This is a genomic window from Citrobacter sp. CF971, from assembly GCF_006385635.1.
Classification (GTDB): Bacteria; Pseudomonadota; Gammaproteobacteria; order Enterobacterales; family Enterobacteriaceae; genus Citrobacter; species Citrobacter freundii.
The window spans coordinates 804,807-1,727,552 of the sequence record NZ_CP041051.1 but is presented as its reverse complement, the minus strand read 5'-3'; the positions used below and the strand labels follow the sequence as shown (position 1 = coordinate 1,727,552).

At 51.9% G+C, this 922,746-nt stretch carries 815 protein-coding genes, 17 tRNA genes, 3 rRNA genes, 2 other RNA genes, 28 pseudogenes, 2 riboswitches and 2 other annotated features (2 of these 869 running past the window's edge); of the genes and pseudogenes, 387 read left to right on the top strand and 478 right to left on the bottom strand.

From position 1 onward, the window contains the following. From potG to E6P06_RS11675, 6 genes are all read right to left on the bottom strand, one after another. Positions 1-1,125: the 5' portion of a putrescine ABC transporter ATP-binding subunit PotG gene (gene potG / locus E6P06_RS11700; RefSeq protein WP_134215920.1), read on the bottom strand. It extends 9 nt beyond the left edge of the window; 1,125 of the gene's 1,134 nt are visible here — the first part of the coding sequence; the start codon lies at positions 1,123-1,125; the stop codon falls past the left edge of the window. Between the two features lie 138 nt (positions 1,126-1,263). Then, a complete protein-coding gene (gene potF / locus E6P06_RS11695; RefSeq protein ID WP_046669940.1) occupies positions 1,264-2,376 on the bottom strand; it encodes a spermidine/putrescine ABC transporter substrate-binding protein PotF in 1,113 nt (370 codons plus the stop codon). Between the two features lie 433 nt (positions 2,377-2,809). Beyond that, on the bottom strand, positions 2,810-3,286 hold the full coding sequence (locus tag E6P06_RS11690) for a YbjN domain-containing protein (RefSeq protein WP_003035368.1): 477 nt from the start codon (positions 3,284-3,286) through the stop codon (positions 2,810-2,812). A gap of 90 nt (positions 3,287-3,376) precedes the next feature. Next, positions 3,377-4,279: a 30S ribosomal protein S6--L-glutamate ligase gene (gene rimK, locus E6P06_RS11685; protein WP_003836932.1), complete on the bottom strand. Its 903-nt coding sequence runs from the start codon at positions 4,277-4,279 to the stop codon at positions 3,377-3,379. Positions 4,280-4,338: 59 nt separating this feature from the next. After that, positions 4,339-5,061 carry a nitroreductase NfsA gene (gene nfsA, locus E6P06_RS11680; RefSeq protein ID WP_044701671.1) on the bottom strand — a complete coding sequence of 241 codons (723 nt, stop codon included), beginning with the start codon at positions 5,059-5,061 and terminating at the stop codon, positions 4,339-4,341. Beyond that, positions 5,045-5,335, bottom strand: a complete 291-nt coding sequence (locus tag E6P06_RS11675) for a YbjC family protein (RefSeq protein WP_139935257.1) — start codon at positions 5,333-5,335, stop codon at positions 5,045-5,047. The genes nfsA and E6P06_RS11675 overlap by 17 nt, the downstream gene beginning before the upstream one ends. A 172-nt stretch (positions 5,336-5,507) precedes the next feature. Between E6P06_RS11675 and E6P06_RS11670 the strand changes: the two genes are divergently transcribed. Beyond that, positions 5,508-5,771 carry a GrxA family glutaredoxin gene (locus tag E6P06_RS11670; RefSeq protein ID WP_003035358.1) on the top strand — a complete coding sequence of 88 codons (264 nt, stop codon included), beginning with the start codon at positions 5,508-5,510 and terminating at the stop codon, positions 5,769-5,771. A gap of 34 nt (positions 5,772-5,805) precedes the next feature. Here E6P06_RS11670 and E6P06_RS11665 read toward each other — a convergent pair whose 3' ends face one another. Next, the gene (locus tag E6P06_RS11665) at positions 5,806-6,186 is read right to left on the bottom strand and encodes an inner membrane protein YbjM (protein WP_003035356.1); all 381 of its coding nucleotides are present in this window, start codon (positions 6,184-6,186) and stop codon (positions 5,806-5,808) included. A gap of 269 nt (positions 6,187-6,455) precedes the next feature. Here E6P06_RS11665 and E6P06_RS11660 point away from each other — a divergent pair, with 269 nt between their 5' ends. The 3 genes from E6P06_RS11660 (at position 6,456) to E6P06_RS11645 (ending at position 10,805) form a co-directional block, all read left to right on the top strand. After that, a complete protein-coding gene (locus E6P06_RS11660) occupies positions 6,456-8,141 on the top strand; it encodes an aspartate:alanine antiporter (RefSeq protein ID WP_003035354.1) in 1,686 nt (561 codons plus the stop codon). A 490-nt stretch (positions 8,142-8,631) separates the two neighbouring features. Next, complete coding sequence (locus tag E6P06_RS11650) at positions 8,632-9,768, top strand: multidrug effflux MFS transporter (RefSeq protein WP_233622563.1); 1,137 nt, start codon at positions 8,632-8,634, stop codon at positions 9,766-9,768. A 239-nt stretch (positions 9,769-10,007) separates the two neighbouring features. Beyond that, complete coding sequence (locus E6P06_RS11645; protein ID WP_139935256.1) at positions 10,008-10,805, top strand: SDR family NAD(P)-dependent oxidoreductase; 798 nt, start codon at positions 10,008-10,010, stop codon at positions 10,803-10,805. Between the two features lie 12 nt (positions 10,806-10,817). Here E6P06_RS11645 and E6P06_RS11640 read toward each other — a convergent pair whose 3' ends face one another. Continuing rightward, entirely contained in the window at positions 10,818-11,732 is a 915-nt protein-coding gene (locus E6P06_RS11640) for a DMT family transporter (RefSeq protein WP_016149848.1), read from the bottom strand. Positions 11,733-11,834: 102 nt separating this feature from the next. Between E6P06_RS11640 and E6P06_RS11635 the strand changes: the two genes are divergently transcribed. Then, a complete protein-coding gene (locus E6P06_RS11635; RefSeq protein WP_003836947.1) occupies positions 11,835-12,749 on the top strand; it encodes a LysR family transcriptional regulator in 915 nt (304 codons plus the stop codon). Between the two features lie 5 nt (positions 12,750-12,754). Here E6P06_RS11635 and E6P06_RS11630 read toward each other — a convergent pair whose 3' ends face one another. Continuing rightward, entirely contained in the window at positions 12,755-13,303 is a 549-nt protein-coding gene (locus E6P06_RS11630) for a TetR/AcrR family transcriptional regulator (RefSeq protein ID WP_003035341.1), read from the bottom strand. Between the two features lie 85 nt (positions 13,304-13,388). Here E6P06_RS11630 and E6P06_RS11625 point away from each other — a divergent pair, with 85 nt between their 5' ends. From E6P06_RS11625 to E6P06_RS11615, 3 genes are all read left to right on the top strand, one after another. Then, a complete protein-coding gene (locus E6P06_RS11625) occupies positions 13,389-14,597 on the top strand; it encodes an MFS transporter (protein ID WP_058842487.1) in 1,209 nt (402 codons plus the stop codon). Continuing rightward, positions 14,597-15,412 (top strand): Cof-type HAD-IIB family hydrolase, encoded by an 816-nt coding sequence (locus E6P06_RS11620; protein WP_003035335.1) that lies wholly within the window; start codon positions 14,597-14,599, stop codon positions 15,410-15,412. Before E6P06_RS11625 ends, E6P06_RS11620 begins: the two co-directional genes overlap by 1 nt. 107 nt (positions 15,413-15,519) lie before the next feature. Further along, the gene (locus E6P06_RS11615) at positions 15,520-15,801 is read left to right on the top strand and encodes a hypothetical protein (RefSeq protein ID WP_003035330.1); all 282 of its coding nucleotides are present in this window, start codon (positions 15,520-15,522) and stop codon (positions 15,799-15,801) included. A gap of 28 nt (positions 15,802-15,829) precedes the next feature. On the opposite strand, the gene E6P06_RS11610 is transcribed toward E6P06_RS11615, so the two are convergent. Then, on the bottom strand, positions 15,830-17,062 hold the full coding sequence (locus E6P06_RS11610; RefSeq protein ID WP_003836956.1) for an MFS transporter: 1,233 nt from the start codon (positions 17,060-17,062) through the stop codon (positions 15,830-15,832). A gap of 298 nt (positions 17,063-17,360) precedes the next feature. On the opposite strand from E6P06_RS11610, the gene ybjG reads away from it, so the two are divergent. Beyond that, positions 17,361-17,969 (top strand): undecaprenyl-diphosphate phosphatase, encoded by a 609-nt coding sequence (ybjG, locus tag E6P06_RS11605; protein ID WP_003836958.1) that lies wholly within the window; start codon positions 17,361-17,363, stop codon positions 17,967-17,969. 64 nt (positions 17,970-18,033) lie between these two features. Continuing rightward, entirely contained in the window at positions 18,034-18,792 is a 759-nt protein-coding gene (deoR, locus tag E6P06_RS11600; protein WP_003836960.1) for a DNA-binding transcriptional repressor DeoR, read from the top strand. Positions 18,793-18,836: 44 nt separating this feature from the next. Here the strand turns inward: deoR and dacC are convergent, their stop codons facing one another. Continuing rightward, a complete protein-coding gene (gene dacC / locus E6P06_RS11595; RefSeq protein ID WP_139935899.1) occupies positions 18,837-20,039 on the bottom strand; it encodes a serine-type D-Ala-D-Ala carboxypeptidase in 1,203 nt (400 codons plus the stop codon). A gap of 328 nt (positions 20,040-20,367) precedes the next feature. Between dacC and E6P06_RS11590 the strand changes: the two genes are divergently transcribed. Continuing rightward, complete coding sequence (locus tag E6P06_RS11590; protein WP_003836961.1) at positions 20,368-20,994, top strand: glutathione S-transferase family protein; 627 nt, start codon at positions 20,368-20,370, stop codon at positions 20,992-20,994. A gap of 5 nt (positions 20,995-20,999) precedes the next feature. Here the strand turns inward: E6P06_RS11590 and E6P06_RS11585 are convergent, their stop codons facing one another. Together E6P06_RS11585 and bssR are read right to left on the bottom strand one after the other, a co-directional pair. Then, positions 21,000-22,097 carry a PQQ-dependent sugar dehydrogenase gene (locus E6P06_RS11585; protein WP_003836963.1) on the bottom strand — a complete coding sequence of 366 codons (1,098 nt, stop codon included), beginning with the start codon at positions 22,095-22,097 and terminating at the stop codon, positions 21,000-21,002. 102 nt (positions 22,098-22,199) lie between these two features. Then, on the bottom strand, positions 22,200-22,583 hold the full coding sequence (gene bssR, locus E6P06_RS11580) for a biofilm formation regulator BssR (RefSeq protein WP_003035308.1): 384 nt from the start codon (positions 22,581-22,583) through the stop codon (positions 22,200-22,202). A 229-nt stretch (positions 22,584-22,812) separates the two neighbouring features. Between bssR and rimO the strand changes: the two genes are divergently transcribed. Further along, positions 22,813-24,138, top strand: coding sequence for a 30S ribosomal protein S12 methylthiotransferase RimO (gene rimO / locus E6P06_RS11575; RefSeq protein ID WP_003836967.1), 1,326 nt, complete (start codon positions 22,813-22,815; stop codon positions 24,136-24,138). A 55-nt stretch (positions 24,139-24,193) separates the two neighbouring features. Here the strand turns inward: rimO and gsiD are convergent, their stop codons facing one another. The 6 genes from gsiD to E6P06_RS11545 all read right to left on the bottom strand — a co-directional run bounded on the left by gsiD (position 24,194) and on the right by E6P06_RS11545 (position 31,445). Continuing rightward, complete coding sequence (gsiD, locus tag E6P06_RS11570) at positions 24,194-25,105, bottom strand: glutathione ABC transporter permease GsiD (protein ID WP_003035302.1); 912 nt, start codon at positions 25,103-25,105, stop codon at positions 24,194-24,196. Between the two features lie 2 nt (positions 25,106-25,107). Next, a complete protein-coding gene (gene gsiC, locus E6P06_RS11565; protein ID WP_003836970.1) occupies positions 25,108-26,028 on the bottom strand; it encodes a glutathione ABC transporter permease GsiC in 921 nt (306 codons plus the stop codon). A 46-nt stretch (positions 26,029-26,074) separates the two neighbouring features. Beyond that, positions 26,075-27,613, bottom strand: coding sequence for a glutathione ABC transporter substrate-binding protein GsiB (gsiB, locus tag E6P06_RS11560; RefSeq protein WP_139935255.1), 1,539 nt, complete (start codon positions 27,611-27,613; stop codon positions 26,075-26,077). 28 nt (positions 27,614-27,641) lie between these two features. After that, positions 27,642-29,513, bottom strand: coding sequence for a glutathione ABC transporter ATP-binding protein GsiA (gene gsiA / locus E6P06_RS11555; protein WP_139935254.1), 1,872 nt, complete (start codon positions 29,511-29,513; stop codon positions 27,642-27,644). Then, a complete protein-coding gene (iaaA, locus tag E6P06_RS11550) occupies positions 29,500-30,465 on the bottom strand; it encodes a beta-aspartyl-peptidase (protein ID WP_003836974.1) in 966 nt (321 codons plus the stop codon). Before iaaA ends, gsiA begins: the two co-directional genes overlap by 14 nt. 191 nt (positions 30,466-30,656) lie before the next feature. Then, positions 30,657-31,445: an aminoglycoside adenylyltransferase family protein gene (locus E6P06_RS11545; protein WP_139935253.1), complete on the bottom strand. Its 789-nt coding sequence runs from the start codon at positions 31,443-31,445 to the stop codon at positions 30,657-30,659. Between the two features lie 175 nt (positions 31,446-31,620). Here E6P06_RS11545 and moeA point away from each other — a divergent pair, with 175 nt between their 5' ends. Both moeA and moeB read left to right on the top strand, forming a co-directional pair. Further along, complete coding sequence (moeA, locus tag E6P06_RS11540; RefSeq protein WP_003845452.1) at positions 31,621-32,856, top strand: molybdopterin molybdotransferase MoeA; 1,236 nt, start codon at positions 31,621-31,623, stop codon at positions 32,854-32,856. Continuing rightward, positions 32,856-33,605: a molybdopterin-synthase adenylyltransferase MoeB gene (gene moeB / locus E6P06_RS11535; protein ID WP_139935252.1), complete on the top strand. Its 750-nt coding sequence runs from the start codon at positions 32,856-32,858 to the stop codon at positions 33,603-33,605. Before moeA ends, moeB begins: the two co-directional genes overlap by 1 nt. Positions 33,606-33,653: 48 nt before the next feature. Here the strand turns inward: moeB and E6P06_RS11530 are convergent, their stop codons facing one another. Both E6P06_RS11530 and fsa read right to left on the bottom strand, forming a co-directional pair. Further along, the gene (locus E6P06_RS11530) at positions 33,654-34,583 is read right to left on the bottom strand and encodes an Rpn family recombination-promoting nuclease/putative transposase (protein WP_139935251.1); all 930 of its coding nucleotides are present in this window, start codon (positions 34,581-34,583) and stop codon (positions 33,654-33,656) included. A gap of 179 nt (positions 34,584-34,762) precedes the next feature. After that, complete coding sequence (fsa, locus tag E6P06_RS11525) at positions 34,763-35,425, bottom strand: fructose-6-phosphate aldolase (RefSeq protein WP_032948908.1); 663 nt, start codon at positions 35,423-35,425, stop codon at positions 34,763-34,765. 132 nt (positions 35,426-35,557) lie between these two features. Between fsa and E6P06_RS11520 the strand changes: the two genes are divergently transcribed. The 4 genes from E6P06_RS11520 to E6P06_RS11505 all read left to right on the top strand — a co-directional run bounded on the left by E6P06_RS11520 (position 35,558) and on the right by E6P06_RS11505 (position 41,293). After that, on the top strand, positions 35,558-36,457 hold the full coding sequence (locus tag E6P06_RS11520) for a glycyl-radical enzyme activating protein (RefSeq protein WP_139935250.1): 900 nt from the start codon (positions 35,558-35,560) through the stop codon (positions 36,455-36,457). A gap of 5 nt (positions 36,458-36,462) precedes the next feature. Continuing rightward, positions 36,463-38,895 (top strand): glycyl radical protein, encoded by a 2,433-nt coding sequence (locus E6P06_RS11515; protein WP_106107486.1) that lies wholly within the window; start codon positions 36,463-36,465, stop codon positions 38,893-38,895. A gap of 166 nt (positions 38,896-39,061) precedes the next feature. After that, complete coding sequence (locus tag E6P06_RS11510; protein WP_139935249.1) at positions 39,062-39,877, top strand: Cof-type HAD-IIB family hydrolase; 816 nt, start codon at positions 39,062-39,064, stop codon at positions 39,875-39,877. Between the two features lie 153 nt (positions 39,878-40,030). Next, complete coding sequence (locus E6P06_RS11505) at positions 40,031-41,293, top strand: DUF1479 domain-containing protein (RefSeq protein WP_003035273.1); 1,263 nt, start codon at positions 40,031-40,033, stop codon at positions 41,291-41,293. A 143-nt stretch (positions 41,294-41,436) separates the two neighbouring features. Here the strand turns inward: E6P06_RS11505 and E6P06_RS11500 are convergent, their stop codons facing one another. Beyond that, a complete protein-coding gene (locus E6P06_RS11500) occupies positions 41,437-43,032 on the bottom strand; it encodes an ABC-F family ATPase (RefSeq protein ID WP_003035269.1) in 1,596 nt (531 codons plus the stop codon). A 232-nt stretch (positions 43,033-43,264) separates the two neighbouring features. Between E6P06_RS11500 and ldtB the strand changes: the two genes are divergently transcribed. Beyond that, positions 43,265-44,185 (top strand): L,D-transpeptidase, encoded by a 921-nt coding sequence (ldtB, locus tag E6P06_RS11495; RefSeq protein WP_003845438.1) that lies wholly within the window; start codon positions 43,265-43,267, stop codon positions 44,183-44,185. A gap of 94 nt (positions 44,186-44,279) precedes the next feature. Here the strand turns inward: ldtB and E6P06_RS11490 are convergent, their stop codons facing one another. Further along, complete coding sequence (locus tag E6P06_RS11490; RefSeq protein WP_048241350.1) at positions 44,280-45,389, bottom strand: anion transporter; 1,110 nt, start codon at positions 45,387-45,389, stop codon at positions 44,280-44,282. Next, positions 45,386-45,859: a manganese-binding transcriptional regulator MntR gene (mntR, locus tag E6P06_RS11485; protein ID WP_003035264.1), complete on the bottom strand. Its 474-nt coding sequence runs from the start codon at positions 45,857-45,859 to the stop codon at positions 45,386-45,388. The genes E6P06_RS11490 and mntR overlap by 4 nt, the downstream gene beginning before the upstream one ends. 186 nt (positions 45,860-46,045) lie before the next feature. Here mntR and mntS point away from each other — a divergent pair, with 186 nt between their 5' ends. Further along, on the top strand, positions 46,046-46,174 hold the full coding sequence (mntS, locus tag E6P06_RS11480; RefSeq protein ID WP_003035262.1) for a manganase accumulation protein MntS: 129 nt from the start codon (positions 46,046-46,048) through the stop codon (positions 46,172-46,174). Positions 46,175-46,450: 276 nt separating this feature from the next. After that, positions 46,451-48,037, top strand: a complete 1,587-nt coding sequence (locus E6P06_RS11475) for a phosphoethanolamine transferase (protein WP_139935248.1) — start codon at positions 46,451-46,453, stop codon at positions 48,035-48,037. A 64-nt stretch (positions 48,038-48,101) separates the two neighbouring features. On the opposite strand, the gene ompX is transcribed toward E6P06_RS11475, so the two are convergent. Continuing rightward, positions 48,102-48,617 (bottom strand): outer membrane protein OmpX, encoded by a 516-nt coding sequence (gene ompX, locus E6P06_RS11465; protein WP_003035257.1) that lies wholly within the window; start codon positions 48,615-48,617, stop codon positions 48,102-48,104. Positions 48,618-48,970: 353 nt separating this feature from the next. On the opposite strand from ompX, the gene rhtA reads away from it, so the two are divergent. From rhtA to ybiO, 6 genes are all read left to right on the top strand, one after another. Continuing rightward, positions 48,971-49,858: a threonine/homoserine exporter RhtA gene (rhtA, locus tag E6P06_RS11460; RefSeq protein WP_003035255.1), complete on the top strand. Its 888-nt coding sequence runs from the start codon at positions 48,971-48,973 to the stop codon at positions 49,856-49,858. Positions 49,859-50,163: 305 nt separating this feature from the next. Continuing rightward, positions 50,164-50,667, top strand: a complete 504-nt coding sequence (gene dps, locus E6P06_RS11455) for a DNA starvation/stationary phase protection protein Dps (RefSeq protein ID WP_003035253.1) — start codon at positions 50,164-50,166, stop codon at positions 50,665-50,667. 365 nt (positions 50,668-51,032) lie between these two features. Next, positions 51,033-51,779, top strand: coding sequence for a glutamine ABC transporter substrate-binding protein GlnH (gene glnH / locus E6P06_RS11450; protein ID WP_003035251.1), 747 nt, complete (start codon positions 51,033-51,035; stop codon positions 51,777-51,779). Between the two features lie 137 nt (positions 51,780-51,916). Further along, positions 51,917-52,576 carry a glutamine ABC transporter permease GlnP gene (glnP, locus tag E6P06_RS11445; RefSeq protein ID WP_003035248.1) on the top strand — a complete coding sequence of 220 codons (660 nt, stop codon included), beginning with the start codon at positions 51,917-51,919 and terminating at the stop codon, positions 52,574-52,576. Further along, the gene (gene glnQ, locus E6P06_RS11440; RefSeq protein WP_003035246.1) at positions 52,573-53,295 is read left to right on the top strand and encodes a glutamine ABC transporter ATP-binding protein GlnQ; all 723 of its coding nucleotides are present in this window, start codon (positions 52,573-52,575) and stop codon (positions 53,293-53,295) included. Before glnP ends, glnQ begins: the two co-directional genes overlap by 4 nt. Positions 53,296-53,413: 118 nt before the next feature. Further along, positions 53,414-55,651: a mechanosensitive channel protein gene (gene ybiO / locus E6P06_RS11435; RefSeq protein ID WP_016149831.1), complete on the top strand. Its 2,238-nt coding sequence runs from the start codon at positions 53,414-53,416 to the stop codon at positions 55,649-55,651. Here the strand turns inward: ybiO and rlmF are convergent. Next, on the bottom strand, positions 55,648-56,574 hold the full coding sequence (gene rlmF, locus E6P06_RS11430) for a 23S rRNA (adenine(1618)-N(6))-methyltransferase RlmF (protein ID WP_003035241.1): 927 nt from the start codon (positions 56,572-56,574) through the stop codon (positions 55,648-55,650). The two genes, ybiO and rlmF, sit on opposite strands and share 4 nt — an antisense overlap. A gap of 210 nt (positions 56,575-56,784) precedes the next feature. Here rlmF and mcbA point away from each other — a divergent pair, with 210 nt between their 5' ends. From mcbA to ybiJ, 5 genes are all read left to right on the top strand, one after another. Beyond that, entirely contained in the window at positions 56,785-57,045 is a 261-nt protein-coding gene (gene mcbA, locus E6P06_RS11425) for a DUF1471 family periplasmic protein McbA (RefSeq protein ID WP_003035239.1), read from the top strand. A gap of 293 nt (positions 57,046-57,338) precedes the next feature. Then, positions 57,339-59,624, top strand: coding sequence for a catecholate siderophore receptor Fiu (locus E6P06_RS11420; RefSeq protein ID WP_139935247.1), 2,286 nt, complete (start codon positions 57,339-57,341; stop codon positions 59,622-59,624). A 43-nt stretch (positions 59,625-59,667) separates the two neighbouring features. Further along, on the top strand, positions 59,668-60,345 hold the full coding sequence (gene ybiX / locus E6P06_RS11415) for a PKHD-type hydroxylase YbiX (protein ID WP_003035235.1): 678 nt from the start codon (positions 59,668-59,670) through the stop codon (positions 60,343-60,345). Positions 60,346-60,423: 78 nt separating this feature from the next. Further along, entirely contained in the window at positions 60,424-60,690 is a 267-nt protein-coding gene (locus E6P06_RS11410) for a DksA/TraR family C4-type zinc finger protein (RefSeq protein WP_139935246.1), read from the top strand. Between the two features lie 303 nt (positions 60,691-60,993). Continuing rightward, positions 60,994-61,254 (top strand): DUF1471 family protein YbiJ, encoded by a 261-nt coding sequence (gene ybiJ / locus E6P06_RS11405; protein WP_003035231.1) that lies wholly within the window; start codon positions 60,994-60,996, stop codon positions 61,252-61,254. 97 nt (positions 61,255-61,351) lie between these two features. Here the strand turns inward: ybiJ and E6P06_RS11400 are convergent, their stop codons facing one another. The 4 genes from E6P06_RS11400 to rhlE all read right to left on the bottom strand — a co-directional run bounded on the left by E6P06_RS11400 (position 61,352) and on the right by rhlE (position 67,191). Next, positions 61,352-62,437 (bottom strand): malate/lactate/ureidoglycolate dehydrogenase, encoded by a 1,086-nt coding sequence (locus E6P06_RS11400; protein WP_139935245.1) that lies wholly within the window; start codon positions 62,435-62,437, stop codon positions 61,352-61,354. Positions 62,438-62,599: 162 nt separating this feature from the next. Then, on the bottom strand, positions 62,600-63,568 hold the full coding sequence (gene ybiB, locus E6P06_RS11395) for a DNA-binding protein YbiB (protein WP_003035227.1): 969 nt from the start codon (positions 63,566-63,568) through the stop codon (positions 62,600-62,602). Positions 63,569-63,597: 29 nt separating this feature from the next. Next, positions 63,598-65,748 carry an ATP-dependent DNA helicase DinG gene (gene dinG / locus E6P06_RS11390; RefSeq protein WP_003035224.1) on the bottom strand — a complete coding sequence of 717 codons (2,151 nt, stop codon included), beginning with the start codon at positions 65,746-65,748 and terminating at the stop codon, positions 63,598-63,600. A gap of 96 nt (positions 65,749-65,844) precedes the next feature. Beyond that, entirely contained in the window at positions 65,845-67,191 is a 1,347-nt protein-coding gene (rhlE, locus tag E6P06_RS11385; protein ID WP_003035219.1) for an ATP-dependent RNA helicase RhlE, read from the bottom strand. A gap of 221 nt (positions 67,192-67,412) precedes the next feature. Here rhlE and cecR point away from each other — a divergent pair, with 221 nt between their 5' ends. Genes cecR through E6P06_RS11360 form a run of 5 tightly spaced genes read left to right on the top strand, consistent with a single transcriptional unit; the run spans position 67,413 to position 73,054 of the window. After that, entirely contained in the window at positions 67,413-68,090 is a 678-nt protein-coding gene (gene cecR, locus E6P06_RS11380; protein WP_003035216.1) for a transcriptional regulator CecR, read from the top strand. Then, the gene (hlyD, locus tag E6P06_RS11375; protein WP_060855610.1) at positions 68,087-69,082 is read left to right on the top strand and encodes a secretion protein HlyD; all 996 of its coding nucleotides are present in this window, start codon (positions 68,087-68,089) and stop codon (positions 69,080-69,082) included. The genes cecR and hlyD overlap by 4 nt, the downstream gene beginning before the upstream one ends. Next, a complete protein-coding gene (locus E6P06_RS11370; protein ID WP_101741857.1) occupies positions 69,075-70,811 on the top strand; it encodes an ATP-binding cassette domain-containing protein in 1,737 nt (578 codons plus the stop codon). Before hlyD ends, E6P06_RS11370 begins: the two co-directional genes overlap by 8 nt. Beyond that, positions 70,804-71,937, top strand: a complete 1,134-nt coding sequence (locus tag E6P06_RS11365) for an ABC transporter permease (RefSeq protein WP_139935244.1) — start codon at positions 70,804-70,806, stop codon at positions 71,935-71,937. Before E6P06_RS11370 ends, E6P06_RS11365 begins: the two co-directional genes overlap by 8 nt. Before the next feature lie 10 nt (positions 71,938-71,947). Further along, positions 71,948-73,054, top strand: a complete 1,107-nt coding sequence (locus tag E6P06_RS11360; RefSeq protein WP_003035205.1) for an ABC transporter permease — start codon at positions 71,948-71,950, stop codon at positions 73,052-73,054. Here the strand turns inward: E6P06_RS11360 and E6P06_RS11355 are convergent. After that, positions 73,016-73,426 carry a YbhQ family protein gene (locus E6P06_RS11355; RefSeq protein WP_003035203.1) on the bottom strand — a complete coding sequence of 137 codons (411 nt, stop codon included), beginning with the start codon at positions 73,424-73,426 and terminating at the stop codon, positions 73,016-73,018. The genes E6P06_RS11360 and E6P06_RS11355 overlap by 39 nt on opposite strands. 131 nt (positions 73,427-73,557) lie before the next feature. Here E6P06_RS11355 and E6P06_RS11350 point away from each other — a divergent pair, with 131 nt between their 5' ends. The 3 genes from E6P06_RS11350 to E6P06_RS11340 are packed head-to-tail and all read left to right on the top strand — an operon-like array spanning position 73,558 to position 76,519. Then, positions 73,558-74,319, top strand: a complete 762-nt coding sequence (locus E6P06_RS11350) for an endonuclease/exonuclease/phosphatase family protein (RefSeq protein WP_139935243.1) — start codon at positions 73,558-73,560, stop codon at positions 74,317-74,319. Then, a complete protein-coding gene (gene clsB / locus E6P06_RS11345; protein WP_003845400.1) occupies positions 74,316-75,557 on the top strand; it encodes a cardiolipin synthase ClsB in 1,242 nt (413 codons plus the stop codon). Before E6P06_RS11350 ends, clsB begins: the two co-directional genes overlap by 4 nt. Next, the gene (locus tag E6P06_RS11340) at positions 75,557-76,519 is read left to right on the top strand and encodes a YbhN family protein (protein WP_139935242.1); all 963 of its coding nucleotides are present in this window, start codon (positions 75,557-75,559) and stop codon (positions 76,517-76,519) included. The genes clsB and E6P06_RS11340 overlap by 1 nt, the downstream gene beginning before the upstream one ends. A gap of 100 nt (positions 76,520-76,619) precedes the next feature. On the opposite strand, the gene E6P06_RS11335 is transcribed toward E6P06_RS11340, so the two are convergent. The 6 genes from E6P06_RS11335 to moaA form a co-directional block, all read right to left on the bottom strand. Further along, positions 76,620-77,324 (bottom strand): Bax inhibitor-1/YccA family protein, encoded by a 705-nt coding sequence (locus E6P06_RS11335; RefSeq protein ID WP_003831536.1) that lies wholly within the window; start codon positions 77,322-77,324, stop codon positions 76,620-76,622. Between the two features lie 41 nt (positions 77,325-77,365). Further along, positions 77,366-77,818: a molybdopterin synthase catalytic subunit MoaE gene (gene moaE, locus E6P06_RS11330; RefSeq protein WP_032938561.1), complete on the bottom strand. Its 453-nt coding sequence runs from the start codon at positions 77,816-77,818 to the stop codon at positions 77,366-77,368. A 1-nt stretch (position 77,819) separates the two neighbouring features. Then, positions 77,820-78,065, bottom strand: coding sequence for a molybdopterin synthase sulfur carrier subunit (moaD, locus tag E6P06_RS11325; RefSeq protein WP_032948888.1), 246 nt, complete (start codon positions 78,063-78,065; stop codon positions 77,820-77,822). Then, positions 78,058-78,543 carry a cyclic pyranopterin monophosphate synthase MoaC gene (moaC, locus tag E6P06_RS11320; RefSeq protein ID WP_003035188.1) on the bottom strand — a complete coding sequence of 162 codons (486 nt, stop codon included), beginning with the start codon at positions 78,541-78,543 and terminating at the stop codon, positions 78,058-78,060. Before moaC ends, moaD begins: the two co-directional genes overlap by 8 nt. A gap of 2 nt (positions 78,544-78,545) precedes the next feature. Next, positions 78,546-79,058: a molybdenum cofactor biosynthesis protein B gene (moaB, locus tag E6P06_RS11315; protein ID WP_003035187.1), complete on the bottom strand. Its 513-nt coding sequence runs from the start codon at positions 79,056-79,058 to the stop codon at positions 78,546-78,548. 19 nt (positions 79,059-79,077) lie between these two features. Next, positions 79,078-80,067, bottom strand: coding sequence for a GTP 3',8-cyclase MoaA (gene moaA / locus E6P06_RS11310; RefSeq protein WP_032934386.1), 990 nt, complete (start codon positions 80,065-80,067; stop codon positions 79,078-79,080). Continuing rightward, positions 80,055-80,200: riboswitch (molybdenum cofactor riboswitch) on the bottom strand. It overlaps the preceding gene by 13 nt. 329 nt (positions 80,201-80,529) lie before the next feature. On the opposite strand from moaA, the gene yvcK reads away from it, so the two are divergent. Continuing rightward, on the top strand, positions 80,530-81,438 hold the full coding sequence (gene yvcK / locus E6P06_RS11305; RefSeq protein ID WP_046669894.1) for a uridine diphosphate-N-acetylglucosamine-binding protein YvcK: 909 nt from the start codon (positions 80,530-80,532) through the stop codon (positions 81,436-81,438). 122 nt (positions 81,439-81,560) lie between these two features. Here yvcK and uvrB read toward each other — a convergent pair whose 3' ends face one another. Further along, the gene (uvrB, locus tag E6P06_RS11300) at positions 81,561-83,582 is read right to left on the bottom strand and encodes an excinuclease ABC subunit UvrB (protein WP_003837055.1); all 2,022 of its coding nucleotides are present in this window, start codon (positions 83,580-83,582) and stop codon (positions 81,561-81,563) included. Positions 83,583-83,992: 410 nt separating this feature from the next. On the opposite strand from uvrB, the gene E6P06_RS11290 reads away from it, so the two are divergent. Together E6P06_RS11290 and E6P06_RS11285 are read left to right on the top strand one after the other, a co-directional pair. Beyond that, a complete protein-coding gene (locus E6P06_RS11290; protein WP_137348288.1) occupies positions 83,993-84,340 on the top strand; it encodes a hypothetical protein in 348 nt (115 codons plus the stop codon). Between the two features lie 11 nt (positions 84,341-84,351). Next, on the top strand, positions 84,352-85,074 hold the full coding sequence (locus E6P06_RS11285) for an ABC transporter ATP-binding protein (protein ID WP_003035181.1): 723 nt from the start codon (positions 84,352-84,354) through the stop codon (positions 85,072-85,074). On the opposite strand, the gene bioD is transcribed toward E6P06_RS11285, so the two are convergent. The 4 genes from bioD to bioB are packed head-to-tail and all read right to left on the bottom strand — an operon-like array spanning position 85,040 to position 88,664. Next, positions 85,040-85,738, bottom strand: coding sequence for a dethiobiotin synthase (gene bioD, locus E6P06_RS11280; RefSeq protein WP_071698432.1), 699 nt, complete (start codon positions 85,736-85,738; stop codon positions 85,040-85,042). The two genes, E6P06_RS11285 and bioD, sit on opposite strands and share 35 nt — an antisense overlap. Then, positions 85,731-86,486, bottom strand: a complete 756-nt coding sequence (gene bioC, locus E6P06_RS11275) for a malonyl-ACP O-methyltransferase BioC (protein ID WP_139935241.1) — start codon at positions 86,484-86,486, stop codon at positions 85,731-85,733. The genes bioD and bioC overlap by 8 nt, the downstream gene beginning before the upstream one ends. Continuing rightward, entirely contained in the window at positions 86,470-87,627 is a 1,158-nt protein-coding gene (gene bioF, locus E6P06_RS11270; RefSeq protein ID WP_139935240.1) for an 8-amino-7-oxononanoate synthase, read from the bottom strand. The genes bioC and bioF overlap by 17 nt, the downstream gene beginning before the upstream one ends. Next, positions 87,624-88,664, bottom strand: coding sequence for a biotin synthase BioB (gene bioB / locus E6P06_RS11265; protein ID WP_139935239.1), 1,041 nt, complete (start codon positions 88,662-88,664; stop codon positions 87,624-87,626). Before bioB ends, bioF begins: the two co-directional genes overlap by 4 nt. A 76-nt stretch (positions 88,665-88,740) precedes the next feature. Here bioB and bioA point away from each other — a divergent pair, with 76 nt between their 5' ends. Next, positions 88,741-90,030 carry an adenosylmethionine--8-amino-7-oxononanoate transaminase gene (gene bioA / locus E6P06_RS11260; protein WP_057063414.1) on the top strand — a complete coding sequence of 430 codons (1,290 nt, stop codon included), beginning with the start codon at positions 88,741-88,743 and terminating at the stop codon, positions 90,028-90,030. Positions 90,031-90,087: 57 nt separating this feature from the next. Next, the gene (locus E6P06_RS11255) at positions 90,088-90,564 is read left to right on the top strand and encodes a kinase inhibitor (RefSeq protein ID WP_003035168.1); all 477 of its coding nucleotides are present in this window, start codon (positions 90,088-90,090) and stop codon (positions 90,562-90,564) included. A 95-nt stretch (positions 90,565-90,659) separates the two neighbouring features. Here the strand turns inward: E6P06_RS11255 and hutH are convergent, their stop codons facing one another. From hutH to hutI, 5 genes are all read right to left on the bottom strand, one after another. After that, positions 90,660-92,180, bottom strand: a complete 1,521-nt coding sequence (gene hutH / locus E6P06_RS11250) for a histidine ammonia-lyase (protein ID WP_016149818.1) — start codon at positions 92,178-92,180, stop codon at positions 90,660-90,662. Between the two features lies 1 nt (position 92,181). Beyond that, positions 92,182-93,867, bottom strand: coding sequence for a urocanate hydratase (hutU, locus tag E6P06_RS11245; RefSeq protein ID WP_139935238.1), 1,686 nt, complete (start codon positions 93,865-93,867; stop codon positions 92,182-92,184). Between the two features lie 136 nt (positions 93,868-94,003). After that, positions 94,004-94,723 carry a histidine utilization repressor gene (locus E6P06_RS11240; RefSeq protein ID WP_139935237.1) on the bottom strand — a complete coding sequence of 240 codons (720 nt, stop codon included), beginning with the start codon at positions 94,721-94,723 and terminating at the stop codon, positions 94,004-94,006. 87 nt (positions 94,724-94,810) lie between these two features. Next, a complete protein-coding gene (gene hutG, locus E6P06_RS11235) occupies positions 94,811-95,752 on the bottom strand; it encodes a formimidoylglutamase (protein WP_139935236.1) in 942 nt (313 codons plus the stop codon). Then, positions 95,749-96,972 (bottom strand): imidazolonepropionase, encoded by a 1,224-nt coding sequence (hutI, locus tag E6P06_RS11230; RefSeq protein ID WP_003023053.1) that lies wholly within the window; start codon positions 96,970-96,972, stop codon positions 95,749-95,751. Before hutI ends, hutG begins: the two co-directional genes overlap by 4 nt. A 224-nt stretch (positions 96,973-97,196) precedes the next feature. Here hutI and E6P06_RS11225 point away from each other — a divergent pair, with 224 nt between their 5' ends. Next, complete coding sequence (locus tag E6P06_RS11225; protein ID WP_003837077.1) at positions 97,197-98,480, top strand: putative acyl-CoA thioester hydrolase; 1,284 nt, start codon at positions 97,197-97,199, stop codon at positions 98,478-98,480. A 47-nt stretch (positions 98,481-98,527) separates the two neighbouring features. Here the strand turns inward: E6P06_RS11225 and E6P06_RS11220 are convergent, their stop codons facing one another. The 3 genes from E6P06_RS11220 to pgl all read right to left on the bottom strand — a co-directional run bounded on the left by E6P06_RS11220 (position 98,528) and on the right by pgl (position 104,912). Next, complete coding sequence (locus E6P06_RS11220; protein ID WP_139935235.1) at positions 98,528-99,262, bottom strand: OTU domain-containing protein; 735 nt, start codon at positions 99,260-99,262, stop codon at positions 98,528-98,530. A gap of 47 nt (positions 99,263-99,309) precedes the next feature. Then, complete coding sequence (locus E6P06_RS11215; RefSeq protein ID WP_139935234.1) at positions 99,310-103,554, bottom strand: cell envelope integrity protein TolA; 4,245 nt, start codon at positions 103,552-103,554, stop codon at positions 99,310-99,312. Between the two features lie 362 nt (positions 103,555-103,916). After that, positions 103,917-104,912, bottom strand: a complete 996-nt coding sequence (gene pgl / locus E6P06_RS11210; RefSeq protein WP_139935233.1) for a 6-phosphogluconolactonase — start codon at positions 104,910-104,912, stop codon at positions 103,917-103,919. A 165-nt stretch (positions 104,913-105,077) separates the two neighbouring features. Between pgl and E6P06_RS11205 the strand changes: the two genes are divergently transcribed. After that, positions 105,078-105,896 carry a pyridoxal phosphatase gene (locus E6P06_RS11205; RefSeq protein WP_003845370.1) on the top strand — a complete coding sequence of 273 codons (819 nt, stop codon included), beginning with the start codon at positions 105,078-105,080 and terminating at the stop codon, positions 105,894-105,896. Here E6P06_RS11205 and modC read toward each other — a convergent pair whose 3' ends face one another. From modC to E6P06_RS11185, 4 genes are all read right to left on the bottom strand, one after another. After that, positions 105,897-106,955 carry a molybdenum ABC transporter ATP-binding protein ModC gene (gene modC, locus E6P06_RS11200; protein WP_003837092.1) on the bottom strand — a complete coding sequence of 353 codons (1,059 nt, stop codon included), beginning with the start codon at positions 106,953-106,955 and terminating at the stop codon, positions 105,897-105,899. Positions 106,956-106,957: 2 nt separating this feature from the next. Further along, the gene (modB, locus tag E6P06_RS11195; protein WP_003023032.1) at positions 106,958-107,647 is read right to left on the bottom strand and encodes a molybdate ABC transporter permease subunit; all 690 of its coding nucleotides are present in this window, start codon (positions 107,645-107,647) and stop codon (positions 106,958-106,960) included. Then, positions 107,647-108,420, bottom strand: coding sequence for a molybdate ABC transporter substrate-binding protein (gene modA / locus E6P06_RS11190; protein WP_003023029.1), 774 nt, complete (start codon positions 108,418-108,420; stop codon positions 107,647-107,649). The genes modB and modA overlap by 1 nt, the downstream gene beginning before the upstream one ends. A gap of 199 nt (positions 108,421-108,619) precedes the next feature. Next, positions 108,620-108,769 carry an AcrZ family multidrug efflux pump-associated protein gene (locus E6P06_RS11185; protein WP_003023026.1) on the bottom strand — a complete coding sequence of 50 codons (150 nt, stop codon included), beginning with the start codon at positions 108,767-108,769 and terminating at the stop codon, positions 108,620-108,622. 130 nt (positions 108,770-108,899) lie between these two features. On the opposite strand from E6P06_RS11185, the gene modE reads away from it, so the two are divergent. The 7 genes from modE to gpmA all read left to right on the top strand — a co-directional run bounded on the left by modE (position 108,900) and on the right by gpmA (position 116,689). After that, positions 108,900-109,688: a molybdenum-dependent transcriptional regulator gene (gene modE, locus E6P06_RS11180; protein WP_003023018.1), complete on the top strand. Its 789-nt coding sequence runs from the start codon at positions 108,900-108,902 to the stop codon at positions 109,686-109,688. Between the two features lie 67 nt (positions 109,689-109,755). Beyond that, positions 109,756-111,228: a molybdate ABC transporter ATP-binding protein ModF gene (gene modF / locus E6P06_RS11175; RefSeq protein WP_119174043.1), complete on the top strand. Its 1,473-nt coding sequence runs from the start codon at positions 109,756-109,758 to the stop codon at positions 111,226-111,228. Positions 111,229-111,445: 217 nt separating this feature from the next. Beyond that, on the top strand, positions 111,446-112,462 hold the full coding sequence (galE, locus tag E6P06_RS11170) for a UDP-glucose 4-epimerase GalE (protein WP_003837100.1): 1,017 nt from the start codon (positions 111,446-111,448) through the stop codon (positions 112,460-112,462). Between the two features lie 9 nt (positions 112,463-112,471). Further along, positions 112,472-113,518: a galactose-1-phosphate uridylyltransferase gene (gene galT, locus E6P06_RS11165; protein WP_139935232.1), complete on the top strand. Its 1,047-nt coding sequence runs from the start codon at positions 112,472-112,474 to the stop codon at positions 113,516-113,518. A gap of 3 nt (positions 113,519-113,521) precedes the next feature. Beyond that, positions 113,522-114,670, top strand: coding sequence for a galactokinase (galK, locus tag E6P06_RS11160; protein WP_016149810.1), 1,149 nt, complete (start codon positions 113,522-113,524; stop codon positions 114,668-114,670). Continuing rightward, a complete protein-coding gene (gene galM, locus E6P06_RS11155) occupies positions 114,664-115,704 on the top strand; it encodes a galactose-1-epimerase (protein WP_048219294.1) in 1,041 nt (346 codons plus the stop codon). The genes galK and galM overlap by 7 nt, the downstream gene beginning before the upstream one ends. A 232-nt stretch (positions 115,705-115,936) precedes the next feature. After that, positions 115,937-116,689: a 2,3-diphosphoglycerate-dependent phosphoglycerate mutase gene (gpmA, locus tag E6P06_RS11150; protein WP_003022999.1), complete on the top strand. Its 753-nt coding sequence runs from the start codon at positions 115,937-115,939 to the stop codon at positions 116,687-116,689. A 72-nt stretch (positions 116,690-116,761) separates the two neighbouring features. Here the strand turns inward: gpmA and aroG are convergent, their stop codons facing one another. Next, positions 116,762-117,814 (bottom strand): 3-deoxy-7-phosphoheptulonate synthase AroG, encoded by a 1,053-nt coding sequence (gene aroG / locus E6P06_RS11145; RefSeq protein WP_003837108.1) that lies wholly within the window; start codon positions 117,812-117,814, stop codon positions 116,762-116,764. 317 nt (positions 117,815-118,131) lie between these two features. Here aroG and E6P06_RS11140 point away from each other — a divergent pair, with 317 nt between their 5' ends. Both E6P06_RS11140 and zitB read left to right on the top strand, forming a co-directional pair. Then, complete coding sequence (locus E6P06_RS11140) at positions 118,132-118,506, top strand: YbgS-like family protein (protein ID WP_003022994.1); 375 nt, start codon at positions 118,132-118,134, stop codon at positions 118,504-118,506. Between the two features lie 113 nt (positions 118,507-118,619). Further along, the gene (gene zitB, locus E6P06_RS11135) at positions 118,620-119,561 is read left to right on the top strand and encodes a CDF family zinc transporter ZitB (RefSeq protein WP_003022992.1); all 942 of its coding nucleotides are present in this window, start codon (positions 118,620-118,622) and stop codon (positions 119,559-119,561) included. Here zitB and pnuC read toward each other — a convergent pair. The 19 genes from pnuC to cydA form a co-directional block, all read right to left on the bottom strand. After that, positions 119,558-120,277 (bottom strand): nicotinamide riboside transporter PnuC, encoded by a 720-nt coding sequence (gene pnuC, locus E6P06_RS11130; RefSeq protein WP_139935231.1) that lies wholly within the window; start codon positions 120,275-120,277, stop codon positions 119,558-119,560. The two genes, zitB and pnuC, sit on opposite strands and share 4 nt — an antisense overlap. A 26-nt stretch (positions 120,278-120,303) precedes the next feature. After that, complete coding sequence (gene nadA, locus E6P06_RS11125) at positions 120,304-121,347, bottom strand: quinolinate synthase NadA (protein ID WP_003837113.1); 1,044 nt, start codon at positions 121,345-121,347, stop codon at positions 120,304-120,306. 281 nt (positions 121,348-121,628) lie between these two features. After that, a non-coding RNA gene (locus E6P06_RS11120) (RtT sRNA) lies at positions 121,629-121,762 on the bottom strand. Between the two features lie 22 nt (positions 121,763-121,784). Next, a tRNA-Lys gene (locus E6P06_RS11115) sits at positions 121,785-121,860 on the bottom strand. Positions 121,861-121,993: 133 nt separating this feature from the next. Beyond that, positions 121,994-122,069 (bottom strand) — tRNA-Lys (locus E6P06_RS11110). Positions 122,070-122,114: 45 nt separating this feature from the next. Then, positions 122,115-122,190, bottom strand: a tRNA-Lys gene (locus E6P06_RS11105). A gap of 3 nt (positions 122,191-122,193) precedes the next feature. After that, positions 122,194-122,269, bottom strand: a tRNA-Val gene (locus E6P06_RS11100). A gap of 137 nt (positions 122,270-122,406) precedes the next feature. Beyond that, positions 122,407-122,482, bottom strand: a tRNA-Lys gene (locus E6P06_RS11095). A 165-nt stretch (positions 122,483-122,647) separates the two neighbouring features. Beyond that, complete coding sequence (gene cpoB, locus E6P06_RS11090; protein WP_003847309.1) at positions 122,648-123,439, bottom strand: cell division protein CpoB; 792 nt, start codon at positions 123,437-123,439, stop codon at positions 122,648-122,650. A gap of 9 nt (positions 123,440-123,448) precedes the next feature. Beyond that, positions 123,449-123,967 (bottom strand): peptidoglycan-associated lipoprotein Pal, encoded by a 519-nt coding sequence (pal, locus tag E6P06_RS11085; RefSeq protein WP_003022983.1) that lies wholly within the window; start codon positions 123,965-123,967, stop codon positions 123,449-123,451. A gap of 34 nt (positions 123,968-124,001) precedes the next feature. Beyond that, the gene (gene tolB, locus E6P06_RS11080) at positions 124,002-125,294 is read right to left on the bottom strand and encodes a Tol-Pal system beta propeller repeat protein TolB (protein ID WP_003022981.1); all 1,293 of its coding nucleotides are present in this window, start codon (positions 125,292-125,294) and stop codon (positions 124,002-124,004) included. A gap of 128 nt (positions 125,295-125,422) precedes the next feature. Next, a complete protein-coding gene (tolA, locus tag E6P06_RS11075; RefSeq protein WP_139935230.1) occupies positions 125,423-126,679 on the bottom strand; it encodes a cell envelope integrity protein TolA in 1,257 nt (418 codons plus the stop codon). Positions 126,680-126,743: 64 nt separating this feature from the next. Continuing rightward, entirely contained in the window at positions 126,744-127,172 is a 429-nt protein-coding gene (gene tolR / locus E6P06_RS11070) for a colicin uptake protein TolR (protein ID WP_003022978.1), read from the bottom strand. A gap of 3 nt (positions 127,173-127,175) precedes the next feature. Further along, positions 127,176-127,868, bottom strand: coding sequence for a Tol-Pal system protein TolQ (gene tolQ, locus E6P06_RS11065; protein ID WP_003022976.1), 693 nt, complete (start codon positions 127,866-127,868; stop codon positions 127,176-127,178). Further along, positions 127,865-128,269 carry a tol-pal system-associated acyl-CoA thioesterase gene (gene ybgC / locus E6P06_RS11060; protein WP_003835413.1) on the bottom strand — a complete coding sequence of 135 codons (405 nt, stop codon included), beginning with the start codon at positions 128,267-128,269 and terminating at the stop codon, positions 127,865-127,867. The genes tolQ and ybgC overlap by 4 nt, the downstream gene beginning before the upstream one ends. A 150-nt stretch (positions 128,270-128,419) precedes the next feature. Next, complete coding sequence (gene ybgE / locus E6P06_RS11055; protein ID WP_003022971.1) at positions 128,420-128,713, bottom strand: cyd operon protein YbgE; 294 nt, start codon at positions 128,711-128,713, stop codon at positions 128,420-128,422. Continuing rightward, positions 128,713-128,826, bottom strand: a complete 114-nt coding sequence (gene cydX / locus E6P06_RS11050) for a cytochrome bd-I oxidase subunit CydX (RefSeq protein WP_003022970.1) — start codon at positions 128,824-128,826, stop codon at positions 128,713-128,715. Before cydX ends, ybgE begins: the two co-directional genes overlap by 1 nt. 14 nt (positions 128,827-128,840) lie before the next feature. Then, complete coding sequence (cydB, locus tag E6P06_RS11045; protein ID WP_003022968.1) at positions 128,841-129,980, bottom strand: cytochrome d ubiquinol oxidase subunit II; 1,140 nt, start codon at positions 129,978-129,980, stop codon at positions 128,841-128,843. A gap of 15 nt (positions 129,981-129,995) precedes the next feature. Continuing rightward, positions 129,996-131,564 carry a cytochrome ubiquinol oxidase subunit I gene (gene cydA / locus E6P06_RS11040; protein ID WP_003022965.1) on the bottom strand — a complete coding sequence of 523 codons (1,569 nt, stop codon included), beginning with the start codon at positions 131,562-131,564 and terminating at the stop codon, positions 129,996-129,998. 1,217 nt (positions 131,565-132,781) lie between these two features. Between cydA and glmS the strand changes: the two genes are divergently transcribed. From glmS to cobO, 10 genes are all read left to right on the top strand, one after another. Then, positions 132,782-133,231, top strand: a complete 450-nt coding sequence (glmS, locus tag E6P06_RS11035; protein WP_003022963.1) for a methylaspartate mutase subunit S — start codon at positions 132,782-132,784, stop codon at positions 133,229-133,231. Beyond that, entirely contained in the window at positions 133,231-134,619 is a 1,389-nt protein-coding gene (gene glmL, locus E6P06_RS11030; RefSeq protein ID WP_044712644.1) for a methylaspartate mutase accessory protein GlmL, read from the top strand. The genes glmS and glmL overlap by 1 nt, the downstream gene beginning before the upstream one ends. A gap of 18 nt (positions 134,620-134,637) precedes the next feature. Next, positions 134,638-136,083, top strand: coding sequence for a methylaspartate mutase subunit E (locus E6P06_RS11025; protein WP_003022957.1), 1,446 nt, complete (start codon positions 134,638-134,640; stop codon positions 136,081-136,083). Then, positions 136,083-137,324, top strand: a complete 1,242-nt coding sequence (locus tag E6P06_RS11020; RefSeq protein ID WP_003022953.1) for a methylaspartate ammonia-lyase — start codon at positions 136,083-136,085, stop codon at positions 137,322-137,324. The genes E6P06_RS11025 and E6P06_RS11020 overlap by 1 nt, the downstream gene beginning before the upstream one ends. Positions 137,325-137,327: 3 nt before the next feature. Continuing rightward, on the top strand, positions 137,328-138,698 hold the full coding sequence (locus E6P06_RS11015; RefSeq protein ID WP_003022951.1) for an acyclic terpene utilization AtuA family protein: 1,371 nt from the start codon (positions 137,328-137,330) through the stop codon (positions 138,696-138,698). After that, complete coding sequence (locus E6P06_RS11010; protein WP_008320068.1) at positions 138,695-139,012, top strand: DUF4387 domain-containing protein; 318 nt, start codon at positions 138,695-138,697, stop codon at positions 139,010-139,012. Before E6P06_RS11015 ends, E6P06_RS11010 begins: the two co-directional genes overlap by 4 nt. A 168-nt stretch (positions 139,013-139,180) precedes the next feature. After that, complete coding sequence (locus E6P06_RS11005; protein WP_003022946.1) at positions 139,181-140,485, top strand: dicarboxylate/amino acid:cation symporter; 1,305 nt, start codon at positions 139,181-139,183, stop codon at positions 140,483-140,485. Positions 140,486-140,610: 125 nt separating this feature from the next. Next, positions 140,611-141,612: a glutaminase A gene (gene glsA, locus E6P06_RS11000; protein WP_003022944.1), complete on the top strand. Its 1,002-nt coding sequence runs from the start codon at positions 140,611-140,613 to the stop codon at positions 141,610-141,612. 60 nt (positions 141,613-141,672) lie between these two features. Then, positions 141,673-143,325 carry a class I fumarate hydratase gene (locus tag E6P06_RS10995; RefSeq protein WP_121571539.1) on the top strand — a complete coding sequence of 551 codons (1,653 nt, stop codon included), beginning with the start codon at positions 141,673-141,675 and terminating at the stop codon, positions 143,323-143,325. A 9-nt stretch (positions 143,326-143,334) separates the two neighbouring features. Beyond that, positions 143,335-143,937, top strand: coding sequence for a cob(I)yrinic acid a,c-diamide adenosyltransferase (gene cobO, locus E6P06_RS10990; RefSeq protein WP_003847316.1), 603 nt, complete (start codon positions 143,335-143,337; stop codon positions 143,935-143,937). Positions 143,938-144,019: 82 nt separating this feature from the next. Here the strand turns inward: cobO and E6P06_RS10985 are convergent, their stop codons facing one another. Continuing rightward, entirely contained in the window at positions 144,020-144,922 is a 903-nt protein-coding gene (locus E6P06_RS10985) for a LysR substrate-binding domain-containing protein (RefSeq protein WP_003022936.1), read from the bottom strand. A 405-nt stretch (positions 144,923-145,327) separates the two neighbouring features. Here E6P06_RS10985 and cobA point away from each other — a divergent pair, with 405 nt between their 5' ends. Next, complete coding sequence (gene cobA, locus E6P06_RS10980) at positions 145,328-146,116, top strand: uroporphyrinogen-III C-methyltransferase (RefSeq protein WP_139935229.1); 789 nt, start codon at positions 145,328-145,330, stop codon at positions 146,114-146,116. On the opposite strand, the gene E6P06_RS10975 is transcribed toward cobA, so the two are convergent. The 9 genes from E6P06_RS10975 to sdhC all read right to left on the bottom strand — a co-directional run bounded on the left by E6P06_RS10975 (position 146,095) and on the right by sdhC (position 157,023). Continuing rightward, complete coding sequence (locus E6P06_RS10975; RefSeq protein ID WP_049014667.1) at positions 146,095-146,985, bottom strand: PocR ligand-binding domain-containing protein; 891 nt, start codon at positions 146,983-146,985, stop codon at positions 146,095-146,097. The genes cobA and E6P06_RS10975 overlap by 22 nt on opposite strands. Positions 146,986-147,210: 225 nt before the next feature. After that, positions 147,211-148,080, bottom strand: coding sequence for a succinate--CoA ligase subunit alpha (gene sucD / locus E6P06_RS10970; RefSeq protein ID WP_003022929.1), 870 nt, complete (start codon positions 148,078-148,080; stop codon positions 147,211-147,213). Further along, the gene (sucC, locus tag E6P06_RS10965) at positions 148,080-149,246 is read right to left on the bottom strand and encodes an ADP-forming succinate--CoA ligase subunit beta (protein ID WP_003022927.1); all 1,167 of its coding nucleotides are present in this window, start codon (positions 149,244-149,246) and stop codon (positions 148,080-148,082) included. The genes sucD and sucC overlap by 1 nt, the downstream gene beginning before the upstream one ends. A gap of 90 nt (positions 149,247-149,336) precedes the next feature. Next, on the bottom strand, positions 149,337-150,560 hold the full coding sequence (gene odhB / locus E6P06_RS10960; protein WP_003022925.1) for a 2-oxoglutarate dehydrogenase complex dihydrolipoyllysine-residue succinyltransferase: 1,224 nt from the start codon (positions 150,558-150,560) through the stop codon (positions 149,337-149,339). 14 nt (positions 150,561-150,574) lie between these two features. After that, positions 150,575-153,376, bottom strand: a complete 2,802-nt coding sequence (gene sucA / locus E6P06_RS10955; protein ID WP_003022923.1) for a 2-oxoglutarate dehydrogenase E1 component — start codon at positions 153,374-153,376, stop codon at positions 150,575-150,577. A gap of 403 nt (positions 153,377-153,779) precedes the next feature. Next, positions 153,780-154,496, bottom strand: a complete 717-nt coding sequence (gene sdhB / locus E6P06_RS10950; protein ID WP_003022921.1) for a succinate dehydrogenase iron-sulfur subunit SdhB — start codon at positions 154,494-154,496, stop codon at positions 153,780-153,782. A 15-nt stretch (positions 154,497-154,511) separates the two neighbouring features. Then, positions 154,512-156,278 (bottom strand): succinate dehydrogenase flavoprotein subunit, encoded by a 1,767-nt coding sequence (sdhA, locus tag E6P06_RS10945; RefSeq protein ID WP_003022919.1) that lies wholly within the window; start codon positions 156,276-156,278, stop codon positions 154,512-154,514. Then, on the bottom strand, positions 156,278-156,625 hold the full coding sequence (sdhD, locus tag E6P06_RS10940) for a succinate dehydrogenase membrane anchor subunit (RefSeq protein ID WP_003022916.1): 348 nt from the start codon (positions 156,623-156,625) through the stop codon (positions 156,278-156,280). Before sdhD ends, sdhA begins: the two co-directional genes overlap by 1 nt. Beyond that, positions 156,619-157,023, bottom strand: coding sequence for a succinate dehydrogenase cytochrome b556 subunit (gene sdhC / locus E6P06_RS10935; RefSeq protein ID WP_003831406.1), 405 nt, complete (start codon positions 157,021-157,023; stop codon positions 156,619-156,621). Before sdhC ends, sdhD begins: the two co-directional genes overlap by 7 nt. Before the next feature lie 383 nt (positions 157,024-157,406). Between sdhC and E6P06_RS27745 the strand changes: the two are divergent. The 7 genes and pseudogenes from E6P06_RS27745 (at position 157,407) to E6P06_RS10905 (ending at position 163,189) form a co-directional block, all read left to right on the top strand. Continuing rightward, positions 157,407-157,517: pseudogene (locus tag E6P06_RS27745) on the top strand (hypothetical protein). 203 nt (positions 157,518-157,720) lie between these two features. Further along, positions 157,721-159,004 carry a citrate synthase gene (locus tag E6P06_RS10930; protein WP_003831404.1) on the top strand — a complete coding sequence of 428 codons (1,284 nt, stop codon included), beginning with the start codon at positions 157,721-157,723 and terminating at the stop codon, positions 159,002-159,004. 219 nt (positions 159,005-159,223) lie between these two features. Continuing rightward, positions 159,224-160,963, top strand: a complete 1,740-nt coding sequence (gene tssD / locus E6P06_RS10925; RefSeq protein WP_139935228.1) for a type VI secretion system tube protein TssD — start codon at positions 159,224-159,226, stop codon at positions 160,961-160,963. Beyond that, positions 160,950-161,234 carry a bacteriocin immunity protein gene (locus E6P06_RS10920; protein ID WP_016149801.1) on the top strand — a complete coding sequence of 95 codons (285 nt, stop codon included), beginning with the start codon at positions 160,950-160,952 and terminating at the stop codon, positions 161,232-161,234. The genes tssD and E6P06_RS10920 overlap by 14 nt, the downstream gene beginning before the upstream one ends. Positions 161,235-161,404: 170 nt before the next feature. Further along, positions 161,405-161,539 (top strand): bacteriocin immunity protein, encoded by a 135-nt coding sequence (locus tag E6P06_RS27955; RefSeq protein WP_246862901.1) that lies wholly within the window; start codon positions 161,405-161,407, stop codon positions 161,537-161,539. Between the two features lie 76 nt (positions 161,540-161,615). Then, positions 161,616-162,020, top strand: a complete 405-nt coding sequence (locus E6P06_RS10910) for a DUF2251 domain-containing protein (protein WP_032938540.1) — start codon at positions 161,616-161,618, stop codon at positions 162,018-162,020. 122 nt (positions 162,021-162,142) lie between these two features. After that, positions 162,143-163,189, top strand: coding sequence for an AbrB family transcriptional regulator (locus E6P06_RS10905; protein ID WP_139935227.1), 1,047 nt, complete (start codon positions 162,143-162,145; stop codon positions 163,187-163,189). Here the strand turns inward: E6P06_RS10905 and nei are convergent. The 8 genes from nei to ybgI are packed head-to-tail and all read right to left on the bottom strand — an operon-like array spanning position 163,186 to position 169,481. Further along, positions 163,186-163,977 (bottom strand): endonuclease VIII, encoded by a 792-nt coding sequence (gene nei / locus E6P06_RS10900; RefSeq protein ID WP_139935226.1) that lies wholly within the window; start codon positions 163,975-163,977, stop codon positions 163,186-163,188. The two genes, E6P06_RS10905 and nei, sit on opposite strands and share 4 nt — an antisense overlap. Before the next feature lie 14 nt (positions 163,978-163,991). After that, entirely contained in the window at positions 163,992-164,636 is a 645-nt protein-coding gene (gene pcp / locus E6P06_RS10895) for a pyroglutamyl-peptidase I (protein WP_139935225.1), read from the bottom strand. A gap of 9 nt (positions 164,637-164,645) precedes the next feature. After that, complete coding sequence (locus E6P06_RS10890) at positions 164,646-165,641, bottom strand: DUF979 domain-containing protein (protein WP_003847337.1); 996 nt, start codon at positions 165,639-165,641, stop codon at positions 164,646-164,648. Beyond that, positions 165,638-166,360, bottom strand: a complete 723-nt coding sequence (locus tag E6P06_RS10885; RefSeq protein ID WP_139935224.1) for a DUF969 domain-containing protein — start codon at positions 166,358-166,360, stop codon at positions 165,638-165,640. The genes E6P06_RS10890 and E6P06_RS10885 overlap by 4 nt, the downstream gene beginning before the upstream one ends. A 55-nt stretch (positions 166,361-166,415) precedes the next feature. Next, positions 166,416-167,150 (bottom strand): 5-oxoprolinase subunit PxpA, encoded by a 735-nt coding sequence (pxpA, locus tag E6P06_RS10880; RefSeq protein ID WP_003847341.1) that lies wholly within the window; start codon positions 167,148-167,150, stop codon positions 166,416-166,418. Beyond that, the gene (gene pxpC, locus E6P06_RS10875) at positions 167,140-168,072 is read right to left on the bottom strand and encodes a 5-oxoprolinase subunit PxpC (protein WP_048998329.1); all 933 of its coding nucleotides are present in this window, start codon (positions 168,070-168,072) and stop codon (positions 167,140-167,142) included. Before pxpC ends, pxpA begins: the two co-directional genes overlap by 11 nt. Continuing rightward, complete coding sequence (pxpB, locus tag E6P06_RS10870; RefSeq protein WP_003022889.1) at positions 168,066-168,722, bottom strand: 5-oxoprolinase subunit PxpB; 657 nt, start codon at positions 168,720-168,722, stop codon at positions 168,066-168,068. Before pxpB ends, pxpC begins: the two co-directional genes overlap by 7 nt. Positions 168,723-168,737: 15 nt before the next feature. After that, positions 168,738-169,481 carry a radiation resistance protein YbgI gene (ybgI, locus tag E6P06_RS10865; protein ID WP_003022887.1) on the bottom strand — a complete coding sequence of 248 codons (744 nt, stop codon included), beginning with the start codon at positions 169,479-169,481 and terminating at the stop codon, positions 168,738-168,740. 289 nt (positions 169,482-169,770) lie between these two features. On the opposite strand from ybgI, the gene dtpD reads away from it, so the two are divergent. After that, a complete protein-coding gene (gene dtpD / locus E6P06_RS10860) occupies positions 169,771-171,252 on the top strand; it encodes a dipeptide permease DtpD (protein WP_139935223.1) in 1,482 nt (493 codons plus the stop codon). A 50-nt stretch (positions 171,253-171,302) separates the two neighbouring features. On the opposite strand, the pseudogene E6P06_RS10855 reads toward dtpD, so the two are convergent. From E6P06_RS10855 to E6P06_RS10840, 4 genes and pseudogenes are all read right to left on the bottom strand, one after another. Further along, positions 171,303-171,618: pseudogene (locus tag E6P06_RS10855) on the bottom strand (ISNCY family transposase); the annotation flags it as partial. Then, positions 171,615-173,033: a deoxyribodipyrimidine photo-lyase gene (gene phrB / locus E6P06_RS10850; RefSeq protein ID WP_139935222.1), complete on the bottom strand. Its 1,419-nt coding sequence runs from the start codon at positions 173,031-173,033 to the stop codon at positions 171,615-171,617. The gene phrB and the pseudogene E6P06_RS10855, both read right to left, overlap by 4 nt. A gap of 20 nt (positions 173,034-173,053) precedes the next feature. Then, entirely contained in the window at positions 173,054-174,007 is a 954-nt protein-coding gene (locus E6P06_RS10845) for a DUF523 and DUF1722 domain-containing protein (RefSeq protein ID WP_138828319.1), read from the bottom strand. Positions 174,008-174,096: 89 nt separating this feature from the next. Beyond that, positions 174,097-174,303: a YbfA family protein gene (locus tag E6P06_RS10840; protein WP_003022870.1), complete on the bottom strand. Its 207-nt coding sequence runs from the start codon at positions 174,301-174,303 to the stop codon at positions 174,097-174,099. Between the two features lie 308 nt (positions 174,304-174,611). Here E6P06_RS10840 and kdpF point away from each other — a divergent pair, with 308 nt between their 5' ends. Genes kdpF through kdpE form a run of 6 tightly spaced genes read left to right on the top strand, consistent with a single transcriptional unit; the run spans position 174,612 to position 182,393 of the window. Next, the gene (kdpF, locus tag E6P06_RS10835) at positions 174,612-174,701 is read left to right on the top strand and encodes a K(+)-transporting ATPase subunit F (protein WP_001670793.1); all 90 of its coding nucleotides are present in this window, start codon (positions 174,612-174,614) and stop codon (positions 174,699-174,701) included. Next, on the top strand, positions 174,701-176,380 hold the full coding sequence (gene kdpA / locus E6P06_RS10830) for a potassium-transporting ATPase subunit KdpA (protein WP_139935221.1): 1,680 nt from the start codon (positions 174,701-174,703) through the stop codon (positions 176,378-176,380). Before kdpF ends, kdpA begins: the two co-directional genes overlap by 1 nt. Positions 176,381-176,400: 20 nt before the next feature. After that, entirely contained in the window at positions 176,401-178,449 is a 2,049-nt protein-coding gene (gene kdpB, locus E6P06_RS10825) for a potassium-transporting ATPase subunit KdpB (protein ID WP_139935220.1), read from the top strand. An 8-nt stretch (positions 178,450-178,457) separates the two neighbouring features. Further along, positions 178,458-179,024: a potassium-transporting ATPase subunit KdpC gene (gene kdpC / locus E6P06_RS10820; protein WP_003835531.1), complete on the top strand. Its 567-nt coding sequence runs from the start codon at positions 178,458-178,460 to the stop codon at positions 179,022-179,024. 10 nt (positions 179,025-179,034) lie between these two features. Next, positions 179,035-181,719 (top strand): two-component system sensor histidine kinase KdpD, encoded by a 2,685-nt coding sequence (gene kdpD / locus E6P06_RS10815; RefSeq protein WP_046669868.1) that lies wholly within the window; start codon positions 179,035-179,037, stop codon positions 181,717-181,719. Next, on the top strand, positions 181,716-182,393 hold the full coding sequence (kdpE, locus tag E6P06_RS10810) for a two-component system response regulator KdpE (RefSeq protein ID WP_003022856.1): 678 nt from the start codon (positions 181,716-181,718) through the stop codon (positions 182,391-182,393). Before kdpD ends, kdpE begins: the two co-directional genes overlap by 4 nt. A gap of 100 nt (positions 182,394-182,493) precedes the next feature. On the opposite strand, the gene pgm is transcribed toward kdpE, so the two are convergent. Together pgm and seqA are read right to left on the bottom strand one after the other, a co-directional pair. Next, entirely contained in the window at positions 182,494-184,134 is a 1,641-nt protein-coding gene (pgm, locus tag E6P06_RS10805; protein ID WP_003022854.1) for a phosphoglucomutase (alpha-D-glucose-1,6-bisphosphate-dependent), read from the bottom strand. Positions 184,135-184,158: 24 nt separating this feature from the next. Continuing rightward, positions 184,159-184,701 carry a replication initiation negative regulator SeqA gene (gene seqA, locus E6P06_RS10800; protein ID WP_003022848.1) on the bottom strand — a complete coding sequence of 181 codons (543 nt, stop codon included), beginning with the start codon at positions 184,699-184,701 and terminating at the stop codon, positions 184,159-184,161. Positions 184,702-184,895: 194 nt separating this feature from the next. Between seqA and ybfF the strand changes: the two genes are divergently transcribed. The 9 genes from ybfF (at position 184,896) to E6P06_RS10755 (ending at position 192,538) form a co-directional block, all read left to right on the top strand. Continuing rightward, positions 184,896-185,669, top strand: coding sequence for an esterase (gene ybfF / locus E6P06_RS10795; protein WP_139935219.1), 774 nt, complete (start codon positions 184,896-184,898; stop codon positions 185,667-185,669). A gap of 128 nt (positions 185,670-185,797) precedes the next feature. Next, on the top strand, positions 185,798-186,085 hold the full coding sequence (ybfE, locus tag E6P06_RS10790; RefSeq protein WP_003022842.1) for a LexA regulated protein: 288 nt from the start codon (positions 185,798-185,800) through the stop codon (positions 186,083-186,085). Positions 186,086-186,240: 155 nt separating this feature from the next. Beyond that, positions 186,241-186,771: a flavodoxin FldA gene (gene fldA, locus E6P06_RS10785; protein ID WP_003022839.1), complete on the top strand. Its 531-nt coding sequence runs from the start codon at positions 186,241-186,243 to the stop codon at positions 186,769-186,771. A gap of 210 nt (positions 186,772-186,981) precedes the next feature. Beyond that, on the top strand, positions 186,982-187,068 hold the full coding sequence (locus E6P06_RS10780; RefSeq protein WP_049259739.1) for a ryhB-regulated fur leader peptide: 87 nt from the start codon (positions 186,982-186,984) through the stop codon (positions 187,066-187,068). After that, complete coding sequence (gene fur / locus E6P06_RS10775; RefSeq protein WP_003022836.1) at positions 187,061-187,507, top strand: ferric iron uptake transcriptional regulator; 447 nt, start codon at positions 187,061-187,063, stop codon at positions 187,505-187,507. Before E6P06_RS10780 ends, fur begins: the two co-directional genes overlap by 8 nt. Positions 187,508-187,635: 128 nt before the next feature. Further along, positions 187,636-188,562, top strand: a complete 927-nt coding sequence (gene tcuR, locus E6P06_RS10770; protein WP_049014685.1) for a tricarballylate utilization LysR family transcriptional regulator TcuR — start codon at positions 187,636-187,638, stop codon at positions 188,560-188,562. Between the two features lie 97 nt (positions 188,563-188,659). Continuing rightward, the gene (gene tcuA, locus E6P06_RS10765; RefSeq protein ID WP_016149788.1) at positions 188,660-190,063 is read left to right on the top strand and encodes an FAD-dependent tricarballylate dehydrogenase TcuA; all 1,404 of its coding nucleotides are present in this window, start codon (positions 188,660-188,662) and stop codon (positions 190,061-190,063) included. After that, complete coding sequence (gene tcuB, locus E6P06_RS10760) at positions 190,050-191,189, top strand: tricarballylate utilization 4Fe-4S protein TcuB (protein ID WP_139935218.1); 1,140 nt, start codon at positions 190,050-190,052, stop codon at positions 191,187-191,189. Before tcuA ends, tcuB begins: the two co-directional genes overlap by 14 nt. A gap of 53 nt (positions 191,190-191,242) precedes the next feature. Continuing rightward, positions 191,243-192,538 (top strand): MFS transporter, encoded by a 1,296-nt coding sequence (locus E6P06_RS10755; protein WP_049003253.1) that lies wholly within the window; start codon positions 191,243-191,245, stop codon positions 192,536-192,538. Between the two features lie 51 nt (positions 192,539-192,589). Here E6P06_RS10755 and chiQ read toward each other — a convergent pair whose 3' ends face one another. The 4 genes from chiQ to nagE all read right to left on the bottom strand — a co-directional run bounded on the left by chiQ (position 192,590) and on the right by nagE (position 198,617). After that, complete coding sequence (gene chiQ, locus E6P06_RS10750; protein WP_003022817.1) at positions 192,590-192,922, bottom strand: ChiQ/YbfN family lipoprotein; 333 nt, start codon at positions 192,920-192,922, stop codon at positions 192,590-192,592. Between the two features lie 49 nt (positions 192,923-192,971). After that, positions 192,972-194,378, bottom strand: a complete 1,407-nt coding sequence (chiP, locus tag E6P06_RS10745; protein WP_003835544.1) for a chitoporin — start codon at positions 194,376-194,378, stop codon at positions 192,972-192,974. A 435-nt stretch (positions 194,379-194,813) separates the two neighbouring features. Next, positions 194,814-196,481 carry a glutamine--tRNA ligase gene (gene glnS / locus E6P06_RS10740; RefSeq protein WP_003022809.1) on the bottom strand — a complete coding sequence of 556 codons (1,668 nt, stop codon included), beginning with the start codon at positions 196,479-196,481 and terminating at the stop codon, positions 194,814-194,816. A 186-nt stretch (positions 196,482-196,667) separates the two neighbouring features. After that, on the bottom strand, positions 196,668-198,617 hold the full coding sequence (gene nagE, locus E6P06_RS10735; protein WP_016149786.1) for a PTS N-acetyl glucosamine transporter subunit IIABC: 1,950 nt from the start codon (positions 198,615-198,617) through the stop codon (positions 196,668-196,670). A gap of 342 nt (positions 198,618-198,959) precedes the next feature. Here nagE and nagB point away from each other — a divergent pair, with 342 nt between their 5' ends. From nagB to E6P06_RS10670, 12 genes are all read left to right on the top strand, one after another. Continuing rightward, complete coding sequence (gene nagB, locus E6P06_RS10730) at positions 198,960-199,760, top strand: glucosamine-6-phosphate deaminase (protein ID WP_003022803.1); 801 nt, start codon at positions 198,960-198,962, stop codon at positions 199,758-199,760. A gap of 60 nt (positions 199,761-199,820) precedes the next feature. Continuing rightward, positions 199,821-200,969, top strand: a complete 1,149-nt coding sequence (gene nagA, locus E6P06_RS10725; protein ID WP_003022800.1) for an N-acetylglucosamine-6-phosphate deacetylase — start codon at positions 199,821-199,823, stop codon at positions 200,967-200,969. 8 nt (positions 200,970-200,977) lie between these two features. Continuing rightward, positions 200,978-202,198, top strand: coding sequence for an N-acetylglucosamine repressor (locus E6P06_RS10720; protein ID WP_003022796.1), 1,221 nt, complete (start codon positions 200,978-200,980; stop codon positions 202,196-202,198). 166 nt (positions 202,199-202,364) lie between these two features. Further along, complete coding sequence (nagD, locus tag E6P06_RS10715; protein ID WP_003022792.1) at positions 202,365-203,117, top strand: ribonucleotide monophosphatase NagD; 753 nt, start codon at positions 202,365-202,367, stop codon at positions 203,115-203,117. 299 nt (positions 203,118-203,416) lie between these two features. Next, positions 203,417-205,081, top strand: a complete 1,665-nt coding sequence (gene asnB, locus E6P06_RS10705; RefSeq protein WP_003835552.1) for an asparagine synthase B — start codon at positions 203,417-203,419, stop codon at positions 205,079-205,081. Between the two features lie 224 nt (positions 205,082-205,305). Beyond that, positions 205,306-205,382 (top strand) — tRNA-Met (locus tag E6P06_RS10700). 9 nt (positions 205,383-205,391) lie between these two features. Then, positions 205,392-205,476, top strand: a tRNA-Leu gene (locus tag E6P06_RS10695). A gap of 23 nt (positions 205,477-205,499) precedes the next feature. Then, positions 205,500-205,574 (top strand) — tRNA-Gln (locus E6P06_RS10690). Positions 205,575-205,611: 37 nt separating this feature from the next. Then, positions 205,612-205,686, top strand: a tRNA-Gln gene (locus E6P06_RS10685). A 21-nt stretch (positions 205,687-205,707) separates the two neighbouring features. Continuing rightward, positions 205,708-205,784: transfer RNA gene (locus E6P06_RS10680), tRNA-Met, on the top strand. Between the two features lie 43 nt (positions 205,785-205,827). Then, positions 205,828-205,902: transfer RNA gene (locus tag E6P06_RS10675), tRNA-Gln, on the top strand. A 36-nt stretch (positions 205,903-205,938) separates the two neighbouring features. Beyond that, positions 205,939-206,013 (top strand) — tRNA-Gln (locus E6P06_RS10670). A gap of 120 nt (positions 206,014-206,133) precedes the next feature. Here E6P06_RS10670 and ubiF read toward each other — a convergent pair. Then, positions 206,134-207,309, bottom strand: a complete 1,176-nt coding sequence (ubiF, locus tag E6P06_RS10665) for a 3-demethoxyubiquinol 3-hydroxylase (protein WP_003835556.1) — start codon at positions 207,307-207,309, stop codon at positions 206,134-206,136. A 145-nt stretch (positions 207,310-207,454) separates the two neighbouring features. Here ubiF and miaB point away from each other — a divergent pair, with 145 nt between their 5' ends. The 10 genes from miaB to rihA all read left to right on the top strand — a co-directional run bounded on the left by miaB (position 207,455) and on the right by rihA (position 217,876). Beyond that, positions 207,455-208,885, top strand: coding sequence for a tRNA (N6-isopentenyl adenosine(37)-C2)-methylthiotransferase MiaB (miaB, locus tag E6P06_RS10660; protein ID WP_003022779.1), 1,431 nt, complete (start codon positions 207,455-207,457; stop codon positions 208,883-208,885). 206 nt (positions 208,886-209,091) lie between these two features. After that, positions 209,092-210,138 carry a PhoH family protein gene (locus E6P06_RS10650; protein WP_003022776.1) on the top strand — a complete coding sequence of 349 codons (1,047 nt, stop codon included), beginning with the start codon at positions 209,092-209,094 and terminating at the stop codon, positions 210,136-210,138. Next, on the top strand, positions 210,135-210,608 hold the full coding sequence (gene ybeY / locus E6P06_RS10645) for an rRNA maturation RNase YbeY (protein WP_003022773.1): 474 nt from the start codon (positions 210,135-210,137) through the stop codon (positions 210,606-210,608). The genes E6P06_RS10650 and ybeY overlap by 4 nt, the downstream gene beginning before the upstream one ends. 157 nt (positions 210,609-210,765) lie before the next feature. Further along, positions 210,766-211,644: a CNNM family magnesium/cobalt transport protein CorC gene (gene corC, locus E6P06_RS10640; RefSeq protein WP_003847383.1), complete on the top strand. Its 879-nt coding sequence runs from the start codon at positions 210,766-210,768 to the stop codon at positions 211,642-211,644. Between the two features lie 24 nt (positions 211,645-211,668). Further along, a complete protein-coding gene (lnt, locus tag E6P06_RS10635) occupies positions 211,669-213,207 on the top strand; it encodes an apolipoprotein N-acyltransferase (protein WP_048241389.1) in 1,539 nt (512 codons plus the stop codon). A gap of 409 nt (positions 213,208-213,616) precedes the next feature. Further along, entirely contained in the window at positions 213,617-214,525 is a 909-nt protein-coding gene (gene gltI, locus E6P06_RS10630; protein WP_003022762.1) for a glutamate/aspartate ABC transporter substrate-binding protein GltI, read from the top strand. 159 nt (positions 214,526-214,684) lie between these two features. Further along, positions 214,685-215,425: a glutamate/aspartate ABC transporter permease GltJ gene (gltJ, locus tag E6P06_RS10625; protein WP_003022759.1), complete on the top strand. Its 741-nt coding sequence runs from the start codon at positions 214,685-214,687 to the stop codon at positions 215,423-215,425. Beyond that, positions 215,425-216,099 carry a glutamate/aspartate ABC transporter permease GltK gene (gltK, locus tag E6P06_RS10620; RefSeq protein WP_003022757.1) on the top strand — a complete coding sequence of 225 codons (675 nt, stop codon included), beginning with the start codon at positions 215,425-215,427 and terminating at the stop codon, positions 216,097-216,099. The genes gltJ and gltK overlap by 1 nt, the downstream gene beginning before the upstream one ends. Next, a complete protein-coding gene (gene gltL / locus E6P06_RS10615; RefSeq protein WP_003022754.1) occupies positions 216,099-216,824 on the top strand; it encodes a glutamate/aspartate ABC transporter ATP-binding protein GltL in 726 nt (241 codons plus the stop codon). Before gltK ends, gltL begins: the two co-directional genes overlap by 1 nt. 116 nt (positions 216,825-216,940) lie before the next feature. Next, the gene (gene rihA, locus E6P06_RS10610) at positions 216,941-217,876 is read left to right on the top strand and encodes a pyrimidine-specific ribonucleoside hydrolase RihA (protein WP_048233267.1); all 936 of its coding nucleotides are present in this window, start codon (positions 216,941-216,943) and stop codon (positions 217,874-217,876) included. A 96-nt stretch (positions 217,877-217,972) separates the two neighbouring features. Here rihA and E6P06_RS10605 read toward each other — a convergent pair whose 3' ends face one another. Beyond that, positions 217,973-218,455, bottom strand: coding sequence for a zinc ribbon-containing protein (locus E6P06_RS10605; protein WP_003022748.1), 483 nt, complete (start codon positions 218,453-218,455; stop codon positions 217,973-217,975). A gap of 235 nt (positions 218,456-218,690) precedes the next feature. Here E6P06_RS10605 and leuS point away from each other — a divergent pair, with 235 nt between their 5' ends. From leuS to nadD, 4 genes are read left to right on the top strand one after another with little or no spacing between them, the layout of a single operon-like run. After that, positions 218,691-221,273 (top strand): leucine--tRNA ligase, encoded by a 2,583-nt coding sequence (leuS, locus tag E6P06_RS10600; protein WP_048998184.1) that lies wholly within the window; start codon positions 218,691-218,693, stop codon positions 221,271-221,273. A 14-nt stretch (positions 221,274-221,287) separates the two neighbouring features. Beyond that, complete coding sequence (gene lptE, locus E6P06_RS10595; RefSeq protein ID WP_048233265.1) at positions 221,288-221,887, top strand: LPS assembly lipoprotein LptE; 600 nt, start codon at positions 221,288-221,290, stop codon at positions 221,885-221,887. Further along, entirely contained in the window at positions 221,887-222,918 is a 1,032-nt protein-coding gene (holA, locus tag E6P06_RS10590; RefSeq protein WP_003022740.1) for a DNA polymerase III subunit delta, read from the top strand. The genes lptE and holA overlap by 1 nt, the downstream gene beginning before the upstream one ends. 1 nt (position 222,919) lies before the next feature. Next, the gene (nadD, locus tag E6P06_RS10585) at positions 222,920-223,561 is read left to right on the top strand and encodes a nicotinate-nucleotide adenylyltransferase (protein WP_003022738.1); all 642 of its coding nucleotides are present in this window, start codon (positions 222,920-222,922) and stop codon (positions 223,559-223,561) included. Here nadD and cobD read toward each other — a convergent pair. Then, positions 223,536-224,630 carry a threonine-phosphate decarboxylase CobD gene (cobD, locus tag E6P06_RS10580; protein WP_060855588.1) on the bottom strand — a complete coding sequence of 365 codons (1,095 nt, stop codon included), beginning with the start codon at positions 224,628-224,630 and terminating at the stop codon, positions 223,536-223,538. The genes nadD and cobD overlap by 26 nt on opposite strands. Positions 224,631-224,726: 96 nt before the next feature. Here cobD and E6P06_RS10575 point away from each other — a divergent pair, with 96 nt between their 5' ends. The 10 genes from E6P06_RS10575 to lipA all read left to right on the top strand — a co-directional run bounded on the left by E6P06_RS10575 (position 224,727) and on the right by lipA (position 234,200). Continuing rightward, entirely contained in the window at positions 224,727-225,338 is a 612-nt protein-coding gene (locus E6P06_RS10575; RefSeq protein ID WP_060855587.1) for an adenosylcobalamin/alpha-ribazole phosphatase, read from the top strand. 254 nt (positions 225,339-225,592) lie between these two features. Beyond that, on the top strand, positions 225,593-225,910 hold the full coding sequence (rsfS, locus tag E6P06_RS10570) for a ribosome silencing factor (protein WP_060855586.1): 318 nt from the start codon (positions 225,593-225,595) through the stop codon (positions 225,908-225,910). Positions 225,911-225,913: 3 nt separating this feature from the next. Continuing rightward, the gene (gene rlmH, locus E6P06_RS10565; RefSeq protein ID WP_003022725.1) at positions 225,914-226,381 is read left to right on the top strand and encodes a 23S rRNA (pseudouridine(1915)-N(3))-methyltransferase RlmH; all 468 of its coding nucleotides are present in this window, start codon (positions 225,914-225,916) and stop codon (positions 226,379-226,381) included. A 30-nt stretch (positions 226,382-226,411) separates the two neighbouring features. Beyond that, positions 226,412-228,313: a peptidoglycan DD-transpeptidase MrdA gene (gene mrdA / locus E6P06_RS10560; RefSeq protein ID WP_003022722.1), complete on the top strand. Its 1,902-nt coding sequence runs from the start codon at positions 226,412-226,414 to the stop codon at positions 228,311-228,313. Positions 228,314-228,315: 2 nt separating this feature from the next. Continuing rightward, positions 228,316-229,428: a peptidoglycan glycosyltransferase MrdB gene (gene mrdB / locus E6P06_RS10555; protein WP_003022718.1), complete on the top strand. Its 1,113-nt coding sequence runs from the start codon at positions 228,316-228,318 to the stop codon at positions 229,426-229,428. Between the two features lie 10 nt (positions 229,429-229,438). Then, positions 229,439-230,548 (top strand): endolytic peptidoglycan transglycosylase RlpA, encoded by a 1,110-nt coding sequence (gene rlpA, locus E6P06_RS10550; protein WP_003022715.1) that lies wholly within the window; start codon positions 229,439-229,441, stop codon positions 230,546-230,548. 142 nt (positions 230,549-230,690) lie between these two features. Further along, a complete protein-coding gene (gene dacA / locus E6P06_RS10545; protein WP_003022711.1) occupies positions 230,691-231,902 on the top strand; it encodes a D-alanyl-D-alanine carboxypeptidase DacA in 1,212 nt (403 codons plus the stop codon). Between the two features lie 106 nt (positions 231,903-232,008). Further along, positions 232,009-232,272 (top strand): DUF493 family protein YbeD, encoded by a 264-nt coding sequence (ybeD, locus tag E6P06_RS10540; RefSeq protein ID WP_003022706.1) that lies wholly within the window; start codon positions 232,009-232,011, stop codon positions 232,270-232,272. Positions 232,273-232,386: 114 nt separating this feature from the next. Beyond that, a complete protein-coding gene (gene lipB / locus E6P06_RS10535) occupies positions 232,387-233,028 on the top strand; it encodes a lipoyl(octanoyl) transferase LipB (protein ID WP_003022703.1) in 642 nt (213 codons plus the stop codon). 206 nt (positions 233,029-233,234) lie between these two features. Next, entirely contained in the window at positions 233,235-234,200 is a 966-nt protein-coding gene (gene lipA, locus E6P06_RS10530) for a lipoyl synthase (protein ID WP_003022702.1), read from the top strand. 98 nt (positions 234,201-234,298) lie between these two features. Here the strand turns inward: lipA and tatE are convergent, their stop codons facing one another. Both tatE and E6P06_RS10520 read right to left on the bottom strand, forming a co-directional pair. Next, positions 234,299-234,502, bottom strand: a complete 204-nt coding sequence (gene tatE / locus E6P06_RS10525) for a twin-arginine translocase subunit TatE (RefSeq protein WP_003022699.1) — start codon at positions 234,500-234,502, stop codon at positions 234,299-234,301. Positions 234,503-234,630: 128 nt separating this feature from the next. After that, on the bottom strand, positions 234,631-235,419 hold the full coding sequence (locus E6P06_RS10520) for a deaminated glutathione amidase (protein WP_139935216.1): 789 nt from the start codon (positions 235,417-235,419) through the stop codon (positions 234,631-234,633). A 90-nt stretch (positions 235,420-235,509) separates the two neighbouring features. Here E6P06_RS10520 and crcB point away from each other — a divergent pair, with 90 nt between their 5' ends. Next, complete coding sequence (gene crcB / locus E6P06_RS10515) at positions 235,510-235,893, top strand: fluoride efflux transporter CrcB (RefSeq protein WP_003831281.1); 384 nt, start codon at positions 235,510-235,512, stop codon at positions 235,891-235,893. Positions 235,894-235,945: 52 nt separating this feature from the next. Here crcB and cspE read toward each other — a convergent pair whose 3' ends face one another. Together cspE and pagP are read right to left on the bottom strand one after the other, a co-directional pair. Further along, positions 235,946-236,155, bottom strand: a complete 210-nt coding sequence (gene cspE, locus E6P06_RS10510; RefSeq protein ID WP_000034825.1) for a transcription antiterminator/RNA stability regulator CspE — start codon at positions 236,153-236,155, stop codon at positions 235,946-235,948. Positions 236,156-236,344: 189 nt separating this feature from the next. After that, complete coding sequence (pagP, locus tag E6P06_RS10505; protein ID WP_003835590.1) at positions 236,345-236,908, bottom strand: lipid IV(A) palmitoyltransferase PagP; 564 nt, start codon at positions 236,906-236,908, stop codon at positions 236,345-236,347. A 462-nt stretch (positions 236,909-237,370) separates the two neighbouring features. Between pagP and dcuC the strand changes: the two genes are divergently transcribed. Beyond that, positions 237,371-238,756 carry an anaerobic C4-dicarboxylate transporter DcuC gene (gene dcuC / locus E6P06_RS10500; RefSeq protein ID WP_003835592.1) on the top strand — a complete coding sequence of 462 codons (1,386 nt, stop codon included), beginning with the start codon at positions 237,371-237,373 and terminating at the stop codon, positions 238,754-238,756. 116 nt (positions 238,757-238,872) lie between these two features. On the opposite strand, the gene dpiA is transcribed toward dcuC, so the two are convergent. Then, a complete protein-coding gene (gene dpiA / locus E6P06_RS10495; RefSeq protein WP_003022133.1) occupies positions 238,873-239,553 on the bottom strand; it encodes a two-component response regulator DpiA in 681 nt (226 codons plus the stop codon). Further along, positions 239,522-241,183 carry a sensor histidine kinase DpiB gene (dpiB, locus tag E6P06_RS10490; RefSeq protein ID WP_139935215.1) on the bottom strand — a complete coding sequence of 554 codons (1,662 nt, stop codon included), beginning with the start codon at positions 241,181-241,183 and terminating at the stop codon, positions 239,522-239,524. Before dpiB ends, dpiA begins: the two co-directional genes overlap by 32 nt. Positions 241,184-241,572: 389 nt before the next feature. Between dpiB and citC the strand changes: the two genes are divergently transcribed. From citC to rna, 8 genes are all read left to right on the top strand, one after another. Next, on the top strand, positions 241,573-242,649 hold the full coding sequence (gene citC, locus E6P06_RS10485; protein WP_003022129.1) for a [citrate (pro-3S)-lyase] ligase: 1,077 nt from the start codon (positions 241,573-241,575) through the stop codon (positions 242,647-242,649). Continuing rightward, entirely contained in the window at positions 242,646-242,942 is a 297-nt protein-coding gene (gene citD, locus E6P06_RS10480) for a citrate lyase acyl carrier protein (protein ID WP_003022125.1), read from the top strand. Before citC ends, citD begins: the two co-directional genes overlap by 4 nt. Further along, positions 242,939-243,847: an aldolase/citrate lyase family protein gene (locus E6P06_RS10475; protein WP_003022123.1), complete on the top strand. Its 909-nt coding sequence runs from the start codon at positions 242,939-242,941 to the stop codon at positions 243,845-243,847. Before citD ends, E6P06_RS10475 begins: the two co-directional genes overlap by 4 nt. 9 nt (positions 243,848-243,856) lie before the next feature. Continuing rightward, a complete protein-coding gene (gene citF, locus E6P06_RS10470; protein ID WP_003835599.1) occupies positions 243,857-245,389 on the top strand; it encodes a citrate lyase subunit alpha in 1,533 nt (510 codons plus the stop codon). 3 nt (positions 245,390-245,392) lie between these two features. Beyond that, positions 245,393-245,947: a citrate lyase holo-[acyl-carrier protein] synthase gene (citX, locus tag E6P06_RS10465; RefSeq protein WP_003835601.1), complete on the top strand. Its 555-nt coding sequence runs from the start codon at positions 245,393-245,395 to the stop codon at positions 245,945-245,947. Continuing rightward, positions 245,916-246,821 (top strand): triphosphoribosyl-dephospho-CoA synthase CitG, encoded by a 906-nt coding sequence (gene citG / locus E6P06_RS10460; protein WP_003835603.1) that lies wholly within the window; start codon positions 245,916-245,918, stop codon positions 246,819-246,821. Before citX ends, citG begins: the two co-directional genes overlap by 32 nt. Positions 246,822-246,846: 25 nt before the next feature. Then, entirely contained in the window at positions 246,847-248,310 is a 1,464-nt protein-coding gene (gene citT, locus E6P06_RS10455) for a citrate/succinate antiporter CitT (RefSeq protein ID WP_003022114.1), read from the top strand. A 110-nt stretch (positions 248,311-248,420) separates the two neighbouring features. Further along, positions 248,421-249,227, top strand: a complete 807-nt coding sequence (gene rna / locus E6P06_RS10450) for a ribonuclease I (RefSeq protein WP_139935214.1) — start codon at positions 248,421-248,423, stop codon at positions 249,225-249,227. Between the two features lie 41 nt (positions 249,228-249,268). On the opposite strand, the gene E6P06_RS10445 is transcribed toward rna, so the two are convergent. Next, positions 249,269-249,892: a flavin reductase family protein gene (locus tag E6P06_RS10445; protein ID WP_003022109.1), complete on the bottom strand. Its 624-nt coding sequence runs from the start codon at positions 249,890-249,892 to the stop codon at positions 249,269-249,271. Positions 249,893-249,988: 96 nt separating this feature from the next. Next, complete coding sequence (locus E6P06_RS10440; RefSeq protein WP_139935213.1) at positions 249,989-250,819, bottom strand: alpha/beta fold hydrolase; 831 nt, start codon at positions 250,817-250,819, stop codon at positions 249,989-249,991. 275 nt (positions 250,820-251,094) lie between these two features. Between E6P06_RS10440 and rnk the strand changes: the two genes are divergently transcribed. Both rnk and uspG read left to right on the top strand, forming a co-directional pair. Next, a complete protein-coding gene (gene rnk / locus E6P06_RS10435) occupies positions 251,095-251,505 on the top strand; it encodes a nucleoside diphosphate kinase regulator (protein ID WP_003022104.1) in 411 nt (136 codons plus the stop codon). A gap of 183 nt (positions 251,506-251,688) precedes the next feature. Further along, positions 251,689-252,117, top strand: coding sequence for a universal stress protein UspG (gene uspG / locus E6P06_RS10430; protein ID WP_003022101.1), 429 nt, complete (start codon positions 251,689-251,691; stop codon positions 252,115-252,117). Positions 252,118-252,186: 69 nt separating this feature from the next. Here uspG and E6P06_RS10425 read toward each other — a convergent pair whose 3' ends face one another. The 6 genes from E6P06_RS10425 to ahpC all read right to left on the bottom strand — a co-directional run bounded on the left by E6P06_RS10425 (position 252,187) and on the right by ahpC (position 258,836). Further along, the gene (locus E6P06_RS10425) at positions 252,187-252,954 is read right to left on the bottom strand and encodes a DmsC/YnfH family molybdoenzyme membrane anchor subunit (protein ID WP_139935212.1); all 768 of its coding nucleotides are present in this window, start codon (positions 252,952-252,954) and stop codon (positions 252,187-252,189) included. After that, positions 252,954-253,511 (bottom strand): 4Fe-4S dicluster domain-containing protein, encoded by a 558-nt coding sequence (locus tag E6P06_RS10420; protein ID WP_003022094.1) that lies wholly within the window; start codon positions 253,509-253,511, stop codon positions 252,954-252,956. The genes E6P06_RS10425 and E6P06_RS10420 overlap by 1 nt, the downstream gene beginning before the upstream one ends. Next, positions 253,508-255,778, bottom strand: a complete 2,271-nt coding sequence (locus tag E6P06_RS10415; protein WP_003835615.1) for a molybdopterin-dependent oxidoreductase — start codon at positions 255,776-255,778, stop codon at positions 253,508-253,510. Before E6P06_RS10415 ends, E6P06_RS10420 begins: the two co-directional genes overlap by 4 nt. Further along, positions 255,775-256,329, bottom strand: a complete 555-nt coding sequence (locus tag E6P06_RS10410; protein ID WP_139935211.1) for a molecular chaperone — start codon at positions 256,327-256,329, stop codon at positions 255,775-255,777. The genes E6P06_RS10415 and E6P06_RS10410 overlap by 4 nt, the downstream gene beginning before the upstream one ends. 223 nt (positions 256,330-256,552) lie before the next feature. Further along, the gene (gene ahpF, locus E6P06_RS10405) at positions 256,553-258,118 is read right to left on the bottom strand and encodes an alkyl hydroperoxide reductase subunit F (RefSeq protein ID WP_054528182.1); all 1,566 of its coding nucleotides are present in this window, start codon (positions 258,116-258,118) and stop codon (positions 256,553-256,555) included. A 154-nt stretch (positions 258,119-258,272) separates the two neighbouring features. Further along, entirely contained in the window at positions 258,273-258,836 is a 564-nt protein-coding gene (gene ahpC / locus E6P06_RS10400; protein WP_002894394.1) for an alkyl hydroperoxide reductase subunit C, read from the bottom strand. 366 nt (positions 258,837-259,202) lie between these two features. On the opposite strand from ahpC, the gene dsbG reads away from it, so the two are divergent. The 4 genes from dsbG (at position 259,203) to E6P06_RS10380 (ending at position 263,051) form a co-directional block, all read left to right on the top strand. Then, positions 259,203-259,949: a thiol:disulfide interchange protein DsbG gene (dsbG, locus tag E6P06_RS10395; protein ID WP_139935210.1), complete on the top strand. Its 747-nt coding sequence runs from the start codon at positions 259,203-259,205 to the stop codon at positions 259,947-259,949. A gap of 204 nt (positions 259,950-260,153) precedes the next feature. Further along, positions 260,154-261,068 carry a LysR family transcriptional regulator gene (locus E6P06_RS10390; RefSeq protein WP_139935209.1) on the top strand — a complete coding sequence of 305 codons (915 nt, stop codon included), beginning with the start codon at positions 260,154-260,156 and terminating at the stop codon, positions 261,066-261,068. A 157-nt stretch (positions 261,069-261,225) separates the two neighbouring features. Then, positions 261,226-262,449 (top strand): phosphoadenosine phosphosulfate reductase, encoded by a 1,224-nt coding sequence (locus tag E6P06_RS10385; RefSeq protein ID WP_139935208.1) that lies wholly within the window; start codon positions 261,226-261,228, stop codon positions 262,447-262,449. After that, on the top strand, positions 262,434-263,051 hold the full coding sequence (locus E6P06_RS10380; protein WP_106107871.1) for a ParB/RepB/Spo0J family partition protein: 618 nt from the start codon (positions 262,434-262,436) through the stop codon (positions 263,049-263,051). The genes E6P06_RS10385 and E6P06_RS10380 overlap by 16 nt, the downstream gene beginning before the upstream one ends. On the opposite strand, the gene E6P06_RS10375 is transcribed toward E6P06_RS10380, so the two are convergent. Further along, positions 263,052-264,212: a pyridoxal phosphate-dependent aminotransferase gene (locus E6P06_RS10375; protein WP_048216712.1), complete on the bottom strand. Its 1,161-nt coding sequence runs from the start codon at positions 264,210-264,212 to the stop codon at positions 263,052-263,054. It abuts the gene before it with no gap. 131 nt (positions 264,213-264,343) lie between these two features. Here E6P06_RS10375 and E6P06_RS10370 point away from each other — a divergent pair, with 131 nt between their 5' ends. Next, positions 264,344-265,432, top strand: a complete 1,089-nt coding sequence (locus E6P06_RS10370; RefSeq protein ID WP_003835631.1) for an oxidoreductase — start codon at positions 264,344-264,346, stop codon at positions 265,430-265,432. Between the two features lie 114 nt (positions 265,433-265,546). Here the strand turns inward: E6P06_RS10370 and E6P06_RS10365 are convergent, their stop codons facing one another. From E6P06_RS10365 to entC, 7 genes are all read right to left on the bottom strand, one after another. Beyond that, a complete protein-coding gene (locus E6P06_RS10365) occupies positions 265,547-265,744 on the bottom strand; it encodes a YbdD/YjiX family protein (protein ID WP_006685574.1) in 198 nt (65 codons plus the stop codon). Positions 265,745-265,807: 63 nt separating this feature from the next. Further along, positions 265,808-267,913 carry a pyruvate/proton symporter CstA gene (gene cstA / locus E6P06_RS10360; protein WP_003022061.1) on the bottom strand — a complete coding sequence of 702 codons (2,106 nt, stop codon included), beginning with the start codon at positions 267,911-267,913 and terminating at the stop codon, positions 265,808-265,810. Between the two features lie 185 nt (positions 267,914-268,098). Beyond that, complete coding sequence (entH, locus tag E6P06_RS10355) at positions 268,099-268,512, bottom strand: proofreading thioesterase EntH (protein ID WP_003022055.1); 414 nt, start codon at positions 268,510-268,512, stop codon at positions 268,099-268,101. Between the two features lie 2 nt (positions 268,513-268,514). Continuing rightward, on the bottom strand, positions 268,515-269,270 hold the full coding sequence (gene entA, locus E6P06_RS10350) for a 2,3-dihydro-2,3-dihydroxybenzoate dehydrogenase EntA (RefSeq protein WP_003022049.1): 756 nt from the start codon (positions 269,268-269,270) through the stop codon (positions 268,515-268,517). Next, positions 269,270-270,127, bottom strand: coding sequence for an isochorismatase (locus E6P06_RS10345; RefSeq protein ID WP_054528180.1), 858 nt, complete (start codon positions 270,125-270,127; stop codon positions 269,270-269,272). The genes entA and E6P06_RS10345 overlap by 1 nt, the downstream gene beginning before the upstream one ends. 13 nt (positions 270,128-270,140) lie before the next feature. After that, positions 270,141-271,751, bottom strand: coding sequence for a (2,3-dihydroxybenzoyl)adenylate synthase EntE (gene entE / locus E6P06_RS10340; RefSeq protein WP_032948773.1), 1,611 nt, complete (start codon positions 271,749-271,751; stop codon positions 270,141-270,143). Positions 271,752-271,782: 31 nt separating this feature from the next. After that, complete coding sequence (entC, locus tag E6P06_RS10335; RefSeq protein ID WP_044699498.1) at positions 271,783-272,958, bottom strand: isochorismate synthase EntC; 1,176 nt, start codon at positions 272,956-272,958, stop codon at positions 271,783-271,785. A gap of 187 nt (positions 272,959-273,145) precedes the next feature. On the opposite strand from entC, the gene fepB reads away from it, so the two are divergent. Then, positions 273,146-274,102 (top strand): Fe2+-enterobactin ABC transporter substrate-binding protein, encoded by a 957-nt coding sequence (gene fepB / locus E6P06_RS10330; RefSeq protein ID WP_049002148.1) that lies wholly within the window; start codon positions 273,146-273,148, stop codon positions 274,100-274,102. Positions 274,103-274,163: 61 nt separating this feature from the next. Here fepB and entS read toward each other — a convergent pair whose 3' ends face one another. After that, positions 274,164-275,399 (bottom strand): enterobactin transporter EntS, encoded by a 1,236-nt coding sequence (gene entS / locus E6P06_RS10325; RefSeq protein WP_058842522.1) that lies wholly within the window; start codon positions 275,397-275,399, stop codon positions 274,164-274,166. 109 nt (positions 275,400-275,508) lie between these two features. Here entS and fepD point away from each other — a divergent pair, with 109 nt between their 5' ends. From fepD to fepC, 3 genes are read left to right on the top strand one after another with little or no spacing between them, the layout of a single operon-like run. Continuing rightward, positions 275,509-276,516: a Fe(3+)-siderophore ABC transporter permease gene (fepD, locus tag E6P06_RS10320; RefSeq protein WP_003835646.1), complete on the top strand. Its 1,008-nt coding sequence runs from the start codon at positions 275,509-275,511 to the stop codon at positions 276,514-276,516. Continuing rightward, positions 276,513-277,505: an iron-enterobactin ABC transporter permease gene (gene fepG, locus E6P06_RS10315; RefSeq protein ID WP_003022026.1), complete on the top strand. Its 993-nt coding sequence runs from the start codon at positions 276,513-276,515 to the stop codon at positions 277,503-277,505. Before fepD ends, fepG begins: the two co-directional genes overlap by 4 nt. After that, entirely contained in the window at positions 277,502-278,299 is a 798-nt protein-coding gene (fepC, locus tag E6P06_RS10310; RefSeq protein ID WP_003022023.1) for an iron-enterobactin ABC transporter ATP-binding protein, read from the top strand. The genes fepG and fepC overlap by 4 nt, the downstream gene beginning before the upstream one ends. 46 nt (positions 278,300-278,345) lie before the next feature. Here fepC and wzz(fepE) read toward each other — a convergent pair whose 3' ends face one another. The 5 genes from wzz(fepE) to fes all read right to left on the bottom strand — a co-directional run bounded on the left by wzz(fepE) (position 278,346) and on the right by fes (position 286,216). Then, positions 278,346-279,479, bottom strand: coding sequence for an LPS O-antigen length regulator Wzz(fepE) (gene wzz(fepE) / locus E6P06_RS10305; protein WP_003847441.1), 1,134 nt, complete (start codon positions 279,477-279,479; stop codon positions 278,346-278,348). Positions 279,480-279,561: 82 nt separating this feature from the next. Beyond that, entirely contained in the window at positions 279,562-280,593 is a 1,032-nt protein-coding gene (locus E6P06_RS10300; protein ID WP_032425611.1) for an IS630-like element ISEc33 family transposase, read from the bottom strand. A 269-nt stretch (positions 280,594-280,862) separates the two neighbouring features. Beyond that, positions 280,863-284,753 (bottom strand): enterobactin non-ribosomal peptide synthetase EntF, encoded by a 3,891-nt coding sequence (gene entF / locus E6P06_RS10295; protein ID WP_139935207.1) that lies wholly within the window; start codon positions 284,751-284,753, stop codon positions 280,863-280,865. Beyond that, complete coding sequence (locus E6P06_RS10290; RefSeq protein ID WP_003835654.1) at positions 284,750-284,968, bottom strand: MbtH family protein; 219 nt, start codon at positions 284,966-284,968, stop codon at positions 284,750-284,752. The genes entF and E6P06_RS10290 overlap by 4 nt, the downstream gene beginning before the upstream one ends. Before the next feature lie 30 nt (positions 284,969-284,998). Beyond that, positions 284,999-286,216: an enterochelin esterase gene (gene fes / locus E6P06_RS10285; protein WP_139935206.1), complete on the bottom strand. Its 1,218-nt coding sequence runs from the start codon at positions 286,214-286,216 to the stop codon at positions 284,999-285,001. Between the two features lie 253 nt (positions 286,217-286,469). On the opposite strand from fes, the gene E6P06_RS10280 reads away from it, so the two are divergent. Together E6P06_RS10280 and entD are read left to right on the top strand one after the other, a co-directional pair. Beyond that, positions 286,470-288,764: a TonB-dependent siderophore receptor gene (locus E6P06_RS10280; RefSeq protein WP_139935205.1), complete on the top strand. Its 2,295-nt coding sequence runs from the start codon at positions 286,470-286,472 to the stop codon at positions 288,762-288,764. A gap of 48 nt (positions 288,765-288,812) precedes the next feature. Continuing rightward, the gene (gene entD, locus E6P06_RS10275; protein ID WP_139935898.1) at positions 288,813-289,466 is read left to right on the top strand and encodes an enterobactin synthase subunit EntD; all 654 of its coding nucleotides are present in this window, start codon (positions 288,813-288,815) and stop codon (positions 289,464-289,466) included. Positions 289,467-289,497: 31 nt separating this feature from the next. On the opposite strand, the gene E6P06_RS10270 is transcribed toward entD, so the two are convergent. Next, positions 289,498-289,860: a hypothetical protein gene (locus E6P06_RS10270; RefSeq protein WP_139935204.1), complete on the bottom strand. Its 363-nt coding sequence runs from the start codon at positions 289,858-289,860 to the stop codon at positions 289,498-289,500. Positions 289,861-290,443: 583 nt separating this feature from the next. Between E6P06_RS10270 and E6P06_RS10265 the strand changes: the two genes are divergently transcribed. Next, positions 290,444-290,872 carry a hypothetical protein gene (locus tag E6P06_RS10265; protein ID WP_139935203.1) on the top strand — a complete coding sequence of 143 codons (429 nt, stop codon included), beginning with the start codon at positions 290,444-290,446 and terminating at the stop codon, positions 290,870-290,872. Between the two features lie 58 nt (positions 290,873-290,930). Further along, positions 290,931-291,266 carry a hypothetical protein gene (locus tag E6P06_RS10260; RefSeq protein WP_139935202.1) on the top strand — a complete coding sequence of 112 codons (336 nt, stop codon included), beginning with the start codon at positions 290,931-290,933 and terminating at the stop codon, positions 291,264-291,266. A gap of 38 nt (positions 291,267-291,304) precedes the next feature. Here the strand turns inward: E6P06_RS10260 and E6P06_RS10255 are convergent, their stop codons facing one another. Next, entirely contained in the window at positions 291,305-292,165 is an 861-nt protein-coding gene (locus tag E6P06_RS10255; protein ID WP_139935201.1) for a LysR family transcriptional regulator, read from the bottom strand. A 220-nt stretch (positions 292,166-292,385) separates the two neighbouring features. On the opposite strand from E6P06_RS10255, the gene E6P06_RS10250 reads away from it, so the two are divergent. Together E6P06_RS10250 and E6P06_RS10245 are read left to right on the top strand one after the other, a co-directional pair. Next, on the top strand, positions 292,386-292,778 hold the full coding sequence (locus tag E6P06_RS10250; RefSeq protein ID WP_139935200.1) for a M15 family metallopeptidase: 393 nt from the start codon (positions 292,386-292,388) through the stop codon (positions 292,776-292,778). Between the two features lie 37 nt (positions 292,779-292,815). Next, positions 292,816-297,213, top strand: coding sequence for an alpha-L-fucosidase (locus E6P06_RS10245; RefSeq protein WP_139935199.1), 4,398 nt, complete (start codon positions 292,816-292,818; stop codon positions 297,211-297,213). A gap of 86 nt (positions 297,214-297,299) precedes the next feature. Here the strand turns inward: E6P06_RS10245 and E6P06_RS10240 are convergent, their stop codons facing one another. Then, positions 297,300-298,004 carry a GNAT family N-acetyltransferase gene (locus tag E6P06_RS10240; RefSeq protein WP_139935198.1) on the bottom strand — a complete coding sequence of 235 codons (705 nt, stop codon included), beginning with the start codon at positions 298,002-298,004 and terminating at the stop codon, positions 297,300-297,302. A gap of 142 nt (positions 298,005-298,146) precedes the next feature. Here E6P06_RS10240 and E6P06_RS10235 point away from each other — a divergent pair, with 142 nt between their 5' ends. Beyond that, positions 298,147-299,265, top strand: coding sequence for a YbdK family carboxylate-amine ligase (locus E6P06_RS10235; RefSeq protein ID WP_139935197.1), 1,119 nt, complete (start codon positions 298,147-298,149; stop codon positions 299,263-299,265). A gap of 67 nt (positions 299,266-299,332) precedes the next feature. Further along, a complete protein-coding gene (locus E6P06_RS10230; RefSeq protein WP_003835669.1) occupies positions 299,333-299,581 on the top strand; it encodes a DUF1158 domain-containing protein in 249 nt (82 codons plus the stop codon). A gap of 21 nt (positions 299,582-299,602) precedes the next feature. Here the strand turns inward: E6P06_RS10230 and E6P06_RS10225 are convergent, their stop codons facing one another. Both E6P06_RS10225 and E6P06_RS10220 read right to left on the bottom strand, forming a co-directional pair. Beyond that, positions 299,603-299,944: a RamA family antibiotic efflux transcriptional regulator gene (locus E6P06_RS10225; protein ID WP_003021996.1), complete on the bottom strand. Its 342-nt coding sequence runs from the start codon at positions 299,942-299,944 to the stop codon at positions 299,603-299,605. Positions 299,945-299,961: 17 nt separating this feature from the next. After that, positions 299,962-301,074, bottom strand: coding sequence for an MBL fold metallo-hydrolase (locus tag E6P06_RS10220; protein WP_003835671.1), 1,113 nt, complete (start codon positions 301,072-301,074; stop codon positions 299,962-299,964). Between the two features lie 189 nt (positions 301,075-301,263). Between E6P06_RS10220 and E6P06_RS10215 the strand changes: the two genes are divergently transcribed. The 4 genes from E6P06_RS10215 (at position 301,264) to E6P06_RS10200 (ending at position 304,295) form a co-directional block, all read left to right on the top strand. Next, the gene (locus E6P06_RS10215) at positions 301,264-301,845 is read left to right on the top strand and encodes a TetR/AcrR family transcriptional regulator (RefSeq protein WP_003835677.1); all 582 of its coding nucleotides are present in this window, start codon (positions 301,264-301,266) and stop codon (positions 301,843-301,845) included. Continuing rightward, a complete protein-coding gene (locus E6P06_RS10210) occupies positions 301,845-302,213 on the top strand; it encodes an MmcQ/YjbR family DNA-binding protein (protein WP_088902619.1) in 369 nt (122 codons plus the stop codon). Before E6P06_RS10215 ends, E6P06_RS10210 begins: the two co-directional genes overlap by 1 nt. A gap of 119 nt (positions 302,214-302,332) precedes the next feature. Beyond that, positions 302,333-302,986, top strand: coding sequence for an oxygen-insensitive NAD(P)H nitroreductase (nfsB, locus tag E6P06_RS10205; protein WP_139935196.1), 654 nt, complete (start codon positions 302,333-302,335; stop codon positions 302,984-302,986). A 64-nt stretch (positions 302,987-303,050) separates the two neighbouring features. Next, a complete protein-coding gene (locus E6P06_RS10200) occupies positions 303,051-304,295 on the top strand; it encodes a mechanosensitive ion channel family protein (RefSeq protein WP_003835682.1) in 1,245 nt (414 codons plus the stop codon). 54 nt (positions 304,296-304,349) lie between these two features. On the opposite strand, the gene pheP is transcribed toward E6P06_RS10200, so the two are convergent. Beyond that, a complete protein-coding gene (gene pheP / locus E6P06_RS10195; protein ID WP_139935195.1) occupies positions 304,350-305,744 on the bottom strand; it encodes a phenylalanine transporter in 1,395 nt (464 codons plus the stop codon). Between the two features lie 246 nt (positions 305,745-305,990). Here pheP and E6P06_RS10190 point away from each other — a divergent pair, with 246 nt between their 5' ends. Continuing rightward, entirely contained in the window at positions 305,991-307,166 is a 1,176-nt protein-coding gene (locus E6P06_RS10190) for a DnaJ family molecular chaperone (protein ID WP_003021972.1), read from the top strand. A gap of 17 nt (positions 307,167-307,183) precedes the next feature. Here the strand turns inward: E6P06_RS10190 and E6P06_RS27635 are convergent, their stop codons facing one another. After that, positions 307,184-307,354: a hypothetical protein gene (locus tag E6P06_RS27635; RefSeq protein WP_156182975.1), complete on the bottom strand. Its 171-nt coding sequence runs from the start codon at positions 307,352-307,354 to the stop codon at positions 307,184-307,186. A 428-nt stretch (positions 307,355-307,782) separates the two neighbouring features. Here E6P06_RS27635 and E6P06_RS10185 point away from each other — a divergent pair, with 428 nt between their 5' ends. Beyond that, positions 307,783-308,361, top strand: a complete 579-nt coding sequence (locus E6P06_RS10185) for a LuxR C-terminal-related transcriptional regulator (protein WP_139935194.1) — start codon at positions 307,783-307,785, stop codon at positions 308,359-308,361. A 196-nt stretch (positions 308,362-308,557) separates the two neighbouring features. Then, positions 308,558-317,896, top strand: a complete 9,339-nt coding sequence (locus tag E6P06_RS10180) for an autotransporter outer membrane beta-barrel domain-containing protein (protein WP_139935193.1) — start codon at positions 308,558-308,560, stop codon at positions 317,894-317,896. 152 nt (positions 317,897-318,048) lie between these two features. On the opposite strand, the gene E6P06_RS10175 is transcribed toward E6P06_RS10180, so the two are convergent. From E6P06_RS10175 to rclA, 7 genes are all read right to left on the bottom strand, one after another. After that, complete coding sequence (locus E6P06_RS10175; RefSeq protein WP_032948757.1) at positions 318,049-318,816, bottom strand: bifunctional diguanylate cyclase/phosphodiesterase; 768 nt, start codon at positions 318,814-318,816, stop codon at positions 318,049-318,051. A gap of 124 nt (positions 318,817-318,940) precedes the next feature. Further along, positions 318,941-320,148, bottom strand: a protein-coding gene (locus E6P06_RS10170) for an IS3 family transposase (protein WP_089617520.1) whose coding sequence is annotated in 2 segments (ribosomal slippage) — positions 318,941-319,827 and positions 319,827-320,148 — 1,209 coding nt in all. Because the reading frame shifts where the segments join, the coding sequence is not laid out codon by codon here. Positions 320,149-320,267: 119 nt separating this feature from the next. Continuing rightward, entirely contained in the window at positions 320,268-320,849 is a 582-nt protein-coding gene (locus tag E6P06_RS10165) for a helix-turn-helix transcriptional regulator (protein ID WP_210420670.1), read from the bottom strand. Positions 320,850-320,870: 21 nt separating this feature from the next. Further along, positions 320,871-321,566 (bottom strand): flagellar brake protein, encoded by a 696-nt coding sequence (locus tag E6P06_RS10160; protein ID WP_061548877.1) that lies wholly within the window; start codon positions 321,564-321,566, stop codon positions 320,871-320,873. Between the two features lie 578 nt (positions 321,567-322,144). After that, complete coding sequence (rclC, locus tag E6P06_RS10155) at positions 322,145-322,705, bottom strand: reactive chlorine resistance membrane protein RclC (protein WP_003021961.1); 561 nt, start codon at positions 322,703-322,705, stop codon at positions 322,145-322,147. Positions 322,706-322,716: 11 nt separating this feature from the next. Continuing rightward, entirely contained in the window at positions 322,717-322,947 is a 231-nt protein-coding gene (gene rclB / locus E6P06_RS10150) for a reactive chlorine resistance periplasmic protein RclB (RefSeq protein WP_003021959.1), read from the bottom strand. 170 nt (positions 322,948-323,117) lie between these two features. Continuing rightward, complete coding sequence (gene rclA / locus E6P06_RS10145) at positions 323,118-324,443, bottom strand: reactive chlorine resistance oxidoreductase RclA (RefSeq protein WP_003847475.1); 1,326 nt, start codon at positions 324,441-324,443, stop codon at positions 323,118-323,120. A 236-nt stretch (positions 324,444-324,679) separates the two neighbouring features. On the opposite strand from rclA, the gene rclR reads away from it, so the two are divergent. Further along, positions 324,680-325,534, top strand: coding sequence for a reactive chlorine-specific transcriptional regulator RclR (gene rclR, locus E6P06_RS10140; RefSeq protein WP_003847476.1), 855 nt, complete (start codon positions 324,680-324,682; stop codon positions 325,532-325,534). Positions 325,535-325,585: 51 nt separating this feature from the next. Here the strand turns inward: rclR and E6P06_RS10135 are convergent, their stop codons facing one another. The 5 genes from E6P06_RS10135 to E6P06_RS10115 all read right to left on the bottom strand — a co-directional run bounded on the left by E6P06_RS10135 (position 325,586) and on the right by E6P06_RS10115 (position 333,072). Then, positions 325,586-328,729 carry a CusA/CzcA family heavy metal efflux RND transporter gene (locus E6P06_RS10135; protein WP_003835712.1) on the bottom strand — a complete coding sequence of 1,048 codons (3,144 nt, stop codon included), beginning with the start codon at positions 328,727-328,729 and terminating at the stop codon, positions 325,586-325,588. A gap of 11 nt (positions 328,730-328,740) precedes the next feature. Next, positions 328,741-330,033 carry an efflux RND transporter periplasmic adaptor subunit gene (locus E6P06_RS10130; protein ID WP_121539816.1) on the bottom strand — a complete coding sequence of 431 codons (1,293 nt, stop codon included), beginning with the start codon at positions 330,031-330,033 and terminating at the stop codon, positions 328,741-328,743. Between the two features lie 76 nt (positions 330,034-330,109). After that, entirely contained in the window at positions 330,110-330,415 is a 306-nt protein-coding gene (gene cusF / locus E6P06_RS10125; protein ID WP_139935191.1) for a cation efflux system protein CusF, read from the bottom strand. Between the two features lie 161 nt (positions 330,416-330,576). Beyond that, entirely contained in the window at positions 330,577-331,557 is a 981-nt protein-coding gene (locus E6P06_RS10120) for an IS5-like element ISKpn26 family transposase (protein WP_016947617.1), read from the bottom strand. Between the two features lie 132 nt (positions 331,558-331,689). Next, positions 331,690-333,072 carry an efflux transporter outer membrane subunit gene (locus tag E6P06_RS10115; RefSeq protein ID WP_139935190.1) on the bottom strand — a complete coding sequence of 461 codons (1,383 nt, stop codon included), beginning with the start codon at positions 333,070-333,072 and terminating at the stop codon, positions 331,690-331,692. Between the two features lie 195 nt (positions 333,073-333,267). Between E6P06_RS10115 and cusR the strand changes: the two genes are divergently transcribed. The 5 genes and pseudogenes from cusR (at position 333,268) to E6P06_RS10090 (ending at position 337,828) form a co-directional block, all read left to right on the top strand. Further along, entirely contained in the window at positions 333,268-333,951 is a 684-nt protein-coding gene (cusR, locus tag E6P06_RS10110; protein WP_003021940.1) for a copper response regulator transcription factor CusR, read from the top strand. After that, positions 333,941-335,392 (top strand): Cu(+)/Ag(+) sensor histidine kinase, encoded by a 1,452-nt coding sequence (locus tag E6P06_RS10105; protein WP_139935189.1) that lies wholly within the window; start codon positions 333,941-333,943, stop codon positions 335,390-335,392. Before cusR ends, E6P06_RS10105 begins: the two co-directional genes overlap by 11 nt. A 125-nt stretch (positions 335,393-335,517) precedes the next feature. Further along, the gene (locus E6P06_RS10100; RefSeq protein ID WP_087879048.1) at positions 335,518-335,844 is read left to right on the top strand and encodes a copper-binding protein; all 327 of its coding nucleotides are present in this window, start codon (positions 335,518-335,520) and stop codon (positions 335,842-335,844) included. A gap of 372 nt (positions 335,845-336,216) precedes the next feature. Beyond that, positions 336,217-336,723 carry a hypothetical protein gene (locus E6P06_RS10095; RefSeq protein ID WP_016149744.1) on the top strand — a complete coding sequence of 169 codons (507 nt, stop codon included), beginning with the start codon at positions 336,217-336,219 and terminating at the stop codon, positions 336,721-336,723. A 43-nt stretch (positions 336,724-336,766) separates the two neighbouring features. Further along, positions 336,767-337,828, top strand: a pseudogene (locus E6P06_RS10090) (IS3 family transposase). A 675-nt stretch (positions 337,829-338,503) separates the two neighbouring features. On the opposite strand, the gene E6P06_RS10085 reads toward E6P06_RS10090, so the two are convergent. Beyond that, entirely contained in the window at positions 338,504-339,544 is a 1,041-nt protein-coding gene (locus tag E6P06_RS10085) for a PapG chaperone-binding domain-containing protein (RefSeq protein ID WP_246862900.1), read from the bottom strand. 687 nt (positions 339,545-340,231) lie between these two features. Then, positions 340,232-340,963, bottom strand: a pseudogene (locus tag E6P06_RS27950) (IS3 family transposase); the annotation flags it as partial. 172 nt (positions 340,964-341,135) lie between these two features. Between E6P06_RS27950 and E6P06_RS10080 the strand changes: the two are divergent. Next, positions 341,136-341,951: a helix-turn-helix transcriptional regulator gene (locus E6P06_RS10080; RefSeq protein WP_139935187.1), complete on the top strand. Its 816-nt coding sequence runs from the start codon at positions 341,136-341,138 to the stop codon at positions 341,949-341,951. A 51-nt stretch (positions 341,952-342,002) separates the two neighbouring features. On the opposite strand, the gene E6P06_RS10075 is transcribed toward E6P06_RS10080, so the two are convergent. Together E6P06_RS10075 and E6P06_RS10070 are read right to left on the bottom strand one after the other, a co-directional pair. Beyond that, on the bottom strand, positions 342,003-342,635 hold the full coding sequence (locus E6P06_RS10075) for a hypothetical protein (protein ID WP_246862907.1): 633 nt from the start codon (positions 342,633-342,635) through the stop codon (positions 342,003-342,005). 23 nt (positions 342,636-342,658) lie between these two features. After that, positions 342,659-342,841, bottom strand: a complete 183-nt coding sequence (locus tag E6P06_RS10070; protein ID WP_139935185.1) for a hypothetical protein — start codon at positions 342,839-342,841, stop codon at positions 342,659-342,661. A gap of 103 nt (positions 342,842-342,944) precedes the next feature. Between E6P06_RS10070 and E6P06_RS28240 the strand changes: the two genes are divergently transcribed. Then, the gene (locus E6P06_RS28240; protein ID WP_139935184.1) at positions 342,945-343,157 is read left to right on the top strand and encodes an ANR family transcriptional regulator; all 213 of its coding nucleotides are present in this window, start codon (positions 342,945-342,947) and stop codon (positions 343,155-343,157) included. A gap of 593 nt (positions 343,158-343,750) precedes the next feature. Here the strand turns inward: E6P06_RS28240 and E6P06_RS10060 are convergent. From E6P06_RS10060 to E6P06_RS10000, 13 genes are all read right to left on the bottom strand, one after another. Continuing rightward, positions 343,751-344,047 carry a fimbrial protein gene (locus E6P06_RS10060; protein ID WP_139935183.1) on the bottom strand — a complete coding sequence of 99 codons (297 nt, stop codon included), beginning with the start codon at positions 344,045-344,047 and terminating at the stop codon, positions 343,751-343,753. Beyond that, positions 344,028-345,059: an IS630-like element ISEc33 family transposase gene (locus tag E6P06_RS10055; RefSeq protein WP_032425611.1), complete on the bottom strand. Its 1,032-nt coding sequence runs from the start codon at positions 345,057-345,059 to the stop codon at positions 344,028-344,030. The genes E6P06_RS10060 and E6P06_RS10055 overlap by 20 nt, the downstream gene beginning before the upstream one ends. 83 nt (positions 345,060-345,142) lie before the next feature. After that, on the bottom strand, positions 345,143-345,469 hold the full coding sequence (locus E6P06_RS10050; protein ID WP_139935182.1) for a fimbrial protein: 327 nt from the start codon (positions 345,467-345,469) through the stop codon (positions 345,143-345,145). Beyond that, positions 345,466-346,023, bottom strand: a complete 558-nt coding sequence (locus E6P06_RS10045) for a fimbrial protein (RefSeq protein WP_168199043.1) — start codon at positions 346,021-346,023, stop codon at positions 345,466-345,468. Before E6P06_RS10045 ends, E6P06_RS10050 begins: the two co-directional genes overlap by 4 nt. Positions 346,024-346,036: 13 nt before the next feature. After that, complete coding sequence (locus E6P06_RS10040) at positions 346,037-346,597, bottom strand: pilus-assembly fibrillin subunit (protein ID WP_139935180.1); 561 nt, start codon at positions 346,595-346,597, stop codon at positions 346,037-346,039. A gap of 24 nt (positions 346,598-346,621) precedes the next feature. After that, a complete protein-coding gene (locus tag E6P06_RS10035; RefSeq protein ID WP_139935179.1) occupies positions 346,622-347,353 on the bottom strand; it encodes a molecular chaperone in 732 nt (243 codons plus the stop codon). A 91-nt stretch (positions 347,354-347,444) separates the two neighbouring features. After that, positions 347,445-349,946: a fimbria/pilus outer membrane usher protein gene (locus E6P06_RS10030; protein ID WP_139935178.1), complete on the bottom strand. Its 2,502-nt coding sequence runs from the start codon at positions 349,944-349,946 to the stop codon at positions 347,445-347,447. Between the two features lie 123 nt (positions 349,947-350,069). Beyond that, the gene (locus E6P06_RS10025) at positions 350,070-350,657 is read right to left on the bottom strand and encodes a fimbrial protein (RefSeq protein WP_139935177.1); all 588 of its coding nucleotides are present in this window, start codon (positions 350,655-350,657) and stop codon (positions 350,070-350,072) included. A gap of 75 nt (positions 350,658-350,732) precedes the next feature. Continuing rightward, on the bottom strand, positions 350,733-351,260 hold the full coding sequence (locus E6P06_RS10020) for a fimbrial protein (protein ID WP_139935176.1): 528 nt from the start codon (positions 351,258-351,260) through the stop codon (positions 350,733-350,735). 1,291 nt (positions 351,261-352,551) lie between these two features. Next, on the bottom strand, positions 352,552-353,325 hold the full coding sequence (locus E6P06_RS10015; RefSeq protein WP_139935175.1) for a YaiO family outer membrane beta-barrel protein: 774 nt from the start codon (positions 353,323-353,325) through the stop codon (positions 352,552-352,554). A 1-nt stretch (position 353,326) separates the two neighbouring features. Next, on the bottom strand, positions 353,327-353,908 hold the full coding sequence (locus tag E6P06_RS10010; RefSeq protein ID WP_139935174.1) for an acetyltransferase: 582 nt from the start codon (positions 353,906-353,908) through the stop codon (positions 353,327-353,329). Continuing rightward, positions 353,886-355,082 (bottom strand): glycosyltransferase family 2 protein, encoded by a 1,197-nt coding sequence (locus tag E6P06_RS10005; RefSeq protein ID WP_139935173.1) that lies wholly within the window; start codon positions 355,080-355,082, stop codon positions 353,886-353,888. The genes E6P06_RS10010 and E6P06_RS10005 overlap by 23 nt, the downstream gene beginning before the upstream one ends. A 9-nt stretch (positions 355,083-355,091) precedes the next feature. Continuing rightward, positions 355,092-355,745, bottom strand: a complete 654-nt coding sequence (locus E6P06_RS10000) for a PIG-L deacetylase family protein (RefSeq protein ID WP_168199042.1) — start codon at positions 355,743-355,745, stop codon at positions 355,092-355,094. 482 nt (positions 355,746-356,227) lie between these two features. On the opposite strand from E6P06_RS10000, the pseudogene E6P06_RS09995 reads away from it, so the two are divergent. Then, a pseudogene (locus E6P06_RS09995) lies at positions 356,228-356,507 on the top strand (type II toxin-antitoxin system ParD family antitoxin). 188 nt (positions 356,508-356,695) lie between these two features. After that, complete coding sequence (locus tag E6P06_RS09990; RefSeq protein ID WP_016149743.1) at positions 356,696-357,499, top strand: MBL fold metallo-hydrolase; 804 nt, start codon at positions 356,696-356,698, stop codon at positions 357,497-357,499. Between the two features lie 72 nt (positions 357,500-357,571). On the opposite strand, the pseudogene E6P06_RS09985 reads toward E6P06_RS09990, so the two are convergent. The 3 genes and pseudogenes from E6P06_RS09985 to torC form a co-directional block, all read right to left on the bottom strand. Continuing rightward, positions 357,572-359,032 (bottom strand): annotated as a pseudogene (locus tag E6P06_RS09985) (molybdopterin-dependent oxidoreductase); the annotation flags it as partial. 13 nt (positions 359,033-359,045) lie between these two features. Next, a pseudogene (gene torA / locus E6P06_RS09980) lies at positions 359,046-361,415 on the bottom strand (trimethylamine-N-oxide reductase TorA); the annotation flags it as partial. After that, complete coding sequence (gene torC, locus E6P06_RS09975; protein WP_003835737.1) at positions 361,405-362,583, bottom strand: pentaheme c-type cytochrome TorC; 1,179 nt, start codon at positions 362,581-362,583, stop codon at positions 361,405-361,407. The pseudogene torA and the gene torC, both read right to left, overlap by 11 nt. A gap of 131 nt (positions 362,584-362,714) precedes the next feature. On the opposite strand from torC, the gene torR reads away from it, so the two are divergent. Next, positions 362,715-363,407: a two-component system response regulator TorR gene (gene torR / locus E6P06_RS09970; RefSeq protein WP_003021912.1), complete on the top strand. Its 693-nt coding sequence runs from the start codon at positions 362,715-362,717 to the stop codon at positions 363,405-363,407. Here torR and torT read toward each other — a convergent pair. Beyond that, positions 363,380-364,411, bottom strand: a complete 1,032-nt coding sequence (gene torT / locus E6P06_RS09965) for a TMAO reductase system periplasmic protein TorT (protein WP_057063235.1) — start codon at positions 364,409-364,411, stop codon at positions 363,380-363,382. The genes torR and torT overlap by 28 nt on opposite strands. Before the next feature lie 82 nt (positions 364,412-364,493). Between torT and torS the strand changes: the two genes are divergently transcribed. Beyond that, positions 364,494-367,259: a TMAO reductase system sensor histidine kinase/response regulator TorS gene (gene torS / locus E6P06_RS09960; RefSeq protein ID WP_139935171.1), complete on the top strand. Its 2,766-nt coding sequence runs from the start codon at positions 364,494-364,496 to the stop codon at positions 367,257-367,259. Between the two features lie 37 nt (positions 367,260-367,296). On the opposite strand, the gene E6P06_RS09955 is transcribed toward torS, so the two are convergent. Together E6P06_RS09955 and E6P06_RS27630 are read right to left on the bottom strand one after the other, a co-directional pair. After that, positions 367,297-367,373 (bottom strand) — tRNA-Arg (locus E6P06_RS09955). 72 nt (positions 367,374-367,445) lie between these two features. Then, positions 367,446-367,592 carry a hypothetical protein gene (locus E6P06_RS27630; protein ID WP_008319911.1) on the bottom strand — a complete coding sequence of 49 codons (147 nt, stop codon included), beginning with the start codon at positions 367,590-367,592 and terminating at the stop codon, positions 367,446-367,448. 34 nt (positions 367,593-367,626) lie between these two features. Here E6P06_RS27630 and fimW point away from each other — a divergent pair, with 34 nt between their 5' ends. From fimW to fimZ, 4 genes are all read left to right on the top strand, one after another. Beyond that, positions 367,627-368,220: a fimbria biosynthesis transcriptional regulator FimW gene (gene fimW / locus E6P06_RS09950; RefSeq protein ID WP_003021906.1), complete on the top strand. Its 594-nt coding sequence runs from the start codon at positions 367,627-367,629 to the stop codon at positions 368,218-368,220. A 192-nt stretch (positions 368,221-368,412) separates the two neighbouring features. Beyond that, positions 368,413-368,655, top strand: a complete 243-nt coding sequence (locus tag E6P06_RS27625) for a hypothetical protein (RefSeq protein WP_127674341.1) — start codon at positions 368,413-368,415, stop codon at positions 368,653-368,655. After that, entirely contained in the window at positions 368,606-369,328 is a 723-nt protein-coding gene (locus E6P06_RS09945; RefSeq protein ID WP_003021904.1) for a hypothetical protein, read from the top strand. The genes E6P06_RS27625 and E6P06_RS09945 overlap by 50 nt, the downstream gene beginning before the upstream one ends. A gap of 587 nt (positions 369,329-369,915) precedes the next feature. Next, positions 369,916-370,548 carry a fimbria biosynthesis transcriptional regulator FimZ gene (gene fimZ, locus E6P06_RS09940; protein WP_003021902.1) on the top strand — a complete coding sequence of 211 codons (633 nt, stop codon included), beginning with the start codon at positions 369,916-369,918 and terminating at the stop codon, positions 370,546-370,548. A 49-nt stretch (positions 370,549-370,597) separates the two neighbouring features. Here fimZ and sfmF read toward each other — a convergent pair whose 3' ends face one another. The 6 genes from sfmF to fimA all read right to left on the bottom strand — a co-directional run bounded on the left by sfmF (position 370,598) and on the right by fimA (position 376,667). Next, positions 370,598-371,092: a fimbria assembly protein gene (gene sfmF, locus E6P06_RS09935; protein ID WP_085951539.1), complete on the bottom strand. Its 495-nt coding sequence runs from the start codon at positions 371,090-371,092 to the stop codon at positions 370,598-370,600. A gap of 34 nt (positions 371,093-371,126) precedes the next feature. Further along, entirely contained in the window at positions 371,127-372,134 is a 1,008-nt protein-coding gene (gene fimH / locus E6P06_RS09930; RefSeq protein WP_044712796.1) for a type 1 fimbria D-mannose specific adhesin FimH, read from the bottom strand. Between the two features lie 4 nt (positions 372,135-372,138). Then, positions 372,139-374,760 carry a fimbrial biogenesis usher protein gene (locus E6P06_RS09925; RefSeq protein WP_003847495.1) on the bottom strand — a complete coding sequence of 874 codons (2,622 nt, stop codon included), beginning with the start codon at positions 374,758-374,760 and terminating at the stop codon, positions 372,139-372,141. A 7-nt stretch (positions 374,761-374,767) separates the two neighbouring features. Continuing rightward, positions 374,768-375,460, bottom strand: coding sequence for a type 1 fimbria chaperone FimC (fimC, locus tag E6P06_RS09920; RefSeq protein ID WP_003835750.1), 693 nt, complete (start codon positions 375,458-375,460; stop codon positions 374,768-374,770). 41 nt (positions 375,461-375,501) lie between these two features. Next, a complete protein-coding gene (gene fimI / locus E6P06_RS09915; protein WP_003847496.1) occupies positions 375,502-376,035 on the bottom strand; it encodes a type 1 fimbrial protein subunit FimI in 534 nt (177 codons plus the stop codon). Between the two features lie 77 nt (positions 376,036-376,112). Then, the gene (gene fimA / locus E6P06_RS09910; protein WP_003835752.1) at positions 376,113-376,667 is read right to left on the bottom strand and encodes a type 1 fimbrial major subunit FimA; all 555 of its coding nucleotides are present in this window, start codon (positions 376,665-376,667) and stop codon (positions 376,113-376,115) included. A 571-nt stretch (positions 376,668-377,238) separates the two neighbouring features. Here fimA and folD point away from each other — a divergent pair. The 3 genes from folD (at position 377,239) to E6P06_RS09895 (ending at position 378,969) form a co-directional block, all read left to right on the top strand. Then, on the top strand, positions 377,239-378,105 hold the full coding sequence (gene folD, locus E6P06_RS09905) for a bifunctional methylenetetrahydrofolate dehydrogenase/methenyltetrahydrofolate cyclohydrolase FolD (protein ID WP_003021887.1): 867 nt from the start codon (positions 377,239-377,241) through the stop codon (positions 378,103-378,105). A 1-nt stretch (position 378,106) separates the two neighbouring features. Continuing rightward, positions 378,107-378,319 carry a ribosome-associated protein YbcJ gene (gene ybcJ, locus E6P06_RS09900; protein ID WP_003021885.1) on the top strand — a complete coding sequence of 71 codons (213 nt, stop codon included), beginning with the start codon at positions 378,107-378,109 and terminating at the stop codon, positions 378,317-378,319. Positions 378,320-378,444: 125 nt separating this feature from the next. After that, positions 378,445-378,969 (top strand): metal-dependent hydrolase, encoded by a 525-nt coding sequence (locus E6P06_RS09895; RefSeq protein WP_003835753.1) that lies wholly within the window; start codon positions 378,445-378,447, stop codon positions 378,967-378,969. A gap of 91 nt (positions 378,970-379,060) precedes the next feature. Here E6P06_RS09895 and cysS read toward each other — a convergent pair whose 3' ends face one another. Further along, on the bottom strand, positions 379,061-380,446 hold the full coding sequence (gene cysS, locus E6P06_RS09890; RefSeq protein ID WP_003831109.1) for a cysteine--tRNA ligase: 1,386 nt from the start codon (positions 380,444-380,446) through the stop codon (positions 379,061-379,063). Between the two features lie 173 nt (positions 380,447-380,619). On the opposite strand from cysS, the gene ppiB reads away from it, so the two are divergent. From ppiB to mnmH, 5 genes are all read left to right on the top strand, one after another. After that, positions 380,620-381,114 carry a peptidylprolyl isomerase B gene (gene ppiB / locus E6P06_RS09885; RefSeq protein WP_003021875.1) on the top strand — a complete coding sequence of 165 codons (495 nt, stop codon included), beginning with the start codon at positions 380,620-380,622 and terminating at the stop codon, positions 381,112-381,114. Positions 381,115-381,116: 2 nt separating this feature from the next. Then, positions 381,117-381,839, top strand: a complete 723-nt coding sequence (gene lpxH / locus E6P06_RS09880; protein ID WP_057101251.1) for a UDP-2,3-diacylglucosamine diphosphatase — start codon at positions 381,117-381,119, stop codon at positions 381,837-381,839. 238 nt (positions 381,840-382,077) lie between these two features. Next, on the top strand, positions 382,078-382,587 hold the full coding sequence (gene purE, locus E6P06_RS09875; protein WP_057101250.1) for a 5-(carboxyamino)imidazole ribonucleotide mutase: 510 nt from the start codon (positions 382,078-382,080) through the stop codon (positions 382,585-382,587). After that, entirely contained in the window at positions 382,584-383,651 is a 1,068-nt protein-coding gene (gene purK, locus E6P06_RS09870; RefSeq protein WP_057101249.1) for a 5-(carboxyamino)imidazole ribonucleotide synthase, read from the top strand. The genes purE and purK overlap by 4 nt, the downstream gene beginning before the upstream one ends. 96 nt (positions 383,652-383,747) lie before the next feature. After that, entirely contained in the window at positions 383,748-384,833 is a 1,086-nt protein-coding gene (gene mnmH, locus E6P06_RS09865) for a tRNA 2-selenouridine(34) synthase MnmH (RefSeq protein WP_139935170.1), read from the top strand. Here mnmH and E6P06_RS09860 read toward each other — a convergent pair whose 3' ends face one another. The 6 genes from E6P06_RS09860 to ybbA all read right to left on the bottom strand — a co-directional run bounded on the left by E6P06_RS09860 (position 384,834) and on the right by ybbA (position 392,090). Further along, positions 384,834-385,493, bottom strand: a complete 660-nt coding sequence (locus tag E6P06_RS09860; protein WP_003021866.1) for a methionine ABC transporter permease — start codon at positions 385,491-385,493, stop codon at positions 384,834-384,836. Beyond that, entirely contained in the window at positions 385,486-386,502 is a 1,017-nt protein-coding gene (gene sfbB / locus E6P06_RS09855; protein ID WP_049002187.1) for a virulence-associated ABC transporter ATP-binding protein SfbB, read from the bottom strand. The genes E6P06_RS09860 and sfbB overlap by 8 nt, the downstream gene beginning before the upstream one ends. A gap of 63 nt (positions 386,503-386,565) precedes the next feature. After that, positions 386,566-387,396: a MetQ/NlpA family ABC transporter substrate-binding protein gene (locus E6P06_RS09850; RefSeq protein ID WP_003021862.1), complete on the bottom strand. Its 831-nt coding sequence runs from the start codon at positions 387,394-387,396 to the stop codon at positions 386,566-386,568. Positions 387,397-387,671: 275 nt separating this feature from the next. Then, the gene (locus tag E6P06_RS09845) at positions 387,672-388,805 is read right to left on the bottom strand and encodes a porin (protein WP_003021860.1); all 1,134 of its coding nucleotides are present in this window, start codon (positions 388,803-388,805) and stop codon (positions 387,672-387,674) included. A gap of 187 nt (positions 388,806-388,992) precedes the next feature. Continuing rightward, on the bottom strand, positions 388,993-391,407 hold the full coding sequence (ybbP, locus tag E6P06_RS09840; protein WP_049002184.1) for a putative ABC transporter permease subunit YbbP: 2,415 nt from the start codon (positions 391,405-391,407) through the stop codon (positions 388,993-388,995). Next, on the bottom strand, positions 391,404-392,090 hold the full coding sequence (ybbA, locus tag E6P06_RS09835; protein ID WP_048233212.1) for a putative ABC transporter ATP-binding protein YbbA: 687 nt from the start codon (positions 392,088-392,090) through the stop codon (positions 391,404-391,406). The genes ybbP and ybbA overlap by 4 nt, the downstream gene beginning before the upstream one ends. Between ybbA and tesA the strand changes: the two genes are divergently transcribed. The 3 genes from tesA to E6P06_RS09820 are packed head-to-tail and all read left to right on the top strand — an operon-like array spanning position 392,058 to position 394,396. Continuing rightward, positions 392,058-392,684 carry a multifunctional acyl-CoA thioesterase I/protease I/lysophospholipase L1 gene (gene tesA / locus E6P06_RS09830; protein ID WP_003847506.1) on the top strand — a complete coding sequence of 209 codons (627 nt, stop codon included), beginning with the start codon at positions 392,058-392,060 and terminating at the stop codon, positions 392,682-392,684. The two genes, ybbA and tesA, sit on opposite strands and share 33 nt — an antisense overlap. Further along, positions 392,674-393,483 (top strand): SDR family oxidoreductase, encoded by an 810-nt coding sequence (locus E6P06_RS09825; protein ID WP_085954042.1) that lies wholly within the window; start codon positions 392,674-392,676, stop codon positions 393,481-393,483. The genes tesA and E6P06_RS09825 overlap by 11 nt, the downstream gene beginning before the upstream one ends. A gap of 58 nt (positions 393,484-393,541) precedes the next feature. Next, positions 393,542-394,396 carry a co-chaperone YbbN gene (locus E6P06_RS09820; RefSeq protein ID WP_003847508.1) on the top strand — a complete coding sequence of 285 codons (855 nt, stop codon included), beginning with the start codon at positions 393,542-393,544 and terminating at the stop codon, positions 394,394-394,396. Between the two features lie 78 nt (positions 394,397-394,474). On the opposite strand, the gene fetB is transcribed toward E6P06_RS09820, so the two are convergent. After that, positions 394,475-395,254 carry an iron export ABC transporter permease subunit FetB gene (fetB, locus tag E6P06_RS09815; RefSeq protein WP_060855558.1) on the bottom strand — a complete coding sequence of 260 codons (780 nt, stop codon included), beginning with the start codon at positions 395,252-395,254 and terminating at the stop codon, positions 394,475-394,477. Then, positions 395,241-395,918: an iron ABC transporter ATP-binding protein FetA gene (gene fetA / locus E6P06_RS09810; protein WP_139935169.1), complete on the bottom strand. Its 678-nt coding sequence runs from the start codon at positions 395,916-395,918 to the stop codon at positions 395,241-395,243. The genes fetB and fetA overlap by 14 nt, the downstream gene beginning before the upstream one ends. A gap of 134 nt (positions 395,919-396,052) precedes the next feature. Between fetA and E6P06_RS09805 the strand changes: the two genes are divergently transcribed. From E6P06_RS09805 to E6P06_RS09790, 4 genes are read left to right on the top strand one after another with little or no spacing between them, the layout of a single operon-like run. Next, positions 396,053-396,970 (top strand): SPFH domain-containing protein, encoded by a 918-nt coding sequence (locus tag E6P06_RS09805; protein WP_003021835.1) that lies wholly within the window; start codon positions 396,053-396,055, stop codon positions 396,968-396,970. Beyond that, positions 396,967-397,425 (top strand): NfeD family protein, encoded by a 459-nt coding sequence (locus E6P06_RS09800; RefSeq protein ID WP_119174003.1) that lies wholly within the window; start codon positions 396,967-396,969, stop codon positions 397,423-397,425. Before E6P06_RS09805 ends, E6P06_RS09800 begins: the two co-directional genes overlap by 4 nt. A 19-nt stretch (positions 397,426-397,444) precedes the next feature. Next, positions 397,445-399,589, top strand: a complete 2,145-nt coding sequence (locus E6P06_RS09795; protein WP_139935168.1) for a hypothetical protein — start codon at positions 397,445-397,447, stop codon at positions 399,587-399,589. Next, the gene (locus E6P06_RS09790) at positions 399,559-400,275 is read left to right on the top strand and encodes a DUF3142 domain-containing protein (protein ID WP_106107983.1); all 717 of its coding nucleotides are present in this window, start codon (positions 399,559-399,561) and stop codon (positions 400,273-400,275) included. Before E6P06_RS09795 ends, E6P06_RS09790 begins: the two co-directional genes overlap by 31 nt. Here the strand turns inward: E6P06_RS09790 and cueR are convergent. After that, a complete protein-coding gene (gene cueR, locus E6P06_RS09785; RefSeq protein WP_003021822.1) occupies positions 400,272-400,682 on the bottom strand; it encodes a Cu(I)-responsive transcriptional regulator in 411 nt (136 codons plus the stop codon). The genes E6P06_RS09790 and cueR overlap by 4 nt on opposite strands. 289 nt (positions 400,683-400,971) lie before the next feature. Here cueR and E6P06_RS09780 point away from each other — a divergent pair, with 289 nt between their 5' ends. The 10 genes from E6P06_RS09780 to ybaK all read left to right on the top strand — a co-directional run bounded on the left by E6P06_RS09780 (position 400,972) and on the right by ybaK (position 412,466). Continuing rightward, positions 400,972-403,116 (top strand): TonB-dependent siderophore receptor, encoded by a 2,145-nt coding sequence (locus tag E6P06_RS09780; protein WP_003021819.1) that lies wholly within the window; start codon positions 400,972-400,974, stop codon positions 403,114-403,116. A gap of 2 nt (positions 403,117-403,118) precedes the next feature. Next, a complete protein-coding gene (locus tag E6P06_RS09775; RefSeq protein WP_044699395.1) occupies positions 403,119-403,943 on the top strand; it encodes a hemin ABC transporter substrate-binding protein in 825 nt (274 codons plus the stop codon). Between the two features lie 18 nt (positions 403,944-403,961). Further along, complete coding sequence (gene hutW / locus E6P06_RS09770; protein ID WP_003835810.1) at positions 403,962-405,299, top strand: heme anaerobic degradation radical SAM methyltransferase ChuW/HutW; 1,338 nt, start codon at positions 403,962-403,964, stop codon at positions 405,297-405,299. A 12-nt stretch (positions 405,300-405,311) separates the two neighbouring features. Continuing rightward, complete coding sequence (gene hutX / locus E6P06_RS09765; RefSeq protein ID WP_003021812.1) at positions 405,312-405,806, top strand: heme utilization cystosolic carrier protein HutX; 495 nt, start codon at positions 405,312-405,314, stop codon at positions 405,804-405,806. Continuing rightward, positions 405,806-406,429 carry an anaerobilin reductase gene (chuY, locus tag E6P06_RS09760; protein WP_003021809.1) on the top strand — a complete coding sequence of 208 codons (624 nt, stop codon included), beginning with the start codon at positions 405,806-405,808 and terminating at the stop codon, positions 406,427-406,429. Before hutX ends, chuY begins: the two co-directional genes overlap by 1 nt. A gap of 51 nt (positions 406,430-406,480) precedes the next feature. Continuing rightward, the gene (locus tag E6P06_RS09755) at positions 406,481-407,473 is read left to right on the top strand and encodes an iron ABC transporter permease (protein WP_003021806.1); all 993 of its coding nucleotides are present in this window, start codon (positions 406,481-406,483) and stop codon (positions 407,471-407,473) included. Further along, positions 407,470-408,240 carry a heme ABC transporter ATP-binding protein gene (locus E6P06_RS09750; protein WP_139935167.1) on the top strand — a complete coding sequence of 257 codons (771 nt, stop codon included), beginning with the start codon at positions 407,470-407,472 and terminating at the stop codon, positions 408,238-408,240. The genes E6P06_RS09755 and E6P06_RS09750 overlap by 4 nt, the downstream gene beginning before the upstream one ends. A gap of 148 nt (positions 408,241-408,388) precedes the next feature. Then, the gene (copA, locus tag E6P06_RS09745; RefSeq protein ID WP_096878258.1) at positions 408,389-410,890 is read left to right on the top strand and encodes a copper-exporting P-type ATPase CopA; all 2,502 of its coding nucleotides are present in this window, start codon (positions 408,389-408,391) and stop codon (positions 410,888-410,890) included. Positions 410,891-410,990: 100 nt separating this feature from the next. After that, on the top strand, positions 410,991-411,785 hold the full coding sequence (locus E6P06_RS09740; RefSeq protein WP_003847525.1) for a TraB/GumN family protein: 795 nt from the start codon (positions 410,991-410,993) through the stop codon (positions 411,783-411,785). Positions 411,786-411,986: 201 nt separating this feature from the next. Beyond that, positions 411,987-412,466 (top strand): Cys-tRNA(Pro)/Cys-tRNA(Cys) deacylase YbaK, encoded by a 480-nt coding sequence (gene ybaK, locus E6P06_RS09735; RefSeq protein WP_003021794.1) that lies wholly within the window; start codon positions 411,987-411,989, stop codon positions 412,464-412,466. A 107-nt stretch (positions 412,467-412,573) separates the two neighbouring features. On the opposite strand, the gene ushA is transcribed toward ybaK, so the two are convergent. After that, on the bottom strand, positions 412,574-414,226 hold the full coding sequence (ushA, locus tag E6P06_RS09730; protein WP_139935166.1) for a bifunctional UDP-sugar hydrolase/5'-nucleotidase UshA: 1,653 nt from the start codon (positions 414,224-414,226) through the stop codon (positions 412,574-412,576). 174 nt (positions 414,227-414,400) lie between these two features. On the opposite strand from ushA, the gene fsr reads away from it, so the two are divergent. After that, complete coding sequence (fsr, locus tag E6P06_RS09725; RefSeq protein ID WP_003021788.1) at positions 414,401-415,621, top strand: fosmidomycin MFS transporter; 1,221 nt, start codon at positions 414,401-414,403, stop codon at positions 415,619-415,621. Positions 415,622-415,846: 225 nt separating this feature from the next. Further along, a complete protein-coding gene (ybaL, locus tag E6P06_RS09720) occupies positions 415,847-417,526 on the top strand; it encodes a YbaL family putative K(+) efflux transporter (protein ID WP_139935165.1) in 1,680 nt (559 codons plus the stop codon). A 91-nt stretch (positions 417,527-417,617) separates the two neighbouring features. On the opposite strand, the gene gsk is transcribed toward ybaL, so the two are convergent. After that, positions 417,618-418,922 carry an inosine/guanosine kinase gene (gene gsk / locus E6P06_RS09715; protein WP_139935164.1) on the bottom strand — a complete coding sequence of 435 codons (1,305 nt, stop codon included), beginning with the start codon at positions 418,920-418,922 and terminating at the stop codon, positions 417,618-417,620. A 152-nt stretch (positions 418,923-419,074) separates the two neighbouring features. Between gsk and aes the strand changes: the two genes are divergently transcribed. Beyond that, the gene (gene aes / locus E6P06_RS09710; protein ID WP_139935163.1) at positions 419,075-420,034 is read left to right on the top strand and encodes an acetyl esterase; all 960 of its coding nucleotides are present in this window, start codon (positions 419,075-419,077) and stop codon (positions 420,032-420,034) included. Here aes and hemH read toward each other — a convergent pair. The 8 genes from hemH to E6P06_RS09670 all read right to left on the bottom strand — a co-directional run bounded on the left by hemH (position 420,031) and on the right by E6P06_RS09670 (position 428,275). Continuing rightward, on the bottom strand, positions 420,031-420,993 hold the full coding sequence (gene hemH / locus E6P06_RS09705) for a ferrochelatase (protein WP_103848456.1): 963 nt from the start codon (positions 420,991-420,993) through the stop codon (positions 420,031-420,033). The two genes, aes and hemH, sit on opposite strands and share 4 nt — an antisense overlap. A gap of 163 nt (positions 420,994-421,156) precedes the next feature. Then, positions 421,157-421,801, bottom strand: coding sequence for an adenylate kinase (gene adk / locus E6P06_RS09700; RefSeq protein WP_003021773.1), 645 nt, complete (start codon positions 421,799-421,801; stop codon positions 421,157-421,159). Positions 421,802-422,033: 232 nt separating this feature from the next. Beyond that, positions 422,034-423,908, bottom strand: a complete 1,875-nt coding sequence (gene htpG / locus E6P06_RS09695; protein WP_003021770.1) for a molecular chaperone HtpG — start codon at positions 423,906-423,908, stop codon at positions 422,034-422,036. Between the two features lie 110 nt (positions 423,909-424,018). After that, a complete protein-coding gene (gene recR, locus E6P06_RS09690; protein WP_003021767.1) occupies positions 424,019-424,624 on the bottom strand; it encodes a recombination mediator RecR in 606 nt (201 codons plus the stop codon). Beyond that, entirely contained in the window at positions 424,624-424,953 is a 330-nt protein-coding gene (locus E6P06_RS09685; RefSeq protein ID WP_003021764.1) for a YbaB/EbfC family nucleoid-associated protein, read from the bottom strand. Before E6P06_RS09685 ends, recR begins: the two co-directional genes overlap by 1 nt. Positions 424,954-425,010: 57 nt before the next feature. After that, the gene (gene dnaX / locus E6P06_RS09680; RefSeq protein WP_139935162.1) at positions 425,011-426,942 is read right to left on the bottom strand and encodes a DNA polymerase III subunit gamma/tau; all 1,932 of its coding nucleotides are present in this window, start codon (positions 426,940-426,942) and stop codon (positions 425,011-425,013) included. After that, positions 425,614-425,678, bottom strand: a sequence feature (DnaX frameshifting element). Its footprint overlaps the gene before it by 65 nt. A 210-nt stretch (positions 426,943-427,152) precedes the next feature. Beyond that, entirely contained in the window at positions 427,153-427,704 is a 552-nt protein-coding gene (apt, locus tag E6P06_RS09675) for an adenine phosphoribosyltransferase (protein ID WP_003021759.1), read from the bottom strand. A gap of 193 nt (positions 427,705-427,897) precedes the next feature. Further along, on the bottom strand, positions 427,898-428,275 hold the full coding sequence (locus E6P06_RS09670; RefSeq protein WP_003847534.1) for a DUF454 family protein: 378 nt from the start codon (positions 428,273-428,275) through the stop codon (positions 427,898-427,900). A gap of 69 nt (positions 428,276-428,344) precedes the next feature. Between E6P06_RS09670 and priC the strand changes: the two genes are divergently transcribed. Together priC and rsmS are read left to right on the top strand one after the other, a co-directional pair. Next, positions 428,345-428,872 carry a primosomal replication protein N'' gene (priC, locus tag E6P06_RS09665; RefSeq protein WP_003021753.1) on the top strand — a complete coding sequence of 176 codons (528 nt, stop codon included), beginning with the start codon at positions 428,345-428,347 and terminating at the stop codon, positions 428,870-428,872. 14 nt (positions 428,873-428,886) lie between these two features. Next, the gene (gene rsmS, locus E6P06_RS09660) at positions 428,887-429,048 is read left to right on the top strand and encodes a pleiotropic regulatory protein RsmS (RefSeq protein ID WP_003021750.1); all 162 of its coding nucleotides are present in this window, start codon (positions 428,887-428,889) and stop codon (positions 429,046-429,048) included. Between the two features lie 75 nt (positions 429,049-429,123). On the opposite strand, the gene mscK is transcribed toward rsmS, so the two are convergent. Continuing rightward, positions 429,124-432,489, bottom strand: coding sequence for a mechanosensitive channel MscK (mscK, locus tag E6P06_RS09655; protein ID WP_003835917.1), 3,366 nt, complete (start codon positions 432,487-432,489; stop codon positions 429,124-429,126). Positions 432,490-432,615: 126 nt separating this feature from the next. Next, entirely contained in the window at positions 432,616-433,266 is a 651-nt protein-coding gene (gene acrR / locus E6P06_RS09650) for a multidrug efflux transporter transcriptional repressor AcrR (protein WP_003021744.1), read from the bottom strand. Positions 433,267-433,407: 141 nt separating this feature from the next. Here acrR and acrA point away from each other — a divergent pair, with 141 nt between their 5' ends. From acrA to E6P06_RS09620, 6 genes are all read left to right on the top strand, one after another. Next, the gene (gene acrA, locus E6P06_RS09645) at positions 433,408-434,601 is read left to right on the top strand and encodes a multidrug efflux RND transporter periplasmic adaptor subunit AcrA (RefSeq protein WP_003835922.1); all 1,194 of its coding nucleotides are present in this window, start codon (positions 433,408-433,410) and stop codon (positions 434,599-434,601) included. 22 nt (positions 434,602-434,623) lie between these two features. Then, positions 434,624-437,773, top strand: a complete 3,150-nt coding sequence (acrB, locus tag E6P06_RS09640) for an efflux RND transporter permease AcrB (protein ID WP_003021736.1) — start codon at positions 434,624-434,626, stop codon at positions 437,771-437,773. Positions 437,774-438,261: 488 nt separating this feature from the next. Next, positions 438,262-438,636, top strand: coding sequence for an Hha toxicity modulator TomB (gene tomB / locus E6P06_RS09635; RefSeq protein WP_003021733.1), 375 nt, complete (start codon positions 438,262-438,264; stop codon positions 438,634-438,636). A 27-nt stretch (positions 438,637-438,663) separates the two neighbouring features. Further along, positions 438,664-438,882, top strand: coding sequence for an HHA domain-containing protein (locus E6P06_RS09630; RefSeq protein ID WP_002892050.1), 219 nt, complete (start codon positions 438,664-438,666; stop codon positions 438,880-438,882). A gap of 306 nt (positions 438,883-439,188) precedes the next feature. Further along, positions 439,189-439,740, top strand: coding sequence for a maltose O-acetyltransferase (gene maa, locus E6P06_RS09625; protein ID WP_003835924.1), 552 nt, complete (start codon positions 439,189-439,191; stop codon positions 439,738-439,740). Positions 439,741-439,856: 116 nt separating this feature from the next. Next, complete coding sequence (locus tag E6P06_RS09620) at positions 439,857-440,327, top strand: YlaC family protein (protein WP_003021724.1); 471 nt, start codon at positions 439,857-439,859, stop codon at positions 440,325-440,327. 78 nt (positions 440,328-440,405) lie between these two features. Here E6P06_RS09620 and ykgO read toward each other — a convergent pair whose 3' ends face one another. Beyond that, positions 440,406-440,546 carry a type B 50S ribosomal protein L36 gene (ykgO, locus tag E6P06_RS09615; protein WP_005125190.1) on the bottom strand — a complete coding sequence of 47 codons (141 nt, stop codon included), beginning with the start codon at positions 440,544-440,546 and terminating at the stop codon, positions 440,406-440,408. A 1-nt stretch (position 440,547) separates the two neighbouring features. After that, positions 440,548-440,808, bottom strand: coding sequence for a type B 50S ribosomal protein L31 (locus tag E6P06_RS09610; RefSeq protein WP_003835926.1), 261 nt, complete (start codon positions 440,806-440,808; stop codon positions 440,548-440,550). A 188-nt stretch (positions 440,809-440,996) separates the two neighbouring features. On the opposite strand from E6P06_RS09610, the gene E6P06_RS09605 reads away from it, so the two are divergent. Then, a complete protein-coding gene (locus E6P06_RS09605; RefSeq protein WP_046669815.1) occupies positions 440,997-442,550 on the top strand; it encodes an EAL domain-containing protein in 1,554 nt (517 codons plus the stop codon). A 51-nt stretch (positions 442,551-442,601) separates the two neighbouring features. Here E6P06_RS09605 and E6P06_RS09600 read toward each other — a convergent pair whose 3' ends face one another. Together E6P06_RS09600 and E6P06_RS09595 are read right to left on the bottom strand one after the other, a co-directional pair. Then, a complete protein-coding gene (locus tag E6P06_RS09600) occupies positions 442,602-442,955 on the bottom strand; it encodes a DUF1428 domain-containing protein (RefSeq protein ID WP_003831033.1) in 354 nt (117 codons plus the stop codon). Positions 442,956-443,019: 64 nt separating this feature from the next. Beyond that, on the bottom strand, positions 443,020-443,649 hold the full coding sequence (locus E6P06_RS09595; protein WP_016149709.1) for a YitT family protein: 630 nt from the start codon (positions 443,647-443,649) through the stop codon (positions 443,020-443,022). Positions 443,650-443,736: 87 nt separating this feature from the next. On the opposite strand from E6P06_RS09595, the gene E6P06_RS09590 reads away from it, so the two are divergent. Continuing rightward, positions 443,737-445,164, top strand: coding sequence for a PLP-dependent aminotransferase family protein (locus E6P06_RS09590; protein ID WP_139935161.1), 1,428 nt, complete (start codon positions 443,737-443,739; stop codon positions 445,162-445,164). A 59-nt stretch (positions 445,165-445,223) separates the two neighbouring features. Here E6P06_RS09590 and E6P06_RS09585 read toward each other — a convergent pair whose 3' ends face one another. The 3 genes from E6P06_RS09585 to ffs all read right to left on the bottom strand — a co-directional run bounded on the left by E6P06_RS09585 (position 445,224) and on the right by ffs (position 445,985). Continuing rightward, entirely contained in the window at positions 445,224-445,442 is a 219-nt protein-coding gene (locus tag E6P06_RS09585) for a hypothetical protein (RefSeq protein ID WP_003021701.1), read from the bottom strand. Beyond that, positions 445,439-445,690: a hypothetical protein gene (locus E6P06_RS09580; protein ID WP_003021699.1), complete on the bottom strand. Its 252-nt coding sequence runs from the start codon at positions 445,688-445,690 to the stop codon at positions 445,439-445,441. The genes E6P06_RS09585 and E6P06_RS09580 overlap by 4 nt, the downstream gene beginning before the upstream one ends. Positions 445,691-445,888: 198 nt before the next feature. Then, positions 445,889-445,985, bottom strand: an RNA gene (gene ffs / locus E6P06_RS09575) — signal recognition particle sRNA small type. An 84-nt stretch (positions 445,986-446,069) separates the two neighbouring features. Here ffs and E6P06_RS09570 point away from each other — a divergent pair. Further along, a pseudogene (locus E6P06_RS09570) lies at positions 446,070-446,459 on the top strand (MGMT family protein). Between the two features lie 31 nt (positions 446,460-446,490). Here E6P06_RS09570 and E6P06_RS09565 read toward each other — a convergent pair. Further along, positions 446,491-447,060 carry a YbaY family lipoprotein gene (locus tag E6P06_RS09565; RefSeq protein ID WP_003021666.1) on the bottom strand — a complete coding sequence of 190 codons (570 nt, stop codon included), beginning with the start codon at positions 447,058-447,060 and terminating at the stop codon, positions 446,491-446,493. 212 nt (positions 447,061-447,272) lie between these two features. Between E6P06_RS09565 and tesB the strand changes: the two genes are divergently transcribed. Next, positions 447,273-448,133: an acyl-CoA thioesterase II gene (tesB, locus tag E6P06_RS09560; RefSeq protein WP_003835934.1), complete on the top strand. Its 861-nt coding sequence runs from the start codon at positions 447,273-447,275 to the stop codon at positions 448,131-448,133. A 50-nt stretch (positions 448,134-448,183) separates the two neighbouring features. Here the strand turns inward: tesB and amtB are convergent, their stop codons facing one another. The 5 genes from amtB to E6P06_RS09530 all read right to left on the bottom strand — a co-directional run bounded on the left by amtB (position 448,184) and on the right by E6P06_RS09530 (position 454,143). Continuing rightward, positions 448,184-449,470, bottom strand: a complete 1,287-nt coding sequence (amtB, locus tag E6P06_RS09555; RefSeq protein WP_003835936.1) for an ammonium transporter AmtB — start codon at positions 449,468-449,470, stop codon at positions 448,184-448,186. Positions 449,471-449,501: 31 nt separating this feature from the next. Next, positions 449,502-449,840: a P-II family nitrogen regulator gene (gene glnK / locus E6P06_RS09550; protein WP_003021657.1), complete on the bottom strand. Its 339-nt coding sequence runs from the start codon at positions 449,838-449,840 to the stop codon at positions 449,502-449,504. 256 nt (positions 449,841-450,096) lie between these two features. Further along, positions 450,097-451,875: a SmdB family multidrug efflux ABC transporter permease/ATP-binding protein gene (locus tag E6P06_RS09540; RefSeq protein WP_139935159.1), complete on the bottom strand. Its 1,779-nt coding sequence runs from the start codon at positions 451,873-451,875 to the stop codon at positions 450,097-450,099. Beyond that, a complete protein-coding gene (locus E6P06_RS09535) occupies positions 451,868-453,640 on the bottom strand; it encodes a SmdA family multidrug ABC transporter permease/ATP-binding protein (RefSeq protein WP_016149705.1) in 1,773 nt (590 codons plus the stop codon). Before E6P06_RS09535 ends, E6P06_RS09540 begins: the two co-directional genes overlap by 8 nt. 44 nt (positions 453,641-453,684) lie before the next feature. Beyond that, a complete protein-coding gene (locus E6P06_RS09530; RefSeq protein ID WP_003021649.1) occupies positions 453,685-454,143 on the bottom strand; it encodes an Lrp/AsnC family transcriptional regulator in 459 nt (152 codons plus the stop codon). A 116-nt stretch (positions 454,144-454,259) separates the two neighbouring features. Here E6P06_RS09530 and E6P06_RS09525 point away from each other — a divergent pair, with 116 nt between their 5' ends. Further along, on the top strand, positions 454,260-455,315 hold the full coding sequence (locus E6P06_RS09525; protein WP_016149704.1) for a PLP-dependent cysteine synthase family protein: 1,056 nt from the start codon (positions 454,260-454,262) through the stop codon (positions 455,313-455,315). Between the two features lie 50 nt (positions 455,316-455,365). Here E6P06_RS09525 and cof read toward each other — a convergent pair whose 3' ends face one another. Continuing rightward, positions 455,366-456,184 carry an HMP-PP phosphatase gene (gene cof / locus E6P06_RS09520; protein ID WP_003021643.1) on the bottom strand — a complete coding sequence of 273 codons (819 nt, stop codon included), beginning with the start codon at positions 456,182-456,184 and terminating at the stop codon, positions 455,366-455,368. Between the two features lie 100 nt (positions 456,185-456,284). Between cof and E6P06_RS09510 the strand changes: the two genes are divergently transcribed. Both E6P06_RS09510 and queC read left to right on the top strand, forming a co-directional pair. Next, a complete protein-coding gene (locus E6P06_RS09510) occupies positions 456,285-457,985 on the top strand; it encodes an SgrR family transcriptional regulator (protein ID WP_139935157.1) in 1,701 nt (566 codons plus the stop codon). A 65-nt stretch (positions 457,986-458,050) separates the two neighbouring features. Then, the gene (queC, locus tag E6P06_RS09505; protein ID WP_003835948.1) at positions 458,051-458,746 is read left to right on the top strand and encodes a 7-cyano-7-deazaguanine synthase QueC; all 696 of its coding nucleotides are present in this window, start codon (positions 458,051-458,053) and stop codon (positions 458,744-458,746) included. Between the two features lie 117 nt (positions 458,747-458,863). Here queC and fadM read toward each other — a convergent pair whose 3' ends face one another. The 9 genes from fadM to bolA all read right to left on the bottom strand — a co-directional run bounded on the left by fadM (position 458,864) and on the right by bolA (position 469,279). After that, the gene (fadM, locus tag E6P06_RS09500; RefSeq protein ID WP_003021636.1) at positions 458,864-459,262 is read right to left on the bottom strand and encodes a long-chain acyl-CoA thioesterase FadM; all 399 of its coding nucleotides are present in this window, start codon (positions 459,260-459,262) and stop codon (positions 458,864-458,866) included. A gap of 102 nt (positions 459,263-459,364) precedes the next feature. Continuing rightward, complete coding sequence (locus E6P06_RS09495; protein WP_003021633.1) at positions 459,365-459,739, bottom strand: helix-hairpin-helix domain-containing protein; 375 nt, start codon at positions 459,737-459,739, stop codon at positions 459,365-459,367. Positions 459,740-459,885: 146 nt separating this feature from the next. Beyond that, positions 459,886-461,760: a peptidylprolyl isomerase gene (gene ppiD / locus E6P06_RS09490; RefSeq protein WP_016149702.1), complete on the bottom strand. Its 1,875-nt coding sequence runs from the start codon at positions 461,758-461,760 to the stop codon at positions 459,886-459,888. 267 nt (positions 461,761-462,027) lie between these two features. Further along, a complete protein-coding gene (gene hupB, locus E6P06_RS09485) occupies positions 462,028-462,300 on the bottom strand; it encodes a nucleoid-associated protein HU-beta (protein WP_003021629.1) in 273 nt (90 codons plus the stop codon). A 208-nt stretch (positions 462,301-462,508) separates the two neighbouring features. Then, on the bottom strand, positions 462,509-464,863 hold the full coding sequence (gene lon, locus E6P06_RS09480) for an endopeptidase La (RefSeq protein ID WP_003021627.1): 2,355 nt from the start codon (positions 464,861-464,863) through the stop codon (positions 462,509-462,511). Between the two features lie 184 nt (positions 464,864-465,047). Then, positions 465,048-466,322: an ATP-dependent protease ATP-binding subunit ClpX gene (clpX, locus tag E6P06_RS09475; protein ID WP_003831013.1), complete on the bottom strand. Its 1,275-nt coding sequence runs from the start codon at positions 466,320-466,322 to the stop codon at positions 465,048-465,050. Positions 466,323-466,448: 126 nt separating this feature from the next. Next, positions 466,449-467,072 (bottom strand): ATP-dependent Clp endopeptidase proteolytic subunit ClpP, encoded by a 624-nt coding sequence (gene clpP, locus E6P06_RS09470; protein WP_003021624.1) that lies wholly within the window; start codon positions 467,070-467,072, stop codon positions 466,449-466,451. A 247-nt stretch (positions 467,073-467,319) separates the two neighbouring features. Beyond that, positions 467,320-468,618, bottom strand: coding sequence for a trigger factor (gene tig, locus E6P06_RS09465; RefSeq protein ID WP_003021622.1), 1,299 nt, complete (start codon positions 468,616-468,618; stop codon positions 467,320-467,322). A 343-nt stretch (positions 468,619-468,961) separates the two neighbouring features. Next, a complete protein-coding gene (gene bolA, locus E6P06_RS09455; protein WP_003021619.1) occupies positions 468,962-469,279 on the bottom strand; it encodes a transcriptional regulator BolA in 318 nt (105 codons plus the stop codon). Positions 469,280-469,584: 305 nt separating this feature from the next. Here bolA and E6P06_RS09450 point away from each other — a divergent pair, with 305 nt between their 5' ends. The 8 genes from E6P06_RS09450 (at position 469,585) to E6P06_RS09415 (ending at position 478,521) form a co-directional block, all read left to right on the top strand. Continuing rightward, positions 469,585-470,163 (top strand): lipoprotein, encoded by a 579-nt coding sequence (locus E6P06_RS09450; RefSeq protein ID WP_003021617.1) that lies wholly within the window; start codon positions 469,585-469,587, stop codon positions 470,161-470,163. A 44-nt stretch (positions 470,164-470,207) separates the two neighbouring features. Continuing rightward, entirely contained in the window at positions 470,208-471,683 is a 1,476-nt protein-coding gene (gene ampG, locus E6P06_RS09445) for a muropeptide MFS transporter AmpG (protein WP_016149701.1), read from the top strand. A 458-nt stretch (positions 471,684-472,141) separates the two neighbouring features. After that, entirely contained in the window at positions 472,142-473,089 is a 948-nt protein-coding gene (gene cyoA, locus E6P06_RS09440; protein ID WP_003021613.1) for a cytochrome o ubiquinol oxidase subunit II, read from the top strand. A 19-nt stretch (positions 473,090-473,108) separates the two neighbouring features. Continuing rightward, on the top strand, positions 473,109-475,100 hold the full coding sequence (gene cyoB, locus E6P06_RS09435) for a cytochrome o ubiquinol oxidase subunit I (protein WP_003021610.1): 1,992 nt from the start codon (positions 473,109-473,111) through the stop codon (positions 475,098-475,100). Beyond that, positions 475,090-475,704, top strand: coding sequence for a cytochrome o ubiquinol oxidase subunit III (locus E6P06_RS09430; RefSeq protein WP_003831007.1), 615 nt, complete (start codon positions 475,090-475,092; stop codon positions 475,702-475,704). Before cyoB ends, E6P06_RS09430 begins: the two co-directional genes overlap by 11 nt. Continuing rightward, entirely contained in the window at positions 475,704-476,033 is a 330-nt protein-coding gene (locus tag E6P06_RS09425; protein WP_003021607.1) for a cytochrome o ubiquinol oxidase subunit IV, read from the top strand. Before E6P06_RS09430 ends, E6P06_RS09425 begins: the two co-directional genes overlap by 1 nt. A gap of 11 nt (positions 476,034-476,044) precedes the next feature. Further along, positions 476,045-476,935: a heme o synthase gene (cyoE, locus tag E6P06_RS09420; RefSeq protein WP_003835956.1), complete on the top strand. Its 891-nt coding sequence runs from the start codon at positions 476,045-476,047 to the stop codon at positions 476,933-476,935. A gap of 221 nt (positions 476,936-477,156) precedes the next feature. Then, positions 477,157-478,521, top strand: a complete 1,365-nt coding sequence (locus E6P06_RS09415; protein ID WP_139935156.1) for an MFS transporter — start codon at positions 477,157-477,159, stop codon at positions 478,519-478,521. A gap of 80 nt (positions 478,522-478,601) precedes the next feature. Here E6P06_RS09415 and E6P06_RS09410 read toward each other — a convergent pair whose 3' ends face one another. Further along, positions 478,602-479,093, bottom strand: coding sequence for a YajQ family cyclic di-GMP-binding protein (locus E6P06_RS09410; RefSeq protein ID WP_003831002.1), 492 nt, complete (start codon positions 479,091-479,093; stop codon positions 478,602-478,604). 174 nt (positions 479,094-479,267) lie between these two features. Here E6P06_RS09410 and panE point away from each other — a divergent pair, with 174 nt between their 5' ends. From panE to E6P06_RS09395, 3 genes are read left to right on the top strand one after another with little or no spacing between them, the layout of a single operon-like run. Continuing rightward, positions 479,268-480,179 carry a 2-dehydropantoate 2-reductase gene (panE, locus tag E6P06_RS09405; protein WP_003021593.1) on the top strand — a complete coding sequence of 304 codons (912 nt, stop codon included), beginning with the start codon at positions 479,268-479,270 and terminating at the stop codon, positions 480,177-480,179. Further along, the gene (yajL, locus tag E6P06_RS09400) at positions 480,142-480,732 is read left to right on the top strand and encodes a protein deglycase YajL (RefSeq protein ID WP_003835959.1); all 591 of its coding nucleotides are present in this window, start codon (positions 480,142-480,144) and stop codon (positions 480,730-480,732) included. The genes panE and yajL overlap by 38 nt, the downstream gene beginning before the upstream one ends. Before the next feature lie 32 nt (positions 480,733-480,764). Next, complete coding sequence (locus E6P06_RS09395) at positions 480,765-481,847, top strand: hypothetical protein (protein WP_032941217.1); 1,083 nt, start codon at positions 480,765-480,767, stop codon at positions 481,845-481,847. Positions 481,848-481,912: 65 nt separating this feature from the next. Here the strand turns inward: E6P06_RS09395 and thiI are convergent, their stop codons facing one another. Next, positions 481,913-483,361, bottom strand: coding sequence for a tRNA uracil 4-sulfurtransferase ThiI (gene thiI / locus E6P06_RS09390; RefSeq protein WP_003835961.1), 1,449 nt, complete (start codon positions 483,359-483,361; stop codon positions 481,913-481,915). Between the two features lie 196 nt (positions 483,362-483,557). Here thiI and xseB point away from each other — a divergent pair, with 196 nt between their 5' ends. Genes xseB through yajO form a run of 4 tightly spaced genes read left to right on the top strand, consistent with a single transcriptional unit; the run spans position 483,558 to position 487,618 of the window. Further along, entirely contained in the window at positions 483,558-483,800 is a 243-nt protein-coding gene (xseB, locus tag E6P06_RS09385; protein WP_003021586.1) for an exodeoxyribonuclease VII small subunit, read from the top strand. After that, a complete protein-coding gene (gene ispA, locus E6P06_RS09380) occupies positions 483,801-484,700 on the top strand; it encodes a (2E,6E)-farnesyl diphosphate synthase (protein ID WP_139935155.1) in 900 nt (299 codons plus the stop codon). A 24-nt stretch (positions 484,701-484,724) separates the two neighbouring features. Then, on the top strand, positions 484,725-486,587 hold the full coding sequence (gene dxs / locus E6P06_RS09375; RefSeq protein ID WP_032936978.1) for a 1-deoxy-D-xylulose-5-phosphate synthase: 1,863 nt from the start codon (positions 484,725-484,727) through the stop codon (positions 486,585-486,587). A gap of 56 nt (positions 486,588-486,643) precedes the next feature. Further along, a complete protein-coding gene (gene yajO / locus E6P06_RS09370; protein ID WP_003847594.1) occupies positions 486,644-487,618 on the top strand; it encodes a 1-deoxyxylulose-5-phosphate synthase YajO in 975 nt (324 codons plus the stop codon). A gap of 103 nt (positions 487,619-487,721) precedes the next feature. Here yajO and pgpA read toward each other — a convergent pair whose 3' ends face one another. The 6 genes from pgpA to nrdR form a co-directional block, all read right to left on the bottom strand. Further along, positions 487,722-488,240, bottom strand: a complete 519-nt coding sequence (pgpA, locus tag E6P06_RS09365; protein ID WP_003021578.1) for a phosphatidylglycerophosphatase A — start codon at positions 488,238-488,240, stop codon at positions 487,722-487,724. Beyond that, positions 488,218-489,195: a thiamine-phosphate kinase gene (thiL, locus tag E6P06_RS09360; protein ID WP_003835968.1), complete on the bottom strand. Its 978-nt coding sequence runs from the start codon at positions 489,193-489,195 to the stop codon at positions 488,218-488,220. The genes pgpA and thiL overlap by 23 nt, the downstream gene beginning before the upstream one ends. A gap of 77 nt (positions 489,196-489,272) precedes the next feature. Further along, positions 489,273-489,692, bottom strand: coding sequence for a transcription antitermination factor NusB (gene nusB, locus E6P06_RS09355; RefSeq protein ID WP_000801129.1), 420 nt, complete (start codon positions 489,690-489,692; stop codon positions 489,273-489,275). Between the two features lie 19 nt (positions 489,693-489,711). After that, positions 489,712-490,182, bottom strand: a complete 471-nt coding sequence (gene ribE, locus E6P06_RS09350) for a 6,7-dimethyl-8-ribityllumazine synthase (protein WP_003021575.1) — start codon at positions 490,180-490,182, stop codon at positions 489,712-489,714. 90 nt (positions 490,183-490,272) lie between these two features. Next, a complete protein-coding gene (gene ribD, locus E6P06_RS09345; RefSeq protein ID WP_003021573.1) occupies positions 490,273-491,376 on the bottom strand; it encodes a bifunctional diaminohydroxyphosphoribosylaminopyrimidine deaminase/5-amino-6-(5-phosphoribosylamino)uracil reductase RibD in 1,104 nt (367 codons plus the stop codon). Positions 491,377-491,379: 3 nt separating this feature from the next. Beyond that, positions 491,380-491,829 carry a transcriptional regulator NrdR gene (gene nrdR, locus E6P06_RS09340; protein WP_003021571.1) on the bottom strand — a complete coding sequence of 150 codons (450 nt, stop codon included), beginning with the start codon at positions 491,827-491,829 and terminating at the stop codon, positions 491,380-491,382. 153 nt (positions 491,830-491,982) lie between these two features. On the opposite strand from nrdR, the gene E6P06_RS09335 reads away from it, so the two are divergent. Beyond that, the gene (locus E6P06_RS09335; RefSeq protein WP_054528674.1) at positions 491,983-492,522 is read left to right on the top strand and encodes a DUF3251 domain-containing protein; all 540 of its coding nucleotides are present in this window, start codon (positions 491,983-491,985) and stop codon (positions 492,520-492,522) included. 298 nt (positions 492,523-492,820) lie between these two features. Then, on the top strand, positions 492,821-493,684 hold the full coding sequence (locus tag E6P06_RS09330; RefSeq protein WP_003021561.1) for a nucleoside-specific channel-forming protein Tsx: 864 nt from the start codon (positions 492,821-492,823) through the stop codon (positions 493,682-493,684). Positions 493,685-493,729: 45 nt separating this feature from the next. On the opposite strand, the gene E6P06_RS09325 is transcribed toward E6P06_RS09330, so the two are convergent. From E6P06_RS09325 to queA, 7 genes are all read right to left on the bottom strand, one after another. Then, positions 493,730-494,422: a YafY family protein gene (locus E6P06_RS09325; RefSeq protein WP_003835974.1), complete on the bottom strand. Its 693-nt coding sequence runs from the start codon at positions 494,420-494,422 to the stop codon at positions 493,730-493,732. Between the two features lie 23 nt (positions 494,423-494,445). Beyond that, complete coding sequence (locus E6P06_RS09320; RefSeq protein ID WP_139935154.1) at positions 494,446-494,811, bottom strand: VOC family protein; 366 nt, start codon at positions 494,809-494,811, stop codon at positions 494,446-494,448. 169 nt (positions 494,812-494,980) lie between these two features. Continuing rightward, complete coding sequence (gene secF / locus E6P06_RS09315) at positions 494,981-495,952, bottom strand: protein translocase subunit SecF (RefSeq protein WP_003021550.1); 972 nt, start codon at positions 495,950-495,952, stop codon at positions 494,981-494,983. 10 nt (positions 495,953-495,962) lie between these two features. After that, positions 495,963-497,810, bottom strand: a complete 1,848-nt coding sequence (gene secD / locus E6P06_RS09310) for a protein translocase subunit SecD (RefSeq protein WP_003021547.1) — start codon at positions 497,808-497,810, stop codon at positions 495,963-495,965. A 27-nt stretch (positions 497,811-497,837) separates the two neighbouring features. Next, entirely contained in the window at positions 497,838-498,170 is a 333-nt protein-coding gene (yajC, locus tag E6P06_RS09305) for a preprotein translocase subunit YajC (protein WP_003021544.1), read from the bottom strand. A gap of 22 nt (positions 498,171-498,192) precedes the next feature. Then, the gene (gene tgt / locus E6P06_RS09300) at positions 498,193-499,320 is read right to left on the bottom strand and encodes a tRNA guanosine(34) transglycosylase Tgt (RefSeq protein WP_003021535.1); all 1,128 of its coding nucleotides are present in this window, start codon (positions 499,318-499,320) and stop codon (positions 498,193-498,195) included. A 55-nt stretch (positions 499,321-499,375) separates the two neighbouring features. After that, a complete protein-coding gene (gene queA, locus E6P06_RS09295) occupies positions 499,376-500,446 on the bottom strand; it encodes a tRNA preQ1(34) S-adenosylmethionine ribosyltransferase-isomerase QueA (protein ID WP_003021529.1) in 1,071 nt (356 codons plus the stop codon). Between the two features lie 90 nt (positions 500,447-500,536). On the opposite strand from queA, the gene acpH reads away from it, so the two are divergent. Together acpH and E6P06_RS09285 are read left to right on the top strand one after the other, a co-directional pair. Next, positions 500,537-501,118, top strand: a complete 582-nt coding sequence (gene acpH, locus E6P06_RS09290) for an ACP phosphodiesterase (protein ID WP_016149694.1) — start codon at positions 500,537-500,539, stop codon at positions 501,116-501,118. Between the two features lie 168 nt (positions 501,119-501,286). Continuing rightward, complete coding sequence (locus E6P06_RS09285; RefSeq protein WP_003021524.1) at positions 501,287-501,889, top strand: peroxiredoxin; 603 nt, start codon at positions 501,287-501,289, stop codon at positions 501,887-501,889. Positions 501,890-502,010: 121 nt separating this feature from the next. On the opposite strand, the gene E6P06_RS09280 is transcribed toward E6P06_RS09285, so the two are convergent. From E6P06_RS09280 to E6P06_RS09270, 3 genes are all read right to left on the bottom strand, one after another. Then, positions 502,011-503,879 (bottom strand): amidohydrolase, encoded by a 1,869-nt coding sequence (locus tag E6P06_RS09280; protein WP_139935153.1) that lies wholly within the window; start codon positions 503,877-503,879, stop codon positions 502,011-502,013. 21 nt (positions 503,880-503,900) lie between these two features. Beyond that, a complete protein-coding gene (locus E6P06_RS09275; protein ID WP_003835991.1) occupies positions 503,901-504,446 on the bottom strand; it encodes an antibiotic biosynthesis monooxygenase in 546 nt (181 codons plus the stop codon). A gap of 173 nt (positions 504,447-504,619) precedes the next feature. Beyond that, on the bottom strand, positions 504,620-505,261 hold the full coding sequence (locus tag E6P06_RS09270) for a hydrolase (RefSeq protein ID WP_003021513.1): 642 nt from the start codon (positions 505,259-505,261) through the stop codon (positions 504,620-504,622). A 273-nt stretch (positions 505,262-505,534) separates the two neighbouring features. Here E6P06_RS09270 and E6P06_RS09265 point away from each other — a divergent pair, with 273 nt between their 5' ends. After that, positions 505,535-506,437: a LysR family transcriptional regulator gene (locus E6P06_RS09265; RefSeq protein ID WP_087879027.1), complete on the top strand. Its 903-nt coding sequence runs from the start codon at positions 505,535-505,537 to the stop codon at positions 506,435-506,437. Here E6P06_RS09265 and malZ read toward each other — a convergent pair. The 5 genes from malZ to phoB form a co-directional block, all read right to left on the bottom strand. Next, positions 506,431-508,248, bottom strand: coding sequence for a maltodextrin glucosidase (gene malZ / locus E6P06_RS09260; protein ID WP_049015718.1), 1,818 nt, complete (start codon positions 508,246-508,248; stop codon positions 506,431-506,433). The two genes, E6P06_RS09265 and malZ, sit on opposite strands and share 7 nt — an antisense overlap. Positions 508,249-508,386: 138 nt before the next feature. Continuing rightward, the gene (gene proY, locus E6P06_RS09255) at positions 508,387-509,760 is read right to left on the bottom strand and encodes a proline-specific permease ProY (protein WP_032948680.1); all 1,374 of its coding nucleotides are present in this window, start codon (positions 509,758-509,760) and stop codon (positions 508,387-508,389) included. Positions 509,761-509,841: 81 nt separating this feature from the next. Beyond that, positions 509,842-511,161 carry a branched-chain amino acid transporter carrier protein BrnQ gene (gene brnQ, locus E6P06_RS09250; protein WP_003021501.1) on the bottom strand — a complete coding sequence of 440 codons (1,320 nt, stop codon included), beginning with the start codon at positions 511,159-511,161 and terminating at the stop codon, positions 509,842-509,844. Positions 511,162-511,566: 405 nt separating this feature from the next. Continuing rightward, positions 511,567-512,862: a phosphate regulon sensor histidine kinase PhoR gene (gene phoR, locus E6P06_RS09240; RefSeq protein ID WP_096878243.1), complete on the bottom strand. Its 1,296-nt coding sequence runs from the start codon at positions 512,860-512,862 to the stop codon at positions 511,567-511,569. A 50-nt stretch (positions 512,863-512,912) separates the two neighbouring features. Further along, on the bottom strand, positions 512,913-513,602 hold the full coding sequence (phoB, locus tag E6P06_RS09235) for a phosphate response regulator transcription factor PhoB (protein ID WP_003021496.1): 690 nt from the start codon (positions 513,600-513,602) through the stop codon (positions 512,913-512,915). A gap of 190 nt (positions 513,603-513,792) precedes the next feature. Between phoB and sbcD the strand changes: the two genes are divergently transcribed. From sbcD to araJ, 3 genes are all read left to right on the top strand, one after another. Then, positions 513,793-514,995 (top strand): exonuclease subunit SbcD, encoded by a 1,203-nt coding sequence (gene sbcD, locus E6P06_RS09230; protein WP_139935152.1) that lies wholly within the window; start codon positions 513,793-513,795, stop codon positions 514,993-514,995. After that, positions 514,992-518,135: an exonuclease subunit SbcC gene (gene sbcC / locus E6P06_RS09225; protein ID WP_139935151.1), complete on the top strand. Its 3,144-nt coding sequence runs from the start codon at positions 514,992-514,994 to the stop codon at positions 518,133-518,135. Before sbcD ends, sbcC begins: the two co-directional genes overlap by 4 nt. Positions 518,136-518,327: 192 nt before the next feature. After that, positions 518,328-519,500: an MFS transporter AraJ gene (gene araJ, locus E6P06_RS09220; protein WP_054528673.1), complete on the top strand. Its 1,173-nt coding sequence runs from the start codon at positions 518,328-518,330 to the stop codon at positions 519,498-519,500. Between the two features lie 7 nt (positions 519,501-519,507). On the opposite strand, the gene mak is transcribed toward araJ, so the two are convergent. Beyond that, positions 519,508-520,416: a fructokinase gene (gene mak, locus E6P06_RS09215; RefSeq protein ID WP_060855542.1), complete on the bottom strand. Its 909-nt coding sequence runs from the start codon at positions 520,414-520,416 to the stop codon at positions 519,508-519,510. Between the two features lie 91 nt (positions 520,417-520,507). On the opposite strand from mak, the gene rdgC reads away from it, so the two are divergent. After that, entirely contained in the window at positions 520,508-521,419 is a 912-nt protein-coding gene (gene rdgC / locus E6P06_RS09210) for a recombination-associated protein RdgC (protein WP_003021479.1), read from the top strand. 49 nt (positions 521,420-521,468) lie between these two features. Here rdgC and ppnP read toward each other — a convergent pair whose 3' ends face one another. From ppnP to E6P06_RS09185, 5 genes are all read right to left on the bottom strand, one after another. Further along, positions 521,469-521,753 carry a pyrimidine/purine nucleoside phosphorylase gene (gene ppnP / locus E6P06_RS09205; protein ID WP_003021477.1) on the bottom strand — a complete coding sequence of 95 codons (285 nt, stop codon included), beginning with the start codon at positions 521,751-521,753 and terminating at the stop codon, positions 521,469-521,471. 71 nt (positions 521,754-521,824) lie between these two features. Continuing rightward, positions 521,825-522,502, bottom strand: a complete 678-nt coding sequence (locus E6P06_RS09200) for an AroM family protein (RefSeq protein ID WP_003830963.1) — start codon at positions 522,500-522,502, stop codon at positions 521,825-521,827. Positions 522,503-522,748: 246 nt separating this feature from the next. After that, complete coding sequence (gene yaiA, locus E6P06_RS09195; RefSeq protein WP_003021472.1) at positions 522,749-522,940, bottom strand: protein YaiA; 192 nt, start codon at positions 522,938-522,940, stop codon at positions 522,749-522,751. 26 nt (positions 522,941-522,966) lie between these two features. Beyond that, a complete protein-coding gene (aroL, locus tag E6P06_RS09190; RefSeq protein WP_003836009.1) occupies positions 522,967-523,512 on the bottom strand; it encodes a shikimate kinase AroL in 546 nt (181 codons plus the stop codon). Between the two features lie 186 nt (positions 523,513-523,698). Continuing rightward, the gene (locus E6P06_RS09185; protein ID WP_003021467.1) at positions 523,699-524,154 is read right to left on the bottom strand and encodes a YaiI/YqxD family protein; all 456 of its coding nucleotides are present in this window, start codon (positions 524,152-524,154) and stop codon (positions 523,699-523,701) included. A 189-nt stretch (positions 524,155-524,343) separates the two neighbouring features. Between E6P06_RS09185 and proC the strand changes: the two genes are divergently transcribed. Then, positions 524,344-525,153, top strand: a complete 810-nt coding sequence (gene proC, locus E6P06_RS09180) for a pyrroline-5-carboxylate reductase (protein ID WP_003021462.1) — start codon at positions 524,344-524,346, stop codon at positions 525,151-525,153. A gap of 17 nt (positions 525,154-525,170) precedes the next feature. Here the strand turns inward: proC and adrA are convergent, their stop codons facing one another. The 5 genes from adrA to E6P06_RS09155 all read right to left on the bottom strand — a co-directional run bounded on the left by adrA (position 525,171) and on the right by E6P06_RS09155 (position 530,003). Continuing rightward, on the bottom strand, positions 525,171-526,286 hold the full coding sequence (gene adrA, locus E6P06_RS09175) for a diguanylate cyclase AdrA (RefSeq protein ID WP_139935150.1): 1,116 nt from the start codon (positions 526,284-526,286) through the stop codon (positions 525,171-525,173). A 91-nt stretch (positions 526,287-526,377) separates the two neighbouring features. After that, complete coding sequence (gene psiF, locus E6P06_RS09170) at positions 526,378-526,698, bottom strand: phosphate starvation-inducible protein PsiF (RefSeq protein WP_003021454.1); 321 nt, start codon at positions 526,696-526,698, stop codon at positions 526,378-526,380. 97 nt (positions 526,699-526,795) lie between these two features. Continuing rightward, positions 526,796-528,211, bottom strand: coding sequence for an alkaline phosphatase (phoA, locus tag E6P06_RS09165; protein WP_049002385.1), 1,416 nt, complete (start codon positions 528,209-528,211; stop codon positions 526,796-526,798). 104 nt (positions 528,212-528,315) lie between these two features. After that, positions 528,316-528,558 (bottom strand): sigma-S stabilization anti-adapter protein IraP, encoded by a 243-nt coding sequence (locus tag E6P06_RS09160; RefSeq protein WP_003021448.1) that lies wholly within the window; start codon positions 528,556-528,558, stop codon positions 528,316-528,318. Between the two features lie 248 nt (positions 528,559-528,806). Further along, positions 528,807-530,003: a multidrug efflux MFS transporter gene (locus E6P06_RS09155; protein WP_003021445.1), complete on the bottom strand. Its 1,197-nt coding sequence runs from the start codon at positions 530,001-530,003 to the stop codon at positions 528,807-528,809. 301 nt (positions 530,004-530,304) lie between these two features. On the opposite strand from E6P06_RS09155, the gene ddlA reads away from it, so the two are divergent. Then, positions 530,305-531,399 carry a D-alanine--D-alanine ligase gene (gene ddlA, locus E6P06_RS09150; protein ID WP_003847629.1) on the top strand — a complete coding sequence of 365 codons (1,095 nt, stop codon included), beginning with the start codon at positions 530,305-530,307 and terminating at the stop codon, positions 531,397-531,399. 23 nt (positions 531,400-531,422) lie between these two features. Here ddlA and E6P06_RS09145 read toward each other — a convergent pair whose 3' ends face one another. Beyond that, on the bottom strand, positions 531,423-531,641 hold the full coding sequence (locus tag E6P06_RS09145; protein ID WP_003021440.1) for a DUF2754 domain-containing protein: 219 nt from the start codon (positions 531,639-531,641) through the stop codon (positions 531,423-531,425). Positions 531,642-531,905: 264 nt separating this feature from the next. On the opposite strand from E6P06_RS09145, the gene E6P06_RS09140 reads away from it, so the two are divergent. Continuing rightward, positions 531,906-532,229 (top strand): DUF2755 family protein, encoded by a 324-nt coding sequence (locus E6P06_RS09140; protein ID WP_139935149.1) that lies wholly within the window; start codon positions 531,906-531,908, stop codon positions 532,227-532,229. Here the strand turns inward: E6P06_RS09140 and E6P06_RS09135 are convergent. Together E6P06_RS09135 and sbmA are read right to left on the bottom strand one after the other, a co-directional pair. Then, positions 532,214-533,317, bottom strand: a complete 1,104-nt coding sequence (locus E6P06_RS09135; protein ID WP_003847631.1) for a DUF1615 domain-containing protein — start codon at positions 533,315-533,317, stop codon at positions 532,214-532,216. The two genes, E6P06_RS09140 and E6P06_RS09135, sit on opposite strands and share 16 nt — an antisense overlap. Before the next feature lie 15 nt (positions 533,318-533,332). After that, entirely contained in the window at positions 533,333-534,553 is a 1,221-nt protein-coding gene (gene sbmA / locus E6P06_RS09130; protein ID WP_003836023.1) for a peptide antibiotic transporter SbmA, read from the bottom strand. Between the two features lie 384 nt (positions 534,554-534,937). Here sbmA and ampH point away from each other — a divergent pair, with 384 nt between their 5' ends. Beyond that, entirely contained in the window at positions 534,938-536,095 is a 1,158-nt protein-coding gene (gene ampH / locus E6P06_RS09125; protein ID WP_003021428.1) for a D-alanyl-D-alanine-carboxypeptidase/endopeptidase AmpH, read from the top strand. Between the two features lies 1 nt (position 536,096). Here the strand turns inward: ampH and iprA are convergent, their stop codons facing one another. Together iprA and E6P06_RS09115 are read right to left on the bottom strand one after the other, a co-directional pair. After that, positions 536,097-536,720 carry a hydrogen peroxide resistance inhibitor IprA gene (iprA, locus tag E6P06_RS09120; protein ID WP_139935148.1) on the bottom strand — a complete coding sequence of 208 codons (624 nt, stop codon included), beginning with the start codon at positions 536,718-536,720 and terminating at the stop codon, positions 536,097-536,099. Positions 536,721-536,809: 89 nt separating this feature from the next. Next, a pseudogene (locus E6P06_RS09115) lies at positions 536,810-538,696 on the bottom strand (autotransporter outer membrane beta-barrel domain-containing protein); the annotation flags it as partial. A 58-nt stretch (positions 538,697-538,754) separates the two neighbouring features. Between E6P06_RS09115 and E6P06_RS09110 the strand changes: the two are divergent. After that, a pseudogene (locus tag E6P06_RS09110) lies at positions 538,755-539,899 on the top strand (IS3 family transposase); the annotation flags it as partial. Between the two features lie 17 nt (positions 539,900-539,916). On the opposite strand, the pseudogene E6P06_RS09105 reads toward E6P06_RS09110, so the two are convergent. Beyond that, positions 539,917-540,699 (bottom strand): annotated as a pseudogene (locus E6P06_RS09105) (autotransporter outer membrane beta-barrel domain-containing protein); the annotation flags it as partial. A 72-nt stretch (positions 540,700-540,771) separates the two neighbouring features. Between E6P06_RS09105 and E6P06_RS09100 the strand changes: the two are divergent. Beyond that, positions 540,772-541,979 (top strand): IS3 family transposase gene (locus tag E6P06_RS09100; protein WP_089617520.1). Its coding sequence is split into 2 segments (ribosomal slippage): positions 540,772-541,093 and positions 541,093-541,979, totalling 1,209 coding nucleotides; the frame shifts between segments, so codons are not numbered across the junction. Here E6P06_RS09100 and E6P06_RS09095 read toward each other — a convergent pair. Beyond that, positions 541,980-542,297: pseudogene (locus E6P06_RS09095) on the bottom strand (autotransporter outer membrane beta-barrel domain-containing protein); the annotation flags it as partial. A 507-nt stretch (positions 542,298-542,804) separates the two neighbouring features. Between E6P06_RS09095 and hemB the strand changes: the two are divergent. Next, the gene (hemB, locus tag E6P06_RS09085) at positions 542,805-543,779 is read left to right on the top strand and encodes a porphobilinogen synthase (protein ID WP_003021420.1); all 975 of its coding nucleotides are present in this window, start codon (positions 542,805-542,807) and stop codon (positions 543,777-543,779) included. 59 nt (positions 543,780-543,838) lie between these two features. Here the strand turns inward: hemB and tauD are convergent, their stop codons facing one another. Genes tauD through tauA form a run of 4 tightly spaced genes read right to left on the bottom strand, consistent with a single transcriptional unit; the run spans position 543,839 to position 547,255 of the window. Next, positions 543,839-544,687, bottom strand: a complete 849-nt coding sequence (tauD, locus tag E6P06_RS09080; protein WP_003021417.1) for a taurine dioxygenase — start codon at positions 544,685-544,687, stop codon at positions 543,839-543,841. Continuing rightward, positions 544,684-545,514 carry a taurine ABC transporter permease TauC gene (gene tauC, locus E6P06_RS09075; protein WP_003021414.1) on the bottom strand — a complete coding sequence of 277 codons (831 nt, stop codon included), beginning with the start codon at positions 545,512-545,514 and terminating at the stop codon, positions 544,684-544,686. The genes tauD and tauC overlap by 4 nt, the downstream gene beginning before the upstream one ends. Next, positions 545,511-546,278 carry a taurine ABC transporter ATP-binding subunit gene (gene tauB / locus E6P06_RS09070; protein ID WP_139935145.1) on the bottom strand — a complete coding sequence of 256 codons (768 nt, stop codon included), beginning with the start codon at positions 546,276-546,278 and terminating at the stop codon, positions 545,511-545,513. The genes tauC and tauB overlap by 4 nt, the downstream gene beginning before the upstream one ends. Positions 546,279-546,292: 14 nt before the next feature. Next, on the bottom strand, positions 546,293-547,255 hold the full coding sequence (gene tauA, locus E6P06_RS09065) for a taurine ABC transporter substrate-binding protein (RefSeq protein ID WP_003021410.1): 963 nt from the start codon (positions 547,253-547,255) through the stop codon (positions 546,293-546,295). 335 nt (positions 547,256-547,590) lie between these two features. Here tauA and E6P06_RS09060 point away from each other — a divergent pair, with 335 nt between their 5' ends. The 6 genes from E6P06_RS09060 to fbpC all read left to right on the top strand — a co-directional run bounded on the left by E6P06_RS09060 (position 547,591) and on the right by fbpC (position 555,385). Then, positions 547,591-548,220: a response regulator transcription factor gene (locus E6P06_RS09060; RefSeq protein ID WP_139935897.1), complete on the top strand. Its 630-nt coding sequence runs from the start codon at positions 547,591-547,593 to the stop codon at positions 548,218-548,220. Further along, entirely contained in the window at positions 548,220-549,761 is a 1,542-nt protein-coding gene (locus tag E6P06_RS09055; protein WP_139935144.1) for an MASE1 domain-containing protein, read from the top strand. The genes E6P06_RS09060 and E6P06_RS09055 overlap by 1 nt, the downstream gene beginning before the upstream one ends. Before the next feature lie 85 nt (positions 549,762-549,846). Beyond that, positions 549,847-551,151 carry an MFS transporter family glucose-6-phosphate receptor UhpC gene (gene uhpC, locus E6P06_RS09050; RefSeq protein WP_003847644.1) on the top strand — a complete coding sequence of 435 codons (1,305 nt, stop codon included), beginning with the start codon at positions 549,847-549,849 and terminating at the stop codon, positions 551,149-551,151. Then, a complete protein-coding gene (locus E6P06_RS09045) occupies positions 551,148-552,179 on the top strand; it encodes an ABC transporter substrate-binding protein (RefSeq protein WP_139935143.1) in 1,032 nt (343 codons plus the stop codon). The genes uhpC and E6P06_RS09045 overlap by 4 nt, the downstream gene beginning before the upstream one ends. A gap of 69 nt (positions 552,180-552,248) precedes the next feature. Then, the gene (locus E6P06_RS09040) at positions 552,249-554,327 is read left to right on the top strand and encodes an iron ABC transporter permease (protein WP_139935142.1); all 2,079 of its coding nucleotides are present in this window, start codon (positions 552,249-552,251) and stop codon (positions 554,325-554,327) included. A gap of 11 nt (positions 554,328-554,338) precedes the next feature. Beyond that, positions 554,339-555,385, top strand: coding sequence for a ferric ABC transporter ATP-binding protein (fbpC, locus tag E6P06_RS09035; protein ID WP_003847645.1), 1,047 nt, complete (start codon positions 554,339-554,341; stop codon positions 555,383-555,385). 108 nt (positions 555,386-555,493) lie between these two features. Here fbpC and mmuM read toward each other — a convergent pair whose 3' ends face one another. The 9 genes from mmuM to E6P06_RS08990 form a co-directional block, all read right to left on the bottom strand. After that, complete coding sequence (gene mmuM, locus E6P06_RS09030) at positions 555,494-556,426, bottom strand: homocysteine S-methyltransferase (RefSeq protein ID WP_139935141.1); 933 nt, start codon at positions 556,424-556,426, stop codon at positions 555,494-555,496. Further along, positions 556,413-557,816, bottom strand: coding sequence for an S-methylmethionine permease (gene mmuP, locus E6P06_RS09025; RefSeq protein WP_046669946.1), 1,404 nt, complete (start codon positions 557,814-557,816; stop codon positions 556,413-556,415). Before mmuP ends, mmuM begins: the two co-directional genes overlap by 14 nt. 274 nt (positions 557,817-558,090) lie before the next feature. Then, positions 558,091-559,305: a 3-(3-hydroxy-phenyl)propionate transporter MhpT gene (gene mhpT, locus E6P06_RS09020; protein WP_088903372.1), complete on the bottom strand. Its 1,215-nt coding sequence runs from the start codon at positions 559,303-559,305 to the stop codon at positions 558,091-558,093. A gap of 68 nt (positions 559,306-559,373) precedes the next feature. Further along, the gene (gene mhpE, locus E6P06_RS09015) at positions 559,374-560,387 is read right to left on the bottom strand and encodes a 4-hydroxy-2-oxovalerate aldolase (protein ID WP_061549852.1); all 1,014 of its coding nucleotides are present in this window, start codon (positions 560,385-560,387) and stop codon (positions 559,374-559,376) included. Beyond that, on the bottom strand, positions 560,384-561,334 hold the full coding sequence (gene mhpF / locus E6P06_RS09010) for an acetaldehyde dehydrogenase (RefSeq protein WP_003838629.1): 951 nt from the start codon (positions 561,332-561,334) through the stop codon (positions 560,384-560,386). Before mhpF ends, mhpE begins: the two co-directional genes overlap by 4 nt. Then, the gene (gene mhpD / locus E6P06_RS09005; protein ID WP_003847652.1) at positions 561,331-562,140 is read right to left on the bottom strand and encodes a 2-keto-4-pentenoate hydratase; all 810 of its coding nucleotides are present in this window, start codon (positions 562,138-562,140) and stop codon (positions 561,331-561,333) included. Before mhpD ends, mhpF begins: the two co-directional genes overlap by 4 nt. 9 nt (positions 562,141-562,149) lie before the next feature. Then, positions 562,150-563,016: a 2-hydroxy-6-oxonona-2,4-dienedioate hydrolase gene (gene mhpC, locus E6P06_RS09000; protein WP_139935140.1), complete on the bottom strand. Its 867-nt coding sequence runs from the start codon at positions 563,014-563,016 to the stop codon at positions 562,150-562,152. Positions 563,017-563,044: 28 nt separating this feature from the next. Then, complete coding sequence (gene mhpB, locus E6P06_RS08995) at positions 563,045-563,989, bottom strand: 2,3-dihydroxyphenylpropionate/2,3-dihydroxicinnamic acid 1,2-dioxygenase (protein WP_139935139.1); 945 nt, start codon at positions 563,987-563,989, stop codon at positions 563,045-563,047. 1 nt (position 563,990) lies between these two features. Beyond that, a complete protein-coding gene (locus tag E6P06_RS08990; protein ID WP_121571476.1) occupies positions 563,991-565,655 on the bottom strand; it encodes a bifunctional 3-(3-hydroxy-phenyl)propionate/3-hydroxycinnamic acid hydroxylase in 1,665 nt (554 codons plus the stop codon). Positions 565,656-565,846: 191 nt separating this feature from the next. Between E6P06_RS08990 and E6P06_RS08985 the strand changes: the two genes are divergently transcribed. The 3 genes from E6P06_RS08985 to E6P06_RS08975 all read left to right on the top strand — a co-directional run bounded on the left by E6P06_RS08985 (position 565,847) and on the right by E6P06_RS08975 (position 567,641). After that, positions 565,847-566,659, top strand: coding sequence for a DNA-binding transcriptional regulator (locus E6P06_RS08985; protein WP_044714459.1), 813 nt, complete (start codon positions 565,847-565,849; stop codon positions 566,657-566,659). Positions 566,660-566,794: 135 nt separating this feature from the next. Further along, positions 566,795-567,100: a putative quinol monooxygenase gene (locus tag E6P06_RS08980; RefSeq protein WP_057101209.1), complete on the top strand. Its 306-nt coding sequence runs from the start codon at positions 566,795-566,797 to the stop codon at positions 567,098-567,100. Between the two features lie 19 nt (positions 567,101-567,119). Continuing rightward, positions 567,120-567,641, top strand: a complete 522-nt coding sequence (locus E6P06_RS08975; protein WP_003838645.1) for a hypothetical protein — start codon at positions 567,120-567,122, stop codon at positions 567,639-567,641. Positions 567,642-567,723: 82 nt separating this feature from the next. Here the strand turns inward: E6P06_RS08975 and E6P06_RS08970 are convergent, their stop codons facing one another. The 3 genes from E6P06_RS08970 to E6P06_RS08960 all read right to left on the bottom strand — a co-directional run bounded on the left by E6P06_RS08970 (position 567,724) and on the right by E6P06_RS08960 (position 569,200). Next, on the bottom strand, positions 567,724-568,155 hold the full coding sequence (locus E6P06_RS08970) for a hypothetical protein (protein WP_003838647.1): 432 nt from the start codon (positions 568,153-568,155) through the stop codon (positions 567,724-567,726). Between the two features lie 236 nt (positions 568,156-568,391). Further along, positions 568,392-568,868, bottom strand: coding sequence for a cold-shock protein (locus E6P06_RS08965; protein WP_003021353.1), 477 nt, complete (start codon positions 568,866-568,868; stop codon positions 568,392-568,394). An 86-nt stretch (positions 568,869-568,954) separates the two neighbouring features. Beyond that, positions 568,955-569,200 carry a YmjA family protein gene (locus E6P06_RS08960; RefSeq protein WP_003021350.1) on the bottom strand — a complete coding sequence of 82 codons (246 nt, stop codon included), beginning with the start codon at positions 569,198-569,200 and terminating at the stop codon, positions 568,955-568,957. A gap of 377 nt (positions 569,201-569,577) precedes the next feature. On the opposite strand from E6P06_RS08960, the gene E6P06_RS08955 reads away from it, so the two are divergent. Beyond that, positions 569,578-570,354 carry an MBL fold metallo-hydrolase gene (locus tag E6P06_RS08955; RefSeq protein WP_003838652.1) on the top strand — a complete coding sequence of 259 codons (777 nt, stop codon included), beginning with the start codon at positions 569,578-569,580 and terminating at the stop codon, positions 570,352-570,354. Positions 570,355-570,372: 18 nt separating this feature from the next. Continuing rightward, positions 570,373-571,323, top strand: coding sequence for a GlxA family transcriptional regulator (locus tag E6P06_RS08950; RefSeq protein ID WP_139935138.1), 951 nt, complete (start codon positions 570,373-570,375; stop codon positions 571,321-571,323). Here the strand turns inward: E6P06_RS08950 and E6P06_RS08945 are convergent. Next, positions 571,320-571,928: a class I SAM-dependent methyltransferase gene (locus tag E6P06_RS08945; protein WP_371419196.1), complete on the bottom strand. Its 609-nt coding sequence runs from the start codon at positions 571,926-571,928 to the stop codon at positions 571,320-571,322. The genes E6P06_RS08950 and E6P06_RS08945 overlap by 4 nt on opposite strands. A 164-nt stretch (positions 571,929-572,092) precedes the next feature. Here E6P06_RS08945 and E6P06_RS08940 point away from each other — a divergent pair, with 164 nt between their 5' ends. The 4 genes from E6P06_RS08940 to E6P06_RS08925 all read left to right on the top strand — a co-directional run bounded on the left by E6P06_RS08940 (position 572,093) and on the right by E6P06_RS08925 (position 578,112). Next, on the top strand, positions 572,093-573,175 hold the full coding sequence (locus E6P06_RS08940; RefSeq protein WP_003838656.1) for a LacI family DNA-binding transcriptional regulator: 1,083 nt from the start codon (positions 572,093-572,095) through the stop codon (positions 573,173-573,175). A gap of 121 nt (positions 573,176-573,296) precedes the next feature. Further along, a complete protein-coding gene (locus E6P06_RS08935) occupies positions 573,297-576,380 on the top strand; it encodes a beta-galactosidase (RefSeq protein ID WP_139935136.1) in 3,084 nt (1,027 codons plus the stop codon). A 51-nt stretch (positions 576,381-576,431) separates the two neighbouring features. Beyond that, positions 576,432-577,685, top strand: a complete 1,254-nt coding sequence (locus E6P06_RS08930) for an MFS transporter (RefSeq protein ID WP_003847667.1) — start codon at positions 576,432-576,434, stop codon at positions 577,683-577,685. A gap of 154 nt (positions 577,686-577,839) precedes the next feature. After that, on the top strand, positions 577,840-578,112 hold the full coding sequence (locus tag E6P06_RS08925) for a YceK/YidQ family lipoprotein (protein ID WP_003838662.1): 273 nt from the start codon (positions 577,840-577,842) through the stop codon (positions 578,110-578,112). Between the two features lie 44 nt (positions 578,113-578,156). Here E6P06_RS08925 and prpE read toward each other — a convergent pair whose 3' ends face one another. The 4 genes from prpE to prpB form a co-directional block, all read right to left on the bottom strand. Beyond that, a complete protein-coding gene (gene prpE / locus E6P06_RS08920) occupies positions 578,157-580,043 on the bottom strand; it encodes a propionate--CoA ligase (protein ID WP_139935135.1) in 1,887 nt (628 codons plus the stop codon). A 40-nt stretch (positions 580,044-580,083) separates the two neighbouring features. Continuing rightward, positions 580,084-581,535, bottom strand: coding sequence for a bifunctional 2-methylcitrate dehydratase/aconitate hydratase (locus tag E6P06_RS08915; protein ID WP_139935134.1), 1,452 nt, complete (start codon positions 581,533-581,535; stop codon positions 580,084-580,086). A 163-nt stretch (positions 581,536-581,698) separates the two neighbouring features. Continuing rightward, positions 581,699-582,868: a 2-methylcitrate synthase gene (gene prpC / locus E6P06_RS08910; RefSeq protein ID WP_003838667.1), complete on the bottom strand. Its 1,170-nt coding sequence runs from the start codon at positions 582,866-582,868 to the stop codon at positions 581,699-581,701. A gap of 80 nt (positions 582,869-582,948) precedes the next feature. Then, a complete protein-coding gene (gene prpB / locus E6P06_RS08905) occupies positions 582,949-583,830 on the bottom strand; it encodes a methylisocitrate lyase (RefSeq protein WP_003021316.1) in 882 nt (293 codons plus the stop codon). A 252-nt stretch (positions 583,831-584,082) separates the two neighbouring features. On the opposite strand from prpB, the gene prpR reads away from it, so the two are divergent. Continuing rightward, positions 584,083-585,693 (top strand): propionate catabolism operon regulatory protein PrpR, encoded by a 1,611-nt coding sequence (prpR, locus tag E6P06_RS08900; RefSeq protein ID WP_016149666.1) that lies wholly within the window; start codon positions 584,083-584,085, stop codon positions 585,691-585,693. 32 nt (positions 585,694-585,725) lie between these two features. Here prpR and yahO read toward each other — a convergent pair whose 3' ends face one another. Beyond that, entirely contained in the window at positions 585,726-586,001 is a 276-nt protein-coding gene (yahO, locus tag E6P06_RS08895) for a DUF1471 family periplasmic protein YahO (RefSeq protein WP_003021310.1), read from the bottom strand. 272 nt (positions 586,002-586,273) lie between these two features. On the opposite strand from yahO, the gene E6P06_RS08890 reads away from it, so the two are divergent. The 5 genes and pseudogenes from E6P06_RS08890 to E6P06_RS08870 all read left to right on the top strand — a co-directional run. Beyond that, positions 586,274-586,906: a LysE family transporter gene (locus E6P06_RS08890; protein WP_139935133.1), complete on the top strand. Its 633-nt coding sequence runs from the start codon at positions 586,274-586,276 to the stop codon at positions 586,904-586,906. Positions 586,907-586,985: 79 nt separating this feature from the next. Further along, a complete protein-coding gene (locus E6P06_RS08885) occupies positions 586,986-588,374 on the top strand; it encodes a diguanylate cyclase (protein ID WP_139935132.1) in 1,389 nt (462 codons plus the stop codon). Positions 588,375-588,599: 225 nt separating this feature from the next. Continuing rightward, complete coding sequence (locus E6P06_RS08880) at positions 588,600-589,580, top strand: IS5-like element ISKpn26 family transposase (protein WP_000019445.1); 981 nt, start codon at positions 588,600-588,602, stop codon at positions 589,578-589,580. After that, a complete protein-coding gene (locus tag E6P06_RS28235) occupies positions 589,562-589,741 on the top strand; it encodes a hypothetical protein (RefSeq protein ID WP_139935131.1) in 180 nt (59 codons plus the stop codon). The genes E6P06_RS08880 and E6P06_RS28235 overlap by 19 nt, the downstream gene beginning before the upstream one ends. Then, positions 589,704-590,858 (top strand): annotated as a pseudogene (locus tag E6P06_RS08870) (EAL domain-containing protein); the annotation flags it as partial. The gene E6P06_RS28235 and the pseudogene E6P06_RS08870, both read left to right, overlap by 38 nt. On the opposite strand, the gene E6P06_RS28230 reads toward E6P06_RS08870, so the two are convergent. Then, entirely contained in the window at positions 590,819-591,025 is a 207-nt protein-coding gene (locus tag E6P06_RS28230; RefSeq protein ID WP_371419195.1) for a hypothetical protein, read from the bottom strand. The pseudogene E6P06_RS08870 and the gene E6P06_RS28230 sit on opposite strands and share 40 nt — an antisense overlap. After that, entirely contained in the window at positions 591,007-591,987 is a 981-nt protein-coding gene (locus E6P06_RS08865; RefSeq protein WP_000019445.1) for an IS5-like element ISKpn26 family transposase, read from the bottom strand. Before E6P06_RS08865 ends, E6P06_RS28230 begins: the two co-directional genes overlap by 19 nt. An 89-nt stretch (positions 591,988-592,076) precedes the next feature. Between E6P06_RS08865 and E6P06_RS08860 the strand changes: the two genes are divergently transcribed. The 7 genes and pseudogenes from E6P06_RS08860 to E6P06_RS08830 all read left to right on the top strand — a co-directional run bounded on the left by E6P06_RS08860 (position 592,077) and on the right by E6P06_RS08830 (position 600,294). Then, positions 592,077-593,138: an EAL domain-containing protein gene (locus E6P06_RS08860; protein WP_246862898.1), complete on the top strand. Its 1,062-nt coding sequence runs from the start codon at positions 592,077-592,079 to the stop codon at positions 593,136-593,138. Between the two features lie 539 nt (positions 593,139-593,677). After that, entirely contained in the window at positions 593,678-595,234 is a 1,557-nt protein-coding gene (locus E6P06_RS08855; protein ID WP_057101192.1) for a hypothetical protein, read from the top strand. 6 nt (positions 595,235-595,240) lie between these two features. Then, positions 595,241-595,888: a hypothetical protein gene (locus E6P06_RS08850; RefSeq protein ID WP_246862897.1), complete on the top strand. Its 648-nt coding sequence runs from the start codon at positions 595,241-595,243 to the stop codon at positions 595,886-595,888. Between the two features lie 50 nt (positions 595,889-595,938). Continuing rightward, a protein-coding gene (locus E6P06_RS08845; protein WP_246862896.1) for an IS1-like element IS1A family transposase occupies positions 595,939-596,669 on the top strand; the annotation gives its coding sequence in 2 pieces (ribosomal slippage) (positions 595,939-596,188 and positions 596,188-596,669; 732 coding nt in all). After that, positions 596,653-597,495: pseudogene (locus E6P06_RS08840) on the top strand (substrate-binding domain-containing protein); the annotation flags it as partial. The gene E6P06_RS08845 and the pseudogene E6P06_RS08840, both read left to right, overlap by 17 nt. Before the next feature lie 153 nt (positions 597,496-597,648). Next, positions 597,649-599,100, top strand: a complete 1,452-nt coding sequence (nhaC, locus tag E6P06_RS08835) for a Na+/H+ antiporter NhaC (RefSeq protein WP_016149640.1) — start codon at positions 597,649-597,651, stop codon at positions 599,098-599,100. Positions 599,101-599,112: 12 nt separating this feature from the next. Next, positions 599,113-600,294, top strand: a complete 1,182-nt coding sequence (locus E6P06_RS08830) for a MalY/PatB family protein (protein WP_016149639.1) — start codon at positions 599,113-599,115, stop codon at positions 600,292-600,294. Positions 600,295-600,459: 165 nt separating this feature from the next. Here E6P06_RS08830 and E6P06_RS08825 read toward each other — a convergent pair whose 3' ends face one another. The 14 genes from E6P06_RS08825 to proB all read right to left on the bottom strand — a co-directional run bounded on the left by E6P06_RS08825 (position 600,460) and on the right by proB (position 616,461). After that, positions 600,460-601,938 (bottom strand): hypothetical protein, encoded by a 1,479-nt coding sequence (locus E6P06_RS08825; protein WP_139935130.1) that lies wholly within the window; start codon positions 601,936-601,938, stop codon positions 600,460-600,462. Positions 601,939-602,315: 377 nt separating this feature from the next. Beyond that, positions 602,316-602,391 (bottom strand) — tRNA-Thr (locus E6P06_RS08820). Positions 602,392-602,555: 164 nt separating this feature from the next. After that, positions 602,556-603,020: an isoprenylcysteine carboxylmethyltransferase family protein gene (locus E6P06_RS08815; protein ID WP_044702482.1), complete on the bottom strand. Its 465-nt coding sequence runs from the start codon at positions 603,018-603,020 to the stop codon at positions 602,556-602,558. A gap of 191 nt (positions 603,021-603,211) precedes the next feature. Beyond that, positions 603,212-604,660 (bottom strand): EAL domain-containing protein, encoded by a 1,449-nt coding sequence (locus E6P06_RS08810; RefSeq protein WP_139935129.1) that lies wholly within the window; start codon positions 604,658-604,660, stop codon positions 603,212-603,214. Between the two features lie 341 nt (positions 604,661-605,001). After that, complete coding sequence (locus E6P06_RS08805) at positions 605,002-605,475, bottom strand: hypothetical protein (protein WP_003838775.1); 474 nt, start codon at positions 605,473-605,475, stop codon at positions 605,002-605,004. Continuing rightward, entirely contained in the window at positions 605,450-606,181 is a 732-nt protein-coding gene (locus tag E6P06_RS08800; protein WP_139935128.1) for a winged helix-turn-helix domain-containing protein, read from the bottom strand. The genes E6P06_RS08805 and E6P06_RS08800 overlap by 26 nt, the downstream gene beginning before the upstream one ends. A 144-nt stretch (positions 606,182-606,325) precedes the next feature. After that, a complete protein-coding gene (locus tag E6P06_RS08795; protein ID WP_003031358.1) occupies positions 606,326-607,021 on the bottom strand; it encodes a fimbria/pilus periplasmic chaperone in 696 nt (231 codons plus the stop codon). Further along, a complete protein-coding gene (locus E6P06_RS08790; RefSeq protein ID WP_065945006.1) occupies positions 607,018-608,634 on the bottom strand; it encodes a fimbrial protein in 1,617 nt (538 codons plus the stop codon). The genes E6P06_RS08795 and E6P06_RS08790 overlap by 4 nt, the downstream gene beginning before the upstream one ends. Positions 608,635-608,638: 4 nt before the next feature. Then, a complete protein-coding gene (locus tag E6P06_RS08785) occupies positions 608,639-611,131 on the bottom strand; it encodes a CS1-pili formation C-terminal domain-containing protein (RefSeq protein WP_008324497.1) in 2,493 nt (830 codons plus the stop codon). A gap of 58 nt (positions 611,132-611,189) precedes the next feature. Next, the gene (locus E6P06_RS08780; protein WP_139935127.1) at positions 611,190-611,867 is read right to left on the bottom strand and encodes a hypothetical protein; all 678 of its coding nucleotides are present in this window, start codon (positions 611,865-611,867) and stop codon (positions 611,190-611,192) included. 52 nt (positions 611,868-611,919) lie between these two features. After that, positions 611,920-612,507, bottom strand: coding sequence for a common pilus major fimbrillin subunit EcpA (locus E6P06_RS08775; protein WP_003031365.1), 588 nt, complete (start codon positions 612,505-612,507; stop codon positions 611,920-611,922). Positions 612,508-613,102: 595 nt separating this feature from the next. Continuing rightward, a complete protein-coding gene (locus E6P06_RS08770) occupies positions 613,103-613,822 on the bottom strand; it encodes a Crp/Fnr family transcriptional regulator (RefSeq protein WP_016149621.1) in 720 nt (239 codons plus the stop codon). A gap of 270 nt (positions 613,823-614,092) precedes the next feature. Then, entirely contained in the window at positions 614,093-615,346 is a 1,254-nt protein-coding gene (gene proA / locus E6P06_RS08765) for a glutamate-5-semialdehyde dehydrogenase (protein WP_003031370.1), read from the bottom strand. 11 nt (positions 615,347-615,357) lie between these two features. After that, positions 615,358-616,461: a glutamate 5-kinase gene (proB, locus tag E6P06_RS08760; protein WP_003031373.1), complete on the bottom strand. Its 1,104-nt coding sequence runs from the start codon at positions 616,459-616,461 to the stop codon at positions 615,358-615,360. Between the two features lie 289 nt (positions 616,462-616,750). On the opposite strand from proB, the gene phoE reads away from it, so the two are divergent. Beyond that, on the top strand, positions 616,751-617,806 hold the full coding sequence (gene phoE / locus E6P06_RS08755; protein ID WP_003843783.1) for a phosphoporin PhoE: 1,056 nt from the start codon (positions 616,751-616,753) through the stop codon (positions 617,804-617,806). A 56-nt stretch (positions 617,807-617,862) separates the two neighbouring features. Here the strand turns inward: phoE and crl are convergent, their stop codons facing one another. The 3 genes from crl to gpt all read right to left on the bottom strand — a co-directional run bounded on the left by crl (position 617,863) and on the right by gpt (position 620,125). Continuing rightward, positions 617,863-618,264: a sigma factor-binding protein Crl gene (gene crl, locus E6P06_RS08750; RefSeq protein WP_003031376.1), complete on the bottom strand. Its 402-nt coding sequence runs from the start codon at positions 618,262-618,264 to the stop codon at positions 617,863-617,865. Between the two features lie 57 nt (positions 618,265-618,321). Then, positions 618,322-619,566 (bottom strand): esterase FrsA, encoded by a 1,245-nt coding sequence (gene frsA / locus E6P06_RS08745; protein WP_139935126.1) that lies wholly within the window; start codon positions 619,564-619,566, stop codon positions 618,322-618,324. Positions 619,567-619,666: 100 nt separating this feature from the next. Next, complete coding sequence (gene gpt, locus E6P06_RS08740; RefSeq protein ID WP_003031380.1) at positions 619,667-620,125, bottom strand: xanthine phosphoribosyltransferase; 459 nt, start codon at positions 620,123-620,125, stop codon at positions 619,667-619,669. Positions 620,126-620,386: 261 nt separating this feature from the next. Here gpt and pepD point away from each other — a divergent pair, with 261 nt between their 5' ends. Then, a complete protein-coding gene (gene pepD, locus E6P06_RS08735) occupies positions 620,387-621,844 on the top strand; it encodes a cytosol nonspecific dipeptidase (protein ID WP_044714353.1) in 1,458 nt (485 codons plus the stop codon). Between the two features lie 100 nt (positions 621,845-621,944). On the opposite strand, the gene dinB is transcribed toward pepD, so the two are convergent. The 5 genes and pseudogenes from dinB to fliD form a co-directional block, all read right to left on the bottom strand. Beyond that, on the bottom strand, positions 621,945-623,000 hold the full coding sequence (dinB, locus tag E6P06_RS08730; protein WP_003031382.1) for a DNA polymerase IV: 1,056 nt from the start codon (positions 622,998-623,000) through the stop codon (positions 621,945-621,947). A 66-nt stretch (positions 623,001-623,066) separates the two neighbouring features. Further along, positions 623,067-623,708 (bottom strand): hypothetical protein, encoded by a 642-nt coding sequence (locus E6P06_RS08725; protein ID WP_003838789.1) that lies wholly within the window; start codon positions 623,706-623,708, stop codon positions 623,067-623,069. Between the two features lie 56 nt (positions 623,709-623,764). Further along, positions 623,765-624,763 carry a putative lateral flagellar export/assembly protein LafU gene (gene lafU / locus E6P06_RS08720; protein ID WP_044714350.1) on the bottom strand — a complete coding sequence of 333 codons (999 nt, stop codon included), beginning with the start codon at positions 624,761-624,763 and terminating at the stop codon, positions 623,765-623,767. A 2-nt stretch (positions 624,764-624,765) separates the two neighbouring features. After that, positions 624,766-625,245: pseudogene (locus E6P06_RS08715) on the bottom strand (MotA/TolQ/ExbB proton channel family protein); the annotation flags it as partial. Positions 625,246-625,300: 55 nt separating this feature from the next. Next, positions 625,301-625,999: pseudogene (gene fliD / locus E6P06_RS08710) on the bottom strand (flagellar filament capping protein FliD); the annotation flags it as partial. A gap of 46 nt (positions 626,000-626,045) precedes the next feature. Between fliD and E6P06_RS08705 the strand changes: the two are divergent. After that, positions 626,046-626,468: pseudogene (locus tag E6P06_RS08705) on the top strand (CDP-glycerol glycerophosphotransferase family protein); the annotation flags it as partial. Here the strand turns inward: E6P06_RS08705 and fliI are convergent. From fliI to E6P06_RS08675, 6 genes and pseudogenes are all read right to left on the bottom strand, one after another. Further along, a pseudogene (gene fliI, locus E6P06_RS08700) lies at positions 626,464-627,351 on the bottom strand (flagellum-specific ATP synthase FliI); the annotation flags it as partial. The pseudogenes E6P06_RS08705 and fliI sit on opposite strands and share 5 nt — an antisense overlap. Further along, entirely contained in the window at positions 627,344-628,054 is a 711-nt protein-coding gene (gene fliH / locus E6P06_RS08695) for a flagellar assembly protein FliH (RefSeq protein ID WP_046669745.1), read from the bottom strand. The gene fliH and the pseudogene fliI, both read right to left, overlap by 8 nt. Positions 628,055-628,057: 3 nt before the next feature. Next, on the bottom strand, positions 628,058-629,074 hold the full coding sequence (locus E6P06_RS08690) for a flagellar motor switch protein FliG (protein ID WP_003838846.1): 1,017 nt from the start codon (positions 629,072-629,074) through the stop codon (positions 628,058-628,060). Further along, positions 629,052-630,731 (bottom strand): flagellar basal-body MS-ring/collar protein FliF, encoded by a 1,680-nt coding sequence (gene fliF, locus E6P06_RS08685; RefSeq protein WP_046669744.1) that lies wholly within the window; start codon positions 630,729-630,731, stop codon positions 629,052-629,054. The genes E6P06_RS08690 and fliF overlap by 23 nt, the downstream gene beginning before the upstream one ends. Before the next feature lie 4 nt (positions 630,732-630,735). Beyond that, positions 630,736-631,098, bottom strand: coding sequence for a flagellar hook-basal body complex protein FliE (locus tag E6P06_RS08680; RefSeq protein WP_016149599.1), 363 nt, complete (start codon positions 631,096-631,098; stop codon positions 630,736-630,738). 47 nt (positions 631,099-631,145) lie between these two features. After that, the gene (locus E6P06_RS08675) at positions 631,146-632,132 is read right to left on the bottom strand and encodes a sigma-54-dependent Fis family transcriptional regulator (protein ID WP_139935125.1); all 987 of its coding nucleotides are present in this window, start codon (positions 632,130-632,132) and stop codon (positions 631,146-631,148) included. 594 nt (positions 632,133-632,726) lie between these two features. Between E6P06_RS08675 and E6P06_RS08670 the strand changes: the two genes are divergently transcribed. The 7 genes from E6P06_RS08670 to flhA are packed head-to-tail and all read left to right on the top strand — an operon-like array spanning position 632,727 to position 638,984. After that, positions 632,727-633,590, top strand: coding sequence for a FliM/FliN family flagellar motor switch protein (locus E6P06_RS08670; RefSeq protein WP_086503713.1), 864 nt, complete (start codon positions 632,727-632,729; stop codon positions 633,588-633,590). Further along, positions 633,583-633,954 carry a FliM/FliN family flagellar motor switch protein gene (locus E6P06_RS08665; RefSeq protein ID WP_003838856.1) on the top strand — a complete coding sequence of 124 codons (372 nt, stop codon included), beginning with the start codon at positions 633,583-633,585 and terminating at the stop codon, positions 633,952-633,954. Before E6P06_RS08670 ends, E6P06_RS08665 begins: the two co-directional genes overlap by 8 nt. Then, entirely contained in the window at positions 633,951-634,709 is a 759-nt protein-coding gene (gene fliP / locus E6P06_RS08660; RefSeq protein ID WP_049001917.1) for a flagellar type III secretion system pore protein FliP, read from the top strand. The genes E6P06_RS08665 and fliP overlap by 4 nt, the downstream gene beginning before the upstream one ends. 12 nt (positions 634,710-634,721) lie before the next feature. Continuing rightward, complete coding sequence (locus tag E6P06_RS08655; protein WP_003838859.1) at positions 634,722-634,994, top strand: flagellar biosynthetic protein FliQ; 273 nt, start codon at positions 634,722-634,724, stop codon at positions 634,992-634,994. A gap of 1 nt (position 634,995) precedes the next feature. Further along, positions 634,996-635,778, top strand: a complete 783-nt coding sequence (fliR, locus tag E6P06_RS08650; protein WP_003843839.1) for a flagellar biosynthetic protein FliR — start codon at positions 634,996-634,998, stop codon at positions 635,776-635,778. Further along, on the top strand, positions 635,768-636,907 hold the full coding sequence (gene flhB / locus E6P06_RS08645) for a flagellar biosynthesis protein FlhB (protein WP_016149596.1): 1,140 nt from the start codon (positions 635,768-635,770) through the stop codon (positions 636,905-636,907). The genes fliR and flhB overlap by 11 nt, the downstream gene beginning before the upstream one ends. After that, positions 636,891-638,984: a flagellar biosynthesis protein FlhA gene (gene flhA, locus E6P06_RS08640; RefSeq protein WP_003843844.1), complete on the top strand. Its 2,094-nt coding sequence runs from the start codon at positions 636,891-636,893 to the stop codon at positions 638,982-638,984. Before flhB ends, flhA begins: the two co-directional genes overlap by 17 nt. Before the next feature lie 37 nt (positions 638,985-639,021). Here flhA and E6P06_RS08635 read toward each other — a convergent pair whose 3' ends face one another. After that, complete coding sequence (locus E6P06_RS08635) at positions 639,022-639,783, bottom strand: C40 family peptidase (protein WP_139935124.1); 762 nt, start codon at positions 639,781-639,783, stop codon at positions 639,022-639,024. 349 nt (positions 639,784-640,132) lie between these two features. Between E6P06_RS08635 and dpaA the strand changes: the two genes are divergently transcribed. Next, the gene (gene dpaA / locus E6P06_RS08630; protein ID WP_016149593.1) at positions 640,133-640,873 is read left to right on the top strand and encodes a peptidoglycan meso-diaminopimelic acid protein amidase; all 741 of its coding nucleotides are present in this window, start codon (positions 640,133-640,135) and stop codon (positions 640,871-640,873) included. Here the strand turns inward: dpaA and E6P06_RS08625 are convergent. Continuing rightward, entirely contained in the window at positions 640,844-641,611 is a 768-nt protein-coding gene (locus E6P06_RS08625) for a class II glutamine amidotransferase (RefSeq protein WP_003031388.1), read from the bottom strand. The genes dpaA and E6P06_RS08625 overlap by 30 nt on opposite strands. Before the next feature lie 111 nt (positions 641,612-641,722). Continuing rightward, positions 641,723-642,304, bottom strand: a complete 582-nt coding sequence (gene lpcA, locus E6P06_RS08620) for a D-sedoheptulose 7-phosphate isomerase (protein WP_016149592.1) — start codon at positions 642,302-642,304, stop codon at positions 641,723-641,725. 239 nt (positions 642,305-642,543) lie between these two features. On the opposite strand from lpcA, the gene fadE reads away from it, so the two are divergent. The 10 genes and pseudogenes from fadE (at position 642,544) to E6P06_RS08570 (ending at position 652,680) form a co-directional block, all read left to right on the top strand. After that, the gene (gene fadE, locus E6P06_RS08615; RefSeq protein WP_048216814.1) at positions 642,544-644,988 is read left to right on the top strand and encodes an acyl-CoA dehydrogenase FadE; all 2,445 of its coding nucleotides are present in this window, start codon (positions 642,544-642,546) and stop codon (positions 644,986-644,988) included. Between the two features lie 110 nt (positions 644,989-645,098). Then, a complete protein-coding gene (locus E6P06_RS08610) occupies positions 645,099-645,866 on the top strand; it encodes an amidohydrolase (RefSeq protein ID WP_049001908.1) in 768 nt (255 codons plus the stop codon). A 179-nt stretch (positions 645,867-646,045) separates the two neighbouring features. Continuing rightward, entirely contained in the window at positions 646,046-646,456 is a 411-nt protein-coding gene (locus E6P06_RS08605; protein WP_016149590.1) for a Spy/CpxP family protein refolding chaperone, read from the top strand. A 288-nt stretch (positions 646,457-646,744) separates the two neighbouring features. Beyond that, positions 646,745-647,569: a PRD domain-containing protein gene (locus E6P06_RS08600; protein ID WP_016149589.1), complete on the top strand. Its 825-nt coding sequence runs from the start codon at positions 646,745-646,747 to the stop codon at positions 647,567-647,569. A gap of 31 nt (positions 647,570-647,600) precedes the next feature. Then, the gene (locus tag E6P06_RS08595; protein ID WP_139935123.1) at positions 647,601-649,187 is read left to right on the top strand and encodes a PTS transporter subunit EIIC; all 1,587 of its coding nucleotides are present in this window, start codon (positions 647,601-647,603) and stop codon (positions 649,185-649,187) included. Continuing rightward, positions 649,187-649,417 (top strand): annotated as a pseudogene (locus E6P06_RS08590) (beta-cystathionase); the annotation flags it as partial. The gene E6P06_RS08595 and the pseudogene E6P06_RS08590, both read left to right, overlap by 1 nt. A gap of 93 nt (positions 649,418-649,510) precedes the next feature. Then, a protein-coding gene (locus tag E6P06_RS08585; protein WP_089617520.1) for an IS3 family transposase occupies positions 649,511-650,718 on the top strand; the annotation gives its coding sequence in 2 pieces (ribosomal slippage) (positions 649,511-649,832 and positions 649,832-650,718; 1,209 coding nt in all). Between the two features lie 31 nt (positions 650,719-650,749). Then, positions 650,750-651,067: pseudogene (locus tag E6P06_RS28225) on the top strand (beta-cystathionase); the annotation flags it as partial. Then, positions 651,060-651,656, top strand: a complete 597-nt coding sequence (locus E6P06_RS08575) for an SIS domain-containing protein (protein WP_139935122.1) — start codon at positions 651,060-651,062, stop codon at positions 651,654-651,656. The pseudogene E6P06_RS28225 and the gene E6P06_RS08575, both read left to right, overlap by 8 nt. A 73-nt stretch (positions 651,657-651,729) precedes the next feature. Further along, positions 651,730-652,680, top strand: a complete 951-nt coding sequence (locus E6P06_RS08570) for a phosphoglycerate dehydrogenase (RefSeq protein ID WP_139935121.1) — start codon at positions 651,730-651,732, stop codon at positions 652,678-652,680. Between the two features lie 49 nt (positions 652,681-652,729). On the opposite strand, the gene E6P06_RS08565 is transcribed toward E6P06_RS08570, so the two are convergent. Together E6P06_RS08565 and dnaQ are read right to left on the bottom strand one after the other, a co-directional pair. Beyond that, positions 652,730-652,806 (bottom strand) — tRNA-Asp (locus tag E6P06_RS08565). 134 nt (positions 652,807-652,940) lie between these two features. Beyond that, on the bottom strand, positions 652,941-653,669 hold the full coding sequence (gene dnaQ / locus E6P06_RS08560; RefSeq protein WP_003031410.1) for a DNA polymerase III subunit epsilon: 729 nt from the start codon (positions 653,667-653,669) through the stop codon (positions 652,941-652,943). Between dnaQ and rnhA the strand changes: the two are divergent. Continuing rightward, positions 653,623-654,201: pseudogene (gene rnhA, locus E6P06_RS08555) on the top strand (ribonuclease HI). The gene dnaQ and the pseudogene rnhA sit on opposite strands and share 47 nt — an antisense overlap. Here the strand turns inward: rnhA and E6P06_RS08550 are convergent. Then, positions 654,198-654,920, bottom strand: coding sequence for a class I SAM-dependent methyltransferase (locus E6P06_RS08550; protein WP_049016139.1), 723 nt, complete (start codon positions 654,918-654,920; stop codon positions 654,198-654,200). The pseudogene rnhA and the gene E6P06_RS08550 sit on opposite strands and share 4 nt — an antisense overlap. Before the next feature lie 33 nt (positions 654,921-654,953). On the opposite strand from E6P06_RS08550, the gene gloB reads away from it, so the two are divergent. Both gloB and mltD read left to right on the top strand, forming a co-directional pair. Next, positions 654,954-655,709 carry a hydroxyacylglutathione hydrolase gene (gloB, locus tag E6P06_RS08545; RefSeq protein ID WP_139935120.1) on the top strand — a complete coding sequence of 252 codons (756 nt, stop codon included), beginning with the start codon at positions 654,954-654,956 and terminating at the stop codon, positions 655,707-655,709. A gap of 71 nt (positions 655,710-655,780) precedes the next feature. Then, a complete protein-coding gene (mltD, locus tag E6P06_RS08540) occupies positions 655,781-657,139 on the top strand; it encodes a murein transglycosylase D (protein WP_003031421.1) in 1,359 nt (452 codons plus the stop codon). Between the two features lie 49 nt (positions 657,140-657,188). On the opposite strand, the gene E6P06_RS08535 is transcribed toward mltD, so the two are convergent. The 3 genes from E6P06_RS08535 to E6P06_RS08525 form a co-directional block, all read right to left on the bottom strand. After that, positions 657,189-657,959, bottom strand: a complete 771-nt coding sequence (locus E6P06_RS08535; protein WP_139935119.1) for a class I SAM-dependent methyltransferase — start codon at positions 657,957-657,959, stop codon at positions 657,189-657,191. Between the two features lie 76 nt (positions 657,960-658,035). Then, entirely contained in the window at positions 658,036-658,836 is an 801-nt protein-coding gene (locus E6P06_RS08530) for an endonuclease/exonuclease/phosphatase family protein (protein WP_139935118.1), read from the bottom strand. Between the two features lie 131 nt (positions 658,837-658,967). Further along, positions 658,968-660,143 (bottom strand): MFS transporter, encoded by a 1,176-nt coding sequence (locus tag E6P06_RS08525; RefSeq protein ID WP_057101297.1) that lies wholly within the window; start codon positions 660,141-660,143, stop codon positions 658,968-658,970. Between the two features lie 104 nt (positions 660,144-660,247). On the opposite strand from E6P06_RS08525, the gene yafC reads away from it, so the two are divergent. Beyond that, positions 660,248-661,162, top strand: a complete 915-nt coding sequence (gene yafC, locus E6P06_RS08520; RefSeq protein ID WP_003843865.1) for a DNA-binding transcriptional regulator YafC — start codon at positions 660,248-660,250, stop codon at positions 661,160-661,162. Positions 661,163-661,183: 21 nt separating this feature from the next. On the opposite strand, the gene dkgB is transcribed toward yafC, so the two are convergent. Together dkgB and E6P06_RS08510 are read right to left on the bottom strand one after the other, a co-directional pair. Then, entirely contained in the window at positions 661,184-661,987 is an 804-nt protein-coding gene (gene dkgB, locus E6P06_RS08515; protein ID WP_139935117.1) for a 2,5-didehydrogluconate reductase DkgB, read from the bottom strand. A gap of 100 nt (positions 661,988-662,087) precedes the next feature. Further along, positions 662,088-662,537, bottom strand: coding sequence for an RHS repeat domain-containing protein (locus tag E6P06_RS08510; RefSeq protein WP_139935116.1), 450 nt, complete (start codon positions 662,535-662,537; stop codon positions 662,088-662,090). A 255-nt stretch (positions 662,538-662,792) separates the two neighbouring features. Here E6P06_RS08510 and E6P06_RS08505 point away from each other — a divergent pair. Both E6P06_RS08505 and E6P06_RS08500 read left to right on the top strand, forming a co-directional pair. Beyond that, positions 662,793-663,045, top strand: a pseudogene (locus tag E6P06_RS08505) (SymE family type I addiction module toxin). Between the two features lie 87 nt (positions 663,046-663,132). After that, a pseudogene (locus tag E6P06_RS08500) lies at positions 663,133-664,263 on the top strand (VasL domain-containing protein); the annotation flags it as partial. Here E6P06_RS08500 and E6P06_RS08495 read toward each other — a convergent pair. From E6P06_RS08495 to gmhB, 9 genes and pseudogenes are all read right to left on the bottom strand, one after another. Next, positions 664,241-664,971, bottom strand: a protein-coding gene (locus E6P06_RS08495; RefSeq protein WP_246862895.1) for an IS1-like element IS1A family transposase whose coding sequence is annotated in 2 segments (ribosomal slippage) — positions 664,241-664,722 and positions 664,722-664,971 — 732 coding nt in all. Because the reading frame shifts where the segments join, the coding sequence is not laid out codon by codon here. The pseudogene E6P06_RS08500 and the gene E6P06_RS08495 sit on opposite strands and share 23 nt — an antisense overlap. Before the next feature lie 50 nt (positions 664,972-665,021). Further along, positions 665,022-665,571, bottom strand: a pseudogene (locus tag E6P06_RS08490) (IS3 family transposase). 23 nt (positions 665,572-665,594) lie between these two features. Further along, on the bottom strand, positions 665,595-665,771 hold the full coding sequence (locus E6P06_RS28220) for a transposase (RefSeq protein ID WP_003843898.1): 177 nt from the start codon (positions 665,769-665,771) through the stop codon (positions 665,595-665,597). A gap of 187 nt (positions 665,772-665,958) precedes the next feature. Then, a tRNA-Asp gene (locus tag E6P06_RS08485) sits at positions 665,959-666,035 on the bottom strand. Positions 666,036-666,091: 56 nt separating this feature from the next. Then, positions 666,092-666,207: ribosomal RNA gene (gene rrf, locus E6P06_RS08480) — 5S ribosomal RNA — on the bottom strand. 96 nt (positions 666,208-666,303) lie between these two features. Continuing rightward, positions 666,304-669,210, bottom strand: a 23S ribosomal RNA gene (locus E6P06_RS08475). A gap of 221 nt (positions 669,211-669,431) precedes the next feature. Next, a tRNA-Glu gene (locus E6P06_RS08470) sits at positions 669,432-669,507 on the bottom strand. Between the two features lie 85 nt (positions 669,508-669,592). Next, positions 669,593-671,133 (bottom strand): 16S ribosomal RNA (locus tag E6P06_RS08465). Together the 16S, 23S and 5S rRNA genes with 2 tRNA genes alongside form the textbook arrangement of a ribosomal RNA operon. A 366-nt stretch (positions 671,134-671,499) precedes the next feature. Further along, positions 671,500-672,066 carry a D-glycero-beta-D-manno-heptose 1,7-bisphosphate 7-phosphatase gene (gene gmhB, locus E6P06_RS08460; RefSeq protein WP_003829138.1) on the bottom strand — a complete coding sequence of 189 codons (567 nt, stop codon included), beginning with the start codon at positions 672,064-672,066 and terminating at the stop codon, positions 671,500-671,502. 189 nt (positions 672,067-672,255) lie between these two features. On the opposite strand from gmhB, the gene metN reads away from it, so the two are divergent. From metN to proS, 6 genes are all read left to right on the top strand, one after another. Further along, on the top strand, positions 672,256-673,287 hold the full coding sequence (gene metN / locus E6P06_RS08455) for a methionine ABC transporter ATP-binding protein MetN (RefSeq protein WP_048233857.1): 1,032 nt from the start codon (positions 672,256-672,258) through the stop codon (positions 673,285-673,287). Then, positions 673,280-673,933, top strand: coding sequence for a methionine ABC transporter permease MetI (locus E6P06_RS08450; RefSeq protein ID WP_003018471.1), 654 nt, complete (start codon positions 673,280-673,282; stop codon positions 673,931-673,933). Before metN ends, E6P06_RS08450 begins: the two co-directional genes overlap by 8 nt. Positions 673,934-673,977: 44 nt before the next feature. Then, positions 673,978-674,793 (top strand): methionine ABC transporter substrate-binding lipoprotein MetQ, encoded by an 816-nt coding sequence (metQ, locus tag E6P06_RS08445; RefSeq protein WP_003018474.1) that lies wholly within the window; start codon positions 673,978-673,980, stop codon positions 674,791-674,793. Between the two features lie 116 nt (positions 674,794-674,909). Next, positions 674,910-675,314 (top strand): Rcs stress response system protein RcsF, encoded by a 405-nt coding sequence (rcsF, locus tag E6P06_RS08440; protein WP_003018477.1) that lies wholly within the window; start codon positions 674,910-674,912, stop codon positions 675,312-675,314. Further along, complete coding sequence (gene tsaA / locus E6P06_RS08435) at positions 675,311-676,018, top strand: tRNA (N6-threonylcarbamoyladenosine(37)-N6)-methyltransferase TrmO (RefSeq protein WP_139935115.1); 708 nt, start codon at positions 675,311-675,313, stop codon at positions 676,016-676,018. Before rcsF ends, tsaA begins: the two co-directional genes overlap by 4 nt. Positions 676,019-676,131: 113 nt before the next feature. Next, positions 676,132-677,850, top strand: coding sequence for a proline--tRNA ligase (gene proS / locus E6P06_RS08430; RefSeq protein ID WP_016149584.1), 1,719 nt, complete (start codon positions 676,132-676,134; stop codon positions 677,848-677,850). Positions 677,851-677,894: 44 nt separating this feature from the next. Here the strand turns inward: proS and nlpE are convergent, their stop codons facing one another. The 3 genes from nlpE to E6P06_RS08415 are packed head-to-tail and all read right to left on the bottom strand — an operon-like array spanning position 677,895 to position 679,588. Next, on the bottom strand, positions 677,895-678,593 hold the full coding sequence (gene nlpE, locus E6P06_RS08425; RefSeq protein ID WP_085951559.1) for an envelope stress response activation lipoprotein NlpE: 699 nt from the start codon (positions 678,591-678,593) through the stop codon (positions 677,895-677,897). Between the two features lie 30 nt (positions 678,594-678,623). Next, positions 678,624-679,046, bottom strand: a complete 423-nt coding sequence (gene arfB, locus E6P06_RS08420) for an alternative ribosome rescue aminoacyl-tRNA hydrolase ArfB (RefSeq protein WP_003018489.1) — start codon at positions 679,044-679,046, stop codon at positions 678,624-678,626. Next, positions 679,043-679,588 carry a YaeQ family protein gene (locus E6P06_RS08415; RefSeq protein ID WP_139935114.1) on the bottom strand — a complete coding sequence of 182 codons (546 nt, stop codon included), beginning with the start codon at positions 679,586-679,588 and terminating at the stop codon, positions 679,043-679,045. Before E6P06_RS08415 ends, arfB begins: the two co-directional genes overlap by 4 nt. Positions 679,589-679,776: 188 nt before the next feature. Between E6P06_RS08415 and E6P06_RS08410 the strand changes: the two genes are divergently transcribed. Together E6P06_RS08410 and rof are read left to right on the top strand one after the other, a co-directional pair. Further along, positions 679,777-679,977, top strand: coding sequence for a YaeP family protein (locus tag E6P06_RS08410; RefSeq protein ID WP_003018499.1), 201 nt, complete (start codon positions 679,777-679,779; stop codon positions 679,975-679,977). Next, on the top strand, positions 679,964-680,224 hold the full coding sequence (gene rof, locus E6P06_RS08405; protein ID WP_003018503.1) for a Rho-binding antiterminator: 261 nt from the start codon (positions 679,964-679,966) through the stop codon (positions 680,222-680,224). Before E6P06_RS08410 ends, rof begins: the two co-directional genes overlap by 14 nt. A gap of 63 nt (positions 680,225-680,287) precedes the next feature. Here the strand turns inward: rof and tilS are convergent, their stop codons facing one another. From tilS to rpsB, 20 genes are all read right to left on the bottom strand, one after another. Further along, the gene (tilS, locus tag E6P06_RS08400) at positions 680,288-681,580 is read right to left on the bottom strand and encodes a tRNA lysidine(34) synthetase TilS (protein ID WP_139935113.1); all 1,293 of its coding nucleotides are present in this window, start codon (positions 681,578-681,580) and stop codon (positions 680,288-680,290) included. Positions 681,581-681,641: 61 nt separating this feature from the next. Then, positions 681,642-682,031 (bottom strand): VOC family protein, encoded by a 390-nt coding sequence (locus tag E6P06_RS08395; protein WP_003018507.1) that lies wholly within the window; start codon positions 682,029-682,031, stop codon positions 681,642-681,644. A 66-nt stretch (positions 682,032-682,097) separates the two neighbouring features. Beyond that, positions 682,098-684,236: a lysine decarboxylase LdcC gene (ldcC, locus tag E6P06_RS08390; RefSeq protein ID WP_106902626.1), complete on the bottom strand. Its 2,139-nt coding sequence runs from the start codon at positions 684,234-684,236 to the stop codon at positions 682,098-682,100. A gap of 99 nt (positions 684,237-684,335) precedes the next feature. Next, positions 684,336-685,295, bottom strand: coding sequence for an acetyl-CoA carboxylase carboxyl transferase subunit alpha (accA, locus tag E6P06_RS08385; protein ID WP_003018513.1), 960 nt, complete (start codon positions 685,293-685,295; stop codon positions 684,336-684,338). Between the two features lie 12 nt (positions 685,296-685,307). Next, positions 685,308-688,790 carry a DNA polymerase III subunit alpha gene (gene dnaE / locus E6P06_RS08380; protein ID WP_003018516.1) on the bottom strand — a complete coding sequence of 1,161 codons (3,483 nt, stop codon included), beginning with the start codon at positions 688,788-688,790 and terminating at the stop codon, positions 685,308-685,310. Between the two features lie 24 nt (positions 688,791-688,814). Beyond that, positions 688,815-689,411: a ribonuclease HII gene (rnhB, locus tag E6P06_RS08375; RefSeq protein WP_003018518.1), complete on the bottom strand. Its 597-nt coding sequence runs from the start codon at positions 689,409-689,411 to the stop codon at positions 688,815-688,817. Then, positions 689,408-690,556, bottom strand: coding sequence for a lipid-A-disaccharide synthase (gene lpxB / locus E6P06_RS08370; RefSeq protein WP_003018522.1), 1,149 nt, complete (start codon positions 690,554-690,556; stop codon positions 689,408-689,410). The genes rnhB and lpxB overlap by 4 nt, the downstream gene beginning before the upstream one ends. Beyond that, positions 690,556-691,344 (bottom strand): acyl-ACP--UDP-N-acetylglucosamine O-acyltransferase, encoded by a 789-nt coding sequence (gene lpxA / locus E6P06_RS08365; protein WP_003018525.1) that lies wholly within the window; start codon positions 691,342-691,344, stop codon positions 690,556-690,558. Before lpxA ends, lpxB begins: the two co-directional genes overlap by 1 nt. Before the next feature lie 3 nt (positions 691,345-691,347). Continuing rightward, the gene (gene fabZ / locus E6P06_RS08360) at positions 691,348-691,803 is read right to left on the bottom strand and encodes a 3-hydroxyacyl-ACP dehydratase FabZ (RefSeq protein ID WP_003018528.1); all 456 of its coding nucleotides are present in this window, start codon (positions 691,801-691,803) and stop codon (positions 691,348-691,350) included. Between the two features lie 103 nt (positions 691,804-691,906). Then, positions 691,907-692,932 carry a UDP-3-O-(3-hydroxymyristoyl)glucosamine N-acyltransferase gene (gene lpxD, locus E6P06_RS08355; protein ID WP_016149581.1) on the bottom strand — a complete coding sequence of 342 codons (1,026 nt, stop codon included), beginning with the start codon at positions 692,930-692,932 and terminating at the stop codon, positions 691,907-691,909. A 3-nt stretch (positions 692,933-692,935) separates the two neighbouring features. Beyond that, positions 692,936-693,421, bottom strand: a complete 486-nt coding sequence (gene skp / locus E6P06_RS08350) for a molecular chaperone Skp (protein ID WP_003018533.1) — start codon at positions 693,419-693,421, stop codon at positions 692,936-692,938. Between the two features lie 122 nt (positions 693,422-693,543). Beyond that, complete coding sequence (gene bamA / locus E6P06_RS08345; protein ID WP_139935112.1) at positions 693,544-695,967, bottom strand: outer membrane protein assembly factor BamA; 2,424 nt, start codon at positions 695,965-695,967, stop codon at positions 693,544-693,546. Positions 695,968-695,996: 29 nt separating this feature from the next. Continuing rightward, a complete protein-coding gene (gene rseP, locus E6P06_RS08340; protein WP_044714937.1) occupies positions 695,997-697,349 on the bottom strand; it encodes a sigma E protease regulator RseP in 1,353 nt (450 codons plus the stop codon). A gap of 11 nt (positions 697,350-697,360) precedes the next feature. Further along, entirely contained in the window at positions 697,361-698,218 is an 858-nt protein-coding gene (gene cdsA / locus E6P06_RS08335; protein WP_003018541.1) for a phosphatidate cytidylyltransferase, read from the bottom strand. A gap of 12 nt (positions 698,219-698,230) precedes the next feature. After that, complete coding sequence (ispU, locus tag E6P06_RS08330) at positions 698,231-698,989, bottom strand: (2E,6E)-farnesyl-diphosphate-specific ditrans,polycis-undecaprenyl-diphosphate synthase (RefSeq protein WP_003018543.1); 759 nt, start codon at positions 698,987-698,989, stop codon at positions 698,231-698,233. A 187-nt stretch (positions 698,990-699,176) separates the two neighbouring features. Next, positions 699,177-700,373, bottom strand: a complete 1,197-nt coding sequence (gene ispC / locus E6P06_RS08325) for a 1-deoxy-D-xylulose-5-phosphate reductoisomerase (RefSeq protein WP_048233869.1) — start codon at positions 700,371-700,373, stop codon at positions 699,177-699,179. 110 nt (positions 700,374-700,483) lie between these two features. Then, the gene (gene frr, locus E6P06_RS08320) at positions 700,484-701,041 is read right to left on the bottom strand and encodes a ribosome recycling factor (protein ID WP_003018547.1); all 558 of its coding nucleotides are present in this window, start codon (positions 701,039-701,041) and stop codon (positions 700,484-700,486) included. 139 nt (positions 701,042-701,180) lie between these two features. Then, complete coding sequence (pyrH, locus tag E6P06_RS08315; protein ID WP_003018549.1) at positions 701,181-701,906, bottom strand: UMP kinase; 726 nt, start codon at positions 701,904-701,906, stop codon at positions 701,181-701,183. Between the two features lie 145 nt (positions 701,907-702,051). Beyond that, positions 702,052-702,903 (bottom strand): translation elongation factor Ts, encoded by an 852-nt coding sequence (gene tsf, locus E6P06_RS08310; protein WP_003018551.1) that lies wholly within the window; start codon positions 702,901-702,903, stop codon positions 702,052-702,054. Between the two features lie 136 nt (positions 702,904-703,039). Next, positions 703,040-703,765, bottom strand: a complete 726-nt coding sequence (gene rpsB / locus E6P06_RS08305) for a 30S ribosomal protein S2 (protein WP_003018553.1) — start codon at positions 703,763-703,765, stop codon at positions 703,040-703,042. 324 nt (positions 703,766-704,089) lie between these two features. On the opposite strand from rpsB, the gene map reads away from it, so the two are divergent. From map to E6P06_RS08285, 4 genes are all read left to right on the top strand, one after another. After that, positions 704,090-704,884: a type I methionyl aminopeptidase gene (map, locus tag E6P06_RS08300; RefSeq protein ID WP_139935111.1), complete on the top strand. Its 795-nt coding sequence runs from the start codon at positions 704,090-704,092 to the stop codon at positions 704,882-704,884. A gap of 113 nt (positions 704,885-704,997) precedes the next feature. Further along, positions 704,998-707,670 carry a bifunctional uridylyltransferase/uridylyl-removing protein GlnD gene (glnD, locus tag E6P06_RS08295; RefSeq protein WP_003837534.1) on the top strand — a complete coding sequence of 891 codons (2,673 nt, stop codon included), beginning with the start codon at positions 704,998-705,000 and terminating at the stop codon, positions 707,668-707,670. Between the two features lie 31 nt (positions 707,671-707,701). Continuing rightward, on the top strand, positions 707,702-708,526 hold the full coding sequence (gene dapD / locus E6P06_RS08290; RefSeq protein WP_003837532.1) for a 2,3,4,5-tetrahydropyridine-2,6-dicarboxylate N-succinyltransferase: 825 nt from the start codon (positions 707,702-707,704) through the stop codon (positions 708,524-708,526). Between the two features lie 109 nt (positions 708,527-708,635). Further along, positions 708,636-709,022: a DUF3461 family protein gene (locus E6P06_RS08285; protein ID WP_045439967.1), complete on the top strand. Its 387-nt coding sequence runs from the start codon at positions 708,636-708,638 to the stop codon at positions 709,020-709,022. 87 nt (positions 709,023-709,109) lie between these two features. On the opposite strand, the gene cdaR is transcribed toward E6P06_RS08285, so the two are convergent. The 3 genes from cdaR to dgt form a co-directional block, all read right to left on the bottom strand. Further along, entirely contained in the window at positions 709,110-710,267 is a 1,158-nt protein-coding gene (gene cdaR, locus E6P06_RS08280; RefSeq protein WP_003018564.1) for a DNA-binding transcriptional regulator CdaR, read from the bottom strand. Between the two features lie 147 nt (positions 710,268-710,414). Continuing rightward, positions 710,415-711,848: a serine endoprotease DegP gene (degP, locus tag E6P06_RS08275; protein ID WP_044714931.1), complete on the bottom strand. Its 1,434-nt coding sequence runs from the start codon at positions 711,846-711,848 to the stop codon at positions 710,415-710,417. A 129-nt stretch (positions 711,849-711,977) separates the two neighbouring features. Next, positions 711,978-713,495: a dGTPase gene (dgt, locus tag E6P06_RS08270; protein WP_003845805.1), complete on the bottom strand. Its 1,518-nt coding sequence runs from the start codon at positions 713,493-713,495 to the stop codon at positions 711,978-711,980. A gap of 83 nt (positions 713,496-713,578) precedes the next feature. Here dgt and mtnN point away from each other — a divergent pair, with 83 nt between their 5' ends. Genes mtnN through E6P06_RS08255 form a run of 3 tightly spaced genes read left to right on the top strand, consistent with a single transcriptional unit; the run spans position 713,579 to position 715,731 of the window. Continuing rightward, a complete protein-coding gene (gene mtnN / locus E6P06_RS08265) occupies positions 713,579-714,277 on the top strand; it encodes a 5'-methylthioadenosine/S-adenosylhomocysteine nucleosidase (protein ID WP_003845802.1) in 699 nt (232 codons plus the stop codon). Then, the gene (gene btuF / locus E6P06_RS08260; protein ID WP_032948552.1) at positions 714,270-715,070 is read left to right on the top strand and encodes a vitamin B12 ABC transporter substrate-binding protein BtuF; all 801 of its coding nucleotides are present in this window, start codon (positions 714,270-714,272) and stop codon (positions 715,068-715,070) included. Before mtnN ends, btuF begins: the two co-directional genes overlap by 8 nt. 37 nt (positions 715,071-715,107) lie before the next feature. Then, entirely contained in the window at positions 715,108-715,731 is a 624-nt protein-coding gene (locus tag E6P06_RS08255; protein WP_003018578.1) for a TRIC cation channel family protein, read from the top strand. Between the two features lie 119 nt (positions 715,732-715,850). On the opposite strand, the gene erpA is transcribed toward E6P06_RS08255, so the two are convergent. The 3 genes and pseudogenes from erpA to clcA all read right to left on the bottom strand — a co-directional run bounded on the left by erpA (position 715,851) and on the right by clcA (position 717,698). Further along, a complete protein-coding gene (gene erpA / locus E6P06_RS08250; RefSeq protein WP_003018581.1) occupies positions 715,851-716,195 on the bottom strand; it encodes an iron-sulfur cluster insertion protein ErpA in 345 nt (114 codons plus the stop codon). Further along, positions 716,188-716,253 (bottom strand): annotated as a pseudogene (gene yadW, locus E6P06_RS27740) (small protein YadW). The gene erpA and the pseudogene yadW overlap by 8 nt, the downstream one beginning before the upstream one ends. Positions 716,254-716,276: 23 nt before the next feature. After that, complete coding sequence (gene clcA / locus E6P06_RS08245) at positions 716,277-717,698, bottom strand: H(+)/Cl(-) exchange transporter ClcA (protein ID WP_096890439.1); 1,422 nt, start codon at positions 717,696-717,698, stop codon at positions 716,277-716,279. A 168-nt stretch (positions 717,699-717,866) separates the two neighbouring features. Between clcA and hemL the strand changes: the two genes are divergently transcribed. Further along, the gene (hemL, locus tag E6P06_RS08240) at positions 717,867-719,147 is read left to right on the top strand and encodes a glutamate-1-semialdehyde 2,1-aminomutase (protein ID WP_003837523.1); all 1,281 of its coding nucleotides are present in this window, start codon (positions 717,867-717,869) and stop codon (positions 719,145-719,147) included. A 114-nt stretch (positions 719,148-719,261) separates the two neighbouring features. On the opposite strand, the gene fhuB is transcribed toward hemL, so the two are convergent. The 12 genes and pseudogenes from fhuB to hrpB form a co-directional block, all read right to left on the bottom strand. Beyond that, positions 719,262-721,244, bottom strand: coding sequence for a Fe(3+)-hydroxamate ABC transporter permease FhuB (gene fhuB, locus E6P06_RS08235; protein WP_003018589.1), 1,983 nt, complete (start codon positions 721,242-721,244; stop codon positions 719,262-719,264). Further along, complete coding sequence (gene fhuD, locus E6P06_RS08230; RefSeq protein WP_003018590.1) at positions 721,241-722,131, bottom strand: Fe(3+)-hydroxamate ABC transporter substrate-binding protein FhuD; 891 nt, start codon at positions 722,129-722,131, stop codon at positions 721,241-721,243. Before fhuD ends, fhuB begins: the two co-directional genes overlap by 4 nt. Then, complete coding sequence (gene fhuC, locus E6P06_RS08225; RefSeq protein WP_003845793.1) at positions 722,131-722,928, bottom strand: Fe3+-hydroxamate ABC transporter ATP-binding protein FhuC; 798 nt, start codon at positions 722,926-722,928, stop codon at positions 722,131-722,133. The genes fhuD and fhuC overlap by 1 nt, the downstream gene beginning before the upstream one ends. Positions 722,929-722,974: 46 nt before the next feature. Beyond that, positions 722,975-725,164 (bottom strand): ferrichrome porin FhuA, encoded by a 2,190-nt coding sequence (gene fhuA / locus E6P06_RS08220; RefSeq protein WP_139935110.1) that lies wholly within the window; start codon positions 725,162-725,164, stop codon positions 722,975-722,977. 210 nt (positions 725,165-725,374) lie between these two features. Beyond that, positions 725,375-726,376: a fimbrial protein gene (locus E6P06_RS08215; RefSeq protein WP_233607115.1), complete on the bottom strand. Its 1,002-nt coding sequence runs from the start codon at positions 726,374-726,376 to the stop codon at positions 725,375-725,377. A 35-nt stretch (positions 726,377-726,411) separates the two neighbouring features. Continuing rightward, on the bottom strand, positions 726,412-728,895 hold the full coding sequence (locus E6P06_RS08210; RefSeq protein WP_139935109.1) for a fimbria/pilus outer membrane usher protein: 2,484 nt from the start codon (positions 728,893-728,895) through the stop codon (positions 726,412-726,414). A gap of 32 nt (positions 728,896-728,927) precedes the next feature. Then, a complete protein-coding gene (locus E6P06_RS08205) occupies positions 728,928-729,287 on the bottom strand; it encodes a molecular chaperone (protein WP_246862894.1) in 360 nt (119 codons plus the stop codon). Between the two features lie 113 nt (positions 729,288-729,400). After that, positions 729,401-730,381, bottom strand: a complete 981-nt coding sequence (locus E6P06_RS08200; RefSeq protein WP_000019445.1) for an IS5-like element ISKpn26 family transposase — start codon at positions 730,379-730,381, stop codon at positions 729,401-729,403. Positions 730,382-730,448: 67 nt separating this feature from the next. After that, positions 730,449-730,841, bottom strand: a pseudogene (locus E6P06_RS08195) (molecular chaperone); the annotation flags it as partial. Between the two features lie 50 nt (positions 730,842-730,891). Continuing rightward, complete coding sequence (locus E6P06_RS08190; protein ID WP_003837506.1) at positions 730,892-731,434, bottom strand: fimbrial protein; 543 nt, start codon at positions 731,432-731,434, stop codon at positions 730,892-730,894. Between the two features lie 564 nt (positions 731,435-731,998). Further along, on the bottom strand, positions 731,999-734,536 hold the full coding sequence (gene mrcB, locus E6P06_RS08180; RefSeq protein ID WP_003018611.1) for a bifunctional glycosyl transferase/transpeptidase: 2,538 nt from the start codon (positions 734,534-734,536) through the stop codon (positions 731,999-732,001). 177 nt (positions 734,537-734,713) lie between these two features. Further along, entirely contained in the window at positions 734,714-737,143 is a 2,430-nt protein-coding gene (hrpB, locus tag E6P06_RS08175; RefSeq protein ID WP_168199041.1) for an ATP-dependent helicase HrpB, read from the bottom strand. A gap of 73 nt (positions 737,144-737,216) precedes the next feature. Here hrpB and thpR point away from each other — a divergent pair, with 73 nt between their 5' ends. The 9 genes from thpR (at position 737,217) to panD (ending at position 744,376) form a co-directional block, all read left to right on the top strand. Continuing rightward, positions 737,217-737,747, top strand: a complete 531-nt coding sequence (thpR, locus tag E6P06_RS08170) for an RNA 2',3'-cyclic phosphodiesterase (protein ID WP_139935107.1) — start codon at positions 737,217-737,219, stop codon at positions 737,745-737,747. Positions 737,748-737,762: 15 nt separating this feature from the next. Next, positions 737,763-738,467, top strand: coding sequence for a DNA/RNA nuclease SfsA (gene sfsA, locus E6P06_RS08165; protein ID WP_003837495.1), 705 nt, complete (start codon positions 737,763-737,765; stop codon positions 738,465-738,467). A gap of 177 nt (positions 738,468-738,644) precedes the next feature. Beyond that, entirely contained in the window at positions 738,645-739,100 is a 456-nt protein-coding gene (gene dksA, locus E6P06_RS08160; protein ID WP_003018625.1) for an RNA polymerase-binding protein DksA, read from the top strand. 70 nt (positions 739,101-739,170) lie between these two features. Then, positions 739,171-740,067, top strand: a complete 897-nt coding sequence (gluQRS, locus tag E6P06_RS08155) for a tRNA glutamyl-Q(34) synthetase GluQRS (RefSeq protein ID WP_139935106.1) — start codon at positions 739,171-739,173, stop codon at positions 740,065-740,067. A gap of 71 nt (positions 740,068-740,138) precedes the next feature. Next, positions 740,139-741,536, top strand: coding sequence for a polynucleotide adenylyltransferase PcnB (gene pcnB / locus E6P06_RS08150; RefSeq protein WP_210420669.1), 1,398 nt, complete (start codon positions 740,139-740,141; stop codon positions 741,534-741,536). Then, complete coding sequence (folK, locus tag E6P06_RS08145; RefSeq protein WP_003837487.1) at positions 741,533-742,012, top strand: 2-amino-4-hydroxy-6-hydroxymethyldihydropteridine diphosphokinase; 480 nt, start codon at positions 741,533-741,535, stop codon at positions 742,010-742,012. Before pcnB ends, folK begins: the two co-directional genes overlap by 4 nt. 120 nt (positions 742,013-742,132) lie before the next feature. Beyond that, positions 742,133-742,924: a 3-methyl-2-oxobutanoate hydroxymethyltransferase gene (gene panB, locus E6P06_RS08140; protein ID WP_046670952.1), complete on the top strand. Its 792-nt coding sequence runs from the start codon at positions 742,133-742,135 to the stop codon at positions 742,922-742,924. A gap of 121 nt (positions 742,925-743,045) precedes the next feature. Continuing rightward, complete coding sequence (gene panC / locus E6P06_RS08135; protein ID WP_003018638.1) at positions 743,046-743,900, top strand: pantoate--beta-alanine ligase; 855 nt, start codon at positions 743,046-743,048, stop codon at positions 743,898-743,900. Between the two features lie 95 nt (positions 743,901-743,995). After that, on the top strand, positions 743,996-744,376 hold the full coding sequence (panD, locus tag E6P06_RS08130; RefSeq protein WP_003018640.1) for an aspartate 1-decarboxylase: 381 nt from the start codon (positions 743,996-743,998) through the stop codon (positions 744,374-744,376). Positions 744,377-744,382: 6 nt separating this feature from the next. Here panD and E6P06_RS08125 read toward each other — a convergent pair whose 3' ends face one another. The 4 genes from E6P06_RS08125 to E6P06_RS08110 form a co-directional block, all read right to left on the bottom strand. Continuing rightward, positions 744,383-745,612 carry a polysaccharide deacetylase family protein gene (locus tag E6P06_RS08125; RefSeq protein WP_139935104.1) on the bottom strand — a complete coding sequence of 410 codons (1,230 nt, stop codon included), beginning with the start codon at positions 745,610-745,612 and terminating at the stop codon, positions 744,383-744,385. A 61-nt stretch (positions 745,613-745,673) separates the two neighbouring features. Then, positions 745,674-746,114 carry a PTS sugar transporter subunit IIA gene (locus E6P06_RS08120; protein WP_003837482.1) on the bottom strand — a complete coding sequence of 147 codons (441 nt, stop codon included), beginning with the start codon at positions 746,112-746,114 and terminating at the stop codon, positions 745,674-745,676. Between the two features lie 103 nt (positions 746,115-746,217). Next, positions 746,218-746,988 carry an ABC transporter permease gene (locus E6P06_RS08115; protein ID WP_088902735.1) on the bottom strand — a complete coding sequence of 257 codons (771 nt, stop codon included), beginning with the start codon at positions 746,986-746,988 and terminating at the stop codon, positions 746,218-746,220. Next, positions 746,985-747,911 (bottom strand): ABC transporter ATP-binding protein, encoded by a 927-nt coding sequence (locus E6P06_RS08110; RefSeq protein ID WP_003837480.1) that lies wholly within the window; start codon positions 747,909-747,911, stop codon positions 746,985-746,987. The genes E6P06_RS08115 and E6P06_RS08110 overlap by 4 nt, the downstream gene beginning before the upstream one ends. Positions 747,912-748,019: 108 nt before the next feature. Between E6P06_RS08110 and can the strand changes: the two genes are divergently transcribed. Beyond that, entirely contained in the window at positions 748,020-748,682 is a 663-nt protein-coding gene (gene can / locus E6P06_RS08105) for a carbonate dehydratase (RefSeq protein ID WP_003018654.1), read from the top strand. A gap of 93 nt (positions 748,683-748,775) precedes the next feature. Here can and hpt read toward each other — a convergent pair whose 3' ends face one another. The 3 genes from hpt to cueO form a co-directional block, all read right to left on the bottom strand. Beyond that, complete coding sequence (gene hpt, locus E6P06_RS08100; protein WP_003018658.1) at positions 748,776-749,312, bottom strand: hypoxanthine phosphoribosyltransferase; 537 nt, start codon at positions 749,310-749,312, stop codon at positions 748,776-748,778. A gap of 251 nt (positions 749,313-749,563) precedes the next feature. Continuing rightward, positions 749,564-751,219 carry a methyl-accepting chemotaxis protein gene (locus E6P06_RS08095; RefSeq protein ID WP_139935103.1) on the bottom strand — a complete coding sequence of 552 codons (1,656 nt, stop codon included), beginning with the start codon at positions 751,217-751,219 and terminating at the stop codon, positions 749,564-749,566. Positions 751,220-751,403: 184 nt separating this feature from the next. Then, positions 751,404-753,023, bottom strand: coding sequence for a multicopper oxidase CueO (gene cueO, locus E6P06_RS08090; protein ID WP_139935102.1), 1,620 nt, complete (start codon positions 753,021-753,023; stop codon positions 751,404-751,406). 153 nt (positions 753,024-753,176) lie between these two features. On the opposite strand from cueO, the gene E6P06_RS08085 reads away from it, so the two are divergent. Beyond that, the gene (locus E6P06_RS08085; RefSeq protein ID WP_139935101.1) at positions 753,177-753,524 is read left to right on the top strand and encodes a YacC family pilotin-like protein; all 348 of its coding nucleotides are present in this window, start codon (positions 753,177-753,179) and stop codon (positions 753,522-753,524) included. A 33-nt stretch (positions 753,525-753,557) separates the two neighbouring features. On the opposite strand, the gene yacL is transcribed toward E6P06_RS08085, so the two are convergent. Then, on the bottom strand, positions 753,558-753,920 hold the full coding sequence (gene yacL, locus E6P06_RS08080) for a protein YacL (RefSeq protein WP_003018670.1): 363 nt from the start codon (positions 753,918-753,920) through the stop codon (positions 753,558-753,560). A gap of 174 nt (positions 753,921-754,094) precedes the next feature. Further along, positions 754,095-756,692 carry a bifunctional aconitate hydratase 2/2-methylisocitrate dehydratase gene (gene acnB / locus E6P06_RS08075; RefSeq protein ID WP_139935100.1) on the bottom strand — a complete coding sequence of 866 codons (2,598 nt, stop codon included), beginning with the start codon at positions 756,690-756,692 and terminating at the stop codon, positions 754,095-754,097. A 448-nt stretch (positions 756,693-757,140) separates the two neighbouring features. Between acnB and E6P06_RS08070 the strand changes: the two genes are divergently transcribed. Together E6P06_RS08070 and E6P06_RS08065 are read left to right on the top strand one after the other, a co-directional pair. Then, entirely contained in the window at positions 757,141-758,733 is a 1,593-nt protein-coding gene (locus E6P06_RS08070) for a DUF3300 domain-containing protein (RefSeq protein ID WP_139935099.1), read from the top strand. Positions 758,734-758,743: 10 nt separating this feature from the next. Further along, positions 758,744-759,538: a DUF2950 family protein gene (locus tag E6P06_RS08065; protein ID WP_016149562.1), complete on the top strand. Its 795-nt coding sequence runs from the start codon at positions 758,744-758,746 to the stop codon at positions 759,536-759,538. A 63-nt stretch (positions 759,539-759,601) separates the two neighbouring features. Here E6P06_RS08065 and traT read toward each other — a convergent pair whose 3' ends face one another. The 5 genes from traT to pdhR all read right to left on the bottom strand — a co-directional run bounded on the left by traT (position 759,602) and on the right by pdhR (position 767,623). Next, positions 759,602-760,333, bottom strand: a complete 732-nt coding sequence (gene traT, locus E6P06_RS08060) for a complement resistance protein TraT (protein ID WP_003837465.1) — start codon at positions 760,331-760,333, stop codon at positions 759,602-759,604. Positions 760,334-760,527: 194 nt separating this feature from the next. Then, on the bottom strand, positions 760,528-761,952 hold the full coding sequence (gene lpdA / locus E6P06_RS08055) for a dihydrolipoyl dehydrogenase (RefSeq protein WP_003018686.1): 1,425 nt from the start codon (positions 761,950-761,952) through the stop codon (positions 760,528-760,530). 175 nt (positions 761,953-762,127) lie between these two features. Further along, positions 762,128-764,017: a pyruvate dehydrogenase complex dihydrolipoyllysine-residue acetyltransferase gene (gene aceF / locus E6P06_RS08050; RefSeq protein ID WP_003018689.1), complete on the bottom strand. Its 1,890-nt coding sequence runs from the start codon at positions 764,015-764,017 to the stop codon at positions 762,128-762,130. A gap of 14 nt (positions 764,018-764,031) precedes the next feature. Next, positions 764,032-766,695, bottom strand: a complete 2,664-nt coding sequence (gene aceE / locus E6P06_RS08045; RefSeq protein WP_003845758.1) for a pyruvate dehydrogenase (acetyl-transferring), homodimeric type — start codon at positions 766,693-766,695, stop codon at positions 764,032-764,034. 163 nt (positions 766,696-766,858) lie between these two features. Continuing rightward, positions 766,859-767,623 (bottom strand): pyruvate dehydrogenase complex transcriptional repressor PdhR, encoded by a 765-nt coding sequence (gene pdhR / locus E6P06_RS08040; protein WP_003018699.1) that lies wholly within the window; start codon positions 767,621-767,623, stop codon positions 766,859-766,861. Between the two features lie 564 nt (positions 767,624-768,187). Here pdhR and aroP point away from each other — a divergent pair. The 3 genes from aroP (at position 768,188) to E6P06_RS08025 (ending at position 772,075) form a co-directional block, all read left to right on the top strand. Further along, positions 768,188-769,561, top strand: coding sequence for an aromatic amino acid transporter AroP (gene aroP, locus E6P06_RS08035; protein ID WP_085951556.1), 1,374 nt, complete (start codon positions 768,188-768,190; stop codon positions 769,559-769,561). Between the two features lie 157 nt (positions 769,562-769,718). Then, complete coding sequence (locus E6P06_RS08030) at positions 769,719-771,125, top strand: glycoside-pentoside-hexuronide (GPH):cation symporter (RefSeq protein ID WP_139935098.1); 1,407 nt, start codon at positions 769,719-769,721, stop codon at positions 771,123-771,125. After that, the gene (locus E6P06_RS08025; protein WP_016149559.1) at positions 771,125-772,075 is read left to right on the top strand and encodes a family 43 glycosylhydrolase; all 951 of its coding nucleotides are present in this window, start codon (positions 771,125-771,127) and stop codon (positions 772,073-772,075) included. The genes E6P06_RS08030 and E6P06_RS08025 overlap by 1 nt, the downstream gene beginning before the upstream one ends. 92 nt (positions 772,076-772,167) lie before the next feature. Here E6P06_RS08025 and ampE read toward each other — a convergent pair whose 3' ends face one another. Together ampE and ampD are read right to left on the bottom strand one after the other, a co-directional pair. After that, positions 772,168-773,022 carry a beta-lactamase regulator AmpE gene (gene ampE / locus E6P06_RS08020; RefSeq protein ID WP_003018711.1) on the bottom strand — a complete coding sequence of 285 codons (855 nt, stop codon included), beginning with the start codon at positions 773,020-773,022 and terminating at the stop codon, positions 772,168-772,170. After that, on the bottom strand, positions 773,019-773,582 hold the full coding sequence (gene ampD / locus E6P06_RS08015) for a 1,6-anhydro-N-acetylmuramyl-L-alanine amidase AmpD (RefSeq protein WP_003018719.1): 564 nt from the start codon (positions 773,580-773,582) through the stop codon (positions 773,019-773,021). The genes ampE and ampD overlap by 4 nt, the downstream gene beginning before the upstream one ends. Positions 773,583-773,669: 87 nt before the next feature. Here ampD and nadC point away from each other — a divergent pair, with 87 nt between their 5' ends. The 4 genes from nadC to hofC all read left to right on the top strand — a co-directional run bounded on the left by nadC (position 773,670) and on the right by hofC (position 777,828). Further along, positions 773,670-774,563, top strand: a complete 894-nt coding sequence (gene nadC / locus E6P06_RS08010; protein WP_003837454.1) for a carboxylating nicotinate-nucleotide diphosphorylase — start codon at positions 773,670-773,672, stop codon at positions 774,561-774,563. 243 nt (positions 774,564-774,806) lie between these two features. After that, entirely contained in the window at positions 774,807-775,244 is a 438-nt protein-coding gene (ppdD, locus tag E6P06_RS08005) for a prepilin peptidase-dependent pilin (protein WP_003018724.1), read from the top strand. Positions 775,245-775,253: 9 nt separating this feature from the next. Then, positions 775,254-776,636, top strand: a complete 1,383-nt coding sequence (gene gspE, locus E6P06_RS08000) for a type II secretion system protein GspE (RefSeq protein WP_139935097.1) — start codon at positions 775,254-775,256, stop codon at positions 776,634-776,636. After that, positions 776,626-777,828 carry a protein transport protein HofC gene (gene hofC, locus E6P06_RS07995; protein ID WP_139935096.1) on the top strand — a complete coding sequence of 401 codons (1,203 nt, stop codon included), beginning with the start codon at positions 776,626-776,628 and terminating at the stop codon, positions 777,826-777,828. Before gspE ends, hofC begins: the two co-directional genes overlap by 11 nt. Positions 777,829-777,884: 56 nt before the next feature. Here the strand turns inward: hofC and E6P06_RS07990 are convergent, their stop codons facing one another. Beyond that, a complete protein-coding gene (locus tag E6P06_RS07990) occupies positions 777,885-778,928 on the bottom strand; it encodes a GMP reductase (RefSeq protein WP_003829510.1) in 1,044 nt (347 codons plus the stop codon). A 225-nt stretch (positions 778,929-779,153) separates the two neighbouring features. Between E6P06_RS07990 and coaE the strand changes: the two genes are divergently transcribed. The 3 genes from coaE to yacG are packed head-to-tail and all read left to right on the top strand — an operon-like array spanning position 779,154 to position 780,721. Next, complete coding sequence (coaE, locus tag E6P06_RS07985; RefSeq protein ID WP_016149556.1) at positions 779,154-779,774, top strand: dephospho-CoA kinase; 621 nt, start codon at positions 779,154-779,156, stop codon at positions 779,772-779,774. Next, positions 779,774-780,517 (top strand): cell division protein ZapD, encoded by a 744-nt coding sequence (gene zapD, locus E6P06_RS07980; protein WP_139935095.1) that lies wholly within the window; start codon positions 779,774-779,776, stop codon positions 780,515-780,517. The genes coaE and zapD overlap by 1 nt, the downstream gene beginning before the upstream one ends. 9 nt (positions 780,518-780,526) lie before the next feature. After that, positions 780,527-780,721, top strand: a complete 195-nt coding sequence (yacG, locus tag E6P06_RS07975) for a DNA gyrase inhibitor YacG (protein ID WP_003018740.1) — start codon at positions 780,527-780,529, stop codon at positions 780,719-780,721. Between the two features lie 88 nt (positions 780,722-780,809). Here the strand turns inward: yacG and mutT are convergent, their stop codons facing one another. The 23 genes from mutT to leuO form a co-directional block, all read right to left on the bottom strand. Further along, positions 780,810-781,199: an 8-oxo-dGTP diphosphatase MutT gene (gene mutT / locus E6P06_RS07970; RefSeq protein WP_003837443.1), complete on the bottom strand. Its 390-nt coding sequence runs from the start codon at positions 781,197-781,199 to the stop codon at positions 780,810-780,812. A gap of 56 nt (positions 781,200-781,255) precedes the next feature. After that, entirely contained in the window at positions 781,256-783,961 is a 2,706-nt protein-coding gene (gene secA, locus E6P06_RS07965; protein WP_003018746.1) for a preprotein translocase subunit SecA, read from the bottom strand. 60 nt (positions 783,962-784,021) lie between these two features. Next, positions 784,022-784,528, bottom strand: a complete 507-nt coding sequence (gene secM / locus E6P06_RS07960; protein WP_003018748.1) for a secA translation cis-regulator SecM — start codon at positions 784,526-784,528, stop codon at positions 784,022-784,024. Positions 784,529-784,811: 283 nt separating this feature from the next. Beyond that, complete coding sequence (gene lpxC / locus E6P06_RS07955; protein WP_003018750.1) at positions 784,812-785,729, bottom strand: UDP-3-O-acyl-N-acetylglucosamine deacetylase; 918 nt, start codon at positions 785,727-785,729, stop codon at positions 784,812-784,814. A gap of 100 nt (positions 785,730-785,829) precedes the next feature. Further along, complete coding sequence (gene ftsZ, locus E6P06_RS07950) at positions 785,830-786,981, bottom strand: cell division protein FtsZ (RefSeq protein ID WP_003018753.1); 1,152 nt, start codon at positions 786,979-786,981, stop codon at positions 785,830-785,832. 62 nt (positions 786,982-787,043) lie between these two features. After that, positions 787,044-788,306: a cell division protein FtsA gene (gene ftsA, locus E6P06_RS07945; protein WP_003018755.1), complete on the bottom strand. Its 1,263-nt coding sequence runs from the start codon at positions 788,304-788,306 to the stop codon at positions 787,044-787,046. Then, entirely contained in the window at positions 788,303-789,136 is an 834-nt protein-coding gene (ftsQ, locus tag E6P06_RS07940; RefSeq protein ID WP_003845741.1) for a cell division protein FtsQ, read from the bottom strand. Before ftsQ ends, ftsA begins: the two co-directional genes overlap by 4 nt. Before the next feature lies 1 nt (position 789,137). Beyond that, positions 789,138-790,058 carry a D-alanine--D-alanine ligase gene (locus E6P06_RS07935; protein WP_003018760.1) on the bottom strand — a complete coding sequence of 307 codons (921 nt, stop codon included), beginning with the start codon at positions 790,056-790,058 and terminating at the stop codon, positions 789,138-789,140. After that, positions 790,051-791,526 carry a UDP-N-acetylmuramate--L-alanine ligase gene (gene murC, locus E6P06_RS07930; protein ID WP_003018763.1) on the bottom strand — a complete coding sequence of 492 codons (1,476 nt, stop codon included), beginning with the start codon at positions 791,524-791,526 and terminating at the stop codon, positions 790,051-790,053. Before murC ends, E6P06_RS07935 begins: the two co-directional genes overlap by 8 nt. A gap of 51 nt (positions 791,527-791,577) precedes the next feature. After that, positions 791,578-792,645: an undecaprenyldiphospho-muramoylpentapeptide beta-N-acetylglucosaminyltransferase gene (gene murG / locus E6P06_RS07925; protein ID WP_003018767.1), complete on the bottom strand. Its 1,068-nt coding sequence runs from the start codon at positions 792,643-792,645 to the stop codon at positions 791,578-791,580. Beyond that, positions 792,642-793,886: a cell division protein FtsW gene (gene ftsW, locus E6P06_RS07920; RefSeq protein WP_003018770.1), complete on the bottom strand. Its 1,245-nt coding sequence runs from the start codon at positions 793,884-793,886 to the stop codon at positions 792,642-792,644. The genes murG and ftsW overlap by 4 nt, the downstream gene beginning before the upstream one ends. Next, positions 793,886-795,202, bottom strand: a complete 1,317-nt coding sequence (murD, locus tag E6P06_RS07915; RefSeq protein WP_016149555.1) for a UDP-N-acetylmuramoyl-L-alanine--D-glutamate ligase — start codon at positions 795,200-795,202, stop codon at positions 793,886-793,888. Before murD ends, ftsW begins: the two co-directional genes overlap by 1 nt. A gap of 2 nt (positions 795,203-795,204) precedes the next feature. Next, positions 795,205-796,287, bottom strand: a complete 1,083-nt coding sequence (mraY, locus tag E6P06_RS07910; protein WP_003018774.1) for a phospho-N-acetylmuramoyl-pentapeptide-transferase — start codon at positions 796,285-796,287, stop codon at positions 795,205-795,207. Beyond that, positions 796,281-797,639 (bottom strand): UDP-N-acetylmuramoyl-tripeptide--D-alanyl-D-alanine ligase, encoded by a 1,359-nt coding sequence (murF, locus tag E6P06_RS07905; RefSeq protein WP_003837429.1) that lies wholly within the window; start codon positions 797,637-797,639, stop codon positions 796,281-796,283. Before murF ends, mraY begins: the two co-directional genes overlap by 7 nt. Then, the gene (gene murE / locus E6P06_RS07900; RefSeq protein ID WP_003018780.1) at positions 797,636-799,123 is read right to left on the bottom strand and encodes a UDP-N-acetylmuramoyl-L-alanyl-D-glutamate--2,6-diaminopimelate ligase; all 1,488 of its coding nucleotides are present in this window, start codon (positions 799,121-799,123) and stop codon (positions 797,636-797,638) included. Before murE ends, murF begins: the two co-directional genes overlap by 4 nt. Next, on the bottom strand, positions 799,110-800,876 hold the full coding sequence (gene ftsI / locus E6P06_RS07895) for a peptidoglycan glycosyltransferase FtsI (RefSeq protein WP_016151691.1): 1,767 nt from the start codon (positions 800,874-800,876) through the stop codon (positions 799,110-799,112). Before ftsI ends, murE begins: the two co-directional genes overlap by 14 nt. A 15-nt stretch (positions 800,877-800,891) precedes the next feature. After that, positions 800,892-801,257 carry a cell division protein FtsL gene (gene ftsL / locus E6P06_RS07890; RefSeq protein WP_000625651.1) on the bottom strand — a complete coding sequence of 122 codons (366 nt, stop codon included), beginning with the start codon at positions 801,255-801,257 and terminating at the stop codon, positions 800,892-800,894. Further along, positions 801,254-802,195 carry a 16S rRNA (cytosine(1402)-N(4))-methyltransferase RsmH gene (gene rsmH / locus E6P06_RS07885; protein WP_003018789.1) on the bottom strand — a complete coding sequence of 314 codons (942 nt, stop codon included), beginning with the start codon at positions 802,193-802,195 and terminating at the stop codon, positions 801,254-801,256. The genes ftsL and rsmH overlap by 4 nt, the downstream gene beginning before the upstream one ends. A gap of 1 nt (position 802,196) precedes the next feature. Beyond that, positions 802,197-802,655, bottom strand: a complete 459-nt coding sequence (gene mraZ / locus E6P06_RS07880; protein ID WP_003018792.1) for a division/cell wall cluster transcriptional repressor MraZ — start codon at positions 802,653-802,655, stop codon at positions 802,197-802,199. A 613-nt stretch (positions 802,656-803,268) separates the two neighbouring features. Then, the gene (cra, locus tag E6P06_RS07875; protein WP_003018794.1) at positions 803,269-804,273 is read right to left on the bottom strand and encodes a catabolite repressor/activator; all 1,005 of its coding nucleotides are present in this window, start codon (positions 804,271-804,273) and stop codon (positions 803,269-803,271) included. Between the two features lie 180 nt (positions 804,274-804,453). After that, the gene (gene ilvN, locus E6P06_RS07870) at positions 804,454-804,945 is read right to left on the bottom strand and encodes an acetolactate synthase small subunit (protein ID WP_003829566.1); all 492 of its coding nucleotides are present in this window, start codon (positions 804,943-804,945) and stop codon (positions 804,454-804,456) included. Positions 804,946-804,947: 2 nt separating this feature from the next. Then, positions 804,948-806,672: an acetolactate synthase 3 large subunit gene (ilvI, locus tag E6P06_RS07865; protein ID WP_003845729.1), complete on the bottom strand. Its 1,725-nt coding sequence runs from the start codon at positions 806,670-806,672 to the stop codon at positions 804,948-804,950. A gap of 318 nt (positions 806,673-806,990) precedes the next feature. Beyond that, positions 806,991-807,938 (bottom strand): transcriptional regulator LeuO, encoded by a 948-nt coding sequence (gene leuO / locus E6P06_RS07860; RefSeq protein WP_003837423.1) that lies wholly within the window; start codon positions 807,936-807,938, stop codon positions 806,991-806,993. 653 nt (positions 807,939-808,591) lie between these two features. Here leuO and leuL point away from each other — a divergent pair. From leuL to leuD, 5 genes are all read left to right on the top strand, one after another. Next, a complete protein-coding gene (gene leuL, locus E6P06_RS07855; protein ID WP_048998978.1) occupies positions 808,592-808,678 on the top strand; it encodes a leu operon leader peptide in 87 nt (28 codons plus the stop codon). Positions 808,679-808,769: 91 nt separating this feature from the next. Further along, complete coding sequence (gene leuA, locus E6P06_RS07850) at positions 808,770-810,341, top strand: 2-isopropylmalate synthase (RefSeq protein WP_003837421.1); 1,572 nt, start codon at positions 808,770-808,772, stop codon at positions 810,339-810,341. Beyond that, positions 810,341-811,432, top strand: coding sequence for a 3-isopropylmalate dehydrogenase (gene leuB, locus E6P06_RS07845; RefSeq protein WP_003837420.1), 1,092 nt, complete (start codon positions 810,341-810,343; stop codon positions 811,430-811,432). The genes leuA and leuB overlap by 1 nt, the downstream gene beginning before the upstream one ends. A gap of 2 nt (positions 811,433-811,434) precedes the next feature. After that, positions 811,435-812,835 carry a 3-isopropylmalate dehydratase large subunit gene (gene leuC, locus E6P06_RS07840; protein WP_139935094.1) on the top strand — a complete coding sequence of 467 codons (1,401 nt, stop codon included), beginning with the start codon at positions 811,435-811,437 and terminating at the stop codon, positions 812,833-812,835. A gap of 10 nt (positions 812,836-812,845) precedes the next feature. Next, on the top strand, positions 812,846-813,451 hold the full coding sequence (leuD, locus tag E6P06_RS07835; protein WP_003837416.1) for a 3-isopropylmalate dehydratase small subunit: 606 nt from the start codon (positions 812,846-812,848) through the stop codon (positions 813,449-813,451). A 45-nt stretch (positions 813,452-813,496) separates the two neighbouring features. On the opposite strand, the gene E6P06_RS07830 is transcribed toward leuD, so the two are convergent. The 5 genes from E6P06_RS07830 to sgrT all read right to left on the bottom strand — a co-directional run bounded on the left by E6P06_RS07830 (position 813,497) and on the right by sgrT (position 818,637). Further along, a complete protein-coding gene (locus tag E6P06_RS07830; RefSeq protein ID WP_044699207.1) occupies positions 813,497-814,489 on the bottom strand; it encodes a substrate-binding domain-containing protein in 993 nt (330 codons plus the stop codon). Between the two features lie 82 nt (positions 814,490-814,571). Continuing rightward, entirely contained in the window at positions 814,572-815,855 is a 1,284-nt protein-coding gene (locus E6P06_RS07825; protein ID WP_003837412.1) for an MFS transporter, read from the bottom strand. A gap of 58 nt (positions 815,856-815,913) precedes the next feature. Then, complete coding sequence (idnO, locus tag E6P06_RS07820; RefSeq protein WP_016149547.1) at positions 815,914-816,678, bottom strand: gluconate 5-dehydrogenase; 765 nt, start codon at positions 816,676-816,678, stop codon at positions 815,914-815,916. 278 nt (positions 816,679-816,956) lie between these two features. Next, positions 816,957-818,135 (bottom strand): sugar efflux transporter, encoded by a 1,179-nt coding sequence (locus E6P06_RS07815; RefSeq protein WP_016149546.1) that lies wholly within the window; start codon positions 818,133-818,135, stop codon positions 816,957-816,959. A gap of 373 nt (positions 818,136-818,508) precedes the next feature. Continuing rightward, positions 818,509-818,637, bottom strand: coding sequence for a glucose uptake inhibitor SgrT (gene sgrT / locus E6P06_RS07810; RefSeq protein WP_003018817.1), 129 nt, complete (start codon positions 818,635-818,637; stop codon positions 818,509-818,511). A 99-nt stretch (positions 818,638-818,736) separates the two neighbouring features. Between sgrT and sgrR the strand changes: the two genes are divergently transcribed. The 4 genes from sgrR (at position 818,737) to thiQ (ending at position 823,831) form a co-directional block, all read left to right on the top strand. Continuing rightward, positions 818,737-820,392 (top strand): HTH-type transcriptional regulator SgrR, encoded by a 1,656-nt coding sequence (sgrR, locus tag E6P06_RS07805; RefSeq protein WP_139935093.1) that lies wholly within the window; start codon positions 818,737-818,739, stop codon positions 820,390-820,392. A gap of 33 nt (positions 820,393-820,425) precedes the next feature. Beyond that, positions 820,426-820,549, top strand: a riboswitch (TPP riboswitch). 30 nt (positions 820,550-820,579) lie between these two features. After that, positions 820,580-821,563 (top strand): thiamine ABC transporter substrate binding subunit, encoded by a 984-nt coding sequence (thiB, locus tag E6P06_RS07800; RefSeq protein WP_086504892.1) that lies wholly within the window; start codon positions 820,580-820,582, stop codon positions 821,561-821,563. Beyond that, complete coding sequence (gene thiP / locus E6P06_RS07795) at positions 821,539-823,149, top strand: thiamine/thiamine pyrophosphate ABC transporter permease ThiP (RefSeq protein ID WP_139935092.1); 1,611 nt, start codon at positions 821,539-821,541, stop codon at positions 823,147-823,149. Before thiB ends, thiP begins: the two co-directional genes overlap by 25 nt. Beyond that, positions 823,133-823,831, top strand: coding sequence for a thiamine ABC transporter ATP-binding protein ThiQ (gene thiQ / locus E6P06_RS07790; protein WP_003837401.1), 699 nt, complete (start codon positions 823,133-823,135; stop codon positions 823,829-823,831). Before thiP ends, thiQ begins: the two co-directional genes overlap by 17 nt. A gap of 44 nt (positions 823,832-823,875) precedes the next feature. On the opposite strand, the gene E6P06_RS07785 is transcribed toward thiQ, so the two are convergent. Next, the gene (locus E6P06_RS07785; RefSeq protein WP_003837398.1) at positions 823,876-824,643 is read right to left on the bottom strand and encodes a DedA family protein; all 768 of its coding nucleotides are present in this window, start codon (positions 824,641-824,643) and stop codon (positions 823,876-823,878) included. A 119-nt stretch (positions 824,644-824,762) separates the two neighbouring features. Further along, positions 824,763-825,608 (bottom strand): arabinose operon transcriptional regulator AraC, encoded by an 846-nt coding sequence (gene araC / locus E6P06_RS07780; RefSeq protein WP_003018834.1) that lies wholly within the window; start codon positions 825,606-825,608, stop codon positions 824,763-824,765. Positions 825,609-825,947: 339 nt separating this feature from the next. On the opposite strand from araC, the gene araB reads away from it, so the two are divergent. The 6 genes from araB (at position 825,948) to rluA (ending at position 836,115) form a co-directional block, all read left to right on the top strand. Beyond that, on the top strand, positions 825,948-827,657 hold the full coding sequence (gene araB / locus E6P06_RS07775; RefSeq protein ID WP_139935091.1) for a ribulokinase: 1,710 nt from the start codon (positions 825,948-825,950) through the stop codon (positions 827,655-827,657). Between the two features lie 10 nt (positions 827,658-827,667). After that, positions 827,668-829,170: an L-arabinose isomerase gene (gene araA, locus E6P06_RS07770; RefSeq protein WP_044712947.1), complete on the top strand. Its 1,503-nt coding sequence runs from the start codon at positions 827,668-827,670 to the stop codon at positions 829,168-829,170. Between the two features lie 97 nt (positions 829,171-829,267). Continuing rightward, positions 829,268-829,963, top strand: a complete 696-nt coding sequence (gene araD / locus E6P06_RS07765) for an L-ribulose-5-phosphate 4-epimerase (protein ID WP_003845707.1) — start codon at positions 829,268-829,270, stop codon at positions 829,961-829,963. 91 nt (positions 829,964-830,054) lie between these two features. Beyond that, a complete protein-coding gene (gene polB, locus E6P06_RS07760; RefSeq protein WP_139935090.1) occupies positions 830,055-832,406 on the top strand; it encodes a DNA polymerase II in 2,352 nt (783 codons plus the stop codon). 131 nt (positions 832,407-832,537) lie between these two features. Then, complete coding sequence (gene rapA / locus E6P06_RS07755) at positions 832,538-835,444, top strand: RNA polymerase-associated protein RapA (protein ID WP_003837386.1); 2,907 nt, start codon at positions 832,538-832,540, stop codon at positions 835,442-835,444. A gap of 11 nt (positions 835,445-835,455) precedes the next feature. Continuing rightward, a complete protein-coding gene (rluA, locus tag E6P06_RS07750; protein ID WP_003018849.1) occupies positions 835,456-836,115 on the top strand; it encodes a bifunctional tRNA pseudouridine(32) synthase/23S rRNA pseudouridine(746) synthase RluA in 660 nt (219 codons plus the stop codon). A 95-nt stretch (positions 836,116-836,210) separates the two neighbouring features. Here rluA and djlA read toward each other — a convergent pair whose 3' ends face one another. Next, entirely contained in the window at positions 836,211-837,026 is an 816-nt protein-coding gene (gene djlA, locus E6P06_RS07745; RefSeq protein ID WP_003845702.1) for a co-chaperone DjlA, read from the bottom strand. A 255-nt stretch (positions 837,027-837,281) separates the two neighbouring features. Here djlA and lptD point away from each other — a divergent pair, with 255 nt between their 5' ends. From lptD to apaH, 6 genes are read left to right on the top strand one after another with little or no spacing between them, the layout of a single operon-like run. Next, the gene (gene lptD / locus E6P06_RS07740; RefSeq protein WP_016149536.1) at positions 837,282-839,639 is read left to right on the top strand and encodes an LPS assembly protein LptD; all 2,358 of its coding nucleotides are present in this window, start codon (positions 837,282-837,284) and stop codon (positions 839,637-839,639) included. Positions 839,640-839,692: 53 nt separating this feature from the next. Next, positions 839,693-840,979 carry a peptidylprolyl isomerase SurA gene (surA, locus tag E6P06_RS07735; protein WP_003018860.1) on the top strand — a complete coding sequence of 429 codons (1,287 nt, stop codon included), beginning with the start codon at positions 839,693-839,695 and terminating at the stop codon, positions 840,977-840,979. After that, positions 840,979-841,971 (top strand): 4-hydroxythreonine-4-phosphate dehydrogenase PdxA, encoded by a 993-nt coding sequence (gene pdxA, locus E6P06_RS07730; RefSeq protein WP_044712955.1) that lies wholly within the window; start codon positions 840,979-840,981, stop codon positions 841,969-841,971. The genes surA and pdxA overlap by 1 nt, the downstream gene beginning before the upstream one ends. After that, positions 841,964-842,785 (top strand): 16S rRNA (adenine(1518)-N(6)/adenine(1519)-N(6))-dimethyltransferase RsmA, encoded by an 822-nt coding sequence (gene rsmA, locus E6P06_RS07725; RefSeq protein WP_003018865.1) that lies wholly within the window; start codon positions 841,964-841,966, stop codon positions 842,783-842,785. Before pdxA ends, rsmA begins: the two co-directional genes overlap by 8 nt. A gap of 2 nt (positions 842,786-842,787) precedes the next feature. Then, positions 842,788-843,165, top strand: a complete 378-nt coding sequence (apaG, locus tag E6P06_RS07720) for a Co2+/Mg2+ efflux protein ApaG (RefSeq protein WP_003018867.1) — start codon at positions 842,788-842,790, stop codon at positions 843,163-843,165. A 10-nt stretch (positions 843,166-843,175) separates the two neighbouring features. Next, positions 843,176-844,024, top strand: a complete 849-nt coding sequence (gene apaH / locus E6P06_RS07715) for a bis(5'-nucleosyl)-tetraphosphatase (symmetrical) ApaH (RefSeq protein ID WP_003018869.1) — start codon at positions 843,176-843,178, stop codon at positions 844,022-844,024. Between the two features lie 96 nt (positions 844,025-844,120). Here the strand turns inward: apaH and folA are convergent, their stop codons facing one another. The 9 genes from folA to E6P06_RS07670 form a co-directional block, all read right to left on the bottom strand. After that, positions 844,121-844,600, bottom strand: coding sequence for a type 3 dihydrofolate reductase (gene folA, locus E6P06_RS07710; protein ID WP_003018873.1), 480 nt, complete (start codon positions 844,598-844,600; stop codon positions 844,121-844,123). Positions 844,601-844,798: 198 nt separating this feature from the next. Next, positions 844,799-846,661: a glutathione-regulated potassium-efflux system protein KefC gene (kefC, locus tag E6P06_RS07705; protein WP_003018875.1), complete on the bottom strand. Its 1,863-nt coding sequence runs from the start codon at positions 846,659-846,661 to the stop codon at positions 844,799-844,801. Continuing rightward, positions 846,654-847,184, bottom strand: a complete 531-nt coding sequence (gene kefF / locus E6P06_RS07700) for a glutathione-regulated potassium-efflux system oxidoreductase KefF (protein ID WP_003018878.1) — start codon at positions 847,182-847,184, stop codon at positions 846,654-846,656. Before kefF ends, kefC begins: the two co-directional genes overlap by 8 nt. Before the next feature lie 103 nt (positions 847,185-847,287). Continuing rightward, entirely contained in the window at positions 847,288-847,521 is a 234-nt protein-coding gene (locus E6P06_RS07695) for a YgdI/YgdR family lipoprotein (protein WP_003018880.1), read from the bottom strand. A 91-nt stretch (positions 847,522-847,612) separates the two neighbouring features. Beyond that, positions 847,613-848,956, bottom strand: coding sequence for an MFS transporter (locus E6P06_RS07690; RefSeq protein ID WP_003845694.1), 1,344 nt, complete (start codon positions 848,954-848,956; stop codon positions 847,613-847,615). Positions 848,957-849,102: 146 nt separating this feature from the next. Beyond that, complete coding sequence (gene fixX / locus E6P06_RS07685) at positions 849,103-849,390, bottom strand: ferredoxin-like protein FixX (RefSeq protein ID WP_003837369.1); 288 nt, start codon at positions 849,388-849,390, stop codon at positions 849,103-849,105. Next, positions 849,387-850,673 carry an FAD-dependent oxidoreductase gene (locus tag E6P06_RS07680; protein ID WP_003018887.1) on the bottom strand — a complete coding sequence of 429 codons (1,287 nt, stop codon included), beginning with the start codon at positions 850,671-850,673 and terminating at the stop codon, positions 849,387-849,389. The genes fixX and E6P06_RS07680 overlap by 4 nt, the downstream gene beginning before the upstream one ends. A 48-nt stretch (positions 850,674-850,721) precedes the next feature. After that, a complete protein-coding gene (locus E6P06_RS07675; protein WP_003837367.1) occupies positions 850,722-851,663 on the bottom strand; it encodes an electron transfer flavoprotein subunit alpha/FixB family protein in 942 nt (313 codons plus the stop codon). Between the two features lie 15 nt (positions 851,664-851,678). Beyond that, positions 851,679-852,449, bottom strand: a complete 771-nt coding sequence (locus E6P06_RS07670) for an electron transfer flavoprotein FixA (RefSeq protein WP_046670918.1) — start codon at positions 852,447-852,449, stop codon at positions 851,679-851,681. Between the two features lie 480 nt (positions 852,450-852,929). Here E6P06_RS07670 and caiT point away from each other — a divergent pair, with 480 nt between their 5' ends. The 6 genes from caiT to caiE all read left to right on the top strand — a co-directional run bounded on the left by caiT (position 852,930) and on the right by caiE (position 860,004). After that, positions 852,930-854,447, top strand: a complete 1,518-nt coding sequence (caiT, locus tag E6P06_RS07665) for an L-carnitine/gamma-butyrobetaine antiporter (protein ID WP_003018896.1) — start codon at positions 852,930-852,932, stop codon at positions 854,445-854,447. Between the two features lie 34 nt (positions 854,448-854,481). Further along, positions 854,482-855,624: a crotonobetainyl-CoA dehydrogenase gene (gene caiA / locus E6P06_RS07660; RefSeq protein ID WP_003018898.1), complete on the top strand. Its 1,143-nt coding sequence runs from the start codon at positions 854,482-854,484 to the stop codon at positions 855,622-855,624. Between the two features lie 104 nt (positions 855,625-855,728). After that, entirely contained in the window at positions 855,729-856,946 is a 1,218-nt protein-coding gene (gene caiB, locus E6P06_RS07655) for an L-carnitine CoA-transferase (RefSeq protein WP_003837364.1), read from the top strand. Positions 856,947-857,007: 61 nt separating this feature from the next. Then, positions 857,008-858,561: a crotonobetaine/carnitine-CoA ligase gene (caiC, locus tag E6P06_RS07650; RefSeq protein ID WP_003845685.1), complete on the top strand. Its 1,554-nt coding sequence runs from the start codon at positions 857,008-857,010 to the stop codon at positions 858,559-858,561. Between the two features lie 54 nt (positions 858,562-858,615). Continuing rightward, positions 858,616-859,401, top strand: a complete 786-nt coding sequence (caiD, locus tag E6P06_RS07645) for a crotonobetainyl-CoA hydratase (RefSeq protein WP_003018906.1) — start codon at positions 858,616-858,618, stop codon at positions 859,399-859,401. A gap of 6 nt (positions 859,402-859,407) precedes the next feature. Continuing rightward, positions 859,408-860,004, top strand: coding sequence for a carnitine operon protein CaiE (gene caiE, locus E6P06_RS07640; protein ID WP_032948487.1), 597 nt, complete (start codon positions 859,408-859,410; stop codon positions 860,002-860,004). Positions 860,005-860,079: 75 nt separating this feature from the next. Here the strand turns inward: caiE and caiF are convergent, their stop codons facing one another. From caiF to E6P06_RS27945, 11 genes and pseudogenes are all read right to left on the bottom strand, one after another. Then, positions 860,080-860,475 carry a carnitine metabolism transcriptional regulator CaiF gene (caiF, locus tag E6P06_RS07635; protein ID WP_003018912.1) on the bottom strand — a complete coding sequence of 132 codons (396 nt, stop codon included), beginning with the start codon at positions 860,473-860,475 and terminating at the stop codon, positions 860,080-860,082. A 273-nt stretch (positions 860,476-860,748) separates the two neighbouring features. Then, positions 860,749-863,976, bottom strand: a complete 3,228-nt coding sequence (gene carB / locus E6P06_RS07630) for a carbamoyl-phosphate synthase large subunit (protein WP_003018915.1) — start codon at positions 863,974-863,976, stop codon at positions 860,749-860,751. A gap of 17 nt (positions 863,977-863,993) precedes the next feature. Next, the gene (carA, locus tag E6P06_RS07625; RefSeq protein ID WP_101741355.1) at positions 863,994-865,142 is read right to left on the bottom strand and encodes a glutamine-hydrolyzing carbamoyl-phosphate synthase small subunit; all 1,149 of its coding nucleotides are present in this window, start codon (positions 865,140-865,142) and stop codon (positions 863,994-863,996) included. Positions 865,143-865,597: 455 nt separating this feature from the next. Beyond that, positions 865,598-866,419 carry a 4-hydroxy-tetrahydrodipicolinate reductase gene (gene dapB, locus E6P06_RS07620; protein ID WP_139935089.1) on the bottom strand — a complete coding sequence of 274 codons (822 nt, stop codon included), beginning with the start codon at positions 866,417-866,419 and terminating at the stop codon, positions 865,598-865,600. Between the two features lie 173 nt (positions 866,420-866,592). Beyond that, entirely contained in the window at positions 866,593-867,507 is a 915-nt protein-coding gene (gene rihC, locus E6P06_RS07615; protein WP_046670915.1) for a ribonucleoside hydrolase RihC, read from the bottom strand. A gap of 66 nt (positions 867,508-867,573) precedes the next feature. Continuing rightward, positions 867,574-868,524: a 4-hydroxy-3-methylbut-2-enyl diphosphate reductase gene (ispH, locus tag E6P06_RS07610; protein WP_003018925.1), complete on the bottom strand. Its 951-nt coding sequence runs from the start codon at positions 868,522-868,524 to the stop codon at positions 867,574-867,576. Between the two features lies 1 nt (position 868,525). After that, positions 868,526-868,975, bottom strand: a complete 450-nt coding sequence (fkpB, locus tag E6P06_RS07605) for an FKBP-type peptidyl-prolyl cis-trans isomerase (RefSeq protein ID WP_003018929.1) — start codon at positions 868,973-868,975, stop codon at positions 868,526-868,528. A gap of 117 nt (positions 868,976-869,092) precedes the next feature. Next, positions 869,093-869,590, bottom strand: a complete 498-nt coding sequence (gene lspA, locus E6P06_RS07600) for a signal peptidase II (RefSeq protein ID WP_003018932.1) — start codon at positions 869,588-869,590, stop codon at positions 869,093-869,095. Continuing rightward, the gene (gene ileS / locus E6P06_RS07595; RefSeq protein ID WP_044712974.1) at positions 869,590-872,406 is read right to left on the bottom strand and encodes an isoleucine--tRNA ligase; all 2,817 of its coding nucleotides are present in this window, start codon (positions 872,404-872,406) and stop codon (positions 869,590-869,592) included. Before ileS ends, lspA begins: the two co-directional genes overlap by 1 nt. A 37-nt stretch (positions 872,407-872,443) precedes the next feature. Next, the gene (gene ribF / locus E6P06_RS07590) at positions 872,444-873,382 is read right to left on the bottom strand and encodes a bifunctional riboflavin kinase/FAD synthetase (RefSeq protein ID WP_003845657.1); all 939 of its coding nucleotides are present in this window, start codon (positions 873,380-873,382) and stop codon (positions 872,444-872,446) included. Positions 873,383-873,389: 7 nt separating this feature from the next. Continuing rightward, positions 873,390-873,593, bottom strand: a pseudogene (locus E6P06_RS27945) (DUF2575 domain-containing protein). 117 nt (positions 873,594-873,710) lie between these two features. Here E6P06_RS27945 and rpsT point away from each other — a divergent pair. The 3 genes and pseudogenes from rpsT (at position 873,711) to E6P06_RS07570 (ending at position 877,893) form a co-directional block, all read left to right on the top strand. After that, positions 873,711-873,974, top strand: a complete 264-nt coding sequence (gene rpsT / locus E6P06_RS07580; RefSeq protein WP_003018940.1) for a 30S ribosomal protein S20 — start codon at positions 873,711-873,713, stop codon at positions 873,972-873,974. A 463-nt stretch (positions 873,975-874,437) separates the two neighbouring features. Further along, positions 874,438-875,811, top strand: coding sequence for an MFS transporter (locus E6P06_RS07575; protein WP_003837335.1), 1,374 nt, complete (start codon positions 874,438-874,440; stop codon positions 875,809-875,811). A gap of 40 nt (positions 875,812-875,851) precedes the next feature. Beyond that, positions 875,852-877,893: pseudogene (locus E6P06_RS07570) on the top strand (TIM-barrel domain-containing protein). 49 nt (positions 877,894-877,942) lie between these two features. On the opposite strand, the gene nhaR reads toward E6P06_RS07570, so the two are convergent. The 8 genes from nhaR to dnaK all read right to left on the bottom strand — a co-directional run bounded on the left by nhaR (position 877,943) and on the right by dnaK (position 888,542). Then, the gene (gene nhaR / locus E6P06_RS07565) at positions 877,943-878,842 is read right to left on the bottom strand and encodes a transcriptional activator NhaR (RefSeq protein WP_003837333.1); all 900 of its coding nucleotides are present in this window, start codon (positions 878,840-878,842) and stop codon (positions 877,943-877,945) included. Positions 878,843-878,880: 38 nt separating this feature from the next. After that, positions 878,881-880,047 (bottom strand): Na+/H+ antiporter NhaA, encoded by a 1,167-nt coding sequence (gene nhaA / locus E6P06_RS07560; RefSeq protein ID WP_003018952.1) that lies wholly within the window; start codon positions 880,045-880,047, stop codon positions 878,881-878,883. 142 nt (positions 880,048-880,189) lie between these two features. After that, the gene (locus tag E6P06_RS07555; RefSeq protein WP_003837330.1) at positions 880,190-881,452 is read right to left on the bottom strand and encodes a hypothetical protein; all 1,263 of its coding nucleotides are present in this window, start codon (positions 881,450-881,452) and stop codon (positions 880,190-880,192) included. Between the two features lie 24 nt (positions 881,453-881,476). Further along, on the bottom strand, positions 881,477-882,667 hold the full coding sequence (locus E6P06_RS07550) for an anaerobic sulfatase maturase (RefSeq protein WP_032941172.1): 1,191 nt from the start codon (positions 882,665-882,667) through the stop codon (positions 881,477-881,479). A gap of 102 nt (positions 882,668-882,769) precedes the next feature. Beyond that, on the bottom strand, positions 882,770-884,263 hold the full coding sequence (locus tag E6P06_RS07545; protein WP_003837327.1) for a sulfatase: 1,494 nt from the start codon (positions 884,261-884,263) through the stop codon (positions 882,770-882,772). A gap of 20 nt (positions 884,264-884,283) precedes the next feature. Continuing rightward, positions 884,284-885,048 (bottom strand): outer membrane protein OmpK, encoded by a 765-nt coding sequence (locus tag E6P06_RS07540; protein WP_139935088.1) that lies wholly within the window; start codon positions 885,046-885,048, stop codon positions 884,284-884,286. A gap of 352 nt (positions 885,049-885,400) precedes the next feature. Then, complete coding sequence (dnaJ, locus tag E6P06_RS07535; protein ID WP_003837322.1) at positions 885,401-886,534, bottom strand: molecular chaperone DnaJ; 1,134 nt, start codon at positions 886,532-886,534, stop codon at positions 885,401-885,403. Between the two features lie 85 nt (positions 886,535-886,619). Further along, complete coding sequence (dnaK, locus tag E6P06_RS07530) at positions 886,620-888,542, bottom strand: molecular chaperone DnaK (RefSeq protein WP_003018959.1); 1,923 nt, start codon at positions 888,540-888,542, stop codon at positions 886,620-886,622. Positions 888,543-888,925: 383 nt separating this feature from the next. Here dnaK and E6P06_RS07525 point away from each other — a divergent pair, with 383 nt between their 5' ends. The 3 genes from E6P06_RS07525 (at position 888,926) to satP (ending at position 890,792) form a co-directional block, all read left to right on the top strand. After that, entirely contained in the window at positions 888,926-889,330 is a 405-nt protein-coding gene (locus tag E6P06_RS07525; protein WP_003018965.1) for a DUF2541 family protein, read from the top strand. Positions 889,331-889,363: 33 nt separating this feature from the next. Further along, positions 889,364-890,077, top strand: coding sequence for an acidic protein MsyB (gene msyB / locus E6P06_RS07520; protein WP_003837316.1), 714 nt, complete (start codon positions 889,364-889,366; stop codon positions 890,075-890,077). A 148-nt stretch (positions 890,078-890,225) separates the two neighbouring features. Continuing rightward, positions 890,226-890,792 (top strand): acetate uptake transporter, encoded by a 567-nt coding sequence (gene satP, locus E6P06_RS07515; RefSeq protein ID WP_003018969.1) that lies wholly within the window; start codon positions 890,226-890,228, stop codon positions 890,790-890,792. 34 nt (positions 890,793-890,826) lie between these two features. Here satP and E6P06_RS07510 read toward each other — a convergent pair whose 3' ends face one another. The 3 genes from E6P06_RS07510 to tal form a co-directional block, all read right to left on the bottom strand. Beyond that, on the bottom strand, positions 890,827-892,134 hold the full coding sequence (locus E6P06_RS07510) for an MFS transporter (RefSeq protein ID WP_003837314.1): 1,308 nt from the start codon (positions 892,132-892,134) through the stop codon (positions 890,827-890,829). 124 nt (positions 892,135-892,258) lie between these two features. Next, on the bottom strand, positions 892,259-892,846 hold the full coding sequence (mog, locus tag E6P06_RS07505; RefSeq protein WP_003018973.1) for a molybdopterin adenylyltransferase: 588 nt from the start codon (positions 892,844-892,846) through the stop codon (positions 892,259-892,261). Between the two features lie 110 nt (positions 892,847-892,956). Then, a complete protein-coding gene (gene tal, locus E6P06_RS07500; protein WP_003018974.1) occupies positions 892,957-893,910 on the bottom strand; it encodes a transaldolase in 954 nt (317 codons plus the stop codon). A gap of 274 nt (positions 893,911-894,184) precedes the next feature. Between tal and E6P06_RS07495 the strand changes: the two genes are divergently transcribed. Continuing rightward, positions 894,185-895,615 (top strand): sodium:alanine symporter family protein, encoded by a 1,431-nt coding sequence (locus E6P06_RS07495; protein ID WP_003845646.1) that lies wholly within the window; start codon positions 894,185-894,187, stop codon positions 895,613-895,615. Between the two features lie 77 nt (positions 895,616-895,692). After that, positions 895,693-896,466, top strand: coding sequence for a peroxide stress protein YaaA (gene yaaA, locus E6P06_RS07490; RefSeq protein WP_003018978.1), 774 nt, complete (start codon positions 895,693-895,695; stop codon positions 896,464-896,466). 84 nt (positions 896,467-896,550) lie between these two features. On the opposite strand, the gene thrC is transcribed toward yaaA, so the two are convergent. The 6 genes from thrC to yjjY all read right to left on the bottom strand — a co-directional run bounded on the left by thrC (position 896,551) and on the right by yjjY (position 902,816). Beyond that, positions 896,551-897,837, bottom strand: coding sequence for a threonine synthase (gene thrC, locus E6P06_RS07485; protein WP_139935087.1), 1,287 nt, complete (start codon positions 897,835-897,837; stop codon positions 896,551-896,553). Between the two features lie 3 nt (positions 897,838-897,840). Then, positions 897,841-898,770: a homoserine kinase gene (gene thrB, locus E6P06_RS07480; RefSeq protein WP_139935086.1), complete on the bottom strand. Its 930-nt coding sequence runs from the start codon at positions 898,768-898,770 to the stop codon at positions 897,841-897,843. 1 nt (position 898,771) lies between these two features. Then, entirely contained in the window at positions 898,772-901,234 is a 2,463-nt protein-coding gene (thrA, locus tag E6P06_RS07475) for a bifunctional aspartate kinase/homoserine dehydrogenase I (RefSeq protein WP_139935085.1), read from the bottom strand. Positions 901,235-901,257: 23 nt separating this feature from the next. Further along, positions 901,258-901,384, bottom strand: a sequence feature (Thr leader region). Then, entirely contained in the window at positions 901,314-901,379 is a 66-nt protein-coding gene (gene thrL, locus E6P06_RS07470) for a thr operon leader peptide (protein WP_032337689.1), read from the bottom strand. (Overlaps the previous feature by 66 nt.) Positions 901,385-901,590: 206 nt before the next feature. Then, the gene (locus tag E6P06_RS07465) at positions 901,591-902,277 is read right to left on the bottom strand and encodes a tRNA/rRNA methyltransferase (protein ID WP_003018988.1); all 687 of its coding nucleotides are present in this window, start codon (positions 902,275-902,277) and stop codon (positions 901,591-901,593) included. A 398-nt stretch (positions 902,278-902,675) separates the two neighbouring features. Next, complete coding sequence (gene yjjY, locus E6P06_RS07460) at positions 902,676-902,816, bottom strand: protein YjjY (RefSeq protein WP_042998021.1); 141 nt, start codon at positions 902,814-902,816, stop codon at positions 902,676-902,678. Between the two features lie 95 nt (positions 902,817-902,911). On the opposite strand from yjjY, the gene arcA reads away from it, so the two are divergent. Continuing rightward, on the top strand, positions 902,912-903,628 hold the full coding sequence (gene arcA / locus E6P06_RS07455) for a two-component system response regulator ArcA (RefSeq protein WP_001194359.1): 717 nt from the start codon (positions 902,912-902,914) through the stop codon (positions 903,626-903,628). 60 nt (positions 903,629-903,688) lie between these two features. Here the strand turns inward: arcA and creD are convergent, their stop codons facing one another. The 4 genes from creD to creA are packed head-to-tail and all read right to left on the bottom strand — an operon-like array spanning position 903,689 to position 907,707. Further along, complete coding sequence (gene creD / locus E6P06_RS07450; protein ID WP_086529549.1) at positions 903,689-905,050, bottom strand: cell envelope integrity protein CreD; 1,362 nt, start codon at positions 905,048-905,050, stop codon at positions 903,689-903,691. Between the two features lie 57 nt (positions 905,051-905,107). Continuing rightward, positions 905,108-906,532 (bottom strand): two-component system sensor histidine kinase CreC, encoded by a 1,425-nt coding sequence (creC, locus tag E6P06_RS07445; RefSeq protein WP_139935084.1) that lies wholly within the window; start codon positions 906,530-906,532, stop codon positions 905,108-905,110. Further along, positions 906,532-907,221: a two-component system response regulator CreB gene (gene creB, locus E6P06_RS07440; protein ID WP_071685420.1), complete on the bottom strand. Its 690-nt coding sequence runs from the start codon at positions 907,219-907,221 to the stop codon at positions 906,532-906,534. Before creB ends, creC begins: the two co-directional genes overlap by 1 nt. Positions 907,222-907,233: 12 nt before the next feature. Continuing rightward, positions 907,234-907,707: a protein CreA gene (creA, locus tag E6P06_RS07435; protein ID WP_003018998.1), complete on the bottom strand. Its 474-nt coding sequence runs from the start codon at positions 907,705-907,707 to the stop codon at positions 907,234-907,236. 211 nt (positions 907,708-907,918) lie between these two features. Here creA and robA point away from each other — a divergent pair, with 211 nt between their 5' ends. Then, entirely contained in the window at positions 907,919-908,788 is an 870-nt protein-coding gene (robA, locus tag E6P06_RS07430; protein ID WP_003837295.1) for an MDR efflux pump AcrAB transcriptional activator RobA, read from the top strand. Here robA and gpmB read toward each other — a convergent pair. Further along, positions 908,785-909,432: a 2,3-diphosphoglycerate-dependent phosphoglycerate mutase GpmB gene (gpmB, locus tag E6P06_RS07425; protein WP_003019006.1), complete on the bottom strand. Its 648-nt coding sequence runs from the start codon at positions 909,430-909,432 to the stop codon at positions 908,785-908,787. The genes robA and gpmB overlap by 4 nt on opposite strands. Before the next feature lie 52 nt (positions 909,433-909,484). Between gpmB and yjjX the strand changes: the two genes are divergently transcribed. Continuing rightward, on the top strand, positions 909,485-910,000 hold the full coding sequence (yjjX, locus tag E6P06_RS07420; RefSeq protein ID WP_016149519.1) for an inosine/xanthosine triphosphatase: 516 nt from the start codon (positions 909,485-909,487) through the stop codon (positions 909,998-910,000). Positions 910,001-910,055: 55 nt separating this feature from the next. Here yjjX and trpR read toward each other — a convergent pair whose 3' ends face one another. Both trpR and sltY read right to left on the bottom strand, forming a co-directional pair. After that, entirely contained in the window at positions 910,056-910,382 is a 327-nt protein-coding gene (gene trpR / locus E6P06_RS07415) for a trp operon repressor (protein WP_003837292.1), read from the bottom strand. A gap of 89 nt (positions 910,383-910,471) precedes the next feature. After that, a complete protein-coding gene (gene sltY / locus E6P06_RS07410) occupies positions 910,472-912,409 on the bottom strand; it encodes a murein transglycosylase (protein ID WP_003019016.1) in 1,938 nt (645 codons plus the stop codon). A 331-nt stretch (positions 912,410-912,740) separates the two neighbouring features. Here sltY and ettA point away from each other — a divergent pair, with 331 nt between their 5' ends. Continuing rightward, the gene (gene ettA / locus E6P06_RS07405) at positions 912,741-914,408 is read left to right on the top strand and encodes an energy-dependent translational throttle protein EttA (RefSeq protein WP_003845630.1); all 1,668 of its coding nucleotides are present in this window, start codon (positions 912,741-912,743) and stop codon (positions 914,406-914,408) included. 99 nt (positions 914,409-914,507) lie between these two features. On the opposite strand, the gene nadR is transcribed toward ettA, so the two are convergent. From nadR to serB, 3 genes are all read right to left on the bottom strand, one after another. Then, positions 914,508-915,737: a multifunctional transcriptional regulator/nicotinamide-nucleotide adenylyltransferase/ribosylnicotinamide kinase NadR gene (nadR, locus tag E6P06_RS07400; protein WP_003019021.1), complete on the bottom strand. Its 1,230-nt coding sequence runs from the start codon at positions 915,735-915,737 to the stop codon at positions 914,508-914,510. An 88-nt stretch (positions 915,738-915,825) separates the two neighbouring features. After that, entirely contained in the window at positions 915,826-917,208 is a 1,383-nt protein-coding gene (radA, locus tag E6P06_RS07395) for a DNA repair protein RadA (protein WP_001728171.1), read from the bottom strand. Positions 917,209-917,219: 11 nt separating this feature from the next. Beyond that, positions 917,220-918,188 (bottom strand): phosphoserine phosphatase, encoded by a 969-nt coding sequence (gene serB, locus E6P06_RS07390; protein WP_003019027.1) that lies wholly within the window; start codon positions 918,186-918,188, stop codon positions 917,220-917,222. A gap of 115 nt (positions 918,189-918,303) precedes the next feature. Between serB and E6P06_RS07385 the strand changes: the two genes are divergently transcribed. Next, on the top strand, positions 918,304-918,945 hold the full coding sequence (locus tag E6P06_RS07385) for a YtjB family periplasmic protein (protein ID WP_044699051.1): 642 nt from the start codon (positions 918,304-918,306) through the stop codon (positions 918,943-918,945). Between the two features lie 37 nt (positions 918,946-918,982). Beyond that, entirely contained in the window at positions 918,983-919,999 is a 1,017-nt protein-coding gene (lplA, locus tag E6P06_RS07380; RefSeq protein ID WP_003019035.1) for a lipoate--protein ligase LplA, read from the top strand. 150 nt (positions 920,000-920,149) lie between these two features. Here lplA and deoD read toward each other — a convergent pair whose 3' ends face one another. The 3 genes from deoD to deoA all read right to left on the bottom strand — a co-directional run. Further along, positions 920,150-920,869, bottom strand: a complete 720-nt coding sequence (gene deoD / locus E6P06_RS07375; protein WP_000224864.1) for a purine-nucleoside phosphorylase — start codon at positions 920,867-920,869, stop codon at positions 920,150-920,152. Positions 920,870-921,072: 203 nt separating this feature from the next. Next, positions 921,073-922,296 carry a phosphopentomutase gene (gene deoB, locus E6P06_RS07370; protein ID WP_003019037.1) on the bottom strand — a complete coding sequence of 408 codons (1,224 nt, stop codon included), beginning with the start codon at positions 922,294-922,296 and terminating at the stop codon, positions 921,073-921,075. A 51-nt stretch (positions 922,297-922,347) separates the two neighbouring features. Next, positions 922,348-922,746 carry the 3' portion of a thymidine phosphorylase gene (deoA, locus tag E6P06_RS07365; RefSeq protein ID WP_003845626.1) on the bottom strand. Its footprint extends 924 nt past the window's final position, so the window shows 399 of its 1,323 coding nt (coding positions 925-1,323); its start codon lies off the right edge, out of view; it ends in the stop codon at positions 922,348-922,350.

The following is a 922,746-nucleotide window of genomic DNA, read 5'->3' as shown; positions in this document are numbered from 1 at the left end:
CAACACCACACAACTGTCTGCATCCCAGCACAAACGGACCTCGTCACCCCAGGTGGGTAATCCCTTGCGGTAACGATGTTCATTTTGTAGCTGAGCGCTCAACATCTGACCGCTTTTCAAACGTACGTGGTACACCGACAAATCGCCCAGATAGGCAATGTGCACCACTTCGCCTACCGCGAAGTTATAACCCTCTGGCGGAGGCGATTCGCAGAGCATGATTTTTTCCGGACGCAGCGCAACATACACCGGGACGTTATCGACAACAGACGCATCGGCGTCCACTTTCAGCGGATGCACCAGTCCTGGAGACTCAATCACCAGACCATCTTCCCGACGTTCTTTCAGCAGTCCCTCAAAAACGTTTACCGAACCGATAAACTCTGCGCTGTAACGCGTGGTCGGATGCTCGTAGATCTCTTCTGGCTCACCAATCTGGACAAATTTTCCACGATTCATGATCGCAATACGACCCGCCATCGTCATGGCTTCTTCCTGATCGTGCGTCACCATCACGCAGGTCACACCGACGCGTTCCAGGATATCCACTACCTCCAGTTGCATGCGGTCTCGGAGTTTTTTATCCAGCGCCCCCATTGGTTCATCCAGCAGCAGCAGTTTTGGACGTTTTGCCAGGCTGCGCGCCAATGCCACGCGCTGACGCTGGCCGCCAGAAAGCTGATGTGGTTTGCGTTTAGCGAACTCCTGCATATGCACGAGTCCCAGCATCTCATTCACCCGACTGGCGATTTCAGCCTTCGGCAGTTTGTCCTGCTTGAGACCAAAGGCAATGTTCTGCTCGACAGTCATATGCGGAAACAAGGCGTAGGACTGAAACATCATATTAATTGGACGCAGATAAGGCGGGACATGCGCTAAATCGACGCCATCAAGCATGATTTGCCCGGTAGTCGGCAGTTCAAATCCCGCCAGCATCCGCAGCAGTGTCGATTTGCCACAGCCGGACGCGCCGAGCAGAGCAAATATTTCACCTTTGTAGATAGTAAGATTGACGTCATCAACGGCGTGCTGACCGTCAAATGACTTGGTCAGATTGCGAATTTCAAGCAGCGGGGTCAGCGCCTTGCGGATTTTCGCTTGTGGGCGTGGGGTTGCATCATTCACTCAGGTGCTCTCCGGCATAAAACAAAGAAACGGTGCAAATAACGCACCATAACGGTGCGTATTGCCGGGTTATATGTGTCCGGGCTCAACGCTGCCCGGCAGGCACAAATCCTGCCGGGTCATGTCCCAAACATCGGTTTATTTCCCGCTTTTTACCTTCGTCCATGCGCGGGTACGTACACGATCGATCTTCGGATCCTGTACTTTCAGTGTGAATAACTTAGCTCGCACATCCGCAGGCGGGTAAATACCCGGGTTGTCACGAACTTCAGGGCTTACCAGAGCCGTCGCTTCTTTGTTGGCATTGGCATAAAACACGTGGTCGGAGATATGCGCAATCACATCAGGGCGCAGCAGGTAGTTGAGGAACTGATAGGCTTCGTCTTTGTTTTTCGCATCGGCAGGCATCGCGAATACGTCAAAGAACGCCATTGCACCTTCTTTAGGAATTGAGAAGGAGATATTGACGCCATTTTTCGCTTCTTTCGCACGGTTTGCGGCCTGCCATACGTCCCCAGCCCAGCCGATTGCGACGCAGGTATCACCGTTTGCCAGGTCGTTGATGTACTGCGAAGAGTGGAAATAGCGAATATTCGGTCGCAGTTTCAACAACAGATCCGTTGCCGGTCCGGTGTAATCATCCGCTTTGGTACTGTTTGGATCTTTACCCAAATAGTTCAGCACCGTGGCGAACACCTCTTCGGGGGCATCAAGGAAAGAGACGCCGCAGCTTTTGAGTTTTTCCAGATTTTCTGGCTTGAGGATCAAATCCCAGCTGTCAACCGGCGCATCCGGCCCCAGCACAGCTTTAACTTTATCCACGTTGTAACCAATACCGGTCGTAGCCCACATATACGGCATCGCAAACTTGTTGTCCGGATCGTGTTTGCCCACCAGCTTCAGCAGTTCAGGATCAAGGTTTTTCCAGCCCGGCAATTTGCTCTTATCCAGCGGTTGGAATACGCCCGCGGTCAGTTGACGCTCAAGGAAGCTGGCGGATGGAACGACAAGGTCAAAGCCGGTACTGCCAGCCATGAGCTTACCTTCCAGCACTTCATTGGAATCAAATACGTCATAGATGACTTTAATTCCGGTCTCTTTTTCAAAATTAGCCACCGTGTCCGGGGCAATATAATCAGACCAGTTATATATATGCAGCGTTTTTTGTTCAGCAGCGAGCGTGCCGGCAGAGACGGCCATCAGAACACCCGCAACCAGGCCTGATAACCATTTTTTATTTAAGGCGGTCATAATCTCTTTCCTTCTGAAATTTCGTTAACAAACGAACAAAAATGTCACACTCTAATGATATGCAAGAAACGTGCATATTCTTTCATGCGGCACCGATGTAAAGAGAGACCTCTCCTCACGCCGCTATTGCTCGCTGGCATCCGCCCAGGCATTCAACATACATTGTGGCCGTAGAACAGGTCACAAGGGGCTGTTTAAATGATGACGTTGGTAAGCTTCGCAAGAATAACTTTAGCCAGGAATTGTGGATATAGCCCAGATTAAAAAACGTCTTTTATCAATTTTTTATGCAGGAATTGTCTATGACGCAAAGCGGAAGGCGCTGAATAGAGGTGAATAATTCTTTAATAAAAGGTTAAATACAGAATAAAAACGGGCAATACGCAACCGCTCTGGCAGCGGCTGCGCAATATATGTCCAGATTCAGGAAGAATTAATGGAGGAAATGAATTTCAGCGGTGCTATTCTGCGCATCTTCTTCAGCATTAAATAACAGCTGATGCGCACCGGCTTCAAGGATCACCATCGATATCTGCTCTTCGCTCTGGCGAACAAAACATTCAAACTGCTCAAACGTCACGCCCGGCATAACGGATAAAGACTGGCAAACCACCAGTTTTGGCAGATTATCATCCTGCATATCCAGAAAAGCTTTCACCGTCAGTGAGCTGGCATTGATCGCGGACAGATCGGCGGCCAGCGGCAACAGTGCAGAAGGTCTGACTTCTGCCATCGCGGAAAACAGAATGACGTTATCGACCAAATCAACTTTTGCATCAAAGATGCCGTCAAAATTCTGCATGTGCGGTAAATGCAGCGCCTGACAGGTATCGCATTCAAAAAAACTCATGCCCAGGTCGTCGAGCCATTGACGCAACGTATCCAGAGTGGGAACGACCAGTGATGTCATAATAATGTGCGACCTCTATTGATGAAAAAAATACCGGCACAGCTTACGCAAAAAGAGCGTGTCATACCACGATCGCAATCGATATTGCGCTTAGCCGCCGATTTTAAGGCAAAATTCAGGCGTAGCGTGACGTTCGATCCACTGGATCATCTTGCCAGCTATGTCTATCCCGGTGGTTTTCTCCACTCCTTCCAGCCCCGGAGACGCGTTGACCTCCATGACCAGTGGCCCTCGATCAGCGCGCAGAATATCAACGCCTGCAACGTCCAGGCCCATAGTCCGGGCGGCTTTGAGCGCAATTTCTCTTTCGCGCGGCGTGATACTCGCAATAGTCGCCACACCACCGCGATGGAGATTAGAACGAAAATCGCCCTCTTTAGCCCGTCGTTCAATGGCGGCCACTACTTCGTCGCCCACCACGAAACAGCGGATATCGCGCCCCTTCGCTTCTTTGATATATTCCTGAACCAGGATATGGGCATTCAGCCCACGAAAGGCATCTACCACGCTTTCTGCAGCCTGCCGCGTTTCCGCCAACACCACGCCAATACCCTGGGTGCCTTCAACCAGTTTCACCACCAACGGCGCACCGCCAACCATGTCAATCATGTCGCTGGTATCGTCGGGAGAGTGGGCTATCCCGGTGATGGGTAAATCAATTCCCTGACGCGCCAGCAGCTGTAGCGAACGCAGCTTATCGCGCGCTCGTGTAATCGCTACCGACTCATTCAACGGATAGCTACCCAGCATCTCAAACTGGCGCAGCGCCGCCGTCCCATAAAAGGTAATCGCGGAACCAATCCGCGGGATCACCGCGTCGAAATGGGGAAGCTGACGGCCCTTGTAATGAATAGAAGATGCCGCCGGACTGATGTTCATATAGCAAGAAAGGGGATCGATAACTTCAACCAGGTGACCGCGCTGCATCGCCGCTTCACGCAGGCGTTTACAAGAATAGAGCGTTCCGTCCCGGGACAAAATGGCAATTTTCACCCTGCACCTCTCTGAATGACCTGGTAAAAGCTGGCGTATCATACACTGGGTTAAAATCTTTAGCGCGTGGCCCATCCCTGTTTATGCAAATATTCCAGGATAAAGGGGCGACTTTCTTTAATGATGGTACGGCGAATGTGATCGCTCCAGGTGTCACGACGCGTATTGCTGCCGCGGGTCAGATAGTACTGCGCAAGCTGTTCGTCATACTGCGACAAAACGTCTGTATCGAGCGGCTGATACTGGTTTTCGTGCACAACAAGTGACGCAGGCAGGCGCGGCTTGATATCCGGGTTATCCGCAGGCCAGCCAAGGCACAAACCAAACAGCGGCAGAACGTGCTGCGGCAGCTTCAGTAGTTCGGTGACCGGCTCAATATTGTTACGCAAACCGCCAATGAATACGCCGCCAAGTCCCAGCGACTCTGCCGCCGTCAACGCATTTTGCGCCATCATTGCAGTATCAACCACGCCCAGCAGCAGCTGTTCCGCCAGCCCAAGTTGCGCATCAGGGCAAATCTGCAAATGACGATTAAAATCAGCGCAAAACACCCAGAACTCAGCGGCCTGCGCCACATGCTTTTGGCCGCCAGATAAGGTAGCCAGCGATTCACGCAGAGATTTATCCGTTATACGAACGATCGTCGTGCACTGTAGAAAACTGGAGCTTGACGTTCCCTGAGCGGCGGCAATAATCGCCTCACGCTGTGCATCCGAAATATCATCATCGGTAAAATGGCGAATGGAACGGTGGCTGCGGAGTAAATCAATGGTTGGTGTCATCTCTTTTGTCTCTGTCTAAATCAGTTGAATCACCGGGTGCGCGTGACATCAGTTGCGGTGCCAGCAGTTGAGCAATACGCCACATCAACGCCACCGCAGCAGGGAGCATCAGCAGTACGCCCAAAAATATCATCATCACGCAGGCTAACGGGCTGTTAAGCGGTGCGGGCAAGGTGAGGTAATCGTTAAGCGATAGCAGCGCCAACGATAACAAAACCATCCCAATTATTTCCAGCATCAATACGCTTTTGGGTAATACACCAATTGTGCGCATACGCGGCCTCCCGGCGAAATGGCTTTCATTATAAAACGTTCCGGCTTGCCGTGTTTAACAGATATAGCTTGAGGATATCAAAGCAACAGGCTGAACCTGCTTTCCATCCGTCACAAATCGCGGCATCATAACAAGTATTGCCATCCGGCCTGATAAGTTCGAGGAGAAAGAGATGTTTGCCGTTATTTTTGGTCGCCCAGGGTGCCCGTATTGCGTGCGCGCAAAAGAATTAGCAGAAAAATTAAGCAGTGAGCATGACGATTTTAACTTCCGCTACATTGATATCCATGCTGAAGGAATTACCAAAGCAGATCTGGAAAAAACAGTAGGTAAGCCAGTTGAAACCGTTCCGCAGATTTTCGTCGATCAAAAACACATCGGCGGCTGCACGGATTTTGAAGCATGGGCAAAAGAGAATATGAATCTGTTCGCCTGATAGCTGTTTCTACGCCCTCAGCTTGAGGGCGTCATCAGTTCTTTTTCCGCCGTTGATGCTGATTGAATAAGCTACTGATAAATAAAAAACATAATGCGCCAAGCGCGCACCAAAACACCGCACTAAACAACCACGCCAGCTCTTGCCACAATGAACGCGTCGGCATAAAAACGAAACGCATCAGTAACAGGCAGCACGGCGCCGCCAACATTGCACCAAGAAGGGGTTTGAGTACTTCCCGACGATGGGAAAAAAAGCTTGCTGCAGCACCAGGTAAGATAAAAAACAACAATCCGACCTCAGGATGCCCTGCTGCTCTGAATGCCCCTTTCACGTTCAGCGTTAATGAAAGACACACCACAATAAAGAGCACAAAGCAGCAGACCGCACTCGCCCAACTTTGCTTATGTTTCAATCGTTCCTCCTGACACATTCTCTATCGAACACTCTTTTCGCCCGCAGGCGTCCAGTCAGATAAAGTAACTCGGCATTCCATGCCAAAAACACACCCACACGATTCTTATAGCCGTTGATACGTAATGAGATTAAACTAGCCGCATATATTGTTATGCTGCATTATTCGGGGCTGTGTACGATGCTATCGCCCCTTAATTTCTGGCAAAAACATTAGCGTAAATTGCCATTTCTTTCAATAGCTTACTAGTAAACAAGAAGTTAGTCTCCGTGAATATAAACGTCGCAGATTTGTTAAATGGGAATTACATCCTGTTATTATTTGTGGTCCTGGCTCTGGGCCTGTGTCTGGGCAAATTGCGTCTGGGTTCAGTCCAACTCGGTAATTCCATTGGCGTTTTAGTGGTCTCCCTATTATTAGGTCAGCAGCACTTTAGTATTAACACCGATGCATTAAATCTCGGCTTTATGCTGTTTATTTTTTGCGTCGGCGTCGAAGCCGGCCCCAACTTTTTTTCGATTTTTTTTCGCGATGGGAAAAATTATCTAATGCTTGCCCTGGTGATGGTCGGTAGCGCAATGCTGATCGCCCTGGGGCTGGGTAAGCTATTTGGCTGGGACATCGGCCTGACGGCGGGTATGCTGGCTGGCTCGATGACCTCAACGCCGGTGCTGGTCGGCGCAGGTGACACCTTGCGCCATTCAGGAATGTCAGGGACACAACTTTCAAGCGCTCTCGATAACCTGAGCTTGGGTTACGCCCTCACCTATTTGATTGGTCTGGTCAGTCTGATTGTTGGTGCGCGCTATTTGCCGAAACTTCAGCATCAGGATCTGCAAACCAGCGCCCAACAAATCGCGCGTGAACGGGGCCTGGATACTGATGCCAATCGTAAAGTTTACCTCCCGGTGATTCGCGCCTATCGCGTTGGCCCGGAGCTGGTGGCATGGGCCGATGGTAAAAATCTGCGCGAACTGGGTATTTATCGTCAGACCGGTTGTTACATTGAACGTATCCGTCGCAACGGCATTCTTGCCAACCCGGATGGTGACGCGGTGCTGCAAATGGGCGATGAGATAGCCCTGGTGGGTTATCCAGACGCCCATGCCCGCCTCGATCCCAGCTTCCGTAACGGTAAAGAGGTGTTCGATCGCGATCTGCTCGATATGCGCATCGTCACTGAAGAAATTGTAGTGAAAAACCACAATGCCGTTGGTCGTCGCCTGGCTCAGTTGAAACTGACCGACCACGGTTGTTTCCTGAACCGCGTGATCCGCAGCCAGATTGAAATGCCTATTGATGACAACGTCGTGCTCAACAAAGGTGACGTATTGCAGGTCAGCGGTGATGCTCGCCGCGTGAAAACCATTGCCGATCGTATCGGCTTCATTTCGATTCACAGTCAGGTGACCGATCTGCTGGCCTTCTGCGCCTTCTTTATCATCGGTCTGATGATCGGGATGATCACCTTCCAGTTCAGTAATTTCAGCTTCGGCATCGGGAATGCGGCTGGACTGCTGTTCGCCGGTATCATGCTGGGCTTCCTGCGAGCCAACCATCCAACGTTTGGCTACATCCCACAGGGTGCGCTGAACATGGTGAAAGAATTTGGCCTGATGGTATTCATGGCTGGCGTCGGTTTAAGCGCAGGCAGTGGCATTGGTAATGGGCTGGGGGCCGTCGGTGGTCAAATGTTGATTGCCGGTCTGGTAGTCAGCCTGGTTCCGGTTGTTATCTGTTTCTTGTTTGGTGCTTACGTATTGCGCATGAACCGCGCCCTGCTGTTTGGCGCCATGATGGGCGCACGTACCTGTGCTCCGGCAATGGAAATCATCAGCGACACCGCACGCAGCAACATCCCTGCGTTAGGCTATGCCGGGACCTACGCGATAGCCAACGTTCTGCTGACATTAGCGGGGACACTCATCGTCATTGTCTGGCCTGGCCTTGGTTAGCGCTGAAATTTACCCTTAAACGAAAATTTTTTGCAGGTAAGCAGAACTTTTCTTCAAGGCGTCAGTCATAACTATTGCCACTGCTTTTCTTTGATGTCCCCAATTTGTGGAGCCCATCAACCCCGCCGTTTTGGTTCAAGGTTGATGGGTTTTTTGTTGCCTGAAATTTACTACTGAAAAAATCAATCACGTACACCAACACCAACACCAACACCAACACCAACACCAACACCAGCAGTATGCCTGTATTCGAAGTCAGTGTACTTATGGTTCCTCGTGCTGCCTGGCAATCAAACACAATTAAATTTAACAGGAACCCTACCATCGAAAATTATGGCTATATACCTGTGACTCATATCTCAATTTTTTGAGTCAAAAGTTTGACAGTTCATTTCAACTCTGTTTTATTGCCTACACGATAATTATCCACAACATCTCTATTTAAATAGTGAACTTTTTCATGCTTTTAATTTACTCATGGTGATAAGTAATGAAGCTGCAAACTGTTATTCATAGAAAGAACATAATTTACTTTACTGTCGGCCTGGCCATGTTGACGATAATGGGAATTCTGGGAGTGGACACTTATTTACCTTCAATTCCCGACATCGCAAAAGAATTTGAAAAAAATGTCTCAACCACGCAGTTGTCGATTATGGTTTATACCCTATGCATTGGTTTTGGACAGCTAATTTTTGGTCCATTATCTGATGCTATTGGCCGGCGAAAAATTATGCTTACAGGTGCGGTTATTTATGGCGTGACAACATATTGTCTCACGCTCTCAACCGGTCTGGTTATGTTTCTGGCGATCCGTGTCATACAAGGTCTTTCTATATCAATAACGCTGGTTACAGCAATCAGCGCAGTTCGAGATGTAACTCGTGGTTCAGTGGCCGCGACGCTGTATGCCATCATCATCACTATCGAAGGTGTCGTTCCCATTGCTTCGCCCCTGCTGGGAGGGGTAATTAATGACTTATGGGGATGGCGCGCAATTTTTTTAATGATATGTGGCTATGCTATTATAACGTTAATATACGTTTATTTTAACTTCCCTGAAACACTCAGCCATGAGAGAAGGGTTGCCTATTCATTAAAATCATCATTTAATACGTATAAAGAGATCAGCAAACAACCTCGATTTTATCTACCTTGTCTGTCTCTTGGTCTGTCATTTTCGCTTATTTATTGCTATATCACAGCCTCCCCATTTATTTTTATGGTTACGTTTGGATACTCATCAACGCAATTTGGTGTGCTTTCATCAATTATTGGAGGCTTCCTACTGCTGGGGGCTGCATTATCAGGTAAACTTCTTAAGAAAAGGTCTGCGCCGCAAATTTTGAATTCGTGGCTGAAAATCATCGCCTCATTTATTGTACTGTGTATTCCATTAATAATACTTAGTTATCACGTCAATATTTTTATATTCTTCTTTATTATCCTGATGTTTGCTGGAGGGATGTTCGAATCACTCTATACCTACCTGACCATGTCCAGCCAGCGCACCAACCTGGGAGCGACCTCTGCGTTGATGGGAGCCGCCTCGCTGGTTATTCCGTCAGTCATCGGAGGTGTCGGTAGTTTTTTAATTGAGCTAAATACCAGCATCTGGATGATGTAATTGCTTTTGATAATTTTGATAATGATATACATGTTAAAGAAATATCAAACACTTACAGTAACTGATCGGCGTTAAAATGAGCTGATAGACATTGCTGCTATACGATCTATAGCAGCAATGGCCCCGACATAACCTGATTTTCATCGCTGAGTGAGGTTCCCCGGAAACGCTTTCTCAAATTTGCAGCATACCCGTTATGGCACATACTTTACTCGGTGCTAAATGGTGATGGGGTTGCTATGTTACTCTCAGGCAAAGTCGCAGTGATCTTCGGTGGCAGCGGCGCTATTGGTAGTGCGGTTGCGCATACTATGGCGCGCGAAGGAGCCCATGTGTATCTGGGCGCGCGCCGTCAGGAAAAGCTGGATTGGACCGCCAGTGGCATCCGAACGGCGGGTGGTACAGTCGAAACCTTTATCACCGATGTACTCGACGAGCACAACGCATCGAAGGACGTTACCCGCCTTGTACAGCAAACCGGTGGAATAGATGTGGTGGTTAACGCAACGGGATTTATGCACGAACAGGGCAAGCGCATCGATGCATTATCCCTCTCTGAGTTTATGAGCGGCATCACCCCTTTTCTTGCGGCGCAGTTCAATATCGCAAAAGCCGTAACGCCGCACATGGGCGGCAATCGAGCGGGCGTTATTCTCACCATCGTTGCGCCCGCAGCCCCGATGGAGATGCCCGGGCATCTCGGACATATCGTCGGCTGTGCAGGCACAGAGGCTTTTATTAAAGCGCTCGCCAGCGAGACGGGACCAATAAACATTCGTGTCGTCGGCGTGCGGTCGCATGCGATTGTGGATGCTGTAGCGGCTGGCTCCTATACCGGAGAAATTTTCACCGCTAAAGCACAGTCAATGGGTTTAACCGTCGATCAATGGTTAGGGGGGGCGGCGCAAAGTACCATGCTCGCGCGCCTGCCTACGCTTGCACAAATCGCTGAGGTTACAACCTTTCTCGCTTCAGACCATGCCAGCGCCATGACCGCCACAGTGGTAAATATTACCGGGGGCGCCACCATAAGCTAATTTACCCGCTTTTCACGCCACGCGCTGCTGCGAGCCTTTTTTTGCACTCGGACGGGAACACAATGCTATACCGCACATAATAACCAACGCGCTCACCAGATGATATGAATGCAAAGTGACGTGCAAAAACATCACGCTAAATAATCCGCCACTCAATGGGATCAAGTGTGAATAGATCTCTCCACGCGTTGCGCCAATGGCGCTAATCCCTTTGTTCCATAATAGATATGACAGCCACGAAGGAAAAATAACAAGGTATGCCAGCCCAGTCACAACGCCTGTATTGGCATAGCTATTCCATCCCGGCATACCATTGCGTATCAACTCCAAAGCCAGTACCGGAATAAGTACAATCGCACCTAACAGCGCGCTCACTGCGACAAAGGCGTTTCCCTTTACCTCACGCGGTTTAATGCGTAAAAAAGCACAATAGACGGCCCAACTTAACGCTGACCCCATGGTCCAGAAATCGCCCTGATTCAGATGTGCAAATACCCGCGCATTTATCATATCACCCTGCGACACCAGCCATATAACACCAACAGTACTCAGGATCACACCAGCTATATTTCGCGCAGAAATCCGCTCTTTAAAAAAAAACTTATTGATTAACAGTACGAGCGCCGGGGTGGTGGACATATAAATCGCGGCATTAAGCGAGGTTGTATATTGCAAGCCGATATACAACGTTAAGGGGAAAAGAACCTGACCACAAAGCGCAAGGAAGACGATAGTACCAAAGGATTTTTTCATCACCGGCCATTGCTCTGTGACCTGACGAAAATAGAGCGTCATCAATAATAACGCGGTAAATACCCAGCGTGCCGCTGATAAAACGATGGGATTAACTTCAGCGACCAAGAGATGACCAATCACATAATTTCCACCCCAAAAACAGGCAGCCAGACTGAGTAAAAGATAGGGCATATTTGCGCCTTATTGTCAGTTGTACGGTATGACCACAAGGCTACGGCGGCGTGAGAATGAATGCTAATATAACGTTTTTATCCATCTGCATAGATTAAAACTATGAAATTTACGCTAAGGCAACTTGAGTTTTACATCGCGCTTGCAGAAACATTACAAATTTCCAAAGCTGCTGCACGCTGTCATATTTCTCAGTCATCAATGACCATTGCCATGCGGAACCTGGAAGAAGCATTAGACGTGCAGCTATTTGTACGTTATCCCAAAGGTGTGAAGCTCACCGCTGAGGGCGAGCGCTTTCTGGCACATGCCTGCAACATCATCAACAGTAGCCACTCGGCTATTGACGCCCTGCATGACAGGAGCGAAATTCTCACCGGCACGGTGCGCATAGGCATTGCCGAAACGCTCTCTGCCTATCTTATCCCGGATATACTCAACGATATTGAACGACGTTTCCCTTTGCTGGAGATCGTGTTTTATGAAGCTACCGCACCGGAACTGGTACAGGCGCTACGGGAACAAAAGGTCGATTTTTGCCTGCTTCTGACCTCAAATATCAACCATGATAACGACCTGGAGATCGAAACATTTATTCGTTCACAGCGCCGCCTGTGGACGTCTATTGGGCATCCGCTACAGAGCCAGGCATCGATCCGTTTAATAGACGTCGAGAAACTACCATTTTTACTACTGGAAACCGATAAGTACCCTGACGTAATCATCGATTACTGGCAGCAGCGTGGCTATACGCCCAATATCAGTTTTCGCAGCAACTCTTTTGAAGCAATAAGAAGTCTGGTTGCAAAAGGTAGAGGGATAACCATTTTATCCGACCTGGTATATCGCCCGTGGTCACTGGATGGTCTGCGCGTCATGCACAGAACGATTGATGATTTTATTACTTATATGGATGTCGGGACGGTAAAAATAGCCGCCCGACCGTTGACGCCAGAGGCGGTAAAAGTCATTGATTTTTTACGTCAGGCCGTTACCCGCCTCGACAAACCATTTTGAGGATTTTATCTCTGCGGCAATTCGGCAATACGCTCCACCATCATCAGAATATCTTCTCGCTGCAGCGGTTTTTTATCCGTGACAAAATGCAGCGTCATTCCTTCAATAAACGCATCCAGCGCCCGCGCCGTAACCGGATCAAACCACTGCTCTAACGTTTGTTGGCTACGTAGCATCCAGTTCTGCATCACCGTTTTCAACGCTGGTTTACGGCTGGCGAAAGCATACAGCTGATACATAAGCTCCATATTATCAGGCGTTGTGACCTGGGAGCCGTAAATCATATCGGTAATCGCATGGCAGGCCGCCTGCGCATCAGCAACGTCGGCAAAAAAATCCTGGTACTGCTGAGACATAGTATGCGTAAAACAGCTGAATGCCTCCAACAGCAGATCATCTATTCCTGCAAAATAATAGGTCATTGAGCCCAGTGGCACCTCGGCAATCATAGCGATTTTACGGTGTGTAACCCCATGAATACCATGGATTACTATCGCCTTAAGGGTGGCCTGAACTATTTTTTCCCGCCGCTGCGGATCGTTTGCACGTCGCACTGCATTTCCTCTTCTTGCATTTGTGTACAAATGTACACAACCTTGCTAATGTTGTCTTCTTTCCTCTTTTCTTTGGCTCGAATTCATGACTGGCATCTCATCACGCAAAGCCTTAAGACGTCGCACCTGGGCGCTGTTCACGTTCTTCTTTTTACCAGGATTATTAATGGCCTCCTGGGCAACGCGTACCCCTGCCATCAGAGATATCCTCTCCATCTCTACCGCCGAAATGGGCGCGGTGCTGTTTGGACTCTCTATTGGTTCGATGAGTGGCATTCTTTGTTCGGCCTGGCTGGTGAAACGATTTGGCACGCGCAAAGTGATCCGCACTACCATGTCATGTGCGGTCATTGGGATGGCTATCCTCAGCGTGGCGCTCTGGCTGCATTCCGCCTGGCTTTTCGCATTTGGTCTGGCCGTGTTTGGCGCCAGTTTTGGCGCAGCAGAAGTGGCCATCAACGTCGAAGGTGCGGCGGTTGAACGCGAAATGAATAAAACCGTGCTGCCGATGATGCATGGTTTTTACAGCCTGGGTACGCTGGCGGGCGCAGGAGTCGGGATGATGATTACCGCCTTCAGCGTCCCGGCAAACGCGCATATTCTGCTGGCGGCGCTGGTAGCTATCACTCCTATCTTTATCGCCATCAAAGCGATTCCTGACGGCACGGGTAAAAATGCCGCTGATGGTTCTCCCTCCGGTGAAAAAGGACTGCCTTTTTATCGCGATATCCAGTTATTGCTGATTGGCGTCGTGGTGCTCGCAATGGCATTTGCTGAAGGTTCCGCCAACGACTGGCTTCCGCTGCTGATGGTGGACGGTCATGGGTTTAGCCCAACATCAGGCTCTCTGATTTATGCCGGATTTACGCTGGGCATGACCGTTGGCCGCTTTACTGGCGGCTGGTTCATCGACCGCTACAGCCGCGTAACGGTGGTGCGCGCCAGTGCGCTGATGGGCGCTCTCGGGATTAGCCTGATTATTTTTGTCGACAGCTCTTGGGTGGCGGGTGTTTCCGTTATTTTGTGGGGACTCGGTGCATCACTCGGCTTCCCGCTGACCATTTCAGCCGCCAGCGACACCGGCCCCGATGCACCAACCCGCGTCAGCGTTGTCGCAACAACCGGCTATCTGGCGTTCCTGGTTGGACCGCCGCTGCTGGGCTACCTGGGTGAACACTACGGCCTGCGCAGCGCTATGCTGGTGGTGCTGGCGCTGGTGCTTGTCGCCGCCATCGTCGCGAAAGCGGTGGCGAAACCGGATCTCAAAAATACCACGGTGATGGAGAACAGCTAATGAGCATCAAATTAATTGCGGTCGACATGGATGGCACATTTTTAAGTGACCAAAAAACCTATAACCGTGAGCGCTTTATGGCGCAATACCGCCAGATGAAAGAACAAGGGATCCGCTTTGTGGTCGCCAGCGGCAATCAATATTATCAGTTGATTTCCTTTTTCCCCGAACTGGCCAGTGAGATCTCATTTGTTGCCGAAAACGGCGGTTGGGTAGTCAGTGAAGGTGAAGATGTTTTTAACGGCGAACTGGCAAAGGATGATTTCCAGGCCATCGTTGAACATCTGCTGACCCGTACAGACATTGATATCATTGCCTGTGGTAAAAGCAGCGCCTACACGCTGAAGCAGTACAGCGATGAACATAAAGCTGTTTCTGCCATGTATTATCATCGTCTCGAATTTGTAGATAATTTTGACAATCTTAACGACGTTTTCTTCAAGTTCGGGCTGAATATTTCCGACGACAGAATCCCCCAGGTGCAGGCCGATCTCCACGAGGCGATTGGCGACATTATGGTGCCGGTGCATACCGGCTACGGGAGCATCGATTTAATTATTCCTGGCGTGCATAAGGCAAATGGACTGCGGCTGCTGCAACAACGCTGGAATATTAACGACGATGAGGTTGTTGTGTTTGGCGATGGTGGAAATGATATTGAAATGCTGCGCCAGGCGGGATTTAGTTTTGCAATGGCCAACGCCCATGAGCCGGTTATCAAGGCAGCGAAATATCGCGCGGGATCGAACAACGAAGAGGGCGTCCTGGATATTATCGACCGCGTGTTAAAGAATGAAGCACCGTTTACGCATTAACGCCTCAGCACAGACGGCAACAAAATGATGGCATGATCTATTCATAATCCGCCTCAAATTAACCCACTGGATTATTACTTCCAGTGAATATTTCAGGTGAGCGGATTATGAAGAAAAGTGTACTGATGGCGACATTGTTGCTGGGTTTTGCAGGGTCAGTATTTGCACAAAGCGTTACCGTTGATGTACCAAGCGGTTATAAAGTGGTGATCGTGCCCTCTTCCGTCAGCGTGCCGCAGGCGGTCAACGTGACTACTGCGCCACAAACGGTGTATGTTGCCCCGGCACCTGCCCCGGCTCCTGTTTATCGCGCACATCCTTATGCGCGACATGTTGCCAGCGTCGGTGAAGGCATGATCATCGAACATCAGATTGACGATCACCACTAAGTTTCTGCCAGGCCCGGGCAACCGGGCTTTAGCCTTCCCGGGAATCCCCTACCCGTTTATCTTTCAGGAAGATCACCATCAGAATCAGCCACAGCACGCCGCTGGCCAGATTGAACAAGCTGAACAAGCCGTTGCCTCCCAGCAGATAAGCGTGTTTACTCAGCTCGATACCAACGGTAAAAATCAGCATCTGCAACATACCCATTGCGGCAGAAACTGTACCTTTACTCATTTCACTGGCAAACAGCGTCAGGCGCACCAGCCCCGCATTCGCCACGCCAATGCCAAACGCATAGATACTCAAACCCGCCGTCATCCATAAATATGCATGAGATGACACCACCGTGGCCGCAGCGGCAATAATCAGGCCAACGGCAATTGGCCAGCCGCCCATGATAATCAGCGAACGCACGGTTTTTCGCGAAGTCAGACGCGCCAGCACCAGGTTACCGGCAATCAGCGCACCAAAAATCGGCACCTGCAACAGGCCATATTCGTAACTACTGAGATGTTCTCCGCTGATGATAATAATCGGAGATTGCGCAATCCACGCCAGTAACGGCAGGCTGACAAAACCCAACGCCAGTGCGCCTGCAACGAAACGCACGTTCCTTAGCACCAACTTATAATCCTTGCCCAGCTCTTTAATCGACAGCTTTTCACCCAGCCGGGTTGCCGTTTCCGGCATCGCGCGTTGCAGACCAAAAAAGGAGATGGCCGCCAGAGCAGCAAACAGGATAAACATCCCTTCCCACGGCAGAACATGTACCCAGGCTGCGCCTACCAACGGACCCAGCAACGGCGCAATCAGCGCCACGTTTGCCATCAGCGCGGTAATTTTTATGCAGACCGCTTCTTCAAAGGATTCCTGAATGGCGGCGTAACCCACCGCACCAATAAAGCACAGGCTTATCCCCTGCAAAAAACGCAGGAAAGTAAATTGCTCAATATTCTGTGCAAGCAGGGTCGCAAGGCAGGTCACGATGAACCAGAGCACGCCGGTTAACATCACCGGACGACGCCCAACACGATCCGATAGCGGTCCTAACAACCACTGTAAAAACATGCCGCCAGCCAGATAGGCGGTCATGGATGTGGGTACCCAATCTAATCCGGCATTGTATTGCTCCACTACCGCCAACATTCCAGGCTGGATCATATCGTTGCCGATATAAGTAGAGAATTCGTAAAGCACCAGACAGAGAGGGAAAAGTAATGCCTGACGCCCCAAACGGGCGCCTGAAGATAAACGGTTCTGCATGCAGTCTCTTAGCTATAGAAAAATCGCGCAAAGTGTAATAAATGCGCCGTACTGGTGATAGTGAATTATGTGATTTGAAAGCAAAATGCGCACATTTTTACATTCATTTGCTCAAGAAGATTTTGCTTTAAGGTTAATTTAAGTTGAGACCGCTATCATGCTCAATAAGTCTCATTAATTGTCTTAAAAATAGTCATTTAGCAGACAAATAAGACAAGACCGCTTTTTATCCCGTGAAAGCAATTTTATGCTCTCGCTCCCATGGGCCTTTTCAACGATTACACTGAGTCTGGACGTTATGCTGGAAAATCTGAACAACTCACTTTTTTACCTGATCAATGCAACACCCGACTCTGCGCAATGGGCAATTTCGCTCGCCATTTTCATTGCCAAAGATCTGATCAGCATTGTGCCGCTGTTAGCTGTTGTGCTCTGGCTTTGGGGACCTCGCGGTCAGGTTACGCTCCAGCGCCAGTTGGTCATCAAAATGGCCATTGCGTTGATAGTTGGTCTGACGATTTCCTGGCTGATGGGACATCTGTTCCCTCACGATCGCCCGTTTGTAAACCACATTGGTTACAACTTCCTGCATCATGCGGCAGATGACTCTTTCCCGAGTGACCACGGTACGGTTATCTTTACCTTTGCACTGGCCTTCCTGTTCTGGCATCGCCTGTGGACGGGCGCTCTGCTGATGGTCGTTGCCGTGGCGATTGCCTGGTCGCGGGTTTACCTTGGAGTACACTGGCCGCTGGATATGCTGGGCGGATTACTGGCTGGGTTGATCGGCTGTCTGAGCGCCCAGATGATCTGGCAGCGCTTTGGCGCGACCCTGTACCTCGGCTTGCAAACTTGCTATCGCGCCTGCTTCGCCCTCCCCATCCGTAAAGGTTGGGTACGTGACTAACCCACGGTAAAAAGAGTAGTATTAAGCGCGAAACTGAGCACTTATTCTATTCTCCAGGGGAACTATGGAAACTCGACGCGACGAGCGTATTGGTCAATTACTGCAGGCGCTGAAACGCAGCGATAAATTACACCTCAAAGAAGCCGCAACGTTGCTGGGCGTGTCTGAGATGACCATTCGTCGCGACCTGAATAATCATGATGCTCCCGTCGTACTGCTCGGGGGCTATATTGTTCTGGAACCCCGCAGCGCTAACCATTATTTAATCAGCGATCAAAAATCCCGTCTGGTTGATGAAAAACGTCGCGCCGCCCAGTTGGCGGCGAGTCTCGTGCAGGCGCATCAGACCATCTTTTTCGATTGCGGTACTACCACGCCGTGGATCATTGAAGCGATCGACAATGAACTGCCCTTCACCGCAATCTGCTACTCGTTGAATACGTTTCTGGTGCTGCAGGAAAAACCGCAGTGCCGCGTCATTCTGTGTGGTGGCGAATTCCATGCCAGTAACGCGATTTTTAAACCGCTCGACTTCCAGGAAACGCTGAACAATCTGTGTCCGGATATCGCCTTTTATTCCGCGGCAGGCGTTCATATCGAGAAAGGCGCGACCTGTTTTAATCTGGAAGAACTGCCGGTGAAGCACTGGGCAATGTCGATGGCGCAGCATCACGTTTTGGTGGTCGATCACAGCAAGTTTGGCAAGGTGCGGCCTGCGAGGATGGGGGAATTAAAACGCTTTGATACCATCATCAGTGATAACCGCCCTGACGATGAGTTTGTTGAGTACGCTAAAGCGCAACGTATCACGCTGAAGTATTAAGAGATACTGCCGGACGGCGATTGCGCCATCCGGCATAGGTAAGGTTAAGAGAACCAACCACCAAACCACTGGTGGAATTTCATCATCACAAAGTCCCACATGCGGCTAAAGAAACCACCCTCTTGCACATCCTCCATCACCATCAACGGACGTTGCTCAATGGATTTTCCGTTCAACTGAAAGTCGATAGTGCCCACAACCTGACCTTTCTTCAGCGGTGCTGTTAGCTGTGGTTCAGTCAGGGTAAAGCTGGCCTTCAGGTTTTTGAGCTGGCCACGCGGGATGGTCACAGAACCACCTTCTCCGGCACCCAAATTCACTTCATTCTTATCGCCAAACCATACGCGCTGAGTAACGAAAGTCGCATCCGGCTTGATCGGCGTAACGGTTTCAAAGAAGCGGAAGCCCCAGGTCAGCAGCTTTTCTGACTCATTAAAACGAATGCGATCGGTTTTCGCCCCCAGCACCACGGAGATCAGGCGCATATCGCCCTGGGTCGCGGAAGCCACCAGGTTGTATCCCGCCCCGGCAGTGGTCCCGGTTTTCATACCATCCACGTTCAGGTTGGTGCTCCACAACAGACGGTTGCGGTTCGGTTGACGAATTTTATTGAAGGTAAATTCTTTCTCTTTGTGAATAGCATACTCTTCCGGCACATCGTGAATTAACGCCTTCCCGAGCAGCGCCATATCACGTGCGGTACTGAACTGTCCTGCCGCATCCAGACCGTGCACCGTCTGGAAAGTAGTGTTGGTCAGCCCCAGTTTTTTCGCATAGCCGTTCATCAGACCAATAAAGGATTCCTGGCTGCCGGCAACGTAATCAGCGAGTGCAATACACGCATCGTTACCTGACTGAATGATAACGCCTTTATTCAGATCTGACACCGCAACCTGATCGCCGGGCTTGAGGAACATGACCGACGAACCGCGCAGGGCTGGATTACCGGTCGCCCAGGCGTCTTTGCCCACGGTGACCATGTCGTTGAGGTTAATTTTTCCGGCCTTCAGCGCCTGCCCAACCACATAGCTGGTCATGATTTTGGTCAGACTGGCAGGATCCAGTTTCTCATCAGCATTACCTTCCGCCAGCACCTTGCCACTGGCGTAATCCATCAGAATCCACGCGCGCGCGTCCACGCTCGGCGGGGCCGTCGGTTGCTCCGCCGCCTGTACGGTCGGCGCCAAAAGGATTAAGAGTGCAGAACCTGCAGCAAAGCTGCGAAGTGAAGAGAAGTATTGCGTCATAAATGCCACCCGAGTATCCATTCCAAAAAACCACGTCATACCACACCGTGTTTACACAAAACCGGCCAAGCGACCTCGACCAACCCATGCAGAAAAAGTCTGATGGATGACGTGTAAAATAAGTGCGGTGAGTAATAACGCACTAACGAGCTTAAAGAAACCGTAAGTTGGTAAAGTTTTTAAAGTTTATGCAATAACGCCGCGCTGCGCTGCTCCTGGCACGATTTTTTTAGACTTTGTTGCGTAAATATTAGGTTTACCCCACCATGTGAGCTAGTCAGATGGCATCTGCAGCCATAAAGCTGCTCAATTAATTTGCGGGGTTACTATGATTACACTATGGGGTCGCAATAACTCGACCAACGTAAAAAAAGTATTGTGGACGCTCGAGGAACTGGAACTGCCGTATAACCAAATTCTGGCGGGCGGACAGCATGGCGGTAACCGCGATGCCGACTATCTGGCACTAAACCCGAACGGACTGGTCCCGTTGCTACGCGATGATGAAACGGACGTTGTTCTGTGGGAATCCAATACCATTGTCCGCTATCTGGCCGCTCAGTACGGACAAAAACGTTTGTGGATTGACGCTCCGGCCGCGCGCGCCGTCGGCGAAAAATGGATGGACTGGGCAAATCAGACGCTAAGCCCCGCGCATCGGGTTATCTTATTTGGCCTGGTCAGAACACCTGCCGATCAGCGCGATCTAGCGGCCATTGAGGCCAGTAAGCAAGTTTGCGATAACCTGTTTGCCATTCTGGATAACGCGCTGGCGGACCAGCCATGGTTCTCCGGCGCTGAATTTGGCACTGCCGATATCGCCGTTGCGCCGTTCATCTATAACCTGTTCAACGTTGGCCTGAGCTGGACCCCGCGCCCTCATCTGGAGCGCTGGTATCAACAACTGACCGAGCGCCCGGCGTTTCAAAAAATCGTGATGATCCCGGTCAGCTAATTCAATCAGGGACTCACTTTCAGTAATTCCCCGTCGGACTCGTCGGTTAGTACATACAAATAACCGTCTGGTCCGACGCGCACATCACGGATCCGTTGCCCCCTTTCCTGCAACAGACGACCATCCTCAGTGACCGTATTCCCTTTAACGCTCAGTACGATCACTTCTTTATCTTTCAACGCGCCGATGAACAACTTCTGCCGCCACTGTGGAAAGGTATCGCTATTATAAAAAGCCATTCCGCTGACCGCTGGCGACTTTTCCCAGTAAAAGATGGGTTGTTCCGTGCCAGCAACAATTTGACCTTTTGCTTCGGGAATTTTCAAACCACTGTAGTTAACACCCCAGGTCGCGACAGGCCAACCGTAGTTTTTCCCTTTCTCGGGGATATTAATTTCATCGCCTCCGCGTGGACCATGCTCATTGAGCCACAACACATCACTCCACGGATTCATCGCCATACCCTGCGGGTTGCGGATGCCATACGACCAAATCTCTGCCCGCGCTCCCGCCATGTTCACAAACGGATTATCCGGTGGAATTTTGCCCTCATCGGTCAGCCGTACGACCTTGCCCTGCAGCTTATCCAGATCCTGGGCGGTAGCGCGTTGATTATTCTCCCCCAGGCCAATAAACAGATAGCCGTTGCCATCAAATACCAGACGTCCACCAAAATGGTTTCCGGTAGAGAGCTTTGGCTGTTGGCGAAAAACGGTCTGAAATCCTTGCAGGTGTTTGAGATCGTCACTCAATCGCCCGTAGCCTACCGCGGTGCCCGCTTTGCCTTCGCGGTCGGTTTCAGCGAAGCTTAGCCACACCCGACGGGATCGTTCAAAGTCCGGAGCTAACACCACATCAAGCAATCCGCCCTGACCATTCGCCCAGACTTTTGGTACGCCGGTTAGCGGGTCGGAAAGCCCTTTATCAGGCTGCCAGAGTCGAAGCTGTCCACCTTTGAGCGTAATGAGCATACCGCGGTTATCGGGTAAAAAAGCCAGTGACCATGGGTGATCGAGTTTGGTTTGCAGCACTTCCACTTTTACCGCGACGGCATAAGAGGAAAATAGCGCAAGTGGGATAGCACAGAGAAAGAGTCGACGCATAACACCTCCTTAATGGCTCTGCATAAAGCGTAGCCAGCAAGGGGAATCACCCCGTCATATTTACATAATCTTAACGAAAAGGGGGAGCGCCCTCCCCCTGATTCAGACGTGTTCCAACGTTGGGTAAGATTGCAAACTCTGGATACTCAGCGTCAGCGTTGTCAGGCAGTTTTCCAGTTTCTCTGCGTTAACGGCGATAAACGTTGGACAATCATGGTGTCCACTCATAAGACAAACAGCGGCGGCGGCTAACGCCCCTTCAGCACGATGAAGGGCATTCCACTCTTCCTGATCAAGATGCATACCGTGAAGCTGTGATTGTTCGTGCAATTCGCGATTCAGTGCAAAAAAATTATCACGCAGACGATCGCTCTCGCTGACTGACATGTAGCCTTTCGCTTTTCTCAACTGCAGATAAGCGGCAAGTTCGATACGGGCGTTTATCAATTTGTTGAGAAGATCGGTTCTCAGTCTGTCAACAACCATACTTTGTTCCTCCTCTTTCCAACTATGGTGCAACTTAATAGTATGGTTGTTTTTTGAACAAAGTCGTGTCCAGGATCAATCCATCACTTAAAATTAACATAATTTACAAATAATCTTTAATTCCGCGCCCGGCAGGCCGCTGATGGTATGAGATTGCGATACAATTTTTGTTCAGAACTCTGTAGAATCCCTGCCCTGAATATTCCAATAACTGAACACTTTTTACGCTATGAGCAATGTAACCCACCAGCCGAAAATCGGCTTTGTCTCCCTCGGCTGCCCGAAAAACCTCGTCGATTCTGAGCGCATCCTGACCGAACTTCGTACCGAAGGCTATGATGTCGTGCCAAGCTACGACGACGCGGATATGGTTATCGTTAATACCTGCGGCTTTATCGACAGTGCGGTTCAGGAATCCCTGGAAGCAATCGGCGAAGCGCTGAACGAAAACGGCAAGGTGATCGTCACCGGTTGTCTGGGCGCGAAAGTCGATCAGATCCGTGAAGTCCACCCGAAGGTGCTGGAAATCACCGGGCCGCATAGCTACGAGCAGGTTCTGGAGCACGTTCATCATTACGTACCCAAACCAAAGCATAATCCGTTCCTGAGCCTGGTTCCTGAGCAGGGTGTCAAGCTGACTCCGCGCCACTACGCCTATCTGAAGATTTCTGAAGGCTGTAACCACCGCTGTACGTTCTGCATTATTCCATCCATGCGCGGCGATCTGGTGAGCCGTCCGATTGGCGACGTCCTCAGCGAAGCCAAACGTCTGGTCGATGCGGGCGTGAAAGAGATTCTGGTAATCTCTCAGGATACCTCTGCGTACGGTGTGGATGTGAAGCATCGTACCGGTTTCCATAACGGCGAGCCGGTCAAAACCAGCATGGTTGATCTGTGCGAACAGTTATCAAAACTGGGGATCTGGACGCGCCTGCATTACGTCTACCCCTACCCGCATGTTGATGACGTGATCCCGCTGATGGCAGAAGGGAAAATCCTGCCGTATCTGGACATCCCGTTACAGCATGCCAGCCCGCGTATTCTTAAACTGATGAAACGCCCAGGCTCCGTAGACAGACAGCTGGCGCGCATCAAGCAGTGGCGTGAAATCTGCCCTGAACTGACGCTGCGCTCCACCTTCATTGTTGGTTTCCCGGGAGAAACGGAAGAAGACTTCCAAATGTTGCTCGACTTCCTGAAGGAAGCACGTCTGGATCGCGTGGGCTGCTTTAAATACAGCCCGGTAGAAGGCGCTGGCGCTAATGACCTGCCGGATCAAATCCCGGAAGAGATAAAAGAAGAACGCTGGAACCGCTTTATGCAATTGCAACAGCAGATCTCTGCTGAACGTTTGCAAGAGAAAGTGGGCCGCGAGATTCTGGTTATCGTTGATGAAGTTGACGAAGAAGGCGCAATTGGTCGTAGCATGGCTGATGCTCCGGAAATCGACGGCGCGGTATACCTGAATGGTGAGACCAAGGTGAAACCTGGTGATATCATCCGCGTTAAGGTCGAAAACGCAGATGAATACGATCTGTGGGGTTCACGCGTTTAATAAGCGTAACTCAACCGTAGGCCGGATAAGCGTTACGTCTTATCCGGCCTGTAATTTATCCTTTTATCTTCGGGTCCAGCGCGTCGCGCAGACCATCTCCCAGTAAGTTAAACGCCAGCACCGTCAGGAATATCGCTACCGCCGGGAAAATCGCCACGTGCGGCGCGATCACCATGTCAGCACGCGCTTCATTAAGCATTGCCCCCCACTCCGGCGTCGGCGGCTGTGCGCCTAATCCCAGAAATGACAGGCTCGCGGCAGAGATGATCGACGTGCCAATTCGCATGGTAAAAAAGACCACGATCGATGAAACCGTACCCGGCAGGATATGGTTAAAAATGATGGTCGTATCGCTGGCACCAATACTGCGCGCAGACTCAATAAACGTCTGTTGCTTCAGCACCAGCGTATTTCCGCGCACCAGGCGCGCGAAAGCAGGAATGGAGAAAATGGCCACGGCGATAATCACGTTCGCAATGCCGCTGCCCAGCACGGCGACCACGGCTATCGCCAGCAGAATGCCGGGAAAGGCGAACAGCACATCGCAGATACGCATAATCAGCCGATCCCACCAACCTTCGTAGTATCCCGCCAGCAGACCCAGCACTGTGCCAATCGCCGCGCCAATAAACACGGCAAAGACTCCTGCCGCCAGCGAGATTTGGGCGCCAACCAGCACGCGGCTAAAGATATCTCGTCCCAGAGAATCGACACCAAACCAGTGCAGCATCGACGGCCCATCATTCAAACGGTCATAATCGAAGTAATTTTCGGCATCAAATGGCGTCAACCAGCGAGCAAAAATCGCCACCATGATCAGGAGCAATACAAACAGCCCAGCGAACATCGCCATGTGCTGTCGACGAAAACGACGCCAGAACTCATGCCACGGTGTGCGTATCTGCTCTGGCTTAACAAGAGGCATTGCATTCAAAATCGCCTGTCGGCGCCAGTTAAAAAATCGCATCCTTACTTGTACCTGATAGCCGGATTAATGGCGGCGTAAAGCACATCCACCACTAAGTTGATAAGAATAAACTCCAGAGAAAACAACAGCACCTCGGCCTGAATCACCGGGTAGTCGCGCATTTCGACGGAGTCCACCAGCAGTCGCCCAAGCCCAGGCCAGTTGAACACCTTCTCAACCACGATTGATCCACCAAGCAAAAAGCCAAACTGTAGTCCCATCATGGTGACCACTGGGATCATCGCGTTACGCAGACCATGTTTTAACACCACCCAGGTCTCACTCACCCCTTTAGCCCGCGCGGTACGCATATAGTCTTCGCTGAGCACATCGACGAACGAGGCGCGGGTAAACCTGGCCAGCACCGCAGCCACCGCCGCGCCCAGAGTAATAGACGGGAGGATATAGTGCAGCCAGGTATCAGCGCCAACGGTTGGCAACCAGCCAAGCTCAACGGAGAATATCTGCATGAGCAGCATGCCAAGCGCAAACGCCGGGAACGAGATCCCGGTGACCGCCAGCGTCATACTCAACCTGTCCGGCCAGCGATTGCGCCATACGGCTGCAATGATCCCCGCCGTCATACCAAATAACACAGCCCATGCCATACTCGCAATTGTCAGCCATAACGACGGCATAAAACGGCTGGCTATCTCTTCGGAAACCGGGCGACGAGAAACCATCGACGTGCCAAAATCGCCTTGCAACACGTTGGTCATGTAATGCCAGAACTGAATATGCAGCGGTTGGTCCAGACCCAACTGCTTGCGTACCAGTTCAATCACCTCGGCGTCAGCTTCCGGTCCGGCAATCAGCCGGGCCGGATCGCCGGGTAGCAGGTGAACAAATAAAAACACCAGCACCGCAACAATCAATAGCGTTGGGATCAACCCCAGCAGGCGCTTGAAAACATAGTTAAGCATCACGCTCCCTTCGCCGGCCCCTGGTTAGCGGGGCCGAATGAATAGCTTATTTTAAATCCGCATCATCAAAGCTAAATCCGGTATCCGGCATAATCCAGAACCCGGTCAATCTGGTGCTGTGCGCCGAAATCAGTTTTTCCACTACCAGTGGGATCCACGGCGACTCTTTCCAGATAATATCCTGCGCATCCTTGTACAGCTTCGCTTTCTGCGCCGGATCGTTGGTTTGCAACGCTGCCGCTAAATCACTGTCCACCTGCTTATTGCTATAGAACGCCGTATTAAACAGTGTTGGCGGCCAGTTTTGTGATGCAAATAGCGGTGACAGCGCCCAGTCAGCTTCCCCCGTAGAGGCAGACCAGCCGGTGTAGAACATCCGCACCCCGCTCTCTTTCTGCGCTTTACCCTCTACTTCCGCCGCGCGCTGGCCGGCATCCATCGCTGTTACCTGAGCCTTAACTCCCACCTGCGCCAGCTGCTGCTGGGTAAATTGCAGCACTTTCTGCGCGGTACTGTGATTATGCGAAGACCATAGCGTGGTGGTAAAACCGTTCGGATAACCTGCTTCTTTCAGCAGTTCGCGCGCTTTCGCCGGGTCGTATGGCCATGGCGTATAGCTTTGCGCATAGGCTATCGACGGAGGAAGAACGCCCGTTGCTGGCGTGGCATAACCCGCAAACGCAACTTTCACCAGCGCCTGGCGGTTGATGGCATAATTCAGCGCTTCACGCACCTTCGGGTTGTCGAATGGTTTTTGCGTGACGTTCATGCTGATATAACGTTGCATAATAGACGGACTGGCCACCAGTTCCAGGTTTTTGTTCTTCGCCAGTAACGCCGCCTGTTCGTAAGGGATCGGGAAGGCAAACTGCGCTTCCCCGGTCTGCAGCATGGCCGCACGCGTGTTGTTGTCGGTCACCGGACGCCAGGTAATCGTATCCAGCTTTGGCAGCCCTTGCTGCCAGTAACCCGCGAACTTCTTAACCTTCACAAAATCTATCTGATTCCAGGTATCAAGCTGGTACGGCCCGGTCCCCACAGGGTGGAAACCGATCTCCTTACCGTATTTCTCCAGCGCGGCGGGAGAAATCATTGCCGTTGCCGGATGTGCCAGAATATTGATAAAGGCAGAGAACGGCTGTTTCAGCGTAATCTTCACCGTCGACGGATCGACGACTTCGGTTTTATCGATATTCTTATACAGGTTGTAGCGTTTCAGACGGTTTTCCGGATTGCTGGCGCGGTCGAGGTTGGCTTTAACCGCATCGGCGTTGAAGTCGGTACCATCCTGAAATTTCACGCCCTGACGCAGCTTAAGAGTGTAAGTCAGACCGTCATCAGAAACCGTATAGCTCTCTGCCAGCACATTTTTCAGCTTCATCTCTTTATCAAGACCAAACAGTCCCTGATAAAACGACTTCGCTACCGCCTGCGACAATGTGTCATTCGCGTCATAGGGGTCAAGCGTGGTGAAATTGGATCCTACCGCCACCACCACGTCTTTGGCGGCCCAGCCAGGCGATGCGGCCAGCGCAGAGGCCACTCCCACAGCAACCAGCCATTTCCGAGCAACAATTTTTGTCATGTTATTCTCCTTAAACCCTGTCTGCCTGTTATAAACGTGAAAGCGCATTTTCTGGTTGCCCACGCGCAACATAATGTCCCGGGCCAACTAACTGTAACGACACGGGGGAAATCTCTTCGCCGCGCTTGCGGATATTGCTGGGGATATCATCCGACAACAGCACACGCTGTGGTCGGTGATGCGATGGATCGGCAACTGGTACTGCCGCCATCAGTTTGCGCGTATACGGATGTTGCGGATTTTCAAACACCGCGCGTCGGGGGCCAATCTCAACGATTTGCCCGAGATACATCACCGCCACACGGTGACTGATCCGTTCCACCACCGCCATATCGTGGGAAATAAACAGGTATGCAATTCCCATTTCCCGCTGCAGGTCGAGCAACAGGTTGATAATTTGCCCACGAATTGAAACATCCAGCGCCGAGACAGATTCATCGGCAATAATCACTTTGGGATTGAGTGCCAATGCCCGTGCAATACAGATACGCTGACGCTGACCGCCGGAAAACTCGTGCGGATAGCGCCAGGCATGCTCAGGCAGCAATCCTACGCGTTCCAGCAGCCATGCAACTCGTTTTGACCCCGCATCCCCCTGCAATAACCCATGCACCCGTAGAGGCTCCAGAATGGAATATCCCACCGTCTGACGTGGATCGAGCGAGGCATACGGATCCTGGAAGATAAACTGAATATCCCGACGCAGCGGCTGCAACTTGCTGGCAGCAAGGGTATCAATACGCTGTCCGTTGAAAATGATTTCCCCACGCTGAGACTCAACCAGGCGCAACAGCGCCCGCCCGGTGGTGGATTTCCCACAGCCCGACTCCCCCACCAGCGATAGCGTTTCTCCCGGCCACAGGTCAAAGCTGACGTTTTCCACTGCATGCACCTCGCGAGTTACGCGATTTAGAATGCCGCTACGCAGAGGAAAACGCGTCACCAGGTTACGTAACTGCAAAATTGGCTCGCCTTCAACCACGGTATCCTGTTCGGTCTGTGGCTCTACATGACTGGGATCGTGTAATGAAATAAGCGGGAAACGGCGCGGAAGTTCATGCCCGTTCATTGCCCCAAGCTGCGGCACGGCTGCCAGCAGCGCTTTAGTATAAGGATGCTGGGGAGCGTGAAAAATCTGCTCAACGCTGCCAGTTTCTACCGCCTCGCCCTGATACATCACCAGCACGCGGTCGGCAATATCCGCCACAACGCCCATATCGTGGGTAATAAAGATCACTCCCATCGACATATCCTGCTGCAACACTTTTATCAGTTGCAGGATCTGCGCCTGAATGGTGACATCCAGCGCGGTTGTCGGCTCATCAGCAATTAAAACCGCAGGGCGACACGACAGTGCCATGGCGATCATCACCCGCTGGCGCATACCGCCGGAAAGCTGGTGTGGATAACGCGATAAAATCGCCTTCGCCTCGGGGATACGCACTTGATCGAGCATTCGCTTCGCTTCTACCATCGCCTCTTCGTGACTGGCACCCTGGTGCAAGCGGATAGACTCGGCAATTTGCTCGCCCACGGTAAACACCGGATTAAGCGATGTCATAGGCTCCTGGAAGATCATCGCGATATCCGCACCGCGCACGTGACGCATTTGTGATGCGCTCTGTTCACCCAGCTCAATAACCTGTCGATTACGGCGTCGGAGGAGCATTTCATCGCAGCTCACCTCGCCGCCGGTCTGTTCAATCAGACGCATCAGCGACAAGGCGGTCACCGACTTACCAGAACCAGACTCGCCGACTATCGCCAGCGTTTCGCCACGCTTCAGGCGAAATGACAGATTGCGCACTGCGCTGACACGCTGCTGCTCCTGTTCAAAGGCAATATTCAGATTGCTGACTGCCAGCACATCGCTGGCATCAAGCTCATCACTGTGTGGCAACGCTATCTCCTTTTTCCCGATAAATACCGGTGGTTGGCGTATCACCTGCGTATCCCCAGGCGCGGTACATGCCTTCGCTGTTAAACGGCAAAGCGACATTGCCCTCATGATCGATAGCAATTAAACCGCCGCTGCCGCCAAGCGCCGGTAATTTTTCCATCACTACGCGTTCACACGCTTCGGATAAACTCAGACCGCCGTAGTCCATCAACGCCGCAATGTCATAGGCCGCCAAAGCACGAATAAAGACTTCTCCGGTTCCGGTGCAGGAGACTGCCACACTTGCATTATTGGCATAACAGCCTGCGCCAACCAACGGACTGTCACCCACCCGCCCCGGTAATTTATTGGTCATCCCGCCGGTCGATGTTGCTGCCGCCAGATTGCCAAACATATCTAACGCGACCGCACCCACGGTACCCATTTTGTTGTTTTCATCCAGCGGGCTCGCGCTATGGTCCAGCACCGTTTCACCCGCTGTTCGCGCCGCCAGAAGTTGAGCGTAGCGTTCTGGCGTCGAGAAAATATCCGCTGATACGCGCTCCATACCCTGCGCAATGGCAAAGTTTTCAGCCCCTTCACCTATCATCATGACGTGTGGGCTGTGTTCCATTACCAGCCGTGCCGCGAGAATCGGGTTTCGCAGATGGCTTACCCCGGCGACGGCGCCTGCGTTCAGCGTATTACCGTCCATCACACAGGCGTCCAGCTCATGGGTTTCATCACGGGTATACACCGCGCCAATTCCGGCATTAAACAATGGACACTCTTCCAGCAGGCGCACGGCCTCGGTAACGACATCCAGTGCGCTACGACCGTCTTCAAGCATCCGCTGGCCGGTTTCAACGATATCCGACAGCGCCTGTATATAACGCAACTCTTGCTCCTGGCTCAGCTGCGAACGGGTAATAGCCCCTGCGCCGCCGTGAATTGCAATGACTGCTTTACCCATTTTTTTCGTCCATTAGGTGGCAGGTACCGGGGTTATAAATATCAGAATTTCTGTGACTTATTGATTCGATTTTTGAATATAGAAAGATGCAGACGTCATGTAAAGGTTAAGGCCCGTACCTCACCCCCCATCCCATCAGGTTATTTAGATGAGTTAATCAGAAAGGGGATCTTCCAACATCGTTGAATATATTATTCAAGCCGATCGGCAATCTGTTTTTTTGCATAAAACACAAAGCGTTCAACAGACGGCATAGACGCAGCCCAGTTCTTTTTGGTTAACCCCAGGTATTCCGCACGCGCGGCTTGCAGCGTGTCAGCATACTCAACGGGTAATTGCGGTATAAGCCAGGCGGCGGCTTCATCTTTAGCGACAATATTGCCCGTAACCAGGCTGTACCAAATACGCGCCAGAGTAAGGATGATATTTCGCTCGTCACCCTCTAAATCGCCCGTTTTCTGCCACATATCAAGAATATGCCGAAATGTTTGCACGACATCGCTAAAAGGAATGACGTTGAATAACGTCTCAGCGGCTTCACCGAACAACGCTACGCTGGCGCGCCTGGCCTGGGTCAGCAGGATGGAGAGATCAGGATCCACCTGTGTCGGTTCAACAATTCCCGCGCGAATATCGTCACGCAACCATTCGCCAAATTGCATTTCTCTTGACGGTGGGAATTGCCAGGGTACAAGTTGTGAATAGATCACGATGGTCACTTCCAGCGCCCGATATCTATCAACGCTACCAGGCGGGGCTGATATTTCCAGAAAACCCTGCATCAGATCTTTTCTTTGCCGGGTATTAAGTGGCTGCCTAATGGTAACCAGTAAATCGATATCGCTTTGGGGCTTTAAGCCACCTTCAACAGCAGAGCCATACAAATGAACAGCAACCAGGTCGCCCTCGATAACCCGCGCAATCAGTGCACTGGCGGCATTCACCTGTCGTCGAATTGAATCCGGGATAGTCGCAGACATTTAGCCTCCTGGAGAAAAAGCAGAAATCATGAGTCTATACTGCATCTTTCCTGTAGCGCTAATCTCTGGCAGAAAACCTGTATCAGATCTGATCCTAAGCCTGAGGTAGCATACTGTCCGCGTCCATTTTCTGACATAATGAGTGGATTCGATTTTGCCCCGCAGGAGTCTTCTCATGGAATTTACCGCCGGACTGATGCCGCTTGAAACGGCTCTTTCTCAGATGCTTTCGCGTATCACCCCACTCACCGCCGTCGAAACGCTGCCGCTGGTTCAATGCTTTGGCCGCATTCTGGCCACCGACGTCGTCTCCCCGATTGATGTGCCGGGATTCGATAACTCGGCAATGGATGGCTATGCGGTGCGATTAGCCGATTTACAATCAGACCAGCCTCTTGCGGTGGCTGGCAAAGCCTTTGCTGGACAGCCATTTCACGGCGAGTGGCCTGCGGGAACCTGCATCCGTATTATGACCGGAGCCCCGGTGCCTGCCGGTTGTGAAGCCGTGGTAATGCAGGAGCAAACGGAACAAACTGACGACGGTGTGCGTTTTACCTCCGACGTCCGCAGCGGACAAAATATTCGTCTGCGCGGTGAAGATATTGCAAACGGCGCGGTGGTATTCCCCACAGGAACTCGTCTGACAACCGCCGAGCTTCCCGTGCTGGCTTCGCTCGGTATTGCCGAGGTCCCCGTTGTGCGTAAAGTCCGCGTGGCATTGTTCTCCACCGGTGATGAGCTGCAATTGCCGGGTCAGCCGCTGGGCGACGGGCAGATTTATGACACAAACCGTCTGACCGTTCACCTGATGCTGCAGCAGTTGGGCTGCGAGGTGATCAACTTAGGGATTATTCGCGACAATCCCAACGCGCTGCGGGCCGCATTTATCGAAGCCGACAGCCAGGCCGACGTTGTCATCAGCTCTGGTGGCGTTTCGGTAGGCGAAGCGGATTACACCAAAACCATTCTGGAAGAGCTGGGAGAAATTGCCTTCTGGAAGCTGGCTATCAAACCCGGTAAACCGTTCGCCTTTGGCAAACTGAGCAACAGCTGGTTTTGCGGCCTGCCGGGTAACCCGGTGTCTGCTGCCCTCACCTTTTATCAACTGGTACAACCGCTGCTGGCGAAACTCAGCGGCAACACCGCCTGTGGGTTACCTCCGCGCCAGCGCGTGCGCACCGCTTCACGCCTGAAGAAAACGCCAGGGCGTCTGGATTTTCAGCGTGGTGTATTGCAGCGTACCGCGGAAGGCGAACTGGAAGTCACTACCACCGGGCACCAGGGCTCGCATATTTTTAGCTCCTTTAGCCAGGGCAATTGCTTTATTGTGCTGGAGCGCGATCGCGGTAACGTTGAGGTCGGAGAATGGGTTGAAGTTGAGCCATTTAACGCACTGTTTGGAGGTCTGTAATGGCAGAACTCAGCGACCAGGAGATGATGCGCTATAACCGGCAAATCATTCTGCGCGGCTTCGATTTCGAAGGTCAGGAAGCGCTCAAAGATGCGCGGGTACTGGTCGTTGGTCTGGGGGGACTGGGATGTGCTGCAACCCAGTACCTTGCTGGTGCTGGCGTCGGGCATTTAACCCTGCTCGACTTTGACACGGTCTCCGTGTCGAACCTCCAACGCCAGACGCTGCACAGCGATGCAACCGTAGGGCAACCAAAAGTGATATCCGCTCGTGACGCGCTAACGCGGATTAACCCTTATATCGCCATTACGCCGGTGAATGCGCTGCTGGACGATAGCGAGATTCACGCGCTTATTACCGAACACGATTTGGTGCTGGACTGTACGGATAACGTCAGCATCCGCAATCAGCTGAATGCCGGATGCTTTGCCGCCAGAGTTCCGCTGGTTTCCGGTGCAGCAATTCGCATGGAAGGGCAAATTACCGTCTTTACGTATCAGGAAGGCGAGCCCTGCTACCGTTGCCTGAGCCGTTTGTTCGGTGAAAACGCCCTGACCTGCGTAGAAGCCGGAGTGATGGCCCCGCTGATCGGCGTGATCGGCTCGTTACAGGCGATGGAAGCCATTAAGCTGCTGGCAAACTACGGTAAACCGGCATCCGGAAAAATCGTCATGTACGATGCCATGACCTGCCAGTTTCGCGAAATGAAGCTGATGCGTAATCCGGGGTGCGAGGTCTGCGGGCAATAAACGAAAGCCCCGGCGGCGTTTGTTATCCGGGGCTGAATTAATATACGTTCAATACGTCAGTGATTTAACGTCATCTTCAGAAAGCCCAGTAATCCTCACGATGACCGCCCGTGGGAGACCATCGTCCAGCATTGAGTGAGCAATGCGTAACGCTTCCTCGCGGCGGCCTTCAACCAAGCCTTTTTGCATTCCTTCCCGCATCCCCTTTCGCTGTCCTGCCCTACGTATTTTTTCCACAATATTCATTGTACTCTCCTTGTGTTCGGGTACCCGCTGCGCCAGCTTGCGCATAAATCGTCCAAAGCGCGGTTTGTGACCGTGCTGGATTAGCAGGTAATTAAACAGCGCTTTTAGCTGGCTGTCATTAGCGCTTCCGGTAACCAACAGCGCGGCCAGCTTGTCCACCAACCCCATCAAATCGCGCTGACGAATATGCTTTTGAATCAGTTCCAGAAGAGCAATGCGTCGGTGCTGCATAATTTCTTCATCTGGAACAACGGTAATATCTACCAGCGGAAAAGCTGACAGGTAGAGCTGACGTGCAAGTGTTGGATTATCAAACTCATCCAGCCAGCATAGAGAGAAGGGATAAGGTGTATCGATTCCGTGATAAAACAGCATCGGCACAACTAAAGGTAACGTATTATGCCCGGCGTCGAGGTGACTTTGCATTGCCGCTATCGCATAACGCATCAGGCGAAATGCCATATGAACATCCGGGCGGCTTTGATGTTCGATTACGACATAAATATAGCCGTGCCCTTCACTGGTTTTCATCGACCAAAGTACATCGGAATAATATGCACGTAAGTTATCCTCGATAAAACTGGTCGGTTGCAGCTTTAATGTCGAAAAATCGCACAGCGTTCGTAGCGTGGAGGGAAGATGGATTTCAATGAAATCGCGCGCCGTTTCCGGGTATTTTAAAAACGTTTTAAATAGCGCATCGTGCGGCGTGTATGTGGGTGATTTTTTCATGGCGGTCCGTCACCTGATTAACATGATGACACGACTGTACCTGCCATGATGACGGGTCGCATGCCGACTTTGTCGGTTTTACGAGGGGGATTCGCAGATAAAAGCGTACAACTGCAACACATTCATTTTGACGGAATCATGTACGCAATAATGCCGGGACTACATCCCGGCACTCTCGTTTAAATAGATGTGCGACCGAATGCGCTCTGCCAGTCGTGCTCAAACTTCGCGACGGCAGCATCAACTGCCGGAGAGCTAATCATCTGCTGAGCAACGTCCAGCGGTAGCGTGATGGACTCGCAGCCTGCCAGCAGGCAATCCAGCGCCTGACGCGGCGTTTTAAAACTGGCTGCCAGTACTTTGGCGTGCGGGGCATGCATTTTCAGTAACGTCTGCAGGTCGGTCACCGTCTGAATGCCATCCCCTCCTTGCGCATCCACGCGGTTAATGTATGGCGCAACATATTCCGCACCTGCCAGTGCAGCCAATAACCCTTGAGCTGCACCGTATACCGCAGTACCCAACGTCGGGATCCCTTCTTCTTTCAGCAATTTTATAGCCGCCAGACCTTCTGCTGTTACCGGCACTTTGACCACGATATCAGCAATGATTGCCCGCAGCTTACGCGCATCGCTAACCATCCCTTCGGCGGTGGTCGCCATCACCTGAGCAAACAGACGGCCTTGTCCTCCCATCGCTTCCTGCAGTTGCGGCAGTAGTACTTCCAGCGTCTGATTCCCCGCCGCCACAATACTCGGGTTAGTGGTCACCCCTGCCAGCGGGAAAATGCGCGCCAGAGCTTTTACCGCATCAACGTCAGACGTATCTAAATAGAGTTCCATAACCTTTCCTCAAACGAATAATTAGCATGAATAAAAGGTAGCACGGCGAAACCTCACGGTTAGTTGACGCACGTCAATATAACTTTCATTCGAAAGTAATTTAATCTTTATACGAAAGAAAAGAGGTCGCTTATGATTTTCAATATCCAGCGCTATTCCACGCATGATGGTCCCGGGATCCGTACTGTGGTGTTCCTTAAGGGATGCTCCCTGGGCTGTCGGTGGTGCCAGAATCCGGAAAGTCGCGCCCGTACGCAGGATCTGCTCTATGACGCACGCCTGTGCCTTGATGGTTGCAATCTTTGTGCTCAGGCAGCACCCGCAGTAATTGAGCGGGCACTAAGCGGGTTGCTGATTCATCGCGAAAAACTGACCGATGACGATCTGACGGCGCTGACCCACTGCTGTCCAACGCAGGCACTAACCATCTGTGGAGAGGTAAAAAGCGTGGACGAAATCATGGCGACCGTATTGCGTGATAAACCGTTTTACGATCGCAGCGGAGGGGGCCTAACCCTGTCCGGTGGCGAACCGTTTATGCAGCCAGAGCTGGCGGCTTCTTTGCTCAAAGCCAGCCACGACGCCGGCATTCATACCGCAGTGGAAACCTGCCTGCATGTCCCGTGGAAGTATATTGAACCATCATTATCTGACGTCGATCTGTTTCTGGCCGATCTAAAACACGTGGCGGATGCGCCGTTTAAACAGTGGACCGATGGCAGCGCCTCTCGTGTGCTGGAAAATCTAAAAAAACTGGCCGCAGCTGGTAAAAAAATGATTATCCGCGTACCGCTGATTCAGGGGTTCAACGCTGACGAAGCCGCCATCCAGGCTATTACCGATTTTGCTGCCGACGAGCTTCACGTCGGGGAGATTCATTTTTTGCCCTACCACACCCTTGGTATCAACAAATACCACTTACTCAGTCAACCCTACAACGCACCGGATAAACCGCTTGATGCGCCTGCACTGCTCGAATTTGCCCAGCAGTATGCCAGCCTTAAAGGTTTAACCGCGACCCTACGAGGATAATCGCCATGACCACTCTGAAACTGGACACACTCAGCGATCGTATCAAAGCGCATAAAACAGCCCTGATCCATATCGTGAAACCGCCGGTTTGTACCGAGCGCGCCCAGCACTATACCGAGATGTATCAGCAACACCTGGATAAGCCGATCCCGGTACGCCGTGCGCTGGCGCTGGCCCATCATCTGGCGGAACGCACCATCTGGATCAAGCATGACGAACTGATTATCGGTAACCAGGCAAGCGAAGTGCGCGCCGCGCCGATCTTCCCGGAATACACCGTCTCCTGGATTGAAAAAGAGATCGACGACCTCGCCGACAGACCGGGTGCCGGCTTTGCGGTAAGCGAAGAGAATAAACGCGTATTACATGAGGTGTGTCCGTGGTGGCGTGGTCAGACCGTGCAGGATCGCTGCTACGGGATGTTCACTGACGAGCAGAAAGGGCTGCTGGAAACCGGCATTATCAAAGCCGAAGGTAATATGACCTCCGGCGACGCACACCTGGCGGTGAACTTCCCGCTACTACTGGAAAAAGGTCTCGACGGCCTGCGCCACAAGGTCGATGAACGTCGCTCCCGCATCAATCTGACGTGTCTGGACGATCTCCACGGCGATCAGTTCCTGAAAGCGATTGATATCGTGCTGGAGGCCGTCAGCCTGCACATTGAGCGCTTTGCCGCGCTGGCGCGTAAAATGGCGTCCACAGAAACGCGCACCAGCCGTCGCGATGAACTGCTGACCATGGCGGAAAACTGTGATGTGATTGCCCATGAGCCACCAAAAACATTTTGGCAGGCGTTGCAGTTGTGCTATTTCATCCAGTTGATTCTGCAAATTGAATCTAACGGTCACTCAGTGTCGTTTGGCCGTATGGATCAGTACCTCTACCCGTTCTACCGTCGCGACGTAGAACTGAATCAGAGCCTCGATCGTGAGCACGCCATTGAGCTGTTGCACAGCTGCTGGCTGAAACTGCTGGAAGTGAACAAAATCCGTTCCGGCTCCCATTCGAAAGCCTCAGCGGGCAGCCCGCTCTATCAGAACGTAACCATAGGAGGCCAGAACCTGGTCAGCGGTCAGGCGATGGATGCCGTCAACCCGCTCTCCTACGCCATTCTGGAATCATGTGGCCGCCTGCGTTCTACTCAGCCGAACCTGAGCGTGCGTTATCACGCGGGGATGAGTAATGACTTCCTTGATGCCTGCGTGCAGGTGATCCGCTGCGGCTTCGGGATGCCAGCCTTTAACAACGATGAAATCGTCATTCCGGAATTCATTAAGCTGGGCATTGAGCCGCAAGATGCCTATGACTATGCAGCGATTGGTTGCATCGAAACCGCCGTTGGCGGCAAATGGGGCTACCGCTGCACCGGCATGAGCTTTATTAACTTTGCCCGCGTGATGCTGGCGGCGCTGGAAGGCGGACGCGATGCCACCAGCGGCAAAGTCTTCCTGCCGCAGGAAAAAGCGCTCTCAGCTGGCAACTTCAACAATTTCGATGAAGTGATGGATGCCTGGGATACACAGATTCGCTACTACACGCGTAAATCCATTGAAATCGAGTATGTCGTTGACACCATGCTGGAAGAGAACGTACACGATATTCTGTGCTCCGCGCTGGTAGACGACTGTATCGAACGCGCGAAAAGCATTAAGCAAGGCGGCGCGAAGTATGACTGGGTATCAGGTTTGCAGGTGGGTATCGCCAACCTCGGCAACAGCCTGGCAGCAGTAAAGAAACTGGTCTTTGAACAGGGCACTATCGGTCAACAACAACTGGCCGCCGCGCTGGCCGATGATTTTGACGGTCTGACCCATGAGCAGTTACGCCAACGGCTAATCAACGGCGCACCAAAATACGGCAACGATGACGATAGCGTTGATACGCTGCTGGCCCGCGCTTATCAGACTTATATCGATGAACTGAAACAGTATCATAATCCGCGTTACGGACGTGGCCCGGTTGGCGGCAATTACTACGCCGGGACCTCGTCTATTTCTGCAAACGTGCCGTTTGGCGCAGCAACGATGGCAACGCCGGATGGCCGTAAAGCACACACTCCACTGGCAGAAGGCGCAAGCCCGGCTTCCGGTACGGACCATCTCGGCCCAACTGCGGTAATTGGCTCGGTGGGTAAACTGCCGACCGGTTCGATTCTCGGTGGCGTGCTGTTAAATCAGAAGCTGAACCCGGCCACGCTGGAAAATGAGTCTGACAAACAAAAGCTGATGATTCTGCTGCGTACCTTCTTTGAAGAGCACAAAGGTTGGCATATTCAGTACAACATCGTTTCTCGTGAAACGCTGCTGGAAGCCAAAAAACACCCGGATCAGTACCGTGATCTGGTGGTGCGTGTAGCGGGTTATTCCGCCTTCTTCACCGCGCTGTCTCCGGATGCACAGGACGATATCATCGCGCGCACTGAACATATGCTGTAACCCTCCCGCCCGGTGGCGCTGCGCTTACCGGGCTTACATACTCCCCTTTAGCCGGGTAAGGCGAAGTTGCCACCTGGCGTTTTACTTTCATTCGAAATTAAATTTGTGCTTTAGCTCACATTGTTATTAAAATGTTTCTGGTCGCAGTTATGAGCCAGGAGCATATATGACCATCAAAGTTATCGTCACAGACATGGACGGAACTTTTCTCGACGACGCCAAGCAATACGATCGTGCACGCTTTATGGCGCAGTATCAGGAACTGAAGAAACGAGATATTGAATTTGTCGTGGCAAGCGGCAACCAGTATTACCAGTTGATCTCCTTTTTCCCGCAGCTTAAAGACGAAATATCGTTTGTCGCTGAGAATGGCGCGCTGGTTTTTGAGCACGGCCAGCAGTTGTTTCATGGCGAGCTTACCCGTCACGAATCACGCATTGTTATTGGCGAACTCCTCAAAGACAAGCAGCTCAATTTTGTTGCCTGTGGTCTGCAAAGTGCCTACGTCAGTGAGAATGCCCCGGAGCCTTTCGTGACATTGATGTCGAAACACTATCATCGCCTGAAACCCGTAAAGGATTATCAGGACATTGATGATGTGCTGTTTAAGTTTTCGCTGAACTTACCCGACCAACAAATCCCGTTGGTTATCGATCACCTGCACACTGCTCTGGATGGCATAATGAAGCCCGTCACCAGTGGCTTTGGGTTTATCGATTTGATTATTCCGGGCTTACATAAAGCCAACGGTATCAGTCGCCTGCTGAAACGCTGGAACCTGTCTCCACAAAACGTCGTCGCCATTGGCGATAGCGGCAACGATGCAGAAATGCTGAAAATGGCGCATTACTCTTTCGCCATGGCCAATGCGGCAGAGAGCATCAAAGCGATTGCCCGCTATCAGACCGATGACAATAACCATCAAGGCGCGCTGAACGTAATTCAGGCAGTGCTGGATAACACTTCACCTTTTAACGCCTGATCCTGCCAACCGGGGTATCCCTCATCCCGGTTTTCACTCTTTTTCTATTTTGCTCACACCAGCAGGTTTTTAAACTTGCATTAACTAACTTTTAACTTATATTGTCACTTGTAATTAAATTTAGTTTCGAATGAAAGTTAATGCGAGGTGGTTATGGCTTTTACTTTTACCAGCGACACGTTGCCCGCCGATCACAAAGCGGCAATCCGTCAGATGAAACAGCAACTGCGGGCACAGCTTGGGGATGTTCAGTTGATCTTCAATCAGCTGAGCGATGCCATTGCCACCCGCGTGGCGGAAATCAACGCTCTCAAAGCGCAAGGCTCCCCGGTATGGCCTGTGTTGTCCTATGCGGATATCAAAGCGGGTCGCGTGAGTGCAGAGCAGCGTGAAGAAATTAAGCGTCGCGGATGCGCAGTCATTAAAGGGCATTTCCCCCGCGAACAGGCGCTGGCATGGGATCAGTCGATGCTTGATTACCTGGATCGCAACCATTTTGATGACGTCTACAAAGGGCCGGGCGATAACTTCTTCGGCACCCTGAGCGCATCGCGACCTGAAATCTACCCCATTTACTGGTCCCAGGCGCAGATGCAGGCCCGCCAAAGTGAAGAAATGGCCAATGCGCAGTCGTTCCTCAATCGTCTTTGGACATTTTCAAGCGAAGGTAAACAATGGTTTAACCCGGATGTCAGCGTTATCTACCCTGACCGTATACGCCGCCGTCCGCCGGGAACCACCTCCAAAGGGCTGGGCGCGCATACGGATTCCGGCGCGCTGGAACGCTGGCTGCTGCCTGCGTATCAGCAGGTATTTGCTCATGTTTTCAATGGAAAGCTGGCAGATTACGATCCGTGGCAGGCTGCGCATCGCACCGAAGTAGAAGAATACACGGTGGATAACACCACCAAATGTTCAGTGTTCCGTACCTTCCAGGGCTGGACTGCGTTGTCCGATATGCTGCCAGGTCAGGGATTGTTGCACGTGGTTCCGATTCCTGAAGCGATGGCGTATGTGCTGTTACGCCCATTGCTTGACGATGTGCCGGAAGATGAGCTTTGCGGCGTAGCGCCCGGCAGAGTCCTGCCGATTTCTGCGCAATGGCATCCGTTGCTGATTGAAGCGTTAACCAGCATTCCACAACTGGACGCCGGAGACTCCGTGTGGTGGCATTGCGATGTGATTCACTCCGTCGCGCCTGTCGAAAATCAGCAGGGCTGGGGTAACGTAATGTATATCCCTGCCGCCCCGATGTGCGAAAAAAATCTGGCCTACGCCCACAAAGTGAAAGCTGCGCTGGAAAAAGGCGCATCGCCGGGTGATTTCCCGCGAGAGGATTATGAAACTAACTGGGAAGGACGCTTCACGCTGGAGGATTTGAATATCCACGGTAAACGCGCGCTGGGGATTATTTAATATGTAGCTTACACAATTTTCCCTAGGTATTTCGCGTTACAGGAAGGCGACCAGCCTGTAAATCCCCGGGAGCTTACATAAGTAAGTGACCGGGGTGAACAGGTGCAGCCAACACACCTGTAACACGAAAGACGACGGGTGAATTAACCGTCAATACCTTTACTACGCAGGTAATCTTCGTAGTTGCCGGTGAAGTCGATCACGCGTTCCGGCGTAATCTCAATCACGCGGGTCGCCAGGGAACTGACGAACTCACGGTCGTGAGAAACAAAGATCAACGTGCCCTGATACATTTCCAGCGCCATGTTCAGCGACTCGATAGATTCCATATCCAGGTGGTTGGTCGGTTCATCCATGACCAGGATATTCGGTTTCTGCATCATCAGCTTACCGAACAGCATGCGTCCTTTTTCACCACCGGAGAGCACTTTTGCAGGTTTCTTGATATCGTCCTGGCTGAAAAGCAGACGGCCAAGGAAGCTGCGCACAACCTGCTCATCATCGCCTTCTTGTTTCCACTGGCTCATCCATTCGAAGACGGTCAGATCGTTTTCAAACTCGTATTCATGATCCTGCGCGTAGTAACCCACCTGGGCGTTTTCAGACCACTTAACGGTACCGTTGTCCGGCTGCAAATCGCCAACCAACGTTTTCAGCATGGTGGATTTACCCACGCCGTTGGCACCAATGATGGCAACCTTCTCCCCTACTTCCAGCAGCAGGTTGAAGTTTTTAAACAGCGGACCTTCATCAAAACCTTTCGCCAGCGCTTCCACTTCCAGCGCGTTACGGAACAGTTTCTTATCCTGTTCGAAGCGGATGAACGGGTTCTGACGGCTGGACGCTTTCACTTCGTCGAGCTTGATCTTATCAATCTGACGCGCACGAGAGGTCGCCTGTCGAGATTTAGAAGCGTTGGCGCTAAAGCGGCTGACGAAGGATTGCAGATCGGCAATCTGTGCTTTCTTCTTGGCGTTATCGGCCAGCAGACGTTCACGCGCCTGGGTTGCCGCCGTCATGTATTCGTCGTAGTTACCCGGATAAACACGCAGTTCGCCATAGTCCAGATCCGCCATGTGTGTACAGACCATGTTCAGGAAGTGACGGTCGTGCGAAATGATGATCATGGTGCTGTCACGCTCGTTCAGCGTCTGCTCCAGCCAGCGAATGGTGTCGATATCCAGGTTGTTCGTTGGTTCGTCGAGCAGCAGAATGTCCGGGTTAGAGAACAGCGCCTGCGCCAGAAGCACACGCAGCTTCCAGCCGGGCGCGACTTCGCTCATCGGGCCGTAATGCTGTTCTACCGGAATACCTACGCCCAGCAGCAGTTCACCCGCACGCGCTTCCGCAGAGTAGCCGTCCATTTCGCCATACTGAACTTCGAGATCAGCAACTTTATAGCCGTCTTCTTCGCTCATCTCAGCCAGGGCGTAAATGCGATCGCGCTCCTGCTTCACTTCCCACAGTTCAGCGTGACCCATGATCACGGTGTCAAGCACGGTGAATTCTTCAAAGGCGAATTGATCCTGACGCAGCTTACCGATGCGCTCGTTAGGATCGAGGGAAACGTTACCCAGCGTCGGTTCGAGGTCGCCGCCGAGAATTTTCATAAAAGTGGATTTACCGCTACCGTTCGCGCCAATCAGGCCGTAACGGTTGCCGCCGCCAAATTTGACGGAAATATTTTCAAACAGCGGCTTACTGCCGAACTGCATGGTGACGTTGCTGGAAACTAACACTGGCGTATCCTGAAAGAGAAAGAAATATGTGACAAACCGCTTATTATGCCATAAGTCTGCAAGAAGATCGCGTCTTCATGCGGAAGGGATAAAGTGAAACCAAAAGGAAAAAAATGTGATTTAGTACACATCCGAATTCCTTGTTGCTCAGATTGCACATATAATGCGTGCCCAACACTACATAAATCTCAACCCACTAGCCTGCCTGGCACTGAATCTCGCATACATGAATATGAATATGAAATTAACAACGCTTTTCGCGGCGGCACTTGCAATAGTTGGTTTTTGTAATACCGCTTCAGCCGTCACGTACCCGCTGCCGACCGATGGTAGCCGTTTGATTGGCCAAAACCAGGTCATTACTATTCCTGAAGGCAACACCCAACCGCTGGAGTATTTTGCGGCAGAGTATCAGATGGGTCTGTCTAACATGCTGGAAGCCAACCCGGGCGTGGATACCTTCCTGCCGAAAGGCGGCACCGTGCTGAACATTCCTCAGCAGTTAATCCTGCCGGATACCGTGCATGAAGGTATTGTTATCAACAGCGCTGAAATGCGTCTGTACTACTACCCGAAAGGCACCAACACCGTCATTGTTCTGCCGATCGGTATCGGCCAGTTGGGCAAAGACACGCCAATCAACTGGACCACCAAAGTAGAACGTAAAAAAGCAGGCCCAACCTGGACGCCAACGGCGAAAATGCATGCGGAATACCGCGCTGCAGGCGAGCCGCTGCCAGCCGTTGTTCCGGCTGGTCCGGATAACCCGATGGGACTGTACGCGCTGTATATCGGTCGCCTGTATGCTATCCACGGTACCAATGCTAACTTCGGCGTCGGCTTACGTGTCAGCCACGGTTGCGTACGTCTGCGTAACGACGACATCAAATTCTTGTTTGAAAATGTGCCGGTCGGCACCCGTGTACAGTTTATTGATGAGCCGGTAAAAGCCACTACCGAACCAGACGGTAGCCGTTACATCGAAGTACATAACCCGCTGTCTACGACTGAAGCACAGTTCGAAGGCGGAGAAATTGTACCGATTACCCTGACCAAGAGCATTACCAGCATCACCGGTCAGCCTGACGTCGATCAGGCCGTCGTTGAGCAGGCAGTACAGAACCGTTCTGGTATGCCGGTTCGCCTGAACTAATCTGCTATATATGCCCGATGGCGCTACGCTTATCGGGCCTACCAACACTGTAGGCCGGATTAGGCGCCAGCCGCCATCCGGCACACCACATCAATTACATCATTAGCAACAAACCATAACCCACCAGCGCCGCCCATATCAGCATCGGTACCGAATACCAATGAAAACGCCACCAGATCCGGCGGTCGTTTGCCATCCGTAACGCAATGAGATTCGCCAGCGATCCTGGTAACAGCCCAAAGCCGCCCACATTGACCGCCCAGGCCAGAAGCAGCGTTGGCGGGACGTAGTTCAGCAGCAAAATCGTACTGGGCACATTACTGATAAACTGCGACAGGCCAATGGCGGTCAGCCAAAGTCCCGGCGCTGAAAGCGCGCCAATCTGGTGGGTTATCCCCTGCAGGGCCGGAAGCTGCGTCAGCAAGTGCACATCAATGAACATCGCCATAAACACCAACAGCAGCGTCCAGTCTACGCTGAGGATCACGCGGCGAGCCAGCACCATGAACCCTGCCGCCACAATCGCCAGACCCCACAGCTCTTGTTTTAACTCCAGTGCTGCAAGGAAGATGATATACAACACCAGACAGCCCCACACCAGACGCGGTTGCCAGTCAGGTGCGCGCGTACCGGTATGATAATGCAACGCTTTATTCGGGAAACTGAACCAGCACAGCACCACCAGCGTCAGCATCATGGCCCCCGCAAGCGGCGCCATTTGCCAGGTAAACGCGGTAAACGATAAGCCTGAGCGTCCCCACATCAGAATGTTTTGTGGATTGCCTATTGGCGTTAGCAACGATCCGGCGTTAACCGCCAGCGCCTCAAAGATAATCAGGCGATTCACCGGAATAGCGCACAATTTTTTCAGAGTGATGGTCAGCGGAACAACAATAAACAGCGCAACATCGTTGGTCAGAAACGTCGACAACAACGCCGCTGCCAGCACCATAAATATCGCCAGCTGACGCTCTGTTTTGAAACGGCGGGTCATCTTGCGCCCTAACACATCGAAGTAACCGCTTAGCTCCACGCCTTTGGTCAGTAACATCAGGCCACTAAGCGTGATAATTGTGTGCCAGTCAATTGCTCCCGGCCACGACCGGGGTGTAAATGGCGTGAACAGGCTCAGTACAACCCCAACGATGATTAACAGCTGGAAAAAACGATCGCGCTGTAAGGCGCGTAATAAAGGAAAACTCATTCAGAGCCTGTTCCTTGCTGTTGCGTAAACCGGCTAAAAGCCTCCAGCGTTTCCTTACTGACGTGATGCTCCATCCCCTCCGCGTCGCGACGGGCAATTTCCGGACTGATACCTAACATCAACAGGAAATTCTCCACAATCTGATGACGCTCCCGACTTTCCTGAGCCAGTCGTTCACCTTCTGCGGTTAAAAACACGCCTCGCCAGGGGATCATTTCAATCAATCCGACTGAAGCAAGACGCTTAAGCATTTTAGCAACCGTCGGCTGGGAAACCCCAAGCCGTGCGGCCATATCCACCTGGCGCGCTTCACCTACCTCAATAATGAGATCGGAAATCAGCTCTACGTAGTCATCAATCAGCTCACGGCGATGCGCCTCCCGAACCTGACGAAACCCTTCAACGTGTTCTTCGACATTCACCAATTGCGTCACTTTTTTTGTTGTTGGCGTACCTGCGCGACGACTCATTCTGCTTCCTCGTTACTGTGACGCGTTAACGGCATCTGATTAGAGAGCACTCATTGTAAACCAGAGTTGCGCGGGCACAAAAAATTAACGTTTTAGCAATAGCTATATAATATAGCCTGTGCTATATCTGTATATAATAAAGACATCCCTCAAGGACTGATGGGATCGTGAAGTCAGGAGGTTTACATGAATGAATTTAAGAGGTGTATACGCGTGTTTAGCCACTCTCCCTTTAAAGTACGGTTGATGCTGATCTCTATGCTGTGTGACATGATTAACAGCAAACCTGAGAAGGATAAACCTTCAGAAAAATAATGCGGCGTCGCGGTACGCCGCTTCATTTTCCTGCCGTCATCCGGGTACGGTGGTGGTTTTCGTCTCAATAACCCTTCTTTTTGTCAGTTTTGCCACGTTCCTCGCAAAACAATTTCTTTGTAGTAGTTGACCTTCTCTTGCGCACACTCTATCTTTTCGCAGCCCTGCATATATTGCGGCTCGCGGATGCGGACCCTATCCCTCTTCTCGCTCTCTCAGGCAGGCAATGACCCTTAGCGCCAGGGTAAGCACATGGCGTTTTTGTAACAGTGGCATATGAATTTAACCCTCAAAGATTCAATCATTGCTCGCAGCCGGGCGATTAGTCCGTGGACTGGCCTCTATTTCTTACAGTCTCTGCTGATCAATCTTGCGCTGGGCTATCCGCTTAGCCTGCTCTATAGCGTTGCTTTCACCTGTATATTAATGCTGATGTGGCGCAGCGCGCCACGCGCGCAGAAAGTGCTGATTGGCATTTGCTCGCTGATTGCGGCAATGTATTTTCCGTTCGGCCAGGCTTACGGCTCACCGAACTTCAATACCTTGCTGGCGCTGCACTCAACCAATATGGAAGAGTCCACCGAAATCCTGACCATCTTCCCCTGGTACAGTTATCTGGTTGGGGTATTTATTTTCGCCCTCGGCGTTATCGCCGTACGTCGTAAAAAAGATGAACAAAAGCGTGGCTGGAACAAGTTCGACAGCGTTTGTTTGCTGTTCAGCGTTGTCGCATTCTTTGTTACCCCGGTACAAAACCTGGCCTGGGGCGGCGTGTTCAAGCTGAAAGACACTGGCTATCCGGTTTTCCGGTTTGCCAAGGACGTGATCGTCAATAACAACGAAGTGCTCGACGAACAAGAGCGTATGGCGAAGCTGTCGAGCGTGAAAGACAGTTGGACCGTAACCGCCGTGAAGCCGAAGTATCACACCTACGTCGTGGTGATCGGCGAAAGCGCCCGCCGCGATGCGTTAGGCGCGTTTGGCGGTCACTGGGATAACACCCCGTTTGCCAGCTCCGTTAACGGCTACATCTTTGCGGATTACATTGCTGCCAGCGGTTCAACGCAAAAATCACTCGGCCTGACGCTGAATCGGGTGGTCGACAATAAGCCCCAGTTCCAGGATAACTTTGTCACCCTGGCCAACCGAGCAGGTTTCCAGACATGGTGGTTTTCCAATCAGGGACAAATTGGTGAATACGACACGGCCATCGCCAGCATTGCAAAACGCGCTGATGAAGTTCAGTTCCTCAAGAACGGTGACTTCGAAGCGGATAAAAATACCCGTGACGAAGCGCTGTTGAAGATGACCGCTCAGGTGCTGGCAACCGAGCGCACTCAGCCGCAGCTTATTGTACTGCATTTAATGGGCTCACATCCGCAGGCCTGCGACCGTACGCAGGGTAAGTACGAGACTTTCGTCCAGTCAAAAGAGACGTCTTGCTACCTGTACACCATGACGCAAACGGATGACCTACTGCGCCAGCTATACGATCAGTTACGTAATAGCGGTAGCAGCTTCTCGATGGTCTATTTCTCCGATCATGGCCTCGCGTTTAAAGAACGGGGAAAAGAGGTGCAGTACCTGGCGCATGACGATCAGTTCCAGCAGAATTTCCAGGTACCTTTCATGGTGCTGTCGAGTGATGATAAAGCGCATCGGGTGATTAAGGCCCGTCGATCCGCCAATGATTTCCTCAGCTTTTTCTCGCAGTGGACAGGGATCAGCGCAAAAGAAATCACCAACAGCTACCGCTTTATCTCAGAGAAAAAAGCCGGGCCGGTGTACATCACCAACTTTAAGCTGCAGAAGGTGGACTACAACCACCTTTGTACCGACATCTTCGAGACCAAATCTCGTTAACAGCTCATATTGCAGGCAAAAAAAATCCGCCCCGAGAGGCGGATTTTTCATATCACCGAAGTGATTAGAAGCGGTAACCCACGCCAGCGATCCAGGTGCCAACGTCAACGCTACGAATACGGCTCTGCTCGTAGGAGAAGTCCAGAGCAACGTTTTCGATCGGGTTGAACTGCAGACCAGCACCGTAAGAGAAACCGTAGTCGCTGGTGGTGTGGTTGTCAGCCGGGGATGCTGCGTTCTGGAATTTACCGTAACCAACACCCACTACACCGTAGATGCTTGCCCAGTCGTTCAGACGGTAAGCCGGACCAGCAGTGATGCCGTAGTACTGGGTTTTGTTGTAGTCGCCAGAAGCATCGGTACGATCTTTTTCAGTGTAAGTGAAGGAACCGATAACACCCAGCGGGTTGTTGTCCTGCTCGTAGCGATACTTCAGGTTGAAACCGTTCATTTTGTTCGCTGCGCCCTGAGCATCGCTCTGAGCGTAACCACCGGTAACGGTAGAAGTAGCAGCTACAGCAGTACCTGCGGAGAAAGCCAGAACAGCGGCCAGTGCTGAAAGACATGCAATTTTTTTCATAACCACCTCAAATGTGCTTCAAGTAAATCTTAAGTTTTAAATATACCAAAAATTGATGGGAAACTCTTTGCGATTAGCGATGTCTAACGGGGTCTTTCATGTAACAGAACATTTCAGAAATCCGCTATCTCTTTCAATTAACATCACTTTTCTAAAGTAAAATGCCATTATTGCGCGCACAATATGGCACATTCATCCAGATTATTCCTAATCACGCAGATTATTAATCCATCAGTTTCATGCCATTGTACGGAACTGAGCAATTTTTTTTTCAACGAATACTCAACCGCATGTGTGTATTTCCATTACACTCGCTGTTTTACTTCTATTGACATAATTTGACAGGAGAAAGGATGCCGGGGTCGTCACGTAAAGCGCCAGTCTGGTTGCCTATTTTGGTTTTGCTAATTGCTATGTCCTCCATTCAAAGCGGAGCATCTCTGGCGAAATCGCTGTTCCCGCTCGTCGGCGCGCCGGGCGTTACCGCGTTGCGCCTTGCGTTGGGCACCCTCATCCTTATCGCCTTCTTTAAACCCTGGCGTTTGCGATTCGCCAAAGAACAGCGCCTGCCCCTTCTGTTTTATGGCCTGTCTCTGGGCGGGATGAACTATCTCTTCTATCTGTCAATCCAGACCGTGCCACTGGGAATTGCCGTGGCGCTGGAATTTACCGGCCCGCTGGCGGTAGCGCTGTTTTCATCCCGGCGCCCGGTGGATTTCATTTGGGTTGCACTGGCTGTACTCGGACTGTGGTTCCTGCTGCCATTAGGTCAGGACGTTTCTCACGTCGATTTAACCGGTGCTGCGCTAGCGCTGGGGGCTGGTGCCTGCTGGGCCATCTATATTCTTACCGGGCAGCGAGCCGGGGCGGAACACGGTCCGGCAACCGTCGCAGTAGGGTCATTAATTGCAGCACTGGTATTTGTGCCAATCGGCGCGATCCAGGCTGGTGATGCCCTGTGGCATTGGTCCATTCTGCCGTTAGGCCTGGCCATTGCAGTCCTCTCTACTGCACTTCCCTATTCACTGGAGATGATTGCATTGACGCGCCTGCCGACGCGTACTTTCGGTACATTGATGAGTATGGAACCTGCCCTGGCAGCGGTTTCCGGAATGATCTTCCTCGGTGAAACGCTGACGCTTATCCAGACACTCGCTCTGGGTGCCATTATCGTCGCATCAATGGGCTCTACGCTCACTATTCGTAAAGAGCCACAAATAAAACAAGTCGACGTGAATTAACCACGTAATATTCTGCATGGTTTGCATAATCATGCAGAATATCCAATTGTAAATCTGCGTGATAATAATTCTAAAAAATATAATTTTCTCATCCGCATATTTCATTCAATCTCAAAAATTAACATAAAAATAACACCACGTAAGAAACACAACACTCATTGCATTGATTTTATTTGATATTTTATATCTTCCCCCTTCTTCGCTATTAAAGTGATAGGCAACACCGGAAAAAAAAAATCCAAATTTAGCGCTATACTTAATTCCGTTGAAGAGTTGGGACATAACTATCAAGAGGATATGAAAATATGAGTACCGCGAAACTGGTAAAAACAAAAGCATCCGCCCTCCTTTATACCCGCAACGATGTGTCTGATAGCGAAAAGAAAGCGACCGTTGAACTGCTGAATCAGCAAGTAATCCAGTTCATTGACCTGTCATTGATCACCAAACAGGCTCACTGGAACATGCGCGGCGCAAACTTCATTGCGGTACATGAAATGCTGGATGGCTTCCGTACAGCCCTGACCGATCACCTCGACACAATGGCTGAACGCGCCGTACAGTTGGGCGGTGTGGCACTGGGCACAACTCAGGTTATTAATAGCAAAACGCCTCTGAAAAGTTACCCGCTGGATATCCATAGCGTACAGGACCACTTAAAAGAACTGGCTGAACGTTATGCCGTAGTTGCAAACAGCGTACGTAAGGCTATTAGCGAAGCAAAAGACGAAGATACCGCGGATATCTTTACCGCAGCTTCTCGCGACCTCGATAAATTCCTGTGGTTTATCGAAGCCAACATTGAGTAACAGCAGACATAAGAATTACCTATATAACCCTCGCTCCGGCGGGGGTTTTGCACATCTATGGTGCATAACATTGATCATTCGTCACTCCAAAGTAAATTATTTGTAATAATCACCTCACACAATCGTTAACGAAAGATTGTTTTATCAACAATTTTTACGCTAAATAGTCATACCGTTTGCACCGTGGCTGGTTCGCACCAAATGAGTGCCCCAAAACAGTGCAGATTACTCGCTTTGCCCTACTTATTGTGCAGAGAAACGAAACACCCTCTTGTTAAAACAATGAGTTGCAAAATTGGCACGATTCTTTCATTAAGCCATATGTTCTCGCAGGGGATCGCCCCGTGGATATAAAAGGAAATCCTATGAAGTCTGTATTAAAAGTTTCACTGGCTGCACTTACCCTGGCTTTTGCGGTGTCCTCCCATGCCGCAGATAAGAAACTGGTTGTCGCAACTGACACCGCGTTTGTACCGTTCGAATTCAAACAGGGTGACAAATACGTTGGATTTGATGTGGATCTTTGGGCTGCTGTCGCCAAAGAACTGAAGCTGGATTATGAACTGAAACCAATGGATTTCAGCGGCATCATCCCGGCTCTGCAAACCAAAAATATCGACCTGGCACTGGCGGGTATCACCATCACCGATGAGCGTAAAAAAGCGATCGACTTCTCTGACGGCTACTACAAAAGCGGTCTGTTAGTGATGGTGAAAGCGAATAACAACGACGTGAAAAGCGTGAAAGATCTGGATGGTAAAGTTGTCGCAGTGAAGAGCGGCACCGGTTCCGTTGATTACGCAAAAGCGAATATCAAAACTAAAGACCTGCGTCAGTTCCCGAACATCGATAACGCGTATATGGAACTGGGCACCAACCGCGCAGACGCCGTGCTGCACGACACACCAAACATTCTTTACTTCATCAAAACAGCTGGCAATGGTCAGTTCAAAGCTGTAGGCGAATCACTGGAAGCCCAGCAGTACGGCATCGCCTTCCCGAAAGGCAGCGACGATCTGCGTGAGAAAGTGAACGGCGCGCTGAAAACGCTGAAAGAGAACGGTACTTACAACGAAATCTACAAAAAATGGTTCGGTACTGAACCTAAATAATAACCGGTAGCGTTGCCCGGTGGCGTGATGCTTACCGGGCCTACGCCTGGATTTTTGAGACCTGTAAGCCGGATAAGCACAGCACATCCGGCAAAACGGGCATTTGAATATTTACACCACGGTAACAGGAACGACATATGCAGTTTGACTGGAGTGCCATCTGGCCCGCCATCCCGCTTTTGATTGAAGGCGCCAAAATGACCCTGTGGATCTCGGTCCTCGGTCTGGCTGGCGGTCTGATAATCGGACTTGCAGCAGGGTTTGCGCGCACTTTCGGCGGTTGGATCGCCAACCACGTAGCGCTGGTGTTTATCGAAGTCATTCGCGGTACGCCAATCGTTGTGCAAGTAATGTTTATTTACTTCGCTCTACCAATGGCATTTAATGATTTACGCATTGACCCCTTTAGCGCCGCCGTTGTCACCATCATGATCAACTCCGGTGCCTATATTGCGGAAATCACCCGCGGTGCGGTGCTCTCAATCCATAAAGGATTCAGCGAAGCCGGACTTGCCCTTGGACTTTCACGCACAGAGACTATTCGCCACGTTATTTTGCCTCTCGCGCTGCGTCGTATGCTGCCGCCGCTGGGCAACCAGTGGATCATCAGCATTAAAGATACCTCGCTGTTTATTGTCATTGGCGTCGCTGAACTGACCCGTCAGGGCCAGGAAATCATTGCCGGTAACTTCCGCGCACTGGAAATCTGGAGCGCCGTTGCGGTGTTCTATCTGATCATAACGCTGGTGCTGAGCTTCATTCTGCGTCGTCTGGAAAGAAGGATGAAAATCCTGTGATTGAATTTAAAAACGTTTCTAAGCACTTTGGCCCAACCCAGGTGCTGCACAATATTGACCTGAACATTCAACAGGGTGAAGTAGTGGTGATTATCGGGCCGTCAGGATCCGGTAAATCTACCTTGCTACGCTGCATTAACAAACTGGAAGAGATAACCTCTGGCGATCTGATCGTCGACGGTCTGAAAGTGAACGATCCGAAGGTAGACGAACGGTTAATCCGCCAGGAAGCCGGGATGGTGTTTCAGCAGTTCTATCTGTTCCCACATCTGACGGCGCTGGAAAACGTCATGTTCGGGCCGCAGCGCGTACGCGGGGCGAATAAAGAACAGGCCGAGAAACTGGCGAAAGAACTGCTGGCGAAAGTGGGTCTGGCCGAGCGCGCCCATCACTACCCTTCTGAGCTGTCCGGCGGTCAACAACAGCGTGTGGCTATCGCCCGTGCGCTGGCGGTGAAGCCGAAAATGATGCTGTTTGATGAGCCAACCTCAGCGCTGGATCCAGAACTGCGCCACGAAGTTCTGAAAGTTATGCAGGATCTGGCGGAAGAAGGGATGACCATGGTGATTGTGACCCACGAAATCGGTTTTGCCGAGAAAGTGGCTTCACGCCTGATTTTCATTGATAAGGGAAGAATTGCCGAAGACGGTAATCCGCAGGCCCTGATTGAAAATCCGCCCAGCCAACGCTTACAGGAATTCTTGCAGCACGTATCCTGATCGCTCTGCCTCCCTTCGCCCGAAGGGAGGTTTTTCACCAGAATCCTCTCATTTCAATTCTCTCCCGCCCTGACATCTATACTTATCCTTTTGAATTTATTTTCTCATGGGAGGAGTCATGCGCGGGATCCTGTTCATTTTTGTTTGTCTGTTGAGTTTCCCGACTCAGGCGGTGACGATACCTGGCGTCACCACGCCAACATCAACCAACGCGCAAACCACAGCGGCGAAAGAGCCGGATATTGAACAGAAAAAAGCGGCTTACGGCGCACTGGCCGATGTGTTGGAAAATGACGCCTCGCGTCAGGAGCTGATCGGTCAGTTACGCAAAGTGGCCACTGCCCCTCCTGCCGAGCCGGTGCCAACCATTGTCCCGCCCACGTTAACGGAAGAAAAAACGGTACTGGAAAACGTCACGGACGTCACCCGCCACTACGGTGAGGCGCTCTCCAGCCGCTTTGCCCAGCTTTATCGCAATATTACCGATGCCCCGCATAAGACCTTTAATCCGCAAACGTTCACCAATGCTCTGACGCATTTTTTAATGCTGGCGGTGTCAGTGTTCGGTTTTTTCTGGCTGGTTCGCCTGTGCGCGCTACCGTTGTATCGCAAAATGGGACAATGGGCGCGGCGGAAAAACCGCGAACGCAGCAACTGGCTTCAGCTTCCGGCGATGATCGTTGGCGCATTCATTATTGATTTGCTTCTGCTGGCGCTGACATTATTTGTCGGGCAGATACTGAGCGACAAAATGAACGCTGGCAGTCGCACGATCGCCTTTCAGCAAAGCCTGTTTCTCAATGCCTTCGCCCTGATTGAATTCTTCAAGGCCATTTTGCGCCTGATATTTTGCCCAACGGTGGCCGAGCTGCGCCCGTTTAACATTCAGGATGCTGGCGCACGCTACTGGAATCGCCGTTTGAGTTCATTGAGCAGCCTGATTGGCTACGGGCTTATCGTTGCCGTACCCATTATCTCGAATCAGGTCAATGTGCAGGTCGGCGCGATGGCCAACGTCATCATCATGTTATGTATCACGCTATGGGCGCTGTACCTGATTTTCAGAAACAAGAAAGAGATAACGCAGCATTTGCTGAATCTGGCGGAAAGATCCCTCGCTTTTTTCAGTCTGTTTATTCGTGCTTTTGCGTTGGTATGGCATTGGCTGGCCAGCGCCTATTTCATTGTGCTGTTTTTCTTTTCGCTGTTTGATCCGGGCAACAGCCTGAAATTCATGATGGGCGCTACGCTGCGCAGCCTGGTAATCATTGGAATTGCCGCCTTTGTTTCCGGCATGTTTTCCCGCTGGATAGCCAAAACTATTACCCTTTCGCCACACACCCAGCGCAGCTATCCGGAACTACAAAAGCGGCTGAATGGCTGGCTGTCGACAGCGTTAAGCGTAGCCAGGATCCTGACGGTGTGCGTTGCGGTGATGCTGCTACTGAATGCCTGGGGGCTGTTCGACTTCTGGAACTGGCTGCATTACGGCGCAGGAGAAAAAACAGTGGATATCCTGATCCGTATCGCGCTGATTTTATTCTTCTCCGCCATCGGCTGGACGATTCTCGCCAGCCTGATTGAAAATCGTCTGGCTTCCGATATCCACGGTCGTCCGCTGCCCAGCGCGCGTACCCGCACCCTGCTGACACTGTTTCGTAACGCACTGGCGGTGATCATCAGCACGATCACCATCATGATTGTGTTGTCGGAAATCGGCGTCAATATCGCCCCCTTACTGGCCGGGGCCGGGGCGCTGGGGCTGGCTATCTCTTTCGGCTCGCAAACGCTGGTAAAAGATATTATTACCGGGATTTTTATTCAGTTTGAAAATGGCATGAACACCGGCGACCTGGTGACCATCGGTCCACTCACCGGTACGGTTGAACGGATGTCCATCCGTTCTGTGGGCGTGCGTCAGGACACCGGGGCGTACCATATCATTCCCTGGTCATCGATAACGACCTTCGCCAACTTTGTGCGGGGAATTGGATCGGTCGTCGCCAATTACGACGTAGACCGCCATGAGGATGCGGATAAAGCGAATCAGGCGTTGAAAGATGCGGTTGCTGCGGTGATGGAAAAAGATGATATTCGCGGGCTGATTATTGGCGAGCCGTCGTTTGCCGGGATTGTAGGATTAACCAATACAGCATTCACACTACGGGTCTCGTTTACCACCTTGCCGCTGAAGCAGTGGACGGTACGTTTTGCGCTCGACAGCCAGGTGAAGAAATACTTCGATCTGGCCAACATACGCGCCCCGGTACAGACCTATCAAGTGTTGCCTGCACCAGGGAATGGTCCAACGTCTGCGGCAAGCGAACCGCTGCCGCCAACCGAGCCAACGCTTTAGCGTTTACGCGCCATAAAACGACGACGCTGATCGTTATCCATAAAGGTCCAGGCAATAAAGCGACTCTGCTTTTGCCCCTGGGCCATCTCTTTCTTGACCACTTTCACCGCGCCCGCATCCGTTAATGCGTGGTACAGCGGAGGTAAGTTCTCGCCGCGCGAAACCAGCGTGGTAAACCACATAACCTGACGCCCAAAAGCCTGGCTTTCGACGATCATTTTTTTGATGAACGCTACTTCGCCGCCTTCACACCACAGCTCCTGCTGTTGTCCGCCAAAGTTCAGCGCATCATCTTTATCTTGCCCCAGATTACGACGTTTACGCTCGCTTCCTGCACGGGCTGAGGCCGCAGAATCATGGAATGGCGGGTTACACAATGTGGCTTCATACTGCTCATTTTTGTGAATGATACCGTTGAAGATTGCCGAAGCATCTTTCTGACGGCGCAGACGAATAGCACGGGTTAACCCCGGATTGCCGTTTATGATCGCCTGAGCGCTGTTAAACGCTTCGCTACTGCTCTCACTGCCCGTGAATCGCCAGCCGTATTCATGCACGCCGATCAGCGGATAAATACAGTTTGCCCCTACGCCTATGTCCAGGATGCTCGCATTTGCCGGAATGGTTCCGCTGGTTTCCCCCAACAGGTCGGCCAGATGGTGAATGTAGTCAGCGCGACCAGGAACCGGCGGGCACAGAAAACCGTCCGGAATATCCCAGTTTTTCACCGCATAAAAATGCGCCAGCAGTGCTTTATTGAGCGCCTTTACTGCCTGCGGATTGGCGAAATCAACACTCTGCTCCCCGCCGGGCGTGAGGGTGAGAAATTGCGTCAGCTCTGGGGTAACCTGGCATAAAGTCGCAAGATCATAACGGCCATTGTGGCGGTTGCGTGGGTGTAATCCCGGTTTCTGGGCGGACATAGCATTCTCCTTTTAACAGCGGCGTAAGATACCCGCATAACGCCACGTGGTAAACACTCACAACAAGGAAATTTGATTTTTTACGCCTGTTTGACGCTTTGCTGATTGTTCGAAAAACAGACAGTTCATCACCAGTTTTTTGCGGTAAATGTCATCCGCTGACGACCTAAACTTATCAGGCACACCTGTTGTTTTTCAGAGGATATCACCATGAAAAAATGCCTCACATTACTTGCCGCTACCGTACTTACCGGCATGACATTTGCCTCCTTTGCTGCACAGCCATACACCAGCCCAGCTACCGGTCAGCTACAAGCTTCCGGCACAGTATCCGCTACCGGCGCCTCTAACCTGAGCGACCTTGAAGACAAGCTGGCAGAGAAAGCGAAAGAGCAAGGAGCAAAAGGCTTTGTCGTTAATTCTGCTGGCGGTAAAAATCAGATGTACGGCACCGCAACTATCTATAAATAACTCCCCTTCCTTAGCCTAACTGCATTCATCCCGAATGCAGTTATGTGCGCGCTGTTCACTTCATTGCAGCTCAATTTGTAATCAATGTGTTGGCATTTTGAATCCAATGTAAATAAATGTATTTATTTTTGAATTAATGAATGTTAAAACGTCGCACTGATTAGAAATGATTATTAAAATCATTATCAATTACACATTCATTTTCGCGAGACCTGCAGGGTACAACATCCACAGAGATGTCCCTTCGCGTGAGTGAAACCGTCTACTCAAAAAATAATAAGTCATTAATTAAAATGGATAAAAATCGCAACTTGCCGTCCAGTAGTTTTCATTCACTGACTTTTTTTGCCGGTCTGTGCATTGGCCTGTCTCCGGTAGCCCAGGCTGTCGCAGCAGGCGATCAGGATAAAAAACAAGAAGATACGTTGGTCGTTGAAGCGGCCAAACCTTCGCTGTACGCCCCAACACAGTCTGCCGACCCTAAATTCTCCCGCCCGGTGGCGGATACCACCCGCACCATGACGGTGATTTCTGAGCAGGTGATTAAGGATCAAGGCGCAACAAATTTGACCGATGCGCTGAAAAACGTACCGGGCGTTGGCGCGTTTTTCGCTGGTGAAAACGGCAACTCCACTACCGGTGATGCGGTTTATATGCGTGGCGCGGATACTTCGAACAGTATTTATATCGACGGTGTTCGTGATATCGGCAGCGTCACGCGCGATACCTTCAATACCGAACAGGTCGAAGTGATTAAAGGTCCTTCCGGTACCGACTATGGACGTAGCGCACCGACTGGCTCTATCAATATGATCAGCAAACAGCCGCGTACCGACTCAGGAATCGATGCGTCGGCCAGCGTCGGTAGCGCCTGGTTCCGCCGTGGTACACTGGACATTAACCAGGTTATCGGCGAGACCACCGCCGCACGTTTAAACCTGATGGGTGAAAAAACACATGATGCCGGTCGCGATAATGTTAAGAATGAACGTTACGGCGTGGCCCCCTCACTTGCTTTTGGCTTAGGCACCGAGAACCGACTGTATCTGAACTATCTGCACGTTACTCAACACAACACACCGGATGGGGGTATTCCCACCATCGGCCTGCCGGGTTACTCCGCGCCTTCCGCAGGGACGTCTGCACTGAATCATTCAGGAAAAGTTGATACGCATAACTTCTACGGCACCAACTCGGATTACGACGATTCGACGACCGATACCGCGACGATGCGTTTTGAACATGACCTGAGCGACAGCACCACGATTCGCAACACCACTCGCTGGTCGCGTATTAAACAGGATTATCTGATGACGGCGGTGATGGGCGGTGCGTCTAATATTACGCAACCCACCAGCAGCACCGACACCTGGACCTGGTCACGCCTGGCAAATACCAAAGATGTCAGTAACAAAATCCTGACCAACCAGACCAACCTGACCTCAAAGTTTTACACGGGATCCATCGGTCACGACATCAGCACTGGCGTGGAGTTGACGCGCGAAACACAAACCAACTATGGCGTAGCCCCGATTACCCCGCCGCCGGTTAATATTTATCATCCCAACAGCGACGTGAATATCGGCGGATTATCGCGTAACGGCGCCAACGCTAACGGGCAAACCGATACCTTTGGCATATACGCTTTTGATACGCTACAAATTACCCGTGAGTTTGAGCTGAACGGTGGTATTCGCCTCGACAATTACCGCACTGAATATGACAGCGCCACCGCTTGCGGCGCTTCTGGCCGTGGTGCAGTGGCATGTCCGACAGGCGTCGCCAAAGGTTCCCCGGTCACCACTGTGGATACTGCCAAATCAGGCAATCTGGTGAACTGGAAAGCGGGCGCGCTGTATCACCTGACCGATAACGGCAATGTCTACATTAACTATGCCGTTTCTCAGCAACCGCCGGGCGGCAGCAACTTTGCCCTTGCTCAGGGCGGAAGCGGTAACAGCGCAAACCGTACCGACTTCAAACCGCAGAAAGCGAAAACCAGCGAGATTGGCACCAAATGGGAGGTGCTGGATAAGCGCCTGCTGTTAACCGCCGCAATTTTCCGCACGGATATTGAGAATGAGGTTGAGCAGAACGACGACGGAACCTGGTCCCAGTACGGGGAGAAACGCGTTGAAGGCTACGAGCTCTCGGTAGCAGGCAACATCACCCCCGCATGGCAGATTATTGGGGGTTACACCCAGCAACGCGCCACCATCCACAGCGGCAAAAACGTTGCTCAGGATGGCTCCTCATCCCTGCCGTATACGCCGGAACATGCGTTCACGCTGTGGAGCCAGTATCAAGCAACCGACGATGTTTCCGTTGGCGCAGGCGCTCGCTACGTGGGCAGTATGCATCGCGGTTCGGACGGCGCCGTGGGTACGCCATCCTACACTGAAGGTTACTGGGTCGCCGACGCCAAACTGGGCTATCGCGTGAATCGCAATCTCGATTTCCAGCTAAACGTCTATAACCTGTTCGACACCGATTATGTATCCTCCATAAACAAGAGTGGATACCGTTATCATCCAGGCGAGCCAAGAACCTTCCTGCTCACCGCCAATATGCATTTCTGATCCATCGCGTGGGGCGAAAGCCCCACTTTCAGGAGAAACACTGATGATGTACCACATTCCCGGCGTTCTGTCGGCGCAGGATGTCGCCTGGTTTCGCGAGCAACTGGACGCAGCCGACTGGGTTGATGGCCGCGCAACCACCGGCGCTCAGGGGGCGCAGGTTAAAAACAACCAGCAGGTAAATACGCAAAGTGAACGCTACGGCGTTTTACAACAGGCGGTACAGACTGCGGTAAATAACAGCGCGCTTTTCTTCGCCGCAGCACTACCGAAAACGCTCTCCACACCGCTGTTTAATCGCTACCAGGACAACGAGACCTATGGTTTTCACGTTGACGGTGCGGTGCGTAGCCATCCGGAAAACGGCTGGATGCGCACAGACCTTTCCGCAACCTTATTCCTGAGTAACCCGGATGATTATGAAGGAGGAGAACTGCTGGTCAATGATACCTACGGCCAGCATGCGGTGAAGCTTCCGGCAGGCGATCTGGTGCTTTACCCTTCCAGCAGCCTACACTGCGTAACGCCAGTGACCCATGGCGTTCGTGTGGCATCCTTTATGTGGATCCAGTCGATGATCCGTGACGACAAAAATCGCGCCATGCTTTTTGAACTGGATAAAAACATTCAATCCCTGAAGGCTCGTCATGGAGAGAGCAACGAGATCCTGTCATTACTCAATCTCTACCATAACCTGCTGCGCGAATGGTCTGAAATCTGATACTGTTGGCGCATGGTCGTTTTTCAGCCATCACCTTCGCTATACTTAGTCTGTAGACATCAGCAGCAGGAGGTACACATGGCATCCGGATGGGCAAATGACGACGCAGTTAACGAACAGATCAACAATACTATTGAAGATGCTGTTGCCCGCGCCCGCGGTGAGTTACCGACCGGGGAAAGTCTGTATGAATGCGAAGAATGTGGCAATCCTATCCCTCAGGCCAGACGTGAGGCCGTGCCAGGGGTACGCTTGTGCATCACTTGCCAACAGGATAAAGATTCACATAGCTCGGCATTTTCAGGATATAATCGCAGAGGTTCGAAAGACAGCCAGCTACGTTGACTCATCTTTACCAAAAGTTTCAGCACATACGATTTCCTTTACGAGCACGCTTTTTCGCACTCTGTGTGGCAAAATGTGCCGTTGTTGGTTTCTCTGTAAAGCGCAATGACAAGAACTGTAAATCCCTCGCCTGAATTTATTAATATTCAATAAGTTATTTGTCATTCAATTTTTTTGATTGATGTCGTCAATTCTATTCGATTTTCTCTCACCAAAAAAAACGTGATACTTATCACATCGACGGAACAACGTCTTCTTAAAGAACACTGACTACTAACAGAACAACCCTGCGAGAGATTAATCATGAAAAATATCAAATTTGCTGTTGCTGCCATCGCCCTGTCTACCCTGTCATTTGGCGTTTTCGCTGCCGAGCCGGTTTCCTCCACTCAGGCACAAAGCATGAATAAAATTGGTGTAGTTTCTGCTGATGGCGCCACCACACTGGATGGCCTGGAAGCCAAACTGGCTGAGAAAGCGGCTGCTGCTGGCGCAACTGGTTACAGCATCACTTCCGCTGTCGGTAAAGACAAAATGAGCGGCACCGCGGTTATCTATAAATAACCGAAAGATTACCTGTACGACCCAATGCTCCAACCCTCATTGACCCTGTTTGTTACCCTTTGTTTGCCCGTCCGCCACTGGACGGGCTTTTTTTTGCTTAGTGTTCCAGTCGTTGACGGAATTCCTGCAACATGGCGTCCGGCATGCCTATTTGCAGCGCCGCCTCGCAAATCGCCTGCCAGCTTCCTGCATCCAGCGGAATACCGTGTTTCAGCCGTTCCTCGCGAGTATTCACTTCCCACTCACCTGGCAACAGGATCGGGGCATCTTCAGCATGCGGGGACGCTTTCACCCACTCAGCAAATGCTGCGACCTGGTTGTCGCAGTCCGGCGCGCCGAACAGTTCCGGATTCATAATAATAGTGGTCATACAGTTGATGATGGCGTCCGGGCTGGTCTGCAGGCTCTCTTCATGTGTGGTTTTACCCCCTGAAAGCGCACCACCCATAATTTCGCACATCGCCGCCAGCGCATACCCCTTGTGCTCGGCAAAGGTTAGCAACGATCCCAGCGGAGAAACCTGCATTACCGCAGGATCGGTTGTAGGCATCCCCTCCACATCAATCAGACATCCAGGAGCTACCGGCTCGCCCTTATGCCATGCCACACGGGTTTTGCCAAACGCGATGGCACTGGTTGCATAGTCGAGCAATAGTGGGAAGGTATTTTTACGCGGAAAAACAACGCAGAAGGGGTTAGTGCCAAAACGACTATCGCGGCCATGAAACGGTGCAACCATCGGGATCCCGACCACACTCACAAAATGCACTGAGACAAAACCTGCAGCCGCGCATTGCTCCGCCCAGTAGCCAATACGTCCGATATGATGCGAATTATGTAATGCCACGGCGGCGATACCGTGCTGACGAGCTTTTTCAATCCCCAGCGTGATGGCTTCGTGAGCCGCCACCTGACCAAAGGCACAATCGCCATCAAGCGTAATCACCACCCCCGCATCTTTTACCACTTTGGCATGACGGTTGATTTGCAGATGCCCCAGCGAGAATGAACGAATATAGCTTGGGATCATACCGATGCCGTGGGAGTCGTGACCGGCGAGGTTAGAGGCTATCAGATGATCGGCCACCAGCCGCGCCTCCTGATCATTGCTTCCCATCTGGTGAAAAACGGCCTGGATAAAGGCGTGCAGCGTTGGCACATGGAAGCGATGTCCACTGTTCATTGTTATCTCCTGTTGTGTCGCGTGTTTGTTGTGTTTCTTATTTTTCAACAAACTATGCTGCGCCACGGCGCTCAGGAGGTCAATAAACGTGCAGAAATTTCACGTTGCCGAAAAGAGAAAACCGACAGACCAGGTAAAAGGCCCGTCGGGATAACAAATGAATCAGAAACTTTGCTCGACGCGGGCAAGTCCTTCGGCCAGCGAGGCGGATTCACCGGTTGCCACCAGGCAGCAGGCCATCTGAATTTTCAACGATGCCGGGACCGGCTCACTGCCAGCCAGACAACGCTCAATCCAGCGCGCGGTGGTTTCCGGATCTTTTGCCACCGGCAGCGGTACTGGCTCGTCAGGCATCTCGCTCTGTCGGTCCTGTAACACTCGCACACCGGATGAATCTATCAGGCTTATCTGCGGGCAGCGCTGCGGGTTGGCATACACTTCGCCCTCGGTACCATGCATCAACAGGCCGCGCCCACCGATATCGCCGAAGAACTTCGCCACACGCGAGACGTATTCCGGGTGGGACACGCTGGAAAGACGCAGCGCCGCATCTTCAGCAAACGGCGTGGCTAATTTAGCCAGCGTGTGCGCACTGTTACGCACGCCCATGCGCCAGCGCATCGCCAGCTGTTTCTCCAGCGGAGGGCACAGCGCACTCACCGGGATAAACACCGGCTGATGACCATCCAGCTTTGCCTGCGCCTGCCCGGCATGCAGCGTTGGCGTAATCCCCATCAGTTCAAAAATGGTTTCTGTCAGCACGCGGGTTGGATCCTCACTGACACCGTGCACGACTACCGGGAAACCGAGCTTATGCAGTAAAATCGCCAGCAGCGGCGTCAAATTCGCCTGCTTGCGTGCACCATTGTAGCTGGGAATGACAATCGGCATGGGTTTGGCAACCGGCGGAGTCAGGCGAATGGTGTGGTTTTGCATCGCTTCGTAAAAGCCCAGCATCTCCGCTTCGCCTTCGCCTTTAATACGTAGCGCAATCAGCACCCCGCCCATCTCAAGGTCAGGTACGTCGCCGTTCATCATATGGGTATACAGTCCGCGAGCAGTATCCTTGTCCAGGTCACGCGCGTGATTTTTTCCTCGCCCAATCTCTTTAATGATTTTGCGGTAATCCATCGATAACTCCTTGCCTGTTGCTCGCATCGTTAACGCCGACGGCGGCGCGTGGGTTTCGCTTTTTCTTTTGGTTTTACTATAACGTCTGGCACAGCAGGTTGCTCTATCGGAAATATGGGTAACGCGTTCAGTAAACGCTTGCCATAGTTTTTGGTCAATAAACGTTTGTCATAAATAACCACTTCTCCCCAGCAGCCATGGCTACGGATGAGTCGCCCAACCTGCTGGATCAAATTGAACGACGCCGCGGGCAGGCTCTGCACCTCGAAGGGGTAGCGGTTCAGGCTTTTCAACCACTCGCCCTCGGTGATCACCACCGGGCTGTCGATCGGTGGAAAAGCAATTTTGTGAATATGCACCTGGGTCAGCAGGTCGCCTTTCAAGTCCAGACCTTCAGCGAAAGATTGCAGCCCAACCAGCACGCTGCGCTCGCCGTTGGTCACCCGTTTGCGGTGCAACTCTACCAGACGATAGCGCGGCTGATCGCCCTGCACCAACAACAGCAGGCGCAGATCGGTAACATGCTCAAGAAAACGCTGCATCGCCCGACCGCTGGCAAAGAGTACCAGCATCCCCTGATGCTTTTTGCTTTCCAGTTGTTCGCGAAAATAGGCGGCCATTTCCGCGATATGCTGCTCTTCGTTATCAATTAACGGTTCGTAGCGCATCTGCGGAATGACGATTTTGCCCTGTTCAACGTGATTAAACGGTGAATCCAGCGCGACAAACCGATCCCCTGCTTTTTCCTTCAGACCACTCATCTCCTGCAAACGCGAGAAGCTGTTGAGCGAGCGCAGCGTTGCGGAAGTGACAATAATATGCGGGACGCTACGCCACAGCAGTCGTTCGAGCTGATCGCTCACACGGATCCCCACGCAGTGGAACCAGACGTGGATCTGCCCGTCACGCACCTCGCGCGTCGCCCATTTACTCACCGGCGCACCTGACGACTGCGCGAGCGATGCCAGCCGCCACAGTTTGCTTTGCGCCTCAAACATGCCCAGCGCCCGGTTCATCTGCAAAATAACCCGATGCAGACGCACAATATCGTGAGTGCCGGTTTTTTCGCTGAGATCGTTGAGGAACAGTTCCGCCAGCCCGCGTAGCATTTCCGTAAGCTTTGCCAGACGCTGACAAATCTCCATCACTTCTGCAGGCAGTTCGCCCATCGCAAAGCGGTGTTCCGCCTCCTGAGTAGCAGGCATATACAGATTAAGAATGTTATTGAGCGATGAAATCAGTTCATACAGCTCTTCACAGTGACCGTTCAGACGCTCGGCATTCGCCAGCGGCGGCGTGGTTTTCGGGCGAAACTGTTCAAGACAGGTCGCCACTAATTTGCAAAACAGATCCAGCTGGAGCCGGTACCAGGGGGCGCTGATTTCCGCGCTCATCTCCAGCGCATCGCGCGCGACATCCGGCAAATGGTGGCCTTCATCAAGTACCAGCAACAGGTTTTTCGGCTCCGGCAAAACAGCTTCGCTTTCCATCGCCGCCATCACCAGCGCATGATTAGCCACCACCACTTCAGCTTCCTGAATCTCCCGGCGGGCGACAAAAAAAGGGCATTCACGATAATAGTGACAGTTGCGATTCAGACAGCTAGCTTTATCGGTGCTCAGACGCTGCCAGAGTCCGTCGTCAATGGCGATATCGGTGTGATCGCGCAGCCCGTCCCACTTGTAGCTGTCGAGATCGCCTTTTAACCTGGCGCAGCGCTTTTGTTCTTCCTGGTTGTTGGGCGTCAGGTCATCGTCGAGAAAAGCCAGCAGATCCTGCTGATTGGGTTCAGTACTGGCCAGCGCCGCTAAGTTACGCGGGCAGACATAGCGTCCGCGACCAAACGCGGCGGTAAAACGCAGGTCGGGGATAATTTTGCGCAGCAGCGGTAAATCTTTGCTGTAGATCTGGTCCTGCAAAGCGACGTTGGCGGTGCTGACCACCAGCGTTTTTTGCTCTTCACGCGCGATGGCAATACCGGGAATCAGATACGACAGGGTTTTCCCCACTCCTGTCGGCGCTTCAATCGCCAGATGCCGCCCTTCTTCACCTGCCAGCGTTTTCGCGACGTCAGCAATCATCTGCCGCTGCGGCGCACGGGGGATAAAGTCGGGGATCTGTTCCTGAAGCGCCTTATACCAGGCGGCGATTTGCGCTTTTAACGCAGCCGTAAGTGCCATGAGAAAACCTGAAATACTGTATAAACAGCCACTATTGTGGCACTTTCTATCCCGTGTCGCAAAAAGAAAAGCCCGACCTTTCGGCCGGGCTCGCAATTACTGCGCTGAGGACGGTTTGCGCGGACGGCGCGGTGGACGAGGTTTATCACCTGCCGGTTTGCCTTCGCCATTACGCGGCTTCGCTTTTGGTGCACCGCCATCCTGACGACGCGGCTGCTGGCCACGCCCTGCTCCGCCCTGCCCGCGACCACCACCGCCGCCACGCTGCTGGCGACCATTCTGGATCGGCTCAGCTTTAATGGAGGGATCTGGCTCATAGCCTGGCGTTGCAATACGCGGGATCTCTTTTTTCAGCAGCTTCTCGATGTCACGCAACAACTTGTGTTCATCGACGCACACCAGAGACAACGCTTCGCCGGTAGCAGCGGCACGCCCGGTACGACCAATACGGTGCACATAATCTTCTGGGACGTTTGGCAGCTCGTAGTTCACCACGTGCGGTAACTCTTCAATGTCCAGACCACGCGCGGCAATATCGGTCGCTACCAGCACGCGTATATCACCGGATTTAAAATCAGCCAGCGCACGTGTACGCGCCCCCTGAGATTTATTACCGTGGATTGCCGCACTGCGGATGCCGTCTTTATTCAGCTGTTCTGCCAGATGGTTCGCGCCATGTTTGGTACGGGTAAACACCAGCACCTGCTGCCAGTTGCCCTGACCAATCATCTGTGACAACAGTTCACGTTTACGTTTTTTATCGACGAAATGAACATGCTGAGTTACCTGCTCGGACGCGGTATTACGACGCGCCACTTCGATTTCCAGCGGGTTATGCAGCAGTTTTTCGGCCAGCGACTTAATGTCATCAGAGAACGTTGCCGAGAACAGCAGGTTCTGACGTTTTGCCGGCAGTTTTGCCAGAACGCGACGAATATCGTGAATAAAGCCCATATCCAGCATGCGGTCAGCTTCATCCAGTACCAGGATCTCCACCTGATCCAGTTTTACCGCATTCTGGTGCTCCAGATCGAGTAAACGACCCGGGGTGGCAATCAGTACATCCACACCGCCACGCAGCTTCATCATCTGCGGGTTAATGCTGACGCCGCCGAAGACCACCAGCGAGCGAATATTCAGATACTTACTGTAATCACGTACGTTTTCGCCAATCTGGGCCGCCAGTTCACGGGTTGGCGTGAGGATCAGCGCACGAACCGGACGACGGCTTTTACCATGCGGCTGATTGGTGATCAGGTGCTGCAACAGCGGCAGGGTAAAACCTGCCGTTTTCCCCGTACCGGTCTGGGCGCTGGCCATCAGATCGCGGCCTTCCAGCACGGCAGGAATAGCCTGCTGCTGAATAGGGGTAGGTTCACGGTAACCCTGCTCGGCAACGGCACGTAAAATTTCAGGGTTTAAACCAAGGGAATCAAAAGACATAACAACTCCGAACCGCCCTGACCGTTACCGGTGTCGTTTTCAGGGAGATACATACAATAGAGATGACAAAAACCACAATGTCATGAAGGGGCGGAGTGTAGCAGTTTTTGTGATGTGCCGCATAAATTATCCCTTCACTGGAAAATAACCGTCCGGACTGGACAAGGCTGCACATCAGTCATATTCTTAATCAATCGATTGATTAAGATCAGAGTCGTGCCATGAATACACCCACCATGACAACCAAAGGTGAACAGGCGAAGAACCAGCTCATTGCCGCCGCATTGGCGCAATTCGGCGAGTATGGTCTGCACGCCACGACGCGCGATATCGCTGCACAGGCCGGGCAAAACATTGCGGCTATCACCTACTATTTTGGCTCAAAAGAGGATTTATATCTCGCCTGCGCTCAGTGGATTGCAGATTTTATCGGCTCACAGTTTCGTCCGCACGCTGAAGAGGCCGAGCGTTTATTCGCTCAGCCAGAACCGGATCGTGGCGCGATGCGTGAACTGATCCTGCGCGCCTGCAAAAATATGATCATGCTGTTAACCCAGGACGACACCGTTAACCTGAGTAAATTTATCTCGCGTGAACAGCTTTCCCCCACTGCGGCTTATCAACTGGTGCACGACCAGGTTATCAATCCGCTGCATACACACCTGACGCGCCTAATTGCCGCCTATACCGGCGGCGATGCCAACGATACCCAAATGATTCTGCATACCCACGCCATACTCGGCGAGGTACTGGCTTTTCGTCTGGGGAAAGAAACCATTCTGTTGCGTACGGGCTGGTCACAATTTGATGAGGATAAAACCGCGCTGATTGACCAAACGATCACCTGTCACATCGATCTTATTCTGCAAGGTTTAACGCAAAGGAGTCTGGAGTCATGAAAAAACCTGTCGTTCTCGGGCTGGTTATCGCGGCCCTCGTTGCCGTGATTGCCGGTGGAACGTGGTGGTATCAGAGTCGGCAAGATAACGGCCTGACGCTGTACGGCAATGTCGACATCCGTAGCGTCAACCTGAGTTTTCGCGTCGGCGGCAGGCTGGCCTCGCTGGCTGTTGACGAAGGCGATGCGATTACCGCCGGTCAGGTGCTGGGCGAACTGGATCGCGCGCCGTATGAAAACGCATTAATGCAGGCAAAAGCCAACGTTGCCGCCGCGCAGGCGCAATACGATCTGATGCTGGCAGGGTATCGCGAAGAAGAGATCGCGCAAACCGCGGCGGCAGTCAAACAGGCGCAGGCCGCCTATGATTACGCGCAGAATTTTTACAATCGGCAGGTAGGATTGTGGAAAAGCCGTACCATTTCTGCCAACGATCTGGAAAATGCGCGTTCATCTCGCGATCAGGCGTTAGCTTCATTGAAATCCGCACAGGATAAACTCACGCAATATCGCAGCGGTAATCGTGTGCAGGACATCGAACAGGCAAAAGCCACGCTCGAACAAGCTCAGGCAGAGCTGGCACAGGCAGAACTTAATTTGCATGATACCACGCTGACCTCGCCATCTGACGGCACGCTTCTCACCCGCGCGGTTGAACCCGGCAGCATGCTGAACGAAGGGAGCACGGTACTGACGCTGTCGCTCACGCGTCCGGTATGGGTCCGCGCCTACGTTGACGAACGCAATCTGAGCCAGGCGCAGCCAGGACGTGAGATCCTGCTCTATACCGACGGTCGCCCGGACAAACCGTATCACGGCAAAATCGGCTTTGTGTCACCAACCGCCGAATTTACGCCGAAAACGGTCGAGACTCCTGATCTGCGCACCGATCTGGTGTATCGCCTGCGAATTGTCGTAACCGACGCGGACGATGCGCTACGTCAGGGAATGCCGGTAACGATAAAATTTGGCGATGAGGCACGGCATGAATGACGCCGTCATTACGCTTAAAGGGCTGACGAAAAACTTTGCTGGAATGGAAAAACCGGCCGTCGCCCCGCTCGACTGTATCGTGCATGCGGGCTACGTGACCGGGCTTGTCGGGCCGGACGGCGCGGGCAAAACCACGCTGATGCGCATGCTGGCGGGATTATTAAAACCTGATGCCGGAAGTGCTGCGGTAATTGGTTTTGACCCCATCAAAGACGACAGCGCGCTGCACGCGGTGCTGGGCTATATGCCGCAGAAATTTGGTCTGTATGAAGATTTGACCGTCATGGAGAACCTCAATCTCTATGCCGATTTGCGCAGCGTCACCGGTGAGGCGCGAGAAAAAACCTTTGCCCGACTACTGGAGTTTACCTCTCTGGGGCCATTTACCGGACGACTGGCCGGCAAACTTTCCGGCGGCATGAAGCAGAAGCTCGGGCTAGCCTGTACGCTGGTCGGCGAACCCAAAGTGTTGCTGCTGGATGAGCCAGGTGTGGGTGTCGACCCAATTTCCCGTCGCGAACTGTGGCAAATGGTCCACGAACTGGCCGGAGACGGCATGCTGATCCTCTGGAGTACGTCGTATCTGGATGAAGCAGAGCAATGCCGTGATGTGCTGCTGATGAACGAAGGCGAATTGTTATACCAGGGCGATCCTACTCAGCTTACGCAAACCATGGCTGGTCGCAGCTTCCTGATGAGCAGTCCGCAGGAAAATAACCGCCGACTGCTGCAACGCGCGTTAAAACTACCGCTGGTCAGCGACGGAATGATTCAGGGGAAATCCGTCCGTTTAATCCTGAAAAAAGAGGCGACAGCTCAGCAGATCCAAAACGCTGACGGCATGCCGCAGATAACCATCAATGAAACTGCACCCCGCTTCGAAGATGCCTTTATCGATTTACTCGGCGGAGCCGGAACATCGGAATCCCCGCTGGGCGCTATCCTGCATACCGTAGAAGGCACGCCTGGCGAAACGGTGATCGAAGCCAAAGCTCTGACCAAGAAGTTTGGCGATTTTGCCGCGACCGACCACGTAGACTTTTCCGTACAGCGCGGCGAGATTTTTGGTCTGTTAGGACCCAACGGTGCCGGCAAATCCACCACCTTTAAAATGATGTGCGGCCTGCTGGTCCCCACCTCCGGTAAAGCGCTGGTGCTGGATATGGACCTGAAAGTCAGCTCCGGCAAAGCGCGTCAGCATCTGGGCTATATGGCGCAGAAATTCTCCCTGTACGGTAACCTGACGGTTGAACAAAATCTGCGTTTTTTCTCCGGCGTCTACGGCCTGCGTGGTCGGGCGCAGAAGGAGAAAATCGATCGAATGAGCGAGGCATTTGGCCTGAAGAGTATCGCTTCCCACGCCACCGACGAACTGCCGCTAGGGTTTAAGCAGCGTCTGGCGCTGGCCTGCTCGCTGATGCATGAACCCGACATTCTGTTCCTTGATGAACCCACTTCCGGGGTCGATCCCCTCACCCGTCGTGAGTTCTGGTTGCATATCAACAGCATGGTGGAAAAAGGCGTCACGGTGATGGTGACCACCCACTTTATGGACGAGGCGGAATACTGCGATCGCATCGGGTTGGTGTATCGCGGCAAACTGATTGCCAGCGGAACACCGGACGACCTGAAAGCTCAGGCTGCCGACAGCGACACGCCGGACCCGACCATGGAGCAGGCGTTCATTACGCTAATCAATGACTGGGATAAGGAGCACGCGCATGAGTAACTCCGCTCTCTCCTGGCGTCGCGTACGTGCGCTGTGCGTGAAAGAGACGCGCCAGATCGTTCGCGATCCCAGCAGTTGGCTGATTGCGGTGGTGATCCCGCTGCTGCTGCTGTTTATCTTCGGCTACGGGATAAACCTCGACTCCAGCAAACTGCGGGTCGGGATTTTGCTCGAACAGCAAAGCGAAGAGGCGCTGGATTTTACCCATACTATGACCGGTTCGCCGTATATTGACGCCACCATCAGCGATAACCGGCAGGAATTGATTGAGAAAATGCAGGCCGGGCGCATTCGCGGGCTGGTGGTGATCCCTGTGGATTTTGCCCAGCAGATGGCGCGGCCTAATGACGTGGCACCGATCCAGGTGATCACCGATGGCAGCGAACCCAATACCGCCAACTTTGTGCAGGGTTATGTCGAAGGCATCTGGCAGATTTGGCAGCAACAGCGGGCGGAAGATCGTGGGGGATCGTTCGAGCCTTTGATCGACGTGCAAACACGCTACTGGTTTAACCCGGCGGCCATCAGCCAGCACTTTATTATTCCCGGGGCGGTAACCATCATCATGACGGTGATTGGCGCGATCCTCACCTCATTAGTGGTGGCGCGCGAATGGGAACGCGGAACCATGGAGGCACTGCTTTCTACCGAAGTCACCCGCGTCGAATTACTGCTGTGCAAACTGATCCCCTATTATTTCCTCGGCATGCTGGCGATGCTGCTGTGTATGCTGGTGTCGGTATTTATTCTTGGCGTGCCCTATCGCGGCTCGTTGCTGATCCTGTTTTTCATTACCAGCCTGTTTCTGCTCAGTACGCTTGGCATGGGGTTGCTTATTTCCACCATCACCCGCAACCAGTTTAACGCCGCGCAGGTCGCGCTGAACGCCGCTTTCCTGCCCTCGATTATGCTGTCAGGTTTTATCTTCCAGATAGACAGCATGCCCGCGATTATCCGGGCGGTAACCTACATTATTCCGGCGCGTTATTTCGTCAGTACCCTGCAAAGCCTGTTTCTGGCGGGAAATATTCCGGTGGTGCTGATTATTAACGTGCTGTTTTTAATCGCTTCGGCGGTGATGTTTATTGGCCTGACGTGGCTTAAAACCAAACGTCGGCTGGATTAAGGGGACGGGCATGTTTCATCGCTTATGGACATTAATTCGCAAAGAGCTGCAATCGCTATTACGCGAACCGCAGACGCGAGCCATTCTGATTTTACCGGTGCTGATTCAGGTGATCCTGTTCCCGTTCGCGGCAACGCTGGAAGTCACCAACGCCACGATCGCTATCTATAACGAAGACAACGGTAAACATTCGGTTGAGCTTACCCAGCGCTTCGCCCGCGCCAGCGCTTTTACGCATGTTCTGCTGCTGAAAAGCCCGCAGGAGATTAAACCTACCATCGATACGCAAAAAGCCCTGCTGCTGGTGCGCTTCCCGGCCAATTTTTCGCGCAACCTGGACACCTTCCAGCAAGCTCCCATGCAGATTATCCTCGACGGGCGTAACTCCAACAGCGCGCAAATTGCCGCCAATTACCTGCAGCAAATCGTTAAGACGTATCAGCAGGAGCTGATGGACGGCAAGCTGAAACCAAACAACAGCGAGCTGGTCGTGCGTAACTGGTACAACCCGAATCTGGATTATAAATGGTTCGTGGTGCCGTCGCTGATCGCCATGATCACCACTATCGGCGTAATGATCGTCACCTCGCTCTCGGTTGCCCGTGAGCGCGAACAAGGCACGCTGGATCAGCTGCTGGTCTCCCCGCTTACCACCTGGCAGATTTTCATCGGCAAAGCAGTTCCCGCGCTGATTGTGGCCACCTTTCAGGCCACCATTGTGCTGGCAATTGGTATCTGGGCTTATGACATTCCATTTGCCGGTTCACTGGGGTTGTTCTATTTCACAATGGTAATTTACGGGCTGTCGCTGGTCGGCTTTGGTCTGCTGATTTCATCGCTGTGCGCCACCCAGCAGCAAGCGTTTATCGGCGTGTTTGTGTTTATGATGCCGGCGATTTTACTCTCGGGCTACGTCTCACCAGTCGAAAACATGCCGGTCTGGTTGCAGAATCTGACGTGGATAAACCCGATCCGCCATTTTACGGACATCACGAAACAGATTTACCTGAAGGATGCGAGTCTGCAGATTGTCTGGGGAAGTTTGTGGCCGCTGTTGGTGATAGCGGCCACAACCGGCTCAGCGGCGTATGCGATGTTTCGACGTAAGGTGATGTAGCTTTTTGTCTTTCGCCAGCAGCGAGACCACGGCGGGTCCGGCCAGGATCACCAGACCCGCCAGTGCCAGCAAGACGTTGTTTTGCAGCACGCGCGACAGCAACCACAGCACGATCATTGCGGCACCGAAATACCACGTGGTAGTCAGCTCTTCCAGCACATCAGCGACGTCACGCCAGCGTTGTTCATGGTGACGTTGCAAGGCCAGCATTAATAAAACCGTTACGCCGTAAACGACGCATAATCCCAGGCCGACGCGCACCAGCGTGCCGCTCATCCAGCCCATTACCAGCAACGCCACTACCAGTAAATGCAACACAATCTGCCAGCAACTTAGACCCGTTGCGACACGAACACGTTGTTGCCACCTCATGGCTTTTCTCCTGAAGGATTTTCAACTAATTGTTCAGAGTACCGGACTTTACGGAAAATTCCGCAACACTGCATCTTTTTGTGACGATGACTACACTATTTTATTTAGGAAGTGACGCCAACGGGAGGCTCATGAGCGGATCGGGAGTTCAATTTTCATTCAATGTGCTCACCATTAATACTCACAAAGGGTTCACCGCCTTCAACCGGCGTTTTATTTTACCTGAGCTAAGGGAGGCCGTCAGAACGGTCGGTGCAGACATTGTATGCCTACAGGAAGTGATGGGTGCGCACGAAGCTAATTCGCTGCACATTGAGAACTGGCCGGATACCAGCCACTACGAATTTCTGGCGGACACGATGTGGAGCGACTTCGCCTATGGGCGTAACGCCGTGTACCCGCAGGGACATCACGGAAATGCTGTGCTGTCGCGGTATCCCATTGAGCATTATGAAAATCGTGATGTGTCGGTCGGCGCGAGTGAAAAGCGCGGAGTCCTTTACTGCCGAATCGTACCGCCAATGCTCTCCCACCCCATCCATGTGATGTGTGTGCACCTCGGCCTGCGTGAAGCTCACCGCCAGGCCCAGCTCGCAATGCTGGCAGACTGGGTTAACGCCCTGCCCGACGCGGAGCCGGTGGTGATTGCCGGGGATTTTAACGACTGGCGGCAAACGGCCAATCGCCCGTTGAAAGCCAAAGCTGGCCTTGACGAAATTTTTACCCGCGCCCACGGCCGCCCGGCGCGAACATTTCCGGTGCAGTTTCCCCTGCTGCGTCTGGACAGGATCTATGTGAAAAACGCGAATGCCAGTACCCCAACGACGCTGGCGCTGCGTCACTGGCGACATTTGTCCGATCATGCCCCTCTGAGTGCGGAGATTCATTTATGAAATATGGCTGGCGTGAAGGCAATCAAATTCAACTACTGGAAAACGGCGATCAATTCTACCCCGCCGTCTTTGACGCCATTGAACAGGCGCAACAAAAAATAATCCTCGAGACCTTTATCTGGTTTGAAGATGCGGTAGGAAAACAGCTGCATGCCGCGTTGCTCGAAGCCGCCCGGCGAGGAATCAAAGCAGAGGTGTTACTGGATGGCTACGGCTCGCCTGATCTTAGCGACAGTTTTGTCGAAGAGCTCACCGTAGCCGGCGTTGTTTTCCGCTACTACGATCCGCGTCCGCGTCTGTTCGGGATGCGCACTAATCTCTTTCGTCGTATGCATCGCAAAATTGTGGTCATTGATGATCGTGTTGCCTTTGTTGGCGGCATCAATTACTCCGCTGAACACATGTCTGATTACGGTCCGGAGGCCAAGCAGGATTACGCCGTGCGCGTTGAAGGTCCAGTCGTTGCTGACATTCTGAAATTCGTGCTGGAAAACTTGCCCGGACAGAGCGCTGTACGACGCTGGTGGCGACGTCATCACCGGGCAATCGACAATCATCGCCCCGGCGAAGCGCAGGCGCTGTTTGTCTGGCGCGATAACGAAGAACATCGTGATGATATTGAACGCCACTATCTGAAAATGCTGACCCAGGCACGGCGGGAAGTGATCATCGCCAATGCCTACTTCTTTCCCGGCTATCGCTTTCTGCATGCCATGCGTAAAGCGGCCCGACGGGGCGTGCGGGTAAAACTCATCGTGCAAGGTGAACCGGATATGCCGATTGTGAAAGTGGGTGCCCGCCTGCTGTACAACTATCTGGTAAAAGGCGGCGTCCATGTCTATGAATACCGCCGTAAACCTCTGCATGGCAAAGTGGCGCTGATGGACGATCACTGGGCGACGGTGGGTTCCAGCAATCTTGATCCACTGAGCCTGTCACTGAATCTGGAGGCAAATCTGATTATTCATGACCGCACGTTTAATCAGACCCTGCGTGACAACCTGAACCCTATTATTGCGCAGGACTGCAAGCGGGTTGATGAATCCATGCTGCCAAAACGCACCTGGTGGAACCTGACCAAGAGCGTACTGGCCTTCCACTTTTTACGCCACTTCCCGGCGCTGGTCGGCTGGCTGCCGGCGCATACCCCGCATCTGGCCGAGGTAGAGCCGCCCGCGCAGCCTGCTCTGGAAACTCAAGACCGTATACAAACTGAGGATGCAGGAGGGAAAACCTGATGGCAAAAAGCCACCGACGCTGGCGGTTAGCGAAAAGGATCCTCACATGGCTGTTTTTTATTGCGGTGATCGTGCTGCTGGTTGTTTATGCCAGCAAGGTCAACTGGCAGGAAGTGTGGACGGTAATTCGCGATTACAATCGGATCGCCCTGCTCAGCGCCGTGGGGTTGGTGATCGTCAGTTATTTACTTTACGGCTGTTATGATCTGCTCGGGCGCTACTACTGCGGCCACAAACTGGCAAAACGCCAGGTCATGCTGGTGTCGTTTATCTGTTACGCCTTCAACCTGACATTGAGCACCTGGGTGGGTGGTATAGGGATGCGTTATCGCCTTTACTCGCGCCTCGGATTGCCGGGGGGCACAATAACGCGGATTTTTTCGCTGAGTATTACCACTAACTGGCTGGGCTATATTCTGCTGGGCGGTTTTATATTTACCTTCGGCGTCGTCGAACTGCCCGCACACTGGTATATCGATGAAGGCACATTGCGCATCTTAGGCATTGCGCTGCTGCTGATTATTGTTGTTTATCTGTGGTTTTGCGCCTTCGCTAAACATCGTCATATCACCATCAAGGGCCAAAAACTGGTGCTGCCCTCCTGGAAATTTGCCCTCGCGCAAATGACGATATCCAGTGCGAACTGGATGGTAATGGGGGCGATTATCTGGTTGTTGCTCGGTCAGAATATCGATTATTTCTTCGTGCTGGGCGTGCTGCTGGTGAGCAGTATTGCCGGCGTAATCGTGCATATTCCGGCGGGGATCGGCGTGCTGGAAGCGGTGTTTATGGCGCTGCTGGCAGGAGAAGACTCGTCTCAGGGAACGATCATTGCTGCCCTGCTCGCGTATCGCGTGTTGTACTATTTTATTCCGCTGCTTCTGGCACTGGTGTGTTATTTGCTGCTGGAGAGTCGGGCAAAAAAGTTGCGGGTAAAAAACGAGAAGGCGATGGCGAAATGATGGTGTATATAGTGCCGGCTGCGGCGTAACGCCTTATCCGGCCTACTTTCGATACCAAGCGGTAGGCCGGATAAGCGAAGCGCCATCCGGCAACAGAGAATTAACGACGATTACCGAAAATACGCAGCAGCATCAGGAACAGGTTGATGAAGTCCAGATACAGCGTTAAGGCCCCAAGAATCGCGTATTTACGCAGATTGGAGCTGTCGCGCAGGTCAATCTGCTCACCGATATTTTTCAACTTCTGCGTGTCATAGGCGGTCAGACCAACAAACACAATCACCCCGATATAGGTCACCGCCCACATCAGCGCTTCGCTCTTCAGCCAAAAGTTAACCAGTGAGGCCAGTACAATACCGATCAGCGCCATAAACAGCATATTGCCGAAGCCGCTCAGATCACGTTTGGTGGTGTAGCCATACAAACTCATGATCCCGAACATCCCTCCGGTAACCACAAAGGTGCTGGCGATAGACGAGTAGGTATAGACGATAAAAATGCTTGATAGCGTCAGCCCGGTTAATGCCGAGTAGAGCATAAACAGCGTGGTCGCCATACCCGCGCTCAGCCTTTGCACCATGCCGGACAGGACGAACACCAGCGCCAGTTGAGCGATGATCAGGCCAAAGAAGGTGATTTTGCTGGAGAAGACAAACATCATCACCGCGGGCGTATTTGCCGCATACCAGGCGATAAACGCCGTCAGCAACAGTCCGCAGGTCATCCAGCCGTATACCTGCGCCATATACGTTTGCAGGCCGGAACGGGCCTGTACAATAGAATCGGATCGTGGGAATCGGTCCATGACAATCTCCTGAATCAGTATGAGCCTACAACAATTGTACTCTACCAGCGTTTTGCTGCTAGCTTATCGCTGTCGCGGGCATCAACCCAGCGCTCACCTTCCGGCGTGGCCTCGCGTTTCCAGAACGGCGCGCGGGTTTTCAGGTAATCCATAATGAACTGCCCGGCATCAAACGCGCTGCTGCGATGCGCACTGGTCACGCCAACAAACACGATTTCGTCACCCGGCCACAGTTCGCCAATGCGATGAATCACCGTCACCCGACCCAGCGGCCAGCGCAAACGCGCTTCGTCGACAATCTCCGCCAGCGCTTTTTCGGTCATTCCCGGATAGTGTTCCAGCGTTAACGCCTTAACGCTGTCACCGAGATTGTGATTGCGCACTTTACCGGTGAAAGTGACTACCGCGCCGTCTTCATCGCGCTCTGCCAGCCAGGGATACTCATCCCCGACGCGAAACGGCGCAGGGCCAACAACAATTCGCGTTTCAGTCATTTTAGCCTCCGGTTACCGGCGGGAAGAAAGCGACTTCATCACCCGCGTTAAGAGGATGATCAAAACTGACCAACGTCTGATTTACCGCCGCCAGCAGCTTGCCGTCTTCCAGCGCCAACGCCCAGCGATCGCTTTTTGCCGCAAGATGCTTGCGCAGCGCTTCTACCGTTGCAAACTCGGCGGCAACCTCTAACGCATCGGTGTTTACCAGTTCGCGTACCTGAGCAAAGAAGAGAACCTTAATCATGCGCATCTACCTTAAAATCTCCGGACTTGCCGCCGCTTTTTGCCAGCAGACGCACCGGACCAATCACCATATCCTTTTGCACCGCTTTGCACATATCGTAGATGGTCAACGCCGCCACGGAGGCCGCCGTTAACGCTTCCATTTCAACGCCGGTTTTACCGGTCAGGCGACACAGCGTTTCAATCCGTACGCGGTTGTGCTCCGGTTCAGCGTGAAGATTGACTTCCACCTTACTCAGCATCAGCGGATGGCACAGCGGGATAAGATCCCAGGTACGTTTGGCAGCCTGAATACCCGCAATACGCGCCGTGGCGAATACATCACCTTTATGGTGGCTGCCATCGATAATCATCGCCAGCGTTTCGCTACGCATAGTCACGAATGCTTCAGCACGCGCCTCGCGTACAGTTTCCGCTTTGGCGGAGACATCCACCATATGCGCTTCGCCAGCGGCGTTAATATGAGTCAGTTGCGACATACTTATTTCTTCAAATGTGGGTGGAAATTACACGGACGCGTACGGGCATCAAGCTGCGGCGCAATGATATTTTCCCAGGCGGTACGACACGCTTTGGTCGAACCCGGCATGGCGAAAATCAGCGTTTTATTGGCCACTCCGGCAATCGCGCGGGATTGCAGCGTCGCGGTGCCAATCTCTTCAAACGACAGCATACGGAAGACTTCGCCAAACCCTTCAACTTCTCTGTCAAACAGCGGTTGCAGCGCTTCCGGTGCCTGGTCCCCTTCGGTTAACCCGGTACCGCCGGTAATGAGCACTACCTGTACATCATCACTGGCAATCCAGGCAGAAACCTGGGCGCGAATGGCGTAACGGTTTTCTTTGACAATCGCCTTATCGACAATCTGATGACCCGCTTCTTGCGCCGAGTCACGCAGATAATGGCCGGAGGTGTCATCTTCTTCGCCGCGACGGTTGGAAACAGTAAGAATAGCAATGCGTGTCGGGATAAATTCAGCGCTTACCTGACTCATGAAAAACTCCTTTTAGCGATCAGCCGCCAATGTAAGATAAGTTTTGCGTAATACCGGTATTGTTCTGATGCAGGAAATGGGTCTGCTTTTTCTCCAGCAGCGCGGCTGAAATACGTTCTTCCAGCGCCGGCTGCTGAGCGTCATCTTCCAGCAAATCACGCAGGCTTACGCCGCCTTCACCAAATAAACACAGATGAAGCTTGCCAACAGAGGAAACGCGCAGACGATTACAGGTGGCGCAGAAGTCTTTCTCATAAGGCATGATCAGACCAATTTCACCAACATAATCAGGATGACAGAAAACCTGAGCCGGGCCGTCGCTGCGCTGTCGGATCTGGTGAATCCAGCCGCGACGCAATAGCTCATCGCGAAGTACCTGTCCGGAGATATGGTGTTTACGGAAGAGAGAGCTGCCCTCGCCCGTTTCCATCAGTTCAATAAAACGCAGTTGGATTGGCCGAGGTTGGATCCACGCAAGGAAGGTGTCCAGCTGATGATGGTTTACATCGCGCATCAGCACGGTGTTGACTTTCACTTTTTCAAAACCCGCATCAAAGGCGGCGTCAATGCCTGCCATCACCTGTTGAAACTTGTCCTGCCCGGTAATGGCATGAAACTGACGGGCATCCAGGCTGTCGACGCTGACGTTGAGCGCGGTCAGTCCGGCATCGCGCCAGGCAGCAGCATCTCGCGCCAGACGATAACCATTGGTGGTTACCGCAATCTGACGGATGGCGTCGTTTTCGCGCACGGCGGCGATAATGTCAGTAAAGTCGCGACGCAGTGAAGGTTCGCCCCCCGTCAGACGCACTTTTTCCGTTCCCAGACTGGCGAACGCGCGCGTGACGCGACGAATTTCATCAACGGTCAGAAAGCCGTTATTGGTGACCCCACCGGGCTTATAGCCATCCGGCAAGCAGTAGGTGCAACGAAAGTTACACACATCGGTAATCGACAAACGTAAGTAGTAAAACTTACGTGCGAAAGCATCGGTAAGTTGAGAGCCCATGTACACCTTTCCAAATACGGGAGACGTAGTCATTTCTTCCTGCGCCCTGGTGACAAACTTTTTCAAGTCTTGTCACGGCCAAAGCACCGTATCATTTGACCCAGGTGCAGAGGCTAGAGTGTTTATACTCGTCATACTTCGTGTTGCAGATGCGTTGGCTTCCGGCAACTCAAATTATTAAGAGTACTTAGTGGTTATGCCGATACTAGCGTGTAAATGACGCTTTTGCCATGTACACTTTCGCTGTATAAATACATACATAACGACATGATCGTGCAATTTCGCTACAGAATAAGCAAAAACCACAGTTTTGCATTGATATACATCATCTTGCCATCAGGTGGATCTCGTCAGAAAGGAGTAGATCGCAGAAAATAATTACGGCAGATGCCGACTGGATAATTGCTGAAAACACGCTATTTACGTTACTGTAGCGCCGATCAATTGATATCAGGAAAATATATGCGCACTCGCACGCTGGCAGATCTGGACCGCGTTGTCGCTCTCGGCGGAGGGCATGGATTAGGACGCGTTCTCTCCTCTCTTTCCCCATTAGGTTCCCGCCTGACGGGTATCGTCACCACCACGGATAACGGCGGCTCGACAGGCCGTATTCGTCGCTCTGAAGGAGGGATAGCCTGGGGAGACATGCGTAACTGTCTGAACCAGTTAATTACCCAGCCCAGCGTCGCATCCGCGATGTTTGAGTACCGTTTTGGCGGTAATGGCGAGCTTTCCGGGCATAACCTCGGAAATTTGATGTTAAAGGCGTTGGATCACCTGAGCGTGCGGCCTCTGGAGGCGATAAATTTAATTCGTAGCCTACTGAAAGTCGACGCGCATTTAATTCCGATGTCTGAGCTGCCGGTCGATTTAATGGCTATCGACGATCAGGGGCATGAGGTGTATGGCGAAGTGAATATCGATCAGCTCACCATCCCGCCTCAGGAGCTGATGCTATCGCCAAAAGTGCCAACCACGCGCGAAGCGGTAGAGGCTATCGCCGAAGCGGATTTGATTCTGATAGGACCAGGCAGTTTTTACACCAGCCTGATGCCGATCCTGTTGCTGGACGAGCTGGCGCAGGCGTTACGTCGCACACCGGCCCCTATGGTCTATATAGGCAATCTTGGGCGCGAATTAAGCCTGCCAGCAGCCAGCCTGACGCTTAGCGATAAGCTGGCCATTATTGAACAGTACGTCGGGAAGAAAGTGATTGATGCGGTAGTTGTGGGGCCGAAAGTGGATGCTTCCGCCGTTACCGACCGCGTTGTCATTCAGGAAGTGCTGGAAGCCAGCGATATTCCCTACCGCCATGACCGCCAGCTATTGCATAGTGCGCTGGAGAAAGCGGTGCAGGCGCTAGGCTAAACGGATTTGCCTGATGCGCGGCGCTTATCAGGCCTACAAAACGCTCTGCTCCGGCATCCGACCTACGAACGCGATCTTTGCCGTAGGCCGGATAAGGGGTTTACCCCGCATCCGGCACACTCTTACGATGCTGCGATAAACAACTCGCGCAGTTGATGCAACTGGTCGCGGATCGTCGCTGCCTCTTCAAATTCAAGATTCTGCGCATGCTGCATCATCTGCCCTTCCAGCTCGTGAATCTTCTGCTGCAGCGCTTTTGGCGTCATATCCAGTTCCACAACTTCAGACTTCGCGCCTGCGCGTGACTTCCCTTTGCCTTTCGCCTTGGTCTTCGCAATATTCTGACCCAGCGCCAGAATATCGACTACTTTCTTATTCAGGCCCTGCGGCGTAATACCGTGCTCTTCGTTGTAGAGTTGCTGTTTCTCACGACGACGTTCGGTTTCACCAATCGCTTTAGCCATTGAGGCGGTAATTTTATCGCCGTAGAGAATAGCCTTACCGTTGATGTTACGCGCCGCACGACCGATGGTCTGGATAAGCGAACGTTCAGAACGCAGGAATCCTTCTTTGTCTGCGTCCAGAATCGCCACCAGGGAGACCTCAGGCATGTCCAGACCTTCACGTAAAAGGTTGATACCCACCAGCACGTCAAACTCGCCCAGACGCAGGTCACGAATGATTTCCATGCGTTCCACAGTATCGATGTCAGAGTGCAGATAACGCACCCGCTCGCCATGTTCTTCGAGGTATTCTGTGAGGTCTTCTGCCATCCGTTTGGTCAGCGTGGTGACCAGCACACGTTCGTTAATCGCCGCACGGGTGCGGATCTCCGACAGCAGATCGTCAACCTGCGTCGCCACCGGACGCACCTCAATGACCGGATCCAGCAGGCCGGTCGGTCGTACCACCTGATCGACCACTTCATCACCGGATTTCTCCAGCTCATAGTTGCCCGGCGTCGCCGAAACGTAGATAGTTTGCGGAGCCAGCGCCTCGAACTCTTCAAATTTGAGCGGACGGTTATCCAGCGCCGACGGCAGACGGAATCCGTATTCGACCAGGGTTTCTTTACGCGCCCGATCGCCGCGATACATGCCGCCAATTTGCGGGATAGTCACGTGGGATTCATCCACCACCAGCAGGCCATCGGCAGGCAGGTAATCAAACAGCGTCGGCGGCGGCTCGCCAGGGCCGCGCCCAGACAGATAGCGGGAGTAGTTTTCAATCCCCGAGCAGTAACCCAGCTCATTCATCATTTCCAAATCGAACTGGGTACGCTGACTTAAGCGCTGTTCTTCCAGCAGTTTGTTATTTGCCAACAGGACTTTACGCCGCTCTGCCAGCTCAACTTTGATTTCTTCCATCGCCTGCACGATACGTTCTCGCGGCGTCACGTAGTGCGTTTTAGGATAGATGGTGTAGCGCGAAATTGTGGATTCGACCTGTCCGGTCAGCGGGTCAAACAGCGATAAACGTTCGACCTCTTCATCAAACAGTTCCACGCGCAGCGCGATGTCATCGGATTCTGCCGGGAAAATGTCGATCACTTCACCGCGCACGCGGAAGGTCCCGCGCTGGAATGCCTGATCGTTGCGGGTATATTGCAGCTCCGCCAGACGACGCAGGATCGCACGCTGGTCGATAATCATCCCCACCGTCAGGTGCAGCATCATTTTCAGGTACAGATCCGGGTCACCCAGACCATAAATCGCCGAAACCGACGCCACGACAACGACATCGCGACGTTCCAGCAGCGCTTTGGTTGCCGACAGGCGCATCTGCTCAATATGTTCGTTGACCGAAGCATCTTTCTCGATGAAGGTGTCAGAACTGGGTACGTAGGCTTCCGGCTGATAATAGTCGTAGTAAGAGACGAAATACTCCACCGCATTATCCGGGAAAAACTCTTTCATCTCACCGTACAGCTGAGCAGCAAGTGTCTTATTGGGGGCCAGCACCATGGTAGGACGCTGCAAGTCCGCAATCACGTTAGCGATGGTGAATGTTTTCCCCGACCCTGTCACCCCCAGTAGCGTCTGATGCGCCAGACCATCCTCCAGACCTTCTTCCAGGCGACGAATCGCCTCAGGCTGATCGCCAGAGGGTTTAAAAGCGGAATTTAGTTTGAACGGTTTACTCATGAGCAGCTACCTGAAGCAATGGGCGGGCAGGTGTGTAATTTTACTCGCAGCCGTATATTTTGCCAGTAAAATATACTGGATGAAAAAACAGTAACGCGCCAGAATATTTCTGTTACCCCAGCAAAATGGCCATGACTACAGGCTAAAATTTGTCCGCAGGCAAGATAAAACACCAGCAAAAATGTGTTATCCCCAAACCAATGACTTTTTTAACATTTGTCAAGCTACTCGATGAAAGTTTTGTGGCAACGCATGACACTTCTGCGACAGCCATTGCATTTATCTAACATCCTGTAATTTAATGATTATTATCTCGAGCCGTCTTTCGCATCAATTTAGTCGCAGGCCGCGTCTTCTCTCGCTTACATTGTGTTTTCTAACCCTAATACACAAGGTTATCCACAGGAATAGTGGATAACTGCCTCCAGCCCGTATGGACTGTAGCCTGGCAAAAACGTCCTGATGGTCTTTTCTGGTGGGATAAAAAAAAATTATCGCTATTTTTTGATATTTATCAGCTAACGAAGCGACCTCGGATGGCCGAGATCTTGCTCGCATTTTCATCATTTTCCTGCCTGCACCATCACGACACCACCAGGCACTGCCAATGTGCACAAAACAACGTCAGGAATGCGGTCAGTAAGAATTTAGCGCCAGCGCTGCACGCCATCCTGCTGTATTTTTCCCCAATTCCGCTTCTGGCAAGAGATTTGCAGTTTTCTCCCGACCACCATTCCGCGAGGCGGATATCATCATGAGGGAGAAATCTATGTTGAGTCTTCGTGCAGTGAATCACTATTACGGTAATCAACACTCGCTTTGGGATGTCGATCTCGACCTGTTGCCCGGTAAATGTACCGCCGTGCTGGGTCTTCCAGGGATGGGAAAGACTACGCTTGCCAATTGCATCATCGGCAATTTACCGATTGAGAGCGGAACCATGTTCTGGCATCAGGCTGGCGCACCACCTTGCGATCTGCTTCAGATTCCGGCGGCAAAGCGCATTGCACTAGGTATTAACTGTGTATCACAGGAGCGGCGAATTTTTTCGCAGTTGACGGTAGAGGAAAATCTGCACATTGCGCGCCAGGCGGTTGAGGAAAGCGAAGCAATGAACAGCAGCGATATTTACCGCCTGTTTCCACAGCTGTTTGTACTGCGTCAGGCCAAAGGGGTAGCATTGTCGGAGGAAAATCAGCACCAGCTTGCACTCGCCAGTGCGTTGGTCACTCGCCCGCGTCTGCTGATCCTCGATGAGCCCACACGAGGAACAGGCCAGGCGTATATCCACAAACTGGGGAATTTGATTGTGAGGCTAAGCCAGGAGCTTGGCATCACCATTATGCTCGCGGAGCAAAGCCTGCCGTTCATTCGTCGGGTCGCCGACTGCTATTGCTTGTTACATCGTGGCCGCAACGTGGCTCAAGGGCAAATAACACAATTCAGCGACCCGCTAATCAACGACTGGTGGATGCCAGAGACAAAACGCTAAGATCGATATAACGACCTGTCGATGCTTGCTCCGGCTCTTCTGCCAGCCAGGGAATTTCCCCCAGCAGCGGAGCCGCAAGCGCACGCTTTAGCGTCGCCATATATTCAGCATGACGCTTGCCGGGTGGCGTCACATCATTGGCAACCCATCCGGCGAGCGTCAGCCCGGCCTGCTGCACCGCCTGGGCGGTCAAAATGGCATGATTGATACAACCGAGCTTAACGCCAACCACCAGAATCACTGGCAGTTGTTCCTCTTTTACCCAGTCAGAAAAACTCAGCGTTGGCGAAAGCGGCGTAAACCATCCGCCTGCACCTTCCACCAATACCCAGTCAGCCTGTTCTTCAAGCAAGCGTAAACCCGCAGACATCACGGAGGCCTGAATGGGGCGCCCTTCGTCAGCACTGATGATATGCGGTGAGGTAGGTTCCGCGAAGGTATACGGATTGATGGCTGCATAATCCACGGCTACAGCGCTGTTGCGCTGTAGCGCCAGCGCATCACTGTTTCGCAGACCTTCATCCGTCATTTCACTGCCTGACGCCACCGGCTTATAGCCGACGGTTCGCAATCCCAACTGTCCCGCCGCCTGAAGCAACGCACAGCTGGCGATAGTTTTACCTACTTCAGTGTCCGTCCCGGTGACAAAATACGTGTTAGTCACGTTGAATCACTCCCAAAAAAAGATGATAGGTCAGCGGATATTTCCCCTGCTGACAGGGCCAGGCGAGCTGTAGCTGACGCAGTTGCGAGCGGGTCAGCACACGCTGCTCGCGTCCATCATGCAAATGCGTCGCGCCAATACCCTTCAACGAGCGCATGGCGCTCAGCGCATCGTCAAACCACAGCGTGACGGCATGAGACTGGTATTCAACGTCCCAGCCGCACAGCGCGTTTTCCAGTTGCTCCACGGGCAAAAAACGGTTGGCATGCTCCCGGTCATCAACTGTTCGCCACGCCTGACGAAGTTCCGGCATCGAACCTTGCGCCAAGGTACTAAACGCCACCGTTCCGCCAGGACGCACCACCCGGTATAGCTCGCTTAACGCACCGCGTAGGTCGCTGCACCACTGCACGGCCAGATTGCTCCAGGCCAAGTCGAAAGTGGCAGCGGCCTGCGGAATGGCTTCGATATCCGCCAGCAGATAGTGATGGGCAACATCGTGACGCTGCGCTTCAGCCAGCATTTGCGCCGACAGATCCAACGCACAGACCTCGCTCCCCTGCTCCCGCCAGTAGCGACTTATACGCCCAGGCCCACAGCCCGCGTCCAAAACCCTTGAGAACGCCCGGCCATCGAGTTGTGCCAGTAACGCATCGGCACTCTGACGTTGTAGCTCTGCGTGTTGCTCATAGTGGGTGGCAGCGCGGCCAAACGCGGCGGCAATCGCCTGTTTATTGACCTGCGCCATGCAACACCTCCAGTAGACGATCGATATCCTGCACCTCATGCGCCTGGGTCAGCGTCAGCCGTAATCTGGCCGTACCAATGGGCACCGTTGGTGGGCGAATCGCCGTCACCCAGCATCCCTGTTGCCGTAATGTCTGTGCCAGTTGCAGGGCTTTATGATTGTCGCCAACGATCAGCGGTTGAATAGCGCTGTCTGAATGCGCCAGCGTCAAATCCGTAGTATTCACCCCAGCGCGAAAACGCTGGATCAGCATCGCTAACTTTTCCCGGCGTTCATCGCCTTCACGGCTGCGGATCACCGCCAGCGCGGCGCGTAAAGCCTGCGCCTGCGCCGGAGGCATGCTGGTGCTGTAGATCAGATGGCGGGCAAACTGCAACAGATAGTCGGCCACGCTATCAGAACACAGGATCGCCGCACCGCTGACGCCAAACCCTTTGCCAAACGTCACTACGAGCAGCTCAGGTTTCATCTGTTGTCGAGAGCACGAGCCGCGCCCTTCCTCACCGCTTACGCCAATCCCATGCGCATCATCCACCAGCAGCCACGCGCCCTGCCGTTTCGCCACCGCGTGGATTTCTGCCAGCGGCGCACTATCGCCATCCATGCTGAATACGCCTTCAGTGACCACCAGTTGCTGCCCCGGGCAGGGGGAAGTCAGCAGACGCTCCAGATGTTGCGGATCGTTATGGGTAAAGCGACGTAAAACAGCAGGGCTAAGGCTGGCGGCCTCCAACAGCGAGGCATGGCTAAGCCTGTCGGCGACAATGCGATCGTCTTTTTCTATCAATGCGGCTATCACTGCCTGATTAGCGGCAAAACCGGAGATGAACAACAGCGCCCGGGAATAGCCGAGCCACTGCGCCAGCTCTTCTTCCAGCGCCTGATGCGCAACGGAATAACCGCTGACATGGCCCGAGCCGCCACTGCCGACGCCAAAACGCTCAGCACCCTGCTGCCACGCGCAGATAATTTGCGGATGGTGGCTTAAGCCGAGATAGTCGTTGCTGGAGAAATTCAGATACTGACGACCGCCAGCCTGTAACCAGCGACCAGCACCCTGTGTCACTGCATAGCGCCGACGCCACGCATCAGCACGACGACGCGCCGTTAGCGCATCGTCGATTTTTTGCTGCCAGGTCATACGGTTGCCGCGTTGTAGTAATCGTCGGTATCCGGGGTACGCAGCGCCTGCTCCAGACGTTGTTGCTGTTCGTTATCACCCGCCAGTACCGCCGTTTGCTGCGGGTTAAGACCCAGCTTACGGAACAACAATAAATCTTTATCTTCGTTCGGGTTCGGCGTGGTCAGCAGTTTGCAGCCGTAGAAAATCGAGTTGGCCCCGGCCATAAAGCACATTGCCTGGGTTTGTTCGTTCATCTGCTCGCGCCCGGCAGAAAGACGTACGTATGAGGTCGGCATCATGATGCGCGCGACGGCGATAGTACGTATAAAATCAAAAGCATCTACGTCGTCGTTATCGGCAAGCGGCGTGCCCTTCACTTTCACCAACATGTTGATCGGCACGCTTTCCGGCGGCGTCGGCAGATTCGCTAATTGCAGCAGCAGACCCGCGCGGTCGGTCACTGTTTCACCCAGCCCCACAATCCCGCCGGAGCAAACTTTAATGCCCGCCTCACGCACTTTATCCAGCGTATCCAGGCGCTCCTGATACGAACGGGTGGTAATGATATTGCCGTAAAATTCCGGCGAGGTGTCGAGGTTGTGGTTGTAGTAGTCCAGACCCGCATTGGCCAGGCGCTGGGCCTGAGATTTGTCCAGCGTGCCCAGCGTCATACAGGCTTCCAGCCCCAGTTCTTTCACGCCCTGAACCATTTGTTCCAGGTACGGCATATCGCGTTCGTGAGGGTTCTTCCACGCCGCGCCCATGCAAAACCGCGTTGAACCGGCTTGTTTCGCCTTACGGGCAGAGTCCAGAACCTGTTCAACTTCCATCAAACGTTCCGTTTCCAGTCCGGTTTTATAGCGGGAACTTTGCGGGCAGTATTTGCAGTCTTCCGGGCAAGCACCGGTCTTAATCGACAACAGCGTACTAACTTGTACCTGCCGCGGATCGAAATGCTGACGATGAACCTGCTGCGCTTCAAACAACAGATCCAGCAGCGGTTTTTCAAATAATTCGGTGACTTGCGACATTGTCCAGCGAGAAGAATGAGCCATATTGGTATACGTTTCGTTGTTAGTTTGGTGTAGACTCGTAAACCTAAATCTTTTTAATTTGGTTTACAAGTCGATTATGACAACGGACGATCTTGCGTTTGACCAACGCCATATCTGGCACCCTTACACCTCCATGACCTCCCCGCTACCGGTTTATCCGGTGGCCAGTGCCGAAGGTTGTGAACTGATATTAGCCAGCGGTGAGAAGCTGGTTGACGGCATGTCATCCTGGTGGGCGGCGATCCACGGTTACAATCACCCGCAGCTGAATGCCGCGATGAAAACACAGATTGATGCCATGTCGCACGTGATGTTTGGCGGCATTACCCATGCCCCGGCTATTGCGCTATGTCGCCAGTTGGTGGCGATGACGCCCGAGGCGCTGGAGTGCGTTTTTCTCGCGGATTCTGGTTCGGTCGCCGTGGAAGTCGCGATGAAAATGGCGCTGCAATACTGGCAGGCCAAAGGTGAATCCCGTCAGCGTTTCCTGACATTTCGTAACGGTTATCACGGCGATACTTTCGGCGCGATGTCGGTCTGCGATCCTGACAACTCGATGCACAGTCTGTGGAAGGGTTATCTGCCTGATAACCTGTTTGCGCCCGCTCCGCAAAGCCGGATGGGCGGCGAATGGGCCGAACTGGATATGGTGCCTTTTGCCCGTCTGATGGCCGCACATCGCCACGAAATTGCGGCAGTGATCCTTGAGCCGATTGTGCAGGGCGCTGGCGGCATGCGCATGTACCATCCTGAGTGGTTAAAGCGCATCCGTAAGATGTGTGACCGGGAAGGCATTTTGTTGATTGCCGATGAAATCGCCACCGGATTTGGTCGCACGGGCAAGCTGTTTGCCTGTGAGCATGCCGATATCACTCCGGACATTTTGTGCCTTGGCAAAGCGTTAACCGGCGGAACGATGACCCTTTCCGCCACCCTGACCACGCGCCTGGTTGCGGAAACCATCAGTAACGGTGAAGCCGGATGTTTTATGCACGGCCCGACTTTCATGGGTAATCCACTGGCCTGCGCCGTCGCCTCTGCCAGCCTGTCGCTGCTCGAAACCGGCGAATGGCGCTCGCAGGTCGCGGCCATTGAAGCGCAGTTGCGTGAAGAACTCGCCCCAGCGGCAGATTCCCGTTGGGTTGCCGACGTGCGCGTGCTTGGTGCCATCGGCGTGATAGAAACCACGCATCCGGTGAATATGGCCGCGTTACAGAAGTTCTTTGTCGAACAGGGCGTGTGGGTAAGACCGTTTGGTAAGCTCATTTATCTGATGCCGCCGTACATCATCAAGCCCGAACAACTGCGTCGTCTGACCCAGGCCGTCAACGAGGCTGTGCGCAATGCAACATTTTTTAGCGATTAATCAGCGGTAAGCTCTACGGTTTCTGGCTACACTTTTTGGCTAACGAGAGGAGTCAGCATGAAACTAATCAGTAACGATCTGCGCGATGGCGAAAAGCTTCCTCATCGCCACGTCTTTAACGGCATGGGATATGACGGGGATAATATTTCCCCGCACCTGGCATGGGATGATGTGCCCGCCGGGACTAAAAGCTTTGTCGTGACCTGTTACGATCCTGATGCGCCAACCGGCTCCGGCTGGTGGCACTGGGTGGTGGTTAACCTGCCTGCAGATACCCGGGTTTTACCACAAGGTTACGGCTCGGGGCTGGTTGCGTTGCCGGAAGGCGTGCTGCAAACACGCACGGATTTTGGTAAAGCCGGTTATGGTGGCGCTGCGCCGCCGAAGGGGGAAAACCACCGCTATATCTTTACGGTTCACGCACTGGATGTGGAGCGTATTGATGTCGATGAGGACGCCAGCGGCGCGATGGTTGGATTTAACGTCCATTTCCACTCGCTCGCCAGCGCTTCTATTACCGCAATATTTAGCTAAGTTCTGTTATGCCGGATGTCGGCTTAGCCTCATCCGGCGTACAAAGCAGACCGTAAGCCTGATAAGACGCGTCAGCGTCGCCATCAGGCAATTTTCTACAGAAATTCAGGCAGCAATTTCAGCAACGTTCCTTGCGCTAACAGTTCGGTCGCGCACTCGATATCCGGTGCGAAAAAGCGATCCTGCGTGTAATGAGCAACCTGCTCGCGTAAAGCCTGGCGCGCCTGCTCCAGCAGCGGGCTTGAGGTTAACCCTTCACGCAGGTCAATCCCCTGACACGCCGCCAGCCACTCTACGGCAATCACGCCGCGCGTATTTGCTGCCATCTCCCACAGTCTGCGCCCCGCCGCCGGAGCCATAGATACGTGATCTTCCTGGTTGGCGGACGTCGGTAAACTGTCTACGCTATGCGGATGCGCCAGCGCTTTGTTCTCACTCGCCAGCGCGGCAGCCGTGACTTGAGCAATCATAAAGCCGGAGTTCACCCCACCGTTTTTCACCAAAAACGGCGGCAGTTGCGACATGTGTTTATCCATCATTAACGCAATGCGTCGCTCCGATAACGAGCCGATTTCCGCAATCGCCAGCGCCAGATTATCTGCCGCCATCGCCACCGGTTCAGCATGGAAGTTGCCGCCAGATATGACATCCCCCTCTTCGGCAAATACCAGCGGGTTGTCGGAAACCGCATTGGCTTCCACCAGCAGAACATCCATCACCTGGCGCATTTGCGTCAGACATGCCCCCATCACCTGTGGCTGACAGCGCAGAGAATACGGATCCTGCACTTTCTCACAGTTATGATGCGACTGCGAAAGCGAGCTGGTGTCGGTCAATACGTGACGATACAGCGTTGCGGCATCAATCTGCCCACGCTGCCCTCGCGCGGCGTGAATACGGGCGTCAAACGGACGACGGGAACCCAGCACGGCTTCGGTGGTCAGCGCCCCGCACACCGTTGCAGACGCAAACAGTTCCTGAGCTTCAATTAGCCCACGCAGCGCAAAGGCCGTCGAAGCCTGGGTACCGTTGAGCAACGCCAGCCCTTCTTTTGCCTCCAGCGTTATCGGCTCCAGCCCGGCCTTTTTCAGCGCTTCGGTCGCCGGGAGCCATTCACCCTGCCAGCGCGCCTTCCCTTCTCCCAACAGCGTCAAAGACATATGCGCCAGCGGCGCCAGGTCACCCGATGCCCCCACGGAGCCTTTCGCCGGGATCAGCGGATACACCTCGGCATTCACCAGTGCAATCAGCGCTTCAATCACGCTCAGGCGAATACCGGAAAAACCGCGCGCCAGGCTGTTGATTTTCAGCACCATAATCAGACGCACCATCGCGTCGTCCAGCGCCTCGCCGACACCTGCCGCATGGGAAAGCACCAGCGAACGCTGCAAATTCTGCAAATCTTCCGTGGCGATACGGGTCTGGGCCAGCAGGCCAAAGCCGGTATTAATGCCATACGCCGTACGGCCTTCAGCGACAATATTATTGACGCAGGCGACGCTGGCGTTAATAGCATCGATCGCCCCGGCATCCAGACTCAGTTTGACCGGCTGCTGCCAGATTTCACGTAGCTGGATAAAACTCAGATGGCCCGGCGTGAGTGTCATGGTGTTCATATCAGTGTTTCTCCTGCGTCGCGGCAACCATCGGCAAATTCAGCCCTTCTTCGACGGCGCATTCCACCGCAATGTCATATCCGGCGTCGGCGTGACGCATCACCCCGGTCGCCGGATCGTTATGTAAGACCCGGGCGATACGCGCCGCGGCTTCATCGGTGCCATCGCAAACAATCACCATCCCGGCATGCTGAGAGAAGCCCATACCGACCCCGCCACCGTGATGCAGCGACACCCAGGTCGCGCCGCTGGCGGTGTTAAGCAGCGCGTTCAGCAGCGGCCAGTCGGATACGGCGTCTGAGCCGTCGCGCATAGCTTCAGTTTCGCGGTTCGGGCTGGCAACAGAACCTGAGTCCAGATGGTCACGGCCAATAACAATCGGCGCGGATACTTCACCGCTGCGCACCATTTCATTAAACGCCAGCCCTAGTTTCTGACGCCACTCCAGGCCGACCCAGCAGATACGCGCCGGTAAACCCTGGAAATTAATCCGCTCACGCGCCATATCCAGCCAGTGATGAAGGTGCTTATCATCTGCCACGATCTCTTTCACTTTGGCATCTGTTTTATAAATATCCTGCGGATCGCCGGACAGCGCCACCCAACGGAACGGGCCAATGCCGCGACAGAACAACGGTCGAATATAAGCAGGTACGAAGCCGGGGAAATCAAAGGCATTTTCCACGCCCATCTCTTTGGCCATCTGGCGAATGTTGTTGCCGTAATCAAACGTTGGCACGCCCATTTTGCTAAACGCCAGCATCGCCTCAACGTGCGTTGCCATTGAACGTTTCGCCGCCTGCACCGTGCCCTGCGGATCGGACACCGCTTTTGCCTGATACTCTTCCCAGCTCCAGCCAGACGGCAGATAACCATGCAGCGGATCGTGGGCGCTGGTCTGGTCGGTGACCATATCCGGGCGCACACCGCGTTTCACCAGTTCCGGCACAACGTCGGCGGCGTTCGCACACAGCGCAATGGAGACCGCTTTACCCTCGCGAGTGTATTTGTCGATACGCGCCAGCGCATCGTCAAGCGATGTCGCCTGCTCGTCCACGTAACGGGTACGCAGACGGAAATCGATTCGGCTTTGCTGGCATTCAATGTTCAGCGAACACGCCCCCGCAAGCGTAGCGGCTAACGGCTGCGCCCCGCCCATACCGCCCAGTCCGGCGGTCAGTACCCAGCGCCCGCTCAGGTTACCCTGATAATGCTGACGCCCGGCCTCAACGAAGGTTTCATAAGTCCCCTGCACGATGCCCTGGCTGCCGATGTAGATCCAGCTCCCGGCGGTCATCTGGCCGTACATCGCCAGCCCTTTGGCGTCCAGTTCGTTGAAGTGTTCCCAGGTAGCCCAATGTGGCACCAGGTTGGAGTTGGCAATCAGCACGCGCGGTGCGTTGTCGTGAGTTTTGAATACGCCTACCGGTTTTCCGGACTGGACCAGCAGCGTCTCATCGGTCTCCAGTTTGGTCAGCGCGTTGACGATGGCGTCATAGCATTCCCAGTCCCGTGCGGCGCGGCCAATCCCGCCGTAAACCACCAGCTCATGCGGATTTTCCGCCACATCGGGATCCAGATTATTCATTAACATGCGCAGCGGCGCTTCGGTCAGCCAGCTTTTGGCCGTTAAGGTGGTGCCGCGTAGGGCACGAATATCCTGCTGACGATATTTGCTATGGGACATGACAGAAAACTCCTCGCGAACGTCGGATAGATAAGTAACATATACTTGTCTATACAAGTCACCGCAAGGATGATTTTAACAATTAAGATACATTTTTATTATATTGCGTCAGCAATCACGGTTTTCATCTCCTGTATCAGGACATAAACCGCCCTTGCAGTCGATAGCGGGAACCAGGGAACAGCAAACGGGCATGAGAGACAATGGATGACGCGGACCAGGTCTTGCGGCGGATCAGCAGGCAGGGATCGTGTTCTTTGATGTTCAGCAGCGCGCACTCTTCGGCGCTGGCACGTACCGCTTCAACAATATGCTCACCTTCGGTCAAGGGGGCTATCAGTGAAAGGTATGCGTGCGGCGTGGTCTGGCTGTAATCCTGCCCCAGATACTCGGGCACAATTTCGGCATTCACGCAGCGATCTTCAATCTGTACCGGCAGATCGTTCTCGTAGTGCACCATGACAGAGTGAAAAATAGAGGTGCCCTCTTTGACGTTTAATACCAAAGCCTGCTGCGCGTTTGCCTGGGTTCTTTCCAAGGTCAGCACCTCGCATCGGTGCTGATGCTGACGGGCGTTGATTTCATCCGCGATGCTGCGAATTTCAAACAGCGCGGACTGCCCTTTTGGCTCGGCAACAAACGTCCCTACGCCCTGCAAACGCACCAGTAAACCTTCATCCGTTAACTCACGCAGCGCCCGGTTGATGGTCATGCGGCTGAAACCATACTGCGCCACCAGCTCTGCCTCAGACGGAATGCGATCGTGAGGCTGCCAGATACCGCTGGCAATTTTTTCGCTGATCTCCTGTTTGACCTTTTCGTAAAAAGGAGCCGGAGCAGAACGGGATGGGAGCATGCGTGAGCCTTCCTTAAGCTGAAAATGTGAGTGGGTACAGTTTACAGGCATTACCCGAACCTGATAAGCGCAACGCCATCAGGTATGTCAGTGCCACCAGTGGGCGATTTGCCAGCCTAATCGCGCCGCAACCCGCGCCGCCCTGCCATCATCGTCAAAGCGTGGATTAAATTCAACCATATCCACCGCCTGTAGTTTACCGCTACGACACAGAGGCTCAATCAGTCTCAGCAGCGTCGCCAACGGTACGCCAAGCGCGGCGGGGGCCGACACACCGGGCATTTCCCACACCGGCAGCACGTCGAGGTCGATTGTCAGATAGATGACATCCAGATTGGCAATGAACTGCGCTAACTGCGCCTGCGCCGTATCACAATGCAGATCCTCCACTACGGTCACACCGAGCCGCTGGGCCTCATCCCAAAGCGCCTGGGTGTTTGCCGCCCGGCTGACGCCGATACAGGCATAGTGAAATTCACGCTGTTGTTCATCGCAAAGCTGCGCCAACTGGCGAAACGGCGTACCGGATGTAGCCTGCCTGGCATGGCGCAAATCGAGATGCGCATCGAAGTTGACTATCCCCACTTTCGCCTGCGGGAACGCGTCCAGCACACCTGCGCCATGGGCATATGCGGTTTCGTGTCCGCCACCCAAAACAAAGGTGCGCATATTTTCCTGCTGGCAACGCTGTACTGCATTGCGTAGCGCCTGCTGCGCGCCCTCAAGATCGGGGGCCTGCGCCACAATATTGCCCAGATCCACCAGTCGATGATGCCCATCGTGGCTGGCTAAATTCGCCAGCGCCTTGCGCAGCACATCGGGCGCTCCGGCAGCTCCCGTGCGCCCCTGATTACGTTTAACACCTTCGTCGCAGGCAAACCCGAGCAACGCTATCTGCTCGCGATACATTTCTGGGCTAAACGTCGGGCTCTGGGTGATAGTCTGAAACAGGCGCAGCGCATTCGGCGATTCGGCCCGGTCATCACGTCCCTGCCATAGCGCAGGTGAAGCAGGTTGCCAGTGAGTCATGCTATTTGTCCTTTGAATACGCGTTGGTAGAGCGGGTTGCGTCCTGGTTCATACAGGATCTCGACCGGAAGTGTGGCATCCCACACCACAAAATCGGCCACAAACCCGGCCTTCAATTGACCGTGGGTGGCGTGACGCCCCAGCGCCCGGGCCGCATGACGGGTTACGCCCGCCCATGCTTCTTCCGGCGTTAAGCCAAACTGAACGCAGGCCATATTCATCGCCCAGTGCAGGCTGATAAACGGGCTGGTACCGGGGTTAAAATCTGTCGCTACCGCCATCGGTACCTGATATTGACGCAGCAACGCTACCGGTGGGCGCTGCTGCTCTTTGAGGAAATAGAATGCGCCGGGCAGCAGCACGCCGACCGTACCGCTTTGGCTCATTGCCGCCACGCCTGCTTCATCGAGGTATTCAATATGATCGGCGGATAGCCCGTGGTAGCGGCTTACCAACTGTGCGCCGCCAAGCAATGACAGTTGTTCGACATGGCCTTTAATCGGGATGCCCAGCGCCTGCGCAGCCTGAAACACCCGCTCACTCTGCGCCAACGAAAAACCAACGCTTTCACAGAACAGATCAACGGTCTCAAACAGCCCTTGTTCCCACAGCTGCGGCAAAATGGTCTCGCACACCAGCGTAATATAGCCGTCAGGATCATCTCTGAATTCCGTTGGCGTCGCATGCGCAGCCAACAGCGTCGGGCTGATTTCAACGATATTCTCTGCCGCCAGCGCTGCCACCACGCGCAATATTTTCTCTTCTGTCGGCAAATCCAGGCCGTAGCCGGATTTTATTTCCAACAGCGTAACACCTTCTTTGATCAGCTGTTCCATCCGCTGATGGGCTACGTGTAAGAGTTGTTCATCCGTGGCGCTGCGGGTCGCCGATACGGTGGCATTGATCCCCCCACCCTGAGCGCTTATCTGCTGGTAGGAGACACCATTTAACCGCTGCTCCCATTCACCTGCGCGGTTTCCGCCAAAGACGAGATGCGTATGGCAATCAATCAGGCCAGGCGTAATCAGCCGGCCCTGCATATCAAAAGTATTGTCATGTGTGAGATATAACGATGATTCCGGGACGATATCGCGAATCTTGCCCTGGCGGACGATCAGCGCATGACCATCCACCAGCCCATATGGGGTACCACGTTCAGGATCCATAGTCGCCAGACGAACATTGCGCCAGATAACATCATCAGGGAAGAATTGCTGCATTCGACTCACCACTTGTCATAGGTTGTATAGACATTTATTTTTGATTATAGGGATGTTGTCAACCTGAAGAGCCATAATTGTTATCTATTTGTGATATAAAGACTCTCCGCGCCAGACATTGCTGCGATAAAAAACAACTTTTTACCTTTTCGCCTTCCCGTTTCGCTCAACTTAGTATAAAAAAGCAGGCTTTAATGGATAACTTTCAAAGCCCGGAGCAACCTGTGAATATATCATCAGTTTCCCGTCTGGCGCTGGCAATGGCTTTTGGCGTGACGCTGACCGCCTGTAGCTCTACGCCGCCCGATCAAATTCCTTCCGATCAGACCGCGCCAGGTACCTCTTCGCGCCCGATCTTGTCGGCCAATGAAGCGAAAAACTTCGTTGCAGCGCACTATTTTTCCGCGCTGACGCCAAACACCGCGCCATGGAGCCCTTCTTCAATTTCTCTGCCTGCACAACCTGACTTCGTCGTTGGCCCGGCAGGCACTCAGGGCGTAACCCATACCAGCATTCAGGCTGCGGTGGATGCGGCAATCATCAAACGTACGAACAAACGTCAGTACATCGCGATTATGCCGGGCGAGTATCAGGGCACGGTATACATCCCGGCAGCAACGGGTAGCCTGACGCTGTACGGTATGGGCGAAAAACCGCTGGATGTAAAAATTGGCCAGGCCATTGACGGTGACATGAGCACCGCAGACTGGCGTCGTACGGTGAACCCAGGCGGTAAATATATGCCGGGTAAACCTGCGTGGTATATGTTTGATAATTGCCAGAACAAACGTGGCACAAATATTGGTGTGATGTGTTCTGCCGTCGTCTGGTCGCAAAACAACGGTCTGCAATTGCAGAACCTGACCATCGAAAACAACCTGGGTGATAGCGTTGATGCAGGCAACCACCCGGCCGTTGCGCTGCGTACCGATGGTGATAAAGTGCAGATCAACAAGGTCAATATTCTGGGTCGTCAGAATACGTTCTTTGTAACCAACAGCGGCGTACAAAACCGTCTGGAAAACGATCGTCAGCCTCGCACGCTGGTAACCAACAGCTACATTGAAGGTGATGTGGATATCGTTTCTGGTCGTGGCGCAGTGGTGTTCGAGAACACCGATTTCCGTGTTGTGAATTCCCGTACGCAGCAGGAAGGTTACGTGTTCGCACCGGCTACTCTGTCAAACATCTACTACGGTTTCCTGGCGATTAATAGCCGCTTCACGGCAAGCGGCGATGGCGTGGCGCAGTTAGGCCGATCGCTGGATGTCGATTCCAACACTAACGGTCAGGTCGTTATCCGTGACAGCGTGATTAACGAAGGCTTTAACATGGCAAAACCATGGGCTGACAGCGTTATCGCAAAACGCCCGTTTGCCGGTAATACCGGTGCGGAAGATGACAAAGGTGAAATCCAGCGCAACCTGAACGACACCAACTTCAACCGCATGTGGGAATACAACAACCGCGGTATCGGTAGCAAAGTGGTTGCCGAGCCGAAGCAGTAACAGCGAAAAGGGATGGCTTACCGCCATCCCTGAATATGTCACTCTTTTTATTGCGCCAGCACTGGCCGGTTGCTGAAAAGGCGGTTGAGTTCTTTTCTGCTGAGTCCGCGTTCTGGAGTCTTGCTTTGAAGTAAATCATCTGCAGGCTGTACAGCGGCAGTTTCAGTCGTTTTAGCTCTGAAGTTCTTATATTCATTCACCAGACTGAACAGTTTTCCAGAATGCGCTTTAAGATCTCCATTCTGCACCTGTCTAATTTCAACTTCATCATGAGCATTAAAAAAAGCATTAACAAACTCATCGAAATTTTCTTTCAGATGTAATTTTGTCATGGTATTGAGATTGGCACCATCTATTGTAGTATCATTTAACATCTTCGCCGCAGCATGAAAAAGACAGTTACCATCACCGCTGACCTGAACAGACTTCATTGATGATGGGCTAAAGCCATCATAATGTCCGTTTTTTAAAATAACGTAAATATCCTTGCTAGTTTCCAACTCTGACCCTATTTTTAATCCTCTACTTACAAATTCCGAATTAAAGTTAACACGACCAAGAAGTCCATTACCATGTCCTTCGTTAAAAACATGGAGACAAATGCCTTTACTTGCCAAATATGAGTAAAGAGCTAAAACAGCTATTTCGCCATCAATTTGTGAATGGAACTTCTTGAAATCAATCGTATCGAGAATTTTTGTCTTTAAATCTGTCATTTCACCTGTAATATCTACAACATCTTTAACTTGCTGAGGTTTGTTAACAGTATCTGCTGACGTCAAAGTTCCATTTTGAGATTCAATATTTACAGTATCTCGATTACTTACTGCTACACGTTCATTTTTTGAGTCGCCGCCTCCTGAGCCACATCAGTGATACTACTTGCATTAACACCCCTATCAGAAGACGTTAACGCGATGTCATGTTTAGTATTTCTTGATATTTTATAAGCAGCTTGCAATTTATTAGCAGAACTTTCTGTTGATGGCAATGTTGCAGACAACTCACCTAATATAGCATCCAGATCGGGTGCCACTTGCTTTTTCGGTACATTTGGATTGGGGATATCATCCAAATCCAACATTAGATTGAGTAAATTTGCATCTTGCGCTACACCAGTGGATATAGAATCTGAAGTCATAACCTGAGGAATATACTTCGCATTTTCAATTCGTCCTTCGCTATGGCTGTAAACTTGCGAAAGAATAGTATTACCACCATTAATACCAGCCGTTTGCAAAAAACCATCCTTAGTCATGCGAAAGGCGGTCCCTTCGGGTAAGCGTAAAATAAATTTATTAAAATGCCCTATGTTTATTATTTTTTCTTTTAAGGCATCCAGACTTTGTCTCTTGTTTAAGTACTCCTTATATTCAGAGCTATTTTCATCATTTGGCCTTCTGACATCTACTTGATTTACAATAATCTGTAGATCTGGAGAAAAAAGCATACCCTCTGCTTTATTTTTGATGAATTCTGAAGAAACAGAATCCTGTGCTATATCTCGTTTTTTACCGACCTTCACATCCAACTCATGACTAACAACATTAAAAATATCAGTTTCTTTTCTATGTATTTCATTTACTCCATTTTTTATAGTGACCAGTTGAGCCGAACCATCACTATGCCTGATGATGTTGATAGCTTTGGGATTAACATTAAAGTTTTTAGCGTCGACGATATTAATATCCTGGCCAAAAGCATCTTTCACATAGAATTTAAGAGCCTGCATAGTCACTTCATCTTTTATATCTGGAGTGATGATAGCTCTCGTAGCATGATCAATAATATTTTCAACAAACAAGTTGTGATTGGATTTATATTGATCATCCTTATTTTTTTCTGAAGGTACAACTCGCCAGGTAGACATATCAATCGCAGGCTGAACATCTCCATTACTGGCATACTGAATAATAACATCCTTACCTTTCTTTTTATAAGTAAGGCTTAGTCCCGTATCGTTGACTGCAATATCATACAACCCTTCATTTGCGCCCGCATCAATATAAATTTTTTTAATTTTCTCCCAATGTTTTTCATACGTCTTGCTGTCATTTCTGGTTTCATAAGATGCCCTAAGTAACGTCACATCTTTGGTATCCAACCGGACGTAAGAAGGGCCGCTTTCATCATGATTAGCGATTGCACTGGTACGCAAAAAAGCGCCATCTGGGGCCGTATTTGCACGCATTAATTGCTCTTTCAATTTATTAAATTGCGTTACTAATGTCTGAGCATAATTCAATAATTGTGATTTATTTCCACTTTTGTTAATTTGTGCTAACAGTTCCTGGGCTTGTACAATCACCAGCTCTGGTTCTGCCCCAACATCCTGTGGACGTTGCTCACCCGTTTCGAGATTATTTACCACCGTATTTAATTGTTCAGCCAAAGACTGGGCCATCAATAAAGCATTCGGCATATTGTCTTCTTTAAGCCGATTCACCATTATTTTTACCTGGCTTGCCAGTTCCTGTGCAATTTTAAGCACACTCTGTTGCCCACGCGATTGTTTATCATGACCCTTTAATGCTACAAATTTTTCTTTAATTTCTTCCGGTCTTATTGGTATTATCATGTGTAACGCATTTTGCGTTACAGGACGTAAATTATTTTCCAGTTTATTTATCCCTACTTTTTCCAAATGCGAAAGATAATAACTGAACCGACTGGTCATTTTTTTAGCTTCATGGGAATAAAGTTTAGCGAGGAATTTATCATTATCTGAAGCGGTTCCAGATTTGATCTTGTCCTGAAGAGTCTTGGACATAAAACTGAATTGTTTAATAAAATAGTCAAAGTAATACATTTTATCTTGTGCGCTGCTACCGGATATCATCTTAGTGATATTAGCGCGATAACCTTTTACCAAAGCATCTCTTATTTTTTTACCTTTATCCACTGATAAAGTATTGAAGTATTCGCGAATAGAATTAATGCTTAAAACGTTTTCATTTTCACCAATAAATTGGATAGTAGATTCACTTCCTGTATTGCAATAAGTAACGGCAATCTCTAATTTTTCTTTTAGCGTGGATAACTCTTTTAATTTATGCCGAATATCCTTTATCTCTTGACGCATTGATAACTTACCGACAGCCTCAAGTTTTATTTTATCAAACAACAAGCCATTAATTTCATGTTTTACTTGTTCGAGGTCTTTTGCGTATGAATGCGTTTTTTCCACTTCTAAAATCAATGGGTTGTGGCGTAATAAATTAGCATAGTTATTAATAATTTCATTTTCACGTCCTAAATCAACCTTAAAAAGGTGATCAGTTATCATATCTTCGCATTTGGCTATATCTGCTTTATTCTCTCTAATAATGCGCAGCAATGAATATAATTCCTCACTTGCCTTGTGTCTAAGGGAGTCATTAGAGGTGATTACTTTCCCATACTGATGATCCATTGAAAGTATATTTTTGCGATCTTTTGCTATTTCTTCAATAATGGGGAGATATTTACGTAACATCGTTGGCGAGAAACGCCTGAGGCTCATACCATCCTTTACGCACTGAATAATAACCATCATTTCTACCCGCTCAGATGCGGATAGCGCTTGCAAATCATGTCGTCCATACAAATATTCAAGGATACCGCGTTCTTCTTTGACAAGATCATTTAGACTGCGAGGAACTATGTTGCCTAAAGATCCTCGTATTTTATCCGCAGAACGAATTTGTGCAAACATCAACTCAGGGTGCAAAAAAGGTATGTGATGCTCTTTGGCAACATATTCGATGAAACGCCCCTCATTCTCTGTCCATACAGAGGCTGCTTGTAAAAGAATCATCCTGCTTGCATCATTCATATTCCCTTCGCGATCAATATGGAGTGTCTTGAGATCTCTATCAACCAGAACACGAATGATATAATCTTGTAGCATTCTTACGGCTGCCGTACCGTATTGCCTTTCCATTTCAAAATAAATAGTAATCATGCCCTCCCGTACACTGCGTAAAGCGGCTTGAGCGGCATCATTTTTACTCTGGGCTTTGTCTGCGTCTTTTCTTGCCTTTATTGCATAGGCCTTTTCTTTGTCAGTAGCATCACTCTTTTTAGCCGCGTCTTCAGCCTTGACAGCCATTTTTTCGGCCTTCTGAAGGTTACGGGCAGCATGATCAGCACTTTCCTTTCTTTTGTTTAACCTATTATCGATGTCATTTAAAGAAGGTGAAACCGTATCGCTAGCGCTAAATTTATTATATTTCCCTTTTTCATCATCTATATATATAGGAAAATCACTATCGGTATTCAGCGTTCGCCGCCCAATAATATTATTGAGTGGTATTATCGTTTCCTGTTTTACCTCCGCTAGATTTTTCCCTCCCCCTTGACTCTCATCGATAAATAAAATAAGTTCACCATTCTTAGCCATTGTTCCCTGATACTTATTGGCATTAGTGGTTTTTTCAGGGGCAGTAGCCAGAATATGATTCCATGGAATAAATTTCTTCTCACCTTTTGGAGAAGGGGGGAGTGTAATTCCGTTAACATCTACTGTATATAAAGTGTTATTATGTTTATTCTTTGCTTCTGAAAGAATGGTGATAATATCTTTTTTCGTCAATGTTCTGGCTATAACGTCTTCCTTGCCTCGTTTAGCAATGCAAAACTCAACCTGGCCAATTGAATCAAAAGAGGGCTTAACTATTACATTTTGGCCATTAACAGACATTTGTACCTCGCATCCAGCATATAACGGAAGAATGCGATTACCACGAGTGTTTATAACTCCATTATTATTTTTAATTTCATTGATAAATTCTTTATTAGTTTTATTTTCTAATTTTGCATATTCAATTTCGCCTTTGTTACTTTGATGACGTTGAACCTGAATCGATTTATGATGATGTTTGTGATGGACACTCGCTTTCTCTAATTCATAATATTTATTAATTTTGCTGAATCCATCAGATACATTTATATTTTTATCTGACTGTTTTACTGACTGGAGATTATCAGCAAGATGCCCCCTCCTCTCCACTGACGACCTATTTTTTACAGTACCTTTATCTACTAATGAATCGCAAAAAGATCTACTTGAAACACTGAAACTTAAATCAGACATATATATACCCCATATAGTAAAGATAATATTATTCATATTGATAGAATTAATAATTAATACCGTGAATGTTATAATAATAATCAATAATTACATTCTCGGAATTAATGTAAAAATACTCCTACGAGGCTATAGATATAATAAAAGCACATAAAAAGATTATAAAAAACGCTCCAATTTTTGGTAGAAAAGCATTTTTTTGCGAAAGTAGCCGCTGGTATTCAGTACTGAAGAAAAGAGGTACAGGCCGTCAGCAGAAACGCAAGTCCAGCCTACTGTAGAAGGGAATTAAACAAGCAGAAACAGCAAAAGTATTTGCAATCAATCTTAAAGATAGCGACGCCCGCTAACGGGCGTCGCTATTGTTAATACGCGTTAACCACCACCCACATCGGGCCTTGTCCTACCGCGTAACGACCGTTCTCTGTCAACAGTCCTTGTTCGCCTGCAATCTTATACACCGCGATATGTTGCGATTTTTGCCCGGCGGCAATCAGGTATTTTCCGCTGTGATCGATATTAAAACCACGCGGCTGAGTTTCGGTAGGCTGGAAACCCTCTTTAGTCAGTACGCTACCGTCTTCAGACACGCTAAAGACCGTAATCAGGCTGGCGGTACGATCACAGGCATACAGATGACGCCCATCAGGTGTGATATGAATATCTGCTGCCCAACGGGTATCAGCGAAATCTGCAGGCATCATATCCAGCGTCTGCACACACTCAATTTTGCCGTACGGATCTTTCAGCTCCCAGACATCAACAGAGCTGTTCAGCTCGTTCACACAGTAGGCATATTGCTTATTCGGATGGAACGCCATATGACGCGGGCCCGCGCCTTCCACGGTAGTCACTTCAGCCGGTTCCTGCGCGACCAGATGGCCATCATCGCTTACGTCAAACAGGCAGATACGATCCTGTTTCAACGCCGGAACCCACAAAGTACGGTTATCCGGAGAGATGTTGGCTGAGTGGCAACCATCCAGGCCCTCAACCACGTCAACCAGTTCCACCGGCAGGCCATCTTCCAGACGCGTGACGCTCACGCTGCCAGCGTTATAAGAACCCACGAACACGAAACGTCCCTGATGATCGGTAGAAATATGCGTCGGGCTACCCGGCAGCGCAGACTCTGCCGCGAAGGTCAGCGCACCGTCATCAGGCGCAATACGATAAGCCAACACGCGAAACTCCGGGCGCACGCCAACATAGAGGTAACGCTTATCCGGGCTGACGACCATCGGCTGTACCTGACCCGGCACATCAACCACCTGTGTCAGCGTCAGAGAACCATCGTGATTCAGGCTCCAGACGTGGATTTGCTGACTTTCAGGGCTGGCGGTATAAACGGTTTGCTTCATGAATACTCCTTTGCTTTTTGGCAGGTGGCTGCAATTGCCTGACACACGCCTAGGGTAGACGCTTTTAACGGTGAATGCTTAATTAAGGCTCAGAATTTTGTCCGGCTCCCGTCTCGGTGTACCATTCCAACAGACATAATTCTCAACCTTAATCTGGATAAACCTATGACCGCACGCGTGATTGCCCTGGATTTAGACGGTACCCTCTTGACCCCGAAAAAAACCTTGCTGCCATCCTCTCTCGAAGCGCTCTCGCGCGCCAGAGAAGCAGGCTACCAACTTATCATTGTCACAGGTCGCCATCACGTTGCTATTCATCCTTTTTATCAGGCACTGGCGCTGGATACACCTGCAATTTGCTGTAACGGTACCTATTTGTATGATTATCAAGCAAAAAAGGTGCTGGAATCCGATCCCCTTCCGGTAGACCAGGCATTACAGCTGATCGAAATGCTGGATGAACATCAGATCCACGGGCTGATGTATGTGGATGAGGCCATGCTGTATGAGCGCCCTACCGGGCATGTAGTGCGTACTGCTAACTGGGCACAAACGCTGCCGCCGGAACAGCGCCCGACCTTCACCCAGGTTCCTTCGCTGGCGCAGGCGGCGCATGACGTTAACGCCGTCTGGAAATTTGCTCTGACCGACGAAGATATTCCGAAACTGCAGCAGTTTGGCCGGTATGTCGAGCAACAACTGGGGCTGGAGTGTGAATGGTCCTGGCACGATCAGGTCGACATTGCCCGTAAAGGCAACAGTAAAGGACGACGCTTGACCCAGTGGATAGAAGCACAGGGCGGGTCAATGGAAAACGTGATTGCCTTTGGCGATAACTTTAACGATATCAGCATGCTGGAAGCCGCAGGCACTGGCGTGGCGATGGGCAACGCGGATGACGCGGTCAAAGCACGCGCCAACATCGTGATTGGTGATAACACCACCGACAGCATCGCGAAATTTATCTACTCTCACCTGCTGTAATCAGGCGGTAATCGATACGCTCTTAATTTGCGCGTACAGCCACAGGCCAGGTTTGATACCCAGTTCATCCCTGGCCCATGGGCTGATCTTCGCCCACAGCGTCTTACCGCCCACCTCAAGCTGAACTTCCACCTGACCGTTATCGTCATAGCATTGCGCGACTTTTGCCCGGAGAACATTACGAATACTGGTCTGTTGCGGCGGTTGCAGTACCAATGAAACATCAGAGGCCTGAATACGAATACGCAGCGCGGTTTGCAGCGGTTGTTCCAGCTTGTTGACCCACAGATGCTGATCGCCAAGCGCCAGCGCGGTCATCGCGTAGTGTGGATGATGTTCCAGCACGCTGACTTTCAGAATACTGCTTTGCTGTTCCTTAGGCAGCCAGGGGTGCATCACGCTGCTGCCCCAGACATCTTCCAACGAACCAAACGCTTTGACCTGCCCGTTTTCCAGCACCATCACTTTATCTGCCAGGTGCAAAATCTCATCAAGCGAGTGGCTGACGTACAGCATCGGAATATTAATTTCCCGCGCCAGGCGTTGCAGATAAGGCAGCAGTTCGCGTTTACGCGGTATATCCAGCGAGGCTAACGGCTCATCAAGAAGCAATAACTCAGGCGCTGTCAGCAGCGCCCGACCAATGGCGACACGCTGCTTTTCACCGCCAGAAAGACCGCCTGGCAGACGGTCAAGCAGCGGTTCAATGCCCAACAACGCCACCAGCTTATCAAACTGTCCGGCCATGCTTTTCGCCATTCCGTAACGCAGGTTGCCGCGCACTTTATAGTGTGGGAACAGGCGCGCATCCTGGAAAACATAGCCCACCCGGCGTTTTTCCGGCGTTAAACAGATACCGTTCTCGACGTCGTTTAACACCCGACCGTTGAGCACGATGCGCCCGGACTGCGGCTGCGTCAGACCACTGATGGCGTTAATCAGTGAGGTTTTGCCCGCACCGGAAACGCCAAAAATAGCGGTGATGCCGCTGGCTGGCAGCGTTTCGTTGAGCGTCAGACAATGCGTCCCCAGCGTCTGGGAGAAATTAAGTTCAAGCATGATTATCGCCCCGTCCGCTCACGGCTAATACGCGCCAGCCATTCAGAAATCAGCAGCGAAATCAGCGCCAACACAATGGAAATGATACATAACCTCGCCGCCGCGCTTTCGCCGCCCGGGGTTTGGATCAGGGTATACATCGCCGAAGGAATGGTGCGGGTTTCGCCAGGAATATTGGAAACAAAGGTAATGGTTGCACCAAATTCCCCAAGGGAACGCGCAAACGCCAGCACAGTACCAACAATAATGCCGGGCAGCATCAGCGGTAACGTAATGGTCATAAAGACGCGCCAGCGTCCGGCTCCCAGCGTGCGGGCCGCCTGCTCCAGCTTGACGTCGACACCTTCCAGCGCCAGACGAATAGCCCGCACCATGAGCGGGAAGGACATCACCGCAGCGGCCAGCACCGCCCCACGCCAGCTAAAGGCAAAAGTGATGCCAAACCAGTCGTACAGCCATTCGCCAATGAATCCGCGCCGTCCCATAGAGACCAACAGCAGATACCCCACCACCACAGGCGGCAGAACCAGCGGCAAATGCAGTACGCTGTCGAGCAGCGCTTTGCCCGGGAACTTGCATCGCACCAGTAGCCAGGCAAAGAAGATCCCAAATGGCAGACTAAACAACACGGCCAGGGAAGAAACTTTCAGGCTCAGTATAACGGCCTGCCATTCAGGATCGGTCAGTATCATTACTTGGTCGTAAATCCATAACGTTTAAAGATTTCAGCAGCCTGCGGTCCTTTCAGGTAATCATAGAACGCGCTAACCGTTGCGTTTTTGTGCCCATCAACAATCGCGATAGGGTATTCCACTTTTTTGTGCGAATCTTCCGGGAAGGTCGCCACAACTTTTACGCCCTTGCTGGCGACGGCATCAGAACCATAGACGATCCCCAGCGGCGCTTCGTTACGCTCTACCAGCGCCAGCGCACCGCGCACGTCTTCAGCAGGAGCCAGTTTCGGGGCCAGGGTATCCCATGCACCCAGTTTTTGCAGCGCTTCTTTGGCATAAATGCCTGCCGGAACATGTTCCGGATCGCCAACAGCCAGGCGTCCACCGTTCAACAGACTGGTCCAGTTGGTTTTGCTGTCGATGGTGAAGTCTTTCTGTGCGCTGGCTTTCGGCGCAACCACCACCAGGCTGTTACCCAACAGCGTTTCACGCGTTGCGGTATCAATCGACTTCTTGTCTACCGCGTAGTCCATCCATTTCTGATCGGCAGAAATAAACAGATCGGCCGGTGCGCCTGCTTCAATCTGACGCGCCAGTGTGGAAGAAGAAGCAAAAGAGGAGACAACATCAACGTTCTTCTCTTTTTTATATTGCGTTGCAATGTCCTGCATCGCGTTGGTCAGCGAAGCCGCTGCGAAAACGGTAATCTTTCCTTCATCCGCCAGCGCATGTCCGGCAACAGTAAGAGAAAGAGTTGCCCCTGCAAACAAGCGTAACCATGTACGTGCCATCTGTAACTCCTTTGCGTTTCGTTATGTAGGCGCAAATATAACGATTAAACCAGGATTTTCCCAGTGGTTATTGATACCAATTAGAGGTTACACAAAGAAAATATCGGCAGGGAAAGCAGGATCTTGAGAAACTGTAGCGAGAGAAAACGAGTAGGAAGGCTAAAAATATAAACGCCCGACTGAGCGGGCGTTTGGGGAATCAATGATTCTGTCTGGACTGGTCTTTCTGACCGATACCGGAGAAAATGTTGAACACTTCACCCAGTCCGTAAATCAGACCCAGAATGATGGCCATTACCACAGGTACCATGATTACGGCGAATACCAGACTTTTCAATAACTCTAACATGGTCAACTCCAGATATAGTCCTTAGTTGTATTCTAACCACATAACGCAGAAAAGCACTCCCCTTTTGTGCGGTCGGCTTTGCTCAGGCACGGTTTTCCGTCACAATACCCTTTTTTGCCAGGAGCTTGTGATGCAGGCCGAAATCCTTCTTACGCTGAAACTTCAGCAAAAACTGTTTGCTGATCCCCGTCGCATTTCTCTGCTTAAGCACATTGCGCTTTCCGGTTCCATCAGTCAGGGCGCGAAGGATGCAGGTATCAGCTACAAAAGCGCCTGGGATGCGATTAACGAAATGAACCAGCTCAGCGAGCAGACGCTGGTTGAACGTGCCACAGGCGGTAAAGGCGGCGGTGGCGCGGTGTTAACGCGCTATGGCCAACGTTTAATCCAGTTATATGATTTACTGGCGCAAATCCAACAAAAAGCTTTTGATGTTTTGAGCGATGACGATGCGCTACCGCTCAACAGCCTGCTGGCAGCTATCTCGCGTTTTTCACTGCAAACCAGCGCCCGTAACCAGTGGTTTGGCACCATTACCGCTCGCGACCACGATCAGGTCCAGCAGCATGTTGACGTCCTGCTGGCCGATGGCGAAACGCGCCTGAAAGTGGCAATCACTGCGCAAAGCGGCGAGCGTCTGGGTCTTGAGGAAGGCAAAGAAGTACTGATTTTGCTGAAAGCGCCGTGGGTGGGAATCACTCAGGACGACGCCATCGCTCAGGCTGCCGATAACCAGTTGCAGGGCACGATTAGCCATATTGAACGCGGTGCGGAACAGTGTGAAGTGCTGATGACGTTGCCAGATGGCCAGACGCTCTGCGCGACGTTGCCGATAGATCAGACCCACACATTAACTGAAGGCGCTAACGTCACAGCATATTTTAATGCTGATAGAGTGATTATCGCCACGCTGTGCTGAGTTGATTGACATCAGCCCGAAGAACACGTATCCCTGTTATTCATCGCTGCAAATAATGGGATACAAAATGTCATCGTTGCAAATTTCGCAAGGCATGTTTCGTCTTAGCGACACAAAAACGCTCCAGTTAGATGCGTTGACGTTAAACGCGGGTGATAGCTGGGCGTTTGTTGGCTCTAATGGTAGCGGGAAATCTGCGCTGGCCCGCGCGCTGGCGGGCGAGTTGCCGCTCCTGAAAGGCGAACGCCGCTGCCAGTTCACACGTATTACCCGACTCTCCTTTGAGCAGCTCCAAAAGCTGGTCAGCGACGAGTGGCAGCGGAACAACACCGATCTTCTTAGTCCCGGTGAAGACGACACAGGGCGCACCACCGCAGAAATCATTCAGGATGAGGTCAACGATCCCGCCCGCTGCGCTGCGCTGGCGCAGCAGTTTGGCATTTCAGCCCTACTCAACAGGCGTTTCAAATACCTTTCCACCGGTGAAACACGCAAAACTCTGCTCTGCCAGGCATTAATGTCCACGCCAGATTTGCTGATCCTTGATGAACCCTTTGACGGGCTGGACGTCGCGTCCCGCCGCCAGTTAGCAGAACTGCTCGATGAGCTACACCAGGCCGGTTTAACGCTGGTACTGGTGCTTAATCGCTTTGATGAAATTCCCGAATTCGTGCAGTTTGCCGGCGTGCTTGCCGATTGCACACTGACGGAAACCGGCGCAAAAATCGACCTTCTGCAACAAGCATTAATCGCTCAGCTTGCCCATAGCGAGCGGCTGGAAGGCATCCAGTTACCTGAGCCGGATGAGCCTTCAGTACGCCAAACATTGTCAGATAACGAGCCGCGCATTGTGCTTAACGATGGCACTGTCTCGTATAACGATCGCCCTATCCTGCATCATCTGAGCTGGCGGGTAAATCCGGGGGAACACTGGCAAATCGTCGGCCCCAACGGTGCGGGGAAATCAACCCTGCTCAGTTTAATCACCGGCGATCATCCCCAGGGATATAGCAACGACCTGACCCTGTTTGGCCGACGCCGGGGCAGCGGTGAAACTATCTGGGATATCAAAAAACACATTGGCTATGTCAGCAGCAGCCTGCATTTGGATTACCGGGTAAGTACAACAGTTCGCAACGTTATTCTCTCCGGTTATTTCGATTCAATCGGCATTTATCAGGCCGTCTCCGACAGGCAGCACAAGCTGGTACAGCAGTGGCTGGATATTCTTGGCATCGATAAACGTACCGCGGATGCGCCATTTCATAGTCTTTCCTGGGGACAACAGCGGCTGGCATTGATTGTTCGTGCTCTGGTGAAACATCCTACATTGCTGATCCTCGATGAACCCTTGCAAGGATTAGATCCGCTCAACCGCCAACTGATCCGTCGGTTTGTGGATGTCCTGATCGGTGAAGGCGAAACTCAGCTTTTGTTCGTCTCTCATCACGCCGAAGATGCCCCGGCCTGCATTACCCATCGGCTAGAGTTTGTACCCGAGGGAGATATCTACGGCTATCGACAAACTTCTCTGCGTTAATTTTCATGCCAGGGCGTTTATCACGCCCTTTTTTCTGCTTTTTTTTCAGACAATCGCTGTAATAACAACCTAACATAATGATTTATAATAAATTAACTAGCAGCGTCGAGTGAAAACCCTGGAGTGTAAACGATTCCACTAATTTATTCCGTGTCACACTTTTCGCATCTTTGTTATGCTATGGTTATTGCATACCATAGGCTTAACGGAGCGAATTATGAGAGTATTGGTTACAGGTGGTAGCGGTTACATTGGAAGCCACACTTGCGTGCAGTTGCTGAAAAACGGTCACGAGGTGGTGATCCTGGATAATCTCTGCAACAGCAAGCGCAGCGTACTGCCCGTCATTGAGCGTTTAGGCGGCAAGCATCCGACCTTCGTGGAAGGAGACATCCGTAACGAAGCGCTGATAACCGAAATTCTGCACGATCATGCCATTGATACGGTCATCCATTTTGCCGGTTTAAAAGCCGTTGGAGAATCCGTTGCCAAGCCGCTGGAGTACTATGACAACAACGTCAACGGCACTCTGCGTCTGGTGAATGCAATGCGCGCAGCCAACGTGAAAAACTTTATTTTCAGCTCCTCCGCGACCGTCTATGGCGATCAGCCGCAAATTCCTTACGTTGAAAGCTTCCCCACCGGCACGCCACAAAGTCCGTACGGCAAAAGCAAGCTGATGGTGGAACAGATCCTGACCGATCTGCAAAAAGCTCAGCCCGACTGGAGCATTGCCCTGCTGCGCTACTTTAACCCTGTTGGCGCTCATCCGTCAGGAGATATGGGGGAAGATCCGCAAGGTATTCCAAACAACCTGATGCCTTACATCGCGCAGGTTGCCGTTGGCCGCCGCGAGTCTCTTGCCATATTTGGCAATGACTACCCTACTGAAGATGGCACCGGCGTACGCGACTACATCCATGTGATGGATCTCGCCGACGGCCACGTTGCCGCCATGGAAAAACTGGCAGGCATTCAGGGTGTGCATATTTATAACCTCGGTGCAGGCATCGGCAGCAGCGTGCTGGACGTGGTCCACGCCTTCAGCAAAGCCTGTGGTAAACCGGTGAATTACCACTTCGCCCCGCGCCGTGAAGGCGATCTTCCAGCCTACTGGGCTGATGCCAGCAAAGCCGATCGCGAGCTCAACTGGCGCGTGACCCGCACATTGGATGAAATGGCACAAGATACCTGGCACTGGCAGTCACGCCACCCACAGGGATATTCGGATTAAGGACCAATCATGACGCAATTCAATCCTGTCGATCATCCACACCGCCGTTTTAACCCGCTCACCGGGCAGTGGATTCTCGTATCACCGCATCGCGCCAAACGCCCGTGGCAAGGGGCGCAGGAAACTCCGTCTAAGCAGGTACTACCTGCACATGACCCGGACTGCTTCCTGTGCGCTGGCAATACGCGCGTTACCGGCGACAAAAACCCGGATTACACCGGGACCTATGTCTTTACCAATGACTTTGCGGCGTTGATGTCCGATACCCCGGACGCGCCGGACAGTCACGATCCGTTGATGCGCTGCCAGAGCGCGCGCGGTACCAGCCGCGTGATTTGCTTCTCACCCGATCACAGCAAAACGTTGCCGGAACTCAGCGTCCCTGCACTGACAGAAATCGTAAAAACGTGGCAGGAGCAGACCGAAGACTTAGGGAAAACCTATCCCTGGGTGCAGGTATTTGAGAATAAAGGCGCAGCGATGGGGTGCTCGAACCCGCACCCACACGGACAAATTTGGGCCAACAGCTTTTTGCCTAACGAAGCCGAACGTGAAGATCGCCTGCAGAAAGCGTACTTCGCCGAACAAGGCGCGCCAATGCTCGTTGATTACGTCCAGCGCGAACTGGCGGACGGCAGTCGTACGGTCGTAGAAACCGAGCACTGGCTGGCGGTTGTGCCTTACTGGGCCGCGTGGCCGTTCGAAACGCTGCTGCTGCCGAAAGCGCATGTGCTGCGTATTACCGATTTGAGCGACGAACAGCGTGCTGACCTGGCGCTGGCGTTGAAAAAACTGACCAGTCGTTACGACAATCTGTTCCAGTGTTCATTCCCCTACTCCATGGGCTGGCACGGCGCACCGTTTAACGGTGAAGAAAACCAACACTGGCAGTTGCATGCACACTTTTATCCGCCGCTGCTGCGTTCCGCGACTGTGCGTAAATTTATGGTCGGATATGAAATGCTGGCAGAAACCCAGCGCGACCTGACGGCAGAACAAGCGGCTGAACGACTGCGTGCGGTCAGCGACATCCATTTTCGCGAATGCGGAGTTTAAATAATGAGTCTGAAAGAAAAAACACAATCTCTGTTTGCAGAAACATTTGGCTACCCTGCCACCCATACTATTCAGGCACCGGGTCGTGTAAACCTGATCGGCGAGCATACCGATTATAACGACGGCTTCGTTCTGCCTTGCGCCATCGACTATCAAACCGTTATCAGTTGTGCGGCACGCGACGATCGAAAAGTCCGCGTGATCGCCGCTGATTACGACAATCAGATTGATGAGTTCTCGCTTGATGCGCCGATTATCGCCCACGACAGCCAGCAGTGGTCAAACTACGTGCGTGGCGTAGTGAAACATCTGCAAAAGCGCAATAACACCTTTGGCGGTGCTGATCTGGTGATCAGCGGTAACGTCCCACAGGGCGCGGGGTTAAGTTCTTCTGCCTCGCTGGAAGTCGCTGTGGGTACGGTATTCCAGCAGCTCTATCATCTGCCGCTCGACGGCGCGCAGATTGCCCTGAACGGTCAGGAAGCTGAAAACCAGTTTGTCGGCTGTAACTGCGGCATTATGGATCAGTTGATCTCGGCACTTGGTAAGAAAGATCATGCGCTACTGATCGACTGCCGAACGCTTGGCACCAAAGCAGTTTCTATGCCTGAGGGCGTAGCGGTGGTGATCATCAACAGTAACTTTAAACGTACGTTGGTCGGTAGCGAATACAACACCCGTCGCGAACAGTGTGAAACCGGCGCTCGTTTCTTCCAGCAGCCAGCGCTGCGTGATGTTAACCTTGAAGCGTTTAACGCCGTCGCCCACGAATTGGATCCGATCGTCGCCAAACGCGTTCGCCACGTGATCACGGAAAATGCGCGTACCGTTGAAGCAGCACAGGCGCTGGAAAAAGGCGACCTGCTGCGTATGGGCCAACTGATGGCGGAATCTCACGCCTCAATGCGCGATGACTTTGAAATTACCGTGCCGCAAATTGATACGCTGGTTGAGATTGTCAAAGCGACCATTGGCGATAAAGGCGGTGTACGCATGACCGGCGGCGGCTTCGGCGGCTGTATCGTGGCGCTGATCCCGCAAGATTTGGTGCCTGCCGTACAGCAAGCTGTCGCTGAGCAGTACGAAGCAAAAACTGGAATTAAAGAAACATTCTACGTCTGCAAACCTTCTCAAGGAGCCGGACAATGTTAAACGAAATCCCCGTGCAGGCTCCGGACGGTCAGCCGTTTCGCCTGCTCACCCTGCGCAATGACGCAGGGATGGTGGTCACGCTGATGGACTGGGGCGCGACCCTACTCTCTGCGCGTATTCCGCTCAGCGATGATAGCGTGCGCGAAGCATTACTCGGTTGCGCCAGCCCGGAACAATACCCGGAACAGGCTGCATTTCTGGGGGCCTCGATTGGTCGCTACGCTAACCGTATCGCCAACAGCCGCTATACATTTGCTGGCGAAACCGTTGAATTAATACCAAGTCAGGGCGACAACCAGCTGCACGGCGGGCCGGACGGTTTTGACAAACGTCGCTGGCAGATAGTCAATCAAAATGACCGCCAAGTGCTGTTCGCCTTAACGTCTGACGATGGCGATCAGGGCTTCCCTGGCCATCTTTGCGCTACCGTGCAGTATCGCCTGACTGACGATAATCGTATTTCGATAACCTACCGCGCCACGGTCGATAAGCCCTGCCCGGTGAATCTGACGAATCACGTTTATTTCAACCTCGACGGTGACAAAACGGATGTGCGCCAACACAAGCTGCAAATCCTCGCCGACGAGTACTTGCCGGTTGATGAAATGGGCATCCCGCACGACGGACTGAAATCCGTCGCTGGTAGCACTTTCGATTTCCGTACGCCTAAGATCATCAGCAGTGAATTTCTTGCCGATGACGATCAGCGCAAGGTAAAAGGTTACGATCACGCCTTCCTGCTCCAGGCACAGGGCAATACGCATACGCCGGTCGCTCGACTGTGGTCCCAGGATGAAAAACTGCAGATGGAGGTCTACACCTCCGCCCCGGCATTACAGTTTTATTCCGGGAATTTCCTCGGCGGTACGCCATCCCGTGGTCCTGATGCCTACGCCGACTGGCAAGGTCTGGCACTGGAAAGCGAGTTCCTGCCGGACAGCCCGAACCATCCGGAATGGCCGCAGCCAGACTGCTTCCTGCGTCCTGGCGAAGAGTATGCCAGCGTGACGGAATACAGGTTTATTCCAGCCTAATCGTTCCCCCTCCCAGGCCCGATGACGTAACGTATCGGGCCTGTTGCTTGTTTATCACAGTAGAACCGCTCAAATCCCCACCGTTCAAAGACAAAATCGCAACCTTGAGTTCACAAGAACCTTACACTGTGGCGCTATTTTCGCTATGGTTATGCGTAAGGATTGCCGCTGACGCATTACGGCAATATAATGAGAATTATTATCATTAAATATGATTTATAGGAGTGAGTGTATGGCTGTAACTAAGCTGGTTCTGGTACGTCACGGTGAAAGTCAGTGGAACAACGAGAACCGTTTTACCGGTTGGTATGACGTTGATCTGTCCGAGAAAGGTGTGGGCGAAGCAAAAGCGGCAGGTAAACTGCTGAAAGAGGAAGGCTACAGCTTCGATTTTGCTTATACCTCTGTGCTGAAACGTGCCATCCACACCCTGTGGAACGTACTGGACGAACTGGATCAGGCCTGGCTGCCGGTTGAGAAATCCTGGAAACTGAACGAACGTCATTACGGCGCGCTGCAGGGTCTGAACAAAGCTGAAACCGCTGAAAAATACGGTGACGAGCAGGTTAAACAATGGCGTCGCGGCTTTGCGGTAACGCCACCAGAACTGACCAAAGATGACGAGCGTTATCCGGGTCATGATCCGCGTTATGCGAAGCTGACCGACAAAGAGTTACCGGTTACCGAAAGCCTGGCGCTGACCATCGACCGCGTTATCCCCTACTGGAACGAAACCATTCTGCCGCGCATGAAAAGCGGTGAGCGTGTGATTATCGCCGCTCACGGTAACTCTCTGCGTGCGCTGGTTAAATACCTGGATAATATGGGCGAAGATGAGATCCTTGAACTGAACATTCCGACCGGCGTACCGCTGGTATATGAGTTCGACGAAAACTTCAAACCGATCAAACACTACTATCTGGGTAACGCTGACGAGATCGCCGCAAAAGCTGCAGCCGTTGCGAACCAGGGTAAAGCGAAGTAATTTTCATCCCGGGTCAAACGAAAAAAGCGTGGAATGCTCCACGCTTTTTTATTTTTCTGGAAGGCTAACGTTTTAACCGCGACGCGCTTTTACCGCATCCGCCAACTGGCGCAGCACCGCATCGGTGTCTTCCCAGCCAATGCAGGCGTCGGTGATGCTCTTACCGTAGGTCAGCGGCTCGCCGCTATCCGGGTTCTGATTACCCTCGACCAGATGGCTTTCGATCATCACGCCAATAATCGCTTTTTCTCCACCAGCGACTTGTCCGCAAACGTCTTTCGCAACATCCATCTGCTTTTTGAACTGCTTGCAGGAATTGGCATGGCTAAAGTCGATCATCACTTGTGCAGAGAGCCCTGCTTTGATCAGACCTTCTTTCACATCGGCAACGTGCTGAGCGCTGTAGTTAGGTTCTTTGCCGCCGCGCAAAATAATATGGCAATCGCCGTTACCGCTGGTATTCACGATCGCCGAATGACCCCATTTGGTCACAGACAGGAAGCAGTGTGGCGCCCCTGCTGCGTTGATTGCATCTATCGCAACTTTGATCGTGCCATCGGTACCGTTTTTAAAACCAACCGGGCAAGACAGACCTGATGCCAGCTCGCGGTGTACCTGAGATTCAGTGGTACGAGCCCCAATCGCGCCCCAGCTCATCAGATCGGCAAGGTATTGCGGCGTGATCATATCGAGGAACTCACCCGCAGCCGGCAATCCGCTATCATTGATATCCAGCAGCAATTTACGTGCAATGCGCAGCCCATCGTTGATTTGGAAGCTGTTGTCCATATGCGGATCGTTGATAAGCCCTTTCCAGCCGACGGTGGTTCGCGGTTTTTCAAAATAGACGCGCATGACAATTTCAAGCTCGCCTTTTAACTCTTCGCGCAGCGCCAGCAGGCGGGCGGCGTACTCTTTAGCGGCTGCCGGATCATGAATAGAGCACGGCCCAATTACCACTAACAGGCGATCATCGCTTCCTTTCAGAATTTTATGAATCGCTTTACGGGCATGAGCCACCGTGTTTGCGGCATTTTCAGTAGCGGGGAATTTTTCCAGCAATGCGACTGGCGGTAATAACTCGTTGATCTCTTTAATGCGTAAATCGTCGTTCTGATAATTCATGATTATTCCAGCGTTGCCATACTTATATAAATGAATGCAATCCCTCCAATCTATATCTTCAGTCATAAAGTGTAAACGGGGTTTTACACTTTGGACGGATTAATCCTGGAATTGGCCAAAAAAACACAATAAAGTAGCGAAAAACGAGATCCAACCTACAATTTATAACTGTAACAGCTTTAATTTTCATAAATTTCAAGATTCTATGCTGGGTTTAATTTCTCAGGCAAAACTATTAACCACATATTGATGATGTAACTGGCACATGCACTGTTGGAAGACGTTATCCGACATATCGACCATAACAGGAGCATATTATGCATATGACAAAGCTGGCTTCACTCTTTCTTACCGCTACACTCAGCCTCGCCAGCGGCGCGGCGCTGGCTGCTGAAACCAATACGCAGTCCAATAACGGCCAGGCAAATTCCTCGGCGGACGCCGGTCAGGTCGCCCCAGACGCACGTGAAAACGTGGCACCAAATAACGTCGACAACAGTAACGTGAATTCGGGTGGCACAATGCTGCACCCGAACGGTTCATCAATGAACCATGAAGGGATGACCAAAGACGAGATGCACAAGAACACTATGTGTAAGGACGGTCGCTGCCCTGATGTGAATAAGAAGGTTGAGACCGGAAACGGCATTAATAATGATGCCGAGACAAAAACTGATGGCACAACGCAGTAACGCTGAAAATAAAGCTAATAACGGGAGAGCAATAGCTCTCCTTTTTAATTTTATCATCCCAAAAACGGTATGATGGCATACAGTAAAGATGAGAATAACAAAGGGATGGCATAATGGCGCACTCGCATACTCATAATTCCTCTGAGCAACCCAAGGACAATAATGCCCGCCGCTTGATGTTTGCATTCTGCATTACAGCCGGATTTATGTTGGTTGAAGTGGTAGGTGGAATACTTTCAGGTTCACTGGCCTTGCTGGCTGATGCCGGGCATATGCTCACTGATGCCGCAGCGCTCCTTTTCGCGCTGCTGGCCGTCCGGTTTTCCCATCGACCGCCCACAATACGACACACCTTCGGCTGGCTGAGGCTCACGACACTGGCCGCGTTTGTTAATGCCATCGCATTGGTCGTGATCACCATTTTAATCGTCTGGGAAGCCATTGAGCGCTTCCATACGCCCCGCCCCGTGGCAGGCGGCATGATGATGGTTATAGCTGTCGCGGGTTTACTCGCCAACGTGCTGGCTTTTTGGGTTCTACACCGCGGCAGTGAGGAGAAAAACCTGAACGTCCGTGCTGCGGCACTACATGTGATGGGCGATTTACTCGGCTCGGTCGGGGCGATCATCGCTGCGCTTATTATTATCTGGACGGGCTGGACGCCTGCGGACCCGATTCTCTCGATTCTGGTTTCCGTGCTGGTACTGCGCAGCGCCTGGCGACTGTTAAAGGATAGCGTTAATGAATTACTGGAAGGTGCCCCGCTGACGCTGGATATTGCCGCACTGCAGCGCCATCTCAGCCGGGATATCCCCGAAGTCCGCAATGTACACCATGTCCATGTCTGGATGGTGGGTGAAAAACCGGTAATGACGCTGCATGTGCAGGTGATCCCGCCGCACGATCATGATGCCCTGCTGGAACGTATTCAGCATTTCCTTATCCACCACTACCAGATTGAACACGCGACGATCCAGATGGAGTATCAGCCGTGCAATGGGCCGGACTGCCACCTGTACCAAGGCGTGTCCGGCCATTCACATCATCACCATTAATGGGAAAGCGCGCGGGAACCCCGCTCACGCGCGCTGTTAATCCACATCCTGCTACCATTCAGGGCGATAACCGTCAGGATCATATACTCCAGCGACATGGCATATACGCCTTGTAGGGCGAAAATCACTACGCTTATTACGTTAATGATCACCCACAGCAGCCAGTTTTCGACGTATTTGCGCGTCATCAGGATCATCGCCGCAATCGACAACACCATCATGCAGGAGTCCCAGAACGGGAATGCATCGGGTTGCAACTCAGGCACAACAACCTGTAATCCTAATGCCTGCATAATGTTCACCGCAATGCGGGTCAGGAATGCAAAGACCGGGTCGATATAGACCGACATCAGACCGATCGCTACCACGCAAGCCGCCAGCCAGCCGATCGCTTTTGGTAACGGCAGCCAGCGAATTTTCAGTTCCGCTTCATGCTGGTTATTTTGCCTGGACCAGGCATACCAGCCGTAGATGTTGGCGGCAAAGAAGAAAACTTGCAGCAACAGGCTTGCATAGAGCTGGATCTGAAAGAAGATAATCGCAAACAGCGTGACGTTTATCAGGCCGAAGAAGTAATTGCTTATTTTCTCAAGACTCGCCAGACCAATACACAGCAACCCGGCGATCGTCCCCACAGCTTCGATCCACGACAGATCGTAACCGCCAGCGCCGATCGGAATATGTACCAGAATGTTCTGCGTGCTAAAAAAGTCCATCTTTTCCCCCAGAGCAAAAAAATTAATTAAGCTCGAAGTGTAGCCGCAAATTCCAACATGCGGTTTAACGGCAACAACGCCCCTTCTCGCAGCGCAGCATCAACATGTATCTCATGAGCCGCTCCGCCTTGTTCCAGGCCCTCAGCAATAGCCTTGAGGCCGTTCATCGCCATCCACGGACAATGCGCACAGCTGCGGCAGGTTGCCCCCTCGCCAGCCGTCGGCGCTTCAAGCAATTCTTTATCCGGAACGGCCTGCTGCATTTTGTAAAAAATGCCCCGGTCAGTCGCCACAATCAGCTGTTGATGCGGTAACGATTTAGCTGCGTTGATTAACTGGCTGGTTGAGCCAACCGCATCAGCCATATCAACGATAGACTGAGGGGACTCCGGGTGCACCAACACCGCAGCATCAGGGTAAAGCCCCTTCATGCGTGTTAAAGCCTGAGTTTTAAATTCGTCGTGGACGATACAGGCCCCCTGCCAACAAAGAACATCTGCACCGGTCTGTTTTTGCACGTAGTTGCCCAGATGTCTGTCCGGAGCCCAGATGATTTTTTCACCTAAACTATCAAGGTGCTCAATAAGTTCTACCGCGATACTGGACGTGACGACCCAGTCCGCCCGCGCTTTAACGGCAGCGGAGGTATTGGCGTAAACCACCACGGTACGATCAGGATGCGCATCGCAAAACGCGCTGAAAGCATCAATCGGACAACCCAGATCTAATGAACATTCCGCCTGTAAGGTCGGCATCAGGATGGTCTTTTCCGGGCTGAGGATTTTGGCGGTTTCCCCCATAAACCTCACTCCTGCAACCAACAGCGTAGAGGCAGAATGTTTTGAGCCGAACCGCGCCATTTCCAGAGAATCAGAAATACAGCCACCGGTCTCTTCGGCCAATTGCTGAATTTCAGGATCGGTGTAATAGTGCGCGACCATAACGGCATCACGCTCTTTCAACAGGCGCTTGATTTTTTCACGATAAAATTGCTTTTCATCCACACTCAGCGGGGCTGGCTTCGGCGGAAACGGATAAATTGCTGCTTCTGGATCAAACATCACGCTCATCTTGCTTTCTCGTTTTACTAGCTTAACGAAATAACCGATTAAAAGCGTGACGCACGCCGTATTCGGTTAGATTTGTTTTATATGCTAAACAAGATAGCGGATTGGCGTAAGAAAGTCACAATAATTGCGTGTGATGAATGCCGGATGGCGACTGACGTCTTATCCGGCCTACGTGAATAGTGTCGTCTGTAGGACTGATAAGCGAAGCGCATCAGGCAAGCAGGTTCGAATCGTTGATTCTGCGCATAGCAAAAAAGCGCCTTTAGGGCGCTTTTTTACACTGGTGGGGCGTGCAGGATGACTCGCTACGCTCGCCCTTCGGGCCATCGCCGTAAACGGCTCCGTTGTCTCACTTCGTTCGACCCGAACCTGCTGCAGGTTCGAATCATGAAATCCTGCACATAGCAAAAAAGCGCCTTTAGGGCGCTTTTTTACACTGGTGGGGCGTGCAGGATTCGAACCTGCGACCAATTGATTAAAAGTCAACTGCTCTACCAACTGAGCTAACGCCCCCTTATGGGGTTCACTTCTTTATACTTTCAGGATGGTGGGTCGTGCAGGATGACTCGGCTTTGCCTCGCCCTACGGGCCGTTGCTTACGCAACGTTATCCTTCACGTTTTACAATCGCGTTCCACCTTAGCGATTGGTGGGTCGTGCAGGATTCGAACCTGCGACCAATTGATTAAAAGTCAACTGCTCTACCAACTGAGCTAACGACCCGCTCGGGTATAACCTGAAAATTTTTACTCGGTACCACCAATAAATTGGTGGGGCGTGCAGGATTCGAACCTGCGACCAATTGATTAAAAGTCAACTGCTCTACCAACTGAGCTAACGCCCCGAGTGGTGGGTGATGACGGGATCGAACCGCCGACCCCCTCCTTGTAAGGGAGGTGCTCTCCCAGCTGAGCTAATCACCCGATACTACGCTGGATACTACTTACTAACTGAGTTAGTGGTGGGTCGTGCAGGATGACTCGACTTCGTCTCGCCCTACGGGCCGTTGCTTACGCAACGTTATCCTTCACGTTTTACAATCGCGTTCCACCTTAGCGATTGGTGGGTCGTGCAGGATTCGAACCTGCGACCAATTGATTAAAAGTCAACTGCTCTACCAACTGAGCTAACGACCCACTTTTTTTGCCGCTTTCGGGCTGTTTGATATCCCTTGGCAACGGCGGCATATATTACTGATTTCAGATTTTAGCGCAACAAAAATTTCGATGTAAATAACTCAACTGCTTAGGAATCACACGACGCGACCAGAATTAACACGATTTCTGGTCGCATGGTGTTCATTACATCGCGCCAAGGCGTTTTTGCGCTTGTTTCGCACCATCAGTGCCAGGGTATTTAGTGATAACCTGCTGATAAACGGCTTTAGCTTTTGCTGTGTCACCTTTGTCCTGCATGATGACGCCGACTTTATACATCGCGTCTGCAGCCTTTGGTGATTTCGGGAAGTTTTTAACTACTGAAGCAAAATAGAACGCTGCATCATCTTTTTTCCCCTTGTTGTAATTCAACTGACCCAGCCAGTAATTCGCATTTGGCAGGTAAGTCGAGTCTGGGTACTTTTTGATGAAGTTCTGAAATGCTTCAATCGCATCATCCTGGCGGGATTTATCCTGCACCAGAGCAATGGCCGCATTGTAATCAGTGTTCGCATCGCCAGTCTGCGCCGGGGCTCCTGACGCTGCCGCTGCGCCCGCGTCAGGCGTAGGGGTTGCTGCTGCCCCACTCTGATCGCTACCTGCAGACTGCGCCGCAGGCGCACTACCGCTGCCAAGATTATTAATCTGCAACAATATTTGCTTCTGGCGTTCAACAACCTGGTTCAACTGATACTGATTTTCCTGAATTTGACCACGCAGGGAATCAATATCGGACTGATTATCGGAGAGTTGTTGCTGGAGTTGGGTTAAAAGCTGACTGTGAGCGTTAGAAATACGCTCGAGTTGAGTGACACGGTCTTCGACCGAGCCTGAGCCGACACTACTGATTGGCGCCTGAGCAAAAGCGGCCCAAGGGGCCGCTATGCCAACCAGTAACGACAGACTCAACAGATGATGTCTGAAGTTACTGCTCATGCAATTCTCTTAGTAAACCAGTACGGCGCGACGGTTTTTGGCATAAGCCGCTTCGTCATGACCCAGTACTGCAGGTTTTTCTTTACCGTAAGAAACGATGGAGATCTGGTCAGCAGAAACGCCTTTACCCTGCAGGTACATCTTAACGGCGTTCGCACGACGCTCACCCAGGGAGATGTTGTACTCAGGAGTACCACGTTCGTCCGCATGACCTTCTACGGTGACTTTGTAAGACGGGTTGCTACGCAGGAAGTTAGCGTGAGCATCCAGCATTGCAGCGAAATCAGAACGGATATCGTACTTGTCCAGATCGAAGTAAACGATGTTGTTCTGCTGCAGCTGTTGCATCTGAAGACGCGCTTGCTCTTCAGAAGACATGTTGCCGCTGCCGTTTGCATCCATACCAGTGCCGGCACCCAGCATGCCTTCGCTGCCGTCATTGCTGGCGTTCTTGTTAGAAGAACATGCTGCAATAGCCATAACAGGCAGAGCAATCATCAGCCCTTTCAGCACTTTGTTCAGTTGCATTTCAATGATTCCTTTATTAATCAATTATTTATTATCACAGATACGGCGACCAGGCAGGGAATTTAACCTGTCCATCAGTTGCCGGAAGACGCGCTTTGAAACGCCCATCTGTAGAAACCAAATTCAGCACGGATCCCATCCCCTGAGAAGAGCTGTAGATTACCATAGTGCCGTTAGGTGCCAGACTTGGCGTTTCGTCCAGGAACGTTGACGACAGAACTTGTACGCCACCCGCTACCAGATCTTGTTTGGCAATGTGCTGCTGACCGTTGGCCGAACTTACCATTACCATAAATTTACCGTCGCTGCTCACATCCGCATCCTGGTTTTGCGAACCTTCCCAGGTAATGCGCTGCGGAGCACCGCCGTTGACGTTAACTTTATATACCTGCGGACGACCGGCCTGGTCAGATGTAAAGGCCAGGTTTTGGCTGTCCGGGAACCAGGTCGGTTCCGTGTTGTTGCTACGACCATCCGTCACCTGACGGATCTGACCGGAACCAATGTCCATGACATACAGGTTCAGGCTACCGGTTTTAGACAGGGCAAACGCCAGTTTGCTGCCATCCGGAGAAAACGCAGGCGCACCGTTGTGACGTGGGAACGACGCTACCTGACGAACCGCGCCATTAGACAACGTCTGAATAACCAGTGCAGAACGACCACTCTCGAAGGTTACGTACGCCAGTTTTGAACCGTCCGGAGACCACGCCGGAGACATCAGCGGCTGCGGAGAACGGTGTACCACGAACTGGTTGTAACCATCGTAGTCGGACACACGTAATTCGTACGGGAACTGACCACCGTTGGTCTGAACAACATAAGCGATACGGGTACGGAATGCACCTTTAATGCCGGTCAGTTTTTCAAACACTTCGTCACTTGCAGTATGCCCCGCGTAACGCAGCCACTGCTTGTTCACTTTATAAGTGTTCTGTGCCAGTACGGTACCCGGTGCGCCACCGGTGTCAACCAGCTGATAGGCAACGCTGTAAGAACCATCCGGGTTCGGCGTAACCTGGCCGACGACTACGGCATCAATGCCCAGCGCAGACCAAGCGGCAGGTTGAACTTCCTGCGCGGTACCAGGCTGCTGAGGCAGACGAGAACGGTCTAACGGGTTAAATTTACCGCTGTTACGCAGGTCAGCACCTACGATACCACCGATATCTTCAGGTGCAGCACCCGGTCCTGCCCACTGGAAGGGGACAACACCAATCGGGCGCGCCGAGTCCACCCCCTGGGTGATCTCGATACGTACTTCTGCGTGCAGCACCGCTGCCCACAGCATCAGAAAACCAAATGCTACTCGTAATGCCTGCTTCATCATATCTCCCTTATCTGGACGGAAAGCCCACGATAATTTAGCAGAATGTTAACAAACTCAAATACACAAAACTACCACAACTCAGTATCAACCTTAGACCGTTTCCCCTGATTTCTCAGGGGTCGTTATTACAGTTTGAAGTCCAGTTTGGCATCTTTTACTTTTTCATAAACTGCCTGGCTAGGCGGTTTAGGAATTCTGGCAGTTTTCGCAGCCGTCAGCGCAGCCTGACACAATGCTGGATCCCCACCCTCTTCGGTCACATCCAGTAACAGACCATCGGGTGCTAACTTGATATGTAATACGCAAGATTTACCTGCATACAAATCTGCACCATACAGACGGCTCTGGATCGCATTACGAATTTGAGATGCGTAAGCACTGATATCAGCACCAGATGCACCGCCATTGGCACCACTTGTACCACTATCTTTCGCCGGTTGGCCGTTTCCTTTCGCTCCACCGCCCGATTTCGGTGCATTCTTACCGGAGCTCAGGTCACCCAACAAGTCGTCAACGCCAGAGGCTGCAGCGGCTTTTTCGGCCGCAGCCTTTTTAGCAGCTGCTGCTTTATCTGCCGCAGCTTTCTTATCGGCAGCGGCTTTCTCGGCAGCAGCTTTTTTGTCTGCTGCTGCTTTTTCCGCTGCGGCTTTCTTATCAGCCGCCGCTTTTTCAGCAGCGGCCGCTTTCGCGGCGGCGGCTTTTTCTGCTTTCTCAGCGGCAGCTTTCTCGGCTGCTGCTTGCTTAGCGGCTTCAGCCAGTGCTTTCTTCGCAGCGTCCGCGGCAGCCTTAGCAGCTTGTGCTTCGGCAACTTTCTTCGCATCAGCAGCGGCTTTAGCAGCTTCCGCCTCAGCTTTTTTCTGTGCGTCAGCAGCGGCTTTCTTCGCGGCATCTGCCGCTTGTTTCGCCTGTGCATCAGCTTTAGCCTTCGCGTCTGCAGCAGCCTTCGCCGCAGCTTCTTCAGCCTGTTTCTGTTGCTCTTGCGCTTTCGCGGCGGCGGCTTCAGCTTGCTTCTGCTGTTGCGCCTGTTCGCGCACTTTTTCCTGCGCGGCTAAGCGTTCTTTTTCCAGCTGCTTCAGTCGCTCTTGCTCAGCTGCCTGTTTCTCGCGAAGTTCTTCAGCTTGCTGCTGCGCCTGCTTTTCACGCTGCTCTTCAGCACGTTTCGCGCTTGCCTGCTGTTGCTGCTGCCTGTCGTACTGTTGCACAACGGCGCCAGGATCGACCATAACGGCGTCGATGGACGAACCGCCACCGCCGCCGGCTGAAGCATCAATGTGCTCATCGAACGAACTCCAGATCAGCGCTGCAAATAAAATGACATGCAGCACCGCTGAAATAATTATCGCCCTTTTGAGCTTGTCGTTTTGTTCGGTTGCCTTTGACACTCTCGGTTCCCAAAAAACTGTTCGCCTGTTACGTGCTATCTTTCAAGCCAGCAAAACGCCGTCATCAGATTGGCTGCGTCATCAAGCCAACCGATTTTACGCCTGCACTGTGTAACAAGTTCAGCGCTTTAATTATTTCATCATAAGGCACGTCTTTCGCACCACCGATTAAAAAGACCGTTTTCGGATTGGTCTGCAGACGACTTTTCGCTTCCGCGATAACCTGCTCCGGCGGCAGTTGATCCATACGATCTTTCTCAACCACCACGCTGTATTGCCCAATACCGGAAACTTCAATAATGACCGGGGGTTCGTCGTTACTGCTGACGGCTTGCGATTCGGTCGCATCCGGCAGGTCGACTTCCACACTCTGCGTAATGATCGGTGCGGTTGCCATAAAGATCAGCAACAGCACCAGCAGTACGTCGAGCAGCGGTACAATATTGATTTCGGACTTGAGTTCGCGACGACCTCGTCCACGCGTTCTGGCCATGGCTTACCCCTTGTTGCTCTCGCTAACGGTAAACGCCTGGCGGTGCAGAATCGCGGTGAACTCTTCCATAAAGTTGTCGTAATTCAGTTCCAGTTTGTTCACGCGCTGGTTCAGACGGTTGTAGGCCATAACCGCCGGGATTGCCGCAAACAGACCGATAGCCGTTGCAATCAACGCTTCCGCGATACCCGGTGCAACCATTTGCAGTGTCGCCTGTTTTACCGCGCCCAGCGCGATAAATGCGTGCATGATCCCCCAAACGGTACCGAACAGACCGATATACGGGCTGATGGAGCCAACGGTTCCGAGGAATGGAATATGCGTTTCCAGCGTTTCCAGCTCACGGTTCATCGAGATACGCATCGCACGGGAAGCCCCCTCAACGACCGCTTCCGGCGCGTGACTATTTGCCCGATGCAAACGGGCAAATTCTTTGAACCCGCTGTAGAAAATTTGTTCTGAGCCAGCCAAATTATCACGACGCCCCTGGCTTTCCTGGTACAGGCGCGACAATTCAATGCCGGACCAGAACTTGTCTTCAAATGCTTCGGCTTCACGTGAAGCAGCATTAAGAATACGGGTCCGCTGGATAATAATGGCCCAGGATGCGATTGAGAAACCAATCAAAATCAACATGATAAGTTTAACCAGAAGGCTTGCCTTCAGGAACAAATCAAGGATATTCATGTCAGTCACTGCTTAAACTCCGCGACAATAGACTTGGGAAGCGCACGAGGCTTCATTTTGAGTGGATCAACGCAAACAATCAGAACTTCGGCTTCATTCAGCACGGTGTTCTCTGCGTTGACAATGCGTTGCGTGAAAACCAAAGAGGTGCCACGCATTGACGTAATTTCGGTTTGAACTTCGAGCATATCGTCGAGCCGGGCAGGCGCAAAATACTCGAGGGTCATCTTGCGCACCACAAAGGCTACACGTTCAGCCAACAGGACCTGCTGACTGAAGTGATGATGACGCAGCATCTCTGTGCGCGCTCTTTCATAAAAAGCGACGTAGCTGGCGTGGTAAACCACCCCACCGGCATCGGTATCTTCATAGTAGACACGAACCGGCCATCGAAACAGCGTTGTATTCACTTTACATCCCGGTAATGCAACAAAAGGTTAGTGCTTTCAAACTTCGCTACTATACGCGCGGGAATGGTGCTTTGGAATGGGGGAAAGTAAACGGAGAGTAAAAAATTATGGGCTTATGCAAGCCCATAAATATTTAAGGATGTTTCTTATTCAAAAGAAGAAGAAAAACAGACCAACAACGAGGACGATATCCGCGATCAGCGGGCAGAAGATACCCTGCCAGTGTACGGCACGAGGACGAAAGCCAACGCCGTGAATGATGCCTGCGCAGACCGCCCACATCAGCAGAAAACCATGCCAGATTTCAAGCTCACTGGTTTTAGCCGCGAAACGTGACGGATCCCAGAATATGCAGCCGGCCAATACGATTGCCAGCACAAATGAAAGCGCCCGCAAGGGGCGCTTGTCCATCGCGTTGTATAACATCGCGATAATGTTGGTCATTAGCTATCTTCTTGTCCGGCTTTGCCTGATTCAACGTGCTCAAGCGCCAGCGCTGTGATTATCCCAAATGCACAGGCAAGAAGCGTTCCCAAAATCCATGCGAAATACCACATTTTAAGCTCCTTACTTAGTACAGAGAGTGGGTGTTGCTTTCAATATCTTCTTTAGTGATGCGACCAAACATCTTCCAGTAACACCAGCCGGTGTACAGCAGAATGATCGGTACAAACACACAAGCTACATACGTCATCAGATTCAGCGTCAGCTGGCTGGACGTTGCATCCCACATGGTCAAACTTGCGTTCATCATGGTGCTGGATGGCATCACAAACGGGAACATTGCGATACCGGCAGTCAAGATGATGCAGGCTAACGTCAGTGAAGAGAAGACGAATGCCCAGGCCCCTTTCTCCATACGAGAAGTCAGAATGGTCAACAGCGGCAGAACCACGCCCAGTGCAGGAACCAGCCACAGGATAGGTGCATTGTTAAAGTTCACCATCCATGCGCCAGCCACGCGAGCCACTTCTTTGGTCAGCGGGTTGGAGGCGGCATGATGATCCAGAGCTGAGGTCACAACATAACCGTCAATACCGTAAATCACCCATACACCGGCCAGCGCGAAGCAGACCAGAGTCACCAGCGCCGCAACCTGTGAAGTTGCACGAGCACGCAGATGCAGTTCACCTACCGTACGCATCTGCAGATAGGTCGCACCCTGGGTGATGATCATCCCAACGCTCACGACACCTGCCAGCAGACCAAACGGATTCAGCAACTGGAAGAAGTTACCGGTGTAGTACAAACGCATGTAGTCATCTACGTGGAACGGAACCCCTTGCAGCAGGTTGCCGAACGCCACGCCAATCACCAGCGGTGGCACGAAGCTACCAATGAAGATGCCCCAGTCCCACATGTTGCGCCAGCGCATGTCTTCAATCTTGGAGCGGTAATCAAAACCGACCGGACGGAAGAACAAAGACGCCAGTACCAGGATCATCGCCACATAGAAACCGGAGAACGCAGCGGCATACACCATCGGCCAGGCAGCGAACAGTGCGCCACCCGCGGTGATAAGCCAAACCTGGTTACCGTCCCAGTGCGGGGCGATGGAGTTAATCATAATTCGACGCTCGGTATCATTACGACCGAGGAAACGGGTGAGCATGCCCACCCCCATGTCGAAGCCATCAGTGACCGCGAAACCAATCAGCAGAATGCCAACCAGCAGCCACCAGATAAAACGCAATACTTCATAATCGATCATTTGACGACTCCTGTCTTAGCGTGCCGGCTGAGAAGTCACAGTGGACTGCTCGTAGTGATAACGACCGGTTTTCAGGCTACTCGGCCCAAGGCGTGCGAACTTGAACATCAGATAAAGTTCAGCCACCAGGAACAGGGTATACAGGCCGCAAATCAACAGCATCGAGAAGATGAGGTCGCCAGCAGTCAGCGAAGAGTTCGCTACGGCTGTCGGTAACACTTCACCAATCGCCCACGGTTGACGACCGTACTCTGCGACAAACCAACCGGATTCAATAGCAATCCACGGCAGAGGAATCGCGTACAGCGCTGTGCGCAGTAGCCATTTTTTCTCACCGATACGGTTACGAAGCACAGTCCAGAAGGACACCGCGATAATTGCCAGCATCAGAATGCCGCATGCCACCATGATACGGAAAGCGAAGTACAGCGGCGCAACGCGAGGGATAGAATCTTTCGTTGCCTGCTGAATTTGCGCTTCGGTCGCGTCGGTGACGTTATCCGTATAGCGTTTCAGCAGCAGACCATAACCCAGGTCTTTCTTCATGCTGTTGAACTGGTCGCGAACGGCCTGGTCGGTAGTACCAGCACGCAGTTCTTCCAGCAACTGATACGCTTTCATCCCGTTACGGATACGCTCTTCGTGCTGCACCATCAGGTCTTTCAGACCAATGACCGGTGTATCAACAGAGCGGGTGGCGATGATGCCCAGCGCATAAGGAATTTGAATCGCAAAATGGTTTTCCTGCGCATCCTGGTCCGGAATACCGAACAGCGTAAAGGAAGCCGGTGCAGGCTGAGTTTCCCATTCTGCTTCAATCGCTGCGAGTTTGGTTTTCTGCACGTCGCCCATTTCGTAACCAGATTCATCACCCAGAACGATAACAGACAGAATGGCAGCCATACCAAAGCTGGCCGCGATGGCAAAAGAACGTTTAGCAAACGCGAAGTCACGACCGCGCAGCATATAGTAGGAGCTGATACCCAGAACGAACATCGCGCCGCATACATAACCAGATGCCACAGTGTGAACAAATTTCACCTGTGCTACCGGGTTGAGCACCAGTTCAGAGAAGCTCAGCATCTCCATACGCATGGTTTCGAAGTTGAAATCCGCTGCGATTGGGTTCTGCATCCAGCCGTTCGCAACCAGAATCCACAGCGCGGACAGGTTAGAACCCAGGGCCACCAGCCAGGTGACACACATATGCTGGACTTTACCCAAACGGTCCCAGCCGAAGAAGAACAGACCTACAAAGGTGGATTCGAGGAAGAAGGCCATCAAACCTTCGATCGCCAGTGGCGCACCGAAAATATCCCCTACATAGTGGGAGTAGTAAGACCAGTTAGTCCCGAACTGGAACTCCATGGTCAGACCGGTAGCCACACCCAGAGCGAAGTTGATACCAAACAACTTGCCCCAGAACTTGGTCATATCTTTATAAATCTGTTTGCCGGAAAGGACGTAGACCGTTTCCATAATGGCCAGCAAGAACGCCATACCGAGCGTCAGTGGCACAAACAGGAAGTGGTACATCGCGGTCAAGGCAAACTGTAAGCGCGACAGTTCGACTATATCTAACATCATGACTCCTTGCTCATCGCATGAAGACTCCGAGAGTGAACCCCGTTAGAAAGGGTCACACGCATGCCCCAATACAAATTTATCTGCTTCCTTACGCCGCTACTCTTTCTTCTCTTGTGAAGAAAGGACAATGGAGAAAGGTTACAAACATGTTAATAAAACACTCAAATTGATCCCGCAATTATATTACGCCGTAAAATCCTTACAATAAACAGGTTTTTATCGAGACAAATTTGCATTTTTCGATAGTGATCAATTTATAGCTAATTTACCACTTTCAGACCAATTTGATCTGCAGCAATTTAACCTCTTTTGATGCTGTTTTCCAAGTTTTAAACATTGATTTAAATCAATTTTCAAATTTAATGTTAATAGTGTTTAACACTCGCATGACTAGTGAATGCGATGTTAACAACATGTTTTTCAATGAGTAATTGCCGTTACTACAAATGATAGGATATTTATTTAAATGTACACGATCTTTTAACCAGCCCGGCTGACAAAATTGATAGCAGATAAAGAATCACTAATGCTAGGTAGCTCACAGTTTTTTGTTTAGCAAGTCATGGACTTGTTATTTCATACAAATTATTCATTTAAATTTTACTTATAATTAACACCGAGATGTAACTATCTCAGCTGGAAGAGAAAACGTTCCACATTGACCGATGCATTGCGTTTGGTGTTCTGCGAGAGAACGCTGGCGTTTCGCTTAAATCATCACTGAAAGTTATCTTTAACGCCCACTCTGCACTTATGTGGCAAAGATTAAATATGCCACAAACATTTCATTATCATTTTTATCCTAAAATTAACAAAAATGAATTGTGACATATAAGATTAAAAAATAAAAAACCGTTACGTCGTTCACAAGTTAATTAGTAATTGTGATTTTTGAAATTATTAAAAACACGACATAAATGGCGCGCATAACAAAATAAGATTTCGATCACAAACATGGCAAGTAATTTATTACCCATTTTTCTAATAAATTAAAACCGGCCAAGAAAATATGATACATCCTACTGATTATAAAGAAATTTTATAACAACCAAATATAACAATCATTTTTCTCAGGATATTTTGAAAATAGATCAATTGCTTCCTTTTTCGCTTCCACAGAAACTCCAACCCTATTAAGAGGTTGTCACAATCCATGTTCTAAATATTAGAAAATAATTTCACTTATTGACCATCAGCCCTACAGAGGATTACCCATGAAGAAATCTACACTTGTTATTGGCGTCATCGGTGCTGACTGCCATGCAGTAGGTAATAAAGTTCTGGATCGCGTTTTTACCGCTCATGATTTTCACGTAATCAACCTTGGGGTGATGGTGAGCCAGGATGAATATATTGATGCTGCGATTGAAACAGGCGCCGATGCCATCGTGGTGTCCTCTATCTACGGTCATGGCGACATTGATTGCCTCGGATTACGTGAGCGCTGCATCGAACGCGGCCTTGGCGACATTCTGCTGTACGTCGGCGGCAACCTGGTCGTCGGTAAACATGACTTCGCCGATGTGGAAGTGAAGTTTAAAGAGATGGGCTTTAACCGGGTCTTCGCCCCCAGTCACGATCTGGAAGATGTTTGCGCGCTTATCACTAATGATATTCACCAACACAATGGCCTCGAACAGCGTTGCCTGGAAGAGGCCATCTGATGCAAACAGTTTCTGTCGATATCGGCTCGACATGGACCAAGGCAGCCCTCTTCGCCCATGAAGGCGAGGATTTAACCCTGATAAACCATGTCCTGACCCCAACCACCACACATCATCTGGCAGACGGTTTTTTTGCCAGCCTGAATCAGGTGCTGAATGTTGCCGATGCTCGCCCGTTACTGAAAAGTGGTGAAGTGCAGTTGAAATACTCCTCCTCAGCGAAAGGTGGGCTTGCCGTTGCAGCAATGGGGCTGGTGCCTTCCATTACGTTGGAATCGGCAAAAGTTACCGCCCATTCGGCAGGAGCGAAAATCGCGCAATATTATTCGTACAAGCTGAACCGTCATGACATCCAGGAGCTGGAGTCATCCCCTCCAGATATTCTGCTGTTTACCGGCGGTACAGACGGTGGCGAAGAAAGTTACGGCCTGGCGAATGCGCATGCGCTGGCAGGCTCAAAGCTTGATTGCGCCATTATCTACGCCGGAAACCGGGACATTCAGGACGAAATACAAACGATTCTGGGACATAAGGATTTGACCACGGTAGACAACATTCTGCCTGACCTCGATCACCCGAATCCGTTTGCCGCACGCCAGGCGATTTGTGATGTGTTCTTGTCACGTATTGTCAAAGGCAAAGGTCTGGACGTCATTGTTGGCGAAACAGGCGAAGAGCCAATGCCGACGCCATGGACGGTCTATGAGTTAGTCAAAGCCATTAGCGATTACGACAGCGCATGGAAGGAATTCATGCTGATTGATATGGGCGGAGCCACCACGGATGTCTATTCGGCCAGCGCGAATACCCTCTCCCCCGATACCGTCCTGCATGGTGTTCCTGAACCGTTCGTCAAACGTACAGTAGAAGGCGACCTGGGCATGCGCGTTTCCGCCGTCGTGGTGGGAGAAAGCACGCAGGATATGGTGAAAGTCATCTTCGCCCAACAACCACAGCGCGAGGAAGCGTTTTATCGCTACCTGCGCCATCTGGTAGGGCAACCGGATTACCTGCCACTCAGTGAGGAAGAGAAATATTTCGACACCCTGCTGGCAGGTTTATGCGTGGGCTATGCCGCTGAGCGCCACGCGGGCACTAAAAAGCAGGTTTGCACCTGCGTGGGTAACGTGGATTTACAGATGGGTCGCGATCTCACCACCGTACGCAAAGTCGTCGGTTCAGGGGGATGGCTCTCTCGCGCCAGCCAGTTCGATATCCATAACTGGCTCAAATACCGGGAGCTGGACGACCAGGGGAAAAGAATTCTGTTACCGAATCAGTTTGAGTATTACCGCGATTCAAATGGCCTGCTCCCGCTTCTGGCAAACGTCGCCAGGCTGTACCCGCAAGCCGCTGCTCGCACCAGCATTCAGTGTTTAACCCTATAAAACTTAAGGCAGCTACGAATGGAACTTCGAAATAAAAAATTGACCCATGACGAATTCATGACCGAAAGGCATCAGGTATTACAAACCTGGGAAACCGGCAAAGACGTTGAGAACTTCGAAGATGGCGTGAAGTACCAGCAATCAATTCCAGATAAAAAACGCTTCTCCCTTGCCCTGCTGAAAGCCGATCAGGAAGGTAAAACCCTGAGCCAGCCGCGTGCAGGCGTAGCATTAATGGATGAGCATATTGCGCTGCTCAAAACATTGCAGGAAGAGTGCGACCTCCTGCCGAGTACTATCGATGCCTATACCCGTCTGAACCGCTATGAAGAAGCCGCTGTCGGGATCCAGAAATCCATCGAAGCAGGTACTTCCAAGCTGAATGGTTTACCAGTCGTCAATCACGGGGTTGCTGCCTGCCGCCGGATGACTGAATCGCTGGAAAAACCGATCCAGGTTCGCCACGGTACGCCGGATGCGCGCCTGCTGGCAGAAATCGCCATGGCCAGTGGCTTCACCAGCTACGAAGGCGGCGGTATCTCCTACAACATCCCTTACGCCAAACGCGTCACCCTGGAAAAATCCATTCGCGACTGGCAGTACTGCGACCGTCTGATGGGTCTGTACGAAGAGAACGGCATTCGCATCAACCGTGAGCCGTTTGGCCCGCTGACCGGTACCCTGATCCCGCCGTTTATGTCCCACTCGGTGGCGATTATTGAAGGTCTGCTGGCGCTGGAACAAGGCGTGAAATCCATTACCGTCGGCTACGGCCAGGTCGGTAGCCTGACGCAGGATATCGCCGCTATTCAGGCGCTGCGTGAACTGTCCCACGAATACTTCCATAACCATGGCTTCGACGATTACGAACTGAGCACCGTTTTCCACCAGTGGATGGGCGGATTCCCGGAAGATGAAGCGAAAGCCTTCTCCGTTATCGCCTGGGGTGCAGCGGTTGCTGGTATGTCGGGTGCCACAAAAGTGATCACCAAAAGCCCGCACGAAGCGTTCGGTATCCCAACTGCGGCAGCTAACGCCCAGGGTCTGAAAGCGTCACGCCAGATGCTCAACATGGTCAGCGACCAGAAATTCCCGCAGTGCGCTGCCGTGGAGCAGGAAGTTGACCTGATTAAGAGCGAAGTCCGCGCGGTGTTGAAGAAAGTCTTCGAACTGGGCAATGGCGACATTGCGCGCGGTACGGTGCTGGCCTTTGAAGCTGGCGTGCTGGATGTACCTTTCGCTCCTGCCGCCTGTAACGCCGGTAAGATCCTGCCTGTTCGCGATAACACAGGCGCAATCCGTATTCTTGAAGCCGGTGCCGTGCCGCTGCCGAAAGATATTCTCGCCCTGCACCACGACTATGTCGCAGAGCGCGCACATTTTGAAGGCCGCAAGCCTTCTTTCCAGATGGTCATTGATGACATCAACGCCGTATCCCACAGTAAATTAATAGGAAGACCATAATGAAAATCAAAAAGGCCCTTTTCACCGCTGGCTACTCCTCATTTTATTTTGACGATCAGCAGGCCATCAAAAATGGCGCCGGTCATGACGGGTTTATCTACACCGGCGATCCGGTCACGCCTGGATTTACCTCTGTTCGTCAGGCGGGTGAATGTGTTTCCGTACAACTGATTCTGGAAAACGGCGCGGTAGCTGTGGGCGATTGCGCAGCGGTGCAATATTCAGGTGCAGGCGGTCGTGACCCGCTGTTCCTGGCTGAAAACTTCATTCCGTTCCTCAACGACCACATCAAGCCGTTGCTGGAAGGTCGTGACGTTGATTCGTTCCTGACCAACGCCCGTTTCTTTGATGAATTGCGTATTGACGGCCATCTGCTGCATACCGCCGTACGTTATGGTCTGTCTCAGGCACTGCTCGACGCGGCGGCATTGGCTACCGGTCGTCTGAAAGCCGAAGTGGTTTGTGATGAATGGCAACTGCCATGCGTTCCGGAAGCCATTCCGTTATTTGGTCAGAGCGGCGACGACCGTTATATCGCCGTCGACAAGATGATCCTCAAAGGTGTGGATGTCCTGCCGCATGCCCTGATCAATAACGTTGAAGAGAAGCTGGGCTTTAAAGGTGAAAAACTGCGTGAGTACGTCCGCTGGTTGTCTAACCGCATCCTGAGCCTGCGCACCAACGAAAGCTATCACCCGACACTGCATATTGATGTCTACGGCACCATTGGTCTGATCTTCGATATGGATCCAGTGCGTTGCGCCGAATACATCGCCAGCCTGGAAGCCGAAGCTCAAGGTCTACCGCTGTACATTGAAGGCCCGGTTGATGCCGGTAACAAGCCGGATCAGATCCGCATGTTAACTGAGATCACTCAGGAGCTGACTCGTCTGGGTTCCGGCGTGAAAATCGTTGCGGATGAATGGTGTAACACCTATCAGGACATCGTGGACTTCACCGACGCGGGCAGCTGCCACATGGTGCAGATTAAAACCCCGGATCTGGGCGGTATTCACAACATCGTTGATGCAGTGCTGTATTGCAACAAACACGGAATGGAAGCCTATCAGGGCGGTACCTGTAACGAAACGGAAATCAGTGCTCGTACCTGCGTACACGTCGCGCTGGCCGCGCGTCCAATGCGCATGCTGATCAAACCGGGTATGGGTTTCGATGAAGGTCTCAACATCGTGTTTAACGAAATGAACCGCACCATCGCGCTGTTGCAAACTAAGGATTAAGAGATGGCACGCACATTTAAGATCTTATCGCCTACGGCTATCCTGGGTTATGGCTTCCCGGAAGAAAGTTTTCGTAAAGCCATGGAAGAGTCACCGGATCTTATTGCTGTTGACGCAGGTTCCTCCGATCCTGGCCCCCACTACCTGGGGGCAGGTAAACCCTTTACTGACAGGGCCGGTGTGAAACGCGATCTGCGCTATATGATTGTGGCAGGCGTTAAGAACAACATCCCGGTAGTGATCGGCACAGCCGGTGGTTCTGGCGCAGCTCCGCATCTGGAGTGGTGTCGCCAAATAATCCATGAGATCGCGCAGGAAGAAAAACTGTCTTTCTCAATGGCGCTAATTCCGTCTGATGTCGACAAAGAAATCGTTCATCAGGCACTGGATAACGGCAAAATCACCGCGCTCGATTTTGTGCCTGAACTGACTCACGAGGCCATTGAAGAGAGCACCTACATTGTCGCGCAGATGGGCGTCGAGCCTTTCCAGCGTGCGCTGAAAGCCGGTGCACAGGTGGTCCTGGGCGGACGAGCCTACGATCCGGCCTGCTTCGCCGCGCTGCCGATTATGCAGGGCTTTGATGAAGGTCTGGCGCTTCATTGCGGTAAGATCCTTGAGTGTGCTGCCATTGCCGCCACCCCTGGCTCCGGCTCCGATTGTGCGATGGGGATTATCGACGACAACGGCTTTACGCTGAAGGCGTTCAATCCCAAGCGTAAGTTCACTGAAACTTCTGCTGCGGCGCACACCCTGTACGAGAAGTCAGATCCTTACTTCCTGCCAGGGCCAGGCGGTGTGCTGAACCTGAAAGCATGCACTTTCACCCAGGTTAACGAGGGTGAAGTGTATGTCAGCGGTTCACGCCATGAAGAAACACCGTATGCGTTGAAACTGGAAGGTGCACGCCAGGTTGGCTTCCGTTGCCTGACCATCGCCGGAACACGCGACCCGATTATGATTGCCGGGATTGACACGATTCTTGAAGAGGTACAGGCAAGCGTTGCACGTAACCTCTCCCTGAATGACGACAGTATCCGCATGACGTTCCACTTGTACGGTAAGAACGGTGTGATGGGCAACCATGAGCCGATGAAAACAGCGGGCCATGAACTGGGAATTTTACTGGATGTCGTTGCGCCGACGCAGGACATCGCCAACAGCGTTTGCTCGCTGGTGCGCTCTACCCTGCTGCACTACGGCTATGAAAATCGCATTGCGACTGCGGGCAACCTCGCCTTCCCGTTCTCGCCATCTGATATTCAGAGTGGACCGGTGTATGAGTTCTCGATCTATCACCTGATTGAAGCGAGCGATGCGCTGCGTTTTGATTTCCACATTGAACAGGTGACGCCAGAAGGAGTTCAGGCATGAAACACTCAATTTGTTCACTGGCACAAGTTATTCGCTCGAAAAACGCCGGACCGTACGAACTGGTTTTAGATATTTTATTTAAAACCCGGGAAGATTATCAGCGCGTAAAACGCTCAGAGCAATTAACACCGCAGCTTATTGCCGGTTTATATAACGTTAAACCTGACTTTATTCACAATATTGTATGGTTCGATCCGGCGAATGCCGTAAAAATCGTCATGCCGCGCGATATTATTTCCGGTAACGTCGGTGACAATGATGTTTATGGTGCACAGCAACACGCACCATTATTAAGTATTGAGTTCGACTTGTAACAAAAAACACAATAACAACCATTGGGGCACAGAATTCAGCTGTATCACAGTGCTTCGAATTATTCATGCGGTTGGTCACAACAGGCGTGCGTCTAAGCTGCTGTCCAGGCTCAGGCGCACGCCACCCTACACAATTCCAATTACCAACCTTTATCCGATGGAGTACACATGAAGAAAATAAGTTTAACGAAGATGATCATATTAGGCCTGATACTCGGCATGATTGCCGGGGTGGCCATAAATAATATGGCCGCGGCTGAAACAGCAAAATCTTATGCAGCAGACATTTCCATTTTTACCACTATATTCTTACGTATGGTGAAAATGATTATCGCACCATTGGTTATTTCAACTCTGGTTGTGGGTATTGCCAAAATGGGCGATGCCAAAACGCTGGGACGTATATTTTCGAAAACCTTCTTCCTGTTTATTTGCGCGTCATTGCTGTCAATCGCGCTGGGTCTGGTTATCGTAAATATCTTCCAGCCAGGCGCAGGTATCAACTTTGTGCCACATGATGTCGGCGCTGTTGCCGCCGTTAAGTCAGAGCCATTCACGCTGAAAGTGTTCATCTCACACGCGGTACCGACCAGTATTGTCGATGCGATGGCGCGTAACGAAATTCTGCAGATCGTCGTGTTCTCAATCTTCCTTGGTTGCAGCCTCGCTGCGATTGGTGAAAAAGCCGACCCTATTGTGAAAGTGCTGGATTCACTGGTGCACGTGATGCTGAAGCTGACGGGTTACGTCATGCTGTTTGCGCCACTGACCGTTTTTGCCGCTATTTCAGGTCTGATTGCCGAACGTGGTCTGGGTGTGATGGTTAGCGCCGGGATCTTCATGGGTGAGTTCTACCTGACGCTGGGTATGCTGTGGGCGATCCTGATTGGCCTGTCTACTATGATCGTCGGGCCTTGCATCGCACGGTTAACTAAATCAATCCTCGAACCCGCTCTGCTGGCCTTTACCACTTCAAGCTCTGAAGCCGCCTTCCCGGGTACGCTGGACAAGCTGGAAAAATTCGGTGTTTCTTCAAAAATCGCCAGCTTCGTTCTGCCTATCGGTTACTCCTTTAACCTGGTCGGCTCCATGGCTTATTGCTCCTTTGCCACTGTCTTTATTGCTCAGGCGTGCAACATCGAACTGAGCATGGGCGAGCAAATTACCATGCTGTTAATTCTGATGCTGACTTCTAAAGGGATGGCGGGTGTACCGCGTGCCTCGATGGTCGTTATCGCCGCTACCCTGAACCAGTTCAACATTCCGGAAGCGGGTTTGATCCTTCTGATGGGCGTCGATCCGTTCCTCGATATGGGTCGTTCCGCTACCAACGTCATGAGTAACGCCATGGGCGCTGCCATTGTGGGCCGTTGGGAAGGCGAACACTTCGGCCAGGGTTGCCGTGGAACTGCGCCAGTGAAGTCACCGGAACAGGAACGCCCGGTTACCGAAACGGAAGTCGCTTTGTCCTGATACTACGTTATTGCCGGATGGCGCTTGCGCTTATCCGGCCTACATAACGTTTAACTATCCGTAGGCCGGATTAGGCGGTACGCCGCCATCCGGCATCAAGATGAGCACACCAACAGGAACGCACAATGAATAAAACAATTATCGGCGTGAGTCTCTTTTCTTTCAGCGTCTTGTTTAGCGCAACCACATTCGCGCAAACCACGCCCGACTACGCCAAGCTGATAGAACAGGCTCATCAGAAGTACAAAAGTAATAACGATGGAAAAGTCGCCGACTACATCCCTGCTCTGGCGACCTATAGCCCGAAAAATTTTGCCATCACCATTGCGACGGTGGACGGCAAGATCTACCAGGTTGGCGATGTTAACAAACCTTTCCCAATGGAATCCCTGAGTAAAGTGTTCACCATGGCGCTCGCCATGGAGCAGCACGGTCCACAGGTAGTGCTGGATAAACTTGGCGCCAATGCCACCGGCATGCCGTTCAACTCAGGTTTGGCCGTTGAACTGACCAAAGGCGCGCCTGAAAACCCACTGGTAAACGCCGGGGCCATGAGCACCGTTAGCCTGATTGAAGCCAAAGACAAAACCGATCGTTGGAACAAAATCCTCGACAACCTGAACGTCTGGGCCGACGCCACTCTCACCGTAAACGAACCGGTTTTCAAATCTGAAATGGAAACCAACCAGCACAATCAGGCGCTGGCCAAACTGATGGAATCCTATAACAGCTTCTATGGCAACACTGACGAAGCCGTTGAAATTTATACCCGCCAGTGCTCGGTGGATATCACCGTTGAGCAACTGGCCAAAATGGGTGCCGTACTGGCGAACAAAGGCAAATCTCCGTTCAACGGCAAACAGTTGCTGAATGAGAAATATGTTCCACAGGTACTGGCAGAAATGGCAATTGCCGGACTGTACGACGGCAGCGGTAAATGGCTGTACACCGTTGGCATTCCGGCGAAAAGCGGCGTCGGCGGCGGCATGGTTGCCGTCGTCCCAGGCGAATATGCGATTGCGGTCTATTCTCCGCCGCTTGATGAAGCCGGAAACAGCGTTCGTGCCCAAAAAACTATCGAATATGTCGCCGAAGCGACAAAAGCCAACGTCTTTTTAGCCAAATAACTTTACGCCGGATGGCACATTGCTTATCCGGCAAACAATACGAAGAGGTGAGAAGTAAACATGTCTAAACCATTTGTCTGGCAGGAACTCTTTGTTCAGAGTAAAGATAGTACCGAATATGAATTACTCAGTAACCAGCACGTTACGGTAACGGAGTTAGACGGACAGGAAGTTATCAAGGTTGCACCGGAAGCGTTAACCTTGTTAGCACAGCAGGCGTTTTATGAGGCTTCATTTTTCCTGCGCGCCGGACATTTAAAACAGATTGCCAGCATTTTGCACGACCCACAGGCCAGCGGTAACGATAAGTACGTCGCATTGCAACTGCTGCGCAATGCAGAGGTTTCAGCTAAAGGTGTACTGCCTAACTGCCAGGACACCGGGACGGCAACCATTGTGGCCTGCAAAGGACAACATGTCTGGACAGGCGGCGATGACGCCGAAGCCTTAAGCAAAGGCGTGTATACCACCTTCACCGAAAACAATCTGCGTTACTCGCAAAATGCCCCGCTGGACATGTATACCGAGGTCAATACTCAGACAAACCTGCCGGCACAAATCGACATCAGCGCCACGCCGGGCAATGAATATAAATTCCTGTTCGTCAACAAAGGCGGCGGTTCTGCCAATAAGGCGGCGTTATTCCAGGAAACCAAATCCATTCTGCAGCCGGAAAAGCTCACCGCGTTCCTGATCGAAAAAATGAAATCACTGGGTACAGCCGCTTGCCCGCCGTATCACATCGCTTTTGTGGTTGGGGGCTTATCCGCCGACCAGACGCTGAAAGTCGCCAAACTGGCTTCAACCAAATATTACGATAATCTGCCCACCAGCGGGAACGAGCTGGGCCAGGCGTTCCGTGATACGGCGCTGGAAGCCGAGTTGCTCAATGCCAGCCGTGAGTTTGGCATCGGGGCGCAGTTTGGCGGTAAATACTTTGCCCACGATATTCGCGTAATTCGCTTACCGCGCCACGGCGGCTCCTGCCCAATCGCGATGGCCCTCTCCTGCTCTGCCGACCGCAACATTAAAGCCAAAATTAATAAACACGGTATCTGGCTGGAAAAACTCGAGCATAATCCGGGCAAATTTATCCCCGATTCTCACCGGGTAGAAAACGGCGCCCAGACCGTACAACTGGATCTGAACCGTCCGCTGCACGAGATCCTGCATGATCTCTCCGCCTTGCCCATTGGTACACGTCTGTCGTTAAGCGGCCCGATTGTTGTGGCTCGCGATATCGCTCACGCGAACATCAAAGCGCGACTGGATAACGGTGAACCGATGCCGGAATACATGAAAAAGCATATCGTTTACTATGCTGGTCCAGCCAAAACCCCGGAAAATCAGGCCTGTGGCTCAATGGGACCCACCACCGGCGGGCGCATGGATGGGTATGTCGATGCTTTCCAGGCACAAGGCGGCAGCCTCATTATGCTCACCAAGGGTAACCGCAGCCAGCAGGTCACTGATGCCTGTCACAAACACGGTGGATTTAGCCTCGGCAGCATTGGCGGTGCCGCCGCCCTACTGGCGCAACAGTACGTGAAGAGTCTGCAGTGTCTTGAATATCCAGAACTGGGAATGGAAGCGGTGTGGATGATGGAAGTTAAAAATATGCCCGCCTTCGTATTAGTGGATGACAAAGGTAATAACTTCTTCAGCCAGTTCGAGCAGCAGCATCGCTGCGCAACTTGCCCGGCAGGGCATTAAGGAGTTTCCATGGAAGCGCGCGCCAATAACGACAGACACCGTCAGCGTCAGCAGAAGCTAAAAGAGCAGGTTGATACCCGCGTAGCGGCTGCAACGGAGAAGAAAGGGATCCTGATTGTCTTCACCGGCAACGGAAAAGGAAAATCCACCGCAGCCTTTGGCACGGCAACGCGCGCAGTGGGTCACGGAAAAACCGTTGGCATCGCGCAGTTTATTAAAGGTCAGTGGGATAATGGTGAGTACAACACACTGCAACCGCTCGGCGTCGAATTCCATATTATGGGTACCGGATTTACCTGGGAAACCCAAAATCGGCAAGCAGATATCGAAGCGGCAACGGTTGTCTGGCAGGAAAGTAAGCGCATGCTGGCTGATGCGCATTACGATCTAGTGGTGCTGGATGAACTCACCTACATGCTGGCTTACCACTATCTGGATACGCAAGAGGTTATCAACGCCATCGAAAATCGTCCTGCCGGTCAGAGCGTTATCGTCACAGGACGCGGATGCCATACGCTGTTACTGGAACTGGCCGATACGGTCAGTGAAATACGCCCGGTCAAACACGCGTTTGACCGCGGTATTCAGGCACAGATTGGGATCGACTGGTAGCCGTTCTTTTGCCGGATAACGATGCTAACGCGTCTTATCCGGCCTACCCATCGTTGTAGGCCTGATAAGACATAAGCCACCCTCAGGCAGCCGATACTACGGACTTACTGAGCAACCAGTTGCGGAAAATCTGTAAATGCTCGGATTCCGATTTTTCTTCACGCCATGTCATAATAAATCGATTCCCGGTACGCATCGGAACATCGCAAGGAATGACCATATCGCCACTGTCCAGATCGTGCTGAATGGCAAAACGCGGGAGCAGCGCAACGCCCAGATTAGAGCGGACCGCCGCGATCAGCATCGATAACAAATCAAATCTCGGACCTTTATTCACCAACGGACTGCTGACATCTGACAGCGCAAACCATTCCTGCCACCCTTTGATGCGCGTGCTTTGGTGCAATAGCGGGAATTCGTTTAGTAATTCGTTTACCGCCAGTTTTCGTTCCGGTTCGGCCAGCAAACAGCGACTGCATACCGGCAGAATCTCCTCTTCAAACAGGTACTCAACCCCTGACCATGGCGAATAAAAGTCTTCGCGCATGATTGCCGCGTCATACTCTCGATTGAGAAAATCACCAATATTCGCCAGGGAATGAATGTTCACGATAATATCAGGATTAAGTTTGTTAAATTCACGCAGGTTTGGGATCAGCCAGTGCGTGCTGAACGTCGGATTCACCGCCAGCTCAATAACCTGTACCGTCGGCTGCCAGGTCATTATCGTCGTCGTATCTCGTTCAAGCTTATTTAACGTTTCTTTAACGATGCTTAAATAGTGTTTGCCCGCCGCATTTAAAAAAATGCGTTTTTTGGCGTGATTAAATAGCGCGGTATTGAGAAAATCCTCCAGTGCATTTACCTGGCGGAAAACAGCACTTTGTGTTAAAGCCAGCTCTTCAGCTGCCCGGGTATAACTTTCGTGACGCGCAACCACTTCAAAAGTTACCAGCAACTCCGTCTTGGGTATTTTTCCTCTCATAACCTCTTCCATTTGCAGCGTACAAAAATAGTTTAATTTATAAAAAATAATTCAAGACACCCAGATAAGCATCGAGAGTTATATTTTATTTTATCCATTGATGTCATTGATCCAATCCATGATTTACTCACACTGATGACGGGTAAATATTAACCAATAATACTTAAGGGAAACAATAAACACAATTTAAATAAGGTTAAACTTAAGCAAATAGTGCCAATAAGTTCTTAATAATTTTTCAAGTCATCTTGTTTATTGCAGAAAAAACTTTGCGAGATTAATCAATATTATCAATGCGATAATTTTGGATAATTTCACGTTATAACTTACGGGCAAACGACTGCTTTTTATCATTCCTTGATGTAGTTTCTGCCTTTTTTTGTTAGACGTGATAAAGGACACAATGTGAAAACTTTCGGAAAGGTCTGGCTCGTTGGGGCAGGTCCCGGTGATATTTCATTACTTACCCTCAAAGCAATGATGTGCATTAAACAGGCTGATGTCATTATTTACGATCGGCTGGTCAATCCTAAAATTTTGGAATGGGCATTACCAGATTGCCTGCTTATCAATGTCGGCAAAAACCCAGGCTTCCATTGTGTACCCCAGGATGAAATCAATGCGCTGCTTGTCCAGTATGCCCAAACTCACAATAATATTGTACGCCTGAAAGGTGGCGATCCGTATGTTTTTGGACGCGGGGCTGAAGAAGTTGAGGATCTCGTCGAGACGGGCATCCCATTTGAAGTGGTGCCGGGTATCAGCTCAACCATTGGTGGCCTGACCTATGCCGGGATTCCGGTAACACACCGCGATTTCGCCTCGGGGTTTCACGTAGTTACCGGCCATACACGGGAGGGCAACCAACAGCAGGACTGGCGTCAACTGGCAAAACTGAATGGTACGCTGGTTATCGTCATGGGCATCGCCAATCTGGCGTTTATCTGTGAGGAATTATTGATGGGTGGAAAATCAGCAGATACGCCTGCAGCGCTAATTATGTCTGCCACCCGCGATAATCAGCGCCGACTGACCTGTACGCTCGGTTCACTACTGAGCAAGGCGCAGGAAGCTAACATCCTTCCCCCTGCACTGATAGTGATTGGTGATGTGGTAACCCTGAGCGATCGGCTCTCTTTTATCCCTGAAGCCTTCAAGCTGCCAGAAAACCTTTACTGTGAGAGTCTGGCATGACGAAAAGACTGGGGCGACGTTTGATGCGCCGCCCGGAAAACGCGGCAAAAGTAGCTGGTTTGTGCGTATTGGAGTTTCCGGGCAATGCTGTCTATGGAATGAACGGGATCGTGCAATAACTCTCCCGCTTTTTGCATTTTTTTCTGATTCACCCAGGTTTTAAAGTTAACGCCCTGCCGTTTCTTAAAAAAACGGCTGAAATAGTTTGCGCTTAAGCAGACGTGAGCTGCTACGGATTCAAGGGATAATTCACCATACAAATTCTCATCGATATAACGCAACGCTGCCAGTAGCTTTTTCTCGTGTCGGGAAGGTTCTGTAAAATAATGACGCATGTAACTGGTCGCTGGGATAACAATCTCATCAGATTGTTGTTCTGTCTCAAAATTATCAATAATAAAATTCAATAAATTTGCTGATGCCACCAGCGTATTATTATCGACTACCGCCACCTTACTCCATTCAGTTTTTATTTTTGGTTCATCCATCCATGAGTATTCATTATCAATAATGATAGTTTTATATTCCTGATATTTTGCCCGCACCTGCCCACAGAGCATAAAACCGTACAGATTCCCCTCGCGAATTAATGGCATAGAAAACAGACTTAGCCCCGCATGACAGCTGAGTATTCTGGGTTTAAGGTGTTTTAATCCTTCAAAAGCACAATACTTGTCACACTTTTGACAACTCACACAATAGCGTTCATCCGCCCGCATTAATGTGCAGAACGAATTAAAATTATGACAATCCGAGAGAATTTTTCCGGTAACATCAACCACGACGGTGGCTAATCCAGTCGCACTGGAAAATACCTTTGCTATTGAGAAAAAACGTTGTAGGTAATCATCCTGAATTTTCAACGACACGGTATCCTCCGGCATTAATCAAATTAAAGCCGGTAATATGCAGAATTTAATCAAGAGAAAGAATGATGTTCACCGCAAAAAATAATCTTATTTATGCAGATGATTATGAGTAATTTGCAAGATTCAGATAACTAAAAATAAAAAAAGGCCATCATCAGATGGCCAACCATGTCGAAACGGGACCAGCCCTTGACTACGCAGAGAGTCAGGGCTGTTTTTTATTTATTACTTAATAACGGTTTTCAGCGCTTCGCCGATATCGGCCAGGCTACGAACAGTTTTCACGCCTGCAGCTTCCAGCGCAGCGAATTTCTCATCCGCCGTACCTTTCCCACCTGCGATGATCGCACCCGCGTGACCCATACGCTTACCTTTCGGCGCAGTCACACCCGCGATGTAACCCACAACCGGCTTGGTTACATGATCTTTAATGTATGCCGCCGCTTCTTCTTCCGCGCTACCGCCGATCTCACCGATCATGACGATCGCTTCAGTCTGCGGATCTTCCTGGAACAGCTTCAGGATGTCGATGAAGTTAGAACCTGGGATCGGGTCGCCACCAATGCCCACACAGGTGGACTGGCCGAAACCGTAGTCGGTAGTCTGCTTAACCGCTTCATAGGTCAGGGTACCTGAACGGGAAACGATACCCACTTTACCCGGCTTGTGAATGTGGCCCGGCATGATGCCGATTTTGCACTCGCCCGGGGTAATAACACCTGGGCAGTTAGGGCCGATCATGCGCACGCCAGCTTCATCCAGCTTCACTTTCACGGTCAGCATATCCAGCGTCGGGATGCCTTCGGTGATGGTGATAATCAGTTTGATACCAGCATCAATCGCTTCCAGTATGGAGTCTTTGCAGAACGGTGCCGGAACGTAGATAACGGTGGCGGTAGCGCCCGTCGCTTCTACAGCTTCACGCACGGTGTTGAACACCGGCAGGCCCAGGTGCGTGGTGCCGCCTTTGCCCGGCGTAACGCCGCCAACCATCTGCGTACCGTAAGCAATCGCTTGTTCGGAGTGGAATGTCCCCTGGCTACCGGTGAAGCCCTGGCAGATAACCTTGGTATCTTTATTAATTAAAACTGACATTATTTCCCCTCCACTGCGGCAACAACCTGCTGAGCTGCATCCGTCAGACTTTTCGCTGCAATAATATTCAGGCCACTATCAGCCAGTTTTTTCGCGCCGAGTTCAGCGTTATTACCTTCCAGACGTACCACGACCGGAACGTTTACACCTACTTCTGCTACCGCGCCGATGATACCGTCGGCGATCAGGTCGCAACGTACGATACCGCCGAAGATGTTAACCAGTACGGCTTTAACATTGTCATCAGAGAGGATAATTTTGAACGCTTCGGTTACACGCTCTTTGGTCGCACCGCCACCAACGTCAAGGAAGTTAGCCGGTTCGCCGCCGTGCAGCTTAACGATGTCCATGGTGCCCATTGCCAGGCCCGCACCGTTAACCATACAACCGATGTTGCCGTCGAGCGCAACGTAGTTCAGTTCCCACTGCGCAGCCTGCGCTTCACGCGGATCTTCCTGAGACTGGTCGCGCATTTCGCGCAGGTCAGCCTGGCGGAACAGCGCGTTGCCGTCAGCGCCCAGTTTGCCGTCGAGGCAGATCAGGTCACCCTGTTTGGTGACAACCAGCGGGTTGATTTCGATCAGCGCCAGGTCGCGCTCCAGGAAGATAGTCGCCAGACCCATGAAGATCTTGGTGAACTGCTGAACCTGTTTACCTTCCAGACCCAGTTTGAACGCCAGCTCGCGCCCCTGGTAAGGCATCGGGCCTGCCAGCGGATCGAGCGCCACTTTGTGGATCAGGTGCGGGGTTTCTTCCGCTACTTTTTCGATTTCCACGCCACCTTCGGTAGAGGCCATGAAGACCACGCGACGGGAGCTACGGTCAACAACTGCGCCGAGGTAAAGTTCTTTACCAATGTCGGTCGCGGCTTCAACCAGAATCTGATTTACCGGTTGGCCATGAGCGTCTGTCTGGTAAGTCACCAGACGTTTACCCAGCCAGTGTTCAGCAAAAGCGCGAATGTCTTCTTTGCTGTTCACAACCTTCACACCGCCCGCTTTACCGCGGCCACCAGCGTGAACCTGACATTTCACTACCCACGGGCCAGCGCCGATTTTTGAAGCGGCTTCTTCTGCTTCACGCGGAGTAGTACAGGCATAACCCACCGGTGCCGGTAAGCCATAGCGGGCAAAAAGTTGTTTTGCCTGATATTCATGTAAGTTCATGTGTTCTGTCCATCCTTCAGGTAATCGTTATCTTTTACCCGTAGGTCTGATAGGCATCCAGACCTACGGGGCAGGTGATACTCTTATTAACTACACGTCCAGCAGCAGACGCGTTGGATCTTCCAGCAACTCTTTAATGGTTACCAGGAAGCCTACTGACTCACGACCATCGATCAGACGGTGGTCATAAGACAGCGCCAGATACATCATCGGCAGGATTTCAACCTTGCCGTCTACCGCCATCGGACGATCTTTGATGGCATGCATACCCAGGATGGCACTCTGCGGTGGGTTGATGATCGGCGTGGACATCAGGGAACCGAACACGCCACCGTTAGTGATGGTGAAGTTACCGCCCGTCAGATCTTCAACTGTCAACTTGCCGTCGCGACCTTTAACTGCCAGTTCTTTAATGTTCTTCTCGATGTCTGCCATACCCAGCAGATCCACATCACGCAGGACCGGCGTGACCAGGCCACGCGGCGTGGAGACCGCCATGCTGACATCAAAGTAGTTGTGATAAACCACGTCATCGCCGTCGATGGACGCGTTCACTTCCGGATAGCGTTTCAGCGCTTCAACAACCGCTTTCACGTAGAAAGACATAAAGCCCAGACGGATACCGTGGCGTTTCTCGAACGCATCACCGTATTGCTTACGCAGGTCCATGATTGGCTTCATGTTGACTTCGTTGAAGGTGGTCAGCATGGCGGTGGAATTTTTCGCTTCCAGCAGACGCTCGGCTACGCGTTTGCGCAGACGGGTCATCGGAACACGTTTTTCGCCACGCGCGCCCAGTTGAGCCTGTGGTGCAGGTGCTGCTGCCGGCGCTTTTGCTTCGGCTTTCGCAGCCGGGGCTTTCGCCAGATGTTTTTCAACATCTTCACGCGTGATACGACCGCCGACACCGGTGCCATTGATAGCGCTGGCTTCAAGGTTATGCTCACCCAGCAGGCGACGGATCGCCGGGCTCAGGGCATCGTTGTTCTGCTCAGCAAGAGACGCCTGCTGGCGCTGTGCCGGAGTAGAATCTTTCTCTTCAGACTTAGCGCTGGTTTCTTTACCGGTGCTGTTGCCTTCACGCAGGCGACCAAGGATCTGGCGAGAAGTGACGGTTGTCCCTTCATCTTCCAGAACCGCATCAAGAATACCGTCCGCTGATGCCGGTACTTCCAGTACCACTTTGTCAGTTTCGATTTCTACCAGTACTTCATCACGACGTACTGCATCGCCCGGTTTTTTGTGCCAGGTTGCAACCGTTGCATCCGCTACGGATTCAGGCAGGTCGGGAACAAGAATATCTACGCTACTCATTATTTATCCTTTATTTAATCGACGTTCAGCGCGTCATTTACCAGATCTTGTTGCTGCTTCTGGTGAACGGACATATACCCTACTGCCGGAGAGGCAGAGGCCGGGCGACCTGCATAACGCAGAGCTGACCCAAATGGAATTACTTCACGGAAATGATGCTGGCTGCAGTACCATGCGCCCTGGTTGAGCGGCTCTTCCTGGCACCAGACAAAATCATGTACATGAGCAAACGGTTTCAGCGCTTCCTGCACCGCTTTATGCGGGAACGGATAGAGCTGTTCGATGCGCACAATGGCAACATCTTTTTGGTCGTTCTTGCGGCGTTGCTCCAGCAGGTCGTAATAAACCTTACCAGAACACATCACGACACGCTTCACGCCTTTCGGATCAAGTTCATCGACTTCGCCAATGGCTGGCAGGAAGGTGCCATTTGCCAGTTCGTCCAGCGTAGACACCGCCAGCGGATGACGCAGCAGCGACTTCGGTGACATCACCACCAGCGGACGGCGCATACCGCGCAGCGCCTGACGACGCAGCATATGGTAAACCTGTGCCGGGGTGGACGGGACGCAAACCTGCATGTTTTGCTCAGCGCAAAGTTGCAGATAACGTTCCAGACGCGCGGAGGAGTGCTCCGGACCCTGACCTTCGTAGCCGTGCGGCAGCAGCATCACCAGACCGCACATACGGCCCCATTTCTGCTCGCCGGAAGAGATGAACTGGTCGATAACCACCTGCGCACCGTTGGCGAAGTCGCCGAACTGCGCTTCCCAGATGGTCAGCGTGCGCGGTTCTGCCGTGGCATAACCATACTCGAACGCCAGTACCGCTTCTTCAGACAGCACGGAGTCCCATACGCGGAACGTGCCCTGGCCGTTATGCACATGCTGCAGCGGCGTGTAGGTTGAACCGTTCGCCTGATTATGAATGACCGCGTGACGGTGGAAGAAGGTTCCGCGACCGGAGTCTTCACCCGACAGACGAACCGGAATGCCTTCGTCCACCAGCGTGGCGTAAGCCAGATTCTCTGCCCCACCCCAGTCGAATAGCTTCTCGCCTGCGGCCATGGCCTGACGGTCGCCGTAAATTTTGGCAACACGCGACTGCATTTCAACGGCTTCAGGCACGGTGCTGATGCGTTTTGCCAGCTCCTGCAGACGCTTCATCTCAACCTTGTTCGGGTAGCTTTCGTCCCACTCGTGGTTGAGGTACGGCGACCAGGTGAAGGAGTGCATGTTCATTGGACGCCACTCTTTCACCACGCATTCACCAGCATCCAGCGCATCACGGTACAGATTGACCATTTCGGTCGCATCTTCCAGCGTGGCGACTTTGTCCGCTTCCAGCTTGTCAGCGTAGATTTTACGCGGGGTCGGGTGCTTTTTGATTTTCTGATACATCAGCGGCTGGGTTGCGCTCGGCTCGTCGGCTTCGTTGTGGCCGTGACGGCGGTAGCACACCAGATCGATGAACACATCACGTTTGAAGGTATTACGGAAGTCCAGCGCCAGACGCGTCACGAAAGCGACCGCTTCCGGGTCATCCGCGTTAACGTGGAAGATTGGCGCCTGAACCATCTTACCGATGTCGGTGCAGTACGGAGTAGAACGCGCATCCAACGGGTTAGAGGTAGTAAAGCCCACCTGGTTGTTGATGACGATGCGAACGGTACCGCCCACTTCGTAACCACGCGCTTTCGACATGTTCAGGGTTTCCTGAACCACGCCCTGCCCGGTTACCGCCGCATCGCCGTGGATGGTGATTGGCAGTACTTTGTTGCTGCTCGGCTCGTCCAGACGATCCAGACGTGCACGTACGGAGCCGATAACCACCGGGCTAACGATTTCCAGGTGCGACGGGTTAAACGCCAGCGCCAGGTGTACCAGACCGCCTTCGGTTTCGATATCAGACGAGAAGCCCATGTGGTACTTCACGTCGCCAGTACCGAGGTGTTCTTTATGTTTGCCCGCAAATTCGTCGAACAGTTCCTGCGGGCGTTTGCCCAGTACGTTAACCAGAACGTTCAGACGACCACGGTGCGCCATGCCCAGTACCACTTCACGGGTACCGCTGTTACCTGCGTGGCGGATCATCTCTTTGAGCATTGGGATTAACGCATCACCGCCTTCCAGCGAGAAGCGTTTCGCGCCCGGGAACTTCGCGCCCAGATAACGTTCCAGACCTTCAGCTGCGGTCAGTTCGCTCAGGAAGCGTTTTTTCTCTTCGCTACTGAATGCGGCGCGGCCAGACTCGATGCGCTGTTGAAGCCAGCGTTTTTCTTCGGTGCTGGTGATGTGCATATACTCGGCGCCAATCGGGCCGCAGTAGGTTTGTTTCAGCGCAACAACCAGGTCGCTCAGCTTCATGGTGTCTTTGCCGCCGGCAAAAGAACCTACGTTAAAGCTTTCCTGGAAATCCGCATCGGTCAGATCGTGGAAAGACGGGTCCAGATCGGCCACATTTTCTTGCTGCCACAGTCCCAGCGGATCAAGATTCGCATGCTGATGACCGCGGAAACGGTAGGCGTTAATGAGCTGCAGGACTTTAACCTGCTTCACATTGGCATCAGGGTCGGAGATAGAAGAAGAGTAACGTGGAGTAATCAACGCCTGCCGACGGAAATAATCACGTGTTTTTGAGTGGAGTTGATCCGGTTTGACTCCGGTACCAGGTAACTGCTGGAACGTCGAACGCCAGTTAGCATCTACCGAGTCAGGGTCGGTTAAGAAGTCTTCATAGAGCTGTTCTATCCAGCTCTGGTTAGAACCAGAGAGGTAAGAAGAGTCCAACCAGGCTTTCAAAGCGCTGTTCTGCATCGTGATCCCTTAAGCATCTTTTCTGCTTATTTAATACTCTAAATAGATCGCGTTTCAGGAAGGTGGCAAGCTTGCGAATCCCTGGGAGCTTACATCCAGTAAGTGACCAGGGTGAGCAAGTGCAGCCAACGCACATGCAACGTGAACTATGACGAGTATTTCGCCGTGGATACTACCACGCACACCGATGTGCGTGCCGGGGTTCACTTGTTGCGGACTGTCGTGTCATCTGCGTCCGCTAAGGAACCTTTAAAAACTGTCTAATAATCTTCGCTGTTCAGGCTACGACTGCGTTGCGGTCTTGTCTCGCTCTGAACATCTCGATTATTACTACTCATATGGCAGTTTTTAGAGGTTTCCTGTACTACCGGGGAATCACTTCCCCGGCAACGACTACAAAAACTTACGCACTACGTTTGAGCAGCATCGACTTAATATGGCCGATGGCGCGCGTCGGGTTCAGTCCTTTAGGACATACGCTGACGCAGTTCATGATGCTATGACAGCGGAATACGCTGAAAGCGTCACTTAAACCTTCCAGGCGGCTGTCGGTCTCGGTATCGCGGCTATCAATTAAGAAGCGATACGCGGCCAGCAGGCCTGCCGGGCCAATAAACTTGTCCGGATTCCACCAGAATGATGGGCAGGACGTTGAGCAGCATGCACACAAAATACATTCATACAGCCCATCGAGCTTCTCACGCTGCTCAGGCATTTGTAAATGCTCACGAGCCGGCGGATTTTTCCCATTATTCAACAAGTAAGGCTTAATCTTCTCATACTGTGCGTAGAATTGCCCCATGTCTACCACCAAATCGCGCACAACCGGTAAACCCGGCAGCGGGCGAATGACAATTTTCTTGCCCGGCTGATTCAGCGCAGAAATAGGTGTGATACAGGCCAGTCCATTTTTGCCGTTCATATTCAGACCGTCGGAGCCGCAGACCCCTTCACGGCAGGAGCGGCGGAACGACAGAGACGGATCTTTTTCTTTCAGCTGCATCAATGCATCCAGCAGCATCATGTCGCGCCCTTCTTCCGCCTCCAGGGTGTAATCCTGCATACGCGGAGCGTCGTCAACATCCGGGTTATAGCGATAAACTGAAAACTCGAGTTTCATTGTCCTGTCTCCGCATTAATAAGTACGAATCTTCGGCGGGAATGCCGGGCGCAGCTTCGGTTCCATATTGACTTGACGTCGCGTCATGGATTCCGACTCTGGCAGGTACAGGGAATGGCACAGCCAGTTTTCATCATCACGTTCCGGGAAGTCGAAGCGGCTATGCGCGCCACGGCTTTCGGTACGGAAGTTTGCAGATACTGCAGTGGCGTACGCGGTCTCCATCAGGTTATCCAGCTCCAGACACTCAACGCGCTGGGTGTTGAACTCGCTGGAGGTATCGTCCAGACGGGCATTTTTCAGGCGTTCGCGAATCGCTTTCAGCTCTTCCAGACCTTTCGCCATCGCATCGCCTTCGCGGAAAACCGAGAAGTTATGCTGCATACATTCTTGCAGCGCTTTGCGAATCGCCACCGGGTCTTCACCGTTACGGTTACCGTTCCAGCGGTTCAGTCGTGCCAGAGAAGCATCGATTTCATCTTCGGTCGCATCCAGCAGGTCACCCTGCTCAGCGATAGATTCCTGCAGATGCAGACCCACCGCACGACCAAACACCACCAGGTCCAGCAGCGAGTTGCCGCCGAGACGGTTGGCGCCGTGAACCGATACGCAGGCGATTTCGCCTACCGCAAACAGTCCCGGGATCACCACATCTTCGCCCTGCTCATTCACAGTCAGCGCCTGGCCAGTAACTTTGGTCGGAATACCACCCATCATATAGTGGCAGGTTGGGATAACCGGAATCGGCTCTTTGACCGGGTCAACGTGAGCAAAGGTACGAGACAGTTCGAGAATGCCCGGCAGACGGGATTCCAGTACTTCTTTACCCAGGTGGTCGAGTTTCAGCTTAGCGTGCGGACCCCACGGGCCGTCACAGCCGCGACCTTCACGGATTTCGATCATGATGGAACGCGCCACCACGTCACGACCCGCCAGGTCTTTCGCATTCGGGGCATAACGCTCCATGAAGCGCTCACCGTGTTTGTTCAGCAGGTAGCCACCTTCACCACGGCAGCCTTCTGTGACCAGAACGCCCGCACCGGCGATACCGGTTGGGTGGAACTGCCACATTTCCATATCCTGCACCGGCACGCCAGCGCGGATAGCCATACCAACACCGTCACCAGTATTGATGTGGGCATTGGTGGTGGACTGATAAATACGGCCAGCACCACCGGTCGCCAGCACGGTCGCACGGGCTTTGAAGTAAACTACCTCACCGGTTTCAATACACAACGCGGTACAACCGACAATCGCGCCATCGGCATTTTTTACCAGATCCAGCGCATACCATTCTGAGAAGATGGTGGTATGGTTTTTCAAGTTCTGCTGATACAGCGTATGCAACAGCGCATGACCGGTACGGTCTGCCGCTGCCGCAGTACGTGCCGCTTGCTCACCGCCGAAGTTCTTCGACTGGCCGCCAAACGGACGTTGATAAATTGTGCCATTGTCGAGGCGAGAGAACGGCAGCCCCATGTGGTCCAGTTCCAGAATCGCTTCCGGACCGGTTTTACACATATATTCAATAGCGTCCTGGTCACCAATGTAGTCCGACCCTTTAACGGTGTCGTACATGTGCCATTCCCAGTTATCTTCATGGGTATTACCGAGCGCAACGGTGATGCCACCCTGCGCGGATACGGTATGGGAACGGGTTGGGAACACTTTAGAGAGCAGCGCACAGGTCTGACCGCTCTGGGAAATTTGCAGCGCCGCGCGCATACCTGCGCCGCCGGCACCAATCACAACAGCATCAAATTCTCTGACTGGCAGTTTCATTACACACCCCACACCACAACAAATCCATAAATGACGTAAACCACCAGCGCAACAACGATAGCCAGTTGCAGAATCAGGCGCACAGCCAGAGGTTTAACGTAGTCGGTCAACACCTGCCACATGCCGATCCAGGCATGAATCAAGATGGAGAAAAGTGCCAGCAGGGTGAAGACTTTGGTGAATGCCGATGAGAAGAAACCGGTCCAGACTTCATACGTCAGCTCGCCGCTGGTGGCGAAGAAACCGACCATAAAGATGATGTATAACGTCAGAACGATAGCGGTAGCACGGACCAGAATGAAGTCATGTACGCCGTTGCGTCCTAATGCGGAGGCGTTGCTTACCATACGAGGACTCCTGCGAGAAGTGAAAGCACGACAATAATAACGAAACAAATTTTGGCGGAGCGTGTCCCTGCTTCGAGGGTTTCTTCGATATAGCCAAAATCCATCAACAGATGGCGAATGCCCATTACGGCGTGATATGCCAGCGCAATCAGGATCCCCCACAGAATTAACTCCACAAAGAAGTTATTCATAATGGATGACGCGGTGAGGAAACCTTCAGGGGAGGAAAGGCTGGTACCCAATAACCACAACAGAATCCCGACCGCCACGAAGGTGATCACTCCGGATACGCGATGGAGAATGGACGCTATCGCCGTGATTGGGAACCGGATCGTTTGCAGATCCAGATTGACAGGTCTTTGTTTTTTCACATTTCTTATCATGAATAACGCCCACATGCTGTTCTTATTATTCCCTTTAGACTTCGGGTACAGAAGATGAAGACACCTGTAGCCTGAAAGACGACGGGATTTCCTTCCTCCGGTCTGCGTGCGGGTCAGACAGCGTCCTTACTATAACTACGCGTCATATAAAACACTGCTTCCAGATGCTAAAACGACACGTTACAACGCTGGTTGGCTCGGGATTGCAGGGTATTCCGGAGACCTGGCGGCAGTATAGGACGTTCACAAAATCATTACAATTAACCTACATATAGTTTGTCGGGTTTTATCCCGAACAGTGACATAGGTCACGATAACAACATTATTTTAATTTTTAATCATCTGATTTGACAATCATTAAACAAAGTTGTTACAAACGACACCAGAAAAAGCATATAATGCGTAAAAGTTATGGGGTCACTCTTTCACCGGAGATTTAGTTATGTAACAGTGTGGAAGTATTGACCAATACCTTCAGGACAGTTATTAGTGATAGACAGGTTAAATAATTCGGATTGCTAAGTTCTTGATTTGCAGTTTATTCGCCATAAAAAGACCGTTTTACCTGCAAGCGCCCATAGCTCTGTACCCAGGTCATCCCCTCTTTCGCAGAGCGGCGAGCCAAATAACAAACTGGTAACGGTTTATTGATGCACGAAGGCAAATTTGAGTTCCGGCAGTCTTAAGCAATAAGGCGCTAAGGAGACCGTAAATGGCTGATACTAAAGCAAAACTCACTCTAAATGGTGACGCTGCTATTGAACTGGATGTGCTGAAAGGTACGCTCGGTCAGGACGTTATTGATATTCGTAGTCTTGGCTCAAAAGGGATGTTTACTTTTGACCCAGGTTTTACCTCTACCGCATCCTGCGAATCCAAAATTACTTTCATCGACGGTGACGAAGGTGTTTTGCTGCATCGCGGCTTCCCGATTGACCAGTTGGCGACCGAGTCCAACTATCTGGAAGTGTGTTATATCCTGCTGTACGGCGAAAAACCGACGCAGGAAGAGTACGACGAGTTCAAAACCACAGTCACTCGCCATACCATGATCCACGAGCAGATCACGCGTCTGTTCCACGGTTTCCGCCGCGACTCTCACCCGATGGCCGTTATGTGCGGTGTCACCGGAGCGCTGGCAGCGTTTTATCATGACTCGCTGGATGTAAACAACGCACGTCACCGTGAAATCGCCGCTTTCCGTCTGCTGTCCAAAATGCCAACCATGGCAGCGATGTGCTACAAATATTCCATCGGGCAGCCGTTCGTGTACCCGCGTAACGATCTCTCCTACGCCGGTAACTTCCTGAACATGATGTTCTCTACGCCGTGCGAAAAATACGAAGTGAATCCGATTCTGGAACGCGCCATGGACCGTATCTTAATCCTGCACGCTGACCACGAACAGAACGCCTCAACCTCTACCGTACGTACCGCGGGCTCTTCTGGCGCTAACCCGTTTGCCTGCATCGCGGCTGGTATCGCTTCCCTGTGGGGACCGGCACACGGCGGCGCAAACGAAGCTGCGCTGAAAATGCTGGAAGAAATCAGCTCTGTTAAACACATTCCGGAATTTGTTCGCCGCGCGAAAGACAAGAATGATTCCTTCCGCCTGATGGGCTTTGGTCACCGTGTTTATAAAAACTATGACCCGCGCGCTACCGTCATGCGTGAAACTTGCCACGAAGTGCTGAAAGAACTGGGCACCAAAGATGATCTGCTGGAAGTGGCGATGGAACTTGAGCACATTGCGCTCAACGACCCATACTTCATCGAGAAGAAACTCTACCCGAACGTAGACTTCTACTCCGGCATAATTCTGAAAGCGATGGGGATTCCGTCCTCCATGTTCACCGTTATCTTCGCCATGGCGCGTACCGTTGGCTGGATTGCACACTGGAACGAAATGCACACCGACGGCATGAAAATCGCCCGTCCGCGTCAGCTGTACACCGGCTACGACAAGCGCGATTTTAAATCTGATATTAAGCGTTAATTGTTCAGGCCACCGGGTAATTCCGGTGGCTTTTCTCAGACCCTGCTCAAATTACCGCATTCATCTCATCAATATTATTCTCATCAGCTAATTCGTCCCAAAATACATTTCAGACATGCGCCCCTTTTATATAGCATTAATCGCCAACGCATAATTTGATTTTTAAATTTATTAGCTATTTAATTCGGCCTTATAAAATACATCTCTGGATTAAATGGCATGGGCGATCTTATTTACCTGAAGATAACAGGTGAACAACAAGGAAATATTTCTTCCGGCTGCGGCACTTCCGCGTCAGTAGGGAATCGCTGGCAGGAAAACCATCCTGATGAGATTTTTGTTTTTTCACTTTCGAATGGATTAGCTAATACTGATTCTGGTATTAATACCCAGCTACTGAACTTCACAAAACTAATTGATAAAAGCACACCATTATTGATTAACGCCATCAATAATAATGAACGTCTGTTTATTGAAATTGATTTATGGAGAATAAACAGATTTGGTAGATGGGAACGCTTCTATTATATTCAATTAAGAAATGCATCGGTAAAAAGCATACAAACCTATGTGGCCCTAAACGAGCTGGATACCGAAGAAATTGCAGTATCGTATGACTATATTCTTTGCAAACACCTGATTGCCAACACTGAGTTTGACTACCTGGCATTGCCTGCTGAGTACAACCGTTTGTTTATACCACCCTGCCCTCAGCCGGTCAGTACGATAAAACCCATAGTGAAACGCCCTTCTCCCCCTGCACCACACATTCCAGCAGTTACGCCGGTCTATGCTAAATCCTGTCTGAAAGAAAAAGGCTGTACAGACGCGGGGAGCCGTGAAGAATCGGCTGAAAACTTCGGACAGATGGCGGTTTTCGCACAATCTTCCGTCGATGATTGTTGCGGATATGCACAGCCCGCAGAAGCCTCAGCCGCGCTGCCGATCTTAGGTGGGCTGACGCAGGTGTGGGGCGAGTGGTCACTCAGTGGCATGCTCAGCGCCGCACGCGGCGTTCCTTATATCGGAGCGCTAGCTTCCGCGCTGTATATTCCGTCCGCGGGTACGGGCAGCGCACGCGTTCCCAGACGTGATGAGTTCTGGTATGAGGAAGAACTGCGGAAAAAGGCGCTGGTAGGTGGCACTGCCACCACCCGGGTTCGTTTTTTCTGGGGAACCGACATTCACGGTAAATCGCAAGTCTACGGCGTGCATACCGGCGAAGGTACTCCTTATGAAAACGTGCGCGTCGCGAATATGCTGTGGAACGATGAACATCATCGCTATGAATTTACGCCTGCCCACGACGCAGACGGGCCGTTAATCACATGGACGCCGGAAAATCCTGCGACGGGTGATGTACCTGAACATACTGGAAACGATGTTCCACCGCTGGATCAGCCAACCATTCTGGTAACACCCATCCCGGATGGCAAAAACGAATACACCACGCCACCGTTCCTTGTGCCGGATGTCGCCGATTTTAACGATTATATTCTGATTTTTCCGGCCGATTCAGGCATTCAGCCGATATATGTATACCTGAAAACAGCCCGGGACGACCCCGGTACAGCAACCGGCCACGGTGAAATTTTATCCGGAAATGGTCGTTGGCTTGAGGCCGCCAGTTCTGGGCTGGGAGCGCCGATACCTGCACAGGTGGCGGATAAGCTGCGAGGAAGAACATTTCGCAACTTTGACCATTTCAGAGAAGAATTCTGGCTTGCGGTGTCAGAATGCCCTGAGCTTATGAAGGATTTTAAACCATCTAACCAAACCCTGATAAGAATGGGGTTGGCACCATATCCTATTCCTTCAGAGCAGGTAGGCGGCAGAACGACTTTTGAACTTCATCACGTAGAAGAAATCCAGCATGGCGGAGAAGTTTTTAATATGGATAATATAAACATTACTACTCCTCGCTTACATATAGGAATACATAAAAATGCTAATAGATAATGAAAAAACCATAAGCGATTACACTGAGTCAGAGTTCATTGCTCTGCTATCTAACTTTTTTGAGAATAAACATGGGCTAAATGCCAAGGATTTTGGTAAATTTATCGATGATCTACAACTACATGTAGTCAAAGTCACCCAGCACCCACTTGGTAATGGACTGATTTTTAATACACCAGATGAGATTGAATGTTCACCCTTGGGAATATTCAAGGAAATAAAAAAATGGAGAGCATCTCATGGCTTAGAGTTATTTAAAGATTCTAAATAAGCTCTGCAAAGAAATTTATTAAAACAGTGAATATATGAATCATCTTAAGCAAAAACTCGAAGACTACACCGAAGCTGAATTCATATGAATTCTCCACAAACCCACGCTACCTAGGAGAAATAGACCGTGAATATTACATCGACTCATTAGTCGATCATTTCGATAAAATAGTGGATCATCCGGAAGGTAATGGTTTGATTTTTTATCCCCCAGATGACCGAGAAGACAGCCCGCAAGGAGTCATTGATGAAATCAAAAGATGGCGTAAGTCCCAGGGACGCTCATCATTTAAACAATCAACCTAAAAATTTTCAAATCAAACACTCGAATTATCAGTGTAAATTATATAACAACGAATATTTATACATGTGGGAATTTAAAATGACGATCACGGTTACGGTTCAAGCTCAACTCATTGTCGGTGAAGCACAGGTAATAGAAAGTTTGGCCCCAGAAGGTTCTTACACGGCTGTATTTGAAGATGATGGTCAAACCGGGTACTTCTATGCACTTGATGAATCTGCTGACGGAAATCCTATCAAAGATGCACTGCATATTTACAATGCAGAAGATGTTTCAGATGGGCATATCCCATCAGATGTGAAGATCGGTTGGTCAGAAGACAGTAAGAAATGTGTGTTGCTGATAAATGGTTACCCACACGGCGTCTTTAATTTTGAATCTAAAAATGGATACTGCCGGAGCGGTTTTCCACCTACAATCAGTCAGGAATGGTCTGTCTTTGGGCATGCATGGAATGATGCTGTCGATGATTTATTCAGATAACAGGCATCAATACCCGATCACCGGTTAGTCCGTTTTTATTGATACTTGATATTTTTTTCAGCGGACTTTTTCTCTATGCTGTATCAACACGTTAAACGCAACATATAACTCAGGAGCATGGGATGCCTGTTTTACAGTGGAGCCTGTTGTTTGTGCTATCGCTCCTGCTTTCCCTGCTCTTTCTGCTTATTCATCTTCCAGGACCCTTGCTGCTCGGTTCGATGATCGTCGGCATCATCTTCAGTCTGCGCGGCATCTCTCTGCATCCTCCCCGCTGCACATTTCTTGGCGCGCAGGCGATTCTCGGCTGCATGATTGCCCAAAATCTGACCGGTTCAATCTTCACAACCCTTGCAGCCCACTGGCCGATGGTGATTGTTATCCTGCTGGCAACCCTTATCAGCAGCGCGATAATCGGCTGGCTGCTGGTTCGCTACAGTACGCTACCGGGGAACACCGGCGCATGGGGCTCGTCACCAGGCGGCGCAGCGGCAATGGTGGCGATGGCGCAGGATTATGGTGCCGACATCCGACTGGTGGCGTTTATGCAGTATCTGCGCGTACTGTTGGTGGTCGGCGCGGCGGCGATGGTCACCCGTCTGGTGATGGGCGGCCAGGCGCAGGCGGTCAGTGAACAAATCATCTGGTCTCCGCCTCTAAGCGGCAATCTTTTCAGCACTCTGATGCTGGCCGCCGTTGCCGGCACGGCTGGACGCTTACTGCGTATTCCCTCTGGCGTCATGCTATTGCCGATGCTGGTGGGTGCCTTGCTGAATGCAAGCGGAGTGATGGTGATTGAACTGCCGGAATGGCTACTGGCGATAGCCTATATGGCCATCGGCTGGCAAATCGGCCTGGGCTTTGACAAGCAGATATTTTTAATGGCGCTGCGCCCTTTGCCGCAGATCCTGTTGTCCATTTTTTCACTGATGGCTATCTGCGCTGCTATGGCCTGGGGACTGGCGCATTACATGCAGATTGATTTTCTCACTGCCTATCTGGCGACCAGTCCAGGTGGCGTGGATTCTGTCGCGGTGATTGCCGCAGGAAGCCACGCTGATATGGCGCTCATCATGGCGATGCAAACCCTGCGACTGTTCAGCATTTTGTTAACTGGCCCCGCAGTCGCGCGGTTTATTTCGGTGCACGCGCCAAAACGGCCCGCTTAGTGCTGACATCCCGGACACCAGTAAAAAGGTCGCGAGGAGAGCATCGTTTTCTCGATAGTCCCACCACAACGCTCACAGGCTTCGCCGTCCCGATGAAAGACCTTGAAGCGAAACAACGCACCGTGATGTTTATTCTCATCGACCAGCCCGCGGGTATTATAAGACAGGCGCGGAATATCAAGCAGCGCATGTGCCAGTTGATCCAGTTGCTCATCACTAAGCTGCGACGCTTTATGCTGCCCGGTCAACCCTACCTGCCAGAGGATCTCTACCCGCAGGTAGTTACCTAATCCCGCCAGAAAAGCCTGGTCCAGTAGCAGACCAGAAAACTGGCGATTGCAAAAACGCGGAGATAACAGACGCGCTTTAACGTCATCGGGCGTTAAACGTAAATCCAGTACATCCGGCCCTACCCGTTGCAGGAACGGGTGGGTGGTTAGCTGTTCTGGCGTCAGCATTTCGATATCAGACGCGCTATAGAGCAGAATTGTCTTGTCATGTGTTTGCAGACTGACGCGCAGTACCCGCGAAGTTTGCGGAATTTCGCCGGTATCCACCACTCGCCACACGCCATAGAGCTGATTGTGACTGTACAGCGTCAGGCCATTGGAAAAATGGGTCAGTAATGCTTTCCCTCGCGTTTCAAGCTGGGTAACACTCTGCCCAATTAGTTGAGATTGATACGGTTTTAACTGCTCAAAGGCAAACCAGACTTCCGTCAGGGGTTTGCCTTTGACTGCCGCCTCCAGGTTATCCGCCGCGCGGCGGATCTCCGGGCCTTCAGGCATAATACTGTCCTTTGTTAATGTGTTGCGCCGCCCGTCACAGCGATATCGCTTTCCACCTGCAAGGCGGTGGCAATTGCGACTTCCAGCGCCCGGCGTACTGTTTCAGCCGCCATACTTGGCGCCCCGGGATGCTGTGCGGCCTGTTGCGGCAAATAAGGGATGTGAATAAAGCCGCCCTTCACCGCCGGTGCGTCGCGTAGTTTATGCAGCAGACCATACATCACATGATTACACACGAAAGTGCCAGCGGTCTGGGAAACCGAGGCCGGAATTCCCGCGTTGCGCATAGCCACAACCATCGCTTTGATCGGCAGCGAGCTAAACCACGCCGCTGGACCATCGGCTACAATCGGCACATCTACCGGCTGTTGCCCCTGATTATCCGCAATACGCGCATCGTCAACGTTAATCGCCACGCGTTCCACGGTGATATCCGTGCGGCCACCTGCCTGCCCCACCGCCAGGACCAGCGATGGCGACAGCGCGTCAATTGCGCCATTGAGTACGGTAAGAGACTCGCCAAAGACGCACGGCAGTTGGCGGGCAACGACGCGGCATCCACCGATGATAGCATTATCGAGTCCCGAGACCACTTCCCAGGAAGGGTTAACTGATTCGCCGCCAAAGGGTTCAAATCCCGTGATGAGTACTGTTTTCATCCTGTCACCTTACAAGAACATCAGGAAATACATCAGGAACACGTTGACCAATAGCAGCAGTATGCCGGTTGGCACCTGCGCTTTAATCACCGCGTTTTTGTCCGGTAGTTCCAGCAGCGCAGCAGGGACAATGTTAAAGTTCGCCGCCATCGGCGTCATCAGTGTCCCGCAATAACCGGAGAACATACCAATCGCCGCCATTACCGCCGGATTACCACCGTGTTGCAGTACAAGAATTGGAATACCAATCCCAGCGGTCACGATCGGGAAAGCAGCAAACGCATTGCCCATGACCATAGTCAGCAATGCCATGCCGATGGTGTACACCGCCACTGCGATAAAGCGACTGTCTACCGCCAGATATTCCTGCGTCAGATATGAAATGCCGCTGCCTACGCCCGCTGCCGTAAACAACAGCCCGAGCGTAGCCAGAATCTGTGGCAGGATGAACGCCCAGCCGATGGAGTCCAGCAGACGGCGCGCCTCCTGGATCGGTTGATGCACCCGCTCATGGGTCATTTTTATTGCCATCGCCAGACCAATCAACGAACCTGCGGTCATGGAAAAAAGCGTCACCAGCGTGGCGTGATTACCCGGCCCAAACAGCGCATCCTGTAAGCCCGGAATATGGTTGAACATCAGCACGCCAATAACCGTTACTACCGGGATCGCCAGCGCCGGGAAAAAAAGGCGGTTGCCCAAGCGACTGGCACTTTCTTCGCGCTGTTGCTGCGTCCGTTGATGATAGCTTCCCAGCTTTACGCCGCCGAAACCGGCGATCAGCGCCAGGACGACCACCGCAATACCGACGGCAATATGCACCGCGCGCTTGTCGCCAAACAGCGAGAATGTCCAGTCGCCAAGCAGAAACAGTACGCCGTATATGCCCCAAAACAGGCCAGTGGTGAAACGACGCGGGTTCGCTTTATCCTGCCAGGACATGACGGCCACAATCAGTAATACCGCGCCCGCCAGCCAGTAGAGATAGCTTTGTTGAAAATTCATTGCGCTTCCCCTTTCGCTGCGGCATTCGCTTTCGCCACCTCACGTTGCAAATAGCTATCCAGACGCCACAAACGTGTGCCGTGGATCAGGAAAGCACAAAATGCCGTTGGGATCCCCCATAGGGCGATATGCAGCGGTTCGGTCTGGATCCCACCAGACTCCAGCATAAAGTTATGCATGAAGATGATGGCGCCGAAAGCAACAAAGATATCTTCACCGAAAAACAGCCCGACGTTATCGGTCGCCGCTGACATTGCGCGCAGTCGATAGCGTACCGCCCCAGGTATCTCGCCGTGATTTTTCTCAGCGGCCCCTTCCGCCATCGGCGCCAGCAGCGGACGCACCATTTGCGGATGCCCCCCCAGACTGGTGAGTCCTAATGCAGCGGTCGCTTCGCGAATGAACAGATAGACAATCAGCAGGCGGCCGCTGGTAGCGCTGCGGATTTTTGCAATCCACGCCTGCGCACGCTCTTTCAGACCGTGACGTTCCAGCAGACCGATTACCGCCAGTGGGATCAGCAGGATAAACGGTAGGTTGCGGGTGTTAAGAAAACCTTCACCCAGTTTCTCGAGAATAGTGGCGATAGGCATATGCGCCGCCAGCCCCGTGACAATCCCGGCAATAATAACCACCAATACCGGGTTAAAACGTAAAAGAAATCCGACCACGATGACGGCGATCCCCGTCAATGGCCAGAGAGAAATAGCCTCTCCCATAATTCATTCCCGTATATGTTGTTGTGTAATATATTGTTGTTTTGTATGGTAAATCTTATGCGCTAATTTCGATATTGCATGCATTAAAGGCGCTACGCAAGCGACGGGCAAAAGCGAGTGCGTGCTCGCCATCCCCATGAATGCATACCGTCTGGGCAGTAACGCTCGCCCATGTCCCACTTTGGCTTTTTACTCTGCCGGATTGTACCATTTCTAACGTTTGCGCCAGCGCCTGCTCTTCATCCTCAATCAGTGCGCCCGGCTGACTACGCGGCACCAGGCTGCCATCGGCCTGATAACCCCGATCGGCAAACACCTCCTGACGCGTTACCAGGCCATAGTGTTCTCCAGCACGAATCAGTTCGCTTCCCGCCAGTCCCACTAAAATCAGCGACGGATCGCAGGCATGAACCGCTTTCGCAATCGCATCAGCCAGTTGAGGATCTTTCGCTGCCTGGTTATAGAGCATGCCATGCGGTTTGACATGATGCATCACACCGCCCTCCGCCCGCGTGATGGCAGCCAGCGCGCCAATTTGATACAGCGTCTGCGCATACACCGTTTGCGCAGGCAGGGTCATGGCGCTACGGCCAAAATTTTCCCGATCCGGAAAGCTGGGATGCGCACCTATCGCTACGCCATTTTTTAGCGCTTCGCGCACGCTTGAGAGCATGGTTTGCGCATCGCCTGCGTGAAACCCACAGGCGATGTTGGCCGATGACACCAATTGCAGCAACGCTGCATCGTTCGCACATCCCTCACCGAGGTCTGCATTGAGATCAATTTTCATTGTTAAGCCGCCATGCTAACTGTTCCAGGTAACGCTGCTGGTCGTACCGCGCCTTCAGGGCTTCCTCCAGCGAACACTGCACAAAATGAATCGGTTGACCGAGCGGGATCTGCGCCAGATGATACATATCTGCCTCAATAATACAGGCGATGCGCGGATAGCCGCCCGTCGTCTGAGCATCGTTCATCAGCACAATGGGTTGGCCATTATGTGGAACCTGCACCACACCGGGGAGCAAGCCATGCGACAGCAGCTCGCGATCGGTCGTGCGCGTCAGCGGCTGCCCCTGAAGACGATACCCCATACGGTTACTTTGTGGGCTAAGTTGCCACGGTGAGCGCCAGAACGAAGCCTGCGATACCTCATCAAACTCCTGATATTCAGGTCCGGGCAGCGCACGAATGAGATTACCCCACATCAGTTGCTTAACACCTTGCGGCTCGCTGAATTTCCGGGTAGATACGCCAATCGCCAGTCGATCGCCATCACGCAGTAGACGCCCTTCAAACCCACCAATGCCCACTTTCAGATCGGTACTACGCGAGCCCATCACTTCAGGAACATCAATACCGCCCGCTATCGCCAGATAACTGCGCATGCCATGAAGCGGACGTTTTAGCGTCAGGCGCTGCCCGGCTTTTACCGGTAACCGCCATCCGCTCCACACGGGCGTACGATCCAGATGCGCTTCGCATCCGGCACCGGTCAGGGCAAACCAGCCATCGGCTTCAAACTCCACCACCAGTTGCCCCAGCGTGATTTCCAGCGCTGCGGCATTCGCATCATTACCCACCAGCAGGTTAGCCACGTTCAGCGCCGGTTTATCCAGCGCCCCACAGTGACTGATTCCGGATTGACGAAAACTATGACGTCCCCCGTCCTGTACTGAGGTGTACATGCCAGCGCGGATGATGTTTAACATATCCCCTCCTTCTGCGGGACAAAACGCACGGTATCGCCAGCCCGCAACAGAATCGGCTCCTCCCGTTTTGGATCAAATAACGAAACGGAAGTACGCCCAATCAATTGCCACCCGCCAGGCGTGGAAAGCGGGTAGATCCCCGTTTGAGATCCACCGATACCGACAGAACCTGCCGGAACAAGCAAACGCGGTTCCGCACGTCTGGGAGTATGCAGTTGTTCAGGTAAGCTCCCGAGATAGGGGAATCCCGGCTGAAAACCGATAAACCACACCACGTAATCAACCGACGCATGAAGTTCCACAACTTGCTTTTCACTTAATCCGCTGTGCCGGGCGACCTCTGCCAGATCGGGGCCGGCCTCACCGCCATAGGTGACGGGAATTTCAATAAAGCGCGAATCCGGCTCCAGTGCTTCACTCTCTTCCCACCAGCGTTGCAGGCGCTCAATCGCATCCAGCGCCAGCGTTTGCGGGTCGCGCAAGGTCACCGTGATATTGTTCATGCCTGGAATAGCTTCCAGTACATTCGGGGCATCAACCAGACGCTGGGCCAGACGCCAGATGCGTTTCTGAGTCGCCAGCGTAATGGGCGGTTCCAGTTCAAGAACCACTGCCGTTTCACCTAACAGATAACAACGCGCTCGCTGCACTTTCGTCCCTCTTTATTACGCTGGATTAGGAATATCGATAAAAGTCACGTCCAGATCGGTATTTTCATTAAGCCAATCGCTTAATGCGCGAATGCCGCCGCGTTCGGTCGCATGGTGACCGGCAGCATAAAAATGCAGCCCCTGCTCGCGGGCTGAGTGAATGGTTTGCTCTGAAACTTCACCAGTGATAAAAGCGTCGACGCCAAACCGGGCTGCGCTATCAATAAAACTTTGACCGCCCCCGGTACACCAGGCGACGCGCTGAACTTTTTCCGGACCGGTATCACCACACCATAACGGTTTACGGCCTAAACGCGCTTCAATCCATGATGCCAACTCCAGTCCCGGAACCGGCATGGAGAGTTCTCCCCATGGCACCAGCGGTTCGATCTCACCCATCACGGTAATCCCCAACAGCGCGGCCAACTGCGCGTTATTCCCAAGTTCCGGGTGAGCATCCAGCGGCAGGTGCCAGCCATACAGGTTGATATCGTTTTCCAACAGCGTTTTCAGACGATGGCGCTTCATGCCGCGAATTACCGGAGATTCGCCTTTCCAGAAATAACCGTGATGAACGATAACCGCATCGGCCTGCAGGCGCACCGCCTCATCCAGCAGCGCCTGACTTGCGGTCACGCCGGTCACGATTTTATGCACCGTCTCTTTGCCCTCAACCTGCAAACCATTCGGCGCATAGTCGCTAATGGCGGCGCTGTTCAGTTTGTCGTTGATCAGTTGTTCCAGTTCGGTGTTTTTCATCATCGTCCTCGTAGTCATTAATTCTGCCTGCCTAATCAGCAACACAGCTTAGGTTAAAATAGCGTCCTCGCCTGCGTTCGTCGATAGCCATTTCACTGACACATCAAGAAACAATCACACCCGCTTTGAACATGATTTGCTTACCACTACGCGATCCAATTCATGTATATTTATGCAATCAGACAGCATATTGCAAAAATAATCAGATCTGTATCTAAGTTACAACTTTAAGGAAACACACTCGCGCAGTACGCTCAGCCTGTCGCGAGGCATTTACTTCGAGAAAATAATGAATAAACAAGCATCTCAACCACGGGCGATTTATTACGTCGTCGCGCTACAAATCTGGGAATATTTCAGTTTTTACGGCATGCGTGCGCTGCTGATCCTGTATCTCACTAACCAGCTCAAGTACGACGATAATCACGCATATGAACTGTTCAGCGCCTACTGTTCGCTGGTCTACGTCAGCCCCATTCTCGGGGGATACCTGGCAGATAAAGTGCTCGGTAATCGAATGGCGGTGATGATCGGCGCATTTTTAATGGCGGTGGGACATCTGGTATTGGGCGCAAGCGAAATGGCTCCGGCGTTCCTTTATTTGTCGCTGGCGATCATTGTCTGCGGCTACGGTCTGTTTAAATCCAACATTAGTTGCCTGCTGGGCGAGTTATATCAGCCTGAAGATCCGCGTCGCGACGGTGGATTCTCTCTGCTCTACGCAGCCGGTAACATCGGTTCGATCATCGCACCGATTGCCTGCGGATACGTGCAGGAAGAGTACAGCTGGGCGATGGGCTTTGCGCTGGCTGCGATTGGCATGCTGGCAGGGTTGGTGATTTTCTTATGCGGTAATCGCCATTTCGCTCATACCACTGGCGTCAACAAGGCTGTGCTGTGTGCGAAAAAGTATATGCTGCCAAACTGGGCCTGGCTGTTAGTTCTGCTGGTTGCAGCACCGTTACTGATTACCGTCCTGTTCTGGAAAGAGTGGTCCGTTTACGCACTGATTGTTGCCACGGTTATTGGTCTGGCGGTTCTGGCGAAGATTTACCGTCAGGCGCAAACCCAAAAGCAGCGCAAAGAATTGGGGCTTATCGTCACGCTGACCTTCTTCAGCTTGCTGTTCTGGGCCTTTGCTCAACAGGGCGGCAGCTCGATTAGCCTGTATATTGACCGCTTCGTAAATCGCGATATTTTGGGGTATTCCGTCCCGACCGCGATGTTCCAGTCGGTTAACGCCTTTGCCGTTATGCTGTGCGGTATCGTGCTGGCCTGGGTAATCAAAGAAAGCGTTGGCGGCAATCGTACCGTACGTATTTGGGGTAAATTCGCCCTTGGCCTCGGTTTAATGAGCGCAGGGTTCTGCATTCTGACCTTAAGCGCCCGCTGGTCCGCAGCTTACGGCCACTCTTCCATGCCGCTGATGGTATTGGGGCTGGCGGTCATGGGCTTTGCCGAACTGTTTATCGACCCGGTGGCGATGTCGCAAATTACGCGTATTGAGATCCCTGGGGTGACTGGCGTATTAACAGGCATTTATATGCTGCTGTCCGGCGCCATCGCCAACTATCTGGCAGGCGTTATCGCCGATCAGACGTCGCAAGGCTCGTTTGATGCAGCAGGCGCTATCAACTACTCCATCAATGCGTATATTGATGTCTTTAGCGAAATTACCTGGGGCGCGCTGGCCTGCGTGGTGTTGGTGCTGCTGATTTGGCTGTACCAGTCGCTTAAGTTCAGAAACCGTCCGCTGGCGGTAGAATCCTGAGTGTAAGGGCCCGATGATGTAATACTATTCGGGCCTGTTTTTTCGGGTAATTACGCATAACTTGCAGCGAGTTCCTCTTCAGTAAGCCCCGTCACTAGTAGTACCATTGCGCGATCTATTCCCTGCTCCAGCATAGTTTGCGCTATACGTAATGCAACTTCTCCTGTGTTGGGGGATCCGTTGTGCCATTTTTTGCATAAACTCATTAAAGCGAGATTAATCGCCGGATCGTAGGATGTAATTAAGCATCGCCTGCAGTTGCGTGTCATTAGCGCATCCAGTAAGTAGTAGCGTGGTCAGTTGTTCTATCAGCCCCATCAAATCCCGCTGACGGATATGCTTTTGCATTAGCTCCAGCAGCGCTATCCCTTGCGCGCCGCCTCATATGCCGCCAGCGTCGCCAGCCTTGCCTGTTTATGATCCACAATCGGGCGAGGATAACTTAGTGTTACCTGCGCTTTTTCTGCCCACGACCACGGGTCATGAATGGCTTTACCCGGCACGTCGCGCAGTTCCGGCACCCACTGGCGGATAAACTCACCGTCACAGTCGAATTTTTCGCCCTGCGTCGTGGGGTTAAAGATACGGAAATACGGTGCGGCGTCGGTTCCGGTTGAGGCTGCCCACTGCCAGCCGCCGTTATTGGCCGCGAGGTCACCATCAATCAGTTGCGACATGAAATATTGTTCGCCTTTACGCCAGTCAATCAGCAGGTCCTTCACCAAAAAACTGGCGGTAATCATGCGTAATCGATTATGCATCCAGCCCGTGGCGTTGAGCTGACGCATCGCCGCATCCACAATAGGGTAACCCGTACTACCCGTTTTCCAGGCCTGCAAATGCGTCGGATTATTCTGCCATTGCACGCGATCGGTCCAGTGGATAAAGGGTTGATACCGACACAGCGCCGGATGGTAAGTCATCAGATGACGATAAAATTCACGCCAGATAAGCTCGTTCAGCCAGACGCTACCCCTGCCGCCCTCAAGCGCCTGCGGCTGCTCCGCGAGCAGTCGATTCAGGCATTGGCGCGGCGATAACCCGCCTGTCGCCAGACTTGCGGATAATCGACTGGTCCCGTCAATCGCTGGAAAATCACGCTGCTGCTCGTATTCTCCCGCCGCCTGCTGGCAAAACTGACGTAATTGCGCGATGGCCAACTTTTCATCTGCCGAAAACCACTGCGCATCAAAATCTTGCTGCGGATAGCTCAGCGTTATTGCGCTTAACGACGTGGTGAGTGCGCCGCTGTCCCTCATTTTCGGCGCGCTAACGCATTCTGGAATACCGTCTTTAATCCGCTTCAGCCAGGCATTTTTAAACGGCGTGAACACTTTATACATCTCATGATTGCCGGTCATCACAGCCCCCGGGGGCAGGATCACGCTGTCGTCAAACCCTTCGCACACCACCTGAGGTAAGGACTTTTCGACGGCGGCATCACGCTGGCGTTCGTTTATTTCATATTGATAGTTATAAAATAATCGACTGACGTCATGCTGCAGGCAGACATTTTTGATGGTGTCCACGCTGGCCGCAAAATCAGCCACTTCGTAAAACAGTAAAGGGATGCCTTTTTCTGCCAGCGCTGTTTGTAACGCATTCAACTGCGCGCAGGTAAATGCCGCCTGGCGCGGGGCCATATCGTGGGCCTTCCACTGCTCGGGGGTAGCGATATATAACGCCAGCACCTGCGCAGAACGATCCCGACAAGCCGCCGCCAGCGCGAGGTTGTCGTGCAGGCGTAAATCACGCCGAAACCAGACCAAATGGGTGGTCATAACACTCCTGAAGAAAAAACTTAACGCCCGTAGCGCAAACGCAGAGCCTCTGGCCAGGGATTGAAATAGCGCTGCCCGGAGAGATAAGCATCCGGATATTCCGCCATATAGTGTTTGAGTAATGTTATTGGCGCAAGCAGCGGTTGAGTCGAACGTCGATACCCGTCAATGAGAGAGGCCAGCTCCTGCCGCTGACGAGAATTTAATTGCGTACGGAAATAGCCCTGGACATGCATCAGCACGTTGGTATGGTTGCGCCGGGAGGGAAGATGCGCCAGCAAACTCATCAGCCTTAAGCGATACTCGACAAAATAAGCCTGCAAATCTTGCCATTCGCCGATCGCCGCGACAAAACGCCCGAGTTCGCGATACTCCGGCTGGGAATGGGCCAACAGTAATAGCTTGTAACGGCTGTGATAATCGATTAGTGCTCCGCGCGTTAACCCTTGCTGACGGATACCGTTGAGCTCGTGCAAGGCATAAATGCGCTCAACAAAATTTTCCCGAATCTGCGGGTCGTGCAAACGCCCGTCCTCTTCCACGGGAAGCCAGGGTAACGTCGACATCAGCACAGATGTAAAGATCCCTCGTCCCGCTTTACGGTTGTTTTTGCCTTCCGCGTCGTAGACCCGCACCCGTTCCATACCGCAACTAGGCGATTTTGCACAGACAATATAGCCACACAAATGCTCCAGACGCTCGCTTTGTCGCTGACTAAAAGCCGTCATTACGTCTGTCAAATCACCCTCGCGCTTATCACTAAAACGCAGGGAGACAGCCTCGCCCTCTTTGACCAGATGCAGCGCAGGTCTCGGGACCGGTAACCCGATACCCATTTCAGGGCATACGGGTTCGAAAGCGACCCACGGCGACAGTTCTTCCACAGCAAAGGCCAGCCGCTTGTGCCCACCATCATAGCGAACCGCCTCCCCCAACAGACAGGCACTTATACCAACAGGGATTTTCTCGCTCATGATCGCTCCTTTCTCATTCCTGAGATAAGTGTAGCTATCATGAACAAAAAAGCCGCTGATATCAGCGGCTTTTGGGGATTTATTAGCTATCAGTAGAAATCGCAGGTGGCTTTTTCAGCCTGCTCCATCCACACCGGTTTATCACTGGTTTTAGACCAGACGCGGTGCAGGTAGCTGTAAAAACGGGCGCGGTCTTTCCAGAACAACATGACCGGCAGCGCCAACACGCCCGCCACAACGGCAAAGGTACGGCGCAAGAAAACAATGTGTGCTGGATATTCTTTATAAAAGTCCATAATCCTCTCCCATATATCTGTTCGGTGAATCGCACCGGAAAAATAAACTTGGTTAACTGATGAAAATAATACCGCCTTGTGTGTAATTTTGCTACTCATCCGACCACTTATTTTTATCTATTGATGCTCCGTTTAGCTAAAAACTGTAATTAAGTTACATAAAAGTTAAATTAATACTAATCATTAGTTAAATAATGGTCTTTGCCATTTTTATACTTTTTTTACACCCCACCCACTGATTTTTGCGAAATCTTTGCAAGCAAAAATCTACGCTCTGGTTATCACATTTATGCCACTGGAGGTGCACCGTGAGTGCAGGCGTGATAACCGGCATTGTGCTGGTCTTTTTATTATTAGGTTATCTGGTGTATGCCCTGATTAATGCGGAGGCGTTCTGATGGCGGCCCAAGGATTTTTACTCATTGTCAGTTTCTTGCTGGTGCTGTTTGTCATCGCCAGACCGCTGGGCTTTGGGCTGGCTCGACTGATCAATAATACGTCCCTGCCGGGCCTGACTGGCGTGGAACATATGCTGTGGCGCTCTCTGGGCATCTCGCAGCAGGAGATGAACTGGCGGCAGTATCTGTTGGCGATCCTCGCGCTCAATGTACTGGGCCTGCTGGTCCTGTTTTCGATGCTGATGGCGCAAAACCTGCTGCCGTTAAATCCCCAGCAACTGCCAGGGCTTTCGTGGGATCTGGCGCTTAACACCGCGGTGAGTTTTGTCACTAATACCAACTGGCAATCCTATGCTGGTGAAACCACCTTAAGCTACTTCAGCCAGATGATCGGGCTGACCGTACAAAACTTCCTGTCAGCGGCAACCGGGATTGCGGTGATTTTTGCCCTGACCCGCGCCTTCACGCGCCAGAGTATGAACACCTTGGGCAACGCCTGGGTCGATCTGATTCGCATTACGCTGTGGATCTTGCTCCCCATTGCATTGCTCATTGCGCTGTTCTTCATTCAGCAAGGTGTGCTGCAAAACGTGTTGCCCTATCAGCCCATCACCACCCTTGAAGGGGTGAAACAACTGCTGCCGATGGGGCCCGTCGCCTCACAGGAAGCGATTAAGATGCTTGGCACTAACGGGGGCGGTTTCTTTAACGCTAACTCATCACATCCGTTTGAAAACCCTACCGCGTTGACCAATCTGGTACAGATGCTGGCTATTTTCTTAATTCCTACCGCGCTGTGTTTTGCCTTTGGTGATGTGGTAGGCGAGCGTCGCCAGGGACGGACTCTGCTGTGGGCCATGTCACTGATTTTTGTGGTCTGCGTGGCCGTCGTGATGTGGGCTGAAGTTCAGGGCAACCCACACCTGATGGCATTCGGCGCAGACAGCAATATCAACATGGAAGGCAAAGAGAGCCGCTTTGGCGTGCTGGCCACGAGTCTGTTTTCCGTCGTGACGACAGCGGCATCCTGCGGCGCTGTCGATGCTATGCATGACTCCTTCACCGCACTGGGCGGCATGGTGCCGATGTGGTTAATGCAGATTGGTGAAGTGGTCTTCGGCGGCGTGGGTTCAGGTCTGTACGGCATGCTGCTGTTCGTGCTGCTGGCGGTATTTATCGCCGGGTTAATGATTGGCCGCACACCAGAGTATCTGGGTAAGAAAATCGACGTGCGCGAAATGAAAATGACCGCGTTGGCGATTCTGGTCACCCCTGCGCTGGTCCTGATCGGTACAGCAATCGCCATGATGACCGAAGCTGGCCGCAGCGCCATGCTAAACCCGGGTCCACACGGGTTTAGCGAAGTGCTGTATGCCGTGTCGTCCGCCTCGAACAACAACGGTAGCGCCTTCGCCGGGTTAAGCGCCAACAGCCCGTTCTGGAACTGCCTGCTGGCCTTATGCATGTTCTTCGGTCGCTTCGGCGTGATCATTCCCGTGATGGCGATTGCCGGATCGCTGGTCAGTAAAAAGATCCAGCCAGCCAGCTCCGGTACGCTACCTACCCACGGAGCGCTGTTTGTCGGGTTGTTGATCGGTACGGTGTTACTGGTTGGCGCTCTCACCTTTGTTCCTGCCCTGGCGCTTGGCCCGGTCGCAGAATACCTGTCATTACACTGAGTGATGCGGAGCACATTACTATGAGTCGCAAGCAACTGGCGCTGTTCGAACCCTCTCTGGTCGCACAGGCGCTGACGGACGCCGTGAAAAAATTAAGCCCACATACCCAGTGGCGTAATCCGGTGATGTTTATCGTCTGGTTGGGCAGTCTGTTAACGACCCTGTTAACCGTGGCGATGGCAACAGGCCATATGCCGGGTAATCCTTGGTTTACCGGCGCGATAAGTCTGTGGCTGTGGATTACCGTTCTGTTCGCCAACTTTGCTGAAGCGCTGGCGGAAGGACGCAGTAAAGCTCAGGCCAATAGCCTGAAAGGCGTCAAAAAAACCGCCTTTGCCCGCAAGCTTCGCGAACCGAAATACGGCGCGGCAATGGATCACGTCCCTGCCGATGATTTACGTAAAGGCGATATCGTGCTGGTGGAAGCTGGCGATATTATCCCGTGTGACGGCGAGGTGATCGAAGGCGGCGCGTCGGTAGATGAAAGCGCCATTACCGGTGAATCCGCGCCGGTGATTCGTGAATCCGGTGGTGATTTCGCCTCCGTCACCGGCGGGACTCGCATCCTCTCCGACTGGCTGGTTATCGAATGCAGCGTAAACCCTGGTGAAACGTTCCTCGACCGGATGATCGCCATGGTTGAAGGTGCACAGCGGCGTAAAACGCCCAATGAAATTGCCCTGACGATCCTGTTGATAGCCCTGACCATCGTCTTTCTACTGGCTACGGCCACGCTGTGGCCGTTTTCCGCCTGGGGCGGTAGCGCGGTCAGCGTCACGGTATTGGTTGCGCTGCTGGTGTGTTTAATTCCTACGACGATAGGCGGGCTGCTCTCCGCGATTGGCGTCGCCGGGATGAGCCGCATGTTGGGTGCGAACGTCATTGCCACCAGCGGACGTGCAGTAGAAGCGTCGGGTGACGTGGATGTACTGCTGCTGGATAAAACCGGCACCATTACGCTGGGTAACCGCCAGGCTTCAGATTTTCTGCCCGCCCACGGCGTGGACGAAAAAACGCTGGCCGATGCCGCGCAGCTTTCATCCCTGGCCGATGAAACGCCGGAAGGCCGCAGCATCGTGATTCTGGCTAAACAGCGCTTTAATCTGCGTATACGCGACGTGCAATCGCTACACGCCACCTTTGTACCGTTTACCGCCCAAAGTCGGATGAGCGGGATCAACATCGACAACCGTATGATCCGCAAAGGGTCGGTCGATGCTATTCGTCGTCACGTCGAAGCCAACGGCGGCCACTTCCCCGCCGACGTTGAGCAGAAGGTCGAAAACGTCGCACGCCTTGGCGCTACGCCGCTGGTGGTTGCTGAAGGCTCCCAAGTACTGGGCGTGATCGCCCTGAAAGATATCGTAAAAGGTGGGATTAAAGAACGTTTTGCCCAGCTGCGTAAAATGGGGATCAAAACGGTGATGATCACTGGCGACAACCGTTTGACCGCCGCCGCAATCGCCGCGGAAGCCGGAGTGGATGACTTCTTAGCCGAAGCCACACCGGAAGCCAAGCTGGCGTTGATTCGTCAGTATCAGGCGGAAGGTCGTCTGGTGGCGATGACCGGCGACGGAACTAACGACGCACCTGCCCTTGCGCAGGCCGATGTGGCCGTTGCCATGAACTCCGGAACCCAGGCAGCGAAAGAAGCGGGCAACATGGTGGACCTCGACTCCAACCCCACCAAACTGATTGAAGTGGTGCACATTGGTAAACAGATGCTGATGACGCGCGGTTCGCTGACCACCTTCAGTATCGCCAACGACGTAGCGAAGTATTTTGCCATTATCCCGGCCGCGTTCGCCGCCACCTACCCGCAGCTCAATGCGCTGAACGTGATGGGGCTGCATTCGCCGGACTCGGCGATCCTCAGCGCGGTTATCTTTAACGCACTGGTTATCGTCTTTCTGATCCCACTGGCGCTGAAAGGCGTGAGTTACAAACCGTTATCCGCTTCCGCGATGCTGCGCCGCAATTTGTGGATCTATGGCCTGGGTGGTCTGGTTGTGCCGTTTATCGGTATCAAAGCAATTGATTTACTGCTGACCCTGCTGGGTCTGGTGTGAGGTTTCAGATGAGTGGATTACGTCCTGCATTATCAACATTGATTTTCCTGATGCTTATCACCGGCGGGGCATACCCGCTGCTGACCACTGCGCTGGGGCAATGGTGGTTTCCCCACCAGGCTAACGGTTCGCTTCTCCGCGAAGGTCAGATTGTTCGCGGCTCCGAGCTCATTGGGCAACAGTTTACCGCTGCCGGTTATTTTCAGGGACGCCCCTCAGCCACAGCGGAAATGCCCTATAATCCAATGGCTTCAGGCGGCAGTAATCTGGCAGCCAGCAACCCGGAACTGGATAAACAGCTGCAAAGCCGGATTGCCGCGCTGCGTGCCGCTAACCCGCAGGCAAATCCTGCCGTTCCGGTAGAGCTGGTAACAGCTTCCGCCAGCGGGCTGGATAACAACCTGACGCCAGCTGCGGTGGCCTGGCAAATCCCCCGCGTGGCGCAGGCTCGCAACCTCAGCGTTGAAGAGGTCACACGCCTGGTTGCACAATACACGCAAAAGCCGTTGGTCAGTTTTATTGGCCAACCGGTGGTGAACCTGGTGGAACTTAATTTAGCGCTGGATAAGCACTGAGAAAAAGGACATGCATAACGAACCCTTACGCCCCGACCCCGATCGCCTGCTGGAGCAGACCACCGCTCCGCACCGGGGAAAACTAAAAATTTTCTTCGGCGCGTGTGCAGGCGTCGGTAAAACCTGGGCCATGCTGGCAGAGGCCCAGCGGCTGCGGGCGCAGGGATTAGATGTGCTGATTGGCGTGGTGGAAACCCACGGACGCAAAGAGACCGCCGCGCTGCTGGACGGTCTCAGCATCCTGCCGCTAAAGCGACAGGCGCGCCATGGTCGTCATATCAGCGAATTCGATCTCGACGCAGCGCTGGCCCGCCGCCCGGCACTCATTTTGATGGATGAACTGGCGCACAGTAATGCGCCAGGCTCACGCCACCCTAAACGCTGGCAAGATATTGAAGAGCTGCTGGAAGCGGGTATTGACGTTTTTACTACCGTCAACGTGCAGCATCTGGAAAGCCTCAATGATGTGGTCAGCGGCGTCACCGGCATTCAGGTTCGCGAAACCGTCCCCGATCCTTTTTTCGATGCCGCTGACGATGTGGTGCTGGTCGATCTTCCCCCCGACGATTTGCGCCAGCGCCTGAACGAAGGCAAGGTCTATATCGCCGGTCAGGCGGAAAGAGCCATCGAGCATTTCTTTCGCAAAGGTAACTTGATCGCGCTACGTGAGCTGGCCCTGCGCCGCACGGCCGATCGGGTTGACGATCAGATGCGTGCCTGGCGTGGACGTCCGGGAGAGGAGAAAGTCTGGCATACCCGCGACGCCATATTGCTGTGTATTGGACACAACACCGGCAGCGAAAAGCTCGTGCGTGCCGCCGCGCGTCTGGCAGCGCGCCTCGGCAGCGTATGGCATGCAGTGTATGTCGAAACGCCAGCGCTGCACCGACTGCCCGAAAAACAACGCCGCGCAATTTTAAGCGCCCTGCGATTAGCCCAGGAGCTGGGTGCAGAAACCGCCACCCTTTCCGATCCCGCTGAAGACAAAGCAGTAATCCGCTACGCCCGTGAGCATAATCTGGGAAAAATTGTCCTCGGACGTCCGACTACGCGACGCTGGTGGCGCAGTGATTCCTTTGCTGACAAACTGGCCCATCGCGCACCGGATCTCGACCTGATGATTGTTGCGCTCGACGAACCACCTTCGCGCCCTGTGCTGCAAACTGCAGATAGCCGCACCTTTAAGGATAAGTGGCGGGTTCAAATTCAGGGTTGCGTGGTTGCCGTCGCGCTGTGCGCCATCATTACGTTGATTGCCATGCAGTGGTTGATGGCCTTTGACGCCGCCAACCTGGTGATGATCTATTTATTGGGTGTGGTGGTTATCGCCCTCTTTTACGGACGCTGGCCGTCAGTGCTGGCAACCTTTATTAACGTTGCCAGCTTCGATCTCTTCTTTATTGCCCCACGCGGTACGCTGGCCGTTTCCGACGTCCAGTACCTGCTTACCTTTGCCGTGATGCTAACGGTAGGGTTGGTTATCGGTAATCTCACCGCTGGAGTGCGTTATCAAGCACGGGTAGCGCGTTATCGTGAACAGCGTACGCGTCATTTATATGAGATGTCGAAAGCGCTGGCCGTCGGACGGAGCCAGCAGGATATCGCCGCCACCAGCGAACAGTTTATTGCCTCAACGTTCCAGGCCCGCAGCCAGGTTTTACTGCCCGGTGAGAACGGGAAGCTGGCCCCTCTCACTCATCAACAGGGCATGACGCCGTGGGATGACGCCATTGCCCAATGGAGCTTTGATAAAGGGCAACCGGCCGGCGCAGGCACTGACACGTTACCGGGTGTGCCATATCAAATTTTACCGTTAAAAAGCGCCGACAAAACGCATGGGCTGCTGGTTGTGGAGCCAGGAAATTTACGCCAGCTGATGATCCCCGAACAGCAGCGCCTGCTGGAAACTTTCACTTTACTGGTCGCCAGTGCGCTGGAACGCCTGACGCTCACCGCCAGCGAAGAGCAGGCCCGGTTTGCCAGCGAGCGTGAAAGCATTCGCAATGCCCTGCTCGCCGCCCTTTCCCACGATTTGCGCACGCCGCTGACGGTGTTGTTTGGTCAGGCAGAGATCTTAACGCTGGATCTGGCAAGTGAAGGATCGCCGCACGCGCGCCAGGCCAGCGAAATTCGCCAGCACGTCCTGAATACGACCCGACTGGTTAATAACCTACTGGATATGGCGCGAATTCAGTCTGGCGGCTTTAATCTTAAGAAAGAGTGGTTAACGCTGGAAGAGGTGGTCGGTAGTGCCCTGCAGATGCTGGAGCCAGGACTCTCTGCTCCTATTAATTTGTCGCTACCCGCGCCGTTGACGCTGATCCACGTCGATGGCCCGCTATTTGAACGGGTGCTGATTAACCTGCTGGAAAACGCTGTTAAATACGCAGGTCCAGCGGCGCAAATCGGTATTGATGCCAGCGTCGATGGCGAACATCTGCAACTGGACGTCTGGGATAATGGCCCTGGCATTCCATCGGGAATGGAGCAACGAGTTTTTGACAAGTTCTCCCGGGGAAACAAAGAGTCATCTGTACCGGGCGTTGGGCTGGGGCTGGCAATCTGCCAGGCCATTGTGGACGTGCACGGCGGTACAATTTCCGTCCACAATCGCGCACAGGGAGGAGCATGTTTCCGTGTTACACTGCCCCAGGAAATCCCCCCTGAACTTGAAGATTTTCATGAGGATATGTGACGAACGTACTGATTGTTGAAGATGAACAGGCTATCCGTCGCTTTCTGCGCACCGCGCTGGAAGCCGATGGTCTGCGTGTATATGAAGCGGAAACGCTGCAACGTGGTCTGCTGGAAGCCGCCACGCGAAAACCCGATCTCATCATTCTCGATCTCGGTCTGCCGGACGGTGACGGCATTGATTTTATTCGTGACCTGCGACAATGGAGCGCGATACCGGTAATTGTGCTTTCAGCCCGCAGCGAAGAAAGTGATAAAATTGCCGCCCTGGATGCCGGTGCCGATGACTATCTCAGTAAACCCTTTGGTATTGGCGAGCTACAGGCGCGATTGCGCGTGGCATTGCGTCGCCACGCCAGCGGCACGTCTCCCGAGCCGGTGGTGCATTTTTCCAACGTAAAAGTAGATATCGCCGCCCGGCTAGTACATCGTGGTGATGAAGAGATTCATTTGACGCCGATTGAGTTTCGCCTGTTAGCGGTACTGCTGAATAATGCCGGAAAGGTACTGACGCAGCGCCAGTTGCTCAATCAGGTTTGGGGACCAAACGCCGTCGAACACAGCCACTATCTGCGAATTTACATGGGACACCTGCGCCAGAAACTGGAACTGGACCCGGCACGTCCGCGTCATTTTCTGACCGAAACCGGGATTGGTTATCGGTTCATGCCATGACGTTAAGTTGAATATAAAAAGCCGGACCAGCGTATTTGCTGTCCGGCTTTTTCATTATTCATGCCGAATAGCGACGCTAGCGTCTTATCCGGCCTACGGTTTACGCGTTCTTCAGCACTTCGCTGACGATCTCAACCGCTTCTTTTTCGATCTGCTTGCGATGTTCTTCACCGAGGAAGCTTTCGCAGTAGATCTTGTAAGCGTCTTCCGTACCAGAAGGACGCGCGGCAAACCAGCCGTTGTCAGTCATCACTTTCAGACCGCCGATAGAAGCGCCGTTGCCCGGTGCAGCCGTCAGACGCGCGGTGATCGGGTCGCCCGCAAGCGTACTGGCGCTCACCATTTCCGGAGACAGCTTAGACAGCGCCGCTTTCTGCGCGGAGGTCGCGCTTGCCTGCAGGCGGTTGTAGCTCGGTGCGCCAAAGCGAGCAGCCAGTTCGTTGTAGTGCTCCTGCGGGTTCTTACCGGTCACTGCGGTAATTTCTGCCGCCAGCAGGCACATGATGATGCCGTCTTTGTCGGTTGACCACGGTGTACCGTCGAAACGCAGGAAAGATGCCCCCGCGCTCTCTTCCCCACCAAAGCCAAAACTGCCGTCAAACAGACCGTCAACAAACCATTTAAAGCCAACCGGCACTTCAACCAGTTTACGCCCTAAATCATTCACTACACGGTCAATCATCGCCGATGACACCAGCGTCTTACCGACGGCAACATCTTTGCCCCACTGCGGACGATGCTGGAACAGGTAGTTGATCGCCACCGCCAGATAGTGGTTCGGATTCATCAGCCCTGCCGGGGTGACGATACCGTGACGGTCGTAGTCTGGGTCATTGGCAAAGGCCAGATCGAACTTGTCGCGCAGCGCCAACAGCCCCGCCATCGCACACTCGGAGGAGCAGTCCATGCGGATTGCGCCATCTTTGTCGAGATGCATAAAGCGGAAAGTCTGGTCAACGTGATCGTTAACGATAGTCAGGTTCAGGTTGTAGTGCTTTGCAATACGCTTCCAGTATTCGATACCGGAACCGCCCAGCGGATCGACACCCAGCGTCAGACCCGCTTTCTGGATCGCCGCCATGTCTACGATGTCAGCCAGTCCTTCAACAAACGGCTGAACCAGATCCTGCTCTTTCACATGACCAGATGCCAGCGCAGCGTCCAGCGACATACGCTTCACGCCTTGCAGACCGGCCGCCAGCAGCGCGTTGGCTCTGTCTTCCACAACTTTGGTGACATTGGTGTCTGCCGGACCACCGTTTGGCGGGTTGTATTTAATGCCGCCATCTTCCGGCGGGTTGTGGGACGGCGTGATCACAATGCCGTCAGCCAGCGGGCCGCCTTTTTTGTTGTGGACCAGGATAGCGTTCGATACAGCAGGGGTTGGCGTAAAGCCGTTATTTTCCTGCACGATGACGTCAACGCCGTTCGCCGCCAGCACTTCCAGTACAGAGATAAAAGCCGGTTCAGACAGCGCGTGGGTATCCTTGCCCACATAGCACGGGCCAGTAATCCCGTTTTTCGCACGTTCTTCAGCAATCGCCTGGGCGATAGCCAGAATATGCGGCTCGTTAAAACTATGACGACCTGCACTGCCGCGATGTCCGGACGTACCGAACTTAACAGCGTGCTCAGCGTTCCCTGCTGTTGGTTTCAGTACATAGTACTGTGCCGTCAGTTGGGCGACGTTAATCAAATCACTCTGTTGCGCAGGTTGACCTGCACGATTGTGGATTGCCATTGCCTGGTCCTTCTAATGCAAGGATTAAATTGTTCCGCAAACCTTTTCAATCAATTCCGCAGGGAATTGCATTGACTGCATGATGTGTTCAACCATGCTGCATTTACGGCCGGTATTGGTATTGGTGATCACCCAGTACGGCGTGCCTGGCACGTGCTTCGGTTTGGTTTGATTACCATTTTTCAGCAGCGTCTGTTCATCAGCTGCAAAATAAACACGCGTACGACCATGCAACGATTCCGTTGCTTCGGCGAACGCGTTTTGATCCAGTGAATAGAGTGTAGACAGCACCAGCATAAAGCGATTTACTGCTTTCTTCTGTTCCGCGTATTCGTCGGACAGCAGCAGTTCACGCATCGCGCGCACTTTATCTTTTACGGGGTTAACCGGCTTGGCTTCCACGACAGGTTGCACAGCGCGGACTTCTTTGACTATCGGAGTGACAGGCTGTGATGCGGCGGAAAATTTCAACATACGCCGTAAAATGTCGGATGCGCTCTCGCCAATATGCTTGGTGTGGCTGGCAATATAGCTATAGAGTTCATCATCAACTTCAATCGTTTTCATCTTAATCCAGTGCAGTGTTTAGCTGAATACAAGTTGTCGGGGTAAACACACGTAGTGTAAAGGCAAATCCCAACAGCGGATAGCGTCAAGCCTGGTGGCCAGCAAAACTCAGAGTAACCGTAGTTGTTGCAGCCATGTGGCAGAATGGTCAACATGATACCCTAACCCGTGAGTGTGAAAAAAAGAACTTTGCCATGAAATTGAATATCCGAGCGCAATCTGCGCAAAACCTGCACAATAATTCTCCCATCGTCCTGGTTCACGGCTTGTTTGGCAGTCTGGATAACCTGGGGATCCTGGCACGCGATCTAGTAACCGACTACGACATCATCCAGGTCGATATGCGAAACCATGGCCTCTCCCCTCGTTCACCTGAGATGAATTATCCGGCCATGGCGCAAGATCTGCTGGATACGCTGGACGATCGGCAGATCGAAAAAGCGATCTTTATTGGCCACTCGATGGGCGGTAAAGCTGTCATGGCGCTGACTGCGCAGGCTCCGGAACGTGTCGAACGGCTGGTCGCCATCGACATTGCTCCCGTTGACTACCATGTTCGCCGCCACGATGAGATTTTTGCGGCAATCAATGCCGTAACCGATGCACAAGCGTCCTCACGCCAGCAGGCGGCAAGCGTCATGCGCCAGCACCTGCAAGAGGAAGGTGTTATCCAGTTTCTGCTGAAATCTTTTGTTGACGGCGAGTGGCGCTTTAACGTTCCCGTATTGTGGGATCAATATCCGCATATCGTCGGTTGGGAAACCATTCCTGCGTGGGAGCACCCGGCGCTGTTTATCCCAGGCGGCAACTCACCGTATGTTACCGAAGCGTATCGCGAACAACTGCTGGCGCAATTCCCACAAGCTCGTGCGCACGTTATAGCAGGCGCCGGGCATTGGGTGCATGCCGAAAAACCGGAGGCGGTGCTGCGCGCCATCCGTCGTTATCTGAGCGAGCAGGCTAACTGATTAAAAACTCAGCGTCTGCGCGCGATTACGCGCGCGGGCGTTGGCGTGTCTCCCCTGCTGATGTATTATGGCGCGCTATCCATCCGGGCAGACGCCTGGCTGATTGTTTCCCCGAAGTCACCAAGATCATGGCCAAAGAACAAACGGACCGTACGACATTAGATCTGTTCGCGCAGGAGCGTCGCCCGGGACGACCCAAAACTAATCCGCTCTCGCGTGATGAACAGTTACGTATTAATAAACGTAATCAGCTTAAGCGTGACAAAGTTCGCGGGCTTAAGCGTGTCGAACTGAAACTGAACGCTGATGCCGTTGACGCTCTGAACGAGCTGGCTGAGGCACGCAACATGAGTCGCAGTGAACTCATCGAAGAGATGCTGATGAACCAACTCAGCGCATTGCGCGGTCAGGCATAGTCTGAATTTCTGCTCTAAATCATAAATCGTGTAGCACAGAGTGCAGTCCTGCGTGTTTGCTGTTTCCGCATGCCTGACTGTTCTGCTATGATTGCCCTTATCCGTGGGCAATGCGCCACCACCATTTCAATAAGTTTCAAGAGGTTATTTTACTCATGGCAATCACTGGCATCTTTTTCGGCAGCGACACCGGTAATACCGAAAACATCGCAAAAATGATTCAAAAACAGCTTGGTAAAGACGTTGCCGATGTTCATGACATTGCAAAAAGCAGCAAAGAAGACCTCGAAGGGTATGACATTCTGCTGCTCGGCATCCCAACCTGGTACTACGGTGAAGCGCAGTGCGACTGGGACGACTTCTTCCCTACCCTCGAAGACATTGATTTTAACGGCAAACTGGTTGCATTGTTCGGCTGTGGCGACCAGGAAGATTACGCAGAATATTTCTGCGATGCGTTAGGGACCATTCGCGACATCATCGAACCGCGCGGCGCAACCATCGTTGGTCACTGGCCAACGGCAGGTTATCACTTTGAAGCGTCCAAAGGTCTGGCTGACGACGACCATTTTGTCGGTCTGGCTATCGATGAAGATCGCCAACCTGAACTGACCGCAGAACGCGTAGAAAAATGGGTTAAGCAGATCTCTGAAGAGCTGCACCTCGACGAAATCATTAATGCCTGATTTCGTGTGGCGCAGATTTCCATCTGCGCCGCATCAATAGATAAAACCAATCAAAATAATTGCTACAAATTTGTAACTTTTTCGTCTGACCCTGTACAATGGCTGGATGCCAATCGGGTGTTGCACAGTGTGTTTGTCGGCGATACCACGTTTTGATTAACAATATATGCCAGAGACTTGCAGTTTTCATTTAGCCATGGCAGTTCTATAATGAATCGCATTATCTCAAGTGCAATTTCTGTCACTTCTGTTAATGAAGTGAATCGTTTAGCTACAGGACAGATTCCGCATGACTGACAACAATACCGCATTAAAGAAGGCTGGCCTGAAAGTAACGCTTCCTCGTTTAAAAATTCTGGAAGTTCTTCAGGAACCGGATAACCATCACGTCAGTGCGGAAGACTTATACAAACGCCTGATCGATATGGGTGAAGAAATTGGTCTGGCGACCGTGTATCGCGTGCTGAACCAGTTTGATGATGCCGGTATCGTGACCCGCCATAATTTTGAAGGTGGTAAATCCGTCTTCGAATTGACTCAACAGCATCATCACGATCACCTCATCTGCCTTGACTGCGGCAAAGTGGTCGAGTTCAGCGATGATTCCATCGAAGCCCGCCAACGTGAGATTGCGGCTAAACATGGCATTCGCTTAACTAACCATAGCCTCTATCTTTACGGTCACTGTGCCGAAGGCGATTGCCGCGAAGATGAGCACGCCCACGACGGCAAATAATGTAATGCTTTCTGAAAAGCCAACCATCCGGTTGGCTTTTTTTATGGGCGTTACCTGCCCTTTTCCCCTTCCCTCCGCTCCTGTGTTGCTTTAATGTAAAAATCAATTGCCCCTTCCGGAGAGTCGAAATGGAACTTCGCCAGCTACGCTATTTTGTGCGCATTGTAGAAACCGGCAGCATGGGTAGCGCGGCGCTCGATCTCAATATCGGGGTTTCGGCACTCAGCCAGCAAATGTCGCGTCTGGAAAACGAACTCGCTATTCGCCTGCTGCAGCGCACTTCGCGAGGCGTGACACCCACCAGCGCCGGACTGGCTTTTTACTCCCAGGCGCAGCTGGCGCTCCGTCACGCAGACGATGCAATCCTCGCCGCGCGTGAATCCCGGCTTTCCGGGCACGTCAGCGTCGGCATGGCTCCCAGTACCGCTTCAGTTCTCGGTATGCCTTTTATTCACGCCATGCGGGAAAGCTATAGCGATGTTCGCCTGCATGTGGTGGAAAGTCTCTCTGGTAATCTGGAACGGATGATTAATACCCGCCAGATTGATCTGGCTGTGGTGTTTCAAAAAGAAAAGATCCTGCGCTGGAGTGCCAGACCGATTCTCGAAGAACGGCTGTTTTTGATTGGGACCCATGCCCTACTGGCTGATATTACCGACGACAATATTGCCCCAGCCCAGTTGGCGAGTATTCCATTGATAATGCCCAGCCCAGGCCACGGTCTGCGCGGCAGGCTGGAAGCAATTTGTCAGGAACACGCGCTGAACATTGAGATTGCTACAGAAATTGATGGTCTGGCGCTGCTGATGCGCGCCGTGCGCAGTGGCATTGGCGCCACTCTTCAACCCGGAGCGGCGATTTCCCATCTCGATAAAGAGACGCTAAGAGTGATCGGCGTCCATAATCCGATACTTAGCCGCCCCAACTTTCTGGTGAGCCTCTCTGACGATGAGCTCACCCCGGCGGGCCTCGCAGCCCGCGTGGTGCTGACGAAAGTGATGCATCAACTGGTGGAAGCAGGAAGCTGGCCAGGTGCCATCCTTTACAATAACTAAAGCCCTCTTTAGCACTACGTCATAGCGCCAGCACAAGCCGTTCGCATACATTTCAATTACAAATTTAACAATTAGTTAAATGGTAATGGAGTATACGATGGTTGATGTTCTGGTGATTGGCGGTGGCAATGCTGCCTTATGCGCTGCCCTTACCGCCCGGGAGCAAGGCGCTTCCGTTTTACTACTCGAAGCGGCTCCCCGGGAATGGCGTGGGGGAAATTCCCAACACACGCGTAACCTGCGCTGTATGCATGATGCACCGCAGGATGTGCTGGTGGAAAGCTATCCGGAAGAGGAGTTCTGGCAAGATCTGCAGCGCGTCACGGAAGGAAATACCAACGAAGCCCTGGCTCGTCTGGTGATCCGCACCTCTTCACAGTGTCGCGACTGGATGCGCCGACACGGCGTCAATTTTCAACCTCCTCTCTCTGGCGCTTTACACGTGGCGCGAACCAACGCCTTTTTTATGGGCGGTGGCAAGGCCCTGGTGAATGCCTATTATCGCAGCGCAGAAAAACTGGGAGTGCAGATCCGCTATAACACCCCCGTTCAGGCGCTTGAACTGCGTAATGGCGAGTTCGTGGCGGCGCTGGCAGGTGAAGAGCGCATCACAGCTAAATCCTGCGTGCTTGCCGCTGGCGGGTTTGAGTCAAACCGCGAATGGCTGCGAGAAGCGTGGGGAGAGAACGAGCGCGGCGAATGGCCTGCAGATAACTTTCTGATTCGCGGCACGCGCTTTAACCAGGGCGTACTGCTCAAATTTATGATCGATGCCGGAGCCGACATCATCGGCGAACCCTCCCAGTCACACTGCGTAGCCATTGACGCCAGAGCGCCATTATATGACGGCGGGATTTGTACCCGCGTGGACTGTGTTTCGCTCGGCATAGTCGTCAACCGTGACGCTGAGCGTTTTTATGATGAAGGCGAAGATTTCTGGCCCAAACGCTACGCCATTTGGGGACGACTGGTCGCCCAACAGCCCGGGCAGATTGGCTACTCCATTATCGACAGTAAAGCCATCGGCCACTTCATGCCTCCGGTCTTTCCTGGCGCACAGGCCAATACGCTGGCGGAACTGGCTCATCAGTTGGGGCTGAATGGCGAACACTTTACCCACACCGTGACGGAGTACAACAACGCCTGCCAGCCCGGCCAGTTCAACCATACCATTCTGGATAACTGCACGACAAAAGCGTTAACCCCCGCGAAGACACACTGGGCGCGACCACTGGACCAGCCGCCTTACTACGGCTATGCCCTGCGGCCAGGGATCACCTTCACCTATCTCGGGTTAAAAGTAAATGAACGCGCTGCCGTACACTTTGCCGGGCAGCCAAGCCGCAACCTGTTCGTCGCCGGAGAGATGATGGCGGGCAACGTGCTGGGCAAGGGCTACACCGCAGGCGTGGGCATGTCAATCGGTACCACTTTTGGCCGTATTGCCGGAAAAGAAGCCGCGCTGGCCGCACGTAAGGAGACTCGTCATGAGGCAGCTTGAGAAACTGATTATCGACGCGCAAATTATCACCGAACCGGAAGCGGAAGTTGAACGCGTGATGCAGGTCTGCAACGCCTGTCGCTATTGTGAAGGATTTTGCGCCGTGTTCCCGGCAATGACGCAGCGCCTGGAATTCGGTAAAGCGGATATCAATTATCTGGCAAACTTGTGCCATAACTGCGGTGCCTGCCTGCACGCCTGTCAGTATGCCCCGCCTCATGAGTTTGCCATCAACGTGCCGAAGGCGATGGCAGAAGTCCGGCTTGAAACCTATCAGCACTACGCGCAACCCGCGGCCTTTGGCGCGCTTTATCGTCGCGCAGGCGTCACCGTGACGCTGGCGCTGGTTTTCAGTCTGATCCTGTTTTTACTGCTCGCCATGGGGTTAAAAGGCTCGTTACTCCATCCACAGCTGGCCGGAGATTTCTACCAAATTTTCCCGCATAACCTGCTGGCCTGGATGTTTGGTTCGGTATTTATTCTGGCGATAGGTCTGCTGATGACGGGCGTTATCCGCTTCTGGCGCGAGATTTCTCCCGGTATGCCACGTTCCGTCGAAATTGCTGAAGCTTCACACGATGCGCTGACACTAAAGTATCTCGATGGTGGGCACGGTAAAGGTTGTAATGAAGCAGATGATGCCTTCACTCTGATGCGCCGCCGTTTTCATCACTTCACTTTCTACGGTTTTCTGCTCTGCTTTGCCGCCACCGTGGTGGCGACGGGCTATCACTATTTCGCAGGTATAGAAGCACCCTATCCGTTCTTCAGCGTTCCGGTCATGCTGGGCACGTTGGGTGGCATTGGCCTGGTTGTCGGCCCGGCTGGCTTGCTATGGCTCAATCTCAAGCGCTCACCGCTACATGGCGACGCACGGCAAAAACCGATGGATCGCGGTTTTATTTTGCTGCTGCTGCTGACCAGTCTGACCGGTTTAGCCCTGCTGGCAGGAAGAGACTCGTCCTGGATGGCTATTTTGCTCGCCATTCACCTCGGCGTGGTCATGGCGCTCTTTCTGACCATTCCTTACGGAAAATTTGCCCATGGATTTTACCGCTGCGCAGCCTTACTCAAGTGGGCGATTGAGAAACGGCGCGGCAAACAGGCGGGGGTCACAGACAACTAACCCGCACACTCTTACCTCTATAAATATTATGATAAGACAGTGGAGCAAACCCAATGACACAACAACCATCGCGCGCCGGAACTTTCGGCGCAATACTGCGGGTAACCAGCGGTAATTTTCTCGAACAGTTCGACTTTTTTCTGTTCGGGTTTTACGCCACCTATATTGCAAAGACCTTCTTTCCCGCGGAGAGTGAATTTGCCGGGCTAATGTTAACTTTCGCCGTTTTTGGCTCGGGTTTCTTAATGCGACCCGTTGGCGCCATTGTGCTGGGTGCTTACATCGACAGAATTGGTCGTCGTAAAGGCCTGATGGTGACGCTGGCGATTATGGGCTGCGGTACCCTGCTGATAGCCCTGGTACCTGGCTATCACAGTATTGGCCTGCTGGCTCCCGTGCTGGTATTGCTTGGACGATTATTACAGGGATTTTCTGCAGGCGTAGAGTTAGGCGGTGTCTCGGTTTATCTTTCGGAAATCGCCACGCCTGGCAATAAAGGCTTCTACACCAGTTGGCAGTCGGCCAGTCAACAGGTCGCCATTGTGGTAGCGGCGCTGATTGGTTACGGTCTGAACGCCACTTTGGGACACGATCAGATCTCGGAATGGGGCTGGCGCATTCCCTTCTTTATTGGTTGCATGATTATTCCTTTGATCTTCGTGCTCCGCCGCTCGCTGCAGGAAACAGACGCATTTTTACAACGCACGCACCGCCCCGACACTCGGGAAATTTTCACCACTATCGTCAAAAACTGGCGTCTTATCGCTGCAGGTACGCTGCTGGTGGCGATGACCACAACGACATTTTACTTCATCACCGTCTATACCCCGACCTACGGCAGGGCTGTACTCCACCTGAGCGCTCGCGACAGCCTGGTGGTCACCATGCTGGTCGGTATTTCTAACTTTATCTGGCTGCCCATTGGCGGGGCCATTTCTGACCGAATTGGTCGTCGTCCGGTGTTAATGGGGATTACCGTACTCGCTCTGATCACCACCTGGCCGGTAATGCACTGGCTCACCGCCGCACCAGATTTTACACGCATGACCTTGGTCCTGCTTTGGTTCTCATTCTTTTTTGGTATGTATAACGGGGCAATGGTAGCCGCACTCACCGAGGTGATGCCGGTCTATGTGCGTACGGTGGGCTTTTCACTGGCATTCAGTCTTGCCACGGCGATTTTTGGCGGCCTAACGCCGGTCATATCCACGGCACTGGTTCAGCTAACCGGGGATAAAAGCTCACCGGGATGGTGGCTGATGTGCGCGGCACTTTGCGGACTCGCCGCCACGGCAATGCTGTTTGTCCGGCTAAGTCGGGGTTATCAACCAGTGGAAAATAAGCTCTGAAATGCAAACGGGCGGAAAATTCTCCGCCCGTTGTCTTTTTCATTTTTTGAATTACTGTGCGGCATTCTTGCTGCGAATTTCCTGCCAGACTTTATCGCAATCAGCATTAACGGCCTGATCGTTACCCGTGCGCGTAGCCTGGATACACTGCTGATAATCCAGCACGCGTACGCTTTCTTCATTGGCAAACTGCTGGTGCTGTTTTTCTTTCTTCAGTACATTCAACACGCTTTGGCAGGCTTCTATTTTTTCCGGCGATCCTTGAGCGGTATTAATACACGCACTGTAGGCTTCTTTCAGACGGCTGTCTTCTTTCGGTGCAGGGGATTGCGTACAAGCCACCAGCCCTGATGCCATAACGGCGATGAGTATCAGTTTTTTCATAGCACGTTCCTCAACGAGGCGGCAGGCGCCCGGCCTGCCGCTATTGGCATTAGAAGATAGTGAACGGAGCAATAACGATGAATTTCACGTCACGCTCATCCTGGAAGATGTTGCCGTAACCACCACCCCAGCTCGGAATATCTGAATGGTTGTCGTACTGGGTGAAGTGCAGTTTAAACATAGTGCCCTTCGCACGACCATCCTGCAGGGTGTAGACCGCATCCAGGCTGTAAGAAGATTCTTCGATAGTGCGGTTTTTGTCGTAGTACGCATCCGGGTTGAGCTGCCAGGTAGCGGGTTTGGCATCCCATGCGTAAACGTAGGACGCGCCCACTGCCCAGCCCGGCAGGTTCCAGTTCTTCAGGTCATACATTGCGCCGAAGAAAACTGCCTTTTCGCCGTTGGCGTTGAAGTCAGAACGGTTATCCCACCACACGTCCAGGCGACCGTTTGATGAGGCGTAGGTCGGGGTCATACGCTGCAGGAAGTAGCCTTGCTGCCCATCTGCTTTAACCCATGTGCCTTCCAGACGCAGGTCAACCACTTCCGCTACTTTATAACCGAAGGTCAGCGCCTGCAGCCAGGCCGTGCCGTCATAAATATCGTTCACGGTGCGATCGTCAACTTTGTCACGTGCACCGTAGAATTGATAGCTGGTAGTAAACGGGTTACCGCCTAAATCGAATTTGTAGCTGGCTTTGGCGAAGTACTGATCGACGTAGCCTTCAGACTGACCAAATGCCGCTTCCAGCAACAGGTTATTTTTGAAGTCATATTTCGCGCCGATTGAATGCAGGTAATCAACGCTGGTCTTTTTATCAGCCTGATAGAATTTATCGACTTCGGTGTGCCACGGCGCTTTATATTCGTTAGCCCACATATAGGAGAAGCTTAGTGCGCCAGCATCACCATAGTCGAAGTTGGCACCGGCTTCAGCCCCCTGATAGGTACCTGGCATAAAGCTCCAGTGCGGTGCCAGCAAAGTCTGCCCGGTTGGTTGAATGTAACCGGCACGCGCCCAGGTTGGGCCGTATTTAAATTTAGCTGCTGCTTTATAAAGGCTAATCCCGCTCTTATCGCCGGAGTAATCCTCGTCATAGCCTTTATTTTTGGAAGAGAATGCGATTTCGTTTGGATGGCCGCTTTCGCTACTTTCGTTCATTTCAATAGCGGTAAATGCTGCGATATCAATACCAAACATATCAGCCGCATAACCGGACTGGAAGTCGAGGTTAGCGTTCCAGGTGGAGTGAGAAAGGTTGGTTTTGTATTTGTCATGATCGGTCACATCTTTACGGTCACGCTCACGCTGCCAGTAATAGATGCCGCCGGTTAAGGTTGAGTCATCAATAAATCCTTCGGCGTGTACCTGCGGAGCGACAACAAAACCCGACATTGCTGTGATACCGGCGATAGCCAGCGCCAGCGTACTACGTTTGCCACTAAACGTACGCATATGTTAATCCTCTTTGACATAAAAATGCTGCCGATATAAGCGGACAGCGAAAAAACAAAAATTAAAAAAGTAGCGCCAAGAAAACCTCAGTGACTACAATGAATAGACTATTTTTCGCGACGCGAATTATCAATCTCTTTCTGTAACGAGTATGTAATAGTATGAGCAACCGCACATATTTCATTGCTTTCTGTTACATTTTCATTGGGAGATAAAAAAGCGTTGATAAAATGAAAAAATCGCTTGTTTTCCATAGAGATGAAATCGGTTTCAGCCCATTTCACATTGAGGTAAGTTATTTAAACGTAAAAACATTCAGCCGATTTATTATTACAGACATGTAATTAATTCGCTGCGCAAACGGAGCCTGTCAAACGGTTTTTTTGCGAAAAAAAACGCCGCATGAAGCGGCGTTTAGAGAGGATGTGTTGCGACTTATTCGCCCGCTTTAGCCCACGTATCACGCAGACCAACGGTACGGTTAAACACCAGCTTGTCAGCCGTTGCATAACGGCTGTCCAGGCAGAAGTAACCTTCACGCTCAAACTGGAACGCTTTACCTGCAACCGCAGCCTGCAGCGACGGCTCACCGTAACCCTGCTTAATGACTAGCGATTCCGGGTTAATAACGGACAGGAAGTCTTCCGCCGCACCTGGGTTTGGCACGCTAAACAGACGGTCGTACAGACGGATTTCAATCGGTAGCGCATGGGACGCGCTCACCCAGTGAATAACGCCTTTAACTTTACGACCATCGGCCGGATCTTTGCTCAGGGTGTCAGCGTCGTAGGTGCAGAAAATGGTGGTAATCTTCCCTTCTGCATCTTTCTCAACACGTTCGGCCTTGATCACGTATGCATTACGCAGACGTACTTCTTTACCCATCACCAGACGCTTGTACTGCTTGTTCGCTTCTTCGCGGAAGTCTGCGCGATCGATCCAAATTTCACCGCTAAACGGTACTTCACGGCTGCCCATTTCCGGTTTATTCGGATGGTTAGGCATAGTGACCAGCTCGCTTTCGCCCTGCGGGTAGTTTTCGATAACCAGTTTCACCGGATCGATAACCGCCATCGCGCGCGGAGCATTTTCGTTCAGATCTTCGCGGATGCAGGATTCCAGAGAAGCGATCTCAATGGTGTTGTCCTGTTTGGTCACGCCAATGCGTTTGCAGAACTCACGGATCGCGGCAGCGGTGTAACCGCGACGACGCAGGCCAGAGATCGTCGGCATACGCGGATCGTCCCAGCCTTCAACGTGCTTGTCGGTCACCAGCAGGTTCAGCTTGCGCTTAGACATCACGGTGTATTCCAGATTCAGGCGCGAGAATTCGTACTGGCGCGGATGAACCGGAATGGTGATGTTGTCTAGCACCCAGTCGTACAGACGACGGTTATCCTGGAACTCCAGCGTACACAGTGAATGCGTAATGCCTTCCAGCGCATCGCTGATGCAGTGGGTAAAGTCGTACATCGGGTAGATGCACCACTTGTTGCCGGTCTGGTGGTGTTCGGCGAACTTAATGCGGTACAGCACCGGATCGCGCATCACGATAAACGGCGAAGCCATATCGATTTTCGCACGCAGGCAGGCCTTACCTTCTTCAAAGCCACCGGTACGCATTTTTTCGAACAGCGCCAGGTTCTCTTCAACGCTACGATCGCGGTACGGGCTGTTTTTGCCTGGCTGAGTCAGCGTGCCACGGTATTCGCGGATTTCGTCCGCTGACAGTTCGTCAACGTACGCCAGCCCTTTATTAATAAGCTCTACCGCATAGGCGTGAAGCTGATCGAAGTAATCCGAAGAGTAGCGAATGTCGCCAGTCCAGTGGAAACCTAACCATTCAACGTCGTTTTTAATCGACTCAACGTACTCGATATCTTCTTTAACCGGGTTCGTATCATCAAAACGCAGGTTGCACTGGCCCTGGTAATCTTGCGCAATGCCAAAGTTCAGACAAATGGATTTCGCGTGGCCAATGTGCAGATAGCCATTTGGCTCCGGCGGAAAACGGGTATGGATAGTGGTGTGCTTACCACTGGCCAGATCTTCATCGATGATCTGACGAATAAAGTTACTCGGGCGGGCTTCAGCCTCACTCATCGTGGATTCCTCAAAGCGTAAACAACGTATAACGGAGTATGATCTTATAAGCCAGGCAGACTGACAACCCTTAGTTACGTAAAATACGTATCAAACGAAAATATTGGGGCCGATTGCTGCAAAAAAAAGCGGCGGAGGACTATCCCCCGCCGCTTAAGGCACTTAACTCACTTTACTCAGGAGCAGTTACTTACCTTTAATCTCATACAGTGGTGTTTGACCGGCAACCACATGACCTTCGGCTTTAATGACCAGAGCGCCGAAATCATCGCTGTTGCTGCACACAACCGGGCTTATCATAGAACGTGCGTTAGCGTTCAGGAACTCCAGATCCATTTCCAGAATCGGTTGGCCTGCAGTAACTTCCGCACCTTCTTCAACCAGACGCTTAAAGCCTTTACCTTCCAGCGCGACGGTGTCGATGCCCATATGGACCACGATTTCCGCGCCTTTAACAGTTTCCAGGCAGAACGCATGGTTAGTGTTGAAGATTTTCACGATGGTGCCCGCAGCCGGAGCAACCACGATTTTATCCGTTGGTTTCACCGCCACGCCGTCACCTACAGCTTTGCTGGCGAAGGCTTCATCAGGAACCTGCTCCAGCGCAACTACGTCACCGGTAATCGGAGAAACCAGCGCTTCAACGGTGACTGCATTCGCTACCGCCTGCGGTTTTGCTACCGGAGCCGCTGCTGCTGGCGCACTTTCACCAGACGCTGCTGCCACCGGGCCACGCGCGACAACTTTCTTCATTTCGTCGCCGATGGATTCAGCTTTCGCACCCACGATGACCTGAATTGTTTGCTTATTCAGCTTAACGACACCCGATGCTCCTAAACGTTTACACATCGCATCGTTTACGCGACCGGAGTCGGCAACGGTCAGACGCAGACGAGTGATACAGGCATCAATCGCTTTCAGGTTATCAGTGCCGCCAACCGCTGCAATGTAGCTGGTTGCCAGTTGAGCCAAACCTTCTTCAGTGTTGCTGTTGGCTTCTTCAGTAACGATATCGTCTTCTTTATCTTCGCGGCCCGGCGTTTTCAGGTTAAACATACGAATAACCGCGCTGAACAACACAAAGTAGATAACGAAGAACACCAGACCCATCACTACCAGCATCCAGACGTTCTGGCTTGCTGCCGGCAGGTTGTACATCAACACATAGTCGATAGCACCTGCGGAGAAGGAGAAGCCTGCGTGGATCCCCAGCAGTGTTGCAACGAACAGGCTGATACCCGTTAACAGTGCGTGCAGGAGGTACAGCAGCGGAGCCAGGAACATGAACAGGAATTCCAACGGCTCGGTAACACCGGTCAGGAACGCGGTGATCGCAACGGACAGCAGCATACCGCCAACCATCGGACGACGTGCTTTCGGAGCCGCGAAGTACATCGCCAGCGCCGCACCCGGCAGACCAAACATCATGATCGGGAAGAAGCCAGACATGAACATACCCGCAGTGCCGTCACCCGCGTAGAAGCGGTTGATGTCACCGTGGAATACGGTACCTGCAGCATTAGTAAATTCGCCAATCTGGAACCAGGCGATAGTATTCAGCACCTGATGCAGACCGGTTGGGATCAGCAGACGGTTGATGAAACCAAAGATACCGGAACCCAGCGCGCCAGCGCCCACGATCCACTCACCACCCGCATGGATGGCATTCTGTACCGGTGGCCATACGTAACCGAAGATAGCAGCCAACACCAGACAGAAGAAGCCAGTGGCGATCGGCACGAAGCGTTTGCCGCCAAAGAAGCTCAGGAAGTCAGGCAGTTTGATACCAGACCAGCGGTTATACACGGCACCGCCGACCAGACCGGTGATGATACCAGCCAGCACGCCCATATTGATTGCAGGGTTAATGGTAACCATTGCTTTGGTCAATATGAAATAACCGACCGCACCTGCCAGCGCTGCTGCACCTGCGCTGTCTTTTGACCAGCTGGAAGCAACACCGATCGCAAATATTAACGCGAGGTTATCAAAGATAGCCCCACCCGCTTGCGCGATGAAGGGTACGTTAAGTAAATCTGGTTGGCCGAATCGCAGCAGCAGTGCCGCGACTGGCAGCACAGCGATGGGGAGCTGTAACGCCCTACCCAGCCGCTGGAAAAAACCTAAAATATTCATTTTATTCCCCCTACGAGACCCCGATTAGGCTTCTTTGAAGCCATATTTTTATTGTGTGACCATTCCTGACAGCAAGATTCTGGAACAACGATATTAACCATTCATCTACATTCAGAGTGTGTGAAAAATTAATTCGTATCGCAAATTAAACGCGTGTTTTTTGTGATTTCAGTCACCAAATATCGTTATCAACCCTCCCTTCCACTGGCTAACTACGAAAACTTATTTTATCATTCAAAAAATCGAAACGGATTGATCCTTACCGATGCAAAACCAGGTTACGCTTAATACTGCACAGAGACTCAATCCGCCAATTGCTTACATTTACTTTTGAGGTGAAGAATGAGACTGATCCCCCTGAATACCGCTGAACAAGTCGGCAAATGGGCTGCTCGCCATATCGTTAACCGTATTAACGCGTTCAAACCAACGGCAGATCGTCCGTTCGTTCTGGGCCTGCCGACTGGCGGTACTCCGCTGACAGCTTATAAAGCATTGGTTGAAATGCACAAAGCGGGCCAGGTGAGCTTCAAGCATGTTGTTACTTTCAATATGGACGAATATGTTGGCCTGCCGAAAGAGCATCCGGAAAGCTACCACAGCTTTATGCACCGCAATTTCTTTGATCACGTTGATATTCCAGCAGAAAACATCAACCTCCTCAATGGTAATGCGCCGGATATTGATGCAGAATGCCGTCAGTATGAAGAAAAAATCCGTTCTTACGGTAAAATCCACCTGTTTATGGGCGGTGTAGGCAACGATGGTCACATCGCGTTCAACGAACCGGCTTCCTCTTTGGCTTCCCGTACCCGTATCAAAACGTTGACTCACGACACACGTGTTGCTAACTCACGCTTCTTTGACGGCGACGTAAGCCAGGTGCCTAAATATGCGCTGACCGTTGGCGTGGGTACCCTGCTGGATGCCGAAGAGGTGATGATCCTGGTTCTGGGCCACCAGAAAGCACAGGCGCTGCAAGCCGCCGTTGAAGGCAACGTTAACCACATGTGGACCATCAGCTGCCTGCAGTTGCATCCAAAAGCCGTTGTGGTCTGCGATGAGCCTTCCACCATGGAACTGAAAGTGAAGACGCTGAAATACTTCAACGAGTTAGAAGCGGAAAATATTAAAGGTCTGTAATTGATGTCTCCGCCCTGTCGATGAGTTGCAGGGCGGCATTTTTTGAAATCGGGGGTCGGAATGTATGCTTTAACCCAGGGCCGGATCTTTACCGGTCACGAAATTCTTGATGACCATGCGATTGTTGTCGCCAATGGCCTGATTGACAGCGTTTGCCCACTGGCTGAGTTACCGTCAGGAATTGAACAGCGCTCACTGAATGGGGCCATTGTTTCCCCCGGTTTTATTGATGTACAGCTAAACGGCTGCGGCGGTGTACAGTTTAACGATACGGCAGAAGCCGTGACCGTTGAAACGCTGGAAATCATGCAGAAAGCCAATGAAAAATCTGGCTGCACCAACTATTTGCCAACGCTTATCACCACCAGCGATGACCTGATGAAACAGGGTGTTCGCGTGATGCGTGAATACCTGGCGAAACACCCGAATCAGGCATTAGGACTTCATCTTGAAGGCCCGTGGCTGAACCTTGTGAAAAAAGGTACCCATAATCCGGGATTTGTCCGTCAGCCGGACGCTGCGTTGGTTGATTTCCTGTGCGATAATGCGGATGTGATCACCAAAGTCACACTGGCACCAGAAATGGTCCCGGTAGAGGTCATCACCAAACTGGTTAATGCCGGTATCGTGGTTTCTGCGGGTCACTCCAATGCAACGGTCAAAGAAGCCAAAATCGGTTTCCGCGCAGGCATCAGCTTTGCGACCCATTTGTTCAACGCGATGCCGTACATTACCGGTCGTGAACCAGGTCTGGCGGGCGCAATTCTTGATGAAGCCGATATCTACTGCGGTATCATCGCCGATGGCCTGCACGTTGATTACGTTAACATTCGTAATGCTAAGCGCCTGAAAGGCGACAAGCTGTGCCTGGTCACTGACGCGACCGCGCCAGCAGGTGCAAACATTGAACAGTTCATTTTCGCTGGTAAAACAATATACTACCGCAATGGACTGTGTGTTGATGAGAACGGTACGTTGAGCGGTTCATCATTAACCATGATTGAAGGTGTACGCAATCTGGTCGAACATGCGAATATCGCTCTCGACGAAGTCCTGCGCATGGCAACGCTCTACCCTGCTCGCGCCATTGGCGTCGACAAACAACTCGGCAGCATCGCGCCAGGCAAAGTAGCCAACCTGACTGCGTTCACGCACGACTTTAAAATTATCAAGACCATCGTTAATGGCAACGAGGTCGTTACTGAGTAAGAGAAAGAATGACACCAGGCGGACAAGCTCAAATAGGTAATGTTGATCTCGTAAAACAGCTTAACAGCGCGGCGGTTTATCGCCTGATTGACCAGCATGGGCCAATCTCGCGAATTCAAATTGCCGAGCAAAGCCAGCTTGCCCCCGCCAGCGTAACCAAAATTACGCGTCAGTTGATCGAACGCGGGCTGATCAAAGAAGTCGATCAGCAGGCCTCCACCGGGGGCCGCCGCGCTATCTCTATCGTCACAGAAACCCGCAATTTCCACGCCATTGGCGTACGCCTGGGTCGCCACGATACGACGCTCACTCTCTATGATATGAGCAGTAAAGTGGTCGCCGAAGAGCATTACCCTCTCCCGGAGCGCACCCAGGAAACGCTGGAATATGCGCTGCTCAACACCATTGCCATCTTTATTGAGAGCTGTCAGCGGAAAATCCGCGAGCTGATCGCAATTTCTGTCATCCTGCCAGGCCTTGTCGATCCTGAAAGCGGTGTCATCCGCTATATGCCACACATTCAGGTCGAAAACTGGGGGCTGGTCGAAGCGCTCGAAAAACGCTTCAAAGTTACCTGCTTTGTTGGTCACGATATTCGCAGCCTGGCTCTGGCTGAGCACTATTTCGGGGCAAGCCAGGATTGCGAAGACTCCATTTTGGTGCGAGTGCACCGCGGAACCGGCGCGGGAATTATTTCCAATGGCCGCATTTTCATCGGTCGCAATGGCAACGTCGGTGAGATTGGTCATATTCAGGTTGAGCCGCTGGGTGAGCGCTGTCACTGCGGTAATTTCGGCTGTCTGGAAACCATTGCGGCCAACGCCTCTATCGAACACCGCGTACAAAACTTGCTAAAGCAAGGCTATCCAAGCCGGCTCACGCTGGATGATTGCAGTATCAAAGCCATCTGTAAGGCAGCGAATAAAGGCGATAATCTGGCAGCAGAAGTCATCGAGCATGTTGGCCGCCATCTGGGTAAAACCATCGCTATCGCCATCAACCTGTTTAATCCGCAGAAAATCGTCATTGCGGGCGAAATTACCGAGGCTGATAAAGTACTGCTGCCTGCAATAGAAAGCTGTATCAACACGCAGGCGTTGAAGGCGTTTCGCCATAATTTACCGGTGGTTCGGTCCACGCTGGATCACCGCTCCGCCATTGGCGCCTTTGCGCTGGTGAAACGCGCAATGCTTAACGGGACTTTGCTGCAACGTTTGCTGGAAAGCTAATACACGTCATCCTTCAAGCTGCCTCTGCGTTAGCTGCATCTGCTCACCCCGGTCACTTACTTCAGTAAGCTCCGGAGGTTCGCAGACTTGCCGCCTTGATGCGACTCGAATGATGTAGTGTATTTTGTGTATAGTAATGCCTTCTTTTTTTAATGTCGGATTGTCCATGGCCATTAAGAATGTAATTTGTGATATCGACGGCGTGCTGATGCACGACAATGTTGCTGTACCGGGTGCGGCAGAATTTCTGACTGGGATCCTGGAAAAAGGTCTGCCGTTAGTCCTGCTGACTAACTACCCTTCGCAGACCGGGCAAGATCTGGCAAACCGCTTCGCCACCGCAGGTGTGAATGTCCCTGATAGCGTCTTTTATACTTCCGCGATGGCTACCGCTGATTTTCTTCGTCGCCAGGAAGGAAAAAAGGCCTATGTGGTTGGTGAAGGCGCGTTAATTCACGAACTGTATAAAGCTGGATTTACCATTACCGACGTGAACCCCGATTTTGTGATTGTTGGCGAGACGCGTTCCTATAACTGGGACATGATGCATAAAGCGGCGTATTTTGTCGCCAACGGCGCTCGTTTTATCGCCACTAACCCGGATACCCACGGTCGCGGCTTTTATCCCGCCTGTGGAGCACTCTGTGCCGGTATTGAGAAGATCTCAGGTCGTAAACCATTTTATGTCGGCAAACCAAGCCCGTGGATTATTCGCGCGGCGCTCAACAAAATGCAGGCGCACTCAGAAGAAACCGTCATTGTTGGCGACAACCTGCGCACCGATATTTTGGCAGGTTTTCAGGCGGGTCTGGAAACTATCCTGGTACTGTCTGGCGTATCCAAGCTCGATGATATTGACAACATGCCGTTCAGACCAAGCTGGATTTACCCGTCTGTTGCTGAAATTGATGTGATTTGATTCGCAGGCCGGATAAGACATAAGTTCGTCTTATTCGGCAATTATGCAGCGTTATTGCCGGATGGCGGCGTCATCGTCTTATCCGCCCCACGAAGCCCCTCCATTCAATAAAACCGCCATAAAACTGTCGATTCATCAATAAACACGTCTATTCTGTAATCTTTTTTCACCAATCCACAATGACCATTGCATTTTTTATTTTCTGACCCGCAATTCGCTTGCGCCCTCTCCCGCTTTGCGGCATTTTCTTTATCAAGCAAACATAAAAAGCATCACGCAACAGGTTAACGGAGAAGGTTATGTGTTCTATTTTTGGCGTATTCGATATTAAAACTGACGCAGTTGAACTGCGTAAAAAAGCCCTGGAATTGTCTCGTCTGATGCGCCATCGCGGCCCGGACTGGTCGGGTATTTATGCCAGTGATAACGCCATTCTGGCACACGAACGTCTGTCCATCGTCGACGTCAACGCCGGTGCTCAGCCGCTGTACAACGTGAAGAAAACGCATATCCTGGCGGTTAACGGTGAAATTTATAACCACCAGGCGCTGCGCGCTGAGTACGGCGATCGCTATCAGTTCCAGACCGGTTCCGATTGCGAAGTTATCCTCGCGCTGTATCAGGAAAAAGGCCCAGAGTTTCTGGATGATCTGCAAGGCATGTTTGCTTTTGCCCTGTATGACAGCGAGCAGGACGCTTATCTGATCGGTCGCGATCATATTGGGATCATCCCGCTGTATATGGGTTACGACGAACACGGTAACTTCTATGTTGCGTCTGAAATGAAAGCGCTGGTTCCTGTCTGCCGCACAATCAAAGAATTCCCGGCCGGTAGTTATTTATGGAGTAAAGACGGCGAAATTCGTCAGTACTACCAGCGCGACTGGTTTGAATACGATGCAGTCAAAGACAACGTTACCGATAAAAACGAGCTGCGCCAGGCGCTGGAAGATGCGGTGAAAAGCCACCTGATGTCAGATGTTCCTTATGGAGTACTGCTGTCCGGCGGTCTGGATTCATCCGTCATTTCCGCGATCACTAAAAAATACGCGGCTCGCCGTGTTGAAGATCAGGAACGTAGCGAAGCCTGGTGGCCACAGCTGCACTCCTTCGCCGTCGGCCTGGAAGGCGCTCCGGATCTGAAAGCTGCGCAAGAGGTGGCAAACCATTTGGGTACCGTGCACCACGAGATCCACTTCACCGTGCAGGAAGGTCTGGATGCTATCCGCGACGTGATTTATCACATCGAAACTTACGATGTCACGACGATTCGCGCCTCGACGCCAATGTACTTAATGTCGCGTAAAATTAAAGCGATGGGCATTAAAATGGTGCTGTCGGGCGAAGGTTCGGACGAAGTATTTGGCGGTTATCTCTATTTCCACAAAGCACCAGATGCAAAAGAACTGCACGAAGAAACCGTGCGCAAGCTGCAGGCACTGCATATGTTCGACTGCGCCCGTGCCAACAAAGCGATGTCAGCCTGGGGCGTGGAGGCACGCGTGCCGTTTCTGGATAAGAAATTCCTTGATGTGGCGATGCGCATCAACCCGCAGGACAAAATGTGCGGCAACGGCAAAATGGAAAAACACGTTCTGCGCGAATGTTTTGAGTCCTACCTGCCAGCAAGCGTCGCATGGCGTCAGAAAGAGCAGTTCTCTGACGGTGTCGGTTACAGCTGGATTGATACACTGAAAGAAGTCGCTGCTGAACAAGTTTCTGACCAACAACTGGAAACCGCCAGCTTCCGTTTCCCATACAACACGCCATCATCTAAAGAAGCGTATTTGTACCGTGAGATTTTCGAAGAGTTGTTCCCGGTTGCGAGCGCTGCGGAATGCGTACCTGGCGGGCCGTCTGTAGCCTGTTCTTCCGCTAAAGCGATCGAATGGGATGAAGCGTTTAAAACCATGAACGATCCGTCTGGTCGTGCGGTTGGCGTACACCAGTCCGCTTATAAATAAGTTAATCCTTAGAAAAGGGCCCTGCGGGGCTCTTTTTTTATGTCTATTTTCTGTGCAAAAAAACAATTAATAACTAATAATTGCCGAATATTGCGTCATGCTGTTCGCAACCTAACCAAACAGTCACATTCCAGCTATTTTCAATGAAAAAGGGGTTGACGCTTCAAGGCTCAATACGCATAATGCGCCCCGCAACGCCGATAAGGTTACGCGAAAAAAAAGATGGCTACGTAGCTCAGCTGGTTAGAGCACATCACTCATAATGATGGGGTCACAGGTTCGAATCCCGTCGTAGCCACCATCTTTTTTTGCGGGAGTGGCGAAATTGGTAGACGCACCAGATTTAGGTTCTGGCGCCGCAAGGTGTGCGAGTTCAAGTCTCGCCTCCCGCACCATTCACCCGTAAGCGTTGCACGGATGGGGTATCGCCAAGCGGTAAGGCACCGGTTTTTGATACCGGCATTCCCTGGTTCGAATCCAGGTACCCCAGCCATTTTTTCTTCGATATAGCGGTTCACCGCAACGGTCATTGGGGTATCGCCAAGCGGTAAGGCACCGGTTTTTGATACCGGCATTCCCTGGTTCGAATCCAGGTACCCCAGCCATCGAAGAATATGATAGTATCTGGCTACGTAGCTCAGCTGGTTAGAGCACATCACTCATAATGATGGGGTCACAGGTTCGAATCCCGTCGTAGCCACCATATTAAGGACGTATCGACTCGTTCGGTAAATCCAAAAAATTGTTGGGGTATCGCCAAGCGGTAAGGCTCTGGTTTCTGATACCAGCATTCCGAGGTTCGAATCCTCGTACCCCAGCCAATTTCAAAAAGTCGTCCACTTTGTGGGTGCACCCGTTGGGGTATCGCCAAGCGGTAAGGCTCTGGTTTCTGATACCAGCATTCCGAGGTTCGAATCCTCGTACCCCAGCCATATTAAAAAAGCTCGCTTCGGCGAGCTTTTTGCTTTTCTAACGTCGGGTGATGGCAAGACTTACCAAGCCTACATGACTTGTAGGCCTGATAAGCGTAGCGCCATCAGGCACCACTCGAGCTACAACCCTAACGCATACTTCAGTGCCTGACGTTTCAGTACGCCAGCGCGCTCTGCGGCCATGAGCCCGAGATTACGCATGATGCGCAGCGGCTGCAGGTTATTGCTGAATCCGGCGTAGAACAGATCCATACCGCTTTGCATGATGAAATTGTCAGTCATACGGCGATTCTGATAACGCTTGAGCACCGGCTGACTGGCCCAGGATTCACCGTAGCTACGCGCATTCACCAGCACATCAATCAACGCATCGACATCACGAAAACCCAGATTAACGCCCTGCCCCGCCAGTGGGTGAATGGTATGCGCGGCATCACCTACCAGCGCCAGCCCCGGTTGCACATACTGCAGCGCATGACGACGCGTAAGTGGGAATGCCCCCGCCGCCACAGGCGTAACGTTACCGAGTCGTGAAGGGAAATGTTTAGCGATCTCCGCCTGCAGTTGCGGCATATTTAGCGCTTGCAATTGGCGGATGCGAGCTGGTGAGTCGTACCACACCAGCGAGGCCCAGTTATCGAACAACGGTAAAAACGCGCGCGGACCGTCAGGGGTAAATTGCTGCCAGGTGCTGTCCCCCGGCGAATGCTCGCATTGCACGGTAATCAACATACAGGACTGCGCATACTGCCAGGCATGAATGCCAATCCCGGCCATTTTCCGCACCTGAGAATTGGCACCATCCGCGCCGATGACCAGCTTCGCGCTGATTTTTTCACCGTCTGCCAGTTCAAGTTCATGCCGATCGTGATGTTGATGCAAAGAGAGAAGCGACGCCGGCACGCGCAGCGTAACTTTAGGGTGAACTTCCAGCGCCTGCCAGAGCGCCTGTTGCAGGACCGTGTTCTCCACCATATAGCCCAACAAAGGCAGCTTAAGCTCGGCGGCATCAAACATCACATGGGCATTTTCCCATTCCCATGTTTCCAGACGACGGTAAGGATGGCTACGCATTCCCTGAACCGTATCCCAGACGCCCAGCCCTTTCAGCAACGACACGGAGGCGGAGCTAATGGCCGAAATTCTGACATCAGGCTGTCCGCCAGTAACAAACGGCGCAGGAGCGGCATGTTCAATCACCGTTACCGAAAATCCATGCTGCGCCAGTCCCAGCGCCAGCGCGCCGCCGACCATCCCCCCGCCGACAATGGCAATTTCCGTTGGTTGATTTGTCATGGTCAATTTTCCAGTTACATGTATTGTGTAAGTTTACAGGATTTTTTACCCCTTGAGGCTGACATCCGTCATACTGGTCACAACCGCGCCAAAGCAGTACACTATGCGCCCTGCATTTCAGCCACAATTTCGCAAGAGCAAGTCGATGACCAAAAAACTCCATATTAAAACCTGGGGCTGTCAGATGAACGAATACGATTCATCGAAGATGGCCGATCTGCTGGATGCCACTCATGGGTATCAACTGACTGACGTGGCGGAAGAAGCGGATGTGCTGCTACTGAATACCTGCTCAATCCGTGAGAAGGCTCAGGAAAAAGTGTTCCATCAACTGGGCCGCTGGAAACTGTTAAAAGAGAAAAATCCCAAGCTCATCATTGGGGTCGGTGGCTGTGTTGCGTCTCAGGAAGGCGATCATATTCGCCAGCGCGCGCATTACGTCGATATTATTTTTGGGCCGCAAACGCTGCATCGCCTGCCGGAAATGATCAACAAAGTGCGTGGAAGCACGACCCGTAGCCCGGTGGTTGATATCAGTTTCCCGGAGATCGAAAAGTTCGACCGCCTGCCGGAACCGCGTGCTGAAGGTCCAAGCGCGTTTGTGTCCATCATGGAAGGTTGTAATAAATATTGTACTTACTGCGTGGTTCCCTACACCCGCGGTGAGGAAGTCAGCCGTCCGGCGGATGATATTCTGTTTGAAATCGCCCAGCTGGCAGCCCAAGGCGTGCGTGAAGTGAACCTGCTGGGGCAAAACGTGAACGCCTGGCGTGGTGAAAACTACGACGGCACGATCGGATCCTTTGCCGATCTGCTGCGTCTGGTAGCAGCGATCGACGGCATTGATCGTATCCGCTTCACCACCAGCCATCCGATCGAATTCACCGATGATATCGTTGAAGTTTATCGCGATACGCCAGAGCTGGTGAGCTTCCTGCACCTGCCGGTACAGAGCGGCTCAGACCGCGTACTGAACCTGATGGGACGTACCCACACGGCGCTGGAATACAAAGCGATCATCCGCAAACTGCGCGCTGCGCGTCCAGATATCCAGATTAGCTCCGACTTCATCGTTGGCTTCCCAGGTGAAACCACGCAGGATTTCGAGCAGACCATGAAGCTGATCGCTGACGTCAATTTTGACATGAGCTACAGCTTTATCTTCTCTGCGCGTCCTGGCACCCCTGCCGCCGATATGGTTGATGACGTACCAGAAGAAGAGAAGAAACAGCGTCTGTACATTCTACAGGAGCGTATTAACCAGCAAGCTATGGCCTGGAGCCGTCGTATGGTTGGTACGACCCAGCGCATCCTGGTTGAAGGCACATCGCGTAAGAGCATTATGGAACTGTCAGGGCGTACCGAAAATAACCGCGTGGTGAACTTTGAAGGTACCCCGGATATGGTCGGTAAGTTTGTGGATGTTGAAATTACCGATGTCTGGACGAACTCCCTGCGCGGAAAAGTGGTGCGTACCGAAGACGAAATGGGCCTGCGCATCGCAGAATCCCCTGAATCGGTCATTGCGCGTACCCGCAAAGAAAACGATCTGGGTGTTGGTATTTATCAGCCTTAATCCTGCTGAAAGACGTAAAAAAGGCCCGATACCGCTACACTTATCGTGCCTACACTTCTGGGCTCGCTGTCCCGGCGGGCCTTGTAATCAGCCCTGGCATCCCCATATTTATTGCAATGCTTGCGCCTTTCCCCCATGGCGTGAATAATTTCCTTAGATGCCGGTAAATGTTCAGCGTCCGGCGAGACATGCATAAGAGGAACAGTTTGAACATAGACACTCGCGAAATCACCCTTGAACCCGCAGACAACGCCCGCCTGTTGAGCCTTTGCGGCCCATTTGATGACAACATCAAACAGCTGGAACGTCGCCTCGGCATCGAAATTAACCGCCGTGATAACCACTTTAAACTGACCGGCCGCCCAATTTGCGTCACCGCTGCGGCAGATATTTTACGTAGTCTGTACGTCGATACCGCCCCAATGCGCGGTCAGACGCAGGACATCGAGCCTGAACAAATTCATCTGGCGATCAAAGAAGCGCGTGTGCTTGAGCAAAGCGCAGACAGCGTGCCTGAATTTGGCAAAGCGGTGAACATCAAAACCAAGCGCGGGGTAATTAAGCCGCGTACGCCGAACCAGGCACAGTACATTGCGAATATCCTCGATCACGACATCACCTTCGGCGTTGGCCCTGCGGGTACGGGTAAAACGTATCTCGCTGTTGCCGCTGCGGTTGATGCGCTTGAGCGTCAGGAGATCCGTCGTATTCTGCTGACCCGTCCGGCAGTGGAAGCGGGCGAAAAACTGGGATTCCTGCCGGGGGATCTCAGCCAGAAAGTCGATCCCTATTTACGACCGCTGTATGACGCGCTGTTCGAAATGCTCGGTTTTGAGAAGGTTGAAAAGCTGATTGAACGTAACGTCATTGAAGTTGCACCGCTGGCCTATATGCGCGGACGTACACTCAACGATGCGTTCATCATTCTTGATGAGAGCCAGAACACCACCATCGAACAGATGAAAATGTTCCTGACCCGTATCGGCTTTAACTCCAAAGCGGTTATCACCGGCGATATCACCCAGATTGACCTGCCGCGTAGCACCAAGTCCGGTCTGCGTCATGCCATTGAAGTGCTGGCTGAGGTCGACGAGATTAGTTTTAATTTCTTCCATAGCGAAGACGTGGTTCGCCATCCGGTGGTGGCTCGTATCGTCACGGCGTATGAAGCCTGGGAAGAAGCAGAACAGAAACGTAAAGCCGAGCAGGCTGCAGAACGCAAGCGCGAAGCTCAGGAGCAGGAACAAAAATGAGTCAGGTTATTCTCGATTTACAGCTGGCATGTGAAGACGAATCCGGTTTACCCACAGAAAGTCAGTTTCAGGGGTGGCTGGATGCGGTGATCCCGCAGTTTCAGGAAGAGTCTGAAGTAACCATTCGTCTGGTCGATGACGCGGAAAGCCATGAGCTCAACCTGACCTATCGCGGGAAAGATAAATCCACCAACGTGCTCTCTTTCCCGTTTGAAGCCCCGCCGGGCATTGAGATGCCGCTGCTGGGTGATTTGATCATCTGCCGTCAGGTCGTCGAGAAAGAAGCGCAGGAACAAGGTAAGCCGCTTGAGGCCCACTGGGCGCACATGGTGGTGCACGGAAGCTTGCATTTACTCGGCTACGACCATATTGAAGACGATGAAGCGGAAGAAATGGAATCCCTCGAAACAGAGATTATGCTTGCTCTGGGCTATGAGGATCCGTACATTGCCGAGAAGATTGCAGAATAGTAGCTTGCCGGATGGCGCCGCTTGCGCCTTATCCGGCCTACATTCATGCCTTTCGTAGGCCTGATAAGCGTTGCGCATCAGGCAAAACATGCCGTCAACAGCTGAGTATACGCATGACGCGCTTTGTATTAACTAACATGAGAACCCATACGACGCCATGAGCGACGACAATTCACACAGTAGTGACACCTTAAACAGCAAAAAGGGATTTTTTTCCCTGTTACTGAGCCAACTTTTCCACGGTGAACCGAAAAACCGCGACGAACTGTTGGAGCTGATCCGTGATTCCGGGCAAAACGACCTTATCGATGAAGATACGCGCGATATGCTCGAAGGGGTAATGGATATTGCGGACCAACGCGTGCGCGACATCATGATCCCTCGCTCTCAGATGATTACCCTGAAACGCAACCAGACCCTGGATGAATGTCTCGATGTCATTATCGAGTCTGCTCACTCGCGTTTCCCGGTGATTAGCGAAGACAAGGATCACATTGAAGGGATTCTGATGGCCAAAGATTTGCTGCCGTTTATGCGCAGCGATGCCGAAGCCTTCAGCATGGAGAAAGTGTTACGCCAGGCGGTTGTCGTACCTGAAAGCAAGCGGGTTGACCGCATGCTGAAAGAGTTCCGCTCCCAGCGTTATCATATGGCTATCGTCATCGACGAGTTTGGCGGTGTCTCAGGTCTGGTGACCATTGAGGACATCCTTGAACTGATTGTCGGTGAAATTGAAGATGAGTACGACGAAGAAGACGATATTGATTTCCGTCAGCTCAGTCGCCACACCTGGACTATTCGCGCGCTGGCGTCGATTGAAGACTTCAACGAAGCTTTCGGGACCCACTTTAGCGACGAAGAAGTCGATACCATTGGCGGGCTGGTCATGCAGGCCTTTGGTCATCTGCCCGCGCGTGGGGAAACTATCGACATTGATGGTTACCAGTTTAAAGTGGCAATGGCCGACAGCCGCCGTATTATTCAGGTTCATGTCAGAATTCCGGACGACTCACCCCAGCCAAAACTGGACGAATAAACCCGAAACTGGATCTAAGACTACATGGCATTTGCCCCATTAATTGAACGCCAGCGCATTCGCCTGCTGCTGGCGTTATTATTCGGTGCCTGCGGGACACTGGCTTTCTCACCGTATGACATCTGGCCCGCTGCGATTGTTTCGCTGATGGGCCTGCAGGCTCTCACCTTCAACCGCCGTCCGCTCCAGTCTGCCGCTATCGGCTATTTCTGGGGACTGGGACTATTTGGCTCAGGCATCAACTGGGTTTACGTCAGTATCGCGCAGTTTGGCGGTATGCCCGGCCCGGTTAACATTTTCCTCGTGGTTCTGCTTGCCGCATACCTTTCCCTCTACACCGGTCTGTTTGCCGGCGTGTTGGCGCGCTTGTGGCCGAAAACCACCTGGCTGCGGGTGGCAATTGCCGCGCCGGTAGTCTGGCAAATCACGGAATTCCTGCGCGGTTGGGTACTGACCGGCTTCCCGTGGCTGCAGTTCGGTTATAGCCAGATCGACGGTCCGTTAAAGGGGCTGGCGCCGGTAATGGGCGTTGAGGCGATTAACTTCCTGCTGATGATGGTTAGCGGCCTGTTGGCGCTGGCGCTGGTGACACGTAACTGGAAGCCGCTGGTTTTCGCATTCGTGCTCTTTGCTCTGCCTTTTCCACTGCGCTATATCCAGTGGTACACGCTTGAGCCGGAAAAAACCACCCAGGTCTCGATGGTGCAGGGCGACATTCCGCAGTCGCTTAAATGGGATGAAGGTCAGTTACTCAACACCCTGAAGATTTATCTCGACGCCACCCAACCCGAGATGGGCAAATCACAGCTAATCATCTGGCCAGAATCCGCTATTCCGGATCTGGAAATTAACCAGCAGCGTTTTCTGAGCATGATGGATGACCTGCTGAAATCGAAAAACAGCACACTGATTACCGGTATCGTGGACGCGCGTCTGAACAAGCAGAATCGTTACGACACCTACAACACCATCATCACACTGGGTAAAGATAGTCCATACAGCTACGACTCCAGCAACCGCTACAACAAAAACCATCTGGTACCGTTTGGCGAGTTTGTCCCGCTGGAATCAATCCTGCGCCCGCTGGCGCCGTTCTTTGACCTGCCAATGTCATCGTTCAGCCGTGGGCCTTATGTGCAGCCGCAGCTGCATGCGCACGGCTTTAAGCTGACGGCTGCCATTTGCTACGAAATCATTCTTGGCGAACAGGTTCGGGATAACTTCCGTCCGGATACGGACTACCTGCTGACTATCTCCAACGATGCCTGGTTTGGTAAGTCCATTGGACCGTGGCAGCACTTCCAGATGGCGCGGATGCGTTCCCTTGAGCTGGCGCGCCCCCTGTTGCGTAGCACCAACAATGGTATTACGGCGGTGATTGGTCCCCAGGGTGAGATTCAGGCGATGATCCCGCAGTTTACCCGTCAGGTTCTGACCACCAGCGTGACGCCAACCACTGGCCTGACCCCTTATGCCCGTACCGGTAACTGGCCGCTCTGGCTGCTGACCGCACTGTTTGGCTTTGGTGCGGTGGTAATGAGCCTGCGCCAACGTCGCAAATAAAACAGTGCCCCATCAACTTCATGCCGGATAAGGCGGTACGCCGCCATCCGGCAGTTGTGCAGCATCTTGCCTGATGGCGCTACGCTTATCAGGCCAACTCCCCTCCAAAAGACCATTCTGGCACGTCTATTGCTTTGTTCTACAAGGCAAACGCTGTTTTGGCTGAATGTGCAACCTGGTCGCACCAAAGTTGAGCGCCGGTAGCACCTGAAAAGTGCAACAAGATATTTTTGCCCCCAAATGGTGCGGCGCACTTCGCAAAAATAAACAATAACACAGCAAATTCTTTACATTCATCCAAACTAAATGTTAACAAACACATACAAGACTGCACGTTTTAGTAGCAAACAATAACAACATCACAATGGGTATCAATGCGTCCCTGGCGCAGACGATAAAGGAGTTGGATATGCAATTACGTAAGCTCGCCACTGCCATGCTGGTCATGGGAATGTCCGCCGGTCTGGCGCACGCAGAAGACGCAGCACCCGCGGCAGGCAGCACGCTGGATAAGATCGCCAAAAATGGCGTGATCGTTGTCGGTCACCGTGAATCATCGGTACCGTTTTCTTACTACGATAATCAGCAAAAAGTGGTCGGTTATTCACAGGATTACTCCAACGCGATCGTTGAAGCGGTGAAGAAAAAGCTGAACAAGCCCGATCTGCAGGTAAAACTGATCCCGATTACTTCACAAAACCGTATCCCGCTGCTGCAAAACGGCACCTTCGACTTTGAATGTGGATCCACCACCAACAACGTCGAGCGTCAGAAACAAGCAGCCTTCTCTGACACCATTTTCGTTGTCGGTACCCGTCTGCTGGCGAAAAAAGGCGGCGACGTCAAAGATTTCGCTGACCTGAAAGGCAAAGCCGTGGTCGTGACTTCAGGTACCACCTCAGAAGTGCTGCTGCACAAGCTGAACGAAGAACAAAAAATGGACATGCGCATTATCAGCGCGAAAGACCACGGTGACTCTTTCCGTACTCTGGAAAGCGGTCGCGCCGTTGCCTTTATGATGGATGACGCCCTGCTGGCTGGCGAACGCGCGAAAGCGAAGAAACCAGACAACTGGGAGATCGTTGGCAAGCCACAGTCTCAGGAAGCTTACGGCTGCATGCTGCGCAAAGATGACCCTGAGTTCAAAAAGCTGATGGATGACACTATCGCCAAGGCGCAGACCTCAGGCGAAGCTGAGAAATGGTTTGATAAGTGGTTTAAAAATCCAATTCCACCGAAGAACCTGAACATGAATTTCGAACTGTCAGATGAGATGAAAGCCCTGTTCAAAGAACCGAATGATAAAGCGCTTAACTAACTAAAATAAATGGGAGGCTTCCCCTCCCTCTCGATTGCTACTCGGCACGGACAGACTATAAGCCTGATGGTCGTTCCCCATCAGGCCTGAAAACCGCAAAACGCCGAATAACAATCTTCGAGGGTAGCGCTGCTACCCTTTTTTTTCTGGAGTAGATTTATGTCTATAGACTGGAACTGGGGTATTTTTTTACAACAGGCCCCGTTCGGCAACACCACCTATCTCGGCTGGCTCTGGAGTGGTTTCCAGGTCACGGTCGCGTTATCTATCACCGCCTGGATTATCGCTTTCCTCATAGGCTCTTTATTCGGCATCTTACGTACCGTCCCAAATCGTTTCCTTTCCGGGATCGGCACGCTATACGTTGAGCTGTTTCGTAACGTTCCGCTCATCGTTCAGTTCTTTACCTGGTATCTGGTCATTCCTGAACTGCTGCCGGAAAACATTGGCATGTGGTTCAAGTCGGAACTGGATCCCAACATTCAGTTCTTCCTCTCATCCATGCTTTGTCTGGGGCTGTTTACCGCCGCGCGCGTCTGTGAGCAGGTTCGCGCAGCGATTCAGTCCCTGCCTCGCGGGCAGAAAAACGCCGCGCTGGCGATGGGGCTGACTTTGCCGCAGGCCTACCGCTATGTGCTGCTGCCAAACGCATACCGCGTGATTGTTCCGCCAATGACCTCAGAGATGATGAACCTGGTGAAGAACTCCGCGATCGCCTCTACCATCGGCCTGGTCGATATGGCGGCGCAGGCGGGAAAACTATTGGATTACTCCGCCCACGCATGGGAGTCGTTTACCGCCATCACGCTGGCCTACGTCCTGATTAACGCCGTCATCATGCTGGTGATGAATCTCGTCGAACGCAAAATCCGCCTGCCTGGCAATTTGGGAGGCAAATAATGTACGAATTTGACTGGAGTTCTATCGTCCCTTCCCTGCCGTATCTGCTGGACGGGCTGATCATCACCCTGAAAATCACCGTTACGGCGGTCGTCATTGGTATTGTCTGGGGAACCATCCTTGCAGTAATGCGTCTGTCCAGCTTCGCGCCGATTGCCTGGTTTGCGAAAGGCTACGTCAACGTATTTCGTTCTATTCCGCTGGTCATGGTGCTGCTGTGGTTCTACCTGATTGTGCCCGGCTTTTTGCAAAACGTACTGGGTCTGTCGCCTAAAACCGATATTCGCCTGATCTCAGCGATGGTCGCGTTTTCGATGTTTGAAGCTGCGTACTATTCCGAGATTATCCGTGCCGGTATCCAGAGTATTTCTCGTGGGCAATCCAGCGCCGCGCTGGCGCTGGGGATGACACACTGGCAGTCGATGAAGCTGATCATTCTGCCACAGGCATTCCGCGCGATGGTACCACTGCTACTGACCCAGGGCATCGTACTGTTCCAGGATACCTCGCTGGTCTATGTATTGAGTCTGGCAGACTTCTTCCGTACCGCCTCCACCATTGGCGAGCGTGACGGCACACAGGTTGAAATGATCCTGTTTGCTGGCGCCGTTTATTTTGTATTCAGTCTGAGCGCATCGTTGTTGGTCAGCTATTTGAAGAAAAGGACAGTTTAATGATTACCCTGAAAAATGTTTCTAAATGGTATGGTCACTTTCAGGTGCTGACCGACTGCTCCACGGAAGTGAAAAAAGGTGAAGTGGTGGTGGTCTGCGGCCCGTCAGGTTCAGGTAAATCAACGCTTATCAAAACGGTGAACGGGTTGGAGCCGGTACAACAGGGCGTCATCACCGTTGATGGTACCGTGGTGAATGATAAAAAAACCGATCTGGCCAAACTGCGCTCTCGTGTTGGTATGGTGTTCCAGCACTTTGAACTGTTCCCACATCTGTCGATCATTGAGAACCTGACTCTGGCGCAGGTAAAAGTGCTTAAGCGCGATAAAAAGCCGGCCCGCGACAAAGCGCAAAAGTTACTGGAACGCGTTGGCCTGTCGGCACATGCCGAGAAGTTCCCGGCCCAACTCTCCGGGGGCCAGCAACAGCGTGTCGCTATCGCCCGGGCACTATGTATGGATCCTATTGCCATGCTGTTTGACGAACCGACATCGGCGCTTGATCCTGAAATGATCAACGAAGTACTGGACGTTATGGTTGAACTGGCCAATGAAGGGATGACCATGATGGTGGTGACCCATGAAATGGGCTTTGCGCGTAAAGTGGCGAACCGGGTGATCTTCATGGATGAAGGGAAAATTGTTGAAGACTCACCGAAAGAAGAGTTCTTCGCTAATCCGAAATCGGACCGCGCCAAAGACTTCCTCGCGAAAATCCTGCACTAATCTTGCTGGCGCGCATCTCCATGTGCGCGCCACCTCACGCTTTATCCCTTCGCCTCTCGAAACACATACAGCCCAGCGTTAACCTTGTCACAAAGTCCCACTTACAAGGAGCAACAATGGCACTTCCGATCCTGTTTGATTGCGATCCAGGTCATGACGACGCTATCGCAATTGTACTCGCCCTCGCCTCACCTGAACTGGATGTGAAAGCGATAACCTCGTCAGCCGGGAATCAGACTCCCGACAAAACGCTGCGTAACGTATTGCGCATGCTAACGTTGCTCAAGCGTACAGATATTCCCGTCGCCGGTGGCGCTGTGAAACCACTGATGCGCGATCTGATTATCGCCGATAACGTCCATGGCGAGAGTGGGCTGGATGGTCCGGCGCTGCCGGAACCCACTTTTGCTCCACAAGACTGTACCGCTGTGGAACTGATGGCGAAAACCCTGCGTGAAAGCCCGGAACAGATGACGATTGTCTCCACCGGCCCGCAAACTAACGTGGCATTGCTACTGAATAGCCATCCTGAGCTGCACGCCAAAATCGACCGTATCGTGATTATGGGTGGTGCAATGGGCCTCGGAAACTGGACACCCGCCGCCGAGTTCAACATCTTTGTGGATCCCGAAGCAGCGGAGATCGTATTCCAGTCGGGTATTCCGGTGGTGATGGCTGGTCTGGACGTGACGCACAAAGCGCAAATACATCGTGAAGATACCGAACGGTTCCGCGCTATTGGCAATCCTGTTTCAACGATCGTTGCTGAACTACTCGATTTCTTCTTTGAATATCACAAAGATGAAAAATGGGGATTCATCGGTGCACCGCTGCATGACCCATGCACCATTGCCTGGCTGCTGAAACCTGAACTGTTTACCACCGTCGAACGCTGGGTTGGCGTGGAAACTCAGGGGAAATATACCCAGGGAATGACCGTGGTGGACTACTACTTCCTGAGCGGCAATAAGCCAAACGCCACCGTGATGGTGGATGTTGATCGCCAGGGGTTTGTCGATTTGCTGGCAGAACGGCTGAAGTTTTACGCCTAATACACGCCGGATGCCGCTAACGCTTATCCGGCCTACAAAATCGTGCAATTTGCAGGCCGGATAAGACGCTTTGCGTCGCCATCCGGCAATAAGCAATTACGGTTCAAACGGTCGGCGCTGAAACTGATCGTGTCCGCATTTCGGACACAGCGGCAGCACATCCGGGGTGTAAACCGCTAAATGGAAGTGGCACTTCTCGCAGACCAGATTACCTAATCCGACCACCTCGCCGCTGTGATAAACACCGTGATGACTGAGGTCCTGGAACACTTCGCGCCATTCGAGCTGCGTTTTATCGGTAATATCGGCCAGTTCCTGCCAGATACTCTCCTTGATAACCCGCATAAAGACGCTGTCTGTCTCCTCATCGAGACTTTCTTCATAGCTCAGAGCAAACTCTTCCAGGTCACGTCTGACGGCCCGAGTGAGCTCTTCCACCTCGGTTCGCGTTAACTCCCCGGTCTGCATAACTCGTTGACGCGCCTGCTCCACCAACGCATCGATATCGCGTTCGCCATTACGCAGACGTTCGCTCAGTGAAGCTACCAGTTCACGGTAATATTGAGCAACCTTGTTCATCGCTTCGCCTCCTGGGTCGTTAACTGTCTATAATAATAGACGTTATTTACGCTACGCTTTGCAAGACTGTCCACAGAGTGTGTAAATTCGTGCAAGAATTATCCTTGCGGGAATTCAACGCTGAATGCGCGAAAGGCTGTTTTGGCGCGGGCGTTTGGGCTATGCTATGCGGATCTGAAACACCACATCTAGAGCTACGTTTGTAGCTGTATTGAAAACAGGACCACTGGCTGCCATGCAAGAGCAATACCGCCCGGAAGAGATAGAATCCAAAGTACAGCTTCACTGGGATGAGAAGCGCACATTTGAAGTTACCGAAGACGAGAGCAAAGAGAAGTATTACTGCCTGTCTATGCTTCCCTATCCTTCTGGTCGACTACACATGGGCCACGTACGTAACTACACCATCGGTGACGTGATCGCCCGCTACCAGCGCATGCTGGGCAAAAACGTACTGCAGCCAATTGGCTGGGATGCGTTCGGTCTGCCAGCAGAAGGTGCTGCGGTTAAAAACAACACCGCGCCGGCACCGTGGACGTACGACAACATCGCATACATGAAAAACCAGCTCAAAATGCTGGGTTTCGGTTACGACTGGAGCCGTGAGCTGGCGACCTGCACCCCGGAATATTACCGTTGGGAACAGAAATTCTTCACCGAGCTGTACAAAAAAGGCCTGGTGTACAAGAAAACGTCTGCGGTCAACTGGTGCCCGAATGACCAGACCGTACTGGCGAACGAACAGGTTATCGACGGATGCTGCTGGCGTTGTGATACCAAAGTCGAGCGTAAAGAGATCCCGCAGTGGTTCATCAAAATCACCGCTTACGCTGACGAACTGCTGCGTGACCTGGATAACCTGGATCACTGGCCTGACACCGTGAAAACGATGCAGCGCAACTGGATTGGCCGTTCTGAAGGCGTAGAAATCACCTTCGATGTGAACGATTACGACAACACGCTGACCGTTTACACCACCCGTCCGGACACCTTTATGGGTGCAACCTATCTGGCTGTTGCCGCAGGTCACCCGCTGGCGCAGAAAGCCGCTGCAAATAACCCGGAACTGGCCGCCTTCATTGACGAATGCCGCAACACCAAGGTTGCTGAAGCCGAAATGGCAACCATGGAGAAGAAAGGCGTCGACACGGGCTTTAAAGCCGTTCACCCGCTGACTGGCGAAGAGATCCCGGTTTGGGCAGCAAACTTCGTCCTGATGGAATACGGTACGGGCGCAGTCATGGCCGTTCCGGGGCACGATCAGCGCGATTACGAGTTTGCGACTAAATATGGCCTGACCATCAAGCCTGTAATTCTGACCGCTGAAGGCGCAGAGCCGGATCTGTCCGAACAAGCTCTGACCGAAAAAGGGGTGCTGTTTAACTCCGGTGAGTTTGACGGCCTCGACTTCGAAGCAGCCTTCAATGCCATTGCTGACAAGCTGGTGGCTCTTGGCGTGGGTGAGCGTAAAGTGAACTACCGTCTGCGTGACTGGGGTGTTTCCCGTCAGCGTTACTGGGGCGCGCCGATTCCGATGGTGACATTGGAAGACGGTACCGTACTGCCGACGCCAGAAGACCAGTTGCCGGTTATTCTGCCGGAAGACGTGGTTATGGATGGTATTACCAGCCCAATCAAAGCCGATCCGGAGTGGGCAAAAACCACCGTTAACGGCATGCCTGCACTGCGTGAAACCGACACTTTCGATACTTTTATGGAATCCTCCTGGTACTACGCGCGCTACACCTGCCCGCAGTACAACGAAGGGATGCTGGATCCAGAAGCTGCCAACTACTGGCTGCCGGTTGATATCTACATTGGTGGTATTGAACACGCCATCATGCACCTGCTCTACTTCCGCTTCTTCCACAAGCTGATGCGCGATGCGGGTATGGTCAACTCTGACGAACCGGCTAAACAGCTGCTGTGCCAGGGTATGGTGCTGGCCGATGCGTTCTATTACGTTGGTGCAAACGGTGAGCGTAACTGGGTTTCTCCGGTTGATGCCATCGTTGAGCGCGACGAGAAAGGTCGTATCGTCAAAGCTCAGGACGCAGAAGGCCATGAACTGGTGTATACCGGCATGAGCAAAATGTCCAAGTCGAAAAATAACGGTATCGACCCGCAGGTTATGGTTGAACGTTACGGCGCCGACACCGTACGTCTGTTCATGATGTTCGCTTCTCCGGCTGATATGACGCTGGAATGGCAAGAATCCGGCGTTGAAGGGGCGAACCGCTTCCTGAAACGTGTCTGGAAGCTGGTTTACGAACATACCTCCAAAGGTGATGTAGCTGAACTGAACGTTGATGTGTTGAGCGAAGACCAAAAAGCGTTGCGTCGCGACGTGCATAAAACCATTGCGAAAGTGACCGATGATATCGGTCGTCGTCAGACCTTTAACACCGCAATTGCGGCGATTATGGAGTTGATGAACAAGCTGGCGAAAGCACCGCAGGAAGACGAACAAGACAGAGCCCTGATGCAGGAAGCGTTACTGGCCGTCGTTCGCATGCTGAACCCGTTCACCCCACACGTTTGCTTCACGATGTGGCAGGCGCTGAAAGGTGAAGGCGATATCGACAACGCACCGTGGCCGGTAGCTGACGAAGCCGCAATGGTTGAAGACTCGACGTTGGTTGTTGTTCAGGTGAACGGTAAAGTCCGTGGCAAAATTACCGTTCCGGTAAATGCGACAGAAGAACAGGTTCGTGAACGTGCTGGCCAGGAGCATCTGGTGGCAAAATATCTTGATGGCGTTACCGTACGTAAAGTGATTTATGTACCGGGTAAACTCCTCAATCTGGTCGTTGGCTAAGCGCGGGAGGAAGCGTGCGACTTCTGACAACATTGTTGTTATCTCTGGCGGTGCTTGTCACCGCCGGGTGTGGCTGGCATCTGCGTAGTACTACGCAGGTTCCACCCTCAATGAAAACCATGATCCTGAACTCTGGCGATCCGAACGGCCCGTTAAGCCGTGCGGTACGTAACCAGCTGCGTCTGAACGGTGTGACGCTGCTTGAAGACGGTACAATGCGTAAAGACGTAACATCCTTACGTCTTGGCGCGGTCAGCATTTCGCAGGATACGGCGTCGGTATTCCAGAACGGTCAAACGGCTGAATACCAGATGGTGATGTCCGTTAGCGCTACTGTGCTGATTCCAGGTCATGATATATACCCAATCAGCGCCAAAGTTTATCGTTCGTTCTTTGACAACCCACAGGCTGCACTGGCGAAGGATAACGAGCAGGACATGATCATCAAAGAGATGTATGACAAAGCGGCTGAACAGTTAATTCGTAAGCTGCCAAGCGTACATCTGGCTGATACTCTGTCATCCAATGCTGATGATGATGCTAAGCCAGCTGCGACAAAAGCCGCAGAGCCTGCGTCATCTCCGGCGCGTGTCTCCACCACGCTGGGTAACTGATGCTCAAGTTGTACCCTGAACAACTCCGCGCACAGCTCAATGAAGGGCTGCGCGCGGCGTATTTGCTCTTAGGTAACGATCCCCTCTTATTGCAGGAAAGCCAGGATGCCATCCGTCAGGCTGCTGCCACACAAGGGTTCGAAGAACACCACGCCTTCACCCTGGACAACAGCACCGACTGGGGAGAGATTTTTTCACTCTGCCAGGCGATGAGCCTGTTTGCCAACCGTCAAACCCTGCTCCTGCAACTGCCTGAAAATGGCCCCAATGCCGCCATTAACGAACAGCTCGCTTCACTCGTCACACTGCTACATAACGACCTGCTGCTGATTGTTCGTGGCAACAAGCTGACTAAAGCGCAGGAAAACGCCGCATGGTATACCGGACTTGCCAATAATGCGGTGCAGGTCAGCTGCCAGACGCCGGAGCAAGCACAGCTCCCGCGTTGGGTCGCCGCGAGGGCTAAACTCAATAACCTGCAACTGGATGACGCAGCCAATCAGCTGTTGTGCTATTGCTATGAAGGTAACCTGTTAGCACTGGCGCAAGCGCTGGAACGGTTAGCATTGCTTTGGCCTGATGGCAAACTAACGCTGCCTCGCGTAGAAAAAGCCGTTAACGATGCGGCGCACTTTACCCCGTTCCACTGGGTGGATGCGCTGCTGATGGGCAAAAGCAAACGCGCGCTGCACATTCTGCAACAGCTACGTCTGGAAGGCAGTGAGCCGGTTATTTTGCTGCGTACGATACAGCGTGAATTGCTGTTGCTGGTCAACCTAAAACGGCAGTCGGCGAATACCCCCTTGCGCACGTTGTTTGATAAACACCGGGTGTGGCAAAATCGCCGAGGCATGATGGGTGATGCGCTAAACCGGCTGAACCCGGCACAGCTGCGTCAGGCGGTAACGCTGTTAACGCGTACGGAAATTACGCTTAAACAAGACTATGGTCAGTCAGTGTGGGCGGAACTTGAGGGTCTGTCCCTTTTGCTCTGCCATAAATCACTGGCCGATGTTTTTATTGATGGTTGATATGAAATCATTGCAGGCTCTGTTCGGCGGCACCTTTGATCCGGTGCATTATGGTCATCTTAAACCGGTTGAAATTCTGGCGAATCTGATTGGTCTTTCCCGGGTCATCATCATGCCCAATAATGTCCCGCCGCATCGTGCGCAGCCTGAAGCGTCCGGTGAGCAACGTAAGCGCATGGTTGAACTGGCCATTGCTGATAAACCGCTGTTTTCCCTGGATGAACGCGAACTGAAACGAGACACGGCCTCCTACACCGCGCAAACGCTAAAAGAGTGGCGCGAGGAACAAGGCCCGAACGTGCCGTTAGCGTTTATCATTGGTCAGGATTCGCTGCTGACCTTCCCTTCCTGGCACGACTACCACACGATTCTGGATAATACCCATCTCATCGTGTGCCGACGTCCAGGTTATCCTCTCGAAATGACGCAGGAAAAGCACCAGCAATGGCTGGAGGATCACCTGACTCATTCGCCGGATGACCTGCACAACCTGCCTTGCGGAAAAATCTACCTGGCCGAAACGCCGTGGTTCAACATCTCCGCCACGCTCATTCGCGAGCGCCTGGAAAAAGGCGAGCCGTGCGACGACCTGATGCCAGGCGCAGTGCTTGACTATATCAATCAGCAGGGGTTGTATCGCTAAGCGTGTTGTTTAATGCCGCCAGCAGGCGGTCATTTTCTTCCTGACTGCGAACAGCAACTCGGTAATAACGCGCGTCCAACCCAGGGTAATTGGCACAACTGCGAATCAAGACATGCTGTTCCAGCAACATCCGTTGCAAATCAATATCCGCGCGATCGCAGCGTAATAAACGATAATTTGCCTGGCCGGGATACACCGTCAGGCCAGGCAGGTTTTGTAGCTGTTGCTCAAACCGCGCCCCCTCTTGTTCCAGCCATTTCCACGTCGCCTGCTGATAAGCGCTGTCGCGTAAAATAATCTCGCCGGCCAGAGCAGCAAACGCATTAATTGACCACGGCATTTGTCGGCTGCGCATATGTACAACGGCCTGCTCGTTACTATTAACCAGATACCCCAGACGCAGCCCCGGTATCGCATAGAACTTAGTGAGCGAGCGCAGTACCCAAATATGCGGGTTATCCCGAAGTAGCGGAATAAACCCCGGCTCCCCGGCAATAAAATCGATAAACGCTTCATCAAGGATCAGATTGATCCCAAGCCGCTCACAACGTGAGGCAATCTCACGTAGCAGGCGGTTATCCGGTAGTAACCCGGTGGGGTTGTTGGGCGTGCAGAGAAACAGGCAGTCCAGCTCTGAGGTTAACGCATCGAGGATCGCATCGGTAAGCTGCCAGCCATCGTCTTCGCGCAGCGCAAACTCATGGATCGTACAGTCTCCCCATTGCAGCGCCCGACGATATTCAGCAAACCCAGGCGTCACGATCATCGCGTGACGTGGCTTCAGGCCATCTACCAGGGTAAAAATAGACTCGGTCTCACCGTTTCCGGCCAGGATCCACGAGGCCGGAATCTGATGATGCTCCGCCAGCGCTGCATGCAGTTGCGCGTAATCGACATCCGGGTAACGCTCCGCGCAGTCCATATTGTCGATAATTGCGCGTTTTAAACCTGCTGGCATACCCAGCGGATTAATATTCGCGCTAAAATCCAGCAATTGCTCAGGCGAGACGCCCAACAGTTCGGCGGCTTCTCGGGTATTACCACCATGCGCGCTCTTCAATAAAGACATCGTGCCGCTCCACGTAAAAAAAGGTATTTTAGTGAAAAATCTCTGCGTAATCAGGGCAAACATCATGTTTTGTGCGAATAACCCCAAGAGGAAAAAATGAGACTCTGGTTGGTACGTCATGGCGAAACCGAAGCCAACGTCGCGGGTTTATATAGCGGCCACGCTCCCACACCACTAACAGAACGGGGAATAGCTCAGGCGCAAACGCTGAGTACGCTGTTACGCAATGTGCCTGTCGACAACGTTCTGTGCAGCGAGCTGGAGCGCGCCCGCCATACAACGCAGTTGATCTTAGGCGATCGCGAGATTCCTGTGCGTAACATGCCTGAGCTCAATGAGATGTTTTTTGGCGACTGGGAAATGCGCCACCATCGCGATCTGGCGCACGAAGACGCCGAAAACTACGCCGTGTGGTGTAACGACTGGCAGAACGCGACGCCCACTAATGGCGAAGGTTTTCAGGCATTTTCCCTGCGCGTGGAACGCTTCATTGCTCAACTCGATGATTACAAAATGTGCCAAAACCTGCTGGTGGTGAGCCATCAGGGTGTACTGAGCGTGTTGATCGCCCGTTTGTTGTCCATGCCGGCAGCAGCAATGTGGCATTTTCGCGTCGAACAAGGTTGCTGGAGCGCGATTGATTTTTGCGACGACTTTGCGGTTCTGAAAGTACTTAACAGCCGGGCTGTATGGCACGACGGAGAGTGAAAGCACTGTTTTTTCTGCCGAAGGGCTTCTCTCCCATTGACACCCCATGACAGGCTGTTATTCTCCGCAACCTGACTTTTCCCGCCCTTCAGAGCTTTGCAGAAATTGTTTTACAAAAATGGCGATGCATTCTGCGGCGTGGGGTGGGATGATAGCGCACTTCACAAGCGCTTTCGGAGACATTTGTCCCGATATCGCCTCTGGTTCAGGTATACTAACAGACGTTTTTAACTATTTTCACCCAGGGGGAACACTTGCAGGGTAAAGCACTTCAGGATTTTGTAATCGACAAAATTGATGACCTGAAAGGTCAAGACATCATCGCCTTAGACGTTCAGGGCAAATCCAGCATCACTGATTGCATGATTATCTGTACTGGCACGTCCAGCCGTCATGTAATGTCTATCGCAGACTACGTTGTTCAGGAGTCCCGCACTGCTGGTCTGCTGCCGCTCGGCGTAGAAGGCGAGAACGTCGCAGACTGGATCGTCGTTGACCTCGGCGATGTGATTGTCCACGTGATGCAGGAAGAAAGCCGTCGCCTGTATGAACTGGAAAAACTCTGGAGTTAATGCGTGAAGCTGCAACTTGTCGCTGTGGGTACGAAAATGCCTGACTGGGTGCAAACCGGTTTTACGGAGTATCTCCGTCGGTTTCCGAAAGATATGCCCTTTGAGCTGATCGAAATCCCGGCAGGAAAACGCGGCAAGAACGCGGATATTAAACGCATTCTCGACAAAGAGGGTGAACAGATGCTGGCTGCAGCAGGCAAAAACCGCATCGTCACCCTTGATATCCCTGGCAAACCCTGGGACACGCCGCAGCTGGCGACCGAACTGGAACGCTGGAAACTGGACGGTCGTGACGTCAGTTTGTTGATTGGTGGGCCGGAAGGTCTTTCTCCTGCCTGTAAAGCAGCAGCAGAACAAAGCTGGTCACTCTCAGCGTTAACCCTTCCTCACCCTCTTGTTCGGGTTCTGGTTGCGGAGAGTCTGTACAGGGCGTGGAGCATTACCACCAACCATCCTTATCACCGTGAGTGATCATTGATTCTTGAGTAGATTAAGCAGCGGATGAAACTACAGAATTCTTTTCGCGACTATTCGGCTGAGTCCGCGCTATTTGTGCGCCGGGCGCTGGTCGCTTTTTTGGGGATTTTGCTGCTCACCGGCGTGCTGATCGCCAACCTTTATAATCTGCAAATCGTTCGCTTTACTGATTATCAGACCCGCTCGAACGAAAACCGCATCAAACTGGTGCCTATCGCCCCCAGTCGCGGCATCATTTATGACCGTAACGGAATTCCGCTCGCCCTTAACCGCACCATTTATCAGATAGAAATGATGCCAGAAAAGGTCGACAACGTTCAGGATACCCTCGACGCGCTGCGTAACGTCGTAGACCTGACGGACGATGACATTGCCGCCTTTAAAAAAGAGCGCGCCCGTTCACACCGTTTCACATCCATTCCGGTAAAAACTAACCTGAGTGAAGTTCAGGTCGCACGCTTTGCCGTTAATCAATATCGCTTTCCTGGCGTCGAAGTTAAAGGTTATAAACGCCGCTACTACCCCTACGGCTCTGCGCTGACCCATGTCATTGGCTACGTATCAAAAATCAACGATAAAGACGTAGACCGCCTGGACAAAGACGGCAAACTGGCTAACTACGCGGCGACGCACGACATCGGCAAGCTGGGTATTGAACGTTATTACGAAGATGTACTTCACGGCCAGACCGGTTATGAAGAGGTTGAGGTGAACAACCGCGGCCGCGTCATTCGCCAGCTGAAAGAAGTGGCGCCGCAGGCCGGGCACGATATCTATCTCACCCTCGATTTGAAACTCCAGCAGTACATTGAAACGCTGCTGGCGGGCAGTCGCGCCGCCGTGGTGGTTACCGACCCGCGTACCGGCGGCGTTCTCGCGCTGGTGTCCATGCCGAGCTACGACCCGAACCTGTTTGTCGATGGTATCTCCAGTAAAGATTACTCCGGGTTGCTCAATGACCCGAACACCCCATTGGTTAACCGCGCCACGCAGGGTGTTTACCCTCCTGCTTCGACAGTTAAACCTTACGTCGCGGTTTCTGCATTAAGTGCAGGTGTCATCACCCGCAATACTGGTCTGTTCGATCCAGGTTGGTGGCAATTACCGGGCTCTGAAAAACGTTACCGTGACTGGAAAAAATGGGGGCACGGCCATCTGAACATCACCCGTTCTCTGGAAGAGTCGGCGGATACGTTTTTCTATCAAATCGCCTATGATATGGGGATAGACCGACTTTCAGAGTGGATGAGCAAATTCGGCTACGGCAAATATACGGGTATCGATCTCGCTGAAGAACGCTCCGGCAATATGCCTACCCGCGAGTGGAAGCAAAAACGGTTTAAAAAGCCATGGTACCAGGGTGATACCATTCCGGTCGGCATCGGTCAGGGTTACTGGACTGCAACCCCAATCCAGATGAGTAAAGCGCTGATGATCCTTATCAACGACGGTTTGATAAAAGTTCCGCATCTGTTGATGAGCACGGCAGAAAATGGCAAGCAGGTTCCGTGGGTACAGCCGCACGAACCGCCCGTTGGTGATATTCATTCTGGATACTGGGAAATCGCGAAAGACGGCATGTACGGTGTAGCAAACCGCCCTAACGGTACTGCGCACAAGTATTTCGCTAGCGCGCCTTACAAAATTGCGGCGAAATCCGGTACTGCCCAGGTCTTTGGCCTGAAAGCCAATGAAACCTATAACGCGCACAAGATCGCCGAGCGCTTACGTGACCACAAGCTGATGACGGCCTTCGCACCCTATGATAAGCCCCAGGTTGCTGTCGCCATAATCCTTGAAAACGGTGGCGCGGGCCCGGCTGTGGGTACCATTATGCGCCAGATCCTTGACCACATTATGTTGGGCGACAACAACACCAATCTGCCTGCAGAAAACCCCGCGGTTGCAGCAGCGGAGGACCAATAATCGTGACGGATAATCCGAACAAAAAAACATTCTGGGACAAAATCCACATCGATCCCACGATGTTGCTTATTTTGCTGGCGCTGCTGGTTTACAGCTCGCTGGTCATCTGGAGTGCCAGCGGCCAGGATATCGGCATGATGGAGCGCAAGGTCGGCCAGATCGCAATGGGCCTGGTCATCATGGTGGTGATGGCGCAAATCCCGCCCCGGGTTTATGAAGGCTGGGCACCCTATCTCTATATTTTCTGCATCATCCTGTTGGTGGCGGTAGATGCCTTCGGCGCGATATCCAAAGGGGCACAGCGCTGGCTGGATTTGGGTATTGTGCGTTTTCAGCCTTCCGAAATTGCCAAGATTGCCGTGCCGCTGATGGTCGCACGCTTCATCAACCGTGATGTTTGCCCGCCATCGCTAAAAAATACCGCCATTGCACTGGTGCTGATATTTATGCCCACCCTGCTGGTGGCCGCTCAGCCTGACCTCGGTACCTCAATACTGGTCGCCCTTTCCGGTCTGTTTGTTCTGTTCCTTTCTGGTTTAAGCTGGCGTTTAATCGGTGTTGCGGTGGTTCTGGTTGCGGCGTTTATCCCGATACTGTGGTTCTTCCTGATGCATGATTACCAGCGTCAGCGCGTCATGATGTTGCTCGATCCGGAAACCGATCCACTGGGTGCGGGTTATCATATTATTCAGTCTAAAATTGCTATTGGCTCCGGCGGTCTACGCGGCAAGGGCTGGCTGCACGGTACGCAGTCGCAGCTTGAATTTTTACCCGAACGTCACACGGACTTTATCTTCGCGGTACTAGCAGAAGAGCTGGGTCTGGTAGGGATCTTAATTCTGCTTGCGCTGTACATTTTGCTGATTATGCGCGGATTATGGATCGCTGCCCACGCGCAAACCACCTTTGGTCGCGTCATGGCAGGTGGTTTAATGTTGATATTATTCGTTTATGTCTTCGTAAATATTGGTATGGTGAGCGGTATTCTGCCCGTGGTTGGCGTTCCTCTCCCACTGGTCAGTTACGGAGGCTCGGCACTTATCGTGCTGATGGCCGGGTTCGGGATTGTTATGTCGATCCACACCCATAGAAAAATGTTGTCGAAAAGCGTGTAAGGGGTACGCAATGCGTAAGCAGTGGCTTGGTATCTGCATCGCAGCAGGAATGCTCGCGGCGTGTTCGAGTGATGATGGTCAGCAACAGGGTGCTGTCGCGCCGCAGCCTGCGGTGTGCAATGGTCCGATTGTTGAAATCAGCGGGGCCGATCCGCGCTTTGAACCCCTGAACCCAACGGCGAATCAGGACTATCAGCGTGATGGTAAGAGCTACAAAATCGTCCAGGATCCTTCCCGCTTTAGCCAGGCAGGACTTGCCGCTATCTATGATGCGGAACCCGGAAGCAACTTAACCGCGTCTGGTGAAGCGTTCGACCCGATGCAACTGACCGCAGCGCATCCCACGCTGCCAGTCCCAAGCTATGCCAGAGTAACTAACCTGGCAAACGGCAGGATGATTGTCGTGCGCATAAACGATCGCGGCCCTTATGGCAACGATCGCGTGATTTCACTTTCACGTGCAGCAGCAGACCGTCTGAATACCTCCAACAACACCAAAGTGCGTATCGACCCGATCATCGTCGCCCAGGATGGTTCATTGTCCGGTCCGGGTATGGCGTGTACGACAGTCGCAAAGCAAACCTATGCCCTGCCCGCGCGTCCTGATTTAAGCGGTGGCGGTAATATGGGAAGTATGCCTTCGCCATCGGATGCGGGTCAGCCGCAAGGCGATATTCGTCCGATCAGCAATTCCACGCTGAAAAGCGATGATCCAACCGGTGCGCCAGTGAACAGCGGTGGATTCCTCGGTGCACCAACCACCCTCGCCGCAGGCGTGCTGGAAGGTAGCGAGCCGACTCCGGCTCCGCAACCGACCATCACCGCACCGGCAACACCAACCGCACCAGCAGCAACACCAGCCGCCGTCGCGGCACCTGCTCCAGCGGCAGTAGCCAACGGACGTTACGTGGTTCAGGTTGGCGCAGTCAGCGAGCAGTCGCGTGCGCAGCAGTATCAAAAACGTTTAAGCCAGCAGTTTGGCGTTCCTGGTCGGGTGGTACAAAATGGCGCAGTCTGGCGTATCCAGATGGGGCCGTTCGCCAGCAAAGCTGAAGCCTCCACATTGCAGCAGCGTCTTCAATCCGAGGCGCAATTACAGTCCTTCATCACCGGCGTGTAATAACGTAAATCAGGTATCTGAACTGTCAGTTTCTGTAAATGACATTAACAAAGTCACGCGGAAAGTCAGATGCCTGCCCGTTTTGCATTTGCTATAGTAGGGCACTTTTTTAAATTTCATCACGGACGTCGTAGTTCAGACCATGAAGACCACTTTTTCCGCTCGTTTCGTGCAGCGTATGGCGCTCACCGCGGCTCTCTGCGCAGCTTCTCTCTCTGCTGCCCATGCCGATGACCTGAATATTAAAACCATGATCCCGGGTGTTCCGCAGATCGATGCGGAGTCATATATCCTGATTGATTACAATTCAGGCAAAGTTCTGGCAGAACAGAACGCAGACACTCGCCGCGACCCCGCCAGTCTGACCAAAATGATGACCAGCTACGTCATCGGCCAGGCGATGAAAGCCGGCAAGTTCAAAGAAACCGATCTGGTCACTGTCGGCAATGACGCCTGGGCTACAGGTAACCCGGTGTTTAAAGGTTCATCGTTGATGTTCCTGAAACCTGGAATGCAGGTTCCTGTTTCCCAGCTAATCCGTGGTATCAACCTACAATCCGGGAATGACGCGTGTGTGGCAATGGCGGACTTCGCAGCCGGTAGCCAGGATGCTTTCGTCGGTCTGATGAACAGCTATGTGAACGCGCTGGGCCTGAAAAATACCCACTTCCAGACCGTTCATGGTCTCGATGCTGACGGTCAGTACAGCTCGGCTCGCGACATGGCGATGATTGGCCAGGCGCTGATTCGTGACGTACCTAACGAATACTCTATCTATAAAGAAAAAGAGTTCACCTTTAACGGCATTCGTCAGTTAAACCGCAACGGCTTGCTGTGGGATAACAGCCTGAATGTCGACGGTATCAAAACCGGTCATACCGACAAAGCTGGCTATAACCTCGTTGCATCCGCAACCGAAGGTCAGATGCGTCTGATCTCTGCCGTCATGGGTGGCCGCACCTATAAAGGTCGTGAAACCGAAAGTAAAAAACTGCTGACCTGGGGCTTCCGTTTCTTTGAAACCGTGAATCCACTGAAAGTCGGTAAAGAGTTTGCTTCAGAACCGGCCTGGTTTGGTAACACCGATCGCGCATCGTTAGGCGTAGATAAAGATGTCTACCTGACTATTCCGCGCGGCCGCATGAAAGATCTGAAAGCAAGCTATGTGCTGAACACCACAGAACTGCATGCACCGCTGCAGAAAAACCAGGTTGTTGGCACCATCAACTTCCAGTTGGATGGCAAAACCATCGAACAGCGCCCGCTGGTAGTCCTGCAGGAAATCCCTGAAGGCAACTTCTTTGGGAAAATCATTGATTACATTAAATTAATGTTCCATCACTGGTTTGGCTAAAAATCGAACACTTGAAAGTGTGATTTACGTCCCCATATACTAGGTATCCAGATAACTCCCACACGCTGTGGGAGTTATTATTTATTGATGTAACGCCGGAGCTGACATGAAAACCAAACTTAACGAACTGCTTGAATTCCCTACTCCATTTACTTACAAAGTAATGGGGCAGGCGTTGCCTGAGCTGGTTGATCAGGTGGTTGAAGTGGTACAGCGCCATGCGCCAGGTGATTACTCTCCGACGGTAAAACCGAGCAGCAAAGGCAACTACCACTCGGTCTCAATCACTATTACTGCTACACACATTGAGCAGGTTGAAACGCTGTACGAAGAATTAGGTAATATCGATATCGTACGCATGGTACTGTAAAAACCTGTTGGTTACCCGCTGCATCCCCGCTCGGGTAACCCCTCCCTCCTGTGATATACTTTTCCCCCTCTTTTATATTCTCTACTCTATGTGAGTATCTACGGAGATGCCGTTTTGTATCAGGATAAAATTCTGGTCCGCCAGCTCGGTCTTCAACCTTACGAGCCAGTTTCTCTGGCCATGCACGAATTCACCGATACCCGCGATGAAAACAGTTATGACGAAATCTGGCTGGTAGAGCATTATCCTGTTTTTACCCAGGGTCAGGCAGGTAAAGCAGAGCACGTACTGATGCCGGGCGATATTCCGGTGATCCAGAGCGATCGTGGCGGCCAGGTGACCTACCACGGGCCGGGCCAGCAGGTCATGTATGTGCTGTTGAATCTGAAGCGTCGCAAACTTGGCGTTCGTGAACTGGTTACGCTGCTGGAACAAACCGTCGTCAATACACTTGCGGAAATCGGCATTGATGCCCACCCGCGAGCCGATGCGCCTGGCGTATACGTCGGGGAGAAGAAAATCTGCTCTTTGGGATTACGTATTCGTAGAGGATGTTCGTTTCACGGCTTAGCGCTCAACGTGGATATGGATTTATCGCCTTTCCTGCGTATCAATCCTTGTGGTTACGCCGGAATGGAGATGGCGAAAGTATCGCAGTGGGATAGCGCAGCCACGACCGAGAGCGTTCGCCCACGCCTGCTGGCCAACATATTAGCGCTGTTGGGTAACCCACCGCACGAGTACGTTGCAGACTGAAAATACGGTCATACTTTGCCACGGCAAATGTTGTGGCAAATGGCACAAAACAACAACTATTTTACATTTTGCCAGCCTGTCAGGCTGCTTTCTGGCCCGTTTCAATGATATACTGCGTATCACTAATTCAAAAATAGTTGATAAATGCAACATTCCCTTGAATTGAAACGCTTTCCTTCGTAATTCGCAACTGGAACACGCAAGCTATGAGTAAACCCATTGTGATGGAACGCGGTGTTAAATACCGCGATGCCGATAAGATGGCTCTTATCCCGGTAAAAAATGTGGCAACAGAGCGTGAAGCCCTGCTGCGTAAACCGGAATGGATGAAAATAAAACTGCCAGCGGACTCCACTCGCATCCAGGGCATCAAAGCGGCAATGCGCAAAAATGGCCTGCACTCTGTCTGCGAAGAAGCTTCCTGCCCTAACCTGGCTGAATGTTTCAATCACGGAACCGCAACCTTTATGATCCTCGGCGCAATCTGTACCCGCCGTTGCCCATTCTGTGACGTTGCCCATGGCCGTCCGGTTGCTCCGGATGCTAACGAGCCGTTAAAACTTGCTCAGACGATTGCTGACATGGCGCTGCGCTATGTCGTCATTACCTCCGTTGACCGCGACGATCTGCGTGACGGCGGCGCTCAGCACTTTGCTGACTGTATCACCGCTATTCGTGAGAAAAGCCCGTCGATTAAAATCGAAACGCTGGTGCCTGACTTCCGTGGTCGTATGGATCGCGCGTTGGATATCCTCACCGCCACGCCGCCAGACGTGTTTAACCACAACCTCGAAAACGTACCGCGTATTTATCGCAATGTACGTCCGGGGGCAGACTACAACTGGTCACTGAAGCTTCTGGAACGTTTCAAGGAAGCGCACCCGGAGATTCCGACTAAATCAGGTCTGATGGTTGGTTTGGGCGAAACCAATGCAGAAATCATTGAGGTCATGCGTGACCTGCGCAGTCATGGCGTGACCATGCTGACGCTGGGGCAGTATTTACAGCCAAGCCGTCACCACCTGCCGGTTCAACGCTATGTAAGCCCGGATGAGTTCGATGAGATGAAAGCCGAAGCTATGGCCATGGGCTTTACCCATGCAGCCTGCGGTCCATTCGTTCGCTCTTCATACCATGCAGACATGCAGGCCAAAGGGCTGGAAGTGAAGTAATCGTGTAATACTCACTTACATATCAGTAATAAAAAAACCGGCAAATTGCCGGTTTTTTTTCATGCAGAGTATGCAGTATGAGCATCATGCTCCTGACATTACTCTTTATGAGAAAGCTTCTCAGCCTGAACGCTACCATCAGCATCTTTCTTAGCATCGGCATTATCGTCGTTCATTGCTTTCTTGAAGCCCTTGATTGCCGTTCCCAGGTCTCCACCCAGTGTACGTAACTTCTTGGTACCAAACAGCAGAACAACCAGTGCGGCAACCACCAGCAGTTTGGTAATACTAATCTCACCCATAGATACCTTCTTCACTTAAACCAGGCTGCATAAAGCGCCATATTAACCTGAGAATATTAACGGCCTTTCGACGCGCGCACACAATAGCAATCTGTAACAAGGTGAATCAAGCCTTGTTTAAAAAAACGTCATAATAATTGCGGTGGCGCAAAACGTCGGTTACTTAACACCGGAAGTTGTGCTCTGACCTGCCTTACCCGCTCTGCAGAAACCTCGGCCATAATTAGTGCAGGCGTTTCCGCCGCAGCAGCAATGGTCACACCAAAAGGGTCGATGACCCGGCTTTGGCCGATATTCTTATTACCGCACTCTCCCGCCGCAATCAGGTAACACGTTGCATCTAACGCTCTTGCAGCCAAAAGCGTAGACCAGTGATGCTCTTTAAGCGATCCCCGTACCCAGGCTGCGGGTAATACGAGAATTTCCGCTCCCTGCAATGCGTGCGCCAGCGCCAGCTCAGGGAAGCGCAGATCATAACAGGTCATTAACCCTACTTTTAACCCGCCTACGTCCAGCAGCGGCGCTATGGCGTCCCCTGCATCCACATTTCGTGACTCCTGAATCGAAAAGGCGTCGTAGAGATGTAATTTAGCGTAATGGGCAACTACCTGACCTGCCCGTAGCGCCACCAGCATGTTAAACGCCCGTCCAGGCACAGAGGGAACATGAATTGTCAGGATTGTCGTCATCTCGTTTTGCGCGCTTTCTCGCAGCAAGCGCGTCAAAAACCCGCCTTCCTGCAATTGAGCTGATTTCACTGACAGGTCAGGGTCCAGATCGTCACGGGCCAGAAGCGCTTCCGGTAATACCAGTAACGATGCCCCCTCTCCCGCAGCCTGAGACATCAGTAAAACGCAGGTTTCTGCATTTTTTTCCCATGAAGGTCCCACGGCAAATTGCCCTGCTGCAACGAACATATTCCCTCCAGAAAACGTTGTTAGGCTCGCCAACCACGATTATTCAGCGTTACACTCATCCTATATACAATCAAATAGCAGGATTACGCAGTGTTACAACTCCTTTTAGCGGTTTTTATCGGTGGTGGTACAGGTAGTGTAGCAAGATGGATGTTGAGCATGAGGTTTAACCCGCTCCATCAGGCCATTCCATTCGGTACGCTGGCTGCAAACTTACTTGGCGCATTTATCATTGGTATGGGTCTGGCATGGTTTAATCGCATGACAAACATTGATCCAATGTGGAAGGTACTGATTACAACTGGCTTTTGCGGGGGACTAACAACATTTTCCACTTTCTCGGCTGAGGTGGTGTTTTTGCTACAGGAAGGACGCTTTGGTTGGGCTATGGTGAATGTGCTGGTGAATCTGCTGGGATCATTTGCGATGACCGCCCTGGCATTCTGGCTGGTCTCGGCCTCTCCCGCACACTGAGGTGAAAAAAAACCCGCAATTAAGCGGGTTTTGAATGCTTGCTGTCGTATGCTTACAGAGCGATTACGTTTGCAGCAGAAGGGCCTTTGGCACCGTTAGTGATTTCGAACTCTACACGCTGACCTTCAGCCAGAGTTTTAAAACCATTGGTCTGGATTGCAGAGAAGTGTACGAACACGTCTTTGCTGCCATCTTCCGGAGTAATGAAACCGAATCCTTTGGACTCATTAAACCACTTAACGTTACCTTTAATCTTAGACATCAAAATTACCTTTACATGAAAAATAGACACAAATGCTGTGTCGGGTATCAGTACAACAATTGTGGTGCACTTTGTCCAGTCGAACTTTATCAAAAAGTGATAAATGTCGCGTTATTTTTCAGTTAACGTTGATATCACACTGTTTTAAAAAGACTTTTTAATAATCCACCTGACAATACAGGTAGTCCATCAAAACTGGAAACGCATCCACGCAAAGTAGACGTTACCGTTGTTGTACGTTCCCGGAATGTAGGTCATCTGGAACGTTGCCGGACCATACCCTATCGATGCCAGCGGTAACAGCACGGGTACCGGAATGTAGTTCCAGTTATCACGCGCGGTAAAACCGGCGGTAAAACCGAGACCTGTATGGAAATTTTCATCGGCCAGCGGTCGCCAGGTTTTTTCCCAGCCATAACCACCAATGGGTTCCCATTTATTGTAGGAATCCTTAAAGGCCATTATATAAAGTCCGTGCCAGTTACCTTTATCATCCCAACGGGATTGACCAAATCCTGCCCCCCACGGGCGTTCATTGTAGCGATCCGTTTTTTCTTTATCGTAGGCAAAGCGTGCATGCCAGGTAATAGCCGGTATATACAAATCATAATGTTCCGGCTGCTGCCAGGTTTCACTGACGTTGTCTTTAAAAGTAGCGAACCAGCCTTTATCTTCAGCAGCGCCCTGGGGAATGAAAGCTAACTGAATAAAAAGAAATGAAAAAATGAGAAAATATCGTTTAGCGACAATCACAACTTAATTACCATCCTGGGATTTATTATTAATTGTAGCAAACCCAACCTTAATGTTAGCTTAACAAAAATGCGCAGCTAAAAAATCAGAATATTCCTCAGCATGTAATTTTTAAGATAATTAGCCCTTAATTTATTGAGCCATCTCATAGGAACTATTTTCTCTTTATTGCCAATAAATTGTTCTTTCCTCCGGGAAAAGTTAAATAATATTACAATAAATTAACAATTAAGAATCAATATCACCACAAAACACACACACCGTCGCTGCACTTCACAGTTTTTTATTGTGAGATTCTTTTTTTAACCACGATGCTGAAAAAACGGCTAAGCCATCGCTTGAATCCGTATTTTTATTGATTTTAATCAGCAAGAGTAATCGGTTTATTAGGCACATTCTGTCACCACTTTTTACTTTTTTTAGTTTTTTTACTTTCTGGGCAGCAATGCGACAGGGGAAACGATGTTGACATTTATTGAACTCCTTATTGGAGTTGTGGTTATTGTGGGTGTAGCGCGCTACATCATTAAAGGTTATTCCGCGACAGGCGTACTGTTTGTTGGCGGTCTGGTTTTGCTGATTATCAGTGCGCTGATGGGGCATAAAGTGTTGCCATCCAGCGCGGCATCGACGGGCTATACGGCAACAGACATTGTTGAATATATTAAAATTTTGCTGATGAGCCGTGGTGGCGATCTCGGCATGATGATCATGATGCTGTGTGGTTTTGCCGCCTATATGACCCATATTGGCGCGAACGATATGGTCGTTAAGCTGGCCTCCAAGCCCCTGCAATACATCAACTCTCCTTACCTGCTAATGATTGCCGCCTATTTTGTCGCCTGCCTGATGTCACTGGCGGTTTCTTCAGCAACCGGTCTGGGCGTTTTGCTGATGGCAACACTGTTCCCGGTCATGGTTAACGTTGGAATCAGCCGTGGCGCTGCAGCGGCTATTTGTGCCTCCCCTGCTGCAATTATTCTTTCACCAACATCCGGTGATGTGGTGCTGGCGGCAAAAGCTGCGGAAATGCCGCTGATCGATTTCGCCTTTAAAACCACGCTGCCAATTTCCATTGCCGCCATCATTGCTATGGCGATTGCCCACTTTTTCTGGCAGCGTTATCTGGATAAAAAAGAGAACATTTCTCATGAAATGTTAGATGTGGCTGAAATCACCACGACTGCCCCGTCATTTTACGCCATTCTGCCGTTTACCCCGATCGTTGGCGTCCTGATTTTTGATGGTAAATGGGGCCCGCAGCTGCACATCATTACGATTCTGGTTCTGTGCATGCTCATCGCGGCTATTCTGGAGTTCGTACGTGGGTTCAACACCCAAAAGGTTTTCTCTGGTCTGGAAGTCGCTTACCGTGGCATGGCGGATGCCTTTGCTAACGTGGTGATGTTGTTAGTCGCTGCGGGTGTTTTTGCCCAGGGTCTGAGCACAATCGGCTTTATTCAGAGTCTGATTTCTATCGCCACCTCGTTTGGTTCAGCGAGCATTATCTTGATGATGGTGCTGGTGATCCTGACTATGCTGGCGGCAATGACTACGGGTTCCGGTAACGCCCCGTTCTACGCCTTCGTTGAAATGATCCCTAAGCTGGCGCATTCTTCCGGCATTAACCCGGCTTACCTTGTTATCCCGATGCTGCAGGCGTCAAACCTTGGGCGCACCATCTCCCCGGTCTCCGGCGTGGTTGTCGCTGTCGCAGGTATGGCAAAGATTTCTCCGTTCGAAGTGGTGAAACGTACCTCGGTTCCGGTTCTGGTTGGACTGCTGGTGGTGATTATCGCAACTGAAGTGATGGTACCAGGTTCTTCTTCAGCCGTCGTTGGCGGCTGATACTCAGTGAAATGTAGGCCGGATTAGGCATCTACGCCGCATCCGGCATTTAAACCGCACCATTGCCGGATGTCGATGCTAAAGCATCTTATCCGGCCTACGTCAGAAATCAGCATTTAGCCGCCATGATAAATACGCTGCGGCCTACCAACCTTACCGTGAATAATCTCCGCAATAATCAAATGACGGCTGGCACAGTACTCCAGGTAGCGTCTGGAAGTCGTTCGGCTGATGGTAAGCGCCTGGGCGATCGTTTCCGCAGTATGGTGTACCGTCGGGTCGGCGAATAATTTCAACACTGCATTCAGTGTTAACGCATCAATCCCGGTCGGTAAATCCCCTTTCGGTTCGCCCCGCGCGTAGGCATTAAACATTTCATCAATCTGCTTTTGGCTGGCGCTGTCATTCCCCGCCAACATGCGTCGACGTTGTTGATAACGCGTCAGGGTCTGCCCCAGCCGCTCGTAGGCAATGGGTTTGACCAGGTAATCAAACGCACCGCTGCGCACGGCCTCGGAGACCGTTTCCATATCGCTGGCCGCCGTGGTAAACACTACGCCGCCCGGATAGCGCGCCTGGGTCAGCTCATGCAGCAACGTAATTCCCTTGCCGTCCGGCAAGTAGTTATCGAGCAGTATCAGACCGGGCTTAAAACGCTCAATCATCATCCTCGCCTGCTCAAGATTACCCGCCAGCCATATCTGGCTGAAACCGGGTATATGGCGGATATATTCAGCATGCATTTCCGCCAGTAGCGTTTCATCCTCAACGATCAACAGCGTTAATGGTTCCGTCATTATTTTTTTTCACTTTCGGAAGAAATAAAGAAAATAAGGTACCGCAAGGGGAGTTATCTTCGAGCGTAACCACCCCGTCACAGCGCCTCACATAACTTGCAATTAGATACAAACCGATGCCATGTTCACCTGGTTCATCGGTACGGGTGCTCACACCCTGTTCAAATATTTTCTCACGCAATGCTTCCGGCACACCGCATCCCTGATCGGCAACTTCGATGATCACGTCATCCCCTTCATCGCTCAAATAGAGCTCTACGACCTTGTTGCCTTGCAGGGTGCGTAAGCTCGCTTCAAATGCATTATCAAGCAGATTGCCAACAATTGCTGCAAACTCTGTGCTATCCAACCCCTCGGGGAGTTGATGCAGTTGGCTCCCCGGAACGATAGTCATGGTGAGGCCCAGTTCCCGCGCGCGCTGCACCTTGCCAAACAACAGACCGGCGACCTGACGATCGGCAAACGCGCCACGCAGGCCGTCAATCAGTTGCTGTTGCGCCTGGGATTCTCCCTGCACCATGGCCAGAACCTTGTCATATTCTTTCATTTGCAGCAGGCCATTGATGGTCGACATCCAGTTCAGGTGCTCATGACGCAGCGTTCTCAGGCTCTCTACATACTGTTTGATCTGCGTTAATTGCGCATTAAGGGTAGCAATTTCATCTTTACTACGAAAACTGATGATTGCCCCAAGCAGTTCGTCACCGGAGCGAATCGCTTCACGGTTGGCGATAACGCTCAGGCCATTAAAGTTTACCATCGCATCCTGTCGTTTTTCCGCAATCTGTTGGGTGAAAAAGTCCGCTGGCTGAACCACCTCACTCACCGGTTTTCCAAGCCACTTTCGGCCTGGTGAAGACAGCCCCAGCATTTTCCTCGCACTGCGGTTTATTGCGGTGATATATCCATCAGGATCCACGGCAATCAATCCTTCATATACCGAGCTGAACAACGCTTCCTGCTGACGTACTACCCGCGCAATTTGTTTCGGTTCCATACCCAACATCTGCCGACGAATATGGGCAGCGAAAAACCAGGAGAGCAGCATAAGTACCAACAACAGCAAGATAAACACACCGGCCATCGGGAGTAAGAAATCCGATCGCCAGCTATCGATTTTGCTGATCAGATAACCAATTGAGACTACGCCAATGATTTTGCCATCGTCATCAAAGATGGGCGTTTTAGCGCGCATTGCCATCCCGATGGACCCTTTACCGGTAATAAAGTAGCTTTCCCCTTTTTCCAGCGCACCGGGTTTGGTGAACTGCATCGGGTAGCCAATCTTTTCCGGGTTCGGATGATATAGACGAATGGAGTTGGTATCCCCGATAACCACATAGTCGAAGTCAGTTCCGCTCTGCAGTTTGTCGGCAATCGTCGCCAAACGCTTGTAATCACGATGTTTAACCGCCGTAATGATACTCTCGTTAGAGGCGATGATTTTGGCCTGGTTCATTGCCATATCGCGGACATGCGCGGCCAGATAATCTTCGAAGCTGGCGGTAAAGTATTGTGCCAGGGCGGCGATGATAAAAACAGAAACGACCAAAATAAGCAGAAAGATGCGTAAAGGAAACGCCAGGCTGCGGAAAAAAGGAAACCGTGTTTTATTTTTCTGCTCAGCCATATATCTTCCTCATCCACGTTGCCCGAAACTTATTTCTCATTGTAGTTGTAATAGAAATGTTTTATTTACACGTTACGGTATAAAACAAGATCGTTGCAGATTCCCCACTTTAAATCAATTAAACAAATTAAAACCACACGCTATCTCGAGGTTAAATTAATTAAAAAACTTAAAACCATAAAACACATTAAAACCTTCTAACTTATTGTGAAATAAATCAAAAATTACCTCCAAAATACCCCTTACGATGTATGCAGCAGGGAAAAAAAGAAATACTCCGTAATAAAAAACCATTCCCTTCAATTGCAAACAAAACGTTATCAGGTTGCTAAGCAGAGCAACAAAAACAGAAACCCAGTAACAAATATAGCATCGGGGCTCTATTCACTATGTTCGGTAATAATATATTCACGCAAGTTAAACGCTCAGAAAATAAAAAGATGGCGGCTATCACGCAATTTCTGAAAGAGAATGATTTGAGCGTTGACACCACCGTCGAAGTATTTATCACCGTCACCCGTGACGACCGCCTGATTGCCTGCGGCGGTATCGCTGGGAATATTATTAAATGTGTCGCCATCTGCGAATCCGTACGGGGCGAAGGCTTAGCGCTGACGCTGGCGACCGAGTTAATCAACCTCGCCTATGAGCGCCACTGTACGCACCTCTTCATCTATACCAAAACCGAGTACGAATCGCTGTTTAAACAGTGTGGCTTTTCTACGCTGACCAGCGTTCCCGGCATTATGGTGCTGATGGAAAACAGCACCACGCGTCTGAAACGTTACGCTGAATCTCTGGCAAAACAGCGTCGTGAAGGGAAAAAAATTGGTTGTATCGTCATGAACGCCAACCCCTTCACCAACGGACATCGTTTTCTGATCCAACAGGCGGCCGCACAATGTGACTGGCTGCATCTGTTTTTGGTCAAAGAAGATACCTCACGGTTTCCGTATGAAGACCGGCTGGATCTGGTGCTTAAAGGGACAAAAGATATTCCACGTTTAACCGTGCATCGCGGTTCGGAATACATCATTTCCCGCGCCACGTTCCCGTGCTACTTCATCAAAGAGCAGAGCGTTATTAACCACTGCTACACCGAAATAGACCTGAAAATCTTCCGCCAGTACCTGGCACCGGCTCTCGGCGTTACACATCGTTTCGTCGGTACCGAGCCGTATTGCACCGTCACCTCCCAGTACAACAACGATATGCGCTACTGGCTGGAGACCCCAACGCTTCCCGCCCCACCAATTGAACTGGTGGAAATTGAGCGGCTGTGCTTCCAGGAGATGCCGATTTCCGCCTCCTGGGTGCGCAAGCTGCTGGTTAAAAAAGATCTCACGGCTATCGCATCCCTGGTCCCTGACGCCACGCTGCACTATCTGCAAAGCATGGTTGAACGAGCCTCATCGGGTGCGGCAGTCCGCCAAAATACCCCCGCATTAGCAACAGGTGAAAAATGAAAATAAACCAGGCAGCCGTCGCAGGCACACTCGAGTCCGGTGATGTGATGATTCGCATCGCCCCACTCGATTCGCAGGATATTGACCTGCAGGTTAACAGTAGCGTCGAAAAACAGTTCGGTGATGCCATCCGGACCACCATCCTGGACGTTCTGTCCCGCTACAACGTACGCGGCGTGCAATTAAATGTTGATGATAAAGGCGCACTGGACTGCATTTTACGTGCGCGACTGGAAGCACTACTGGCCCGCGCTGGCGGTATTCCGGCACTGCCATGGGAGGATTGCCAGTGATTTCCGCATCTTTGCAACAACGTAAAACCCGTACTCGCCGCAGCATGTTGTTCGTACCGGGTGCCAATGCCGCCATGGTCAGCAACTCGTTCATCTACCCGGCAGATGCACTGATGTTCGACCTGGAAGACTCCGTCGCGTTGCGTGAAAAAGATACCGCTCGCCGCATGGTGTACCACGCGCTGCAACATCCGTTGTATCACGACGTTGAAACCATCGTGCGTGTAAACGCCCTCGACTCCGAATGGGGCATCAACGACCTTGAAGCCGTGGTACGCGGCGGTGCTGACATCGTACGTTTACCGAAGACCGATACCGCGCAGGATGTCATCGACATCGAAAGTGAAATTCTGCGCATCGAGAACGCCTGTGGCCGTGAACCCGGCAGCACCGGCCTGTTAGCCGCCATTGAGTCGCCGTTAGGCATTACCCGTGCGGTAGAAATTGCCCACGCTTCCGAGCGCCTGATCGGTATTGCTCTGGGTGCGGAAGATTATGTGCGTAACCTGCGCACTGAACGCTCGCCAGAGGGTACTGAACTGCTGTTTGCCCGCTGCTCTATTTTGCAGGCTGCACGTTCTGCCGGTATTCAGGCGTTCGACACCGTGTATTCCGATGCCAACAACGAAGCAGGTTTCCTGCACGAAGCCGCACACATCAAGCAGTTGGGTTTTGACGGCAAGTCGCTCATCAACCCGCGCCAGATCGAACTCCTGCATAACTTGTACGCCCCGACGCGCAAAGAGCTGGCTCACGCCCGTTTGGTCGTAGAAGCCGCTGAAGCCGCTGCCCGCGAAGGTCGTGGAGTGGTTTCCCTGAACGGCAAAATGGTCGACAGCCCGGTTATCGAGCGCGCCCTTCTGGTTATCTCCCGTGCAGAACTTTCCGGCATTCGCGAAGAATAAGGCAAAAAAATGACGCAGAAAATCGAACAGTCTCAACGCCAGGATCGCGTGGCGACCTGGAGCCGTCATGCAGAAAGTGAGCTTTCCGCTTATCAGAGCACCGCAAAAGTAGAACTACAGGCGCAAAAACCGCGCGACAAAAAGCTGTGCGCTAACCTGGAAGACGCCATTCGTCGTTCAGGTTTACAGGATGGCATGACCATCTCTTTCCACCACGCTTTTCGCGGTGGCGATCTGACCATTAATCTGGTGATGGATGCCATCGCCAGTATGGGCTTTAAAAATCTGACGCTGGCCTCCAGCTCTCTGAGCGATTGCCATGCTCCGCTGGTTGAGCACATCCGTCAGGGCGTGGTCAGCCGTATTTATACCTCCGGGTTGCGTGGCCCGCTGGCGGAAGAGATCTCCCGTGGCCTGCTGGCCGAACCGGTACAGATTCACTCCCACGGTGGACGTGTACACTTGGTACAAAGCGGCGAACTCAGCATTGATGTGGCGTTCCTCGGCGTACCGTCCTGCGACCAGTTTGGTAACGCCAACGGTTATACCGGTAAAGCATGCTGCGGCTCACTGGGCTATGCCCGCGTAGACGCCGAAAACGCGAAACAGGTTGTCCTGCTGACTGAACAACTGCTGACCTATCCACATAACCCGGCCAGCATTACACAGGATCAGGTAGATCTGATCGTGCAGATCGATCAGGTCGGCGATGCGGACAAAATCGGTGCTGATGCGACCCGCATGACCACTAACCCGCGTGAACTGTTAATCGCCCGTAGCGCGGCAGAGGTCATTGCTAACTCCGGCTACTTCAATGAAGGCTTCTCACTGCAGACAGGCACCGGCGGCGCTTCTTTGGCCGTGACGCGTTTCCTGGAAGACAAAATGCGCAGCCGCGATATCCGAGCTGACTTCGCGCTGGGCGGCATCACCGCCACCATCGTGGATCTGCATGAAAAAGGCCTGATTCGCAAACTGCTGGACGTGCAGAGCTTCGACCGTAACGCCGCGGAATCTCTGGCCCGCAATCCAAACCATATCGAAATCAGTGCAAACCAGTATGCCAACTGGGGTTCAAAAGGCGCATCCGTTGACCGTCTGGATGTGGTGGTACTGAGCGCATTAGAAGTAGACACCAACTTCAATGTGAACGTACTGACCGGTTCTGACGGCGTACTGCGAGGCGCATCCGGCGGACACTGCGATACGGCTGTGGCCGCAGCGCTTTCCATCATCGTCGCACCGCTGGTTCGCGGACGCATCCCGACGCTGGTTGATAACGTGCTGACCTGCGTAACCCCTGGCTCCAGCGTTGACATTCTGGTCACTGACCACGGTATCGCCGTCAACCCTGCACGTCCGGAACTGGCAGAACGACTGAAAGAAGCCGGTATGAAAGTGGTGTCCATTGGATGGCTGCGCGAACGTGCACAGCAACTCACCGGTCAGCCACGCGCTATCGAATTCACTGACCGCGTGATTGCCGTTGTGCGTTATCGCGACGGTTCAGTGATTGACGTTGTGCATCAGGTGAAGGAATAAGCCATGCACCTGCTCCCTGAACTCGCCACCCAACACGCGGTTTCGATTCCCGAGCTGCTCGCCAGCCGCGATGAGAGACAAGCAAGGCAACAGGACTGGCTGACACGTCACTCTGCGCCGCTGGTCTCGTTCACCGTGGTTGCACCGGGTCCGATTAAAGACAGCGCATTAACCCGTCGCATCTTTAATCACGGCGTAACCGCCTTGCTCGCACTGGCGGAACAATCTGCCTGGATTGTCAGGGAGCAAACAGCGCTGGTTTCTGCCAGCGGTCCAGAAGGTCTTTTGTCTATTGAGGCTCCGGCCCACGACCTCAAGCTCGCCACGATTGAACTTGAGCATTCACACCCGCTGGGACGGCTATGGGACATCGATGTCCTGACCCCTGAAGGGGAAATTCTGTCCCGGCGTCATTTCGCACTCCCTGCCCGCCGCTGTCTGCTGTGCGAGCAAAGTGCTGCCGACTGTGCGCGGGGTAAAACCCACGCACTTTCCGACTTACTCACTCAGATGGAGGCACTGCTGCATGATGCCGATTCCCGCAACATCAACCAATAATGCAGTCCTTCCTCTGGATCTGCCTGATGCTTACGCAACGCTCGCGTGGCGCGCCATGCTGACTGAAGTCAACCTGTCACCCAAACCCGGTCTGGTAGATCGTATTAACAACGGCGCGCATAAAGATATGGCGCTGGAAGATTTTCATCGCAGCGCCGAGGCTATTCAGGCCTGGCTGCCACGTTTTATTGAATATGGGGCGTTTAGCGCACAGCTGTCGCCTGAGGATGTATTGAAAGGACTGCGCCCGCTGGGCATGGCCTGCGAAGCTGATATGTTTCGCGCCACCGCTGGGGTGAATACCCACAAAGGCAGCATATTTTCTCTGGGCCTGCTGTGCGCCGCCATTGGCCGCCTGCACCAGCTCCAACTAACTGTTACCGCTGAAACCATTTGCTCTACGGCAGCAACATTTTGCCGTGGTCTGACCGAGCGCGAACTGCGCCAGAACAATCAACAACTCACGGCAGGCCAACGTCTTTATCAGCAACTGGGATTAACCGGCGCACGGGGCGAAGCCGAAGCGGGATACCCGCTAGTCATCCAGCATGCCCTGCCGCACTACCGCGCACTGCTGACTCAGGGCCGCGACCCTGAACTGGCGTTACTCGACACTTTATTGCTGCTGATGTCTATCAACGGCGACACCAACGTGGCTTCACGTGGCGGCGCAGAAGGTCTGCGTTGGCTACAGCAGCAGGCCACCGCCCTGATGCAGCAAGGGGGGATTCGTACCCCTGCCGATCTCGAATACCTACACCAGTTCGACCAACAGTGCATTGAACGCAACCTCAGTCCCGGAGGCTGCGCCGATCTGCTGATCGTCACCTGGTTCTTAGCTCAGATTTCACAAGTTCATCATTATCACAATTAAAGATCCTTTCCGGAGAATCACACACATGTCTTTAGCAAAAGATAAAATATGGAAGTTACTGGCCCCATTGGTCGTAATGGGCGTCATGTTTCTTATCCCCGTCCCTGATGGAATGCCTCCACAGGCCTGGCACTACTTTGCCGTGTTTGTGGCGATGATCGTCGGTATGATCCTCGAGCCAATTCCGGCAACAGCGATCAGCTTTATCGCCGTAACGATCTGCGTTATCGGCAGCAACTATCTGCTGTTTGATGCTTCAGAACTGGCCGACCCGGCATTTAAAGCGGGTAAGCAAGCGCTGAAATGGGGTCTGGCGGGCTTCTCCAGCACCACCGTGTGGTTGGTGTTTGGTGCGTTTATCTTCGCACTGGGTTATGAAGTCACCGGTCTGGGTCGTCGTATCGCGCTGTTCCTGGTGAAATTTATGGGTAAACGCACCCTGACGCTGGGCTATGCGATTGTTATCATCGACATTCTGCTGGCACCGTTTACACCGTCTAACACCGCGCGTACCGGTGGTACCGTATTCCCGGTTATCAAAAACCTGCCACCGCTGTTTAAATCATTCCCGAACGATCCTTCCGCGCGCCGTATCGGCGGATATCTGATGTGGATGATGGTAATCAGTACCAGCCTGAGCTCCTCTATGTTCGTGACCGGTGCTGCGCCAAACGTACTGGGTCTGGAATTCGTCAACAAAATTGCCGGTATTCAAATCAGCTGGCTGCAATGGTTCCTCAGCTTCCTGCCGGTTGGTATTATTTTGCTGATCGTTGCTCCGTGGTTGTCATACGTTCTGTACAAACCAGAAGTCACTCACAGTGCTGAAGTTGCCGCATGGGCCGGTGATGAACTGAAAGGCATGGGTAAACTGACCCGTAAAGAGATAACGCTGATCGGTCTGGTTCTGCTCAGCCTGGGCCTGTGGGTCTTCGGTGGTAAACTGATTGATGCAACCGCAGTGGGTTTGCTTGCTGTCTCCCTGATGCTGGCGCTGCATGTGGTACCGTGGAAAGACATTACCCGCTATAACAGCGCATGGAACACCCTGGTTAACCTCGCCACGCTGGTCGTTATGGCGAATGGTTTAACCCGTTCAGGCTTCATCGACTGGTTCGCCAACACCATGAGCACGCACCTGGAAGGCTTCTCGCCTAACGCGACCGTAATCGTGCTGGTGCTGGTGTTCTACTTTGCTCACTACCTGTTTGCCAGCCTTTCTGCACACACTGCCACCATGCTGCCGGTTATTCTGGCTGTCGGTAAAGGTATCCCGGGCGTGCCGATGGAACATCTGTGTATCCTGCTGGTACTGTCCATCGGTATCATGGGCTGTCTGACTCCATATGCAACAGGCCCTGGCGTTATCATCTACGGATGTGGTTATGTGAAGTCCAAAGACTACTGGCGTCTGGGTGCTATCTTCGGCGTTATCTACATCTCTATGCTTCTGCTGGTCGGCTGGCCGATTCTGGCAATGTGGAGCTAATCATTTCGGTTCACACCTGATGAAAATGATGCCAGTCAGCTAAACCTGACTGGCATTTTTTATGATTAAATAGATGATATTCAGAATTTATATAAGTATCCGAAATCATCATGACATCAACATGGCGTTATTCTTCGTTGCTGGCAGCACTCCTGCTGCCAGTTTCTGCAGCTCAGGCCGATGAACTTCAGGCAAAACAGTACGCTGATTTTGACAGCTACGTGTTGGCCCTCTCCTGGCAAACTGGATTTTGTCAGAGCCAACACGAGCGTAATCGTCAGGAGCCTGACGAATGTCGTTTACAAAAAGAGAGCGCAGACAAAGCGGATTTCCTGACCGTTCACGGTTTATGGCCCAGCCTGCCTAAATCCATTGCCGCCCGTGGAGTCGACAACCGCCGCTGGATGCGTTTTGGCTGCGCGACTCGCCCTATTCCCAACCTGCCTGAAGCACGTGCCAGCCGTAAATGCGCGGCCCCCGAAACCGGGCTGTCGCTGGAAAGCGCAGCAAAACTCAGCGCCGTAATGCCCGGCGCTGGAGGGAGATCCTGTCTGGAACGTTACGAGTATGCCAAACATGGCGCGTGTTTCGGTTTTGATCCCGACGCGTACTTTGGCACGATGGTACGGCTGAATAATGAGGTTAAGAACAGCGAGGTGGGCAAATTCCTGGCGGAAAACTACGGCAAAAATGTCAGCCGTAACGCATTTGACGCCGCAGTTGCCAAAAGCTGGGGCAAAGAGAACGTCAAAGCTGTGAAGCTAAGCTGCCACGGCAATCCGGCGTATCTCACTGAGATCCAGTTATCCCTGAAAGCCGACAACATCAACCAGACGTTATCTGCACAGTCATTCTTACCGCAACCGCATCCGGGTAGCTGCGGTAAACAGTTTATTATCGACAAAGTGGGATATTGAAACTTGCGACCGACGCTGCAAGCTGGCGTCGGTCCGTAAGCTCAGCGTTTTGCTCGTGCATCCGGGCGAACTAAATCAAAACGGTGTGTTTCACTGATCGAATAATACGCCGTTGGCCCACCTGCACGCAGTACCGGCTTCGCTTTCGCCGTCTGATAGATGCCGTCTTCCAGGAGCGTTTCATCAATGTGGATGCCCACCACTTCCCCCAATACCAGCCAGGTATCAACCGGTGAGCCATCAGCGGTAGTCAGTTGCAGGCTTTGCGATAAGCGACACTCAAAATTGACCGGGCTTTGCGCCACGCGCGGCACGTTGACTATCCGGCTATCTGCTTTACTAAGCCCGGCGGCAAAAAACTCGTCCTCACCGTGCGGCAAGCTGGCTGACGTTTCGTTCATCGCAGTGGCCAGCTCAAGAGTCGTCAGGTTCCAGACAAATTCACCGGTTTCGATAATATTCTGCACGCTGTCTTTCCAGCCGCTGCTAGCGAAACCGATAATCGGCGGATGATAGTTAAAACAGTTAAAGAAACTGTATGGTGCCAGATTGTGCCGACCATTGCCGTCACGCGACGCAATCCAGCCAATCGGGCGCGGTCCAATGATGGCATTTAGCGGGTCATGCGGTAAGCCGTGTCCCTGTGACGGTTGATAGAAATACATAGCGTTCCCTGTTGAAGTTAACGTCAGCGCAGCACAAATTATGCTTCGCTCATCCCCCTGGAAAAAGAAGATCAGCGTAGAACAATCTGCCAACGATTACGACTGAATAAAGTTGAGCAGGTCACCGTTGATCTGTTGTTTATGGGTGGTGCAAATGCCATGCGAGCCGCCGACATATACCTTCAACTGCGAATCAGGCAGTATTTCCGCCGCGACCTTTCCGCAGGTTTCAAACGGGACAATCTGATCGTCATCACCGTGGATCACCAGCGTCGGGATGGTCATCTTTTTGAGGTCCTCACGCAGATCTGTTTCCGAAAACGCGTGGATACAGTCGTACAACGCTTTGATGGAACCTTGTAAACCCTGTTCAACAAAACTTTCCCTGACGGCTTTCGACTCTTTTGTGCCAGGACGGTTGTAGCCATAGAATGCAGCGGTTAATTCATAGAAAAAGGCGGCGCGATCGTTCACAACCCCCTCACGGATGCCATCGAATACCTCTTTCGGCACGCCATTTGGATTAAAGTCAGTCTTGATCATGATGGGCGTCACCGCGCCAATTAACACCGCTTTTGCCACCCGCTGCGTCCCATGCCGGCCAATATAACGAGCCACTTCCCCACCGCCGGTAGAGTGTCCGACATGGACGGCATCTTTAAGATTGAGATGCGCGGTAAGTTCAGCCAGATCGTCAGCATACTGATCCATATTGTGACCATCCCAGGGTTGGGCCGAACGCCCATGGCCACGCCTGTCATGGGCGATCACACGAAATCCTTTCGACCCGAGGAACAACATCTGATCCTCAAACGCATCTGCCGTCAGCGGCCAACCATGACTGAAGACAATGGGCTGTCCACTTCCCCAGTCTTTAAAATGCAAATAGCTGCCGTCTTTCAAGGTAAGTTTGTCGTACTGGCTCATGAGATCTCCTGTCGCGGAACACTGAGTTGTTTGACGCGCCCGCAGCGAGCGCTTAAAAAGCATAATGCAAATTGGAGAACGATCACGTTTTTCGGTTAAAATCACACCATACGCGACAATATTGATGATTTGCCTGAATGTGAACTAAATCACTTCAAACATGGGGTAAGTCTCAGTATCATCATAAAAGCTAAACCCTTGCCGCCTGACGGTGAGGGTTTTCTTTTGGGATTATTTACCTGCGCACCCGCAGTATCGACGACATGGAGTAATAAATGTCCAGACCAACTATCATCATTAACGACCTCGATGCGGAACGCATTGACCGCCTGTTGGAGCAACCTGCGTTTGCTGGTTTACCGATTGCCGACGCCCTTAACGCCGAGCTGGATCGTGCCCAAATGTGTTCTCCAGAAACCATGCCGCACGATGTCGTGACCATGAACAGCCGCGTGAAATTCCGCAATCTGAGTGATGGCGAAGTCCGTGTGCGTACCCTGGTGTATCCGGCTACTATGACTGACAGCAGCACACAGCTTTCGGTAATGGCACCTGTCGGCGCTGCACTTTTGGGGCTGCGCGTTGGTGATACCATTCACTGGGAACTGCCAGGCGGGACCTCAACGCACCTCGAAGTTATTGAGCTTGAGTACCAGCCTGAAGCTGCAGGCGACTACCTGCGCTAACTCTGTCTTATCAAAGCCACTCGCTTTATCTTACAGGGGATGCATCCGCATCCTCTTTCCGGTTAGATCTCCCTGCTCCTCACTTTCTTTCCTGTTCGCAAAACATAAATCTGTGTCGTGACTGACAGAATCATTTTTAATACTATGCTGTTATGTGTTCATGTAATGACAAGGAGAATGTTTATGTACAACACAATCATAATGCCTGTTGATGTATTCGAAATGGAACTGAGCGACAAGGCTATTCGCCATGCAGAATTTCTGGCCCAGGATAAAGGGGTTATCCATCTGCTGCATGTGCTGCCAGGCTCAGCGAGCCTAAGTCTGCATCGCTTTGCCGCTGACGTTCGTCGTTTTGAAGAGCATCTGCAACACGAAGCGGAAACCCGTCTGCAAACGATGGTCGGTCACTTCAGCATCGATCCTTCCCGTATTAAGCAACACGTCCGCTTTGGCAGCGTCCGTGACGTGGTCAACGAGTTGGGTGAAGAGTTGAATGCAGATGTCGTTGTTATTGGGTCGCGTAACCCATCAATCAGCACCCATCTGCTCGGCTCAAACGCTTCCAGCGTTGTCCGTCACGCGACTTTGCCAGTGCTGGTTGTTCGTTAACTGCCACTGATTCGCTAAAGAAAACCCCTGCCAGGTTAACGCCTGACAGGGGTTTTTATTACCTCACGATCAATACAAATGACCGATATTCACGATGGTGCTGATCGTATCGCCAAAGAACGTCAGACGACTCAGGAATATGCCAACAAACAGCAGGACAAAAATCGCTTTTGCGCGACGCTCTCCCTGACGGCTTAGCACAAAGGCCACCGCCAGACAGACCAGACTCGCCAGATAAAGCGGCGACGTCAGCCAGGCATGCGCCGTCATCTGCATGATAGTGCCGCCGCTTAGCCAGATAATGGGCGCGGCGATCATGACCGCCATACACACAACAATCCCCTGGCGCAATGCGGCAACGGCAGGTGCAAGGTTAAGCAGTGGAATCGCCGCACACCCCATCACCCACACCGTGATAAAGAACAACAGCATTGTCAGACCGTTGGCTATCGCCACCATTGCCGGGGCAGCATAGGTCATCCCCTGCACCGCCACCAGCGCGATACCGAGAACAGAGGCCAGAACAGCTGGCACTTTGTGCCCTTTTGCCAAAAACGTCATCCCGACCGCCGCACCGTATAAGGTTGCGCCAAGAATTTCACGGCTCAGCCAGGCGTGCTGCAGGTTAATCAGGGCATCGTAGGCGCGATCCGGATGTGCAAGGTGCAGGATCGCTGCAACGGACGCCACCGCCAGAACCAGCCCACTTACCAGCCAGTACAGGCGTTTGCTTTCCAGTTTTCCTTGCAGCGTGCGTAGCGTCAGAATGAGCGTGATCCCAACCGACATCTGGCTCAATACGGTAAAAATAACCAGCGGAAGTTCATACTTTTCCATTACTTGCCCTCCGGCTGCTTCGGCTGACGCGCAAGGATAAAACGCGTGCCAGGATTAAGCTGCGGCATACGCGGGAATCCCGGCGGATACTGTACGGCATTGTCAGGTATAGGATCGGCATCCAGATCGATAAGCGTCAGCGCACCTACCGGACAGGCATTCACGCAAGCCGGTTGCATACCAACATCAAGACGCTCGTAGCACATGCTGCATTTTTCCGCTTTCTTCGTCTCCTCATTAAAACGCGGCGCACCGTATGGGCAGTTGCGGATACAGTTTTTGCATCCAATACAGCGCTCCGGGTTATGCACCACGACACCATCTTCACGCTTGGTGTAGGCCTCTACCGGACACGCCGCCAGACAGGCCGGGTTTTCGCAGTGGTTACAGGCCAGCGAATAGAACGCCCGCTCTTCATGCGGATAAATTTCTTTATCCAGCGGGTAGACATAGCGCCAGAAACGTTCAGGTTCCAACTGGTTAAAACTCTTACACGCCATTGCACAGCCACGGCAGCCGATGCATTTATCGCTATTAACTAAAAACGCGCGTCTCATGCCGCTGCTCCTTTACTGATCAAAATGATGTCCGCAAACTGACTGTGGATAGCCGCACCTGGCGCACCGGTTTTCATCAACCCCATATCGGCTGGGGTATCCGCCACCACGTTTTGAACGTTGTATTTCCGTTTCGGGAACCACGCCTCGTACATCACCAGGAAATCTTCCGGAACGTTAGCGGTTACCTTCGCACGCAGTTCTACTTCACCTACGGTGTTAAACACTTTCACCAGGTCGTTTTCGGCAATGCCTCTTTTTTCTGCGGAAATCGGATGCATATAGACAAACGGCTCCGGATAGAAGACCTGCATCCAGTCAAGGTTGATAAATTGGGAATGGATACCGAACTGCACATGCGGTGTAAACAGGTGGAATGGCAGCGTGCTTTTCGCCTCCGGTTTGTATTCCGGCAGCGCCGTATGGCCATTTTTCTCACACAGCTCAGATCTGAACTCAAACTTTCCTGAGGGGGTTTTAAATTTGCGGTCATACCAGGCCGCAGAACTCGGCAAAATGGCTTTTTTCGGGCCATCCAGTAAGTCATCCCAGGAGGAGATGCCAAACATTTTGGCCATTCCGTCATTGAATTCCTGGTCCAGCCAACGCTTATGATTGAACTCCTGCGGGAATGTGCAAGAACCCGGCTCCAGCTTGTTGATTGTGCGGGAAAGTAAAACGGCGATTTCCAGATCGCATTTTGCCTCGTACATTGGCTTAATTGCAGGCTGGTTGATTGAGAGCCAGTAGTGCCAATATGAGGCGTCTACGTTCCACTCTTCAAAGGCCGTGGTGACAGGCAAAACGATATCGGCATGCTGGACGGTCTCGTTAAAGAACTGATCGGCACAGACCACCATTTCCAGTTTTTCGAATGCTTTTTCCATCTTGCTGCGATCAAAATCCTGAGCAAACGGGTTCTTACAGGCAACCCAAAGCATTCGGACAGGCGGCTCGTTGGCTTCCAGAATTCCCTTGGCGGTCTGGTTGATATTCAATGAGCGATCGGAATACTGTGCGACTTCCCCCGCAGAACCAAACTCGCTGGTAGTTCCCGCTGCACCTGGCATACCGATGGAGCCTACCGGTGGCTTCTGCAGCATGGCATTGTAGTTAAAGCCCCAGGTATGCAGGTGGCCGTAGCGAGCGCCACCGCCTTCAATGCCAATATTGCCGGTCATTGCCACAAAGGCATCGATCGCCCGTACGTTAGCGCCGCCGTTAACATGACGCTGCATGCCGTAGCCAATCCACACGGTAGCAGGGTTAACCGCGGTAAATTCTTCCGCCAACTGGCGAATAACATCCGCCGACAGCCCGCAAATCTCAGACGCCCACTCTACGGTAACGCTGTTGCGCAGATAGGCTTCGAATTCCGGGTAACCATGGGAATAGTTGTTGACGAAATCCTGGTCCACCAGACCTTTATCCACCAAATGACGTGCCATACCCAGCGCCAGCGCACCATCAGAACCAGGACGAACGCGTAAATAGAGATCGGCTTTCGCAGCGGTCTGGGTTAACAGCGGATCGATAACGACCACTTTCGCCCCTTTCTCCCGCGCCTGGTAGATATACTTCATGGTGTGCATAGAGCACCAGGCCGGGTTAGCGCCCCAGATAATGATGTATTTTGCTTTCACAAAATCTTCCGGGTCGTTACACCACATATCACCCATATCGTAGTTCTGGGCATCGATACCGGCTGGCCAGCAAGGTGTTCCGGCAAAACGCGTGGTGTAACCCAGCGAAGACATCATCCCTTCAACCGCATAGTTCAATACCCCAAATTTGCCGGAATATTTGGTCATCGCCAGACCCAGCATTGAACCGTCTTTCTTTTTAATTTCCAGCATCTTGGTCGCAATGCGCTGCATTGCTTCGTCCCAGGAAATACGACGCCAGTTCCCACTGCCGCGAACATCCTGAACCATCGGATATTTAATGCGGTCCGGGCTGTATACCCTGCGTGGATAGCTCAGTCCCTTCACACACGGAGTTCCATGCGTAAACGTTGACTCAGGCGCCCCCTCCACAAAGGTGATGACGTCATCCTTCACCCAAGTTTTCAGGCTACAAGTGTCATAGCAGTTACGCGGACAGGCGTTACGATAGATTTTGTAGGTTTTGGGGTTAAATGGAATGGGCGGTTGCGCCAATGCACAGCGTGAAGTCAGCAATCCCCCTGGCAGGGCTGCGACCGTGCCAAGGGCAATCAACCCTTTCAAAAATGAACGTCTGTTCAGAACTCCCGGTTCATTACTCATATTGATACTCTCGTTTTTAATTCATCAAGCCAAGAAGACAATCTTCCAGCAACGTTTTTCAACGTGGCGGTTTGTGCATTTATATTTATTTTTTCTATATACTCGGGCACCCACACCGCGACATACTCAGAGGCATATCGAGTAAGGGTCACCTGGTATTCTGACGATGCTCTGGCATTAGCTGATAATAAAACCGCCAATTCCAATACACAGGAAATATGATCATCCGGAATATTATTCACGGCACTTATAGATAACCCTATATTTGCCATGAATTCCCGAATGCTAAGGGTTGATTTACCCATTACAAGGGCATCTTCTTCAAGATAAACCGAGGCAAACGGCGCGGCCTTTAGCTTCTGCGGTCCGACAAACAGCGCATTGAAGTCGTACTCCGCTTCCAACCACTCCTGCTCTGTTAGCGCCGAGGCATTTGTATCTAAAGCTGAATAAGCCGCTTTCAGCGTGCAACTATCGTGAGAGATAAAAAAATCACGTAACAATAACCCTGTCGATTCAAAGATCGTCAGGGTTTCATATACTTCACCCATGAATTAACCAACCATTTATTCACACAACAAATGAAAAAATAATGCAGGTTAATATAATAAAGATAACGCCCTCTCTTTCTTTGATGAAAATAATGATCAGGCTAATTAAGTGAATGTTTTATACGGTTTATTGTTTCAAGAATTGACAATGTGAGTATATGGAAATAAAAAACCGCCAGCGGATGACTGGCGGTTTTGGCATTGCAGGTGAGTCTTACTCTTTTTATGCTACTGTCGTGCGAATCAGATAATCAAACGAACTCAACGAGGCCTTCGCGCCTTCACCGGTCGCGATGATAATCTGCTTATACGGTACGGTGGTGCAGTCACCGGCAGCGAAAACACCTTTCACGCTGGTTTCGCACTTGGCATCGATGATGATTTCACCCATGCGATTACGTTCAACGGCGCCTTCCAGCCAGTTGGTGTTCGGCAGCAGACCAATCTGTACAAAGATACCGGCCAGTTCCACATTGTGAACATCCCCGCTCACGCGGTCACGATACTCCAGGCCAGTGACCTTGCTGCCATCGCCTTTCACTTCTGTCGTTTGCGCGTTCAGAATGATGTCGATATTTTTCAGGCTGCGAAGCTTATTCTGCAACACCTGGTCTGCCTTCATTTCAGGAGCAAACTCCAGCAGCGTCACATGTTCAACAATACCTGCCAGGTCGATAGCCGCTTCAACGCCGGAGTTACCGCCGCCAATTACCGCAACACGCTTACCTTTAAACAGCGGACCATCACAGTGCGGGCAATAGGTTACACCTTTGGTGCGATACTGATCTTCACCCGGAACGTTCATGTTGCGCCATTTCGCGCCGGTGGCGATGATAATGCTACGTGCTTTCAGCACCGCGCCGGAGGCTGTTTCAATCTGATGCAAACCGCCTTCCTGCGCTGCCGGGATCAGTTTGCTTGCGCTCTGGCTGTCGATCACATCGACATCATAATCATCAACGTGTGCTTTCAGTGCACCTGCCAGTTTCTGACCTTCAGTTTTCGGTACTGAGATGTAGTTTTCAATATCAACGGTATCAAGAACCTGACCGCCAAAACGTTCGCCCATCAGACCGGTGCGAATGCCTTTACGTGCAGAGTACACCGCTGCCGCTGCCCCCGCAGGACCAGAACCGACAATCAACACGTCATAAGCATCGCGCTTATTCAGTTCTTCAGCCGCACGTTTTTCTGCGCCGGTATCCACTTTCGCCACGATCTCAGTCAGCGTCATACGACCCTGGCCGAACTCTTTGCCGTTCATAAACACCGCCGGAACGCCCATCACGTTACGATCGGTGATTTCGTTCTGGAATGTACCGCCGTCAATCGCCGTATGTTTGATACGTGGGTTCAGTACCGACATCAAGTTCAACGCCTGCACCACGTCCGGGCAGTTGTGGCAGGAGAGCGAATAATAGGTTTCAAATTCAAAATCACCGTCGAGATCGCGGATCTGCTCCAGCAACGCCTGCGCCTCTTTTGACGGGTGACCGCCGGTCCACAGCAGAGCCAGCACCAGAGAGGTAAACTCATGACCCAGCGGAGAACCGGCAAAACGCGGTCCCTGGTGAGAACCGGGATTGGTAATCAGGAACGATGGCTTACGCACCGCCAGAGTATTGTCTTCTTTAAAGGTGACTTTTTCTGACAGTTCAGCAATTTCAGTCAGCAGTTCCTTGATTTCTGCCGATTTAGCGCTGTCATCCAGCGTAGCAATCAGCTCAACAGGTTTGGTCAGTTTCTCAAGATAAGCCCTGAGCTGGGTTTTCATATTTGTGTCGAGCATTATTCTTCCCTCTCTGAAAACATCATCATGCAAGCCGATTTTGCGGGACTGCATTAATGCAACTTGCGTCATGGTGCTGGAATAAAACAGGCGCAGATTTGCGCCTGTGGAATGCCGGATGCACTACGTTTATCCGGCCTACAAATTATGCGACTTAAATCTTACCAACCAGGTCCAGAGATGGAGCTAAGGTTGCTTCACCTTCTTTCCATTTCGCCGGGCAAACTTCACCTGGGTGAGAAGCGACATACTGTGCAGCTTTAATTTTACGCAGCAGGTCAGATGCATCACGGCCGATACCTTCAGCAGTAACTTCGATTGCCTGGATGATACCCTGCGGGTCAACAACGAAGGTTGCGCGGTCAGCCAGACCTTCATCTTCACGCATGTTGTCGAAGTTACGGGTCAGGGCGCCAGTCGGGTCGCCGATCATCGCGTATTTGATTTTAGCGATGGTCTCAGAGCTGCTGTGCCATGCTTTGTGGGTGAAGTGGGTATCAGTAGATACGGAATACACATCTACGCCCAGTTTCTGCAGTTCTTCGTAATGGTCTGCAACGTCACCCAGTTCGGTCGGGCATACGAAAGTAAAGTCAGCCGGGTAGAAGAAGAAGACGCTCCAGCGACCTTCGGTATCTTTCTCGGTTACTTCGATGAACTCACCGTTTTTGAACGCCTGGTTTTTGAAAGGTTTAATTTTGGTATTAATCAAAGACATCTGTACTTCCTCCGTGTTTTCGTTGAGAGATAAGTTAACGAAAATCTCTTAGCAGGGCTAATGCGTTTCCTTTATCAAATCAATAAGCGTTAACTAACAACTTACTCAATCGAACCTAAAAGACAAAAGTAAAAAAGGCCCCCTATGCAGGGAGCCTCATTACCCGAGCTACCCGCAGGTAACGTCAGTGCCAGCAGGGCTGGCTATGTGTTGCGCTCTACATTACCTTAACAAAGGTCGTAACAGCGATTGGGATTACATCACCCAACTCAAGAAAGGGCAATCGATGGACCGTCGATCTTACCTATGGCTGCGATAGGTTTTGCAATTAAGCCCCCTTTCCTGCTGATTTTATAAGGAAAATCAATGTTTAAACGTACCTTACTTTTAACCCTGCTCCCTGCCGTGGTGCATGCCGAAGAACTGCCTGCTCCCGTTAAAGCTATTGAGAAACAGGGCATTACCATCCTGAAGCCTTTCGATGCACCGGGTGGAATGAAAGGCTATCTGGGAAAATACCAGGACATGGGGGTCACTATCTATGTCACGCCTGACGGTAAACATGCCATCTCCGGCTACATGTATAATGAAAAAGGCGAAAACCTCAGTAATTCGCTCATAGAAAAAGAGATCTATGCCCCTGCCGGACGTGAAATGTGGCAGCGAATGGAAAAAGCGTCGTGGATTCTGGACGGGAAAAAAGAGGCACCGGTTATTGTGTACGTGTTTGCCGATCCCTTCTGTCCCTATTGTAAACAGTTCTGGCAGCAGGCGCGTCCGTGGGTAGAATCCGGTAAAGTTCAGTTGCGTACATTATTGGTTGGCGTAATTAAACCTGAAAGTCCGGCCACCGCCGCTGCAATTCTGGCAACCAAAGATCCGGGCAAAACCTGGCATGACTATGAGGCATCCGGTGGGAAAATGAAGCTGGAAATCCCGGTTTCGGTCCCTGCGGAGCAAATGAAGTTACTGAATATCAACCAAAAGTTGATGGATGATTTGGGGGCCAACGTAACGCCGGCTATCTATTACATGAGTAAAGACGATACGTTACAACAGGAAGTAGGCTTACCGGATAAAGAAAAATTAAAAATTATCATGGGAAATAAATAAAAGTAACAAGATGAGTGATTGTTATCGTTCTCATATCAATCACTCATTTAAATTAACTTCCCTGCTGAAAATTACGCAACTTGTGCTATTTTAGCTAAAGTTAATTATTCATTAAGCACACAAACATAAATTTCAAGAATAACTACCCTTTAAACTATTCAACAATTGAATTTTTCAATACATTACCATCACAGGAAGGTACGCATGGCTAACCTCTATGACCTCAAAAAGTTCGATCTCAACCTGTTGATTATATTTGAATGCATATATCAACATTTGAGCATCAGCAAGGCTGCAGAAACGCTGTACATCACGCCATCAGCTGTAAGTCAGTCATTGCAACGACTGCGTACGCAGTTTAACGACCCGCTGTTTATTCGCTCAGGTAAAGGAATCACCCCAACGACGGCTGGAATTAACCTACATCAGCATCTTGAGAAAAATCTCAACAGTCTGGAGCAGACAATCAACATTATGCATAACTCCAGCCTGAAGAAAAAATTTATTATTTACTGCCCACAACTAACAACAACTATTAATATCGCGGAAGTTATTCATTTTCTCAGAGAAGACTCACATGTCGAAATTGAGCACCATGACATACTCATCACTGCTGAAAGTGCGGAAAACCTGTTGGCTTACAGAAAGGCAGATTTAGTCATTACTACCGCTCCAGTGAGTAATCGCTCGATCATATGCTCGCCATTTAAAACCATCGAAACAGTATTAGTCTGTAACAAAAACCATCCCAGAATTAATGGAAAAACCACGCTTGAAAAAATATTAAAAGAACAGTTTACGCAGCTTCTTTCTGAAGACCCAGGCATTAAAGAATACAGGCAACAAACCAAATTTTTTCTGGAAAATTGTGATGTTGGTTTCCGTAGCGACTCATTGATAACGCTTGCCAACATCATTTCAAATACAGATATCATTGGTTTACTACCAACAGCGATTTATGAGCAATATGCCGGCACATTTAATTTAAAAGAAATTAAAACCGAGTTCCCCTCACCTAAAATAAATTTATTTTTGATGTATAACAGAGCGTCACTCAATAATAATGGGTTTGACGATTTCATTAAAAAAATAAACAACAAGCACAACCTAAAAAACTAACAAGTAGACCTTTATCAATTCATTTTGAATTTGTATGAATAAATGCAATCCAAAATAATTGTGAATATATTAAAAAAGTTGCACCCAACAAAAATTAGCATATCTTATTGTCAGTATTTGTTATTATTTTGAATAATGATTCTGATATGAGTTCAATATGTCTATTTATAAAATCCCGCTTGGTCAAAACGTGCTGGAAGCCGCTCTGGAGCGCATAACCTGGACACTTGAAACCCTACCTCGTGTTTGTGTCTCCTTTTCCGGCGGGAAGGATTCAGGACTAATGCTACATCTGACAGCCATGCTTGCACGCCAACTGCATAAAAAAATAAATGTGTTGTTTATCGATTGGGAAGCACAATTCTCCTGCACTATCGACTATGTAGGAGCTCTACGTGAACATTATGCCGATGTCATCGAACGATTTTATTGGGTGGCATTACCGCTGACGACGCAGAATTCACTGTCACAATTTCAACCCGAATGGCAGTGTTGGGAGCCGGGTACGAAATGGGTTCGCCAGCCGCCCGCAGATGCCATAACCGATCCTGAATATTTCTCCTTCTATCAACCCGGCATGACCTTTGAACAATTTGTTCGTGAGTTCGCTGACTGGTTTTCGCAGAAACGACCGGCTGCCATGATGGTGGGCATCCGCGCCGATGAGTCATATAACCGCTTTGTTGCCATTGCCAACTCGCAAAAGCAGCGTTTTGCCGATGACAAGCCGTGGACGACTGCAGCACCTGGTGGACACACCTGGTATATTTACCCGCTGTATGACTGGAAAACAGCCGACATCTGGACGTGGTTTGCGAAGTCAAAATTGCCGTGTAACCCCCTGTATAATCTGATGTACCAGGCCGGGGTCCCGACACGATATATGCGCATTTGCGAACCCTTTGGCCCGGAACAGCGTCAGGGATTATGGCTATATCATGTCATTGAACCCGAGCGCTGGGCGGCTATGTGCGCCCGTGTCAGCGGTGTTAAAAGCGGGGGGATTTATGCCGGTCATGACAACCATTTTTACGGTCATCGGAAAATACTTAAACCAGAGCATTTAAGCTGGCAGGAATATGCCATGCTGCTATTGAACAGCATGCCGGAGACTACCGCAGAGCATTACCGCAATAAAATCGCCGTCTATTTGCAGTGGTATAAGAAAAAAGGCATGGATAATATCCCACAAAATCAGGAAGGCGATATTGGTTCGAAAGATATTCCTTCATGGCGACGTATCTGCAAAGTCCTGTTGAATAATGATTACTGGTGTCGGGCACTTTCATTCAGTCCAACGAAACCCAAAAACTACCAACGCTATAACGAACGTATGAAAACAAAACGCCAGGAATGGGGAATCTTATGCAACACCGACTAACTCACGAACTCCTCGGCTTTCTTTCTGGCCTGTCAGAAGAAGAACGAATTGAAGCCATCAATGAATTCAGGCGGGCGATACACAGCGTCAGTCCCTTTCGCGAGGAACCCGTAGATTGCGTACTTTGGGTTAAAAATGATCACATTTCACCCAATGACTACAACCCCAATAACGTTGCGCCACCGGAGAAAAAGCTGCTGCTGAAATCCCTTGAAGCAGACGGGTTTACACAGCCCATTGTGGTGGTTCACTCAACGGCAGAGGAATACGAAATTGTCGACGGTTTCCACCGCCACGAGTTAGGTAAAGCCAAAGCCTCACTGAGGCCCAGGCTTAAAGGATACCTGCCGGTTGCCTGTTTAGAACGAGAACGCCAAGAGCGTATGGCGGCGACCATTCGCCACAACCGCGCCCGTGGGCGTCATCAAATCCACGCCATGTCCGAGATTGTCCGCGAGCTATCGCAACTGGGATGGAGTGAAGAAAGAATTAGCAAGGATCTCGGCATGGACAACGACGAGGTGTTACGCCTGAAGCAAATCAACGGTCTGCAAGAGTTGTTCGCCGACCGTCGATTCTCCAAAGCCTGGACGGTGAAATAGCTACAGCGACACCAGACGTTCAGCTGCTGTTAACAGCGTCGATTCTTGCTTGGCAAAACAGAGACGAATCAGTTTATGCGGGAAAGGATCGGCGCAAAACACCGACAGCGGTATCGCCGCAACGCCCACTTCAGTGGTCAGCCACTGGCAAAATTCCACGTCGTTAAGCGTGGAAACGGCGCTGTAATCGACCAGCAGAAAATACGTGCCTTCACACGGCAGAATTTCCAGTCGGCTGTCACGCAGCGCGTTCACCAACACGTCGCGTTTTTTCTGATAAAACGCAGGCAGCTCGCGATAGTGTGCAGGATCTTCTCGTAGCATATCCGCCAGGGCCAACTGAGCCGGCGTGTTGACGGAAAACGTCAGATACTGGTGTACCTTGCGTAACTCAGCGCTAATGGCTGCTGGCGCAACGCAGTAGCCAATCTTCCAGCCGGTCATATGGTAGGTCTTACCAAACGATGAAACAGCAACAGCGCGTTCCCGCAGCTCTGAATGTGCCAGCACACTGGCATGCCCTTGCCTGGCGAAACAGATATGCTCATAAACTTCGTCGCTGATGACAAAGATCTCGCGTTCTTTAATTGCTTGCCACAGCGCGTCAAAATCGGCGTGATGCCACACGGTGGCAGAAGGATTATGTGGCGTGTTCAGGATAACCAATCGGGTACGGTCGCTGAGTAAGGCACTAAAAGCCTGCCAGTCGACGCGAAAAGACGGTGGTTGCAGCGCGATACGTTTAACCACCCCGCCGGATAATTCAACCGCAGGCGCATAGCTGTCGTAGCTCGGGTCAAAACAAATCACCTCATCACCTGGGCGCACCAGCGCAGTGATCGCGGCATACAGCGCTTCTGTGGCCCCCGCAGTGATGGTCACTTCACTATTCGCGTCGGGTTTGTAGCCGTACAGGTCTGCCGTTTTATCCGCGATGGCTTCGCGCAGCGGCTGCACGCCCGTCATCGGTGCATACTGGTTTGCACCGTGCGCGACGTGATACGCCAGACGCTCCTGCAAAAAGAGCGGACCGTCAAAATCAGGAAATCCCTGCGAGAGATTAATGGCCTGATGCTGCTGCGCCAGCGCACTCATTTGCGTGAAGATAGTAGTGCCCAGGTTAGGCAGTTTGCTTTGCGGAATCAGCGGGTTATTACTCATTATTGTTATCCCAGCGTGTGATGTTGTGGTTGAAGCCACTATAACACGATGCTAGTATTTGGCAATCAAGACGTTCAGACGTCTATATAAAAATAACCTGCCTGGACAGGACAGCCAAAGGACAACACAACATGAGTAATACAGAGATTCGCGTCGTCACCGGCCCGGCCAACTATTTTTCCCATCCCGGCAGCCTGTCGAGACTCAACGATTTTTTCACTACCGACCAACTTTCACGCGCCGTGTGGGTTTATGGTGAGCGCGCTATCGATGCGGCCCGCCCTTATCTGCCAGAGACATTTCATCTCGCCGAGGCTAAGCGCCTGCTGTTTACGGGACATTGCAGCGAAACCGATGTTGCTCAACTGGCAAAAGAGTCGGGAGATAATCGCAGCGTGGTGATTGGCGTGGGCGGAGGAACATTGCTCGACACCGCTAAAGCGTTGGCCCGTCGTCTGGATCTGCCGTTTGTCGGTATTCCTACGATTGCGGCGACCTGCGCCGCCTGGACGCCGCTTTCCGTCTGGTATAACGATGCAGGCCAGGCGCTGCATTTTGAAATTTTCCCTGATGCCAATTTCCTCGTTCTGGTCGAACCCGAGATCGTTCTCAATGCGCCAGAGGAATATCTACTGGCGGGGATCGGCGACACGCTGGCGAAGTGGTACGAGGCCGTCGTGCTTGCGCCTCAGCCAGAAAACCTGCCATTAACTGTTCGTCTGGGTATCGATGCCGCGCAGACGATCCGCGACGTCCTGCTGGAAAGCAGCGAGCAGGCGCTGACAGATAAACAACAAGGCTCGTTAAGCCGCACGTTTTGCGATGTAGTGGATGCGATTATTGCCGGAGGCGGCATGGTTGGTGGTCTGGGCGAGCGCTACACCCGCGTGGCGGCGGCGCATTCTGTTCACAATGGCCTGACCGTCCTCCCACAAACAGAGAAGTTTTTACATGGCACTAAAGTGGCGTACGGCATCCTGGTGCAGAGTGCGTTGTTGGGTCAAGATGCCGTGCTGGCGCAGTTAATTACCGCCTATCAGCGCTTCAACCTGCCCACCCGATTAGCTCAACTGGACGTGGACATCAATAATCGCGCAGAAATCGACAAAGTGATTACGCACACCCTGCGCCCGGTGGAGTCCATTCACGCCCTGCCGGTAACGTTAACGCCGGAGACACTGCGCGCAGCATTCGAAAAGGTAGAATCGTTTACGGTATGATTAGGGTATGGGATGCCTGATAGCGGCTTCGCCTTATCAGGCCTACGACGACTAATTATAACGGCAAATGCGATGTTGTAGGCCGGATAAGCGTCAGTGCCATCCGGCAAAAAATCAACAGCACTTCGCGCCGCCTTTCCCCCCATATCGCGCATCCTGGCGCTCGCGGAAAAATTCTTCGTAGGTCATTGGCGTTTGGTCCGGATGCGTGACGCGCATATGTTCAACATAGTTGTCGTAATCCGGCACACCTATCATTAATCGGGCGGTTTGACCTAAATACTTCCCGGCTTTGGAGAGTGTTTCAAACATAGTGATTCCCTGTCGTACAAACGCCCTCCCCATTCAGGAGAGGGCTCATTGGTTAAGAGAATATTAGTGCGCGCCTTTCGCCTGCGCCACGATCTCTTCGACATTCTCAGGCATCGGCTCGTACGGCGTCTCTTTCGAAGTTGGTTTGTCCTCTTTCAATGCTGCCAGCGCAGTTTTGATGGAGAACAGACCCAGCACCACAACGACTACCATGAAGAAGATGGTGAGACCCGCATCCAGGCGGTTGTTAAACACCAGCTGCGTCAGCTGCGACTGGGTGTACTGCGCCGGAATGTTACCGCTGTCGATCATCGCCTGGAATTTGTTGGCGATAGCCAGGAAGCCGATTTTTGCATCCGGGCTAAACGCTTTCTGCCAGCCAGCGGTCAGGGTACAAATCAGCAGCCAGGCGGTTGGGACCAGTGCCACCCACGCGTAGCGCTGGCGTTTCATCTTGAACAGCACCACAGCACAGAGCATCAACGCCATACCTGCCAGCATCTGGTTGGCGATACCAAACAGCGGCCACAGGGTATTAATACCACCCAGAGGATCCACCACACCCTGGTGTAAGAAGTAACCCCAGGCCAGCACGCACAGCGCCGTCGCAAGCAGGTTCGCTGGCAGCGAATCGGTACGTTTCAGGCCCGGTGACACCACGCCCAGCAAGTCCTGCAGCATAAAGCGCGCAGCGCGTGTACCGGCATCAACCGCCGTCAAAATAAACAAAGCTTCAAACAGAATGGCGAAGTGATACCAGAACGCCACATCCATCATGCCACCCAGTGCGCCATGCAGAATGTACGCCATCCCGACGGCCAGCGTCGGCGCACCACCTGCGCGGGAGATAATGGATTGCTCACCCACTTCATTGGCGATTTGGTGCAGAGTATCTGGCGTAATAGCAAAGCCCCAACTACTGACTACCTGTGCCGCAGAAGCCACTACATCAACCGTGCCCGCAGGAGCCAGCACCGCCATCGGGCTGTTCATCGCAAAGTACACGCCCGGATCGATGATGCACGCGGAAACCAGCGCCATAATGGCGACAAAGGATTCCATCAGCATTCCGCCGTAGCCGATAAAGCAAGCCTGCCCTTCATTCGCCAGCATCTTCGGCGTGGTTCCGGAGGAGATCAGCGCATGGAAGCCAGATACCGCACCGCATGCAATGGTGATAAACAGGAACGGGAACAGGTTACCGGTCCAGACCGGGCCAGTACCGTCAACAAACTTGGTCAGAGCTGGCATGGTCAGCGTCGGACGCATGATCAGAATCCCTACCGCCAGACCAACAATGGTGCCGATTTTCAGGAAGGTAGAGAGGTAATCACGCGGGGCCAGCAGCAGCCACACCGGCAGCACGGCGGCGACAAAACCGTAGCCCACCAGCATCCAGGTCAGCTGTACGCCGGTAAAGTCAAAGTACGGTGCCCAGGTCGGGCTTTCCGCTACCCAGCCGCCGGAAATAATGGCAAACACCAGGAATACCAGACCGATGACCGACACTTCACCAATGCGGCCCGGGCGCAGATAGCGCAGGTAAATCCCCATAAAAATCGCCAGCGGGATAGTGAACGCTACGGTGTAAGTTCCCCACGGGCTGTGGGTCAGCGCTTTCACGACAATCATCGCCAGTACCGCGAGGATAATCACCATGATCATAAAACAGGCTACCAGCGCAATAACACCCGCCGTTGGGCCCATCTCTTCTTTCACCAGTTCGCCAAGGGAACGACCATCGCGACGGGTAGAAACAAACAGCACCATGAAGTCCTGCACCGCCCCTGCCAGTACCACCCCGGCGAGCAGCCAGATCATACCCGGCAGATAGCCCATTTGCGCCGCCAGCACCGGTCCAACTAACGGACCCGCTCCGGCAATCGCTGCAAAATGGTGACCAAACAGTACTTTTTTATCGGTGGGTACATAATCCAGACCATCGTTATGACGCACGGCTGGCGTCATACGCGTCGGGTCCAGCGCCAGTACATTTTTCGCGATGTACAGGCCATAGAAACGGTAAGCGATAAGGTAGACACAGACTGACGCCACGACTATCCACAACGCGTTGATCTGTTCACCACGATTTAACGCAATATATCCCAGGGCAAATGCTCCGATAACGGAGAGCAATGTCCAGAGGAGGTATTTCCCTGATTTATTCATAGTTGTTGTCCGTTTGCGTGATCCAGAAAGATGTTACATTTTGTTTCTATAACATCTTTCCTGATTTTAACAACCTGACAACCACATAAACCTGAGACATAACTGACTATTTACATTGCATTGTTAACTGGATCACTTCATTTACCTGTTAACTCTGCAATTTCATTTTACTTTGCCGGGTAACCTCACCCCATCACCGCCGTGCCTAAACGGCAGGTGCAGCAGCGTCGTCCCTGCTCATCAAAGATGACGATTTCCCAGCTTTGATTTTGACGCCCAAGATGCAACGGCTGACAAACGCCGCGTACTTTCCCCTGCGATACCGCCCGATGATGCGTGGCGTTTAGTTCCGTCCCCACCACACACTGCCCGTCGCGCGTCATCAGATAACCCGCCATCGAACCCAACGTTTCCGCCAGGGCCGCCGACGCGCCGCCATGCAGCAGGCCAAACGGCTGATGCGTTCGGCTATCCACCGGCATTTCGGCTTCCAGCACATCATCACCCAGTCGTGTATAGACCATTCCCAGATGCGCCACCATCGTGTTCTGACTGGTGGCATTGAGTTCATCCAGCGTCAAATGACGTTTCCAGATCATCGTCATGCCCCCAGCGTGGAACCGCCGTCCACCACGATATCCTGTAATGTAATGTGGCTGGCCAGATCGGAAGCGAGGAATAAAATAGTGTTGGTGATCTCTTGCGGCCGGGCGATTTTCCCCAGCGGAATCCCAAGCTTAAACTGCTCGCCAAATCCACGAATGCGCTGTTGCTCCGCGTCATCGCTGACCCACAGCGTACGCTGCATGTCGGTATCGGTCGAACCCGGAGAAACCACGTTACAACGCACACCGCTGCCTGCCAGTTCAAGTCCGACGGTCAGCGCCAGGCTTTTCAACGCGGCCTTTGAGGCACCGTAAGCACTCATGCCGATACGCGGCGTGTGCGCCGCATCCGACGCGACGGTCACGATCGCCCCGCCCTGCTGGCGACGAAACTGCGCCATCGTCTGCTGAAACAGATTGAACGCCCCGCCAACGTTAACCGCAAACGTCTGCTGCCACTCCTCAGCGCTTAGCGCATCGGTGGCACCCATACGCAAAATACCTGCGGCATTGACCAACACATCCAAACGCTCGCGCGCTTTGAGGACGCGCTGGCACACCTCAGCTACCTGTCCGGCATTCGCCACATCCAGCACTTCGGTCGTAAACGGGTAGTTATCCTGAGGAAATTCGCGATCGAATCCAGTCACCTCAGCACCTGCATTCGCAAACGCCAGCGCCGTGGTGTAGCCAATCCCTTTTCCCGCCCCGGTTACCCAGACGGTTTTCCCGGCAAAATCAAATCCGGCCATTACTTCACCTCGCGGGAGAGCAGCGCCCACCATGCGTCAATGGTCGGTTTTTTCGCCAACATCACGAAATCAATGTCACCATGAACCTTACGCCAGCGCGCCGCCAGCGCCATCATGCGCACGGAATCCAGCCCATAGTCGATCAGGTTTTCGTCATCCATCGGCTCTTCGGACTCATCCAGCAGCGGTAGAATAATGCTGCGCAACGCATCTTTACTGACCGGAACCGGCGTCGGTAATAATTCCTGGGTCATAACCACACGCCCGGAACGTCCCGCCACGTATTTCAGCGACATCAAGTGTTCGTCACGGCTAAAATCCGCCAGCGCATCGGCAACCATAAACGGCTTGATGTCACGCATGAAAGCGTCCGTTGCGGTGGTCATACAGCCAATATGCGCATACACCCCGGTAATGATCAGTTGATTACGCCCGGTTTCCTTGAGCATCTGTTCCAGCGGGGAGCGATGGAATGCGCTATAACGCCATTTCACAAGAATGGTATCCGCTTCATCCGGCGCCAGCGCCTCAACAATCTTTTGTTGTTCCGGCGAACGCGTCAGGCCCGGTCCCCACATATCATTGAGCAGAGCGCGGTCTTCATCACTCTGCTCTTTCGGTTGAGCGGTGTAATAAACCGGAATATTATGCTCTTTGCAGTATTGGCGCAGAGCGGCGATGTTCGCGACGACCTGCTCCATCATCGGACAGTTATCGCCCCAAAAGCCGATAAAATAATCCTGCATGTCGTGGATCAGCAGCGCAGCGCGTTCAGGGTCAAATGCCCAGTCGACTTTGTTCACCGGAACATCAAGCGCCGTTGGTAGCGCATAAGCCTGCAGTTTAGGAATTGCCATTTCTATTTCTCCTTCAGGCCAGTGAACGTGATGCCAGCCACTGACGTAATTGTTTTTTATCTACCTTCCCCACTGGAGTCAGCGGTAATGACTCAACGCACTCAACACGATCGGGTAATTTGAATTCCGCCACACCCTGTTCGCGCAGAAAACGGCGCACCTGAACCGCGCGCAGCGGCTCTTTTACCACTAGCCAGGCACAGCTTTTCTCGCCCATCAGTTCGTCATCCATACTGACCAGCGCGGCATGGATAACCATTGGATGGCGCAGCAGCAGGTTTTCAATCTCTTCAGCAGCGATCTTCTCCCCGCCGCGGTTGATCTGATCCTTTTCGCGTCCCTGAACGGTGATGTAGCCATCCGGGTCGATAGCGATCAGATCGCCGGAACAGTAAAAGCCGTTGGCGTCAAAGGCGCTGGCATTATGCTCAGGGCTTTTGAAATAACCACGGAAGGTGTACGGACCACGTGTCATCAAGCGTCCGGTCTCTCCCTGGGCTAAGGGGTTGCCGTCAGCGTCTGCTACCCAGACTTCATCATCAGGACACATCGGGCGCCCCTGGGTATTGATGATGCGCTCAGGACTGTCGTCCAGACGGGTGTAGTTCACCAGCCCTTCCGCCATGCCGAAGACCTGCTGCAACTGGCAGCCAATCTCAGCCGGAATACGCGCCGCAAGCGTGGCGGAAAGTCTCGCTCCACCGACCTGTAGCAGTTTCAGCGAAGCCAGTTGCGCATTGCTGCCCCACTCCGCAATCGCCTGCAACCACAGGCTCACCGCAGGTGGCACCAGCGCCGTGACGTTAACCTGATGCTGTTCAATCAGCGGGAAACACAGGGTAGCGCTAGGGTCGGCCGCCAGCACGACGGTGCCGCCGGCCAGGAACACACCCAGCGCGCCTGGCGAACTCATGGCGTAGTTATGCGCCGCCGGGATTGCGCATAAATAACGCGTTTCCCCGGTGAAGCGGCAAATCTCATTGCTGCGACGCACGCTGTAGTAGTAATCGTTATGAGTGCGAGGAATCAGCTTTGGCGTCCCGGTCGTCCCGCCGGAAAGCTGGAAGTACGCCACCTCATCAGCGGGCGACGGTGTAGCCGTAAAATCAGTCGCAGGTTGGCTTATCGCCGTTTGCAGATTGTGTTCACCTTCGTCGTTGTGCAGTTGCACCACGCGCACTGAATTGTGTTCGGCCACAAAAGCGTTTAGAAAATCGTCCCCGCTAAACAGCGTATGCTGGCGATCGGCAATCAGCAGCGCCGGTTCAATCTGTTTGGCATAGGCATTGAGTTCGTTACGCTGATGGCTGAACAGGGCCAGCACCGGAGCTACGCCCAGCTTGAGTAACGCAAAGAAGGTGATATATAGCTCAGCCACATTGCCCAGTTGTACCAGCGCGGTTTCACCGGGTTTAATCCCTTGGCGACGCAAACTGCAGGCTAGATTGTCAGCGGCCTGATTCAGCTGGCGATAGCTCAGATGGCGTTCACCATCAATAACCGCCGTATGGTCGCTGTCGGCGTGACGGGTCAGAATGTCGGTCAGCGGCAAATCCTGCCAGTAACCTTTTTCACGATACCTGCGGGCAAACTCTTCCGGCCAGCGGGTGAATGGAATACTCATTATTGCTCCTTAAAACCAGTCCACAAGGCTCTTAATGCAGTCCAAAAACATTCAACATCGTGGAGAGCTTGGCCCCCGTTTCACGCCATTCCGCAACCGGGGAAGAGGCTGGAACAATTCCTGCTCCGGCAAAGAAACGCACCTGATTGCGCAACAGCTTCGCACAGCGGATCGTCACCACCCACTCACCGTTACCTTCGGCATCACACCAGCCGACAATACCGCCGAACAGTTCGCGATCGAACGGCTCCAGCTCGGCGATAAGTTTGCGCGCAACCTGATGTGGGAAGCCGCTCAGCGCAGGCGTCGGGTGCAGCAGGCACGCCAGCGTCAGGGCGTTTTCCTGCGCGTTGGCTTTACCTTCAAACGGCGTGCCGAGGTGCCAGAGCGTCGGCGTAGTAACCAGCTGCGGAGAAGAAGGCAGTTGCAGTTCACGGCTGCGATCGCGCAATATCGTTTTCATAGCTTGCGTCACCAGTTCGTGCTCATGGCGGTCCTTCTCAGATGCCAGCAGGCGGATCCCTGCTTCGCGATCCAGCACATCATCAGGCTGACGACGTGCAGAGCCCGCCAGCGGCAGAGAACTGAAACGCTCGCCTTCTTTGCGCAGAAGCAATTCCGGGCTGGCACCAATCAATACGCCGCCGTCTTCAATCGGCACATGGAAGTTGTAGCTCGCTGGATTTTGCGCCACCAGACGCTCCAGCAGCGCACCGCTGTCAATGTTGGCATCGGTGGTGATATCGATCAGGCGTGACAACACCACTTTGTCGACTTCCGGAGTAGACGTCAGCGCAGCCGCCCGGGCGACCATATCTTCAAAAAAGTCCTGTTCCGGGATCGATTTACGTTCCACGACGTTCAGCGACTGATGCGCGGTAAAGTAACGTGATGATTGCTGCTTCGCCGTACGAGAAAAGCTCTGCCACGATTGGGGAATAAACAGCGATGATGGCTGGCGGGTATCAAAGGGAATCGCCCCGACCATGACAGGATTCGCGATACCCTGTGATTTGGCATCAGCAAACAGTGCGTTCATTTTTTGTTGGAAAGGGCTGTCTGGCGAATCGCCATCAATTGCCGGTTCCGCATAGCGGGCGAAGCATCCTGACGTCGTAAAACTACGGTACGGCGACATAAAGAAAAAACTGTCGGGAGCGAGCGTCGGCATAGTCTGCGTTTTTTCCTCGGCCAGTGACGTATCCATATCATCCTCCAAAAATGATAAAGGCTCTAATAATGATTATCATTTATATTTTCGGTCGCTAACCTAAAAGTAAAGCGGCGGTATGTCAACTCTTGTGGTAGCACAATGTGCGACTTTGGCTTGCATCCTTGCTCGCTAACAATGAAAATGAGAAGCATTACTCATACTGATAACAGGAAGCTGATTCGTGAGTCTCCCCTATTTTTGCCGCACCGTGCTCTTACTGGCAGGTTTATCTCTTTCAGGAATTTCTTCAGGTCACGCCGCCGACTGGCCGCGTCAGGTTACTGACAGCCGCGGCACGCATACGCTGGAGCATAAACCGCAGCGAATTGTCTCCACCAGCGTGACCCTCACCGGTTCGCTGCTGGCGATTGATGCCCCGGTCATCGCCAGCGGTGCCACTACGCCGAACAATCGCATCGGCGATGCGCAGGGCTTTTTACGCCAGTGGAGCGAAGTGGCAAAAGAACGCAAACTGAGCCGCCTGTATATCGGCGAACCGAGCGCCGAGGCCGTCGCAGCTCAAATGCCGGATTTGATTCTGGTAAGCGCCACCGGGGGCGATTCTGCCCTCGCGCTGTACGATCAGCTGTCCACCATTGCGCCAACGCTCATCATTAATTACGACGATAAAAGCTGGCAGTCGCTGCTGACCCAGTTAGGTGAAATTACCGGTCAGGAGCAACAGGCTGCTGCGCGTATTGCCGAGTTTGATAAGCAACTACAGGCAGTTAAGCAACGTATTACCCTGCCACCACAGCCGGTCAGCGCGCTGGTATATACCGCCGCGGCGCACAGCGCCAACCTGTGGACGCCTGAGTCAGCGCAAGGCAAGCTGATGGAGCAGTTAGGGTTCACGCTGGCAACGCTGCCTGCCAACTTGCATACCAGCCAGAGTCAGGGCAAACGCCACGATATCATCCAGCTTGGCGGTGAGAACCTGGCGGCAGGCCTGAACGGCGAAGCGCTGTTCCTGTTTGCTGGCGACAGCAAAGATGCCGATGCTATTTACGCTAATCCGCTTCTGGCGCATCTGCCAGCCGTGCAAAATAAACGTGTTTACGCCCTGGGTACGGAAACCTTCCGTCTCGACTACTACAGCGCAATGCTGCTGCTGCAACGTCTGTCGGCTCTGTTTTAATTGCCAGCGCCGGATGCGGCTAACGCCTTATCCGGCCTACAATCCGTAGAGCACAACGCGATCAGACATTCACGGGGACTTGCCGGAATCGGCGCACTTCTCCCAACAACAGCAGCAGTAAAAGACCGACAATCACCAGCCCAAACCCACTCACGCTTGCCGAAGCAACCGGCGTCATCATCGCGCCCAGACCACCTAACAACGCCGCGCCAATCGCATCACCGGTGACGTTCTGTGCGGTCCACAAACCATTAATTCGCCCGAGCATCGCTTCCGGCGTCTGCGTCTGTAACAGGGTGTACTGCAACAAAGAGCTGACCGCACTCAACCAGCCGAACAGCGCCAGACAAACCACACCAAGCTGCCAAACGGGCATCAAGCCAAACAGACCGATAGCCAGAAATGAAGCCACGGTCGATGCCAGCATAATCAGTCCCGGACGAAGACTGTGCGCCAGTTGTCCGCTGGTCAATGCACCCACGGCTGCCCCCAGCGGAATAGCCGCATACAGCAGGCCAATTTGCGCACTCGACATGTGCCAGTTAATCGCCAACGCCGGATACAGCACGCGCACGGCGCTCGCCATGGTTAACAGACCACCGAGCAGTGCAATGCCGCCAATCAGTGGGCTGGCAAGCAGAAAGCGGAATGCTGCCAGCAGCGATTTCAGCGGATGCTCACGCGGCTGCGGCGGAGGCGGCAACGCGGGAAGACTCAGCAACGGTAGTAAGGTAATGAAGGTCCCCGCCGCCGCCAGTCCGTAGTTCCAGGCCACGCCGCCGGTCGCGAGCAACACCCCGCCAAGCATCGGCGAAATTACCGATCCCAGACGTACCGTCAGCATGGTAATCGCCCCGGCCTGCATCAGATTCTCCCGCCCGACCAGCGCTGGCGTCGCTGCCAGTAAAGCAGTCACGCCCAGCGAAGCAAAGAAACCGTCCCATAAGCCAAGCAGATAAATTGCCAGTAACGACGGTTCGGGAAGTAACGCATTCAAACACAGGCCAATAAAGCCAATGCCACAGGTACCACGCGCCAGCAGGATCACTTTTTTACGCTCATAGCGGTCGGCCAGCACACCGCCCACCATCAGGCCAATAAACATTGCACTGCCGGTCAGCGTCACCGACAAACCGACCTGCCAGGTCGACTGGGTCATCATCTGGATTTGAACCGGAACCGCGACGCCGAGTAGCCCCAGAGAGACAATGGAAATAAAACGGGCGAGGAAGACTGCACGAAATGCAGGGTGGGTCTTTAACAGGCTGAGATTGAGCAGCCATGATTGTCGATTCATTACAGAGCCTTACCAGGTACTTTTTCAATATCCATTCGATGGCTGCACATGCTAACATATCCAAATAAGATCGATAACGATAATTACTATCATTATCAGGGAAGTTGATATGTCATGCTCTGTTTCCGCGACACGCGCCTTCGCCGTGCCCGGACTATTGTTATTACTTGTTCTGACCACGGTATTAAGTCTGGTTATTGGCGCCAAGTCGCTACCTGCCTCCGTGGTGCTGGATGCGCTCACCGGCAGTTGTCAAAGCGCTGATTGCACCATCGTGCTTGACGCGCGACTCCCACGCACGCTGGCGGGGCTGCTCGCCGGTGGTGCGCTGGGCCTGGCTGGCGCATTAATGCAAACGCTCACGCGTAATCCTCTCGCCGATCCCGGCATTCTGGGTGTCAACTCCGGTGCCAGCTTCGCTATTGTGCTGGGCGCCGCGCTGTTCGGCTTTTCCTCTGCGCAAGAGCAACTGCTGATGGCCTTTTGCGGTGCGCTGGCTGCGTCACTGATCGTAGCTTTTACCGGTAGTCAGGGCGGTGGGCAGTTAAGCCCGGTACGTTTGACGCTGGCGGGCGTTGCCCTGGGCGCGGTGCTGGAAGGATTATCCACCGGCATCGCCCTGCTCAACCCGGACGTTTACGATCAGTTGCGTTTCTGGCAAGCTGGCTCACTGGATATCCGCAGCCTGCAAACGCTGAAGGTTGTATTGGTACCAGTACTGATTGCCGCGGCTGTCGCACTGTTCCTCAGTCGCGCCCTGAATAGCCTGAGCCTCGGGAGCGACACTGCTACTGCGCTTGGTAGTAAAGTCGCTCGCACACAGTTTATTGGCCTGCTGGTGATTACTGTACTGTGCGGCAGCGCGACCGCGATTGTCGGTCCTATCGCCTTTATCGGCCTGATGATACCTCACATGGCGCGCTGGCTAGTGGGGGCGGATCACCGCTGGTCACTGCCCGTCACCCTGTTGGCAACCCCTTCTCTGTTACTGATTGCCGATATCATCGGTCGCCTGATTGTTCCCGGCGAGCTGCGCGTGTCGGTGGTCAGCGCTTTCATCGGCGCGCCGGTGCTTATCTTTCTGGTACGCCGTAAATCGCGCGGGGGTGGCGCATGATGCACCTCTCCCGCCGCCTGATAATCAGCAGCCTGCTGCTGGTTGCAGGTTGTCTCGTCATTGGTTTATGGAGCCTGCGTAGCGGCGTTGTTACGCTGGAAACCCAGCAAATTATTGCCGCCCTGCTCGGCGATGCGCCGCGCAGTATTACCCTGGTGGTGACCGAATGGCGTTTGCCACGCGTGCTCATGGCGCTATTGATTGGCGCAGCGCTCGGCGTGAGCGGCGCAATATTCCAGTCGCTGATGCGTAACCCGCTGGGTAGCCCGGATGTGATGGGCTTTAATACCGGTGCCTGGAGCGGTGTGCTGGTGGCAATGGTGCTGTTCGGACAGCATCTTACCGCGATCGCGCTGGCGGCCATGCTCGGTGGGATCCTGACTTCTCTGGTGGTCTGGGCGCTCGCCTGGCGCAATGGGATCGACACCTTCCGGCTAATTATTATTGGTATCGGCATACGCGCCATGCTGGTGGCGTTCAACACCTGGCTACTGCTGAAAGCATCATTAGAAACCGCGCTAACGGCCGGACTGTGGAACGCTGGATCGCTCAATGGCCTGACCTGGGCCAAAACCTGGCCGTCTGCCCCGCTGATTATTATCATGCTGGTATGCGCCACATTGCTGGTACGCCGGATGCGCTTACTGGAAATGGGTGATGACAGCGCCTGTGCGCTTGGTGTCAGCGTTGAGCGCTCGCGTCTGATGATGATGCTGGTTGCGGTTGTACTGACCGCTGCCGCCACCGCGCTGGCGGGTCCTATCTCGTTTATTGCCCTTGTCGCGCCGCATATCGCACGACGTATAAGCGGCACATCGCGCTGGGGATTAACCCTGTCAGCGCTGTGCGGCGCGTTGCTGCTGCTGATGGCGGATTTATGCGCCCAACAGCTGTTTATGCCTTATCAGCTTCCGGTGGGCGTTGTCACCGTAAGCCTCGGCGGTATTTATCTTATCGTCTTGTTAATTCAGGAGTCCCGCAAAAAATGACCGAATCAGTAGCCCGTTTGCGTGGCGACCAGTTAACGCTGGGTTATGGCAAGTTTACCGTGGCGGAAAACCTCAATGTGTCGATTCCCGACGGTCACTTCACCGCGATTATCGGGCCAAATGGCTGCGGGAAATCGACATTGCTGCGCACGCTTAGTCGCCTGATGACGCCCGCGAACGGCAAGGTCTGGCTCGACGGCGAACATATTCAACACTATGCCAGCAAGGAAGTCGCCCGAAGAATAGGTTTGCTGGCGCAAAACGCCACCACGCCGGGAGATATTACGGTACAGGAGCTGGTTGCCCGCGGGCGCTATCCGCACCAGCCACTGTTTACCCGCTGGCGGCAAGAGGATGAAATTGCGGTCTCAAACGCCATGCAGGCGACGGGTATCACCCACCTGGCATCACAAAGTGTGGATACCCTTTCCGGCGGACAACGTCAACGCGCATGGATTGCGATGGTGCTGGCGCAGGAAACGTCGATTATGCTGCTTGATGAACCCACCACCTGGCTGGATATCAGTCATCAGATCGATCTGCTGGAACTGCTGAGTGAGTTAAACCGAGAAAAAGGCTACACGCTGGCCGCCGTTTTGCACGACCTGAATCAGGCCTGTCGCTATGCGACGCATCTGATTGCGCTGCGAGATGGAAAAATTATTGCCGAGGGTGCACCGAAGGAGATCGTCACCGCGCAGCTTATTGAAAAAATCTATGGACTGCGCTGTATGATTATCGACGATCCAGTTGCCGGAACGCCGTTAGTAGTGCCGCTTGGACGCAGCAAATAACACGCGTTATCGTAAGGCGGCTGGCTTGCCGCCATACGATAATTCATCACACCAGTTGCTGATCAATAAACGTCATTTTTTGCTTACGCGACACCATGGCATAGTTCAGCAGAACGCCACCACACGCCACCATTCCACCCAGTAATGCGGCCAGAATAACGATCATTGATTTAGCCGGGCCATCTTTTTTCACCGGCAGCGAAGGCGTAAGTTGATATTTAAACGGTGTGAATTTTACGTCGCTCACATTCATCGCTAACAGTTGCTCAACGTGATACTGCCGATTACGTAATTCACCGTTAATTTCAGCAACATCCGTTACTGATTTTTCTATTTCTAATTTACGTTCGATGCCGTCAGCACCCAGTGAAATAGAGAAATCGGGGTCATCTTTCACCGCCTGACCGTTACTGTAGACCGGCTTTTTAATCCCGGCGGCATTGGCAATCTCCAGCGAGTAGTTCAGTCGTTGGATATTTGCTTCCAGTTGATTCTTGAGTCTGACGCGATCCATCTCCAGCCTTTCTTTCTCGAAGCTGGTTTTGATGGATAGTTTATTGCGAATATCTTCCAGCGTTTCTTTCACTACAATATCAGAAATATACTGGATATATCCCTTCAGCACAGACTGGGCTTCTTCGGCTAGCGGCGCGGTAAAACTCAGCGTCCATGCGGTATACAGCGAAGTTTCGTTCTTCTTACCCAGGTTAGTATCAACCGCTTTCATTTTCTCACTAAGCCTGACAATTGCCTGATGCAACTCCATTTCGTCGATATCAGCGCCTTTCAATTGATCCATCACGTAAGGTGAAGAGCGCAGATACTCTTCTAACAATGAAGGCGACTGGAATTTTTTGATAAACAGGTTAAACACATCACCACGGCTAACGCTAATATCCATATCCAGCACGCGCAATTTGGTCAACATATTCTCGAGACTCTGCCACTGAACCGGTTCTGCGGGGGTCACGATTGCCTGACTGGTCCATTTTTGCGGAAGCAGGAAAGATACCAGAATACCCACACAAGCAAAGGCGAAAACGGTCGCTATAATTTTCGTTCTTGCTCGCCATAAGATTTCGATTAGGTTCACTAAATCGATTTCATTTGCGTTTGCCGCTGGCTGAGGATAGCCAGTAAATTCCGAAACGTTATCTTGCTTAATATTTAATGATGACATGTTGCGTGACCTGAAAACTTTCCTAAAAGAAAAACATTCCTGTGGGAGAAGTCTACCAGCTAAATAGCTGCGCCTAATACCGCTACACTTTTGCCTGACCATGTTTTCCTCCGGGGAATGGGCTGGCGGTTTCCATAAAATGGCGGACCTTTTTCAGTAACTGCCACATTGAGCGGCACTGATGATTACGGGTTATCGTGTCATGAAGTGCCTGCCATAGCCGTTCCACATGATTCACCCACGGCGAGTAAACCGGCTGGTAAATTACCCTGAACTTGGGATTTGCTTTCAACCAGCGCTGTGTTTCGCGGCTTTTATGGATAATGTAGTTATCAACGATCAGCGTGATTGTTTTCGCCCGCCGGTAAGTGGCTTTCAGGTGCTTCAGCAGAGCGATAAACAGCGCTGAACTTTTGCTGTTGCCGCCCACGTAGCTGACTTTACCCGTGCCACTGTGCAGTGCGCCGGCCAGATAGTATTTTTCGTTCTGCCCCGGCGTCACTACCCGTTTCTGCTGTCCGCGCAACTGCCAGTCCGCACCGATTTTAGGATTAAGGTGGATATCCACTTCATCTTCATAAAATACCGGATGCTCTGCGCTGCATTCATCCAGCGCTTTGTGGATTACCGCCATCTTTTCATCTTTATGTGGGTCACGGATACGCAGAGTTGGCGCGGCCCTGCGCCATACAAGCCCCGCAGATGGCAACCAGCGGCGAACGGTTCCTGCATGTAACTGGCAACCGGTTATCTCATTGATTTTTAATGCCAGTAATTCGGTGCTCCAGCGTGAACGTTGATAACCAAAATCGCCGGGAGAATGCTTTATCAGCTCACGTAACAGGGTGCAGATATGTTCAAAAGGCCAGCGTCGGGAGCGCCCTGCGGGTAAGGATTTCAGGCCTTCAATACCTGAGTGCGTAAACCAGTTAATCCAGCGACCAACGGATGAACGAGCACAACAGAGAGTTCTGGCAACATCGCTGACCCGTTCACCCCGATGAAGCATCAGCATGGCCGTGAGTCTGCGGGCATGATTTTTATCGCGCGTTTTATGAATAGCTTTCTGCATCAGGCGTCGTTCGCCACGGGGTATTGGTGCTATGATCGGCATCGCTCAGTCCGGTTGGTGGTTTTGGTTGGTTTGGCGATTGATCAGATCGCACAATCCGGGCTGAGTTCCCTTTCAGTGATCTACTATTCCGCGCATCTATTTAGTCAGAATTATCCGAAACACTCTTTGCGCTTATCGCCCTACCAAAAATTATATTCGGAATTTATTCACCCCTTTCATCACCTTGCACCGCATAAAAATAACATCTCCACAACATATATTTTACATTGTGGAGCTGTTCGATCATCGCGATTGCAATATTCGTCTGGTTACACAGATTTATTAATCAGTGTATTTATTACAGGTCCTATCGCCTCAAACGCGGTGGGGGAAATAATATCAACATGCGCGCAGTCGTAGCGGTATACATCCAGGCTGGATATCCACGACGACCAACTGCGCTCAGGGCTCACACCCGGTGCTAACGTGCGCTCAGCAACGAACAGCGTGGCGTGACCTGCAAACGGCACGCTGTGCGCCGTGGTGAGCAGGCGAACCGCATCGGCGTAGTTGCCTTCGATAGCGTTAAATAAGGCCTCTGACGCATTCCCCTGCTGCGCCGCCAGAAAGGCTTCGCGTTCACGCTCGATCTCCGCCAGCACCGCTGGATCCAGCCCATTGGCCTCTTTTTCTTGCCAGTTTTGCGTCTCTGGCGGCCAGGTATCCAACAGCCCGAGGAATGCAACCGTCTCTCCTCTGGCATGTAAGCGCGCGGCGATCCCCTGTGCCAGCGTGCCGCCCAGCGAATAACCTAATAAATAGTAAGGTCCGTGAGGTTGTTGACTGAGCAGCGTTGCCAGGTGATGTTCGCATACCGAGTCGAGATTTTCCGCCGTTTGCATCGGGCCATCCGGTCGTGGCGACTGAATACCCATAATCGACCACTGAGGGCTGAGATAACGCGACAGCACGCTAAACTGCCAGGCAAAACCCGACGCCGGATGGAAGCAGAACAACGTTGGGCCGTAACTTTCACGCAGTGGCAATAGCGTCTCAAATCCCAGACGCTGCGACTGTTCATCATCATTGCTCTCCAGCAATGCGCTCAGTTGTTCCACGGTGGAAGCCACCATAATCTGCCCGGGCGTCACCTGACGCTCAAAAATGCGGCTCAACTGCGCTGCCAGCTTCATCGCCAGCAGCGAATGCCCACCAAGCGCAAAGAAATCAGCCTCTACATCATTCACCTCACAATCCAGCAAGGCCGCAAAAGACTGCGCGATGGTGGTCTCAGTCCCTGTTCGCGGTGCGCGCCCGGAAACACGCGACATCAACTGCGGCATCGGTAGCGCTTTACGATCCAGTTTGCCGTTCGCACTAAGCGGCAACTCCGCCAGTTGTAACAATACCGTCGGTACCATGTGCGCAGGCAGTTTTTCGCGCAGACGTTCCCGCAACACAGTCGTATCCAGCGGCAAACCCGATTGCGACACCAGATACCCCACCAGTTGGCGCGCATCGCCGCCTGTCGCCGCAGCCTGGTTGAATACGCAGGCATGGGCAACGGCATGCTCGACATCAGGCAACTGCTGCATCACCCGGTCAATCTCGCCGAGCTCAATGCGCTGTCCACGAATTTTAAGCTGGTCATCGCTGCGCCCGAGGTATTCCACCGCGCCATTTTCCAGCCAGCGCGCCACATCTCCGGTACGGTACATACGCTCATCGACGTTAAACGGATCGGCGATAAAGCGGCTCGCCGTCAGATCCGGACGCCCCAGATAGCCTTGCGCCAGTTGGATCCCCGTCAGATACAGGTCACCCGCTACGCCGAAAGGCACCGGGCGCATCATGGCATCCAGAATGCGTAAACCGGTATTCCATACCGGATAGCCAATCGGTACGCTGTTGCCGGTTACGGCAGCGAGATCTTCTCCCCAGGCCGGATACCAGCTCACATCGACCGCAGCTTCCGTTGGTCCGTACAAATTGTGCAGTGGCGCATGAGTCAACTGCTCCCACTCACGGCATAAATCGGCTGGCAAGGCTTCGCCGCTGCAAAATACCCGTTTCAGAGAAGCACAACTCTCCCGCGCGGTTTCCGGCGTCAGTGAAGCGACAAAAGCGGCCAACATAGAGGGGACAAAGTGCGTGGTCGTCACCCCATAACGGGCAAAGAACTGCTGCATCGCCAGCGGATCGCGGTGCGCTTCAGGTTCTGCCATGACCAGTTTTGCCCCGGCAATAAACGGCCAGAAAAACTCCCATACCGAGACGTCAAAACTGCATGGCGTTTTTTGCGCCACCACATCATCTGCGGTCAGCGGATAGTGATTTTGCATCCACAGCAGACGGTTAACGATGGCGGTTTGCCCAACCATCACCCCTTTTGGTCTACCGGTAGAACCGGAAGTAAAAATGATATAGGCCGTATGATTGGGTTGAGATAGCGCCAACGGAGCAGCATCTTCTGCTGGCAGCGGCGAGTCATAGCACAGACTTTCCAGCCCTGGGATATCGCTAAAACGCGCCAGTTGCCCTTCAGTCGCTATCAACAATTTTGGCTTCGCGTCTTCGAGCATCATCCGCAGGCGATCGTCCGGGTATCCGGTATCCAACGGCAGCCAGGCAGCTCCGGCTTCCACAATACCGTGCAGCGCCAGCGTCAGGAACACAGAACGCGGTAATGCCACAGCTACGCTGTCGCCAGGACGGACGCCGCGTTCGCGCAGAAGGCTCGCCAGCGCCACGACCTGCTGGCGCATTTCGCGATAGCTAAACTGATAACGGGCATCGGCCAGCGCCGGGGCATCCGGCGTTTTATCGGCCTGCTGTGTCACCAGTGCGCTAAGCGTAGTGAACGGGATCTCCACGGTCGTGTCGTTAATCTTCGCCAGCCGCTCATGTTCTGTAGGCAACAGCATCCCGGCGTCGCCGCAGCATAGCGACGGATTGTCAGCAAACTGCTCGATAAGCCCGATTAAACGCGAGGCATGCTGCGCCAGCGTTTCTGCATCGTAGCGCTGTTTATTGGCCAGGATTTCAATACTCAGCCCGCCGTTTTCATCCGGGAACAACGCCAGTTCAAGATCGTTCACCGGTCCTGTCGCCAGCGTATGAGTTTGCGCCTGAACGCCGGGAATATTCAGATGATAGTCGAATATTTTCACATTCAGCACCGGGCCAAACAGCGGCTCAGCACCGGCGGCACGCCCGCTGTCGCGAACGATTTGTTCGGCATCATAACGTTGATGCCGACGCATTTTCTTCAACTGCCCGGCCAGTCGTTGTGCAAGCGCAGGCAAGCTTTCTGCCGCATCCAGCCTCACACCAAATGGCAGAACGTTTAAAACCGGTCCAGTGGACGTCAACGCCGCCGAGCCCATGCGCCGCATAAAGATAAACCCGGCGGCATAATCCATTCGGCTGCATAAACGTCCCAGCCACAATGCCACCAGCGCGAGGGCCAGATCCGCACGCTGAACGTCAGGCATGCGTGCCGCAAGCCGGCGAAACGCTCCTTCAGGCGCGGTTAACTTCATACGAATAATATCCGCGCTGGCCGAGCGTCCCGGCAACGGATTGTTCGACAGCGAAGCAGGAGGTGGCAGTTGCTTTCGTTGCTCGCGCCAGAAGGCGCCGTCGCGTTGCCAGGCATCACTTTGACGGTACTGTTGATACTCTTCCACCACCTCGGCGAACGGCGTAAAAGGTGAGTCTGGCGTAGACTCGCCATCTAGCCATGCGCGATAGATTGCGGCTATCTGGCGGGTAATAGCCGGGAAGCTGAAGCCATCGACCAGCAAATGATGGTAACGCTGATACCAATACCAACGTTTATCTCCCACCTGTAAAAGCTGGTGAAAAACCAGCGGCTTATTGCCGTCAGCACGTATGTCCTGCTGCAGGTCTGCCTGCATCAACGCACGCGCCGCCTCATGTGGGTTGGATTTTTCGCGCAGATCGATGATTTCGGGTTGCGCAAAAGTGAGCGCAGGATCCACCCATTGCCAGACCTCGCCGTTATCTTCGCTAAACTGCATTCGCAAGGTATCGGCCTGCTCCAGGCCCGCCACAACCGCTTTCGCCAGCAACAACGCGTCCAGTTCGCCGGTTAATTCTACGTAGTGCGCCACGCTCCACGCCGAGGGCAATGTGGAGAGTTTTTCCGCCATCCAGATCCCCGGCTGAGCCGCCACTAACGGTAAACGCTGAGTCATGGAGCCTCCTGCACATCGACATAGTTCGCGGGCGTCAGCGTGGTCCAGTTTGCATCCAGCCATTGCTGGCAGGCTTCCTGGGATTGGGGCTCGCAAGCAATTTGCCAACCAGCAGGAAGTGAACACTGCTGCGGCCAAAGGCTAAACTGACGTTGGGGATTTTGCAGAATGTAAAACTGGCCCTGCGGATTATCGAAGGGGTTACTGAATTCCATACTCAACTCCTGTCGTGGAACGTCGTCCGGTTAAATCGTGTCGGTAAGCGGTTGCCAGAGCGTCATTAGCCCTTGCATCAGACCGCCGCGCCAGCAAAGCGCATCGTGTCCACCATCAACCTGACGCCAGAAAATAGACTGTGGTGCAGAAGGTAACTGGGCATATAACGCCTGATTAGCGCGATAAATAATAGGCTCGCGGATCCCCGCTTCCAGGACAATACGCAGTCCCTGAGCGCTGATGGTCCCGGTCTTCAGTTGCTCGACGATCGCTCCGTCCTGACCACCACCACGATGCGGCCACCAGTAAGAGCCCGACTGGCTAAGAACACAGCCAAAGCGCGCGGGCCAGTTCAGCCCGGCATACAGCGATGACAACCCGCCAAAACTTTGCCCGGCGACGACAGTACGCTGCGGATCGTCACTGAATGCGGTTGTCGTCTTCACCAGCGGCAACAGCTCCTCTTGTACCGCCAACCAAAAATCCGCGTTACACGGCAGTTCGCGGCTACGGTGAGCCGTGTCGATGGCATCAATCAGGAGATAAACGGCAGGAGGAAGGTGTCCACGATGCGTAAGTGAAGTTAGCGCAGGCCAGACCGGCATACTCTGTGCCCAAAACTGCCCATCCAGCAGGATAGCCAGCGGACGAGATTCCGCTTGGGCCACTCCGGTGGTAAGTACCCATACGCGACGCGTATTACCAAGCCTGGCGCTACGCCATTGCAGACACACTGCGGGTGAATCGGGGTTTTCAGGTCGATCCCATCCTGGTTGTACGGGTGCATCAGGCATTTCCAGCGCAGACACCGCGTGGCCACGACCGCCCTGCCAGCTCTGCGAATTAAGGGGGTCAGCAATAGCCTGCGGCAGTAATTGCCGCCAGCCTTCACGCAGCGCGGTTCGGTCAGGCGTTTCGCCCAGCGCCTGCGGCGCAAAAATATCGTTGCGCGCTGTTGGAATAAAACAGTAACTGCCACGCCAGTTGGCGCTGAGGGAAACACTCCAGCACCAAATATTCGTTCCATCAATGCGTCGCATCGACTGAGGGGTAGCATTTTGATGGTGGTCGGTGACGCCGGTGATATAAACCCAAACGTGATGAATGGCTGACTCTTTCTCCGTTCCCTGCGGGTCACGCCACCAGAAGGTTACCCGATAATTTCCGTTGTCTTCACGCTCCCACTCCGGGCCTTTTTTTGACTGCCACCACGCCTCGCTTCCCATCTTTAACGTCGTCACCGCCATAACCCCATGTTTATTGTGAAATTTTATGATTTAGCGTGAAATATATTGATAATATTATTGATAACTATTTGCATTTGCAATAGCATATTGTCGCGCTGTGGGAAGCGCGCACAGTTTTTCACCACTTATAAACCGACCTGGCGCTGCGTACTTTTTCTGGAATGGATAGTTTACGCAGATGCGGGCGACATCAGACCAAATGCCGCACCGAGGCACATTGGTACTCGTGGCTAAAAGAACAGCAGGACATACAATGAACAACAAGATTCATTCACTGGCCTTATTGGTCAATTTAGGGATTTACGGGGTAGCCCTGCCAGCAATGGCAGAAGATCAAACCGATAGCGTAGCTGTCTCTCATGAAGACACCATCGTCGTTACCGCCGCCCAGCAGAACCTACAGGCGCCGGGCGTTTCAACCATTACCGCTGATGAAATTCGTAAGAACCCTCCCGCTCGCGATGTGTCGGAAATCATCCGTACCATGCCTGGCGTTAACCTGACCGGTAACTCAACCAGCGGTCAGCGCGGCAACAACCGCCAGATCGATATTCGCGGCATGGGGCCAGAAAACACCCTGATTTTGATCGACGGTAAACCGGTTACCAGCCGTAACTCCGTGCGCCAGGGCTGGCGCGGCGAGCGCGATACCCGCGGCGATACCGCATGGGTTGCTCCGGAAATGATTGAACGTATTGAAGTGCTGCGCGGTCCTGCCGCAGCACGCTATGGCAATGGCGCAGCTGGCGGTGTGGTGAATATCATCACCAAGAAAGGCGGCGATGAGTGGCATGGTTCCTGGAATACCTATTTCAACGCCCCGGAACACAAAGAAGAAGGTTCAACCAAGCGTACCAACTTTAGTCTGAATGGCCCGCTGGGCGGAGATTTCAGCTTCCGCCTGAACGGTAACCTCGACAAAACCCAGGCCGATGCCTGGGACATCAACGACGGTCACCAGTCAGCACGTACAGGGTCATATGCCGATACGATGCCTGCGGGTCGTGAAGGGGTAAAAAACAAAGATATCAACGGTCTGCTGCGTTGGGATTTTGCCCCAATGCAATCGCTGGAGTTTGAAGCCGGCTACAGCCGTCAGGGCAACCTGTATGCGGGTGACACTCAAAACACCAACAACGATAACAAAACTAACGGGCTGGTAAAAAAATACTACGGTAAAGAAACTAACCGTATGTACCGCCAGAACTATGCGCTGACGTGGAACGGCGGCTGGGACAACGGCATTACCACCAGCAACTGGGCGCAATACGAACACACCCGTAACTCCCGTTTGGGTGAAGGTCTGGCAGGTGGCCTTGAAGGGTTATTTAACAGTAATCAATTTACCGACACTGACCTGGCGGATGTCACCCTGCACAGCGAAATTAGCATTCCATTCGACCTGTTGGTGAACCAGAACCTGACGCTCGGTACCGAATGGAACCAGCAGCGTATGAAAGACATGAGTTCCAATACCCAGACCTTTATGGGCGGGAACATACCTGGTGCCAGCAGCACCGATCGTAGCCCGTATTCACAGGCTGAAATTTTCTCCCTGTTTGCAGAAAATAACATGGAGCTGACCGACAGCACCATGTTGACGCCGGGTCTGCGCTTCGACCACCACAGCGTCGTTGGTGACAACTGGAGCCCGTCCCTGAACCTGTCCCAAGGTCTGGGCGACGACTTTACGCTGAAGATGGGTATCGCACGGGCCTATAAAGCACCTAGCCTGTACCAGACTAACCCGAACTATATTCTGTACAGCAAAGGCCAGGGCTGCTATGCCACCGGTTCTGCGACGGGCATTGGTTGCTACATGATGGGCAATGATGACCTGAAGGCCGAAACCAGTATCAACAAAGAGATTGGTCTGGAGTTCAAACGTGACGGTTGGCTGGCCGGCGTAACCTGGTTCCGCAACGATTACCGTAACAAGATCGAAGCGGGGACTGTACCGCTAAGCAGAACGTCAATTACCCAGAGAAACCCGACTACGGGTAAAGAAACAACAACCTACACCGATATCTATCAGTGGGAAAACGTACCTAAAGCGGTGGTGGAAGGCCTGGAAGGGACGTTGAACGTACCGGTTAGCGAAACAGTTACCTGGACCAACAACATCACTTACATGCTGCAAAGTAAGAATAAAGAGACCGGCGAACGCTTGTCGATTATTCCTGAATACACTCTGAACTCAACGCTAAGCTGGCAGGCGCGTGAAGATTTGTCACTGCAATCCACCTTTACCTGGTACGGCAAACAACAGCCGAAGAAATATGATTACCAGGGTAAACCGGTGACCGGCAGTTCAGCCCAGGAAGTGAGCCCGTACAGCATCGTCGGCCTGAGCGCGACCTGGGATGTGACGAAAAACGTCAGCCTGACCGGCGGCGTGGATAACGTCTTCGACAAACGTCTGTGGCGTGAAGGTAATGCCCAAACAACCAGTGATATCAAAACTGGCGACTATATGGCGGGCGCTGGCGCGTACACCTATAACGAACCGGGCCGGACGTGGTTCATGAGCGTTAACACACACTTCTGATAACGCTTTCCCTCTCCTCGCTGCGGGGAGAGGGAAATCATAACTATGATGCACACAACGCACACACCACTCACTTTCGCAGAGCACACGCTGCACATTGTCGAGTTCGATCCCGACAGCTTCCATGAGCACGACCTGCTCTGGCTCCCCCACCATACTCAGCTTCAATCCTGTGGGCGTAAGCGTAAAGCTGAGCACTTAGCGGGGCGTATTGCCGCAGTACATGCATTACGTGAATACGGTATCAAAACTGTGCCTGGCATCGGCGGGCAGCGACAACCGCTGTGGCCACAAAAGTTGTTTGGCAGCATCAGCCACAGTACGTCAACTGCGCTGGCGGTGGTATCGACGCATCCCGTCGGACTGGATATAGAAGCTATTTTTACACCACAAACCGCAGTTGAGCTGACTGGCGGTATTATCGATAACCAGGAACATCAGGTTTTGCATCACGCCAGCCTCCCCTTTCCACTCGCCTTAACCCTGGCATTCAGCGCAAAAGAGAGTCTGTATAAGGCGTTTGCAGCACACTTGACGCACCTTCCGGGCTTCTCCAGCGCCAACGTTATCGCTCTCAACACGACGCAGATCACCTTGCAAATCACGCCGTCATTTTCGCAAAACCTCGCCGGGCAGAGCGTTAACATTAGCTGGTTTCAGCGTGAAGAAAACATCATTACCCTGTGTGCGATCTGTCCGTAAGGGAGGTTTTTCTAATCTTATTGATGCTTGCTCAGTGAAGGCGATTAGGTCTGGCTCTCTGTCCTAACGGATTATCCAGGGAATCGTCTTCGACAATCTTTTTTTTGCTCAAGACCTCTGCACTGCTCAAACTTTCACTGGTAGATTCTTTTTTCACCATCTGGCTCTTGATAGCTTTAATTTCAGTTTTTAGCTCTGTAATCTCATTCATAAATTTAAGGTTTGCTTCTTCCCACTCCCCCACCATTTTATGCCGGGCTTTATCGTAATCATCCTGGAGTAGCCGCTTAAGATCGTGAGTTTTTAACTGCACAACAATATTGGCAGCGCAAAAAATGAACACGCAAGCAGCGATAAACGTGAATATCAACACGGCAATATCGTTAACTGGCATACCGTTTTTATCCTTTTAAAAATGAGAGTTATCGCGTTACGCTCTATCTCAAAAGTTTCACCATGTAACACGTCACTCAGCGAGTAAATCGTACTCTTCCTTTATATTTCTTGCGCAACTTCCTGGCATGACATTGCGCAAAAAATATATCCAACATATGTCACGGAGCCCATAAATGCTAAGCCCTGCTCTTGCGTTTAGCGCCGGCTTCCGCATTAACATTTAAAGGCGACAAATCCAAAAATAGACTTAAATTTCCATTGATTACGTAGCGATGTTTTTCTTTATCAAATGTAACATAAAGTTTACAGACTTGTCTTCCTGAGCATGAATCTTGAGCGTCCAGCAAGAACCTACACTCAATATTGGAACTACAGGAATCTTGAGTATTCTCTGCTAGCAGAATACAGAAATTCAGTCAGAACGAATAAAGAGAACCCCCTTTAGTCATTAGGGCTCTCGCTATTTTTTAGTCATATTTTATCTAAAATCTGGAAATTATTCGCGAATATATTTGTTAATCTAAATCCATGTTACTGAACCAGTAACATTATAACCATCATATTTGAACTGGAGATTAAAAATGATTACTAACATTATCTACGACGGCGATTTCAACCCCGGCCAACTCAATTCCTGGTCTTTTTCTGATAGCGCCGCTGGCGTGCAGAATGAATCTGAAACAGTAGAAAATTACTTTGCCCACATAAATGCCACTGAATCTGCGTGGCAGCAAATCGGTATGAGTACTGGGCAACAAGGTCTGTTGACGTTCAAATGCCGTGGACAAAACAGTGGCACTGTTTCTGTAATGATGCTGAATACCAATACAACTTACTGGCAACAAACATTCAATTCGGGAATGAGCTCCGATTGGACAACTGAGTCTTTTTCTTTCACCATCGATCCTTCCTGGACTGGTCCTCTCATGCTCCATTTCCAGGCTGCATATAATACGGACATGACCGATGCCGTTGATATTGACGATGTACGTCTGCTAGTCAACGAATAATAACCTCAATCGATTTAATCCAAGGCCAGGTTTCGCACCTGGCCTATCAGGAGAAATCATGCCTTCGAAATTAACATTCAGCGGGCTGCTATTAGCATTATTCTCAGAGCCCATAGATACCATTAAGATGTTTTTTATTATTACATTAGGAGAAATTGGTCGCTGGCTATATGGTGGCGGAAAATTAAGGGAAAGATGCGGAGACCTAATAATCTGCCTGTTACTTTTTTATCTGGTAAAACCTCACCTTGTCAGTTTACCCCCCTTGCATGGCGTAAAAATCTCATCAGGAGCTGTAGCAATTATAATATCGCTACTGGGTACACACGGTATTAGTAGGATTTTCTTCTTCGCTCTAAAGAAAAAAACAGGGATCGATCTGAATATGAAATAAAGCCCTCAGTAAAGAGGGCTTTCATTGCACATTAAAAACTAGAAAAATGTTAAAAGAACTTGTTTAGTTTTGTCAAACCCATCTTTATACAACAAGTTATCATTGTGATACATATACACCGAAGTATATTTAGCTGCAATAGATTTAGTACCTAAACCTTCACTTTTATAAATTAATGCGGTTTTTAGCGGCATAACGCACGCACCGTGACCTCGATATATTCTATGTAAGATAGTCGAAAAATCAAAGTTATGATAAATATAATTTATCGTTTTATATTTATCTTTCAATGCGGTTTCAATCCGTGTTTTGAAGTGGTTTGTATAGCCATCATTCCACACAAATATGTCAATAAAATCGGTAATATCCACCTTACCTTTTGACATTAGAATCGTAACCTCACCACCATGCCACATCACTTCTTTAAATGGGTGACAGAGCGTTAATGCTCTGAGCGATATAAAGAAAACATTTGGCGCATGAGCATGCTCATGAAGTAATCTCTCAGTAATAACAACTCTTTCAGACTTTATTTTAATCGTCGTGATTTCTCCCATTATGGAAGAGGATATGGCACGATACATAAGCTCAGGGACTGTGACATCAAAAAATATTTTTAGTATGCTATTACCTCCCTTATTATTTAACCTGTTATCAATTCTTGATTGAGCCTCATAGATTGGCATTAACTCCTTATGTAACGAAATAGCATATTCTGTAGGAACTAACTCATTATATTTCCTGATAAATAAGGTTTCTCCCAGCGTGCTTTCTAGATCTGCAAGCTTTTTGCATAGAGGTGTTCTTGTTAAATAAAGCTCATCTGCGGCCTTAGATATACACTTTTTTTCCATTGCAACCATAAAGTATTTAAGTTGTTTTGATATGAAAATAGACATCACAGACCTCCCCCACTCAAGAGTCTAAATACTAAACTAATAGAGTATTTTTAGGTTACTTGAAATGATCATTATTTGTTCGTTCAAAACCTAAAAAATAGACATTCTCTAATCAAACGTCTGATAAATTTTTTGTGAGGGATCGCCAAAAAAACATTGTAACGATTTTAACGTATTAACCTAACATTTTCGTCAATATTCTTTAAACAGCAGGTACACGATGAAAGAAAAATCATTTAGTGAACGAAGCATTCTGATGCTTAAAAATGTTCATACCGATCTATCAAAATTAGCCTTTACCGCTCTTGAATTATCCGTAGTCAACTTCGGTATAACTGAAGGTCTGCGCTCTGCTGAGCGACAGCAACAACTTTTTAATGAAGGAAAATCTAAAACTCTTAATAGCCGGCATTTGTCTGGTCATGCAATTGATGTTCTGGCATATCCCACATCTTCGGGATCGTGGGAATTCAAATATTACCAAGAAATTGCCGTTGCCTTTAAAAAAGCATCTTCAATATTAGACATTCCTATTGAGTGGGGTGGCGACTGGAAATCATTTTGTGACGGACCACACTTTCAATTACCGTGGCAGCAATACCCAGCAAATTAATCACTGCGCATATAAACGCAACAAAACGAGGTTAAGTATGAAAAATAATATTATCTATTTCCAGGACTATATTGAGACTAATACTGATGTTCAACTAACATCCGTTGATAACTACAGCCTGACTCACTTTGACAAGTCACCAAGATTAAACACCGATCAGTCTGTCATGGACCTTCCTGCTGGCTCATGGCTAAAATTTAACACCATTATTCCTGACGGGATGTTCGCCAACTGTATGTTATTTGCTTCTACACAAACATCTAATCAAAAAATTCAGATATTTAGAGATTCGCTCGAAAGTGAACCGCTCTGGACGCTAACGGCCAAAGCATCTGGAGTCGATAAATTTTTTACTGAATCAGTCAGTAATAACATTAACTGTGATACGACTGAACCCGCAGACATTTATATTTTATTCCCCGATGGTTTTACAGGATATCTGAACTGGTTTGTTTTTTCTCAATACTCAGGTACAGAGACCGAAGAAGCAAAGCTCCGCCGGATGAAATGGTTCGATGATTCCCGATTCGGGCATATGATGCACTGGGGCGCTTATTCTGTTCTCGGTGAAGGTGAGTGGGTAATGAACACCAATCAGATACCGAAAAGTGACTACATCACAGAAGCCTGTGCGCCCTTTAACCCTGATAAGTACAGCCCGGATGAATGGGCCTATATCATTCAAAGCACGGGTCAGAAATATCTCACTATCACGACTAAACATCATGACGGCTTTGCCATGTTCGATACCAACGTGACTGAATTTGCGCCTTATGATGTGGAGAACACAGCGGCAATTCACCAATCTGTTCTTCGACCACTGGCCACAGCTTGTCGCGAGCGAGGGATCATTTTTTGTTGTTATTACTCGTTACTAGATTGGGGCAATGTTAACGAGGTTGCTATTGAAGATGATGCTGCTGTTCCAACCACAATTAACCCTGCAGATGTCACTCGTTATCTTTCCGAAATGAAAGAACATCTTAAAGAGCTCATTGAAATTTTTGACCCCGCTTTAATTTGGTTTGATGGTGCATGGGCTGCATTTTTGAACAAAGATGTATCTACTAACATCAGAGATTTCTTACACCGTTTATCTCCCGACATTATTATAAACGATCGTATTGGTAATGGTGCTGGCGATTATTCCACACCTGAGCAGAGTATTCCCACAGATTCCCAGACTGGCCCATGGGAAGCTTGTATGACGATAAACAATTCGTGGGGATATAATACGAGTGACACCAACTGGAAAGATGCTCAGGTGCTTCTCAACGATCTCCTGGACTGCGCCAGTAAAGGTGGAAATCTGCTACTCAATACAGGTCCAGACGCAGAAGGGGTTATTCCGCAACCCTGTGTGGACAGATTGAGCGAAATAGGTAGATGGATGCAGACATGGGGTGAAGCCATTTATGAGACACGGGCAGGTACGCTTAATGTTTCCATGCAGCCAAGCGTTTTTTGTACTCTGAGTAAAACGAAGAAACTACAAAAGGAAAAGCTTTATGTAACAATAACAAACCTACCTGAAGATAAAAAACTCAGAGTTGGGCAACCCATTACTCTTCCATCAAAGGTTTACTGGCTCACCACGCCACAGACTCTCCTGGATTTCGAGATACTCAGTGGATGCATGCTTTTCACTCTTCCTGATTCTCTAAGCGATCCATTAGGTATGGTTCTGGTGATGGAGTTTGAAGAAATACCACAGCCCAAAATTTATCCTGATGTTGCAATTTTTAGTCATGCAGAAGCCAGCAACGTCTGGTACGGTGATAATGAAGATTATTCGCCACAAAATATGGTCGACAACGATCCTCAAACGCGATGGGCGGCCGATCAGGCAAATAATGTGACACTGACGCTAACTTTTGCTATGCCAACATCAATTGATCTTATTGGCTTTAATCAATACGAACAACGCATTGCTGATTTCAGTATTGATATCTATTCAGCCACTGAGTTGGTCACAACATTGAAAGGAAATAACCCCGCCAGGAACTACCTGGCCTCCCTGCCAATGTTAGTCAGTGCTGATAAGATCGTCCTGACAATCCATTCCTGTATTGATTCTACCAAACCAGCAAGCCTGTACACATTCTCAGCATTTAATTCAACATCATCACTGTTACCGGTTATTCAACCCGTTAATCTTGCCAAAGGAGCGGTGACTGCCGCAAGCGATGTCTGGTATGACGAAAGAACGGAATATAAAGCAGCCTTTGCTACAGATGGCAATCCAAATACGCGTTGGGCAGCCAATGACAATACAGAGCTGCCTGTGACTTTCACTATTACGTTTTTAAAAGATGAATTTTTTGATCGTATATCAGTGAAAGAATTTCTTAACGCCGACGAATTATCAAGGATTAAAAATTTTACCTTGCAAATTCTGGATGATACAGGCGTTGACTGGAAAAATGTTTATCAGAGCAATGATATCAGTAAGGGGATCGTGCTGCCCTACCTGACGCGCAGCAAAGCCATTCGGTTTGAGATTACAGAACTTGTCAGTAACAAGGGACCGTCATTTTATGAAGTTGGTGTATACCAGACAGCCAGAACGCCTGTCACGCTGACAGAGGAAGAACTGCTGGAGGCGGAAGCGCGGCTCTGCTTTGAATATTTCTGGAAGGAAGCCAATATCACCGATGGTTCTGCTGGCTACGGATTAATTTCTGATATGGCCAATTCTCGCCGGTCAACTATCGCGGGTTCCGGATTTGCATTCAGCGCCTTCGTTATTGCCGTAGAGCGCGGCTGGATCAGCAAGGCTGAAGCTGAAAATCGGCTCATTAAATCACTTCAGACGTTGAAAAATCCAGCGCTGCGCTATAAAGGTTTCTATTATCACTTTATCAATATGGACAGTCTGGATACGCTCGACTCTGAGGTTTCAACAGTCGATACCATGCTGGCATTGAATGGTATTTTGACAGCTGGACAATATTTTGGCGAGACAGTGGGCGCGCTCGCTCAGCAGATTTTTGATGATGTGGAATGGGATGCTGCTGTTGCACCGAATGGACACTTTACCATGGGATGGGATTCTAATCTGGTTCAACTCTCCGCAACCTGGGGAGGATATGCTGAGCAATTCTGCATGTATCCGATGGCAACAGGCTCCACAACCCACGCACCAACAAACGCAGCTGATATGTTCTATAAACTTGAACGCAAATATGGGCATTATGGTAACAGCGGAGACCTGATTTATGTCTGGGGTGGTCAGCTTTTTACATACCAGTTTTCACATGCCTGGCTTGATTTCCGTCGTTTATGGGACAAAAAAGGAGCTGACTGGTGGCAAAATAGCATTAATGCCAGCAAAGCAAACAGAGAGTTTTGTATCGCAAATCATGATGTTCTTCCTTCATTGGATGCCGACAACTGGGGCTTGACTGCTTGCAATGGGCCAAATGGATATGCCGCATATGGAGCACCACCGTCAGGTGATATCGGCGCGAATAACATGCATTTCACCGATGGCACAGTCACGCCAAGCGGCCCGATTGGCAGTTTACCCTTCATGCCTCAGGAAGTCCTGCAGGCAATGATGAAATGGTTTAATAATCCACAACTTTGGACTGGATATGGCTTCAGCGAAGCATTTAATTCGTCACTACCAGCATCATGGTACTGTAGCAACAATTCAGCTCTGATAAAGGGCCTGTCTCTTATTATGATCGAAAACTACCGTAGTGGCCTGATATGGGATACCTATATGAAGCACCCAGTAGTTGCGGCAGGAAATCAGCAAATTTTCGGCCAGCAGGAGCCGGAATTATTGGTTCAGGAAAGCAGTGATTCAATCATCTATACAGGTTCTGGTTGGTGGTTAGCTGATGGACGGCCAGACAGTTCTGATGGCAAGAGTCAGGTAACACAAAATAATGGCGACTATTTTGAATTTACCTTCAATGGTCGCAATGCCTCAGTATATTGCGAAAAAAATAGCGATCAGGGGGATATTGATTTCTATCTCGATGATGTTTTTGTCGGTACCACAAGCACCTGGAGTGAGTCTCTCGAATTTAGCGATATTATATACAGTGTTAATAATCTGTCACCTGACACCCACATATTAAAAGGTGTAAAGCGAAGCGGTAAATGGCTAACGGTAGATGCCATGAAAGTTTATGCCAGCAACAGTTTCGATGTTATTAAATCAACCTTCGATGCCACAACCAACTCACTTAATATACAGGTGAGTCAGGCTACAGACAGAACAAGCGCGATGAATATAAAATCATATACTATCAACCAACCAGCCAGCATCAGTAATATCGCACTAAGCTCCGATAAAAAAACTATCACTCTCACCCTGACCGGTATTAGTAGCAATATCGGATACGTTATTACGACACAAGGTGTAATGAATGAAATTGTAAGTGAAAAACTAAACAAGCGAAATATTAATATCATTGGCTAATCAATGTTCCGCCCTTTACAGGGCGGAACATTATGAAACTGAACATCTCTACCGAGAGTCCAATGTTAGAATACCGAGTAAAAGAGTTATACCTGCTGAAACGCCGCCAGCGATCGACGTTGCCGCCCGTTTTTATCAAAGTTGTCGACAGCCAGCCAGCGCTGTAACACGGCGTCACACCGGGGCCATTCGCCGTCAATCATCGATAACCAGTCGCTGTCGCGATTGCGACCCTTGCGCACAATCTTCTGGCGAAAGCGTCCTTCGAAGATAAACCCAAGGCGTTCCGCCGCCCGTCGAGAAGCAGTGTTCAGAGAATCGCATTTCCACTCCACGCGACGATAACCCAACGCAAACGCCTGGCGCAGCAACAGCCAGATGCTTTCGGTGCCAAGTACCGTATTTTTCATGCGCGGTGACCAGGTCACATGTCCAATTTCGACTGAACCGTGCTCGCGTTCGATCGCCATAAAGCACACCAGTCCGACGGCACGTCCGGAACGCTGTTCAATGACGGCATAGGGAACCAAAGAGGCATCCGTGGATTTCCCCTGGACCCAGCACGCTGCGGCCTCAACACTCGTGGGCCGGGAGCTTGCAAGCCAGGTCCAGTCGCGATCGTCCGGTGCCTGCGCGTAGGCATCAAACAGATCGGCAGCATGGCTGTCGGCATCCAGAGGAACCAGTCGACAATATTGCCCTGCAAGTTCTTCCCGCGGCAGTACGGCGGCCCCCTTCCAGTCCGGCACAATATCGCCGACGGTCTGCCCATAAAGATTTATTTCCGGCACGATTCAACCCCAGTTGCGAAGTAAAAAATAGTTATAACACCAGCTATTTCACCTTCAAAGCGTCACCAGGGAATATCTGACAACGAACAGAAAATCAGCCGCCCTTCTATACTGATTAAAAATCAACGCTGAAGAGAGTCTTATGCCACTTCCCGATTTTCATGTTTCTGACCCTTTCACGTTAGGCATTGAACTGGAAATGCAGGTGGTCAATCCTCCAGGCTACGACCTGAGCCAGGATTCTTCCCGGCTGATTGACGCCGTAAAGCCGCTGCTTACCGCCGGAGAAGTCAAGCACGATATCACGGAAAGTATGCTGGAGATGGCGACCGGAGTTTGTCGCAATATCGACCAGGCGAGTGCTGAATTATCCGCCATGCAGCAGATAATCACGCGGGTTGCTGCAGAGCAGCACCTCGCCATTTGTGGCGGGGGTACGCATCCATTTCAAAAATGGCAACGTCAGGAAGTCTGCGATGACGAACGCTATCGGCGTAACCTGGAAAATTTCGGTTATCTCATTCAGCAGGCGACGGTATTCGGTCAGCATGTGCATATCGGCTGCGCAAACGGCGATGATGCCATTTACCTGCTGCACGGCCTGTCGCGATTTGTTCCGCATTTTATTGCGCTCTCTGCCGCTTCACCTTATATGCAGACGTCCGACACGCGGTTTGCCTGCGCGCGACTGAATATATTCTCCGGATTTCCCGATAATGGCCCGATGCCATGGGTGAATAACTGGCAAGAATTCGAGGGGCTATTCCGTCGACTGGCTTACACCAGCATGATTGATAGTATTAAAGATTTACACTGGGATATCCGTCCCAGCCCGCACTTTGGCACGGTAGAGGTTCGGGTAATGGATACGCCACTGACCCTTGATCATGCGGTCAATATGGCAGGGCTTATTCAGGCTACCGCCCACTGGTTACTCACCAAACGGCCGTTCAAGCACCAGGAGCGTGATTACCTGTTGTATAAATTCAATCGTTTTCAGGCCTGTCGCTTTGGTATGGCGGGAATCATCACCGACGTCAATACCGGCGACGGTTGTCGCTTGTCAGATGACACATTGCGACTACTGGAGAATGTTGCGGTCTCTGCGGATAAAGTGGGCGCGGCCAGCGCGATTGAAGCTATACACCTGCAGGTTAAAAATGATCATGATGAAGCACAAAACATGCGTGACTTCGTCGCCGAAGGCGGGTCACTGAGTGGTCTGGTGAAAAAACATTGTGAGATTTGGACCGGGCTTTGAGCGTGGGAATTTGCGTTGCCCGCAGAGATCCCGGACAATGGCTTTTTAACTCGAGTTTAACAATACCATGAAACACCCGCTTGAATCACTGATGACCGCCGCCGGGATCCTGTTGCTGGCATTTTTGTCCTGTCTGCTGCTGCCCGCCCCCTCAGTTGGCCTGGTACTGGCGCAAAAATTCGTGGCCACCTTTCATTTGATGGATCTCAACCAGTTTTATACTTTGCTGTTTTGTCTATGGTTTTTACTGCTGGGGGTGATTGAGTATTTCGTTTTGCGCTTCATATGGCGGCGCTGGTTCTCGCTGGCGGATTAGGCCCGCGAGAACCCTTAGCTGTTAATGCGTTCGGCTATGATTTTCTTTGCGATAAGCGCCCGGCGGCTGGCTGAACGTACGGGTGAAAATACGCGTAAAGGTCTGCTGCGAATCGAATCCGTATTTCAAACAGATGTCGTACACTTTCTGGTCGGTATCGCGTAGATCGCGCGCGGCCAGTAGCAGCTTGCGTTCCCGAATGTAACGCCCGAGGCTTTCGCCTTTATACTGCATAAAAAGACGCTGCAGGTGCCATTTTGAATATCCCGCATGGCGTGCAATATCATCAATGCGCAATGGTTGATTCAAATTATCATCAATCCATTCAACAATCGTATCAATTACCTGAGCAGAAATCGTCATCATGCTCTCCCCTGTATTCATTGAGTCACCTGTTGCCACCAGGCCGTAAACAGTTGGTCCGGTGCGGACAGTATTACCGGTTCACCCAGCATTGGCGTCAGCAATCGGTAATCGTAACGACGGCTGGCAAGCGCCAGTCGTTTGTAAGGATCATCCCAGGTATGTTTCGCCAGAACGAAACGACCTGCATGCCCTGGTAGAACGGCTTTCGCATGCAGATCGACCGCAGCCTGTGCCGTCTCTTCCGGCATCATGTGAATAAACTTCCAGTCATGGTCATACTGGCCGTTCTCCATAATCGCCAAATCAACCGAGCCAAACTGCTCGCCGATGGCTTTAAAATGCGGTCCATAGCCGGAATCACCGCTGTAATAAACGTTCTGCTCCGGCGTTTCAAACATGAAACTCGCCCATAGCGTCTGATTGCGCTTGATGCCTCTCCCCGAAAAATGACGGGCTGGCAACGCATGAACGATCAGCGAATCCGTTACTCTGATGGATTGATTCCAGTCCATCTCGTCGATTATCTCGCCGCGCATTCCCCAATAACGTAGATGTGACCCTACGCCAAGCGGCGTAATCACCCGCTTAATTTTCGGCATTAACGCCTTGATCGTAGCGAGATCCAGATGGTCATAGTGATCGTGCGAGATAATGAGCAGATCGATCTCCGGCATCGTCTGTGCGGACCACGGATAATCACCGGCAAAGGCTTTGTTCAGGAATGAAAGCGGTGCGGCATAGTTGCTAAACACGGGATCGATCAGGATACGTTGACCCGCCAGCTGCAAATACCACGAAGAGTGACCCAGCCAGACAAGCGTGTCCTGCTCTGGAGATAACCCGGCGAGATCGGTCGCCACCAATGGCAACGGATGTGCTGGCCGCGCATTTTCGCGCTTAGCGACCAAAAACTCCCACCAGGCAGCCAGCATACTTTTGTTGCCGGTATAGCCCGGTGTTGGTACCTGGTTATGAAACTGTCCATCACGATAGTGCGGTGACTGTTCAACCTGACTCAGCTGTGCCCCTTTCGGTGCCTGACCAAACCCGGCATTGAGTAAAAACGGTAAACTTGCAGCTGCGCCAATGAGCATAATAACAACCACACAAACTGTGAGACGCTTCATATCCTGACCTTAAACACGCCCCCTTTCCGCTGGTTTGCGTGACTGACTCTTGATTATGAGTGAGTAAGCACTCATTATAGAAATCGAAAGTTCGCCGTCAAGATGATTTTCAATCTTTGACATTCACCGTTGCGGTGCTGCAAAGGCCGTGATTCAATCATGCTTTTTACAACTTAAGGGTAAAGTGTAGTGGCTCGTCCGAAGAGTGAAGACAAAAAATTGGCATTACTGGAAGCTGCAACCACAGCATTTGCACAATCAGGTATTGCGGCGTCTACCGCCGTAATCGCCCGCAATGCAGGTGTTGCGGAGGGAACGTTGTTTCGCTATTTCGCGACCAAAGATGATTTGATCAACGAGCTTTACCTCTTTTTAAAGCACGATCTCTGTCAGTCGATGATGGCAAATCTGGATCGCTCAGTGACCGATGCCAAAACCATGACTCACTATATCTGGAACAGCTACATTAGCTGGGGCCTGAACCATACCTGTGGGCATCGCACGATTCGCCAGTTAGCCGTTAGCGAGAAAATCAGCAAAGAAACAGAACAGCAGGCCGACGATATGTTCCCGGAACTGCGCGATCTTTGTCATCGCTCCGTGCGACCTGAGTTTATGTCTGACGAATATCGCGCATTCGGCGATGGCCTTTTTCTCTCTTTGGCGGAAACCACCATGGAGTTCGCAGCCCGCGACTCTGCCCGGGCCAAGGAATACATATCGATGGGATTTGAAGCGATGTGGCGCGCACTAACCCGCGAGGAACAATAATGGACGGCCAGACACTGCATACCTGTGCGAAACGCCTTGCGCTCGAACTGCCTTTTACCGAACACTGCTGGCCATTCGGCCCGGAATACGATGTATTCAAGGTTGGCGGAAAAATTTTTATGCTGGTCTCAGAGCTACGCGGACGCCCGCTGGTTAACCTGAAATCAGACCCGCAAAAATCACTGTTAAACCAGCAGATTTACCCCAGCATTGAACCCGGCTATCACATGAATAAAAAGCACTGGATCTCGGTCTATCCGGGCGACGACATTACCGAGTCATTACTGGCAGAGCTGGTGAATGATTCCTGGCACCGCGTCGTTGACGGCTTGCCGAAGCGGGATCAAAAACGCCTGCGTCCAGACTGATTTATCGTTAACCCCGATAAGTGTTTTTGCATTTTCCTGTCTTATCTTTTTCCTGCTAACCCTGTACCCTGCTGAAACAAAACGTACCCGCAGGGTATAAAAAACCACCAGGAGTAGTTATGGATATTGTTTCTGTCGCCTTAAAACGTTACTCCACTAAGGCATTCGATCCGACTAAAAAACTGACCGCTGAGCAGGCCGAAAAATTAAAAACGCTGCTGCAGTTTAGCCCATCCAGCACCAACTCTCAGCCATGGCATTTTATCGTTGCCAGTACTGATGAAGGTAAAGCGCGTGTGGCCAAATCCGCAGCCGGCGGCTTTGTGTTCAACGAACGTAAAATGCTGGATGCTTCCCACGTAGTAGTGTTCTGCGCCAAAACGGCGATGGACGACGCGTGGCTGGAGCGCGTGGTGGATCAGGAAGAGAGCGATGGCCGCTTCGCCACCCCTGAAGCTAAAGCTGCAAACCACAAAGGTCGTACCTTCTTTGCTGATATGCATCGCAAAGAACTGAAAGATGACAACCACTGGATGGCAAAACAGGTGTACCTGAACGTTGGTAACTTCCTGCTGGGCGTTGCAGCAATGGGTCTGGATGCAGTGCCGATCGAAGGCTTTGATGCGGCGGTGATGGATGTAGAGTTTGGTCTGAAAGAAAAAGGTTTCACCAGCGTAGTGGTGGTCCCGGTGGGTCATCACAGCGTAGAAGATTTCAACGCCGCGCTGCCGAAATCCCGCCTGCCGCTGGAAACAACGCTGACAGAAGTCTAATCCCCGCATTTGCATAAGCTCCACACAGCGGTCATCATAGACCGCTGTTTATTAAGGAGACGTTATGCAGGAATTGATATCTCAGGTAGAAGAACTCGGCATTGAAATAAATCACACCACTTCGCTGGTGATGATTTTTGGCATTATTTTTATCACCGCCATTATTGTTCACGTTATTTTGCACTGGGTGGTATTACGCGCATTTGAAAAACGCGCCAGCACCAGTTCCCGTCTGTGGTTGCAAATTATCACGCAGAACAAATTATTCCACCGCCTGGCGTTTACGCTGCAAGGTATCATCGTCAATATACAGGCCACACTCTGGCTACAAAAAGGCAGTGAAGCGGCCGATATATTAGTGACTTGCGCACAGCTGTGGATCATGATGTACGCCCTGCTGTCCCTGTTTTCTCTGCTGGACGTTATTCTTAACCTGTCACAAAAGCTCCCAGCCGCATCCCAATTACCCTTAAAAGGTATATTTCAGGGTATCAAACTGATCGCCGCCATCCTGGTCGGGATCCTGATGATTTCCCTGCTGATAGGTCAATCGCCGGCAATACTGATAAGCGGCCTGGGTGCCATGGCAGCCGTGCTAATGCTGGTATTTAAAGACCCGATACTCGGTCTGGTGGCCGGAATACAGCTCTCGGCCAACGACATGCTTAAGCTTGGCGACTGGCTGGAAATGCCGAAATACGGTGCAGACGGTGCTGTTATCGATATTGGTTTAACCACCGTCAAAGTGCGCAACTGGGATAACACCATCACCACGATCCCCACCTGGTCACTGGTATCAGACTCTTTTAAAAACTGGAGCGGAATGTCGGCTTCAGGCGGTCGGAGAATTAAACGCAGCATCAGCATTGATGCCACCAGCATCCATTTTCTTGATGAGGATGAGCGTCAGCGACTGCATAAAGCACACCTGCTGAAACCGTATTTGACCACGCGTCACCAGGAAATCGACGCGTGGAATCAGCAATTAGATGCGCCTGAATCGGTATTGAATCACCGCCAAATGACCAATATTGGCACCTTCCGCGCTTATCTGAACGAATATTTGCGTCATCACCCGCGTATTCGCAAAGATATGACGTTAATGGTGCGCCAGCTTGCGCCAGACGATCACGGATTACCAATCGAAATTTATGCTTTTACCAATACGGTGGTCTGGCTGGAATATGAAAGTATTCAGGCTGATATCTTCGACCATATCTTTGCCGTGGTCGAAGAGTTTGGCCTGCGCATTCATCAGTCGCCTACCGGAAACGATATTCGCGCACTGTCTGGCGCATTTCAGCGTTAATCTGCAGAATAGATAAATCACCGATCTCATCACCAGGATGAGATCGGTAGAAACTTAGCGGGACTTACGACGCAGCAGTTTGAAGGCCACAAACAAGAAAATGATCCACACTGGCAGCAGGATAGCTGACAGGCGCATCTCATCCATCGTACACATCAGCACCAGGATCATGCCAAGGAAAGCAATACACAGGTAGTTCCCTGCTGGATACAGCAGCGCTTTAAACTGTGTGTCACGTCCCTTGCGACGCATCGCCGCCCGGAATCGCAGATGTGCCAGGCAGATCATAATCCAGTTCAGCAGCAGCGTCGCGACCACCAGCGCCATCAGCAGGCTAAAGGCCTTTTGCGGCAGCACATAGTTGATCAGTACCACCAGCGACGTAATAGCACCGGAAAGGATCAGTGAATTCGCCGGTACGCCGCGACGGCTGACGCGGGTTAAGAACTTCGGCGCGTTCCCCTGAACCGAGAGACCAAATAGCATACGACTGTTAGAGTAGACGCCACTGTTATACACCGACAGCGAAGCCACCAGGATGACAAAGTTCAGCGCAGAAGCCACCACGTTGCTATCAAGATTATGGAAAATCATCACAAACGGGCTGCTGTTGGATTTCACTTCCACCCACGGGTATAGCGCCAACAGCACCACCAGAGAACCGATGTAAAACAGCAGAATACGGTACACCACCTGGTTTACCGCCTTTGGAATGCTTTTCTGCGGATCCTGCGCTTCCGCGGCGGTAATCCCGATAAGCTCCAGCCCGCCAAAGGAGAACATAATCACTGCCAGCGACAGAATTAATCCGTTCCAACCGGTAGCAAAAAAGCCGTTGTAACGCCACAGGTTATCGATGCTTGCATGTTCCCCGCCGTTACCGGAAAACAGCATCCACACACCAAAACCTATCATGCCGATAATGGCCAGCACTTTAATCAGTGCGAACCAGAATTCCGTTTCGCCATACAGACGTACGTTGACCAGATTGACGGCGTTGATGATCACGAAGAATGCCGCGGCCCAAATCCAGGTCGGGACATCGGGCAGCCAGTACTGCATGTAGATCCCGGCCGCTGTCAGTTCCGCCATACCGACCAGCACAAACATCACCCAGTAGTTCCAACCGGACAGAAAACCCGCGAACGGTCCCCAGTATTTATAGGCAAAGTGGGCAAAGGATCCGGAAACGGGTTCTTCCACTACCATTTCGCCCAGTTGACGCATAATCAAAAAAGCGATGATCCCGGCCACACCGTAACCCAGTAACACCGCAGGTCCCGCCATCTGAATAGCCGGGCCAATGCCCAAAAACAGGCCCGTACCAATTGCACCGCCCAGTGCAATTAACTGAATATGGCGGTTTTGCAACCCTCGTTGAAGCGTCGGCTCATTTGTTGACGCGGCATCAGACACGCTGGTGTCAGATGCAGTTGACGCGTTTTTCACGCCCTTCCCCTGTGTCGTTTTTATTGAAGGGGCTTCTTTTAACATTTCAACCTGGTTGTCGCAAGGCGCAATAAGGACCGGCCGTGCCTGTAGCATTGCGTTTGTTCATAATTACGGTGAATTATTCTGGACGAAAAGGCATGACAGGCCACAGAATGCGCTTTACTGTTTTTCTAACATTTTCAAACGGGTGAACCAGCTGTGTTTCAGCCACTCGTTTTTTAGCCAGGCCAGGCAACGACTGTCATGAATAAGATCATCAAACGACTGGAAATCGTCAAAAGCGCTATTGAACTGGAAGATGAGGAGATTATTTTCCAGCAGGTGGCGCATCTTAAAAATGAGCCGTTATCCGTCGTGCCAGGCACCATTGTGCAGGCGATCGAAGAACGACGCTTTAGTGATGCCCTGCGTGAAATCTCGGCCTGGCTGCAATCTCAACGGGCAGTCTCTACGTGGCAGGATCCAGCCATTGCCGCCAGTAAGCTGGAACTCAAAGCGCTCGAAACACAGCTGCGTGACCTGATCGATAAGCGCAACACGCGCATTCAAATCCTCGATGATTTCAACGATCTGTATCACCTCCGTCTTGGACCGCTGATGAGCCGCATTCTCGAACTGCGTAAACAGCTCGCCGCCAGCGCCCAGCGCAAACAGGAAGCGGAGCGAAAACGCCGGGAAAAAGACTATCAATCCTGCCAGCACTATATTTCCCAGGCTGTTGATCAACTGGCAAGGCTCAAGCAGCACTGGATGAACCAGAATTCAGATTCGCGCGAATCGGTGGAAACACGCCAACGTATTCAGCAACAAACGGAACTGATTACCGCCCTTCTGGCGGAGATTCGTGAGTTGGAAAACGACTTTTCTCGCCAGGACGACAGCGCAACCCGTCAGGCACAGGAAGAGGCCAGCCATGAATATGATGAATATCAGGAGCAGCAGCAGGATGCGCAGCATCGTTTTAGTCGTGACCAGCGGCTTTCCTCTGATGAACGTAATGAGCTAAAACGCCTGTGGCGTCAGGCCAGCCGTCTTTGCCACCCGGACGTGGTAGCCGATGATCTGAAAGAGAAAGCGCATCAGATGATGGTGCAGCTTAACCAGGCACGCCAAAATGCCGATCTTGCCGCCGTCCGGGCGCTACTGACTCAATTGCAAAGCGGCCTCGAACCGATGATGGCGAGTGACCGATTGAACGATTTGCAGCATTTACGCAGCAAAATACAACAGCTCAGAGAACACATTAACGCGCTGCTGAAAGAGATTACCGAACTGGAAGCGGAGAACGCCTGGCGGCTTGCCACCTCCGTGACAGATAAAGAGGCCTACTTCTCCGATCAACAACGGGCGCTTACGGAAATCCGCAATACGCTGGAACAACAGGTGCAACAGGTTGAGCAGGAGCTGTTGGCGGGCTAAGCGCTATCGCTAGCGCATTAAGACAAAATGACACCTGCAAGCCAGATTTCAACATTAGGCACAAAAAGACCAAAAAAGGATAAAGCACTAATAAATTGCTTTAACGTAGAAATATAATCTGGAATAATCCTATTTTTAGCCGATAGGTGTAAATTCGGCAATATTTCCCTCTTCTCCTGACCTTCCACCTCCTACGTCCTGGCCAGGATTAAGAATTCTCCTACCCTCAATTAATCCCATGAAGAAAAATGAGTATCTTATTGAAATTAAAGCCATTACATATAAATACCTTTTTTTAACCCTAGGAATACCCTGCCTTTATACAAACCTCCTTCTTATTATTATCCCGATCCATAAGCGAAATCTATCAATCATTTACTCAGAGCTGAAATAAACGATTTATCTTAAATTTTAACAAAGTGTAATATCCACTTTAAGGATAGTTAATGATTCTAATTAATACAGAGAATTTCTGTTTGATCTGGAATTAATAAGGATACGTTCACAGCACAGAACGTTATACGAGATTTAATTAACATTTCACGCGTCGCAAGAAACTCTTTTTTAACCTAAAAAAAGAGGCGACTGCTTGCACCAAAATTTCAAGGAGATCGTTATGTCAAAAGCTATTTTTTTGGGTGACTCAATTTACCCTTGGCTAGGCATGCGAGAAATCCTACGTGGCTCATCATTATTTATTGATATCACGTACTACTCCTCCCAGACACTTTCTGCTGTCAAAATGCTCCCTTATGAAACGGATTGCATCATCATTAATCCTGACAAATCAGATTTTTTAAAATATGCCAGGATTATCCGCAACATGGCTTTACGACCTATCACCAAAATTATTGTTTTGGCAGATGAAGCTACCTTTGCCATTTTTCAAACCGTTTGCGAGAAGAACATGCAATTTCTCGATCAAGACACCAGCCTTGATCAGCTATTACAGACCGTCACACGTATCACGCAAAACAAAAAACAACAAAGTATCAAAGAACTACACACAAAAATTACAGCTAACGAATTTAACGTAATGATGATGCTTGCCCGAGGATGGTCACTGACACAAATCGCCGGGGCATCACAAAAAAGTGAAAAAACCATCGGGGCGTACAAAAGCAATATTGCCAGAAAACTCGGCAAAAATAACACCCGGCTCAAGTACACCATTTCCCACTATAGCCAGCCGTAACTGACTTATTTAAGGACAATTATCACGGTTATTATTTAAAGAGGTTTTCTTTCGACTCGCTTTTTTAATTCCGCATCGCACGGAAGGGAACCCTATTTCCAAAATCCATTACCGGGTAGCACATCCGCGTGCCAACCATAGCCAACAACTCAACGTATTAACACATACATAACAGGAATGTAGACAAGGGTTATATATGAACAAAGTTTACAGCATTATTTGGAACGCGGCGCTCGGTATCTGGGTGGTCGTTTCTGAATTAACGAAAGGAAAGAAAAAAAGCAGCTCGCGTAAAACTGTCGCCGTACTGGCAGCTGGCGCATTAAGCGGTGCTTCATTGCTGGCTTCTGCAGCCCAGATTACCGCAACGGGTGAACACGATATTCATGAAGACTTCAAGACAGGTATTTCCGCTGGGGTTTATGAGGGTATCCACGACTACGGCTTCTTATATGAAGATAACACAACTGGTCAGGCACTGAATATCAGTGGTGCAATCCCAACATTTAGCCCGGGTCAAAGCGGCGTTGTTGAATCAACCACTATCCGGGAACTGCTGGAAAGCGGCAAAATCACCCTGCTGGCGACCAGCCCTGACCAGAGCGTAAAAACCATTACCAACTCTGAAGAACTGGCGGAATACCTGACTTACAACCAGTCGTCAACGCCTTCGCAGAGCACAGAATTTGATATCAACGATCCGGCGTTTCCCGGTGAAAAAACGACCATCAAAGTCTTTGATACCAATGAGTTAAATGGTTTTCTTACCGAAGCGCAAGTCGGCGATGCGGTATTAAACACCTTTGATGCTCAGAAATCAGAAATCTATAAGCAATTTGGTATCGCACTGGCGACAAATGGCTCCATTGCCAATCTGAATATTGGCAACGACACCCTCAATGTGCGTGACAAAGCCAATACCATTGAAATGCTGGCAAAAGATTCCTCGCTGCTGGAAGCACAAGGTACTGCAAGCCAGGTGAACTGGCAGTCAGATAACTATATAAAATTTAACGCAGCCCCGGTGATCCCTGAAAAAACGTTCACCGGTTCAGCGCAAACCTCCGTGTTTGGCGATGATGTGACGCTGATGACCTATGGCTATGACGAGGATGGTCAGGTCGTCAAAACCGGGGAGCGCACATTTACCATTACCAACACACAAGAACTGGCCGAATTCAATGACTGGCTGTTGGGCAAAAGCGACGACGCGGCACTCAACCCTGATGGTGAAAAAGTCAGCCAAATCCAGCTGTGGATAGATGCGGAGGAAGTCACAACCGTCACCGCAGCACAAACAAAGTACGCCGGGCTGATTGAAAATCTGCTCACCTCCGGTAAGCCAGCTGACATACTCAGCTGGGATTACGACGTCTGGACCGACGGTTTGTCACATACCAACAACGCGACCGCTGGCCGTGGTGAGTTACATGCCATCTACGCCAACGGCGCAGGCACCTCAGGCACCTTGAACAAAGACGCGATTATTGCCGTTGACGGCAGTATTAATGGCGTGATGAAAGCCATTAATGGTGGGGTTATCACTAACCTTGGTGAGCTGAACGCATTACGCACATCTACCGGGCAAAGCCTGGCGATTGGCATGCTGGCAAAAGACGCGACGGCAACCAACAACGGGATCATCAACTCCGGGCTGTTTATTGATAAAGACGGCAACCAAAACGTCAACAGCTATGGCGCATTTGGTATGCAGGGGCAAGGCGCCAGTCAAATCACCAACGAAGGCACCATCAACCAGGCGATCACCACCGATAACTTCGGTACCGCTTCTGCCGCCGATCCCTGGAGTAAGGACAAACCCGCTGGCGAGCTGACGCTGGCCATTGGTATGCAACTGTCTGACAATGCTCAAGGGGTCAACAACGGCGATATCAACGTCGTGGACGGGCGCAAAAACGGTGCATCCTACGGCAGCGGCATCGCCTATGGCGTAGAAGTCGCCGACAACGCCACCTTTACCAACAGCGCAGGTGCCTCTATTTATCTTGGCCGTAACGCAAGTGATCCGTCTAAAGATGTCACCATGGCAGGCGGTTCAAGTCTGAGCGCCGGGATCATGACCAAGAGCGCCAAAGAGGTGATTAACAACGGCCTTATCACGCTGGGAACCGGCGTACGTAACGCCGCGGGTATGCTGATTGGTAACGCGACCGGCAACGTCATCAATACCGGTAATATCGTGATCAATGGCGATTCCAGCGCGGGGAGTAGCAGGAACTACGGTATCACCGTGCGTGACAGCGGCGCGGAAAATAATCAGGAAATCCGCAACGACGGCAAGATTAACGTCAACGGCACCAACAACGTCGGCATCCACGTCAGCGCAACTAACAAAAATGCCGAAGCCACGACCAGCGCTTCAGGCTCTATCGTAGTTGATGGTGAAGGTAGTGTCGGTAACCGTAACTATGCCGTCTGGGCTGAAGGTGGCAAAGTTGGAAAGGCAGTGGTCAACGTCTATTCCAACATCACGCTAAACAAAGCCGGGAACATCGGCGTACACGTGCGTGATAACGCCGTCGCTAACGTCGACAGCCTGAGTAGCCCGGCATTCAACAGCACCGATCAGATTGGCTATTACCTGTATGGTCAAGGCGCGACCGCCAATATTGGTCAGGCGGTAATGAATGACAACGGGCAAGATCGCACCACCATTTTCCGTATTGCCAATGGTGCAATGCTGGCCGGTAACACCACCACTCCTGACGGTCAGGCCAGCTCTAACCTTGACCTGACCTTAAGCGGCGAACAGTCCGTTGGCGTATTAGCGACGGGCACAGGCAGTAGTGTGGATACCGGCGAAGCCACGTTCACCGTGCAGGGCACCGACTCCGCAGCGCTGCTGGTTGAAGGCGGCGCCACAGGTAACATCAGCGATAAAACCACCATCAATTTAACCGGTGAAAGAACCATTGCCGGGGTAGTGGACGGTCAGGCTCACCAGTTGAATGGCAACGCAGAAGGTAGCGCCACTCCGACCATCCTCACCTCAAACGCAAAAATCACTTCAGAAGCCAGCGGCAACAAGGTTATTGCCTATGTGGCAAGGAACCAGGGCAGCCTGATCCTCGATACCCAGGCAATTATCGATCTTGCCAGCACCGACAGCATTGGTGTTAACGTGCAACAAGGCGGGAGTTTAACCAATAACGCGACCGCTGCCTTACATGTGAGTAACGGCATTGGCGTACAAGCTTCGGGTTCGAACGCACAGATTAAAAAACTGGGTCAGATTCAAGTCGATGATGGAACCGCAGGAGTTCTGCTGACCAACGGCGCCAGCCTGAATATTACTGGTAATACTGGCGATGCCATCACCACCAATGGCACTGCTGACGGTATTCGCCTGGACACAGGGGCCGGTAAGCTGGCTGCCAAAGGGGTGATTATTAGTGCCAAAGGTACTGGCGCGGGCATTCAAAACGATGCCAACAATACCGATATCACACTCAATGATGTCACCATCAATGCCAACGACGGTCCGGGGATCCGTACCAGCGTCGCGTTAAACATGAAAGATGGCCTGAATAACATTCTGAACGTTAACGGTAAAGGTACCGGCTTCGCCTTTGAGCAGCGCAATGGTGACGCAGTGACAGGCAATCTGACCATCGGTAAAGGCTATACCGTTGAGGTGCATAACAGCGAAGGCAGCGGTATCCGCGCCAATACGGACGGTAAGGTCACCACCAATGCCGATATCAACGTCTACGACAGCGCAGGTGGTTCTGCAATCATCGCTAAAAATGTTAGCGCAATAGCCAATAGCGGAAAAATTATCTCTGCCAGCACCACCGCACCCGTTATTGATGCCAGCGGTGACAGCAATAAAAAAATCACCAATACTGGTACCCTTCAGGCTATCAACGATACGGCAGTGGCGATTCAATCTGGCAAGGGCAATGACACCATTGATATCAGCCAGGGTATCACCAGTGGCGTGATCAACACCGGTGAAGGCAAGGACACCTTTAACTGGCAAAGCGGAACCTTTGCCGGCGAGGTGAATTTCGCCGGAACCGGCGGCAACAATAAAGCCAACATCGGCAATGTGACGCTGGATAAAACGCGCCATATCACTACCGAAGCCGGCAGTGGCAACGCCCTCACCTTCACCAATACACACGGTAACAGTGCGAAAATTGGCAGTCTGAGCAGCGATAACCTGACCACCGGTACCAACATCGGCACGGGTTGGGACTCACTGACCATTAGCGGTTCAAGTGCAGATATGCGCATCGTCGATCGTCTGCAACTGGCAAGTAAAACCATTGCGGTTACCAATGGCGCAACGCTGCGTACCGGCGATCACGGCGAGTCCACCAGCACTGCCGCGACCATCGCTGACTACAATGTGACGACTCAGGGTGCAGGCAGCCGGGTCATCTTTGACACGCAGGGCGACACGACGGCTGCGCAGATCTATAACGGCGTCATCAGCGGTGATGGGAAGTTTGAACGCGCGGCAGGCGGCACCACTGTCTTTACCGCCAACAACACCTATACCGGCTCCACCACTATTGATCAAACCGGTACTCTGCAGTTGGGTGACGGCGGAAATACAGGCGGAGTCAACGCCGTGTCTGACATCATCGACAATGGCGTGCTGGCGATTAATCGGGCCGATGATGTGCTGCTTGGCGGCGTAATCTCCGGGATCGGTGCTTTACAGCAGATTGGTAACGGTATTACTCGCCTGACGGGCAATAACACCTATACCGGCGACACGACCGTCACCAGCGGTACGCTACTGGTGAAAGGTAATCAGAGTGCCGCGACGGGTGTGACCAACGTAAGCGGTACGGCGACGCTGGGGGGTAACGGGGTGATCGGCGGCGACGTGCTGATGAACGATGCCTCTACCCTCAGCGCCGGTGACGGCGGTGCGGGTACGTTATCCATTAACGGTAATCTACAGCTTGGCAGCAAAACGACCTCCGCTTTCGAACTGGGTCAAGCCTATACGCCAGGCGGCGCGCTAAACGATCTGATTAACGTCGCAGGCGATCTGCAACTGGACGGGACTCTGGACGTCACCACTTCACAGGGCGGTAACTTCGGACCGGGCGTGTACCGTATCTATAACTACGGTGGCACGCTGGATAACCAGACGCTGGAATTAGGCGCGATACCGAATAGCCAGGATAAGAGCAATATTTTTGTTCAGACCTCCATCGACAAACAGGTCAACCTGGTGAATGCCAACGGCGTTACCTTGCAGTTCTGGGACGGCGCAACCGTTAATCAGAGCCACGGCGCGTCCGGCATTGAAGGCGACAGCAAAATTGACGGTGGCGATGGCAAATGGATGGCAATCGGCAGTCAGGGTGATAACAACTGGACCACCGCAACCGGTGAAGGTAACGCCCCTTGGGCACAGAAGTCCTTCGCCGTCTTCACCACCAAAGGCGGTACCGTTACCGTGGATAACGCCGCGGGAGAAGTTAACTTCTCCGGAGCACAGTTTGATGCCGATGGCTATGTCGTTAAAGGCGATGCGCTTAACGCGTATGCCACCACGGAAAACGCGACCCACGCAGGCCAGACGCCGGGGACTGGCGAACTACTGGTGCGCGTTGGCGCTGGTGGCGCGGGGCAAAACTATACCGCGACCATTGAGTCCGTTATCCGCGAGGCCAGTACTGCTGACAAGCTGACACTGGTGAAAACCGACCTTGGCCGTCTGATCCTCAGCGGTGACAACGAGTATCGCGGCGGCACGCGCATTGATGGCGGCACGTTGCAGATCTCCTCCGACAGCAATCTCGGCCAGAGCGGAACTGACCTGGCCATCAATAACGGTTCAACGCTGCAACTGGGCGCGAACCTGACCAGCAATCGCACCATTGAGCTGGGAGCGAATGAGAATGCTGCGGTGTTTGACCTTAATTCGCACCACTTCACGCCAACCGGTGAGATTACCGGCGAGGGTAAACTGAAAGTCACCAGCAGCTCTAGTGATGCGGGCAGCACCTTGTCGCTCGACCGCGCAAACAGCTACAAAGGCGACACCGAAATTGCCGGTACCGGAAACGCCAACAATGTGACGGTCAACGTCAGCAAAACCGGAGCCTTTGGCAGTAATGAAAGCAGCACCGTGAACGTCAATAAGGGTGCGACGCTCAATGTCAGCGGGACAGATACCAGCCTGAAATCCCTGACTATGAACATCGCCGACAGCCTGTTAACGCTGGCGGATAACGTCACCGCCGCAAGCGCAATGCTGAACCTGACGGGCACGGCGAAAGCGGTGTTAACCAACAACGCCAGTGCGGGCAACGCGACGGTTAACGTGTCAAAAGACAGTACCCTGGCGCTGGAAGAAAATGCCAGCGGGGGCAATGCCACCGTGAATAACAGCGGACTGATGACCTTTGCTGACTATGCGATGGCAGAGAACACCGTCGTTAAAAACCTGGTGGGCGGTAAGGTCGATATCAGCGCAGTCGACAGCGCAACGTCTATCGGCTCGTTGTCCGGCGCGGGTAATGTCGAACTGGGCAATAAAGAACTGTCGCTGGGTAATCTGCATCTTGATGACACCATCAGCGGTATTATCAGCGGCAACGACGGCAGCCTGGTGAAAATCGGTGACGGTACGTTGACGCTGACCGGCGATAACACTTACACCGGCACCACGGACGTCAATGAAGGCGTGCTGCTGGTCAACGGTAATCAGTCTGCGGCTACCGGCCAGGTGACGGTGAAATCCGGGGCAACGCTCGGCGGTAACGGTATTATCGGCGGCGCGGTTGATGTGCTGGACGACGCGCATATTACCGCGGGTGCAGCTATCAACAGTGTGGGTAAACTGACTACCGGTTCTCTGACGCTCAGTGATAACGCCCAACTGGATTATCAGTTTGGTCAGGCTTATACCCCGGGCGGTGCCTTCAACGACTTGATTGACGTAAATGGCGATCTGACGCTCGACGGTAAGCTCAACATTGAAACCTCACCAGGCGGAAGCTTTGATGTGGGCGTTTACCGCGTCATCAACTACACTGGCACATTGACCAACAATGTGATGGATATTGCTAACGCACCGGAAGCAGCTGACAGCCTGTACGTGCAGACATCGGTGAAAAATCAGGTCAACCTGGTCAACCACGCCGGACTGACGCTGCGCTTCTGGGACGGCACCGGCGGTGAGAATGGCGAGCTGAAAAATAACGGCGTCATTAACGGCGGCGACGGTATCTGGCAATCCAGCCAGGGTAACGACAACTGGACTACCGATGAATCGACGCCAGAAGGCGCGTTGAACGCACCGTTTACCGATGCCGCATTCGCCGTCTTCCAGGGTGAAGCGGGCAACGTAACCGTCGATAACAGCAAAGGCGATGTCATCATCAGCGGCGCGCAGTTCGCCACCGATGGTTATCGTGTGGGCGGAGAAGCCATTACCACCGACACGGCAAACACCCTGATTCGTGTCGGCGATGGCACAGTAGACGGCGCCAGTTACACCGCCACTATCGACAGCGTTATCCGTGGTACCGGCGGCCTGAATAAAGGCGATCTCGGTACGCTGATTCTCACCGGCGACAATACTTACAGCGGTGGCACCACCATCACCTCAGGGACGCTGCAGGTGGCGGGTGATACCAACCTGGGTGCGGCAGATACGGGAATTACCTTTAATGGCGGTACGCTGAAGTATGGCGAAGCGTTTGATACTGCCCGTCAGGTGACGCTGGAATCCGGCGGCGGGACATTCGACACCAACGGTCATGACGTTTCTCTGCTGACGGAAGTCGAAGGTAACGGTCAACTGACCAAAACCGGTATAGGCTCCCTCACCCTGACGCTGGATAACACCTACACCGGTGGCACCACCATCGAACAAGGCGTTTTACAACTGGGTAACGGCGGTGATATTGGCAGCATTCAGGGGGATATCATTGATAACGGCGTACTCAACGTCAATCGTGGCGATACCCTGGCGCTGACCGGCAATATCAGTGGTAAAGGCCAGTTGCATCAGACCGGTAGCGGCATTACCGAGCTGCAAGGTGAAAACAGCTACAGCGGCGCTACGTTGATCGCCAACGGCGTGCTGCAAGCGGGTAATACCAACACCCTGAGTAGCGCATCACACCACTATGTAGTCGCAGACACCACGTTGAACACGCAGGGCTATAACCAGACGGTAGCGGGCCTGAGCAACGGTGGCGATGTCTCGCTCATCGGTCAGCAGACTGGCACAACCTTAACCGTCAAAGGGGATTACACCGGCGAAAAAGGGACTATCAACATGGCAGCTATCCAGAATAGTAGCGGAGCAGGCATTGCCGACCGTCTGATTATCGATGGCGGTAAAGCCAGCGGTAGCACATTGCTGGATATCGATGGTTCTGGTCTTGGCGCGCCGACCATTGGGGATGGTATCGAAGTGGTGACTGCGCTCAATGGCGCAACCACAACCGCGCAAACGTCGCGGGATGCCTTCCATCTTGCCGCCGATCGTATGGCTGCAGGTGCGTTTGAGTACCAACTACATGCGGGTAATGCTCAGGGCCAGGGTGAAAACTGGTATCTGAGAAGTGAATACCGTCCAGAAACCATGCTGTATTCTGGCCTCGCCAGCGTAGTACGTCAGGGTGATATTAGCCTGTTAGGTAACATGCACCAACGTATGGGGGACGAGGTTAAACCGGGCATTGATGAAGACAATCGCGCCTGGGCAAGAATGATTGGCTACTCCGGTAAAACCAAACTGGATGATGCTGCCGGTACGCAAACCAGCTCCCATACCATGGGTATCCAGGTCGGCGTTGATATGTATGCTAACGAAAGCTGGAAAGCCGGGATGTATACCAGCATCCTTGATATCGACAGCAATGTGAAAGGCACGAAGACAGGCAGCGATGGCAAAGGCGGTAACATCGACGACAACGCATTTTACGTCGGTGGCTATGCGACCTGGTTCTCGGGTGACGGTATGTATGTTGATAACGTCCTGCAGTACGGTAACCATAAATCCCGCCTGGCGGCGACCGGTAACAACAGCTCGTATACCGTCAGAGGCAACACGCTGACGGCGTCGACAGAGGTGGGTAAATCGTTCCGTTTAGGCGCCAGCGCATGGAGTCTGGAGCCTCAGGCTCAGTTGATCTACCAATACAGCGACTTTGATAACAGCACGCTGGATGGTGTGACCCCAACGAAAGTGAAAATGGATACCGCAGACTCCTTTACCGCGCGTCTGGGCGTGCGTCTGGTCGCTGACTATGACACCAACCATGGCAAATTCCAGCCGTACGGCAGGGTTAACGTCTGGCAGGGTCTGGGTTCAAAAGACAAAACGCACTTTAGCAATGCGGTAGCCACCACTACGCTGGAATCTTCACAGCAGTACTCCAGCACTGAAGTTGCAGCCGGCCTGTCATGGTCTATCGACAGAAACCTGCAGGTCTACGGTGAGCTGGGTACGCAATTCAGCAACGGCGGCAGTAAGTCGCAGGTCGAAGCGCCGGTCAATGCCTCTATCGGCTTTAAGAAATCGTTCTAAGCTGACATAAACTCGCCAGCCTCCTGTTCAGCAGGGGGCTTTTTTTTGCTTATAGTATTACAGGGGTGGCTGATGCGCGACGCGTATCAGGCCTACAGACTTACCAGCAACGTGGAACAATCAAGGGATTGGGAAACGTAAATACGGAAGGATTAACGATTATATTGCGCTAAGAGTGAAGGGATCTCTTGTGCCTGCACCGGGGGAGAAATGAAAAAGCCTTGAATTTTGTCACAACCAATCTGCATCAACCGGTCCAGTTGGGACTGGGTTTCCACCCCTTCGGCAAGAACTTCGATACCAAAATTATGCGCCAGTGAAATAATACCCTCAACAATCTTTGTCGATCGGGTGTCGGGTTCAATGCCAGTGACAAATTCTTTATCAATTTTTAAGGTATCAAAAGGATATTTCAACAGGTAATTAAGATTAGCATGACCGGTTCCAAAATCATCAAGCGCAAGCTTGACCCCTATCGCCTTTAATTCCGTCATATTTTTAGCCGCAATCTGACTGTCGTACAGCGGTGACGTTTCGGTGACCTCTATTTGGCATCGATGGACCGGCAATCCGGAGGTGGCAAGATTTTGTCTGACGCGTTGGGGTAACAGAGGATCGCAGAATTCAAGCGCGGAAATATTGACGGATAATACAATGGGGTCAGGCCAGGAAGTTGCAACATCCCACGGAGAGTGAGTAACCATATCTTCAATTGAAATAATATTGCCGCTATCTTCCAGTAACGTAATAAAAACATCGGGAGAGATCATACCCATCTGAGGACTATTCCAACGCATTAATGCTTCAAATCCGCTTATACACTGGGCATGTAAATTGAAAATAGGCTGATAAACCATATAAAGTTGACTGGTATTCAAAGCCTTTTCAAGCGCAGTTAGCACCTCATTGGAATTAAACATTCCCCTCTCCCTCTACAAATCATAACATTAAAAACCAGTCAAAATCACTCCCGAATTGTATCTACTATTAGGTGTATTACATCAGAATGATCTTGACCCTCCATCTCCGAACAGCTTTTGTATCTTAAGTTAACGATGTCCGCTGCCGCCGGTATTCCCTCGGGGAGTGATATCCCAGCGCGCTGTGCGGGTGGTTTTCATTGTAATGCGTGAACGCTACTGCAAGGTTTCGCAGTGCTGTTCTCACATCCGGTTTTGGCATGAACGCGATATAGTCTTCTTTCATCGTTTTCACGAACCGTTCGGCCATGCCATTACTCTGCGGGCTGCTCACCGCTGTTGTGCAGGGCTCCAGATTCAGCTCTCTCGCGAACCTCCGCGTTTCATACGCGGTATACGCTGAACCGTTATCCGTCAGCCACTGCACCGCTGTGTCGGGCAACCTGTCGCCGAAGCGCTTTTCCACCGACCTCAGCATCACATCCTGCACGGTCGAACTGTCATAGCCTCCCGTGCTTGCTGCCCAGTCTATGGCCTCACGGTCGCAGCAGTCCAGCGCGAACGTTACCCGCAGTTTTTCGCCGTTGTCGCAGCCGAACTCGAAGCCATCTGAACACCAGCGCATATCGCTTTCTGCCACCGCTATCTTGCCCTTATGTTCACGCTTCGGTCGCTCTGGTTTGTGATGCAACAACAACAGGTTATGCTCGCTCATTATCCTGTAAAGCCGTTTGGCATTCACAGGTGGCTGTCCCTCTGTGCGACGTTGCTTGCGCAGGATGCCCCACACGCGTCGATAACCATAACTCGGCATATCGCTGATAATGTTGAGGATAGCCGACAGTATTTCTGCGTCTGCTTCTTCATTACGCCGGTTACAGCGCCTGTCCTGCCAGTCGGCAGAACGGTTAATCCGCAGTGACAGTTGCGCACGCGACACGCCCATGGTCCGGCTGACCATGGCTATTCCCCGTCCTTTGGCAACAAGGGCGCGTGCGCTATCCATTTTCGCGACTGACCGTACTCCACGGCTTCTTTCAGGATCTCAACTTCCATCGTTTTCTTGCCCAGAAGGCGCTGAAGCTCCCGGACCTGCTTCAGAGCAGCAGTAAGCTCAGAAGCAGGAACGACTTCCTCTCCAGCCGCAACGGCGGTGAGGCTGCCTTCCTGATATTGCTTCTTCCACTTAAACAGCAGGCTGGGCTGGATACCATGCAGGCGGGCGACATGGGAGACATTCATACCCGGCTCCATCGTCTGCTGGATAATGGCGATCTTCTCCTGAGGAGTTTTACGTTTACGGACTTCTTGCCCTAACAGGATCCCGGTCATCTCAAAATTGGCGTTAGTGTTAGACATATATTCAAGCCTATCTCTTATCTGGAGATACAGCTACTGTCCGGTGTTTCAGGGGGCTACATCATGTATTACATCAGAAAAGAATGGTCAGGTTAGGGTAAAAAAGACATACGATGGGTAAATCTGACAATTAACTTATTTAAATCAGAGGTATTGGTCAGGCCAAGCTTGGCGACGACTCTCATCTTATGTGCCTGAATCGTTTTATAGTTCAGGCTAACTAAATCAGAAATTTCTTTGGCTGTATAACCACTTACCAGTAAGTTCAGGATCTGCTGCTCTCTTTCGGTTAATCTTTTCTGCGAACGATACAGTCGGGGGTTCCATTTCCCGACTGATAATGTCGCCAATTGACCAAAATCACGCAATGAAGATTTTTCAGTCAAAACTATTATTTTTTCGACATATAATAACTCTACGCATAATTTCGCCACCAAACTATCAGCAACAATCACCACGACGTTATTATAAAATTTGAATCGGTTTTTATTCAAAAACTGAACAATGTCCGAACACGCATGTTCATTATCGATGATATTAAAAACCATGGTTTGATGCTGGCATAATGATGACTGATGCAACATATCCTCAAACTGGAATGTTTGTATCGGTACATGTTTGCTGGTGAGGTAGGCAAACATACCATTGCCCACAAAATTATCACTGCCACACATCAACATCCTGTTCACCGTTCCTTATAAGCTTCTAATCTTGTTACTCATTAAAAATTTAATAATAATTTTCTCGACTTCAGTCTCTTCACGACGATTTTTAAAATCAAATTCACACGAGATCTGATGACAGGAATACAACTGGTTATCCTCATCAAACTCATTGATCAGGACGACATCGATCACTTTTAAGTCCAGTTGTAAACTGCCAAATGTATCGAAATCCAGAGATGCATTTTTAATCACCGCATCTTTATAAAGAAAACGGGCGTTTACATCTTTAACGATTAACGCACAACCACCCTGCGAGATATTTTTAATCTTGAGAGAGTAGTTTTCTCCATTTTTGTAACGACCAAAACAGAAAAAGTCATACCCCTTCATGAAAGAAAAACGCTGATTTTGTCTCTGCTGGGCAAAGAAAATCAAATCCGGTATGAGGTAGGATAATCCTACTTCTGCACCTGCTGATGGGGTTTGCTCGAATCTGGCACTAAATTTCACAATCCCGCTTTCGCTGTGCAGGATAAAGTATTGGACCTTTTCAGGAACAATGTCTTCGTGCCAGGAGATAACAAACCGCTCGAAATCAACCTTCTCTAACTGCGTGATAACGCTACTGTTTTCACATAACACTTCCAGTTTCGTTTTCTTGTGCAGCTCTTCACGAAGGGTAGCTATGATTTCAAACTTATCTTCCTTTGCTAATCCAAAGCTCATTCTAAAACCCTTATTTCCATATTTAAGATATGTCCCGCGTTTGGTTACTCACAAAACGCGAGATCAGCATCCACCCCTGGTGCTTAATTACCATAGTGGATTCCATGTCGAACAGTTGATTAAAAATTAAGTTTTTAACTATCTTTAGCCATTTATTGATACGTAAAAACATTTAATCAAAGTTAATTCTAGCTGAAGTCATGCCTAAAACCATGCGAACGTGTTGTTTAATTATAACAAAAGTGAATAACAATCTTTTTTAAAGTGTCATTTTGAGATAACAAATAGCAAGAATTGTACAGAAAAAAACAGAGAAAAATGAATGGGTTTTGATGGAGGAACTACGCAATATGCGAACTGGTGCTCTATCGAAAGAAGAAAGAAGATGCTTACGTAACTATATTATTAATCAGTAATATAAGTCCGACTGGTTATTGTGGCAAAGCGAATCATTGTATTTCATGTATAACATAAATTTCCCTTAGGGCAGAAAAAAAGGCCAGCGTCCTGCTGGCCCGGTAATTACCGAATCGAACTATAGTGGCTTACTGTCTTGCAGAGGGTACAACGTTAAAAATTCAATACTTTTGCTTAATAATTGATCGGGAAGAATCCGCGATGATCATCACCGCTCCCGCCAACATTAACGTATCTTTTAGCACCAACCGTCCAGCGCCTGACAAGTACGGAAATCCGTGGTGTAAATCACCCAGCGGCATCACCCATGCTTCTGGTGTGGTTATTAAAAATGATAAAGTTACAATTGGTGTGGCAAATGCCAGAACGCCGCCAATTAATCCCAGCCAACGGCTAACAGGATTAGCCAGCACCAGCAAAGCGATAAGAACTTCGACTACGCCCAGGCCATTTGAGAACGTATACGTGTTATTCGCCGTCTGCCATTCACGAGCCTGCGGTTTGAATTCACCTTCGTGGGTTAAATGTTGTTTGTATTCTTCTGGATGCTCATAAAAAAATGACATTACCGGACTATTGGCGACAAACGGCGTAATGCTGTCGGCTTCGTAAGGTACAAATTTTAATAACCCAATCCAGATAAAAACAATCGCGATACTCAGGCGAATCAAGGTTAATCCAACCCTATCACCTTTGCCCAATATACGAAGATATTTTTCCATTCCGGCTCGCCTCACTTGTACAAAATTGCCGTTGCGTGAGTGCTGCTATCAATGCGCATTGAGGTAATTTTCCAGGAAGTCGCTTTCTTTTCCTGTGCCAGTTTCGCAATGGCATCTTCCACCACGGAAGGAGTGCCAGACACAGCTGATACGCTAACGTGGGCAACCTCGGTTTGCGCTAACACGGAAAATGTCACCGGAGCAGTCAGTAATGCAGTCATTAGTAACGTAGTTTTAAACATGTTCATTTCTATTCCCATTAACAAGTTATTTCAGTGGAAATATAATAAAAGATGTCACCTTATTTTATTTCATCCGTAACGCCAAAATAACTGTCAATTAGTATCAGAAAGTATAAAAACAAATAAAAAAGCCCCACACGGGTGGGGCAAATATGTAGACTACGCTATTATTATTTAATGAGAGAAAAGAGATCGTTTAGTGATTCGCTCATGCTTGGATGGGTAAATATTTGGTCACGCAATGTGGTATAAGGTAACCCCGCATCCATAACCGTCTTGATGATATTAATCATTTCATGAGAATCCACGCACAGCAGCGACACACCTAATATTTGTTTCGTTTCGCTATCCACCACCGCTTTAAGTACGCCACGGGTATCATTCATCACCCGCGCACGCGGGATAGCCGCTACCGGCAACGTCACGACCTGCACCGCCGCACCGCTGGCGCGGGCCTGTTCTTCAGTCATTCCGACGCGGGAAAGCGGCGGCGTCATAAAGACGGAATATGGTACATTTTGACGATCGCCCGTGTTACGTACCCCCTCGCCTAGCAGGTTGTCGCGCACAATACGGAAGTCATCCAGCGAGATATAGGTAAATTGTAATCCACCAGTGACATCGCCCATTGCCCATATGTTATCTGCCGAGGTACGTAGATATTTATTTACAATAATGGCACCACGGTCGTTTACATCTACACCCGCATTCTGCAGCTGCAGATTTTCAGTCGCCGGTTTGCGACCCGATGCCACCAGCAGCACATCCACCGTCTGGGTACCTTCCGGCATGTGCAGCTGTACTGCACCATCGTGAGAGGAGACAGACTGCACGTTGGCATTGAGGATCAGCTCAACGCCTTGGTCGCGTAAAATGTTGGCGATAGTGTCAGCAATATCCCGGTCTTCACGAGGCAAAAACTGCGGAGCTGCTTCATAAATAGTGACTTTGCTACCAAAGTTGGCAAACATCGATGCGAATTCAACGCCGATATACCCACCGCCCAAAATGCCCAGACGCTCGGGACGTTGCGTCAAATTCAACAACCCGGTGCTGTCAAATACGCCAGGCGTCGTGGTTAATCCCTCAACGTTCGGAATCGTTGACTGGGCACCAGTATTAATAAAGATTTTCTCGCCGCTCAGTTCAACCTCACCTGTTGGCTGTACGACCCGCACTGTATGGTTATCAATGAATTCAGCACGACCTTCAATCACATCCACGTTTTCCAGATCGGCAAGATTGTGGAAGTTTTTATCGCGCAGAAAACTGACAACGGAGGTCTTGCGCTGCATCGCTGCGGCAAAGTCATGCTGAAGTTCAGCATCGTGTACCAGGGTTTTGGTGGGAATGCAGCCGATATTGATGCATGTCCCACCATACATGGTGTTTGACTGTTCAATAATCGCTACCCGCCAACCCGTTTTGGCCAGTGTTGCCGCCAGCGTTTTACCCGCTTTACCAAATCCGATAACAATCGCCTGATACTGATTCATGCTGTCTCTCCGCCATGTCACTGTTCATTTGTTGAACTGAATTATAGGTTTAGCGATGCAAGACCAATGTATCCATAACGCGCCAATTACTGTCAGATCGTCTAAAAAACCACTCTCCCCCTTCCACTCAACTTATTGAGTAATTAAACTAATACCATAAAATTATTAATAAAATTATGTGTAATAGCATTGTTTTCATCTCAATTAGCATTAGCAAAAACTGCCCAGGAGTCTTCATGGACGCACTTAGCCGATTACTTATGCTTAACGACCCGCAGGGCTCGATTGATCAAAACTGCCTGTTGAGCAGGGACTGGCAACTACCGCATGCGGCGGGTGAACTGTCCGTTATTCGCTGGCATACGGTAACCCAGGGATTCGCTCAACTGGATATGCCTGACGGAACATCTTCCACATTACGCCCTGGAACAATAGTCATTCTGCCGCAAAACTCCGCGCATCGTCTGTGCCAGACAGGGGAAGAACAAACGCATATTGTCTGCGGGAGCCTGCGATTACAGGCATCTTCACGCTATTTTTTAACCGCGCTTCCGGAAGTATTATTACTGGCGCCTGAGGAGAACAGCCCCGTCAGCCATTGGCTGAAGGCCATGATTGCGCTAATGCAGGAGGAATACATCAACGACCTGCCTGGCTCCAGCATCGTTTGCAGCCAGCAATGCGCTACGCTGTTCGCGTTAACCGTTCGCGAGTGGCTCGCCCAGTCGACACCCGCTAAAAATGTGCTGAATTTACTGCTGCACCCCAGGCTTGGATCCGTTGTATTCATGATGCTGGAGTCACCGGCTTTTGCCTGGACCGTCGAAGAACTGGCAAAACGAGCACATATGTCGCGGGCCAGTTTCGCACAGCTATTCCGTGAAGTATCAAACTCCACGCCGCTGGCGGTGTTAACCGCGCTGCGCCTGCAGTTCGCAGCCCAGATGCTATCGCGCGGTACACAGCCGTTAATCGTTATTGCCGAGTCGGTGGGTTACGCCAGCGAATCGTCGTTTCATAAAGTCTTTTTACGAGAATTTGGCTGCACGCCGGGCGAGTACCGCAAACGCGTGAAAGCGTTGGCGGTATAACGCAACGCCTGCTTCGGCAGTAAAACCGAGGCAGACGAGCGCTTCAGGGCATTACTTTTGGTGGCGATGCCTGTGCAGCCACATCAGCTTATAAGCGGCCGGAATAATGAACAGAGAGAGCAATGGTGCGGTGATCATGCCGCCAATCATCGGCGCGGCTATGCGGCTCATGACTTCTGAGCCAGCTCCCGTCCCCCACAATATAGGTAACAGACCTGCAATAATCACCGCCACGGTCATCGCTTTCGGGCGCACGCGCAGCACAGCACCGTGATATAACGCTTCATCCAGCTTATCCGCCGTAAAGGTTTGCGGATTTTCCAACGCAGGTTCGGCTTCAATAGCGTGGCGCAAGTACATCAGCATCACCACGCCAAACTCCGCAGCAACACCTGCCAGGGCGATAAATCCGGTTCCAGTTGCAACCGACATATGGAACCCCATCCAGTAAAGGAACCAGATGCCGCCCACCAGCGCAAAAGGCACACTGGTGATAATCAGCAGCGCTTCACCAAAGCGACGGAAGGCCAGATAAAGCAGAACGAAGATTATCATCAGCGTCATCGGCACCATCAGTTTGAGCTTATGACTGGCGCGCTCAAGCAGCTCGAACTGCCCGGAAAACGCCACGCTGGTCCCCGGCTTTAACTGTACGTTTTCAGCGATCGCTTTTTTCAGATCGTTCACCACTGAGACCATGTCACGATCGCGGGCGTCGATGTAAATCCAGCTGGTTGGTCGCGCATCTTCGGTTTTCAGCATCGAAGGCCCCGAAACCACCGTCACGTCGGCGACATCCGCCAGCGTGATTTGCTGTTTCATGGGCGTCAGAATGGGCAGATTACGCAGCGCTTCCGGGCTATCACGATAGCTCTGCGCATAGCGAAGGTTAATCGGATAACGTGCAATCCCTTCCACCGTTTCGCCGACCATTGCGCCTCCGACCGCAGAGGTGACAAACAGTTGCACCGCGCCGACGGTCATTCCGTACCGGGCCGCTTTCTCCCGATTAATATCCACATTGATATAGCGCCCCCCGACCAGGCGCTCAGCCAGTGCCGAAGAGACGCCCGGCACGGTTCTGGCCACCTCTTCAATTTGCTCCGCCGTGGCGTCGATATCTGCCAGAACGTTACCTGACACCTTAATGCCAATTGGGCTTTTGATCCCCGTAGAGAGCATGTCGATACGGTTACGAATCGGCGGAACCCACAGATTCGCCAGTCCCGGCAAGCGTACGGTTTTATCCAGCTCGGCAATGATTTTGTCCATCGTCATCCCCGGACGCCACTGGTCCTGCGGCTTCAGTTGGATCGTCGTTTCAACCATTTCCAGCGGTGCAGAGTCTGTTGCGGTTTCTGCCTTACCGGTTTTACCAAACACGCGCGCCACTTCCGGAACGGTCATGATCAGCTTGTCGGTTTTTTGCAGCATGTCCGCTGCCTGCGCCGCTGAGATCCCCGGCAATGTCGAAGGCATATACAGCAGGTCACCTTCGTTAATCTGCGGTAGGAATTCACCACCGACTTTATTCAGCGGGTAGATAACCGTCAGTATTGAAAGCACCGCCACCAGAATGGTGGTCTTGGGCCAGTGCAATACCTTCAGCAATAGCGGATGGTAAATACGGATCAGGAAACGGTTAAGCGGGTTGCTGCTTTCTGCAGGTATTTTCCCGCGGATCCAGAATCCCATCAGGATTGGAATAACCACGATGGCCAGAAACGCCGCACCTGCCATGGCATACGTTTTGGTGAACGCCAGCGGCCCGAACAGTCGCCCCTCTTGCCCCTCAAGCGTGAAAATAGGGATAAACGACAATGTGATAATCAGCAGGCTGATGAACAATGCCGGGCCGACTTCTACCGAGGCGTCAGTAATGACCTTCCAGCGCGTTGCGTTATCCAGCTTTTCATGCGGATGCTGATGCCCCCACTCTTCCAGCCGCTTATGGGCGTTTTCAATCATCACGATGGCGGCATCGACCATCGCCCCGACGGCAATGGCAATGCCCCCCAGCGACATGATATTGGCGTTCAGCCCCTGGAAATGCATCACGATGAACGCGATACACAGCCCCAGCGGCAGGGAAATAATCGCCACCAGCGCAGAACGCAGATGCCACAGGAACAATGCACACACCAGCGCAACAACGATAAACTCTTCCAGCAGCTTGTAGCTCAGGTTATCAATGGCGCGGTCAATGAGCTGACTGCGATCGTATGTTGTAACTATTTCTACGCCTTCCGGCAGGCTACTTTTCAGCGTATCGAGCTTGGCTTTAACCGCGGAGATCACTTCACGCGCATTTTTACCGGACCGCAGAATAACCACCCCGCCCGCCACTTCGCCTTCGCCATTCAGTTCGGCGATCCCACGGCGCATTTCCGGCCCAATCTGTACGCGCGCCACATCGCGCAGGTAAACAGGTACACCGTCGGCCCCTGTTTTCAGGACGATGTTATTGAAATCATCGAGCGTTTGCAGATATCCACTGGCGCGGACCATATATTCCGCTTCAGCCATCTCAACAGATGAGCCGCCCGCTTCCTGATTTGACGTATCCAGCGCCGATTTCACATCCGCCAGACTGATGCCATATTGCGTCAGCTTCATCGGATCGATAACGACCTGATACTGTTTAACCACGCCGCCTACCGAGGCGACTTCCGCCACATTGGGAATCGTTTTTAACTCATACTTTAAAAACCAGTCCTGAAGAGAACGTAATTCCGCCAGATCGTGTTTCCCGCTGCGATCCACCAGAGCGTACTCAAATATCCAGCCGACACCCGTAGCGTCCGGTCCCATTTCCGCGCTAACGCCAGCCGGCAATTTTCCCTGAACCTGGTTGAGGTACTCCAGTACGCGCGAGCGCGCCCAGTAAGGATCGGTACCATCTTCGAAAATGACGTACACGTAGGAATCGCCAAACTGCGAGAAACCACGCACAGTTTTCGCGCCCGGTACCGACAGCATGGTGGTGGTCAGCGGGTAGGTCACCTGATTTTCAACAATTTGCGGCGCCTGACCCGGATAGCTGGTTTTGACGATCACCTGAACATCAGAGAGATCGGGCAGCGCATCAACCGGGGTATTGATGATGGTCCAGGTTCCCCAAATACTGAGAAACAGCGCCCCCATCATCACCAGAAAACGGTTTGCCACCGAGCGGCGGATAATCCATTCAATCATTTATCATATCCTCAGTGTGAATGGGTCGCCTGGGCTGGCATGGCGGCTGCGTCTTGCGCCTTACTGTTCTGGGCGCGCATACGGTCCAGTGCGCCAGAGATATTCGCTTCGGAATCAATCAGGAACAGACCGCTGGAAACCACTTTTTCGCCTTCGGTCAGGCCGGAGCGGATAGCCGTCAGTCCTTGAGATTCATGGAATACCGCAACCTGTTTCGGCACAAATCGGCCTTCGTTATCAACGGTGATTACCCGCTGCTCGGTACCCGTATTAATTAGCGCTTTAGACGGGATCAGCAGCATTGGCTCGCTTTGTGTTTTCAGTTGCAGGTAAGCATTCATCCCGGGCTTGAGCGCCTCGTCAGGATTATCGACCTGTAAACGGAGCTGGAGCGTACGCGTGGTAGCATCAACGCTGGGTAAGATACTCCACTTGCTGATGGTGAAAGGCTTATCCGGCCAGGCGGGCACGGTGATGGTAAATTGCGAGGCATCTTTAATCAGCCAGGCGATAGATTCCGGGACCGACGCGCTGACCCATACCGGGTCCATACCCTGAATTTTCGCGACCACATTGTCTTTGGAAATGTTCATACCAGTACGCAAATCGAATGCGGTGATCACCCCATCAATAGGCGCTTTCAGGGTAAAGCGGGTCTGAATTTTACGCGTCGATTTTAAACGCTGAATATCCGCTTCAGGCATTCCAGCCAGACGTAATCTCTCCAGAATTCCTTCCACCTGCGTCGCGCTGCCGCCAGTTTCTCGCAGCAATAAATATTCGCTCTGCGCCTCAACCCAATCGGGGATAGTCAGGTCGATCAGCGGCGCGCCTTGCTTAATTTTGTCCCCCACGGTCAGTGGGTAAACCTTCTCGATAAAGCCCGCTGAGCGTGCCTGGACAATAACAAACTGGTATTCGTTATAACTAACGTTGGCCGGGAAAGTTTGCGCGTAGTGCAGTGGTCCACGACGCACTGGCTCTGTTTTCAGCCCCAAGTTCTGGGTTTGTGTAGGATCGATGCGCACGCCTGGTGATGACGCGTTCGCGGTCTCTTCATCGGCATATTTCGGGATCAGATCCATATCCATAAATGGCGATTTACCCGGTTTATCAAAACGCGTGTTTGGGTACATGGGGTCGTACCAGAACAACACTTTTCTGGCTTCTTTTGGCGAAGCCTGACCGGTTTCAGCCGTTGCTTTTGCGGATGAATAATAAGTATAAATACCGACAGAAATAACCCCACCGGCAATCATGCCAGCGAGAATGAGCGCGGTATTTTTAATATTTAAAGACGCCATAGTGATTTCCATTGCGCGATAGTCTCACCCGCGTTCGCAAAAACCCGGGCAAGAATAAAAGAGACCAACGAGAACGTTATTTACTAATGTGAATATCGCGTAACACAGAGAGATTTCCCTGCTGAACAAACGTAAACGCGACCTTATCGCCTGGCGTAATATCATCAGCCTTCGTATCGGCAACCAGTGTAAAACGCATAGTCATGGCTGGCCAGTTCACCGCAGGAATAGGGTCATGCTTGATCGTGATTTTTTTACTTTCCATATCAACAGCTTCAATCACCCCGGTAGCGCTAATGAGTTGTTCCTGTTGAGCCGCTGGCTGCATATTCATCATCTCACCATGCTGATGCTCATTGGCCTGAGCGTTAAACATGATCATAGAGAAAAGACTAAGGAAGGTGCGAATAAGCAGGTCATTTCTTCCCAAGCTGACTCGCTGATTAAAATTTCGCGGATCTGGGCCGATTTTTTTCCCGCAAACACATCGAATCAGCCTATTTAGGCTATTTTTTCCACCATTTCTGGCGTTATTTCCGGTTTTTACTGAGATCTCTCCCACTGACGTATCATTTGGTCCACCCGAAACAGGTTGGCCAGGGTGAATAACATCGCCAGTTGGTTATCGTTTTTCAGCAGCCCCTTGTATCTGGCTTTCACGAAGCCGAACTGCCGCTTGATGATGCGAAACGGGTGCTCCACCCTGGCACGGATGCTGGCTTTCATGTATTCGATGTTGATGGCCGTTTTGTTCTTGCGCGGATGCTGCTTCAAGGTTTTTACCCTGCCGGGACGCTCGGCGATCAGCCAGTCCACATCCACCTCGGCCAGCTCCTCGCGCTGTGGCGCTCCTTGGTAGCCGGCATCGGCTGAGACAAATTGCTCCTCTCCATGAAGCAGATTACCCAGCTGATTGAGGTCATGCTCGTTGGCCGCGGTGGTGACCAGGCTGTGGGTCAGGCCACTCTTGGCATCGACACCAATGTGGGCCTTCATGCCAAAGTGCCACTGATTGCCTTTCTTGGTCTGATGCATCTCCGGATCGCGTTGCTGCTCATTGTTCTTGGTCGAGCTGGGTGCCTCAATGATGGTGGCATCCACCAAAGTGCCTTGGGTCATCATGACGCCTGCTTCGGCCAGCCAGCGATTGATGGTCTTGAACAATTGACGGGCCAGTTGATGCTGCTCGAGCAGGTGGCGGAAATTCATGATGGTGGTGCGATCCGGCAGGGCGCTATCCAGGGATAATCGGGCAAACAGGCGCATGGAGGCGATTTCGTACAGGGCATCTTCCATGGCACCGTCGCTCAGGTTGTACCAATGCTGCATGCAGTGAATACGCAGCATGGTCTCCAGCGGATAGGGCCGTCGGCCATTGCCCGCCTTGGGATAAAACGGCTCGATGACAGCGGTCATATTCTGCCATGGCAGAATCTGCTCCATGCGGGAGAGGAAAATCTCTTTTCGGGTCTGACGGCGCTTAGTGCTGAATTCACTATCGGCGAAGGTGAGTTGATGGCTCATGATGTCCCTCTGGGATGCGCTCCGGATGAATATGATGATCTCATATCAGGAACTTGTTCGCACCTTCCCTAAACAGCACAGCTTTGGCGGTCGTATTCATAATTGATGCTCCTGAAAGGTTAATATTAAGGATTACTCCACCCAACCGCCGCCTAAGGCAGCAAACAGCTTAATTTCATTAACCTGTTGGGCGTAATTAAGATCCAGCAGCGATTGCCGCGTAGCGAATAAAGAACGTTCTGCGTCTAATACTTCGATATAGCTAACTGCACCATTCTGATAAAGCGCTCTGGCGCGTTGTAGTGTGATTTGCAATGAATCCAGATAACGCTGCTGCCCGCTAATTTGATCGGCAATGCTTTGGCGCAACACCAGTGCATCCGCCACTTCTTTAACCGCGTTCTGAATTTTTTGTTCGTAATTCACTACCGACTGTTGCTGGCGAATTTCTGCCAGGTCGAGATTGGACTGATTACGTCCGGCGTTAAATATTGGAATATCTATTTTGGGGACAAAATTCCACATGCCGCTGGCGGCATTAAATAAACTGGAAAGATCGCTGCTGCTACTGGACACGGAACTGGTTAACGTTATAGACGGAAAAAATGCCGCCCGCGCAGCACCGATATTGGCATTTGCCGCCAATAATCCGTGCTCAGCTTCCATAATATCCGGGCGCTGCAACAGTATTTGCGACGAGAGCGATGGCGGCAGCGTTACCGGTTTAATATCCCCACGGCTGCGCGCGTGGTCATCGGGTAATTTCCCGTATGTACCCAGCAACAACTGCAGCGCGTTATTGGCCTGCGCCAGATCACCTTTACGCTTGGCAATTTCGCTACGCGTACTTTCGATCACACCGCGCGCTTGTTCCAACGCCAGTACGTTGGTGCTACCGGTTACCAGTTGCTTCTCTACAAAAGCGTAAGAGCGCTGGTAGTTTTGCAGCGTTTCTTCAGCAACTTGCAACTGCGCGTAAGCCAGACGCTGATTAAAATAACTTTGCGACACGTTGGAGATTAATGAGATGTGCACCGCCCGACGCGCTTCTTCGCTGGCAAAGAAATTCTGTCGCTCAGCTTCACTCATATTTTTTAGCCGCCCAAAGAAATCCAGGTCGAAACTAAGATTGAGTCCAGCTTCGAATTCACGATCGGTGCTGCTATCACCTTTTAATTTACCGCTGTAAGTACCACTGGAGCCTGCCGTGAGTTGCGGGTAGCGGTCGGCGTCCGTGACGCCATATTGCGCTCTCGCTTCCTGAACTTTTAGCACAGCCATACGTAAATCGCGGTTATTAACCAATGCCTCGCCAATCAGCGCCTTTACCTGGGAGTCAACGAAGAAGCTCCGCCAGCCCGTGTCCTGATATTCACCTGGAGCCGCTACCAGGGCATTCTGTTTTAAAGAAAATTGCTGCGGCACCGGCAAAGCCGGGCGCTGATAGTCCGGCGCCAATGAACAACCGGCGAGCACGAATATAGCGCTGAGAGTAAGAAGCTTAAATTTGCTCATAGTTCTTTTCGTCCTGACCGGACTGATGTCCCTAAAATGTGTAGGAATTTATAGTGCTGTACTTTAACTAAGTGACTCTGTTTAACCGGTGACAGGAAAATGACAAAACTGTCATTTTCCCAATAACCGATTGCTATCCGATCCCGCTTCCCTAGAATTGAAAGTCCGCACAACCCGTGCGTGAAGGAGAATGCGATGAAGGTTTTGATAGTCGAAGATGAGAAAAAAACCGGTGAATATCTGACAAAAGGCCTGACGGAAGCGGGTTTTGTCGTGGATTTAGCGGATAACGGCCTGAACGGGTATCACCTGGCGATGACCGGCGATTACGACCTGCTCATACTCGACATCATGCTGCCGGATGTAAACGGCTGGGATATCGTGCGGATGCTGCGTTCCGCCAACAAAGGAATGCCCATTCTTCTCCTCACCGCACTGGGTACCATTGAACATCGGGTTAAAGGTCTGGAATTGGGTGCTGATGATTACCTGGTTAAACCGTTTGCCTTCGCCGAACTGCTGGCACGGGTCAGAACGCTGTTGCGTCGAGGCGCGGCGGTGATTGTCGAAAGCCAGTTTCAGGTCGCGGATTTAATGGTCGATCTGGTCAGCAGAAAAGTTACCCGCAGCGGTACGCGCATCACTCTGACCAGCAAAGAGTTTACGCTGCTTGAGTTTTTCCTGCGCCATCAGGGGGAAGTTTTACCCCGCTCGCTGATCGCCTCCCAGGTCTGGGATATGAATTTTGACAGCGATACTAATGCCATCGACGTCGCCGTTAAGCGTCTGCGCGCCAAAATTGATAACGATTATGAGCCGAAACTGATTCAGACCGTGCGCGGCGTGGGATATATGCTTGAGGTTCCTGATGGCCAGTAAACGATGGCGGCGCCCTTTTTCACTGGCGACACGACTAACCTTTTTTATCAGTCTGGCGACAATTGCGTCATTTTTCGCCTTTGCATGGATAATGATCCACTCCGTGAAAGTCCACTTCGCCGAGCAGGACATCAATGATTTACAAGAGATTAGCACCACGCTGGAGCGGATTATTAACCAACCTAACGAGCCAGAATCACGCCGTCTGGAAACGCTAAAAAATGTGGTGGCGGGTTACTCGAACGTCATTATTTCTCTGGTAGATAGCAACCAGAAGGCCATTTTTCATTCGCCCAATGCGCCGGATCTCCGGCAATTTATCGCCAGCGCAAGGCCGGATAAAAATGCTCATGCCAGCGACGTTTTTATTATCTCAGGCCCTACACTGCAAACCTCCAGACATATCCACGGACAGAAAACATCGTCTAACTGGCGAATGATTCGCCTGCCGGTAGGAAAGCTTGCCGATGGAAAACCAGCGTATACGCTGTATCTGGCGTTATCGATCGATTTTCACCTGCACTATATTAACGATCTGAAAAACAAGTTAATTATGACGGCTTCGCTGATTAGCATCATGATTGTTTTTATCGTGCTGTTCGCCGTATACAAAGGCCATGAACCGATCCGTAATGTTAGTCGTCGCATCCAAAATATCACCTCGAAAGATCTCGATGTCCGTCTCGATCCGCAGGCTGTGCCTATTGAACTGGAACAACTGGTTAGTTCGTTTAATCACATGCTCGAACGCATCGAGGACGTATTTAAACGTCAGTCGAACTTCTCGGCGGATATTGCCCATGAGATCCGCACGCCAATAACTAACCTCGTCACCCAAACGGAAATTGCGCTCAGCCAGACCCGCACCCAAAAAGAACTGGAAGATGTGCTGTATTCCAATCTCGAAGAGTTTGGCCGTATGTCGAAAATGGTGAGTGATATGCTGTTTCTGGCGCAGGCAGATAACAATCAGCTGATCCCAGAAAAAAAAGCGCTCAATCTGGCTGATGAGGTCGGTAAAGTGTTCGACTTTTTCGAAGCCTGGGCAGAGGAGCGTGAGGTTGGTTTACGGTTTGAAGGACGTGCATGCTGGGTTTCAGGCGACCCATTAATGTTACGCCGGGCAATGAGTAACCTGCTGTCAAATGCCATGCGCTATACGCCAAAAGGTGAGTCGGTAACCGTGCGGGTGAAAGAGGCGGATGACCTGGTCCAGATAGTCGTTGAGAATCCCGGACCCCCCATTCCCCCGCAACATCTTCCGCGACTCTTTGACCGCTTTTATCGAGTGGACCCTTCACGGCAGCGTAAAGGCGAAGGCAGCGGTATTGGTCTGGCGATTGTGAAATCGATTGTGATTGCCCATCACGGAAAAGTCTCGGTAACTTCCGATCCTTATGTCACTCGCTTTATTCTGACGCTTCCCAAGCACGCGATGTAATTTATGGTGATGACGCTTATACCTGTCATCACCTATTCTCTGACACAACCGTCATAATCCTTTCACGCCACTGACAGTCCCCATTAATTATACTTTCTTCCGTAAACCCAAACAGGAGAAATATGATGAATAAGATGTCCTCTTTTTTAGCTATCGCGTTTTTTATTTCAGTTGGCGTTAATGCGGCAGAAACACCTAAAGTGCATCAACAGGCAGCAATGGCTCATGAAATGATGAATAACAGTGATGCCTCTGCACATCAACAAATGGCGCAGGCACACGCCTCGCAGGCAAATAATTCATCGTCAACACCAACCAATGCGCAATCATTTTCACAAATGAATAAACATGAAAAAGCAATGGTTGTTCACCAATCAGTAAATAACGGCCATTCATTTGCTCATGAGATACAGGCCGAGCAGCACCGCGCACAGATCTCAACTCAAGGGTAAAGACGAGCTGTATTGACGACAATATCCATAAATACGCTAAGTTTGAATATTGTGGACTACTCTCCCCGTGCAGGCCTGTTTATATACAAGCCTGCATCCTTGTTCATCGTTAATGTCAATATTAATAATTCATTAAATCTCCCATTAAAAAGTAAAAACTTTTTAACTCTTTATTCAGATTGTGTGAAAATCGTAAATCAACTACTTATTATGTTGCGTATCACAACATTTATCACCTCACCCTAATTATAAATTAGGATTCCCCCTGGTATGCGTCTTTAATATTTAATGGGAGACTGCCATCGTCGTAAAAATGACAGCCAAAAAGCTCGTGTTCCTATAAATAAACTTAATGATGATAGTGAGTGAAAAATGAATAAACGTCTGCTGACCCTCCTGGTCCTTGGTCTGACAACGGCCACAACGGCATATGCAATTACCCCGGCAATGCAGAAAAAATATGAACGTTCAGGTTGTACGCAAATGAGCGAACTCAATGGTTGTGATGTGAACAAATCCTATCAGTGGAACCACGATCATGGCTTTATCGAGAGCGATAACAGCCAGCAAAATCGTCATCATCGCCATGGTGAAGAGCAGCAAAATACCACAGGCCGGGATAACCACGATAATGCGGGTATTGATGGCAAATTCAGCGGAAATTACGTGGCCAAATTTGCCAATGGTCAACGCAGCGTTGATATTCACGTCGAAGATTCCGGCGTTTACGTCAATGGTAAGGAAGTGCGTGACGTAAATACCTATAAGGATACGATGACCTTCCGCGTCGGTTATGCCACTTACACCATTAAAACAAATGGTCGCGGTAGCTGGAATGACAGCGATGCAGGAAACGCTGGCAAAATTGTGCGTGAATAACAGATACTGTAGTGGCACAGTAAATTTGGCCACCTGATTAAAGGTGATATTCTCACCTCACCACAAAACAGGTGACTTAATGAACAAGAAAACCAAACGTACTTTCACCCCGGAGTTCAGGCTGGAATGTGCACAGCTGATTGTTGATAAGGGCTACTCATATCGACAAGCCAGTGAAGCGATGAATGTCGGTTCTTCCACGCTCTTGATGTCCAACTCGCTGAACGGTTCACGATAGCCACCAGACTGAGTGACAGCCACATGGTTGTAAGCCTTTGTTCAGCAATGGAAATACACCGTAGCAGTTACCGGTACTGGCGAAAACGACGCGATATGGTTAATCCTGTGCGAGTCAGGTTGTGCAGCGAAATACGCCGGGCGTGGAACCTGAGTCGGGGCTCTGCAGGGGCGCGCACTCTGGCTGAAAATGCTGACTCAAAACGGCGTCCCGATGAGCCGTTACCGTGCAGGGCGTCTGATGAAATATCTGAACCTGAGCAGCTGCCAGCCCGGAAAACATCAGTACAAAAATGCTCGTCAGGAGCATACCTGCCTGCCGAATCTGCTTGAGCGCCAGTTCGCTGTGCCCGAGCCAGATCGGGTATGGTGCGGAGATATTACGTATATCTGGACAGGAAATCGCTGGTGCTATCTGGCGATCGTTATGGATCTTTTTGCCCGCAAGGTTATCGGCTGGAGTCTGTCAGCGAATGCCGATACCGCACTGATAAGCAGTGCCCTGCGGATGGCCTATGAGACGCGTGGCCAGCCGCGTGATGTCATGTTTCATAGCGACCAGGGAAGCCAGTATACCGGCCTGAAATATCAACAAGTTCTCTGGCGTTACAGAATAAAACAAAGCGTCAGTCGACGGGGAAACTGCTGGGATAATAGCCCCATGGAACGCTTCTTCCGCAGTCTGAAAACAGAATGGGTGCCGGTGGAAGGTTATGCAGGCAAGGAGGAGGCCCGACAGCAAATTAATGGTTGCATATTGAACTACTACAACAGCGTCAGACCTCACCATTATAACGATGGGCTGACGCCAGAAGAGTCAGAGAACAGATACCATTTTTACTGTAAAACCGTGGCCAGTATTTCTTGATCACTACAACCACTGAAACAGAGCAGCAGCACGTCATCATATCCAGGCAGGGAACCAGGCCGAAATGGTCTGGTGGCAATAAGGCTGTCCTTTAACAGATGTATAACTCCGGTTATTTCATAACTGCTACCTCCGGCAACCCATAATTAAATCATGATTGCAACTACTTAATCCTGAACAGTGCCTGTTTGGTCGAACCAGGCAGACATAATTTGCATGTATTAGTTTTTCGTATACGTCATTTACACTATCGAGGCAAAAACCGTTGTAGTGGTCTTCGCAAGTTCGTGTCCGAATCCGAATACTACATCTTTAGATATTTATTTTTACGTCTATATGTACGGGGACCTCATCTCATACCATTATATATGATTCATTCGTGGGTTTTATATTAATTGAATCCAAATAGGACCTCGACCAATTTTTCCTCGATCAAGGCAATCCTTAGTGAATGTCAATTTTCTTTAAATACCCTCCCCCCAATAGATGTTGATTATCATTTGCTAGTATACAGTTACACTTGACTGCTGGAGTCATTGTTATAGCCTATTTTTATCGATTTATTTGCTACACTCAGTTCTATGCCAAGTTTTATACGCACATATCCATTTGTCACAACGCCATAAGTGGTTATCTTTGTTTACATTAAAGTATCCAACAATGCTTCTTAATTTTTTATTGAAAAAAAACCTCCATTACAGCAGCGCCGTTTAAACTGCCTGGCTGACTGTTATTTGTTTTTTTCAAAACAGATTTAATATTAAATTTACTATTAGCAGGCATGGTTATATTCGAAGTTATGGGGGTTATGTTGCTGTTATCTATTTTCAATATAGAATCCCAACCATTGCCTAATCCTACTCCCACCCCTTCAGCATATGAAGTTGATGGACTATTTATAGCCTTTATTGATAATTTGATATCTATATTCCCCTCCTTAACACACCTAACATAAATATCTTGACTCGTTGTATGACCATCAGCCATTGTTATCACATGAGCACCGTGATCTAAATTTATATCATTTGGACTGACAGTACAAATATTCCGAATATTTATATCAAACGGAATATTTACCGTCCCTAAATTTTGTCTGGCGTCAGCCAAACTCCATCTTTGTATTGGATTGCTGTTTGCCCCAGTGGAACCAGATGTTGCTTTAAAATATTCAGCAAAAGCTATTTTTACAGGTATATTTCCTGTGTATTGACCAATATTGAGAGATTTTGTTTCTAAACGCAAAATAAAAGAACTATTCCATGAACCAGTGAAGTTATAAGTATTACCAATTTTATAACAAGTTTTATATTGCCTGTTGTCGGCTTCTGGAATTTTTTTATACAATATATATTGATTTGAATCCTCTTCTACTATAGAAAAATCCTTCGGTAATTGATGAATATGAACTATAATATTTTCACCATTGTTTGCAGTTACTGACTTCGGGACAAAAATCCAATAATCATATGCGGCTCGATGTGTCCACACACTACCCCACATAGATTTACACTGATGTTTTGTCACGCTTAAAACCCCTGGGATAATATCGCTAACGTTAACGACAATACTTGATAGCGCACCTCCATCATATGTTACATTACCAACATTATGTATGGTGTTTGAAGACCAAAAAAATGAATATGTATTATCAGAAACAGCATATACAGGTGTTATTACTTGCCAGCATATGAATGCTAAAAAGGTGAAAAATCGCACTTGTACCTCCACTTTAACTAGTGTGCATACTAATATAATATTAGTAATTTTATTTGAATGGCTTAGTTCAAGAAGATATAAAAACAACAAAAATCGATAATGCAGCATCTCTTCATTATGATCAATGTCGTTATTGAGCAAGCAAAACGATATAATAATTATTAGTAGCTATAATTTTTGTTTAAACAATAGATGGTTATTTATGGGGTAATACAAACGACTATGTAATTAATCTTCTGATATTTTCGCGCTAGTATTGTATGATAATCGGCCATATATCAGAAGGTGTCTTTATAATTTTTACATTCAGTAAAAAACATGAAGGCTAACTGCGCGCCTCTTGCCCATATTTAACTTTGACCTATATTCTTCCTCATATCAGGTTCCTTTATGTATATCCTGGTCTAGTTTCAGCACCACATAGTTTGTTATCAACAATAGTTTGGAGAGAAATCGACCGACTGTCTTAATATTTTCGCCATTATTGACCATGAGCTTACGGCATAAACCAATTCTGTTCACAATGACAATGAATCCGCGACAACTCTTCACGTTCTCTATATCGCTCAAGAAAAAGCGGTAGCGTCTATCAGAGAGACGGTAATATCCAAGTTCTCCACGACGAAGGTTGATAACTTCTGCGGCCCAAAACTCATTAAAATGGTTTATAAGTAGCTGAGATTGTAGATCCGTCAATCTCTTTACGGTCGAGGCCCAAAGGTTACTGCCGAAGCATCGTTTCACCAACCCGGTATGACGTCCTGTACGGTTTTACCCACATATCCACCGGTACGGCTACCCAGTGCAATGCCTCACGATGGCAGCGGATTAGCGCGAATGTGACTCTCAGCATTTTGCCATTGCCACAATTGAACACGAAGCAGTCAGAACACTACCGCTGATTACTTCTCCCGGTTGTTCCACGGGCGGTATTGCCGGTTTACACTTAAGCACCAGCGCATTCTTACGCTGATGAGGTTTACGCGTTTAGCATTAATAACAGTTGTTTTGCAGTTTCTGATTTTTTGTGCAGCAGTGGCCACAATCGAGGATACCGTACGTAGGCATATCTCAAATAACGGAATGAATACGGTCCGGTATTTCAGTATCATCAGGCTTGCGCTTACGTCGACGATCCTGCCAATTCTTCGACTGACGGGCCATATCATGCGGTTGCAAAACGCCTGACAAGACTGATTAGCCATCCTTAGGCAACATGTCCCCTTTTTGTCGACAGTATTCAACGACTTCTTTCAGCCGCTCGTTTTGCAAGATTTTTCTTGCCCAACAGGTGCTGCACCTCTTTGATTTGATTCATCACAGATGCAGCTCAACTTCTTCATCAGGGGTAACAGCGGTGAGACTACCTGCCCGATACTACTTACGCCACAGGAAAAACCGACTAGCTGCAACCTTATGCTATCGACACAGCCACACAAGGTGATGCTTAAATAACAAAAAACAAAGCGATGTACACTTTTTGGTAAAAAATTATCATGCATGGCATTCAAAATAAAACAGAATAGAAAATTACCACCATCAGAAGAAAAATAATTGCAAGCATATTGTTCTGATGGCTTCAGGAGGCAAAATGAATACAGTTAATATGCAGGATAAGTTGAATATTGCTAATGCGTCTATTATTGCGATAGATAGCATAATTACTAATAAGTACTTAATTATTCATACTGATAACTGTGATTTGACCATACATAAAGATAATAAAGATTTGTTTTTCCCACAAGGAAGTTTTGTATTTATGGAACGAGGAATAAAATTTTCCTGCAAAATAAAAAAGGAAAACGCAGAAAAAAGACCTTACAGAGCCATACGGCTTAATAAAGAAGAATTAATCATGCTAAAAGACATATTTAAATCAACACACAACTACTATCTTGACGAAAAGATAATTAAAAGAAAACAGCGAAATAAGATAATTGGAGTTGATGGATGTTATGAATATGTTAAAATATTCGATCGTATCGAATCTGCCAGCGACAGAACACTGAAACTGCTCAAGTTAGCGTATGTTATTTCTCGAATGGGGATAGCTCAAGAAATAGTTCACTCATTAATTGCATCAGCCGCTATTACTTTTACCGATAAGGTCAGATGTATGATTGAAAAAAATACATCCAGAAAATGGCGTATGAATATGATAGCTGATGAATTCAACATTTCGGAAATATCTGTTAGGAAACGACTTGAGTCAGAGGGGGGATCATTTAATAATTTATTAGTTGAGGTAAGAATGAACAGAGCAATGCAATTATTACTTGAGAATGAACTACAAATACATCAAATATCAAAGGCTGTTGGAATCCTTAGTCCATCTTATTTTATAAAGAGTTTTAAAAATCATTTTGGAATTACACCAAAACAATTTATCATTTACTTTAGAGGTTAACACCCCTACTCACTTAGCTTTATATAATACCGACTTATATAAATTAACCGATTAATCGCCGTCTGGTATGTTATATGGGGAGGGCAGGTATAACTTAACGTGGTATAATTGCCTCCCATCCCCTGACTTACCGTTCAAACGTATTATTTCCATTACTAACAAATCAACTTTAACATCAATAAAAAAAAGAAAGAAACGACCAAAAATAAAATACTCCTCCCATGTCCCATTATATTCAATCTCCCAATAGGGTCTTTCATCAGTTATATAGTTATAATTAATTATATCGCTATAACCAATCATAGCTATTAAATCAATTTCAAACTCAAACGAATTACCAGGATACAAGGTCGTTACAATTACAGCTTCATCTTGCATGGAGAGAATCGACGTTACCTTTTCCAGCCTTATCCTGTTGCTTCTGAAAGAAGGTTCACTTAATACCCCATCTCGATACTTAAATTTGCTGACTTTTAATTTTAAAGGTTTGATTATTTTCTTGACTGGATTCTTAAAATTTAATTTATAAGCATATCCAAAAAACAAACTGGAACAATCAATGCCTGTTTCATTCCTGTACATCAAAGGTGTAACTTTAAACTCTCGTTGAAAAGCACGAGTAAATGTTTGTTGTGTCGAAAAATTCAAATCCATTGAAATATGACTAATTTTTTTCTTAGTCAGTTTTAAAAGAATAGCTGCTTGAGTTAACCTTCTTTTTTTATATATGTACTTATATTCATCCCTGTAATATTTTTGAATATTTTTTGTATGTATCTTTTACTATAACCTGATATTTTCTCCACATCAGAAACACTGATATTTATTTTATTGTTAAGCATTGCCTCTACCCTATTTATAATACTATCCACAATATCTTTAGGGTTCATACAGGAATCTCATAAAGTTAATATTTTATCCATACTAGCATTCAATTTATTATGTGTCTAATGATATAATAATGATTCTTACTAAAGAGTCAGAAGAATAAAAATGAACAAGGGAAATAATATGCTACCTAAGAGAGTATCTAACAAATTTAGAAGTTTAGCACATCTTGCTTCTAATGCCGAAAGAAAGAAAAGATACGACCTTGCTGCCCAATATTGGAACAAGGCATTAGTATACACCGAAAAGGAAGAAAATATTGAGTGGGTTCTCCGAAGAAGAGATTTTTGTTTAACACAGAATAAGTTTCTTAAATAGATCGCAACAACCCAATAATATATATTTTAAAAGAGGCCTTGAGATGCGAGATGGTAACAAAGTTTTAAATTATTAGGATGGTAGCATTTAATTTGGTAACTAATGATGAGTGAGCGATATATTTACTTATGCAAAAAAATAAATATGCTAAACACATGATAACAAAATCAAGAAAACAACATCGCAGTAAATTTGTAAGAAGCACTCACTCTAAAGTCATTGACATCTACCAGATGTGATAAATTACAAAAAAGAAGTCTGTGCTTATCTTCACGGAGAAGGCTCAGTTTGAGAAAGAAGTAATTATAGTGAATACCACAAATATTCCTGGAACCAGAGAAACTGGAATAGCTTAAGAAAATCACCCCTGGTTGACGTTTGTAATATTATAATAACAGATTCGTCACGAAAGGTATCCGGTGGGTATACTCAACTTTTAGCAAACTTAACTAGCTCGTTATCAGCTCTGTTTCCTCTTCATGCTTAAACACCCGTTTTAAGCTCTTTTTGATAACAGTTTTCAACGCCAAATTATCGAGACAGTGATCAGAACCTCCAAACTTTGCACATAGCGCCCCCCCTTTATTAGCATATTAGATATAAAAAATATTCATAGTAACTGTTGCACTGAATTTTCCTGCAGTTAGCGCACCAGCCCCATGTTTATAAGGCACTGCTGTGAATGTGAAATTGCTTTTGTGAACATTTTTCTGAGATAACCCTTTTTTTATCTCTTCCTTATCGCGGTTTATTTTTAAAGGATAATTAAGGTCCACAGCGTCCCCTTGATATAAGGCGATACCCAGAGATGAAGTATTTACACCTGTTGTATTCAAAATATTTTCACCTAAATAGCTGCGCCTAATACCGCTACACTTTTGCCTGACCATGTTTTCCTCCGGGGAATGGGCTGGCGGTTTCCATAAAATGGCGGACCTTTTTCAGTAACTGCCACATTGAGCGGCACTGATGATTACGGGTTATCGTGTCATGAAGTGCCTGCCATAGCCGTTCCACATGATTCACCCACGGCGAGTAAACCGGCTGGTAAATTACCCTGAACTTGGGATTTGCTTTCAACCAGCGCTGTGTTTCGCGGCTTTTATGGATAATGTAGTTATCAACGATCAGCGTGATTGTTTTCGCCCGCCGGTAAGTGGCTTTCAGGTGCTTCAGCAGAGCGATAAACAGCGCTGAACTTTTGCTGTTGCCGCCCACGTAGCTGACTTTACCCGTGCCACTGTGCAGTGCGCCGGCCAGATAGTATTTTTCGTTCTGCCCCGGCGTCACTACCCGTTTCTGCTGTCCGCGCAACTGCCAGTCCGCACCGATTTTAGGATTAAGGTGGATATCCACTTCATCTTCATAAAATACCGGATGCTCTGCGCTGCATTCATCCAGCGCTTTGTGGATTACCGCCATCTTTTCATCTTTATGTGGGTCACGGATACGCAGAGTTGGCGCGGCCCTGCGCCATACAAGCCCCGCAGATGGCAACCAGCGGCGAACGGTTCCTGCATGTAACTGGCAACCGGTTATCTCATTGATTTTTAATGCCAGTAATTCGGTGCTCCAGCGTGAACGTTGATAACCAAAATCGCCGGGAGAATGCTTTATCAGCTCACGTAACAGGGTGCAGATATGTTCAAAAGGCCAGCGTCGGGAGCGCCCTGCGGGTAAGGATTTCAGGCCTTCAATACCTGAGTGCGTAAACCAGTTAATCCAGCGACCAACGGATGAACGAGCACAACAGAGAGTTCTGGCAACATCGCTGACCCGTTCACCCCGATGAAGCATCAGCATGGCCGTGAGTCTGCGGGCATGATTTTTATCGCGCGTTTTATGAATAGCTTTCTGCATCAGGCGTCGTTCGCCACGGGGTATTGGTGCTATGATCGGCATCGCTCAGTCCGGTTGGTGGTTTTGGTTGGTTTGGCGATTGATCAGATCGCACAATCCGGGCTGAGTTCCCTTTCAGTGATCTACTATTCCGCGCATCTATTTAGTATACCGGCACTTGACACCAAAGTTATATATGGAATGCCTGAGTAATTTGTACATTCAATTTCGACTGTTTTTGTTTGTTTATATTTTTTACCATCAATATCTTGTATAGATACCCTTCCAAAATCAATATCAAAACTCACATCATTATTTATCTTACACGGCGCGTCATAAATCTGACCCGTTATATTTATATTTATTTCATCAGCTATAGCATTACCGATATATAAAGAAAGGCATAAAATAAAAAAACGAATTCTATTTTTCATTGTCATAAATATTTTTTCAAAAGATAGTAATACCGTCATTCATATACCAGTTCAAATCTGGCCAGGGATTCATAGTCACCAGGTTGTACACTTTTATTCGAAATGGCATCTGGCGTCGCTTGGACAAATGCAAAAAAGTCAAAACTCATGCTACCATCAATTAAAGGCGTACCATTCGAATGATTATGATCCTCACCTAACTTAAGTGGAGTTTTCCCATCCATATCAAGTAGCCCTATAGCCAGCTTTCCTTCATTTCCCGAACCAGTGACACTAAGAAAATAATCAGTCCTTTCCTTCATTTGAGATTCCTTATTACCAGAAAATCTAAACTTCACTATTTTCCATGAAGAGTTCGCATCACAATCACGCAAACGAATACTAAATTTCTGAGGAGGTGTATTACCAGGACTTATATGGAAATTCTTTACAGGATATTTTAAAAAATGAACAGTTTGATGATCACTACCGGTGTCAATCTTACATGGGTAGTCTGTTAGATCACCATTGAATGATATGTCCACTGCTTTTGCTGAAAAAGCAATACTCCCAATCAAATGTAAAAAAACAATTCCTAGGGCCATACTTCTCATTATTCCCCCTCTTTTATTCATACCCCAGCAGTAGATGCAACAATGAGCTACTCGCAAGTGGTGCCATATGCGTGTGGTCTGATCTATGCTGGCTGACCAGGGCTTGTCGCTGATTTTTTTTCATGTAGTATATGAGATGGTTTTCCCCATTCTCCAGTGCTACTTTTCCATCACTGAGTATCTTTTGCTCTGCTGTCTGCCCTCCCTTTCGGTTGTATAACAGGGCACTTTGTGTCGCTATGGTCTTATTACGACTTGCCTGCATTTTTGCATCACCTTCACCACACCCTACAAGCTTTAGCTTAAACACGTACCGTTCAAGCATTCCTTGAGGTTGCATGTCCTTATGCAAATCAATTTCATTTGTTTCCAGGGTACAGGGAGAAGACAACAACGCCCCACTGACTATCAGCATGCCGGTGCGACCATTCCTTTCATTCACCCATTGATGACGCGTCTCATCCACATGCAAAAATTCTTCTTGCTTCACCCACTCATTTGCATATAACACGTTATTTACGATATAGCCTGCCATTAGAACTGCCAGAAAAACTCTGGCCGCGACCAGTTTCATCACTTCGCTCCGGGCTTATTACCATTACTTTTTCACCGCCGTACAACGATCCCCACTGCAGCTAAATTGTAAGACTGGGCGTCCACCGTAATCGTTTATGTAACTCAGATACGGTGTAGTGTAGCTACCTGATTTAACTGTTTTTGAAGACTTAGGAGCCAGCATAACCGGTTCAAACTCACCTTCTTCTGCCTGTTTTTTGCTGCCGCCCAGGCCAATAACAGTTACATAGTATGGTGTTGGATTATCAATTGTGTAACCACCACTGGTTTTATTGAGTACTAACTGATCCTGCCATACAGCATTAGGCTCCGCTTTAATAGGATCAGGTCGATAAAACAGTTTTATCTTCGTTTGTAGTGCTATTTGCAAAACATTCGCTTTGTCACTCTTAGGCGGAATTTCACGAAGATTGAAATAGAAAATAGACTCCCTATCCTGAGGGAGTTTATTTATTTCCGGGGTACTGGAAAGGCGCACCATACTTTTTTCACCAGGTTCAAGGCGTTGTACTGGTGGTGTAACAACAATCGGTCCCGTTGTGATTTTTTCTTGCTTTTCATTTTCTATCCATGCCTGAGCAAGATATGGTAATTGATTGTTGTCATTAGAAATATTGAGAGTCATTGTTTTTTCCCCACCGTTAAAAACGGCCCGGGTACGGTCAAGGGAAATGGCCGCATTAGTAACAGGTGCTGCAGTCAAACATGCTGCAGTCAGCAATAAATTCTTAAATACGGGTGTAACCTTCAACATATTAAACCTCTCTCATTTTATGCATTGATAAATCGCACATAAATAATCGGATAGAGAATATATCTCCATACTCTGAGTGAATAACAACCTTCTATACCTTTATGCATGGCAACAGTAATTGTTGGTCTGGATTTAGCTTCTCTGTAATATCTACGACGCACTGTATTTTACCATCCCAACTCACATTCAATCTTTCTCCGGGAGTTACCCCACTCAGCCACGAAAGTCCACTGTCCGCGACCATTCCCAGTTCACGACCTTTACCATTCACCACGCTTGCACCAAAGGGTGGATAACTGTTATCAGCCATACGCAATACGGCAAATAAGCGATAACCCTTTAGAACTTCAAATTTACGATATCCTATTGCACCCTCGGTCAGGACGGATTCCACCACAGAACGACGAGCCTCGATGTCTGCTGGCAATTTCTTTATATCAACTGAAGTAGAGTTACGATAATAACTGCTCACATTTGTCACAACACCAATACCCCAATCGTTGGTCGAAACTCGACCACCATCGACAGGTACTCCTCCAACACCGTCAGTATCGACCAGTAAGCGGGTACTACCATTCATACCCCCCGCATGCAGAGCTGCTCCCTGTGCTGTAATGGTTGCACCACCTGAAGCACTCACCCCAAATGAGGTGTAGCCGTTCTGCACTGTTGAAAAATTGGCTGCAATATTAGCCAGTGGGCTGCTGTGGCTGAAGAACCCACTCACCTGTGTTTGAGATGGCAAGCTGTTGCCATTGCTTATACCTGCGTTCAACGAGTAGCTACTTAACCCACCATCAAGGGTACCGCTGTACCCAACGGTGTTAGTGTAACGATCGTTACTCATGCTGCTGCTATAATTAAGTGTTGTGCTTCCCCAAGGAACTGACAACCGCAGAAATACCGAATCGTTATCGTAGTTCTGGTATTTCGAACGGGAGGCAGACAGTCCTAAAGAAACATTTTTCAAGCCAGCAGCATCGAAATATCTGTTCACTGACACCATGTAATAATCAGACATTTTCTGATCCCAGTATGTCTGATGGCTGTACTGCAGGTTAACGGATGTATTTGAGTCTACGAAATTCTTATTAAACGTAACGGTATACATCTCCTTTTCACGTCTCGTGAAATCATTGCGATAACGGGCGTCAAGGTACTGTTCCATGGTCATATAGTTACGCTCAGAGAAACGATACCCTGCAAATGTGATATCTGCATTTACATCATCAAAACGTTTTGAATAACTTAAACGCCAGGACTTACCTTGTTTTGTTTCGTCCTCAAGTCGAGCTACGGATTGGGTAACATCCGTAGATACAGTACCAAATTCATTAAGATCACGGCCGAGACCAACAGCCAGGGCGTTATAATCTTCTGAAAAAATGCTGCCGCCATAGAGAGACCATTTATTACCGATCCCCCATGATGCTTCGCCGGATATAAAAACCGGGCCTTCCATAGTGTGTTCATAATTACGCGCACGGCCTGAGACAAGTTTATAGCGAATTTGACCTGGTCGGGTAAGATAGGGTACATACGCCGTATCAACCTGAAATGTTTGCTTCCGTCCATCCTGTTCAATAACTTCTACATCAAGGCGTCCACGAACAGAACTATCCAGATCCTGGATCGAAAATGGTCCGGCTGGAACAGTTGAATCATAAAGAATTCGATTCTGTTGCGAGATCACAACACGGGCATTCGTATTGGCAACCCCCGTAATCTGCGGTGCATAACCACGTAGTTTTGGCGGCAACATGCGATCATCGCTCTCCAGACTGGCACCAATGTATCGCCAGGGACTGAAGATTTCTGAATTAATGTAATTTTCACCCAACGTCAAGTTAGCACGCCAACGCGGGAATGCACGATACATGTAAAATCGATTCCAGGTGAACTGACTCTCCGTCCCCCCTGCATTGCCGGTGGTATGGTTAAGATTACCCTGGTAATCTCCACGTAAACGCCATGCCCCTGCGTTGATACCTGTTGTACCGTAATAACTGAGTGACTGAGATTGTCCTCCCTTGTGCGGCTTGTTTACAGCTCCGTTAATGTTATAGTCAAACAACAATCCTGGAATACCATCATCCCATTGTGACGGTGGTAGCCAGGATGCATCAGAGTACTCCAGCCACGCTTGTGGCATGTTAATGTGAAGCATACCTTGTGCCGTATTTGGGCGAATTTCGACCCCCGGCAAAAGGCTTAAATCAGCACACTCTTCATTGTTCCAGTAGGTAACTTTCTCATGAGATTCTTCAGTTAACCCCATTCTGTTAACCATTTCAGGCGTCAGGCATGGCTGCGGTAATGACTGTTCTTCGCCTTTTCCTTGTGTTGGACGCTCCAGAAATGTTACAGAAAACGCAGTGGGTGAAACGTCTTGCCCATTTACTATTAATTCCATTTGATACTGTCCGGGCATGATATATCCCACTTGCGAGAATCGGGAAATATCAATATTTTTTCTGTCTATCGCATCCAGAACATCAGTATTAAAGTCCACAGCGTAAGCCGGCACACCCGATAGTGAAAGCATCAACACATAGGTAATGTTATTAACGGTAAAATAATTATTCTTTTCCATTATCAATCATCACTTTCAACACGAATAAGAGTGATTCCGACAAACGAAAGCTATATTCATCCAACAGCAAGGAAAAAAACCATCATGTATGATGGATATGCTTTATTAAATACAATTTGGCTATTATTCGTAATCGACCTTATACCGCAACACGGAATAATAACTCCCGGATTTTAGTGGATATTCGTTACGGACAAGTCGTAAGGTATAATTAAATTCATCTTCATTCCCATTCAATAATAATGGGGGCATTACCTTTCCAGGCTTAGCCGGATAACCCTGCTTGTCCAGTATTTGTAAGCTTACGCCCTGAGAACTCCCAAGTAATAAGAATTTATCGGGAGTATCACCGTGCCCCCCCTCAAAAGTTACACGCACACGACTTGCCGTATAAACTCGTTTCCCTGTACCCGCCAGTTCGCAATTACGCAATCTCAGGCGAAATTTTTTTTCCGCTCCAATACTACTGTTCTGTAAATCCCGTACAGGTGTTTCTCCCATGTCGATTACCTGATACGTATCTTCCATCGCTAACGTACAGGCAGGCATAATGACCTGACCTTTAAAATTTGCACGGCCATGCCACCACACATGCTCTTCTCCCCAATATTCTGGCAGTGTCATCCCCGGAGGAGGGAAAGGTACTGAGGAGGTAGCATACAATACAGAACTCCAGAATATCGTTACAATAAAAGCAAAGCGCCTGTTCATTTTGATATTCCATTCCGGGTAAAAGCAGAACTATAAATAGTTCTGCTTTTTTATTACATAAGAAGCAAGCGCTAATTATTGATAGGTCAGATTAAAATTCGCAATGGCGGTGAAGGCACCTTCACTCAGCGTCCCACCAGTTGCTTTTTTAACCCAGGCGCTATAGCGTAGGGTATTGTCACCGTTCTGAAGATTGCTGGCAGCGCCGGCAGCTCCAGTAAAGTCAACCAGAACGTCACCGGCCCCAGACACCACAATGGCTGTACCAGTTTTACCAGAAGTACCTAATTCAGTATTTTGACCAGTAGTTGTGCCAGTGAAAGCAACGTTTACGGTTTTAAAGTTCCCGGCGCCTGCTGGCTTAGCCAGAGTACAATTAACAAGTTTAATATCCAGATTTTTCTTAACCGAAATACCATCAGCATCTAAATGTGCCTTAGAAATCTGGCCGAAATCAATAGTTTGATCTGCTGATTCAGATGCAATGCCGCATGGAGCATCAATTACAGTACCTTTGAAGTTAACAACACCCTGACCATTAGCCTGGGCACCAAAAGAAAACATCGCCATAGCTACAATACCAGCTACTAAACTTTCCTTCATAAAATTAAACCTCAATCCTTACTTTAACTAGTACATAACAAAAAAAACGCTGAGGGTTAAGGTACGTCAGAAATAAAATCAACAACTCAGCGCCCTTCATATTATTGTAGAAGTGATTACGAATGACAATATTTAATCTTAACACTGTTATAATTATATCATTACGTGCTTCTTGTAAAAAGAACTCCGAACTCGCGACCAATCAACACTCAAAAAAAAATAGATACTTACATATCATTTCTTATTGAATCTTTAAAAACATTATCATACATATAAAAGATGATTTTTCGTTAACCAAACAGGACAATATGAATAAGTTCAAATTAGTTATTCATAACGCCAACGACAATACAGCAACCTAAAGGAATATTAATATAACAGTAATACTATTCAGAGCCTCAATATGGCATTTCATATTTCAGTTCAAAATACAGGCATAAATATGGACATAAGTATTAAACCGACTTTCTATTCATTTATGATGGCTGATACAAGAAAAGCTCACAAGGTTTCTCTATTCGGGTAAAATACACCATGAAGGTGCTGATAAAACAGCCCCCGTCACACATATTCTATGCAACGGGTTCTGATATAGAAATCCCTTGCTGCCTTATCACATTTAAATGAGACAAGACAGATAATTCTCATCACTTAAAAATGCAAGTTGAAATCTACACACAAGTAATTACTCGATGAGTACAACTATCCATAGAGCCATCCAGGTCTGAAACAGTTTATGGTATGAGATTTGAGAAATATCACATGGTAGCGAAGCTACTGTTTACAACAAGGATCTGTACAGAGATTCGACTATGAGAAATGTGATAAAAGACACTAGCCTGGTAAACAGGGGCTGGAAGAAAAGCCCCTATGAATTTTTAAGATTATGCAGCAGCATTATAATTGCTACATAGTCCATTGACATTATTGTAGATAATAGTAGTTTAATTGCTACAATGAAAGTAGTTCTGGTATCCAGTCCTGTTGATAACACTCCATAAATTCCTGTCACAAATGAACCAGATACTTTTGTGGATAATACCATTTAGTACACAATTGATCACAAATAGCGAATAACTTCACCAATCCAATTAATAGAACAGGTAGCATACAGAGTTCAATCCTGGAATCAGTTGCCAGGAGAAATAAATATCTGTAACACAGGACAACCAGGATATTAATTTACCTCCTTCATAGTACAAAATTTTACTATTGAACCTCACATCGTAAACACTATTTAAGTGGATTAGTTAGTAACAAAAAAGCCACCAGGCCCCTCATAATGGAATAGTCAGAACTTCCAGGAAAGATGGGCTGCAACCTGGAATCCACTGTATTCACTGGTTGGTGTGTCGTACCAACTTTTACCTGCCGTCAATCCCAGATTAAGATGCTCTGTAAGTGGCTGGATACGTTGGAGGGTTATGTGCTTCATACTTCCGTTCAGGGTCTCAGGAGACCAGTCATAGACATAAGCACCTGTGCCACGACTCAGCCATAATTGAGTATAACCATCACCACGTGAGTCCTTCAGACGAAGGGAGACCATATTACTATAACTGCCTCCCGTATGACTTGAATCATAATGAGTGTAACGGTAGTTAGCTATAAATTGACCCATATAGAGGCCAATACCACCCTGCCAGGCATTAACCTCAGCATCATCATAATATTTTGTATAACGATATCCAGTGGTGAACACAGTTTTTGGCATCAGCCTTAAATTAATATCCTGACGAAAATCCTGCCGCGCAAAGACAGGGGTATTATCAGCAAAGGCTATACCTGTACGTGTTGTCAGCCAATTATTCCATTTATACCACACAGAACTGTGGCCTTTCGTAGCATTGAAACTCTCAGTTCCATAATCGCGATGCCCCTGAGAAATATTCAAAAGTAATGTTGATCTTTCAATGTTTGTGACCATTTCAGCATATGCTACATTTCGCGTGCCATGGTTACCGGAATAATCGATAAAGTCATAACCTGTTGTAATAGATGTTACTCCGGCATAAGCTGGTAATGAGCTAAAAATACTTACCGTTAAAAAGACTTGTTTTCTCATTTTAATCACCTGTACGAATAAGCTCTTGCCGGAGGGAATAATTTCCGGAAGCTAAGTTACGTTCCACTATAATACGTGGGCCAAGTTGAGTATCCGGAGCAATAACCCTACCAGGCAAAATAATTACCTGTACTCCAAGTCGTGAGCGCTGACCGATATAGCACCCCAGTTTATTGCATCCAGTAATAATAGTTTTCTCCCGAGAGTGAACAGATACTGGTTGACCATCCAGACGATGATTACTGGTACGTACCTGCGCACCTAAATAAACATGATCTCTAACAACAGAGTCAGCAATAAAGCATTGCGGCCCAATTGTTACTTCGGATTCAATAACCGAGTTTTTAATTTCGGTTGCAAACCCAACTTTTACACCATTGCTAATCACTGAACCAGGGCGAATGAATGCATAATTACCAATCAGACAGTTAGCACCAACCACAACAGGCCCTTGAATAACAGCACCGTGGCAAATTCGTGTATTGGCACCAATAATAACATCTCCTGCACTTTGATCGATAATTACATTATCAGCAATTTGAATGTTATTCTCTTCGGTATCAACTTTCAGAAAAACTTTCACGTCTTGTGGAAGTTGAGCTGGAATTAACTTCTGACGTTTCCACCAGGGCTGAATAGCGTGTGGGTTTATCTCTTTGGGGTTCACGTCCAGTAAAAAAGGCAACAGGTCCATAAACAATCCAGATAGAATAGGCTAATAATACATATAAAACAGAAAGTGGAGCTAATGGCACTAATAACCAACAGCGATGAAACCAGGCGCTAAAAGCGCTAATCAGGCAAACCACACCAACCCAAACAAATGGAAATATAGCTTGCACGATTCCATATGCTCCGTCAGCGTAAAACTCATTAATCCAGGTAACCAGATAAACGCCCACGCAATAAAGTACTACCATAACCATAGGAAAAATACTGAATATACCGAAGCGGCTTAACAGGAGTGATTTATGCAACCTCATGCATACGGCATAACCAATAATCCAGCGTCTCCAGCGGCGCCACTCATCACCTATGTTGTTGCACTCTTGAGGATATACAACACAGCGATTAACCTGACGTACACGATAACCATTGGCAACCAGCGTCCAGGTGAGATCCAAATCCTCAACTTTTGTCCGATCAGAGAAGCCAAACTTACGCAAAACATCCGTTCGGAACATACCGCATGCACCACTGATAATAAATGGGGCTCCTCCAAGAATCTGCTGCAATGTTCGCTTCATTACAATCATCGGTAATTTAACAGTGGCTCTGATATAGGGTAGCAAACCCGCACCTTTTAATGTTGTAGAGGGAACACCACCAACAGCATCTGCGCCGCGCTCAATTTCTGCCAGCATATACCCTATACCATCATTATCAGGCGGAACGTAAGTATCGGCATCACTTAAAAAAACCTGATCGCAGGTGACATAATTAAGGCCATTCATCAATGCCCCACCTTTACCTGTATTTTTTTGAGTAATAGCAATAAAACGCGCACCCCATTTTTGTTTTACGGCTTCCATTACTTCTGCGGTGTTATCAGTAGAGCCATCATTTACACAAATTACCTTGTTAAAATAAGGATTTCGTAAAAGGTTTTCTAATGATTGCTCTAAACAAGGTCCTTCGTTATAAGCAGGGATAATAGCATCAACACATCCTTTTTTTTGACTTGGTTTTTGTCTTAATGTACTAAGAAACCATAGCAATATCGCTATAGCCATTGATATAAAAATGATAGTTTTCATTAATTATACTCATAGGATCATTTTGTGAATAACAAAACCTTCCCCATAATTACTATTAATCTGTTGTCCACGAAACTGCGCGACAGCGCGTAGACGTTCAGAACGCATATAATCACGTTTGCTTTGACTTTTATGTTTACTTAAGGCTTTAAGTTTTAAATTAAAATCATCTTCTCCTACTAACTCAAAAACCTGAGGCATAAATGACAGCCATGTGCTTGGTGTTTCATAACCGAGAATTTGTGGAATCGAGCGGCAAGCAACCATTGAAGCCTGATAGACCGCTGAGTGATCCTGATGACGATCAGCATTGTGCATGGTATATACTCGCATAATTTCAACCTCCGATGGAATATCATAATGAATGATGTCTTCCAGCGCGCGAATCATACCATCGAGTTGCAAATAGGTACGAGTATCATCAAAATCAAGATGAATGGTTTGCTTGCAACCTAAAATTTTTAATGCCTCACGTGATTCCTGATGACGATCAATAAGTTTATCTGCGCCTGATTTGCCAGAAGTCATTACTACAGCAATAATGTAAACTCCATCCCGCGCAAGACGAGCGAGGGACGCTCCACATCCCAGTTCGATATCATCAGGATGTGCACCAATAGCAAGAACACCTTTTCTTTTTTTGACTGATTGAGGAATTAACACAGACTTTAACACCTTGTCTAATAGTTTTACATTTTATAGATGTTTATTGATGAGAGCAGAATGCCATAATCACTAAACAGCAAAAAATATAACTCTGGAATATGCTTTAAATATAACCAGAACACACAAACCACAATCGATAATAAAATATCAACTTTAGAACTGAAACCTGAAATGATCCATATAAAGCACACCAAATATAATAAAAATGAGTGGTGATATTTCATTAAAAAATGCACTACTTAAGAGTAAATTTAAAGTATTATCCATCCAGATAATTTACTCAAAACACTGAGTAACTACAGCACCCTGCGTGAAGACTGACAAGATTACATGGGGCCTCTGGCCAGAAATTCACGTAGCGCCCCTTCCCTCTTCTGCCCAGATATTACCCAATTCTCCCAAATGTTCAGTACGGAATACTCCCTTGAGTATCGAATAAACTGAATGTAAGATTTAAATTTACAATCGTGAGGCTTGATATGGCCAGAACAATGACAGTGGATCATCGGAGATGAACTCCGGGAGTTCATCGAATCTCTCATAGAATCAGGTGATTATCGTACACAGGGTGAGGTAATCCGCGAGTCACTTCGTCTCCTGCGTTAGAAACAGGCGGAGTCACGTCTCCAGGCCCTGCGGGATTTGTTGGCAGAAGGCCTGAGCAGCGGCGAACCTGTGGCGTGGGAAAAGGATGTGTTTCTGAAAAAAGTGAAAGCAGGCACGAGGGGTGCCGGTGAAAACCATTTAACTCACACCTGAAGTCGCCTGGATCCGGAGGATATCTGGTATTACAGGTACCCCCATTTCGGTGAAGAGCAGGCCGACAAATATATTAATCAGATATCTGACATTTTACTGTGCCACTACATACCGCTAAAGAGCGCTGCGATCACAGCACCCTCAACAGCCATGCATTACAGTATGCCGTTTTAATACTGGAGTCAGACATGGCTTTGACCCTCACGGTGCTGCTTGAAAACCGACGTGCTGCTGGCGCTGGAAAAACATTACTGGCAAAGCCTGGATTAAGTCTGTTAGTTCAGGATGAAACGACCACAATATTGTTTGATACCGGGCCGGATGGCAGCTTCATGCATAACGCTGCACAAATGGGCGTGGACCTAACGCACTTAACCGCCGTGGTGCTGTCGCACGGCCATTACGATCACTGCGGCGGCGTGCCGTGGCTTGCGGATAACAGCCGTATCATTTGCCATCCCCAAATAGCCTGTGAACGATACGCCTCAGTTACGGTTGCGGGAACACCACGAAAAATTAAAAAACTCTCGCATGATAACAACTACTCTCGATTCATCATGGAATACACCCGCGAGCCGCTGGCTATCAGCGATCGCTTTTTGTGGTCCGGGGAAATTAGCGTTCCCACGCCACAATCCTATGGTGTGATTAGCGAGAAAACACTCCAACCAGATTACATCAGTGACGAAGGCGTGTTGATCTATAAATCTGAACGCGGGTTAGTCATCATTACTGGTTGCGGGCATCGGGGAATAGAGAACATCGTACGCCATTGCCAGAAAATCACAGGGGTTAACCAAATTTATGCCCTGGTCGGTGGGTTTCATTTACGTGCTGCCTCCCCCGCTAAGCTATGGCGGACCCGACAATTTATTAAGCAACAACAACCCGAAAAACTACTCGGCTGTCATTGCACTGGTTCATGGGGTCGATTGTGGCTACCGGGAACTGACGCACCGGCAACGGGAGATGTGATTGAACTGGCTGAGTAACAACAGTAAAACGTTGCCCAAACAGTAATAAAAAACGGGAGCCTTACGGCCCCCGTTTATCAGCCATCATCATTACATGGTGACAATTGCTGGCTCATCAAAGACGGTGAGTTTTGGCGCTTCACCGGTGAATTTTTCTGCATATACAAGGCTGGTATTCCCCGCACAGCCATTCGCCAGCCGTGAGGTTGGGATATCCGCCGTCAGCACGTTCGCGCCGCCATTTTTACAGATACCGTTTTCAATATCCGGCCATGCGCCTTCATGGATACAGATGATTCCCGGTTTGATACCGTCGCTGACGTGCGCCCCCACCAGAACCTGTCCGCGAGCATTCCATACACGAACCAGATCGCCCTCGACAATCCCTCTGGCTTTCGCGTCATCCGGATGAATCGTCACCGGTTCACGATTGGCAATCGCGTATTCTTTACGCAGCGACGCGTAGTTCAGCTGGCTATGCAGACGATGTGCCGGGTGCGCCGTCAGTAGCTGCAGCTGATCTTTATCCGCAGTTCCTTTCCATTCATCCGGTTCAATCCAGGACGCATGCGGCGGACAGTCTTTATACTGATAGCCTTCAATCGTTTTCGAGTAGATTTCTATCTTGCCGCTCGGCGTTCCCAGCGCATTCATCACCGGATCGCTGCGGAAATCCGCGTAGCGCACATATTTGTTATTCTTTTCATTCTCACGCATTTCGATCAGTTTATTCTGCTGCCAGAACGCGTTGAACTGAGGCATGGCGACACGCTGGGCGCGGGCGGCTTTTTGCGCGACGTCATAGAACTGCTTCAGCCACGCCATTTCGTCTTTGCCTTCGGTGTAGACCGCCTTACCACCCGGCTTGAGCATCTCAGCCAGATCGGCAAATACGTCAAAATCACTACGCGCTTCAAACTGCGGCGCGATGACCTGCTTCATAGGCACCAGATGCTGGTTACTGTAATCACCGGTCATGGTCAGATCATTACGCTCAAACGAGGTGGTGATTGGCAGAACGATATCGGCGTGTTTGGCCGCTGCGGTCCAGTAACACTCAGAGATGACAACCAGTTCAGGCTTCTGCCAGGCTTTGATTAAGCGGTTGGTATCCTGATGATGGGTAAAGTTAGCGCCACCCGCCCACCAGATCATTTTGATATCCGGGAAGGTTTGCTCTTTACCGTTATGCTGATATTTGCCGCCTGGGTTTTCCAGCGCCTCGACAATTCGCGCTACCGGCAGGCTGGTCACCGCATCGGAAACCGCCCAGTCGTTGCCCGCAGATGATCCCCCCTCAATTTTGGCGGAAATTGCTGGCAATACCCCACCGGTGCGTGTTGGGTTACCGCCGTTAGAATAGTGATAAGAGAACCCGAAACCACCGCCTTCGGTACCAATTTGCCCCAGCATCGCCGCCAGAGTCACCAGCATCCAGTGTTTTTGCTCACCGTATTGCTGACGCTGAATCCCCCAGCCTGCCATGAGCATGGTTTTGTTGCTGGAGAAAATTTCCGCCAGCTTTTCCAGTTGCTCAGCAGGCACGCCACACACGCCAGATGCCCACTCGGCGGTTGCCGTATTTACACAGCGCTCCGGTTTCTCCACCGTTATCAGGATCGTACCAGGCCCCTTCATGGATGCGCGCCACGCCCGGCGAGTAGAGATCGGAGACAACCGCCCCGGCCAGCACTTGTCCACGCGCGTTAAATACACGAACTATATCGCCGTTGCGAATGCCCCTGGCGTTGGCATCCTGTGGGTTAATAAACACCGGCTCTTTGCCACCTACCGCGTAATGCTTACGCAACGCTTCGGACTCGCAGAGCTGTGAATGCAGACGGAAATCCGGGTGGACGGATTGCAGATGCAGCGGCCAACGTTGCGACCCTGGCCCACCGTGTGAACGTTCGATTTTCTCGAACCACATCGGATGCCCCTGGCAATCGTCATATTGCATATCGGCAATGGTTTTCGAATATATCTCGATCAAACCGCTTGGCGTCCCCAACGGTTCAAGGTCGGGATCTTCGCGGAAGGCCTGATGACGAACAAACATCTGCGGATGTTCGAATTCAACGTACTCTTGCTGATTCCAGAAAACGTCGAAGGCCGGAAGATGAACACCGCGTCCCTTCCCTTGCTGGCTTCCTTCCTGCCAGATGCGCTTCAACCATCCCATCTCATCCAGCCCTTCAGTGAACGCTTCTTCACGGTTAAAGCGGCGGCAAAGATCGCGGAAAATATCGAAATCATTACGCGCTTCAAACTGCGGCTGCACCAACTGCTTCATGGCGATAATTCCGCGGTTGGAGTGGTTGCCATATTGGTCAAGATCGTTACGTTCAAACTGAGTCGTCGCTGGCAATACGATGTCGGCGAATCGACAGGTCGACGTCCACTGATTATCGATGGCGATGACGGTTTCCAGCTTACGCCATCCCTCAATAATGCGATTAATCTGCTGGTGACGATGAAAAGGGTTGGTCCCGGCAAAAACACACATCTTCAACGGCGGTAACTTAACGGTTTTGCCGTTCCAGTTAATGATTTTGCCCGGCTCCAGAATCGCATCGATAAAACGCGCGATCGGAATAGTACTGCTGTAGCCCTTATAATCGGTGCTGTCATGCACAGGAGGTACGGTGGTGGAGCCAGAAAAACCGCTCAGGATAATCCCTTTACGCCCCGGGGTGCCCGCACCGTTGTAATGCCAGCCAAAGCCAAAGCCGCCGCCGGGTAAACCGATTTGTCCGAGCATCGAGGCCAGCACCACAATCATCCACGCCCACTGTTCCCCATGCTGCATACGCTGGACGCACCAGCCGGCAATAATTTGCGTTCTGCCGCCCGCCATCTGCCGCGCCAGTTCACGAATCGTATCTGCATCAATTCCGCAGATTTTTTCCGCCCACTGGGCATCTTTAGGCTGTCCGTCACTTTCGCCCAGCAGATAAGGCAGAAATTGCTCAAACCCAACGCAGTAGTTATCGAGGAAATGCTTATCGTAGAGCTTCTCGGTATACAGCGTGTGTGCCAACGCCAGCTGTAGCGGCACATCAGCCTGCGGGTTCACGGCGATGTGCTTAACCTTGTCGCGGCCCAGATAGTCATGCGTTGAGGTGACGACCGGGTCAACGCTGATGACCGAAATCTCACCCCGCGCCACTTTATCCTTCAGTTGCTCGTAGTATTCGTAGACATCATGATCCGGACACCACCAGTTCGCCTGCTGGTTTTTAATCAGGTCGGAGCCCCACAGCACAATGGTTTTGCTGTTTTCTAGTACCAGTGGCCAGGAGGTCTGCTGCTCATATACCTCCATTGACCCTACCACGCGCGGCAGAATGACCTGAGCGGCGCCGGTGGAATAGTCTCCCCCGGTACTCACGCTGTTGCCATGCAGCGCAATGGCACGTGCCAGCATCCCGGAAGCATTATGGAACATCCCGGTCGATTGCCAGCCGCTGGCAGTCAGCAGCGCGCTCGGACCATAGGTCTTCTGAATGCGTTCCAGCTCCTGGTAGAAGAAGTCCAGCGCTTCATCCCACGAAACACGTACAAAGCGGTTATCTCCGCGCTGAGTGGTATCGCTCTGATGGCGCTTACGCAACCAGTCCACGCGGACCATCGGGTAGCGAATACGCGCCCCACCGTGTACGTGATCCGGGAGTCCGGCGATCATTTTTGACGGGTATTTATCATGCTCAAACGGTTTGGCCTCAATAAAACGACCATCAACCACGGTGGCACGGATAGCCCCCCAGTGAGAACCGGTCAGAATCCCCTCTTTGACGCCAGTGCCCTGGACTTCTGCGGCGTTGGCGCTACGCGGCGTGAGCAGCGAAGGCCCTAACATACCAGCTACGGTCAAGCCCCCCAACTGCATTAGAAAACGTCGGCGAGATGCCTGAAAGAGATCGTTATTTTTCATTGCTTTCTCCCTTATCGCCATGCGGCTTATCCGTAGTGTCAGAGGCATTCATCTGCAAATATTTCAGTAAGGTACGTTCTTCACGTTTATCCAGACTGGTAAAGCCAATCATGCCGTTCAACGTGCCAATCCAACCGTTAGCATCAAAGTGTTCTTTCTCTGGCGCGCCGTGGCATTGGTTACAGGTTCCGTTATAGAGCGAGTCGGCATAAGCCCAGATAGGTTTGATGTCGTTGACCATATCGCCCTTCTGCATCCAGGCGGTGGCCTGCAATTTACTCCATGGTGTATTCGTTTCCGCAACGGTGGTTTGCTCCAGCGTCTTCACGTGCTGCTGGATGTCGCCACGAATGGAAGCCACAAAAATGCGCTTGCCCGGCAGTTGCGCCAACACGCGCTGACGCCCATTACTCTCGGTCCAGCCCACAATTTCAATTTGCAGCCAGTCACCGTCACGCTTTAACACTTTCACTTCAGAAGCGGGCAGCAGTGAGCCTGCAGGTTCTTTATCACCTTTGGCGGCATAAATAGGTTTGATGTCCAGAGAGTAGAGCGTCTCGCCATCGTCGTTTGCATTGGCGCGTAACTGGTCAAACTGCTTACGGAAACCGCTACTCATATCGGGAAGCTGGTGCGCGATTCCTTTATGGCAGTCGATACAGGATTGGTTGTCCTTGGCCGCAATCTTCATCTGGCGCGCAGCTTCAGGATGCTGTTTAGCGTGGTCCATCGCATCATAGTCATGACAAGAACGACAGGTCGCGGAGTTGTTCTCCTTCATTCGCGTCCATTCGCGCTCCGCCAGCTCAGCGCGTTTGGCTTCGAATTTCTCTGGAGTATCAATAGAGTGGGCAACAAAGGTTTGGTAAATATCGTTGCTGGCCTCCAGCTTACGTTTCACCATGCCTGGAATATCGGATGGAATGTGGCAGTCATGACATTCTGCGCGTACCCCGGAGGCATTCTGAAAATGCGCAGACTGTTTATATTCTTCGTAAACCGGCTGCATACTGTGGCAGCTCACGCAAAACTCGGTAGAACTGGTTAATTTAATACCAACGTGCGGCAAGACGATCAGCGCAATACCGACCACAATCCCGATAACGACCAGCGCCAACACTGACCAACGTGCGCTCGGTCTGAGCAGCGCCCTCCATAGTTTCCGCATAATAGCCCCTGTAATCTTATGGTTTAGTTACAGAGGATCTTATTTCTCAAATGTGAACAGCAACACTGGTCAGGATGAATGACTTACGGCACAATGTGAACAGATATGAACAGAAAGAGCACGCCATCAGGATGTCGCATCACATTGTAATTGTTGAAGATGAACCCGTCACCCAGGCGAGGTTACAGGCATACTTTGAACAGGAGGGTTACCACGTCTCGGTCACCGCCAGCGCTACAGGCCTACGTGAAATCATGTCACAACATCCTGTCGATCTTATTCTGTTGGATATCAATCTCCCGGACGAAAATGGCTTAATGCTGACCCGTGCCCTGCGCGAACGCTCAACGGTAGGGATCATTCTGGTGACGGGTCGTAGCGATCAAATTGACCGGATCGTTGGCCTGGAAATGGGTGCTGATGATTATGTCACCAAGCCGCTGGAGCTACGTGAACTGGTGGTTCGGGTTAAAAATTTGCTCTGGCGTATCGATCTTGCCCGCCAGGCACAGCCGGAGACCAAAGATAACTGCTATCAGTTTGCCGGATACTGTCTGAATGTCTCCCGGCATACCCTGGAGTTGGGCGATGAGACGATCAAACTCACCCGCGCCGAGTATGAAATGCTGGTCGCCTTTGTCACCAATCCGGGGGAAATTCTCAGCCGCGAACGTTTACTGCGTATGCTTTCGGCACGACGGGTAGACAATCCAGACTTACGCACCGTGGATGTATTGATCCGCCGTTTGCGCCATAAGCTACGGGCTGATTTACTGGTGACGCAGCACGGCGAAGGTTATTTTTTAGCAGCCGACGTGTACTGATACAGATAAACCGGACGGAACCCGCCAGGAGAAAGTGAGCGCTGAACATGCTGGCTGTCGGCATTTTTCGGGGTGAGCACCAGGATCGGCGGACTGATATTTTCCGGCACCGGTTGCCCTTGTAATACTCTGATAGCCTGTTGAATCGCCAGTTCACCTTGCCAGACCATTTGATCGCTGGCAGCCATAATGATTCTTTCGCGTTTAAGTCCGCGATAAACCTGATGCGACAGGTAAAAAGAGACAACGGTTAGCGGCGTCCCCTGATTCCGCTTCTCTCCCATCGCTGCCTCCGCAGCAATTGCTGTACCGGCAACCACATCGACATCCGGGTGACGTTCAAGCATCTCTTGTAACAGGTTGCGCTGAACTTCAATATCATTATCCCCCAACGCCACATCCACGATGTGCACCTGACTACCGGCAATCGCCTGACGGAATCCTGCCACCATTTCGCGGCTGCCTCCGGCGTCATCAGGCCCGGGCAATAATAAAACCTTTAACGGTTTTCCCGCGCTCCACTTAACCAGATAGCGGCCTGGCTGGTAACCCATCTGGAACCATGGAACTCCAACCCGTGCTTTCACCGTCGGATCGTGTATCGCATTCACTACCTCAATGACCGGCAACGTACCAACCTGCGCCTGCAAATCCGGAAAAGTCGTTGTGCTGCTGCCCAATAAAATGGCATCCGCGCCCCACTGCTGGCACTGGGCGATTTGTGTTTTTTGCGTGGTGAACTGACGATACCCTCCCGCCTCAAACACCTTCAGGCTTACTCCATATTTTTTTGCCGCCTCAAGCATGCCGTAATTCACGGAGAGCCAATAGGAATCCTTCAGGCTGGGATACAACGCGCACAGTTTCCAGACTTTGCTTGCAGTAACGTCCGTCTGCGGCACCGAGACTGACTGCCGGGTATCCTGCCAGCGCAGCAGTGCAGACCCGGCCGCGTGACTTAAGCCGGGAAAAAGTGTGATAAGCAGGAAAACCAATACGCGCATGATAGCCTCAACATTGATAAGGCTTTATCCTAGTTGCTTTCCTCTTTAGGACTCAACCTTTTTAATCTGTGGCGACCAGACAGTGAATTTATCTCTGACCAAACGACTGTGGATAGGCTTTGCGCTGATGGCGGCACTGACTCTTATCAGTACGCTGACAGGCTGGTATAACCTGCGTTTTGTCAGCCAGGTTGAGCAGGCCAATACCCAGGCGCTAATTCCAACCATGGATATGGCGCGCCAGCTCAGCGAGGCCAGTGCCTGGGAACTGTTTTCCGCACAAAATCTGACCACCGCAGACAATGAAAATATGTGGCTGGCTCAGGGGAGAATGCTAACCGCCCAGAGTCTGAAAATAACCACATTACTCAAAACTCTTCGTGAACAGGGCTTTGATACCTCGGCCATTGAACAACAGGAAAATGAGATCGCCCAGTCGTTAAGCCATCAGGGGGAGATGGTTGGCGAACGCCTGAAATTACGCGCTCAACAGCAACAACTTAGCCAGAAAATTATTGAGGCCACCGCTGACGTTGCCGAAATGGCGCGCGGCCAGGCCAGCAATGCAGCTACTTCGGCGGGCGCCACGCAGGCAAGCATTTATGATTTAATTGAGAGTCATCAGGGGCAAGCGGCTGAACACGCGTTGGACAGGCTCATCGATATCGATCTGGAATATTATAACCAGATGAATGAGCTGCGCCTGAGCGCGCTACGCGTGCAGCAAATGGTGATGAATCTGGGGAATAACCAGGCGCAGAATAACCTGGCGGCGCTGGAAACTCAGTTGAATGCCGCCGTCAGAGTGCTTCACCGCCGACAAATACGTATTGAAGATCCGGTGGTGCGCACTCAGGTGGCCGACACCGTCAATACGATTAGCCGTTATATTGAGCTGCTGTCCCTGTATCGCCAGGATAATGACATCACGACCCAATTGCAGATCTTATCGCAGAATAATATCGAACAATTTACCCGTTTCAGTAGCGAAGTCAGCCAGTTGGTGGAAATCATCGGCCAACGCAATCAAAGCGGACTGGCACATCTCAAACAGGCCAGCCAGCGCGGGCAACACTTGCTGCTGCTGTTAGGTGGCGTGTCATTATGTTTGTTGATTCTTATACTTTGGCGTGTGGTTTATCGTTCAGTCACACGCCCACTGGCACAGCAAACCCAGGCGTTGCAGCGTCTACTTGAGGGGGATATTGACTCCCCATTTCCGGAAACCGCAGGCGTTCGTGAACTGGATACCATCGGGCGGTTGATGGATGCCTTTCGCAGCAGCGTTCACGCCCTCAATAACCATCGCAAACATCTGGCCGCACAGGTTAAAGCTCGCACCGCCGAGCTGCATTCTATGGTATCTGAACACCGGCAGGCCCGTGCAGAAGCCGAGAAAGCCAACCAGGCAAAATCGGCGTTTCTTGCCGCCATGAGCCATGAAATACGCACCCCGTTGTATGGTATCCTCGGCACTGCGCAGTTGCTCTCAGACAATCCCGCCCTGACACAGCATCGGGAAAATCTACGCGCAATCACCGACTCGGGCGAGTCTCTGCTGACCATCCTCAACGATATCCTCGACTATTCCGCCATCGAAGCCGGTGGAAAAAATGTTGCGATAGGCGATGAGCCTTTTGAACCCAAACCCTTGCTGGAAAGTACGCTTCAACTCATGAACAGCCGCGTTGCCGGTCGTCCGGTCGTGCTGGTTGCGGATTTTGCCGATAACGTTCCCGCTTCCCTACGTGGCGATCCGCGCCGCATCCGGCAAATCATTACTAACTTATTAAACAACGCACTACGCTTTACCGATCGAGGACACATTATCCTGCGTAGTCGGCGTGAAGATCAGGACTGGTATGTTGAGGTTGAGGATACGGGATGCGGAATTGACCCTGCCCGTCAGCACGATATTTTTCAGCCGTTCGTTCAGGTAAGCGGTAAACGCGGTGGAACCGGACTCGGACTCACCATCAGCGCCAGTCTCGCCAAGGCAATGCAGGGAGAGCTAAGCGTCACCAGCACACCCGGCGTCGGGAGTTGTTTCCAGCTGCGTCTGCCATTGCGGGCAACCACGATGCCCATCATTAAACCCGCACAACGTTCCATATCATTACAGGGCTTACGCTTATTGCTTATCGAGGATAATCCTCTTACGCAGCGCATCAGCACAGAAATGCTCACTCTCAATGGCGCACAGGTCACCGCTGTCGACTGTGCCGAGGAGGCGTTAAGCCTGTTGCGGGAAGATGCCAGCTTTAATGCTGCTCTGGTTGATTTCGATCTTCCGGATATCGACGGGATCACGCTGGCACAGCAGTTAGCCCACGACTATCCGGCACTTAACCTGATCGGCTTTAGCGCACACGTCATCGACGAAACGCTAAACCAAAGAACCAGTACCCTGTTTCTCGGCATTATTCAAAAACCGGTTCCCCGGGATGAACTCAGTCGACTTATTACGCATTATCTGCACGCCAACGAGTCTCTCCCGCTTGCATCAGACAATGACAACAAACGGTTAGATTTTCAGCAATTGGCTGGGGATATCCAGGTCATGGGATGGCAAAAGGTGCACGAATGGTTAGCGCTCTTTAAGCAACACACCCTTCCTTTATTAGATGAAATTGACACGGCGCGAGATTTAAATGAGCGCGAGCAGATAAAACGTCTGGCACATCAGCTCAAAAGCAGCTGCGCCAGCATGGGAATGCACTCAGCCAGTACGATGTGTGCAGCACTTGAACAGCAGCCGTTGGGTGATTTTTCACTCAGAGAGGAGATCCAACAAAGTCTTTATGAGGTAGAACATTGGCTGGAAGCAGAAAAACCGTCCCGCGCGTAACGGTGCGTTGAAGCTGAGCATAGGGACTAACTTTGAATGGTACGCCCTGTAGGATTCGAACCTACGACCTACGGCTTAGAAGGCCGTTGCTCTATCCAACTGAGCTAAGGGCGCATTGCGAAGTGATTACTTCATGCAGATGAAACGCGTGAATTATACGGTCAGCGCCTGCTGAGTCAATGCCTTTTATTTCAGTTGCTGGCGAAGTGTACGAATGTTGATTTTTTCTGCTTGTTCAAGGGTATCCAGGAAATCACCTGGTAACAACTCAGCCCACGAAACGCCAGATTTAAGGATACATGTATTTAGAATATTTATGATTTTGCTTAACATTCCCTTACCCCTCCAGTGGTTCAGGAACTCTTTAATGTTAAGTATCGCCATCAAGGAAGAAAACAGTCACTTCGAACATGGACTGAAAATCATCATCTCCCATCTGGCAAATCAGTGGCATCAGGAGATCTGCTTTTTACCTGTCGAGAATATCGATCGCGCTGACATCGCGTTTATCTCCCTGGATGAAGATTGGCTCAGCGCCGATTGCTATCAGATTCCGATCCATACCCGCCGCCAACACCGGGTTGTCATCTGCAACAGAAACGATAAAGATAAGCTGATGTTCCGGCCCTGCCTGTACATGTTGCCGCTGATCTATCGGGAAGATGACGTTGAGGAAATGACTAAAAAATTAGTCCCCATCCTGCAAAAACGTGCGCTGCGCAACAACGTGCCTGCAACTATCTGCCATTACTGCACTACCCGCAACTTTTCTGTCGACGAACGCAAGTTCTTAATGTTTCTCGCCAGCGGATATACCTTAGCCGAAACGGCTCACCTACTCTCAATAAGCGATCTTCAGGCCAAAGCGACCCGCCGCGGCATAATGAAAAAGCTGCATGTGAAAAACGATCAGCAATTCTTAAGATACATCCGCGCCCATCTGAATTTTCTACAAAATTAGACGGGGTATCTCTGCCTAATTTTTATTGAGAAATATCTCATCCTCGATTAAGTATCGACTCCTACTGTACCTATCCGCAGACTGCCAGAATAATCCAGCCATACTATTTCCGGGGTAACAGAAAGACACACCCGGTAATATTTTATCTAATATCAGAGAGAGGTTGAACTGGATAAAACGATCTTTTGGGCATTGAGTAAGACATCAGAAAACTTCCGGCAGATTATTCTGATGGGATACGCAATTGCCAGTCTGATGATTGTTGAAGTACTGAAACCCAACGGCACAAGGACATTGACCTTTACGCTGGCAAAAATTTGGGTCAGGGATGTTTATAGTCAGCAATTTATCCAGACCTGCCGCAACAGAAATGGAATGGAAAAGGATGCACAGCGCAAAACGCCGGGACCGCTATCGCCGCATACGAAACACTAACTGTACCTGGCAATATCCCCACTGTACCTCACAAGTATTTGACCGGCTCGAGTATCTGGCGCAAAAACTCGAATACACATTACCGGACGACACTATATCTCAGGCGATAATTACAACAGACTACTACCTGGCCTACGCGTTAAGTCGACATTTATTCTCAGGCACACGTACGGCGGTCTTCCAGAGCGTTGAGTCGGCCTTACCCAGCATGCAAGAACCAGTAATTAGCCAGTTAGTGATTGACATAGAAAGCTTAACACTCCCCTATTTCGATATACTTGAACGTTTGCGCCAGCTAATTAAGCAGCGTAATGACATCCAGATCTTCATAATGCTTTCAAGTCGTGATGAAGACCTGACTACCTTTATTTCACTATCCGGTCCATTTTATATCTTATCACGTAATTTACGCCTTCCTGAGGTGCGTCATGCCTTATTATCGCCGGTTCCTGACTATATTCATTCCAGACGCATAAATCAGCTCGATTGGGAGATGATTGCCTTACTTTTACAAGGTAACTCCTTAAAAAAGATTGCATTGTTACAAACACAACCCTACCACCGTATCATCTATCGCCTGAACCAATTGATTACGCGCCTGGGGTTACCCAGCAGACAACGCTTTTTGCATCTGATACACCGCCTCAACGTTACCTCTCTTCATTTAATTTAACACCATAACCCTATGTACGATAAGATTTTTTAGGAAACTACTTATTTTTGAATAAGAAAAAAGATCTAATTTTTACAAATATTTAATATTTACAACTATTCCTGGTATTATGACTGGTGCCACTGTCACACTTAACCTTACTGATTCTGTGCATTTCAATATAAAAAAGCCTAATTGCAGTCTTAACAAAACCTAAACAATTGGTTTATTGTATCGTTTTTACTATTTAAAAAAAATTTTCAATCTGCCATAATTCGAACTGCAGATAAATAATACCAATAGTCATTAACACATCTGGGTCTTTCAGAATATCCTAACTGACATTAACAACCGGGATGTTGTAAGTCTTTTCCGAAAGAACAGAGCAGGTATAATCCCCACAGCTTCCTGATTAATTGTTAGTTTTCCCGGTGTGAAATGGATTTTCCACAAATTCATTGTTCTGCAGAAGAACAACCGAATAAACAAGGATGAAATAATATTTATTCGGTTTTCCCGCAGAACAATTCTTGGCTATTTGACAATATTATAACGCCTGATGTTTTATCAAATTCGCAAGATACGCAAACAGTTTGAGGCATACAACAATGAAACCAGCATCCGTTATCATTATGGACGAACACCCTATTGTCAGAATGTCGATAGAAGTACTACTCGAGAAAAACAGTAATATTCAGGTAGTATTGAAAACCGACGACAGCCGTACGGCAATAGAACACCTGCGCACATACCCGGTCGATCTTGTCATCCTGGATATTGAACTACCTGGTTCGGATGGATTTACATTACTCAAGAGAATAAAGTCTCTGCAGGAGAAAACTCGGGTGCTGTTTCTCTCTTCCAAATCGGAGTCTTTTTATGCCGGGCGTGCTATCCGGGCCGGTGCAAATGGTTTTGTCAGTAAACGAAAGGATCTCAATGATATCTACAATGCAGTAAAAATGATTTTATCGGGATATTCTTTTTTCCCGTCGGACACCCTTAATTTCATTAACAATATAAACGCACAAAAAGGTGTGCTGAATGACATGCCGCTCTCTAACCGCGAGGTTACGGTTTTGCGTTATCTGGCAAACGGTCTGTCCAATAAGGAAATTGCTGAACAGTTGTTACTCAGCAATAAAACGATTAGCGCTCACAAGGCGAATATCTACTCCAAGCTCGGGTTGCACACCATCGTTGAGCTGATCGATTATGCAAAAATGCATGAGTTAATGTAATAACACTCCCGGCGAGATGTCGTTCGGGAGCATTTTATCAGCTTATTGATTAGTTATAGTTAATCATAAACGTGGCATCAGCCCTGGCGACGCCAGGCTGAACTCCATCGGCTAACGCGATATAGTTGGCGAAAAAGGTCAGCGTGGCATTGCCGTTCTCATCAATCCCCACGGCCTGGCTCGCCTGTTCGAGCGGTAATCGCGTACGATCGCTGTCGTGCAGTTCAATCGCCACCTTTTGTGCCATGACCGCATCATCAAGCGCCAACAGCGTCGTGCCCGGAGCCGGAGTACCGGAAAACGTTATCGATGCGGATCCCGGCGGGCAACCTTCAAGCTTCAGCGTAAACGCGACCGGTTGAGTGGTATCTCCGCTGGTCTGAAGCTGCTTTGTCGGCCAGGTCCCCAACTCCACCGACTTATTGCTGTCGCTGGCAATCACCGCACAGGTAAAGTCCACCACGTTGCCACGCAGCTCAATATTGATTTCCCCCAGCGACGAGGAGGCATGGCCCAACGAACTGAATGTTAGCAGGGACACCATCGCCAGAAGCGCCCCTGCGAATGGCGTTTGCTTGTTAGTCATAATCCACTCGCAGATAACCACGAGCCGTAAAAGGCCCTTCGGTAGGTTTATTCCCCGTCACGCTGACCGGCCATGCCCGAATACCGACCCTGGCTGCGGCGTTATCATCCAATTGAAATGGGATATTGCTGGACAAATTGTTAGGCGTCAGCGGGTTACCACTGCTATCGGCGACGATAAAACCTAAATCCGGGTTGTCAGAAACCATCATTTGTCCGGTGGCTTTCTCAGCCTCTACACGCATGGTCAAGTAGGCCTGTGCGGCGACGTTGGTGCATTTTATCGCCACGGTTTTGGTCTGCGGATTAATGCCTTCGGGCCTGTTTCCTGCCCCCGCCTTGCTAAACAACGATGCGCCAATATCGCCAAAATCAAACTCAACAATCTGCCCGGCGTTCACCTCACAGTTTTGTGGAACCTCCACCTTACCGCTGTAGCTGATAGTGTACACCGGCGTGCTTAGCGCATCTCCGGTACTGGTCGTGACATAGACGCTGAACATCGTCTGCCGCGGAATCGGAACCATGTTAATAAACGAGCGGATCACTTTGAGTTTAAACACCAGTTTTGAATCCATTACGCCAAAAGGCTGCTGTTTCGATACGTTGGGGTGAGTCCCCATGCGGATATAATTACGCGGAGGATAAAACAACCCGGCATAGCTGTCGGTGATGCTCATGGCTCCCAGCAGGTAGTCATTGAGCTTCAGATACTGAAAACCGCCCTCGGTACTTTGCACCGGAAGTTCAGTGACATAGCTTCGGTAGGTGTAATTCACCGACGTTCCGGCCGGACAGGTGGCATTCACGCCAATCCAGCCCGATTTTTCCGGTAACGTTACAACCTGTCCCGGCTGGTTGTTGCTGCTGTTAAAGACATTCGACAAATCGTAAAAAACATCCGTTGGCGTGCCATTCGAGTTATGGCAGACCGTCGCCCATGACGAATGTGCCATCAGCAGTAAAGCGCTTCCCAGTAACAAACCCGTTTGTCTTTTCATCGTATTATTCCTGTCGTGCCGTTGGAGATTCGCACGTCACGTTCGTGAGCGTCACCGCCTGTTTCAGACTCTCCTCAGGCAAGGCATAGCGCGCCACGCAGCGAGCGTTTGCGCCTTCCCCCCATTGGATCAGCAACTCGCCTTTTAGCGGCAGACCACTGAGATAAATTTGCCCGTCTTCGCCCACCATACTGGTCACGCCACTGGTGTTTTCCCGCACAATAGAGCCAAACGGCACGGGTTTACCGGCATGTTTGGCGGTAATCAGCGCCCGCACACCGATTCGTGTATCAAACGCAGCTCGCACCAGCGCCCCTTGCGTTGGTACTACGCTGCTGACGTTATTTTCCACATCGGTATTGTTGTTCATGGAATTGGTGTCTAACGCGACACGGTTATAGCGATAGACGGTGGCATACGGCATCACCGCGTATCCACGCCAGTCGGTTTGAACGCCGGTCTGGTTTTCTATCCGCACACCCTGTGCGCCAGGCGCTTTAATCAGCACGTTGGTATCACCCAGAGGCTGACTGAGCGTAATGCCATCCGCATGCCCCACCACGCCGCCAGAGAGTTGCCAGTTGTAGTCATGCTGATCGCGATCGTAGTTGTATCCCACGCCCAGCGTGCCATAGGCCGCCTGCCAGTTGGCACTGGCGTTTCCGCTGTAGCCATTGGTGCTGCTGTGCCCCTGATTCACGCTGTAGCTCAGGTTGCGTCCATCCAGCAACGTACCGCCGATCCCGCTCTGCCAACTGTTTTGTCCATTGCTATTACGGTTAGCATTAAAGGTGGCGTAGGTGCGATCGAAGGCGCTATCTCGCGAGTAGCGCCGTCCGCTCAGCAGGCTGAACGGTATTGACATATTGAACGCGACAATACGGTCGGTGTCGGAGATGCCAACCGATTCATTCCACGACCAGGAGAGTGAATAGCTAATACCTTGCCAGCCGCTGGCATAGCCCAGTTGATACCAGGTATTGGTGTCTGAGGTATTCCAGTACGTTTGCTGACTACCCGAGACATACAGCGATCCGTAATCCCCCAGATTCTGCGAAATGTTTATCTGGAAACGGCCCTTTTTGCTGTAGCTCAGGTTGTGGTAACTCTTCACATCGGGCACATCGTGGCGATTGCCCTCGCTGTCGTATTCGTACTCATAGCCTTCCATACTGCGATACGCCACATCGTCGAGGGTATAGAAACCACGCGTAGAGTAGCGATATCCCAACAACTGAAAGTTGGTGCCAAAATTGTTCAGCGATTTCGCATATAGAAAACGCAATGACTGCCCCTGGTGTGTACTGTCATCCGCCAGTTGGCTGCGGGCATGGGTCAGATCGACAGAAACCGCCCCCCAGTCCCCCAGGTTTCGGCCGGTGCCTAAAACCACCGCCGTGTAGCGTGAGGCCAACTGCGTACCGCCGTAAGCGGTGTAGCCTTCTGGTAACCCAGCAATTAATGTTCCCTGGAAAAAGAATGGAGAAGATTGTTGGCTATTGCCGCTGCGAAAATCCCCTGCGACCACGTCATATTTGAAACGCCCTTCTCGTTGTAACAAGGGAACCGTGGAGTACGGCACCGTATAGCGCTGTTGGCTGCCGTCCTTTTCGTCCACCGTCACCTCAAGGTCACCGCTGGATGACGTCGGGTTGAGATCGGTTATCGAGAAAGCGCCCGGTGAAACATAGCTTTGATAAATCACATAGCCATTCTGACGAATGGTTAGCTTTGCCGCTGTTCGCGCAATACCGCGAACGGTAGGCGCGTAACCCTGTAAGCTGTCGGGATACATACTGTCTGAGGAATAGAGCCGCGCCCCGCGAAATCCGACGCTGTCAAAAACGTCGTTGCCGGTGTTGCTGTCACCCATCACCAGCTCGCCCTTCAGCGGGATAATCGCGCGCTGAAGCCATGTGCCGATGTTTTTCCAGCTTTGTGAGTGATATCCGTCACCTTTGGAATAGCTCCATGCACCGTTATTTCTCAAGCGCCAGGGGCCATAGTTCAGGCCACTGAGCATACTTAAGAAATAGCTGTCCGTATCACTCCCGCGACTGCCGGTGAAACTGTAGTTAACCAGCGCAGCCGGGATGCCTTCATCCCACTCTTCCGGTGGAATATAGCCACGCGCGCTGTTTAACATCGACGCCTGCGGCAGGCTGACGTTTAGTCGCAGGGTAGAAAAATCAAACGCAATCTCGCTGCCTGGAATCGCCTCAGGTAGATTGATGCAGGTATCGTTCGCATCCTTACTGAGTGCCGGAAACGCGGCGATATTGACGCCAAGGCGCTTCACCCAGTCGAGCCCAAAGCACGGCATCAGCCCACCGGACTTCTCCCCGGATTTTCCCGCGCTGGTCGTAAAACGAATATCCTGAGTAGCCACAAACTCATCGTTGCGCCAGATATCCACGCGATAAACACCTTCAGGCTGGTGATTACCTTTTTCAAAACGTGATAAATCCGCCACGGTTGCCGTATCCGCAGATAAAAAGGCCGGATTAAAATAGCTTTCACCATGGCTTAAAGAGGGAAAGAGCGCCGCCAGCGTGGACAACGCCACCCCCGCCAGCGGTGGCGTAACCCCCGGAAACAGGCCAGGAAAATACGTTGTCTTATTCATCGTTATCTCAACGCACGCTGACCGTTTGGGCCGGGGTCACAGCACCATAATCATTGACCGTCTGGAACGTAACGTTGCCCTGCACGCCTGTTGGCAACAGAACCTGCGCATCGCTTTTCGGTGCAACCATCACGTTATCGACCTTCGTTTTCCCCACGTTGAGATTGACCAACGTGACGTAATACGCTGACGGATTGTTAATTTTCAGGTGGTTGCCGGAACGGGAAAACGTCAGCATCCCCGGGGCATCTTCCGGGATTTGCGGCAAATTATTCGGACGGACGAAAAGCTTGATGCGGGACAGAATCGCCAGTTGCAGAACGTTTTTGCCCTCAAGGCTGTTTTTATTGACTGACGGAATGGCTTTTACGTTCATCCAGAACAGCGACTCACGATCTTTGGGCAACGGAACACCTGCATAGATAATACGCAACGTGTTTTCGCTTTTGGGCTCGCTGACAAACAACGGAGGTGTAACCACAAACGATTTTTCTTTAACACCTGCGCTATTCTCAATCCATGAATTGACCAGGTAACGTTCTTTGGTATCACTATTGCTAATAGACAGTGACGTTTGTTTGGCATCGGCTGGATAAATAACACGGGTAGCGCCTAATGCAATGCCTCCGGCAGCCTGAACACTGGCAACAGGAAATAAGAACAGTAAAAGGATAAAACCTGATTTTAGATAATTAAACATAGCTACAAATACCTTTGGTGTGATTATCGTTGGGAAATAAATCAGGGATAAACCAACGTAAACCACACGTCTGAACGAAGCGTTCCCGGCGTTATATTTTCCGAGACAGCCCGATAACGAGCAGTGAAATGAAACGTCATCTCTTGCGTTATAATCGGCGCATAATGAAGCGGCAGCGCGTTCGGAATAATTTGCCGTTGGCGCTGGTCAAATAACGCCAGGCCGATCCCCGAAGCCGCAGACGCATCTCCACTGGCAAGGAACACCTGCGGATCTTCCGCTGGCGTCACGCCTGCAAACGCAATCCCAACGTGGTCATAAACATCGGAGCTGCATGACGTTAAGCGCAGTGAAAACGGCACGCTGGTAGAGGCAAAGCTCCCCGTCCCGGAGAAAGCATTGGTGCGATACTGCCCCATTTGCACCCGCAAATTTTGGCTGTCAGTAGCGACCGTGCAGGCACCATTGACGAGCTGCCCCCGTAAGTGAAGGCGGCCACTTTCCAGTATTACCGTATGTGCAAACACAGGCAGTACGCACAGCATTCCCGCCAGCGCCACGCCTTTCCCTATCATCTGCCGCATCCTTCATCATCCCCGGAAATTGCCTCATCCAGTGAGGCGAACGTCATCCTTGCGCAAATCAAAACGGCTTATTCGTACTTCATGATGAACGTCGCGTCGGCATTTGCCTGACCCGGCGTAGCGCTGGTGGCAGTGGCTTTGTAACGCGCAGAGAAACGCAGGGTGTTGGTCCCTTCTACCAGAGCCTGAGCGGTAGAGAAGGTGGCACCATCCGGCTTCAGCGCGGTGGACGTATTGTCCAGAATTTCAATCCCGACACCGCTGGCAGTGGTACCGTTATCTGCAGAAGTGACAGCCAGCAGGTTGTTGTTGGTAATATCGGATTGACCAGAGAAAGCCACAGCTGCGGTTGCGGCAACTTTCGGGTCACAGTCGTTCAGCACGATGGAGAACGGAATTTGTGCCGTTGTATCACCTACTGCGGCAAAACTGGCAGTACGATACTGGCCTAAGGTAACAACCTGATCGGATGACTGAGTACTGACTGCACAGGCTGCATTGACCAGTTCACCTTCAAAATGCACAGTACCGCCGCTCACGCTTACCGGATCGGCTGCAACCGCAGCACCTGCGACTAACATCAGGCTGGCAATAACAGAAGAGGTCATTAATTTACGTTTCATGGATTTCCCTTGAATTACACACATCCGGCTCCAGCATCCTGCGGGATCCGTTTTCATTATCGACATTAAATGTCAGGCTAATTATCTCTGCATCCTGTAAAGATATATATCGCAAGAGAATTAGCTAACCTTTTACCCCGACTCTCCTGAGTATTTGATTTACTAATTATCCTTCGCGAATATGACTATTCGTCACAGCGATAAATTAAACATTTCAATTAATGAAAAATACCTGCAAATCCTTTTAATAGCCCTGGCTAATTCTTAATGGGATCTAAGAAAAGTCTTGGTTAATATTACCTAAATGCCGCCGTAATAGTACGTAACAGTCTGGTTTATGAAGCATTACCCATAAAGAACCCAGGGTGATGAGATGTTTCATTCACGTTAATTTTAATTAGCATGCTTACTATTTATTCGTAAGGCTTCAGCCTTTGTGCTGACACCATTTGCAGCCCGTGACGGCCCTGGCGCACATAAAAACGCAAACGAAAACTGACAGCACGTCCCGCTTCTGACAAAATAGTGGCATCCCCTTCGATTTAACGTAACAGACGGAATCCTCTCTCTGATGGCAGCAAAGATTATTGACGGTAAAACGATTGCGCAGCAGGTGCGCTCTGAGGTTGCTCAAAAAGTTCAGGCGCGTTTAGCGGCTGGATTACGCGCCCCAGGCCTGGCTGTTGTGCTGGTAGGCAGCAATCCGGCTTCGCAAATTTACGTCGCGAGTAAACGCAAAGCCTGCGACGAAGTGGGGTTCGTCTCCCGCTCCTATGACCTGCCCGAAACCACCAGCGAGGCGGAGCTTCTTGAGCTGATCGATACGCTCAATGCAGATACCACCATTGACGGTATTCTGGTACAGCTGCCGTTACCTGCCGGTATCGACAACGTTAAAGTGCTGGAGCGCATTGCACCGGATAAAGACGTTGACGGTTTTCATCCGTATAACGTCGGTCGCCTGTGCCAGCGTGCGCCGCGCCTGCGTCCTTGTACCCCGCGCGGTATCGTGACCCTGCTTGAGCGTTACAACATCGACACCTACGGCCTGAATGCGGTCGTCATTGGCGCTTCAAACATCGTCGGTCGCCCAATGAGCATGGAACTGCTGCTGGCTGGCTGCACCACCACCGTCACCCATCGCTTCACCAAAGATCTGCGTCGCCACGTTGAGCATGCTGACCTGCTAATTGTTGCCGTCGGTAAACCGGGCTTTATTCCTGGCGAGTGGATCAAAGAAGGTGCGATTGTGATTGATGTCGGCATCAACCGTCTGGAGAATGGTAAGGTTGTTGGCGATGTGGTCTTTGAAGATGCTGCCGCACGCGCGTCATATATCACGCCGGTCCCCGGCGGCGTAGGCCCAATGACGGTCGCCACACTTATCGAAAACACGCTGCAGGCGTGTGTTGAATATCATGATGTAAAGGACGTTTAAGATGGCCACATTTTCACTGGGTAAACACCCACATGTTGAACTCTGCGATCTGCTGAAGCTGGAAGGCTGGAGCGAAAGCGGCGCCCAGGCAAAAATTGCTATTGGCGAAGGGTTAGTGAAGGTCGATGGTGTTGTTGAAACGCGTAAACGCTGCAAAATCGTTGCCGGACAGACCGTGAGCTTTGAAGGTCACAGCATTAGCGTCGTGGCATGACCCTAAGTGCCGGATGAGGTAAACACCGTATCCGGCCACTTCTCCCTCTCGTTTTCAGATAATGACTTCATCCCCGCTTCACAGTGAACTGTTAGCATGTTGTTTTTCCACACGAAGCGATCATCATGCCCACTATTGTTACCCACGCAGCCGTTCCGCTCTGTTTAGGGTTAGGTCTCGGACTTAAAGTCATCCCCCCACGATTACTGTTTGCTGGCGTCGTTCTGGCTATGCTGCCAGATGCCGATGTGTTGTCATTTAAGTTCGGTGTCGCCTATGGCAATGTGTTTGGCCACCGGGGATTTACCCACTCACTGCTGTTCGCCTTCGTGGTACCGCTGCTCTGCGTATTGATTGGCCGACGATGGTTTAAGGCGGGATTGATTCGCTGCTGGCTATTCCTGACGGTTTCACTGCTGTCACACAGTCTGCTGGATTCCGTTACGACAGGCGGCAAAGGCGTCGGCTGGCTGTGGCCATGGTCGGATGAACGCTTCTTTGCACCGTGGCAGGTGATTAAAGTCGCCCCGTTTGCGCTATCACGCTACGCCACACCGTATGGTCATCAGGTAATAACTTCGGAGTTGATGTGGGTATGGCTGCCGGCCGTTATGATGATGGGTGTGCTGTGGTGGTACAAACGTCATTAATAGTGCCTGATGGCGCTACGCTTATCAGGCCTACCGATCATTCCATCGTAGGCCGGATAAGGCGTAAGCAGCCATCCGGCAATATAGAGCGTTACTTACGACGCCAGGTGGTGCCCTGCGGGCCGTCTTCCAGCACGATGCCCATCTCATTGAGACGGTCACGCGCGGCATCAGCCGCCGCCCAGTCTTTCGCTTTACGCGCATCTAAGCGCTGTTGGATTAACGCTTCAATTTCAGCAACTTCACCGTCATCCGCCTGCGCCCCGCTTTGCAGGAACGCTTCCGGATCCTGTTCCAGCAGTCCCAGCACGCTGGAAAGCTTGCGCAGATGCGCAGCCATACCGTTAGCCGCCGCCATATCTTCACCCTTCAGGCGGTTAACTTCACGCGCCATATCAAACAGCACGGAGTAAGCTTCCGGCGTGTTGAAGTCATCGTCCATCGCTTCAATGAAACGTGCTTCAAAGGCCTCGCCACCCGCAGGGGCAACGGATTTGTCGGTACCGCGCAGTGCAGTGTACAGACGCTCCAGCGCAGAACGCGCCTGTTTCAGGTTCTCTTCGCTGTAGTTGAGCTGGCTACGATAGTGACCCGACATCAGGAAGTAGCGAATGGTTTCGGCGTCGTAGTATTTCAGCACATCGCGCACGGTAAAGAAGTTGCCCAGCGATTTAGACATTTTCTCGCGGTCAACCATCACCATCCCGGAGTGCATCCAGTAGTTAACGTACTCACCGTCATGCGCACAGGTGGACTGCGCGATTTCGTTTTCATGATGCGGGAACATCAGGTCCGAACCGCCGCCGTGAATATCGAAATGGTTACCCAGTTGTTTGCAGTTCATCGCCGAACATTCGATGTGCCAGCCCGGACGACCTGCGCCCCATGGAGACGGCCAGCTCGGCTCGCCTTCTTTGGACATTTTCCACAGCACGAAGTCCATCGGGTTACGCTTCACATCAACCACGTCAACGCGAGCACCCGCCTGCAGCTGATCCAGATCCTGGCGTGACAGCTGACCGTAGTTCGGGTCAGTCGGCACGTCGAACATCACGTCGCCGTTATCAGCAACGTAAGCGTGACCTTTGGCAATCAGCTGCTCAGTGATTTCGATAATTTCAGCGATATGGTGCGTAGCGCGCGGCTCCAGATCCGGGCGCAGAATATTCAGCGCATCGAAATCGCTATGCATTTCCGCGATCATTCTGTCGACCAATGCGACAAAGCTTTCACCGTTTTCATTCGCGCGCTTGATGATTTTGTCATCAATATCGGTAATGTTGCGTACATACTTCAGCTTATAGCCGAGGAAGCGCAGGTAGCGCGCGACGACGTCGAAAGAAACAAAGGTACGTCCGTGGCCAATATGACAGAGATCGTAAACGGTAATACCACACACGTACATGCCGACTTCCCCGGCATGAATAGGTTTGAATTCCTCTTTTTGGCGCGTCAGTGTATTAAAGATTTTTAACATCGAAGATTCCGTGTAGACGTGTGTGGATAGTAAAGTCTGTATAATACCCATAATTTAGACCGGAAGCAGCACACTTTGCGAGGTGATCACAGCTTGCGGTTATGCTATAACACACCCCTAACTCTGACCCTTGACGGGGTCGAAGCACCAATCTATCGGAACAGGATGCAAAAATGGTTACTTTCCACACTAATCACGGCGATATCGTAATCAAAACGTTTGATGATAAAGCGCCTGAAACAGTTAAAAACTTCCTGGACTACTGCCGCGAAGGTTTTTATAACAACACCATTTTCCACCGTGTTATTAACGGTTTCATGATCCAGGGCGGCGGTTTCGAGCCAGGCATGAAGCAAAAAGCCACGAAAGAAGCGATCAAAAACGAAGCGAACAACGGTCTGAAAAACACCCGTGGTACGCTGGCAATGGCGCGTACTCAGGCTCCGCACTCCGCAACCGCACAGTTCTTTATCAACGTTGCTGACAACGACTTCCTGAACTTCTCCGGTGAAAGCATGCAGGGTTGGGGTTACTGCGTGTTCGCTGAAGTTGTTGAAGGCATGGACGTGGTTGATAAAATCAAAGGCGTTTCCACCGGTCGCAGCGGTATGCACCAGGATGTGCCAAAAGAAGACGTTATCATCGAAAACGTGACCGTCAGCGAGTAATCGTGGCGACACTGTTTATTGCAGATCTTCATCTCTGCACAGAAGAACCGGCGATCACCGCCGGTTTTCTGCGTTTTTTAGCCGGCGATGCACGCAATGCCGATGCGCTATACATTCTCGGCGACCTGTTTGAAGCCTGGATTGGCGACGACGACCCGAATCCACTGCATCATGAAATGGCCGCAGCGATAAAATCACTGGCTGATTCCGGCGTTCCCTGCTTTTTTATTCACGGCAACCGTGATTTTCTGCTCGGTAAACGTTTTGCCCGTGCGAGCGGCATGACCTTGCTTCCCGAAGAAAAAGTGCTCGACTTGTATGGCCGCAAGGTTCTGATCATGCATGGCGACACCTTATGCACCGACGACGCAGGCTATCAGGCGTTTCGCGCCAAAGTACATCAACCCTGGCTACAGAAGCTGTTTCTCGCCCTGCCCCTGTTTGTTCGCCAGCGCATTGCCGCAAAAATGCGCGCCAACAGTAAAGCCGCCAACAGCAGTAAATCGCTGGAAATCATGGATGTGAATCCGCAGGCCGTGATTAACGAGATGGAAAAACATCAGGTCCAGTGGTTAATTCACGGACATACACACCGTCCGGCTGTCCACGAACTCACGGCCAATGAGCAACCCGCTTTCCGCATGGTATTAGGCGCATGGCATACCGAAGGCTCAATGGTGAAAGTCACGCCCAGCGACGTTGAGCTAATCGCGTTTCCGTTTTAATTCTGCAGATATCCAGTTCCTCTTTACACAAAACTATCCGAGTTGCATCGAGGCGGCAAATCTGTGAGTCCCCGGGAGCTTACAAAAGTAAGTGACTGGGGTGAGCAGATGCAGCCAACAAAGAGGCAGCTTGAAGAGTGAAGTGTAAAGCGCGCAATCGTTTTCCTTGAAGGTTAATTATGCTATTCTCTGTGGCCTCAAAAGTCGAGTGTAGTGCACCACAGGAGTTTTCAGACGCATGTCTTCCCGCAATAATCCGGCGCGTGTCGCCATCGTGATGGGGTCCAAAAGCGACTGGGCTACCATGCAGTTCGCCGCCGAAATCTTCGAAATCCTGGACGTTCCGCATCATGTTGAAGTCGTCTCCGCCCACCGCACCCCAGACAAATTGTTCAGCTTCGCCGAAAGCGCTGAAGAGAACGGTTATCAGGTGATTATTGCCGGAGCCGGTGGCGCAGCGCATTTGCCTGGCATGATTGCGGCGAAAACGCTGGTGCCAGTTCTCGGCGTTCCGGTGCAAAGCGCAGCGTTGAGCGGCGTAGATAGCCTCTACTCCATTGTTCAAATGCCTCGCGGTATTCCCGTTGGAACACTGGCGATCGGCAAAGCGGGTGCGGCCAATGCGGCCCTACTGGCAGCGCAAATTCTGGCTACACACGACAAAGAATTACACCAGCGTCTGGACGACTGGCGCAAAGCACAAACCGATGAGGTACTGGAAAACCCGGACCCGCGAGGTGCGGCATGAAGCAGGTCTGCGTACTCGGTAACGGTCAGCTAGGACGCATGCTGCGTCAGGCCGGCGAGCCGCTGGGCATTGCGGTCTGGCCCGTCGGGCTGGACGCTGAACCGGCTGCTGTCCCTTTTCAGCAAAGCGTGATCACCGCTGAGATTGAGCGCTGGCCGGAAACGGCACTCACCCGCGAACTGGCGCGCCACCCGGCATTTGTTAACCGCGACGTCTTCCCGATTATTGCCGACCGTCTGACGCAAAAGCAGCTTTTTGACAAGCTCGGTCTGGCGACTGCGCCGTGGCAACTGCTGGCAGATAAAAGCGAATGGTCTGCGGTATTCGACAAACTCGGCGAGCTGGCGATCGTCAAACGTCGCGTCGGCGGCTACGACGGTCGTGGGCAGTGGCGTTTGCGCGCAAATGAAACCGCACCACTGCCGGATGATTGCTATGGCGAGTGCATCGTCGAGCGGGGAATCAACTTCTCTGGCGAAGTCTCACTGGTTGGCGCTCGGGCGCATGACGGCAGCACCGTTTTCTATCCGCTAACCCATAACCTGCATCAGGAGGGCATTCTGCGCACCAGCGTGGCGTTCCCGCAGGCTAACGCCAGACAGCAGGCACAGGCTGAAGCGATGCTCTCCGCCATCATGCAGGAGCTGGGCTATGTCGGCGTGATGGCGATGGAATGTTTCATCACTCCGGAAGGTCTGCTGATCAACGAACTGGCTCCGCGCGTGCACAACAGCGGACACTGGACGCAAAACGGCGCCAGCATCAGCCAGTTTGAGCTGCACCTGCGCGCCATTACCAACCTGCCGTTACCTACGCCGGTGGTGAATAATCCTTCGGTGATGGTAAACCTGATTGGTAGCGACCTGAACTACGACTGGCTGAAGCTACCGCTGGTACACCTGCACTGGTATGACAAAGAAGTGCGTGAAGGGCGTAAGGTGGGTCACCTGAACCTGAGCGACAGCGATACCGCGCGCCTTAGCGCGACACTGGAAGCGCTTATCCCCCTGCTGCCGCCGGAATATGCCAGCGGTATTATCTGGGCGCAGTCAAAGCTGAAATAAGCCATTAATGCCGGGGAATGGATTTTATCCTTCCCCGGCCCCTCCCCTGGCGCGTAAAATCCCCTCCATTGCTGTTTTGTATTTTCAGGATCAAACATGAACGATGGAACGGACTATCGCGCAATTCTGCTCGCCGGTACGCCTTTAATCGATGTACGCGCCCCCGTCGAATTTCAGCAGGGCGCCATGCCGGGCGCAATAAACCTTCCCTTAATGAACGATGACGAACGTGCTGCCGTGGGTACCTGTTATAAACGTCAGGGGCCTGAGGCCGCCCTCGCGCTCGGCCATCAACTGGTCTGTGGCGAGACTCGCCAGCAACGCATGAAGGCCTGGCTTAATGCCTGTCGTCAAAATCCTGCGGGCTACTTATGCTGCGCGCGCGGCGGCCAGCGTTCGCACATTGTGCAGCAATGGTTGCACGAGTCCGGTACTGACTACCCGCTAATACAAGGCGGTTATAAAGCATTGCGTCAGGCGGTGATTCAACTGACTGAAGAGTTGGTGCAAAAACCGATCGTCTTAATTGGCGGCTGTACCGGGAACGGTAAAACGCAGCTGGTGCAACAGCAGCCAAACGGTGTGGATCTCGAAGGTCTGGCGCACCATCGCGGTTCCTCGTTTGGTCGCACCGTTGAGCCGCAGCTGAGCCAGGCAAGCTTTGAAAACCTGCTGGCGGTCGAAATGCTGAAAACCGACAGCCGTCAGGATCTGCGTCTGTGGGTACTTGAGGACGAAGGCCGCATGATCGGCGCTAATCATCTGCCCGAATGTTTGCGCGAACGCATGAGCCAGGCCGCTATTGCGGTGGTGGACGATCCTTTTGAGCTACGGCTGGAGCGGCTGCGCGCAGAGTATTTTGTGCGCATGCACCACGATTTCACTCACGCTTATGGCGAGAGTCAGGGCTGGCAGGAGTACAGCGAGTATCTGCACCACGGTCTGTTTGCTATCCGCCGTCGTCTTGGTTTGCAACGTTTTGCCGAGCTGACCACCCTGCTCGACGTGGCTCTGCGCGAACAGCAGGCAACGGGCAGCACCGACGCGCATATGAGCTGGCTGGTACCGTTGCTCAACGAGTATTACGACCCGATGTATCGCTATCAGCTGGAAAAGAAAGCCGCGAAAATCGTCTTTCGCGGCTCATGGCCGGAGGTGGCTGACTGGCTTAGCGTACAGTAATCAATGTCTGTCGCGCTTGTCTGCGCGTTTCGCCAACCAGTCGCCCAGCACCTGAACGACCTGCACCAGAATAATCAGCGCCACCACGGTGACGATCATGACCTGGGTTTCGTAGCGGTAATAACCAAAGCGAATCGCCAGGTCGCCGACTCCACCGCCGCCAACGATACCGGCCATTGCGGAGTAACCGATCAGACTCACCAGCGTTATCGTCAGCCCACGCAGCAGACCCGCGCTCGCCTCCGGTAACAGAACGGTGCAGATGATGCGCATCGGGCTGGCGCCAAACGCTTCCGCCGCCTCGATAATGCCTTTATCGACTTCACGTAACGCGCTATCAACCAGACGGGCATAGAAAGCAATTGCTGCTACCGACAGCGGAACCGACGCCGCGATGGGTCCAATGGTATTGCCGAGCAAAAACTGGGTTAGCGGCAACAACAGAACCAGCAGGATCACAAACGGCACCGAGCGGATAATATTCACCAGCACGGAGCTGAGCAGATACACAAAACGGTTCTGCCAGAATAAATGCCGGTCGGTAACGAAAATAAGAAAACCGAGCGGCAGACCGCCAATAATCGCCAACAGCGTAGAGATGCTCAGCATCTGGAAGGTTTCATTAAACGCCAGCGTCAAATCAGGCAATAAATCATCCACGAATCACCTCCACCTGTGCAGTACGTTGACGAATATGTTCCACGGCGACATCCACCGCAGAAGGGTTATGCGGCGCGGTCAGTTGCACCACCAGAATCCCCAGCGCACGTTCGCCGATATATTCAATTTTGCCGTGCAGAATGTTCACCGCCACGCCAAATTTAACCGCCACTTCTGACAACACCGGCTGTTCTGCCGAATCACCGATGAACAGAATTTTTAGCAACTGGCCAGGCAGATGCTGGCGCAGACGGTCGGGTAACGTCAGATTGAGGGTATGCGACACCAGTTGCTGAGTGAAAGCGTGCTGCGGGTGAGCAAAAACATCAAACACCTCGCCAGACTCCACTACCTTGCCACCGGACATCACCGCCACGCGATCGCAAATGGATTTGATCACGTTCATCTCATGGGTGATCAGCACGATCGTGATCCCTAACTGTTGGTTGATCTGCTTTAGCAACGTCAGAATCGTGGCCGAGGTTTCCAGATCCAGCGCGGAAGTGGGTTCATCACACAGCAGCACATCCGGGTGATTGGCAATTGCGCGGGCAATACCCACACGCTGCTTTTGCCCACCACTGAGCTGAACCGGGAAGCGGTTCGCCTTGTCTGACAGCCCCACCAGCGACAGGATTTCGCTCACGCGCGGGCCAATTTTACTGCGTTCCCATCCGGCAGCCTTCAGGCTAAAGGCGACGTTTTGCGCCACGGTACGGGTATGCATCAGATTAAAATGTTGAAAAATCATCCCGATACGCTGACGGGCTTTACGTAGATGCGCGCCTTCCAGTGCGGAAATTTCTACGCCGTTCACCTTAACGCTTCCCTGGCTCGGACGCGTTAAGGCGTTCAGGGTGCGCAGCAGCGTACTTTTTCCCGCGCCGCTGGTCCCGACAATGCCAAATATCTCACCTGCGCCAATGCGCAAGCTAACGTCATCAACCGCCCGGGTTGATGCTCCACGGCCTGCGCTAAAATCCACGCAAACTTTCTCAATCTCAATCATAGCCACCTCAGAAATGCGAAAAGGGCAGTCGTCGCTGCCCCTGTTAACCCTTGTGCGCAGCGATTATTGGGCTGCCGACATCCATTCCGGTTTCTGGAAGGCGCTGTAGATATTTTGCGGATCGTCGATCACCGCACGATACGCCGGAGATTTCACCGCCTCGACAATATCTTTCGCAAATGGTTTATCCGCATCTTCACTGCGTACCGCGATGATATTTTTCAGATTTTCGTCCAGGTGTTCCTGCTTGATGGCGCTGGCGAGATCCAGTTTCGCCGCTACGGCAAAGTTGCCGTTGACCAGCGCACCGGTCACACCGTCCAGCGTACGCGGCAGCTGTGCCGCTTCCAGCGGTTTAAACACCAGCCCTTTCGGGTTGCTGGCAATATCGCGCTCGGAGGCTTTAGTTGGATCGATGTTATCTTTGATGGTGATAAGGCCAATAGACTGCAGGAAACGCAGACCGCGAGCCAGGTTGGTGGGATCGTTGGAAAGCGTGATCACATCCCCTTTTTTCAACTCATCCAGGCTTTTGATTTTATGTGAGTAAAAACCCATCCCGGCCGTCGGGACCACAATCAGCTTGCTCAGCTTCAGGCCTTTATCGGCGGTGAATTTGTCAAAGTAGAGTGAATGCTGGAACAGGTTAGCATCGATGCTGCCATTGGAGAGCGCCATGTTAGGCTGCACGTAGTCGCTGAATTCGCGCACTACTACCTTATAGCCTTTCTCTTTCAGCGTAGGGGCAATGGCTTGTTTTACCATATCGCCGTACGGCCCAGGTGCGACGCCAAATACGATGGTGTGCGGATCACTGTTCGCATGAGCAAATTGTAATCCACAGGCCAGTAACAGCGCCCCGGTCGCGACGCGTAAACTCTGACGCAATCCCATAATCTCTCCATTTTAACGTTGTGGTGTCATGTCTCACGCCGTTCTTGCGGCGTTGTTCTTGTTGGCCTGTTAACAGGCTGATTGTTAACATGACACAGATCACAACCTGCTGTCCTTGAAATTATTTCATGATGTTGCAGAGTGTGTTTTTAAATGTGAGAAGGCATGAAAAAGCCGGATGTCGGCACAAGTGCCTTATCCGGCCTACAAATAACGCGATCCCCCTGCTCTCGTAGGCCCGATAAGCGCAAGCGCATCGGGCGGCAGGCGTTCGATTAGAAGTCGTAACGCAGACGCACCAGGTTCATGTCGCCCAGATTGTCGGTGCTGGAGGTGAAGACGTGTTCGTAATCCACACGGAAACCGTAATCCAGCTGGAAGCTGATACCCACACCGTTGTCGGTACGCAGGTAGTTACGGCCATTCACGTATTCAATACGATCGCCCATAAAGTATGGCTGCACGGATTTCAGCGCATACTGGCCAACCGGGAAGGTGTATCCCGCAAAGTATTCCAGACCCCAGGCGTCACCGGCAAAATAATCATTAACAGAGACTTTTTTGGTGGTCATGAAGTTTTGATACCAACCGCCGCCCAGCGAGAAAGTCCAGTTGTCCGGTTTCCAGCTCAGCGCAGTACCGACGATGTTTTGATCGTAGGTTTTGCTGGTGTTGCCACGCATTTCCGCGCGGGTGTAGTTCCACGCCGTACCCCAGGTCAGGTCATCGGTGATGTGATAATCCACACCCAGGGAGCCGCCGCCTTTACGTTTGTAGCGCAAACCGTTGTTCGGGTTGTAGTCATCGCTGAACAGATAAGACGCGTAAAGATCAACATCGCCTACCGTATTTTTATACTTCAGTGACTTACGTGTACGATAGGAACCGTCGTAGTCGCCATTGATACCGTTACCTGGCGCCTGGCCGATCATGTCGTAGTCCCAGATATCCGTTTTCGCGCCCACCACATCATAGTAAATGCTGTTCTGTTGACCGAAGGTCAGCGTACCCCAGGTCGCGCTCTTCAAACCGGTGTACAGCATACGACGCGTAGTATCGTTGGCGCCGTTAGCATAGTGATTGTCCCAGTTGAACATCGCCGGGAAGTTAACGCCCAGCTCGTAATAGCTCACCCAACTGATGTCATCAAACAGATAGTAGTCAGCAGCGAAGCGGAAACGCGTTCCACCGTCGAAGCCATTACGTTTGTAGCCATTCTTACCATCGTCACCGGCCATATTCTGGAACTGCGGACGAATACTCCCGCCGACGGTGAAATTAAGACGGCTCAGCGGGTTGCCCGCCTGCGGATCTTGTTTCAGGACCGTGATTTCCGCCTGGGAGGCGAAAGTCGTTAATGCCACTGCTGCGCCGATCGATACCGCCAGCGCCGTTTTTTTTATAGTCATTATTTGTACCTTGATAGATAGCCTGCCAATTATTCAGCATACAAATATTAACGTTTATTAATACACTCGTGTTGTCGGGTTTTTATTGTTCTGTGCTGTTAAATATCAATGAGTTATCATTTTGTGCTACATAGATAAAAAACGCACCGATTTAAAAAAACCGGTGCGTAATCATCACGAATATGAATTAACTGCTGAACTGACGGAACAGCGCTTTGCCTTTAAGAAGACGTGAACCGAGCCATCCGCCGCAGAGAGAGAGCAGCAATGCCCCACAAAGCGGCAACACAACCCACAGCCGCCAGTCTGGCTCCCAGGGGAAATCAAACACGCGGGTTTGCAGCACCGCCAGCGCAGTTTCCGCCCCGATGGCCGCCACCAGTCCGGCGACCATCCCGAGCATCGCGAACTCGCACCACAGCGTGGTACGCAGCAGCTTCTTACCCGCTCCCAGCGTGCGCCAGACCACCAGTTCCTGATGACGCTGACGCATCCCGACCTGCACCTGCGCCAATAGCAGCAACATACCGCAAGCGGTGACCAGCACTACCATCACCTCCAGCGCGCGGCTCACCTGCTCCAGCACCTGACTCACCTGTTTGAGAATGGCACCAATATCCAGCAGGCTGATAGTCGGGAATTCGCGGTTAAGCTGCGTCAGCATGCCGTTGCCGTTCTCCCAGCGAAAGCTGGTTAACCAGCTTTGTGGCTGAGCATCCAGCGCGCCAGAAGGGAAGATAAAGAAAAAGTTTGGTCGCAGGCTTTCCCAGTCCACTTTGCGCAGACTGCTGACCGTGGCGCTGAAATCCTGGGTATCCCCCATAAAGGTCACCCGATCGCCAAGCTTAACGCTCAGTCGTTTCGCCAGCCCCTCTTCCATCGACACTTCGCCCGCTTTTGGCGGCCAGCTCCCGGCAACGATCGGGTTATGATCCGGGCGGGTATCCTGCCAGGTCAGATTAAGCTCGCGGTTCAGCGCTTCATCCTGATTGCCTTCGGTCGATTTATCATTGATCGCCGTCAGACGGGCCCGCACTATCGGGTAGAACGACTCTGGGATCACCTGATGCTCAGCAAGGAAAGCCTTCAGCGGAGCCACCTGCTCAGTGGCAATGTTGATCAGAAAATAGTTTGGACTTTCCGGCGGCATTTGCTGCTGCCAGCGGTCGAGGAGATCGCCGCGCAGCACCAGCAACAGCGCCAGCAGCATAAAGGACAGCGAAAATGCCGACAGTTGACTCAGCGTTGACCACGGCTGGCGCAACAGCCGGCTGACCGCCAAACGCAGCGGCAGCGAGGTCAGCGTCAGACCACGCAGCAGGTTAAGCAACATCCAGCCCAACACGCCGCACAGCAGCGCCAGCACCACAGCCCCGGCCAGTACCGCCCACAGCAGCATACTTCCGCCCATCAATCCGGCCAGCAGCGCAACCACAACTATCGTTGCTACGGGCAGATAGACCTTAAGCGGCCAGACGTTTGCCACCACGTCGCGACGCAGTACCCGCAGCGGCTGCGTCGCCAGCAGCAGGCGATAAGGGCGTAGCCCCACCAGCAGAGAAATGACGGTCATCGTACCGAGTGCCCACAGCCACGGCCACAGGCTGGCGGGCGGCAGCTCACCGGGCAGAACTGGCTTCAGTAATACCACCAGCACCCGCTCAAATAACAGCCCGAACAGCCCGCCGGTCACGCCAGAAAGCGTCAGCACCATCAGCCACTGGCCGATAATCAGCTTGCGCAGCTGCGCCCTGCCCGCGCCGAGCGTTTTTAATATCGCCACCAAATCGTAACGACTGCGACAGTAATGATTCATCGCCACGGCAACGGCAGCAACCGCCAGCAGTAGCGTTAACAGTGCCGACAGCAGCAGGAACTGTTGCGAACGCTCCAGTGATTTCCCCAACGCCCCTTCATCCTGCTCCAGCCCATACCAACGCTGTTCTGGCTTTAACTGCGGAAGCAGCCATTTTTCATAGGCTTCCAGTTGCTGTGGCGTACCACCAAATTTATAGCGCCAGGTCACACGACTTCCCGGCTGGACCGCCGCCGTTTTTTCGACATCCGCCATGTTCATCATCAGGCGCGGCGCTATCTGGAAGGGATTAAAACCGGAATCCGGTTCCTGCACCACTTCTCCGGCGATGCGCAGGGTGGCATCGCCAACGTCGATGGAATCACCGATTTTTAAGTTGAGTAGCGCCATCAGACGCGGGGCCAACAGCACTGAGCCCGGCTGCGGTTTCAGCCCCGGCGGATTGGTTTGCAGCGTGCCGTACATCGGATACACATCATCCACTGCCTTGACGTTCGCCAGTTGAGGCGTATCCCGGGCAAAGGTCATGGTGGCAAAGGTTAGCTGTTCACCCACCTTCAGACCACGCTGTCGCGCCTCGTCAATCCACGCTTTCGGCACAGCGCGCGAACTTTGCAGCGACCGGTCCCCCGCCATAAACTCACGGCTTTGCTGGCTCAGCCCTTTTTCCATGCGATCGCTGATATTGCCCAGCGCCAGTACACAGGCCACCGCCAGGCTTAACGCCAGCCAGACAATCAGTAATGAAGGCGAGCGCCATTCGCGCCAGAACCAGCGTGCAATCATGCCTCCTCCTGCAACTGTCCGTTCACCAGGCGTAAACGCCTATCGCAACGCGCCGCCAGCTGCGGGTCATGGGTCACCAGAATCAGGGTGGTACCGTGTTCCCGGTTCAGAGAAAACAGCAGGTCGGCGATTTTGTCTCCGGTCTGGCGGTCCAGATTGCCCGTTGGTTCATCGGCAAACAGCACGTCAGGGCGTCCGTTAAACGCCCGTGCCAGCGCTACGCGTTGCTGCTCCCCGCCGGAAAGCTGGGCCGGAAGATGATCAAGACGTTTTCCCAACCCCAGTTGCTCCAGCAGCGTTTTTGCCCCGTCACGACTTTTTCCGCTATTTTCGCCGCGTAGCAGCGCGGGCAGTTCGACGTTTTCCAGCGCGTTGAGGGTTGGAATTAACATGAATGACTGGAAGACAAAACCCACGTGCCGCGCCCGCAGCTGCGCCCGGGCTTCTTCGTCCATAGTGTGCAGTGCCTGCCCCACCAGGCTGACTTCACCACTGGTGCCATCGTCCAGCCCGGCGAGGATCGCCAGCAGCGTGGATTTCCCCGATCCCGACTCGCCAATCAACGCAATGGTCTCGGCGCGTTTGACAACCAGTTCAACTCCGGTAAGGATGGATAGCTCTTGATCACCCTGACCGACGGATTTCTTAAGATGATGAACTTCAACAATGTTTTCCGCTGGCATTGGCCTTTCCTGTTCCTGGTCCTGTTAACATTCCGCGCCGCCGCTGCGGACACGTTATTAATTCTGGGTGACAGCCTGAGCGCCGGATACCGTATGTCCGCCAGCGCCGCGTGGCCTGCGCTACTTAATGATAAATGGCAAACCAAAACGCCAGTGGTGAATGCCAGCATTAGCGGCGACACCTCGCAGCAAGGTCTGGCCCGTCTGCCTGCATTACTCAAGCAGCACCAGCCGCGCTGGGTACTGGTCGAACTTGGCGGTAACGATGGCCTGCGCGGATTTGCGCCTGCGCAAACCGAACAAACCCTGCGCACGATTCTGCAGGATGTGAAAGCGGCAAATGCCGAACCGCTGCTGATGCAAATTCGTCTGCCAGCAAACTATGGTCGCCGTTATAATGAAACCTTTAGCGCGATTTATCCAAAACTCGCCAAAGAGTTTGATATTCCTCTGCTGCCATTTTTTATGGAAGAGGTTTATCTGAAACCCCAGTGGATGCAGGATGATGGTATTCATCCTAACCGTGACGCTCAGCCGTTTATTGCCGACTGGATGGCGCAACATCTCACACCTCTAGTAAATCATGAGTCGTAATGCTACGGAGATCCTGACAGGTAAAGTTATGCAAAAATCGGTCTTAATAACAGGATGTTCCAGCGGAATCGGTCTGGAAAGCGCGCTTGAACTAAAGCGCCAGGGTTTTCAAATTCTGGCAGGATGTCGCAAACCTGACGATGTCGCGCGTATGAACAGTATGGGATTCACTGGCATATTGCTGGATCTGGATTCCCCCGAAAGCGTGGATCGTGCCGCCGATGAAGTGATCGCCCTGACCGATAATCGTTTATATGGGATCTTTAACAACGCCGGATACGGTGTCTATGGTCCCCTGCCCACCATCAGCCGTGAACAGATGGAACAGCAATTTTCCGCCAACTTCTTTGGCGCACATCAGCTTACCATGCGCCTGTTGCCCGCTATGCTCCCTCACGGCGAAGGACGTATCGTGATGACTTCATCAGTGATGGGATTGATCTCAACGCCAGGACGCGGCGCCTATGCCGCCAGCAAATATGCGCTGGAAGCCTGGTCCGACGCGCTGCGTATGGAACTGCGCCACAGCGGGATTAAGGTCAGCCTGATTGAGCCCGGCCCCATCCGTACCCGCTTTACCGAAAACGTCAACCAGACCCAGAGCGATAAGCCCGTCGAGAACCCCGGCATTGCCGCGCGTTTTACGCTGGGACCAGAAGCGGTTGTCGCCAAAGTACGTCATGCATTTGAGAGCGATAAACCGAAGCTACGTTATCCGGTAACGCTGGTGACCTGGGCAGTGATGCTACTTAAACGCCTGTTGCCAGGCCGCATAATGGACAAAATTTTACAGGGTTGAGTTGAAGCACGCGCGTCAGCCCCCATGTAACAAGAAATCGACAAAAGAGAGTAACTCCATGTCCACACAGAATATTGTTAACATTAACGAATCGAACCTGCAGCAGACCCTTGAACAGTCGATGACCACGCCGGTCCTGTTCTATTTTTGGTCTGAGCGCAGCCAGCACTGCCTGCAATTGACGCCGGTACTGGAGAGCCTTGCCGCCCAGTACAACGGCCAGTTTATTCTCGCCAAGCTCGACTGCGACGCCGAGCAGATGATCGCTTCTCAGTTTGGCCTGCGCGCCATCCCTACCGTTTATCTGTTCCAGAACGGTCAGCCAGTAGACGGATTCCAGGGCCCGCAGCCGGAAGAGGTTATCCGCGCGCTGCTGGAAAAAGTGTTGCCGAGCGAAGAAGAGCTGAAAGCGCGTCAGGCTATCGAGTTCATCGAAGCCGGTAATCACGCGGATGCACTGCCGCTGCTGAAAGAAGCCTGGCAGATCTCCAACCAGAGCAGCGAAATTGGCCTGCTGCTGGCGGAAACGCAAATCGCCCTCAATCGTTCTGACGATGCCGAAGCGGTGCTGAAAACCATTCCGTTGCAGGATCAGGACACCCGCTATCAGGGACTGGTGGCGCAGATAGAACTGCTGAAGCAGGCGGCGGATACGCCGGAAATCCAACAACTGCAGCAGCAAGTCGCCAGCAATCCGCAGGATGCGGCGCTGGCAACTCAACTAGCCATCCAGTTACATCAGGTCGGACGTAACGAGGAATCACTGGAACTGCTGTTCAGCCACCTGAAGAAAGATCTCACTGCTGCCGACGGTCAGGCACGTAAGACCTTCCAGGAGATCCTTGCCGCACTCGGAACCGGCGATGCGCTGGCCTCAAAATACCGCCGCCAACTGTACGCACTGTTGTACTAATCCGTTTGATTTTGCCCGATAGCGCTTGCGCTTATCGGGCATACAAATTCTACCAATACCGATCCCTACGGCATCACATCACGTCTTCTTCAAATTCGTTACGACTAATTGGTGGCGCGAATTATAGAACTTCCGATAGGTCAGGTAGCAGGCAATAATGGTCGACAGGCTGGCGGTAGAAAGCAGCATAAACGTCACCATAATCTGATACTTAATCGCTTTTACTGGATCAATACCCGCGAAGATCAACCCGGACATCATCCCCGGTAAACTCACCAGCCCTACCGTTTTTGCAGAGTCGATCGTTGGGATCAGCGAGGCGCGAATGCTGTCGCGAATCAGCGGCGCGGAGGCCACTTTCGGCGTCGCACCGAGGCTGAGTTTTTCCTGAATTTGCTGTTGTTCGCTGTTAAACCGCTGCCCCAGATTGTTGTAACACAGTCCCACTGCCACCATCGCATTGCCTGCAATCATGCCGGAGATCGGGATGACCTGCATCGGCGTGAACTCGATAGAGCCAGACAAAACCAGCACCGCCAGCGTTAATCCCGCCCCCACCGTGATAGCGATAAACGACGAGAGGAAAGCTTTATCAATATATTTACTGCGCTTTTGCGCGTTATAAGCCGCGTTAAAGCAGATAAACAGCACCATCAGTAAGGTCAGAATACTGTGGTTAACGCCAAAAATATATTTCAGCACATAGCCGACGATAATCAGTTGAACCACTGCCCGGCAAACGCTCCAGAGAATATCTTTCTCCAGCGCCAGTTTTTCTTTGTGGCTAATCAGGATCGCCACCACCACCAGCATCATCGCTAATGCCAGGGACTCATTGGTAATATTATGCTCGTTCATTGCGTGCTTCCTGCATTTCTCCGGCGTGCGGTTGAAGGGTTATGACATTATCCGCATGCGTAATTTCATCTTTGTCGTGCGTCACCCACAGCACCGCAATATTCTTATCGCGAACATAGTGGTGAATTAATTCGTTCACATTACGTTTATTAGACTCATCCAGCGCGCTGGTGATTTCATCAAGCAGCAGAATTTTGGGCAGAAACTGCAAATTACGAATTAGCGAGATGCGCTGCTTCTCGCCACCGGACAGCTCATTTATGCTTTTTCTGAGGATCGTCTCGGGGAGATCAAAACGGGCCAGATCGCTCAGAAACGCATCCGGCTCCGGACGTTTGTTACGGATTTGCCAGGGGAAAATGAGGTTGTCGTAAACGGTGTCACCAAACAAAGCAGGCGTTTGCGCACAATAGGAGACCTGCTGGCGATACGTTTCCGGCTTGAGGGTATTGATCTCCTTGCCTTCAAAGAGAATTTCACCGGCAGTCGGACTCATTAATGACGCCACAATCTTGAGTAACGTACTTTTCCCACAGCCGGACTGGCCGGTAATCAACTTAAATTCTCCGGCGCGGAGATCAAAACAGATGTTATTGAGAACCTGCGTCTCACCTGCCTGCCATGCGACATTTTTTAACTGAAGCAAAATACTGCTTTCTTCCATTACCCATTCCTTTTTTACATCTTTCGTGCAGACAGTCTATCCCTGTAATTTATTATAAGGGAGCCCACCTTGATAAATCGGGTATAATTTGATTAATGAGGCAGTAAAGGACAGCACAACAGGAGGTTTCATCAATGCTCATTTTTATTCCTATTCTTATTTTTGTCGCGCTGGTGATCGTCGGCGCTGGCGTCAAAATCGTCCCGCAGGGATATCAGTGGACGGTAGAGCGTTTTGGCCGTTACACCAAAACCCTGCAACCGGGTTTAAGCCTTGTTGTGCCGTTCATGGACCGCATTGGTCGTAAGATCAACATGATGGAACAGGTGCTTGATATCCCTTCTCAGGAAGTCATCTCCAAAGATAACGCCAACGTCGCAATTGATGCCGTGTGCTTTATTCAGGTGATCGACGCGCCGAAAGCGGCCTATGAAGTCAGCAACCTGGAACTGGCGATTATCAACCTGACCATGACCAACATTCGTACCGTTCTCGGTTCGATGGAACTCGATGAAATGCTTTCCCAACGCGACAACATCAACACGCGCCTGCTGCATATTGTTGATGAAGCCACGAATCCCTGGGGCATCAAAATCACCCGTATCGAGATCCGCGACGTGCGTCCTCCGGCAGAACTTATCGACGCGATGAACGCGCAGATGAAAGCCGAACGTACCAAGCGTGCCTACATTCTTGAGGCCGAGGGGATCCGTCAGGCAGAAATCGTCAAGGCCGAAGGTGAGAAACAGTCGAAGATCCTTAAAGCGGAAGGTGAACGCCAGTCCGCGTTTTTACAGGCTGAAGCGCGTGAACGTTCAGCAGAAGCCGAAGCTCGCGCAACGCAGATGGTGTCTGAGGCCATTGCCGCTGGGGATATTCAGGCAGTGAACTACTTCGTGGCGCAGAAATACACTGAAGCGCTGCAGCATATCGGCTCGTCGAATAACAGCAAAGTGGTGATGATGCCGCTGGATGCCAGCAGCCTGATGGGCTCTATTGCCGGGATCGCCGAACTGGTTAAGGACAGCGCCAGCGAGCGGAAAAAATCATGATAGCGATGATTCTGGTGCATCCGCACATCTTCTGGCTCAGCCTCGGCGGTTTGCTACTCGCCGCCGAGATGCTGGGCGGTAACGGCTATCTGCTGTGGAGCGGCGTAGCGGCGGTAATTACCGGTCTGGTCGTCTGGCTCGCTCCGCTAGACTGGGCGTGGCAGGGGGCGATGTTCGCCGTCCTCACCCTGCTGGCGGCGTGGCTGTGGTGGAAATGGCTGGCAAGGCGCGTTCAGGAGCAGAAACCCGCCGACAGCCATCTTAACCAGCGCGGACAGCAGCTGGTTGGCCGACGATTTATTCTGGAAACCGCCCTGGTCAATGGTCGCGGACACATGCGCGTCGGCGACAGTTCCTGGCCCGTTAGCGCCAGCGACGATTTGAGCGCCGATACGCAGGTTGAAGTCATTGCCGTTGAAGGGATAACCCTGATTATTAAAGCGGTATCACATTAAAAAGACAGGAAATAAGACTATGGTCAGGAAGACACCCCTTGCCTTTGCCCTTTGCACATTACTGACCGCCGCCCCGCAGGCATTCGCCTCTTTCGATATGGAAGACTGCAAATGGAGCGACGACAGCTGCCTGCTGAAAGGCACGCCGACCTTCAACCCTGAAAACGACAGTCGCGACAACCTGCTGCGGCTGCTGAGCCAGGAAAAATCATTTGCTCTGCCGGTGCAATCAATGCCAGCGGATATCACCCGCTCCCGGGATTTCTATTTTGCCTATCACCCGCAATGGGATGAGGCAACCTCGCAGCCAGCCGCTGCTCCGGCATCCGCCGCAGACAGCCCACTCTCCCGACAGATGGCCGAACTGAACATTAGCGCAGACGAAATAAACGTCAACGACGCTGAGCTTGAGAACCGTCATGTTTCGAATAACACCGAGAGCGTCAGCGCATTTTTTGCCGCACTGCTGGCCGACTCGACGTTAACGGCGGAACAGCGCCAGGCCTTAGCCCAGGCGCGTACAGGGCTGCTATCCGGGGCAACCCGCGAGCAAATTGAGTCTTCACTTGCCACCCTCCCGGCTGATTCACCGGCTCAGTCCTATAAAAATTATCTGGCCGCAGCTGCCAGTTTCTATGCCGGTGATTATGCCAGCGCCGAACGGGATTTCACTCAGCTTGCCAAAAGTGAGCGCCCGTGGCTGGCAGAGACCGCGCAATACATGCTGATGCGTGCGGCCTTGAACAAGAGCAGCCAGAACAGCGTAGGCGAGTACGGCGATTTTGATATTGCAAAAATTAACCGCGAGGACGCGACTCAGGCTCAGACGCAGGCACAAGCCTACCTGCAACGCTTCCCGCAAGGCCTGTATGCCGACTCCGCGCGCGGTATGCTGCGTCGCATCAACTGGTATTTACAGGCGTGGCCGCAGCTGGCCGGGTTGTATGAGCAGACGCTCCAGCAGTCGGCTGACGCTCGGCAACTGCGAGAAATAGTCATCGAATACGATAATGTCTACGGTATGGCGTTCTACGAACAGTCCGTGGTGGAAGCATTCCCCGATGCGCCGCTTGTCAGCTATATCGAACTGCTGCGCGCGCTGCGTCTGGATAACAACAGTAAACCCACGCTGACCCAGGCGCAGCTCGATGCCAGCAAACCGGTGTTTGAGCAGAGCCAAAAATTGCCGCTATGGCGCGATCTGCAACTGAATCTGTGGCTGGCGACGGAGAACTACGCGGCGATTATTCAGGCAGTTACGCCAGCGCAGAAACTCGCCATTCACGATACCCTCGCCTTCAGCGAACAAGTGCTGTACGGCGAAGCGCTGATGGGCCAGAAGAACTGGAGCGCGGCGCGTGATTTCTGGCTGCAGTTGCTAAAACTCAGCCAGGACAACGAACAGCAGCAGTATGTACAGGCTAAGCTCGCCGCAACGCTGGTTTATAGCGGCGACGTAGCGGCGGTATTTGCCCCAGAAAGCGCAGTAACCAACCTGCGTTTTCGCTCGCAGATACTGAAAACAAAGGCCTCGCCTGAACTGCTGCACCAGCAGGCCGTCCATGGACCTAACAATGAAGAGCGTACCATCGCCCTGCATACGCTGCTGGTACGCGATCTTACCGAAAACCGCTTTGGCGACTGGTTGAATGACAGAAAACTGGCCAGCGCCATTACTCCGCCGGTTATTGGCGACGCGTTTGATGACGTTAATCTGAGTATTTTCGACTGGAACGGCGACGCTGCCGAGCGCGGTTACACCTGTCGCAGCCTCAATGAAACGGTAACGGTATTGAGCAAAAAAGCGGATGATGCCCACGCGCTGAACTGCTTAGGCGAATTCTTCCGCACCACGCAAACCCACGTCGATTTGTGGAAAAACAGTGCTGGCAACGACGTTCTTGAATCAGCAATATCGCGCAAGGAGCCGTTCGGTCAGTTCGACAGGCAACGCTACTATCAGCAGGTGATCACTTCGCCGAAAGCAGAGGTTGAAGACAAGAGCTTCGCGCTGTATCGCGCCATCATGTGCTATGCGCCGTCAGGCTCTAACGAGTGCGGCGGTGAGGAAGTGGATAAACTGCAGCGTAAAGGCTGGTTCACCCAACTGAAAACGCAGTATCCGGGAAGTCCGTGGGCGCAAAAACTCAAATACTACTGGTAACCGCGCTGCTGACAGGCCAGCCGCAGGCGGCGGATATCGTCGCCGCCCGTGAGCATCCGGCCTTCTGGCTGTGGTCCGGCGTGAAGGCCAGTGACGAACTGAAAGACGCGCAAACGGTCTATCTGCATCAGGGTGAGGTGCTGGTTCGTTCGGGTAACGTGGTTTTCCAGCGTCTCGGGCTGCCGGTCAGCCGCCTGTCTTTTCCCTCGATCTGGCTGACCGTGCGCTTTACCACGCTCGACGTACCGGAGGCGATCCCGGCTCGCATCATAAGATTGATGCAACGCTGGCAGGCCGCCGGGAATCATGTAGTCGGCCTGCAGGTTGATTTTGACGCGGCGACCCATCAGCTTGCCGATTACGCCCACTTTCTGCAGCAATTACGCCAACAGTTACCGGCCGAGTTTGCACTTGGCGTGACTGGACTGCTGGATTGGGCAAAAACGGGCGACGTCGCCACGCTGAATGCGCTGGCGGTCGATGAACTGGTGGTCCAGAGCTATCAGGGCCGTCATACGGTAACGAATTATCAGGCGTATCTGCCCGCACTCAGTCGTCTGCGCATTCCGTTTAAGCTGGGGCTGGTGCAAAACGGTAGCCGGGACCCGCAGGCTGAAGCGCAGCTTGAGAAATCCCCGTGGTACCGCGGGACGGTGGTATTTATGCTTAATCCCCCTCGCCGTTAAGCCTTCGCTTTATGGTGGCAGCAGCCGGAGAGGTTATCAATGATCGGGCATTCGGCGCTGTCATCGCCAGGGCAACTCTCCGCCAGTGCCAGCAAATGCAAGCGCATGGCCTGCAGCTCGCTGATATGCCGCTCAATGTCCGCGACCTTTTCTAAGGTACGCTTTTTCACATCTGCGCTATGACGCGCCGGATCGTTAAACAGATTCACCAGTTCGCCGCACTCTTCGAGATTAAAACCCACCTGGCGTGCCTGGCGCAGCAGCGTAAGTTCATTCAGATGCTGTTGGTTGTATGTGCGATAGCCATTTTCGCTACGCAGCGGCGGCGTCACTAAGCCTTTTTCTTCATAAAAGCGTATCGCTTTGCTGGTCAAACCGGTTCTTTTCGCAACATCGCTAATATTCACATTTCCCCCGCGGATCTTGTTGGTACTGAGCCCATTATAACCCAGATTGTCCTAATGATTTACCCGTGAACCCTGCACATTCCCCACCCTCACCACGATGCACAAATCCTTTTAATTCACATTGTTATATCCGATTTAGATCACATTTATGCATTTAATGACTGCACGAAATTGACTCAAATCAAAAGATATATTGGTTCTACATCTTTCATCTTGAACAAAGGGAAACAATTTTATATATAAACGCGAATGATAATGATGATCATTTACATTCAATAAAGGTTCTCTTATGTTGCCACGGAATAACCAAAGGCCATTTATTCTTTCAGCCCTGACATTATGCATGTCCGGCGCCGCTTTTGCCGCTACCTCTCCAACACACGCTTCTACGTCCGACGAAGACACGGTTATCGTCACGGCTAACCGCACAGAAAGTAGCCTTTGGGATAGCCCTGCAACCATCCAGGTTATCGATCGCCAGACGCTGCAAAACTCCACCAGCGTTTCTATTGCTGATGATTTACAAGATATTCCCGGCGTCGAAGTCACCGATAACGCCCTCGCAGGGCGGAAACAAATTCGTATCCGTGGCGAAGCGTCTTCGCGGGTGCTAATTTTGATCGACGGCCAGGTCGTCAGTTACCAACGTGCCGGACAAAACTACGGAGCCGGTTTGCTGATTGACGAATCCGCGCTGGAACGGATTGAAGTGGTCAAAGGCCCTTATTCTGTCCTCTACGGTTCGCAGGCGATTGGCGGCGTCGTAAACTTTATTACCAAAAAAGGCGGTGATAAGCCTCTCGGCGGCAGCGTTAAGGCTGTTTATAACTCCGCAACGGCAGGATGGGAAGAGTCGGCAGCGGCCTGGGGTAGCATCGGAAACTTTGACTACCGCATCAATGGCAGCTATTCCGACCAGGGGGACCGCGATACGCCTGACGGAAGATTGCCCAACACCAACTTCCGTAATAACGGCCAGGGCGTATGGCTGGGTTACAACTTCGATCGCCACAAAATTGGGCTCTCCCTCGATCGTTACAAACTGTCTACTCAAACCTGGTTTGACGATCCAGAGGGCCAGTTCGACGACTTTAGCGTCAAAATACCTAAGCTGGAACGCGAGAAAATCGGTCTTTTCTACGACTACGCGGCCGATGGGGATTACCTGAAGAACATCCATGTTGATGCATACAGCCAGACAATAGAGCGCAAATTTGAAAACCGGGTCAAAACGACCCAGGTGATCCCCAGCCCGATGATTAAAGCGCTGACGGTCAGCAATCAGACCAATACCAACGACAAACAGTATACCCAAGGGGTAACGCTACAGAGCAACTTCTCCCTGCCTGCTAACAACGAGCTGGTGATTGGCACTCAATATCAGCATGACAAAATAAAACAGGACACGGACGGCAGTACGCGCCAGACCGCAGCTACCGGCTTCTTCGATACGCAAACACGTACCCTGTCATACAACGAAGCGGAGCAAAGCAACACCTCATTGTTCGCGCAAAACGACTGGCGCTTTGCCGATGACTGGACGTGGACCGTAGGCGCACGCCAGTACTGGCTGTCTTCGAAGCTCAAGCGCAACGATACGCAAACCCTGCAAAGCAGCGGCAGCACCTGGCAATCCACCGGAGGAAATTCCGTTCACGATGATGAACTGGTGACCTCAACCAGCCTACGCTATTCCGGTTTTAAAGATCTTGAACTCCGGGCTGCATATGCCCAGGGCTATGTCTTCCCCACGCTGACTCAGCTGTTTATGCAGACGTCCGCAGGCGGCAGCGTAACCTACGGCAATCCAAACCTGAAGGCGGAACACTCGAATAACTATGAGCTGGGTGCACGGTATAAAGGGAATATGTGGCTGATTGACGGCGCCATTTATTACTCCGAAGCCAAAGACTATATCGCCAGCCTGGCCTGTTCAGGTCAACCCGTATGCAGCGGTAATACCACCTCTTCACGGGGCGGCTATTACTACTACGACAACATCGATCGGGCCAAAACCTGGGGCATGGAACTCACCGCAGAATACAACGGCTGGGCAGTTTCACCTTACCTGAGCGGTAATCTCATTCGCCGTCAGTACGAAGGCAATACCCTTAAAACCTGGGATACCGGCGAACCCACTCTGACCGGGCGCGTCGGCCTGAAACATACCTGGTTGATGAACGCCGCTAACCTGACGTCCGATGTCTTTATCCGCGCGGCGTCCAGCGCCAAAGATAATACCGGCACCACGGAAATCAACTACCCAGGCTGGGCCACGCTTAACCTTGCATTCAACACCGAGTTCGGTCCGCAGGATCAGTATCAGGTCAACCTCGCGCTCAACAACCTGACCGACAAGCGTTACAGAACCGCGCATGAATCTATTCCAGACGCTGGTTTCAATGCCGCCGTTGGCTTTGCGTGGAATTTCTGACGATGAAAAAACTCTTGATTGGCTTACTGAGCCTCGCCTGCGTTTTCAGTGCCCAGTCCGCCGACCGCCTGGTGGTGGCGGGCGGCTCTCTTAGCGAACTGATATACGCCATGGGCATCGGCAACCGGGTGGTCGGCGTTGATGAAACCACCTCGTATCCACCCGAAACTGCCGCACTCCCGCATATCGGCTACTGGAAGCAGTTAAGCAGCGAGGGCATTTTATCGCTGCATCCGGACAGCTTTATCACCTGGCAGGATGCTGGTCCTCAAATCGTGTTGGATCAGTTGCGGGCGCAAAAAGTTAACGTCGTGACGTTGCCGCGCGTACCGGCCACCGTCGAACAGATGTACGCCAACATTCGGGAACTGGCTCAAACCCTGCGCATTCCCGAACAAGGTGAGACGTTGATCGATCGCATACGTCAACGTCTGGATCGCGTTCAGCACAACGTGGCAGCGAAAAACGCGCCGGTCAAAGCCATGTTCATTCTCTCCGCTGGCGGCAGCGCGCCACAGGTCGCCGGAAAAGGCAGCGTTGCCGATGCCATTATGACCCTCGCAGGCGCACAAAATGTCGCCACCCATGCGCAGTATAAAAGCTACAGCGCGGAATCGCTGATCGCCGCCAACCCAGAGGTGATCGTGGTGACGTCGCAAATGGTGGATGGCGGTCTGGCTCGTCTGAGCGCGATTGCCGGGATTACCCACACTGCGGCCTGGAAAAACCAGCGCATTGTGGCGATTGACCAGGCGCTGATTCTGGGTATGGGGCCGCGCGTCGCCGATGCGGTTGAAGCCATGCACCAGCAATTCTGGCCTCACTAACTGGATTTATAAAGAACAATGAAAACTGAACACTCGCTGGATCTCACTGCGCATTTTGCGCTCGAGGGAAGTCAGCCATTTAAGGATCGCCGCGCCACGATGCCCTGGCGTGGGGCGATCCCGGTTGCCAAAGAGCTATTGTCACAAACCTGGCAGGAGGTCATCAGCCAGCCAACCCCACCGCGGAAACGGTTGGTGTACTTGCATATCCCTTTCTGCGCAACACATTGTACTTTCTGCGGTTTTTATCAAAACCGCTTTGAAGAGGATCACTGCGCCCGCTACACCAACGCGCTATTACGCGAAATAGAGATGGAAGCCGATAGCGCATTGCATCAGTCGGCCCCGATTCACGCCGTCTATTTTGGCGGCGGTACACCGTCTGCGCTGTCGGCACGGGATCTGGCCAGAATCATCACCGCACTACGTGACAAGCTACCGCTGGCGCCGGACTGCGAAATCACCATTGAGGGGCGGGTACTCAATTTTGACGATGCGCGAATAGATGCCTGCCTTGACGCTGGCGCCAATCGATTTTCGATCGGCATTCAGTCATTTAACAGCCGGATCCGCAAGAAAATGGCGCGCACTTCGGACGGCCCGACCGCGATGGCCTTTATGCAGGGGTTGGTAAAACGGGATCGAGCCGCCGTGGTCTGCGATCTGCTGTTTGGTCTGCCAGGACAGGACGCAAAGGTGTGGAGCGAGGATCTGGCGATTGCCCGCGACATCGGCCTCGACGGCGTAGATCTTTATGCTCTGAACCTGCTCCCTAATACACCGCTTGGCAAAGCGGTTGAAACCGGGCGCACAACGGTTCCCTCTCCTGCCGAACGTCGCGACCTCTATCTTCAGGGCTGCGATTTTATGGACAGCGCGGGCTGGCGCTGCATCAGCAACAGCCACTGGGCGCGCACCACACGGGAACGCAATCTGTACAACCTGCTGATTAAACAGGGCGCAGACTGCCTGGCATTCGGCTCTGGCGCAGGAGGGTCAGTCAATGGCTATTCCTGGATGGTCGAGCGCAATCTGACCACATGGCATGAATCCATCGCCGCCGGAAAAAAACCGCTCATGATGATGATGCGCACCGCCGAGCGTGGTTTCCAGTGGCGACACACCCTCCAGGCCGGTATTGAAACGGCCCGCGTCCCGCTGGATGAACTGACACCTCATGCACAAAAACTGACCCCGCTACTGACCCAGTGGCATCACGCAGGACTGACGCGAGATGCCAGCACCTGTGTACGCCTGACCAATGAAGGGCGTTTTTGGGCGAGCAATATTTTGCAGTCTCTTGATGAACTGATTCAGGCACTTAACGCGCCGCGCATTGCGGTAGAGCAACCATAAAAGGAGTGAAGTATGAGCCATGTCTCTTTACAGGATTTTTTGAAAACTGAGCCGGACGGTACGCTGGAAGCTATCGCAGCCCAGTACAACACCACGCTGCTGGAGGTGGTGAAAAACCTCCCCTCCCCGACGCTGGTTTCCGGCGATCAATTTGATACCGTCTGGGAAACCGTCAGCGAATGGGGCAAAGTCACCACCCTGGTCCATACTGCTGATGTCATACTGGAATTCACGGGTGAATTACCTTCAGGATTCCACCGCCACGGTTACTTCAACCTGCGCGGCAAAAAAGGCATGACCGGTCATATCAAGGCAGAAAACTGCACACATATCGCCCTGATTGAACGCAAATTTATGGGCATGGACACCGCGTCCATTCTCTTCTTTAACCAGGCGGGTAGCGCTATGTTCAAAATTTTCCTCGGTCGGGATGAGCATCGTCAGCTACTGGCCGACCAGGTCAGCGCCTTTCACGCGCTGTCTTCATCCTTAAAGGAACATGCCTGATGGCTCCATGGCTCATTTTTGGTGCAGGTGGTAGCGGCGTCGGCGCGAAAACACTGGCACTCGCACTGGCGGAACAACGTCCGGTGATTGCCGTCGTTCGCAACGCGCAGGTCGCTGCCGGGTTGCAGGAAAAAGGTGTGCAGGTCTTCATTGGCGACGCCTGCGACAGCCAGGTCACCGCCTGTGCCTGTCGCGCAGCGGGTCAACATGCCACGGTGATCTCCTCCATGGGCGGTGCCCAGGATTATCTGGCGCACAGAACCGTCATTGATGAAGCAGAAAAAGCGGAGATCAAACGCATGATTCTGGTGACTTCGCTTGGCTGTGGCGACAGTTGGCCCTTTTTGTCCCCACGCGCCAGGGCCGCATTTGGTCAGGCGGTACGCGAAAAATCGTTGGCTGAAAGCTGGCTACAAACCAGTCAACTGGACTACGCCATTCTCCGCCCCGGCGGTTTGCTGAACGGTGCAGCCACAGGTCAGGCGCAACGGATACAGGCCGAGGAGTGCCATGGTTTTGTGATGCGTGCAGATGTTGCAAGGCACATTCACGAACTGGCTACAGCCCCGTCACTCAATAACCAGATTTACAGTTTGGTTGAGCCAGGACTGAAACCCGCGTAAACCCCTCGCGGCGCGGGAACTTCGCGCCGCAAAGACGTTATGGAGCGTTGCGTGCTTAAGGACTCGCTTTCTTCCGTCAGCATTCTGACGGGTCTTTCTCTGTTGTTGGTCGCTCTGATGCTCTTCGGAGCCAGCCAGGGGGCGCTGAACATTAGCTTCAGCGCGCTGTTCAACGACGAATACCGTGACATCTGGTTGAACATCCGTTTGCCCCGTGTGTTGCTGGCCGTTCTGGTAGGCGCAGCGCTGGCAACGGCAGGGGTTATCATGCAGGGGCTTTTTCGCAATCCGATGGCCGATCCTGGCCTGCTTGGTGTCAGTAGCGGCTCCGCGCTGATGGTCGGTATCGCGATAGTTATCCCCTTTTCGTTTCCCGTGGTGCTGGTGCTGTATGAGCAGATGATTTTTGCCGTCGCGGGCAGCATGGTGGTCTGCACGATTATTTTCCTGATAAGCCAGCGTCATAGCCACGGCGGAATGATGCAACTGCTGTTAGCCGGTATCGCTATCAATGCTTTGTGCGGTTCGGCTATTGGCGTACTGAGCTATGTGGGCGATGAGCAACAGCTACGTCAACTTACGCTGTGGATGATGGGCAATCTCGGCCAGGCCCAGTGGCCAACGCTGCTGGTTGCCAGTACCTTTGTTCTTCCAGCCATTGCTGTCACCGTCTGTATGGCGGGCACGCTTAATTTGCTGCAATTGGGTGATGAAGAGGCGCATTACCTCGGCGTGAACGTCAAACGTAAGCGCCAGCAGTTACTGTTGCTCAGCTCGCTACTGGTTGGTGCTGCCGTTTCCGTCAGCGGCGTAATTGGTTTTATTGGCCTGGTGATCCCACATCTGATCAGAATGACTACTGGCGCCGATCATCGCTGGTTGATTCCCTGCTCGACGCTGGCGGGCGCCTGTCTACTCCTGATTGCCGATACGCTGGCCCGCACTCTGGTGCAGCCTGCCGAAATGCCCGTTGGTCTGTTAACCAGCCTGATCGGAGGACCGTATTTTCTGTGGTTAATACTGCGTAGCCGGAGGGTGTCATGATCGTTGCTGAAAATCTGGTTTACCACATTCAGGGCAGACGATTGACCGACGATGTTTCCCTGATGCTACCTGAAGGAGAGATTATCGCGATTCTTGGCCCGAATGGCGCCGGGAAATCAACGCTGCTCCGCCAGCTCACGGGTTATCTGCAACCTCACAGTGGGCGCTGTAGCTTATTCGGCAAGCCGCTGAACGAATGGTCAATCACCGAGCTGGCAAAAACCCGTGCCGTGATGCGCCAGAACAGTCATATGGCCTTCCCGTTTAGCGTGCAGGAAGTCATTCGCATGGGCAGGCATCCGTATCGCACGCGCAATACGGGCGATGAAACGGAACACATCATGACGTTGTGCGACTGCCAGGCGCTGGCCGCGCGCGATTACCGGCATCTGTCGGGAGGAGAACAACAGCGAGTACAGCTGGCACGTCTGCTGGTTCAGCTTTGGGAGCCCGTGCCTCGGCCCAAATGGTTATTTCTCGATGAACCTACCTCCGCCCTGGATATTCACCACCAGCAGCACCTTTTTCGTCTGCTGCGTCGCCTGGTGCGTGAACGGCAGTTTAGCGTCTGCTGCGTCCTGCACGATCTCAACCTCGCAGCGCGTTATGCCGACCGCGTGGTATTGATGGAACGCGGCAGGATTGTTGATAACGGGTATCCGCAGGATGTCCTGAAGCAACGGGCGCTGAACGCGCTGTACGGTGCCGATCTCACGGTCATAAATGAACCGGAGCATCGAACGCCGCTTATCGTTCTCAATCAATAACAGACCGGGAACGCTCTGAGGTGACGTTCCCGTTTTTTTCCCCCTTCGCCCCTTTTTTCATCTTTTCTAAAAACACCCTTGACCTTCCCCTTGCTGGAAGGTTTAACCTTTATCACAGTCAGTTAAACCTGCAATGAAGGAGTTGGTTATGTCTCAAACAATCGATCTAACCCTGGACGGTTTGTCCTGTGGTCACTGCGTAAAACGCGTTAAAGAAAGTCTGGAACAACGTCCGGATGTTGAGCAAGCGGATGTTACCGTGACAGAGGCCCATGTTACCGGGAGCGCCAGCGCAGAAGCGCTGATTGAAACCATCAAACAAGCCGGTTACGGCGCGGAGTTAAGCCACCCAAAGGCTAAACCGCTGACGGAGTCATCAATCCCGTCGGAAGCACTGGCAGCGGTCCCTTCCGAGCTTCCGGCAGCTACGGCTGATGATGACAGCCAACAGTTGCTGTTAAACGGCATGAGCTGCGCCAGTTGTGTGACCCGTGTACAAAATGCATTGCAAAGCGTACCGGGTGTCACCCAGGCACGGGTAAACCTGGCGGAACGCACTGCGCTGGTAATGGGCAGTGCCTCCGCCGCAGATTTAGTGCAGGCGGTGGAAAAAGCAGGCTACGGCGCAGAAGCCATTGAAGATGATGCTAAGCGCCGCGAGCGTCAGCAAGAAACCGCCGTGGCAACCATGAAACGTTTTCGCTGGCAGGCAGCCGTCGCGCTGCTGCTGGGTATCCCTGTCATGGTATGGGGAATGATTGGCGACAACATGATGGTGAGTGATGACAACCGCAGCCTGTGGCTGGCGATTGGTCTGGCAACGCTTGCGGTGATGGTTTTCGCGGGCGGTCACTTTTACCGCAATGCGTGGAAAAGCCTGATGAACGGCACCGCGACTATGGATACGTTGGTCGCGCTGGGTACAGGGGTGGCCTGGCTCTATTCCATGAGCGTCAACCTCTGGCCGCAATGGTTCCCGATGGAAGCGCGACACCTCTATTATGAAGCCAGCGCCATGATTATTGGTCTGATTAACCTCGGACACATGCTGGAAGCGCGGGCTCGCCAGCGCTCGTCCAAAGCGCTGGAAAAACTGCTTGATCTGACGCCACCGACCGCACGCGTCGTTACTGACGAAGGTGAAAAGAACGTGCCGCTGGCAGACGTTCAGGCGGGAATGTTACTGCGCCTGACCACCGGCGACCGCGTGCCGGTCGATGGCGAAATCACCCAGGGCGAAGCCTGGCTGGATGAAGCTATGCTCACCGGTGAGCCGATTCCTCAGCAAAAAGGTGAAGGCGATAGCGTCCACGCCGGTACGGTCGTACAGGACGGCAGCGTGCTGTTCCGCGCCAGCGCCGTTGGCAGTCACACCACGCTGTCACGCATTATTCGTATGGTGCGTCAAGCGCAAAGCAGCAAACCGGAAATTGGCAAACTGGCCGACCGTATCTCCTCGGTGTTCGTTCCGGTCGTGGTCGCCATTGCGCTGGTCAGTGCGGCTATCTGGTATTTCTTTGGACCAGCACCGCAGATTGTCTATACGCTGGTCATTGCCACCACCGTTCTGATTATCGCCTGCCCTTGTGCGCTGGGTCTGGCAACGCCGATGTCGATTATTTCCGGCGTGGGGCGTGCCGCTGAGTTTGGGGTACTGGTACGCGATGCCGATGCGCTGCAGCGCGCCAGCACGCTCGATACTCTCGTCTTTGATAAGACCGGGACGCTGACTGAAGGCAAACCGCAGGTTGTCGCCATCAAAACGTTTGGCAACACCGATGAAGCGCGGGCAATTCGTCTGGCTGCAGCCCTTGAACAGGGTTCCAGCCACCCGCTGGCCAGGGCGATTCTGGACAAAGCAGGCGATGTCTCGCTGCCGCAGGTCAACGGTTTCCGTACGCTGCGCGGGTTAGGCGTCAGCGGCGAGACCGAAGGTCATACGTTGCTGCTGGGAAATCAGGCACTGCTCAATGAACAGCAGGTAGATACCACTGAAATGGAGTCTGAAATCACCGCTCAGGCCTCCCAGGGTTCAACTCCGGTCCTGTTGGCGATTGATGGTAAAGCAGCGGCGCTGTTAGCGGTGCGAGATCCACTGCGTAGCGACAGCGTGGCAGCGCTCCAGCGCCTGCACCGCGCCGGGTATCGTTTGGTGATGCTGACCGGCGACAACCCAACGACCGCCAACGCCATTGCCAAAGAGGCGGGTATTGACGAGGTGATTGCGGGTGTTCTGCCGGACGGTAAGGCCGAGGCGATCAAGCGTCTGCAGAGCCAGGGGCGTCAGGTCGCCATGGTCGGTGACGGTATCAACGATGCGCCTGCGCTGGCTCAGGCCGATGTAGGGATCGCCATGGGTGGCGGCAGCGATGTGGCGATTGAAACAGCCGCGATTACGCTGATGCGTCATAGCCTGATGGGCGTTGCGGATGCGCTGTCTATCTCCCGGGCAACGCTACGCAATATGAAGCAGAACCTGCTCGGCGCGTTTATCTACAACAGCATCGGCATCCCGGTTGCCGCTGGGATTCTGTGGCCGTTCACCGGCACGCTGCTCAACCCGGTAGTAGCCGGGGCGGCGATGGCGCTTTCTTCCATCACCGTGGTGAGCAACGCGAACCGACTGCTGCGCTTCAAACCTAAAGAGTAACCCTTTGCCGGATGGCGCTATCAACTGCGCCATCCGGCAATTCACACATTGCGACTTTTCCGGCCACGCGCTAGCATGGTTCTCCACTTAGGGAGGTCGTATGGATTTGTTATACCGGGTAAAAGCATTATGGTCTGCACTGCGCGGCAACCACTATACCTGGCCTGCCATCGACATCTCTTTGCCCGGCAACCGCCATTTTCATCTGATTGGCAGCATTCACATGGGCAGCCGCGATATGGCGCCTCTGCCTGCCAAATTACTCAAAAAGCTCAAGCATGCCGATGCGCTGATTGTCGAAGCGGATGTTTCCGGTGACGACGCGCCGTTTGCCAACCTTCCGACCTTTGCCGCACTCGAAGAACGTCTCAGCCCGGAGCAGTTAGAAAACCTGCGTAAAGTCACCAACGAACTGGGCATTTCCCCATCCCTGTTATCTACTCAGCCGTTGTGGCAAATCGCCATGGTATTACAGGCAACGCAGGCACAGCAGCTAGGGCTGCGAGCGGAATACGGGATTGATTATCAACTGTTGAATGCGGCTAAACAGGCGCATAAACCGATAATCGAACTGGAAGGCGCATCCAGTCAAATCGAGCTGTTATGTCAGTTGCCTGATAACGGACTGGCCCTGTTGGACGATACTCTGACGCATTGGCATACCAATGCCAGACTGCTCCAGCAGATGATGGGCTGGTGGCTTGAAACGCCGCCGCACAATAGCGAACTGACGCTTCCCAATACCTTTAGCCAGTCGTTGTATGACGTATTGATGCATCAACGCAACACAGCCTGGCGCGATCGGCTCAGAGCGATGCCTGCTGGTCACTACGTCGTGGCCGTTGGCGCACTGCATTTATACGGAGAAGGAAATTTGCCGGAGATGTTACGGTAAAAAAAATGGCCAATATCTCTATTGGCCCGTCAAAGAGGAATTTCATCATTATTATGATCCCGGCGCTTAAAGCGTCGGTGTAGTTCGATTGTCGCTCAAAGTCATCATCCTGCCAATACTATTGCGCAAGATGGTACTATTTTTTAGACAGACATCAGGCGTATGCTTGAGTCGTATTTTGTCTGGGCCAGGAAAATTGCTATGACACCCGCCGTTAAATTACTCGAAAAAAACAAAATTTCTTTCCAGATCCACACCTACGATCACGATCCGTCCGAGACGAACTTTGGTGATGAAGTGGTGCGAAAGTTAGGTCTGAACGCGGACCAGGTTTACAAAACGCTGCTGGTTGCCGTGAATGGCGACATGAAGCATCTGGCGGTCGCCGTCACACCGGTAGCAGGTCAACTGGATCTCAAAAAGGTTGCCAAAGCATTGGGTGCCAAAAAGGTCGATATGGCCGATCCCATGGTCGCGCAACGCACTACCGGCTATCTGGTAGGCGGTATTAGCCCGCTGGGGCAGAAAAAAAGATTGCCGACGCTTATCGATGCGCCTGCCCAAACGTTTGACACCATTTATGTTTCCGGCGGCAAACGCGGGCTGGATATCGAACTGGCAGCGAGCGATCTGGCGAAAATTCTGGATGCGAAATTCGCCGATATCGCCCGCCGGGATTAAGCGGTTATAGAATGAATGCCTGATGGCGCGCAGCTTTAAGGCCTACAAATCGCACTGACCTGTAGGCCGGATAAGGTGCCAGCACCGCCATCCGGCACTCCGCCCTGTTACTGCCAGCTCACCTCACCCTTCGGCTCATACGCACTGGCATCCAGCGGTGAGTTCTTCTGCACGTACTCTTTCAGCACTTCCGCATCAATAAACCCGGTATTCACATAGCCTGGTTTGTTATCAATGCGCGGATAGCCATCACCGCCGGTGGCGTTGAAGCTCAGCGTTGCCATACGATAGGTTTTGGCTGGGTCAACAGGTTCGCCTTTGATTTTCAAATCGTTAAGTTTGCCGTCTTTCGCTACAAAGCTGACGTTGGCAAACTGCGGGTAGGCTCCGGAGTCCGGCTTCATTTGCGCCACCGCGGTCAGATAATCAATCACTTCTTTCCCGCTCATATCGGCATACACCACGATGTTGCCAAACGGCTGTACCTTCAGCACGCTCTTATAGGTGATATCGCCACCTTCGATGGAGTCACGGATACCGCCGCCGCTCATCACGCCAAAATCAGCGCTGGTTCGCGCCATTTGCGCAGCCAGCAGCAAGTGCCCCATATTGGTTTGCACGAAACGGACTTTGCTACGGTCGCCTTCGAGGCGCGCATTGACGCTACCGATTTTCACGTCGAGCTGCGCTTTACCTTTATTCTGGAACGGCGTCAGCATCGAAAGCATTTGCTGATTTTCAACAATCTCCGGGGTGTAGAGTACGCGCTCACTTTTACCGTTGTCCCAGGTCACTTTTTTCTTCAGATTAACGGGAATGAGCTGGTAGTTAACCATTTTCATTTCGCCGTTACGGAACTCAAAGTCCGCCCGGCCCACGTATTTGCCCCACTCGTGTGCCTGTACAATCCAGATCCCATTTTGCTTATCTGGCGCACACGGCGTACCCGGTACGTAATCAACCTGCTTCTTATTTTCCGCAGCCATACACACCGGATCCTGCGAGTGGCCACCGACAATCATCGCCAGCGAACCTGCTGGCAGGCTGCGCGCCATTTCGACATCGCCAGGGGCGTTCGAGCCGTGGTTGCCGTTGTCATAATGTCCCATATGGGTGGTCGCGATAATGATGTCTGGCTTTTCACCCATATTCAGTTCCTGAATAACCAGTTTGGCTTCATCAGCAGGTTTACGGAATTCGATATCGGTAAAGAACTCGGGGTTGCCAATTTTCGCCGTATCGTCAGTGGTTAAACCAAGTACGGCAATTTTTAAATCCTGGCGCTTAAAGATGGCCCACGGTTTAAATAAACGCTCGCCGGAGCTTTTCTGATAAATGTTGGCCGAGAGAAACGGAAATTTGGACCATTTTTCCTGCTGGCGCAATACGCTAAGCGGATTATCAAACTCGTGGTTTCCGACCGCCATCGCGTCATAGCCAATCAGGTTCATACCGCGGAAATCAGGTTCCGCATCCTGCAGATCGGACTCCGGTACGCCGGTATTAATATCACCACCAGAAAGCAACAGTACGCTGCCCCCTTCCTCAGCCACCTCTTTACGAATACCGTCCACCAGCGTTTTTTGCGCCGCCAGTCCGTATTCCCCATATTCGCTACGCCAGAAGTGACCGTGATGATCGTTGGTATGCAGAATGGTAATTTTGTAGGTTTTATCTTTTTCGTACGCCTGAGCTGGCTGACCTGCCAGCGTAAATGCGGCTAATAACGCCAGCGCCACGCCCCGTTTTAAAAACTTCATATTTCTCTCCCTGAGCCAAAATCAACGACTGAAATTACAATGATATGAAATAATAGTCGAAAATGTTTTCAGAAATGAGACTTCCTTCAAACACCTTCCGCAGGTATGTTAGTCAGGTAATAATAACAAATTAGATTACCCTCATAATCGCAACCCAAACAGAAGTGACTTTCTATGGCAATAAGTGAACCAACCCAGCCTGTGGCTGGCGCGTCAGCGTCGGTTGCTAAAGCACGCACCTCATTTGGCATTTTAGGAGCGATCAGCCTCTCCCATTTGCTAAACGATATGATTCAGTCGCTGATCCTGGCGATTTATCCGCTATTGCAGTCAGAGTTCTCGCTGACGTTTATGCAGATCGGGATGATCACTCTAACCTTCCAGCTAGCTTCTTCGCTGCTGCAACCGGTGGTGGGTTACTGGACGGACAAATACCCGATGCCGTGGTCGCTGCCCATAGGAATGTGCTTCACGCTGAGCGGGCTTGTTTTGCTGGCCATGGCCGGCAGCTTCCATATGGTGCTGCTCGCCGCGGCGCTGGTTGGCACCGGCTCTTCGGTATTTCACCCGGAATCGTCCCGTGTGGCGCGTATGGCCTCCGGCGGTCGCCACGGCCTTGCCCAATCGATTTTCCAGGTTGGCGGCAACTTCGGCAGCTCACTGGGACCGTTGCTGGCGGCTGTCATCATTGCGCCATATGGTAAGGGTAATGTGGCCTGGTTTGTTCTGGCTGCGCTATTAGCGATTGTCGTCCTGGCACAAATCAGCCGTTGGTATGCCGCGCAGCATCGGATGAGTAAAGGAAAGCCGAAGGTCGCTATCGTTAATCCGTTGCCGCGTAATAAAGTGGTGCTGGCTGTAAGCATCCTGCTGGTACTGATTTTCTCCAAATACTTCTATATGGCGAGCATCAGCAGCTATTACACCTTTTATCTGATGCAAAAATTCGGATTATCGGTACAAAACGCCCAGTTTCACCTATTTGCCTTCCTGTTTGCCGTCGCGGCCGGGACGGTGATTGGCGGACCATTAGGCGATAAAATTGGCAGAAAATATGTTATTTGGGGGTCTATCCTCGGCGTTGCGCCATTTACCCTCGTTTTACCCTACGCAACGCTGGAATGGACCGGGATTTTAACCGTGATCATTGGTTTTATCCTCGCATCGGCGTTTTCTGCCATTCTGGTTTACGCACAGGAGCTGCTTCCTGGGCGTATCGGCATGGTTTCTGGGTTATTTTTCGGTTTTGCCTTCGGCATGGGTGGCTTGGGAGCCGCGGTGTTAGGGCTGATTGCCGACCATACCAGTATCGATTTGGTCTACAAAATATGTGCTTTCCTGCCACTTCTGGGGATACTGACCATATTCTTACCTGATAACCGACATAAAGCCTGATTTTCTGACGGCCAAAGGTAAACTTTGGTCGTCATCACTTACAGTGACCATCAGCGTTTGCCTCAAACATCCCCTCGTAGTTTTCCGATCCGTGCTTTTTTACGCTTAAAATCCCGTTTTCTTCAAAATTCAATAATTATTCATAAACATAAACATTAAAATTGTCATAAACTATTACTCGTAGTTTGGGTTTTTAGGATCATCACAGCAACCAAAGGAGACGGAATGCATCACGCCACCCCGCTTATCACCACCATTGTCGGCGGCCTTGTGCTCGCTTTTATATTAGGCATGATTGCCAATAAACTACGTATTTCTCCTCTGGTGGGATATCTGTTAGCGGGCGTTCTGGCCGGTCCATTTACACCTGGTTTTGTTGCTGATACTAAGCTCGCGCCTGAACTGGCCGAGCTTGGCGTTATTCTGCTGATGTTCGGCGTCGGGCTGCACTTTTCCCTGAAGGATTTGATGGCGGTAAAGTCAATCGCCATTCCCGGCGCGATTGCCCAGATAGCAGTGGCAACGCTGCTGGGTATGGCGCTTTCAGCTGTATTAGGCTGGTCGCTGATGGTGGGGATCGTGTTTGGTCTGTGTCTTTCAACCGCCAGCACCGTGGTGCTACTGCGTGCGCTTGAAGAACGACAGCTCATTGACAGCCAGCGCGGGCAAATTGCCATTGGCTGGCTGATTGTCGAAGATCTGATGATGGTGCTGACGCTGGTTCTCCTGCCAGCCGTCGCCGGAATGTTGGAAAAAGAAGATGTCGGCTTCGCTTCGCTGGCTGTCGATATGGGCATTACCATCGGTAAGGTGGTGGCGTTTATCGCGATTATGATGCTGGTGGGTCGTCGCCTGGTACCGTGGATTATGGCCCGCAGCGCCGCAACCGGTTCACGCGAACTGTTTACCCTCTCAGTCCTCGCCCTCGCCTTAGGTATCGCCTTCGGCGCAGTAGAGCTGTTCGATGTCTCCTTTGCACTGGGCGCGTTCTTCGCCGGTATGGTGCTGAATGAATCTGAGCTGAGCCACCGTGCGGCGCATGACACCCTGCCGCTGCGCGATGCGTTCGCCGTGCTGTTCTTCGTTTCCGTCGGAATGCTGTTCGATCCGTTAGTCCTGATCCAGCAGCCGTTGGCAGTACTGGGCACGCTGGCGATTATCATCTTTGGTAAATCCCTTGCCGCCTATTTACTGGTGCGCATGTTTGGTCACTCTCAACGCACGGCGCTCACCATTGCCACCAGTCTGGCGCAGATTGGTGAATTTGCCTTTATCCTGGCGGGTCTGGGAATGGCGTTAAACCTGCTGCCGCAGGCCGGACAGAATCTGGTGCTGGCAGGGGCAATCCTGTCCATAATGCTCAACCCGGTGCTGTTCGCGGTGTTAGAAAAATATCTCGCCAAAACAGAAACGCTGGAAGAGCAGACTCTGGAAGAGGCTATCGAAGAAGAGAAGCAAATTCCGGTGGATATCTGCAATCACGCCCTGCTGGTTGGCTTTGGTCGCGTCGGCAGCCTGCTGGGTGAGAAATTGATGGCTGCCGGGATCCCGCTGGTGGTTATCGAAACCTCACGTACCCGGGTGGATGAACTGCGCGAGCGTGGGATCCGCGCGGTGCTGGGAAATGCCGCTAACGAAGAGATTATGAATCTGGCGCATCTGGATTGCGCACGCTGGCTGTTGCTAACCATTCCGAATGGCTATGAAGCGGGTGAAATTGTCGCTTCCGCTCGTGAGAAGTGCCCGTCGATTGAGATTATCGCCCGCGCACATTATGACGATGAGGTGGAATATATTACCGAGCGCGGAGCCAATCAGGTCGTCATGGGCGAGCGTGAAATCGCCCGTACCATGCTGGAGCTAATTGAAACGCCGCCTGCCGGTGAAGTTGCTACCGCCAGTTAATGTTACGTGCCGGATGGCGGCGTAAAACGCCTTATCCGGCCTGCTATTGCTACGCGTAGGCCCGATAAGCGTAGCGCCATCGGGCAAGAACTCAGCGATCCCAGTACGACTCTTCGAGACTGTCTTCACGTTCCGGCAAACCGCGCGTCAGGCGCGGTGAATGCTGGTTCAGCACCTGGTAACTCACGCGGTTAGCATATTTACACACCTGGGCTAGAGACGAATAGGTCAGCCAGTTGAACTTGTGCTTGCTGGAGTTAGGCACGTTACTGCGGTGATAGCTGTTGGCAGTAATATCATGCAGCAATGCCGCCAGCGCGCCGTCGCCAGCACCGTTGGTATTCATTATCTTTTCTGGCCCGCCCATATACGGTGCAATGTGCGAATACACACGCAGCGGATTGGTACAGTCTTTATGGCGCATGGCGCGGCTGAATTCGTACTGATTGAATTCGGCAATCGCTCCAGGCAGCAGCGGATGCTGGGTTTTACGTTTGACTTCTTCTTCCGTAAAGCCCGCCATATACAGACCCGCCGGACCCGCAGTGCACAGCACCAGATCCACCCAGTCCAGCGCCTTGTCAGACGCCAGCAGCGGATCGTTCTCGCCGGTCAGCGCTTCAGCCTCTTCTTCATTCATCGCCAGAATAGAGACATGCTCTTTGAGGAATGCCTGCCACCATTGCGGGTTATCGGCAATGACGAATTTGGTGCCCAGCGTCAGTACCACCGGCACATTGTGTTTTTTAGCGTATTCAATCGCCTTCATGGTCGCTTCCGGCATCGGCTCGCCCGGCTCGCAGCGCACCAGATAGGACGTCAGCACCAACGCGGACGCTCCGGCAATTACCGATTCAGGGATGCTATCCGCCCGTAGCTTATTCATATGCCCAGGGCTGATTGCGAAGGTACGCTCTCCGGATTCACCAATCAGCGTAAAGCAACGACCAATCGGTCCATTAACGCCTTGCAGGTAGTTCAGATCGGTACGGCTGGAGGTATTGCATAAATAACGGTACGCATAGCTGCCAATCTCGATATTGCTGCACATCACGCCCAGCAGCACCGAGCGGTCATCCGCCAGCACGGAGTAGTTGTGCATCGTGTTACCGATCGTACCGCCCGCAAACTGATGGGTGATCAAATTTTCACGCACCAGCTCCTGATAGAGCGCTTCTGCGACATCATCGGCAATCACCAGAGAATGCCCGGCGCTTAATCCATAACGTTTTACAAAGTCATCATCCACTTTGGCTTCAATATCCACCAGCGTCTGGTCGATGCCCACCACCCAGGCTGCGCTGGTTTCATTTTCTGGCTGAATTTGTTGCAACAACGGATCGCGCGCGCTGACGGGAAAATAGTGTTTGGATTTACGTTTACCGGGAAATTTCATGGTCGATTTTACGGGTGGTTAACTGAGCGATGCATGGTAGCACATTCCCTGCTGCGCATGCGATGCGACGCTGAGTTTCAATATCGGACGGTGAGATCGCAGTTTATCCGGGATTAATTTCTACAATAACTCACCTTCACAAGGAGCGTTTTATGAAGCCGGAAAACAAAATCCCCGTACTCGACAAAATTTCGGATGAAATGAAAAGCGTGGTGAATTTTCATCGCGACGATTTGCCGCCGTGGCCCGCTGCCGATGACTTCCTGGCCCAGCGCCAACACTACATTCATGAGCGGCGACTGTGGAATGCCGATGCCCCGCAGATGCATTCCCGAGAATGCGTGATTTCTACCGCGTGCGGCCCCGTTGCCACACGCATCTACGCTCCGCAGCCCCAAAGCCAGGCCACGCTGTATTACCTGCACGGCGGCGGTTTTATTCTCGGTAATCTGGATACCCATGACCGTATTATGCGTTTACTTGCGCATTACACCCAGTGCACGGTGATCGGCATCGACTATTCGCTGGCGCCGGAGGCCCGCTACCCACAAGCCATCGAAGAGATCGTCGCCGTTTGCCAGTACTATCATCAACATGCTGGCGACTATTCCCTCAATATCAATACGATTGGTTTTGCGGGCGATTCCGCCGGAGCCATGCTGGCGCTTGCCAGTGCGCTGTGGCTGCGGGATAAACGCATTGCCTGCGGCAAGGTGGCTGGCGTGCTGTTGTGGTATGGGCTTTACGGGCTACAGGATTCACTGAGCCGACGGCTGATGGGCGGAGAGTGGGATGGGTTAACCCGCGAGGACTTGCAGATGTATGAAAACGCGTACCTACGTAGCGCTGATGATCGCGAGTCACCGTACTATTGCCTGTTTAATAACGACCTAACGCGTGACGTGCCGCCGTGTTTTATCGCCGGCGCGGAGTTCGATCCACTGATTGACGATAGCCGCTTATTATTCCAGACGTTACAGGCGCATCAGCAGCCCTGCCAGTACAAAATGTATCCCGGTACGCTGCACGCCTTCCTGCACTATTCGCGGGTGATGAAAACCGCCGATGAAGCTCTGCAGGACGGCGCGCGTTTCTTTAAGCAACAGCTTTAGCGGTAGGCGGCGGTCAGTTTAACCATCATTTCGATATGTTCCGGTGTGGCATTCAACGCCGGAATATACTCATATTGCTTACCGCCAGCCTCAAGGAAAATCTCCCGGTTTTGCACCGCTATCTCTTCCAGCGTTTCGAGGCAATCAGCCGCGAAGCCCGGACACATAACCTGGATATGTCGGGTTCCTTTCTCCGCCAGCATTTTTAACGTTTCGTCGGTATACGGCGTCAGCCAGGGTTCGCGGCCAAAGCGAGACTGGAAGGTCATCATGACTTTTTCCGGCGGCAGACCAAGCGCTGAAACCAGCTCACGCGTCGTATCGCGACAGCGCTGCGGGTAGTCATCGCCTTCATCGGCGTAGCGCTGCGGAATGCCGTGGTAGGAGAGCAGCAGTAAATCAGGTTCGCCATGTTGAGCGAATGAATCCCGGGCACTCTTGGCCAGCGCATCAATGTAGCTGCTGTCATCGGCGTAATCACGAATAAAAGAGACGCCGGGAATACCGCGTTTACGCGCTAAGATGCGCGCTAGCTCGTCCCAGACTGCTGCAACCGTCGAACAGGAATATTGCGGGTACAGCGGTAACACCACCATGTGTTCCACTCCGCTTGCCAACAGTTCATCGACCGCGCTTTCGAGCGATGGCGAACCGTAGCTCATCCCCAGCGCGACAGGGGTATCAGGCAGACGTTGTGCCAGCGCCTGCTGTTGCGCCTTGCTGTAGACCATCAGCGGGGAACCGTCTTCCATCCAGATTGACTGGTACAGCTTTGCCACACGCGGCGCTCGCAGCGGCAAAATCACACCGCGCAGCAGCGGCCACCACAGTGTAGGGGACGTATCAACTACGCGTGGATCGCTTAAAAACTGGCGCAGGTAGCGCTTAACGGCTTCGGGAGTTGGGGCATCGGGAGTGCCGAGGTTTGCCAGCAGGATACCGGTTTTCGTCTGACGCATTACCGCCTCTTATCGATTCAAATTGTTGATAATTGTAGCGGAAAAGCGGTAAAGAAGAACTAATTGCTGTGAAAGGTAAGACGAGAATTTGCCTGATGGCGATGCGCTTATCAGGCCTACGAGATAATGGCAGACCTGATAAGAGGTTTATTACGCGAAAAAATTAGCCGAGGATTTTTTCCAGCGCTGCGCGCACGTCAGCAACTGCCTGAGTGCCATCAACTTTCGCGTATTTGGTGTTACCCGCCTGCGCTTCTTTAGAGTAGTAGCCAATCAGCGGTGCGGTCATCTGATGGTATTCCACCAGGCGCTTACGTACGGTCTCTTCCTGATCGTCTTTACGGGTGGTCAGCTCTTCGCCGGTCACGTCGTCTTTGCCTTCAACCTTAGGCGGGTTGAATTTGATGTGGTAAACGCGGCCAGAAGCAGCGTGTACGCGGCGACCGACGATACGGTCAACGATCAGTTCGTCAGGTACGTCAAACTCCAGAACGTAGTCCACGTTGATGCCCGCTTCTTTCATGGCGTCTGCCTGCGGAATAGTACGCGGGAAGCCATCAAGCAGGAAACCATTACGGCAGTCTTCCTGAGCAATACGCTCTTTTACCAGCGCGATCACCAGCTCATCAGTCACCAGCTTACCGGCGTCCATGATGTCTTTCGCTTGTTTGCCCAGCTCGGAGCCAGATTTCACGGCGGCACGCAGCATATCACCGGTGGAGATTTGCGGAATACCATACTTCTCCATGATGAACTGAGCCTGAGTTCCTTTACCCGCGCCCGGAGCGCCAAGCAGAATGATACGCATTACGAAAATCCCCTTAAAGGTTGTCGATATTTTTTAAAAAGCGCTAAACGATACCACCATCACGCAATTGGCTCAAGGAAGGTAGTCTGCGCTGAAACGGTTAATGGCGGGAAAATTGAAAATAAGGAAAGAAATTGCCGGATGGCGGTGTAAACACCTTATCCGGCCTACGATCAAAAAGATGTTGTAGGCCGGATAGGCGTTAGCGCCATCCGGCATTACATTACAGGTATCAGGATACCAGCAACTGGTTCATACGACGGATGAACTGGTTCGGGTCTTCCAGCGTGCCGCGCTCAGCAAACAGCGCCTGATCCAGCAGCAGCTCAACCCACTCTTTGAACTGTGCTTCGTCCTGAGTATCCGCCGTGCGTTTTACCAGCACGTGGTCCGGGTTCAGTTCAAAGATATATTTCACTTCCGGTACGGCCTGGCCCGCAGCGGCAAAGAGTTTCGCCATCTGGGTGCTCATTTCATCCGCATCGGTGGTAACGATGGCTGGCGTGTCGGTCAGACGGTGAGTCAGACGCACTTCTTTCACGCGGTCACCCAGCAGGGTTTTCACACGCTCAACGAACGGCGTCAGCGCTTTTTCCGCTTCTTTTGCCGATTCGTCAACTTCATCCGCCAGCTTGTCGATGGACTCGTCAGCTTTAGCAACGGACTGGAATGCCTTACCGTCGAACTCGGTCAGGTAGTTCATCATCCACTCATCGATGCGGTCAGAAAGCAGCAGCACTTCGATGCCTTTCTTACGCAGCAGTTCCAGGTGCGGGCTGCTCTTCGCCGCCGCATAGCTGTCTGCAGTGATGTAGTAGATTTTCTCCTGCCCTTCTTTCATTCGCGACACGTAATCTTCCAGCGACACGGTTTGCGCGGAGGAGTCAGTGTGCGTAGACGCGAAACGCATCAGTTTAGCGATCGTTTCCTGGTTGGCGTGGTCTTCCGCCGGGCCTTCTTTCAGCACCAGGCCGAACTGCTTCCAGAAGGTCTGGTATTTTTCCGCGTCGTCTTTCGCCAGTTTTTCCAGCATCTGCAGTACGCGTTTGGTCAGCGCGCTGCGCAGGTTACGGGTGACGGTGCTGTCCTGCAGGATCTCGCGAGAAACGTTCAGCGGTAGATCGTTAGAATCTATCAGACCACGGACAAAGCGCAGGTAGTTCGGCATGAACTGCTCGGCATCGTCCATGATGAAGACACGCTGGACGTACAGTTTCAGACCATGCTTGTGATCGCGGTTCCACATATCCCACGGCGCCTGCGACGGGATATACAGCAGGCTGGTGTACTCCTGCTTACCTTCCACACGGTTGTGGCTCCAGGTCAGCGGGTCAGTGAAGTCGTGGGCGATGTGCTTGTAGAATTCGTTGTACTCGTCGTCTTTGATTTCCGACTTGTTACGCGTCCACAGCGCCTGTGCCTTGTTGATTTTTTCCCAGGAAACCACGGTCTCGCCGTCTTTCTCTTCGGATTTTTCGATCTCTACCGGCAGCGCAATATGGTCGGAATATTTGCTGATGATGGAACGTACGCGCCAGTCATCGAGGAACTCGTCTTCGCCTTCACGCAGATGCAGAGTAATTTCGGTACCACGGTCTTCTTTGGTAATATCAGCAACGGTGTACTCACCCTCGCCCGCGGACTCCCAGAACACGCCGTTTTCCGGCTTATCACCCGCAGCACGGGTACGCACGGTGACTTTGTCCGCCACGATGAAGGCAGAGTAGAAACCAACCCCGAACTGACCAATCAACTGGCTGTCTTTCGCCTGATCGGAGCCCATGGATTCGAGGAAAGATTTGGTGCCGGATTTCGCAATGGTCCCCAGATGATCGATAACGTCATCACGATTCATCCCCACGCCGTTATCGGCAATGGTCAACGTACGCTTATCTTTATCGAAGGAAACACGCACACGCAGCTCACCGTCACCTTCATACAGGTCCGGGTTAGACAGTGCGCGGAAACGCAGCTTGTCTGCCGCATCCGAGGCGTTAGAGATAAGCTCACGCAGGAAGATTTCTTTATTGGAATACAGAGAATGGATCATCAGGTGCAGAAGCTGTTTTACTTCTGACTGAAAACCACGAGTTTCTTGTCCTTTCATGTAGATCTACCTCAACAATGCCATATTCAATGGTAAAAACACGTTGAGGGTGAAATGGGGACAAGCGGGAAGGATTTCAAGCGGAAGCCGCCGTCGCGGCCTCCGTTTGTTCAGAATTTAATCTTGTGTCGTCCTGCCAGAGAGTGCGACAGCGTGGTGCCATCGACCATTTCCAGCTCGCCGCCTACCGGAACGCCATGGGCGATACGGCTGGCTTCAACGCCATATTGCATGCAAAGCTCAGCAATATAGTTGGCGGTCGCCTCTCCTTCGACCGTGGGATTGGTCGCCAGAATCAGTTCGTTGATTTGCTCAGACGCCAGTCGCTGTTCAAGACGATCCAGCCCGATATCATCAGGCCCGATACCGTCCAGCGGCGACAGGTGTCCCATCAGCACGAAGTAACGTCCGGAAAATTGCCCGGTTTGCTCAATGGCGTAGATGTCCGCCGGACTCTCCACCACGCAAATCTGACCGTTTTCCTGGCGACGCGGGTTCGAACAGATGTTGCAGACGTCCTGCTCTGTGAAGGTGCGGCAATCGGCACAGTGGCCGATTTCCGACATCGCCTTCGTTAACGCCTGCGCCAGACGCATCCCGCCGCTGCGATCGCGCTGAAGCAGCGTGAACGCCATGCGCTGCGCCGACTTCGGGCCAACGCCCGGCAGACAGCGCAGTGCTTCCATAAGCTGAGTTAACAGCGGGCTGGTTTGCATCAGAACGGCATCTTAAAGCCAGGCGGCAGCTGCATTCCGGAAGAAACAGAGGCCATCTTCTCTTTCTGCGTCTCTTCAATGCGACGCGCCGCGTCGTTGAATGCCGCAGCAACCAGGTCTTCCAGCATCTCTTTGTCGTCTTCCAGCAGGCTTGGATCGATCTCCACGCGACGGCAGTTATGCGCGCCGTTGATGGTCACTTTTACCAGACCCGCGCCAGATTCGCCGGTCACTTCCAGCTTGGCGACTTCTTCCTGCATCTGCTGCATTTTTTCTTGCATCTGCTGGGCCTGTTTCATCAGGTTACCCAGACCGCCTTTACCAAACATAGGCTTCTCTCTCAATCACGTTAAGGGATGACGACCGTCAAACCATTAGGCTGACGATCAAATGGGGCGAATACTCTCTTCGTCCAGCTCCGCATCGAAAAAACGACGCAGCGTCTGGATGTTATTATCCGCAATAATCGACTCACGCGCCTGCGCGAGCTTCTCTTCATAAATGGCCTGACGCCACTCCAGCGGCGTGCGCACCGCAGGATTATCATCTTCAACGATGGTCAATTCAACCGTTGACCCCGTTAAGGAACTCAGTGCTTCGGCCAGTTTTTGCTGCGCGCCGCTGGAATTAAGGTGTCGCTGCGTGGAACGCAGGTGCAGGCAAACCACGTTGCCATTCTCTTCTTTCCAGGCATTAAGCGCCACCTGCTCCACCAGTTTAGGCAGCGAGAGCTGGCTCACCTGGGCAGCCCACGGGTCGCGTTCAATGGCTTCAGCCGCAAGCTTTGCCGCCAGTTCCGGCGTTTTTTCATGCTCAAGCGCTTTTTTCAGCGCTTTCGGCGTGGCGACGACTTCTTTGACTTCTGCAACAGGATTGGTCGCTTTCCAGCGATACACTTCTTTCTTCGCCGGTGCTTTTTCCAGCGCAGAGACTGCCGGACGCGCCTGAACACGTTCCGACACCGAAGCCAGTCTTTCCAGCGCAGCATTATTCACCGGCCGCGCGCGGGAAGCGGCTGCCGGTTCACTCTTTTTTGCTTTGGTTGCTCCCTGAGCACGTTGCAGTTGACTGCGCGCCGCCAGCACCTGACTGGTGGCATCGGAAAGCGGCACATTCTGTTGCTGTTGCGCTGGCGCAGGTTGCTGCTGTGGCACCTGCGTCGGGGTCATTACCGCTGTGGGTGCGACCGGGGCAAACGACTGGCGCGGGACTTCAGGTTCCGGGAGTGGCATGCGCGGATGAAAAGCCAGCGCACGCAGCAGCGTCATTTCGACGCCCATTCGCCTGTCCGGCGCATACGGCAGTTCTTTGCGCCCGATTAACAGGGTCTGGTAGTAAAGCTGCACATCGGTAGGCGGTACAATTCGCGCCAGTTCACGCATACGCTGTTCAATGGCGGCCATATCGCTACCGAGCGCAGCAGGTGAAAGCTGAACCATGGCAATACGATGCAGCAAAGCCGACATCTCAACCAGCAGCGCTTCCCATTCGATACCACGCGCGGCAGCGTCGTTCACCAGCGTCATCACGCGTTCGCCGTCCGCAGCCACAACCGCTTCAACAAGCGAGAGCGCCTGGTCGTCGTCCAGCGTGCCGAGCATGGTGCTGACCGCGTCGGTCGAGACCTGACCATCACCGCTGGCAATCGCCTGATCGGTCAAACTCAGCGCATCGCGCAGGCTGCCGTCTGCGGCGCGAGCCAGCAGTTGCAGCGCACGTGGCTCATGGGCGATATGCTCTTCTTTGAGAATATGCTCAAGCTGATGGCGAATCTGTTCGACATCCAGCGCTTTAAGATGGAATTGCAGACAGCGCGACAGGATGGTCACCGGCAGCTTCTGCGGATCGGTGGTCGCCAGCAGGAATTTGACGTGCGCGGGCGGCTCTTCGAGCGTTTTCAGCAAGGCGTTAAAACTGTGGCGCGACAGCATGTGCACTTCGTCGATCAAATAGACCTTAAAGCGGCCGCGCGCAGGCGCATACTGGACGTTATCCAGCAGATCGCGAGTATCTTCGACTTTGGTGCGTGAGGCGGCATCGATTTCAATCAAATCGACAAAACGCCCCTGCTCAATTTCCCGGCAGTTATCGCACACGCCGCACGGCGTAGCGGTGATGCCAGTTTCACAGTTTAATCCCTTCGCCAGCAAGCGGGCGATAGAGGTTTTTCCGACGCCACGGGTGCCGGAAAACAAATAAGCATGATGAATACGCCCTAACGACAAGCCGTTCGCCAGTGCCGTCAGCACATGTTCCTGGCCGACGACGTCAGCAAAGGTTTGTGGGCGCCATTTTCGGGCTAAGACCTGATAACTCATTGGCAGGCTCTGAAAGGCTGGAGGGTGGATTCACAGGAGGGTAATGCTAACACAACCTCGCAGCAACGGCGAGGTTGACACGTTATATTCGGGCGTTATCGTTGCAGTCAGTTTGGTTTCGGGCAGCGCACAGAAACCGGAGCGTACACGCAGTACGTGAGGATTTCGAGCACTGACCGGGGCCAAAATGGCAAAAAAGATAGCCCTAAATTAGTGGCCCGGGAATGGAACCAGGCTATAACAGGTCAGCCCCTGCTTTTCCAGACGCTGCTCGCCGCCCAGATCAAACAGGTTAATGATAAAGGCAGCATCGGTCACTTCGCCACCCAGGCGGCGGATCAGCTTCACGGTCGCTTCAATCGTGCCGCCAGTTGCCAGAAGATCGTCCACAACCAGGACTTTATCACCCGGTTTGATGGCATCAACGTGGATTTCCAGCTGATCGGTGCCGTACTCCAGCTCATAGGTCTCAGCAATAACTTCACGCGGAAGCTTACGCGGTTTGCGTACCGGAACAAAGCCGACGCCCAGCCCCAACGCTACCGGCGCGCCAAACAGGAAGCCACGCGCTTCGGTGCCAACCACTTTAGTGATCCCCGCATTTTTGTAGCGCTCAACCAGCAATTCAATGCTGAGGGCGTAGGCTTTCGGATCTTCCAGTAAACTGGTGACATCACGGAAAAGAATGCCCGGTTTTGGGTAGTCGTGGATGCTTTTGATGCTATTTTTGAGAAACTCAAGCTGCTGTGCAGTCGCGGTCATAAGTTTGTGCCTGATTAATACAGTATTACTTCACGGCGCACTATACACTTCATCCTCGACGTATCTTGAATGATTTTGTGTCTATATTAGGGCCAAGGTTACACTTGGTTAACCTTTGACCATCTGCGCCTGTGCTCGAAAACGGTCGAATTTACTGGCTGCGAGAGACAATTGCAACAGCGATTATTGCGCTTTACTGCTTTTGTTGTTTTTCATCAATCACCGGGATCCGCCACATAAAAATCAGTAAACAGGCGAGAATAACCAGCAGCAGGCCGCGTACCCACATCATATTGACCAGCCAGAGGGAAATAGCAAACGTCACCAGAATCAACAAAATAGCGCGCGGTTTTGCTCCCGGCGGCATCGCGCGATGTTTTTGCCAGTGACGCAGATACCCGCCGAACCACGAACGGTAAAGCAACCAGTCGTGAAAACGCGGCGATGAGCGGGCAAAACACCAGGCGGCCAGCAGTATAAACGGCGTCGTCGGCAACAGAGGCAATACTACGCCCAGCGTACCTAGCACTACCGCTATCCAGCCAATGATGATTAGAATAATGCGTTGCATAATATCAGTACTTAACACAGAGAATCGCTACTTTAGCATAACAGTTCTCATTTTCATCGGAGTGTTGTTGTGAAAACCGCCATGCTGTTACAGACGCTCGAAAACCAGCTTAACCGCCTGCGACAGCGTTGTGCTCCGCTGGCGCACCACACAACGCTTAGCGCCCGCTTTGACAGGCATCTGTTTCACACGCGCAGCACATTGCTGCAGGCCTGCCTGGATGAAGCTGACGATAATCTTACTGCCCTACGTCGCGCCGTTGAGCAGCAACAACTACCACAAATCACCTGGCTTGCGGAACACCTTGCCTCACAGTTAGAGGCGATTTCACGTGAAACTGCCAGTTGGTCGCTACGCGAGTGGGACAGCGCATCTCCAGGTCTGGCGCGCTGGCAGCGCAAGCGGGTCCAACATCAGGAGTTTGAACGCCGTCTGGTTGAAATGACGCGTGAACGCAAAGAGCGTCTGGCTCAGGCTACCGGCTTTGCAGAACAGCAAAAACTGCATCGTGAAGTAGAAGCATTCGAGGCGCGACTGGCGCGCTGCCGTCATGCTCTGGCAAGAATAGAAAACGTGCTGGCGCGTTTAACCCGTTAATCCCCGGAGAATTTATGTCATTAGAGAACGCCCCGGACGAGGTCAAACTGGCCGTCGATTTGATTGTTTTACTTGAGGAAAATCAGGTTGCACCTGAAACCGTACTGAAGGCGCTGGAGATTGTTAAACGGGATTACGAAAAGAAACAGCTCTCTTCTTCAAAAAACGCGCTATAGCTGAAATGCCTGATAGCGTTGCACTTACCAGGCCTACGAATGAATCGAAGCTCGCAGGCCTGATGAGTTTTTCTATTAACCTACCGAAGGCGTCGGATCATCACCTTTAATGATGTCACGCTTAACCTCGGTCACGGTGTCGCCCTTCGCGTTGTGCAGGTGCACTTCAAGCTGGTTAAAGGCGATATCAATGTCGTTTTCACGGCACAAACGATCGACCGCACGGTTCAGTTCATCAACCGTGTGACTACGATCGCGCAGTTCACGCACGTATAAACGCAGTTCATGATCCAGCGTGCTGGCGCCGAAGGCGGTAAAGAACACAGCAGGCTCCGGATCGTGCATCACTTTCGGGTGTTCCATCGCCGCCTGCAGCAGCACTTTCTTCACTTTGTCCAGATCCGAACCGTAGGCCACGCCGATGCGGATCACCAGACGCGTGGTGGTATCGGAAAGCGACCAGTTGATCAAACGCTCCGTCACAAAGGCTTTGTTCGGGATGATCACCTCTTTGCGATCGAAGTCGGTAATGGTGGTGGCACGGATACGGATCTTGCTGACCGTTCCTGAGAACGTACCGATAGTCACGGTATCGCCGATGCGGACCGGGCGTTCAAACAAAATAATCAGACCCGAAACAAAGTTACCGAAGATTTCCTGCAAACCAAAACCAAGACCAACCGACAGGGCTGCTGCCAGCCACTGTAGCTTATCCCACGAAACACCGAGCGATCCGAAGACCGTCATCGCGCCGATGGCGATGATCGCGTAGTTAAGGATCGTGGTGATCGCATACGAAGCGCCCTGACGCATCTTCAGTCGCGAGAGCACCAGCACTTCCAACAGGCCGGGTAAGTTACGGATCAGCGCCCACGCGACCATTGAGGCAATAATCGCAAACAGCAGGCTACCCATGGTGACGTCTTTCACCACTGCCGCACCCGCTTCGGTACCGTTGTAATGCCAGAGCGTAATGCTGTCGAGATAGCTGAACACGGTGATCAAATCAGACCAAATGGCCCAGAACAAGACACCAAACAGGGCAACCATCACCAGCATAGTTATACGCAGCGTTTGCTGGTTAACCTGCTCAAGCGCGATGGTCGGTTCTTCCTGCGGTTCGGCACCTTCCGCACCTTCTTTCACCAGGTTCTGACGACGCGCCAGCGCACGACGCCAGGCGATACGGCGTGCCGCGACGCTCAATCCACGCAGTACGGTCTGGTACAGCAGGTTCCAGAGAATGACCAGATAAACCGTTTCAATCCAGCGTCCCGCCAGACGCAGCGTGGTGTAGAAATAGCCGGTCGCCGTCAGCACCATTAATGCTATCGGGATAATAGACAGCACGGTAATCGTCACCAGACGCAGACCATGCGACTCTTTATCACGCCAGCTTTCGCGGCACATTGGCCATACCAGGAAGGCGATCAGCAGCAGGTTGAGGAAAATCACCACCTGACCCAGCACATCGTCCATCAGATTGAGCGGTGACAGTTCAGCAATGACCGACCAAAAATTAAGCGGCAACAGCGCCAGGCTAATACGCACGATTTGGCGGCGCCAATGGCTAGTTTGTTTTGCTGGCATACCAAAATGACGAATTGCCACGCCATCTTTTTCCAGCACCTTCCAGCACAAACCAAACACCAGCCAGAAGACTGTCATCTTCTTACTGAACGCCCACAGTAGGTCGCTGATATTCAACTGCATGGTAAGCAGAATCAGACCTACCGCGAGGATAATCAGGCACGCCGGCAAGGCTCTGATGAGATCGATCAGAATCGCTTTTGGCGTGTTGAGCTGACTGTCATTACGCAGGTTACCCACCGCAGCGGCTAATTTCGCCTGATACTCTTTCAACCATTTCAGACGCCAGCGGATTAACCCGGCAATGAGCAGCAGCGGCAATCCCGCCAGGAACGCAATAAATACTGCGGGCCACGCTTTTTCCCAGTTCACCGTGATTTTCATCGACTTAAACTGGTCTTTAAGCGTTTGCGGGAAAGCTTTGATCCAGTCCCAGTCCATCGGACGGTTACTGTTAACCCAGAAAATCTGCTGCGTGAGGATCCCTTTCAGGTTTTTCGACACGCTCATTAACTGCTGCTGGTTAATTTGCAGATTAATCGCCATCATCAGCTGGTTGCCCAGTTGCTTATTGAGCTGATCCAACAGTTCACGACGCATATCCACAACCTGCAGTAAGGCATCATGGACTTCGCCGTTAACTTCGTTGCTGTGCCCTTCTTCCAGTTTGGCGACAAACGCATCATTCTGGAACAGCGCGTCGCGCTGCTGGTTGACCTCGAACTGCTCCAGACGCAAGTCGGCGATCCGGTTGGTCATATCGGCAAGTTCATCCGCCGACGGCAGCGTTTGTTGTTGCTGATACAGAATACGCGACAGCAGCAGACTGCCTTTCAGAACGGCGATCTGTTCTTTAATGTTGCGTTCGGATTGCAGCGCGCGGTCAAGCCAGTTTTTGACTTTGATATTTTGCTGCATCAGGCTGTTGCCGTTTTCGGTCGCGGCAATCAGACGCTGGCTGAGCTGATGGTTAACATCAAGCTCCTGCTTCACTAACGGATTGGACTGAATACGCTCGGCTTCATCCGGCGTGACTGCTTCCTGCGCCGTTTTTTCGGTTAACGTCAGTCGCTTGCTGTTCACCGCTTCCTGCAGGAGCTGGAGCTGATGCTCAAGGCGGTTACTGTTCGCCGTCACGTAATCACGTTGTTTTTGCAAGGTATCTTGCAAAATCGTATTACCTTCAAGGCTCTTACGCTGTTGGTCGATCTGCGCATTCAGCAGCGCCTGCTGCGCCTGTAACAGCACCTGCTGGCTGGGGCGTAAAGCACCTTCGCCTACATTAGTACCATCAAGTCGGTTGCGGATTTGCTGCATCTGCTGCGACGCGGTGTACATCGCATTTTGTACGCGCTCTGGCTGAGTCTGGAGCGACACCAGCTGGCTGTTATACGTGGCCAGATCGTTTTGCGAGCTTTGCAGGTCATCGAGCACCTGCGCGACGCGTGACTCAAGCTGTCGTAAGGAAAGCGTGCTCAGCGTTTTTCGCGTTTCGTCGTCATTGTCGACATCGCTGAGCGAATTTAGCGCATCCGTCGCCTGGCGCATTTTCTCCGGCGCCTGGGCCACTTTCTGGCGAAGCTGTACGGTCTCATCTTTCACGCGATCGATTTTATCCAGCGTGGCGATAGTATCGATGAGATCCTGTTGGACCAGCTTATCCTGCGCGGAGAGATCTTTTTGTTTACTCAGTGCGTCCAGTTGGCTCTGAATATCTGCTTTCGTCGGCAGTTCACCACTCTGTTGCGCCCGCGCAAATGCAGATGACTGGCAGGATAACAATAGAATGAAGAAAAGTATGCTAATAGCAATTACATGCTGTGAACGTTTATAGAGCTGCAACATAGTCATGAGAATGAATGTTTCTGAACCGGGAAAGTGACCGGAAATAGTCAAGCGGCAAGAATATCACGGCTGTGACCGGCAGAATAGCAGCAGGCAAAACGACCAGGAGAATTCCTGGTGCAGAATGGCAAACTAGCTTGTCTCTCCTGCCTGCAGGCGCAAGCTTGGGCAAAGCAGACACATCTCCAGCAGCACCGCCACGTACTGACGAGCCTCATTCTTCAGATCAAACGATTCGGGAGCAAATAACCAGTTCTCCATGATCCCGGAAATATAGCTACGCATTAACACCGCTACACGACGTGTGTTCAGGTTTTCCGGCAACATGTTGACATCCATACAGTGGCGTAACGTTTTTTCTATACGGTCATAGTTTTCCAGACACAGGCTACGTTCGACTAACTGAACTGATGCTATTTCCCCGACAAATTCGCATTTGTGGAATATAATCTCCATCAATAAACGTCGGCGTTCTTCTGTCACGGTAGTTTCAAGAACGTAAATTAAAATTTCTCTTAATACTGATAGTGGATCGTCAGGGAATTTTGCCTGATACTCAGTCTCTAACTCATCAATGTTAGGTTTTGCTAGCTCCCAGATTTCACTGAATAAATCCGATTTGTTTTTGAAATGCCAATAGATTGCACCGCGCGTCACACCAGCGGCTTTTGCGATCTCAGCCAGCGAGGTGGATGAGACCCCTTGTTGCGAAAACATACGCAGAGCGACATCAAGAATGTGTTGTCGTGTTTCCTGTGCTTGTTGTTTGGTTTTTCGTGCCATAGGTCAGTGAATTTACAGGCGTTAGATTTACATACATTTGTGAATGTATGTACCATAGCACGACGATAATATAAACGCAGCAATGGGTTTATGGGCTTTAAGCCATTGATCAATTTGAAATCGGACACTCGAGGTTTACATATGAACAAAAACAGAGGGTTAACGCCTCTGGCAGTCGTTCTGATGCTCTCAGGCAGCTTAGCGCTAACAGGATGTGACGACAAACAGGCCCAACAAGGGGGCCAGCAAATGCCAGAGGTTGGAGTTGTTACGCTCAAAACTGAACCTCTACAGATCACAACCGAACTTCCGGGTCGCACCAGTGCGTTTCGTATTGCTGAAGTTCGTCCTCAGGTTAGCGGGATTATCCTGAAACGTAATTTCACGGAAGGTGGTGACATCGAAGCGGGTGTATCTCTCTATCAGATTGATCCTGCTACTTACCAGGCCGCTTATGAAAGTGCAAAAGGCGATCTGGCTAAAGCACAAGCCGCAGCAAACATTGCTCAACTGACGGTGAAACGTTATCAGAAACTGTTGGGTACTAAGTACATCAGCCAACAGGACTACGATAGCGCGTTGGCTGACGCACAGCAGGCAAACGCCGCCGTTGTTGCCGCGAAAGCCGCGGTAGAAACTGCACGCATCAATCTGGCTTACACCAAAGTGACGTCACCGATCAGCGGTCGCATTGGTAAATCATCCGTTACGGAAGGCGCTCTGGTGCAAAACGGTCAGGCGACCGCACTGGCGACCGTTCAGCAGTTGGATCCCATCTATGTAGACGTGACGCAGTCAAGCAACGACTTCCTGCGCCTGAAACAAGAGCTGGCCAACGGCACGCTGAAGCAAGAAAACGGTAAAGCGAAAGTCGAACTGGTGACCAATGACGGCATTAAATACCCGCAGTCCGGTACGCTGGAATTTTCTGATGTGACGGTAGATCAAACCACTGGGTCGATTACGTTACGCGCAATTTTCCCGAACCCGGATCATACCTTACTGCCGGGTATGTTCGTCCGCGCACGTCTGGAAGAAGGGATTAACCCAACAGCATTACTGGTTCCACAGCAAGGCGTTACCCGCACACCGCGTGGCGATGCCAGTGCATTGGTTATCGGTGCAGACAACAAAGTTGAAACTCGTCAAATTGTCGCCGCACAAGCGATTGGCGACAAATGGTTAGTCACTGATGGACTTAAGCCGGGCGACCGCGTGATTGTTACTGGGCTGCAGAAAGTACGTCCTGGCGCGCAGGTAAAAGCGCAGGAAATCACCGCTGATAACAACCAGCAAGGCCAAAGCGGTAGCCAGCCTGAACAGTCCAAGTCTTAACTTAAACAGGAGCCGTTAAGACATGCCTAATTTCTTTATCGATCGCCCAATATTTGCGTGGGTGATCGCCATTATCATCATGTTGGCAGGGGGGCTCGCGATCCTCAAATTGCCGGTAGCGCAATATCCGACTATTGCACCGCCAGCAGTGACGATCTCCGCGACCTATCCTGGCGCTGATGCCAAAACAGTACAGGATACTGTTACGCAGGTTATCGAACAGAATATGAACGGTATCGATAACCTGATGTACATGTCCTCAAACAGTGACTCCACGGGTACCGTGCAGATCACCCTGACCTTCCAGTCTGGTACTGATGCGGATATCGCACAGGTACAGGTGCAGAACAAACTGCAGCTGGCCATGCCGTTGCTGCCTCAGGAAGTACAGCAGCAAGGGGTTAGCGTTGAGAAGTCATCCAGCAGCTTCCTGATGGTTGTCGGTGTTATCAACACCAACGGCACCATGACGCAGGAGGATATTTCCGACTACGTTGGCGCCAACATGAAGGATGCCATTAGCCGTACTTCAGGCGTGGGCGACGTTCAGCTGTTTGGTTCTCAGTATGCGATGCGTATCTGGATGGATCCGAACAAACTGAACAACTTCCAGCTGACACCGGTTGATGTAATCAGCGCCATCAAAGCGCAGAACGCCCAGGTTGCAGCCGGTCAGTTAGGTGGTACGCCGCCGGTGAAAGGTCAGCAGCTTAACGCATCGATCATTGCGCAAACCCGTCTGACCTCCGCTGATGAGTTCGGCAAAATCCTGCTGAAAGTGAATCAGGATGGTTCCCAGGTTCGTCTGCGTGACGTAGCGAAAGTGGAACTGGGCGGTGAGAACTACGACATCATTGCGAAGTTCAACGGTAAACCGGCATCCGGTCTGGGTATCAAGCTGGCAACAGGTGCTAACGCCCTGGACACCGCAAACGCTATCCGCGAAGAACTGAAGAAGATGGAGCCGTTCTTCCCGTCAGGTCTGAAGATCGTTTACCCGTATGACACCACGCCGTTCGTGAAAATTTCTATTCACGAAGTTGTGAAAACGCTGGCAGAAGCAATCATCCTCGTGTTCCTGGTAATGTATCTGTTCCTGCAGAACTTCCGCGCGACGCTGATTCCGACTATCGCCGTGCCGGTGGTACTCTTGGGTACATTTGCCGTCCTGGCGATTTTCGGCTTCTCAATAAATACCCTGACGATGTTCGGGATGGTGCTCGCCATCGGCCTGCTGGTGGATGACGCCATCGTGGTGGTCGAGAACGTTGAACGTGTAATGGCTGAGGAAGGACTACCGCCGAAGGAAGCAACGCGAAAATCGATGGGCCAGATTCAGGGCGCATTGGTGGGTATCGCGATGGTGCTGTCAGCGGTATTTATCCCAATGGCGTTCTTCGGGGGGTCGACCGGTGCAATTTACCGTCAGTTCTCCATCACCATTGTTTCCGCGATGGCGCTGTCTGTACTGGTAGCATTGATTCTGACCCCTGCCCTGTGTGCGACCATGCTCAAACCGATTGCTAAAGGCGATCACGGAGAAGGCAAAAAAGGCTTCTTCGGCTGGTTTAACCGCATGTTCGATAAGAGCACGCATCATTACACCGATAGCGTGGGCGGTATTCTGCGCAGCACCGGTCGTTATCTGGCGCTGTATCTGATTATCGTTGTGGGCATGGCCTATCTGTTCGTTCGTCTGCCAAGTTCGTTCCTGCCAGATGAAGACCAGGGGGTATTCCTGTCTATGGCTCAGCTGCCAGCGGGTGCGACGCAAGAGCGTACCCAGAAGGTACTGGACGAAATGACGGATTACTACCTGACCAAGGAAAAAGCGAACGTTGAATCGGTGTTTGCCGTTAACGGTTTCGGTTTTGCTGGTCGTGGTCAGAACACCGGCATCGCGTTCGTTTCTCTGAAAGACTGGAGTGAACGTCCTGGCGAAGAGAACAAGGTTGAAGCGATTACTCAGCGTGCAATGGGCGCATTCTCGCAGATTAAAGACGCGATGGTCTTTGCCTTTAACCTGCCAGCGATTGTGGAGTTAGGGACCGCAACCGGTTTTGACTTCCAGTTGATTGACCAGGCGGGTCTGGGCCATGAGAAGCTGACTCAGGCGCGTAACCAACTGTTTGGTGAAGTCGCGAAGCATCCTGATCTGTTGGTCGGTGTTCGTCCTAACGGTCTGGAAGATACGCCGCAGTTCAAGATCGATATCGATCAGGAAAAAGCGCAGGCTCTGGGCGTTTCCATTAGTGATATTAATACAACGCTGGGTGCAGCATGGGGCGGAAGCTACGTGAATGACTTCATCGACCGTGGTCGTGTGAAGAAAGTTTACGTCATGTCTGAAGCGAAATACCGTATGTTGCCGGAAGATATTGGAAACTGGTATGTCCGCGGTAGCGATGGACAGATGGTACCGTTCTCCGCCTTCTCTACCTCACGTTGGGAATACGGTTCGCCGCGTCTGGAACGCTATAACGGTTTGCCTTCCATGGAAATCTTAGGCCAGGCCGCTCCGGGTAAAAGTACCGGTGAAGCCATGGCGATGATGGAGCAACTGGCCAGCAAACTGCCATCCGGTATCGGTTATGACTGGACCGGTATGTCCTACCAGGAACGACTGTCCGGCAACCAGGCTCCTGCCCTGTATGCCATTTCACTGATCGTCGTATTCTTGTGTCTGGCAGCGTTGTACGAGAGCTGGTCAATTCCGTTCTCCGTAATGCTGGTTGTACCACTGGGTGTTATCGGTGCATTGCTGGCAGCAACGTTCCGCGGCCTGACCAACGACGTTTACTTCCAGGTAGGCCTGCTCACAACCATTGGGTTGTCGGCGAAGAACGCGATACTTATCGTCGAATTCGCCAAAGACTTGATGGATAAAGAGGGTAAAGGTCTGATAGAGGCGACGCTGGACGCAGTACGCATGCGTTTACGTCCAATCCTGATGACGTCACTGGCCTTTATTCTGGGCGTAATGCCGCTGGTCATCAGCTCCGGCGCAGGCTCCGGTGCGCAGAACGCCGTTGGTACTGGCGTAATGGGTGGGATGGTGACGGCAACCGTGTTGGCGATCTTCTTTGTTCCGGTGTTCTTTGTGGTGGTACGCCGCCGCTTTAGCCGCAAAAATGAAGATATTGAGCATAGCCACTCAGTAGAGCATCATTGATACATCTCTAAAGATAAGGCCGCGCAAGCGGCCTTTTTTCTGGAAAAATCATAAAAATCACTTATTGCCATTCCGTTTATTTTCTATCGGGTAAATAAGCGATATAATCCTTGCGGCCTTAAAGGCTATTCTTAAAAAAACAGCGAGAGTTCTTATTTACTTTAATAAATATTAAGATTAATCCTATCCACTGGTTTTCATTGTCGGTTGTTGCCTTTCGTTGCTAAACCTAAACAAGATAACCCGATGATTGCCCGAAGAATAAAGAAATTGTCCCATTTCGAATTGCGGCATTTATCTGTTAAAATGTAAAAATGACGTAGCATCATAATTTTACATAATTGTAATTTTTCGTGATATGACGATGAAATCTTTTTTAGAGTAGATTATAGTTAAATCATCAGGAGTCGCGGGCAAGTTCCAGGTAGTTGTTGTATCCATCCCGAAAGGTGTTCGGTTAGTTTAAGCCACTAAGAAGGGGATGCGTTATGGATGAATACTCACCCAAAAGACATGATATCGCGCAGCTTAAATTTCTCTGCGAAACTCTGTATCATGACTGTCTTGCAAACCTTGAACAAAGTAACCATGGCTGGGTTAATGACCCTACCTCTGCAACCAGCTTGCAGCTCAATGAACTGATAGAGCATATTGCAACCTTCGCACTTAATTATAAAATTAAGTACAATGAGGACAATAAGCTGATCGCGCAGATAGATGAATACCTGGATGACACTTTTATGTTGTTCAGCAGTTATGGTATTAATACGCAGGATCTGCAGAAATGGCGGAAGTCAGGTAATCGACTGTTTCGCTGTTTTGTCAATGCCACCAGGGCTAATCCTGTTAGTTTGTCTTGTTAAAAATTATTACAATCATAGGTAAGAGTTATGTCCGATAAACCATTAACTAAAACAGATTATTTGATGCGCCTGCGACGTTGCCAGACAATTGATACGCTAGAGCGCGTTATTGAAAAAAATAAATATGAATTGTCCGACAACGAACTGGCTGTATTTTACTCAGCAGCAGATCATCGCCTTGCTGAATTGACCATGAATAAGCTTTACGACAAGATTCCAACTTCTGTTTGGAAATTCATTCGCTAATTGCACTCAAGGTTAAGTCAGGTATAGCGGCACAGTTGTCTGGCTGACCATTTTCGTATTTATACCTGTCATACTTCAAGTTGCATGTGCGTTGGCTTTCCTCGCTCACCCTAGTCACGTACTAATGTACGCTCCCAGGGATTCGCTGCGTCGCCGCCTTCCTGCAACTCGAATTATTTAAGGTATACAATGGTTATTTAATTCAAATCACGTGACAATGATCACAGCAAAGAAGCGGGAACGTTCCCCTTGCTTGCATTACGTTTTACTGTGCTGAAATAACCTTCAGTACACAGGGAAATCGTAATGCGTAATGAAAAGCAAAAAATGATCGCCGGCGAATACTATCGCCCGGCAGATGAAACGCTGCGCAGTGACCGACTACGCGCTCGTCAGTTGATCCATCGCTACAATCTCACCGCTCCCGATGAAAAAAATGAGCGTCAGGCAATCCTGCATGATCTGTTAGGTCAGAGTGAGGGTGCCTATATTGAACCCTCTTTCCGGTGTGATTACGGTTATAACATCTATCTTGGTAAAGACTTTTACGCTAATTTCGACTGCGTTATGCTCGACGTCTGTCCAATTCATATTGGCGACAACTGCATGCTGGCACCTGGCGTTCATATCTATACCGCGACCCATCCGCTGGATGCTACCGAGCGCAACAGTGGCCTTGAGTTCGGAAAGCCCGTGACTATCGGCAATAATGTCTGGATAGGTGGCCGTGCAGTGATCAATCCAGGCGTCACGCTGGGCGATAACGTGGTTGTGGCATCAGGCGCAGTAGTCACTAAAAGCGTTCCAGCAAACACCGTGGTTGGGGGCAATCCCGCAAGGATCATCAAAACGCTGTGATCTTAAATGTAACTGTTATGCTAAATTGCGGTTAATCTGTTACTTTCTTAAAAGGGTATCCCCTTTTAAAATAGGGCGATCCCTCCTGAATTTTGCAGATATCATGAAGGCAAGAGATGACAGAAATACAGCGCCTGCTTACTGAAACAATCGACGACTTAAATATTCGCGAGAAGCGCGACAACAAACCGCGCTTTAGCATCAGCTTTATTCGCAAACACCCTGGGCTGTTTATCGGCATGTATGTTGCCTGGTTTGCCACGCTGGCGGTGATGCTACAGTCAGAAACGTTAGTCGATTCAGTATGGCTGCTGGTGGTACTGTTCGTTGTACTCAACGGCTTTTTCTTTTTCGACGTTGCGCCACGGTACCGCTTTGAAGATATCGACGTTCTGGATTTTAGAGTTTGCTATAACGGAGAATGGTACAACACGCGCTTTGTCCCCTCCTCGCTCATCGATACTATCCTGCACTCACCGTCCGTGGATAGCGAACATAAAGCACAGCTGCAAAAGATGATATCGCGCAAAGGCGAACTCTCGTTTTACGATGTCTTTACGCTTACCCGCGCCCAGACCACCCAGTAACGGCATCTCAGCGCAGATAAAAAAAGTGCGTTCCTGCCCAGGCAACGCACTTTAATCCCTGAAATGCTGGCAAAGAAACTAACGTCTCTTTTTACGCCCCTGTACTGCTTTAAAGCGCGGATTCGTTTTGCAGATAACGTACAAACGCCCTTTGCGTTTTACTATCTGGCAGTCAGGATGGCGCTGTTTTGCGCTGCGAAGTGAATTGAGTACCTGCATTTTAACTCCGCTTAACGCCAATAAAATGACCAAAACGTTTTTGGAAACGTGCTGCACTACCTTCATTATCAAAGGTTTTTTGTTTCCCGGTATAATACGGATGCGATTTAGAAGAGATATCGAGGGTCACGTACGGGTACATTTCCCCCTCAAACTCAATTTCACGCTCAGTCTTAATGGTCGAACCGACCTTAAAGAATTCATTGGCACTGGTATCGTGAAACACCACGGTACGGTAAAAAGGATGAATATCCGGTTTCATGGCAACCTCGATTTGTTACGTTATAACATAACTGACAAAATACACCACTCTTGTACAAACCACAACCTGATTTACGCTACAGGGAGTTAAACGGGATGATAAGTGGCCGTAAATATATGATGTCAATCGAATAGCTTTTCGGGGTTTCAGATATACTTTCCCTACGCTGTGTAAATAAGGATATCACTGTGACAACACGACATCTGATAAGCCTGGTGACTGGGGTACTGTTCCTTTCCATCCTCGCGCCTGTAGGTTTAAGCCTGTGGCTGGCACATCGTCAGGTCGAAACGAAATTTATCGATGAACTCGACATGTTCTCAACACGAGTCGCATTACGTACGGAACGCGTAGGCGAGCAGGCGAAAAAAGCATTACGCCATATTGAAGCATTTCAGGGGGTGCCTTGTAGTGATGAGCATCTGCTGGAAATGCGTCGTTTGTCATATAGCTATCGCTATATTCAGGAAGTGCTGTACCTCAAAGATAACGTTCCGCAATGCTCATCCCTGGAAAAAAGAAGCCAGGCAGACGCATTTCCACCCGCAATGAAAGTCACTCCTGATGGATATCGCGCATGGCTTACCACGCAAAATGATTTGGGCATCAAGCGCTTTATGGCAGCATTAGGGAGCGAACATTATATTGTGATGGTCGATCCGGGTTCTTTCATTGACGTCATCCCGTTTGGCTCATGGCCGATTGAAGTGACTATCATTGGCACCATGCGCAACGTCGTGGTTGCCAGTAGCGCCGATCTGCCATCGGACGTTTTGCAGCATATACAGCAAGAACGATCTATTACTCATTTTAACAAAGATGGCAGCATTTATAACGCCCGCCCCTTTCCTGAGTTGGGCATCACGATCGTAACCTGGGCGTCTACCCTGCCATTGCAAAAAACCTGGCACCGGCAGGCACTGATCTGGCTCCCGGCAGGTATTCTTATCGGTTTGCTCACCGCCGCCTTTGTTTTGCGTATTTTGCGCCGCTTACAGTCGCCCCATCACCAGTTGCAGGACGCTATCCAGCATCGGGACATCAAAGTCCACTATCAACCAATTATCTCGCTCAAAACGGGGAAAGTGGTTGGGGCAGAGGCGCTGGCTCGCTGGCAGCAGGCCGATGGGAGTTATCTGTCACCTGAAATTTTCGTCGCGCTGGCGCATGAAACCGGGCTGACAGAGTCCCTCACCCGGTTGATTATTGAAAGCGTATTTGAAGATTTAGGCAAATGGCTGCGTCAGCATCCTGAGCAGCATATATCAATCAACCTTGAGTCAGCCGATCTGTCCTCCGAAACGCTTCCTGCCCTGTTAAGCAAGAAGGTGAACCACTGGCAACTTAAGCCTGCGCAAATCGCGCTGGAGCTAACTGAACGCGAATTTGCTGACCCAAAAAACAGCGCGCCGTTTATTGCCAAATACCATCAGGCGGGTCATTCAATCTATATTGATGACTTTGGTACCGGCTATTCCAGCCTGAGTTATTTGCAGGATCTGGATGTAGACATCCTGAAGATAGACAAATCGTTCGTCGATGCACTGGAGTACAACAACGTCACACCGCATATCATCGAGATAGCAAAAGCGCTGAAACTTGAGATGGTAGCGGAAGGTATCGAAACCGAGAATCAGGAAACCTGGCTACGCAAGCACGGAGTGCAGTACGGTCAGGGCTGGCTTTACAGCAATGCGCTGCCGAAAACGGAATTTATACTGTGGGCAGAAAAACGGCTTTAACATGGCTGTTGATGTTGAGATGGCTGGCGGCACGCCGCACAGCCAGTCACATCACTCTTCCATAATGGGCGCAAATCCACCGTAGATCATTCGCTTGCCATCAAATGGCATAGATTCACCGAATTCCTTCATACGGGGATCGGACATCATCTTCTGATTCGCCGCGTCGCGGACCTCTTTGGAAGGGTATTCAATCCAGCTGAATACCACTTCTTCATGATCCTGCGCTTTCACAGCCATGCGAAAATCGGTCAATTTGCCGTCGGGGACATCATCTGCCCAGCACTCCACCACGCGCAATGCACCGAACTCCTTGAAAAGCGGAGCTGCTTTTGCCGCCATCGCAATGTACGCCTCCTTGTTTTCAGCGGGTACGGCAACCACAAAGCCATCAACATACTTCATGAGAAAAACCTCCGAAGTGTACTGCGCGGCAAGCCGATTCCGGCCGCGTCAGTCGAGGTTAAGTTTAGTCGCCAGCAGTCGATCGCGCCCCAGGCGTATTCTTGATGCGAATACGTGCCTGCGGCTGATGGCGAAACCACGGCAAGCAAAGCTGAATGAGCGGTCCGATAGCCAAGGCATACAGCACCGTACCAACCCCCACTGTTCCTCCCAGCAACCAACCGATAAGCAGCACCGACACTTCAATTGCGGTTCGAATTCGTCGTACTGGCCAGCCGGTACGTGCGTGGATACCGGTCATCAGACCATCACGCGGACCGGCGCCAAAACCGGCACCAATGTACAGGCTGGTTGCTAACGCATTCAGGATCACCGCTGACACCAACAGCCCGCTGCGCGCCAGCAGGGATTCAAATCCCGGAATCACCAGCAGCGCGGCATCTGCCGCCAGCCCGATCATAATCACGTTGCTCAACGTGCCAAACCCTGGACGCTGGCGCAGCGGTATCCACGCCAGCAGTACCAACACACCCACGGCAATAATCACCACGCCGATATTCATCGACAATAAATTGGCCACGCCCAGGTGAAACACGTTCCACGGATCGGCCCCTAAATCGGCACGGACAAACATCGCCGTCGACACACCGTACAGCGTCAGCCCGATAAACAGCTGAAGTAAACGACGCAGCATGCTTTTCCCCTCTCACTCTCAGATAACTTTCATCATCACCGCAATTGGCACTATGATTAATGTCCAGTTTTCAAAAAGTGGACTGCTATGTCATCACGCCGTTACGGAAGCCAGTCTTTGCAGCGCCTGCTCGGACACTGGCAGGAAAACCCCTCACGAACGCCCATCTGGCGACAGCTGGCAGAAGCGTTACGTCTGCTGATCCTTGATGGTCGACTGGCGCTGGATAGTCGCTTACCCGGCGAACGCGAGCTCGCTGCCGTTCTGCAAGTGAGCCGAACCACCGTCGCCAGCGCCATGGCGCAACTGCGTGAAGAGGGATATCTGGAAAGCCGTCATGGGAGCGGCTCACGGGTGATCCTGCCGGAACACATTCGTCATGTGCCTACACGAACCAGTACAGGTACAGCGCTGGATTTGTCCACGGCGGCGCTGAGTGCCGGTCCCGAAATTCACCATGCTTACCAACAAGCGCTGTTTGCGATGCCGCAGCATTTGCTGAGTTCCGGGTATCTACCACAGGGACTGGCGGTTTTGCGTGAATCCATCGCCCGGCATTATTGCGAACGCGGACTCCCGACGCAGCCCGATGAGATTATGGTCGTGAACGGCGCGGTCAGTGGCCTGGCGCTGATCCTGCGTTTACTCACCGGCCCTGGCGATCGCGTGGTGGTCGATCATCCCACGTATCCGCTGGCGATTGCCGCGATTCAAGGTGCATCATGTCGTCCCGTCGGTGTGTCGCTGCCCGAACACGGTTGGGATACGGCAGGTCTGGTCGCCACCATCGCGCAAACCGCACCGAGAATGGCCTATCTGATGCCGGACTTTCACAATCCGACCGGGCGTTGCATGGACGCTGCAACTCGCCAGGTCGTGGCAGATATTGCTGAAAGGACCCGCACCACGTTGGTGATTGATGAGACCATGGTGAACCTGTGGTATGACACCCCGCCACCACCGCCGCTTGCCACATTCAACCGCAATGCACCGATCATCCTGCTGGGATCTGCCGGGAAAAGCTTTTGGGGAGGATTGCGTCTGGGCTGGATTCGGGCGTCGGCGCGAACCATCGCGGCGCTGGTACAAACTCGCGACACCTTCGATTTAGGCTCCCCGGTGCTTGAACAACTCGCCACCAGCTGGCTGCTGGATAATGCCGCCGACTTTCTTCCTGACAGAAGACGGCTACTCACATCGCAGCGAGATCTGTGCTCGGACCTGATGAACGCACATTTCCCGGAGTGGCAGTTTACCCAGCCACAGGGAGGACTCTCTTTTTGGGTTGAACTGCCCGATACGCTGGCAACGCTATTCGCTACGCGCGCCGAAATCGCAGGCATTCAGTTGGGAACCGGTACGCGTTTCGGTCTTGATGGTGCATTTGACCGCTTTTTGCGTATGCCCTTCACATTACCGGATGACACAACGCGTGCCGCCTTCCGGGTGTTGCAACCCATTTGGGATAACCTGCGTTTGCAGGCCAGCAGCGGGAAAATACGTAAAATAATCTAAACGACGAGTCAAAGGACTCGTCCTTGAATGCCGTGATGGACGAGGATGTCCCGGCAATATTAACGCTGAGGAGGAACCGGAAACCCCTTCAGAGAAATCACGAAATTCTCACCGTCTTTCTTAATTTTTGCCCCGGCATCACACCAGTCGGAGGCAATACGGAAGAACTCATCGCTGCCGACGTTCCAGCTCAGACGAACATGTTTCACATAACCGGAACGCAGCATTTCACAGGCTTCGCCATAATTACAGGCGGTTGAGAGCGGTTGTTGTTTCATTTTTTCTTCTTCAGTAGTCTTCGCAATGCTTTGATTTCTTTAGGAGTCAGTGCTTCAACCACGGATTCTTCCGTATGCTGGCTATCGATATCCTCAGCGGAGACTCCCGCCTCTTCAACGGCGGAAAACGCGATCAGCAGTAGTTTTTCCGTCGCGATACTTAAATTTTCACTATGCACTTCAGCGTAATGGCGAAGCTTTTCTTTTAGCGCCTCATCAATTTTGACATTCAATACAGCGGTCGACATCGTAGAAAATCCTTGTGGTCAGCCAAAACACACCGAATGTAAGACCCTGTCGTTACAGTGCGATGGCGGCGGCAAAAGCATCAAATAACATCCCCGAAACACATTGACAGCATTTGATGACATTAAAATGACAATACGATGACAAAGAAAAGAAGATAAGCAGAAGGAAAATTGCCGGACGGCAGAATTGGGTGGGGGCCCTGCCAGCTACATCCCGGCACACACGTCATCTGCCTTGGCTGCTTCCTTCCGGACCTGACCTGGTAAACAGAGTAGTGTTGCGGGAGAACCAACAGAGCCCCCATTGAGAGCGTTGTTAACCAACGCGCAGGCGCATTATCACTGCTGCACCCTGTAATTGCAACCCATCCAGCATCGGATGCTGTTTTCTTGTGCAATGCGGCTTCACTCCTTCGCCGTTCAGCATTATGCTGGAGGATTAGCGCAGGAATAAATGATGGATATACAAGACACTTTCCCCCAACGCGTCTGGCAAATCGTCGCGTCAATCCCCGAAGGTTTCGTCACCACCTATGGCGATGTTGCCAGGCTTGCCGGTTCGCCGCGTGCTGCGCGCCAGGTAGGCGGCGTGCTTAAGCGTCTCCCCGAAGGCAGCACTTTGCCCTGGCATCGGGTGGTTAATCGTCATGGTGCCATTTCGCTGACAGGCCCCGACCTGCAACGGCAGCGCCAGGCGTTGCTGGCTGAAGGAGTAGTGGTTTCAGGAAGCGGACAGATCGATTTACAGCGCTATCGCTGGGTGTACTAACCCTCTCTGGGCGGAGAGGGTTACGACTGCCTTAGTACTGTGTGGGAGCAGGGACGGCAGAAGACGGATTCACCTGGGTTGGTGACGTTGACGGCACCGTGGTGGCAGCCCCACCGCTCGCCTGAACCGGTACTGCCGTTTGCTGTACAGGGACCAGCGTCAGGTCAGCTTTTGTCCCCCCCTGATTAATGACCGTCTGCACGGTATCAGTAATGAAGACCAGTTTGTCATTAACCGTAATTGCCGCACTTAGCAGAATACGGGCGTTAGGTTGAATATCAGCCGGGTTAAACGGTAATACGAAGCTGAATGGCGCCTGTTTACCCTCAGTACGGACCGCTTTTTGCGACAGCACTTTTGACGGTGCATCGGCCAGTGAAGCATCTGACAGCGTTACGGTCAGCACCGCATCAGGTGGCAAGGCCACTTTCTGGCGGATCCATACTGTACCGGAGACATTAGGCTGCTGAATTTTAGACTGTGTGTCAGCAATTGACGTATTAGGGCTTGGCGCAGGTGTCTGAATATCCGCGCTTTTATCGGCGCAGGCTGCCAGAGCGACCGCAACCGCTAAACCACTTACCATGTGCACGAGTTTCATTAAATTCTCCTTTTCATCTATGCACCAGCGAGAACTTTCCTCGCCAGAAGAGTGGTTAACAAAAACATAACGTGACTAAGTGTGGCACAAGATAGCTGTTTTTGCCTGTAATAGGCCTTTAATTCAGACAATTGCACCCATCGGACCACTTTCAAAATTGCGTTATACTCTGCCTACCTCGCTGCGAGAACGATATAACCTGGAGAGCACGTATGAGTCTGGCGCTGAAAAATTTGCTGACATTGTTAAATCTGGAAAAAATTGAAGAAGGACTCTTTCGGGGCCAAAGTGAAGACTTAGGGTTACGTCAGGTTTTTGGGGGACAGGTTGTCGGTCAGGCGCTATATGCCGCAAAGGAAACCGTACCAGAAGAGCGTCTGGTCCACTCCTTTCACAGCTACTTTTTACGCCCCGGCGATAGCCAAAAGCCCATCATCTATGATGTAGAAGTCCTGCGTGATGGTAACAGCTTCAGCGCGCGCCGCGTTGCCGCAATCCAGAATGGTAAACCTATTTTTTACATGACAGCCTCTTTCCAGGCGCCGGAAGACGGATTTGAACATCAGAAAACCATGCCGGATGCGCCGAGTCCCGATGAGCTTAAATCAGAAACAGAAATTGCCCGCTCAGTGGCGCATTTGCTGCCGCCGCTGTTGAAAGAAAAATTTATCAACGATCGTCCATTGGAAGTGCGTCCGGTTGAATTTCATAACCCCTTAAAAGGTCACGTCGCACCTCCGGCGCGCCAGGTTTGGATCCGCGCAAACGGCGAGCTGCAGGACGATCTGCGCGTCCATCAATATCTGCTGGGTTATGCTTCAGACCTGAACTTCCTGCCTGTTGCGCTGCAGCCGTACGGAATTGGTTTCCTGGAAAAAGGGATTCAGATCGCCACCATTGACCACTCCATGTGGTTCCATCGTCCGTTCAATATCAATGAGTGGTTGTTGTATAACGTCGAGAGTACTTCGGCCTCCGGTGCCCGGGGTTTTGTACGCGGGGAGTTTTATACGCAGGACGGCGTGCTGGTCGCCTCTACCGTGCAGGAAGGGGTAATGCGTAATCGTAATTGAGAATTACCGGATGGCGGCGCAAAAGCGTTGCCATCCGGCAGATTGAAACATCAAGCGTTGTAAGCGTTCTCGCCGTGGCTGTTCACATCCAGACCTTCGCGTTCCTGCTCTTCCGGTACACGCAGACCCACCGTCATATCCGCCAGCTTATAGCCAATGAAAGCCACCACACCGGACCAGACGATGGTAATCGCCACGCTTTCCAGTTGCACCAGCAGCTGATGCCCCATGGTCACGCCCTCGGCAAAGCCCACGCCGCCCAGAGAGCTGGCAGCGAACACCCCGGTCAGGATGCAGCCGACAATGCCGCACACGCCGTGCACGCCAAACACATCACACGGATCGTCCACGCGCAGAATACGCTTCAGGATGGTCACACCCCACAGGCCAGCCAGTCCCGCAACGACACCAATAATCAGCGCGCCGCCGACACCAATATAACCACATGCCGGTGTTACCCCCACCAGACCCGCAATAGCGCCAGAACACGCGCCCAGCAGGGACGGTTTGCCACGCAGCGCCCATTCACCGAAGATCCATCCGAGGATGGCTGCGGCGGTGGCAACCACGGTATTGACGAAGGCCAGTGCGGCAATCTCATTCGCCGTTCCCGCTGAACCGGCGTTAAAGCCAAACCAACCAATATAGAGAATAGCGGTACCGGTGAAGACCATCGGCAGGTTATGCGGTTTAAAGGCTTCTTTGCCAAAACCGACGCGTTTGCCAATCAGATACGCCCCAACCAGACCGGCAATCGCCGCGTTGATATGCACGACTGTTCCGCCGGCAAAATCCAACGCACCGTGGGAAGCCAGCAAGCCGCCGCCCCAGACCATATGGGCAATGGGGATGTACGACAACGTTAACCATACCACTACAAAAATCAGCACCGCAGAGAAGCGAATACGTTCAGCCAGCGCCCCAACAATCAGCCCAACGGTGATGCAGGCGAAAGAACCCTGAAAAGCAACGTGAATGTACTGGTAGAAGCTCCCCGTGACCGCCGTCAGCGCGATGTTCTTCAGCAATACCCAGTTGAAGTTGCCGAAGAAATTATTCCCTTCGCCAAAGGCCAGTGAGTAGCCATAAACCACCCATAGAATACAAACCAGAGCGAATGTCACCGTCACCTGAGTCAGCATCGACAGCACGTTCTTACCGCGAATCAAACCGCCGTAGAACAACGCAATGCCAGGGATAGTCATAAACAGCACCAGCGCGGTACAGATCATCATAAAAGCGTTATCTGCTTTATCCGCAACCGCCGGTGCCGCCATTGCCAGTCCCGGCAGTAGCGCCAGTGAAGCAATACCTGTTTTCATCGTTGCTATCTTCATTTTTTGGTTTCCTATCACTGTGTGCCAGAAGTTACAGTGCAGCTTCGTCGGCTTCGCCGGTACGAATACGAATCACACGTTGCAGCTCGGCGACGAAGATTTTGCCGTCGCCAATTTTTCCGGTGTATGCCGCTTTACTGATGACATCAATCACGCCATCCAGTTGGTCGTCGGCAATCGCCACATCAATCTTCACCTTTGGCAGAAAATTGACGCTATATTCAGCCCCACGGTACAGCTCAGCATGACCTTTCTGTCGGCCAAAGCCCTTCACTTCGGTGACGGTCAGCCCCTGAATACCAATAGACGACAGTGCTTCACGGACGTCTTCCAGTTTGAACGGTTTGATTACCACGGTAACCAGCTTCATAGATCCCCTCCAGTCAGAATTCAGTAGTGGCTGCAGATACACGAGAGGAATATTGCAAGGGGTGTGCCAGGAATGAAAAACGCGGAATAATTCAGGCTTGCAGGGTATTGCCGGGGGAGAAAAAGAAAAAACGCACTATGACGGTGCATAGTGCGTTACATTTTTGCACCAGATTGTTGATTGCCGGATGGCGGTGTAAACGCCTTATCCGGCCTACAAAACCGCGTTGACCGTAGGCCTGATAAGCGCAGCACCATCAGGCGATAACCGAATCCTCATGTGCGCTGGCCGCCAGCTCTTCACCCGCCAGTTGAAGCTGATACATCTGCCAGTAACGGCCTTGCGCCGCCAGTAGTTGCTGGTGCGTACCACGCTCAACCGCCTGCCCGCGATGCAGCACCAGAATGGTATCCGCATCGACAATCGTCGATAACCGATGTGCAATCACTACCAACGTGGTGTGTTCACGTACCGCCGCCAGCGCGTGCTGAATGGCCTGTTCAGTACCGGAATCAATACTGGCCGTGGCTTCATCGAGGATCAGTACCTGCGGCGTTTCCACCAATACCCGCGCCAGCGCCAGCAGCTGTTTCTGCCCAACGGAGAGATTATTGCCCTGCTCGCCCAGCCGGGTATGGATCCCCTCGCTCAGCCCCCGCGCCAGTGCTGCCAGTTGCACAGTCTCCAGAGCCTGCCATACCCGCTCTTCTGAGATATCACGACCCAGCGTGACGTTTGCCAGGAAGGTATCCGCCATCACCACCGGATCCTGCTGCACCATCGCGATGCCCTGACGTAACGCACTGTGGCTCAGAGAAGACAGCGGACGTCCGTCAAGGCGGATTTCGCCCTGCGTCAACGGGTAGTAACCCATCAGCAGACTGGCCAGCGTACTTTTGCCGCTACCGGTGTGTCCGACCAAGGCTACAAAGCTGCGCGAAGGCACGGACAGACTGATGTTTTGCAGCACCAGATTGTCGTCACGATAGGCAAATGAAACGTTATCCACCTCAATGTCCCCGCTCTTCAGCGGTCGATCATCGTCACCATAGCGCTGACGAGGCCCGTCCATCAGTTCGAACACTCGCTCGCCGGCGACAACCGCCTGCTGCAGCATGGATTGCTGGGTGGTCAGCTCGATCAGCGGCTCGTTCAAACGACCGAGGTAGCTGATAAACGCGTACAGCACGCCAACCTCAATGGAGCTGCCAGAGGCAAAGCTGAACAGCATCAGCAAACCGCAGAGGATCAGCGCCGAGAAAAGGCTCAGCAGCGGGCGCAGCAAAAAGCCATCCAGTCGTAGGGTTTGCATACGCGCCATATAGTGCGAGCGGCTGGCCTCCCCCATTCTCTCGCCAAATCGCGCCTGCTGGCGGAACTGCTGGATAACGCTCATGCCGTTGATGACTTCGTTAAAGCCATCGTTAATATCCGCCAGATAAGCGCGCACCCGACGCACAATCGGGGTGCTGTAGCGTTGATAAATCACCATCACCACCATCACCGCCGGGAAAATGGCCATCGCCACCAGCGCCATACGCCACTCGAGGCTGAACATCGCCACCAGCATGGCACCGATTAAGGCCGCGCTGCGCAGAACCGTTGCGACCACCGTCACGTACAGGTCGCGAATAACTTCGGTGTCATTGGTCACACGTGAGATAAGCTGCCCGACGGGCTGAGTATCAAAGGCGCTGAGCGGCTGGCGCAGCGCAGCGTCCATTACGTCAGTGCGTAACTGTTGTACGACGCCAACCGCCGCCTGGTTAAACAACAACGACTGCGCGTAATGCAGGCCTGCCGCCAGCAGTTGCAGACCGACATAGGCCGCAACCAGCCCGACAACCATCGCCAACGGCAGATTGTTCTTCGCCACCATGTTATCGATAAAATAGCTAATCAACAGCGGACCGCTGACTTCCGCCGCAGCCGCCACCCACAGCATAACTACCGCAATCGCCAACTGTTTTCGCCATGGTGAACCATACGCCAGCAATCTTTTCAGGGTCGGCCATAGTTGCCCAAAACTACGCATTAGCCGCCTCCTCGTTTATTTCTGGCGCATCAGACAGCGCCGCTTCCAGTTGCTGATAGCGGTACATATCGCGATACCAGCCGGGCTGTTGCACTAAAGATTCATGCTCACCGCGCTGGGCAATATGCCCATGCTGCATCACGATAATCTCGTTAGCTTCCGTCAGAGCCGATAAACGGTGGGCGCTGATAATCACGGTTCTGCCTTCGCCCCACTGACGCAGGTTATGCAGGATCTGATGCTCGGTACGACCATCTACCGCCGATAACGCATCATCCAGAATCAGGATTTCAGCGTTCAGCAGTAGCGCTCGGGCGATAGAAATACGCTGTTTTTGTCCACCAGACAGCATCACCCCACGTTCGCCCACTTCGGTGTCATAGCCCTGAGGAAGACGTAAAATATCTTCATGAACGCTGGCAAGGCGCGCCACATGCTCGATCTCTGCCTGGGTGGCCTGCGGGCGTCCTAAGGCGATGTTATTGCCGACGGTATCGGAAAACAGGAATGGCGTCTGGCTGACAACCGCCAGTCGGCTGCGCCAGCTATCCAGCTGTAAGCGCGTTAATGGGATATCATGAAAGCGTACATCGCCTTGGGTGATATCAAAATGACGCTGGATCAGCGACAGCACCGTACTTTTCCCCGCGCCGGTCGGACCACAGATGCCCAGCATCTGCCCTGGTTTAAGCTGAAAATTCACATTTTCCAGCGCCGGGTGGGTGGTTTGCGGGTAACAAAATTCGCGAATCGCTACCGCCAGCTCGCCGCGTCCTTCCGGCACCAGTTCAGTACCGTCATCCACTACCGGCGCTTCTGCCAGCATGGCGCGAATTCGGCTATACGCGGCGCTGCCGCGCTCGACGATGTTAAACATCCATGCCAGCGCCAGCATCGGCCAAATCATCAGACCGAGATACATCATAAAGCTGGTGAGCTGGCCGAGCGTCAGCGAACCGTGAACCACCATCCAGCTTCCCCCGGCAATCGCCAGCAGGTTAGCCATCCCAATGGCGATATAAATCGTGGGATCAAAGCGGGCGTCAATGCGCGCCACGCGCAGGTTTTTCTTACCTGTATCTTCAGCATCAGCGGCAAATAATGCCGACTGCCGATCCTCCAGACCAAAGGCCTTGATCATACGAATACTGGTCAGGCTTTCCTGAGTACGATCGTTGAGGCTGGAAAACGCCGCCTGTGCCAGCTTAAAGCGGTTATGGAGTCGATCACCGTAACGTTTGATCATTATCGCCATCACCGGCATCGGCAGCAGCGCAATCAACGTTAGTTGCCAGCTTATCTGCGTTGACATCACGATCAGCACCGCACATCCCATGACCAGCGAATCTACAAGCGTCAGTACGCCTTCCCCGGCGGCGAATACCACGCGGTCAACATCGTTAGTTGCACGCGCCATCAGATCGCCCGTGCGGTGACGCAGATAAAACTCTGGATGCTGACGACTCAACTGACGGTAATAATCTTCCCGCAGCTCAACTGCCAGTTGGTAGGATGCGCCAAACAGCAGCACGCGCCAGACATAGCGCAGTAAATAAACTACCACGGCGATCAGAGCAATGGTTCCCACCCACATCAGCAGCCGCTCGGTGGTGAAGCGTTGTGTCGTTACGCCATCCACAATGATCCCCACCACTTTCGGCGGAATAAGCTGAAGGATAGCGATGATGATAAGCAGGGCCACCGCCCCGAGGTAGCGACGCCACTCCCGGCGGAAGTACCAGCTTAATTGAGCAAATAATCGCACGCGTTATGTCCTGACAAAATTTCCGGCAATAAGCGCCGGGAGAATTATTCAATAGGGAGAGCAGTTGTGTATTTAATCTGTTCCATGGCAAAGCTGGAGGTGACGTCAGACAGGCCCGGTACGCTGTTCACCAGGCGCTTATAAAATTCATCGTAGCTTTTCATATCAGCGACCTGCACTCGCATCAGGTAATCATACTCCCCTGCCATACGCCAGAACCCCAGAACCTCGGGCATTCCGGTCACTTCAGTGACAAAGCGGCAATACCATTCGCTGCTGTGATGCTGAGTTTTGATCAGCACAAACGCGGTTAAGCCCAGCCCCAGTTTTTCCGGATCCAGCAAGGCGACTCTGCCCAGCAGAACACCGTCATCCTCGAGCCGTTTGAGGCGTTTCCAACAGGGAGTGGTAGTCAGATTAACGGCATCTGCTAACGCCTGCAAAGAAAGGGTGCAGTCCTGTTGCAGTAAGCCAAGCAGCTTACGGTCAATTTTGTCTAGCATATCCACTCCACAGAGAAGAATTTTCTACTTACATTCTATTTTAAAGGCTAAATGGCAACAATTTTTTCCGTGCTTTTCGCTATTCTGGGCACAAAATGACAAATGGATATTTATTAATGATGAATAGCTCCTGGGTTAAAAACGCCATCAATGAAATCAACGCGGATTATCAGCGTTCTGCAGATACACATCTCATTCGTCTGTCGCTACCGGCGTTTCCGGGCATTCAGATCTATTTAAAAGATGAGAGCACGCATCCGACCGGGAGCCTGAAGCATCGTCTGGCGCGCTCACTGTTTCTGTACGGGTTGTGCAATGGCTGGATCAAAGAAGGCACCACCATCATTGAATCATCGTCCGGTTCAACGGCGGTATCTGAGGCTTATTTCGCTCGACTGTTAGGGCTGCCGTTTATTGCCGTCATGCCTTCCTGTACGGCGAAACGTAAAGTTGAACAGATTGAATTTTACGGCGGTCGCTGTCATTTCGTGCAAAGCGCCTGCGAAATCTACGCGGCCTCTGAACAATTGGCGCGTGAACTGAACGGTCATTACATGGACCAGTTCACTTATGCTGAGCGCGCCACCGACTGGCGTGGCAATAATAATATTGCCGACAGCATCTTTCGTCAGATGCAGTGCGAGCCCAATCCCGTTCCCCGCCATATCGTGATGAGCGCTGGCACCGGCGGCACCTCAGCAACCATTGGCCGCTATATCCGCTGTCAGGGCTACGATACTCGCCTGATGGTAGTGGATCCGGAGAATTCGGTTTTTCTGCCCTTCTGGCAGGATCGCGATGCGACATTGCGCAGCCCGGTAGGAAGCAAAATTGAAGGTATCGGGCGTCCGCGCGTAGAACCCTCTTTCATTCCTGACGTGGTCGATGAAATGCTGCGCGTGCCGGATGCCGCCAGCGTGGCTACCGCGCACTGGCTGGAAACGCAGTTGGGTCGTAAAGTCGGTGCCTCAACCGGCACTAACATGTGGGGAACGCTGCAACTTGCCGCGCGCATGCGCAACGCCGGAGAAACCGGTTCACTGGTGACGCTGCTCTGCGACAGCGGTGAACGCTATCTGGAAACCTACTACAACCCGCAATGGGTTGACGCGCACATCGGTGATTTAACGCCGTGGAAAGCGGAACTTGCCCAGTTGCTGAATACACACTAAGCAGACAAAAAAAAGCCAGACGCGAAGTCTGGCTTGCTGGAAGGGATCTCTCATTCGGGGGAATAAGGTAGATGCGGATTGTCCAGCCAATGCGTCAAAAAGTGTGACACCGCCTGATTACGGCAATGTCCAATCACCGATAAATGAGGCAGTTCAGCCATCAGTTGCGGCATTGCGTTACCCATAATCAGGCCGCGCCCAACGCTGCCTAACATTTCGCGATCGTTCATAGCATCGCCAAACGCCATACACTCGGACATTGAATATCCTAAGTGGTCACTCAACACCGCCAGCGCGGATCCTTTGTTACAGCCCAGCGGCAGTACCTCAAGGCAATCAACCGCGGAGAAACAGAGATTCGCCTGTTCTCCCAGCGCTTCATTCAGTTGAATGCGCAACTGGATCAGAGACTCATGATCGCCGCAGAAACAGATCTTCGTTACCTGATGAGCCGGAATACGTTTCACATCGACGATCTGGTAGCGAAATCCGCTATACACATGCGCCTGTAGCAGCGAGGGGATCTCTTGTCCGGTAAACCAACCGTTGTCATTAAAGACATGCATGCTGGCGGTGGTATCCCATTTCTGATGTAACACGATATCCGCAACATTCGGATCCAGATCCTGACGGTGCAACACATCGCCCTCAAGAGAGTGAATGCGCGTGCCGTTACCGGTGATCAAAAAGGCGTCCAGTGAGATAGAACCCAAAATGTGGCGCATTTCCAGCACATGGCGGCCAGTGGCAAATGTCAGGGTGATATCGCGTTCACGCAGGCGCGCCAGCGTTGAAAGCGTTTCGTCACCTAAATGGTGATTCGGCATCAAAAGGGTGCCATCCATATCAAATGCAGCCAGACGAGCCATTTCTTTCTCCACACTGTGACGCGGTTAACTTGTGATTCAGTATCACCTGAGATATACGGAAGTAATAGTGAATAGATAAAATGAATTGTTCCGGGTTTATATGAGATTGTTGAATCGCCTGAACCAGTACCAACGCCTGTGGCAGCCTTCGAACGGCGAACCGCAGTCGGTGACCGTCGGGGAGCTGGCCGAACGCTGTTTTTGCAGTGAGCGCCACGTGCGTACCCTGCTGAAGCAAGCGCAGGATGCTGGCTGGCTGGAGTGGCACGCCCAGTCTGGGCGTGGGAAACGCGGGCAATTACGCTTTTTGGTGACGCCGGATTCCCTACGCAACACCATGATGGAACAGGCGCTGCAAAAGGGAGAACAGCTTAGCGTGCTGGAACTCGCTCAGTTAGCACCGGGAGAATTAAGAACGTTGCTACAACCGTTTATGGGCGGCCAATGGCAAAATGACACGCCAACCCTGCGTATCCCCTATTACCGCCCGCTTGACCCTTTGCACCCTGGATTTCTCCCCGGTCGCGCGGAGCAACACCTCGCTGGACAAGTTTTCTCTGGCCTGACCCGATTTGACAGCACTACGCAACGTCCCTGTGGAGACTTAGCCCACCACTGGAATATCTCCGCTGACGGCCTGCGCTGGGATTTCTATATTCGTTCCACCCTGCATTGGCATAACGGCGATACGGTAAGCAGTACGCAGCTACATCAACAGTTGCTGAAGCTGTTAGAGTTACCTGCGCTGAATAAGCTGTTTATCAGCGTAAAGCGCATTGAGGTGGCGCATCCCCAGTGTCTGACCTTTATTCTGCATCGTCCCGACTTCTGGCTGGCACACCGTCTGGCGAGCTACAGCAGTCACCTGGCGCATCCTGAGCACCCGTTTGTGGGTACCGGCCCGTTCCGGTTGACACTGTTTACTCCTGAGCTGGTGCGTATCGAGAGTCACGATCACTACCATCTGAGTCATCCGCTGCTAAAAGCCATTGAATACTGGATAACCCCGCAGCTCTTCTCCCAGGATTTGGGCACCAGCTGCCGCCATCCGGTGCAAATTGCGATTGGTAAACCCGAAGAGTTACCTATGCTAAGCCAGGTAAGCAGCGGGATCAGCCTTGGTTTTTGCTATCTCACACTCAGAAAAAGCGCGCGCCTGAATACGCAGCAGGCTCGTCGACTGGTCGATATTATCCACCGTTCTTCCCTGCTACAAACGCTTGAAGTGGATGAAAATCTGATCACGCCAAGCAATGCACTGCTGCCCGGATGGAGTATCCCGCAATGGGATGAACTCGACGAGGTAGCATTACCGGAAAAGCTGACGCTGGCTTATCATCTGCCGGTAGAACTTCACGCTATGGCTGAACAGCTTTGCCATGCGTTGGCTCTGCTCGGCTGTGAATTAACGCTTATTTTTCATAATGCTAAAAACTGGGATGGCAATCATCCCCTAGCCCAGGCCGACCTGATGATGGGCGACAGGCTGATTGGTGAAGCACCTGAATATACTCTCGAACAGTGGTTGCGCTGCGATCAGCTCTGGTCACATGTATTGAATGCGCCAGCATACACACATCTGCAAACGACCCTGGATGCCCTGCAAATCCAGGCCGATGAGGACGATCGCCACGCGGCTTTACAACAAGTTTTCGCCACGCTAATGCATGACGCTACCCTGACGCCACTGTTCAATTATCACTATCGCATCAGCGCGCCACCAGGGGTGAACGGCGTACGCCTGAATCCTCGTGGCTGGTTCGAATTTACCGAAGCCTGGTTGCCACCTCCTTCAGCGTGAAGAAGCTGGTCGGCGACACGCCCAGGCGCTACCATAAGGGCTTCGTTATTTTGTCAGGAAAAGCCATGAAACGTGCCGTTGTTGTATTCAGTGGAGGTCAGGACTCCACGACTTGTCTGGCGCAAGCGCTGCATCAGTATGATGAAGTGCACTGCGTGACCTTTGATTATGGTCAGCGCCATCGCGCTGAGATTGATGTCGCACGTGACCTGGCCTTAAAACTTGGCGCACGCGCGCACAAAGTGCTTGATGTCACACTGCTCAGTGAACTGGCTGTCAGCAGCCTGACCCGCGATAATATTCCGGTACCCGATTACGAACCGGATGCGAACGGCATTCCCAATACCTTTGTGCCAGGACGCAATATTCTGTTCTTAACGCTGGCAGCAATTTACGCGTACCAGGTACAGGCAGAGGCTGTCATTACCGGCGTTTGTGAAACGGATTTCTCTGGATACCCGGACTGTCGCGATGAGTTCGTCAAAGCCCTGAACCATGCCGTAAGCCTGGGGATGGCGAAAGATATTCGCTTTGAAACCCCACTGATGTGGATCGATAAAGCCGAAACCTGGGCGCTGGCTGATTACTGGGGCAAGCTGGACCTGGTACGCGAAGAAACACTAACTTGCTATAACGGCATCAAAGGTGACGGTTGCGGTCACTGTGCGGCGTGTAATCTGCGTGCCAACGGCCTGAACCATTATCTGGCGGATAAACCGGGAGTGATGGCGGCAATGAAGCAGAAAACCGGCCTGAAATAATTGAGCGAATAGTGCCGGATGGCGGCGTAAACGCCTTATCCGGCCTACCGACAGCATTCATCGTACACAATATCGCCCGTAGGCCTGATAAGCGAAGCGCCATCAGGCAACGTTGAGCTACTGCACCATCTGCTCCAGTTTTTCGCGTAACTCCCCTTCCAGCGGCAGCGCTTTTTGCGTTTTCAAATCAATACAGACGAAGGTAATCAACGCGTCGGCCACTACCTGCCCTTCCGGCTCCAGGGTAATTGTCTGGTTTAACACCCCGCTTTTGCCATTTAGCTGTTGCACCTGACTAGTGATGGTCAGCAGGTCGCTTAGCACCGCTGGACGACGGTAGTTAATATTTATATTCACGACCACAAAAGCGATGTTGTGTGCAGTCATCCATTGAAAGCTGTCGCTGTTTTCCAGACCATCCCAGCGGGCTTCTTCCAAAAACTCGAGATAGCGGGCGTTGTTGACGTGCTGATAGACATCAAGATGAAAACCACGGACTTTGATTTGTGTTTGCATAGCGCAGGAACCTTACGTTTTTATAAGAATATATTCAGGGTAGTGAGGCCATAACTGGTATGACCTCTCTAGTCTGGCAAATTTTCAGCGCTGTGCAAGTTATTAAAGTGTTAAAACTGCCAAATTACGCTCCACCAGCGAACTGCCCATACCCGGCACCTGCTTTAAGTCCTCCACCGTTTTAAACGGTCCGTACTCCTCACGATAGCTCACAATCGCCTGCGCTTTCTTCAGACCTACGCCATTCATGACTCGCGCTAAATCCTCCGCAGAAGCGCTGTTGATGCTTACCCTGGTGCCTTCATCGTCGCTTGCTTTAGCGGGCAGTGTGGCTTTGCTTTGTGCCGCCCCTGAGTTTTCCGCTTTGGTTTGAGTCGCCTGGCTTTTGGCGACAGGCTCAGCCGCCAATGCAGTTTGGGCCATACCAGCGCAGGTCAATGAAAGAGTGATAAGCAGGGCTTTGATTCCATGTTTCATACTGTTTTCTCCTTGTTTGTTAACAGTGGAATCACGATAGCGAGGTGCAGAACGGCAGACAAACGGCAAATATCAGAAATGGAAAAGGCCGCGAAAGCGGCCTTTGGTAGATACAACTTTTTGCAATTTTTTGCGAACTGCCTCGGTTATTGCTGCTGTTCCAGCGCATCACCGATTTTAATTTTTGCGGCTTTACGCAGGTTGCTCATCAGCGCTTCGAAGACAATCTGCGCGTTGTTCTGAGTGATCCCCTGAACCATCGCTTTCTTCTGCGCTTCAGGCATAGAACCGGCTTTCACCTCGTCCAGCGCCAACAGAACAACGTTACCCTGCATGTCGTTCGCTACGCCGTAGCTCGGCTTGTCTTTCGCCGGCAGGCTCAGACCAAAGGCAGCCTGGCTCAACGGATCCTGACCCGTACGGCTCAGCGTTTTTGCCTCGCCAAAGCTCAGACCCGCAGCTTTCATCGCTTCATCGCCTTTACCGGCTTTCAGATCCGCCAGCAGTTTATCGGCATCAAGCTTAGCCTGCTGCTCTGCTTTATTGTGCTTAACGAGCGCAGTTACCTGCTCTTTCACTTCAGCCAGTGGCTTCACGGCTTCGGCTTTGTGCTCTGCAATACGCAGCACGAACGCGCGATCGCCATCCACGGTGATGATATCGGAGTTACTGCCAGGTGTACCGTTCTCGCCAACCAGACCACCATTGAAAATGATGTCAGCGACTGGTTTGAAATTCAGTTCTTCCGGCAGGCTGTCACGGCTAAACCAGCCCGTTTCAACCGCTTTCATACCTGCTGCCTGCTCTGCACCCGCCAGAGATTCGTTATCGTTGCTGGCCGCATCGCTGACTTTCTGTTGCAGCGCATAGTAGGCATCCAGCGCTTTTTCCTGCTTCACTTTTGCCGCAATGTCGTCACGGGCTTCGCTCAGCGGTTTAACCTGTGCAGGCTGTACGTCGTCAAGACGCGCAACGAGGAAACCAACGGAAGACTTAATTACGCCAGACAGTTGGCCTTTTTCTTTCAGACCGGCATTTTTCAGCTCATCCGGGGTGGTGGAATCTTCCAACCATCCCATATCGCCGCCTTTACGGGCAGAGATGATATCAGCAGATTTTTCTTTCGCCAGCGCAGCAAAGTCACCGCCTTTATTCAGCTCGTCCAGTACCGCTTTGGCTTCATCTTCAGTTTTGGTCTGAATGATGCTATAGCGGTTACGCTGCGGCTGAGTGAACTGATCCTGATGCTGGTCATAGTAAGACTGAATATCAGCATCGCTGGCCGTCTCCTGCATAGCAGCAGCATCCAGCTTGATGTAGCTCACGCGGAACTGTTCCGGCGTCATAAAGTTGTTTTTATTCTGCTCGTAGTAGCTGGCAACTTCCTGCTCGGTAACAGACTGCTTCGCGGCCAGTGCGTTAACGTCAATCGTCGCCTCGCGCACGATCCGCTGCTGTGCGACCAGCGCCGCCAGTTCGTCCGTTTCGCCTTTCAGCATAAAGTCCGTACCGGCAACACCGTTAATCAGCTGCTGGGTAGTAAGCTGATTACGTAATGCCTGAGCGTACTGGTCTGCAGTCATGCCCATCTGATTAACAATTGCGTTATAGCGGTTGTTATCAAATTTACCGTCGACCTGGAAAGCAGGCGTGGCAAAAATAGCCTGTTTAATCTGATCGTCGCTGATGTTGAGCTTAAGCTCGCGGGAATACTGATCCAGCAGCGCTTCGTCAACAAGACGATTCAGCACCTGCTGACGCAGCGTTTTCATGTAACCTTCGTTCGCGGCCAGCTCGGAGTATTGATCGCCCAGCTGTTGCTGCATGCGGTTACGTTCGCTGTTGAACGCATTCTCGAACTGCCCGCGGCTGATCTCCTGGCCATTCACTTTGGCGGCGAAGTTATTGCCCCCGCCAATCAGGTAACCACTCACGCCGGTCAAAATGAACGACACGATAATGATACCGAAAATAATCTTGAGCACGAGACTGTTAGCAGCCGTGCGTAAGCTGTCCATCATGGTGTAACCACACTCCGCTGTAGATGACTATACGCGTTATCTCTAAAGCCGCCTGCGCATTGACACAACAACGGCGGCAAGGATTTTGAGTATATATGCTTCACGCAGCATAGCGTTTCCTGAACGCTGCGCACAAAGGCCTATTGTGACAAGAAACAGGGGTAATTGTCAGCCCACAACACGTAGAAAGTACCGGAATTACAAATAAAAAAGGCACATCAGTCGATGCGCCCTTGTACTTCGTCACATCCCCAAAGGGGAAATCACTTAGTTTACCGCGTCTTTCAGTGCTTTACCTGCACGGAAGCCCGGTACTTTAGCCGCGGCAATGGTGATCTCTTTACCTGTTTGCGGGTTGCGACCAGTACGGGCAGCACGCTCTTTAACGGCAAAAGTACCAAAACCTACCAGCGCTACGTCATCACCTTCTTTCAGAGATTCGGTAACAGAAGCAATAATTGCATCTAACGCACGTCCAGCCGCAGCTTTAGAGATATCAGCCCCTGCAGCAATTTTGTCGATCAGTTGAGATTTATTCACTCTTCTCTTCCTCTTTATAATTTATATCGCACCTGAATCCTTCAAAGTGCGACCGCGCAGCAGTTATATCAGGCCTGCCATGCCCTTACAACACCCGTTAATGATGGCAAGCCTAATCCGTCATCTAAATTAGCTATACAAAAAAAGGCTGGCAAGCCCGAAATGGCCTGCCAGCCCTGTTTTTATTAATGCTCTTTGCGCGAGGTCACTATTTTGCCGTCACAACCTGCATTCCAGAGGGTTCATTTTGCAACGCAAGAGCCAGAACTTCCTCAATGCGTTTCACCGGATGGATGTCCAGATCGGCAATTACGTTATCCGGAATCTCTTCCAGGTCACGTTTGTTCTCATCAGGAATTAAGACCGTTTTAATACCGCCACGGTGTGCCGCCAGCAGTTTTTCTTTCAAACCACCGATTGGCAGAACCTGACCACGCAGGGTGATCTCGCCGGTCATCGCCACGTCGGCGCGAACCGGGTTACCGGTAAGACAAGAAACCAGCGCGGTACACATGGCAATACCCGCACTTGGGCCATCTTTCGGCGTCGCTCCTTCAGGTACGTGAACGTGAATGTCGCGTTTTTCGTAAAAGTCCGGATTAATACCCAGTTTTTCCGCACGCGCACGTACCACGGTCAGTGCAGCCTGAATAGATTCCTGCATGACTTCACCCAGAGAACCGGTGTAGGTCAGTTTACCTTTACCCGGTACGCAGGCGGTTTCGATGGTCAACAGATCGCCGCCCACTTCCGTCCACGCCAGGCCGGTTACCTGACCAACGCGGTTTTCGTTGTCCGCGCGGCCATAATCAAAGCGCTGTACGCCCAGATAGTCGTGCAGATTATCGCCATTGATCTCGATATGTTTCAGCGACTTGTCGAGCAACAGCTGTTTCACCGCTTTACGGCACAGTTTGGAGATTTCGCGCTCCAGACTACGCACGCCCGCTTCACGGGTGTAGTAACGAATAATGCCTACAATGGCGCTATCGTCGACCGTCAGCTCACCTTTTTTCAGCGCGTTACGCTCAATCTGTTTCGGCAACAAGTGACGTTTTGCAATATTCAGCTTCTCGTCTTCGGTATAACCGGACAGACGGATCACTTCCATACGATCCAGCAACGGCGCCGGAATATTCATGGAGTTAGAGGTCGCAACGAACATCACGTCGCTGAGATCGTAGTCCACTTCCAGGTAGTGATCGCTGAACGCCACGTTCTGCTCTGGATCCAGCACCTCAAGCAGTGCGGAAGCCGGATCGCCACGCATGTCGGAAGACATTTTGTCGATCTCATCAAGCAGGAACAGCGGGTTTTTAACACCCACTTTAGCCATTTTCTGGATCAGTTTACCCGGCATAGAACCGATATAGGTCCGGCGGTGACCGCGAATTTCAGCCTCATCACGCACGCCGCCCAGCGCCATACGGATGTATTTACGCCCGGTCGCCTTGGCGATGGACTGCCCCAGAGAAGTTTTACCTACCCCCGGCGGCCCAACCAGACACAGGATCGGCCCCTTGATTTTATTCACACGGCTTTGGACCGCGAGATACTCAAGGATACGATCTTTGACGCGTTCCAGACCGTAATGGTCGGTATCGAGGATTTCCTGCGCCTGACGCAGGTCTTTTTTGACCTTGCTACGCGCATTCCACGGTACCTGAACCATCCAGTCGATGTAGCCACGCACTACGGTCGCTTCCGCCGACATCGGAGACATCATTTTCAGCTTCTGCAGTTCCGCTTCCGCTTTCTCTTTTGCCTCTTTCGGCATTTTCGCCGCGTCGATCTTACGCTTCAGCGCTTCGTTTTCGTCCGGCGCATCGTCCATCTCGCCGAGCTCTTTCTGAATAGCTTTCATCTGCTCGTTCAGATAGTACTCACGCTGGGATTTTTCCATCTGCTTTTTCACGCGGTTGCGAATGCGTTTCTCAACCTGCAGCAGATCGATTTCAGACTCCATCATCGCCATCAGATATTCCAGACGTTCGTTAACGTCGGACATCTCCAGCACGGACTGTTTGTCAGCCAGCTTAAGCGGCATGTGCGCTGCGATGGTGTCCGCCAGACGTGCAGGATCGTCGATGCTGTTCAGCGACGTCAGCACTTCTGGTGGGATTTTCTTGTTCAGCTTGATGTAGCCTTCGAACTGGCTGATAGCAGTACGCACCAGCACTTCCTGTTCGCGCTCATCAATAGCAGGCGAGTCAAGGTACTCTGCTTTCGCAGAGAAATGCTCGCCGTTGTCAGACAGCGCTGAAATACGCGCGCGCTGTAACCCCTCGACCAGCACTTTTACGGTGCCGTCAGGCAGTTTCAGCATCTGCAGAATAGAGGCCACGGTCCCGACGGTGAAAAGATCGTTTACACCCGGCTCATCCGTTGACGCTTCTTTCTGTGCGACCAGCATGATTTTTTTATCATGGTCCATAGCCGCTTCCAGACAACGGATAGATTTTTCCCGCCCTACAAATAAGGGTATGACCATGTGCGGATAAACCACCACATCGCGCAACGGCAATACGGGGATTTCAATGCGTTCAGAACGCTCAGGATTCATAGAGCTCTCTCTTAGTTTAGTTTCCGCCAGGTAATCAGGTGGTACGACTGTGCTTCACACCACCTTTAACATGTATGTCAGTATATGGGGATGTTTCCCACACATTCAACGCCATGTTTACGGAAAAATAAAAGGGGAGATAAAATCCCCCCTTTTTAATTAAATGTCTGTATGAATTGATGAATTATTCGCCAGATGCCTGTTGTGCTTCCGGCTTACCGTAAATCAGCAATGGCTTGCTCTGGCCGCCAATCACCGACTCGTCGATCACCACTTTTTCGACGTCTTCCATAGAAGGCAGATCGTACATGGTGTCGAGCAGCGCGGCTTCGACGATAGAACGCAGACCACGGGCACCGGTTTTACGCGCCATCGCTTTCTTGGCGATCGCATCCAGCGCTTCCTCACGGAACTCCAGATCAACACCTTCAAGATTGAACAACGCCTGATACTGCTTGGTCAGGGCATTTTTCGGCTCTTTGAGGATCTGAATCAGCGCTTCTTCACTCAGTTCGCTCAGGGTTGCCACAACCGGCAGACGACCGATGAACTCAGGGATCAGACCAAATTTGATCAGATCTTCCGGTTCGACCTGCGACAGCAGTTCACCTTCGCTGGCTTTATCAGACTGTGCTTTTACCGTTGCGCCAAAACCAATGCCGGAGCCAGTTTCAACACGGTTAGCAATCACTTTATCCAGACCGGCAAAGGCACCACCGCAGATAAACAGGATCTTGGAGGTATCAACCTGCAGGAATTCCTGCTGAGGATGTTTACGACCACCCTGCGGCGGAACGGCAGCAACCGTACCTTCGATCAGTTTCAACAGCGCCTGCTGTACGCCTTCGCCAGAAACGTCACGGGTAATGGACGGGTTATCAGACTTACGAGATATCTTGTCGATTTCATCGATATAGACGATCCCACGCTGTGCTTTCTGCACGTCGTAATCGCACTTCTGCAACAGTTTCTGAATAATATTTTCAACATCTTCACCCACATAACCGGCTTCGGTCAGCGTGGTGGCGTCGGCCATAGTGAACGGAACGTCCAGCAGGCGCGCCAGCGTTTCAGCCAGCAGCGTTTTACCGGAACCCGTCGGGCCAATCAGCAGGATGTTACTTTTGCCCAACTCAACCCCATTGCTGGTGTCGCCGTTGCGCAGACGTTTGTAATGGTTGTATACCGCGACCGCCAGCACTTTCTTCGCCTGCTCCTGACCGATAACGTAATCGTCCAGGTGGTTGCGAATTTCATGTGGCGTCGGCAGCGCACTGCGTTCACGGTGCGGTGCTACTTCCTTAATCTCTTCGCGAATGATGTCGTTGCATAAATCAACACATTCGTCGCAGATATACACGGATGGACCGGCAATCAGCTTACGCACTTCATGCTGGCTTTTGCCGCAAAAAGAGCAGTACAACAATTTGCCCGAGCCATCTTTGCGTTTATCTGTCATGGGTCAAAACCTCTTCTTTGTTCTTTGTGCCGCACACGACGACGCAAATGCCATTCTCAGGCGCAAGACGCTAGTCAGCGTTGTGCCGCTCCAGGTAATTATAGCGGCACACCTGCGCACTGGGCATTAATTACGATGGGTCAAAATCGAGTCGACCAGACCGTACTCTACCGCTTCAGAAGCGGAGAGGAAGCGATCGCGCTCGGTATCACGTTCAATCTGCTCAAGAGATTGACCCGTATGATGCGCCATAAGTTCGTTCATGCGCCCTTTTACCTTCAGGATTTCACGGGCATGAATTTCAATATCCGTTGCCTGGCCCTGGTAACCGCCCAGAGGCTGGTGGATCATGACGCGAGAGTTAGGCAGGCAAAAACGTTTGCCTTTCGCCCCGGCGGTCAGCAGGAACGCCCCCATTGAGGCCGCCTGGCCCATACAAATGGTGCTGACGTCCGGCTTAATAAACTGCATGGTGTCATAGATAGACATCCCGGCAGTGATCACTCCACCAGGGGAGTTGATGTACAGGTAGATATCTTTTTCTGGGTTTTCTGCTTCCAGGAACAGCATCTGCGCCACGATCAGGTTAGCCATATGGTCTTCGACCTGGCCGGTCAGAAAAATGACGCGTTCCTTAAGTAGACGAGAATAGATATCAAAAGAGCGCTCACCACGTGAGGTCTGTTCAATGACCATCGGCACCAGCGCCATATGGGGTGCAAAGTTATCTCGTTCGCCGCTGTATGACATTTCCGTCTCCTGGATAAAATTTGAAAAAACCTGCTGTGCTGATTGTAACCTTATGGACGGATTATCAGCTAGTCCCTCAGTAATGGGTACGACATCGCCATAATTCAAGCATAACAATCTTTTGTTGTAACGCTAACACTGAAACGCTGTTTTCGCACTCTTCCCATGCAAAATGCGTGACAAAAAAAAACCCGCCACCAAAAGGTGACGGGCTTGCGTACGAAATTCGAGCTAAAAAAGCGACGAATTACGCCTGCTGGTTCATCAGCTCGTTGAAGGAAGTGGCTTTTTCAGTCACTTTCGCTTTCGCCAGAACGGCTTCAACAGCCTGCTCTTCCAGAGCGACGTTACGCATGTTGTCCATCAGCTCTTTATTTTTGCTGTAGAACTCAACCACTTCTTTCGGATCTTCGTAAGCAGAAGCCATCTCTTCGATCAGGCCTTTAACGCGATCTTCGTCAGCTTTCAGTTCGTTGGTGCGAATCACTTCGCCCAGCAGCAGACCAACAACTACGCGACGCTTAGCCTGTTCTTCGAACAGTTCACGCGGCAGTTCCAGAGCTTGTTTCTCGTTGCCGCCGAAACGCTGTGCAGCCTGACGACGCAGAACGTCGATTTCGCTGTCGATCAGCGCAGCCGGAACGTCGATGTCGTTAGCTTTTACCAGACCTTCGATCGCCTGAGACTTAACGCGGTTACGCACAGCGCCTTTCAGCTCGCGTTCCATGTTTTTGCGTACTTCAGCGCGCAGACCTGCTACGGAACCATCTTCAACGCCGAAACGTTTGATGAATTCTTCAGTCAGTTCCGGCAGTTCGCGTTCTTCAACTTTCTTCAGGTTGATAACGAACTTAGCGGCTTTACCTTTCAGGTTTTCAGCGTGGTACTCTTCCGGGAAAGTCACGTCGATAGTGAACTCTTCGCCAGCTTTGTGGCCTTTAACGCCTTCTTCAAAGCCTGGGATCATACGACCCTGGCCCATCGCCAGTACGAAGTCAGACGCTTTGCCGCCTTCGAACTCTTCGCCGTCTACAGAACCGGTGAAGTCGATGGTTACACGGTCTTCTGCATCAGCAGCGCCGTCTTTGTCTTTCCAGGTAGCCTGCTGCTTACGCAGGGTATCCAGCATCACGTCAACGTCAGCGTCGGTGACTTCAACAACCGGTTTTTCAACTTCGATTGCTTCCAGACCAGTCAGCTCAACTTCCGGGTAAACTTCGAACTCTACCGCGTAAGTAAAATCTTCACCCAGTTTGTATTCGCCCGGAACGTAGTTCGGTGCGCCAGCCGGATTGATTTTTTCTTTGATGATCGCGTCAACGAAGTTGCGGCTCATCAGGTCGCCCAGAACGTCCTGGCGAACAGATGCGCCATAACGCTGAGCAACAACATTCATCGGTACTTTTCCTTTGCGGAAACCGTCAATACGCACTTTCTTCGCTACGTTGACCAGCTCGCTTTTCACAGCGGTCTCGATGCTGTCAGCAGCGATAGTAATCGTTACACGGCGGCCAAGGCCTTGAGTGGTTTCAACTGAAACTTGCATCTTGTTACCTCAAAAAATCACAGTGCTCGGTCAACTCTTCTCCGCAAGCACAGGTTGTTGGCTTCGCGGAACTGGGATGTTCTCATAAGCAATCACATTCCCTGTCGTCAGAATCATCCCGAAGACATTCCGAAAAATAAGACGCGCATTATAGCGGCATCACTTTTATGAGTCGAGAACGGTTATCGCGCGTTGCTGCGGCTTTTTTCACAATTCCCGGCTAATTTTTGTCTGAATACTGTACGACTGCCCCAGAATTCAGACAAAACAAAACGGCCCGCAGGCCGTTTTCACATAATCTGTAGCAACATACTGGAAAAGCGTCGGTTGTTGCAAATCCGTTTTACGCGATGCTTCCCGCCCCACGACACGGAGGCGATGCAAAAATCGTATCCTGCAACGCTTCCCACTCCTTAATGGTGTAGGTATGCAGGGCAAGAGCATGAACGGTTGTGGAAAGCTCCGCCGTTAACGTGCTGTAAATCATCCGATGACGATTAAGAAAACGTTCACCTGTAAAGCGATCGCTAACCAGCACAACCTTAAAGTGGCTTTCAGAACCAGCCGGGACATTGTGACGATAGCTTTCATCCACAACTTCGAGGAACACGGGTTCGAACGCTGCCCTTAATTTTTCTTCTATTTGCTCACGAATCATCATGAAATTTTCCTCCGACAACGCTGAGATGTCACCCATCCCTTTAAATACTAGCCGCTTTTACCGTTTTCATTACACCTTAGCAACAAAAAATTAGCGCTTGTCTGATTTTCTCAGCCAAACGGATGAAGTTCACTGAATCCTCACTTCGATTTATTGCAAAAAGTCCGTTTATGGTCTCCACAAAGTCATAAAACGGACAACACAATGAATTTACATGCGTTACCCACTTCCCCTCATCGTTGGCGATGTTATGATGGCGGGAATTTTCTCTAACCATACAATTTAGATTCGCTGAGAGCCCTGGCATGTTTAAAAAAATCCTCTTCCCGTTAGTCGCGATGTTCATGTTAGCTGGATGCGCAACGCCGCCGACCACTATTGAAGTCTCCCCGAAAATTACCCTGCCACAGCAGGATCCAAGCCTGATGGGCGTGACCGTTAGCATCAACGGTGCCGACCAGCGTCAGGATCAAGCGCTGGCAAAAGTCACCCGCGACAACCAGTTGGTTACGCTGACTGCGTCCCGCGATCTGCGCTTCCTGCTGCAAGAAGTACTGGAAAAACAGATGACCGCACGCGGTTATATGATTGGACCAAACGGCGCTGTAAACCTGCAAATCATTGTTAGCCAGCTGTACGCTGACGTGTCTCAGGGTAGCGTGCGCTATAACATTGCCACCAAAGCAGATATCGCCATCATTGCGACCGCTGCTAACGGCAACAAAATGACCAAAAACTACCGCGCAAGCTATTCTGTTGAAGGCGCACTGCAGGCCTCTAACAAAAATATCGCTGACGCCGTTAACAGCGTGCTGACCGACACCATCGCTGATATGTCTCAGGACACCAGCGTTCACGATTTCATCAAGCAGAACGCTCGTTAATTTCTGCCCATATGGCCCGGCGTTCGTCGGGCCTATAGAAGCCCATGTCCAGTCATTACTTACGTATTTTTCAGCAACCACGCTCAGCTATCCTGCTTATTCTGGGGTTCGCCTCCGGTTTACCGCTCGCACTCACCTCCGGTACGCTTCAGGCGTGGATGACGGTCGAGAATATCGATCTTAAAACCATCGGTTTCTTTTCCCTGGTAGGTCAGGCCTACGTATTTAAGTTTCTCTGGTCCCCGTTGATGGACCGTTACACGCCACCGTTTTTAGGTCGACGTCGCGGCTGGCTGCTGGCGACCCAGGTGCTGTTGTTAATTTCTATCGCCGCGATGGGCTTTCTGGAGCCTGGCACACAGTTACGCTGGATGGCCGCACTCGCAGTGGTGATCGCTTTTTGCTCGGCCTCGCAGGATATCGTCTTTGATGCCTGGAAAACCGACGTGTTGCCCGCAGAAGAGCGCGGCACCGGCGCTGCTATCAGCGTGCTGGGCTATCGATTAGGGATGCTGGTTTCAGGCGGACTGGCCCTGTGGATGGCCGATCGCTGGCTGGGCTGGCAAGGGATGTACTGGCTGATGGCAGCGCTGTTGATTCCTTGTATCATCGCCACCCTGTTAGCACCTGAACCGACTGACACCATTCCGGTACCTAAAACGCTGGAACAGGCGGTTGCGGCTCCGCTGCGCGACTTCTTTGGTCGTAACAACGCCTGGCTTATCCTGCTGCTTATTGTGCTGTATAAGCTCGGGGATGCCTTCGCCATGAGCCTGACCACCACCTTTTTGATCCGCGGCGTTGGATTTGATGCGGGTGAGGTTGGTGTGGTGAATAAAACGCTCGGGCTTCTGGCAACCATCGTTGGTGCATTGTACGGCGGGATCCTGATGCAGCGCCTTTCGCTGTTCCGCGCATTGCTGATATTTGGCATTCTGCAAGGGGCGTCAAATGCAGGCTACTGGCTATTGTCCATCACTGACAAACACATGTTCAGTATGGCGGCTGCCGTCTTCTTTGAAAACCTGTGTGGCGGAATGGGCACAGCGGCGTTTGTCGCTTTATTAATGACGCTGTGCAATAAGTCCTTCTCAGCGACCCAGTTCGCCCTGCTATCCGCGCTTTCAGCCGTTGGTCGCGTTTATGTTGGCCCGGTGGCGGGTTGGTTTGTCGAAGCACACGGCTGGCCGACGTTTTATCTGTTCTCCGTGTTTGCCGCGATCCCCGGCCTCATACTGCTGCTGGTATGTCGCCAGACCCTGGAACATAGCTGGCAAAATGAAAGCTTTATTCCGCGTACGGAATTTCGTGGAGCGTACAGTCTGGCATTAATGACGTTGGTAGTAGGCTGCTGCCTGCTGCTGGCTTGGCTGCTGCTGTTAACCATGAATGCGCTGGATTACACCAACTTCTCCTTCCTGCCGGAACTGCTTGAAGTCTCGGTGGCGGTCGCGGTCTGCGGGGTGATTTTTGGCGGATTGCTGGATTATCTGGCTCTGCGCAAAAACCGTCTGGCATAAAAAACCGTATTAATAAGCCGTTGTAATCACCTTGCGTAATTATAACGGCTAAATAAACAACAATTGATAAAAATAATATTTGTTATTTTGTGCGCCAAAGAATTTGGAAATTATTGACGCCTTTTATATATTTTATTTTCCTTACTCGATTCAGCCACTACAGATTTATTTTTTGTTCCCAAATTGTCTTTTTATTGATAATCAATTGTTAAACAATTGTTTTATTTTCGTATTGGTTATACCAATTGCCCTCAGCCTGTCCCCTACCTGCCTGCTTTCGTTATAACGTGATGTTGCAACAGGTTCTTAAAGTCAAAGCGACATATATTGCAACATATGTGACATGCACGGCAGAACCCAGTAACACAGATCCAAGGATGTTTACAGTAATGTAACCTTCCCGTAAAATGCCCTCACACTTTAAACGCCACCCGGTCCCGTGGAATTGAGGTCGTTAAATGAGACTCAGGAAATACAATAAAAGTTTGGGATGGTTGTCATTAATTGCAGGCACTGCGTTACTCAGTGGCTGTAATTCTGCGCTGCTTGACCCTAAAGGACAGATTGGACTGGAACAACGTTCACTGATACTGACGGCATTTGGCCTGATGTTGATTGTCGTTATTCCTGCCATCTTGATGGCTGTTGGTTTTGCCTGGAAGTATCGTGCAAGCAATAAAGATGCGAAGTACAGCCCGAACTGGTCACACTCCAATAAAGTGGAAGCTGTGGTCTGGACGGTGCCGATCTTAATCATCATTTTCCTTGCCGTTCTGACCTGGAAAACCACTCACGCTCTTGAGCCAAGCAAACCGCTGGCGCATGACGAGAAGCCCATTACCATCGAAGTGGTTTCCATGGACTGGAAATGGTTCTTCATCTATCCGGAACAAGGTATCGCTACCGTGAATGAAATCGCCTTCCCGGCGAATACTCCGGTTGAGTTCAAAGTGACATCCAACTCCGTGATGAACTCCTTCTTTATCCCGCGTCTGGGTAGCCAAATTTATGCCATGGCCGGTATGCAGACTCGACTGCATCTGATCGCCAACGAAGTCGGTACTTATGATGGTATCTCCGCAAGCTATAGCGGACCAGGCTTCTCCGGTATGAAGTTCAAGGCTATCGCAACAAAGGACCGCGCCGAATTCGACCAATGGGTTGCTAAAGCTAAACAGTCCACGAACACCATGAGCGACATGGCTGCGTTCGAGAAAGTGGCTGTGCCAAGCGAATACAACCAGGTGGAATACTTCTCCAACGTGAAACCCGATTTGTTTAAAGATGTTATTAACAAATTTATGGCTCACGGTAAGAGCATGGACATGACCCAACCCGAAGGTGAGCACAACGCACACGAAGGCATGGAAGGCATGGACATGAGCCACGCGGAATCCGCTCACTAAGGGGCCGAGGAAGAATACGATGTTCGGAAAATTGACGCTGGATGCAGTGCCGTTCCATGAACCCATTGTCATGGTTACGATCGCTGCCATTATCATCGGTGGTGCGGCCTTACTGGGCCTAATCACTTACTTCGGTAAGTGGACCTACCTGTGGAAAGAGTGGCTGACTTCGGTTGACCACAAACGCCTTGGCATCATGTATGTCATTGTTGCAATCGTCATGTTGATTCGTGGCTTTGCCGACGCCATCATGATGCGTAGTCAGCAAGCGCTGGCTTCTGCAGGTGAAGCGGGCTTCTTGCCACCTCACCACTACGACCAGATCTTCACGGCTCACGGCGTGATTATGATCTTCTTCGTGGCAATGCCATTTGTTATCGGTCTGATGAACCTGGTGGTTCCACTGCAGATCGGTGCACGTGACGTTGCATTCCCGTTCCTGAACAACCTGAGCTTCTGGTTCACCGTTGTCGGCGTAATCCTGGTTAACCTGTCTCTGGGCGTGGGTGAATTCGCGCAGACCGGTTGGCTGGCGTATCCGCCGCTCTCGGGAATAGAGTACAGTCCAAGCGTCGGGGTCGATTATTGGATATGGGCAGTCCAGTTGTCCGGTATTGGTACAACCCTGACCGGTATCAACTTCTTTGTGACCATCATTAAGATGCGTGCACCAGGAATGACCATGTTCAAGATGCCGGTATTCAGCTGGGCGTCTCTGTGCGCGAACATCCTGATTATCGCCTCTTTCCCAATCCTGACGGTTACCGTCGCGTTGCTGACCCTGGATCGCTATCTGGGTACCCATTTCTTTACCAACGATATGGGCGGCAACATGATGATGTACATCAACCTGATTTGGGCCTGGGGCCATCCGGAAGTGTATATCCTGGTTCTGCCGGTCTTCGGGGTGTTCTCCGAAATCGCAGCAACCTTCTCACGTAAACGTCTGTTTGGTTACACCTCGCTGGTGTGGGCAACCGTGTGTATCACCGTTCTGTCGTTCGTTGTTTGGCTGCACCACTTCTTCACCATGGGTGCAGGCGCTAACGTAAACGCCTTCTTCGGTATTACCACCATGATTATCGCCATCCCGACAGGGGTGAAGATCTTCAACTGGCTGTTCACCATGTATCAGGGCCGTATCGTATTCCACTCAGCGATGCTGTGGACGATTGGCTTTATCGTGACCTTCTCAGTTGGCGGCATGACCGGCGTACTGTTGGCGGTTCCGGGTGCAGACTTCGTACTGCACAACAGTCTGTTCCTGATTGCGCACTTCCATAACGTTATCATCGGCGGCGTCGTATTTGGCTGCTTCGCAGGTATGACCTACTGGTGGCCAAAAGCGTTTGGCTTCACGCTGAACGAAACCTGGGGTAAGCGCGCATTCTGGTTCTGGATCATCGGCTTCTTCGTGGCATTTATGCCGCTGTACGTGCTGGGCTTCATGGGTATGACCCGTCGTCTCAGCCAGCAGATTGACCCACAGTTCCATCCGATGCTGGTCGTTGCCGCCTGCGGTGCCGCGCTGATTGCATTGGGTATCCTGTGCCAGCTGATTCAGATCTACGTTTCTATTCGCGACCGCGAGCAGAACCGTGACCTGACCGGTGACCCATGGGGTGGTCGTACGCTGGAGTGGGCAACCTCTTCCCCGCCTCCGTTCTATAACTTTGCCGTTGTGCCGCACGTTCACGAGCGTGATGCCTTCTGGGAAATGAAAGAAAAAGGTGAAGCGTACAAGCAGCCTGCGCACTATGAAGAAATTCATATGCCGAAGAACAGCGGTGCCGGTATCGTCATTACCGCCTTCGCAACACTGTTTGGTTTCGCCATGATCTGGCATATCTGGTGGCTGGCGATTGCAAGCTTCGCAGGCATGATCATCAGCTGGATTGTGAAAAGCTTTGATGAAGACGTCGATTACTACGTGCCGGTCCCGGAAGTCGAAAAACTGGAAAACCAGCATTTCGATGAGATTACTAAGGCAGGGCTGAAAAATGGCAACTGATACTTTAACGCACGCGACTGCCCACGCGCACGAACACGGGCACCACGATGCAGGCCAGACCAAGATCTTCGGATTCTGGGTCTACCTGATGAGCGACTGCATTCTGTTCTCTATTCTGTTTGCAACCTATGCCGTTCTGGTGAACGGCACCGCAGGTGGCCCAACAGGTAAAGACATTTTTGAACTGCCGTTCGTTCTGGTTGAAACATTCCTGCTGTTATTCAGCTCCATTACTTACGGCATGGCAGCGATTGCCATGTACAAGAACAACAAGAGCCAGGTTATCTCCTGGCTGGCGTTGACCTTCTTGTTCGGTGCCGGATTCATCGGGATGGAACTCTATGAATTCCATCACCTGATTGTTAACGGCATGGGCCCGGATCGTAGCGGTTTCCTGTCTGCGTTCTTCGCGCTGGTCGGCACGCACGGTCTGCACGTCACCTCCGGTCTTATCTGGATGGCGGTTCTGATGGTGCAAGTCGCTCGTCGCGGCCTGACCAGTACTAACCGTACCCGCATCATGTGCCTGAGCCTGTTCTGGCACTTCCTGGATGTGGTATGGATCTGTGTGTTCACTGTTGTTTATCTGATGGGGGCGATGTAATGAGTCATGCTAACGAGAGCGGCGGCGCATCCCATGGCAGCGTAAAAACCTACATGACAGGTTTTATCCTGTCGATCATCCTGACGGTCATTCCGTTCTGGATGGTGATGACAGGTTCTGCCTCTCCGGCCGTCATTCTGGGAACTATTCTGGCAATGGCAGTGGTACAGATTCTGGTGCACCTGGTGTGCTTCCTGCACATGAATAGCAAATCTGATGAAGGTTGGAACATGACGGCCTTTGTCTTTACTGTGCTAATCATCGCCATCCTGGTTGTGGGCTCCATCTGGATTATGTGGAACCTTAACTACAACATGATGATGCACTAAGAGCGGCGATTATGATGTTTAAGCAATACCTGCAAGTAACGAAACCAGGCATCATCTTTGGCAACCTGATCTCGGTGATTGGGGGGTTCCTGCTGGCCTCGAAAGGCAGCATTGATTATCCCCTGTTTATCTACACGCTGGTTGGGGTGTCACTGGTTGTGGCGTCGGGTTGTGTATTTAACAACTACATCGACAGGGATATCGACAGGAAGATGGAGAGGACCAAAAACCGCGTGCTGGTTAAAGGTCTGATTTCCCCTGCGGTCTCACTGGTATACGCCACCCTGCTGGGTATTGCTGGCTTTATGCTGCTGTGGTTTGGCGCGAACCCTCTGGCCTGCTGGCTGGGGGTAATGGGCTTCGTGGTCTATGTGGGCGTCTATAGCCTGTACATGAAGCGCCATTCCGTTTATGGCACGCTGATTGGCTCACTCTCCGGCGCTGCGCCGCCGGTGATTGGCTACTGCGCCGTAACCGGTGAGTTCGATAGCGGTGCGCTGATTCTGCTGGCTATTTTCAGCCTGTGGCAGATGCCGCACTCTTACGCGATTGCGATTTTCCGCTTTAAGGATTATCAGGCTGCCAACATCCCAGTACTGCCGGTGGTGAAAGGCATTTCAGTCGCGAAAAACCATATCACGCTGTATATCATCGCATTTGCTATCGCCACGCTGATGCTAACCCTGGGCGGCTATGCAGGTTATAAATACCTGATTGTTGCTGCGGCGGTGAGCGTCTGGTGGTTGGGCATGGCGCTGCGCGGTTATAAAGTGGAAGATGACAAAGTCTGGGCGCGCAAGCTGTTCGGTTTCTCCATCATCGCCATTACCGCGCTTTCCGTGATGATGTCCGTCGACTTTATGGTGCCAAACTCGCAGAACCTGCTGACTTACGTCTGGTAAGTTAATCGTCACATCTTCTATGCCGGATGGCGGCTGACGCCTTATCCGGCCTACAAAAAAGCACATTGCTTGTAGGCCGGATAAGATACGTGAGTATCGTCATCCGGCATTTTCGTTTCCAGCCGACTCCCCTCACAACCCCAACATTTGTTAATAAAGCGCATATTTACCCAGCCTGCTTAGCGCTTTACACTAGGCGCGAAATTAATACAGAGGTGGGAATGAACGATTACAAAATGACGCCCGGTGAGTTGCGCGCCACCTGGGGTTTAGGGACCGTATTCTCGTTGCGCATGCTTGGCATGTTTATGGTTCTACCGGTTCTGACCACGTACGGTATGGCGCTACAGGGCGCCAGCGAAGCGTTGATTGGCCTTGCCATCGGCATTTACGGCCTGGCGCAAGCCGTCTTCCAGATCCCCTTTGGTCTGCTCTCTGACCGCATTGGTCGTAAGCCGCTTATTGTCGGCGGACTGGCGGTATTCGTTCTCGGCAGCGTGATTGCTGCCCTCTCCGATTCAATCTGGGGCATTATTCTTGGTCGCGCATTGCAAGGTTCCGGAGCAATTGCCGCGGCCGTGATGGCGCTGCTTTCCGACTTAACCCGCGAGCAAAACCGCACCAAAGCGATGGCGTTTATCGGCGTCAGCTTTGGTATCACCTTTGCCATTGCGATGGTGCTGGGGCCAATCGTTACCCATGCGCTGGGGCTCCACGCGCTGTTCTGGATGATTGCCGCCCTTGCTACCACGGGTATCGTGCTGACCATTTGGGTCGTTCCCAATAGCACCAGCCACGTACTAAACCGTGAATCGGGCATGGTAAAAGATAGCTTCAGCAAAGTGCTGGCGGAGCCCAAACTGCTGAAGCTCAATTTCGGCATTATGTGCCTGCACATTTTGCTGATGTCCACTTTCGTCGCGTTACCAGGACAACTGGCGAAAGCCGGTTTCCCCGCCGCAGAACACTGGAAAATTTATCTGGTGACGATGCTGCTATCCTTTGTTTCCGTGGTGCCGTTCATCATTTACGCCGAAGTGAAGCGCAAGATGAAACGCGTGTTCCTCGCCTGCGTGTTACTGATCCTTATTGCAGAGATTGTATTGTGGAGCGCTAACGTGCGTTTCTGGGGCCTGATTGCGGGGGTGCAGATTTTCTTCCTCGCCTTCAACCTGATGGAAGCTCTCCTCCCCTCGCTTATCAGCAAAGAATCGCCTGCGGGTTACAAAGGCACGGCAATGGGTGTTTACTCCACCAGCCAGTTTCTTGGCGTGGCGATTGGCGGTTCGCTCGGCGGTTGGGTGGTTGAAATGTTTGATGGTCAGGCCGTATTTCTGGCCGGTGCGCTGCTGGCGGCAGTTTGGTTGATTGTGGCAAGCACAATGAAAGAGCCGCCGTATGTCAGCAGCCTGCGTGTGGAAATTCCACCAGAAATTGCCGCAGATGACACGCTAAAGCAGCGTCTGCTGGCGAAAGAAGGGATAAGCGAAGTGTTAATTGTGGCGAAAGAGCATTCGGCCTACGTGAAAATCGACAGCAAAGTCACCAATCGATTTGAGGTTGAGCAGACCATCAGCCAGACGTGATGATTACCGGATGGTAACTAACGTCTCGTCCGGCCTACAAATAGCGTGTGCGACCTGTAGGCCGGATCAGGCATTACGACTTAATCACGGAAGTTTTTAAACTGGAACGGCTGGCCGAGATCACCACCGCGAACCAGCGCCATGACGGATTGCAGATCGTCACGCGCCTTACCGGTCACACGAATTTCTTCACCCTGAATCTGCGCCTGCACCTTCAGCTTGCTGTCTTTGATCAGCTTAACGATTTTCTTTTGCACCGCGCTTTCAATGCCCTGCTTCAGCTTAGCTTCAACAAACCAGGTTTTACCGCTGTGCACGAAAGTTTCTGGTACGTCCAGCGAGGTGCCTTCAATACCGCGTTTCAGCAGCTTGGCACGCAAAATATCCAGCAGCTGATTAACCTGAAAATCAGACTCGCTCAGCACCTTAATCGTCTTATTTGACTCATTCAGCTCAAAAGTGGCTTCAACGCCACGAAAATCAAAGCGTGACTCGACTTCACGGCTGGCGTTATCCACCGCGTTACGGGCTTCCTGAAGATCAACTTCAGAGACAATATCGAAAGATGGCATCTTTTCCTCTCCCTTCATTTTTGATGCGAAGCATAATACCTGCAAAGTTACTCAACAGACAGCGCTATACTAGGCTGTATCCTTTCATTGTACGTGGTAGCGACATCTGCGAACAATAATAGGGTGCGGTCGATATGGATTAACACCTGGTGCTGTTGCAGGTGAGGAGGAAGAATGAAAATTACCGTACTGGGATGTGGAGCGTTAGGACAGCTATGGCTTACAGCGCTGTGCAAACATGGACATGAGGTGCAAGGGTGGCTGCGCGTACCGCAACCCTACTGCAGCGTAAACCTGATCGACACGGATGGCTCAGTTTTTAATGAATCCCTGACGGCAAACGACCCCGACTTTTTGGCAAAAAGCGACCTGCTGCTTGTCACCCTGAAGGCCTGGCAAGTTTCTGATGCGGTAAAAGGCCTGTCTGCAATTCTGCCTGAAACCACGCCCATTCTGCTTATTCACAACGGCATGGGAACGATTGAAGAGTTACATAACATTAAGCAACCCTTGCTGATGGGTACCACCACCCACGCAGCACGCCGTGACGGGAACGTCATCATTCATGTCGCTCAGGGAACAACGCGTATTGGGCCGGCGCGTGAGCAAGACGGCGATTTCAGCTATCTGGCTGAAACCCTGCAAGAGGTGCTGCCGGACGTCGCCTGGCACAACACCATTCGCGCCGAGCTGTGGCGCAAGCTGGCCGTCAACTGCGTCATTAACCCGCTGACCGCATTATGGGATTGCCCAAACGGTGAGCTACGCCATCATCCTGAAAAAATAGCGCTCATCTGTGAGGAAGTGGCAGCGGTGATCGAACGCGAAGGCCACCACACATCAGCGGATGATTTACGCTATTATGTCGAGCAAGTGATTGACAGTACGGCGGAAAATATCTCATCTATGCTGCAGGACATTCGCGCCATGCGTCATACCGAGATCGACTACATTACCGGTTATTTGTTAAAACGTGCACGCGCGCACGGCATCGCCGTTCCGGAAAATGCCCGCCTGTTTGAAATGGTTAAAAGAAAGGAAAGTGAGTATGAGCGCTCAAGCACTGGTATGTCTCGCCCCTGGTAGTGAAGAAACCGAAGCGGTTACTACTATCGATCTACTGGTTCGCGGCGGAATTAAGGTCACAACCGCCAGCGTCGCCAGCGATGGCAACCTGACGATCGTGTGCTCGCGCGGTGTGAAACTGCTGGCGGATGCGCCATTAGTCGAAGTTGCTGACGGCGATTTCGACATTATCGTACTGCCGGGCGGTATTAAAGGCGCCGAGTGTTTTCGCGACAGCCCTCTGCTGGTCGAAACCGTGAAGCAGTTTCATCGCTCCGGACGCATTGTCGCGGCAATCTGTGCCGCGGCTGCCACCGTCCTCGTCCCACACGACATTTTTCCCATCGGCAACATGACCGGCTACCCGGCGCTGAAAGACCAAATCCCCGCTGATCAATGGCAGGACAAGCGCGTCGTATGGGATCCGCGCGTCAACCTGTTAACCAGCCAGGGACCGGGAACCTCAATCGATTTCGGTTTGAAAATCATTGATCTTCTGGTCAGTCGTGAAAAGGCTTACGAAGTTGCATCACAACTGGTGATGGCAGCGGGAATCTATAACTACTACGAGTAAATCTTCAGGCCACTCCCTTATAAGGAATCATAATGAAAGGATATCTGAGTGGAGTGGCTTTATTGCTCCTTTCCGGTTATGCCACAGCGACGCAACTCGACATAAAGAGTATTGAGTATCGCTATCCCGGAAGCACTGAAATGCAATATCGCGTGCCATGGTTTTCCTCGACGGATAACCCCAAGGTTGCGAAACGTATTAACGATTATATTTTCGCAACCTTTATCAATCAGCTACCGGGTAATACTCCGCAGGCCACAGTAAACCAGTTTGCGAAATCAGCCATGAATCCCACCGCAAACCTTAACTACACGGTTGAATTTCGCGACGAAAAAATCCTGACCATGAATATGTTTGTCGAAGGCTGCGGAGCGTATTGCGAATCGTACAATGTACCGCTCAGCTTCGATTTAGCCAACGGCGCGGCAATTACCCTCAACGACCTCTTTTCCCGTTCTACGATGGCCGAATTAAATACTCGCATCAGAAAAGATATCCGTGGCCAAATCGACACATTTGTTGATGCGCATAAATCGCAAACACCAGAACAAATAAAAGAAGAGAAAGGTGAAGTTTTTAACTACGCCGAATTCTACGCATCGTGCGCAACCTACACCGACGGTTTGTACTACATCGACAAATTCTCCCTGCAAAAAGACCATCTGGCCTTCCTGAACGGACGCTGTAGCAACCACGCCAGCCGCGCACTCGACGAGTTGGGTGATTTCACCACGAAAATTCCAACCGCGGAACTGCAAAATCGGCTCACGCCGTACGGCCAGTATCTGACTGGAGCAAAGAGTACAACACAGGTTTCGCCAGCGCCCGGCATTGACGGCAAAGTCATGTACGGCACGCTGGGAAAAAGCATGCGTATTGTGTTGAAGGTGGACTGCAAATACGGTGATTTTTTTGAAGGGGCTTACTTTTACCAGAAATTTGGCGCACCGATTGAATTAACCGGCAAATGCGATACAGCCGACAATCAACATTATGAACTGAAGACATCTGCTGCTGAACAAGCGCAAGAGAAGATAACGCTGGAGTTAAAAGACGGTGTCTATCAAGGCGTCTGGGAGTCGAACGGGAAGACGCTTCCTGTGCGTTTTGAATAATATCGTTGCATTGCCGGATGGCGGCGTAACCGCCTTATCCGGCCTACAACACGGTGTTTACTCAATTACGGGCGATACACCTTCACGTTCTCAAAGCCCTGCTCGCGCAGATAAAGCGCCTGCAGGCGGCTCATCACCCCGCGTTCACACCACAGCAGCCAGGTTTTGCTCTGGTCCAGATCGCCGAATTTGGTGCTCAGCTTGTAGAACGGCAGAGAAACGACGTCCACGCCGTCAACCTTCAGCGGTTTATCATCCTGTTCATCCACAGAACGGATATCCAGGATCACATCGTTCGGGCCGAAACCGCTCACGGTTTCCACTTCTACCACGGTTTGCTGCGTCTGCTGGGCGATATCGCGAATATCAATATTATTCGCTTCTTCAACCACTTTATCGAGGATAGAGAAATCGAAGTTTTCTTCTTCGGCCTCAATCTTCGATTTGATCGCTTTCACCGTCGGGCTTTTTGAAATTACACCGCAGTATTCCGGCATGGTACGAGCAAAATCCTCGGTGCCAATTTCACGCGCCAGATTGATGATGTGCTCTTTATCATGGGAGATAAGTGGGCGCAGGATCAGGGTGTCTGATACGTTATCGATCAAACGCAGGTTGGTCAGCGTCTGACTGGACACCTGGCCCAGTGCTTCACCGGTTACCAGCGCCTGTACGCCGTAGCGCTCAGCGACTTTCGACGCCGCGCGAACCATCATACGCTTGAGAACCACGCCCATCTGGCCGTCATCAACTTTCTCCAGGATCTCACCGACCACCGGTTCAAAGTTGATAGCAACAAAACGCACGCGATGCGAACTACCGAAGCGATTCCACAGGTAATGCGCCACCTGGCGAACACCGATTTCATGCGCTGCCCCGCCAAGGTTGAAGAAGCAGTAGTGCACGCGGCAGCCGCGACGCATCAGCATGTAGCTGGACACGCCGGAGTCGAAACCACCGGAGATCAGCGACAGTACGTCTTCCTGCGTACCAATCGGGAAACCGCCAATACCTTCATAGCGGCCTTTAACCAGCAACAGACGGTCGTTTTCGATTTCAAGATTAACCGTCACGTCCGGCTTCGTCAGCTTCACGCGCGCGGATTCAATATGCTGGTTCAGTCCACCGCCAACATAACGTTCCACCTCAATGGAGCTAAACTCATGCTTACCACGACGCTTAACGCGTACGCAGAAGGTTTTACCTTCCAGTTGATCGCGATACTGCACCAGTGCTTTCTCGAAAATATCGTGCATATCGGTAAACGGCACGTCTTCTACTTCGAGAATGTGGTGGATCCCCGGAATACGGGTCAGCGCGTCGCGAATGTCCAGACGCTGGCTTTCATCTTTAGCGCGAACCTCAACGTGATCCCAGTGACGGACAACGGCAAGGTCTTCATCATAGTGCTTTAAAACGTTACGAATGTTCCCTGTCAGAATTTTTATAAAGCGCAAACGCACAGATTGGCTTTTGATGGTGATTTCTGGGAACAATTTAATGATAAACTTCATGGCGGCAATGGTTCTTAGGCAAGTCTGAATGACTTGTAATGGAAAAAAATACAGCAGCCCATACCCGCGACTGCATCCAGGCGCGCAAGTATATCACCATCACGCGGCTACTGTGCACATTGCGCGTTATTTGCTTATCAGTGCGAGTCCGTTACCATAGTCTTGTGCTGCCAATACAGAGAGTCAGACATTCATTATGCCGAAGAAAAATGAAGCGCCCGCCAGTTTTGAAACCGCGCTGAGCGAGCTGGAACAAATTGTTACCCGTCTGGAAGGCGGCGACCTGCCGTTAGAAGAAGCGTTGAACGAATTCGAACGCGGCGTACAGTTGGCGCGTCAAGGACAGGTCAAATTGCAACAGGCTGAACAGCGCGTACAAATCCTGCTGTCAGATACTGAAGACGCGGCCCTTACGCCTTTTACACCGGATAATGAGTAAATGGATTTTACGCAGCAGCTACAGGCTTGCGTTGAGCAGGCCAACCAGGCACTGAGCCGTTTTATCGCGCCACTGCCCTTTCAGAACACTCCCGTGGTCGAAACCATGCAATATGGCGCATTATTAGGCGGTAAACGCCTGCGCCCGTTCCTGGTGTATGCGACCGGTCAGATGTTTGGTGTCAGCCTGAGTACGCTTGATGCTCCCGCTGCCGCCGTCGAATGCATTCACGCCTATTCGCTGATGCACGATGATTTACCCGCGATGGACGACGATGACCTGCGCCGCGGTCTGCCGACTTGCCACGTAAAATTTGGTGAGGCAAACGCGATCCTGGCCGGAGATGCGCTGCAAACGCTGGCATTCTCCATTATCAGCGACGTTCCAATGCCGGAAGTATCTGACCGTGACCGCATCGCGATGATCTCTGAACTGGCTCAGGCCAGCGGTATCGCCGGTATGTGCGGCGGTCAGGCGCTGGATCTGGAAGCTGAAGGTCATCAGGTTGAGCTGGATGCGCTGGAGCGTATTCACCGCCATAAAACCGGGGCATTGATTCGCGCCGCCGTACGTCTGGGAGCATTAAGCGCAGGCGATAAAGGGCGAGAATGCCTGGCAATACTCGACAAATACGCAGAAAGCATCGGTCTGGCCTTCCAGGTTCAGGATGACATCCTGGATGTGGTAGGCGATACTGCAACATTGGGTAAACGTCAGGGTGCTGACCAGCAGCTTGGCAAAAGTACCTATCCTGCACTTCTGGGTCTTGAGCAAGCCCAGAATAAAGCCCGGGATTTAATCGAGGATGCCCGCCAGTCGCTAAGTTTGCTGGCCGCACAGTCACTCGATACCTCGGCACTGGAAGCGCTAGCGGACTACATAATCCAGCGTGATAAATAAACCAACATATCCCATGAGCTTGCGATGAGTTTTGATATAGCCAAATACCCGACCCTGGCGCTGGTCGACTCCACCCAGGAGTTACGTCTGCTGCCAAAAGAGAGCCTGCCAAAGCTTTGCGACGAACTGCGCCGCTATTTGCTCGACAGCGTAAGCCGTTCCAGCGGGCACTTCGCCTCTGGTCTGGGCACGGTGGAACTCACCGTCGCGCTGCACTATGTCTACAATACCCCGTTTGACCAGTTAATCTGGGATGTAGGACATCAGGCTTACCCGCACAAAATACTGACCGGACGCCGTGATAAAATCGGCACCATTCGTCAGAAAGGCGGTTTGCATCCGTTCCCGTGGCGCGGTGAGAGCGAGTATGACGTACTGAGCGTTGGGCACTCTTCAACCTCCATCAGCGCAGGTATCGGTATTGCGGTTGCCGCTGAGAAAGAAGGCAAAGAACGTCGTACCGTATGTGTGATTGGCGACGGCGCTATCACCGCCGGGATGGCGTTTGAAGCGATGAACCACGCAGGCGATATTAAGCCCGACATGCTGGTTATCCTCAACGACAATGAAATGTCGATTTCAGAGAACGTTGGCGCGCTGAACAATCATCTGGCGCAACTACTCTCTGGCAAACTCTACTCCTCGCTACGCGAAGGAGGGAAAAAAGTCTTCTCCGGCGTACCGCCGATTAAAGAGCTGCTCAAACGTACCGAAGAACACATCAAAGGCATGGTTGTGCCGGGTACGCTGTTTGAAGAACTGGGATTTAACTATATCGGTCCGGTGGACGGTCACGACGTGCTGGGGCTTATCACCACACTGAAGAACATGCGCGATCTGAAAGGCCCGCAGTTCCTGCACATCATGACCAAAAAAGGTCGTGGTTACGAGCCAGCAGAAAAAGATCCAATCACCTTCCACGCGGTACCAAAATTCGATCCGTCCAGCGGATGCCTGCCGAAAAGCAGCGGCGGCCTGCCGAGCTATTCAAAAATCTTCGGTGACTGGCTGTGCGAAACCGCGGCGAAAGACAATAAGCTGATGGCAATCACCCCGGCGATGCGCGAAGGCTCCGGTATGGTGGAATTTTCACGTAAGTTTCCGGACCGCTACTTCGATGTGGCGATCGCCGAACAGCACGCGGTGACGTTTGCTGCCGGTCTGGCGATTGGCGGCTATAAGCCGGTCGTGGCTATTTACTCGACCTTCCTGCAGCGCGCCTACGATCAGGTGCTGCATGATGTCGCCATCCAGAAACTGCCTGTTCTGTTCGCCGTTGACCGGGCAGGAATTGTTGGCGCAGATGGACAAACCCATCAAGGGGCGTTCGATCTTTCCTTCCTGCGCTGCATCCCGGAAATGGTCATTATGACCCCGAGTGATGAAAACGAATGCCGTCAGATGCTGTTCACCGGCTATCACTACAACGACGGTCCAACGGTCGTGCGTTATCCGCGAGGTAACGCGGTGGGCGTAGAGTTGACCCCGCTGGAACAACTGCCTATCGGGAAAGGTATAGTGAAACGTCACGGGGAGAAAGTGGCAATTCTCAACTTCGGTACCCTGATGCCGGAAGCCGCTCAGGTCGCAGAGTCGATGAACGCCACGCTGGTCGATATGCGTTTTGTGAAACCCCTGGATGAAACGTTGATCCTTGAAATGGCTGCCCAACACGAGGTGCTGGTTACCATTGAAGAGAACGCCATTATGGGTGGTGCTGGCAGCGGTGTAAACGAAGTGCTGATGGCCCATCGTAAGCCCGTCCCGGTGCTGAACATTGGCCTGCCAGACTTCTTCATCCCGCAGGGAACTCAGGATGAAGCTCGCGCCGATCTGGGTCTGAATGCCGTCGGAATTGAGGCCAAAATCAAGGCCTGGCTGGCATAAACCCCTCCCCGCTCCTGCTATGCTTAATTCATCACGAGCTAAGTAGGAGTGGATTGATGAAATACAACATCTTAGGAAAAACCGACCTACGGGTCTCCCGCCTTTGCCTGGGCTGCATGACGTTTGGCGAGCCTAATCGCGGCAATCACGCCTGGACGCTACCTGAAGAAAGCAGCCGCCCGATAATCAAACACGCCCTTGAGGGCGGCATTAACTTTTTCGATACCGCCAACAGCTACTCCGCTGGCAGTAGCGAAGAGATTGTCGGTCGCGCGCTGCGTGATTTCGCCCGCCGCGAAGATGTCGTGGTCGCTACCAAGGTTTTTCACCAGGTTGATGATTTAGCAGAAGGATTATCCCGCGCACAAATCCTGCGCTCAATCGACGACAGCCTCAGACGTCTGGGTATGGACTATGTCGACATCCTGCAAATTCACCGCTGGGATTACAACACACCTATTGAAGAAACCCTGGAAGCGCTGAACGACGTCGTGAAAGCCGGTAAAGCGCGCTATATCGGCGCCTCCTCCATGCACGCTTCGCAGTTTGCTCAGGCGCTGGCCTTACAGAAGCAACACGGCTGGGCGCAGTTCGTTAGCATGCAGGATCACTACAATCTGATCTACCGCGAAGAAGAACGCGAAATGCTGCCACTGTGCTATCAGGAAGGCGTGGCAGTGATCCCCTGGAGTCCGCTGGCACGTGGACGCCTGACGCGCCCATGGGGAGAAACGACAGCACGCCTGGTTTCCGATGAAGTCGGTAAAAATTTGTACAACGAGAGCGATGAAAACGACGCGCAAATTGCCGCACGACTGACCGGTGTCAGTGAGGAACTGGGCGTAACGCGCGCGCAGGTTGCGCTGGCCTGGCTGCTGAGCAAACCGGGGGTGGCAGCGCCGATTATCGGCACATCGCGCGAGGAACAGCTGGATGAGTTGCTCAATGCGGTGGATTTAACGCTGAAGCCGGAGCAGATTGCCGAGCTGGAAACGCCGTACAAACAGCATCCTGTGGTGGGATTTAAATAAGTATTGGCGATGGCTAATTGTAGGCCGGATAAGCATAGCGCATCCGGCACTGATTGCCCGATGGCGCGACGCTTATCGGGCCTACAACAGCCCCCCAAAAGGGTTAAATGATACCTACCGGCCAGTGATGACCGATAAAATACAAAATTCCGGCAGAGAGTATTCCGGCCACAATATCGTCGATCATGATCCCCGTCCCGCCATGCACGTTGCGATCGAACCAACGAATCGGCCACGGCTTCCACATATCCAGAATACGGAAAATCACAAATCCGGCGGCAACCCACTGCCAGTCATTGGTCGGCAGCGCCATCAGGGTAATCCACATCCCGACAAACTCGTCCCAGACAATGCTACCGTGATCGTGCACACCCATATCTTTCGCCGTTTGATGGCACAGATAAACGCCGATACAGATAGATAACATCACCACCAGTGAATACAGCTGCCACGGTAGAAAGGTCATTAAATACCAAAAAGGGATCGCCGCCAGCGATCCCATCGTGCCAGGAACAATTGGGCTCAACCCGCTGCCAAAACCGGTGGCTAACAGGTGCCACGGATTGCGCATACTCAGGCGGCTTTTGGCGACATCTTTTTTAAGGCGCGGCAAAATGGTCATATCCTTTCCAGTCAAACGTGACGGATTTTCCATCGCGCGTAAAGTGAATGCCTTCCACGTCTGCGCTCATCTGCCCAATGCAGGTAAACGCTGCGCCGAGATTTCCCAGCGCCACGTCCAGCGCACCACGGTTAATTTCCGGTACGGTAAAGCATAACTCATAATCTTCACCGCCCGAGAGCGCCCAGCGTAGGGCCTGTTCCGGCTCAACGTGCCGGGCGAATGCCGTGGAGTAAGGCAGCGCATCGACGTTAACCCGCGCGCCACAGCCGCTGGCATTAACGATATGCCCCAGATCAGAAATCAGGCCATCGGAGATATCGATAGCCGCACTGGCCAGATCGCGCAGGGCTTGTCCCTGCAAAATACGCGGCGTGGGACGCAGATGGCGTTTAAGCAGATAGTCTGCGTCTTTTGCATCTCCAACCTGCAACCGATTCTGTAAAATCGCCAGCCCCGCCGCGCTGTCTCCCGGCGTACCGGTAACATAAATCCAGTCCCCCGGCTTCGCACCAGAGCGTTTTAAGGCCCGTCCTACAGGAACGTAGCCATGGATACCCAACGTCATCGACAGTGGCCCACGCGTGGTGTCACCGCCAATCAGCTGCATATCATAGTAATTAAGCAGTTCAAACAGGCCATCACTGAAGGCTTCAAGCCAGGCTTCATCAACGTCAGGTAACGTGAGTGCCAGCGTCAACCACGCAGGATCGGCCCCCATCGCCGCCAGATCGCTCAAATTCACCGCCAGTGCTTTCCAGGCGAGATCGGTGGGATCAATGTCGGGGAGGAAGTGATTGCCTGCCACCAGCGTATCGGTACTGATCGCCAGCGTCTGTTTTTCAGGGATATTCAGGAGTGCGCAGTCGTCACCAATACCGGTTTCGACATCAAGACGAGACGTTCTTACGCGGTCAAAATAACGGGCAATCAGGGAAAACTCGCCGCATGCCATACGTTATGCCTCAGCAGAAAAAAAAGAAAAAGCCGGGGACAGCGGAAACAGGTTCCACCATCCAGCCGGCCTCGGGATTACTTTTTGTTGGGGCGAATCACAGGTGCTGCTTTATCCAGTACGCCGTTCACGAATTTATGGCTATCTTCAGCGCCGAAGGTTTTCGCCAGTTCAATCGCTTCGTTGATGGCCACTTTGTACGGCACATCACTACGTTTAGACAGTTCAAACAGCGCAATACGCAGTACGGCTTTTTCTACCTGACCCAGCTCTTCTAACAGACGAGACAGGTAAGGCTTCATTAATCCATCCAGGTACGCGCTGTTAGTCGCCACCCCGGACAGCAGTTCACGGAAATACAGAACGTCGACATCTTTAACGTCCTGTTCCGCCAGGAACTGGTATTCAACATCAGCGATGTCGTTCTGGGACAACTGCCAGGAGTAGAGCGCCTGGACGGCACACTCACGGGCGCGGCGACGAGCAGCAGGTTTCACGGATTTCCCCTTACAAAAATCAGGCCTTAATGGCTTTCAATACATTAATCATTTCAAGCGCAGTCAGTGCAGCTTCTGCGCCTTTGTTGCCGGCTTTAGTGCCAGCACGTTCGATGGCTTGTTCAATACTTTCGGTGGTCAGAACACCGAAGGCTACCGGAATGCCACTGTCCTGAGCGACATGCGCCAGGCCATTGCTTGCACCGCCAGCCACATATTCGAAGTGCGCGGTACCGCCACGGATCACCGTACCAAGCGCAATTACCGCGTCGTATTTACCGGTTTTTGCCAGTGCGTCAGCGGCCAGCGGCAGCTCATATGCACCTGGAACCCAAACAACGGTAATGTTTTCATCTTTAACCTGGCCAATACGTTTCAGGGCGTCGATAGCCCCTTCCAGCAGGCTGTCATTGATAAAGTTGTTGAAACGCGCAATGGTGATGGCGACGCGAGCGTCCGGGGTAGCAACGTTAGCTTCAATAATGTTCATATTCTTCCTTCGGGTTCGATTTATGGCCCCGTAAGGGGGGCGGATTTTATCATAATATTCTGTGCGCTGCTTCCTCTAAATCAGAAAGCCTCACGCAGTCGTTAAATGCAGGCAAACGTCCGGGCCCACCTGGCGTATCTCATTGAATTTAAAATGGGGTGCGTCAGCCAGTTTCTCAAGGCCTGGAAGCACACATAATCCTCGCGCATCGCTGCCTAACAGTTTAGGCGCAACATACACGATTAGCTCATCGACCAAACCGGCCTGTAATAATGCCCCCGCGAGCGTTGGGCCTGCTTCAACCCAAATACTGTTAATTTGCTGTTTGCCCAGTTGCATCATCAGCACCACCAGATCCAGATGCCCGTTATGTTCCGGCACCTTCAGGCTACGAACCGTCTCCGGCCAGCTACGAGGGTCGTCTTCAGTCCGGACAATCCAGGTTTCTCCAGGCTGTTGCACAATACGATGCTCCGGCGTGACCTGATTCTGGCTATCCAGAACAATGCGGATTGGCTGGCGCAGCTCTTCCTGCGGGTAACTCGCCTGAGTTGACTCCCCAAGCTCCGACCAACGCACGGTAAGCTGAGGGTCGTCTGCCAGCACCGTAGCACTGCTGGTTAAAATGGCATGGCTTTGCGCGCGCAAGCGTTGCACATCGCGGCGCGCCTGTGGTGAGGTAATCCACTGGCTTTCACCGCTGGCCATCGCCGTACGGCCATCAAGCGACGCGCCAAGCTTAAGCTGCAGATACGGGAATCCCGTACGCATGCGCTTGAGAAAGCCTTTATTCAGTTGCTCAACTTCGCTCATCATCAGCCCGTGGCTGACGTCGATGCCCGCCTGCTGCAAACGGTAGAGCCCACGTCCTGCGACCTGCGGATTGGGATCCTGCATCGCCGCAACCACTCGCGATACCCCCGCCGCAATCAGCGCATCGCAACACGGCGGCGTGCGACCATGATGACTACAGGGTTCAAGCGTCACATAGGCCGTTGCCCCTTGCGCTTTTTCTCCAGCCATCCGCAGAGCATGAACTTCGGCATGCGGTTCGCCCGCACGGTGATGATATCCTTCACCGACGATCTCCCCATCCTTCACAATCACGCAGCCTACGTTGGGGTTGGGGTGAGTGGTAAAACGTCCGCGCGCAGCAAGCTTCAGCGCACGCGCCATGTACAATTCATCCTGCATGGCTTAGTCCTGTAGGCGAGCAATCTCTTCGCCAAATTCTTTGATATCTTCGAAACTCCGGTAGACAGAGGCAAAGCGGATGTAGGCGACTTTATCGAGCTTTTTCAACTGCTCCATCACCAGGTTGCCAATCATCTTGCTCGGCACCTCACGCTCACCAGTCGCACGCAGCTGTGATTTGATATGGTTTAACGCCATTTCGACGTCATCCGCGCTCACAGGCCGTTTCTCAAGCGCTCTGAGCATGCCGCTACGCAGCTTTTCTTCATTAAAGGGTTCACGCACGTCGTTGCTTTTCACAACGCGCGGCATGACAAGTTCAGCCACTTCAAAAGTGGTGAAACGTTCGTTACAGACCAGACACTGCCGACGGCGGCGTACCGAGGAGCCCTCGCCTACAAGACGAGAGTCAATTACCTTAGTGTCTACGGCGAAACAGAATGGGCAATGCATACGGCGTCCTGTACCTCAGTGGTTAACAGAATCTATTTTACCCTGAACTGCCGTGACAACAAAGGCACTGCGCTTTTGAGACAAAGGATCGATGCCTTCGTGCTCAGTCCACACTACCATTACGCTATCGCGACAATGAAGGAAGTAATCACAATGACAAGACGTTACCTAAGAATTCTCCTGGTGGGAAGTCTCTTTAGTCTTAGTGCCTGCGCACAGCAAAGCGAAGTACGCCAGATGCATCAAAGCGTTAGCACATTGAATAAAGAGATGGCGCAGCTTAATCAGGAAACAGTAAAAATTACGCAACAAAATATGTTGAATGCAAAATCAACCAGCGGCGTCTATCTGCTACCGGGTTCCAAAACCCCGGCACGACTGGACAGCCAGATTGGCACTTTACGCATGTCGCTGGTAAACATTGCACCGAACGCGGATGGTATGCGCCTGACGCTACGGATTCAGGGTGAATCCAACACGCCTTTACCCGCCTTTAGCGCCACCGTCGAGTACGGGCAAATTCAGGGCACCACGGACAACTATCAGGAAGTGAACGTTCACAACCAGTTGGTCAACGCTCCGGCGAGTATTCTTGCTCCCAGCGACGTAGACATTCCGTTGCAGATAAATGGCCTCACTCCAGATCAGTTAGGATTTGTTCGCATCCACGACATCCAGCCTGTTAGCCAATAAACTTTTTTGCGGAACGTTTTGTGCGTTCCGCAACATCACTCCGCTCCATTTTGTTACTCCCCTGACATAACCGATATTTCTGGTAAAACTTGGCAACATTCATGAGAGCCAGTACAATTCGCCGCCTAAAGTACGCAAACGTGAACGCAATCGATTACGCAAATGATAGAACTGTGAAACAAGACATATTTTTGTGAACAATGATTTTTATAATAGGCTCCGAAGAATTACGAAATATTTAGAAACGCAAATTGCGCATTTTTCACTCCCGAAAGGGATTTCAAACAGTGGCATACATATGAAAAAAACATTACTTGCAGCCGGTGCAGTGCTGGCGCTCTCCTCGTCTTTTACTGCCAACGCAGCAGAAAATGACAAACCGCAATATCTGTCCGACTGGTGGCACCAGAGCGTTAACGTGGTGGGTAGCTATCACACCCGTTTCTCTCCGAAACTGAACAACGACGTGTATCTGGAATACGAAGCATTTGCCAAAAAAGACTGGTTTGATTTCTATGGCTACATCGATATTCCGAAAACCTTCGACTGGGGTAACGGCAACGATAAAGGTATCTGGTCTGACGGTTCCCCGTTGTTTATGGAAATCGAACCGCGTTTCTCCATCGACAAACTGACCGGCGCTGACCTGAGCTTTGGTCCGTTCAAAGAATGGTATTTCGCCAACAACTACATCTACGACATGGGTGATAACAAAGCCAGCCGCCAGAGCACCTGGTATATGGGTCTGGGTACCGATATCGATACCGGTCTGCCGATGGGTCTGTCCCTGAACGTCTATGCTAAATACCAGTGGCAGAACTATGGCGCATCCAACGAAAACGAGTGGGATGGCTACCGTTTCAAAGTGAAATACTTTGTGCCGATCACCCAGGTTTGGGGCGGCCAACTGACCTACATCGGCTTCACCAACTTCGACTGGGGCTCAGATTTGGGTGATGACCCGAACCGCACCAGCAACTCTATCGCTTCCAGCCACGTCCTGGCGCTGAACTACGATCACTGGCACTACTCTGTCGTAGCGCGTTACTTCCATAACGGCGGTCAGTGGAAAGGTGGGGATACTCTGAACTGGGGCGAAGGCGATTTCAGCGCGAAATCTACCGGTTGGGGTGGTTACCTGGTCGTAGGTTACAACTTCTAATCCAGACAATTTATCGCAAACAAGCCAGCTTAACCGCTGGCTTTTTTATGGCTGGTCTTCACAGCGTACTTTACGTAAAAAGTCACTTAGCGAACGCTCCGCAGATTCGCGAAAGTGCCTGTCGAGTGGCGTGATCTTCAGACATCGATCAACGCGAAAGCAACGATAATCATCACGCTTCTCGCACCAGCCAACCAGCAGCCAGTGCTCGCCCCAGAAAAATAATCCCAGCGGCTGAACGTCGCGCCACGAGAGGTTCCCGGACTCATCGCGATAATGCAGCGCCAGCACCTGCTGAGCAGAAACCGCGCGATGTATGAGATCGAACGCACTGCGTGAATGCGGCTGATTACCAAAATCTGGCGCGAAAATCCGCGTTTGCTCGGCTCTGCGCCGACTCTCTGGCGGCAATATCGCCAACACTTTTTCCTGTGCTGATTCCAGCGCCTGTGAGAGTGAATCCCCGCCCCATGTTTTCAGCAACCGAATCGCTACCATCAACGCTTCTGATTCGTGCTGAGTTAACATCAACGGCGGCAGATCAAACCCCGCCATTAAGCGGTATCCACTGCCCACTTCGCCTTCAATGGGCACGCCGGATAAAGAGAGATCGCGGATATCGCGATAAATCGTCCGTTCAGAAACTTCAAGACGTTCTGCCAGCAGCGCCGCCGTTGTCACTCGCCTGCCACGCAGGATTTGTACAATCTGAAACAAGCGGTCGGCGCGTCTGCTCATTTTAATCCTCAGTGCTGAAAATATTACGCGGGTTGATGTAAACCAACACGATTGCCTTCGCTGTCAGTAAATAGCGCAATCGTACCAATGTCCTGCCCCAGTTCGAGTGGGCCAAACACACACTGACCGCCAGCAGTGGCGACGCGTTCAAGCGTTGCAGTCAAATCGTCCGTATGCAGATAAATAATAGCGCCCTGCGCTGAAGGAGTAATACTTTCAAATTTAGCCAGCGCCCCGCCGGGAGCGGGATCCTGATGCGGAAATACGGCCAGCTCAGCGCAGTCCATATTTTCCCGACGCAAAGAAACCTGCATCACTGGTTCATAAAAAGCGATGGCGCGATCCATTTGTGCTACAGGGATTTCAAACCAATTAATTACGTTGCTCATACTTCCTCCTGCCTGTGTGGGTAATCTCAGAAGGACTATAAGACAGGGCTACTGACAGCATACTGTCAGTAGTGTGGCGACAGGAAAAGATAATTGCCTGTCGCTAATTCACAGGCAAAAAAAAATCCCGACCTTACGATCGGGATTCCAGTATCTTCACTCTTAATGGTTAAGGAAGAATCGACGGTTGATCCGCCCCTTCTTTCTCGACCTTCTGCTGCAGCATGTGCTCACGCTTCATACCCAGCTTCAGCGCCAGCGCCGATGCCACGTAGATAGAAGATGCGGTACCGATGGAAACACCGATCAGCATCGTCAGCGAGAAGCCTTCCAGTACCGGACCACCGAACAGGAACAGCATCAGAATAACCATCAACGTTGTACCGGACGTAATCAACGTACGGTGCAGCGTTTGAGTCAGTGACACGTTAAAGATTTCGTAAGGCGTACCGCGACGAATTTTGCGGAAGTTTTCACGAATACGGTCAGATACAACGATACTATCGTTCAGCGAGTAACCGATTACCGACATCAGTGATGCGACGATAGTCAGGTCAATCTCGATATGGAACAACGACAGGATCCCAAGTGTGATAATCACGTCGTGCGCCAGAGCGATAACCACCCCCGCCGCCAGTCGCCACTCAAAGCGGAAACCGACGTACACCAGGATGGAGATCAGCGCCGCCATCAGCGCCATCGCACCGGTTTGCGCCAGATCAGCCCCCACGCTCGGACCCACGAATTCAATTCGCTTCACCGCGGCGTTTTGATTGGTGGATTCGTTAATCACACTCAACACTTTGCTGCCCAGCACCTGACCGCCGTCTGCACCTTCAGTTGGCGGCATACGTACCATAATGTCGTGGCTGCTGCCGAAGTTCTGCAGAAGCGGATCAACGAAGCCCGCTTTCTCCAGCGCATCGCGCATCACGTCCATATCGGCCGGTTTTTCCAGCGTGATTTCAATAACCGTACCACCGGTGAAATCGAGACCCCAGTTAAACCCGCGTACGCCCATCACCACGATGGCCGCAATCAGCAGGAAACCTGAAATGCCGAAAGCCCAGTAGTCCCAGCGCATAAAGTCCCAGACTTTACGGCCGTGGTTTAATTGTTCAACAGTATATTCCTGTGCCACTTCGCACTCCTCAGATTGACAGCTTTTTGACGCGCTTGCCGCCATACAACAGGTTTACGATGGCACGTGTACCGACAATCGCGGTAAACATCGACGTCGCCACACCAATACCGGTAGTAATCGCGAACCCTTTAATTGCCCCGGTGCCAACTGCGTACAGGATGATGACCTTGATCAGCGTCGTAATGTTCGCATCAAAGATGGAGCTAAATGCGCCCGCATAACCTTCGTTGATGGCCTGCTGCACCGAACGCCCGTTACTCAACTCTTCTTTGATACGTTCGTTGATCAGTACGTTCGCATCGACCGCGACGGCAAGGGTTAAGACAATCCCCGCAATCCCCGGCATACTTAGCGTAGCGCCCGGCAGCAACGACATAATACCGACAATCAATACCAGGTTAGCAATCAGCGCACTGGTCGCAATCAGACCGAACTTCTTATAGAAGAAGATCATGAACAGGATAGACACCACCAGACCGGCCAGACACGCTTCCAGACCCTGTTTAATGTTCTGCATACCCAGGGTTGGACCGATGGTACGTTCTTCCACAATCTGAATCGGCGCAATCAACGCACCGGCACGTAACAGCAGAGAAAGCTGACGCGCTTCGTTCGGGTTGTTGATACCGGTGATACGGAAGCTGTTACCCAGGCGAGACTGGATATTGGCAATGTTAATCACCTCTTCCTGTTTCACCAGTACTGCACGACCGTTAGCATCTTTCTTACCGCTGTCTTTGTACTCCACGAACAGGGTCGCCATCGGCTTACCGATGTTATCCTTGGTGAAGTTGGACATGATGTTACCACCCGCGCTATCCAGCGAGATGTTAACCTGCGGCTGATTGTATTCGTCCTGGCTGGAAGTGGAGTCGGTGATATGGTCACCGGTCAGGATCACGCGCTTGTACAGCACAACAGGCTGACCTTCACGAGACTGTTTCACTTCCGAATCACCCGGAACACGACCCGATGCTGCAGCGGACTGGTCAACGTTGGTGTTTACCAGACGGAACTCCAGCGTCGCGGTTGCGCCCAGAATTTCTTTCGCACGCGCGGTATCCTGAATACCCGGCAGTTCAACCACGATGCGGTCAGCGCCCTGACGTTGTACCACCGGCTCAGCAACACCCAGTTGGTTAACACGATTACGCAGAATGTTGATGTTCTGCTGTACCGCGTACTCACGGGCTTCGCTCAGGCGCGCATCGGTCATTACAGCGCGCAGTGCATTGCTGCCCTGGCTGGAAATAACCAGATCCTGGTGACGTTTGCTCAAGTAAGAGATAGCTTCATCACGGGCGCTGCTATCACGGAAAGTGATGCTCAGACCGTAGTTATCTTCTTTGCGAACGGTAGTATAAGGAATGCCTTTTTCACGCAGATCGCTGCGCAGGCTATCGATATTTTGTTCCTGCAACTTACTCAGCGCGGTATCCATATCCACTTCCATCAGGAAGTGAACGCCGCCACGCAGGTCAAGACCGAGTTTCATCGGTTCTGCATGAATGGCAGCCAGCCAGCGCGGGGTTGCCGGAGCAAGGTTAAGCGCCACGACGTACTGATCGCCCAGTACGCCCATTAATACTTCACGTGCGCGCAGTTGGGTATCAGTGGAGTCGAAGCGCGCGAGAATAGCACCCTCTTCCAGAGCCACAGACTTAGGTGTGATTTTATCTTCTTGTAACGTTTTCTGGACCTGGATCAGCGTTTGCTCACTGGCGGCGGCACCGCGCACGCCAGTGATTTGAACAGCCGGATCCTCACCATACAGGTTGGGAAGCGCATAGAGCAGACCGACGACAATAACGACGATCAGCATGACATACTTCCACAAAGGATAACGGTTTAACACGGCAGTTCCCTTTGGGAAAACAATAAATTACAGCGCCTTCATGGTGCCTTTCGGCAGAACGGCAGCTACGAAATCACGTTTAATAACCACTTCAGTGGTGTCGTTCAGCGCGATAGCGATGTAGCCAGATTCTGCTACTTTGGTCACGCGACCCACCAGACCACCGTTAGTCAGCACTTCATCGCCTTTCGCAATGGAGTTCATCAGATTTTTGTGTTCTTTGGTACGCTTTTGCTGCGGGCGCAGGATCATGAAGTAGAAAATCAGACCAAACACCACCAGCATCAGAATCAGAGACATCGGGCTGCCCTGCGCCGGAGCACCTGTTGCCGCTACCGCATCAGAAATAAAAAAGCTCATTCAAATTCCCTCATTATTAAAATTAATCAACGTTCACAGGTGGAACTGGTCTACCCTGACGTTGGTAAAAATCGGTCACGAAGCTCTCTAATTTACCCTCTTCAATAGCCTTGCGTAAACCCGCCATCAAACGCTGGTAGTAGCGAAGGTTATGAATCGTGTTGAGACGCGCGCCCAATATTTCGTTGCAACGGTCGAGATGATGCAAGTAAGCGCGCGAATAATTGCGACAGGTGTAGCAATCACACTCAGCATCGAGCGGACTGGTGTCGCTTTTATGTTTCGCGTTACGAATTTTTACCACGCCGTCAGTCACAAACAAATGACCATTACGGGCATTTCGCGTTGGCATCACACAGTCAAACATATCGATACCGCGACGCACGCCTTCAACCAGATCTTCTGGTTTACCGACGCCCATCAGGTAACGCGGTTTATCTGCCGGAATCTGCGGGCAAACATGTTCCAGAATGCGGTGCATATCTTCCTTCGGCTCACCGACAGCCAAACCGCCGACAGCGTAGCCATCAAAGCCGATATCTACCAGACCTTTGACGGAGATATCACGTAAATCTTCGTAAACACTGCCCTGAATGATGCCAAAAAGCGCATTTTTGTTGCCGAGGCTATCAAAACGGTCACGGCTGCGCTTCGCCCAACGCAGAGACATCTCCATCGAGCGTTTAGCATAGTCCCAGTCGGCCGGATATGGTGTACATTCGTCGAAGATCATCACGATATCGGAACCGAGATCGTATTGAATCTCCATCGACTTCTCGGGATCGAGGAAAATCGGATCGCCGTTGATCGGGTTACGGAAATGCACGCCTTGTTCGGTTATCTTCCGGATATCGCCCAGGCTGAACACCTGGAAGCCGCCGGAATCGGTGAGGATCGGCCCTTTCCACTGCATAAAATCGTGCAGATCGCCGTGCAGTTTCATGATTTCCTGCCCCGGGCGTAGCCACAGGTGGAAAGTGTTGCCGAGGATGATCTGTGCGCCGGTCGCTTCAACTTCTTCCGGCGTCATGCCTTTTACTGTGCCGTAAGTACCGACCGGCATAAAAGCAGGCGTTTCTACTACGCCACGATCAAAAACCAGGCGGCCGCGGCGAGCGCGACCGTCTGTGGTATCCAGTTCAAATTTCATCTTCACTCCTGCGTCAGAAAAACAGTCCGACGTTTTAAACACTCATGCCGGAAACTTATTCCCCGACACGCTCAGAAATAGCCTGCGGATTGTACGTGATAAACATCGCATCCCCGTAACTAAAAAAGCGATATTCCGCTTTTACCGCTTCATGATAGGCGTGCATGGTGTTTTTATAACCAGCAAATGCGGAAACCAGCATAATCAGTGTCGATTCCGGCAGGTGGAAGTTGGTGACCAGAGCATCAATCACCTGATATTTATAGCCTGGATAAATAAAGATTTGTGTATCGCCGAAGAACGGCTCGATTAGATCGTTTTTGGCCGCCTGCGCCGCACTTTCCAGTGAACGTACGGAGGTGGTGCCCACCGCAATCACGCGGTTACCGCGCGCTTTCGCCGCCAGCACCGCGTCCACCACATCCTGCGGCACTTCCGCATATTCGGAGTGCATAATGTGGTCTTCAATAGTGTCTACGCGCACCGGCTGGAAAGTGCCCGCTCCAACGTGCAGGGTGACGAACGCCATTTCAATGCCTTTATCGCGCAGTTTAGCCAGCAGCGGATCGTCAAAATGCAGACCCGCGGTCGGCGCAGCGACGGCACCCGGTTTTTCGCTGTACACGGTCTGGTACAGCTCGCGGTCGGCGTCTTCATCCGGACGGTCGATATACGGCGGCAACGGCATATGGCCAATCGCGTTGAGGATATCCAGCACGCTGCGTTCGTCGTTAAACTCAACTTCAAACAGCGCGTCATGGCGCGCCACCATCGTTGCTTTAATGCTTTCGTCATCGCCCAGCAGCAGCTCGGCGCCCGGTTTCGGCGCTTTCGAGGCACGAATATGCGCCAGAATACGTTTGTCATCCAGCATACGCTCGACCAGCACTTCAATTTTACCGCCGCTGGCTTTACGACCAAACAGACGCGCAGGAATGACGCGGGTGTTGTTAAAGACCAGCAAATCGCCAGGGTTGAGCTTATCGAGCAAATCGGTGAAAGTACCGTGCGTCAGCGCGCCCGTCGGCCCGTCCAAAGACAGCAAGCGACAGCTACTGCGCTCAGCTTGCGGATAGTGGGCAATCAGGGATTCGGGTAGTTCAAAGGTGAAATCGGTAACGCGCATGACACTGACTCAGACTAAAATAAGAGGCGGGTAGTCTAGTGCCGGGGCGTTCTCCCTGCAACCTTTACCCCTCTGGATAAACATTTAACGATGAATTTTCTTGCACATTTGCATCTCGCTCACCTTGCCGACAGCTCGCTTTCCGGCAATCTGCTGGCCGATTTTGTCCGGGGTAATCCGGAAACGCACTACTCGCCTGATGTGGTAGAAGGCATCTTCATGCATCGTCGTATCGACGTGATGACAGATAACCTGCCGCAGGTGCGTGAAGCCAAAGAATGGTTTCGTAGCGAAACGCGCCGCGTCGCGCCGATTACGCTGGATGTCATGTGGGATCATTTTCTGTCGCGCCACTGGTCGGAGATCTCCCCTGACTTCCCGCTTACGGACTTTGTGCGCTATGCCCGTACCCAGGTAACCACTATTTTGCCGGAATCGCCGCCACGCTTTATCAATCTGAATAACTATATATGGTCAGAGAAATGGCTTGAGCGCTACCGGGACATGGATTTTATCCAGAACGTCCTGAACGGCATGGCCAGCCGCCGTCCACGGCTCGATGCCCTACGCGACTCATGGTATGACCTCAATACGCATTACGATGCGTTAGAAGAACGATTCTGGCAGTTTTATCCGCAAATGATGGACCAGGCGCGGCGTAAAACCCTTTGATTGCAACCCGCATTCCCCGCCGGATAAGCCGTAGCCGTCATCCGGCAAAAGATTGATAGACAAAACCTGTCTCATTGATTGCCAGCGCCTCTTTGTCTTATTCACGAACACTCTCTATACTGGCCCGCGTTGCGTTCCAAAAACCCCTTAACATTGCAGGAGAATTATATGGTACTGGTAACTCGTCAGGCTCCGGATTTCACAGCAGCTGCGGTACTGGGTAGCGGTGAGATCGTTGAAAACTTCAACTTCAAACAGCATACCAACGGTAAAACTACCGTTCTGTTCTTCTGGCCGATGGACTTCACCTTCGTTTGCCCGTCTGAACTGATCGCATTCGACAAACGTTACGAAGAATTCCAGAAGCGCGGCGTTGAAGTTGTTGGCGTTTCCTTCGACTCTGAATTTGTCCACAACGCATGGCGTAACACCCCTGTCGACAAAGGCGGCATCGGTGCAGTGAAATACGCAATGGTTGCTGACATTAAACGCGAAATCCAGAAAGCCTACGGCATCGAGCACCCGGAAGCTGGCGTTGCTCTGCGCGGTTCTTTCCTGATCGACGCTAACGGCGTTGTTCGCCACCAGGTGGTTAACGATCTGCCGCTGGGCCGTAACATCGACGAAATGCTGCGCATGGTTGACGCGCTGCAGTTCCACGAAGAGCACGGCGACGTATGCCCGGCACAGTGGGAAAAAGGTAAAGAAGGTATGAACGCGTCTCCGGACGGCGTAGCAAAATACCTGACCGAGAACGTTTCCAGCCTGTAATTGGCATGAATCGACAAAAGGCCCGCTAGTGCGGGCCTTTTTTATTGTTCGTAGGTCAGGTAGGTGATTGCGTCACTCTCTGTAAGTATCACCAGCGACAATACGCTTATCCAAACCACAATTAAAACGCGAAGCAGGAACAGCCAAGCGCGCCCCAGAAAGCCCGGTCATCTGACACCGGAATGCCTGATTGACGCGCAATATCATGCTGATGACCGTGTACGCCACAGCTACCACAGCACTGATGCATCTGCACCATTGCGCCAATTTTTGCCGCAGCAGGCGGCGCTGAGCGATAGTGCCCCGGCACCTTCACCACCGGCGACCAGTCCGGCGCAACCGGGATGGCTGGCGGTGCCAGCGGGGTGAAATGCCCTGCCGCATACACGACTTTGCCATCGACAATGGTCATCACTGACTCAATGCCTTTGATCTCTTCTTCCGCCACGTTGAAGTAATCTTTAGACAGCACCACCAGGTCGGCCAGTTGATCTTTCTCGATTCGCCCTTTCTTACCCTGCTCGCTGGAGAACCAGGCGCTGCCAGCGGTCCACAGTTCCAGCGCCACGTCGCGCGGCAAGCGGTTGTTATCATCGTACATCGCCATACCGCCAACGGTGCGGCCCGAAACCAGCCAGTAGAGCGCTGTCCACGGATTGTAGCTGGCCACACGGGTGGCGTCAGTCCCCAGCCCTACCGGAACTTCAGCCGCCAGCATTTTCGCCACCGGCGGCGTGTGTTTGACCGCATCTTTGCCATAACGATCGACAAAATATTCGCCCTGGAACGCCATTCGGTGCTGAACAGCAATCCCGCCGCCCAGCGCTTTAACGCGCTCGATATTCCGTTCAGTAATGGTTTCGGCATGATCGAAGAACCAGTGCAGGCCATTGAACGGGATATCACGATTCACCTTCTCAAACACGTCCAACATGCGGCTGATAGATTCATCGTAGGTGGCGTGCAGGCGGAACGGCCAGCGGTGCTCCACCAGATGTCGCACCACGCGCTCCAGCTCATCTTCCATACCCTCCGGCAAGTCCGGGCGCGGCTGGAGAAAATCTTCAAAATCCGCTGCCGAAAAAACCAGCATTTCCCCGGCCCCATTGGCGCGGTAGAAGTCGGTCCCCTGCCCCGGTTTGAGCATATCGGTCCAACGTTCAAAGTCTTCCAGTTCCTGTTTTGGACGCTGGGTAAACAGGTTGTAGGCAATACGCACCGTCATCTGCTTGTTGGCGTGTAACTGCTCAATGATCTCGTAATCTTCCGGATAGTTCTGGAAGCCGCCGCCCGCATCGATGGCGCTGGTCAGCCCCAGGCGGTTCAGTTCACGCATAAACTGGCGGGTCGAGTTAACCTGCATTTCCAGCGGCAGTTTGGGTCCTTTTGCCAGCGTCGAATAAAGTATCATGGCGTTTGGTTTAGCGATCAACATCCCGGTCGGGTTGCCGTTGCTATCACGCACAATCTCACCGCCCGCCGGATCCGGCGTCGCTTTGGTGTAGCCAACGGCTTTCAGCGCAGCGCGGTTCAGCAAAGCCCGGTCGTAGAGATGCAGAACAAAAACCGGGGTATCCGGAGCAGCTTCATTCAGTTCTTCCAGGGTTGGCATGCGACGTTCGGCAAACTGGAATTCGCTCCAGCCGCCCACCACGCGTACCCATTGCGGCGACGGCGTTCTGTCCGCCTGGTCTTTGAGCATACGTAGGGCGTCCGCCAGCGACGGCACGCCTTCCCAACGTAATTCCAGGTTGTAATTCAGTCCACCACGAATAAGGTGCAGGTGCGAATCGTTCAGGCCCGGGATCACCGTATGTCCTTGCAGATCGACAACCTGCGTCCCTTCGGCAGCAAAGCTCATTACCCGCTCGTGGCTACCAGTCGCCAGGATCTTTCCGTTGGCAATCGCCACCGCCTCGACCTGCGGGCGTTGCCTATCGAGAGTATGAATTTTTCCGTGAGTCAGAATCAGTGTGGCAGTTTGAGACATAACAATCTCCTGAGATACCGGTCAGGCTTTTTTCAGCCATCCGGCAAACAGACGGGTTACGATGGGCATCCAGAACCAGACCACCAGCGCAACCACACAGGCATCATTGATGAGATGCAGGAGTAACGAGCCCTTCATTGCAGGCAGCACAATGCCGGTCAACCACGGCACCAGATTGGTGCTAGGAAATATCACCAGCAGGGTTATCAGAAACTGTTTCCAGCGTTTGGGCTGGCGTACATGGGGCGCTGGTGGCGTAAACCAGAATGCCGCTTCGGTACGAATTTCGGTTTTATCACCTTCCGCCAGCAGTGGGGCAATCTCTTCCACCAGCACACGGCGCGTATCGGACTGGGTCCAGTTATACAGATGCTCAAGCGTGTCGAAGCGAATAATGATATTCCACAGGTTGTCGCCATCCGCAGGGCGAATCACGTTCGCCCCGAGATGACCGGGAAACTCAGCCGCCACCGGCATAATTTTCCCCAGCCATTGCTCATACCGCTGCGCCTGCTCAGGCAGCAGGGTGTGGGTAATCACCAACGTCACATGTTTGTTCTGCGCCATGAAGGATTCCTTGTTGAGAGGAAACAGGCCGCTTAGGCCAGGAAAGCAATACACAAAATCATTCATGGTGCATCGAGGCGGCAAGGTTGTGGATCCCCGGGAGCTTACATAAGTCAGTGACTGGGGTACGCAAGCAAAGCCAACAAAGATGCAACATGAAGGATGACGTGTATTTAGGCTTTACGTTCTGGCGCGCCATGCACCATGGTATAGGCATAATCCACGCCCATACCGTAGGCACCGCTGTGCTCGCGTACCAGATCCATGACGGCGTCGTAGGTTTCTTTGCGAGACCAGTCGCGCTGATACTCAAGAAGAACCTGTTGCCAGGTTACGGGTACGGCACCAGCCTGTACCATGCGGTCGATAGAACGCTCATGGGCATCCACGGACGTGCCGCCGGAAGTGTCGGTCACCACATATACTTCATAACCCGCTTCCAGCGCCATCAGTGCCGGGAAAGTCAGGCAGACTTCGGTCCACAGCGCGGAGATAATCAGTTTTTTACGTCCAGTCGCTTCCACGGCCTTCACAAACGCCGCATCTTCCCAGGAGTTCATTGAGGTGCGTTCAATGGGTTTTACATCAGGATGAACCGCTAACAGTTCTGGCCAGATATATCCGCTAAAACTTTTCGTTTCTACAGAAGTATAAATCACCGGGACATTGAATATTTTCCCGGCTTTCGCTAATGCCACGGTATTATTTTTTAAAGTCTGGCGATCGATATTCGCTACACCAAATGACATTTGCGGCTGATGATCAATAAAAATAAGCGTAGAGTTTTGAGGGTCAATCAGTTCCCGAATAGACATATCATACCTTCTTAATCAATAAGTTAAAAGGCAACGGTCTGTATCTGCCGTCAGCAGTAGGATCCTGAATCAGAAAGCTTGTTGAGTATAGCGGGAAAATTCTAACGAGTTATTAAAGAAAACTTACCATCCTGTGAAACTATTAATTCTGTGTTGCGATATATCCTAAACAACATCAAAAAAATGCGCATGATTCATCTAATTTATTCACTGGCATTGTTTTTCTCCATTCGGTACAACAGAAGGGTTTAATTTTCAGGATCTTTTCTGCTTATGCGCATTAATCTGGATGTTTTGCTTATTCTCGACGCACTCGACAAACAGGGTTCATTTGCCGCGGCGGCCGAATCGCTGTTTAAAACGCCTGCGGCACTCAGCTATATGATTCAAAAGCTGGAAAGCGACCTGAATATCGAGTTGCTTGACCGTTCCGGACACCGGGCTAAATTTACCGACACCGGACAGATGATGCTGGAAAAGGGACGTTTATTGCTAAGTGCGGCAAAAGATCTCGAAAAACAGGCGGTACAGCTGAGTTCAGGCTGGGAAAAAGAGCTGGCGATTGCGCTGGACGACTCCTTTCCTTTCGCCTCGCTGTTACCCATTATCGATGAATTTCACGCGCTGAATAAGCAAACCCGCCTCAGTTTTACCCATCATACGCTGGCGGGTTCCTGGGAGGAGCTGACCCATAATGGAGCAGATATTATTCTGGGGGCGATTAATGAACCACCAACGTCAGCGGCCTGGTCCTACAAAATGCTCGGTACATTGGACAATGTATTTGTCGTGGCACCTGAGCATCCGCTGGCCGCATCACCTGATGGCCTGACCAACGAACAGTTGTGCCTGCATCGGGCGATTGTTATCAGCGACAGCGCCCGCTTCTGCCATCCGTTACAAACCAATCTGATGGAGGAGCAGGCGCAGATCCGTGTCGATGACTTCCACAGTAAAGTGATGCTACTGCGAGCCGGCATGGGCTGCGGATTTCTCCCCCGCCATATTGCCAGCCCGTGGCTTGCTACGGGCGAGCTGGTGGAAAAAGCGGTTATCTCATTTCGCCAAAAAGACGTGGCCTATATGGCATGGCGCAATAACCGTGATGGGCTGGCGCAGCGCTGGTGGCGAGACGCGCTGCTGGCAAGCCCGGCGATTGCGCACTTATATCAATGACCTGACCATACAGAGGCGGAAATCGCCGGCAACGTCAGGATATCGTCGGCAAGCACACCTTTGCCCTCTTTGTGCTGCCAATGACTCACGCTCAGTAATGGCGAGGCTGGCAGGACCACTTCACAAGCCTGGCCACGGTTAATCGCCACTAACACGCGCTGGCGGTTTAGCACCCGTACAAACACCACCACGTTATCCTCGGCGTAAATCACCTGACAACCACCGTGGCGTAGCGCCTGGCTCTGGTGGCGTAATTTTGCCAGCCGCTGGTACAACGCCAGCAGGTTAGCGTCCTGTTTTTCAGGCTGCCATGGGAAAGGTTTGCGGCAAAACGGATCGTTGTTGCCATCCAGCCCCACTTCGTCGCCGTAGTAAATACAGGGCACGCCAGGCCAGGTAAATAGCCACACCACCGCCAGCGGTAAACGTGCGACGTCTTTACCGAGCAGAGACTTAAAGCGAGCGGTATCGTGGCTGTCGAGCTGGTTAAACATGCGCAATTGCTGTTGATGCGACAACCCCGCACGGTAGTTATCCATCCACGCCATACAGGTCTGGGCGTCAATGGATTGTGGGTCGTATGAAATATCGGTATTGGCGAGGAATCCCCAGAGAGGGAAAGTAAAGCCGCGATAGTTCATGGCGGCATCTTCCGCGTCGGCCTGCAACCACTGGCGAGCATCGCCAAAATGTTCACCCACCACATACGCCTCTGGCTGGGTTTCTTTTGCCGCCTGCGTAATGCCGGCCACGTGTTGTAGGTTGTTACGTGCGCCTCCTGCTTCTCCCAGCATGTGCACCACATCAAGACGCCAGCCGTCCATACTCCACGGCGCTTTCAGCCAGTGACGGACGATACTGTCTTCGCCGCGATAAATTTCATTTACCAGGCTTTCCGAAGAAAAGTCCAGCTTGGGCAGGCTGGAATACCCCAGCCAGTCGAGCGCAACGCCGTCGGCTGAGAAATGATACCAGTCGCGCCAGGGGGATTCTGAGTTATGGCACGCCCCATCCGTTCCCCTACTATGCCGGTCAAACCAGGCGTGCGAATCGCCGCTATGGTTAAAAACACCGTCCAGAATCAAGCGCATGCCCTGCTGTTGGGTGTTGTGCCGCAGGCGTAGCAGCGCCGTGTCGCCGCCAAATTGCGGATCAACATGACGGTAATCTTCGGTATCGTATTTATGCACGCTCGGCGCGGTAAACACAGGATTCAGGTACAGCGCCGTGACCCCTAACGTTTTCAGGTACGGTAGCTTTTCGCTGATGCCGTCCAAATCACCACCATAGAACGTGGAGCCACCGGCCTGAGCCGTAAGCGGTTCGTCCCATTCGCGCCGCACGATGTCGTGCCCGGCCGCGTGGTGATAATAGACGTTATCCTGGCCCGCTTCACGCGACTGGCTGCGGGCAAAACGGTCCGGGAAAATTTGGTAAAAGACCTGGTCAGCAACCCACTGCGGACCGTTATCCGGCACATCGACGGCAAACTGCTCCAGACGCGCAGGCGGAAAACGGCTGAATCCCTGTGGGGTGAACCACAACTGACGATCGAGCCAAAGTAATTTAAAGCTATAGCGTCGACGAGGCTGCCCGCTGGAGAGATCGATCGCCGCTCGCCACGCGGTCACACCCGGCTGCGGCTGGCTGCGCTGCTTGTGCATAGCTAGCGAAATCTCTTCGTTATCGTTTTCTGCGCGTAGCGTCACCCGCTGGGGGGGATTTTCCCCCGCCAGCCATAATGTAATCGTCAGTTGATCTTTGTTTTGCTTAACAAATGGGGCAACCGGAAGGTGCCAGGCGTTCAACATCACGTATCCCCTTTGATGATAATGACGTCACCTTGCCATAGCGAAGTGCAGGATCACTCATCATCTTAACGTTTATTGGGGGAGGAGTTCGGGGGAGGAGAAAATTGCCGGGTAACGCAAAGCTACCCGGCAAAAATATTACTGTGCTTCAGCCAGTTGGCGCTCTCGACGGCGCTTGAATCCCCAGCCGACCAGCAGCAGGACAATCCACGCAAAGCCGACGTACAGCGAAATGCGGGTATCCGGATGATAGCCGATAAGCGCGATGATAAAGACCAGGAAAATCAGGCCAACAATGGTCGTCGTTACCCCACCCGGTACTTTAAATTTCAGCGCTTTGACCTCTTCTGGCGGCAGACGACGACGGAAAGCAATCTGTGACAGCAGGATCATAATCCACACCCAAACCGTGGCGAACGTTGCCAAAGAGGCGATCACCAGGAAGACGTTTTCCGGCATGATGTAGTTAAGATAAACCGCAAACAGCAGCGCGATGGTCATCACCATCACCGTAACCCACGGCACGCCACGACGCGACGTCTTGGCAAACATTTTTGGGGCACTGCCCTGTTCCGCCATGCCGTGTAGCATACGTCCCACACCGAAGACGTCAGAGTTAATTGCCGACAGCGACGCAGTCAGAACCACAAAGTTGAGGATCCCGGCAGCAAAGGTAATGCCCATATGCTGGAACGTCATAACGAACGGGCTACCGTCGGTACCCACCTGGTTCCACGGGTAGATAGACATAATGACGAACAACGTCCCCACATAAAACACCAGGATACGCATTGGTACGGAATTGATAGCGCGCGGAATAGATTTTTCCGGGTCTTTGGCTTCGCCTGCGGTAATCCCGATAATCTCAATCCCGCCATAAGCGAACATCACCATTTGCAGCGACATCACCATGCCGAGCCAGCCGTTGCTGAAGAAGCCACCGTTGCTCCATAAGTTATGGATACCGGTCGGTTGCCCGCCGTTGCCAATCCCCCAAATGATGATACCGAAACCGGCGACAATCATGATGATAATGGTGGCGACTTTAAAGAACGAGAACCAGAACTCCAGCTCGCCAAACACCTTCACGCTCATCAGGTTGATGGCGCAGATAATCAGCACTACGCTGAGTACCCAAATCCAGTGCGGTACGGCCGGGAACCAGACGCCCATGTAAATACCAAAGGCAGTCACATCGGCAATGGCGACAATCAGGATTTCAAAACAATAGGTCCAGCCGGTGATATAGCCTGCCAGCGGTCCGAGGTTTTCCTGCGCATAGCGCGAGAAGGAGCTGGCTGCAGGGTTATGAACAGACATTTCGCCCAGCGCGCGCATAATAATATACGCCGCTACGCCGCCGATAATATAGGCCAGCAACACGCTTGGCCCCGCCATTTTGATGGCATCGGCCGAGCCATAGAACAGCCCGGTACCAATTGCTGAACCTAATGCCATAAAGCGGATGTGCCGGGTGCTCAGCCCACGCTTTAGCTTGTTATTACTTTCCATCGATTCCTAACCTGTTAACACAATAAAAAAACCACGGGGCCATGTTAATAGCCCCGTGGTTAAAACTTATTGTCAGTGATATTAGTGTGCGCTGGAGGTCACTTGTCGACCCGCGGCGCGATCCCAGATAACTGCCAGGACCACCATCACGACTGTTGGCATCAACCACGCCAGCCCCTGCTCCGCCAGCGGTAAACGCTGGGTCCAGGCCGGTAACACGTCGCCAATTGCAGAAGCTTTAATGCCATCAAGGATACCAAAAATCAGGCTGATAAACATCGCAGGTGCAATGACGCGGGAAGAATTATGCCACCATGAGCGGGTAAAGCTTAATACAACCAGTGCGATACATGGCGGATAGATAGCCGTCAGCACCGGAATAGAGATCTGAATCAGATGGCTCAGACCCAGGTTAGAAACCACCATCGAGAAGCCGCCGAGGATAAATACCAGCGTACGATAAGACAGTGGAACGTACTGGGCAAAGAACTCTGCGCACGCACAGGTCAAGCCAACCGCGGTGACCAGACAGGCGATGAAAATCAGCGCCGCCAGCAGGAAGCTTCCTGCACCGCCAAAGGTGTGCTGAACATACGCATGCAGAATCGCCGCGCCGTTAGCAGACTGATCGACCAGAATCGCGCTATCTGAACCCAGACGGAACAGCGCGAGATACAGCAGCGTTAAGCCCACACCCGCCATTAAACCCGCCCAAACGGTGTAACGGGTCAGCAGACGTGCTTCAGTAACACCACGCGAACGAGCGGCGTTAACGATAACAATACCAAACACCATCGCGCCCAGCGTATCCATGGTCAGATACCCGTTCACGAAACCATTAGAAAATGCCGCAGTTTGGTAGGCTTCCATCGCATTACTGATCGGGCCTGCTGGCCAGACGATTGCGGCGACAGACAGAACAACCAGCGCCAGGATTTTCAGCGGCGCCAGGAAATTACCCACCGTATCCAGCAGTTTGCCCGGATACAGCGAAACCAGAATCACAATCGCGAAATAGATAACGCTATAGATAAACAGCGGCAGCGCAGAGTCACCGGTCAGCGGTGCAATCCCGACTTCGAAAGAGACCGTCGCGGTACGCGGGGTAGCAAATAACGGCCCAACGGCCAGATAGCAAACAGTCGCCAGTAGCAGACCAGCAACTTTACCGATAGGTGTGCTCAGTCGGTCCACACCACCACCGACTTTCGCCAGCGCGACAACGGTAAGTACCGGCAGGCCAACGGCGGTAATCAAAAAGCCAAAAGCCGCAGTCCAGACGTGTTCACCTGCCTGCAAACCAACCATTGGGGGGAAGATGATGTTTCCTGCACCAACGAACAGTGCAAATGTCATAAATCCCAAAGCGATAATATCGCGCGATTTTAACTGATGGGTCATAAAGTCTTACTGCCTGTGGATGTGGTGTTGAAAATAGTAAATTTTTGCCTTTCCCTGGGGGACAATACAGCGGCATTTTTGCTCAATTCCAGCGGGAAACACTCCCGACCTGGCGCGGCGAAGAATAGTTTTTCGATTTACCGCGTAAATGCAGTCGGTATGACAGCACCTGGAGCGCAATTTAAACGCTTATAACGTTTTAAAGCAAGGTGGGATCCAAAAACCAGAACAATATAACGATATGAAAAATGGGGTTAGCACAAAACACCATTTCATGGAAAAAGGTATGGGTAATAGTTCGAACAAAAAACAATCAAACGTCGTAAAATTCAGGAGTCATATATTGACCGCATAGAAAAAGCCAGCTTGTGCTGGCTTTTGGAAAGATAATCTTACGAATGTGCTTTAACCGTTACTTTTGGCAATCAAACGTTCCGGGATCACGAAACTAAATCGCGTCCCTTTGCCTGGTTCGCTTTCGATATTCAAACGGCTGTCGTGATGATGCAGCGCATGTTTCACGATGGCAAGGCCCAACCCGCTACCGCCCGTTTGCCGCGATCGCGCCTTATCTACCCGATAAAAACGCTCGGTCAGGCGTGGAATATGCTCGGCGGCAATGCCTGGACCGTTGTCTTCCACGCAAAACTCCGCCCCCGACGCCACATGCCGCCAGCCAACGGTAATGTGCGTTCCCGCTGGTGTGTGGTTCACCGCGTTGTACACGAGATTCGAGATAGCGCTACGCAACTGCTCCTCGTTGCCCCGCACGCTCAGGCTGTTATCGACATCAAAGGTAAACGTATGTTTATGCTGGCTCAGGGTTTGCGCTTCGTGCTCGATCACCCGCAGCATCATGGGCACATCGACTTTCTCATTCAGTTGCAACGTCGGAGCAGCTTCAATTTTTGACAGCGTCAGCAGCTGTTTCACCAGGCCTTCCATACGGTACGTTTGTTCGCGCATGGTATGCAGTGCTTTTTCGCGAGTTGTCCCTTCCAGCGGATGCTCCTGCATCATTTCCAGATAACCTTGCAGCACCGTCAGCGGTGTGCGCAGCTCATGGCTGGCGTTGGCGAAAAAGTTTCGCCGTGAACCTTCCAGTTGGTGCATCTGGGTAACGTCGCGCGCCACCATCAGCAGTTGCTTATCCGTGTAGGGCATCACGCGAATTTCCAGATGCCGTCCGGTATTGAGTACCAGATTGATAGGCCGGCTAAAGTCGCGCGTTTTCAGATATTGAGTGAATTCCGGGTATCGCAGCAGGTTAAGAATATTTTGCCCGCTATCGTCCGGCCAGCGCAGTCCCAGAACCTGCTGAGCCAGTCCGTTACACCAGAAGATACCGCCTTCTTCGGTGGTCAACACCACCGCGTCGGGTAGTGATTCCGCCCCGCTGCGAAAACGTTTGATCAGGTTACCCAGTTCTCGACGGCGCTTTTTGTTGCGCAGCTGCATTTGATGCAGCCCATATAACAACGGCTCCCAACTGCCTCGCCCCGGCGGCGGCGTCATGCTTCTGTCAACCCATAGCCACCAGGACAAACGCAATAGATTCCAGAAATGCCAGATAAGCAGGCCCGTTACCGACGCCAGTAAAAACCAGGGCAGGTAACCGAAAAAAGCGCTAAGGATAAATGCCGGTATGCAGCACAGGATCAGCTCCAGTACCAACCTTTTCCATGACAATCGTTCTAGCAAACGTCTTACTCCATAAACGGCCTAATCCATCAGGCCCTGATTCTTGTCAGTCAGAAGCGGGTCGAAAAACGATATCCCGTCCCGCGAACTGTCTGCACCATTCGATCATGTCCGCTGTGCTCCAGCGCTTTACGTAAGCGGCGGATATGCACATCCACTGTCCGGTCTTCCACGTAGACATTGGTTCCCCAGACATGATTGAGGAGTTGTTCACGGCTGTAGACGCGCTCAGGGTGGGTCATAAAGAAGTGCAACAGTTTGAATTCGGTCGGCCCCATATCCAGCGGATCCTCGCCGGTCATCACGCGATGCGAGGTCGGATCAAGGCTTAGCCCCTGCATCTCAATAACCTCTTCCACCGCCATCGGTGAAATACGACGCAGAACCGCTTTAATACGCGCCACCAGCTCCTTGGGAGAAAACGGCTTGGTAATATAATCATCCGCACCGGTTTCCAGACCCCGGACGCGGTCTTCCTCTTCACCTCTCGCCGTCAGCATCATCACGGGGATATCCCGCGTCATAGCTTCGCGCTTGAGATGTTTAATAAACTGCAGACCCGAGCCGCCGGGAAGCATCCAGTCAAGCAGGACGAGATCCGGCCAGGGTTCATTGAGTTGGTTCACAGCACTGTCATAGTCTTCGGCTTCTACGGGTTGAAAACCGTTTTGCTCGAGCACGAAGCAGACCATTTCACGAATTGGAGCTTCATCTTCTACGACCAGAATACGTCTCGCCATGATTTGCCCTGTTTATAATTAAATCGTTTGCCATCAATACGGTGCCATTATGCGTCAGTTTTATGACAGATTTATGAAAAGATAGCCCAGGTTTAACGCAGCCCGGCGAATTATGACAGCCCGGAGACAAGATATTACCGTCCTTGAAAGGTTATAATCCCCACCACTGTTTTATCGTCATGGAACTCTTATGCGCATCCTTCACACGTCTGACTGGCATCTGGGCCAAAATTTCTACAGCAAGAGCCGCGCCGCTGAACATCAGGCCTTTCTCGACTGGCTGCTGGAAACGGCACAATCCCACCAGGTGGATGCCATTATTGTGGCGGGTGATATTTTCGATACCGGCTCACCGCCAAGCTACGCTCGTGAGCTGTATAACCGTTTTGTCGTTAATTTACAGCAAACCGGGTGTCATCTGGTGGTGCTGGCAGGCAACCACGACTCCGTCGCCACACTCAATGAATCCCGCGATATACTGGCGTTTCTCAACACCACGGTCGTTGCCAGCGCCGGCCATGCGCCGCAGGTACTGCCGCAACGCGACGGCACGCCGGGGGCGATTCTGTGCCCAGTTCCTTTTTTACGTCCACGCGACATCATTACCAGCCAGGCCGGGCTAACCGGGCAAGAAAAACAGCAACATTTGCTGTCAGCCATCACCGACTATTACCAGCAGCAGTATCAGGATGCCTGCACGCTGCGTGGTGATCAGAATCTGCCCATCATCGCGACCGGGCATTTGACCACCGTCGGCGCCAGTAAAAGTGACGCCGTCCGAGACATTTATATCGGTACGCTGGACGCCTTCCCTGCACAAAACTTCCCTCCGGCGGACTACATCGCGCTGGGCCATATTCACCGGGCGCAGGTTATCGGCGGCACGGAGCATATTCGCTACTGCGGCTCGCCGATCGCTCTCAGTTTTGACGAGTGCGGCAAAAACAAATGCGTGCATCTGGTGAGCTTTGAAGCAGGGAAACTCAACGCCGTCGAGAATCTCGCCGTACCGGTCACCCAGCCGCTTGCAGTACTGAAAGGCGATCTCGCCGCCATTACCGCCCAGCTTGAGCAGTGGCGCAACGTACAGCAAGAGCCGCCGGTGTGGCTGGATATTGAAATTACCACCGATGACTATCTGCATGATATGCAGCGTAAAATCCAGGCCTTGACCGAAGATTTACCGGTAGAGGTGTTATTGGTGCGCCGCAGTCGGGAACAGCGCGAACGTATTATGGCCAATGAACGTCGTGAAACATTAAGCGAGCTGAGCGTGGCGGAGGTTTTTGACCGCCGCCTGGCGCTGGAAGAACTCGAAGAACCGCAGCGCGAGCGGCTTAATCAGCTGTTTAGCGCAACCGTACAGACGCTTGCCGGGGAGGCTGAAGCATGAAAATTCTCAGCCTGCGCCTGAAAAACCTCAACTCCCTGAAGGGAGAATGGAAAGTCGATTTCACGGCAGAACCTTTTGCCAGCAACGGGCTGTTCGCCATAACCGGGCCCACAGGCGCGGGGAAAACCACCCTGCTGGACGCAATTTGCCTTGCGCTGTACCACGAAACGCCGCGCCTGAATACTGTGTCACAGTCGCAAAACGACCTGATGACCCGCGACACAGCGGAGTGTCTGGCCGAGGTGGAGTTTGAGGTGCGGGGCGAAGCCTACCGCGCATTCTGGAGCCAGAACCGGGCACGCAACCAGCCTGAGGGCAACCTGCAGGTCCCGCGCGTAGAGCTGGCCCGCTGCGCCGACGGTAAAATCCTCGCCGATAAAGTCAAAGACAAGCTGGAGATGACCGCCGAGCTTACCGGGCTGGATTACGGTCGTTTTACCCGTTCCATGCTGCTCTCTCAGGGCCAGTTTGCCGCATTTCTTAATGCCAAACCAAAAGAGCGCGCCGAACTGCTGGAAGAGCTGACCGGCACAGAGATTTACGGTCAAATCTCCGCTATGGTGTTTGAAAAGCACAAATCAGCGCGTACGGAGCTGGAAAAACTGCAGGCCCAGGCCAGCGGCGTGGCGCTGTTAGCGCCAGAGCAGGTGCAATCCCTGACGGAAAGTTTGCAGGTACTTACTGACGAAGAAAAACAATACCTTACCAGCCAACAAACCCAGCAACAGCACCTCAACTGGCTCATTCGGCAAAATGAGCTACAAACGGATATAAACCGTCACCAGCAGGCATTACAGGCAGCGCTTCAGGCGCAAGAAGACGCGCAGCCGCAGTTGGCGGCACTGAGTCTGGCACTGCCGGCCAGGGCGTTACGCCCGCACTGGGAGCGAATTCAGGAACAAACGGCTACTATCGAGCGTACACGCCAGAAGATTCAGGAAGTGAATGCTCGCTTACAAAGCAGCTTAACGCTGCGCGGGCGTATTCGTCAGCAGGCGCAAATGCAGTCGACCTTGATACTAGCCGAACAACAGACGTTAACCGACTGGCTTAATGAGCATGATCGCTTCCGCTTATGGAGTAGCGAACTGGCAGGATGGAAAGCGCTGCTGGCCCAACAGTCCGACGCCAGCGCCCAGCTACGCCAATGGCAGCAGCTGCGAGAGAACGACACGCGTAAGCTCAATGCACTAACGCTTCCCGCGCTGACCCTTTCACCGCAGGAGGTAACGGATGCGCTGGCGCAACATGTGCAGCTTCGTCCGTTACGCCAGCGACTGAGCAATTTACACGGGCAAATCACCCCGAAGCAAAAACAACTGGCACAGTTACGCGCCACGCTTGTACAGCATCAACAAGAGTTGACCCAGCGCAACGCGGTGCTTGCCGAAAAACGTCAGCGCTATAAAGATAAAAATCAGCAGCTTACTGATGTGAGAGTCATTTGCGAGCAAGAAGCCCGCATCAAAGATCTGGAAAGCCAACGGGCATTGTTGCAATCCGGCATGCCTTGCCCGCTATGCGGCTCCATCGCACATCCGGCGATTGAACGCTATCAAACGCTCGAACTGAGCGTGAATCAGACGCGGCGTGAGGCACTGGAAAAAGAGGTCAAAACGCTGGCCGATGAGGGTTCAACGTTACGCGGCCAGCTTGAGGCGATAACCCAGCAACTTCAGCGGGATGAACGCGAAGCACAGACGCTTTCTCAGGAGGAGCAAGCACTTACTCAAGAGTGGCTGACCGTCACCGCCAGCCTCAACGTCACGCTACAACCGCAGGATGACATTGCCCCGTGGCTGGCCGCTCAGGAAGAGCACGAACAACAGCTTCACCAGTTGAGCCTGCGTCATACCCTGCAGGCGCAAATCACCGCGCATACCGAGCAGATTACCCAGCTCCAGCTGCATATTGACCAGCGCCAGGCGACGCTAACCGCCGAGCTTTCCCGCTATGGTCTGGCCCTTCCACCCGAGGATGACGTCGCCTCATGGCTAAGCGAACGGGCGAACGAAGCACAAATGTGGCAACAGCGTCAGAATGAACTGACCGAGTTACAGGCCCGGATTGCCCAGCTTGCGCCGCTGCTGGAAACGTTGCCTGAAACCGAGGCGCTTTCTGAAAACATTGAGGATTTGTCGCTGGAAAACTGGCGGCAGGTGCACGACGATTGCCTCTCTTTACAGGGACAGTGGCAAACCTTGCAACAGCAGGAGGCGCAGGACGTTCAGCGCGCCGCGGAAATCCAGGCGCAGTTTGATGCCGCATTGCAGGCCAGCATCTTTGCCGATCGCGACGCCTTTATTGCCGCCCTGCTGGACGAAGAGACCTTTAATCGCCTGGAGCAGTTGAAGCAATCACTGGAAGGCCAGCGACAGCAGGCGCAAACGCTGGTTAATCAGGCCCAGCAGGCACTGGCGGCTCATCAACAGCAGCAACCAACAGAAGTGGATCTCACGCTGACGGCGCAGCATCTGCACGACGCGCTGGCGCAGCTCACCCAACTGCTACGCGATAACACTACTCGTCAGGGCGAAATTCGCCAGCAGCTCAAACAAGATGCTGAAAACCGCCAGCAGCAGCAGGCGCTGATGCAGGAGATTGAAAAAGTCGCGCAGCAGGTCGAAGACTGGGGGTATTTGAATGCGCTGATCGGCTCGAAAGAGGGAGATAAGTTCCGCAAATTTGCCCAGGGGCTGACGCTGGATAACCTCGTCTGGCTTGCCAACAACCAGTTAACCCGTCTGCACGGTCGCTATTTGTTGCAGCGCAAGGCCAGCGAAGCGTTAGAGCTGGAAGTGGTTGATACCTGGCAGGCCGATGCCGTACGTGATACGCGTACGCTTTCCGGCGGCGAGAGCTTCCTCGTGAGTCTGGCGCTGGCGCTGGCGTTGTCCGATCTGGTCAGCCACAAAACCCGAATTGACTCCCTGTTCCTCGACGAAGGTTTCGGCACGCTGGACAGTGAAACGTTGGATACCGCCCTGGACGCGCTTGATGCGCTCAACGCTACCGGTAAAACCATTGGCGTGATCAGCCACGTCGAAGCAATGAAAGAACGCATTCCGGTGCAGATCAAAGTGAAAAAAATCAACGGTCTGGGCTACAGCAAACTCGACAAAATGTTTGCGGTGGAGTAATCGGCCAGCGGATATGGTGTCACAGGCCGGATAAGCGCTAACGCTATCCGGCACGCTATGTAGCACAATATTGCATACTCAGGGACGGATATGAAATGGCATTCCACTTCGCTTATCCGCAAGCTATCGCTATTGGCGGCGAACGTTCGTCGCTATGACGCATATCCTGCGTCTTTCTTGTTGGCAGGTGGTATGAAAAAAGTCATTTTCTCTTTAGCGCTCGGAACATTTGGGCTGGGCATGGCCGAGTTTGGCATCATGGGTGTCCTCACGGAGCTGGCACGGGACGTGGGAATTTCCATTCCTGCCGCTGGCCATATGATTTCGTTTTACGCCTTTGGCGTAGTGCTTGGCGCGCCCATTATTGCGCTCTTTTCCAATCGCTTTTCGCTCAAACATATTTTGCTGTTTCTGGTCACCCTGTGCGTGATTGGCAACGCCATCTTCACCCTCTCTTCCTCGTATTTTATGCTGGCGGTGGGCAGGCTGGTTTCCGGCTTCCCTCATGGCGCATTTTTCGGCGTGGGCGCGATTATCCTGTCGAAGCTAGCCCGTCCAGGAAAAGTCACCGCCGCCGTCGCGGGCATGATTTCGGGGATGACCGTTGCCAATCTGGTTGGCATTCCCGTCGGCACCTGGCTGAGCCAGGAATTTAGCTGGCGCTACACGTTTCTGCTGATAGCCGTCTTTAATATCGCCGTAATGGTCTCGGTCGCTTTTTGGGTCCCCAACATTAGCGATGAGGTAAAAGGGAAACTGCGCGAACAATTTCACTTTTTGAAAAGCCCCGCCCCGTGGTTCATTTTTTCCGCCACCATGTTTGGGAACGCCGGGGTTTTCGCCTGGTTCAGCTACGTCAAACCGTACATGATGTATATCTCCGGCTTCTCTGAGGCGCTAATGACCTTCATCATGATGCTGGTGGGATTGGGAATGGTGTTGGGAAATCTGCTAAGCGGTAGGCTGTCAGGCCGTTATACGCCGCTGCGAATTGCGGTAATAACCGACTTCGTGATTGTGCTGGCTCTGCTGCTGCTCTTTGCCTTTGGCGGCATCAAAGCCGCGTCGCTGACCTTCGCTTTCATTTGCTGCGCGGGTCTGTTTGCTCTGTCGGCGCCGTTGCAAATTTTGCTGCTGCAAAATGCTAAAGGGGGAGAACTACTGGGCGCGGCTGGCGGGCAAATTGCCTTCAATCTCGGCAGCGCGATTGGCGCGTACTGCGGTGGCATGATGCTGACGCTGGGATTTGCCTACAACTACGTGACGCTGCCGGCTGCGCTGCTGTCGTTTTCTGCGATGTCCTCGCTGCTGCTCTATGGTCGCCTGAAGCGCGGCGTGCAACAACAGGTTGCACCCGCGACATAACAACCGTTTATACGTGCGGCCACAGCCAGGCCGCGCCGCGCACGCCGCTGGAGTCACCATGCAACGCCTTGCGTAGAGGCGTTTCACACTCGCCGCCAAAAACAAATTGCTTCATCAACGTCGGAACGTTTTGATACAGTCGGTCGACATTGCTCATTCCGCCACCCAGCACAATGACGTCCGGATCGAGAATATTCACCACATGTGCCAGTGATTTCGCCAGACGAAGCTCATAGCGGCTCAACGCTTGCTCCGCAAGAGTATCCTGCGCATTAACAAGGCTGATAATTTCACTGCCTTTGAGCGGCTTACCGCTCAGGCGCTGGTAGTCGGTGGCAAAACCGGTCCCGGAAATGAAGGTTTCAATGCAGCCTTGTTTGCCGCAATAACAAGGTACTTCCTGCCGATAACGCAGCTCATCTTCGTCCATCCACGGCAGCGGATTATGCCCCCACTCCCCTGCGGTACCGTTACCGCCCGTGTGCGCCCGACCATTCAGCGCCACGCCTGCGCCACATCCGGTGCCGATAATCACCGCAAACACGGTTTGCGCCCCCGCCGCCGCACCATCCACCGCTTCAGAAACCGCCAGACAGTTGGCATCATTTGCCAACCGCACTTCGCGATTCAGACGCGAACTCAGGTCTTTGTCAAAAGGTTGCCCGTTAAGCCAGGTCGAGTTGGCATTCTTTACTACCCCGGTGTAGGGCGAGATTGAACCGGGAATGCCCATTCCCACGGTTCCCGTCTGCCCGGTAGCGTTTTCCGCCATCTCCACCAGCATGGCGATGGTTTCTATCGTTTGCCAATAATCATCACGCGGCGTGGGCAGGCGATGGCGAAAAAGCTGTTCGCCCGCATCGCCAAGCGCAATAACTTCCGTTTTCGTACCGCCCAAATCGATACCTATACGCACTGTTTGCTCCTCTTCCCGATTAACAATGCAAGCATAGCGACAATTCGCTATCATGCCCGCTGGATTTAACGACAAGGCCGTGGAAATTATCATGCTGTGGTTCAAAAATTTAATGGTTTACCGTCTTAGCCGCGATGTTTCTTTGCGTGCCGAAGAGATGGAAAAACAGCTGGCATCAATGACGTTCACCCCTTGCGGTAGCCAGGATATGGCAAAAATGGGCTGGGTTCCGCCGATGGGATCGCACAGCGATGCATTAACGCATACCGCCAATGGCCAAATTATTATCTGCGCCCGCAAAGAAGAAAAAATTCTGCCGTCGCCGGTTATCAAACAGGCGCTGGAAGCCAAAATATTCAAACTGGAAGCTGAGCAAGGTCGCAAACTCAAGAAGACCGAAAAAGACTCACTGAAAGATGAAGTTCTGCACTCATTGCTGCCGCGCGCCTTTAGCCGCTTCAGCCAGACAATGATGTGGATCGACACCGTCAACGATCTGATCATGGTCGACTGTGCAAGCGCGAAAAAAGCGGAAGATACGCTGGCGCTGCTGCGTAAAAGCCTCGGTTCGCTGCCGGTCGTTCCGCTGACGATGGAAAACCCTATTGAGCTGACGCTGACCGAATGGGTTCGCTCCGGCACAACAGCACAAGGGTTCCAGTTACTGGATGAAGCTGAACTGAAAGCGATCCTTGAAGACGGCGGTGTGATCCGCGCGAAAAAGCAGGATCTGGTCTGCGACGAAATCGCCGTGCATATCGAGGCGGGCAAACTGGTCACCAAGTTGGCCCTCGACTGGCAGCAGCGTATTCAGTTCGTTATGTGTGACGACGGCTCCATTAAGCGTCTGAAGTTCAGCGACGAGCTGCGCGATCAGAACGAAGATATCGACCGTGAAGATTATGCTCAGCGTTTTGATGCCGATTTCATCCTGATGACAGGTGAACTGGCGGCGCTGATTAAAAGTCTGGTGGAAGGATTAGGCGGCGAAGCGCAACGTTAGCCCTGTTTAGCGAATGGCGACACAATATCGCCATTCGTCATTTTTACGCTTACAAATAGCGGCAAAGATAGGATGTTGGCTCTGCTACCTGCAGATGAAACTCACTGTTGCCCGGTACGTTAAACACGTCTCCTGCGGCATAGACTTTCCACTCGGTTTCCCCTGGCAGCAGCACGTTCAGTGCGCCACTAACCACCGTCATCTCTTCAGGCGCCGCAGTACCAAAGGTATATTCACCTTCAGCCATCACGCCTACACTGGCGCGGCCAGTACTGCTGCTGGTAAAACCGATCGATTTTACTTTGCCGGAAAAGTATTCATTACTTTGAAGCATACAACTGGCCCTATCTCGTGATTAAGTTAGGAACCAATATAGGGGGCTGACGTTCCACCTGTCACGCAAAATTACGCCAGCAATTCCGAAGCTAGCCGGGCAATCAACACATTGGACAGCAGAACCGGGACATCCAGCGACTTTTGCAGTAAATCACGATGGCGTTGATGAAAACCCAGGCAGTCCAGCATGAGAACATCAGCGCCTTGCTCAAGGAGATATTTCCCGGCATCAATCAGCTGTTGTTCAGAACCTTCTACTGGATTAGCTACGGCATACACTGGTGGCGTTTGTAACACCTGCCACTTTTGTGTCTGGGCTTTGAGCAATTCAGCAACAGGTACTATGACCCCAACCTGATGCCCTTCGACAATCGAAGCCACTAACGGGGGAATAATGCGTATGGGTTCCAACAAGATGCTATTGCGGGCGGTCAGACGGGTGATTGAGGCGGTACTCATCAGCAGGATCACATCAAATCCCTGATTATCGAGAACCTCCACAATGCTTTGCAGCGAGCGTTCCACTTTCTGACGTGAGACATGAGCAAGTTGGTGGTCGCTAAGCAGTGTTAATAACAGCTCGTCACCGGGTGAAGCCCCGTACTCGGCCATCACATCTTCTCGCTGCATCTGCCCCAGCAGACTGTGGTGAGTAATGTGCTGTTCATCAATATATTCCGTCAGGAGCGGTAACATCTCACACATCGGCACAACGCCAATTGTGAGGATAGCCAACGACGTACTCATTTGTTGCTCCACCGTCTTCTTACTTTGCTGTGAAATCCCGGATAAGTGCCGGGCGCTGACCTGTACTACAAATGCTCAAAAGCGTAGCAGTAGATCGGCGGTGTATTGTGTAAAGATTCCAGATCATTCCAGTACTGGATTGTTATTGTTTAATTTTCAATTTTTACTGTATACAGCGAAATTTAAAAAAATGTGATGCACGCCCGGACTGGCACTTTTAAGACTCGTGCCAGGGCGGTCTTCGTATCAGGTTTTATCGGGGTCTTCGTAGCGTTTTTTAGCATCCATCGCTTCCTGAGCCGAAGGATGCTCACTGATCAACGAATTCGGTTTAGGGTGATCGGCACGAAGTTGATACCAGGTTACCGTCTGGCCTGGCGTCCCTTTTTCAACCGTAACAATGGTCGCTTGACGTGGGTAAGGTGGTTGTGTCGGCATAGTTCTTCCTTTTCACTGGATGAACATTAAGTATAGACACCGCCCTGCAACCGTGGCGCTGCCTGCGCCAGTATCCCAAGAATGTCTTCCACCACCTGCGCAGGCGCATTAGTGGCATCAACGATATAGTGCGCGGCTTCGCGATACAAAACATCTCGCTGGGCGAGCACTTCCTGCACTTCTTCAGTCAACGGCTTGCCGGTTAAGGTCGGTCGTAATCCTTCTTCAGGCGTCGCCTCCAGACGATCAACCAGTACCGATACCGGTGCGCTTAAATAGATAACCACGCCGTGGCTGCGCATGTAGTGACGGTTAAATTCGGTAAGAATAATACCGCCGCCGGTCGCAACAACCGTTGCTGGTGCTGTGACAGCCTGCAGAGCGGTCGTTTCCTGGGCACGAAACCCTTCCCACCCTTCTCTTTCGACGATTTCCGCCACGGTCATTTGCACGTGCGATTGCAACCAGCGATCGGTATCAACGAACTGGAAATCAATAGCCTTTGCCAGCGCCATACCGGTTGTCGTCTTACCACACCCCCGGGGGCCAACAAGAAAAAGAGGTTGCGTCATCACAGAATTTCCCCAGAGAGCCGCCAACAAGCGGGATCTGATGCGGTTAAAAATATAATCATATCATCAAACTAGTACACAGCCAAAACCGTAAAGAAAAAATTACATAAAGAATGGCGAGATGAGTCAACCCCTACTATAACAAGAATTCACAACGAATAAAGTGTAAATAATAAATTACACACACTATTTTCTACGCTGAACTTCCAGCCACCACTTATCCAGTTCAGCTGCAAAATGCTGTCTGTCGCGGGACGAAAGGCTGTCCGGCCCCCCGGTCTGAATACCGCTAGCGCGTAGCGTATCCATAAAATCACGCATCATCAGACGCTCGCGGATCGTGGCTTCGGTATAACGTTCGCCACGCGGGTTAAGCGCCGCCGCACCTTTTTCAATCACTTCAGCCGCCAGCGGAATATCTGCCGTTATCACTAAATCACCAGCACTGCACTGACGCACAATCTCGTTATCAGCCACGTCAAAGCCCGCAGGCACACGTAATGTGCTGATGAAACGCGAAGGCGGGACGCGCAGGCTTTGGTTGGCCACCAAAACAAGCGGCATTTGCATGCGCTCAGAAGCGCGGTACAAAATGTCTTTAATCACATTCGGACACGCATCGGCATCCACCCATATTGTCATAACTTCTCCCCACTGTTGTGCTGCCGCACATTGTCGCGTGCTTTTACTTTCAGGCAAAGTGCTGTTTCTCCTTCTGAACATATTCATTCCGCGCTAAGCTTAGCTTTCCCAGGTTTACCCCAAATAATTCAAGTTACTTGAAGTAATTAGGGTATAAAACAATGAATATCATCCATAGGGAGTGACAAGATGGACAAGAAAATTGGTTTTATCGGCTGCGGTAATATGGGCAAAGCCATTCTTGGCGGCATGATCGCCAGCGGTCAGGTTCTCCCCGGACAAATCTGGGTCTATACCCCTTCCCCCGATAAGGTCGCCGCGCTACACGACCAGTACGGCATTAATGCGGCGCAGTCTGCACAAGAAGTCGCGCAGATCGCTGATATTGTTTTTGGGGCCGTAAAGCCAGGCATTATGATTAAGGTGCTGAGCGAAATTACCTCCAGCCTGAACAAAGACTCCCTGGTCGTCTCAATTGCCGCAGGCGTCACCCTCGATCAGCTTGCCCGCGCGCTGGGTCACGACCGTAAAATCATTCGCGCGATGCCAAACACGCCGTCGCTGGTGAACGCCGGAATGACCTCCGTCACGCCAAACGCCTTAGTCACGCCGGAAGATACGGCTGACGTGCTGAATATCTTCCGCTGCTTTGGCGAAGCTGAAGTCATTGCGGAGGCAATGATTCATCCGGTCGTTGGTGTCAGCGGTTCAGCACCGGCCTATGTATTTATGTTTATCGAAGCAATGGCAGATGCCGCCGTTCAGGGGGGAATGCCCCGCGCGCAGGCTTATAAATTTGCGGCACAAGCGGTAATGGGTTCGGCGAAGATGGTGCTGGAAACGGGTAAACATCCTGGCGAATTAAAGGATATGGTGTGCTCGCCAGGTGGAACCACCATTGAGGCGGTACGCGTCCTGGAAGAACGCGGTTTCCGTTCATCAGTAATTGAAGCGATGATTAAGTGCATGGAGCAATCGGAAAAACTCAGCCGCTCCTGAGTTAACACCGCCGGACGTCATGCCGCCGCTTCAGTGCGGTTACGTCCGGAATTCTTTGCTTTATAGAGCGCCATATCTGCTGATTTTAACCATTCTCTATAGTGTTCAGTTTCAGATGTCAGCGGCGCAACGCCCACGCTAATGCGCAGGTCAACCTGCGGCGCGCAAGATAAACGCAGTTGGGTAAGCCGTTCGTGAACACGAGACATCGCTGCAATCGCGCTGCTCGCCGACGTGCCACACATGATTACCGCAAACTCATCACCGCCAAAACGCCCAATCACATCGCTACCGCGTAAGGTCATCTGTAACTGGCGGGTCAGTGCAACAATGGCCTGATCCCCTACGTCATGGCCCCAGGTATCATTGATACTCTTAAAATGGTCGATATCGATGATAAGGAGCGTGGCATCACGCTGATGGCGACGACAATTATCAAACTCATTACGCAGCAACAGTTCCCAATGACGTCGGTTATACACCCCGGTCATCCCATCTCGCGTACTCATAACCTGTAAGCGACGTTTATGTTCTGCCAGCCGGATGAGCGTCTTATAACTCACCCAGGCAAACAGCAACGGGTAAACCACTAACACTGGCAGTGACAGCAGCACGCTCAGCTGCGTACTGCTAAAAGCCATGGGGATATCCGTTAACTGTAACGTCACCAGGCAGGAAACCACCATCAACACGGCGCCTGCGATGAAGACTCGCATACCTCCTGCGCCCATCAGGTTGATACAGATAATCATCAACAGCGCCGTGGATGGCAGCAAGTTTATCCCCATAATCCCCATCCACATCCCGGCGAGGATGGCATCGGCTTTTAAGTTGGTATATTCGCTATGCAGTGGATCGACAGCTTTACTTGCCATTTGCCATGCCAGATGTGGCCAGACAAATGCCCATCCCACCAGCAAAAGCCACCAGCCTCCGGTTATTGGCTGAGAAACTAATACCGACGCGATAGGGAAAAACATTCCCCCCAGTCCCACCGCTCGCGGCAGCCTGATTCGTCGGGCAAATCGCAGACCGGAACGTTGGTGGTCATTTTGATGAAGCAATATAAATGCTTCATTTGAGACGACCTTCTTTTGATAAAAATTTTCATCATTCATCGTATTTGGGAATATTCTGAAACAAATTTCCCAAATTATAGGAAGGGGTCTGGCGGCGGAAGTATGATATTTCGGGTGAGCGATTTTATCTGCTCACCCGGAAGTGCTAAGCAGATTTTTTCAGGCAAGCACTCATAAACTTATTACGATCATCGCCTTTCAGAGACTGCTCCGTCGCCTTGACGTTGCATTCACGCATTTTCTGCTGCTGCGGCGTCAGACTCTTTTCCTCAGGCCCAGATTTACTGTTTTTCAGGCAATCACTCATATACGTCTTACGCGCATCCCCTTTTAAGGTCTGCGCCGTTGCCTGCTGATTGCAGGTGGTCATACGTTGTTGTTGCGGGGTTAATGTCTTCTCGGCAGCACCGACGGTAGTTAAAAAAATAAGACCAAAAAGCAACGTCATTAATAATGTAATTTTCATAGCACCATCCTTTTCTGAACGACGACACACAGGTAAGTTTGGCTGCTAACGATAAAAATACCACCCGACGGCAAAAGTATTGCCGCCGGGCGTCGGGTTATTTCAGTCCTAACGCCGCTTTCATGGTGTAGAACAGGTCGGTTTGATCGGTCAGGCCAACCACATTCGCCGCATGAGGGCCATAGGCTGCAATACGCAGTTGGCTGCCGGTGTGCTCCTGGGACTCTTCTTCAGAGTTGCCATAGCTAATGACCATCACCGCACCATCTTTGGTGTTCAGCGCTTGCGTTAAACCGGGTGCTTTAGTATCTGGTGCGACTATCTGGCTGGCATGCGCGTGGTCAGCGGTTACCACGACCAGGGTGTTGCCATCTTTCTTCGCAAAAGCAAGCGCACGCTGCACCGCTTCATCCAGATCGACAGTTTCACCAATTTGTCCACACGGGTTAGCGGCGTGATCTTGTTTGTCGATTGACGCGCCTTCCACTTGCAGGAAGAAGCCTTTCTCATTTTTGCTTAACAGCTCAATCGCTTTATCCGTCATCTGTGCCAGAGTCGGCACGCTGTCGTTACGTTTTGGATTTGGCGTGCAGGTCACTACCGGCTTATCCAGATTTCCGTGATAAGACGCTTTCGGGCCTTCCCAACGCACTGGCATATTACCGTCAGAGAACAGACCCAACAGCGGTTTATCCTGATTCGCTTCGGTAATCGCCGCCAGCGTCGCGGTATCACTCACCATCTGGTAACCACGGGCCTGTGCTTGTTCACGCAGCGTTTTACCCTGCCACTCACCTGCCGTAGCTGTTTCAGTAAAAGTTTTTGCCCCGCCACCTAACGTAACATCCGCACGGGCCTTTAATAATTGTTCGGTAATCGACCCTTTACCGCCTTTTTCCAGCGCGTTCGTCGGGCATTTTTCAGCCGTCACGCTCGGGCCATAGCATTTACGCGAAGTGACATGGGCAACCAGTGCGGCAGGCGTGGCATCCTGCAATTCAGCCGTGGAAACGTTACCTGTCGCCAGACCCGCCGCTTTGGCCATTTCCAGAATAGTAGCGTGATCTTTCTCATGAATATCAACGCCCAGAGCACCATTGTAAGTTTTAACACCGGTCGTCCACGCCGTCGCCGATGCTGCAGAATCTGTCACATAATCGGGCTTGCCGGTTTTCTTATCCAACGCATAATGTGTGTATTGTCCGGTCAACGGTAAAGCATCAATACCTTTAAAAAAGCCGCCCGCGCCTTCAGCATAATTTCGCGCTGCCGTTATTTCGGAATCCCCCATCCCATCGCCAATCAGTAAAATAATATTTTTGGCCGGTTTGTCGTTCAGCGATTCGCGCAGAGCCGCGGTTTGGTCGGCAGACAATCGGCGAGCGCCACCCGGCGTGGAGATATCACCTTGAGCGGCACGATTATCCAAAACCGCTACAGTAGATGTTTCTGCATTAATAACCGGGGTAAACAGCAAAGGTAACAGGGCAATAGCGAGTGCGCTTTGTTTCACTTTATATTCTCCATGTATAAATACGGTAAAATTAAAACAAAGCGACTATAAGTATTTGATGTGACACTTTTATGATAATTTGTGGGTGCCCCGCCACAGATGGTTCAAAACGCTTTTGGTACGATCTCGCAAGCGTTATGTATGTTCGTCAGAAACGCGGGCATGCGGTTTACATCAGCCAGCGCCCCCTCAATTTGACGAATAAATATTTGCCGATCGTTCCACGCCATATTGCGCAGCATTTCGATGATTACTCGCTCTAACGTTTCGACCTGTACCGCCAGATCTTGCGACTCTTCTTCTTTTTGCGCGAGTTTAAGTAACAACTCAGTGACGAGGTTTTTCATTTGCCTATTCCCTTAACAAAATATGGGTCACGTTATCATTAAGGCTCACGACTGCCTAGAGGATGAAAGTTGTATTTTTATAAGTAATAAAACGATTTGCGAAAACAATCACAACACAAAATAAGGGTAAATGCGTCTTGACGCAGAATGATTCAATATAAAAAGGTAAGAAAATTAATAATCACACAAATATACAATACACAATTATGGATTAACAACGCTGACAGGCAGCGTTGTTAATCAGGAGCTCAACGCCCCCCGCGCCGACGTCGCAACGCAATAGCCAATTGCCAGATATTGATAAGCACAATGCTTGCTGTAGCAATGAACACCCAACGGAACCCCGCCATTGCCGAAACCGTCGCCCCCATTAATGGCCCGGCGACGTTGCCGAGATACATAAATGACTGGTTATAACCAAAGATGCGCCCGGTTATCTGATCGCTGGAGTATTTCACTAACAGCGTCTGCACCGCCGGCAACATCGCACCGTCGGCAAAGCCAAGCAGAAAACGGAGAACTCCCAACTGCAACGGCGTGGTGACCCACGACATAGCGAAAAACAGCACCACCGCGAAGATTAACGTCGCCATTAAAATCCGCTCAGTACCAATACGGTCGCCTAATTTACCAAGTCGAGGCGCGGAAATCAGAGCAGAAATGCCCGGTACTGAGGCTATCAGCCCGCTGAGAAAGGCAATATTCGAACTATCTGGGACCATTGATTTAATAAACAGCGCCAGAATTGGCCCAATTGAACCGTTACAAAGTTGAATCACCATGGTGGTAAAAAACAGGCTGATCACCAGCGCCGGATGTGAAAGCGAGGCAAATACGGCCTTCCCACTCAGACGTTCGCTTTTTTTAATCGTCGGACGAACGCCCTCTTTGATCAAAAACAGTGTGACCAGAAAACTCACCACCAGCAAAGCGGCGGTAATACAGAATACCGCCCGTAAGCCAACGTGATCGGCAATAAAGCCCCCCATTAACGGTCCACCAATGACACCGCTAATTTGCGCCGTCGACAGCGTACTCAGCGCCCAGCCGCTGCGTTCACGCGGAACCTGTGACGCGACCAGCGCCATCGCATTAGGAATATAACCGGAGGTTAACCCCATCACCCCGCGCAGCAGAAAAAGCTGCCAGACGTTAGTAGCAAATGCCTGTAGCAAAATCGCAATGGCCATACCCAGTGAGGCCCGCAGCAGCATTAGCTTGCGTCCTTTGCGGTCGGCTAAACTGCCCCACATTGGAGAGACAATAGCTGAAATCAGGAAGGTGACGCTGAACGTTAATCCGGACCACATTGAGAGCGCTTCATGCGAGGTCACGCCCAGTTGGGAGATATAGAGTGGTAAAAAAGGCAAGATTTGGCTAATCGCCAGTCCGGTAAAAAAGCACCCGAACCAAACGGAAATAAGGTTAACTCTCCAGGATTCCATAAGGACTCATAACGATAAGTAGCTGAAAACTGCGAGCAGCTTAACAAATTACTTAGCTGAATAAGGGTCCACAGGTGCGATAAATCACAGTTTAGTATTTTATCTTCCCGCTCATCATATTTGTGATACAGCTCACATCAAACCCATAATATAAGCAGGGGATTATGCTTCGCGTGCGAGCCGCTTGTTTGTTGTGTTCTATTCCCCTGTCGTCAGCCAAAACAATCTGCCAGAAGCCGAGGAAACCTGCGTTTTGTCGTGGTAATGTATGTGCTTTGCATTCATGGAATGGGTTTTTAAGATGGCAAAGTTGCGGGTAGGAATCGTATTTGGTGGTAAATCAGCGGAACATGAAGTGTCATTGCAATCGGCAAAAAATATTGTCGATGCCATCGACAAGACTCGCTTTGACGTTGTGCTGTTAGGTATTGATAAACAAGGGCAATGGCACGTCAGCGATGCCAGTAATTATCTGCTCAATTCAGACGACCCGGCGCATATTGCGTTGCGACCTTCTGAGACCAGCCTGGCGCAGGTACCGGGTAAACAAGCGCACCAGTTGATCGATGCACAAAACGGTCAACCGCTGCCGACGGTCGATGTTATTTTCCCGATCGTACATGGCACTCTGGGTGAAGATGGCTCTCTGCAGGGCATGCTGCGCGTGGCAAACCTACCGTTCGTAGGTTCTGATGTGCTGGGTTCTGCGGCCTGTATGGATAAAGACGTGACCAAACGTCTGCTGCGTGATGCCGGATTAAACATCGCGCCATTTATTACGCTAACTCGCGCCAATCGCAACAGCATCAGCTTTAGCGAAGTGGAATCCCGCCTGGGTCTGCCGTTGTTTGTAAAACCGGCCAACCAGGGATCGTCCGTTGGCGTCAGCAAAGTAACCAGCGAAGCCCAATACGATCAGGCCGTTGCGCTGGCATTTGAATTCGATCATAAAGTCGTGGTGGAGCAAGGGATCAAAGGCCGCGAGATCGAATGTGCGGTACTGGGCAACGATCATCCGCAGGCCAGTACTTGTGGAGAGATTGTGCTGAACAGCGATTTTTACGCTTACGACACTAAATACATTGACGATAACGGTGCCACAGTTGTCGTTCCGGCAGCAATTGCACCAGAGATTAACGACAAGATCCGCGAAATCGCCATTCAGGCCTACCAGACACTGGGCTGTGCCGGCATGGCGCGCGTGGACGTTTTCTTAACTGCTGAAAACGACGTTGTGATCAATGAGATCAACACGCTGCCAGGCTTTACCAACATCAGTATGTATCCGAAGCTGTGGCAGGCGAGCGGTTTAGGCTATACCGATTTGATCACTCGCCTGATCGAACTGGCGCTGGAACGCCATGCTGCGGATAGCGCGCTGAAAACCAGTATGTAAACCCGCGAGGATGCCTGATATAGCTATTGGGCATCCTTTACTTCATCATCTTCAACGCGGCGACGGATGATTAATCCGGCCAGCCAAAAGCTAATCACCCAGGTGACCAGCCCTACCGCATAGGTTTGCCACCCCTGCGCTTCAAAACCGAGTAAGCCCACCACGCCATTCAGAATAAAGATAAGCCCAATAGCGAAGGCATAATAGTGCCAGTCTCGGCGGATTTTTACAGGCAGATTCATAACAGCTCCGGTGGAAATACAACACAGGGAGGCATCCTCGCACATTTCCCCGTGGGCGTCTGTGGCCTGTGCGGAATTTCTTAAATGTAACTCAATTTCACTTAAGGTTACATAATTGTGACCACCAACAAAAAACCGAAATCCAGGAATAATCTCTACCTGAAATTACCATCATTCTGATATTGACATTGCCGATCACCTGTCAGACTCACTTTCAGTTACAGGCATTACGTCAAAAAAAGCAGGTTATTTCCGGAGGTCTTTATGGCTGATTTTACGCTCTCAAAATCCCTGTTTAAGGGCAAGCATCGGGATCCCTCCTCCCTGCCCGGCAACATTGCGTATGCCGTATTTGTGCTGTTTTGCTTCTGGGCGGGCGCGCAGATTTTAAATCTGTTGGTCCACGCTCCCGGCATCTATGAGCAGTTGATGCAGTTGCAAATGCAAGAGACAGGGCGCCCGCGAGTTGAAATCGGCCTGGGCGTCGGAACCCTTTTTGGACTGGTCCCTTTTCTCGCCGGAAGCCTGATTCTTGGCGCCATCGCGGCATTCGCGCGTTGGCGCCGCCGTCATCATAACGATGACTGACCCATACATTTCGCCCGACGATCGTCCACGCGTTTAGCAAACCACGCGGTAGTCAGGTTACGTGTGATCTTCGGGCTTTCCAGTTGAATGCCAGGCAGCATTTCACGGGGAAGCGTTTTCCCCGCCTTCGCTTCCGCCAGCTTATAGACTTTCTCGTACAGCGCGGTCTCTTCAAAGGCCAGGCTGTCGCCTTTTTGCAGCTGACGGCGGATCTCACTCTCGCTCATGTCCAGCTTCCCGGCCAGTTTACGTACCGCCAGCTCCGTTTTGCCCGGCTCGCTGCTGCCATAGAGAATTAAATCACCGTCCATCGCCAGCTTCACGCCGCTGGCTTTACTGACCGCATTCTGGAAAGCTGCATTGCGGCTGGCATACCACCCGGCATTGAAATCGGCGAAGCGGAAAATTGGCGCACTGTAATTCGCCGGGTAGTTAAGCAGATGATACGTACCGAACCACAGCCCACCGCGGCGGCTAAATACTTCCTGGCGCACGGTTCCCGCCATTTTCCACGGGTAGCCGCTGGCATGCTGCTCAGCAAAGGCGATGCTAACCTGCATCGGCCCACCGGTATGCACCGGATTAAGCGAACCAAATAACGTCTGCCCCATCGGTACCATGTTGATAAAATCATCAAAGATCGCGCTAAGCTGTTTTTCGGTTTTCACCGTATCCAGGCGCTCGCTGTAGCTTTTCCCCGTTGGCGAGTTAATCTTCAGCGCGGTATGCACCACAAATAGCGGGATGTGCATACGCTCGGCACGACGATCGATCTCTTTCCAGGCGATTTTACTTAAGTTCGGCACGGCTGGATCCGCCTGGTAATTTGACTCCTGTTGCGCGACCGCCAGCACCGAACAGATATTTTCAACCGTCGGCGCCAGCTTCTGGCTTTCAAAAGTCTTTGCCAAATCCTGCGCCCATGCGTCCCGGTCTTTCACGCTGGCGGGCATTTTCTGGCGCACCACGCTCGCCACATCGACGGCTTTCTCCCCCTTTTTTAGCGGCTGCGCGGGTTGGCTACTACATCCCACCAGCACCAGAGCTGCCAGACCAGACAAGGGGTAAAGACGGGAAACCGTCGACATAACATCTCCTTATTATTAACTCAGTGTATGGGTAACTTCCTGAATATCCTGACCATCAAGCTCTCGTTCAAAGCTGCGCAGACGCTTATAAATAGACATCAGTTCCACTAACGTTGTCCAGGAGTTAATCAGATACTGGAACGAGCCGCGCACCTGGCCAAACACGTTGGTGATTTGCGTCATCAGGCCGAGCGTAATCGTACCGGCAACAATCGATGGAAACAGCAGGAACAAACCGAAAACGTTATCAACCTGCAGGTAAAGAATACGGGCGATATTGAAGTACATATAGTGAAAATAGAGACGGAAGTAATTTTGGCGTACCGCATGAAACAGTTCACGCACCGTCGGTGGCGTCGCACGGTTGCCATCATCTTCGCCATAGACCAGTTCTTTACGATAGGCCGCTTCCACGCGCTGGTTTTTAAACTCCAGCCCAGGAAGTTTTATCCCAACCACGGCCAGCAAACCGGTTCCCATCAGCGACCAGACAATCGCGGCAATCACCAGGCCATAAGGCACATGTCCAACAATCGGCAGGTCAGGAACATGGGCAGAGAGCGTAACCAGTACAGGCAGGAAGGCAATCAGCGTCATAATCGCGTTGATAAAGCTGACGCCCATATCTTCCAGCGTAGAAGCAAAACGCATGGTGTCTTCCTGCACACGCTGCGCTGCGCCTTCGATGTGACGCAAATGCTGCCAGTGCGCCATATAGTGTTCGTTCATCGCGGTACGCCAGCGGAATACGTAGTGGCTGACGAAGAAGTTGTTCATCACACCAATGACCACGGCTATCAGCGCAATGCCGAGAAAAATGCCAACTTCATGATAGAACTGCTCAATCTTCACCTTGTGTGGTGTGCTGAGCGCAGTTTGAATTAGGTCATAAAATGGCGCGTACCAGGCGTTGACAGCGACGCCGACTTCAACCAGAAACCAGGTCACAAAAATAATCAGCGATGTGCCCAGAATAGACCAGTACTGCCAGCGGTGTGGGCTGTAGAGAAACCAGAACAGCGCGAACACCCCGACACAAAGAATGTAGTACGCATAAAAAATCAGATAATCCAACGACCAGAAACGCGCTGCGCTAATCGGTACGTCTCCCGACGCGCCGGTAATGTGTGCAACCCAGGCTCCCCCACCTGCTTGCCAGAATACAACGGCGACTAGTGCCCAAATAAATGCCGAAATAAAGAACGGCCCCGGCTTTGGGAAAAAAGACTTAAACATAGTGCTCTCCTGCTAACTTCTTATCGTTATGACGACTGCTGTGCATTTGCCACCGTGGAGTGCGGAGGCCAGACGGCTTACGCCCAAAAACACAAGCTGAAACCGACAATTGTGACCAAAACCGAGGCACTTAGTTCGCACCTCGGTTATGAAGAATTGTTTCTGTGGTTTTCACACTCGACAACGTTCCAGTATGTGCAGATTATCACAGCGTAAGATCACAAAAGCGAACATCCGTAATCCAGGAAACTCCTACGTTTACTCATCGTTACGTTTTTCCCACTATCATTGGTTGATAAGCGCTTTGCAATACGCCGATGAGTAGTATAAATACGCATACGCACGACATCCTTTTTCACTTTCTCTAACTCATGGACACCACCGTTGAAACGTAGTCTGCTTTTTTCTGCCGCGCTGTGTGCGGCGTCATTGACATCAGTCCAGGCGGCACAGCCTATAACCGATCCGGTTTTCGCCTCCGATATCGTCGATCGTTATGCCGACCATATATTTTACGGCAGTGGTGCTACGGGGATGGCGCTCGTGGTGATTGATGGTAATCAGCGCGTATTTCGCAGCTTTGGCGAAACGCGTCCCGGTAACAACGTCCATCCACAGCTTGATTCCGTGATTCGAATTGCCTCAATCACTAAATTAATGACCAGCGAAATGCTGGTGAAATTGCTCGATCAGGGCACAGTCAAACTCAACGATCCATTGAGTAAATATGCACCTCCAGGTGCACGCGTGCCGACTTATCAGGGCACGCCGATTACGCTGGTGAATCTGGCGACGCATACCAGCGCGCTGCCGCGCGAGCAGCCTGGCGGCGCGGCAAAGCGCCCGGTGTTTGTCTGGCCAACCCGCGAGCAGCGCTGGAGCTATCTCTCTACTGCCACGTTGAAAGCCGCACCGGGTTCACAGGCATCTTATTCCAACCTGGCGTTTGACCTGCTGGCCGATGCGCTGGGAGCGGCCTCTGGTAAGCCTTATCCGCAGCTGTTTGAAGAAAAAATCACCCGTCCGCTGGGGATGAAAGACACCACCTTTACCCCGTCCCCCGATCAATGCCGACGCCTGATGGTCGCGGAAAAAGGCGCCAGCCCCTGTAACAATACGCTGGCGGCAATGGGCAGCGGCGGTGTCTATTCTACGCCCGGCGATATGATGCGCTGGATGCAGCAGTATCTCTCTTCTGACTTTTATCATCGTAGCCAGCAGGCCGACCGGATGCAGACGCTGATTTATCAGCGTACGCAGTTAACTAAAGTGGTGGGAATGGATGTTCCAGGCAGAGCCGATGCGCTTGGTTTGGGCTGGGTCTACATGGCGCCGAAGAATGGCCGGCCGGGAATTATTCAAAAAACCGGCGGCGGTGGTGGTTTCATCACCTATATGGCGATGATCCCACAACAAAACGTCGGGGCGTTTATCGTGGTGACCCGTTCTCCGCTAACCCGTTTTACCAATATGAGTGACGGTATCAATGATCTGGTTGCAGAGTTGAGCGGGAACAAACCGCAGGTTATTCCCGCATCCTGAGTTAATACTCAAAAGGCAAACGGTTAATGCTCACCAGTTTGCCTTTATTCATTTCAATGTAACGACCTTTACGCAAAGCCGCGAGAACCTCAGCGACAACCGAGCGGGAAATTCGCGTGCGTTGGTGAATATAGTTCATGACGCCGATACGCGAACGCAGTACGTCGTCCCATTTCATCATGGATATCAGCGTCGCGCGAATCTGATCGTAGGAGTTATTGCCGATCAACTGCAGATCTCGCAATTCAAGCATGGAATTTTGCCATGCCAACCAACAAAAAGCTTCACGCCAAAGCTGGCACTCTTCAATTATATTAATTGTTTGTGAGGCAGGTAGATGGTATCCCGTACAATCGCTTTCCGTGATTAATCTGTATTGTATATCTGTTTTCATCACGCCATCTGAAAGCCCCATAATAAACGGCGCCTGTGCAATACCGACCAGCACATTTTCTCCTCGACGCAGGGAAATTACGCCGCTTAAAATAATAAAGGTATCGTCAGCATTTATATCACTGGAATATATGATTTGCTTTTCGTTATCACATTTGAAATGTTTACCATATTTTGATAAACATTTATCAAGCCTACCAAATTCTAAAAGAGGTTTATTCGTAGATAACATTTTTGCATTCCTTGCAATAAATGCCCGTCAAATCCGTGACGGGCATTTTTCTGGATTAAATCACCTTATACTTCTATAAAAGAAAATTCTTACCAAGTATATTTAACACCAACGTTTGCAGCCCAGTCTTGATCTACATCACCACCACCGAGGTAGTTAGCATCGGTGTAAGCGCTGAAGTTTTTGGTAAAGCTGAACTGAGTACCCAGTCCAACACGTACCGCAGAACCTTCTACACCGTTGTCGATAGAATCGCCGTTTACGTCAGAATCGTTGTTAGAATCGTCGTAAACGTAGGCCAGTTTGAAGTACGGGGTCAGCGCCTGATCTTCACTGTAGGCGAAGGTATAACCTGCATCTACACCGAGTTCATAGCGCATGCTGTCATAAGACTGACCGTCAACTTTCATGTCGTTGCTCAGCTTATAATCATCACCAGACTGGAACAGACCGGATACGCTGCCGTATGGCGTTACGTAGCCTGCGTCACCCAGCTTCAGGTCATAACCCAGTTTCAAGCCAAAGCCCCAGGCATCAGAAGAGGTGCTGCCATCAACATACTGACCGTTGCTCATGTTGGCAGACAGATCGTTGTTGAAGTGGGAGTAGCTTAAGTTACCGTCAACAAAGATGTTGTTGTCAAAGCGAGCAGAAGAGTAGATGTAGGCAGTCTGGCTATCCTGATCCACCTGACCGGTACGGTCGCTCATATCACCTTTCGCGAAGCCTGCTGCAGCACCGACAATCCACTTAGCGTTGTTACCATCAATTTTGGAATCAACACCAACCATGATGCCGTTAACATCCTGATCGTAGTTAATGGTGCCGTTATCTGCATCGAAGCTACCACCGAAGTAGCTTACCCATGCACCACCGTTATCAACCAGACCATGACGTGCGTTAGTCAGACGAGTACCAACGGTGTCTTGTTCCAGGTTCCAGATATTGGTGTTAGCAGACGGGATGCTCAGCGCCATGTTCGCGTAGTCTGTCAGTTCCATCTGCTGCAGAACAACGGTGTTACCCTGCTGCTGTGCCTGATAGGTGTAAGCACCGAGGTCAGCTTTGTTGGCTGCAGAGAAGGTGGCAGTGGTATTCACATCGTTAACGTAGATCAGCTCTTTGCCTTTGTAATCAGCAACGGAGCCAGCGCCGGTCGCATTGTCGACACGCACTTTGTAGTTACCGGATGCCGCAACAACGTTGTCAACAGAGCTGTTATCCAGTTCGTCGCCATTGTTGATATCGCCGTTACCGTTAACGGTCAGGTGACCGTCAGAGTTCATTGCGATAGTACCGTAACCGTAGTTAGCCTGAGTGGTATCCCAGGTACGATCGTTCACCAGATCGGCATTCAGAACATAGTCGCTGCTGTGGATGTTGAATACACCAGAAACAACATGGTTGCTGTTATCAGCATAATTGCCGCTGGTCAGTTCCAGTTTATCGGTGTTGAATACTTCAGTATCAAATTGATCAACATTAACATCCAACACACCACCATTAGTTACAGTGATGGTATTGGCATACAAGTTAGAACCCGTCGCCCATCCAGTGGACTCGGTCAAATTCACAGTACTATAGCTGTTAATTGTCAGATGATCTGTATCAACTTGACCACCTTCACCAATATTCAATGAAGAGCTATTGGTTAAATCAATAGTATCTGAAGTCAGCATTGAATCAGAGACGTTAACCTGAGAACCATTGTTCACAGTCAGAGTATCAACTAATGAATCCCCAACGGTATCCCACTCAGAACCGTTGTTCAGCGCTACGTTGAACACACCGCTCTGGAAGACTTTATTATCAACAACACGTCCCCAACCATTGGCTTCAGCGGTTCCACCCGGAGTCAGGCTATTGGTTGCAACATCAAACATATTTGCTGGGTAGATAGTCTCAGCATCGAAAGTAGCCTGGCCAACCCACTTACTACCATTATCAAGAGTCAGGTTCAGTTCATCGACATGAATCGCCACGGGTTTAACAGACACCTCAGAGTCATTTAAGATGACTTAAAGAGAGGTGCCCATGAGCGGTAAACGTTATCCCGAAGAGTTTAAAATTGAAGCAGTCAAACAGGTTATTGATCGCGGTCATTCTGTTTCCAGCGTTGCAACACGTCTCGATATCACCACCCACAGCCTTTACGCCTGGATAAAGAAGTACGGTCCGGACTCATCCACTAACAAAGAACAGTCAGATGCTCAGGCCGAGATCCGCCGACTCCAGAAGGAGTTGAAGCGGGTTACTGACGAACGGGACATATTAAAAAAAGCCGCGGCGTACTTCGCAAAGCTGTCCGACTGAGGTACGCCTTTATTCGTGACAACTCCCTTTGCTGGCCTGTTCGTCTGCTCTGCAGGGTGCTGGATGTTCATCCCAGTGGGTTTTACGCCTGGTTTAAGCAACCGTATTCTCAGCGCCACCAGATAGATCTGAGACTGACGGGACAGATCAAACAGTTCTGGCTGGAGTCCGGTTGCGTTTATGGTTATCGCAAGATCCATCTGGACTTGCGGGATAGCGGGCAACAGTGCGGAGTGAACAGAGTCTGGCGACTGATGAATCGTGCCGGGATAAAGGCTCAGGTCGGGTACCGGAGCCCGCGGGCACACAAAGGCGAGGTCAGTATCGTATCGCCCAACAGGCTTCAGCGACAGTTCAATCCGGATGCTCCGGATGAGCGTTGGGTAACGGACATAACTTACATCAGGACCCACGAAGGCTGGCTGTATCTTGCCGTGGTTGTTGATCTGTTCTCACGCAAAATTATCGGCTGGTCAATGCAATCCCGGATGACAAAGGACATTGTCCTGAATGCGCTTCTGATGGCCATATGGCGACGTAATCCTCTAAAACAGGTGATGGTTCATTCAGATCAGGGCAGTCAGTACACAAGCCATGAGTGGCAGTCGTTCCTGAAATCACATGGTCTGGAGGGCAGCATGAGCCGTCGCGGTAACTGTCACGATAATGCGGTTGCAGAAAGCTTTTTCCAGTTGCTGAAACGCGAACGGATAAAGAAAAAGATCTACGGAACACGGGAAGAAGCCCGCAGCGATATTTTTGATTACATCGAAATGTTTTATAACAGTAAGCGTCGGCATGGTTCGAGCAATCAGATGTCACCGACAGAATATGAAAACCAGTATTATCAACGGCTCAGAAGTGTCCAGATTATCCGTGGCGATTCAACATTCAGGCTATCGTCAGCCCAACCAAGGTTGGTATCCGCCACACCGTCACCGTTGGAATCATGACCAATAGTGTCAAAATTGGCATTCCAGTTACTGGTAAATGCAACATCACCAATCAGCGTTGAATTGCTGAAGTACACATTGTTTTTCATTGCATAGTCTGAAGAAGAGCTATCGGTGAAAGACAATGCAACATCGCCCGGACCAGTGTAATCACTTGGCTCATTGGAATTACCAAAGAAGGCAGTATTCGATTCCAGAATGGAATCTGAACCAGAAGTTACAGTAGAGTTGTAGACGTTGATGTTGTTATCCCAGGTATGGGATTCCGTCGTATAGGTGTTGTTGTAAGTATTCCCTTGAGACAGAGCAATGCCAGCAACACGTGAGTTGTTGGAAATATTGATATTGCTTTCTACATCAAGATTAACCGCAACACCTTCGCTGGTATCAAACGTTTCATTGGTATATTTAGTCACATCAACAGATAAATAAGAATCGGTGAAATACAACGCTTCATAATCATCATCAATGGTGGAATTAGCAATATTCAGAGTGAAAATATCACCGTCATACCAGTTTCCGTCAACAACGGTAGTGTTGTTAAATTCATATCCACCAAAGCCATTGCCATCAACATCAAAACGATCGTAGTAACCGCTTGGCAACATAGATGTAATTGAACCATGAATAACAGAGTTACTGATATTCAGCTGATTCACTGCGCCATCAGTGTAGTCATGATTCAGATAATAGGTGATGTAGCCCCCTGAAACACCGGACAGTAGCTGTATCTCCAGATAAGAGATAGGCTTGAATATATGTCTAACACTAACGCCAATTTTGAGATGACCGGGATCCTGTTAGGGCAAGAAGTCCGTAAACGTAAAACTCCTCAGGAGAAGATCGCCATTATCCAGCAGACGATGGAGCCGGGTATGAATGTCTCCCATGTCGCCCGCCTGCATGGTATCCAGCCCAGCCTGCTGTTTAAGTGGAAGAAGCAATATCAGGAAGGCAGCCTCACCGCCGTTGCGGCTGGAGAGGAAGTCGTTCCTGCTTCTGAGCTTACTGCTGCTCTGAAGCAGGTCCGGGAGCTTCAGCGCCTTCTGGGCAAGAAAACGATGGAAGTTGAGATCCTGAAAGAAGCCGTGGAGTACGGTCAGTCGCGAAAATGGATAGCGCACGCGCCCTTGTTGCCAAAGGACGGGGAATAGCCATGGTCAGCCGGACCATGGGCGTGTCGCGTGCGCAACTGTCACTGCGGATTAACCGTTCTGCCGACTGGCAGGACAGGCGCTGTAACCGGCGTAATGAAGAAGCAGACGCAGAAATACTGTCGGCTATCCTCAACATTATCAGCGATATGCCGAGTTATGGTTATCGACGCGTGTGGGGCATCCTGCGCAAGCAACGTCGCACAGAGGGACAGCCACCTGTGAATGCCAAACGGCTTTACAGGATAATGAGCGAGCATAACCTGTTGTTGTTGCATCACAAACCAGAGCGACCGAAGCGTGAACATAAGGGCAAGATAGCGGTGGCAGAAAGCGATATGCGCTGGTGTTCAGATGGCTTCGAGTTCGGCTGCGACAACGGCGAAAAACTGCGGGTAACGTTCGCGCTGGACTGCTGCGACCGTGAGGCCATAGACTGGGCAGCAAGCACGGGAGGCTATGACAGTTCGACCGTGCAGGATGTGATGCTGAGGTCGGTGGAAAAGCGCTTCGGCGACAGGTTGCCCGACACAGCGGTGCAGTGGCTGACGGATAACGGTTCAGCGTATACCGCGTATGAAACGCGGAGGTTCGCGAGAGAGCTGAATCTGGAGCCCTGCACAACAGCGGTGAGCAGCCCGCAGAGTAATGGCATGGCCGAACGGTTCGTGAAAACGATGAAAGAAGACTATATCGCGTTCATGCCAAAACCGGATGTGAGAACAGCACTGCGAAACCTTGCAGTAGCGTTCACGCATTACAATGAAAACCACCCGCACAGCGCGCTGGGATATCACTCCCCGAGGGAATACCGGCGGCAGCGGACATCGTTAACTTAAGATACAAAAGCTGTTCGGAGATGGAGGGTCAAGATCATGATTCAGATAATAGGTAGAAATCGTGCCGTTAACGGTATCGCCGTTAAAAGACTGATCAAAATCACCAGCCGCATTATTATAGTAAACAAAGCCACTATAATTCACGTAGTTACCATCTACAGTTCCGGCTGCATCCATATTGTCCCAGTTCAGGGCCGTAGTTGGATTGTCGTAGTAGGTCCAGGTATCGTAAGTAGAAGCATTCGCCTGAGAAGTGATTGCCAGAGTGCAGGCTAATGCTAATTGTGAGACTACGAGTTTCTTTTTCCAAGTGTGCATTTGTCATCCCTCCTCAGGGACGTAATATAGTTGATCCATCAATTATCAATGCAAAGAAAACATTTTATGTTTCGCAGGGACGATTATGCGGTTTCATTAAGGAAAGGTTCAATTATTCTTTGCCCGTTGTCCGAAACCGGACAACGTAATAAATTCAATTCACGCCATTTAAGAAATATAAAAACCAATATTTTCAATCAATTAAAAATAATCAATATTCAAAATATACAATTTACCAATGAATCAGAACGCAAACAAATAAATAACCAATAAATAAACCCAATCTATACGCCACGCTATAAAAGCAAACATATAGATATTTAAAATAATAAAAAAACAATAAACAAAATAATGAATATGAATAAATTGCTATGCTTGTGAATAAATTGCGCTAATGATTCATCCCTTCGTTACAGGAAATCCTGATATAACGCCAACTTTCGTAAACCACACGCCCTCAGGTTCGGGTATACTACGGCCTTCGATTCCACAAACATCAGGCATACCATGACAGACCTAATCCAACGCCCTCGCCGCCTGCGCAAATCTCCCGCGCTGCGCGCTATGTTTGAAGAGACAACACTCAGCTTAAATGACCTGGTGTTGCCGATCTTTGTTGAAGAAGAACTCGACGATTACAAAGCTATCGACGCCATGCCAGGCGTGATGCGTATTCCAGAGAAACACCTGGCGCGCGAAATTGAACGCATTGCTAATGCTGGCATCCGCTCGGTGATGACTTTCGGCATTTCCCACCATACGGATGACACCGGTAGCGATGCCTGGAAAGAAGACGGTCTGGTGGCGCGCATGTCGCGTATCTGCAAACAGACCGTGCCGGAAATGATCGTCATGTCCGACACCTGCTTCTGCGAATACACCTCACACGGCCACTGCGGCGTGTTATGCGATCACGGCGTGGATAACGATTTAACCCTTACCAACCTCGGCAAGCAGGCGGTGGTTGCCGCCGCAGCGGGTGCGGACTTCATCGCACCTTCCGCCGCAATGGATGGTCAGGTACAGGCGATTCGCCAGGCGCTGGACGCCGCGGGCTTCACCGATACCGCTATCATGTCCTACTCCACTAAGTTTGCCTCATCTTTTTACGGCCCATTCCGTGAAGCCGCGGGCACCGCGCTGAAAGGCGATCGTAAAACCTATCAGATGAACCCGATGAACCGTCGGGAAGCGATTCGCGAATCGCTGCTGGATGAAGCCCAGGGCGCAGACTGCCTGATGGTCAAACCGGCTGGCGCGTACCTCGATATTCTGCGCGATATCCGCGAACGCACCGAGCTGCCGATTGGCGCTTATCAGGTCAGCGGTGAATACGCGATGATCAAATTCGCGGCGCTGGCGGGGGCTATAGATGAAGAGAAAGTGGTGCTGGAAAGCTTAGGGTCGATCAAACGCGCTGGCGCGGATCTGATCTTCAGCTACTTCGCACTGGATCTGGCTGAGAAAAAAATTCTGCGTTAATAACGCCTAACCGGGCCTACAGGTCGTAGGCCCGGCAAGTAAAGCGTCTCCGGTAATCATCACGCCCGATAAAATGGCTTATCTCCCAGAATCGTTGCCCGATGCATAATGCGCCGCTGCGGCAGATAATCCGCATTCGCATAATGCTGCGTCACGCGATTATCCCAAATCGCCACATCGTTGGGCTGCCAGCGCCAGCGCACCTGAAACTCCGGTTTGGTGATATGCGCGAACAAAAAGCTCAGTAACGCCTCGCTCTCTTTTTCCGTGACATCAACAATTCGCGTGGTAAATCCTTCATTCACGAACAGCGCCTGCTTCCCGCTCACCGGATGCGTGCGCACCACCGGATGCAGCAACGGTGGATGTTTAGCGACGGCCTCCAGCCAGCGCAGGTGCTCCTCTGGGGTCTTGCGATATTTATATTCCTGAAATGATTTACGGAAATCATGCTCTGCCCGCAGGCCACTCAGCAACTGACGGAACGGCTCAGACAATGCTTCATAAGCGGCAATCCCACTGGTCCACAGAGTGTCGCCCCCGGTTGATGGCAGCTCTTTCGCCGCTAAAATCGCCCCGGCAGGCGGCGTGTCGATAAAGGTGACATCGGTGTGCCAGTTGTCGTTATCCGGCGGATTATCGTTATGGGTATCCAGCACGATAATTTCTTCTACTCCTTCGGCATGCGGATAGACCGGGTGAATATGCAGATCGCCAAAACGCAGCGCCAGCGCCCGCTGTTGTTGCGGCGTAATAACCTGCTCGCGCAGAAACACCACCTGGTGGCGCAATACCGCATGATAAAGCTGTTCAAACTGATTATCGCTCAGCGGACGCGCCAAATCCGCACCAGAAATTTGTGCGCCAATATACGGCCCCAGCGGGGTTATGCTCAGACGTTCACTCATTGTACTTCTCCATGCCAGGGCGTCAGACGGCGCTGAAGCGCACGCAGACCCAGTTCTAAAATAAACGCGATAACGGCAATCACCGCGATCCCCGCCAGCACCACATCCGTTGCCAGAAACTCACCGGCAGACTGGACCATAAATCCTAAGCCTCGCGTGGCGGCAATCAGCTCTGCGGCCACCAGCGTCGACCAGCCCACCCCAAGTCCGATACGTAATCCGGTGAGGATCTCAGGTAATGCCCCCGGCAAAATAACAAACCACAGCACCTGCGCACGGCTGGCTCCCAGCGATTGCGCGGCGCGCACTCTCACCTGCTGCGCACTTTTCACTCCCGCCAGCGCCGACATCGCTACAGGGGCAAAAATCGCCAGATAGATAAGCAAGATCTTGGACGTTTCACCGATGCCAAACCAAATGACCATCAGCGGTAGATAGGCCAGGGGCGGAACCGGACGATACAGCTCAATGATCGGATCGAGAATGCCGCGCATCGTCGGACTCAGCCCCATAGCGATTCCAACCGGAACGCCCAGCAGCACCGCCGCCAGCAGCGCGATAACAATACGTGTCAGACTCGCCGCCAGATGCTGCCACAGCGTGGCGTCCATAAATCCCTGCGGACCGGCAATAACGATCAGCTTTTGTAAAACCTGTCCCGGTGGCGGTAAAAACAGCGGACTGACTAACTGCAGCGCCGCCACCGTCCACCACAACGCCAAAATGACGGCCAACGTACCAAGGCTTAAGGTAATCTGCCGCGAGAACGGCCAGCGCCAGTTGAGCGCGCGCTGGCGACGGGGTTTATCATTAATCACCACGCTCATGAAAATGCCTCCCGTTGTTCAAAGACTCGACCTAACACGTACTCGCGCATGGCGATAAACTGCGGATCGGACTTAATGCTGCGACTCGACTCTCCAGCCACAAAGCGACGGGCGAAATTCAGCGGCAGACGCTCCAGTACCCGGCCTGGGCCTGGCGACAGCAATACCAGCTCTGTCGCCATAAACACCGCTTCTTCAATATCGTGCGTAATCAACAGCACCTGTTTGCCAGCCTCATGCCACAGCTTCAGCAGCAGGGTTTGCATCTGCTCACGAGTAAAGGCGTCGAGCGCGCCAAAAGGCTCATCCAGCAACAACAACTGTGGATTGGCCGCCAGCGCCCGCGCAATGCCGACGCGCTGCCGCTGTCCACCGGAAAGCTGCCAGATAAAGCGTTTGCCCGCGTCCTCCAGCCCGACTTTCTGCAACATCTCCAGGGCAATACGCTGACGCTGTGGTTTATCCACCCCCGCCAGCTGCAGACCAAAAGCCACGTTGTCCTGCACGTTACGCCAGGGCAGCAGACCTTCATTCTGGAACACGACCCCGCGATCTGCCCCCGGACCATCAACCCTGTTACCCGCCAGCGTGATGCTGCCATGCTGATACGGCACAAATCCGGCAATCAGATTTAACAATGTGGTTTTCCCGCAACCGGAAGGTCCGAGTACCACCAGCAGCTCACCGCTATCGAGCGTCAGGTTGATATCCTCCAGCGCCGGTTTTCCACCGTAGCTGGCGGCAAGATGAGAGATTTGCAGCATCAGCGCCTCCTTATTTATTGCACGAAGCGATCGGTCACATACTGGCTGTAATCCGTCGCAACAGCGGGGACTTTGCCCTGCTCTTTGAGGAACTGCGCGGTGTCGATAATGGCTTTGTTCACCGGTCCGGTCAGTTCGGCAGTCTGCTGTTGCGGCGTCAGGTAAGTGTTACCTTTCACCAGTCCCGGCACATCCGCTTCCGGCACGCCGCTTAAACGCGACAATTTGCTGATATTCTCAGGCTGCTTCAGCCACTCATCGGGATTAGCGATATAAGGTTGCTGCGCATCGATAGCGCTTTTGGCAAAGGCTTTCACCACCTCAGGATGCTTCTCGGCAAAATCTTTGCGTACCACCCACACGTCCAGCGTCGGTGCGCCCCACTCACCAACCTGCGATGAGTCGGTTAACACCTTGCCGTCTTTTTCCAGCGCATTGACCGCAGGAGCCCAGACGTACGCGCCGTCAATATCCCCGCGCTGCCATGCGGCAATAATCGCAGGTGGTTGCAGGTTCACAATCTCCACCTGACCGGGTTTAATCCCCCAGTGTTTCAACGCCGCCAGCAGGCTGTAATGGGTGGTGGAGATAAACGGCACCGCAATGCGTTTGCCAATCAAATCTTCCGGTTTACTGATGTTTTTCTTCACCACTAGTGCCTCGGAGTTACCAAGCTTTGACGCCAGCAGAAAAACTTCAATGGGTACTTGCTGACTGGCGGCGACCGCCAGCGGGCTGGAGCCAAGATTACCGATCTGCACGTCGCCGGAGGCTAGCGCCCGGACGATGCTCGCGCCGCTGTCGAATTTGCGCCAGTCAACGGTAGCGCCGCTCTCTTTGGCAAAAGTATTATCCGCCTGCGCCACTTTGGCGGGTTCGGCGGAGGTCTGATAAGCGACGGTGACGTTCACCGCCTGCGCCTGAAATGCGATGAATGCCAGTGCACCGAGAAGTGCGTTACGCGATGAAATAGCCATGATTGTCTGCTCCCCTGTCTTGTTATGGAGGCAGTATTTCGTTGCGGCACAATTTGATAAAGGAATTAAAAATTCTGGCTAAGAACAAAGCGTTTTTAGAAAAAAAGCGGCAATAGTTAGCGATTTTGCTCATTACAGATGGAATTCGTAGGCCTGATAAGCGCAGCGCCATCAGGCACTGTTGCCGGATGGCGGCGCAAGCGCCTTATCCGGCCTACAACACCCGGCAAATTATTGCGATTTTGTTACATTCGTTACATAACTACACCTGGATGATTGCCAGCGCGGCGCTGACCGGCATCATAGACGCCATTATCAGGCAAGAGAGTAAAATCATGATTCATGTTGTGCTGGTGGATGACCATGTGGTGGTGCGTTCCGGCTTTGCGCAATTACTCAGTCTCGAAGACGATCTCAACGTTACCGGTCAGTACAGCAGCGCAGCGGAGGCCTGGCCTGCACTTCTGCATGATGACGTCAACGTTGCGGTGATGGATATCGCCATGCCGGATGAAAATGGTCTGCGCCTGTTAAAACGACTGCGGGCACAGAAGCCCGGTTTTCGCGCCATCATTCTCAGCATCTATGACTCACCCACGTTTGTGCAAAGTGCGCTGGATGCCGGCGCCAGTGGCTACCTGACCAAACGCTGCGGACCAGAGGAGCTGGTGCAGGCGGTACGATCGGTCGGTATGGGCGGGCATTACCTGTGCGCCGATGCGCTGCGGGCGCTACGCGGCGGCGAACAGCCCGCGCAGGTACTGGAAGTACTGACCCCACGCGAGCGCGAAGTGTTTGAGCTGTTGGTCAAAGGCGACAGCGTAAAAGAGATCGCCTTCAAGCTCGACCTCAGCCACAAGACGGTACACGTTCATCGGGCGAACGTGCTGGGCAAACTGCAATGCCACAGCACCATCGATCTGGTGCATTTTGCCCTCGACCACCAGCTATTAACGGGGCATTAATGTCGCGTAGCCTTCGGCATTGGGTTATTTCTCTGTTTATTCTGCTGGCCTGGGGATCAGGCTGGTTGATGCTGTGGACGCTGGGGTTTTACCTGACCCACAACGGCCAGCAGGCGGCGCTGTTCCTGCCACACGGCGTCTATCTCGCGCTGCTCATCCTGCTTTCTCGCCGTTACTGGCCCGCGCTGGTATTGCCGCCTGTGCTGATGTTGTTCTGGCTGCACAGTGAGCAATTATTGAATGGCTATATCCTGCTGGCTGCGCCGTTAATTAGCCTGATTCCGGCGAGCATCGGCCAGTCATACTGGCACCGCTTCCCCCTTTACTGGCAGCGCTTAACGCTGCTGCTGGCCGGGGTGACGATCACCTCATTGCTCAATACCGCCCTGCTTTCACCGTTTATCCAAAGTCCGGCAACGTTAATTGGCCTGGCGTCATTTACCGGCGGCGTGCTGCTGACGCCGTTTGTCTATCTGATCTATGAATTTCTGCGCCAGCAGCACCGCTATCATTTGCTCGGATTGGATACCACCAATCCCCCGCTGCGCACCTCGCTTATCATCTGGTGCAGCCTGTTTTTTATTATTGGCATCGGCACCCAGATGGTGTTGTCGCCGGAGATCGAGCGCCTGTTGCTGATCGTGGTGTTTTTACCGAACGTGGTGATGGCGTGGAAATTTGGCTGGCAGGGCGGCGTGTTGTCCGGATTGCTCGGCAGTATGATGATCACCATCGCCCGGCAAATCGGCGTCGGGTTCAGTAATTTACTGGAGCTGGAGATTTTCCTCGCCACCCAGGCGCTGCTCGGCATAGGGCTGGGGATCGCCATCAGCCGCCAGCAGCATCTGGCGCAAAACCTGCACCATTATCGCCAGCGTCTGGAAACTGAACTGGCGGCGCGTCGCGCGCTGACCGAACAGCTGATCCGCACCGAAGAAAACACGCGCAAAAGCCTGGCGCGGGAACTGCACGACGAAATTGGTCAGAACATCACCGCCATTCAAATTCAATCACAACTGGTCAAACGCGCACCGGGTCGCGAGCAAACGCTTGAGGCGGCAAATCAGATCAACGACCTGGCCCGGCGTATTCACCACTCCACCCGCCAGCTGTTGCGCCAGCTGCGCCCACCCGCGCTCGATGAACTGTCTTTTAAAGATGCACTACATCATCTGGTGAATGAATTTGCTTTTGCTGAACGGGGTATTCGCTGTCGCTTTGATTATCAGCTAGAGAATACGCCAGAAAACGAAACGGTGCGCTTCACGCTGTATCGCCTGTTGCAGGAGTTACTCAATAACGTCTGTAAACATGCCGATGCCAGCGATGTGTCGATTACGCTGCGCCAGCAGGAACAGCGCTTGTTTCTGGACGTCGCTGACAATGGCGTGGGTATTCTGCCAGAAAAAATTCCCGGTTTCGGTATCCAGGGAATGCGTGAGCGGGTGAGCGCCCTTGGCGGTGAACTGACGATCGAATCAAACAACGGCACACGGGTAATTGTTAACCTGCCCACAAATTTGCAACAAATCAGCCGCTAACCAGGAAAAAGTCTTAGCCACTCTGGACTTTCTCTCATCCCCTTTTGCTTTCACTTTCCTATAGTCAGCACAAACGGAGACTGCCATGCATACACGCTCAGCCAGCGAAACAGATCAACAATACCGGGCGCTACGCCCCCGACTGCTGATGTGTATGGTCATTGGCTATGCCGCGTTTTATCTGACGCGCAAAAGCGTTAACTACGTCCTCCCGGCGCTACAAACGGACCTCGGTCTGGATAAAGGCGATATCGGTCTGTTGGGGTCGCTGTTTTACCTGACCTATGGCCTGTCGAAATTTACCGCCGGACTGTGGCACGACAGCCACGGACAACGCGCATTTATGGGCATTGGCCTTTTTGCCACCGGTGTTTTGAATGTGCTGTTCACCTTTGGTGAATCGCTGACGCTGCTGCTGGTGGTCTGGACGCTGAACGGTTTTTTTCAGGGTTGGGGCTGGCCGCCCTGCGCCCGACTACTGACCCACTGGTACTCGCGCAACGAACGCGGATTCTGGTGGGGCTGCTGGAATATGTCGATCAACATTGGTGGGGCAGTTATCCCGCTGATTAGCGCCTTTGCCGCCCACTGGTGGGGCTGGCAGGCAGCGATGCTGGCACCGGGGATTATCAGCATGGCGTTAGGCATTTGGCTCACTCTGCAACTGAAAGGCACGCCCCGGGAAGAGGGATTACCGACGGTTGGGGAATGGCGGCATGACCCGCTGGAGCTGCGTCAGGAACAGCAAAGTCCGCCGATGGGGCTGTGGCAAATGTTACGTACCACCATGCTGAAAAACCCGATGATCTGGCTGCTCGGCGTGTCGTATGTATTGGTCTATTTGATCCGCATTGCGCTCAACGACTGGGGCAACATCTGGCTGACGGAAAGCCACGGCGTGAATCTGCTCAGCGCCAATGCCACGGTGATGCTGTTTGAAGTTGGCGGTTTGCTGGGGGCGCTGTTTGCCGGATGGGGCTCGGATCTGCTGTTCAGCGGTCAGCGTGCGCCGATGATTTTGCTGTTCACGCTGGGGCTGATGGTCTCCGTCGCCGCGCTGTGGCTGGCGCCAGTGCACCACTACGCGCTACTGGCAATGTGTTTCTTTACGGTGGGCTTTTTTGTGTTTGGCCCACAGATGCTGATTGGCCTCGCGGCAGTGGAGTGCGGACACAAAGCGGCAGCAGGTTCAATTACCGGTTTTCTCGGGCTGTTTGCCTATCTGGGGGCCGCGCTGGCGGGTTGGCCGCTGTCGCTGGTCATAGAACACTACGGCTGGTCGGGAATGTTCAGTTTGCTCTCGGTCGCCGCTGTCTTTATGGGTTTATTGCTGATGCCACTGCTCATTGCAGGCATTACCCCTTCTCTCAGTCAAAGGATAAAACAATGAAACTGACGCTTACCTCTACACTAATTGCCTCCGCTCTTACGCTGGCAGCCTTCAGTAACGCAGCTCAGCCGCAGGGCCGTCTGGTGGTGTATTGCAGCGCCACTAACGAGATGTGCGAAACCGAAACCAAAGCCTTCGGTGAAAAATATGATGTGAAAACCTCATTCATTCGCAACGGTTCGGGCAGTACGCTGGCGAAAGTGGATGCCGAGAAGAAAAATCCACAGGCGGATGTCTGGTACGGCGGTACGCTGGATCCGCAGTCCCAGGCCGGGGAAATGGGCCTGCTGCAGCCGTATAAATCACCCAATCTCGAACAGATCATGGAGAAATTCCGCGATCCCGCGAAGGTGAAAGGCAATCTCTCCTCGGCGGTTTACGTCGGTATTCTGGGCTTTGGCGTCAATACCCAGCGCCTGAAAGAGAAAAAACTGCCGGTGCCAAAATGCTGGAAGGATCTGACCAAACCGGAATACAAAGGTGAAATCCAGATTGCTGACCCGCAAAGCTCCGGTACCGCCTATACCGCGCTGGCGACTTTTGCCCAGTTGTGGGGTGAAGATCAGGCCTTTGACTACCTGAAACAGCTCAACGCCAACGTCTCTCAATACACTAAATCAGGCATTGCCCCAGCGCGTAACGCCGCCCGTGGCGAAACGGCGATTGGCATTGGCTTCCTGCACGACTACTCGCTGGAAAAAGAACAGGGCGCACCGCTGGAGCTAATTTCACCGTGCGAAGGTACTGGCTATGAGATCGGCGGCGTTAGCATTCTGAAAGGCGCGCGCAACCTCGATAACGCCAAACTGTTCGTTGACTGGGTACTGTCAAAAGATGCCCAGGAACTGGCGTGGAAGAAAGGTAAGTCCTATCAGATCCTGACCAACACCACCGCCGAGACGTCTCCTAACTCGCTGAAGCTCGACGACCTGAAACTTATCAATTACGACATGGATAAGTACGGCTCGACCGACGTGCGTAAAGCGTTGATCAATAAGTGGGTCAGCGAAGTGAAGATGGGTAAATAAGCCTACATCGGCGATCATTTGCCGGGTGCGGCGTAAATACCGCATCCGGCCTGGAATACCGGAACCGCTATGTCACACACACTTGCACTCCATCCCGTGAAAAAACGGGATGCGATATTTCTTTGGGTTTTGCTTGGCTGGCTGGCGTTTGCCCTGTTGCCAAGCTGGAGCCTGGACTACGGTCTGCTGGAGTCGACAGGAGAGGAAATACTCGCTGCCTACGGCTGGTCACAGTTCAATATCAGTTGGTTATGGTATCTGCTGCCGAGCCTGCTACTGGTGCGCCCGTTCCATGAGGCCAGGCGCGAACAGCGCGGCCGCCATTATCTTGATGCGGGCTGGGCTTTTTTCTGTATGGCGTTTATCGTCGCCAGCGCGACTCTTGAGGGGCGCGGCTTAGGCTATGCCACCATAGTGTTGTTTGTGGCACTTGGCGCGATCATGACCCTGGCGCTCACCCGTCTGGAATGGCTGGGCGGCGACCGTTTCGTCATCGGCTCGCTCACCGCGATTGTCGCCTTGATCGGTATTTTTATCGTCTGGCCAAGTATCGCTATTTTTATTCCGATGTTCACCAACGACGCCGGGGAATTTGCCCCGCTGGCGTTTATGAATGTGCTGTCGCAGGCACATATCATTCAGGTGATCCTCAACTCGATTATGCTGTCGATCGCCGTCGGCGTCGGCTGTACCTTCTTTGGTCTGGTACTGGCTATCTATACCACCCGTATCGCCAGACGCAGCGCTATTATCGGACGAATTTTCTCGATTCTGCCGATCGTCACCCCGCCGTTTGTCGTGGGTTTAGGCGTCACGCTGATGATGGGACGCTCCGGCTACATCACCGAATTTATGGTCGAATGGTTTGGCTTAACCAACACCAACTGGCTGTACGGTTTTACCGGCATCTGGCTGGCGCAGGTGCTGGCCTTCACCCCGATGGCGTTTATGATCCTCGACGGAGCAATCAAAACCATTCATCCATCGCTGGAAGAAGCGTCATACACCCTGCGTGCCAGCCGCTGGCAGACCTTTAACGGCGTGTTTGTCCCGCTGCTGAAACCAGCGCTGGCGAACGCCTTTTTGATTGTGGTTGTGCAGTCGCTGGCTGACTTTAGTAACCCGCTGGTGCTCGGCGGTAACTTCGACGTGCTGGCAACGCAAATCTACTTCTACATCACTGGTTCGCAGCTCGACTACCAGGCCGCCAGTACGCTGGGTGCCTTCCTGCTGCTGTTCTCGCTGCTGGTGTTCTGCGTGCAATATATGTGGATTGGTAAACGCTCATACGTCACCGTTTCCGGTAAATCCTACCGGGGCGATGTGCAGCCGTTACCTGTGACGCTGGTATGGAGCGTGGTCGCGCTGCTGTCGGTGTGGATTGCCTTTAACGCCCTGTTGTACGGCAGCATTTTCTACGGCAGTTTCACCGTTAACTGGGGCGTGGACTACACCCTGACGTTAGCGAACTTTACCAAACTGTTCGGTCAGGGGATGAGCGACGGCGCATGGCCTTCACTGCTCGACACCCTGCTCTACGCCGGTATTGCCGCGCCGATCACCGCCATCTTCGGCCTGCTGATCGCCTGGGTAGTCGTGCGCCAACAGTTTAAGGGCAAGAAGACCATCGAGTTCACCACCATGCTGTGCTTTGCCGTCCCGGGCACCGTCGCGGGCGTATCGTACATTCTGGCCTTTAACAGCGCCCCGGTGTACCTCACTGGTACGGCGGCGATTGTCATTATCTCGATGGTAATGCGTAACGTCCCGGTCGGCATTCGCGCGGGTATCGCGGGCTTAGGCCAGATCGATAAATCACTGGATGAAGCCTCGCTCAGCCTGCGTGCCGGTTCGCTGCGTACCATTACGCATATCCTGCTGCCGCTGCTACGCCCGGCGATCCTTTCGGCGCTGATTTACAGCTTTGTGCGCGCCATTACCACCGTCAGCGCCATTGTGTTCCTCGTCACGCCGGATACCCGCGTAGCGACGGCCTACATCCTTAACCGAGTGGAAGACGGCGAATACGGTGTGGCGATTGCCTACGGTTCCATTCTGATCGTGGTGATGCTGGCGATTATTTTCATCTTTGACTGGCTGATCGGTGAATCACGTACCTCCCGTTCAAAAGCCAAAAACCAGGCGTAATGGAGCGCACTATGACTCAGAAAAATTTCGTTGAACTGCGCAACGTCACCAAACGATTTGGCAGTAATACGGTAATCGACAATATCAACCTCACCATCCCGCAGGGGCAAATGGTGACGCTGCTCGGCCCATCCGGTTGTGGCAAAACCACCATTTTGCGCCTGGTCGCCGGGCTGGAAAAACCGAGCGAAGGGCAGATTTTCATTGATGGCGAAGACGTCACCCATCGCTCAATTCAGCAGCGTGATATCTGTATGGTGTTTCAGTCCTATGCCCTGTTCCCGCATATGTCGCTGGGAGAGAACGTTGGTTACGGCCTGAAGATGCTCGGCGTATCCCGCGCTGAGGTGAAAGCCCGTGTCAAAGAGGCACTGGCGATGGTCGATCTGGAAGGATTCGAAGAGCGCTATGTTGATCAGATCTCCGGCGGTCAGCAGCAGCGCGTAGCGCTGGCCCGCGCGTTGATCCTCAAGCCGAAAGTGCTGCTGTTTGATGAGCCGTTGAGTAACCTCGACGCCAACCTGCGTCGCAGCATGCGCGACAAGATCCGCGAACTGCAAAAGCAGTTTGATATCACCTCGCTGTACGTCACCCACGATCAGAGCGAAGCCTTTGCGGTTTCCGATACCGTGCTGGTGATGAACAAGGGGCACATCATGCAGATCGGTTCACCGCAGGATCTTTACCGCCAGCCCGCCTCGCGCTTTATGGCAAGTTTTATGGGTGACGCCAACCTGTTCCCGGCCACCTTCGGTGACCAATACGTTGATATCTACGGCTACCACCTGCCGCGCCCGCTGCACTTTGATACGCAAGGCGAAGGCATGGTCGGCGTGCGCCCGGAAGCGATCACGCTTAGCGATCGCGGCGAAGAGAGTCAGCGCTGCGTGATCCGCCACGTGGCCTATATGGGCCCCCAGTATGAAGTCACGGTGGAATGGCACGGGCAGGAGATCTTATTGCAGGTCAACGCTACGCGTTTACAGCCAGACGTCGGCGAGCAGTATTATCTCGAAATCCATCCGTACGGCATGTTTGTTCTGGCGGATGCAGCATAACGTTTTGTGGCTTTGTAGGCCGGATAAGGCGCTTATGCCACCATCCGGCAATGCCTGATGCGCTGCGCTTATCAGGCCTACATTGAACGATGCAGGCCCGATAAACTCTCAGCTTCGCGCTTTTAGCACGGCAATATCCGCAGGCGTGGTGCGACAGCACCCGCCAATCAACCGTGCGCCAGTGGCCTGCCACTGCGGCAGATAATCCGCCAGATGCGCACAATGCTCACCGTGATGATGCCAGGTTTTGCTCACGGCATCATACTGCTCGCCCGAGTTCGGATACACTACCAGCGGCAGCGCCGTTAAACTGTGTAAATGCTGCAACGCAGCGGTGGTGTTTTCCAGCGCAATGCAGTTAATACCTAGCGCCACCACCAGCGGATAATCCGCCAGCAACGCAACCACGTCACGCAGCGGCGTACCGTCGCTCAGGTGCTCGCTGTCGCGCAGGGTAAATGAGAACCACGCCCGCGCACGCGGATATGCAGTCAATAACTCAGCCAGCGCGCTAATTTCGGCAAAATTTGGCAGGGTTTCACAGGCCAGAAGATCGGCCCCGGCATCCAGCAAGGCTTCCACGCGCGGGCGGTGAAACGCCTGAAACTCTTCAGCGCTACGTTGGTAATCACCACGGTATTCAGAACCATCCGCCAGATACGCGCCGTAAGGCCCGACCGATCCTGCTACCAGCAGCGTACCCGCCTGCGGGTTCTCGGCCAGATACGCTTCACGGGCTTTACGCGCCAGCTCCACGCTTTTGCCAATCAGCGCTTTCGACTGCGCTTCATCCAGATCTCGCGCGGCAAAGCCCGCCGGCGTCGCCTGATAGCTGGCGGTGATCGCGCACTGCGCCCCCGCCCGGTAGTAATCGAGATGGACTTCGCGGATAAGCTCCGGATTTTCGACCAGCACTTTGGCTGACCACAGACTATCGGCTAAGTTACAGCCACGCGCTTCCAGCTCCGTCGCCATCGCACCATCGAGCAGCAGGAAATCCTGTTTATCGAGGATGGCGCTTAACGGATTATTCTGCGACATGTTCGGGCTCCTGTTTGGTTTTACGCGGTTGAGTAAGGAAATAAGCACCATAACACACTGCCACAAACGGTAACCCGCACCACAGCGCAATTCTCTGCGCTGGATCGAATGCCAGCCCGACACAAGCCACCAGGCACAGCACAAATCCCAGTACCGGCACCAGCGGATACCACGGCGCGCGATAATGCAATTCACTCAATGCCTTACCCTGCTGCAGATGACGGCGGCGAAAGACGAAGTGTGAAGCGCAAATACTCAGCCACACCGCCACCACCGCAAACCCGGAGATTGCCGACAGCGCGACAAATACCGTATCCGGGGCCACCACGCTGGAAAACAGCGCCAGTACACCACCGAGCATACTGACCGACAGCGCCGTCAGCGGCACGCCGTTTTTCGTTACTCGCGCAAAACAGGCCGGTAGCGTACGTTCATTCGACAGCGACCACAGCATGCGCCCGGAGGCATACAGCCCAGAGTTCGCCGCGGATAGAATAGCCGTCAGGATCACGAAGTTAAAAATATCGGCGGCGTAAGGAATCCCCACCTTCTCAAATACCAATACAAACGGGCTTTTCTCCACGCCCGCCTGCTGCATCGGGATCAGCGCCGCCAGCACAAACACGGTGCCGATAAAGAAAATAATCAGTCGCGCGATAGTGGTACGAATCGCTACCGGAATGACCTTGCGCGGGTTTTCTGTTTCTCCGGCGGCAATGCCGATAAGCTCGGTTCCCGAAAAAGCAAAATTCACCGCCACCATCGTCATCAGGATCGGTAAGCCACCGTGTGGGAACCAGCCTTCCGCCGTGATATTACTCAGTCCAGGCGCGGGTGAGCCATCCTGCATCGGGATAAAACCAAAAATCGCCGCCCCGCCGAGGATGATAAAGGCGATGATAGTGACCACTTTTACCAGCGAGAACCAGAACTCCCCTTCGGCAAAAAAGCGCGTGGAGATGACGTTCAGACCAAAAATAATCGCGCAGAACACCACACACCAGACCCAAACCGGCACCTGTGGAAACCAGTACTGCATACAGAATCCGGCGGCGGTAAAGCTCGACCCCAGCGCCACAGTCCAGGTCAGCCAGTAGAGCCAGGCTACGGTATATCCCGTTGCGGGGCCGAGATAACGCGCAGCATAGACGTGAAACGCCCCAGTCTCCGGCATCGCGACCGAAAGCTCGCCCAGACACTGCATAACCAACCAGACCACCAGCGCGCCAATCAGATAAGCCAGCAGCGTTCCCGCCGCCCCGGTAGTGGAGATGATGTACCCGGTATTGAAGAATAACCCTGTGCCAATCACGCCGCCTAAGGAGAGCATTATCAGGTGACGCGTTTTCATTGTGCGCTTCAGTGGCGCATTTTGTTGTGTTGTTTGCATATAACCTTCTAAACGTATGGACATCTAAACATCCAAAGAAGGTTTGTTATACCGTGTTTGTTAACAGAATGCAAAGTCAACCCTGCACCAGGCGCAAATGCCCGCGCCGGGCGCTTAATATCGGGTGGGGATTAATAATCAAATACAAAAAGGGCCGCCAGCTCATAACGCCTCCGTTGCCAGGCTTTATGTAAACTCTGGCAACGTCCTCATCGACTGGCGTTCACCCGGAAGTGGGAACCGTATCTCCCTGCTCATACTACCGAATGAGCGCTTAAGCACCGCTGGCAGGGATCGGCATCTGCGATTTGCGGCTCATCAGGATAAATACCGCCAGCCCTGCCAGCAATATCCCCGGCGCAGAAGCCGCCATCACCCCTACCGTTCCGGTGCCGAGCGCTAACATTTTCCCTGCCAACAACGGACCGCTCATTGCACCCAGACGCCCGACGGCGACAGCGGTACCCACGCCGGTGGCGCGGATCTGCGTGCTGTAAAACAACGGTGCCAGCGCATACAACACGCTTTGCCCACCGGTGGCAAACATCCCCGCCACAAATCCCGCCATCAGCATGCCGCTCAATGACGATACCGTGCCCAGCGCCAGCAGTGATGCCAGCATCCCGGTGTAGATCAAAAGTGACATCACCACCGGACGCAGTTTGTCCATCAACGCCCCGAGAATTAACGTCCCGCTGGCCGCACCGATTTGCAGGGCAAACATCACGCCTGCCGCCTGCGAGGGCTGAAAACCCTGCTCGACCAGCAGCATCGGCAGCCAGTTGATCAGCATATACACCACCAGCAGGGTAAAGAAATAGCACAGCCACAGCAGCAGCGTGGCTGTCGCGGTGGTTGGCGCAAACAGAGCCCGCAGCGGCGCGGCAGCCACCTGCGTTTGTTGGGTATAAACCTGTGATTCCGGCAGCCAGCGTATTAACAGCGGAACCAGCAGCAGCGGGATCACCCCGCCGACCCAGAACACGGTTTGCCAGGCAGAGGCCAGACCGCTAAACCCGAGCGCTGCCGCCAGCGCCGCGCCAATCGGCACACCGCAGTACATCAGGCTCACCGCCGTACCACGAAAACGCGGGCCCGCCGCCTCAGAAGTCAGCGCGATCAGATTCGGCAACGCCGCACCCAACCCAACACCGGTCATCAGGCGAGCAAACACCAGCGATGAGAAATCCCAGGATATCGCCGTCGCCAGTGAGAACAGGCCGAACAGCGCCACGGAGGCAATAAGAATGCGTTTGCGGCCATAGCGATCGGCCAGCATGCCGCCCACCAGCGCGCCGGGCAGCAGCCCAAGAATGCCCGCGCTGAAGATCCAGCCCATCTGCATTTTATCCAATGCAAACGCATTGGCGATACCGACGGCAGCGATCCCGGCGGCCTGTAAATCCAGCCCTTCCATCAGGGCGACTAAAAAACACAGCCCGACGGTCAACGTCAGGCGGGATGAGGATGCGGGGGTACGGGTAGTCATAAGATGTACCTCTGAGGTCACGATGCAGGTGAATCGCGGCTGATACGTTGCCAGCCGCGTAATCATTTTTATTTTCTGTTGCGCAGATCCAACGCCACGTCGACGATCATATCTTCCTGGCCGCCCACCATCCGGCGTTTGCCCAGTTCAACCAGAATATCTACCGCGCTCAGGCCATAACGCGCCGCCGCCACTTCGCAGTGGCGCAGGAAGCTGGAGTACACGCCGGCATAGCCCAGCGCCAGCGTTTCGCGGTCCACCCGCACCGGGCGGTCCTGCAGCGGACGCACCTGATCGTCGGCGGCGTCCATCAGCGCATACAGATCGGTGCCGTGCTGCCAGCCAAGCTTATCCGCCGCGGCGATAAACACCTCCAGCGGCGCGTTGCCTGCGCCTGCGCCCATACCGGCCAGGCTGGCATCGATACGATCACAACCCTCTTCTACCGCAGCAATCGAGTTCGCCACGCCAAGGCTCAGGTTGTGGTGGGCGTGCATCCCGGTTTCTGTTTCCGGCTTCAGCACCGCTTTCAGGGCGCGGAAGCGGTCACGGATATCAGACATGTTCATCGCCCCGCCTGAATCGACCACATAGATACAGGTCGCACCGTAGTTTTCCATCAGTTTCGCCTGCTGTGCGAGGTTTTCCGGCGTGGTCATATGACTCATCATCAGAAAGCCGACGGTGTCCATGCCCAGTTCACGCGCATACTGAATATGCTGGGCCGACACGTCCGCTTCGGTGCAGTGGGTCGCCACGCGTACGACGCGCGCCCCAGCCTGATACGCATTTTTCAGGTCATGAATCGTGCCGATGCCCGGCAACAGCAGCGTGGCGATCTTGGCGTGCTTGACCACGTCCGCCGCCGCTTCAATCCACTCCAGGTCGCTGTGCGCGCCAAAGCCATAGTTAAAACTGGAACCCTGCAGACCGTCGCCGTGCGCCACCTCAATGGAATCCACCCTCGCATCGTCCAGCGCTTTGGCAATCTGGCGCACGTTTTCCAGCGAATATTGATGACGAATGGCGTGCATGCCGTCGCGCAGGGTCACGTCAGAGATATAGAGTTTTTTACCGTTCATGCTGCTTCTCCTGCCTGACGAGTGAGTGACTGCGCCATTTTCTCAGCGGTCGCCAGCGCGCTGGAGGTCATAATGTCGAGGTTGCCCGCATAGGCAGGTAAATAGTGCGCCGCGCCTTCCACTTCCAGATACACCGCGGTTTTCAGCCCGGAGAACTGGCCGATGCCCGGCAGATTGACCGGTTTATCCTGCGGGATGACTTCAAACTGGACACGCTGTTTCAGACGATAGCCCGGCACGTACGCCTGCACCGCCGCCGCCATCTCATTAATCGATGCTTCAACTTCAACCTCAGAGGCCGCTTCGCTCAGCACATACACCGTGTCGCGCATCATCAGCGGCGGCTCGGCTGGATTAAGGACGATAATCGCTTTACCTTTTGCCGCGCCGCCAACCACTTCAATCGCCTTCGAGGTGGTTTCGGTAAACTCATCGATATTAGCGCGCGTGCCTGGACCCGCAGATTTACTGGCTATCGAGGCGATAATTTCGGCGTAATGGACTTTTGCCACGCGAGAAACTGCCGCCACCATCGGGATAGTCGCCTGCCCGCCGCAGGTCACCATATTAACGTTCTGCTGATCAACGTTGGCCTCCAGATTCACCACAGGCACGCAGTACGGGCCGATTGCCGCGGGCGTCAGGTCGATCAGGCGGATCGCTGGTTTAACGGCGCGCAGCGCGGCGTCGTTCTTCACATGCGCGCCTGCGCTGGTGGCATCAAAAACAATGTCGATGTCGGCGAATTCCGGCATGGCGATAAGCCCTGTCACCCCTTCATGGGTGGTGGCAACGCCCATGCGTCGGGCACGCGCCAGACCATCAGAATCTGGATCGATACCGACCATCACCGCCATTTCCAGATGCTTCCCGTGACGCAGAATTTTTATCATCAAATCGGTACCGATGTTGCCGGAGCCGATAATGGCGACTTTACGCTTACTCATGACTGACTTCCTCTTGTAACCGCCGCTGAAAAAGTGGCGGCAACTGAACCAATACCGTCGATATGGGCCTCGAAACGATCGCCCGCATTCACCGCCACCATCGGGCCTAACGCACCGGTGAGAATGATATCTCCGGCACGTAGCGGCTCGCCGAGGCTGGCCATTTTGCGCGCCAGCCAGACGGCGGCGTTGATCGGATGTCCCAGGCATTCGCTGCCGCGTCCGCTGGAAACCTCTTCGTTGTTGCGCGTCATTTTCATCGCGCAGTTTTTCAGATCTAATCCTGCCGGACGCTGTGCCGGGCCGCCGACCACATACACCCCGCAGGAGGCGTTATCCGCCACGGTATCAACAAACTTGATTGACCAGTCACGGATACGGCTGCCGACCACTTCCAGCGCGGGCAGCACCCACTCGATGGCGTTATACAGCTCGTCAAAAGTAGTGTCGGCATTGGGCAGATCGCGGTTCAGCACCAGCGCGATTTCCGCTTCAATACGCGGTTGCAGCACGCGCTCAAACGCAATGGTGTCGTTATCGCCGTAGCACATGTCGGCAAACAGCGTACCGAAGTCCGGCTGATCGACGCCAAGCTGCTGCTGCACTTTCGGGTGTGTCAGCCCTACTTTGCGCCCGACCACGCGACGCCCGCGCGCCACTTCATACTGCACGTTGATGCGTTGAATGGCGTAGGCCGCTTCGCCGTTGTCCACACCAATCAATTCACGCAGTGGGGCGATAGCTTCCCCTTTTTCTTCAGCCTGACGTAAATCGGCGGCCAGCTGCTCAAGATTATGATTCGTCATATCCGTTCCTTAAGGGCGTGCGAGGAAATTCAGCACCAGCTGGTTAAAGGCATCCGCATGCTCCCACTGCGCCCAGTGCCCGCAGTCGCGGTAGATATGCAGCTCAGAACCGGCAATTCCGGAGAGCAGGCGCAGACCGGCATCCATCGGCACAAAGCGATCATTGCGTCCCCAGACAATCAGGGTCTGGGCTTTGATTTCACCCAGACGCGGGCTGAAATCCGGGAACTGTTTCGGGTTGGCCTCCAAACTCTGGACAAAGTTTTCCAGGTGATCGCGACGCGACAGCATGTTATTCAGGCGTGCCTCAAACAACGCCTCGGTCAGGTCGCTGGTGTCGAAGACAAAGATCTCCATCATCAGCTTCAGGTTCTCGATGGTCGGCTCGCGGTATAGCTGATTCAGGCGCTTGATACCTTCGGTCGGCATCGGGGTAAACAGACTCATGCCGCCCGTTCCGCCGCCCATTAGCACCAGTTTGCCCACGCGCTCCGGCCAGCTCAGGGTAAACGCGACAGCACTGTGACCGCCCATCGAGTTACCCAGCAAGTGGACTGTTTGAATATCCAATTGATCGACTACGCTTTTCAGAATGCGAGCGTTGAGATCAGATCGCGAACCGCGGTTAACGATCCCATCGCTTTTGCCCCAGCCAAGACAATCCAGCAGGATCACCCGGTATCCGGCCTGTACCAGCGGATCAATATTGCGGCTGAAGTTTGCCCAGCCCGTCGCGCCAGGACCGGAGCCGTGCAGCAGCACGACGGTCTCTTCGCCCTGTCCACAGTCATTGAAATGCACGCGTAGTGTTTCGCCTGCTTCCTGCACCTCCAGAAAACGACTGGTAGCGGCTTCGGTTTGCGGTTGATAAGTCATGATGTTCTCCTGCATATTCAGTTCTGTTTTAGTTCTGCGTAGTGGCACTCAGAGAGCCGAATCCGGCGATCCACTCCGGGATCGGGCGGTAATAACGACCTTCGCTGCGCCAACTGCCAAAGGCAGAAATGGCGGCAAAGGCGGCAACCCAGGTTTTAACTTCGTGCGTTGATTTGCCCGCCATCGCGGACAGCTCTTCGTTACTGACCGCGTCCAGCTCCTGCAAACGCCCCTGCTCAAGCAGGCTCATAAAGCGGTTATCCCAGACGGGGTTAAGCGGGTGCAGCGTGTTTTGATCGACCACGAACTTCTCGGCGGCGCTGATCACCCGCTGCTGGCGCAGCTCGCGCTCGTTTTCAGGTAACTGTTTGCCGCTGCCGAGCAGGCGTTCACGCATATGGGCATCAGCCTTCGCCAGCTCCGGGACCGGCGGTTGATGCGATAGACCACCGGAGCCTAAAAACAGCACGCGCTTATTCAGCGAGCTGGCGAAACGGCCAATCGCTTCCCCGAGCATACGGGTACGCTGAAAGCCCGGTAGCGGCGTGGCGACGCCGTTAATAAACACCGGCAGCACCGGCACCTTATCCAGACCGCCGAGCAAAAACTCCAGCGGCTGCGCGAAGCCGTGATCGACCTGCATGTTGTAGGACACGGCAAGATCGATGCCGCTTTTCATCACCGCGTGGGCGCAGGCTTCAGCGAGATCTGTCGGCACCGGCAGTTCCCCCGCCGCGCTGCCGAAATCGCCGATCGCCGTGGCTCCCACGCCTAAACAGAACGGCGGCATCACGTCGTAGAAAAAACCGTTGTAGTGATCGGGGGCAAACAGAACTACAAGTTCCGGGTCGAACGCCGCAATACGTGCCCGGGCGCTGGCGATCACGCCGTTAACCTCATCAAGCACAGCCTGAGCCGGGTCGACATAGCCCACCAACGGCGAGTGGGAAAGACAGTGAAGATAAGCGTGCATATCAGGCAACCTTTTCAACAGGAATATCGGCAGTAGCGCGGGTAAGTGTCATCACCGACGCCAGTTTATTCAGGGTGCTGCCCAGGGTTTGCGGAATGGCGATGGCGGCCACGAAGCGGTCCGGGCGCATGACCACCAGCGCGGCGTTGTGCTGGGCAAACCACGCGCGCAGGCGGTTTTGCGTATCACCAATGCGGGTAACGCCGTCGTGGTTATCCTGATCGGTATGTATCTGCGTATCCGGCACGACCTGGATAAAACGCGTCCCCAGCGCCTGCCACTGTTGGATCTGCGACTCGCTCATGCCCCATAGCGGGTTACAGCCCCAGCCAATCACCGCGAAATTCGGTCCAATAACGTTGTCGAGCAGCGTCACTTCGCCCGATTCCAGCGTCACCTTCGGCTGGATAAACATCTTGCCGACCGGAGACGTTCTCGCCTCACCCTCACGCACCAGTGCTCCAACATGGTATTGCGGCATCGGCTTAAAGCGCATTTCGAGGAAGTAGCGTTTGACCGGCGGAATATAATTCAGCAGCCAGGAAACCCCGTCGCGCACCGCACCGTGCCAGCGTTTTGGCGGCGCCAGCACGTTGCCAGCGGTCACGGAGAGATCGATCATTGCTTTGGCGTGGTCGCGGCGTTCCTGCTGGTAGGTATCCAGCAGCGCATCACCGGCTTTGCCCTTAATGACCAGCGCCAGTTTCCACGCCAGATTGAAAGCATCGCGCATGCCGCTGTTGTACCCCTGCCCCTGCCAGACCGGCATAATGTGCGCCGCATCGCCCGCCAGCAGCACGCGGTCAATGCGAAAACGTTCGGCCAGACGGGCGTTATGGGTATACACGCGCTGGCGGATCAGCTCGACGTTGTCCGGGTTCGGCAGCACTTTGCTCAAAAGCTGACGCATATTCTGCGGTTCACTGAGCTGCGCTTCGGTTTCCCCCGGCATCACCATAAATTCAAAGCGACGCACCGCGTGCGGCAGCGCAGCGGAGACATACGGGCGCACCGGATCGCAGCACAGATACACATGCGGTGTGCTGAGCGGATCGTTGGCAATATCCACCACAATCCACTGATTCGGCGCGGTTTTGCCTTCAAACGGCACATTCAGCGAGCGTCTGACGTTGCTACCGCCGCCGTCGCATGCCACCAGCCACTGGGCCTTCACCGTTTCGCGCTGGCCGTCCGGAGCTTTCAGATTCAGCGTTACTTCACCGTTCTGTTGGCTAAAGGCTTCCAGTTCGCGGGAGAACAGGCAGCGCACGTTGGGAAAACGCGACAGCCCTTCCAACATCACCGCATCCACCTGTGGTTGAATAAACGCATTGCGGCGCGACCAGCCAAATTCGTCGGTTATCGGCTGGATATCAGCAAAGCAGCGGCCTTTCGGCGTGAGAAAGCGCATCGCGTGCCACGGCGTGGTGTGCGGCAAAACGCGCTCGACCAGCCCCACAGACTGCATGGTGCGCAACGCTTCATCGTCAATGCCGATGGCTCGGGGATAGTCGATCAGCGTGTCGAGCTTCTCCACCACCAGCACGTCAATGCCCATCTGGCCAAGATAGTTGGCCATCATTAGCCCCACCGGGCCGGCACCAGCAATCGCGACCTGAACGGTGTGCTGCACAGCGGGTTGGATATCCGGGTTTTTTGTTGTCATTTCAGAACCTCACGACTCGGACAAAACGCAATTGCGGACCCTGGTGAGGCGCAATTTGTTTTGTTAAAAATATGTGAATAATTTTTTGTTGTGCAGTCAGTATAGGAGTGAGTTTTTGCGCTACAATCAAAACATGCCTGGATGTGCACTAAGTGCACAACGTTGTTTTACCTGTAGATTTGTCAATGAATATGAAAAATGACGAGAGCACTGAGTACAAAACCGTACGCGGATTAACGCGCGGATTAATGTTATTAAATATGTTAAACCGGCTCGATGGTGGGGCCAGTGTTGGCTTACTTGCTGAGTTAAGCGGCCTGCATCGCACCACGGTCAGACGGCTGCTGGAAACCCTGCAGGATGAGGGTTATGTTCGGCGCAGCCTGTCCGATGACAGCTTTCGCTTAACCATTAAAGTCCGCCAGCTCAGCGAGGGATTTCGTGACGAGCAGTGGATTTCCGCACTCGCCGCCCCGCTGCTGGGGGATTTGCTGCGCGAGGTCATCTGGCCGACCGACGTTTCCACGCTGGATGTGGACGCGATGGTGGTACGTGAAACAACCCACCGCTTCAGCCGCCTGTCGTTTCACCGGGCGATGGTCGGGCGTCGTTTGCCATTGCTGAAAACCGCATCCGGCCTGACCTGGCTGGCATTCTGTCCGGAGAATGAACGTCAGGAACTGATTGAAATGCTGGCCTCCCGACCAGGAGAAGCGTTCCAGCTTGCGCGCGAACCGCTGAAGCTCAATGCCATTTTAACCCGGGCGCGAAAAGACGGTTTTGGTCAGAACTTTCGCGGCTGGGACCAGGAGGAAAAAATCGCCTCCATCGCCGTCCCCATCCGTAGCGAACAGCGGGTGATCGGCTGCCTGAATCTGGTGTATATGGCCAGCGCCATGACCATCGAACAGGCTGCGGAAAAGCATCTTCCGGCCTTACAAAAGGTGGCGAAACAGATAGAGGACGGCGTCGAGTCGCAGGAGATTTTGGTGGCCGGGAGGTGAGATGGATCACAGTTATGCGGATCATCTGATTGATAGCTGGGATGACTCACTCACCTGCCGATATAACATTGTGGTGTCTTGCCCAAGTGATATCTACATTACATAGTGTGCATTCGTTTTCTGCCAGGAGGCTGCATGTTAAAGGTCATTGCTGAGGATTTCATCAAACCTGAGTTTATTGAAACCGTTCTCCCGTTGTATCGTGAGCTAATATCGGCAACGAAGAAAGAACCGCATTGTATTGCTTACGACCTCTATATTGATGAAAAAGATCTGGGTCATTTTATTTTTATCGAAGAATGGCCAAACCATGCGGCTCTCGATGAACATTGTGCCAGTGAGCATTTCCGACGACTTGTACCGTTAATTGATCAATACACGCGACAGGAAGCACGTTACATATTGATGGATGGCGTGGTAAATCCAACGGTCACATCATAATTAAGAAATAGGATAGGTAATGAAGAAAGTACTTGGTTTACTATTAATTATGTTTTTAACAGGATGCTCCACACCAGGCAAACCAGCCTTTTACTACCCCTGGACACAGTACAAAACGGGCATCGATATTCAGCTGCCAAAAGATCCTAAATATAATGATGCTTTCCATGGGACTTTACGCCTCGACGACGATGGCGATTATGCAATGATCGTTATTTATAACGGCGGTAATGTGGTTACCCAATTCGGCTATGTCACGAAAAGCAATCTTGAAAACTGGATCACACTTTATTCTGGCTTCTTAAAATGGGATCCAAATGATTCAGGTGTAACAACAACGTTCACCATTCCTGATACAGGCTCAACGTTTAACAAAGAATACGATGTTGAGTATCGTGTTGTTCAGAGCAAAAAGCTCTTTGTCATTAATAAACATAGCTCCGGTACCTGGTTTATCGACTTCTCAGAGATATCGATGGACGAGGCAAATGTGCAGAAAGCACTGGATGTCTATGAAGGATTACGAGGCAAGCTTAAGTAGCCAAATGCTGAACCTGGTCTCTTGTAAAGAGGCCAGGGCCATATCAATAAAGAGTGGCGTCAATAGTCTCTCCTTCTGCTTTTCATAATCGCAACATCAATTTTAATTTTTTAATATTTTCATCATCCGGAACCTGGTGTATGTCAACACAGTAGCTCTCTTCATACTCTTCAATTATTCTTTGGGCCTCTCCTCTACGGTTTCGGCCATTCATCCATAACTCATCTCTGGCATCCTGACCTATTCTCATCATGTCATAAGAGCTAATATGCGGTGGTGAGCGGCCAAATATAGCCGTGACACCGTTTTTTTCGTAATTTTCTTGTGCCAGGGAATTACCTATCTCATTAACTGCCAAACCACACTTTAGTAATTTTTTAACTTTCGTTTCCTGACTATCACAACCCTGCAAAACAAACAAACCCGCTATAATGATCACTATTTTATATATTTTCATCTTTCGCCCGAAAAATTCATATAAACTCATTACGAAGTGATCAATTCCGACAGACATTTATGTCCTCATAATGAGGTAAGCATCAGACCTCGGTTTAGTCACTTTCGGGATAACTGTATCATCTGGAATGCTTACAAAACAATTCAATATAATCAAAAGCATTCTTATGCTGCTGCAAGTGTGATTAGGGTTGTCAAAGAAAGCTATTCTTATTTCAACCCATTCACACAATACTAAACCGAAACCCGCTCTGAAAAGAGCAGCGTTCCGGTTTTTATTCAGTCTGAAGGGCTTCAGACCTTAAGCAGTTTCACCGTCTCGTCAATGTCGATTTCATCTTCAGAGAAAATCAGCGTCGTGCCCTGAAAGGTGGTGATAGCCAGCTTTTTCAGCGTGCGCATTTCACCAGGCTTCACGTCTGATTTTGGTCGGATGCTGTTCATCAGCACGCCGACAGACAGCACTGCATTTTCTTTGTCGATACGGGTCTCTACAGGGACTTCTTCGCTGTAGACCAGGAATGACTTGATCGAGGTGAGCTTCAGACGCTCGCCTGCGATATAGATGTACTTGCTGTCTGGTATGACTTTTACCGCGTAGGCAGACAAGCCTTTGTTATTGGTGGTGGGCTCAAAAGTCACCGCCGCGTCTTTCTTGATCAGCTCAGGATTAGCAACCTTAATCACATGAAAATAGCGATTGTCGCCGTTTTCATCTTTGATAAATCCAAAGCCTTTATCTTTAAACCACGTTGTGATTGTTCCGTTCATTGCTGTTTCCGCCTGATTAAACCTATTACTCGTAGAGTATACCTACTCAATTTGCGCGCAGTGTAAAACACAGGCCATACCTTTGGCTACTCGTTACCCCAACGATTGAGGAACTCCGCGATATCATCGATACGCTGAGCGTCGACACCGGCCACGGTTGCCATCTCCTGCTGCGCTTCTTCGCTGATCTCTTCGTTGTTCATCAAACGGGTAATCAACTGCTGGAAGTAGTGCGCCAGCGCGTCACGTTCTGTGTCGCTCACCGGCTTTGCGGCCTCGGTCGCGTACTCGTCGGCGATATCATAATATTTAAGCGGAATGTCGTTGTTCATCAGTTGCTCCGGGGGGATATGCGTGTGCCAGCAGTTGCCTGCCGCGTCTGATGTGAATGATAGCATTCTTATTTCATGGTTCGCGATCTGTTTTATTGGTCACTATGCATTACATATATCAATAATGTTTTCTGGCACTGCTTCGTATTTAATAAAATTTTCCGTATTTAAGTAACAGCACTCTTATTCATTTCGATATAATGGCAGCAAATTAAATAACGAGTTACAAAGGAAATATTAAATTACTTTAATTACATAATTGATATATGTAATCTGTTATTGGCCCAATCCCATCGCTAGTCGCCCATTTGCCCACATTCATCTTCTGGACAACACTCTACGATGACACCACTGATCCAACACGTGGAGCAAACATCATGAACATCACGCAAATCCGTAACGCCACGCAGCACATCACCTTTGGCGGTAAAACTTTTCTGATTGATCCGATGCTAGCGGATAAAGGTACTTATCCGGGCTTTGCCGGAACGGCTCGCGCCGAGATCCGCAACCCGACCGTTGATCTGCCTGTCGATATCGACAGGCTGCTCAACGTTGATGCGCTGATCGTGACCCATCTGCATGAAGACCACTGGGATGAAGCAGCGGCTCGTGTCGTGCCGAAAGACAAACCGATTTATGTGCAAAACGATCGCGATGCGCAGGTACTGCGGGAACAAGGTTTCACGCAACTGACCGTACTGACGCAAAACACCGCGCTTGGTGATATCACCCTGCGTAAAACCGGCGGCCAGCACGGTTCGGATCGCGCTTACGCCATCCCGCAAATGGCTGAGCGTCTGGGTGATGCCTGCGGGGTTATCTTCCAGCATCCGGCGGAAAAAACGCTGTATCTGGTCGGGGACACCATTTGGCGCGACGAGGTGGAAACCAACATGCGGACTTTTCAACCAGGCGTGGTCATTCTGAACGCAGGCTTTGCCCACGTTATCGGGTTTGGCCCAATTATCATGGGCGCGGAAGATGTGCTAAAAACCCACTTCGTACTACCTGAGGCACAAATTGTGGCGACCCACATGGAGGCGATTAACCACTGTCTGCTGACCCGCGCGGCCTTGAAAGAGTACGCCCGCGACAACCAGATTGCGCAATTCATTAACGTGCCGGAAGATGGCGAAACCCTGACGTTTTAAACTCCACAGAGGAATCGTATGCAACCGCTTAACGTCGCCATTGTCGCCGTGGAAGATTTCAGCCCGTTTCACTTCTCAGTGCCGTGCATTATTTTCAGTGACAAAGTGGCGTCGAAAAAGCGCTTTGAGGTGCAACTGTGCGCCGAACAGCCGGGCATAGTTTCCTCGCAGGATGGCTTCGCCATTACCGCAGCCTACGGCTATGAAGCAGTTGAGGCCGCCGACATTGTAGTGATCCCCTGGTGGGGTACCACGGCACATCGACCACCACAAAGCCTGCTTGATGCGCTCAACCGCGCACGACAAAACGGCGCGCAAATTGTTGGGTTATGTCTGGGCGCGTTTGTTCTCGGCTATGCCGGTCTGCTGGATGGCAAACGGGCAGCTACGCACTGGGAGTTCGAGCAGGATTTTCAGGCGCGCTTTCCGGCGGCCCGTCTGGATATCAACGCGCTATACGTGGATGACGACGGTATTATTACCTCGGCAGGGACCGCCGCCGCGCTGGATTGCTGCCTGTACGTCATCCGCCAGCGTTTTGGCAGCACGGTGGCGAATCAGATTGCCCGACGGATGATTGTGCCGCCACATCGCGAGGGCGGCCAGGCACAGTTTATCGAACAACCGGTAGCGAAAAATACCCAGGATCAGCGCATCAACGCCCTGCTCGACTATTTGCGCCAGCATCTCCACGAACCGCATAATCTCGACGAGCTGGCGCAGCGAGTGATGATGAGCCGTCGTACCCTCACTCGTCATTTTATGAAGGCCACCGGGTCAAGCGTAGCCGAATGGTTGATTGCCGAGCGCCTGCGCCGTAGCCAGACGTTGCTGGAGTCCAGCAAGTTACCCGTTGAACGCATTGCAGAACAGGTTGGTTTTCAGTCGCCTGTCACCTGGCGTCAGCATTTTAAATCCCACTTTGGTGTTAGCCCGGCTGAATGGCGTAAAACCTTTCGCGGCGATTAGCCTCTTTTTTGCGCCAACCAGACGGTGTGCCCGGCGCAGTGCGGATCTTCCATCACCATCTCGACTACCGCAAAACCATGCGCTGACAGCAATGCGCGGTATTCGTCCGGCGCGAGGCTGGCGTGAAACAGCGGCTCACCCTCAAATTGCCCCATCGCGATGCCATTGTCCGTACCGCTGGTAAACATCAGCGCGCTGCCTGGATGACTGAGCCGGTCAAATATCGGGAACATCTTTTGCTGGTCCTTCTGGGTTAAATGAAAAAAGCTGTCCCAAGCGATCAGGCCGTCGAATGTCTCGTTAAGTGCCAGCTCGCGCATATCCTGCTCCAGCCAGCGTTGTGCGGGAAAAGAGTGCTGCGCCCGCGCCAGCATTTCCGGGGAACCATCAACTCCCGTCAGTTGAAAACCTTGCTGGATAAAATAACCCGCAATCGGCTGACCGTTACCGCAGCCAATATCCACAATGCTGCCCTGCCCGCCCATCACGGTAATGAACTTGTCCAGCCAGCTTTTCTCAAACAAGGCGCGTGAGCGCTGGCTGGCAAAAGCCTCCGCATGGCGTCGGTAAATGGACAGGATATTATTTGCCGCAGAGTCGCTCACAATGTCCTCACTTTTTTCTTCTGTTAAGAAGAACGACGATAAATGCTCCAGCACACGATCCGCAACCCTGGAATGCGCCTCGCAGAACCTATGCGTAAATCCCCCAAAACCGTCCCGCTGTGGCATCATAGCGCGCAGATAACGTCATGACAGGGGTGATAAACGTGAAACCGGTAACGCTATACGATGTGGCAGACCATGCAGGTGTCTCTTACCAGACCGTCTCGCGCGTCGTTAATCAGGCCAGCCACGTTTCCGCAAAAACCCGACAAAAAGTTGAGGCCGCGATGGCGGAACTCAATTACATCCCTAACCGCGTCGCACAGCAGCTGGCTGGCAAACAGACGCCGCTGATTGGCGTTGTGACGGCGAACCTTGCCCTGCATGCCCCCTCACAAATCGTTGCCGCCATAAAATCCCGTGCCGACCAGTCCGGTGCCAGCGTGGTGATCGCCATGGTCGAGCGCAGCGGCGTTGAGGCATGTAAAGCCGCGGTCCACAACCTGCTTTCTCAGCGCGTAACCGGGCTTATCATCAACTATCCACTGGATGAAGAAGACGCCATTGCCGTGGCCGCCGCCTGCGGTACGGTGCCGGTGCTGTTTCTCGATGTCTCTGACCTGACGCCAATTAACAGCGTGATTTTCTCGCATGACGACGGCGCGCGCCTCGGCGTTGAACATCTGGTGCAGTACGGACATCAGCGTATCGCCCTGCTGAGCGGACCGCACACTTCCGTTTCGGCAAGGCTTCGCCGTTCGGGCTGGCACAAGTATCTGGCACATTACCAGCTACAACCCGTTGTGGAGCTGGAAGGCGACTGGAGCGCGATGTCTGGTTTTCAGCAAACGATGCATATGCTGAATAACGGTAACCTCCCTACCGCCATGCTGGTCGCTAACGATCAAATGGCGCTGGGCGCGATGCGCGCAATCAGCGAGTTCGGTCTGCGGGTGGCGGTAGATATCTCGGTGATTGGCTACGATGATACCGAAGACAGCGCCTGCTACATTCCACCGCTGACCACCATCAGGCAGGATTTTCCGTTATTGGGTGAAACCAGCGTCGACAGGCTGCTGCAACTTCCCCGTGGCGAATCAACCGTGGGCAACCAACTGCTGCCCGTCACCCTGGTTAAGCGCAAAACGGTTCTGCCACCCAATACGCAAACTATCTCTCCCCAGGCGCTGGCCGATTCATTGATCCAGCTCGCGCGGCAAGCTTCTCAGCTCGCCCCCAAATTGTGAACGCACAACAATTGTGTGAGTGAGTTCACTCATTGAACGCCCCAGCCTTTACAGTTGGGATCGCTTATCCTTATTTTGATTGAAATTGTGAGCGAATAACAAATTCAAACAGGATACCGTTATGAACCTGAACACAGATTCACTCTCCGCTGTTCTGGCCCGCCGTGACTGGGAAAATCCCGGCGTCACGCAGCTCAACCGCCTGGAGGCGCATCCACCGTTCTGTAGCTGGCGTTCAGCAGATGACGCACGTACGAATCAGCGTTCAAGTCAGTTACGCTCGCTTAATGGCCAGTGGCAATTTGCCTGGTTTGCCGCGCCGGAGGCTGTGCCGGAAAGCTGGCTGACAAGCGATCTGCCACAAGCTGATACTGTCAACGTCCCCTCGAACTGGCAGATGGACGGTTACGATGCGCCAATTTATACCAACGTCACCTACCCAATCCCGGTTAACCCTCCGTACGTTCCGGCACAGAACCCGACGGGATGTTACTCGCTCACATTTCATATTGACGATGCCTGGTTAGATGAGGGTCAGACGCGCATTATTTTTGACGGCGTGAACTCCGCATTTCATTTGTGGTGCAACGGCCGCTGGGTCGGCTACGGACAGGACAGCCGCCTGCCATCTGAATTCGATCTTAGCGATTATCTGCAGCATGGCGAAAACCGTCTGGCGGTGATGGTGCTGCGCTGGAGCGATGGCAGCTATCTGGAAGACCAGGATATGTGGCGCATGAGCGGTATTTTTCGCGACGTATCTTTGCTGCATAAGCCCACAACGCAAATTCGCGACCTGCGCATTAATACCCGGTTTAACGACGACTTCAGCCGCGCCATGCTGGCAGTGGAAGTCAGAGTAGCGGGCAACGCGAGCGAAGATTTACGCGTAGCCCTGCAATTGTGGAAGGGAGAAACGCTCACAGCCGAAACGAATTCCCCACTCGGCAGTGAGATTATTGATGAACGCGGTGCTTATCATGACCGGGTGACTCTGTGTCTGAACGTCGAAAAACCGGCTCTGTGGAGTGCCGAAACGCCCAATCTGTACCGCGCCGTTGTGCAGCTGCGCACCGCGGACGGAGCGCTGATAGAAGCGGAGGCCTGTGACGTCGGCTTTCGTCAGGTTTGCATTGAAAACGGACTGCTGTTACTCAATGGTAAGCCGCTGTTGATTCGCGGTACCAACCGCCATGAGCACCATCCGATCAACGGTCAGGTGATGGATGAGGCGACGATGGTGCAAGACATCATCCTGATGAAGCAGAATAACTTCAATGCCGTGCGCTGCTCCCATTACCCAAATCACTCGCTGTGGTACACCCTGTGCGATCGTTACGGCCTGTATGTCGTCGACGAAGCCAATATTGAAACCCACGGCATGGTGCCGATGAATCGCCTCACCGACGATCCCGCATGGTTGCCTGCCATGAGCCAGCGCGTCACGCGCATGGTGCAGCGCGATCGCAACCATCCGAGCATTATTATCTGGTCTCTGGGCAATGAATCCGGCCATGGCGTCAATCACGACGCGCTCTACCGCTGGATAAAATCAGAAGACCCGTCACGCCCGGTACAATATGAAGGCGGCGGCGCAAATACCGCAGCGACCGATATTATTTGCCCGATGTACGCCCGCGTCGATCAAGATCAGCCCTTCCCCGCCGTCCCCAAATGGTCGATTAAAAAGTGGCTGTCGATGCCCGGCGAGCACCGTCCGCTGATCCTTTGTGAATATGCCCACGCCATGGGCAACAGTTTCGGTGGCTTCGCCAAATACTGGCAAGCGTTCCGTCAGTATCCGCGCCTGCAGGGCGGATTTGTCTGGGACTGGGTGGATCAGTCGCTGACCAAATATGATGAGAACGGCAAAGCATGGTCAGCCTACGGTGGCGATTTTGGCGACACACCTAACGATCGTCAGTTTTGCATGAACGGGCTGGTGTTCGCCGATCGCACCCCACACCCGGCGTTATACGAGGCCAAACATGAACAGCAGTTTTTCCAGTTCACGTTACTGCCGGGCGCTGAACGCCAGATTGAAGTGACCAGCGAATATCTGTTCCGCCGCAGCGATAACGAAGTTCTGCACTGGTCTATTGCCCTGGACGGCAACCCGCTGGCCGCCGGAGAAATCGTTCTGGATATCGCTCCACAGGGTCGCCAGGTGATTACCCTGCCAGATGTCCCGATGCAGGAAACCGCAGGTCAGCTGTGGCTGACGGTACGCGTAGAACAACCTCAGGCAACCGCGTGGTCAGACGCCGGGCACATCAGCGCCTGGCAGCAATGGAAGCTTCAAGAGAAGCTCAGCCTGACGCAACTGCCGTCTGCCCGCACCGCGCCACAGCTCAATGTGAGCGAAAACGTCTTTACCGTTGAGAACGACAACAAGCGCTGGCAATTCGACCGTCAGTCTGGCCTGCTGACACAGTACTGGATTGGCGATTCAGCCCAACTGTTGACTCCGCTTACTGACCAGTTCACCCGCGCCCCGCTGGACAACGACATCGGCGTGAGCGAGTCAACCCGCATCGACCCTAACGCCTGGGTCGAACGCTGGAAGGCCGCCGGTCACTATCAGGCTGAAGCAACGTTACTACACTGTGCTGCCGACACGCTGAGCGATGCGGTACTGATCACCACTGAACATGCGTGGCAGTATCAGGGCGAAACGCTGTTCATTAGCCGAAAAAGCTACCGCATTGACGGCAAGGGTGAAATGCAGATAACGGTGGATGTCGACGTTGCCAGTGGTACGCCGCATCCGGCCCGCATCGGCCTGAGCTGCCAGTTAGTGCAGATCGCAGAGCGAGTGAACTGGTTAGGTCTCGGTCCACATGAGAACTACCCGGACCGTCTGGGCGCCGCCTGTTTTGATCGCTGGGATCTGTCGCTTGATGAGATGTACACCCCGTATGTTTTCCCAAGTGAAAACGGTCTGCGCTGCGGCACGCGCGAACTGCACTACGGCGCGCACCAGTGGCGTGGGGACTTCCTGTTCAACATCAGCCGCTTTAGCCAGCAGCAACTGATGGCAACCAGCCACCGCCATTTGCTGCAACCTGAGGCGGGCACCTGGCTCAATATTGATGGCTTCCATATGGGCGTTGGCGGCGATGATTCGTGGAGCCCTTCCGTGTCGCCGGAATTTCTGCTGAGCGCCGGACGCTACCACTTCCAGTTCGTCTGGGGCCAAAAATAATAATATAAGTTGGGCAGGCCCAAACCTGCCCGCATTTATAGGAAGTCTGTTATGTATTATTTAAAAAACACTAACTTTTGGATGTTCGGCTTTTTCTTCTTCTTTTACTTTTTTATTATGGGCGCGTATTTCCCCTTCTTCCCTATCTGGTTACACGAGGTAAACCATATAAGCAAAGGCGATACCGGCATCATCTTCGCCTGTATCTCACTGTTTTCTTTGTTATTCCAACCAATTTTCGGACTACTATCCGACAAGCTTGGCCTGCGTAAACATCTGCTGTGGGTAATTACCGGCATGCTGGTAATGTTTGCCCCGTTCTTTATTTACGTTTTTGGTCCGTTATTACAAGTTAATATTTTACTGGGTTCAATTGTCGGTGGGATTTACCTTGGCTTTATTTACAATGCCGGCGCTCCGGCGATTGAAGCCTATATTGAAAAAGCCAGCCGCCGAAGCAACTTTGAATTTGGTCGCGCGCGCATGTTTGGTTGCGTAGGCTGGGCGCTGTGCGCCTCGATTGCCGGCATTATGTTCACCATCAATAACCAATTTGTCTTTTGGTTAGGCTCCGGATGCGCGGTCATTTTGGCATTGCTGCTGTTATTTTCAAAAACAGATGCCCCCTCTTCTGCAAAAGTCGCGGATGCGGTAGGCGCCAATAACTCGGCATTCAGCCTGAAGCTGGCGCTGGAGTTATTTAAACAACCAAAACTTTGGTTCCTTTCCCTGTACGTAGTTGGCGTTTCCTGTACTTACGATGTGTTTGACCAGCAGTTCGCCAACTTCTTTACCTCGTTCTTTGCCACCGGCGAACAGGGTACCCGCGTGTTTGGCTACGTCACGACGATGGGAGAATTACTCAACGCCTCAATCATGTTCTTTGCGCCGCTGATTGTGAATCGCATCGGCGGGAAGAACGCCCTGCTGCTGGCAGGTACGATTATGTCGGTAAGGATTATTGGCTCCTCATTCGCCACTACTGCGCTGGAAGTCGTTATTCTCAAAACGTTGCATATGTTTGAGATACCGTTCCTGATCGTCGGTTGCTTCAAATACATCACCAGTCAGTTTGAAGTGCGTTTCTCGGCGACGATTTATCTGGTGTGTTTCTGCTTCTTCAAACAGTTAGCAATGATTTTCATGTCAGTTCTGGCCGGGAAAATGTATGAAAGTATTGGTTTCCAGGGAGCTTATCTGGTGCTGGGGATCATTGCGCTGAGCTTCACGCTGATTTCCGTATTTACCCTAAGTGGGCCGGGGCCGTTTTCCCTGCTGCGTCGTCGCGAAAGCGTCGCGCTGTAAAAGCATCTTTGCCGGATGCCCCAATCACGTGGTTTATCCGGCATACAACGCGTCATCTTCACACGACCATCCTGACCTGGAGGTTTAAGTTCTGCGGGCAACAAACCGCTTTTTTACCGTTATGGTAAAACGGGGTGAGAAGCCAGGTCATAGCATGAGCAGAAAGACAATTGCGGTAACGGCGCTCTTTATCAGCGCACTACTTTCAGGATGTGGCAGCATTGATGCACGCACGGCAGGCGAGAATTCAGATACCTATTACGTGGGTATGCATCATGATATTGATAAACTAAAAAACCCAGGCGCTTACGATTATAACTATTTCGATTTAGCGCTGTTGTTTGTTGATGTGCCGTTATCGTTCGTGGCCGATACGGTTTATGCGCCGTTTGATTACTATCACGGGCCGTATAAGAAAGTGGATTAGAACGTAGGCCCGGTAAGCATTGCGCCACCGGGCATCACACGATGTTACTCCTCGATCGCCTGACGGATTTGCAGCAGCGACGCGGGATCGTCAATGGTCGTCAGATCGCCGGGATCGCGGCCTTCGCAGATCGCCTGGATCGTCCGTCTGAGCATTTTACCGGAACGTGTTTTCGGCAACTGCGACACAAACCAGACGTGTGCCGGACGGCCAAAGTTGCCAATCTGGCTGTCCACCAGCGCCATAATCGCCTTCTCTTCCGAATGTGCGATGTCGCGATCTTCAAGGCTGTCGCTCTGTTTCGGAATAACAAACGCGACCGCTACCTGCCCCTTCAGCGCGTCCTTCACGCCGACTACCGCCACTTCGGCAACGTTCGGATAGCTGGAAATACTCTCCTCGATCTCGCGCGTCCCCAACCGGTGTCCTGCCACGTTTATCACGTCATCCGTACGGCCAAGTATGAAGTAATAGCCGTCAGCGTCACGAATGCCCCAGTCAAAGGTGGCGTACACCTGGCGAGAAAACAGCGACCAGTAGGTATTCACAAACCGCGCATCATCCCCCCAGATAGTCTGGATACAGCCCGGCGGCAGCGGCCCTTCAATCACCAGCATACCCTTCTCATTCGCCGCACAAGGTTCACCGGTCACCTCATTGAGCAGTTGTACGTTGTAGCCGTACATCGGCACGCCGGGACTGCCCAGACGCGACGGCCTGTCGTCCAGCCCGCGGGCAATTGCCATAATCGGCCAGCCGGATTCGGTCTGCCAGTAGTTATCGATAACCGGGACGCCCAGCGTTTCTGTTACCCAACTGGCGGTTGGTTCGTCCAGCGGTTCCCCCGCCAGATACAACACCTCCAGCGAGGAGAGATCGTGATTACGGATTTGCGCGGTCGGGAATTTCTTCAGCACGCGGATGGCGGTCGGGGCGGAGAACATCCGGCAGACCTGATATTTCTCAACAATTTTCCACCATACACCACAGTCCGGATACGTTGGCAGACCTTCGTAAACCACCGTCGCCATCCCCGCCAGCAGCGGGGCATACACGATATACGAATGCCCAACTACCCAGCCGATATCCGACGCGCAGAAGAACACGCCGCCCGCTTTACCGCCGAAAATGGTGTCCATCGAGGTCGCCAGCGCGACCGCATAGCCGCCAACGTCGCGCTGGACGCCTTTCGGTTTACCGGTTGTCCCGGAGGTGTAGAGAATGCAGGATGTTTCGTTTGATTCCAGCCAGACAACTGGTACCCGCGCGCCGAGATGCTGTTGGCGCAGGGCGGCAAAGTCGAGGTCACGTCCCTCGACCCGCGCCATTTTCGCCAGACCGCGATCGACCAGCACCACATGACGCGGTCGGTGCTGCGCCTGTTCGATCGCATCATCGAGCAGCTTTTTATACGGCAGGATCTTGCCCCCGCGCGCCCCGGCATCCGCCGAGACGATAACCACCGGTCTGGCGTCGTCGATGCGCGCCGCCACGCTGTGCGAGGCGAAACCACCGAACACCACCGAATGAATTGCCCCAATGCGTGCGCAGGCCAGCAGCGTAATGTGCGCCTCGGCGATCATCGGCATATACACCAGCACCCGCTCGCCACGCTGTACGCCCAGCGACAATAGCATCGCCGCCGCGACGTTCACTTCGTCATACAACTGACGAAAGGTAAAAGTGCGTTCTTCTTCAGTTTCTGATGACACAGCAATCAGCGCCAGCGCGTCAGGCTGTTTCTCCAGCCAGCGGTCGATGGCGTTATGGCACAGATTGGTCGTGCCGCCGCAAAACCAGCGGGCAAACGGCGGGTTGCTGTGGTCCAGTGCCTTCGTATACGGCTGCTGCCAGTCAATACGCTGGGCCTGCTCGGCCCAGAACGACTCCGGTTGCGTTATGGAACGTTGATAAAACTCGCTATAAGACATAATGCTCTCCTGTTGAACCTACGCCTTGCTGCACGCTGGTTTAAATAATGAAGAGATCCATATACTCATTGACCGGCATCTGCTCCAGGCGAGTTCTGTCCAGGGAGACATCCAGGATGCGCTGCTGCTGACGGGTCGGGAACTGACGCGCCAGGTTGATTTTGAACTTCTCGACCAGCTTCGGCATGCCGTCAGTACGACGACGCGCATGGCCGATTGGGTATTCCACAACCACTTCTTCAAAGCGTGAGCCGTCGGTGAATTCCAGAGTGATGGCGTTGGCGATGGCGCGTTTTTCAGGGTCGTGGTAATCGGCGGTAAAGGCCGGATCTTCGAAGCAGTTGATCTTCTCGCGCAGTGCATCAATGCGTTTGTCCTGCGCCACGCCGTCTTCGTAATCTGCCGCCGTTAAGCGCCCGAACAGCAGCGGAATGGCCACCATATACTGGATACAGTGATCCCTGTCCGCTGGGTTATTCAGCGGGCCTTTTTTATCGATGATGCGGATACAGGCTTCGTGCGTACGAATGGTCACTTTTTCGATATCGGCAGCAGTCTTACCTGCGGCCTGTAACTGCTCGTACAGCGTCATGGCCGCTTCTACCGCGGTCTGAGAGTGGAACTCGGCCGGGAAGGAGATTTTAAACAGCACGTTTTCCATCACATAAGAGCCGTACGGGCGCTGGAAGCGGAAAGATTCGCCTTTGAAAGAGACGTCATAGAAGCCCCAGGTTTTCGCCGTCAGCGCAGACGGATACCCCATCTCACCGGTTTTAGCCATCAATGCCAGACGTACCGCGCGCGAGGTCGCATCGCCTGCGGCCCAGGATTTACGCGTGCCGGTATTTGGCGCATGGCGATAAGTACGCAGCGACTGGCCGTCGACCCACGCCAGCGACACGGCGTTGAGAATTTCATCCCGGTTCAGGCCAAGCATCTCAGCGATCACCGCCGTGGAAGCCACTTTTACCAGCAGGACGTGATCGAGACCAACACGGTTAAACGAGTTTTCCAGCGCGATACAGCCCTGAATCTCATGAGCTTTGATCATCCCGGTCAGCACCGTTTTCATGGTCAACGGCGCTTTCCCCACCGCCACCGCATTACGCGACAGCCAGTCAGCCGTGGCCAGAATACCGCCGAGGTTATCAGAAGGATGACCCCACTCAGCAGCAAGCCAGGTATCGTTGAAGTCCAGCCAGCGGATCATCGCACCGATGTTAAACGCCGCCTGCACCGGGTCGAGCTGGAACTGGGTGCCTGGTACGCGTACGCCGTTCGGTACCACTGTGCCTGGGACGACCGGCCCCAGCAGTTTTTTACAGGCCGGATATTCCAGCGCTTCCAGGCCGCAGCCTAAGGTATCAAGCAGGCAATAATGCGCGGTGTCATACGCCACCTTCGAGGTGATCTCGTAGTTCATGACGTAATCAACGATATCAACGATTTCACGGTCAAATTCGGGGCGGACGTTCGAAATATGTGCGGACATAGGGTACATTTCCTGTTTTTTATCTTTATACCCGTCATACTTCAAGCTGCATGCGCGTTGGCTACGCTCGCTCCCCCCAGTCACATAGTTCGCTATGCTCCTGGGGATTCACTCACTTGCCGCCTTCATGCAACTCGAATTATTTAGGGTATGAGGTTTTGAATTAGCAACGTTTTTCAATCGGGACAAATTCGCGATCTTCCGGGCCGGTATAGTTGGCGGAAGGACGGATAATTTTATTGTCCTGGCGCTGTTCGATGATGTGCGCCGCCCAGCCGGTGACGCGGGCGATGACAAACAGCGGGGTGAACATTTCGGTGGGAACGCCCATCATGTTGTAAGAGACCGCCGAGAACCAGTCGAGGTTGGGGAACATCTTTTTCGTTTCCCACATTACGTCTTCCAGACGGTCGGCGATGTTGTACATTTTCAGCGAACCACCTTCCTGAGAAAGCTGTTTCGCCACGCGCTTGATCACCTGATGGCGCGGGTCGGCGATGGTGTAAACCGGATGACCAAAGCCAATCACCACTTCTTTGTTTTCCACGCGTTTACGGATATCCGCTTCGGCTTCGTCCGGCGTTTCGTAGCGCTGCTGGATCTCCAGCGACACTTCATTCGCCCCGCCGTGTTTCGGTCCACGCAGTGCGCCAATCGCGCCGATAATCGCGGAATACATATCGGAGCCGGTCCCGGCAATCACGCGGCTGGTAAAGGTGGAGGCGTTAAATTCGTGCTCGGCGTACAGCACCAGCGAAATATGCATCGCTTTTTCCCAGCTTCGCGACGGTTTTTCGCCATGCAGCAGGTGCAGGAAGTGACCGCCAATGGAATCATCGTCAGTTTCCGGCTGAATACGCTCGCCGTTATGGCTGTAGTGATACCAGTACAAAAGGATTGAACTGAGCGATGCCAGTAGCTTGTCGGCAATATCGCGCGCGCCGGAGACGGTATGACCTTCTTTTTCCGGCAGCGTACAGCCCAGCGCGGAGACGCCGGTGCGCATCACATCCATCGGATGCGAGGCAGCAGGCAGCGCTTCCAGCACGGTGCGTACGTTAGCGGGCAGTCCGCGCAGCGCTTTGAGTTTGCTTTTATAGGCGGTGAGTTCATCGCGGGTGGGTAATTTCCCGTGGATCAGCAGATGCGCGACTTCTTCAAATTCGCACTGCTGCGCCAGGTCGAGAATATCGTAGCCACGATAGTGCAGGTCGTTACCGCTTTTGCCTACGGTACACAGCGCGGTATTTCCGGCGGCAACGCCTGACAGCGCAACCGATTTTTTAGGTTTAATGACATGGGTACTATTTTGCAGGATCGTTGTGTCGCTCATGTTGTCCTCGTCATTTTTATAATATGTAGGGTACAAATTTATTGCCGGATGGCGGCTGTGCCTTATCCGGCCTACGACGGTTACTTTTTGCTATACAGCGCGTCGAGTTTCTCTTCGAACTGGTAGTAATTGATGCTTTCGTACAGCTCGTTACGCGTCTGCATAATGTCGATCACGCTCTTTTGCGTTCCTTCCTGACGCAGCACGTTGTAAACCTTTTCCGCAGCGCGGTTCATAGCGCGGAAAGCCGACAGCGGATACAGCGCCATCGCGACGTTTGCGCTGCGCAGTTCATCGGTGGTGAACAGCGGCGTAGCGCCAAATTCGGTAATGTTGGCGAGGATCGGCACCTGCACCGCGTCGGCAAACTGGCGGTACATCGCAAGCTCGGTGATAGCTTCCGGAAACAGCATGTCCGCGCCTGCTTCGACGTACGCCTGGGCACGATCGATGGCTGCCTCTAACCCTTCTACCGCCAGCGCATCGGTCCGCGCCATGATGACAAAGTTGGGATCGGTACGTGCATCCACCGCGGCGCGGATCCTGTCAACCATCTCTTCTTTAGAGACGATCGCTTTGTTCGGGCGATGGCCGCAGCGCTTAGCGCCGATCTGATCTTCAATATGCAGCGCTGCAGCACCCGCTTTGGAAATCGACTTCACGGTACGCGCCACGTTGAACGCTGACGATCCAAACCCGATATCCGCATCCACCAGCAAGGGCAGCGGGCAAACATCAGTAATGCGACGAATATCGGTCAGCACATCATCAAGGGTAGAAATACCGAGATCCGGCAGCCCCAGCGACCCCGCAGCGACGCCGCCGCCGGAGAGATAAATCGCCTGATACCCGGCGCGTTGGGCCAGCAGAGCGTGATTGGCGTTGATGGTGCCCACGATTTGTAATGGATTTTCTTTGCTGAGCGCAGCGCGAAACGCCAGCCCTGGGGAGTGTAGAGACATATCCCGTCCTCTTGTTATCAACTTGTTAGCATTCGTTGATTTACTTAAAGCAAGGGGGATGCCAAAGACCTTAATTTTTAATTAATTTATATATTTCCCTTAAAAAACAATACATTAATATAAGTTACTGTATCTTTATTGCACAAAAGCGTGTCAGCTATCGTTTCATGAAACGTTCCTTCATGTTTCATTGCAACATTTATGAAACACAACTAAACCCTAATACTCGGTTCCTTACTTTTTGGGTTAGTTATGGCTGATACGCATCTTCCACCGCGGGTGAACGACGACAAACCGGTTATCTGGACGGTTTCTGTCACGCGCCTGTTCGAACTGTTTCGCGACATCAGCCTGGAGTTCGACCACCTGGCGACCATCACCCCCATTCAGCTTGGTTTCGAAAAAGCGGTGGCGTATATCCGCAAAAAACTGGCTACCGAGCGTTGTGATGCCATTATTGCGGCTGGCTCCAACGGGGCGTATCTGAAAAGCCGTTTATCGATCCCGGTGATCCTGATTAAACCCAGCGGATTTGACGTGCTACAGGCGCTGGCAAAAGCAGGAAAGCTCACCTCGTCGATTGGCGTCATTACCTATCAGGAAACCATTCCTGCGCTTCTCGCCTTTCAAAAAACCTTCAATTTGCAGCTTGAACAGCGCAGCTATATCACCGAGGAAGATGCCCGCGGGCAAATCAACGAGCTGAAGGCTGGCGGCACGCAGGCGGTAGTTGGTGCGGGATTGATTACCGATCTGGCAGAAGAAGCAGGTATGACCGGCATCTTTATCTATTCGGCGGCCACCGTGCGCCAGGCCTTTGTCGATGCGCTTGATATGACCCGCCTGACGCTGCGTAGAAACGGTCAGTACGCTTCTGGCGATACGTTACGCACCCGCTACGCGCTCGGTGATATGCGCGGTCATTCTGCGCAGATGGAACAGGTGCGACACACCATTATGCTCTACGCCCGCTCGCGTGCGCCGGTGCTAATTCAGGGTGAAACCGGTACGGGCAAAGAGCTGGCGGCACAGGCCATTCACCGTGAGTTTTTCACTCGTCAGGAGAATCGGCGCGGTAAACCCTCGCCGCCGTTTGTTGCCGTCAACTGCGGAGCAATCACCGAATCATTGCTGGAAGCGGAGCTGTTCGGCTATGAAGATGGCGCCTTTACCGGCTCTCGTCGGGGAGGACGCGCGGGCCTGTTTGAAATTGCTCATGGCGGAACCCTTTTTCTTGATGAGATAGGCGAGATGCCGCTGCCGTTACAAACCCGGCTGCTGCGCGTACTGGAAGAAAAAGAGGTCACCCGAGTCGGTGGGCATCAGCCTATTCCGGTCGATGTCAGGGTGATTAGCGCCACACACTGTAATCTGGAGCAGGAGATGAAACAGGGGGAGTTTCGTACCGATCTGTTTTATCGCCTGAGCATTTTACGCCTCAAGCTGCCGCCGCTACGCGAGCGGTTGCCCGATATCCTGCCGCTGGCAGAAGGTTTTTTAAAACAGTCGCTGGCGGAACTGGATGTGCCGTTTTCTGAGCCAGTACGCAAGGGGCTGGGTTTAAGTCAGCCGACGTTACTGAATTATGGCTGGCCGGGGAATATCCGCGAACTGCGTAATATGATGGAGCGCCTGGCGCTATTTTTAAGCGTCGAGCCGCAGCCGGAGCTGAATGTTGATTTTTTACAACAGCTATTACCGGAACTGGCCATTGTTGCAGACTCACCACAATCATCGTCATTGCTGACGCCGCAGCAGGTGTTGGCACAATTCAATGGTGATAAAACCGCGGCTGCACGCTATCTCGGAATTAGCAGAACCACGTTCTGGCGCAGATTAAAAGAAAACCCGCCGGTACAATGACCGGCGGGAATCGTGATTTTTACAGCAGCGTATTATTTTTTCTTGTAGATATTGGCTGTGCCATGGATTTTATTATCCGTTTGACCGGAAGTTAATACCACAACATCGGCACCTTTCTCTTCGGCTTTCTTCAGCAGTTCTTCTTTGGCATCTGCGACAGAAACTTCATTACTCGTTGAGATATCACCGATTTTTGTGTACTGCGACTCAACCTTTTCAAACTCAAGCTTTGTCATAAACTCCGCGGCATATGCGTTGGTCACGACAAAAGCTAACGCACCAATAAGTACTTTAATTCCAGTTTTCATAGACCAGCTCCAGGTTTTGTTATGACGCCATCATCGATCCCTGAACATGAGATAACGCGATTCAAGGATGATTAATAACTAGTCCAGCCTGGATAAAAAATCCACACTCAGCAGAAATATATAGAAATTTTGCAGCGCAGAAAAACCGGCCGTCGAGTATCAGCACATCAACCAGATCAAAGTTTCAATAGCCAGTGTGAGTTGATCCTCAGAACAGCCAGCTCGCTGAAATTATAGTGTTAACTTTATGAATATTTGAGGAATGGTTGTCTATGGAACCGCTACACGCCGTCATGCTCACCGTCAGCCTGTTTGTTTTAACCTTTTTTAACCCCGGCGCAAATCTGTTCGTAGTGGTACAAACTAGCCTGGCATCCGGACGACGCGCAGGTGTGATGACCGGTCTGGGGGTCGCCTTAGGTGATGCGTTTTACTCCGGCCTTGGGCTTTGTGGTATGGCAACGCTAATCACCCAGTGTGAAGAGATATTTTCATTGATTAAGATTGTCGGCGGCGTCTATCTGCTGTGGTTTGCCTGGAACAGCATCCGCCATCAGGCCACGCCGCAAATGCCCACGCTACAGCAGCCGATTTCCGCCCCCTGGTATGTATTTTTCCGCCGAGGATTACTAACGGATTTATCGAACCCGCAAACCGTACTGTTTTTTATTAGTATCTTCTCGGTCACCTTAAGCGCAGACACACCTACGTGGGCCAGAGTGATGGCCTGGGCAGGTATTGTGTTGTCTTCCGTTATCTGGCGTATTTTTCTCAGCCAGGCATTTTCTTTGCCTGCAGTGCGACGGGCGTATGGTCGCATCCAATGCGTTGCCAGCCGAGTCATTGGCGCAATAATAGGTGTCTTCGCGCTCAGGCTTATTTATGAGGGTATTAGCCATCGATAAGAGAGTTTAACTTGACCATCGTGAGGTAATTGTCCGTAATACTGCCTGAATTTTTAATCGCATGTTGAGTGGCAGCGAGATGGAACAGATTGAACCGGTAAACGACACATTACTCCTTACAGAATGGCAGGCGCTGATACGACAAACATCGTCTGACGTTCACACGCTCCTCACATCGTTAAGCGATGAAGAGATCCACCATTTAGTGACCGTTTTTTATGACTATATGCTCTCACATGCCCAGAGTGCATTGTTCCTCAATACAGAACAGGTCAGTACCCGCCTCAGCGGCAGTATGTTTGACTGGTTACGCAGCGTGCTCGGCAGCGCGCACGAAGATCTCTCACAGCTGCTGGCCAAACAACGCAAAATTGGCGTAGTGCATGCCCGTATCGGTCTGCCCATCGATCTGGTGAACCGCGGCGCGCGTAAGCTCAAAGATGAGCTGTATCGGGTGTTGAAAACCAAAGCTGACGACTCGTCTTCCCTGCTGAGCAGGGCTATCTGTTTTAGCAGTCTGGCAATGGATACTGCGCTGGAGGCCATGACCGTCTCCTATTCCCCAAGCTACCAAAACTCCCTGCATACACAGGAGCAGTATCGTCTGCAGACTATTTACGATGACGTTAACGTCGAGCGCGAACGGCAAATCCGTTCGTTTACCGACTGGGAAAACCAGTTTATCTATAACATTGCCACCGGAATGCCTTTCGGTGAAATGGTGTTTCTTGCGAACTCTGATTTTGGTATGTGGTTCTCACATAAGGGAAAACATATTCTTGGCAACAGCAATTTGCTCAAAGAAATGGAATCACTGATTGCAGAGATCGACACCCGTCTGACGACAACCCTGTCACCTCAGCATCAGCCGACAGAACCCGAGCGGATGAGCTTATTACAGGATGTTCGCCAGCTGTCGGCAAAAATCCATTTCCTGCTCGCTTCAATGTTTGAGGCGCTGGTTAAGCAGGAAAATGGTAAAGATTCGTTGACCCAGTTGCTTAATCGCCGCTTTATTCCGACCATCATGCGACGTGAAATCTCGCTGGCGTTACATGCGCGTAAGCCTTTTAGCCTGGCGATGCTGGATATCGACTACTTCAAGCAAATTAACGATAACTTCGGGCATAATATCGGCGATCTGACGCTCAAAAATGTCGCAGCGGTCATTTATGATCATATCCGTAGCAGCGATTATGTGTTCCGCTACGGTGGTGAAGAATTTATGATTCTGCTCGTCGAGTCAGATGAATCGCAGGCCAGTATTATTCTGGAAACGCTGCGCATGAAAATTGCTGGGATGCGCATGGCAGCCTCTGCGACAGAAACGTTTTCTATTACCGTCAGTATCGGTATTGCCGAATATGATTATCATCCCGACTACAAACAGCTGGTTGATAAAGCCGATCGCGCACTTTATCTGGCAAAAAGTAATGGTCGCGACCGCGTTGAGGTTTATCAGGAATAACCATTGCCCTGCAGAGAAATAAATACCCCGTTCAGGGTATTTATCTGGCTTGCGATAAATATCGAGCTGTTATTTTTATTCAGGCATATTTGCATGATGAAAATAACAGCCACGTAATAAGATGCAAATCAAATACACCAAATCTAAATAGCGCTAGGGAAGGTGCGAACAAGTTCCTGATATGAGATCATCATATTCATCCGGAGCGCATCCCAGAGGGACATCATGAGCCATCAACTCACCTTCGCCGATAGTGAATTCAGCACTAAGCGCCGTCAGACCCGAAAAGAGATTTTCCTCTCCCGCATGGAGCAGATTCTGCCATGGCAGAATATGACCGCTGTCATCGAGCCGTTTTATCCCAAGGCGGGCAATGGCCGACGGCCCTATCCGCTGGAGACCATGCTGCGTATTCACTGCATGCAGCATTGGTACAACCTGAGCGACGGTGCCATGGAAGATGCCCTGTACGAAATCGCCTCCATGCGCCTGTTTGCCCGATTATCCCTGGATAGCGCCCTGCCGGATCGCACCACCATCATGAATTTCCGCCACCTGCTCGAGCAGCATCAACTGGCCCGTCAATTGTTCAAGACCATCAATCGCTGGCTGGCCGAAGCAGGCGTCATGATGACCCAAGGCACTTTGGTGGATGCCACCATCATTGAGGCACCCAGCTCTACCAAGAACAAAGAGCAGCAACGCGATCCGGAGATGCATCAGACCAAGAAAGGCAATCAGTGGCACTTTGGCATGAAGGCCCACATTGGTGTCGATGCCAAGAGTGGCCTGACCCACAGCCTGGTCACCACCGCGGCCAACGAGCATGACCTCAATCAGCTGGGTAATCTGCTTCATGGAGAGGAGCAATTTGTCTCAGCCGATGCCGGCTACCAAGGAGCGCCACAGCGCGAGGAGCTGGCCGAGGTGGATGTGGACTGGCTGATCGCCGAGCGTCCCGGCAAGGTAAAAACCTTGAAGCAGCATCCGCGCAAGAACAAAACGGCCATCAACATCGAATACATGAAAGCCAGCATCCGTGCCAGGGTGGAGCACCCGTTTCGCATCATCAAGCGGCAGTTCGGCTTCGTGAAAGCCAGATACAAGGGGCTGCTGAAAAACGATAACCAACTGGCGATGTTATTCACCCTGGCCAACCTGTTTCGGGTGGACCAAATGATACGTCAGTGGGAGAGATCTCAGTAAAAACCGGAAATAACGCCAGAAATGGTGGAAAAAATAGCCTAAATAGGCTGATTCGATGTGTTTGCGGGAAAAAAATCGGCCCAGATCCGCGAAATTTTAATCAGCGAGTCAGCTTGGGAAGAAATGACCTGCTTATTCGCACCTTCCCTAAGAAAAACTGAAAATATAAATTTTATTAATACATTTAGAGACTATTTTTGTGTAGGCATCGCGTTTTTTGCATTACAGCTGATCGCTGGTCATCTCAGTAAGCAAGAGGATGTTGCGGGTATAACACTGCATTTTTACGATCTCACTTTACCTCTTATTTCTGCACTGCTGGTTTTATACCGGCAAAAGGCGCTGCCAATTTTGGGTGCCTTTTTCTTGTATGCCCTTTACTCTTACTCTTTATCTTCGGTATTCACGCTAACGGCTCAGCTACTGGCTGCTCTCATTAGCCAGACACTCTACTTTTTCTCGACAGGTAAACGAGGCGCGGTTAGCTTTGGTCGTAGCCAGCTTACAACCCTGCGTATTGTCTGGCTCGTGTGTTGCAACGCCTTACTATTCATCTCGATTGATCACTGGCTCCAGTCAAACACTGCCTCAGCACCGATCACAAACCTTTTTACACTACAAACACTAATTAACTTACAGTGGTTGATGAACTCTTGCCTGACTGGCATCCCTTTTTGTTATCTGTTGCTTAGAAGCGTTCAAAACCCTGCATGGTGCATTTTATACATCAGACAAGTGAAGACGCTGATAAAATCCGGCCCTCCTATTCTGTATCAAGTATTATGGCTGGTGCTGTTACTCTGCATTATGTCCGCTTTGATCGTCATCAGAGAAGATATTCTTATATTTACAGACTATTCATTACTGTGGTTACTTCCAGTAATGCTGTGGGGAGTGATCTGCATTGGCCATGCTTTTATATCCCCTGTATGGGTAACAATGCTCATCCTGTTGGGATATTATATAAACAGTTATATTTCACCGGATAACTATAATAATTATTTACATAGTCTCGTGATTTCCTCCACGATAGTGTTTGTCTTTTCTCTTACGATTGTTGTTACCGGTGTACTTGTGGTCCGTAACCGAAAATATCTCCGCCGCCTCAAACAACTTTTTAGATCAGAGCCTAATACCGGACTGCCTAACTTTCAGGCCCTGCAAATGGACATCCGTAAACACGCAACAGAGTGCTTGTGTTACATCCGTTGTACAGAGTTGAATACGCTGGAGCAAACTCATGGAATAGAATTCCGTTTTGAATTTGTAAAAGCGCTAAGGAAGGTGCGAATAAGCAGGTCATTTCTTCCCAAGCTGACTCGCTGATTAAAATTTCGCGGATCTGGGCCGATTTTTTTCCCGCAAACACATCGAATCAGCCTATTTAGGCTATTTTTTCCACCATTTCTGGCGTTATTTCCGGTTTTTACTGAGATCTCTCCCACTGACGTATCATTTGGTCCACCCGAAACAGGTTGGCCAGGGTGAATAACATCGCCAGTTGGTTATCGTTTTTCAGCAGCCCCTTGTATCTGGCTTTCACGAAGCCGAACTGCCGCTTGATGATGCGAAACGGGTGCTCCACCCTGGCACGGATGCTGGCTTTCATGTATTCGATGTTGATGGCCGTTTTGTTCTTGCGCGGATGCTGCTTCAAGGTTTTTACCTTGCCGGGACGCTCGGCGATCAGCCAGTCCACATCCACCTCGGCCAGCTCCTCGCGCTGTGGCGCTCCTTGGTAGCCGGCATCGGCTGAGACAAATTGCTCCTCTCCATGAAGCAGATTACCCAGCTGATTGAGGTCATGCTCGTTGGCCGCGGTGGTGACCAGGCTGTGGGTCAGGCCACTCTTGGCATCGACACCAATGTGGGCCTTCATGCCAAAGTGCCACTGATTGCCTTTCTTGGTCTGATGCATCTCCGGATCGCGTTGCTGCTCTTTGTTCTTGGTAGAGCTGGGTGCCTCAATGATGGTGGCATCCACCAAAGTGCCTTGGGTCATCATGACGCCTGCTTCGGCCAGCCAGCGATTGATGGTCTTGAACAATTGACGGGCCAGTTGATGCTGCTCGAGCAGGTGGCGGAAATTCATGATGGTGGTGCGATCCGGCAGGGCGCTATCCAGGGATAATCGGGCAAACAGGCGCATGGAGGCGATTTCGTACAGGGCATCTTCCATGGCACCGTCGCTCAGGTTGTACCAATGCTGCATGCAGTGAATACGCAGCATGGTCTCCAGCGGATAGGGCCGTCGGCCATTGCCCGCCTTGGGATAAAACGGCTCGATGACAGCGGTCATATTCTGCCATGGCAGAATCTGCTCCATGCGGGAGAGGAAAATCTCTTTTCGGGTCTGACGGCGCTTAGTGCTGAATTCACTATCGGCGAAGGTGAGTTGATGGCTCATGATGTCCCTCTGGGATGCGCTCCGGATGAATATGATGATCTCATATCAGGAACTTGTTCGCACCTTCCCTAAGCGCATATGTACGTAAATTGATTAAGGATACAGGTAACATTTATTACGCACCAGGTCATGGAATAATTCTTCGCCTTAATACTGTCCCTGACATTCCTGCTCTTTACAAAGACCTAAACTCTTTTCGTTTTATCTGGAAGGATTACCAATTGGGACTATCTTGTGGTGTGGCATATACCACCGAGAAAAACCTGATTAAAAATTTATCACAAGCAATTAAACATCTTAATACCCAAAGCTACATCTCGTTAATGCAGGGACAACCGTTGTTACTCAGCCCGCAGGTGCCAGGTGATAAAATTGTCAGTCAGGCTGTCATTCGTCATATGTTGCAAAAAGCAATTGACAGAAAATCGTTTGAGCTTATGGCTCAACCCATCGTATCAACGATGCTGGTTGTTCAGCCTATCGTTTCAACTACGGGACTGACACGTTATCACGAGATACTTATTCGTATAAAAATGGTTGATGGTAAGTTAATCTTTCCAGACACCATCCTACCGGTTGCTCGCGAGGCAGGATTACTTCCTGCACTGGATATCACTGTTATTGAGCAAACATTTCGTTTTATACAGTCACGGCAGAAATCTGACCCGAGCAGTCATTTCTCCATTAATCTGACACCTGACTCGCTTAATAAAATTGATTTCCTTGATAATGTTTTCACATTGTTTAGAAAATATTCCATCGCACCTAAACGTATAATTTTTGAAATCATTGAATCAGATATCATTGACAACGCTAATGTCACTGATGTTCTGAGAGCATTACGTAAAGCCGGTTCTAAAATTGCTATTGATGATTTTGGCACAGGGGCGTCAAGCTATTCACGACTCAGAACATTAGACGCAGATATTCTGAAAATTGATGGCTCCTTCATCCGTAATATACTGACCGATGAATTTAGTCGATGCGCCGTCAGATCCTTCTGCGAAGTAGCAAAACTCAAAAATATGGAAGTGGTAGCTGAGTTTGTTGAAAATGAGGAAATTGAAAAGATGCTAATTACCATGGGTATTGGTTGGTTACAGGGATACCATATAGGGAAACCCGTTCCTATTGAGTTGGCTGAATTATAATAATAATTATATTCCTACATTGTTCCACTTACCGGCTCCCGTGCCGGTTTTTTTATTCCCTTAACTAAAACTGCACATTAATTAAGCAAAACACCATACAACTTAACGTCATAACATCGTGTTGTTGCTACCTATCAGTCTACAGATATTGCCATACAGCCATGAGTTGTAGAGCCTCCCCCCCTCCTAAAAATAAGGTTTTTTTTAGAGAATCTTTGAAATTTATATGGAGATTAACGCTCCTCCATATGGAGGTTTTGTATTGTGCAAAAAAAACGGCGAGAAGGATTTTCCTGCATGATAGGCTGGTTTAGCCTTAAAAACGTGGCATTTCCCCGAAATTAATCCCTAATGAGAAACTGACCAAGAAGCTTTAAATCGGGTGGCAACCTGAAGATTTTGGCTACCTCAGTCATAGAGTTCATAATCAATATTAGTGATCGCTGCGCTAGTCTGCATTTAGCATTACGGCTAATATCATTTGCGTCAATTATCATAGTCATTTGATGATATATCACACAGCAGATTTAACGGTAAAAATGATGACACAACAAAATAATAATCTCGCTCAGAATATTAACGATGATGAATTTTCCTCCATCACACAGGTAGAATTGCAAGTTGTAGAGGAGATTAATGCTCCCGAGCAGACCGCATCCATTATTAGCTCTTTCGTAACCTCCTGCCAGGCTCGCGGCGATCAGCCATTGGGGCAATGGTTGGATGATGAATTTCGTAAATATCCACAGATCTGGAAAAACGAAGAAGAGTTACTAAACACTCGTCGGCAGATAATACGGTCTACGGAAGCCTTTAATCAGTCTCGCGATTCATTACAGCAGCATATGGATAAAGGTCGTAGCCGTGCCTCCTGGTTGGCTGGCGAGATAGAAAAAAATGCAGCAGTTTCCGGTTCGGTACACGTAGGCCAATACGCCAGCCTTATCGATAGCGCCTTGGTAGACGCTAACGAAAATGCGCGCAAAACAATCACCACGCTGGCCGGGAATATCAACCAAAACCCCAATCTAGATGGTCTTGTTGCGGAACAGCATCACGTCGATACATTTAATATCGATGCAACCACCAAAGGCAGTCCGTATCGTGCACGGGTTGTTGGTTCACAGGAGCTAAACTCCGTTGATATTGAGATTGTTGACGGCAACGGCAATGTGGTCTGCAAATATCAGTCGAAATATGGTGCTGACTCAAACGCCACAAATACACAGCTCAATCGGGGCGACTATAACGATCAACAAGCGCTAGTTCCCGAGGGGCAAGGCGCAGATGTGGTCAACAGCACAGAGGTTATTGAAGCTGACGGAGTGTCTTCTCAGCCACTTTCTAAAGAGAAAGCAAAAGAATTACAGAAAAAAGCTCAACAAGATGCCGAAGCACGTCAGTACGACTGGAATGACACTAATCGTATTGATATTGCCAAGCAAATTGGTAAACAGGCTGTGCTCGGTGCCTGTATTGCGGTGGGTATGCAGGGAACCAGAATCCTTGCAAGGCGTGCCTGGAATCGCCTGAACGGTCGTGAAAATCCATCCACTAGTGAAGACCTCAACGATTTTTTCGAAAGCTCGCTGCGTACCGGTACGCAAACAGCTATACAGGTTGCTGTTTCCGGAGCGGTCGTAGTCGCTGTCAAGAACGGCTTTCTTGGCGCAGCCTTACGCAGTACACCTGCGGGCCTAATTACCAATATCGTCTGCGTGGGCATACAGAATGCAAAGGTACTTTATAAACTGGGCAAAGGTGAACTGACTGGAGAGGAAGCACTCGATGCCATCGGTAACACCACTATAACCACGACAATGGCTATTGCTGGTGCAACGGAGGGGGCCACGTTGGGCGCAGCGATTGGTACCGTATTTGGTCCAGTCGGTACAGCCGTTGGAGGGTTTGTTGGCGGTGTCGCAGGTGGTATAGCGGGTGGGCAAATTGGTGAAATAGTCTATAACGCGGGCAAGGTTGTTGCCAAAACAGCTGCCAAAGTCATTGCCAGTGTTACTGAAAATGCGAGTCATGTCATTAAGTCCTTTAGCCGGGGTATCAGTAACTTTGCCTCAAACCTTTTCTCATTCTGGTAAATACTGATGAATCTGCTCGAACTTAAGACCAAGATAAAATCCCATATCCTCGCTGGATATCCAGGGCTTTACATCCACTCCGGCGAAGAAAGCCGAGTTGATACGCTATTGCAGGAAATAAGTACAGAACTGACACTGTCTCCCAAAGAGTGGAACCTTGGATATGGCTGGGTTGATTTCCATAACAAGCAGCCTCGGAACACGCAGAGTCAGGCCACCGAACTAGCAGAAAGTTTACCTTCGCTGCTCGATGACGATTTGGACGGAAAACTCCTCATCATTAAAGATGCCCGCAGTGCACTGGAAAACCAGCCACTCGCCGTTGCACGGTTAAAGCAATTGCTCAACCGCATTCAGCGCCACCACCGGAGCAAAACGGCTGTAGTACTTGTTTCAGAAACTTTGCACATCCCAGTACAAATCGAGTCGCAAATCACCTTGCTCCCGCTGTCACTGCCCCAGGGTGAGGAAATTAACCAGCAGCTCAGCAGTTTTTGCCAGATGCTTGATCTGTTTGTCCCGGAAAATATGCATCAGCGTCTGCATACTGCGTGTTGCGGACTGAACCAGGAAGAGATCCGATCAGTATTAGCAGTAGTTCGTCAACAGCATGAACAAATTAATGACGAGGCGTTGGCTCTTATCCAGCGGTGATGCTGCCAACTTACTGATTTAGTGTATGATGGTGTTTTTGAGGTGCTCCAGTGGCTTCTGTTTCTATCAGCTGTCCCTCCTGTTCAGCTACTGACGGGGTGGTGCGTAACGGCAAAAGCACCGCCGGACATCAGCGCTATCTCTGCTCTCACTGCCGTAAAACATGGCAACTGCAGTTCACTTACACCGCTTCTCAACCCGGTACGCACCAGAAAATCATTGATATGGCCATGAATGGCGTTGGATGCCGGGCAACTGCCCGCATTATGGGCGTTGGCCTCAACACGATTTTACGTCACTTAAAAAACTCAGGCCGCAGTCGGTAACCTCGCGCATACAGCCGGGCAGTGACGTCATCGTCTGCGCGGAAATGGACGAACAGTGGGGATACGTCGGGGCTAAATCGCGCCAGCGCTGGCTGTTTTACGCGTATGACAGGCTCCGGAAGACGGTTGTTGCGCACGTATTCGGTGAACGCACTATGGCGACGCTGGGGCGTCTTATGAGCCTGCTGTCACCCTTTGACGTGGTGATATGGATGACGGATGGCTGGCCGCTGTATGAATCCCGCCTGAAGGGAAAGCTGCACGTAATCAGCAAGCGATATACGCAGCGAATTGAGCGGCATAACCTGAATCTGAGGCAGCACCTGGCACGGCTGGGACGGAAGTCGCTGTCGTTCTCAAAATCGGTGGAGCTGCATGACAAAGTCATCGGGCATTATCTGAACATAAAACACTATCAACAAGTTGGAGTCATTACCAGCGAAACGCAGCGGTGACATGCTCGGGTTATTGACCGGCAATCTTGCCGATCCCTTTTTTGCCAGGCTTGCACGAGGCGTGGAAGAAGTATCACGCCAGCAGCAGTTTCGGCTGATGGTATGCAGCGGCGGTCACGATGAAGGAATGGAGAAATCAGGACTCGATTTCCTGATAAACCAGGGCTGCGAAGCTATTGTGGTCCATGCCAGTAGACTGTCTGAAAAGGAACTGTTGCGATATGCCGCTCATTTTCCTGCCATGGTGGTCGTAAATCGCTATATTGCCGGGATGGCCAATCGCTGCGTGTGGCTGGAAAATAGTCAAGCAGCTAAAACAGCCACGCTACATCTCCTGGAGCAAGGACACCGTTGTATTGCCTGCGTGACAAGTGACTTACCGATTATCGATCGCCGTGAGCGGCTGGAAGGTTATCGCCAGGCGCTGGCTGAATATGGTATTACGCCAGATAAAAATTGGGTGATTAGCGTACCCTTTAATGAAGAAGGTGGCGAACGCGCTGCACATCAGCTGCTTAATTGCGGCATTCCTTTCACCGCAGCGGTGACGTTTAATGATGTGATGGCCGCCGGGATTATGCGCATCCTCCATCAGCAGGGAATTACACTTCCTCAACAGCTTTCGATCGTTGGATTTGATGATGTGGTGATGGCCCGCTATCTCTACCCAGCACTCACAACAATGCATTATCCCGTTGAGCGCATGGCTCGCTGCGCTTCGCAGCTGGCGATACAGCTTTTTAAGGGCGCAACTCAGCGTCCCAGCGTGAATAGTTTCACTGCAGAGCTGGTGATCCGCGATTCTGTTCTTCCCCCCTCTCTCTGAAATCAATGCGTAAATCGTCAAGCCCCTGAGTTGTGATCAACTTCAAATTTAGCGCCCTCATGTAATCGCTTACATGAGGGCCAATGAACGATCACAGTCAGACAAAAGAGTGTTCTCTACTCTTGAGCGACCTTACAGACTGGAGATTCATGAATGAATGCCTCTCAAAATCAGAAAAAAGCACTCTCATTTGGACTGGCAGTGATCCCTATTTTAGCCATGCTACTGCTGTTAATTATTGGCTACGGCATCATGGGGCTACGTATTGAGCCTTTATTGCTTTGTTCTGCTGCAGTCGCCGCGGGCATGGCCTGGTGGCAAGGGTATTGCTGGGAAGACATCATTAATTCGGTGGTGGATAAACTCGCCAAAGCAATGCCGGTTATCATGATTCTTATCTGTGTTGGCGGCCTGATTGGTACATGGATGTTCAGCGGCACCATCCCTTACATGGTGTACTGGGGACTTAAACTCATCAGCCCCGAATACATTCTCATCGCTGCGTTCTTTTTGACCAGCGTCGTATCGGTGTGTACCGGAACCTCCTGGGGTTCCGCCGGAACGGTTGGCGTAGCGCTGATGGGGGTTGCCGCCGGACTGGATGTCTCATTGGCAGCAGCGGCAGGTGCCGTTGTTTCTGGCGCTTACTTCGGTGACAAGATATCGCCGCTGTCAGACTCCACCAACTTTGCGGCTATTGTCGCAGATACCACCCTTTTCGAGCATATCCAGCACTTATTGTGGACCACTATTCCCAGCTTTCTGCTTGCTGCCGTGGTTTATCTTATTGCGGGCCACAGCAATATGCTCGGCGAGGTCGCCACGCCGCAACGGGTTACCGATATTGTCAACGCTCTGGAGTCGCTATACCACTTCAATATCATTCTGATTTTGCCACCGGTTATTGTGTTGTGGGGCGCGGTTCGTAAAAAGCCGGTCATTCCTTTAATGCTGAGCGCATGCGTATTAGCCCTGATTCTGGGCGTTGTCATGCAAGGACTCAGCATCAAGCAGGGGCTGGATGCCTTTATAGATGGGTTCAACATTACTATGTTCCCGCAAGGGAGTGAGGGCATTATTGCTGATGTTCCGCGCCTGCTGAACCGTGGCGGAATGTTCTCAATGATGAGCACTATTCTTCTGGTATTTTGCGCATTTTCTTTTGCCGGTGCCTTAACGTTAACGGGCGCACTCAACATTATCATTAACCGCTTACTGACGGTCATTCACAGCGTCGGTCAGTTAATTGCGGCAACCATTGGTACCACCCTTCTTGTTACCGGAGCGACAAGCGACGGCAAGCTGGCTCTTCTGGTTCCAGCTGAATTATTTAAAGACGCATACCGCCGCATGGGACTGGATACCAAAAATCTGTCCCGCACAATTGAAGACGCTGGCACCGTCATTGAGCCGTTGTTGCCATGGACCGCCGCCGGAGTTTATATGGCCACAACATTAGGAGTGAGCACACTGGATTTATTGCCATGGGCGATTCAGTGCTATGCCGCAATCTTCTTCGCCTTGATTTACGGCTTCACGGGAATCGGTATTGCGAAGGCGCCATCAGTGACAGAAACAGAAAAAAATATTACGGCAACAGAATAGGGAGAGCATGTAATGGATTTTAATAAGATTATCGATCGCCACGATACCGCCTCGCTGAAATGGGACTTTATGGCGCGATATTTCGGCGAGGATACACATCAACTGTTGCCAATGTGGGTGTCTGATTTTGACTTTACTTGCCCGCCCGCTGTTCAGGAGGCTTTAACTCACCGCGTCGGGCACGGTATTTTTGGTTACAGCGAACGGCCACAAAGCTACTTTGATTCATTAATCTCATGGCTCTCAACCCGGCATCAGCTGGAAATCAAGCAAGAATGGATCTGCAGTATTGAAGGTGTTGTTCCGGGATTATCGCTACTCGTACAAATGCTGAGCCAACCCGGTGAAGGCGTAGTCGTTCAGGGGCCTTATTATGGCTCATTCGCTAAAATTATCTCTTTGAACGGCAGACAGTTGCTGGAAAATCCGTTGTATGAGGACCCGGCTACCGGTTATCAAATGGATTTTGCTCACCTGGAAATGTTATTCCGGACTGAACGTCCACCGTTGATGATTTTATGTAATCCGCATAATCCAACCGGCCGTTGTTGGTCTGTACAGGAGCTGGAACAGCTACTTACGCTGTGCGAAACCTATGATGTGACGTTGCTGTCTGATGAAATATGGGCAGATTTATTGCTTCCTGGAGAACAATTTACTTCAGTTCTGCATCTGGGAGAACGCTGGCATTCGCGTGTAATTTCAGCCACTTCAGCCAGTAAAACGTTTGGTTTGTCGACATTGCGTATTGCTAATTTTCTGATACCGGCACCGGCATTGCGTGAACACTTTTTACACCGTCTGGATGCACATGGGCTGGATGTATTCAATGCGCTATCCGTCGAAGCGAGTACGGCAGCATGGCAACATGGTGCACCATGGTTAGACGAGTTACTTGGCTATCTGGCTGAAAATCGACGCTGGTTTATTCAACAAATTGATGAACATCTCCCGTGGGCTCGGGTTGTTCCTTCCCAGGCAACTTATCTACTGTGGATAGATTGCAAAGCGCTTGGACTGGATGATGAGCAGCTCAAATGGGTAATGCTTGATGTTACCGGTATTGCGCCTTCAATGGGAAATAGCTTTGGTCCTGCTGGAAAAGGTTTTATCCGCCTGAACATGGGATGTCCACGCGCCTACCTCGAAAAAGCGGTAGAGGGGTTGAAGCGTATTGCATTTACATCTTGCTAAATCTGCTCAGTAAACGAATCGGCCCTGGCGCAGGGCCGCTCGATATTATCAGCCATTTTAATGAAAAACCAAGTGATATAGTACCAGTTAGCCACCAACAGACAGGGGCGTCTAAGCGCGTTTTTGCTATTACAAGCTAAAACGAGGATTCAGGCACTATTATTTTCATTCACTATCTTCTTGTTTCATTTTTATTAAAAAATGCAACACATTAGGATTATTATCCACAATATTTGTGAATTTTCTCAATAACCTTGAAGCATCTTTTTTTCGATTGTGATTAACATACCAGGTATGGCATACACCGTATAACAATGCGCTTTTTAACTCAATGAATTCATCATCCATGCCAGGATGTTGATAAAGAAAATTATCCGTATAATCTTCTATTTCTTTAATTTCATGAATTTGTTTAACTGGTATATCAAGCAGTGAATTACTGGTTTTGATCATTTCTAACATTGAATAAAAAATCGTAGGCAATTGGTTTTGAAGAAAAACCTGATTTTTAAAGTCATCAATGATCTTTTCTTTTTCCTTAGTATCTTCGATAAAAGATGTCAACTGCGCCAGGTGGCTCAATAAAGTCACATCATTTTCAGCGTCATTAGTTAGTTTCCATTTATCATAACTATTTTTGACATAAGCGCGTTGAAAACTCTCCTTATCTGGATAAGGATAATAAGGATGAAAGCTGAGTGCCTGCACTAAAAACCCAGCAGCGACGTCATCAGATAGTTCTGCACTATAAACATCTACGAAAGAAGCTGTCAGACCAGCCATCAAAAAGTTGAGCTCATCGTCTATAAAAGGATATCTCCCTTTTAAATCAATGACCTCACTCCTTATCTTAACGACCAGGTTAGCCATACCAATAGCGTCCATTTCATCTTTTCGGGCACTTAGTGTACGGGCATTTATATCAATGAAGAGGATCTTAGCTATTATCTCTCGCTTTTGAGCATCAGTTAACTGTGATTGCGAAATAATTTTATCAAAAATCTGATTAAACCATCTACTCTCTAAATTAATGCTATGCGCATTGGGTGATAACAACTTCCCGTTCAAACCATAGTGGATTTTCTCTATTTTATTATCACGTGTAAACCCTACCAACGTTACGACTGAGCGAGAATTCGCTTCAGCCAAATTAATTATTTGCTGTTTAGAACGATGAGTCAAAAACAATGTCGGAAATTGCCAGTTCTCAACCGCAAACGGGGGCACAAATTGGAATGAAGGATTCTCTTTAGATGTGGCCCTTTTCCACGTCTCCTCCATCTGGTGAGTGATGTCATAAGCATTTTCATCTGTATTACTACTGTTCCACCCCCCATCTTTTTCATTATAGAAGCCAGAAATGCTTATCTGTGCAAATTCAGGGTATGGTTGGTAGAAAATCGCACAACCCATTGCAAAAAACAACACAAGCAATGAGAAACAACTCGACTTGTTGGGATAACGTCTTTTTTTTCGATGATAAATTAATGTAGTTATTAGAATGACAACAGAACCACATATGAAAGGAATCTTCCATTCATTCAGAAAAAACAAAAAAGAGGAAAAATTAAAAAAAATCAGTGCTGGCAATCCCAAAAAGGTGAGAATATTTCCGGAAAAAGTAGCAATGTCCTGGAATTTCATGAGGGGCCTATCTTCTGGTAGATATTGAAGATAGATTAAAAAATACAGCGCAAGATGACAAGGATTTCTGCCAATAAGTTTATGTTAGTCGCTTGTTTTTTCTAGGTAAATGTTCTTATTCATGTAAAATTACCCCATCCCTAAGTAAAATTGTGGTTTTCATGTAATTCGGAGCTAAAATCTCCGCTCACAGAATGGCGAGGACCTGCGATTGCACGTCTTACAAAACTCCCACGTTGCATTGTTCAACTCATTGAAACAAATATATTGATCATCAGTTGCCTCCATTTTGTCACATCCGCAACGCGCAAAATGCACATTAGTGCTGAACAAAGCAAAACACTGCAATAGTAACTTGATGATTTTACGAGAAAAGGTGGTGCCGATAATAGGAGTCGAACCTACGACCTTCGCATTACGAATGCGCTGCTCTACCAACTGAGCTATATCGGCCCTGAAAAGGACATGTCCACGAATGTGAGCACGGGGTAGAAGGTTAAAACTAACCGGGCGACGCGTCAATGGCCTTGCGAATCAAACGCCTATTTTTGCATCATCCGGATTCAATTACGCACGAATCGTGTCGTCACAGGCATCCTGTACGCGGCAAGGGAACGCTATAACCAGCGGCGAACACGCTGCTCATAGTGTTTCCATTCCAGCCCGAAATGTTTTCGCAGTTGTTCCTCTTCAAAATCAATGTGCAATCTGGCAACCGCCAGCATAAACAGTGGTGCAGCCAATATTCCAATCAGGCTACCGACGTAGAGAGCAAAAGCTAACTGGAGTCCACTCATTCCAAGATAGATTGGATTGCGGCTCCAGGCATAACATCCGCCAGTAACAAGCGTGGTCGATTTCTCTGCATGCAGTGGGTTTAGCGTCGTACGTTTCTTCCGCATCTGCCACGCGGTATGCAGTATCATCGCCAAACTGGCGCTAGCCAACAATGCACTTATTACGATAGTCGCCGCGCCAAATGTGAAACGCGGGATCGCCGTCAACGCGTCCGCGATGAGGAATAATATTAAGATGAGTGGTGGTGGAAGCCAGACTCTTAATTTTGTCAGGAAATGACGCATGGCTATAGACTAACCTCGGAAGCGGTTTGATTAACGCTGATACCGCTATAAATACCTTGTAAAAGACACATAAACAAACAATGTTTCACTCAGAACTGGCTATCGTCTTCACCAGACAGGCAGGATCTGTAGTACTAACCTCGGCAAAAAACCGGCACCAGAGGCATCCGCCCCTGATGTTCCCGACAGGTTTACGCTGAAAAAGTTGAATCCGACGCTGATTCAAACAGCCCTACAGACTGCTTGTAAAAACGCATAAAATCATCAAACATCACTGGCGGTAAAAATTGATAACCCTGCAGGTAATCCACATTATTTTTCCGCAACCATTGCTGCTGATAGCCATATTCAACGCCTTCCGCCACCATGCGTAACCCCAGGAGTCCGGAAAGATGAATGATTGACTCGAGCATAGGGATATGTTGCTCAACTTCTTTAATAGCCTTGATGAACGTTTTATCAATTTTGATTACATCCAGGTCTAACTCATTGAGATAGCAGAGATTAGCGTATCCCGTTCCAAAATCATCTAAAGCAAACAGCACCCCTCTGTTTCGCAACGATCGTATCAGCTCTTTGAGAGCTGGAGTGATAGTTAGAGTCTGATTTTCGGTTATTTCAATCATTAATTTTATCGGTAGTCTTTGCGTTATCTCCATAAAGTTAAGGCATTCCCAATAAAAAACAGGATTACTTAAACCTGATGGACTGACATTAAAGGAGACGAATAGCGTTTTATTAATATCCTCGCTTCCGTCGACCAGATTACGCGCGACGGTGGTCATTAAATAGCTCGTTAACTCATTCATTAAGCCACTTTTTTCAGCCAGAGGTATAAACTCACGCTGAGAAATCGCATAATTATGGCCCTGTGGCCACCGAGCCAAAACCTCAACACCACAGACGTCCCCATGGATATTTACGATGGGCTGAAAATAAGGAATGATTTCTTCATTCCTTATTGCCATACTCAGTCGGCCAGAATCTGAAACATCATATGCATCGCCATAAATTACATTCTCACCAGAATGACTGTTTGTCGGGTAGCCTTCATGCAATAAATTATTCCTGGTTAAAAAAATGATAGTTTCATTAAAATGAGAAAATCCCAGACGAGCGGTTATCCGCTCCCGATATCGATAAACTGACTTAGTTGTTAGTGAGTTAGCAATACAAAAGTCGTGCAATTTTTCTTTTGTGAATGATGAATACAACATTTCCTCTTCAAATTCAGTCAAATGAAAATTAAAAATCGTCGAACCTTTAGTGACTTCCACAACCTCATTGGGTGCCATTAAATTGGCTCTTAGCTGAGAAATCAATTGATCAGATAATTCTCGTCCATTAATGAAAGCATACTCCTCGTATCCTCGATTAACAGAACGAGTTTCATTCATCCGAAGAACAATACAGTTGATGTTGATAAACTGCGTGCTATTTCTCTGAAACCATTTCCTGACCAGTAGCAATGGTAACCGGTTATCGATCACCAGCAAACAGGACGGGTATCGTGGAATAACTGACTGTGTACCAGAAATAAATGATCGCGCATCAACCAGTACCAGATTTGGCAGCCACGCTTTTATCCCTGAGAAAAGAAAAATATCATAACTGAGCAGAAAAACCTTTTTCGTATTCATAGTTACCACCAACTTAAATTTATGGCATAGCAGGTCCCTCGTTATATACACGAGAGAATATACAACACCTTCAGCCTCCAGTAATTATAAGGCGGTTCGTGAATTAACTTTATCCATAAGCCATATCACGTAATTTCAGAGTTTATAATCACAATTATCCATATGCGTATTCCCATTAAATGGTAAATCCATTTTAAATATCAAAAAAGGAAAATCCCTAATTTTCATCAGTACAAATCCTTTTACTCATTTTCACTACAAGACAAAACAAAAAACCACGAATGCAAGCAACGACAAAATATACAACCACAAAAATCAAAATACTAACACATTACCTTGATTTATGCTGCCCGACAAACCATGAGCGTACGTCGCAGATCTCTTATTGCATAGACATTTCCTGCGATACGGATGACCTTATAATAGAAAATATCCTGTTGAGACATAAGCAGTTCGGTAATGTCATCGGGAACATTGTCATTTTTATTTTTGACAATAGCCAAGCGACGAGTCTGCAGATATCCGTCACGGTCTTTGCCAATAAAATTCAGGACAACATTACGATCTACAGCATAGTGCTTACCCTGAATATTAAGGCTCCCTATCTGGGATACCCGCCCTTCGGTAGCGGAAGAAATACGAAAAACCAACAGAACTTCACCTTCAATTTTTACGCCCTGAGTTTGCGCCTCCAGATGCAGGTAATTCTTGGCAGAGCAGGTCAGCGTCTCAGGTTCTTGATGGCGATAAAAAAAGTATGCTGTTATCACCGCAAGAAAGATCGCCCCGCTAATAAAGATAATTTTCGCATTCACGGGCAGCCCCTCCTTTATCCAGCGTACATATCCCCAAAAAATTCTCTTTAAGATCATTACCTGCCGATAAATTATTATCATCATAAAAAACAATTGTTTTCTTGCCATCATGACAAGTCGCATTTATTTTTCGCCACATATCAGAAGATAAAAACGCTTTCGTTTTATCAGCATTATTGTCATCGGCAGTATAAAGTTCACAATCACCTATTGCCCTGATATAGATAAAATTCGTGGCACCTGAATTAAGAGCTGGCAATATCAAAACAGAGCTCCCAAGAAAGGCAAACAATAAAATGAATAGAACAATATTTTTGCGTTTCGGTGTTGCGGGTGAGTTCACCGTTTCTGTTACCGAACGAACAGGTACATCTCCACTGAAAGATGACTGTTCATCATTGACCGAAGCATGGAACAAAAATCCCTGCCGGGGCAATGTTTCAATGGGATTATCGGCCCCCAACTCACTAAATGCTTTTCGCAATATACTGATACTTTTATTAAGGCTATGACCCGATGGGGCCATGCCATACTTTTTCCATACTTCTTCAATGATAAACTCACGATGGAGTTGTTGATTTTTATGGGCAATGAATAGCTCAAGTAGTCTCGCTGTAGATGCCGAAAGGATTATTGTAGTATCGCGATGTTGCAGGCTTTTTCTGGTGGAATCGTACTCAACCTGATCATTAATTATACTTTTCATACTACCTGACTCTTGAATACCGTGACATGGAGTACAAATGACCAAAGTTTCATCTGTGCTGAGCTGAATACTGCATTGTATAAAGATAGTTACAGTATAGGTTCGATATCTAACCATGACATATCGGATCAGACTCAATGCTTACTATTGATTGAGTTTGAAGCACCCCTGACCTACTGGGATGTATTTCTGCAACGCTACGATAAACTTTCGGTTTTTTGTTTTGAGCTCACTACTACGCCAGGTTTCACCCGGCAACACATAACGCATGGTGGCTTCATCATCGGTTGAATTGCACCCTTGGTGTACGATGATTTTAAAAAAAGTATTCCCAGTGTTTTTCAGTGTTCCGTTAGCCTCATCGATGGTGTAGGCCAGATTTATGTTTCTCGGGCGAACAACCAATATGGTGTCCATAGCGATCACCGGGAGAGCCTGCCCGCCTTTCCCTTGATTACGTTCGGTAAACAGCGTGATCGGCATTTCACGAAACAGAATTCGGTAATAGCGTTCTTTATCATCCTGCGGCCCGCGGTAGAAAATCTTAAAAAACTCACTCGCCTGCGGAGCCAGTGAAAAATTCAGCGGAGTAAACAGAAGTTCGCCTTCAGCAATAGCACTTCTGTTTTCACCTCCCGGTCCCGGCTTATCAATTTTTACTGCGCCGATACTGTATAAATTCTGTTTCTGGCTATCGTTATAGATTCGTTTACTGATAAATGCTTTATCCGATGGCATCTCATAAATGGTCGACTCCAGGTAGACTGCCTGTGTAGAGAATGCTGTCAGACCGGAAAGTAGAATAAATACCCATCTAAGCGCCAGACGACGGCGGTTCATGGCGTCACTCCCACCCAATTCGCCGTGACTTTTATCTCTCCACTGGCGCTGACGACACCTTCCCAGTCAACGCCGGAAACGGTTAACATCGAACGCGAATCATTCATTGGGAAAAGCAATTTCAAATCAGTAGCATAATAGCTTCCATCGTCATTGTTATTTGCGTCCCAGGGCGTCTGTTGCCACTGCGCATCTCTCATACTGACTGCCGCTTCACTGCAGCTATTTCGTTTTTGCACCACGCCCCCCGACTGACTGTTGTACTGCAGAAAAGCGGGAATGGGGACGGACAGCCCGCCTTGCGCAGACGTAAACAGACAGTAAGGGACACTGTTTATCGTCGTACTTTCCCCAATAACTTGCGCGGTGATACTGTCTGCCTGACGGGGGCCTGAGACGGTTACGGTGTACTCCATTTCTATAGGAGCGGCATCGCCAATCGTGCCACTACCGCTCGCAGAAGCTGTGTTGTCCGAAGAGACGATACTGATCCCATACTCCTTCGGCACAATATTGAGCTGTAGCGAAGGGGTAAACTGGTAGTGTCCTGACTCTGGTGTTAAGCCATTATAAAAGCCGAAGGTAAAGGGCTGACTGTTAGTAATGCTGATCCCTGAATCGACAAGATTCTTCAAAAATGCTTTTGACAGAAAAATATAAATGTATTCTCCGGAGGTCGTAAAAACGTTGTAATAAGCAGTTGAAGTACCATAGTTATACCAGTTTGAACCATTTCCGGAGTATCTCACGGTGGCCGCTCCGGGCGTAAAACCAAGCATCGCCGTATCGACAAAAGCGCGAAACGTCAAGGAGGCGGTCAGATTGGCCGTTTGTTGCAGGTTATAACTCACCATTTTGCAAATCACACCGTCAGTACCGCCTACCACGCCAAGTTCGCAATAACCAGAGTCTTTGGTGATGCTCGGCGTACCGTCGCTGGCAACCCAAAGCTCCTGAAATGCGTTAGTCGAGACAAGTGACAGATGACCGCGTTTAGTTAACGTGTAATTGACGTAATTCCATGATCCTGTCGATTGGTCTTTGCACCGTTGCCCGGAAGAATAATCATAATTTACAGAAGTATAACAGCGGTTGAACACGTAGGTTTCGCTGCTACCGGTAGGCACATTGCGAAAGTACTCATAAGCAGTATCGGTCAGGGAAGCGAATCCGTAGGCGCCACCAATAACGCCTGCGACAGAGCCGACCTGCGCATGATAAAAACCGTTTTTGTCAGTGCCCAATCCGGCAATAAACCCGGTTGATGGGCATTGGGTGCCACTATAACAACGGATTCCCCGGAAAGGCCCGTTAATCGGGGAGTTATCAATCCACATGTCCTGATAATAATTTCCAGGCGCAGTCCAGCCGACAAAACCTAAATACCCGAGACTCACCTGAGAGGTACCGTATTTTATCCACGTGTTTGACCCGCTGAAACGCGGATCAAGTGCCGATGGGGTAATAAAATATTCACTATCAATGGCATTTTCGATAAACAAATAGTTATTGCTGACTGAGCCGGAAGAGATTGCATTCAACGCCAAAGCAGGCACAGGTGAAAAACTCCCTACGGCACAGATTACAGTAGCTAATTTAATTAATACTTTCATTTTATTACCTCTGCGCCATCGTGGTTTGCGTTGCACATTTCACATCGCCAACCCACGCTGCGCCGCGTGCTTTTTCCAAATCAAGATCGGCTTCGCATATGCTGCCATTGGCTGAAATTAACGTGATGACCGGATACTTTTTATCGATATCGATAGCAAACTCACCCTTTTCATCCGTACGCGTTTTACCGATGTGGTTATGGATATCGGTATTTGCAGCCAATTGTCCATCGGGATAACGAATGCGCCCGAATACGGTGACCATGCTTTTCACTTCAGGGTTGATAACACCCACGTTACCCGGATATAGCGTCAGCTCCTGTTTGCGTCCTGAAACAATATCGAAGCTGTCCTCAGAGTTTTTATCATTGAGGATTTCCAGCTTGTACTGAGCATAGGGCGGCAGTGCAATGAAATTTGATTTACCGCTGAGAAGATAATTGCGGTTATTAATCTTCGCAGCCAGTTTCCCTTCACCGGTCAAATCTGTTTTCACAATGATGCCGGACCGCTGCCGCTCTTTACTCAGGCCAAAATCTTTACCTGCCCACGCCAGAGAACCTTGGGAAGAGAAGTTCATATTGGTGGAGTTGTCAGCAGAACGCGTTACCGATACGGTGCCGGCGTTATATTTCGTGTCATAACTCAAATTGCCGTTTACCGAATAATTATTGTCGTAATACTGTTCGCCACTCAGACGCGTTGATGCCGACAATCCGACCGATTTAATCGGGCCCTCAGCATACTGCTTACGCGCGCTGAGATTACCCTGAGTACTGCCATAACGATCCCGGGAGACGCCCATGCTCAACCAGGTCGCCAACGGCAATGATAAATCCAGACTGACATAACGTTCCTGTCGCCCATCGTCATTCCGATTGTTGTAGTAATAACGCTGAATACCTGCACGCAACCCAACCGTGGCATACCTGCCTGAATAAAGGGTCGTGCTGTAGTCCAGATTACGATATTTATTTCCCGAGTAGCGATTCTCCGTCTGACTCACGGTGAGCGAGCCGCCATGAGGAATAAACTTTCCGAGGTTAAGAGTCCCGCCAATGGAATAATTATCACGCTCCTGTAAAGGCAGACGATCGCCAATTTTACTGTCTTCACGAGATGCCCATAGGGAACCGTATCCCTCAGGGACATTAAGGTTGATGTTACTGATATTTCGCCATGACGAATCGTTCGCCACTAGCGTCTGATTGCCAATACTTACGTATTCATTCACATTGAGCGTGACATCCGTTTCATTAACCGCATTGTTGTCAAAACCGTAGAGCGTGGATTTCAGGCCCAGCCCCGACAATATCGCCAGCGTCACCGATGCGGCCCCCCCGGCAATCCAGGTCTGCTCGTTGCCCAAATCTTGATAATGATTTCGCTTGTAACTCACACGGTCATAATCCAGTGAGCCACCAAACAGTTGCCACGAAAGCTGATCAATCCCGGCGGCTTGTTGGCGGGCAAAGATTTTATTAACCCTGCTAATACGACTATTAATTGTCCGGCCATTGACCACGATATCTACCGTGACGTCATAAACACCATACGGAAAGCGACTGGTATCAATTTCATAGCTGCCCATATTAAAGTTCTGCACGCTGAGCAAACGCCCATCACGGAAGACATGAACCTCGCCAGCGGCTGGCAAAAATACGGTAATCGGCGTGAGTGAAAGCGCGGTATTCTCAACAACCGTACTTCCTTTGTTTCCGTAGCTCACACCGTAAATTTTCCCACCATTCAACGCATTCAAACTAGCAATAGACTGCACGTTCCAGGTGTCGAGCATCCCGAGCGCCAGTCGATACCCGTCATAATCACGCTCATACATCGCACGATAGAGTTTACTGGTGCCGTTGCTGTCGCCGATGCCGTAAAACGAACCGTTAATATTGATATGGTGCTCACGCAGCGATGTTGTATTGTCCACCGTCAGATAGCTGCGGGTACTGCTGCCATTATGATAATCGTTGTAGTAGGTACCAAAGTTATAGTTCAGGACGTTAGAGAGAGACTCCACGCTGGAAGGTCCAAGCAGGCTACTGCGTGCGACAATCGCTTCAGTTAACGCATCTTTGCTGACTATCATCTCCAGGTGAAATGAAGAGACGTTGAGTTGCAGGCGTGCATTGTCCGATAGCTCGATATTGGTGTTATCGTGAAATTTCACATCACGAATTTTTTCTACCAACGCACGAGTTTTTCCAGATAACACGGCATTATTAGGCAATTCAGCAAGAGTCAGGGCTTTAACTGTAATATTGCCATCAACAAGCGAAATCATCGCATCGGCAATTTTTTGCTGACTTTTCTCGTCAGTCTCGTTGTAACGAATATATACCGGCACCGTCATTCCCTGCTCCAGTGAACGGGCGAAAGCGCTGGGAATAACGTAATTACCCACTTTTACTGGGGCTGCATGTGAAGTTCCTGGTGTCAGCGCAAGAAAAAGACAAATGCTACCGCCGACAATATATTTTGTTGTCATATGCATCCTTACAATCCGGTATTTTTATTTATCCCGTACAGATGGCTGCTATTGACCATCACTTCACTGTAATAAACTGCTTACCGTGCCAGATACCAATGCGTGAGCGGCTATTACTAATGTCGGTGAACTGCAGTTTTATTTTTGTACCTGGCATAATGTAATAGCGTTCGCGACAACCTCGTCCCTGATCGCGAGCCTTATCCTTACAGGCGCCATAGGCGATCACACGAAACGAAACATTGCCAGTATTGGTAATAACATCGCCATTTCGGCTATATTCAAAACGTTCTTTTCGCGGCGCGACCACCAGAATAGTGCCAATTTCTGCCGACGCTGTTGCTACCGCCATTTTATTCGCCCGGGTTTCCGCGCTCTCGGTGACCGGCTCATCTATCCATTGCAGACGATAATAACGTTCGAGATCATCTGCTGGTCCTTTATAAAAGAAGCGGAAAACATCCTTTGCCTGACCAGGAAGAATAAGATTGGCAGGTGTAGAAAGTAACTCTCCGGAATTGACAGGCTTTATTTCGACTCCACCCACCAAAGGTGATGACAATTGTTTTACCGAAACACTGACATAACGCGCCGCATCAGTTGTATTAGTAATTTCTTTCGATAATGAACTCTCAGCAGAAGTCATTATCGATGTGATTTCACCCACATTAATTGCCCATCCGGGAAAAGATGCTACTAACCCTACCAACATCACTGCCGGTAAATATTTTTTCATGACGCCATTCCTGATAAATTCGGGAGAAAAAATTCTCCCGAATTTTTATTACTTAGGCAGACGGAGTCGTCCAGGTTGCATTAAACTGTACTTTTACATCGCCAGTCCAATAGCCGTCTGGCAGAGCAGAGTAATCCGTTACTGCCTGGCTACCATCAGAAGTCGCTGACGCGATGGTGAATTTGAAGTTGGATTGATCGCTGACACGAGCAGCACCGTTATAAGCGCCATCAGCCATCAGGCTTTCAAGACCAGAAGTCGAGCTGGAGTTAACCAGGACAGTATCTGATGAGTTAGTCAGCGCGGTGCCATTCCATGCCACCCCTACGTTCAGGGTAGACGCATCGCCACTGGCGTTGGTCAGCGTGTTACTAATGATCTGAGCAGTCAGCTCAAAATCAGTTGCCGTTTCCTGACCCTGAATAGTCACATCAAAAGCACCGTCCTGAGAGTTGAAGGCTTTCAGTCCTTCAGCATACTGGAAAGTCAAAGAGTTCAGCGGGGTGACAACCAACATACTGGTGGTATCTTTTGTTGCCGTCGCGTCCCACGAGGCAGTTGCAGAAGCAGTAACGTCTGCCATTGCATTTGCTGCAACAAATACAGAAGCCAGAGAGGTTACTAATAATAATTTTTTCATTTTTATCTTCTCCTAAGAACAAACTCACCACCGAGTCTTATTTTTAAGTCACTCCAGCGGTTCCATTAGTTGCGAGCCAGAATTGCCGCGCCAAAAAATTATCATTTGAATTAAGTAACATCTCAACAAACCCTGAAACGCAAAAAATACAAAAAACTAAGAATTTTCCCACAAAAAAATTTATCTAAGAAGTCTCCTAAGACAGAATTACTTGAAATGCGCCTTGTTTCAGAATTATCACCCACACAAATAAGCAATACCAAACAATTCATCTTTTTTATGTTTTTGATAAATATCAAAAAGATCATACAAATACCACCTAAGCAAAATCCTTACAAAACATAAAGATAATTAACGCCTCCATATTTTCTCTATAATGCTTATTATTTGTTGCAATTATGCTAATTCTTTAACTTCACAAGAAAATTCTCATGAAATATTCATATGAGGGGGAATATTCTTATAAAATAATCGCTAAGCTGGAGGATTAGTATTCGAATTGATAATTATTTCACATAAATAAAACCAGGAATTTTCCATATAAAAAGAATATTCCTGGAATATCAAGAGTTATATAACGCTCAACAGGAGAGATTTAGCTGAAACCTTTTAATCCCAAATAACTATTAAGTGTTACCGTTCGCACCCGATGTAGGGTAATCAAATTTTGTTGTTCGAGGGATTTAAATGACCGGCTAACGGTTTCAATTTTAAGGTCGAGATAACTGGCAATTTCCTCCCGGGAGAATGGCAAGTGAAGCGTCGTTTCTGGCCTGCCAATACGTAAATGCATCTCGTAAAACTCCACCAGAAAAGCAGCGATCCTGGCCTCAGCATGTTTATTCGCATAGCGCCGCAGTTTTTCAACAATGAATCCATTGTCCCTGCAGAGAAACTTGATGACTGCGGCAGCAACCGACGGATCCTTTTCTGCTACTTTGAACAACCGCGCAATATCGATATGACATACCTCCGCAGCCGTTGCCGCCTTAATCGTTGTCAGGTACTTCCCCCCTTCGACAGCATCCAGCGCCATGATATCTCCCGGAACATAAAATCGACTGATAAAATCGTTATCACCGCATTCCACGCTGGACTTGCAGTATCCCTCGTGAATAACAAAAAGCATGTTTGCGGCTTCATCCTGCCGGGCGAGTATCTCCCCTGCTTTAAACCTTCTTCTTTTGTCTATTAATCGGTGTTGATTATCACGATCAATTGCCGCTCCCTTTGGACACAGCGAACAATGGCGGGGGGGAAACGGGTTGCCGAGCGGCACTACAGGAATGCGATGTTTGTGAATATCCGATTTCACGCAACAACTCCTCATAAAAATGAGACTGATTCTAATAGATCGGGCCATGGGAACAATACATGAACTGAAGACCAGGAAAATTCATGCTGGCAGGGAAAATTCTGTGATACATCGCCTTTCTGGCACAGGGACGCATGGGTCAAAACCAGACTGATGATGTTAAAACGCAGGATAGAAAAATGTGGCAGTGGAGTGAAGGTTAGAATTAACAGGGCGACGCCTTAATAGCCTTGAAAATCAGAGTGCTATTATGGAATCGCCCGTTTTCAATTACGCACGGATCGTGTCGTCGCCGAAGCCAACCCATTTGTATGTAGTCAGTGCTTCCAGCCCCATTGGGCCACGCGCGTGCAGTTTTTGCGTACTTACCGCCACTTCCGCGCCCAGTCCAAACTGGCCGCCATCGGTAAAACGAGTAGAGGCGTTAACGTACACAGCTGAAGAATCGACTTCATTCACAAAACGATCGGCGTTGCGTAGCGTACGCGTCAGGATCGCATCGGAATGCTGGGTACCATGCTCGCGGATGTGGGCGATGGCATCATCCAGACTGGTGACGATTTTCACGTTCAAATCCAGCGACAGAAACTCGTCGTCATACTCTTCAGCTTTCACCGCAACCACATTAGCAGGTCCAGCCTTCAATGTAGCCAGCGCCATTTCGTCTCCGTGCAGAGTTACGCCGCTTTGTGCCATCTGCTGGCTCAATGCTGGCAGAAAACGCGCGGCGATATCCTGATGCACCAGCAGAGTTTCTACGGTGTTGCAGGTACTCGGACGCTGGGTTTTGGCATTGACGATAATCTTCAGGGCCGGGGCGATCTCCGCGGTATCATCAACATAGATATGACATACGCCAATGCCGCCGGTGATGACCGGGATAGTCGACTGCTCACGACACAGCTTATGCAGGCCCGCGCCACCGCGAGGGATCAGCATATCGATGTACTTATCCATCCGTAGCATCTCAGCGACCAGTGCGCGGTCCGGGTTATCAATCGACTGTACGGCAGCCGCGGGTAAACCGCAGGCTTCCAGCGCCTTTTGGATAACCGCCACGGTGGCGGCGTTCGTCCGGTAGGTCTCTTTCCCACCACGCAGGATCGCGGCATTGCCGGTTTTCAGGCACAGGGAGGCAACGTCAACGGTGACGTTTGGGCGCGCTTCATAAATTACGCCAATCACGCCCAGCGGGACGCGACGACGCTCCAGACGCAGACCGCTGTCCAGCAGCCCACCGTCAATCACCTGCCCGACCGGGTCGGCGAGATTACACACCTGGCGTACATCGTCAGCAATCGCTTTCAGACGCGCTGGCGTCAGGGCCAGGCGGTCGAGCATCGCATCGCTCAGGCCATTGGCTCGCGCCTGCTCAACATCTTGTACGTTCGCGCTGAGGATGCTTTCGGTTTGCGCTTCCAGCTCATCAGCAATGGTTTCCAGTACGCGATTTTTTTCGCGACTGGAGAGCAGCGCCAGCTTATATGACGCGGCTTTGGCAGCAATGCCCATTTTTTCCAGCATATGCCTGTTCCTTAACGGGTGATCATGTCATCACGATGGACAGCGACCGGGCCGTATTCGTAGCCCAGGATGGTGTCGATCTGTTGTGAGTGATGTCCGGCAATACGGCGCAGCGCATCGCTGTTATAGCGGGTGACGCCGTGGGCAATATCGCGCCCTTCGAGATTGCAGATGCGGATCACTTCACCACGAGAGAAGTTGCCTGTCACGCTTTTAATGCCTTTTGGCAATAATGAGCTGCCGCGTTCCAGAATCGCTGCGGTAGCGCCCTCATCAACAGTAATTTCTCCGGCAGGCGGCGCGCCGAAGATCCAGCGTTTACGGTTCTCCAGTGGAGATGCCTGAGCATGAAAACGCGTCCCAACGGAAACGCCTTCCATCACGTCGCCAATGACGCCCGGTTTGCTGCCTGCGGCAATTATGGTGTCGATCCCAGCGCGGCACGCGACATCGGCGGCCTGCAGTTTAGTCCCCATGCCGCCGGTTCCCAGACCCGAGACGCTGTCTCCGGCAATGGCGCGCAGCGCATCATCAATACCGTGCACGTCTTTAATCAGCTCCGCCTGCGGATTGGTGCGCGGATCGGCGGTGAACAGCCCCTGCTGATCGGTCAACAGCAACAGCTTATCGGCTCCAGCCAGAATTGCCGCCAGCGCTGAGAGGTTGTCGTTATCACCCACTTTAATTTCAGCGGTCGCCACCGCATCGTTCTCATTAATGACCGGAACGATGTTGTTATCCAGCAGCGCGCGCAGCGTATCGCGGGCATTGAGGAAGCGCTCTCTGTCTTCCATATCCGCACGCGTCAGCAGCATCTGCCCGATATGAATACCGTAAATCGAGAAAAGCTGTTCCCATAGTTGAATCAGTCGGCTCTGCCCTACCGCTGCCAACAGCTGTTTCGAGGCTATCGTTGCCGGGAGTTCAGGGTAACCAAGATGCTCACGTCCGGCGGCAATCGCGCCTGAGGTAACAATAACAATACGATGCCCTGCGGCATGGAGCTGCGCGCACTGGCGAACCAGTTCTACGATGTGGGCGCGGTTCAGGCGGCGGGATCCGCCCGTTAACACACTGGTGCCAAGTTTTACCACCAGCGTCTGGCTGTCACTCATGATTCTCTGCCATTCAAAATTGGGGAAAATGATATCAAACGAACGTTTTAGCAGGACTGGCCCCGGTTGCCAACAACCAGCGCACAAAGCATGAAATTTTATTGCGCAGGATCAGCAAGCGTAGCGGCAGATTTTGACGCATTTATTACAGAAACAAAAAAACATCCTTTTTTAAAAATATTCTTACTTTGTCATAAAACGTTCATTGCCAGACGTTAAAAACCCTCCTGTCTTTTAACGGGGATCACACCCAGTGAATATTAGCGCGTACTTTTAATCAGGAATGAAAATGAAAAAGAGCACTCTGGCATTAGTGGTGATGGGAATTGTTACGTCGGCATCCGTACAGGCAGCGGAAGTGTATAACAAGAACGGTAATAAGCTGGACTTATACGGCAAAGTAAAAGCCATGCATTACATGACGGATTATGACAGCAAAGATGGTGACCAAAGCTATATCCGTTTAGGTTTTAAAGGCGAAACGCAAATTAACGATCAACTGACCGGTTATGGTCGTTGGGAGGCTGAATTCGCCGGCAATAAAGCTGAAAGCGATTCTAACCAACAAAAAACACGTCTGGCCTTCGCCGGTGTGAAATTAAAAGATTTTGGCTCGTTTGATTATGGTCGTAACCTGGGTGCGCTGTATGACGTGGAAGCATGGACCGATATGTTCCCGGAATTCGGCGGCGACTCCTCCGCACAAACCGATAACTTTATGACCAAACGTGCCAGCGGCCTGGCAACTTACCGTAACACCGACTTCTTCGGCGTCGTGGATGGCCTGGATCTGACCCTGCAATATCAGGGTAAAAACCAGGACCGCGATGTGAAAAAGCAGAATGGCGACGGTTTTGGTACTTCTGTTACCTATGACTTTGGCGGCAGCGATTTTGCGGTGAGCGGCGCTTATACCAACTCCGATCGTACTAACCAGCAGAATCTGCAAACTCGCGGTACAGGCGATAAAGCAGAAGCTTGGGCAACTGGCTTAAAATATGATGCTAACGATATTTATATTGCAACGTTCTATTCTGAAACGCGCAATATGACGCCAATTTCCGGTGGCTTTGCTAATAAAACACAGAACTTCGAAGCGGTAGTTCAGTACCAGTTTGACTTTGGTCTGCGTCCGTCACTGGGTTATGTGCTGTCTAAAGGGAAAGATATTGAAGGCGTCGGCAATGAAGATCTGGTGAATTATATTGATCTCGGCGCAACGTACTATTTCAACAAAAATATGTCCGCGTTTGTCGATTATAAAATCAACCAGCTCGATAGCGATAATAAGCTGGGCATCAACGATGATAATATCGTTGCCGTCGGTATGGTCTACCAGTTTTGATATAGCATAAAAAAAGCCGGATGGGGTTGCGCCGCCATCCGGCTTTTCACTGTTCATTATGCCGTTAACTTAACCGGTTCATCCTTAAAGTCGTCAGCAGGTTCCAGCGCCAGATTCAGCGTCGTTAACAAGCCAAGTAATTTTTCATGGAATTCACGTAAGGTGTATTCCAGTCGCTCTACCACTTCAGTCTCTTTCACCGGCACCGCAGTCCAGTTACCGTCTTTATCAAACAAACCAAACTGATAACTATACGTGAAGCGTTTTTCCTGCGCCTCCAGTTCCATCCACCAGCCCCAGAACTCGCGTTTCTCAGGGGCCGGTTTCACGTTGACGCAAACAGCCAGACAATCGAAAAAAAATCGATTATCTTCGCACTGCCCTTCCCGGATGTACGGGCCAAGCGCGGTGAATTTCTTGATCAATCTACTTTTCGGATGCCCACTCGGTAACGTCATTACGATCTCCTTAGGTGAAGCACCTGTTTTACCAAATCGATAAAATTTAGCAAACTTTTAACACAATCTCTGATTGATCCAACTGGTTATTTCCTGCAACCCTTTGTCAAAATTGCGATACACCGGATTGAAGGGGATCTCCAGTAGCTTACCGTCTGAAGATGAAGATGTGATTAAACGTGACTCTTCTTCCGGGCTAAACGGGTCGTTCTTCCAGAACCCCGAAAGCATTGGCGTCGGGCAGCGTCGCCCCAGCAGGCCCTGCACTTTTAATGAATAGCGATTAAGCTCAACGCGCAGCGCTTCATCGGAGGCGTCATGCATCCCCAGGCGGCTAGCCAGTACATCAAGATACATTTCCGGGACGCTCGCCTGACGCTGCGGGTCACTAAGCAGCGCATGAACCACTGGTCCCAGACAGGCCACCGCCTTCAGACGTGATGATTCCAGATATGCCAGACGTACCGCTACGTTAGCGCCAAAGCGGAAACCGAAGGCCGCCACGCGAGTGTGATCCACCCAGGGAACATTAGGCAGCGCTTTTAATACATGCTGATGCAGCAGGCTGGAATCCTGAGTCAGTTTCCATTTTGATGAGAACCCAACTGACGGCATATCCAGCGTCAGCATGGCAATGCCACGCGGAGCAAAGTAGCGCTCATACAGACTGTAATAATCCGTTTGCATGGAATCGAGGCCACCGCACATCAGCACCGTCGGGAACAGACCGTCGCCTTTTGGCATATGCAGGAATCCAGTGATTGGTGCGCCGCCGGTAACGGCAAATTCCATCTCGCGCAATGTCCCCGGCAGTCGCTGCGCGGCCTCTTCATAGGCGCGATTGGCCAAAGCCTGTGCCTGTTCTGCCAGCTCATCGCCTTTCAGGTGTGGGTAAGCGGCAATGTTGTACAACGTAGACGCATGCAGCCAGTGGCGTCCGCTCACCTGCGGATCCTCTTCCATAGACGCTTTCTGTTGCCAGTCCATCGCCTGCTTCGCCCACTCATAGATCCAGTTCCCACCGCGATAGCCGATAACCGTATCGTAGAGTTCTTTATCCGTACGTTCGGCTTCGCTCATCACGATACGTGCCTGCACCTCAAGGATTTCACGCGGGTCGACGCCACGCCAGATCCACATCAGACGATTCACCATGCGATACCAGTGGGGAATGGTTTTACCATCCAGGGCAGATTGTACGGACGGCTGCGCGCCGTGATTAAAACGACGAACCAGCGTTGACGTTTCAGGGTGTTTGAAGCGGGGTTTAAACAGGACTTCGCTGAGGTTAGCCTGTGACATGATTGCAGCCTCCATGAGTACTCACTAAGGCATAGTGTAACCTGACACTGCACAAAAAGAACAACGCCCGGCAGTTGCCAGGCGTTGAAAACTTTTTAGATTAGCGACCAGAGATCGGCGGGACGAACACCACGCCCATATCCCACGGCTGTTCAATCCAGGTATCCTGAGGGATATCAACAACATAATCATTCACCAGCGGGCGACCTGCCGGCTTAGCGAAGATAGTAACGAAATGCGCTTTAGGATACATTTCGCGGATCGCAACGGCGGTACCACCGGTGTCAACCAGATCATCGATTACGATGAAACCTTCACCGTCGCCTTCGGCACGTTTCAGCACTTTCAGTTCGCGCTGGTTGTCGTGATCGTAGCTGGAGATGCATACGGTATCGACATGACGAATACCCAATTCACGCGCCAGCAATGCGCCCGGTACCAGACCACCACGGCTAACGGCAATAATGCCTTTCCATTGTTCAGAAGGCATCAGGCGGCTTGCCAGTTTACGTGCATGGATCTGCAACATGTCCCAGGTGACGACGTATTTTTCGCTCATGTGAAGTGTCCCAGCCTGTTTATCTACGGCTTAAAAAGTGTTCGAGGGGGAAATAGGTTGCGCGAGATTATAGAGATCTGACGCACTAAAAACCAGTGTTTCGCGGAATCCGCGCCTCTTTTTGCATGCTTTATGCTAGCCGTCAGCGGAGAAAGTGGTATTCTCAATCGCATCGCGCAAGCCTGACTTGTGGTGTTTTTAATTCTGCTAACCCCGTGGCCTGCAAGCAAGTTTTGTAGGACATCGCCAAGGAGACTCAACGTGTCTGAACTGTCTCAATTATCCCCGCAACCGCTATGGGATATTTTTGCCAAAATCTGTTCTATTCCTCATCCGTCCTATCATGAAGAGCAGCTCGCTGAACACATTCTGAGCTGGGCCCAGGAAAAAGGTTTCCACGTCGAGCGCGATCAAGTCGGTAATATCCTGATTCGCAAACCCGCTACCGCAGGCATGGAAAACCGCAAACCGGTCGTTCTGCAGGCGCACCTGGATATGGTCCCGCAGAAAAACAACGACACCGTGCACGACTTCACCAAAGATCCTATCCAACCTTATATTGATGGCGAATGGGTAAAAGCCCGTGGCACCACGCTGGGTGCGGATAACGGTATCGGTATGGCGTCCGCGCTGGCCGTTCTGGCTGATGACAGCGTGGTACATGGTCCTCTGGAAGTGCTGCTGACCATGACCGAAGAAGCAGGTATGGATGGCGCGTTTGGTCTGCAGGCTAACTGGCTGCAGGCAGATATCCTGATCAACACCGACTCAGAAGAAGAAGGTGAGATCTACATGGGTTGCGCAGGCGGTATCGACTTTACCTCTAACCTGCCGCTGTCCCGTGAAGCAATCCCTGCTGGCTTCCAGAGCTTTAAGCTGACGTTAAAAGGCCTGAAAGGCGGCCACTCCGGCGGCGAAATCCACGTGGGTCTCGGTAACGCGAACAAGCTGCTGGTACGCTTCCTGGCGGGCCACGCTGAAGAGCTGGATCTGCGTCTGGTTGATTTCAACGGCGGTACGCTGCGTAACGCAATTCCGCGTGAAGCCTTTGCCACCCTGGCCGTGGCTGCAGATAAAGTTGATGCGTTAAAAGCGCTGGTCACCACCTATCAGGAAATCCTGAAAAACGAACTGGAAGCCAAAGAGAAGAACCTGGCTCTGCTGCTGGATGCCGTTACTCAAGACAAAGCCGCGCTGACCGCTGAGTCTCGCGACAGCTTTGTGCGTCTGCTAAACGCCACCCCGAACGGTGTTATCCGCAACTCCGACGTCGCCAAAGGCGTGGTAGAAACTTCCCTGAACGTCGGCGTTGTAACGATGACTGACGACAACGTTGAAATTCACTGCCTCATCCGTTCTCTGATCGACAGCGGTAAAGACTACGTGGTGAGCATGCTGGATTCACTGGGTAAACTGGCTGGCGCGAAAACCCAGGCAAAAGGCGGATATCCAGGCTGGCAGCCGGATGCCAACTCTCCGGTTATGCACCTGGTTCGTGAAACCTATCAGCGTCTGTTCAACAAAACGCCTAACATCCAAATCATCCACGCCGGTCTGGAATGTGGTCTGTTCAAGAAACCGTATCCAGATATGGACATGGTTTCCATCGGGCCAACCATCACCGGTCCGCACTCTCCGGATGAGCAGGTTCATATTGAAAGCGTCGGCCATTACTGGACGCTGCTGACTGAACTGCTGAAGTCTATTCCGGCGAAGTAAGTCTGCGCTAAACGCCGGATGGCGCTGTGCTTATCCGGCCTACATGCTGATTTGTAGGCCGGATATAGTTTTTACGCAGCCATCCGGCAATACATCAACATCACAGCCCCAACAGTAGTTGCCTTTCCAGCTGTGGATCCAGCAGCGTGACGTGTAATCCCACCAGCCTTACGCCCCGGCCTCCCCGGCGTTCATTCCAGGTTTTGCGCGCCGTCGCAATTAAGTCATCTTTACTTAAGCGCGGCCAGACGTGCTCCTGCGTGGTTTGCTGAAAATCATTAAACTTGAGTTTTACTCCCTGCCGGGCGATCAACAGATCCGGTTTTACCTTGGCCAGACGTCGTTCCAGTTCGGGATATAGCCGCTCAATAATCTCCTCACATTCAGCCCACTCATGAATATCTTCTGCCAAAGTACGCTCGACGCCGACTGATTTGCGCAGTCTGTCATTGTTGACGTCGCGTTCATCAATGCCCTGGCTGCGTTCCCACAACACGCGACCAAACTTACCAAAACGTTTGAGCAACATGGCCAGGTCGTATTTCTGAACATCCTCGCAGGTTCGCAACCCCATCGCTTCCAGCTTAGCGGCAGAGACTTTGCCAACGCCGGGAATTTTGCCTAACGGTAATGTTCTGAGAAATTCAGGAACATCGGCAGGGGTAATCACATATTGCCCATTGGGTTTGTTGAGATCGGAAGCTATTTTTGCCAGAAATTTGACCGGCGCAATTCCGGCAGAGGCGGTTAACTGTAGCTCGGTAAAAATTGTCTGGCGGATCTCCTGAGCGATCAGCGTAGCTGATCCATGGCAGTGAGTGCTGTCAGTCACATCCAGATAGGCTTCATCCAGCGAAAGCGGTTCTATCAGCGAGGTATAACGGGAGAAAATAGCCTGAATCTGGCGGGAGGCTTCTTTATAGGCCTCGTAACGACCAGGTAATAACGTGAGATGCGGGCACAGTTTTAACGCCATTCCGGTCGGCATTGCGCTACGCACACCAAATTTGCGCGCCGGGTAATTGGCCGTGCTGATGACTCCCCGACGTTCACGACTGCCGCCAATAGCAATGGGAATATCACGCAAGGCGGGGTTGTCGCGCATTTCCACCGCCGCGAAAAAGCAGTCCATATCGACATGTATGATTTTGCGCATCGCTCGCCTCCCACAATACTGTTTAAGTATACAGTATTTTTATATTGTGAGAAGTCTGTTTATGCCTTACGCCGGACCATTCATGACGAAGCGTGCATCGCACAGGTAACGCACGATGTCCGTGATCTTATGTTCTGCGGGATTACCCGCCGTACTGACAAAAAGTTTATTCACTTTGCGAATCTTTGCCCGCAGCAATTTTTCGATGGTCATCAGGCGAAATGCATCATTTTCCACGCAGAAAAGCTCATAGTCGCCCAGACGTTCTCCACAAATTTCACAATGATTCATCCAGTAACGTAGCCCGGTAGTTTTACTTTTATCCAGATAGTAATTGCTGGCTTTGATGTTCTTTTGTATCTCTTCAGGCAGAGAATTAATGTGGAACAGAAAGGTATTCCGTCGAATAGATTGCCAGCCTTTGCCATCCTGATCTTTTCTGATAAAGCGGGTAAACATCACCCCGTGAATATGGGTGAGCTGGTGGCAGCTCCAGCAGTGCATCTTCGAGGTAATCACCAGATAGTACGGCGCAACGATGTTAAAACTGTCGGTGTTGTAGACATAGTCACGAAGCCCCTCATTTAACACATGAGGTTCGGTGTACCAGATACCTGAAACCGGGTCGAAATGCGCGCCCTGACAAGCCCCATCAGTGACATTATCAGTATGAATATCCAATGGAATAATATGGGTTACATCTATCACATTACCTTCCTGAGGGATAATTTGCCCCCACGTTGCGTGGGGGGCGGAAAACAGAATTAATGAGTGACGGGAACAGAGGGCTGACGTAAAGAAGTCACCTGCTTTTGTTTGTCCAGCTTATCAACCAGTGGCTGAACCACTTTCTCGCCGTGCTGACCAAAATATTGATACAGCGTATCGGAAGCACTTTGCGTTAACACCATGATCTCAATACGGCGGTTGCCTGCGCTTTCCGGGTTTTTCGCATCCAGCAGCATTTGGTCCGCCATGGCGCTAACCTGCATGACTTTATCCTGCGGCATGCCGGCATCTTCCAGCACGCGTCGTGCTGACAAAGCACGGTCGCCGGAGAGATTCCAGTTGTTGTAAATGTTGCTCTTATAGCTCATCGCATCCGTATGTCCGGTAATGATGAGCTTGTTGTCCAGCGAGTCAAACACGGGGGTCAGCTCAACCAGCAGCGATTTAAAGAACGGCATAATTTTGGCGCTGCCGCGTTCAAACATATTCCGGTTCTGGTCATCTTTAATCAGTACGCGCAACCCCTGAGGAACAATCTCCATCTCGAGGTTGGTTTCCATATGTGCGTTGCGGGCAATGACGTTAATATCGGTCGCCAGCTCGCCCAATTCACGCGCTGATTTTTGCTTCAGCAACACCGCTTTTTCATTTACATCCAGCGCTTTTTTGGCGTTATCTTCTGTTATCTTCGCCGTCTCTTGCGGGGTAACCGTTTTATCCAGCTTGTTGCGCGTGACGTTTTTCTTCTGCGCACCCGGCGCTATCGGCTGCTTGCCCAGCTTGTTTAAAGGTGCCATACCGCCACCGTTAAAGATTGACTGGCCGTGCAGCGCCGCCACAATATTTTCTCGGTCAGCCTTGCTGACGCTGTTCACAATCCACAGCGTCATAAACAGCGCCATCATCGCCAGCGTAAAGTCAGCAAAGGCGACCTTCCACGCCCCGCCATGATGACCTGCATGATGCTTTTTAATTTGTCGGCGGATAATGGTGGTTTTCGCGCCGCGATCGCGACGATTTGGCCCCTTCCTCATGCTTATTCCTGCTCCAGCATCGCATTAACCCATGCATCCAGATTGGCGAAAGTGGGTTTAGAGGCCAGATGGAGAAGCTTACGGCCAGCATCGACCGCCAGTAGCGTCGGTTTACCGCCCGCTTGCGCCACCAGCACGGTACGTACGCATTCGAGCAGCGAATGCTCTGCCCGCGCCTGCTGTTCCATGGCGTTTGCCAGCGGGTCCATCAGACAATAACAGATAAATACCCCTAAGAATGTCCCCACCAACGCCGCCGCCACTTTCAAACCGATAAGCGCAATGGAGCCATCGATGGACTGCATGGTGATGATAATGCCCAATACCGCAGCACAAATGCCGAATCCAGGCATCGCCTCTGCGGTACGCTGCAAGGAGCGCGAAGGGGTTAACAAAGATTCTTCCGCGGTATCCAGTTCCTGATCGAGGATCCCTTCCAGTTCATGGGCATCGATTTTACCCATCGCCATTAGACGGAAGTTAACCATCCTGCGTGTCGTACATATTGACTCTCTATTCTTTTACTAAACCGGTCGCTTACATAAACGCGGCCATACTCACTTTCATGGTGTACGTTTCAATCAGCGTATTGGTGTACTCTTCCAGGTAGCGTTCGTAATTGGTGTTATAGGTTTCAGTAAGCTGATCGCTTTCGTCCTGGATTTTGCTCTGCTGATCCTCAATGTTGTCTTCACGCATAGTGATGATGCCGGTACTGGAGTCCAGATAGCTGTCCATCAGGTCATCCATCTGCGCGACCATGCTGTCATCACCGACAAAAATTGACGTCAGACCATCCGGGTTCGCTTCCATCGCTTCGTTAAACTTATCGGAGTCAATTTCTAAATGGCCGTCGGAATCGAGCGAGATGCCATAATCAACAATCGATACGCCGTCGTAGTAAGAGTGGGCGATATCGTCAAGTTGGTTGGTTAATGAACTGAGCCCGGCGTCACCCGCAAAAACACCAGGATTAGAACCATCACCGCCATTGCTGGTTAATGAATCTACTGTGTCGACAAGGGTGTTATAGGCATCAACAAAGGTTTGTACTTTTGCCTGTGAGGCGCTGGAGTCTTCTGCCACGGTAATCGTCGTGACATCGCTGGTATCGTCTGGATCGCTGACCTCCGTAAAGGTCATGGTCACACCGGGAATCACATCATCGAAGGTATTACTGCTGCTGGTGATGGCCGGCCCATCCTTACCTCCCAGATTAATTACAGCATCTTGTGGAGTCGTCATCGCAGTTTCCGGACTGGCAATGACCGTGCCATTAACTGTCGCCGTGAATCCCCGTTTCGATGAATGGCATAACCATACTTACGATACCGCACTGCCAAAAAGCGTGAAGCTAAATGCGAAAAAGCAGACCATCCTGTATGCGCCAACCTATGGCGCGCTAAGCTCGCTCCCCCATTGGGCACAACAGCTCAGCCGATTAAGCCATGAATACAACGTCGTCACCAAACTGCACCATGGCACTCTGCACAGGCCGGAAGAAAGTGCCTCGCTGGTGCTGGCGCAGCGCTACTTAAAAAACCGAATTGACGATCCGCTGCACCTGCTGGCGCTTATGGCGCAGGCAGATTACGTCCTGACGGACAGCAGCGGCTTTATTTTTGATGCCATTCATATGAATAAACGCGTCATTTTACTGAGCTGGCCAGAGATGACCTCGCTGCTGGATGGCCAACAAAGTTTTCCACAAGCTTGGGGATCATGCCAAACGCCGATGGCGGATAGCCTTTCGTCGCCGGAGGTTCCCCCAGCGACAGCGCAATCTCGCGCTGCGCCATGGCATAACGGGTTAACGAATCCACCAGCAGTAAAACGTGATGTCCGCGATCGCGAAACCAGGCCGCGATAGAGTGGCACAGCTCGGTGGCTTTCAAACGCATCAATGGCGACTCATCCGCCGGAGCCGCGACAACGATAGATTTTGCCAACCCTTCCGCGCCCAGCGAGTGATCGATAAATTCCTTCACCTCACGGCCACGCTCACCAATTAACCCCACCACCACGATGTCGGCCTTGGTCTGGCGGGTGATCATCCCCAACAACACGCTTTTTCCCACGCCGCTGCCGGCCATCAAGCCCACGCGCTGGCCTTTGCCGATAGTTAACAACCCGTTGATTGCTTTTACACCTACATCCAGCGGTTGGTTCACCGACCGACGCGTGAGGGGATTGATAGACGGTGCCTGCGGCGGCAGCACATCATTGCCGGTCAGACGGCCTTTGGCATCCAGCGGTTCGCCCAGGCCATTGACCACCCGCCCCAGCCAGCTTTCGCTAATCAGGATCTCCTGAGCTTTTTCTTCGGGGAATACGCGCGCGCCCGCCATCAGTCCGACGGGGTGTTTGAAGGGCATCAGGTAGGTGATATCACGATTAAATCCCACCGCCTGCGCGTCGATCAGCGTATGGTTGGCGCTTTCAACGCGGCATAACTGGCCCGTTACCAACGGGCAACCCACGCTCTCCAGCAAAATACCGTTCACGCGCACCAGTCGCCCGGCTACCCGAGCTAAAGGGATCGACTCAATGGAACGCAGCGCGTTGTCGAAGCTAGAAAGATCACTCACCCGTCGGCTCCGGCAGCAGCGACTCTTTGAGTGCCGACATACATTGCTCGAGTCGATGCTCGCAGCCAATATCCAGCTCGGATTTATCGGTAATCACCCGGCATTCGCCCGCCTGCAGTTCGGGAGATGGCGTCAGTCCCCATGCAGCGACCTTCTCAGGAGCGGCATCTTTAATGCGGTTAAATTCTTCGTTACTCAGCAGCACCTGTAGCGACTCAGGCATCGCCGGAAAGGCCGAAATAGCCTCTTCGACCAGCGATAATAGCTGCGTCGGTTGCAGCGCCAGCTCACAACGAATCACCTGGCGGGTAACCTTTTCAACCAGCTGCAACAGGTCTTCCCGCTGTTTGCGCTGAACGTGCGCCAGATAGTCATTCACTTTGCCGGAGATAGCCTCCAGCGGCTGGGCGGCTCGTTCAAACTGCTTGCGCCCTTCCTGCTGACCCGCAAGGCTACCTTCGGTATATCCCTGCCGCGTCCCCTCCTCGTGGCCCTTTTGATGACCTTCCTGAAAGCCCTGCTCCTGGCCTTCTGTCATCCCTTGTTCAAAACCTTTTTGCAGCCCTTCCTGGAAACCGTCCATCAGTTGACGCTGATAATCCGCCGGTGTGATCCCCGGCGTAAGCTGTTCAGCCTGCAGATGGCGCTGGCGAGGAGGAAAGCGGTGCAGCCGGTAACGACCACGAATGGTTTCAATTGCCATGTGTTACTCCGCCGTCTGTTCAGCAAACAGCTGTAGCTGAATTTCACCCGCTTCCTCAAGCTCGCGGGCAATTCCCATGATTTCACGGCGTATCTGTTCAATACGACTCACCGGAACCGGACCAAGACGTGAGGTTATCGCCTCCAGTTGTTGTACCTGACGCTTAGGCATCACGGCATAAATCGAACGGCGTAACAGCGCTTCGGTACCTTTCAGCGCCACTGCCCAGTCTTCCATCGGCACTTCGTCGAGCAGACGACGGCGCACTTCGTCACTTTGGCGGCTCAGAATAAAGAAGTCGTACATTTCGTCCTGCAACTGTTCGAGAACATCTTCATCGCGTTCGCGCAGCTGATCGAGGATCACCTGTTGGTTCCCCTGGAAGCGGTTAACGATATCCGCGGCCTGCTTGATCCCTTTCACTTTCGAACCATGTTCGGAAAGCACCGACAGCCCACGCTCGATCAAACGATCCAGCTCATCCACGACGTCGCGGTTTACATCGTTGAGTTTGGCAACCCGGTAGAGGATCTCGTTTTGCACCGACTCATTCATGTAAGACAGTACCGTGGCCGAGATCTCTGGCGTCAGGAAGGCAAGGAATACGGCCTGTAACTGCAAATGCTCTTCTGAGATCAGTATCGCCAGTTGGCGCGGTTCCACCCACTGTAAACGCGCCATCCGCGAACGGATCTCATCACCGTAAATCCCGTTGATCACGCTACTGGCGATTTCTGTGCCCAGCGCTTTATTGAGGATCCCTTGCAGCATGGAACGCGATGCGCCGTTGATACCACTCTGCTCACGGAATTCATCAAAAAAGTTATTGATCACTTTTTTGGCCATGCTGGTTTTTACCCCAGACAGACGCGCCATGTTTTCACTCAGGCGAACCACCTCTTCGCGGCTGAGTTTTTGCATCACCGTGGCTGCCGCCTCCTCGCCCAGACACAGCAATAAAATTGCGGCCTGTTCCAGGTAGCTGTTGTTGCTGCCGTTATTTATTGTCAATTCGCTCATTGCTGGTAATCCATTGTCTGAGAACTTCAGCTACGCGATCGGTGTCGCTCATCGCCAGTTTTTGCAGGAACTCCAGCTTCACTTCCAGACCGGAGCTCTGCGAAGGCAGGCTGTCGTCACCAGGGAAAGAAGGCAGTTCGATATTTTTGCGTTCGTCTTCAGCGGCCGCAAAATGGGGCTTATCCGCAGGAATCGCCATCGGTGCAGCGTCCAGTGCCAGCTCTGGTGCTATGGTGCGGCGACGTTCGGCGGTCAACCGTTTCATAACCGGACGTACAACAAACAGCAGCAACAGCAACGCCAGCACGCCGCAGCCAATTAAACGTACCCAGGCCAGAACGCTGTCATCCTTCCATAAGGGGACCTCCGGCTCGACGGGAATCGACTGCGGCACAAAATTAAGCAGCGATAAGGACAGATTGTCGCCACGCCTGGTATCAATCCCGGCGGCGTTATTCAACAGCGCCGTCAATTGCGTGGTTTGTTCCGATTTCCAGTTCTTCAACGCAGGCGCGCTCTGGTTAAGTACCACGGCCACATTTAAACGTTTAATGTCGAAACCGGGATGCTGGATATGTTCAATGCTGCGGTCCCAGGAGTAGTCGCGTTTGTTCTCACTATGCTTTGACAACGCAGCGGGCTGGCGAGGCTCCTCTGGCGCGGTTCCATTGGCGCCATTCGTCACCTGATTTGCCGCCAATGGAGGACGGTTACTCAGCGAGCCGGGGATCCCCATAGCGATCTGGTTGGTATCGCTATCCAGCACCGTTTCTTCACGGTTCACCTTCGGTGTGTCACCGTAATGCTCCTGGGTTTCGTCGATATTGCTCAGATCGAGATCCGGCATCACGCTTACCCGGTAGTTACCGGTTCCGACCAGCGAGTCGAGAACATTTGCGAGACTGGCGCGGGTCTTATCCTGGATATCTTTGAGGATCTGGTCGCGCTTACGCGTCGCCGCAGAAACCGCTTCACCCGCGCCAATACCATCGGACAGCAAATTCCCCGCCTGGTCGACAACGCTGACCTGCGCAGCTTTCAAATCAGGCACGCTGCCGGATACCAGGTGCACGATGGCATTCACCTGGTCGAGATCCAGCTTGCTGCCATAATGCAGACGCACCACCACCGAGGCGCTGTTTTGCGGCTCGTCGCTGACGACAAAGGAACTCTCTTCATTGAGCGCCAGATGCACTCGGGCGCTCTCTACAGCATCCAGCGTCATGATGCTTTGCGCCAGTTCGCCTTCCAGGCTCCGCTTATAGCGAATGTTCTGCACAAACTGGCTGGCGCCCAGCACTTCGTCTTTGTCCATCAGCTCATAGCCGCTGGGCAGCATGGCCTGAACGCCTTTCGCCGCCAGCGTCATTCGCGTTTTAGACAAAGTCTCTTCCGGAACCAGAATTTGTCCGCTTTGCGGATCGATGCGGTATTCCAGTTTTTCACCATCCAGCACAGTGACTATCTGCGAAACCGGGATATTCTCCTGGCTACCGTACAGCGAAACATAGCCGTGGTTGCCATTCCACAACACGCTGACAATAATGGTGGTGGCCGCAATAGCCGCTGCCGCCAGTAATGCCAGGCGTTTATTACCATCCAGCCTGAAAGAGAACGAGGGTAAAAACTGAGTTACTTTTTTTATTAGTTCATTCATAGCGTTAGACTGACATGCTCATCAGGTCGTTGAATCCGGAAGCGACTTTATTACGTACCTGCACCAGCGCGGAAAACGATAACGATGCCTGCTGACTGGCGATCATCGCCCCCGCCAGGTCATCGCTTTTCCCCATCTCGATGGCCGTTTGTTTTTGCTCTGCGACCTGCTGAAATTGATCAACATGGTTGAGCGCGCCCTGCATAACACGGTCAAACGAAACCGGAGATGATGCAGACTGCGCACCTACGGCGTTAATCTGCATCGGCGAAAGGACTGGGGCTTGTGCGACCGCTTTCATCTGCTGCATGTCCTGCATCATTTGCGTCTGCATCGTACTGGCTGGGGCTATCGTATTTATGCTCATGACTTACTCTTAAAATTAGAAAAGCGTTCTCGGTACCACAGACTGATTCAGGAAAAGATTTCTATTCCCTGTTTTCGCATTGATGCCAGACGATAACGAAGCGCACGTGGGGTAATTCCTAATAAATCAGCGATTTTGGTTTTATTACCCTGATATTTGCGCATCAGGTCAGCGATATATTGATATTGCGCGCTGCGACCATGCTGGCCCAGATTGTCGCTGGTGGTGATTTGCGCAGTGGGTTTTGGCTGCCATTGCGGCTCGCTCCAGGAATCGGACTCAATGGATGGCAGGCCTAACGTATCGGGATAAATGACGCCATCACGATTAAGGATCATTCCTCGTTGAATGGCGTTCTCCAGTTGGCGCACATTACCCGGCCACGCATAGCTCAGTAACGCCCGGCGTGACGATTCAGAAAGCTTGATATTTTTTACCAGCACCGTGGAGTATTTTTTAATAAAGGATTCCGCCAGCGGAATAATGTCTTCCATACGCTCGCGCAAAGGCGGCATGGTCAACGGAATCACTGACATGCGATAATAGAGATCTTCTCTGAAGCGTCCTGCGGCCACCTCTTCTTCAAGATTCTTATTGGTGCAGGCGATTAAACGAAAATTTAATTTGATTAGACGGTTACTGCCTAAACGCTCAACCTGTTGTTCCTGTAATACACGCAGTATTTTGGCCTGTAGCGCCAAAGGCATGTCACCGATCTCATCCAGCAATAATGTACCATTATTGGCTAATTCCATCTTTCCCGGTACGGTGGCCACCGCCCCGGTAAACGCCCCTTTATCATAACCAAAGAGCGTTGCTTCAAGCATATTTTCAGGAATAGCGGCGCAGTTAACGCCGATATAAGGCGCTGAAGCCTCCTGCTCAAATGCAATCGAGTGGATAAATTTGGCGATACATTCTTTACCCGTACCGGTTTCGCCATGGATAAGTACAGGAACATTAAAAGCAGCAATACGCCTTGCCATTGAAAAAACATTAATGCTTGAGGCTGCTTCGGCAATAAGTTCAAACATGATCATTTACACTTAGAAGTAAAGTTAACATCCGTTACGAGAAATATACAAATCATTCCAAAGCACAATCATCGAATAATAGATATCGCCCGTGCCATGTCTTAATCCCATCCTTGCTCATGTTTTACCACCCCATCAAAGGGCAGCCCTATCGAAGACTATTTTCAAATAGGGTTTTTCCTAAAAAAATACTAACACCAGTACCATTAACAATCTCAAATTAAAAGATAATAAAAATATTATTCATTTAAAAACAATGACTTGCGGTAAATATAGCATAAAAAATAGACATGAGAAGGAAGCCTAATCTGTGACAAGCAGTAAGCGAGAAACATCACGTATATGTAATTAATTATTTTTTAATTACAACCTAACGCCATTAATAACTTGCAGAGGAGAGGGGTAAAATATCTAATATCCAGCCCTACTCCATAGACGTGAGTAGGTACGGTATTTCGTATCTAATGGACTTCAACACTATGAGAATAGCGTCAAGGATGAACAATAAATTAAGCGAATTTGTATTTCTTTTGATAACCGCGGGATTTGATATCAATTCAACCGCCCCAGAAATTACAGCTGAGAAAGCGTACCATGCTGAAATATAGTCAAACGCCCGGAATCTTTAAACTTGAAGGAAACCGGCTTGGACGTCCATATCATCGTCTGCCGACTATGTTTACGGGAAGTTTTGATACAATTGAATCACATCTTGGAAACTACTTCCTGAAAAAACATCGCACAAATATAACACTTAAAAAAATACACTGTGAGATGGATGTTATCAATAAAAGTGCGGAATTATTAGTTTCTCAGGTTGGGCATCTGGCCTTTGATATCGACCGCGCATTATTGTTAATGTTATTAGGTAACTTTTATGGTTTGGCATCATCTCTCGCCGACGAGAAGCCACAGGATGATTTACCAACCAAAACAGAAATCCGGTTGCGAAGCAGACTGGCGCTGGATATTTGTAATACCATTTTTAATAAAAATATATCCGGTATTCCACTGACACTCAAACCCGACAGCAGCACCATACAAACCCACTGGGCTTATCAGCTTACATTTGTATTAGGTGATGATGAGAATTGCAGTTTCCGCATCTTACTGGACGATTCGCATACCGATTACATTCTGAATTTAATCCGCCATAGCGAGCACGGCGAGAAAAAAAAGCAGATTGATAAAGCCAGCGCTGAGACGCGTAAAAAAACGCTGATCAAAGAAATTATCCATACGCTACCGCTGACCATGAACGTGAAGATTGCAGAAATTCCGCTGAATGTTGCCGACCTCACGACGATTAAACCCGGCGATATTTTACCGATTGCGATGCCTGATACTTTCCCTGTGTATATCGGGAAATCCGAATTATTTAATGCCCTGATCGTAGAGGATAAAGACAAACTGTTTTTGTCCGAATTAACGAGCAAGACGGAGAAATCCTATGAGTAAGCCAGAAGATATTTTAGAGCAAGGTTTCGAGTTAGCCCCCGAAGCGACTACGCCACCCGCGCCGTCTGTTACAGAAAAGCTGGTGGCGCGTTTAGAAGACCGTTTTTCCGAGTCGATGTCATTACTCAAACGTATTCCGGTCACGCTAACGCTGGAAGTTTCGTCCGTGGAGGTGATGCTGGCCGACCTCCTGAACATTGATGACGACACCGTCATTGAGATGGATAAACTCGCCGGTGAACCGCTGGATATCAAGGTCAATAATATCCTGCTAGGTAAGGCTGAAGTGGTTGTGGTTAACGAAAAATATGGCCTGCGCGTCCTTGAATTCAACACGCATGAAATCAACGACCTTGCACCATGAAACGCGCGCCAACACTCACGCTCTTACTGGGTATCTCGTTACTCATCCTTTCTCCCTTTGCCTGCGCGCAAGGGGGAGATATCCCGTTGCTGAATGTGATTTCGCACGGAAATAGCCAGGAGTACAGCGTAAAAATCCAGGTCCTGATCCTGATGACCCTGGTGGGCATTCTGCCTACCCTGGTGCTGATGATGACCTGTTTTACCCGTTTTATTATTGTTCTTTCCCTGCTGCGTCAGGCGTTAGGGCTGCAACAAACGCCGCCGAACCGCATATTGATTGGCATTGCGCTGTCGTTAACCATGCTGGTGATGCGCCCAATCTGGCTCAATATTTACGATCATGCCGTTGTCCCTTTTGAAAACGATCAAATCACGCTCCCCGACGCGCTAAGCACGGCCGCCTCGCCATTGAAGCGCTTTATGCTGGCGCAGACTAACAAAAAAGCGATAGCGCAGATCATGGAGATCGCCAACGCGAAAGGGAATGCAGTCGATCAGGATCTCTCCATTATCGTTCCCGCCTATGTGCTAAGCGAACTCAAAACCGCCTTCCAGATAGGTTTTATGATTTACATTCCGTTCCTGGTGATCGACCTGATCGTCGCCAGCGTACTGATGGCGATGGGGATGATGATGCTGTCACCGCTGATCGTTTCGCTGCCCTTTAAGCTGATGCTGTTTGTGCTTATTGATGGCTGGGCGCTGACCGTTGGGACGCTGACCTCCAGCATTCGCGGTCTGGGACTGGGCTAACGGAGATCAGACATGCTAACCATTGATGTAGCCGCAGACATCGTTGCCAGCGGTATAAAAGTTGTGATCATTTTAGTCTGTGTGTTGGTCGTTCCCAGCCTGCTGGTCGGTATGTTGGTCAGCATTTTTCAGGCTGTGACGCAGATTAACGAACAAACGCTTAGTTTTTTACCCAGGCTAATCGTCACCCTCGCGGTATTGGGTATTTGCGGAAAATGGATGATCGTCCAGTTGAGCGATCTCTGCGTGCATCTGTTCACTCAGGCCGCCATTCTGGTGCACTAACATGCGCGAAACCGATATTACACAGTTAAGTAATCTGATACTGGGAATGTGGTTTCCCTTCGTACGCATTATGGCGTTTATTCACTACGCACCAGTACTGGATAATGCCGCGCTGACCATACGTATACGCATTATTTTGTCACTGGCGTTGGCCTTTATCATTACGCCGCTTATCCCCCACCCGGTGCCCACCAGCCTGCTGTCGATGAACAGTATTATTTTGACCACGGAGCAGTTTCTGTGGGGAATGCTTTTCGGCCTGATGCTGCAGTTTTTATTTTTAGCGCTACAACTGGCGGGCCAAATCCTCTCTTTTAATATGGGGATGAGCATGGCGGTGATGAACGACCCCAGCAGCGGCGCGTCAACGACGGTACTGGCGGAAATGATCAACATCTACGCGGTGATACTGTTTTTTGCCATGGACGGGCATCTGCTGCTGGTGAGCATTTTATTCAAAGGCTTTACTTACTGGCCGATTGGCAATGCGTTGCATCCGCAATCTCTGCGCACGATTTCTCTGGCGCTGGGCTGGGTATTCGCTGCCGCCACGCTGCTGGCGCTGCCGACAACCTTTATCATGCTGATTGTTCAGGGCTGCTTTGGTCTGCTAAACCGTATTGCGCCGCCGCTCAATCTGTACTCATTAGGTTTTCCCATTAACATGCTGGCGGGCCTGATCTGCTTTGCGACTCTGCTTTACAACCTGCCCGACCACTATTTGCACCTGGCGAATTTCGTCTTACAGCAGCTTGACGCGCTGAAGGGGCACTATGGCGGATAACAGTAGCGAAGAAAAAACAGAAAAACCCTCGGCGCAAAAACTTCGCAAGGCCAGACAAGAGGGACAAATTCCGCGTTCAAAAGATATGGGGCTTGCCGCCAGTCTGTTTGCCGCGTTTATGGTGATCTCCAGCAGCTTTCCCTGGTACGAAGATTTCGTGCGTGAAAGCTTTATCAGCGTGCATCAGTACGCGCAGAACATTAATGACCCGGACATCATCGGTCAGTTCCTTGAACACCATCTGCTGATTCTGGGGAAATTCATCCTGACGCTGTTACCCATGCCGGTTGCCGCGCTGTTTGCCTCACTGGTTCCGGGAGGCTGGCTATTCCTGCCGAAGAAAATTTTGCCGGACTTTAGCAAATTAAGCCCGATAAAAGGGATTGGTCGCCTGTTTTCCACCGATCATCTGGTGGATACCGGCAAGATGACGCTCAAAGCGATAGTGCTGCTGGTGATGCTATGGATCAGCGTACGCAATAACGTTGCCGCGTTTCTCGGCTTACAAGAGCTTCATTTCAAACAGGCCATCAGCGATGGTCTGGCGCTGTACAGCAGCATCATGCGCAACTTTGTCATCCTGTTTGTTTTCTTTGCGGTGATCGATGTCCCTCTGGCGAAAAAAATGTTCACCAAAGGGCTGAAGATGACGAAACAGGAAGTGAAAGAAGAGTATAAAAATCAAGAAGGTAAACCCGAGGTTAAGGCCAGGATCCGTCGCCTGCAACGGCAAATGGCGATGGGGCAAATTCGCAAAGTTGTGCCAAAAGCCGATGTGGTGATCACCAACCCAACCCACTATGCCGTGGCGCTACAGTACGACCAGTCACGCGCCGCAGCGCCTTTCGTGGTTGCCAAAGGCACCGATGAAATCGCGCTGTATATCAGGCAGGTAGCGGCAGAAAGCAATATTGAAATCGTTGAGTTTCCTAAGCTGGCACGCTCCGTTTATTACACCACCCAGGTGAATCAACAGATCCCATTTCAACTGTATCGGGCGATTGCACACGTCCTGACCTATGTACTGCAAATGAAACACTGGCGTGATGGTTCCCAAACCCGCCCTTCTCTGAACAGACATATTTCCATTCCAAAAGAGGTTCTTAAACTGGATGCCGAAAACAACTAAACAATTCCTCGCGCTGCTGCGTAACGGTAACATCGGCATTCCGCTGGTCATACTGTGTATCCTGGCGATGGTGATCCTGCCGTTACCACCGGCCCTGCTGGATATTCTGTTCACCTTTAACATCGTGCTGGCGGTGATGGTGCTGCTGGTGGCCGTTTCCGCAAAACGCCCGCTCGAATTCAGTCTGTTCCCGACCATTTTGCTGATCACCACCTTAATGCGCTTGACCCTGAACGTGGCGTCAACACGCGTGGTGTTACTGCATGGGCATATGGGTGCAGGCGCTGCCGGTAAGGTGATTGAGTCCTTCGGTCAGGTGGTGATCGGCGGTAACTTTGTCGTCGGTTTTGTGGTGTTCATCATTCTGATGATCATTAACTTTATCGTGGTGACCAAAGGTGCGGAGCGTATCTCCGAAGTTTCTGCCCGCTTTACGCTGGACGCCATGCCCGGTAAGCAGATGGCGATCGACGCCGATCTGAACGCAGGACTGATTAATCAGGCGCAGGCGCAAGCGCGACGTAAAGATGTGGCGGGCGAAGCGGATTTCTATGGCGCGATGGATGGTGCGTCAAAGTTCGTGCGCGGCGATGCCATCGCCGGGATGATGATCCTGGCTATCAACCTAATCGGCGGTGTCTGTATCGGGATCTTTAAATACGATTTAAGCGCCGAAGCCGCCTTCCAGCAATACGTACTGATGACCATCGGTGACGGCCTGGTCGCCCAGATCCCTTCTCTGCTGTTGTCGACAGCTGCAGCGATCATCGTCACCCGCGTAAGCGACAGCGGCGATATTGCCACGGACGTGCGTAGCCAACTGCTGGCCAGCCCCTCCGTGCTGTATACCGCCACCAGCATTATGTTTGTGCTGGCAGTGGTGCCGGGGATGCCGCATTTCCCCTTCCTGATTTTCAGCGCCCTGCTGGGATTCACCGCCTGGCGCATGAGCAAGCGACCGAAGGTGGCTGAGACCGAAGAGAAAAATCTCGAAACGCTGACCAAAACCATCGCTGAAACCACCGAGCAGCAGGTCAGTTGGGAAACTATCCCCTTAATAGAACCTATCAGCCTGAGCCTGGGATATAAGCTGGTGTCGTTGGTCGATAAATCCAAAGGGAATCCGCTCACTCAACGCATTCGCGGTGTGCGACAGGTGATCTCAGACAGCAACGGCGTGTTGTTACCGGAAATTCGCATTCGCGAAAACTTCCGCCTTAAACCCACCCAGTACGCCATTTTTATCAATGGGATCAAGGCCGATGAAGCCGATATTCCCGCAGATAAGCTGATGGCGCTGCCCTCCAGTGAAACCTATGGCGAGATCGACGGTGTTTTAGGCCACGATCCGGCCTATGGTATGCCGGTCACCTGGATTGTTCCGGCGCAAAAAGCTAAAGCGTTAAATATGGGGTACCAGGTTATTGATAGTGCCAGCGTCATTGCGACGCATGTGAATAAGATCATTCGTAACTATATTCCAGAGCTGTTTAATTACGATGATATTACGCAGTTGCATAACCGCCTCTCTTCTATGGCGCCACGTCTGGCGGAAGATTTGAGCGCAGCGCTGAATTACAGCCAGCTCTTGAAAGTGTACCGGGCGCTGCTTATCGAAGGTGTGTCATTGCGCGATATCGTCACCATAGCCACCGTACTTGTCGCCAGTAGCACCGTGACCAAAGATCATATTTTGTTAACGGCAGATGTGCGTCTGGCGCTACGTCGCAGCATTACCCACCCGTTTGTGCGCAAAGATGAGCTGGCCGTATATACGCTGAACAGTGAACTGGAGAATCTGCTGGCGAATGTGGTGAATCAGGCTCAGCAAAGTGGAAAAGTGGTGCTGGATAGCGTGCCGGTCGATCCCAATATGCTGAATCAGTTTCAGACCAATATGCCGCAGATAAAAGAACAGATGAAAGCGGCGGGGAAAGAGCCTGTGCTGCTGGTCGCGCCGCAGTTACGTCCTTTGCTCGCGCGCTATGCGCGCCTGTTTGCCCCGGGCCTACAGGTGTTGTCTTATAACGAAGTTCCGGATGAACTGGAATTAAAGATCATGGGGGCGTTAAGTTAACGCCTGCCGAGGCGGTGTCATTACACCGCCTTTTTGATTACAGAATCGTATTTTCCGTAAGAATACGACGAGCGCCTAGATAATGATCCTGCCAGAAGTCATCGGATAAATTGCTCACCCGAATTGTTTCTCCCGTCCGCGGTGATTCAATAAATTGTCCCTGCCCCAAATAGACGCCCATATGATCGGCAATATCCCGGCTGTGAATATGAAAGAACACTAAATCACCACGGCGAAGATCGCGGTTAGCGACAATAGTAGCCCGTCGATAGTGATACATTTCATTCGCTGTCCGGGGCAATTTTGCCGCCAGGATTTTGTTGTAGGCATAAAAAATCAGCCCGCTACAGTCAAACCCTTCATCCGGATCGGTACCGCCCCACAAATAGGGTTTACCGAGCTGTTGCTCAAGTCGGTGGATGGCCACTTCAGTGATATTGTGTAGATGATTGCTACTGAGAAAATGGTCATTCTCAGCCAGTTCCTGCCAGCGATGGTCGCTGGCTTTTAGTGGGCCAGGGAACCACTCCGGGTGCTGTTTAACCAGCGCTCGGTTCTGCTGGCGCAGCGCGCTTTTACTTTCTGCGTTGCCTTCCACCACGTAGCTTGCCTGCTTTTTTACCTGTGCGTGATACTGCTTCAGCAGCCGGGCGCGGTTACGCATCCGCAAGTGCGCCGCATAGCTTACATGGGCGTCAGATAAATGGGGCTGAACTTTGGCGACAGACGGTAAAGACAGCACAACACACAAAGACAGCAGACCCGGCAAAAAGCGTCGGGGTGCAGAGACAAAAAACATGAAAAGAAGAATACCTGGTCAAACACGTTCGCCGCAGTCTACCGCTATTGCCCATCATTCCTTTTTAATATTCGATTATTAAATAATTAATTTTTTAAATTCAATAGAATAGACATTCTTCACTAATAAGACGAAATGCAGTGTGCTAACCAGCAAAACAAGCCAGTGTCTGACTGCCTTTAAGCACAATTTTCCGTATAAAGGAAAACTAAAGTGTAAACGCCGCACGAGAGACTTGCGAAAAACTCTCTTGGTGCTAATGTGAGCGCTCCAGATCCAGATTTATCCGATTTGGGGACTCTTTTTGCCGTCCTGGCGTGTGTAATCGTTTTATCAAGGAATAAGCAGTATGCGTAAAATCGCATTTTTTCTTGCGATGCTTTTATTGCCGTGCGTTTCATTTGCCGGTTTGCTGAGCAGCAGCAGCCCGACTACGCCTGTCAGCAAAGAATATAAGCAGCAATTAATGGGCTCCCCCGTTTATATCCAGATCTTCAAAGAAGAGCGAACGTTGGATCTGTACGTCAAGATGGGCGAACAGTATCAATTGCTCGACAGTTATAAGATCTGTAATTATTCCGGTGGCTTAGGGCCGAAACAGCGTCAGGGTGATTTCAAAAGTCCGGAAGGGTTTTACAGCGTTCAGCGTGGACAGCTGAAACCGGATAGCCGCTTCTATAAAGCGATTAACATTGGTTTCCCTAATGCCTACGATCGCGCACACGGTTATGAAGGTAAATACCTGATGATCCACGGCGCCTGTGTTTCCGTCGGCTGCTACGCAATGACCGACAACGGCATTGATGAGATTTTCCAGTTTGTGACCGGCGCTCTGGTGTTCGGACAATCCAGCGTACAGGTGAGCATTTACCCGTTCCGCATGACCGATGCCAACATGCAGCGCCATAAGTTCTCGTATTACAAAGAGTTCTGGTCGCAGCTAAAACCGGGATACGATTACTTTGAACAAACGCGTAAGCCACCGACCGTTTCCGTCGTCGATGGTCGTTACGTCGTCAGCAAGCCGTTGAGCCACGAAGTCGTTCAGCCGCAACTGGCATCAAACTACACGCTCCCCGAGACAAAATAATGCCCACTCGCCTGGCATAATCTTTTGCCAGGTTTCATTGCCGGTTAACGGTTGAGTGGCAATCACGGTGACCACATCATTGGGTGTGGTCTCTGAGCTAAAATCAATCTCCACATCCTGATCCAGCAATGTCGCCACGCCAAACGGCGCACGACGCGTGATCCAAAACAAATTGGTCGAGCAGAAGGCCATCACATAACGTCCGTCAGACAACAGCATGTTGAAGACGCCCTTCTCCCGCAGTTCTCCTGCCAGCATCGCGATATATTTAAACACCGCCGTCATATTGCCAGGCGTGCGCGGATAACGCTCCGTCAGCTTGTGGAGCAGCCAGCAGAAGGCTTTTTCGCTGTCGGTTTCACCGACCGGGCGGAAATTACCGGTCTCCAGTGATTTATAACCGCTGAGTTGCCCGTTATGGGCATACGTCCAGTTACGTCCCCATAGTTCACGGGTAAATGGATGGGTATTTTCCAGCGCTACTTCTCCACGATTCGCCTGACGAATATGGGCAATCACGGAACAGGATTTGATGGGATAGTCTTGTACCAATTTGGCGATAGGCGAATTAAAGCTGGGTTGCGGATCTTTAAACGTACGGCAGCCCTTACCTTCATAAAACGTAATACCCCAGCCGTCTTTGTGCGGCCCGGTACCTCCGCCGCGCTGGACCAGCCCGGTGAAGCTAAAGCAGATATCGGTTGGCACATTGGCGCTCATCCCGAGCAGTTCGCACATACATCACCTACCTTAAAACCGTGAACTGCCTGATGGCGCTGCGCTTATCAGGCCTACGTGGCGCTCATGTAGGCCGGATACGGCTTCAGCCACCATCCGGCAATCGTCTTCTTATGATTTAACCATCTCTTTTTCGATCAACTGGATCAGGATATGGATCACTTTGATATGAATTTCCTGAATACGATCAGCGTAGCCAAAGTGCGGCACGCGAATTTCGATATCCGCGCTGCCCGCCATTTTGCCGCCATCTTTACCGGTCAGGGTGATAACTTTCATCCCTTTCTCACGCGCTGCGGCAATCGCTTTAATTACGTTACCGGAATTACCCGAAGTCGAGATGCCTAACAGGACATCTCCCTCACGACCCACGGCTTCTACGTAGCGAGAGAACACATAATCGTAACCGAAATCGTTGCTGACGCAGGAGATATGGCTGACGTCAGAGATAGCGATAGCAGGGTAACCAGGACGGTTTTCACGATAGCGTCCGGTCAGCTCTTCGGCAAAGTGCATCGCGTCGCAATGGGAACCGCCGTTACCGCAAGAGAGTACCTTACCGCCGGCTTTAAAGCTGTCTGCCAACAGGACCGCCGCGCGCTGAATGGCGTGAATATTGGCGTCATCTTTAAGAAAATTAGCCAGCGTTTCCGCCGCTTCGCTCAGTTCGTTACGAATAAGATCCTGGTACATGAGGATATCCTTCAGCATGAATGTAAATGACAAGGTGCAGTGTACCGGATAGCGCTACCAGCGAGAAGTACAAGCCACAGGAATGGTTACGGCTTTTGATTTTTTGTGCCGGTTAAAACAGCAACAATGTGAGCTTTGTTGTAATTATTTTGTAAACACATTGCTAAAAGAATTTACATCCACTACAACCATATCATCACAAGTGGTCAGACCTCCTACAAGCAAGGGAGCTTTTCGTTATGATGATTTTGAGTATTATCGCTACGGTTGTTCTGCTCAGCGTTCTGTTTTATCACCGCGTGAGCTTATTCCTCAGCAGCTTAATTTTGCTCGCCTGGACGGCCGCGCTTGGCGTGGCTGGCCTGTGGTCAGTCTGGCTGCTGGTTCCTCTGGCCATTATTCTCGTACCGTTTAACTTTACGCCGATGCGCAAATCTATGATCTCTGCACCGGTGTTCCGCGGTTTCCGTAAAGTCATGCCGCCGATGTCGCGTACTGAGAAAGAAGCGATTGATGCCGGTACGACCTGGTGGGAAGGTGACCTGTTCCAGGGCAAGCCTGACTGGAAAAAACTGCATAACTATCCTCAGCCGCATCTGACTGCTGAAGAGCAAGCGTTTATTGATGGTCCAGTGGAAGAAGCGTGCCGCATGGCGAACGACTTCCAGATCACTCACGAGCTCGCGGATCTGCCGCCGGAACTGTGGGCATATCTGAAAGAACACCGCTTCTTCGCGATGATCATTAAGAAAGAGTACGGCGGGCTGGAATTCTCAGCATATGCTCAGGCTCGCGTTCTACAGAAACTCTCCGGCGTTTCCGGGATCCTGGCAATCACCGTTGGCGTGCCTAACTCATTAGGCCCAGGCGAACTGCTGCAACATTACGGCACCGAAGAGCAGAAAAATCATTACCTGCCGCGTCTGGCTCGCGGTCAGGAGATCCCATGCTTTGCTCTGACCAGCCCGGAAGCCGGCTCCGACGCAGGCGCGATCCCTGATACCGGCGTAGTTTGTATGGGCGACTGGCAGGGCCAGCAGGTGCTGGGTATGCGCCTGACCTGGAACAAACGCTATATCACGCTGGCGCCTATCGCTACCGTGCTGGGTCTGGCATTTAAACTCTCCGACCCGGAAAAACTGCTGGGTGGCGAAGAAGATCTTGGCATTACCTGTGCGCTGATCCCAACCTCAACGCCAGGTGTACAAATTGGGCGTCGTCACTTCCCGCTGAACGTGCCGTTCCAGAACGGTCCGACACTGGGCAAAGATGTGTTTGTACCAATTGATTACATCATCGGTGGTCCGAAAATGGCCGGTCAGGGCTGGCGCATGCTGGTGGAATGCCTGTCTGTGGGACGTGGTATTACCCTGCCATCTAACTCGACGGGCGGCGTGAAATCGGTCGCGATGGCCACCGGCGCGTATGCGCACATTCGTCGCCAGTTCAAAATCTCTATCGGCAAGATGGAAGGTATTGAAGAGCCGTTGGCACGTATTGCCGGTAACGCCTACGTGATGGACGCTGCGGCATCACTGATTACCTACGGCATTATGCTGGGTGAAAAACCGGCGGTGTTGTCGGCCATCGTGAAATATCACTGTACCCACCGCGGGCAGCAGTCAATCATCGATGCGATGGATATCACTGGCGGTAAAGGCATTATGCTTGGCGAAAGCAACTTCCTCGCCCGTGCTTATCAAGGTGCGCCAATCGCTATTACCGTTGAAGGTGCCAACATTCTGACCCGTAGCATGATGATCTTCGGTCAGGGTGCGATTCGCTGCCATCCGTATGTTCTGGAAGAGATGGCTGCGGCACAGAGTAACGATGTGAATGCGTTCGACAAGCTGCTGTTCAAACACATCGGTCACGTCGGCAGTAACAAAGTGCGTAGCTTCTGGCTTGGCCTGACGCGTGGTTTAACCAGCAGCACGCCAACCGGCGATGCGACCAAACGTTACTACCAGCACCTGAACCGTCTGAGTGCCAACCTGGCCCTGCTTTCAGATATATCTATGGCTGTACTGGGCGGTAGTCTGAAGCGTCGTGAACGTATCTCCGCACGTCTGGGCGATGTGTTAAGTCAGCTGTATCTGGCCTCCGCGGTGCTGAAGCGTTATGACGACGAAGGCCGTCATGAAGCGGACCTGCCGTTGGTTCACTGGGGCGTTCAGGATGCGTTGTACAAAGCGGAACAGGCGATGGACGATCTGCTGAAGAACTTCCCGAACCGTCTGGTCGCGGGCTTGCTGAATGTGGTTATCTTCCCTACCGGTCGCCACTACCATGCACCGTCTGACAAATTGGATCATAAAGTCGCGAAGATTTTGCAGGTTCCGAGCGCTACTCGTTCTCGTATTGGTCGCGGTCAATATCTGACGCCAAGCGAGCATAACCCGGTTGGTTTGCTGGAAGAGGCGCTGCTGGACGTGATTGCAGCCGACCCAATCCACCAGCGGATCTGTAAAGAGTTGGGTAAAAACCTGCCATTTACCCGTCTCGACGAACTGGCGCACAATGCGCTGGCGAAAGGGCTGATTGATAAAGATGAAGCCGCGATTCTGGTGAAAGCCGAAGCGAGCCGCCTGCGCAGTATCAACGTGGATGACTTTGAACCCGAGGAGCTGGCGACTCAGCCGGTAAAGCTGCCAGAGAAAGTGCGTAAAGTCGAAGCCGCATAACGACACTCGCACGACGTTTAGCCCCGCTTAATGCGGGGCTTTTTATTGCCACATTTTCATTAATGCTCATGCTACAGTGTCAAAATGTTGTTCAACGAGGAGCCTCGATCGTGCCTGGTTTGAAAATTACTCTGCTGCAACAACCATTGATCTGGATGGATGGCCCGGCCAACCTGCGCCATTTTGACCGACAACTGGAAACCGTCGCCGGACGTGATGTCATTGTATTGCCTGAGATGTTTACCAGCGGATTTGCCATGGAAGCGGCAAATAAATCGTTGCCGCAAGAAGAAGTTGTAAGCTGGATGCGTAGCAAAGCGCAGCAGACAAATGCCCTGATAGCAGGTAGCGCGGCGATACAGTCTGAACGGGGGCCGGTGAATCGTTTTTTGCTGGTTGAACCCGAAGGTAATGTGCATTTCTACGACAAGCGCCATCTGTTCCGCATGGCGGATGAGCACCAGCATTACCAGGCGGGTGACGCGCGCGTTATTGTTGTATGGCGCGGCTGGCGCATTCTGCCGTTGGTCTGTTATGACCTGCGTTTTCCGGTATGGTCGCGCAATCGCAACGATTACGACCTTGCGTTGTATGTTGCCAATTGGCCTGCGCCGCGTTCGCTACACTGGCAGGTTTTGCTCGCCGCACGAGCGATTGAGAACCAGGCTTATGTAGCAGGATGTAACCGCGTGGGCACTGACGGTAACGGGCATCATTATCGCGGTGACAGCCGGGTGATTAATCCGCAGGGTGAGATTATCGCCACCGCCGAGCCGCATCAGGCCACACGCATTGACGCAGAACTGTCTCTCTCAGCGCTGCGTGAATATCGCGAGAAATTTCCCGCCTGGCAGGACGCCGACCCCTTCACGCTATAACTATCGCCTTAACTCCCGCTGCACAACGTTTTTCCGTGGCGGGATTGTTTCACTCCGTAACCAACCGCAAAACAAATTCGCGTGGCGACATGCGGTGGGCATCGTATCCTGCAAAAGATAATCACTCGTAACCAGCGAGTGACTGACAATGTTAATAATTCCCTTATCAGGATCTCGACATGAAGAACTTCTTACGCATGACTTTGCTGGCAGTTACCGTGGCTGGCGCTTCTTTTAGCACGCTTGCAGCAACCACATCTAATGTTCCGGCTCCAGCCCAGGATCCGATAGTACAACATCTTAAGTTGAGCACTGACCAGGTTGCGCAGATTAAAAAACTGCACCAGCAGCTTGAAACCAACGTAAGCCAGATTTCGGTGAAGGATGTTAAAGACGGCGCGTTGATTGACGTCATCAAGTCCGGGAAGTGGGATGAAGCAGCCGTCAAAAAACAGCTTTCGGCATTCAGCAACATCGAACAGCAGGCGCGTTATTATCGCGTGAAATACTATTTTGACCTGAACAAAGTGCTGACTCCAGAACAGCGCCAGCAGGTGCAAAAAGACATCGCACAGACGCTAAGCGAGTAATTGCCTACACACTGCTGAAGGAAGGACGAACAACACTATACATAGGAAAATATTATATATCCCACCCATGAATTCACCACATGAATTATTAGTGTGTTGTATGTGTGGCTGGCATCTTAAATTTGTCATGCTAATCCCAAAACAGGACATGCATCTCATTTATTTAAGATAATCCTGTGTAGGGTATACACATCAGTGAGTAATCTTGTAACTGTTAAATCAGGCAAGACAACGTTTGAAGTGATTATTACTTCTTACTTGTCTTGCCTTTTTTTTTGGAGCCATGAAATGATCATCGAAAAAGTCATGAACAATAATTGTGTGCTGGCATCGATGAATGGTCAGGAAGTCATCATTTCTGGCCCTGGCGTAGGTTACAACAGAAAAAATGGCATGTCTGTTCCACCACATCCTGCTAATCGATTTTTTTATGTCAGAAATGAAGAAAAAGGAAAATTATACAAACTGATAGAGAGAGTAGATATTGATTATATTTTTGTATCTGAAAACATAGTCCGTTATGCGGAGATAAATCTTGACAAAAAGTTGAACCCATCGCTTTTACTCATTCTTGCCGATCACATTTCGAATGCAGTCTCTCGATGCGCTGCTGGCATCCAAATCAATAATATATTCCTTGATGAGATAAAAGCATTATACAAGTCAGAGTATGCTATTAGTCGGGATGCTTTATCCATCGTCAATGAGCATTTTAACATCCGACTTCCGGATGATGAGATTGGTTTCATCGCTCTACATATTTTGAATAACTATGAAAACACCTCCAACTATGAATCTCTCAGGACTATAGAGTTCTCACAAAAAATCACAGATATTATTGAAAAAGTTTACGAGAAAAGAGTAGATCGTAACGCATTCAACTACTCACGTTTCATGACCCATTTAAAATATTTCTCCTGTCGGGTGCTATGCAACGAAAAGATAAAGAATAAAGACATCGGTGATATCTATGAACATTTTCTGGAGAAAGATTTAATCTTGCAACATTCTATTATAAAAATAGAAGAGTATTTAAAATCAGAGTTTAACTATGAACTGGCGATGGAAGAAAAGTTGTATCTTTCAATTCGCATTAAGGTATTGATGGACTGATTGTATTTCACCTTATCACGAGACAGTTAATATGAAACAGAAAAAAGCCTGGAGTTTTTTTCAGAGCCTGGGTAAGGCATTTATGTATCCAATCGCTCTGCTAAGCGTATGCGGCATGATGTTAGGCCTGGGAAGTGGATTAGCCAGCGAGGAAATGGCTAAATTAATTCCTGTATTAGGGTACCCTGTTGTTAAATCATTTTTAGATTTTATTGTTAGCCTGGGTTTATTCGCTTTTGTTAATTTACCGGTATTATTTGCAATCGCCATCCCACTGGGTCTGTTGAAAGAAAAAGAAGATAAAGCATATGGCGCATTTTCCGGCCTGGGCGGGTTTATGGCAATGCATTTGGGAACAAATTTTTATCTTAAAAGTCACGGTCTGCTCGTCCCCACAGATCAGATGTCCACACATGGACAAACTATTATTCTGGGAATTCAGTCATACAATACCAGCGTATTGGGGGGAATCGTTGCAGGGTTGATGGTATTCGCCATGTACAAACGGATCGTCAATCTGCGTATCCCAGAGTCGTTGGGATTCTATAGTGGCCCACGCCTTGTTCCTATCATTACGTTAGTTGTCATGAGTGTTTTCGGCATCATAATCCCTTTTGTCTGGCCTCCTTTCTTTAACATGTTTATGTTAATCGGCCATTGGATATCCACCTCTGGTCCGGTAGGTTATTTCTTCTATGCCGTTGCAGAGCGCGTAACGATTCCCTTCGGACTAAATCATTTAGTCACATCTGTATTCAGATTTACGCCGATTGGCGGATCAGCAATCATCAACGGCGAGGAGTACTACGGCACTCTCAATATGTTTATGGCCTATGTCAAAGAAAACGCCGTCATTCCCTTAGACCTTGCCGGAAAAATGGAACAAGGTAAGCTAATGATCCAGTATGGTTTAGCAGGTGCGGCTCTTGCTATGTATCAGACTGCTCATGTACAAAATCGCAAGGCTATTAAAGCATTATTAATCTCTGCGGTACTGACTGTGATTATTGGCGGTGTTAGCGAACCGATTGAATTTTTATTCCTGTTTGTCAGCCCTGTCTTATTTGTATTCCATGCTTTTATGAATGGCTTCGCAAATATGTTTTTACCGTATCTCGGCGTGAAAATGGGATTCACCGGAGATTTGATTCAGTTTATAAGCTTTGGCGTATTACGGGGTGCAAGAACTGGATGGCAAGTGGCTGTTTGTGTAGAAATCGCCTATTTTTTCATTTATTACATGGTATTTAAATGGGCCATTCTAAAATACAACTTAATGACTGTTGGCAGAGAAGACAGTGACATGGTTCCAGCTGCAACAACAGCTGATGTGATAACACCGACTGTCCAACCAGTGGCAAATAGAAATACAGACGCCAGCACCGCTGAGAATATGATTGCGGCTCTCGGAGGAAAAGAAAACATTACCTCTCTGGATAACTGTGTTACACGTTTACGGCTAACAATCAAAGATATAGAAGCAATTGATGAAGCTGCCATTAAAAAGCAGGGAGGGATCGCAATTGTCAAACTCGATAAAAATACCTTACAGGTCATTATTGGTACAAAAGTCATCGCCTTGCGTAAAGATATGGATAAATGTATGGGGTTATGTTGATGGATATTTTTAACACGCCTATTTCGCGAAAAGGAACTTACTGCACGCAGTGGGACTTCTGCGAAGACAGATTTGGTGTACACGATATTATTCCTTTTTCCATATCTGATATGGATCTACCCATACCACAAGCAATTACCAAAGCGCTACAGAAAAGACTGGAACATCCTGTCCTCGGGTATAGTCGCTGGCAACATAGCGAATATCTCAACGCGATATGCCATTGGTATGGTGATGTAGCCCCCTGAAACACCGGACAGTAGCTGTATCTCCAGATAAGAGATAGGCTTGAATATATGTCTAACACTAACGCCAATTTTGAGATGACCGGGATCCTGTTAGGGCAAGAAGTCCGTAAACGTAAAACTCCTCAGGAGAAGATCGCCATTATCCAGCAGACGATGGAGCCGGGTATGAATGTCTCCCATGTCGCCCGCCTGCATGGTATCCAGCCCAGCCTGCTGTTTAAGTGGAAGAAGCAATATCAGGAAGGCAGCCTCACCGCCGTTGCGGCTGGAGAGGAAGTCGTTCCTGCTTCTGAGCTTACTGCTGCTCTGAAGCAGGTCCGGGAGCTTCAGCGCCTTCTGGGCAAGAAAACGATGGAAGTTGAGATCCTGAAAGAAGCCGTGGAGTACGGTCAGTCGCGAAAATGGATAGCGCACGCGCCCTTGTTGCCAAAGGACGGGGAATAGCCATGGTCAGCCGGACCATGGGCGTGTCGCGTGCGCAACTGTCACTGCGGATTAACCGTTCTGCCGACTGGCAGGACAGGCGCTGTAACCGGCGTAATGAAGAAGCAGACGCAGAAATACTGTCGGCTATCCTCAACATTATCAGCGATATGCCGAGTTATGGTTATCGACGCGTGTGGGGCATCCTGCGCAAGCAACGTCGCACAGAGGGACAGCCACCTGTGAATGCCAAACGGCTTTACAGGATAATGAGCGAGCATAACCTGTTGTTGTTGCATCACAAACCAGAGCGACCGAAGCGTGAACATAAGGGCAAGATAGCGGTGGCAGAAAGCGATATGCGCTGGTGTTCAGATGGCTTCGAGTTCGGCTGCGACAACGGCGAAAAACTGCGGGTAACGTTCGCGCTGGACTGCTGCGACCGTGAGGCCATAGACTGGGCAGCAAGCACGGGAGGCTATGACAGTTCGACCGTGCAGGATGTGATGCTGAGGTCGGTGGAAAAGCGCTTCGGCGACAGGTTGCCCGACACAGCGGTGCAGTGGCTGACGGATAACGGTTCAGCGTATACCGCGTATGAAACGCGGAGGTTCGCGAGAGAGCTGAATCTGGAGCCCTGCACAACAGCGGTGAGCAGCCCGCAGAGTAATGGCATGGCCGAACGGTTCGTGAAAACGATGAAAGAAGACTATATCGCGTTCATGCCAAAACCGGATGTGAGAACAGCACTGCGAAACCTTGCAGTAGCGTTCACGCATTACAATGAAAACCACCCGCACAGCGCGCTGGGATATCACTCCCCGAGGGAATACCGGCGGCAGCGGACATCGTTAACTTAAGATACAAAAGCTGTTCGGAGATGGAGGGTCAAGATCACACCTTCAGTCAAACATTGATTTTGCTGTTCATTATGTTCAAGAAAATCTTTCACCTCTGAAACTCAGAGAATCTGAAGGTTGCTATTTTGCATGGATAGACTGTTCACACATCAGTTGTTCATTCGAAAAATTCTACGCCATGTTAATTCATGAAGGAAAAGTGGGGATCATGGCAGGCAACGTATATGGACCAGGTGGGGAAAACTATTTACGGTTAAATCTGGCTTGCAGCAGGAAAAAACTATACCAGGGCTTATCTCGGGTGGCTTACGTTATTGATAAAATTAATCAGGAAAACAGACATGAATAATACTGAGGTCATCTCACTCATTAAAGGATTTATGCGAAATGAGCAAAAAGCAGTTGAGGAAATTATTAATGCACCGCTTTCAGAAACCGCAAATCTTGTAAAAATACTGCAATCCTGTAGCGGGAAAGTTGTCTTTATCGGCGTAGGAAAATCAGGAATTATTGCAAAAAAATTGGCAGCGACATTTTCCAGCACCGGTACCCCCTCTTTTTTTATTCATGGAACAGAGGCTGTTCATGGCGATCTGGGCATGGTTACCAGTGAAGATGTTGTTATTTTGATATCCAATAGTGGTGAGACAGCAGAACTGTTAGCTACGCTACCAAGTCTGAAAAAAATGAAAAATTTTCTGGTCTCATTTACCCGAAGCCACAATTCGTCGCTGGCTATCTGCTGTGATTTATCGATTGAAATACCCGTAAAAAGTGAAGCCGACACCTTAGGTCTTGCTCCATCCTGCTCTTCTACGGCTGTTCTTGTCGTGGGAGATGCGGTAGCCCTCACGCTGTCAGAACTCAAGCAGTTTACCCGAACCGATTTTGGTTTATTTCATCCAGGAGGTGCTCTCGGCGTTAAAGTAAATTCATAACTTGTGTCATTTTTATTGTAACCGGTCTACGCCATCACAACCTGATGGCGTTCTCAGGTACGAGGTAACAGATATGAAAAATGTATTAATCACCGTTTCCAGTTTTTCGGCTCGTTGTGTAACCGGTTGCAAATTATTGCGCGATAACCAATATAATCTCATTTTCAAGAACAGTGTGAATCATCTTATCGCATCAGAATCAGATGCGTTGAGGGCATCTATTGATGCTGTCATTGCCGGAACGGATTGCTATGACGCCAGTGTGTTTTCTCTTCTACCAAAACTGAAAATCATCTCAAGATTTGGTACCGGCGTTGATAATATAGATACTGACGCGGCAAAAAAATCAGGCATTGTGGTTAATAATGCACGAGGCATCAATGCCAACGCTGTCGCCGAATTTATCATTGGCCTTATCTTTTCTGGTCTGAGAAATATTCCCGGTAATCATATGGACATGCAAAACGGCTATTGGGGATACTCGCTGGGAAATGAATTAAATGGTAAACGGGTAGGATTATTAGGTTTTGGGAATATTGCCAAAACGTTGGTTAAGAGGTTGTCCGGCTTCGAGATTGAAATTCTCGCGTACGACAAAAACCCGGATCATGAGATAGCTGAAAAAATGGCTGTTAAGTTTGTGTCGGTTGACGACATCTTCATGCAGTCCAACGTCATTGTCGTGCTTCTCCCTTATACATCATCCTTAGAGAATTTTATCAGTCACAAATACCTTTCTATGATGAGAAATGGTGCCCTGCTCATCAATGCGGCTCGTGGGAAATTAATCGATGAACGCGCTTTGTTGCAGGTGATTGATGAAAGGAATGTGTTTTCCGCCCTCGACGTATTTCAGCATGAACCTTTGCCACAATTCAGCCCTCTGCTACATTCCAGAAATATTATCACGACCCCACACATCGCCGCTGCGACGGTTGAATCTTACCACCAGACAGGTATCCATACCGCGCGGTCAGTTATTGATTTTTTTGATGGTAAAACGATAGATAATATTTTGCAGTGATTAAAACGACGAAAGCCTGAATCATTTCTGATTCAGGCTTTCTGAATAGTGGCGGAATGGACGGGACTCGAACCCGCGACCCCCTGCGTGACAGGCAGGTATTCTAACCAACTGAACTACCACTCCGCGTTGTGTTCCGCTTGGGAACGAAGCGAATATTACGGATTGCCTCGCACCTCGTCAACGCTTTTTCTCACGTTTTTTAATCGTTTGCTGCAAAAATCACCCGAATGGCCATTTTCATACGGTAAATGTACAAACTATGCCCGCCAGAGGCAACTTCCGCCTTTCTTCTGCACCAGGTCAAGGCGTGACTCATGGGCCGCTAACTCTTCATCAGTGGCGAAAACAACACGTAGTTTGCTGGACTGGCGCACAATACGCTGGATCCCTGTGTCATTCCTCTGCTGGCTGTCGCCTTCCATTGAGAACGCCATCGTGGTCTGCCCGCCGGTCATCATCAGATAAACGTCGGCCAGAATCTGGGCATCAAGCAATGCGCCGTGCAGGGTTCGTTTACTGTTGTCTATCTCATAGCGCGAGCACAACGCATCAAGACTGTTTCGCTTGCCAGGAAACATTTTCCTCGCCAGCGCCAGGCTATCGGTTATTTTGCAGAATTCGTTCGTCTTCGGAATATCCCGCTTGAGCTTCGCGAATTCGTAATCCATAAAACCGATATCGAACGATGCGTTATGGATGACCAGCTCCGCGCCACGAATGTAGTCGAGAAATTCGTCGGCTACATCAGCAAACGTGGGTTTATCAAGCAGGAATTCGTCTGCGATTCCGTGTACGCCGAACGCTTCCGGGTCCACCAGCCGATCCGGCTTCAGGTAAACATGGAAGTTATTGCCGGTCAGGCGGCGGTTCACCACTTCAACCGCACCGATCTCAATGATCTTGTGGCCTTCATAGTGGGCGCCAATCTGGTTCATACCGGTGGTTTCGGTATCGAGGACGATCTGTCGTGTAATTCCAGTGCTCATAACGGTCATTTATGTCAGACTTATCGTTTGATTTCGATTTGCTAAAACAGGAAGTCTACCAGAGATGCTTAAACAGGTAGAAATTTTCACCGATGGTTCTTGCCTGGGAAATCCCGGACCGGGTGGTTATGGGGCGATTTTACGCTATCGCGGGCGCGAAAAAACCTTTAGCGAAGGCTACAACCTTACAACTAATAATCGCATGGAGCTGATGGCAGCAATCGTTGCGCTGGAAGCCCTGAAAGAACAGTGTGAAGTGATACTCAGCACGGACAGCCAGTATGTGCGCCAGGGCATTACGCAGTGGATCCACAACTGGAAGAAGCGTGGCTGGAAAACAGCAGATAAAAAACCAGTGAAGAACGTCGATCTGTGGAAGCGTCTCGATGCCGCTTTAGGCCCTCATCAAATCAAATGGGAATGGGTTAAAGGCCATGCGGGCCATCCGGAAAACGAACGCTGCGATGAGCTTGCGCGCACCGCGGCCATGAGCCCGACTCAGGATGATATTGGGTATCAGACTGAGGCTTAAGCGTCCGGTTTACGGTATTGCCGGGTCGCGCCAACGGCATGACGGATAGGCGTTTTGCTTTTATTTTGTTTCATCGGGTTGAGTGTAAGCGGAATGGTTCGCTTGCGCGCAACCACCAGCTGTAAACAGCCCAGCGCGGGGATATGGGTGCTTAACATTTTCCCGCCCTTCTTATTCCAGGGCAGAACATGAAAACGACTATAGTGCAGCACTTCAAAATTCAGTAATGATAGCCAGTCCAATTGACGCATGAGGGTAAACATCCGACTGTTATAGGGCGATGTCTTACGCAATACGGGCACCAGTTTACGCAACCCCATCAGGCTTACCGGGTTAAAGCCGCTCAAAATCAACCAACCGTCATCAATCAACACGCGATCGGCTTCACGCAGTAGGCGATGCGGATCGGAACACCACGGTAACGTATGGGCCAATAAACAGACATCCACGGACTTATCGGCAAAGGGAAGATGCAAAGGATCGGCCGTCACCTGCATGGGAGAACCCTGCAAAGAAACATTTACCTGATGAGAAACCGCGCACGCTTCGGAATCGATTTCTGCGCTTAAATTACCAACCTTAAGCAGATGAAAACCGTACATTTTTGCGAACCACGGGTTAAGCTGATACTCCAGCGCCTCACGATAGTGTTCGCCCCAGGGCAGATCATCCCAGCTTACGGGCGCTACGACAGTATGAGGGATCCTTGCCGGTTTCATCACAACCTTCCGTTACGCATTGAGAGGCAATATATGAATCTTAACAGTATTCCTGCATTTCAGGACAATTACATCTGGGTCTTGTCAAATAATGACCAGCATTGTCTGATTGTGGACCCGGGTGAAGCGGCTCCTGTTCTGAAAGCCATTGCAGAGCATAACTGGGTGCCTGAAGCCATTCTGCTAACCCATCATCATCAGGATCACGTGGGCGGAGTGAAAGAACTTCTGCAGCATTTCCCACAAATAGTGGTATACGGACCGGCTGAAACGCAAGATAAGGGAACGACACACATAGTCGAAGATGGCGATATTGCACTCGTTTTGGGGCATGAATTTAGGGTAATTGCTACTCCGGGTCACACTTTAGGACATATCTGTTACTTTAGCCATCCTTACTTATTTTGTGGTGACACACTCTTTTCTGGCGGTTGCGGTCGACTTTTTGAAGGCACCGCAACCCAAATGTATCAATCACTTAAAAAAATCAACGCCCTTCCTGACGATACATTAATTTGTTGCGCACATGAGTACACATTAGCAAACATGAAGTTTGCCTTAAGCATTCTCCCGCACGATTCGTTCATAAATGAATATTATCGTAAAGTTAATGAGTTACGCGTAAAAAAACAAATGACACTACCCGTAATTCTGAAAAATGAGCGGCGAAATAATCTTTTTTTAAGAACAAAAGATATTGATTTAATTAATGAAATTAACAAAGAAACAATATTGCAACAACCTGAGGAGCGTTTTGCCTGGTTAAGGTCAAAGAAAGATACGTTCTGACAATTCCGGGTTGCCTTTTGAAAACTTCGCCGTTATGATCGGTCGTCTTTTAAGCAACTATTGACACACACATGAAGGCAAAAGCGATATTACTCGCCTCTGTCCTGCTTGTTGGGTGCCAGAATACTGGTAACGTCCAACAACACGCACAGAGCCTTTCTGCAGCTGGTCAAGGGGAAGCAGGAAAGTTTACAAGTCAGGCGCGATGGATGGACGACGGAACATCTATCGCTGCTGATCAAGATTTGTGGGCTTTCATTGGTGACGAGCTAAAGATGGGAATTCCGGAAAACAGCCGGATTCGCGAACAGAAACAGAAGTATTTACGCAATAAGAGCTATCTCCACGATGTAACTTTACGGGCAGAGCCGTATATGTACTGGATAGCCGGGCAAGTTAAGAAACGTAACATGCCTATGGAACTGGTACTACTACCCATAGTGGAGAGCGCTTTTGATCCTCACGCAACGTCTGGCGCCAATGCCGCAGGTATTTGGCAGATCATTCCGAGCACGGGGCGCAATTATGGTTTAAAACAGACCCGCAGTTATGATGCACGTCGCGACGTTGTGGCTTCCACCACCGCCGCGCTGGACATGATGCAGCGTCTGAACAAGATGTTTGATGGCGACTGGCTGCTGACCGTTGCTGCTTATAATAGCGGTGAAGGTCGTGTCATGAAGGCAATCAAAACGAACAAAGCTCGTGGTAAACCCACTGACTTCTGGTCGTTGCCATTGCCTCAGGAAACGAAGCTATACGTGCCCAAAATGCTGGCATTGAGCGATATACTCAAAAACAGCAAACGCTATGGCGTACGTCTGCCAACAACAGACGAAAGCCGCGCGTTGGCACGTGTTCGCCTGAGTAGCCCGGTTGAGATGGCTCAGGTTGCCGATATGGCGGGTATTTCCGTCAGCAAGCTGAAGACCTTCAATGCAGGCGTGAAAGGTTCCACGTTGGGTGCCAGCGGCCCGCAATATGTGATGGTGCCAAAGAAGCATGCAGAGAAGCTGCGTGAGTCTCTGGCTTCAGGCGAAATTGCAGCCGTGCAGTCAACGCTGGTCGCGGATAACACGCCGCTGAACAGCCGTAGCTACAAAGTTCGCTCTGGCGATACGCTTTCTGGCGTCGCTTCACGTCTTGGCGTGAGCATCAATGACCTTAAGCAGTGGAATAATCTGCGCGGGTCGTCGCTGAAAGTAGGCCAGAATCTGACGGTGGGCGCTGGTAGCAGCGCACAGCGACTGGCGAACAACAGCGATAGCATCACCTATCGTGTGCGTAAAGGCGACTCGCTCTCGAGTATTGCCAAACGCCACGGGGTTAACATCAAGGATGTGATGCGCTGGAACAGCGATACGAATAATCTACAGCCAGGCGATCAGCTAACGTTGTTTGTGAAAAACAACGACATGCCGGACTCCTGATAGCATTGTAGAAATGAAGGCACTGGTTTCCCCCCAGTGCCTTTTTTATTTATCCCGCTTTATGTGCCTCAACCATTATCGTGTCGCTGGTAAACGAGCCATCTTCCTGTAACGCAAAGTAGTCTTTCACTTGTGCAGAAGCACTTTGTTGGTAGGCACGAATCGCGTCGCTCAACGCTGCAGGCGTACGCATCCGCGCCACCCACGAACTGAATTCCAGCGCCAGACGATCGGTTAACAAGGTATCGGCAATCAGATTGGCGTCATTGATTAACGACAACCACTCTCCGCTGGAATAGTTGCGTACGTGTGAGGTATCGCGTAACGCCTCCACGGTTTGCAACCAGATATCACGTACTGGGTGGCCAGGCGACATCACATCCATCACAATCAGTACACCACCGGGCTTCAGAACGCGGTTCACTTCCCGCAGCGCGCGCCCGACATCATGCCAGTGATGCGCGGAATAGCGGCTAATCACCACATCAAATACGTTACCTTCAAATGGCAGGCTTTCAGCATACCCCTGCCGTGTGGCGATATTATCCAGACCTCGGTCTTTTGCCGCCTTAGCAACCACTTCAAGCATCTGCGACGATAAATCATAAGCCATGACCTGCTTTACGTGTTGCGCGGCCACAAAGCTGGCGTGCCCTGCTCCGCATCCCATATCCAATACGCGAGCCTGTGGAAATGCCGACAACCTTTCCCCCAGACGTTGCAAGTCACGGCCAGAGGCGTGCACCGTACTGGTTAAATAGGCATTAGCCTGAGAGCCAAACTGTTTTTCGACGTTGTCATGGTGAGAGCGTGTTGTCATTGTGTTGTCCTTCGGTTGTTGAGAAATATGAAGGGCAACCGTCACAGGCCTGCCCTATGGCAGACCTGACACACCGTTATTGTTCAGGTTTGCCGGGACTGAATTCAACGAGTAGCGGGTTGTGATCGGATGCGCGGGTGACCAGCACAGAGGCTTCACTCACGTTCAGACCGCGATAGAACACAAAATCGAGAGGGCGACCAAACGCACGGCGGCGCTGATCGTCAGTAAAGCGAACCTGGCGCAGCGACATTTCACGCGCAAAGCGGTACAGCGCATTCATCCGTCGACGGCTCCAGGCATTAAAATCGCCGGCCATGATCACCGGACCGCTGTGATGAGCAATCTGATCGCCAATGGGAAGTAACTGCTTACTATAGACATCAACGCCAAGGCTAAAGTTAACCGCGTGGATATTCACCACCATTAACAGCCGAGTGTCAGGCAACGGGTACACCGTCACCAGCGCCGATTTCGCCAGCCGTAAAATAGGCTCACGCTCGCGCAATGGACAGCAGTAAACAGGATGAGCAGCAGAGAGCGTCATGACGCCAGAGGGATGCTGAGGCAGCACAAAGGCCGGAACCTGATCGGAAGCAAGATAGTTAGCGGTCGCAAACTGCACCAGTTCTGGCGTGGTTTGTGCTTCCTGCAATAACACCAGATGCGCATCTTTGCCAAAATTCTTCAGCACCGACTGCCATTCTGCGCGCTGCTGTTTAAAAATATTCCATACCAGCACGCGAATGCGATCTTCACTGCTTAACGGAACGCCTGCGGGTAATGCCTGGCCAATATGCGCAAACGACCCCGGCGGTAAAATCCGCTCGGCGGGTTGTCCGGCAACATAACGCATGGCATAGGTGTTTTTTCGCACTTTAGACTTTCAAACCTCTGTAACGTCAACCAGTCCGCAGCCGGACTGGTTCTTCTGTTATAGGGATTTTAGCACTCACTTTCAACGAACAATTGCAGTTTGTTTTGTAAGTGGGCGCTTACATCAATGATTTACCCCAAAGCAACGCGCGCGGGCTTATCAAGACGACCGCTGAGTCCCATCAGCAGGAAAGCAACCAGGACAATAAGTGCGCCAATCCACGGCGTCTGCGCCAGACCATAATGCTCGACTGTTTGTCCACCAATCACTGAACCCAGTGCAATGCCAATGTTAAACGCCGCAATGTTCAACCCTGACGCCACATCTACAGCATTAGGCGTAAATTGTTCCGCTTTCTGTACCACGTAGACCTGCAACCCCGGTACGTTACCAAAGGCAAAGATCCCCATTACCAGGATGGTAGCCAGCGCGGCATACTGCGTAGAAGCCGTCACCTGGAAGACCATCAGCAAAACAAACAACGCGGCGAAAATGAATTTCAGCGCAGGAACCGCACCATGCTTATCCGCCAGCTTACCGCCCCAGATATTGCCGATAGCCACTGATACGCCGTAACCCAGTAAGATCCAGCTTACTGCTGCCGGAGAGAATCCCGCCAGATCCTGCATCATCGGTGCCAGGAAGGTGAATGCCGTGAATACACCGCCGTAGCCCAGTGCCGTAACGGCATAAATCAGCAGCAGACGGGGATGAGTCAGCACCTTCACCTGGTCGCGAATGCTGGCGGCTGCACGACCGGGAATGTTGGCGGGGATCAACAGCTGGCTACTGATCAGTGCAATCACGCCTAACATTGATACCGCAAGGAAAGTCTCGCGCCAGCCAAAGTGTTGACCAATAAACGTACCCAGCGGCACGCCGGTTACCAGCGCCACCGTTAAGCCACCAAACATAATAGCGATGGCGGAGGCCGCTTTCTCTTTTGGCACCAGACTTGTCGCGATGGTAGAACCAATCGAGAAGAATACGCCGTGTGCCAGCCCAGTCAGCAGACGAGCGACAATGAGTGTCATATACCCGGGAGCCTGCCATGCCAGCAAATTCCCCGCCGTAAACAGAACCATCAGCGCAACCAGTAACTGTTTACGTGGCAGGCGTCCGGTCAAAGCGGTCAGTACCGGTGCGCCAATCGCCACACCCAGCGCATAGATGGAAACCAGCATCCCGGCGGAAGGTAACGAGATCGCCAGTTGTTGAGCGATGGTCGGCACCAGACCAACAATCACAAACTCAGTAGTGCCTATAGCGAAGGCACTAATTGTTAGTGCAAATAAAGCGAGAGGCATAAATAACTCCGTAACATCAGTAATCAGATGACACGCAGTATGCCTGGATGTTTTAATGACAAAAATATTCAAAATCTCAATATAATTTTGCGTCAGGTGCAAAAATGAAAGCAACCTCTGAAGAACTTGCGATTTTTGTAGCGGTAGTGGAAAGCGGCAGCTTTAGCCGGGCGGCAGAACAGCTTGGACAAGCCAATTCCGCGGTCAGTCGGGCAGTAAAAAAGCTGGAGATGAAACTGGGCGTCAGTTTGCTTAATCGAACGACCCGACAGCTAAGTCTCACTGAGGAAGGAGAGCGCTACTTCAGGCGGGTGCAGCAGATACTGCAAGAGATGGCTGCAGCAGAAACAGAAATCATGGAGTCGCGTAATACTCCGCGCGGCCTGCTGCGCATCGACGCAGCAACACCGGTGATGTTGCATTTCCTGATGCCGCTAATCAAACCGTTCCGGGAGCGGTATCCCGAGATGACGTTGTCTCTCGTCTCCTCGGAAACATTCATCAATCTTATTGAACGAAAAGTGGATGTTGCTATACGAGCGGGTACACTGACTGACTCGAGTCTACGTGCGCGTCCGTTATTTACCAGCTATCGCAAGATTATTGCCTCACCGGAGTACATTGCCCGTTTTGGTAGACCAGAGACCGTCGAGGAGTTAAAACAGCATCTGTGTCTGGGGTTTTCCGAACCGGTTTCGCTCAATACCTGGCCAATTGCCTGTAGCGACGGACAGCTGCATGAGGTCGAGTGTGGAATTTCTTCCAACAGTGGGGAAACGCTAAAACAGCTTTGCCTGAACGGCAACGGCATCGCCTGTCTTTCAGATTATATGATAGATAAAGAGATCGCGCAGGGAGAGCTAGTGGAACTGCTGGCCGATAAACGTCTGCCGGTAAAAATGCCTTTCAGCGCCGTTTACTACAGCGATCGTGCGGTCAGTACACGTATTCGTGCATTTATAGACTTTTTAAGTGAATATATAAGAACAGCTCCCGAAGGAGCTGTAAAAGAGGGGTAAGGGATACACAGGATCGGGCAATTAATCCCAGGCAGGAGCCAGACCTTCCGGGCTGACCAGACGATCTTTGCAGTCCAGTGCCGCGATCATTTTTTTATCTTCGGCATCCAGATGCAGTTCCAGCGCCAGCAGGTTGCTTGCCAGGTTTTCACGTTTGGTAGAAGAAGGAATTACGGAGTAACCTTCCCCCATTGCCCATGCCAGAATAACCTGCGCCGGGGTCGCGTTATGTTTAGCGGCAATGTGCGCAATCACTTCATCTTTCAGCGCGTTACCGTAAGCCAGCGTCATGTAAGAGGTGATGTGGATACCGTGTGCTTTCGCCCAGTCAACCACCTTACGGCTCTGAAGATACGGAGAAAGCTCAATCTGGTTGGTCGCAATATTGTCTGCGCCTACTGCGGCAATGGCTTTTTCCATCAGCGCAATGGTGAAGTTTGAGATACCAATTTCACGAGTCAGTCCCTGCTGTTTTGCTTCGAGCAGCGCCAGCATGAATTCCTCAACAGATACAGCATCTCCTGGAGATGGCCAGTGGATCAGCACCAAATCAACATAATCTGTACGCAGTTTCTTCAGGCTTTCTTTCAGACTTGGGATCAGTTTTTCTTTGCTGAGATTTTCAATCCAGATCTTGGTGGTGATGTACAGTTCGTTACGCGGTAGGCCACTTTCAGCAATCGCCTGACCAACAGCCGCTTCATTATCATAGATTTGCGCAGTGTCGACAGCACGGTAGCCCAGCTCAAGCGCCGTTTTAACAGAAGCGATAACCACGTCGTCTTTCAGGCGGAAAGTACCCAAACCAAATGCAGGGATAGCCATAGAATTCCTCTTTTTAATCACTATGTTCATCAACTAAGAGGATTATGACTTCCAGCTCTTTATAGAAAAATAGTGATAAATGCAGAGGATTTTTGCGGATTCAGCAATAATAAAATTGCAGGCAAAGAAAAAGCCCCTGGATCAGACGACCGTAAACATCATAAACGCAGGCTTTCTGCCGGAGCTGATGCTGCTGATTATGCTTCAGCGCCTGCCCTGACTGCGAGGCCTCCAGTTGGTTCCCCGCCGCGTCATACTGCCAGCGAACCGGAATGCTGAACCCCTCCCGGTAACTTTCTGGTTGCCCCTGTGGCGTCCAGCTCAGGCTGGTTACATGGCCTTCAGCGCGGAGTACCTTCACCAGTCGCCCGGCCGGGCTGTATTCATAATGCGTACTCTCTCCCGCGGCATCCGTCTCTTCCGCCAGTCGGTAAGCCTCATCATAGCGGTACTGCGTCGTTTTACCTGAACAGTCCTGCGCACTGCTGACCTGCCCGCGTGCATTATAAGTCAACCGTTGCACACCGCCTTTCTCATCCGTGAACGCCATAACCTGTCCCCAGGCATCACGCTGGTAGTAACAGCACTGTCCCAGCGCATCAATCACCGCGCATAGCCCAAAATGCTCATCATAAAAATACTGATACGTGCTCCCGTCAGGCCCGGTGACTTGTGCAGGCAGCGCCCGCTCTTCGTGCCAGCGGGTAAAAAAGCAGCTAAAGAGAAGGATTGAAATGAACGCGGCGCTGATGTGTTACGAGCACACCAACGCCGCTCACCACAACTAGCTATTAGGGAGTTAATCATGGCTGAACGCGATTCTACGCCAGAAGTGACTCTTTCCAAAACCCAGCGCCGGGTAAAAATCGGCGCTGTCGGCATCTGCCACACCAACCGTAAAACCAAAGTCCCCACCCATTACTCCCATAGCCCCGGCATCCACCTTAAAGGCAACTGGCTGGCTGAGGCGGATTTTGACACCGGGCGCGGCGTGACGGTGCGGATTTCGCAGGGGGTGCATCGTGCTGATTGCCGACTGCGATGAGGTGCAGGTGTAAGTAGCCCGCATAATCGTGCCATTCACATTTAGAGATCATCCGGCATAATCAATCTGCCAACGAAGGAGATCGCTATGCGTAAAGCCCGTTTTCAGGGCCAACGGCGTGGATTTACATACCGCGACGTACTACACCCTGGCGCGTACCCGCACACAGGGGCTGACCGGGTTCTGCGAAGGAGCCGAATTACTGGCTGCGATGGTAAGCCATGACTGGGATAAATTCTGGCCGCAGGATAATCATGCCCGTACCGGGATGCTGGACTGGTTCAATACCCGTACCGGCAATATTCTGCGCCAGCAAATGTCCTTCTCGGATGCCGACCTGCCGGTGCTGTACCGCACGGAACGGGCGTTACAGCTTATCTGCGACAAGCTCCAGCAGGTGGAGCTAAAGCAGAAGCCGCATGTGGAAAATTTGCTTTATTTTGTGCAGAACACACGCAAACGCTTTGAACCACAGCCAAAACGTCAGGCGGGTGAGCAATCGCAGACAACGGTACGAACTCTGGTCTATGCCCCGGAAGGCGCTCCGGCAGCGGCGGAAGTCACCCCTCCCCTGCCTGACCTTCCTGACATCAGGGTGGAAGTTCACCAGGACAGCACGAACGATGCGGAGCCGACCGTCAGAGCCACACCCGGTTATAGCGTCAGGAGCTTTATGGCGGGTGTTGTCTGTATGGCGGCTATCACTGCCGTACTGTGGTGGTGGCAGGTATACCCAATGCAGCAGCAACTGGCGCAGGTCAGGGATACCGCACAGGGTGCCGCCACCGTCTGGCTGACCACCCCGGACCTGGACAGCTACGGGCAACGGCTGCAACAGATTTCAGATGCGTCTCCACTACAGCCGCTGGAGACCGGTACGCTGATGACGCGCACGGCGGACAGCCGCTGGCCGGAGAGCCTGCAACAGCAGCAGGCAACCGCGCAGTGGAACACCGTCCTGAAAACCCACGCGCAGAGCAGCCCGCAAATGAAAGGATGGCAGCAGGCGCGCCAGAATCTGCGGGAATTTGCTGACCTGATGATGCAACGCGAGACCGAACAAAAGGGCTTCACGCTGTCCTATATCAAAACGGTGACCTGGCAGGCCGAGCGGTTGCTGAATCAGGAAACGCCACTGGAATATTTGTTGACGCAATACCAGGATGCTCGCGCCCGGAAACAAAATACAGATGCACTGGAAAAAGAGATTAATGAACGACTGGATGGGTAATGACTCCAACTTGTTGATAGTGTTTTATGTTCAGATAATGCCCGATGACTTTGTCATGCAGCTCCACCGATTTTGAGAACGACAGCGACTTCCGTCCCAGCCGTGCCAGGTGCTGCCTCAGATTCAGGTTATGCCGCTCAATTCGCTGCGTATATCGCTTGCTGATTACGTGCAGCTTTCCCTTCAGGCGGGATTCATACAGCGGCCAGCCATCCGTCATCCATATCACCACGTCAAAGGGTGACAGCAGGCTCATAAGACGCCCCAGCGTCGCCATAGTGCGTTCACCGAATACGTGCGCAACAACCGTCTTCCGGAGCCTGTCATACGCGTAAAACAGCCAGCGCTGGCGCGATTTAGCCCCGACGTATCCCCACTGTTCGTCCATTTCCGCGCAGACGATGACGTCACTGCCCGGCTGTATGCGCGAGGTTACCGACTGCGGCCTGAGTTTTTTAAGTGACGTAAAATCGTGTTGAGGCCAACGCCCATAATGCGGGCAGTTGCCCGGCATCCAACGCCATTCATGGCCATATCAATGATTTTCTGGTGCGTACCGGGTTGAGAAGCGGTGTAAGTGAACTGCAGTTGCCATGTTTTACGGCAGTGAGAGCAGAGATAGCGCTGATGTCCGGCGGTGCTTTTGCCGTTACGCACCACCCCGTCAGTAGCTGAACAGGAGGGACAGCTGATAGAAACAGAAGCCACTGGAGCACCTCAAAAACACCATCATACACTAAATCAGTAAGTTGGCAGCATCACCCACGCTTCAGTAGCTGGAAAAAGCTTTCTGCAACTGCGTTGTCGTGACAGTTACCACGATGGCTCATACTGCCCTCCAGACCGTGTGATTTCAGGAACGACTGCCACTCATGGCTTGTGTACTGACTACCTTGGTCAGAATGAACCAGCACCTGTTTTTGGGGATTACGTCGCCACACGGCCATCAAAAGTGCATTCAGAACAATATCTTTTGTCATCCGGGGTTGCATTGACCATGCCGATAACTTTGTGCGAGAACAGGTCAACAACTATGGCCAGATACAGCCAGCCTTCGTGGGTTCGGATGTAAGTTATGTCCGTTACCCAACGTTCATCCGGAGCTTCCGGGTTGAACTGTCGCTGGAGCCTGTTGGGTGTCACGATACTGACTTCACCTTTACGCGCTCGTGGGCTTCGATATCCGACCTGAGCCTTTATCCCGGCACGCTTCATCAGCCTCCAGACCCGGTTAATCCCACATTGTTGCCCGCTATCTCGCAGATCGAGATGGATTTTGCGATAGCCATAAACGCAACCGGACTCCAGCCAGAACTGTTTGATTTGTCCTGTCAGTCTGGCTGCTCTCTGTTGGTGGAAGAGTCCGGCCCGTATTTCTTTATCCAGGCATAAAGACTGTGGGTAGTGATATCGAGACGTGTTGCGACACTGGAAACAGAATAGCCACGATCAACAACCTGTTTGATTGCTTCAATTTTAAACTCTTCAGGATAACGCTTACTGCTCATGTCCACCTCCCTTTAAGCCATTTTAAATGACTCCGAGGTGTCTGTTAAACCTGTGGCGATTCACTTATTATCTTTTGCTTCCCCGGAATGCCGGAGGAAAACATAAGACGAAAAAAACCGCAAGTCTTTGTATGACTTGCGGTTTCTCAACTTATAAGGACGTATAAAATCATCCTTAAACAATAAGTGGCGGAACGGACGGGACTCGAACCCGCGACCCCCTGCGTGACAGGCAGGTATTCTAACCAACTGAACTACCGCTCCACCGAATTTTTTTGTCACTACCCGGATTCTTCATCCCGGTTTACTGCAATTTGATTGCCTGGCAGTTCCCTACTCTCGCATGGGGAGACCCCACACTACCATCGGCGCTACGGCGTTTCACTTCTGAGTTCGGCATGGGGTCAGGTGGGACCACCGCGCTACAGCCGCCAGGCAAATTCTGTTTATCAACACGCTTTTGCATGTCGATATAATCTGTAATCAAGCTGAATATGATGTCTGTCTTTCGCCAAAACATCTTCGGCGTTGTAAGGTTAAGCCTCACGGTTCATTAGTATCGGTTAGCTCAACGTATCGCTACGCTTACACACCCGACCTATCAACGTCGTCGTCTTCAACGTTCCTTCAGGAGACTTTAAGTCTCAGGGAGAACTCATCTCGGGGCAAGTTTCGTGCTTAGATGCTTTCAGCACTTATCTCTTCCGCATTTAGCTACCGGGCAATGCCATTGGCATGACAACCCGAACACCAGTGATGCGTCCACTCCGGTCCTCTCGTACTAGGAGCAGCCCCCCTCAATTCTCCAGCGCCCACGGCAGATAGGGACCGAACTGTCTCACGACGTTCTAAACCCAGCTCGCGTACCACTTTAAATGGCGAACAGCCATACCCTTGGGACCTACTTCAGCCCCAGGATGTGATGAGCCGACATCGAGGTGCCAAACACCGCCGTCGATATGAACTCTTGGGCGGTATCAGCCTGTTATCCCCGGAGTACCTTTTATCCGTTGAGCGATGGCCCTTCCATTCAGAACCACCGGATCACTAAGACCTGCTTTCGCACCTGCTCGAGCCGTCACTCTCGCAGTCAAGCTAGCTTATGCCTTTGCACTAACCTCCTGATGTCCGACCAGGATTAGCTAACCTTCGTGCTCCTCCGTTACTCTTTAGGAGGAGACCGCCCCAGTCAAACTACCCACCAGACACTGTCCGCAACCCGGATTACGGGTCCACGTTAGAACACCAGCCATTAAAGGGTGGTATTTCAAGGATGGCTCCATGCAGACTGGCGTCCACACTTCAAAGCCTCCCACCTATCCTACACATCAAGGACCAGTGTTCAGTGTCAAGCTATAGTAAAGGTTCACGGGGTCTTTCCGTCTTGCCGCGGGTACACTGCATCTTCACAGCGAGTTCAATTTCACTGAGTCTCGGGTGGAGACAGCCTGGCCATCATTACGCCATTCGTGCAGGTCGGAACTTACCCGACAAGGAATTTCGCTACCTTAGGACCGTTATAGTTACGGCCGCCGTTTACCGGGGCTTCGATCAAGAGCTTCTCCTTACGGATAACCCCATCAATTAACCTTCCGGCACCGGGCAGGCGTCACACCGTATACGTCCACTTTCGTGTTTGCACAGTGCTGTGTTTTTAATAAACAGTTGCAGCCAGCTGGTATCTTCGACTGATTTCAGCTCCATGAGTAAATCACTTCACCTACATATCAGCGTGCCTTCTCCCGAAGTTACGGCACCATTTTGCCTAGTTCCTTCACCCGAGTTCTCTCAAGCGCCTTGGTATTCTCTACCTGACCACCTGTGTCGGTTTGGGGTACGATTTCGTGTTACCTGATGCTTAGAGGCTTTTCCTGGAAGCAGGGCATTTGTTACTTCAGCACCGTAGTGCCTCGTCATCACACCTCAGCGTTAAAAAGGTACCGGATTTACCTGGAACCTCCGCCTACATGCTTAAACCGGGACAACCGTCGCCCGGCTAACATAGCCTTCTCCGTCCCCCCTTCGCAGTAACACCAAGTACAGGAATATTAACCTGTTTCCCATCGACTACGCCTTTCGGCCTCGCCTTAGGGGTCGACTCACCCTGCCCCGATTAACGTTGGACAGGAACCCTTGGTCTTCCGGCGTGCGGGTTTTTCACCCGCATTATCGTTACTTATGTCAGCATTCGCACTTCTGATACCTCCAGCATGCCTCACAGCACACCTTCAACGGCTTACAGAACGCTCCCCTACCCAACAACACATAGTGTCGCTGCCGCAGCTTCGGTGCATGGTTTAGCCCCGTTACATCTTCCGCGCAGGCCGACTCGACCAGTGAGCTATTACGCTTTCTTTAAATGATGGCTGCTTCTAAGCCAACATCCTGGCTGTCTGTGCCTTCCCACATCGTTTCCCACTTAACCATGACTTTGGGACCTTAGCTGGCGGTCTGGGTTGTTTCCCTCTTCACGACGGACGTTAGCACCCGCCGTGTGTCTCCCGTGATAACATTCTTCGGTATTCGCAGTTTGCATCGGGTTGGTAAGTCGGGATGACCCCCTAGCCGAAACAGTGCTCTACCCCCGAAGATGAATTCACGAGGCGCTACCTAAATAGCTTTCGGGGAGAACCAGCTATCTCCCGGTTTGATTGGCCTTTCACCCCCAGCCACAAGTCATCCGCTAATTTTTCAACATTAGTCGGTTCGGTCCTCCAGTTAGTGTTACCCAACCTTCAACCTGCCCATGGCTAGATCACCGGGTTTCGGGTCTATACCCTGCAACTTAACGCCCAGTTAAGACTCGGTTTCCCTTCGGCTCCCCTATACGGTTAACCTTGCTACAGAATATAAGTCGCTGACCCATTATACAAAAGGTACGCAGTCACCCCATAAAGAGGCTCCCACTGCTTGTACGTACACGGTTTCAGGTTCTTTTTCACTCCCCTCGCCGGGGTTCTTTTCGCCTTTCCCTCACGGTACTGGTTCACTATCGGTCAGTCAGGAGTATTTAGCCTTGGAGGATGGTCCCCCCATATTCAGACAGGATACCACGTGTCCCGCCCTACTCTTCGAGTTCACAACCTGTGCATTTTGGTGTACGGGACTATCACCCTGTACCGTCGGACTTTCCAGACCGTTCCACTAACACACAAGCTGATTCAGACTCTGGGCTGCTCCCCGTTCGCTCGCCGCTACTGGGGGAATCTCGGTTGATTTCTTTTCCTCGGGGTACTTAGATGTTTCAGTTCCCCCGGTTCGCTTCATTACGCTATGTATTCACGTAATGATAGTGTGTCGGAACACACTGGGTTTCCCCATTCGGAAATCGCCGGTTATAACGGTTCATATCACCTTACCGACGCTTATCGCAGATTAGCACGTCCTTCATCGCCTCTGACTGCCAGGGCATCCACCGTGTACGCTTAGTCGCTTAACCTCACAACCCGAAGATGTTTCTTTCGATTCATCATCGTGTTGCGAAAATTTGAGAGACTCGAACACACCATTTTTCATTTCTTATTACGGAGAAATGAAACAGTGTGTCGTTTCAATTTTCAGCTTGATCCAGATTTTTAAAGAGCAAATATCTCAAACGTCACCCGAAGGTAAGTTTTGAGATATTGGGGTCGGCGACTTTCACTCACACATACCAGCAAGTGGCGTCCCCTAGGGGATTCGAACCCCTGTTACCGCCGTGAAAGGGCGGTGTCCTGGGCCTCTAGACGAAGGGGACGTGTAAGTCTCAATCGCAAGACGCCTTGCTATTTACTTTTCATCAGACAATCTGTGTGAGCACTACAAAGGCAGGTTCTTTAAGGTAAGGAGGTGATCCAACCGCAGGTTCCCCTACGGTTACCTTGTTACGACTTCACCCCAGTCATGAATCACAAAGTGGTAAGCGCCCTCCGAAGGTTAAGCTACCTACTTCTTTTGCAACCCACTCCCATGGTGTGACGGGCGGTGTGTACAAGGCCCGGGAACGTATTCACCGTGGCATTCTGATCCACGATTACTAGCGATTCCGACTTCATGGAGTCGAGTTGCAGACTCCAATCCGGACTACGACATACTTTATGAGGTCCGCTTGCTCTCGCGAGGTCGCTTCTCTTTGTATATGCCATTGTAGCACGTGTGTAGCCCTACTCGTAAGGGCCATGATGACTTGACGTCATCCCCACCTTCCTCCAGTTTATCACTGGCAGTCTCCTTTGAGTTCCCGACCGAATCGCTGGCAACAAAGGATAAGGGTTGCGCTCGTTGCGGGACTTAACCCAACATTTCACAACACGAGCTGACGACAGCCATGCAGCACCTGTCTCAGAGTTCCCGAAGGCACCAAAGCATCTCTGCTAAGTTCTCTGGATGTCAAGAGTAGGTAAGGTTCTTCGCGTTGCATCGAATTAAACCACATGCTCCACCGCTTGTGCGGGCCCCCGTCAATTCATTTGAGTTTTAACCTTGCGGCCGTACTCCCCAGGCGGTCGACTTAACGCGTTAGCTCCGGAAGCCACGCCTCAAGGGCACAACCTCCAAGTCGACATCGTTTACGGCGTGGACTACCAGGGTATCTAATCCTGTTTGCTCCCCACGCTTTCGCACCTGAGCGTCAGTCTTTGTCCAGGGGGCCGCCTTCGCCACCGGTATTCCTCCAGATCTCTACGCATTTCACCGCTACACCTGGAATTCTACCCCCCTCTACAAGACTCTAGCCTGCCAGTTTCGGATGCAGTTCCCAGGTTGAGCCCGGGGATTTCACATCCGACTTGACAGACCGCCTGCGTGCGCTTTACGCCCAGTAATTCCGATTAACGCTTGCACCCTCCGTATTACCGCGGCTGCTGGCACGGAGTTAGCCGGTGCTTCTTCTGCGAGTAACGTCAATCGTTGCGGTTATTAACCACAACGCCTTCCTCCTCGCTGAAAGTACTTTACAACCCGAAGGCCTTCTTCATACACGCGGCATGGCTGCATCAGGCTTGCGCCCATTGTGCAATATTCCCCACTGCTGCCTCCCGTAGGAGTCTGGACCGTGTCTCAGTTCCAGTGTGGCTGGTCATCCTCTCAGACCAGCTAGGGATCGTCGCCTAGGTGAGCCGTTACCCCACCTACTAGCTAATCCCATCTGGGCACATCCGATGGCAAGAGGCCCGAAGGTCCCCCTCTTTGGTCTTGCGACGTTATGCGGTATTAGCTACCGTTTCCAGTAGTTATCCCCCTCCATCGGGCAGTTTCCCAGACATTACTCACCCGTCCGCCACTCGTCACCCAAGGAGCAAGCTCCTCTGTGCTACCGTTCGACTTGCATGTGTTAGGCCTGCCGCCAGCGTTCAATCTGAGCCATGATCAAACTCTTCAATTTAAGTTTGATGCTCGTGAATTAAACTTCGTAATGAATTACGTATGTTCACTCAGAGACTTGGTATTCATTTTTCGTCTTGCGACGTTAAGAATCCGTATCTTCGAGTGCCCACACAGATTGTCTGATAAATTGTTAAAGAGCAGTTGCGACGCGCTTTAGCGCTCTGTCGCGAGGTGGCGTATATTACGCTTTCCTCTTTCAGAGTCAACCCTCATTTTCAGGTTTTTCTCTTCAACCGAACCGGCTGTTTGTGTGAAGTGATTCACATCCGCCGTGTCGATGGAGGCGCATTATAGGGAGTCGACTCAGGAAGACAAGCGGAAAAATGCATTTTTGTTTCAACCGCTCACCTTTTGCCCATAACGCTTACTTTTGCTGCTTTTTTATCGCCATTGGCAGGTCTGCCAGACTATTTATGACCAAATCTGCCGCATTTTCTGCTTCCGGTGTGACGGGTTTGCCTGTGCGCACCAATACCTTCGTGCCAACATTCGCAGCTGCCGCCGCCTGCATATCTTCAATTTTGTCGCCTACCATATAAGAAGCGGCCATATCGATGTGCAAGAAGTCTCGGGCGGAGATAAACATGCCAGGATGCGGTTTACGACAGTCGCAGACCTGACGATACTCTTCCACGGTACCCTGTGGGTGATGCGGGCAGTAGTAGATGCCATCCAGCTCAACATCGCGATCGGCCAGCGACCAGTCCATCCATTCGGTCAACGTTTCAAACTGCGCCTCAGTAAATTTACCACGCGCGATACCAGACTGGTTCGTCACAATAATGAGCGCGTAACCCATCTTTTTAAGTTCACGCATGGCATCAATAACGCCGTCGATAAACTCAAACTCATCGATCTCATGTACATAACCGTGGTCCACATTAATGGTACCGTCACGGTCGAGAAAAATTGCGGGTACAGACTTTGCCACCTTTTATAGCTCCTGAATAAGGCATGTGGCTCTAGTATCGCATGTTTCAGCGGGCAAGAAAGTGCTCATCGCGCAAAGCCTGATTGATTTAGACGTCTGGATGCCTTAACATCCATCTTGTTGACGGCTTCGACCGTACCTGACAGACGAAAATGCCACGGCTAACTTAATTACGATAATAAATAACCAATGATTAAACTTTCGAATATCACCAAAGTGTTCCAGCAGGGGACTCGCACCATTCAGGCGTTAAATAACGTCAGCCTGCATGTTCCTGCAGGGCAGATTTATGGCGTTATTGGCGCCTCCGGTGCCGGTAAAAGTACGCTCATCCGCTGCGTTAACTTACTTGAACGCCCAACCGAAGGCAGCGTTCAGGTCGGCGGTCAGGAACTCACGACGCTTTCTGAGTCAGAGCTGACCAAAGCTCGCCGTCAAATCGGCATGATTTTCCAACACTTTAACCTGCTCTCTTCCCGCACCGTGTTTGGCAACGTCGCGCTGCCGCTGGAACTGGATAACACGCCAAAAGAAGAGATCAAACGCCGTGTAACAGAACTGTTGGATTTGGTTGGTCTTGGTGACAAGCACGATAGCTACCCGGCCAATCTTTCCGGTGGACAAAAACAGCGCGTGGCGATCGCCCGTGCGCTGGCAAGCAATCCCAAAGTGCTGCTGTGTGATGAAGCCACCAGCGCACTCGATCCGGCAACGACCCGCTCGATTCTGGAATTATTGAAAGACATTAACCGTCGTCTGGGACTTACCATTCTGCTGATAACCCATGAGATGGACGTTGTAAAACGCATTTGTGACTGCGTGGCGGTCATCAGTGATGGTGAACTGATCGAACAGGACACCGTTAGCGAAGTGTTCTCACACCCGAAAACGCCGCTGGCACAGAAATTTATTCAGTCCACGCTGCACCTGGATATCCCGGAAGATTACCTGGAACGGTTAAAAGCCGAGCCAGAAGCAGACAGTGTGCCGATGCTGCGTATGGAATTCACCGGTCATTCGGTCGATGCGCCGCTACTTTCTGAGACGGCCCGCCGTTTTAACGTTAATAACAACATTATAAGCGCGCAGATGGATTACGCCGGCGGTGTGAAATTCGGCATCATGCTGACTGAAATGCACGGCACACAGGAAGATACACAAGCAGCCATCAACTGGTTGCAGGAACACCATGTAAAAGTAGAGGTACTAGGTTATGTCTGAGCCGATGATGTGGCTGCTGGTTCGCGGCGTATGGGAAACGCTGGCAATGACCTTTGTGTCCGGTTTTTTTGGTTTTGTGATCGGTCTGCCGGTTGGCGTGTTGCTGTACGTAACGCGTCCGGGGCAAATCATTGAGAACGCGAAGCTCTACCGTACGCTCTCTGCGCTGGTGAACATTTTCCGTTCCATCCCGTTCATCATCTTATTGGTGTGGATGATTCCGTTCACCCGCATGATCGTAGGCACCTCTATCGGACTGCAGGCCGCTATCGTCCCGCTGACCGTCGGCGCCGCGCCGTTTATCGCCCGTATGGTGGAAAACGCGCTGCTCGAAATCCCGACCGGGCTAATAGAAGCCTCTCGTGCGATGGGCGCCACGCCGCTGCAAATTGTACGTAAGGTATTACTGCCAGAAGCGCTGCCAGGACTGGTCAATGCGGCCACCATCACTCTTATCACGCTGGTTGGTTACTCCGCGATGGGCGGTGCCGTCGGTGCCGGTGGTCTTGGACAGATTGGTTATCAGTACGGCTATATTGGTTACAACGCTACAGTAATGAATACAGTACTGGTATTGCTCGTCGTTCTGGTTTATTTAATTCAGTTATCCGGCGATCGCATCGTCCGGGCTGTCACGCACAAATAACGTTGCACACAACACTAAAAACTCATTAAGAAAAGGAAATAAGCATGGCGTTCAAATTCAAAACCTTTGCGGCAGTTGGAGCCCTGATCGGTTCTCTGGCACTTGTGGGTTGCGGTCAGGATGAAAAAGATCCTAATCACATCAAAGTGGGCGTTATTGTTGGCGCAGAGCAGCAGGTTGCAGAAGTCGCGCAGAAAGTAGCTAAAGAAAAATACGGTCTGGACGTTGAGCTGGTCACGTTTAACGATTACGTTCTGCCTAACGAAGCGCTGAGCAAAGGCGATATCGATGCTAACGCCTTCCAGCACAAACCGTACCTGGATCAGCAGATCAAAGATCGCGGTTACAAGCTGGTTGCTGTAGGCAATACTTTTGTTTACCCGATTGCGGGCTATTCCAAAAAAATCAAATCACTGGATGAGCTGCAGGACGGTTCACAGGTCGCGATTCCAAACGACCCGACTAACCTTGGCCGTTCCTTGCTGCTGCTGCAAAAAGTGGGCTTAATCAAGCTGAAAGACGGTGTTGGCCTGCTGCCGACCGCGCTGGACGTGATTGAAAACCCGAAAAACCTGAAGCTGGTTGAACTGGAAGCGCCGCAGCTGCCGCGTTCTCTGGACGATGCTCAAATCGCACTGGCGGTCATCAACACCACCTACGCCAGCCAGATCGGCCTGACCCCGGCAAAAGACGGTATCTTTGTTGAAGATAAAGATTCTCCGTACGTAAACCTGATCGTGACTCGTGAAGACAACAAAGATGCTGAGAACGTGAAGAAATTCGTTCAGGCATACCAGTCTGATGAAGTGTACGAAGCAGCAAACAAAGTCTTCAACGGCGGTGCTGTTAAGGGCTGGTAATTTTAGGCTGTTTACAGAATATGTAATATCATCAGGACGGGCGCTTGCCCGTCTTGTCATTTATGCAAGCACCTGATTCAATATCTGACGTTTAGATCATTCATTGAGGAAATATTATGCGTGCTTTACCGATCTGTTTAGTAGCACTCTTGCTGAGCGGCTGTTCTATGTTAAGCAGATCCCCTGTTGAACCCGTTCAAAGCACCGCAACCCCGCCGAAAGCGGAGCCGGAAAAACCGAAAGCACCGCGCGCGACGCCGGTAAGAATCATTACTAACGCTGAAGATTTAGTAGGCAAGCCGTTCCGCGATCTTGGCGAAGTTAGCGGTGAATCCTGCCAGGCATCCAACCAGGATTCCCCTCCGAGCATTCCAACCGCGCGCAAACGCATGCAGATTAACGCATCAAAAATGAAAGCTAATGCGGTATTGCTGCACAGTTGCGAAGTGACCAGCGGAACGCCGGGTTGCTATCGTCAGGCGGTTTGCATCGGTTCTGCACTGAACATTTCGGCGAAATGAGCCATTTTCAGTTCGAGCAAATAGGCGTTATCCGCTCACCATATAAAGAAAAGTTCGCCGTTCCACGCCAGCCAGGTCTGGTGAAAAGCGCCTGCGGTGAACTGCATTTGCTCGCACCTTACAACCAGGCCGATGCTATTCGCGGCCTGGAAGCCTTCAGTCATTTGTGGGTGATTTTTGTTTTTCACCAGACAATGGAAGGTGGATGGCGTCCGACCGTGCGCCCTCCCCGTCTTGGTGGCAACGCCAGAATGGGTGTCTTTGCCACACGTTCAACGTTTCGTCCTAACCCTGTTGGCATGTCGTTGGTTGAGCTGCGGGGCACCCGCTGCCATAAAGAGCACGTAATCCTCGAACTCGGTGGACTGGACCTTGTTGACGGAACGCCAGTAGTGGATATTAAGCCGTATCTGCCGTTTGCCGAATCGCTGCCTGATGCTCGTGCCAGCTATGCCCAGGACGCCCCTCAGGCCAGCGTCGAGGTGACGTTCAGTGAAGATCTCGCGGAGCAGCTACTGAAGCTCGAACAACGTTACCCGCGTCTTCGTCAGTTTATTACCGAAGTGCTGGCGCAGGATCCGCGTCCTGCCTACCGTAAAAATGAGGAAGAAGGCAAAACCTACGCCGTCTGGCTGCTGGACTTTAACGTCCGCTGGCGCGTCACACCGTCAGGATTTGAGGTCTTTGCTCTGGAGGCCCGCTAATTTGCGTCGCGTACTCTTTTGACATCCCTTTCTCGCTGGTAAACTAAACCACTTTTGTTTTGTGCCAGGCTCGTTTTGAGCCTGTTCGATCGTTCAACTGGAACCGTAACAACATGCGTACTAGCCAATATCTGCTCTCCACTCTGAAGGAGACACCTGCCGACGCCGAAGTCATCAGCCACCAGCTGATGCTGCGCGCCGGGATGATCCGCAAGCTGGCCTCCGGGTTATATACCTGGCTGCCGACCGGCGTGCGCGTCCTGAAAAAAGTCGAAAATATCGTGCGTGAAGAGATGAACAACGCCGGTGCGATCGAGGTGTTGATGCCGGTCGTTCAGCCTTCTGAACTGTGGGAAGAGAGTGGCCGTTGGGAACAATACGGCCCGGAACTGCTGCGTATTGCTGACCGTGGCGATCGTTCGTTCGTCCTCGGCCCAACGCATGAAGAAGTGATCACCGACCTGATCCGTAACGAGCTGAGCTCTTACAAACAGCTGCCGCTGAACTTCTATCAGATCCAGACCAAATTCCGTGACGAAGTCCGTCCGCGCTTCGGCGTGATGCGTTCCCGCGAATTCCTGATGAAAGATGCCTACTCTTTCCACACATCTCAGGAATCCCTGCAGGAAACCTACGATGCGATGTACGCTGCGTACAGCAAAATTTTCAGCCGTATGGGGCTGGATTTCCGTGCAGTACAAGCGGATACCGGTTCTATTGGCGGCAGCGCCTCTCACGAATTCCAGGTCCTGGCACAGAGCGGCGAAGACGATGTGATCTTCTCCGACTCCTCCGATTATGCGGCGAACATCGAATTCGCCGAAGCCGTTGCGCCGAAAGAGCCGCGCGCAGCAGCAACTCAGGAAATGACGCTGGTTGATACTCCGAACGCCAAAACCATCGCCGAACTAGTTGAGCAGTTCAACCTGCCTATCGAAAAAACCGTGAAAACCCTGCTGGTGAAAGCGGTTGAAGGCAGCAGCTACCCGCTGGTCGCCCTGCTGGTTCGTGGCGATCACGAGCTGAACGAAGTCAAAGCGGAAAAACTGCCGCAGGTTGCCAGCCCGCTGACCTTTGCCACCGAAGAAGAAATTCGTGCGTTGGTAAAAGCAGGTCCAGGCTCGCTCGGTCCGGTGAATATGCCGATTCCGGTGGTTATCGACCGTACCGTCGCAGTAATGAGCGATTTCGCTGCCGGTGCCAACATCGACGGTAAACACTATTTCGGTATCAACTGGGATCGCGACGTAGTTACCCCGGAAGTTGCAGATATCCGTAACGTGGTCGCCGGCGACCCGAGCCCGGACGGCAAAGGTACGCTGATGATCAAACGCGGTATCGAAGTCGGCCACATCTTCCAGTTGGGTACCAAGTACTCTGAAGCGATGAAAGCCGCCGTACAGGGCGAAGATGGTCGTAACCAGATCCTGACCATGGGTTGCTACGGTATCGGGGTCACTCGCGTGGTTGCTGCTGCTATCGAACAGAACTATGACGATCGCGGCATCGTATGGCCAGACGCCATTGCCCCGTTCCAGGTCGCGATTTTGCCGATGAACATGCACAAGTCCTACCGCGTGCAGGAACTGGCGGAAAAACTGTACGCTGAGCTGCGCGCTCAGGGCATTGAAGTGCTGATGGACGACCGTAAAGAGCGTCCGGGCGTGATGTTTGCCGATATGGAACTGATCGGTATTCCGCACACTATCGTGCTGGGCGACCGTAACCTCGACAACGACGATATCGAATACAAATACCGTCGTAACGGCGAGAAAGAGCTGATTAAAACCGGCGACATCGTCGACTTCCTGGTCAAAGCCATTAAAGGCTAATACCAACAAAAAGGCCCTGATTATCAGGGCCTTTTTTCTATCGATTAATTACACGCTTTACCGGGGATAAATTTCGCGTCTTTATCCGCCATCAACGTTTTCACTTTCTCACCCGTATCCGGGTTTGACTCCAGCGTGAAATGCGCCTCAAGCGTCAGCAATACGGACTGTCCGTTTTCTGCACGCGCAGCTAAATAGTCACGTTCAAGCTGAGCATTATTCGCCACCGGCATCCGTTTACCCGTTGCGCAGTCGGTAAAGATTGCCGCGTCAGCCATATAGAAATACATGCCTCGCATCGGCATTGGCGTCACCGGTAAGCTGGCGGAAACTGGCTGGAGCGTGTAGTTAAACTGTGACTCAATCGGGTTACCTTCACGATCGAGCATTTCCAGCGCCTCGCCTTTAGCCCGGTAGTACGACTTTTCACCTTTGCTGTCGGTCAGCACCAGCTTGTCGGCAGTGCGCGCCCATGTGCCATAAGAGGCAAACGAAGACGGTTCATCCCGCACGCCCTGATAACGTTCGTTCATCACCCATGTACCGTCTTTTTCCAGAAACAGAGAGGTTTCAATCCCTTCACAGTCCGCGCAAGGTAAGATGCCACGCCAGCTTTGCTGCATCGGTTTTAATTCTGCCGCCCGCGTCGGCTGTAGTACTTCAACTTCAGTACGGTTATTACAGCCGATCAAGGAAAAAAGCGTGCATGCAGCGACTACGGACAATATTGCTGTTTTCACTATCAATTCCTTATAAATTTTTATTCCCGCTCGTCAGTCTTGCGTTCGACGAACTCTCCCACGCAGTGCTTTCACTGTGGATTTTTGCGCCTTTGATGACAACCTGCGCTCTTTCGAGGCGCGTGTAGGGCGAGTTGCCTGTCGGCTTTTTTGCACTGCGGTTAATTCTTTTATCACCGCTACCAGCCGGGAGATTGCCGCTTCCCGATTAAGTTCCTGGCTACGGTATTCCTGCGCCTTAATGATAATAACGCCATCACCGCTAATCAGATGATGGCTGGCGGCAAGCAAACGTTCCTTGTAATACTCTGGCAGGCCAGAGGCCCGAATGTCAAAGCGCAAATGGATAGCCGTCGAGGTCTTGTTAACGTGCTGACCGCCCGCGCCCTGCGCCCGAATCGCCGTGATTTCCAGCTCATTATCAGGGATAGAGACGTTTCGGGAGATAACAATCATGAACGCGGCTGCCACGCGGTCAGATGAATTTCCAGATTGTTCTGAGAGTCAGACAGCCAGATAGCACCGTCCTGGATAGTTGCCTGCAGCGCCATTGTACGACCTGCAAAATCACTCAGTTGCGCCAGTTGTTCATCATCCAGATACCACACGGTCAGATTTTTAAACTGCGCGCACTTGTTCTGATTTTGCTGCCACCAGATCTGAGCCGCACGGCTGTTGTAAGCAAACAGGGCAACCTCTCTAGACTGGATACAGGCTTTTTTAATACGGCGCTCATCCGGCAGACCCAGCTCAATCCAGAGATCGATACCCAGATGGTCGTTACGCAGCCATGCTTCAGGCTCGTCTTCCGCACTCAGACCACGCGTGAACTGCAGCCGTTCATCGGCATATTTGATCCAGGCCAGCAGGCGCAACATCATGCGCTCCTGGGTTTCAGAGGGGTGACGCGCCAGCGTCAAGGCCGCGTCAAGGAACTGGTTGCGGTCAAGATCCGCTACGTTGACGACGGCTTTATAAATTGTCGCTTTAAGCGCCATGAGAGAACTCCTTTCGATTCAGGCGCACATTGTAGCGAAAACTGCGGCAAAAGGCTGCTAACTGCTCCTCTATCAAGGCGCTGATATTGCTTGAATGAGTATGGTATAGTCACCTTGCTAAACAGAGTTTATCTTCGTAGGCTTAGACTTGCATCCACGGTTAAGTCAGAGTGCTGACAGGAGGGCATGTGGAAAAATATTGTGAGTTAATACGCAAGCGGTACGCGGAAATCGCCAGCGGAGACTTAGGGTATATCCCGGATGCGCTGGGTTGCGTATTGAAGGTGCTTAATGAAGTGGCGGCAGACAGCGCCCTTCCAGAGTCGGTCAGGGAAAAAGCGGCGTATGCTGCCGCGAACTTACTGGTGAGCGATTATGTCAATGAATGAAACGTATCAACCCATCAACTGCGATGATTACGACAATCTTGAACTCGCCTGCCAGCACCATTTGTTACTGACGCTGGCGCTAAAAGATGGCGAAGTTTTGCAGGCGAAAGCGAACGACCTGGTTTCACGCAAAAACGTGGAGTATCTGGTCGCAGATGTCGCAGGTGAAACCCGGGAGCTTCGTCTCGACAAAATTGCCAGCTTCAGCCACCCGCAGATCGGTACCGTGGTGGTCAGCGAATCTTAACTTTTTTTCGCCTTATCCGGCCTACTTTCCATGTGAAACGTAGGCCTGATAAGCGCAGCACCATCAGGCATGCCATACCAGCCTCACGCCTTCTTCACCTTCCGCCGTCCCCTCACGCGTCACGAAAACACCCGCAGCCGCAATCAACGTTTCGCCGTAAAACAGCAGCGGTGTGGTATCTCGTCGCCAGGGCGGGATCCCCTGCTCCTGCCAGATTTTTTTTAATTTCCGTCCGCCGTTACGCCCGACAATATGCAATAACCCTGGCGCTTTAAAACGGATACTGACGACTTCATCCGCTTGCGGCAAGCGCAAATCACCCGCAGAGATTAACTGAACCGAACCCAATCCGGCAGGCAGCGTCAACGGTGTTTTCCACTCTAACCACGGGATAACAGTTTCGCTTTGCCCATCGACTGACTTCACCCACCACAGCTGTGACTGATAACGACGGACCTCGAACTCCCCGAGGCGAAAACTTGGTGACGCGTCTTCCCGCGCCAGCGCCACTTCCTGCCAGATACGTTCCAGCCCATCACGGGAAGGCATCGGCGCATTTAACCCCGCCAGCCAGCGACGAAGCAGCGCGGCACGACGCACGCCGCTCATCATCATTAATGGCGTCAGTAACAGTGTTCCGCGGGATGTGATGCAATCGGCTAAATCGCTGGCCAGCAGTTCATCCAATAAACTCTCCTGCTCAGCGCACAGCGCAGCGCTGCGGGCAACGGCTTGCGCGAAGTGCGGCCAGCGCTGTTGGAGCAATGGGGTAACGCGCAATCTGAGGAAATTGCGATCGTAGGTATCATCCTGATTACTTTCATCTTCAATCCAGCATAATTCATGCTGCCGTGCCCATGCTTCAAGCGCCTCTCGCGTTTGCGCCAGCAGCGGTCGAATCAGCTGGGTTCCGGCAAACGGAGAGCTTTCCCCCATGGCGGAAAGTCCGGCAGGACCACTGCCGCGTTTAAGCGCCAGCAGAAAGGTTTCACACTGGTCATCGAGATGCTGTGCGGTCATCAGCACCTCGCCCGGTAGTAAGGTCTGCGCAAACGCCTGATAGCGCGCGCGTCGCGCCTGGGCTTCGATGCCCAGACCATCATCCTCAAGGTGTACCCGCTCAACCACCAGCGACACCTGCCACTGCGCGCATACCGACTCACAGTGCTGTACCCAACTGTCTGCGTGTGGGCTTAATCCGTGATGAATGTGGATTGCGCGTAAAGCAACATCAGGATGCAGCGCTCGCCACTGCACCAACTGATGCAGCAATACGGTGGAATCCAGCCCGCCGCTAAAGGCGACCAGAATCGATTGAGAATTCAGCAGCGAAGTGTTCAGCGTGAGTGTCGTCATGATGGTTACTTACAATGGCATTGCCCGGCACGTTACCGGGCTAACGCCACAATGACAAGCCTTACAGCTCGTACAGTTCGAGGGGTAATCCGTCCGGATCGTTAAAAAACGTAAAACGTTTGCCGGTAAACGGATCGATTCGTACCGGCTCGCATTTCACATCATGGCTTTCCAGATGAATTATCGCCTTTTCCACGTCATCTACGCTGAACGCCAGATGACGCAAACCACAGGCTTCCGGTCGGCTCGGACGGCAAGGTGGAAACGGGAAAGAAAAAAGCTCAATCACATACTGGCCGTTCAATGCCAGATCGCCTTTCCACGAGTCTCTCTCTTCCCGATAGGCTTCGCTCATCAGTGTAAAGCCAAGCACATCGCAGTAAAATGCCTTACTCGCCGCGTAGTCTGTCGCAATAATGGCAATATGGTGAACCTGTTTTAATCCCAGCATAGCGTCATCGCCTCTTTCATTTTTCTGTCAGAACGTTACTCGAACGTCTTGGGGTCAGGCAAGTCGTTATGCCATTTTTAAGACTCTCACGCGATACAGGCCATCCTCGCCCAGTTTAGCGCCATGGATATCGGTTTCAAATCCAGGGTAGCGCTGCCCTACCGAGCACAGCATCAGAAGAAAATCGAGGACAGCCCGGCTTTTGGCAGTGATCATTTCCCCGGGCATCAAAAGCGGCACACCGGGAGGATAAGGCAGGATCATATTGGCAGAAACGCGCCCCACCAGTTGATCAAGTGCTACCGTTTCGACCTCACCTTTGATCTGCCGCTGCCAGGCCTGGTGCGGCGTCATTTTCATTTCCGGCAAGGTATCAAATGCCCGCAGCATCAACCCGGAGAGATCATGCTGGCGGATCAACTGATGGATCCCCTGCGCCAGATCCTGAATACGCATATTGCGATAGAAATCGGGATCTTCAGCATATAGATCCGGCAGCATATTTTTCACACGTAAATTCAGATCGTACGAGCGCTTAAATTCCGTCAGGCCACGTAGCAGCCCCATCGCCCGGGTTTTATCAATACCAATGCTGAACAGGAACAACAGGTTATACGGTCCCGTCTTCTCGACTACGACACCGCGTTCATCAAGGAATTTCGCCACCAGCGCCGCGGGGATCCCCTCTTCGCTCATATTTCCCTGTTCATCCATTCCCGGCGTCAAAATCGTGACCTTCACCGGGTCAAGGAACATGTGGTCGGCATCAGCATCAACAAATCCGTGCCAGTCTTCACCTGGCGCTACCGGCCAGCACTCTGCTTCATCTACCTTTTCCGGCTGCCAGATATCAAAGAACCAGCCATCCGACTCTTCACGCAGACGTTGCACTTCTTTACGGAAATGCAGCGCCCGTTCCACCGAACGATTGATTAACCGCTTGCCTGAATTGCCACGCAGCATTGCCGCCGCCGTTTCTATCGACGCCACTATCGGATAGCTCGGAGACGTAGAGGTGTGCATCATAAAGGCTTCGTTGAACGTGTCTTCATCATAGTCGCCCTTAATGTGGATCAGCGAAGCCTGTGACAACGCCGCCAGCATCTTGTGGGTAGACTGGGTTTCAAAAATCACCTTTCCCGGTACCCGTTCGCCGCTCATCCCGCTTTTCCCCTGATAGATCGGATGAAAATGGGTATACGGCACCCAGGCTGAATCAAAATGGATGGAGGGCACATCCAGCGTTTGTTTGATCCAGTTGGTGTTATACAACAGGCCATCATAGGTGGAGTTGGTGATCACCGCGTGGACCGGCCATTGCGCCTGATTGGTTTCCTCAACTTTGCGTTCAATGCTTGCGTGGGTAAATTCCCGACGGGGTATACCGCCGAGGATCCCCAGCGCGTTACGCGTAGGCTTCAGCCAGATTGGCACCACATCGCTCATCATCAGCAAATGCGCCAGTGACTTATGGCAGTTGCGGTCAATCAGGAGCGTACTGCCTGCAGGTGCAGCATACATACCGACAATCTTGTTCGATGTCGAGGTGCCGTTGGTCACCATATAGCTCTGCTCGGCACCAAAAGTACGCGCGATATACTCCTCCGCTTCCAGGTGCGGACCGGTATGATCAAGCAATGAGCCCAGTTCGGTTACGGAAATGGACACGTCGGCTTTCACCGTATTGCCGCCAAAGAAATCATAGAACAGGCAGCCGACCGGACTTTTCTGGTACGCCGTTCCCGCCATGTGCCCAGGCGTGCAGAAGGTATACTTCCCTTCCTTCACATAGGTAAACAGCGCTTTGGTAAAAGGAGGCGTGATGTTATCGAGGTATTCGCTGGTGTACTGGCGGATACGGGTGGCAATGTCTTCAGACTGACCCAGCGCATACTCAAAAAACCACAGCGCCATGCGCAGGTCGTGCGCACTGACATCCATCGTCGAATGGGTATTAATAAAGGCGTAGAGCGGGAGATACTCGTTGAGCTGGTTGATGTCGCTGCACAGTTCCAGACTGTATTCATCCCAGTCAAAAATGACGCCGCAAATTCGCGGGTTATGTTCGATAAACTTCAGCAGATCGACGCTATTCTGCGGCCAGATAATCTGAAACCCCTGCTGCTGCAGCGCACGTTCAAGTTCCTTGATGGGCTCATCTTTATAAAAGACGCCATGCGGTCCCATGATGGCAATGATATTCATGCGTTCCTCCTGGAAAAACCTTAGTTAATCATAGCCTGGCCAAACCACAGGTAAAAAAAAGGGCCACAGCATTGTGGCCCTTTTCAGAATTAATGCAGTTTACGCGTAACCGTAGCTCATCAGACGCTGGTAACGACGGTTTTTCAGATCATCTTTGCTTAACACGTCGAGATCGGCGAGATCGGCCAGCAGCTGTGCCTTCAGGGACGCAGCCATTACTTCAGGGTTGCGGTGCGCGCCGCCCAGCGGTTCCGGGATGATAGAGTCAATCAGCTTCAGCTCTTTCAGACGCGGCGCGATAATTCCCATTGCTTCTGCGGCCAGTGGCGCTTTGTCGGCGCTTTTCCACAGAATGGAAGCACAACCTTCCGGGGAGATAACGGAATAGGTGCTGTATTGCAGCATATTCACTTTATCGCCTACGCCGATCGCCAGCGCGCCGCCGGAACCACCTTCACCGATAACGGTGCAGATTACCGGTACGCTCAGACGCGACATTTCACGCAGGTTGCGCGCAATCGCTTCTGACTGACCACGTTCTTCCGCGCCCACACCCGGGTAAGCCCCTGGGGTGTCGATGAAGGTAATGATCGGCATGTTGAAGCGCTCGGCCATTTCCATCAGGCGCAGCGCTTTGCGATAGCCTTCCGGCGCTGGCATGCCGAAATTACGGCGAATCTTTTCTTTGGTCTCACGGCCTTTCTGATGACCAATGATCATCACCGGACGGCCATCCAGACGCGCGATACCGCCGACAATAGCTTTATCATCCGCATAGGCTCGATCGCCCGCCAGCTCATCAAATTCATCAAACGCCAGGCGGACATAATCCAGGGTGTACGGACGCTGTGGATGGCGCGCCAGTTGGGCTACCTGCCATGCGCCAAGATCGGCGAAGATTTTACGCGTCAGTTCTACGCTTTTTTCACGCAGACGATGCACTTCTTCATCGATGTTAATATCCAGTTTCTCATCCTGACGGCTAACCGCAGTCAAAGAATCGATTTTTGCTTCCAGCTCTGCAATCGGCTGTTCAAAATCAAGGAAATTCAGACTCATAGTATTCCTGTATTAGTCAAACTCCAGTTCCACCTGCTCCGAACCAATAAGGCCACGGAGATCGTTTAGCAAACGATCGCTCGGAGAGACACGCCACGTCGCGCCAAAACGCAACCGCGCACGTGCATCCGCCCTCTGATAGTAGAGATGTACTGGAATTGTCCCCGAGCGGTGGGGTTCCAGAGACTGACGTAGTCGGTTTAAAAGCTGGTCATCAATTTGCCTGTCCGTCAGCGAGATAGCAAGCCCGCGAGCATATTTTTCCCGGGCTTCGTCAATATCCATGACTTCACGGGCCATCATTTTAAGCCCGCCACTGAAGTCATCAAAGCTGACCTGTCCGCTGACGATAAGTATGCGGTCTTTTTCCAGCAATTGCTGGTATTTATCCAGAGCATCGGTAAACAACATAACCTCCAGACGTCCGGAACGGTCATCCAGTGTACAGATGCCGATACGATTGCCGCGCTTGGTGACCATTACCCGCGCAGCAATGACGAGCCCCGCAGCCGTGGTGACTTTACCACGTTCTGTCGGATGCATGTCTTTCAGCCTGTAGCCTCCGACATAGCGCTCAATTTCTTTTAAATACTGGTTGATGGGGTGTCCCGTCAGGTAAAGCCCCAACGTTTCACGCTCACCGTCTAATACCACCTGCTCCGGCCACGGTTGGCAGCTGGCATAGGATTGTTCAATTTGCTCCGGTTCTTCCGCCAGCACGCCAAACATATCGGCCTGACCAATAGCTTCGGCTTTTGCATGCTGATCGGCGGCTTTTAGTGCGTCGTTGAGCGAATTCATCAACGCTGCACGATGCGGGCCAAGGCGATCAAACGCCCCGGACATGATTAGCTTTTCCAGCACCCGGCGGTTAAGTTTTTTGATATCCGTGCGCGCGCAGAGATCAAACAGCTCACGGAAGTAGCCGCCTTCGTTACGCGCCTCAATAATAGCTTCAATTGGCCCTTCACCCACGCCTTTTATCGCGCCGATGCCATAAACAATCTCGCCATCATCATTCACGTGAAAATGGTAAAGCCCGGAGTTGATATCCGGCGGCAGGATTTTGAGCCCCATGCGCCAGCATTCATCCACCAGTCCGACGACTTTCTCGGTGTTATCCATATCGGCGGTCATTACCGCCGCCATAAACTCGGCAGGATAATGCGCCTTCAGCCACAGAGTCTGGTAAGAAACCAGCGCATAGGCAGCGGAGTGCGATTTGTTAAATCCGTAACCGGCGAATTTCTCCACCAGGTCAAAGATTTTCATCGCCAGTTCGCCGTCTACGCCGCGCTTTTTCGCCCCTTCTTCAAAGGTGCCGCGCTGCTTGGCCATTTCTTCCGGCTTTTTCTTACCCATCGCACGGCGCAGCATATCCGCGCCGCCAAGGGTATACCCGGACAACTCCTGGGCAATCTGCATAACCTGTTCCTGATACAGGATAATGCCGTAGGTCGGCTCCAGTACCGGTTTCAGACACTCATGCTGCCATTGTACATCCGGATAGGAAATCTCTTCGCGACCATGCTTACGGTCGATAAAGTTATCTACCATCCCCGACTGTAGCGGGCCAGGGCGGAACAGAGCCACCAGTGCGATCATATCTTCGAAGCAGTCAGGCTGCAGACGTTTGATCAGGTCTTTCATGCCGCGGGATTCAAGCTGGAAGACCGCCGTGGTCTCCGAGCGTTGCAGCATATCGAAGCTTTTCTTGTCATCCAGCGGGATAGCCGCAATATCCAGCGGTGGCTCACCGTTCTTTTCACGGCGCGCGTTGATCATTTCCAGCGCCCAGTTGATGATGGTGAGCGTACGCAGGCCGAGGAAGTCGAACTTCACAAGACCGGCATATTCCACATCGTTCTTATCAAACTGAGTAACCGGGTGCAGCCCCTGTTCATCGCAGTACAGCGGAGCAAAATCAGTAATTTTGGTCGGTGCGATAACCACACCACCGGCGTGCTTACCGGCGTTACGCGTGACGCCTTCCAGCTTACGCGCCATATCGATCAGCGCTTTAACCTCTTCATCTGCCTCATAGATTTCCGGCAGTTGGGGTTCGGCTTCAAAGGCTTTTGCCAGCGTCATGCCCGGATCGGGCGGCACCAGCTTCGAAATACGGTCAACGAAGCCGTACGGATGCCCCAGTACGCGGCCCACGTCGCGGATAACCGCTTTTGCTGCCATCGTACCGAAGGTAATAATCTGCGAAACCGCATCACGACCGTACATTTCCGCCACGTGCTCGATGACCTGGTCGCGTTTCTCCATACAGAAGTCAACGTCGAAGTCGGGCATTGAGACACGTTCCGGGTTAAGGAAACGTTCGAACAGCAGGTCAAATTCCAGCGGGTCGAGATCGGTAATTTTCAGCGCATAGGCAACAAGTGAGCCAGCACCGGAACCACGTCCCGGGCCTACCGGTACGCCGTTATCCTTCGACCACTGGATAAATTCCATAACGATCAGGAAGTAGCCCGGGAATCCCATCTGGTTGATAACTTTAAGTTCAACTTCCAGACGTTCATCGTAAGGTGGGCGCTTCTGCGCACGAACTTCAGGGTCAGGGAACAAAAATTCGAGACGTTCTTCCAGCCCTTCGCGTGATTTCGCCACAAGGAAATCTTCGGTGGTCATATCGCCGGTCGGGAACTGCGGCAGGAAATATTCGCCCAGACGCACCGTCACGTTGCAGCGTTTAGCTATCTCGACGGTGTTTTGCAGTGCTTCCGGAATATCGGAGAACAGCTCGCACATCTCATCTTCGCTGCGCATGTACTGCTGCGGCGAATAGTTACGCGGGCGTTTCGGGTCATCAAGGGTAAAGCCGTCGTGGATCGCTACGCGGATTTCATGCGCATCGAAATCTCCGGTTTCAAGGAAGCGGACATCGTTAGTCGCCACCACCGGTAGACCACGCGTTTCGGCCAGTGCTACGGCTGCGTGCAGATAATTTTCTTCATCTTGCCTGCCGGTGCGAATCAGTTCGAGGAAATAGCAATTGGGAAAATGTTCTTCGTAAAACGCCACGCACTCGTCAACCAGTGCGTTATTGCCGCGCAGCAGACTTCGTCCGACATCCCCCATGCGACCGCCGGAGAGCAAAATCAAACCTTCTTTTAACTCGACCAACCAGTCCCGGTCGATAACCGGTCCTTCTGCGCCATAGCCGCGCTGATAGGCTTTCGAAATCAACAACGTCAGGTTCTGATAGCCGGTATTATTTGCGGCCAGCACGGTGAGCTGCGTGAGTTCATCGCCCAACAGCTCACTGCGGACATGAAAATCTGCGCCAACTATCGGCTTGATACCCGCGCCATGGCCCGCTCCGTAAAACTTCACCAGACCACACAGGTTGGTAAAATCGGTGATCGCCAGCGCAGGCATGCCTAACGCGGCCGCCTTTTTTACCAGCGGTCCGGTTTTCGCCAGCCCATCGATCATGGAGTAGTCGCTGTGCACCCGTAGGTGGACGAAACGTGGTTCAGACATCTTCAGATTCCTTCAACACAAGAATCAGGACGAGAGTCCCAGTGCGCGTTTGACGGGGCCAAAGCTGCGGCGATGGTGCTCAGTCGCACCATGCAGTGCCAATTTTTCCAGATGAAATGCGGTTGGATAACCTTTGTGCTGTGCAAAACCATACTGTGGAAAAACCGTATCCAGCGCCGCCATTTCAGCGTCACGGGTCACTTTTGCCAGAATCGATGCGGCGCTAATCTCCGCCACGCGGCTATCACCTTTGACCACCGCCATCGACGGTACCGGTAATGCCGGGCAACGATTGCCGTCAATTAGCACGTATTCAGGCGCAATATGCAGACCCGCAACCGCACGCTGCATGGCCAGCATGGTAGCATGTAAAATGTTCAGTTCGTCGATTTCATGCGGTTCCGCCCGACCCAGGCTCCAGCTTAACGCCTTTTCTTTAATTTCATCAAACAGCGCCAGGCGACGTTTTTCTGACAGTTTTTTTGAGTCGTTAAGACCGATAATAGGGCGAGCCGGATCCAGAATGACGGCCGCAGTGACGACCGCGCCGACCAAAGGGCCGCGTCCGACTTCATCCACACCCGCCACTAAATGCGTATGCGGATACACAAATTCAATCATTGCGCTAACTCCAGGACCGCATCCGCTGCCTGCTCATCAGCATTGCAACGGATCTGCTGGTGCAGTTCACGGAATGTGTCGTGCATCGCATGGCTGGTTTTACCCTTCGCCAGCAACGGCAACAGCGCTTGCGACAGCGCCTGCGGTTCACACTCTTCCTGCAACAGCTCTTTAACCAGTTCTCTTCCCGCCAACAGGTTAGGTAGCGAAACGTAATCAGTCTTCACCAGACGCTTCGCCAGCCAGAAGGTGAAGGGTTTCATACGGTAGCCAACCACCATCGGGCATTTTGCCAGCATACATTCCAGCGCGGCGGTACCTGAAGCCAGCAGTGCGGCGTCGCTGGCCACCATTGCTTCACGTCCCATACCATTGAGCAGATGTACGGAAAGCTCCGGTGCAACTTCCGCTTTAATGCGTTCAAACTGCTCACGACGTTTGGCATTCACCAACGGCACCACCACTTCGAGATCCGGATAATGCTGGCGTAATAGCTGCGCCGTTTTCAGAAAATCGGCGCTGAGCATCTCCACTTCTGCACCACGGCTTCCTGGCAGTAGCGCCAGGCAGTGTGCGTCATGAGGAATGCCCAGAATATCACGTGCCGCGTTTTTATCCGGGTCCAACGGCATGGCATCCGCCATGGTATGACCTATAAAGCGGCACGGGACGTTAAATTTGTCATAAAACGCTTTTTCGAAAGGCAGAAAGGCCAGCACCATGTTGGTGGATCTGCCTATTTTGAAAACGCGTTTCTGTCGCCACGCCCAGACGGACGGACTGACATAATGAATGGTTTTAATGCCCTGTTTTTTCAAGTTCCCTTCGAGGGTAATGTTGAAATCAGGTGCATCAATGCCAACGAAAACATCCGGCTTTAAGTCGGTGAATCGGCGAGTGAGGTCGGCACGAATATGCAGTAAACGGCGCAGACGTCCGAGCACTTCAACAATGCCCATGACCGCCAGCTCTTCCATTTCGTACCAGGCTTCACAGCCTTCGGCCTGCATCAGCGGACCCGCCACACCAACAAAACGCGCATTGGGAACGCGAGCCTTGAGTGCACGGATTAACCCTGCACCAAGAATATCGCCGGAGGTTTCTCCGGCGACGAGGGCAATCGTTAAAGGACGCTGTTCAGTCATTAACGAATCAGGCCACGCGTTGAGCGCTCAAAGAAGTCGCTGAAAGCCTGAACTTCGGGGTACTGTTTCGCCAGTTCCGCGATTTCTGGTTTCACTTCTTCCAGCGTTTTACCACTACGGTACAACGCTTTGTAGGCGTTACGAATCGCGGTAATCGCTTCGCGGGTGAATCCACGACGCTTCAGACCTTCGATATTGACGCCAAACGGCGTCGCGTGGTTGCCCTGGGCGATAACGTACGGAGGCACGTCCTGGGCTACACCAGAACAGCCGCCAACCATCACATGAGCACCGATGATGCAGAACTGATGCACCGCAGTCATGCCGCCGATGATAACAAAATCATCCAGCGAAACATGTCCGGCAAGCGTGGCGTTATTCGCCAGAATACAGCGGTTTCCTACCGTACAATCATGCGCGACGTGCGCATTAATCATCAGTAAGTTATCGCTGCCCACCTTCGTCACTCCACCGCCCTGCACTGTGCCACGATGAATGGTGACGCTTTCGCGGATGCGGTTGCGATCGCCAATTTCCACACGGGTCGGTTCGCCAGCATATTTAAGATCCTGGTTAACTTCACCGATGGAGGCAAACTGATAGATCTCGTTATCGCGACCAATTTTTGTATGGCCATTCACGACAACGTGAGACTTCAGTACGGTACCCTCACCAATTTCAACATGGGGTCCAACAATACAAAATGGGCCAATGTGAGCATTGGCACCAATGCTGGCACCCTCTTCTACAATGGCGGTCGGGTGAATAAAGGCGGATTTATCAATCACGTATCAGGCCTCCCGGCTACGGGCACACATCATCGTTGCTTCGCACACAACTTTACCGTCGACCAGCGCAACCCCTTTAAAACGGGTCAGGCCACGGCGCGTTTTCTCGAAAGTCACTTCCATGATCATCTGATCGCCAGGCACGACAGGACGCTTAAAGCGTGCTTCGTCAATACCCGCGAAATAATACAGTTCGCCTGGTTCCAGTTTTCCTACGCTTTTAAACGCAAGGATACCAGTAGCCTGTGCCATCGCTTCCAGAATCAATACGCCAGGGAAAATAGGTTTACCCGGGAAGTGGCCCTGAAAGAAAGGCTCGTTAACGGATACATTTTTCACTGCGCGCAGAAAACGACCTTCTTCAAAATCCAGCACGCGATCAACCAGCAGAAACGGAAAACGGTGCGGCAGAAGTTCTAAAATCTCTTCAATATGCAGAGTATGAGTGTTAGTAGTCAAAATACTCTTCCTGTCAAAATATACTAAAAGGCAATAATAACACGGCCTGTCGCAATCGTATGAATGGGACAGGCCGAAAAGTCAGACATGCAAAAACGGTGCTTTAGTCTTGTTGATTAACCTTGCGCTCAATCGCTTTGAGGCGCTTGCTCATATCATCAATATTCATCACCAGTGCAGCTGTTTTACGCCATACCTTATTGGGTTGTAGCGGAATGCCTGAGGAATAGACGCCAGGTTCGGTGATAGGACGCATCACCATACCCATGCCAGTCACCGTGACTTTGTCGCATATTTCCATATGCCCATTGATCACGCTGGCGCCGCCAATCATGCAGTAACGGCCAATCTTCAGGCTTCCCGCCATAATGACGCCACCGGCTACTGCCGTATTGTCGCCAATCACAACGTTATGCGCAATCTGGCACTGGTTATCAATGATAACACCATTACCGATCACAGTATCGTCCAGAGCACCACGGTCAATGGTGGTACAAGCGCCGATCTCGACGCGATCGCCGATAATCACGCGACCAAGCTGCGGGATCTTTACCCAGTTACCGCGATCGTTCGCGTAACCAAATCCATCAGATCCAACGACAGTGCTTGACTGGATCAGGCAATTCTCACCGATCTGAATGTCGTGGTAAATCGTCACATTCGCCCACAAGCGTGAACCTGCACCGATTTTAGTATTTTTTCCGACGAAGCAGCCTGCGCCGATAACGACGTTATCACCCAGTTCTACGCCAGACTCAATGACCGCATTTGCGCCCACAGAGACATTACTACCCAGCTTCGCCGTTGCATCGATCACTGCACTCGGTGCAATGTTCTGTGCAGGCTGAGGCGTGGTATCTAAAATTTGCGCCATACGTGCATAGGTCAGGTAGGGATTCTTCACTACCAACGCGGCACTTTTAGCAAAAGGAAGATCGTCCTGCGTCATTACTACGGCAGAAGCCTGGCATACGCCTAAGTGTTCACGGTACTTAGGATTCACCATGAACGTGATATTGCCAGTTTGCGCAGATTGCATGGACGCTACGCCGGTGATGACGATATCGCCATCACCGTGTAATTCTGCATCCAACTGCTCTGCTAAATCAGCCAGTCGAATTGAAGGCATTACTTATTTAACCTGTTTCAGTACGTCAGCGGTGATGTCTTTTACATCGCTGCTGTTGTATGCAACGGTGTTTGCGTCAACGACCAGATCGATGCTCTGGCTGCTGGCAACAGATTTCACAGCAGTCTGGATACGAGTAACCAGTTTGCCACGTTCTTCGTTGGAGCGACGCGCACGATCCTGCTCAAAAGCCTGAGCTTTCTGAGAGAAAGTCTGGCGCTGAGCCATAACGTCTTTTTCCAGCTTGGTACGATCGCTACCTGCTTTCATTGATTGCAGACGCTGCATCTTAGATTGCAGATCGGATTCCATACGCTGCAGTTCGCTGGCACGGCCTTTGAACTCGTTTTCCAGCGTAGCAGAAACGCCTGTCTTCTGTGCAACCTGTTGGAACAGGCTACCCATGTTGACGATTGCAATTTTGTCAGCCGCTTGTGCGGACGTTGCCATCGCTAAACCGAGACCTGCAGCTAATAACCACTTTTTCACAATTAACTCCTTACCATCCCATTTGCACCCGAAGGTGCAGTTCTTTGCGTGGCCAGGCGATCCCATGCAAGATCGCCTAAAGTCATCGCTACACTACCACTACATTCCTTTGCGAAGAACAATTACCAGGTTTTACCAATGTTAAACTGGAACTGTTCCGCTTTGTCTCCATCGTACTTCTTGAACGGCTGGGCGTAGGAGAAAACCAACGGCCCCAATGGGGACATCCATTGTAAAGCGATACCCGCTGACATACGGATATTACTTGGATCACTGTAGTCCGGCACACCTATAGCACGTGTTTGAGCGCTATCCTGCCAGTTAGTATCCCAAACGGTACCCATATCCCAGAAGAACGAGGTACGAACCGAGTTGGCATACTTGTCGCTAATGAACGGCGTTGGGGTAATAAACTCCAGGCTGGCGACAGCCATGGCGTTACCGCCCACTGCGTCATCCGATTTACAGTCCTTACCGTCCGCGTTGGAACACTCTTCGTAGTCACTATTATCAGAACCACTGGCGTAAGCACCGTTTTTGTAGACTGCTTTTGGACCGATAGTATTCGACTGGAAGCCACGCACGGTGCTGGAACCACCTGCATAGAAGTTCTCATAGAACGGCATTTCTTTGCTGCCAATGCCGTCGCCATAGCCTACCTTCGTACGTCCTAAAACCACCCACTTGTGATCGTCATCGATCGGCACATAGGTCGCGGTATCCATCGACACTTTGTAGTATTCGTTATCAGAACCCGGAATGGTCACTTTACCGTTCAGGTTGACGCGTGTACCGTCCGTTGGGAAATACCCACGGTCCAGTTTGTTGTACGTCCAACCGTAGTTAAAGGTGAAGTCATCAGCGGCAAAGCTGTTGGTATTGGTCTCGCCCATTGACTCAAGATAACGATCCATCGCAACCTGCGGCTGCATGTTGGACAGTTTGTTATGTACATAACCCAGGCCGGCACGCAACGTGTTGTATTCGTTTACCGGGAAGCCAAGCGTTACGTCTGTACCATAACTTTTGTTGGTATGGTCGGACAAATCCGCATCATTCGCTTCAAAGTCGTTATAGAAGACACGGCCACCCAGGCTCACACCATCAACGGTGAAGTACGGGTTAGTCACAGACAACTCAGTATAGGTCTGGTAGTCGTTTTTGGTGCCGTTGATACCAACAGAATAACCGGTACCTAACCAGTTATCTTGCTGAACGCCAGCCTGGAAGCTCACGCCGCTCTCGGTACCGTAACCGACGCCGAAGTTAAAGCTACCGGTGTTACGCTCTTTGACCTTGTAGACTACATCAACCTGATCCGGTCTGCCCGGAACACGCTGAGTATCGGTATCAACTGTTTCAAAGTAACCCAGACGGTTCAGACGCTCTTTACCCTGGTCGACCAGATCGCTGCCCAACCATGCACCTTCCATCTGACGCATTTCGCGACGCAGAACGGAATCTTTAGAGGTGTCGTTACCTTCAAAACGAATCTTACGCACATAGAAACGGTTACCCGCATCCACGTTTACGCGTAATTTAACGGTTTTGTCAGCGTCGTTGATTTCAGGCTGCGACTGTACGCGCGGATAGGCATAGCCATAGCGACCCAGGAGCTTCTTGATATCATCTTCCATTTTGGTCACTTTAGTGCCGTTATAGAGTTCACCTGGCTCGATCTTCGTCAGGGTCTCAATTTCGGCGGAGTGCCCGGCTAGGTTACCGCTCACCTGAACACCAGAAAGCTTGTACTGCTCGCCTTCTGTGATGTTAACGGTGATGTAGATACCTTTTTTATCCGGCGTCAGGCTGACCTGAGTGGAGTCGATATTGAAGCGGGCATAACCGCGATCCAGATAGTAACTGCGCAGGGTTTCAAGGTCGCCCGCCAGTTTCTGTTTCTGGTATTTGCGATCGCCCACCACGTTCCACCACGGTACTTCATCACGCAACTGGAAGTGAGAGATAAGTTCGTCAGTCGTGAAGGCATGGTTGCCGACGATATTGATCTGTTGGATCTTCGCCGAAACACCTTCCTGGAAGACCAGCTTGAGGTCAACGCGGTTACGCGGCAACGGCGTCACCACCGCTTTCACACTGGCGCTGTACTTACCGACGCTATAGTAGAAATCTTCCAGGCCTTTTTCGATATCGGCAAGCGTGGTGCGATCCAGAGACTCGCCAACACGCACGCCAGACGCCTCGAGGTTTTGCTTGAGCATGTCATCTTTCACCGATTTATTACCGGAGAAAGTGATGCTGGCAATCGTCGGACGCTCTTTTACCTGAACCAGAAGGGTATCACCATCGCGCAGGACGCGGACATCCTCAAAGTTACCGGTGGCGAACAGAGCACGAATGGTATTACTGATGTCTTCATCATTAACCGTGTCGCCTGTGCGCACCGGCATACTGAGGAGAGCCGCACCAACGGCGACTCGCTGTAGGCCTTCGAAATGAATGTCCTTCACTACGAACCCTTCAGCACCGTATACGGTGGCGCTGCTAAACAGCAGCGACGCTATGAGCAACTTTTTCATCGCCATCGTTATTATGCGTTCTTCCTAACACTCTCTTACAACCGAGAGAAATCATTGAAAAGTGCAAGCCCCATTAACAACACCAGCAAGATAGAGCCAATGCGATAACTAAAGTCTTGAACCCGCTCGGATACCGGACCGCCCTTCAGCTTTTCAATCGCCAGGAACAGCAGATGCCCCCCGTCAAGAACGGGCAACGGAAACAGGTTGATTATCCCTAAGTTCACGCTGATAAGCGCAAGGAACATCAGGTAATAAATAATCCCGAATTCCGCTGACATCCCAGCCCCCTGGGCGATAGAAATCGGCCCACTGAGGTTGTTCAGTTTTACATCACCGGTAATCAATTTTCCCAGCATACTGACCGTCAGCTTCATCAACTGCCACGTTTTATCCGAGGCTTCGAGGACGGCGCTGAATGGCCCATACTGGCGTACAGTCTTATACTCATCAGGCAGAGGAATAACTTTAGGCACCACGCCCGCAAAACCTTCTGCCTTCCCGTTAACCTGTTTTGAATCTGGGGTTAACGTTAAAGACAAGGAACTTCCTTGTCTTTCAATATCTAGCGCTAACGGCTTATCCGGATTATCGCGCACCAGCGTCACAAACGTCATCCATTGCGTCAGCGGCTGACCATTGACTTTAACGATCCTGTCGCCTGCTTGCAAACCTGCCTTACTTGCAGCGGAGTTAACCTGCACTTCTGACAGCACCGGTTCAATCTGCGGACCGCGCGGACGAATCCCTAAACTGGAGACGGGATCCTCTTTGTCTGGCTCAAATGCCCACTGGCGTAAATCCAGCGTTTTGTCCTGACGCTGGTTACTGCCAAACTGCGCTACGCTGAGAGTCGTATGCTCATCGCCAATTTTGGCTACCAGTTGCAATCTCACGGCATCCCAATCAGGGGTTTCGATACCATCAACCGCTTTTAGTTCCGTACCCGGCTGAATTTGCGCCTGCGCGGCAATCGAGTTGGGTGTTATTTCACCAACAACCGGACGAACGCCAGGGACACCGATGATAAACACCAGCCAGTAAGCGAAAATAGCAAAAAGGAAGTTTGCAATCGGACCTGCGGCGATGATGGCTGCGCGTTGTCCAACCGTTTTATTGTTGAAAGCGTAATGGCGCAGCTCCGGTGCGACTGGTTCAGCGCGCTCATCCAGCATTTTGACGTAACCGCCGAGGGGAATCAGGGCGATAACGTATTCCGTACCTAATTTATCGGTACGCCGCCAAAGCGCTTTTCCAAAACCAATGGAAAAGCGTTCGACGCGGACTCCGCAGCGCCGCGCAACCCAGAAATGACCAAATTCATGCACGGTGATAAGCACACCAAGTGCGACAATGAATGCAGCCAGATTCCAGAGAATACTCAGCATAAGACCATCCGTTAGAGCGTCCTGAATACCAGTAACAACAGGCAGGCAAAGACCGGTACCGCAGCCGTCAGGCTATCAATACGGTCCAGAATACCACCGTGTCCTGGAATTAAGTGACCACTATCCTTAATACCTGCTTCACGCTTAAACATACTCTCGGTCAGGTCACCCAGCACGGAGGCCAGGGCTGCAACGATGGAGCAAATGAGCAAGGTGACAGGCGCAACTTCAAGATTCGCCCACATGCCATAACCCCATGAGATCACGGCCGCAGTGGCGAGTCCGCCAATAAAACCCTGCCAGGTTTTACCAGGAGAAACCTTCGGTGCCAGCTTATGTTTGCCAAACAGCTTACCAAACATATACGCACCAGAGTCCGCTCCCCAAACGAGGATCATGACATACAGCAGCCATAGCGCGCCACTATAATGATTCTCATCATAGTGCCATGCACGTAGCGCCAGCATTCCCCAAAAAAACGGAACAATGGTTAACACGCCGAAAATTATGCGTAATGTTTTGGAATTACGCCAGACCGACGCAGAGCCGGGATAAAACAATACCAGCAACAGCGCCACGACCCACCAGCCCAGCGACGCCCACAGCGATACTTCAACCAGCGGCTGATGAATATTGCGATGGTATTCCGGCAGTAAGAACAGCATTAGCGCCAGCAATAGCCCGCACAAAACCGCCAGCCAGACTCGCTGTGTACGCGTGGTAAAACCGCTTAACTGTCCCCATTCCCAGGCGGCCAGCATACAAACGACCAGCGTGACAATGGCGAACCCCACCGGCGGCAGCAAAAACAGCGCCGCGATGACAACGGGTATTAAAACAAAAGCAGAAATCAGGCGATACTTCAGCAAAAGCGACCCCCATCAGGCTTTTTCATCACCGGGCTCGGTGCCGCCGAAACGACGCTCACGATTAGCAAAGGCATGCAGCGCACCTTCAAAGTCTTGTTCATCGAAATCGGGCCAGAGAACATCCGTAAAGTAAAGTTCGGCATAGGCAATTTGCCACAACAGAAAATTACTAATTCGATGCTCTCCCCCAGTCCTTATCACTAAATCCACAGGAGCCAGTTCATGCATACAAATTTGCTGCCCAAGCATCTCTTCATCGATTTGCTCTGGACGCAGCAGACCATCCTGCACCTGTTGTGCCAGTTGCCTGACCCCCTGGACTATATCCCACCGTCCACCGTAATTCGCTGCAATATTCAGCGTCAACCCGGTATTCTGGGCAGTAATCGCTTCTGATTTGCGAATCCGTTCTTGCAAACGAGAGTTAAATCGACTGATATCCCCGATAATACGCAGACGTACGTTATGGCGGTGCAGGTTTTTCACTTCACTATCAAGTGCCCACACAAACAGTTCCATTAACGCGCTCACTTCCTGCGCAGGTCGGTTCCAGTTCTCACTGCTAAAGGCATACAGCGTTAACGCATCAATACCGTTATTGGCAGCAAAAGAGACAGCCCGGCGGACGGATTTTGCTCCGGCCTTATGCCCAAAGGCGCGAATCTTCCCTTGCTTTTTCGCCCAGCGGCCATTGCCATCCATGATAATTGCGACATGGCGACAACCATGTGCTGGCAAATTTTCGCTTAATGGTTTAGTTGCAGACAACATAACGCGTTATTAGTCCCTGAAAGGATTTACGGTACTCAGGAATACTGAAGCCCATCCACAAAAAAGCCGTGTCAAACCACGGCTTACCCGACCGAAAAAAAGCAAATACCCGCGATCGGGTGGCGCAGACTATATCACTGAAGCCCAACGCTAACAAATAGCACGATTCTCCGTAGAGGGATTATCATCAGCTTGAGAGTCGCATCACTTCTTTTCTGGCGACGTCCCGCGCGATGGCATCAACCTTCAGCACGTCATCAACGCTCTGCGGCTCCTGCAAATCCATCTTATCCAGCACGGATAAATTCAGGTCAGCAATATCGGTAAATCGGATCTGCTGCGCCAGAAACGCGGCAACGGTTATTTCATTCGCGGCATTAAGTGCAGTCGTCGCCGCCTGCCCTTGCTCAAACGCGTCCATCGCCAGCTTCAGGCACGGATAACGCTGGTAATCAGGTGCTGAAAACGTCAGCGCACTGAGTTTGCAAAAATCGACAGGCTTAACACCGGACGTCACTCGTTCTGGCCATGCCATGGTATGGGCAATAGGTGTACGCATGTCCGGTTCACCCAACTGCGCCAGAACACTACCATCCTGATAACGGACCATCGAATGAATAACCGACTGCGGGTGAATCAGCACTTCCATCTGGCTTGCACTGGCATTAAATAACCAACGCGCTTCAATGTATTCCAGACCTTTGTTCATCATGGTGGCGGAATCGACAGAGATTTTTCGTCCCATCGACCAATTCGGATGACGACATGCCTGATCGGGGGTCATAGAGACCAGATCGCGCAATGGCGTTTCACGGAATGGGCCACCAGACCCGGTAAGCAGAACTGACATAACGCCGTTTTGCTCAAGGTCAGCGTATCCCAGATTGTGTTGGATAGGTTGCGGTAAACTCTGAAAAATCGCGTTATGCTCGCTATCTACCGGCAAAAGCTGCGCTTTGTGGCGTTTCACGTCGTCCATAAACAGACGACCGCAGGTCACCAGAGACTCTTTGTTCGCCAGTAAAATACTTTTGCTCGCACGAATTGCCGCCAGCGTTGGCAATAAGCCCGCTGCGCCGACAATTGCCGCCATGACCTGATCAACATCATCCAGCGCAGCCATATCACAGGCAGCCTGCTGACCGCTCATGACCTCAGTGCGACTGCCCTGCTCCAGCAGAGCTGCTTTTACCAACGCAGCGCTTTTTTCATCGTCCATTACCGCATAGCGAGGAGAAAACTCCAGGCATTGCTCTACCATGCGGGCGACATTTTTACCCGCCACCAACGCAGTAACACGAAATTTTTCCGGGTTATGGCGTACTACATCCAGCGTACTGCAACCAATGGAACCGGTTGATCCCAGGATGGTTAATTGCTTCATGAGACATCCAGAAGAATTTTACCCTTTAAGGTATATAGACAGAAAAAAGCAAAACGCCGCCATCCAGCCTTCTCAGGCCTTCTAAGCGGCGTTTTTAGCGTACAGGCGAATCAGAACTGCATCAGTTCCGCTTCTTTCTCTGCCAGCGCCGCATCAACTTTCTTGATTGCAGCGTCAGTCAGTTTCTGTACGTCGTCCTGAGAACGGCGATCGTCATCTTCGCTGATCTCTTTTTCTTTCAACAACGCTTTCACTTTGTCGTTTGCATCGCGGCGTACATTACGTACCGCAACACGCGCGCCTTCAGCTTCGCCACGCACGATCTTGGTCAGATCTTTACGACGTTCTTCGGTCAGCGGCGGCAGCGGAACGCGGATGTCGGAACCCGCAGAGCTTGGATTCAGACCGAGGTCGGAAGCCATGATGGCTTTCTCAACGGCTGGCCCCATAGAACGGTCAAACACGTTGATTTTCAGGGTACGGGAATCTTCAACCGTTACGCTTGCCAGCTGGCGCAGCGGAGTCGGTGTGCCGTAATATTCCACGACAATACCATCCAGCAGGCTAGGAGAAGCACGACCCGTGCGAATTTTGCTGATTTGGTTTTTGAACGCTTCGACGCATTTGTCCATGCGTACTTCAGCATCTTTTCTGATATCGTTGATCACGTTACGAATCCTTGAAAGCTTGTTTCAGTCAGACCATACCCGCCGCGCAAGATGTGACAAGTATAGTCTTGATTAATTTTGAGGGACGTATCCCGCGACATTAAAGCGGAATATTACCTGCATTTAGCCGCAACGGGAATTATTCCGTGATTAACGTGCCTTCTTTTTCACCCATAACAACACGGCGCAGTGCACCTGGTTTGTTCATGTTAAAGACACGAATCGGTAATTTGTGGTCACGAGCCAGCGTGAACGCAGCCAGATCCATGACTTTCAGCTCTTTATCCAGTACTTCAGTGTAGGTCAACTGTTCGTACATGGTCGCCGTTGGATCTTTAGCCGGGTCGGCAGTAAATACGCCATCGACTTTGGTGGCTTTCAGTACCACATCCGCTTCAATTTCAATACCACGCAGGCAGGCTGCTGAATCGGTGGTGAAGAACGGATTGCCGGTACCCGCAGACAAAATAACAACGCGGTTGTTACGCAGCAGGCTGATAGCTTCAGCCCAACTGTAGTTATCACACACGCCGTTCAGAGGAATTGCGGACATCAAGCGAGCGTTCACATAGGCGCGGTGAAGCGCATCGCGCATCGCCAGACCGTTCATTACGGTGGCTAACATGCCCATGTGGTCGCCCACAACGCGGTTCATCCCTGCTTTCGCCAGACCAGCGCCACGGAACAGGTTACCACCACCAATCACTACGCCAACCTGAATACCCAGCTCAACCAGCTCTTTGATTTCCTGAGCCATGCGGTCAAGGATGCTTGCATCAATACCGAAGCCTTCCGAACCTTGCAGAGCTTCGCCACTTAACTTAAGCAGAATACGTTTGTAGACGGGTTTTGCATTGGTAGCCATGTTTCTTTCCTGAGACTGTCAACGAATGAGATGAGTTAATTCCAGCGACATTGTATGTCGCTTTTCAGCAGGACCACTATAGCGGTTCGCTGAATTTACAAGCCAGACACAAAAAGAAGCCGCCCTCAGGCGGCTCCTTTCAAAATTAAGACTGCTTGGACATCGCAGCAACTTCTGCTGCAAAGTCAGTCTCAACTTTCTCGATGCCTTCACCCACTTCAAAGCGGATGAAGCCTGTTACGTCAGCGTTATGCTCTTTCAGCAGCTGACCAACAGATTTGCTCGGTTCCATGACGAAAGGCTGACCGGTCAGAGAAACTTCGCCGGTGAATTTCTTCATGCGGCCTTCAACCATTTTCTCTGCGATTTCTTTCGGCTTGCCAGACTGCATAGCGATGTCCAGCTGAACCTGGTATTCTTTTTCTACCACTTCAGCGGATACGTCTTCCGGCTTAACGAATTCTGGTTTGCTTGCAGCAACGTGCATTGCCAGCTGTTTAACCAGTTCTTCGTCAGCGCCAGTTGCAGCAACCAGAACACCGATACGAGCACCATGCTGGTAGTTACCCAGAACTTCGCCTTCCAGGGAAGCAACGCGACGGATGTTGATGTTCTCACCGATTTTAGCAACCAGAGCAACACGTTCTTCTTCGAACTGTGCTTTCAGAACTTCAACGTCAGTGATTTTGCCAGCAACGGCAGCGTCCAGTACTTTGTCAGCAAATGCCTGGAAACCAGCATCTTTAGCAACGAAGTCAGTCTGGCAGTTAACTTCCAGAATGAAAGCGATGTTGCCGTCGATTTTGGTTTTGATTACGCCGTCAGCAGCAACGTTGCCTGCTTTTTTCGCCGCTTTGATTGCACCGGACTTACGCATGTTTTCGATTGCCAGCTCAATGTCGCCATTAGCTTCAGTCAGTGCTTTTTTGCAATCCATCATGCCTGCGCCAGTACGCTCACGCAGCTCTTTTACCAGGGATGCGGTAATTTCAGCCATTCTAAAATCCTCGGAAGATTTGATCTGCCCGGCATGAAACCGCACAGATTTAAAAGTGAAAAAGGGGGCCATATACAGGCCCCCTAACCAAACGTGATACTACCTGGTCTATAAGGGCTCTAACGAGCGTGCCTTATTATTCAGCTTCTACGAAGCTTTCTTCCGCCTGGGAAGCCAGATCCTGAGAACGGCCTTCACGAACGGTAGTAGCTACAGCGCCCAGGTACAGGGTCACAGCACGGATTGCGTCGTCGTTACCCGGGATAACGAAGTCAACACCGTCCGGATCAGAGTTGGTATCAACGATTGCAAATACTGGGATACCCAGGTTGTTTGCTTCTTTGATAGCAATGTGCTCGTGGTCAGCATCGATTACGAACAGAGCGTCCGGCAGACCGCCCATGTCTTTGATACCGCCCAGGCTGTTTTCCAGTTTCTCAAGCTCACGAGTACGCATCAGCGCTTCTTTCTTGGTCAGCTTTTCGAAAGTACCGTCCTGAGACTGAGTTTCCAGATCTTTCAGACGTTTGATGGACTGACGAACGGTTTTCCAGTTAGTCAGCATACCGCCCAGCCAGCGATGGTTCACGAAGAACTGGTCGCAGCTGTTAGCAGCTTCTTTCACCGCTTCGCTTGCAGCGCGTTTAGTACCAACGAAAAGGATTTTACCTTTACGAGCAGAGATCTTGTTCAGTTCAGCCAGAGCTTCGTTGAACATCGGTACAGTTTTCTCAAGGTTGATGATGTGAACTTTGTTACGCGCACCGAAGATGAACGGCTTCATTTTCGGGTTCCAGTAACGGGTCTGGTGACCGAAGTGAACACCAGCCTTGAGCATGTCGCGCATGGAAACAGTTGCCATGATTAAAACCTCTATATATAAAAGTTGGGGTTAAGCCTCCACGCATCCCATATTACCGACCCCAAAGGGCACCCCGGAATATGTGCCGATACGTGTGTGTTGTTACACAAAGTGAGATTTGTCGCTCCCGTCCATCGTGTGTAGTCTTCGAATGGATCGGAAGTCCGGCGCGCTTTATACCACAAATACGCCATAGACACCAATAATTGTTGGCACTGTGTGCTGTTAATGATTCTCAATTTGGCAGCACGTATGCGGGACTGATACCATTGGCAGCACTTAAACAATTATTGCCGATATCATCGGCACTGATGGACAGAATTCATGGCTATCTCAATCAAGACCCCTGAAGAAATCGAAAAAATGCGCGTCGCTGGCCGCCTGGCCGCTGATGTACTGGAAATCATCGAACCGTTTGTTAAACCGGGCGTCAGCACCGGCGAGCTGGATCGTATCTGTAATGACTATATCGTGAATGAGCAGCAGGCCATTTCCGCCTGCCTGGGTTACCACGGCTATCCGAAGTCCGTATGTATCTCTATTAATGAAGTGGTGTGCCACGGGATCCCGGACGACGCCAAACTTCTGAAAGACGGCGATATCGTCAACATCGATGTGACTGTGATTAAAGACGAGTACCACGGCGACACCTCGAAAATGTTTATCGTCGGCAAACCTACTATTCTGGGCGAGCGTCTGTGCCGCGTCACGCAGGAAAGCCTGTATCTGGCGCTGCGGATGGTGAAACCGGGCATTCGCCTGCGCACGCTGGGCGCTGCAATTCAGAAATACGCGGAAGGTGAAGGTTTCTCTGTCGTTCGTGAATACTGCGGTCACGGTATCGGTCGCGGCTTCCATGAAGAGCCGCAGGTTCTGCACTACGATGCAGACGACGGCGGTGTGGTACTGCAGCCGGGCATGACGTTCACCGTAGAACCGATGCTGAATGCCGGTGATTACCGCATCCGCACCATGAAAGACGGCTGGACGGTGAAAACCAAAGACCGGAGCTTGTCTGCACAGTACGAGCATACTATTGTAGTGACGGAAAACGGCTGTGAGATTCTGACGTTACGCAAGGATGACACCATCCCGGCGATCATCACACACGGCGAATAATGTTTTGCCTGATGGCGATGCATTCGCATCTTATCAGGCCTACAAATTGTACTACTTAGTAGGCCGGGTAAGGCGTTCACGCCATCATCCGGCTTTTTAATGGGTGGCGCATAATGAATACTCTTCCTGAACAGCACGCAAATACTGCCCTCCCCACCCTGCCTGGCCAGCCACAAAACCCAGGGACATGGCCACAACACGACCTCAACTGCACCGGTATTAAAGCGCATATCGACACCTTCCAGAGCTGGTTAGGCGAAGCGTTTGACAGTGGAATTTCCGCAGAACAGCTCATTGAGGCCCGCACCGAATTTATTGATCAGTTGCTTCAGCGCCTGTGGATTGAAGCCGGTTTCGGTCAAATTGCCGACCTGGCGCTGGTTGCCGTTGGCGGCTACGGGCGCGGCGAACTGCATCCGCTCTCCGATATTGACCTGCTGATCCTCAGTCGTAAAAAGCTACCTGATTCGCAGGCAGAAAAAGTCGGTGAGCTGTTAACGCTGCTATGGGACGTGAGGCTGGAGGTTGGGCACAGCGTGCGTACGCTGGAAGAGTGTCTGCTGGAAGGATTGTCAGATTTAACCGTCGCCACTAACCTGATTGAAACACGCCTGCTTATCGGCGATGTCGCGCTGTTTCTTGAGCTGCAAAAGCATATTTTTAGCGAAGGTTTCTGGCCGTCCGATAAATTTTACGCCGCCAAAGTGGAAGAGCAAAATCAGCGCCACCAGCGTTATCACGGCACCAGCTACAACCTGGAGCCGGATATCAAAAGCAGTCCCGGCGGCCTGCGCGATATCCATACTCTGCAATGGGTGGCCCGTCGCCATTTTGGCGCCACCTCGCTGGACGAAATGGTCGGCTTCGGTTTTTTGACGCTGGCAGAACGCGCCGAACTGAATGAATGTTTGCATATCCTGTGGCGGATTCGCTTCGCCCTGCATCTGGTCGTTAGTCGTTACGACAACCGCCTGCTGTTTGACCGCCAGCTCAGCGTGGCGCAACGGCTAAACTACGGTGGCGAAGGCAATGAGCCGATCGAGCGGATGATGAAAGACTATTTCCGGGTCACGCGACGGGTCAGCGAACTGAACCATATGCTGTTGCAACTGTTCGACGAGGCGATCCTCGCCCTGCCAGCCGATGAAAAACCGCGCCCGATTGATGACGACTTTCAACTGCGCGGCACATTGATCGATCTGCGCAACGACGACCTGTTTATCCGTAAACCCGAAGCGATATTGCGGATGTTCTACATCATGGTACGTAACAGTGCGATCAGCGGGATTTACTCCACCACGCTGCGCCATTTGCGTCATGCCCGCCGTCATTTAACCCAGCCGCTATGCTACATTCCGGAAGCGCGTTCGCTGTTTCTCAGTATGTTGCGCCATCCGGGCGCGGTGAGTCGCGGCCTGCTGCCGATGCATCGGCACAGCGTTTTGTGGGCTTATATGCCGCAATGGTCGCACATTGTCGGCCAAATGCAGTTTGACCTGTTTCATGCCTATACGGTGGATGAGCACACTATCCGTGTGATGCTCAAGCTGGAGAGTTTTGCTAACGAAGAGACCCGCCCGCGCCATCCGCTGTGCGTAGATCTGTGGCCGCGCTTGCGACAGCCGGAGCTAATTCTGATTGCCGCGCTGTTCCACGATATCGCCAAAGGTCGCGGCGGCGATCACTCGGTTCTCGGCGCCCAGGACGTGCTCAAATTCGCCGAACTGCATGGTCTGAACTCACGTGAAACGCAGCTGATCGTCTGGCTGGTGCGTCAGCATTTGCTGATGTCGGTGACCGCTCAGCGCCGTGATATTCAGGATCCGGAAGTGATCAAGCAATTCGCTGAAGAAGTACAAACGGAACATCGTCTGCGCTTTTTAGTGTGCCTGACCGTCGCGGATATTTGCGCTACTAACGAAACGCTGTGGAATAGCTGGAAGCAAAGTCTGCTGCGCGAGCTGTACTTTGCGACGGAAAAACAGCTACGTCGTGGGATGCAAAACACGCCAGATATGCGCGAACGCGTTCGCCATCATCAGCTTCAGGCACTGGCGCTACTGCGTATGGACAACATTGATGAAGAAGCGCTGCACCACATCTGGTCGCGCTGTCGCGCCAACTATTTCGTGCGCCACAGCCCAAATCAACTGGCCTGGCATGCGCGTCATCTGCTGCAGCACGATCTCAGTAAGCCGCTAATCCTGCTCAGCCCGCAGGCCACGCGCGGCGGAACGGAAATTTTTATCTGGAGCCCCGATCGCCCTTACCTGTTTGCCGCCGTCTGCGCCGAACTGGACAGGCGCAATCTAAGCGTCCACGATGCGCAGATTTTCACTACCCGCGATGGGATGGCGATGGATACGTTCATCGTGCTGGAACCGGACGGCAGCCCGCTGTCTTCAGACCGACACGAAGCGATCCGTTTTGGACTGGAACAGGCCATCACGCAGCGCAGCTGGCAGCCACCGCAACCACGTCGTCAGCCGGCAAAATTACGCCACTTTACCGTCGATACCGAGGTCACTTTCCTGCCGACCCACACCGACCGAAAATCATTCCTTGAGCTTATCGCTCTCGACCAGCCTGGACTGCTGGCGCGGGTCGGGCAGATTTTTGCCGATCTGGGAATTTCGCTGCATGGCGCCCGAATTACAACCATTGGCGAGCGAGTAGAAGATTTATTCATAATCGCCACCGCCGACCGGCGCGCCCTTAATAATGAGCTGCAGCAGGAAGTGCATCAACGGTTGACAGAGGCCCTCAATCCAAACGATAAAGGGTGATGTTTTTATTTATTATGGAAAGAGTTTAACAATGCAGCAGTTACAGAACGTTATTGAGTCCGCTTTCGAGCGCCGTGCCGACATTACTCCGGCAAATGTAGATACCGTAACCCGCGAAGCGGTGAATCAGGTTATTGCTTTACTGGATTCCGGTGCACTGCGCGTCGCAGAAAAGATTGAGGGTCAGTGGGTCACGCATCAGTGGCTGAAAAAGGCGGTCCTGCTCTCTTTCCGTATTAACGATAATCAGGTTATCGAGGGTGCGGAAAGTCGTTACTTCGATAAAGTGCCGATGAAATTCGCCAACTACGACGAAGCACGCTTCCAGAAAGAAGGTTTCCGCGTGGTTCCGCCAGCGGCCGTACGCCAGGGTGCGTTTATCGCCCGTAACACCGTGCTGATGCCGTCTTACGTGAACATCGGCGCTTATGTGGATGAAGGTACGATGGTTGATACCTGGGCGACCGTGGGTTCCTGCGCGCAAATTGGTAAAAACGTTCACCTGTCCGGCGGCGTTGGCATCGGTGGCGTACTGGAGCCGTTACAGGCTAACCCGACCATCATCGAAGACAACTGCTTCATCGGCGCACGTTCTGAAGTGGTTGAAGGCGTGATCGTCGAAGAAGGCTCTGTTATCTCTATGGGCGTGTACATTGGTCAGAGCACCCGTATTTACGATCGTGAAACCGGCGAAGTGCATTATGGCCGCGTTCCGGCGGGCTCTGTGGTTGTCTCCGGCAACCTGCCGTCGAAAGATGGCAAATACAGCCTGTACTGCGCGGTGATTGTGAAGAAAGTCGATGCCAAAACGCGTGGAAAAGTAGGAATCAACGAACTGTTACGCACCATCGACTAACAGTGATTTGAAAAAGCGGGCTTAGCCCGCTTTTTTTACATCTGCGAGTGGCATAAACAAGGCTTTTCGTTAATTATTCAATGGTTATGGTGAGCTTAAGGGTACCGCTATGTATGACAATCTGAAAAGTCTGGGCATTACTAATCCTGAAGAAATCGATCGTTACAGCCTGCGGCAAGAAGCCAACAACGATATCCTGAAAATCTATTTCCAGAAGGATAAAGGCGAGTTTTTTGCCAAGAGCGTGAAGTTCAAATATCCCCGTCAGCGTAAAACGGTTGTCGCCGATGGCGTCGGCCAGGGTTACAAAGAAGTGCAGGAGATCAGTCCCAACCTGCGCTATGTGATCGACGAACTGGATCAGATCTGCCTGCGCGATCGCAGCGAAGTCGATCTTAAACGCAAGATCCTTGATGATTTACGTCATCTGGAAAGCGTCGTGACCAACAAGATCAGCGAAATTGAAGCCGATCTGGAAAAACTAACGCGTAAATAACCGCATGTGAATCTATTCGTAGGCCGGGTAAGGCGAAGCCGCCCCCCGGCATTTTGCCTGATAAGCGTAGCGCCAACAGGCAAGGAATTAATGCTGCTCATCCAGTTGTAGCGCGACATACAGCAGCAATCGGTCGTCAAAATTCCCTAAATCCAGCCCGGTCAGCTCTGAAATTCGGTTCAGGCGATATTCCAGCGTATTACGGTGGATAAATAACGCTTTTGAGGTCGCCAGCGGCTGAACGTTATGCCGAAACCACGCCGCTAATGTTCGACGCAGTAAGCCGTTGTTATCCATTGCTTTCAGCCGTACCAACGGACGCGCCAGCTCGTTGGCCTGCCAGCCGCCGCGCAGGCTGTCCAGCAGAACTGGCAGCATCAAATCCTGGTAGAAATAGCTACGACTTTCCGGCATCCGTTGCTTGCCGACCATCATGGTCGTGCGCGCCGTACGATACGAACGGGCAATACTGCCTGGCCCGGTAAAATAGTTGCCCAGCGACACGCGAAAACGCAGCTGTCCGTTCTCTTTCATGCGAGCAATGAGCTGCTCAACACGCTTGCGGTGATCTTCCGCGTCCCAGCGACCAAACTGATTGAGCGCCGGTTTCAGCACCACCATCTCGGTCAGGGAAACAATCGCAATCAGATTATTACGTTCAGGCGTAGTCAACGCGTTCTGCAATTGCTGTAGCTCCGCCATCGCGCTGTCAACGCCAAGCTGGCCACTATCAACCTCTACCACTGCCACCACGCGCGGCTGGTTCAAATCAATACCTAAACGTTGCGCCCACTCCATCAGCGCCGGGGTATTCTCTTCCGCCTGAATCAGATTCATCACCAGCTCTTCACGCAGGCGGCTATCCTGCGCTAACAGATGCATCAGGCGCGACTGCTCCAGCATCATTTCGGCTGTCATGCACACCAGCTCGCCGTATTTACGTAGATGTTCCGGTTCACCGGTAAGCCCGATAACGCCAACGATTTCGCCTTCCAGACGCAACGGCAGGTTTATACCCTGACGCACGCCGTGCAAATGCCTCGCCACTGCATCGTCAATGTCTACCACCCGGCCCTGCGAAAGTACCAACAGCGCACCTTCGTGCAATTCACCAATGCGTTCGCGATCGCCACTGCCAATGATCCGCCCACGGGCATCCATTACGTTGATATTGGTATCAATGATGCGCATGGTTCGCGCCACGATATCCTGCGCCATTTTGGTATCAAGATGCCAGCCAGCCATAAACCCCTCCTGTGAGCAGAGCTCAAGCATAGGGAAGATAATAAGCGGCGACATTGTGCAAATGCACAAAGCGGAAGGGAGAAATATGGAGTTGTGGGAGGTATCACAAAAAGAACCCCTTCCTGTACAGGAAGGGGTTGAGGGAGATTACTGCATCAACAGATAGATGGAGCTGTCGCCACGCTGAATGTTCAGCGCCAGCACAGCGGGTTTGCTGTCGAGGATTTTGCGCAATTCGGCGATGTTTTTCACCGGCTGCTGATTCGCACCGATAATCACATCCCCTTTCTTCAGGCCGATCTGTGCAGCCGGAGAATTCGGTTTCACGTCGCTTACCACGACACCTTTATCCTGGCCTTTGTTGCTCATATCGGCACCTTCAATGCCTTTGAAGATAGAGCTGGAATCAACCTGAGTCTGGCTGCTCTGCTGCAATTCCAGGTTCACGGTGACCGGCTTACCGTCACGCAGCAGACCCAGGGTGATTTTGCTGCCGACCGGCATCGTACCCACCTGCGCACGCAGGGCGGCGAAGCTGCTGATAGGTTTGCCGTTCAGGGAGGTAATCACATCCCCGGCTTTAATACCGGCTTTCGCTGCGGAAGAGTTCGGCATTACCTGGCTGACGAATGCGCCACGCTGAGCGTCAACTTTCATCGCTTTCGCCAGCTCGGAGCTCAGTTCGGTCCCCATAATACCCAGCTCACCACGTTTAACCTGACCAAACTCAACCATCTGCGAAGTCAGGTTTTTCACCATGTTGCTTGGGATTGCAAAACCGATACCGATGTTACCGCCGTCCGGCGCGAGGATCGCGGTGTTAATGCCGATCAGCTCACCGTTCAGATTGACCAGCGCGCCACCGGAGTTACCCCGGTTGATCGCAGCATCCGTCTGAATAAAGTTTTCATAGTTCTCCGCATTCAGGCCGCTACGGCCCAGAGCAGAAACGATGCCGGAGGTCACGGTCTCACCGAGGCCAAACGGGTTACCGATTGCTACGGTGTAATCCCCCACGCGCAGCGCGTCGGAGTCTGCCAGCTTAATCGCCGTCAGGTTTTTCGGATCCTGAATTTGGATCAGCGCGATATCGGAGCGTGGATCTTTGCCCACGATCTTCGCGTCAAATTTGCGACCATCGCTCAACTGAACCTTAATTACCGTAGCGTTATCCACCACGTGGTTGTTGGTCACGACATACCCTTTCGCAGCATCAATAATTACGCCGGAACCCAGCGCCATAAATTTCTGCTGCTGGCCGCCGCCATTACCAGAGCCCGGTGCGCCGCCCTGGCAGAACGGTGAACTCTGGAACGGAGATCCGTCCTGGCAGAACGGTGAATTATCACCAAAGAACTGCTGGAAATTACGCGGCATACGCGGCGTATTCACCGTCGTGCTCCCCTCGACGTTAATACTTACCACCGATGGCATCACTTTTTCGAGCATCGGGGCCAGGCTTGGCATCTGTTGGGCGGTCATTGCTGAAGACGACGTCTCAGCCGCAGTTGCAGACAGGGGGGACAACGCCAAACCTAAACTCAGAGCCAGTGCACTCATTGCTAATGTGGTTTTTTTCATGTGTTTCGTTCTCGATTAACAGGTAACGCAAAATTGCTGTATACGTCAGAGTCGTTTTATAACGCTAAGTTCCAGAATTGAGTTTAAGGAAAAAGTAAAATTTTATTGGCCGTCTTTACAAATGAGTATTTATTGTTCTACGGCCATCAAGCGACGATATTCATCCCAGGCATACAAATCTGTCATCCCGCTGATATAATCCTGGATCAACCGGCAGCGATAATAATATTCCAGAACCGAATACTCAGCGCACTCCGTCGATATTTTACTAACCGCCTCAACATACGCAAGACGATGGCGGGTAGACAACTTCTGAAATAAACGGGACTCGATAGGAAAACGTTTTACTCTTTCATTGTCGACCAGTTCAGTAAAATCTGACTGAGACATTTTCAATAACGGTTGATAGATCTCCAGCAACCCGCTGATCACCCGATAGCCCTGTAATTCCAGTTGCTCAACATCCGGATGGCTAAACACATGTTTTACCGCCACATTCTTATAAACGCCCAGTAACTGGCTGAAGCTACTGGCATCTTCTAACAGCGCATGATTAAAGCTGCCTTCATAAATCTGCGGCAAATTATCAATAAATCGCTGGGCCGCATACGGAACCAGTTTATTCAGCGTATTGACGCGTAAATACATAAAGAACTGATCTTCGGTGCTGCGGCTTAATGTATTTGAACGTGATTTTTCCCAGGCGTTTTCAACAACCTGACTAAACAGAGAGCCTTTTTCGTGATGCCCCCACGCTTCATGCAGATGATGGTAAAGTTGCTCGACGCTAAAGATTCTTTTCTCAACGGCATCTTCCAGGTCGGCCACGCAATATGAGATATCATCGGCAGCTTCCATAATCCAGGTTAATGGAAAACGACTGTAAGGTGCTAATGATAATTCTTTACGTAACCGCTCAATATACGGTTCCTCGGAAAGGTAATAACCAGGCTTCTTCATTAAATAGTTGTGCGTCTCGGGTGCACTGCCGCGCCACCATGCCGGACGGGTATATTTTAAAATACCGCCAACCTGCGCCCAGGTAAGGTTCATACGCATCAAAGTATGTACCAGACGAATACCCTGCGCATTGCCTTCAAAATGACACAAGTCCTGGCGCACCTTGCGGCGAATATCATTCAGCGACTCTTCACCTTCACGCAAACGTAATGCCGTCACCTGGCAGCGGTCATCACTCAGGGGCTGACTCTCCGCGTCGGCGGGATACAACCGCTGGCGAAACCAGTCATTAATCGCCGCTTCCCCAAAATGGCCAAACGGAGGATTACCAATGTCATGCATCAGGCACGACATTTCGACAATACTCTCAAACGGTCCCGTCAGTTCATCCAGACCATACTGCTCCAGCAGCTTTAGCTCTTTCAGTCGGCTGAGGATCTCTTTCGCGATATAGCGCCCAACCTGCTGCACTTCCATCGAGTGCGTCAGACGCGTACGCACCGCTGCATTACGCTCCAGCGGAAAGACCTGGGTTTTTTGTTGCAGCCGGCGAATAGCCGGAGAATTGATAATACGTCCACGATCGCTTTCAAAAATTCGCAGGATCTCATGCTCCGTCTTCACGCCCTGCGGCGAACGGTAACGGCGATGCCAGTTTATTTTTTTTCGGAAATCGATCTGTACCATATCCTCTCCCGCCTGAGAAATGCGCTACCCCTTAAGCGCATGATAGACTATGCCCTCAAATCTGGCTTATCGCGAGTAAATCTATGAAAATCGGCATCATTGGTGCAATGGAAGAAGAAGTTACGCTGCTGCGTGACAAAATCGAAAACCGTCAGACCATCACGCTCGGCGGTTGTGAAATTTACACCGGCCAACTGAACGGTACTGAGGTTGCGCTTCTGAAATCAGGTATCGGTAAAGTAGCTGCGGCGCTCGGCGCTACGCTGCTGCTTGAACGCTGCAAGCCGGACGCCATCATTAATACCGGTTCCGCGGGCGGCCTGGCCTCTACGCTGAAAGTCGGCGATATCGTAGTTTCTGATGAAGCGCGCTATCACGACGCCGACGTCACTGCCTTTGGTTATGAATTTGGTCAGCTACCGGGTTGCCCGGCTGGTTTTAAAGCCGATCCTGCGTTGATTGCAGCCGCAGAATCTTGCATCGCCAAACTCAATCTGAACGCTGTTCGCGGACTTATCGTCAGCGGCGATGCATTCATTAATGGTTCCGTGGGGCTGGCTAAAATTAAGCATAACTTCCCGCAGGCGATTGCCGTTGAGATGGAAGCGACCGCAATTGCGCACGTTTGCCACAACTTTAAGGTGCCATTTGTCGTGGTTCGCGCTATCTCTGACGTTGCCGATCAGCAGTCCCATCTCAGCTTTGACGAATTCCTGGTGGTTGCCGCGAAGCAGTCAAGCCTGATGGTTGAAACGCTGGTGCAGAAACTGGCGCATGGCTAAATTATTCTCCAGGGCGCTGGTCGCCCTGCTTTTCACTCTCCCGGCGTTCCTTTACGCCGCACCGCGTGTTGTAACGCTTTCTCCTGCCAATACCGAACTCGCTTTTGCCGCAGGCATTACCCCCGTTGGCGTCAGCAGCTACTCAAACTACCCGCCAGAAGCCAAAAATATTGAAGAGGTCTCAACATGGCAAGGTATGAATCTTGAGCGTATTGTGGCGCTGAAACCTGATTTGGTCGTCGCCTGGCGCGGGGGAAATGCTGAGCGGCAGGTGAATCAACTGACCTCCCTGGGAATTAAGGTCATCTGGGTGGACGCCGTTACCATTGAGCAGGTTGCCGATGCGCTACGCCAGTTGGCTGCGTGGAGCCCCAAGCCTGAACAAGCTAAACAGGCGGCGCAAACCATGCTTGATGACTATGCTTTACTTAAATCTCAGTATGCCAACAAACCGAAAAAACGCGTGTTTCTCCAGTTTGGTGCCAATCCTCTGTTTACCAGTGGAAAAGGTTCTATTCAGCACGAAGTTCTTGAGGTATGCGGCGGAGAAAACATCTTTGCCGGTAGTCGGGTTCCCTGGCCGCAGGTTAGCCGTGAGCAGGTCCTGGCACGAGCCCCCCAGGCTATTGTTGCAACCGGCGGTCCGGGCGAAACTCTGAAAATTGAGCAATACTGGGGAAACCAGCTAAAAATACCCGTTATTACACTTAATAGTGACTGGTTCGAACGCGCGAGCCCGCGTATTATCCTCGCCGCAAAACAACTCTGTAATGCGCTTTCACAGATAAATTAGCGCCTGCCCCCACCAGGTCTGTTGTGAGGATTTAAAAATGCTCGTCTATTGGCTTGATATTGTCGGCACCGCGGTATTTGCAATCTCTGGCGTATTACTGGCCGGAAAATTACGTATGGATCCGTTTGGCGTCCTGGTCCTCGGCGTGGTTACCGCCGTCGGAGGTGGCACGATCCGCGATATGGCGCTGGATAATGGACCGGTTTTTTGGGTTAAAGATCCAACCGATCTGGTCGTGGCGATGATCACCAGCATGCTGACGATCCTGTTGGTACGGCAGCCAAGACGCCTGCCGAAATGGATCCTTCCGGTACTCGATGCCGTTGGCCTGGCGGTGTTCGTGGGTATTGGCGTCAACAAGGCCTTTCTCGCAGGAACAGGCCCCTTGGTGGCGATTTGTATGGGGGTGATTACCGGCGTCGGCGGTGGGATCATTCGCGATGTATTAGCACGTGAAGTCCCGATGATTTTGCGTACCGAGATCTACGCCACAGCCTGTATTATCGGCGGGATCGTGCATGCGACGGCGTTTTATACCTTTGATGTTTCACTGGAAAACGCCAGTATGATGGGGATGATTGTCACCCTGCTGATTCGGCTTGCCGCCATTCGCTGGCATTTGAAATTACCGACGTTTGCGCTGGATGATAACGGACGTTGACATGATGATGCAGAATATGTAGGCCGGATAAGGCGTTTACGCCGCCATCCGGCACATTGCCCGGTGGTGCTACGCTTACCGGGCCTACACCATCAGACCACTGGTATTACAGACAGCAATCAGATGCTGAAAGAAGAACCACACCCGCAGGTGCTTTTCGCATTCGGGTTAGTCACAACGAAGCGGGAACCTTCCAGACCTTCGGTATAGTCAACCGCGCCACCCACTAGATATTGCAGGCTCATCGGGTCAACCACCAGACCAACACCTTGTTTCTCAATGGTCATATCACCATCGTTCACCTGATCGTCAAAGGTGAAACCGTACTGGAAACCGCTGCAACCACCGCCGGTGATATACACACGTAATTTCAGATTCGGGTTATCTTCGTCAGCGATCAGGCTTTTTACTTTATTGGCTGCTGCTTCAGTAAATTGCAGTGGCAGCGCTACGTCATCACTCATATTTTGCTCCAAACGACATTGGCAATTGGGCAAATTATAACCCAATGGTTAAGGCCATTATCTAATACCCTGGTATTTCGTTCAAGTATTCTCGCCAGCGGCTGTACCCTGGCTTTTAGCCGCCTGCTCCGCTTCCTGTTTTGCCAGCGTACGGGCAAGGATAGTCGAGTATAGCGGCTTTCCGCCCATAAATTGGGCTAATAGTGTTGCGCCAAGACAGGTAATAATCATTGGCAAAATGAGCTGATAGTTATCGGTCATCTCCAGCACCAGCACAATACCGGTGAGCGGCGCCCTTACCGACGCCGCCAACAATGCTCCCATTCCGGCGATGGCGAAGGTCCCGGCCTCCAGATGATAATGCGGAAAAGAGGCCGCTGCCGCCATACCGAACGCGGTGCCAAGCAACGTGCCTAATGCCAGCATCGGGGCAAATATCCCGCCGGGCGCGCCGGACGAGAAGCACAGCAGCGTGGTAATGACGCGGGCAATAAAGATAAACAGCAGTAAACCAACGCTGAAATTCCCTGCCGCAGCGATAGGTATCAGGTTAAACCCGCCTCCAGCCGCTTCAGGTGTAATTAAGCCAAGAATCCCGCACAGACCGCCGATCGCACCGCCCATCAGCACCCATTTTTTGAGATCGCCGCCATGGAAACGCTGGAACATATCCTGAGTCCGCAACACCATAGTGTTGAAAAATGGCCCGACACAGCCAAAAATAATCCCCAGGACCATATACAACCACAGCGTGTTCACCGGCGCATTGGAGAGCTTCCCAACTTCAATAAGCGGTGCCTCGCCGTTGAAAACACGAAACACAATGCTCGACATGATGACGCCGGTAAACACGGCTTTGATCGAGACAAGGTTATAGCGAAACTGCGGGCGCATCTCTTCAATAATGAACAGGATCCCCGCCAGCGGAGCGTTAAACGCCGCCGAAAGGCCCGCTGCCGCACCGGTCGCCAATAAGGTATGTCGCGCTTCTGCGCTACGCATGCGGAAAATATCCAGCACCATGCGCCCGAGGTTACCACCGATCTGCACGGTCGGTCCTTCTCGCCCGAGCACCATACCGGCACCCAGCGTGCCCATACCGCCGAAAAATTTCACCGGCAGTACGCGCCACCAGCGCACAGGCCGCAGCTCTTCCAGCGCGCCTTCAATCTCTGGGATCCCCGAACCACCGGCTTCCGGCGCAAACTTACGCACCAGGAAATAGCCGACCATCGCCAGCAACGCAGAGAGAATAAATGCCAGCGGCCACAGCAGAATGGCATGGTCCGCAACCTGAGCCAGCGCGCCAATGCGCTGATTCTGCACCCAGGTCACCGCTTTCTCAAATGCCACGCCAACAAACCCTGTCACTGTACCCACTACGGCAGCCATCAACAGGATCGCCAACGGCGTTTTGTCTCGTTCCAGGAGTCGACGGATTTGATCCCTGCGGCGTAAACGCACAATTTGTTGTGCTTCAAAAGAGGGAGTGTCTGTCTTCATCAGATGATCATTAATTGGTAATACAAATACGGAATCGGCATTCTACTCGCACATTTCACGAAAATCCCCTGCAAATCGTATTGTTTCAAATGCGTAAAACTTTCATAACCTTCTCTGAATAACTAGAATAGCGGGCATTTACTTTTTCTACGAACCAGGACCCCATCCATGAGTAAGTCTGAAAATCTCTACAGCGCAGCACGCGAACTTATCCCTGGCGGCGTTAACTCCCCCGTTCGCGCCTTTACTGGCGTGGGTGGTACTCCGCTGTTTATCGAAAAAGCCGACGGCGCGTATCTGTACGATGTCGATGGTAAAGCCTATGTTGACTACGTCGGTTCCTGGGGACCGATGGTGCTGGGCCATAATCACCCGGCAATCCGTAATGCGGTGATTGAAGCTGCGGAGCGCGGTTTAAGCTTTGGCGCACCGACCGAAATGGAAGTGAAAATGGCGGAGCTGGTCACTGAACTCGTGCCGACCATGGACATGGTGCGCATGGTGAACTCTGGCACGGAAGCGACTATGAGCGCAATCCGTCTGGCGCGCGGTTTCACCGGTCGCGATAAGATCATCAAATTTGAAGGCTGCTACCACGGTCATGCTGACTGTCTGCTGGTCAAAGCGGGTTCCGGCGCGTTAACGCTGGGTCAGCCGAACTCCCCGGGCGTTCCGGCTGATTTCGCGAAACACACCCTAACCTGCACCTATAACGATCTCGCTTCAGTACGTGCGGCATTTGAACAATATCCGCAGGAGATCGCCTGCATCATTGTTGAGCCGGTCGCAGGCAACATGAACTGCATCCCACCGCTGCCGGAATTCCTGCCGGGCCTGCGTGCGCTATGCGATGAGTTTGGCGCGCTGTTGATCATCGATGAAGTGATGACCGGCTTCCGCGTGGCGCTGGCCGGTGCACAGGATTATTACGGCGTCGTGCCGGATCTGACTTGTCTTGGCAAAATCATCGGTGGCGGAATGCCCGTTGGCGCATTCGGTGGACGTCGCGATGTGATGGACGCACTGGCGCCGACTGGACCGGTTTACCAGGCGGGGACGCTTTCCGGTAACCCAATCGCGATGGCGGCAGGTTATGCCTGTCTGACCGAAGTCGCCCAGCCGGGTATTCATGAAACGCTGAACGAACTGACGACGCGTCTGGCGGAAGGTCTGCTGGAAGCTGCTGAAGAAGCGAATATTCCGCTGGTAGTTAATCATGTAGGCGGGATGTTCGGGATTTTCTTCACCGATGCAGAAACCGTAACCTGCTATCAGGATGTGATGGCATGCGACGTTGAACGCTTCAAGCGTTTCTTCCACATGATGCTGGATGAAGGAATTTATCTGGCGCCGTCCGCGTTCGAAGCAGGCTTTATGTCCGTGGCGCACAGTGAAGAAGATATCAATAACACCATCGACGCCGCGCGCCGGGTGTTTGCGAAACTGTAAAGGAGAACGTCCAGAAGCAACGTAGGCCGGGTAAGGCGAAGCCGCCACCCGGCTTTTTTATTGCCGGATGGCGACGCAAAGCGTCTTATCCGGCCTACATGAAAAGAATCAGCCTCAGCGGCTCTGCTTTCTCAACAAATAGATAAAGTACGGCGCGCCAATAAACGTCGACAGTAATCCCGCCGGGATCTGATACGGAAACAACACCATCCTGCCGCACCAGTCAGCAAAAACCAGCAACACGCCACCCGCCAGCGCCGAAATCAGCATATGCGGCATCGCCCGACGAAAACCCATCATCCGGGCAATATGCGGCGCCATCAGCCCGACAAAGCTCAACGGTCCAATGGTCATGGTGGCTGTCGCCGTCAGCCCTGCCGCCAGCAGCAGTAACCCCACGCGTGATGGCGTAATAGCCATACCGACAGCCCGCGCCGTATCGCCGCCAAGCGGTAAAATTGTCAGCCAACGGCGGCACAGCGGCGTCATCGCCAGCAGGATGACCATTACAATCCCGGTGCGCAGGACCTGTTCGCCACTCGCGTTATAAGTTGAGCCGGAGATCCAGGTTAGCACCCCCGCCATACGCGGATCGCCGCTGGCCTGCAGCATCATCAGCAGCATTGTAAACGCCGTGCTGAGCGCCATCCCTGCCAGCAACATGCGGTGCGGTGAAAAGCCCCCGCGCCCGGCGGCAATCATAATGATAAGCAAGGTGGCTGCCGCACCGAGGCTCCCGGCCGGCAGCAGCCAGCCAAAGGCATTGCCGGGGACCAGAAATAACATTAGCACCACGCCAAATGCCGCCCCGGAGCTAATTCCTAATACTTCCGGACTGGCCATTGGATTTCCGGTCAGACGCTGAATAATACAGCCAGCTACCGCTAACATTACCCCGGCAATCAGCGCTGCCAGAACACGCGGCCAGCGCCAGGGCATGAGCTCATCCAGCATCGCGCCGCTGGCCCATGTCCAGCCGTGCGCATCGCGGCCAAACGCGAGCGCCACAATAACGGTAAGCAGCAATATCGCCCCGCCCGCCAGGGCAAACATCAGTACATTCTGCCGCTCAGCAGCGATGCGGTTACTGGCATTCATATCCGGCGCGCTCATACTTCTAAGGCGCGGCAACAGCCACAGCAGCAATGGCGCGCCAATCAGCGCCGTCACCGAACCAGTGGAAACTTCCATCCATACGCGGGTCAGCCACAGAATGATTTGGTCGGAGAGCCAGAGGATCAACGCACCAATCAGCGGGGCCAACATCAGACGCGCCAGCAGACGACGCGCGCCGAGCATTTTCGCCAGCAGCGGTGCAAACAGGCCAATAAAGCCGATAATCCCAACCGCGTTAACCAGTAAGGCGCTGATAACAATGGCCAGCGATAACGCCGCCAGACGTGCCAGCGACAGCGCCAGACCGAGGTTACGCGCCACACCGTCATCCAGTCCCATCAGCGTCATTGGGCGTAATAACAACAGCGTCAGCATCACACCGCCCAGCAGTTGCGGCCACAGACGCTGTACGCCGCTCCAGTCGGTCTGCGTTAGCGTACCGCTGCTCCATAAAAACATGCTTTGCAGTTGATCGTGATGGAAGATAACCATCAACTGGTTAATTGCCCCGCAGTACAGGCTGACCACCAGCCCGGCAAGGATTAACGTCACCGGAGAAAGACGTTTGCCCCAGGCAACGCCAAACACCAGAGCCCCAACAACACATGCTCCCGCCAGCGCCGCAAATTGCGTGGTCAGCGCACCGGGAATAGCCCACAGCGTGGTAACCGTAATGCCCAACTGCGCCCCGGTTGCAACACCTAACGTAGTGGGTTCTGCCAGTGGGTTACGCAGCACCTGCTGAAACAAGACACCGACCAGCCCCAGCCCGGCACCGACCAACAGCGAAATCGCCAGCCTCGGCAGCAGACTGTAGTGGAAAACCATCTGCTCAATAGCATTGATATCCGGTGACCAGATAGCCTGTTGCCACTGACTGCGCGGTAGCGCAACAGAGAAGTTAACCCAGGTCAGCCAACAGGCAGCGACAAACAGAACCGCCAGAAGAAGCGTTGGGAACAGCGCAATTCGTTTACTCACGCTTTGCCTCCCAGCGCATTATCCAGAATGCGGGCAAAATGCATCGCCGAGAGCGTGGCACCATAGAACCAGACGGCAGGCACACGCTGAAAACGTCCGCTGCGGACAAACGGCATCGCCTGCCATAATGGCGTAGACATCAGTGCAGTCATCTCTTTATCGTTGCCGTGGTCAAAACACAGCACATCGACATCCTTATAAGCAGCCAGACGGTCAATACTCACGGCAGTGCTGCCCCAAAAGTTTGTCTCGCCCTGCCAGGCGTTGGGGATCCCATAATCATCCAGCACGTCCTGAAACAGGCTGTTTGGGCCAAACACCAGCATATGTCGTGAATCAAGCAGGGAAGTGAGAAGTACAGGGCGTGCGCCGCGTTGAATGAAGCGCGGTTTCAGGCTGGCGATAAAACGATCGTACTCGGTCAGATGGCGTTCAGCAGAGGCTTGCAGATTGAACAATTGCGCCATTTCCTGCAGCGATTGTCGCGCAACGGCCAGCGGCTTTTTACCGTCACTGAAGTTAAATCCCCGGCCAGGCGCAATCCGCGCCAGCTTTTCAGGGGAAGGACCATAGCCTGCCGACCACAGCAAAAACGAGGGTTTCATTTCGGTCAACAGTTCGAGATTGGGCTCCGTACGTAGCCCGACATCAATCACAGAATCCGGCAACGGGGGCTCACTGACCCACAGCTTGTAGTTAGGGATATCGGCAATGCCATACGGCGTAATACCCAGCGCCAGCAATAGCTCTACCGGTAGCCATTCCAGCGCCACAATGCGCTGCGTATCAACCGCCGCAGCGTGCGCCGTATTCATCCGCCACAGCAGCGGCGACAGCGCCATCGCCGCAAGCAGCCGCCGACGGGTAATATGATGTAATTCAATCATTAATAGACAAAACTCACGGGTGCGGCACCGGCCGGATGCGGCAAAATGCCCATCGGGATACCGTAAATCTGTTCCAGAGTTTCACTGCGCATCAGTTCAGCAGGCGTCCCTTGTGCAATCATTTCACCACCGCGCAGCGCAACTAAGTAATCACAGTAGCGGGCCGCCATGTTGATATCATGCAGCACCGCAATCACCGTCAGCCCGCGCTGCTGACTTAAGCGATGCACCAGCGCCAGTACGTCAACCTGATGAGCGATATCCAGCGCGGAAGTCGGTTCATCAAGCAGCAGACAGCGGCTGTCCTGCGCTACCAGCATGGCAATCCACGCGCGCTGGCGTTCTCCGCCGGACAGACTATCAACCAAACGGTGCGCCAGCGGTTTTAAGCCAACCAGCGAAATCGCCTCTTCTACTTTCTCTCTGTCGGCAACGCCAAAACGTCCCAGCGCCCCGTGCCACGGATAGCGGCCAATCGCCACCAGTTCGCGCACCGTCATCCCTTCGGCCTGCGGCAACTGCTGCGGCAGATAGGCGACCTTGCGGGCAAACGCTTTACTGCTCCAGTTCTCCAGCGGCTGTTCGTCGAGCAGGATTTCACCTTCTGACGGCGGCTGATGACGTCCCAGCATTTTCAATAACGTCGATTTTCCGGAACCGTTGTGGCCGATAAGGCCGGTCACTTTACCCACAGGAAAAGTTAATGAGAGAGGATGCAAAAGCGTGCGGCCAGGCACACGAAAGGAGACATTACGCAACGCAAAAGTAGTGTCGGGATGGGATCTGTTTTCCTGCATAGCAGCCAACTTGTAAAACGGGCACGCAAAGCGTGCCCAATAGAAATTAGAAACGGAAGGTTGCGGTTGCAACGACCTGACGTTCTGCGCCCCAGAAGCAGCCATAGGTCTGGAAGCAGCTGGCGACGTATTCACGATCAAGCAAGTTATTAACGTTAACCGCAATACTGGAGCCAGCCATACCGAAACGCGCTAAATCGTATTTTACAACAGCATCCATGACTGCTGCGCTACCCACCTTAAAGGTATTTGCTGGATCGCCATAGCTTGAACCAATAAAGCGCCCACCGGTACCCAGCGTCAGGCCAGATAACGGACCTTCATAGAAGGTGTAATCACCCCACAGAGAAGCCATTTGTTCTGGCACCTGCTCAGGTGTATTTCCCTTAAGATTGGTGTCTTTCGTGTATTCCGCATCGGTATAGGTATAAGACGCAGTCATGTTGATATTCGCGGTAAGCGCCGCTTTAGCTTCCAGTTCAACACCACGAGCACGGATTTCACCGGCAGGAACCTGAGCCAGTGGATTCGTTGGATCAGCAGTCAGATTATTGGTTTTCGTCAACTGATAAACCGCACCGGTGACGACAATCGGCAGATCTTTCGGTACATACTTAATCCCGGCTTCATACTGCTCGCCTTTGGACGGCTCATAGGAAACGCGTGGCACGCTCCACAAGTCAAATGAACTCGGTTCAAACGACTGACTGTAGCTGATATAGGGCGTAATCCCATTATCAAACAGGTAGTTTACACCACCACGCCAGGTGAACTGGTGATCATTACGCTCAATATATCCTTCCGTTGGCGTATAAGAGTTCTGGCGTATTGTTGTAGCTTGCTGAGACCAGTCGTAGCGACCGCCGACGGTAAACACCCACTTATTCCACTCAGCCTGATCCTGAACGTAGATACCAGTCTGTTTGGTTTCATTCATCTGATACGGTTCGGTATCACCAAATGCAAAATACTCAGGGTCATAGTTGCCGTTAAGATCAATGGGTGGCGCACTACCAAACGCAGCATTGATATCATTACGCATGCGCATGAAATCAACACCAGTTAACAAAGTATGTTCCACAGCACCGGTAGCAAATTTGCTTTCCAGTTGCGTATCGACGCTAAAGTTTTGCAGGCGCTCATCATCCACGACCGTTCCACGGTTCAATGTATGGCCATCGGAAGCGATCCCGGTGCCGTATACACTCTGCTGCGACGTCTTCATTTCAGTAAAGCGCAGGTTCTGGCGAACGGTAAATGTATCGTTAAAGCCATGCTCAAAGCTGTATCCCACCATTTTCTGATTGCGGGAATAAGTATTGTTTGAGGCACCTTCATTGAAATCAGTCGGCAAACGCTTGCCGTTTGGCAGCGGTTCAACGGTGCCTTCTTTTGGTAACCAACCGTAGTAACCTGTTTCCGGTTCGTTCTGGAAATAGGACAGGAACGTAAAGTTGGTTTTGTCATCAGGACGCCATGAGAAGGAAGGCGCGATCGTATAACGCTGTGATTCAGAACCCTGCTGCTGCTCATTTGTTGAGCGCGCCAGCCCGGTTAAACGGTAGGAAAATTCCCCGTTGTCATCCAGCGCATCACTAAAATCAAAACCGGTCTGGAACAAATTGTCCGACCCCATTTTGAACTGAATTTCTTTTAACGGCTCTGTGGTCGGGCGCTTGCTGACCATAGAGATGATGCCGCCAGGATTGCTCTTACCATAGAGTACAGACGTTGGGCCACGCATCAACTCAACACGTTCAAGCATGTAGGGATCAATAACCGCATCGTTATAGAAGTTACCCTGCAATTTCAGTCCATCCAGATAGTTATTCTGGCTCAGGCCGACGGAAGAGAAACCACGGATAATCACAAAATCATAGGTGTTAGATGCGCCACGACTGTTAACAGTCACACCAGGCGTATATCCCAGAGCCTCTTTCACCGACTGGAATTGATGCATTTGCATCTCTTCGTTGGTCACTACCGAAACAGACTGTGGTGTCTTTTCTATAGGCGTATCAGTCTTGGTCGCAGTGGCGGAACGCTTAGCAGCAATAGTCGGAGCTGGCCCCCATGCGCTTTCTTGTGTGGCAGGTGCTGCAGTTACGGTGATGGTTTCTTCTTTCGGGTCAACCGCCGCCTGTGCATAGACAGACATGCCGCTAACCGCTGTGGCTACCACTACTGCGATTTTACGCAGTGATGAACTTGGCTGAGCAGTTTTAAGACGCGCCATTGGTATTTCTCTGATGAAAGTGAATGATAACGTAAACGAGAATTATTATTATAACGGCAGCATAATATTCGAAACTCTGGCGAGATAGCAAGCAATACGCGCCCCTACTAAAACTGAGGGGTTAAGAAATAACCAGATGAAAAGAAAGGGTTAATAAATTAGGCTGGAATGTTAGAGCGCTGACAACCCGCCGCAGCGGGTCGCAAGGCGTTAGCGGTAAAAGACCTCAAAAGTCGCGACGGCGTCCACTTTCCCGGCTTTGACATTGCCGGTTTTGGCATAGCGTGCCTTCAGCGGAATTTCTGCCACTTCGTTAGCGCTGGTGCTGCTCACAGCGGTATAGGTTTGATCAAAACTCAGCACATTATTGTTCGTGTCCAGAATCTGGATACCGACACCGCTGGCAGAGCTGTCTCCACTGGCGATAGCCAAAATATTGCCATCCGTAACACCTGTCGAACCAGCACTGTTGAACTTATAATCGATTTGGGTACCTGCCCGACAATCAGAAATCTCGATTTTGAAACTGTTATCGGTGAGTACTTCTGAAAATTGACTGTCAAAGTTATCGACATTAATCGTCTTCAGCGGCACGTAGATATTTTTATCCTCCAGGTTACAGGTATTAGTCTGGATATGAATGCTGGTGGGAGATACCAATATCTGAGCTATCACATCATTACCCCACTTCTCTTGCGCTGTCAGCCGGGAGGTATCAAGATAACCATCCTCGACGTCGCCCGTCACAACCAACTGCATTGACGCATGGTACTTTGTATGAATACTGTTCCATCCGCTTGCTCCATAGCTATAAAAATGCATGGGTGTGACGATATCCTCAGAGGTAAAGGTAGGCGTTCGTTCTTCCGCTTCAGCCATGCGGATACCTATACCTGGAACGCTAGTCTGGTAAACGCCTTCCAGCACTCCATTGCGGGCATCGGCATCCGTTAACACCGCGTAACCTTTGTATTTGTTGCCAGTATTCTGGCAATCCATATCGATTTGGCCGCTCTCAATGCTTCCCTCATAAATAATCGTACCAACTGATACGTCAGGCTCCACAGTGATGCTTGCCGGTAGCTGAAAGGTCATTGCGCCATTTTCCGGGTGATTTCCGGTGCATGTGGCGGCATAAACAGGTGCCGCCGCTCCAGCTAAAATCAATATGATCAACATAGCCCTGAAAATGTTTTTGTTCCTTTTACTCATATCTGACAATTTCCGTATTCATAAGCCATCTTCCATTATTGGCAATTAACCGTAGCTGAGAGAATTCCCGTACCCATGTTCTCAGGTACGCTAACGCTGCCCGTACATTTCGTCTGTGCGGTATTTCCCCATTGCACCTCAATGCGCTGTGTTCCTTTTAGCCCAGTGACATACACTTCACCGTCGTCACCCACGATCGATGTCGTACCGTCCATACTTAACAGAGCACCAAAAGGAACCACGCTCTGACCATGTTTTAAGGTAAGTAATGCACGCTTACCTGAACGCGCCGTGAAGTCAGCCTTCAGGACGGCCCCTTTTGTCGGAACCACATCCAGAGAAGCATCCTGAATATCAATATCATCACGTCCCTGAGTATTCACAGTAATAGTATTACGGCGATAATTGGTTAAAGTTGGCACAATGGCATTGCCCCAATAATCGGTGTAAACCCCCCGGGAATTTTGTATTTTTACATTATCGCCATCGGTAATGTGCACAATGGCAAAAGCATCCTGAATGGATTGTACAAACGTTATTCCCTGCGAATGCGCAACAACGGAACCCTGGGCGCCATAGCCCCACTGTTTACTGTCTTTTTGATAACTGTAATTGGCGCTGAACTCGCCAACCGATGTCCGATACCGGGAAGAGAGATAGGCACCATAACCGACATCGTTATCGGTGTAGGTTTGCTGAAGGTTATAATTTAAATTGTTATCTTCCAGTAGCGTTCCACTGACGCCAACCTGATGTGCACTATTACCATTTTTTGAACTTGTCAGAGTATATGTTCCCCAGGCATTCGCCAGCCAACGCGAAAGAGGGACATTCATTGAGATAGAAAACTGCTGATCGTTAGTGGTTGATGGCGTTTTTGTCATGCTGTAATTCAGCGACCAGTTAACGCCCTGCCAACTGCTGCTGTAACCGAGACTCACGCTTCGTTCATGGCCTTCCATTCCCCAGTAATCTTGCTGATAAGCGTTGGCGTATACAGATCCCCAGCTCTGTAACGACTGAGAAAGATTAAGTTGCAGGCGGCTGCGACGGTTATAGCTATCGCGATAGCTATAGATGCTGTCATCGTCGTAGCTGTTATTACGCTGATCGAGAGCCTCCTGAAAGGTATAAAACCCGGAGGTGGAATAACGATAGCTGGCCAGCGTGACCGTGGTATTGGTTAACGGAAAATCTTTTGCGTACTGCGCGCGCCACGACTGGCCATTCGCATCCGCGCGTTCGTCGTCAAACGCGGTTCTCGCCGCCGTCAGATCCATCGACAGCGAACCAAAATCGCGTAAATCAGCTCCGATGCCGACCAGTCCGGCGCGATACATCGACGCGCCCTGCAGACCGCCGTAAGCGGTAATTCCGAAAGGTAAGCCATAAATTGCCGTAGCCTGGCTGAATTCCGGCTCCTCACCGTTATCAACATCGCGATATTTCCCGGCTGCCAGGCTGTACTTCAGCGCGCCTTCACGTTGCATAATCGGCACCGAGGAGCTGGCCTGAATAAAGCTGCGCTCTGTACCGTCGGCCTCCGTCACGGTGACTTCCAGATCCGCTCCTGCCGTCACCTGCGTTAAATCACGAATTTCAAACGGGCCAGGCGAGACGTTGGTCTGGTAGATGGTGTAACCGTTTTGCTTAATGGTGACTTTGGCATCGCTATTAGCAATCCCACGAACGACCGGGGCAAAGCCCTGTAATCCACTGGGCTGCATACTGGTATCGGTCTCCAGCTTAACGCCCGTCATCTGCACGCTATCGAACAGTTCGCCGTTAGTGTAGGTTTGCCCTATCTGAAGCTGGCTACGCAATGCTTTGACATCGCGTCCAAGCGTCGTATTAATAGATTGCCAACCATTATCACTCCCCCAATTGCTGGTGTTACGCAAACGCCAGGGGCCGATATTCATCCCTGAATTCAAACTTGCCCAGTTCGAAGCATTATTTTGACCTCTGGATTGTTGGTGCGATCCCGAAATATAGTAACTGGTCCATAGAGCCGGAATGCCGTCATCCCAGAAAGTGGGATTGCTTTCGCCCGAAATTTTGCGGTCGCGGTAGATCTGCGGAATACGTAATTGCAGCACCTGTGTTTCCGGATTGAAGTCATAGCGTCCATCCGCGATATATTCGCTAATATCACCCAGCCACGTATCTTCGTTAACATTATTTAATGCCGGAACCGTATCAACTTTAACGCCCAGTTCGCGCAGCTCCGCTTTGGTAAATTGCGGAATCAGTTTGCTGTTATCTTTTGAAAGGAGGTAATTTAAATTTCGTTTATCAATGCGATCCTGATCCCAAACAATCGACGTTAAATAACGCCCGGGGGATAAACCATTATGCTGTAAAAAAGCTTCAAGCGCCCCGGTATTCTCAAGTGGGGTTCCCGTTTCAAGTACACTGAGATTGAAATAATCATCAGCACAAACGGAACCACTCGCAGTCAATATAGCGAATGTCAGCGTATTGAGAGCAAAAAGCCGGGCAGTACGATGTGAAGGCATAAATGTCACCCCATAACTCATCGATAGCTGATTTACAGCGACTGTTTACGCTGTTCGGTTTCTGAGCCAAAATCATTAATTGCGGTCCAGACAACGTTGCCTTTTACTGCCGATGGCAGCGGAAAACGCTGCTCACCAAATGGAGCGACCATCATCGTTAATGCCGTCGGAGAGGACTGGTTTGTAGCCGGTTTAATCGCTTTTCCCGCCACAGAGATCTGTCCGAAGGTGACATAGAAGGGTGTGGGGTTTTTCACCACCAGTTGATTTTGATGGCGGCTAAATTGCAACGATTGCCAGGCCATTTTTGCCTCGTCTTCTGTCAATGAGGCCGGTCGATAAAACAGTTTTAATTTAGGGAAGGTGCGAATAAGCAGGTCATTTCTTCCCAAGCTGACTCGCTGATTAAAATTTCGCGGATCTGGGCCGATTTTTTTCCCGCAAACACATCGAATCAGCCTATTTAGGCTATTTTTTCCACCATTTCTGGCGTTATTTCCGGTTTTTACTGAGATCTCTCCCACTGACGTATCATTTGGTCCACCCGAAACAGGTTGGCCAGGGTGAATAACATCGCCAGTTGGTTATCGTTTTTCAGCAGCCCCTTGTATCTGGCTTTCACGAAGCCGAACTGCCGCTTGATGATGCGAAACGGGTGCTCCACCCTGGCACGGATGCTGGCTTTCATGTATTCGATGTTGATGGCCGTTTTGTTCTTGCGCGGATGCTGCTTCAAGGTTTTTACCTTGCCGGGACGCTCGGCGATCAGCCAGTCCACATCCACCTCGGCCAGCTCCTCGCGCTGTGGCGCTCCTTGGTAGCCGGCATCGGCTGAGACAAATTGCTCCTCTCCATGAAGCAGATTACCCAGCTGATTGAGGTCATGCTCGTTGGCCGCGGTGGTGACCAGGCTGTGGGTCAGGCCACTCTTGGCATCGACACCAATGTGGGCCTTCATGCCAAAGTGCCACTGATTGCCTTTCTTGGTCTGATGCATCTCCGGATCGCGTTGCTGCTCTTTGTTCTTGGTAGAGCTGGGTGCCTCAATGATGGTGGCATCCACCAAAGTGCCTTGGGTCATCATGACGCCTGCTTCGGCCAGCCAGCGATTGATGGTCTTGAACAATTGACGGGCCAGTTGATGCTGCTCGAGCAGGTGGCGGAAATTCATGATGGTGGTGCGATCCGGCAGGGCGCTATCCAGGGATAATCGGGCAAACAGGCGCATGGAGGCGATTTCGTACAGGGCATCTTCCATGGCACCGTCGCTCAGGTTGTACCAATGCTGCATGCAGTGAATACGCAGCATGGTCTCCAGCGGATAGGGCCGTCGGCCATTGCCCGCCTTGGGATAAAACGGCTCGATGACAGCGGTCATATTCTGCCATGGCAGAATCTGCTCCATGCGGGAGAGGAAAATCTCTTTTCGGGTCTGACGGCGCTTAGTGCTGAATTCACTATCGGCGAAGGTGAGTTGATGGCTCATGATGTCCCTCTGGGATGCGCTCCGGATGAATATGATGATCTCATATCAGGAACTTGTTCGCACCTTCCTTAGTTTTAATGGCAAATTGTAACGTGTTCTTGTCATGCAATTCTTCTGGGATCGCTGCAACAGATTTGATGTTCGCCATAAATAATGACTCACGATCCTGAGGCAGCGCCGATTTATTTCCGGTATAAACCACGTGTAGCAGCGTCTGGCGGTTTTCGTCCAATTTGTAAATTGGCGGTGTCATAATAAATGGCGCTTTGCTGTCATCAATATTACTGACCCAGCTCTGCACCAGATAACGTTTATCATTATCTTTATTTTTTAAAGCAATCTGTACTTCAGATTGGTTAGCCGGATATATAGTTCGTGTGCCACCCACTACTACGCCAGCTTGAACCGAATTTAATCCCGAGGTTAATATAAGTATTAATGCTGTGATAAGTCGTTTCATCTTTCCATTCCATTGAAATACTGGCCCTGCCTGGGCCAGGTTTATGATGATTAACGATAAAGCAGAGTATAGGTCGCTTGTGCGGTATAATCACCGGTAGTTGGTAAAGTGCTACCAACCTGGATAACCTCAGCTTTATAATTAAAAACCACGCTCTCGCCGTTAGTCTTATTCAGTGCCGCTTCAGGATCTGAGCCATCAAATTTCACGTAGTTGCTGCTCCCTTCAGGAAGCATACGTACCCCGAGGTTCTGCGCAGTCCCTGTCGCCTGCAAGACTTCATCGTCGTATCCGGCAATACGCGTCCCATCAAATTTGATATTGAGGTTGGCAACCGCAGCATCACATTCTGTCAGCGTAATCGCAAAAGATTGCGTGTCGCCGACTTTTTTATCTTCGCCAAACGCAGTTTGAGAAAGGTTGTTAAACGTCACAGTACCGTTTGTCGCTGTACCATTTACATCAACCACGCAACTATCGGGAAGAATTTTCCCATTAAACGTTACCGTCCCGGTATCAACGGCAAAAGCAGATGTTGCTACAGTTGCCATTGCACTACTGACAAGCAACGAGATGATAATTTTTTTGCACATAACGTATTCCTTACATATGTTCACAAAAATCAATGAAGAGAAAAGTTAACACAGAGGGGAAATAGACAATGGCTGGAGAAGTGCTGGAATATAAATCCAACAACATCATAGATATAATATATCTTTATCAACTCATTCAGTTTTAAACATTCCCTTGTGTCATCTATTCTACGTACCATAATGAATAAAAGCTAATCAACGCATTCACCAAAATTAAAGAAACAACACACAACATCTTGTTTTAGCAGAACAATTTATGAAAACAATATTTTCTTAATGGTGATTTAAGCCAGCATGAACATATTCATAAAAACAATATTACTCACATATGAATACGGGCAGACAATAAAAAAATGCAGAAAAAATAGAATAAAATCAACCAACCGATGATATATACACAAAAATAATATATTGAATTTATGATTAAACGGAAAATATAGGCAGGAAACACCATCACTGTTCACCCTATCCTGAGCTTACAATACAGACCGCAATGCGAATACCACAAGAGGGAGAATTCCCCCACATCAGCAGGCACCGATGCGGGGGAGGACAGCTAAAAAATCAGTTACCGCCAAACATATCTTTTATCCAACCAGCCACGCCATCGCTGTCTTTCTTCTCTTGCTGCGGCGGTTGCTGCTGTTGAGGCTGCTGCTGCGGCTGTTGAGAAGATTGATCGAACGGATTCCCCGACTGCTGCAGCATTTCACCCTGCTGACACAGCGAATCAGGATCGGTGGTCCATACCGGAAGCGTGCGCATCCCGCCACTACAAACGAAGTTACCGTCGTAGTCTACGCCCATATCCACCACATCCTCCGGTGGCGTCAGCACCAGCGGTGTTGGCGTCTGGTTAGCCAGATAACGCTGATAAATCGACATCGCGCCGCTGGCACCGTACAGCTTGGTTGGCTGGTTGTTATCGCGGCCCACCCAGGTGATGGTCACCTGGCTGCCGTCGATCCCGGCAAACCAGGTATCCACGTTGTTGTTGGTGGTCCCGGTTTTCCCTGCCAGATGCAAGCCAGGATATTTCGCGCCAAGCTGACGACCCGTACCACGCTGAACCACCTGCTGCATGGTCCACAGCGTCATATACGCCGCCTGCGCCGGAACGGCACGCTCAGCCTGCGGGAAGCTCTGGTACAGCACGGTACCATCTTCGGCAATCACCGAACGCAGCGCCGACAACGGCGCACGGTTCCCGCCGCTGGCGATAGTCTGGAACGCCTGTGCTACTTCGATTGGCGTCAGGTTCAACGCCCCCAGCAGCATGGCCGGAACCGGGTTAAGCTGATCTTTCGGCGCGCCCAGTTTCAACCAGGTATCGGTTACCGCAGGCAAGCCCAGCGCCATCCCCAGATTTACCGTCGGTACGTTCATGGAGCGGGTTAACGCATCCACCAGCATCACTCTTCCGCTTTCGCTATAGCGACGGTCATCGTTCTGCGGTGACCACACCTGGCCGTTCGGCTGGCGCAGCGCAATCGGCGCATCAGCAATCCAGGTATTCAGGCGGTAAAGCTTCGGCTGGCTGAGCGCAGTCAGATAGGTCGCCGGCTTCGCCAGAGAACCAATCGAACGACGCGCCTGCATCGCACGGTTATAGCCCGCGAACTGCGGCTCTGCCCCGCCAACCATGGCGCGAACTTCGCCACTGAATCGGTCAACCACCACAATCGCGGTTTCCAGATCGCTCAGCTTACGCTGTTTCTTCAGCACCGGAATGCCTTCCACCGCCGCTTTTTCCGCAGCGTCCTGCGCCACGGAATCAAAGGTGGTGAAAATTTTCACGCCGGAGAGATCTTTAACTTTATCGCCGAGTTTCGCCTGTAGCTCCTGACGCACCATCTGCATAAAGGCAGGCTGTGGCGAGATCACTCCACCACGCGGCTGTACGCCTAAAGGACGCGCGCTCAGCATGTCATACAGATCCTGATCGATGATCTGCTGCTGTTGCAGCAAACGCAGCACGAGGTTACGACGCTCCAGCGCCAGCTTCGGGTTACGCCATGGGTTATAGATTGACGCCCCTTTAACCATCCCCACCAGCAACGCCTGCTGGTCGAGACTCAGTTCTTCCACCGGACGACCGAAATAATAGAGGCTTGCCAGCGGGAAGCCGCGAATTTCATTATCGCCGCTTTGACCGAGATAGACTTCGTTCATGTACAGCTCAAGAATGCGATCTTTGCTGTAACGCGCATCCATCAGCAGCGCCATGTAGGCTTCGTTGGCCTTACGCCAGTAAGAACGTTCGCTGGACAGGAACAGGTTCTTCACCAGTTGCTGAGTCAGCGTACTCGCCCCCTGCACCGTGCGACCGGCCGTCAGGTTGGCCAGCACCGCACGACCAATCGAGTAGAGGCTGACGCCATCATGCTCATAGAAGTGACGGTCTTCGGTTGCCAGCAGCGTATCTACCAGCAGATCCGGGAATCCACTGCGCGGGACAAACAGGCGCTGCTCGCCGTTAGGTGAAGAGAGCATGGTAATCAGGCGTGGATCGAGACGGAAGAAACCGAACTGGCGGTTGTTATCCATATTCTCGATAGTGTCCAGATGATCGCCATCAAAGGTCAGACGTGCGCGCACCTGCCCTTCTTTACTGTCCGGGAAGTCAAACGGACGACGAATCATCTCAATGCTCTTCGCCTGTACGGTGAATTCGCCCGGACGCGTCATCTTCGAGACCTGACGATACTGCGTGGCCTCCAGCAGCTTCACCATCTCGTTCTTGCCGATGGGCATTTCTGGCTCAAGGTTAACCATGCGGCCATATACTGCCGCCGGAAGCTGCCAGACTTTACCGTCGATACGGCTACGGATTTTTTGGTCCAGATAGACGCCGTAAATGGCGATCAGCACCAAAAAAACAATCGACAGTTTTACCAGCAGCCAGAACCAGCCGCGTTTACCACGAGGCTTACGCCCTTTGCCTTTACCCTTACGCGGCATCGGTTCTTCATCCTCATAGTCATCATCATCATAATCGTCGTCATACTCTTCATCTCTGAGTTGACGACGGCTCACCTTTTGTTTCACCGGACGTGAGGGTTTCCCTTTACGTCCAATTGGCTCGCGGTCATTCCCCGCCATGCTTTTTCTCCGCAACATTCAGGCGCAAAGGCCCGATTCTCTGTTCTTCCGTCCTGCGACAGAAGAAGAAATCTCTCAATTTTCAGCTATATTTATGCCGGATGGCGGCGTAAAACGCCTTATCCGGCCTACGTTCGCCCTGATAAGCGCAGCGCCATCAGGCAACCACGCATACAGCTATGAATACTTTTTGGTGCGCCGCGTTGGCGCGGTATTCGCCGGATCGTCCGGCCAGACATGTTTGGGGTAACGCCCTTTCATCTCTTTTTGCACCTCGCGGTACGATCCCTGCCAGAACGCACTCAAATCACTCGTCACCTGTAGCGGTCTTTGGGCCGGAGACAACAGCTCGAGTACCAGCGGCACGCGTCCCTGGGCGATAGTCGGGGTGTTTGCTTCACCAAACATTTCCTGCATCCGAACGGCCAATACCGGAGGATTATCCTCATGATAGCGAATAGCAATCCGGCTTCCCGTCGGCACAGTGTAATGCGCCGGCAGTTCACTATCCAGACGTTGCAGCATTGACCAGTCCAGCAAACCGCGCAATGCCTGACCCACATTGAGTGCTTTTAACGCGCGTAAAGAGTGCACACCGCTCATGTGTGGCAACAGCCAGCGCTCCAGCGTCTTCAGCAGAGAATCCTCATCTACCGCAGGCCAGTCGTACTCCGGTAACCAGTTTGCTGCACATTGCAAACGCAGCCGAAACTGCTCGGCCTCCGGCGTCCAGTTGAGCACACTTAGCCCTTTATCGCGAATACCATTCAGCATGGCCTGGTGTAGTTCCTCTTCCGAGGGCTTGGCCAGCGGCTGTACTTTTACCGTCAACTGGCCGATACGCGACCGACGCAGTGCCTTTAATGTTCCCTGGGCTTCATCCCATTCGATGGTGTCGGACTGTTGCAGCAGTTCAGGACACGTCTGCATCAACGCTTCAATATCCAGCGGCAACGCTAACAAAATACGCGCATCTGGCGATGCGCTACCCTGCAGTAACAGCGGCGCTATCAGCCACTCATGGCGCCCCAGGGCGTCATCGGCATCCAGCATCGCGCCCATGCCGTTGGCCAGTTGATAGCGCCCTTCTTGTCCACGTCGACGGGCGACCCGATCGGCAAACGCCTGTGCCAGCAACGAGGGGAGCAACGCGCTGTCGGGCTGCCCACTGCGAACGTTAAGCCGTTTCAGCAACTGTTGACTACGCTGTTGCCAGGCGGGCTGATTTCGTGAAAACGCCACAGCCAAATCGGTACTGCCCCCGCGCGGCGGCTCCTCCAGAATTGCGGCCAGTTTTGCCGCCGATGCCGCTTCATCGTCACTGTTGGCGCTAACCAGCATAGCCGCTAAACGGGGGTCGTTACTCAACGCCGCCATTTTCTGCCCCGTGACGCTGAGCCTGTCGCCCTCAAGCGCACCCAGCATCTGCAACAGCCGTTTTGCCGCCTGCAGGTTAATAGCGGGCGGCGTATCCAGCCAGTTCAGTTGCTCAGGATCGGTACATCCCCATTGCAGCAGCTCCATCAGTAGTCCGGACAGATCGCTCTGTAATATCTCAGGCTCTCCCTGCGCCGCCGCTCTTTCCGCCTGCTCTTTGGCAAGCAAATGTAGGCAGATACCTGGCTCCAGACGACCAGCTCGCCCGGCTCGCTGTGTCATCGATGCCTGGCTAATGCGCTGGGTAATCAACCGCGTTAAACCGGTACGCGCGTCATAGCGCGCCACGCGCTCCTGGGCGCAATCCACCACCAACCGGATGCCTTCAATCGTTAAGCTGGTTTCGGCAATATTGGTCGCCAGCACCACTTTGCGCTTACCTTGCGGCGCGGGCAAAATCGCCTGACGCTGCTCAGCCAGCGTCAACGCGCCGTACAACGGACATAACACAACATCGCCGCCCACACGCGTTGCCAGTTGTTCCTGCACACGCAGGATTTCCCCAACGCCCGGTAAAAACAGCAGCAGCGACCCGCTTTCATGGCGCAGTAGCTCCGCCGTGGCTATCGCCACCGCTTCGTCAAAACGCAGATGTGCCGCCAGCGGCTGATACCGTCGCTCGACGGGGAATGTGCGGCCTTCAGAGATAATCATGGGCGCATCGGGCAATAACTGCTGCAAGCGCCCGCTATCGAGCGTTGCGGACATGATCAATAGTTTCAGATCGTCACGCAGCCCTTGCTGCACATCCAGTAACAGCGCCAGCGCCAGGTCGGCCTGTAAACTCCGCTCGTGAAATTCGTCGAGGATCACCAACCCAACGCCAGCCAGCTCAGGATCGCGCTGGATCATGCGCGTCAGGACGCCTTCCGTCACCACTTCCAGCCGGGTCTGCGACCCCACGCAGCTTTGCGCGCGCATGCGATAACCCACGGTCTCACCGGGCTTTTCGTTCAGCAACTCCGCCAACCGCTGCGCCACGTTGCGTGCCGCCAGACGACGCGGCTCCAGCAAAATAATCCGCCCCTTAATGCCACCATGTTCAAGCAGTCGCAACGGCAGCCAGGTCGATTTCCCGGCACCGGTCGGCGCGGTCAGCAGCACCTGCGTCGAGGCATCAAGGGCGGTAAGCAGTTCAGGCACTACGGCGGCAACGGGCAACGACGTCACAAATAGCTCCAGAGGGTTAACATTCTTCGCGCTGCATTGTAGCATCGCGTTAATTCATAACCGAGTATCCATCATGTCTGAGCCAAAAAGGCTGTTCTTTGCGATTGAATTGCCAGGCGGGGTTCGGGAGCAGTTAATCCACTGGCGAGCCGCGCAGTTCCCTCCTGAAACAGGCCGTCCCGTCGCCGCCGAGAATCTGCATCTGACGCTGGCCTTTTTAGGTGATGTCAGCGCAGAGAAGCAACAGGCGTTGTCGCAACTAGCCGGACGCATTCGCCAGCCAGGTTTTACGCTCAAACTGGATGATGCCGGGCAATGGCTGCGCTCGCGGGTCGTGTGGCTGGGGATGCGTCAGCCACCGCGCGGACTGTTACAACTGGCGAATATGCTACGGGCACAGGCCGCGCGCAGCGGGTGTTATCAAAGCCCGCAGCCGTTTCACCCACATATCACGCTGCTGCGCGATGTCGGACACGCGGTTCCCATCCCCCCACCGGGCTTTGGCTGGTCATTTCCGGTCACGGAGTTCGCTCTTTACTCCTCTTCATTCGCACGAGGACGCACGCGTTATACGCAGCTGCAACGCTGGACGCTGACTGAATAATTAAAGGGACTGTTTATGCAATTTTCTCCACCTTTACAACCCGCAACGCTCATCCAGCGCTACAAGCGTTTCTTAGCGGATGTGATCACACCGGATGGCTCAACGTTAACGTTACACTGCCCAAATACTGGCGCGATGACCGGATGCGCCACCCCGGGTGATACCGTCTGGTATTCGACATCAGAAAATACTAAACGGAAATATCCACATACCTGGGAATTAACGCAAACCCAATCCGGGGCATTTATTTGTGTTAACACGCTGTGGGCCAATAGATTAACGAAAGAGGCGATTCAGCAGTCGCTAATTTCAGAAGTTTCAGGCTACAGCGTCTTGAAAAGTGAAGTAAAATACGGCGCCGAAGGGAGCCGTATCGACTTTTTGTTACAGGCAGATTCCCGACCTGACTGCTATATTGAAGTGAAATCAGTCACGTTGGCGGAAAAAGAGCAGGGTTATTTTCCCGATGCCATCACTGAACGAGGTCAGAAGCATCTTCGGGAATTGATGAGCGTAGCGGCTGAAGGCAAGCGGGCAGTGATATTTTTCGCCGTGCTGCATTCAGCTATTACACGGTTTTCACCCGCGCACCATATCGATGCAAAATATGCGCAATTATTAGTTGAAGCACAGCTTAAGGGGGTAGAAATTCTGGTTTATAAAGCGGAACTTTCTGCCCATGGCATGACTCTTAAAGAGCCGTTGCCCATTACCTTGTAATGGTGTAAACATTTGGTTAATTAGTATTCTGGGCGCGTGGGCAAATACGCTTTTCCTCACAGGGTTGTCAAGTGTTACGTTTAGATAATTGCTATCCGGAAAAGCATCTGCTATTTATAGCGACCTGATTTTTCCCCCGAACATGGGGATCGATAGTGCGTGTTAAGGAGAAGCAACATGCAAGAAGGGCAAAACCGTAAAACATCGTCCCTGAGTATTCTCGCCATCGCTGGGGTGGAGCCGTACCAGGAGAAACCGGGCGAAGAGTATATGAACGAAGCCCAGCTGTCGCACTTCAGGCGTATTCTTGAGGCATGGCGTAATCAACTTAGGGATGAAGTTGATCGCACCGTATCTCATATGCAAGACGAAGCGGCTAACTTCCCTGATCCGGTGGACCGCGCCGCGCAGGAAGAAGAATTCAGCCTTGAGCTGCGTAACCGTGACCGTGAGCGCAAACTGATCAAAAAGATCGAGAAGACGCTGAAGAAGGTAGAAGACGAAGATTTCGGCTACTGCGAATCGTGCGGCGTAGAAATTGGTATTCGCCGTCTGGAAGCGCGTCCGACAGCCGATCTGTGTATCGACTGCAAAACGCTGGCAGAAATCCGCGAAAAGCAGATGGCAGGTTAATTCCGGTCATTTTTACCACGTTTACTACAGGCGGGAGTTTCTCCCGCCTTATTATTTGTCAGTCCGTAAAATGAGAGATTCACACTATATTGGCCGCTTCGCCCCTTCCCCCTCCGGCGAACTGCACTTCGGTTCACTGATTGCCGCCCTCGGCAGTTACCTGCAGGCTCGTGCCCGGCGCGGAATCTGGCGAGTACGCATTGAAAATATTGATCCCCCTCGTGAAGTTCCCGGTGCCGCAGATACGATCCTGCGTCAGCTGGAACATTACGGCCTGCACTGGGATGGCGATATTTTATGGCAATCCCAACGCCACGAAGCCTACCGCGAGGCGCTTACCTGGCTGCATCAGCAGGATCTGAGCTATTACTGCACCTGTACGCGAGCGCGTATTCAAAGCGTCGGCGGTATTTACGACGGTCACTGCCGTGAGTTACGCCTCGGGCCAGAACAGGCGGCCGTCCGTATTAAACAACGCCATCCCGTGATGCAGTTTACTGACCGGCTACGCGGTGTGATTCAGGCTGACCCGCAACTTGCTGGTGAAGATTTTATCATCCACCGCCGCGACGGGCTGTTTGCCTATAACCTCGCCGTGGTAGTTGATGACCACTTTCAGGGCGTAACGGAGATTGTTCGCGGCGCCGATCTCATCGAACCCACGGTGCGGCAAATCTCTTTGTATCAGCAGTTTGGCTGGCAAGCGCCTGACTATATTCATCTTCCGCTGGCGCTCAACGAACAAGGCGCTAAACTTTCAAAACAAAATCATGCACCTGCGCTACCACAAGGCGATCCGCGCCCGGTGATTATTGCCGCGCTACGCTTTCTCGGCCAGCGTGCCGATATCCCGTGGCAGGAGATGCGTGTGGACCAGATCCTGGCGTTTGCCGTTGAGAACTGGCGTCTGACAACAGTGCCTGAATCAGCGATCTTAAATCCGGCATTCTCAAATGCGCCACGCTGAGCTATGATTAGCCGCTATTTTTACACAGCAACACTTGTTCTGATTGAAGTTTGACACTACCGAGGTGCACTATTTTTACCCGAGTCGCTAATTTTTGCCGCAAGGTGCTAAGCCGCGAGGAGCGCGAGGCTGAGCTCGCCGTCGCCCGTCCACATATGACGGTAATTCCGCGTGAGCAGCACTCTATCTCCCGCAAAGATATCAGTGAAAATGCCCTGAAGGTAATGTACAGGCTCAATAAGGCCGGATACGAGGCATGGCTGGTTGGCGGTGGTGTACGCGATCTTTTGCTGGGCAAAAAGCCGAAAGATTTTGATGTCACTACTAACGCAACGCCGGATCAGGTGCGTAAACTGTTTCGTAACTGTCGCCTGGTCGGTCGCCGTTTCCGTCTGGCTCATGTCATGTTCGGCCCAGAAATTATCGAAGTGGCGACGTTCCGCGGCCATCATGAAGGCAGCGAAGCCGATCGTACCACGTCGCAACGCGGGCAAAACGGTATGTTGCTGCGCGACAACATCTTCGGCTCCATTGAAGAAGATGCCCAACGTCGCGATTTCACGATAAACAGCCTGTATTACAGCGTGGCCGATTTCACCGTGCGTGATTACGTCGGCGGTATGCAGGACCTCGAAGAGGGCATCATTCGCCTGATCGGTAATCCGGAAACGCGCTATCGCGAAGATCCCGTGCGTATGCTGCGCGCCGTGCGCTTTGCCGCCAAGCTCGACATGCGTATCAGCCCGGAAACCGCAGAGCCGATCCCGCGTATGGCAACGCTGCTGAACGACATTCCTCCCGCACGCCTGTTTGAAGAAGCACTTAAGCTGTTACAGGCGGGCTATGGGTATGAAACCTATAAAAAACTGCGTGAGTACAGCCTGTTCCAGCCGCTGTTCCCAACCATTACACGCTACTTCACCGAAGACGGTGACAGCCCGATGGAACGCATTATCGCTCAGGTGCTGAAGAATACCGATAACCGCATTAACAATGATATGCGCGTTAACCCGGCGTTCTTGTTCGCCGCGATGTTCTGGTATCCGTTACTGGAAGCCGCGCAGAAAATTGCGCAAGAAAGCGGTTTGGCCTACTACGACGCTTTCGCGCTGGCAATGAACGACGTGCTGGACGAAGCCTGCCGCTCGCTGGCGATCCCGAAACGTCTGACCTCGCTAACCCGCGATATCTGGCAGTTGCAATTACGTATGTCCCGTCGTCAGGGTAAACGCGCCTGGAAGCTGATGGAACATCCAAAGTTCCGCGCAGCTTATGACCTGTTAGCACTGCGTGCCGAAGTAGAACACAACGCTGAACTGCAACGACTGGCGAAATGGTGGGGTGAATTCCAGGTTTCCGCGCCGCCGGAACAAAAAGGCATGCTGAACGAACTGGATGAAGAGCCTGACGTACGCCGTCGCCATCGCCGCCCGCGTAAGCGTGCGCCGCGTCGCGAAGGTAGCGCGTGACCGTCGTTTATATCGCCATCGGCAGTAATTTAGCTTCTCCCCTGGAGCAGGTGAATGCTGCCGTGCAAGCGATCGGCGAAATCCCTGACAGCCGTATCGTTGCGGTTTCTTCGTTTTATCGTACCCCCCCGTTGGGTCCACAGGATCAGCCCGACTATCTGAACGCCGCCGTGGCTCTGGATACCGCTCTCGCCCCCGAAGCGTTGCTGGATCATACCCAGCGAATTGAACTGCAACAGGGCCGGGTGCGCAAAGCTGAACGCTGGGGACCGCGAACGCTGGATCTGGATATTATGTTGTTCGGCGATGAAGTGATTAACACGGAACGTTTAACCGTGCCGCACTACGACATGAAAAATCGTGGTTTTATGCTGTGGCCGTTATTCGAAATTGCGCCTGAGCTTATTTTTCCGGATGGAATCAGACTGCATCAGCACCTCACCCATCTTGGTACTGCAAAACCTGCACACTGGTAAAGTATCTCCTCCCCTTTAGCGTTTACTGCTTTAGCGCCAAACGATTGCTTAAAACAATTGCCCCCCTGAATGTGACTGTTAGAATGCCGATAAATATGACTTTCATCATCAGGAAATGTTATGAAACCCACTACCATTTCACTGCTGCAGAAATGCAAGCAAGAGAAAAAACGCTTCGCGACAATTACCGCCTACGACTACAGCTTTGCCAAACTATTTGCTGACGAGGGCATTAACGTGATGCTGGTTGGCGACTCGCTGGGCATGACGATCCAGGGACATGACTCCACCCTACCCGTTACCGTTGAAGATATCGCTTATCATACCCGTGCCGTGCGCCGTGGCGCTCCGTGCTGTCTCCTGCTCGCCGACCTGCCGTTTATGGCTTATGCCACACCGGAACAGACGTTTGAAAACGCCGCGGTGGTTATGCGTGCGGGCGCCAACATGGTCAAAATTGAAGGCGGCGCGTGGCTGGTTGATACGGTGAAAATGCTCACCGAACGCGCCGTACCGGTTTGCGGCCATCTGGGGTTAACCCCGCAGTCGGTGAACGTGTTTGGCGGCTATAAAATTCAGGGCCGCGGCGATGCCGGACAAGTGCTGCTGGATGACGCGCTGGCCTTAGAAGCCGCTGGCGCTCAGCTGTTGGTGCTGGAGTGCGTGCCGGTTGAGTTGGCGAAGCGCGTCACTGAAGCACTTTCTATTCCGGTTATCGGTATTGGCGCAGGTAACGTCACGGACGGGCAAATTCTCGTCATGCACGATGCGTTTGGCATTACCGGTGGTCATATCCCGAAATTTGCGAAGAATTTCCTCAATGAAGCAGGCGACATGCGCGCCGCAGTGCGGCAGTATATGACTGAAGTGGAGTCCGGCGTTTACCCGGGCGAAGAACACAGCTTCCATTAATTTATCCGCCAGCACGCCATTACGCCGGATGGTGACGCTACGCGCCTTATCCGGCCTACATCTTCACGCGTAGGCCTGATAAGCGAAGCGCCATCAGGCATCGTATTTAAGGAGTCTTGTTGTGTTAATTATTGAAACCCTGCCGCTGCTGCGCCAGCATATTCGTCGTCTGCGTCAGGAAGGTAAACGCATCGCACTGGTTCCCACCATGGGAAATCTGCACGACGGCCATATGAAGCTGGTCGATGAGGCAAAAGCCCGGGCTGATGTGGTAATCGCCAGCATTTTCGTCAACCCGATGCAGTTTGACCGACCGGACGATCTGGTGCGTTATCCGCGCACACTGCAGGAAGATTGTGAAAAGCTGAACAAGCGCAAAGTCGATTATGTTTTTGCACCAGCCGTTGAGGAAATCTATCCACAGGGTCTGGAAGGCCAGACTTTTGTTGAGGTTCCCGGTCTCTCCACCATGCTGGAAGGTGCCAGCCGTCCGGGCCATTTCCGTGGCGTTTCCACTATCGTCAGCAAGCTGTTCAACCTTATCCAGCCTGACCTCGCCTGCTTCGGCGAGAAAGATTTCCAACAGTTGGCGCTGATCCGCAAAATGGTGGCGGATATGGGTTATGACATTGAGATCGTTGGCGTGCCGATTATTCGCGCCAAAGACGGCCTGGCGCTTAGCTCACGTAACGGTTATCTGACCGCAGAACAGCGTAAAATTGCGCCGGGTCTGCACAAAGTGATGAATAGCATCGCAGAAAAACTGATTGCGGGTAATCGTGAGTTGCAGGAGATTATTGCTATTGCCGAGCAGGAGCTGAATGAAAAAGGCTTCCGCGCCGACGATATTCAGATTCGTGATGCCGACACGCTGCTGGAGCTGACGGAAACCAGCAAACGCGCGGTGATTCTGGCTGCCGCCTGGCTGGGTCAGGCGCGTCTGATCGATAATCAAAGCGTTACATTAGCCCAGTAGACAGGGGTTAAAAATCGGGCAATACTGCCTGAGAATTTCTCAAAGCAGGCCAGTTTCGTCTGCTTAGCCAAGGTAAACGACAGGGTATAGAAGTTATGATTCGCACCATGCTGCAAGGCAAGCTCCACCGCGTAAAAGTCACGCAGGCGGACCTGCATTACGAAGGCTCCTGCGCCATCGACCAGGATTTCCTCGATGCCTCAGGTATTCTGGAAAACGAAGCTATTGATATCTGGAACGTAACCAACGGTAAACGTTTCTCAACCTATGCAATTGCGGCTGAACGCGGCTCCAGAATCATCTCGGTGAACGGAGCAGCGGCGCATTGCGCTGATGTTGGCGATATTGTAATTATCGCCAGCTTCGTCACCATGTCTGACGAAGAAGCCCGCACCTGGCGTCCGAAAGTGGCCTATTTTGAAGGCGACAACGAGATGAAGCGCACCGCGAAAGCTATTCCGGTACAGGTTGCCTGACAGTACTTACCCCTGCGGCTGATTGACTATCAGCCGCGACATCGTCTCCAGCGAATCCGTCCTTAAAATATAAAGCCTTTTCAATAAGAACTGATTATCTCCCGGCTTAACCTTCCCTCTCACCGTGGTGACCGCCATGTGGAATCCCGCGTCGCCTGCTGCTTTTACCGCCGTGGCGTTATAACCCCCAAACGGATACGAAAGATACAGAACATGAGGATTAAACTGGGACAATGCCCGGCGCGAACGGGCGAAATCGAACAGAATATTATGATAGCTGCGACTCAATAGGATCGGCCGGCGATTCGCATCAACCCGATGCAAAAAATGGGTATGCGACTGGAAGTCGAACACGTCGCGGATCTCGTTCAGTTCAGAAAGACTCATAAACTGCAGCGATTTCGGATCCCACTTCTGCGGGTGGCGCTTGATGCGTGAGGAGATGATAAACGCCGTGGCCTTCATGCCGTGCTGCTTCAAAATGGGGTAAGCATAACGGCTCACTGACTTGAGACCATCATCAAAAGTCAGCACCACCGCCCGCGCCGGGAGATTCATTTTATTCTGCACGTAGCCTTCCAGTTGATACATCGTCAACGTGGTGTAGCCGCGATCCTGAAGCCAGGCCATCTGGTTGCTGAAAGCGCGAACGGAGGTTGTGGTGGAGGTATGGCGAAAGCGGGTATTCTCTTCATCGCGCAAAATATGATGGTAGGTTAACACAGGGATACCGTTGTCTTCCTGCGCATCCAGCGCGCTAACATAGGCCAGTCGGCCACCAATGCGAATCTGGTACCAGGTCTGGTTGAGTCGGTCTTTAAGCTTGCTGATAATCGGATAACGCAGATTATCCGCCAGCACGCCAAACGGGGCGCTACCGACATCCGGAGCGTTATAAACCGATGTATCTTTCCAGGTTATCAGACTTTGGTTACTGAGCGGTTTATTGAGATCGCCCAGACCATCATCGACTTTCTGCCGCCCCTGAACGGGCTCCAGATGCCCCTTATCAATAAACCCGGTGCCAAAGCCGAAGGTAAATTCGTAATAGTCTGCGGCAATTGGCTCAACGGCGAGGATCTGCCCGGCGCGAATATTCCCAACCGTCACCATTTTATTGCCAATCTGCGCCCATACGGCGGCGGCTTCGGTGGTTTGCATATAACGAGCAGGCAAAGCCGCAGCGACGCTGCCAGAAAACAGGAGCAATAAAACAAGCAGAACGCGCATAACCATATGAGATAACCGAGGCGAGAAACCTCGGCTATTGTAGCAAAAGCGCCATCAATACCAATGATTAATACTCATACAAATCATGCTTCAACACGAAGGGGGGATTTTTTTGTTGCTGATGCCAGAGACTGGAGACTTCGGGGCCGCCAAGTGCGACGATGCAATCCCGAAACGCAGAACTGCTCAGCGATTCCCGTGACGAAATCATTCGCTCAAGCAATGGATAGCTGATACCTGAAATCACTTCACACTGGGGGTGTTTATGACTCATTAACGACGCTACACGGTAAGGCGCAGCCCCAGCCATATCCGTCAGAAATACCACACCCTCACCTGAATCTGTAGCATGCAGAGCATGGCACATCATGCGGCTTAGCATATTCGAGCTGAGTCCACGCCAAAAACTTACCGCCTGACATTGGGCCAACGGGCCGTACTTTTTCTCCAGACGATGCAGCATATCCTGTGCCTTATCGTCATGACAGGTAATTACCCAACCTAACATTGCCTACCTCCTTAGCAGGCAAGTAGTTTATCAGTGTGATAAATCCATAATGGTGACAAGCATCAAAAGTCTTCCTCTCCCAGGCAAGGAGAGGAAGAAAGAATTAGCTGCGCAGGCCGCGTCCGCGCTGAATCAGGTACCAGCACAGCAAATAAAACGCAGCGATAAACACCACCAGCACACCAAACGTGGTGGCCAGCGGAACATCATGAATCCCCAGAAAGCCGTAGCGGAAACCGCTAATCATGTAGACAATCGGGTTCAGATGCGACAGCCCCTGCCAGAACGGTGGCAGCAGCGTTAGCGAATAGAACACGCCACCCAGATAGGTCAGTGGTGTCAGTACGAAGGTTGGGATCAGGCTGATATCGTCAAAGGTTTTAGCAAAGACTGCATTCAGCAAACCGGCCAGCGAGAACAGTACCGCCGTTAACATCAGCGTAAGCGCCACAAAGACCCAGGAATGCACCTGGAAAGGCACGAAGAACAGTGAAATAGCCGTTACCAGAATGCCTACGCACAAGCCACGTGCCACGCCGCCGCCAACGAAGCCGGCGATGATCACGTGCGTTGGTACCGGGGCGACCAGCAGCTCTTCAATATTGCGTTGAAACTTAGCGCTGAAGAATGACGATGCCACGTTCGCGTACGAGTTGGTGATCACCGCCATCATAATCAGCCCTGGCACGATAAACTGCATGTAGCTAAAACCATGCATTTCGCCGATACGCGAGCCGATCAGGTTACCAAAGATAATAAAATAGAGCGTCATGGTGATGACGGGGGGAACCAGAGTCTGAACCCAGATACGCATAAAGCGGTGGATCTCTTTCGCCCAGATGCTTTTCAGCGCCACCCAATAAAGCTGCATCATGCGCGATCTCCTTGTTTTTCATGAACCAGAGAAACAAACAGTTCTTCCAGTCGGTTCGCTTTGTTACGCATACTCAATACCTGAATGCCCTGCGCGCTCAGCTGAGAGAAGACGCTGTTAACCCCCTGTTCACGCAGCACCTCCACTTCCAGCGTGGAAGTGTCGACCAGCCGGTACTGATAACCGTCCAGTTTCGGCAGCGGGCTTTTCGGCGCCAGATCGAGGATAAAGGTCTCGGATTTCAGCTTGGAGAGCAGCCCCTTCATCGAGGTGTTTTCCACCAACTCGCCGTGCTGAATAATGCCGATATTGCGACACAGCATTTCTGCTTCTTCGAGGTAGTGAGTGGTCAGAATAATGGTGGTGCCTTTGTCGTTTAAATCCTTTAAAAAGCCCCACATTGAACGACGCAGTTCAATGTCGACACCCGCCGTTGGTTCATCCAGGATGAGTAATTTTGGTTCGTGCATCAGAGCACGAGCAATCATCAGACGGCGTTTCATCCCGCCGGAAAGCATGCGCGCACGCTCGTTACGTTTTTCCCATAAATCGAGCTGCTTTAAATATAATTCGCTGCGTTTGACCGCCTCTTTATGCTCAACGCCGTAGTAACCCGCCTGGTTGACCACGATCTGCTGCACGGTTTCAAACGGGTTAAAGTTAAACTCCTGCGGTACCAGACCAAGCTGGCGTTTCGCGTTAACCGTATCTTTTTCGAGATCGTATCCGAAGACGCTCACCCGCCCGGAGGTTTTGTTCACTAGCGAGCTGATTATTCCAATGGTGGTGGACTTTCCTGCGCCATTCGGTCCCAAAAGCGCATAAAAATCACCCGCTTCGACTTGCAAATCTATCCCGCGTAACGCTTGAACGCCACCGGGATAGGTTTTTTTAAGTTGTTGAAGTTCCAGAGCAATGGTCATGGTTTTTTACTTACCTTACGTTCTGACATTTTATATATAGTTTAATTAATGCTGGAGTTACCCTATATTAGCCCATCGAATTTATCTGGCTTCGGGTCGTACAACTCCATGAAAGACATAGATACACTCATCAGCAACAATGCACTATGGTCAAAGATGCTGGTAGAAGAGGATCCCGGATTTTTTGAAACGCTGACGCATGCACAGAATCCGCGTTTTCTATGGATTGGATGTTCCGATAGCCGCGTTCCCGCTGAACGATTAACCGGTCTTGAACCGGGCGAATTATTTGTTCACCGCAATGTTGCCAATCTGGTTATTCACACTGACCTGAACTGTCTCTCAGTCGTTCAGTATGCGGTGGATGTGCTGGAAGTGGAACATATTATTATATGCGGCCACTACGGATGCGGCGGCGTCCAGGCGGCGATTGAAAATAAAGAACAAGGGCTGATTGATAACTGGTTACTGCACATCCGCGATATCTGGTTCAAACACAGCTCACTGCTGGGCGAAATGCCGCAGGAACGTCGCATGGACACCCTATGCGAACTGAATGTCATGGAGCAGGTCTACAACCTCGGCCACTCAACCATTATGCGTTCAGCCTGGAAGCGCGGTCAGAAAGTTACCATTCACGGCTGGGCTTACGGTATTCATGACGGTCTATTGCGCGATCTCGACGTCACCGCCACCAGCCGCGAAACGCTGGAGCAGCGCTATCGCCAGGGGTTGTCTAACCTGAGTCAGAAACACAGCAACCATAAATAATGTGACATTGCCGGGAGGCGGAGACGCCTTACCCGGCCTACAAACCTACGCCGTAGGTCTGATAAGCGAAGCGCCATCAGGCGCTCCCGCCAATTACTCGTCCAGCAGCACCACTTTGCCAACATACGGCAGATGGCGATAACGCTGGGCATAGTCAATGCCGTAACCGACCACAAACTCATCTGGAATAGAGAATCCGATAAACTCGACCGGAACATTCACTTCACGACGAGAAGGTTTGTCCAGCAGCGTGCAGATAGCCAGGGATTTCGGCTCGCGCAGGCTCAGAATTTCACGCACTTTGGACAGCGTATTGCCGGAGTCGATGATGTCTTCGACAATCAGCACGTCTTTGCCACGAATGTCTTCATCCAGGTCTTTCAGGATTTTAACATCACGCGTAGTAGACATTCCGCTGCCATAGCTGGATGCCGTCATGAAATCGACTTCGTGGGAGACATGCACTTCACGGCACAGATCCGCCATAAACATAAATGAGCCACGTAACAGACCAACCAGCACCATATCGCTGCCGCTGTCTTTGTAACGTTCGTTAATCTGGCGCCCCAGTTCAGCAATACGCGCTTTGATCTCCGCTTCCGGGATCATCACTTCAACAGTATGTTTCATAAACCCTATAACTCACTGATTTTTATCAGTTGACACATCATGCAGATCGAAAGAAAGCGCTTACGTTGATACACCGACTGACAGACGGCGACCCGCTCTAACCACAAAACTTGCGACAGCATACAAACAATTCAGTTGATGAAGTATACCAGTAAAGAGAGCGGGTTCCTCTGATAGTTCACAGGAGAACCCGTTTGCGTCGTTTTTTGTATGCTTATTAAGCAAAACCTGGTTCGCACGACAGCATGTGGCTAAAACGTTTCCCAATGCGGGTCTTGTGTCGTACTCCCCGCAGAGGTTGCTTGTGGAGCATCCTTAGGCGGTTTCCGATGCTCACTGTTGGAGGTATCGCGAGTGATGCGAAATGCTGCCGCGGCCAGGCGTAACTGTTCAGCTTGTTGTTCCAACGAAGCGGCGGCGGCGGCAGACTCTTCTACCAGCGCGGCGTTTTGTTGTGTAACACTGTCCATCTGCGAGACCGCGAGACTCACCTGCTCAATCCCCCGACTCTGTTCCTCTGAGGCTGAAGCGATTTCCCCCATGATGTCCGTCACGCGGGTGACCGCAGCGACAATCTCTTTCATCGTTTTACCCGCGTCCGACACCTGCTGAGATCCCATCCCCACGCTGTGAGTTGAGTTATCAATCAACGCTTTGATCTCTTTGGCTGCCTGAGCGCTACGGCTTGCCAGAGTACGGACTTCACCCGCTACAACAGCAAATCCTCGTCCCTGCTCTCCTGCTCTGGCTGCCTCAACCGCCGCGTTGAGCGCCAGGATATTGGTCTGGAAAGCAATACTGTCGATGACGCTGGTGATCTGCGCAATTTGCTGTGAACTACCGGCAATTTCACTCATAGTGTGCACGACAGTATCAACAACCCGTCCACCACGCGCGGCAGTATCAGACGCATTCTTAGCCAGTTGAGTCGCCTGTTTCGCATTGTCCGTATTTTGCTTCACGGTTGCAGTAAGCTGTTCCATGCTGGCGGCAGTCTCTTCAAGTGAAGCAGCCTGCTGCTCGGTACGCGAAGACAGATCGTTGTTACCTGACGAGATTTCCGCTGCACCGCTATGAATCGTTTCTGAGCTGTTACGCACCGACGTGACTGTCGAAATCAGCGACTGTCGCATTTCATCTAACCCCGTCGCCAAACGCCCCATTTCATTACGTCCCTGGACGTCGAGTTGATGGGTCAAATCACCACGGGTAATAATGCGAATATGCTCCATAATCTGCGCCAGGGGTTTAAGCAGCATATGCTGCAACCCACTCCAGATCATGCCCAGAACGATGAGCACAGCGACGACAATTGCCCCTAATGTCCATTGCATGCGGGTAAAGCTGTGCTGATTCTCCGCCGCCGCGTGCTGAAGCAACGCGTTATTTTCGTTACGCCACTGGTCATAACTGGCTTCCATTTCATCTTGCGCCTTCTGAGCATCAAGATCGCCATAGGCCTGATAGTTATTCGCGCGCAGATACTCTATCGATAACGCCATCACGTCGTGCATCTGCCGATACTGTTTTTCCATTTCAGATGCAATTTGCGGATTCTGCCCCGACACCTGCGGCAATGACTGATAATGCGCGAAGTATCCCTCAGCCTTCTTCATCGACTCACTCGCCGTTTTTAGCAAAGTATCAATTGCCGCCAGTGAGGCCGGATCGCGTTGGTTCTTTAAGAAACGAATTGCTACGCGGGTTACCGTTACCCGGGTTTTAATCAGCGTATTGACGCTATCACTCAGATTTTCCTGTTGGGCATTCAGGGTGCCTGAGTTCTGGAAATTATGGCGATCATTGTTTACTGCAGAATAAAAAAAACTTCCTGTCACGGCCTGTAGCAAACAGAAAATGGCGAGAACCAGAAGAATGCCGGTAATAACGCGCACATTTTTAATCATAGTATTTCATCCATTGAACTCACATTGGGTACCCAATGATTATCGGCTCTAAAGGCGATTACTTTATGTGCAATAGCAGAATTAGCAGGAGGAGGGAGTCGTGCGATGAAACGCTGTAAAGAGACTGTGTCTCATCCGGCTTACGAGAGATTTCTGTAGGCCGGATAAGCACAGCGCGATTTTTTTAGACGGTGAAGCCGAGCATCATCCCGGTATCTTCATGCTCTAACAGATGGCAGTGCGCCATATAGGCATGCTCTTTTGGCGCGTCATGGTCAAACTTAACCAATACCTCGCTCACGCCGCCTTCTACCCGCACCGTGTCCTTCCATCCCGCACGGTGTGCGGCAGGCGCTTTGCCATTCTCAGACAGAATGCGGAACTGCGTGCCGTGAATGTGGAACGGATGCAGCATCATGTCGCCCTGACCAGAAATCACCCAGCGTTCATGCTGCCCTTTTGCCGCGGCAAACATCGGTTTATTCATATCAAACGCCTGACCATTAATCCGGTTGGCATTATGGAAATCAAACGATCCGCCATGCTTCATGTTGCCCATGTTGCCATGCTGCATATTCCCCATCTCACCGTGGTTCATATTGCCATGATTCATATTGCCGTGGTCCATATTGTCATTATTCATATGGCCCATCATCTTTCCATGATCCATACCCGCCATGGCCTGACCGCCGAATTTCTTCATCAGCATTTGCATGCCCATCATATCGAGCATCGGATCCATCGACAGCTGCAGCTTGCGCACCGTCAGACCTTCCAGTGACGGCAGCGATGGCATGGATGTCAGCGTATCCAGCAGCGTGCCGGAAGCGGTAATCAGCAGCGGCTGAACACGCATCACCGGGTGCGGCTTATCAAATGGCGCAATTGCCATCCCCATCTGGCTGACTGGCAGAGTTACCAGATCAAAAGCTTTGCCGTCACTAACATCCACCAGCACTTCAAAGCGCTCGCCCATCAGCATAGGAAGCTCGGTCACTTTTACCGGTTCCGCCAACAGTCCACCGTCGCTGGCAATGACGTACAAAGGACGATTGTCGCTGGCCGCAATGTTCAGCGAGCGCGCGTTACAACCATTCAACAGACGCAGGCGCAGCCAGCCGCGCGGTGCGGCATGCTGAGGATAAATCGCCCCGTTGGTCAGCAGCGTATCGCCAAACCAGCCGACTGCGGCGGTCATGATGTCCAGTTGATAATCAACCTGCCCATCAGCAGAGAACTGTTTGTCCTGAATAATTACCGGCACATCATCAATTCCCCACTGCTTAGGCAGCATCAGCTTGCGAATCTCTTCGTCTTCAATCAGCACCAGTCCGGCCAGCCCCATCGCTACCTGATGACCGGTCTTTCCATGCTGATGAGGGTGGAACCAGCAGGTTGCCGCGCGCTGATCCGGCGTGAAGGTCACTGAACGTTTCCCGCCCGCCGGGATTATGCCTTGCGGCCCACCGTCGACTTCACCAGGGATTTCCAGCCCGTGCCAGTGCAACGTCGTCTCTTCGGCAAGCTGGTTATGGATATCCACGTTCACCGATTGCCCTTTGTTCAGCTTGACCGCAGGTCCGAGCAGATTGCCGTTATATCCCCAGGTCGTGGCCGTCTTACCGGCAAAGTTTGACTGCCCGGCTTGCACGATCAGCTGGATGCGATTCGAAGCATCGGCGGTTAACAGATCAGGAATGGGTAAGGCGGGACGGTCGGCGGCAAATACGCTCCGGCTCCACAAAGGTAACGATGACGCGACGCCCAGCGCCACGGAGTACTTTAAAAAGTCACGACGTTGCATTCTCACTTCCTTATATTCAGCAGCTTAAGCAGGCTATCTTTTAAGCATAAGCCTTCCCCTTACGGGAAGGTCAAGTGAACGGCTAATAATAAAGGTCGTCGCTTCGCTCGCAGTATGCTAACGTTTAAATTCCGTGATGCAGTGGTAGAAGCAATGAATACGTTTTTCAGAACAGTTTTGTTCGGTAGCCTGATGGCCGTATGCGCAAACAGCTACGCGCTTAGCGAGTCCGAAGCCGAAGATATGGCCGATTTAACGGCAGTTTTTGTTTTTCTGAAAAATGACTGTGGATACCAGAATTTGCCTAATGGGCAGATCCGCCGCGCACTGGTCTTTTTTGCCCAGCAAAACCAGTGGGACCTGAGTAATTACGATACCTTCAATATGAAAGCGCTGGGTGAAGACAGCTACCGCGATCTCAGCGGTATCGGCATCCCCACGGCAAAGAAATGCAAAGCACTGGCGCGTGATTCTCTGAGCCTGTTGGCCTACGTGAAGTAACAGACATAGCGGAGCCCGCTGGCTCCGCATGAATTAACGCTGTTGCACAAATTCGCGGTATGCCGCCACAACCTGAAGAAAGTCCTCTACACCACAAAGCGAAAAACTTTCTTCGTCGTAATAGCTCATCCCCTCTTCCATCTCATCTCCAGAGAACTCCAACTGATTAGCGCGAACCATCACTTCTTCGCCATCCAGCCAGAGCGTGTATTCATGCCCTGCTCGCTGCCAGGAGCGCTCACTGCCCTTAACCGCACGCGCCGCCTGTTCCACTTCATCAAGTAAGGCCAGGTTTTCTTTCACTTCTTCATTAAACCAGTGCCCCACCACCTCGTGGCCCATGGACATACGCACTTTTACCACCCCGGTAATATCGCGCAGAAATTCGTAATCCATAATGTCTTCCTCTACTCCCGGCAATGCGCCAATACCGCATCGCGCCTTGCTGTAATTATCGCAGCAGCGCGGCAGAAAAAAAGCGTAGTGGGTATAAGGAATAGAAATAAAAATGCCCGGAGAAGCAGACTTCTCCGGGCATTGATGTGTTTTTACACAAAACGCGTTAGCGCATTACACCGCGGTCTGGAAAATCACACCATCGGCTTTCTCCGTATACTGAGACAGCTGGTCGAAGTTCAGATAACGGTAAGTATCCACGGCAGTTTTATCCACCTGCGCCACATAGGTCTGGTACTCTTCCGCCGTCGGCAGTTTGCCGATCAGCGCCGCAACCGCCGCCAGCTCCGCAGAAGCTAGGTAGACGTTTGCCCCGGTACCTAAACGGTTCGGGAAGTTACGAGTAGAGGTCGAGACCACCGTTGCGCCGTCAGCGACACGCGCCTGGTTACCCATGCACAGAGAGCAGCCTGGAATTTCGATACGCGCACCGCTCTTACCGAACACGCTGTAATAACCTTCTTCGGTCAGCTGTGCCGCATCCATACGGGTTGGCGGAGCCACCCACAGACGTGTCGGCAGTTGGCCTTTGTGCGCATCCAGCAGCTTACCTGCGGCACGGAAGTGGCCGATGTTAGTCATGCAGGAGCCGATGAACACTTCGTCGATCTTCTCACCCTGTACGTCAGACAGCAGACGCGCGTCGTCCGGATCGTTCGGTGCACACAGGATTGGTTCTTTGATGTCAGCCAGGTCAATGTCGATCACCGCCGCGTATTCTGCGTCAGCGTCGGCTTCCAGCAACTGCGGATCCGCCAGCCATTTTTCCATGCCCTGCACACGACGTTCCATCGTACGACGGTCGCCGTAGCCTTCCGCGATCATCCACTTCAGCAGAACGATGTTAGAGTTCAGATACTCAATGATCGGCTCTTTGTTCAGCTTGATGGTACAGCCCGCAGCAGAACGCTCTGCGGAAGCATCGGTCAGTTCGAACGCCTGCTCCACTTTGAGATCCGGCAGACCTTCGATTTCAAGGATGCGGCCAGAGAAGATGTTCTTCTTACCTTTCTTCTCAACGGTCAGCAGACCCTGTTTGATCGCGTACAACGGAATGGCGTGAACCAGGTCACGCAGAGTGATACCCGGCTGCATTTTACCCTTGAAGCGCACCAGTACCGATTCCGGCATATCCAGCGGCATCACGCCGGTCGCTGCAGCAAACGCCACCAGGCCAGAACCTGCCGGGAAGGAGATCCCAATAGGGAAACGGGTATGGGAGTCACCACCGGTACCTACGGTATCCGGCAGCAGCATACGGTTCAGCCAGGAGTGGATAACACCATCGCCCGGACGCAGGGAAACACCACCACGGTTCATGATGAAGTCTGGCAGCGTGTGGTGCGTGGTCACGTCAACCGGCTTCGGATAGGCGGCAGTGTGACAGAAGGACTGCATCACCAGGTCAGCTGAGAAGCCCAGGCATGCCAGGTCTTTCAGTTCGTCACGGGTCATTGGACCGGTGGTATCCTGAGATCCCACGGAGGTCATCTTCGGTTCGCAGTACGCGCCCGGACGGATACCTTTCACGCCGCAGGCGCGGCCAACCATTTTCTGTGCCAGGGAGAAGCCACGGCTGCTTTCCGCCACGTCTTTCGCCTGACGGAAGACGTCTGAGTGCGGCAGACCCAGCGCTTCGCGCGCTTTGGTGGTCAGGCCACGACCGATGATCAGCGGAATACGACCACCGGCACGTACTTCGTCGATCAGGACTTCGGTTTTCAGCTCAAAGCTGGCCAGCAGTTCGCCTGTTTCGTGGTTGCGTACTTCGCCTTTGAACGGGTAAACGTCAATCACGTCACCCATGTTCATGTTCGACACGTCCACTTCAATCGGCAGTGCGCCCGCATCTTCCATGGTGTTGAAGAAGATAGGTGCAATTTTGCCGCCGAGGCACAGGCCGCCGCCGCGCTTGTTCGGCACATGAGGAATGTCGTCACCCATGAACCACAGCACGGAGTTGGTCGCGGATTTACGCGAAGAACCGGTACCGACAACATCACCCACATAAGCAAGCGGGTAACCTTTTTTCTGCAATTCTTCGATCTGTTTGATCGGGCCAACTACGCCCGGCTGATCCGGTTCGATACCTTCACGGGCGTTTTTCAGCATCGCCAGCGCGTGCAGCGGGATATCTGGGCGGGACCATGCGTCCGGTGCCGGAGAGAGGTCATCGGTGTTGGTTTCACCGGTAACTTTAAAGACGGTAACGGTGATTTTTTCAGCCAGAGCCGGACGGTTCAGGAACCATTCGGCATCGGCCCAGGATTGCATTACCTGCTTCGCATATTCGTTGCCCGCTTTGGCTTTTTCTTCCACATCGTAGAAGTTATCGAACATCAGCAGCGTTGAAGAGAGCGCTTTGGCGGCAATCGGTGCCAGTTTGGCGTCATCCAGCGCGTCGATCAGCGGATGAATGTTGTAACCACCCTGCATGGTGCCCAGCAGTTCAATGGCTTTTTCTGGGGTAACCAGCGGGGAGGTGGTGTCGCCTTTCGCGACGGCAGCGAGAAAACCAGCTTTAACATAAGCGGCTTCATCTACGCCAGGAGGAACACGGTTGATCAACAGGTCTAACAGGAATTCTTCTTCGCCCACAGGCGGGGTCTTCAGCAGCTCGACAAGTGCGGCCATTTGGGTTGCGTCTAAAGGTTTTGGCACAATCCCCTGGGCAGCACGCTCAGCTACGTGCTTACGGTATTCTTCTAGCACGACGATATCTCCTCGCTCTCATTGTCATAATGCGGCGCTTTTGTAGATGGGCGATTCTCTTCACGCTCCTGTGAGACAGTAGTTAGTAGGGTAAATGCCCGGTACCGCATAAGGCACAATAACAGGATTTTCATTAAGTGTTAATCCGTTTACAAAAAAGCAACATAAAAAATTGGCTGAATCGTTAAGAATGGTGTAGCGGCAAGGAGGAACGCAATTCAGGCTACCTAAAACCACCCTGAAACAGTTGATTTTCAAGCGCGAGATGCTGAATTTTCCAGCGACTTTTCAGCCATCAGATATAATTGTGTAATAAATCCTCACACTCTTTTTCCGGACCTACCGGGTGAATCCCCAATAAAAGTCAAAACTGTCTAACACGGGTGAATAATACTCGCGGCAACAGGAACGCCTCACGGCACAGCGCTTGTCTCGTTGGAGTCATTTTATGAAGTTGCCCCTTAAGCCACATCTGCTTGTCCTTTTGTGCAGTGTCGGGCTGTTTGCCGCCTCAGGCGTGATGTTCGTTAAAAGTCGTGCTACGGAGCCTGCGGCTCCGGCCCCCGTTGCACAGCAACCGTCAGCACCGGCTCCAGCGCCAATAGCGGCCCCTGCCCCGGCCGACCAAACAGCGCCCGTCGTGGCACCAACCTACTCGGCAGCACAAATCGATCAGTGGGTTGCACCTATCGCACTCTATCCAGACTCGCTGCTGTCGCAAATTTTGATGGCCTCAACCTATCCGGCTAACGTCATCCAGGCCGCACAGTGGTCAAAAGACAATCCCAAAATGCAGGGCGATGCCGCCATTCAGGCCGTTGCCAGCCAGCCCTGGGATCCCAGCGTGAAATCGCTGGTCGCCTTTCCCCAGTTGATGTCGCTGATGGGTGAAAATCCGCCGTGGGTACAAAGTCTGGGCGATGCTTTCCTTGCGCAGCCAAAAGATGTTATGGATTCCGTTCAACGCCTGCGTGCACTGGCGCAACAGACCGGTGCGTTGCAATCGACACCGCAGCAGACAGTCACTACGAGTGTGAAAAATGTGCCTCCTCCTCGTACCCAAACTCAAGAAGGAGTAACAGTTCAATCGACGGCCCCACCGGCTCCAACGGTAATCAAAATTGAATCCGCCGATCCGCAGGTGGTGTACGTTCCTACCTATAACCCGAATACGGTTTACGGTACCTGGCCGAACACCGCCTATCCGCCAACCTATCTGCCGCCAACGCCCGGTGAGCAGTTTGGTAACAGCTTCGTTAATGGTTTAGGCTTCAGCCTCGGTGTTGCCACAACCTATGCCATCTTCAGCAACATCGACTGGGATGACGACGACGATCACCATCATAATGATGACTGGGATAACCATGGCGGCTATAACCGTAATGGTGATAACAACATCAATATTAACGTTGATAACTTTAATAAAATCAGTGGACAACGACTGACAGACGCCAACCGTACCTGGCAGCACAACCCGGCCTATCGTGAGGGTGTGCCATACCCAAATAACCAGCTCAATAACCGCTTCCACTCCACTAACACGGCTACAGGTTTAAGTTCAACCCAGCAAAGACCGGTCAACCGTGATAGCCAACGCCAGGCTGCGATGAGCCAAATGGAAAAATCAACGGGAAAAACATTCCCGCAGACGGCGCGTACGGGCACGAAAGACGCCCAGCGTCAGGCATCCAGCCAACAGCTGAAGCAAATTTCCCAACGTAATAACTACCGTGGTTACGATACCAAACCGCAAACCGCGAAACGGACAAGCATACAGCAACGTGAAAATCGTCAGGCAGTCGCCCTGCGACAGGAGAAACGGGTCACGCAACCGGCGCAGCAACGCAATGTGCAACAGCGCAATCTTCAACAACGGACCAGCCAGCCACGCGCCAATGCGCTGAGCGGGAACGACAGTCGCTCCGCCAACTGGCAGGCGCAGCAACAGCGAGGGGCACAGAGCCGGCAGGTCGCCCGTAATCAGCCATCGCGCCAGCCTTCTGGCGGGTGTGCTGAACACCGTGAATTCCGTCATCGTTAAGGGAGCCGACATGAAAAATAAACTACTCAGTGGAATGGTGTTGTTCATGGTTTCGGCTGCCGCGATGGCACAACAATCCTTCAGCACACCAGACCAGGCGACCGATGCGCTGGCAAACGCGATTAGTGAGCAAAATGAAAGTGCAATGAGCAACCTGCTCGGGGAAAACTGGCGTGATTTTCTACCGCCAGAAGGCGTCGATCCTGATGCGGTTGATCGTTTCCTGCGCGACTGGAAGGTTCGCCATAATACCGTTGTCGACGGCAATACCGCGCATCTGGTGGTCGGGGATAGCGACTGGCAATTGCCAATCCCGGTCGTCAAAAACGCTTCAGGCTGGCAATTTGATATCAAGGAAGCGGCCGAAGAGATCCTGACCCGTGAGATTGGACGAAACGAACTCGCGGCTATCGAGGCGTTACACGCTTATGTAGATGCCCAGCAGAGCTATTTTGCGATGAACCAGAAATACGCGCAAAAGATTGTCAGTTCTGAAGGGAAAAAAGATGGTCTGTACTGGCCTGTTTCACCCGGCGAAGCGCCAAGCCCGCTCGGCCCGGCCTTTAGTCCACAGGAACCTGGCACGGGCTATCACGGCTATCATTTTCGTATCCTTCCCGACAAAACCAGCGGTTTTGCCATGGTGGCCTGGCCTGTTAGCTATGATCACACCGGCGTGATGAGTTTTATGATTAACGGTGATGATAAAGTCTATCAGGCCGATCTCGGCGTTGATTCTCAGCAAAAAGCACAGGCGTTAACCACATTCCATCCGGATAAAACCTGGCAGCCCGTAGCGCCCTGATACCAATTCGAAAGATTAGTTGGCCGGGTAAGGCGTAGCCGCCCCCCGGCAACCCACAGCAAATTACAGGATGTTAGCGACAGATTTCGCCAACTGAGCTTCCAGAACCGGCTTCGCTTCTTCGAACTTCAGATTCACTTTGTTAGCATTAGACACGACGCGAGTCTGATATTTTGCACGATCGCCTTGCGCGCTGCTGGTTTGCAACTTGATACCGGATGTCCCTTGACGCAACGCCGCAACGTTATCCGTTGTCACTTTCGCTTTGCTGCGTTCAGAGATCTGCAGGTCAGTGACCATGGTGTAGTTTACGTCTTCCACCATCGCATCCGCAGCCATGCCGATCAACCCCGCCGCGATACCAACACCCAGCGCCGCACCAGAGGAGTTGCTATTATAGGCGGTAATCCCCGCACCCAACGCTGCGCCCATCGCGGCTCCTTCATAACCCGTTTTCAGGAAGCCCTGAGCTTCACGCAGATCCATTTTGTCCGCTTTCAATACGTTCGCCTGTACCCAGTAATAAGCGCTGTCTGGTGAGCTGGTCACTTTATAACCTTTCGCGGACAGGTCATTTGCCAGCAGAGTTTGCAGGTTACTCATGTCTTTGTCAGAGGTATTTTTTACCTGAATGTAGACGGTCTTCTCGCTGGAAGGCTCCAGCCAGATGGTTTCACTCATCTGCGTTTTCACTTCAAGGTTACGTTTTTTAACGGCAGTGGTCATCGCGCCACAACCGGTCAGTGTCATTGTCGCGACAATCATGCCAACAACCGCGATTTTTTTTAAAGACATGTATTTTCCTTTTTTCGTGTAATAGAGAGTCCAGAGCCTCTTAACCGCGCGGCCAGTAGCCACACAATGGCGAAAAAAGTATCGGCAGTTGCGCAATTTTTTTTAGTGGAGATATCAATAAGATGACTACCAGAACTGGTAGCTTTCGGGAAAAAAAACGCCTCCGAAGAGGCGTTTTCACAAAAGCGGGAAGATTACTTTTTCTTCGCTTTCGGGTTCGGCAGGTCGGTGATGCTACCTTCGAACACTTCAGCTGCCAGACCAACGGACTCGTGCAGAGTCGGGTGAGCGTGGATGGTCAGCGCGATGTCTTCAGCGTCACAGCCCATTTCGATCGCCAGACCAATTTCACCCAGCAGCTCGCCGCCGTTGGTACCGACAATCGCACCACCGATCACACGGTGAGATTCTTTGTCGAAAATCAGTTTGGTCATACCGTCTGCGCAGTCAGAAGCGATAGCACGGCCAGAAGCAGCCCACGGGAAGGTGGCGGTTTCGTAGCTGATGCCTTTTTCTTTCGCTTCTTTCTCAGTCAGGCCAACCCATGCAACTTCTGGTTCAGTGTACGCGATGGATGGAATAACTTTCGGATCGAAGTAGTGTTTCTTACCGGCGATAACTTCAGCGGCAACGTGACCTTCGTGAACACCTTTGTGCGCCAGCATCGGCTGACCGACGATATCGCCGATAGCAAAGATGTGCGGCACGTTGGTGCGCAACTGTTTGTCAACGCGGATGAAGCCACGGTCATCAACTTCAACGCCAGCTTTGCCCGCGTCGAGGTTTTTACCGTTCGGTACACGACCGATAGCTACCAGCACAGCATCGTAACGCTGAGCTTCGGCAGGGGCTTTTTTGCCTTCCATGGAAACGTAGATACCGTCTTCTTTCGCTTCAACGGCGGTCACTTTGGTTTCCAGCATCAGGTTGAATTTCTTGCTGATGCGCTTGGTGAAAACTTTAACCACGTCTTTGTCGGCAGCTGGGATAACCTGGTCGAACATTTCAACCACGTCGATCTCTGAACCCAGTGCATGGTACACGGTACCCATTTCCAGACCGATAATACCGCCGCCCATAACCAGCAGGCGCTTAGGAACAGTTTTCAGTTCCAGCGCGTCAGTGGAGTCCCACACGCGCGGATCTTCGTGCGGAATGAACGGCAGTTCGATCGGACGGGAACCCGCCGCGATGATCGCGTTGTCGAAGTTGATTACGGTTTTGCCGTTTTCGCCTTCAACTTCCAGGGTGTTCGCCCCGGTAAATTTACCCAGACCGTTAACCACTTTCACTTTACGGCCTTTGGCCATACCAGCCAGACCGCCAGTCAGTTGAGTGATAACTTTTTCTTTCCAGGTACGAATCTTGTCGATATCGGTTTTCGGCTCGCCAAAAACGATACCGTGTTCAGCCAGCGCTTTGGCTTCTTCGATAACTTTTGCTACGTGCAGCAGCGCTTTAGAAGGGATACAGCCGACGTTCAGACAAACACCACCGAGGGTGCTGTAACGTTCTACGATGACGGTCTCCAGACCTAAATCTGCGCAACGGAAGGCAGCAGAGTAACCTGCAGGGCCTGCCCCAAGTACCACGACCTGAGTTTTGATTTCAGTGCTCATCATGACCTCTTAATTTATACCCGTCGTCCACCGGGTCGTTCTATCCGCCCGTATTTTACAAAATTGTTAACAATTTTGAAACAACAAACGGCAACCGATTTGTCTTTCGCACAATAACCTCACTGACTTCATGAGATTACCAGAAAAAAGCCGGCCGTCGGGCCGGCTTTTTCGCTTACATCACCAGGCGGCGAATGTCAGACAGCATGTTGTTGATGATGGTGATAAAGCGCGCACCATCCGCACCGTCAATTACACGGTGGTCGAAGGAGAGCGAAATCGGCATCATCAGACGCGGCATAAACTCTTTACCGTTCCACACTGGCTCCATAGAGGACTTGGAGACACCGAGGATAGCCACTTCCGGCGCGTTCACAATCGGCGCGAAGTGGGTAGTACCCAGGCCACCGATGCTGGAGATGGTGAAGCAACCGCCCTGCATTTCGCCAGCAGTCAGCTTGCCATCACGCGCTTTCTTGGAGATCACGGTCAGTTCACGAGACAGCTCGGTAATGCTCTTCTTGTTCACGTCTTTGAAGACCGGAACAACCAGACCATTCGGAGTATCAACCGCTACACCGATGTTGATGTATTTCTTCAGGGTCAGGCGCTGACCGTCTTCAGACAGGGAGCTGTTGAAGCGCGGCATCTGTTCCAGAGCTGCGGCAACGGCTTTCATGATGAAGACTACTGGGGTGAATTTCACGTCCAGTTTACGTTTTTCAGCTTCGGCGTTCTGCTGTTTACGGAACGCTTCCAGATCGGTGATATCGGTCTTATCGAAGTGAGTAACGTGCGGGATCATCACCCAGTTACGGCTCAGGTTAGCACCAGAGATTTTCTGGATACGGCCCAGTTCCACTTCTTCGATTTCACCAAACTTGCTGAAGTCCACTTTCGGCCAAGGCAGCATGCCCGGGATACCGCCGCCTGCTGCTGCAGCCGGAGCCGCTTCAGCACGCTTGATAGCGTCTTTCACGTAAGCCTGAACGTCTTCACGCAGGATACGACCTTTACGGCCAGAACCTTTCACTTTCGCCAGGTTCACACCGAATTCGCGCGCCAGGCGACGAATCAGCGGTGTTGCATGAACGTAAGCGTCGTTTTCAGCAAACTCAGATTTGCCTTCCGCTTTCGCGGCCGGAGCTGCGGCTTGCGCAGGCGCTGGTGCTGCGGCCGGAGCCGGAGCTGCAGCTTGTGCTGGAGCGGCTGCAGGTGCTGCGCCTTCGACTTCGAAGACCATAATCAGAGAACCGGTTTTAACTTTGTCACCGGTGCTGATTTTGATTTCTTTCACGGTGCCCGCGAACGGTGCCGGAACTTCCATTGACGCTTTATCGCCTTCAACGGTGATCAGTGACTGCTCAGCGGCAATTTTATCGCCCACTTTAACCATCACTTCAGTGACTTCGACTTCGTCACCGCCGATATCCGGTACGTTAACTTCTTTCGAGCCGGAAGCAGCCGGAGCCGCTGCTGCTGCTGGAGCAGCCGCCTGAGCCGGTGCTGCAGCAGGCGCTGCGCCCGCTACTTCGAAGACCATAATCAGGGAACCGGTAGACACTTTGTCGCCGGTGTTGATTTTGATCTCTTTAACGGTACCTGCGAACGGTGCCGGAACTTCCATTGACGCTTTGTCACCTTCAACGGTGATCAGAGACTGTTCAGCCGCAACGGTGTCGCCCACTTTAACCATGATCTCGGTAACTTCAACTTCGTCGCCGCCGATGTCCGGTACGTGTACGTCTTTCGCCGCCGCAGCAGCAGGTGCTGCTGCCGGAGCCGCTTCTTTCTTCTCTTCTGCCGGAGCAGGTGCAGCTGCTGCTGCACCGTCGGCGGAATCGAAAATCATGATCAGTTTGCCGGTCTCAGTTTTATCGCCAACAGAGACTTTAATCTCTTTAACGATACCAGCCTGAGGAGACGGAACTTCCATAGAGGCTTTGTCGCCTTCTACGGTGATCAGCGACTGTTCAGCTTCAACTTTGTCGCCCACTTTGACCAGGATCTCGGTGATTTCAACTTCATCAGCCCCGATGTCCGGTACATTGATTTCGATAGCCATTATTCTTTTACCTCTTACGCCAGACGCGGGTTAACTTTATCTGCATCGATGTTGAATTTGGTGATTGCGTCTGCAACCACTTTCTTATCGATTTCGCCACGTTTAGCCAGTTCGCCCAGGGCCGCTACAACCACGTAGGAAGCATCAACTTCGAAGTGGTGACGCAGGTTTTCACGGCTGTCAGAGCGACCGAAACCGTCAGTACCCAGTACGCGATAATCATCAGCCGGTACATAAGTACGAACCTGTTCGGCAAACAGTTTCATATAGTCAGTAGATGCTACTGCCGGAGCGTCGTTCATCACCTGAGCGATGTACGGAACGCGCGGAGTTTCCATCGGGTGCAGCATGTTCCAGCGCTCACAATCCTGGCCATCACGCGCCAGTTCAGTGAAGGAGGTTACGCTGTAAACGTCAGAACCTACACCGTAGTCGTTCGCCAGGATCTGTGCTGCTTCACGGACGTGACGCAGGATAGAACCGGAGCCCAGCAGCTGAACTTTACCTTTCTTACCTTCGAGGGTTTCGAGTTTGTAGATACCTTTACGGATACCTTCCTCGGCACCTGCTGGCATTGCCGGCATGTGGTAGTTTTCGTTCAGCGTGGTGATGTAGTAGTAAACGTTCTCTTGTTTCTCACCGTACATACGCTCCAGACCATCGTGCATGATGACCGCAACTTCGTACGCGTAAGACGGATCGTAAGAGATACAGTTCGGGATAGTCAGAGACTGAATATGGCTGTGACCATCTTCGTGCTGCAGACCTTCACCGTTCAGCGTCGTACGACCGGAAGTACCACCAATCAGGAAGCCACGAGCCTGTTGGTCGCCTGCCTGCCAGCACAGGTCACCGATACGCTGGAACCCGAACATGGAGTAGTAGATGTAGAACGGAATCATCGGCAGATCGTTGGTGCTGTAAGAGGTCGCAGCAGCCAGCCAGGATGCGCCAGCACCCAGTTCGTTGATACCTTCCTGCAGGATCTGACCTTTCTCGTCTTCTTTATAGTAAGCAACCTGCTCACGGTCCTGCGGAGTGTACTGCTGACCGTTCGGGCTGTAGATACCGATCTGACGGAACAGACCTTCCATACCGAAAGTACGTGCTTCATCAGCGATGATCGGAACCAGACGATCTTTGATCGACTTGTTCTTCAGCATCACGTTCAGGGCACGAACGAAAGCGATAGTGGTGGAGATTTCTTTGTTCTGCTCTTCCAGCAGCGCACCGAAGTCTTCCAGAGCCGGCAGTTCCAGCTTCTCAGTGAAGTTCGGCTGACGAGCTGGCAGGTAGCCATGCAGTTTCTGACGCTGAGCGTGCAGATAAGTGTGCTCTTCAGAACCTTCCGGGAAGGTGATGTAAGACAGGTTTTCAACCTGCTCATCGGTCACAGGAACGTTGAAACGGTCGCGGATATAACGCACGCCGTCCATGTTCATTTTCTTAACCTGGTGAGCGATGTTTTTACCTTCAGCGGTGTCACCCATGCCGTAACCTTTAATGGTATGGGCCAGGATTACAGTTGCTCTGCCTTTGGTTTCCTGCGCTTTTTTCAGGGCAGCGTAAACTTTCTTCGGATCGTGACCACCGCGGTTCAGAGACCAAATCTGCTCATCAGTCCAGTCAGCAACCAGTGCTGCGGTTTCCGGGTATTTACCGAAGAAGTGCTCACGTACGTATGCGCCATCTTTGGATTTGAAGGTCTGGTAGTCGCCGTCAACGGTTTCGTTCATCAGCTGGATCAGTTTACCGCTGGTGTCTTTACGCAGCAGCTCATCCCAACGACCGCCCCACATGACTTTGATAACGTTCCAGCCAGCACCCGCGAAGATGCCTTCCAGTTCGTTAACAATCTTGCCGTTACCGGTTACCGGGCCGTCAAGACGCTGCAGGTTACAGTTGATCACAAAGACCAGGTTGTCCAGTTTTTCACGGGTCGCGATGGTGATCGCACCTTTTGATTCTGGCTCATCCATCTCGCCGTCGCCCAGGAAGGCGTAAACGGTTTGTTTAGAGGTATCTTTCAGACCACGGTGTTCCAGATATTTCAGGAATTTAGCCTGGTAGATAGCACCGATTGGGCCCAGACCCATAGATACGGTCGGGAACTGCCAGAATTCTGGCATCAGTTTCGGGTGCGGGTAGGAAGACAGGCCTTTGCCATGTACTTCCTGACGGAAGTTGTTCATCTGCTCTTCAGTCAGACGACCTTCCAGGAATGCGCGTGCGTAGATGCCCGGAGAGATGTGGCCCTGGAAGTACACCAGATCGCCGCCATCTTGCTCGTTGCGTGCACGGAAGAAGTGGTTGAAGCAAACATCATATACCGTTGCGGAGGACTGGAAGGATGCCATGTGGCCACCCAGCTCGAGGTCCTTTTTAGACGCGCGCAGTACGGTCATGATGGCGTTCCAACGGATAGCAGAACGAATACGACGTTCCAGCTCCAGATTGCCCGGGTATTCCGGTTCATCTTCAACGGCAATAGTGTTTACATAATTGCTGGCCCCTGCACCTGCCGCTACTTTCACGCCGCCTTTGCGGGCTTCTGAAAGCAGTTGGTCGATCAGATACTGAGCACGCTCAACACCTTCTTCACGGATGACCGATTCGATCGCCTGTAGCCAGTCGCGAGTTTCGATCGGATCCACGTCATTTGGGAAACGTTCTGACATGGGGGTATTCCTTATCTATCTAATACGTTGAGTTATCTGGAACCTGTCCCATTACGTTCTCGCCAGAGAGCGTAATAAGACAGGTTCTGCGTTTAGTTGCCGCGCACTTTATATGGCGCTTGATTTACAACATCTTCTGGTTAACGTTCTGCCAGAAAAATCACTAATTCTTTCGTTGCTCCAGACGGCGTAAGGCGCGTTCACGACGGCTTTCCTCACGGCTTCTGTCCAGCAGAATCTCTTCGATAAACGCCAGGTGACGGTGGGACGCTTCACGCGCCTCTTCCGGCTTCCCGGCAATAATTGCTTCAAAAATACGGGTACGGTGACTGCTAACCAGTGGCAGCATTTCACGACGCGCATACAGCAATTCGAAGTTTTGCCGAACGTTCTGGGCCAGCATCGGCTCCATACACCTTAGCAAATGGAGCAGCACCACATTATGTGCCGCTTCGGTGACAGCAATTTGATACTGGAGTACCGCATCAGATTCACCGTCAAGATCGCCGGACTGTTGAGCAAGCTCGATCGCATGGTGGAGTTCACGGATACGCGTTTTGTCTTCATCCGTGCTGCGCAGTGCAGCGTAATAAGCTGCAATACCTTCCAGCGCATGGCGCGTCTCAAGCAGGTCAAACTGGGATTCAGGATGGTCGGAGAGCAGCTCTACCAGTGGGTCGCTAAAGCTCTGCCACAGGCTGCTCTGAACAAAAGTGCCACCGCCCTGACGACGAAGCAGTAACCCCTTCGCTTCAAGGCGTTGGATCGCCTCGCGTAAGGAGGGGCGGGAGACGTCGAACTGTTTTGCCAGCTCGCGTTCCGGTGGGAGTTTTTCTCCGGGGCGAAGTGTCCCCTCAAGAATTAAAAACTCCAGCTGCTGCTCAATCACATCGGAGAGTTTTGGTTGGCGGATTTTGCTGTAGGCCATGATTTCCTGTCTTAAGCCATTTGCCCGGAGTCAATTGGTCTTACCAATTTCATGTTCTTGACGCTAAAGTAACAAAGTATTCACCTTCTGTCCATACAGGTTTTGATTGAAATCAGTAAAGGAGGCATATTTTAACAACATTACAGAAATAACGTTTCAAACATGTAACTATGCACAAATGTTAAATTTACCCACCTCGAGGTAGTTTTAACGGAATTGAAACGAAAAATTATCTCATCTGAACCGATTCACCTGCTTATTTATCGATACTTAAATCACTATTAATGAATAGAAATTCAAAATGGAAATTTTGTGGTAGATAAACTCGCATTTACAAATGGTTTCTTTTTATTCAACTCTTCATCTTCCCCGCATAAAGCAGGTGCATTCGCGCTCGCATATCATTATTCTGATCAAGACAAAAGTATTAAGGCAACATTTTATCAAAAGCATCTGTAAACAAATTAATACAACAAACGGAATTGCAAACTTACACACGCATTGCTGCGTAGTTCAAAAAATAAGTACTCGAAATATGAAGAGTAAAACCACACACGAGGTTTCATGATGGAAAGTCAACAGCATGGCGATCAGCTCAAGCGCGGTCTTAAGAACCGCCATATACAGCTAATCGCGCTGGGTGGCGCGATTGGTACCGGGTTATTCCTCGGTAGCGCATCCGTTATCCAGTCTGCAGGACCGGGTATTATTCTGGGTTACGCTATTGCCGGCTTTATCGCCTTTTTGATTATGCGTCAGTTAGGTGAAATGGTGGTTGAAGAGCCGGTAGCAGGCTCCTTTAGCCACTTTGCTTATAAATACTGGGGCAGTTTCGCAGGTTTCGCCTCTGGCTGGAACTACTGGGTACTGTACGTGCTGGTTGCCATGGCTGAGCTGACTGCAGTCGGTAAATATATCCAGTTCTGGTACCCGGAGATCCCAACCTGGGCCTCTGCTGCAGCCTTCTTCGTGATTATCAACGCCATTAACCTGACCAACGTGAAAGTGTTTGGTGAGATGGAGTTCTGGTTCGCCATTATTAAAGTCATTGCTGTCGTCGCGATGATCATCTTCGGCGGCTGGCTGCTGTTCAGCGGCAACGGCGGGCCGCAGGCCAGCGTCAGCAACTTGTGGAACCAGGGGGGCTTCCTGCCGCATGGCTTCACCGGTCTGGTGATGATGATGGCGATTATCATGTTCTCTTTCGGCGGACTGGAGCTGGTTGGGATCACCGCAGCAGAAGCGGATAACCCGGAACAAAGCATTCCCAAAGCAACCAACCAGGTTATCTACCGTATCCTGATTTTCTATGTGGGTTCGCTGGCGGTTCTGCTTTCCCTGATGCCGTGGACGCGCGTTACGGCTGATACCAGCCCGTTTGTCCTTATTTTCCACGAGCTGGGCGACACGTTTGTTGCTAATGCCCTGAACATCGTGGTGCTGACTGCTGCCCTTTCTGTCTATAACAGCTGTGTGTACTGCAACAGCCGTATGCTGTTCGGTCTGGCACAGCAGGGCAATGCGCCGAAAGCGCTGATGAACGTCGACAAACGCGGCGTGCCGGTGAACACCATTCTGGTTTCCGCACTGGTGACGGCTCTGTGCGTGCTGATCAACTACCTGGCGCCAGAATCTGCCTTTGGCCTGTTGATGGCGCTGGTAGTTTCCGCACTGGTGATCAACTGGGCAATGATTAGCCTTGCGCACATGAAGTTCCGCAAAGCCAAACAGCAGCAGGGCGTTACCACCCGCTTCCCGGCGCTGCTCTATCCGCTGGGTAACTGGGTGTGCCTGATTTTCATGGCTGCAGTACTGGTGATTATGCTGATGACGCCGGGCATGGCGATCTCGGTGTACTTAATCCCGGTATGGATTGCTATTCTTGGCATTGGTTACCTGTTCAAACAGAAAACGGCCGGCACGGTTAAAGCACATTAATTTTTCCTCCCCCACCTGCGCCAGGTGGGGGTTGTTACCTGCCTCACACTTTCCCACTCACGACTGTTTAGTCCATATCAGCGGCGTTATCCTGCAACGCAAAAACACCGGTACCAGACAATAATTCTCTCCATATCTCATTCATGGAGTGCAGTTGATGGAAACCAGTAAGCTCACGGTGAAAGAAAAGATTGGCTATGGAATGGGCGACGCCGGATGCAACATCATCTTTGGCGCCATCATGTTGTTTGTTAACTATTTTTACACAGACATTTTTGGACTCGCGCCTGCACTGGTCGGCGTGTTACTGCTCTCAGTACGCGTTATCGATGCCGTTACCGACCCTATAATGGGCGCAATGGCCGACCGCACCCGCAGCAAATATGGTAGATTTCGTCCATGGCTTTTGTGGATGGCTTTCCCGTACGCATTATTCAGCGTACTGATGTTTACCACCCCTGAGTGGACATATAACAGCAAAGTTATCTATGCCTTTGTTACCTATTTCCTGCTCTCAATTACCTATACGGCGATCAATATCCCCTATTGCTCTCTCGGCAGCGTCATCACCAACGATCCGCAAGAACGCGTCGCCTGCCAGTCATATCGCTTTGTATTGGTAGGAATTGCAACTCTGCTGCTCTCCCTTACCCTGCTCCCCATGGCCGACTGGTTCGGCGGGGAAGACAAAGCCAAAGGGTATCAAATGGCGATGGCGGTACTGGCCTTCATCGGCATGTGTATGTTCCTGTTTTGCTTTGCAACCGTCCGTGAACGTGTACGCCCTGCTGTCCAGACCAATGACGATTTAAAAGCCGATCTGAAAGACGTATGGAAGAACGATCAGTGGGTAAAAATCCTGCTGTTAACCCTGTGCAACGTCTGTCCGGGTTTTATTCGCATGGCTGCCACCATGTACTACGTGACCTGGGTTATGCAGCAGAGTACACAATTTGCGACGTTGTTTATCAGCCTTGGCGTTGTAGGCATGATGATCGGCAGCATGTTGGCGAAGGTGTTAACCGATCGCTGGTGCAAACTGAAAGTGTTCTTCTGGACCAATATCATCCTGGCGATTTTCTCCGCCGCGTTTTACTTCTTCGATCCGAAAGCCACCATGATGATTATGGTGCTCTACTTCCTGCTCAACATCCTGCATCAGATCCCATCCCCGCTGCACTGGTCGCTGATGGCGGATGTCGATGACTACGGCGAGTGGAAAACCGGTAAACGTATCACCGGAATCAGCTTCTCCGGCAACCTGTTCTTCCTGAAACTGGGCCTGGCGATTGCCGGAGCGATGGTTGGCTTCCTGCTCTCCTGGTACGGCTACGACGCTGGGGCGAAAACGCAAAGCGACTCCGCCATTAACGGTATTATGCTGCTGTTTACCATCATACCGAGCGCAGGCTACCTGATTACTGCTGGCGTGGTTCGTCTGCTGAAAGTTGACCGCGAGTTTATGCAGCAAATCCAGACAGATTTAGAAAAGCGCCGCGCCAACTACCGTGAACTGAATGAATACCACGATATAAAAACGACTGAAACCGTAAGGAAAGCCTAATGAATCAGTGGCCAAATCCCTTTATTGAACAGCGTGCCGATCCGTTTATCTTACGTGACGGTAGCCACTACTATTTCATTGCTTCAGTACCTGAATATGACCGGCTGGAGATACGCCGGGCCGACTCGCTGGAAGGGTTGCGCACCGCCGCCCCGGTTATCATCTGGCGCAAGCCAGAAAGCGGCCCCATGAGCCAACTCATCTGGGCGCCCGAAATCCATCATCTGGCAGGCAAGTGGTACATCTATTTTGCCGCCACCCACACACAGTCGCTCGACAAGCTGGGGATGTTCCAGCATCGCATGTTTGCGCTCGAATGTGCCGACGCCGATCCGCTGACCGGAAAGTGGACGGAGAAAGGTCAGATTAAAACGCAGTTTGATACCTTTGCGCTCGATGCCACCACCTTTAACCATCAGGGAAAACAGTGGTATCTATGGGCGCAGAAATCGCCCGATATCGCCGGAAACTCCAATATCTATCTCGCAGAACTGGAAAATCCATGGACGATTAAAGGCGAGCCGGTCATGCTAAGCCATCCTGAATATGACTGGGAATGCCGGGGTTTTTGGGTCAACGAAGGTCCTGCCGTCATGGTTCACGGCGACAAGTTGTTTATCAGCTATTCCGCCAGCGCTACCGATGAGAACTACTGTATGGGATTATTGTGGATTGACTTAGACGCAGATCCGCTCAACCCGCAGAACTGGCACAAATCACCGCGCCCGGTCTTTACCACCAGCTATGAAAACCGCCAGTTTGGGCCGGGACACAACAGCTTTACGCAAACGCCAGAAGGTGAAGATGTGCTGGTGTATCACGCGAGAAATTACACCGAAATCGAGGGCGATCCGCTGTACGACCCAAACCGCCACACTCGTCTGAAGCTCGTGCGTTGGGACGAAAACGGCATGCCAGATTTTGGCATCCCGCCTGCTGATACGAACTAAACCGTTGCACTGCCCGGTGGCGCTAACGCTTACCGGGCCTACACGTTTTTCCATTGTAGGCCGGATAAGCGTTAGCGCCATCCGGCACAACGCTATACTAATGCCCCATAAATGGTCAGCAACGCAATAATCACCACCACCACAAATGAGGTCTTCTTCGCCATCGAAACAGCCGCTTTTGGCGTTTCGACTTTATCGGTATGAGGTTCGCGCGCCAGCGAGAACTGCGCCAGACGCGTAAGCACCTGATATTGCGAAGTATGCAGATCAGCAAGCGACGCAAACCAGGCTGGCAACGCCTTCTCGCCGTGTCCCAGCAGCGCATAGACCACGCCCGCCAGACGCACCGGGATCCAGTCCAGCACATGCAGGATCGCATCAATACCCGATTGCAGACGCTGGTGCGGTGTCTGATAGCGCGCCAGCCAGGACTGCCAGGCACGTAAAAAGGCATAACCAACCAGCGTCACAGGTCCCCACGGGCCACCGACAATCAGCCAGAATAACGGCGCCAGGTAAAAGCGAAAGTTGTTCCATAACAGCGCGTTCTGCAGTTCACGCAGGAACTCACGCTCGTCACAGTCCGGCGGAACACCATGGATAAGCGTCAGCTCGCTGGCCATCGCCTCACGAGCGTGAGCGTCATCGCGAGCGGCCGCGTTCAGGTAAGCGTGATAGTGAAGGCGCGCCTTGCCTGCGCCGATGCACAGCAAGCCAATTAAGATCCACGCCACCAGCAACGGAACGTTAAACAGCAGCCCATGAAGTGCGCGCAGTAGCAGAAACGTCACTCCCATCGCAATAAGAGTCATGCCTACCGTACGCATCATCGAGAAATGCTTAATCCGGCGGAAAAAAGCTTCAACCCGGTGATCAAGCTGCCAGTGCTCACCCAGCTTAAACAGGCGTTCAACAATCAACACCAGTAATGTTGTAAACAGCGTCATGTCATCTCCTTGTGCGACGAGGGGGTGACCAGGGCGCGAAACCTTGCCCAGTCAAATGAGGGCCCGGGATCGGTCTTACGCTCGGGCGCAATATTGCAATGTCCTGTCATATTGTTAGCGATAGCCGGATAACGCGTAATCAGGGCATTGGTCACGGCTGCCAGTTGCTGGTACTGCGCGTCGGTATAGGCCAGCGTATCCGTCCCTTCCAGCTCAATACCAATTGAGAAATCATTACAGCGTTCACGGCCCTGATAGCTCGAGACGCCGGCATGCCAGGCGCGTTTATCAAAGGGGACATACTGCACGATTTCACCATCACGGCGAATTAAACAATGGGCCGAAACGCGCAAATGGGCGATTCCGGCAAAATAAGGATGGGCGTTGGGATCAATCGTGCCAGTGAACAGCGCGTCTATCCACGGGCCGCCAAACTCGCCGGGCGGCAGGCTGATATTATGCACCACCAGCAGAGAAGGGTTTTCGTCATCCGGGCGGCAATCGTAATGCGGAGAGGGAACGCGTCGCGCCTCTGCCAGCCAGCCCTCGTCTAACAACATGCAGAATCTCCTTATTGGTGGTGCTCATATCAGGTTCAGGGTAGCATGTTTCCACCTTATGATTCGTTAGCAATTTGGAGTTTTATCATGCCGCCTCGCCGCTATAACCCTGACTACCGACGTGACGCGCTGTTGGAACGCATAAATCTCGATATCCCTGCCGCTGTCGCTCAGGCGCTGCGTGAAGATTTAGGCGGAGAAGTTGATGCCAATAACGATATCACCGCACAGCTTTTACCCGAAGACATGCGCTCCCACGCTACCGTAATTACCCGAGAAGATGGCGTTTTTTGTGGGAAACGTTGGGTGGAAGAGGTCTTTATTCAACTGGCTGGCGATGATGTAAACATCACCTGGCATGTCGAAGATGGCGACAGCATTAAGGCTAATCAGCCACTGTTTGAACTGGACGGCCCTTCCCGCGTGTTACTGACCGGTGAACGTACCGCGCTTAATTTTGTGCAGACGCTTTCAGGTGTAGCAAGCGAGGTGCGTAAATACGTCGACCTGTTAGCTGGGACCAAGACCCAACTGCTGGATACGCGTAAAACCCTGCCAGGACTGCGTACCGCGCTAAAATACGCCGTATTGTGCGGCGGCGGCGCGAATCATCGTTTGGGGCTGTCCGACGCTTTCCTGATTAAAGAAAACCACATTATTGCTTCCGGCTCGGTACGTCAGGCCGTAGAAAAAGCATTCTGGTTGCACCCGGATGTGCCGGTTGAAGTCGAAGTAGAAAGCCTGGATGAGCTGGACGACGCGCTGAAAGCCGGGGCCGACATCATCATGCTCGATAACTTCGAAACCGACCAAATGCGCGAAGCGGTAAAACGCACCAACGGCCAGGCGCGTCTGGAAGTCTCGGGCAATGTCACCCATGAAACGCTGCGCGAATTTGCCGAAACCGGCGTGGATTTCATCTCTGTTGGCGCGCTGACCAAACATGTTCGCGCTCTCGATCTCTCCATGCGTTTTCGCTAATTGCTGATTGTATTGCCCGATGATGCTTCGCTTATCGGGCCTCCTACACAGGTTTATTCTGTAAGCCGAATACGGCATTTACGCCGCCATCCGGCAGTTTCTGCGAGCCTCTTAGCAAATACATTGTCTGATTCTGTAATTTCGTAAAAGTCCTCGGAATCCGCCTTCCCATTCTGTTTTTTGTCTCTCGCCGTCCTCCCGTCGGTTTGCCAAAGTAGCGCCAGCAAACTCAAGGAGTAAACAATGAACAAGCAACGAGGCTTTACGCTTATCGAACTCATGGTGGTGATTGGCATTATTGCCATTCTTAGCGCCATCGGTATTCCGGCATATCAAAACTATCTGCGCAAGGCCGCGCTGACAGACATGCTGCAAACCTTTGTCCCCTATCGCACAGCGGTTGAGCTCTGTGCACTGGAGCATGGAGGAACAGATACCTGCGATGCCGGAACGAATGGTATTCCCACGCCAACAACTACCCGTTACGTCTCAGCCATGAGCATTGAAAAAGGCGTTGTCAGCCTTAGTGGGCAGGAAAGCCTGAACGGGTTAAGCATCACCATGACGCCGGCTTGGGACAATGCCAACGGCATTACCGGTTGGAACCGTAACTGCATCATCCAGAACGACAGCGCATTGCAGCAGGCCTGTGAAGATGTTTTCCGCTTCGATACCCACTAAGGAACAGAGATGAATACCACCCAGCTTACAGCGCTATGCCAACGTTATCAGGGAATATTACTGGATGCAGACAATGAAGTGGTGCATATCGCCGTCGTAGACGCCCCATCACACGAACTGCTGGATGCACTGCATTTTGCCACCACCCGGCGCATCGACATTGTCTGCTGGACACGTCAGCAAATGGAAGGCCACACGCATACACCGCAGAAAATGCTCCCGGCAGTAGTCACAAAAAGCAGCGCCAGCGCAGCAGACTTGCTGAATCAGACGTTTCATTCCGCTCTGGAGAAACGGGCTTCTGATATTCATTTTGAGCCAGCGGAAAATTACTATCGGATCAGATTACGTGTGGATGGAGTACTCCACGCTTTACCGGAAGTCACGACCGAGATGGGCATTGCCATCACCGCGAGGTTAAAAGTATTGGGCAGTCTGGATATTGCCGAGCATCGGCTTCCACAAGACGGACAATTTACCGTTGAGATTTCAGGAGAACCTATCTCGTTTCGCATCGCCACCCTGCCCTGTCGCTACGGCGAAAAAGTCGTGTTGCGGCTACTTCATCAGGTCGAGCAGTCACTGGAGATCGCCGCACTGGGAATGCAAGACGCGCAGCTGGCCGCATTTTCGCAAGCCTTGCAGCAGCCTCAGGGGCTGATTCTGGTTACCGGGCCTACCGGAAGCGGTAAAACGGTCACACTGTACAGTGCGCTGCAAACCCGAAACACGCCAGATGTTAATCTCTGTAGCGTGGAAGATCCGGTAGAGATCCCGATCACAGGCATCAACCAGACGCAAATTCACCCACGCGCCGGTTTGACTTTTCAGGGAGTCTTACGTGCTCTGTTGCGCCAGGATCCCGACATTATCATGGTGGGTGAAATCCGCGATGGAGAAACAGCAGAAATAGCCCTTAAAGCCGCACAAACCGGTCATCTGGTTCTTTCTACGCTGCATACCAATTCCACCAGTGAAACGCTGGTGCGTCTGCAACAAATGGGGGTTGCACGCTGGATGATCGCCTCCGCGCTGACGCTCGTCATTGCACAGCGATTGGTCAGAAAGTTGTGCCCCCATTGCCGACAACGTCAGAGTACGCCTATCACACTCCCGAAAGCTGTCTGGCCTACACCACTACCGAATTGGCAGGCCCCTGGCTGCAAACATTGTTATCACGGATTTTATGGCCGTACGGCATTGTTTGAAGTACTCCCTGTTACTCCGGCATTACGTCAGAGTATTGCCAGTGGCGCCCCCGTAGACGGAGTGGAACCTGATGCTCAGCTATCAGGGAGAACGCTTTTCGAGAATGGCTGTCAGGCCGTCGAGCAAGGATTAACGACATTTGAAGAGCTGATTCGTGTACTGGGCATGCCTCATGTCCGCTAAACAGCTTTGGCGCTGGCAAGGCATTAACAACAAAGGTAAATCGCTGGAAGGAATGCTATGGGCCGATACCCGACCGTCATTAATGCTGGCTCTTGAGAAACAACAGATTACGCCGCTACGCATTAAGCGTATGCGTGTCAAAACCTCGCACTGGAGCCGTACAAGAAGTGCCGAAACCATACACCAGTTGGCGACATTGCTAAAAGCAGGGTTAACGCTCTCAGCAGGGCTAGCTCTGCTTGCTGAACAGCATCCCAGCAGTCAATGGCAGGCGCTACTGCGTACGCTGGCTTACGATATGGAACAGGGCATTACCCTCTCCACCTCGCTATCACAATGGCAACACGTTTTTCCGCCCCTTTACCAGGCAATGATCCGCACCGGAGAGCTTACGGGTAAGCTGGACGACTGCTGTTTTGAACTCGCCTACCAGCAAAAGAAACAACAGCAACTTGCTGATAAAGTTAAAAAAGCCCTGCGTTATCCGCTTATCATCATCACAATGGCGGTGTTGGTCGTATTTGCGATGTTGCAGTTTGTACTCCCTGAGTTTGCCGCCATCTACCAGACATTCAACACCCCGCTACCGGCCCTCACTCAGTGGATTATTACCATCGCACACTATAGCAGCCAATGGGGATGGCTGGCGGTAGCACTTGGCCTGGTAGCGGTTGCGGCACATCATTTGATAAATCAGAAACCGTACTGGCTCGTTCTGCGCCAGAAATTGCTGCTCAGCCTCCCGGTCATAGGGCCGATGGTGAGAGGGCAAAAGCTCACGCAGATCTTCACCGTTCTGGCGTTAACGCAAAATGCGGGCATTCCCTTTTTGCAGGGTCTTGAGAGCGTTACCGAAACGCTGGCTAACCCTTTCTGGTCGCAACGTTTAGCGCTGGTTCAGCACGACATTAGCGCCGGAAAGCCGGTCTGGTTAGCGCTTAAAAATAGCGGTGAATTCAGCCCATTGTGCATACAGCTGGTCCGAACAGGTGAAGCTTCCGGCTCGCTGGATGCAATGCTGCGCAATCTCGCGCATCACCATGGCGAGAAAACCCTGGCTCAAGCTGAGAATTTGGCTGCATTACTTGAGCCTGCGTTGCTGGTCATTACGGGGCTTATCATCGGTACGCTGGTTGTCGCGATGTATTTACCGATTTTCCATTTGGGAGATGCGATGAGCGGAGTGGGTTAAATTCAAATGCCGGATGGCGACGTAACGCCATCCGGCATTTCACAGAACGACCTGTTTTACAGGCTATTGAATACGCGGTTCTCTTGTTCCTGTACACGAATAAACGTTGTACGTTTGGTCAGCTCTTTCAGACGGGATGCGCCTACATAGGTGCAAGCAGAACGCAAACCGCCGAGAATATCGCGAGCGGTATTATCAACCGGGCCGCGCAGAGGCAGCTTAACGGTTTTACCTTCAGCGGCACGATACTGAGCAACACCACCAACATGGCGGGTCATAGCAGATTCTGAGCTCATACCGTAGAACAGCATGAATTTCTCACCGTTTTCTTCAACAATTTTGCCGCCGCTTTCTTCGTGACCGGCCAACATACCGCCGAGCATAACGAAGTCTGCGCCGCCGCCAAACGCTTTTGCAACGTCACCCGGCATTGTGCAGCCGCCGTCGCTGACAATCATGCCGCCCAGACCGTGGGCTGCATCCGCACATTCAATAACCGCAGAAAGCTGTGGATAGCCAACGCCGGTTTTTACACGCGTGGTGCATACAGAACCTGGGCCAATACCTACTTTGACAATATCAGCACCGGAGAGCACCAGCTCTTCACACATTTCACCGGTGACCACATTGCCCGCACAAATCGTTTTTGTCGGCCATGCTTCACGCGCTTTCGACACAAACTGAACAAAATGCTCTGAGTAGCCATTTGCCACATCAATGCAGATAAAATTCAGCGCTGGGTTGAGCGCCAAAATCTGTTTGGTTTTTTCGAAGTCTGCGTCAGACGTGCCAGTTGAAACCATTACGTGTTTGAGTACATCGGCAGAGCTCTCTGCGATGAAGGCGGCCCAGTCTTCAACAGAATAGTGTTTGTGCACAGCGGTCAGGATGTCGAAGGATGCCAGCGCCGTTGCCATGGCAAACGTCCCGACAGTGTCCATGTTCGCGGCAATAATAGGTACGCCGGACCAGGTCTGACCTGAATGCTTAAAGGTAAATTGACGTTCCAGCTCAACATCGGAACGGCTTTTAAGAGTAGAACGCTTAGGGCGGATAAGAACGTCTTTGAAACCTAACTTCAGATCTTCTTCGATACGCATGTGCGGATTCCTGGGGTTAATGGCGAAAAATCGAAACTCACAACTCCAGTGACGCTATCATACGCACTAATCAATGCCGCGCAAGACTGCGAAATTCTCTTTTTTTACGCTACAATCCCATAAATTTACCTGGCGAATAGTAGGTTAATCCTGCAACAGCCTCGCCTTCGCACGCTTAACTTTTAACTGTTTGATAATCAAACTTAAACTCCAGGATCGGCATCTATGAGGTATACGGTAGCCTTAACCGGCGGCATTGGCAGTGGTAAAAGCACCGTTGCAAATGCGTTCGCTGACCTCGGAATAAACATCATTGATGCAGATATTATTGCGCGCCAGGTGGTTGAACCCGGCACACTTGCTCTTAAGGCGATCGAAGAACATTTTGGTTCCGAGGTTATCGCCGCAGACGGATCGTTGCAGCGGCGCATTTTACGCGAACGCATTTTTTCCGCCCCAGAGGAGAAAAGCTGGCTGAATGCCCTGCTCCATCCGCTTATTCAGCAGGAAACGCAGCGCCAGTTTCAGCAAGCGACCTCACCTTACCTGTTATGGGTTGTCCCTTTGCTGGTGGAAAATTCGCTGTATAAAAAAGCCGACCGCGTACTCGTGGTGGATGTCACGCCCGAAACCCAGCTCAGACGCACCATGCAGCGTGATGACGTCACACGTGAGCATGTTGAACAAATTCTTGCTGCCCAGGCAACGCGTGAAGCGCGGCTGGCCGTGGCAGACGATGTTATTGATAATAATGGCGCACCGGAAGCCATCGCCTCGGATGTCGCCCGCCTGCACGCGCTCTATTTGCAATGCGCGTCGCAGTTTGTCTCACAGGAAAAACCGTAATGCACACCCAGGTCCTTTTTGAACACCCTCTCAATGAGAAGATGCGTACATGGCTGCGCATTGAGTTTTTAATCCAACAACTCTCCGTTAATTTACCCATTACTGACCATGCCGGCGCTCTGCATTTTTTCCGCAATATCGGAGATTTACTGGATGTATTTGAACGCGGCGAAGTCCGTACCGAACTCCTCAAAGAACTGGAGCGACAGCAGCGTAAACTCCAGGCCTGGGTCGAAGTTCCCGGCGTCGATCAAAGCAGAATCGACTCTTTGCGCCAGCAGTTAAAAAGTGCAGGCAGCATTCTGATTTCTGCCCCGCGTATTGGACAGACGCTGCGCGAAGATCGTCTGATTGGTCTCGTACGTCAGCGTTTAAGTATTCCTGGCGGGTGCTGCAGTTTCGATCTGCCGACTCTGCATATCTGGTTACACCTGGCGCAATCGTATCGTGACGCGCAGGTTGAAACCTGGCTTGCCAGCCTGAATCCGCTCAATCAAGCGCTGTCGCTGGTGCTGGATTTAATTCGCAACTCAGCGCCGTTTCGTAAGCAAACCAGCCTGAATGGTTTTTATCAGGACAACGGCGAAGATGCAGATCTGCTGCGCTTGCAGCTGCCGCTTGATTCGCAGCTTTATCCGCAAATTTCTGGTCATAAGAGCCGTTTTGCCATCCGCTTTATGCCGTTGGATAGCGAAAATGGTCAGGTGCCTGAGCGCCTCGATTTTGAACTGGCGTGCTGTTAAGGAGTCAACATGTCTGAACAAACCATCGTCAACTGCCCAACCTGCGGCAAGCCTGTAGTATGGGCTGAAGTCAGTCCGTTTCGCCCATTCTGCAGCAAGCGCTGCCAGTTAATCGATCTGGGAGAGTGGGCTGCAGAAGAGAAACGCATCCCAAGCTCAGGCGATCTGTCGGAAAGCGACGACTGGAGTGAGGAGCAGAAGTAATTCTGCTAATACGTAGGGCGGGCAAGCGTAGCACCCCCGCCATAATTTTCCGGATGGCGGTGTTGCCTTATCCGGCCTACGAACACCATTATCCAGTAATCAGCTTTTCAATTACCGGTGCATTCGCCGGCGGGAAATCTTCCGCATTCAGAGCATATTGCGCTATCCACTGCGCCGGTTGCCCCTCTTTTCCCCACGGCTCGCCTTCCCAGCTTTCAACCAGCCAGAACCACAGAGTGATATGCCTGTCCGGAAACTGATACTCCAACTTTTCGAACAATGAACTTTGAGTCGGCGTGATCCCTACTTCTTCCTGTAGCTCGCGAATCAGCGCCTGCTCCGGCGTTTCGCCCGCTTCAATTTTCCCGCCGGGGAACTCCAGCTTATTGGCCATGTGGGCATCAGCCGCACGTTGGGTGATAAAAATTTCATTGTGCTGATTACGAATAATCCCGACGGCGATCTGCAATATTTTCATTTTCATCGTCCATAAAAAAGGCGCAGAAGTCTGCGCCTTTTCAATAAGTTATTTTCTTAGCTCAGACGGCCATGACACTGTTTGTATTTCTTGCCGGAACCGCAAGGACACGGATCGTTACGACCCACTTTACGATCGCCGGTTTGTGCCGCCAGCTCTTCTGCCGCAGCAGAATCATCACCTTTATGGCTCAACTGCTGCATCTGCGCTAAACGCTCAGCTTCTTCGCGACGCTGCTGCTCCATCGCTTCTACTTCTTCAGGCATACGCACCTGAACTTTGCTCAGAGTGCTGATCACTTCGTACTTCAGAGATTCCAGCATTGATGCAAACATAGAGAAGGATTCACGCTTGTATTCCTGCTTCGGATCTTTTTGCGCATAACCACGCAGGTGGATACCCTGACGCAGGTAATCCATCGCAGCCAGGTGCTCTTTCCACAAAGAGTCGAGCGTTTGCAGCATCACGCCTTTTTCGAAGTGACGCATCATCTCCGCGCCCACAACTTCTTCTTTGCGCTGATAAACTTCTACTGCGTTTGCCAGAATACGTTCGCGCAGCGTTTCTTCGTGCAGCTCAGGTTCTTTATCCAGCCACTCTGAAATCGGCATATCCAGATCGAAGTCGTTTTTCAGACGTTCCTGCAGACCCGGAATATCCCACATTTCTTCCAGAGACTGCGGCGGAATATAGGCATCAATCGTCGCTTTGAATACGTCTTCGCGAATGCTGTTAATGGTTTCGCTAACGTCAGTTACGTCCAGCAGTTCGTTACGCTGGGTGTAGATAGCACGACGCTGGTCGTTGGCAACATCATCATATTCCAGCAACTGCTTACGAATATCGAAGTTGCGGCTTTCCACTTTACGCTGCGCGTTAGCAATTGCTTTGGTCACCCATGGGTGTTCAATGGCTTCACCAGGCTTCATACCCAGTTTACGCATCATGCCGGACACGCGGTCAGAGGCAAAAATACGCATCAGCGCATCTTCCATCGACAAATAGAAACGAGAAGAACCCGCATCCCCCTGACGACCAGAACGACCACGCAGCTGGTTATCGATACGACGAGATTCGTGACGCTCAGTACCGATAATATGCAAACCACCAGCAGCTAATACCGCGTCATGGCGAACCTGCCACTCGGCTTTGATCTGCGCGATTTGTTCCGGAGTTGGGTTTTCCAGCTCGGCAACTTCCGCCTGCCAGCTACCACCCAGCACGATATCGGTACCACGACCCGCCATGTTAGTAGCGATTGTCACGGCAGACGGGTAACCCGCCTGTGCGACGATATCCGCTTCGCTGGCATGGAACTTGGCGTTGAGGACGTTATGTTTGATGCCTGCCTTGGTCAGCTCGTTAGAGACCACTTCAGATTTTTCAATGGAGATAGTACCCACCAGCACCGGCTGGCCATTTGCGGTACGCTCTTTAATATCTTCAATGATCGCCTGAATTTTTTCCGCTTCGGTCATGTACACCAGATCCGGTAAATCCTTACGGATCATCGGACGGTTAGTTGGTACAACTACAGTATCCAGCTTGTAGATGGAGCTAAATTCAAAGGCTTCGGTATCTGCTGTACCGGTCATACCGGCCAGTTTTTCGTACAAACGGAAGTAGTTCTGGAAGGTAATAGATGCCAGCGTCTGGTTCTCGTTCTGGATCTCTACGCCTTCTTTAGCTTCAACAGCCTGGTGCAGACCATCAGACCAGCGACGCCCCTGCATGGTACGGCCGGTGTGTTCATCAACGATGATAACTTCGCCGTCTTTCACGATGTAGTCAACATCGCGGGTAAACAGCACGTGCGCACGCAGTGCGGCAGTCACGTGGTGCATCAGCATAATGTTGCCTGGAGAGTACAGAGACTCGCCCTCATCCATAATGCCTTCGTTAACCAACAACTCTTCAATCAGTACCAGACCACGTTCGGTCAGGTTAACCTGGCGCGCTTTCTCATCAACAGAGAAGTGGCCTTCCCCCTGGAACGTGTCGGAATCTTCCTTCTCCTGACGGATCAGGTGTGGGATGATTTTGTTCACTTTTTTATACATTTCCGAGCTGTCTTCAGCCGGGCCGGAAATGATCAGCGGCGTACGCGCTTCATCGATCAGGATGGAGTCAACTTCATCGACCAGCGCATAGTGCAGTTTACGTTGAACACGCTCTTCCGGACTAAACGCCATGTTGTCGCGCAGGTAATCAAAGCCGTATTCGTTGTTGGTACCGTAAGTAATATCGGCGTTGTAGGCTTCACGCTTGGCTGGCGCTGGCAGGCCAGACATGTTGATACCAACGGTCATGCCGAGGAATTCAAACAGCGGGCGGTTATTTTCGGCATCACGCTGAGCCAGGTAGTCGTTCACGGTAACCACGTGTACGCCCTTCCCGCTTAATGCGTTCAGGTAGGCTGGCAGCGTCGCGGTCAGGGTTTTACCTTCACCAGTACGCATTTCCGCGATGCAGCGATCGTTAAGCACCATACCGCCCAGCAGCTGAACGTCGAAGTGGCGCATACCGAACACGCGTTTACTCGCTTCACGCACCACTGCGAACGCTTCCGGGATCAGGCTCTCAACGCTGGCACCTTTTTCCAGACGGGCGCGGAATTCAGCGGTCTTCGCTTTCAGTTCATCATCGGAGAGTTTTTCCATCTCCGGTTCCATTGCGTTGATGACATTGACCACTTTACGCATACGACGCAGCGTACGCTCGTTACGGCTACCGAATACTTTGGTTAATAATTTGATTAGCATAATAAAATCTCAAACGCCCCGCGATGCGGAGTCAAAAATTATAAGTTGGAAGGTTCTTTTTTAGCTGAGGCGTTGAGGACCAGCGCGGATACCCTGCAGCTGGCTGATCCAGACCGGAACGCTAAATGCGGCCTGAGAAGTAAAGTGGGCGTATGTCACGCGACTTACTGTCGCGGGCGGAGTGCCTTCTTGCGTCAGCATCGCGCTGAGCGTATTCAGTAACGCAAGATGGTGCGCCTGGATTGGCAACGGCTCTTCGGCAACAGGCAACGCCTGAGGCGCCATGGCAAAAGAAAGATGGCGGATAACCGTACGAATGGCATGTTGATGCCAGTAATCGACGGTAAAATTTGGGCGGCGATTAGTCGCTTCCAGCAAAGCAAGCTGGCTAAAGTTAACTTTAGCGGATTGATCGTGATTGCTGGCGGTCGCCTTCGCGGGGGTATTGGGTTCAGCAGCATTACCGAGCGCGGGCAGGCCAAAACTCGCCGCGACCATCCCCAACAGGAGATGCGGCCAGAAGTACCGTCTGCCTAACTGTCGCCAACGCGTCAGTATTCCACTCACGTTTTTGCCACCTGATATACCCTGCGTTTGGGGTTACGAATGCAAAACATTTTTTTTGCGCACGAATCTTATCATTAAAGCGTACGCTCCACAGCAGTAATGACAACCGGCCATGGGTAAATATGCTCAAGAAAGCAGCGATCGCACACTATTTTAACCTAGTGGCAGGGAAATATTTGCGTTGGAAAAGGCTGCGCTAATGAGTACATAAAAAAACGACTGGCTCACCTGGCCGGAGAGAGTGCCAGATTTACCAGTCGAATTTATACGACAGTGTATGTCGTTATGCCAGTACGGTCGAAGGTGCTTTGAACGCCAGAGGCAGTTCTGCATCGTCCTGGAAGGTCACATATTCCCAGGCTTCCTGTTTTGCCAGGACCGCCTGCAACAGTTTGTTATTCAATGCATGACCGGATTTATACGCGGTGAATGCACCAATAATGTTGTGACCACACATGAACAAGTCACCAATCGCGTCGAGCATTTTGTGACGAACGAATTCGTCTTCAAAACGCAGACCGTCTTCGTTCAATACGCGATAATCGTCAACAACGATGGCACAATCGAAGCTGCCGCCCAAGGCCAGGCCACGGGACTGCAGATATTCGATATCACGCATGAAGCCGAAAGTACGCGCACGGCTGATCTGACGCATGAACGCATCTGCAGAGAAGTTCATCGCGTAGCGCTGCGTGCTGGCATCAATCGCTGGATGGTTAAAGTCGATGGTAAAATCCAACGAGAAACCATTAAACGGTTTGAATTCAGCCCACTTATCACCATCTTCGACACGAACGGTCTCTTTGATGCGAACAAATTTCTTAGCGCTGTTCAGTTCTTCAATACCCGCATCGAGCAGCAGATATACGAATGGAGCAGCACTACCATCCATGATCGGGATTTCCGGGGCGTTAACTTCAATAACAATGTTATCGATACCTAAGCCCGCCAGAGCAGCATTCAGGTGCTCTACGGTTGAAATCCGCACATCATGCTCATTGACCAGACACGTACAGAGCATGGTATCACGCACAGATTTGGCATCGGCCGGGAAATCTACCGGAGGATTCAAGTCGGTGCGACGATAGATGACCCCGGTGTTGGCCGGCGCAGGGCGTAGCGTCAGCGTGACTTTTTTGCCGGTATGTAAACCGACGCCAGTCGCCTGAACGATACGTTTAAGTGTCCTTTGTTTGATCATCGTATAATCTCGCCAAATTAACTATCCAACCGAAGTGTACTATACATTCGGCGGGCCAGTTTAGCACAAAGAGCGCAGATTCCCAAATTCCAGCTAATTCTTAATCAGCTTGCTTACGCAGGAATGCAGGGATATCCAGATAATCCGGCTCTTTAGTGGTTTGCGGCGTATTGTCGTTAACCACTTTCGCTACCGGCTTCTGTTCTTGCGTCAACGGCGCCATGCCGTGTTGCTGGTAACGATCCATTACCGGCTGCTGTACCTGCTTGTTGGTTACCAGAGTGATTTCAGGACGCTTGTCCATACCAATTCCAGTCGCAACAACGGTCACACGCAGTTCGTCGTTCATATCCGGGTCCAGAGAGGTACCGATTACCACGGTCGCGTTATCCGATGCAAAGGCACGGATGGTGTTACCCACGGTTTCGAACTCATCCAGACGCAGGTCGAAGCCCGCAGTAATGTTGACCAGCACACCGCGTGCGCCGGACAGATCGATGTCTTCCAGCAGCGGAGAAGAGATAGCCATTTCAGCCGCTTCTTCTGCACGGTCTTCACCGCTCGCCACGCCAGAACCCATCATCGCGTAGCCCATTTCGGACATCACGGTGCGCACGTCTGCAAAGTCGACGTTCATCAGGCCCGGACGAGTAATCAGTTCAGCGATACCCTGAACCGCGCCTTTCAGCACGTCGTTCGCTGCGCCAAACGCATCCAGCAGGGAAATACCGCGACCCAGTACTTTCAGCAGTTTGTCATTCGGAATAGTAATTAGAGAGTCCACATGTTTGGACAGCTCGGTGATACCCTGCTCCGCGAATGCCATACGCTTCTTGCCTTCAAAGTTGAAAGGCTTAGTCACGACAGCAACGGTCAGAATACCTAAATCTTTTGCTACTTCAGCAACCACTGGCGCTGCACCGGTACCGGTACCGCCGCCCATGCCTGCTGCGATAAACACCATGTCTGCCCCGTCAAGCGCTGCACGCAGAGCTTCACGATCTTCGTCTGCCGCATTACGGCCGACTTCCGGGTTCGCACCCGCGCCCAGACCTTTGGTGATGCCGCTACCAATCTGAATGGTCTGTCCAACCGCCGTTTTACGCAACGCCTGAGCGTCGGTATTCACTGCGAAGAATTCAACACCTTCGATGCGCTCGCGCACCATGTGTTCAACGGCATTACCGCCACCGCCGCCGACGCCGATGACTTTAATCACCGCGTCATTGGTAAGTTCCATAGGTTCAAACATAGTTTCTCTCTCCGTTGTGCCTGTCGCCTGAGACCGTTAATGTGCGATGGTCTCTTTAAAAATTAAAACTCTTTTCGCAGCCAGCTATTGAGTCGTTTGATCCACGAGCCAACTGATGCCGTTACGCGTTTTTCTACTTCAGCCTCACCACTCAAATGGGATTCTTTTCCGTAGTGAAGCAGCCCCACTGCCGTTGAATAATACGGCTCCTGAGCATAATCCGTCAGACCAGTGATATTCAGCGGCGCGCCAATACGTACTTGCGTATGGAACACACGCTGTGCGCAGGCCGCAAGACCTTCAATTTGCGCAGCACCACCGGTTAACACAATCCCCGCCGCCAGATGATGTTTCACACCCTGCTGGCGAAGCTGTTCTTGTAATTGCAAAATTTCTTCGTTGACCAGGTTGAGCAGCTCGGTATAACGCGGCTCAATGACTTCTGCCAGGGTCTGACGTTGCAGGCTACGCGGTGGACGACCACCTACGCTTGGCACTTCAACGCTTTCGTCTTTACCCACGATGGACCCCAGCGCACAGCCATGGCGCACTTTAATGGCTTCAGCATCGCTCGGCGGCGTACCAAAGGCATACGCGATATCACTGGTCACTACATTCCCTGCATAAGGGATAACTTTAGTGTGGCGCAACGCCCCGCCAGTATAAACGGCGATGTCCATTGTACCACCACCAATATCCACCACGCAGACACCCAGCTCACGTTCATCTTCCGTCAACACGGAATAACTGGCTGCCAACCCGGCAAAAATCAGTTGGTCAACTTTCAGACCACAACGTTCAACAGCTTTGACAATGTTCTTCGCCATGTCGTTGTGGCAGGTAATAAGGTGGACTTTTGCCTGCATACGTACGCCGGAAAGACCTACCGGATTTTTAATGCCTTCCTGGTAGTCAATGGCGTATTCCTGCGGAATAACGTGCAGAACACGATGTTCGTCGCGAACGCGTACGGATTTTGCCGTATGTACCACGTTTTCCACATCTTCCTGCGTCACTTCCTCTTCGGAAATGGGCACCATACCAATTTCATTTTGACAGCTAATATGTTTACCGGAAAGTGCCAGATACACCGAGGAAATCTGGCAATCTGCCATCAGTTCAGCCTGGTCAATGGCGCGCTGTACGCACTTCACCACTGACTCAAGGTCATTCACCCCGCCTTTATCCATACCTCGCGATGGGCAACTGCCCACGCCAATGATATTGACCATACCGTCGGGCAGAACTTCCCCTACTAAAGCGGCTACCTTCGCGGTGCCAATCTCCAGTCCAACTACCAGTTTTCTGTCCGTCGCCTTGATCATTGTTGTTCTGCCTGTGCCTGATTCTGTTGCTGATTAGATTCCTCAGGAGGCAAGGGAACCCAGCCTACTGCCGCTCCTGAGTCATAACGCAAATCAACGTAGCTAATCCGTTTGCCATCGGTTTGCGCCTGCTGCTGTAAAACCGGGTAGAGTTCCACAAAGCGAGCCAAACGTTTTATCGTATCGCCCCTGCCCAGATTGAGCTTAATATCGTTATTCAGCGTCAACTGCCAGGAACGACGAGCGGTCATCGCCGCTTCCTTCAGGGTGAATCTATCCTTAGCCAGCACCTGCCCCATTTCACGGAACCCTTGCAACACTTCACTTGCGCTGCCTTCCGGTCCGTACAACATAGGTAATACCTGCTTATTGGCCCGACCGGTTGGGACGCTGAACGTATTGCCTTCGGCATCCACCATATGCTGGTCATTCCAACGCGCAATGGGCACATATTCAACCAGATGAATCTTCAATTCATCGGGCCATTGCTTTCTGACGCTCGCCTGTTTAATCCAGGGGAGACGTTCAATTTGACTCTGAATGATGTTCACATCCTGAGTCATAAAGGTTCCCGGAGCGCCCAGAGCCAGAATGGACTGACGAATATCGTCATTGCGCGTGTAATGCCGTTCGCCGGTTAACACCAGCTTTGACAATGGCAACCGCTGCGCATCTTCCATCCACCCCAACACTACCCAGCCGCTGACAAACACGGTGCACAGCACTGTCAGCAGGAACAGTATTCCTGCAAGACGCGTTCCATTATTGCGGCGTGAGGAGTTTACTTCTTCTTCATCACCGTTTCGCGTGTTCAGCGCAGCCTGCGACATATCAGTCCGCCAACTCCAGAATTCTTACCACCAACTGCGAGAAGCTCAGGCCAGCCTGACGTGCCGCCATCGGCACCAGGCTGTGGCTGGTCATACCCGGAGAGGTATTCGCTTCCAGCAGATAAAACTGGCCATCGCTGTCCAGCATGACGTCAATGCGACCCCAACCTTTACAGCCCAATGCGGTCCATGCTTTCAGGACTAATTCCTGCAAACGGGCCTCTTGTTCAGCTTCCAGACCTGCAGGGCAGAAATATTGTGTCTCATCAGAGAGATACTTCGCCTCATAATCATAGAAGGTTCCCGCGGGTTGGATACGTATTGACGGTAAAATTTCTTCACCAAGTATCGCAACTGTAAATTCCGGGCCACTGAGCCATTTTTCGATCAGTACTTCTTCATCATGCTGAAAAGCCAATGCTAATGCACCCTGCAAAGCATTTTCTTCTTCAACTTTTGACATCCCTACGCTGGAGCCTTCACGGCTTGGCTTCACAATCAGCGGCAAACCTAACGCAGAGATTTTTGTAACCGCTTCATCGCTAAGACCTTTTTCGAACTCAGAGCGGGTCAATGCAACCCAGGGCGCGACGGGTAAACCTGCGCCCTGCCACAGCAGCTTGCTGCGCAGTTTGTCCATCGAAATTGCGGACGCCATGACGCCGCTGCCGGTATATGGCAGGCCAATTTGCTCCAGCATGCCCTGCAACGTGCCATCTTCCCCGCCACGACCGTGCAGCGCAATAAACACCTTCTGAAAACCCATAGATTTCAGAAGAGTGACATCAATATCTTTAGGGTCAACCGGATGGGCATCGACACCACCTTCGCGTAACCCTGCCAGTACGGCCGCGCCGGAATTCAGCGAAACTTCACGCTCTGCGGAGGTTCCTCCTAACAGGACCGCGATTTTATCAGCCATGTTGTTCTTCCTCCGGGTTTTGCGGCTTCAGTTTGATTTCAGCTAAGGAACGCGCGATTTTGCCGATATTTCCAGCGCCCTGCACCAAAATCAGATCATTGCCGGTTAATACCGGCGCCAGCATGTCTGCCACCTGAGCCGGATCGGATACCAGAATCGGGTCGATCTTACCGCGACCACGGATCGTACGGCACAGCGAACGGCTGTCAGCCCCCGGAATCGCGGCTTCACCCGCGGCGTATACATCCAGCATCAACAGCGCATCGACCTGAGTCAGCACGTTGGCAAAGTCGTCATACAGATCGCGTGTACGCGTAAAGCGGTGCGGCTGGAACAGCATTACCAGATTTTTGTCCGGCCAGCCCGCGCGTGCAGCTTTAATCGTGGCATCCACTTCCGTTGGGTGATGGCCATAATCATCAACCAGCATCGCCGTCCCGGCTTTACCGTTTACCGGCTCAAGCGGAAATTCGCCGAGGAAGTCAAAACGGCGTCCGGTGCCCTGGAAACTTTCCAGCGCGCGCAGAATTGCGTCGTCTTCAATGCCTTCTTCTGTTGCAACTGCCACCGCCGCCGCCGCGTTCAGCGCATTGTGACGGCCCGGTGCGTTCAATGTCACACGTAAATCGGCCATCCCCTGACGCAGCAGCGTGAAGTGCCCTTGTGGACCAATCTGCTGGTAATCTTCAACGCGCACATCAGCATCATCGCTGAAACCATAGGTTGTGGTTTGACGACCGACGCGCGGCAACAACTCGCGGATCACCGGATCGTCAACGCACATCACCGCACGACCATAAAACGGTAAGTTATGCAGGAAATTAATAAACGTCTGCTTTAAATTTTCGAAGTCGCCATGGTAGGTATCCATATGATCGGCTTCGATATTGGTAACAATCGCCACCATCGGCTGCAAATGTAGGAACGACGCATCACTCTCATCCGCCTCCGCAATTAAATAACGGCTATGACCCAGACGCGCATGGACGCCTGCAGCCTTCACCAGACCGCCGTTGACAAACGTCGGATCCAGCCCCGCTTCCGCGTAGATACTGGAGACCATCGCTGTGGTCGTGGTTTTACCGTGCGTCCCGGCAATGGCGATACCGTGACGAAAACGCATTAATTCAGCCAACATTTCAGCACGACGGATCACCGGAATACGTGCTTCATGCGCCGCAACAATTTCCGGGTTATCCGCAGAAATGGCGCTGGATACCACCACCACGCTCGCATCACGCACGTTTTCCGGGCGATGGTTGAAGAAAATCGTGGCGCCCAGATTCGTCAACTGCTGAGTCACCGGATTCGGCGCCAGGTCAGAACCGCTGATCTGATAACCTTCGTTGGCCAAAACTTCGGCAATACCGCCCATACCAGCACCACCGATGCCGACAAAGTGAATGTGCCGAACGCGACGCATTTCGGGCACTATGGAACGCAGTTTTGCCAGTTGTTGTGTATTCATTCTTTAGCCATTAACTTCTTAGTTCATGCGATGCAAAAGGCATCACCACAATTACGCCCGGGCAGCCCGGCTCACTTCATTAGCAACACGCTCTGTGGCATCCGGTATGGATGCGGCGCGCGCACGTTCTGCCATGGTTAATAAGGTTTCTCGCGACCACCCGGAAAGGGTGTTAGCGACGGCATCCACAGTAAACTGCGGCTGCTCAAGAATTTTGGCGGCGCCCGCTTTCTCCAGCGGCAGCGCATTCCAGTACTGCTGTCGGTCTTTGTGCTGGAAAGGCACAAACAGCGCAGGCAAACCTGCGGCAGCAATTTCACTTACCGTCAGCGCACCTGAGCGACAAACTACGACATCCGCCCACGCGTAGGCGGCTGCCATATCATCAATAAACTCAGTGACCTTGTGCTGCGGTTGTCCAGCGTCAGCATATGCCTGTTCAACGGTTTGCTGCGCACCTTTGCCGCTCTGATGCCAAATAGTCACCGCGTCACCAAGCTCTGCGGCAACCTGCGGCATCGTCTGGTTCAATACGCGTGCACCCTGAGAACCCCCGACGACCAGCACGCGAACCGGGCCTTCACGCCCTGCCAGACGTACTTCGGGCGACGGCAGCGCCAGAACGTCGGTGCGTACCGGGTTACCCACCACTTCCGCATTCGGGAAAGCGCCAGGAAAAGCCTGCATCACCGTAGTGGCAATTTTCGCCAGCCACTTGTTGGTTAATCCCGCAATGCCATTCTGCTCATGCAGTACAACCGGAATGCCTAATGACCAGGCTGCCAGACCGCCAGGGCCGGACACGTAGCCGCCCATACCCAGCACCACATCAGGCTTAAACTGCTTCATGATGGCCCGCGCCTGACGCCAGGCATTAAAAATACGCACGGGGGCGGCAAGCAGAGCGTTGACACCTTTGCCACGCAAACCGGAGATGCGAATAAAGTCAATTTCAATGCCATGCTTCGGCACTAAGTCCGCTTCCATACGATCGGCGGTGCCCAGCCAACGAACTTGCCAGCCCTGAGCCATTAAATGATGCGCGACCGCCAGCCCCGGGAACACATGCCCGCCGGTACCGCCTGCCATCACCATTAACCGCTTCGGTTGACCACTCATCGTGCACCTCGTGTAAACGCCTGGGCTTTTTCCAGACGCGTTTCATAATCAATACGTAACAAAAACATGATGGCCGTCGACATAATCAACAAACTGGAACCACCATAACTGATCAGCGGTAACGTCAGACCTTTGGTTGGCAGCATACCAGCTGCCGCACCGACGTTTACCAGCGCCTGGAAGCTAAACCAAATCCCGATGGAGCAGGCTAAAAAGCCTGAAAAACGGTGGTCAATTTCCAGCGCTTTGCGGCCAATCGACATCGCGCGAAAAGCGACGAAGAATACCATTAAAAGTGCCAATACCACACCGATATAACCCAGCTCTTCCCCAATGATGGCGAAGATGAAGTCGGTGTGCGCTTCCGGTAAATACTCCAGTTTTTGCACCGAATTACCTAACCCCTGCCCCCAAATCTCACCGCGACCAAAAGCCATCAGCGATTGCGTTAACTGGTAGCCGCTGCCAAACGGATCTTCCCATGGGTTCCAGAAGGAGGTTACGCGGCGAATACGATACGGTTCGGCAAGGATCAGCAGCACCACCGCCGAAATCCCCATACCGATAATGGCAATGAACTGCCACAGTTTCGCTCCAGCGAGAAAGAGCATCGCCAGCGTCGTGACAAACAGCACCACTACCGTACCAAGGTCAGGCTGCGCCAGCAGCAAGATTGCCAGCACCAGAATCACACCCATCGGTTTTAAGAAGCCGCGCAGGTTGTTACGCACTTCATCGACTTTACGCACCAGGTAGTTGGCGAGATAACAGAACAGCGACAGCTTGGTGAATTCCGCAGGCTGAATACGCAGTGGACCCAACGCGATCCAGCGCGATGCCCCGTTAACGGAGCTCCCCACCACCAGAACGATCAACAACATGATGATCGAGGCGATCAGCATCGTCGTGCTGTACTTTTGCCAGAACTCCATCGGCAGACGTAGCGTCACCATCGCCAGACAGAACGCGAGGAAGATATACAGCGCGTCACGTTTAGCGAACAGGAAGGGATCGCCTGCCAGGCGTTGCCCTACGGGCATCGATGCCGATGTCACCATCACAAAACCGATCGCTGCCAGACCAAAAGTCAGCCACAGCAGCATGCGGTCATACATGATCAGGCTGTCCGCGTCTTTATCACGCGAAGCCATCACCCAGCCTTTAAGTGCCGCGAAGATCCACGCCAGGACACCCAGTCCCGGTACGCGCGGCATTTTCAGACGAGGGAGAGAGAAGCGCATCAACCCAACTCCTTCGCCAAACGGGTAAAGACGTCACCACGTTGCTCAAAGTTCTTGAACTGGTCAAGGCTGGCACAGGCTGGCGACAGCAGCACCATATCACCCGACTTCACACGCGGTGCGAGCAGACGCATTGCCTGCTCCATGGTTTCAGTGTGTTCCGCAACCTCAGGACGCAGAGCGGCAAGCTGTGCGCCATCGCGACCAAAGCAGTACAGACGAATGTTGTCGCCAGTCAGGTAACGTTGCAGCGGCATAAAGTCGGCGGATTTCCCGTCACCGCCCAGCAGCAGGTGCAGCGTACCCTCAACGTGCAGACCATTCAGTGCCGCTTCGGTGCTGCCGACGTTGGTGGCTTTTGAATCGTTGATCCAACGCACACCGTTATGATTCAGTACCAACTGGAAACGATGCGCCAGACCGGTAAAGGTAGTCAGCGCTTTCAGGCTGGACGCCCGCGGTAGACCCGCAGCATCCGCCAGCGCCAGCGCCGCCAGGGCGTTGGTATAGTTATGCTGGCCGGTAAGCGTCATCTCTTTCACGTTCAGGACTTTTTCACCCTTCACCCGCAGCCAGGTTTCACCCTGCTGACGATTGAGATGATAGTCACCCATATTGATGCCAAAGCTCACGCAGCGCTCATCCGCCCCGCGAATCGGCATGGTCAGCGCATCATCAGCATTGACCACACACACTTTCGCATTCTCATAGACACGCAGTTTGGCCGCACGGTACTGCTGCAAGCCAAACGGATACCTGTCCATATGATCTTCGGTGACGTTCAAAATGGTGGCCGCCACGGCCTGTAAACTGGAGGTTGTTTCCAGTTGGAAGCTCGACAGCTCGAGAACATACAGCTCGCGTTCGTCATCCAGCAGCATCAACGCGGGCAAGCCGATATTTCCGCCAACCCCCACGTTCACGCCGGCAGCTTTCGCCATCTCGCCGACCAGCGTAGTGACGGTACTTTTCCCGTTGGACCCGGTGATCGCGACGATCGGCGCCTGTGCTTCGCGACAAAACAGCTCAATGTCGCCAACAATTTCAATCCCGGCATCAGCAGCAGCGCTCAACGAAGGGTGCGCTAGGGCAATACCAGGGCTGGCGACGATGAGATCGGCAGCCAGCAGCCAGTCATCATTCAGGCTACCAACATGACGCTCAACCGCTTCCGGTAATTTATCCAGACCAGGCGGCGTCGCACGGGTATCCATTACGCGCGGCGTCACGCCACGCGCCAGGAAGAAATCCACGCAGGACAGTCCGGTCAACCCCAGACCGATAATGACGACTTTTTTACCCTGGTAATCAGCCATGATTAACGTACCTTCAGCGTTGCCAGGCCAATCAGCACCAGCATCAGCGAAATAATCCAGAAGCGCACAATGACGCGCGGTTCCGGCCAGCCTTTCAGTTCATAGTGATGGTGAATCGGCGCCATACGGAAGATGCGCTGTCCGCGCAGCTTAAAGGAGCCAACCTGCAGAATGACCGACAGTGTTTCTACAACAAATACGCCGCCCATGATTACCAGCAGGAACTCTTGACGCAGCAGCACGGCAATAATGCCCAGCGCGCCACCCAGCGCCAGCGAACCGACGTCACCCATAAAGACCTGCGCCGGATAGGTGTTAAACCACAGGAAACCTAATCCCGCACCGACAATCGCCGTACAGACGATCACCAGTTCGCCTGCATGGCGTAAATAGGGAATGTGCAGATAGTTGGCAAAGTTCATGTTACCGGTAGCCCATGCCACCAGCGCAAAACCCGCTGCTACGAACACGGTCGGCATAATCGCCAGACCATCCAGGCCATCGGTAAGATTGACCGCGTTGCCGGTCCCCACAATCACGAAGTACGCCAGCAGAACATAGAACAGACCCAGTTGCGGCATCACGTCTTTAAAGAACGGCACCACCAGCTCGGTAGCCGGGGTGTCTTTACCGGCGAGGTACAGCGCAAACGCGACCCCTAATGCAATGACCGACATCCAGAAATATTTCCAGCGCGCTATCAGGCCTTTGGTGTCTTTACGCACCACTTTGCGGTAGTCATCGACAAAACCGATAATGCCGTAGCCAATCAGCACCACCAGCACGCACCACACGTACGGGTTGGATGGGTAGGCCCACAGCAGCACGGAGATAACAATCGCGGTGAGGATCATGATGCCGCCCATGGTCGGCGTACCACGTTTACTAAAGTGTGATTCTGGGCCGTCGTTACGCACGACCTGACCAAATGACATTTTTTGCAAGCGGGCAATCATACGCGGGCCCATCCACAAAGAGATGAACAGCGCGGTCAGCAGGCTGACGATGGCGCGAAACGTCAGATAGGAAAAGACGTTAAAGCCGGAATAATATTTGACCAAATGTTCGGCCAGCCAAACTAACATGTCCCATTCTCCTGTAATGCGCGTACTACCTCTTCCATGGCGGCACTACGTGAACCCTTCACTAAAATCGTCATGACCTGATGTTCTGCAATCAATGCTTTAAGATGCGCGGCCAGCGTACTTTTATCCGCAAAATGTTCGCCAACGCCACTGGCGTCGCTAATTGCCTGACTCAGTTTTCCCGTACTCAGTACACGGTCGATGCCTGCAGCTTTCGCAGCAACACCCACCTGTACATGGCATGCTTCGCTTTCTGCGCCAAGCTCTGCCATATCGCCAACGACCAGTACGCGATAGCCCGGCATTTCAGACAGCACCTGCACCGCTGCGGTCATCGAACCGACGTTCGCGTTATAGGAGTCGTCCAGCAGCAGCTGATTTTCCGCGAGTTGAATCGGGAACAGACGCCCCGGTACCGCTTGCAGATCCTTCAACCCCGCTTTGATCGCCTCGTGCGTCGCGCCTACCGCCATAGAGAGCGCCGCCGCCGCAAGGGCGTTAGCGATATTATGGCGACCCGGTAACGGCAGCAGGACATCAATGCTTCCGGTCGGCGTTTGCAGAGAAAATTCCGTGCCATGCGAGGTCACATGAACGTTGGTCGCCGAAAAGTCGCTATTGGCTGCATTCGGGGAGAAACGCCAGACTTTGCGATCGCCGATGATGCTTTGCCAGTTCAGCCAGTCGTTGTTGTCGGCATTCATAATGGCGATACCGTTCGCTGACAGGCCGGTAAAAATCTCACCTTTTGCCTTCGCAACGCCCGCCAGAGAGCCGAAGCCTTCCAGGTGCGCGGCGGCCAGGTTGTTCACCAGCGCCGCTTCCGGACGCGTCAGGCCGACGGTCCAGGCGATTTCGCCCTGATGGTTGGCACCGAGCTCAATCACGGCATAGTCGTAATCGTTGTTTAAGCGCAGCAGCGTCATCGGTACACCGATGTCGTTATTCAGGTTGCCCGCAGTATATAGGGTGTTACCACACTGGCTCAGAATGGCAGCCGTCATCTCTTTGACGGACGTTTTACCGGATGAGCCGGTCAGCGCGACAACGCGCGCCGGAACCTGGGCGCGAACCCACGCAGCCAGTTCACCAAACGCCAGACGCGTATCGTTAACAATCAGCTGCGGCAGGTTGGTGTCCAACGGGCGGCTGACCAACAGCGCACCGGCCCCGCTCTCTTGCGCTTTGTCTGCAAAATCATGGGCATCAAAGCGTTCGCCTTTCAGTGCCACAAACAGGCAGCCCGGCGTCACTTTACGCGTATCGGTTGTTACGGCATCAAGGGTCAGATCGGCCCCTTTCAATTCACCACGGAGGATCTCCGCCAGTTGGCTGAGCGTTACGCTAATCATGCGATAACCCCCAGCAGACGCGCTGCCGTGACGCGGTCAGAATAATCGAGGCGCTGTGAACCAACGATCTGGTAGTCTTCATGACCTTTACCGGCCACCAGCACCACATCATTTTCTTTCGCCTGCATAATGGCGTTTGTCACCGCTTCTGCGCGACCTTCCATCACCTTCGCCTGTCCGGCATCCAGCATCCCCGCCAGAATGTCGTTAATAATGGCGCGCGGCTCTTCGGTACGCGGGTTGTCATCGGTCACCACAACAACATCGGCAAACTGCTCGGCAATTGCGCCCATCAACGGACGTTTGCCTTTATCGCGATCGCCGCCGCAGCCAAAGACGCACCACAGTTTGCCAGTACAGTGCAGACGTGCCGCCTGTAGCGCTTTTTCCAGCGCATCTGGCGTATGGGCGTAATCAACCACCACGGTGGTTTTACCCGGCGCGCTGAACACTTCCATACGCCCGCAAACCGGCTGCAATTGTGTCGCCGTTTTCAGTAAATCAGCTAACGGATAGCCCAGTGCCAGCAGCGTTGCCAGCGCCAGCAGCAGATTGCTGACGTTAAACGCCCCCATCAGGCGGCTTTCAATTTCGCCGTCGCCCCATGAGGAGGTAAAACGAATCGTTGCCCCGCTGTCGTGATACTTCACGTCAACCGCTTTTAACCAACGACCGTGACAGTTCGGGTTGATGTGGTCTTCCATCGAAACGGCAACCGCATCCGGGAGTTTCGCCAACCAGCGACGACCGACTTCATCATCCGCATTGACGATGGCCTGACCGCAATGGTGCGTGGAATACAGCAGCCATTTCGCGGCTTCGTAATGTTCCATGTCGCCGTGGTAGTCGAGATGGTCACGGCTTAAGTTAGTAAATACTGATGCGGCAAACTTCAGCGCCGCCACGCGATGCTGAACCAGACCGTGTGAAGAGACTTCCATCGCGCCAACCGTTGCGCCCTGCGCAACCAGCCCCGCCAGCACATGCTGGACATCAACGGCTGAACCGGTGGTATTTTCCGTCGGGATCACTTTGCCCAGCAGGCCATTGCCTACTGTTCCCATCACCGCGCTGGTTTCGCCAAGCAGTTGGCTCCACTGTGCCAGCAGTTGGGTGGTGGTGGTTTTACCGTTGGTCCCGGTCACGCCGACCAGACGCATTTTCTCAGAAGGCTCGTGGTAAAAACGGCCTGCCAGTGCAGATAAACGTTCGTTAAGCTGACTAAGATAGATGACCGGAACGCCGTGCATTTCACGGATTTCACCATCAGTAGCTTCATCTTTCGCTTCTGCAATAATGGCAGCCACACCTTGCGCTATCGCCTGCGGGATATACCGACGCCCGTCCGCCTGATGACCTAATACTGCGACAAAGAGATCGCCCGATGCAGCCACACGGCTGTCAAGCGTCATCTCCCGCAGTGCTCGCTCCGGTGCACCCGGCACCCATGGAGCAAGAAGGTCGCGCAAATTACGATCTGCCACCTGTTGCCTCGCCTTGATTATTCACAAATTCATTTTTATCGCCCGTTGTCAGCGCATCCGGCTCGATGTTCATGGTACGCAGTACGCCGCCCATGATGGCACCAAAGACCGGCGCGGAAACGGCGCCACCGTAGTATTTACCCGCCTGCGGATCGTTGATAACAACAACCAGCGCGAAGCGCGGCTGACTCGCAGGCGCAACACCTGCGGTATAAGCAATGTATTTGTTGATGTAGCGGCCATCCGGCCCTACTTTTTTCGCTGTACCGGTTTTAATGGCGATACGATAACCTTTAATCGCCGCCTTCACGCCGCCGCCGCCGGGCAGCGCCACGCTTTCCATCATGTGCACCACGGTACGCACGGTTGATTCCGGGAAGATACGCTCGCCCGGAACTGGAGGGTCAACTTTAGTAATCGACAGTGGACGATAAACGCCGTAACTGCCGATCGTTGCATAGACTCGCGCTAACTGTAACGGCGTTACCATTAGCCCGTAGCCGAAAGAGAAGGTGGCCCTCTCTATGTCAGACCACCGTTGTTTTTGAGGATATAAGCCACTGCGTTCTCCGACCAACCCCAAATTGGTCGCTTTTCCCAGCCCAAAACGTGAGTAAGTATCTACTAACGCTGAGGACGGCATCGCTAACGCCAGCTTGGAAACACCGACGTTACTCGACTTCTGCAAAACCCCGGTGAGGGTTAATTCGCTATAACGTGCCACGTCTTTGATTTCGTGACCATTAATTCGGTAAGGGATAGTGTTGAGGACCGTATTTTCGCGTACCACACCGCGCTGCAGCGCGGTCATCACCACCATCGGTTTAACGGTAGAACCCGGTTCAAACACGTCGGTAATGGTGCGGTTACGCATCGCGTCTTTTGGCGTACCGGTGAGATTGTTCGGGTTGTAGGACGGACTGTTGGCCATTGCCAGCACTTCACCGGTGTTCACATCCACCAGTACCGCACTGCCTGACTCCGCCTTGTTGAACGCCACGGCGTTATTCAGTTCACGGTAGACCAGTGCCTGTAAACGCTCATCAATGCTCAACGCGAGGTTATGCGCCGCCTGGCTGTCGGTAGAGGAGATATCTTCAATGACGCGGCCATACCGGTCTTTACGTACAATACGCTCGCCCGGTTGTCCGGTGAGCCACTTGTCGAAGCTTTTCTCAACGCCTTCAATCCCCTGACTATCGACGTTAGTAAATCCGATGAGGTGAGCAGTCACTTCTCCGGAAGGATAGTAACGACGGGACTCTTCACGCAGATGGATACCTGGCAGCTTCAGTTTTTTGATGTAGTCAGCCATGTCAGGGTTTACCTGACGCGCCAGATAGATAAAGCGCCCTTTCGGGTTGGCGTTAATGCGGGAAGCCAGTTGATCGAGCGGGAGATTCAGCGCGGTTGACAGCGCTCTCCAGCGTTCGCCAACGCTCACTCCGCCGGCATCATGTACTTCTTTCGGGTCGGCCCATATAGCTTTAACCGGAACACTCACCGCCAGCGGACGACCAGAGCGGTCGGTAATCATTCCGCGCGATGTAGACACTTCCTGGACGCGTAGAGAGCGCATATCACCCTGACGCACCAGCATGTCCGGCGCGATGATTTGCAGCCAGGCAACGCGACCCAGCAGAAAACCCAGTGCCAGCAAAATACAGCCGCACAGTAACGCAAAACGCCAACTGATAAAGTTGGCTTGTTCTTCCTGGCGTTTTGGTTTGTGCGTTTTTGCCGCTGCTTTCATGCGTCGCGTTTATCCTTATTTTTGTACTACGATATTTTCTTGTGAGGGATCGACATGCTGCATTTGCAGCTTTTCCGTTGCGATCCGTTCAACACGGCTATGGTCGCCGAGCGCGTTCTCCTCAAGGATCAAGTTACGCCATTCGATATCCAGCGCATCTCGCTCCAGGACCAGCTGCTCACGCTGCGCAGTCAGTAACCGCGTATGGTGCGCTGTTGTCACGACGGTAACCGCCGTCAAAATAATGCAAATGAACAGGCAGAGTGGCAGCTTCCCAAACCGCAAAAGATCGTCACCGATCACGCCAGGCAATGCATGGCGCTCGTTGCTTCCTATCGATCCTTTAACTTTGCTGAGGGCTTCTGTCACTCTGCTGATCATGCGTTCGTCCTCTCTGCAATACGCAGAACTGAACTACGGGCACGAGGATTCTCAGCGACCTCTTCTTCACCCGGCATCATCTTGCCTAGTGCTCTTAACTCACGGCCGCCCAGTTTTTTGATCTGCGCTTCGGTCATCGGTATTCCAGCCGGTACCTGAGGACCACGGCTTTGTTCACGCATAAAGCGTTTCACAATGCGGTCTTCAAGCGAATGGAAACTGATGATCGAAAGGCGACCACCTGGAGCCAGCACGCTGAGCGAGCTTTTTAGCGCCTGCTCTATCTCCTCCAGTTCACTGTTCACCCAAATGCGCACCGCCTGGAAGGTACGGGTCGCGGGATGTTTGAATTTGTCCTTCACCGGCATTGCCGCCGCAATAACTTCCGCCAGTTCTTTGGTGCGGGTCATCGGTTCGATGCGGTTACGCTCCACGATGGCGCGCGCAATGCGTTTGCCGAAGCGCTCTTCGCCAAAGGTTTTAATCACCCAGGCAATGTCTGCTTCATCGGCGGTTTGCAGCCATTCGGCCGCTGACTGACCGCGTGTTGGGTCCATACGCATATCTAACGGACCGTCACGCATAAACGAAAAACCGCGCTCTGCGTCATCGAGCTGCGGTGAAGAAACGCCCAGATCGAGAAGAATCCCGTCGATCTTACCGGTCAGTCCACGCTCAGCGACATAGTCAGCCAGCGCAGAGAAAGGTCCATGTACGATGGAGAAGCGAGGATCGGTAATCGTTTTAGCAACGGCAATAGCCTGCGGATCGCGATCGATTGCCAGTAAACGCCCCTCTTCGCCAAGCTGGGAGAGGATCAGACGTGAGTGACCACCGCGACCAAATGTCCCGTCAATGTAGATGCCGTCTGGACGAATATTCAGGCCGTTTACGGCTTCATCCAGCAACACCGTTGTATGTTTATAATTTTCCGTCATTTTATAGAGACAAATCCTGCAATCGTTCCGACAACGCGCCAGTAACAGACTGCTCAGCGTCGATATCTTCCTTGACCTGTTGATACCAGGTCGTTTCATCCCACAGCTCAAACTTATTGAACTGCCCAACCAGCATCACTTCTTTCGTTAGCCCTGCGTGTTGCCGCAGAATGGGCGCTATCAGTAATCGACCAGCGTTATCCATCTGACATTCGCTGGCATGACCCAACAATAAGCGCTGTACGCGACGCTCAACTGGATTCATGCTCGACAGACGCGATAGCTTCTGCTCGATTATTTCCCATTCAGGCAGGGGGTACAGCAGCAGGCACGGGTGATGGATGTCAATGGTGCAAACCATTTGACCGGTAGCGCTCTCAAGCAGTTGATCCCGATAACGGGTAGGCACGGATAAGCGCCCTTTACTGTCGAGATTAACTAACGTTGCTCCCCGGAACATGCCAGTCTCACCCCCGATTACCACTTTATCCCACAAATTCCCACTTAAAGGAGTTTACGGAGCGGAGGAAAACCTTGTCAAGCAAGTCGCGGCGCTTAGCGGAGCAAAAAACCCATTGTTTACGGCTAATATCAGCGTTGAACAAAATCCGTACAGCAAACGAAGCAAATTAACGTCATGAATATTTGTAAGAAAAAAATCCAACAACTCATCATTGTTTAAAACAACTGAATATCATCAGAAGAAAATATAAAGTGTCAGTTTGCGACGCGAGCGGCATTTTAGGACAATATGCAGCGAGTTAACAGTACCAGTTAATCGGTCTGTACGCCGCGCAGGACCAAGGTAAGCACCAGATGGCCGCAATACGAGAGCAAAGTGTTTGTTAATTCGGCAAATCCACACATGCATGTAACAAAATAATACAACCGTAACGCGTCGTTACGTATCAATAACCCAAAAATGGATAGTTGCATTTTTAATTCGGGGTATTTCAAGAATACATTTCAGATAATTCTAAAGAATATTCTTAAATATAATGCGGTTATTTCTGAGAATAGAAAAACTGAAGACGTCAGAGGCTTATCCCGCCGACGCCATCAATTGAGGAAACTTAGTTACGGCTGAGAATACCGCGACGGTACAGATTACGCCGTATACGCGTTAAACCTGGTTTTGGTTTACGCGGTTCGTCCAGGCTTGCCAGTACAATCTCCAGCACGCGTTCCGCGACATCACGATGGCGCTGTGCCACTGCCAGTACAGGGCACTGCAGGAAGTCGAGCAGTTCGTGATCGCCAAAAGTCGCAATCGCTAAATCAGACGGCAACTGCCCATCACGACGCAGGGTCACATCCATCACCCCCTGCAACAGAGCAAACGACGTGGTAAACAACGCCTGAGGCATTGGGTGCGTTTCCAGCCATTTATCAAACAGCTGCGCTGCAGCTTCCCGCTCATAGCTGTTGGCGTACAGGAAATGGACTTCACGCGGATCGTCCTTCCACGCGGTACGAAAACCCTGTTCGCGCAGGAAACTGACGGATAATTCAGGAAGCGCGCCCAGATAGAGGACGGTTTCAGCAGGGAATTTGCGTAACTCTTCCGCCAGCATTTCCGCATCATCCTGATCTGCACCCACAACGCTGGTAAAATGTTCGCGATCCAGTGCACGATCCAGCGCCACAATCGGGAATGAACTGTTTGCCCAGCGTTGGTAGAACGGATGTTCAGGCGGCAAGGAAGTCGACACAATAATGGCATCGACCTGGCGCTGTAAAAGATGCTCAATACAGCGCATTTCGTTATCTGGCTGATCTTCAGAGCAGGCAATCAACAGTTGATACCCACGTTGACGCGCCTGGCGCTCCAGATAGTTTGCGATCCGGGTATAGCTCGTGTTCTCAAGATCCGGGATCACCAGCCCGATAGAACGTGTGCGTCCAGCACGCAGCCCGGCCGCCACGGCATTCGGGTGGTAATTATGCTCGCGCACCACCGCCATGACTTTTTCAACCGTTTTGTCGCTTACGCGATATTGCTTTGCTTTGCCATTAATAACGTAGCTTGCAGTCGTTCGCGAAACGCCGGCCAACCGAGCGATTTCATCCAGTTTCACAATTGCCCCTTGCGTAAAATGTACAAACCATAACCTTTGTGATGGCATGGGTTAAATTTATTAACATCTAAGCGCAGAATAATGACTCCGGCAACCGCTTTTGTCTCTGGTTACCGCTGATTTCGCAAAAAAAAGCCCAACCTGAGTCGTTGGGCTTGCGAATTAAGAACCCGATCATGATTAACGCATGATTTTATCGCCGCGGGAAAGCCCAACCACGCCGGAGCGAGCAACTTCCACAATTTTAGCGACTTCACGCAGCGTTGCCAGAAACGCATCCAGCTTATCGCTGGTGCCCGCCAGTTGTACGGTGTAGATAGAAGGCGTGACATCGATGATTTGCCCGCGGAAAATCTCCGTGTTGCGTTTCACTTCTTCCCGGCCATAACCGCTGGCCTGGATTTTCACCAGCATGATTTCTCGTTCAACGTGGGCGCCCTGTCCCAGCTCGCTAACGCGCAGAACATCCACCAGTTTGTGGAGCTGCTTTTCGATCTGCTCAAGGACTTTCTCATCCCCTACTGTCTGAATCGTCATCCGCGATAAGGTCGGATCGTCGGTCGGCGCGACGGTCAGGCTTTCAATGTTGTAACCACGTTGGGCGAAGAGGCCAATAACACGCGATAATGCACCTGACTCGTTTTCAAGCAATACTGATAATATCCGGCGCATAATCAGGTCCTCTCCGTTTTGCTTAACCACATTTCATCCATCCCCCCCCCACGAATCTGCATCGGGTAGACATGTTCACTACCGTCGACGGTGACATCGACAAACACCAGACGATGGTTACGCACATGTTCCAGCGCTTCGCCCAACTTGCTCTCAAGTTCTTCAGGCCGATTAATCTGGATACCGATATGTCCATAAGCCTCAGCAAGGCGCACGAAATCGGGCAGCGACTGCATGTAAGACTGTGAGTGACGCCCGGAGTAGATCATGTCCTGCCACTGTTTGACCATGCCGAGATAACGGTTATTAAGGTTGAGTACCAGCACCGGCAGTTCATATTGCAGCGCCGTCGACAGTTCCTGGATATTCATCTGAATGCTGCCATCCCCGGTGACGCACACTACCGTTTCATCCGGCAAAGCCATTTTCACCCCTAACGCCGCAGGTAAACCGAATCCCATAGTGCCGAGGCCGCCTGAGTTAATCCAGCGACGCGGTTTATCGAACGGATAGTAAAGTGCGGCAAACATCTGGTGCTGGCCAACGTCAGAAGTCACATACGCCTCCCCTTTCGTCAGACGCCAGATGGTTTCAATCACCGCCTGCGGCTTAATACTTTCGCTTTGCGTGTCGTATTTCAGACACTGACGGGCACGCCAGTGCTCAATCTGTTGCCACCAGTCACGATTATCATCCAGCGGCTGCTGAGATTTCTCCTGCTCCAGTAGTTCGAGCATCTGATCCAGCACCAGGCGGGCATCCCCCACAATCGGAATATCCGCAGTAACGGTTTTGGAAATAGAGGTCGGATCGATATCGATATGCAGCACGGTCGCATTCGGACAATATTTTGCCAGGTTATTCGTCGTTCGATCGTCAAAGCGAACGCCAACGGCAAAGATCACATCGGAATGATGCATGGTCATATTGGCTTCGTAGGTACCGTGCATGCCCAACATGCCCAGCGCCTGACGATGCGTGGCCGGAAACGCGCCCAACCCCATGAGCGAGGAGACAACCGGCAGATTCAGCGCTTCAGCAATCTGAGCTAACTGCTCGTGGCAAGCGGCATTGACCGCGCCACCGCCCACATAAACAACCGGTTTCTTCGCCGCGACCAGTGTCTGCAACGCCCGTTTTATCTGTCCTTTATGTCCCGTCGTCGTCGGATTATACGAGCGCATACTCACCGAGTCCGGCCAGCTATAAGGCAGTTTCTTCGCCGGATTCAGAATATCCTTCGGCAAATCCACCACCACTGGCCCCGGACGACCGCTTGCTGCCAGCCAGAAGGCTTTTTTCAGCACCTGCGGGATATCTTCCGTTTGTTTGACCAGGAAGCTATGTTTCACCACCGGGCGGGATATACCTACCATGTCGCACTCCTGGAAGGCATCGTAGCCAATCAGCGACGTTGCGACCTGTCCGGAGAGGATCACCAGCGGAATGGAATCCATGTAAGCCGTTGCGATCCCGGTAATCGCGTTGGTCGCCCCCGGCCCTGAGGTGACCAATACGACCCCCACTTCTCCCGTGGCACGCGCAAGGCCATCAGCCATATGTACCGCCGCTTGTTCATGGCGGACCAGCACATGATCAATACCGCCGACCGTATGCAGGGCATCATAAATATCGAGGACGGCCCCCCCGGGATAACCGAATACCTGCTTCACACCCTGATCGATGAGCGATCGGACGACCATCTCGGCTCCAGACAACATCTCCATGGCTTGCCTCACTCTTATAATGAATTGCGGTTTAACAACACATTAACCGCTGACGATGACGCATGGCAATTGACTCCGAAGGGGTGGCACTGGAGTAAATAAGAATAAAAAGGAGGAAAGACGCGAATAAACGGAGAATTAAACCAGCATAAGCAATCAGTATGATAAATAATCGCTTAAAAATGGGGACTTACAGCGATTACTCTATTTTTTGACACTTTTGGACAGACGTAAAAAATAGAGTTCAGCATAAAATTTCAGTTATAAAGTTAAAAGCAGAATAAACAGGATGCACCGTCCGGTTTACTCTGCTAAATGCTACTGCTTACAAACGGAGACTAACAACTCTTCCATCCATTGATGTCCTTTATCCCGGCCTGCGGCTTCATGCCATGAAAGATAGCATGTGCGGCTGTTCAATTTTAACGGTAAAGGCAAGATCTGTAGTTCTAAAGAATCGGCAAATTCTTCTGCTAACCAACGTGGCGCAATAGAGACCAAGTGCGTTTGCGACACAATATTAAGAACGCTAATTAATGCCATGCCCTGATAAGCCACGGAGGATTGTTTATCCGGTGTGTCATACCACGGTTGGCTGAATGATGCGAAGCGATCAAGTGACACCACCGCATGCTGTTCATTATAGACATTGCTTTCCAGTAAAGGACCACTAATGCGCGGATGCTTTTTACTTGCCACTAACACCATTTCGTCATTGAATAACGGAATACTGGTAAATTCAGGACGTCGGAACTCTTCATAGCTAATAACGAATTCAGTTTCCTGGTAACGTAATTGATGCTCTGTATTTTGATTGAGTGAAGATTTAAATACGACATGAATGTTTGGTGCAACTTGCTCAACCCTATTATAAATCAACGAGGTCAGAATATTATCCAATGGGCTGCATACGCAAAGATTGAATACGCGCTCGCTGCTGGCTGGCTCAAAACCCGATCCAGGCAGTTCATTCTGCACTAATTGCAATGCCTGGCGAACAGAACCAAATAGCTGGAAGGCTCTTGCTGTCGGCTGGATACCGCGTCCATAACGAACAAAAAGCTCATCATTAAACATAATTTTCAGGCGCGCGACCGCATTACTGACAGCAGGTTGCGACATCCCCAAAGTATGCGCGGCACGGGTGATGTTTTGTTCTTGCATCACCGCATCAAAGACGGTTAATAAATTAAGATCAACCATGCGAAGCTGTGGTTTCCCAATATCTATAATATTTGTTTTATCTGTTATTTTTACTTCTGGCATATTTAACTCCACTGTCACTCTAAACTCCCTTTTCCCAGACGGAGTGAAGAAATAATCTCCGTTAATATGATTTACCATACATATAAGATGAGAAAAAGAAAAAACATTAAAATTAGGAAAACATAAAGGCACAAACCTAAATGAACAAAAGACCAATGCGATCGCAGTGTGGCAGTGTCACTGCACGGTGATTCATATGTTTAAATTTCAAAAACAATATAACCATAAGCATGGCGAATATACAATCATACGTATAGTGAATGTGTATTTAAGTTTTAATTAAATGTTTATATTATTAATACATTAAAAGTTAACATTAATTTATCAATTTTGTGGTGTTACACCACCCATAGCCATTCATAATTACTATAAAAACAGATAAATCATTAAGATATGAAATCCCAAGAGCGACTTTTCCTTCAGTTCGCCGTTACAATAAATGCAAATAACTATGCTCAAATATGTCAAAACATGAAAATTATGTACAACCATCAACTGATTAATTTTATGTAGCCCGAAAAATTCAGCACAATTCGCTTAAGTTTTGCAGAAACTTCCCCCCTCTAACGAGGCATTTGCTGGAGTGAGGGTTGACATCAGTCTTCATATCCAGTACCACTAAAAGCATATCGCATTCGCCTGGAGCTTAATTGATGACTTACATTGCTCGTTTCAACGGTCTACTACTACTAAACGCATCTTCGTTGCGCGGTAGACTGGTGGACGACATTCAGCATTAAGTCAGCTCCAGTTAAGACAAAAAACCCGCGCCGTTGCGCGGGTTTTTTTATGCTCGAAGCAAGGCGCCCTAAGAAACCAAGGACCTAAACCATGAGCCAGCAAGTCATTATTTTCGATACCACCTTACGCGATGGTGAACAGGCGTTACAGGCAAGCCTGAGTGTGAAAGAAAAACTGCAGATTGCGCTGGCCCTTGAGCGTATGGGCGTTGACGTGATGGAAGTGGGTTTCCCCGTTTCTTCACCGGGCGACTTTGAGTCAGTTCAGACTATCGCTCGTCAGGTTAAAAACAGCCGCGTTTGTGCCTTAGCTCGCTGCGTAGAAAAAGATATCGACGTTGCCGCAGAATCTCTGAAAGTCGCTGAGGCTTTCCGTATTCATACGTTTATCGCCACCTCGCCGATGCACATCGCGACGAAATTACGCAGTACGCTGGATGAGGTCATTGAGCGCGCGGTCTACATGGTTAAGCGTGCGCGTAATTATACCGATGACGTGGAGTTCTCCTGCGAAGATGCAGGCCGTACCCCTATCGCCGATTTGGCTCGCGTGGTTGAAGCTGCCATTAACGCGGGAGCCAAAACCATTAACATCCCCGATACCGTCGGTTACACCATGCCTTTCGAATTTGGGGCAATCATTTCTGGCCTGTATGAACGCGTACCAAATATCGATAAAGCCATCATCTCTGTACACACCCATGATGATTTAGGTTTGGGCGTAGGCAACGCACTGGCAGCCGTTCACGCCGGAGCGCGTCAGGTGGAAGGCGCGATGAACGGTATCGGCGAACGCGCCGGTAACTGCTCACTGGAAGAAGTGATCATGGCGATCAAGGTGCGTAAAGATATCCTGAATGTACAGACCCGCATCAATCACCAGGAGATCTGGCGCACCAGTCAATTAGTCAGCCAAATCTGCAACATGCCTATTCCGGCTAACAAAGCCATTGTCGGTAGCGGCGCCTTTGCCCACTCTTCCGGCATCCATCAGGACGGCGTACTGAAAAATCGTGAAAACTACGAAATCATGACGCCTGAATCCATCGGCCTGAACCAGGTACAGCTGAACCTGACGTCCCGTTCCGGACGTGCCGCGGTGAAACACCGTATGGACGAGATGGGATATAAAGAAAATGAATACAGCCTGGACAACCTGTACGACGCATTCCTGAAACTGGCGGACAAAAAAGGTCAGGTATTTGATTACGACCTGGAAGCGCTGGCCTTCATTAATAAACAGCAGGAAGAACCGGAGCATTTCCGTCTGGATTACTTCAGCGTACAGTCCGGCTCAAACGACATCGCCACCGCCTCCGTCAAGCTGGCCTGTGGTGAAGAAGTCAAAGCCGAAGCGGCGAACGGTAACGGTCCGGTCGATGCCATTTATCAGGCAATCAACCGTGTAACTGAGTACAACGTCGAACTGGTGAAATACAGCCTGACCGCCAAAGGGCACGGTAAAGATGCGCTGGGTCAGGTGGATATCGTTGCCAACTATAACGGTCGTCGTTTCCACGGCGTCGGTCTGGCGACAGATATCGTCGAATCTTCCGCTAAAGCAATGGTTCATGTGCTGAACAACATCTGGCGCGCCGAAGAAGTCGAAAAAGAATTGCAACGCAAAGCTCAGAACAACGAGAACAACAAGGAAACCGTATGATGTCGAAGAATTATCATATTGCTGTTTTGCCGGGTGACGGTATTGGCCCGGAAGTGATGGCGCAAGCCCTGAAGGTACTGGACGCAATCCGCAACCGCTTTAACATGCGCATTACCACCAGCCACTACGACGTGGGTGGTGCCGCTATCGATAACCACGGTCAGCCGCTGCCGCCTGCAACGGTTGAAGGCTGTGAACAAGCTGACGCCATTCTGTTTGGCTCCGTTGGCGGCCCGAAATGGGAAAATCTGCCGCCAAACCAGCAGCCAGAGCGTGGCGCGCTGCTGCCATTGCGTAAGCACTTCAAATTATTCAGCAATCTGCGCCCAGCTAAGCTCTATCAGGGTCTGGAAGCGTTTTGCCCTCTGCGCGCAGATATTGCCGCGAACGGTTTCGACATCCTGTGCGTACGCGAACTGACTGGCGGAATTTACTTCGGTCAACCAAAAGGCCGCGAAGGCAGCGGACAACATGAAAAAGCCTTTGATACCGAGGTTTATCACCGTTTCGAGATCGAACGTATTGCGCGTATCGCGTTTGAATCCGCCCGTAAACGTCGCCGTAAAGTCACGTCGATTGATAAAGCTAACGTACTGCAAACGTCTATTCTGTGGCGCGAAATCGTCAATGAAATTGCTAATGAATACCCAGACGTTGAACTGGCGCATATGTACATCGACAACGCGACGATGCAATTGATCAAAGATCCTTCCCAGTTCGACGTGTTGCTGTGCTCTAACCTGTTTGGCGACATTCTGTCTGACGAGTGCGCCATGATCACCGGTTCAATGGGCATGTTACCGTCCGCCAGCCTGAATGATCAGGGCTTCGGTTTGTACGAGCCTGCTGGCGGCTCCGCTCCTGACATCGCCGGGAAAAACATTGCCAACCCTATCGCCCAAATCCTGTCGCTGGCGCTGCTGCTGCGCTACAGCCTGGATGCCAATGATGCGGCAACCGCAATTGAGAGCGCCATCAATCGCGCATTAGAAGAAGGCATCCGCACCGGTGACTTAGCCCGTGGCGCTGCCGCAGTCAGTACCGATGAAATGGGCGACATCATTGCCCGTTACGTCGCAGAAGGGGTGTAATCATGGCCAAAACGTTATACGAAAAATTGTTTGATGCGCACGTCGTCTTTGAAGCGCAAAACGAAACCCCGCTGTTGTACATCGACAGACATCTGGTGCATGAAGTGACCTCTCCGCAAGCGTTTGATGGCCTGCGCGCGCATGGCCGTCAGGTACGCCAGCCGGGTAAAACCTTTGCCACCATGGATCACAACGTCTCTACCCAGACCAAAGACATCAACGCGTCGGGTGAGATGGCACGCATCCAGATGCAGGAGCTGATTAAGAACTGTAACGAATTTGGCGTTGAGCTGTATGACCTGAACCATCCGTATCAGGGTATCGTTCACGTGATGGGGCCAGAACAAGGCGTGACGTTGCCGGGTATGACCATCGTCTGCGGCGATTCCCACACCGCTACACACGGCGCGTTCGGCGCGCTGGCGTTTGGCATTGGCACCTCTGAAGTTGAACACGTTCTGGCGACGCAGACCCTGAAACAGGGGCGCGCCAAAACCATGAAGATTGAAGTCAACGGTAAAGCAGCCCCTGGCATTACCGCCAAAGATATTGTGCTGGCGATTATCGGTAAAACCGGTAGTGCAGGCGGTACCGGACACGTAGTTGAGTTTTGTGGCGAAGCCATCCGCGCGCTGAGCATGGAAGGCCGCATGACCCTGTGCAACATGGCGATCGAACTGGGCGCGAAAGCGGGCTTGGTCGCGCCAGACCAGACCACCTTCAACTATGTCGAAGGCCGTCTGCATGCACCGAAAGGCAAAGACTTTGACGACGCGGTCGCCTACTGGAAAACCCTGCAAACGGATGAAGGCGCCACTTTCGACAGCGTCATCGCCCTGCAAGCGGAAGAGATTGCGCCGCAGGTCACCTGGGGAACAAACCCGGGTCAGGTCATTTCGGTGAACGATAATATTCCCGACCCGGCATCCTTTGCCGATCCCGTTGAGCGCGCATCGGCTGAAAAAGCGCTGGCGTATATGGGGCTGAAGCCAGGTATTCCGTTAACGGAAGTGGCTATCGATAAAGTGTTCATCGGTTCCTGCACCAACTCGCGTATTGAAGATTTACGCGCCGCGGCGGAAATCGCCAAAGGACGTAAAGTTGCGCCAGGCGTACAGGCACTGGTGGTGCCGGGCTCTGGTCCGGTGAAAGCGCAGGCGGAAGCAGAAGGTCTGGACAAGATCTTTATCGAAGCAGGATTCGAATGGCGTTTACCAGGCTGTTCCATGTGTCTGGCCATGAACAATGACCGCCTGAATCCGGGCGAGCGCTGCGCCTCCACCAGCAACCGTAATTTTGAAGGCCGTCAGGGCCGCGGTGGTCGCACGCATTTAGTCAGCCCGGCCATGGCCGCCGCTGCCGCCGTTACCGGTCATTTTGCCGACATTCGCAGCATCAAATAAGGAAACTACCATGGCAGAGAAATTTACCCAGCATACCGGCCTGGTTGTCCCACTGGATGCCGCCAACGTTGATACCGACGCAATCATTCCCAAACAGTTTTTGCAGAAGGTTACGCGTACCGGTTTTGGCGCTCATCTGTTTAACGACTGGCGTTTTCTGGACGAAAAAGGGCAACAGCCAAATCCTGAGTTCGTTTTGAACTTCCCGGAATATAAAGGGGCATCAATTCTGCTGGCGCGCGAAAACTTCGGCTGCGGTTCGTCACGCGAACATGCGCCGTGGGCGTTGACCGATTACGGTTTTAAAGTGGTGATTGCCCCAAGCTTCGCCGACATCTTCTACGGCAACAGTTTCAATAACCAACTGCTGCCGGTGACTCTGAGCGACGCGCAGGTAGATGAAATGTTTACCCTGGTGAAAGCCAATCCGGGCATTAAATTTGAAGTGGATCTGGAAGCGCAGGTGGTGAAAGCGGGCGATAAGTCCTACAGCTTTAAAATCGACGACTTCCGCCGCCACTGCATGCTGAACGGTCTGGACAGCATCGGGCTGACGCTGCAGCATGAAGCGGCCATCACCGAGTACGAAGACAAGCAGCCAGCGTTTATGCAGTAATCTCTCCCGCTGGTCACCGCACGGTGGCCAGCCTCTACTCTTCGCCTACAGCGTATCGCCGTAATAGATTTGGTAGCCAAGATTAACGCTGCCCGGCGCATCCTTCCCGCCAAGACGTTTAATCAAAATATCCGCCGCCGTTTTGCCAATCTCAAAGCGTGGTGTAATCACGCTGGCGATTTTTTGCAGCCGCGCACGGCCAATTTCCAGCCCGTGGAAACCGGCAATCGCCATTTTTCCCGGCACATCGTACTGCTGTGCCTGACACTCCAGCAGCACGCCAACCGCCAGGTCATCGTTGGTACAGAAAATAGCGTCAATATCCGGCTTTTCCGCCATCGCCTGCTGGAACATTTTGCGCCCCAGCGCTACCGACGAAATCGTTTTTGGCGCCAGGTGATACGCCTCCAGCCCCTGCGCAGCCAGCGCATTCTCGGTACCTCGGTAACGACTCAAATCGCGAGGGTCGTCCATTGATCCAAAGAACGCAATGTGACGTTTTCCACTGTCGATAAACGCCTGGGTCATCTCGAAGGCCGCTTTTTCGTTATCGAAACCGACCTGTATATCCAGATACTGGCCGCTAATATCCATCAGTTCCGCCACAGGTACGCCGCTGGCGCGCACGTACTGGATCATCCGCTCGGTATGCAGCTTTCCCGTGAGGATCAGGCCGTCGATATTGTAAGAGAGCAGATTCAGAACCTCGCGTTCTTCACGCTCGGCGTCATATTCGTAGTTGGCGATCAGCGTCTGGTACTGGCAAGCCGAGGTGACGGATTCAATTCCCGCCAGCACGTCGGCAAAGATCTGATTACGAAACGAGGGGATCAGCACACCAATAGTTTTGCTACGTGCGTTGAGCAGAATTTCCGGAGCGCGGTTAGGAATGTAGTTGTTCTCTTCCATGATTTTCGAAATCAATTCACGGCTGCGTTGCGACACCTGATTCGGGTCACGCAGATAACGGCTGACCGTCATCTTATTCAGACCGGCCAGATTAGCGATATCCTGTAATGTCATCCGATTGTTTTTCATGAGGTTCTCTACGACCAACATCCCATTATGCTCGCAGAGAACCTTATCACAGCCGGTTAGCGACTGCACTCCTAGCTCAACCTTAACGCGTTACCATCTCAGCCGACGGCGACGTGGTTTCATTTTGCGCACGAACGCAGTACATCAGCACCACCGATGACAGCAGAGCAATCGCCATGAAGGTGTAGGAGACGCCCGGCCCGCCGGTCACGCCGTTGAGGTAACCCACCAGCCACGCGCCGAGGAATGCCCCTAACGCGCCAAAACTGTTGATCATTCCCATCGACACGCCGGAGACGTTGCGCGGCAGCAGTTCGGGGATCAGCGCAAAGAACGGTCCGTAAGGCGCATACATACAGGCGGCGGCCACGACCAGCAGCGCGTAAGAGAGCCAGAAGGACTGGTTGCCCAGCATCCACGAGGCAAAGAACGCAATGGCAGCAATCAGCAGCAGCGGCCAGATAAACAGCTTACGGTTCTGGTATTTATCGGACAGCCAGGAAACCGTCAGCATCAGGCAGATCGCCGCCAGATACGGCACTGCCGCCAGCCAGCCCACCGCCACAATATCCATCTGCGCCGCGTTTTTCAGAATCGACGGCATCCACATCATGAAGCCATACACCCCGATGCTCCACAGCGCATGCACCGCGCAAAGCATAATGACGCTGCGTGAACGCATCGCTTCACCGTAGTTGCGCATCGGTTTGATGTCCCGCTGCTCGCGGTCCATCGCCTGCTGTAACGCCTGCTTCTCCTGCTCGCTCAACCAACCCGCATCCGCCGGTTTGTCGCGCACCAGAATCACCCAGCAGAAAGCCCAGATCACCGCAGGAATACCTTCAATGATAAACATTTCGCGCCAGCCCCAGGCTTCAATCAGGTAGCCAGAGACAATCGACATCCACAGCACTGTGACCGGGTTACCGAGAATTAAAAAGGTGTTGGCGCGCGAGCGTTCAGTTTTGGTAAACCAGTTGCTGATATAAATCAGCATCGCGGGCATCACCGCCGCTTCGACGATGCCGAGAATAAAGCGGATCGCCATCAGCGTTGGGATATTGCTGACAAAGCCGGTCGCCGCGGCACAAAGCCCCCAGAGGATCAGGCTGTAAAAAATCATTTTACGGACGCTATGTTTAACGGCATACATGGCGCCAGGCACCTGGAAAAAGAAATATCCCAGGAAAAAGAGCGCGCCAATCAGCGAGGCCGTGCCCTGGGTGATCCCTAAATCGTGTTCGATACCAGCGGCAGCGGCAAAGCCGTAATTGGCGCGGTCGAGATAAGCTAAGCTGTAGGTAATAAAAATAATCGGCATTAAATACCACCAGCGACGCGCTGGCAGTTTTGCGAGCATATTCATACTCACTCCTTGGATTATCATTAAAGGATGAGGTTGCTTCCCGCGGCCTCGTTAGCGATCAAACAGCGGCCAGCATGCCGCCATCGACAAACAGAAGATGCCCATTCACAAAGTCAGAGGCGGGCGCAGCGAGATAAACCGCCGCGCCGATCAACTCTTCCGGGTTACCCCAGCGAGCAGCGGGCGTGCGCTGGAACAGCCAGGCGGAGAATGCTTCATCGTTAACCAGCGCGGTGGTCATGTCGGTAGCGAAATAGCCGGGAGCAATACCGTTGACCTGAATATTGTATTCCGCCAGTTCCACGCACATGCCACGGGTTAACATTTTGACCGCGCCTTTTGACGCCGCGTAGGGGGTAATGGTTTTACGACCTAATTCACTTTGCATTGAGCAGATATTAATAATCTTCCCGCGGCGGCGTTGCACCATGTAGCGGGAAACCTGCTGTGATACCAGAAAGACCGATTTCTGGTTTACATCAATCACTTTGTCCCATTCAGCCTCCGGGAATTCGGTGAAGGGATAACGACGCTGGATTCCGGCGTTGTTAATTAAAATATCAATGGCCCCAACGTCCTTTTCAATTTGCGCGATGGCGCACGCCACCTCTTCCCCGCTGGTAACATCAAATCCATAGCCAACAGCGCGATAGCCTTCGGCCACCAGTTTGTCCGCCGCCGCCTGCGCCCGCTGCTGGGTAATGTCGTTAATAACAATCTCAGCACCGTGCGCCGCCAGACCGCTGGCCAGCAGGTTACCAATGCCCTGAGCGGAACCGGTAATCAGCGCGCGTTTACCGGTCAGGTCGAATAGGTTTTTCATGAAAAAACTCCTTTTTTGATAACTGTTACGCGTAACTGTATACGCGTAACAGTAGAAAAAAGAAGATCAAGGAAGAGGAAAATGATCGTTATGTGATCAACGTTACATTTACGTGCAAGATAAAAAAAGAAGGATAGGCCTGATAAGCGTAACGCGTTCAGGCCGTAGGGACAGGTTGCCGGATGGCGGCGTAAACGCCTTATCCGGCCGACAAAAACGACAAAAACTAATGCAAAATATCGCCAGGCCGGGCACTACGACGCCAGGACTGCGCCGGACTAAACGTCCTTCACCCGCCCGGTCATCCACAGCGTAACCACCGAAATCACCGCAATCACCCAATAGACGGCATAGTGACCGTAGCTTTGCGCAACTGCCCCCTGAATCACCCCTGCCAGAATGACTCCCGTTGAAATACTGTTGGTAAATAATGTGGTCGCTGACCCCGCACGTCCAGGCATCAGATCCTGAAACCACAGCATGCCTATCCCGGCGATAATACCGATAAATACCGCGTTAAACAGTTGCAGCACCAGCAGCGCCATACGGCTGTGAAAGAAGATCAAACCAATATAAAACAGCACGCCTGCCGCTACGGCCGCGATCATCATTCGCCGTTTACCAAAGCGCTTCACGTAATAGCCTGCCAGAATCATCGCCGGAATTTCCAGCCCAGCCGCCGTCCCCATCAGGATCCCGGCCAGCTTGTCCGGCAAGCCCAGTTCAAGACTTATCCACAGTGGCATATCAATGATGTACATGGTGTTGCAGGTCCACATCAGCGTGGAGGCAATAAACAACATACGCACATTTTTGTCCTGCCAACCGCCGGTCTGTTCCAGCGGCGCGTCTACAGGCTGCTCCACCCGCGCGACAGACGGCAGTATCAGCGCAATCAGCACCAGGCTAATGGCAAAAATCCCTGCGGCAATGGAAAACATCGCCGTAAAGCCGTAATTCAGCGCCAGCATGAATGCCAGTGGCGGTCCTATCACCCAGGCCAACGAAAGCTGCGCACGCATCACCGAGCTAAACATCACCACTTCACGCGCGGAGTTATCAGCATATTCTCGCGCCAGCGCAAACAGCTGCGGCATGGCGGTGTTCGCCAGCGAGGCCAGCAGCACACCGCAGGTGATCAGCGTGAGATAGTGGCGATTAAAGGCAAACAGCAGCGCATTGCCAATCGCCATCAGGCAGCAAAACATGATCAGCTTGCGCCGATCGCCCTGGCTGTCGGATCGTTTCGCGAGGCCAAGGCTGACGACGATCCCGACAATTGCATTGACGGTGTAAAACAGCCCGACCCAAAATGGCTGCGCCCCGACTTCACGGCTCAGGAACAGACTCAGGGTGGGTGCCTGCAATGCCCCCGCCACGCCCATCATAAAAGCGACCAGCATAAATGCCGCGTAAACGCCGTTGAGGCGCCGTCCCATGGTCATAATCCAGAGCATATCTTTCCTTTTAAGCGCAGCTGAAACGAAAAAAGCCAGCAGATAATACCTGCTGGCGGGTGAACGAGGCTGTATCCTGCCATTATATCTGGCATCGACGCTGGGTAAAAAACGCATAATCCAGGCGGAGGGCGCTGGGTATAGAAATCTATTCCCAAGCCTGACAACGCAGAGTATGCGTTTTTTACACGCGTCCCGGAGGGCTGGGGCCATTTTTTCACATAGCTGTGTTGCTCACACCTTATTTGGTTCACCAAATTTCACTGTTCGCGCCTTGCCATGTGAAAAAATAGCCACCAGCGATGCTCAGAGATAATGGCAGGATACAGCCTGCACCAATACTCAGTCACACATGATGTCTGCAATTTCCAATTCAGGAGTCAGATGTCATCTCCCACTGCATCAGCTCTTCGAGCATCTTTAAGCGCTGCGGTGCGCTCAGGCAAGCCAACCAGGACGATTTTTCCGTCGTGGTAAAGTACTTCAACCAGAACTGACGCATAGATGACCCCTTCGTTGTCTCATCGCTTCATCGGAATCTATTATTGGCTTAATATAGGGATTATAAAATTGCTGAGTTTTCCGCAGGAGTTCCCCTTTTATGTCTTCTGGTCGTTTGCAACAACAGTTCATCCGTCTGTGGCAATGCTGTGACGGCAAAGCGCAAGACACGACACTCAACGAGCTGGCGGATCTGCTGAGCTGCTCGCGCCGCCATATGCGTACGCTGCTTAATACCATGCAGGATCGCGGCTGGTTAACGTGGGAAGCTGAAGTTGGACGAGGTAAACGCTCGCGCCTGACATTCCTCTATACCGGGCTGGCGCTCCAGCAGCAGCGCGCGGAAGACCTATTGGAACAGGATCGCATCGATCAACTGGTGCAACTGGTCGGTGACAAAACGGCCGTACGGCAAATGCTGGTCTCCCATCTGGGTCGCAGCTTTCGCCAGGGTCGGCATATCATGCGCGTTCTCTATTACCGCCCCATGCACAACCTGCTCCCCGGCACGGCATTACGCCGCTCCGAAACCCATATCGCCCGGCAAATCTTCAGCGCCTTAATTCGGGTAAATGAGGAAAATGGGGAACTGGAAGCGGACATTGCCCATCACTGGCAGCAAATTTCACCTTTACACTGGCGATTCTTCCTGCGTCCGGGGATCCATTTTCATCATGGCCGCGAGCTGGAAATGGCAGATGTTATCGCCTCACTGATGCGCATTAACAGCCTGCCGCTGTACTCACACATCACGCAGATCGTCTCTCCCACGGCCTGGACGCTGGATATCCATCTGGCCCAGCCAGACCGCTGGCTTCCCTGGCTATTGGGGCAGGTCCCCGCCATGATCCTGCCGCGAGAATGGGAAACGCTAAACAACTTCTCCAGTCACCCGATTGGTACCGGTCCGTATGCGGTAATACGAAACACCAATAACCAACTGAAAATTCATGCATTTGATGATTACTTTGGCTACCGGGCCCTGATCGACGAAGTTAACGTTTGGGTATTACCCGACATCGGAGAAGAACCTGGCGGCGGGTTGACGCTAAAAGGTCCCACAGAGGATGAAAAGGCGATCGAAAGCCGCCTCGAAGAAGGTTGCTACTACCTGCTGTTTGATGCGCGTAGCCACCGTGGCACTAACCAGGAGGTCCGTGAATGGGTAAGCCGCATTCTCTCGCCAACGAATTTAATCTGCCACGCCGACGAACAGTACCAGCGACTGTGGTTTCCCGCGTATGGTTTACTCCCCCGCTGGCATCACGCAAAACCCGGCCATGGTGAAAAACCCGCCGGGCTGGAAACGCTGACTATCACTTACTATCGCGATCACATCGAACACCGGATTATCGCGCAGATCATGAAGACATTGCTCGCGCAGCATCAGGTGCAGTTGAATATTCAGGAGATCGACTACGATCAATGGCATGCAGGTGAAATCGTCAGCGATATCTGGCTCAACAGCGCCAACTTTACCCTACCGCTCGACTTCTCACTGTTCGCCCATTTGTGCGAAGTCCCGTTGCTGCAAAACTGTATCTCGCGGGACTGGGAAAACGATGCGGCTCGCTGGCGAACGGGCGAAATGAGCCTGGCAGCATGGTGCCAACAGCTGCTCGCCACAAAGGCCATTGTGCCATTAATCCACCACTGGCTGATCATTCAGGGACAGCGCAGTATGCGCGGGCTGCGCATGAATACACTCGGCTGGTTTGATTTTAAATCGGCGTGGTTTGCTCCACCGGATCCTTAATTGCTGCTAAGCAACAAAATCATTACACTAACGCCGTTCTCAACGGGGTGCTAAATAAAAACATACACAAAATCATTCGATCTGCGTATGGGCTGAGAGATACCCGTCGAACCTGATCCGGATAATGCCGGCGAAGGGATTTGAGGCTTATCTCAAGTCCTTTGCCACCCAACTCTTGAGGTGCAAAGTGTTTAAAAAATGTCTTCCGCTTTTACTGCTGTGTGCAGCGCCTGTCTTCGCCAAACCTGTACTGACCGTCTATACCTACGACTCGTTCGCAGCTGACTGGGGCCCGGGCCCAACAATCAAAAAAGCCTTTGAAGCTGACTGCAATTGCGAGTTGAAACTGGTCGCGCTGGAAGATGGCGTCTCGCTGCTAAACCGCCTGCGCATGGAAGGAAAAAACAGCAAAGCCGACGTCGTGCTGGGTCTGGATAACAACCTTCTGGAAGCCGCCACACAAACCAAACTGTTTGCCAAAAGTGGTGTAACCAACGACACCGTTAACGTACCCGGCGGCTGGAAAAACGATACCTTCGTGCCGTTTGACTACGGTTATTTCGCCTTCGTTTATGATAAGAACAAGCTGAAGAATCCGCCCAAAAGCCTGAAAGAACTGGTAGAGAGCGACCAAAAATGGCGCGTCATTTATCAGGATCCACGCACCAGCACGCCAGGTCTGGGTCTGCTGCTATGGATGCAGAAAGTCTATGGTGATAAAGCGCCAGAGGCGTGGCAGAAACTGGCAGCCAAAACCGTCACCGTCACCAAGGGCTGGAGCGAAGCCTACGGCCTGTTCCTGAAAGGTGAAAGCGATCTGGTGCTCAGCTACACCACCTCTCCGGCCTATCACATCATCGCCGAGAAAAAAGACAACTACGCCGCCGCTAATTTTAGTGAAGGCCACTATTTGCAGGTGGAAGTCGCCGCCCGCACCGCGGCCAGCAAGCAGCCGGAACTGGCCGAGAAATTCCTGAAGTTCATGGTGTCTCCGGCATTCCAGAATGCGATTCCGACCGGCAACTGGATGTATCCCGTGACGCAAGTCGCCCTGCCGTCAGGATTCGAGCAACTGAATAAACCGACCACCGCGCTGGAATTTACGCCGCAGCAGGTTGCGACTCAACGTCAGGCATGGATTAGCGAATGGCAACGCTCCGTCAGCCGTTAATCCCCGGCTGGCTGGTTCCAGGGCTTACCGCCGCCACGCTGATGGTGGCCGTTGCCCTGGCCGCGTTTCTGGCACTGTGGTTTAACGCCCCGCAGGGAGAGTGGTTCTCGCTGTGGCAAGATGATTACCTGTGGCACGTGGTGCGCTTTTCTTTCTGGCAGGCTTTTCTATCCGCTGTGCTGTCGGTTGTCCCGGCGATTTTCCTTGCCAGAGCGCTCTATCGTCGCCGTTTTCCAGGACGTCTGGCGCTGCTGCGCCTGTGCGCCATGACGTTAATCCTGCCGGTGCTGGTCGCGGTATTCGGTATTCTTAGCGTCTACGGTCGCCAGGGTTGGTTGGCCTCACTCTGGCATACATTCGGGCTGGAGTGGACGTTTTCGCCATACGGTTTACAGGGCATTCTGCTGGCGCATGTCTTTTTCAATCTGCCGATGGCCAGCCGCCTGCTGTTACAATCGCTGGAGAGTATTCCCGGCGAACAGCGGCAGTTAGCCGCTCAGTTGGGTATGCGTGGCTGGCATTTCTTCCGTTTTGTTGAATGGCCGTGGCTGCGTCGTCAGATCCTGCCCGTCGCAGCACTCATCTTTATGCTGTGCTTCGCCAGCTTCGCCACCGTTCTGTCGCTGGGCGGCGGGCCACAGGCTACGACCATCGAGCTGGCTATCTATCAGGCGCTGAATTTTGATTACGATCCTGCCCGCGCAGCCATGCTGGCGTTGATCCAGATGGTTTGTTGTTTGGCGCTGGTGCTCCTCAGTCAACGTCTGAGCCGCGCAATTGCTCTCGGTGCGACCCTGGTACAAGGCTGGCGCGATCCTGACGATCGCCTGCACAGCCGACTGACTGACGCAATCCTGATTATTCTGGCCCTGTTGCTGTTGCTGCCGCCGCTGCTGGCGGTGATTGTCGATGGCTTAAACCGCCATGTTCTGGATGTACTGATGCAGCCAGTGCTATGGCAGGCGCTGGGAACCTCGCTGCGCATCGCATTAGCAGCAGGAGCGTTATGCGTCATACTCACCATGATGCTGTTATGGAGCAGTCGTGAACTTCGTGCACGACAGCAGGTGCTGGCAGGTCAGATGCTGGAACTGAGCGGCATGATGATCCTCGCCATGCCGGGTATCGTGCTGGCAACCGGCTTCTTTCTGCTACTCAATAACACTATTGGGCTTCCCGAATCTGCCGACGGCATTGTCATTTTTACCAATGCGCTGATGGCGATCCCTTATGCATTGAAGGTGCTGGAAAACCCAATGCGTGACGTCACTGCGCGCTATAGTATGTTGTGCCAGTCGTTGGGCATTGAGGGATGGTCGCGCCTGAAAGTGGTTGAACTGCGCGCCCTGAAGCGCCCGCTGGCACAGGCGATGGCGTTTGCCTGCGTGCTGTCGATTGGCGATTTTGGCGTAGTGGCGTTATTTGGTAATGAGGATTTCCGCACCCTGCCGTTTTATTTATATCAGCAGATTGGCTCTTATCGCAGTCAGGATGGCGCAGTTACGGCGTTATTACTGCTGATCCTGTGCTTTACGCTGTTTACCGTTATTGAGAAATTGCCGGGTCGAAATGTTAAAACTGATTGATATCACATGGCTTTATCACCATCTGCCCATGCGCTTTACGCTGTCGGTCGCGCGCGGTGATCAGATAGCGATACTCGGGCCCAGCGGCGCCGGGAAAAGTACGCTACTGAATCTGATTGCCGGCTTTCTCACGCCTGCCAGCGGTAACATGGTGATTGACGGTGAAGATCACACCACGACACCACCCTCGCGCCGTCCTGTTTCTATGCTGTTTCAGGAAAACAACCTGTTCAGCCACCTGAGCGTACAGCAAAACATCGGCCTGGGCCTGAATCCTGGATTGAAGCTTAACGCATCGCAGCGGGAGAAAATACTCCACATCGCCCAGCAAATGGGGATCGACTCTCTGCTGGAACGCCTCCCCGGTGAGCTTTCCGGCGGGCAGCGGCAGCGCGTGGCGCTGGCGCGTTGTCTGGTGCGGGAACAACCTATTTTACTGCTTGATGAACCGTTCTCTGCACTTGATCCCGCGCTGCGCCAGGAGATGCTAACGCTGGTGGCCGAAGTCTGTCGCGAGAAGCAACTGACGTTACTGATGGTTTCCCACAGCGTAGAAGATGCGGCGCGAATTGCGCCCCGCTCGATTGTGGTCGCCGACGGGCGCATCGCCTGGCAGGGCGATACGGACGATCTGTTAAGCGGCAACGCTAGCGCCTCGGCGCTATTGGGCATTAAAGCATAATGCGTTGCCGGATAAGGCGAAGCCGCCATCCGGCAAAAGATTCGTCAGTAACCCACGACTTTACGCAGAATATCGATATACACCGGCATCAGTGGATGGCGCAGTAACGCCACCAACGCAACCACACCGATCCCGAGCGTCAACGGCGCCAGATACAGCAAACGGCTGCGGGGGAAATACGCCGTTAAGCGATCGACAGCCGCTTTGCCACTGCGCCATAGCCGCCAGCAAAACCAGCCGCCAACCCAGAGCAACACCGCCGTCGCCAGCAGCAACCATTTGAAATCCCCGCTCTGCATATCAGAAGGAATATCAATTGCCGCTCCCGCCAGGATCCCCGGCAGGAAGTAGAACGGTGGCCACAGCACGCAGCCGATAATATTCGGGACGATAAATTTAGCGACAGGCAGATCCAGCATGCCTGCTACCATCGGCACCAGCGGACGCGTCGGTCCGACAAAACGCCCCACCAGAATAGTAAACATGCTGTGCTGATGCAGAGCGTGCTCGGTTTTATCCAGCAACGCCTTGTTCTTTTTCATGAACGACCAACGGTGCAATGGCTTTTTAAAGCGCCAGCCCAGCCAAAAAGAGATCCAGTCCCCCAATAAGCAACCTATAATGCCCGCAAGCCAGGCATGCCAGAAGTTCAGTTCGCCGCTGCCAATCAGCGCCCCCAGCCCCGCCATCATCACGGTCCCGGGTAGAATCAGGCCAACCAGCGCCAGCGACTCCAAAAAAGCCACCAGAAGTACGGCGATCAGAGAGTACAGGGCGGACTGGAGAATAAAGTGTTCCAGCAATGCTTGCATAATGTGTCCGTCAAATTTACGAAGCAGGGATTTTGATAACCCCTCTCAACTTCGTCAAGCCATCAATTGTCTGAATAGATTGCGAGTTATGACAACTTTCAGGATACATCATTCACTTTTTATTCACATCCAGCGCGAAACTCGCTCGGACTGGCGCCGGTACATTTTTTGAAAACACGAGAGAAATAGAGCTGGTCGTCAAAACCAACATTGCGACCTACGGTGGCAATGGGCATACGTGTGGTACTCAGTAATAGCTTTGCCTGGCTGATGCGCTGGTCCTCGCGCCAGCTTAATACGCTGATACCTAACTGCTGACGGAACAGATGCGACAAACGGGAAGGCGACAGGCAGACGTGCTGCGCGACGCTGGCGATATCAAAATTGCTGTCCGCCAGGTGATCGCTGATGTACTGGCAGGCATCGCGGACACGGTTGTCCATGGGCGGGTGTAGCGATTCATTGATGGCTTCCATACGTCGGAGCAACAACTGTTCCAGTAAATTAATCGCCAGCAGTTCGGAATAACGACCTTCTCCCTGCCCGGCGTTAATTATCTGCCCAAACAGCTCGTTAAAATGCGGCTGATGCGCTTCATCCGGGCGGAAAAAACCGGTCTGGGCAAAAATGGCTGGCCAGGTCAGCCACTCCTGCCAGTAGGCGCGCGGGCGAAAGTAAACCCACTGGTGATACCACTCGCTGGCGTCAGGGTGGCGTCCGTAGTGGTGAATTTCTCCTGGTGGAAACAACAGAATATCGCCAGGCCGACAGACAAACTGCTTGCCCTGATTATTGATAACCCCTTCGCCACGGATGGTGAGATTGAGGATATAACCCTTCATACCCAGCGGCCTGTCGATAAAAAAATCCAGGTATCCGTTCGCCTCAATGGGGGTTAATCCGGCCACCAAATGCGCGTTAAACGAATAACCTGGCAACAGGGGATCGTTTTGCGTTTCAGCCATAATTTCAATACTCCCAATGTCCTGCCAAGAAACAATTTGTCCATATTACGCCAGACATCATCGCTGTCGCCCCTGCGGGCCGCTGTATTTGCGGTAATGGACCACCAATCCCGCTTGTGAAAAGCTCTTTGTAAAAAACATGTACTACGCCAACGTCAAAATCGGCTAACAAAAGTGTCTATAACTACGGCAGAAATGTCCACATTGATTATTTGCACAGCGTCACACTTTGTGATGCCACAGCATTTTAATCCATAAGATTAGCGGATCCTGCCTGACGGTTTTTATCGCTACTCACTACTGTTTATCCATACCCGTATTTTTGGATGGAGTAAGACGATGGCGATTGCAATTGGCCTCGATTTTGGTAGTGATTCAGTACGCGCTTTGGCGGTGGAATGTGCCACCGGCGAAGAGATCGCCACCAGCGTTGAGTGGTATCCACGTTGGCAGAAAGGGCAGTATTGCGATGGCCCAAACAACCAGTTTCGCCATCATCCGCGCGACTACATTGAATCCATGGAAGCGGCGCTGAAAACCGTATTAGCCGAACTGAGCGCTGAACAGCGCGCGGAAGTGGTCGGGATCGGCGTTGACAGTACCGGCTCAACCCCGGCGCCCATCGATGCAGACGGTAACGTACTGGCACTGCGTCCGGAGTTCGCGGAAAACCCGAATGCAATGTTTGTCCTGTGGAAAGATCACACCTCAGTAGAAGAAGCCGAAGAAATCACCCGCCTGTGCCACACACCGGGCAAGATCGATTACTCCCGCTATATCGGCGGCATTTATTCCAGCGAATGGTTCTGGGCCAAAATCCTGCATGTAACTCGTCAGGACCATGCGGTAGCCGAAGCTGCGGTCTCGTGGATTGAGCTATGCGATTGGGTTCCGGCCCTGCTCTCCAACACCGTACGCCCACAGGATATTCGTCGCGGTCGCTGCAGCGCCGGACATAAATCCCTGTGGCATGAAAGCTGGGGTGGTCTGCCGCCAGCCAGTTTCTTTGACGAACTCGACCCCATCCTCAACCGCCATCTGCAATACCCAATGTTTACCAATACCTTCACCGCGGATCTGCCGGTTGGCACCCTGTGCGCCGAGTGGGCACAGCGCCTGGGGCTACCGGAAAGCGTGGTGATTGCAGGCGGTGCTTTTGACTGCCATATGGGCGCGGTTGGCGCAGGCGCACAGCCTAACACGCTGGTGAAAGTCATCGGCACGTCGACCTGCGACATTCTGATTGCCGACAAGCACAGCGTCGGCGAACGCGCGGTGAAAGGCATATGCGGCCAGGTTGATGGCAGCGTAGTACCTGATTTTATTGGCCTCGAAGCTGGCCAGTCTGCATTCGGTGATATCTATGCCTGGTTTAGCCGCGTGCTGAGCTGGCCTCTGGAACAGCTTGCCGCACAGCATCCGGAACTGCAGTCCCAGATTAAAGCTAGTCAAAAACAGCTGCTGCCTGCACTCACTGAAGCATGGGCGAAAAATCCATCACTGGAGCATCTCCCGGTGGTGCTCGACTGGTTCAACGGTCGCCGTACGCCCAATGCCAACCAGCGCTTGAAAGGGGTAATTACCGATCTGAACCTGGCAACTGACGCGCCAGCTCTGTTCGGTGGGCTGATTGCCGCCACGGCCTTTGGCGCACGCGCCATTATGGAATGCTTCACCGAACAAGGCATTGCGGTTAACAACGTAATGGCGCTTGGCGGTATCGCGCGCAAGAACCCGGTCATCATGCAGGCCTGCTGTGACGTGCTGAACCGCCCGCTACAGATTGTCGCTTCAGACCAGTGCTGCGCACTCGGTGCGGCTATCTTCGCTGCCGTTGCCGCGAAAGTACACGTCGATATCCCAGCCGCTCAGCAGCAAATGGCAAGCGCCGTGGAAAACACGCTGCAACCTCGCCCAGAGCAGGCTCAACGTTTTGAACAACTCTACCGCCGCTATCAGCAGTGGGCGGTAAGCGCTGAACAACAATACCTTCCGACTGCCGCTCCGGCGCAACAAGCCCCGGTAGACCTGGCAACCCTGACACATTAAGGACACGACAATGACGATTTTTGATAACTATGAAGTGTGGTTTGTGATTGGTAGCCAGCATCTGTATGGCCCTGAAACCCTGCGTCAGGTAACCCAACATGCGGAGCACGTCGTTAACGCACTGAATACTGAAGCCAAACTGCCCTGTAAGCTGGTATTAAAGCCGCTGGGAACTTCCCCTGACGAGATTACCGCTATCTGTCGTGACGCTAACTACGACGATCGCTGTGCAGGGATGGTGGTCTGGCTGCATACCTTCTCCCCGGCCAAAATGTGGATTAACGGCCTGACTATCCTCAACAAACCGCTGATGCAGTTCCACACCCAGTTCAACGCCGCCCTGCCGTGGAACAGCATTGATATGGACTTTATGAACCTGAACCAGACTGCGCACGGCGGTCGTGAGTTCGGCTTCATCGGCGCACGTATGCGTCAGCAGCATGCCGTGGTCACCGGTCACTGGCAGGATAAACAAGCGCATGAACGCATTGGCTCCTGGATGCGCCAGGCCGTGTCCAAACAGGATACCCGCCACCTGAAAGTCTGCCGCTTTGGCGACAACATGCGCGAAGTTGCGGTCACAGATGGCGATAAAGTCGCTGCGCAGATCAAGTTCGGTTTCTCGGTAAACACCTGGGCCGTGGGCGATCTGGTGCAGGTCGTGAACGCAATTAGCGACGGCGAAATCAACGCGCTAATCGATGAGTATGAAAGCACTTACACCATGACGGCGGCGACGCAAGTCCACGGTGAAAAACGTCAGAACGTCCTGGAAGCTGCCCGTATTGAACTGGGGATGAAGCGCTTCCTGGAACAGGGTGGATTCCACGCCTTCACCACCACATTTGAAGATTTACACGGCCTGAAACAGCTTCCGGGTCTGGCCGTACAGCGTCTGATGCAGCAAGGCTATGGCTTTGCGGGTGAAGGCGACTGGAAAACCGCCGCTCTGCTTCGCATCATGAAGGTGATGTCAACCGGTCTGCAGGGCGGCACCTCATTTATGGAGGATTACACCTACCACTTCGAGAAAGGCAACGATCTGGTACTCGGTTCGCACATGCTGGAAGTTTGCCCGTCCATCGCGGTGGAAGAGAAACCGATCCTCGACGTACAGCACCTCGGCATTGGTGGTAAAGACGATCCCGCCCGTCTGATCTTCAACACCAAAGCCGGCCCGGCCGTGGTTGCCAGCCTGATCGATCTCGGCGATCGTTTTCGCCTGCTGGTTAACTGCATCGACACGGTACAAACACCGCACTCCCTGCCGAAACTGCCTGTAGCTAACGCGCTGTGGAAAGCTCAACCGGATCTGCCAACCGCATCTGAAGCATGGATCCTGGCCGGTGGCGCGCACCACACCGTGTTCAGCCACGCGCTGGATCTGAACGATATGCGCCAGTTCGCTGAAATGCACGATATCGAGATCGCTGTGATCGATAACGATACCCGCCTGCCGGCCTTTAAGGACGCGCTGCGCTGGAACGAAGTGTATTACGGGTTCAAACGTTAATTGTCGAAACGGATTGCCCGGTGGCATTTCATTTACCGGGCCTACAAATCACCGTAGGCCGGATAAGCGAAGCGCCATCCGGCATTCAGGAGTTAACATGCTAGAAGATCTTAAACGTCAGGTACTGGAAGCCAATCTGGCGTTGCCTAAGCACAATCTGGTCACCCTGACCTGGGGGAACGTCAGCGCCGTCGATCGCGAGCGCGACGTGTTTGTGATTAAACCTTCCGGGGTCGATTACAGCGTAATGACCTCAGACGATATGGTGGTAGTCAGTATCGCCACGGGTGAAGTAGTCGAAGGCCAGAAGAAGCCCTCTTCCGACACCCCAACGCACCGACTGCTGTATCAGGCATTCCCGACCATTGGCGGTATTGTTCATACCCACTCGCGTCACGCGACAATCTGGGCGCAGGCGGGTCAGTCGATTCCGGCCACGGGTACCACCCATGCGGACTATTTCTACGGTTCGATTCCCTGCACACGGAAAATGACCGACGAAGAAATCAACGGCGAATATGAATGGGAAACCGGCAATGTGATCGTTGAAACCTTTGAGAAACAAGGTATTGACGCCTCGCAGATGCCTGGCGTGCTAGTGCACTCTCACGGTCCGTTTGCCTGGGGAAAAAATGCCGAAGATGCAGTGCATAACGCCATCGTGCTGGAAGAAGTCGCCTACATGGGGATCTTCTGTCGCCAGCTCGCGCCGCAATTGCCAGATATGCAACAAACCCTGTTAGATAAGCATTACCTGCGTAAACATGGTGCTAAAGCCTACTACGGGCAATAGTCCCTGCTGACACATAACAACTGTATAAAATCACAGCCAATCTATCAGAACCAGGCTATAATAATGCCTGGTTTTTTAATGGATACACAGCGTGGCGCAGGCAGGCTTTATTCTAACCCGACACTGGCGGGACACTCCGCAGGGAACTGAGGTCTCATTCTGGCTGGCTACAGACGATGGGCCGCTGCAGGTCACGCTTGCGCCTCAGGAGTCAGTCGCGTTTATTCCCACCAGTCAGGTTCCTCGCGTCACGTCATTATTACGCACTGAAAACGGCTATCGCCTGACGCCTCTTCAGTTGCAAGACTTCCACCGCCAGCCCGTTTCCGGCCTGTATTGCCGCTCACATCGCCAGCTTATGCGGCTGGAAAAACTGCTGCGCGAAAACGCAGTCACCGTCTACGAAGCCGACGTACGGCCGCCGGAGCGGTATCTGATGGAGCGCTTTATCACCTCCCCTGTTTGGGTCGAAGGCAACAGACATGACGACATGCTGGTTAATGCCCGCCTGAAGCCGAACCCTGACTATCGACCACCGCTAAAATGGGTATCGCTGGATATCGAAACCACGCGCCACGGCGAACTCTACTGCATCGGTCTTGAGGGCTGTGGGCAGCGTATTGTCTATATGCTCGGCCCGGCAAACGGTGATGCCTCTGCGCTGGATTTTGAACTTGAGTACGTTGCAAGCCGCCCGCAGTTGTTGGAAAAGCTCAATGACTGGATTGCCCGTCACGATCCTGATGTGATAATCGGCTGGAACGTCGTGCAATTCGATTTACGCGTCCTGCAAAAGCACGCCGAACGTTACTGCATTCCCCTGCGTTTTGGTCGTGACAATAGCGAGCTGGAGTGGCGCGAGCATGGCTTCAAAAACGGCGTGTTCTTCGCGCAGGCTAAAGGTCGCCTGATTATCGACGGCATTGAGGCGCTCAAATCCGCATTCTGGAATTTCTCGTCATTTTCGCTGGAGACGGTGTCGCAGGAGCTACTGGGCGAAGGGAAGTCAATTGATAATCCCTGGGACAGGATGGACGAAATCGATCGCCGGTTTGCCCAGGATAAGCCCGCGCTCGCCACCTACAATCTCAAAGACTGTGAGTTGGTCACGCGTATTTTTCATAAAACCGAGATCATGCCATTTCTGCTTGAGCGATCGACGGTCAACGGTCTGCCGGTCGACCGGCACGGTGGTTCAGTTGCCGCCTTCGGACATCTCTACCTGCCACGAATGCACCGGGCGGGTTATGTGGCACCGAACCTGGGTGAAGTCCCCGCGCACGCCAGCCCCGGTGGCTACGTGATGGACTCGCGCCCCGGCTTATACGACTCGGTACTGGTGCTGGATTACAAAAGCCTGTACCCCTCAATAATTCGTACTTTTTTAATCGATCCGGTGGGGCTTATCGAAGGAATGGCGCAGCCGGATCCGGAGCACAGCACCGAAGGGTTCCTTGACGCCTGGTTCTCACGTGAAAAGCACTGCCTGCCGGAAATCGTGACCCGGATCTGGCATGGTCGCGATGAAGCAAAACGCCGCGGCAATAAGCCGCTCTCGCAGGCGCTGAAAATCATCATGAACGCATTTTACGGCGTGCTGGGAACCACCGCCTGTCGCTTTTTCGACCCGAGACTGGCCTCGTCCATTACCATGCGCGGCCATGCGATCATGCGCCAGACCAAAGCGCTGATTGAAGCTCAGGGTTACGACGTTATCTATGGCGATACCGACTCGACCTTTGTCTGGCTGAAAAAGGCGCACTCAGAAGACGATGCCGCCCGGATTGGCCGTGAGCTGGTGAGCTATGTCAACGACTGGTGGGCGCAGTCGCTGAAACAACAAAACCTGACCAGCGCGCTGGAGCTGGAATTTGAAACCCATTTTTGTCGCTTTCTGATGCCGACCATTCGCGGTGCAGATACCGGCAGTAAAAAACGCTATGCAGGGATGATTCAGGACGGCGCTGAACAACGTATGGTGTTTAAGGGACTGGAAACGGTACGAACCGACTGGACGCCGCTGGCCCAACAGTTTCAGCAGGAGCTATACCTGCGAATTTTTCGTAACGAACCTTATCAGGAGTTTGTTCGCGAGACTATTGACCGTCTGATGGCCGGTGAAATGGATGAACAACTGGTGTACCGCAAGCGCCTGCGCCGCCCGTTAAGCGAATACCAGCGAAATGTTCCACCACACGTGCGTGCCGCGCGACTCGCCGATGAGCAGAATGTAAAGCTGGGGCGTCCACCGCAGTATCAAAATCGCGGAACCATAAAATATGTCTGGACGGTCAATGGCCCAGAACCTGTTGATTATCAGCTATCTGTGCTCGATTACGAGCATTATCTGACACGCCAGATCCAACCCGTTGCCGAGGGAATTCTTCCCTTTATTGACGATAATTTTGCTACACTACTCACAGGGCAACTGGGGTTATTTTGACGCGTGACGAAACCGTCGCCATCCAGTACCATAGCGCCCTTTCCATTCCTGGACCCCAATACACTTGCTGCCACTTTACTCTGGCAGAGGGTGAGTATTGCCTGCAACTAAAGATATAGAGCCGAACATATATGCCTTTTACACTTGGTCAACGCTGGATCAGCGATACAGAAAGCGAATTGGGACTTGGTACCGTTGTCGCCATGGATGCGCGAACCGTCACATTACTTTTCTCATCGACGGGCGAAAACCGTCTGTATGCGCGCAGTGATTCCCCCGTGACCCGCGTGATGTTCAATCCTGGCGATACGATAACAAGCCATGAAGGCTGGCAACTGCATGTCGATGAAGTAAAAGAAGAAAACGGCCTGCTTGCCTATATCGGAACCCGCCTGGATACCGAAGAAACCGGTGTCATGCTGCGTGAAGTACTACTCGACAGCAAACTGGTATTCAGCAAACCACAAGATCGCCTGTTTGCCGGCCAGATTGACCGCATGGATCGCTTTGCTCTGCGCTATCGCGCGCGTAAATTTCAGAGCGAACAATACCGTATGCCGTGGAGTGGTTTGCGTGGTCAACGTACCAGCCTGATTCCTCACCAGCTGAACATTGCCCATGATGTTGGCCGTCGTCATGCCCCTCGCGTTTTACTGGCAGACGAAGTGGGTTTAGGTAAAACCATTGAAGCCGGGATGATCCTGCATCAACAGCTGCTGTCAGGCGCCGCAGAGCGCGTGCTGATCATCGTGCCGGAGACATTACAGCACCAGTGGCTGGTCGAAATGCTGCGTCGCTTCAACCTGCGTTTTGCACTGTTTGATGATGAGCGTTATGCAGAAGCGCAGCACGACGCCTACAACCCGTTTGAAACCGAACAACTGGTCATCTGCTCGCTGGACTTTGCCCGTCGCAGTAAACAGCGCCTGGAGCATCTGTGTGACGCCGAATGGGATCTGCTGATCGTCGATGAAGCGCATCACCTGGTGTGGAGCGAAGACGCGCCCAGCCGCGAATATATGGCCATTGAACAACTGGCAGAACGTGTGCCGGGCATCCTGCTGCTAACCGCTACACCGGAGCAGCTGGGTATGGAAAGTCACTTTGCTCGTCTGCGCCTGCTGGACCCCAGCCGTTTCCACGATTTCGCCCAGTTTGTTGAAGAGCAAAAAAATTATCGTCCGGTCGCCGACGCCGTCGCTATGTTACTGGCAGGCAACAAGCTGAGTAATAGTGAGCTGAACATGTTAGGCGACATGATTGGCGAGCAGGACATTGAACCGCTATTGCAGGCGGCAAACAGCGACAGCGAAGATGCCCAGAGCGCGCGTCAGGAGCTGGTTTCGATGCTGATGGACCGCCATGGCACCAGCCGCGTGCTGTTCCGTAACACCCGTAATGGTGTTAAAGGCTTCCCAAAACGCGAGCTGCACACCATCAAGCTGCCGCTGCCGACCCAATACCAGACGGCGATTAAAGTCTCCGGCATTATGGGTGCGCGTAAAAGCGCGGAAGACCGGGCGCGCGATATGCTCTACCCGGAACAGATTTATCAGGAATTCGAAGGCGATACCGGCACCTGGTGGAACTTTGACCCGCGCGTGGAATGGCTAATGGGCTATCTGACCAGCCACCGCTCGCAAAAAGTATTAGTTATCTGTGCAAAAGCCACCACCGCGCTTCAACTGGAGCAGGTTCTGCGCGAGCGCGAAGGTATCCGCGCTGCCGTGTTCCATGAAGGGATGTCGATCATTGAGCGTGACCGCGCCGCAGCCTGGTTTAGCGAAGAAGATAGCGGCGCTCAGGTAATGCTGTGTTCTGAAATCGGCTCCGAAGGGCGTAACTTCCAGTTCGCCAGCAATCTGGTGATGTTTGACCTGCCGTTCAATCCGGATCTACTGGAACAGCGTATTGGCCGTCTGGACCGTATTGGTCAGGCACATGATATTCAGATCCACGTTCCGTACCTGGAAAAAACCGCGCAATCCGTGCTGGTGCGCTGGTACCACGAAGGTCTGGATGCGTTCGAACACACCTGCCCGACCGGCCGTACCATCTACGACACGGTCTATAACAATCTGATCGGCTACCTGGCTGAACCAGAAAATACCGATGGCTTTGACGATCTGATCAAAACCTGTCGCGAACAACATGACGCGCTGAAAGCACAGCTGGAACAAGGTCGCGATCGTCTGCTGGAGATCCACTCTAACGGCGGTGAAAAAGCGCTGGCGCTGGCTGAGAGTATTGAAGAACAGGACGATGATACCAGCCTGATCGCCTTCGCCATGAATCTGTTTGATATCGTTGGTATTAATCAGGATGACCGTGGTGACAATTTGATCGTGCTGACGCCGTCCGATCATATGCTGGTGCCAGATTTCCCGGGATTGCCGGAAGATGGCTGCACCATTACGTTCGAGCGCGATGTCGCTCTGTCGCGTGAAGACGCACAGTTTATTACCTGGGAGCATCCGTTAATCCGTAATGGTCTGGATCTGATCCTCTCTGGCGACACCGGCAGCAGCACCATTTCATTGTTGAAAAACAAAGCATTGCCGGTCGGAACGCTGTTGGTTGAGCTGGTGTATGTGGTTGAAGCGCAAGCGCCGAAACAGCTGCAGCTGAACCGCTTCCTGCCGCCAACGCCGGTACGTATGCTGCTGGATAAAAACGGCAATAACCTCGCTGCACAGGTTGAGTTCGAAACCTTTAACCGTCAGCTCAGCGCCGTTAACCGCCACACCGGCAGTAAACTGGTCAACGCCGTGCAGCAAGACGTTCATGCTATTCTGCAACTCGGTGAAGCGCAGGTGGAAAAATCAGCCCGCGCGCTGATCGACGCGGCGCGTAAAGAAGCGGACGAAAAACTGACTGCGGAACTCTCCCGTCTGGAAGCGCTGCGTGCCGTTAACCCGAACATCCGTGATGACGAACTCAGCGCAATTGAAAGCAACCGTCAGCAGGTGATGGAAAGCCTGGATCAGGCGGGCTGGCGTCTGGATGCCCTGCGCCTGATCGTCGTGACGCATCAGTAACGGAGCCATACATGGGGATGGAAAACTACAATCCGCCGCAGGAACCCTGGTTGGTCATCCTGTATCAGGATGAGCACATTATGGTGGTCAACAAGCCGAGCGGTTTGTTGTCTGTGCCGGGTCGTCTGGATGAGCACAAAGACAGCGTGATGACGCGTATCCAGCGCGATTATCCGCAGGCTGAATCCGTCCATCGTCTGGATATGGCCACCAGCGGCGTGATTGTAGTCGCGCTAACCAAAGCGGCAGAGCGCGAGCTAAAACGCCAGTTTCGCGAGCGCGAACCGAAAAAACAGTATGTTGCACGCGTCTGGGGGCATCCCGCTCCGGCCGAGGGTCTGGTTGATTTACCGCTGATTTGCGACTGGCCGAACAGGCCAAAACAAAAAGTGTGTTATGAGACCGGGAAATCAGCGCAGACAGAGTATGAGGTGGTGGAATTCGCGGCGGATAACACCGCCCGGGTCGTGCTTAAACCGATTACCGGACGCTCCCACCAGCTGCGTGTGCATATGCTGGCGTTAGGGCATCCAATCCTCGGCGATCGCTTCTATGCTCCGCCTGAAGCGCTGGCGTTGGCACCCCGCCTGCTGCTGCACGCCGAGATGCTAACCATCACGCATCCCGAATACGGCAACAGTATGACGTTTAAAGTCCCGGCGGATTTTTAAATTCTGAGCCAATTTATGCCGGGGGCGCTTCGCTTGCCCGGCCTACATTCATTACCGTAGGCCGGATAAAGCGCTAGCCGCATCCGGCATAATTATTATTTAAAGCCTTTTTGTTCTTTGATTAACTCGTAAGCCTTCTGGATTTCCTGTGCTTTTTGCTTCGCCATTTCCATCATCTCTGGCGGCAGACCTTTCGCGACCAGTTTGTCCGGATGGTGCTCGCTCATCAGCTTACGGTAAGCGCGCTTTATGGTAGTCGCATCATCGGTCGTTTTCACACCCAGCACATTACAGGCGTCTTCCAGCGTCGGGCCGCGTTGCGCCTGCTGCCAGCCACCGCCGCCAGACTGCTGTTGATAACCGCCGCCAAACTGTGCGCCGCCCTGCATCATGCGCAGGAACTGATCAAATTGGGTACGTGAGATCCCCAACTCTTCAGCAATCACATACAGCACTTCACGTTCGTTAGGATGTAACGACCCATCGGCAAATGCCGCCTGGATTTGAATTTCCAAAAACATGCGGATCAGATCGAATCGACCGAAACAGACGCTGCGAAACTGACGCATCTTTTCACGTAATGGATAATTATCCGATTTTCCTACCCGGAAGGCGTGTTGTGCAGCCGTTCGCGAATCACCGTGCAAATTCATCCGATCCATCAACTGGCTGGCGATATGAATATCGGCTTCCGTGACGCGACCTTTGGATTTGGTCAGATGTCCCATCACCTCAAAAGTGGTGGCAAAAAACAGCGCCTGGCGTTCACGTTGGTTGGCAAACCACGCCATTTTGCGCATGCGGGCTTTGTCGAACATGTGGCCAACTAACAGCCCCAGAACCACACCCCAGAAGCCGCCACCCATCATTAAGGCCACGGCTACACCAATTATCTTTCCCCAATACTGCATAGACTCCCCAAATCTTTATGCTCTCAGCCAGGCTATGTCCCACAATATAAGGTGCTTTTACCGATTTACGGCTGCGGTCAATTGTGGGACATCGCCTATAATTTGCATTATCATACCTGTCATTCAATGCCGTGCCTAACACCACGGATGCCTAAATGGGCAGGATTAACACTAGCGCAGTGAAGATGAGATAAGTTAGGCTGTGACCGTTTGTCACGCGCGACGCTACTGATGATGGAACAATAAATACAACGTATGAAAAAACGTATTCCCACTCTTCTGGCTACCATGATTGCCAGTGCCCTCTATAGCCATCAGGGCCTGGCAGCCGATCTCGCCTCACAGTGTATGCTGGGCGTGCCGAGCTATGACCGTCCTCTGGTACAGGGCGAGACTAATGAATTACCCGTCACCATCAATGCCGACAACGCTAAAGGGAATTATCCCGATGACGCGGTGTTTACCGGCAACGTGGACATCGCACAGGGTAACAGCCGCCTGCAGGCCGACGAAGTACAGCTTCATCAGAAGCAGGCTGAAGGCCAGCCGGAGCCAATACGTACCGTCGATGCGCTGGGCAATGTCCATTATGATGACAATCAGGTTATTCTGAAGGGGCCGAAGGGTTGGTCGAATCTGAATACCAAAGATACCAACATCTGGGAAGGTGATTACCAGATGGTGGGCCGTCAGGGACGCGGGAAAGCCGATCTGATGAAACAGCGTGGCGAAAACCGTTATACCATTCTGGAAAACGGTAGCTTTACCTCCTGTCTGCCAGGTTCCGATACCTGGAGCGTTGTCGGTAGCGAAGTGATCCACGACCGTGAAGAACAGGTCGCAGAGATCTGGAACGCCCGTTTTAAACTGGGTCCGGTTCCAGTCTTTTACAGTCCTTATTTACAGTTACCCGTCGGCGATAAGCGCCGTTCCGGTTTCCTGATCCCGAACGCAAAATATTCCACTAATAACTATTTTGAGTTCTACCTGCCATATTACTGGAACATTGCGCCCAACATGGACGCCACCATCACGCCACATTATATGCACCGTCGTGGCGGGATCATGTGGGAGAACGAATTCCGCTACCTGACGCAAGCAGGTGCGGGCCTGATGGAGTTCGACTATCTGAACTCCGATAAAGTGTACGAGGATGAGCATCCGAAAGATGACAATTCACGTCGCTGGCTGTTTTACTGGCAACACTCTGGGGTGATGGACCAGGTGTGGCGTTTCAACGTTGACTATACCAAGGTCAGCGACACCAGCTACTTTAATGATTTCGATAACAAATACGGTTCCAGTACCGACGGCTACGCCACGCAAAAATTCAGCGTCGGCTACGCGGTACAGAACTTTGATGCCACAGTTTCGACCAAGCAGTTCCAGGTCTTCGACGCGCAAAACAGTAACAGCTACTCTGCGCAGCCGCAGTTAGACGTCAACTACTACCAGAATGACGTTGGTCCGTTTGATACCCGTATTTATGGTCAGGCGGTGCACTTCGTTAACACCAACGACAACATGCCGGAAGCGACGCGCGTTCACCTTGAACCGACCATCAATCTGCCATTGTCGAACAACTGGGGAAGCATCAATACCGAAGCAAAACTGCTGGCAACGCACTATCAGCAGACTAATCTGGATTGGTACAACAGCAACCCGCAGAACACCAAGCTCGATGATTCAGCTAACCGCGTCATGCCGCAGTTTAAAGTTGACGGCAAGATGGTGTTTGAGCGTGACATGCAAATGCTGGCGCCGGGTTATACCCAGACGCTTGAGCCGCGCGCGCAGTACCTGTACGTACCGTATCGCGACCAAAGTCATATCTATAACTATGACTCGTCCCTGCTGCAATCTGACTATAGCGGCCTGTTCCGTGACCGTACCTATGGCGGTCTGGACCGCATTGCCTCCGCCAACCAGGTCACGACTGGGGTCACATCTCGCGTTTATGATGACGCAGCCGTTGAACGTTTTAATATATCCGTGGGTCAAATCTACTATTTCACCGAGTCTCGCACCGGCGATGACAACATTAAATGGGAGAATGACGACAAAACGGGCTCACTGGTATGGGCGGGTGACACCTACTGGCGCATCTCCGATCGCTGGGGTTTACGCAGTGGGATCCAGTACGACACGCGTCTGGACAGTGTTGCAACCAGTAGCAGCAGTATCGAATACCGCCGCGACGAAAACCGTATGCTGCAGTTGAACTACCGTTATGCCAGCTCGGAGTATATCCAGGCTACTCTGCCGTCTTACTACTCTACGGCAGAGCAGTATAAAAACGGGATCTCACAGGTGGGCGCAGTGGCAAGCTTCCCAATCGCCGACCGTTGGTCGATTGTTGGCGCTTACTACTTCGATACCAACGTGAACAAAGAAGCAGATTCAATGCTGGGGCTGCAGTACAACTCCTGCTGTTACGCCATTCGCTTCGGTTACGAACGTAAGCTGAACGGCTGGGATAACACCCAGAAACACGCGATTTATGACAACACGATCGGCTTTAATATCGAACTGCGCGGCCTGAGCTCCAACTACGGTCTCGGCACCAACCAAATGTTGCGTTCAAACATTTTGCCGTATCAAAGCTCTTTATGATCTGATTGATTTACAACGTAATCCGCATCGCGGTTAATTGAAATGGAAAAAGTATGAAGAACTGGAAAACGCTGCTTCTCGGTATCGCCATGATCGCGAATACCAGTTTCGCTGCCCCACAGGTAGTCGATAAAGTCGCAGCCGTCGTCAATAACGGCGTCGTTCTCGAAAGCGACGTCGATGGCTTAATGCAGTCAGTAAAACTTAATGCGGGTCAGGCTGGTCAGCAGTTACCGGACGACGCCACGCTGCGTCATCAGATCCTGGAACGTTTGATCATGGATCAAATCCTCCTGCAAATGGGTCAGAAGATGGGTGTTAAAATCTCTGACGAGCAGTTGGATCAGGCTATTGCCAACATCGCCAAGCAGAACAACATGACGCTGGATCAGATGCGCAGTCGTTTGGCACAGGATGGTTTAAGCTATTCGACCTATCGTAGCCAGATCCGCAAAGAGATGACCATCTCTGAAGTGCGTAACAACGAAGTTCGCCGTCGCGTCACCATCCTGCCTCAGGAAGTGGATGCCCTGGCGCAACAGGTAGGCAACCAAAACGATGCCAGCACCGAACTGAACCTGAGCCACATTCTGATCCCATTACCGGAAAACCCAACTTCCGACCAGGTTAACGCGGCTGAAAGCCAGGCGCGCTCTGTTGTTGATGAAGCGCGTAACGGTAGTGATTTTGGCAAACTGGCTATTACTTATTCCGCTGACCAGCAGGCGCTGAAAGGCGGCCAGATGGGTTGGGGACGTATTCAGGAGCTGCCGGGTATCTTCGCCCAGGCGTTAAGCACTGCGAAAAAAGGCGATATCATCGGCCCAATTCGTTCAGGTGTCGGCTTCCACATCCTGAAAGTCAATGATATGCGTGGCCAAAGCCAGAGCATCTCCGTGACTGAAGTTCACGCCCGCCATATTCTGCTTAAGCCGTCGCCGATCATGACCGATCAGCAGGCGCGTCTGAAGCTGGAACAAATCGCGGCAGATATTAAGAGCGGTAAAACGACCTTCGCGGCAGCCGCTAAAGAGTTTTCTCAGGATCCAGGCTCTGCCAACCAGGGCGGCGATCTGGGTTGGGCTGCAGCGGATATTTTCGACCCAGCTTTCCGCGATGCGCTGACCAAACTTCATAAAGGCCAGATGAGCGCCCCGGTGCACTCCTCTTTCGGTTGGCATCTGATCGAACTGCTGGACACGCGGAACGTTGATAAAACTGACGCGGCGCAGAAAGACAGAGCTTACCGCATGCTGATGAACCGTAAATTCTCGGAAGAAGCAGCAACCTGGATGCAGGAACAGCGCGCCAGCGCTTACGTTAAAGTTCTGAGCAACTAATGGCTCGTACTCAACGCGTTGTTATCACTCCCGGCGAACCCGCCGGGATTGGCCCGGACCTGGTGGTTCAGCTCGCCCAGCGCGATTGGCCTGTAGAACTCGTTGTCTGTGCAGATGCAGGACTTCTCCGTGACCGGGCAGCAATGCTCGGTTTACCGCTTTCACTCCTCCCCTACTCTCCAGATACCCCAGCCAGACCGCAATCAGCAGGCACATTGACGCTGTTACCGGTTGCGCTGCGGGCACCTGCTGTCGCGGGTCAGTTGGCGGTAGAAAACGGGCAATATGTAGTGGATACGCTGGCTCGCGCCTGCGATGGTTGTCTGCAAGGTGAGTTTGCGGCGCTGATCACCGGTCCGGTTCACAAGGGCGTAATCAATGACGCAGGCGTTCCGTTTACCGGGCATACCGAGTTTTTTGAAGAGCGCTCACAGGCAAAGAAAGTTGTTATGATGCTGGCGACCGAAGAGCTGCGCGTTGCCCTGGCAACCACGCATTTGCCGCTCAGAGCCGTTGCCGACGCCATCACGCCCGCCCTGCTCCAGGAAGTGATCGGCATTTTGCATCATGATTTACGCACCAAGTTCGGCATTGCCGATCCACATATTCTGGTGTGCGGTCTTAATCCGCATGCTGGTGAAGGCGGTCATATGGGAACGGAAGAGATAGACACCCTCATTCCGGTACTCGATGAACTGCGTGCGCAGGGGATGAAATTAAACGGCCCGCTGCCCGCAGATACGCTTTTTCAGCCCAAATATCTCGACCACGCGGATGCCGTGCTGGCAATGTACCACGATCAGGGTCTCCCCGTGCTAAAATACCAGGGATTTGGTCGCGGTGTGAATATCACGCTGGGCCTGCCCTTTATTCGCACATCCGTCGATCACGGCACCGCACTAGAACTCGCGGGCCATGGACAAGCAGATGTCGGCAGTTTTATTACGGCGCTTAATCTCGCCATCAAAATGATTGTTAATACTAATGAATAATCGAGTCCATCAGGGCCATTTAGCCCGTAAACGTTTCGGGCAGAACTTCCTCAACGATCAGTTTGTGATCGAAAGTATTGTCTCTGCTATCAACCCGCAGAAAGGTCAGGCTATGGTCGAAATCGGCCCAGGCCTGGCGGCATTGACCGAACCAGTAGGCGAACGTCTGGACAAGCTCACGGTCATTGAACTGGACCGCGATCTGGCAGCACGCTTACAGACACACCCGTTTTTAGGGCCTAAGCTGACGATTTATCAGCAAGATGCCATGACCATGAACTTCGGCGAACTGGCACAAACGATGGGTCAGCCGCTGCGCGTATTCGGCAACCTGCCGTACAACATCTCCACGCCACTCATGTTCCATCTTTTTTCCTATACTGATGCCATTGCCGACATGCATTTCATGTTGCAAAAAGAGGTGGTCAATCGTCTGGTTGCAGGGCCAAACAGTAAAGCGTATGGTCGATTAAGCGTCATGGCGCAGTATTACTGCAATGTGATCCCGGTACTTGAAGTACCGCCTTCCGCATTTACGCCAGCGCCTAAAGTTGATTCAGCTGTTGTGCGTCTGGTCCCTCACGCGACGATGCCGTACCCGGTTAAAGATGTTCGTGTGCTGAGCCGTATTACCACCGAAGCGTTTAATCAGCGCCGTAAAACGGTACGTAACAGTCTCGGCAACCTATTTAGCGTTGAAGTACTGACAGAGCTGGGCGTTGATCCGGCGATGCGAGCGGAAAATATCTCTGTCGCGCAATACTGCCGGATGGCTAACTATCTGTCAGAAAACGCGCCATCGAAGGAGAGTTAAACATGATCAATTCGCCCCGAGTGTGCATTCAGGTACAAAGCGTCTACATTGAGGCGCAATCCTCACCTGATGATGAACGTTACGTTTTTGCTTACACCGTAACTATCCGCAATTTGGGGCGAGCGCCTGTGCAGCTGTTGGGGCGTTATTGGTTAATCACTAATGGTCATGGCCGCGAAACAGAAGTCCAGGGTGAAGGCGTGGTTGGCGTCCAGCCCCATATCGAACCCGGCGAAGAGTACCAGTACACCAGCGGTGCGGTGATTGAAACACCGCTGGGCACCATGCAGGGTCACTACGAAATGATCGATGAACAAGGCATCGCCTTTACCATCGACATTCCCGTATTCCGACTCGCCGTTCCAACACTCATTCATTAAAACAATAACTATGGCGACATACCTTATTGGCGACGTTCACGGTTGTTACGATGAACTGGTAGCCTTGCTGCATCAGGTAGACTTTAATTCCAAAAAAGACACCCTATGGCTCACCGGCGATCTGGTCGCTCGTGGGCCGGGCTCGCTGGACGTTTTGCGCTACGTGAAATCACTGGGCGACAGCGTGCGGTTAGTATTGGGTAATCACGATTTACACCTGCTGGCCGTATTTGCTGGTATCAGTCGTAATAAACCTAAAGACAGGGTCACATCGCTGCTCGAAGCACCGGATGCCGACGAATTACTTAACTGGCTCCGCCGTCAACCGCTGTTGCAGGTAGACGAAGAGAAGAAGCTGGTGATGGCGCATGCCGGTATCACCCCACAGTGGGACCTGCAGACGGCAAAAGACTGTGCTCGCGATGTTGAAGCCGTGTTGTCGAGCGACTCATATCCCTTCTTCCTTGATGCAATGTACGGCGACATGCCCAATAACTGGACCCCGGAACTGACCGGGCTGGCACGCCTGCGTTTTATTACCAACGCCTTTACCCGCATGCGTTACTGCTTCCCCAACGGTCAACTGGATATGTACAGCAAAGAGTCACCAGAAGACGCACCTGCCCCGCTGAAGCCATGGTTTGCCATTCCTGGACCTGTCAGTGAAGCGTACAGCATTGCATTCGGGCACTGGGCATCGCTGGAAGGCAAAGGCACACCAGAAGGTATTTACGCGCTGGATACGGGGTGTTGCTGGGGAGGCGATCTCACCTGTCTGCGCTGGGAAGACAAACAGTACTTTGTGCAGCCATCAAATCGCCATCTGAATCTGGATCCTGGCGAAGCGGTCAACGCCTGAGAGATTTATGCCTGATGGCGCTATGCTTATCAGGCCTACATCTGGCACAAGAGTAGGCCGGATAAGGCGTTTCGCCGCCATCCGGCACTTACAGGATTAACGACGCTCCAGAATCTCGAAGCAGTAGCTGTGAGAGTTTTGCGCGTCGGCATCGTGGAATTCACTGAACACCGACTCCCAGTCATCCGGTTCGTAGTCCGGGAAATGCGTATCCCCTTCGACTTCAGCATCAATGTGCGTCAGATACAGCTTCTGCGCTTTTGGCAGGAACTGCTCATACACGCGCCCACCGCCAATCACCATAATCTCTGGTTCATCACCGCAGGCCGCAATGGCTTCATCAACAGACTTCACCCACTGCACACGATCGTCAGTGCCAGGCTTGCTGCTGATGACGATATTTTTACGCCCAGGTAACGGTCGCCCGATGGATTCCCAGGTGTGGCGTCCCATGACAACCGGCTTGTTTAAGGTATTACGTTTAAACCAGGCGAGATCGGCAGGGAGGTTCCACGGCATGGCGTTCTCCATACCGATGACGCGATCTACCGCTAACGCCGCAATCAGACTGATCATTGAATATTTCCCGGATACAAAAAAATTGTCGCCACTATACGGAAAGCGCAATCTTTCGTCGACTGGCAGAAAGAGGATGAACAGGAAAATTTTCCGTTCTGCTGGCGAACCGACCTATTTAAGGTGGTACGCCAGCATTACAGTAGTTCAAAAACAGCCAATTAGCAGTAAAGTTTGCAGAACATCACATTTTTTACCCTATGCTGACGGTTTCACTTCCGGCTCATCGGCGACGTCGCCCGTATGCTTACCTTCATCCGTGCCTTGCCAGCCATGGCGTTGAATTAACGATAAGTGCTGACGATCTTCCGCAATAATTTCACTCAGCATTGCGCTGGTGCGTTTATAAACGGCCGCGCGGGAAGTCGCGTCATTTTCCCCTTTCACCATCTCCTCTACCATCATGGTATTGAATCGGCGGAATACGTCCGCCCGCTCACGTGCCTCATAGCGCCCAAGCCCGAGCCCCTCCAACGCCAGACGTCCGGTCTTCAGTGCACCTTCAAAGGTTTCGCGTTCCGGCATATCCACGCCCGCCTGGCGCAGGCGGATGTAATGATCCACATCGCGCGCACGAGCAATAATTTGCAGATGCGGGAAATGCTCTTTCACCATTTCGGTTAACTGCAGGCTGGTTTGCGGATCGTCAATGGCATTAATAATGACTTCAGCTTTCGCCGCCCCGGCAGATTCCAGCAGATCCATCCGGGTCGCATCGCCATAGAAAACCTTCATCCCGAATTTACGCAGCGTTTCGATATGGTCCGGGTCATGATCAAGAACCACCATTTTGACCCCACTCGACAACAACAGACGACCGGTTATCTGGCCAAATCGCCCAAATCCAGCGATGATCACCCGCGGTTGCTCCTCATCGATTTCATCGGCTTCCCGCTCTTCCGAAGTCGCCGATTTTTCCAGACGCGTCAAAATCACCAGCAAAATCGGCGTAGCCGCCATCGACAACGCCACCGCCAGCGTCAGCGATTTCGCCCAGTCAGGATCGAGCACATTTGCCATTTGCGCCGCACCAAACACCACAAAGGCAAACTCACTGCCCTGCCCTAACAATACGGCAAACCAGCGACGCTGCTTGTTCGGCACCTGCAACGGTTTCGCTATCAACCACAGCATGACGGTTTTGATAACCAAGAAACCAACCAGCAGAATGATAATGCGCAAAGGATTATCAATCAGCGTACCAAAGTCGATAGACATCCCCACGCCAATGAAAAACAGTCCCAGCAGCAATCCTTTAAATGGCTCAATGTCGCTTTCCAGCGCGTGGCGATACTCAGAGCTCGCCAGCAGCACCCCGGCCAGGAAGGCCCCCATCGCCATCGACAGGCCAACCTCTTCCAGGAGCAGACCGAAGCCAAACACGAGGAACAGCGCAACGGCACTGAATACTTCCCGCAGGCCCGAACGCGCAACAAAACGCAAGGCCGGACGTGTGACATAACGCCCCAATACCACCACCAATACCAGTGCGCCCGCTACCTTCAGGGCTGACAATGCAAACGCCCCAAGCGTAGTCGATGCGCCGCTCGCCGCCAGTAACGGGATCATCGCCACCAATGGAATAGCGGCGATATCCTGGAACAGCAGCACGGCAAACGCGCTGCGGCCCATTTGCGAAACCATCAGGTTGCGTTCATTCATTGCCTGCATAGCGATAGCCGTTGAGGAAAGCGCCAGCGTCATGCCGATCAGTTCCGCTACCTGCCAGCGCAGGCCAAGGAACATACAGAACAAACCAATTAAGCCGCCGCAAACCACCATCTGTAGCGCACCGCCGCCGAACACCGATGCCCGCAATTTCCACAAACGTTGCGGATCCAGCTCCAGGCCGATGACAAACAGCATCAGCACCACGCCGATCTCCGCAAAATGCAGGATGGATTCGGCGTCCGTCACCAGCCTCAGACCCCAGGGTCCGATAATGCATCCGGCGATGAGATACCCCAGTACCGACCCTAATCCCAGCCGTACGGCGATGGGTACAATCAGCGCCGCCGATCCGAGATAAATCAGCGCCTGTATCAGCGTATGGCTATCCATGGTGTGCCTCCTGCCATTCCATCAGACGCTGTTTGTAGTGACGCGCCTGCGCTTGCAGCGTTTCATCATCACAGATAAACGTACAGTGCATCGCAAACGGCGGCAGCCATTTGAGGCCGCAATAGAGCGCTGTTGCCTGTAAAGGCTGAGAAAGCACATCAAATCCGGGATGGGAGCCAATATCGAAGTGGTTTTCACCGCCGCCGGTCGTCACCGCCCACAGCAGTTGTTTACCGTGCAGCGCAGTACCGCCATGGCCATACGCCCAGCCGTGCGAAAGGACTTTATCCATCCACAGCTTGAGCAATGGAGGTGTGCTGTACCACTGCATCGGATGCTGCCAGATGATCAAATCAGCACGCGCCAGCGCATCCTGTTCAGCGGCAATATCGATATTGAAGTCGGGGTAAAGCTGGTAGAGCGAGCGTATCTCCACGCCCTCCAGCGTCCTTGCCTGTTCAAGCATCCGCTTATTCGCATGCGAATGTTGCGGATAGGGATGCGCATAAATGATGAGAATCATGATTAGCCTGTGTCACTGCATTATTGTAATAACAGTGAGTTTAGTCACTTAATCCACAGGCTAACAGTCAATATTATTGAGTGGCTGAATGGAGAAAACTGAACTAGTTGTCCAGTTCGCTCATATCCTTAACCTGATCGCGGTTAATCTGTTCCGTCTTACCCGTCTGAGCATTTTTGTACGACACCAGACCAGTATCATCATCAACCTGCGGTTTGCCGTCAGTGACGATTGTTTTGCCATCGGTGGTTTTAACCGCCTGGTTTGAGGAACAACCGGCCACGGTAAACAGTGCTGCTGCGGTAAAAATTGAGGTGATCAGGATATGTTTTTGCATGGTGTTCTCCCTGCTTTTCAGTTGTTTTCAGTGATATACCCAGTTAACTGTAGGCTAACTGACTGAGTTGCAGGGAAAATACAGAACACTCCTAATAGCCCGCCCTGGTCACGGGCTTACTGCGAATCGTCATTTGACTGGTTTGCGCCAGCGTCAGACCTCGCGTTTCCGGGGCGAAAGCGATGGACACAAGCAGGCCAATCAGCGAAATTCCTGCGCCCATCAGCATGACATTGCTGATACCGTATTTGGTGATGAATACCGGCAGCGCCCAGGTTGAAACAATAGTACCGATGCGGCTTAAGGACATAATCACCCCGACGGCAGACGCGCGAATGTCGGTAGGGAACAGTTCGTTTGGGTATAGCCACTGCAGGTTTCCCGGTCCCCCCGAGAAAAACGCGTACACGGCAAACGCCAGCACCACCAGCCACGCCCCCATATCAGGAATTAACCCCAGTACAGCCAGCGCCAGCGTCATCATAATAAAACTGCCAATCAACAGCGGTCGGCGACCCGCGCTATTGAGCCAGAACATGGGCGGAATGCACCCCAGCATAAAGCACAGGCTTATCACCACATTGCCCAACGCGGCGCTTTTCCCGGCACCAAGCCCCAACAGTCCAACAATCTGCGGACCAAAGGTATAAATGGCGAACATCGGGATCACCTGACAGGTCCAGATAGCGGCAACAAACAGGACAAACGGGAAATGACGGCGGTTAAACAGCTGGAGAAAACGCGTCTCCTGCGGCGCCTCTTCGTCGAACACCACCGGTTCGCCGAACAGTTTGATCATCATCGCTTCACACTCTTTCACCCGACCTTTACGCAGCAGCCAGCGCGGCGATTCAGGAAGATCGAAGCGCCCAATCAGGATCAAAATACAGGGGATCACCGCGCTGCCCAGCATCCAGCGCCATCCTCCCTCAACATCATAAAGCCAGTAACCGACCAGATCGGCACAGGTGGCGCCGACATACCACATCGCGGCGATAAAACCGATGGAGAAAGCGCGCTGGCGGGTATTGGAGAACTCGGTAATCATCGAGGTAGCAATCGGATAATCGGCACCAATCACAATGCCGATCAGCACGCGCATCACCAACAGCTCAACGGGCGAGGAAACAAACATGGTTGCTGCCGATATCACGCCAATGGCGATAATATCGATGATGAACATTTTGCGCCGCCCGACCTTATCGGAAATGTAGCCAAACAGCGACGTCCCCACAAACAGACCGGCGAGCGTGCCGGCGCCCAGCAGACCAATCCACTGTGCGTCCAGTTTCAATGCTGGCGTGAGCTGTTCCAGCGCTACGCCAATCATCACCAGCACATAACCATCCAGAAATGGCCCACCGCTTCCCCACAGCATTATCCGGCGGTGAATAGAGGTAAATTTGATGTCATCAAAGTTCCTGGGCTGCTGCATAGCGACTTCCTGTTTCAACACGGGCAAAGCGTCATCTATAGGCCGGATAAGGCGTTTACGCCCCCATCCGGCACTGGCGTCACATGATTGCCGGATAAGACGCTAGCACGTCTTATCCGGCCTACGGGTGCACAACCTCGTACTTATTAACCGTAGCGAAACTCCACGCCAAATGTCCCACGCGGGTATTCCCACTTTTCCAGCGCTGTATCGAGCCCGAGAATGCGGCACGTTCCGCACTCCAGACATCCGGCATAATCAAACCGTACGCTGCCGTCGTCCTGCTTTTTATACAGCCCCGCTGGACAGGCCTTAATCAGCACTGCCAGCGCCTGTTTATCAGGATCGGTTTTGAGAATGATATGTGGGCTGTCTTCATCGACATTGAACTTATTGACGCCCAGTTTGACGTCCACATTGACGGGAGATGTCATAATACGGTCACTCCTTTCAGGCCATCTTTCATCAGGTTGATGAAGCCCACTTTCTTCGCATGGCGCAGGATTTTTTTACGCATTGGCACCGGGGCGGAACCATCTACGGTGAACAGGTCGCGTGCGATACTGACCGCCATTTCGGGATAGGCGGTAAACATGCGCGGGTTATCAAGAAAAGCAGGAAGCTTCTGGTACATACGCATATCGCGCATCGGGCCATCGTCCAGATGCTGACGGTATTCACCCAGCGACTGCTTGCTAAAGTCGTCGCGCTTCATCGCTGAAAGCACCGTTTTCGCCGCCGCTTCGCCTGCGGAAATGGCGAGATCCATACCGCGAATGGTAAAGCCGAGGTTCATACACATTCCGGCAGCGTCACCGGCAATCAGCACACCGTCCCCCACCAGTTCAGGTTGCATATTCATACCGGCTTCAGGTACGACGTGCGCGGCATATTCCACCAGCTTGCCACCGGCGATCAGTGGGGCAACCGCCGGATGCTGTTTGAAATCTTCCAGCATTTGCGGGACCGATTTTTTCGCGTCTTTCAGGTGATGAAGGCCGCAGACCAGCCCCAGAGAAAGGGTTGTTTCATTCGTATAGAGAAAGCCACCGCCCATCAACCCATCGGTTGGCGATCCGGCAAACAGGCAGGCTGCACCTTCGTTCCCCTGTAACTGGAAACGATCTTCAATTACCGATTTTGGCAGTTCGATCAGCTCTTTTACGCCGACGGCAACATGCGATGCCTCGACGCGCTTTGCCATACCCAGCTTTTCAGCCAGCAGAGAATTCACCCCGTCGGCGAGGATCACCACTTTGGCTTCCAGAATATCGCCGTCGGCTTCCACGCCCACGACTTTACCCTCGCGCTGCACAACGTTATCCACACGAATACCGGTGATGAGCTGGGCGCCCGCCTCCTCGGCCTGCTCCATCAGCCAGGCGTCAAATTTGCTACGTAAGACGGAATAAGAAACCTGCGACGATGCGGCCTCTTCACCATTGCAATAGTCGATGGTCATCGCCCCTTTGTCGGTCATAAAGGCGAGCTTTTCGTGGGTGATTATGCGTTCAATGGGGGCCTGCTCAGCAAAACCGGGAATGATGCGCTCCAGGCTATGCGCATACATGCGCCCACCGGTGACATTCTTCGCGCCAGCAGAATTGCCGCGCTCGATAACCAGCACCTGTGCACCTTCCCGAGCCAGCACCAGCGCCGCAACCGAACCAGCCAGACCTGCACCCACGATGATGGCATCAAAGATATCTTCGGACATACGTACTCCTGTCAGCGGCAGGATACCTTCGCATCCTGCCCGAATGGTTTAACGCGCTAAGGCAGCCGTCAGCGCAGGCAGGATCTTCAGCGCATCGCCAACGATGCCATAATCTGCATACTGGAAAATCGGCGCATTTTTGTCTTTGTTGATGGCGAAAATCGTCTGTGCGCCGTTGGCACCGACCATATGTTGGATCTGCCCGGAGATCCCCACGGCCAGATACAGTTCAGGCTTAAGCATCAGGTTGGAGATGCCGACGTAGCGTTCATGCTCCATCCACTTCTCGTTTTCCGCCACCGGACGGGAACAGGCCAACTCAGCGCCAATCGTCTGGCACAGCGCTTCTGCCAGCGAGATATTTTCTTTGCTACCGATACCGCGTCCCACGCTGACCACCAGACGGGCTTTGTCGAGATCGACGCTGTTGCTCTGACGCGCCTGAGTTGCCGTACGGGTCACGACAATGGCCGGAGCCTGCCACTGTACGGTATGCATCTCGCCGCTGCGGGTGGTATCCGGTTGCTGCGCGTCAAACGTTCCGCTACTGAGAGTGATCACGGCAAACGGTGAAGCGATTGTTTCTGCTCCCATCGCCAGGCCACCGTAGACCATATGTTTGACCGCCGCTATTCCATCCTGCACCGCGACTGCGCTGGCGTCATTTGAGACTGCAGCCGACAAGCGAAAGCCCAGCTTTGCCGCTAACAGCTTGCCCCGACGTGTATTCGGCAGCAGCACCGCGCCGCCCTCGCTGTGCTGACGAATGGTCTGAGCCATCACATCGGCGTAGTCTTCAACCATACGGTCTTCTGGTTTGCCGCTGAGCAGCCAGACATGATCCGCGCCTAAATGACATGCCGTTGCGCTGTCCGCATCGCTGAGCACAAACGTGTTAACTTTTTCACCTAAAGCCTGCGCACCATTCATCAGTTCCGGCAGACGAGAAGGGGTATCGCTGAATACCCAGATACTGGAAAATTTGTTCATAACATCCCCTGATAATTAAATGATTTTGCGAAGATTCTCGACAAACGCGGCAATCTGTTCTTCACCGTCACCTTCAATTACAACGCGCTGACGCTCGCGCTGTTTCGGCGCAGCAACCTGCTGTGCGGAATACGCCTGCACGCTGTTCAGCCCAATGTCTGCAGGTGACCAAACCTGAACCGGTTTTTTCGCCGCACCAAGAATGGCTTTCATGGAAGGGATTTGAGGGGTGTTGATGTCAGTAGAGACCGCGATAACCGCCGGAAGCGGGATACTCAGGGTTTCAACTTCATCTTCCAGTTCACGCTCTACCGTCAGAGTGCTGTCGGTAAGAGAGAGGATTTTGCTCACGCCGTTTATCGCCGGCACGTCCAGCATTTCGCCCACCAGCAGACCAACCTGCTGAGCATAAAGATCGGAAGAACCGTCGCCGCAAATAAGCAGATCAAAACCGGATTTTTGCACGGCGGCAGCCAGCGCAGTGGCAGTTTGTTGCGGCAGCGCCTGTTCAAATTGCTCGTCAATGACAACAATCAGTTCATCAGGGCCACGGGAAAGCACATCTTTGCGCCCTTTTGCATTGGTCAGCGCTTTGCCGCCGACGCTCATGGCCACAACCTGAGCCTCTCCCACCTGCTGTTTTAACTGGCAAGCCGCTTCGATCGCATTCAGATCATATTGGCTGATTTTGCCATCTGCTTTGCTGAAATCGAGTGTTCCATCAGCATTATTAATCGCAATATCCTGCTCATCAGGTACGCATTTGTAGCAAGTAATTATCTTCATTGCATCTCCAGAAATCATGAAGGAAACGTATTTATATCGGCGGTGTTAAATACAGATATCACGCTCTTTAATTCGGAAATAAAACCTTAATCACCAATATTGAAAATGTCACACATTGAAATTCGTAACTTTCAATAGTGTTACATGCCTCACCAATATTGAAAGAATCACGTCAAATATGAAAATTTTCAATATTGTCTGCTGGTTCAACAATATTGAACGCCAGTCACTTAAAAAAGTTAAAAAACCAATATTAATATCATGATTAATAAAGAAATTATCTAGATTTCCAGACAAAATAACCAGCATAAAAAAGTGTGACACAGATAACAGAATAGCCGGAAATGAATACCCATTATGAGTTACTCACTGAGGCGCCCCAGAGGTTAAAAAGTCATCAACAAATCATTAATAATAAATAAACAAACGATCACATACGGGCACGCTAAATAAATTTCGTTTTCACACTGGAATTCACTTATGAAAAATGAAAAGAGAAAGTCGGGAATTGAACCGAAGGTTTTTTTTCCGCCATTAATAATTGTTGGGATACTTTGTTGGCTAACAGTAAGAGATCTTGATGCCGCTAACGTCGTTATTAATGCGGTATTCAGTTATGTCACCAACGTCTGGGGTTGGGCATTCGAATGGTATATGGTCGTCATGCTCTTCGGCTGGTTCTGGTTAGTCTTTGGCCCGTATGCCAAAAAGAAATTAGGCGACGAAAAACCCGAGTTTAGTACCGCCAGCTGGATTTTTATGATGTTCGCCTCCTGTACATCCGCCGCGGTGCTGTTCTGGGGTTCCATCGAGATCTACTACTATATCTCTACCCCGCCGTTCGCTTTGGAGCCCAATTCCACGGGTGCGAAAGAGATCGGTCTGGCGTACAGCCTGTTCCACTGGGGGCCGTTGCCGTGGGCAACCTACAGCTTCCTTTCTGTGGCCTTCGCCTATTTCTTCTTTGTGCGCAAGATGGACGTCATCCGTCCCAGCTCCACGCTGGTACCGTTAGTGGGCGAAAAGCATGCGAAAGGGCTGTTCGGCACCATCGTTGATAACTTCTACCTGGTGGCGCTGATCTTCGCGATGGGTACCAGCCTCGGTCTGGCGACGCCGCTGGTAACCGAGTGTATGCAATGGCTGTTCGGTATTCCGCATACGCTGCAATTAGATGCCATCATCATTACCTGCTGGATCATTCTGAACGCCATTTGCGTAGCCTGTGGCCTGCAAAAAGGAGTCAGAATCGCCAGCGACGTGCGTAGCTACCTGAGCTTCCTGATGCTGGGCTGGGTGTTTATCGTCAGCGGCGCCAGCTTCATCATGAACTACTTCACCGACTCGGTCGGCATGCTGCTGATGTATCTGCCGCGCATGTTGTTCTATACCGATGCCATCGGCAAAGGCGGATTCCCGCAGGGCTGGACTGTTTTCTACTGGGCATGGTGGGTCATTTACGCCATCCAGATGAGTATCTTCCTGGCGCGTATTTCTCGTGGTCGTACCGTACGTGAACTGTGCTTTGGGATGGTGCTGGGCCTGACCGCTTCCACCTGGATCCTGTGGACAGTCCTTGGCAGCAATACCCTGCTGCTGATGGATAAAAACATTCTCAACATCCCGCAGCTGATTGAACAACACGGCGTGGCGCGCGCCATTATCGAAACCTGGGCCGCCTTGCCATTCAGCACCGCCACCATGTGGGGCTTCTTTATCCTCTGCTTTATTGCCACCGTCACGCTAATTAACGCCTGCTCCTACACCCTGGCGATGTCCACCTGTCGCGAAGTTCGTGATGGTGAAGAACCGCCGCTGTTGGTGCGTATCGGTTGGTCCGTTCTGGTCGGCGTCATCGGCATCGTTCTGCTGGCGCTGGGTGGGCTGAAGCCCATTCAGACGGCGATTATCGCCGGAGGATGCCCGCTGTTCTTCGTCAACATCATGGTGACGCTGTCCTTTATTAAAGACGCCAAAGTGCACTGGAAAGACAAGTAATTCTTATTAACCCAATTGATCAAGAGGCTGAAAGATGGATTTCAACTTAAATGACGAGCAGGAACTGTTTGTCGCCGGTATTCGTGAACTGATGGCCAGTGAGAACTGGGAAGCTTATTTTGCCGAGTGCGATCGCGACAGCGTCTACCCTGAGCGTTTTGTAAAAGCACTGGCAGATATGGGCATCGATAGCCTGTTGATCCCGGAAGAACACGGCGGGCTGGAAGCCGGTTTTGTCACCGTTGCCGCCGTCTGGATGGAACTCGGACGTCTTGGCGCACCGACTTACGTGTTGTACCAATTACCTGGCGGTTTTAACACTTTTCTGCGTGAAGGTACCCAAGAGCAAATTGATAAAATCATGGCGTTCCAGGGGACCGGTAAGCAGATGTGGAACTCGGCGATCACAGAACCGGGAGCGGGATCGGATGTTGGCAGTCTGAAAACCACTTATACACGCAAAAATGGTAAGGTTTATCTTAATGGCAGTAAGTGCTTTATCACCAGTAGCGCCTATACCCCGTACATCGTAGTGATGGCGAGAGATGGTGCATCGCCGGATAAACCTGTTTATACCGAGTGGTTTGTTGACATGAGCAAGGCGGGTATCAAGGTCAACAAACTGGAGAAACTCGGTCTGCGCATGGATAGCTGCTGTGAAATCACCTTTGATGACGTTGAACTGGACGAGAAAGACATGTTCGGTCGGGAAGGTAATGGCTTCAATCGTGTGAAAGAAGAGTTTGACCATGAACGCTTCCTCGTCGCACTGACCAACTACGGTACGGCAATGTGCGCTTTTGAAGACGCAGCGCGTTATGCCAACCAACGCGTACAGTTTGGCGAAACGATCGGCCGTTTCCAGCTGATTCAGGAGAAGTTCGCGCACATGGCGATCAAACTGAACTCCATGAAAAACATGCTGCTGGAAGCCGCATGGAAAGCGGATAACGGCACTATTACCTCGGGCGACGCGGCCATGTGCAAATACTTCTGCGCCAACGCGGCATTTGAAGTGGTAGACACCGCCATGCAGGTGCTGGGTGGCGTGGGTATCGCGGGTAACCATCGCATCACGCGCTTCTGGCGTGACCTGCGCGTTGACCGTGTTTCTGGTGGTTCTGACGAAATGCAGATCCTGACGTTGGGTCGTGCGGTATTGAAGCAATACCGTTGATTCGTTCGTTTCGTAGGCCGGATAAGGCGTTTACGCCACCATCCGGCAATATGCCCGGTGGCGCTGCGCTTACCGGGCCTACAAAAAAATGCCTGGAGAAAATGATGAATCATTTACCAATGCCATCCTTCGGCCCGCTTTCCGGGGTACGCGTTGTCTTTTCAGGGATCGAAATTGCCGGTCCGTTCGCCGGACAGATGTTCGCCGAATGGGGTGCTGAGGTTATCTGGATTGAAAACGTCGCATGGGCCGATACCATCCGCGTGCAACCTAACTATCCGCAGCTCTCACGCCGTAATCTGCATGCCCTGTCGCTGAATATTTTCAAAGATGAAGGCCGGGAAGCGTTTCTGAAGCTGATGGAAACCACCGATATTTTCATTGAAGCCAGTAAAGGCCCGGCCTTTGCCCGCCGCGGTATTACCGATGAAGTGCTGTGGGAACATAACCCAAAACTGGTTATCGCCCACCTTTCCGGCTTCGGCCAGTTTGGTACCGAGGAGTACACCAATCTTCCGGCGTATAACACCATCGCACAGGCGTTCAGTGGCTATCTGATCCAAAACGGTGACGTGGATCAGCCAATGCCAGCCTTTCCGTACACCGCCGATTACTTCTCCGGGATGACCGCGACGACAGCGGCGCTGGCGGCTCTGCACAAAGTCCGCGAAACGGGTAAAGGTGAAAGCATCGATATCGCCATGTACGAGGTGATGCTGCGCATGGGTCAGTATTTCATGATGGATTACTTCAACGGCGGCGAAATTTGCCCACGCATGACCAAAGGCAAAGACCCGTATTACGCTGGCTGCGGCCTGTATAAATGCGCCGATGGCTATATCGTCATGGAGCTGGTCGGCATCACGCAAATCAACGAGTGCTTCAAAGATATTGGCCTCGCCCACATTCTTGGCACACCGGAAGTTCCGGAAGGCACCCAGCTTATCCATCGCGTGGAATGCCCTTATGGCCCGCTCGTGGAAGAGAAACTGGACGCGTGGCTGGCAACACACACCATCGCCGAAGTCCAGGCGCGTTTTGCTGAGCTGAATATCGCCTGCGCGAAGGTGCTGACCATTCCGGAACTGGAAGGCAACCCGCAGTACGTTGCTCGTGAATCCATTACTCAGTGGCAAACAATGGATGGCCGCACCTGCAAAGGGCCAAACATCATGCCGAAATTTAAAAACAACCCGGGGAAAATCTGGCGTGGCATGCCGTCACATGGCATGGATACTGCCGCCATTCTGAAAAACATTGGTTATAGCGAAGCAGACATAAATGAGCTGGTCGGCAAAGGCCTGGCCAGAGTTGAGGAATAAACGCGACGCGCTGACCGCTCATTGGTTAGCGCTCACGCCTGATTTCAGTGGATAAAGCAATATGGATATCGTTGGCGGACAAAACTTACGTCAGATGTGGGACGACCTGGCCGGGGTGTACGGAGATAAAACGGCGTTAATTTTCGAATCCTGCGAAGGAGTCGTTCGGCAGTTTAGCTATGCCTCGCTCAATGAAGAGATTAACCGCACGGCAAACCTGTTCCATTCCTTAGGGATCCGCAAGGGCGATAAGGTCGCATTGCATCTGGATAACTGTCCGGAATTCATTTTTTGCTGGTTTGGGCTGGCAAAAATTGGCGCCATTATGGTACCGATTAATGCCCGCTTACTGGGCGAAGAAAGTGCCTGGATCCTACAAAACAGCCAGGTAAGCCTGCTGGTCACCAGCGCCCAGTTTTATCCTATGTACCGCCAGATACGGCTGGAAAATACCACACCGCTTAATCATATCTGTCTGATTGGCGAACAGCTTCCGGTTGACGACGGCGTGAGCCACTTTACCCAACTGCAATCCCGCCAGTCGACTACGCTGTGTTATACGCCCGCGTTATCCACTGACGATACGGCGGAAATTCTGTTTACCTCAGGCACCACTTCACGGCCTAAAGGGGTGGTGATTACCCACTACAACCTGCGTTTTGCAGGCTACTACACTTCCTGGCAAATCGCTCTGCGCGATGATGACGTCTACATGACGGTGATGCCCGCTTTTCATATCGACTGTCAGTGTACCGCCGCAATGCCCGCATTCTCCGCTGGCAGCACCTTTGTGCTGCTAGAGAAGTACAGTGCCAGGGCGTTCTGGAATCAGGTGCATAGATATAAGGCGACGGTTACCGAATGCATTCCGATGATGATCAGAACACTGATGGTACAACCTGCCGCGCCAACCGACAGACAGCATCACCTGCGCGAGGTAATGTTCTATCTCAATTTATCCGCACAGGAAAAAGACGCCTTTACCGAACGCTTTGGCGTCAGGCTGCTGACCTCCTACGGTATGACTGAAACCATCGTCGGTATTATCGGCGACCGTCCCGGTGACAAACGACGCTGGCCCTCCATTGGCCGCGTGGGATTTAGCTATGAAGCCGAAATCCGTGACGATCACAACCGTCCCCTGCCCGCCGGAGAAATTGGCGAAATCTGTATTAAAGGCGTGCCGGGCAAAACAATCTTCAAAGAGTACTATGCCCAGCCGGAGGCTACCGCCAAAGCGCTGGAACCTGAAGGCTGGTTACATACCGGAGATTCGGGCTATCAGGATGCGGATGGCTATTTTTATTTCGTCGACAGACGCTGCAACATGATTAAACGCGGCGGAGAAAATGTCTCCTGCGTCGAGCTGGAAAATATTATTTCCGCGCATCCGAAAATTCAGGACATTGTGGTTGTCGGTATTAAAGATTCAATCCGTGATGAAGCCATTAAAGCATTTATCGTCCTTAATGAGGGTGAAACATTAAGCGAAGCCGAGTTCTTCAGCTTCTGCGAAAACAATATGGCGAAATTCAAGGTTCCCTCGTTTATGGAGATAAGAACCGACCTGCCGCGCAATTGTTCAGGAAAAATAATCAAAAAAAATCTGAAATAACCCTCCCGGTAGGAATTCCTCCTGCCGGGAAATCTATTTATCTGGAGATGAACTATGAGTGAATCATTACATCTGACCCGTAACGGCCCGATTCTGGAAATTACCCTCGACCGGCCTAAAGCCAATGCCATTGATGCCAAAACCAGCTTTGCCATGGGTGAAGCGTTTCTTAATTTTCGTGATGACCCGGAATTACGCGTAGCGATAATCACCGGCGGCGGTGAGAAATTCTTTTCTGCGGGCTGGGACTTAAAAGCGGCAGCTGAAGGTGAAGCGCCGGATGCCGATTTTGGCCCAGGCGGCTTTGCCGGTTTAACCGAAATTTTCGACCTCAATAAACCGGTCATCGCTGCGGTAAACGGCTATGCGTTTGGCGGTGGTTTTGAATTGGCGCTGGCGGCGGATTTTATCGTCTGCGCGGAAAATGCCAGCTTCGCGCTACCGGAAGCCAAGCTCGGGATCGTGCCTGACAGCGGCGGCGTTCTCCGTCTGCCTAAACTGCTGCCACCGGCTATCGTCAACGAAATGGTGATGACCGGCAGACGAATGAGTGCCGAAGAAGCGCTGCGTTGGGGTATCGTCAACCGCGTTGTCAGCCAGAGCGAACTGATGGATAGTGCGCGCGAACTGGCGCAGCAGCTGGTGAATAGCGCCCCACTGGCGATCGCCGCGCTGAAAGAGATTTATCGTGCGACCAGCGAAATGCCGGTAGAAGAAGGCTACCGCTACATCCGCAGCGGCGTGCTGAAGCACTATCCGTCAGTGCTGCACTCCGAAGATGCGCTCGAAGGACCGCAGGCGTTTGCGGAAAAACGCGATCCGGTGTGGAAAGGACGCTGATCACAGATGAGCTATTACGCCTTTGAAGGCCTGATTCCGGTAGTGCATCCAGAGGCGTATGTTCATCCCAGCGCCGTGTTGATTGGTGATGTGATCGTGGGGGCTGGCGTCTACGTCGGCCCGCATGCCTCACTGCGCGGTGACTATGGTCGCCTGATTCTGGAGGCAGGTTCTAACTTGCAGGATGGCTGCATCATGCACGGTTATTGCGACACTGACACCATCGTGCATGAGAATGGGCATATCGGCCATGGCGCAATCCTGCACGGTTGCGTGGTGGGCAGAGATGCGCTGATCGGCATGAACAGCGTCATTATGGACGGCGCAGTGATTGGTAAAGAGAGCATTGTCGCCGCCATGAGCTTTGTCAAAGCCGGATTTCAGGGGGAGGCAAGACAGATGCTGGTGGGCTCACCCGCTCGCGTATTGCGTGAAGTCACGGACCAGGAACTGCACTGGAAACGGTTAAACACCAAAGAGTATCAGGATCTTGCGGTCCGCTGCCGGGCAGGTTTACGCGAAACGCAGCCATTAACGCGGGTCGAAGAACACCGGCCGCGCCTGAAAGGCACGACGGACGTAAAACCCAAATCAGCACAGTAATTGATGCCGGATTCGCTCACGCTTATCCGGCCTACGCGTCAACCACCGTTTATGCCGCCATCAGGCAACTGACAATTAGCGACGCATACTCTTGGAGAGCATCATCTGCCATTTCTGCTCACGGTTGAGCTCTGTTGGGGGAACGGCAGACAGCCGCGGCGTTTTCGCCACACTCACCTTTTTTTCCTGCAAATTGTGGCTCAATCGGTTGTAGAGGTGAGAATCAATACTGATGACTTTTACCAGACGCTGGCACTGGCAGCCCCGGCCTGCAATCTGATTAGGGATCATCTTAACTTCACAAACAATTTCTCCCACTTCCGACAGAATATAAGAGAGCGTATTAATTGCTTTGCAGTGTTCAATATCAAAATGGCGGGAAATTTCTTTTGCGGTGATCCAACGATCTTCAGCCATCATCCAGTCAGCAATTAACAAATAAAGCGGTCTTTCAACATATTTTTCACACATAAGCACACCATTTCACAAATTAAAAATCTGGCTACGGCCTGTCCAAATTAATAAAAACTAAGCCATATTAAAATTGTGGATATAAAAGATAGTATGCGACTTGAATGTTGATTAGTGTGAGCAATATCGTGCTTATTACATTGAAAATGTGGTTATGAAACTGCATTTGGCCAGGAATGACCTTACGAGAGATAAAAAAAGGGTTTCTTTACAGAAACCCTTTCAAGATTATATTGCAGGTCCGGTTAACGCAATTATCACCGGACTCTTTGTTTATGACTTTTTGATCTGCGCGTGCATTTCCTGCACCGAGGTCACCTTCTCAGTGGCATCGGCATTCAGCGCCATCGCCGTCGCGAAACCGCCGTTCAGGGTAGTGTCATAATGCACTTTGTACTGCAGGGCGCTACGGCGAATCAGCTTGGAATCCTCAATCGCCTGACGACCTTCGGTGGTGTTGATGATGTAAGTGTACTCGCCATTCTTGATACGGTCCTGAATGTGCGGACGCCCTTCATGCACCTTGTTCACCAGACGTGGATTGATACCCGCTTCGCCCAGCACAATCGCCGTGCCGTGCGTTGCATCCAGCTCAAAACCAAACTTCAGCAGTTTCGCCGCCAGGTCAACCACACGCTCTTTATCGCCTTCGCGAACGGAGAGCAGCGCACGCCCCTGTTTTTTCATGGTGGAGCTGCTGCCCAGCTGTGCCTTGGCGAACGCTTCCGCGAAGGTACGACCCACGCCCATCACTTCCCCGGTAGAGCGCATTTCTGGCCCTAACAGCGGGTCAACGCCCGGGAATTTGTTGAACGGCAGCACCACTTCTTTTACTGAGTAGTACGGCGGGATAACTTCTTTGGTTACGCCCTGCTGTGCCAGTGTTTTCCCGGCCATCACGCGCGCCGCAACTTTCGCCAGCGGTACGCCAGTTGCCTTGGAGACGAACGGAACGGTACGCGCCGCACGCGGGTTCACTTCAATCAGGTAAACTTCGTTATTCTTCACCGCAAACTGAACGTTCATCAGACCGCGAACCTGCAGTTCGAAGGCCAGTTTCTGCACCTGCTGACGCATCACATCCTGAATTTCCTGGCTCAGGGTGTACGCTGGCAGTGAACATGCGGAGTCACCGGAGTGTACACCCGCCTGTTCGATGTGCTCCATGATGCCGCCAATCAGCACCATTTCGCCGTCGCAGATAGCGTCCACGTCCACTTCAACCGCATCGTCAAGGAAACGGTCCAGCAGTACCGGCGCATCGTTAGAAACGCTGACCGCAGTCTGGAAGTAGCGACGCAGGTCGGCTTCGTCGTAGACAATTTCCATCGCGCGGCCGCCGAGAACATACGACGGACGCACCACCAGCGGGTAGCCAATCTCTTTCGCCTTCTCAACAGCCTGTTCGATAGCCGTTACGGTAGCGTTCGCCGGTTGCTTCAGCTTCAGACGGTCAACCGCCTGCTGGAAACGCTCACGGTCTTCCGCGCGGTCGATGGCATCCGGGCTGGTGCCGATTACCGGTACACCTGCCGCTTCCAGCGCACGCGCCAGCTTCAGCGGGGTCTGGCCGCCGTACTGTACGATGACGCCTTTCGGCTTCTCAATGCGCACGATTTCCAGTACGTCTTCCAGCGTGACCGGCTCGAAGTACAGGCGGTCGGAAGTGTCGTAATCAGTAGAGACGGTTTCCGGGTTACAGTTGACCATGATGGTCTCGTAGCCGTCTTCACGCAGCGCCAGCGAAGCGTGTACGCAGCAGTAGTCGAACTCAATGCCCTGACCGATACGGTTTGGACCACCACCCAGCACCATGATTTTATCGCGGTCGACGGACGGATTCGCTTCACACTCATCTTCATAAGTGGAGTACATATAAGCGGTGTCGGTCGCGAATTCTGCCGCACAGGTATCCACGCGCTTGTAGACCGGGTGAAGGTTATATTGGTCACGCAGTTTGCGGATTTCCGCTTCGCGAACGCCGGCCAGTTTTGCCAGACGCGCATCAGCGAAGCCTTTGCGCTTCAGTACGCGCAGGAAGTCAGCGTCGAGGCCGTTGATGCCAAGGTCAATGACTTTTTCTTCCAGGCGCACCAGCTCTTCAATCTGCACCAGGAACCAGCGGTCGATGTTGGTCAGGTTGAACACACCATCGACGGACAGGCCAGCACGGAAGGCATCGGCGATGTACCAGATACGCTCAGCGCCAGCGTCTTTCAGTTCGCGACGGATTTTGGTCAGCGCTTCTGGGTCGTCCAGGCTGACTTTCGGGTCGAAGCCGGTCGCGCCCACTTCCAGACCGCGCAGCGCTTTCTGCAGCGATTCCTGCTGGGTGCGGCCAATCGCCATCACTTCACCAACAGATTTCATCTGCGTGGTCAGACGGTCATTAGCACCAACGAATTTCTCGAAGTTGAAGCGTGGAATTTTCGTCACAACGTAGTCGATGGACGGCTCAAACGAGGCCGGAGTACGGCCGCCGGTGATGTCGTTCATCAGTTCGTCGAGGGTGTAACCTACGGCCAGCTTGGCGGCGACTTTCGCAATCGGGAAGCCGGTAGCTTTGGACGCCAGCGCCGAGGAGCGGGATACGCGCGGGTTCATCTCGATGACAATCAGGCGACCGTTTTTCGGGTTTACCGCAAACTGGACGTTAGAACCGCCAGTTTCCACGCCGATTTCACGCAGTACCGCCATCGAGGCGTTACGCATGATTTGATATTCTTTGTCGGTCAGCGTCTGGGCAGGTGCTACGGTGATGGAGTCACCGGTATGGATGCCCATCGCGTCGAAGTTTTCGATGGAGCAGACGATGATGCAGTTGTCGTTTTTATCACGCACCACTTCCATCTCGTACTCTTTCCAGCCAATCAGCGATTCATCAATCAGCAGCTCATTGGTTGGGGAAAGGTCCAGACCGCGTTCGCATATTTCTTCGAACTCTTCGCGGTTGTAGGCGATACCGCCACCGGTGCCGCCCATGGTGAAGCTAGGGCGGATAATGCACGGGAAGCCAACGTCAGCGGCAACCGCCAGCGCTTCTTCCATGGTGTGAGCGATGCCTGAACGCGCGGTGTCGAGACCAATCTTCTTCATCGCGATATCGAAGCGACGACGGTCTTCCGCTTTATCAATGGCATCCGCCGTTGCGCCAATCATGGTCACGCCGAATTCAGCCAGTACGCCCTGGCGCTCCAGCTCCAGCGCACAGTTCAGCGCCGTCTGACCGCCCATGGTTGGCAGCACCGCGTCCGGACGTTCTTTCTCAATAATTTTGCGTACTACTTCCCAGTGAATCGGCTCGATGTAGGTGGCATCGGCCATTTCCGGGTCGGTCATGATGGTTGCCGGGTTGGAGTTCACCAGAATAACGCGGTAACCCTCTTCACGCAGGGCTTTACACGCCTGTGCGCCGGAATAGTCAAACTCACACGCCTGACCGATAACAATCGGACCCGCGCCCAGAATCAGGATACTTTTTATGTCTGTACGTTTTGGCATGGCTCTTTTACTCCTGATTATTTCGCGGACTGACGGTATTGCTCAATTAACTCGATAAAGTGGTCGAACAGCGGTGCAGCGTCGTGCGGACCCGGACTCGCTTCAGGGTGCCCCTGGAAGCTGAATGCCGGTTTGTCGGTACGATGAATCCCCTGCAAGGTGCCGTCGAACAGTGACTTGTGGGTCACGCGCAGGTTGGCAGGCATGGAGGCTTCATCTACAGCAAAACCGTGGTTCTGCGCGGTGATCATCACGGTGTTGTTATCAATATCTTTTACCGGATGGTTGCCGCCGTGGTGGCCAAACTTCATCTTAATGGTCTTCGCACCGCTCGCCAGCGCCAACAGCTGATGGCCGAGGCAGATGCCAAATACCGGAATATCGGTTTCGAGGAATTTCTGAATCGCGGTAATCGCGTAGTCGCACGGCGCCGGGTCGCCAGGGCCGTTGGACAGGAAGATACCGTCCGGATTCATCTTCAGAACGTCTTCTGCTGAGGTTTTCGCTGGTACAACCGTCAGGCGGCAGCCGCGGTCCGCTAACATACGCAGAATGTTACGTTTAGCGCCGAAATCGTAAGCCACAACGTGGAACGGCAGTTCATCGGCAGATTTTGCTTCCGGCAGGTCACCCGCCAGCGTCCAGCTCCCCTGCGTCCAGCTATAAGGCTCCGCGGTGGTCACTTCTTTCGCCAGATCCATACCGTTCAGGCCAGGGAAAGCTTTTGCCTTTTCCAGTGCCAGCACCGCATCCGGGTTATCGCCCGCGATGATGCAGCCGTTCTGTGCGCCCTTTTCACGCAGCAAACGCGTCAGCTTACGAGTATCGATATCAGCAATCGCCACAATGTTATGGCGCTTCAGGTAAGAAGAGAGGTCTTCGGTATCGCGGAAGTTGCTGGCAATCAGCGGCAGGTCGCGGATGACCAGGCCTTGCGCATGTACCTGTGAAGATTCTGCATCGGCTTCATTGGTGCCGACATTACCGATATGAGGATAAGTAAGAGTGACGATTTGGCGGGAATAGGAAGGATCAGTGAGGATTTCTTGATAACCGGTCATTGAAGTATTGAAAACGACTTCCCCAACCGCCGAACCTGTTGCCCCTATGGCCCGACCGTGAAACTGGGTTCCGTCTTCCAGAACCAATAGCGCTGACTTAATCAAAACACCCTCCAGAGAATATTCACTCACTTTATTTGCATATTAATTCATTAACACCTCATGAATCAATGCAAATTTGCTTACCTATGGATTTCTGGCAAACGGCGGCATTCTAGAGATAGCCCACGTAAAAGTCTACCCAAAAGGGTAATTTTTATTATTATTTTGCGCCACTGGGATAAATCACACGATTTAACAGGCAAAAAGATCAGCTAACTTGTGGTGGAAAACGCTTGCGGTAGGCAAAGAGTGCAAAAACAGAATGTGGGAGAGAAAAAAGTGGACCATTTGGTCAAAATTTACATTGAGATAACATAAAAACCCAACAAAACATATACAAACACTCATTTAAAAGAAAAAATACATTCAAAAGCGAAAAATTAAAGGGCAATAAAGTATTGCCCCATGTAATCAATTAATTATGATTACAATAACCACATCACGAAGGGTAGTAAAAGCTATAAATTACGTAAATCAAGCACATCTTTCATATCAAAAAGACCATTTGACTTTGATTTTAGCCAAATTGCCGATCTCACCGCGCCGTTCGCAAAAGTCATGCGGCTGGACGCTTTATGCGTGATCTCAATACGCTCGCCAATATCAGCAAACATCGCGGTATGCTCACCAACGATATCCCCCGCCCGCACCGTGGCAAAGCCGATCGTGCCCGGTACGCGCTCGCCGGTGTAACCTTCACGCGAATAGACTGCGCAGTCTTTCAGATCTTTATCCAGCGCCCCGGCAATCGCCTCGCCCATCGCCAGCGCAGTGCCTGACGGCGCATCAACTTTATGACGGTGGTGGGCTTCAATAATCTCAATATCGGTGTAATCACCCATCACTTTCGCCGCTTTCTCCAGCAGCTTAAGCATAACGTTCACGCCGACGCTAAAGTTCGCGGCGAAAACGATAGCAATCTCCTGCGCGGCATCACGAATAGCCTGTTTACCCGCGTGATCAAAGCCGGTGGTGCCAATCACCATTCCTTTACCGTGCTGGCGGCAAAACGCCAGATGCGTCAGCGTGCCTTCCGGGCGGGTAAAATCGATGAAAACATCAAAATTATCTTTCACCGCTTCAAGGCTACTTTGTACGGTAACGCCCGTTTTCCCGGCTCCCGCTAACTCTCCGGCATCGCTTCCCAGTAAGGACGAGCCTTCGCGCTCCAGCGCCGCGCCGAGCTGTACGCCATCCATGCCGAGAGTGGCTTGAATCAACTGACGCCCCATGCGTCCTCCGGCTCCCGCGATGGCAACGCGGATTTGTGCATCATGCATAGCTATTCTCTTTTGTTAATTTTACGTAAATCGTTTTCAGATTAACCAGCGCAACGCTGCACCGCCAGCCGAAAACGTCGATAATTAGAATTTAATGATAAACAGGCAGAGATATCAGTAAAAGGCATGACGCCACGGAAAAAGCAGCGTCATAGGGTTATAAAGCGCGGAGATCAAGGGGCCAGTGTCAGCACCTCTGCCACCCACTGCTGGAAACCTTCAACGTTCAGACCCAGCGCAACCTGCGCATTTGCTGGATGCCCCAGACGTCCTTCGATATCCACCACCGTCGTACCTGAGGTATATTCGCCCTGGGTTTCAACCGCCACGAAACACGACTGCAGGGTAAACAGTTCCGGACGCACCAGCCAGGCAATGGCACACAGATCGTGCATTCGCAGCCCCGTATTCATACTGCCGCTACGGTAATGGCTAAACAGCGCGTGCAGCATTTTTCCCGTCTGGTTAAGCTGGGGGAGCGTCGCCAGATAGTCCGGGGCGAGCATGGCCTGGTTAGTAACATCCAGCCCACACATCACAATATCCAGCCCGCTCTGGAAGACTTTCGCGGCAGCCTCGGGATCGATAGCAATATTAAACTCGGCGTTGGGTGTGAAGTTCCCGCGCCCGGCAGAGCCGCCCATAATCACCAGACGGTGAATGTTGAATACGCATTCAGGATAATGGGTCAGCAGCAGCGCAATGTTGGTCAGCGGGCCAATTGCCACCAGCGTCACGGGCTGCGGGGCATGCATCAGCGCATCGCGAATCGCCTGGAAGGCGGGTTTTGCCATCGCCTGGCGGTCGTGTTCGACAAATTCATACCCTTCCATACCGGACTCGCCGTGCACGGAAGCGGCATCACGCAATGGCCGCACCAGCGGCATTGATGCTCCCTGCGCCAGTGGAACATCCGCATTCCAGAAGTGCAGCAGTTGCAACGCATTACGGGTGGTTTTTTCCACCGACACATTGCCTGCTACCGTGGTCATCAGTTGCAGATCCAGCTCAGGGGCAAACAGCGCGGCGGCAATGGCGGCAGCATCATCAATGCCGGGATCGGTATCAAGAATGATCGGTAAGCGCATGGTTTCTCCATAAAAAAATGCCAGACGTTAAGTCTGGCATCTTCTCATAATTGTAACCGGAAAGACTTACTCTACTTCACGAACATCCACACGCAGCTCTTTCGGCACTTCGAAAACGATGTTCTCTTCGCGGCCTTCCAGCGGAATAGCTTCCCCACCGCCAAGCTCCTGCAGGCGAGCAATCACGTTTTGCACCAGGATATCCGGCGCCGAGGCTCCGGCCGTCACACCTACGCACTTCGCCTCTTTCACCCACGCTTCCTGGATGTCGGTCGCATCGTCAATCAAATACGCCGCTTTCCCCATTCGCTGTGCCAGTTCAGCCAGACGGTTGGAGTTAGAGGAGTTCTTCGAGCCGACCACCAGCACAACATCAGCCTGTTCCGCCAGCGCGCGAACCGCTTCCTGACGGTTGGTGGTGGCATAACAGATATCATCTTTGCGCGGTCCGACAATTTTCGGGAAGCGTTGACGCAGAGCATCAATAACGTCAGAAGTATCGTCAACGGAGAGCGTGGTCTGCGTCATGAAGGATAATTTGCCTTCATTTTTCACATTCAGTTTCAGCACATCATCTGGTGATTCAACCAGATACATTCCGCCTTGCGGGTTGCTGTACTGGCCCATCGTGCCTTCGACTTCCGGGTGTCCGGCGTGACCAATCAGAATGGATTCTTCGCCACGACGGCTGGCGCGGGCAACTTCCATATGCACTTTCGTGACTAGCGGACAGGTTGCATCAAAAACCGTGAGGTCGCGGCCTTTGGCTTCGTTACGCACAGCCTGAGACACGCCATGAGCGGAGAAAATCAGGATCGCGCCATCCGGCACTTCGCTGATTTGCTCGATAAAAATAGCGCCGCGCTCGCGCAGGCTATCCACCACATAACGGTTATGTACCACTTCATGACGGACATAAATCGGTGCGCCGTAAATAGCCAACGCGTTTTCGACAATGCTGATAGCGCGGTCTACGCCAGCGCAAAAACCGCGCGGGTTGGCCAACAGGATCTGCATTTTACGCCTCCAGTGCCGGTTCGACTTCCAGCACTTCAATATCAAAATGAACGGTATGCCCAGCCAGCGGATGGTTGAAATCAACCGTGATCGAGTCACCGTTGATTTCACGGATCACGCCAGGCATCTCACTGCCGTCCATTGCGGTAAAGAGCATGATAGCGCCAATTTCTGGCTCGCCCGCGTCCATAAATTCCCGACGCGAGAAATACTGAATTAAGTCCGGACTTGATACGCCAAAGGCGGCATCCGGCTCCAGAGCAAAGGTGGTTTTATCGCCTTCTTTTAGCCCCAGCAGGTGTTGCTCCAGTCCTTCAGACAGAGAACCGTCGCCCAGGCGAAACAGCGCAGGCTTGCCGTTATTGCGGGTTGACTCTGCGGTGGAGCCATCGTCGAGCTTAAGGGTGAAGTGCACCAGCACCGCACTGTTACTCTGTACTGATTTAGACATGCAGGTTGCTCTTTAAAATTGCTGCCGCCTGTCTGCCCGGTGGCGCTACGCTTACCGGGCCTACAAGGATCGCAGTAAATTGTAGGCCGGATTAGCATAGCGCCATCCGGCATTTTTTTATGCGGCTTTTTTCTCTTTCGACGGCAGGAAGCCTTCGAGAACAATCAATGCCGCCCCGATACAGATAGCTGTATCGGCCAGATTGAAGGTCGCGAAATGCCAGTCGCCGACGTAAAAGTCAATCATATCAACCACGAAGCCGTGCCACAGGCGGTCAAACAAGTTGCCCAGCGCACCGCCAATGATTAACGCATACGCGATGTTGTTCAGCTTCTGCGTCGCCTTCGAGCGATACATCATCACCATCAGGATGACGCAAATACCGATAGCGATACCGGCAAAGAACCAACGTTGCCAGCCACCGCTGTCAGCTAAGAAGCTAAACGCCGCACCATAGTTACGCGCGTAGTGCAGATTAAGCGACGGAAACAGCGACACCGTATCCCCCAGAGCAAAGTTCTGGAGGATCAGGTACTTGCTGCCTAAATCGATAATCAGCACGACTACCACCAGCCACAGCCAGCGTAGTCCTGTTGAACAAAGAGGCTTACTCATCAGGCAAACTTACGTTGTTCGCCATCACCGGCGATGTTGCTGACACAGCGTCCGCAGATATCTGCATGTTCCGCCACCTGACCGACGTCGGTAGTGTAATGCCAGCAGCGCGGGCATTTCTCACCTTCGGCTTTGCTCAGTACGATTTTCAGACCTTTGAGCAGTTCGCTCTGCTGAGCATCAGCAGGAGCAGCCGCATAATCCGCAACCGTCGCACCAGAGGTCAGCAGTACAAAACGCAACTCTTCACCGAGCGCGGTCAGTTTCGCCGCCAGCTCAGGTTCAGCGTACAGGGTCACTGCTGCTTCCAGAGAACCGCCGACTTTCTTATCCGCACGCGCCTGCTCGATAACCTTGTTCACTTCGCCGCGCACTTTCAGCAGCTCGTCCCAGTAGGCATCGTTCATCGCTTCGGTTTCGCCTAAGCCAAACAGACCTTCGTACCATTCACCGGTAAAGACGTACTTCTCACGATCGCCCGGCAGGTAGCCCCAGATTTCATCGGCGGTGAAGGACATGATCGGCGCCATCCAACGAACCAGCGCTTCTGCAATATGGAACAGCGCAGTCTGGCAGCTACGACGCGCCACGCTGTCCGCTTTCGCGGTGTACTGACGGTCTTTGATGATATCGAGGTAGAACGAACCCATTTCTACGGAGCAGAAGCGCATCAGGCGCTGTACCACTTCGTGGAAGTCATAGGCTTCATAGGCTTTCAGGATTTCGTCCTGCGCCGCTTGCGCACAACCTACCGCCCAACGATCCAGCACCACCATCTCTTCCGGTTTCACCATGTCTTTAACCGGATCGAACCCGTTCAGGTTCGCCAGCAGGAAGCGCGCGGTGTTACGGATACGACGATAGCTGTCGGCAGCACGTTTCAGGATTTCGTCAGAAACGGCCATTTCGCCAGTATAGTCGGTAGAAGCAACCCACAGACGCAGAATATCCGCGCCCAGTTTGTTCATCACGTCCTGCGGAGAAACGGTGTTACCGATAGATTTGGACATCTTACGGCCCTGACCATCAACGGTGAAACCGTGGGTCAGTACCTGGCGATAAGGTGCTTTGCCTTTCATGGCGGTGGAGATCATCAAGGAAGACATGAACCAGCCACGGTGCTGGTCAGAACCTTCCAGATACATATCTGCCGCATGGCCCGCAAACTCAGGACGCACATCCACGACGGATGAGTGGGTTGAACCGGAGTCGAACCACACGTCCAGCGTATCCGGGACTTTGACATACTGGTCAGCTTCGTCGCCGAGGATATCTTTCGGATCGAGATCCCACCACGCCTGGATGCCGTCAACTTCAACGCGTTTAGCCACTTCTTCCATCAGTTCGATAGCGCGCGGATGCAGCTCTTCGGTGTCTTTGTGAACAAACAGAGACATCGGCACACCCCACGTACGCTGACGGGAGATACACCAGTCAGGACGGTTGGCAACCATCGATTCAATACGCGCCTGGCCCCAGTCCGGGATCCACTGTACGCCTTTGATCTCTTTCAGCGACTGCGCGCGCAGGCCTTTCTGATCCATGCTGACGAACCACTGCGGGGTCGCACGGAAGATGATCGGTGACTTGTGACGCCAGCAGCATGGGTAGCTGTGCTGCATCTTCTCAACGTGCAGCAGCGCGCCTTTTTCGCTCAGCAGAGCGACAACAATATCGTTGGCTTTAAAAACGTTCACACCGTCCAGGGTCGGGTAGGTTCCCGCCAGGTAAGCGCCATCCGGACCCACCGGATTCGCCACTTCCAGACCGTATTTTTGACCGATGACATAGTCGTCCGGGCCGTGGCCAGGCGCGGTATGTACCGCGCCGGTACCCGCATCCAGCGTAACGTGATCGCCAAGGATCGCCGGCACGTCAAAACCCATAAACGGGTGGGTAAAGCGCAGCAGTTCCAGCTCAGCGCCTTTCACGGTGCCGAGAATGGTGTATTCAGCCGCGCCAATACGCTGCATGACGCTTTCAACCAGATCTTTCGCCAGAATCACAGCCTGGCCGTCAATCTGCACCAGCGCATAGTCAAAATCAGGTGCCAGAGAGATTGCGCGGTTCGCCGGTAACGTCCACGGGGTAGTGGTCCAGATAACCAGAGAGATCGGGCCGTTGACGTCAGAAACGCCAAACTTCGCTTTCACCGCATCCTGATCGGCAGCGTGGAACGCCACGTCGATGGACGGGGAGGTTTTGTCATAATACTCAACTTCCGCTTCCGCCAGCGCGGAACGGCAGTCAACGCACCAGTGCACCGGCTTCGCACCTTTGTGCAGGTGACCGTTGCCGATGATTTTACCCAGCGCACGAATGATGTTGGCTTCAGTTTTGAAGTCCATTGTCAGGTACGGATGCGACCAGTCGCCCAGTACGCCAAGACGGATAAAGTCTTTACGCTGACCATCAACCTGGGTCGCTGCGTATTCACGGCACTTGGCGCGGAACTCAGCAGCGGTGAACTTCTCGCCCGGCTTGCCATATTCCTGCTCTACTTTCAGCTCGATCGGCAGACCGTGGCAGTCCCAGCCCGGAACGTACGGCGAGTCATAGCCCGTGAGTCCTTTGGACTTCACGATAATGTCTTTCAGAATCTTGTTAACCGAGTGACCAATATGAATGCTGCCATTCGCATAAGGAGGGCCATCATGCAGAATGAAGGTTTTTTTGCCTTTTTTGGCCGCACGAATGATGCCGTACAGGTCATCATCAGTCCAACGCGCCAGCATTCCCGGTTCGCGCTTGGCGAGATCGCCGCGCATCGGGAACCCTGTTTCCGGCAAATTCAGGGTTGATTTATAGTCACTCATCAGATTCTCGGTTCCGTATTTAAAACTCGTATAGGCATTAAGCCGGTTTTGTTAGCCCAAAAAATTCACGGGCAGTCAACTCATCACGCGCAATCTGCGCTTTTAGTTCATCCAGCGAGGCAAATCGCTGTTCGCTGCGTATTTTTTTACGCAGTACTACATCTATATGGCGACCATACAGGTCCATTACAACGTCCAATAGATGCACTTCCAACTGCTGGCGTACGCCTGCTACCGTCGGGCGGGTGCCGATGTTGGCGACGCCGGGCAACGGTTTGTCACCCAGTCCCATCACTTCAACCGCATAAACACCTTTCACCGGAGAAACCTGACGACGAAGCGGTAAGTTTGCCGTCGGAAAACCGATGGTACGCCCTAACTCATCACCGTGAACGACGCGTCCTGAGATAGTAAAAGGATGCCCAAGCAGGCTTTCGGCCTGTTGCAGGTTATCTTCGGCCAGCGCCTGACGTACTGCGGTGCTGCTGATACGCACACCGCCTTCACAGAAGGTTTGGGTGCTGGTGATATCAAAACCATACTCAGCGCCCGCTTCCTGTAATAACAAGAAATCGCCCGCACGGCTAGCGCCAAAGCGGAAATCATCGCCAACGGCAAGAAATTGTACACCAAGGCGCTTCACCAGAAGGTCGCTGATGAAGGTCTGCGCCGTCAATGCGGCGAAACGCCTGTCAAAACGCACACACAGCACGTAGTCCACACCGCATTCGGCCAGATAACGCAGTTTTTCCCGCAGACGGGTAAGGCGCGCAGGTGACTTGTCCGTCGCAAACAGTTCCAGCGGCTGTGGCTCGAAAATCATTACCACCACCGGTAAATTGCGTTTGCGCCCTTCTTCCCGTAAGCCTTGCAGCAACGCACGGTGGCCACGGTGCACACCGTCGAAATTACCAATAGTCAGCACACACCCATGCGGGGCCTGGCTGAGATTATGTATGCCTCGTATCAGCTTCATGTCTGGCTCAAAACAGTGAAAATCGTGAAAGTATACCCTGTACCGCGGTCAAGGTTAACCGGCGATTGTTTCTACGAAACAGAAAGAGGATGGTTTTCATTGTTATGAAACAAATTGACGCCCTTCACGGGCACACCAATGCAATTTTTCTCGTCGAAAAGCTGTATTCACGCCACGCAAGCTGGTAGAATCCTGCGCCATCACTACGCAACGAGTGCTGGAATTTAAACGGCGCTTATTTGCACAAATCCATTGACAAAAGAAGGCTAAAAGGGCATATTCCTCGGCCTTTGAATTGTCCATATAGAACACATTTGGGAGTTGGACCTTGGCTAATATCAAATCAGCTAAGAAGCGCGCCGTTCAGTCTGAAAAGGCCCGCAAGCACAACGCTAGCCGTCGCTCTATGATGCGTACTTTCATCAAGAAAGTATACGCAGCTATCGAAGCTGGCGACAAAGCTACTGCACTGAAAGCATTTAACGAAATGCAACCAATCGTGGACCGTCAGGCTGCTAAAGGTCTGATCCACAAAAACAAAGCTGCACGTCATAAAGCAAACCTGACTGCACAGATCAACAAACTGGCTTAATCGCCTGCTTGTCGACGCTTTGTGAAAAAACCCGCGCAAGCGGGTTTTTTTATGCCTGCTATCTGGCGTTTTTCTCTTCAGCCACTGATGTTGTTCTCGCTCGCCCACACTCTTCCTGACCAGCCTGTTTTTTCAGCTATCCCTCCTTTAGTTAGTCGCGTCGCGTAATACTTGAAAGTTATTTTCTTTCACTGTTTTCCTTTTTTTATTTCATTATTAAAAAAACTGTGACCACCTTAGCAAATAGAAACATCTCTCATTCAAAAACGAATAAACGCAATCCTGATGTAAGATTTGATAATTGATTGCTGCGGTAGGGTCAACTACTTTCCATGTACACCTTACTCACTCATTTTAATCTGAGGTTAAATTCAGTAACGACATAAAAAATAATATTTAAAACTTGCTTGGAAAGTAAAAGTTGTTTTTCTGGGCGTATCGCACCAATATCGGAGTTATTATTATGAGTTCTGTTATTGAGGATACCCAGTCTTGCGGGTCAGCATCATTATCTTTACTACAGCGTATTAGCTACGGCTCTTTGGATGTGGCAGGTAATCTACTGTACTGTTTCGGCTCAACCTACATCTTATATTTCTACACTGACGTTGCGGGTATTAGTCTCGCCGTAGCAGGTGTCATCCTGCTGTTGGCGCGTATCGTAGATGGTATAGATGCCCCAATCTGGGGGATCATTATCGATAAAACACGTTCACGTTACGGTAAATGTCGTCCCTGGTTCTTATGGCTGCCGCTGCCTTTTGGTGTATTCAGCGCGCTGTCATTTTGGTCTCCAGATATCAGCATGACAGGAAAAGCCATATATGCAGCAATATCCTACATGATTGCCAGCATTTTATTTACCGGACTCAATACACCGCTCAGCGCAATATTACCTCTAATGACTCTGTCCCCTAAGGAACGGCTGGTATTAAATTCCTGGAGAATGACCGGGGGACAAATTGGGGTTTTATTAATGAATGCCACAGCATTACCCCTGGTTGCATTTTTAGGTAACGGAAATGATCATGCCGGATTTATTTACACGGCGATTCTGTTTGCTGCGATATCCTGTTCGCTAACGCTTTTCGCCTTTAAAAATATCCGCGAAATGGATGCGGATAAAATACAGCAAGAACCCAAACTGCCGATGAAAAAAAGTTTCACGGCAATGAAAGGTAACTGGCCATGGATCCTGATGGTGCTGGCCAATCTGATCTTCTGGATTGCCCTGCAACAGCGGTCCACAACCATTGTTTATTATCTGACCTACAACCTCGATCGCAAAGACCTGGTTCCGCTGATTAACAGTCTGGCGACGATTCAGATCCTGTTCATCATCGCCATCCCTTTCTTTAGCAAATTCCTGGCTAAAACCTGGATATGGGTAGGAGGCTTGCTGGTCGCCACGTTCGGCGGCGTCTTGATGTGGCTGGCGGCGGACAACATACCTTTCCTCATCGCGGCCTGGGTGCTCGGCAATATCGGTAGCGGAATCGCCTGCTCAATGCCGTTTGCCATGTTGGGCTTTGCCGTCGACTTCGGTGCCTGGAAAACGGGCATCAAGGCCACGGGCATTCTTATCGCCTTCGGCAGTACTTTCTGCATCAAGATGGGCAGTGGTCTGGGTACCGCTTTCGCCGCCTGGATCATGAACAGTTTTGGCTATGTCCCGAACCATGCCCAAAGCGCTGCGGGCCTGGAAGGCATTACCTGGGCCTTTATCTGGGCGCCCGCCCTACTCTTCGCACTCGCGGCGATCCCGCTACTTTTCTTCCGTAAGTACGAAGCAATGGAAGAGACGATTCGCCACGATCTGGAAACCATCACCCAATAACTTTCTTAATCTTTACCCTCAAAATATGGGAGGCACCACCATGCCATTTGTGCAACATGACCCGCGTCGTCTGGTCTGGCAGCAAAACGATCGCTATTTGTGGATTGAACCCTGGGGCGAGAACAGCCTGCGCGTACGCAGTGGTCGTCATCTGCCGGTAATGAGAAATGAAGACTGGGCATTGACTGAGCCAGTCGCAGAAAGCCACTGCCACATCGATTATGAACACCACCAGGCGACACTGACCAACGGCAAAATTATCGCTATCGTCAATCAAAAAGGACAAGTTACCTTTTACCGTCATCCACACAAACCCCTGTTGCAGGAGTTCTGGCGCCTGCGGGGCGAAATTGGCGAGGATGAATCTTCTCACGGCCAGTACGTCAGCGCACTCAACCTTGAGGGACGCGAATTCCGCCCTATTCAGGGTGGGAAATATTCACTTAAAGCCCGCTTCGAAGCCACCGAAGGGGAAAAAATTTACGGGATGGGCCAATATCAGCAGGCCAATCTGGATCTCAAAGGATGCGTGCTCGAACTGGCCCAGCGCAACTCTCAGGCCTCGGTGCCCTTTATGCTCTCAAGCCTGGGCTACGGATTTTTGTGGAACAATCCGGCGGTCGGCCGCGTGACATTCGCCCCACAACGTGACCGAGTGGGAAGCTCAAATCAGCGAGCAGTTGGACTACTGGATCACCGCTGGCGATACCCCCGGCAGAAATTAGCCGGGCGTATGCGCTCGCCACGGGCACGCCGCCAATGATGCCGGATTACGCCATGGGCTTCTGGCAGTGCAAGTTACGTTATCGCACTCAGGAGGAGTTGCTCGCCGTCGCCCGCGAGTACAAACGGCGCAATCTCCCCATCTCGGTAATCGTGATCGATTTCTTCCACTGGCCAAATCAGGGGGACTGGATGTTCGACTCGCGGGACTGGCCCGATCCCGATGCCATGATCGCCGAGCTAAAATCGCTGGGTATTGAGCTAATGGTCTCCGTCTGGCCAACCGTGGATAGCCGAACCGAGAGTTATCGGGAGATGCGCGAAAACGGCTGGCTGGTGCAAACAGAGCGCGGATTGCCGATTAATATGGATTTCCTCGGCAATACCACTTTCTTTGATGCCACCCATCCCGACGCTCGCGACTACGTCTGGGGTAAAGCAAAACGCAACTATTACGATAAAGGCGTGAAGCTCTTCTGGCTTGACGAAGCCGAGCCGGAGTTCAGCGTTTACGACTACGATAATTATCGCTACCACGCCGGACCGGTGCTGGAAGTGGGCAATATCTACCCGCGAATGTACGCCAAAACCTTTTTTGACGGCATGAAAGCCGATGGCGAAGACCAGGTTATCAACCTGCTACGCTGCGCCTGGGCCGGAAGTCAGAAATACGGCGCGCTGGTCTGGTCAGGTGATATCCACTCATCGTTTCGTTCTCTGCGCAATCAGTTTGCCGCCGGGATGAACATGGGTATTGCAGGTATCCCGTGGTGGACAACAGATATTGGCGGCTTTCATGGCGGCAATATTCACGACCCACACTTTCATGAGTTGCTGATTCGCTGGTTCCAGTGGGGCGTGTTTAGCCCAGTGATGCGCCTGCACGGCAACCGCGATCCGCAGATTTTACCAGAACATCCTTACCGTGATGGTATTGCCCAGTGTCCGACCGGTGCGGCAAACGAAGTGTGGAGCTATGGTGAAGAGGTGTGCGAAGTGTTGACCGGCTGTCTGACATTGCGAGAAAAGTTAAGGCCGTACATCAAAGCGGTGATGGCGGAAACACACGAACGCAATGCCCCGGTTATGCGCACCCTGTTTTTTGAATTCCCAGAACAGACAAGGAGTTGGGAGATTACCGACCAGTACTGTTTTGGCCCCGACCTGCTGGTTGCGCCCGTCATGCTTGAAGGCATGCGCGAGCGTGACGTTTGGCTACCGGAAGGTGAAACATGGACGGATCTTGCAACCGGCGAGAGCTATCAGGGAGGACAAACGCTGCGCTATGACGCTCCCCTGAACAGAATTCCGGTATTTATCCGCGAAGGTGGGCAGTATCGTAATATGTTGAAACTGTAGTCACAGTCCGGCTGCGGTTAGTACACCGCAGCCGGCAACATGAAGGCGTTTAGACTTGTGGCGACTTGAACAATGCTGAGTAGTCCGTATTGCAAATACGCTGCACCGCCGGATGCTGGATCATCCTTTCAGCAAATATGGCGTGATACTCCTCCATCACATTCTCTACGCGTCCAATTTCTACAATAGAATCATCGGCATAGAAATTGTGTGAATACAGCGTAGGCGCAACAAAAATGGCATTATGCGTTGCGCCAAACGCTTTCATCAGCGCAGCGTCATCAAACTCGCCGAGGATTTCGACATTCAATCCTTGTGAGTTGATCCAATTCAGCAGCTTACGACCGAGCATTGAACGACGACCAGGGATCAGCAATCGGCGCTCTTCCAGACAGGCCGGAAACGGTTTCTCAGGCAGCGGCTTGGTACACCAAAAACTCACGCTGCATTCGCCTATCCGCACCGAGAACAGCCCTTCCTGCTGTGTAGAATCGATCGGACAATCGGAGATAATCATATCCAGCTTATGCTGGCTGAGTTGATCCAACAGCATCTCGTGTGTTGACTCAAAACAACGCAGATGGATTTGTTCATCTTCAACCACAGCGGCATCCAGCACGCTACTGACCAGCTGCTTCGATAGCGCATCCGCCACGCCGACATCAAACAGTAAATTAGACTCTTTGCGGTAGTTCACGATATCCAGCATTTCCTGGCTTAAGGTGAACATCTTATCCGCATAACGAAAAACCAATTCGCCTAACTCACTAGGCTCCAGTCCACGCCCCTTGCGCTTGAACAGCTTTCCCTGCAAGCGTTCCTCAAGCGCTTTAATCTGTCCGGTAATGGTTTGCGGCGTCAGATAAAGCGCTTCTGCAGCGCCAACCACCGAACCTTCTTTATAGACATGCCAAAAGTAGTACAGGTGGTTGTAGTTTATATGAGACATACTCACTCCCTGAAAATTGTCACAAAAGGGTTATCCCGTCAGGCTGACGCGTTCAACCGGGTGCGTAACCAGCAGTAACCTATTACCGCCGACAGCAAGGAACCGATCAGGATCCCCAGTTTCGCCCAGTTAATCAGCTCAGGATCGACGTTCCCAAACGCCAGGCTGGCGATGAAAATTGACATCGTAAAGCCAATGCCGCACAGAATGCCGACTGCCATAATTTGCTGGAAGTTCGTTCCCTCCGGCAATTGCGCCACCTTAAGGCGTAACGCCAGCCAGCAAAACAGGCTGATACCCAGCGGTTTGCCGATCAACAGGCCGGCAATGATCCCCAGCGGTAACACCGAGGTCAGTCCATCAATAGTAACGCCCTGCAGTGAAACGCCCGCGTTGGCGAAGGCAAACAGTGGCAGGATCAGGTATGCCACCCATGGATGCAGAACATGCTCCAGTCGCTTCGCCGGTGAACGCCCGTGTTTTTCCTTTAACGGAATGAAGAAACCGACGATCACGCCAGCCAGCGTCGCATGCACGCCGGACTTCAGTACCGCAGTCCATAGCACCACGCCCACCAGAATATAAATCCCGGTACGTCTCACACCACACAGATTCAAGGCCGCCAGAACGAGGATCGCACACGCGGCAACGCCCAGCGACAGCAGCGAGAGATCGCTGGTGTAGAACAGTGCGATGATTACGATAGCGCCGAGGTCATCAATAATCGCCAGCGCCATCAGGAATATTTTCAACGCCAGCGGAACGCGGCTGCCCAACAACGCCAGCACACCTAACGCAAAAGCGATGTCCGTTGCCGCCGGGATCGCCCACCCTTCACGGGTGATGGGATCGGCATAGTTGAATGCCAGGTACAGCAGCGCCGGGACAATCATGCCCCCGATAGCGGCAATGATCGGAAACGCTGCCTGACGCAGGCTGGCCAGCGAGCCTTGCATCAACTCACGCTTCACCTCCAGACCAATCAACAGGAAGAACACCGCCATCAACGCGTCGTTGATCCACAGCAGCATATTTTTGTTGATCTCAAGCGCGCCAACCCGCAGTTGAACGGGCGTTTCCAAAAAGGCGTGGTACCATCCACTGGTTACCCCGATGTTTGCCATCAGCATAGCGACCACGGCAGCGATGATCAGAATGATGCCCCCCGAGGCGTCACTACTAAAAAAACGATGCAGATGTTTCACTTTTATTCTCTCTATTGGGTGAATACTTCGTAAATACTATCTTACACCCTCAAAAAGCTCGTTAAAATTAGATTATTTGTGATTGATAGATCGGTTTTTACGAAGAATGAATCCAGGTGGGAACGGCTGAAAATCAGTACTCTTAGTAGTCATGTCGTTCGATGTGACGGGCATTGAATGCATAGCGGAGATAATCCAGCGTTGAGACGACATTACCGGGTGACATATGGTTAATTTGTGTCAGAAACGGATGATTATTGATGTACGTAATAAATTCCGTTGCTCCGGCAAGCGTAGCATGACGCAGCATGCCTGTTTTTTTATTACTCGTTAGGTTACATGCCGCTATCGCATAATCTTGGGTAGAATAGGTACGCCAGACATTATTACGAATCCCCCCACTTTGAAACATGCGGTACGGAATATCACTTTGCGCAGGCCTGTCCCCTCTTTCCTTCACAAACGAGATATGGCAGCGCCCTTGCTGAACGTGCTGTAAATTAGCCATCATACAACCACCTAATATGAAGCACTCATGGTCAATGTAATGCTGAACATTGAGGGAGCGTTCATCAGTAAGTGTTTTGACTAACTCAAAATGCCGATAAGCCGGCAGGACAGGTTTTACCAGCATTCCGGAATCGTTTCTGTATAGCGTTGCAGGACCATAATCCACATCAAACAAGGTATTTCGTCGCATTGTCATCAGTTCCTTGCGCTGGACAAGATGCGCTAACGTTCCGGGGGGTAAACGTTCTTCATAGTAGGAAGCATACTGGTACTCACCCTCAACAGGCTGGGTTGAATAATTAGTCGAAACGGCAATAACCCGACCGCTATTCTCCTCAACGGTAACCAGAACATACAGACTGTTGTCACTACCGTTAAATCTAATCCGAAAAGCACGCGTACTCATCACCAGGTCGAATTTCGGAATAACAAACTCACGTTCAGCCTGATTTGCCTTACGGGATAATTTTAGTAGAACGCGGTTCAGGCCAGTGCTGTCGACAGACAGCGCCGTACGAATATCAACAAGTGAAGCACCCTCCAGGATAAGCCGGGCAAGATCTTCCAGACGAGGATCGTCTTTATGTCTGACAGGAGAAATAAACGTTTTATGACATTGCAGGCAATAAACTCGCGGTTCCCCCTGAGCGGAAAAACCATACTTTTTTAATGAGGAACTGCCGCATGTTGGGCAAACCTTAACCAACCCCTTCCATGACTGGTTTACCGACTGACGAAAAAGGTTAAGAGAGCGCTCAGAAATGATAGGGAAAAAAAAGCCACATTCCCGGCACAGGATATTTTTCCCCTGTGCCAAATAATCAGGGCTATTAAAGACTCCGAGGTTTTTACAATCGGGTGTTTTACACACATCTACATTGATTTGAGAAAACATATTCACTCCCTGCGAATATTGCTATCACACAAATATTGATTTTATCTCTGCGGGTGAAAATCCATTTTCATAGAGCGTTTTCATCGCATTCATCGTTGGGCTGGTATGGGCAAAAAAAGCCTGGTAACCCGCGCACAGGTAGTTTTGATTCGAAGAACCAGAAACCGAAGGTAAAAAACGATGCTTAGGGCAACCACCATAACAGGCAAACTGCCACTGACAGGCATGACATTCCCGTGCCATTGTTCGGCGCTTATCGTCGCCAAACTGTCGATTCTGTTGGCTGTTGTTCATTGCGCGCAACGTCATATCCTGGATATTTCCCAGTTTGTACTGTGGGTAAACAAAATGATCGCAATTATAGACATCACCATTCATTTCCAGCGCAAACGCACTACCGCAGGTTGGCGCAAATACACATACCTGTGGCGGTAATCCACACCAGGCCACTAAAGTTTGCTCGAAAATCTGTACACCTACATCGCCAATGTCGTTACGGATCCAGACATCAAAGATTGCATTAAGAAAATGGCCAAATTCGATGGGATCAACAGACCAGGACATCATTACAGTTTGTTTATCAACAGGATGTGCCAATCCTGCGTCACCACCTCTCTCAACCAGCGGAATAAACTGCATATAGCGGCTGCCAATGCTTTTAAGATATTCATAGACCTGCAGCGGATAACGCATATTTGTACGGTTAACGACCGTCAGCGTATTAAACTCGACACCGTGACGTACCAGACATTTAATGGCTTGCTCAACCTTTTCGTGTGTCGGCTTTCCTGAACGCGTAACGCGCCATTCATCATGCAAAGCTGCATCACCGTCAATAGAAATCCCAACCAGGACGTTATGCTGCTTAAAAAACATCGCCCATTCGTTATCAATCAAAATACCGTTGGTCTGGAAAGTATTGATTATTGTCTTTTCACCCGCGTATATCTGCTGAAGTTCGACCGCCCGTCGAAAAAATGGCAGCCCCATCAACGTTGGCTCCCCTCCTTGCCAGGCAAAAATCACCTCATCCACATCCTGCGCGGCGATATGCTGTTTGATAAACAATTCAAGCGTATCTTCAGACATCCTGTAATTGGCTTTTCTCTGGGGATAGAGCTTCTCTTTCTCCAGGTAAAAACAGTATTTACAATCCAGATTGCATACCGAACCCGTCGGTTTAATCATGACCTGGCAACTTTTCCTGCTCATCATCATTCAAGCCTATAAATAAAAGAACCTGGCTCAGAGCTAAAACGCTGAGCCAGGCGGGCAGAGCCCTAAGTGGCATACATGGTATTTCTTATAATTATTCGATTAGCCCCAGGTGACCGGCGTAGGCTTATCACCGCGTGCTTTCATTAACGAGTCGTTATCAATATCCTGTTTATATTTCAGGAATTTACCGTAGAGTTGTTTCTCAATATCAGGCTGTTTGCCGATCTGGTTCAGTGTCTCGAAACGATCTTTTTTCAGGTTATAGAGGTACTTGGGTTTATTCTCACGATCGATGATCATTTTCCAGTCGCCATCACGAATAGCCCATTCATCAGTAGGGTCATCCTGGAATGGCATATCGATACCGAAAATCAGCGGTTTTTCACGTTTTAAGGTTTTCTGTTCCAGCAATGGAATCAAAGACTGCCCATCATAGGTGCGATCGGTAGGGAGCTTGAAGTTCATCATGTTTGCCAGCGTCGGCAACCAGTCGAGGCCATAGACAGGCGTATCTGTCACCATTCCCTGCGGAATATGCTTACCATATTTGATAATTGCCGGAACGCGGATCCCGCCCTCCCACAGATTATCTTTACGACCGCGAAGACCATCCGTTTCACCCGCCAGGTTTAACTCATACACTTTACGCGCTTCACGAGTGACAGGTCCGTTATCACTAGTAAAGATAACAATGGTGTTATCTTCTTCACCCATTGCCTTTATCTTATCCATTACTTTACCAACCTGAGCATCCATATAACTGACGTTGGCGTAATACTCACCTGTGCCACGCCAAGGTTTATCAGCCCAATCACCGTAGAACAGATCCGGATGCTGTTTCTGGTAGGCACTCATATATTGCGAATACATATCGAGGTACTTTTTCGGTGAGGCCAGCGGGCTATGGACCTCGGTAAATGCAACGTATAAGAAGAACGGTTTATCGTCTTTCTTGTTATCCAGCCAGTTAACGACTTCTGAACTAACCAGTTCACCGCTAAATGTTTCTGCTCTGCCAATCGGTTTGCCATTACGCGCGAATCCGGTCGGATGCACGGTGCCATAGCGTGGGCGCTCTTTCGCGTTATCTAAAGTGGAATCGGTCACAAACCCGGCTGTATTCACCAGGCCATAGTCAAACCCCATATCCTTAGCTTGCGGTTGGTCTGTTCGATCACCGCCGGCATTGAGGTGTAATTTACCCATCATCGCCGTGTCGTAGCCTTGCGCTTTCAGCAGATTAGCAATCGTCAGCTCATTACGGCCCAATGCCACATCTTTCCCTTCCGGGATCCAGGAACGGATCCCCGTGCGGAACGGCATACGTCCAGTCAATAACCCAGCACGAGAAGGGGAGCAAAGCGGAGCTGGCGCATAGTAATCCGTAAATCTCACACCATCCTGAGCCAATTTATCGATATTCGGTGTTTTAACGATTTGATGACCATAAACCGCCAGATCGCCATAACCCAAATCATCCGCAAGAATGATGACTAAATTAGGGCGTTTATCCGCAGCAGCCTGCGCGGTTTGTAATGTGCTCCCGGCGCACAGTGCCAGCCCAATCATGCTGGCAATGACTGTTCTTTTCATTTCAGTTCCTTTAATTTTAATTAAAATGAATATCCGACCATATAAATCATCTGATCCCCATATCCGTCATAACCTAATTTGTTCTCAAAATAACGATACGTTACAGATGCCTTCCATCGTGGATAAAACTTCCATGCCAGCGTTAATCCTCCATTTAAACCATTTCGACCGAATTGCTGCTCCGTGTAAGCATCATTTCTATCAATCTCGACTTCATTCCAGTCAGATAAAACAAAGCTTTCACCAAATAAAGAGAAGTTATAAACAGCAGTCCAACCAATAACATATCCATTCCATCCACTGGTCTGTCCATATTTCGGTGATACATAGTCACCTGATTGGTTATGCAAGCCGATATAAGGTTTAAAGAAACCCCAATCTCCACTCCACCCCAGATAACCGAGTCCATAAAACATATCCAGATCGTCACCCCATGAGTTGTCCCATTGACCGTATATCTTGCCAAAGAAGGTATAGTCAGAATCAAAAAGACGCACATGGGTCATAGCAGAGACGGTATGGTTACGGCCCGCCACTGCATGGTTTAATACGTTGCTTTCAATAAAAGAATAGAATTCAGCCTCTCTAAAATTGACGCCAAAATCAGTCGTTGCTTTCCAAACTTCACCGCGATGCACATTCACAAAACCGCTATTCCAGTCTGCATAACCAGCGTTAATTGACCCAAAAGAGTTTTTATATTCCAGAGCTTGTACATTTTGGCTAAAAAGAGCTGGAGTGGCTAATACAAGACTAGCCAGTAGTATTTCCTTTATCCGAGGCATTGAATTTATTCCCCATAATTATAATTTTTTCATCAATGAATGAAGGTTCGCTGCGGTGATAAATATTAAACAAGTGTAATTACAAGATAGTGATGTAAATCTCACATCAGAATAGATAATGACTGCTTAAAATAATGTGTCAAATAATGTTGCTGTAGATATGATAAGTTCATATTTGTTAGTAAGCGCATCAATATCTTCTTACTAACCTCCCCTAATATATTTACCTGACATGTTAGAAAACTCACATTCAAGGCCATCCAACTCACTTTTATCCTTGACAATAAAAAACCGGTATTCCCTTAAAAGGGAATACCGGTTTTTTCAAACGAGAAAGTTTTTTGGCTTGTCGTTAGCGAGTCAGATCGTCAAAGAACTTCTTCACACCGTCGAAGAAACTTTTGGAGCGCGGACTGTTTTGTTCACCCGTCGGGCCGCCAAAGCTGTCCTGCAAATCTTTCAGCAGTTGCTTCTGCTTGTCGTTCAGGCCAACCGGGGTTTCCACTACCACGCGGCACAGCAGGTCTCCCTGAGCGCCACCGCGTACAGACTTGACGCCCTTTCCACGCATGCGGAAAAGTTTGCCAGTTTGCGTTTCGCCCGGAATTTTTAGCTTCACGCGACCGTCCAGCGTCGGGACTTCAATCTCGCCGCCCAGAGCAGCCATCGCAAAGTTAATCGGCACTTCGCAGTAGAGGTTATTGCCTTCACGTTCGAAAATTGGGTGTTGTTTTACCTGCACCTGAACGTACAAATCACCTGCTGGCGCGCCATGCTCACCGGCTTCGCCTTCACCAGACAAACGGATACGGTCGCCGGTATCAACCCCAGCTGGGATTTTAACAGACAGCGTTTTGCTCTTCTCAACGCGACCATGCCCGTGGCATTTGTTGCACGGATCTTTGATCAGCGTACCGCGGCCCTGACAGTGTGGACAGGTCTGCTGTACGGCAAAAAAGCCCTGACGCATCTGCACCTGACCGGAACCGTGACAGGTTGGACAGGTTTGCGGCTGAGTGCCCGCCTTCGCGCCGCTACCGTGGCAGACGTCACACTCTTCCAGAGTCGGAATACGGATCTCTTTGGTGACGCCACGCACGGCTTCTTCCAGAGTGAGATCCATGTTGTAACGTAAATCAGCACCACGTGAGGCGCGCTGACGACCACGACCGCCGCCAAAGATATCGCCAAACACGTCACCAAAGATATCGCTGAAGTCAGCCCCGCCGCCAAAACCGCCGCCGCCGCCCATACCGCCTTGCTCAAACGCAGCATGACCGTACTGATCGTAGGCCGCACGTTTTTGCGCATCGGTCAGGATCTCGTACGCTTCTTTGATCTCTTTAAACTTGGCTTCGGCCTCTTTATCACCCTGGTTGCGGTCCGGGTGATATTTCATGGCCAGGCGCTTGTAGGCCTTTTTGATTTCACGCTCTTCCGCTGATTTGGAAACGCCTAAAATCTCGTAATAGTCTTGCTTAGCCATCTCTTTTTATCTGCCCCTAACATGCGTGCACGGGCGGAGAGGAAACCTCTTCGCCCGTGCCAGTAATTACCCGTTCAAAGGGCGATTATTTTTTGTCTTTCACTTCTTCAAACTCGGCGTCGACAACGTCGTCATCTTTCGCGTTATTTGCAGAAGCATCAGCGCCTGCTGCACCAGCCTGTTGCTGTGCGTGCTGCTGCTGAGCGATTTCCATCAGTTTCTGGGAAACCTGTGCCAGCGCCTGCATTTTCGCTTCGATATCCGCTTTGTCTTCACCTTTCAGAGAAGTTTCCAGCGCGGTCAGTGCAGACTCGATGGCAGTTTTGTCGTCAGCCGGCAGTTTGTCGCCTGCTTCTTCAACCTGCTTGCGAGTGCTGTGCAGCAGATGGTCACCCTGGTTGCGGGTCTGAACCAGCTCTTCAAACTTACGGTCAGATTCTGCGTTCGCTTCTGCTTCGCGAACCATTTTCTGAATTTCTTCTTCGTTCAGACCAGAAGAAGCCTTGATGGTGATCTTCTGCTCTTTACCGCTGTTTTTGTCTTTCGCGGAAACGTGCAGGATACCGTCGGCATCGATGTCAAAAGTAACTTCGATCTGCGGCATACCGCGCGGAGCCGGGCTGATACCATCCAGGTTAAACTGACCCAGATCTTTGTTATCAGCAGCACGTTTACGTTCACCCTGCAGCACATGGATGGTTACCGCAGACTGGTTGTCTTCAGCGGTAGAGAACACCTGGCTGTGCTTGGTCGGGATAGTGGTGTTTTTCGCGATCAGCGGAGTCATTACGCCACCCATGGTTTCGATACCCAGAGACAGCGGGGTAACGTCCAGCAGCAGCACGTCTTTAACATCACCGGTCAATACACCACCCTGAACAGCAGCACCGATTGCTACGGCTTCGTCCGGGTTAACGTCTTTACGCGGTTCTTTACCGAAGAACTCAGCGACTTTCTTCTGCACCATCGGCATACGCGTCTGACCACCAACGAGGATAACGTCGTTGATATCAGATACGGACAGGCCAGCATCCTGCAGAGCAACTTTCAGCGGCTCGATAGAACGGTTAACCAGGTCTTCAACCAGGCTTTCCAGTTTCGCACGGGTCACTTTGATGTTCATATGTTTCGGACCGGTCGCGTCTGCAGTGATGTACGGCAGGTTCACGTCGGTCTGCTGAGCGGAAGACAGCTCGATCTTCGCTTTCTCAGCGGCTTCTTTCAGACGCTGCATCGCCAGCGGGTCATTACGCAGGTCGATACCCTGATCTTTCTTAAACTCGTCAACCAGGTAGTTGATCATACGGCTGTCGAAGTCTTCACCACCCAGGTGGGTATCACCGTTGGTTGCCAGAACTTCGAAGGTTTTTTCGCCGTCAACTTCGTCGATTTCGATAATAGAGATATCGAAAGTACCACCACCGAGGTCATATACCGCGATAGTACGGTTGCCGACTTCTTTATCCAGACCGTAAGCCAGCGCAGCTGCGGTTGGTTCGTTGATGATACGTTTTACTTCCAGACCTGCGATACGACCGGCGTCTTTAGTTGCCTGACGCTGAGCATCGTTAAAGTATGCAGGTACGGTGATAACTGCTTCAGTTACCGGCTCACCCAGGTAATCTTCAGCCGTTTTCTTCATTTTTTTCAGCACTTCAGCAGAAATCTGCGGCGGTGCCAGTTTCTGACCTTTTACGTCAATCCATGCATCACCGTTGTCAGCACCGATGATTTTGTACGGCATGATGGCTTCATCACGCTGTACTTCTTCGTCCTGGAAGCGGCGGCCAATCAGGCGTTTAATCGCAAACAGGGTGTTTTGCGGGTTTGTCACTGCCTGACGTTTAGCCGGCTGACCAACCAGAGTTTCACCATCCTGGGTATAAGCAATGATAGAAGGCGTGGTGCGATCGCCCTCGGCGTTCTCCAGCACACGTGCAGTAGTGCCATCCATAATCGCTACACAAGAGTTGGTAGTACCCAGGTCGATACCAATAATTTTACCCATCTAAACGTCTCCACTAAAAATTCGGTCATCATGTGGTTGTGAATCTGTAATAAGGGCGAAACGTGCGGTTTCAACTACCCTGAATCGTTTTTTTTCAGACTCACCACTGCGGTTGCTTACAAGATGGGGTCGTAACCCACGTCATCAAGGGGGGCATGAAAATTTTTTTTAGCCTTGTGGCAATAAAATCGCAGAAAAAAGGTTAAAAGATTAAAAAATGAATAGTCTCAAATCAAAATTAATTCATAAAACAGATAAAATCAGCACAGCCATTCACATAAAAATTGTAATAAAAAGAAAAGATTACAAGCATGAATCATGATTCTGACAGCGGTAAGATGGTCTGAAACGACACACTTTTACAGCCGTCAAAGAGAAATTCCATGAAATCCGTATTAACCCTTTCCGCCAGCCTGCTTATGGGCCTGCTGCTGAGCAGCGCCGCACACGCTAACGATCATAAAGTCCTCGGCGTGATCGCCATGCCTCGTAATGAAACCAACGATCTAACGCTGAAACTTCCTGTTTGCCGCGTGGTGAAACGCATTCAACTTACGGCCGATCATGGTGATTTACAGCTCAGTGGTGCATCGGTTTATTTCAAAGCTGCCCGCATGTCCAGCCAGAGTCTGAACGTGCCTTCCTCCATCAAAGAAGGGCAAACGACCAATTGGATCAACATCAATAGCGACAACGACAATAAGCGCTGCGTGAAAAAAATTACCTTCTCCGGCCATACGGTGAACTCTTCTGATATGGCGACGCTGAAAATCATCGGCGACGACTAATTCCCCATACTTTTATTCAAAAGCCATAGAAACATGAATGTCACCTATTTGAATGACGACGATCTCGATTTTCTTCAGCATTGCAGTGAGGAGCAGCTCGCCAATATTACCCGCCTGCTTACACATAATGAAAAGGGGAAAGCCCGTCTGTCGAGCGTTCTCAACCACAACGATTTATTTAAATCGATGGAAGGACATCCGGAACAGCACCGCCGCAACTGGCAACTGATTGCTGGCGAACTGCAGCATTATGGGGGCGACAGCATTGCCAATAAACTCCGTGGACATGGAAAACTGTATCGGGCGATTTTGCTGGACGTTTCGAAGCGTCTGAAGATTAAAGCTGATAAAGAGATGTCCACGTTCGAAATTGAACAGTCTCTGCTGGAGCACTTTTTACGCAATGCCTGGCAAAAAATGGATGCCGGACAAAAGCAGGAATTTCTGCAGGCTGTCGATGCAAAAGTTTCTGAACTGGAAGAACTGCTACCGTTATTATTGAAGGATCGTCACCTGGCAAAAGGCGTCTCTCACCTGCTCTCCGGCCAGTTAACCAAAATTCTGCGAACCCACGCCGCCGTCAGCGTAATCGGGCACGGATTACTGCGCGGAGCCGGACTTGGCGGCCCGGTAGGTGCGGCTTTAAACGGGGTTAAAGCGGTGAGCGGCAGCGCTTATCGGGTGACGATCCCGGCTGTACTCCACATTGCCTGCCTGCGCAGAATGTTCAACCACGCACAAGCGTGATGCCCATCACAGGGAAAATAATTCGTTTTCCCTTCGTTAGATCATAGACAGTGCCCTCTCCCCTGATTATTATGCCGCGCCCCGAAGACAGTGATCGTTATTTGGGGAAACTATTTCACCATTCAATCAATGATGATTTTGAGGAATTATGGGCAACACTAAGTTGGCTAATCCGGCACCGCTGGGCCTGATGGGCTTTGGCATGACCACCATTCTGCTTAACCTGCATAACGCGGGTTTCTTCGCTTTAGACGTTATTATTCTGGCGATGGGCATTTTCTACGGCGGTATCGCGCAAATTTTTGCCGGTCTTCTGGAATATAAAAAAGGCAACACCTTCGGTTTAACCGCCTTTACCTCCTACGGTTCGTTCTGGCTGACGCTGGTTGCGATTCTGCTGATGCCGAAAATGGGCCTCGCGGATGCAACCAATGGTCAGTTCCTGGGCGCTTACCTGGGTCTGTGGGGCGTGTTCACTCTGTTCATGTTCTTCGGTACGCTGAAAGCCGCGCGCATGCTGCAGTTCGTGTTCCTGAGCCTGACAGTGCTGTTCGCCCTGCTGGCCGTTGGCAACATTGCAGGTAACGAAGCAATCATTCACGTAGCGGGTTGGGTTGGCTTAGTGTGTGGCGCAAGCGCTATTTACCTGGCGATGGGTGAAGTGCTGAACGAACAGTTTGGCCGTACCATCCTGCCGATTGGTGAAGCGCACTAATCTGACAATATCCCCCCTGACGGGGGGATATTCCTTACAAACGCTGTAACTCTCCCTGTACGCTCGTATCGCGATGATAAATATCCTGTCGCAGCCAAATTCCCAGACCTAACCCCACCAGCGATAACGCCAGCACATACCAGGCCGGAGCCATTGGCGACACGCTCATTAACATCGTCACGGCGATTGGCGTCAGACCACCAAAAATGGCATATGAGACGTTATAGGAAAAGGAAATACCGGTAAAACGGACTTCCGCCGGAAACGCCCGCACCATGACATAAGGCACTGCGCCGACTACGCCAACGCATAATCCCACCAGCCCGTATAACAGGAACAAGTGCTGAGGATGGCTGCCGGTCAGGTGATAGAAAAACCAGCTCGAACAGGCCAGCAGCAGGCTGCCGACAATAAAGGTTTTGCTGGCGCCGACCCGGTCGACAATAAATCCGGCCAGCAGACAGCCGACGCACAGCATAATGGTAGCGACACTGTTGGCCTGTAACGTTAGCGCGGGTGCAAAGCCATACTGCTTCTGCAACCAGACTGGTGACATCAGGATCACCACCACAATCCCGGCCGATAACAACCAGGTCAGCAGCATTGAAATAACCACCGCTTTTTTATGCTTACTCACCACCGACTTCACCGGTAGCTCTTGCGCAAGTGCTTTACGCTGCTGCATTTCGAGGAAGATTGGCGTTTCCTGCAACCAGCGGCGCAGGTACATCGCCACCAGCCCAAAAACGCCCCCCAGCAGGAACGGGATACGCCAGCCGTAGTCATGCACCGCCTGTTGCGTCAGGTTGGTATTCACTAGCGTCGCAACCACCGACCCCAACAGAATCCCCACCGTCAGCCCGGCGGTCAGCGTGCCACAGGCAATGCCGATGCGGCGCTCCGGTACATGCTCCGCCACGAACACCCACGCGCCCGGCACTTCTCCACCGATGGCAGCGCCTTGCAAAATGCGCATCAGCAGTAACAACAGCGGTGCGAGGATCCCCATTGAGGCGTAGGTAGGCAAAAGACCAATCGCCAGCGTCGGTATCGCCATCAGCAAAATGCTCAGGGTGAACATTTTCTTACGCCCGACCAGATCGCCAAAGTGCGCCATGATGATGCCACCCAGCGGACGCGCCAGATATCCGGCGGCAAAAATGCCGAAGGTTTGCACCTGACGTAGCCACTCAGGAATGTCTGCCGGAAAGAAGAGTTCACCAACAACAGCGGCAAAGAAGACGAAGATAATGAAATCATAAAACTCAAGCGCACCGCCGAGGGCAGCAAGCGTAAGAGTTTTATAATCCTGGCGATTCAGCGGTCGAGTGTGTTGTGACATAGCAAACCATCAGTCAGTGGAGTTATTGAATCTGTCTGTCGATACATGTAAAGAAAAAATTACTATATCGTAAACAATTCAATACTCCACTGTGATTGGCACTTATGTCACGATCGGGCTACTTTCAGGCGTTTGTATCGCGAATTGCGCTTTTAGGACGAAAAGATGCTACAACAGCCGGTGCGGTTTCCACATACGGCCCATCCAGCAACTGTATACAATACGGTACACTTGCAAAAATACCCGGTACGATAACCTTACCGTCGGCATCTTTCACGCCTTCCAGCGTTTCTTTGATCGATTTCGGCTGCCCAGGCAGATTCAGGATCAACGCCTGTTTGCGAATCACACCGACCTGGCGGGAGAGAATAGCCGTTGGCACAAAGTGCAGACTTATCTGGCGCATCTGTTCGCCAAAGCCTGGCATCTGGCGGTCAGCCACGGCAAGCGTAGCATCGGGGGTCACGTCGCGACGTGCCGGACCCGTTCCGCCGGTAGTCAGCACCAGATGACAGCTCATTTCATCCACCAGCTCGCATAAGGTCTGTTCGATGATCGCCTGTTCATCCGGGATCAGTCGCGTTTGCAGCTCAAAAGGGGTGGTAAGGGCAGATGCCAGCCACTCTTCAAGGGCCGGGATACCTTTATCCTGGTAAACGCCGCTGGAAGCACGGTCAGAAATGGAAACCAGGCCAATGCGTAAAGTATTCATGATTATTCCGTTTAAACAGTCTCGTTAAACAGAATGATACACTGCGAAAGGAAGGACAGACAGGTTTCAGAAGAGGTAGCGTGACCCATATCAGGGCCACGCGTTAATGATTACAGCAGATCGCCGATCATTTTTTCCAGTTTACCCTGGTCTACAGCAAACTTACGGATACCGTCCGCCAGTTTATCTACAGCCATCGGATCCTGGTTGTGCTGCCACAGGAACTCAGCTTCGGTGATGCGTGCAGGACGCGCTTTCACTTCGCCGGAGAAGGACAGTTTACGTTCGATAGCGCCTTCGCTTTCCGCCAGCTCTTTCAGCAGTGCCGGAGCAATCGTCAGACGATCGCAGCCTGCCAGCTCAATGATTTCGCCGATGTTACGGAAGCTCGCACCCATCACCACGGTTTCGTAACCGTGCTGTTTGTAGTACTCGTAGATTTCCGTTACGGAAACCACACCCGGATCTTCTGCCGGTGCATACTCTTTCTTGTCGGTGTTGGCTTTGTACCAGTCAAGAATACGACCAACGAACGGAGAAATCAGGTATACGCCAGCTTCTGCACATGCACGTGCCTGCGCGAAGGAGAACAGCAGAGTCAGGTTACAGTTGATGCCTTCTTTTTCCAGCTGCTCAGCGGCACGGATGCCCTGCCAGGTTGAAGCCAGTTTAATCAGAATGCGATCGTTGCTGATGCCAGCGTCGTTATACATCTTGATCAGACGTTTTGCTTTCGCGATGGACGCGTCGGTGTCGTAAGACAGACGAGCGTCAACTTCAGTAGAAATACGACCCGGGACCAGTTTCAGGATCTCCAGACCGATATTTACTGCCAGTTTGTCGGTCGCGTCGACGATCTGCTGTGCGCGGTCGTTGCTCTGCTGCTTAGCCCAGGCTACAGCGTCATCAATCAGCTTGCGGTATTCTGGGATCTGCGCTGCGTTAAGAATGAGAGAAGGGTTAGTTGTGGCATCCTGAGGCTGATACAGCTTCATTGCCGCGATGTCTCCGGTGTCGGCCACTACTGTGGTGAACTGACGAAGGGAGGTCAATTTGTCCGTCATGATAGCGATTCTCTTTAAACAGCTTGTTAGGGGGATGTAACCGATCTTCCCTGATGATAGCACGACGCACTCTCAGCGCAACCGCCTGGATTGTCCGACCCGCTGCTCAGCCCTGATTACGCATCTCAAAGCCTGTGATGCGCAATTGCGGGATATAACGATTGTTATGATAAACTCCCGCAATCACTCTCATGACAAGGTATATACTGGTCGATTATTGGTAGCGCTTACACGGAAATCTTCGCGCTTACCGGCATCAACAAGAGGGATGTTAATGCCTGATTTTTTCTCATTTATTAATGAAATACTCTGGGGATCGGTGATGATCTACCTCCTGCTTGGCGCAGGATGTTGGTTCACCTGGCGTACAGGGTTCGTGCAGTTCCGCTACATTCGCCAGTTTGGCACAAGTCTTAAAAACAGCATTAGCCCGCAGCCGGGCGGTTTAACTTCCTTTCAGGCTCTGTGCACCAGCCTTGCCGCGCGTATCGGTAGCGGGAACCTGGCCGGCGTAGCGTTGGCGATCGCCGCTGGCGGCCCTGGAGCCATTTTCTGGATGTGGGTCTCAGCGGTCATTGGTATGGCAACGTCATTCGCCGAGTGCTCACTTGCCCAACTGTATAAAGAACGCGATAGCAAAGGACAGTTCCGCGGTGGTCCTGCGTGGTATATGGCACGTGGTCTGGGCATGCGCTGGATGGGCGTCCTTTTTGCCATCTTTTTACTGATTGCCTATGGACTGATTTTTAACAGCGTTCAGGCGAACTCGGTCTCTCGTGCGTTGACCTTTGCTTTTGACATCCCTCCCCTCTTCTCCGGTATCGCACTGGCAATAGTGTCATTACTGGTCATCGTCGGCGGTATTAAAGGCGTCGCACGCCTGATGCAATGGTTCGTTCCGATGATGGCACTGCTGTGGGTTGGAAGTAGCATCATCATCTGTCTGTGGCATATCGGGCAGCTTCCCGACATTATCGTCACCATTATAAAAAGCGCCTTTGGCTGGCAGGAAGCAGCAGCGGGTGCGGCCGGATATACGCTAAGCCAGGCTATTGCCAACGGTTTTCAGCGCGGCATGTTTTCTAACGAAGCCGGAATGGGATCTACGCCGAATGCAGCTGCATCGGCCGCCTCCTGGCCACCGCATCCTGCGGCACAAGGCATTGTGCAAATGATTGGGGTATTAGGCGACACTCTCGTGGTCTGTACGGCTAGCGCGATGATTATTCTGTTGGCAGGCAATGGCACCAGCTATGTGCCAATGGAAGGCATCCAGTTACTTCAAAAAGCAATGGTAACGCTGACGGGAGAATGGGGAGCCGGATTCGTGGCTTTTATTGTGATTCTGTTTGCCTTTAGCTCGATCGTCGCCAACTACATCTATGCGGAGAACAATCTCGTCTTTCTGAAACTGGACAATATGCGCATCATCTGGCTATTGCGAATCGCTACCATTAGCACCATTATCGGCGGAACGTTTGTCAGCTTCCCGCTGGTCTGGCAGTTGGCCGATATCATTATGGCTTGTATGGCCATTACTAACCTGACAGCGATTCTGCTGCTTTCTCCGGTTGTCCATACCATCGCCAGCGACTATCTGCGCCAGCGTAAACTCGGGGTGCGCCCGGAATTCGATCCGCACCGTTATCCTGATATCAGACAACAGCTTGCCCCCGAAAGCTGGGATGAAACGCCGCGCGGATAGCGCGGCAATCACAACCATCGATCAAATCTGTCGTTTTTTTTGCTAAAGTCGCAGTAAATTTCCTGCAAGGACTGGATATGCTGATTCTGATTTCACCTGCAAAAACGCTCGACTACCAAAGTCCGCTGGCAACAACACGCCATACGCTACCCGAACTGCTGGATCACTCTCAGCAGCTTATCCATGTGGCGCGCCAGCTCTCTGCGCCGCAGATTGGCAAGCTGATGGGAATTAGCGACAAACTGGCGGATTTGAATGCCACGCGTTTCCATGACTGGCAGCCTGACTTCACGCCGGACAATGCGCGCCAGGCCATTCTGGCATTTAAGGGCGACGTGTATACCGGGCTGCAGGCTGAAACCTTCAGCGAGGCGGATTTCGACTTCGCTCAGCAGCATTTACGGATGTTGTCCGGACTGTACGGCGTTCTACGTCCACTGGATTTGATGCAGCCTTATCGTCTGGAGATGGGCATTCGTTTGGCCAATGCGAAGGGTAAAGATCTCTACCAGTTCTGGGGAGATATCATCACCGATAAACTTAATGAAGCACTTGAAGCACAAGGCGACAGCGTGGTGATTAATCTCGCTTCGGATGAGTATTTTAAATCCGTGAAGCCGAAAAAGCTCAATGCCGAGCTGATTAAACCAGTCTTCCTCGACGAGAAAAACGGCAAGTTCAAAGTCATCAGCTTTTATGCCAAGAAAGCGCGCGGCCTGATGAGCCGCTACATCATTGAGAACCGCTTAACGCAGCCGGAACAGCTGACCGCATTTAACAGCGAAGGCTATTTCTTTGATGAAGAAGCGTCAGGAAACGGCGAACTGGTGTTTAAACGCCACGAGCAATAATTTATATGCCGGATGACGGCTAACGCCTTATCCGGCCTACAGGTTTTGTAGGCCCGCTAAGCAAAGCGCCAGCGGGCACCACCGTTAACTGCGGGTCATCATCAGCTTACGCAGTTGCGCAAAATCAGCAGGCAGGTGATGAGAAAGCAGCGGCAAGTCCGCGCGTTCCGCCAGCTCTTTTGGCAACGCCAGCGTCAGATCAAGAATCTCTTCAACGCTTTCTTTAAACTTCGCCGGATGCGCAGTACCAAGGAACAGGCCGTACTCGCCAGGGTTCAGTTGGTCACGCAGCGCACGGTAAGCCACCGCCGCATGCGGTTCTGAGGTGTAGCCTATCTCATGTAACTCACGCATGGTGTCCTGAGTCGTGGCATCATCAACGGCGGCATAACCCAGCTCATTCAGACGCCAGATTTTACGGCGGAACAGTTCTTCCACGCGCGGCCAGTTGTTCGGCTGGCTGACATCCATCGCATTCGATAACGTCGCCTGAGTCGCTTTCGGCGCCCACTCACCTTCAGCAAGGAAACGCGGAACCGTATCGTTAACGTTAGTCGCCGCGATAAAACGCTTCACCGGCAAGCCCAGTGATTTCGCCAGCAGCCCGGCGGTCAGATCGCCAAAGTTACCGCTGGGAACAGAAATCACCAGCTGATTCCGCGCCTCTTGCGGTAGCTGAGCCACAGCCTCAAAGTAGTAACAGATTTGCGCCAGCAGACGGCTGATGTTAATTGAATTAGCCGAGTTCAGTCCCAGAGCCACCTTCAGCTCTTCGTCATCAAACGCCTGTTTCACCAGCGCCTGGCAGGCATCAAAATCGCCATCAATCGCTACAGTTTCAATGTTACCGCCCAGCGTACAGAACAGTTTTTCCTGTAATGGGCTGATCTTGCCGTTCGGGTAGAGGATCACCACGCGCACATTTTTCAGGCCATAAAAGGCATGTGCAACCGCCGCGCCGGTATCACCTGAGGTCGCCGTCAGAATGGTTACCGGCTTGTCGCCGCTGATGTGCGTCAGCATTTGCGCCATAAAGCGCCCGCCAAAGTCTTTAAATGCAAGCGTAGGGCCGTGGAACAGTTCCAGACAGCCGACATCTGCGGCAACCTGAGCAACCGGTGCCGGAAAAGCAAATGCAGCACGCACGCGTTTTTCCAGAATTTCCTGAGGGATCTCATCACCAATAAATGCGGACAGGATCTTCGCGCTGCGGCCAACGAAGTCCTGGTTCAGCATCTCATCCACTTCTGTCAGATTGAATTCCGGTAGATCGTGCGGAAAAAACAATCCCTGATTCTTGCCAAGCCCTTGCGTGACGGCCTGCGCAAAGCTGACCTGCTCGTTATGATCTTTCAGATTATACAGTTTCATTGATTATCCCAGTACCCGTGCGCCCGCCGTGTCCAGCCGGCAAATATGAACAAAGCCTTCCTGATTTTGCAGGTAATTTTTACTCAGCCAATCTGCTACGCGCTGCGCCGTATCCGGCTTATCGCACAAGGCGAACAGCGTCGGCCCTGACCCGGAGATCCCGCTGGCCAGCGCGCCAATTTCTGTTACCGCCTGACGCGCCTGACTAAAGCCTGGCAGCAAGCGGGTACGATACGGCTCAGCAATGACGTCCTTCATCAGCTTCGCGGCAAGCCCAGGCTGACGGGAATAGCAGGCATGGATAAATCCAGCCAGATGTCGCCCGTGGGCGATACAGTCCTGACGGCGATACTGCGCAGGTAGAATCGCCCGCGCTTCTGCCGTCGACACTTTAATCCCCGGATACGCCAGTACCCATAGCCACTCATCAAAGCCTGGCACCTGCTGGCTGATAATGCCGTTTTCTTCGATCATTAACTGCATGCCGCCCAAAAAGCACGGGGCAACGTTATCGTAATGAATACTGCCGGAGATACGCCCTTCCAGCTCGCCCATTATCGCCAACAGGCGCGTATCGTTGAGCGGCTTACCGCAGTGTTCGTTCATAGCGACTAACGCCGCCACGACGGAACAGGCGCTGGAGCCTAACCCGGAGCCAATCGGCATATTTTTTTCCAGCGTCATCGCCACCGGAACCGTTTTACCCAGCTCCTGGCAGAATCGCTCCCAACACTGATAGACAATATTTTCGCGCGGCTCTGGCGGCAGCTTGTTGGCAAAGCGCCCAAGGTTGTTCAGGCTGAACTGATCAGCCGCCTCAACGGACACCACATCGCCCAACAGCGAACCGTCCACCGGAGTTACCGCCGCACCGAGCACATCAAACCCGACGCTCATATTGGCACTGGAAGCCGGGGCATAAACTCTCACCATGTCAGACTCCTAACTTCCATGAAAGGGTGCGTAGCAGGTCGGCAAAGACGCCCGCTGCCGTCACGTCGTTACCCGCGCCATATCCGCGCAGAACCAACGGTAACGGCTGATAGTAGTGGCTATAGAATGCCAGCGCGTTCTCACCGTTTTTCACTTTAAACAGCGGATCGTTGCCGTCTACTGCATCAATTTTCACGCGACAAACGCCGTCCTCTTCGATATTGCCAACATAACGCAATACTTTTCCCTCATCACGGGCTTTCGCCACGCGCGCGGCAAAGACGTCATCCAACTGCGGCAATTTCGCCATAAACGCGGATACATCACCAGAATCATCAAACTCGTTTGGCAGAACTGGCTCAATGACCACGTCTGAAAGCTCCAGCTCACGACCGGTCTCACGGGCGAGGATCAGCAGCTTACGTGCCACATCCATACCGGAAAGATCGTCACGCGGATCGGGCTCGGTATAGCCCATCTCACGCGCCATGGTGGTGGCTTGCGAGAAGCTCATGCCTTCATCCAGCTTGCCGAAAATAAACGACAGCGAGCCGGAAAGAATACCGGAGAAACGCTGCAATTCATCACCTGCGCTGAGCAGGTTTTGCAGGTTTTCAATTACCGGCAAGCCTGCGCCCACGTTGGTGTCGTAGAGGAATTTACGCCTGGACTTCGCGGCGGCAAAACGCAGCTGATGGTAGTAATCCATCGACGAGGTGTTGGCCTTTTTGTTCGGCGTAACCACATGGAAGCCTTCGCGCAGGAAATCAGCATACTGATCCGCCACCGCCTGGCTTGACGTACAGTCGACAATCACCGGATTAAGCAGATGATATTCTTTCACCAGGCGAATTAAGCGCCCAAGGTTGAATGGCTCTTTCGCGCTTTCCAGCTCCACCTGCCAGTTTTCCAGATTCAAACCATGGACGTTTGTCAGCAGAGCCTTCGAATTCGCCACGCCGCACACGCGAAGATCGATATGCTTCTTTTTGAGCCAGGTTTGCTGACGTTTAAGCTGCTCCAGTAGCGCACCGCCCACGCCGCCTACGCCAATCACAAACACTTCAATCACCTGGTCGGTGTTGAACAGCATTTGATGGGTCACGCGAACGCCGGTGGTTGTGTCGTCGTTGTTCACCACCACCGAAATAGAACGCTCAGACGACCCCTGGGCGATCGCCACGATATTGATGTTCGCGCGAGCCAATGCGGCAAAGAATTTCGCCGAAATGCCACGCAGAGTACGCATACCATCGCCAATAACAGAGATGATAGCCAGACGCTCAGTTACCGCCAGCGGCTCCAGCAGGCCTTCTTTCAGTTCGAGGTAGAATTCATCCTGCATGGCGCGTTGCGCACGTGCGCAGTCGCCCTGCGGGACGCAGAAGCTGATGCTATATTCGGAAGAGGATTGGGTGATCAGCACTACCGAGATGCCCGCACGCGACATTGCGGCAAAAACGCGTGCCGCCATACCCACCATGCCTTTCATTCCTGGGCCGGAAACGCTAAACATCGCCATGTTATTGAGATTAGAAATACCTTTTACCGGCAAATCGTCGTCATCACTGCTGGCGCCAATCAACGTGCCAGGCGCTTGTGGATTGCCGGTATTTTTAATCAGGCAAGGGATCTGGAACTGGGCAATAGGGGTAATGGTGCGCGGGTGCAGCACTTTGGCGCCGAAGTAAGAAAGCTCCATCGCTTCCTGATAAGACATCGACTTCAGCAGTCGGGCGTCGGGTACCTGACGCGGATCGCAAGTATATACGCCGTCAACATCGGTCCAGATCTCACAACAATCCGCGCGCAAACAGGCGGCCAGTACGGCGGCAGAGTAGTCGGAGCCATTACGCCCCAGCACCACTAACTCACCTTTCTCATTCCCGGCGGTAAATCCGGCCATCAAAATCATGTGGTCCGCAGGAATACGGCTGGCGGCAATGCGGCGCGTAGATTCGGCGATATCAACGGTAGATTCGAGGTAATGGCCGACTGCCAGCAATTTCTCCACCGGATCGATGACCGTCACGTTGTGCCCGCGCGCTTCCAGCAGGCCTGCCATGATGGCGATCGACATTTTTTCGCCACGGCAGATAAGCGCGGCATTGATGCTGTCCGGGCACTGTCCCAACAGGCTGATGCCATGCAGGACGTGTTTAATCTGGGCAAACTCTTGTTCAACAAAGGCTTTGAGCGGGGCCAACGGAAAACCCGGCTGCGCGGCGGCCAAACCCACCAATAGCTCAGAGAAAATACGTTCGGCGTCGCTGATATTGGCTAAAGCATCCTGACCACCGATGGTCTTCTCAATCATCGCCACCAGATGGTTGGTAATTTTTGCGGGGGCAGAGAGCACGGTCGCGACCTGCCCCTGTCTGGCATTGCTTTCCAGAATATCGGCAACCCGCAGAAAGCGCTCTGCATTTGCCACTGATGTACCGCCGAACTTCAACACTCGCATGGTTTACCTCATTGCCTTTGGTCGAAAAAAAAGCCCGCACTGTTTAGGTGCGGGCTTTTTCTTGTGTTTCCTGTACGCGTCAGCCCGCACCGTTACCTGTGGTAATGGTGATGGTTGTGGTAATAGTGATGCTGATGCGTTTCATGATGTTGTGTGCTCTGTAATTATTATCTGTCTGTCTTGTATTCTTTTAGGGTTAAAGTATCTGCTGACCTAAGTCAATAAATTTTTAAATTGATCACATTCCGAAACTTGTTCATGAGCGACTGCTTGCCCTTTTACTTTCAACCAATACAGAATGTCTCGCCCACTTGAAACCAGAGTAAAAAACTGCACAACAAACATTTATCAACACTTTATTTTGTTAGATTTTTTTCTATATCATGTAAAAAACGGTGCAACATTGCCGTGTCTCGCTGCTCTAACAGACCCATTCGCTGTTGCAGCCAGTCCGTCAACTTAATGTCGTCAGAAACGTTCAGCGTGGCTAATAAACGCAAAACACGTTCGCGCAATGCCTGTAGCTGATGCTCATCCGTCATCTCAATGTTTCTGGCCGGTTGTTGTATTAAACCTGCTAATTGATAGCAATACACCATCACCGCCTGCCCCAAATTGAGTGATGGATAGTCAGCCACCATCGGTACCCCGGTGAGGACATCCGCCAGAGCCAATTCTTCGTTGGTCAGCCCCGAATCTTCACGACCAAAAACCAGCGCGGCGTGATCCATCCACGTTGATTTTTCCTGCAACAGGGGAACCAGTTCGACCGGCGTAGCGTAATAATGAAACTTCGCGCGGCTGCGCGCCGTGGTCGCGACGGTAAAATCCACGTCGTGAAGCGCCTCGGCTAACGTTGGAAAAACGTTAATATTATCAATAATATCACCCGAGCCATGCGCAACCCATCGCGTGGCAGGTTCCAGGTGGGCCTCGCTGTCAACGATCCGCAACTGGGTGAATCCCATGGTCTTCATCGCACGGGCTGCCGCACCAATATTTTCCGCTCTGGCGGGGGCAACCAGAATAATTGTTAAACGCATTTCGATACTCTTTTAGCCTATGTGCAGGTAATAATGTGACGTGCATCAACATATTACGCAGCGCGAATTTACATATTTTTAACAGAAATCACTGAAAAAGCATTTCGCATCCGGTAAAAAATGCTAAACTATTTCCAGGCTGAACTATTGCCCTTTATGTTAACAAAAGTTGCATATCCTTCTGTTTATCCATGATAATTTAATTTAAAATGGATCGCATTGGTTGGATTCATTACATTTATTAATTAGCGCGTGCAACTAGTTGTAATATTGCAATTTTGTGATGAAAGCAAACATTTGGATACGTTGATTTCATCAAACTGTTAACGTGCTACAATTGAACTTGATATATGTCAACGAAGCGTAGTTTTATTGGGTGTCCGGCATGTCTTAGCCTGTTATGTTGCTGTTAAAATGGTTAGGATGACAGCCGTTTTTGACACTGTCGGGTCCAGAGGGAAACTACCCACGACCAAGCTAATGATGTTGTTGACGTTGATGGAAAGTGCATCAAGAACGCAATTACGTACTTTAGTCATGTTACGCCGATCATGTTAATTTACGGCATGCATCAGGCAGGTCAGGGACTTTTGTACTTCCTGTTTCGATTTAGTTGGCAATTTAGGTAGCAAACATGCAGACCCCGCACATTCTTATCGTTGAAGACGAGTTAGTAACACGCAACACGTTGAAAAGCATTTTCGAAGCAGAAGGCTATGATGTATTCGAAGCGACAGATGGCGCGGAAATGCATCAGATTCTCTCTGAATATGACATCAACCTTGTGATTATGGATATCAATCTGCCTGGGAAAAATGGCCTCCTGTTAGCGCGCGAACTCCGCGAACAAGCTAACGTTGCGCTGATGTTCCTGACGGGCCGTGATAACGAAGTCGATAAAATTCTCGGCCTCGAAATCGGCGCAGACGATTACATCACCAAGCCGTTTAACCCGCGCGAACTGACTATCCGTGCTCGTAACCTGCTGTCGCGTACCATGAACCTGGGTACCGTCAGCGAAGAACGCCGTAGCGTCGAGAGCTACAAGTTCAATGGCTGGGAGCTGGACATCAACAGCCGCTCTCTGATTGGTCCTGATGGCGAGCAGTATAAACTGCCACGCAGCGAATTCCGCGCCATGCTTCACTTCTGTGAGAATCCGGGCAAAATCCAGTCTCGCGCAGAACTGCTGAAAAAAATGACCGGTCGCGAACTGAAGCCGCATGACCGTACCGTTGACGTGACTATCCGCCGCATTCGTAAACATTTCGAATCAACGCCGGATACGCCAGAAATTATCGCCACCATTCACGGTGAAGGCTACCGTTTCTGCGGCGACCTGCAGGATTAATTCGATCCTCACAGGTAAAAAAACGGCGCAATATGCGCCGTTTTTCATTTCACCACAACCCTATTTCCATAAGCGAAACTCGTCACTCTGCGCAGGCTGAGACTCCGGAATTTCTGTCGGCTTTGGTTTTGGCTGTGCCAGCGAGTGCCAGTCAAGATGACGCGTCAGGAACATCACGCCACACAACGCGACCAACAGCACGCCGGTTCCCAGCAGTAAAGAGCTGTCCTGTGAACGGAGCAACACCCACATCACACCATCCAGACCCAGCAGCGCTACGGTGAACAAAATACTCTTAAGCCAACCCTGTAATATCGCCTGCAGATACACACCGTTCATCAACGCCCCCACCAGACTCGCCGTAATCCACGCGGCGGTAAAACCAATATGTTCTGACAACGCCAGCAGCAACAGATAAAACATCACCAGCGATAATCCCACCAGCAGGTACTGCATCGGGTGCAGTCGAAGGCTGGTCATGCTTTCAAGAACAAAGAAAGACATAAAGGTCAGCACAATCAGCAAAATGGCATATTTTGTCGCCCTGTCCGTCAGTTGGTATTGATCCGCAGGCGTGGCGACAGCGACGCTAAATGCAGGCATTCCCTCCCAGCCAATCTTTTCGCCATCAAAGCGTTCGCCGAGGTTATTGGCAAACCAACTGCTTTGCCACTGGGCATTGAATCCAGACTTACTGATTTCGCGCTTAGCCGGAAGAAAATCCCCAAGAAAGTTGGGATGCGACCAATTGCTGGTTAAGGTCATTTCACTGTTACGGCCAACCGGAACAACGGAGAAATCTCCTGTTCCGCTCAAATTCAGCGACAGCGTCATGCTCAGGTTTTGCTCCGCCCAGCTCGCGTCGGGTAACGGAATGTGGATCCCCTGCGCACGTCCATCCAACCCCGTCCCCGGCTCAACCGCCAGCGACGTTCCATTGACCTGCGGCGCTTGCACCACACCAATCCCGCGCGCATCCCCCACGCCAACCACGATAAACGGTTTGCCGACGCTGACGTTGGGATGGTTTAAATCACGCAAACGTTCAGCGTTAAACTCGGCCTTCACCGAGAGGTCATTGTGCCAGACCTGGCCCTCATAAATACCGATTTTACGCGCTTCAACGTTCTGACTCCCCTCAACCACCAACGACTCCGGCAGCCAGAAATGGATATAGCTTCGCTTACGCTGGATCTCTTTGCCATCCTCCAGCGAGGTATAAAGCTCTGTCACCGGAATGGCTATCAACGGGCCGACCATCTTTTGCGGTCCGCTGGTGCTCTGGCGGATTGCATCTTCAACGTCATTGCGATAATCCGATCGCTCTACGATTATCTGCCTGACCATTGTCAGGGGAATTAACAACAGCAGCATGGCGCCACCCAGAGTGACGATTTTCCAGAACAGGGGTGATTTCAACATAGCGTTCTCCTTTGCAATATCAGCAAGGTAGAACAGCTATGTGCGGAGAATTTGAAGTTATGTGAAGTGACGGTGAAGCGTAAACGAAGCTTGTGCACCGCCTTCTGGTCGGTTAGATAATGTCACCGCGCCTTCATGCAGTCGTGCAACTTCACTGACAAACGCCAGCCCCAAACCGCTGCTCTTGTGTCCATTCTCGCGGGGCAGCGAGTAGAAGCGCTCAAAAATACGCGGCAACGCAAAGTCAGGGATCCCGCTACCGCTGTCGGTAACCTGCAACGTGACCCGATCCTCGTGCTGATGTGCACTCAGAACAATCGTCCCGTCCTGTGGCGTAAAGTCGATAGCGTTGTCGAGTAAATTCCCCAATGCCTGCTCCAGTAACGCGGGATCGGCTGCGACGCTAAGCGATGAAGGCAGAATGGTCAGCGTGATGTTTTTTGCCGCCAGCTGCACGCTACGCGCCTCTTTAAGCTGAGCAAACAGCGCATCTACCGCCACTGGCGTCAACGTAATGTCCTGCCGATTCTCCAGTCGCGCCTGACGTAACAAGGTTTCAACCAGCGCCTGCATGCGCGCATTTTGCGTCAGAATATTATCGGTAAAGCGCGCTACCACGTTTGGCGGCGGACCTTCGCGCAGTATCTCCGCCGCGCCACGAATGGCCGCCAGCGGGCTTTTCAGCTCATGGGTTAACGCGTAGACATACTGCTCAATGTAGTTCTTGCCTTCGAGCTTCAGACGCATACTTTCCAGCGCCTGCGCCAGTTTGCGTAACTCGCTACTGCCTAAATCAGGCAGTGGGACGGGGCGATTCTCAGTAACGGAATCGGCATAACGCGCCAGCCGGGCAATGGAGCGGTTTATCCACCATACCATCCCGAAGCCAATCACCAGGGCAATACCCAGCAATACGGCGCTGGCCCACAGCATTCGCCGTTCACTGCGTTTAATCACTGGCGCCATCGCTGCATTTGGTTTGCCGACACTGAGCACACCGATAATACGACCACCGTCTACAATCGGCGCGGCAACGTACATCACTGAGCTTTCCGGATCATCCGGGTTTTGCGGCGTACTACGAGCGCCATACTGCCCACGTAACGTTAACCACACGTCGTTCCAGCGGGAGTAGTCCTGACCGACGGCCTGGTTAGCTGAATCAAACACCACCTTGCCCTGCGCGTCCGTCATGTAGACATGGTATTCATTACGTACTTTGTTAATGCCGCTGATATTGGCGCGGAATGGGCGGTTATGCAGTTGCGAAAAGGCCTGCGCCAGCTTGCCGTTGGCGGGGGTGTCAGAGAGTAAGTCATCACGCGCCAGCGCAGCCAGCAGCGTGGCGGTATCAATCAATGTGCCTTCAGTCGCTCGACGGACGCCTGGCTTAATTTCCTGCACAAAGATAGACAGAACGAACCAGGCAGCGACGGCAACAATCATAAAATAGCCGAGCAGCAAACGCATGCCAATGCGCATCAGGCGCTCCTCAGGCTGTATCCCATACCGCGATGCGTATTGATGGGGGAAAGCTCGGGGTTGATGGCCCGCAGCTTGGCGCGCAGCGTTTTGATGTGGGTATCGACCGTTCTGTCAAAGGTATCCTGCGCATCGGCCCAGACTAAATCCATCAATTGTTGGCGGGAGTAAATACGTCCCGGCGACATCAGGAATGTTTTCAGCAGCAGGAATTCATAGCGCGTCAGGTTCAACGGCATGCCGAACCAGGTAATCTGCGCGGCCAGCTCATTAAGTTCAAAATCCCCACAGCGCGTTGTCAATGAAGGTGTGGAGAATTTTTGCACCCGCCGCAGCAGCGTACGCACACGAGCGCACACTTCACGCGGCGAGAAAGGCTTGGCAACATAGTCATCCGCGCCAATTTCCAGCCCCAACAGGCGATCCACTTCATCGCTGCGTGCGGTCAGAAACAGGATCGGCAACGCCGGGTGGCGTTCAAGTAAACGTCGGCACAGTTCAAAACCGCTTATATCCGGTAGCCCGACATCCAGAATGATGGCATCAGGGCATTGCTGGCGAGATTTCTCCAGCACGGGAAATCCGCGCTCAAACGCCTCTACGCTAAACCCCTCTTGCTGCAGCATGTAGATAAGCGTATCAGCGATTCCCTGCTCATCCTCAACCAACCAGATCAACGGCTGTTGCATTGTGCTTCCTTGTTATTGCCGCCACGGCATGATGGGTACCGCGCTAATGGCATTTTTGGGCGATCCATCGACGACTTTATCTGAATAAGCCAGATAGGCCAGCGCATTACGTTTCGCATCGTAAAAACGCACGACCTGTAAAGATTTAAACACCAGCGAGGTACGTTTTTTAAATACCACTTCGCCCTGAGCTTTACCGTTCTTGATTCTGTCGCTCAGTTCTACCGGCCCAACCTGCTGGCAGGAAATGGCGGCATCGGAGGTATCTTCCGCCAGCCCCAGACCACCTTTGATGCCGCCAGTCTTCGCCCGACTCACGTAGCAGGTCACGTTGGTAACATCCGGATCGTCAAACGCTTCGACCACAATTTTATGATCCGGGCCGAACATTTTGAACACCGTATCGACAGATCCAATCTGCTCCGCATGGGCAACCTGCGCCAACATCAGCAGAATTGAGGAAATGACTAAGCTCTTATATTTCATATTGTTACCATTTTTAAAAGTTACTCTGTGCAATTATTCGACATTCTAAGATAAAACGTATACAGATCACAGGATTACAATAATCACGCTTTCGTATGTCCGAAAAAAGCATTTATGAGCAAAAAAAACACTGAATGCTAAAACAGCAAAAAATGCTATTATCCTCATACCTGACGTCAGGTACTCGTTGTTGAAAGGATGAGGATATTTTATGGATCAGGCTGGCATTATTCGCGACCTATTAATCTGGCTGGAAGGTCATCTGGATCAGCCTTTGTCGCTTGACAATGTGGCGGCAAAAGCGGGCTATTCCAAGTGGCACCTGCAGAGAATGTTTAAGGACGTGACGGGCCATGCTATTGGCGCCTATATCCGCGCCCGTCGTTTATCGAAATCTGCAGTGGCGCTGCGCCTGACTGCGCGCCCAATTTTGGATATTGCGCTGCAATATCGCTTCGACTCTCAACAAACCTTTACTCGCGCGTTCAAGAAACAGTTTTCCCAAACGCCTGCGCTGTATCGTCGCTCCCCGGAATGGAGTGCGTTTGGTATTCGCCCGCCAATGCGCCTGGGTGAATTTGCGATGCCTGCGCACGAGTTTGTCACCCTGGAAGATACGCAACTACTCGGCACCACGCAAAGCTATTCCTGCTCGCTGGAACAGATTTCAGATTTCCGTCATGAAATGCGTATTCAGTTCTGGCGCGACTTCCTCAGTCAGGCTCCTGCGATCCCACCGGTGCTGTATGGGCTTAACGAAACGCGTCCGAGCATTGAAAAAGATGACGAGCAGGAAGTGTTTTACACCACTGCACTGACGCCGGAACAGGCCAATGGCTATGTGCCGTCGGCGCAGCCTATCCTGTTACAGGGTGGCGAATACGTGATGTTTACCTACGAAGGGCTGGGAACCGGCGTGCAAGAGTTTATCCTGACGGTTTACGGCACATGCATGCCAATGCTGAACCTGACGCGCCGTAAAGGACAGGATATCGAGCGATACTACCCGGCAGAAGATGCCAAAGCGGGGGATCGCCCGATCAACCTGCGCTGCGAATTCCTGATTCCGATTCGCCGCTAGCGCTGTAGTTCATCCAACGCAGGGGCGTCCAGATGTGAGATGTCCCCTGCCGTTTCAACGACCCATCCCGGCGCCAGCCATAAGCTTTCCTGGTAATCAACGCGAGAAATAGAACAGTTGCGCAGACGCAAGCGACGTTCAGCCCATGCCGGTAATCCAAGAATTGTACTCACCAGGCAACCCAGCGCGATACCGTGACTGACCAGCAGCGGACGACTTCCCGGCGGCAATTCCAGACAGGATGCCAGCGCTGCGTTGACGCGATCGCTCAATTCCTGCATCGATTCCCCTTCCGGGATACGACCATCCACCGTACCGTTCACCAACTGGCGACGCCAGCCCTCTTCCTCCGGCGTCAGCGTATCGATGTGACGTTTTTCCAGCACACCCATATTTAGCTCGCGCAGACGGGAGTCATAGGTGATATCACAGCCACAGGCCTGGGCGATGATTTCTGCGGTGCGTCGTGTACGACCAAGATCGCTACTGATGACATGCGTAATACCAAACGAGCGAGCGCGTTCACCCACCTGCATGGCTTGCTGTTCACCTTTAGCGGTTAGTGGGCTGTCTGACTGGCCTTGAATACGTCGCTCGGCGTTCCACTGCGTTTCGCCATGGCGAACAAGGTATACCTGTAACATGCTTTTTTTCCGTTATACTGCGATGCGATGAATTTTCAAACTGAGCTTAATTATGCACAAGGTTATCTCTGCGACCACCAATCCTGCCAAAATTCAGGCAATTCTGCGGGCATTTGAAGAGATTTTCGGGGAAGGATCCTGCCATATTGAACCCGTCGCCGTCGAGAGTGGCGTGCCGGAACAACCTTTCGGAAACCAGGAAACGCGCACTGGCGCACGAAATCGCGTTGATAACGCTCGCCGCCAGCACCCGCAGGCTGATTTCTGGGTCGCCATTGAAGCAGGAATTGACGACGATGCCACCTTCAGTTGGGTGGTGATTGATAACGGCCACCGGCGAGGTGAAGCCCGTTCAGCCACGCTGCCATTGCCTACTGTCATTCTCGACAGAGTCCGCAAAGGTGAAGCACTCGGCCCGGTGATGTCGGACTATACAGGTATTGATGAGATTGGCCGTAAAGAGGGCGCAATCGGCGTCTTTACCGCGGGTAAGCTGACGCGCTCGAGCGTGTACCATCAGGCGGTGATTCTGGCGCTCAGCCCGTTTCATAACGCGGTGTATTTATAGCATTGTGCCGGATGTTCAATCGTAGGCCGGATAAGGCAAAGCCACATCCGGCGAATCAATTTTTCCCGAGCAACACCTGTTCCAGCCACTGACGCAGATCCACCGGCGCGGATTTGAGGCTGTTCGACCCTCGCGTAATAGTAGCAATCCCCGCCCCGAGCTCGTTTTTAAGCTCACGCTGGCTCATCTCACCGCGCAGCAGCTCTTCAATGATACGCACACGCGTGCCCAACGCTTCACGCTCATCCGGCGTTAACATCAAATTGAGCAGTGGCAGGTGTAAATCTTGTTCGTAGGCGTGTTTAAGCAGATCGACAAAACGTAACCACTCCTGGTGACGTTGTTCTGCCATCTCTGCTGAATAGGGTGATTGCTGAGTCATAAGATATCGCCATCGTTGCGGGGGAAGCGTGCTTGCCTCCCCCTTTTGTACTCTTTAACGAGTACGATAGCATAACACAATCGACACGATCAGTAACGACGTTGCCATTCTGCGTCGCTCATCAACTCCGGTTTATCACCGAGGAAATAGCGATAGTACGCATCGTAAGCCAGCACGTTCTTCACATAACCACGCGTCTCTGAGAATGGAATGCTCTCGACAAACGCGACGGCATCAATGCGGCCAGCGCTATTGCCAAGCCAGGTGCGAACGCGTCCCGGACCGGCGTTATAGGCTGCTGACGCAAAGATGCGGTTATTGCCAAATTGCTGATACACGTACTGCAAATAGCTGGTTCCGATGTTGATGTTGGTATCAGGATCCAATAGCTGGCTCGGACTGCTGTAACCTGGAATCGAGAACATTTTCACCGTATGCGTCGCCGTACCCGGCATAATCTGCATCAGCCCGCTTGCGCCAACCGGTGATTTCACTTTCGGGTTCCAGGCGCTTTCCTGACGCGCTATCGCCATCGCATAGCTTGGCTGAATATCCTTGCCGCTGGTGTAACGGGTAAAAAGATCTTTATAGGCCAATGGGAAGCGCTCTTCCAGATGATCCCACAGTTTTCCGGCGATCGTCGCCTGAACGCTTAGATCCCACCAGTGATTATTGAACGCGTAACGCGCCAACTGAGCCTGCTCGGACTTGGTACGGCTGGTGACCAGATTCGCCCATTCACTGCGCGCAGTATTATCCATGTTCCAGTACATTAGCTCGCGGACGCGTGCCATTTCCGGGCCCTGAGTCAGCGCAGAATCAACGTTCGCTGGTGCTTTATCCACTTTCAGCTCGTACTCTTCGCCCAGGCGCTGTGCCGCCACCATCGGATAGAAACCGCGCTGCTGCATGAGTTGGTGCAGGATCTCTTTGGCTTCCGCATCGCGTCCGCGCTCCAGCAGCAGATCCGCTTGCCAGTAGCGCCACTCATCTTTTTCTTTGGCTTCCATTGGCAGACGCGCCAGCCAGGTATTCAGGCCACGACGATCGCCGGTTCCCAGCGCCATGCGCACCCGGCGCTCCACAAGCGAGGTGGAGTTGGAGCGCATAATCGCATCATCACGCCATTTGGCCTGCTCGTCGGTAACGTCATTGCCCATCAGACGCCAGGCGACAATGTCGCGCAGCTCCTGGGTTTGCTCGTCATTAAGCTGTTGCGCCTGCACCAGGGAAGGGATCATCAGGCGGGCATTCTCCACATCCTGACGCGCCACGCTGGCAAAGGCGACCGCCGCCATCTGTCGGGTGAAATCCGTTGCGCCGGTGGTGCGAGCAAAGGTCATTACCGAATTCGGATCGTTGGCCAGCGCGATGATCGCTGAAGCAATGGTTTGGTATTGCGCGGGCATCTGTCCGGCCAACGCCGTGACCAGTCCGGTATTCCCGGCTTTCATCGCCAGACGAATACGCTCCAGATACGCCAGCGGATCCTGAGTGCCTGAGGCACGCCATACGCCGAATAATTTGTCACAGGCGTTCGGCTGACTTTTTCCGCTCAGCCACAGTTCTTTCGCCCCCTGCCAGGCTTCTTCAGTTTGTCCGGTACTCCATTTCGCGAAGTAATAGTTACATTGCGCTTCGGTGGTGCCCGGTTTTTCCGGACTGAACGCCAGCAGCCCACGCCAGTCTTCGCGGCGCGCCAGTTCATTCACGAAACGAGATTGCAGAGTACGCGCCGGGGGCAGCGTCGGGTTGGCGCGCACAAAATTGGTGACGGTAATGGTGGGCTGATTCATCAGATCGTCAGTGATCTGGCGATATTCCAGATAAGGATACAGAGGATAGTTCTTCAGGCCAGGCATCATCTGCTCTACGACATCCATCTGTCGGTTATCCCAGGCCTGCTTAATTTGCGCATAGCGATTGCGCTGCTCATCCAGGGAATCCGCTCGCGCTACTTGACTGACCGTCAGCAGACATACGCTGGCAGCCAGCAGGCGCCAGGTAAATTGTTTGGCTTTGTCCACAAGCTCTTCCTCTTCTCATGTTACGTCTGTGCAGCATCATGCCGCTTAATTCATTCATGCTAACCAGACATTGCAGAATGCGCCACGTCACGGACACTTTTTTACTTTTGTTGCGAGTGGGATCTGCTGGCTGGGATTGGACAATGAAAAAGGCTACACTTCGCCTTTGATAACTATTTACCAATAATTAGCCCTAAATAATTCAAGTTGCAGCAAGGCGGCGAGGAAGTGAATCCCCTGAGCGTACAAAAGTACGTGACTGGGGTGAACGACACAGCCAACGCATCTGCGGCTTGAAGTATGACGGGATAAACATAGAGGCGAGTCCAACGTGGCCCAATTCGTTTATACCATGCATCGTGTCGGCAAGGTCGTTCCGCCGAAACGTCATATTCTTAAAAACATCTCACTGAGCTTCTTCCCTGGCGCCAAAATCGGTGTTCTCGGTCTGAACGGCGCGGGTAAATCTACCCTGCTGCGCATCATGGCTGGCATTGATACCGAAATTGAAGGTGAAGCTCGCCCGCAGCCAGGCATTAAAATCGGTTACCTGCCGCAGGAACCAAAACTGAACCCGGAACATACCGTTCGTGAATCCGTGGAAGAAGCGGTTGCCGAAGTGGTTAACGCCCTGAAAGGTCTGGATGAAGTGTACGCCAAGTACGCCGAACCGGACGCCGACTTCGATAAGCTGGCCGCGCAACAGGGCAAGTTTGAAGAGATCATTCAGGCGCACGACGGTCATAACCTGAACGTGCAGCTTGAGCGTGCCGCTGACGCTCTGCGTCTGCCGGACTGGGATGCCAAAATTGAAAATCTTTCCGGTGGTGAACGCCGCCGCGTCGCGCTGTGCCGCCTGCTGCTGGAAAAACCAGACATGCTGCTGCTCGACGAACCGACTAACCACCTGGACGCCGAATCCGTCGCGTGGCTGGAACGCTTCCTGCACGATTTCGAAGGTACCGTAGTGGCAATTACCCACGACCGTTACTTCCTCGACAACGTTGCCGGCTGGATCCTGGAGCTGGACCGTGGTGAAGGTATTCCGTGGGAAGGTAACTACTCTTCCTGGCTGGAGCAGAAAGATCAGCGTCTGGCCCAGGAAGCCTCTCAGGAAGCGGCTCGCCGTAAATCCATTGAGAAAGAGCTGGAGTGGGTTCGTCAGGGCGCGAAAGGCCGTCAGTCTAAGGGCAAAGCCCGTCTGGCACGCTTTGAAGAGCTGAATAACACCGAATACCAGAAACGTAACGAAACCAACGAACTGTTTATCCCACCTGGACCACGTCTGGGCGATAAAGTCGTTGAAGTCACTAATCTGCGTAAATCTTACGGCGATCGCGTGCTGATCGACGATCTGAGCTTCTCGGTACCGAAAGGCGCTATTGTCGGCATCATCGGTCCGAACGGCGCGGGTAAATCAACCCTGTTCCGTATGATGTCCGGCCAGGAACAGCCTGACAGCGGTACCATCACGCTGGGTGAAACCGTCAAACTGGCCTCCGTTGACCAGTTCCGTGACGCAATGGATAACAGCAAAACCGTGTGGGAAGAAGTTTCCGGCGGGCTGGATATCATGAAGATCGGCAACACCGAAATGCCAAGCCGTGCCTATGTGGGCCGCTTCAACTTCAAAGGTGTGGATCAGGGTAAACGCGTCGGCGAGCTGTCCGGCGGTGAGCGTGGTCGTCTGCACCTGGCGAAGCTGCTGCAGGTTGGCGGCAACATGCTGCTGCTCGATGAACCAACCAACGACCTGGATATCGAAACCCTGCGCGCGCTGGAAAACGCCCTGCTGGAGTTCCCGGGTTGCGCGATGGTTATCTCGCACGACCGTTGGTTCCTTGACCGTATCGCGACCCACATCCTGGATTATCAGGATGAGGGTAAGGTTGAGTTCTTCGAAGGTAACTTTACCGAATACGAAGAGTACAAGAAACGCACGCTGGGCGCCGATGCGCTGGAGCCGAAGCGTATTAAGTACAAGCGTATTTCTAAGTAATTAGCGTTAAGTGCCGGATGGCGGCCTCATGCCACATCCGGCCTACGAGGTTAGTGCGACTTGTAGGCCGGATAAGCGCAGCGCATCCGGCATTAAAACCTACCTCTGCTCGCCCATCAACTCTTTCACCAGCTCCACGCAGCGCAGGAAGCGGCCGTCGTAGTCAGGCTCCTGAACGTGCACAAAATTGATATTGTTTTCCTGCAACATCTCGACCAGCAGCGTCTGAAACGCTTTTCTGTCAACCGAACTTCCAAGGCTGCGCAAGCCATCCGCTACCCACGGGGTGTTGTTTTCCAGCAGGATAACCAGGTCGAAGCGATACTCGTCAATCAGCGCTTGCACAAACGGGTGTTCACGCCCTTCATACTTTTTGCAGAAAGCCTGAGTGGTCACGAAATCGGTGTCGATGAACGCCACTTTATTGGCGTACTTAACAGCAAAATCAATGTATTGCGCTTGTCCCAGTGCGATTTTATCGTAATCAGAATACTGTAACGCCATCTCATCGCCGCCCAAATGGGAGAAGACGTAATCACGCCCATATTCCCACGCACTGGTGGTGTTAAAGATGTTGGCGAGCTTGTTCACCAGCGTCGATTTACCGCTCGACTCCCCGCCGAGGATCGCCACGGTGCGCACGAAAAATGGCTTCACTTCGGTCGGAATATACTCCCAGTAGCGAAACGGGTTTTCACGGATTTGCCCGCCGCTGATGCTCATAAACGTCCGCTTGGGATCCACCAGCACGGTTTCGATCCCCAGATGTTCGAGATACTGCGGGGCATCTGATTCTTCAGAGGTGTAAATCCAGTTTGGCTGGATCCCTTTCTCCTGCATAAACGTTTTGATCCCGTTGCTCCACACGTCCCAACCGTGTGGATACGGCTCCATGCCCTCTTCGTTGAAGGCATGAATACGGATATTTTTCTGATACTTAAAGGTTTGCAGCAGCCAGCGTAGACGATCGGGCACCGTAGGCTGTTGCGACATGGCACTGTCTTCAAACAGACTGCGATCGCGCGTGTCGTCATAGCCCATGATGATATGCAGTTCATCAACCTGACTACAGGCGCGCTGGATAAGGTAGATATGGCCGGTATGCAGCGGATAAAACTTACCAAATACCACACCGATATTTTTCTGCTGGCGCGGAAACTCCAGTCCGAGAAAACGGTGCAACGCCTCCAGCTTTTGCGCGCTGGGGCTTTTAATTTTGGCATTCAGAAGCTGGCTTAGATATCCCTTGGTCATGCCACTGGCATCTGCCACCTGTTGCAGGGTACAACCCTTTTTCTTAATGGCGGTTTTCAGATAATCAAATGACACAAGAGCCTCCTGCTGGAAAAATCGCGTAACACTGCCTGATGGCGCATCGCTTATCAGGCCTACAAATTCAGTACGTACGGGTATTTGATTATAGGTCGTCAAACACGCTTAACGCATCCGCAAGCTTCTTAACGCCAAAGACCTGCATCCCTTCCGGTACTTTTTTCGGTACGTTAGCGGCAGGAACAATCGCCCGGCGAAAACCGTGTTTCGCCGCTTCCGAAATACGCTCCTGCCCGCTGGGTACCGGACGGATTTCGCCTGCTAACCCCACTTCGCCAAAGACCACTAAGTCCTGTGGCAGTGGCCTGTCGCGCAGGCTGGAGACCATTGCCAGCAGCAACGCCAGGTCGGCGCTGGTTTCGGTGACTTTTACGCCGCCGACTACGTTAACGAACACGTCCTGATCCGCCATCTGCAAGCCACCGTGACGATGCAGCACCGCCAGTAGAATCGCCAGACGGTTCTGTTCCAGACCGACCGCCACGCGACGCGGGTTCGCCATCATTGAGTGATCGACCAGCGCCTGAATCTCGACCAGCAGCGGGCGCGTGCCTTCCCAGACTACCATCACCGAACTACCGGAAGTGACTTCATCGCCACGGCTTAAGAAAATTGCAGAAGGGTTGCTGACTTCACGCAGCCCCTGTTCCGTCATGGCAAAGACGCCCAGCTCATTCACCGCGCCAAAGCGGTTTTTATGGCTACGCAGTGTACGGAAGCGGGAATCGGCGTCGCCGTCGAGCAACACCGAGCAGTCAATACAGTGCTCCAGTACCTTCGGCCCGGCCAGCGAGCCATCTTTGGTGACGTGGCCGACCATCACAATCGCCACGCCGCGCGTTTTAGCAAAGCGCGTCAGGTAAGCAGCGGTTTCACGCACCTGCGCCACGCTGCCCGGCGAAGACTGAATATCCGCCATGTGCATCACCTGAATGGAGTCGATCACCATCAGCTTCGGCTGTTCTTCTTCAGCAATCAGGCAAATTTGTTCGATACTGGTTTCCGACAGCATGTTCAGGTTCGCCGTCGGCAGGCCAAGCCGATGCGCGCGCATCGCCACCTGTTGCAGCGACTCTTCGCCGGTGACGTACAGGGTTTTCATCTGCTCGGCGAGTCTGCACAGCGTTTGTAGTAGCAGCGTTGATTTCCCCGCGCCGGGGTTACCGCCAATCAGTATGGCGCTGCCGGGCACCACACCACCGCCGAGCACGCGGTCAAACTCTTTAAATCCGGTAGAAAAACGCGGCAGTTCCTCAAGGCTGATGTCAGAGAGCTTCTGCACTTTTGCAACGCCCGCATTTCCGGCGTAGCCGCTGAGTCGCTCGTTGCGCGCCACCGTTGGCGATGCGGCAAGGCGCACCTCGGTAATGGTATTCCAGGCCTGACAGGCGCTGCATTGCCCCTGCCAGCGCGGGTAATCGGCCCCACATTCATTACAAACAAAGGCGCGTTTAGGAGCTTTTGCCACGTTTTACCTCATTATTTCTGATTCATACTGCCAGAGAGAATGCAGAACACGCCCATCAGGTCAGCGTGACGGATAGTAATCTCCGTCTTTTCATTCACTTTGGGTTTCGCATGATACGCAATGCCCAGCCCGGCCGTTTTGATCATCGGCAGATCGTTGGCACCGTCGCCGATCGCCACCGTCTGCGCCATCGGGATCTCATATTCTTGCGCCAGGCGGGTCAGAGTACTGGCTTTGTACTGCGCATCGACGATATCGCCGATCACGTTGCCAGTAAATTTACCGTCCATGATCTCCAGCTCATTCGCCACAGCTGCCGTCAGGCGCAGCTTGTTACGCAGATAATCGGCAAAGAAAGTAAACCCGCCGGAAGCGATAGCCACTTTCCAGCCAAGCGTTTCCAGTTTTAACACCAACTGAGTCAGGCCTGGCATTAGCGGCAATGTTTCGCGCACCTGGTGCAGAATATTGGCATCAGCGCCCTTCAGCGTCGCCACGCGGCTGCGCAGGCTGGCGGTAAAGTCCAGCTCGCCGCGCATTGCGCGTTCGGTGACTTCGGCAACCATCTCGCCGGTTCCGGCCAGTTTAGCAATTTCATCAATGCATTCGATCTGGATAGCCGTTGAATCCATGTCCATCACCAGCAAACCCGGCGTGCGCAGATGCGGAATTTTACCCAGCGGCGCAACATCCAGTTTGGCGTCATGCGCCAGTTTTGCCGCACGCGGCGTTAACGAGCCCGCCAGACGAATTACCTGATAATCCTCAACGCACCACGCCGCCACGATCACCATCGCCGCGCCCAGTTTACTCTGGTATTGCGTTAACCGTTGTTTATCCAGCCCACGACCGTACAGCAGCCAGCCACTGCGGCCCGCGTGGTAATCCAGCGGCATCACTTCATCACCGCTTAAAGAGAGGGGCAGACCTGGCCACAGAGAGACATCTTCAGGTAGATCGCACCAGGTAATGTTAGGCATTAAAGCTCCTGTAAAATCGTTCGGGTCGGAATCATCAGGGGAAAATAACGCATGAGGCTACCCTGTAACCAGCGCTTCTGGCAACATTAAGTCTCAAATTTTCAGCAGGTGGAATATGGCTCGCACAAAACTGAAATTCCGACTTCATCGTGCAGTGATTGTATTGTCCTGCCTTGCGCTGCTCGTCGCGCTGATGCAGGGGGCTTCCTGGTTTAGTCAAAGCCACCAGCAGCAGCGTAATCCGCAGCTCGAAGAGCTGGCCCGCACGCTAGCCCGTCAGGTCGCGCTGAACGTCGCCCCGCTGATGCGTACCGAAACGCCGGATGAAAAGCGTATTAAGGTGGTGCTCACGCAGTTGACGGAGAGTAGCCGTATTCTGGACGCAGGCGTGTACGACGAACAGGGAGACCTGATTACGCGCACCGGTGAGAGCGTCAATGTTCGTGACCGTCTGGCGCTCGACGGCAAAAAAGCCGGGGGCTATTTTAACCAGCAGATTGTCGAACCCATTCAGGGAAAAAATGGTCCGCTGGGCTATCTGCGCCTGACGCTGGATACCCACACTCTTGCTACTGAAGCCAAGCAGGTGGATAACACCACCAACATCTTACGCCTGATGCTGCTACTGTCACTAGCAATCGGTGTAGTGCTGACCCGCACCTTATTGCAAGGTAAGCGTACCCGCTGGCAGCAATCTCCTTTCCTTCTCACTGCCAACAAACCGGTGCAGGAAGAAGACAACGAGAAGATAGAGTAAAAGCTGTAAAAACTGTAAAACAGAAGGGAAATCAACCATGACAACACTACGCCTGCTTATCTCAGACTCTTACGATCCGTGGTTTAACCTCGCGGTCGAAGAGTGCATTTTTCGCCAGATGCCCGCCACGCAGCGCGTTCTGTTCTTGTGGCGTAACGCCGATACGGTGGTAATTGGCCGGGCGCAAAACCCGTGGAAAGAATGTAATACACGCCGCATGGAAGAAGACAACGTGCGGCTCGCCAGGCGCAGCAGCGGTGGCGGCGCGGTGTTCCATGACTTAGGCAATACCTGCTTTACCTTTATGGCTGGTAAACCGGAATACGACAAAACCATCTCCACCGCGATCGTCCTCAATGCGCTGAATTCGCTGGGCGTAGAAGCTGATGCCTCCGGGCGTAACGATTTGGTGGTGAAAACGCCGGACGGCGATCGCAAAGTTTCCGGCTCTGCTTATAGGGAAACGAAAGATCGCGGATTCCACCACGGCACGCTGCTGTTGAATGCCGATCTCAGCCGCCTGGCAAACTATCTCAATCCCGATAAAAAGAAACTTGCCGCCAAAGGCATCACTTCGGTTCGCTCGCGCGTAGCGAATTTGACCGAGCTGTTACCGGGCATCACTCATCAACAGGTCTGTCAGGCCATCACGGAAGCCTTTTTTGCCCACTACGGCGAACGCGTAGAAGCCGAGATCATCTCCCCGGACAAAGCGCCGGATCTGCCGAACTTCGCCGAAACCTTTGCCCGCCAGAGCAGTTGGGAGTGGAATTTTGGTCAGGCGCCTGCTTTTTCACATTTACTGGACGAACGTTTCACCTGGGGTGGCGTTGAGCTGCATTTCGACGTCGAAAAAGGCGTGATTACCCGCACCCAAGTCTACACCGATAGCCTCAATCCTGCGCCGCTGGAAGTACTGGCAGAACGACTACAGGGCTGCCAGTATCGCGCCGATATTTTACAGCAGACTTGTGAAGCGCTGCTTGCGGAGTATCCAGATCAGGAAAGCGAGTTGCGTGAGCTGGCTGCTTGGGTAGCGAAGGCCGTGCGTTAAGCGATTAGTGGCGAATTACCGGATGGCGGCTGCGCCTTATCCGGCCTACAAGACCGCTCCCGTAGGCCTGATAAGCGAAGCGCCATCAAGCATTAATAGCGGCATTCCCGTAGGCCCGGTAAGCGCAGCGCCTCCGGGCCACAACAAAACTTACTCTTTATCGCCCAGCAGAACGGATTCCAGCGCGATTTTGATCATGTCGTTGAAGGTCGTCTGACGCTCAGCGGCAGTGGTCTGCTCGTGGGTACGGATATGGTCGGATACAGTGCAGATGGTCAGCGCTTTCGCACCGAATTCCGCCGCCACGCCGTAGATACCCGCCGCTTCCATTTCCACGCCCAGCACGCCGTATTTTTCCATCACGTCGAACATTTCACCGTCCGGAGAGTAGAACAGGTCAGCGGAGAACAGGTTGCCAACGCGAGCGTCTACACCCAGCGCTTTTGCCGCATCAACTGCGTTACGCACCATGTCGAAGTCAGCAATAGCTGCAAAGTCATGATCTTTAAAACGGATACGGTTAACTTTGGAGTCGGTGCAAGCACCCATACCGATAACCACGTCACGCAGTTTAACGTCCATACGCACAGCGCCGCAGGAGCCTACGCGAATGATTTTCTTCACGCCGAAGTCGGTGATTAGCTCTTTGGTGTAGATGGAGCAGGACGGGATACCCATACCGTGACCCATCACGGAGATCTTACGGCCTTTGTAAGTCCCGGTGAAGCCTAACATGCCGCGAACGTTGTTCACTTCACGAACATCTTCGAGGAAAGTTTCAGCAATATGTTTTGCACGCAGCGGGTCGCCCGGCATCAATACGACGTCAGCGAAATCACCCATTTCTGCATTAATATGTGGAGTTGCCATTTTTTGTCCTTATCTTGTTGTTATTGCCTGATGGCGGCTACGCCTATCAGGCCTACAAAACGTATGCAAAACAGTGAAATACCCTAAGGATTTCGCGTTGTAGGAAGGCGACGAATTCGTGAATCCCCGGGAGCATAGATTAACTATGTGACCGGGGTGAGCGAATGAAGTCAACGCATCTACAGCGCGAAAGACAACGGGTATTACAGCATATTTTTACCGTAGTCCATCGGCGACGTACCAAAGTAGCTCGCCAGCGTCTGACCGATATCCGCGAAGGTTTCACGGTGACCTAAAGAACCAGGTTTCACTTTCGGGCCGTAAACCAGTACCGGAATGTGTTCACGGGTATGGTCAGTGCCGGTCCAGCTTGGGTCGCAGCCGTGGTCAGCGGTCAGGATCAGAATGTCATCTTCACCCACCAGCTCCATCAGCTCAGGCAGACGGCGGTCGAACAGTTCCAGGCCCGCAGCATAACCGGCGATATCGCGACGATGTCCCCAGGAAGAGTCGAAATCAACGAAGTTGGTGAAGACGATGGTCTTATCACCGGCTTCTTTCATCTCTTTGATGGTGGCGTCGAACAGCGCGTCCAGACCGGTGGCTTTCACTTTTTTGGTGATGCCGCAGTTAGCGTAGATATCCGCGATTTTACCGACGGAAACCACGTGACCGTCTTTCTCGTCGACCAGTTTCTGCAGCACGGTCGGTGCTGGCGGCTCAACGGCCAGGTCGTGACGGTTACCGGTACGCTGGAAGTTACCGGCTTTATCACCGATAAACGGACGGGCGATAACACGACCGATGTTGTAACCACCTTCGGTCAGCTCTTCACGGGCGATTTCGCACAGCTCATAGAGCTTATCCAGGCCAAAAGTCTCTTCGTGGCAGGCAATCTGGAACACGGAGTCAGCGGAGGTATAGAAAATCGGCTTGCCGGTTTTCATATGCTCTTCACCCAGTTGATCCAGGATCACGGTACCGGAAGAGTGGCAGTTGCCGAGGTAGCCCGGCAAGTTGGCACGTTTTACCAGTTTATCCAGCAGTTCTTGCGGGAAGCTGTTTTCGTGATCGGAGAAATATCCCCAGTCAAACAGAACCGGAACACCCGCGATTTCCCAGTGGCCAGACGGCGTGTCTTTCCCGGAAGAAAGTTCATGCGCCCATGCGTAGGCACCAATCACTTCCGCGTTGCCGTCCATGCCAGCAGCAATTTTACCAGTAGAACCTTCGTGAGCTTTCACCAGGCCCAGACGGGTCAGGTTAGGCAGATTCAGTGGACCTTTGCGACCATTGTCAGCTTCACCTTTCGCACAGGCTTCTGCAATGTGTCCCATAGTGTCTGAACCTACGTCGCCAAAGCGATCCGCATCTTCAGTCGCACCAATACCAAAGGAGTCCAGCACCATAATAAATGCACGTTTCATCTTGTTCTCCATACATCTGCGCCGCAAAAAAGCGATCAGATCAGTATACAGTTATTCGGTAATACGACGATAGACTGTCGGTGTAATTTCTGGCGCTTTATCGTCAAGGCTAATTGCCGCTTTGACCGCTTTCGCCGCTTCCTGCCAGCTGGCTTCGTCTTTGGCGTGGATCACCGCCAGTGGACGCTGTCCGTCTACGCTGTCGCCCAGACGCGCCATATCGCTAAAGCCAACGCTGTAATCAATGGTGTCCGATGCCTGACGACGACCGCCACCCATGGAAACAACCGCCATTCCCAGCGCACGGGTATCCATCGCGCTGACAAAGCCTTCGGTATCAGCATATACCGCTTTGCTGAGCATTGCCGTCGGCAAGTACTTCGCATAATTTTCGACGAAATCGGTCGGGCCTTTTTGCGCCGCCACCATGCGACCAAAAATCTCTGCTGC

What these genes read in the sequence shown, in the direction of transcription:
- potF (WP_046669940.1), bottom strand. Translation starts at nt 2,376, where the DNA reads ATGACCGCCTTAAATAAAAAATGGTTATCAGGCCTGGTTGCGGGTGTT.
- E6P06_RS11690 (WP_003035368.1), bottom strand. Translation starts at nt 3,286, where the DNA reads ATGACATCACTGGTCGTTCCCACTCTGGATACGTTGCGTCAATGGCTC.
- nfsA (WP_044701671.1), bottom strand. Translation starts at nt 5,061, where the DNA reads ATGACACCAACCATTGATTTACTCCGCAGCCACCGTTCCATTCGCCAT.
- E6P06_RS11675 (WP_139935257.1), bottom strand. Translation starts at nt 5,335, where the DNA reads ATGCGCACAATTGGTGTATTACCCAAAAGCGTATTGATGCTGGAAATA.
- E6P06_RS11670 (WP_003035358.1), top strand. Translation starts at nt 5,508, where the DNA reads ATGTTTGCCGTTATTTTTGGTCGCCCAGGGTGCCCGTATTGCGTGCGC.
- E6P06_RS11650 (WP_233622563.1), top strand. Translation starts at nt 8,632, where the DNA reads ATGAAGCTGCAAACTGTTATTCATAGAAAGAACATAATTTACTTTACT.
- E6P06_RS11645 (WP_139935256.1), top strand. Translation starts at nt 10,008, where the DNA reads ATGTTACTCTCAGGCAAAGTCGCAGTGATCTTCGGTGGCAGCGGCGCT.
- E6P06_RS11640 (WP_016149848.1), bottom strand. Translation starts at nt 11,732, where the DNA reads ATGCCCTATCTTTTACTCAGTCTGGCTGCCTGTTTTTGGGGTGGAAAT.
- E6P06_RS11635 (WP_003836947.1), top strand. Translation starts at nt 11,835, where the DNA reads ATGAAATTTACGCTAAGGCAACTTGAGTTTTACATCGCGCTTGCAGAA.
- E6P06_RS11625 (WP_058842487.1), top strand. Translation starts at nt 13,389, where the DNA reads ATGACTGGCATCTCATCACGCAAAGCCTTAAGACGTCGCACCTGGGCG.
- E6P06_RS11620 (WP_003035335.1), top strand. Translation starts at nt 14,597, where the DNA reads ATGAGCATCAAATTAATTGCGGTCGACATGGATGGCACATTTTTAAGT.
- E6P06_RS11615 (WP_003035330.1), top strand. Translation starts at nt 15,520, where the DNA reads ATGAAGAAAAGTGTACTGATGGCGACATTGTTGCTGGGTTTTGCAGGG.
- E6P06_RS11610 (WP_003836956.1), bottom strand. Translation starts at nt 17,062, where the DNA reads ATGCAGAACCGTTTATCTTCAGGCGCCCGTTTGGGGCGTCAGGCATTA.
- ybjG (WP_003836958.1), top strand. Translation starts at nt 17,361, where the DNA reads ATGCTGGAAAATCTGAACAACTCACTTTTTTACCTGATCAATGCAACA.
- deoR (WP_003836960.1), top strand. Translation starts at nt 18,034, where the DNA reads ATGGAAACTCGACGCGACGAGCGTATTGGTCAATTACTGCAGGCGCTG.
- dacC (WP_139935899.1), bottom strand. Translation starts at nt 20,039, where the DNA reads ATGACGCAATACTTCTCTTCACTTCGCAGCTTTGCTGCAGGTTCTGCA.
- E6P06_RS11590 (WP_003836961.1), top strand. Translation starts at nt 20,368, where the DNA reads ATGATTACACTATGGGGTCGCAATAACTCGACCAACGTAAAAAAAGTA.
- E6P06_RS11585 (WP_003836963.1), bottom strand. Translation starts at nt 22,097, where the DNA reads ATGCGTCGACTCTTTCTCTGTGCTATCCCACTTGCGCTATTTTCCTCT.
- bssR (WP_003035308.1), bottom strand. Translation starts at nt 22,583, where the DNA reads ATGGTTGTTGACAGACTGAGAACCGATCTTCTCAACAAATTGATAAAC.
- rimO (WP_003836967.1), top strand. Translation starts at nt 22,813, where the DNA reads ATGAGCAATGTAACCCACCAGCCGAAAATCGGCTTTGTCTCCCTCGGC.
- gsiD (WP_003035302.1), bottom strand. Translation starts at nt 25,105, where the DNA reads ATGCGATTTTTTAACTGGCGCCGACAGGCGATTTTGAATGCAATGCCT.
- gsiC (WP_003836970.1), bottom strand. Translation starts at nt 26,028, where the DNA reads ATGCTTAACTATGTTTTCAAGCGCCTGCTGGGGTTGATCCCAACGCTA.
- gsiB (WP_139935255.1), bottom strand. Translation starts at nt 27,613, where the DNA reads ATGACAAAAATTGTTGCTCGGAAATGGCTGGTTGCTGTGGGAGTGGCC.
- iaaA (WP_003836974.1), bottom strand. Translation starts at nt 30,465, where the DNA reads ATGGGTAAAGCAGTCATTGCAATTCACGGCGGCGCAGGGGCTATTACC.
- E6P06_RS11545 (WP_139935253.1), bottom strand. Translation starts at nt 31,445, where the DNA reads ATGTCTGCGACTATCCCGGATTCAATTCGACGACAGGTGAATGCCGCC.
- moeA (WP_003845452.1), top strand. Translation starts at nt 31,621, where the DNA reads ATGGAATTTACCGCCGGACTGATGCCGCTTGAAACGGCTCTTTCTCAG.
- moeB (WP_139935252.1), top strand. Translation starts at nt 32,856, where the DNA reads ATGGCAGAACTCAGCGACCAGGAGATGATGCGCTATAACCGGCAAATC.
- E6P06_RS11530 (WP_139935251.1), bottom strand. Translation starts at nt 34,583, where the DNA reads ATGAAAAAATCACCCACATACACGCCGCACGATGCGCTATTTAAAACG.
- fsa (WP_032948908.1), bottom strand. Translation starts at nt 35,425, where the DNA reads ATGGAACTCTATTTAGATACGTCTGACGTTGATGCGGTAAAAGCTCTG.
- E6P06_RS11520 (WP_139935250.1), top strand. Translation starts at nt 35,558, where the DNA reads ATGATTTTCAATATCCAGCGCTATTCCACGCATGATGGTCCCGGGATC.
- E6P06_RS11515 (WP_106107486.1), top strand. Translation starts at nt 36,463, where the DNA reads ATGACCACTCTGAAACTGGACACACTCAGCGATCGTATCAAAGCGCAT.
- E6P06_RS11510 (WP_139935249.1), top strand. Translation starts at nt 39,062, where the DNA reads ATGACCATCAAAGTTATCGTCACAGACATGGACGGAACTTTTCTCGAC.
- E6P06_RS11505 (WP_003035273.1), top strand. Translation starts at nt 40,031, where the DNA reads ATGGCTTTTACTTTTACCAGCGACACGTTGCCCGCCGATCACAAAGCG.
- ldtB (WP_003845438.1), top strand. Translation starts at nt 43,265, where the DNA reads ATGAATATGAAATTAACAACGCTTTTCGCGGCGGCACTTGCAATAGTT.
- E6P06_RS11490 (WP_048241350.1), bottom strand. Translation starts at nt 45,389, where the DNA reads ATGAGTTTTCCTTTATTACGCGCCTTACAGCGCGATCGTTTTTTCCAG.
- mntR (WP_003035264.1), bottom strand. Translation starts at nt 45,859, where the DNA reads ATGAGTCGTCGCGCAGGTACGCCAACAACAAAAAAAGTGACGCAATTG.
- mntS (WP_003035262.1), top strand. Translation starts at nt 46,046, where the DNA reads ATGAATGAATTTAAGAGGTGTATACGCGTGTTTAGCCACTCTCCCTTT.
- E6P06_RS11475 (WP_139935248.1), top strand. Translation starts at nt 46,451, where the DNA reads ATGAATTTAACCCTCAAAGATTCAATCATTGCTCGCAGCCGGGCGATT.
- ompX (WP_003035257.1), bottom strand. Translation starts at nt 48,617, where the DNA reads ATGAAAAAAATTGCATGTCTTTCAGCACTGGCCGCTGTTCTGGCTTTC.
- rhtA (WP_003035255.1), top strand. Translation starts at nt 48,971, where the DNA reads ATGCCGGGGTCGTCACGTAAAGCGCCAGTCTGGTTGCCTATTTTGGTT.
- dps (WP_003035253.1), top strand. Translation starts at nt 50,164, where the DNA reads ATGAGTACCGCGAAACTGGTAAAAACAAAAGCATCCGCCCTCCTTTAT.
- glnH (WP_003035251.1), top strand. Translation starts at nt 51,033, where the DNA reads ATGAAGTCTGTATTAAAAGTTTCACTGGCTGCACTTACCCTGGCTTTT.
- glnP (WP_003035248.1), top strand. Translation starts at nt 51,917, where the DNA reads ATGCAGTTTGACTGGAGTGCCATCTGGCCCGCCATCCCGCTTTTGATT.
- ybiO (WP_016149831.1), top strand. Translation starts at nt 53,414, where the DNA reads ATGCGCGGGATCCTGTTCATTTTTGTTTGTCTGTTGAGTTTCCCGACT.
- rlmF (WP_003035241.1), bottom strand. Translation starts at nt 56,574, where the DNA reads ATGTCCGCCCAGAAACCGGGATTACACCCACGCAACCGCCACAATGGC.
- mcbA (WP_003035239.1), top strand. Translation starts at nt 56,785, where the DNA reads ATGAAAAAATGCCTCACATTACTTGCCGCTACCGTACTTACCGGCATG.
- E6P06_RS11420 (WP_139935247.1), top strand. Translation starts at nt 57,339, where the DNA reads ATGGATAAAAATCGCAACTTGCCGTCCAGTAGTTTTCATTCACTGACT.
- ybiX (WP_003035235.1), top strand. Translation starts at nt 59,668, where the DNA reads ATGATGTACCACATTCCCGGCGTTCTGTCGGCGCAGGATGTCGCCTGG.
- E6P06_RS11410 (WP_139935246.1), top strand. Translation starts at nt 60,424, where the DNA reads ATGGCATCCGGATGGGCAAATGACGACGCAGTTAACGAACAGATCAAC.
- ybiJ (WP_003035231.1), top strand. Translation starts at nt 60,994, where the DNA reads ATGAAAAATATCAAATTTGCTGTTGCTGCCATCGCCCTGTCTACCCTG.
- E6P06_RS11400 (WP_139935245.1), bottom strand. Translation starts at nt 62,437, where the DNA reads ATGAACAGTGGACATCGCTTCCATGTGCCAACGCTGCACGCCTTTATC.
- ybiB (WP_003035227.1), bottom strand. Translation starts at nt 63,568, where the DNA reads ATGGATTACCGCAAAATCATTAAAGAGATTGGGCGAGGAAAAAATCAC.
- dinG (WP_003035224.1), bottom strand. Translation starts at nt 65,748, where the DNA reads ATGGCACTTACGGCTGCGTTAAAAGCGCAAATCGCCGCCTGGTATAAG.
- rhlE (WP_003035219.1), bottom strand. Translation starts at nt 67,191, where the DNA reads ATGTCTTTTGATTCCCTTGGTTTAAACCCTGAAATTTTACGTGCCGTT.
- cecR (WP_003035216.1), top strand. Translation starts at nt 67,413, where the DNA reads ATGAATACACCCACCATGACAACCAAAGGTGAACAGGCGAAGAACCAG.
- hlyD (WP_060855610.1), top strand. Translation starts at nt 68,087, where the DNA reads ATGAAAAAACCTGTCGTTCTCGGGCTGGTTATCGCGGCCCTCGTTGCC.
- E6P06_RS11370 (WP_101741857.1), top strand. Translation starts at nt 69,075, where the DNA reads ATGAATGACGCCGTCATTACGCTTAAAGGGCTGACGAAAAACTTTGCT.
- E6P06_RS11365 (WP_139935244.1), top strand. Translation starts at nt 70,804, where the DNA reads ATGAGTAACTCCGCTCTCTCCTGGCGTCGCGTACGTGCGCTGTGCGTG.
- E6P06_RS11360 (WP_003035205.1), top strand. Translation starts at nt 71,948, where the DNA reads ATGTTTCATCGCTTATGGACATTAATTCGCAAAGAGCTGCAATCGCTA.
- E6P06_RS11355 (WP_003035203.1), bottom strand. Translation starts at nt 73,426, where the DNA reads ATGAGGTGGCAACAACGTGTTCGTGTCGCAACGGGTCTAAGTTGCTGG.
- E6P06_RS11350 (WP_139935243.1), top strand. Translation starts at nt 73,558, where the DNA reads ATGAGCGGATCGGGAGTTCAATTTTCATTCAATGTGCTCACCATTAAT.
- clsB (WP_003845400.1), top strand. Translation starts at nt 74,316, where the DNA reads ATGAAATATGGCTGGCGTGAAGGCAATCAAATTCAACTACTGGAAAAC.
- E6P06_RS11340 (WP_139935242.1), top strand. Translation starts at nt 75,557, where the DNA reads ATGGCAAAAAGCCACCGACGCTGGCGGTTAGCGAAAAGGATCCTCACA.
- E6P06_RS11335 (WP_003831536.1), bottom strand. Translation starts at nt 77,324, where the DNA reads ATGGACCGATTCCCACGATCCGATTCTATTGTACAGGCCCGTTCCGGC.
- moaE (WP_032938561.1), bottom strand. Translation starts at nt 77,818, where the DNA reads ATGACTGAAACGCGAATTGTTGTTGGCCCTGCGCCGTTTCGCGTCGGG.
- moaD (WP_032948888.1), bottom strand. Translation starts at nt 78,065, where the DNA reads ATGATTAAGGTTCTCTTCTTTGCTCAGGTACGCGAACTGGTAAACACC.
- moaC (WP_003035188.1), bottom strand. Translation starts at nt 78,543, where the DNA reads ATGTCGCAACTGACTCATATTAACGCCGCTGGCGAAGCGCATATGGTG.
- moaB (WP_003035187.1), bottom strand. Translation starts at nt 79,058, where the DNA reads ATGAGTCAGGTAAGCGCTGAATTTATCCCGACACGCATTGCTATTCTT.
- moaA (WP_032934386.1), bottom strand. Translation starts at nt 80,067, where the DNA reads ATGGGCTCTCAACTTACCGATGCTTTCGCACGTAAGTTTTACTACTTA.
- yvcK (WP_046669894.1), top strand. Translation starts at nt 80,530, where the DNA reads ATGCGCACTCGCACGCTGGCAGATCTGGACCGCGTTGTCGCTCTCGGC.
- uvrB (WP_003837055.1), bottom strand. Translation starts at nt 83,582, where the DNA reads ATGAGTAAACCGTTCAAACTAAATTCCGCTTTTAAACCCTCTGGCGAT.
- E6P06_RS11285 (WP_003035181.1), top strand. Translation starts at nt 84,352, where the DNA reads ATGTTGAGTCTTCGTGCAGTGAATCACTATTACGGTAATCAACACTCG.
- bioC (WP_139935241.1), bottom strand. Translation starts at nt 86,486, where the DNA reads ATGGCGCAGGTCAATAAACAGGCGATTGCCGCCGCGTTTGGCCGCGCT.
- bioF (WP_139935240.1), bottom strand. Translation starts at nt 87,627, where the DNA reads ATGACCTGGCAGCAAAAAATCGACGATGCGCTAACGGCGCGTCGTCGT.
- bioB (WP_139935239.1), bottom strand. Translation starts at nt 88,664, where the DNA reads ATGGCTCATTCTTCTCGCTGGACAATGTCGCAAGTCACCGAATTATTT.
- bioA (WP_057063414.1), top strand. Translation starts at nt 88,741, where the DNA reads ATGACAACGGACGATCTTGCGTTTGACCAACGCCATATCTGGCACCCT.
- E6P06_RS11255 (WP_003035168.1), top strand. Translation starts at nt 90,088, where the DNA reads ATGAAACTAATCAGTAACGATCTGCGCGATGGCGAAAAGCTTCCTCAT.
- hutH (WP_016149818.1), bottom strand. Translation starts at nt 92,180, where the DNA reads ATGAACACCATGACACTCACGCCGGGCCATCTGAGTTTTATCCAGCTA.
- hutU (WP_139935238.1), bottom strand. Translation starts at nt 93,867, where the DNA reads ATGTCCCATAGCAAATATCGTCAGCAGGATATTCGTGCCCTACGCGGC.
- E6P06_RS11240 (WP_139935237.1), bottom strand. Translation starts at nt 94,723, where the DNA reads ATGCTCCCATCCCGTTCTGCTCCGGCTCCTTTTTACGAAAAGGTCAAA.
- hutG (WP_139935236.1), bottom strand. Translation starts at nt 95,752, where the DNA reads ATGACTCACTGGCAACCTGCTTCACCTGCGCTATGGCAGGGACGTGAT.
- hutI (WP_003023053.1), bottom strand. Translation starts at nt 96,972, where the DNA reads ATGCAGCAATTCTTCCCTGATGATGTTATCTGGCGCAATGTTCGTCTG.
- E6P06_RS11215 (WP_139935234.1), bottom strand. Translation starts at nt 103,554, where the DNA reads ATGTCTGATTTAAGTTTCAGTGTTTCAAGTAGATCTTTTTGCGATTCA.
- pgl (WP_139935233.1), bottom strand. Translation starts at nt 104,912, where the DNA reads ATGAAGCAAACCGTTTATACCGCCAGCCCTGAAAGTCAGCAAATCCAC.
- E6P06_RS11205 (WP_003845370.1), top strand. Translation starts at nt 105,078, where the DNA reads ATGACCGCACGCGTGATTGCCCTGGATTTAGACGGTACCCTCTTGACC.
- modC (WP_003837092.1), bottom strand. Translation starts at nt 106,955, where the DNA reads ATGCTTGAACTTAATTTCTCCCAGACGCTGGGGACGCATTGTCTGACG.
- modB (WP_003023032.1), bottom strand. Translation starts at nt 107,647, where the DNA reads ATGATACTGACCGATCCTGAATGGCAGGCCGTTATACTGAGCCTGAAA.
- modA (WP_003023029.1), bottom strand. Translation starts at nt 108,420, where the DNA reads ATGGCACGTACATGGTTACGCTTGTTTGCAGGGGCAACTCTTTCTCTT.
- E6P06_RS11185 (WP_003023026.1), bottom strand. Translation starts at nt 108,769, where the DNA reads ATGTTAGAGTTATTGAAAAGTCTGGTATTCGCCGTAATCATGGTACCT.
- modE (WP_003023018.1), top strand. Translation starts at nt 108,900, where the DNA reads ATGCAGGCCGAAATCCTTCTTACGCTGAAACTTCAGCAAAAACTGTTT.
- modF (WP_119174043.1), top strand. Translation starts at nt 109,756, where the DNA reads ATGTCATCGTTGCAAATTTCGCAAGGCATGTTTCGTCTTAGCGACACA.
- galE (WP_003837100.1), top strand. Translation starts at nt 111,446, where the DNA reads ATGAGAGTATTGGTTACAGGTGGTAGCGGTTACATTGGAAGCCACACT.
- galT (WP_139935232.1), top strand. Translation starts at nt 112,472, where the DNA reads ATGACGCAATTCAATCCTGTCGATCATCCACACCGCCGTTTTAACCCG.
- galK (WP_016149810.1), top strand. Translation starts at nt 113,522, where the DNA reads ATGAGTCTGAAAGAAAAAACACAATCTCTGTTTGCAGAAACATTTGGC.
- galM (WP_048219294.1), top strand. Translation starts at nt 114,664, where the DNA reads ATGTTAAACGAAATCCCCGTGCAGGCTCCGGACGGTCAGCCGTTTCGC.
- gpmA (WP_003022999.1), top strand. Translation starts at nt 115,937, where the DNA reads ATGGCTGTAACTAAGCTGGTTCTGGTACGTCACGGTGAAAGTCAGTGG.
- aroG (WP_003837108.1), bottom strand. Translation starts at nt 117,814, where the DNA reads ATGAATTATCAGAACGACGATTTACGCATTAAAGAGATCAACGAGTTA.
- E6P06_RS11140 (WP_003022994.1), top strand. Translation starts at nt 118,132, where the DNA reads ATGCATATGACAAAGCTGGCTTCACTCTTTCTTACCGCTACACTCAGC.
- zitB (WP_003022992.1), top strand. Translation starts at nt 118,620, where the DNA reads ATGGCGCACTCGCATACTCATAATTCCTCTGAGCAACCCAAGGACAAT.
- pnuC (WP_139935231.1), bottom strand. Translation starts at nt 120,277, where the DNA reads ATGGACTTTTTTAGCACGCAGAACATTCTGGTACATATTCCGATCGGC.
- nadA (WP_003837113.1), bottom strand. Translation starts at nt 121,347, where the DNA reads ATGAGCGTGATGTTTGATCCAGAAGCAGCAATTTATCCGTTTCCGCCG.
- cpoB (WP_003847309.1), bottom strand. Translation starts at nt 123,439, where the DNA reads ATGAGCAGTAACTTCAGACATCATCTGTTGAGTCTGTCGTTACTGGTT.
- pal (WP_003022983.1), bottom strand. Translation starts at nt 123,967, where the DNA reads ATGCAACTGAACAAAGTGCTGAAAGGGCTGATGATTGCTCTGCCTGTT.
- tolB (WP_003022981.1), bottom strand. Translation starts at nt 125,294, where the DNA reads ATGAAGCAGGCATTACGAGTAGCATTTGGTTTTCTGATGCTGTGGGCA.
- tolR (WP_003022978.1), bottom strand. Translation starts at nt 127,172, where the DNA reads ATGGCCAGAACGCGTGGACGAGGTCGTCGCGAACTCAAGTCCGAAATC.
- ybgE (WP_003022971.1), bottom strand. Translation starts at nt 128,713, where the DNA reads ATGACCAACATTATCGCGATGTTATACAACGCGATGGACAAGCGCCCC.
- cydX (WP_003022970.1), bottom strand. Translation starts at nt 128,826, where the DNA reads ATGTGGTATTTCGCATGGATTTTGGGAACGCTTCTTGCCTGTGCATTT.
- cydB (WP_003022968.1), bottom strand. Translation starts at nt 129,980, where the DNA reads ATGATCGATTATGAAGTATTGCGTTTTATCTGGTGGCTGCTGGTTGGC.
- cydA (WP_003022965.1), bottom strand. Translation starts at nt 131,564, where the DNA reads ATGTTAGATATAGTCGAACTGTCGCGCTTACAGTTTGCCTTGACCGCG.
- glmS (WP_003022963.1), top strand. Translation starts at nt 132,782, where the DNA reads ATGAAGAAATCTACACTTGTTATTGGCGTCATCGGTGCTGACTGCCAT.
- glmL (WP_044712644.1), top strand. Translation starts at nt 133,231, where the DNA reads ATGCAAACAGTTTCTGTCGATATCGGCTCGACATGGACCAAGGCAGCC.
- E6P06_RS11025 (WP_003022957.1), top strand. Translation starts at nt 134,638, where the DNA reads ATGGAACTTCGAAATAAAAAATTGACCCATGACGAATTCATGACCGAA.
- E6P06_RS11020 (WP_003022953.1), top strand. Translation starts at nt 136,083, where the DNA reads ATGAAAATCAAAAAGGCCCTTTTCACCGCTGGCTACTCCTCATTTTAT.
- E6P06_RS11015 (WP_003022951.1), top strand. Translation starts at nt 137,328, where the DNA reads ATGGCACGCACATTTAAGATCTTATCGCCTACGGCTATCCTGGGTTAT.
- E6P06_RS11010 (WP_008320068.1), top strand. Translation starts at nt 138,695, where the DNA reads ATGAAACACTCAATTTGTTCACTGGCACAAGTTATTCGCTCGAAAAAC.
- E6P06_RS11005 (WP_003022946.1), top strand. Translation starts at nt 139,181, where the DNA reads ATGAAGAAAATAAGTTTAACGAAGATGATCATATTAGGCCTGATACTC.
- glsA (WP_003022944.1), top strand. Translation starts at nt 140,611, where the DNA reads ATGAATAAAACAATTATCGGCGTGAGTCTCTTTTCTTTCAGCGTCTTG.
- E6P06_RS10995 (WP_121571539.1), top strand. Translation starts at nt 141,673, where the DNA reads ATGTCTAAACCATTTGTCTGGCAGGAACTCTTTGTTCAGAGTAAAGAT.
- cobO (WP_003847316.1), top strand. Translation starts at nt 143,335, where the DNA reads ATGGAAGCGCGCGCCAATAACGACAGACACCGTCAGCGTCAGCAGAAG.
- E6P06_RS10985 (WP_003022936.1), bottom strand. Translation starts at nt 144,922, where the DNA reads ATGAGAGGAAAAATACCCAAGACGGAGTTGCTGGTAACTTTTGAAGTG.
- sucD (WP_003022929.1), bottom strand. Translation starts at nt 148,080, where the DNA reads ATGTCAGTTTTAATTAATAAAGATACCAAGGTTATCTGCCAGGGCTTC.
- sucC (WP_003022927.1), bottom strand. Translation starts at nt 149,246, where the DNA reads ATGAACTTACATGAATATCAGGCAAAACAACTTTTTGCCCGCTATGGC.
- odhB (WP_003022925.1), bottom strand. Translation starts at nt 150,560, where the DNA reads ATGAGTAGCGTAGATATTCTTGTTCCCGACCTGCCTGAATCCGTAGCG.
- sucA (WP_003022923.1), bottom strand. Translation starts at nt 153,376, where the DNA reads ATGCAGAACAGCGCTTTGAAAGCCTGGTTGGACTCTTCTTACCTCTCT.
- sdhB (WP_003022921.1), bottom strand. Translation starts at nt 154,496, where the DNA reads ATGAAACTCGAGTTTTCAGTTTATCGCTATAACCCGGATGTTGACGAC.
- sdhA (WP_003022919.1), bottom strand. Translation starts at nt 156,278, where the DNA reads ATGAAACTGCCAGTCAGAGAATTTGATGCTGTTGTGATTGGTGCCGGC.
- sdhD (WP_003022916.1), bottom strand. Translation starts at nt 156,625, where the DNA reads ATGGTAAGCAACGCCTCCGCATTAGGACGCAACGGCGTACATGACTTC.
- sdhC (WP_003831406.1), bottom strand. Translation starts at nt 157,023, where the DNA reads ATGTGGGCGTTATTCATGATAAGAAATGTGAAAAAACAAAGACCTGTC.
- E6P06_RS10930 (WP_003831404.1), top strand. Translation starts at nt 157,721, where the DNA reads ATGGCTGATACTAAAGCAAAACTCACTCTAAATGGTGACGCTGCTATT.
- tssD (WP_139935228.1), top strand. Translation starts at nt 159,224, where the DNA reads ATGGGCGATCTTATTTACCTGAAGATAACAGGTGAACAACAAGGAAAT.
- E6P06_RS10920 (WP_016149801.1), top strand. Translation starts at nt 160,950, where the DNA reads ATGCTAATAGATAATGAAAAAACCATAAGCGATTACACTGAGTCAGAG.
- E6P06_RS10910 (WP_032938540.1), top strand. Translation starts at nt 161,616, where the DNA reads ATGACGATCACGGTTACGGTTCAAGCTCAACTCATTGTCGGTGAAGCA.
- E6P06_RS10905 (WP_139935227.1), top strand. Translation starts at nt 162,143, where the DNA reads ATGCCTGTTTTACAGTGGAGCCTGTTGTTTGTGCTATCGCTCCTGCTT.
- nei (WP_139935226.1), bottom strand. Translation starts at nt 163,977, where the DNA reads ATGCCTGAAGGCCCGGAGATCCGCCGCGCGGCGGATAACCTGGAGGCG.
- pcp (WP_139935225.1), bottom strand. Translation starts at nt 164,636, where the DNA reads ATGAAAACAGTACTCATCACGGGATTTGAACCCTTTGGCGGCGAATCA.
- E6P06_RS10890 (WP_003847337.1), bottom strand. Translation starts at nt 165,641, where the DNA reads ATGAATTTTCAACAAAGCTATCTCTACTGGCTGGCGGGCGCGGTATTA.
- E6P06_RS10885 (WP_139935224.1), bottom strand. Translation starts at nt 166,360, where the DNA reads ATGGGAGAGGCTATTTCTCTCTGGCCATTGACGGGGATCGCCGTCATC.
- pxpA (WP_003847341.1), bottom strand. Translation starts at nt 167,150, where the DNA reads ATGAAAATTGATCTCAATGCAGACCTCGGTGAGGGATGTGCGAACGAT.
- pxpC (WP_048998329.1), bottom strand. Translation starts at nt 168,072, where the DNA reads ATGTTAAACATCATCCGCGCTGGCATGTACACCTCAGTACAGGACGGG.
- ybgI (WP_003022887.1), bottom strand. Translation starts at nt 169,481, where the DNA reads ATGAAAAACACCGAACTGGAACAACTGATCAACGACAAACTGAACAGC.
- dtpD (WP_139935223.1), top strand. Translation starts at nt 169,771, where the DNA reads ATGAATAAACAAGCATCTCAACCACGGGCGATTTATTACGTCGTCGCG.
- phrB (WP_139935222.1), bottom strand. Translation starts at nt 173,033, where the DNA reads ATGACCACCCATTTGGTCTGGTTTCGGCGTGATTTACGCCTGCACGAC.
- E6P06_RS10845 (WP_138828319.1), bottom strand. Translation starts at nt 174,007, where the DNA reads ATGAGCGAGAAAATCCCTGTTGGTATAAGTGCCTGTCTGTTGGGGGAG.
- E6P06_RS10840 (WP_003022870.1), bottom strand. Translation starts at nt 174,303, where the DNA reads ATGGACTTTTATAAAGAATATCCAGCACACATTGTTTTCTTGCGCCGT.
- kdpA (WP_139935221.1), top strand. Translation starts at nt 174,701, where the DNA reads ATGGCGGCCCAAGGATTTTTACTCATTGTCAGTTTCTTGCTGGTGCTG.
- kdpB (WP_139935220.1), top strand. Translation starts at nt 176,401, where the DNA reads ATGAGTCGCAAGCAACTGGCGCTGTTCGAACCCTCTCTGGTCGCACAG.
- kdpC (WP_003835531.1), top strand. Translation starts at nt 178,458, where the DNA reads ATGAGTGGATTACGTCCTGCATTATCAACATTGATTTTCCTGATGCTT.
- kdpD (WP_046669868.1), top strand. Translation starts at nt 179,035, where the DNA reads ATGCATAACGAACCCTTACGCCCCGACCCCGATCGCCTGCTGGAGCAG.
- pgm (WP_003022854.1), bottom strand. Translation starts at nt 184,134, where the DNA reads ATGGCAATCCACAATCGTGCAGGTCAACCTGCGCAACAGAGTGATTTG.
- seqA (WP_003022848.1), bottom strand. Translation starts at nt 184,701, where the DNA reads ATGAAAACGATTGAAGTTGATGATGAACTCTATAGCTATATTGCCAGC.
- ybfF (WP_139935219.1), top strand. Translation starts at nt 184,896, where the DNA reads ATGAAATTGAATATCCGAGCGCAATCTGCGCAAAACCTGCACAATAAT.
- ybfE (WP_003022842.1), top strand. Translation starts at nt 185,798, where the DNA reads ATGGCCAAAGAACAAACGGACCGTACGACATTAGATCTGTTCGCGCAG.
- fldA (WP_003022839.1), top strand. Translation starts at nt 186,241, where the DNA reads ATGGCAATCACTGGCATCTTTTTCGGCAGCGACACCGGTAATACCGAA.
- E6P06_RS10780 (WP_049259739.1), top strand. Translation starts at nt 186,982, where the DNA reads ATGAATCGCATTATCTCAAGTGCAATTTCTGTCACTTCTGTTAATGAA.
- fur (WP_003022836.1), top strand. Translation starts at nt 187,061, where the DNA reads ATGACTGACAACAATACCGCATTAAAGAAGGCTGGCCTGAAAGTAACG.
- tcuR (WP_049014685.1), top strand. Translation starts at nt 187,636, where the DNA reads ATGGAACTTCGCCAGCTACGCTATTTTGTGCGCATTGTAGAAACCGGC.
- tcuA (WP_016149788.1), top strand. Translation starts at nt 188,660, where the DNA reads ATGGTTGATGTTCTGGTGATTGGCGGTGGCAATGCTGCCTTATGCGCT.
- tcuB (WP_139935218.1), top strand. Translation starts at nt 190,050, where the DNA reads ATGAGGCAGCTTGAGAAACTGATTATCGACGCGCAAATTATCACCGAA.
- E6P06_RS10755 (WP_049003253.1), top strand. Translation starts at nt 191,243, where the DNA reads ATGACACAACAACCATCGCGCGCCGGAACTTTCGGCGCAATACTGCGG.
- chiQ (WP_003022817.1), bottom strand. Translation starts at nt 192,922, where the DNA reads ATGAAAAAACTGATACTCATCGCCGTTATGGCATCAGGGCTGGTGGCT.
- chiP (WP_003835544.1), bottom strand. Translation starts at nt 194,378, where the DNA reads ATGCGTACGTTTAGTGGCAAACGTAGTACGCTGGCGCTGGCTATCGCC.
- glnS (WP_003022809.1), bottom strand. Translation starts at nt 196,481, where the DNA reads ATGAGTGAGGCTGAAGCCCGCCCGAGTAACTTTATTCGTCAGATCATC.
- nagE (WP_016149786.1), bottom strand. Translation starts at nt 198,617, where the DNA reads ATGAATATTTTAGGTTTTTTCCAGCGGCTGGGTAGGGCGTTACAGCTC.
- nagB (WP_003022803.1), top strand. Translation starts at nt 198,960, where the DNA reads ATGAGACTGATCCCCCTGAATACCGCTGAACAAGTCGGCAAATGGGCT.
- nagA (WP_003022800.1), top strand. Translation starts at nt 199,821, where the DNA reads ATGTATGCTTTAACCCAGGGCCGGATCTTTACCGGTCACGAAATTCTT.
- E6P06_RS10720 (WP_003022796.1), top strand. Translation starts at nt 200,978, where the DNA reads ATGACACCAGGCGGACAAGCTCAAATAGGTAATGTTGATCTCGTAAAA.
- nagD (WP_003022792.1), top strand. Translation starts at nt 202,365, where the DNA reads ATGGCCATTAAGAATGTAATTTGTGATATCGACGGCGTGCTGATGCAC.
- asnB (WP_003835552.1), top strand. Translation starts at nt 203,417, where the DNA reads ATGTGTTCTATTTTTGGCGTATTCGATATTAAAACTGACGCAGTTGAA.
- ubiF (WP_003835556.1), bottom strand. Translation starts at nt 207,309, where the DNA reads ATGACAAATCAACCAACGGAAATTGCCATTGTCGGCGGGGGGATGGTC.
- miaB (WP_003022779.1), top strand. Translation starts at nt 207,455, where the DNA reads ATGACCAAAAAACTCCATATTAAAACCTGGGGCTGTCAGATGAACGAA.
- ybeY (WP_003022773.1), top strand. Translation starts at nt 210,135, where the DNA reads ATGAGTCAGGTTATTCTCGATTTACAGCTGGCATGTGAAGACGAATCC.
- corC (WP_003847383.1), top strand. Translation starts at nt 210,766, where the DNA reads ATGAGCGACGACAATTCACACAGTAGTGACACCTTAAACAGCAAAAAG.
- lnt (WP_048241389.1), top strand. Translation starts at nt 211,669, where the DNA reads ATGGCATTTGCCCCATTAATTGAACGCCAGCGCATTCGCCTGCTGCTG.
- gltI (WP_003022762.1), top strand. Translation starts at nt 213,617, where the DNA reads ATGCAATTACGTAAGCTCGCCACTGCCATGCTGGTCATGGGAATGTCC.
- gltJ (WP_003022759.1), top strand. Translation starts at nt 214,685, where the DNA reads ATGTCTATAGACTGGAACTGGGGTATTTTTTTACAACAGGCCCCGTTC.
- gltK (WP_003022757.1), top strand. Translation starts at nt 215,425, where the DNA reads ATGTACGAATTTGACTGGAGTTCTATCGTCCCTTCCCTGCCGTATCTG.
- gltL (WP_003022754.1), top strand. Translation starts at nt 216,099, where the DNA reads ATGATTACCCTGAAAAATGTTTCTAAATGGTATGGTCACTTTCAGGTG.
- rihA (WP_048233267.1), top strand. Translation starts at nt 216,941, where the DNA reads ATGGCACTTCCGATCCTGTTTGATTGCGATCCAGGTCATGACGACGCT.
- E6P06_RS10605 (WP_003022748.1), bottom strand. Translation starts at nt 218,455, where the DNA reads ATGAACAAGGTTGCTCAATATTACCGTGAACTGGTAGCTTCACTGAGC.
- leuS (WP_048998184.1), top strand. Translation starts at nt 218,691, where the DNA reads ATGCAAGAGCAATACCGCCCGGAAGAGATAGAATCCAAAGTACAGCTT.
- holA (WP_003022740.1), top strand. Translation starts at nt 221,887, where the DNA reads ATGCTCAAGTTGTACCCTGAACAACTCCGCGCACAGCTCAATGAAGGG.
- nadD (WP_003022738.1), top strand. Translation starts at nt 222,920, where the DNA reads ATGAAATCATTGCAGGCTCTGTTCGGCGGCACCTTTGATCCGGTGCAT.
- cobD (WP_060855588.1), bottom strand. Translation starts at nt 224,630, where the DNA reads ATGTCTTTATTGAAGAGCGCGCATGGTGGTAATACCCGAGAAGCCGCC.
- E6P06_RS10575 (WP_060855587.1), top strand. Translation starts at nt 224,727, where the DNA reads ATGAGACTCTGGTTGGTACGTCATGGCGAAACCGAAGCCAACGTCGCG.
- mrdA (WP_003022722.1), top strand. Translation starts at nt 226,412, where the DNA reads ATGAAACTACAGAATTCTTTTCGCGACTATTCGGCTGAGTCCGCGCTA.
- rlpA (WP_003022715.1), top strand. Translation starts at nt 229,439, where the DNA reads ATGCGTAAGCAGTGGCTTGGTATCTGCATCGCAGCAGGAATGCTCGCG.
- dacA (WP_003022711.1), top strand. Translation starts at nt 230,691, where the DNA reads ATGAAGACCACTTTTTCCGCTCGTTTCGTGCAGCGTATGGCGCTCACC.
- ybeD (WP_003022706.1), top strand. Translation starts at nt 232,009, where the DNA reads ATGAAAACCAAACTTAACGAACTGCTTGAATTCCCTACTCCATTTACT.
- lipA (WP_003022702.1), top strand. Translation starts at nt 233,235, where the DNA reads ATGAGTAAACCCATTGTGATGGAACGCGGTGTTAAATACCGCGATGCC.
- tatE (WP_003022699.1), bottom strand. Translation starts at nt 234,502, where the DNA reads ATGGGTGAGATTAGTATTACCAAACTGCTGGTGGTTGCCGCACTGGTT.
- E6P06_RS10520 (WP_139935216.1), bottom strand. Translation starts at nt 235,419, where the DNA reads ATGTTCGTTGCAGCAGGGCAATTTGCCGTGGGACCTTCATGGGAAAAA.
- cspE (WP_000034825.1), bottom strand. Translation starts at nt 236,155, where the DNA reads ATGTCTAAGATTAAAGGTAACGTTAAGTGGTTTAATGAGTCCAAAGGA.
- dcuC (WP_003835592.1), top strand. Translation starts at nt 237,371, where the DNA reads ATGTTGACATTTATTGAACTCCTTATTGGAGTTGTGGTTATTGTGGGT.
- dpiA (WP_003022133.1), bottom strand. Translation starts at nt 239,553, where the DNA reads ATGACGGAACCATTAACGCTGTTGATCGTTGAGGATGAAACGCTACTG.
- dpiB (WP_139935215.1), bottom strand. Translation starts at nt 241,183, where the DNA reads ATGGCTGAGCAGAAAAATAAAACACGGTTTCCTTTTTTCCGCAGCCTG.
- citC (WP_003022129.1), top strand. Translation starts at nt 241,573, where the DNA reads ATGTTCGGTAATAATATATTCACGCAAGTTAAACGCTCAGAAAATAAA.
- citD (WP_003022125.1), top strand. Translation starts at nt 242,646, where the DNA reads ATGAAAATAAACCAGGCAGCCGTCGCAGGCACACTCGAGTCCGGTGAT.
- citF (WP_003835599.1), top strand. Translation starts at nt 243,857, where the DNA reads ATGACGCAGAAAATCGAACAGTCTCAACGCCAGGATCGCGTGGCGACC.
- citX (WP_003835601.1), top strand. Translation starts at nt 245,393, where the DNA reads ATGCACCTGCTCCCTGAACTCGCCACCCAACACGCGGTTTCGATTCCC.
- citG (WP_003835603.1), top strand. Translation starts at nt 245,916, where the DNA reads ATGATGCCGATTCCCGCAACATCAACCAATAATGCAGTCCTTCCTCTG.
- citT (WP_003022114.1), top strand. Translation starts at nt 246,847, where the DNA reads ATGTCTTTAGCAAAAGATAAAATATGGAAGTTACTGGCCCCATTGGTC.
- rna (WP_139935214.1), top strand. Translation starts at nt 248,421, where the DNA reads ATGACATCAACATGGCGTTATTCTTCGTTGCTGGCAGCACTCCTGCTG.
- E6P06_RS10445 (WP_003022109.1), bottom strand. Translation starts at nt 249,892, where the DNA reads ATGTATTTCTATCAACCGTCACAGGGACACGGCTTACCGCATGACCCG.
- E6P06_RS10440 (WP_139935213.1), bottom strand. Translation starts at nt 250,819, where the DNA reads ATGAGCCAGTACGACAAACTTACCTTGAAAGACGGCAGCTATTTGCAT.
- rnk (WP_003022104.1), top strand. Translation starts at nt 251,095, where the DNA reads ATGTCCAGACCAACTATCATCATTAACGACCTCGATGCGGAACGCATT.
- uspG (WP_003022101.1), top strand. Translation starts at nt 251,689, where the DNA reads ATGTACAACACAATCATAATGCCTGTTGATGTATTCGAAATGGAACTG.
- E6P06_RS10425 (WP_139935212.1), bottom strand. Translation starts at nt 252,954, where the DNA reads ATGGAAAAGTATGAACTTCCGCTGGTTATTTTTACCGTATTGAGCCAG.
- E6P06_RS10420 (WP_003022094.1), bottom strand. Translation starts at nt 253,511, where the DNA reads ATGAGACGCGCGTTTTTAGTTAATAGCGATAAATGCATCGGCTGCCGT.
- E6P06_RS10415 (WP_003835615.1), bottom strand. Translation starts at nt 255,778, where the DNA reads ATGAGTAATGAACCGGGAGTTCTGAACAGACGTTCATTTTTGAAAGGG.
- E6P06_RS10410 (WP_139935211.1), bottom strand. Translation starts at nt 256,329, where the DNA reads ATGGGTGAAGTATATGAAACCCTGACGATCTTTGAATCGACAGGGTTA.
- ahpF (WP_054528182.1), bottom strand. Translation starts at nt 258,118, where the DNA reads ATGCTCGACACAAATATGAAAACCCAGCTCAGGGCTTATCTTGAGAAA.
- ahpC (WP_002894394.1), bottom strand. Translation starts at nt 258,836, where the DNA reads ATGTCTTTGATTAATACCAAAATTAAACCTTTCAAAAACCAGGCGTTC.
- dsbG (WP_139935210.1), top strand. Translation starts at nt 259,203, where the DNA reads ATGTTTAAACGTACCTTACTTTTAACCCTGCTCCCTGCCGTGGTGCAT.
- E6P06_RS10390 (WP_139935209.1), top strand. Translation starts at nt 260,154, where the DNA reads ATGGCTAACCTCTATGACCTCAAAAAGTTCGATCTCAACCTGTTGATT.
- E6P06_RS10385 (WP_139935208.1), top strand. Translation starts at nt 261,226, where the DNA reads ATGTCTATTTATAAAATCCCGCTTGGTCAAAACGTGCTGGAAGCCGCT.
- E6P06_RS10380 (WP_106107871.1), top strand. Translation starts at nt 262,434, where the DNA reads ATGCAACACCGACTAACTCACGAACTCCTCGGCTTTCTTTCTGGCCTG.
- E6P06_RS10375 (WP_048216712.1), bottom strand. Translation starts at nt 264,212, where the DNA reads ATGAGTAATAACCCGCTGATTCCGCAAAGCAAACTGCCTAACCTGGGC.
- E6P06_RS10370 (WP_003835631.1), top strand. Translation starts at nt 264,344, where the DNA reads ATGAGTAATACAGAGATTCGCGTCGTCACCGGCCCGGCCAACTATTTT.
- E6P06_RS10365 (WP_006685574.1), bottom strand. Translation starts at nt 265,744, where the DNA reads ATGTTTGAAACACTCTCCAAAGCCGGGAAGTATTTAGGTCAAACCGCC.
- cstA (WP_003022061.1), bottom strand. Translation starts at nt 267,913, where the DNA reads ATGAATAAATCAGGGAAATACCTCCTCTGGACATTGCTCTCCGTTATC.
- entH (WP_003022055.1), bottom strand. Translation starts at nt 268,512, where the DNA reads ATGATCTGGAAACGTCATTTGACGCTGGATGAACTCAATGCCACCAGT.
- entA (WP_003022049.1), bottom strand. Translation starts at nt 269,270, where the DNA reads ATGGCCGGATTTGATTTTGCCGGGAAAACCGTCTGGGTAACCGGGGCG.
- E6P06_RS10345 (WP_054528180.1), bottom strand. Translation starts at nt 270,127, where the DNA reads ATGGCAATTCCTAAACTGCAGGCTTATGCGCTACCAACGGCGCTTGAT.
- entE (WP_032948773.1), bottom strand. Translation starts at nt 271,751, where the DNA reads ATGAGTATTCCATTCACCCGCTGGCCGGAAGAGTTTGCCCGCAGGTAT.
- entC (WP_044699498.1), bottom strand. Translation starts at nt 272,958, where the DNA reads ATGGATACGTCACTGGCCGAGGAAAAAACGCAGACTATGCCGACGCTC.
- entS (WP_058842522.1), bottom strand. Translation starts at nt 275,399, where the DNA reads ATGAATCGACAATCATGGCTGCTCAATCTCAGCCTGTTAAAGACCCAC.
- fepD (WP_003835646.1), top strand. Translation starts at nt 275,509, where the DNA reads ATGTCATGCTCTGTTTCCGCGACACGCGCCTTCGCCGTGCCCGGACTA.
- fepG (WP_003022026.1), top strand. Translation starts at nt 276,513, where the DNA reads ATGATGCACCTCTCCCGCCGCCTGATAATCAGCAGCCTGCTGCTGGTT.
- fepC (WP_003022023.1), top strand. Translation starts at nt 277,502, where the DNA reads ATGACCGAATCAGTAGCCCGTTTGCGTGGCGACCAGTTAACGCTGGGT.
- E6P06_RS10300 (WP_032425611.1), bottom strand. Translation starts at nt 280,593, where the DNA reads ATGCCGATCATAGCACCAATACCCCGTGGCGAACGACGCCTGATGCAG.
- entF (WP_139935207.1), bottom strand. Translation starts at nt 284,753, where the DNA reads ATGACTCAGCGTTTACCGTTAGTGGCGGCTCAGCCGGGGATCTGGATG.
- E6P06_RS10290 (WP_003835654.1), bottom strand. Translation starts at nt 284,968, where the DNA reads ATGGAATTCAGTAACCCCTTCGATAATCCGCAGGGCCAGTTTTACATT.
- fes (WP_139935206.1), bottom strand. Translation starts at nt 286,216, where the DNA reads ATGGCGGTGACGACGTTAAAGATGGGAAGCGAGGCGTGGTGGCAGTCA.
- E6P06_RS10280 (WP_139935205.1), top strand. Translation starts at nt 286,470, where the DNA reads ATGAACAACAAGATTCATTCACTGGCCTTATTGGTCAATTTAGGGATT.
- entD (WP_139935898.1), top strand. Translation starts at nt 288,813, where the DNA reads ATGCACACAACGCACACACCACTCACTTTCGCAGAGCACACGCTGCAC.
- E6P06_RS10270 (WP_139935204.1), bottom strand. Translation starts at nt 289,860, where the DNA reads ATGCCAGTTAACGATATTGCCGTGTTGATATTCACGTTTATCGCTGCT.
- E6P06_RS10265 (WP_139935203.1), top strand. Translation starts at nt 290,444, where the DNA reads ATGATTACTAACATTATCTACGACGGCGATTTCAACCCCGGCCAACTC.
- E6P06_RS10260 (WP_139935202.1), top strand. Translation starts at nt 290,931, where the DNA reads ATGCCTTCGAAATTAACATTCAGCGGGCTGCTATTAGCATTATTCTCA.
- E6P06_RS10255 (WP_139935201.1), bottom strand. Translation starts at nt 292,165, where the DNA reads ATGTCTATTTTCATATCAAAACAACTTAAATACTTTATGGTTGCAATG.
- E6P06_RS10250 (WP_139935200.1), top strand. Translation starts at nt 292,386, where the DNA reads ATGAAAGAAAAATCATTTAGTGAACGAAGCATTCTGATGCTTAAAAAT.
- E6P06_RS10245 (WP_139935199.1), top strand. Translation starts at nt 292,816, where the DNA reads ATGAAAAATAATATTATCTATTTCCAGGACTATATTGAGACTAATACT.
- E6P06_RS10235 (WP_139935197.1), top strand. Translation starts at nt 298,147, where the DNA reads ATGCCACTTCCCGATTTTCATGTTTCTGACCCTTTCACGTTAGGCATT.
- E6P06_RS10230 (WP_003835669.1), top strand. Translation starts at nt 299,333, where the DNA reads ATGAAACACCCGCTTGAATCACTGATGACCGCCGCCGGGATCCTGTTG.
- E6P06_RS10225 (WP_003021996.1), bottom strand. Translation starts at nt 299,944, where the DNA reads ATGACGATTTCTGCTCAGGTAATTGATACGATTGTTGAATGGATTGAT.
- E6P06_RS10220 (WP_003835671.1), bottom strand. Translation starts at nt 301,074, where the DNA reads ATGAAGCGTCTCACAGTTTGTGTGGTTGTTATTATGCTCATTGGCGCA.
- E6P06_RS10210 (WP_088902619.1), top strand. Translation starts at nt 301,845, where the DNA reads ATGGACGGCCAGACACTGCATACCTGTGCGAAACGCCTTGCGCTCGAA.
- nfsB (WP_139935196.1), top strand. Translation starts at nt 302,333, where the DNA reads ATGGATATTGTTTCTGTCGCCTTAAAACGTTACTCCACTAAGGCATTC.
- E6P06_RS10200 (WP_003835682.1), top strand. Translation starts at nt 303,051, where the DNA reads ATGCAGGAATTGATATCTCAGGTAGAAGAACTCGGCATTGAAATAAAT.
- E6P06_RS10190 (WP_003021972.1), top strand. Translation starts at nt 305,991, where the DNA reads ATGAATAAGATCATCAAACGACTGGAAATCGTCAAAAGCGCTATTGAA.
- E6P06_RS10185 (WP_139935194.1), top strand. Translation starts at nt 307,783, where the DNA reads ATGTCAAAAGCTATTTTTTTGGGTGACTCAATTTACCCTTGGCTAGGC.
- E6P06_RS10180 (WP_139935193.1), top strand. Translation starts at nt 308,558, where the DNA reads ATGAACAAAGTTTACAGCATTATTTGGAACGCGGCGCTCGGTATCTGG.
- E6P06_RS10175 (WP_032948757.1), bottom strand. Translation starts at nt 318,816, where the DNA reads ATGTTTAATTCCAATGAGGTGCTAACTGCGCTTGAAAAGGCTTTGAAT.
- E6P06_RS10165 (WP_210420670.1), bottom strand. Translation starts at nt 320,849, where the DNA reads ATGTGTGGCAGTGATAATTTTGTGGGCAATGGTATGTTTGCCTACCTC.
- E6P06_RS10160 (WP_061548877.1), bottom strand. Translation starts at nt 321,566, where the DNA reads ATGAGCTTTGGATTAGCAAAGGAAGATAAGTTTGAAATCATAGCTACC.
- rclC (WP_003021961.1), bottom strand. Translation starts at nt 322,705, where the DNA reads ATGGAAAAATATCTTCGTATATTGGGCAAAGGTGATAGGGTTGGATTA.
- rclB (WP_003021959.1), bottom strand. Translation starts at nt 322,947, where the DNA reads ATGTTTAAAACTACGTTACTAATGACTGCATTACTGACTGCTCCGGTG.
- rclA (WP_003847475.1), bottom strand. Translation starts at nt 324,443, where the DNA reads ATGAATCAGTATCAGGCGATTGTTATCGGATTTGGTAAAGCGGGTAAA.
- rclR (WP_003847476.1), top strand. Translation starts at nt 324,680, where the DNA reads ATGGACGCACTTAGCCGATTACTTATGCTTAACGACCCGCAGGGCTCG.
- E6P06_RS10135 (WP_003835712.1), bottom strand. Translation starts at nt 328,729, where the DNA reads ATGATTGAATGGATTATCCGCCGCTCGGTGGCAAACCGTTTTCTGGTG.
- E6P06_RS10130 (WP_121539816.1), bottom strand. Translation starts at nt 330,033, where the DNA reads ATGGCGTCTTTAAATATTAAAAATACCGCGCTCATTCTCGCTGGCATG.
- cusF (WP_139935191.1), bottom strand. Translation starts at nt 330,415, where the DNA reads ATGATCATGTTTAACGCTCAGGCCAATGAGCATCAGCATGGTGAGATG.
- E6P06_RS10120 (WP_016947617.1), bottom strand. Translation starts at nt 331,557, where the DNA reads ATGAGCCATCAACTCACCTTCGCCGATAGTGAATTCAGCACTAAGCGC.
- E6P06_RS10115 (WP_139935190.1), bottom strand. Translation starts at nt 333,072, where the DNA reads ATGAGCAAATTTAAGCTTCTTACTCTCAGCGCTATATTCGTGCTCGCC.
- cusR (WP_003021940.1), top strand. Translation starts at nt 333,268, where the DNA reads ATGAAGGTTTTGATAGTCGAAGATGAGAAAAAAACCGGTGAATATCTG.
- E6P06_RS10105 (WP_139935189.1), top strand. Translation starts at nt 333,941, where the DNA reads ATGGCCAGTAAACGATGGCGGCGCCCTTTTTCACTGGCGACACGACTA.
- E6P06_RS10100 (WP_087879048.1), top strand. Translation starts at nt 335,518, where the DNA reads ATGAATAAGATGTCCTCTTTTTTAGCTATCGCGTTTTTTATTTCAGTT.
- E6P06_RS10095 (WP_016149744.1), top strand. Translation starts at nt 336,217, where the DNA reads ATGAATAAACGTCTGCTGACCCTCCTGGTCCTTGGTCTGACAACGGCC.
- E6P06_RS10080 (WP_139935187.1), top strand. Translation starts at nt 341,136, where the DNA reads ATGAATACAGTTAATATGCAGGATAAGTTGAATATTGCTAATGCGTCT.
- E6P06_RS10070 (WP_139935185.1), bottom strand. Translation starts at nt 342,841, where the DNA reads ATGAACCCTAAAGATATTGTGGATAGTATTATAAATAGGGTAGAGGCA.
- E6P06_RS28240 (WP_139935184.1), top strand. Translation starts at nt 342,945, where the DNA reads ATGAACAAGGGAAATAATATGCTACCTAAGAGAGTATCTAACAAATTT.
- E6P06_RS10060 (WP_139935183.1), bottom strand. Translation starts at nt 344,047, where the DNA reads ATGGTCAGGCAAAAGTGTAGCGGTATTAGGCGCAGCTATTTAGGTGAA.
- E6P06_RS10055 (WP_032425611.1), bottom strand. Translation starts at nt 345,059, where the DNA reads ATGCCGATCATAGCACCAATACCCCGTGGCGAACGACGCCTGATGCAG.
- E6P06_RS10050 (WP_139935182.1), bottom strand. Translation starts at nt 345,469, where the DNA reads ATGACGGTATTACTATCTTTTGAAAAAATATTTATGACAATGAAAAAT.
- E6P06_RS10045 (WP_168199043.1), bottom strand. Translation starts at nt 346,023, where the DNA reads ATGAGAAGTATGGCCCTAGGAATTGTTTTTTTACATTTGATTGGGAGT.
- E6P06_RS10040 (WP_139935180.1), bottom strand. Translation starts at nt 346,597, where the DNA reads ATGAAACTGGTCGCGGCCAGAGTTTTTCTGGCAGTTCTAATGGCAGGC.
- E6P06_RS10035 (WP_139935179.1), bottom strand. Translation starts at nt 347,353, where the DNA reads ATGTTGAAGGTTACACCCGTATTTAAGAATTTATTGCTGACTGCAGCA.
- E6P06_RS10030 (WP_139935178.1), bottom strand. Translation starts at nt 349,946, where the DNA reads ATGGAAAAGAATAATTATTTTACCGTTAATAACATTACCTATGTGTTG.
- E6P06_RS10025 (WP_139935177.1), bottom strand. Translation starts at nt 350,657, where the DNA reads ATGAACAGGCGCTTTGCTTTTATTGTAACGATATTCTGGAGTTCTGTA.
- E6P06_RS10020 (WP_139935176.1), bottom strand. Translation starts at nt 351,260, where the DNA reads ATGAAGGAAAGTTTAGTAGCTGGTATTGTAGCTATGGCGATGTTTTCT.
- E6P06_RS10015 (WP_139935175.1), bottom strand. Translation starts at nt 353,325, where the DNA reads ATGAGAAAACAAGTCTTTTTAACGGTAAGTATTTTTAGCTCATTACCA.
- E6P06_RS10005 (WP_139935173.1), bottom strand. Translation starts at nt 355,082, where the DNA reads ATGAAAACTATCATTTTTATATCAATGGCTATAGCGATATTGCTATGG.
- E6P06_RS09990 (WP_016149743.1), top strand. Translation starts at nt 356,696, where the DNA reads ATGGCTTTGACCCTCACGGTGCTGCTTGAAAACCGACGTGCTGCTGGC.
- torC (WP_003835737.1), bottom strand. Translation starts at nt 362,583, where the DNA reads ATGCGGAAACTATGGAGGGCGCTGCTCAGACCGAGCGCACGTTGGTCA.
- torR (WP_003021912.1), top strand. Translation starts at nt 362,715, where the DNA reads ATGTCGCATCACATTGTAATTGTTGAAGATGAACCCGTCACCCAGGCG.
- torT (WP_057063235.1), bottom strand. Translation starts at nt 364,411, where the DNA reads ATGCGCGTATTGGTTTTCCTGCTTATCACACTTTTTCCCGGCTTAAGT.
- E6P06_RS27630 (WP_008319911.1), bottom strand. Translation starts at nt 367,592, where the DNA reads ATGTTAAGCAAAATCATAAATATTCTAAATACATGTATCCTTAAATCT.
- fimW (WP_003021906.1), top strand. Translation starts at nt 367,627, where the DNA reads ATGTTAAGTATCGCCATCAAGGAAGAAAACAGTCACTTCGAACATGGA.
- E6P06_RS09945 (WP_003021904.1), top strand. Translation starts at nt 368,606, where the DNA reads ATGCACAGCGCAAAACGCCGGGACCGCTATCGCCGCATACGAAACACT.
- fimZ (WP_003021902.1), top strand. Translation starts at nt 369,916, where the DNA reads ATGAAACCAGCATCCGTTATCATTATGGACGAACACCCTATTGTCAGA.
- sfmF (WP_085951539.1), bottom strand. Translation starts at nt 371,092, where the DNA reads ATGGTGTCCCTGCTAACATTCAGTTCGTTGGGCCATGCCTCCTCGTCG.
- fimH (WP_044712796.1), bottom strand. Translation starts at nt 372,134, where the DNA reads ATGAAAAGACAAACGGGTTTGTTACTGGGAAGCGCTTTACTGCTGATG.
- E6P06_RS09925 (WP_003847495.1), bottom strand. Translation starts at nt 374,760, where the DNA reads ATGAATAAGACAACGTATTTTCCTGGCCTGTTTCCGGGGGTTACGCCA.
- fimC (WP_003835750.1), bottom strand. Translation starts at nt 375,460, where the DNA reads ATGTTTAATTATCTAAAATCAGGTTTTATCCTTTTACTGTTCTTATTT.
- fimI (WP_003847496.1), bottom strand. Translation starts at nt 376,035, where the DNA reads ATGATAGGGAAAGGCGTGGCGCTGGCGGGAATGCTGTGCGTACTGCCT.
- fimA (WP_003835752.1), bottom strand. Translation starts at nt 376,667, where the DNA reads ATGAAACGTAAATTAATGACCTCTTCTGTTATTGCCAGCCTGATGTTA.
- folD (WP_003021887.1), top strand. Translation starts at nt 377,239, where the DNA reads ATGGCAGCAAAGATTATTGACGGTAAAACGATTGCGCAGCAGGTGCGC.
- ybcJ (WP_003021885.1), top strand. Translation starts at nt 378,107, where the DNA reads ATGGCCACATTTTCACTGGGTAAACACCCACATGTTGAACTCTGCGAT.
- E6P06_RS09895 (WP_003835753.1), top strand. Translation starts at nt 378,445, where the DNA reads ATGCCCACTATTGTTACCCACGCAGCCGTTCCGCTCTGTTTAGGGTTA.
- cysS (WP_003831109.1), bottom strand. Translation starts at nt 380,446, where the DNA reads ATGTTAAAAATCTTTAATACACTGACGCGCCAAAAAGAGGAATTCAAA.
- ppiB (WP_003021875.1), top strand. Translation starts at nt 380,620, where the DNA reads ATGGTTACTTTCCACACTAATCACGGCGATATCGTAATCAAAACGTTT.
- purE (WP_057101250.1), top strand. Translation starts at nt 382,078, where the DNA reads ATGTCTTCCCGCAATAATCCGGCGCGTGTCGCCATCGTGATGGGGTCC.
- purK (WP_057101249.1), top strand. Translation starts at nt 382,584, where the DNA reads ATGAAGCAGGTCTGCGTACTCGGTAACGGTCAGCTAGGACGCATGCTG.
- mnmH (WP_139935170.1), top strand. Translation starts at nt 383,748, where the DNA reads ATGAACGATGGAACGGACTATCGCGCAATTCTGCTCGCCGGTACGCCT.
- sfbB (WP_049002187.1), bottom strand. Translation starts at nt 386,502, where the DNA reads ATGATTGAGATTGAGAAAGTTTGCGTGGATTTTAGCGCAGGCCGTGGA.
- E6P06_RS09850 (WP_003021862.1), bottom strand. Translation starts at nt 387,396, where the DNA reads ATGGGATTGCGTCAGAGTTTACGCGTCGCGACCGGGGCGCTGTTACTG.
- E6P06_RS09845 (WP_003021860.1), bottom strand. Translation starts at nt 388,805, where the DNA reads ATGACTATAAAAAAAACGGCGCTGGCGGTATCGATCGGCGCAGCAGTG.
- ybbP (WP_049002184.1), bottom strand. Translation starts at nt 391,407, where the DNA reads ATGATTGCACGCTGGTTCTGGCGCGAATGGCGCTCGCCTTCATTACTG.
- tesA (WP_003847506.1), top strand. Translation starts at nt 392,058, where the DNA reads ATGATGAACTTCAACAATGTTTTCCGCTGGCATTGGCCTTTCCTGTTC.
- ybbA (WP_048233212.1), bottom strand. Translation starts at nt 392,090, where the DNA reads ATGCCAGCGGAAAACATTGTTGAAGTTCATCATCTTAAGAAATCCGTC.
- E6P06_RS09825 (WP_085954042.1), top strand. Translation starts at nt 392,674, where the DNA reads ATGAGTCGTAATGCTACGGAGATCCTGACAGGTAAAGTTATGCAAAAA.
- E6P06_RS09820 (WP_003847508.1), top strand. Translation starts at nt 393,542, where the DNA reads ATGTCCACACAGAATATTGTTAACATTAACGAATCGAACCTGCAGCAG.
- fetB (WP_060855558.1), bottom strand. Translation starts at nt 395,254, where the DNA reads ATGAACGAGCATAATATTACCAATGAGTCCCTGGCATTAGCGATGATG.
- fetA (WP_139935169.1), bottom strand. Translation starts at nt 395,918, where the DNA reads ATGGAAGAAAGCAGTATTTTGCTTCAGTTAAAAAATGTCGCATGGCAG.
- E6P06_RS09805 (WP_003021835.1), top strand. Translation starts at nt 396,053, where the DNA reads ATGCTCATTTTTATTCCTATTCTTATTTTTGTCGCGCTGGTGATCGTC.
- E6P06_RS09800 (WP_119174003.1), top strand. Translation starts at nt 396,967, where the DNA reads ATGATAGCGATGATTCTGGTGCATCCGCACATCTTCTGGCTCAGCCTC.
- E6P06_RS09795 (WP_139935168.1), top strand. Translation starts at nt 397,445, where the DNA reads ATGGTCAGGAAGACACCCCTTGCCTTTGCCCTTTGCACATTACTGACC.
- E6P06_RS09780 (WP_003021819.1), top strand. Translation starts at nt 400,972, where the DNA reads ATGTTGCCACGGAATAACCAAAGGCCATTTATTCTTTCAGCCCTGACA.
- E6P06_RS09775 (WP_044699395.1), top strand. Translation starts at nt 403,119, where the DNA reads ATGAAAAAACTCTTGATTGGCTTACTGAGCCTCGCCTGCGTTTTCAGT.
- hutW (WP_003835810.1), top strand. Translation starts at nt 403,962, where the DNA reads ATGAAAACTGAACACTCGCTGGATCTCACTGCGCATTTTGCGCTCGAG.
- hutX (WP_003021812.1), top strand. Translation starts at nt 405,312, where the DNA reads ATGAGCCATGTCTCTTTACAGGATTTTTTGAAAACTGAGCCGGACGGT.
- chuY (WP_003021809.1), top strand. Translation starts at nt 405,806, where the DNA reads ATGGCTCCATGGCTCATTTTTGGTGCAGGTGGTAGCGGCGTCGGCGCG.
- E6P06_RS09750 (WP_139935167.1), top strand. Translation starts at nt 407,470, where the DNA reads ATGATCGTTGCTGAAAATCTGGTTTACCACATTCAGGGCAGACGATTG.
- copA (WP_096878258.1), top strand. Translation starts at nt 408,389, where the DNA reads ATGTCTCAAACAATCGATCTAACCCTGGACGGTTTGTCCTGTGGTCAC.
- E6P06_RS09740 (WP_003847525.1), top strand. Translation starts at nt 410,991, where the DNA reads ATGGATTTGTTATACCGGGTAAAAGCATTATGGTCTGCACTGCGCGGC.
- ybaK (WP_003021794.1), top strand. Translation starts at nt 411,987, where the DNA reads ATGACACCCGCCGTTAAATTACTCGAAAAAAACAAAATTTCTTTCCAG.
- ushA (WP_139935166.1), bottom strand. Translation starts at nt 414,226, where the DNA reads ATGAAGTTTTTAAAACGGGGCGTGGCGCTGGCGTTATTAGCCGCATTT.
- fsr (WP_003021788.1), top strand. Translation starts at nt 414,401, where the DNA reads ATGGCAATAAGTGAACCAACCCAGCCTGTGGCTGGCGCGTCAGCGTCG.
- ybaL (WP_139935165.1), top strand. Translation starts at nt 415,847, where the DNA reads ATGCATCACGCCACCCCGCTTATCACCACCATTGTCGGCGGCCTTGTG.
- gsk (WP_139935164.1), bottom strand. Translation starts at nt 418,922, where the DNA reads ATGAAATTTCCCGGTAAACGTAAATCCAAACACTATTTTCCCGTCAGC.
- aes (WP_139935163.1), top strand. Translation starts at nt 419,075, where the DNA reads ATGAAGCCGGAAAACAAAATCCCCGTACTCGACAAAATTTCGGATGAA.
- hemH (WP_103848456.1), bottom strand. Translation starts at nt 420,993, where the DNA reads ATGCGTCAGACGAAAACCGGTATCCTGCTGGCAAACCTCGGCACTCCC.
- adk (WP_003021773.1), bottom strand. Translation starts at nt 421,801, where the DNA reads ATGCGTATCATTCTGCTTGGCGCTCCGGGCGCGGGTAAAGGAACTCAG.
- htpG (WP_003021770.1), bottom strand. Translation starts at nt 423,908, where the DNA reads ATGAAAGGACAAGAAACTCGTGGTTTTCAGTCAGAAGTAAAACAGCTT.
- recR (WP_003021767.1), bottom strand. Translation starts at nt 424,624, where the DNA reads ATGCAAACCAGCCCGCTGTTAACTCAGCTTATGGAAGCACTGCGCTGT.
- E6P06_RS09685 (WP_003021764.1), bottom strand. Translation starts at nt 424,953, where the DNA reads ATGTTTGGTAAAGGCGGTCTGGGTAACCTGATGAAACAGGCCCAGCAG.
- dnaX (WP_139935162.1), bottom strand. Translation starts at nt 426,942, where the DNA reads ATGAGTTATCAGGTCTTAGCCCGAAAATGGCGCCCACAAACCTTTGCT.
- apt (WP_003021759.1), bottom strand. Translation starts at nt 427,704, where the DNA reads ATGACCGCGACTGCACAGCAGCTTGAGTTTCTCAAAAATAGCATCAAA.
- E6P06_RS09670 (WP_003847534.1), bottom strand. Translation starts at nt 428,275, where the DNA reads ATGCAACGCATTATTCTAATCATCATTGGCTGGATAGCGGTAGTGCTA.
- rsmS (WP_003021750.1), top strand. Translation starts at nt 428,887, where the DNA reads ATGTCATTAGAGAACGCCCCGGACGAGGTCAAACTGGCCGTCGATTTG.
- mscK (WP_003835917.1), bottom strand. Translation starts at nt 432,489, where the DNA reads ATGACTATGTTGCAGCTCTATAAACGTTCACAGCATGTAATTGCTATT.
- acrR (WP_003021744.1), bottom strand. Translation starts at nt 433,266, where the DNA reads ATGGCACGAAAAACCAAACAACAAGCACAGGAAACACGACAACACATT.
- acrA (WP_003835922.1), top strand. Translation starts at nt 433,408, where the DNA reads ATGAACAAAAACAGAGGGTTAACGCCTCTGGCAGTCGTTCTGATGCTC.
- acrB (WP_003021736.1), top strand. Translation starts at nt 434,624, where the DNA reads ATGCCTAATTTCTTTATCGATCGCCCAATATTTGCGTGGGTGATCGCC.
- tomB (WP_003021733.1), top strand. Translation starts at nt 438,262, where the DNA reads ATGGATGAATACTCACCCAAAAGACATGATATCGCGCAGCTTAAATTT.
- E6P06_RS09630 (WP_002892050.1), top strand. Translation starts at nt 438,664, where the DNA reads ATGTCCGATAAACCATTAACTAAAACAGATTATTTGATGCGCCTGCGA.
- maa (WP_003835924.1), top strand. Translation starts at nt 439,189, where the DNA reads ATGCGTAATGAAAAGCAAAAAATGATCGCCGGCGAATACTATCGCCCG.
- E6P06_RS09620 (WP_003021724.1), top strand. Translation starts at nt 439,857, where the DNA reads ATGACAGAAATACAGCGCCTGCTTACTGAAACAATCGACGACTTAAAT.
- ykgO (WP_005125190.1), bottom strand. Translation starts at nt 440,546, where the DNA reads ATGCAGGTACTCAATTCACTTCGCAGCGCAAAACAGCGCCATCCTGAC.
- E6P06_RS09610 (WP_003835926.1), bottom strand. Translation starts at nt 440,808, where the DNA reads ATGAAACCGGATATTCATCCTTTTTACCGTACCGTGGTGTTTCACGAT.
- E6P06_RS09600 (WP_003831033.1), bottom strand. Translation starts at nt 442,955, where the DNA reads ATGAAGTATGTTGATGGCTTTGTGGTTGCCGTACCCGCTGAAAACAAG.
- E6P06_RS09595 (WP_016149709.1), bottom strand. Translation starts at nt 443,649, where the DNA reads ATGCTGCGTCGTTTACTTCAGCTGTTTATCGGGCTGACGCTGTACGGT.
- E6P06_RS09590 (WP_139935161.1), top strand. Translation starts at nt 443,737, where the DNA reads ATGTCATCACGCCGTTACGGAAGCCAGTCTTTGCAGCGCCTGCTCGGA.
- E6P06_RS09585 (WP_003021701.1), bottom strand. Translation starts at nt 445,442, where the DNA reads ATGAAACAACAACCGCTCTCAACCGCCTGTAATTATGGCGAAGCCTGT.
- E6P06_RS09580 (WP_003021699.1), bottom strand. Translation starts at nt 445,690, where the DNA reads ATGTCGACCGCTGTATTGAATGTCAAAATTGATGAGGCGCTAAAAGAA.
- E6P06_RS09565 (WP_003021666.1), bottom strand. Translation starts at nt 447,060, where the DNA reads ATGAAACTCGTGCACATGGTAAGTGGTTTAGCGGTTGCGGTCGCTCTG.
- tesB (WP_003835934.1), top strand. Translation starts at nt 447,273, where the DNA reads ATGAGTCTGGCGCTGAAAAATTTGCTGACATTGTTAAATCTGGAAAAA.
- amtB (WP_003835936.1), bottom strand. Translation starts at nt 449,470, where the DNA reads ATGAAGATAGCAACGATGAAAACAGGTATTGCTTCACTGGCGCTACTG.
- glnK (WP_003021657.1), bottom strand. Translation starts at nt 449,840, where the DNA reads ATGAAGCTGGTTACCGTGGTAATCAAACCGTTCAAACTGGAAGACGTC.
- E6P06_RS09540 (WP_139935159.1), bottom strand. Translation starts at nt 451,875, where the DNA reads ATGCGTAGTTTTGGGCAACTATGGCCGACCCTGAAAAGATTGCTGGCG.
- E6P06_RS09530 (WP_003021649.1), bottom strand. Translation starts at nt 454,143, where the DNA reads ATGCTAGACAAAATTGACCGTAAGCTGCTTGGCTTACTGCAACAGGAC.
- E6P06_RS09525 (WP_016149704.1), top strand. Translation starts at nt 454,260, where the DNA reads ATGATGAATAGCTCCTGGGTTAAAAACGCCATCAATGAAATCAACGCG.
- cof (WP_003021643.1), bottom strand. Translation starts at nt 456,184, where the DNA reads ATGGCTCGTCTGGCTGCATTTGATATGGATGGCACCCTTTTGATGCCG.
- E6P06_RS09510 (WP_139935157.1), top strand. Translation starts at nt 456,285, where the DNA reads ATGAGATTGTTGAATCGCCTGAACCAGTACCAACGCCTGTGGCAGCCT.
- queC (WP_003835948.1), top strand. Translation starts at nt 458,051, where the DNA reads ATGAAACGTGCCGTTGTTGTATTCAGTGGAGGTCAGGACTCCACGACT.
- fadM (WP_003021636.1), bottom strand. Translation starts at nt 459,262, where the DNA reads ATGCAAACACAAATCAAAGTCCGTGGTTTTCATCTTGATGTCTATCAG.
- E6P06_RS09495 (WP_003021633.1), bottom strand. Translation starts at nt 459,739, where the DNA reads ATGAAACATGGAATCAAAGCCCTGCTTATCACTCTTTCATTGACCTGC.
- ppiD (WP_016149702.1), bottom strand. Translation starts at nt 461,760, where the DNA reads ATGATGGACAGCTTACGCACGGCTGCTAACAGTCTCGTGCTCAAGATT.
- lon (WP_003021627.1), bottom strand. Translation starts at nt 464,863, where the DNA reads ATGAATCCTGAGCGTTCTGAACGCATTGAAATCCCCGTATTGCCGTTG.
- clpX (WP_003831013.1), bottom strand. Translation starts at nt 466,322, where the DNA reads ATGACAGATAAACGCAAAGATGGCTCGGGCAAATTGTTGTACTGCTCT.
- clpP (WP_003021624.1), bottom strand. Translation starts at nt 467,072, where the DNA reads ATGTCATACAGCGGCGAACGAGATAACTTTGCACCCCATATGGCGCTG.
- tig (WP_003021622.1), bottom strand. Translation starts at nt 468,618, where the DNA reads ATGCAAGTTTCAGTTGAAACCACTCAAGGCCTTGGCCGCCGTGTAACG.
- bolA (WP_003021619.1), bottom strand. Translation starts at nt 469,279, where the DNA reads ATGATGATTCGTGAGCAAATAGAAGAAAAATTAAGGGCAGCGTTCGAA.
- E6P06_RS09450 (WP_003021617.1), top strand. Translation starts at nt 469,585, where the DNA reads ATGTTTAAAAAAATCCTCTTCCCGTTAGTCGCGATGTTCATGTTAGCT.
- ampG (WP_016149701.1), top strand. Translation starts at nt 470,208, where the DNA reads ATGTCCAGTCATTACTTACGTATTTTTCAGCAACCACGCTCAGCTATC.
- cyoA (WP_003021613.1), top strand. Translation starts at nt 472,142, where the DNA reads ATGAGACTCAGGAAATACAATAAAAGTTTGGGATGGTTGTCATTAATT.
- cyoB (WP_003021610.1), top strand. Translation starts at nt 473,109, where the DNA reads ATGTTCGGAAAATTGACGCTGGATGCAGTGCCGTTCCATGAACCCATT.
- E6P06_RS09430 (WP_003831007.1), top strand. Translation starts at nt 475,090, where the DNA reads ATGGCAACTGATACTTTAACGCACGCGACTGCCCACGCGCACGAACAC.
- E6P06_RS09425 (WP_003021607.1), top strand. Translation starts at nt 475,704, where the DNA reads ATGAGTCATGCTAACGAGAGCGGCGGCGCATCCCATGGCAGCGTAAAA.
- cyoE (WP_003835956.1), top strand. Translation starts at nt 476,045, where the DNA reads ATGATGTTTAAGCAATACCTGCAAGTAACGAAACCAGGCATCATCTTT.
- E6P06_RS09415 (WP_139935156.1), top strand. Translation starts at nt 477,157, where the DNA reads ATGAACGATTACAAAATGACGCCCGGTGAGTTGCGCGCCACCTGGGGT.
- E6P06_RS09410 (WP_003831002.1), bottom strand. Translation starts at nt 479,093, where the DNA reads ATGCCATCTTTCGATATTGTCTCTGAAGTTGATCTTCAGGAAGCCCGT.
- panE (WP_003021593.1), top strand. Translation starts at nt 479,268, where the DNA reads ATGAAAATTACCGTACTGGGATGTGGAGCGTTAGGACAGCTATGGCTT.
- yajL (WP_003835959.1), top strand. Translation starts at nt 480,142, where the DNA reads ATGAGCGCTCAAGCACTGGTATGTCTCGCCCCTGGTAGTGAAGAAACC.
- E6P06_RS09395 (WP_032941217.1), top strand. Translation starts at nt 480,765, where the DNA reads ATGAAAGGATATCTGAGTGGAGTGGCTTTATTGCTCCTTTCCGGTTAT.
- thiI (WP_003835961.1), bottom strand. Translation starts at nt 483,361, where the DNA reads ATGAAGTTTATCATTAAATTGTTCCCAGAAATCACCATCAAAAGCCAA.
- xseB (WP_003021586.1), top strand. Translation starts at nt 483,558, where the DNA reads ATGCCGAAGAAAAATGAAGCGCCCGCCAGTTTTGAAACCGCGCTGAGC.
- ispA (WP_139935155.1), top strand. Translation starts at nt 483,801, where the DNA reads ATGGATTTTACGCAGCAGCTACAGGCTTGCGTTGAGCAGGCCAACCAG.
- dxs (WP_032936978.1), top strand. Translation starts at nt 484,725, where the DNA reads ATGAGTTTTGATATAGCCAAATACCCGACCCTGGCGCTGGTCGACTCC.
- yajO (WP_003847594.1), top strand. Translation starts at nt 486,644, where the DNA reads ATGAAATACAACATCTTAGGAAAAACCGACCTACGGGTCTCCCGCCTT.
- pgpA (WP_003021578.1), bottom strand. Translation starts at nt 488,240, where the DNA reads ATGACCATTTTGCCGCGCCTTAAAAAAGATGTCGCCAAAAGCCGCCTG.
- thiL (WP_003835968.1), bottom strand. Translation starts at nt 489,195, where the DNA reads ATGGCATGCGGCGAGTTTTCCCTGATTGCCCGTTATTTTGACCGCGTA.
- ribE (WP_003021575.1), bottom strand. Translation starts at nt 490,182, where the DNA reads ATGAACATTATTGAAGCTAACGTTGCTACCCCGGACGCTCGCGTCGCC.
- ribD (WP_003021573.1), bottom strand. Translation starts at nt 491,376, where the DNA reads ATGCAGGATGAATTGTACATGGCGCGTGCGCTGAAGCTTGCTGCGCGC.
- nrdR (WP_003021571.1), bottom strand. Translation starts at nt 491,829, where the DNA reads ATGCATTGCCCATTCTGTTTCGCCGTAGACACTAAGGTAATTGACTCT.
- E6P06_RS09335 (WP_054528674.1), top strand. Translation starts at nt 491,983, where the DNA reads ATGACAAGACGTTACCTAAGAATTCTCCTGGTGGGAAGTCTCTTTAGT.
- E6P06_RS09330 (WP_003021561.1), top strand. Translation starts at nt 492,821, where the DNA reads ATGAAAAAAACATTACTTGCAGCCGGTGCAGTGCTGGCGCTCTCCTCG.
- E6P06_RS09325 (WP_003835974.1), bottom strand. Translation starts at nt 494,422, where the DNA reads ATGAGCAGACGCGCCGACCGCTTGTTTCAGATTGTACAAATCCTGCGT.
- E6P06_RS09320 (WP_139935154.1), bottom strand. Translation starts at nt 494,811, where the DNA reads ATGAGCAACGTAATTAATTGGTTTGAAATCCCTGTAGCACAAATGGAT.
- yajC (WP_003021544.1), bottom strand. Translation starts at nt 498,170, where the DNA reads ATGAGCTTTTTTATTTCTGATGCGGTAGCGGCAACAGGTGCTCCGGCG.
- tgt (WP_003021535.1), bottom strand. Translation starts at nt 499,320, where the DNA reads ATGAAATTTGAACTGGATACCACAGACGGTCGCGCTCGCCGCGGCCGC.
- queA (WP_003021529.1), bottom strand. Translation starts at nt 500,446, where the DNA reads ATGCGCGTTACCGATTTCACCTTTGAACTACCCGAATCCCTGATTGCC.
- acpH (WP_016149694.1), top strand. Translation starts at nt 500,537, where the DNA reads ATGAATTTTCTTGCACATTTGCATCTCGCTCACCTTGCCGACAGCTCG.
- E6P06_RS09285 (WP_003021524.1), top strand. Translation starts at nt 501,287, where the DNA reads ATGGTACTGGTAACTCGTCAGGCTCCGGATTTCACAGCAGCTGCGGTA.
- E6P06_RS09280 (WP_139935153.1), bottom strand. Translation starts at nt 503,879, where the DNA reads ATGTCTCAAACTGCCACACTGATTCTGACTCACGGAAAAATTCATACT.
- E6P06_RS09275 (WP_003835991.1), bottom strand. Translation starts at nt 504,446, where the DNA reads ATGGCGCAGAACAAACATGTGACGTTGGTGATTACCCACACCCTGCTG.
- E6P06_RS09270 (WP_003021513.1), bottom strand. Translation starts at nt 505,261, where the DNA reads ATGTCTATTCGGGAACTGATTGACCCTCAAAACTCTACGCTTATTTTT.
- E6P06_RS09265 (WP_087879027.1), top strand. Translation starts at nt 505,535, where the DNA reads ATGCGCATTAATCTGGATGTTTTGCTTATTCTCGACGCACTCGACAAA.
- malZ (WP_049015718.1), bottom strand. Translation starts at nt 508,248, where the DNA reads ATGTTGAACGCCTGGCACCTTCCGGTTGCCCCATTTGTTAAGCAAAAC.
- proY (WP_032948680.1), bottom strand. Translation starts at nt 509,760, where the DNA reads ATGGAAAGTAATAACAAGCTAAAGCGTGGGCTGAGCACCCGGCACATC.
- brnQ (WP_003021501.1), bottom strand. Translation starts at nt 511,161, where the DNA reads ATGACCCATCAGTTAAAATCGCGCGATATTATCGCTTTGGGATTTATG.
- phoB (WP_003021496.1), bottom strand. Translation starts at nt 513,602, where the DNA reads ATGGCGAGACGTATTCTGGTCGTAGAAGATGAAGCTCCAATTCGTGAA.
- sbcD (WP_139935152.1), top strand. Translation starts at nt 513,793, where the DNA reads ATGCGCATCCTTCACACGTCTGACTGGCATCTGGGCCAAAATTTCTAC.
- sbcC (WP_139935151.1), top strand. Translation starts at nt 514,992, where the DNA reads ATGAAAATTCTCAGCCTGCGCCTGAAAAACCTCAACTCCCTGAAGGGA.
- araJ (WP_054528673.1), top strand. Translation starts at nt 518,328, where the DNA reads ATGAAAAAAGTCATTTTCTCTTTAGCGCTCGGAACATTTGGGCTGGGC.
- rdgC (WP_003021479.1), top strand. Translation starts at nt 520,508, where the DNA reads ATGCTGTGGTTCAAAAATTTAATGGTTTACCGTCTTAGCCGCGATGTT.
- ppnP (WP_003021477.1), bottom strand. Translation starts at nt 521,753, where the DNA reads ATGCTTCAAAGTAATGAATACTTTTCCGGCAAAGTAAAATCGATCGGT.
- E6P06_RS09200 (WP_003830963.1), bottom strand. Translation starts at nt 522,502, where the DNA reads ATGAGTACGTCGTTGGCTATCCTCACAATTGGCGTTGTGCCGATGTGT.
- yaiA (WP_003021472.1), bottom strand. Translation starts at nt 522,940, where the DNA reads ATGCCGACACAACCACCTTACCCACGTCAAGCGACCATTGTTACGGTT.
- aroL (WP_003836009.1), bottom strand. Translation starts at nt 523,512, where the DNA reads ATGACGCAACCTCTTTTTCTTGTTGGCCCCCGGGGGTGTGGTAAGACG.
- E6P06_RS09185 (WP_003021467.1), bottom strand. Translation starts at nt 524,154, where the DNA reads ATGACAATATGGGTGGATGCCGATGCGTGTCCGAATGTGATTAAAGAC.
- proC (WP_003021462.1), top strand. Translation starts at nt 524,344, where the DNA reads ATGGACAAGAAAATTGGTTTTATCGGCTGCGGTAATATGGGCAAAGCC.
- psiF (WP_003021454.1), bottom strand. Translation starts at nt 526,698, where the DNA reads ATGAAAATTACATTATTAATGACGTTGCTTTTTGGTCTTATTTTTTTA.
- E6P06_RS09160 (WP_003021448.1), bottom strand. Translation starts at nt 528,558, where the DNA reads ATGAAAAACCTCGTCACTGAGTTGTTACTTAAACTCGCGCAAAAAGAA.
- E6P06_RS09155 (WP_003021445.1), bottom strand. Translation starts at nt 530,003, where the DNA reads ATGGAATCCTGGAGAGTTAACCTTATTTCCGTTTGGTTCGGGTGCTTT.
- ddlA (WP_003847629.1), top strand. Translation starts at nt 530,305, where the DNA reads ATGGCAAAGTTGCGGGTAGGAATCGTATTTGGTGGTAAATCAGCGGAA.
- E6P06_RS09145 (WP_003021440.1), bottom strand. Translation starts at nt 531,641, where the DNA reads ATGAATCTGCCTGTAAAAATCCGCCGAGACTGGCACTATTATGCCTTC.
- E6P06_RS09140 (WP_139935149.1), top strand. Translation starts at nt 531,906, where the DNA reads ATGGCTGATTTTACGCTCTCAAAATCCCTGTTTAAGGGCAAGCATCGG.
- E6P06_RS09135 (WP_003847631.1), bottom strand. Translation starts at nt 533,317, where the DNA reads ATGTCGACGGTTTCCCGTCTTTACCCCTTGTCTGGTCTGGCAGCTCTG.
- sbmA (WP_003836023.1), bottom strand. Translation starts at nt 534,553, where the DNA reads ATGTTTAAGTCTTTTTTCCCAAAGCCGGGGCCGTTCTTTATTTCGGCA.
- iprA (WP_139935148.1), bottom strand. Translation starts at nt 536,720, where the DNA reads ATGTTATCTACGAATAAACCTCTTTTAGAATTTGGTAGGCTTGATAAA.
- hemB (WP_003021420.1), top strand. Translation starts at nt 542,805, where the DNA reads ATGACAGACCTAATCCAACGCCCTCGCCGCCTGCGCAAATCTCCCGCG.
- tauD (WP_003021417.1), bottom strand. Translation starts at nt 544,687, where the DNA reads ATGAGTGAACGTCTGAGCATAACCCCGCTGGGGCCGTATATTGGCGCA.
- tauC (WP_003021414.1), bottom strand. Translation starts at nt 545,514, where the DNA reads ATGAGCGTGGTGATTAATGATAAACCCCGTCGCCAGCGCGCGCTCAAC.
- tauB (WP_139935145.1), bottom strand. Translation starts at nt 546,278, where the DNA reads ATGCTGCAAATCTCTCATCTTGCCGCCAGCTACGGTGGAAAACCGGCG.
- tauA (WP_003021410.1), bottom strand. Translation starts at nt 547,255, where the DNA reads ATGGCTATTTCATCGCGTAACGCACTTCTCGGTGCACTGGCATTCATC.
- E6P06_RS09060 (WP_139935897.1), top strand. Translation starts at nt 547,591, where the DNA reads ATGATTCATGTTGTGCTGGTGGATGACCATGTGGTGGTGCGTTCCGGC.
- E6P06_RS09055 (WP_139935144.1), top strand. Translation starts at nt 548,220, where the DNA reads ATGTCGCGTAGCCTTCGGCATTGGGTTATTTCTCTGTTTATTCTGCTG.
- uhpC (WP_003847644.1), top strand. Translation starts at nt 549,847, where the DNA reads ATGCATACACGCTCAGCCAGCGAAACAGATCAACAATACCGGGCGCTA.
- E6P06_RS09045 (WP_139935143.1), top strand. Translation starts at nt 551,148, where the DNA reads ATGAAACTGACGCTTACCTCTACACTAATTGCCTCCGCTCTTACGCTG.
- E6P06_RS09040 (WP_139935142.1), top strand. Translation starts at nt 552,249, where the DNA reads ATGTCACACACACTTGCACTCCATCCCGTGAAAAAACGGGATGCGATA.
- fbpC (WP_003847645.1), top strand. Translation starts at nt 554,339, where the DNA reads ATGACTCAGAAAAATTTCGTTGAACTGCGCAACGTCACCAAACGATTT.
- mmuM (WP_139935141.1), bottom strand. Translation starts at nt 556,426, where the DNA reads ATGTCGCAGAATAATCCGTTAAGCGCCATCCTCGATAAACAGGATTTC.
- mmuP (WP_046669946.1), bottom strand. Translation starts at nt 557,816, where the DNA reads ATGCAAACAACACAACAAAATGCGCCACTGAAGCGCACAATGAAAACG.
- mhpT (WP_088903372.1), bottom strand. Translation starts at nt 559,305, where the DNA reads ATGACTACCCGTACCCCCGCATCCTCATCCCGCCTGACGTTGACCGTC.
- mhpE (WP_061549852.1), bottom strand. Translation starts at nt 560,387, where the DNA reads ATGAACGGTAAAAAACTCTATATCTCTGACGTGACCCTGCGCGACGGC.
- mhpF (WP_003838629.1), bottom strand. Translation starts at nt 561,334, where the DNA reads ATGAGTAAGCGTAAAGTCGCCATTATCGGCTCCGGCAACATCGGTACC.
- mhpD (WP_003847652.1), bottom strand. Translation starts at nt 562,140, where the DNA reads ATGACGAATCATAATCTTGAGCAGCTGGCCGCCGATTTACGTCAGGCT.
- mhpC (WP_139935140.1), bottom strand. Translation starts at nt 563,016, where the DNA reads ATGACTTATCAACCGCAAACCGAAGCCGCTACCAGTCGTTTTCTGGAG.
- mhpB (WP_139935139.1), bottom strand. Translation starts at nt 563,989, where the DNA reads ATGCACGCTTATCTTCACTGTCTTTCCCACTCGCCGTTGGTGGGCTAT.
- E6P06_RS08990 (WP_121571476.1), bottom strand. Translation starts at nt 565,655, where the DNA reads ATGACAACAAAAAACCCGGATATCCAACCCGCTGTGCAGCACACCGTT.
- E6P06_RS08985 (WP_044714459.1), top strand. Translation starts at nt 565,847, where the DNA reads ATGAAAAATGACGAGAGCACTGAGTACAAAACCGTACGCGGATTAACG.
- E6P06_RS08980 (WP_057101209.1), top strand. Translation starts at nt 566,795, where the DNA reads ATGTTAAAGGTCATTGCTGAGGATTTCATCAAACCTGAGTTTATTGAA.
- E6P06_RS08975 (WP_003838645.1), top strand. Translation starts at nt 567,120, where the DNA reads ATGAAGAAAGTACTTGGTTTACTATTAATTATGTTTTTAACAGGATGC.
- E6P06_RS08970 (WP_003838647.1), bottom strand. Translation starts at nt 568,155, where the DNA reads ATGTCTGTCGGAATTGATCACTTCGTAATGAGTTTATATGAATTTTTC.
- E6P06_RS08965 (WP_003021353.1), bottom strand. Translation starts at nt 568,868, where the DNA reads ATGAACGGAACAATCACAACGTGGTTTAAAGATAAAGGCTTTGGATTT.
- E6P06_RS08960 (WP_003021350.1), bottom strand. Translation starts at nt 569,200, where the DNA reads ATGAACAACGACATTCCGCTTAAATATTATGATATCGCCGACGAGTAC.
- E6P06_RS08955 (WP_003838652.1), top strand. Translation starts at nt 569,578, where the DNA reads ATGAACATCACGCAAATCCGTAACGCCACGCAGCACATCACCTTTGGC.
- E6P06_RS08950 (WP_139935138.1), top strand. Translation starts at nt 570,373, where the DNA reads ATGCAACCGCTTAACGTCGCCATTGTCGCCGTGGAAGATTTCAGCCCG.
- E6P06_RS08935 (WP_139935136.1), top strand. Translation starts at nt 573,297, where the DNA reads ATGAACCTGAACACAGATTCACTCTCCGCTGTTCTGGCCCGCCGTGAC.
- E6P06_RS08930 (WP_003847667.1), top strand. Translation starts at nt 576,432, where the DNA reads ATGTATTATTTAAAAAACACTAACTTTTGGATGTTCGGCTTTTTCTTC.
- E6P06_RS08925 (WP_003838662.1), top strand. Translation starts at nt 577,840, where the DNA reads ATGAGCAGAAAGACAATTGCGGTAACGGCGCTCTTTATCAGCGCACTA.
- prpE (WP_139935135.1), bottom strand. Translation starts at nt 580,043, where the DNA reads ATGTCTTATAGCGAGTTTTATCAACGTTCCATAACGCAACCGGAGTCG.
- E6P06_RS08915 (WP_139935134.1), bottom strand. Translation starts at nt 581,535, where the DNA reads ATGTCCGCACATATTTCGAACGTCCGCCCCGAATTTGACCGTGAAATC.
- prpC (WP_003838667.1), bottom strand. Translation starts at nt 582,868, where the DNA reads ATGAGCGACACAACGATCCTGCAAAATAGTACCCATGTCATTAAACCT.
- prpB (WP_003021316.1), bottom strand. Translation starts at nt 583,830, where the DNA reads ATGTCTCTACACTCCCCAGGGCTGGCGTTTCGCGCTGCGCTCAGCAAA.
- prpR (WP_016149666.1), top strand. Translation starts at nt 584,083, where the DNA reads ATGGCTGATACGCATCTTCCACCGCGGGTGAACGACGACAAACCGGTT.
- yahO (WP_003021310.1), bottom strand. Translation starts at nt 586,001, where the DNA reads ATGAAAACTGGAATTAAAGTACTTATTGGTGCGTTAGCTTTTGTCGTG.
- E6P06_RS08890 (WP_139935133.1), top strand. Translation starts at nt 586,274, where the DNA reads ATGGAACCGCTACACGCCGTCATGCTCACCGTCAGCCTGTTTGTTTTA.
- E6P06_RS08885 (WP_139935132.1), top strand. Translation starts at nt 586,986, where the DNA reads ATGGAACAGATTGAACCGGTAAACGACACATTACTCCTTACAGAATGG.
- E6P06_RS08880 (WP_000019445.1), top strand. Translation starts at nt 588,600, where the DNA reads ATGAGCCATCAACTCACCTTCGCCGATAGTGAATTCAGCACTAAGCGC.
- E6P06_RS08865 (WP_000019445.1), bottom strand. Translation starts at nt 591,987, where the DNA reads ATGAGCCATCAACTCACCTTCGCCGATAGTGAATTCAGCACTAAGCGC.
- E6P06_RS08855 (WP_057101192.1), top strand. Translation starts at nt 593,678, where the DNA reads ATGATGACACAACAAAATAATAATCTCGCTCAGAATATTAACGATGAT.
- E6P06_RS08850 (WP_246862897.1), top strand. Translation starts at nt 595,241, where the DNA reads ATGAATCTGCTCGAACTTAAGACCAAGATAAAATCCCATATCCTCGCT.
- nhaC (WP_016149640.1), top strand. Translation starts at nt 597,649, where the DNA reads ATGAATGCCTCTCAAAATCAGAAAAAAGCACTCTCATTTGGACTGGCA.
- E6P06_RS08830 (WP_016149639.1), top strand. Translation starts at nt 599,113, where the DNA reads ATGGATTTTAATAAGATTATCGATCGCCACGATACCGCCTCGCTGAAA.
- E6P06_RS08825 (WP_139935130.1), bottom strand. Translation starts at nt 601,938, where the DNA reads ATGAAATTCCAGGACATTGCTACTTTTTCCGGAAATATTCTCACCTTT.
- E6P06_RS08815 (WP_044702482.1), bottom strand. Translation starts at nt 603,020, where the DNA reads ATGCGTCATTTCCTGACAAAATTAAGAGTCTGGCTTCCACCACCACTC.
- E6P06_RS08810 (WP_139935129.1), bottom strand. Translation starts at nt 604,660, where the DNA reads ATGAATACGAAAAAGGTTTTTCTGCTCAGTTATGATATTTTTCTTTTC.
- E6P06_RS08800 (WP_139935128.1), bottom strand. Translation starts at nt 606,181, where the DNA reads ATGAAAAGTATAATTAATGATCAGGTTGAGTACGATTCCACCAGAAAA.
- E6P06_RS08795 (WP_003031358.1), bottom strand. Translation starts at nt 607,021, where the DNA reads ATGAACCGCCGTCGTCTGGCGCTTAGATGGGTATTTATTCTACTTTCC.
- E6P06_RS08790 (WP_065945006.1), bottom strand. Translation starts at nt 608,634, where the DNA reads ATGAAAGTATTAATTAAATTAGCTACTGTAATCTGTGCCGTAGGGAGT.
- E6P06_RS08785 (WP_008324497.1), bottom strand. Translation starts at nt 611,131, where the DNA reads ATGACAACAAAATATATTGTCGGCGGTAGCATTTGTCTTTTTCTTGCG.
- E6P06_RS08780 (WP_139935127.1), bottom strand. Translation starts at nt 611,867, where the DNA reads ATGAAAAAATATTTACCGGCAGTGATGTTGGTAGGGTTAGTAGCATCT.
- E6P06_RS08775 (WP_003031365.1), bottom strand. Translation starts at nt 612,507, where the DNA reads ATGAAAAAATTATTATTAGTAACCTCTCTGGCTTCTGTATTTGTTGCA.
- proA (WP_003031370.1), bottom strand. Translation starts at nt 615,346, where the DNA reads ATGCTGGAAAAAATGGGCATTGCTGCCAAAGCCGCGTCATATAAGCTG.
- proB (WP_003031373.1), bottom strand. Translation starts at nt 616,461, where the DNA reads ATGAGTGACAGCCAGACGCTGGTGGTAAAACTTGGCACCAGTGTGTTA.
- phoE (WP_003843783.1), top strand. Translation starts at nt 616,751, where the DNA reads ATGAAAAAGAGCACTCTGGCATTAGTGGTGATGGGAATTGTTACGTCG.
- crl (WP_003031376.1), bottom strand. Translation starts at nt 618,264, where the DNA reads ATGACGTTACCGAGTGGGCATCCGAAAAGTAGATTGATCAAGAAATTC.
- frsA (WP_139935126.1), bottom strand. Translation starts at nt 619,566, where the DNA reads ATGTCACAGGCTAACCTCAGCGAAGTCCTGTTTAAACCCCGCTTCAAA.
- gpt (WP_003031380.1), bottom strand. Translation starts at nt 620,125, where the DNA reads ATGAGCGAAAAATACGTCGTCACCTGGGACATGTTGCAGATCCATGCA.
- dinB (WP_003031382.1), bottom strand. Translation starts at nt 623,000, where the DNA reads ATGCGCAAAATCATACATGTCGATATGGACTGCTTTTTCGCGGCGGTG.
- lafU (WP_044714350.1), bottom strand. Translation starts at nt 624,763, where the DNA reads ATGAGGAAGGGGCCAAATCGTCGCGATCGCGGCGCGAAAACCACCATT.
- fliH (WP_046669745.1), bottom strand. Translation starts at nt 628,054, where the DNA reads ATGGCAATTGAAACCATTCGTGGTCGTTACCGGCTGCACCGCTTTCCT.
- E6P06_RS08690 (WP_003838846.1), bottom strand. Translation starts at nt 629,074, where the DNA reads ATGAGCGAATTGACAATAAATAACGGCAGCAACAACAGCTACCTGGAA.
- fliF (WP_046669744.1), bottom strand. Translation starts at nt 630,731, where the DNA reads ATGAATGAACTAATAAAAAAAGTAACTCAGTTTTTACCCTCGTTCTCT.
- E6P06_RS08680 (WP_016149599.1), bottom strand. Translation starts at nt 631,098, where the DNA reads ATGAGCATAAATACGATAGCCCCAGCCAGTACGATGCAGACGCAAATG.
- E6P06_RS08675 (WP_139935125.1), bottom strand. Translation starts at nt 632,132, where the DNA reads ATGTTTGAACTTATTGCCGAAGCAGCCTCAAGCATTAATGTTTTTTCA.
- E6P06_RS08670 (WP_086503713.1), top strand. Translation starts at nt 632,727, where the DNA reads ATGCTGAAATATAGTCAAACGCCCGGAATCTTTAAACTTGAAGGAAAC.
- E6P06_RS08665 (WP_003838856.1), top strand. Translation starts at nt 633,583, where the DNA reads ATGAGTAAGCCAGAAGATATTTTAGAGCAAGGTTTCGAGTTAGCCCCC.
- fliP (WP_049001917.1), top strand. Translation starts at nt 633,951, where the DNA reads ATGAAACGCGCGCCAACACTCACGCTCTTACTGGGTATCTCGTTACTC.
- E6P06_RS08655 (WP_003838859.1), top strand. Translation starts at nt 634,722, where the DNA reads ATGCTAACCATTGATGTAGCCGCAGACATCGTTGCCAGCGGTATAAAA.
- fliR (WP_003843839.1), top strand. Translation starts at nt 634,996, where the DNA reads ATGCGCGAAACCGATATTACACAGTTAAGTAATCTGATACTGGGAATG.
- flhB (WP_016149596.1), top strand. Translation starts at nt 635,768, where the DNA reads ATGGCGGATAACAGTAGCGAAGAAAAAACAGAAAAACCCTCGGCGCAA.
- flhA (WP_003843844.1), top strand. Translation starts at nt 636,891, where the DNA reads ATGCCGAAAACAACTAAACAATTCCTCGCGCTGCTGCGTAACGGTAAC.
- E6P06_RS08635 (WP_139935124.1), bottom strand. Translation starts at nt 639,783, where the DNA reads ATGTTTTTTGTCTCTGCACCCCGACGCTTTTTGCCGGGTCTGCTGTCT.
- dpaA (WP_016149593.1), top strand. Translation starts at nt 640,133, where the DNA reads ATGCGTAAAATCGCATTTTTTCTTGCGATGCTTTTATTGCCGTGCGTT.
- E6P06_RS08625 (WP_003031388.1), bottom strand. Translation starts at nt 641,611, where the DNA reads ATGTGCGAACTGCTCGGGATGAGCGCCAATGTGCCAACCGATATCTGC.
- lpcA (WP_016149592.1), bottom strand. Translation starts at nt 642,304, where the DNA reads ATGTACCAGGATCTTATTCGTAACGAACTGAGCGAAGCGGCGGAAACG.
- fadE (WP_048216814.1), top strand. Translation starts at nt 642,544, where the DNA reads ATGATGATTTTGAGTATTATCGCTACGGTTGTTCTGCTCAGCGTTCTG.
- E6P06_RS08605 (WP_016149590.1), top strand. Translation starts at nt 646,046, where the DNA reads ATGAAGAACTTCTTACGCATGACTTTGCTGGCAGTTACCGTGGCTGGC.
- E6P06_RS08600 (WP_016149589.1), top strand. Translation starts at nt 646,745, where the DNA reads ATGATCATCGAAAAAGTCATGAACAATAATTGTGTGCTGGCATCGATG.
- E6P06_RS08595 (WP_139935123.1), top strand. Translation starts at nt 647,601, where the DNA reads ATGAAACAGAAAAAAGCCTGGAGTTTTTTTCAGAGCCTGGGTAAGGCA.
- E6P06_RS08575 (WP_139935122.1), top strand. Translation starts at nt 651,060, where the DNA reads ATGAATAATACTGAGGTCATCTCACTCATTAAAGGATTTATGCGAAAT.
- E6P06_RS08570 (WP_139935121.1), top strand. Translation starts at nt 651,730, where the DNA reads ATGAAAAATGTATTAATCACCGTTTCCAGTTTTTCGGCTCGTTGTGTA.
- dnaQ (WP_003031410.1), bottom strand. Translation starts at nt 653,669, where the DNA reads ATGAGCACTGGAATTACACGACAGATCGTCCTCGATACCGAAACCACC.
- E6P06_RS08550 (WP_049016139.1), bottom strand. Translation starts at nt 654,920, where the DNA reads ATGAAACCGGCAAGGATCCCTCATACTGTCGTAGCGCCCGTAAGCTGG.
- gloB (WP_139935120.1), top strand. Translation starts at nt 654,954, where the DNA reads ATGAATCTTAACAGTATTCCTGCATTTCAGGACAATTACATCTGGGTC.
- mltD (WP_003031421.1), top strand. Translation starts at nt 655,781, where the DNA reads ATGAAGGCAAAAGCGATATTACTCGCCTCTGTCCTGCTTGTTGGGTGC.
- E6P06_RS08535 (WP_139935119.1), bottom strand. Translation starts at nt 657,959, where the DNA reads ATGACAACACGCTCTCACCATGACAACGTCGAAAAACAGTTTGGCTCT.
- E6P06_RS08525 (WP_057101297.1), bottom strand. Translation starts at nt 660,143, where the DNA reads ATGCCTCTCGCTTTATTTGCACTAACAATTAGTGCCTTCGCTATAGGC.
- yafC (WP_003843865.1), top strand. Translation starts at nt 660,248, where the DNA reads ATGAAAGCAACCTCTGAAGAACTTGCGATTTTTGTAGCGGTAGTGGAA.
- dkgB (WP_139935117.1), bottom strand. Translation starts at nt 661,987, where the DNA reads ATGGCTATCCCTGCATTTGGTTTGGGTACTTTCCGCCTGAAAGACGAC.
- E6P06_RS08510 (WP_139935116.1), bottom strand. Translation starts at nt 662,537, where the DNA reads ATGGCGTTCACGGATGAGAAAGGCGGTGTGCAACGGTTGACTTATAAT.
- E6P06_RS28220 (WP_003843898.1), bottom strand. Translation starts at nt 665,771, where the DNA reads ATGAGCAGTAAGCGTTATCCTGAAGAGTTTAAAATTGAAGCAATCAAA.
- metN (WP_048233857.1), top strand. Translation starts at nt 672,256, where the DNA reads ATGATTAAACTTTCGAATATCACCAAAGTGTTCCAGCAGGGGACTCGC.
- E6P06_RS08450 (WP_003018471.1), top strand. Translation starts at nt 673,280, where the DNA reads ATGTCTGAGCCGATGATGTGGCTGCTGGTTCGCGGCGTATGGGAAACG.
- metQ (WP_003018474.1), top strand. Translation starts at nt 673,978, where the DNA reads ATGGCGTTCAAATTCAAAACCTTTGCGGCAGTTGGAGCCCTGATCGGT.
- rcsF (WP_003018477.1), top strand. Translation starts at nt 674,910, where the DNA reads ATGCGTGCTTTACCGATCTGTTTAGTAGCACTCTTGCTGAGCGGCTGT.
- tsaA (WP_139935115.1), top strand. Translation starts at nt 675,311, where the DNA reads ATGAGCCATTTTCAGTTCGAGCAAATAGGCGTTATCCGCTCACCATAT.
- proS (WP_016149584.1), top strand. Translation starts at nt 676,132, where the DNA reads ATGCGTACTAGCCAATATCTGCTCTCCACTCTGAAGGAGACACCTGCC.
- arfB (WP_003018489.1), bottom strand. Translation starts at nt 679,046, where the DNA reads ATGATTGTTATCTCCCGAAACGTCTCTATCCCTGATAATGAGCTGGAA.
- E6P06_RS08415 (WP_139935114.1), bottom strand. Translation starts at nt 679,588, where the DNA reads ATGGCGCTTAAAGCGACAATTTATAAAGCCGTCGTCAACGTAGCGGAT.
- rof (WP_003018503.1), top strand. Translation starts at nt 679,964, where the DNA reads ATGTCAATGAATGAAACGTATCAACCCATCAACTGCGATGATTACGAC.
- tilS (WP_139935113.1), bottom strand. Translation starts at nt 681,580, where the DNA reads ATGACGACACTCACGCTGAACACTTCGCTGCTGAATTCTCAATCGATT.
- E6P06_RS08395 (WP_003018507.1), bottom strand. Translation starts at nt 682,031, where the DNA reads ATGCTGGGATTAAAACAGGTTCACCATATTGCCATTATTGCGACAGAC.
- ldcC (WP_106902626.1), bottom strand. Translation starts at nt 684,236, where the DNA reads ATGAATATCATTGCCATCATGGGACCGCATGGCGTCTTTTATAAAGAT.
- accA (WP_003018513.1), bottom strand. Translation starts at nt 685,295, where the DNA reads ATGAGTCTGAATTTCCTTGATTTTGAACAGCCGATTGCAGAGCTGGAA.
- dnaE (WP_003018516.1), bottom strand. Translation starts at nt 688,790, where the DNA reads ATGTCTGAACCACGTTTCGTCCACCTACGGGTGCACAGCGACTACTCC.
- rnhB (WP_003018518.1), bottom strand. Translation starts at nt 689,411, where the DNA reads ATGATTGAATTTGTGTATCCGCATACGCATTTAGTGGCGGGTGTGGAT.
- lpxB (WP_003018522.1), bottom strand. Translation starts at nt 690,556, where the DNA reads ATGACTGAACAGCGTCCTTTAACGATTGCCCTCGTCGCCGGAGAAACC.
- lpxD (WP_016149581.1), bottom strand. Translation starts at nt 692,932, where the DNA reads ATGCCTTCAATTCGACTGGCTGATTTAGCAGAGCAGTTGGATGCAGAA.
- bamA (WP_139935112.1), bottom strand. Translation starts at nt 695,967, where the DNA reads ATGGCGATGAAAAAGTTGCTCATAGCGTCGCTGCTGTTTAGCAGCGCC.
- rseP (WP_044714937.1), bottom strand. Translation starts at nt 697,349, where the DNA reads ATGCTGAGTATTCTCTGGAATCTGGCTGCATTCATTGTCGCACTTGGT.
- ispU (WP_003018543.1), bottom strand. Translation starts at nt 698,989, where the DNA reads ATGTTGTCTGCAACTAAACCATTAAGCGAAAATTTGCCAGCACATGGT.
- ispC (WP_048233869.1), bottom strand. Translation starts at nt 700,373, where the DNA reads ATGAAGCAATTAACCATCCTGGGATCAACCGGTTCCATTGGTTGCAGT.
- pyrH (WP_003018549.1), bottom strand. Translation starts at nt 701,906, where the DNA reads ATGGCTACCAATGCAAAACCCGTCTACAAACGTATTCTGCTTAAGTTA.
- tsf (WP_003018551.1), bottom strand. Translation starts at nt 702,903, where the DNA reads ATGGCTGAAATTACCGCATCCCTGGTAAAAGAGCTGCGTGAGCGTACT.
- rpsB (WP_003018553.1), bottom strand. Translation starts at nt 703,765, where the DNA reads ATGGCAACTGTTTCCATGCGCGACATGCTCAAGGCTGGTGTTCACTTC.
- map (WP_139935111.1), top strand. Translation starts at nt 704,090, where the DNA reads ATGGCTATCTCAATCAAGACCCCTGAAGAAATCGAAAAAATGCGCGTC.
- glnD (WP_003837534.1), top strand. Translation starts at nt 704,998, where the DNA reads ATGAATACTCTTCCTGAACAGCACGCAAATACTGCCCTCCCCACCCTG.
- dapD (WP_003837532.1), top strand. Translation starts at nt 707,702, where the DNA reads ATGCAGCAGTTACAGAACGTTATTGAGTCCGCTTTCGAGCGCCGTGCC.
- E6P06_RS08285 (WP_045439967.1), top strand. Translation starts at nt 708,636, where the DNA reads ATGTATGACAATCTGAAAAGTCTGGGCATTACTAATCCTGAAGAAATC.
- cdaR (WP_003018564.1), bottom strand. Translation starts at nt 710,267, where the DNA reads ATGGCTGGCTGGCATCTTGATACCAAAATGGCGCAGGATATCGTGGCG.
- degP (WP_044714931.1), bottom strand. Translation starts at nt 711,848, where the DNA reads ATGAAAAAAACCACATTAGCAATGAGTGCACTGGCTCTGAGTTTAGGT.
- dgt (WP_003845805.1), bottom strand. Translation starts at nt 713,495, where the DNA reads ATGGTACAGATCGATTTCCGAAAAAAAATAAACTGGCATCGCCGTTAC.
- mtnN (WP_003845802.1), top strand. Translation starts at nt 713,579, where the DNA reads ATGAAAATCGGCATCATTGGTGCAATGGAAGAAGAAGTTACGCTGCTG.
- btuF (WP_032948552.1), top strand. Translation starts at nt 714,270, where the DNA reads ATGGCTAAATTATTCTCCAGGGCGCTGGTCGCCCTGCTTTTCACTCTC.
- E6P06_RS08255 (WP_003018578.1), top strand. Translation starts at nt 715,108, where the DNA reads ATGCTCGTCTATTGGCTTGATATTGTCGGCACCGCGGTATTTGCAATC.
- erpA (WP_003018581.1), bottom strand. Translation starts at nt 716,195, where the DNA reads ATGAGTGATGACGTAGCGCTGCCACTGCAATTTACTGAAGCAGCAGCC.
- clcA (WP_096890439.1), bottom strand. Translation starts at nt 717,698, where the DNA reads ATGAAGACAGACACTCCCTCTTTTGAAGCACAACAAATTGTGCGTTTA.
- hemL (WP_003837523.1), top strand. Translation starts at nt 717,867, where the DNA reads ATGAGTAAGTCTGAAAATCTCTACAGCGCAGCACGCGAACTTATCCCT.
- fhuD (WP_003018590.1), bottom strand. Translation starts at nt 722,131, where the DNA reads ATGATTGAATTACATCATATTACCCGTCGGCGGCTGCTTGCGGCGATG.
- fhuC (WP_003845793.1), bottom strand. Translation starts at nt 722,928, where the DNA reads ATGCAGGAAAACAGATCCCATCCCGACACTACTTTTGCGTTGCGTAAT.
- fhuA (WP_139935110.1), bottom strand. Translation starts at nt 725,164, where the DNA reads ATGGCGCGTCTTAAAACTGCTCAGCCAAGTTCATCACTGCGTAAAATC.
- E6P06_RS08215 (WP_233607115.1), bottom strand. Translation starts at nt 726,376, where the DNA reads ATGAGTAAAAGGAACAAAAACATTTTCAGGGCTATGTTGATCATATTG.
- E6P06_RS08210 (WP_139935109.1), bottom strand. Translation starts at nt 728,895, where the DNA reads ATGCCTTCACATCGTACTGCCCGGCTTTTTGCTCTCAATACGCTGACA.
- E6P06_RS08200 (WP_000019445.1), bottom strand. Translation starts at nt 730,381, where the DNA reads ATGAGCCATCAACTCACCTTCGCCGATAGTGAATTCAGCACTAAGCGC.
- E6P06_RS08190 (WP_003837506.1), bottom strand. Translation starts at nt 731,434, where the DNA reads ATGTGCAAAAAAATTATCATCTCGTTGCTTGTCAGTAGTGCAATGGCA.
- mrcB (WP_003018611.1), bottom strand. Translation starts at nt 734,536, where the DNA reads ATGGCGGGGAATGACCGCGAGCCAATTGGACGTAAAGGGAAACCCTCA.
- thpR (WP_139935107.1), top strand. Translation starts at nt 737,217, where the DNA reads ATGTCTGAGCCAAAAAGGCTGTTCTTTGCGATTGAATTGCCAGGCGGG.
- sfsA (WP_003837495.1), top strand. Translation starts at nt 737,763, where the DNA reads ATGCAATTTTCTCCACCTTTACAACCCGCAACGCTCATCCAGCGCTAC.
- dksA (WP_003018625.1), top strand. Translation starts at nt 738,645, where the DNA reads ATGCAAGAAGGGCAAAACCGTAAAACATCGTCCCTGAGTATTCTCGCC.
- gluQRS (WP_139935106.1), top strand. Translation starts at nt 739,171, where the DNA reads ATGAGAGATTCACACTATATTGGCCGCTTCGCCCCTTCCCCCTCCGGC.
- panB (WP_046670952.1), top strand. Translation starts at nt 742,133, where the DNA reads ATGAAACCCACTACCATTTCACTGCTGCAGAAATGCAAGCAAGAGAAA.
- panD (WP_003018640.1), top strand. Translation starts at nt 743,996, where the DNA reads ATGATTCGCACCATGCTGCAAGGCAAGCTCCACCGCGTAAAAGTCACG.
- E6P06_RS08125 (WP_139935104.1), bottom strand. Translation starts at nt 745,612, where the DNA reads ATGGTTATGCGCGTTCTGCTTGTTTTATTGCTCCTGTTTTCTGGCAGC.
- E6P06_RS08120 (WP_003837482.1), bottom strand. Translation starts at nt 746,114, where the DNA reads ATGTTAGGTTGGGTAATTACCTGTCATGACGATAAGGCACAGGATATG.
- E6P06_RS08115 (WP_088902735.1), bottom strand. Translation starts at nt 746,988, where the DNA reads ATGATGCAGCTTTATTGGGTGGCGCTGAAAAGCATCTGGGCGAAAGAG.
- E6P06_RS08110 (WP_003837480.1), bottom strand. Translation starts at nt 747,911, where the DNA reads ATGACCATTGCTCTGGAACTTCAACAACTTAAAAAAACCTATCCCGGT.
- can (WP_003018654.1), top strand. Translation starts at nt 748,020, where the DNA reads ATGAAAGACATAGATACACTCATCAGCAACAATGCACTATGGTCAAAG.
- hpt (WP_003018658.1), bottom strand. Translation starts at nt 749,312, where the DNA reads ATGAAACATACTGTTGAAGTGATGATCCCGGAAGCGGAGATCAAAGCG.
- E6P06_RS08095 (WP_139935103.1), bottom strand. Translation starts at nt 751,219, where the DNA reads ATGATTAAAAATGTGCGCGTTATTACCGGCATTCTTCTGGTTCTCGCC.
- cueO (WP_139935102.1), bottom strand. Translation starts at nt 753,023, where the DNA reads ATGCAACGTCGTGACTTTTTAAAGTACTCCGTGGCGCTGGGCGTCGCG.
- E6P06_RS08085 (WP_139935101.1), top strand. Translation starts at nt 753,177, where the DNA reads ATGAATACGTTTTTCAGAACAGTTTTGTTCGGTAGCCTGATGGCCGTA.
- yacL (WP_003018670.1), bottom strand. Translation starts at nt 753,920, where the DNA reads ATGGATTACGAATTTCTGCGCGATATTACCGGGGTGGTAAAAGTGCGT.
- E6P06_RS08070 (WP_139935099.1), top strand. Translation starts at nt 757,141, where the DNA reads ATGAAGTTGCCCCTTAAGCCACATCTGCTTGTCCTTTTGTGCAGTGTC.
- E6P06_RS08065 (WP_016149562.1), top strand. Translation starts at nt 758,744, where the DNA reads ATGAAAAATAAACTACTCAGTGGAATGGTGTTGTTCATGGTTTCGGCT.
- traT (WP_003837465.1), bottom strand. Translation starts at nt 760,333, where the DNA reads ATGTCTTTAAAAAAAATCGCGGTTGTTGGCATGATTGTCGCGACAATG.
- lpdA (WP_003018686.1), bottom strand. Translation starts at nt 761,952, where the DNA reads ATGAGCACTGAAATCAAAACTCAGGTCGTGGTACTTGGGGCAGGCCCT.
- aceF (WP_003018689.1), bottom strand. Translation starts at nt 764,017, where the DNA reads ATGGCTATCGAAATCAATGTACCGGACATCGGGGCTGATGAAGTTGAA.
- aceE (WP_003845758.1), bottom strand. Translation starts at nt 766,695, where the DNA reads ATGTCAGAACGTTTCCCAAATGACGTGGATCCGATCGAAACTCGCGAC.
- pdhR (WP_003018699.1), bottom strand. Translation starts at nt 767,623, where the DNA reads ATGGCCTACAGCAAAATCCGCCAACCAAAACTCTCCGATGTGATTGAG.
- aroP (WP_085951556.1), top strand. Translation starts at nt 768,188, where the DNA reads ATGATGGAAAGTCAACAGCATGGCGATCAGCTCAAGCGCGGTCTTAAG.
- E6P06_RS08030 (WP_139935098.1), top strand. Translation starts at nt 769,719, where the DNA reads ATGGAAACCAGTAAGCTCACGGTGAAAGAAAAGATTGGCTATGGAATG.
- E6P06_RS08025 (WP_016149559.1), top strand. Translation starts at nt 771,125, where the DNA reads ATGAATCAGTGGCCAAATCCCTTTATTGAACAGCGTGCCGATCCGTTT.
- ampE (WP_003018711.1), bottom strand. Translation starts at nt 773,022, where the DNA reads ATGACGCTGTTTACAACATTACTGGTGTTGATTGTTGAACGCCTGTTT.
- ampD (WP_003018719.1), bottom strand. Translation starts at nt 773,582, where the DNA reads ATGTTGTTAGACGAGGGCTGGCTGGCAGAGGCGCGACGCGTTCCCTCT.
- nadC (WP_003837454.1), top strand. Translation starts at nt 773,670, where the DNA reads ATGCCGCCTCGCCGCTATAACCCTGACTACCGACGTGACGCGCTGTTG.
- ppdD (WP_003018724.1), top strand. Translation starts at nt 774,807, where the DNA reads ATGAACAAGCAACGAGGCTTTACGCTTATCGAACTCATGGTGGTGATT.
- gspE (WP_139935097.1), top strand. Translation starts at nt 775,254, where the DNA reads ATGAATACCACCCAGCTTACAGCGCTATGCCAACGTTATCAGGGAATA.
- hofC (WP_139935096.1), top strand. Translation starts at nt 776,626, where the DNA reads ATGTCCGCTAAACAGCTTTGGCGCTGGCAAGGCATTAACAACAAAGGT.
- E6P06_RS07990 (WP_003829510.1), bottom strand. Translation starts at nt 778,928, where the DNA reads ATGCGTATCGAAGAAGATCTGAAGTTAGGTTTCAAAGACGTTCTTATC.
- coaE (WP_016149556.1), top strand. Translation starts at nt 779,154, where the DNA reads ATGAGGTATACGGTAGCCTTAACCGGCGGCATTGGCAGTGGTAAAAGC.
- zapD (WP_139935095.1), top strand. Translation starts at nt 779,774, where the DNA reads ATGCACACCCAGGTCCTTTTTGAACACCCTCTCAATGAGAAGATGCGT.
- yacG (WP_003018740.1), top strand. Translation starts at nt 780,527, where the DNA reads ATGTCTGAACAAACCATCGTCAACTGCCCAACCTGCGGCAAGCCTGTA.
- mutT (WP_003837443.1), bottom strand. Translation starts at nt 781,199, where the DNA reads ATGAAAATATTGCAGATCGCCGTCGGGATTATTCGTAATCAGCACAAT.
- secA (WP_003018746.1), bottom strand. Translation starts at nt 783,961, where the DNA reads ATGCTAATCAAATTATTAACCAAAGTATTCGGTAGCCGTAACGAGCGT.
- lpxC (WP_003018750.1), bottom strand. Translation starts at nt 785,729, where the DNA reads ATGATCAAACAAAGGACACTTAAACGTATCGTTCAGGCGACTGGCGTC.
- ftsZ (WP_003018753.1), bottom strand. Translation starts at nt 786,981, where the DNA reads ATGTTTGAACCTATGGAACTTACCAATGACGCGGTGATTAAAGTCATC.
- ftsA (WP_003018755.1), bottom strand. Translation starts at nt 788,306, where the DNA reads ATGATCAAGGCGACGGACAGAAAACTGGTAGTTGGACTGGAGATTGGC.
- ftsQ (WP_003845741.1), bottom strand. Translation starts at nt 789,136, where the DNA reads ATGTCGCAGGCTGCGCTGAACACGCGAAACGGTGATGAAGAAGAAGTA.
- E6P06_RS07935 (WP_003018760.1), bottom strand. Translation starts at nt 790,058, where the DNA reads ATGGCTGATAAAATCGCGGTCCTGTTAGGAGGAACCTCCGCAGAGCGT.
- murC (WP_003018763.1), bottom strand. Translation starts at nt 791,526, where the DNA reads ATGAATACACAACAACTGGCAAAACTGCGTTCCATAGTGCCCGAAATG.
- murG (WP_003018767.1), bottom strand. Translation starts at nt 792,645, where the DNA reads ATGAGTGGTCAACCGAAGCGGTTAATGGTGATGGCAGGCGGTACCGGC.
- ftsW (WP_003018770.1), bottom strand. Translation starts at nt 793,886, where the DNA reads ATGCGCTTCTCTCTCCCTCGTCTGAAAATGCCGCGCGTACCGGGACTG.
- murD (WP_016149555.1), bottom strand. Translation starts at nt 795,202, where the DNA reads ATGGCTGATTACCAGGGTAAAAAAGTCGTCATTATCGGTCTGGGGTTG.
- mraY (WP_003018774.1), bottom strand. Translation starts at nt 796,287, where the DNA reads ATGTTAGTTTGGCTGGCCGAACATTTGGTCAAATATTATTCCGGCTTT.
- murF (WP_003837429.1), bottom strand. Translation starts at nt 797,639, where the DNA reads ATGATTAGCGTAACGCTCAGCCAACTGGCGGAGATCCTCCGTGGTGAA.
- ftsI (WP_016151691.1), bottom strand. Translation starts at nt 800,876, where the DNA reads ATGAAAGCAGCGGCAAAAACGCACAAACCAAAACGCCAGGAAGAACAA.
- ftsL (WP_000625651.1), bottom strand. Translation starts at nt 801,257, where the DNA reads ATGATCAGCAGAGTGACAGAAGCCCTCAGCAAAGTTAAAGGATCGATA.
- rsmH (WP_003018789.1), bottom strand. Translation starts at nt 802,195, where the DNA reads ATGACGGAAAATTATAAACATACAACGGTGTTGCTGGATGAAGCCGTA.
- mraZ (WP_003018792.1), bottom strand. Translation starts at nt 802,655, where the DNA reads ATGTTCCGGGGAGCAACGTTAGTTAATCTCGACAGTAAAGGGCGCTTA.
- ilvN (WP_003829566.1), bottom strand. Translation starts at nt 804,945, where the DNA reads ATGCGCCGGATATTATCAGTATTGCTTGAAAACGAGTCAGGTGCATTA.
- ilvI (WP_003845729.1), bottom strand. Translation starts at nt 806,672, where the DNA reads ATGGAGATGTTGTCTGGAGCCGAGATGGTCGTCCGATCGCTCATCGAT.
- leuO (WP_003837423.1), bottom strand. Translation starts at nt 807,938, where the DNA reads ATGCCAGAAGTAAAAATAACAGATAAAACAAATATTATAGATATTGGG.
- leuL (WP_048998978.1), top strand. Translation starts at nt 808,592, where the DNA reads ATGACTTACATTGCTCGTTTCAACGGTCTACTACTACTAAACGCATCT.
- leuA (WP_003837421.1), top strand. Translation starts at nt 808,770, where the DNA reads ATGAGCCAGCAAGTCATTATTTTCGATACCACCTTACGCGATGGTGAA.
- leuB (WP_003837420.1), top strand. Translation starts at nt 810,341, where the DNA reads ATGTCGAAGAATTATCATATTGCTGTTTTGCCGGGTGACGGTATTGGC.
- leuC (WP_139935094.1), top strand. Translation starts at nt 811,435, where the DNA reads ATGGCCAAAACGTTATACGAAAAATTGTTTGATGCGCACGTCGTCTTT.
- leuD (WP_003837416.1), top strand. Translation starts at nt 812,846, where the DNA reads ATGGCAGAGAAATTTACCCAGCATACCGGCCTGGTTGTCCCACTGGAT.
- E6P06_RS07830 (WP_044699207.1), bottom strand. Translation starts at nt 814,489, where the DNA reads ATGAAAAACAATCGGATGACATTACAGGATATCGCTAATCTGGCCGGT.
- E6P06_RS07825 (WP_003837412.1), bottom strand. Translation starts at nt 815,855, where the DNA reads ATGAATATGCTCGCAAAACTGCCAGCGCGTCGCTGGTGGTATTTAATG.
- idnO (WP_016149547.1), bottom strand. Translation starts at nt 816,678, where the DNA reads ATGAAAAACCTATTCGACCTGACCGGTAAACGCGCGCTGATTACCGGT.
- E6P06_RS07815 (WP_016149546.1), bottom strand. Translation starts at nt 818,135, where the DNA reads ATGCTCTGGATTATGACCATGGGACGGCGCCTCAACGGCGTTTACGCG.
- sgrT (WP_003018817.1), bottom strand. Translation starts at nt 818,637, where the DNA reads ATGCGTCAGTTCTGGTTGAAGTACTTTACCACGACGGAAAAATCGTCC.
- sgrR (WP_139935093.1), top strand. Translation starts at nt 818,737, where the DNA reads ATGTCTTCTGGTCGTTTGCAACAACAGTTCATCCGTCTGTGGCAATGC.
- thiP (WP_139935092.1), top strand. Translation starts at nt 821,539, where the DNA reads ATGGCAACGCTCCGTCAGCCGTTAATCCCCGGCTGGCTGGTTCCAGGG.
- thiQ (WP_003837401.1), top strand. Translation starts at nt 823,133, where the DNA reads ATGTTAAAACTGATTGATATCACATGGCTTTATCACCATCTGCCCATG.
- E6P06_RS07785 (WP_003837398.1), bottom strand. Translation starts at nt 824,643, where the DNA reads ATGCAAGCATTGCTGGAACACTTTATTCTCCAGTCCGCCCTGTACTCT.
- araC (WP_003018834.1), bottom strand. Translation starts at nt 825,608, where the DNA reads ATGGCTGAAACGCAAAACGATCCCCTGTTGCCAGGTTATTCGTTTAAC.
- araB (WP_139935091.1), top strand. Translation starts at nt 825,948, where the DNA reads ATGGCGATTGCAATTGGCCTCGATTTTGGTAGTGATTCAGTACGCGCT.
- araA (WP_044712947.1), top strand. Translation starts at nt 827,668, where the DNA reads ATGACGATTTTTGATAACTATGAAGTGTGGTTTGTGATTGGTAGCCAG.
- araD (WP_003845707.1), top strand. Translation starts at nt 829,268, where the DNA reads ATGCTAGAAGATCTTAAACGTCAGGTACTGGAAGCCAATCTGGCGTTG.
- rapA (WP_003837386.1), top strand. Translation starts at nt 832,538, where the DNA reads ATGCCTTTTACACTTGGTCAACGCTGGATCAGCGATACAGAAAGCGAA.
- rluA (WP_003018849.1), top strand. Translation starts at nt 835,456, where the DNA reads ATGGGGATGGAAAACTACAATCCGCCGCAGGAACCCTGGTTGGTCATC.
- djlA (WP_003845702.1), bottom strand. Translation starts at nt 837,026, where the DNA reads ATGCAGTATTGGGGAAAGATAATTGGTGTAGCCGTGGCCTTAATGATG.
- lptD (WP_016149536.1), top strand. Translation starts at nt 837,282, where the DNA reads ATGAAAAAACGTATTCCCACTCTTCTGGCTACCATGATTGCCAGTGCC.
- surA (WP_003018860.1), top strand. Translation starts at nt 839,693, where the DNA reads ATGAAGAACTGGAAAACGCTGCTTCTCGGTATCGCCATGATCGCGAAT.
- pdxA (WP_044712955.1), top strand. Translation starts at nt 840,979, where the DNA reads ATGGCTCGTACTCAACGCGTTGTTATCACTCCCGGCGAACCCGCCGGG.
- rsmA (WP_003018865.1), top strand. Translation starts at nt 841,964, where the DNA reads ATGAATAATCGAGTCCATCAGGGCCATTTAGCCCGTAAACGTTTCGGG.
- apaG (WP_003018867.1), top strand. Translation starts at nt 842,788, where the DNA reads ATGATCAATTCGCCCCGAGTGTGCATTCAGGTACAAAGCGTCTACATT.
- apaH (WP_003018869.1), top strand. Translation starts at nt 843,176, where the DNA reads ATGGCGACATACCTTATTGGCGACGTTCACGGTTGTTACGATGAACTG.
- folA (WP_003018873.1), bottom strand. Translation starts at nt 844,600, where the DNA reads ATGATCAGTCTGATTGCGGCGTTAGCGGTAGATCGCGTCATCGGTATG.
- kefC (WP_003018875.1), bottom strand. Translation starts at nt 846,661, where the DNA reads ATGGATAGCCATACGCTGATACAGGCGCTGATTTATCTCGGATCGGCG.
- kefF (WP_003018878.1), bottom strand. Translation starts at nt 847,184, where the DNA reads ATGATTCTCATCATTTATGCGCATCCCTATCCGCAACATTCGCATGCG.
- E6P06_RS07695 (WP_003018880.1), bottom strand. Translation starts at nt 847,521, where the DNA reads ATGCAAAAACATATCCTGATCACCTCAATTTTTACCGCAGCAGCACTG.
- E6P06_RS07690 (WP_003845694.1), bottom strand. Translation starts at nt 848,956, where the DNA reads ATGCAGCAGCCCAGGAACTTTGATGACATCAAATTTACCTCTATTCAC.
- fixX (WP_003837369.1), bottom strand. Translation starts at nt 849,390, where the DNA reads ATGACATCTCCCGTCAATGTGGACGTCAAACTGGGCGTCAATAAGTTC.
- E6P06_RS07680 (WP_003018887.1), bottom strand. Translation starts at nt 850,673, where the DNA reads ATGTCCGAAGATATCTTTGATGCCATCATCGTGGGTGCAGGTCTGGCT.
- E6P06_RS07675 (WP_003837367.1), bottom strand. Translation starts at nt 851,663, where the DNA reads ATGAACAAATTTTCCAGTATCTGGGTATTCAGCGATACCCCTTCTCGT.
- E6P06_RS07670 (WP_046670918.1), bottom strand. Translation starts at nt 852,449, where the DNA reads ATGAAGATAATTACTTGCTACAAATGCGTACCTGATGAGCAGGATATT.
- caiT (WP_003018896.1), top strand. Translation starts at nt 852,930, where the DNA reads ATGAAAAATGAAAAGAGAAAGTCGGGAATTGAACCGAAGGTTTTTTTT.
- caiA (WP_003018898.1), top strand. Translation starts at nt 854,482, where the DNA reads ATGGATTTCAACTTAAATGACGAGCAGGAACTGTTTGTCGCCGGTATT.
- caiB (WP_003837364.1), top strand. Translation starts at nt 855,729, where the DNA reads ATGAATCATTTACCAATGCCATCCTTCGGCCCGCTTTCCGGGGTACGC.
- caiC (WP_003845685.1), top strand. Translation starts at nt 857,008, where the DNA reads ATGGATATCGTTGGCGGACAAAACTTACGTCAGATGTGGGACGACCTG.
- caiD (WP_003018906.1), top strand. Translation starts at nt 858,616, where the DNA reads ATGAGTGAATCATTACATCTGACCCGTAACGGCCCGATTCTGGAAATT.
- caiE (WP_032948487.1), top strand. Translation starts at nt 859,408, where the DNA reads ATGAGCTATTACGCCTTTGAAGGCCTGATTCCGGTAGTGCATCCAGAG.
- caiF (WP_003018912.1), bottom strand. Translation starts at nt 860,475, where the DNA reads ATGTGTGAAAAATATGTTGAAAGACCGCTTTATTTGTTAATTGCTGAC.
- carB (WP_003018915.1), bottom strand. Translation starts at nt 863,976, where the DNA reads ATGCCAAAACGTACAGACATAAAAAGTATCCTGATTCTGGGCGCGGGT.
- dapB (WP_139935089.1), bottom strand. Translation starts at nt 866,419, where the DNA reads ATGCATGATGCACAAATCCGCGTTGCCATCGCGGGAGCCGGAGGACGC.
- rihC (WP_046670915.1), bottom strand. Translation starts at nt 867,507, where the DNA reads ATGCGCTTACCGATCATTCTTGATACCGATCCCGGCATTGATGATGCT.
- ispH (WP_003018925.1), bottom strand. Translation starts at nt 868,524, where the DNA reads ATGCAGATCCTGTTGGCCAACCCGCGCGGTTTTTGCGCTGGCGTAGAC.
- fkpB (WP_003018929.1), bottom strand. Translation starts at nt 868,975, where the DNA reads ATGTCTAAATCAGTACAGAGTAACAGTGCGGTGCTGGTGCACTTCACC.
- lspA (WP_003018932.1), bottom strand. Translation starts at nt 869,590, where the DNA reads ATGAGTAAGCCTCTTTGTTCAACAGGACTACGCTGGCTGTGGCTGGTG.
- ileS (WP_044712974.1), bottom strand. Translation starts at nt 872,406, where the DNA reads ATGAGTGACTATAAATCAACCCTGAATTTGCCGGAAACAGGGTTCCCG.
- ribF (WP_003845657.1), bottom strand. Translation starts at nt 873,382, where the DNA reads ATGAAGCTGATACGAGGCATACATAATCTCAGCCAGGCCCCGCATGGG.
- E6P06_RS07575 (WP_003837335.1), top strand. Translation starts at nt 874,438, where the DNA reads ATGAGTTCTGTTATTGAGGATACCCAGTCTTGCGGGTCAGCATCATTA.
- nhaR (WP_003837333.1), bottom strand. Translation starts at nt 878,842, where the DNA reads ATGTCTCATATAAACTACAACCACCTGTACTACTTTTGGCATGTCTAT.
- E6P06_RS07555 (WP_003837330.1), bottom strand. Translation starts at nt 881,452, where the DNA reads ATGTTTTCTCAAATCAATGTAGATGTGTGTAAAACACCCGATTGTAAA.
- E6P06_RS07550 (WP_032941172.1), bottom strand. Translation starts at nt 882,667, where the DNA reads ATGATGAGCAGGAAAAGTTGCCAGGTCATGATTAAACCGACGGGTTCG.
- E6P06_RS07545 (WP_003837327.1), bottom strand. Translation starts at nt 884,263, where the DNA reads ATGAAAAGAACAGTCATTGCCAGCATGATTGGGCTGGCACTGTGCGCC.
- E6P06_RS07540 (WP_139935088.1), bottom strand. Translation starts at nt 885,048, where the DNA reads ATGCCTCGGATAAAGGAAATACTACTGGCTAGTCTTGTATTAGCCACT.
- dnaJ (WP_003837322.1), bottom strand. Translation starts at nt 886,534, where the DNA reads ATGGCTAAGCAAGACTATTACGAGATTTTAGGCGTTTCCAAATCAGCG.
- dnaK (WP_003018959.1), bottom strand. Translation starts at nt 888,542, where the DNA reads ATGGGTAAAATTATTGGTATCGACCTGGGTACTACCAACTCTTGTGTA.
- E6P06_RS07525 (WP_003018965.1), top strand. Translation starts at nt 888,926, where the DNA reads ATGAAATCCGTATTAACCCTTTCCGCCAGCCTGCTTATGGGCCTGCTG.
- msyB (WP_003837316.1), top strand. Translation starts at nt 889,364, where the DNA reads ATGAATGTCACCTATTTGAATGACGACGATCTCGATTTTCTTCAGCAT.
- satP (WP_003018969.1), top strand. Translation starts at nt 890,226, where the DNA reads ATGGGCAACACTAAGTTGGCTAATCCGGCACCGCTGGGCCTGATGGGC.
- E6P06_RS07510 (WP_003837314.1), bottom strand. Translation starts at nt 892,134, where the DNA reads ATGTCACAACACACTCGACCGCTGAATCGCCAGGATTATAAAACTCTT.
- mog (WP_003018973.1), bottom strand. Translation starts at nt 892,846, where the DNA reads ATGAATACTTTACGCATTGGCCTGGTTTCCATTTCTGACCGTGCTTCC.
- tal (WP_003018974.1), bottom strand. Translation starts at nt 893,910, where the DNA reads ATGACGGACAAATTGACCTCCCTTCGTCAGTTCACCACAGTAGTGGCC.
- E6P06_RS07495 (WP_003845646.1), top strand. Translation starts at nt 894,185, where the DNA reads ATGCCTGATTTTTTCTCATTTATTAATGAAATACTCTGGGGATCGGTG.
- yaaA (WP_003018978.1), top strand. Translation starts at nt 895,693, where the DNA reads ATGCTGATTCTGATTTCACCTGCAAAAACGCTCGACTACCAAAGTCCG.
- thrC (WP_139935087.1), bottom strand. Translation starts at nt 897,837, where the DNA reads ATGAAACTGTATAATCTGAAAGATCATAACGAGCAGGTCAGCTTTGCG.
- thrB (WP_139935086.1), bottom strand. Translation starts at nt 898,770, where the DNA reads ATGGTGAGAGTTTATGCCCCGGCTTCCAGTGCCAATATGAGCGTCGGG.
- thrA (WP_139935085.1), bottom strand. Translation starts at nt 901,234, where the DNA reads ATGCGAGTGTTGAAGTTCGGCGGTACATCAGTGGCAAATGCAGAGCGC.
- E6P06_RS07465 (WP_003018988.1), bottom strand. Translation starts at nt 902,277, where the DNA reads ATGCGTTTAACAATTATTCTGGTTGCCCCCGCCAGAGCGGAAAATATT.
- yjjY (WP_042998021.1), bottom strand. Translation starts at nt 902,816, where the DNA reads ATGACTAAAGTACGTAATTGCGTTCTTGATGCACTTTCCATCAACGTC.
- arcA (WP_001194359.1), top strand. Translation starts at nt 902,912, where the DNA reads ATGCAGACCCCGCACATTCTTATCGTTGAAGACGAGTTAGTAACACGC.
- creD (WP_086529549.1), bottom strand. Translation starts at nt 905,050, where the DNA reads ATGTTGAAATCACCCCTGTTCTGGAAAATCGTCACTCTGGGTGGCGCC.
- creC (WP_139935084.1), bottom strand. Translation starts at nt 906,532, where the DNA reads ATGCGCATTGGCATGCGTTTGCTGCTCGGCTATTTTATGATTGTTGCC.
- creB (WP_071685420.1), bottom strand. Translation starts at nt 907,221, where the DNA reads ATGCAACAGCCGTTGATCTGGTTGGTTGAGGATGAGCAGGGAATCGCT.
- creA (WP_003018998.1), bottom strand. Translation starts at nt 907,707, where the DNA reads ATGAAATATAAGAGCTTAGTCATTTCCTCAATTCTGCTGATGTTGGCG.
- robA (WP_003837295.1), top strand. Translation starts at nt 907,919, where the DNA reads ATGGATCAGGCTGGCATTATTCGCGACCTATTAATCTGGCTGGAAGGT.
- gpmB (WP_003019006.1), bottom strand. Translation starts at nt 909,432, where the DNA reads ATGTTACAGGTATACCTTGTTCGCCATGGCGAAACGCAGTGGAACGCC.
- yjjX (WP_016149519.1), top strand. Translation starts at nt 909,485, where the DNA reads ATGCACAAGGTTATCTCTGCGACCACCAATCCTGCCAAAATTCAGGCA.
- trpR (WP_003837292.1), bottom strand. Translation starts at nt 910,382, where the DNA reads ATGACTCAGCAATCACCCTATTCAGCAGAGATGGCAGAACAACGTCAC.
- serB (WP_003019027.1), bottom strand. Translation starts at nt 918,188, where the DNA reads ATGCCTAACATTACCTGGTGCGATCTACCTGAAGATGTCTCTCTGTGG.
- E6P06_RS07385 (WP_044699051.1), top strand. Translation starts at nt 918,304, where the DNA reads ATGGCTCGCACAAAACTGAAATTCCGACTTCATCGTGCAGTGATTGTA.
- lplA (WP_003019035.1), top strand. Translation starts at nt 918,983, where the DNA reads ATGACAACACTACGCCTGCTTATCTCAGACTCTTACGATCCGTGGTTT.
- deoD (WP_000224864.1), bottom strand. Translation starts at nt 920,869, where the DNA reads ATGGCAACTCCACATATTAATGCAGAAATGGGTGATTTCGCTGACGTC.
- deoB (WP_003019037.1), bottom strand. Translation starts at nt 922,296, where the DNA reads ATGAAACGTGCATTTATTATGGTGCTGGACTCCTTTGGTATTGGTGCG.